This is a genomic window from Bradyrhizobium sp. 155, assembly GCF_023101105.1.
In the GTDB taxonomy this organism is placed as follows: Bacteria; Pseudomonadota; Alphaproteobacteria; order Rhizobiales; family Xanthobacteraceae; genus Bradyrhizobium; species Bradyrhizobium canariense_D.
The window spans coordinates 3518374-4420731 of record NZ_CP064704.1; the positions used below are offsets into that span (position 1 = coordinate 3518374).

The 902358-nt window shown below is 63.9% G+C and carries 880 protein-coding genes, 10 tRNA genes and 18 pseudogenes (1 of these 908 only partly in view); 454 read left to right on the forward strand and 454 right to left on the reverse strand.

The genetic code is table 11. From position 1 onward, the window contains the following. Positions 1–333: 333 nt before the first annotated feature. Together IVA93_RS17185 and IVA93_RS17190 are read left to right on the forward strand one after the other, a co-directional pair. The gene (locus IVA93_RS17185) at positions 334–1833 is read left to right on the forward strand and encodes a bifunctional ADP-dependent NAD(P)H-hydrate dehydratase/NAD(P)H-hydrate epimerase (RefSeq protein ID WP_018455113.1); all 1500 of its coding nucleotides are present in this window, start codon (positions 334–336) and stop codon (positions 1831–1833) included. A gap of 66 nt (positions 1834–1899) precedes the next feature. Then, positions 1900–2274 carry a GNAT family N-acetyltransferase gene (locus IVA93_RS17190; RefSeq protein ID WP_018455112.1) on the forward strand — a complete coding sequence of 125 codons (375 nt, stop codon included), beginning with the start codon at positions 1900–1902 and terminating at the stop codon, positions 2272–2274. 1 nt (position 2275) lies between these two features. On the opposite strand, the gene IVA93_RS17195 is transcribed toward IVA93_RS17190, so the two are convergent. Continuing rightward, a complete protein-coding gene (locus IVA93_RS17195; RefSeq protein WP_247539360.1) occupies positions 2276–3580 on the reverse strand; it encodes a multicopper oxidase family protein in 1305 nt (434 codons plus the stop codon). Positions 3581–3733: 153 nt separating this feature from the next. Here IVA93_RS17195 and IVA93_RS17200 point away from each other — a divergent pair. The 8 genes and pseudogenes from IVA93_RS17200 to IVA93_RS17235 all read left to right on the forward strand — a co-directional run bounded on the left by IVA93_RS17200 (position 3734) and on the right by IVA93_RS17235 (position 12401). Next, positions 3734–3818 (forward strand) — tRNA-Leu (locus IVA93_RS17200). A 173-nt stretch (positions 3819–3991) separates the two neighbouring features. Beyond that, complete coding sequence (tig, locus tag IVA93_RS17205) at positions 3992–5353, forward strand: trigger factor (protein WP_018455110.1); 1362 nt, start codon at positions 3992–3994, stop codon at positions 5351–5353. Positions 5354–5684: 331 nt separating this feature from the next. After that, positions 5685–6320: an ATP-dependent Clp protease proteolytic subunit gene (locus IVA93_RS17210; protein ID WP_007611005.1), complete on the forward strand. Its 636-nt coding sequence runs from the start codon at positions 5685–5687 to the stop codon at positions 6318–6320. Positions 6321–6760: 440 nt separating this feature from the next. Beyond that, a complete protein-coding gene (clpX, locus tag IVA93_RS17215; protein WP_007603503.1) occupies positions 6761–8032 on the forward strand; it encodes an ATP-dependent Clp protease ATP-binding subunit ClpX in 1272 nt (423 codons plus the stop codon). A gap of 322 nt (positions 8033–8354) precedes the next feature. Further along, a complete protein-coding gene (gene lon / locus IVA93_RS17220; protein ID WP_018455109.1) occupies positions 8355–10778 on the forward strand; it encodes an endopeptidase La in 2424 nt (807 codons plus the stop codon). A gap of 78 nt (positions 10779–10856) precedes the next feature. Next, a pseudogene (locus IVA93_RS17225) lies at positions 10857–11272 on the forward strand (GFA family protein). Positions 11273–11335: 63 nt separating this feature from the next. Next, a tRNA-Val gene (locus tag IVA93_RS17230) sits at positions 11336–11412 on the forward strand. Between the two features lie 128 nt (positions 11413–11540). Next, positions 11541–12401: pseudogene (locus IVA93_RS17235) on the forward strand (methyltransferase domain-containing protein). Between the two features lie 127 nt (positions 12402–12528). Here the strand turns inward: IVA93_RS17235 and IVA93_RS17240 are convergent. The 6 genes from IVA93_RS17240 to IVA93_RS17265 all read right to left on the reverse strand — a co-directional run bounded on the left by IVA93_RS17240 (position 12529) and on the right by IVA93_RS17265 (position 19732). Further along, positions 12529–13494 (reverse strand): cation diffusion facilitator family transporter, encoded by a 966-nt coding sequence (locus IVA93_RS17240; RefSeq protein WP_018455107.1) that lies wholly within the window; start codon positions 13492–13494, stop codon positions 12529–12531. A 2-nt stretch (positions 13495–13496) separates the two neighbouring features. After that, entirely contained in the window at positions 13497–16715 is a 3219-nt protein-coding gene (locus IVA93_RS17245) for an efflux RND transporter permease subunit (protein WP_247789889.1), read from the reverse strand. Continuing rightward, complete coding sequence (ihpB, locus tag IVA93_RS17250) at positions 16708–17697, reverse strand: divalent metal ion exporter adaptor subunit IhpB (protein ID WP_018455105.1); 990 nt, start codon at positions 17695–17697, stop codon at positions 16708–16710. Before ihpB ends, IVA93_RS17245 begins: the two co-directional genes overlap by 8 nt. Further along, positions 17694–18968: a divalent metal ion exporter subunit IhpA gene (ihpA, locus tag IVA93_RS17255; protein ID WP_085353357.1), complete on the reverse strand. Its 1275-nt coding sequence runs from the start codon at positions 18966–18968 to the stop codon at positions 17694–17696. The genes ihpB and ihpA overlap by 4 nt, the downstream gene beginning before the upstream one ends. A 56-nt stretch (positions 18969–19024) precedes the next feature. After that, positions 19025–19387, reverse strand: coding sequence for a hypothetical protein (locus tag IVA93_RS17260; RefSeq protein WP_247789890.1), 363 nt, complete (start codon positions 19385–19387; stop codon positions 19025–19027). 120 nt (positions 19388–19507) lie between these two features. Beyond that, positions 19508–19732, reverse strand: coding sequence for a protein-tyrosine phosphatase family protein (locus IVA93_RS17265; protein ID WP_018455102.1), 225 nt, complete (start codon positions 19730–19732; stop codon positions 19508–19510). A 353-nt stretch (positions 19733–20085) separates the two neighbouring features. Here IVA93_RS17265 and IVA93_RS17270 point away from each other — a divergent pair, with 353 nt between their 5' ends. Continuing rightward, on the forward strand, positions 20086–20979 hold the full coding sequence (locus tag IVA93_RS17270) for a hypothetical protein (RefSeq protein WP_204511353.1): 894 nt from the start codon (positions 20086–20088) through the stop codon (positions 20977–20979). 55 nt (positions 20980–21034) lie between these two features. Here IVA93_RS17270 and pepT read toward each other — a convergent pair whose 3' ends face one another. The 6 genes from pepT to IVA93_RS17300 form a co-directional block, all read right to left on the reverse strand. Beyond that, positions 21035–22285 (reverse strand): peptidase T, encoded by a 1251-nt coding sequence (gene pepT, locus IVA93_RS17275; protein WP_204511352.1) that lies wholly within the window; start codon positions 22283–22285, stop codon positions 21035–21037. 102 nt (positions 22286–22387) lie between these two features. Further along, positions 22388–22702, reverse strand: coding sequence for an HU family DNA-binding protein (locus tag IVA93_RS17280; RefSeq protein WP_018455099.1), 315 nt, complete (start codon positions 22700–22702; stop codon positions 22388–22390). 193 nt (positions 22703–22895) lie between these two features. Then, positions 22896–22972, reverse strand: a tRNA-Asp gene (locus IVA93_RS17285). Between the two features lie 160 nt (positions 22973–23132). Further along, the gene (locus IVA93_RS17290; protein ID WP_026232877.1) at positions 23133–23336 is read right to left on the reverse strand and encodes a hypothetical protein; all 204 of its coding nucleotides are present in this window, start codon (positions 23334–23336) and stop codon (positions 23133–23135) included. 141 nt (positions 23337–23477) lie between these two features. Beyond that, complete coding sequence (locus IVA93_RS17295; RefSeq protein ID WP_345946519.1) at positions 23478–24773, reverse strand: spinster family MFS transporter; 1296 nt, start codon at positions 24771–24773, stop codon at positions 23478–23480. A 60-nt stretch (positions 24774–24833) separates the two neighbouring features. Then, positions 24834–26024, reverse strand: a complete 1191-nt coding sequence (locus IVA93_RS17300) for an aromatic ring-hydroxylating dioxygenase subunit alpha (protein ID WP_247375171.1) — start codon at positions 26022–26024, stop codon at positions 24834–24836. Between the two features lie 180 nt (positions 26025–26204). Between IVA93_RS17300 and IVA93_RS17305 the strand changes: the two genes are divergently transcribed. The 29 genes from IVA93_RS17305 (at position 26205) to IVA93_RS17445 (ending at position 55872) form a co-directional block, all read left to right on the forward strand. Continuing rightward, on the forward strand, positions 26205–26720 hold the full coding sequence (locus IVA93_RS17305; protein WP_018455095.1) for a MarR family winged helix-turn-helix transcriptional regulator: 516 nt from the start codon (positions 26205–26207) through the stop codon (positions 26718–26720). Positions 26721–26907: 187 nt separating this feature from the next. Beyond that, positions 26908–29157 (forward strand): TonB-dependent siderophore receptor, encoded by a 2250-nt coding sequence (locus IVA93_RS17310; RefSeq protein ID WP_247395102.1) that lies wholly within the window; start codon positions 26908–26910, stop codon positions 29155–29157. Positions 29158–29726: 569 nt separating this feature from the next. Then, on the forward strand, positions 29727–30092 hold the full coding sequence (locus IVA93_RS17315; protein WP_008136158.1) for an NADH-quinone oxidoreductase subunit A: 366 nt from the start codon (positions 29727–29729) through the stop codon (positions 30090–30092). Continuing rightward, entirely contained in the window at positions 30089–30670 is a 582-nt protein-coding gene (locus IVA93_RS17320) for a NuoB/complex I 20 kDa subunit family protein (protein WP_026232875.1), read from the forward strand. Before IVA93_RS17315 ends, IVA93_RS17320 begins: the two co-directional genes overlap by 4 nt. Positions 30671–30681: 11 nt before the next feature. After that, positions 30682–31296 carry an NADH-quinone oxidoreductase subunit C gene (locus tag IVA93_RS17325; protein ID WP_085384778.1) on the forward strand — a complete coding sequence of 205 codons (615 nt, stop codon included), beginning with the start codon at positions 30682–30684 and terminating at the stop codon, positions 31294–31296. A gap of 2 nt (positions 31297–31298) precedes the next feature. Next, a complete protein-coding gene (locus IVA93_RS17330; protein WP_018455091.1) occupies positions 31299–32495 on the forward strand; it encodes an NADH-quinone oxidoreductase subunit D in 1197 nt (398 codons plus the stop codon). Next, positions 32495–33457: an FkbM family methyltransferase gene (locus IVA93_RS17335; RefSeq protein WP_247370256.1), complete on the forward strand. Its 963-nt coding sequence runs from the start codon at positions 32495–32497 to the stop codon at positions 33455–33457. Before IVA93_RS17330 ends, IVA93_RS17335 begins: the two co-directional genes overlap by 1 nt. Positions 33458–33469: 12 nt before the next feature. After that, complete coding sequence (gene nuoE / locus IVA93_RS17340; protein WP_247370258.1) at positions 33470–34081, forward strand: NADH-quinone oxidoreductase subunit NuoE; 612 nt, start codon at positions 33470–33472, stop codon at positions 34079–34081. Next, positions 34081–34284, forward strand: a complete 204-nt coding sequence (locus IVA93_RS17345; protein ID WP_247370260.1) for a hypothetical protein — start codon at positions 34081–34083, stop codon at positions 34282–34284. The genes nuoE and IVA93_RS17345 overlap by 1 nt, the downstream gene beginning before the upstream one ends. Positions 34285–34299: 15 nt before the next feature. After that, complete coding sequence (gene nuoF, locus IVA93_RS17350; protein WP_247370261.1) at positions 34300–35625, forward strand: NADH-quinone oxidoreductase subunit NuoF; 1326 nt, start codon at positions 34300–34302, stop codon at positions 35623–35625. Positions 35626–35630: 5 nt separating this feature from the next. Then, positions 35631–37706, forward strand: a complete 2076-nt coding sequence (nuoG, locus tag IVA93_RS17355) for an NADH-quinone oxidoreductase subunit NuoG (RefSeq protein WP_018455086.1) — start codon at positions 35631–35633, stop codon at positions 37704–37706. Between the two features lie 4 nt (positions 37707–37710). Continuing rightward, positions 37711–38778: an NADH-quinone oxidoreductase subunit NuoH gene (gene nuoH, locus IVA93_RS17360; protein ID WP_018455085.1), complete on the forward strand. Its 1068-nt coding sequence runs from the start codon at positions 37711–37713 to the stop codon at positions 38776–38778. A 14-nt stretch (positions 38779–38792) separates the two neighbouring features. Continuing rightward, positions 38793–39281 carry an NADH-quinone oxidoreductase subunit NuoI gene (gene nuoI, locus IVA93_RS17365; protein ID WP_026232873.1) on the forward strand — a complete coding sequence of 163 codons (489 nt, stop codon included), beginning with the start codon at positions 38793–38795 and terminating at the stop codon, positions 39279–39281. Positions 39282–39290: 9 nt separating this feature from the next. Then, complete coding sequence (locus tag IVA93_RS17370) at positions 39291–39929, forward strand: NADH-quinone oxidoreductase subunit J (RefSeq protein WP_018455084.1); 639 nt, start codon at positions 39291–39293, stop codon at positions 39927–39929. Then, positions 39926–40234 carry an NADH-quinone oxidoreductase subunit NuoK gene (gene nuoK, locus IVA93_RS17375; protein ID WP_007603558.1) on the forward strand — a complete coding sequence of 103 codons (309 nt, stop codon included), beginning with the start codon at positions 39926–39928 and terminating at the stop codon, positions 40232–40234. Before IVA93_RS17370 ends, nuoK begins: the two co-directional genes overlap by 4 nt. A 61-nt stretch (positions 40235–40295) precedes the next feature. Beyond that, positions 40296–42395, forward strand: a complete 2100-nt coding sequence (gene nuoL / locus IVA93_RS17380) for an NADH-quinone oxidoreductase subunit L (RefSeq protein WP_018455083.1) — start codon at positions 40296–40298, stop codon at positions 42393–42395. Further along, positions 42396–43904 (forward strand): NADH-quinone oxidoreductase subunit M, encoded by a 1509-nt coding sequence (locus IVA93_RS17385; protein ID WP_018455082.1) that lies wholly within the window; start codon positions 42396–42398, stop codon positions 43902–43904. It begins immediately after the preceding gene. A 22-nt stretch (positions 43905–43926) separates the two neighbouring features. Continuing rightward, positions 43927–45363: an NADH-quinone oxidoreductase subunit NuoN gene (gene nuoN, locus IVA93_RS17390; protein ID WP_204511345.1), complete on the forward strand. Its 1437-nt coding sequence runs from the start codon at positions 43927–43929 to the stop codon at positions 45361–45363. A 1-nt stretch (position 45364) separates the two neighbouring features. After that, positions 45365–46171 (forward strand): biotin--[acetyl-CoA-carboxylase] ligase, encoded by an 807-nt coding sequence (locus IVA93_RS17395; protein WP_085394843.1) that lies wholly within the window; start codon positions 45365–45367, stop codon positions 46169–46171. After that, entirely contained in the window at positions 46171–47841 is a 1671-nt protein-coding gene (locus IVA93_RS17400; protein WP_018455079.1) for a ribonuclease J, read from the forward strand. Before IVA93_RS17395 ends, IVA93_RS17400 begins: the two co-directional genes overlap by 1 nt. A 12-nt stretch (positions 47842–47853) precedes the next feature. After that, positions 47854–48258, forward strand: a complete 405-nt coding sequence (gene mce, locus IVA93_RS17405; protein ID WP_018455078.1) for a methylmalonyl-CoA epimerase — start codon at positions 47854–47856, stop codon at positions 48256–48258. 9 nt (positions 48259–48267) lie between these two features. Further along, on the forward strand, positions 48268–48543 hold the full coding sequence (locus IVA93_RS17410; RefSeq protein WP_018455077.1) for a DUF1467 family protein: 276 nt from the start codon (positions 48268–48270) through the stop codon (positions 48541–48543). Positions 48544–48573: 30 nt separating this feature from the next. Continuing rightward, the gene (locus IVA93_RS17415) at positions 48574–48921 is read left to right on the forward strand and encodes a hypothetical protein (protein ID WP_007603574.1); all 348 of its coding nucleotides are present in this window, start codon (positions 48574–48576) and stop codon (positions 48919–48921) included. 35 nt (positions 48922–48956) lie between these two features. After that, complete coding sequence (mtnK, locus tag IVA93_RS17420) at positions 48957–50237, forward strand: S-methyl-5-thioribose kinase (protein WP_018455076.1); 1281 nt, start codon at positions 48957–48959, stop codon at positions 50235–50237. A 131-nt stretch (positions 50238–50368) separates the two neighbouring features. Continuing rightward, a complete protein-coding gene (locus tag IVA93_RS17425; RefSeq protein ID WP_018455075.1) occupies positions 50369–51958 on the forward strand; it encodes an ABC transporter substrate-binding protein in 1590 nt (529 codons plus the stop codon). A 60-nt stretch (positions 51959–52018) separates the two neighbouring features. Beyond that, a complete protein-coding gene (locus IVA93_RS17430; protein ID WP_018455074.1) occupies positions 52019–52942 on the forward strand; it encodes an ABC transporter permease in 924 nt (307 codons plus the stop codon). Further along, entirely contained in the window at positions 52939–53760 is an 822-nt protein-coding gene (locus IVA93_RS17435) for an ABC transporter permease (RefSeq protein WP_007603580.1), read from the forward strand. The genes IVA93_RS17430 and IVA93_RS17435 overlap by 4 nt, the downstream gene beginning before the upstream one ends. Further along, positions 53757–54737 carry an ABC transporter ATP-binding protein gene (locus IVA93_RS17440; RefSeq protein ID WP_204511344.1) on the forward strand — a complete coding sequence of 327 codons (981 nt, stop codon included), beginning with the start codon at positions 53757–53759 and terminating at the stop codon, positions 54735–54737. The genes IVA93_RS17435 and IVA93_RS17440 overlap by 4 nt, the downstream gene beginning before the upstream one ends. Then, positions 54730–55872: an ABC transporter ATP-binding protein gene (locus IVA93_RS17445; RefSeq protein ID WP_247370263.1), complete on the forward strand. Its 1143-nt coding sequence runs from the start codon at positions 54730–54732 to the stop codon at positions 55870–55872. Before IVA93_RS17440 ends, IVA93_RS17445 begins: the two co-directional genes overlap by 8 nt. Here the strand turns inward: IVA93_RS17445 and IVA93_RS17450 are convergent. After that, positions 55787–56410: a LysR family transcriptional regulator gene (locus IVA93_RS17450; RefSeq protein WP_026232872.1), complete on the reverse strand. Its 624-nt coding sequence runs from the start codon at positions 56408–56410 to the stop codon at positions 55787–55789. The genes IVA93_RS17445 and IVA93_RS17450 overlap by 86 nt on opposite strands. Positions 56411–56539: 129 nt before the next feature. Between IVA93_RS17450 and IVA93_RS17455 the strand changes: the two genes are divergently transcribed. Further along, complete coding sequence (locus tag IVA93_RS17455) at positions 56540–56932, forward strand: RidA family protein (RefSeq protein WP_247370264.1); 393 nt, start codon at positions 56540–56542, stop codon at positions 56930–56932. 41 nt (positions 56933–56973) lie between these two features. Further along, entirely contained in the window at positions 56974–57678 is a 705-nt protein-coding gene (locus tag IVA93_RS17460; RefSeq protein ID WP_204511342.1) for an L-2-amino-thiazoline-4-carboxylic acid hydrolase, read from the forward strand. Between the two features lie 326 nt (positions 57679–58004). Here the strand turns inward: IVA93_RS17460 and IVA93_RS17465 are convergent, their stop codons facing one another. The 4 genes and pseudogenes from IVA93_RS17465 to IVA93_RS17480 form a co-directional block, all read right to left on the reverse strand. Continuing rightward, the gene (locus tag IVA93_RS17465; RefSeq protein WP_085353317.1) at positions 58005–59033 is read right to left on the reverse strand and encodes an ABC transporter permease; all 1029 of its coding nucleotides are present in this window, start codon (positions 59031–59033) and stop codon (positions 58005–58007) included. A 12-nt stretch (positions 59034–59045) separates the two neighbouring features. Further along, a complete protein-coding gene (locus tag IVA93_RS17470; protein WP_231188447.1) occupies positions 59046–60548 on the reverse strand; it encodes a sugar ABC transporter ATP-binding protein in 1503 nt (500 codons plus the stop codon). Positions 60549–60554: 6 nt separating this feature from the next. Next, on the reverse strand, positions 60555–61577 hold the full coding sequence (locus IVA93_RS17475) for a sugar ABC transporter substrate-binding protein (protein WP_247370265.1): 1023 nt from the start codon (positions 61575–61577) through the stop codon (positions 60555–60557). A 141-nt stretch (positions 61578–61718) separates the two neighbouring features. After that, positions 61719–62122 (reverse strand): annotated as a pseudogene (locus IVA93_RS17480) (globin). A gap of 476 nt (positions 62123–62598) precedes the next feature. Here IVA93_RS17480 and IVA93_RS17485 point away from each other — a divergent pair. The 8 genes from IVA93_RS17485 (at position 62599) to IVA93_RS17520 (ending at position 71572) form a co-directional block, all read left to right on the forward strand. Continuing rightward, a complete protein-coding gene (locus tag IVA93_RS17485) occupies positions 62599–62973 on the forward strand; it encodes a DUF2946 family protein (RefSeq protein ID WP_247370267.1) in 375 nt (124 codons plus the stop codon). Between the two features lie 84 nt (positions 62974–63057). Continuing rightward, positions 63058–65265: a TonB-dependent receptor family protein gene (locus IVA93_RS17490; RefSeq protein ID WP_247370269.1), complete on the forward strand. Its 2208-nt coding sequence runs from the start codon at positions 63058–63060 to the stop codon at positions 65263–65265. A 122-nt stretch (positions 65266–65387) separates the two neighbouring features. Then, positions 65388–65906, forward strand: coding sequence for a copper chaperone PCu(A)C (locus IVA93_RS17495; RefSeq protein WP_247370273.1), 519 nt, complete (start codon positions 65388–65390; stop codon positions 65904–65906). Between the two features lie 32 nt (positions 65907–65938). Continuing rightward, positions 65939–66457 carry a YcnI family copper-binding membrane protein gene (locus IVA93_RS17500; RefSeq protein WP_018455060.1) on the forward strand — a complete coding sequence of 173 codons (519 nt, stop codon included), beginning with the start codon at positions 65939–65941 and terminating at the stop codon, positions 66455–66457. After that, a complete protein-coding gene (locus IVA93_RS17505; protein ID WP_247789891.1) occupies positions 66457–68019 on the forward strand; it encodes a copper resistance CopC/CopD family protein in 1563 nt (520 codons plus the stop codon). The genes IVA93_RS17500 and IVA93_RS17505 overlap by 1 nt, the downstream gene beginning before the upstream one ends. Positions 68020–68172: 153 nt before the next feature. Further along, positions 68173–69492, forward strand: a complete 1320-nt coding sequence (proS, locus tag IVA93_RS17510; RefSeq protein WP_085394834.1) for a proline--tRNA ligase — start codon at positions 68173–68175, stop codon at positions 69490–69492. 90 nt (positions 69493–69582) lie between these two features. After that, positions 69583–70863, forward strand: coding sequence for a lipoprotein-releasing ABC transporter permease subunit (locus IVA93_RS17515; RefSeq protein WP_018455057.1), 1281 nt, complete (start codon positions 69583–69585; stop codon positions 70861–70863). A 7-nt stretch (positions 70864–70870) separates the two neighbouring features. Beyond that, positions 70871–71572, forward strand: coding sequence for an ABC transporter ATP-binding protein (locus IVA93_RS17520; protein ID WP_018455056.1), 702 nt, complete (start codon positions 70871–70873; stop codon positions 71570–71572). Positions 71573–71649: 77 nt separating this feature from the next. Here the strand turns inward: IVA93_RS17520 and IVA93_RS17525 are convergent, their stop codons facing one another. Then, entirely contained in the window at positions 71650–72729 is a 1080-nt protein-coding gene (locus tag IVA93_RS17525) for a zinc-binding dehydrogenase (protein ID WP_018455055.1), read from the reverse strand. Between the two features lie 107 nt (positions 72730–72836). On the opposite strand from IVA93_RS17525, the gene IVA93_RS17530 reads away from it, so the two are divergent. After that, positions 72837–73610, forward strand: a complete 774-nt coding sequence (locus IVA93_RS17530) for a helix-turn-helix transcriptional regulator (RefSeq protein WP_018455054.1) — start codon at positions 72837–72839, stop codon at positions 73608–73610. 27 nt (positions 73611–73637) lie between these two features. On the opposite strand, the gene pdxR (IVA93_RS17535) is transcribed toward IVA93_RS17530, so the two are convergent. Further along, the gene (pdxR, locus tag IVA93_RS17535) at positions 73638–75056 is read right to left on the reverse strand and encodes a MocR-like pyridoxine biosynthesis transcription factor PdxR (RefSeq protein WP_247789892.1); all 1419 of its coding nucleotides are present in this window, start codon (positions 75054–75056) and stop codon (positions 73638–73640) included. A 137-nt stretch (positions 75057–75193) separates the two neighbouring features. Between pdxR (IVA93_RS17535) and IVA93_RS17540 the strand changes: the two genes are divergently transcribed. Then, positions 75194–75655, forward strand: a complete 462-nt coding sequence (locus IVA93_RS17540) for a carboxymuconolactone decarboxylase family protein (RefSeq protein ID WP_085353296.1) — start codon at positions 75194–75196, stop codon at positions 75653–75655. 90 nt (positions 75656–75745) lie between these two features. Then, positions 75746–76384: an HD domain-containing protein gene (locus tag IVA93_RS17545; RefSeq protein ID WP_247370280.1), complete on the forward strand. Its 639-nt coding sequence runs from the start codon at positions 75746–75748 to the stop codon at positions 76382–76384. Positions 76385–76419: 35 nt separating this feature from the next. On the opposite strand, the gene IVA93_RS17550 is transcribed toward IVA93_RS17545, so the two are convergent. Next, entirely contained in the window at positions 76420–77676 is a 1257-nt protein-coding gene (locus tag IVA93_RS17550; RefSeq protein ID WP_085353294.1) for a hypothetical protein, read from the reverse strand. 335 nt (positions 77677–78011) lie between these two features. Between IVA93_RS17550 and IVA93_RS17555 the strand changes: the two genes are divergently transcribed. Both IVA93_RS17555 and map read left to right on the forward strand, forming a co-directional pair. After that, entirely contained in the window at positions 78012–81161 is a 3150-nt protein-coding gene (locus tag IVA93_RS17555) for a GAF domain-containing protein (RefSeq protein ID WP_018455050.1), read from the forward strand. 78 nt (positions 81162–81239) lie between these two features. Further along, the gene (map, locus tag IVA93_RS17560; protein ID WP_204511325.1) at positions 81240–81989 is read left to right on the forward strand and encodes a type I methionyl aminopeptidase; all 750 of its coding nucleotides are present in this window, start codon (positions 81240–81242) and stop codon (positions 81987–81989) included. A 147-nt stretch (positions 81990–82136) separates the two neighbouring features. Here map and IVA93_RS17565 read toward each other — a convergent pair whose 3' ends face one another. Both IVA93_RS17565 and IVA93_RS17570 read right to left on the reverse strand, forming a co-directional pair. Continuing rightward, a complete protein-coding gene (locus IVA93_RS17565; RefSeq protein ID WP_018455048.1) occupies positions 82137–82385 on the reverse strand; it encodes a DUF3551 domain-containing protein in 249 nt (82 codons plus the stop codon). A gap of 1 nt (position 82386) precedes the next feature. Further along, positions 82387–82707: a DUF3551 domain-containing protein gene (locus tag IVA93_RS17570; RefSeq protein ID WP_018455047.1), complete on the reverse strand. Its 321-nt coding sequence runs from the start codon at positions 82705–82707 to the stop codon at positions 82387–82389. Positions 82708–82959: 252 nt separating this feature from the next. Here IVA93_RS17570 and IVA93_RS17575 point away from each other — a divergent pair, with 252 nt between their 5' ends. The 16 genes from IVA93_RS17575 to fabZ all read left to right on the forward strand — a co-directional run bounded on the left by IVA93_RS17575 (position 82960) and on the right by fabZ (position 104011). Further along, positions 82960–83679: an outer membrane protein gene (locus tag IVA93_RS17575; protein ID WP_085394829.1), complete on the forward strand. Its 720-nt coding sequence runs from the start codon at positions 82960–82962 to the stop codon at positions 83677–83679. A gap of 455 nt (positions 83680–84134) precedes the next feature. Then, a complete protein-coding gene (gene dnaE, locus IVA93_RS17580) occupies positions 84135–87632 on the forward strand; it encodes a DNA polymerase III subunit alpha (RefSeq protein ID WP_204511323.1) in 3498 nt (1165 codons plus the stop codon). A gap of 114 nt (positions 87633–87746) precedes the next feature. Beyond that, entirely contained in the window at positions 87747–88265 is a 519-nt protein-coding gene (locus IVA93_RS17585; protein ID WP_027518200.1) for a hypothetical protein, read from the forward strand. A 112-nt stretch (positions 88266–88377) separates the two neighbouring features. Further along, on the forward strand, positions 88378–89118 hold the full coding sequence (locus IVA93_RS17590; RefSeq protein ID WP_085353578.1) for a carbonic anhydrase: 741 nt from the start codon (positions 88378–88380) through the stop codon (positions 89116–89118). 191 nt (positions 89119–89309) lie between these two features. Continuing rightward, positions 89310–91811, forward strand: a complete 2502-nt coding sequence (locus tag IVA93_RS17595; RefSeq protein WP_204511322.1) for a caspase family protein — start codon at positions 89310–89312, stop codon at positions 91809–91811. Between the two features lie 219 nt (positions 91812–92030). Continuing rightward, positions 92031–93020 carry a 30S ribosomal protein S2 gene (locus IVA93_RS17600; protein ID WP_007603625.1) on the forward strand — a complete coding sequence of 330 codons (990 nt, stop codon included), beginning with the start codon at positions 92031–92033 and terminating at the stop codon, positions 93018–93020. A gap of 131 nt (positions 93021–93151) precedes the next feature. Beyond that, positions 93152–94075 (forward strand): translation elongation factor Ts, encoded by a 924-nt coding sequence (tsf, locus tag IVA93_RS17605; RefSeq protein WP_018455041.1) that lies wholly within the window; start codon positions 93152–93154, stop codon positions 94073–94075. 60 nt (positions 94076–94135) lie between these two features. Beyond that, a complete protein-coding gene (gene pyrH, locus IVA93_RS17610; protein ID WP_018455040.1) occupies positions 94136–94852 on the forward strand; it encodes a UMP kinase in 717 nt (238 codons plus the stop codon). A 67-nt stretch (positions 94853–94919) separates the two neighbouring features. Beyond that, the gene (gene frr / locus IVA93_RS17615; protein ID WP_007603628.1) at positions 94920–95483 is read left to right on the forward strand and encodes a ribosome recycling factor; all 564 of its coding nucleotides are present in this window, start codon (positions 94920–94922) and stop codon (positions 95481–95483) included. 112 nt (positions 95484–95595) lie between these two features. Continuing rightward, positions 95596–96354, forward strand: coding sequence for an isoprenyl transferase (locus IVA93_RS17620; protein WP_085353284.1), 759 nt, complete (start codon positions 95596–95598; stop codon positions 96352–96354). Continuing rightward, positions 96351–97193, forward strand: coding sequence for a phosphatidate cytidylyltransferase (locus IVA93_RS17625; protein ID WP_085353283.1), 843 nt, complete (start codon positions 96351–96353; stop codon positions 97191–97193). The genes IVA93_RS17620 and IVA93_RS17625 overlap by 4 nt, the downstream gene beginning before the upstream one ends. A gap of 4 nt (positions 97194–97197) precedes the next feature. Continuing rightward, on the forward strand, positions 97198–98421 hold the full coding sequence (gene dxr, locus IVA93_RS17630) for a 1-deoxy-D-xylulose-5-phosphate reductoisomerase (protein ID WP_247370284.1): 1224 nt from the start codon (positions 97198–97200) through the stop codon (positions 98419–98421). Between the two features lie 44 nt (positions 98422–98465). Further along, positions 98466–99617: an RIP metalloprotease RseP gene (rseP, locus tag IVA93_RS17635; RefSeq protein ID WP_085353280.1), complete on the forward strand. Its 1152-nt coding sequence runs from the start codon at positions 98466–98468 to the stop codon at positions 99615–99617. A 187-nt stretch (positions 99618–99804) separates the two neighbouring features. Then, the gene (bamA, locus tag IVA93_RS17640) at positions 99805–102360 is read left to right on the forward strand and encodes an outer membrane protein assembly factor BamA (protein WP_026232862.1); all 2556 of its coding nucleotides are present in this window, start codon (positions 99805–99807) and stop codon (positions 102358–102360) included. A 125-nt stretch (positions 102361–102485) separates the two neighbouring features. Then, on the forward strand, positions 102486–103553 hold the full coding sequence (lpxD, locus tag IVA93_RS17645; RefSeq protein WP_247370286.1) for a UDP-3-O-(3-hydroxymyristoyl)glucosamine N-acyltransferase: 1068 nt from the start codon (positions 102486–102488) through the stop codon (positions 103551–103553). 41 nt (positions 103554–103594) lie between these two features. Next, the gene (gene fabZ, locus IVA93_RS17650) at positions 103595–104011 is read left to right on the forward strand and encodes a 3-hydroxyacyl-ACP dehydratase FabZ (protein WP_050992707.1); all 417 of its coding nucleotides are present in this window, start codon (positions 103595–103597) and stop codon (positions 104009–104011) included. Positions 104012–104017: 6 nt separating this feature from the next. On the opposite strand, the gene IVA93_RS17655 is transcribed toward fabZ, so the two are convergent. Further along, a complete protein-coding gene (locus IVA93_RS17655) occupies positions 104018–104362 on the reverse strand; it encodes a KTSC domain-containing protein (protein WP_018455034.1) in 345 nt (114 codons plus the stop codon). A gap of 175 nt (positions 104363–104537) precedes the next feature. Here IVA93_RS17655 and lpxA point away from each other — a divergent pair, with 175 nt between their 5' ends. The 4 genes from lpxA (at position 104538) to IVA93_RS17675 (ending at position 108999) form a co-directional block, all read left to right on the forward strand. Further along, on the forward strand, positions 104538–105329 hold the full coding sequence (lpxA, locus tag IVA93_RS17660; RefSeq protein ID WP_018455033.1) for an acyl-ACP--UDP-N-acetylglucosamine O-acyltransferase: 792 nt from the start codon (positions 104538–104540) through the stop codon (positions 105327–105329). Positions 105330–105348: 19 nt separating this feature from the next. After that, the gene (gene lpxI, locus IVA93_RS17665) at positions 105349–106206 is read left to right on the forward strand and encodes an LpxI family protein (protein ID WP_085384805.1); all 858 of its coding nucleotides are present in this window, start codon (positions 105349–105351) and stop codon (positions 106204–106206) included. Next, on the forward strand, positions 106203–107402 hold the full coding sequence (gene lpxB / locus IVA93_RS17670; RefSeq protein ID WP_204511317.1) for a lipid-A-disaccharide synthase: 1200 nt from the start codon (positions 106203–106205) through the stop codon (positions 107400–107402). Before lpxI ends, lpxB begins: the two co-directional genes overlap by 4 nt. Positions 107403–107643: 241 nt before the next feature. Then, positions 107644–108999 (forward strand): serine hydrolase domain-containing protein, encoded by a 1356-nt coding sequence (locus tag IVA93_RS17675; RefSeq protein ID WP_026233502.1) that lies wholly within the window; start codon positions 107644–107646, stop codon positions 108997–108999. Between the two features lie 114 nt (positions 109000–109113). Here IVA93_RS17675 and IVA93_RS17680 read toward each other — a convergent pair whose 3' ends face one another. The 8 genes from IVA93_RS17680 to gltX all read right to left on the reverse strand — a co-directional run bounded on the left by IVA93_RS17680 (position 109114) and on the right by gltX (position 118395). Further along, entirely contained in the window at positions 109114–109881 is a 768-nt protein-coding gene (locus IVA93_RS17680; protein ID WP_026233501.1) for an SDR family NAD(P)-dependent oxidoreductase, read from the reverse strand. Continuing rightward, on the reverse strand, positions 109878–110987 hold the full coding sequence (locus IVA93_RS17685; RefSeq protein ID WP_247296567.1) for an ABC transporter ATP-binding protein: 1110 nt from the start codon (positions 110985–110987) through the stop codon (positions 109878–109880). Before IVA93_RS17685 ends, IVA93_RS17680 begins: the two co-directional genes overlap by 4 nt. Positions 110988–110997: 10 nt before the next feature. After that, a complete protein-coding gene (locus tag IVA93_RS17690) occupies positions 110998–111855 on the reverse strand; it encodes a carbohydrate ABC transporter permease (RefSeq protein WP_018458097.1) in 858 nt (285 codons plus the stop codon). Beyond that, on the reverse strand, positions 111848–112771 hold the full coding sequence (locus IVA93_RS17695; protein WP_018458096.1) for a carbohydrate ABC transporter permease: 924 nt from the start codon (positions 112769–112771) through the stop codon (positions 111848–111850). Before IVA93_RS17695 ends, IVA93_RS17690 begins: the two co-directional genes overlap by 8 nt. Next, positions 112768–114054: an ABC transporter substrate-binding protein gene (locus IVA93_RS17700; protein WP_018458095.1), complete on the reverse strand. Its 1287-nt coding sequence runs from the start codon at positions 114052–114054 to the stop codon at positions 112768–112770. Before IVA93_RS17700 ends, IVA93_RS17695 begins: the two co-directional genes overlap by 4 nt. Positions 114055–114111: 57 nt before the next feature. Further along, on the reverse strand, positions 114112–115290 hold the full coding sequence (locus IVA93_RS17705; RefSeq protein ID WP_018458094.1) for an ROK family transcriptional regulator: 1179 nt from the start codon (positions 115288–115290) through the stop codon (positions 114112–114114). Between the two features lie 177 nt (positions 115291–115467). After that, the gene (gene gltA, locus IVA93_RS17710; protein ID WP_018458093.1) at positions 115468–116772 is read right to left on the reverse strand and encodes a citrate synthase; all 1305 of its coding nucleotides are present in this window, start codon (positions 116770–116772) and stop codon (positions 115468–115470) included. Between the two features lie 195 nt (positions 116773–116967). Next, positions 116968–118395 carry a glutamate--tRNA ligase gene (gene gltX, locus IVA93_RS17715; RefSeq protein WP_018458092.1) on the reverse strand — a complete coding sequence of 476 codons (1428 nt, stop codon included), beginning with the start codon at positions 118393–118395 and terminating at the stop codon, positions 116968–116970. A gap of 166 nt (positions 118396–118561) precedes the next feature. Here gltX and IVA93_RS17720 point away from each other — a divergent pair, with 166 nt between their 5' ends. The 4 genes and pseudogenes from IVA93_RS17720 (at position 118562) to IVA93_RS17735 (ending at position 123321) form a co-directional block, all read left to right on the forward strand. Next, complete coding sequence (locus IVA93_RS17720) at positions 118562–120238, forward strand: glutamine--tRNA ligase/YqeY domain fusion protein (RefSeq protein ID WP_247370291.1); 1677 nt, start codon at positions 118562–118564, stop codon at positions 120236–120238. Positions 120239–120257: 19 nt separating this feature from the next. After that, positions 120258–120644: a nuclear transport factor 2 family protein gene (locus tag IVA93_RS17725; RefSeq protein WP_018458090.1), complete on the forward strand. Its 387-nt coding sequence runs from the start codon at positions 120258–120260 to the stop codon at positions 120642–120644. A gap of 84 nt (positions 120645–120728) precedes the next feature. Further along, the gene (locus IVA93_RS17730; RefSeq protein ID WP_007610829.1) at positions 120729–120962 is read left to right on the forward strand and encodes a DUF2171 domain-containing protein; all 234 of its coding nucleotides are present in this window, start codon (positions 120729–120731) and stop codon (positions 120960–120962) included. A 95-nt stretch (positions 120963–121057) separates the two neighbouring features. Further along, positions 121058–123321 (forward strand): annotated as a pseudogene (locus tag IVA93_RS17735) (ComEC/Rec2 family competence protein). 138 nt (positions 123322–123459) lie between these two features. On the opposite strand, the gene IVA93_RS17740 reads toward IVA93_RS17735, so the two are convergent. The 6 genes from IVA93_RS17740 to IVA93_RS17765 form a co-directional block, all read right to left on the reverse strand. Further along, entirely contained in the window at positions 123460–123894 is a 435-nt protein-coding gene (locus IVA93_RS17740; RefSeq protein WP_018458088.1) for a hypothetical protein, read from the reverse strand. A 493-nt stretch (positions 123895–124387) separates the two neighbouring features. After that, on the reverse strand, positions 124388–125089 hold the full coding sequence (gene lexA / locus IVA93_RS17745; protein ID WP_026233499.1) for a transcriptional repressor LexA: 702 nt from the start codon (positions 125087–125089) through the stop codon (positions 124388–124390). Positions 125090–125265: 176 nt separating this feature from the next. Beyond that, a complete protein-coding gene (locus tag IVA93_RS17750) occupies positions 125266–126477 on the reverse strand; it encodes a molybdopterin molybdotransferase MoeA (protein ID WP_018458086.1) in 1212 nt (403 codons plus the stop codon). A 238-nt stretch (positions 126478–126715) separates the two neighbouring features. Continuing rightward, positions 126716–126907, reverse strand: a complete 192-nt coding sequence (locus tag IVA93_RS17755; protein ID WP_026233498.1) for a hypothetical protein — start codon at positions 126905–126907, stop codon at positions 126716–126718. Between the two features lie 166 nt (positions 126908–127073). Beyond that, a complete protein-coding gene (locus IVA93_RS17760; protein WP_018458084.1) occupies positions 127074–127700 on the reverse strand; it encodes an HAD family hydrolase in 627 nt (208 codons plus the stop codon). A gap of 14 nt (positions 127701–127714) precedes the next feature. Continuing rightward, the gene (locus tag IVA93_RS17765; protein WP_018458083.1) at positions 127715–128848 is read right to left on the reverse strand and encodes an alpha-hydroxy acid oxidase; all 1134 of its coding nucleotides are present in this window, start codon (positions 128846–128848) and stop codon (positions 127715–127717) included. Positions 128849–129152: 304 nt separating this feature from the next. On the opposite strand from IVA93_RS17765, the gene IVA93_RS17770 reads away from it, so the two are divergent. After that, positions 129153–130490: a S41 family peptidase gene (locus IVA93_RS17770; protein ID WP_026233497.1), complete on the forward strand. Its 1338-nt coding sequence runs from the start codon at positions 129153–129155 to the stop codon at positions 130488–130490. A gap of 273 nt (positions 130491–130763) precedes the next feature. On the opposite strand, the gene IVA93_RS17775 is transcribed toward IVA93_RS17770, so the two are convergent. Continuing rightward, a complete protein-coding gene (locus tag IVA93_RS17775) occupies positions 130764–133496 on the reverse strand; it encodes a bifunctional diguanylate cyclase/phosphodiesterase (protein WP_018458080.1) in 2733 nt (910 codons plus the stop codon). 142 nt (positions 133497–133638) lie between these two features. Here IVA93_RS17775 and IVA93_RS17780 point away from each other — a divergent pair, with 142 nt between their 5' ends. Continuing rightward, positions 133639–133740 (forward strand): Flp family type IVb pilin, encoded by a 102-nt coding sequence (locus IVA93_RS17780; protein ID WP_085353576.1) that lies wholly within the window; start codon positions 133639–133641, stop codon positions 133738–133740. A 9-nt stretch (positions 133741–133749) separates the two neighbouring features. On the opposite strand, the gene moaC is transcribed toward IVA93_RS17780, so the two are convergent. From moaC to IVA93_RS17800, 4 genes are read right to left on the reverse strand one after another with little or no spacing between them, the layout of a single operon-like run. Next, positions 133750–134292: a cyclic pyranopterin monophosphate synthase MoaC gene (gene moaC, locus IVA93_RS17785; RefSeq protein WP_018458079.1), complete on the reverse strand. Its 543-nt coding sequence runs from the start codon at positions 134290–134292 to the stop codon at positions 133750–133752. 1 nt (position 134293) lies between these two features. Continuing rightward, positions 134294–135115, reverse strand: coding sequence for an indole-3-glycerol phosphate synthase TrpC (gene trpC, locus IVA93_RS17790; protein WP_018458078.1), 822 nt, complete (start codon positions 135113–135115; stop codon positions 134294–134296). A gap of 7 nt (positions 135116–135122) precedes the next feature. After that, complete coding sequence (trpD, locus tag IVA93_RS17795; protein WP_018458077.1) at positions 135123–136136, reverse strand: anthranilate phosphoribosyltransferase; 1014 nt, start codon at positions 136134–136136, stop codon at positions 135123–135125. Positions 136137–136150: 14 nt separating this feature from the next. Next, on the reverse strand, positions 136151–138049 hold the full coding sequence (locus tag IVA93_RS17800) for a peptidylprolyl isomerase (RefSeq protein ID WP_026233496.1): 1899 nt from the start codon (positions 138047–138049) through the stop codon (positions 136151–136153). 223 nt (positions 138050–138272) lie between these two features. Here IVA93_RS17800 and tpiA point away from each other — a divergent pair, with 223 nt between their 5' ends. The 3 genes from tpiA to pyrG all read left to right on the forward strand — a co-directional run bounded on the left by tpiA (position 138273) and on the right by pyrG (position 141354). After that, entirely contained in the window at positions 138273–139028 is a 756-nt protein-coding gene (tpiA, locus tag IVA93_RS17805; RefSeq protein ID WP_247789893.1) for a triose-phosphate isomerase, read from the forward strand. A gap of 141 nt (positions 139029–139169) precedes the next feature. Next, a complete protein-coding gene (gene secG, locus IVA93_RS17810; protein WP_007590603.1) occupies positions 139170–139556 on the forward strand; it encodes a preprotein translocase subunit SecG in 387 nt (128 codons plus the stop codon). Between the two features lie 166 nt (positions 139557–139722). Continuing rightward, positions 139723–141354, forward strand: a complete 1632-nt coding sequence (gene pyrG, locus IVA93_RS17815) for a CTP synthase (protein ID WP_007590604.1) — start codon at positions 139723–139725, stop codon at positions 141352–141354. Positions 141355–141358: 4 nt separating this feature from the next. Here the strand turns inward: pyrG and IVA93_RS17820 are convergent, their stop codons facing one another. From IVA93_RS17820 to IVA93_RS17830, 3 genes are all read right to left on the reverse strand, one after another. After that, a complete protein-coding gene (locus IVA93_RS17820) occupies positions 141359–142021 on the reverse strand; it encodes a class I SAM-dependent methyltransferase (RefSeq protein ID WP_018458074.1) in 663 nt (220 codons plus the stop codon). A gap of 103 nt (positions 142022–142124) precedes the next feature. Continuing rightward, positions 142125–143501: a sensor histidine kinase gene (locus tag IVA93_RS17825; RefSeq protein ID WP_018458073.1), complete on the reverse strand. Its 1377-nt coding sequence runs from the start codon at positions 143499–143501 to the stop codon at positions 142125–142127. After that, on the reverse strand, positions 143498–144172 hold the full coding sequence (locus tag IVA93_RS17830; RefSeq protein ID WP_018458072.1) for a response regulator transcription factor: 675 nt from the start codon (positions 144170–144172) through the stop codon (positions 143498–143500). Before IVA93_RS17830 ends, IVA93_RS17825 begins: the two co-directional genes overlap by 4 nt. A 196-nt stretch (positions 144173–144368) precedes the next feature. On the opposite strand from IVA93_RS17830, the gene IVA93_RS17835 reads away from it, so the two are divergent. From IVA93_RS17835 to IVA93_RS17845, 3 genes are all read left to right on the forward strand, one after another. After that, on the forward strand, positions 144369–144695 hold the full coding sequence (locus IVA93_RS17835) for an NIPSNAP family protein (RefSeq protein ID WP_007610789.1): 327 nt from the start codon (positions 144369–144371) through the stop codon (positions 144693–144695). 125 nt (positions 144696–144820) lie between these two features. Continuing rightward, positions 144821–145684 carry a 3-deoxy-8-phosphooctulonate synthase gene (kdsA, locus tag IVA93_RS17840; RefSeq protein WP_018458071.1) on the forward strand — a complete coding sequence of 288 codons (864 nt, stop codon included), beginning with the start codon at positions 144821–144823 and terminating at the stop codon, positions 145682–145684. Then, on the forward strand, positions 145684–146892 hold the full coding sequence (locus tag IVA93_RS17845; protein ID WP_018458070.1) for an MFS transporter: 1209 nt from the start codon (positions 145684–145686) through the stop codon (positions 146890–146892). Before kdsA ends, IVA93_RS17845 begins: the two co-directional genes overlap by 1 nt. Positions 146893–146922: 30 nt before the next feature. Here the strand turns inward: IVA93_RS17845 and IVA93_RS17850 are convergent, their stop codons facing one another. Next, complete coding sequence (locus tag IVA93_RS17850) at positions 146923–147339, reverse strand: winged helix-turn-helix transcriptional regulator (RefSeq protein ID WP_026233493.1); 417 nt, start codon at positions 147337–147339, stop codon at positions 146923–146925. Positions 147340–147449: 110 nt separating this feature from the next. Between IVA93_RS17850 and IVA93_RS17855 the strand changes: the two genes are divergently transcribed. Continuing rightward, the gene (locus IVA93_RS17855) at positions 147450–147752 is read left to right on the forward strand and encodes a hypothetical protein (protein ID WP_143273393.1); all 303 of its coding nucleotides are present in this window, start codon (positions 147450–147452) and stop codon (positions 147750–147752) included. A gap of 17 nt (positions 147753–147769) precedes the next feature. Then, entirely contained in the window at positions 147770–148393 is a 624-nt protein-coding gene (locus tag IVA93_RS17860) for a dihydrofolate reductase family protein (RefSeq protein WP_018458067.1), read from the forward strand. Between the two features lie 22 nt (positions 148394–148415). On the opposite strand, the gene queF is transcribed toward IVA93_RS17860, so the two are convergent. After that, the gene (gene queF, locus IVA93_RS17865; RefSeq protein WP_018458066.1) at positions 148416–148868 is read right to left on the reverse strand and encodes a preQ(1) synthase; all 453 of its coding nucleotides are present in this window, start codon (positions 148866–148868) and stop codon (positions 148416–148418) included. 51 nt (positions 148869–148919) lie between these two features. Further along, a complete protein-coding gene (locus IVA93_RS17870) occupies positions 148920–149897 on the reverse strand; it encodes a Vgb family protein (RefSeq protein ID WP_247370295.1) in 978 nt (325 codons plus the stop codon). A gap of 174 nt (positions 149898–150071) precedes the next feature. Here IVA93_RS17870 and eno point away from each other — a divergent pair, with 174 nt between their 5' ends. From eno to IVA93_RS17940, 14 genes are all read left to right on the forward strand, one after another. Further along, the gene (eno, locus tag IVA93_RS17875) at positions 150072–151355 is read left to right on the forward strand and encodes a phosphopyruvate hydratase (protein WP_018458064.1); all 1284 of its coding nucleotides are present in this window, start codon (positions 150072–150074) and stop codon (positions 151353–151355) included. 34 nt (positions 151356–151389) lie between these two features. Next, entirely contained in the window at positions 151390–152523 is a 1134-nt protein-coding gene (locus IVA93_RS17880; protein WP_018458063.1) for a zinc-binding dehydrogenase, read from the forward strand. A gap of 116 nt (positions 152524–152639) precedes the next feature. After that, positions 152640–153638: an MBL fold metallo-hydrolase gene (locus tag IVA93_RS17885; RefSeq protein WP_018458062.1), complete on the forward strand. Its 999-nt coding sequence runs from the start codon at positions 152640–152642 to the stop codon at positions 153636–153638. Between the two features lie 175 nt (positions 153639–153813). Further along, complete coding sequence (locus tag IVA93_RS17890; RefSeq protein WP_247789894.1) at positions 153814–154365, forward strand: NADPH-dependent FMN reductase; 552 nt, start codon at positions 153814–153816, stop codon at positions 154363–154365. Positions 154366–154574: 209 nt separating this feature from the next. Further along, entirely contained in the window at positions 154575–154892 is a 318-nt protein-coding gene (locus IVA93_RS17895) for an FtsB family cell division protein (RefSeq protein WP_007590617.1), read from the forward strand. A 311-nt stretch (positions 154893–155203) separates the two neighbouring features. Continuing rightward, positions 155204–156226, forward strand: a complete 1023-nt coding sequence (gene pdhA / locus IVA93_RS17900) for a pyruvate dehydrogenase (acetyl-transferring) E1 component subunit alpha (protein WP_085395047.1) — start codon at positions 155204–155206, stop codon at positions 156224–156226. A 29-nt stretch (positions 156227–156255) separates the two neighbouring features. Beyond that, entirely contained in the window at positions 156256–157644 is a 1389-nt protein-coding gene (locus tag IVA93_RS17905; protein ID WP_026233491.1) for a pyruvate dehydrogenase complex E1 component subunit beta, read from the forward strand. Positions 157645–157647: 3 nt separating this feature from the next. Next, positions 157648–157950, forward strand: a complete 303-nt coding sequence (locus IVA93_RS17910) for a DUF5076 domain-containing protein (RefSeq protein WP_007590623.1) — start codon at positions 157648–157650, stop codon at positions 157948–157950. A 2-nt stretch (positions 157951–157952) separates the two neighbouring features. After that, a complete protein-coding gene (locus IVA93_RS17915; RefSeq protein ID WP_018458058.1) occupies positions 157953–158405 on the forward strand; it encodes a nucleoside deaminase in 453 nt (150 codons plus the stop codon). Positions 158406–158465: 60 nt separating this feature from the next. Beyond that, positions 158466–159815 carry a pyruvate dehydrogenase complex dihydrolipoamide acetyltransferase gene (locus IVA93_RS17920; protein ID WP_018458057.1) on the forward strand — a complete coding sequence of 450 codons (1350 nt, stop codon included), beginning with the start codon at positions 158466–158468 and terminating at the stop codon, positions 159813–159815. A gap of 48 nt (positions 159816–159863) precedes the next feature. Next, positions 159864–160070 carry a hypothetical protein gene (locus IVA93_RS17925; RefSeq protein WP_247296603.1) on the forward strand — a complete coding sequence of 69 codons (207 nt, stop codon included), beginning with the start codon at positions 159864–159866 and terminating at the stop codon, positions 160068–160070. Positions 160071–160087: 17 nt separating this feature from the next. Then, positions 160088–161509 carry a dihydrolipoyl dehydrogenase gene (gene lpdA / locus IVA93_RS17930; RefSeq protein ID WP_018458055.1) on the forward strand — a complete coding sequence of 474 codons (1422 nt, stop codon included), beginning with the start codon at positions 160088–160090 and terminating at the stop codon, positions 161507–161509. Between the two features lie 145 nt (positions 161510–161654). Continuing rightward, positions 161655–162896, forward strand: a complete 1242-nt coding sequence (locus IVA93_RS17935; RefSeq protein ID WP_247296605.1) for a threonine synthase — start codon at positions 161655–161657, stop codon at positions 162894–162896. Positions 162897–162982: 86 nt separating this feature from the next. Then, positions 162983–163951, forward strand: a complete 969-nt coding sequence (locus IVA93_RS17940) for a tripartite tricarboxylate transporter substrate binding protein BugD (RefSeq protein WP_018458053.1) — start codon at positions 162983–162985, stop codon at positions 163949–163951. A 32-nt stretch (positions 163952–163983) separates the two neighbouring features. Here IVA93_RS17940 and IVA93_RS17945 read toward each other — a convergent pair whose 3' ends face one another. The 3 genes from IVA93_RS17945 to IVA93_RS17955 all read right to left on the reverse strand — a co-directional run bounded on the left by IVA93_RS17945 (position 163984) and on the right by IVA93_RS17955 (position 167559). Beyond that, positions 163984–164370 (reverse strand): response regulator transcription factor, encoded by a 387-nt coding sequence (locus IVA93_RS17945; protein ID WP_018458052.1) that lies wholly within the window; start codon positions 164368–164370, stop codon positions 163984–163986. Positions 164371–164455: 85 nt separating this feature from the next. Next, complete coding sequence (locus IVA93_RS17950; RefSeq protein ID WP_018458051.1) at positions 164456–165127, reverse strand: response regulator transcription factor; 672 nt, start codon at positions 165125–165127, stop codon at positions 164456–164458. Further along, positions 165124–167559 (reverse strand): PAS domain-containing sensor histidine kinase, encoded by a 2436-nt coding sequence (locus IVA93_RS17955; RefSeq protein ID WP_247370298.1) that lies wholly within the window; start codon positions 167557–167559, stop codon positions 165124–165126. The genes IVA93_RS17950 and IVA93_RS17955 overlap by 4 nt, the downstream gene beginning before the upstream one ends. A 744-nt stretch (positions 167560–168303) precedes the next feature. Between IVA93_RS17955 and IVA93_RS17960 the strand changes: the two genes are divergently transcribed. Genes IVA93_RS17960 through IVA93_RS17970 form a run of 3 tightly spaced genes read left to right on the forward strand, consistent with a single transcriptional unit; the run spans position 168304 to position 169214 of the window. Then, entirely contained in the window at positions 168304–168672 is a 369-nt protein-coding gene (locus IVA93_RS17960; RefSeq protein ID WP_231188449.1) for a hypothetical protein, read from the forward strand. Next, positions 168669–168857, forward strand: coding sequence for a hypothetical protein (locus tag IVA93_RS17965; protein ID WP_039800268.1), 189 nt, complete (start codon positions 168669–168671; stop codon positions 168855–168857). The genes IVA93_RS17960 and IVA93_RS17965 overlap by 4 nt, the downstream gene beginning before the upstream one ends. A gap of 57 nt (positions 168858–168914) precedes the next feature. Beyond that, on the forward strand, positions 168915–169214 hold the full coding sequence (locus IVA93_RS17970; protein WP_018458047.1) for a hypothetical protein: 300 nt from the start codon (positions 168915–168917) through the stop codon (positions 169212–169214). 91 nt (positions 169215–169305) lie between these two features. Here IVA93_RS17970 and IVA93_RS17975 read toward each other — a convergent pair whose 3' ends face one another. Next, complete coding sequence (locus IVA93_RS17975) at positions 169306–171495, reverse strand: lytic transglycosylase domain-containing protein (RefSeq protein WP_247453106.1); 2190 nt, start codon at positions 171493–171495, stop codon at positions 169306–169308. Positions 171496–171819: 324 nt separating this feature from the next. Between IVA93_RS17975 and IVA93_RS17980 the strand changes: the two genes are divergently transcribed. The 5 genes from IVA93_RS17980 (at position 171820) to IVA93_RS18000 (ending at position 175305) form a co-directional block, all read left to right on the forward strand. After that, complete coding sequence (locus IVA93_RS17980) at positions 171820–173556, forward strand: adenylate/guanylate cyclase domain-containing protein (protein WP_247370306.1); 1737 nt, start codon at positions 171820–171822, stop codon at positions 173554–173556. 105 nt (positions 173557–173661) lie between these two features. Continuing rightward, the gene (locus IVA93_RS17985; RefSeq protein ID WP_018458044.1) at positions 173662–173838 is read left to right on the forward strand and encodes a hypothetical protein; all 177 of its coding nucleotides are present in this window, start codon (positions 173662–173664) and stop codon (positions 173836–173838) included. Positions 173839–173987: 149 nt separating this feature from the next. Further along, positions 173988–174200 (forward strand): hypothetical protein, encoded by a 213-nt coding sequence (locus tag IVA93_RS17990; protein ID WP_018458043.1) that lies wholly within the window; start codon positions 173988–173990, stop codon positions 174198–174200. A 66-nt stretch (positions 174201–174266) separates the two neighbouring features. Then, positions 174267–174569, forward strand: a complete 303-nt coding sequence (locus tag IVA93_RS17995; protein ID WP_247296609.1) for a hypothetical protein — start codon at positions 174267–174269, stop codon at positions 174567–174569. A 157-nt stretch (positions 174570–174726) separates the two neighbouring features. After that, entirely contained in the window at positions 174727–175305 is a 579-nt protein-coding gene (locus IVA93_RS18000) for a hypothetical protein (RefSeq protein WP_018458041.1), read from the forward strand. A gap of 26 nt (positions 175306–175331) precedes the next feature. On the opposite strand, the gene IVA93_RS18005 is transcribed toward IVA93_RS18000, so the two are convergent. Together IVA93_RS18005 and IVA93_RS18010 are read right to left on the reverse strand one after the other, a co-directional pair. Next, positions 175332–175553, reverse strand: coding sequence for a hypothetical protein (locus tag IVA93_RS18005; protein ID WP_018458040.1), 222 nt, complete (start codon positions 175551–175553; stop codon positions 175332–175334). Next, the gene (locus IVA93_RS18010; RefSeq protein WP_204511292.1) at positions 175553–175819 is read right to left on the reverse strand and encodes a hypothetical protein; all 267 of its coding nucleotides are present in this window, start codon (positions 175817–175819) and stop codon (positions 175553–175555) included. The genes IVA93_RS18005 and IVA93_RS18010 overlap by 1 nt, the downstream gene beginning before the upstream one ends. A 693-nt stretch (positions 175820–176512) precedes the next feature. Here IVA93_RS18010 and ilvD (IVA93_RS18015) point away from each other — a divergent pair. Both ilvD (IVA93_RS18015) and IVA93_RS18020 read left to right on the forward strand, forming a co-directional pair. Further along, a complete protein-coding gene (ilvD, locus tag IVA93_RS18015; protein ID WP_247296611.1) occupies positions 176513–178237 on the forward strand; it encodes a dihydroxy-acid dehydratase in 1725 nt (574 codons plus the stop codon). Continuing rightward, on the forward strand, positions 178224–179045 hold the full coding sequence (locus IVA93_RS18020; protein ID WP_026233489.1) for a tetratricopeptide repeat protein: 822 nt from the start codon (positions 178224–178226) through the stop codon (positions 179043–179045). The genes ilvD (IVA93_RS18015) and IVA93_RS18020 overlap by 14 nt, the downstream gene beginning before the upstream one ends. A gap of 15 nt (positions 179046–179060) precedes the next feature. Here IVA93_RS18020 and xth read toward each other — a convergent pair whose 3' ends face one another. Further along, positions 179061–179858 (reverse strand): exodeoxyribonuclease III, encoded by a 798-nt coding sequence (gene xth, locus IVA93_RS18025; RefSeq protein WP_039800265.1) that lies wholly within the window; start codon positions 179856–179858, stop codon positions 179061–179063. Between the two features lie 133 nt (positions 179859–179991). Between xth and IVA93_RS18030 the strand changes: the two genes are divergently transcribed. Next, positions 179992–182322: a hybrid sensor histidine kinase/response regulator gene (locus tag IVA93_RS18030; protein ID WP_018458035.1), complete on the forward strand. Its 2331-nt coding sequence runs from the start codon at positions 179992–179994 to the stop codon at positions 182320–182322. Positions 182323–182331: 9 nt separating this feature from the next. Here the strand turns inward: IVA93_RS18030 and erpA are convergent, their stop codons facing one another. Beyond that, positions 182332–182661, reverse strand: coding sequence for an iron-sulfur cluster insertion protein ErpA (gene erpA / locus IVA93_RS18035; RefSeq protein ID WP_007610737.1), 330 nt, complete (start codon positions 182659–182661; stop codon positions 182332–182334). A gap of 132 nt (positions 182662–182793) precedes the next feature. Here erpA and IVA93_RS18040 point away from each other — a divergent pair, with 132 nt between their 5' ends. The 12 genes from IVA93_RS18040 to surE all read left to right on the forward strand — a co-directional run bounded on the left by IVA93_RS18040 (position 182794) and on the right by surE (position 194911). Then, entirely contained in the window at positions 182794–184002 is a 1209-nt protein-coding gene (locus IVA93_RS18040; protein ID WP_085362127.1) for a deoxyguanosinetriphosphate triphosphohydrolase, read from the forward strand. Between the two features lie 9 nt (positions 184003–184011). Beyond that, positions 184012–185802 carry an arginine--tRNA ligase gene (gene argS, locus IVA93_RS18045; RefSeq protein WP_247370309.1) on the forward strand — a complete coding sequence of 597 codons (1791 nt, stop codon included), beginning with the start codon at positions 184012–184014 and terminating at the stop codon, positions 185800–185802. 139 nt (positions 185803–185941) lie between these two features. Then, positions 185942–187516: an SPOR domain-containing protein gene (locus IVA93_RS18050; protein ID WP_247370417.1), complete on the forward strand. Its 1575-nt coding sequence runs from the start codon at positions 185942–185944 to the stop codon at positions 187514–187516. A gap of 45 nt (positions 187517–187561) precedes the next feature. After that, complete coding sequence (gene nagZ, locus IVA93_RS18055) at positions 187562–188590, forward strand: beta-N-acetylhexosaminidase (RefSeq protein WP_247370313.1); 1029 nt, start codon at positions 187562–187564, stop codon at positions 188588–188590. Then, the gene (locus IVA93_RS18060) at positions 188587–189426 is read left to right on the forward strand and encodes a segregation and condensation protein A (protein WP_247370316.1); all 840 of its coding nucleotides are present in this window, start codon (positions 188587–188589) and stop codon (positions 189424–189426) included. The genes nagZ and IVA93_RS18060 overlap by 4 nt, the downstream gene beginning before the upstream one ends. Positions 189427–189447: 21 nt before the next feature. Further along, on the forward strand, positions 189448–190200 hold the full coding sequence (scpB, locus tag IVA93_RS18065; protein WP_027567087.1) for an SMC-Scp complex subunit ScpB: 753 nt from the start codon (positions 189448–189450) through the stop codon (positions 190198–190200). A gap of 166 nt (positions 190201–190366) precedes the next feature. Continuing rightward, positions 190367–190603 (forward strand): twin-arginine translocase TatA/TatE family subunit, encoded by a 237-nt coding sequence (locus IVA93_RS18070; protein WP_007610722.1) that lies wholly within the window; start codon positions 190367–190369, stop codon positions 190601–190603. 88 nt (positions 190604–190691) lie between these two features. Further along, positions 190692–191246 (forward strand): Sec-independent protein translocase protein TatB, encoded by a 555-nt coding sequence (tatB, locus tag IVA93_RS18075; RefSeq protein WP_085353196.1) that lies wholly within the window; start codon positions 190692–190694, stop codon positions 191244–191246. Beyond that, a complete protein-coding gene (tatC, locus tag IVA93_RS18080; RefSeq protein WP_018458028.1) occupies positions 191243–192055 on the forward strand; it encodes a twin-arginine translocase subunit TatC in 813 nt (270 codons plus the stop codon). The genes tatB and tatC overlap by 4 nt, the downstream gene beginning before the upstream one ends. Before the next feature lie 198 nt (positions 192056–192253). Further along, positions 192254–193585, forward strand: coding sequence for a serine--tRNA ligase (serS, locus tag IVA93_RS18085; protein ID WP_247539351.1), 1332 nt, complete (start codon positions 192254–192256; stop codon positions 193583–193585). Positions 193586–193679: 94 nt separating this feature from the next. Further along, entirely contained in the window at positions 193680–194042 is a 363-nt protein-coding gene (locus IVA93_RS18090; protein ID WP_085353194.1) for a hypothetical protein, read from the forward strand. A 101-nt stretch (positions 194043–194143) separates the two neighbouring features. Further along, the gene (surE, locus tag IVA93_RS18095) at positions 194144–194911 is read left to right on the forward strand and encodes a 5'/3'-nucleotidase SurE (protein WP_085353192.1); all 768 of its coding nucleotides are present in this window, start codon (positions 194144–194146) and stop codon (positions 194909–194911) included. 35 nt (positions 194912–194946) lie between these two features. Here the strand turns inward: surE and IVA93_RS18100 are convergent, their stop codons facing one another. Further along, positions 194947–195318 (reverse strand): response regulator, encoded by a 372-nt coding sequence (locus tag IVA93_RS18100; RefSeq protein ID WP_007590670.1) that lies wholly within the window; start codon positions 195316–195318, stop codon positions 194947–194949. Positions 195319–195543: 225 nt separating this feature from the next. Between IVA93_RS18100 and IVA93_RS18105 the strand changes: the two genes are divergently transcribed. Beyond that, a complete protein-coding gene (locus IVA93_RS18105; protein ID WP_026233485.1) occupies positions 195544–196194 on the forward strand; it encodes a protein-L-isoaspartate(D-aspartate) O-methyltransferase in 651 nt (216 codons plus the stop codon). A 109-nt stretch (positions 196195–196303) separates the two neighbouring features. Continuing rightward, positions 196304–197689: a LysM peptidoglycan-binding domain-containing M23 family metallopeptidase gene (locus IVA93_RS18110; RefSeq protein ID WP_204511287.1), complete on the forward strand. Its 1386-nt coding sequence runs from the start codon at positions 196304–196306 to the stop codon at positions 197687–197689. Positions 197690–197846: 157 nt separating this feature from the next. On the opposite strand, the gene IVA93_RS18115 is transcribed toward IVA93_RS18110, so the two are convergent. Next, the gene (locus IVA93_RS18115; RefSeq protein WP_204511286.1) at positions 197847–198863 is read right to left on the reverse strand and encodes an ATP-binding protein; all 1017 of its coding nucleotides are present in this window, start codon (positions 198861–198863) and stop codon (positions 197847–197849) included. A 180-nt stretch (positions 198864–199043) separates the two neighbouring features. On the opposite strand from IVA93_RS18115, the gene yajC reads away from it, so the two are divergent. Genes yajC through IVA93_RS18145 form a run of 6 tightly spaced genes read left to right on the forward strand, consistent with a single transcriptional unit; the run spans position 199044 to position 204697 of the window. After that, positions 199044–199409 (forward strand): preprotein translocase subunit YajC, encoded by a 366-nt coding sequence (gene yajC / locus IVA93_RS18120; RefSeq protein ID WP_007610701.1) that lies wholly within the window; start codon positions 199044–199046, stop codon positions 199407–199409. A 59-nt stretch (positions 199410–199468) separates the two neighbouring features. Further along, a complete protein-coding gene (gene secD / locus IVA93_RS18125) occupies positions 199469–201073 on the forward strand; it encodes a protein translocase subunit SecD (protein ID WP_018458020.1) in 1605 nt (534 codons plus the stop codon). Between the two features lie 10 nt (positions 201074–201083). Beyond that, a complete protein-coding gene (gene secF, locus IVA93_RS18130) occupies positions 201084–202103 on the forward strand; it encodes a protein translocase subunit SecF (RefSeq protein ID WP_018458019.1) in 1020 nt (339 codons plus the stop codon). 60 nt (positions 202104–202163) lie between these two features. Continuing rightward, positions 202164–202547, forward strand: a complete 384-nt coding sequence (locus IVA93_RS18135; RefSeq protein ID WP_204511285.1) for an Mth938-like domain-containing protein — start codon at positions 202164–202166, stop codon at positions 202545–202547. Beyond that, positions 202544–203407 (forward strand): phytoene/squalene synthase family protein, encoded by an 864-nt coding sequence (locus IVA93_RS18140; RefSeq protein WP_204511284.1) that lies wholly within the window; start codon positions 202544–202546, stop codon positions 203405–203407. The genes IVA93_RS18135 and IVA93_RS18140 overlap by 4 nt, the downstream gene beginning before the upstream one ends. A gap of 45 nt (positions 203408–203452) precedes the next feature. Beyond that, a complete protein-coding gene (locus IVA93_RS18145; protein ID WP_018458016.1) occupies positions 203453–204697 on the forward strand; it encodes a threonine ammonia-lyase in 1245 nt (414 codons plus the stop codon). A gap of 16 nt (positions 204698–204713) precedes the next feature. Here the strand turns inward: IVA93_RS18145 and IVA93_RS18150 are convergent, their stop codons facing one another. From IVA93_RS18150 to IVA93_RS18170, 5 genes are all read right to left on the reverse strand, one after another. Beyond that, complete coding sequence (locus tag IVA93_RS18150) at positions 204714–205892, reverse strand: aminotransferase class V-fold PLP-dependent enzyme (RefSeq protein WP_231188453.1); 1179 nt, start codon at positions 205890–205892, stop codon at positions 204714–204716. A gap of 78 nt (positions 205893–205970) precedes the next feature. Beyond that, a complete protein-coding gene (locus IVA93_RS18155; RefSeq protein ID WP_204511282.1) occupies positions 205971–206528 on the reverse strand; it encodes a CAP domain-containing protein in 558 nt (185 codons plus the stop codon). A 105-nt stretch (positions 206529–206633) separates the two neighbouring features. Then, positions 206634–207728, reverse strand: coding sequence for a serine/threonine protein kinase (locus IVA93_RS18160; RefSeq protein WP_085384637.1), 1095 nt, complete (start codon positions 207726–207728; stop codon positions 206634–206636). A gap of 7 nt (positions 207729–207735) precedes the next feature. Further along, positions 207736–209163 (reverse strand): methylenetetrahydrofolate--tRNA-(uracil(54)-C(5))-methyltransferase (FADH(2)-oxidizing) TrmFO, encoded by a 1428-nt coding sequence (gene trmFO / locus IVA93_RS18165; protein ID WP_247370320.1) that lies wholly within the window; start codon positions 209161–209163, stop codon positions 207736–207738. Between the two features lie 126 nt (positions 209164–209289). Then, the gene (locus IVA93_RS18170; RefSeq protein WP_018458011.1) at positions 209290–209442 is read right to left on the reverse strand and encodes a DUF1127 domain-containing protein; all 153 of its coding nucleotides are present in this window, start codon (positions 209440–209442) and stop codon (positions 209290–209292) included. A gap of 616 nt (positions 209443–210058) precedes the next feature. Here IVA93_RS18170 and IVA93_RS18175 point away from each other — a divergent pair. After that, a complete protein-coding gene (locus tag IVA93_RS18175; RefSeq protein WP_018458010.1) occupies positions 210059–210385 on the forward strand; it encodes a hypothetical protein in 327 nt (108 codons plus the stop codon). Between the two features lie 76 nt (positions 210386–210461). Here the strand turns inward: IVA93_RS18175 and IVA93_RS18180 are convergent, their stop codons facing one another. Both IVA93_RS18180 and IVA93_RS18185 read right to left on the reverse strand, forming a co-directional pair. Then, a complete protein-coding gene (locus IVA93_RS18180; protein WP_018458009.1) occupies positions 210462–211286 on the reverse strand; it encodes a lytic murein transglycosylase in 825 nt (274 codons plus the stop codon). A gap of 130 nt (positions 211287–211416) precedes the next feature. Next, positions 211417–212325, reverse strand: coding sequence for a DUF2189 domain-containing protein (locus IVA93_RS18185; protein WP_026233481.1), 909 nt, complete (start codon positions 212323–212325; stop codon positions 211417–211419). A 334-nt stretch (positions 212326–212659) separates the two neighbouring features. Between IVA93_RS18185 and IVA93_RS18190 the strand changes: the two genes are divergently transcribed. Further along, complete coding sequence (locus IVA93_RS18190; protein WP_085384623.1) at positions 212660–213043, forward strand: DUF3597 domain-containing protein; 384 nt, start codon at positions 212660–212662, stop codon at positions 213041–213043. Positions 213044–213096: 53 nt separating this feature from the next. Here IVA93_RS18190 and IVA93_RS18195 read toward each other — a convergent pair whose 3' ends face one another. After that, complete coding sequence (locus IVA93_RS18195; protein WP_247370322.1) at positions 213097–213372, reverse strand: GNAT family N-acetyltransferase; 276 nt, start codon at positions 213370–213372, stop codon at positions 213097–213099. Between the two features lie 248 nt (positions 213373–213620). Then, the gene (locus IVA93_RS18200; RefSeq protein ID WP_018458005.1) at positions 213621–213977 is read right to left on the reverse strand and encodes a hypothetical protein; all 357 of its coding nucleotides are present in this window, start codon (positions 213975–213977) and stop codon (positions 213621–213623) included. Positions 213978–214156: 179 nt separating this feature from the next. On the opposite strand from IVA93_RS18200, the gene IVA93_RS18205 reads away from it, so the two are divergent. Beyond that, positions 214157–215764: an acyl-CoA synthetase gene (locus IVA93_RS18205; RefSeq protein WP_085353178.1), complete on the forward strand. Its 1608-nt coding sequence runs from the start codon at positions 214157–214159 to the stop codon at positions 215762–215764. 9 nt (positions 215765–215773) lie between these two features. Beyond that, positions 215774–216634, forward strand: a complete 861-nt coding sequence (locus IVA93_RS18210) for a PCC domain-containing protein (RefSeq protein WP_085353176.1) — start codon at positions 215774–215776, stop codon at positions 216632–216634. Positions 216635–216650: 16 nt separating this feature from the next. Here IVA93_RS18210 and IVA93_RS18215 read toward each other — a convergent pair whose 3' ends face one another. Further along, positions 216651–218723, reverse strand: a complete 2073-nt coding sequence (locus IVA93_RS18215; RefSeq protein WP_247370324.1) for a DUF1217 domain-containing protein — start codon at positions 218721–218723, stop codon at positions 216651–216653. Positions 218724–218986: 263 nt separating this feature from the next. On the opposite strand from IVA93_RS18215, the pseudogene IVA93_RS18220 reads away from it, so the two are divergent. The 3 genes and pseudogenes from IVA93_RS18220 to IVA93_RS18230 all read left to right on the forward strand — a co-directional run bounded on the left by IVA93_RS18220 (position 218987) and on the right by IVA93_RS18230 (position 222169). Further along, a pseudogene (locus tag IVA93_RS18220) lies at positions 218987–219753 on the forward strand (AAA family ATPase). Between the two features lie 878 nt (positions 219754–220631). Continuing rightward, positions 220632–221213, forward strand: a complete 582-nt coding sequence (locus IVA93_RS18225) for an SRPBCC family protein (RefSeq protein WP_247789895.1) — start codon at positions 220632–220634, stop codon at positions 221211–221213. A gap of 2 nt (positions 221214–221215) precedes the next feature. Then, the gene (locus IVA93_RS18230) at positions 221216–222169 is read left to right on the forward strand and encodes a YVTN family beta-propeller repeat protein (RefSeq protein ID WP_247370327.1); all 954 of its coding nucleotides are present in this window, start codon (positions 221216–221218) and stop codon (positions 222167–222169) included. A 48-nt stretch (positions 222170–222217) separates the two neighbouring features. Here the strand turns inward: IVA93_RS18230 and IVA93_RS18235 are convergent, their stop codons facing one another. From IVA93_RS18235 to IVA93_RS18255, 5 genes are all read right to left on the reverse strand, one after another. Continuing rightward, positions 222218–222892 carry an HAD-IA family hydrolase gene (locus tag IVA93_RS18235; protein WP_247370329.1) on the reverse strand — a complete coding sequence of 225 codons (675 nt, stop codon included), beginning with the start codon at positions 222890–222892 and terminating at the stop codon, positions 222218–222220. An 18-nt stretch (positions 222893–222910) separates the two neighbouring features. Then, entirely contained in the window at positions 222911–223474 is a 564-nt protein-coding gene (locus IVA93_RS18240; RefSeq protein WP_247391999.1) for a DinB family protein, read from the reverse strand. A 46-nt stretch (positions 223475–223520) separates the two neighbouring features. Then, positions 223521–226502 carry an excinuclease ABC subunit UvrA gene (gene uvrA / locus IVA93_RS18245; RefSeq protein WP_018457997.1) on the reverse strand — a complete coding sequence of 994 codons (2982 nt, stop codon included), beginning with the start codon at positions 226500–226502 and terminating at the stop codon, positions 223521–223523. 282 nt (positions 226503–226784) lie between these two features. Further along, entirely contained in the window at positions 226785–227474 is a 690-nt protein-coding gene (locus IVA93_RS18250; protein WP_018457996.1) for an outer membrane protein, read from the reverse strand. Between the two features lie 230 nt (positions 227475–227704). Next, a complete protein-coding gene (locus IVA93_RS18255; protein ID WP_026233477.1) occupies positions 227705–228487 on the reverse strand; it encodes an outer membrane protein in 783 nt (260 codons plus the stop codon). Positions 228488–228946: 459 nt separating this feature from the next. Here IVA93_RS18255 and IVA93_RS18260 point away from each other — a divergent pair, with 459 nt between their 5' ends. Both IVA93_RS18260 and gyrA read left to right on the forward strand, forming a co-directional pair. Then, positions 228947–229444, forward strand: coding sequence for a single-stranded DNA-binding protein (locus IVA93_RS18260; protein WP_007590726.1), 498 nt, complete (start codon positions 228947–228949; stop codon positions 229442–229444). Between the two features lie 371 nt (positions 229445–229815). Continuing rightward, the gene (gene gyrA, locus IVA93_RS18265; protein ID WP_085353167.1) at positions 229816–232560 is read left to right on the forward strand and encodes a DNA gyrase subunit A; all 2745 of its coding nucleotides are present in this window, start codon (positions 229816–229818) and stop codon (positions 232558–232560) included. Positions 232561–232665: 105 nt separating this feature from the next. Here the strand turns inward: gyrA and IVA93_RS18270 are convergent, their stop codons facing one another. Both IVA93_RS18270 and IVA93_RS18275 read right to left on the reverse strand, forming a co-directional pair. After that, positions 232666–234519 carry a potassium transporter Kup gene (locus tag IVA93_RS18270; RefSeq protein ID WP_085353166.1) on the reverse strand — a complete coding sequence of 618 codons (1854 nt, stop codon included), beginning with the start codon at positions 234517–234519 and terminating at the stop codon, positions 232666–232668. A 206-nt stretch (positions 234520–234725) separates the two neighbouring features. After that, entirely contained in the window at positions 234726–234983 is a 258-nt protein-coding gene (locus tag IVA93_RS18275) for a hypothetical protein (protein WP_018457991.1), read from the reverse strand. Positions 234984–235230: 247 nt separating this feature from the next. On the opposite strand from IVA93_RS18275, the gene coaD reads away from it, so the two are divergent. The 7 genes from coaD (at position 235231) to IVA93_RS18310 (ending at position 239136) form a co-directional block, all read left to right on the forward strand. Beyond that, on the forward strand, positions 235231–235725 hold the full coding sequence (gene coaD, locus IVA93_RS18280; protein WP_247370332.1) for a pantetheine-phosphate adenylyltransferase: 495 nt from the start codon (positions 235231–235233) through the stop codon (positions 235723–235725). Between the two features lie 41 nt (positions 235726–235766). Then, positions 235767–236330, forward strand: coding sequence for a peptidylprolyl isomerase (locus IVA93_RS18285; protein WP_018457989.1), 564 nt, complete (start codon positions 235767–235769; stop codon positions 236328–236330). Positions 236331–236338: 8 nt separating this feature from the next. Continuing rightward, entirely contained in the window at positions 236339–236764 is a 426-nt protein-coding gene (locus IVA93_RS18290; RefSeq protein ID WP_247370334.1) for a UCP034077 family protein, read from the forward strand. Beyond that, positions 236761–237225, forward strand: coding sequence for a peptidylprolyl isomerase (locus IVA93_RS18295; protein ID WP_247370337.1), 465 nt, complete (start codon positions 236761–236763; stop codon positions 237223–237225). Before IVA93_RS18290 ends, IVA93_RS18295 begins: the two co-directional genes overlap by 4 nt. Before the next feature lie 142 nt (positions 237226–237367). Continuing rightward, positions 237368–238441, forward strand: coding sequence for a tRNA preQ1(34) S-adenosylmethionine ribosyltransferase-isomerase QueA (gene queA, locus IVA93_RS18300; protein ID WP_247370340.1), 1074 nt, complete (start codon positions 237368–237370; stop codon positions 238439–238441). Positions 238442–238498: 57 nt separating this feature from the next. Next, positions 238499–238741 (forward strand): type II toxin-antitoxin system VapB family antitoxin, encoded by a 243-nt coding sequence (locus tag IVA93_RS18305; protein ID WP_085353162.1) that lies wholly within the window; start codon positions 238499–238501, stop codon positions 238739–238741. Beyond that, positions 238741–239136, forward strand: coding sequence for a type II toxin-antitoxin system VapC family toxin (locus IVA93_RS18310; protein WP_247789896.1), 396 nt, complete (start codon positions 238741–238743; stop codon positions 239134–239136). Before IVA93_RS18305 ends, IVA93_RS18310 begins: the two co-directional genes overlap by 1 nt. 113 nt (positions 239137–239249) lie before the next feature. On the opposite strand, the gene IVA93_RS18315 is transcribed toward IVA93_RS18310, so the two are convergent. The 4 genes from IVA93_RS18315 to IVA93_RS18330 all read right to left on the reverse strand — a co-directional run bounded on the left by IVA93_RS18315 (position 239250) and on the right by IVA93_RS18330 (position 243328). Further along, positions 239250–240287, reverse strand: coding sequence for an aspartate-semialdehyde dehydrogenase (locus IVA93_RS18315; RefSeq protein ID WP_247789897.1), 1038 nt, complete (start codon positions 240285–240287; stop codon positions 239250–239252). A 219-nt stretch (positions 240288–240506) separates the two neighbouring features. Continuing rightward, positions 240507–241109 (reverse strand): PepSY domain-containing protein, encoded by a 603-nt coding sequence (locus IVA93_RS18320; protein WP_247370350.1) that lies wholly within the window; start codon positions 241107–241109, stop codon positions 240507–240509. Between the two features lie 247 nt (positions 241110–241356). After that, positions 241357–242103, reverse strand: coding sequence for a TetR/AcrR family transcriptional regulator (locus tag IVA93_RS18325; RefSeq protein ID WP_018457980.1), 747 nt, complete (start codon positions 242101–242103; stop codon positions 241357–241359). A 133-nt stretch (positions 242104–242236) separates the two neighbouring features. Continuing rightward, positions 242237–243328 (reverse strand): patatin-like phospholipase family protein, encoded by a 1092-nt coding sequence (locus tag IVA93_RS18330; RefSeq protein WP_247370419.1) that lies wholly within the window; start codon positions 243326–243328, stop codon positions 242237–242239. A 321-nt stretch (positions 243329–243649) separates the two neighbouring features. Between IVA93_RS18330 and tgt the strand changes: the two genes are divergently transcribed. Further along, positions 243650–244798, forward strand: a complete 1149-nt coding sequence (gene tgt, locus IVA93_RS18335) for a tRNA guanosine(34) transglycosylase Tgt (RefSeq protein ID WP_247370353.1) — start codon at positions 243650–243652, stop codon at positions 244796–244798. A gap of 15 nt (positions 244799–244813) precedes the next feature. Here the strand turns inward: tgt and IVA93_RS18340 are convergent, their stop codons facing one another. Then, positions 244814–245032 carry a hypothetical protein gene (locus IVA93_RS18340; protein WP_026233474.1) on the reverse strand — a complete coding sequence of 73 codons (219 nt, stop codon included), beginning with the start codon at positions 245030–245032 and terminating at the stop codon, positions 244814–244816. 199 nt (positions 245033–245231) lie between these two features. Here IVA93_RS18340 and cysK point away from each other — a divergent pair, with 199 nt between their 5' ends. Together cysK and IVA93_RS18350 are read left to right on the forward strand one after the other, a co-directional pair. Continuing rightward, on the forward strand, positions 245232–246209 hold the full coding sequence (cysK, locus tag IVA93_RS18345; RefSeq protein WP_018457976.1) for a cysteine synthase A: 978 nt from the start codon (positions 245232–245234) through the stop codon (positions 246207–246209). Between the two features lie 3 nt (positions 246210–246212). Continuing rightward, a complete protein-coding gene (locus IVA93_RS18350; protein WP_007610629.1) occupies positions 246213–246455 on the forward strand; it encodes a BrnA antitoxin family protein in 243 nt (80 codons plus the stop codon). Between the two features lie 75 nt (positions 246456–246530). On the opposite strand, the gene IVA93_RS18355 is transcribed toward IVA93_RS18350, so the two are convergent. Both IVA93_RS18355 and IVA93_RS18360 read right to left on the reverse strand, forming a co-directional pair. Next, positions 246531–247961 (reverse strand): caspase family protein, encoded by a 1431-nt coding sequence (locus IVA93_RS18355; RefSeq protein WP_018457974.1) that lies wholly within the window; start codon positions 247959–247961, stop codon positions 246531–246533. A 204-nt stretch (positions 247962–248165) separates the two neighbouring features. After that, on the reverse strand, positions 248166–249041 hold the full coding sequence (locus tag IVA93_RS18360) for a DMT family transporter (protein WP_247370356.1): 876 nt from the start codon (positions 249039–249041) through the stop codon (positions 248166–248168). A 150-nt stretch (positions 249042–249191) separates the two neighbouring features. On the opposite strand from IVA93_RS18360, the gene IVA93_RS18365 reads away from it, so the two are divergent. Further along, positions 249192–249590, forward strand: a complete 399-nt coding sequence (locus IVA93_RS18365) for a RidA family protein (protein WP_247370361.1) — start codon at positions 249192–249194, stop codon at positions 249588–249590. 52 nt (positions 249591–249642) lie between these two features. Here the strand turns inward: IVA93_RS18365 and IVA93_RS18370 are convergent, their stop codons facing one another. From IVA93_RS18370 to IVA93_RS18380, 3 genes are all read right to left on the reverse strand, one after another. Then, the gene (locus IVA93_RS18370) at positions 249643–250188 is read right to left on the reverse strand and encodes a hypothetical protein (RefSeq protein WP_247370363.1); all 546 of its coding nucleotides are present in this window, start codon (positions 250186–250188) and stop codon (positions 249643–249645) included. Beyond that, positions 250133–250477 carry a hypothetical protein gene (locus IVA93_RS18375; protein WP_018457970.1) on the reverse strand — a complete coding sequence of 115 codons (345 nt, stop codon included), beginning with the start codon at positions 250475–250477 and terminating at the stop codon, positions 250133–250135. The genes IVA93_RS18370 and IVA93_RS18375 overlap by 56 nt, the downstream gene beginning before the upstream one ends. A 199-nt stretch (positions 250478–250676) precedes the next feature. Next, entirely contained in the window at positions 250677–251264 is a 588-nt protein-coding gene (locus tag IVA93_RS18380; RefSeq protein ID WP_018457969.1) for a formyltransferase family protein, read from the reverse strand. Positions 251265–251451: 187 nt separating this feature from the next. Here IVA93_RS18380 and IVA93_RS18385 point away from each other — a divergent pair, with 187 nt between their 5' ends. Next, on the forward strand, positions 251452–251739 hold the full coding sequence (locus tag IVA93_RS18385; protein ID WP_247370365.1) for a hypothetical protein: 288 nt from the start codon (positions 251452–251454) through the stop codon (positions 251737–251739). A gap of 337 nt (positions 251740–252076) precedes the next feature. Continuing rightward, a complete protein-coding gene (locus tag IVA93_RS18390; RefSeq protein WP_247409285.1) occupies positions 252077–252313 on the forward strand; it encodes a hypothetical protein in 237 nt (78 codons plus the stop codon). Between the two features lie 3 nt (positions 252314–252316). Here IVA93_RS18390 and IVA93_RS18395 read toward each other — a convergent pair whose 3' ends face one another. From IVA93_RS18395 to IVA93_RS18410, 4 genes are all read right to left on the reverse strand, one after another. Further along, the gene (locus IVA93_RS18395; RefSeq protein ID WP_247789898.1) at positions 252317–252619 is read right to left on the reverse strand and encodes a hypothetical protein; all 303 of its coding nucleotides are present in this window, start codon (positions 252617–252619) and stop codon (positions 252317–252319) included. 91 nt (positions 252620–252710) lie between these two features. Next, entirely contained in the window at positions 252711–254759 is a 2049-nt protein-coding gene (locus IVA93_RS18400) for an acetoacetate--CoA ligase (RefSeq protein ID WP_247370369.1), read from the reverse strand. A gap of 118 nt (positions 254760–254877) precedes the next feature. Then, positions 254878–255105, reverse strand: a complete 228-nt coding sequence (locus IVA93_RS18405) for a hypothetical protein (protein ID WP_018457964.1) — start codon at positions 255103–255105, stop codon at positions 254878–254880. A 155-nt stretch (positions 255106–255260) separates the two neighbouring features. Further along, positions 255261–255482, reverse strand: a complete 222-nt coding sequence (locus IVA93_RS18410) for a hypothetical protein (RefSeq protein ID WP_018457963.1) — start codon at positions 255480–255482, stop codon at positions 255261–255263. A gap of 140 nt (positions 255483–255622) precedes the next feature. Between IVA93_RS18410 and IVA93_RS18415 the strand changes: the two genes are divergently transcribed. Together IVA93_RS18415 and IVA93_RS18420 are read left to right on the forward strand one after the other, a co-directional pair. Continuing rightward, positions 255623–256732, forward strand: coding sequence for an AI-2E family transporter (locus tag IVA93_RS18415; protein ID WP_026233470.1), 1110 nt, complete (start codon positions 255623–255625; stop codon positions 256730–256732). A 145-nt stretch (positions 256733–256877) separates the two neighbouring features. Then, positions 256878–257264: an NUDIX hydrolase gene (locus tag IVA93_RS18420; RefSeq protein WP_026233469.1), complete on the forward strand. Its 387-nt coding sequence runs from the start codon at positions 256878–256880 to the stop codon at positions 257262–257264. A 1-nt stretch (position 257265) separates the two neighbouring features. On the opposite strand, the gene IVA93_RS18425 is transcribed toward IVA93_RS18420, so the two are convergent. From IVA93_RS18425 to IVA93_RS18440, 4 genes are all read right to left on the reverse strand, one after another. Next, positions 257266–257550, reverse strand: coding sequence for a Zn-ribbon domain-containing protein (locus IVA93_RS18425; RefSeq protein WP_247370377.1), 285 nt, complete (start codon positions 257548–257550; stop codon positions 257266–257268). A gap of 104 nt (positions 257551–257654) precedes the next feature. Next, entirely contained in the window at positions 257655–257882 is a 228-nt protein-coding gene (locus IVA93_RS18430; protein ID WP_018457959.1) for a hypothetical protein, read from the reverse strand. 133 nt (positions 257883–258015) lie between these two features. Next, on the reverse strand, positions 258016–258258 hold the full coding sequence (locus tag IVA93_RS18435; RefSeq protein ID WP_007590794.1) for a hypothetical protein: 243 nt from the start codon (positions 258256–258258) through the stop codon (positions 258016–258018). Between the two features lie 320 nt (positions 258259–258578). Continuing rightward, positions 258579–258749 carry a hypothetical protein gene (locus IVA93_RS18440; protein WP_018457957.1) on the reverse strand — a complete coding sequence of 57 codons (171 nt, stop codon included), beginning with the start codon at positions 258747–258749 and terminating at the stop codon, positions 258579–258581. A gap of 489 nt (positions 258750–259238) precedes the next feature. Between IVA93_RS18440 and IVA93_RS18445 the strand changes: the two genes are divergently transcribed. Then, the gene (locus IVA93_RS18445) at positions 259239–259901 is read left to right on the forward strand and encodes a hypothetical protein (RefSeq protein WP_085384044.1); all 663 of its coding nucleotides are present in this window, start codon (positions 259239–259241) and stop codon (positions 259899–259901) included. A gap of 178 nt (positions 259902–260079) precedes the next feature. Here the strand turns inward: IVA93_RS18445 and IVA93_RS18450 are convergent, their stop codons facing one another. Further along, positions 260080–260439 carry a hypothetical protein gene (locus IVA93_RS18450; protein WP_143273397.1) on the reverse strand — a complete coding sequence of 120 codons (360 nt, stop codon included), beginning with the start codon at positions 260437–260439 and terminating at the stop codon, positions 260080–260082. A 161-nt stretch (positions 260440–260600) separates the two neighbouring features. On the opposite strand from IVA93_RS18450, the gene IVA93_RS18455 reads away from it, so the two are divergent. Then, complete coding sequence (locus IVA93_RS18455; protein WP_026233466.1) at positions 260601–260807, forward strand: hypothetical protein; 207 nt, start codon at positions 260601–260603, stop codon at positions 260805–260807. An 83-nt stretch (positions 260808–260890) separates the two neighbouring features. On the opposite strand, the gene IVA93_RS18460 is transcribed toward IVA93_RS18455, so the two are convergent. From IVA93_RS18460 to IVA93_RS18490, 7 genes are all read right to left on the reverse strand, one after another. Further along, positions 260891–261073: a hypothetical protein gene (locus IVA93_RS18460; RefSeq protein WP_018457954.1), complete on the reverse strand. Its 183-nt coding sequence runs from the start codon at positions 261071–261073 to the stop codon at positions 260891–260893. A gap of 68 nt (positions 261074–261141) precedes the next feature. Further along, entirely contained in the window at positions 261142–261333 is a 192-nt protein-coding gene (locus tag IVA93_RS18465; RefSeq protein WP_018457953.1) for a hypothetical protein, read from the reverse strand. 47 nt (positions 261334–261380) lie between these two features. Next, positions 261381–261764 carry a hypothetical protein gene (locus tag IVA93_RS18470; RefSeq protein WP_085384048.1) on the reverse strand — a complete coding sequence of 128 codons (384 nt, stop codon included), beginning with the start codon at positions 261762–261764 and terminating at the stop codon, positions 261381–261383. A gap of 100 nt (positions 261765–261864) precedes the next feature. Continuing rightward, complete coding sequence (locus IVA93_RS18475) at positions 261865–262233, reverse strand: hypothetical protein (RefSeq protein WP_247370379.1); 369 nt, start codon at positions 262231–262233, stop codon at positions 261865–261867. Between the two features lie 674 nt (positions 262234–262907). Continuing rightward, positions 262908–262983, reverse strand: a tRNA-Lys gene (locus IVA93_RS18480). A gap of 315 nt (positions 262984–263298) precedes the next feature. After that, positions 263299–265974 (reverse strand): glycosyltransferase, encoded by a 2676-nt coding sequence (locus IVA93_RS18485; RefSeq protein WP_247370381.1) that lies wholly within the window; start codon positions 265972–265974, stop codon positions 263299–263301. A gap of 214 nt (positions 265975–266188) precedes the next feature. Continuing rightward, the gene (locus tag IVA93_RS18490; protein ID WP_247370384.1) at positions 266189–266779 is read right to left on the reverse strand and encodes a beta-1-3, beta-1-6-glucan biosynthesis protein; all 591 of its coding nucleotides are present in this window, start codon (positions 266777–266779) and stop codon (positions 266189–266191) included. Between the two features lie 329 nt (positions 266780–267108). On the opposite strand from IVA93_RS18490, the gene IVA93_RS18495 reads away from it, so the two are divergent. Beyond that, the gene (locus IVA93_RS18495) at positions 267109–268668 is read left to right on the forward strand and encodes a glycoside hydrolase family 17 protein (RefSeq protein WP_039800292.1); all 1560 of its coding nucleotides are present in this window, start codon (positions 267109–267111) and stop codon (positions 268666–268668) included. Here IVA93_RS18495 and IVA93_RS18500 read toward each other — a convergent pair. Together IVA93_RS18500 and IVA93_RS18505 are read right to left on the reverse strand one after the other, a co-directional pair. Next, positions 268628–269008 (reverse strand): hypothetical protein, encoded by a 381-nt coding sequence (locus IVA93_RS18500; protein WP_018457946.1) that lies wholly within the window; start codon positions 269006–269008, stop codon positions 268628–268630. The genes IVA93_RS18495 and IVA93_RS18500 overlap by 41 nt on opposite strands. A gap of 110 nt (positions 269009–269118) precedes the next feature. Further along, positions 269119–270483 (reverse strand): hypothetical protein, encoded by a 1365-nt coding sequence (locus IVA93_RS18505; RefSeq protein WP_247370390.1) that lies wholly within the window; start codon positions 270481–270483, stop codon positions 269119–269121. A 174-nt stretch (positions 270484–270657) separates the two neighbouring features. Between IVA93_RS18505 and glmU the strand changes: the two genes are divergently transcribed. Then, the gene (gene glmU / locus IVA93_RS18510) at positions 270658–272013 is read left to right on the forward strand and encodes a bifunctional UDP-N-acetylglucosamine diphosphorylase/glucosamine-1-phosphate N-acetyltransferase GlmU (protein ID WP_247370393.1); all 1356 of its coding nucleotides are present in this window, start codon (positions 270658–270660) and stop codon (positions 272011–272013) included. A gap of 6 nt (positions 272014–272019) precedes the next feature. Here the strand turns inward: glmU and IVA93_RS18515 are convergent, their stop codons facing one another. Beyond that, positions 272020–272238, reverse strand: a complete 219-nt coding sequence (locus IVA93_RS18515; protein WP_247370398.1) for a hypothetical protein — start codon at positions 272236–272238, stop codon at positions 272020–272022. Positions 272239–272458: 220 nt separating this feature from the next. Here IVA93_RS18515 and glmS point away from each other — a divergent pair, with 220 nt between their 5' ends. From glmS to IVA93_RS18530, 3 genes are all read left to right on the forward strand, one after another. After that, on the forward strand, positions 272459–274285 hold the full coding sequence (gene glmS, locus IVA93_RS18520; protein ID WP_247789899.1) for a glutamine--fructose-6-phosphate transaminase (isomerizing): 1827 nt from the start codon (positions 272459–272461) through the stop codon (positions 274283–274285). An 89-nt stretch (positions 274286–274374) separates the two neighbouring features. Further along, entirely contained in the window at positions 274375–275148 is a 774-nt protein-coding gene (locus IVA93_RS18525) for a DUF502 domain-containing protein (protein WP_018457941.1), read from the forward strand. Positions 275149–275252: 104 nt separating this feature from the next. Then, on the forward strand, positions 275253–276110 hold the full coding sequence (locus tag IVA93_RS18530) for an NAD(P)-dependent oxidoreductase (RefSeq protein WP_085353114.1): 858 nt from the start codon (positions 275253–275255) through the stop codon (positions 276108–276110). Positions 276111–276138: 28 nt separating this feature from the next. On the opposite strand, the gene IVA93_RS18535 is transcribed toward IVA93_RS18530, so the two are convergent. After that, positions 276139–276654, reverse strand: coding sequence for a P-loop NTPase family protein (locus tag IVA93_RS18535; RefSeq protein ID WP_247789900.1), 516 nt, complete (start codon positions 276652–276654; stop codon positions 276139–276141). A gap of 177 nt (positions 276655–276831) precedes the next feature. Here IVA93_RS18535 and IVA93_RS18540 point away from each other — a divergent pair, with 177 nt between their 5' ends. The 3 genes from IVA93_RS18540 to panE all read left to right on the forward strand — a co-directional run bounded on the left by IVA93_RS18540 (position 276832) and on the right by panE (position 279154). Further along, positions 276832–277221: a hypothetical protein gene (locus IVA93_RS18540; protein ID WP_018457938.1), complete on the forward strand. Its 390-nt coding sequence runs from the start codon at positions 276832–276834 to the stop codon at positions 277219–277221. 106 nt (positions 277222–277327) lie between these two features. Next, the gene (locus IVA93_RS18545) at positions 277328–278158 is read left to right on the forward strand and encodes a helix-turn-helix domain-containing protein (RefSeq protein ID WP_026233463.1); all 831 of its coding nucleotides are present in this window, start codon (positions 277328–277330) and stop codon (positions 278156–278158) included. A 66-nt stretch (positions 278159–278224) separates the two neighbouring features. After that, a complete protein-coding gene (gene panE, locus IVA93_RS18550; RefSeq protein WP_018457936.1) occupies positions 278225–279154 on the forward strand; it encodes a 2-dehydropantoate 2-reductase in 930 nt (309 codons plus the stop codon). Here the strand turns inward: panE and recG are convergent. Beyond that, positions 279151–281259, reverse strand: a complete 2109-nt coding sequence (gene recG, locus IVA93_RS18555) for an ATP-dependent DNA helicase RecG (protein ID WP_247370405.1) — start codon at positions 281257–281259, stop codon at positions 279151–279153. The genes panE and recG overlap by 4 nt on opposite strands. Positions 281260–281442: 183 nt before the next feature. Between recG and IVA93_RS18560 the strand changes: the two genes are divergently transcribed. From IVA93_RS18560 to IVA93_RS18570, 3 genes are all read left to right on the forward strand, one after another. Next, positions 281443–281733 carry an FAD assembly factor SdhE gene (locus IVA93_RS18560; protein WP_247370408.1) on the forward strand — a complete coding sequence of 97 codons (291 nt, stop codon included), beginning with the start codon at positions 281443–281445 and terminating at the stop codon, positions 281731–281733. Beyond that, positions 281730–285248 carry a transcription-repair coupling factor gene (gene mfd / locus IVA93_RS18565; RefSeq protein WP_018457933.1) on the forward strand — a complete coding sequence of 1173 codons (3519 nt, stop codon included), beginning with the start codon at positions 281730–281732 and terminating at the stop codon, positions 285246–285248. The genes IVA93_RS18560 and mfd overlap by 4 nt, the downstream gene beginning before the upstream one ends. A 237-nt stretch (positions 285249–285485) precedes the next feature. Then, on the forward strand, positions 285486–285695 hold the full coding sequence (locus IVA93_RS18570) for a cold-shock protein (protein WP_018457932.1): 210 nt from the start codon (positions 285486–285488) through the stop codon (positions 285693–285695). Positions 285696–285897: 202 nt separating this feature from the next. On the opposite strand, the gene IVA93_RS18575 is transcribed toward IVA93_RS18570, so the two are convergent. The 3 genes from IVA93_RS18575 to IVA93_RS18585 form a co-directional block, all read right to left on the reverse strand. Further along, positions 285898–287124 (reverse strand): GGDEF domain-containing protein, encoded by a 1227-nt coding sequence (locus tag IVA93_RS18575; protein WP_247539349.1) that lies wholly within the window; start codon positions 287122–287124, stop codon positions 285898–285900. A gap of 85 nt (positions 287125–287209) precedes the next feature. After that, entirely contained in the window at positions 287210–288712 is a 1503-nt protein-coding gene (locus IVA93_RS18580; protein ID WP_085353103.1) for an AMP-binding protein, read from the reverse strand. A gap of 4 nt (positions 288713–288716) precedes the next feature. Continuing rightward, positions 288717–290585, reverse strand: a complete 1869-nt coding sequence (locus IVA93_RS18585; protein ID WP_204511256.1) for an extracellular solute-binding protein — start codon at positions 290583–290585, stop codon at positions 288717–288719. A 260-nt stretch (positions 290586–290845) separates the two neighbouring features. On the opposite strand from IVA93_RS18585, the gene IVA93_RS18590 reads away from it, so the two are divergent. Beyond that, the gene (locus tag IVA93_RS18590; RefSeq protein WP_018457928.1) at positions 290846–291670 is read left to right on the forward strand and encodes an invasion associated locus B family protein; all 825 of its coding nucleotides are present in this window, start codon (positions 290846–290848) and stop codon (positions 291668–291670) included. A 77-nt stretch (positions 291671–291747) separates the two neighbouring features. Here the strand turns inward: IVA93_RS18590 and hspQ are convergent, their stop codons facing one another. Further along, positions 291748–292077: a heat shock protein HspQ gene (hspQ, locus tag IVA93_RS18595; protein WP_018457927.1), complete on the reverse strand. Its 330-nt coding sequence runs from the start codon at positions 292075–292077 to the stop codon at positions 291748–291750. Between the two features lie 104 nt (positions 292078–292181). Here hspQ and IVA93_RS18600 point away from each other — a divergent pair, with 104 nt between their 5' ends. Continuing rightward, the gene (locus tag IVA93_RS18600) at positions 292182–293135 is read left to right on the forward strand and encodes an AEC family transporter (RefSeq protein WP_204511255.1); all 954 of its coding nucleotides are present in this window, start codon (positions 292182–292184) and stop codon (positions 293133–293135) included. Positions 293136–293142: 7 nt separating this feature from the next. Here the strand turns inward: IVA93_RS18600 and IVA93_RS18605 are convergent, their stop codons facing one another. Beyond that, positions 293143–294327: a UbiH/UbiF family hydroxylase gene (locus IVA93_RS18605; RefSeq protein ID WP_018457925.1), complete on the reverse strand. Its 1185-nt coding sequence runs from the start codon at positions 294325–294327 to the stop codon at positions 293143–293145. Between the two features lie 87 nt (positions 294328–294414). Between IVA93_RS18605 and pcsA the strand changes: the two genes are divergently transcribed. The 3 genes from pcsA (at position 294415) to IVA93_RS18620 (ending at position 296963) form a co-directional block, all read left to right on the forward strand. Then, a complete protein-coding gene (pcsA, locus tag IVA93_RS18610; protein ID WP_085353096.1) occupies positions 294415–295182 on the forward strand; it encodes a phosphatidylcholine synthase in 768 nt (255 codons plus the stop codon). Next, positions 295179–295913: a TerC family protein gene (locus tag IVA93_RS18615; RefSeq protein WP_018457923.1), complete on the forward strand. Its 735-nt coding sequence runs from the start codon at positions 295179–295181 to the stop codon at positions 295911–295913. The genes pcsA and IVA93_RS18615 overlap by 4 nt, the downstream gene beginning before the upstream one ends. 75 nt (positions 295914–295988) lie before the next feature. Beyond that, positions 295989–296963 (forward strand): quinone oxidoreductase family protein, encoded by a 975-nt coding sequence (locus IVA93_RS18620; RefSeq protein WP_018457922.1) that lies wholly within the window; start codon positions 295989–295991, stop codon positions 296961–296963. 121 nt (positions 296964–297084) lie between these two features. On the opposite strand, the gene IVA93_RS18625 is transcribed toward IVA93_RS18620, so the two are convergent. Further along, positions 297085–298281 carry an acetylornithine transaminase gene (locus tag IVA93_RS18625; RefSeq protein WP_085384082.1) on the reverse strand — a complete coding sequence of 399 codons (1197 nt, stop codon included), beginning with the start codon at positions 298279–298281 and terminating at the stop codon, positions 297085–297087. Positions 298282–298684: 403 nt separating this feature from the next. Here IVA93_RS18625 and IVA93_RS18630 point away from each other — a divergent pair, with 403 nt between their 5' ends. The 3 genes from IVA93_RS18630 (at position 298685) to IVA93_RS18640 (ending at position 300571) form a co-directional block, all read left to right on the forward strand. After that, entirely contained in the window at positions 298685–299632 is a 948-nt protein-coding gene (locus IVA93_RS18630; RefSeq protein WP_085384083.1) for a hypothetical protein, read from the forward strand. Positions 299633–299787: 155 nt separating this feature from the next. Then, positions 299788–300219: a MerR family transcriptional regulator gene (locus IVA93_RS18635; RefSeq protein WP_085353092.1), complete on the forward strand. Its 432-nt coding sequence runs from the start codon at positions 299788–299790 to the stop codon at positions 300217–300219. Continuing rightward, positions 300152–300571, forward strand: coding sequence for a carboxymuconolactone decarboxylase family protein (locus IVA93_RS18640; protein WP_026233462.1), 420 nt, complete (start codon positions 300152–300154; stop codon positions 300569–300571). Before IVA93_RS18635 ends, IVA93_RS18640 begins: the two co-directional genes overlap by 68 nt. A 90-nt stretch (positions 300572–300661) precedes the next feature. Here the strand turns inward: IVA93_RS18640 and rimO are convergent, their stop codons facing one another. Then, a complete protein-coding gene (rimO, locus tag IVA93_RS18645; protein ID WP_018457917.1) occupies positions 300662–301987 on the reverse strand; it encodes a 30S ribosomal protein S12 methylthiotransferase RimO in 1326 nt (441 codons plus the stop codon). A 111-nt stretch (positions 301988–302098) separates the two neighbouring features. Between rimO and IVA93_RS18650 the strand changes: the two genes are divergently transcribed. The 5 genes from IVA93_RS18650 to IVA93_RS18670 all read left to right on the forward strand — a co-directional run bounded on the left by IVA93_RS18650 (position 302099) and on the right by IVA93_RS18670 (position 307919). Beyond that, positions 302099–302689, forward strand: a complete 591-nt coding sequence (locus tag IVA93_RS18650) for an ANTAR domain-containing response regulator (protein ID WP_007590901.1) — start codon at positions 302099–302101, stop codon at positions 302687–302689. Beyond that, entirely contained in the window at positions 302686–303849 is a 1164-nt protein-coding gene (locus IVA93_RS18655) for a CmpA/NrtA family ABC transporter substrate-binding protein (protein WP_018457916.1), read from the forward strand. Before IVA93_RS18650 ends, IVA93_RS18655 begins: the two co-directional genes overlap by 4 nt. Positions 303850–304180: 331 nt before the next feature. Further along, a complete protein-coding gene (locus tag IVA93_RS18660) occupies positions 304181–305962 on the forward strand; it encodes a NirA family protein (protein ID WP_018457915.1) in 1782 nt (593 codons plus the stop codon). After that, positions 305959–307566 carry a sulfite reductase subunit alpha gene (locus IVA93_RS18665; protein ID WP_018457914.1) on the forward strand — a complete coding sequence of 536 codons (1608 nt, stop codon included), beginning with the start codon at positions 305959–305961 and terminating at the stop codon, positions 307564–307566. The genes IVA93_RS18660 and IVA93_RS18665 overlap by 4 nt, the downstream gene beginning before the upstream one ends. A gap of 200 nt (positions 307567–307766) precedes the next feature. Then, entirely contained in the window at positions 307767–307919 is a 153-nt protein-coding gene (locus IVA93_RS18670; RefSeq protein WP_007590908.1) for a hypothetical protein, read from the forward strand. Here the strand turns inward: IVA93_RS18670 and IVA93_RS18675 are convergent, their stop codons facing one another. The 3 genes from IVA93_RS18675 to pxpB are packed head-to-tail and all read right to left on the reverse strand — an operon-like array spanning position 307920 to position 310488. Further along, on the reverse strand, positions 307920–308690 hold the full coding sequence (locus IVA93_RS18675) for a LamB/YcsF family protein (protein ID WP_247789901.1): 771 nt from the start codon (positions 308688–308690) through the stop codon (positions 307920–307922). 32 nt (positions 308691–308722) lie between these two features. Continuing rightward, on the reverse strand, positions 308723–309760 hold the full coding sequence (locus IVA93_RS18680; protein ID WP_018457912.1) for a 5-oxoprolinase subunit C family protein: 1038 nt from the start codon (positions 309758–309760) through the stop codon (positions 308723–308725). Continuing rightward, a complete protein-coding gene (gene pxpB / locus IVA93_RS18685; protein ID WP_085353084.1) occupies positions 309757–310488 on the reverse strand; it encodes a 5-oxoprolinase subunit PxpB in 732 nt (243 codons plus the stop codon). The genes IVA93_RS18680 and pxpB overlap by 4 nt, the downstream gene beginning before the upstream one ends. A gap of 247 nt (positions 310489–310735) precedes the next feature. Between pxpB and IVA93_RS18690 the strand changes: the two genes are divergently transcribed. Together IVA93_RS18690 and IVA93_RS18695 are read left to right on the forward strand one after the other, a co-directional pair. After that, entirely contained in the window at positions 310736–311434 is a 699-nt protein-coding gene (locus IVA93_RS18690; protein WP_018457910.1) for a ribonuclease activity regulator RraA, read from the forward strand. 25 nt (positions 311435–311459) lie between these two features. Then, on the forward strand, positions 311460–311864 hold the full coding sequence (locus IVA93_RS18695) for a (R)-mandelonitrile lyase (protein WP_018457909.1): 405 nt from the start codon (positions 311460–311462) through the stop codon (positions 311862–311864). Between the two features lie 143 nt (positions 311865–312007). On the opposite strand, the gene IVA93_RS18700 is transcribed toward IVA93_RS18695, so the two are convergent. The 3 genes from IVA93_RS18700 to IVA93_RS18710 form a co-directional block, all read right to left on the reverse strand. Continuing rightward, positions 312008–312358: a hypothetical protein gene (locus tag IVA93_RS18700; protein WP_007590916.1), complete on the reverse strand. Its 351-nt coding sequence runs from the start codon at positions 312356–312358 to the stop codon at positions 312008–312010. A 177-nt stretch (positions 312359–312535) separates the two neighbouring features. Beyond that, positions 312536–313444 (reverse strand): DUF2147 domain-containing protein, encoded by a 909-nt coding sequence (locus IVA93_RS18705; protein WP_247336706.1) that lies wholly within the window; start codon positions 313442–313444, stop codon positions 312536–312538. Positions 313445–313616: 172 nt separating this feature from the next. Beyond that, the gene (locus tag IVA93_RS18710; protein ID WP_018457907.1) at positions 313617–314399 is read right to left on the reverse strand and encodes a transporter substrate-binding domain-containing protein; all 783 of its coding nucleotides are present in this window, start codon (positions 314397–314399) and stop codon (positions 313617–313619) included. Between the two features lie 138 nt (positions 314400–314537). On the opposite strand from IVA93_RS18710, the gene IVA93_RS18715 reads away from it, so the two are divergent. Beyond that, on the forward strand, positions 314538–315035 hold the full coding sequence (locus IVA93_RS18715) for a DUF1993 domain-containing protein (protein ID WP_018457906.1): 498 nt from the start codon (positions 314538–314540) through the stop codon (positions 315033–315035). A 33-nt stretch (positions 315036–315068) separates the two neighbouring features. Here the strand turns inward: IVA93_RS18715 and IVA93_RS18720 are convergent, their stop codons facing one another. The 6 genes from IVA93_RS18720 to IVA93_RS18745 form a co-directional block, all read right to left on the reverse strand. Next, entirely contained in the window at positions 315069–315548 is a 480-nt protein-coding gene (locus IVA93_RS18720) for a hypothetical protein (protein WP_247336703.1), read from the reverse strand. Positions 315549–315733: 185 nt separating this feature from the next. Next, complete coding sequence (locus IVA93_RS18725; RefSeq protein WP_018457904.1) at positions 315734–316723, reverse strand: hydroxyacid dehydrogenase; 990 nt, start codon at positions 316721–316723, stop codon at positions 315734–315736. Between the two features lie 33 nt (positions 316724–316756). Then, the gene (locus tag IVA93_RS18730) at positions 316757–317857 is read right to left on the reverse strand and encodes an ABC transporter ATP-binding protein (RefSeq protein ID WP_247336700.1); all 1101 of its coding nucleotides are present in this window, start codon (positions 317855–317857) and stop codon (positions 316757–316759) included. Between the two features lie 6 nt (positions 317858–317863). Further along, positions 317864–318775, reverse strand: coding sequence for a carbohydrate ABC transporter permease (locus IVA93_RS18735; protein WP_018457902.1), 912 nt, complete (start codon positions 318773–318775; stop codon positions 317864–317866). Next, positions 318775–319713 (reverse strand): carbohydrate ABC transporter permease, encoded by a 939-nt coding sequence (locus IVA93_RS18740; protein WP_007590928.1) that lies wholly within the window; start codon positions 319711–319713, stop codon positions 318775–318777. Before IVA93_RS18740 ends, IVA93_RS18735 begins: the two co-directional genes overlap by 1 nt. A 148-nt stretch (positions 319714–319861) precedes the next feature. Next, on the reverse strand, positions 319862–321202 hold the full coding sequence (locus tag IVA93_RS18745) for an ABC transporter substrate-binding protein (protein ID WP_026233460.1): 1341 nt from the start codon (positions 321200–321202) through the stop codon (positions 319862–319864). A 483-nt stretch (positions 321203–321685) separates the two neighbouring features. On the opposite strand from IVA93_RS18745, the gene IVA93_RS18750 reads away from it, so the two are divergent. Both IVA93_RS18750 and IVA93_RS18755 read left to right on the forward strand, forming a co-directional pair. Continuing rightward, a complete protein-coding gene (locus tag IVA93_RS18750) occupies positions 321686–322477 on the forward strand; it encodes a Spy/CpxP family protein refolding chaperone (protein ID WP_247539345.1) in 792 nt (263 codons plus the stop codon). 111 nt (positions 322478–322588) lie between these two features. Then, positions 322589–322966 (forward strand): response regulator, encoded by a 378-nt coding sequence (locus IVA93_RS18755; protein WP_026233459.1) that lies wholly within the window; start codon positions 322589–322591, stop codon positions 322964–322966. Positions 322967–323027: 61 nt separating this feature from the next. Here the strand turns inward: IVA93_RS18755 and IVA93_RS18760 are convergent, their stop codons facing one another. From IVA93_RS18760 to glk, 3 genes are all read right to left on the reverse strand, one after another. Next, complete coding sequence (locus IVA93_RS18760; RefSeq protein ID WP_162847220.1) at positions 323028–323192, reverse strand: hypothetical protein; 165 nt, start codon at positions 323190–323192, stop codon at positions 323028–323030. Positions 323193–323334: 142 nt separating this feature from the next. Next, the gene (locus tag IVA93_RS18765) at positions 323335–323538 is read right to left on the reverse strand and encodes a hypothetical protein (RefSeq protein ID WP_018457896.1); all 204 of its coding nucleotides are present in this window, start codon (positions 323536–323538) and stop codon (positions 323335–323337) included. Between the two features lie 143 nt (positions 323539–323681). Further along, complete coding sequence (gene glk / locus IVA93_RS18770; protein ID WP_018457895.1) at positions 323682–324653, reverse strand: glucokinase; 972 nt, start codon at positions 324651–324653, stop codon at positions 323682–323684. Positions 324654–324907: 254 nt separating this feature from the next. Between glk and pncA the strand changes: the two genes are divergently transcribed. The 11 genes from pncA (at position 324908) to IVA93_RS18825 (ending at position 336401) form a co-directional block, all read left to right on the forward strand. After that, positions 324908–325546, forward strand: a complete 639-nt coding sequence (pncA, locus tag IVA93_RS18775; protein WP_247789902.1) for a bifunctional nicotinamidase/pyrazinamidase — start codon at positions 324908–324910, stop codon at positions 325544–325546. Positions 325547–325562: 16 nt separating this feature from the next. Beyond that, positions 325563–326678 (forward strand): alpha/beta fold hydrolase, encoded by a 1116-nt coding sequence (locus IVA93_RS18780; protein ID WP_247336697.1) that lies wholly within the window; start codon positions 325563–325565, stop codon positions 326676–326678. A 146-nt stretch (positions 326679–326824) separates the two neighbouring features. Beyond that, positions 326825–328858 (forward strand): NAD(+) synthase, encoded by a 2034-nt coding sequence (locus IVA93_RS18785; RefSeq protein WP_204511246.1) that lies wholly within the window; start codon positions 326825–326827, stop codon positions 328856–328858. A 14-nt stretch (positions 328859–328872) separates the two neighbouring features. Then, positions 328873–329259 carry a GrlR family regulatory protein gene (locus IVA93_RS18790; protein WP_204511245.1) on the forward strand — a complete coding sequence of 129 codons (387 nt, stop codon included), beginning with the start codon at positions 328873–328875 and terminating at the stop codon, positions 329257–329259. A 92-nt stretch (positions 329260–329351) separates the two neighbouring features. Next, positions 329352–330605: a DUF1236 domain-containing protein gene (locus tag IVA93_RS18795; protein WP_204511244.1), complete on the forward strand. Its 1254-nt coding sequence runs from the start codon at positions 329352–329354 to the stop codon at positions 330603–330605. 691 nt (positions 330606–331296) lie between these two features. Further along, positions 331297–333147, forward strand: coding sequence for a dihydroxy-acid dehydratase (gene ilvD, locus IVA93_RS18800; protein WP_204511243.1), 1851 nt, complete (start codon positions 331297–331299; stop codon positions 333145–333147). A gap of 238 nt (positions 333148–333385) precedes the next feature. Continuing rightward, on the forward strand, positions 333386–333709 hold the full coding sequence (locus IVA93_RS18805) for a hypothetical protein (protein ID WP_085385228.1): 324 nt from the start codon (positions 333386–333388) through the stop codon (positions 333707–333709). A gap of 282 nt (positions 333710–333991) precedes the next feature. Beyond that, positions 333992–334081 (forward strand) — tRNA-Ser (locus IVA93_RS18810). A 171-nt stretch (positions 334082–334252) separates the two neighbouring features. After that, positions 334253–335413 (forward strand): tyrosine-type recombinase/integrase, encoded by a 1161-nt coding sequence (locus IVA93_RS18815; RefSeq protein ID WP_247789903.1) that lies wholly within the window; start codon positions 334253–334255, stop codon positions 335411–335413. Positions 335414–335599: 186 nt separating this feature from the next. Further along, the gene (locus IVA93_RS18820; RefSeq protein WP_247789904.1) at positions 335600–335779 is read left to right on the forward strand and encodes a transcriptional regulator; all 180 of its coding nucleotides are present in this window, start codon (positions 335600–335602) and stop codon (positions 335777–335779) included. Between the two features lie 37 nt (positions 335780–335816). Beyond that, positions 335817–336401 carry a hypothetical protein gene (locus IVA93_RS18825; RefSeq protein WP_247789905.1) on the forward strand — a complete coding sequence of 195 codons (585 nt, stop codon included), beginning with the start codon at positions 335817–335819 and terminating at the stop codon, positions 336399–336401. Between the two features lie 435 nt (positions 336402–336836). On the opposite strand, the gene IVA93_RS18830 is transcribed toward IVA93_RS18825, so the two are convergent. The 4 genes from IVA93_RS18830 to IVA93_RS18845 form a co-directional block, all read right to left on the reverse strand. Next, on the reverse strand, positions 336837–337103 hold the full coding sequence (locus IVA93_RS18830) for a hypothetical protein (protein WP_247789906.1): 267 nt from the start codon (positions 337101–337103) through the stop codon (positions 336837–336839). Positions 337104–337232: 129 nt separating this feature from the next. Next, the gene (locus IVA93_RS18835) at positions 337233–337499 is read right to left on the reverse strand and encodes a hypothetical protein (protein ID WP_247789907.1); all 267 of its coding nucleotides are present in this window, start codon (positions 337497–337499) and stop codon (positions 337233–337235) included. A gap of 65 nt (positions 337500–337564) precedes the next feature. Then, positions 337565–337720, reverse strand: a complete 156-nt coding sequence (locus IVA93_RS18840) for a hypothetical protein (protein ID WP_247789908.1) — start codon at positions 337718–337720, stop codon at positions 337565–337567. A 609-nt stretch (positions 337721–338329) separates the two neighbouring features. Continuing rightward, positions 338330–339214, reverse strand: a complete 885-nt coding sequence (locus IVA93_RS18845; protein ID WP_247789909.1) for a hypothetical protein — start codon at positions 339212–339214, stop codon at positions 338330–338332. A 121-nt stretch (positions 339215–339335) separates the two neighbouring features. Here IVA93_RS18845 and IVA93_RS41190 point away from each other — a divergent pair. After that, positions 339336–339929, forward strand: a pseudogene (locus tag IVA93_RS41190) (integrase arm-type DNA-binding domain-containing protein); the annotation flags it as partial. 188 nt (positions 339930–340117) lie between these two features. Here the strand turns inward: IVA93_RS41190 and IVA93_RS18855 are convergent. Further along, on the reverse strand, positions 340118–341092 hold the full coding sequence (locus tag IVA93_RS18855; RefSeq protein ID WP_247402075.1) for an ABC transporter substrate-binding protein: 975 nt from the start codon (positions 341090–341092) through the stop codon (positions 340118–340120). Between the two features lie 195 nt (positions 341093–341287). On the opposite strand from IVA93_RS18855, the gene IVA93_RS18860 reads away from it, so the two are divergent. From IVA93_RS18860 to IVA93_RS18880, 5 genes are all read left to right on the forward strand, one after another. Next, the gene (locus IVA93_RS18860; RefSeq protein WP_247402078.1) at positions 341288–342253 is read left to right on the forward strand and encodes an ABC transporter substrate-binding protein; all 966 of its coding nucleotides are present in this window, start codon (positions 341288–341290) and stop codon (positions 342251–342253) included. 284 nt (positions 342254–342537) lie between these two features. After that, the gene (locus tag IVA93_RS18865) at positions 342538–343926 is read left to right on the forward strand and encodes a hypothetical protein (protein ID WP_247366692.1); all 1389 of its coding nucleotides are present in this window, start codon (positions 342538–342540) and stop codon (positions 343924–343926) included. Continuing rightward, entirely contained in the window at positions 343901–344119 is a 219-nt protein-coding gene (locus IVA93_RS18870) for a hypothetical protein (protein WP_247366688.1), read from the forward strand. Before IVA93_RS18865 ends, IVA93_RS18870 begins: the two co-directional genes overlap by 26 nt. Before the next feature lie 16 nt (positions 344120–344135). Further along, positions 344136–345164 carry a hypothetical protein gene (locus IVA93_RS18875; protein ID WP_247366684.1) on the forward strand — a complete coding sequence of 343 codons (1029 nt, stop codon included), beginning with the start codon at positions 344136–344138 and terminating at the stop codon, positions 345162–345164. 461 nt (positions 345165–345625) lie between these two features. Then, positions 345626–345793, forward strand: coding sequence for a hypothetical protein (locus tag IVA93_RS18880; protein WP_247338814.1), 168 nt, complete (start codon positions 345626–345628; stop codon positions 345791–345793). A gap of 1076 nt (positions 345794–346869) precedes the next feature. Here the strand turns inward: IVA93_RS18880 and IVA93_RS18885 are convergent. The 4 genes from IVA93_RS18885 to IVA93_RS18900 all read right to left on the reverse strand — a co-directional run bounded on the left by IVA93_RS18885 (position 346870) and on the right by IVA93_RS18900 (position 349431). Continuing rightward, entirely contained in the window at positions 346870–347082 is a 213-nt protein-coding gene (locus IVA93_RS18885; protein ID WP_345956547.1) for a DUF2939 domain-containing protein, read from the reverse strand. A 164-nt stretch (positions 347083–347246) separates the two neighbouring features. Continuing rightward, positions 347247–347426 (reverse strand): hypothetical protein, encoded by a 180-nt coding sequence (locus IVA93_RS18890; RefSeq protein WP_247403251.1) that lies wholly within the window; start codon positions 347424–347426, stop codon positions 347247–347249. Positions 347427–348336: 910 nt separating this feature from the next. Continuing rightward, positions 348337–348720, reverse strand: a complete 384-nt coding sequence (locus IVA93_RS18895; RefSeq protein ID WP_247403254.1) for a hypothetical protein — start codon at positions 348718–348720, stop codon at positions 348337–348339. 93 nt (positions 348721–348813) lie between these two features. Then, positions 348814–349431 carry a LabA-like NYN domain-containing protein gene (locus tag IVA93_RS18900; RefSeq protein ID WP_247475837.1) on the reverse strand — a complete coding sequence of 206 codons (618 nt, stop codon included), beginning with the start codon at positions 349429–349431 and terminating at the stop codon, positions 348814–348816. 794 nt (positions 349432–350225) lie between these two features. On the opposite strand from IVA93_RS18900, the gene IVA93_RS18905 reads away from it, so the two are divergent. From IVA93_RS18905 to IVA93_RS18920, 3 genes are all read left to right on the forward strand, one after another. Next, positions 350226–350405, forward strand: a complete 180-nt coding sequence (locus IVA93_RS18905) for a hypothetical protein (RefSeq protein ID WP_085384870.1) — start codon at positions 350226–350228, stop codon at positions 350403–350405. 805 nt (positions 350406–351210) lie between these two features. Further along, on the forward strand, positions 351211–351414 hold the full coding sequence (locus tag IVA93_RS18915) for a hypothetical protein (RefSeq protein ID WP_247405507.1): 204 nt from the start codon (positions 351211–351213) through the stop codon (positions 351412–351414). A gap of 34 nt (positions 351415–351448) precedes the next feature. Further along, positions 351449–351712 carry a hypothetical protein gene (locus IVA93_RS18920; protein ID WP_247405505.1) on the forward strand — a complete coding sequence of 88 codons (264 nt, stop codon included), beginning with the start codon at positions 351449–351451 and terminating at the stop codon, positions 351710–351712. Positions 351713–352418: 706 nt separating this feature from the next. Here the strand turns inward: IVA93_RS18920 and IVA93_RS18925 are convergent. Beyond that, the gene (locus IVA93_RS18925) at positions 352419–352667 is read right to left on the reverse strand and encodes a hypothetical protein (protein ID WP_247452906.1); all 249 of its coding nucleotides are present in this window, start codon (positions 352665–352667) and stop codon (positions 352419–352421) included. 463 nt (positions 352668–353130) lie between these two features. Here IVA93_RS18925 and IVA93_RS18930 point away from each other — a divergent pair, with 463 nt between their 5' ends. Beyond that, the gene (locus IVA93_RS18930; RefSeq protein WP_204511201.1) at positions 353131–353874 is read left to right on the forward strand and encodes a DUF7168 domain-containing protein; all 744 of its coding nucleotides are present in this window, start codon (positions 353131–353133) and stop codon (positions 353872–353874) included. A 41-nt stretch (positions 353875–353915) separates the two neighbouring features. Here the strand turns inward: IVA93_RS18930 and IVA93_RS40930 are convergent, their stop codons facing one another. Then, the gene (locus IVA93_RS40930; RefSeq protein WP_204511200.1) at positions 353916–354122 is read right to left on the reverse strand and encodes a hypothetical protein; all 207 of its coding nucleotides are present in this window, start codon (positions 354120–354122) and stop codon (positions 353916–353918) included. Positions 354123–354429: 307 nt separating this feature from the next. On the opposite strand from IVA93_RS40930, the gene IVA93_RS18935 reads away from it, so the two are divergent. The 4 genes from IVA93_RS18935 (at position 354430) to IVA93_RS18950 (ending at position 357955) form a co-directional block, all read left to right on the forward strand. Then, positions 354430–354726: a hypothetical protein gene (locus tag IVA93_RS18935; RefSeq protein ID WP_018457868.1), complete on the forward strand. Its 297-nt coding sequence runs from the start codon at positions 354430–354432 to the stop codon at positions 354724–354726. 185 nt (positions 354727–354911) lie between these two features. Then, a complete protein-coding gene (locus tag IVA93_RS18940) occupies positions 354912–356939 on the forward strand; it encodes a VTT domain-containing protein (RefSeq protein ID WP_247338000.1) in 2028 nt (675 codons plus the stop codon). Next, positions 356939–357634 carry an endonuclease/exonuclease/phosphatase family protein gene (locus IVA93_RS18945; protein WP_039800285.1) on the forward strand — a complete coding sequence of 232 codons (696 nt, stop codon included), beginning with the start codon at positions 356939–356941 and terminating at the stop codon, positions 357632–357634. The genes IVA93_RS18940 and IVA93_RS18945 overlap by 1 nt, the downstream gene beginning before the upstream one ends. A gap of 129 nt (positions 357635–357763) precedes the next feature. Next, positions 357764–357955 carry a hypothetical protein gene (locus IVA93_RS18950; RefSeq protein ID WP_018457865.1) on the forward strand — a complete coding sequence of 64 codons (192 nt, stop codon included), beginning with the start codon at positions 357764–357766 and terminating at the stop codon, positions 357953–357955. Positions 357956–358004: 49 nt separating this feature from the next. Here the strand turns inward: IVA93_RS18950 and IVA93_RS18955 are convergent, their stop codons facing one another. Continuing rightward, positions 358005–358229, reverse strand: coding sequence for a hypothetical protein (locus IVA93_RS18955; RefSeq protein WP_247296740.1), 225 nt, complete (start codon positions 358227–358229; stop codon positions 358005–358007). 237 nt (positions 358230–358466) lie between these two features. Here IVA93_RS18955 and IVA93_RS18960 point away from each other — a divergent pair, with 237 nt between their 5' ends. From IVA93_RS18960 to IVA93_RS18970, 3 genes are all read left to right on the forward strand, one after another. Next, entirely contained in the window at positions 358467–358784 is a 318-nt protein-coding gene (locus IVA93_RS18960; RefSeq protein WP_026233455.1) for a DUF1476 domain-containing protein, read from the forward strand. Between the two features lie 41 nt (positions 358785–358825). Continuing rightward, positions 358826–359140: a hypothetical protein gene (locus IVA93_RS18965; protein WP_018457862.1), complete on the forward strand. Its 315-nt coding sequence runs from the start codon at positions 358826–358828 to the stop codon at positions 359138–359140. A 672-nt stretch (positions 359141–359812) separates the two neighbouring features. Continuing rightward, on the forward strand, positions 359813–360748 hold the full coding sequence (locus tag IVA93_RS18970; protein ID WP_247296742.1) for a septal ring lytic transglycosylase RlpA family protein: 936 nt from the start codon (positions 359813–359815) through the stop codon (positions 360746–360748). Here the strand turns inward: IVA93_RS18970 and IVA93_RS18975 are convergent. Beyond that, on the reverse strand, positions 360742–361698 hold the full coding sequence (locus IVA93_RS18975; RefSeq protein WP_247338001.1) for an alpha/beta fold hydrolase: 957 nt from the start codon (positions 361696–361698) through the stop codon (positions 360742–360744). The genes IVA93_RS18970 and IVA93_RS18975 overlap by 7 nt on opposite strands. A 151-nt stretch (positions 361699–361849) precedes the next feature. Here IVA93_RS18975 and IVA93_RS18980 point away from each other — a divergent pair, with 151 nt between their 5' ends. The 9 genes from IVA93_RS18980 (at position 361850) to IVA93_RS19020 (ending at position 371668) form a co-directional block, all read left to right on the forward strand. Then, complete coding sequence (locus IVA93_RS18980) at positions 361850–363112, forward strand: D-alanyl-D-alanine carboxypeptidase family protein (protein ID WP_247338002.1); 1263 nt, start codon at positions 361850–361852, stop codon at positions 363110–363112. 2 nt (positions 363113–363114) lie between these two features. Beyond that, positions 363115–363801, forward strand: coding sequence for a dTMP kinase (gene tmk / locus IVA93_RS18985; RefSeq protein ID WP_247338003.1), 687 nt, complete (start codon positions 363115–363117; stop codon positions 363799–363801). Beyond that, positions 363798–364844, forward strand: coding sequence for a DNA polymerase III subunit delta' (locus IVA93_RS18990; protein WP_247338004.1), 1047 nt, complete (start codon positions 363798–363800; stop codon positions 364842–364844). Before tmk ends, IVA93_RS18990 begins: the two co-directional genes overlap by 4 nt. A 110-nt stretch (positions 364845–364954) precedes the next feature. Then, a complete protein-coding gene (gene metG, locus IVA93_RS18995; RefSeq protein ID WP_247368351.1) occupies positions 364955–366976 on the forward strand; it encodes a methionine--tRNA ligase in 2022 nt (673 codons plus the stop codon). 13 nt (positions 366977–366989) lie between these two features. Then, entirely contained in the window at positions 366990–367766 is a 777-nt protein-coding gene (locus tag IVA93_RS19000) for a TatD family hydrolase (RefSeq protein WP_247338006.1), read from the forward strand. A gap of 13 nt (positions 367767–367779) precedes the next feature. Next, positions 367780–368577 carry an MBL fold metallo-hydrolase gene (locus tag IVA93_RS19005; RefSeq protein ID WP_247296751.1) on the forward strand — a complete coding sequence of 266 codons (798 nt, stop codon included), beginning with the start codon at positions 367780–367782 and terminating at the stop codon, positions 368575–368577. Between the two features lie 165 nt (positions 368578–368742). Continuing rightward, complete coding sequence (locus IVA93_RS19010; RefSeq protein ID WP_018457852.1) at positions 368743–369336, forward strand: TRAP transporter small permease; 594 nt, start codon at positions 368743–368745, stop codon at positions 369334–369336. Positions 369337–369338: 2 nt separating this feature from the next. Beyond that, entirely contained in the window at positions 369339–370652 is a 1314-nt protein-coding gene (locus IVA93_RS19015; protein WP_247338007.1) for a TRAP transporter large permease, read from the forward strand. A 38-nt stretch (positions 370653–370690) separates the two neighbouring features. Continuing rightward, a complete protein-coding gene (locus tag IVA93_RS19020; protein ID WP_018457850.1) occupies positions 370691–371668 on the forward strand; it encodes a TRAP transporter substrate-binding protein in 978 nt (325 codons plus the stop codon). Positions 371669–371760: 92 nt separating this feature from the next. On the opposite strand, the gene IVA93_RS19025 is transcribed toward IVA93_RS19020, so the two are convergent. Genes IVA93_RS19025 through IVA93_RS19035 form a run of 3 tightly spaced genes read right to left on the reverse strand, consistent with a single transcriptional unit; the run spans position 371761 to position 376358 of the window. Continuing rightward, positions 371761–373410: an acyl-CoA synthetase gene (locus IVA93_RS19025; protein ID WP_247338009.1), complete on the reverse strand. Its 1650-nt coding sequence runs from the start codon at positions 373408–373410 to the stop codon at positions 371761–371763. Positions 373411–373433: 23 nt separating this feature from the next. Next, the gene (locus IVA93_RS19030; RefSeq protein WP_247296759.1) at positions 373434–375323 is read right to left on the reverse strand and encodes a TRAP transporter large permease; all 1890 of its coding nucleotides are present in this window, start codon (positions 375321–375323) and stop codon (positions 373434–373436) included. A gap of 15 nt (positions 375324–375338) precedes the next feature. Next, complete coding sequence (locus tag IVA93_RS19035; RefSeq protein ID WP_018457847.1) at positions 375339–376358, reverse strand: TRAP transporter substrate-binding protein; 1020 nt, start codon at positions 376356–376358, stop codon at positions 375339–375341. A gap of 456 nt (positions 376359–376814) precedes the next feature. On the opposite strand from IVA93_RS19035, the gene IVA93_RS19040 reads away from it, so the two are divergent. Beyond that, positions 376815–378011, forward strand: a complete 1197-nt coding sequence (locus IVA93_RS19040) for a M24 family metallopeptidase (protein ID WP_018457846.1) — start codon at positions 376815–376817, stop codon at positions 378009–378011. A gap of 83 nt (positions 378012–378094) precedes the next feature. On the opposite strand, the gene mdoH is transcribed toward IVA93_RS19040, so the two are convergent. The 10 genes from mdoH to IVA93_RS19090 form a co-directional block, all read right to left on the reverse strand. After that, positions 378095–380239: a glucans biosynthesis glucosyltransferase MdoH gene (gene mdoH / locus IVA93_RS19045; protein ID WP_085349808.1), complete on the reverse strand. Its 2145-nt coding sequence runs from the start codon at positions 380237–380239 to the stop codon at positions 378095–378097. Further along, positions 380227–381693: a glucan biosynthesis protein G gene (locus IVA93_RS19050; RefSeq protein WP_473333830.1), complete on the reverse strand. Its 1467-nt coding sequence runs from the start codon at positions 381691–381693 to the stop codon at positions 380227–380229. The genes mdoH and IVA93_RS19050 overlap by 13 nt, the downstream gene beginning before the upstream one ends. 277 nt (positions 381694–381970) lie before the next feature. Then, a complete protein-coding gene (locus tag IVA93_RS19055; RefSeq protein WP_085349810.1) occupies positions 381971–382798 on the reverse strand; it encodes a hypothetical protein in 828 nt (275 codons plus the stop codon). 81 nt (positions 382799–382879) lie between these two features. Next, positions 382880–384172, reverse strand: a complete 1293-nt coding sequence (gene fsrB, locus IVA93_RS19060; RefSeq protein ID WP_247368355.1) for a siderophore utilization protein FsrB — start codon at positions 384170–384172, stop codon at positions 382880–382882. Between the two features lie 55 nt (positions 384173–384227). Further along, positions 384228–386216: a TonB-dependent siderophore receptor gene (locus IVA93_RS19065; RefSeq protein ID WP_085385287.1), complete on the reverse strand. Its 1989-nt coding sequence runs from the start codon at positions 386214–386216 to the stop codon at positions 384228–384230. A gap of 518 nt (positions 386217–386734) precedes the next feature. Next, complete coding sequence (locus IVA93_RS19070; RefSeq protein ID WP_247452917.1) at positions 386735–387400, reverse strand: methionine ABC transporter permease; 666 nt, start codon at positions 387398–387400, stop codon at positions 386735–386737. Further along, a complete protein-coding gene (locus IVA93_RS19075) occupies positions 387390–388556 on the reverse strand; it encodes a methionine ABC transporter ATP-binding protein (protein WP_198957646.1) in 1167 nt (388 codons plus the stop codon). Before IVA93_RS19075 ends, IVA93_RS19070 begins: the two co-directional genes overlap by 11 nt. A 227-nt stretch (positions 388557–388783) precedes the next feature. Further along, complete coding sequence (locus tag IVA93_RS19080) at positions 388784–390256, reverse strand: DASS family sodium-coupled anion symporter (protein ID WP_085349813.1); 1473 nt, start codon at positions 390254–390256, stop codon at positions 388784–388786. 112 nt (positions 390257–390368) lie between these two features. Further along, positions 390369–391175, reverse strand: coding sequence for an enoyl-CoA hydratase/isomerase family protein (locus IVA93_RS19085; protein WP_247368364.1), 807 nt, complete (start codon positions 391173–391175; stop codon positions 390369–390371). 33 nt (positions 391176–391208) lie between these two features. Further along, a complete protein-coding gene (locus IVA93_RS19090; RefSeq protein WP_247368367.1) occupies positions 391209–391967 on the reverse strand; it encodes a PA4824 family protein in 759 nt (252 codons plus the stop codon). A 62-nt stretch (positions 391968–392029) separates the two neighbouring features. On the opposite strand from IVA93_RS19090, the gene nthA reads away from it, so the two are divergent. The 3 genes from nthA to IVA93_RS19105 are packed head-to-tail and all read left to right on the forward strand — an operon-like array spanning position 392030 to position 393689. Further along, the gene (gene nthA / locus IVA93_RS19095) at positions 392030–392653 is read left to right on the forward strand and encodes a nitrile hydratase subunit alpha (RefSeq protein WP_247368369.1); all 624 of its coding nucleotides are present in this window, start codon (positions 392030–392032) and stop codon (positions 392651–392653) included. Beyond that, entirely contained in the window at positions 392650–393309 is a 660-nt protein-coding gene (gene nthB / locus IVA93_RS19100; protein ID WP_247368372.1) for a nitrile hydratase subunit beta, read from the forward strand. Before nthA ends, nthB begins: the two co-directional genes overlap by 4 nt. Beyond that, positions 393309–393689, forward strand: a complete 381-nt coding sequence (locus IVA93_RS19105; protein WP_018457832.1) for a nitrile hydratase accessory protein — start codon at positions 393309–393311, stop codon at positions 393687–393689. The genes nthB and IVA93_RS19105 overlap by 1 nt, the downstream gene beginning before the upstream one ends. A gap of 158 nt (positions 393690–393847) precedes the next feature. Here IVA93_RS19105 and queC read toward each other — a convergent pair whose 3' ends face one another. Beyond that, complete coding sequence (gene queC / locus IVA93_RS19110; RefSeq protein WP_247368375.1) at positions 393848–394561, reverse strand: 7-cyano-7-deazaguanine synthase QueC; 714 nt, start codon at positions 394559–394561, stop codon at positions 393848–393850. Between the two features lie 139 nt (positions 394562–394700). Here queC and mazG point away from each other — a divergent pair, with 139 nt between their 5' ends. Beyond that, a complete protein-coding gene (mazG, locus tag IVA93_RS19115) occupies positions 394701–395555 on the forward strand; it encodes a nucleoside triphosphate pyrophosphohydrolase (protein WP_247368378.1) in 855 nt (284 codons plus the stop codon). A 20-nt stretch (positions 395556–395575) separates the two neighbouring features. Here mazG and hflX read toward each other — a convergent pair whose 3' ends face one another. From hflX to IVA93_RS19135, 4 genes are all read right to left on the reverse strand, one after another. Next, entirely contained in the window at positions 395576–396958 is a 1383-nt protein-coding gene (hflX, locus tag IVA93_RS19120; protein WP_247368382.1) for a GTPase HflX, read from the reverse strand. Positions 396959–396969: 11 nt separating this feature from the next. Then, entirely contained in the window at positions 396970–397218 is a 249-nt protein-coding gene (gene hfq, locus IVA93_RS19125; RefSeq protein WP_007591126.1) for an RNA chaperone Hfq, read from the reverse strand. 237 nt (positions 397219–397455) lie between these two features. Next, positions 397456–398826 (reverse strand): nitrogen assimilation response regulator NtrX, encoded by a 1371-nt coding sequence (ntrX, locus tag IVA93_RS19130; RefSeq protein WP_007591127.1) that lies wholly within the window; start codon positions 398824–398826, stop codon positions 397456–397458. A gap of 15 nt (positions 398827–398841) precedes the next feature. Continuing rightward, the gene (locus IVA93_RS19135) at positions 398842–401235 is read right to left on the reverse strand and encodes a sensor histidine kinase (RefSeq protein WP_018457828.1); all 2394 of its coding nucleotides are present in this window, start codon (positions 401233–401235) and stop codon (positions 398842–398844) included. A 174-nt stretch (positions 401236–401409) separates the two neighbouring features. Here IVA93_RS19135 and IVA93_RS19140 point away from each other — a divergent pair, with 174 nt between their 5' ends. After that, the gene (locus IVA93_RS19140; protein ID WP_018457826.1) at positions 401410–401556 is read left to right on the forward strand and encodes a hypothetical protein; all 147 of its coding nucleotides are present in this window, start codon (positions 401410–401412) and stop codon (positions 401554–401556) included. 166 nt (positions 401557–401722) lie between these two features. Here IVA93_RS19140 and ntrC read toward each other — a convergent pair whose 3' ends face one another. Genes ntrC through dusB form a run of 3 tightly spaced genes read right to left on the reverse strand, consistent with a single transcriptional unit; the run spans position 401723 to position 405348 of the window. Then, the gene (gene ntrC / locus IVA93_RS19145) at positions 401723–403165 is read right to left on the reverse strand and encodes a nitrogen regulation protein NR(I) (protein WP_247789910.1); all 1443 of its coding nucleotides are present in this window, start codon (positions 403163–403165) and stop codon (positions 401723–401725) included. A gap of 9 nt (positions 403166–403174) precedes the next feature. Next, positions 403175–404350: a two-component system sensor histidine kinase NtrB gene (locus IVA93_RS19150; protein WP_026233448.1), complete on the reverse strand. Its 1176-nt coding sequence runs from the start codon at positions 404348–404350 to the stop codon at positions 403175–403177. Continuing rightward, positions 404347–405348, reverse strand: coding sequence for a tRNA dihydrouridine synthase DusB (dusB, locus tag IVA93_RS19155; RefSeq protein ID WP_018457824.1), 1002 nt, complete (start codon positions 405346–405348; stop codon positions 404347–404349). The genes IVA93_RS19150 and dusB overlap by 4 nt, the downstream gene beginning before the upstream one ends. 281 nt (positions 405349–405629) lie before the next feature. On the opposite strand from dusB, the gene IVA93_RS19160 reads away from it, so the two are divergent. Together IVA93_RS19160 and IVA93_RS19165 are read left to right on the forward strand one after the other, a co-directional pair. Beyond that, positions 405630–406811 (forward strand): bifunctional 2-C-methyl-D-erythritol 4-phosphate cytidylyltransferase/2-C-methyl-D-erythritol 2,4-cyclodiphosphate synthase, encoded by a 1182-nt coding sequence (locus tag IVA93_RS19160; RefSeq protein ID WP_018457823.1) that lies wholly within the window; start codon positions 405630–405632, stop codon positions 406809–406811. Positions 406812–406814: 3 nt separating this feature from the next. Then, positions 406815–407414 carry a CinA family protein gene (locus IVA93_RS19165; protein ID WP_018457822.1) on the forward strand — a complete coding sequence of 200 codons (600 nt, stop codon included), beginning with the start codon at positions 406815–406817 and terminating at the stop codon, positions 407412–407414. 153 nt (positions 407415–407567) lie between these two features. Here the strand turns inward: IVA93_RS19165 and IVA93_RS41195 are convergent. The 3 genes and pseudogenes from IVA93_RS41195 to lipA form a co-directional block, all read right to left on the reverse strand. Continuing rightward, a pseudogene (locus IVA93_RS41195) lies at positions 407568–407661 on the reverse strand (mechanosensitive ion channel family protein); the annotation flags it as partial. A 236-nt stretch (positions 407662–407897) separates the two neighbouring features. Next, a complete protein-coding gene (locus IVA93_RS19175) occupies positions 407898–408368 on the reverse strand; it encodes a type II toxin-antitoxin system RatA family toxin (RefSeq protein ID WP_018457820.1) in 471 nt (156 codons plus the stop codon). A 6-nt stretch (positions 408369–408374) separates the two neighbouring features. Beyond that, entirely contained in the window at positions 408375–409331 is a 957-nt protein-coding gene (gene lipA, locus IVA93_RS19180) for a lipoyl synthase (protein ID WP_018457819.1), read from the reverse strand. Between the two features lie 130 nt (positions 409332–409461). On the opposite strand from lipA, the gene IVA93_RS19185 reads away from it, so the two are divergent. Further along, complete coding sequence (locus IVA93_RS19185) at positions 409462–410064, forward strand: DNA-3-methyladenine glycosylase (RefSeq protein WP_085349818.1); 603 nt, start codon at positions 409462–409464, stop codon at positions 410062–410064. 2 nt (positions 410065–410066) lie between these two features. On the opposite strand, the gene IVA93_RS19190 is transcribed toward IVA93_RS19185, so the two are convergent. From IVA93_RS19190 to IVA93_RS19250, 13 genes are all read right to left on the reverse strand, one after another. After that, a complete protein-coding gene (locus tag IVA93_RS19190; protein WP_247541580.1) occupies positions 410067–412943 on the reverse strand; it encodes a valine--tRNA ligase in 2877 nt (958 codons plus the stop codon). 141 nt (positions 412944–413084) lie between these two features. Continuing rightward, on the reverse strand, positions 413085–413858 hold the full coding sequence (locus IVA93_RS19195) for a PopZ family protein (protein WP_026233447.1): 774 nt from the start codon (positions 413856–413858) through the stop codon (positions 413085–413087). 306 nt (positions 413859–414164) lie between these two features. Beyond that, on the reverse strand, positions 414165–415556 hold the full coding sequence (locus IVA93_RS19200) for a TolC family outer membrane protein (RefSeq protein ID WP_018457815.1): 1392 nt from the start codon (positions 415554–415556) through the stop codon (positions 414165–414167). Between the two features lie 203 nt (positions 415557–415759). Next, complete coding sequence (locus IVA93_RS19205) at positions 415760–416422, reverse strand: protein-L-isoaspartate O-methyltransferase family protein (RefSeq protein WP_018457814.1); 663 nt, start codon at positions 416420–416422, stop codon at positions 415760–415762. A gap of 136 nt (positions 416423–416558) precedes the next feature. Then, on the reverse strand, positions 416559–416738 hold the full coding sequence (locus tag IVA93_RS19210; protein WP_026233446.1) for a hypothetical protein: 180 nt from the start codon (positions 416736–416738) through the stop codon (positions 416559–416561). Positions 416739–416914: 176 nt separating this feature from the next. Then, positions 416915–416989, reverse strand: a tRNA-Asn gene (locus IVA93_RS19215). A 134-nt stretch (positions 416990–417123) separates the two neighbouring features. Next, positions 417124–417492, reverse strand: a complete 369-nt coding sequence (locus IVA93_RS19220) for a hypothetical protein (RefSeq protein ID WP_018457812.1) — start codon at positions 417490–417492, stop codon at positions 417124–417126. A 974-nt stretch (positions 417493–418466) separates the two neighbouring features. Continuing rightward, positions 418467–418850, reverse strand: a complete 384-nt coding sequence (locus IVA93_RS19225; RefSeq protein ID WP_026233445.1) for a RidA family protein — start codon at positions 418848–418850, stop codon at positions 418467–418469. A 16-nt stretch (positions 418851–418866) separates the two neighbouring features. Further along, positions 418867–421200, reverse strand: a complete 2334-nt coding sequence (locus IVA93_RS19230) for an acetamidase/formamidase family protein (protein ID WP_018457810.1) — start codon at positions 421198–421200, stop codon at positions 418867–418869. A gap of 259 nt (positions 421201–421459) precedes the next feature. Beyond that, positions 421460–422701, reverse strand: coding sequence for an acetamidase/formamidase family protein (locus tag IVA93_RS19235; RefSeq protein ID WP_018457809.1), 1242 nt, complete (start codon positions 422699–422701; stop codon positions 421460–421462). 49 nt (positions 422702–422750) lie between these two features. Beyond that, complete coding sequence (locus tag IVA93_RS19240; protein WP_018457808.1) at positions 422751–424373, reverse strand: amino acid ABC transporter permease/ATP-binding protein; 1623 nt, start codon at positions 424371–424373, stop codon at positions 422751–422753. Further along, positions 424373–425290, reverse strand: a complete 918-nt coding sequence (locus IVA93_RS19245; RefSeq protein ID WP_247789206.1) for an ABC transporter substrate-binding protein — start codon at positions 425288–425290, stop codon at positions 424373–424375. The genes IVA93_RS19240 and IVA93_RS19245 overlap by 1 nt, the downstream gene beginning before the upstream one ends. Positions 425291–425722: 432 nt before the next feature. Further along, on the reverse strand, positions 425723–425986 hold the full coding sequence (locus IVA93_RS19250; protein ID WP_018457806.1) for a hypothetical protein: 264 nt from the start codon (positions 425984–425986) through the stop codon (positions 425723–425725). Positions 425987–426242: 256 nt separating this feature from the next. Between IVA93_RS19250 and IVA93_RS19255 the strand changes: the two genes are divergently transcribed. Beyond that, positions 426243–426455 carry a hypothetical protein gene (locus tag IVA93_RS19255; RefSeq protein WP_018457805.1) on the forward strand — a complete coding sequence of 71 codons (213 nt, stop codon included), beginning with the start codon at positions 426243–426245 and terminating at the stop codon, positions 426453–426455. An 87-nt stretch (positions 426456–426542) separates the two neighbouring features. Here the strand turns inward: IVA93_RS19255 and IVA93_RS19260 are convergent, their stop codons facing one another. The 9 genes from IVA93_RS19260 to IVA93_RS19300 all read right to left on the reverse strand — a co-directional run bounded on the left by IVA93_RS19260 (position 426543) and on the right by IVA93_RS19300 (position 438635). Further along, positions 426543–426689 carry a hypothetical protein gene (locus IVA93_RS19260; RefSeq protein WP_018457804.1) on the reverse strand — a complete coding sequence of 49 codons (147 nt, stop codon included), beginning with the start codon at positions 426687–426689 and terminating at the stop codon, positions 426543–426545. Positions 426690–426877: 188 nt separating this feature from the next. Then, positions 426878–426951, reverse strand: a tRNA-Cys gene (locus IVA93_RS19265). 57 nt (positions 426952–427008) lie between these two features. Beyond that, positions 427009–427761: an ABC transporter ATP-binding protein gene (locus IVA93_RS19270; protein ID WP_247368443.1), complete on the reverse strand. Its 753-nt coding sequence runs from the start codon at positions 427759–427761 to the stop codon at positions 427009–427011. Positions 427762–427771: 10 nt separating this feature from the next. Further along, positions 427772–428488 (reverse strand): ABC transporter permease, encoded by a 717-nt coding sequence (locus tag IVA93_RS19275; RefSeq protein WP_085385242.1) that lies wholly within the window; start codon positions 428486–428488, stop codon positions 427772–427774. A 197-nt stretch (positions 428489–428685) separates the two neighbouring features. Further along, positions 428686–429420 carry a tRNA-uridine aminocarboxypropyltransferase gene (locus IVA93_RS19280; protein WP_018457801.1) on the reverse strand — a complete coding sequence of 245 codons (735 nt, stop codon included), beginning with the start codon at positions 429418–429420 and terminating at the stop codon, positions 428686–428688. 41 nt (positions 429421–429461) lie between these two features. After that, entirely contained in the window at positions 429462–432566 is a 3105-nt protein-coding gene (locus IVA93_RS19285) for an efflux RND transporter permease subunit (RefSeq protein ID WP_085349830.1), read from the reverse strand. After that, on the reverse strand, positions 432566–435715 hold the full coding sequence (locus IVA93_RS19290) for an efflux RND transporter permease subunit (protein WP_018457799.1): 3150 nt from the start codon (positions 435713–435715) through the stop codon (positions 432566–432568). Before IVA93_RS19290 ends, IVA93_RS19285 begins: the two co-directional genes overlap by 1 nt. 36 nt (positions 435716–435751) lie before the next feature. Beyond that, positions 435752–437161 (reverse strand): efflux RND transporter periplasmic adaptor subunit, encoded by a 1410-nt coding sequence (locus IVA93_RS19295; RefSeq protein WP_204511169.1) that lies wholly within the window; start codon positions 437159–437161, stop codon positions 435752–435754. Continuing rightward, the gene (locus IVA93_RS19300; RefSeq protein WP_026233443.1) at positions 437151–438635 is read right to left on the reverse strand and encodes an efflux transporter outer membrane subunit; all 1485 of its coding nucleotides are present in this window, start codon (positions 438633–438635) and stop codon (positions 437151–437153) included. Before IVA93_RS19300 ends, IVA93_RS19295 begins: the two co-directional genes overlap by 11 nt. A gap of 724 nt (positions 438636–439359) precedes the next feature. Between IVA93_RS19300 and IVA93_RS19305 the strand changes: the two genes are divergently transcribed. Further along, positions 439360–440394 (forward strand): cysteine synthase A, encoded by a 1035-nt coding sequence (locus IVA93_RS19305; RefSeq protein ID WP_204511168.1) that lies wholly within the window; start codon positions 439360–439362, stop codon positions 440392–440394. A gap of 21 nt (positions 440395–440415) precedes the next feature. Here IVA93_RS19305 and IVA93_RS19310 read toward each other — a convergent pair whose 3' ends face one another. The 8 genes from IVA93_RS19310 to IVA93_RS19345 form a co-directional block, all read right to left on the reverse strand. Next, entirely contained in the window at positions 440416–440949 is a 534-nt protein-coding gene (locus tag IVA93_RS19310) for a DUF805 domain-containing protein (protein WP_018457795.1), read from the reverse strand. A 134-nt stretch (positions 440950–441083) separates the two neighbouring features. Continuing rightward, complete coding sequence (locus IVA93_RS19315) at positions 441084–443324, reverse strand: O-linked N-acetylglucosamine transferase, SPINDLY family protein (RefSeq protein WP_247541573.1); 2241 nt, start codon at positions 443322–443324, stop codon at positions 441084–441086. Between the two features lie 113 nt (positions 443325–443437). Next, positions 443438–445678 (reverse strand): O-linked N-acetylglucosamine transferase, SPINDLY family protein, encoded by a 2241-nt coding sequence (locus IVA93_RS19320; protein WP_247338013.1) that lies wholly within the window; start codon positions 445676–445678, stop codon positions 443438–443440. A 125-nt stretch (positions 445679–445803) separates the two neighbouring features. Continuing rightward, positions 445804–448044 carry a tetratricopeptide repeat protein gene (locus IVA93_RS19325; protein ID WP_247541572.1) on the reverse strand — a complete coding sequence of 747 codons (2241 nt, stop codon included), beginning with the start codon at positions 448042–448044 and terminating at the stop codon, positions 445804–445806. Between the two features lie 100 nt (positions 448045–448144). Then, the gene (locus IVA93_RS19330; RefSeq protein ID WP_018457791.1) at positions 448145–448882 is read right to left on the reverse strand and encodes an amino acid ABC transporter ATP-binding protein; all 738 of its coding nucleotides are present in this window, start codon (positions 448880–448882) and stop codon (positions 448145–448147) included. Positions 448883–448893: 11 nt separating this feature from the next. After that, positions 448894–450414: an amino acid ABC transporter permease gene (locus IVA93_RS19335; RefSeq protein ID WP_247452924.1), complete on the reverse strand. Its 1521-nt coding sequence runs from the start codon at positions 450412–450414 to the stop codon at positions 448894–448896. Then, positions 450411–451616: an amino acid ABC transporter permease gene (locus IVA93_RS19340; RefSeq protein WP_247541571.1), complete on the reverse strand. Its 1206-nt coding sequence runs from the start codon at positions 451614–451616 to the stop codon at positions 450411–450413. Before IVA93_RS19340 ends, IVA93_RS19335 begins: the two co-directional genes overlap by 4 nt. A gap of 25 nt (positions 451617–451641) precedes the next feature. After that, complete coding sequence (locus IVA93_RS19345) at positions 451642–452658, reverse strand: amino acid ABC transporter substrate-binding protein (RefSeq protein WP_018457788.1); 1017 nt, start codon at positions 452656–452658, stop codon at positions 451642–451644. Positions 452659–453053: 395 nt separating this feature from the next. Between IVA93_RS19345 and metC the strand changes: the two genes are divergently transcribed. Together metC and IVA93_RS19355 are read left to right on the forward strand one after the other, a co-directional pair. After that, the gene (metC, locus tag IVA93_RS19350) at positions 453054–454238 is read left to right on the forward strand and encodes a cystathionine beta-lyase (RefSeq protein WP_018457787.1); all 1185 of its coding nucleotides are present in this window, start codon (positions 453054–453056) and stop codon (positions 454236–454238) included. 133 nt (positions 454239–454371) lie between these two features. Further along, positions 454372–456063 carry a Na/Pi cotransporter family protein gene (locus tag IVA93_RS19355; protein WP_247789207.1) on the forward strand — a complete coding sequence of 564 codons (1692 nt, stop codon included), beginning with the start codon at positions 454372–454374 and terminating at the stop codon, positions 456061–456063. A gap of 6 nt (positions 456064–456069) precedes the next feature. Here the strand turns inward: IVA93_RS19355 and IVA93_RS19360 are convergent, their stop codons facing one another. From IVA93_RS19360 to IVA93_RS19385, 6 genes are all read right to left on the reverse strand, one after another. Then, positions 456070–456408: a lipid-A-disaccharide synthase N-terminal domain-containing protein gene (locus IVA93_RS19360; RefSeq protein WP_007591223.1), complete on the reverse strand. Its 339-nt coding sequence runs from the start codon at positions 456406–456408 to the stop codon at positions 456070–456072. Next, positions 456405–457151, reverse strand: a complete 747-nt coding sequence (locus IVA93_RS19365; protein ID WP_018457785.1) for a glycosyltransferase family 2 protein — start codon at positions 457149–457151, stop codon at positions 456405–456407. The genes IVA93_RS19360 and IVA93_RS19365 overlap by 4 nt, the downstream gene beginning before the upstream one ends. A gap of 64 nt (positions 457152–457215) precedes the next feature. Further along, positions 457216–458061: a phosphatase PAP2 family protein gene (locus IVA93_RS19370; RefSeq protein ID WP_085385250.1), complete on the reverse strand. Its 846-nt coding sequence runs from the start codon at positions 458059–458061 to the stop codon at positions 457216–457218. A gap of 1 nt (position 458062) precedes the next feature. Beyond that, a complete protein-coding gene (locus IVA93_RS19375; protein WP_026233442.1) occupies positions 458063–459805 on the reverse strand; it encodes an ArnT family glycosyltransferase in 1743 nt (580 codons plus the stop codon). A 50-nt stretch (positions 459806–459855) separates the two neighbouring features. Continuing rightward, entirely contained in the window at positions 459856–461964 is a 2109-nt protein-coding gene (gene pbpC, locus IVA93_RS19380; RefSeq protein WP_018457782.1) for a penicillin-binding protein 1C, read from the reverse strand. A 95-nt stretch (positions 461965–462059) separates the two neighbouring features. Beyond that, the gene (locus IVA93_RS19385; RefSeq protein WP_247541569.1) at positions 462060–467264 is read right to left on the reverse strand and encodes an alpha-2-macroglobulin family protein; all 5205 of its coding nucleotides are present in this window, start codon (positions 467262–467264) and stop codon (positions 462060–462062) included. Between the two features lie 402 nt (positions 467265–467666). Between IVA93_RS19385 and IVA93_RS19390 the strand changes: the two genes are divergently transcribed. Further along, positions 467667–467743 (forward strand) — tRNA-Arg (locus tag IVA93_RS19390). A 155-nt stretch (positions 467744–467898) separates the two neighbouring features. Beyond that, positions 467899–468141, forward strand: coding sequence for a hypothetical protein (locus IVA93_RS19395; protein ID WP_026233441.1), 243 nt, complete (start codon positions 467899–467901; stop codon positions 468139–468141). A gap of 63 nt (positions 468142–468204) precedes the next feature. Here IVA93_RS19395 and IVA93_RS19400 read toward each other — a convergent pair whose 3' ends face one another. Next, positions 468205–468570, reverse strand: coding sequence for a hypothetical protein (locus IVA93_RS19400; protein ID WP_247541568.1), 366 nt, complete (start codon positions 468568–468570; stop codon positions 468205–468207). 15 nt (positions 468571–468585) lie between these two features. Then, positions 468586–469869: a hypothetical protein gene (locus tag IVA93_RS19405; protein ID WP_247541586.1), complete on the reverse strand. Its 1284-nt coding sequence runs from the start codon at positions 469867–469869 to the stop codon at positions 468586–468588. Between the two features lie 148 nt (positions 469870–470017). Here IVA93_RS19405 and IVA93_RS19410 point away from each other — a divergent pair, with 148 nt between their 5' ends. Both IVA93_RS19410 and IVA93_RS19415 read left to right on the forward strand, forming a co-directional pair. Next, positions 470018–470245 carry a DUF2171 domain-containing protein gene (locus IVA93_RS19410; RefSeq protein WP_018457777.1) on the forward strand — a complete coding sequence of 76 codons (228 nt, stop codon included), beginning with the start codon at positions 470018–470020 and terminating at the stop codon, positions 470243–470245. A gap of 721 nt (positions 470246–470966) precedes the next feature. Next, the gene (locus IVA93_RS19415; RefSeq protein ID WP_085349841.1) at positions 470967–471128 is read left to right on the forward strand and encodes a hypothetical protein; all 162 of its coding nucleotides are present in this window, start codon (positions 470967–470969) and stop codon (positions 471126–471128) included. A 109-nt stretch (positions 471129–471237) separates the two neighbouring features. Here IVA93_RS19415 and IVA93_RS19420 read toward each other — a convergent pair whose 3' ends face one another. The 3 genes from IVA93_RS19420 to IVA93_RS19430 all read right to left on the reverse strand — a co-directional run bounded on the left by IVA93_RS19420 (position 471238) and on the right by IVA93_RS19430 (position 472790). After that, complete coding sequence (locus tag IVA93_RS19420; RefSeq protein WP_085385254.1) at positions 471238–472044, reverse strand: hypothetical protein; 807 nt, start codon at positions 472042–472044, stop codon at positions 471238–471240. Between the two features lie 184 nt (positions 472045–472228). Further along, positions 472229–472477, reverse strand: coding sequence for a hypothetical protein (locus IVA93_RS19425; protein ID WP_085385255.1), 249 nt, complete (start codon positions 472475–472477; stop codon positions 472229–472231). Positions 472478–472553: 76 nt separating this feature from the next. Next, entirely contained in the window at positions 472554–472790 is a 237-nt protein-coding gene (locus IVA93_RS19430) for a hypothetical protein (RefSeq protein ID WP_085385256.1), read from the reverse strand. A 268-nt stretch (positions 472791–473058) separates the two neighbouring features. On the opposite strand from IVA93_RS19430, the gene IVA93_RS19435 reads away from it, so the two are divergent. Beyond that, positions 473059–473406 (forward strand): DUF6481 family protein, encoded by a 348-nt coding sequence (locus IVA93_RS19435; RefSeq protein WP_018457771.1) that lies wholly within the window; start codon positions 473059–473061, stop codon positions 473404–473406. 138 nt (positions 473407–473544) lie between these two features. Here the strand turns inward: IVA93_RS19435 and IVA93_RS19440 are convergent, their stop codons facing one another. Beyond that, positions 473545–473787, reverse strand: coding sequence for a pentapeptide MXKDX repeat protein (locus IVA93_RS19440; RefSeq protein WP_007591301.1), 243 nt, complete (start codon positions 473785–473787; stop codon positions 473545–473547). A 325-nt stretch (positions 473788–474112) separates the two neighbouring features. On the opposite strand from IVA93_RS19440, the gene IVA93_RS19445 reads away from it, so the two are divergent. The 3 genes from IVA93_RS19445 to IVA93_RS19455 are packed head-to-tail and all read left to right on the forward strand — an operon-like array spanning position 474113 to position 477041. Further along, positions 474113–475135 carry a TRAP transporter substrate-binding protein gene (locus tag IVA93_RS19445; RefSeq protein WP_085349845.1) on the forward strand — a complete coding sequence of 341 codons (1023 nt, stop codon included), beginning with the start codon at positions 474113–474115 and terminating at the stop codon, positions 475133–475135. Then, positions 475132–475686 (forward strand): TRAP transporter small permease, encoded by a 555-nt coding sequence (locus IVA93_RS19450; protein WP_085349846.1) that lies wholly within the window; start codon positions 475132–475134, stop codon positions 475684–475686. The genes IVA93_RS19445 and IVA93_RS19450 overlap by 4 nt, the downstream gene beginning before the upstream one ends. Then, the gene (locus IVA93_RS19455) at positions 475683–477041 is read left to right on the forward strand and encodes a TRAP transporter large permease (protein WP_204511138.1); all 1359 of its coding nucleotides are present in this window, start codon (positions 475683–475685) and stop codon (positions 477039–477041) included. The genes IVA93_RS19450 and IVA93_RS19455 overlap by 4 nt, the downstream gene beginning before the upstream one ends. A 44-nt stretch (positions 477042–477085) precedes the next feature. Here the strand turns inward: IVA93_RS19455 and IVA93_RS19460 are convergent, their stop codons facing one another. From IVA93_RS19460 to IVA93_RS19475, 4 genes are read right to left on the reverse strand one after another with little or no spacing between them, the layout of a single operon-like run. Further along, entirely contained in the window at positions 477086–477997 is a 912-nt protein-coding gene (locus IVA93_RS19460) for a hydroxymethylglutaryl-CoA lyase (RefSeq protein ID WP_247368467.1), read from the reverse strand. A 1-nt stretch (position 477998) separates the two neighbouring features. Beyond that, positions 477999–480002: an acetyl/propionyl/methylcrotonyl-CoA carboxylase subunit alpha gene (locus tag IVA93_RS19465; protein ID WP_247368470.1), complete on the reverse strand. Its 2004-nt coding sequence runs from the start codon at positions 480000–480002 to the stop codon at positions 477999–478001. Between the two features lie 4 nt (positions 480003–480006). Then, positions 480007–481611 carry a carboxyl transferase domain-containing protein gene (locus IVA93_RS19470; protein WP_247541567.1) on the reverse strand — a complete coding sequence of 535 codons (1605 nt, stop codon included), beginning with the start codon at positions 481609–481611 and terminating at the stop codon, positions 480007–480009. Positions 481612–481635: 24 nt separating this feature from the next. Continuing rightward, positions 481636–482763 (reverse strand): isovaleryl-CoA dehydrogenase, encoded by a 1128-nt coding sequence (locus IVA93_RS19475; protein ID WP_085349863.1) that lies wholly within the window; start codon positions 482761–482763, stop codon positions 481636–481638. A 158-nt stretch (positions 482764–482921) separates the two neighbouring features. Between IVA93_RS19475 and IVA93_RS19480 the strand changes: the two genes are divergently transcribed. Beyond that, positions 482922–483950, forward strand: coding sequence for an AraC family transcriptional regulator (locus tag IVA93_RS19480; protein WP_018457764.1), 1029 nt, complete (start codon positions 482922–482924; stop codon positions 483948–483950). 72 nt (positions 483951–484022) lie between these two features. On the opposite strand, the gene IVA93_RS19485 is transcribed toward IVA93_RS19480, so the two are convergent. The 3 genes from IVA93_RS19485 to IVA93_RS19495 all read right to left on the reverse strand — a co-directional run bounded on the left by IVA93_RS19485 (position 484023) and on the right by IVA93_RS19495 (position 485580). Further along, complete coding sequence (locus IVA93_RS19485; protein WP_018457763.1) at positions 484023–484322, reverse strand: DUF3551 domain-containing protein; 300 nt, start codon at positions 484320–484322, stop codon at positions 484023–484025. A 273-nt stretch (positions 484323–484595) separates the two neighbouring features. Further along, positions 484596–485081, reverse strand: coding sequence for an Lrp/AsnC family transcriptional regulator (locus IVA93_RS19490; protein WP_007591345.1), 486 nt, complete (start codon positions 485079–485081; stop codon positions 484596–484598). A 193-nt stretch (positions 485082–485274) separates the two neighbouring features. Beyond that, positions 485275–485580, reverse strand: a complete 306-nt coding sequence (locus IVA93_RS19495; protein ID WP_007591346.1) for an ETC complex I subunit — start codon at positions 485578–485580, stop codon at positions 485275–485277. Between the two features lie 260 nt (positions 485581–485840). Here IVA93_RS19495 and IVA93_RS19500 point away from each other — a divergent pair, with 260 nt between their 5' ends. After that, positions 485841–487010 (forward strand): OpgC domain-containing protein, encoded by a 1170-nt coding sequence (locus tag IVA93_RS19500; protein ID WP_018457761.1) that lies wholly within the window; start codon positions 485841–485843, stop codon positions 487008–487010. 40 nt (positions 487011–487050) lie between these two features. On the opposite strand, the gene IVA93_RS19505 is transcribed toward IVA93_RS19500, so the two are convergent. Further along, the gene (locus IVA93_RS19505) at positions 487051–487245 is read right to left on the reverse strand and encodes a hypothetical protein (RefSeq protein WP_018457760.1); all 195 of its coding nucleotides are present in this window, start codon (positions 487243–487245) and stop codon (positions 487051–487053) included. Positions 487246–487577: 332 nt separating this feature from the next. Between IVA93_RS19505 and IVA93_RS40775 the strand changes: the two genes are divergently transcribed. After that, complete coding sequence (locus IVA93_RS40775) at positions 487578–487709, forward strand: hypothetical protein (protein WP_256374433.1); 132 nt, start codon at positions 487578–487580, stop codon at positions 487707–487709. Positions 487710–488045: 336 nt separating this feature from the next. On the opposite strand, the gene IVA93_RS19510 is transcribed toward IVA93_RS40775, so the two are convergent. From IVA93_RS19510 to IVA93_RS19525, 4 genes are all read right to left on the reverse strand, one after another. Next, a tRNA-Pro gene (locus IVA93_RS19510) sits at positions 488046–488122 on the reverse strand. A 111-nt stretch (positions 488123–488233) separates the two neighbouring features. Continuing rightward, the gene (locus tag IVA93_RS19515) at positions 488234–488719 is read right to left on the reverse strand and encodes a DUF192 domain-containing protein (RefSeq protein ID WP_247789208.1); all 486 of its coding nucleotides are present in this window, start codon (positions 488717–488719) and stop codon (positions 488234–488236) included. Between the two features lie 111 nt (positions 488720–488830). After that, entirely contained in the window at positions 488831–489463 is a 633-nt protein-coding gene (locus IVA93_RS19520) for a cold-shock protein (protein ID WP_018457757.1), read from the reverse strand. Positions 489464–489661: 198 nt separating this feature from the next. Next, positions 489662–490423, reverse strand: coding sequence for an SIR2 family NAD-dependent protein deacylase (locus IVA93_RS19525; protein ID WP_018457756.1), 762 nt, complete (start codon positions 490421–490423; stop codon positions 489662–489664). Between the two features lie 274 nt (positions 490424–490697). Here IVA93_RS19525 and IVA93_RS19530 point away from each other — a divergent pair, with 274 nt between their 5' ends. After that, positions 490698–490862 carry a hypothetical protein gene (locus IVA93_RS19530; protein ID WP_018457755.1) on the forward strand — a complete coding sequence of 55 codons (165 nt, stop codon included), beginning with the start codon at positions 490698–490700 and terminating at the stop codon, positions 490860–490862. A gap of 67 nt (positions 490863–490929) precedes the next feature. Here IVA93_RS19530 and IVA93_RS19535 read toward each other — a convergent pair whose 3' ends face one another. Beyond that, a complete protein-coding gene (locus IVA93_RS19535; RefSeq protein ID WP_026233439.1) occupies positions 490930–491223 on the reverse strand; it encodes a hypothetical protein in 294 nt (97 codons plus the stop codon). Positions 491224–491501: 278 nt separating this feature from the next. On the opposite strand from IVA93_RS19535, the gene IVA93_RS19540 reads away from it, so the two are divergent. Both IVA93_RS19540 and IVA93_RS40780 read left to right on the forward strand, forming a co-directional pair. Then, entirely contained in the window at positions 491502–491732 is a 231-nt protein-coding gene (locus tag IVA93_RS19540) for a hypothetical protein (RefSeq protein ID WP_026233438.1), read from the forward strand. A gap of 78 nt (positions 491733–491810) precedes the next feature. Continuing rightward, on the forward strand, positions 491811–491936 hold the full coding sequence (locus IVA93_RS40780; protein WP_256464728.1) for a hypothetical protein: 126 nt from the start codon (positions 491811–491813) through the stop codon (positions 491934–491936). Here IVA93_RS40780 and IVA93_RS19545 read toward each other — a convergent pair. From IVA93_RS19545 to IVA93_RS19555, 4 genes are all read right to left on the reverse strand, one after another. Beyond that, positions 491933–492130, reverse strand: a complete 198-nt coding sequence (locus IVA93_RS19545) for a hypothetical protein (protein ID WP_247296834.1) — start codon at positions 492128–492130, stop codon at positions 491933–491935. The two genes, IVA93_RS40780 and IVA93_RS19545, sit on opposite strands and share 4 nt — an antisense overlap. A gap of 195 nt (positions 492131–492325) precedes the next feature. Beyond that, the gene (locus IVA93_RS19550; RefSeq protein WP_018454367.1) at positions 492326–492706 is read right to left on the reverse strand and encodes a hypothetical protein; all 381 of its coding nucleotides are present in this window, start codon (positions 492704–492706) and stop codon (positions 492326–492328) included. A 211-nt stretch (positions 492707–492917) separates the two neighbouring features. Continuing rightward, positions 492918–493046 carry a hypothetical protein gene (locus tag IVA93_RS40785; protein ID WP_018454369.1) on the reverse strand — a complete coding sequence of 43 codons (129 nt, stop codon included), beginning with the start codon at positions 493044–493046 and terminating at the stop codon, positions 492918–492920. 250 nt (positions 493047–493296) lie between these two features. Continuing rightward, entirely contained in the window at positions 493297–493446 is a 150-nt protein-coding gene (locus IVA93_RS19555) for a hypothetical protein (protein ID WP_018454370.1), read from the reverse strand. Positions 493447–493732: 286 nt separating this feature from the next. Between IVA93_RS19555 and IVA93_RS19560 the strand changes: the two genes are divergently transcribed. Continuing rightward, the gene (locus IVA93_RS19560; protein ID WP_018454371.1) at positions 493733–493960 is read left to right on the forward strand and encodes a hypothetical protein; all 228 of its coding nucleotides are present in this window, start codon (positions 493733–493735) and stop codon (positions 493958–493960) included. Between the two features lie 252 nt (positions 493961–494212). Here IVA93_RS19560 and IVA93_RS19565 read toward each other — a convergent pair whose 3' ends face one another. Both IVA93_RS19565 and IVA93_RS19570 read right to left on the reverse strand, forming a co-directional pair. Then, positions 494213–494389: a DUF2934 domain-containing protein gene (locus IVA93_RS19565; RefSeq protein ID WP_018454372.1), complete on the reverse strand. Its 177-nt coding sequence runs from the start codon at positions 494387–494389 to the stop codon at positions 494213–494215. Positions 494390–494525: 136 nt separating this feature from the next. After that, a complete protein-coding gene (locus IVA93_RS19570; protein WP_007591377.1) occupies positions 494526–494822 on the reverse strand; it encodes an HU family DNA-binding protein in 297 nt (98 codons plus the stop codon). A 408-nt stretch (positions 494823–495230) separates the two neighbouring features. Here IVA93_RS19570 and IVA93_RS19575 point away from each other — a divergent pair, with 408 nt between their 5' ends. The 5 genes from IVA93_RS19575 to IVA93_RS19595 all read left to right on the forward strand — a co-directional run bounded on the left by IVA93_RS19575 (position 495231) and on the right by IVA93_RS19595 (position 497488). Further along, the gene (locus IVA93_RS19575) at positions 495231–495416 is read left to right on the forward strand and encodes a hypothetical protein (RefSeq protein WP_007591378.1); all 186 of its coding nucleotides are present in this window, start codon (positions 495231–495233) and stop codon (positions 495414–495416) included. A gap of 245 nt (positions 495417–495661) precedes the next feature. Continuing rightward, a complete protein-coding gene (locus tag IVA93_RS19580) occupies positions 495662–495964 on the forward strand; it encodes a hypothetical protein (protein WP_018454373.1) in 303 nt (100 codons plus the stop codon). Positions 495965–496139: 175 nt separating this feature from the next. Then, entirely contained in the window at positions 496140–496412 is a 273-nt protein-coding gene (locus tag IVA93_RS19585; RefSeq protein WP_247338023.1) for a hypothetical protein, read from the forward strand. A gap of 169 nt (positions 496413–496581) precedes the next feature. Next, positions 496582–496758 (forward strand): hypothetical protein, encoded by a 177-nt coding sequence (locus tag IVA93_RS19590; protein WP_007610124.1) that lies wholly within the window; start codon positions 496582–496584, stop codon positions 496756–496758. Positions 496759–496978: 220 nt separating this feature from the next. Continuing rightward, entirely contained in the window at positions 496979–497488 is a 510-nt protein-coding gene (locus IVA93_RS19595) for a hypothetical protein (protein ID WP_018454375.1), read from the forward strand. Positions 497489–497510: 22 nt separating this feature from the next. Here the strand turns inward: IVA93_RS19595 and IVA93_RS19600 are convergent, their stop codons facing one another. After that, on the reverse strand, positions 497511–497891 hold the full coding sequence (locus IVA93_RS19600; RefSeq protein ID WP_247368487.1) for a hypothetical protein: 381 nt from the start codon (positions 497889–497891) through the stop codon (positions 497511–497513). A 168-nt stretch (positions 497892–498059) separates the two neighbouring features. Beyond that, positions 498060–498275, reverse strand: coding sequence for a hypothetical protein (locus tag IVA93_RS19605; protein ID WP_018454377.1), 216 nt, complete (start codon positions 498273–498275; stop codon positions 498060–498062). Between the two features lie 160 nt (positions 498276–498435). Here IVA93_RS19605 and IVA93_RS19610 point away from each other — a divergent pair, with 160 nt between their 5' ends. Next, positions 498436–498651 (forward strand): DUF3072 domain-containing protein, encoded by a 216-nt coding sequence (locus IVA93_RS19610; RefSeq protein ID WP_026232720.1) that lies wholly within the window; start codon positions 498436–498438, stop codon positions 498649–498651. A gap of 628 nt (positions 498652–499279) precedes the next feature. On the opposite strand, the gene IVA93_RS19615 is transcribed toward IVA93_RS19610, so the two are convergent. After that, positions 499280–499549 (reverse strand): hypothetical protein, encoded by a 270-nt coding sequence (locus tag IVA93_RS19615; RefSeq protein WP_018454380.1) that lies wholly within the window; start codon positions 499547–499549, stop codon positions 499280–499282. 5 nt (positions 499550–499554) lie between these two features. After that, positions 499555–499797 carry a hypothetical protein gene (locus tag IVA93_RS19620; protein ID WP_245288382.1) on the reverse strand — a complete coding sequence of 81 codons (243 nt, stop codon included), beginning with the start codon at positions 499795–499797 and terminating at the stop codon, positions 499555–499557. Positions 499798–500043: 246 nt separating this feature from the next. On the opposite strand from IVA93_RS19620, the gene IVA93_RS19625 reads away from it, so the two are divergent. The 3 genes from IVA93_RS19625 to IVA93_RS19635 all read left to right on the forward strand — a co-directional run bounded on the left by IVA93_RS19625 (position 500044) and on the right by IVA93_RS19635 (position 502086). Beyond that, positions 500044–500442, forward strand: coding sequence for a VOC family protein (locus IVA93_RS19625; RefSeq protein ID WP_018454382.1), 399 nt, complete (start codon positions 500044–500046; stop codon positions 500440–500442). 228 nt (positions 500443–500670) lie between these two features. Next, the gene (locus IVA93_RS19630) at positions 500671–501123 is read left to right on the forward strand and encodes a VOC family protein (RefSeq protein ID WP_247338024.1); all 453 of its coding nucleotides are present in this window, start codon (positions 500671–500673) and stop codon (positions 501121–501123) included. 324 nt (positions 501124–501447) lie between these two features. Then, entirely contained in the window at positions 501448–502086 is a 639-nt protein-coding gene (locus IVA93_RS19635; RefSeq protein ID WP_085353458.1) for a glutathione S-transferase family protein, read from the forward strand. Positions 502087–502195: 109 nt separating this feature from the next. Here IVA93_RS19635 and IVA93_RS19640 read toward each other — a convergent pair whose 3' ends face one another. From IVA93_RS19640 to IVA93_RS19650, 3 genes are read right to left on the reverse strand one after another with little or no spacing between them, the layout of a single operon-like run. Further along, positions 502196–502363 carry a hypothetical protein gene (locus IVA93_RS19640; protein ID WP_018454385.1) on the reverse strand — a complete coding sequence of 56 codons (168 nt, stop codon included), beginning with the start codon at positions 502361–502363 and terminating at the stop codon, positions 502196–502198. Positions 502364–502369: 6 nt separating this feature from the next. Then, entirely contained in the window at positions 502370–502615 is a 246-nt protein-coding gene (locus IVA93_RS19645; protein ID WP_085353459.1) for a hypothetical protein, read from the reverse strand. A 58-nt stretch (positions 502616–502673) separates the two neighbouring features. Continuing rightward, positions 502674–502928 (reverse strand): PilZ domain-containing protein, encoded by a 255-nt coding sequence (locus tag IVA93_RS19650; RefSeq protein WP_007591415.1) that lies wholly within the window; start codon positions 502926–502928, stop codon positions 502674–502676. Positions 502929–503152: 224 nt separating this feature from the next. On the opposite strand from IVA93_RS19650, the gene IVA93_RS19655 reads away from it, so the two are divergent. The 7 genes from IVA93_RS19655 to IVA93_RS19685 all read left to right on the forward strand — a co-directional run bounded on the left by IVA93_RS19655 (position 503153) and on the right by IVA93_RS19685 (position 508728). Beyond that, positions 503153–503227 (forward strand) — tRNA-Glu (locus IVA93_RS19655). Between the two features lie 99 nt (positions 503228–503326). Continuing rightward, positions 503327–503974, forward strand: a complete 648-nt coding sequence (locus tag IVA93_RS19660) for a hypothetical protein (protein ID WP_085353460.1) — start codon at positions 503327–503329, stop codon at positions 503972–503974. Positions 503975–504139: 165 nt separating this feature from the next. Continuing rightward, positions 504140–504766, forward strand: coding sequence for a pilus assembly protein PilZ (locus tag IVA93_RS19665; protein ID WP_018454388.1), 627 nt, complete (start codon positions 504140–504142; stop codon positions 504764–504766). 104 nt (positions 504767–504870) lie between these two features. Next, a complete protein-coding gene (locus IVA93_RS19670; protein WP_247297369.1) occupies positions 504871–505143 on the forward strand; it encodes a hypothetical protein in 273 nt (90 codons plus the stop codon). Between the two features lie 571 nt (positions 505144–505714). Continuing rightward, positions 505715–506755, forward strand: coding sequence for a PrsW family glutamic-type intramembrane protease (locus IVA93_RS19675; RefSeq protein WP_018454391.1), 1041 nt, complete (start codon positions 505715–505717; stop codon positions 506753–506755). 74 nt (positions 506756–506829) lie between these two features. Then, positions 506830–507408 carry an HdeD family acid-resistance protein gene (locus IVA93_RS19680; protein ID WP_026232724.1) on the forward strand — a complete coding sequence of 193 codons (579 nt, stop codon included), beginning with the start codon at positions 506830–506832 and terminating at the stop codon, positions 507406–507408. A 234-nt stretch (positions 507409–507642) separates the two neighbouring features. Beyond that, complete coding sequence (locus IVA93_RS19685) at positions 507643–508728, forward strand: 3-deoxy-7-phosphoheptulonate synthase (RefSeq protein WP_204511121.1); 1086 nt, start codon at positions 507643–507645, stop codon at positions 508726–508728. A 54-nt stretch (positions 508729–508782) separates the two neighbouring features. On the opposite strand, the gene IVA93_RS19690 is transcribed toward IVA93_RS19685, so the two are convergent. The 3 genes from IVA93_RS19690 to epmA are packed head-to-tail and all read right to left on the reverse strand — an operon-like array spanning position 508783 to position 511233. Beyond that, a complete protein-coding gene (locus IVA93_RS19690; RefSeq protein WP_018454394.1) occupies positions 508783–509034 on the reverse strand; it encodes a hypothetical protein in 252 nt (83 codons plus the stop codon). 43 nt (positions 509035–509077) lie between these two features. Next, positions 509078–510172 (reverse strand): lysine-2,3-aminomutase-like protein, encoded by a 1095-nt coding sequence (locus IVA93_RS19695; protein ID WP_247368491.1) that lies wholly within the window; start codon positions 510170–510172, stop codon positions 509078–509080. Next, a complete protein-coding gene (epmA, locus tag IVA93_RS19700) occupies positions 510169–511233 on the reverse strand; it encodes an EF-P lysine aminoacylase EpmA (RefSeq protein WP_247789209.1) in 1065 nt (354 codons plus the stop codon). Before epmA ends, IVA93_RS19695 begins: the two co-directional genes overlap by 4 nt. Positions 511234–511395: 162 nt before the next feature. Here epmA and efp point away from each other — a divergent pair, with 162 nt between their 5' ends. The 3 genes from efp to IVA93_RS19715 all read left to right on the forward strand — a co-directional run bounded on the left by efp (position 511396) and on the right by IVA93_RS19715 (position 514678). Continuing rightward, the gene (gene efp / locus IVA93_RS19705) at positions 511396–511962 is read left to right on the forward strand and encodes an elongation factor P (protein ID WP_026232726.1); all 567 of its coding nucleotides are present in this window, start codon (positions 511396–511398) and stop codon (positions 511960–511962) included. A gap of 23 nt (positions 511963–511985) precedes the next feature. Further along, on the forward strand, positions 511986–513608 hold the full coding sequence (locus IVA93_RS19710; RefSeq protein ID WP_085353465.1) for a M23 family metallopeptidase: 1623 nt from the start codon (positions 511986–511988) through the stop codon (positions 513606–513608). A gap of 83 nt (positions 513609–513691) precedes the next feature. After that, positions 513692–514678, forward strand: a complete 987-nt coding sequence (locus IVA93_RS19715) for a DUF808 domain-containing protein (protein WP_247368494.1) — start codon at positions 513692–513694, stop codon at positions 514676–514678. A gap of 30 nt (positions 514679–514708) precedes the next feature. Here IVA93_RS19715 and IVA93_RS19720 read toward each other — a convergent pair whose 3' ends face one another. Together IVA93_RS19720 and IVA93_RS19725 are read right to left on the reverse strand one after the other, a co-directional pair. Continuing rightward, on the reverse strand, positions 514709–515206 hold the full coding sequence (locus IVA93_RS19720; protein WP_204511119.1) for a cupin domain-containing protein: 498 nt from the start codon (positions 515204–515206) through the stop codon (positions 514709–514711). A 21-nt stretch (positions 515207–515227) separates the two neighbouring features. Further along, positions 515228–515707 (reverse strand): carboxymuconolactone decarboxylase family protein, encoded by a 480-nt coding sequence (locus IVA93_RS19725; RefSeq protein WP_018454401.1) that lies wholly within the window; start codon positions 515705–515707, stop codon positions 515228–515230. A gap of 54 nt (positions 515708–515761) precedes the next feature. Between IVA93_RS19725 and IVA93_RS19730 the strand changes: the two genes are divergently transcribed. Continuing rightward, positions 515762–516283: a MarR family winged helix-turn-helix transcriptional regulator gene (locus tag IVA93_RS19730; protein WP_018454402.1), complete on the forward strand. Its 522-nt coding sequence runs from the start codon at positions 515762–515764 to the stop codon at positions 516281–516283. A 27-nt stretch (positions 516284–516310) separates the two neighbouring features. Here IVA93_RS19730 and IVA93_RS19735 read toward each other — a convergent pair whose 3' ends face one another. From IVA93_RS19735 to IVA93_RS19745, 3 genes are all read right to left on the reverse strand, one after another. Further along, positions 516311–516481, reverse strand: a complete 171-nt coding sequence (locus tag IVA93_RS19735) for a hypothetical protein (RefSeq protein WP_018454403.1) — start codon at positions 516479–516481, stop codon at positions 516311–516313. Positions 516482–516566: 85 nt separating this feature from the next. Beyond that, the gene (locus IVA93_RS19740; protein WP_018454404.1) at positions 516567–516818 is read right to left on the reverse strand and encodes a hypothetical protein; all 252 of its coding nucleotides are present in this window, start codon (positions 516816–516818) and stop codon (positions 516567–516569) included. 58 nt (positions 516819–516876) lie between these two features. Continuing rightward, positions 516877–517137: a hypothetical protein gene (locus IVA93_RS19745; protein ID WP_007591459.1), complete on the reverse strand. Its 261-nt coding sequence runs from the start codon at positions 517135–517137 to the stop codon at positions 516877–516879. 135 nt (positions 517138–517272) lie between these two features. Between IVA93_RS19745 and IVA93_RS19750 the strand changes: the two genes are divergently transcribed. Further along, positions 517273–518493, forward strand: a complete 1221-nt coding sequence (locus IVA93_RS19750; protein ID WP_247454143.1) for a lytic murein transglycosylase — start codon at positions 517273–517275, stop codon at positions 518491–518493. A 6-nt stretch (positions 518494–518499) separates the two neighbouring features. On the opposite strand, the gene IVA93_RS19755 is transcribed toward IVA93_RS19750, so the two are convergent. The 3 genes from IVA93_RS19755 to recJ form a co-directional block, all read right to left on the reverse strand. Then, positions 518500–519297: an aldolase gene (locus IVA93_RS19755; protein WP_018454407.1), complete on the reverse strand. Its 798-nt coding sequence runs from the start codon at positions 519295–519297 to the stop codon at positions 518500–518502. A gap of 109 nt (positions 519298–519406) precedes the next feature. Beyond that, complete coding sequence (locus IVA93_RS19760; RefSeq protein ID WP_247390562.1) at positions 519407–520216, reverse strand: SDR family NAD(P)-dependent oxidoreductase; 810 nt, start codon at positions 520214–520216, stop codon at positions 519407–519409. Between the two features lie 45 nt (positions 520217–520261). Beyond that, entirely contained in the window at positions 520262–522103 is a 1842-nt protein-coding gene (recJ, locus tag IVA93_RS19765; protein WP_247297386.1) for a single-stranded-DNA-specific exonuclease RecJ, read from the reverse strand. 277 nt (positions 522104–522380) lie between these two features. Here recJ and IVA93_RS19770 point away from each other — a divergent pair, with 277 nt between their 5' ends. After that, complete coding sequence (locus tag IVA93_RS19770) at positions 522381–523457, forward strand: methyl-accepting chemotaxis protein (RefSeq protein WP_085385271.1); 1077 nt, start codon at positions 522381–522383, stop codon at positions 523455–523457. Between the two features lie 126 nt (positions 523458–523583). Here IVA93_RS19770 and IVA93_RS19775 read toward each other — a convergent pair whose 3' ends face one another. Next, entirely contained in the window at positions 523584–524603 is a 1020-nt protein-coding gene (locus tag IVA93_RS19775) for a helix-turn-helix domain-containing protein (RefSeq protein WP_247368503.1), read from the reverse strand. Positions 524604–524962: 359 nt separating this feature from the next. Here IVA93_RS19775 and IVA93_RS19780 point away from each other — a divergent pair. The 3 genes and pseudogenes from IVA93_RS19780 (at position 524963) to IVA93_RS19790 (ending at position 527380) form a co-directional block, all read left to right on the forward strand. Continuing rightward, positions 524963–525975, forward strand: a pseudogene (locus IVA93_RS19780) (formylglycine-generating enzyme family protein). A gap of 234 nt (positions 525976–526209) precedes the next feature. Then, complete coding sequence (locus IVA93_RS19785) at positions 526210–526953, forward strand: SDR family oxidoreductase (protein WP_018454412.1); 744 nt, start codon at positions 526210–526212, stop codon at positions 526951–526953. Positions 526954–526963: 10 nt separating this feature from the next. Then, positions 526964–527380 (forward strand): cupin domain-containing protein, encoded by a 417-nt coding sequence (locus IVA93_RS19790; protein ID WP_018454413.1) that lies wholly within the window; start codon positions 526964–526966, stop codon positions 527378–527380. A 41-nt stretch (positions 527381–527421) separates the two neighbouring features. Here the strand turns inward: IVA93_RS19790 and IVA93_RS19795 are convergent, their stop codons facing one another. From IVA93_RS19795 to IVA93_RS19835, 10 genes are all read right to left on the reverse strand, one after another. Further along, positions 527422–528420, reverse strand: coding sequence for a L,D-transpeptidase family protein (locus IVA93_RS19795; RefSeq protein WP_018454414.1), 999 nt, complete (start codon positions 528418–528420; stop codon positions 527422–527424). A gap of 12 nt (positions 528421–528432) precedes the next feature. Further along, positions 528433–529494 (reverse strand): glycosyltransferase family 4 protein, encoded by a 1062-nt coding sequence (locus IVA93_RS19800; RefSeq protein WP_247789210.1) that lies wholly within the window; start codon positions 529492–529494, stop codon positions 528433–528435. Between the two features lie 12 nt (positions 529495–529506). After that, positions 529507–529635, reverse strand: coding sequence for a hypothetical protein (locus IVA93_RS40790; protein WP_018454416.1), 129 nt, complete (start codon positions 529633–529635; stop codon positions 529507–529509). Beyond that, complete coding sequence (locus IVA93_RS19805) at positions 529629–529838, reverse strand: hypothetical protein (protein ID WP_083926364.1); 210 nt, start codon at positions 529836–529838, stop codon at positions 529629–529631. The genes IVA93_RS40790 and IVA93_RS19805 overlap by 7 nt, the downstream gene beginning before the upstream one ends. A gap of 130 nt (positions 529839–529968) precedes the next feature. Beyond that, positions 529969–530973 (reverse strand): 4-hydroxythreonine-4-phosphate dehydrogenase PdxA, encoded by a 1005-nt coding sequence (locus IVA93_RS19810; protein ID WP_247541562.1) that lies wholly within the window; start codon positions 530971–530973, stop codon positions 529969–529971. Beyond that, positions 530970–532544 carry a tripartite tricarboxylate transporter permease gene (locus IVA93_RS19815; protein WP_204511111.1) on the reverse strand — a complete coding sequence of 525 codons (1575 nt, stop codon included), beginning with the start codon at positions 532542–532544 and terminating at the stop codon, positions 530970–530972. The genes IVA93_RS19810 and IVA93_RS19815 overlap by 4 nt, the downstream gene beginning before the upstream one ends. Positions 532545–532555: 11 nt before the next feature. Continuing rightward, on the reverse strand, positions 532556–533038 hold the full coding sequence (locus tag IVA93_RS19820) for a tripartite tricarboxylate transporter TctB family protein (protein WP_247541561.1): 483 nt from the start codon (positions 533036–533038) through the stop codon (positions 532556–532558). A gap of 101 nt (positions 533039–533139) precedes the next feature. Further along, positions 533140–534132 carry a Bug family tripartite tricarboxylate transporter substrate binding protein gene (locus IVA93_RS19825; protein WP_026232729.1) on the reverse strand — a complete coding sequence of 331 codons (993 nt, stop codon included), beginning with the start codon at positions 534130–534132 and terminating at the stop codon, positions 533140–533142. Positions 534133–534184: 52 nt separating this feature from the next. After that, the gene (locus IVA93_RS19830) at positions 534185–535444 is read right to left on the reverse strand and encodes a CaiB/BaiF CoA transferase family protein (RefSeq protein ID WP_204511108.1); all 1260 of its coding nucleotides are present in this window, start codon (positions 535442–535444) and stop codon (positions 534185–534187) included. A 9-nt stretch (positions 535445–535453) separates the two neighbouring features. Next, entirely contained in the window at positions 535454–536248 is a 795-nt protein-coding gene (locus IVA93_RS19835; RefSeq protein WP_018454422.1) for an enoyl-CoA hydratase/isomerase family protein, read from the reverse strand. A gap of 118 nt (positions 536249–536366) precedes the next feature. Here IVA93_RS19835 and IVA93_RS19840 point away from each other — a divergent pair, with 118 nt between their 5' ends. The 3 genes from IVA93_RS19840 (at position 536367) to IVA93_RS19850 (ending at position 540308) form a co-directional block, all read left to right on the forward strand. Further along, positions 536367–537032: a GntR family transcriptional regulator gene (locus tag IVA93_RS19840; RefSeq protein ID WP_018454423.1), complete on the forward strand. Its 666-nt coding sequence runs from the start codon at positions 536367–536369 to the stop codon at positions 537030–537032. Positions 537033–537341: 309 nt separating this feature from the next. Then, positions 537342–538313, forward strand: coding sequence for an MBL fold metallo-hydrolase (locus IVA93_RS19845; RefSeq protein WP_247368512.1), 972 nt, complete (start codon positions 537342–537344; stop codon positions 538311–538313). A gap of 174 nt (positions 538314–538487) precedes the next feature. Further along, on the forward strand, positions 538488–540308 hold the full coding sequence (locus IVA93_RS19850) for a peroxidase family protein (RefSeq protein ID WP_247789211.1): 1821 nt from the start codon (positions 538488–538490) through the stop codon (positions 540306–540308). A gap of 60 nt (positions 540309–540368) precedes the next feature. Here IVA93_RS19850 and IVA93_RS19855 read toward each other — a convergent pair whose 3' ends face one another. The 5 genes from IVA93_RS19855 to IVA93_RS19875 all read right to left on the reverse strand — a co-directional run bounded on the left by IVA93_RS19855 (position 540369) and on the right by IVA93_RS19875 (position 545351). Beyond that, positions 540369–541088 (reverse strand): haloacid dehalogenase type II, encoded by a 720-nt coding sequence (locus IVA93_RS19855; protein ID WP_247368519.1) that lies wholly within the window; start codon positions 541086–541088, stop codon positions 540369–540371. 125 nt (positions 541089–541213) lie between these two features. Then, positions 541214–542215, reverse strand: a complete 1002-nt coding sequence (gene glpX / locus IVA93_RS19860; RefSeq protein WP_018454427.1) for a class II fructose-bisphosphatase — start codon at positions 542213–542215, stop codon at positions 541214–541216. An 80-nt stretch (positions 542216–542295) separates the two neighbouring features. Beyond that, positions 542296–543612 (reverse strand): homoserine dehydrogenase, encoded by a 1317-nt coding sequence (locus IVA93_RS19865; RefSeq protein WP_085353485.1) that lies wholly within the window; start codon positions 543610–543612, stop codon positions 542296–542298. A gap of 29 nt (positions 543613–543641) precedes the next feature. Continuing rightward, positions 543642–544862 (reverse strand): LL-diaminopimelate aminotransferase, encoded by a 1221-nt coding sequence (locus tag IVA93_RS19870; protein ID WP_018454429.1) that lies wholly within the window; start codon positions 544860–544862, stop codon positions 543642–543644. Between the two features lie 213 nt (positions 544863–545075). Further along, complete coding sequence (locus tag IVA93_RS19875) at positions 545076–545351, reverse strand: hypothetical protein (RefSeq protein WP_247368526.1); 276 nt, start codon at positions 545349–545351, stop codon at positions 545076–545078. 253 nt (positions 545352–545604) lie between these two features. Between IVA93_RS19875 and IVA93_RS19880 the strand changes: the two genes are divergently transcribed. The 3 genes from IVA93_RS19880 (at position 545605) to IVA93_RS19890 (ending at position 548827) form a co-directional block, all read left to right on the forward strand. Further along, positions 545605–547413, forward strand: coding sequence for a PHA/PHB synthase family protein (locus IVA93_RS19880; protein WP_247368529.1), 1809 nt, complete (start codon positions 545605–545607; stop codon positions 547411–547413). A 65-nt stretch (positions 547414–547478) separates the two neighbouring features. Next, positions 547479–547877: an MAPEG family protein gene (locus tag IVA93_RS19885; RefSeq protein ID WP_018454432.1), complete on the forward strand. Its 399-nt coding sequence runs from the start codon at positions 547479–547481 to the stop codon at positions 547875–547877. Positions 547878–548059: 182 nt separating this feature from the next. Next, the gene (locus tag IVA93_RS19890) at positions 548060–548827 is read left to right on the forward strand and encodes an outer membrane protein (protein WP_247297400.1); all 768 of its coding nucleotides are present in this window, start codon (positions 548060–548062) and stop codon (positions 548825–548827) included. A gap of 65 nt (positions 548828–548892) precedes the next feature. Here the strand turns inward: IVA93_RS19890 and argC are convergent, their stop codons facing one another. From argC to IVA93_RS19905, 3 genes are all read right to left on the reverse strand, one after another. Further along, positions 548893–549876 (reverse strand): N-acetyl-gamma-glutamyl-phosphate reductase, encoded by a 984-nt coding sequence (gene argC / locus IVA93_RS19895; RefSeq protein ID WP_204511101.1) that lies wholly within the window; start codon positions 549874–549876, stop codon positions 548893–548895. Next, entirely contained in the window at positions 549873–550541 is a 669-nt protein-coding gene (locus IVA93_RS19900) for an FMN-binding negative transcriptional regulator (protein ID WP_085353489.1), read from the reverse strand. The genes argC and IVA93_RS19900 overlap by 4 nt, the downstream gene beginning before the upstream one ends. Before the next feature lie 223 nt (positions 550542–550764). Then, a complete protein-coding gene (locus tag IVA93_RS19905; RefSeq protein WP_018454436.1) occupies positions 550765–551295 on the reverse strand; it encodes a DedA family protein in 531 nt (176 codons plus the stop codon). Between the two features lie 273 nt (positions 551296–551568). Here IVA93_RS19905 and parE point away from each other — a divergent pair, with 273 nt between their 5' ends. From parE to IVA93_RS19925, 4 genes are all read left to right on the forward strand, one after another. Then, on the forward strand, positions 551569–553611 hold the full coding sequence (gene parE / locus IVA93_RS19910) for a DNA topoisomerase IV subunit B (RefSeq protein WP_018454437.1): 2043 nt from the start codon (positions 551569–551571) through the stop codon (positions 553609–553611). Between the two features lie 456 nt (positions 553612–554067). Next, a complete protein-coding gene (locus IVA93_RS19915; RefSeq protein ID WP_247368531.1) occupies positions 554068–554850 on the forward strand; it encodes an outer membrane protein in 783 nt (260 codons plus the stop codon). A 221-nt stretch (positions 554851–555071) separates the two neighbouring features. Next, positions 555072–555257, forward strand: coding sequence for a hypothetical protein (locus tag IVA93_RS19920; RefSeq protein WP_007591540.1), 186 nt, complete (start codon positions 555072–555074; stop codon positions 555255–555257). Between the two features lie 21 nt (positions 555258–555278). Continuing rightward, positions 555279–556049 carry an SDR family NAD(P)-dependent oxidoreductase gene (locus IVA93_RS19925; RefSeq protein ID WP_247368534.1) on the forward strand — a complete coding sequence of 257 codons (771 nt, stop codon included), beginning with the start codon at positions 555279–555281 and terminating at the stop codon, positions 556047–556049. A 108-nt stretch (positions 556050–556157) separates the two neighbouring features. On the opposite strand, the gene IVA93_RS19930 is transcribed toward IVA93_RS19925, so the two are convergent. After that, positions 556158–556928, reverse strand: coding sequence for an outer membrane protein (locus IVA93_RS19930; RefSeq protein ID WP_204511099.1), 771 nt, complete (start codon positions 556926–556928; stop codon positions 556158–556160). 179 nt (positions 556929–557107) lie between these two features. Next, positions 557108–558364 carry an FAD-dependent oxidoreductase gene (locus tag IVA93_RS19935; protein WP_247541557.1) on the reverse strand — a complete coding sequence of 419 codons (1257 nt, stop codon included), beginning with the start codon at positions 558362–558364 and terminating at the stop codon, positions 557108–557110. Between the two features lie 119 nt (positions 558365–558483). On the opposite strand from IVA93_RS19935, the gene IVA93_RS19940 reads away from it, so the two are divergent. After that, on the forward strand, positions 558484–558732 hold the full coding sequence (locus tag IVA93_RS19940) for a hypothetical protein (protein ID WP_018454443.1): 249 nt from the start codon (positions 558484–558486) through the stop codon (positions 558730–558732). Between the two features lie 21 nt (positions 558733–558753). Here the strand turns inward: IVA93_RS19940 and IVA93_RS19945 are convergent, their stop codons facing one another. After that, on the reverse strand, positions 558754–560268 hold the full coding sequence (locus IVA93_RS19945) for a caspase family protein (RefSeq protein ID WP_018454444.1): 1515 nt from the start codon (positions 560266–560268) through the stop codon (positions 558754–558756). A 210-nt stretch (positions 560269–560478) separates the two neighbouring features. Between IVA93_RS19945 and IVA93_RS19950 the strand changes: the two genes are divergently transcribed. From IVA93_RS19950 to fabA, 4 genes are all read left to right on the forward strand, one after another. Next, positions 560479–561444, forward strand: a complete 966-nt coding sequence (locus tag IVA93_RS19950; protein WP_247368537.1) for a helix-turn-helix transcriptional regulator — start codon at positions 560479–560481, stop codon at positions 561442–561444. 272 nt (positions 561445–561716) lie between these two features. After that, positions 561717–563285 carry a DEAD/DEAH box helicase gene (locus IVA93_RS19955; protein ID WP_247789212.1) on the forward strand — a complete coding sequence of 523 codons (1569 nt, stop codon included), beginning with the start codon at positions 561717–561719 and terminating at the stop codon, positions 563283–563285. A gap of 166 nt (positions 563286–563451) precedes the next feature. Continuing rightward, complete coding sequence (locus tag IVA93_RS19960; protein ID WP_018454447.1) at positions 563452–564519, forward strand: GGDEF domain-containing protein; 1068 nt, start codon at positions 563452–563454, stop codon at positions 564517–564519. A 108-nt stretch (positions 564520–564627) separates the two neighbouring features. Beyond that, positions 564628–565158, forward strand: coding sequence for a bifunctional 3-hydroxydecanoyl-ACP dehydratase/trans-2-decenoyl-ACP isomerase (gene fabA / locus IVA93_RS19965; RefSeq protein ID WP_247368546.1), 531 nt, complete (start codon positions 564628–564630; stop codon positions 565156–565158). Between the two features lie 60 nt (positions 565159–565218). On the opposite strand, the gene IVA93_RS19970 is transcribed toward fabA, so the two are convergent. From IVA93_RS19970 to IVA93_RS20005, 8 genes are all read right to left on the reverse strand, one after another. Next, entirely contained in the window at positions 565219–565659 is a 441-nt protein-coding gene (locus tag IVA93_RS19970) for a TfoX/Sxy family protein (RefSeq protein ID WP_018454449.1), read from the reverse strand. A gap of 181 nt (positions 565660–565840) precedes the next feature. Continuing rightward, on the reverse strand, positions 565841–566251 hold the full coding sequence (locus IVA93_RS19975) for a HesB/IscA family protein (RefSeq protein WP_007609828.1): 411 nt from the start codon (positions 566249–566251) through the stop codon (positions 565841–565843). 74 nt (positions 566252–566325) lie between these two features. Then, positions 566326–566697 carry an SUF system Fe-S cluster assembly protein gene (locus IVA93_RS19980; RefSeq protein ID WP_007591551.1) on the reverse strand — a complete coding sequence of 124 codons (372 nt, stop codon included), beginning with the start codon at positions 566695–566697 and terminating at the stop codon, positions 566326–566328. Then, entirely contained in the window at positions 566694–567941 is a 1248-nt protein-coding gene (locus IVA93_RS19985; RefSeq protein ID WP_204511094.1) for a cysteine desulfurase, read from the reverse strand. The genes IVA93_RS19980 and IVA93_RS19985 overlap by 4 nt, the downstream gene beginning before the upstream one ends. Beyond that, positions 567938–569242 (reverse strand): Fe-S cluster assembly protein SufD, encoded by a 1305-nt coding sequence (gene sufD, locus IVA93_RS19990; protein WP_247368548.1) that lies wholly within the window; start codon positions 569240–569242, stop codon positions 567938–567940. Before sufD ends, IVA93_RS19985 begins: the two co-directional genes overlap by 4 nt. A gap of 11 nt (positions 569243–569253) precedes the next feature. Further along, positions 569254–570006 (reverse strand): Fe-S cluster assembly ATPase SufC, encoded by a 753-nt coding sequence (gene sufC / locus IVA93_RS19995; RefSeq protein ID WP_007609807.1) that lies wholly within the window; start codon positions 570004–570006, stop codon positions 569254–569256. A gap of 62 nt (positions 570007–570068) precedes the next feature. Then, positions 570069–571565 carry a Fe-S cluster assembly protein SufB gene (gene sufB / locus IVA93_RS20000; protein ID WP_247368549.1) on the reverse strand — a complete coding sequence of 499 codons (1497 nt, stop codon included), beginning with the start codon at positions 571563–571565 and terminating at the stop codon, positions 570069–570071. A gap of 116 nt (positions 571566–571681) precedes the next feature. After that, positions 571682–572821: a cysteine desulfurase family protein gene (locus IVA93_RS20005; RefSeq protein ID WP_247368550.1), complete on the reverse strand. Its 1140-nt coding sequence runs from the start codon at positions 572819–572821 to the stop codon at positions 571682–571684. A gap of 343 nt (positions 572822–573164) precedes the next feature. Here IVA93_RS20005 and IVA93_RS20010 point away from each other — a divergent pair, with 343 nt between their 5' ends. Then, entirely contained in the window at positions 573165–573812 is a 648-nt protein-coding gene (locus IVA93_RS20010; RefSeq protein ID WP_007591562.1) for an alpha/beta hydrolase, read from the forward strand. Positions 573813–573819: 7 nt separating this feature from the next. Beyond that, the gene (locus tag IVA93_RS20015; RefSeq protein ID WP_247368552.1) at positions 573820–574332 is read left to right on the forward strand and encodes a DUF1697 domain-containing protein; all 513 of its coding nucleotides are present in this window, start codon (positions 573820–573822) and stop codon (positions 574330–574332) included. On the opposite strand, the gene IVA93_RS20020 is transcribed toward IVA93_RS20015, so the two are convergent. From IVA93_RS20020 to IVA93_RS20030, 3 genes are all read right to left on the reverse strand, one after another. Continuing rightward, entirely contained in the window at positions 574329–574652 is a 324-nt protein-coding gene (locus IVA93_RS20020; protein WP_039799056.1) for a DMT family transporter, read from the reverse strand. The genes IVA93_RS20015 and IVA93_RS20020 overlap by 4 nt on opposite strands. A gap of 10 nt (positions 574653–574662) precedes the next feature. Beyond that, positions 574663–575340: a glutathione S-transferase family protein gene (locus tag IVA93_RS20025; protein ID WP_247368554.1), complete on the reverse strand. Its 678-nt coding sequence runs from the start codon at positions 575338–575340 to the stop codon at positions 574663–574665. A 98-nt stretch (positions 575341–575438) separates the two neighbouring features. Beyond that, entirely contained in the window at positions 575439–576542 is a 1104-nt protein-coding gene (locus IVA93_RS20030; RefSeq protein WP_247368556.1) for an anhydro-N-acetylmuramic acid kinase, read from the reverse strand. A gap of 164 nt (positions 576543–576706) precedes the next feature. On the opposite strand from IVA93_RS20030, the gene tyrS reads away from it, so the two are divergent. The 4 genes from tyrS to IVA93_RS20050 all read left to right on the forward strand — a co-directional run bounded on the left by tyrS (position 576707) and on the right by IVA93_RS20050 (position 581991). Continuing rightward, positions 576707–577960 (forward strand): tyrosine--tRNA ligase, encoded by a 1254-nt coding sequence (tyrS, locus tag IVA93_RS20035; RefSeq protein WP_018454459.1) that lies wholly within the window; start codon positions 576707–576709, stop codon positions 577958–577960. Between the two features lie 57 nt (positions 577961–578017). Next, positions 578018–579289 (forward strand): MFS transporter, encoded by a 1272-nt coding sequence (locus tag IVA93_RS20040; RefSeq protein ID WP_085353503.1) that lies wholly within the window; start codon positions 578018–578020, stop codon positions 579287–579289. A 219-nt stretch (positions 579290–579508) separates the two neighbouring features. Continuing rightward, positions 579509–579913 carry a DoxX family protein gene (locus tag IVA93_RS20045; RefSeq protein ID WP_018454461.1) on the forward strand — a complete coding sequence of 135 codons (405 nt, stop codon included), beginning with the start codon at positions 579509–579511 and terminating at the stop codon, positions 579911–579913. A 383-nt stretch (positions 579914–580296) separates the two neighbouring features. Next, positions 580297–581991: a methyl-accepting chemotaxis protein gene (locus IVA93_RS20050; RefSeq protein ID WP_247368558.1), complete on the forward strand. Its 1695-nt coding sequence runs from the start codon at positions 580297–580299 to the stop codon at positions 581989–581991. A 32-nt stretch (positions 581992–582023) separates the two neighbouring features. On the opposite strand, the gene IVA93_RS20055 is transcribed toward IVA93_RS20050, so the two are convergent. Continuing rightward, positions 582024–585821 carry a YhdP family protein gene (locus IVA93_RS20055; protein WP_204513931.1) on the reverse strand — a complete coding sequence of 1266 codons (3798 nt, stop codon included), beginning with the start codon at positions 585819–585821 and terminating at the stop codon, positions 582024–582026. A 205-nt stretch (positions 585822–586026) separates the two neighbouring features. Between IVA93_RS20055 and IVA93_RS20060 the strand changes: the two genes are divergently transcribed. The 3 genes from IVA93_RS20060 (at position 586027) to IVA93_RS20070 (ending at position 588773) form a co-directional block, all read left to right on the forward strand. Then, positions 586027–586719: a peroxiredoxin gene (locus IVA93_RS20060; RefSeq protein WP_204513930.1), complete on the forward strand. Its 693-nt coding sequence runs from the start codon at positions 586027–586029 to the stop codon at positions 586717–586719. A 110-nt stretch (positions 586720–586829) separates the two neighbouring features. Further along, entirely contained in the window at positions 586830–588188 is a 1359-nt protein-coding gene (locus tag IVA93_RS20065; RefSeq protein WP_198957644.1) for a M23 family metallopeptidase, read from the forward strand. A gap of 99 nt (positions 588189–588287) precedes the next feature. Beyond that, a complete protein-coding gene (locus IVA93_RS20070) occupies positions 588288–588773 on the forward strand; it encodes a low affinity iron permease family protein (RefSeq protein WP_026232740.1) in 486 nt (161 codons plus the stop codon). A gap of 117 nt (positions 588774–588890) precedes the next feature. On the opposite strand, the gene IVA93_RS20075 is transcribed toward IVA93_RS20070, so the two are convergent. From IVA93_RS20075 to IVA93_RS40935, 8 genes are all read right to left on the reverse strand, one after another. Further along, on the reverse strand, positions 588891–590126 hold the full coding sequence (locus tag IVA93_RS20075; RefSeq protein WP_018454467.1) for an ABC transporter substrate-binding protein: 1236 nt from the start codon (positions 590124–590126) through the stop codon (positions 588891–588893). Between the two features lie 106 nt (positions 590127–590232). Then, the gene (locus IVA93_RS20080) at positions 590233–591144 is read right to left on the reverse strand and encodes a DMT family transporter (RefSeq protein WP_247368560.1); all 912 of its coding nucleotides are present in this window, start codon (positions 591142–591144) and stop codon (positions 590233–590235) included. 79 nt (positions 591145–591223) lie between these two features. Further along, complete coding sequence (locus IVA93_RS20085; protein ID WP_085353510.1) at positions 591224–592099, reverse strand: DMT family transporter; 876 nt, start codon at positions 592097–592099, stop codon at positions 591224–591226. Positions 592100–592112: 13 nt separating this feature from the next. Further along, positions 592113–592994 (reverse strand): NAD(P)-dependent oxidoreductase, encoded by an 882-nt coding sequence (locus IVA93_RS20090; protein ID WP_085353511.1) that lies wholly within the window; start codon positions 592992–592994, stop codon positions 592113–592115. Beyond that, positions 592994–594125 (reverse strand): peptide chain release factor 2 gene (gene prfB, locus IVA93_RS20095; protein ID WP_143273426.1). Its coding sequence is split into 2 segments (ribosomal slippage): positions 592994–594055 and positions 594057–594125, totalling 1131 coding nucleotides; the frame shifts between segments, so codons are not numbered across the junction. Before prfB ends, IVA93_RS20090 begins: the two co-directional genes overlap by 1 nt. 111 nt (positions 594126–594236) lie before the next feature. Beyond that, positions 594237–596744, reverse strand: coding sequence for a penicillin-binding protein 1A (locus IVA93_RS20100; protein ID WP_085353514.1), 2508 nt, complete (start codon positions 596742–596744; stop codon positions 594237–594239). A gap of 249 nt (positions 596745–596993) precedes the next feature. Then, entirely contained in the window at positions 596994–598286 is a 1293-nt protein-coding gene (locus IVA93_RS20105) for an N-acetylmuramoyl-L-alanine amidase (protein ID WP_247368565.1), read from the reverse strand. Between the two features lie 616 nt (positions 598287–598902). Further along, positions 598903–599751, reverse strand: coding sequence for a hypothetical protein (locus tag IVA93_RS40935; RefSeq protein ID WP_345946677.1), 849 nt, complete (start codon positions 599749–599751; stop codon positions 598903–598905). A 15-nt stretch (positions 599752–599766) separates the two neighbouring features. Here IVA93_RS40935 and IVA93_RS20110 point away from each other — a divergent pair, with 15 nt between their 5' ends. Together IVA93_RS20110 and IVA93_RS20115 are read left to right on the forward strand one after the other, a co-directional pair. Next, positions 599767–602064, forward strand: coding sequence for an Rne/Rng family ribonuclease (locus tag IVA93_RS20110; protein ID WP_346732325.1), 2298 nt, complete (start codon positions 599767–599769; stop codon positions 602062–602064). Between the two features lie 64 nt (positions 602065–602128). After that, positions 602129–603361 carry an NAD(P)/FAD-dependent oxidoreductase gene (locus IVA93_RS20115; RefSeq protein ID WP_204511082.1) on the forward strand — a complete coding sequence of 411 codons (1233 nt, stop codon included), beginning with the start codon at positions 602129–602131 and terminating at the stop codon, positions 603359–603361. Positions 603362–603453: 92 nt separating this feature from the next. On the opposite strand, the gene IVA93_RS20120 is transcribed toward IVA93_RS20115, so the two are convergent. From IVA93_RS20120 to IVA93_RS20130, 3 genes are all read right to left on the reverse strand, one after another. Beyond that, on the reverse strand, positions 603454–604788 hold the full coding sequence (locus IVA93_RS20120; RefSeq protein ID WP_018454476.1) for a dicarboxylate/amino acid:cation symporter: 1335 nt from the start codon (positions 604786–604788) through the stop codon (positions 603454–603456). An 84-nt stretch (positions 604789–604872) separates the two neighbouring features. Next, on the reverse strand, positions 604873–605427 hold the full coding sequence (locus IVA93_RS20125; RefSeq protein WP_247368886.1) for a biotin transporter BioY: 555 nt from the start codon (positions 605425–605427) through the stop codon (positions 604873–604875). An 87-nt stretch (positions 605428–605514) separates the two neighbouring features. Continuing rightward, complete coding sequence (locus IVA93_RS20130; RefSeq protein WP_247368571.1) at positions 605515–606702, reverse strand: pyridoxal phosphate-dependent aminotransferase; 1188 nt, start codon at positions 606700–606702, stop codon at positions 605515–605517. A gap of 234 nt (positions 606703–606936) precedes the next feature. Between IVA93_RS20130 and IVA93_RS20135 the strand changes: the two genes are divergently transcribed. The 10 genes from IVA93_RS20135 (at position 606937) to aat (ending at position 616930) form a co-directional block, all read left to right on the forward strand. Next, entirely contained in the window at positions 606937–608340 is a 1404-nt protein-coding gene (locus tag IVA93_RS20135; RefSeq protein ID WP_247390484.1) for a M48 family metalloprotease, read from the forward strand. Between the two features lie 126 nt (positions 608341–608466). Continuing rightward, positions 608467–609234, forward strand: coding sequence for a DsbA family protein (locus IVA93_RS20140; RefSeq protein ID WP_018454480.1), 768 nt, complete (start codon positions 608467–608469; stop codon positions 609232–609234). A gap of 265 nt (positions 609235–609499) precedes the next feature. Next, positions 609500–610399, forward strand: coding sequence for a DUF1236 domain-containing protein (locus IVA93_RS20145; protein WP_247368576.1), 900 nt, complete (start codon positions 609500–609502; stop codon positions 610397–610399). 227 nt (positions 610400–610626) lie between these two features. Beyond that, positions 610627–611094: a type II 3-dehydroquinate dehydratase gene (gene aroQ / locus IVA93_RS20150; protein ID WP_247368578.1), complete on the forward strand. Its 468-nt coding sequence runs from the start codon at positions 610627–610629 to the stop codon at positions 611092–611094. 36 nt (positions 611095–611130) lie between these two features. Then, positions 611131–611619: an acetyl-CoA carboxylase biotin carboxyl carrier protein gene (gene accB, locus IVA93_RS20155; RefSeq protein ID WP_007591611.1), complete on the forward strand. Its 489-nt coding sequence runs from the start codon at positions 611131–611133 to the stop codon at positions 611617–611619. Between the two features lie 60 nt (positions 611620–611679). Next, positions 611680–613038, forward strand: a complete 1359-nt coding sequence (accC, locus tag IVA93_RS20160) for an acetyl-CoA carboxylase biotin carboxylase subunit (protein WP_018454483.1) — start codon at positions 611680–611682, stop codon at positions 613036–613038. 106 nt (positions 613039–613144) lie between these two features. Beyond that, on the forward strand, positions 613145–614662 hold the full coding sequence (locus IVA93_RS20165) for a sensor histidine kinase (RefSeq protein WP_018454484.1): 1518 nt from the start codon (positions 613145–613147) through the stop codon (positions 614660–614662). Next, on the forward strand, positions 614659–615099 hold the full coding sequence (locus IVA93_RS20170) for a response regulator (RefSeq protein ID WP_018454485.1): 441 nt from the start codon (positions 614659–614661) through the stop codon (positions 615097–615099). The genes IVA93_RS20165 and IVA93_RS20170 overlap by 4 nt, the downstream gene beginning before the upstream one ends. Next, the gene (locus IVA93_RS20175) at positions 615096–616199 is read left to right on the forward strand and encodes a sensor histidine kinase (RefSeq protein WP_247368580.1); all 1104 of its coding nucleotides are present in this window, start codon (positions 615096–615098) and stop codon (positions 616197–616199) included. Before IVA93_RS20170 ends, IVA93_RS20175 begins: the two co-directional genes overlap by 4 nt. A 50-nt stretch (positions 616200–616249) precedes the next feature. After that, complete coding sequence (aat, locus tag IVA93_RS20180) at positions 616250–616930, forward strand: leucyl/phenylalanyl-tRNA--protein transferase (protein ID WP_247368582.1); 681 nt, start codon at positions 616250–616252, stop codon at positions 616928–616930. Between the two features lie 7 nt (positions 616931–616937). On the opposite strand, the pseudogene IVA93_RS40855 reads toward aat, so the two are convergent. After that, positions 616938–617986: pseudogene (locus tag IVA93_RS40855) on the reverse strand (DUF2155 domain-containing protein). A gap of 202 nt (positions 617987–618188) precedes the next feature. On the opposite strand from IVA93_RS40855, the gene lipP1 reads away from it, so the two are divergent. Together lipP1 and IVA93_RS20200 are read left to right on the forward strand one after the other, a co-directional pair. Continuing rightward, entirely contained in the window at positions 618189–619136 is a 948-nt protein-coding gene (gene lipP1 / locus IVA93_RS20195) for a LipP1 family hormone-sensitive lipase (RefSeq protein ID WP_247368585.1), read from the forward strand. A gap of 12 nt (positions 619137–619148) precedes the next feature. Next, the gene (locus IVA93_RS20200; RefSeq protein WP_247368589.1) at positions 619149–620165 is read left to right on the forward strand and encodes a bile acid:sodium symporter family protein; all 1017 of its coding nucleotides are present in this window, start codon (positions 619149–619151) and stop codon (positions 620163–620165) included. 79 nt (positions 620166–620244) lie between these two features. On the opposite strand, the gene IVA93_RS20205 is transcribed toward IVA93_RS20200, so the two are convergent. Together IVA93_RS20205 and IVA93_RS20210 are read right to left on the reverse strand one after the other, a co-directional pair. Next, positions 620245–620421: a hypothetical protein gene (locus IVA93_RS20205; RefSeq protein ID WP_018454491.1), complete on the reverse strand. Its 177-nt coding sequence runs from the start codon at positions 620419–620421 to the stop codon at positions 620245–620247. A 182-nt stretch (positions 620422–620603) separates the two neighbouring features. Beyond that, entirely contained in the window at positions 620604–621545 is a 942-nt protein-coding gene (locus tag IVA93_RS20210; protein WP_204511074.1) for a GlxA family transcriptional regulator, read from the reverse strand. A gap of 91 nt (positions 621546–621636) precedes the next feature. Between IVA93_RS20210 and IVA93_RS20215 the strand changes: the two genes are divergently transcribed. Further along, positions 621637–622323 carry a DJ-1/PfpI family protein gene (locus tag IVA93_RS20215; RefSeq protein ID WP_247368592.1) on the forward strand — a complete coding sequence of 229 codons (687 nt, stop codon included), beginning with the start codon at positions 621637–621639 and terminating at the stop codon, positions 622321–622323. 421 nt (positions 622324–622744) lie between these two features. Here IVA93_RS20215 and IVA93_RS20220 read toward each other — a convergent pair whose 3' ends face one another. Next, entirely contained in the window at positions 622745–623152 is a 408-nt protein-coding gene (locus IVA93_RS20220) for an NADH:ubiquinone oxidoreductase subunit NDUFA12 (protein ID WP_026232746.1), read from the reverse strand. A gap of 246 nt (positions 623153–623398) precedes the next feature. Between IVA93_RS20220 and IVA93_RS20225 the strand changes: the two genes are divergently transcribed. The 3 genes from IVA93_RS20225 to IVA93_RS20235 all read left to right on the forward strand — a co-directional run bounded on the left by IVA93_RS20225 (position 623399) and on the right by IVA93_RS20235 (position 627012). Next, on the forward strand, positions 623399–624100 hold the full coding sequence (locus tag IVA93_RS20225) for a BA14K family protein (RefSeq protein WP_247476203.1): 702 nt from the start codon (positions 623399–623401) through the stop codon (positions 624098–624100). A gap of 240 nt (positions 624101–624340) precedes the next feature. Then, positions 624341–624763 carry a response regulator gene (locus tag IVA93_RS20230; protein ID WP_085353532.1) on the forward strand — a complete coding sequence of 141 codons (423 nt, stop codon included), beginning with the start codon at positions 624341–624343 and terminating at the stop codon, positions 624761–624763. After that, positions 624760–627012: a CHASE3 domain-containing protein gene (locus IVA93_RS20235; protein ID WP_247368598.1), complete on the forward strand. Its 2253-nt coding sequence runs from the start codon at positions 624760–624762 to the stop codon at positions 627010–627012. Before IVA93_RS20230 ends, IVA93_RS20235 begins: the two co-directional genes overlap by 4 nt. Here IVA93_RS20235 and IVA93_RS20240 read toward each other — a convergent pair. Beyond that, positions 627009–627932, reverse strand: coding sequence for an arginase family protein (locus tag IVA93_RS20240; RefSeq protein ID WP_247368601.1), 924 nt, complete (start codon positions 627930–627932; stop codon positions 627009–627011). The genes IVA93_RS20235 and IVA93_RS20240 overlap by 4 nt on opposite strands. A 333-nt stretch (positions 627933–628265) precedes the next feature. Between IVA93_RS20240 and IVA93_RS20245 the strand changes: the two genes are divergently transcribed. Both IVA93_RS20245 and IVA93_RS20250 read left to right on the forward strand, forming a co-directional pair. Next, positions 628266–628493: a hypothetical protein gene (locus IVA93_RS20245; protein ID WP_085353535.1), complete on the forward strand. Its 228-nt coding sequence runs from the start codon at positions 628266–628268 to the stop codon at positions 628491–628493. 323 nt (positions 628494–628816) lie between these two features. Then, entirely contained in the window at positions 628817–629125 is a 309-nt protein-coding gene (locus IVA93_RS20250; RefSeq protein ID WP_244561577.1) for a hypothetical protein, read from the forward strand. Between the two features lie 406 nt (positions 629126–629531). Here IVA93_RS20250 and IVA93_RS20255 read toward each other — a convergent pair whose 3' ends face one another. After that, complete coding sequence (locus IVA93_RS20255) at positions 629532–630503, reverse strand: LysR family transcriptional regulator (RefSeq protein ID WP_247368603.1); 972 nt, start codon at positions 630501–630503, stop codon at positions 629532–629534. A gap of 263 nt (positions 630504–630766) precedes the next feature. On the opposite strand from IVA93_RS20255, the gene IVA93_RS20260 reads away from it, so the two are divergent. Continuing rightward, complete coding sequence (locus tag IVA93_RS20260; RefSeq protein ID WP_247454131.1) at positions 630767–631738, forward strand: Bug family tripartite tricarboxylate transporter substrate binding protein; 972 nt, start codon at positions 630767–630769, stop codon at positions 631736–631738. A gap of 200 nt (positions 631739–631938) precedes the next feature. On the opposite strand, the gene IVA93_RS20265 is transcribed toward IVA93_RS20260, so the two are convergent. After that, positions 631939–632835 (reverse strand): DMT family transporter, encoded by an 897-nt coding sequence (locus tag IVA93_RS20265; RefSeq protein ID WP_018454504.1) that lies wholly within the window; start codon positions 632833–632835, stop codon positions 631939–631941. A 504-nt stretch (positions 632836–633339) separates the two neighbouring features. Here IVA93_RS20265 and IVA93_RS20270 point away from each other — a divergent pair. The 4 genes from IVA93_RS20270 to IVA93_RS20285 all read left to right on the forward strand — a co-directional run bounded on the left by IVA93_RS20270 (position 633340) and on the right by IVA93_RS20285 (position 639084). Further along, the gene (locus tag IVA93_RS20270) at positions 633340–633534 is read left to right on the forward strand and encodes a hypothetical protein (protein WP_026232747.1); all 195 of its coding nucleotides are present in this window, start codon (positions 633340–633342) and stop codon (positions 633532–633534) included. A 61-nt stretch (positions 633535–633595) separates the two neighbouring features. Continuing rightward, the gene (locus IVA93_RS20275) at positions 633596–637360 is read left to right on the forward strand and encodes a vitamin B12-dependent ribonucleotide reductase (RefSeq protein WP_247368607.1); all 3765 of its coding nucleotides are present in this window, start codon (positions 633596–633598) and stop codon (positions 637358–637360) included. A 197-nt stretch (positions 637361–637557) separates the two neighbouring features. Then, positions 637558–638340, forward strand: coding sequence for an NYN domain-containing protein (locus tag IVA93_RS20280; protein ID WP_157642915.1), 783 nt, complete (start codon positions 637558–637560; stop codon positions 638338–638340). 228 nt (positions 638341–638568) lie between these two features. Continuing rightward, complete coding sequence (locus IVA93_RS20285) at positions 638569–639084, forward strand: ParB N-terminal domain-containing protein (protein ID WP_247368609.1); 516 nt, start codon at positions 638569–638571, stop codon at positions 639082–639084. A gap of 142 nt (positions 639085–639226) precedes the next feature. On the opposite strand, the gene IVA93_RS20290 is transcribed toward IVA93_RS20285, so the two are convergent. From IVA93_RS20290 to IVA93_RS20300, 3 genes are all read right to left on the reverse strand, one after another. Further along, entirely contained in the window at positions 639227–639733 is a 507-nt protein-coding gene (locus tag IVA93_RS20290) for a hypothetical protein (RefSeq protein WP_026232748.1), read from the reverse strand. A gap of 365 nt (positions 639734–640098) precedes the next feature. After that, a complete protein-coding gene (locus IVA93_RS20295) occupies positions 640099–640389 on the reverse strand; it encodes a hypothetical protein (protein ID WP_085353546.1) in 291 nt (96 codons plus the stop codon). A 335-nt stretch (positions 640390–640724) separates the two neighbouring features. Then, on the reverse strand, positions 640725–641021 hold the full coding sequence (locus IVA93_RS20300; protein WP_240543383.1) for an HdeA/HdeB family chaperone: 297 nt from the start codon (positions 641019–641021) through the stop codon (positions 640725–640727). Positions 641022–641240: 219 nt separating this feature from the next. Here IVA93_RS20300 and IVA93_RS20305 point away from each other — a divergent pair, with 219 nt between their 5' ends. Further along, a complete protein-coding gene (locus IVA93_RS20305) occupies positions 641241–642284 on the forward strand; it encodes a hypothetical protein (protein WP_085384035.1) in 1044 nt (347 codons plus the stop codon). Positions 642285–642719: 435 nt separating this feature from the next. Here the strand turns inward: IVA93_RS20305 and IVA93_RS20310 are convergent, their stop codons facing one another. From IVA93_RS20310 to IVA93_RS20320, 3 genes are all read right to left on the reverse strand, one after another. After that, positions 642720–642938, reverse strand: a complete 219-nt coding sequence (locus tag IVA93_RS20310) for a hypothetical protein (protein ID WP_007609614.1) — start codon at positions 642936–642938, stop codon at positions 642720–642722. Positions 642939–643020: 82 nt separating this feature from the next. Further along, the gene (locus IVA93_RS20315; RefSeq protein WP_085353548.1) at positions 643021–643326 is read right to left on the reverse strand and encodes a GlsB/YeaQ/YmgE family stress response membrane protein; all 306 of its coding nucleotides are present in this window, start codon (positions 643324–643326) and stop codon (positions 643021–643023) included. Then, positions 643323–643520: a hypothetical protein gene (locus IVA93_RS20320; RefSeq protein ID WP_085353549.1), complete on the reverse strand. Its 198-nt coding sequence runs from the start codon at positions 643518–643520 to the stop codon at positions 643323–643325. The genes IVA93_RS20315 and IVA93_RS20320 overlap by 4 nt, the downstream gene beginning before the upstream one ends. Positions 643521–643894: 374 nt before the next feature. Here IVA93_RS20320 and IVA93_RS20325 point away from each other — a divergent pair, with 374 nt between their 5' ends. Further along, positions 643895–644629, forward strand: coding sequence for a DUF1236 domain-containing protein (locus tag IVA93_RS20325; protein ID WP_247368612.1), 735 nt, complete (start codon positions 643895–643897; stop codon positions 644627–644629). A 125-nt stretch (positions 644630–644754) separates the two neighbouring features. Here IVA93_RS20325 and IVA93_RS20330 read toward each other — a convergent pair whose 3' ends face one another. Both IVA93_RS20330 and IVA93_RS20335 read right to left on the reverse strand, forming a co-directional pair. Continuing rightward, the gene (locus IVA93_RS20330) at positions 644755–645225 is read right to left on the reverse strand and encodes an SMI1/KNR4 family protein (RefSeq protein WP_018454516.1); all 471 of its coding nucleotides are present in this window, start codon (positions 645223–645225) and stop codon (positions 644755–644757) included. Between the two features lie 123 nt (positions 645226–645348). Further along, positions 645349–646356: an acyl-CoA desaturase gene (locus IVA93_RS20335; protein WP_018454517.1), complete on the reverse strand. Its 1008-nt coding sequence runs from the start codon at positions 646354–646356 to the stop codon at positions 645349–645351. 205 nt (positions 646357–646561) lie between these two features. Between IVA93_RS20335 and IVA93_RS20340 the strand changes: the two genes are divergently transcribed. Beyond that, the gene (locus tag IVA93_RS20340; RefSeq protein ID WP_247368616.1) at positions 646562–647359 is read left to right on the forward strand and encodes a transglycosylase SLT domain-containing protein; all 798 of its coding nucleotides are present in this window, start codon (positions 646562–646564) and stop codon (positions 647357–647359) included. A 119-nt stretch (positions 647360–647478) separates the two neighbouring features. On the opposite strand, the gene IVA93_RS20345 is transcribed toward IVA93_RS20340, so the two are convergent. The 3 genes from IVA93_RS20345 to IVA93_RS20355 all read right to left on the reverse strand — a co-directional run bounded on the left by IVA93_RS20345 (position 647479) and on the right by IVA93_RS20355 (position 649316). Then, positions 647479–647754 carry a hypothetical protein gene (locus tag IVA93_RS20345; protein WP_027517656.1) on the reverse strand — a complete coding sequence of 92 codons (276 nt, stop codon included), beginning with the start codon at positions 647752–647754 and terminating at the stop codon, positions 647479–647481. Between the two features lie 144 nt (positions 647755–647898). Further along, positions 647899–648558 carry a cell envelope biogenesis protein TolA gene (locus IVA93_RS20350; RefSeq protein ID WP_247368618.1) on the reverse strand — a complete coding sequence of 220 codons (660 nt, stop codon included), beginning with the start codon at positions 648556–648558 and terminating at the stop codon, positions 647899–647901. Between the two features lie 221 nt (positions 648559–648779). Next, complete coding sequence (locus IVA93_RS20355) at positions 648780–649316, reverse strand: helix-turn-helix domain-containing protein (protein ID WP_026232752.1); 537 nt, start codon at positions 649314–649316, stop codon at positions 648780–648782. Positions 649317–649507: 191 nt separating this feature from the next. On the opposite strand from IVA93_RS20355, the gene IVA93_RS20360 reads away from it, so the two are divergent. Further along, positions 649508–649858, forward strand: a complete 351-nt coding sequence (locus tag IVA93_RS20360) for a zinc ribbon domain-containing protein YjdM (protein ID WP_018454521.1) — start codon at positions 649508–649510, stop codon at positions 649856–649858. A 126-nt stretch (positions 649859–649984) separates the two neighbouring features. Here the strand turns inward: IVA93_RS20360 and IVA93_RS20365 are convergent, their stop codons facing one another. From IVA93_RS20365 to IVA93_RS20380, 4 genes are all read right to left on the reverse strand, one after another. After that, positions 649985–650905, reverse strand: coding sequence for a DMT family transporter (locus IVA93_RS20365; protein ID WP_247368620.1), 921 nt, complete (start codon positions 650903–650905; stop codon positions 649985–649987). Positions 650906–650995: 90 nt separating this feature from the next. Continuing rightward, positions 650996–651142 (reverse strand): hypothetical protein, encoded by a 147-nt coding sequence (locus tag IVA93_RS20370; protein WP_247368622.1) that lies wholly within the window; start codon positions 651140–651142, stop codon positions 650996–650998. Positions 651143–651389: 247 nt separating this feature from the next. Then, positions 651390–651644 (reverse strand): hypothetical protein, encoded by a 255-nt coding sequence (locus IVA93_RS20375; RefSeq protein WP_085353555.1) that lies wholly within the window; start codon positions 651642–651644, stop codon positions 651390–651392. Between the two features lie 172 nt (positions 651645–651816). Further along, positions 651817–652020: a hypothetical protein gene (locus tag IVA93_RS20380; protein WP_247368624.1), complete on the reverse strand. Its 204-nt coding sequence runs from the start codon at positions 652018–652020 to the stop codon at positions 651817–651819. A gap of 327 nt (positions 652021–652347) precedes the next feature. Here IVA93_RS20380 and IVA93_RS20385 point away from each other — a divergent pair, with 327 nt between their 5' ends. Beyond that, positions 652348–653658 (forward strand): M15 family metallopeptidase domain-containing protein, encoded by a 1311-nt coding sequence (locus IVA93_RS20385; RefSeq protein ID WP_247368626.1) that lies wholly within the window; start codon positions 652348–652350, stop codon positions 653656–653658. A gap of 10 nt (positions 653659–653668) precedes the next feature. Here the strand turns inward: IVA93_RS20385 and pdxY are convergent, their stop codons facing one another. The 3 genes and pseudogenes from pdxY to IVA93_RS20400 form a co-directional block, all read right to left on the reverse strand. After that, the gene (gene pdxY / locus IVA93_RS20390) at positions 653669–654481 is read right to left on the reverse strand and encodes a pyridoxal kinase (protein ID WP_018454527.1); all 813 of its coding nucleotides are present in this window, start codon (positions 654479–654481) and stop codon (positions 653669–653671) included. Positions 654482–654530: 49 nt separating this feature from the next. Continuing rightward, positions 654531–655172 carry an FMN-binding negative transcriptional regulator gene (locus IVA93_RS20395; RefSeq protein ID WP_085353559.1) on the reverse strand — a complete coding sequence of 214 codons (642 nt, stop codon included), beginning with the start codon at positions 655170–655172 and terminating at the stop codon, positions 654531–654533. A 92-nt stretch (positions 655173–655264) separates the two neighbouring features. After that, a pseudogene (locus tag IVA93_RS20400) lies at positions 655265–655905 on the reverse strand (TetR/AcrR family transcriptional regulator). Positions 655906–655932: 27 nt separating this feature from the next. Here IVA93_RS20400 and IVA93_RS20405 point away from each other — a divergent pair. Next, positions 655933–656667, forward strand: coding sequence for an O-methyltransferase (locus tag IVA93_RS20405; RefSeq protein ID WP_231188563.1), 735 nt, complete (start codon positions 655933–655935; stop codon positions 656665–656667). A 254-nt stretch (positions 656668–656921) separates the two neighbouring features. On the opposite strand, the gene IVA93_RS20410 is transcribed toward IVA93_RS20405, so the two are convergent. Then, on the reverse strand, positions 656922–657236 hold the full coding sequence (locus tag IVA93_RS20410; protein ID WP_085353560.1) for a hypothetical protein: 315 nt from the start codon (positions 657234–657236) through the stop codon (positions 656922–656924). A gap of 83 nt (positions 657237–657319) precedes the next feature. Next, positions 657320–657499, reverse strand: coding sequence for a hypothetical protein (locus tag IVA93_RS20415; protein ID WP_026232755.1), 180 nt, complete (start codon positions 657497–657499; stop codon positions 657320–657322). Between the two features lie 139 nt (positions 657500–657638). Here IVA93_RS20415 and IVA93_RS20420 point away from each other — a divergent pair, with 139 nt between their 5' ends. Then, entirely contained in the window at positions 657639–657881 is a 243-nt protein-coding gene (locus tag IVA93_RS20420) for a DUF3551 domain-containing protein (RefSeq protein WP_231188564.1), read from the forward strand. A gap of 54 nt (positions 657882–657935) precedes the next feature. On the opposite strand, the gene IVA93_RS20425 is transcribed toward IVA93_RS20420, so the two are convergent. The 3 genes from IVA93_RS20425 to IVA93_RS20435 form a co-directional block, all read right to left on the reverse strand. Next, positions 657936–658214 carry a hypothetical protein gene (locus tag IVA93_RS20425; protein WP_026232756.1) on the reverse strand — a complete coding sequence of 93 codons (279 nt, stop codon included), beginning with the start codon at positions 658212–658214 and terminating at the stop codon, positions 657936–657938. A gap of 174 nt (positions 658215–658388) precedes the next feature. After that, on the reverse strand, positions 658389–659375 hold the full coding sequence (locus tag IVA93_RS20430) for an SH3 domain-containing protein (protein WP_085353596.1): 987 nt from the start codon (positions 659373–659375) through the stop codon (positions 658389–658391). A 168-nt stretch (positions 659376–659543) separates the two neighbouring features. After that, entirely contained in the window at positions 659544–661466 is a 1923-nt protein-coding gene (locus IVA93_RS20435) for an FAD-binding monooxygenase (protein WP_085384030.1), read from the reverse strand. Between the two features lie 103 nt (positions 661467–661569). Between IVA93_RS20435 and IVA93_RS20440 the strand changes: the two genes are divergently transcribed. After that, positions 661570–662034 (forward strand): MarR family winged helix-turn-helix transcriptional regulator, encoded by a 465-nt coding sequence (locus tag IVA93_RS20440; protein ID WP_085353562.1) that lies wholly within the window; start codon positions 661570–661572, stop codon positions 662032–662034. A 179-nt stretch (positions 662035–662213) separates the two neighbouring features. Further along, positions 662214–662642: a COG4315 family predicted lipoprotein gene (locus tag IVA93_RS20445; protein WP_018454539.1), complete on the forward strand. Its 429-nt coding sequence runs from the start codon at positions 662214–662216 to the stop codon at positions 662640–662642. A gap of 7 nt (positions 662643–662649) precedes the next feature. Here the strand turns inward: IVA93_RS20445 and IVA93_RS20450 are convergent, their stop codons facing one another. Beyond that, a complete protein-coding gene (locus IVA93_RS20450) occupies positions 662650–663267 on the reverse strand; it encodes a L,D-transpeptidase (protein ID WP_018454540.1) in 618 nt (205 codons plus the stop codon). 366 nt (positions 663268–663633) lie between these two features. On the opposite strand from IVA93_RS20450, the gene IVA93_RS20455 reads away from it, so the two are divergent. The 4 genes from IVA93_RS20455 to IVA93_RS20470 all read left to right on the forward strand — a co-directional run bounded on the left by IVA93_RS20455 (position 663634) and on the right by IVA93_RS20470 (position 666107). Further along, positions 663634–664656, forward strand: a complete 1023-nt coding sequence (locus IVA93_RS20455; protein WP_085353563.1) for a hypothetical protein — start codon at positions 663634–663636, stop codon at positions 664654–664656. A 377-nt stretch (positions 664657–665033) separates the two neighbouring features. Then, entirely contained in the window at positions 665034–665264 is a 231-nt protein-coding gene (locus tag IVA93_RS20460) for a DUF6894 family protein (RefSeq protein WP_007591727.1), read from the forward strand. Positions 665265–665356: 92 nt separating this feature from the next. Beyond that, positions 665357–665746 carry a hypothetical protein gene (locus IVA93_RS20465; protein ID WP_204511042.1) on the forward strand — a complete coding sequence of 130 codons (390 nt, stop codon included), beginning with the start codon at positions 665357–665359 and terminating at the stop codon, positions 665744–665746. 109 nt (positions 665747–665855) lie between these two features. Beyond that, on the forward strand, positions 665856–666107 hold the full coding sequence (locus tag IVA93_RS20470; RefSeq protein ID WP_018454543.1) for a hypothetical protein: 252 nt from the start codon (positions 665856–665858) through the stop codon (positions 666105–666107). Positions 666108–666120: 13 nt separating this feature from the next. Here IVA93_RS20470 and IVA93_RS20475 read toward each other — a convergent pair whose 3' ends face one another. The 5 genes from IVA93_RS20475 to IVA93_RS20495 all read right to left on the reverse strand — a co-directional run bounded on the left by IVA93_RS20475 (position 666121) and on the right by IVA93_RS20495 (position 669582). Further along, positions 666121–666306: a hypothetical protein gene (locus IVA93_RS20475; RefSeq protein ID WP_018454544.1), complete on the reverse strand. Its 186-nt coding sequence runs from the start codon at positions 666304–666306 to the stop codon at positions 666121–666123. Between the two features lie 174 nt (positions 666307–666480). Then, entirely contained in the window at positions 666481–666762 is a 282-nt protein-coding gene (gene minE, locus IVA93_RS20480; RefSeq protein ID WP_007591739.1) for a cell division topological specificity factor MinE, read from the reverse strand. Continuing rightward, entirely contained in the window at positions 666759–667574 is an 816-nt protein-coding gene (gene minD / locus IVA93_RS20485) for a septum site-determining protein MinD (protein ID WP_007591740.1), read from the reverse strand. Before minD ends, minE begins: the two co-directional genes overlap by 4 nt. 19 nt (positions 667575–667593) lie before the next feature. Beyond that, on the reverse strand, positions 667594–668292 hold the full coding sequence (gene minC, locus IVA93_RS20490; protein ID WP_247368629.1) for a septum site-determining protein MinC: 699 nt from the start codon (positions 668290–668292) through the stop codon (positions 667594–667596). Between the two features lie 273 nt (positions 668293–668565). Then, positions 668566–669582, reverse strand: a complete 1017-nt coding sequence (locus IVA93_RS20495) for an ABC transporter substrate-binding protein (protein WP_247789213.1) — start codon at positions 669580–669582, stop codon at positions 668566–668568. Positions 669583–669682: 100 nt separating this feature from the next. Between IVA93_RS20495 and IVA93_RS20500 the strand changes: the two genes are divergently transcribed. The 6 genes from IVA93_RS20500 to IVA93_RS20525 all read left to right on the forward strand — a co-directional run bounded on the left by IVA93_RS20500 (position 669683) and on the right by IVA93_RS20525 (position 674881). After that, the gene (locus IVA93_RS20500; RefSeq protein WP_018454547.1) at positions 669683–670330 is read left to right on the forward strand and encodes a TetR/AcrR family transcriptional regulator; all 648 of its coding nucleotides are present in this window, start codon (positions 669683–669685) and stop codon (positions 670328–670330) included. An 84-nt stretch (positions 670331–670414) separates the two neighbouring features. Beyond that, positions 670415–671185, forward strand: a complete 771-nt coding sequence (locus IVA93_RS20505) for an ABC transporter permease (protein ID WP_247368633.1) — start codon at positions 670415–670417, stop codon at positions 671183–671185. 18 nt (positions 671186–671203) lie between these two features. Then, positions 671204–672241, forward strand: a complete 1038-nt coding sequence (locus IVA93_RS20510; protein ID WP_247368635.1) for an NAD-dependent epimerase/dehydratase family protein — start codon at positions 671204–671206, stop codon at positions 672239–672241. Further along, positions 672228–673049: a GNAT family N-acetyltransferase gene (locus tag IVA93_RS20515; RefSeq protein WP_247368637.1), complete on the forward strand. Its 822-nt coding sequence runs from the start codon at positions 672228–672230 to the stop codon at positions 673047–673049. The genes IVA93_RS20510 and IVA93_RS20515 overlap by 14 nt, the downstream gene beginning before the upstream one ends. A 6-nt stretch (positions 673050–673055) precedes the next feature. Next, positions 673056–674111, forward strand: coding sequence for a dihydrodipicolinate synthase family protein (locus IVA93_RS20520; RefSeq protein WP_247368638.1), 1056 nt, complete (start codon positions 673056–673058; stop codon positions 674109–674111). Further along, a complete protein-coding gene (locus IVA93_RS20525; protein ID WP_027517626.1) occupies positions 674099–674881 on the forward strand; it encodes an ABC transporter ATP-binding protein in 783 nt (260 codons plus the stop codon). The genes IVA93_RS20520 and IVA93_RS20525 overlap by 13 nt, the downstream gene beginning before the upstream one ends. 154 nt (positions 674882–675035) lie before the next feature. Here IVA93_RS20525 and IVA93_RS20530 read toward each other — a convergent pair whose 3' ends face one another. The 3 genes from IVA93_RS20530 to IVA93_RS20540 form a co-directional block, all read right to left on the reverse strand. Continuing rightward, positions 675036–676127 (reverse strand): TRAP transporter substrate-binding protein, encoded by a 1092-nt coding sequence (locus IVA93_RS20530; RefSeq protein WP_247368640.1) that lies wholly within the window; start codon positions 676125–676127, stop codon positions 675036–675038. A gap of 154 nt (positions 676128–676281) precedes the next feature. Further along, positions 676282–676539, reverse strand: a complete 258-nt coding sequence (locus tag IVA93_RS20535) for a hypothetical protein (protein WP_007609546.1) — start codon at positions 676537–676539, stop codon at positions 676282–676284. A gap of 79 nt (positions 676540–676618) precedes the next feature. Beyond that, a complete protein-coding gene (locus tag IVA93_RS20540) occupies positions 676619–677563 on the reverse strand; it encodes a DUF2778 domain-containing protein (RefSeq protein ID WP_247368642.1) in 945 nt (314 codons plus the stop codon). Positions 677564–677775: 212 nt separating this feature from the next. On the opposite strand from IVA93_RS20540, the gene IVA93_RS20545 reads away from it, so the two are divergent. After that, positions 677776–678216 (forward strand): DUF1810 domain-containing protein, encoded by a 441-nt coding sequence (locus IVA93_RS20545; protein ID WP_204511040.1) that lies wholly within the window; start codon positions 677776–677778, stop codon positions 678214–678216. Positions 678217–678303: 87 nt separating this feature from the next. Continuing rightward, positions 678304–680385 (forward strand): methyl-accepting chemotaxis protein, encoded by a 2082-nt coding sequence (locus IVA93_RS20550; RefSeq protein ID WP_247368644.1) that lies wholly within the window; start codon positions 678304–678306, stop codon positions 680383–680385. Between the two features lie 4 nt (positions 680386–680389). Here the strand turns inward: IVA93_RS20550 and IVA93_RS20555 are convergent, their stop codons facing one another. Next, positions 680390–680980, reverse strand: a complete 591-nt coding sequence (locus IVA93_RS20555) for an NADPH-dependent FMN reductase (RefSeq protein WP_085353019.1) — start codon at positions 680978–680980, stop codon at positions 680390–680392. A 51-nt stretch (positions 680981–681031) separates the two neighbouring features. Then, positions 681032–681964, reverse strand: a complete 933-nt coding sequence (locus tag IVA93_RS20560; protein WP_247368646.1) for an AraC family transcriptional regulator — start codon at positions 681962–681964, stop codon at positions 681032–681034. A gap of 309 nt (positions 681965–682273) precedes the next feature. Between IVA93_RS20560 and IVA93_RS20565 the strand changes: the two genes are divergently transcribed. The 3 genes from IVA93_RS20565 to IVA93_RS20575 are packed head-to-tail and all read left to right on the forward strand — an operon-like array spanning position 682274 to position 684860. After that, positions 682274–683371 carry a DUF2336 domain-containing protein gene (locus IVA93_RS20565; protein ID WP_085353018.1) on the forward strand — a complete coding sequence of 366 codons (1098 nt, stop codon included), beginning with the start codon at positions 682274–682276 and terminating at the stop codon, positions 683369–683371. Continuing rightward, the gene (locus IVA93_RS20570; protein WP_085353016.1) at positions 683368–683688 is read left to right on the forward strand and encodes a PilZ domain-containing protein; all 321 of its coding nucleotides are present in this window, start codon (positions 683368–683370) and stop codon (positions 683686–683688) included. Before IVA93_RS20565 ends, IVA93_RS20570 begins: the two co-directional genes overlap by 4 nt. 50 nt (positions 683689–683738) lie before the next feature. Further along, positions 683739–684860, forward strand: coding sequence for an HD-GYP domain-containing protein (locus IVA93_RS20575; protein WP_085353014.1), 1122 nt, complete (start codon positions 683739–683741; stop codon positions 684858–684860). Positions 684861–684886: 26 nt separating this feature from the next. Here the strand turns inward: IVA93_RS20575 and IVA93_RS20580 are convergent, their stop codons facing one another. Next, positions 684887–685090: a hypothetical protein gene (locus IVA93_RS20580; protein ID WP_018456356.1), complete on the reverse strand. Its 204-nt coding sequence runs from the start codon at positions 685088–685090 to the stop codon at positions 684887–684889. Between the two features lie 131 nt (positions 685091–685221). Further along, positions 685222–685899, reverse strand: coding sequence for a nitroreductase (locus tag IVA93_RS20585; protein WP_219683897.1), 678 nt, complete (start codon positions 685897–685899; stop codon positions 685222–685224). Positions 685900–686027: 128 nt separating this feature from the next. Between IVA93_RS20585 and IVA93_RS20590 the strand changes: the two are divergent. After that, positions 686028–686989, forward strand: a pseudogene (locus IVA93_RS20590) (alpha/beta hydrolase). 46 nt (positions 686990–687035) lie between these two features. Here IVA93_RS20590 and IVA93_RS20595 read toward each other — a convergent pair. After that, on the reverse strand, positions 687036–687407 hold the full coding sequence (locus IVA93_RS20595; protein WP_018456353.1) for a nuclear transport factor 2 family protein: 372 nt from the start codon (positions 687405–687407) through the stop codon (positions 687036–687038). A 103-nt stretch (positions 687408–687510) separates the two neighbouring features. Here IVA93_RS20595 and IVA93_RS20600 point away from each other — a divergent pair, with 103 nt between their 5' ends. Continuing rightward, positions 687511–688074 carry a TetR/AcrR family transcriptional regulator gene (locus tag IVA93_RS20600; protein ID WP_247368655.1) on the forward strand — a complete coding sequence of 188 codons (564 nt, stop codon included), beginning with the start codon at positions 687511–687513 and terminating at the stop codon, positions 688072–688074. Positions 688075–688089: 15 nt separating this feature from the next. On the opposite strand, the gene IVA93_RS20605 is transcribed toward IVA93_RS20600, so the two are convergent. Then, positions 688090–688560, reverse strand: a complete 471-nt coding sequence (locus tag IVA93_RS20605) for a cupin domain-containing protein (protein WP_247368657.1) — start codon at positions 688558–688560, stop codon at positions 688090–688092. Between the two features lie 204 nt (positions 688561–688764). Here IVA93_RS20605 and IVA93_RS20610 point away from each other — a divergent pair, with 204 nt between their 5' ends. Continuing rightward, positions 688765–689013: a hypothetical protein gene (locus IVA93_RS20610; protein ID WP_018456350.1), complete on the forward strand. Its 249-nt coding sequence runs from the start codon at positions 688765–688767 to the stop codon at positions 689011–689013. A gap of 223 nt (positions 689014–689236) precedes the next feature. Further along, positions 689237–690328, forward strand: coding sequence for a type II asparaginase (locus IVA93_RS20615; RefSeq protein WP_275974687.1), 1092 nt, complete (start codon positions 689237–689239; stop codon positions 690326–690328). A gap of 129 nt (positions 690329–690457) precedes the next feature. Here IVA93_RS20615 and IVA93_RS20620 read toward each other — a convergent pair whose 3' ends face one another. Further along, on the reverse strand, positions 690458–691333 hold the full coding sequence (locus tag IVA93_RS20620; RefSeq protein WP_247541548.1) for an MBL fold metallo-hydrolase: 876 nt from the start codon (positions 691331–691333) through the stop codon (positions 690458–690460). A 133-nt stretch (positions 691334–691466) separates the two neighbouring features. Here IVA93_RS20620 and IVA93_RS20625 point away from each other — a divergent pair, with 133 nt between their 5' ends. Beyond that, on the forward strand, positions 691467–692000 hold the full coding sequence (locus IVA93_RS20625) for an REP-associated tyrosine transposase (RefSeq protein WP_026233149.1): 534 nt from the start codon (positions 691467–691469) through the stop codon (positions 691998–692000). A gap of 163 nt (positions 692001–692163) precedes the next feature. Here the strand turns inward: IVA93_RS20625 and IVA93_RS20630 are convergent, their stop codons facing one another. From IVA93_RS20630 to IVA93_RS20640, 3 genes are all read right to left on the reverse strand, one after another. Next, positions 692164–693786: an ABC-F family ATP-binding cassette domain-containing protein gene (locus tag IVA93_RS20630; RefSeq protein WP_247368661.1), complete on the reverse strand. Its 1623-nt coding sequence runs from the start codon at positions 693784–693786 to the stop codon at positions 692164–692166. 174 nt (positions 693787–693960) lie between these two features. Then, positions 693961–694302 carry a hypothetical protein gene (locus tag IVA93_RS20635; protein ID WP_157642967.1) on the reverse strand — a complete coding sequence of 114 codons (342 nt, stop codon included), beginning with the start codon at positions 694300–694302 and terminating at the stop codon, positions 693961–693963. Positions 694303–694563: 261 nt separating this feature from the next. Continuing rightward, entirely contained in the window at positions 694564–695016 is a 453-nt protein-coding gene (locus IVA93_RS20640; RefSeq protein ID WP_247492615.1) for a hypothetical protein, read from the reverse strand. Between the two features lie 13 nt (positions 695017–695029). Between IVA93_RS20640 and IVA93_RS20645 the strand changes: the two genes are divergently transcribed. Next, the gene (locus IVA93_RS20645) at positions 695030–696943 is read left to right on the forward strand and encodes an autotransporter family protein (protein ID WP_247789214.1); all 1914 of its coding nucleotides are present in this window, start codon (positions 695030–695032) and stop codon (positions 696941–696943) included. A 19-nt stretch (positions 696944–696962) separates the two neighbouring features. Here IVA93_RS20645 and IVA93_RS20650 read toward each other — a convergent pair whose 3' ends face one another. Further along, positions 696963–698531: a multicopper oxidase family protein gene (locus IVA93_RS20650; RefSeq protein WP_247368665.1), complete on the reverse strand. Its 1569-nt coding sequence runs from the start codon at positions 698529–698531 to the stop codon at positions 696963–696965. A gap of 271 nt (positions 698532–698802) precedes the next feature. On the opposite strand from IVA93_RS20650, the gene IVA93_RS20655 reads away from it, so the two are divergent. The 4 genes and pseudogenes from IVA93_RS20655 (at position 698803) to IVA93_RS20670 (ending at position 703560) form a co-directional block, all read left to right on the forward strand. Then, positions 698803–701445, forward strand: coding sequence for a xanthine dehydrogenase family protein molybdopterin-binding subunit (locus tag IVA93_RS20655; protein WP_247789215.1), 2643 nt, complete (start codon positions 698803–698805; stop codon positions 701443–701445). Between the two features lie 48 nt (positions 701446–701493). Beyond that, positions 701494–702254, forward strand: a pseudogene (locus tag IVA93_RS20660) (IS5 family transposase). Between the two features lie 155 nt (positions 702255–702409). Continuing rightward, positions 702410–702934 carry a (2Fe-2S)-binding protein gene (locus tag IVA93_RS20665; protein WP_247368667.1) on the forward strand — a complete coding sequence of 175 codons (525 nt, stop codon included), beginning with the start codon at positions 702410–702412 and terminating at the stop codon, positions 702932–702934. Positions 702935–702942: 8 nt separating this feature from the next. Then, the gene (locus tag IVA93_RS20670) at positions 702943–703560 is read left to right on the forward strand and encodes an Isoquinoline 1-oxidoreductase subunit (protein ID WP_247368890.1); all 618 of its coding nucleotides are present in this window, start codon (positions 702943–702945) and stop codon (positions 703558–703560) included. A 119-nt stretch (positions 703561–703679) separates the two neighbouring features. On the opposite strand, the gene IVA93_RS20675 is transcribed toward IVA93_RS20670, so the two are convergent. Next, positions 703680–705833, reverse strand: coding sequence for an autotransporter outer membrane beta-barrel domain-containing protein (locus IVA93_RS20675; RefSeq protein ID WP_247368669.1), 2154 nt, complete (start codon positions 705831–705833; stop codon positions 703680–703682). On the opposite strand from IVA93_RS20675, the gene IVA93_RS20680 reads away from it, so the two are divergent. Then, positions 705814–706428, forward strand: a complete 615-nt coding sequence (locus IVA93_RS20680) for a hypothetical protein (protein WP_157642964.1) — start codon at positions 705814–705816, stop codon at positions 706426–706428. The two genes, IVA93_RS20675 and IVA93_RS20680, sit on opposite strands and share 20 nt — an antisense overlap. Before the next feature lie 946 nt (positions 706429–707374). Here the strand turns inward: IVA93_RS20680 and IVA93_RS20685 are convergent. Further along, the gene (locus IVA93_RS20685; RefSeq protein WP_247368670.1) at positions 707375–707557 is read right to left on the reverse strand and encodes a hypothetical protein; all 183 of its coding nucleotides are present in this window, start codon (positions 707555–707557) and stop codon (positions 707375–707377) included. A 424-nt stretch (positions 707558–707981) separates the two neighbouring features. On the opposite strand from IVA93_RS20685, the gene IVA93_RS20690 reads away from it, so the two are divergent. Beyond that, positions 707982–708779 carry a helix-turn-helix transcriptional regulator gene (locus IVA93_RS20690; protein WP_247368673.1) on the forward strand — a complete coding sequence of 266 codons (798 nt, stop codon included), beginning with the start codon at positions 707982–707984 and terminating at the stop codon, positions 708777–708779. A gap of 1224 nt (positions 708780–710003) precedes the next feature. Beyond that, on the forward strand, positions 710004–710627 hold the full coding sequence (locus IVA93_RS20700; RefSeq protein ID WP_018456335.1) for a class I SAM-dependent methyltransferase: 624 nt from the start codon (positions 710004–710006) through the stop codon (positions 710625–710627). A 104-nt stretch (positions 710628–710731) separates the two neighbouring features. On the opposite strand, the gene IVA93_RS20705 is transcribed toward IVA93_RS20700, so the two are convergent. The 5 genes from IVA93_RS20705 to IVA93_RS20725 all read right to left on the reverse strand — a co-directional run bounded on the left by IVA93_RS20705 (position 710732) and on the right by IVA93_RS20725 (position 713983). Beyond that, the gene (locus IVA93_RS20705) at positions 710732–711145 is read right to left on the reverse strand and encodes an MAPEG family protein (RefSeq protein WP_247368676.1); all 414 of its coding nucleotides are present in this window, start codon (positions 711143–711145) and stop codon (positions 710732–710734) included. Positions 711146–711190: 45 nt separating this feature from the next. Next, positions 711191–711676, reverse strand: a complete 486-nt coding sequence (locus IVA93_RS20710) for an SRPBCC family protein (protein WP_247368678.1) — start codon at positions 711674–711676, stop codon at positions 711191–711193. Beyond that, positions 711673–711990 carry an ArsR/SmtB family transcription factor gene (locus IVA93_RS20715; protein WP_018456332.1) on the reverse strand — a complete coding sequence of 106 codons (318 nt, stop codon included), beginning with the start codon at positions 711988–711990 and terminating at the stop codon, positions 711673–711675. Before IVA93_RS20715 ends, IVA93_RS20710 begins: the two co-directional genes overlap by 4 nt. A gap of 343 nt (positions 711991–712333) precedes the next feature. Further along, entirely contained in the window at positions 712334–713317 is a 984-nt protein-coding gene (locus IVA93_RS20720) for an alpha/beta hydrolase family protein (protein ID WP_247368680.1), read from the reverse strand. A 327-nt stretch (positions 713318–713644) separates the two neighbouring features. Then, entirely contained in the window at positions 713645–713983 is a 339-nt protein-coding gene (locus IVA93_RS20725; protein ID WP_085352988.1) for a DUF8220 family protein, read from the reverse strand. Between the two features lie 600 nt (positions 713984–714583). Here IVA93_RS20725 and IVA93_RS20730 point away from each other — a divergent pair. Next, a pseudogene (locus IVA93_RS20730) lies at positions 714584–715464 on the forward strand (DUF418 domain-containing protein). 245 nt (positions 715465–715709) lie between these two features. On the opposite strand, the gene IVA93_RS20735 reads toward IVA93_RS20730, so the two are convergent. Beyond that, positions 715710–716528 (reverse strand): methyltransferase domain-containing protein, encoded by an 819-nt coding sequence (locus IVA93_RS20735; protein ID WP_247453829.1) that lies wholly within the window; start codon positions 716526–716528, stop codon positions 715710–715712. A gap of 581 nt (positions 716529–717109) precedes the next feature. Between IVA93_RS20735 and IVA93_RS20740 the strand changes: the two genes are divergently transcribed. Continuing rightward, on the forward strand, positions 717110–718330 hold the full coding sequence (locus IVA93_RS20740) for a hypothetical protein (protein WP_240543387.1): 1221 nt from the start codon (positions 717110–717112) through the stop codon (positions 718328–718330). Positions 718331–718479: 149 nt separating this feature from the next. On the opposite strand, the gene IVA93_RS20745 is transcribed toward IVA93_RS20740, so the two are convergent. The 5 genes from IVA93_RS20745 to IVA93_RS20765 all read right to left on the reverse strand — a co-directional run bounded on the left by IVA93_RS20745 (position 718480) and on the right by IVA93_RS20765 (position 723070). Continuing rightward, positions 718480–719184: a GrlR family regulatory protein gene (locus tag IVA93_RS20745; protein ID WP_018456325.1), complete on the reverse strand. Its 705-nt coding sequence runs from the start codon at positions 719182–719184 to the stop codon at positions 718480–718482. 399 nt (positions 719185–719583) lie between these two features. After that, complete coding sequence (locus IVA93_RS20750; RefSeq protein WP_247789216.1) at positions 719584–720405, reverse strand: tetratricopeptide repeat protein; 822 nt, start codon at positions 720403–720405, stop codon at positions 719584–719586. Between the two features lie 32 nt (positions 720406–720437). Further along, positions 720438–721121 carry a substrate-binding domain-containing protein gene (locus IVA93_RS20755; protein WP_247368692.1) on the reverse strand — a complete coding sequence of 228 codons (684 nt, stop codon included), beginning with the start codon at positions 721119–721121 and terminating at the stop codon, positions 720438–720440. Positions 721122–721139: 18 nt separating this feature from the next. Beyond that, positions 721140–721841 (reverse strand): GrlR family regulatory protein, encoded by a 702-nt coding sequence (locus IVA93_RS20760; protein WP_085352980.1) that lies wholly within the window; start codon positions 721839–721841, stop codon positions 721140–721142. Between the two features lie 194 nt (positions 721842–722035). Next, a complete protein-coding gene (locus IVA93_RS20765) occupies positions 722036–723070 on the reverse strand; it encodes a glutamine synthetase beta-grasp domain-containing protein (protein ID WP_247368695.1) in 1035 nt (344 codons plus the stop codon). A gap of 541 nt (positions 723071–723611) precedes the next feature. Here IVA93_RS20765 and IVA93_RS20770 point away from each other — a divergent pair. The 3 genes from IVA93_RS20770 (at position 723612) to IVA93_RS20780 (ending at position 725445) form a co-directional block, all read left to right on the forward strand. After that, complete coding sequence (locus tag IVA93_RS20770) at positions 723612–723812, forward strand: DUF2735 domain-containing protein (protein ID WP_371261365.1); 201 nt, start codon at positions 723612–723614, stop codon at positions 723810–723812. Positions 723813–723980: 168 nt separating this feature from the next. After that, positions 723981–724724 (forward strand): tyrosine-protein phosphatase, encoded by a 744-nt coding sequence (locus tag IVA93_RS20775; protein ID WP_247368698.1) that lies wholly within the window; start codon positions 723981–723983, stop codon positions 724722–724724. Between the two features lie 40 nt (positions 724725–724764). After that, on the forward strand, positions 724765–725445 hold the full coding sequence (locus tag IVA93_RS20780) for an SDR family oxidoreductase (protein WP_085353066.1): 681 nt from the start codon (positions 724765–724767) through the stop codon (positions 725443–725445). Here IVA93_RS20780 and IVA93_RS20785 read toward each other — a convergent pair whose 3' ends face one another. Continuing rightward, positions 725446–725793, reverse strand: coding sequence for a GrlR family regulatory protein (locus tag IVA93_RS20785; RefSeq protein ID WP_018456317.1), 348 nt, complete (start codon positions 725791–725793; stop codon positions 725446–725448). It lies immediately after the preceding gene. A gap of 143 nt (positions 725794–725936) precedes the next feature. On the opposite strand from IVA93_RS20785, the gene IVA93_RS20790 reads away from it, so the two are divergent. Together IVA93_RS20790 and IVA93_RS20795 are read left to right on the forward strand one after the other, a co-directional pair. After that, the gene (locus IVA93_RS20790; protein ID WP_247368700.1) at positions 725937–726623 is read left to right on the forward strand and encodes a DUF2161 domain-containing phosphodiesterase; all 687 of its coding nucleotides are present in this window, start codon (positions 725937–725939) and stop codon (positions 726621–726623) included. A 94-nt stretch (positions 726624–726717) separates the two neighbouring features. Then, positions 726718–727023 (forward strand): hypothetical protein, encoded by a 306-nt coding sequence (locus IVA93_RS20795; protein ID WP_007591844.1) that lies wholly within the window; start codon positions 726718–726720, stop codon positions 727021–727023. 80 nt (positions 727024–727103) lie between these two features. Here the strand turns inward: IVA93_RS20795 and IVA93_RS20800 are convergent, their stop codons facing one another. From IVA93_RS20800 to IVA93_RS20830, 7 genes are all read right to left on the reverse strand, one after another. Further along, entirely contained in the window at positions 727104–727733 is a 630-nt protein-coding gene (locus IVA93_RS20800) for a GNAT family N-acetyltransferase (protein WP_247368702.1), read from the reverse strand. 149 nt (positions 727734–727882) lie between these two features. Next, entirely contained in the window at positions 727883–728284 is a 402-nt protein-coding gene (locus IVA93_RS20805) for a PaaI family thioesterase (RefSeq protein ID WP_085352975.1), read from the reverse strand. An 82-nt stretch (positions 728285–728366) separates the two neighbouring features. Further along, positions 728367–729569 carry a kynureninase gene (kynU, locus tag IVA93_RS20810; protein ID WP_247368703.1) on the reverse strand — a complete coding sequence of 401 codons (1203 nt, stop codon included), beginning with the start codon at positions 729567–729569 and terminating at the stop codon, positions 728367–728369. Positions 729570–729577: 8 nt separating this feature from the next. After that, positions 729578–730417 carry a tryptophan 2,3-dioxygenase gene (gene kynA / locus IVA93_RS20815; protein WP_247368706.1) on the reverse strand — a complete coding sequence of 280 codons (840 nt, stop codon included), beginning with the start codon at positions 730415–730417 and terminating at the stop codon, positions 729578–729580. Between the two features lie 33 nt (positions 730418–730450). After that, positions 730451–731260, reverse strand: coding sequence for a hormone-sensitive lipase (locus IVA93_RS20820; RefSeq protein ID WP_247368708.1), 810 nt, complete (start codon positions 731258–731260; stop codon positions 730451–730453). 228 nt (positions 731261–731488) lie between these two features. Beyond that, positions 731489–732766 carry an ArgE/DapE family deacylase gene (locus IVA93_RS20825; RefSeq protein ID WP_247453831.1) on the reverse strand — a complete coding sequence of 426 codons (1278 nt, stop codon included), beginning with the start codon at positions 732764–732766 and terminating at the stop codon, positions 731489–731491. 54 nt (positions 732767–732820) lie between these two features. Then, entirely contained in the window at positions 732821–733546 is a 726-nt protein-coding gene (locus IVA93_RS20830) for a pyridoxamine 5'-phosphate oxidase family protein (protein ID WP_247368329.1), read from the reverse strand. A gap of 74 nt (positions 733547–733620) precedes the next feature. Here IVA93_RS20830 and pdxR (IVA93_RS20835) point away from each other — a divergent pair, with 74 nt between their 5' ends. Both pdxR (IVA93_RS20835) and IVA93_RS20840 read left to right on the forward strand, forming a co-directional pair. Beyond that, positions 733621–735093: a MocR-like pyridoxine biosynthesis transcription factor PdxR gene (pdxR, locus tag IVA93_RS20835; RefSeq protein ID WP_247368712.1), complete on the forward strand. Its 1473-nt coding sequence runs from the start codon at positions 733621–733623 to the stop codon at positions 735091–735093. A gap of 67 nt (positions 735094–735160) precedes the next feature. Beyond that, positions 735161–735409, forward strand: coding sequence for a DUF6719 family protein (locus IVA93_RS20840; RefSeq protein ID WP_247368715.1), 249 nt, complete (start codon positions 735161–735163; stop codon positions 735407–735409). Positions 735410–735412: 3 nt separating this feature from the next. On the opposite strand, the gene IVA93_RS20845 is transcribed toward IVA93_RS20840, so the two are convergent. After that, positions 735413–735775, reverse strand: a complete 363-nt coding sequence (locus tag IVA93_RS20845; protein ID WP_085352965.1) for a hypothetical protein — start codon at positions 735773–735775, stop codon at positions 735413–735415. 35 nt (positions 735776–735810) lie between these two features. After that, positions 735811–735975, reverse strand: coding sequence for a hypothetical protein (locus IVA93_RS20850; protein ID WP_167552240.1), 165 nt, complete (start codon positions 735973–735975; stop codon positions 735811–735813). A gap of 416 nt (positions 735976–736391) precedes the next feature. Here IVA93_RS20850 and IVA93_RS20855 point away from each other — a divergent pair, with 416 nt between their 5' ends. Further along, a complete protein-coding gene (locus IVA93_RS20855) occupies positions 736392–736601 on the forward strand; it encodes a hypothetical protein (protein ID WP_204511014.1) in 210 nt (69 codons plus the stop codon). A 55-nt stretch (positions 736602–736656) separates the two neighbouring features. On the opposite strand, the gene IVA93_RS20860 is transcribed toward IVA93_RS20855, so the two are convergent. Continuing rightward, a complete protein-coding gene (locus IVA93_RS20860; RefSeq protein ID WP_085352963.1) occupies positions 736657–737205 on the reverse strand; it encodes a CreA family protein in 549 nt (182 codons plus the stop codon). Between the two features lie 208 nt (positions 737206–737413). Between IVA93_RS20860 and IVA93_RS20865 the strand changes: the two genes are divergently transcribed. The 4 genes from IVA93_RS20865 (at position 737414) to IVA93_RS20880 (ending at position 741410) form a co-directional block, all read left to right on the forward strand. Then, positions 737414–738997, forward strand: coding sequence for a L,D-transpeptidase family protein (locus IVA93_RS20865; protein WP_085384887.1), 1584 nt, complete (start codon positions 737414–737416; stop codon positions 738995–738997). 92 nt (positions 738998–739089) lie between these two features. Continuing rightward, a complete protein-coding gene (locus IVA93_RS20870; RefSeq protein ID WP_247368717.1) occupies positions 739090–739659 on the forward strand; it encodes a glutathione peroxidase in 570 nt (189 codons plus the stop codon). 165 nt (positions 739660–739824) lie between these two features. Continuing rightward, entirely contained in the window at positions 739825–740850 is a 1026-nt protein-coding gene (locus IVA93_RS20875; protein WP_247453836.1) for a polysaccharide deacetylase family protein, read from the forward strand. An 8-nt stretch (positions 740851–740858) separates the two neighbouring features. After that, positions 740859–741410, forward strand: coding sequence for a dihydrofolate reductase family protein (locus IVA93_RS20880; protein WP_247368721.1), 552 nt, complete (start codon positions 740859–740861; stop codon positions 741408–741410). Between the two features lie 11 nt (positions 741411–741421). On the opposite strand, the gene IVA93_RS20885 is transcribed toward IVA93_RS20880, so the two are convergent. Beyond that, on the reverse strand, positions 741422–741874 hold the full coding sequence (locus tag IVA93_RS20885; RefSeq protein ID WP_018456294.1) for a DoxX family protein: 453 nt from the start codon (positions 741872–741874) through the stop codon (positions 741422–741424). Between the two features lie 291 nt (positions 741875–742165). Continuing rightward, complete coding sequence (locus tag IVA93_RS20890) at positions 742166–744475, reverse strand: NADP-dependent malic enzyme (RefSeq protein ID WP_018456292.1); 2310 nt, start codon at positions 744473–744475, stop codon at positions 742166–742168. A gap of 275 nt (positions 744476–744750) precedes the next feature. Between IVA93_RS20890 and IVA93_RS40945 the strand changes: the two genes are divergently transcribed. Next, a complete protein-coding gene (locus IVA93_RS40945) occupies positions 744751–745863 on the forward strand; it encodes a hypothetical protein (protein WP_345956929.1) in 1113 nt (370 codons plus the stop codon). After that, entirely contained in the window at positions 745845–746681 is an 837-nt protein-coding gene (locus tag IVA93_RS40950) for an aq_1923 C-terminal domain (RefSeq protein ID WP_346771670.1), read from the forward strand. The genes IVA93_RS40945 and IVA93_RS40950 overlap by 19 nt, the downstream gene beginning before the upstream one ends. Before the next feature lie 145 nt (positions 746682–746826). Here IVA93_RS40950 and aspS read toward each other — a convergent pair whose 3' ends face one another. Beyond that, positions 746827–748599 (reverse strand): aspartate--tRNA ligase, encoded by a 1773-nt coding sequence (gene aspS / locus IVA93_RS20900; RefSeq protein ID WP_247368723.1) that lies wholly within the window; start codon positions 748597–748599, stop codon positions 746827–746829. Positions 748600–748793: 194 nt separating this feature from the next. Here aspS and IVA93_RS20905 point away from each other — a divergent pair, with 194 nt between their 5' ends. After that, complete coding sequence (locus tag IVA93_RS20905) at positions 748794–750269, forward strand: protein adenylyltransferase SelO (RefSeq protein ID WP_247368344.1); 1476 nt, start codon at positions 748794–748796, stop codon at positions 750267–750269. Between the two features lie 86 nt (positions 750270–750355). On the opposite strand, the gene IVA93_RS20910 is transcribed toward IVA93_RS20905, so the two are convergent. Continuing rightward, positions 750356–751345 carry a zinc-dependent alcohol dehydrogenase family protein gene (locus IVA93_RS20910; RefSeq protein ID WP_247368347.1) on the reverse strand — a complete coding sequence of 330 codons (990 nt, stop codon included), beginning with the start codon at positions 751343–751345 and terminating at the stop codon, positions 750356–750358. Positions 751346–751447: 102 nt separating this feature from the next. Between IVA93_RS20910 and IVA93_RS20915 the strand changes: the two genes are divergently transcribed. Together IVA93_RS20915 and rnd are read left to right on the forward strand one after the other, a co-directional pair. Beyond that, positions 751448–752347 (forward strand): LysR family transcriptional regulator, encoded by a 900-nt coding sequence (locus IVA93_RS20915; RefSeq protein ID WP_085352952.1) that lies wholly within the window; start codon positions 751448–751450, stop codon positions 752345–752347. A 374-nt stretch (positions 752348–752721) separates the two neighbouring features. Further along, positions 752722–753873 carry a ribonuclease D gene (gene rnd, locus IVA93_RS20920; protein ID WP_018456286.1) on the forward strand — a complete coding sequence of 384 codons (1152 nt, stop codon included), beginning with the start codon at positions 752722–752724 and terminating at the stop codon, positions 753871–753873. Between the two features lie 107 nt (positions 753874–753980). Here the strand turns inward: rnd and IVA93_RS20925 are convergent, their stop codons facing one another. The 5 genes from IVA93_RS20925 to IVA93_RS20945 all read right to left on the reverse strand — a co-directional run bounded on the left by IVA93_RS20925 (position 753981) and on the right by IVA93_RS20945 (position 757536). Further along, positions 753981–755363 carry an aspartate aminotransferase family protein gene (locus IVA93_RS20925; protein WP_018456285.1) on the reverse strand — a complete coding sequence of 461 codons (1383 nt, stop codon included), beginning with the start codon at positions 755361–755363 and terminating at the stop codon, positions 753981–753983. A 158-nt stretch (positions 755364–755521) separates the two neighbouring features. Further along, positions 755522–755692, reverse strand: coding sequence for a hypothetical protein (locus tag IVA93_RS20930; RefSeq protein WP_007609402.1), 171 nt, complete (start codon positions 755690–755692; stop codon positions 755522–755524). Between the two features lie 30 nt (positions 755693–755722). Continuing rightward, positions 755723–756286 carry an isochorismatase family protein gene (locus tag IVA93_RS20935; protein ID WP_247453841.1) on the reverse strand — a complete coding sequence of 188 codons (564 nt, stop codon included), beginning with the start codon at positions 756284–756286 and terminating at the stop codon, positions 755723–755725. Positions 756287–756311: 25 nt separating this feature from the next. Beyond that, the gene (locus tag IVA93_RS20940; RefSeq protein ID WP_018456283.1) at positions 756312–756932 is read right to left on the reverse strand and encodes a GNAT family N-acetyltransferase; all 621 of its coding nucleotides are present in this window, start codon (positions 756930–756932) and stop codon (positions 756312–756314) included. Then, complete coding sequence (locus IVA93_RS20945) at positions 756919–757536, reverse strand: hypothetical protein (RefSeq protein ID WP_026233132.1); 618 nt, start codon at positions 757534–757536, stop codon at positions 756919–756921. The genes IVA93_RS20940 and IVA93_RS20945 overlap by 14 nt, the downstream gene beginning before the upstream one ends. A 71-nt stretch (positions 757537–757607) precedes the next feature. Here IVA93_RS20945 and IVA93_RS20950 point away from each other — a divergent pair, with 71 nt between their 5' ends. Further along, the gene (locus tag IVA93_RS20950) at positions 757608–758648 is read left to right on the forward strand and encodes a LysR family transcriptional regulator (protein WP_018456281.1); all 1041 of its coding nucleotides are present in this window, start codon (positions 757608–757610) and stop codon (positions 758646–758648) included. Positions 758649–758728: 80 nt separating this feature from the next. On the opposite strand, the gene IVA93_RS20955 is transcribed toward IVA93_RS20950, so the two are convergent. Continuing rightward, positions 758729–759889: an autotransporter outer membrane beta-barrel domain-containing protein gene (locus IVA93_RS20955; RefSeq protein ID WP_247453842.1), complete on the reverse strand. Its 1161-nt coding sequence runs from the start codon at positions 759887–759889 to the stop codon at positions 758729–758731. Between the two features lie 378 nt (positions 759890–760267). Between IVA93_RS20955 and IVA93_RS20960 the strand changes: the two genes are divergently transcribed. Next, positions 760268–760474 carry a cold-shock protein gene (locus IVA93_RS20960; protein WP_007591938.1) on the forward strand — a complete coding sequence of 69 codons (207 nt, stop codon included), beginning with the start codon at positions 760268–760270 and terminating at the stop codon, positions 760472–760474. A gap of 95 nt (positions 760475–760569) precedes the next feature. Here the strand turns inward: IVA93_RS20960 and purN are convergent, their stop codons facing one another. Further along, positions 760570–761223: a phosphoribosylglycinamide formyltransferase gene (gene purN, locus IVA93_RS20965; protein ID WP_085352946.1), complete on the reverse strand. Its 654-nt coding sequence runs from the start codon at positions 761221–761223 to the stop codon at positions 760570–760572. Positions 761224–761237: 14 nt separating this feature from the next. Further along, positions 761238–762311 carry a phosphoribosylformylglycinamidine cyclo-ligase gene (gene purM / locus IVA93_RS20970; RefSeq protein WP_085352944.1) on the reverse strand — a complete coding sequence of 358 codons (1074 nt, stop codon included), beginning with the start codon at positions 762309–762311 and terminating at the stop codon, positions 761238–761240. Between the two features lie 155 nt (positions 762312–762466). Here purM and IVA93_RS20975 point away from each other — a divergent pair, with 155 nt between their 5' ends. From IVA93_RS20975 to ppx, 4 genes are all read left to right on the forward strand, one after another. Beyond that, positions 762467–763009, forward strand: coding sequence for a CDP-alcohol phosphatidyltransferase family protein (locus IVA93_RS20975; protein WP_026233129.1), 543 nt, complete (start codon positions 762467–762469; stop codon positions 763007–763009). A 92-nt stretch (positions 763010–763101) separates the two neighbouring features. Beyond that, complete coding sequence (locus tag IVA93_RS20980) at positions 763102–763779, forward strand: P-loop NTPase family protein (protein ID WP_085352943.1); 678 nt, start codon at positions 763102–763104, stop codon at positions 763777–763779. A 128-nt stretch (positions 763780–763907) separates the two neighbouring features. Beyond that, positions 763908–766100 carry an RNA degradosome polyphosphate kinase gene (locus tag IVA93_RS20985; RefSeq protein ID WP_026233127.1) on the forward strand — a complete coding sequence of 731 codons (2193 nt, stop codon included), beginning with the start codon at positions 763908–763910 and terminating at the stop codon, positions 766098–766100. Between the two features lie 15 nt (positions 766101–766115). Next, entirely contained in the window at positions 766116–767618 is a 1503-nt protein-coding gene (ppx, locus tag IVA93_RS20990; protein ID WP_018456273.1) for an exopolyphosphatase, read from the forward strand. Positions 767619–767653: 35 nt separating this feature from the next. Here ppx and IVA93_RS20995 read toward each other — a convergent pair whose 3' ends face one another. From IVA93_RS20995 to IVA93_RS21005, 3 genes are all read right to left on the reverse strand, one after another. After that, positions 767654–768514: a TerC family protein gene (locus IVA93_RS20995; protein WP_085352939.1), complete on the reverse strand. Its 861-nt coding sequence runs from the start codon at positions 768512–768514 to the stop codon at positions 767654–767656. Between the two features lie 44 nt (positions 768515–768558). Continuing rightward, entirely contained in the window at positions 768559–768981 is a 423-nt protein-coding gene (gene ndk, locus IVA93_RS21000; RefSeq protein ID WP_018456271.1) for a nucleoside-diphosphate kinase, read from the reverse strand. A gap of 256 nt (positions 768982–769237) precedes the next feature. Continuing rightward, positions 769238–769864 carry a glutathione S-transferase family protein gene (locus tag IVA93_RS21005; protein WP_085352938.1) on the reverse strand — a complete coding sequence of 209 codons (627 nt, stop codon included), beginning with the start codon at positions 769862–769864 and terminating at the stop codon, positions 769238–769240. A 333-nt stretch (positions 769865–770197) separates the two neighbouring features. On the opposite strand from IVA93_RS21005, the gene IVA93_RS21010 reads away from it, so the two are divergent. From IVA93_RS21010 to IVA93_RS21020, 3 genes are all read left to right on the forward strand, one after another. Next, positions 770198–770452, forward strand: coding sequence for a sulfur globule protein precursor (locus IVA93_RS21010; RefSeq protein WP_247368370.1), 255 nt, complete (start codon positions 770198–770200; stop codon positions 770450–770452). A gap of 205 nt (positions 770453–770657) precedes the next feature. After that, a complete protein-coding gene (locus IVA93_RS21015; protein ID WP_007609361.1) occupies positions 770658–770831 on the forward strand; it encodes a hypothetical protein in 174 nt (57 codons plus the stop codon). 71 nt (positions 770832–770902) lie between these two features. Continuing rightward, positions 770903–772765 (forward strand): ABC-F family ATP-binding cassette domain-containing protein, encoded by a 1863-nt coding sequence (locus IVA93_RS21020; protein WP_018459084.1) that lies wholly within the window; start codon positions 770903–770905, stop codon positions 772763–772765. A 159-nt stretch (positions 772766–772924) separates the two neighbouring features. On the opposite strand, the gene IVA93_RS21025 is transcribed toward IVA93_RS21020, so the two are convergent. From IVA93_RS21025 to IVA93_RS21055, 7 genes are all read right to left on the reverse strand, one after another. Then, positions 772925–773890 carry a tripartite tricarboxylate transporter substrate-binding protein gene (locus IVA93_RS21025; RefSeq protein ID WP_204511001.1) on the reverse strand — a complete coding sequence of 322 codons (966 nt, stop codon included), beginning with the start codon at positions 773888–773890 and terminating at the stop codon, positions 772925–772927. Positions 773891–774057: 167 nt separating this feature from the next. Continuing rightward, positions 774058–775512 (reverse strand): HlyD family type I secretion periplasmic adaptor subunit, encoded by a 1455-nt coding sequence (locus IVA93_RS21030; RefSeq protein WP_247368728.1) that lies wholly within the window; start codon positions 775510–775512, stop codon positions 774058–774060. Further along, the gene (locus tag IVA93_RS21035; protein ID WP_247368731.1) at positions 775499–777631 is read right to left on the reverse strand and encodes a type I secretion system permease/ATPase; all 2133 of its coding nucleotides are present in this window, start codon (positions 777629–777631) and stop codon (positions 775499–775501) included. The genes IVA93_RS21030 and IVA93_RS21035 overlap by 14 nt, the downstream gene beginning before the upstream one ends. A gap of 29 nt (positions 777632–777660) precedes the next feature. Further along, positions 777661–780507 (reverse strand): beta strand repeat-containing protein, encoded by a 2847-nt coding sequence (locus tag IVA93_RS21040; RefSeq protein WP_247789217.1) that lies wholly within the window; start codon positions 780505–780507, stop codon positions 777661–777663. A gap of 440 nt (positions 780508–780947) precedes the next feature. Further along, complete coding sequence (locus IVA93_RS21045; protein ID WP_018459090.1) at positions 780948–781439, reverse strand: hypothetical protein; 492 nt, start codon at positions 781437–781439, stop codon at positions 780948–780950. Between the two features lie 166 nt (positions 781440–781605). Further along, on the reverse strand, positions 781606–782058 hold the full coding sequence (locus tag IVA93_RS21050; RefSeq protein ID WP_204510997.1) for a DNA polymerase III subunit chi: 453 nt from the start codon (positions 782056–782058) through the stop codon (positions 781606–781608). Positions 782059–782064: 6 nt separating this feature from the next. Continuing rightward, the gene (locus tag IVA93_RS21055) at positions 782065–783564 is read right to left on the reverse strand and encodes a leucyl aminopeptidase (RefSeq protein ID WP_247453848.1); all 1500 of its coding nucleotides are present in this window, start codon (positions 783562–783564) and stop codon (positions 782065–782067) included. A 340-nt stretch (positions 783565–783904) separates the two neighbouring features. Between IVA93_RS21055 and lptF the strand changes: the two genes are divergently transcribed. The 10 genes from lptF (at position 783905) to IVA93_RS21105 (ending at position 794238) form a co-directional block, all read left to right on the forward strand. Continuing rightward, entirely contained in the window at positions 783905–785074 is a 1170-nt protein-coding gene (gene lptF / locus IVA93_RS21060) for an LPS export ABC transporter permease LptF (protein ID WP_018459093.1), read from the forward strand. Next, complete coding sequence (gene lptG / locus IVA93_RS21065) at positions 785071–786168, forward strand: LPS export ABC transporter permease LptG (protein ID WP_018459094.1); 1098 nt, start codon at positions 785071–785073, stop codon at positions 786166–786168. The genes lptF and lptG overlap by 4 nt, the downstream gene beginning before the upstream one ends. Continuing rightward, the gene (gene lptD, locus IVA93_RS21070) at positions 786168–788657 is read left to right on the forward strand and encodes an LPS-assembly protein LptD (RefSeq protein ID WP_026233733.1); all 2490 of its coding nucleotides are present in this window, start codon (positions 786168–786170) and stop codon (positions 788655–788657) included. The genes lptG and lptD overlap by 1 nt, the downstream gene beginning before the upstream one ends. Positions 788658–788726: 69 nt before the next feature. Next, complete coding sequence (locus tag IVA93_RS21075; protein ID WP_026233734.1) at positions 788727–789653, forward strand: peptidylprolyl isomerase family protein; 927 nt, start codon at positions 788727–788729, stop codon at positions 789651–789653. Then, a complete protein-coding gene (gene pdxA, locus IVA93_RS21080) occupies positions 789653–790669 on the forward strand; it encodes a 4-hydroxythreonine-4-phosphate dehydrogenase PdxA (protein WP_247368737.1) in 1017 nt (338 codons plus the stop codon). Before IVA93_RS21075 ends, pdxA begins: the two co-directional genes overlap by 1 nt. Beyond that, the gene (rsmA, locus tag IVA93_RS21085) at positions 790666–791526 is read left to right on the forward strand and encodes a 16S rRNA (adenine(1518)-N(6)/adenine(1519)-N(6))-dimethyltransferase RsmA (protein WP_247368741.1); all 861 of its coding nucleotides are present in this window, start codon (positions 790666–790668) and stop codon (positions 791524–791526) included. Before pdxA ends, rsmA begins: the two co-directional genes overlap by 4 nt. A 16-nt stretch (positions 791527–791542) precedes the next feature. Then, positions 791543–792601, forward strand: coding sequence for an alcohol dehydrogenase (locus tag IVA93_RS21090; RefSeq protein ID WP_018459099.1), 1059 nt, complete (start codon positions 791543–791545; stop codon positions 792599–792601). A gap of 90 nt (positions 792602–792691) precedes the next feature. Beyond that, positions 792692–792853: a Flp family type IVb pilin gene (locus tag IVA93_RS21095; RefSeq protein WP_018459100.1), complete on the forward strand. Its 162-nt coding sequence runs from the start codon at positions 792692–792694 to the stop codon at positions 792851–792853. Positions 792854–792924: 71 nt separating this feature from the next. Then, positions 792925–793161, forward strand: a complete 237-nt coding sequence (locus IVA93_RS21100; RefSeq protein WP_247368743.1) for a hypothetical protein — start codon at positions 792925–792927, stop codon at positions 793159–793161. A 360-nt stretch (positions 793162–793521) separates the two neighbouring features. Further along, positions 793522–794238 (forward strand): Crp/Fnr family transcriptional regulator, encoded by a 717-nt coding sequence (locus IVA93_RS21105; protein ID WP_247789218.1) that lies wholly within the window; start codon positions 793522–793524, stop codon positions 794236–794238. Positions 794239–794247: 9 nt separating this feature from the next. On the opposite strand, the gene IVA93_RS21110 is transcribed toward IVA93_RS21105, so the two are convergent. Further along, positions 794248–794985, reverse strand: a complete 738-nt coding sequence (locus IVA93_RS21110; RefSeq protein ID WP_018459103.1) for a Crp/Fnr family transcriptional regulator — start codon at positions 794983–794985, stop codon at positions 794248–794250. 158 nt (positions 794986–795143) lie between these two features. Between IVA93_RS21110 and IVA93_RS21115 the strand changes: the two genes are divergently transcribed. Further along, positions 795144–795383: a hypothetical protein gene (locus tag IVA93_RS21115; protein WP_247789219.1), complete on the forward strand. Its 240-nt coding sequence runs from the start codon at positions 795144–795146 to the stop codon at positions 795381–795383. A gap of 17 nt (positions 795384–795400) precedes the next feature. Further along, entirely contained in the window at positions 795401–796102 is a 702-nt protein-coding gene (locus IVA93_RS21120) for a Crp/Fnr family transcriptional regulator (RefSeq protein WP_018459105.1), read from the forward strand. Positions 796103–796165: 63 nt separating this feature from the next. Here IVA93_RS21120 and IVA93_RS21125 read toward each other — a convergent pair whose 3' ends face one another. Beyond that, a complete protein-coding gene (locus IVA93_RS21125; RefSeq protein ID WP_247368745.1) occupies positions 796166–796777 on the reverse strand; it encodes a cupin in 612 nt (203 codons plus the stop codon). A 166-nt stretch (positions 796778–796943) separates the two neighbouring features. Then, positions 796944–797936: a LysR family transcriptional regulator gene (locus IVA93_RS21130; protein ID WP_018459107.1), complete on the reverse strand. Its 993-nt coding sequence runs from the start codon at positions 797934–797936 to the stop codon at positions 796944–796946. Between the two features lie 113 nt (positions 797937–798049). Between IVA93_RS21130 and IVA93_RS21135 the strand changes: the two genes are divergently transcribed. The 5 genes from IVA93_RS21135 to IVA93_RS21155 all read left to right on the forward strand — a co-directional run bounded on the left by IVA93_RS21135 (position 798050) and on the right by IVA93_RS21155 (position 803658). Then, positions 798050–799030, forward strand: a complete 981-nt coding sequence (locus IVA93_RS21135; protein WP_085395982.1) for a Bug family tripartite tricarboxylate transporter substrate binding protein — start codon at positions 798050–798052, stop codon at positions 799028–799030. Next, complete coding sequence (locus tag IVA93_RS21140) at positions 799030–799641, forward strand: dioxygenase family protein (protein WP_026233735.1); 612 nt, start codon at positions 799030–799032, stop codon at positions 799639–799641. Before IVA93_RS21135 ends, IVA93_RS21140 begins: the two co-directional genes overlap by 1 nt. A 791-nt stretch (positions 799642–800432) precedes the next feature. Next, on the forward strand, positions 800433–801779 hold the full coding sequence (locus IVA93_RS21145; RefSeq protein ID WP_247368749.1) for a caspase family protein: 1347 nt from the start codon (positions 800433–800435) through the stop codon (positions 801777–801779). A 28-nt stretch (positions 801780–801807) separates the two neighbouring features. After that, on the forward strand, positions 801808–802296 hold the full coding sequence (locus IVA93_RS21150) for a hypothetical protein (RefSeq protein WP_204510992.1): 489 nt from the start codon (positions 801808–801810) through the stop codon (positions 802294–802296). 150 nt (positions 802297–802446) lie between these two features. Then, a complete protein-coding gene (locus IVA93_RS21155) occupies positions 802447–803658 on the forward strand; it encodes a hypothetical protein (RefSeq protein ID WP_018459112.1) in 1212 nt (403 codons plus the stop codon). Here IVA93_RS21155 and gmk read toward each other — a convergent pair. The 9 genes from gmk to IVA93_RS21200 form a co-directional block, all read right to left on the reverse strand. Then, positions 803591–804250: a guanylate kinase gene (gmk, locus tag IVA93_RS21160; protein ID WP_018459113.1), complete on the reverse strand. Its 660-nt coding sequence runs from the start codon at positions 804248–804250 to the stop codon at positions 803591–803593. The genes IVA93_RS21155 and gmk overlap by 68 nt on opposite strands. 3 nt (positions 804251–804253) lie before the next feature. After that, a complete protein-coding gene (locus IVA93_RS21165; RefSeq protein ID WP_018459114.1) occupies positions 804254–805141 on the reverse strand; it encodes a YicC/YloC family endoribonuclease in 888 nt (295 codons plus the stop codon). A 118-nt stretch (positions 805142–805259) separates the two neighbouring features. Then, positions 805260–806534 (reverse strand): endolytic transglycosylase MltG, encoded by a 1275-nt coding sequence (mltG, locus tag IVA93_RS21170; protein WP_085362176.1) that lies wholly within the window; start codon positions 806532–806534, stop codon positions 805260–805262. A gap of 125 nt (positions 806535–806659) precedes the next feature. Beyond that, positions 806660–807925, reverse strand: a complete 1266-nt coding sequence (gene fabF / locus IVA93_RS21175) for a beta-ketoacyl-ACP synthase II (RefSeq protein WP_247368751.1) — start codon at positions 807923–807925, stop codon at positions 806660–806662. 107 nt (positions 807926–808032) lie between these two features. Next, positions 808033–808272: an acyl carrier protein gene (locus IVA93_RS21180; protein WP_006020277.1), complete on the reverse strand. Its 240-nt coding sequence runs from the start codon at positions 808270–808272 to the stop codon at positions 808033–808035. A 306-nt stretch (positions 808273–808578) separates the two neighbouring features. Further along, on the reverse strand, positions 808579–809316 hold the full coding sequence (fabG, locus tag IVA93_RS21185; RefSeq protein WP_247368753.1) for a 3-oxoacyl-[acyl-carrier-protein] reductase: 738 nt from the start codon (positions 809314–809316) through the stop codon (positions 808579–808581). A 102-nt stretch (positions 809317–809418) separates the two neighbouring features. Beyond that, a complete protein-coding gene (fabD, locus tag IVA93_RS21190; protein WP_026233738.1) occupies positions 809419–810378 on the reverse strand; it encodes an ACP S-malonyltransferase in 960 nt (319 codons plus the stop codon). 187 nt (positions 810379–810565) lie between these two features. After that, positions 810566–811591 (reverse strand): fatty acid desaturase family protein, encoded by a 1026-nt coding sequence (locus IVA93_RS21195; protein WP_247368756.1) that lies wholly within the window; start codon positions 811589–811591, stop codon positions 810566–810568. A gap of 3 nt (positions 811592–811594) precedes the next feature. Further along, positions 811595–812299, reverse strand: coding sequence for a TetR/AcrR family transcriptional regulator C-terminal domain-containing protein (locus IVA93_RS21200; protein ID WP_247368759.1), 705 nt, complete (start codon positions 812297–812299; stop codon positions 811595–811597). Positions 812300–812642: 343 nt separating this feature from the next. On the opposite strand from IVA93_RS21200, the gene rpsF reads away from it, so the two are divergent. From rpsF to rplI, 4 genes are all read left to right on the forward strand, one after another. Continuing rightward, complete coding sequence (rpsF, locus tag IVA93_RS21205) at positions 812643–813134, forward strand: 30S ribosomal protein S6 (protein WP_247368761.1); 492 nt, start codon at positions 812643–812645, stop codon at positions 813132–813134. Positions 813135–813139: 5 nt separating this feature from the next. Further along, on the forward strand, positions 813140–813379 hold the full coding sequence (gene rpsR / locus IVA93_RS21210; RefSeq protein WP_007592020.1) for a 30S ribosomal protein S18: 240 nt from the start codon (positions 813140–813142) through the stop codon (positions 813377–813379). A 129-nt stretch (positions 813380–813508) separates the two neighbouring features. Then, positions 813509–814486, forward strand: coding sequence for a hypothetical protein (locus tag IVA93_RS21215; RefSeq protein ID WP_204510986.1), 978 nt, complete (start codon positions 813509–813511; stop codon positions 814484–814486). A 63-nt stretch (positions 814487–814549) separates the two neighbouring features. Then, on the forward strand, positions 814550–815155 hold the full coding sequence (rplI, locus tag IVA93_RS21220) for a 50S ribosomal protein L9 (RefSeq protein ID WP_007609316.1): 606 nt from the start codon (positions 814550–814552) through the stop codon (positions 815153–815155). Positions 815156–815192: 37 nt separating this feature from the next. On the opposite strand, the pseudogene IVA93_RS21225 reads toward rplI, so the two are convergent. Then, a pseudogene (locus tag IVA93_RS21225) lies at positions 815193–815431 on the reverse strand (PaaI family thioesterase); the annotation flags it as partial. A gap of 26 nt (positions 815432–815457) precedes the next feature. After that, complete coding sequence (locus IVA93_RS21230) at positions 815458–816486, reverse strand: hypothetical protein (RefSeq protein WP_247789220.1); 1029 nt, start codon at positions 816484–816486, stop codon at positions 815458–815460. A gap of 281 nt (positions 816487–816767) precedes the next feature. On the opposite strand from IVA93_RS21230, the gene IVA93_RS21235 reads away from it, so the two are divergent. The 3 genes from IVA93_RS21235 (at position 816768) to alr (ending at position 821614) form a co-directional block, all read left to right on the forward strand. Continuing rightward, a complete protein-coding gene (locus tag IVA93_RS21235) occupies positions 816768–818018 on the forward strand; it encodes a cyclopropane fatty acid synthase (protein ID WP_018459125.1) in 1251 nt (416 codons plus the stop codon). Between the two features lie 755 nt (positions 818019–818773). Beyond that, on the forward strand, positions 818774–820282 hold the full coding sequence (locus tag IVA93_RS21240; protein ID WP_018459126.1) for a replicative DNA helicase: 1509 nt from the start codon (positions 818774–818776) through the stop codon (positions 820280–820282). Positions 820283–820333: 51 nt separating this feature from the next. Beyond that, on the forward strand, positions 820334–821614 hold the full coding sequence (gene alr / locus IVA93_RS21245; protein WP_018459127.1) for an alanine racemase: 1281 nt from the start codon (positions 820334–820336) through the stop codon (positions 821612–821614). A gap of 12 nt (positions 821615–821626) precedes the next feature. On the opposite strand, the gene IVA93_RS21250 is transcribed toward alr, so the two are convergent. Next, positions 821627–821845, reverse strand: coding sequence for a cysteine rich repeat-containing protein (locus tag IVA93_RS21250; protein ID WP_247368767.1), 219 nt, complete (start codon positions 821843–821845; stop codon positions 821627–821629). 40 nt (positions 821846–821885) lie between these two features. Here IVA93_RS21250 and IVA93_RS21255 point away from each other — a divergent pair, with 40 nt between their 5' ends. After that, positions 821886–822656, forward strand: coding sequence for an exodeoxyribonuclease III (locus IVA93_RS21255; protein WP_204510983.1), 771 nt, complete (start codon positions 821886–821888; stop codon positions 822654–822656). A 1-nt stretch (position 822657) separates the two neighbouring features. Here IVA93_RS21255 and IVA93_RS21260 read toward each other — a convergent pair whose 3' ends face one another. The 3 genes from IVA93_RS21260 to IVA93_RS21270 all read right to left on the reverse strand — a co-directional run bounded on the left by IVA93_RS21260 (position 822658) and on the right by IVA93_RS21270 (position 825437). Beyond that, entirely contained in the window at positions 822658–823473 is an 816-nt protein-coding gene (locus IVA93_RS21260) for an SGNH/GDSL hydrolase family protein (protein ID WP_018459130.1), read from the reverse strand. Positions 823474–823572: 99 nt separating this feature from the next. After that, positions 823573–823941 carry a GFA family protein gene (locus tag IVA93_RS21265; RefSeq protein ID WP_018459131.1) on the reverse strand — a complete coding sequence of 123 codons (369 nt, stop codon included), beginning with the start codon at positions 823939–823941 and terminating at the stop codon, positions 823573–823575. Between the two features lie 629 nt (positions 823942–824570). Then, positions 824571–825437 (reverse strand): L,D-transpeptidase, encoded by an 867-nt coding sequence (locus IVA93_RS21270; RefSeq protein ID WP_085352901.1) that lies wholly within the window; start codon positions 825435–825437, stop codon positions 824571–824573. 194 nt (positions 825438–825631) lie between these two features. Here IVA93_RS21270 and IVA93_RS21275 point away from each other — a divergent pair, with 194 nt between their 5' ends. The 7 genes from IVA93_RS21275 (at position 825632) to IVA93_RS21305 (ending at position 833743) form a co-directional block, all read left to right on the forward strand. Beyond that, a complete protein-coding gene (locus IVA93_RS21275) occupies positions 825632–826357 on the forward strand; it encodes a sulfite exporter TauE/SafE family protein (RefSeq protein ID WP_018459133.1) in 726 nt (241 codons plus the stop codon). A 103-nt stretch (positions 826358–826460) separates the two neighbouring features. Continuing rightward, on the forward strand, positions 826461–827906 hold the full coding sequence (gene radA, locus IVA93_RS21280; protein ID WP_018459134.1) for a DNA repair protein RadA: 1446 nt from the start codon (positions 826461–826463) through the stop codon (positions 827904–827906). A 165-nt stretch (positions 827907–828071) separates the two neighbouring features. Next, positions 828072–828701: a CvpA family protein gene (locus tag IVA93_RS21285; protein WP_007592055.1), complete on the forward strand. Its 630-nt coding sequence runs from the start codon at positions 828072–828074 to the stop codon at positions 828699–828701. Positions 828702–828729: 28 nt separating this feature from the next. Further along, positions 828730–830235, forward strand: coding sequence for an amidophosphoribosyltransferase (purF, locus tag IVA93_RS21290; RefSeq protein WP_018459135.1), 1506 nt, complete (start codon positions 828730–828732; stop codon positions 830233–830235). A gap of 144 nt (positions 830236–830379) precedes the next feature. Continuing rightward, positions 830380–831120: an SDR family NAD(P)-dependent oxidoreductase gene (locus tag IVA93_RS21295; protein ID WP_085352899.1), complete on the forward strand. Its 741-nt coding sequence runs from the start codon at positions 830380–830382 to the stop codon at positions 831118–831120. Positions 831121–831198: 78 nt separating this feature from the next. Beyond that, positions 831199–832347 carry an NHL repeat-containing protein gene (locus IVA93_RS21300; RefSeq protein WP_085352898.1) on the forward strand — a complete coding sequence of 383 codons (1149 nt, stop codon included), beginning with the start codon at positions 831199–831201 and terminating at the stop codon, positions 832345–832347. 169 nt (positions 832348–832516) lie between these two features. Continuing rightward, on the forward strand, positions 832517–833743 hold the full coding sequence (locus tag IVA93_RS21305) for an ABC transporter substrate-binding protein (protein ID WP_247368771.1): 1227 nt from the start codon (positions 832517–832519) through the stop codon (positions 833741–833743). Positions 833744–833862: 119 nt separating this feature from the next. On the opposite strand, the gene IVA93_RS21310 is transcribed toward IVA93_RS21305, so the two are convergent. The 7 genes from IVA93_RS21310 to IVA93_RS21340 all read right to left on the reverse strand — a co-directional run bounded on the left by IVA93_RS21310 (position 833863) and on the right by IVA93_RS21340 (position 840828). Beyond that, entirely contained in the window at positions 833863–835116 is a 1254-nt protein-coding gene (locus tag IVA93_RS21310; protein WP_247338069.1) for a TCR/Tet family MFS transporter, read from the reverse strand. Further along, a complete protein-coding gene (gene der, locus IVA93_RS21315; protein WP_247368773.1) occupies positions 835113–836495 on the reverse strand; it encodes a ribosome biogenesis GTPase Der in 1383 nt (460 codons plus the stop codon). The genes IVA93_RS21310 and der overlap by 4 nt, the downstream gene beginning before the upstream one ends. Before the next feature lie 49 nt (positions 836496–836544). Beyond that, positions 836545–837081, reverse strand: a complete 537-nt coding sequence (locus IVA93_RS21320) for a hypothetical protein (protein ID WP_247368774.1) — start codon at positions 837079–837081, stop codon at positions 836545–836547. A 26-nt stretch (positions 837082–837107) separates the two neighbouring features. Beyond that, a complete protein-coding gene (locus tag IVA93_RS21325) occupies positions 837108–837761 on the reverse strand; it encodes a tetratricopeptide repeat protein (RefSeq protein ID WP_085395965.1) in 654 nt (217 codons plus the stop codon). Positions 837762–837928: 167 nt separating this feature from the next. Further along, positions 837929–839521: a class I adenylate-forming enzyme family protein gene (locus tag IVA93_RS21330; RefSeq protein ID WP_247368776.1), complete on the reverse strand. Its 1593-nt coding sequence runs from the start codon at positions 839519–839521 to the stop codon at positions 837929–837931. Between the two features lie 72 nt (positions 839522–839593). Beyond that, positions 839594–840178, reverse strand: coding sequence for an NnrU family protein (locus tag IVA93_RS21335; RefSeq protein WP_247368777.1), 585 nt, complete (start codon positions 840176–840178; stop codon positions 839594–839596). A gap of 71 nt (positions 840179–840249) precedes the next feature. Next, positions 840250–840828: a UCP034077 family protein gene (locus tag IVA93_RS21340; RefSeq protein ID WP_026233744.1), complete on the reverse strand. Its 579-nt coding sequence runs from the start codon at positions 840826–840828 to the stop codon at positions 840250–840252. Here IVA93_RS21340 and IVA93_RS21345 point away from each other — a divergent pair. Beyond that, positions 840815–841036 carry a hypothetical protein gene (locus IVA93_RS21345; protein WP_157643098.1) on the forward strand — a complete coding sequence of 74 codons (222 nt, stop codon included), beginning with the start codon at positions 840815–840817 and terminating at the stop codon, positions 841034–841036. The genes IVA93_RS21340 and IVA93_RS21345 overlap by 14 nt on opposite strands. 20 nt (positions 841037–841056) lie before the next feature. Here the strand turns inward: IVA93_RS21345 and IVA93_RS21350 are convergent, their stop codons facing one another. Continuing rightward, positions 841057–842676 carry a peptide chain release factor 3 gene (locus IVA93_RS21350; protein ID WP_085352891.1) on the reverse strand — a complete coding sequence of 540 codons (1620 nt, stop codon included), beginning with the start codon at positions 842674–842676 and terminating at the stop codon, positions 841057–841059. 163 nt (positions 842677–842839) lie between these two features. Here IVA93_RS21350 and sugE point away from each other — a divergent pair, with 163 nt between their 5' ends. After that, the gene (gene sugE / locus IVA93_RS21355) at positions 842840–843154 is read left to right on the forward strand and encodes a quaternary ammonium compound efflux SMR transporter SugE (RefSeq protein ID WP_018459148.1); all 315 of its coding nucleotides are present in this window, start codon (positions 842840–842842) and stop codon (positions 843152–843154) included. On the opposite strand, the gene IVA93_RS21360 is transcribed toward sugE, so the two are convergent. From IVA93_RS21360 to IVA93_RS21390, 7 genes are all read right to left on the reverse strand, one after another. Next, positions 843147–844154: an inorganic phosphate transporter gene (locus tag IVA93_RS21360; RefSeq protein WP_026233745.1), complete on the reverse strand. Its 1008-nt coding sequence runs from the start codon at positions 844152–844154 to the stop codon at positions 843147–843149. The genes sugE and IVA93_RS21360 overlap by 8 nt on opposite strands. Positions 844155–844169: 15 nt before the next feature. Then, the gene (locus IVA93_RS21365) at positions 844170–844814 is read right to left on the reverse strand and encodes a DUF47 domain-containing protein (RefSeq protein ID WP_018459150.1); all 645 of its coding nucleotides are present in this window, start codon (positions 844812–844814) and stop codon (positions 844170–844172) included. 158 nt (positions 844815–844972) lie between these two features. Then, positions 844973–845941: a branched-chain amino acid ABC transporter permease gene (locus IVA93_RS21370; protein ID WP_007592084.1), complete on the reverse strand. Its 969-nt coding sequence runs from the start codon at positions 845939–845941 to the stop codon at positions 844973–844975. A 1-nt stretch (position 845942) separates the two neighbouring features. Next, entirely contained in the window at positions 845943–846806 is an 864-nt protein-coding gene (locus IVA93_RS21375; protein WP_018459151.1) for a branched-chain amino acid ABC transporter permease, read from the reverse strand. 72 nt (positions 846807–846878) lie between these two features. Then, complete coding sequence (locus IVA93_RS21380; protein WP_247789221.1) at positions 846879–848102, reverse strand: ABC transporter substrate-binding protein; 1224 nt, start codon at positions 848100–848102, stop codon at positions 846879–846881. 33 nt (positions 848103–848135) lie between these two features. Next, positions 848136–848882, reverse strand: coding sequence for an ABC transporter ATP-binding protein (locus IVA93_RS21385; RefSeq protein ID WP_007609233.1), 747 nt, complete (start codon positions 848880–848882; stop codon positions 848136–848138). Next, positions 848875–849630, reverse strand: coding sequence for an ABC transporter ATP-binding protein (locus tag IVA93_RS21390; protein ID WP_018459153.1), 756 nt, complete (start codon positions 849628–849630; stop codon positions 848875–848877). The genes IVA93_RS21385 and IVA93_RS21390 overlap by 8 nt, the downstream gene beginning before the upstream one ends. 336 nt (positions 849631–849966) lie before the next feature. Here IVA93_RS21390 and IVA93_RS21395 point away from each other — a divergent pair, with 336 nt between their 5' ends. Continuing rightward, the gene (locus tag IVA93_RS21395) at positions 849967–850650 is read left to right on the forward strand and encodes a PAS domain-containing protein (RefSeq protein WP_018459154.1); all 684 of its coding nucleotides are present in this window, start codon (positions 849967–849969) and stop codon (positions 850648–850650) included. 3 nt (positions 850651–850653) lie between these two features. Here IVA93_RS21395 and IVA93_RS21400 read toward each other — a convergent pair whose 3' ends face one another. Next, on the reverse strand, positions 850654–851028 hold the full coding sequence (locus tag IVA93_RS21400; protein ID WP_018459155.1) for an ArsC family reductase: 375 nt from the start codon (positions 851026–851028) through the stop codon (positions 850654–850656). Positions 851029–851135: 107 nt separating this feature from the next. Here IVA93_RS21400 and IVA93_RS21405 point away from each other — a divergent pair, with 107 nt between their 5' ends. The 3 genes from IVA93_RS21405 (at position 851136) to IVA93_RS21415 (ending at position 853139) form a co-directional block, all read left to right on the forward strand. Next, on the forward strand, positions 851136–851507 hold the full coding sequence (locus IVA93_RS21405) for a tRNA-binding protein (RefSeq protein WP_018459156.1): 372 nt from the start codon (positions 851136–851138) through the stop codon (positions 851505–851507). Between the two features lie 213 nt (positions 851508–851720). Further along, complete coding sequence (locus tag IVA93_RS21410) at positions 851721–852353, forward strand: TetR/AcrR family transcriptional regulator (protein ID WP_018459157.1); 633 nt, start codon at positions 851721–851723, stop codon at positions 852351–852353. Between the two features lie 3 nt (positions 852354–852356). After that, a complete protein-coding gene (locus IVA93_RS21415) occupies positions 852357–853139 on the forward strand; it encodes a sulfite exporter TauE/SafE family protein (protein WP_247403129.1) in 783 nt (260 codons plus the stop codon). A gap of 2 nt (positions 853140–853141) precedes the next feature. Here IVA93_RS21415 and IVA93_RS21420 read toward each other — a convergent pair whose 3' ends face one another. The 9 genes from IVA93_RS21420 to IVA93_RS21460 all read right to left on the reverse strand — a co-directional run bounded on the left by IVA93_RS21420 (position 853142) and on the right by IVA93_RS21460 (position 858378). Continuing rightward, complete coding sequence (locus tag IVA93_RS21420; RefSeq protein WP_247297681.1) at positions 853142–853846, reverse strand: glutathione S-transferase family protein; 705 nt, start codon at positions 853844–853846, stop codon at positions 853142–853144. A gap of 93 nt (positions 853847–853939) precedes the next feature. Continuing rightward, positions 853940–854083, reverse strand: coding sequence for a hypothetical protein (locus IVA93_RS21425; RefSeq protein ID WP_162847292.1), 144 nt, complete (start codon positions 854081–854083; stop codon positions 853940–853942). Between the two features lie 114 nt (positions 854084–854197). Further along, on the reverse strand, positions 854198–854863 hold the full coding sequence (locus IVA93_RS21430) for a DUF429 domain-containing protein (RefSeq protein WP_247368782.1): 666 nt from the start codon (positions 854861–854863) through the stop codon (positions 854198–854200). A 34-nt stretch (positions 854864–854897) separates the two neighbouring features. Then, on the reverse strand, positions 854898–855245 hold the full coding sequence (locus tag IVA93_RS21435; protein ID WP_247368785.1) for a carboxymuconolactone decarboxylase family protein: 348 nt from the start codon (positions 855243–855245) through the stop codon (positions 854898–854900). Between the two features lie 3 nt (positions 855246–855248). Beyond that, positions 855249–855770 carry an RNA polymerase sigma factor gene (locus IVA93_RS21440; protein ID WP_085352883.1) on the reverse strand — a complete coding sequence of 174 codons (522 nt, stop codon included), beginning with the start codon at positions 855768–855770 and terminating at the stop codon, positions 855249–855251. Continuing rightward, positions 855767–855976, reverse strand: coding sequence for a YgaP family membrane protein (locus IVA93_RS21445; protein ID WP_247368788.1), 210 nt, complete (start codon positions 855974–855976; stop codon positions 855767–855769). Before IVA93_RS21445 ends, IVA93_RS21440 begins: the two co-directional genes overlap by 4 nt. A gap of 98 nt (positions 855977–856074) precedes the next feature. Beyond that, positions 856075–857259 (reverse strand): serine hydrolase domain-containing protein, encoded by a 1185-nt coding sequence (locus IVA93_RS21450; RefSeq protein WP_247403132.1) that lies wholly within the window; start codon positions 857257–857259, stop codon positions 856075–856077. A 74-nt stretch (positions 857260–857333) separates the two neighbouring features. Continuing rightward, on the reverse strand, positions 857334–858026 hold the full coding sequence (locus IVA93_RS21455; RefSeq protein WP_085384875.1) for a GNAT family N-acetyltransferase: 693 nt from the start codon (positions 858024–858026) through the stop codon (positions 857334–857336). Positions 858027–858030: 4 nt separating this feature from the next. Continuing rightward, entirely contained in the window at positions 858031–858378 is a 348-nt protein-coding gene (locus tag IVA93_RS21460) for a Lin0512 family protein (protein WP_026233749.1), read from the reverse strand. 162 nt (positions 858379–858540) lie between these two features. On the opposite strand from IVA93_RS21460, the gene IVA93_RS21465 reads away from it, so the two are divergent. From IVA93_RS21465 to IVA93_RS21475, 3 genes are all read left to right on the forward strand, one after another. Next, positions 858541–858894: an MmcQ/YjbR family DNA-binding protein gene (locus IVA93_RS21465; protein ID WP_085352880.1), complete on the forward strand. Its 354-nt coding sequence runs from the start codon at positions 858541–858543 to the stop codon at positions 858892–858894. A 75-nt stretch (positions 858895–858969) separates the two neighbouring features. Beyond that, complete coding sequence (locus IVA93_RS21470) at positions 858970–859842, forward strand: bifunctional helix-turn-helix transcriptional regulator/GNAT family N-acetyltransferase (RefSeq protein WP_204510969.1); 873 nt, start codon at positions 858970–858972, stop codon at positions 859840–859842. A gap of 56 nt (positions 859843–859898) precedes the next feature. After that, positions 859899–860285, forward strand: coding sequence for an ester cyclase (locus IVA93_RS21475; RefSeq protein ID WP_247297491.1), 387 nt, complete (start codon positions 859899–859901; stop codon positions 860283–860285). A gap of 22 nt (positions 860286–860307) precedes the next feature. Here the strand turns inward: IVA93_RS21475 and IVA93_RS21480 are convergent, their stop codons facing one another. Continuing rightward, positions 860308–861528 carry an MFS transporter gene (locus IVA93_RS21480; RefSeq protein WP_247403135.1) on the reverse strand — a complete coding sequence of 407 codons (1221 nt, stop codon included), beginning with the start codon at positions 861526–861528 and terminating at the stop codon, positions 860308–860310. A gap of 420 nt (positions 861529–861948) precedes the next feature. Here IVA93_RS21480 and IVA93_RS21485 point away from each other — a divergent pair, with 420 nt between their 5' ends. Next, positions 861949–862410, forward strand: a complete 462-nt coding sequence (locus IVA93_RS21485; protein ID WP_018459171.1) for a cupin domain-containing protein — start codon at positions 861949–861951, stop codon at positions 862408–862410. Positions 862411–862441: 31 nt separating this feature from the next. On the opposite strand, the gene IVA93_RS21490 is transcribed toward IVA93_RS21485, so the two are convergent. Both IVA93_RS21490 and IVA93_RS21495 read right to left on the reverse strand, forming a co-directional pair. Further along, on the reverse strand, positions 862442–863020 hold the full coding sequence (locus IVA93_RS21490; protein WP_018459172.1) for a membrane protein: 579 nt from the start codon (positions 863018–863020) through the stop codon (positions 862442–862444). 105 nt (positions 863021–863125) lie between these two features. Beyond that, entirely contained in the window at positions 863126–863710 is a 585-nt protein-coding gene (locus IVA93_RS21495) for a TetR/AcrR family transcriptional regulator (RefSeq protein ID WP_247297494.1), read from the reverse strand. A 76-nt stretch (positions 863711–863786) separates the two neighbouring features. Here IVA93_RS21495 and IVA93_RS21500 point away from each other — a divergent pair, with 76 nt between their 5' ends. Both IVA93_RS21500 and IVA93_RS21505 read left to right on the forward strand, forming a co-directional pair. After that, positions 863787–864284, forward strand: coding sequence for a peptide deformylase (locus tag IVA93_RS21500; RefSeq protein ID WP_085395946.1), 498 nt, complete (start codon positions 863787–863789; stop codon positions 864282–864284). Between the two features lie 59 nt (positions 864285–864343). After that, positions 864344–864625 (forward strand): annotated as a pseudogene (locus IVA93_RS21505) (GFA family protein); the annotation flags it as partial. 361 nt (positions 864626–864986) lie between these two features. On the opposite strand, the gene IVA93_RS21510 reads toward IVA93_RS21505, so the two are convergent. Genes IVA93_RS21510 through IVA93_RS21520 form a run of 3 tightly spaced genes read right to left on the reverse strand, consistent with a single transcriptional unit; the run spans position 864987 to position 866865 of the window. Continuing rightward, positions 864987–865349: an ArsR/SmtB family transcription factor gene (locus IVA93_RS21510; RefSeq protein ID WP_018459176.1), complete on the reverse strand. Its 363-nt coding sequence runs from the start codon at positions 865347–865349 to the stop codon at positions 864987–864989. After that, positions 865349–866011, reverse strand: a complete 663-nt coding sequence (locus IVA93_RS21515) for an SRPBCC family protein (RefSeq protein WP_247368455.1) — start codon at positions 866009–866011, stop codon at positions 865349–865351. The genes IVA93_RS21510 and IVA93_RS21515 overlap by 1 nt, the downstream gene beginning before the upstream one ends. A 56-nt stretch (positions 866012–866067) precedes the next feature. After that, on the reverse strand, positions 866068–866865 hold the full coding sequence (locus IVA93_RS21520) for an AraC family transcriptional regulator (RefSeq protein ID WP_247297497.1): 798 nt from the start codon (positions 866863–866865) through the stop codon (positions 866068–866070). Between the two features lie 125 nt (positions 866866–866990). Here IVA93_RS21520 and IVA93_RS21525 point away from each other — a divergent pair, with 125 nt between their 5' ends. Continuing rightward, a complete protein-coding gene (locus IVA93_RS21525) occupies positions 866991–868541 on the forward strand; it encodes a carboxylesterase/lipase family protein (RefSeq protein ID WP_247368805.1) in 1551 nt (516 codons plus the stop codon). Positions 868542–868548: 7 nt separating this feature from the next. Here the strand turns inward: IVA93_RS21525 and IVA93_RS21530 are convergent, their stop codons facing one another. After that, positions 868549–869805 carry a serine hydrolase domain-containing protein gene (locus IVA93_RS21530; protein WP_094183363.1) on the reverse strand — a complete coding sequence of 419 codons (1257 nt, stop codon included), beginning with the start codon at positions 869803–869805 and terminating at the stop codon, positions 868549–868551. A 237-nt stretch (positions 869806–870042) separates the two neighbouring features. On the opposite strand from IVA93_RS21530, the gene IVA93_RS21535 reads away from it, so the two are divergent. Continuing rightward, positions 870043–870393 carry a EutQ-related cupin domain-containing protein gene (locus tag IVA93_RS21535; protein WP_247338078.1) on the forward strand — a complete coding sequence of 117 codons (351 nt, stop codon included), beginning with the start codon at positions 870043–870045 and terminating at the stop codon, positions 870391–870393. An 89-nt stretch (positions 870394–870482) separates the two neighbouring features. Here the strand turns inward: IVA93_RS21535 and IVA93_RS21540 are convergent, their stop codons facing one another. Continuing rightward, positions 870483–871241 (reverse strand): SDR family oxidoreductase, encoded by a 759-nt coding sequence (locus tag IVA93_RS21540; RefSeq protein WP_085395942.1) that lies wholly within the window; start codon positions 871239–871241, stop codon positions 870483–870485. Between the two features lie 167 nt (positions 871242–871408). Beyond that, on the reverse strand, positions 871409–872290 hold the full coding sequence (locus tag IVA93_RS21545) for an AraC family transcriptional regulator (protein ID WP_247368812.1): 882 nt from the start codon (positions 872288–872290) through the stop codon (positions 871409–871411). A gap of 363 nt (positions 872291–872653) precedes the next feature. Between IVA93_RS21545 and IVA93_RS21550 the strand changes: the two genes are divergently transcribed. After that, a complete protein-coding gene (locus tag IVA93_RS21550) occupies positions 872654–873001 on the forward strand; it encodes a hypothetical protein (protein ID WP_085352869.1) in 348 nt (115 codons plus the stop codon). 91 nt (positions 873002–873092) lie between these two features. On the opposite strand, the gene IVA93_RS21555 is transcribed toward IVA93_RS21550, so the two are convergent. The 4 genes and pseudogenes from IVA93_RS21555 to IVA93_RS21570 form a co-directional block, all read right to left on the reverse strand. Next, positions 873093–873659: a suppressor of fused domain protein gene (locus IVA93_RS21555; RefSeq protein ID WP_085352868.1), complete on the reverse strand. Its 567-nt coding sequence runs from the start codon at positions 873657–873659 to the stop codon at positions 873093–873095. Positions 873660–873918: 259 nt separating this feature from the next. Further along, positions 873919–874323 carry a nuclear transport factor 2 family protein gene (locus IVA93_RS21560; RefSeq protein ID WP_204510960.1) on the reverse strand — a complete coding sequence of 135 codons (405 nt, stop codon included), beginning with the start codon at positions 874321–874323 and terminating at the stop codon, positions 873919–873921. A 1-nt stretch (position 874324) separates the two neighbouring features. Beyond that, positions 874325–875222: pseudogene (locus tag IVA93_RS21565) on the reverse strand (MBL fold metallo-hydrolase). Between the two features lie 72 nt (positions 875223–875294). After that, on the reverse strand, positions 875295–875939 hold the full coding sequence (locus tag IVA93_RS21570; protein ID WP_085353049.1) for a DsbA family protein: 645 nt from the start codon (positions 875937–875939) through the stop codon (positions 875295–875297). A 111-nt stretch (positions 875940–876050) separates the two neighbouring features. Here IVA93_RS21570 and IVA93_RS21575 point away from each other — a divergent pair, with 111 nt between their 5' ends. Then, entirely contained in the window at positions 876051–876950 is a 900-nt protein-coding gene (locus IVA93_RS21575; protein ID WP_085352866.1) for a LysR family transcriptional regulator, read from the forward strand. A 15-nt stretch (positions 876951–876965) separates the two neighbouring features. Here the strand turns inward: IVA93_RS21575 and IVA93_RS21580 are convergent, their stop codons facing one another. Both IVA93_RS21580 and IVA93_RS21585 read right to left on the reverse strand, forming a co-directional pair. Further along, positions 876966–877865 carry an HNH endonuclease gene (locus tag IVA93_RS21580; RefSeq protein WP_247789222.1) on the reverse strand — a complete coding sequence of 300 codons (900 nt, stop codon included), beginning with the start codon at positions 877863–877865 and terminating at the stop codon, positions 876966–876968. 149 nt (positions 877866–878014) lie between these two features. Beyond that, positions 878015–878911, reverse strand: coding sequence for a LysR family transcriptional regulator (locus IVA93_RS21585; protein WP_018459184.1), 897 nt, complete (start codon positions 878909–878911; stop codon positions 878015–878017). A 265-nt stretch (positions 878912–879176) separates the two neighbouring features. Here IVA93_RS21585 and IVA93_RS21590 point away from each other — a divergent pair, with 265 nt between their 5' ends. The 5 genes from IVA93_RS21590 to IVA93_RS21610 all read left to right on the forward strand — a co-directional run bounded on the left by IVA93_RS21590 (position 879177) and on the right by IVA93_RS21610 (position 882485). Continuing rightward, positions 879177–879911 (forward strand): SDR family NAD(P)-dependent oxidoreductase, encoded by a 735-nt coding sequence (locus IVA93_RS21590; protein WP_085352864.1) that lies wholly within the window; start codon positions 879177–879179, stop codon positions 879909–879911. A gap of 49 nt (positions 879912–879960) precedes the next feature. After that, on the forward strand, positions 879961–880713 hold the full coding sequence (locus IVA93_RS21595; RefSeq protein ID WP_247403147.1) for an SDR family NAD(P)-dependent oxidoreductase: 753 nt from the start codon (positions 879961–879963) through the stop codon (positions 880711–880713). Positions 880714–880745: 32 nt separating this feature from the next. Continuing rightward, complete coding sequence (locus IVA93_RS21600; protein WP_085352862.1) at positions 880746–881345, forward strand: NADPH-dependent F420 reductase; 600 nt, start codon at positions 880746–880748, stop codon at positions 881343–881345. A gap of 85 nt (positions 881346–881430) precedes the next feature. Continuing rightward, complete coding sequence (locus IVA93_RS21605; protein ID WP_085352861.1) at positions 881431–881841, forward strand: nuclear transport factor 2 family protein; 411 nt, start codon at positions 881431–881433, stop codon at positions 881839–881841. A gap of 11 nt (positions 881842–881852) precedes the next feature. Then, positions 881853–882485 (forward strand): class I SAM-dependent methyltransferase, encoded by a 633-nt coding sequence (locus IVA93_RS21610; protein ID WP_085352860.1) that lies wholly within the window; start codon positions 881853–881855, stop codon positions 882483–882485. A 140-nt stretch (positions 882486–882625) separates the two neighbouring features. On the opposite strand, the gene IVA93_RS21615 is transcribed toward IVA93_RS21610, so the two are convergent. The 3 genes from IVA93_RS21615 to IVA93_RS21625 all read right to left on the reverse strand — a co-directional run bounded on the left by IVA93_RS21615 (position 882626) and on the right by IVA93_RS21625 (position 885109). After that, positions 882626–883015: a hypothetical protein gene (locus tag IVA93_RS21615; protein ID WP_018459189.1), complete on the reverse strand. Its 390-nt coding sequence runs from the start codon at positions 883013–883015 to the stop codon at positions 882626–882628. 973 nt (positions 883016–883988) lie between these two features. Next, the gene (locus IVA93_RS21620; RefSeq protein WP_247367753.1) at positions 883989–884261 is read right to left on the reverse strand and encodes a hypothetical protein; all 273 of its coding nucleotides are present in this window, start codon (positions 884259–884261) and stop codon (positions 883989–883991) included. Between the two features lie 599 nt (positions 884262–884860). Beyond that, positions 884861–885109: a hypothetical protein gene (locus tag IVA93_RS21625; RefSeq protein ID WP_247337997.1), complete on the reverse strand. Its 249-nt coding sequence runs from the start codon at positions 885107–885109 to the stop codon at positions 884861–884863. A 264-nt stretch (positions 885110–885373) separates the two neighbouring features. Between IVA93_RS21625 and IVA93_RS21630 the strand changes: the two genes are divergently transcribed. Next, the gene (locus IVA93_RS21630) at positions 885374–885628 is read left to right on the forward strand and encodes a hypothetical protein (RefSeq protein WP_247367750.1); all 255 of its coding nucleotides are present in this window, start codon (positions 885374–885376) and stop codon (positions 885626–885628) included. A 2259-nt stretch (positions 885629–887887) separates the two neighbouring features. Here IVA93_RS21630 and IVA93_RS21635 read toward each other — a convergent pair. Next, complete coding sequence (locus IVA93_RS21635) at positions 887888–888133, reverse strand: PilZ domain-containing protein (protein ID WP_247367743.1); 246 nt, start codon at positions 888131–888133, stop codon at positions 887888–887890. A 307-nt stretch (positions 888134–888440) separates the two neighbouring features. Next, positions 888441–888644, reverse strand: coding sequence for a cold-shock protein (locus tag IVA93_RS21640; protein ID WP_247293967.1), 204 nt, complete (start codon positions 888642–888644; stop codon positions 888441–888443). 301 nt (positions 888645–888945) lie between these two features. Between IVA93_RS21640 and IVA93_RS21645 the strand changes: the two genes are divergently transcribed. Next, the gene (locus tag IVA93_RS21645) at positions 888946–890259 is read left to right on the forward strand and encodes an adenylate/guanylate cyclase domain-containing protein (RefSeq protein WP_247367740.1); all 1314 of its coding nucleotides are present in this window, start codon (positions 888946–888948) and stop codon (positions 890257–890259) included. Positions 890260–890467: 208 nt separating this feature from the next. Here the strand turns inward: IVA93_RS21645 and IVA93_RS21650 are convergent, their stop codons facing one another. Together IVA93_RS21650 and IVA93_RS21655 are read right to left on the reverse strand one after the other, a co-directional pair. Beyond that, the gene (locus IVA93_RS21650; RefSeq protein ID WP_247789223.1) at positions 890468–891232 is read right to left on the reverse strand and encodes a molybdate ABC transporter substrate-binding protein; all 765 of its coding nucleotides are present in this window, start codon (positions 891230–891232) and stop codon (positions 890468–890470) included. A 1161-nt stretch (positions 891233–892393) separates the two neighbouring features. Next, positions 892394–892561, reverse strand: a complete 168-nt coding sequence (locus IVA93_RS21655; RefSeq protein ID WP_247337985.1) for a hypothetical protein — start codon at positions 892559–892561, stop codon at positions 892394–892396. A gap of 2583 nt (positions 892562–895144) precedes the next feature. Here IVA93_RS21655 and IVA93_RS21660 point away from each other — a divergent pair. From IVA93_RS21660 to IVA93_RS21675, 4 genes are all read left to right on the forward strand, one after another. Continuing rightward, positions 895145–895480: a hypothetical protein gene (locus IVA93_RS21660; protein WP_247367722.1), complete on the forward strand. Its 336-nt coding sequence runs from the start codon at positions 895145–895147 to the stop codon at positions 895478–895480. A 908-nt stretch (positions 895481–896388) separates the two neighbouring features. Further along, positions 896389–896610, forward strand: a complete 222-nt coding sequence (locus tag IVA93_RS21665; protein WP_247367719.1) for a hypothetical protein — start codon at positions 896389–896391, stop codon at positions 896608–896610. Positions 896611–896620: 10 nt separating this feature from the next. Beyond that, entirely contained in the window at positions 896621–897043 is a 423-nt protein-coding gene (locus IVA93_RS21670; protein ID WP_247368932.1) for a hypothetical protein, read from the forward strand. 258 nt (positions 897044–897301) lie between these two features. After that, a complete protein-coding gene (locus IVA93_RS21675; RefSeq protein ID WP_247366680.1) occupies positions 897302–897838 on the forward strand; it encodes an NUDIX domain-containing protein in 537 nt (178 codons plus the stop codon). 99 nt (positions 897839–897937) lie between these two features. On the opposite strand, the gene IVA93_RS21680 is transcribed toward IVA93_RS21675, so the two are convergent. Beyond that, positions 897938–898186 carry a PilZ domain-containing protein gene (locus IVA93_RS21680; protein WP_256464739.1) on the reverse strand — a complete coding sequence of 83 codons (249 nt, stop codon included), beginning with the start codon at positions 898184–898186 and terminating at the stop codon, positions 897938–897940. A 226-nt stretch (positions 898187–898412) separates the two neighbouring features. Between IVA93_RS21680 and IVA93_RS21685 the strand changes: the two are divergent. Continuing rightward, a pseudogene (locus IVA93_RS21685) lies at positions 898413–898900 on the forward strand (transposase); the annotation flags it as partial. Positions 898901–899214: 314 nt separating this feature from the next. On the opposite strand, the pseudogene IVA93_RS41200 reads toward IVA93_RS21685, so the two are convergent. Both IVA93_RS41200 and IVA93_RS21700 read right to left on the reverse strand, forming a co-directional pair. Further along, a pseudogene (locus IVA93_RS41200) lies at positions 899215–900120 on the reverse strand (FAD-dependent oxidoreductase); the annotation flags it as partial. A gap of 41 nt (positions 900121–900161) precedes the next feature. Beyond that, positions 900162–901379 carry an ABC transporter substrate-binding protein gene (locus IVA93_RS21700; protein ID WP_524536833.1) on the reverse strand — a complete coding sequence of 406 codons (1218 nt, stop codon included), beginning with the start codon at positions 901377–901379 and terminating at the stop codon, positions 900162–900164. Between the two features lie 182 nt (positions 901380–901561). Between IVA93_RS21700 and IVA93_RS21705 the strand changes: the two genes are divergently transcribed. After that, on the forward strand, positions 901562–902358 hold the 5' portion of the coding sequence (locus IVA93_RS21705; protein ID WP_018460125.1) for a fumarylacetoacetate hydrolase family protein. 79 nt of this gene lie beyond the right edge of the window; 797 of the gene's 876 nt are visible here — the first part of the coding sequence; it begins with the start codon at positions 901562–901564; its stop codon lies off the right edge, out of view.

Here is a 902358-nt window from a genome sequence, read left to right on the forward strand (position 1 = left end):
TGCGCTTTCTTAACGCACGATCTTGTCTTCGCTATGCCGGGATCCCTGACCAGTCCGGCAACAACGGCCGGCCACACCCTGATAAATGCCAGTGAGCACGACGAACCGAAGCGACTTCCGCGAAAGCAGGGTCTATGCCAAGTTGCAAATGCCCTGATTATTGGAGCGTTATCAGCCTTTTAACGTGCAGCTCTGATAGGTGGCGCCGACCCGCACAAAATACCGCAGACTACGAAATAGGCAAACGGTTCAATACTTGTGCAGATCGTTGTTCCGCCGGATAGCCCGGTGCGGAACGTGCCTGTTGAAAAGGCTTTTGGACAGGGAAGTGGCATGGAAGTTCTGACCAACGCCGAAATGCAGCGCGCCGACCAGCTCAGCATTGCAGCAGGCACCCCCGGATTCAAGCTGATGCTCAGCGCCGGCCAGGCGGTCGCCGAGGCCGCGAACGCACTGGTGGAGCAGGGGCCGATCCTGATCGTGGCCGGCCCGGGCAACAACGGCGGGGACGGTTTTGTCGCAGCCGCCGAGCTCGCCGCGCAAGGCCGCGAGGTCTCGGTGATCCTGATGTGCGAGCGGGACCAGCTCCAGGGCGACGCGGCCTCGGCGGCGCGGGGTTGGAAACACCCGGTGCTCCCGTTCAACCCGCAGGCGATCGGGCGACCGGCGCTGATCATCGATGCGCTGTTCGGCGCGGGCCTCAGCCGTCCCGTCGAGGGCGAGGCGCGTGAGATGATCGAGGCGATCAACGCCAATGGTGCGCCGGTGCTCGCGGTCGACCTGCCGAGCGGCATCAACGGCACCAGCGCGGCCGTGCTGGGCGTGGCCGTGAACGCCGCCGAGACCGTCACCTTCTTCCGCAAGAAGCCGGCGCATCTGCTGCTGCCGGGGCGCATGCATTGCGGTCACGTCCGCGTCGCCGACATCGGCATCGAGGCGCAGGTGCTGGACGAGATCGCGCCGCGGATTTTTGAGAACGATCCGGACTTCTGGGGCTCGGCCTTTCCGGTGCCGCGCATCGACGGCCATAAATACGCGCGAGGTCATGTGCTGGCGGTCTCGGGCGATGCGGCGGCGACCGGTGCGGCGCGGCTCGCCGCGCGCGGGGCGCTGCGCGCCGGCGCGGGCCTGGTGACTCTGGCCACGCCGCGTGATGCGCTGGCGATCAATGCGGCTGCGCTCACCGCGGTGATGGTTCACCCCGTCGATACCGCCATCGAGTTCGGCGAGCTGCTCGGCGACAAGCGCTACAACACCTGCATCATCGGCCCTGGCGCGGGCGTCGGCGAGCGCACCTGCGATCTCGTCCACACGGCGCTTACCTCCCAGCGGCGCCTGGTGCTCGACGCGGATGCGCTGACGAGCTTTGCCGCCAATCCCGAGCGCCTGTTCGAATCGATCAAGACGTCGCAGGACAAGGCGGTGGTGCTGACGCCGCACGAGGGCGAGTTCCCGCGGCTGTTCTCCGACCTCAGCAATAAACATCCGGGGCGCTCGAAGATCGAGCGCGTGCGCGCCGCCGCCGAGCGCTCCGGCGCGGTCGTGCTGCTGAAGGGCGCCGACACCACGATTGCCGCGCCCGACGGCCGCGCCACTATCGCCGCCAACGCTCCGCCCTGGCTCGCCACCGCGGGTGCCGGCGACGTCCTCGCCGGCATCATCGCAGGCCTCCTTGCGCAGGGCGTCCCGGCGTTCGAAGCCGCCAGCATCGCGGTGTGGATGCATGGCGAAGCGGCGAGCGAGGCGGGGCCGGGCCTGATCGCGGAGGATCTCACCGAGACGCTGCCCGCCGTGCACCGACGGATCTATCATGCGCTGGGGATCGAGTACTAATGCTCAGGCCGCTCGCGCTCACCGATATGGGCGCGGCGGCGCAGGTTCACCGGGCTGCATTCGACCATGCGCTGCCCTGGCTTTGCTGGGCTGCATACGCCGGATGAGGACCGCTGGTTCTACCGCGAGCATGTCTTGGCGACGTGCCGCGTGTGGGGACGCTTCGATGCCGATGTACTGAGCGGAATCATCGCTGTCCGTGACGGCTGGGTCGAGCAGCTTTACGTGCTTCCTGCTGTTCAAGGGCGCGGCGTCGGCACCGAACTCCTCGATATCGCCAAGCGGGCCAGCGAACAGCTGGAGCTCTGGACCTTCCAGCGCAACGCGTTGGCGGGCCGCTTCTATGAAGCGCGCGGGTTCACGCTGATCGAGCAGACCAACGGGACCCGAAACGAGGAGAAAGAACCGGACGCTCGCTATCTTTGGACGCGTGGCCGATAGCTCACTCCACCCCGTACCAGCGCACCAGCCGCGGCGCGGCCCAGTCGGTGACGACGGATTCGATCAGCCACCGCCCGGGAGAGGCCGCAGCGAATGCGATGCGCTGGGTCTGGCCGGGTTCCATCGCGAGCGTGTCGAGCCAATAGGGCTTCCAGCCGTCGTCGAGCTTGTCGAGCAGGCGGAAATGGTGGCCGTGGAGATGGAAGACGGTTGCGACGGAGGCGGGGTTCTTGAGGGCCAACACGACGGTGCGGCCGGCCTTGGTGCGAAAGGCGGGGGCGGAGGACGTCGAGAAATTTGCGGCCCGTACCCACCCGGCGTCGGCTGCCCCGAGAGCGACATCGAATCGCAGGGCGCCCCTCAGATCGAGCCGGTCGGGCAGGTCATTCGGAGGGAGTGGCAAGAGCGGCAACGGCGGCGCGCGCCGGTCAAGCTTGCCGGAGACCGTCAGGCGGCCGACCTGGCGCGCCTCCTTGCCGTCATGCAGCAGGAATGGGGCCGATGTGGCCGCATCCACGAAGGCGTCGGCGCGTGCGCCGGGAGCCAGCACCAGCGCGCCGTTGCGAGCCGGGAACGGCTCAGCCGGCTGTCCGTCCAGGGCCACCACGTGGACCTCGTGACTTTCCAATTTGATCGCCAGAACAGAACGTTGCGAGCCGTTGATAAAGCGCAGCCGCAGCCGCTCATTTGCTGAAGCTGAGAGTTCGAATGAAGTCGTTCCGTTGATTGTATAGAGCGGGGATGTGTCCTTCGGGTCCCGGCCCGGGGCAAGTGCGGTCCCATCCGGCCGCAGCCGCCACTCCTCGATCAAGAGGACCACGTCGCGATCGGCGGCGACCGTGTTGGTCTCGGTGGCGATGATCGGAAGCGGGCGCGCGGGCTGCTTCAGGCCGTCCTCGAACAGCCGGAAGTCGGCCAACAGGGTTCCCGCGGTTGGCACTGAAATGATTGATGTTTCCGTCGCGTCCGGGGCCGTCGGTGCGCGACCCCGAAGCGGGTCGGCCGCGGCCGGGCCATTGAGGCCGTACCAAACTGGTGCAAGCGGCACAGGCAGGTCGTTGCGGAAGACCACCTCGCAGCGGTCGCCACGTTTGAGGCGGACATCCCCGAGATGGCTGACGGCGGCCAGCTCCCAGATGGGTATAGCCGGCTGCCCCGACCTCAGAGCCAGCGTTGCCGGCCTTGCCTGAAGCGCGAGTTGGGCGGTCACGGCCGGGACTGCGCCGCCCGCCGTCAGCCCGGCCGCAGAGGCGCCAAATCCGGCCAAAACCTCGCGCCTCGTCAGGTCGAAGATCCGCGTTTTCATGGGCCGATCCGGACCACGCCGTGCTGGATAAGTCCAGCCGTCGTGCCTAGGTGAAGCCTGCCTCTATCGGGCCATTTTTTTGCTGCGAACAGGCGGGCACATGCTATAAGCCCGCCGCCCGCGGCATCGCGGCCGGTCTTGATGCAAATTTACGCGGGCGTGGCGGAACTGGTAGACGCGCTGGATTTAGGTTCCAGTGACGAAAGTTGTGGGGGTTCGAGTCCCTCCGCCCGCACCAAGCGCTTTCAGCGTTTGCACGGATTACGCGATCTGCTCCCGCGCGGATGTTTGTCCGCCGGAAGTCGGTCCGATGAACCACCGGCGTTGAGGCGTTCGCCTCGCGCCGGATCGATTAATGACAGCGTCCCGACGCATGCGCGCCGGGACCGAACGAGAAGAAGATTGGACACCATGCAGGTCACAGAAACCCTCTCGGAAGGTTTGAAGCGCGAGTTCAAGATCAGCGTTCCCGCGTCTGATCTCGACGCCAAGGCCGGTGCCAAGCTCGTCGACCTCAAGGACAAGGTTCGCATCAACGGCTTCCGTCCCGGCAAGGTGCCGGTCACGCACCTCAAGAAGGTCTATGGCCGCTCGGTGATGGCCGAGACCATCGACCAGACCATCCGCGACACCAACACTCAGCTGTTCTCCGAGCGCGGCTTCCGCCTGGCGACCGAACCGAAGATCACCATGCCGACCGAGCAGGCCGAGGTCGAGGAGCTGCTCAACGGCAAAACCGATCTGACCTACACGGTTGCGATCGAGGTGGTGCCGTCGATTGCGCTCGCCGACTTCAAGACCTTCGAGGTCGAAAAGCCTGTGGCCGAAGTCACCGACGCCGACGTCGACGAGGCGATCAAGCGCATCGCCGATTCGAACCGTGGCTATGCCGCGAAGGGCGAGGGCGCCAAGGCCGAATCGGGTGATCGCGTCACCGTCGCCTTTAAGGGCACCATCAACGGCGAAGCCTTCGAAGGCGGCGCCGGCGAGGGCATCCAGGTGGTGATCGGATCCAACACCTTCATCCCCGGCTTCGAAGAGCAGCTCATCGGCATCGCCGCCAACGAGACCCGCACGCTGAAGGTGGCGTTCCCCAAGAACTACATGAACGACAAGCTCGCCGGCCAGCCGGCCGAGTTCGAGACCACCGCGACGCTGATCGAGGCGCCGCAGGATCTCGCGATCGACGACGAGTTCGCGAAGACGCTCGGCCTGGAATCGCTGGACAAGCTGAAGGAAGCGGCGCGCGAGCGGCTGGTGGCCGAGTTCGCGACCGCGACCCGCCAGCGCGTCAAGCGCGCGCTGCTCGACCGCCTCGACGAGGCCCATCGCTTCGAGGCTCCGCCCTCGCTGGTCGACGAGGAGTTCAATCTGATGTGGAACTCGGTGAAGGCCGAGATGGAGTCCGCCGGCAAGACCTTCGCCGACGAAGACACCACTGAAGACGCCGCCAAGGAAGAGTACCGCAAGATCGCCGATCGTCGCGTGCGGCTCGGCCTCGTGCTCTCGGAGATCGGCGAGAAGAACAAGATCTCCGTGACCGATGACGAGGTCGGCCGCGCCGTGATCGAGCGGGCGCGCTCGATGCCGGGCCGCGAGAAGGAGGTCTGGGACTATTACCGCAGCAACGCCCAAGCCTTGGCCCAGCTTCGTGCACCGATCTATGAGGACAAGGTCGTCGACTTCATCCTCGAGCTTGCCAAGGTGACCGAGAAGAAGGTCTCGCGCGACGATCTCTACAAGGACGACGAGGCGGAAAAGACCGCGGCCTGAGGGCTCCAGAAGAGCCTTTAGGAGAGCCTCCAGGATAGCCTTGCATTAAGGATGATCAGCGAAGAGGTCGAGCTAGCCAGGTGGCCGGCTGGGCCTCTTTGTACGAATCAGCTTCAACTGCCTCACGGATTAAGCCTTAATTCGCTCCGCACTTGTCAGGCGCGAATTGGGCTATATCTGTCGCTACGCCCTCTGCTTCTGCCAAGTGCCTCTACCAAGTTCTTCTGCCAAGTTCCTGCATCACGGGACGTCCATCGGCCTTCCGGCAGATCCAGCCCCGACTGGCAGCCGGGCCTGGCGATGTCCGCCTCTTCAAAACCCTAGGTGACTCATGCGCGATCCGGTTGAAACCTACATGAACCTCGTGCCCATGGTGGTCGAGCAGACCAACCGTGGCGAGCGCGCCTACGACATTTTCTCGCGCCTTCTGAAAGAGCGAATCATCTTCCTGACCGGGCCGGTCGAGGACGGCATGTCGACGCTGATCGTCGCGCAGCTGTTGTTCCTTGAGGCGGAAAATCCGAAGAAGGAAATCTCGATGTACATCAACTCGCCGGGCGGCGTGGTGACGTCGGGCCTCGCGATCTACGACACCATGCAGTTCATTCGTCCGCCGGTCTCGACGCTGTGCACCGGACAGGCCGCCTCGATGGGCTCGCTGCTGCTCTGCGCCGGCGAGAAGGACATGCGCTTCTCGCTGCCGAACGCGCGCATCATGGTGCATCAGCCCTCCGGCGGCTTCCAGGGCCAGGCCACCGACATCATGCTGCACGCCCAGGAAATCCTGAACCTGAAGAAGCGGCTCAACGAGATCTACGTGAAGCACACCGGCCAGACCTACAAGGCGATCGAGGACGCGCTGGAACGCGACAAGTTCCTGACCGCGAGCGACGCCAAGGAGTTCGGCCTGGTCGACAGGGTGATCGACAAGCGCGCCGAGGAAACCGCGTCGCCGAAGACCCCGTAGCCTACTGTGCCGGCAATCCCTCTGGGACCGCGGGCACCATCAGGGAGCGTTCACGTTAAGGACACGTGCGCGCGTCGCAAAACGCACTTTTGCGCCCTGCGACAGGCAGAAAGTTCCGCTTTCGTGCTTGTTTTTCGTGGCAATCCAGCAACGCCGGGGTGATTTCGATCACTTCGCCCGTGCCAAGACCGGAAATCACGGTATTGTCACGGGTAGCCGGCGACCCCCGATTAGCGAATTCTTGATAGTCGGGTGCCAGCATGGTTCGCTATGACTGATCGGCTATGATCGCGGGGAATCGAATGACCGCGATTCGCACGGCATGTAACGCGTAGGGTCTTTTTTGGTACGGAATTTGCTCTATTTGAAGGACTGTACCGGCTGTCGTGCCGGAATAGGGCGATCGAGCGGACGGGATCGAACCGCGGACGGAGACATGAATGAGTAAGGTCGGCACGAGCGACTCCAAGAACACGCTGTATTGCTCGTTCTGCGGCAAGAGCCAGCACGAAGTGCGCAAACTGATCGCGGGTCCCACGGTCTTCATTTGCGACGAGTGCGTTGAGCTCTGCATGGACATCATTCGCGAGGAGAACAAATCCTCGCTGGTGAAGTCGCGCGACGGGATTCCGACGCCGAAGGAAATCTGCAAGGTGCTGGACGATTACGTGATCGGCCAGAACCATGCGAAGAAGGTCCTCTCGGTCGCGGTGCACAATCACTACAAGCGCCTCAACCACCAGACCAAGCACAACGACGTCGAGCTTGCGAAGTCGAACATCCTGCTGATCGGTCCGACCGGCTCGGGCAAGACGCTGCTCGCGCAGACGCTCGCCCGCATCCTGGACGTGCCGTTCACGATGGCGGATGCGACGACGCTGACCGAAGCCGGCTATGTCGGCGAGGACGTCGAGAACATCATCCTGAAGCTGCTCCAGGCCGCCGACTACAATGTCGAGCGTGCCCAGCGCGGCATCGTCTACATCGACGAAATCGACAAGATCAGCCGCAAGTCCGACAATCCCTCGATCACGCGCGACGTGTCGGGTGAGGGCGTGCAGCAGGCGCTGCTCAAGATCATGGAAGGCACGGTGGCTTCGGTCCCGCCGCAGGGCGGCCGCAAGCATCCGCAGCAGGAGTTCCTGCAGGTGGACACCACCAATATCCTGTTCATCTGCGGTGGTGCGTTCTCGGGCCTCGAAAAGATCATCTCGGCACGCGGACGTTCGACCTCGATCGGTTTCGCCGCTCAGGTGCTCGCACCGGAAGACCGCCGCACCGGCGAAATCTTCCGTCATGTCGAGCCTGAGGATCTCCTGAAGTACGGCCTGATCCCGGAATTCGTCGGCCGTCTGCCCGTCGTGGCGACGCTGGAGGATCTGGACGAGGCTTCGCTCAAGAAGATCCTGGTCGAGCCGAAGAACGCGCTGGTGAAGCAGTACCAGCGGCTGTTCGAGATGGAGAACATCGAGCTGACCTTCGCCGACGAGGCGCTTGGCGCGGTTGCCCGCAGGGCGATCGAGCGCAAGACCGGTGCGCGGGGGCTGCGTTCAATCCTCGAGGCGATCCTGCTCGAGACCATGTTCGACCTGCCGGGCCTCGAAGGTGTGGAAGAAGTCGTGATTTCCCGCGAAGTCGTGGAAGGAACGGCGCGTCCGCTCTACATCTACGCCGATCGGTCCGATCGCGCCGTCGAGAACGCCAGCGCCTGATTTCGGCGCTGGAACGCTCCAATCGTCTCCTCAAGCAGGGGCTGCGGAAAGTATCTCCGCAGCCGGTGTTGCGTCGCTTATTTGCGTGCGTAAGCGCCTGATGGCGCGCGTCTTTCAATGACTTGACACCCCCCGGGTCGATAGCCACCTAATGTCGGCGGCGAGTAAAAATTCTCTTCAAGATTCGCCTCAGTTCCGATTCGGCAAGCCGGTCCAACCTCAAAAGGACCGATCGGTATTGCGGGTCACCTCGGCACCTTGTGGCGGTTGCGCATGAGCATGGCGGGCTGCGTGCAAGGGGGCAAAGCAAAAGGAAAAGGCCATGACCAATCCAAAACCCAGGCCAACCATCGTCCATGGCGAAACGCACGCCTATCCCGTGCTGCCCCTGCGCGACATCGTCGTCTTCCCGCACATGATCGTTCCGCTCTTCGTCGGCCGCGAGAAGTCGATCCGCGCGCTCGAAGAGGTGATGAAGAACGACGCGCTGATCATGCTCGCGACCCAGAAGAACGCGTCCGACGATGATCCGGCACCCGATTCCATTTACGAGACCGGTACGCTTGCCAGCGTGCTCCAGCTCTTGAAGCTTCCCGACGGCACTGTGAAGGTGCTGGTCGAAGGGCTCGAGCGGGCGCGCGTGCAGAAGTACACCGATCGCGCCGACTATTACGAAGCGACCGCGATTGCGCTCGCCGATACCGATGCGAAGTCGGTCGAGGCGGAGGCCATGGCGCGCTCCGTCGTGTCCGACTTCGAGAGCTACGTGAAGCTCAACAAGAAGATCTCGGCCGAGGTCGTCGGCGTCGTGCAGGCGATCACCGATTTTGCCAAGCTCGCCGACACCGTCGCCTCGCATCTCGCCGTCAAGATCGCGGATCGCCAGGGCATCCTGGAGACGCTGTCGGTCACGCAGCGCCTGGAGAAGGTGCTGGGCCTGATGGAGAGCGAGATCTCGGTGCTCCAGGTCGAGAAGCGCATCCGCTCGCGCGTCAAGCGCCAGATGGAGAAGACCCAGCGCGAGTACTATCTCAATGAGCAGATGAAGGCGATCCAGAAGGAGCTCGGCGACGACGACGGTCGCGACGAGCTCGCCGATCTCGAAGAGAAGATCTCCAAGACCAAGCTCTCCAAGGAAGCGCGCGAGAAGGCGCAGCATGAATTGAAGAAGCTGCGCCAGATGTCGCCGATGTCCGCGGAAGCGACCGTCGTGCGCAACTATCTGGATTGGCTGCTGTCGATTCCGTGGAACAAGAAGTCCAAGGTGAAGAAGGATCTGGAAGCCGCGCAGGCGGTTCTGGATGCGGATCACTACGGGCTGGAGAAGGTCAAGGACCGCATCGTCGAGTATCTCGCCGTACAGTCGCGCGCCAACAAGCTGACGGGCCCGATCCTGTGCCTCGTCGGCCCTCCCGGCGTCGGCAAGACCTCGCTCGGCAAGTCGATCGCGAAGGCGACGGGGCGCGAATTCGTGCGCGTCTCGCTCGGTGGCGTGCGCGACGAGGCCGAGATCCGCGGGCACCGCCGCACCTATATCGGCTCGATGCCCGGCAAGATCATCCAGTCGATGCGGAAGGCGAAGTCGTCCAATCCGCTGTTCCTGCTGGACGAGATCGACAAGATGGGCGCCGATTTCCGCGGCGATCCGTCCTCGGCGCTGCTCGAGGTCCTCGACCCCGAGCAGAACGCGACCTTCAACGACCACTATCTCGAGGTCGACTACGATCTGTCCAACGTGATGTTCATCACGACCGCGAATACGCTCAATATTCCGGGACCACTGATGGACCGCATGGAGATCATCCGGATCGCGGGCTACACCGAGAACGAGAAGGTCGAGATCGCGCGCAAGCACTTGATCCCGACCGCGGTGTCCAAGCACGGCCTGGACTCCAAGGAGTTCTCGATCGACGACGACGCGCTGCTGCTTCTGATCCGCCGCTACACCCGCGAAGCGGGCGTGCGCAATTTGGAGCGTGAGCTCTCCACACTCGCCCGCAAGGCGGTGAAGGAGCTGATGATCTCCAAGAAGAAGTCGGTCAAGATCACCGAGAAGACTCTCGAAGAGCTTCTGGGCGTGCCGAAGTACCGCTACGGTGAGATCGAGAGCGAGCCGCAGGTCGGCATCGTCACCGGCCTTGCCTGGACCGATGTCGGCGGCGAGTTGCTGACGATCGAAGGCGTCATGATGCCCGGCAAGGGCAAGATGACGGTCACGGGCAATCTGCGTGACGTGATGAAGGAATCGATCTCGGCGGCGGCGTCCTATGTCCGCTCGCGCGCGATCGTCTACGGCATCGAGCCGCCGCTGTTCGACCGGCGCGACATCCACGTGCACGTGCCGGAAGGCGCGACGCCGAAGGACGGTCCGTCGGCGGGCGTGGCGATGGCCACCGCGATCATCTCGGTCATGACCGGCATCCCGGTCCGCCACGATGTCGCGATGACCGGCGAAATCACGCTGCGCGGCCGCGTGCTGCCGATCGGCGGCCTGAAGGAGAAGCTGCTGGCTGCTGCCCGCGGCGGCATCAAGACGGTGCTGATTCCTGAGGACAACGCCAAGGATCTCACGGAGATTTCCGATGCGATCAAGGGCGGCATGGAGATCATCCCGGTCTCGCGCCTCGACGACGTCGTCGCCAAGGCGCTGGTCAAGAAGCCAGTGCCGATCGTCTGGGAAGAGGACACCAAGGTGACGGTGAAGCCGGACGGCGACGAAGCCGCCGGCGGCCTGACCGCTCACTGAGATCGCAGCTCGAAAAAGATGATAAAACGGCGCCTTCGGGCGCCGTTTTTTTGTGGGGCATTTTGTTTTGGGCAGCGGATGACGACAATGCACATCGACGGGCAATGCCATTGCGGCGAGATTACCTTTGAAGCCGAGATCGACCCGGAGACGGTGTCGGTCTGCCACTGCACCGATTGCCAGACACTGACCGGCTCGCCCTTCCGGGTGACGGCCGTCTGTTCGGGCGCCGAAGTCCGCCTGACTGCCGGCACGCCCAGGATCTACGGCAAGCGCGGCGACAACGGCCGGATGCGCTTTTCCAGCACTTTTGCGCCGACTGCGGTTCCCCGCTGTTCACGAGCGGCGACGGCGACCAGGAGGACGATTGGGGCATCCGCTGGGGCAGCATCCGCCAGCGCGACAAATTGCGGCCCGTCAGGCAGATCTGGTGCCAGTCGGCGGCGGTGTGGATCGACGCGGTGCCGCTGCTGCCGGGCCGGGCACAGGATTGAGGCCCTGGAATTGGCGTTCCGCGCTTGCCCGTTCGGGGCCGGTAGGGATAAAGAAGCGGCGAGGGGCGGTTAGCTCAGCTGGTTAGAGCATCTCGTTTACACCGAGAGGGTCGGGAGTTCGAATCTCTCACCGCCCACCAGCCTTTGCTCGCTTCGCGAGCTTCGGCTCGGCGAGCCAGCCTCACACGTTATTGGCGCGAAGCGAACGAAGGCTGCCGCGCCGAAGCCGATAGGCGCAGGCGGGCGATACCGAGCCACAGAGGCCCTGATGCAACAACCAAGCGGACACGAGCAGAACGCCGATCAGATCGCCTACTGGAATGGCCCCAGCGGGCAGCGCTGAGCCGATCGCCATGCGGCGCAGGAGAGCCTGCTGGGACCCATTGCCGACGTGCTGATCGCCCGCGCCAGGCCGAAGCCGGGCGAGCGCGTCCTCGACATCGGCTGTGGCTCCGGTGCGACGACGTTCGCGTTCGCGAAGGCTGTCGCGCCTGATGGCTTTGCGCTCGGGCTCGACGTCTCCGAGCCGATGCTGTCGCAGGCGCGCGCGTTTGCGCCAAAAGGCCTGCCGCTCGATTTCGTGCTGGCCGATGCGACGGTGCATCCGTTCGAGCCGGCGAGCTTTGACCTGCTGGCCTCGCGGTTCGGCGTGATGTTCTTCGCCGATCCCATCCCGTCTTTCACCAATCTCCGCCGCGCGCTGAAGCCGACGGGACGGTTGGCGTTTGCCTGCTGGCGCGAGCCGAAGGAAAATCCGTGGATGATGGCGCCGCTTATGGCGGTCTACAAGCACGTTCCCAAGATGCCGCCGGTCGGGCCGGAGGAGCCGGGCCCGTTCGCCTTCGCCTCCGAAGAGCGCGTGACGCGCATCCTGAAAGGCGCGGGCTTCGTCGACGTCGCGATGGAGCCGCACAATCTCGCGATGGACGTCGCGATTGGCGGCGGGCTCGATGCCGCGGTCGAAGGCTCGCTCCAGATCGGCCCGGCGAGCCGCGCGCTGCAAGGGCATCCGCCGGAGACCTATGCCGCGGCAAAAGCCTCGATCCGCGAGACGCTCGCGCCGTTCCTGAAGGGTCAGAGCGTGGCGCTCCAGGGCGCGATCTGGATCGTGACGGCGAAGGCGGCGTAGGCGTCGCTCTGTCCTCATCATTGCGAGCGCAGCGAAGCAATCCAGACCGTTCTCCGCGGAGGCAGTCTGGATTGCTTCGTCGCTTCGCTCCTCGCAATGACGATGGGGACGCAGCAACGCAACTACCTCACACCACGTCATCCGGCGCCAGCGCGCAGCCATTGTCCGGATGCGTCTCGATCTGAAGCGTGGTGTGGCCGATGCGGTGGGAGCGCTTCAGCATCTGCGCCGTCTCCATCAGGAAGGCATCGCCGGCGCCGGTGGGCATGACGAGGTGGCAGGTCAGCGCCGTCTCGGTGGTCGAGATCGGCCAGACGTGGAGATCGTGGATCGCAGTGACGCCGGGCCGCTCCAGCAGAAGGATCTTGATCGCGGCAATGTCGGTGCCCCTGGGCGCCGCCGCCATCGACATGTCGATGGAGCCACGGAGCAGGCTGGTGGTGCTCCAGAGGATGGTGGCGCAGATGACGAGGCTGGTGACGGGATCGAGCCAGAGCCAGCCGGTCCAGATGATCAGCGCCGCCGAGATGACGACGCCGAGCGAGACCGCGGCGTCGGCCGCCATGTGCAGATAGGCGCCTTCGATGTTGATGTCGTCCTTGCGACCGCGCGCGAACAACATGGCGGTAAAACCGTTGATGAGGATGCCGATGCCGGCGACCACCATCACGGTGATGCCGGCGACCGGCTCCGGCTCCCGCAGGCGCAAAATCGCTTCCCAGCCGATCGCGCCGGTTGCGACCAGCAGGAACACCGCGTTCGCCAGCGCCGCCAGGATGGTGGAGGCGCGCAGGCCATAGGTGAAGCGGCCGCTGGGCGCGCGCCGCGCCGCGATCGACGCGCACCAGGCCACGACCAAGCCGAGCACGTCGGAAAGATTATGGCCGGCGTCCGCAAGCAGAGCCGTGGAGTTGCCGATATAGCCGTAGACGGCCTCCGCCAAGACCAGCGCGGTGTTGAGCGAGATGCCGATCGCGAATGCCTTGCCGAAACTGGCGGGCGCATGGGCATGGGCGTGGCCACCATGATCGTGATCGTGGCTATGATCATCGTGATGATGGCCGTGATGGCCGTGATGGTCGTGGCTGCCCACCTCTACCGCTCCCCGGACGCTGCCAAATCAGGCGCTATTGTAGGCGTTTCGGCAGCCCCGTCACGGCGGAACAGCACGTAGAGCGCCGGCAGCACCAGCAGCGTCAGCACGGTCGAGGAGATGATACCGCCGATCACCACGGTCGCAAGCGGCCGCTGCACCTCGGCACCGGCCCCGGTGGCAAGGGCCATCGGCACGAAGCCGAGGGACGCGACGAGGGCCGTCATCAGCACCGGACGCAGGCGTGTCAGCGCGCCCTCGCGCACCGCGTCGGCAACGGGGTGGCCCTCGCTGCGCAGCCGCTCGATGAAGGCGATGATGACGAGCCCGTTGAGGACGGCGACGCCCGACAGTGCGATGAAGCCGACGCCGGCGCTGATCGACAGCGGAATACCGCGCAGCAGCAGCGCCATGACGCCGCCGGTCAGTGCCAGCGGCACGCCGGAGAACACGAGGGCCGCATCAGCCGCCGATCCCATGCCCATGAACAGCAGCAGGAAGACCAGCAGCAACGCCAACGGCACCACGAGCGTCAGCCGCTTGGTGGCGGAGACCAGCTGCTCGAACTGTCCGCCCCAGCCGATCCAGTAGCCCGGCGGCAGCTTGACCTTCTCCGCGACGGCCGCCTCCGCCTCGGTGACGAAGGAGCCGAGATCGCGCGCGCGGACATTGGCGGTGACCACGATGCGCCGCTTGCCGTTCTCGCGGCTGATCTGGTTGGGGCCGGGCGTCGCATCGACGGTGGCAACCGACGACAGCGGCACATAGCGCATCTGGGCGAGGGGGGAGCCGGGCAGTGCCGTCCGGATCGGCGCACCGATTGTCGCATCCTCACCCGGCGGCAGCGGGATCGGGATTGCCCTGATGGCTTCGAGATTGCCGCGCAGATGTTCCGGCAGGCGCACGACGATGTCGAAGCGGCGGTCGCCCTCGAACAGCTTGCCGGCCGACTTGCCGCCGACCGCGATCTCGACGATGCCCTGCACCTCGCTGATGCTGAGCCCATACCGGGCGAGCGCCTGGCGGTCGAGGCGGACGGTGAGGATCGGCAGGCCCGAGACCTGCTCGATCTTGACGTCGCTGGCGCCGCGGATGCCGCGGATCGCGGCTTCGACCTGTTTTGCCGCGCCTTGCAGGATGTCGAGGTCGTCGCCGAAGATCTTGACGCCGACGTCGCTTCGCACGCCGGAGATCAACTCGTTGACGCGGAACTGGATCGGCTGGGAGATTTCATAGGCGCTGCCGGGGATGTCGTCGGCGGCACGGGCGATGGCCTCGATCACCTCGGCCTTGGAGCTGCCAGGGTCGGGCCATTCGGCGCGCGGCTTCAGCATGATGTAGCCGTCGGTCTGTGCCGGCGACATCGGGTCGGTTGCGATCTCGGCGGTGCCGATGCGGGTGAAGAACTCCTTCACCTCCGGAATCTGCTTGACGCGCTTTTCCAGCGCCTTTTGCAGGTCCAGCGACTGGGTCAGGCTGGTGCCGGGAATCCGGATCGAGGCCAGCGCGACGTCGCCTTCGTCCAGGCTCGGGATGAACTCGCCGCCCATGCGCGCGGCGGCAACGCAGCTTGCGACCACGATGATGGCGGCCATGATTGCGACGCCAAGGCGATGGTCGATCGCCAGCCGGAGCACGGGGAGATAGGCGCGCTTCGCCAGCCGCATGAACAGGTTTTCGTGTTCGGACACCTTGCCGGTGACGAAGATGGCAACCGCCGCCGGCACGAAGGTGATGGAGAACAGCACCGCGGCACCCAGCGCCATCAGCACCGTCAGGGCCATCGGCGTGAACATCTTACCCTCGACGCCGGTCAGCGTCAGCACCGGCAGGTAGACCACTGCGATGATCAGCGTTCCGAACAGGCTCGGCTTGATCACCTCGCTCGACCCACTCCGGATCGCGCGCAGCCGTTCGGAGATCGTGAGCAGGCCGCCTTTCTCGCGCTGGACCTCGGCCAGCATGCGCAGGCAGTTCTCGACGATGATCACGGCGCCGTCGACGATGACGCCGAAATCGATTGCACCCAGGCTCATCAGGTTCGCGCTGACCTTGGTCTCGACCATGCCGGTGACCGTCATGGCCATGGACAGCGGAATGACGCAAGCCACCACCAGCGCGGCGCGGATGTTGCCGAGGATCAGGAACAGCACGGCCACGACCAGGGCCGCGCCTTCCAGCAGATTGCTCTCGACGGTGCGGATGGTGGCTTCGACCAGATCGGTGCGGTCGTAGACGGTCCGCGTCACGACGCCGTCGGGCAGCGATTTGGCGATATCCTCCAGCCGGGCCGCGACACGGCGCGCCACGGTGCGGCTGTTCTCGCCGATCAAAAGCATGGCGGTGCCGAGCACGGTTTCCTCGCCATCGCGCGTTGCGGCTCCCGTGCGCAAATCGCGGCCTTCGGTGACGGTCGCGATATCCCTGATCCTGACGGGATTGCCGCCGCGCGAGCCGATGACGATGTCCCTGATTTCGCCGACATTGCCGACCTGGCCCGGCGAGCGAACCAGATATTGCTCGCCGTTGCGCTCGATATAGCCGGCGCCGACATCGGCATTGTTGGCGGCGAGCGCCGTCATGACGTCGCGAAAGCCGAGCCGGTAGGCCATCAGCTTGCCGGGATCGGGGAGCACATGGAATTGCCGCTCGAAGCCGCCGATGGTGTTGACCTCGATCACCCCCGGCACGTTGCGAAGCTGCGGCTTGATGATCCAGTCCTGCACGGTGCGCAAGTCGGTCAGCGAATAGTCGTGGCCGCCTTGCGTCTTCGCGCCCGCCTTGGCCTCGACGGTGTACATGAAGATTTCGCCGAGCCCGGTCGAGACCGGTCCCATCGCGACCTCGACGCCGGCCGGAAGCTGGTCCTTCACCTGCTGGATCCGTTCGCCGACGAGCTGGCGGGCAAAATAGATGTCGGTGCCGTCCTTGAAGACGACGGTCACCTGACTCAGGCCGTAGCGCGACAGCGAGCGCGTGTAGTCGAGCTTGGGCAGCCCGCCCATCGCGGTCTCGACCGGGAAGGTGATGCGCTGCTCGGTTTCCAGCGGCGAATAGCCGGGGGCGCGGGTGTTGATCTGGACCTGGACGTTGGTGATGTCAGGCACGGCGTCGATCGGAAGGCGTTGGAAATTCCACGCTCCGAAAGCGACGGCGCCGAGCGCGAGCAGCAGGACCAGCCAGCGCTGCTGCAGCGAGACCGCGATGAGACGCTCAATCATGCTCGGCCTCGCCCTTGCCCATCTCCGCCTTCACGACGAAGCTGTTTTCCGCGACGTAATGCTCGCCGGCCGATAGACCGGCCTTGATCTCGACATGGCGCGGGTCGGAATCGCCAAGCTCCACCGGGCGCGCCTCGATCTTGTCGCCGTCCTCACGAACGAACACGATAGTCCTGTTCTCCAGCGTCTGGATCGCGCTTTTGCGCACCGCGACCGCGACGTTGCGGGCGGCGAGGATCAGCCGTGCCGTGACAAACAGGCCGGGACGCAAGCGCCCGTCCCGATTTGGCAGCACCACGCGCGCCAGCGCCGTCTGGGTCTCGCTCGAGCCGATCGGGGCCATGTAGGCGATCGTGCCCTTGATCTCGCCGCGGCCGTCGTCGGGATCGATCAGCACCTCGTCGTTGAGACGAACGCGCCGCAGATCCTGGCGATAGATCGACAGATCGACCCAGATAGTGGAGAGGTCGGCGACGACGAAGGCGGGCTTCTGCTCGGAGGCGTATTCGCCGAGCGAAATCTGCCGCTCGATGACGGTGCCGGCAAGCGGCGCCTTGAGCTCGTAGACGGTGAGACTCTGGTTGCTCTCGATCGCGGCGAGCAGATCGTCCTTGCCGACCTCGTCGCCGATGCGCTTCTGGATCGATTTGGCAACGCCGGGAAAGCGCGGCGTCACCTGCACCACGGCTTCCTGGTTGGCGCGCAGGATGCCGTTGAAGGCGAGCGTGTCGGTCAGCGTGACGCTCCCGGCTTCCGCCAGCGTCACGCCGGCGGCGGCAAGCTTGACGTCGGAGATGCGGATCCGGTCGGCACCGTGCTCGTCCTGCTCGACATGGTCGTTCGGCTTCTCCGGCTTCTTGTCCGCGGCGTGTTCGGCATGCTCGACCCTGGCCGGGCCGAGCAGGGAATAGCCGTAAGCGCCAAGTGCGACGCCAAGTGCGGCGGCAACGAATGCGACGAGGATGGTGGAGGACGTCTTCATCGTGCGCTCTCCCGCGCCAGCGTAAAGGGATTGCCGACGAGCCCTTCGATGGTCGCCACCCCCGCGTGGAAATTCTGCAGCGCCTCCTGCTCGCGCAGCCGCGCCTGGGTGACGCTGGCCTGGGCATCGAGCACTTCGAGCAGGCTGAAGCGGCCCTGGCCGTAGCCTTGCGCGATGGCGTCCGAGGCTTCGGTGGCCTTGGGAATGGCGCTCTCGCGCAGCACCGCGAGCTCGCGCAGCGAGCCCTGCAGCGAGTCGTAGGCGCGGCCGGCGACCACGATCAGCGTGTTGCGGTTGGCCTCGCGCTCGGCCTTGGTCTTGGCGAGGCTTTCCTGGGCCGAAAGGATATTGCCCTGGTTCTGGTCGAACACGGGGATCGGCACCGAGACGGTGAGGCGCGCCGCGTCGTCATTGGTCTCGTTGAAATGGCGCCAGCCGGCGGCGATCCGCACGTCGGGATAGGGCCTTAGCCGCGCCAGCAACAGCTCGGCGTTGCGCTGGGCATAGATCGCGGTCCAGCGCACCAGCTGCGGATTGGCATCGATCGCGGCGACGACCGACTGGAACGTCGGCGGCCGGCCCATGGTGTCGAGCCGTCCGGAGACCTCGCCGAATTTCGGTGCCGCGTCGCCCATCAAGACCGCAAGCTCGCGCCGGGCGCTGGCCAGCGTCGCCTTGAAGCGCTCGCGGTCGGCCTTCACCAGTGCGGACGCCACCTCCGCACGGCCGGTCTCGGCCGGCGAGGAGGCGCCGGCCTCGACGCGTCGGCGCAAAAGCGGCGTCAGCCGGTCGATGGCGGTGATCTGCTCGTCGAGGATCTGGATGCGCCGCTGTGCGCCGAGCACGCTGAGGAAGGCGATCGCGGTCTCCGACAGCACCTCCAGCCTGACGGCTTTGCGCTGGATCGCGGCGACCTCGATGCCGGCGACGCCAGCTGCAATCCGCGCGTCGCGCTTGCCGAACAGCTCGAAGGCCTGGCTGATCTGGAGCGTGGTCTCGGCCGATCGTGTGCCGCGATAGATGCCGGACCCGAACGAATTGTCCTGTTCGTAGGTCAGTTCCGGATTGAGAAGCGCACCTGCCTGGATGCGCTGGCCCGTGGCGATGCCGACATCGCGCTCCGCCGCGGTCAGCCGCGGGCTCGCGGCCAGCGCGCGCGAAAGCGCGCTCCGCATCGTCAGAGTCTGGGCGTGAGATGGCGCAAGCGCCGATCCGGCAATCAGACACGCTGCCGCGCACGCCAGGCGCGCGGCCATTCCCCTGAAAAACATGAAACCGACCTGTGAGGATGAACCGAATGGACGCTCGTGGCGCCCGACCAATCCGTTCAGGCCATATGTTTGGGAGGCGGGGAGTCGGTGTCGGGAACAATGCCGGCGAGCCGGGGTGCGCGTTGCGGGCGCGATGCGGACACGAGCCCGATCGATCCGGCCGGTGGCGTCGGCTGCGCCACCGTCACCGCGAAGCAGCCATGGCAATGATGCCCGCCGATGGCCTTGTGGTCGTTGTGATCCGCCGAGCCGTCAAGCACCGCGCTGATCTCCGAGCCGCCACCGGGCGTGGTGACGTCGATGTCGTGCAGGCCATGCAGCGCTCCCGCGAGCAGGTAGACGACCGCGATCAGCACAGACAGCAGCCCGCGCCAGTTGCGCGGCCGGCATGATCCTGAGGGCTGGCGGTTCGCGAGCACGACGTCACTCTGGTTGCGGTCTGCGCCCGGCCTAGCATGGCGTTGGGAACAGTGTCGACCCGCAACATTGTTACGTTCCGGGAACAATTGCCGCAGCGCTCGCGAAGACGGCAGCTCTTCTCATTGGCGTGTGATCAAGCTCAGCCGAGCATCGGCTGCCGCTCCGCGTGCAACGTTCGGCATATCGCCGCCTTCGACCGTGACGACGGCGCGGCAGCCCGCTTCCATGGCCCGTTCCAGCCATTTGATGGCTTCATCGATCCACTGGTCGTGGTGCTCGGGATCGGCGATCGCCTTTTCCCGGAATGCATCTGCCTGATGAAGGCACGCGGTTCTGCGATCCACGCGGCTCTCCCGATCCGGAGGTTCCCGCCCCGAGCGCATCCTTGATGATCCGAGAGCCGGCGTCGTTAACATAGGACAGGAACCGGCGCACAAAAAGAAAGCCCCAGCCGGGACTTACCGGCTGAGGCTTTCGTGCTCACAAACTTCATCCTTGGGACTTGGACAGATAATCCGCATCGCGCGGGTTCGTTCCCGCTGGCTCGGTCCAATTTGGAACGTTCCTTGTTCATTGTGATTAGCGACGAGGAGAAATTGAGGAGGACGGACCATGGACGGATTGATTTATCTCATCGGCTTGATCGTGGTGGTCATGGCGATCTTGTCGTTCTTCGGCTTGCGCTGAGAGAGCGGCGATGACCATGGAAACTCTCATACGGGAAGACATCGTGGAAGGCGGCGGCGTCGCTGCCGATGAAAGGCGCATCATCCAGTGGAGCTCGGTGATCGCAGGCGCTTTGGCTGCCGGCGCAATGTCGTTCATCCTGGTCGGCTTTGGAGTCGCCGTCGGCCTGGGCGTCAGTTCAGCCTCGCCGACATGGCGCGATGCATCGGCGGCGCTGGCTTTGCTGTCGGGGCTGTATCTGATCATCCAGGCGATTATCAGCTTCGGCTTCGGCGGCTATATCGCCGGCCGGACGACGCGACCAGCCCCGGCGGTCACAACGATCGAAGACGAGGGCGAACGGCGGGACGGGCTGCATGGCCTGATGTCCTGGGCGCTCGCCGTGCTGCTTGGTGCCGCTCTGCTCGCGATGCTCGGCGCAGCTGCGATTGACCGCTCGCCGATGCGCAGTTCGGCGAGCAGTACCTCCGCCGCCGAGCCTCTGTTGAGCTACGAGCTGGATAAGCTGTTTCGCGCAGCGCGGCGGCCCCCCAACACCGACCTCAGGGAACCTCGTGCCGAAGCGGGACGCATCCTGATGACGGCGTCGAGCCACAGCGGCGTCAGCACCGATGACCGGGCCTACCTCGTGCAGCAGGTGGCCGCGTTGACGGGACTTGCAGCACCCGACTCGGAGCGACGGGTCGACACGCTGATCGCGGATTCAAGGACGGCCATCAATCGGGCGCGGCGTAACTCCATCATCGTCGCCTTCTCCGTTGCGGCAGCAACCCTGATCGGCGCTGCGGTGGCCTGGGCTGCGGCTGTTGCCGGTGGCCGGCATCGCGACGGCGCGCCGCTCCCGAACTGGATGGCGAGCTCCAACCGCTTCCATCGCTCTCCGCGTGCGATGCGGGTGCCGTAACGTGCAGGACGATGGCCGGGAGCGATCCCGGCCATATTGCCTTTTGACGAGAGGCCTAAGCCTTCTCCTCCCAGATCATGGCGAGATGGACGATCGTCTGCACCGCCTTCTCCATGTCCTGCCGGCTGACCCATTCGAGCCGGGAGTGAAATGCGTGCTCGCCGGCGAAGATGTTGGGGCAGGGCAGTCCCATGAAGGACAGGCGGGAGCCGTCGGTGCCGCCGCGGATCGCGGTGCGCATCGGGCGCAGGCCGGCGCGGCGGATCGCTTCGATGGCGTATTCAAGAATGTGCGGGTGGCGATCGATAACCTGCTTCATGTTGCGGTACTGCTCCCGCACCTCGAATGTGTAAGTCGAGCGCGGAAAATCCTTCATCACGTCCTTGACGATGTTCTCGAGCAGGATCTCCTTCTCCTTCAGCCCTTCCTCGGTGAAGTCGCGCACAATGAAGGAGAGCGTAGCCTGCTCCAGCGCACCCTCGATCCCGATCGGATGCAGAAAACCCTGCTTGCCTGATGTCGTCTCGGGCGAGCAGCCTTCCCGGGGCAGACGCTCGACGATGGCGGCGGCGATCTTGATGGCGTGCTCCATCTTGCCCTTGGCATAGCCGGGATGGGCGCTGACGCCGTTGATGGTGATGGTGGCGCCGTCCGCCGAGAAGGTCTCGTCCTCGACGCTACCCGCGCTCTCGCCGTCCATGGTGTAGCCGAAATCAGCGCCGAGCTTCTTGATGTCGACATTGTCGACGCCGCGGCCGATCTCCTCGTCCGGCGTGAACAGGATCTTGATGGTGCCGTGCTTCACTTGCGGGTTGTTGATGAAGAAATGCGCGGCATCCATGATCTCAGCCACGCCGGCCTTGTTGTCGGCACCGAGCAGCGTGGTGCCGTCGGTGGTGATGATGTCGTTGCCGATCTGGTTCTTCAGCGCCGGATGCTCGGCGAAGCGGATCACCTGGCTGGTATCGCCCGGCAGCGTGATGTCGCCGCCGCGATAGTTCTTCACCATCTGCGGCTTGACGTCGTTGCCGGTGACGTCGGGCGAAGTGTCCATGTGCGAGCAGAAGCAGATCACGGGCACCTTCTTGGTCGTGTTCGCCGGGATCGTTCCATAGACGTAGCCGTAATCATCGAGATGAGCGTCCTCGACGCCCATCTCCCTGAGCTCGGCGGCGAGCACACGGCCGAGATCTTTCTGTTTCTCGGTCGATGGCGAGGCCGGGGATTCCGGATCGGATTGGGTGTCGATGGTGACGTAGCGCAGGAAGCGCTCGGTCACGGTATGCGAAAAGGTGAGGGAGGACATTTCTGGTCAAACCGCCGGGTCAGGGGAGAGAGGCGGTATACCAGAAAAGCAGGGTGCGGTGAGGCCGGAGGAGGCTGATCAGGCTTAACGAAACGTGAGTGGTCAGATCGCCTCTTTTAGTTCCTTGACGGGGCGGAAGGCGACCTTCTTGGTGGCTTTGATGTGGATCGGCTCGCCCGTGGCGGGATTGCGGCCGGTGCGGGCGGCGCGCTTGCGGACCTGGAGGATGCCAAGGCCGACGATGCGGACGCGGTCGCCCTTCTTCAGGTGCTTGGTGATGAGTTCGACCATGTCGGTCAGAACGGCCTCGGCGCGCTTCTTCGACAGGTCCTGGCTCTCCGCAATGTCGGCGGCGAGGTGCTTGAGCGTGATGGTGGCGGGCGCGGCAGGCTTCTTCGTGGAATCCTTCTTAGCCATATCTGGCCTCCTCAATCACAGGGGCCCCGGAAAAGGCGGTAAAGGGTGGGGATCCCTCCAAGTCCTGCAAGGCCTAGACGATTCGGGCTTCGGCTGACTATGGCGCAAGTTCTCGACGGATGCCGGCGATCGCCGTCACAGCCGCGAAAGGCGTGTAGAAGTTTGTTCTAAGGCTATGAAGGAATTGCCAAAATGGCGCGAGAGACGGGGCTCGAACCCGCGACCTCCGGCGTGACAGGCCGGCGCTCTAACCAACTGAGCTACTCCCGCGTGGTTCGCTGACAGCGCGCGGAACGAGGGGGGACTTAAAGGCGGGGCTGGGTGAAGTCAAGGATGTTGCGCTTCACCGGCACATCCCGGCTAAGCATTGCTCTGGAAAACGAAAAAGGCCGCCAGGCGGCGGCCTCTGTCAGCCCCGAGCGGGGCGGTGTCAGCGGATCTCCGACGTCCCTGCGCTCGTCACCACCACCGGCTTCCCGGCCTTGATCACATGGGCGGACTGGGCGGTCTGGCTGTAATCGGCATTGGTGCGGGCTGCGATCCCGAAGCCGGCCACTGTAATTCCGGCCACCAGCGCCACCACCACGATCTTCAGATGGGTCGCACGATCAGCAGAGTGGATAGAGTGGTTCATCTGAGCCTCCCGACGGGCTTTGCCGCCGTCTATGGCTCGTCTTGTAAAGACCGTCTGTTTCCGGATGGTTTCGCGGGTTCCGCAAAATGGTTTCATTAATGCGCCCGGTTGGTTTCGCCGGGCTTGCGGCCTGTACCGGCGTCAGGCGGCCGCCCGGCCGATATCGTCCCGGATCGAGCGCGCCGCCCAGACGAACAGGAGTGCCCCCAGCGTGGTCGTGACCGCCGCCGAGAGCAGGGAATAGCGCACCGCGTCGGCGCCGTAAGCGCCCTTCAGGGCATCGTTGACCACGCCCACGGCGAGCGGGCCGAGGCCCTGGCCGAAGCAGGTGGCAGTGAGCGCGATCAGGGCGGAGGCCAGCGCCCGCATGCTCGGCTTGGCGACCGTCTGCGCGATCGCGAAGATCGGTCCGAGATGGAAGCCGACCAGGAACGAGGTCAGCGCCAGCGTGGCCACCATCAGCGCAAAGTCCTGCGTCAGCATGCACAGCGCGAACACCGGGCCGGCAAGGCCCGAGGTGATGGCGGGCGCCCACAGCTTCCAGCGGTCGTCGCGGCGGCTGATCTGCGCCACCACGAAGCCGCCGAGCAGGGTGCCGGCCATGCCGGCGAGCCCCTTGAAGGTGCCGGCATAGGTGCCGATCTCGGCGCTCGACAGATGGTGCACGCGCGCCAGGAACGGCGGGATCCAGGCCGCGGTCGCATAGTTCGTGTAAGTCGTGAGACAGAAGCCGATCAGCACGATGATGAAGCTTCGCTGCGAGGCCAGGAAGCGCAGCGTCGGCCCGAGCGGCTCGGGCACGAAATTCTCCTGCATGGCGCCGCGCTTCGGCTCGGAGATCGTCAGCCACAGGACAATAGCAAGCAGGATGCCGGGCAGGCCCGCAACGTAGAACGCCATCCGCCAGCCATAGTGCTGGTTGACGTACCCGCCCACGAAATAGCCGAGGAATACGCCGAGATAGGTGCCGACGGCGTAGATGCCGAGCGCGCGCGGACGCTCGTTCTTGGCGAAGAGGTCGGCGACGATCGATTGCGAGGCGGGCGAGCCCGCGGACTCGCCGATGCCGACGCCGATCCTCGCCAGCGCCAGCGAAGTGACGCTCGAAGCGGCGCCGCACAATGCCGTCATCGCGCTCCAGAACGCGAAGGCGGCGGCGACGATGTTGCGCCGGTTGAGCCGGTCGGCGACGCGCGCGATGGGGATGCCGAGCAGGGAGTAGAACAGCGCGAAGCCGAAGCCCGCGAGCAGGCCCATCATGGTATCGCTGAGCTGAAACTCCTTCTTGATCGGCTCGATCAGCACGTTGAAGATCGTGCGGTCGAGGAAGTTCAGCGCGTAGATGATCGTGAGCAGGCCTAGCACGTAATAGCGCCGCGCCGAGGGTTTTGCCGTCGCGGCCGTTTGCACCGACATTTGTGACGTCACATCGACCATCGCTTCCCCCAATTAGTCTTTGTTATCGTTGTCGGTCCAGCCCTGATTGGGGCTGGCAGGTCAGCCTTCGCGGATGTAATTCCCCGCTTCGAATTCGACGGGAGGCGCGCTTGCATCGAACGAGATTCCGATCGGATCGCGGCCTGCTTCCATCGCCTCGAGCTGGTCGCTCAGCATGCGTCGGATCATGAGGATGCCGCGGTCGCTCTGGCCGAAATGCTCCTCGGAATGGATGGTCTGCGGTCCTTGGCCGACCTGGGCTTCGTAATCGCCCGGAAATCGCTGATGTTCTTCTTCGGTCATGTCCCACCAGAATTTGCCGTTGAATTTCGAGCGCATGCGACCGATGTCGCCGGCGTTCTTGACGCGGCCGGCGACGTAGATGCGGAACGAGGTGTCGTCGATCGGCAGCGTCCAGCCGATCGACTCGACGCGGGCGAATTGCGCCACGCGCGGGTTTGGCACAACGCGCAAGGTGGGGAGCGCCGCCTCGGTGACGCGGTAAAACACCTTGCCGTCATCCTGCTTGCGGATCGAGCGCACGGCGATCCCGCGCGGCGTCTTGTCGAACGTCACCTCCGGCATCGATGCCATCATGTTGGTGAATTGCGGACCCGAGAACGAGCCGTGCAGCACCGGCACGTGGTAGGGATCGACCACGTTCTCGAAATGCTGGAGCCAGTTGCAGGGGATGATCGCGGGACCACCGCCGCCGATCGAGGAATCGTCGGCGTCGACGAACTCGCCGTCGTCCATGGTCTCCAGGCACTCATAGGCCGGCAGCACCGGGCGTTTCTCGGCGGGGCCCAGATAGGCGAAGATGAGCCCGTAGCGCTCCTCGACCGGATACCAGGGCTGGCGCACCTTGTCCTTGAACTGGCCGCCATCGGGCTCGCAGGGCTGCTCCAGGCAATGGCCCTCGGTGTCGAACTTCCAGCCGTGATAACAGCAGCGGATGCCGTCCTCCTCGACCTTGCCATAATAGAGCGTGGTGCCGCGGTGGCAGCAGCGGGCGTGCAGCAGGCCGGCGCGGCCGTGCTTGTCGCGGAACAGCACCAGATCCTCGCCGAGCGCGCGGACCTTCTTCGGAGTGTCGGTTGCGTCTCTGATGAGCCCGACCGGATGCCAGTAGCGGCGGAGCAGTTCGCCCATCGGCGTGCCGCGCATGACCGAGGTGAGCTCGGTGCGGGTGTGCGCCGGCTTCATCGCATAGGCCGTTCCGAGATCGCGATCCCGCTGCGTGATGGTCATGCTGGTCCTCCCGCAATCGGCCGTACCGGCCGGGCTTTTTTGATGCCTTGTACCAAGTGAAGATTAGATCGATGACAATGTCAACGATTTCCAAATGCCTCTTAATCGCATTCGGATCAGGCTGGGGAGGTCGCGCTACCAAGACTTGGCACGCCGCGGCTTTCTTGGCAGAGGTGGACCATGAGCCAGACATCAGGCAGGGACGGGCGCACATCGTCCGATGCGGACGAAAGTCAGTCGCTGGCGCCGATCACCGTCATGCTGTCGTCGCGGCTGATGGTGCTGGCCAATTTGCTCAAGCGCGGCGCCATCCTGCGCTACAAGCGTCTCGCCGGATTGTCATCGGTCGAGTTCGGCCTGGTCGCCTCGCTTGGCCGGCGGCCGCCGATGAGCGTGGCGCGGCTCGCGGAAGCCGTCGGCCAGGACAAGGGGCAGATCAGCCGCGCGCTTGCGGAACTCGTGTCGCGCAAGCTGATCGCGAAATCGGCGAACCCGAAGGATAGCCGCGAGGTGCTGGTCTCGCTGACCGCAACGGGCCTCGCGGCGCACGATGCGATCGTCGCCGGTGCGCAGGAGCGCAATCGGCGTTTGCGCGAACATCTGAGCGAAGCCGAGTTCGAGACGCTGCTGCAGCAGGTCGATCAATTGACGGCAATCGCCGCCGAGATGCTTGAGAGCGAGAAGATTTCGCGCTGACGTTTCGGCAATCCGGGAACATGTTGGATCGCTTCCAAGACCGTTTTTAAGACTCCTTCTAAGAGGCTTTCAATTAGGGAATTCGCGCGCGCTGCCCTAAGCGTCACCGCAAGCGCATGCCGTCATGGGCCGACAGCATGTGCCATCAGAACACGCAGTTTTGGGGTTGCGCGTGAACAGTCTTGGAATGCTGCGGTCGGCCATGTTGGCGACCGCATCCGCTTGGGTTTTGCTGCCGCAGGCATCGCTTGCACAATCTCCTGCGCAGATTGGCGCGCAGAACATTCCGTCGGTGACCGTCACCGCGCCGGAAGCGCGCCGACGAGCCATCTCCGTGCAGCGCCGTGCGCCGCGATCGTCCCAGCAGACCGCCAACCGAAACAGGCCGCAGCCGCCGCGCAATGTCGGTTTCGTCGAGACCCCGCTCGGCCCGGTGCACGGCTACGTCGCCGGCCGCAGCTCGTCCGGCACCAAGACCAACACGCCGATCATGGAGACGCCGCAGGCGGTGTCGGTGATCGGCGCGGAGCAGATTCGCGACCAGAAGGCGAACAAGCTCGACGAGGTCCTGCGCTATACTGGTGGAGTTCGCGCCGGGACCTTCGGCGCGGACACGCGCAACGACTGGTGGCTGATCCGCGGCTTTAAGTCCGACGACGTCGGACTGTTTCTCGACGGCATGCAGCTGTTCTACACCTCCTATGCGAGCTGGAAGCTCCAGACGCCCAACATGGAGCGCGTCGAGGTGCTGCGCGGTCCATCGGCCGTGCTCTATGGCGGATCGAGCCCGAGCGGCATCGTCAACGTCATCAGCAAGATGCCGCCGGCGGAGCCCGTCCGTTTCATCGAGACCGGCGTCAACAATTTCGGCAACGCCTATGTCGGCTTCGATGTTGCCGGTCCGGTCGCAACGAGCCACGAGAACGGCAAGCTGTTCTACCGCGTCGTCGGTCAGGTCCAGAACGGCCCCACGCAGGTCAATTTCACGCCGGACAACAACTACTTCATCGCGCCGTCGGTGACCTGGAAGCCGGACGCCGACACGAGGTTCACGGTACTGGCTTCAGCTTCCCGGCAGGAAACCCGTGGCATCAACTTCCTGCCCTATGAGGGCACGGTGACCAACGCTCGGTTCGGCAAGATCCCGACCAGCTTTTTCGCTGGCGATCCCAGCGTCGACAAGTTCACGCGCGAGCAGGAGATGCTTGGCTATCAGTTCGAGCGCAATCTCACCGACGATTTGACGTTCCGGCAGAATGCGCGCTTTGCCCATGTCGATGTGACCTATCGCGGCTATGTCGGCAATAATTGGGCTGACATCAACACGGCCAGTCTCGGTCGCTATAATTGGTATGCGAAGAACACCGCCAACCAGGCCAATCTCGACAATCAGCTGGAGTACCGCTTCAACACCGGCGCGGTGCGGCATACGATGCTGTTCGGGGTCGATTTGAAGGGCTACCAGATCGACGATTATCAGGCTTTCAACTTCGGCACCGTCCCTTCGATCAACGTCTTCAATCCCGCCTACGGGTTTGACATTCCGTTGACGGGCGCACCGTTCCGCAACTTCCAGATCACGCAGAAGCAGGCCGGCACCTATCTTCAGGACCAGATGAAGCTCGGCAACTTCACGCTGGTGCTGAGCGGCCGCAACGATTGGGTCGAGACGACGCAGGCTGCCCGTGATACCGGCGCCACGCTTGCCAGCCGCGACGACAGCAGGTTCAGCGGGCGCGCCGGGCTGATCTACAATTTCGACAACGGCATCGCGCCCTATGTGTCCTACGCCACGAGCTACAATCCGATCATCGGCCTCAACGCGCAAAACCAGCTGTTCCTGCCGGAGACCGGCCAGCAGACGGAAATCGGCGTGAAGGTCGCGCCGCGGGGATTTGACGGCTACTTCACCGCTTCGGTGTTCGACTTGAAACGTCAGCATGTGGCAACGACCGATCCTGTCGTCACGACCTTGCAGAACCAGACCGGCGAGGTGACCTCGCGCGGCATCGAGCTCGAAGCGGTGGCGAACGCCACGCGTGAGCTGAAGCTGATCGGCTCGTTCACGGCCTACCATTTGTTCAACAGCAGGGATCTGGACCCGTCTTTGGTCGGCAAGACCCCGACCAACACGCCTGAGCTCCTGGTGTCCGGCTGGGCGGACTACACCTTCAAGGACGGGCCACTCGCGGGGTTCGGCTTCGGCGGCGGTCTCCGCTATATCGGTTCGTCGTGGGCGGATACCGCCAATACCCTCGAGGTTCCCGCGGTCGTGCTCGGCGATCTCGCGTTCCACTATGAATGGCAGAACTGGCGCACCGCGCTGAACGTGATCAACCTGACCGACAAGATCTACGTCGCGAGCTGCGCGGCGGCGTCATCCTGCTTCTACGGCGACCGCCGGCGCGTCACCGCCAGCGTCTCCTACAAATGGTGAGGCAAATGACGAGAACAGGCGAGGGAAGGCCATCGTGAGAGCCTGACCGGCCCGTCGCCGGCTTCCACCACGAGATCGATGAGCTCGCGGGTCATGCCCCCCGGCCCGAAGCTCATGCGAGCGCGGCGCGCGACGACCCAGCCACGTCGCCGCCGCGCTCGCCACCCATTTTCCGCTGGGGCGAAGTGGGCCTCCTGCCCGACACATTCGCCAGACGAGCCCAGGTCCGATCGTGATGCATGGCTCCCGGGTCGCTCGCCCGATAATGGGCGCGCTTGCCTCGTTATAATCTGGACTTTGCAGCGTCGCGGCCTAGATAAGGTGAGCCTTCCCAACCACGGACGTCACGGCCCAGCGCGTGTGGACTGATCGGGGCGCCCTTGCTGGGGCTGTCGATCTGCTCCATACCAGCCGCGGGGTGATTCCGGGATTTCCACCGTTCTGAGGGCGACAAAGGGCCTAAAAAGAGCGTGTCTTGCGCCCATTGGTGCACTGCGCTAAGGCTCAGAACAATTCCAAACTGGACGAATCCGTGGCTGTCCCGAGGCTGCGGGAAAAAGGGCTCGTCAATGAGCGGCATTCTGCAGAACTATCTTCCACTCGTCGTCTTCATAGGGGTAGCGGGCCTCATTGGCCTGGTGCTGCTGATCGCGCCGTTCATCGTGGCGTTCCAGCAGCCGGACCCGGAAAAGCTGTCGGCGTATGAGTGCGGTTTCAACGCCTTCGACGACGCCCGCATGAAGTTCGACGTCCGCTTCTATCTCGTCGCCATCCTCTTCATCATCTTCGACCTCGAGGTGGCGTTCCTGTTTCCCTGGGCGGTGGCGTTCGGCAAGCTTGGCGCGACCGGCTTCTGGTCCATGGTGGTGTTCCTCGCCGTGCTGACGGTCGGGTTCGCCTATGAATGGAAGAAAGGCGCACTGGAATGGGATTGACCCCTACGTCGTCCGCCGGTCCGGTTCTCGCGCCGGCCCCCAAGGGCATCCTGGACCCGTCGACCGGCAAGCCGGTCGGGGCCAATGATCCGTTCTTCCTCGAGGTCAATTCGGAACTGTCCGACAAGGGCTTCTTCGTGGCCGCGACCGACGACCTCATCACCTGGGCGCGCACCGGCTCGCTGATGTGGATGACCTTCGGTCTCGCCTGCTGCGCGGTCGAGATGATGCAGGTCTCGATGCCGCGCTACGACGTCGAGCGCTTCGGCTTCGCGCCGCGCGCTTCACCGCGTCAGTCGGACGTGATGATCGTCGCGGGGACCCTGACCAACAAGATGGCGCCTGCGTTGCGCAAGGTCTACGACCAGATGCCCGAGCCGCGCTACGTCATCTCGATGGGCTCCTGCGCCAACGGCGGCGGCTATTATCACTATTCCTACTCGGTCGTGCGCGGTTGCGACCGCATCGTGCCGATCGACATCTATGTGCCGGGCTGCCCGCCCACGGCGGAAGCGCTGCTCTACGGCGTGCTGCTGCTGCAGAAGAAGATCCGCCGCACCGGCACAATCGAACGCTAAGGTTTTACGTCATGGACGACGCCAAGCTCGACGCCCTGGGGCAGACGATCGTTAGCGCCCTTCCGGGCGCCGCCATCGGTCATTCGGTGGCCTTCAACCAACTCACGGTGGATGTCGAGGTCAGCAAAATCGTCGAGGTGGTCAAGTACCTCCGCGACGACCCGAGCTGCCGCTTCATCAACTTCACCGACATCACGGCCGCGGATTATCCGTCGCGCGAAAAACGCTTCGACGTGATCTATCACTTCCTGTCACCGACCTTGAACGCGCGGATCCGGCTCAAGGCCCAGGCGGACGAGACCACGCAGGTGCCGTCGCTGATCGAGGTGTTTCCCGGGGCCGACTGGTTCGAGCGCGAAGCCTACGACCTCTATGGCGTGATCTTCGTCGGTCATCCCGACATGCGCCGCCTCCTGACCGATTACGGCTTCGAGGGTCATCCGCTGCGCAAGGACTTCCCGACCACCGGCTTCCTCGAGGTCCGCTACGACGACCAGGAGAAGCGGGTGGTGTACGAGCCGGTCAGGCTCAACCAGGAATTCCGCAAGTTCGACTTTTTGTCCCCGTGGGAGGGCGCCGACTATCCGGTCCTTCCAGGGGATGAAAAAGCAGGGCCGAAGGTCTGATCATGAACGAGCAACCCGAAGTCCTTCGCAACTTCACCATCAACTTCGGTCCGCAGCATCCGGCGGCGCACGGCGTGCTGCGCCTGGTGCTGGAGCTTGACGGCGAAGTCGTCGCCCGCGTCGACCCGCATATCGGCCTGCTTCACCGCGGCACCGAAAAGCTGATCGAGCAGAAGACCTATCTGCAGGCGATCCCTTATTTCGACCGCCTGGACTACGTCGCGCCGATGAACCAGGAGCACGCCTTCTGCATGGCTGCAGAAAAGCTGCTCGGCATCGAGGTGCCGCGCCGCGCGCAGCTGATCCGCGTGCTCTATTGCGAGATCGGCCGCATCCTGTCGCATTTGCTCAACGTCACCACGCAGGCGATGGACGTCGGCGCGCTGACCCCGCCGCTGTGGGGCTTTGAAGAGCGCGAAAAGCTGATGGTGTTCTACGAGCGCGCCTCCGGCAGTCGCATGCACGCAGCCTATTTCCGCGTCGGCGGCGTGCATCAGGACCTGCCGCAGAAGCTGGTCGACGACATCGACGCCTGGTGCGATCCGTTCCTGAAAGTGGTCGAAGATCTCGACCGGCTGCTCACCGCCAACCGCATCTTCAAGCAGCGCAACGTCGACATCGGCGTCGTGTCGCTGAAGGAAGCTTGGGAGTGGGGCTTCTCGGGCGTGATGGTGCGCGGCTCGGGCGCGGCCTGGGATCTGCGCAAGTCGCAGCCCTATGAATGCTACGCCGAGATGGATTTCGATATCCCGATCGGCAAGAACGGCGACTGCTATGACCGCTATCTGATCCGCATGGAAGAGATGCGCCAGTCCGTGCGCATCATGAAGCAGTGCATCCAGAAGCTGAACGCGGCCGACGGGAAGGGTCCCGTCGTCGTCGAGGACAACAAGGTCGCGCCGCCGCGCCGTGGCGAGATGAAGCGCTCGATGGAAGCGCTGATCCACCACTTCAAGCTCTACACCGAAGGCGTCCACGTGCCCGCCGGCGAGGTCTACGCCGCGGTCGAGGCGCCGAAGGGCGAGTTCGGCGTCTTTCTGATCTCGGACGGCACCAACAAGCCCTACAAGTGCAAGATCCGCGCGCCCGGCTTTGCGCATCTGCAGGCGATGGACCACATCTGCCGCGGTCATCTGCTCGCCGACGTCTCGGCGATCCTCGGCTCGCTCGACATCGTGTTCGGAGAGGTCGATCGGTGATGGCGCAGGCGCCGATCCAGTTTGACCGTGCCTCGGGGGCCCTTGAAGGGGCCAACCTGTGGGAGCGGACGGCTGCCTTGGCGCTGGTGACGGGATCGAAGATCTCGTCGCACTTCTCGCATATGGGCTACATCGCCTGCGCCAATCTGCTGCGCAAGACGCTGCCCGAGCGCAATATCGCGATCAAGCTCAACCCCGACGCCGTGTTCGAATTTCCCTACGGCGACGGCTATTGGAGCAAGCTGCTCAACCGCTCCTACAATTACGAGGACGAGCTGGAGCTGTTGTTCGCCGATTCCATCGACGTCGACTACACGCTGCTCGATTGCGGCGCGAATTACGGCTATTGGTCGGTGCTGGTGTCGAGCAAGCCGTTCGGCTCGCACAAGGCGATCGCGATCGAGCCGTCGGGGCAGAACTATCCGAAGCTCGCCAACAACGCCCGCATCAATGGCAGCCGCTTCGAGACCATGAAATGCGCGATCGGCGCGGCCCGTGGCATCGCGCGCCTGTCAGGCACCAAGCACGAGGCCTTCAGCATCGCCGGCGATGCGTCGGCGGGCGGCGAGGACGTGCCGGTCATTGCGCTCGACAATCTGATCGACGACGGCAAGATCGCAGGCACCGGCAAGTACCTGATCAAGCTCGACGTCGAGGGCGTCGAGATCGAGGCGATCAAGGGCGGCGCCCGGCTGCTCCAGGCCGACAGCGTCGTCATGTGCGAGGAGCACGGCAGCGACCGTTCGCACGCGGTCTCGCGCTACATCCTCGAACACACCCCGCTGAAGCTGATCGTCTACGATCCCAGCACCCGACGTATGGAAACGGTGACCGAGCTGTCGATCCTCGACCGCATCAAGGTCTCCACCCACGTCGGCTACAATGTTTTCGGCACCGCAAGCGCATTCTGGCAGGACAGGATCAATGCCCTGAATGCGAAAACAGCGCGCCGCGTGCAGTGAGAGATTGAAGAGATGTCCGTTCGCCGATTAGCATCGAAGGAAGTCCAGCCCGCGAGCTTTGCGTTCACGGAGGAGAACCTCGCGTTCGCCAAGCAGCAGATCGCGAAATATCCGGCCGGACGCCAGGCTTCGGCCGTCATCGCCATCCTCTGGCGGGCGCAGGAGCAGCACGACGGCTGGGTCTCGGAAGCCGCGATCCGCGTCATCGCCGACATGCTCGACATGCCCTATATCCGCGTGCTCGAGGTCGCGACCTTCTACACGATGTTCCAGCTCGCCCCGGTCGGCAAGAAGGCCCACGTCCAGGTCTGCGGCACCACGCCGTGTCGCCTGCGCGGCGCTGAGGATCTGATCCACGTCTGCGAGCACCGCATTCATCACGAGCCCTTCCATCTCTCCAAGGACGGCAATTTCAGCTGGGAAGAGGTGGAGTGCCTCGGTGCCTGCGTGAATGCGCCGATGGTGCTGATCGGCAAGGACACATATGAGGATCTGACGAAGGAAAGCTTCGGCAAGGTGCTCGATGGCTTTGCCTCGGGCAATCCGCCCAAGCCCGGTCCGCAGAACGGCCGCCAGTTTTCGGCGCCGACCGGTGGGCCGACCACGCTGAAGGAAATCACCTGATGCGTGATCTCTCACCGCCAGTTGATGGGAGCAGTGTTGTGAAGAAGTGGGGCTTCGTCGCAATGCATTCCGCCGTGGCGGCCACATTCATTTTCCTGCTTCAGCGCTTCGCACTGAACGCGTCGCTGGAATCCAGTCTGCTCTGGGCGCTGACCTTCGCCGTCTGCGCCGCCGGGCTTGCCTACAAGCAAGCCAACCGTTGATCGGAAAGCACTGACATGCTCGAGGACAAGGACCGCATCTTCAAGAACCTCTACGGCCTCCACGATTGGGGCCTCGAGGGCGCGCGGCGCCGCGGCGCCTGGGATGGTACGAAGAACATCATCGACAAGGGCCGTGACTGGATCATCAACGAGATGAAGGCGTCGGGGCTGCGCGGCCGCGGTGGCGCCGGCTTCCCGACCGGCCTGAAATGGTCGTTTATGCCGAAGGAGTCGACCGACGGAAGGCCGAGCTATCTCGTCGTCAATGCCGACGAATCCGAGCCCGGCACCTGCAAGGATCGCGAGATCATGCGGCACGATCCGCATCTCCTGATCGAGGGCTGCCTGATCGCGAGCTGCGCGATGAACGCGCATGCCTGCTACATCTATGTCCGCGGCGAGTTCATCCGCGAGCGCGAGCATCTCCAGGCGGCGATCGACCAGGCCTATGAGGCCAAGCTGGTCGGCAAGGACAACGTCAACGGCTGGCCCTTCGACATCTACGTCGCCCACGGCGCCGGCGCCTATATCTGCGGCGAGGAAACCGCGCTGCTCGAGAGCCTCGAAGGCAAGAAGGGCCAGCCGCGCCTGAAGCCGCCGTTCCCGGCCAATGTCGGCCTGTACGGCTGCCCGACCACCGTCAACAATGTCGAGTCGATCGCGGTTGCGCCCGACATCCTGCGCCGTGGCGCGGCATGGTTCGCCGGCATCGGTCGTCCGAACAATGTCGGCACCAAGCTGTTCTGCATCTCCGGCCATGTCGAGCGGCCCTGCAACGTCGAAGAGGCCATGGGCATTCCGTTCCGTGAGCTGATCGAGAAGCATTGCGGCGGCATCCGCGGTGGTTGGGACAACCTCAAGGCCGTGATCCCCGGCGGCTCCTCCGTGCGCATGGTGCCGGCCGAGCAGATCATCGACACGCCGATGGATTTCGACAGCTTGAGCAAGCTGCGCTCGGGTCTCGGCACCGCGGCCGTGATCGTGATGGACAAGTCGACCGATTTGATCCGCGCCATCGCCCGCATCTCCTATTTCTACAAGCATGAGAGCTGCGGCCAGTGCACGCCGTGCCGCGAAGGCACCGGCTGGATGTGGCGCGTCTTGACCCGCATGGCCGAAGGCCGCGCCCACAAGCGCGAGATCGACATGCTGCTGGAAGTCACCAAGCAGGTCGAAGGTCACACCATCTGCGCGCTCGGCGATGCGGCGGCGTGGCCGATCCAGGGCCTGATCGCGCATTTCCGTCATGAGATCGAAGCGCGCATCGACCAATATTCGCACAAGTCCGACATCGACGATATCGGCGTCCGCGATCCCATGAACATGGTCGCGGCGGAGTAGAGAGAATGACCAAGCTCATCATCGACGGTAAAGAGATCGATGTCCCCGCCGAATACACGCTGCTCCAGGCGTGCGAAGCGGCCGGCGCCGAGATTCCGCGCTTCTGCTATCACGAGCGGCTGTCGATCGCCGGCAATTGCCGGATGTGCCTCGTCGAGGTGAAGGGCGGCCCGAAGCCGGTCGCGAGCTGCGCCTGGGGCGTGCGCGATTGCCGTCCGGGTCCCAAGGGCGAGCCGCCGGAGATCTCCACCCGTTCGCCGATGGTGAAGAAGGCGCGCGAAGGCGTGATGGAATTCCTTCTGATCAACCATCCGCTGGATTGCCCGATCTGCGATCAGGGCGGCGAGTGCGACCTCCAGGACCAGGCGATGGGCTACGGTGTCGACACCAGCCGCTTCGCCGAGAACAAGCGCGCGGTCGAGGACAAATATCTCGGCGCGCTGGTCAAGACCTCGATGAACCGCTGCATCCAGTGCACCCGCTGCGTCCGCTTCTCGGCGGAAGTGGCCGGCGCCCCCGAAATGGGTGCGACCGGCCGCGGCGAGGACATGGAGATCACGACCTATCTCGAGCACGCGCTGACCTCGGAATTGCAAGGCAATCTCGTCGACATCTGCCCGGTCGGCGCGCTGACCTCGAAGCCCTATGCTTTCGCCGCGCGCCCGTGGGAGCTCGGCAAGACCCAGTCGATCGACGTGATGGACGGCGTGGGATCCGCGATCCGCGTCGACACCCGCGGCCGCGAAGTGATGCGTATCCTGCCGCGCATCAACGAGGCCGTGAACGAGGAGTGGATCTCCGACAAGACCCGTCACGTCGTCGACGGCCTGCGCACCCAGCGTCTCGACCGGCCCTATATCCGCGAAGCCGGCAAGCTGCGCGCGGCGAACTGGCCCGAGGCCTTTGCCGCGATCGCCGCGAAAGCGGCCCGCACCGACGGCAAGCGCATCGGCGCGATCGCGGGCGACCTCGCCGGCGTCGAAGAGATGTTCGCGCTGAAGGATCTGCTGGCCAAATACGGCTCGGCCAATCTGGCGGTGCAGGGCGGCGACGCCTTCGATCCCGCGCTCGGCCGCGGCTCCTACATCTTCAATCCGACGCTCGCCGGCGTGGAGCAGGCCGATGCGCTGCTCATCATCGGCGCCAATCCGCGGAAAGAAGCGGCCGTGTTCAACGCCCGCATCCGCAAGCGCTGGCGCGCCGGCGGCTTCAAGGTCGGCGTGATCGGCGCCAAGGCCGACCTCACCTACGATTATGACCATCTCGGCGCAGGCACCGACACGCTGGGCGAGCTCGCGGCCGGCAAGCACTCCTTCATGGATGTGCTGAAGAACGCCAAGAACCCGATCATCCTGGTCGGTGCGGGCGCCGCCTCGCGCCACGACGGCGCCGCCATTCTCGCCGCCGCTGCTAAGCTCGCGCTCGATGTCGGCGCGCTCAAGGACGGCTGGAACGGCTTTGGCGTGCTGCATGAGAGCGCCTCGCGCGTCGGGGCGCTCGACATCGGCTTTGTCGCCGGTCAGGGCGGACTGAACGCGGCGCAGATGACGACGTTCGGGACGCTCGATCTGCTGTTCCTGCTCGGCGCCGACGAGATCAAGCCGTCGGACGGCACCTTCGTCGTCTATATCGGCACCCACGGCGACCGCGGCGCCCATCGCGCCGACGTGATCCTGCCGGCCGCCGCCTATACCGAGAAGTCCGCGATCTACGTCAACACCGAAGGCCGCGTGCAAATGACCGGACGGGCCGCATTCCCGCCGGGCGAGGCCCGCGAGGACTGGGCGATTATCCGCGCGCTGTCGGAGGCGCTCGGCAAGAAGCTCGGCTATGACTCGCTTTCGGCCCTGCGCCAGGCGATCTTCAAGGCGGTGCCGCATCTGATCCGTCTCGACCAGACCGAGCCCGGCTCGGCCGACCAGATCAGGAAGCTCGCGGGGAAGGGCGGCACGACGGAGAAGGCCCCGTTCAAGCCGCTTGTCGAGGACTTCTATTTGACCAACCCAATCGCGCGTGCGTCCGCCGTGATGGCGGAATGTTCGCGGCTTGCCTCCGGGCAGATGCTGACCGCAGCGGAGTGAGCCGATGGAATTCTTCGAAAGCGCATTCTGGACCGGGTTCCTCTGGCCGCTGATCATCATGATCGCGCAGAGCGTCCTGGTGCTGGTCGTTCTGCTGGTGGCGATCGCCTACATCCTGCTCGCCGACCGCAAGATCTGGGCGGCGGTGCAGATCCGCCGCGGCCCGAACGTGGTTGGTCCCTGGGGCCTGCTGCAATCCTTCGCCGACCTCCTGAAGTTCGTGCTGAAGGAGCCGATCATCCCGTCCGGCGCCAACAAGGGCGTGTTTCTTCTTGCTCCCTTGGTCTCGTGCGTGCTCGCGCTCGCGGCCTGGGCGGTGATCCCTACCAATCTCGGCTGGGTGATCTCCGACATCAACGTCGGCGTTCTCTTCATCTTCGCGATCTCGTCGCTGTCGATCTACGGCATCATCATGGCCGGCTGGTCGTCGAACTCGAAATATCCGTTCCTCGCGGCGCTGCGCTCGGCGGCGCAGATGGTGTCCTACGAGGTCTCGATCGGCTTCGTCATCATCACGGTGCTGCTCTGCGCCGGCACGCTGAACCTCTCGGCCGTGGTCGAGGCGCAGCATGTCCGCGGCCTCGCCAGCCTGATCGGGCTGCCGCAGCTCACCATCCTGAACTGGTACGTCTGGCCGCTGTTCCCGATGTTCGTGATCTTCTACGTCTCGGCGCTGGCTGAAACCAACCGCCCGCCGTTCGACCTCGTCGAAGCAGAATCCGAGCTCGTCGCCGGCTTCATGGTCGAGTACGGCTCGACGCCGTATCTTCTGTTCATGCTCGGCGAGTATGTCGCGATTGCCACGATGTGCGCGATGGCGACGATCTTGTTTCTCGGAGGCTGGCTGCCGCCGGTGGACCTGCCGCCCTTCAACTGGGTGCCGGGGATCATCTGGTTCTCGCTGAAACTGTTCTTCATGTTCTTCCTGTTCGCGATGGCCAAGGCGATCGTGCCGCGCTACCGCTACGATCAACTGATGCGCCTCGGCTGGAAAGTGTTCCTGCCGTTGTCGCTGGCGATGGTGATCGTGGTGGCCGGTGTGCTGCACTTCGCCGACATCGCGCCGAAGTGAGGGCCGTCATGGGTATCAACATCAACGCCACTGCACGCTCGCTTCTGCTGTCGGAATTCGTCTCGGCGTTCTTCCTCGCCATGCGCTATTTCTTCCAGCCGAAGCCGACGCTGAACTATCCCTTCGAGAAGGGCCCGATCTCCCCGCGCTTCCGCGGCGAGCATGCGCTGCGCCGCTATCCGAACGGAGAAGAGCGCTGCATCGCCTGCAAGCTGTGCGAAGCGGTTTGCCCGGCCCAGGCCATCACCATCGAGGCCGGTCCGCGCCGCAACGACGGCACCCGCCGCACCGTGCGCTACGACATCGACATGGTGAAGTGCATCTATTGCGGCCTCTGCCAGGAAGCCTGTCCGGTCGACGCCATCGTCGAAGGTCCGAACTTCGAGTTCGCGACCGAGACCCGCGAGGAACTGTTCTATGACAAGGCCAAGCTGCTCGCCAATGGCGACCGCTGGGAACGCGAGATCGCGAAAGCGATCGAACTCGACGCGCCGTACCGGTGAGATGAGAGCATGATCCTTCCCGCGCTGTTCTTCTATCTGTTCGCCGGCGTCTGTGTCGCCTCGGCGGTGATGGTGATTGTCTCGCGCAATCCCGTGCACTCGGTGCTGTACCTGATCCTGGCCTTCGTCAACGCCTCCGGTCTGTTCGTGTTGATGGGCGCCGAATTCCTCGCGATGATCCTGATCGTCGTCTATGTCGGTGCGGTCGCGGTCCTGTTCCTGTTCGTGATCATGATGCTCGACGTCGACTTCCTCGAGCTGCGCGAGGGCTTCATCGAATACCTGCCGGTCGGCCTCGTGATCGGCGGCATCTTCCTGTTCGAGCTGCTGCTCACGGTCGGCTTCTGGGTCATCAACCCCGGCGTCGCCAAGACGATCACGGCGGCGATCCCGACCAACGTCTCCAATACCGAGGCGCTCGGCCTGGTGCTCTATACCAAGTACATCCACTACTTCCAGCTCTCGGGCATGGTGCTGCTGGTCGCGATGATCGGCGCCATCGTGCTGACGCTGCGGCACAAGGCGAGCGTCAAGCGGCAGGACATCAACATTCAGAACGCGCGCACGCCCGAAATAGCGATGGCGATACGCAAGGTGGCGCCGGGGCAGGGGCTCCAGGACTCTGACGCGGCGGAGTGGGTGAAATGACGATCGGGCTCGGACACTATCTTGCGGTCGGCGCGATCCTGTTCACGCTCGGGATCCTCGGCATCTTCCTGAACCGCAAGAACATCATCGTCATCCTGATGTCGATCGAGCTGATCCTGCTCGCGGTCAACGTCAACCTCGTGGCGTTCTCGACCTTCCTCGGCGACATCGTCGGGCAGGTCTTCGCGCTCCTGGTGCTCACCGTCGCGGCCGCTGAAGCCGCGATCGGTCTCGCCATCCTGGTGGTCTATTTCCGCAACCGCGGCTCGATCGCGGTTGAGGACGTCAATCTGATGAAGGGCTGATCGCATGATCCGGAAAAGTGGACACCGGTTTTCCGACCAGATCATGCGGAAAGAGTAAATCATGGTCCAGGCAATCGTCTTCCTGCCTCTGCTGGGCGCCATTCTGGCTGGCCTGATCGCGCTGTTCGGCGCGCATGCCCGCAACCCCTCGGGCGACACGGTCGAGCATCACGATGATCACGGTCATGGCGCGCACGCCCATGCGTCGGACACGATCAACGAGGATGCGTCGGTCGTCCACGAGACTCATCACGAACCCGGAGATGGCCACGACGACCACCACGTCTCCAAGCCGCCCGCGGCGGGCTCGCGCGCTGCCGAGCTGATCACCACGGCGTTGCTGTTCGTGTCGGCGGCGCTGTCCTGGATGACGCTGGTCGATGTCGGCTTCATGCACCACGACATGCGCATTCCGCTGCTGCCGTGGATCCTCTCCGGCGATCTCCAGGTCTACTGGACGCTGCGGGTCGACACGCTCACCGCCGTGATGCTGGTGGTCGTGACCACCGTGTCCTCGCTCGTGCACCTCTATTCCATCGGCTACATGGACGAGGATCCGAACCGGCCGCGCTTCTTCGGCTATCTCTCGCTGTTCACCTTCGCCATGCTGATGCTGGTGACCGCCGACAACCTCGTGCAGCTGTTCTTCGGCTGGGAAGGCGTGGGTCTGGCAAGCTACCTCCTGATCGGTTTCTGGTACCAGAAGCCGTCGGCGAACGCCGCCGCCATCAAGGCCTTCGTGGTCAACCGTGTCGGCGATTTCGGCTTCGCGCTCGGCATCTTCGCGATCTTCCTGCTGGCCGGCTCGACCGATTTCGAGACCATCTTCCACGCTGCGCCCGGGTTGACCGGCAAGACCATCGACTTCCTCGGCTGGCACGCCGACGCGCTGACCCTGACCTGCCTGCTGCTGTTCATGGGCGCGATGGGCAAATCGGCGCAGTTCCTGCTGCACACCTGGCTGCCGGACGCGATGGAAGGCCCGACCCCGGTGTCGGCGCTGATCCACGCCGCGACCATGGTCACCGCCGGCGTCTTCATGGTGGCGCGCCTGTCGCCGCTGTTCGAACTCGCGCCGAACGCGCAGGCCGTCGTGATGTTCTTCGGCGCCACTACGGCGTTCTTCGCGGCGACCATTGGCCTGGTCCAGAACGACATCAAGCGCATCGTCGCTTACTCGACCTGTTCGCAGCTCGGCTACATGTTCGTGGCGATGGGAGCAGGGGCCTATTCGGTAGGCATGTTCCATTTGTTCACGCACGCCTTCTTCAAGGCGCTGTTGTTCTTGGGCTCCGGCTCGGTGATCTACGCGATGCATCACGAGCAGGACATCCGCAACATGGGCGGCCTGTGGCGCAAGATCCCATACACCTACGCGGTGATGGTGGTCGGCACGCTCGCGCTCACGGGATTCCCGCTGACCGCGGGCTATTTCTCCAAGGACGCGATCATCGAGTCCGCCTACGCCTCGCACAATCCGTTCGCGATGTACGGCTTCCTGATGACGGTCGTCGCGGCCGGCCTGACCTCGTTCTACTCGTGGCGCCTCATCTTCAAGACCTTCCACGGCGAGCCGCATGACGAGCACCACTACGAGGCCGCGCATGAAGCGCCGATCTGGATGCTGATCCCGATCGGTGTGCTTGCGGTCGGCTCCATCCTGGCCGGCTTCCCGTTCAAGGAGCTGTTCGCCGGTCACGGCATCGAGGAGTTCTTCCGCGAGTCCGTGAAGATGAACCCGCATATCATCGAGGAGATGCACCACATTCCCGAGACCATCGCCTTCCTGCCGACGGTGATGATGGTGCTGGGCTTCCTGGTGTCATACCTGTTCTACATCCGCCGGCCTTATCTGCCGGTCGAGCTCGCGAACACGCAGCCAATGCTGTACAAGTTCCTGCTCAACAAATGGTACTTCGACGAGCTCTACGACATCATCTTCGTCCGTCCGGCGAAGTGGATTGGCTATCAGCTCTGGAAGAAGGGTGACGGCTTCATCATCGACGGTCTCGGCCCCGATGGCGTCTCAGCCCGCGTGCTGGACGTCACCCGCAACGTCGTGAAAATCCAGACCGGCTATCTCTACCACTACGCGTTCGCCATGCTGATCGGTGCCGCCGGCCTGATCACCTGGTTCATGTTCGGCTTTGGAGGCCAGTAAATGACGACCTGGCCAATTCTATCCGTCACGACGTTCCTGCCGCTGGTCGGCGCGCTGATCGTCTATCTCAGCCGTGGCGACGACGAGGCGGCCCGGCGCAACTCGCGCTGGATCGCGCTGTGGACCACGCTGATCACCTTCGCTGTGTCGGTGATCCTGGTCATGCGGTTCGATGCGTCGAGCGCCGACTTCCAGTTCGTCGAGAAGGCGAACTGGCTTGCCACCGGCATCACCTACCACATGGGCGTGGACGGCATCTCGTTGCCGCTGGTGATCCTGACCACCGCCATCATGCCGTTTTGCATCATCGCGAGCTGGAAGGCGATTACCAACCGCGTCCGCGAATACATGATGGCGTTCCTGATCCTGGAAACGCTGATGATCGGCACCTTCTCGGCGCTCGATCTCGTGCTGTTCTACCTGTTCTTCGAAGGCGGCCTGATCCCGATGTTCCTGATCATCGGCGTCTGGGGCGGTCCGCGCCGGGTCTATGCATCTTTCAAGTTCTTCCTCTACACGCTGCTCGGCTCGGTGCTGATGCTGCTCGCGATCATGGCGCTGTACTGGAACGGCGGCACCACCGACATCCCGACCCTGATGCACACCGCCGTGCCGCGCTCGCTGCAGACCTGGGCGTGGCTCGCCTTCTTCGCCTCGTTCGCGGTGAAGATGCCGATGTGGCCGGTGCACACCTGGCTCCCCGACGCCCACGTCGAGGCGCCGACCGCAGGCTCGGTGGTCCTGGCCGCGATCCTTCTGAAGATGGGCGGCTACGGCTTCCTGCGCTTCTCGCTGCCGATGTTCCCGCTGGCTTCGCACGACTTCGCGCCGCTGGTCTTCACGCTTTCGGCCATCGCCATCATCTACACCTCGTTGGTGGCGCTGATGCAGGAGGACATGAAGAAGCTGATTGCGTACTCCTCGGTGGCGCATATGGGCTTCGTCACCATGGGCATTTTCGCCGGTACCATGCAGGGTGTCGCCGGCGGCGTGTTCCAGATGATCTCGCACGGCATCGTCTCCGGCGCGCTGTTCCTCTGCGTCGGCATCGTCTACGACCGCATGCACACCCGTGAGATCGCGGCCTATGGCGGCCTCGTCAACCGGATGCCGCTCTACGCGCTGACCTTCATGGTCTTCACCATGGCCAATGTCGGCCTGCCCGGCACCTCCGGCTTCGTCGGCGAGTTCATGACGCTGCTCGGTACCTTCAAGGTCTCGATCCCGACCGCGTTCTTCGCCACCTTCGGCGTGATCCTGTCGGCCTGCTACGCGCTGTGGCTCTACCGCAAGGTCGTGTTCGGGGCGCTGGTCAAGCCGTCGCTGGCGAGCATGAAGGATCTCACCTTCCGGGAGGGCTTGACGCTGTTCCCGCTGATCGCGCTGACGATCCTGTTCGGCATCTATCCGAAGCCGGTGCTCGACATGTCGGCGGCCTCGGTCCAGCAACTCGTCAACAATTACAACACCGCTGTGACGGCCGTGAAGGCCGCCGCACTGCTCCAGTGAGCGGGCAGGTCAGGATATCGCCATGAGCTTTGAGACTGCAGGTTATCAACTGGCGCCGGTGCTGCCCGAGCTCGTGCTCGCGGTCGGGGCGATGGCACTCCTGATGCTCGGCGCCTATCGCGGGCAGGAGACCACCAAGACGGTCACGACGCTTGCGGTGCTGCTCCTGATCGTTGTCGGCGTGCTCGAATACATGCTGCCCGCGGGCAAGCACGTGACCTTCGGCGGCAGCTTCATCGTCGATGATTTTGCCCGCTTCATGAAGATCCTGGCCCTGATCGGCTCGGCGGTGACGCTGGTGCTGTCGACCGAGTTCCTGTCGGATCCGTCGCGCCGCATCTTCGAATATGCGATCCTGGTGCTGCTCTCGACGCTCGGCATGATGGTGCTGATCTCGGCCGGCGATCTGATCTCGCTTTATCTCGGCCTCGAATTGATGTCGCTGGCGCTCTACGTTGTCGCGGCCTCGAACCGCGACAACGCCAAGTCGACCGAAGCCGGCCTGAAGTACTTCGTGCTCGGCGCGCTGTCCTCGGGCATGCTGCTCTACGGCTCCTCGCTGATCTACGGCTTCACGGGCACGGTGGCCTTCACCGGCATCGCGGCGGCCGCGACGATCTCGAATGTCGGCCTGGTGTTCGGCCTGGTGTTCCTGCTCGCCGGCCTCTGCTTCAAGGTCTCGGCGGTGCCGTTCCACATGTGGACACCCGACGTCTACGAGGGCGCACCGACGCCTGTGACGGCCTTCTTCGCCTCGGCCCCGAAAGTGGCCGCGCTCGCGGTCTTCACCCGCGTCACGCTGACCGCATTCCCGGGCATCGTCTCGCAGTGGCAGCAGATCCTGGTGTTCGTGTCGATCGCCTCGATGGCGCTGGGCTCGTTCGCCGCGATCGGCCAGAGCAACATCAAGCGCCTGATGGCCTATTCCTCGATCGGCCATATGGGCTTTGCCCTGGTCGGTCTTGCCGCAGGCACGGTCGAGGGCGCGCAGGGCGTGTTGATGTACATCGTGATCTATGTCGCGATGACGCTGGGCTCCTTCGCCATCATCCTGGCGATGAAACGCGATGGCCAGCCGGTCGAGCAGATCAGCGATTTCGCGGGTCTCTCGCGGACCAATCCGCTGCTCGCCTTCATGTTCGCGATGCTGCTGTTCTCGCTCGCCGGCATCCCGCCGCTCGCCGGCTTCTTCGCCAAATGGTACGTCTTCGTCGCCGCCATCAAGGCGAACCTGTTCACGCTCGCCGTGATCGGCGTGCTCTCCAGCGTGGTCGGCGCCTACTACTATCTCAGCATCGTCAAGACGATGTATTTCGACGAGCCGGCCGGGCAGGTCGATCCGGTGCGCGTCGAAGTCAAGACGGTGCTGGCGGTCGCGGGCCTGTTCAACATTCTGTTCGCCCTGTTCGCGGGCCCGGTGGTGAGCGTCGCCTCCGCCGCCGCCAAGTCGCTGTTCTAGGATGGCATTCGCGCTCGGTCCTCGTGCGGCGTCGGCGGGCTACAAGCTCGCAGCTTTCGAACGGACCGGCTCGACCAATACCGAGGCGATCGAGCACGCGAGGCGCGGCGAACGCGGCCCGATGTGGTTCGTGACGTCGGAGCAGACCGCCGGCCGCGGCCGCCGCCAGCGCCCCTGGATCGCACCAAAGGGCAACCTTGCAGCCAGCGTCCTCGAAGTCCTGGACGTTGCCCCTTCCGTCGCCGCGACGATCGGCTTTGCGGCCGGGCTGGCCGAGGAGGCCGCCCTGGAGAAGGTCAGCCTGGAGGCTGCACTGCGCCTCGGCGAGGGCCGTCCCCGCTACGCCCTGAAATGGCCGAACGACGTGCTGGCCGGCGGCAAGAAGCTGGTCGGCATCGGCCTGGAGGCCGAAGCCATCGGCGACCGTCTTGCCATCGTCGTCGGCATCGGCACCAACGTCGTCGCCGCGCCCGAGGGTACGCCGACGCCTGCGGTGTCGCTGGCCGCGCTCGGCGTCCAGATCAGTGCGGAGGAGTTGTTCTCGGCGCTCTCCGATGCCTGGGTGGAATTCCGCGGTATCTGGGACAATGGCCGTGGCTTTGCCGAAATTCGCAAATTGTGGCTGGAGCGCGCCGCCGGCCTCGGCGAGCGGGTCGCGATCCACACGGGAGTGATGACGCTGGACGGCATTTTTGACACGATCGACGACACCGGCTGCCTGATCGTCCGCACCGCGGAGGGCCGGCGCGTGCCGGTCGCCGCGGGCGAGGTGTTCTTCGGCACGGCCGCCTCCGTGGGAGCTGCGTGATGGCGAAGCCGGAAGAACTGGTATTTGCACCGCTCGGCGGGGTCGGCGAGATCGGCATGAATTTGTCGATCTACGGCCTCGGCAACCGCCAGCAGCGCGCCTGGCTGGCGATCGATCTCGGCGTCTCCTTCGGCGACGAGGAGCATCTGCCGGGCATCGACCTGATCATGCCCGACGTCAGCTTCCTGGAGAAGGAACGCAAGAATCTGATGGGGCTGGTGCTGACCCACGCCCATGAGGATCATTTCGGCGCCATCATCGACCTTTGGCCGAAGCTGAAATGTCCGATCTACGCGACGCAGTTCAGCGCCGCGCTGTTCGAGGCCAAGTGCGCCGCCGAGCGCAATGCGCCCAAGATCCCGGTGACGGTGGTGCCGTCGGGCGGGCGCGTCGATATCGGCCCGTTCAACGTCGAGTTCATCCCGGTCGCGCATTCGATTCCGGAGTCGCATGCGCTCGCGATTCACACCGAAGTCGGCACGGTGCTGCACACCGGCGACTGGAAGATCGATCCGACCCCGATCATCGGCCGCCCGACCGACGAAAAGCGGCTGCGGGAGCTCGGCGATGCGGGCCTGCTCGCCCTGATCGGTGATTCCACCAACGCTGTGCGCGACGGCCGCTCACCCTCGGAGGCCGAGGTTGCGAGCTCCATCACCGAGCTCGTCAAGGCCGCCAAGGGCCGCGTCGCGGTCACGACCTTTGCCTCCAATGTCGCGCGCCTCAAGGCCGTCGCCATCGCTGCGAAGGCCGCCGACCGTGAGGTCGTCGTGGTCGGCCGCGCCATGGAACGCGTGGTGCAGGTCGCGCGCGAGACCGGCTATCTCGACGGCGTGCAGAGTTTCCGCTCCGCCGAGGTCTACGGTCATCTGCCGCAGGACAAGGTGCTGGCGCTCTGCACCGGCAGCCAGGGCGAGCCGCGTGCCGCGCTGGCGCGCATCGCCAATGACGACCATCCCGAGATCACGCTCAACCGTGGCGACAGCGTCATCTTCTCCTCGCGCACCATTCCCGGCAACGAGAAGGCGGTCGGGGCCATCATCAATGGCCTGGTCTTGCAGGGCGTGGAGGTCATCACCGACCGCGACCAGCTGGTCCATGTCTCCGGTCATCCCCGCCGCGACGAATTGCGCGACATGATCGCCTGGACCAGGCCGCAGCTCCTGATCCCCGTCCATGGCGAGGCCCTGCACCTGAATGAGCACGCCAAGCTCGCGCGTGCCGCCGGCGTGCCGCGCGTGCTGGTCTGCCGCAACGGCGATCTCGTCAAGCTCGGCCCCGGCGATCCCGGCATCATTGGGCAAGTGCCTGCGGGCCGTCTCTACAAGGACGGCACGATTCTGGAGGACTCCAAGTCCCGCGCGGTGGGCGAGCGGCGCCGCATGGCCTTCTCCGGCTGCGCCTTTGTCGCCATCGCCATGACGGAGCAGGGCGAGCTTGCCGACGATCCCGCGGTCGAACTCGTCGGTATCCCCGAGAAGAACAAAGCGGGCGAGCCCTTCGACGACCTCGTCTTCGACGCCGTGGTCTCCACCGTCGAGGGCCTGCCGAAGGCGCGCCGTCGCGACCCGGATGCGCTGGCGGAGTCGGTGCGACGCGCTGTCCGCTCCGTGATCAACGAACATTGGGGCAAAAAGCCCCCCTGTCTGGTACATGTGCTGACAGTGTAACGGGAGAGAAACATGCTGGGCCGGCTCAACCATGTCGCGATCGCGACCAAGGACGCCGTCAAGGCCGCCAAAATCTATGGCACCGCATTCGGGGCCCAGATCTCGGAGGCCGTCGCGCTGCCCGAGCATGGCGTCACCACGGTGTTCGCGACGCTGCCCAACACCAAGATCGAGTTCATCGAGCCGCTCGGCGAGGCCTCGCCGATCGCAAAGTTCCTGGACCGCAACGCCGACGGCGGCATCCACCACGTCTGCTACGAGGTGGTCGACATCATCGCCTCGCGCGACACGCTGGTGAAGGAGGGGGCAAGGGTGCTCGGCGACGGCGTGCCGAAGATCGGCGCCCACGGCAAGCCGGTGCTGTTCCTGCACCCGAAGGATTTTTCCGGCGCGCTGGTCGAAATCGAGCAGGCATAGGCCGAAGCCATGGCCATCCAGATCTCAACCGCGATCGCGATCTACTTCGTCATCTGGTGGGTCGCGCTGTTCCTGACGCTGCCGTTTGGCGTGCGCAGCCAGCACGAGGACGGCGTCGGAGTGCCGGGCAGCGACCCCGGTGCGCCGATCCTGACACGGATGGGGGGCAAGCTGATCTGGACCACCATCATCTCGGCGGTCATCTACGGGATCGCCATGGTCGCCTATCACGCCGGCTATTTGTCGATCGAGCGCCTGTCGAAATTGATGGGCATGCCGTTTTAGGATTTCGTGGTTGGCTTGGTTGGGGGAAGAATGACTTTTCAGCGGATCGTCGTCGCGCTTCTGGTGCTTATCGTCGCCGGTCTCGGTGCCATCGGCTATTTCGAGTGGAAGATGGCCGTGCAGGTGCGCACCCTGAAGGCGTTCGTCGAGGGCTATGTCTTCAATGAGGCCGTGATCGCCTGCGAGCAGGCCAAGAGCTCGACACCGTTCAAATGGAACGGCGGCAAGAGCACCGCGGTGATCGGCCTGAACTCGGTCAAAACAGACAAATACACCGTCAGCGCCAGCTACACGCTGGTGGCGGACAGCGTCTATTGTGATTACGATCCGATCAAAAGAAAGGCCGAGATCGGCTCGAGCTTCCTGGAGCGGGAGTAACGATTCGGCCATGCCAAGCATGGGATGGGATCGTCATGGCGCAGGGGCAGGGGGACTACCGGATTTTGCATGAGGCGGCGTTGCGGGACTATCTCGCGGGCGTTGCGGATCTCGCCGCGACCCTCGGCGGCGAGCCGGCCTCCTGGTCGATCACCGAAGTCGGCGACGGCAATCTCAATCTCGTTTTCATCGTCAAGGGCGGCCGCGGCGGCATCGCCGTGAAGCAGGCGCTGCCCTATGTCCGCCTCGTCGGCGAGAGCTGGCCGCTGCCGTTGTCCCGGGCTCATTACGAATATCTCGCTTTGTCGCGGCAGGCCGAGCTCGCGCCCGGCCTCGTGCCGGCGCTGCTGCATCACAACGAGGCCCTGGCGCTGACGGTGATGGAGCTGCTCGAGCCCCACATCATCATGCGCAAGGGGATGGTTGCGGGCTCGCAGTATCCGCGCTTTGTCGATGACATCACCACCTTCATGGCGCGGACATTGTTCTTCACCTCCGACCTCGCGGTGTCGGCGGCCGAGAAGAAGCAGGGCATCGCAGCTTTCGCCGGCAACCATGCGCTGTGCAAGATCACCGAGGATCTGATCTTCACCGATCCTTACCGCGTCGCCGAGCAGAACCGCTGGACTGCGCCGTATCTCGATGCGCTCGCCGCAGAGCTTCGCGAGGATATGGACCTCCACGTCGCGATCTCCCGGTTGAAGCTGAAGTTCATGGCGAGCCCCGAGGCGCTGCTCCACGGCGACCTGCACACCGGCTCGATCATGGTCACGGGCGGCGAGACGCGGGTGATCGACCCCGAATTCGCGTTCTACGGCCCGATGGGTTTCGATGTCGGCGCCGTGCTGGCCAACCTCCTGATGGCCTATTTTGCCTCCGCCGGGCATGAGCGCACGCCGGGCGAACGGCGTGCTTTCGAGGCCTGGGTGCTGGAGACGGTGGAAACGGTCTGGAACGATTTTACGCGAAAGTTCCTCGAGCTCTGGCGCGCTGGCGCCGCAGGCGATGCCTATCCCGCCTCACTGTTCGCCGGCGAGACAGGCGCGGCACGGCTGGAAGCCGAGCGGCAGGCCTACATGCAGCGGCTGTTCGCGGACACGGTCGGCTTCGCCGCGGCAAAAACCATCCGCCGCATCTTCGGCCTCGCCCACAATATCGACTTCGAGCTGATCGAGGATCCGCGCCGGCGCGCGATCAGCGAAGCACGCGCCGTCAGGCTGGCAAGGGCGATGATGCTCGAGGTGGGGGCGTTTCCGACCATCGCGGATGTCACCGCTGCAGCGCGAAAATTGCGCGACTGGCAGCCGGAGTTCTAGCGGGCTTCTGCGCAAATCGGTGGGGCCCGCGCGCGACGCTCGCATACGTCAACCCCTTCAAGACGCTTGCGCTCGACGTGCCGTGGATGGTCAACTCTCGGACCAGAGCACGCTGCGTTGTCGGAGGGACCATGATGTTCAGGATAGTGGCGATCATCGCGGGTTTGGGGCTGGCACTGGTGGCCTCGGCGGAGGCCCAGACGCCGCGCAAGGGCGGAACCATCCGCATGACCGCGCCTTATGGCTCGAGCTTCACCAGCCTGGACATTCTTACCACGCAGCGCGCCCAGGACGAGATCTACGCCAAGGCGCTGCACCGGTCGCTCTACATCTGGAATTCCACGGAAGGCAAGCCGGTTCTGGAGCTTGCCAAGGAGGACGTCGTCTCGGGCGGAGGCCTCGTTCATACCTTCAAGCTGCGCGACGACGCCTATTTCCACAACGGCCGCAAGATGACGGCCGACGACATCATCTGGACCTACAACCGCATCATGGACGGCACCAAGGCTTATCCCGGTGCGCGCTATGTCCGCGTGATCGAGGGCGCGGCGGCGGTCGAGAAGGGCCAGGCCAAGGAGATCTCCGGCCTGAAGAAAATCGACGACTTTACCTTCGAGATGAAGCTGACCGAGAAGGTCGATCCAGGTTTCTACTTCTGGAACGCGATCACGTCGATCTATCCCGCCGACGAGGCCGCCAAGGAGAGCTTTCTCCAGAAGCCGATCGGTCTTGGACCCTTCAAATTCGTCGAGCACGTGCCGGGGTCGCGCATCGTTCTGGAGCGCTGGGATCGGTTCTACAAGCCCGGCAAGCCCTACGCTGACAAGATCATTGTGTCGGTCATGGGGGAGGCCGCGGCACGCGATGTCGCCTTCCGCAACAAGGAGATCGACACCTCGGTGCTGGGACCGGCGCAATATGTCGCCTATCAGAACGACGCCGACCTCAAGGGCACGGTCGTGGAAGTCGCCGAGGTCTTCACCCGCTACATGGGGATGAATCCCGCGTTCAAGCCGTTCGCCGACAAGCGGGTCCGGCAGGCGATCAACTACGCGATCGACACCGACCTGATCATCAACAAGCTGGTCAAGGGCAAGGCCTACCGGGCCACCAGCTGGCTGCCGCTCACCTCTACCGCCTACGACAAGGCCATGAAGCCCTACGCCTTCGATCCCGCCAAGGCCAAGCAGCTGCTCGCCGACGCCGGCTATCCCTCAGGCTTCGAATTCGAATGGACCACCAGCCAGAACGAGAGCTGGGGTCTGCCGATCGTCTCGGCCGTGATCCCGATGCTGGACAGGGTGGGCATCAAGGCCAAGGTCAAGCAGGTCGAGACCGCGGTGCTGGCGGAGGTGGTTCGCAGCGGCGACTACCAGGCCTTTGTCTATTCGCAGGCGACCGGACCCGATCCGCAGGCCGCCCTCAAATGCTTCCACTCATCGACACCGCAGTCGGCCTGCAACTACATGAACTTCAAGAATGCCGAGTTCGACAAGCTGATCGACGAGGCGGGGCAGTCCGATGACGCTGCAAAGCGTACCCAGCTGCTGCAGAAGGCCAATGCTGTTCTCTACGAAGAGGCGCCGGTCTGGTTCTTCAACTACAACAAGGCGGTCATGGCCGTGCAGCCGTGGCTCAAGGGGGTTCAGCTGAATGCGACCGAACTGACCCATCAGAACGTCGAAGACCTCTGGGTCGACGAGACCTCGCCCGCGAAGTGACACGCGCTCTCGCGCTCCCTCCGTCGCCATGAACGACGGAGGGAGAGAGGAAAAGTGCCGATGCTCTCCTTCCTGTTCCGCCGCCTGCTGCAGACCATTCCGACCGTGCTCGCAGTGGTGGCTCTGGTGTTCGTGCTGTTCAGCGTCGTTCCCGGCAGCATCGTCTCGTCGATGAGCGACGATGCCGATCCGCAGGTCGAGCTGCGCATGAAGAAGCAGCTCGGGCTCGACGATCCCGTCTATGTCCGCTTCGGCGCCTACATCGCCAAGCTTGCGACCGGTGATTTCGGAACGTCGTTCCGGACGCGCGAGCCTGTGACGTTCATGATCGCCAAGCGGATATGGCCGACGCTCCAGCTCATCTTCACCGCCATGGCGTTTTCCGTCGTGATCGGTGTTCCCCTGGGTTTCATCGCCGCGCTGAAGCCGGGGGGTATCGTCGACACGCTGGCCATGGTCGTGGCGGTATCAGGCCTTTCGATCGCCAAATTCTGGCTCGGACTGGTGCTGATGTACTTGTTCGCGTTGAAGCTCGGCTGGCTGCCGAGTTTCGGCTATGGCGATGGCGGACTGAAATATCTGATCCTCCCGGCCGTGACGCTCGGCGTCTCGCCGATGGCGCTGTTCGCGCGGACGACACGCGCCGCGGTCCTCGAGATCATGACCGCGGATTTCGTCCGCACCGCGCGCTCCAAGGGCATGAGCGAGACCCGAGTCGTGAAGTGGCATGTGATGCGCAACGCGCTTGTCATCATTCTCACCACCGTCGGCCTGCAGTTCGGCGGGCTGATGGGGCAGGCGGTCGTGGTCGAGAAACTGTACTCCTGGCCGGGCATCGGCTCGCTGCTGGTCGACAGTGTCCTGCAGCGCGACATTCCGGCCGTCCAGGGCTCCATTCTTGTCGTGGTGCTGTCCTTTCTCGCTATCAATCTGCTGATCGACGTGCTCTACGGCGTGATCGATCCCAGGATCAGATACGCATGAAGCTCCGCGCCAATCTCATCATCGGTGGCGCGCTGTTCGCGCTTGCGATCCTGGTCGGCCTGCTCGCGCCATGGCTGGCGCATACCGATCCTGTCCTGGACGCCAATCTGCTCAACGCGGAAGAGCCTCCGAGCTGGACTTGGTGGTTCGGCACCGACGACCAAGGCCGCGACATCTATTCCCGCGTCGTCTATGGCGCGCGGGTTTCGCTGACGGTCGGCATCGTCTCGCAGCTCATCAATAGCGTCATCGGCGTCGCGTTGGGCCTGAGCGCCGGCTATTGGGGCGGCTGGTGGGACGATGTCGTCAACGGCCTGACCAATCTCATGCTCGCGATCCCCTCGCTGATCTTCGCGTTGGCCATCATGGCGGTGCTCGGTCCCGGCCTGACCAGCCTGCTGATCGCACTCGGCTTGACCAACTGGTCCTTCACGTGCCGGATCGCGCGGGCCTCGGCGCTGTCGCTGAGGAGCCAGGGCTATGTGCAGGCCGCGACCGTGCTCGGCTACGGCGATCTCCGCATCATGATCACGCAGCTGCTGCCGAACATGCTAGGGCCGATCGTCGTCATCGGCACGCTCGGCATGGGCAGCGCGGTCTTGTCCGAAGCCGCGTTGTCGTTCCTCGGCCTCGGCGTCCGCCCGCCGTTTCCGAGCTGGGGCAGCATGTTGTCGGATGCCCGCGATCAGATCACGACCGCGCCGTGGCTCTCGGTGTTTCCCGGCCTTGCGATCTTCCTGACGGTGCTCGGCCTCAATCTGCTCGGTGACGGCCTGCGCGACATTCTCGATCCGCAATCGCGGAGCCGGCGCACATGACCCGCACGCCGCTGATCGAAGTCGAGGATTTGCGTATCGATCTCGACGATGGATCGCGGCGCGTTGCGGCGGCCGAGGGCATTTCATTCCGCATCGATCGCGGCGAGACGTTCGGCCTTGTCGGCGAATCCGGCTGCGGCAAAAGCATCACGGCGCTGGCCTTGATCGGCCTGTTGCGGCAGCCGTTGTCGATCGGCGGCGGTGTCATCCGGTTTGAGGGACGGGAGATCCAGCACCTTTCAGCCGCCAGGCAACGGGATCTGCGCGGCAATCGCATCGCCATGATCTTCCAGGAGCCGATGACGGCGCTCAACCCGGTCTCGCCGGTGGGCCGGCAGATCGCCGAGATGTTCGTGCTGCACAAGGGCAAGAGCTGGCGGGAAGCCGATAGACTGGCGGTCGAGGCGCTGGCGAGCGTGCGCGTTCCCGCCCCGGAGCGGCGCGTGAAGGATTACCCGCACCAGCTGTCCGGCGGCATGCGCCAGCGCGTGATGATCGCCATCGCGCTCGCTTGCGGTCCGGATCTCCTGATCGCCGACGAGCCGACCACGGCGCTCGACGTTACCGTGCAAGCCGAAATCATCGAGCTGATGCGGAATCTGTGTGCCGAGCGGGGAACCGCAATCCTGATGATCAGCCACGATCTGGGGCTGGTCGCCAATGTCTGCCGCCGCGTGGCCGTGATGTATGCCGGCCGCATCGTCGAGGAGCGCGGCTCGGCCGATATTTTCCGGGCACCCTCGCACCCCTATACGCGAGGCCTGGTTGCCTCGCTGCCGCGGCTCGGCAGTCGCGCAGCGCTTGGCCGCAGCCGCCTGACGGAGATCGCGGGTGTGGTCCCGGCCATCACGAATTTCCCCAACGGCTGCCGGTTCAATCCGCGTTGCGCGCAGGCGACCGATATTTGCAGGACCACCCCGCCGGAAGCGGATTTGCTGGACGCCGGCGGCCTGGTCAGGTGTCACCACCATGCATGAGCCGCAAGCTAGTTTGGTTGAAACACGGCCGGACGACGATGTCATTCTCAGCGTCAGAGATCTCGCGGTCCATTTTCCGCTCGGAGGCGGCCTGCTCGGGCGCGGCCGGCGGCTGCTCCACGCCGTCGACGGCGTCGATCTCACCCTGAAGCGGGGCGAATGCCTCGGCCTCGTCGGCGAGTCCGGCTCCGGCAAGTCGACGGTCGCATTGTCGATCCTTGGCCTCGTGACCCCGACGCGCGGCCGCATCGTGCTGGACGGACAGGACGTGACCAACCGACCATCCGGCGATCGGAAGGCGCTGGCCCGCATCGTGCAGATCGTGTTTCAGGATCCCTACGCCTCGCTCAATCCGCGCCAGACCGTTCGCCGCACGCTGGAAGATCCCCTGCGCGTGCATGGCGTCACGGCCAAGAGCGAGATCGACGACCGCGTCGCGAAGATGCTGCGGCATGTGGGCCTGCGGCCGGAGCAGGCCGACCGCTACCCGCATGAATTCTCAGGCGGCCAGCGCCAGCGCATCGGCATTGCGCGTGCGCTGATCCTCAATCCGAAGATCGTCATCTGCGATGAACCGGTCTCGGCGCTCGACGTCTCGATCCGCGCCCAGATCATCAATCTGCTGCTGGAATTGAAGGAAACGCTCGGCCTCTCCTACATCATGATCAGCCACGATCTCGGCGTCGTCGAACACATGAGCGACAAGGTCGCCGTGATGTATCTCGGCCGCATCGTCGAGAACGGCCACTGGCGCGAGATCTTCGAACGGCCCGCGCACCTCTATACGCAAGCCCTGATCGCCGCCATCCCCGATCCCTTGCGCCATGCGCCGCTGGCGACGACAGGGGGCGACCTTCCCAACCCGCTCAATCCGCCGAACGGATGCGCATTCAGCCCGCGATGCCGGTATGCGGAGGCTGTGTGTCGGCGCGAGCCGGGGCCTGTGCTGGAGACGCGAGCCGACGGGCACGCGGTGAGGTGTTGGCGAAGTGACGAAATTGGTGCAGCGAGCGTCGCTCTATCTCCGTTACCCTCCGTGCCGGTCGAGCCTATCGTCTGCCACCAACCAGACGAGGGCGGCGATTCGCTATCGAGTTCTCCGCCGGCAGCGCACGCAGCCACGCGCGAAAACTGACGATCTCCGGACAATCCGCGGTGCCTTCAGGCGAAACCAGCCAATCACCCAAACCCGATCCCTGATCGATCCGGTCGCAGCGATAGCCGGGATGGTGGCCGAGGCCGCGGGCGAGCAACAGGTCGACCTTGCCTTCGACCAATTCGTGCAGGCCGGCCGGGTGCAGCACCCGCAAGCCGATCTCCGCATGCGTGCTGCGAAACGCCGCCAGGTCGAGGCGGCGGAGGTCGAAGCCGCCATGGATGCCCAATTGCAGCAGCACCGCACCTGCCGGTTTCAATTGCGAGGTCGCCTCCGCAATGTGGCGAAAGCCTTCGGAGACGCCGGGCAGATAGGCCTGACCGGCGACGGTGAGGACGAGCTGCTTATGCAGCCGCTCGAAGAGCTGCACGCCGAGGCGCGCCTCCAGCGCCTTCACCTGCTGCCCCACGGCGGCGGGCGTCACGTGCAGCTCGTGTGCGGCCAGTTTGAAGCTGAGATGCCGCGCGGCGGCCTCGAAGGCGCGCAGCGCGTTGAGTGGGGGAAGGGCGTAGGTCATCGGGCTCCATTTTGACACTGATGGGCTGTGGCCTTGCAATAGATTTTCTTGCGCTGAACCGCAGCAATGATGCTTTGCGGAGCGGTGATGGCGCCGGATACGGTCCGACCCGCAATCCGGAGAAACCTCGTGCCCCCAGCTCACCTCGTCAGCCACAATCCCGCAACAGTCCATGCGCCTGCCGGCGGCTACTGCATGGGACTTGAATTGACGCAGTATCGCCGCCTGTTGTTCATCAGCGGCCAGGTGCCGGAGAGACTCGACGGCACCGTGCCCGAAGGTTTCGAGGCGCAGTGCGAGCAGGCCTGGCGCAATTTGATCGAGGTGCTTGCTGCCGCCGGCCTTGGCATCGCGCATCTGGTCAAGGTCACCACGTTCCTGACTGACCGCAATCAACTCGTGACCAACCGCTCCATTCGTCGCGCGATGCTGCGCGAACACCAGCCTGCGCTGACGGTCGTGATCGTCGAGACCGTCGACAGCAAATGGCTGCTGGAGATCGAGGCGATCGCCGCGGAGTGAACCAGCCGACTTTGCAATGAGCCAATCATATCGGGTGTCCCATGGCTGAGATCATCCATCCGTTTTACGAAGCGCATCGCGGTGCAATGGAGGCCGCCATGCGCGATCGGCTCGATTTGGCCGAAGCGATGTTGCGTGAGTGCGCGCAACTTTCCGAGATCGACGAGATCAGGCGCGAGGTGATGGACGAGTTCGAAATCGTGCTCACCCAAATGCCCTATGTCGGCGGCGCGGCAAGCCGCATGAGCGATTTCTTCATGCGTCTGATGGGTTTTATGGCCATCAGCCGGGTGCTGCGGCGCCACGGCGTGCCGGTGCCTGTGATCGGCGAGATCGAGCGGGAAACCTACAAGGCGCAATTGCTCACCGCGCCTGAAGCGGAGCGTCTCGCCTCAGGGCGTCAATTCATGTCGCCGGAGAACCAGGCCTTGCTGCGCGAGCAGGCGGCAAGAAGCGCGACTGAAAGCCATCAGACCGAATTTCCGGAAGATTTCGTCTACGATTTCGTCGAGCCTGATACGGGTGACAGTTTTGAGTTCGGCATCAACTACAAGGCTTGCGGCTTCTGCAAACTCGCGGCGCGCCATGGCGACAAGGACATTTTGCCGAACATCTGCGGGCTCGATTTCGTTGCCTACGCAGCGCGAGGCATCCGGCTGGAAAGGACACAGACGTTAGCGGGCGGTGCGAGCCACTGCAATTTCCGGTTCTCGCGGCTTGCGCCGGATGAGAAAGCGGAGAGCTAAGCCGCGTTCTCATGCTCCGCGATCGAGGTGAGGCTGGATTGCCCCTGCTGTCACGTCGTCATTGCGAGCGCAGCGAAGCAATCCAGAATCTTTCCGCGGCGGCAGCCTAGATTGCTTCGCTGCGCTCGCAATGACGGAGTTTGGGGAGCGACCCTGAGCCCATCCGCGCCCGCTGCCACGATGACATCCTGCTCCTGTTTTGCCCGACGAGTCAAATGCCGCCACGGTCGCAGCTACACAATTTCGGGTTTTTGTAAGTCGTTGAATTCCCTCACAGTCTCTACTGTGCATGGGGTTGTTTTCGCGCTTTTTGTTTTGAGGGGCGGCTATTCCACCGCTTTCTCCCTCAGCCGCTGCGCATAAACATTGATCACCAGCGCTGCCAGCAGGATCAGGCCGCGGATCAGGATTTTCAGGAAGCTGTCGATGTTGACGTGGTCGAGGCCGTTGTTGAGAACACCGAGAACGAAGAGACCGACGATGGTGTTGCCGATGCCGCCGCGGCCGCCGAACAGGCTGGTGCCGCCGACGACGACGGCAGCGATGGAGTCGAGCAGATAGGTGTCGAACTCGTTCTGCTGCGCGCTGCCGAAATGAGCGACACCGAGCATGCCGCCGATCCCGGAGCACACCGCCGAAATGACCATCACCGCGCCGAGGATGAGCTTGACGTTAAGGCCGGAATATTCGGCCGCCTCGCGGTTGCCGCCGACCATGTAGACGTAGCGGCCGAAGCGCGTGTAGGTCAGCACCAGATGTCCCAAGAGGAGCATGATCGCGGCGACGATGACGATCCATGGGATGCCGCCGATCGATCCGGAGCCGAGCGTGGTGATCACGCCGGGCACCTTGTAGGCGATCTGGCCCCGCACCAGCAGCGCCGAGATGCCGGCCGCGATCTGCATCATCGCCAGGGTCATGATGAAGGAGGGGATGCCGATCACGGTCAGTCCCAGCGCATTGACGAGGCCGAGAAACGCGCACAGCAAAATGGCCAGCAGGATCGCTGCGGCCCCGGGCAGGGGAATGTTGGGAATGTTGACGTAGGATTCCTGGAGCGTGAAGTAGGCGACCGCGATGCCCGTGACGTTGGCGATGCTGGCGATCGAGAGGTCGATCTCCGCGCAGAGGATCACGAAGGTGAGGCCGACGGCGATGATGCCTGTGACGGAGACCTGCGTCAGGATGTTGCCGAGATTGTCCAGCGTCGCGAACGACGGACTGGCCAGCGCGAAGAAGCCGGACAGGAAGATCAGCGTCAGGAACGGGGCGATGTTGCGCATCTGCGAGCGCAGGAAGGGCGCAAGCCCTCGCGTCCGCTGCCCCGCCGCCAAAGCCGTGTCACTGCTTGCCATGGTGCTTCTCCGTCACGCCGCTTCCAGCAGGCGGTCCTTGCTGACCGGCTCGTTCTTGAATTCGCGCACCAATGCGCCGCGCTTGAGCACCAGGATGCGGTCGGCCAGCGACAGCACCGTTTCCGGCTCGGTCGACAGCACGATGATCGCGAGCCCCCTGGCGCGGAGATCACGGACGATGTTGATGACGTCGTTCTTGGCGCCGACATCCATGCCGCGAGTGGGCTCGCAGAGCACCAGCAGTTTTGGCGGATAGGTCAGCCATTTCGCCAGCGCGACTTTCTGTTGGTTGCCGCCGGAGAGCATGCCGAGATCGAGGCCGACCACGGGCGGCCTGATCTGGAGCTGCTCGACCTGGCGCTTTGCGATGTCGCGCTCCTGCGCCGGCTTGAGCAGCAACGCCGAGATGCGATCGAGGATGCTGATCGAGATGTTCTTGTAAACCGGCTCCTGGTGAAACAGCATCGCGCGCCGGCTCTCCGGCACCAGCGCCACCCCGGCGCGCCGCGCCGCCGCCGTGCTCGCGAAGGTCTTGGGCTTGCCCTCGACAGCGAGCGTGCCGCCGTCCGGCTTCAGCTTGCCGAACAAGATGCGCGACAGCTCCTGCTGGCCGCAGCCCATGAAGCCGTAGATGCCGAGCACTTCGCCGGCGCGCGCCTCGAAGGAGATGTCCTTCAGGCTGCGGGCCAGCGACAGCTGGTCGACCCTTAGGACAACCGAGCTGTCGCTCGGTTGGGGCAGCATCAAATCGTCGCTGTAGCTGTGCTCGAGCGCTTCGCCGCCGCGGCCGATCATGGCCTCGATCAGCGCGCCCTTGTTGGTCGCGGCACTTGCCGTCTCCGCGACCTTCCGCCCGTTGCGGAACACGGTGACCGTGTCGGACACGCGCAAGATGTCCTCGATGAAATGCGAGATGAAGACGATCGCCGTGCCTTCCTCGCGCAGGCGCCGCAGGGTCGCGAACAATCGCTCGACCTCGGGCGGAGAGAGGGCGGACGTCGGCTCGTCCAGGATGACGATGCGCGCGCCGGAGAACAGCACGCGCGCGATCTCGATCAGCTGCTGCAGCCCAATCGGGAGGTCGCCGAGCCTGCTCATCGGATCGACGTCGATGCCGAAGCGGGCGAGCTGCTCGCCGGCCTCCCGCGCCATCCGCCGCCATTGCACGAGGCCGAGCCGGTTGGTCGGCTGGTTGCCCAGAAACACGTTCTCCGCAACCGTGAGGTCGGGCGCGACCGACAGCTCCTGGTGCACCATGGCGATGCCGGCGCTGTGAGCGTCGCGGGCCGAGCGGAAATGCGTCTCCTGTCCGTCGATCAGGAAGCGACCCGAGAATTCGGTGTGCACGCCGGCGATGATCTTCATCAGCGTGCTTTTTCCCGCGCCGTTCTCGCCAACGAGACCATGGATCTCGCCGGGTGAGAGCGCGAAGTCGACACCACGAAGCGCCTCGACGCCGCCGAAGCTCTTCGTGATGCCCTGCAGTTCCAGAATGGGCGAACGATCCTCTCGCATGGAGGCTCAGATCAGGAAGTGATCCTGCATCCACTGCATGCCGGCGGCGTTGGCCTTGGTCACGACCGGACCGTCGGTGACGACGTTCTTCGGGATGCCCTGTCCGCTCTTTTCGCCCCCGACCACGGCGGAGACGCCCGCAATGATGGCGCCGCCATGAATGCGGCAGGACGGATTGCGCACGGTGGCGAACATGCGGCCTTCGCTGACGGCCTGGATCGCCGGCGGCATCGCATCCACACCGCCGATCAGGATGTTGGTGCGGCCCCGCGCCTTCATGATGTTGGCGGCGGCGAGCGCCATGTCGTCATTGTGGAAGAACGCCGCGTCGATCTGCGGATACTTCGTCAGGTAGGTTTCCCAGAGACGCGCGGTCTTCGACACATCCCAGTCGGCCGGCTGGGTGTCGAGCACCTCGATCCCAGGGAATTGCTTCACGACATTGTTGAAGCCCTTGGCGCGGCCCTGCGCGCCGGTGTGGCCGAGGGCTCCTTGCGTCATGATGATCTTGCCCTTGCCGCCCATGGCGTTGCACAGCGCCTGCGTCACCGAGGCGCCCATGAACTCGTTATCGGGGGCGAGGAAGGAGTGGACGTTGATCTGGTCGAGCGGCGCAATCAGCGTGTCCATATCGATCACGGGCGTGCCGGCGTCGATCATCTTCTGCACCGGCTGGGTGAGCGTGCCGATGCCAAAAGCCTGGATCGCGACGAAGTCCCATTTCTGCGAGGCCATGTTGTCGATCGCCGCGCGTTGCTTCACGGCATCGAGCTGGCCGTCGAACCAGGTGACCTCGACATTGAACAGCTTGCCCCAGAATTCCGCGGCCTGCTTGCCCTGCGCGCACCAGGTCGCCTGGAGGCCCGCGTTGGAGAACGCCGCCTTCAGCGGCTTCTCGCTTCGTCCGACTTCGGCTGCAAGGGCGGCGTTTATGCCCATGCTGCCGAGGATGGCAGTCGCGGCGCCGGCGGTTGCTGCCGCCTGAAGAAGATCGCGCCTCGTCGTCGAGAAATCTTTCGTCCCGGACATCGCTCGCTCCCATACAATTCTATCTCGGCGCGTCATTGATTGCGCGACCGATGTTCGAAAGTGTCTCACAAGAGTTGGTGCCACTCAATCCGCAATCAACGGCGGGGTCGCCGCGAGCCCGTGTTGGTGCAGCGCAAAGCGTCAGGCCTGTACGGCGGCGAACGCGTCGATCTCGATGAGCAATCGGTGCCATGCCTGCGCCATGCCCGGCGACCATTCATCGCGGAGAAGATCGCGCAGCGTATCCCTGATGACGGCGAAGAAGGCGATGAACAGCTCGCGCGGCGTGCCGTAGCCATCGTGCGATACGACCTCGCATGTGATCAGCCGGAATTGCCCGCGGCGATCACCGGCGAAGTCGAGAATCGCCTCGATCGTGAGTGCGAGCATCGATCCCATCACGATCTCGCTGCCTAGCGTGCGGAACATCGCCCGGGTTTCGGGATGCTGCTCGAACAGCCGCGATAGACGAGTGGCGTGAGATCGATGCAGCGCGAGGCTGCAAGTTCAAAGCTCTGTTCGATCGGATTGGGAGAAGGATTCATCGGTGCTTTAGCCCCGCAGACAAAAAAAGAGCGGGGCCCTAGCCCCGCTCGAAAATTGTGTCGACCCTATTATCCCCGATTCTAAGATTTGATCTTGATTGGCGGGGCGACGCTGCATTTTGCGCGTCAGGGGCTCCTCCCGAGACTTGGACCACCAGACTTCGACCTCGCGGCCAGCCTGAGCAAAAGGATGCTAGATCAACTTTTCTCACTTGTCATCATTTTCGGCAACGAATGTTCAAAATTCGAGCAATTGACGAAATGATCGGACGGCCGGCCGCATAAGTGTATGACAAATATAAGAAATCTGTGGATGGGCCAGGTCTCGACTGCCTCAAATCCCGGAGGTCCCCTCCCTTGGGCCGGCCGGACCACAGTTTCCGGGGAATTTGCGCTGGACCAAGAAGGCGGCGGAACCGGGCTCGACTTGGCCATCCGCCGGTGTTTAGTTAGTAGACGAACAAACGGTTCAGCGGATGCGCGCACGGCTGCAAAAATTCCTACCTCTGGTCCTGCTTGCCCTAGTGATGCAGGTGCTGGCGCCGATTGCCGCCTGTCTGGCGGCCGGCCAGGCCGTGGCCGATCCGCTGTCCGCCGCCGTCATCTGCCACAGCGCAGGCGAGCAAGGCGGGCTGAACGATCCGGCGGGTACGCCGGTCGCACATGCCGGTGCGTGTGCCCTCTGTTGCCTGGCGCAGGTGGGCGCGTCGCTCGATTCGCCGCCGCACGCCGCACTCTCCGTTCCCTTGCGCCACGCCCAGCGCGTGGTGTGGCGCGCGGCGGAGGCATTCGCCGGCGCGGCCCATAAGGGCACAAACGCCCAGGCGCGCGCCCCGCCTCAATTTTCCTGACGACTCTCGTGATCGCCGCGGTCCGCCGCAGGCGATTGATGCTGTCGAATGGCCGGAGAGAAAGCCCGGCGTCAGGAATGCCCTATGTTACGTTGTCATGCCCGCCGTGGCGTGAGCGTCGTTGCCATTCAGGCCGCGCTGCTTGCGTCGTCGAGCGGAGCCTTTGCCCAAGACAGCAGCGCAGTGCTGCCGCCAATCACGGTTGAGGCGCCTCACCAGAAGCGTACGCCGGCGGTCCGACCGCCACGCAATTCTGCGCGATCGGCCCGCATCACCCGAAGCCTGCGAACGACCCCATCACCGCAGGAAACCGTGAGCGACCAGAGTGCAGGGGCTCCGGGTGCCCTGACGGTTCTGACTGCTCAACAAGCGCTGGCGGAAATTGACCAGACTCCGGGCGGCGTGGCGCTCGTGTCGGCCGAGGCGTACAGGAACTCGACGCCGTCCAACACGATCAAGGATGTTCTGGATTACGTGCCCGGCGTGTACGCCCAGCCCAAATGGGGCGACGACACCCGTCTTTCGATTCGCGGATCCGGCCTGTCGCGCAATTTTCATCTGCGCGGCGTGCAGCTCTATATGGACGGCATTCCGATCAACACCGCGGATGGCTATGGCGATTTCCAGGAGATTGATCCGAGCGCCTACAAATATGTCGAAGTCTTCAAGGGCGGCAATGCGCTTCAGTTTGGCGCCAATTCGCTGGGGGGCGCGATCAACTTTGTGACCCCGACTGGCCGCGACTCGTTTCCGAACGGTGTATCCTTCGATGTCGGAGGATTCGGCTACAAACGACTTCAGGCGAACGCGGGAGGCGTCAACGGGCGGTGGGATGGTTTCGTGACCGCTTCCGCGCAGGCCGCAGACGGATTTCGCGATCAGAGCTTCGGCTCGAGCAACCGTTTGAGCGGTAATGTGGGCTATCAGTTCTCCGCGGATGTCGAGACACGGTTCTACCTCAATGCCAACGAGGTGCGGCAGCGAATTCCGGGTACCGTGACCAAGACGTCCGCTTTGACCGATCCGGAAGCTGCTGCACCCGCGAATGTTGCGATGGATCAGCAGCGCAATATCGATACTGTCAGGCTCGCCAACAAAACCACCGTTCGTTTCGATGATACCAAAGTCGAATTCGGCGCCTTTGGCGTCGATCGCCATTTGATGCATCCGATCTTCCAGTGGCTGGACTACCGTTACAAGGACTACGGCGGATTCGCGAAGATCACGGATGACCGCACCATTGGCGGCTTCCGCAACAAGTTGGTCGCAGGCGTCAATGTGCTGAACGGCAGCATTGACAACCAGCAGTTCGCCAACATTGGCGGGCAGAAGGGCGCACTGCTTTCTTCCTCGATCGATCGGTCGGAGAATATTTCCGCCTATGTCGAGGACAGCTTCTACGTCCTTCCAAATCTTGCGCTGATCGGCGGCACGCAATTTCTCTACGCGACCCGCAATCGGCAGGATCGCTTCATCAGCGACGGGGATCAATCGGGGGCAACGCGCTTTAATCTCTGGTCGCCGAAAAGCGGTCTGTTGTGGCAAATCGATCCGGCTTGGCAGGCCTTCGCCAATGTCTCGCGGAGTGCCGAGGTGCCGAGCTTCGGCGAAAGCGCGATCGGTCTCGGCATTCCGACGATCCCGTTCACCAGCATCCGCCCGCAGATTGCGACCACGTACGAAATCGGGACTCGCATGAAGCGATCTGATTATGCCTGGGAACTGACTGCCTACCGGGCCAACATTCGCGACGAATTGCAATGCCTCTATAGTGCTTTCGGCAATTGCAATGTGACCAATGCCGACCGCACCATCCATCAGGGCGTCGAGGCCGGCGCGGGCGCAGCCATCTTTCGTGACATCTTCGTCAATGGCCCGGCGCCGGACAAGATCTGGCTAAATGTCGCCTATTCCTTCAACGACTTCCGCTTCGACAAAGATCCGATCTTCGGAAACAATCGATTGCCGGGAGCCCCAACTCACTATTTGCGCACGGAGCTTCTCTACAAGCACCCTACCGGTTTCTATGTTGGACCCAACGTAGAATGGGTGCCACAGGCCTACTTCGTCGACAGCATGAACACGCTGACGACAGAGCCTTACGCCCTGTTGGGATTGAAAGCCGGATTCGACAATGGCGGCCCGATGTCTGCCTACATCGAGGGGCGCAATCTCACCAACAAGACCTACATAGCCAGCGCCAGCATCATCGATCGAGCGACGGCGACGTCAGCATTGTTTGAGCCGGGTACTGGAAGAGCAGTATACGCTGGAATGAGGTATCGATGGTGACGCTCTATGCTCGGCTCCGCGGCAGGCCCGCATTCCGAATGCCGATGCTGACGGCGGCGGAAAGTGATCGCAAGAATGCAGGGCCATTCTTGGCCCGATCAATCGAGAAAGAGGCAATCAACATGAAGAATATCGGACGAACTCTCCTTGCAATTTCACTGTTGCTGACCGCCTGTGCCGTCGCGCAGGCCGAGGACATCAAGGCCGGCGATCTCGTCATCTCGCAACCGTGGAGCCGGGCGACGCCGGGCGGCGCCAAGGTCGCCGGCGGCTATCTCACCATCGAGAACAAGGGCACAGTGGCCGACAAGCTGGTCAGCGTTTCCGCGGATATCGCGGGGAAGGCCGAGGTTCACGAGATGGCGATGGAGAACGGCGTGATGAAGATGCGCCTGCTCGACAAGGGCCTGGTGATCGATCCCGGCAAGACGGTGAAGTTCGCCCCCGGCGGCTACCACCTCATGCTCCAGGAGCTGAAGGGCCCCTTCAAGCAGGGCGACAAGGTGCCAGTGACGCTTCAGTTCGAGAAGGCCGGCAAGGTCGCCGTTTCCCTCGACGTCCAGGGCGTCGGCGCGCAGGCGCCCGGCGACAGTGGGCACATGATGAAGAAAATGCCTGATCATTCTGGAATGAAGATGTGACGAGCATGATCTGGACCTTTGGGAGATCCAATATGTCGAAGCGAACCTGGCTGATTGTTCTGAGCGTATTTGCGGCAACGCCAGCGACTGCGCACGTCTTCCTCGAAGGCAAGCAGGCAACCGTGGGGGGATCGTACAAGGCCGTCTTCGCTGTCCCGCACGGTTGCGCCGGCTCGCCCACGGTGAAAATCCGGGTGCAGATCCCGGAAGGCGTGATCGCGGTGAAACCGATGCCGAAGGCGGGCTGGAGTGTTGACGTGGTCGAGGGCAAATATGCCAGCGAATACGACTATCACGGCAACAAGCTTTCGTCCGGCGTCAAGGAGGTGACCTGGTCCGGCGGTAAGCTGCCGGACAAGAACTATGACGAGTTCGTCATGCACACGGCCCTGACCGACACGCTCAAACCGAACACAATCCTGTACTTCCCCGTCGTCCAGGAATGCGAGACCGGCGTCAGCCGCTGGATCGAGATCCCCGCGGAGGGGGCAGGGCATTCGCACGAGGGCAAGTCACCGGCGCCGGGCGTAAAACTTCTGCCAAAACCCTGATGCGCCTGCTCGCCGCGCTGGCGACGCTGCTTCTCGTTGTCGGCTTCGCGACCGGCGCCTCGGCGCACGCGGCGCTCGTCGCGGTCGAGCCGGCGAGCGGCAGCATGCTCGCGAGCGCGCCGAAGGCGGTGGAGTTGCGCTTCAATGAGACAGTGACGCCGGGCGCGATCCGGCTGATCGACGGCGCGGGCAGGGCGCGGGATGATGTGCGCGTCAACGCATCGGGCGAGACCATCTCGGTCGCGATGCCGATGGACATGCCGCAGGGCACGGCGGTCGTCAGCTATCGCGTGATCTCGCAGGACGGTCATCCCGTCACGGGATCGGTGATCTTCTCTATCGGCACGCCGACGGGGACGCAACCTCCCGCAAACGCCGATCGCGGATTGAACGTGCTGATCTGGCTGGCGCGGGTCGGTCTCTATCTTGGCCTCTTCGTCGGCGTCGGCGGCGTGTTCTTTGCGCGCTGGGTTGCGTGGTCGATGACGGGCATAACCGTCCCGCGTGTGGCGCTCGCCATCGGTCTCCCGAGCGCGGTGGTGTCCCTTGGCGTGTTGGGGCTTGATCTCCTCGGGCTACCGTTGTCGGCTCTCGCGACGATGGCTCCCTGGAAAGTGGCATTCGGGACCAGCGCGGGCCCCGCCTTGCTCGTGGCCGTCGCTGCAATGCTGTTCGCATTGCTGGCGCTAGGCAGCGCGTGGTGCGCGCGCGCTCTGGCCATTATTGCCTTCGTCGGCGTCGGCTTGTCGCTGGCAATGACCGGGCACGCCGCTACGGCACCGCCCGAACTGTTGACCCGGCCGGCAATCTTTCTCCATGGTCTTGGTGTTGCCTTCTGGATTGGAGCCCTCGCACCGCTGGTCGCCCTGTTATCGAAGCGGCTCGCCGTGGCATTGCCTGTCGTGAACCGCTTCTCTCGCCTCGCCGCGCCGGTCGTTGGTGTTCTCGCATTGACCGGCCTCGCGCTCGCCATCGTCCAGCTTGAGGATCCGTCTGCATTGGTCGAGACCCGCTACGGGCTCATCCTCTCGATCAAGCTCGCGCTGGTCCTCGTGCTGTTGGCGCTTGCCGCGCTCAACCGCTTCCGCCTGACCCCGGCGCTCGCGGGAGATCACAAGGCTGCGCCGGCCCTGAAGCGCTCGATCGTGATCGAATGCGCCATCGCGCTCGGCATCTTCGCCGTGGTCGCCGGCTGGCGCTTCACGCCGCCGCCGCGGACGATCGTTCCGGAGACCCCGCTGGCGATCCACATCCACACCGACAGGGCGATGTTTCAGATCCTGGTCTCGCCGGGTAAGGCGGGTATCGACGATTTCGTGCTGCAGCTCATCACTGGCGAGGGGGCGGTGCTGGAGGCCAAGGAGGTAACGCTGACGCTGAGCCTGCCCGAACGCGGCATCGAGCCGATGGAGCGGAACGCCTCGCTCGGGCCGGACAGCTACTGGCACGTGCGCAAGGTCGAGCTGCCCTTTGCGGGCCGCTGGCATGTGCGGATCGACGCGCTGGTGAGCGATTTCGAGAAGATCACGCTGGAGGACGAGCTTGAGGTGGCGGCGCCCTGAATCGGGCTCTTCGGCACATCACGTCGAATCTGAAGTCGACGGAAAAATGACAGGAATTCCGCTGTGTTAGCGGGTTTTCCTCATTCCCGGTCTTGTGTTTTGGCTCCCAATCCGGTTTCACTGCAAGTCATCACTGATTCCTCGAGTATTGCCATGCGGTTGTCGCGGTTCTTTCTGCCCATTCTGAAGGAAAATCCGAAAGAGGCGGAGATCGTCTCGCATCGGCTGATGCTGCGTGCCGGCATGATCCGGCAGGAGGCCGCCGGCATCTATGCCTGGCTGCCGCTCGGCTTCCGCGTGCTCAAGAAGATCGAGCAGATCGTGCGCGAGGAGCAGGACCGCTCTGGCGCGCTGGAACTGTTGATGCCGACGCTGCAGCTTGCCGACCTCTGGCGCGAGAGCGGCCGCTACGATGCCTATGGCCCCGAGATGCTGCGCATCGCCGACCGGCACAAGCGTGAGCTGCTGTATGGCCCGACCAACGAGGAAATGATCACCGAGATCTTCCGCGCCTATGTGAAGTCCTACAAGAGCCTGCCGCTGAATCTCTATCATATTCAATGGAAATTCCGCGACGAGCAGCGTCCGCGCTTCGGCGTGATGCGCGGCCGCGAGTTCCTGATGAAGGACGCCTATTCATTCGACCTCAACGAGGCCGCGGCGCGCGTCGCCTACAACAAGATGTTCGTCGCGTATTTGCGCACCTTCGCGCGGATGGGGCTGAAGGCTATCCCGATGCGCGCCGAGACCGGCCCGATCGGCGGCGATCTCAGTCATGAGTTCATTGTGCTGGCCGAGACCGGCGAATCCGGCGTGTTCATCAATCGCGACGTGCTGGACCTGCCGGTGCCGGGCGAGGACGTCGACTATGAGAGCGATTTGACGCCGATCATCAAGCAATGGACGTCGGTCTATGCGGCGACGGAAGACGTTCACGACGCCGCGCGCTTCGAGCAGGAAGTGCCCGCGGACAAGCGGGTGAACACCCGCGGTATCGAGGTCGGGCAGATCTTCTATTTCGGCACGAAGTATTCCGAGGCGATGAAGGCGCTGGTGGCAGGCCCCGACGGTGTCGACGTGCCGATCCACGGCGGCTCCTACGGCGTCGGCGTCTCGCGCCTGCTCGGCGCCATTATCGAGGCCTGCCATGACGATGCCGGCATCAAATGGCCGGAGGCCGTTGCCCCGTTCCGCGTGTCGATTCTCAACCTCAAGCAGGGCGATGCCGCGGTCGATGCGGCCTGCGAGAAGCTCTATGCGGAGCTGTCCGCCAAGTGCGTCGACGTGCTCTACGACGACACCGACCAGCGCGCCGGAGCCAAATTCGCCGCCGCCGACCTGATCGGCATTCCGTGGCAGATCATGATCGGGCCGAAAGGGCTCGCCGACGGCAAGGTCGAGCTCAAGCGGCGAAGTGACGGCGCCCGCGAGATCATGTCGCCTGCGGACGCGGTCGCAAGACTTGTGGGCTGATAAGGCTGGTCGGCTGAATATTGTTCATCGCCCGAGATCGCGGCCGCCAATCCGGCCACATTTGACCCCGAATCATGGGACTATCGAGCGATGGATGAGACCATGACCGAAACTGTTCAAACCGCGCCTTTTGCGCCATTCGAGTGGATGCTGTCGGGGCGTTACCTACGGGCGCGCCGCAAGGAGGGATTCATCTCGGTCATCGCTGGGTTCTCCTTCCTCGGCATCATGCTGGGCGTGGCGACACTGATTATCGTCATGGCCGTCATGAACGGCTTCCGCAAGGAGCTGCTCGACAAGATACTCGGGCTCAACGGCCACATCCTGGTCCAGCCGCTGGAATCGCCGCTGACCGACTGGAAGGACGTCGCCGACCGCCTCAGTCAGGTCCAGGGCATTCGGCTCGCCGCGCCCGTGGTGGACGGCCAGGCGCTGGCGTCATCGCCGTGGAACGCCTCCGGCGTCCTGGTGCGCGGCATCCGCTCCGACGACCTCAACAACCTCACCTCGATCGCCAAGAACATCAAGCAGGGCTCGCTCGAGGGTTTTGATGACGGGCAGGGGGTCGCGATCGGCCGGCGCCTCGCTGACCAGCTGTCGCTGCACGCCGGCGACAGCATCACGCTGGTCGCGCCAAAGGGCGCAGTCACGCCAATGGGCACGACACCGCGCATCAAGCCGTACAAGATCGCCGCGGTATTCGAGATCGGCATGTCCGAGTATGATCTCGGCTTCGTGTTCATGCCGCTCGCGGAGGCGCAGGCCTATTTCAACCGCAGCAACGACGTCACCTCGATCGAGGTCTTCACCACCAATCCGGATCAGATCGTCGCGTTCCGCCAGGCCGTGACGGAGGCGGCGGGCCGGCCGGTGTTTCTGGTGGACTGGCGGCAGCGCAACTCGACCTTCTTCAACGCGCTCCAGGTCGAACGCAACGTGATGTTCCTGATCCTCACCATGATCGTGCTGGTCGCCGCGCTCAACATCGTTTCCGGCCTGATCATGCTGGTGAAGGACAAGGGCAGCGACATCGCGATCCTGCGGACCATGGGGGCCTCGCAAGGCTCGATCATGCGCATCTTCCTGATCACGGGCGCCTCGATCGGCGTGGTCGGTACGATGGTCGGCTTCATCGTCGGGCTGGTGATCTGCCTGAACATCGAATCGATCAGGCAATTCCTGTCCTGGCTGACCAGCACCGAACTGTTTTCGCCAGAGCTATATTTCCTGTCGAAGCTGCCCGCCGAGATCGACATCGGCGAGACCTCGGCCGTCGTGATCATGGCGCTGACGCTGTCGTTCCTGGCGACGCTGTATCCGTCCTGGCGCGCCGCGCGCCTCGATCCCGTCGAAGCGCTGCGGTACGAGTGAGGGGCTGATGGAGCAGCAGGGGGCGGAAGATGTACCGGTCATTTATCTCCACGAGATAAAGCGACAGTACTTGCAGGGCGAGGTGCCGCTGACGATCCTCGACGGCGCCAAGCTCGCGCTGTGGGCGGGCCAGTCCGTCGCGCTGGTGGCGCCGTCAGGCTCGGGCAAGTCGACGCTGCTGCACATTGCGGGTCTGTTGGAAGCGCCCGATTCCGGCGAGGTCTACGTCAATGGCGCGCCGACCTCGCAACTGCCCGACATCGAGCGCACCCAGCTTCGCCGCACCGATATCGGCTTCGTCTACCAGTCCCACCGGCTGTTGCCGGAGTTCTCGGCGCTGGAGAACGTCATGCTGCCGCAGATGATCCGCGGCCTCAAGAAATCCGAGAGCGTCAAGCGCGCCAAGGAGATCCTTGGCTATCTCGGCCTCGGCGAGCGCATCACGCACCGTCCGTCCGAGCTGTCGGGCGGCGAGCAGCAGCGCGTTGCAATCGCGCGCGCGGTGGCCAATGCTCCGCGGGTGCTGTTTGCGGACGAGCCGACCGGCAATCTCGATCCGCACACCGCTGACCACGTCTTCCAGGCCCTGATGCAGCTCGTCAAGGCGACCAAGGTCTCGATGCTGATCGCGACCCACAACATGGAGCTCGCCGGCCGGATGGACCGCCGCGTGTCGCTGTCGAACGGCCAGGTGGTCGAGCTCGAGTAAAAACCGCGAAAACAACCCCATGCACAGTAGCCAAGTGCTTGGGCGCACTGACGAAAAAAATGGTGCTCCCGGGAGGTTCAAGGCCGGATCACCGTCAATTTGAACGGCCCGCCATTGGCTGCGGCATGGGCTACCGCCTCATTGGCGTGGTCGAGGTCGAAGGCCGTGGCCTCGTACTCCTCCAGCCTCAGCAGTCCCGCGCGCACCAGCGCGATCAGGCGGCTTGCCGCATCCGGCGGATACATCCAGACGCCGTGGATGCTGATGCAGTTGCGCATGATCCAGGGGTAGGGCAGCTCGAGGCCAGCGCCGCCGGCCATGCCGACGCCACCCATCAGCACGACGCGGCCATTGGGGCGCACCGTCATGATCGCCGCGCGCACCACATTCGTGCTCACCGAGGGCGGCATGATGTCGAGCACGCAGTCGATCGGCCCGGGCGCCGCACGCTTCATGCTCTCGCGGTCGTGATCCTCGTTGCCGGAGAGTTTGACCGGCTTCACGCGATCGCCGAAACGGCGGACGAGGTCGGCCAAGATCTTGTCGTTGCGGCCGGGCGCGACCACGCAGGCCGCGCCCATCGCGAGCGCGACGGAGACGGCTGCGCTGCCGAAATTGCCGGTGGCCCCGCTCACCAGCACGGTCTCGCCGGGCTGAAGGCTGGCGGCGAGAAAGCCGCCATAGGGCACCAGCAGCGTCCCCAGCGCGCACCATCGCGTGGCGTCCTCCGACGCGATCGTGCCAAGCCGTTTGACGTTCTCCGTCGGCACCCGCATCTGCTCGGCGAACGAGCCATGGCGAAAATGCTGTTGCAGGCGCATGGCGCCGGCACCGGGGGCAGTGAGTCCTTGCAGGGCAATGTCGGGCGCTGCGGCGTCGTCGCGCGAGCGCACCGTCGGGTCGCAGAACACCCAGTCGCCAACGCTGAGCTTGGTTGCGTCCGGGCCGATGGCGCGCACCCGGCCGATGCCGCCTGGCCCCGGGATGATCGGCAGGTCGAGGGCATAGTTGCGTGCCCCGCTGAAGACCTCGTTCATGTAGGACAGCACCCGCGTTGCGATGACGTCCACGATGACCTCGCCCGTGCCGAGCACAGGGTCCGCGGCTTCCTCAATCGCAAGCGGCGATCCAAATGATTTCAATACGGCAGCTTTCATGATCTCACCTCAAAGTGGGTTGAAGCCCATATGCGCCGCCTTTCCAGGCCCAGGAAGGCCTGGTATTATCCTAGTATTCCCCAAGCCCTCCATCGAGGCACGTCACCATGGCCGACCCACGCCGCGTCGAATTCGGCGACTTCCTCAGGTCCCGCCGCGAAAAGCTGTCGCCGAAGACGGTCGGGCTTCCCGCGGGCCGGCGGCGTCGCACGGCGGGCCTGCGCCGCGAAGAGGTGGCGCAGCTCGCCGGCATCGGCGTCGACTGGTACATCCGCCTCGAGCAGGGCCGCACCGTCAGCCCCTCGGTCACCACCGTGGATGCGCTGGCGCGAGCGTTGCGCCTCAGCAAGACCGAGCACGCCCATCTCAAGGCACTTGCGCGCGACGGCGATAGGCGCGCGTTCACGCGCGAGATCGTGCCGCCCCCCGTTCGGCGGATGATCGAGAGCCTGGCGCAGCCGGCCTATGTCACGGGGCGGCGCTGGGACGTGCTGGCCTGGAACGCGGCGGCCGAGGAGATCTTCGGGTTCGGACAATTGCCCGAGCAGGACCGCAACACGCTGCTGCTGGTCATGACGAACAAGCAGACGCGAAAATTCTACGGTGCCGGCTGGGCTGACATCGCCAAGAGCATGGTCGCGATGTTTCGCGCCACTCACGACGTCTGGGCCGGCGATCCCGCCTTTACGGAATTGCTGACGCGGCTGCGCCAGGGCAGTCCGGAATTCGTCAAATGGTGGGAGGCGCACGAGATCCGCAGCACTGCCGCGGGCCTCAAGATCATGAACCATCCGACCAAGGGCGTGCTCCGGTTCGAGCACACGAGCTTTCAGGCCAATGACGATCCGGCGCTGAAGCTCGTGATCTACACGCCGGTGTAGATTGCGGAAACATGGGGTCGAAGCTCGTCACGTATGACGGTCGATGATCTGAAGGAGCCGATCGCAGGACGCCTCGATCCTCTTGGGGGGAGATGTGGCGACGCCCAGCAACAGGCCGGATCGCGCCGAGGCCGCGGACGCATGCCATAGCGACAGGGGCGTGGGCGCCAACCCAAACGATGCTGCTTCCCTCGCGATCGCGACGTCGGAGGTTCCGTCCGGCAGTCTCAGGACCGCGGCCAATCCGGCGATCGCAACGTCCTTCGCAACGTCCTTGGCGCGTGCCTTCAAATATTTCAGCAGCGCATCGCCTTGCGCGGCATAGGCCCGCTTCGTGCGTCGAAGATGCCGCAGATAGTGGCCGTCGCGGATGAATTCGGCGGTTGCGAGCTGTACGGAGGGCCCGGGCGCCGGAGCGAGGCATGCCGCTACCTCGGCAAAACGGGATGCCAGAGAGGCGGGTGCAACGACGAAGCCCAGCCGCAAGGCAGGAGTCAGGGTCTTGCTGAACGACCCGATGTGAATCACGCGCCCGAAACGATCGAGAGAGGCGAGCGCCGGTGTGGCCCGCCCTCTCAGCTGAAGCTCGCTCAGATAGTCGTCCTCGATCACCCACACCCCTTCCTGGGCTGCCCAGTCGAGAAGACATGAACGTCTTGCCAGCGACAAGGTGGAGCCAAGCGGTGCCTGCTGTCCTGGCGTCACGACCACCAACGCAGCATCAGGAGCGTGTTTCAGGCCGTAACGGACGTCAATGCCGTCTACATCAACCGGGATCGGCCTGATCGACAACCTTGCAAGCTCAAGGCCGTGTCTTGTGAAGGGGAAGCCCGGGTCCTCCATCCAGACCTTCTTCTGCTCGAGGCCGAGAACCCGCAGTGCCAGTCCGAGGCCGCTGCTGAAGCCGCCGGTGATGATGATCTGCGACGGTGCACATTCGATCCCCCGCGCCAGCGCGAGATATGCCGCAATGTCGCGCCTCAATTCCAGCTCGCCGCGGGGATCCCGATAAATGGCCGGTGCGCTGGTTTCCGCGCGCACCGCCCGCGTGCGCATCCTCGAGAAGAGCTTGGCGGGAAAGGTCTCGTGAGCGGGCACACCCATTTGGAAAACGGCCGGTCCCGCAGTGAGCTCCTGGTACATCTCCATGAACGAGCCGGGGTGGGGAGCGGCTTCCTGCCGAGGGGTAAAGGCGGGTCGATCCGCAACACGCGTTCCGGTCGCGCGCGACGCGACGATCAGTTGCGCAGAGGAAAGTTTTTCGTAGGCCGATCGCACGGTGCCGCGCGCCACGCCCAGCTGAGCCGCCAAATCCTGCCATGAGGGCAGACGAGCTCCCGGAGCCAGCACGCCGCTCTCGATGGCAGCTCCGATACCTCTGCGGATTTGTTCCGCCAATGGCGTCTTCGCAGATCGATCGAGCTCCAGCTGCAGCGGTTTGACCATGCCCCCGTGGTACACGATTTTCGTCCATTCTTGGTGCTTTTTTGTAGACCAGGGCGGGGCCATTTATCGGGCAGGGAAGTACATGGCGGAAGTACATGGCGACAGCCGCCGAACAGAACCGATCATGGAGTATGAAAATGGCTAAGCGTCTCGACTACGACCGCATTGCACCCGCAGGCATGAAAGCGCTCGGCGGCGTTTACGGCTATGTCATGCAGAGCAATCTTCCTGCAACGCTCGTCACTCTGGTTTATCTGCGCATTTCGCAGATCAACAATTGCGCCTACTGCCTCGACATGCACACGCGCGATCTGCTGAAGAGCGGACAGAAGATCGAAAAGATCGCGCTGGTGCAGGCCTGGGCGGAAGGCGGTCATCTCTTCGACGAGCGGGAGCGTGCCGCCCTCGCATGGGCTGAAACGGTGACCCGTGTGGCCGACACCGGCATCCCGGATCAAGCTTACGAGGCTGCCCGCGCCGTCTTCGAGGAGCGCGAGCTCGTCGATCTCACCATCGCGATCGGCCTGATGAATGCGTACAATCGCATGGCAATCAGCTTCCGAAATACGCCACAGGCCGCGAAAGAGATGGCAGCCTGACCCCGGTGCCGGACGGCAAGAGGGTAAACACATGCCATCGACTGCGACGGCATGTCCTGAGATATCGGCGATTCAAGGCAGGAGCTTGAAATGACCATCGCAATTTCCGGCGTGAAGATTCCCGACAGCAAGATCGCACGGGAGGCCGCCGAGCTGGTGCGCCAGTACGAAAACGACATGTTGTTCAACCACTCGGTCCGCGTCTTTGTGTTCGGCGCGATCAAGGGACATCGGCAAAATCTGAAATTCGATTCCGAGCTGCTCTACATCGCGGCGCTGTTCCATGATCTCGGGCTTGTCGACCATTACCATACACAGACCAAGCGATTTGAAGTTGATGGCGCCGATGCCGCCCGCGAATTTCTGAGGGGGCACGGCATCGACGAGCCAAAAGCCGATCTGGTTTGGGAGGCGATCGCGTTACATACGACGCCCGGAATTCCACAATACATGCGGCCGGACATCGCTCTCACGAATGCGGGTGTGTTGGTCGACGTCGTGGGGATTGGCTATGACGAGTACTCGCCAGAGCAGCGCGACCAGGTGACCACCGCATTTCCGCGCGGTGATTTCAAGAACGAATTCCTTCAGGTACAAACCTGCTCGGCCTTGAAGAAGCCGCAGACCACGTTCGGGACTGTCAATTTCGATTACATCGAAGATCACGACCCCACATTTCACAAGCCGAACGCATGCACGCGCATCCGCAACACTCCCTGGCGGAGCTGACCTTCGGCGCGATGTTCGAGTTTCGCCACGTTGACTCATGGCGACGGTGCGGCCGGGGGCGTTACGCTGGCGTTCGGCTGCTGAATGGCCGGCCACGGGCTCTTCGGAGCCGGCGTCGCCGCCGCGCATGACGCCGCAAGCTGCGGCCACACTGACGTCAGGCCCGTCAAGTCGATGTCGAATTTCGTGATGTCCGCCTTGTCGTCGGGTAACAGCGTGGTTTCGCGGACATGGAGGGAGCGGGACGCCAGTATCGCCTTGAGCATGTCCGGATCGATGCTGCCACGCCAGACTTCGTATTTTCCGGTCCGCAACGCAGACCCTCCGGCCGCGTTGTCCGGAGCGGCGTCCGCCGTCACCAGGATGGTGGTCTTGCCGACGGCCGTCTCGTCGATCTCGCGCGCGAATGTCAACGGCACGCGCTTTCCGCTTTCGCAGGACAGACGCCATTCCATAGGCCGGAACGAAGCGCCGTTCTCCTTCAGCATCGCGAACTTGCGGGCGAAGGGGCGCGCTTCCTTTTCCAGTTTCCACGCCGTTTCGGCAAGCGAACGCGTGTCGATGCCGAAACGATAGAGCTCGGCGCGCGTCAGCAGGTGCAGGTTTTCGAACTTCACCGTCCGGATCAGATCGTCTAGCTCGCGGCTGATCCCCATCGCCGCGATGAACGCAGCGCGATCGCGATCGGCCCTGGCCATCCGGCGCTGCCTGTATTCCGCGACCGCCGCCGGAGGCGGATGCCCGTGAAAGGCAAGGACCAGCCTGGAATTATGGACCGCCAGCGCGGCGTCGGGGGCGACCTCGCGCGATGTCGCTCCGAGAAACAGGTAGCCGCAGGCCGAGTTGCACATCGCATGGTAAGTGGTGAGTTCGGCTTCCACCTCGCCGCCGGTATTTTTTATTTTCAGGCACGCGGCGTCCACCTGCGTGCCCGCGGCGCACGCCGTCGCGATGGTCCGGCCAACCCGACCGATCGCCTTGCGGCTGCGCAACAACCGCCCGATGACATAGGACTGCTCCACGTTTCCGCCCGGTGAATAGAGGTAGATCGGACGCTGCGTGTCCTTGACGCCGGCAAGGAAGCGGCGAATGCGCGGCGCAGCGTCCTGGTCGATATCGCCCTCGATGGCGATCCAGCGGTCGCAGCCCGGTCCGCAGGCGTCTGGTGGTCCCTTGGCAAGATAGATCGTCAGCCTGGATGCAAATCCAGTCTTCTCGGCCGGCGTCCCTTCGGCGTGCAATGCGCCAGGAAGCATCAGCGAGGCCAGGACAAGCAGACTACGGGCGAGCATGAAACGACGGGGACCACCCGCAGTGAAAAGCAGAGATCGATGTTACACGATGATCCGCGCAGCCACAACTTGCGGTGGCGCATCCGCACGGGTCTGTCCGCGACGGCTGGATTGGCAATCTGGCGGCGATGTGGGAGCAGGCAGAACAGCATCTCCCGAGGGGACGGTGACGACAGGAACCTAAATGCCATCATGCGGTTATCGCGCAGACAATTTGCGCGACCCGGCTGCATCACTCAGAAAGTCAGGCGGGCTACCTGTGGTCGAAGCGAACAGCAGCGGGACGATCAAGCAGTAGCTCCTCGTGGAGCTAGGAACGTGGCAGGGGAAGACCAATGACGACAGCGACCGGGATCCGCTCGGCCGATCGCAATTCCGTCTTAGCCACACTCGGCGACTTCATCCGAGAGATCAGCAATCCCGACGATCTCGCCTATGCTGCGGCGGAACTGCTCGGCCGCAGCCTGAACGTCAGCCGGGCGGGCTATGGCACGGTCGACACCTCAGCCGAGACCATCACCATTGTCCGCGACTGGAACGCACCGGGCATCCTGAGCCTCGCAGGCGTGCTGCGCTTCCGCGACTATGGCAGCTACATCGAAGATCTCAAGCGGGGCGAGACCGTCATCTGTGCCGATGCTGAAAAAGACCCTCGCGTCGGCGATCGTGCCGAGGCTCTCGAGGCGATCTCTGCGCGTGCGCTCGTCAACATGCCGATCTCGGAGGCCGATGGGGTCGTGGCGCTGCTGTATTTGAACAATGCCGGGCCGCGCGAATGGAGCCCCGAAGAGCTGGAGCTCATTCGCGATGTTGCCGAGCGTACGCGCACGGCCGTTGAGCGTCGCCGTGCTGAGACGGCCGTGCGGGAGAACGAAGCCCGGCTGCTTTTCCTGGACGCACTCAACAAGGAGACGGCCAGGACCCGCGATGCCGACGGCGTGATGGCGGTGACGACCAGGATGCTTGGCGAGCATCTCGAGGTATCGAGCTGTGCCTATGCCGATATGGATCCCGACCAGGACGGCTTCACCATACGCGGGGATTGGGCGGCGCCGGGCGCGGTGCATATCCTTGGTCACTACAGCCTGGCTGACTTCGGGAAGAAGGCGGTGCGAGAGCTCGGCGCCGGCAGGCCCCTGATCATCAATGACAATTTGAAGGAGCTTGCGCCTGAGGAAGCCGCCACTTTCCAGAACATCGGGATCGGTTCGACGATTTGCATGCCCTTGGTCAAAGAAGGGCAACTCACCGCCTTGATGGCGATCCATCACCGGGGCCCGCACCAGTGGACGCCGCGCGAACTCGCCTTGCTCACCGAAGTGACCGAACGGTCGTGGGCCCACATCGAGCGCGTCCGATCGGAACAGGCGGCGCGGGAGGCCGCCGAACGACTGACGCTTGCAAACAAGGCGGCTGGTATCGGCACCTGGGACTACGACCCGGTCAACAACGTTCTTCGATGGGATAGCCGCTGCAAGGAGGTGTTCGGTTTATCGCCGGACGCCGAAGTCAGCTATGAAGGGTCGTTCCTGAAGGGCCTTCATCCCGAAGACAGGCAGCGCGCCCACGAGGCCGTCTCCGCGGCGCTGACGCCGCACGCGCCGGCAAACTACAACATGGAATACCGGACCATTGGCATCGAGGATGGGGTCGAACGCTGGATCGCCGCGACCGGTCAAGCCATCTTTGCCAACGGCCAAGCTGTTCGGTTCATCGGAACGGTTCTGGATATCACCGCGCAAAAGAAAACCGAGCGTCATCTCAGAATACTCAATGATACCGGGGCCTCGGTCTCTCGCGAACGCGACCTCGACAAGATCGTCCAGATCGTGACGGATGCCGGCGTCGGACTCACCGGTGCTCAATTCGGCGCCTTTTTCTACAACGTTCTGGCGCCGGATGGCGGCAGCTACATGCTGTATTCGCTGTCTGGTGCGCCGCGATCCGCGTTTGAAAACTTTCCGATGCCGCGTAACACAGCCGTCTTTGGCCCGACCTTCGAGGGCTCCGGCGTGGTGAGGTCCGACGATATCCTGCGGGACCCCCGCTATGGCAAGAACGCGCCGCGGAAAGGCATGCCCGAGGGCCATCTTCCGGTCCGATCCTACCTGGCGGTCCCTGTGATCTCGCGCACCGGCGAAGTTTTCGGCGGACTTTTCTTCGGTCACGCCGAGACGGGTAAATTCCAAGCCGAGCAGGAGTCCGCGTTGCTTGGTATTGCGGGCCATGCCGCCACCGCTATCGACAACGCCCAGCTCTTGACCCGGCTCGAGGCGCTCAACGCCGGATTGGAGCAACGTGTTGCCGACGAAATTGCCGAGCGCATGAAGGCCGAAGAGCAATTGCGGCAATCCCAGAAGATGGAAGCCGTCGGGCAGTTGACCGGCGGCATTGCCCACGACTTCAACAATATGCTGGCCGTGATTCTCGGCAGCCTGAATCTTGCCAAGCGGCGGCTCGGCAGGGGAGAGGTCAGCATAGACCGCTTCATCGAGGGCGCCATCGACGGTGCAAATCGCGCAGCCACGTTGACGCAGAGGCTGCTCGCGTTCTCGCGCCAACAGCCGCTCGCGCCTGAGGTCGTGGACATCAACAAGATGGTCGGCGGGATGAGCGAGTTGCTCGAGCGCTCGCTGGGCGAGCTGATCCGCCTCGAGACGGTGCTGGCGGCTGGCCTCTGGCGGGTCAAGGCAGACCCGGCCCAGCTGGAAAGCGCGATGATCAACCTCGCGGTCAATGCGCGCGATGCCATGCCGAAGGGCGGCAGGCTGACAGTAGAAACCAGCAACGTCTCGATAGACCGAAAATATGCTCGCGAGTATGCACTCGCACCCGGGCAGTACGTTCTCGTGGCCGTGACGGACAACGGCACGGGAATTCCGGCCGACGTGCTGGGCAAGGTGTTCGATCCGTTTTTCACGACCAAGGTCGTGGGCAGGGGCACCGGTCTCGGCCTCAGTCAGGTCTACGGTTTCGTGCGGCAGTCGGGCGGCCATGTCAAAATTTACTCGGAAGTCGATGTTGGCACGACCGTGAAGATCTACCTTCCACGCTTCGCCGGCGAGGAGGCGGGCTCAGCTCTGTCACAGGAAGAAATACCCGCCGGTGCAAGCCATCAGAACGAAACCATTCTCGTCGTGGAAGACGACGAGCGCGTCCGCAACATTTCGTCCGAAAGCCTGCGCGAACTTGGCTACAACGTCATCGAGGCAGCCAGCGCCAAAGAGGCGATCAGGACGATCGAAAATGGTTTCGTTCCAGATCTGCTGTTCACGGATGTCGTCATGCCCGACATGACCGGCGCCGAGCTGGCGGCCGAGCTGTCGAAACGATACCCGGCGCTGAAAGTGCTGTTCACCACCGGCTACACGCGCAATGCAATCGTTCACAATGGCGTGCTCGATGCCGGCAAGCATCTGCTTCCCAAGCCCTTCGCTATCGAAGACCTGGCTGCCAAAGTCCGCACCTTGCTCGACGAGATCTGAACGCGTTTTGGAAACGATCTCTTCCGTTTGCAAGCTGCCTTCACAAGGGCTATGTCCCGGCTTTCGGAAGAGCATGACATGACAATCTCGGATGACAACGACCTCGCGCGCCTGAAGGAGATCGGGCGCATTGTCGCCAATACCCTGGAGGCAATGGGAAAGGCGCTCGAGCCGGGCATGTCCACCTCCGAGCTCGACCAGATCGGGCGAACGCTGCTGGAGGCCGCCGGTGCACGTTCGGCTCCGGAGCTGGCCTACGACTTTCCGGGCGCAACCTGCATCAGCGTGAACGAGGAGATCGCTCATGGCATCCCCGGCGATCGGCGGATCGCGCGCGGGGACCTCGTGAACATCGACGTGTCAGCCGAGAAGAACGGCTTCTTTGCGGATACGGGAGCCTCATTCGCCGTTCCACCCGCAACCCGCGCGGTCGAACGTCTTTGCAGGGACGGCCGGCGGGCGATGTGGACGGGCCTGCAGCAGGTCGGAGCCGGCAAACCGATTGCCGGTATCGGTCAGGCCATCGGGACCTTTGCGCGGAAGAACGGTTACAGCCTGGTCAGGAACCTTGCCAGTCACGGCGTCGGCCTGTCGCTCCACCAGGAGCCGACGGAGATCGCAACGTGGCCCGACCGCTCCGAACGCCGCATCATGAGCGAAGGCCTCGTGTTCACCGTCGAGCCGTTCCTGTCCCTTGGCGCGGAATGGGCAGAGGATGGCGATGATCCATGGACGCTCTACAGCAGCCCCGAGGCGCCGACCGTTCAATACGAGCACACCGTGATCGCCACGCGAAGCGGACCGTTGATCGTTACGATGGCTGGTTAAGGAGGCTCCTCAAGCCACCGGATCTCGGGCAGCATCCGAACGGGTTCGATCATCCAGAGCCAGCGGCGGCGCCGGTCTCGCCGACCAGATTGCCGAGCGTGGCGTCGGAAGCTCAACGCAAGGCGGGCCGCATATCGAAGTCCCGATTTAATTGACGCGCCGCGAGTGGCGAGGGGGCTTCTTCTGCGCAAAATACGGGTTCGCCACGCACGTCGCTGACCGACCGAGGGCTAAAAATCTGCACTGCTCGAGAGAGGTGTAGCGGCAATCGAAATAGCCGACGGGACCGTAGATCTGCATGCAGACCGGATAGCTCGGATCGTAGGTCTGCGCGTGCGCAGGCGCGCCGGCGAGCAGCAGGCCGATCGCGAGGAGCGCGAAGCGAGCGCGACGCATCTCAGCGCGGCAAATAGTAACCGGGCGAATAACCCGGCACCTGCGCGCGCGGCCTGTTCTGATACGCGTAGGGATCGTCGCTCTGGCCTGCGAAATACGGGTTCGCGATGCAGGTGAGCGCGCGGCCCGACGAACTCGCCTGGCACTGCGCGTAAGTGTCGAACGTGCAATTGCTCAGCCCCGGCCATTCATCGCCGGTGAGGCAGAAGGCATGGTGGGTCCCGAACGCGCGCGCAGGCACGCTTGCGCTAAGCGTGAAACCAAATGTGGCGAGGGCGAGCGAAAATGTGGCGACAATGGGGAGAGCAATTCGTCTGCGCATTCGATTCTCCAATCACGCGAACGTGCGCGCGACGTTGTTACGCGCGCATGCTGCGTATGTCGTGTAGTCGACAATGGAACTCATGAAAACTCTTGTTTCAAAGGGTTTCCCGCGCGCGCTGGTAAATCTTCATTAATGAAGCGCGATCCTTTGGCGCGAACTGTGGCGTCGAGGTTACAGCAATTCTGTCGAGCGCTGCTATGACGACGCTACGGCCCGGGGGCCTAACGACGAAACTGGAACGGGAATCAAATGAACAAGAATCTGTTGCTTGCTGCTGTGAGCCTTGTCGCGCTCGGCGCGACCGCACCGGCGGTGGCTGCTGACCTCGCTGCGCGGCCTTACACCAAGGCGCCGGCGATGGTCGCCGCGATCTACGACTGGAGCGGCTTCTACATCGGCGTCAACGGCGGCGGCGGTTCCGCCCATTCGACTTGGGATCTCGTCGGCGGTGGCCGCGAGGGTTCGCACGATGCGACCGGCGGCACGGTCGGCGGCCAGATCGGCTACCGCATGCAGTCGGGCCAGTGGGTGTTCGGTATCGAAGGTCAGGGCAACTGGGCTGACTTCTCGGGCGACAACGTCAGCGCGCTGTTCGCGACGCGCAACCGCTCCAAGATCGACTCGTTCGGTCTGATCACCGGTCAGATCGGCTACGCCTGGAACAACGTCCTCCTTTACGCCAAGGGCGGTGCGGCTGTCGCCGGCAGCAAGTATGAAGTCTCGACCCTTGGCGGGGCGCTGCTGTCCTCGAACGATCAGACCCGTTGGGGTGGCACGATCGGTGCCGGCCTCGAGTACGGTTTCGCCCCGAACTGGTCGGTTGGCGTCGAGTACAACCACATCTTCCTGCAGGACAAGAACGTCACGTTCGCAGGCCTGGTTGGCACCGATCGCATCCGCCAGGACGTCGACATGGGCCTCGTTCGCTTGAACTACAAGTTCGGCGGCCCGAGCCTCGGCCGTTACTGAGTAAAAGACTGCTATCGATCGCTCGACTTCGAGCGGTTGGCGAAAGCCCCGGCCATCGGCCGGGGCTTTTTTGTTGCTTAAATTCAGCGGGTTAACCATTCTGTTTGGAGATGGTCGAGATGGCTTGACTCCTGAGAACGAAATGAGAACAATGTTCTTCATACGTTCTCACCATGGAGTAAGCCATGTTCAGGATTTTCGTTGAAGAGGCCGCCGCGTTGGCGTCGATCGCGCTGTTTGTCGGGATGATTGCGATCTGGGCCCAGGTGCTCCCGCAGCTCTAGGCGCGGGCCTAGGTTGGGGAAAAGCAGGACGACGCGGCCGATCGGCCGCTCCGGCGTGGACTCTGGCACCATGACGCCCCACCATTATGAGGCGAGTCGGCCGGGCGAGTGCAGGATGCCTCCGGTGCCGGTGACCGCTCCATCTCATCTGCAAGAGGCCGTCACGCGACCATGCCGAGCGCCGGATTTGTCCACCTTCACGTTCACTCGGCCTATTCGCTGCTCAAGGGCTCGATCAAGATCGCCAAGCTCGCCGAGCTAGCGAAGAAAGACCATCAGCCGGCGCTGGCGTTGACCGACACCGACAACATGTTCGGTGCGCTGGAGTTCTCCGACAAGATGGCGGGCTCCGGTATCCAGCCGATCGTGGGCTGCGAGATCGCGATCGAGTTCGGCGACCAGGATCCCAATGCGCGCAACGTGCTGCTGCCCTCGCGCGTGGTGCTGCTGGCCGCGCAGGAGCGCGGCTATCGCAGCCTGATGCGGCTGAACTCGCGCGCGTTCCTGGAGACGCCCGACACTCATGCTCCCCACATCAAGTTCGACTGGCTCGAAGGCGAGACCGAAGGTCTGATCGCGCTGACGGGCGGTCCGGACGGACCGATCTCGCTGGCGCTTGCCGGCGGTTATACCGAGCTCGCGGCGGCGCGCTGCGAGCGTCTGGCCAGCCTGTTCGGAGACCGTCTCTACATCGAATTGCAGCGCCACAACATCGAGAAGGAGCGGCGGGTCGAAAGCAGCCTGATTGACATCGCCTACACCAAGGGCCTGCCGCTGGTTGCGACCAACGAGCCGTATTTCGCCACGACCGACGATTATGAAGCCCATGACGCGCTGCTCTGCATCGCCGGCGGGCGGCTGATCGCGGAGACCGAGCGCGAGCAGCTCACGCCCGATCACCGCTTCAAGACCCGCGCCGAGATGGCGGTGCTGTTCGCCGACATTCCGGAGGCGCTGGCCTCGACGGTGGAGATCGCCGAGCGCTGCTCGTTCCGGCCGATGACGCGCAAGCCGATCCTGCCGTTCTTCACGGTCGGCGCTGCCGCAAGCTCCGATGCCGCCGCAGTCGAGGCGGCCGAATTGAAGCGGCAGGCGGAGGAGGGGCTCGCCAACCGCCTGCGCGTGCACGGCCTCTCGCAAGGCACGACGGAAGAAGATTACAACGCGCGGCTTGCGTTCGAGCTCGACGTCATCATGCGCATGAAATACGCGGGCTACTTTCTGATCGTCTCCGACTTCATCAAATGGGCAAAGGGCCAGGGCATCCCGGTCGGGCCGGGCCGCGGCTCCGGCGCAGGCTCGCTGGTGGCGTGGGCGCTGACCATCACCGACCTCGACCCGATCAAGTTCGGCCTGCTGTTCGAGCGCTTCCTCAATCCGGAACGCGTCTCGATGCCGGACTTCGACATCGACTTCTGCCAGGATCGCCGCGGCGAGGTGATCAGGTACGTCCAGGAGCGCTACGGTCGCGACCAGGTCGCGCAGATCATCACCTTCGGGACGCTGCAGGCGCGCGGCGTGCTGCGCGACGTCGGCCGCGTGCTGCAGATGCCCTATGGCCAGGTCGACAAGCTCACAAAACTCGTGCCGCAGAATCCGGCCGCGCCGGTGACGCTGGCCGCCGCGATCGAGAGCGAGCCAAAACTCCAGGCGTTCCGCGACGAGGATCCGGTGGTGGCGCGCGCCTTCGACATCGCGCAGCGCCTCGAAGGCCTGACCCGTCACGCCTCGACGCATGCGGCCGGCATCGTGATCGGCGATCGGCCGCTGAGCGAACTCGTGCCGATGTATCGCGATCCCAAATCCGACATGCCGGTGACCCAGTTCAACATGAAATGGGTCGAGCCCGCGGGCCTCGTGAAGTTCGACTTCCTCGGCCTGAAAACGCTGACCGTACTCGACGTCGCGTGCAAACTGCTCAAGCCGCGCAACATCCACGTCGATCTCGCGACGCTGCCGATCGACGATGCCGAAAGCTACCAGATGCTGGCGCGCGGCGAGGTGGTCGGCGTGTTCCAGGTTGAAAGCCAGGGCATGCGGCGCGCGCTGGTCGACATGCGCCCCGACCGTTTCGAGGACATCATCGCGCTGGTCGCGCTCTATCGACCGGGTCCGATGGCGAACATCCCGACCTATTGCGCGCGCAAGCACGGCGACGAGGAGCCGGAATATCTCCACCCCGTGCTGGAGCCGATTCTCAAGGAGACCTTCGGCGTCATCATCTACCAGGAACAGGTGATGCAGATCGCGCAGGTGATGTCGGGCTATTCGCTTGGCGACGCCGACCTGCTGCGCCGCGCCATGGGCAAGAAGATCCGCGCCGAGATGGAGAAGCAGCGCGAGATCTTCGTCGCAGGCGCAGTGAAGAACGGCGTGCCGAAGGGGCAGGCCGATACCATCTTCGAGCTGCTGGCGAAATTCGCCGACTACGGCTTCAACAAGAGCCACGCGGCGGCCTATGCGCTGGTGTCCTACCACACCGCCTACATGAAGGCGCATTACCCGGTGGAGTTCATCGCCGCGTCGATGACGCTTGATCTCAACAATACCGACAAGCTGTCCGAATTCCGCGCCGAGGCGCAGCGCCTCGGCATCAAGGTCGAGCCGCCCAATGTCAACCGTTCCGGCGCGACTTTCGAGGTCGGCGACAAGACCATCTACTACGCGCTCGCGGCGCTGAAGGGCGTCGGTATTGCGGCCGTCGAGCAGATCATCGCGGAGCGGACCAAAAACGGCTTGTTCACCTCGCTCGCCGACTTTGCCGCGCGGGTGTCGCCGCGCGCGATCAACAAGCGCATCATCGAAAGCCTCGCCGCCGCGGGCGCCTTCGACACGCTGGAGCCGAACAGGGCGCGGGTCTTCGCCGGCGCCGACTCGATTCTCGCCGCGTGCCAGCGGGCGAACGAAGCTGCAACCATCGGCCAGAACGACATGTTCGGCAGCTCGGCCGACGCGCCGACCATCATGCTGCCGCAGATCGAGCCCTGGTTGCCGGCCGAGCGGCTGCGCCGCGAATATGACGCGATCGGCTTCTTCCTGTCGGGACATCCGCTCGACGATTACGCCACCGTGCTGAAGCGGCTGCGCGTGCAGTCCTGGGCCGAGTTCTCCCGCGCGGTGAAGACCGGCGCCACCGCCGGCAAGGTCGCGGCCACCGTGGTGTCGCGCATGGAGCGGCGGACCAAGACCGGCAACAAGATGGGCATCATGGGGCTCTCTGATCCCACGGGTCACTTTGAGGCGGTGCTGTTCTCCGAAGGCCTCGCGCAATATCGCGACGTCCTGGAACCGGGCGCCGCGGTGCTGCTCCAGCTCGGCGCCGAGCTCCAGGGCGAGGACGTCCGCGCGCGCGTGCTGCACGCCGAGCCGCTGGACGAGGCCGCGGCCAAGACGCAGAAGGGCCTGCGCATCTTCGTGCGCGACACCAAGCCGCTGGAATCGATCGCCAAGCGTCTCGCCGGCCCCGACATGGCGAACGGCGCCGCGCCGAAGGTCGGCAGTCCGGGCATCGCGCCCCGCTCCAACGGCGACGGCGAGGTCTCGCTGGTCATGATGCTCGACCTCGAAACCGAGGTCGAGATGAAGCTGCCCGGCCGCTTCAAGGTCTCGCCGCAGATCGCCGGCGCCATCAAGGCGGTCGCCGGTGTGGTGGACGTGCAGCAGCTCTAGCAACGCGCACGGTGTTGCAGGCGGCTGTATGTCTTGCGCGGGACATGCGGCGGCCCTGTTGCAACCTTTCGCTGTTTTCGGTTAGCATGCACTCGGGGAAAATTTGGGGGCGTGATGCTATTGCGTGGGCTGGTATTGCTCGTGGCTGCGGCACTGCTGTGCGGCTGTGAGACGGCGAGGAGCGGGCTTGGATATTCGGAGACGGTACGAAAGCTGGGTCCGCCGAAAGCCGGGCAGGCCCGCGTCGTCGTGTTTCGCGAGAAGGGCTTCGGCGGCATCGGCGATCCGGACTGGGAATTTTCCCTCGACGGTACGCCGATCAAGGGTCTGAAGACCGGGACATATGTCTATGTCGATCGCCCGGCAGGCCAGCACCAGTTCGTAGCAGAGGAGGCGGCGCTCGGCGTCACGCGCGTGGACTTTTCGGCTCAGTCCGGCCAGACCGTGTTCTTCGTAGCGCGCTTCAGTCAGCGCAAGAGCGCCATGATCGCGAATGCGAGCACGGGGGTGCTGGGCTGGGGTCTCACGCTTGCGATGACGTCCGGCTATAAAAATCAGGGACCGCTGGATTTCCTGCCCTTGGATGAACCGGCCGCCAGGACGACGATCGCAGAGCTTCGGTTGGCAGAATAGCCTCCGCGCGAAATTCGAGCTCCGCCCGCACCGTCATTTGTGGTGTCGTCACAGCGTTGCGGCTATGATCGCCGTGAGGCCGTTCGTCCATCGCGCCGGGAGGGAACGTGACATGTGCGACAAGTGCAATGAATCCCCACATGAGAGGATCGCGCCGTCGCGACGATCCGCGATGTTGTTGGGTGCCTCGGCGCTCGGCCTCGCCCTGACCGGCAGAGCCTTCGCCAAAGAGACCAAGGCGCCGCCCAAGCCGCAGAACGTGCTGTCGCCCGACGCATCATTGAAGCGCCTGACGGAAGGCAATGCCCGCTATGTCGACGGCGTGTCGCGGCGGCACGATTTCAAGCACGAGCGCGAGGCGTTGGTCGGCGGACAGAATCCGTTCGCGGCCGTACTGAGCTGTGCCGATTCGCGCATCGCGCCGGAATATGCCTTCGACACTGGCCGCGGCGATCTGTTCGTTTGCCGCGTCGCCGGAAATTTTGCCGGCACCGAAACCATCGCCAGCATGGAATACGCGGTGGCCGTGCTGAATGCGCCGCTGATCCTCGTGCTCGGCCATGACGCTTGCGGCGCGGTCGATGCGACGCTGAAGGCGATCAAGGACAACAAGCCGCCGCCAGGCCATATTCCATCGCTGGTCGATGCGATCACGCCTGCAGCGAAGGCTGCGATGCAGCAGGGTGGGGACGTCCTCGACAAGGCGATCCGGCAGAACGTCATCGACAACGTCGCGAAGCTGAAGTCGGCAGCGCCGATCCTCAATGCGGCCGTGGAGCAGGGCAAGCTGAAGGTCGTCGGCGGCATCTATCGGCTCACGACGGGAACGGTCGACCTGATCGCGCAGGTCTGACGAGACGAACCGGCTCGCGCCGGTTCGTTGTCGCGAGGCTGACGCAGGCGCCCTGGCGTTGGTGCCGGGCGCCATGCCGCCGCCTCAATCCAAGCCTTCGTTATTTGGAAGCCTTTCGTTCAAGTGTCATTCAGCTCGCCACGCGTCTGATGCGTGGCGGCATCTCAACAACAAAAACGGGCAAGCAAGTCATGCGTGGGACGCTCCGAGCCTTCATTTGCCTTCTCCTGCCAATCGCGGTCCTTGCCGCGGGCGCGCCGGATCCGGCGCGTGCACAGCAGCAGGAAAAGCGTATGGCGCTCGTGGTCGGCAACGGCGCCTATGCCAAGTCGCCGCTGGCGACGACGGCAAACGATGCCGGCCTGATCGCGCAGACGCTGCAGGCGGCGGGCTTCGACGTCGTCGGCGCCCGCGATCTCGACGGCGACACGCTGCGCAAGAGCTTTCGCGATTTCATCCAGAAGGCGCAGGCCTCCGGACCGGGCACCGTCGCGATGGTCTACCTCGCCGGCTATGGCGTGCAACTTGCCGGTGAGAACTACTTCATCCCGGTCGATTCCAACATCACCCGCGACACCGACATTCCGACCGAAGGCCTGCGCATCGGCGACTATCTCCGCCAGCTCGCCTCCGTTCCGCTCAAGGCCAACATCGTCGTGCTCGACGCTGCGCGGGCGCAGCCCTTCGTGGAGGGCGGCCAGCAGATCGCGAGCGGACTTGCGCTGGTCGAGCCCGACGCCAACATGCTGGTCGCGTTCAACGCCGCGCCCGGCACGGTGGCGCCCGAGGAGCCTGGACCTTACGGCATCTATGCGCAGTCGCTGGCGGAGATGATCCGCACCGGCGGCCTACCGCTGCCTGAGGTGTTCGACCGCGTTCGCCTGCGCGTCAACGAGGCCAGCAAGGGCGCGCAAGTGCCCTGGAACGAGCAGAAGATATCGGCGCAATTCTCGTTCTTCGAGCGCGGACCTGACGCGCCGCCGCCTGAGGCCGCACCCGACCAAGTCGCCGCGATGCGCAACAAGCCGATCCGCGATCTCGGCGTGCAGGATGCCTATGCCGCCGCGCTCACGCGCGACACGCTGCCGGCCTACGAAGAGTTTCTCTCCGCCTATCCCGGCGACCCGCTGTCGAAGCGCGTGATGGTGATCGTCGCGGCGCGCCGCGAGGCCATCACCTGGCGGCGGACCTATCGGACCGACACGCCGGAGGCCTATTGGTCGTATCTGCGTCGCTATCCGCGCGGTCCGCATGCGGCGGATGCGCGCCGGCGCTTGGCGATTCTCACCGCGCCGGCCGAGCCGCCGCCGAGCTTCGCGATGATCGACTACGACGTGCCGCCACCGCCGCCGGAGGAGGTGGTCTATGTCGAGCGTCCCGTGCTGTATTTCAGCGATCCGGATTTTGGCTTTGCGCCGCCACCGCCGCCGCCGGTCTATTATCTGCCACCGCCGCCGCCGGATTTCGTCGTGCTGTCGCCGCCGATGCCGGTGGTCGGCCTGTTCGTGCTGCCGCAGCCGATGTTCGTGCCAATTCCTGTGTTCGTCAGGCCGCCGGTCTATGTCGCACCGCCCCCGAACAACATCATCTATCAGAACATCCATAACAGGACGGTCATCAACACGGTGATCAACCAGCCGCCGGCACCGCCGGCGGGTGCGGGTGCCGGAGCGGGCAATCTCGCGCCAGCCATTGCCGGGCGCACCAATCCGGCTGGTCCCGCCATGCCGCAGGCGGTCGTGCAGCGCGCCGCCCTGATTCAGCAGGGCAAGGCGCCGATGCCGCCGAGCGCGACGATGCAGCCGACGGCGAGGCCAGGAATGCCTCCGGCCAGGCCGGCCAATGCCGCACCGACCGGTACGCCACCTACGACTCCACCTGCCAGTCCGCTTGCCACGCCACCGGCCAAGCTGCCCCAAGCCAACACCCTGCCGGTTCCCGGCACCCATGGCGGTCCACCTGTACCGCCAGCGGGAGCCGGGCCACTGCCGGGCGGCAGACCCGGGCTGCCCACGGCCACTGCTCCCGGCACACCGCCGCCGACCCATCCGGGAGGGCCTGCGGGAGCGCCGACGACTGCTGCTCCCGGCACCACGCCGCCGGGTCATCCCGGTGCGCCGACCGCCGCCGCGCCGGCGACTGCGCCCACGGCGACAAACCCGGCCGCTGTGCCCGGCCAACCGCCGAAGCCGCCGGTGGCCCAGGCCCCGCCCGGGACCGGGACCGGGCCTGGGGACCATGGCAAGTCCGCGACCCGCGAGCCGGCTGGTTCGCCGCCTGCTGCCCGCACGCCTCCTGGCGCAGTTGGACGACCGGTCACGCCGCCGCCCTCGGCGGCGCGGGAGCCGATCAGGCCGCAGCATCAGCCGACCGCAGCTCCCGCCCAGGCTGCCCGGCCGTCGGCGCCACCACCGCGGTCTCAGGCCGTGGCGCGGCCGGCGCCTCCGCCTCCGCCGCGTGTTGCGCCGCCGCCACCGCCACGGGCGGCTCCACCCGTGGCGGTTGCTCGACCGGCGCCGCCGCCAATGGCGCGGCCCGCGCCGCCGCCGCCGGTCGCCCGGCCGGCGCCACCTCCGCCGCCCCGGATGGCCGTCGCGCCACCGCCGCCGCCGCGCCCGGCAGCACCTCCACCGCGTCCTCCGGCTCCGCCGCCGGCGGCAAAGAAGTGCCCGCCGAACCAGCCCAGATGCTAGGCAGGGGCTAGGCCGGAGCGATCTTTACGGAAGGGGGCCTCTTGCGGGCGAAAGCCGCCCCGAAAGGCCCTTATTTCCTTGCTTCTGGCCGAAATCGCGCTATACACCGCGCCATCTCACACGGAAGCATGGCTCACAAGGCCGTCCGGTGGCAGCCGGGGCGACAACGCTCTGTCCTGCTCACACGCTTCCGGAGGAACCAACCGGAGAATTAGAACGATGGCACTACCCGATTTCACTATGCGTCAGCTCCTCGAAGCCGGCGTGCACTTTGGTCACCAGTCTCACCGCTGGAATCCGAAAATGGCGCCGTTCATTTTCGGCGCCCGCAACAACATCCACATCGTCGACCTCGCGCAGACCGTGCCGTTGCTCCACAACGCCTTGCAGGCGGTCAGCGACACCGTCGCCAAGGGCGGCCGCATCCTGTTCGTCGGCACCAAGCGCCAGGCGCAGGACGGCGTTGCCGACGCGGCCAAGCGCTGCGCTCAGTACTTCGTCAATTCGCGCTGGCTCGGCGGCACGCTGACCAACTGGAAGACGATCTCGGGCTCGATCAAGCGCCTGCGTCATCTCGACGACGTGCTCGCCGGCGGCGATGCCTCCTCCTACACCAAGAAGGAGCGCCTGACCCTTCAGCGCGAGCGCGACAAGCTCGACCGCTCGCTCGGCGGCATCAAGGACATGGGCGGTCTGCCCGACCTGATCTTCGTGATCGACACCAACAAGGAAGACATCGCGATCCAGGAAGCCCAGCGGCTCAACATTCCGGTCGCGGCGATCGTCGACACCAATTCGGATCCGAAGGGCATCACTTATGTGGTGCCGGGAAATGACGACGCCGGCCGCGCGATTGCGCTCTATTGCGATCTGATCGCGCGCGCAGCGATTGACGGCATTTCACGCGCGCAGGGCGATTCCGGAATCGACGTCGGTGCTTCGGTTCGGCCGGTCGCAGAAGAGCTGCCCGCCACGAGCGGCTTCCAAGGCCTTGCCGGCCCGCGCGGGACGTCCGACGACCTCAAGAAGCTCCCGGGCGTGTCGGGCGCGATCGAGAAGAAGTTCAACGATCTCGGCATCTTCCACTTCTGGCAGCTGGCTGAGCTCGATCACGATACCGCGCACAAGATCGGCGAAGAAGTCGGCCTGCCGAGCCGCGCGGACGCCTGGGTGGCCAAGGCCAAGGCGCTGACCGCGGAAGCGGAATAGTCAAAAAGAGCGATGGGTTGGCCGGACAAGCTCCGGCCACCATTTCAGTTGACGCGAATTCCTGAGATGGACCGCGGCGAGGCGATCTGGCCGCGCCGCGGCAAACCGGCAGGCAAAAAGGATTTTGAACGATGGCAACGATCACAGCTGCGATGGTCAAGGACCTGCGCGAGTCGACCGGCGCAGGCATGATGGACTGCAAGGCCGCGCTGACCGAAAACGACGGCAACATGGAAGCGGCGCAGGATTGGCTGCGCAAGAAGGGCCTGTCGAAGGCCGCCAAGAAGTCGGGCCGCGTCGCCGCCGAGGGTCTGATCGGCGCGCTCACCAAGGGCAACAAGGGCGTCGTGGTCGAAGTCAATTCCGAGACTGACTTCGTCGCGCGCAACGGCCAGTTCCAGGGCCTCGTCAAGATGATCGCCCAGGTCGCATTCAACACCGGCGCCGATGTCGACAAGATCAAGGCCGCCAAGGTCGGCGACGTCACGATCGAAACTGCGATCAATGACGCAATCGCCACCATCGGCGAGAACATGACGCTGCGCCGCGCAGCTTCGCTCGAGGTCAGCCAGGGCGTGGTGTCGAGCTACGTCCATGGCGCGGTGGTCGAGGGCGCCGGCAAGATGGGCGTGATCGTGGCACTGGAATCCCCCGGCAAGGCCGACGAGCTCGCAACGCTTGGCCGCCAGATCGCGATGCATGTCGCGGCCGCCAACCCGCTGGCGCTGGATCCGTCCGGTCTCGATCCGGCGGTCGTCAAGCGCGAGAAGGACGTGCTCGCCGACAAATATCGCCAGCAGGGCAAGCCCGAGAACGTGATCGAGAAGATCGTCGAGTCCGGCCTGAAGACCTATTACAAGGAAGTTTGCCTGCTCGAGCAGGCCTTCATCCACGACACCGGGAAGTCGGTGGCGCAGGCGGTGAAGGAAGCCGAAGGCAAGGTCGGCGGCGCGGTGAAAATCGCGGGCTTTGTGCGCTATGCTCTCGGTGAGGGAATCGAGAAGCAGGAAAGCGACTTCGCGGCCGAGGTCGCGGCGGCCAGCGGCAAGAAGTAAGCGCCGGAACGTTCCTTCCGGCGTGCCGCCGGAAGCGGCGCCCGGACAAGGAAAGTGCTCATGACTGATCCGGTCTATCGTCGCGTCGTGATCAAGCTGTCCGGCGAATATCTCGCGGGACCGCAGGGTTTTGGCATCGATCAACCGACCATCGACCGGGTCGCCGACGATCTGATCGCCGCTCGCCACCTCGGCACCGAAGTCGCCGTCGTCATCGGCGGGGGCAATCTCTTTCGCGGCGTCGAGGTCTCCTCGCGCGGCGTGTCGCGCCCGACCGGTGATACCATGGGCATGCTCGCGACGATGATGAACTGCCTCGCGCTCGAGGCCACGATCGAGCGCAAGGGCACGCCTGCGCGCACGCTGTCGGCCTTCGTCATGCCCGAGATTTCCGAGCTGTTCACCCGCACCGCGGCACATAAATACCTCGCCGAGGGCCGGATCGTGCTGCTCGGCGGCGGAACCGGTAATCCGTTCTTCACCACGGACACGACCGCGGTGCTGCGCGCAGCCGAGATCGGCGCCCAGGCGGTTCTGAAGGCGACCAATGTCGACGGTGTCTACTCGGCCGACCCGAAGAAAGACCCGACGGCGACGCGATTCGACCGTCTGACGCATTCGCAGGCGATCGAGGGCGGCTACAAGGTGATGGATGCGACCGCCTTCGCGCTTGCCCGCGAGACGTCGCTGCCTATCATCGTGTTCTCGATCGCGGAGCCGGGCTCGATCGGTGCTGTACTGCGTGGCGGCGGCCACGGAACCATTGTCGCCGGCTGACGGCTTGTCGTTGCACCCTCAGAGAAGGGGTGCGGAGAGGTCGCCGGGATTTTGAAGGAGAAACGTGATGGCCACGGACAATTTCGATCTCAACGAAGTCAAGCGCCGCATGCAGGGCGCGATCCAGTCGCTCAAGCACGAGCTTGGCGGCCTGCGCACCGGTCGCGCCTCCGCCTCGATGCTCGATCCGGTGCAGGTCGACGCCTATGGCAGCCACATGCCGCTGAACCAGCTCGCCACCGTCAGCGTGCCGGAGCCGCGCCTGATTTCGGTGCAGGTCTGGGACAAGTCGATGGTCAAGGCGGTGGAGAAGGCGATCGTCGATTCCAATCTCGGCCTGTCGCCGGCGACTGAAGGCCAGGTTCTGCGCCTGCGCATCCCCGAACTCAATGAGGAGCGTCGCAAGGAGCTCGTCAAGGTCGCGCACAAATACGCGGAAGCCGCCAAGGTCGCTGCGCGCCACGTCCGCCGCGACGGTCTCGACGTTCTCAAGAAGCTCGAGAAGAATCACGAGATGTCCGAGGACGATCAGAAGCGCCACGCCGACGAGGTGCAGAAGGCGACCGACGGCACGATCTCCGAGATCGACCAGTTGCTGGCCGCCAAGGAAAAAGAAATCCTCACCGTCTAAAGCACGATGGATCACGCTCTAGGTTATTGTTCGCGCATGATTTACGGAAAACCGCTTCGCACTTTGCGCTAACGCGGCCCTTCGGGTCCGGATCATGCTTTAAGGCAGCCTCATGTCCAACGCCGCCGCGCCCGCAACGGAAGGACCAGAACGGTCCGATGCGCCTGCGCATGTCGCCATCATCATGGATGGCAACGGACGTTGGGCGGCCGCGCGCGGCTTGCCACGGGCGGAGGGCCATCGCCGCGGCGTGGAGGCCCTGCGTCGCGTGGTTCGGGCGTCGCATGAACTTGGCATCCGCTATCTCACCATCTTCTCCTTCAGCTCGGAAAACTGGTCGCGTCCGGCGAGCGAGATCGGCGATCTGTTCGGCCTGTTGCGCCGCTTCATCCGCAACGATCTGGCGAGCTTGCATCGCGACGGCGTCAAGGTACGCATCATCGGCGAGCGGGATGGGCTGGAGGGCGACATCTGCGCACTTCTCAATGAGGCGGAGGAACTGACGCGCGATAACACGCGCCTCACGCTCGTCGTCGCATTCAATTACGGCTCCCGGCAGGAGATCGCGAAGGCGGCGCAGAAGCTCGCGCGCGAAGTCGCCGAGGGCCGGCGCAATCCTGACACGATCGATGCCGAGACACTGGGGGCGCATCTCGACGCGCCCGACATTCCCGATCCCGATCTCATCATCCGCACCAGTGGCGAGCAGCGCCTGTCCAACTTCCTGATGTGGCAGGCCGCCTATAGCGAGCTTGTCTTCGTGCCGATTCACTGGCCCGATTTCGACAAGGCGGCGCTGGAAGGCGCAATCGCCGAATTCGCCAGGCGCGAGCGCCGTTTCGGCGGCCTGGTCGCGAAAACCGCCTCGTGAGCGAGCCCAACTCCGCACCGGCCGGCTCTCAGCCTGCCCCGAGCAATCTCGTGATGCGAATCCTCGCGGCGCTGGTGCTGGCGCCGCTCGCCATTGCGCTCGCTTATGCCGGCGGCTGGCTGTGGGCGCTTCTCGTCACCCTGGTGTCGATCGGACTGTTCGCGGAATGGCTGATGGTGGTTGGCGCAGGCTCGACCGCGCTGACCGGGGCGGGGACGATCGTCATCGCCACGATGGGCTTGTGCGTTGCCTTCGGCGCGCTGAAGACCGCAATCATCACCGGCCTGATTGGCGGGGCGGTCGTGACGGTGATCGCGCGGGGCAAGTTCGTCTGGGCGGCCTCCGGATTTGCCTATGCGTCGGCGGCGCTACTCGCCTCGATCCTGCTGCGGAAGGATTTCGTGAACGGCTTCGCCGCGCTGATGTTCGTGCTGCTCGTGGTGTGGGCGACCGATATCGGCGGCTATTTCGCCGGCCGCGGCATCGGCGGACCGAAGCTGTGGCCGCGCGTGAGCCCGAAGAAGACCTGGTCAGGGGCGCTCGGCGGCTTTGCCGCGAGCCTTTTGGTCGCGGTCGCCTTTGCCGCTTGCGGGGTTGGAAAGATAGTTCCATTGCTGCTCGTCAGCGCGGTCCTCTCAATCGTGTCGGCCTGCGGCGATCTGTTCGAATCCGCGGTCAAGCGGCGCTTCGACGTCAAGGATTCCAGTCACTTAATTCCTGGCCACGGCGGGCTATTGGACCGTCTGGACGGTTTTGTCGCCGCCATCCTGGTGGCATGGATTATCGGCTTCCTCCGCCATGGTGTGCATAGCGCCGGAAGCGGTCTTATGGTTTGGTGAAGATATGAGCGCGGTTCCATTGCGTAACAACAAGGCTGCGGCATCGAGCGTCCGCAGCGTCACGGTTCTCGGCGCCACCGGCTCGATCGGCGACAGCACGATGGATCTGCTGCGCGCCTCTCCCGAGCGCTACCGTGTCGAGGCGCTAACGGCGAACAGCAATGTCGAGGCGCTGGCAAAGCTCGCGAAGGAGTTTTCCGCGCGCTTCGTTGCGATCGCCGACACCTCCAAGTTTGCCGAACTCAGGGCTGCGCTCGCGGGCACCGGCACCGAATGCGGCGCCGGTGAAAGCGCGGTGATCGAGGCCGGCGCGCGTCCGGCCGATTGGGTGATGGCCGCCGTGAGTGGCGCGGCCGGGCTGAAGCCGGCACTGGCGGCGGTCGATCGCGGCGCGCATGTCGCGCTCGCCAACAAGGAATGTCTCGTCTGCGCTGGTGATTTCTTCATGCAGCGCGCGGCGAAAGCGGGCGCCTGCATCCTGCCTGCGGATTCCGAGCACAATGCGCTGTTCCAGGCGCTCGCCTCGGGCAATCGCGACGAGCTCGTCCGTGTCATCATCACGGCCTCCGGCGGCCCCTTCCGCACCTGGAAGCCTGCCGACATCGAGCAGGCGACACTCGCGCAAGCCCTGAAGCATCCGAACTGGAGCATGGGCCAGAAGATCACGATCGATTCCGCCTCGATGATGAACAAGGGGCTCGAGGTGATCGAGGCCTCCTATCTGTTCGCGCTCTCGCCCGACGAGATCGACGTCCTCGTTCATCCGCAGTCGATCATCCACGGCATGGTTGAGTTCTCCGATTGCTCGGTCGTGGCCCAGCTCGGCTCACCCGACATGCGCACGCCGATCGCGCATTGCCTCGGCTGGCCCGACCGTATCAAGGGTCCGGCCGCCAAGCTCGATCTGGCCAAGATCGGCCAGTTGACCTTCGAGGCGCCAGATTTCGAGCGCTTCCCCGGGCTGCGCCTGGCCTTCGATTCTCTCCGGACCGGGAAGGGGGCGACCACGGTCTACAACGCCGCCAACGAGGTCGCGGTCGCCGCCTTCATCGCCGGCAAGATCCGGTTCGGGGCGATTGCCAGGCTGGTGGAGGAGACGCTGGATGACTGGGTCCGCAGCGGGAACCAGGCGCCGCTGACGTCAGCGGACGATGCAATCGCTGTTGACCATGTTGCGCGAAATAGGGCTGCCGCCCTATTGCCTCAAATTGCCTTAAAGGCATCCTAGATGGTTCGGGGCCAGCGCCTTGCGGCACTGGATGAGGGAATTCGATGATCGACTTTTTCGTCCATAGTTTCAATACGTTGAGCCATGGGCTCCTTGGGTACGCGGTTCCCTTCCTGTTCGTCCTGACCATCGTCGTGTTCTTCCATGAGCTCGGCCATTTCCTGGTCGCGCGCTGGGCAGGCGTTCGCGTGTTAACTTTTTCGCTCGGTTTCGGACCTGAGCTGGTCGGTTTCAACGACCGCCATGGCACCCGGTGGAAGATCTCGGCGATCCCGCTCGGCGGCTACGTCAAGTTCTTCGGCGACGAGAGCGAGGCTTCGACGCCGTCGTCCGAGAAGCTCGCGGCCATGACGGCCGAGGAGCGCGCCGGCAGCTTCCATCACAAGAAGGTCGGCCCGCGCGCCGCCATCGTTGCCGCCGGACCGATCGCCAATTTCATCCTGGGCGCGCTGATCTTCGCCGGCATGGCGCTGTATTACGGCAAGCCGAGCACGATTGCGCGCGTCGACGGTGTCGTCGCCGATGGCGCTGCGGCGGCAGCCGGCTTCAAGATCGGCGACGTCGTCGTCCAGATCGACGGCAAGCCGATCGAAAGCTTTGCCGACATGCAGCGCATGGTTGCGATGAATGCTGGTTCGCCGCTTGCCTTCCAGGTCAAGCGCGACGGTTCCATCGTGTCGCTGACCGCGACGCCGGCGCTGCTCGAGCGCAAGGATCCCTTCGGCAACAGCCACCGTCTCGGCGTGCTCGGCGTCGAACACAAGTCTCAGGCCGGGGAGGCCTCGACGTCGCCGGTCGGCGTCGGCGAAGCGCTCAAGATCGGGGTGGAGCAGGTCTGGTTCATCATCACCAGCACCTTCAAGTTCCTGGGCTCGTTGTTCGTCGGGAACGGCAATCCGAACGAGGTCAGCGGCGTGCTCGGCATTGCCAAGATGTCAGGGCAGGCGGCCAGCGCCGGGTTCCAGTTCGTGATCAACCTCTGCGCGGTGCTGTCGGTGTCGATCGGCCTGCTGAATCTGTTCCCGATCCCACTGCTCGATGGCGGTCACCTTATGTTCTATGCGGCGGAGGTCGCCCGTGGTCGGCCCCTGTCCGAGCGGACCCAGGAGATGGGGTTCCGAATCGGGCTTGGCTTGGTGCTGATGTTGATGGTGTTTGCGACCTATAACGACATCCTGCGAATGGCCGCATCCTGATAGGGGCTTTTTTGTGGCGTTGCCCGGGCGTTGCTCTTGGGCAACGTCTTGGAATGAAAATGAAATTACGGCGCGCTCGACCGTTTGCGGCGTCGGTGAAATTGTCTACAAGCGGCTTGAACTTGGGGAATCTCCAGACCGGCGTTGGGGTTGGGTCTGGTACGGAATGATAAGGGCGCGTTGCGCAATGAAGTTTGGACTGCGACTCCGGGGGGGCTTGCTCGCAACCCTGATCATGTTCGGCGCGCCGGTGCTTGCCCCGGTTGGGGCTGCCTTTGTGTCTTCGTCTGCGCTTGCTCAGACCGTGCAGTCGATTTCCGTCGAAGGAAATCGCCGGGTCGAGGTGGAGACGATCCGCTCCTACTTCAAGCCGGGTCCCGGCGGTCGCCTGGATCAGGGTGCCATCGACGATGGCCTCAAGGCGTTGATCGAGACCGGCCTGTTCCAGGACGTCAGGATCAACCGCGGGGCCGGTGGCCAGATCGTCGTCTCCGTGGTGGAAAACCCGGTGATCGGCCGCATTGCCTTCGAGGGCAACAAGAAGATCAAGGACGAGCAGCTCACCGGTGAAGTCCAGTCCAAGGCGCGCGGCACCTTCTCCCGCGCCATGGTGCAGTCCGACACCCTGCGAATCGCAGAAATCTATCGCCGCTCCGGCCGTTACGACGTTCGCGTCACGCCTGAAATCATCGAGCAGCCGAACAACCGCGTCGATCTCGTCTTCACGGTCGAGGAGGGCGCCAAGACCGGCGTCAAGTCGATCGAGTTCGTCGGCAACAACGCGTACTCGTCCTACCGCCTGCGCGACGTCATCAAGACGCACGAATCCAACCTGCTGAGCTTCCTCGCCAGCAGCGACATCTACGATCCCGATCGGGTCGAGGCCGACCGCGACCTGATCCGCCGCTTCTATCTCAAGAACGGTTTCGCCGACGTCCAGGTCGTCGCCGCGCTCACCGAATACGATCCGGAGAAGAAGGGTTTCAACGTTACCTTCAAGATCGAGGAGGGCTCGCAATACCGGGTCGGCTCGATCGACTTCCGCTCCAGCATTCCCAACTTCGATCCCACCTCGATGCGCAACTATTCGCGCGTCAATGTCGGCTCGCTCTACAACGTCGAATCGGTCGAGAAGTCGGTCGAGGAGATGCAGATCGAGGCCTCGCGTCGCGGTTACGCCTTCGCCGTGGTCCGTCCCGGCGGCGACCGCAATTTCGAGGCGCACACCGTGTCGGTCGTGTTCAACATCGACGAGGGTCCGCGCACCTATATCGAGCGCATCAATCTTCGCGGCAACACCCGTACGCGCGACTACGTGATCCGTCGCGAGTTCGACGTCTCCGAGGGCGATGCCTACAACCGCGCGCTGGTCGACCGTGCCGAGCGCCGCTTGAAGAACCTCGACTATTTCAAGAGCGTGAAGATCACGACGGAGCCCGGCTCGTCGAGCGACCGCGTGATCCTGCTCGTGGACATGGAAGAGAAATCGACCGGCGACTTCTCGGTCTCGGGTGGTTATTCCACCACCGACGGCGCGCTGGCCGAAGTCTCGGTTTCCGAACGCAATTTGCTCGGCCGCGGCCTGTTCGCCAAGGCGGCGGTGACCTACGGCCAGTATGCCCGCGGCTACTCGCTGTCGTTCGTCGAACCCTATCTGCTCGACTACCGGGTCGCGCTGGGTCTCGACCTCTATCAGCGTGAGCAGAGGTCCAACAGCTACATCTCCTACGGCACCAAGACGCTCGGCTTCTCGCCGCGCCTCGGTTTCTCCCTGCGTGAAGATCTGTCGCTGCAGGTGCGCTACTCGATCTACCGGCAGGAAATCACGCTGCCGTCGTACCTCGCGAACTGTAACAACAACCAGTTCCTTGCCGACGGTGTCACTCCGAATCCGGCATTCAATCCAAGCCCGGCTTTCTCCGCGGCGAGTGGTATTCCTCTGGCTCCCTCGACCAACGGCCTCGGCTGCTACAGCGACGGCGAGGCCTCGCTGCCGGTCCGCAAGGAGCTTGCCAACGGCAAGACCCTGACCTCGGCGCTCGGCTACACGCTGACCTACAACACGCTCGACAACAACAAGAACCCCACCGACGGTCTGCTGGTCGATTTCCGGCAGGACTTCGCCGGCGTCGGCGGCGACGTCTCCTATCTGAAGACTGTGGTTGACGCGAAGTACTACACTCCGCTGGTCTCCGATATCGTCGGTCTCGTTCGCCTCCAGGGCGGCATGCTGAACAAGATGGGCAGCGATCTGCGCATGCTCGATCATTTCCAGATGGGCCCGAACCTCGTCCGCGGCTTTGCCCCGAACGGCATCGGACCGCGCGATTTGAACCCCTTCGGTACGCAGGACGCGCTTGGCGGCACCAAGTATTGGGGTGCTTCGCTCGAATTGCAGATGCCGTTCTGGTTCCTGCCGAAGGAAGTGGGTCTGAAGGGCGCCGTCTACGCCGACGCCGGCGGACTGTTCGACTATCAGGGACCGACGACGTGGTCGGTGACCAACGAACTGACCACGACCAAGAATTCGAGCTGCACGCCGTCGACCGTCAATCCCGCTTCGGCTGGAACCTGCACCGGCCTGGTGTATGACAATGGCAATGCGGTCCGGTCGTCGGTCGGCGTCGGCTTGATCTGGGCCTCGCCGTTCGGTCCGCTGCGCTTCGACTACGCGGTGCCGCTGACCAAGGGCAAGAACGACCGTACGCAGGAGTTCCGGTTCGGCGGCGGCACCTCGTTCTAATTCGAACAGCACGGCACGATCCGGACCACCGGAGCCGGTTTCCGAAAGGGATCGTGCCAATCCAGGAGATGAGGCATGATGCGGCTTGGCCGCTTCATGCCGAAGCCGGACCGCGACGGGGTGGAATGGCGCAGCCGACCTTCTTCACACAGCCGCCCGCCTCAGCGCTGGCTGACATCGCCACGCTGACCAAGGCGGAGCTGGTCGATCCCGCCAGGGGCGGCCAAATCATCAGGGGTCTTGCTTCGCTCGACGAAGCCGGCCCGATGCACCTGACGTTCTTCGACAATCTCAAATATGCCGATGAGCTCAAGGCGACCAAGGCCGGTGCTTGCCTGGTGAGCCCACGCTTCGAGGCGCGGGTGCCCGCGCATGTCGCCGTGCTGCGGGCGCCACAGCCGTTTCGCGCCTTCGTCAGGATCGCGCGGGAGTGGCATGGCGACGCGCTCCGGCCGCAATCCTGGACCGGCAACGACGGCATCGCGCCGTCGGCGATCATCGACCCCACGGCCAGGCTTGAGGACGGCGTGATCGTCGATGCCTTAGCCGTGATCGGCCCTGACGTGGAGATCGGCAGCGGCACGGTGATCGGTGTGGGGGCCGTGATCGGCCCCGGCGTCAAGATCGGCCGGGATTGCAATGTCGGCGCACGCACCGCCATCCAGTGCGCGCTGATCGGCAACGACGTGCTGATCCACCCCGGCTGCTCGATCGGCCAGGACGGCTACGGCTTCATCTTCTTCGGCCCCGAGGGCCATCTGAAGGTGCCCCAGACCGGGCGCGTGCTGATCCAAAACAATGTGGAAGTCGGCGCCGGCACCACGATTGATCGCGGGTCCTTGCGCGACACGGTAATTGGGGAGGGGACCAAAATCGACAATCAGGTCCAGATCGGCCACAATGTGACCATTGGCCGGCACTGCCTGCTGGCAGCCCAGATCGGTCTTGCCGGTAGCCTCACCCTCGGCGACAACGTGGCGCTTGGAGCGAAGGTGGGCATCAACAATCACGTCAAGATCGGGGATGGAGCTCAGGTGACTGCCATGAGCGGCGTCAAGGACGACGTTCCTCCCAACGGACGTTGGGGTGGTTTTTTCGCCAAGCCGACCAGGCAGTGGTTCAAGGAAATTTTGGCTGTCGAGCGCTTGGCGCGCGACAGCAAGGCCGATCCGAAGCAGGAGGAACGGGAGTGACGGACGAAGCACCGGTCAGGTTCGAGCTTGTGGACATCAACATGATCCTGCAAACCCTCCCGCACCGTTTTCCGATGCTGCTGATCGATCGCGTGATCAACATCCGCACCGATTACAGCGGCATCGGCATCAAGAATGTCACCTTCAACGAACCGCCGTTCCAGGGCCACTTTCCCGATCGCCCGGTCTATCCCGGCGTCATGATGATCGAAGCGATGGCGCAGACCGCGGGTGTGATCGGCATCAAGTCGGTCGAAGGCACCGAGAAGCCGCGCGCGGTCTATTTCCTCACCATCGACAAGTGCAAGTTCCGCAAGCCTGTGCTGCCCGGCGATACCATCGAATACCACATGCGCTCGATCGGCCGCCGCAAGGCCATGTGGTGGTTTCACGGCGACGCCAAGGTCAACGGCCAGGTGGTTGCGGAGGCCGACGTCGGCGCCATGCTGACCGACTGAGCGGGATCAACTTCTCTGGATGCGCTCGCGCGCAGGACACGCGTACCGGCCGCCGCTGACCTCGCGCTTAATGCTCTGGTTGAAGAACTGGCCCATGGACGGTGCGCCCAGCAGGCGCTGGACCGTATCGACCGGCACGCCGCAATAGCGGTCATACACGCCGCCCACAGCCACGATGAGGGCCTGCTGCGCACGGTCGTAACAGACCCGCTGAAGCACCGTGCTGCGGCTGATGTCGCGGCATTCGAACGTCGCGAGGTCGATGGGGCGGTGTTCGGCGGTCTCGATCGTCTCGGAGACGATCGGCGCGGCGGCGAGCTGTGCGAGGAGAAGTGCCAGGGCCCTGACCACGATACCTGAAGCTCCGCGTGAACTTGTTGATGACCCGGGAAGGCTGCCTCATCCGGCACTTGAAACACGGAGAGATCATACGTCACTGGACAGATCGGGCATAGTCGCGCTAACCAGCGGAAAACCGAGCGACTTCAACACCTAATCAGACCTTCTTGATGAGTCAGATTGCTTGATGAGTAAGATTGACCCCACCGCACGGATCGCGGACGGCGCCGTGATCGGCGAGGGCACCGAGATCGGCCCCTTCTGCATCATCGGCCCGCATGTCGCGATCGGCAATAACTGCAAGCTGATCGGACAGGTCACCGTCATCGGCCACACCTCGATCGGAGATGGCTGCGTGATCTCGCCGTTCGCGGTGCTGGGCGGGGCGCCCCAGGATCTCAGCTACAAGGGCGAGCCCACGAAGCTTGAGATCGGCTCGGGCTGCACCATCCGCGAAGGTGCGACCATGAATGTCGGCACCATCAAGGGCGGTGGCCTGACGCGCGTCGGCAACGACGGCTATTTCATGAACAACAGTCATGTCGGGCATGACTGCATGGTCGGCAACAACGTGATCTTCGCAACCTCGGCGACGCTCGGCGGCCATTGCGAGATCGGTGACGCCGTCTATATCGGCGGCCTGTCCGCAGTGCATCAGTTCACCCGCATCGGCCCCTATGTGATGGTTGGCGGTGTCTGCGGCGTGCGCGACGACGTCATCCCGTATGGGCTGGTCAACGGCCAATATGCGGTGCTCGAAGGCCTCAACCTGATCGGCATGAAGCGGCGCAAGTTCACCAAGCAGCGGCTTGTGACCGTGCGCGCGTTCTACCAGAAACTCTTCCATGGCCCCGCTACCTTTGCCGAACGCCTGGAGGCGGCGCGGCCGCTCGCCGGTGGAGATCCGGCGATCGGCGAAATCCTCGACTTCATCGGCAAGGGCAAGCGCCCGCTCTGTCTTCCCGCCATCGCGAAGTGATGATGGAATGGCCCCGGGCATGACATCGGCGGCTTCGGAAATTTCATCGCCGGTCGGCGTCGTCGCTGGCGGCGGCGCGATGCCGTTCGCGGTTGCCGACTCGCTCGCCGCCCGCGGCATCACGCCGGTGTTGTTTCCCCTTCGGGGAGCCTGCGATCCCGCGCGGGTAGAGAAATTCCGTCATCGCTGGATCTCGGTCGGCCAGCTCGGCCGCGCCATGCGGCTGTTTCGCGAGGAGGGCTGCCGCGACCTGATTTTCATCGGCACGCTGGTGCGACCTTCGCTCTCGGAGGTCCGGGTCGACTTCACGACGCTTCGGCTGCTCGGCAATGTCATCCGCGCCTTCCGCGGCGGCGACGATCATTTGTTGTCCGGCGTCGGGCGCATTCTCGAGCAGGGCGGCTTTCGGATGGTCGGCATCAAGGATGTCGCGCCCGATCTGCTGATGCCCGAGGGCTGCATCAGCCGCGCCTGGCCGAGCGACACCGGCAAGACCGACATCGAGCGCGGACGCGCGGTGCTGACCGCCCTCGGTCCGTTCGACATCGGCCAGGCCGCGGTCGTGATCGACGGCCATGTGGTGGCGGTCGAGGATATCGAGGGCACCGATGCACTGCTCGCGCGCGTGGCACGGCTGCGCGAAGAGGGCCGCATCCGCGCCGCCACCGGGCGGGGCGTGCTGGTGAAGGTCCCAAAGAGCGGGCAGGATCTGCGCTTCGACCTGCCGACGATCGGCCCGCGCACCCTCGAGGGCGTCGCCGCCGCAGGGCTGGCCGGGATCGCCGTCGTTGCCGGCAACACCATCGCCGCCGAGCCGCAGGCAATGATCGCACTCGCCGACGCAAAATATCTCTTCGTCATCGGCCTGCCGGCGTGATGCAGGGTCGCGATCCCAAGCGCAAGATCTTCCTGATCGCCACGGAGGAATCCGGCGACCGGCTCGGCAGCGCCTTGATGAAGGTGCTGCGCCAGCGCCTCGGCGACGGCGTGCAGTTCGTGGGCGTCGGCGGCCACACCATGGCGCGCCAGGGGCTCGAGACGCTGTTTCCGATCGAGCAGCTCTCGATCGTCGGCTTCGCCGCGGTCGTGCAGCAATTGCCGAAGATCCTGCGGCTGATCCGCGAGACCGCGGAGGCCGTGACCGAAGCCGCGCCGGACGCGCTCGTCATCATCGACAGCCCCGATTTCACCCACCGTGTCGCCCGCCGCGTGCGGACGCGCAATCCGGCGATCCCGATCGTCGACTACGTCTCGCCACAGCTCTGGGCCTGGCGGCCGGGACGGGCGCGGACCATGCTCGGCTATGTCGACCATGTGCTCGGCCTGTTGCCATTCGAGCCGGAGGAATACCGCAAGCTCGGCGGGCCGCCATGCAGCTATGTCGGCCATCCCCTGATCGAGCAATTGCCCTCGCTGCGGCCGAACGCGGAGGAGCAGGCGCGCCGCGACGGCGAGCCGCCGGTCTTGCTGGTGTTGCCCGGCAGCCGCCGCAGCGAGATCAGGCACCATCTCGACGTGTTCGGCGCGACGCTCGGCCGATTGCAGACCGAAGGCCGCGCGTTCGAGCTGATGCTGCCGACCATGCCGCATCTCGAAACCACCATCCGCGAAGGCATCGCGAACTGGCCGGTCAAGCCTCAAATCGTGGTCGGCGAGAACGAGAAGCGCGCTGCCTTCCGCATCGCGCGCGCGGCACTGGCAAAATCCGGCACGGTGACGCTGGAGCTCGCGCTATCGGGCATTCCGATGGTGACGGCCTATCGCGTCGGCGCGATCGAAGCCTTCATCCTGCGCCGCGCGATCCGTGTCTCCTCGGTGATCCTCGCCAATCTCGTGATCGGCAAGGATGTCATCCCGGAGTTCCTGCAGGAAGACTGCACGCCGGAGAAGCTGGCGGCCGCGCTCTCGGAGCTTCTGACCGATTCACCGCTGCGCCGGCAGCAGGTGGAAGCATTCGCCCAGCTCGATGCGATCATGTCGACCGGCAACAGATCGCCGAGCGTGCTCGCAGCTGACATCGTGCTGGCGACGATGCGCAAGGGTAGGCGGGCAGGCTTGGACGTGTACTCATAAACGTTGGCTTGCCAGCGCAAAGCGGAAGCCTCCTAACCTTGGGCGTGATCGGCGGTTTGTGACCCAGAGCAGACCTCGCGTCGATTTGCATCTCTCATCGTCTCGGTAAGACTGCCAACATCCTCGGTCCACCAAACAACCACGGCAAACCGGGATGTCAGGTGCATGTCAGGATCTGCGCGCAATATCTTGTGCGCTCGCCTAGGTGCGGCCTCCTGATTGGATTTACCTAAAGGGACGCATGCGTCTTGCTCTAAAAATGTTCAGATTTCTTGTCGCGATCTTGCTTCTTGGGATTTTAGGGTTCGCTGGCTGGCTGACCTTCAGCCCACCCAATGGACTAGTGTCCGCCTCGGCTTATGCGGCAAAAATGGTTTGCTCGAATGTGTTCATTGCCGAACGTGATGCGGATGCGGTGATCAAAACCGACCTCGCGTTAACACATCCACGCATTGTCGAACGTCTGAAGATCAACGTCGACACCGCCAACCAGCGTGTCGAGGCGGCATATCGAGGCCTGTTCCCCAAACGCTACGCCCAATATGAGGAAGGACGTGGTTGTACGCTGGTGTCTAAGGACGAAGTCCCCGACCGTGCCGAGCCGCCCTCACTGCCCGGAAAGCCTAGTGCGCTCTGGCCGGTCGGCGAGAGTGCTCAATTGTCTGACGACAAACACTTACTGGCGACGCTGAACGATCCGGCTCTCCAGGGGCCGGGCATGCGCGCGATCGTCGTGGTCCAGGACGGGCGCATCATCGGAGAAACCTACGGCGAAGGCTTCAACGCTTCGACGCCCCTCCAGGGCTGGTCGATGACGAAGACCGTGAACGCCGCCTTGGCCGGCATGGCGATCAGGGACGGAAAGCTTTCGCTGGACCGAAAAAATCTGTTTCCGCAGTGGACTGGCGACGCGCGCGCGGACATCTCGGTGGCCGATTTGATGGCCATGACAAGCGGATTGAAATGGAGCGAGGACGGTGACTCTCCCGACCCCGACGGGTTAGAAAATCTCGCACATGATGCGGCGGCTTTCGCGCGGGACCGTCCGCTTGTCGCCCCGCCTGGGACGCAGTTCAACTATTCCGGGGGTTCGTCTGTCCTGTTGGCCCGGGTCTGGCAGAACGCGGTTGGAGCGGACGCGCGAGCGTATCCGCAGGAGCGATTGTTCAAGCCTTTGGGCATGACCAGCGCTGTTCTTGAGGCTGACCCTTCAGGCACATTCCTTGGCGAAGCCTTTCTCTTCGCCAATGCGCATGATTGGGCGCGCTTCGGCGAATTCCTGCGCATGAACGGAGAGTGGAACGGTGCTCAGCTTTTGCCGCCGGGCTTTGTCGATTACATGCGCTCGCCTGTGCCAGCGTCCGATGAGGGACATGGCCCGGTCTACGGTCGCGGACAGCTTTGGTTGGGGCCGGGCCAGGGATTCCGACTCCCTACCGACACGTTCATGTTGCAAGGGCACCTGCGCCAGGTGATTGCGATCATCCCCTCGCGTAAACTGGTGATCCTGCGTATGGGTCTCACGCGGGAAGATATCGGGTACAGCGTCGCGAAACTACTGTACGCGATTGTGGCGGCGCGCCGATCGAATGAATGAGCGATTACTTCCGCTTGTGGCCCAACTCGGACCCAGGGAGAGTTACGCCAACGCGACTGCTATCAGATACGGAGCGGACCTCTACGAGGCAGCTCGGGTTTGTGAGTACACGCTCTAGCCGAGACCAGCGTCGACCTGAAAACACTGCCGCGTGATGCGCTGGCTGTCGTCCGAGGCGAGGAAAAGCGCCATGTTGGCGATGTCGTCGGGCGTCACCCCGTCGGGAATGGCCTGACGCGTGCGCAGCTCGGCGATCACCTGGTCGTCCGGGTACCACAGCCGGCGCTGACGCTCCGTGATCACCATCCCCGGCGCTATCGCGTTGACGCGGATGCGGTCGGGCCCGAGCGACCGGGCCAGGGAGTTGGTGAAGCCGACGATCGCGGCCTTTGCCGCGGCGTAGACAGGCAGCCCCGGCGCGCCGCGCATCCAGGCAATCGACGACATGTTGATGATCGAACCGCTGCCGCGCGCCTGCATCTGCGGCACCACCGCTTGCGCGGCAAAGAAGACGTGCTTGAGGTTGACGCCGATCATCCAGTCGAATTCGGCCGGCGTCACCTCGGCCAGCACCTGACGCTGATCATTGGCGGCGTTGTTGACGAGGACCGCGGCATCGCCAAGCGATCCCCGGACCTGCGCCATGGCGCCGCGCAAGGCGTCGATGTCGAGGAGATCGCACGGCACGAACAAGGGTACGGTCCCGGCCGCGGCCTTCACTTCCGCGACCAGCGTCCGGCCGGCTGCTTCATCGAGATCCAGGAACGCGACGCGCGCCCCTTGCGCCGCGAACGCCCGCACGAAGGCGGCACCGATGCCGCTGGCGCCACCGGTGATCAACACCACGCGGTCCCTAAGGCCGGCATAGCTCGTTCTTGTCATGCGATCAGTCGCTCCGTCTCGGGGTCGAACAGGCAGATGCGACGCGTGTCGAGCGCGAACGGGGCGGCGGCGCCCGGTGTGGGGCGGATGTCCGGCGTGATGCGCGCCAGCGCAGGCTCGCCGCCAAGCCGCAGCAGCACGATCGTTTCGGCTCCCGTCGGCTCGACCATCTCCACCGGCGCGTTGACGACGACGGGCGGATCGGCGGAGAACACGCGGCTGCCCTCGGCGATGCATTCCGGCCTGATCCCGACCACCACGTCACGGCCGACAAAGGGGGCCGCCGCGTCGTATTGGCCAAGGCGGAGGCGGACCTCGTCCGGCCGTCCCGCGCCGATCACGACCACCGGGCCGCTGGCATCAGCGTCGAGCCGTGCCGGCATCGTGTTCATCGGCGGCGAGCCCATGAAGCGGGCCACGAACAGATTGGCGGGATAGCGATACACGGTATCCGGGTCGGCAAACTGCTGCACCACGCCGCGATGCATCACGGCAATGCGCGTCGCCATCGTCATCGCCTCGATCTGATCGTGTGTGACATAGACGATGGTGGCGCCGATGCGCTGGTGCAGCCGCTTGATCTCCATCCGCATCTCGACGCGCAGCTTGGCGTCGAGATTGGAGAGCGGCTCGTCGAACAGGAAGAGCAGGGGATCGCGCACCAGCGCCCGGCCCATCGCCACACGCTGGCGCTGGCCGCCGGAGAGCTGCGAGGGCTTGCGGCCGAGCAGCGGCTCGATCTGGAGCAGCCTGGCCACATTCGCCAGCGCCTTTTCCTGCTCGGCCTTCGGGACGTGACGGCATTCCATGCCGAAGGTGATGTTCTGGCGCACCGTCATCGACGGATAGAGCGCGTAGGACTGGAACACCATCGCGATGTCGCGGTCCTTCGGCGGAATGTCGTTGACGATACGTCCGCCGATTTCCACGGTGCCTGCGCTCGGGAGGTCGAGCCCAGCGATGATGTTGAGCAGCGTGGACTTGCCGCAGCCGGATGGGCCAACGAGCACGGTGAATTCACCGCTCTCGATGTCGAGATCGATGCCCTTCAGCACCTCCAGATTGGCGTAGCGCTTGGACAAGGAGCGAATGCTTAGGGCTGCCATGACAATCCGATCATTTCACGGCCCCGGCGGTGAGGCCGCGCACGAAATACTTGCCGCCGATCAGATAGATCAGCAGGGTCGGCAGGGCGGCGATCATCACCGCCGCGCTCTGCACGCCATGCTGCGGGATGTCCGCGACTGCTGCGGATAGCGCGATCAGCGCGGCGGTGACGGGCTGTTGCTGACCAGTCGTGAATGTCACGCCGTAGAGAAATTCGTTCCAGATATGCGTGAACTGCCAGATCACGGTGACGACCAGAATAGGCGGCGAGAGCGGCAGGATGATGCGCCAGAAAATACGAAAGAACCCTGCGCCATCGATGCGCGCAGCTCTTATCAAATCCTGCGGGATGGCAGTGTAGTAGTTTCGGCAGAACAAGACCGTAAAGGAGAGCCCCTGGATCGTGTGGATCACGACCAGGCCCGTGAGCGTGTTCATCAGGCCCGTATCGCGCAACACGATGGTCCAGGGAAGCAAGCGCATCTGCTGGGGAAGGAAGAGGCCGAGGGTCACGATGCCGTAGATCCAGTTATCGCCGCGAAAACGCCAGAGCGACACGGCGTAACCGGCGACAGCACCGAGCAGGGTCGAGAAAATCGTCGCGGGGATCGTGACGAGCGCGGAGTTCAGCATGTACGGCCGGATGCCGGCGCAGGTCTCGGCGACGCAGAAACCGCTCCAGGCCGCGGCGTAGTTGCTCCACGCCCATTGCTTCGGCCAGCCGATCATCGACGCTTGCGCGATCTCCTCGTTGGTGCGGAGCGAGTTCAGCACGACAACAACCAATGGCGCGAGCCATGCTGCAGCGATCAGCGAGACGACGAGATAGATCAGAATCCGGCTTGGCGCGATGGTTCGCTCACGCATGGATCGCCCGCCGCCGCTGGACATAACGCCACGCTGCATAGGGCAGCAAAACCGCAAGAAGAATGAGCAACATGAGCACTGCCGCCGCCGCTCCGCGTCCGAGCAGGCTGCGCTGGAACATCAGGTCATAGACGACGAGGGCCGGCAGCTGGGTGGCGATCCCGGGTCCGCCATTGGTGAGCGCGCGGACGAGGTCGAAGGTCGAAATCGCGAACTGCAGCTGGATGACGATGACGGTGATGGTGATCGGCCAAAGGGTCGGCAGGATGACACGCCGGTACATTCGGATCGGTCCGGCGCCGTCGATCTGCGCGGCCTTGATCAGGTCGGCGTCGACGGAGCGAAGGCCGGCGAGGAACAGCGCCATGGCGAAACCGGACGATTGCCAGATCGCAGCGATGACAATGGTCCAAATGGCCATGTCGCGGTCGATCAGCCAGTCGAACTGGAAGGAGGTCCAGCCGAGGTCGCGGACCAGCTTCTGGATCCCGAGGCCGGGATTGAGCAGCCAACTCCAGACCGTGCCGGTGACCACGAATGACACCGCCAGAGGATAGAGGAAGATGGACCGCAGCAGGTTCTCGCCGCGAATGCGCTGATCGAGCAGGATCGCAAGGATGAGACCGGTCGCCAGGCTCAGCAACACGAAGGCGCTGCCAAACAGCAGCAGATTGTCCAAGGCAATCTGCCAGTTCCGCGATGCGGCGACCGCAGAATAGTTGCGCAAGCCGACCCAGCCCGAGACCGGGACCAAAGTGGACGGCGTGAACGATATCCAGATCGTCCACAGCGTAAACGCAATGAGATGCGCGGCGGACAACAGCAGCGGCACCCAGATCGTCAGATATTCAGGCAGCCGGCGTACCCAGCCAGAGGCCGCCGGCCGGCCCGGTGTTGTCGAGACGGCGATCGTCAACGTGAGCTCTCGACGGCTTCGGCGAGGCGTATGGCCGCTTGCTCCGGCTTGATCGTCTTGTTCTTCACGTACTCCGTGATCACGTCGATCATCGCTGCGGTCATGCCGTTTTCCTGCGCCATGTTGTGCGCAAGGCTGAGGACGGCCTGATTGCTGGCAATCGCGTCTTTCAGGGCTGCTGCGGTCCGCCGTTGCCCGTCCGACCAGCCTTCGCCGGAGAGATCGACATCGGTGCGTACGGGGATCGATCCCGTGATCTGCGAATACATAGTCTGGATCGCCGGATCCATGACGAGCTGGGCCATCAGCGTCTGGCCGGCCTGCAGGTCGGGCTCCTTGCGCTGCCAGAATATGAAGGCATCGGCGTTCAACAGGAAGACCGGCTTGCTATTGTCGCTCGGGCCCGGGGCGATGATGAAGTCCTCGAACTTGAAGCCGGCGTTGCGCAAGACGCCCTGCGCCCACCCGCCCATGATCATCATCCCCATGTCGCCGTCGACAAAGCGCTTCAAGTTGGTCGAAAAGTGCTGGGCGCCGACGTTGGGGTCCATCCAGTCGGCAATCTTGCGCACCTGTACGAAGGCAGCCTTTATCTCGGGGCCCTCCAGGGCCTTCTTGTCGAGATTCATGATGGCTGCGCGGTAAGCGGTGGGGCTGATGCCCGCCAAAGCGGCCTCGAATTTCTGGCCGTCGTCCGGGCGGGTGCCACCGTTGGCGATGGGATAGGGGACGCCGCCTGCTTTCATCTTCTCGGCGAGGTCGTTGAACTCAGCCCATGTGACGGGGACCTTGTCGGCCTTGGCCTTGTCCATCGCGCGTTTGGAGAGAAACAGCATGTTGGTGCTGTAGATCTGCAACGGCAGTGCAATCCACTTGCCCCCCGGCTTGTGCAATTTTGCAAGATCCGGAGCGACAACCTTTTCGTAGCCGGCGGCAGCGACGACGGCATCAAGATCGACGGTTGGGGCAATCTTGGACCAGGCCGCGATCTCGGGACCTTTGAGCTGCGAGCAGGCCGGCGGATCGCCGGCCATGATCTGGGCACGCAGCTTGTTCATCATCTCGGTGGTGAAGCCGGGGACGGGCGAGTGCTGCCAAACCCCGCCTTTCTCCTCGAATTTCTTGCCGAGTGCCGTGATGGCCGCCCCATCGCTACCTGCGGACCATTGCGAGATCGCAGTCAGACGCGGCTTGGTCGCGCCTTGCGCGCGGGCGAATGCCGGCAGCGCGAGCGCGGCCGCAGATCCGGCGAGCAGTTGGCGCCTTGTTGTCGTGATCGGCATGGCAATTTCCTCCCGGTGTGAACTCTTTCGCGCGAGAGCCGCGCGGCATCAGGTACGTCAGGCGGCCTCGGCCGATGCGGCCGGCATGCCGCCGCGGCAAGCGAGGCAGAAAGACGCGAATGCCAGCGCCGCCCGCGGATCGTTGCCGTTCGACGGCGGCACGAAAGCGAGCGACACTTGCGCGTGTTTGCGGCCGCCCAACAGGCTGGCGTCGATCCCCTCGACGAGCGCGTTGCGATCGTCCTCGGTGAGGAGCGACGGCCAGCCGCTGATCGCGACGCCCTTGCATGGCTTCACGTTCAGCGTATTGCCGATCGCAAGGCCAAGCCGGAACAGCCGCCGGCGCAATTCCTGCCGCACGCGCGACGAGAGCGGCATCGCGGTCACCCACTCGCTGCCGAGCTCAAGCAACTCGGCTTCCGCGACGCCAAGAAGCTCGGCCAAAGCGGGAAGCGACGTATAAGCCTCGACGCAGCCATGATGACCGCAGCGGCAAATTGGTCCGTCGGCTCCGAACACCATGTGGCCGAGCTCGACCGGCTGGAGGACATCGTCCTCGACCGCGTCATCCATCCAGGTGCCCGCGACGCCCTGACCGACGAAGACGAAGAGATGCGCGCCGCTGAATGGATAATGCTCCGTGCGGCAACGGTGAAAGATGGCGTGCGCGACGACCGAATTGGTGAACTCGACCCGCACGCCGGGAAGCGTCTCGCCGAACATCTCGCTGATCCGCCCGACATCGCAGGGAATGATCGGATTGCCTGACGCGCCCAGCCGGCCGAGACCCGGGATCGAGACGCCGATCTGTGCGAGGGGGATACGTCGACGCCGCGTCCACTCGCGCAGCAATGTCATCGCTTCGCGAAACGCCCGGCCGACCGTCGCGACGGTCGGCGTCTTCGGCAGCGGCACATGCCCGGTGTAGTGCAGTTCGCCCGACAGGCCCCCGACCCCGACGCTGAGCCGCTGAGTGGTCAGCTCGAACGCCGCGAGCGCCACCGCTTTATCGAGTGACACGAGGCCCGTCGGGCCGCCGACATAAGGGGCAGGGCGCCGCACTTCCTCGATCAGGCCTTCGGCCTTCAGATCGAACAGGATGCGCGACAGGCTCGCTTCCGACAGGCGCACGGCCTTGGCCAGCGGCGGGCGAAACGACGCGCCTGACTGAAGCAGATGAATCAAAATGGCAGCACGCGTCTGCCGCCGACTTCTCGGCTGCTCCGGCATTTCCATCCCTGTCGTCATTCTTACTTAGAGTAAGAATTTGCGCGCGAAGCGTCTCAACGTCAAGCGTCGGCCGAGGCATTGCGCTGACTTGTTGTTGTGCGCGGCAGCAAGATTGTCTCAGCGCAAACAAAAGCGGCGCCATCTTGTGATGGCGCCGCTTCGAAAGCCGTGATGGGCTCGAGCTTACTTCCGGTTGTTGATCGCGACGTAGTCGCGGCGGGTGACGCCGGTGTAGAGCTGGCGCGGACGGCCGATCTTCTGCTGCGGATCCTCGATCATTTCGCTCCACTGGCTGATCCAGCCGACGGTGCGGGCGACCGCGAACAGCACGGTGAACATCGAGACCGGGAAGCCCATCGCCTTCAGCGTGATGCCTGAATAGAAGTCGACGTTCGGGTAGAGCTTGCGGTCGATGAAGTACTGGTCGCTGAGCGCGATCTTCTCGAGCTCGAGCGCCACCTTCAGCATCGGATCGTCGCCATGGCCGGTCTCCTTGAGCACGGCGTGACACATCTTCTGCATGATCTTGGCGCGCGGATCGTAGTTCTTGTAGACGCGGTGACCGAAGCCCATCAGGCGGACTTCAGAGTTCTTGTCCTTCACCTTGGCGATGAACTCGGGGATCTTGTCGACCGAGCCGATCTCGGCGAGCATCGCGAGCGCTGCTTCGTTGGCGCCGCCATGGGCCGGGCCCCACAGGCAGGCGATGCCGGCCGCGATGCAGGCGAACGGGTTGGCGCCGGAGGAGCCGGCGATACGCACGGTCGAGGTCGAGGCGTTCTGCTCGTGGTCGGCGTGCAGGATGAAGATCTTGTCCAGCGCGTCAGCCAGCACCGGGTTGATCTTGTAGTCCTCGCACGGCACGGCAAAGCACATGTGCAGGAAGTTCTCGGCGAACTTCAGCGAGTTTTTCGGATACACGAAGGGCTGGCCGACCGTGTATTTGTAGGCCATCGCAGCCAACGTCGGGATCTTGGCGATCATGCGCATGGAGGCGATCATGCGCTGCTTCGGATCGTTGATGTCGGTTGAGTCGTGATAGAACGCGGCGAGCGCGCCGACAGCCGCTACCATGATCGCCATCGGATGGGCGTCGCGGCGGAAGCCCTGGAAGAAGCGGGCCATCTGCTCGTGCACCATCGTGTGATGGATCACGCGGTCGTCGAAATCCTTCTTCTGCGCGGCGGTCGGAAGCTCCCCGAACAGCAGCAGATAGCAGGTCTCGAGGAAGTCGCCATTCTCGGCGAGCTGTTCGATCGGATAGCCGCGGTATTCCAGCACGCCCGCGTCACCGTCGATATAGGTGATCTTGGACTGGCAGCTCGCGGTCGAGGTGAAGCCCGGGTCGTAGGTGAACAGGCCGGACTGGCCGTAGAGCTTGCCGATATCGATGACGTCGGGCCCGACGCTGCCGCTGTGGATCGGAAGATCGAAATTCTTGTTTCCGACCGTCAGTGTGGCGGTCTTATTGCTTGGTTTTGCGTCCATCAGAGGTCCCCGATGTATGGTGAAACGGGCCGGACCCGGAGGCCCCGATGAGATATCGCGGGGCAGGCCGGATGTTCCAGAAGGTACGGCTGAGATGGGTATATTATTGCTGTGTGCGCTGCAAGATGGCGCCACGCATGGTCGACTTACGTCGTAGCCTGGTCCTTGGGCCCGGTCCTTAGCGCGGTCCTAGGCCTATTCCGTGGCCTGATCTTTAAGCCGGCCCAGGCTTTCCTGGCGTCCCAAGACGTCCAAAACCTCGAATATGCCGGGCGACGTCGTCCGTCCCGTCAGCGCGGCCCGCAGCGGCTGGGCGACCGCGCCGAGCTTGAGACTATTTTCCTCGGCAAAGGCGCGCAGCGCGGCTTCCGCATTGGCCGCGCTCCACGTCTCGACTTTCTCCAGCGCGGAATGAAGCTGGCCGATCAGCTTGCGGTTCTCAGGCGTCAGCAGCGCCGCCGCCTTCGGGTCAAGCTCCAGCGGCCGGTCCGCGAAAATGAAATAGGCGCTGTCGATCAGCTCGATCAGCGTCTTGGCGCGCTCCTTCAGGGCCGGCATGGCCTTCAGGAGCTGCGCGCGCGTGGTGTCGTTTAACTTGGCCTTAAGCTCGTCGCGGCTGGGCACGACGTGGTCGAGCACGTCCTCGAACATCTTCACGAGTGATTGATCGTCGGCATTGCGGATGTAGTGGCCGTTGAGGTTTTCCAGCTTGGCAAAATCGAAGCGCGCTGCTGCGCGGCCGACGCTGGCAAGATCGAACGCCGCGATCATCTCCTCCGTCGAGAAGATTTCCTGGTCGCCATGGCTCCAGCCGAGCCGGACGAGATAGTTGCGGAGCGCGGACGGGAGGTACCCCATGGCGCGGTAGGCATCGACGCCAAGCGCGCCGTGCCTCTTGGAGAGCTTTGAGCCGTCCGGGCCATGGATCAGGGGGATGTGGGACATGCTCGGCAGCGTCCAGCCCATCGCGTCGTAGATCTGCTTTTGGCGGGCCGCGTTGATCAAATGGTCGTCGCCGCGGATGACGTGGGTGACGCCCATGTCGTGGTCGTCGACCACGACAGCGAGCATGTAGGTCGGGTTGCCATCGCCGCGCAGCAGGACGAGGTCATCCAGATTCTCGTTCTGCCAGACCACGCGGCCCTGGACCTGGTCCTCGATCACGGTCTCGCCGGTCTGGGGCGCACGGAGCCGGATGGTGGGCTTTACGTCGGTCGGGGCCGTCGCCGGATCGCGGTCGCGCCACAGGCCGTCATAGAGGCGCGTGCGCCCCTCTGCGCGCGCCTTCTCGCGCATCGCGGTGAGCTCCTCGGCGGTGGCGTAGCAGCGATAGGCCTTGCCGTCGGCGAGCAGCTGCTCGGCGACCTCGCGGTGGCGGGCGGCGCGGCTGAACTGGTAGATGACGTCGCCATCCCAGCCGAGCTCCAGCCATTTCAGGCCGTCGAGGATGGCGCCGATCGCGGCCTCGGTGGAGCGCTCCCGGTCGGTGTCCTCGATCCGGAGCAGCATCTTGCCGCCGTGCTTCTTCGCATAGAGCCAGTTGAACAGCGCCGTGCGCGCGCCCCCGATATGGAGGAAGCCGGTCGGCGAAGGAGCGAAACGGGTGACGACGGGAGAGGTCATTCTTGGCAGGGCCTATGCATTGGAGGCGGTGGTATATAACAGGACCGGAGCATAACTAAAGCCCGGCAGCGGACCGCCAGGGGTTGCTTGAGACCTTGCTTAAGCCCTTGGCTCAGCCAAGGGAATTTGGCAGAAGGGCCGCTGATTTCCCTACAGGATTTTCGTAATGACAGAACCGGTGGCGAACGAGGTTGGGCGCGATTTCATTCGTGACATCATCCAGGCCGACCTCGAGCAGGCCAAATACAAGGAGATCGTGACCCGGTTCCCGCCGGAGCCGAACGGTTATCTCCATATCGGCCACGCCAAGTCGATCGCGCTCAATTTCGGCATCGCCCAAGAGTTTCCGGGCCGTTGCCATCTGCGCTTCGACGACACCAATCCGGTCAAGGAAGAGCAGGAATATATCGATTCCATCCAGGCCGACGTGCGCTGGCTCGGCTTCGACTGGGGCAAGAACCTGTTCTTCGCTTCGGACTATTTCGACCGCCTCTACGAATGGGCGGAGCAGCTGATCCGCGACGGGCTCGCCTATGTCGATGACCAGACCCAGGAGCAGATTCGTCTCGCGCGCGGCACGCTGACCGAGCCCGGCAAGAACTCGCCGTTCCGCGATCGCACCGTGGATGAAAACCTCGACCTGTTCCGTCGCATGAAGGCGGGCGAATTCCCGAACGGCGCGCGCGTGCTGCGGGCCAAGATCGACATGGGTGCGGGCAACATCAATCTGCGCGACCCCGTGCTGTACCGCATCCTGCATGCGCACCATCCGCGCACCGGGACCAAGTGGAGCATCTATCCAAGCTACGACTATGCCCACGGCCAGTCGGATGCCATCGAAGGCATCACGCACTCGATCTGCACGCTGGAGTTCGAGGACCATCGGCCGCTCTACGACTGGTTCATCGAGAAGCTGCCGGTGCCCTCGAAGCCGCACCAGTACGAATTCGCGCGGCTGAACCTGACCTACACGCTGCTGTCCAAGCGTGTGCTGACCCAGCTCGTCCGCGAGGGCCATGTCGCGGGCTGGGACGACCCGCGCATGCCCACCATGGCGGGCATGCGCCGCCGCGGCGTGCCGCCGGCCGCGCTTCGCGAATTCGTCAAGCGCATCGGCGTTGCGAAAGCCAATAGCGTGGTCGACGTCGGCATGCTGGAATTCTGCATCCGCGAGGAATTGAACCGCACGTCGCAGCGGCGCATGGCGGTGCTTAAGCCGATCAAGGTCGTGATCGAGAATTATCCCGAGGGGCAGACCGAGGAGCTCGAGGCGATCAACCATCCGGATGATCCCTCCGCCGGCACCCGCAAGATCACGTTCGGTCGTGAGCTCTATATCGAGCAGGACGACTTCATGGAGAACCCGCCGAAAAAGTTCTTCCGTCTGTCGCCGGGCAACGAGGTGCGGCTGCGCTACGCCTATTTCGTCAAGTGCACCGGCGTGATCAAGAACGATGCCGGCGAGGTGGTGGAGCTGCGCTGCACCTACGATCCCGCGACCAAGGGCGGCAACGCGCCCGATGGCCGCAAGGTCAAGGCCACCATGCACTGGCTGCCGGCGGCGACATCCGTGCCCGCGGAAATCCGCATCTACAATCAGCTGTTTGCCAAACCGAGCCCGGACGCCTCGAACTTCGCCGCCGACCTCAATCCGCAGTCACTGGAAATTCTCGCTAATGCCCGCGTCGAGGCATCGGTCGCGGAAAGCAATTCGACCGAGCCGATGCAGTTCGAGCGCCAGGGCTATTTCGTGCGCGACAAGGACTCGACGTCCGACAGACCGGTATTTTCCAGGACTATCGGTCTGCGCGACACGTTCGCGAAGGAAGTTGCCAAAGGCTGAAAAGAGCTGCGAGACCACAATGAGCAACGAAGCCGACGCTATCGTTTCCGGCATCATCGCGAAATGGCGCGCCGGCTTCGCCACGCTCGATGCGGCCGCGCTCTCATCGCTCTATGCGAGGAATGCCTTCTTCTTCGGCTCCAACCCAAAGCTCTACCGGGGCAGGGCCGGCGTCGCAGACTATTTCAACGGCCTGCCGCGCTGGCGCAAGCCGAGCGCGGTGTTTTCCGAGGTGACGGCGGCGCAGGCAGGTCCTGATCTGATCAATATGGCCGCGACCATCTCGTTCGATCTCGCCGGCGAACGCCCCGATTTCTCGGTCAAGATGAGCTGGGTCATCATGCGCGAGGACGGCGAGTGGAAGATCGTCAATCACCATGCTTCGTCGCAGGCGCCGCTGATCTGACGAGCGGGCACACGGCTTCGTCATTCTCGTGAGAGAACGAACGTGCTCCCCGCGCGTTGGGGTGGGTCCAACAAGGAACCCACCATGCAGAACATCGCAGAGCATATGGAAGTGATCGGCGCCGACGGCGTCCACATCGGCACCGTCGACAAGGTCGAAGGCAATCGCATCAAGCTGACCAAGAAGGACAGCGGCGAGGGCAGCCACAAGGGCCATCATCACTTCATCGACAAGGGCCTCGTCGCCGATATCGAGGGCAACAAGGTCAGGCTGTCGGCCAAGGCGGATGTGGCCGTGACGATGGAAGAGGAAAAGTAGCGGCCGCGCCCCTTCGTTCCTGATCCGTACCGCTATCCGCCCACCTGCACGTTCCGGTAGCTTCTGGCTTCGTTGCGTATCATCGAGTGCAGGGAATGGCGGAGCCGGGCCGGTCGGTACGATCGCAGGGGATCGCGGGGACGTGGCCCGCGGGCCGCGCCGCGTCCGCGGGCGGCCTCGCGCCTCCAGGCCTCGACCTCTGGACATCGCTGGCCGAGACCCTCCGCGCCTGGCTGCGCGCCGAGGCGGGCGCCGGGCGGCTGTTGCCGTGGGTGCCCGTCGCGTTTGGCTGCGGCATCGCGCTTTATTTCTCTGCCGATCATGAGCCGGTGCTGTGGGTCGTTGCCACGACCGCCATCGCGCTCTGTTGCGGCGGAGCCGGCTGTTCGCCCCGGCCATCATGATCGCGGCGGTCGCGGCCGGCTTTGCCGTCGCAACCTGGAAGACGGCGCGCATCGCCCACCCGGTGCTGGCAAGGGCGCTCTATTCGGTGTCGTTGTCGGGCTTCGTCGAGGCTCGCGACATCCGCGAGCGTACCGATCGTTTCGTGCTGCGCGTCACGGCGATGGAGGCGCAGCGCAGCGACGTCAGGCTCGAGCGCGTGCGCCTGTCGGTCCGCAAGGGCACCGCGCCGGAGGTCGGTAGCTTCGTTCAGCTGAAGGCACGGCTGATGCCGCCACTCGCGCCGGTGCGGCCCGGCAGCTACGACTTTTCGCGTGACATGTTCTTCCAGGGCATCGGCGCCTCCGGCTTCGCGATGGGCGCCATCACGGTGGCGTCGCCGCCTGAGACCGGCGGCTTACGGCTGCGTTACGCGGCCTTCATGCAAGGCCTGCGCGATGCGATCGATGCCCGCATCCGGGCGACGCTCGACGGCGACAATCGGGCGATCGCGACCGCGCTGCTCACCGGGCGGCGCGATGCGATCACCACGCCCGTCAACGATGCGATGTTCATCTCCGGCCTCGGCCACGTGCTCTCGATCTCCGGTTATCACATGGCCGTCGTTGCCGGCGTCGTGTTCTTCGCGGTGCGCGCGCTGCTCGCTCTGATCCCCGGATTGGCGGCCGGCTTCGCCATCAAGAAATGGTCGGCCGCCGCCGCGCTGGTCGCCGCTGCGTTCTACCTGCTGCTGTCGGGCGCGGAGGTCGCCACGCAAAGGTCGTTCTTCATGACGGCGGTGGTGCTGATCGCGGTGATGGTCGATCGCCGCGCCATCACCTTCCGCACGCTTGCTGTGGCTGCGCTGATCGTGCTGGCGGTCGCGCCGGAAGCGCTGGTGCATCCGAGTTTTCAGATGTCGTTTGCGGCAACGCTCGGCTTGGTCGCACTGGTGCAGATCGGCATGCCCAATTTGTTTGCCTCGCCGGACAATTCGGCGACTGCGCGCATTGCGATGTGGGGTGGGCGCGAGATTGCGATGCTGTTCATGGCTTCGCTGATTGCGGGACTTGCGACGACGCCCTATGCCGCCTTTCATTTCCACCGTGTCACGCCGTTCGGCGTGCTCGCCAATCTCGGCGCGATGCCGGTGGTCTCTGCGCTGGTGATGCCGGCGGGGCTGTTGGGGCTGCTTGCTGCGCCGTTCGGGCTGGACAGCGTGTTCTGGTGGCTGATGGGGATTGGCATCGAGTGGATGGTCGCGGTCTCGCGCTGGGTCGCGGCCTTGCCGGGCGCGGTGGGCCGCATCCCGGCGTTCGGGATCGCGCCGCTGATCGCGGCGAGCCTGGGAATCATTGTGCTCGGCTTGTTGCGCACGCCGCTGCGCTGGTCCGGCGCCCTGGTGCTGCTGGCAGCGATCCTCTGGGGACTGTCGGCGCGGCAGCCCGACATCCTGATTGCCGGGGATGGCGCCAGCGTCGCGGTGCGGGGCAGGGACGGATATCTGCACCTGATCAGGACGAACAAGGACAGCTTTCTGCTCAAGGAATGGCTCGCTGCCGACGCCGATCCGCGCGATGCGGGCAGAGCCTCGCTTGCCGATGGCGTGTCCTGCGACGAATCCGGCTGCGTGACGCCACTGGCCGACGGGAGGCTGGTCGCGCTGGCACTGCGCGTCGACGCTCTCGCGGACGATTGCAGTCGGGCCGCGCTGGTGGTGACGACTCGTCCCGCACCGCCTGATTGCGCGGCGATGGTGGTCGATCGGCAGCGGCTCGCCAGCCAGAGCGCGCTGGCGCTGACGCAGCGTGGTGACGGTTTTGTGGTTCAGGCAGTGAGGGCGAGAGGCACGAGCCGCCCCTGGTTGCCGGCCGGCGCCGGCGAGGGTGATTTCGACGGCAGCCTCGCGCCAAAGTCGACCGCGCCTCGCATCAAGGACGCAACGCCGGCGGACACCGACCTGCAAGCCGACGATTGATCTGATGGTGCGGAGCAACGCAGTGGTTCGGTGCGTCCGTTCGGATTAGCGGGGTGCAAACCACACCATCTCGCCGGCCACGGCCGGCGATGGCGATTTAATCCTGACCTCCGACTTCGTAGCCGGAGGGCGGCTCTGTCAGCCGATCGGCAGGTGCGTGACGGTCGGCTGCCTGTCGGCGGTGATCTGCGCCTTGTGCTCGCGCTCGGTGACCGACTGAGTCACCGGCAGTTGCAGCACCGTCGCGCGCTGGCCTTCGACGAGCTGCGTCACCAGCACGTATTTGCCGTCGGGGAATTCGATCGCATCATGATGGCGGTCGGGAACGTGCGGATCGATCTTGCCGAACTTGCCCACGCGGGAATTGATGGTGCGCGTCCAGATCCAGCGATTGTCGTAGCGGACGTCGTCGGCGAAGGCGAGCTCCGTCCCCGGCAGCAGGCAGACGGCAACAGACGGATCGGCTGCAGAGGCGAAGCCGCGCGTCGAGGTGCCGCGGAAGCTTGTCGTGACGATCGTCTCGCCGACTTCGGCGGGGCGCGACGCGACGGCATGTAGGCTGTAGTCACACATCGGGTGCTCCTCATGCTGGGATAGCAACCCGCGTCTCTTATCGAGGCGCAGGCCTCTATCAGAGTGGAAGCACGAACGCTCTGCTTGGTTGTGGGCAAATCTGCGGCTGGCTTCCGCAAGCCGCGATCACATTATCTTTCCCGAATTCAATAGGAACAAAGCTCGCCGCGATGCATTCGGGAGGCGCGTACGCGAACATTGCCAACTTGGCTGCAACGGCCGAACTTGACCGCTGGTCGCTGTTTCCTCGAACAACCGAGCCGCGAAGCGGTGCTGCTTGAAGCGGTGCTGCTTCGTCGGCGTGGCGAGGAGCCAGCGTTGGAGGAGGGGCCGGATAGTCTGTGCAGAACCAGAAAGGCTATCCAGCCGGAGCGGACGATGATCCGCTCCAATCTCTGACCGGCGATGTCGATCGGAAGCGCGCGAGGCGCCAAGCACCTCCGGCATGAAGTGCTTCCGATATGAAGTACTGCCGATAGAAAGACTCCCGGTATCAGTACTTCCGGTAAAGCCCGATCAGCTTGCCCTGAATCTTCACCCGGTTGGGCGGCAGGATGCGGACCTCATAGGCCGCGTTGGCGGGCTCGAGCGCGATCGAGGCGCCGCGACGGCGGAAGCGCTTCAGCGTCGCTTCCTCGTCGTCGATCAGCGCCACCACGATGTCGCCGGTATCGGCGCTCTCGTTGCGCTGGATCAGGGCCATGTCGCCGTCGAGAATGCCGGCTTCGACCATCGAGTCGCCGCGCACTTCCAGCGCGTAATGCTCGCCCGAGCCGAGCATGTCAGGCGGTACGCTGATAGTATGGCTGCGGGTCTGCAACGCCTCGATCGGCGTGCCGGCCGCGATGCGGCCCATCACCGGCACCGCGACGGGACGTTCGCCCTCGTCAGCGGGCAGGCTCGCGCTCGCACGCACCTTGCCGAGATTGCCCTCGATGACGCTCGGCGTGAAGCCGCGGCGGCTGCCAGCGGCTGCCTGGAGCTCCGGCAGCTTGATGACTTCAATCGCACGGGCGCGGTTGGGCAGGCGTCGGATGAAGCCACGCTCCTCGAGCGCCGTGATCAGGCGATGGATGCCCGACTTCGAGCGCAGATCGAGCGCATCCTTCATCTCGTCGAAGGAGGGCGGCACGCCGCTTTCCTTCAGACGTTCACTGATGAACCGCAGAAGCTCGTATTGTTTGCGCGTTAACATCTCGACCAAAGTCCCCCGGTTGATGTCGTCCGATTCCGAGACGCTGAATTCGGCCATAAGCCGCTGCATGCTCGAAACAAATCATGAACAGACACTATATGTTCGATACATGTTCCGCAACTGCTTAATTTACCGTGAACAGAGCAAAGTGCGCGGAACGCGCGTTGCGGGGGCGCTCAGACGGGGAGCCGCAACACTTCGCAAGCCGTGCCGGCTTCGGCCTTCGGCGCGAATGGTGCGCGGACGAGAAGTACCTGTGCTGCAGCGAGATTCGCAAGCAGCGAAGAGTCCTGATGATTGACGGGAACAACGACGCGTGTGCCATCGTCACGCTCCTCAAGATGCGCGCGCAGATAGTCCTCGCGCTGGTCGTTGGCGCCGACGTCGCGGCCGAGCACGGCGCGTTCACGGCGATGGTGAATCACTGAACGGCCCGACAGGGCGCGAATCAGCGGCACCATGAACAGGAAAGCGCACACGTAGGACGATACGGGATTGCCCGGCAGGCCGATCACACCCATTGCGCCGAGTCGCCCGTGCATCATCGGCTTGCCTGGCCGCATCGCGATCTTCCAGAACGCCATCGCGATGCCTTCGTCCCGCAGTGCCTGCTGGACCAGATCGTGGTCGCCGACCGATGCGCCGCCGGTCGTGATCAGGACGTCGGCGCCGCTCTCGCGGGCGCGGCGGATGCCGGCGGTGGTGGCCTCGAGCGTGTCGGCGGCAATACCGAGGTCGATGGTCTCGGCGCCCTCGCTGCGGGCGAGCGCGTGCAGGGCGTAGCCGTTGGAATAGACGATCTGGCCGTGGCCGGGCGTGGTGCCCGGCATCACCAGCTCGTCGCCGGTGGCGAGAATCGCGACCTTCGGACGCCTGACAACGGCAAGGTGCGGATGATTCATCCCGGCGGCGAGCGCGAGGTCTCGCTCGGTCAGACGGCTTCCCTTGCGCAGGAGCACGTCGCCCTCGCGGAAATCGACGCCGGCGGGGCGGATGTGCCGGCCGGCGATCGCGGCTTCCTTGATCGTGATGCGCTTGCCGGCGGCGACCGTGTCCTCCTGGATCACGACGGCGTCCGCGCCAAAGGGAACGACGCCGCCGGTGAAGATCCGCACGGCCTCGCCGGCTCCGACCGTCCCCTCGAACGGTCGGCCCGCTGCGACTTCGCCGATGACGGTGAGCTCCGAATCGATCGTCGCGGCATCGGCCGCGCGCACCGCGTAGCCGTCCATCGCCGACATCGCTTGCGGCGGCTGCGTGCGCCGCGCCACGACGTCACGCGCGAGCACGCGATGGTAGGCCTCGTCGAGGGAAATCATTTCTTCCGGCAGCGGCTCTGCACCCGCCAGCACCGCGGCAAGCGCGTCAGAAACCGGCATCAAGGCCACGGCGAAAACTCCTGCTCGGCACGTTCGGGCGAATGTTCCGCACGTCTTCTAGCCGAGCGCAGGCGCAGAGGCAAAAGCGGCTGAGCAGGCACAGTCATCCCGCCCCTTCACATTGTTCCGGAAGGCAGGATCAAGCGCGTCGCGGCATGATCCGAAGGAGGTCACAGATCGGCAGGAGAGTGGTCATGGAAGCGACGAAAATCATGGCAAGGCGAGAACGCGCCATGGCCTGAATCGATCAGCTCCCTGCCTGCCCGGGAGTTACGTCGGGCGCCTTGGATCCCTGATCCTTGTCGGGCAGCGGGTCGGCTTGGGATTTCAGGTCGGCGGCCTTGCTCACAAGCTTGGCGGAAAGGTCCGAATCTGAAGTTGTCCTCGCGAATTCAAGAAGAAGAGAGGCCTGCTTGGTGAGGTAGGTTTTGCCCAGCACGATGATGCATCCGTCCGTAGAAGTCCCAACGGACTCTAAGAGTCCGGAAGGCGGTATTCCGTTCCCGGAACTCTGTATAAAAATGCACAAAGTGATCCGGTTCCTCAATTTTTCAAAATTGGTCCGTCGGGCCGTGCCGTCGTGGGTTTCGCGACAACGGACGTCGTCAAATGCCCAATGCCTTCAATGCGTTCCCGACGTCACGCGGCGAGGTCACATGCACCGTCATCAAGCCGCGCGCGCGCGCTCCCTCGATGTTTTCGGCAAGATCGTCGAAGAACACGATGCGCCCGGCGGGCACGCCGATCGCCGCAACGACGTGGTCGAAGGCCTCCGCATCCGGTTTGCGCAGGCCGATGCTGGACGACAAATACAGCTCGCGGAAATGGCCGAGGAGGTCGGCATATTCCCTCGAGAAATGGTCCACGTGCGGCCGGTTGGTGTTGGAGAAAGCATAGAGCGGCATCTGTTTCGCTGCGCGCGGCAGCAGCTCGGCGATGTCAGGCATTTCGCCGGCGAAAATCGCGTTCCAGCCTTCCAGGAATTGCGCGTCCGAAATGCCGATTCCGAGCGAGGCTCGCAATGAGGCGAAATAGTCCTCATCGCTGATCTTCCCCATCTCGTGCAACCGATAGGCTTCGCTGTCCCGCACATAGCGCGCGACGATGGCTTCGGGCTTGCAGCCGGCATGTCCCGCCCAGCAGGCGATCGCCTTGGAGAAATCGATATCGAGCACGACGCGGCCGAGATCGAACAGGAGCGCATCCGCGCTGCCGGGAGAGAGCGATGTCACCTGCGTCCTTTCACTCAGTATCGATACGGCTCGTGGTCGAACAGCGGAAACGCGCTGAACACACTCGGCGCGTTGGTTGCGGTCGCCTGGTGCAGGCAGGATTTGTTGACCTCGGCGAACGAGGTCGCACCCAAGAGGCCGAGGCAGCGCAGCACTTCGTCCTCGAGCAGTTCCAGCATGCGCGCCACGCCGGCTTCGCCGGCCGCCGCCAGCGCCCAGCATTGCAGCCGGCCGATGCCGACGAGGTCGGCGCCCGCCGCGATCGCCTTGACGATGTCGGTGCCGCGACAGACACCGCCATCGACCATGATCTTGGCGCGGCCGTTCACGGCGTCGACGATCTCGGGCAGCACGTGCATGGCGCCGCGACCGTGATCGAGCTGACGGCCGCCATGGTTGGAGACGTAGATCCATTCGACGCCGTGATCGATCGCGATCAGCGCGTCCTCTGGCGTCGCGATGCCCTTGAGGATCAGCGGGATCTTGAACTTGTCCTTGATCATCTTCACCGTCCGCCACTCCAGACCCTTCTGGTAATCGCCCCCGGTGGCGCGCAAGCGGCTCTCGCGAACGTAGCGCTTGGCGATGTCACGTTCGCGGCGGCTGTAGTGGGCGGTGTCGACGGTCAGGCAGAAGGCGGCGTAGGCGTTCTTCTCGGCCCGGCTGACGACGTCGGCGACGAAGGCGTCATCGCCGCGCACATAGAGCTGGTAGAGCCGCAGCGCGTCGGACGCAGCTTCGGCGGTCTTTTCTAGGCCGGGCTCGGACACCGAACTGAGCATGTGCGCCGCACCGAAAGTGCCGCAGGCGCGTGCCACGCTCGCCGCACCATCCGGATCGAAGATCTCGAGCGCGCCGACCGGGGCGAGGACCACGGGCAGGCGCATCTTGCGGCCGAACTGTTCGACCGAACCTGTAACCTTGCGAACATCGCGCAGCACGCGCGGGCGGAAAGCGATCTCGTCCAGCGCCATGCGGTTGCGACGCATCGTGGTCTCGGTCTCGGCCGCGCCGACGATATAGTCCCATGCATTCTGGTTGAGGTTGGCGCGGGCTTTCCGGATGAATTCATGCAGATTCTGGAACGGCTCGGTGCTGGCGCCGAGCTCGACGTTCCTTTCCGGTTGGATGCGGGGTGCTTCGTTCATTGTTATCCTCCCGAGAATTTGAAGCCTTCCCTGATCGCCTAACCCGTCCGGGGCGCCAAAACCATCCTAAAATGGCATGGCTGCGAGGCGCGGGCCGGCCGGCCGACCCCCGCGGCGCACGAACCGGTCCTGCAACGTTGCCGAAAGTTTAGGTCCGGACCAACCGATTTTTACGGTGTACCCGCCGGCGTGGCATCCCGGCCTTGAAGAAACCAGAATGGTATTGTGAGAAGCAGGCTGGATCGCCATTTGCATGGCGGCTCCCAGCCCCACCGAACCGCGAAGCAAAAAGGCCAGCCTATCCATGCGGAAAACCCTGCTGTTTCCACTGGGCGCGCTCACCGGAGCGTGTCTGACCCTTTTGGTAGCCAGTCCGCACGGCGGCGTATGGGCGGCACGGGCGGCAGCGAGCGCGGATGACGCCTATTCCAAGCTCAATCTGTTCGGCGAAGTGTTCGAGCGGGTGAAGGCGAGCTATGTCGAGAAGCCTGACAATGCCAAGCTGATCGAAGGCGCGATCACCGGCATGGTGACCTCGCTCGATCCGCACTCGCGCTACATGAACGACAAGGCCTGGACCGAGATGCAGGAGACCACCTCCGGCGAGTTCGGCGGGCTCGGCATCGAGGTCACGATGGAGGAGGGGCTGGTCAAGGTCGTCTCGCCGATCGACGACACGCCGGCATCCAAGGCCGGCATCATGTCGGGCGACCTCATCAGCAAGATCGACGGCGATGCCGTGCAGGGCATGACGCTCGAGCAGGCCGTCAACAAGATGAAGGGGCCGGTCGAGACCCAGACCAAGCTCACGATCGTGCGCAAGGGCGCCGACGCCCCGCTCGACGTCGCGATCAAGCGCGAGATCATCCATGTGCGTCCCGTGCGCTTCCACGTCGAGAACGGGGATATCGGCTATATCCGCGTCACCTCGTTCAACGAGCAGACCACCGATGGCCTGAAGAAGGCGATCGCATCGATCACCAAGGAGGTTCCGCCGGAGAAGCTGGTAGGCTACGTGATGGACCTGCGCAACAATCCGGGCGGATTGCTCGACCAGGCCGTGTCGGTGTCGAGCGCGTTCCTGCAGCGTGGCGAGGTCGTCTCGACCCGCGGCCGCAATCCGGAAGAGACCCAGCGCTTTACCGCCCATGGTGGCGACCTCACCAAGGGCAAGCCGCTGGTGGTTCTCGTCAACGGCGGCTCCGCCTCAGCCTCGGAAATCGTGGCCGGCGCGCTGCATGACCACAAGCGCGCGACGCTGATCGGCACGCGCTCGTTCGGCAAGGGCTCGGTGCAGACCATCATTCCGCTCGGCACCGGCAACGGCGCGCTGGCGCTGACCACGGCGCGCTACTACACGCCCTCGGGCCGCTCGATCCAGGCCCAGGGCATCGCGCCCGACATCGAGATCCTCCAAGACGTGCCGCCCGAGCTGAAGGGCCGGATGGACACCATGGCGGAGTCCCAGATGCGCGGTCATCTCCAGGCAGCCGACGGCACCGAGCAGACCGGGTCGCAGTCCTATGTCCCACCGGAAGCGAAAGACGACAAGGCCCTGCATACGGCCTACGACTTCCTGCACGGCCAAACCGCGAATGCGGTCGCCGCCAAGCCGGCGTCGAAGGCTGCGGTGCCGAACTAGGCGCTCGCGACGGTAAGGTGTTGATCGCCCGGGAGCGGATAGCCGTTCCCGGGCGAACTTGTTTCGGGACGCTGTGTCAGCTCGGGTTCATGGCCGCGAAGGTGGCCTCGTAGCAGCCATCGCGCTCGGCCCAGCGGCGGGCGCGGTCGCGCTCGACCAGACCTCGCCGCTGGACCCGCAACTCCAGCAATTGCATGACCTCCGCGACACCCTGCGTCGTGTGTATCGAGGAGAGCTTCTGGGAATGCCGCTGCGCCGACCACGAGGTCCGAACTAGCTTGCCTCGCGGCGCCGGCCTTCCTCGCCATTACGCCGGGCGAGACGGCTGCGATGAGCTGCGAACAGCTCCAGCACCTTGTCGGCGGGCTTTGCGGCGCTGAACAGATAACCCTGCATCTCGGAGCAGCCGAGCGCGCGCAGCAACCGCTGCTGCTCCTCGGTCTCGACGCCCTCGGCCGTGGTGGTCATGCGGCGGGCGGCCGCGAGATTGACGAGCGCCTGCACGATGCTGGCGGAGCCGTCGGGGCCGGCGATGTCGTTGACGAAGCAGCGGTCGATCTTGATCTTGTCGAACGGGAAGCGGTGCAGATAGCTTAGCGAGGAGTAGCCGGTGCCGAAATCGTCCAGCGCGATGCGGACGCCGATGGCGCGGAGTTGATGCAGGATCGCAAGCGCCGTGTCGTCGTCGCGGATCAGCACCGCCTCGGTGATTTCGAGCTCGAGCCGGCTCGCCGACAAATTGGAGGCGGCAAGCGCCGCCATGATCTTCAGCGCCAGCGTGCCGCTCTTGAATTGCACCGGCGAGACGTTGACGGCGAGGCGGATGTCGTCGGGCCAGTTCGCCGCGTCCCGGCAGGCGGTCGCCAGCACCCATTCGCCGATCTCGTTGATCAGGCCGGTGTCCTCGGCGATCGGAATGAACTCGGCCGGCGAGACCATGCCGCGCTCGGGATGGCGCCAGCGCACCAGCGCCTCGCAGCCGGTGATGCGGTCGTCCTTCAGGCTGAGGCAGGGCTGGTAATACACCTCGAGGCCGCCTTCGCGTCCGCCTTGGGCGATGGCGTGGCGCAGGGCGATCTCGAGCTGCCGCCGCTCGTGGATCTTGGCGTCCATCTCCGGCTCGAAAAAACGGTAGGTGCGGCGCCCGGCGGCTTTGGCGGCGTACATCGCCATATCCGCGTTCTTCAGGATCTGGTCCAGCGCCGTTCCATGTTGCGGCGCCAGCGCGATGCCGATGCTGGCGTCGGTGGCAAGATGATGTCCCATGCAGTCGAACGGCGCGCGGATGGCCTCAAACACCCGCGCGACGAGTTCGTTGACCTGATCCAGCGATGTCACCGCGCTCTGGACGATGGCAAATTCGTCGCCGCCGAGGCGCGCCACGAAGTCCGTCGGCCCCGCACAGCGGTGGAGGCTCTGCGCGACCGACTTCAGGAGCTCGTCGCCGACGAGATGCCCGAGCGCGTCGTTGACGCCCTTGAACTCGTCGATGTCGATGTAGTGCACCGCGAGTTGTTCGCCGCCGGCGACGAGATCGAGTTCCTGACGCAGATGCTCGTGGAACATGGTGCGGTTGGGCAGGTCGGTCAGTGCGTCGTAATGAGCGAGATGGGTGATGCGCTCCTCGATACGCCGGCGCTCCGTGATGTCCTCATGCGTCGCCACCCAGCCGCCATCCGTGAGCGGTTCGTTCACGATCTGGATCGAGCGACCGTCGGAGGTCTCGACCACCATGGAATTGCGCACGTGGACGTCGCGCAGGACCCGTGCGACATACTGGTCCGCATCGCCGGTGAACGAGCCGGTGGCTTTGCGGTGTGCAATGATGTCGTGAAAGCTGCAGCCGGGTCTCACGATTTCGGCCGACAGCCCGTACATCTCGATGTAGCGCTGATTGCAGATCACGAGCTGCTGCGAGGCGTCGAACAGCAGCAGGCCCTGGGTCATGTTGTTGACGGCGCGGTCGAGACGCTGCTTTTCCAGCGTCAGCCGTTCCCGCGAAAGACGATGCTGCTCCAGGAGCTTGCGAACGATCGCGATCAACACGCCCGCGATGGCGAGCGCGGAAGAGGCCGCGACCGAGATCAGGATGCCGATCTGCTCGCGCCAGTCCGTCAGGGCCGTCGCGCGCGTCGTGGTGGCCATCATCAGGATCGGGAAGTGAGGCAGGGCATGTGAGGAAATCAGCCGGTCCTCGCCGTCAACGGGGCTCATGAAGCGGCCGGTAAAATGGTCGAGCCCGAAAACCCTTTGATGCGCGAACGGACCGTTCTTGAAATTCCGTCCCATCAATTCACTGGAATGGGGATAACGGGCGAGCATCGTGCCGTCCCGGTGCAGCATCGAGATCGTCGTGCTTTCGCCGAGCACGGCTGACTCGAAGAATTTTTCGAAGTTTGCCGGCTCGATGCCGCGTCCGACCACACCCATGAATTCGCCGTTCGGTCCGACGACCTTGCGCACGATCAGGATGGTCCATGCGCCGGAGATGCGACTGTAGAGTGGCTCGATCAGGACGTCGGGAGCGTCGGGATCGTACCGGAAGGTCTGGAAATAGGCGCGATCGGCAACGTTCACGTTCGGGGCCGGCCATGCCGCCGACGAATTGATCAAATTGCCTTCGGCATCGATGATATTGACGCCGCCCATGTAGGGCAGTGCCTCGATCTTCGAACGCAGCATCCGGTGGAGGTCCTGGCCGGCGAGGCGCTTGCGATAGTCCGCCGCACTGGTGATGCCGCTTGCGCGGACGTAGTCGACGAAATCCTTCTGGATGACCGCGAAATCCTGCAATTGCTGGTCGAAATGATGGGCCAGCATCAGCACGGTGTTTTCCAGCTCGCGCCCGGAGCTGCGCAGCGCACGTTCGCGGAAATTCTGCGCCATCAGCGTCGCGCCGACGGCGATCGCAGCGATCAACAGTGTGCCGCCCACCACCAGCCAGCGGATCGGTCCGCTGCGCACGAAGGCCTGGTCAAAAAGGCGACTGCCGAATCCCGTCATCATGATCGATCGTTGTCGTGCACACGCCAGGGTCAATTCTTGGCCCCGGAAACATCCGTTGGTTTACGGGAACGGAGTGGAGGCGAAGTTAGCAAGCTGGGTTAATGGGCCGTGAAGGGACCCTCGCAAAAGCAATCAATATGCGATCGAGTATGGGCTGATTGCGCTCGCGATCGTCGCCGTGGTGGACGGCCTGGGCAGCAAGCTCAATTCAAAATTCGGGTCGATCAGCGCGTCGTTGAAGTAGCAGCCGCAATCAGACGCGGTAATGGCCGGACTTGCCGCCGAGCTTCTCGACCAGATGGATGCCTTCGATGCGCACGCCGCGCTCCACCGCCTTGATCATGTCGTAGATGGTGAGGCAGGCGACCGAGACGGCGGTGAGCGCTTCCATCTCGACGCCGGTCGGGCCCGTGACCTTCACGCTGGCGCGGACGAGGCAGCCCGGCAGCGTTGCGTCTGGCTCGATCTCGACCGTCACCTTCGACAGCGCGAGCGGATGGCAGAGCGGGATCAGCTCCGCGGTGCGCTTGGCGGCCATGATGCCGGCGATGCGGGCGGTGCCGAGCACGTCGCCCTTCTTGGCGTTGCCGGACACGATCAGGTCAAGCGTCGCCCTGGTCATAACGACGCGTCCTTCCGCGACCGCGAGCCGCTCGCTGGCGGGCTTGTCCGACACGTCAACCATCCGCGCCTCGCCGGAGGCGCCGATATGGGTGAGGGCAGGGCCGGTCTTGGTGTTGGACTGGGTCTTGGACTCGGACTTGGCTGGTTTCGTCGCGGTCGGCTTGCGGGCCATGTCAGCGCGTGCCCGTCGCGCGCGCCGTCGTCTCGCGCGCCAGCAATGTGCGCGTCGCAGCGGTAACATCGGCTTGCCGCATCAGGCTCTCGCCGACCAGGAAGGTCGACATGCCGACGCGCTCGAGCCGGGCGAGATCGGCGGGCGTGAAGATGCCGCTCTCGCCGACCATCAGCCGGTCGCCGGGGATCAGCGGCGCCAATGTTTCGCTGGTCGCAAGCGTGGTTTCGAAGGTGCGCAAATTGCGATTGTTAACGCCGATCATCGGCGAACGCAGCTTCAGCGCGCGGTCAAGCTCGGCGCGGTCGTGGATCTCGATCAGCACGTCCATGCCGTGGGCGATGGCGGCATCCTCGAGCTCCTTGGCCGCGGCATCATCGAGCGCCGCCATGATGATCAGGATGCAGTCGGCGCCGTGCGCGCGGGCCTCCGCCACCTGATAGATGTCGAACATGAAATCCTTGCGCAGCACCGGCAGTGACGTTGCCGCGCGGGCCGCCACCATGAAGTCGAGATGGCCCTGGAACGAGGGCGTGTCCGTCAGCACGGACAGGCAGGCAGCGCCGCCGGCCTCATAGGCCCTGGCCAACAGCGGCGGATCGAAATCGGCGCGGATCAGGCCCTTTGACGGCGACGCCTTCTTGACCTCCGCGATCAGCGCGTAGTCGCCATTGGCGTGCTTGGCCTTGATCGCGCGCAGGAAGCCGCGCGGTGCTGCTTGCGCCTTGGCCTTCGCCTCTACCGCCGACAGCGGCTGCGCGCGCTTGGCCGCAGCGATTTCTTCGCGCTTGTAGGCTTCGATCTTGGTCAAGATGTCCGACATGTCAGGCTCAGCCGTTCGAGACCGCGATCAAATGTTTCAGCCGCGCGCGCGCCGCGCCGCTGTCGAGTGATTTTGCGCCGATCACGACACCTTCCTTGAGATCCCCGGCACGCCCCGCCACGACCAATGCGGCAGCGGCGTTGATCAGCGCGACGTCACGGTAGGGGCTCGGTTTGCCGCCGAGCACGCCCTGCAAGGCGATAGCGTTGGCGTCGGCGTCGCCGCCTTTGAGTGCACCGGCCTCGCAGCGCGGCAGGCCCGCGTCCTCCGGCGTCACCTCGAAATTCCGGATCTCGCCATTGTGGAGCGCGGAGACGAAGGTCGGGCCGGTGAGGGTGATTTCGTCGAGGCCGTCTGAACCGTGCACGACCCAGGCGGATTCAGAGCCGAGGTTCTTGAGCACTTGCGCCAGCGGCTGCACCCATTGCCGGGAGAACACGCCGACCATCTGCCGCTTCACACCGGCCGGATTGGACAACGGACCGAGCAGGTTGAAGATCGTGCGTGTCGCAAGCTCCACCCGGGTCGGGCCGACGTTCTTCATGGCGGGATGATGGGCGGGCGCGAACATGAAGCCGATGCCGCATTCGCGTATGCAGCGGCCGACCTGCTCCGGCCTCAGATCGATCTTCACCCCGAGCGAAGCCAGCACGTCGGCAGCGCCCGAACGCGACGATAGCGCGCGGTTGCCGTGCTTGGCCACCGGCAGACCGGCGCCCGAAACGATGAAGGAGGCACAGGTCGAGACATTGACCGAGCCGGAGCCGTCGCCGCCGGTGCCGACAATGTCGACGGCGTCCGCGGGCGCATCGACCGTGAGCATCTTGGAGCGCATGGCCGAGACCGCGCCGGTGATCTCGTCCACGGTCTCGCCGCGTACCCGCAACGCCATCAGCAGGCCGCCCATTTGCGAGGGCGTAGCCTCGCCGGACATCACGGCGTCGAAGGCGGAAGCCGCTTCGTCACGCGACAGGCTGGCGCCGGTCGCCACTTTTCCAATGATCGATTTCAGGTCGTCCATCGCGTGCTTTCAACTCACTGGTTCGCGCCGGTCACCTGCGCGAAGGCGGCCTGATTAATCGTGGTCCCGATGTCGGTTTCAAGCTTGTTGACGTAGGACGCGACCTGCTCCTCGGTCTGCGCGCGGTCGAGACTGTCCTTCAGCTTCTTGACCGCATCGGAAGCGGCATCGACGGTGGGATCGATGATCTCGGTAACGCGGAACACGATCACCTCGGTGCCGCCGGTCACTGCCGTCTGCCCGACGCCGTCCTTGGCGACGCGGAAGGCGGCCGACACGATGGCCGCGGGCACGCTGGCGGGCGAGTCGTCCCGCTTGAAGCCGGTGGCGGTCTCGACCTTGGCGCCGATCGCGGCTGCTTCGTCGGCGAGCTTGCCGCCAGATTCGAGCTTCTGCACCATCTCGGTCGCCTTGGCCTTCAGCTTGGTCGCGATCTGGTCCTGGCGCCAGCGCACCTCGACCTGGTCGCGAACCTCGTCGAGATTGCGGTCGCGCGAGGGCGTGATGGCAAGCACGTCGTACCAGACATAGCCGCCCTTGAACGAGATCGAGTCGTTGTCGACGCCGACATCGGTGTTAAAGGCCTGCGACACCACGTCGAGGCCCTGCGGAATGCCGGAGACCGGCTGGCCGCTCGGCGCGCGGCCGGAACGGTCGACGGCGTCGATGGTCACGGCGGTGAGGCCGAGCTTCTGCGCCGCGTCGATCACGCTGGCACCGCCGCCGCGCTCGTCTTCCATCTTGTCGCGGAGATCGGCGACCTTGACGCGCGCACGCTCGGTGGCGATCTCGCGCTTGATGTCGGCGGCAACGCTCGCGTAGTTCGCCTCAGTGCCCGGCTCGATCTTTTCGACCTTGACGATCGACGTGCCGAGACGGCCCTGGATCGGCTGGCTGATTTCACCGGCGGGAAGCGCGAAGACAGCGTCTCCAACTGCGGGATCGAGCGAGGATTTGGTCACGAGCCCGAGATCGACGTCAGACGCGCTCAGTCCGCGCTCCTTGCCGAGGTCCTCGAACGACGTCCCGCTGGTGAGCCGCTCGCGTGCGGCCTGTGCCTCGGCGGCGTTGGGGAATACGATCTGCTGGATTTGGCGCTTCTCCGGCGTGCCGAGCCGGTCCTTGCGCTGGTCGAATGCTTTCTTGGCGTCCTCGTCCGACACCTCGCTCCACTTGCCGATCTCCTCCGGCGAGACCACGACGAACGCGATCTTGCGATATTCGGGCGCGCGGAACTGGACCTTGTGATCCTCGAAATAGGCGGCGAGCGCCTCCGGCGATGGCGCGTCGATGGTGCCTGCCTGGGCTGCGTCGAGCCTGACGAATTCAATGGCGCGCTGCTCGTTCTGGAAGCGCGTCAGCACGTCGAGCATCGCCTTCGGCGGCTCGAGGCCGGCACCGATCGTGCCGGTGATCTGCCGACGCAGTGAGACCTTGCGCTGCTCCGAAACGTAGCGCTGCTCGGTATAGCCGAAATTGCGGATCACGGACTGAAAGCGGTTCGAATCGAAGTTGCCGCCGACGCCCTTGAAGTTCGGGTCGTTCATGATGAGCTGGCGGATCTGGTCGTCGGACTGGCCGAGCCCGAGCCGGCGCGCCTCTTCGTCGAGGGCGGCTTCCGCGATCGTCTGCTGGAGCACCTGACGGTCGAGGCCGAAGGCGCGCGCCTGCTCAGGCGACAGCGGCCGGCCGAACTGGCGGCTGATCTGCTGGAGGCGATCAGTGTAAATCTGGCGGAACTCGTTCAACGAAATCTCGGTGCCGCCGACCTTGGCCACGGTGGATTGCCCAAAACCCTTGAAGATGTCGGCAATGCCCCAAACGCCGAAACTGATGATCAGCACGCCCATCACAATGGCCATAATGGTCTTGCCGAGCCAGTTTGATGAGGCCTTGCGCATTCCTCGAAGCATTTGGTCCAACTTGTTTGGCAGGAGGGGAACGGGAGCGCGTCTTAATGCAGATTCCGCAAAAGCGCGTCACCAAATTGATCAATCATCATAAAGTGGTGGCTTTCCCCCCGCAACCTCGGGTCCGACAGGCTTTCGATCCCTGCGGTTAAAAGCCCCTGGTCTCTGGAACTGCCACGGGACCTCTGCTAGCGCATGCGCAACCCAAATTTTGCTGGAATTTGACATGATCGATGCCATCCGCCCCCTGATCGCCGGCAACTGGAAAATGAACGGCCTGAAGGCCTCGACTGCCGAATTCGACGCCATGCTCAATGGTGCGACAGAAGTGGCCGGCAAAGCCGATTTGCTGGTTTGTCCGCCGGCGACCCTGATCGCAGCTTTCGCCGAGAAGGCCTGCGGCAAGAAGGTCGCGGTGGGAGCCCAGGATTGCCACCCCAAGGCCTCCGGCGCCCATACCGGCGACATCGCCGCCGAAATGCTGGTGGATTCGGGTGCGACCGCTATCATCGTCGGCCATTCCGAGCGCCGCGCCGACCATAGCGAGGGCGATGCCCTGATCCGGCAGAAGGCAGAGGCCGCCTGGCGCGCCGGGGTGACGGCGATCGTCTGCATCGGCGAGACGCAAGCGCAGCGCGATGCGGGCCAGACCCTGGATATCCTGCGCGGCCAGCTCAACGGTTCGCTGCCGGATGGCTCGACCGCCGCCAATCTGGTCGTGGCCTATGAGCCGGTCTGGGCAATCGGCACCGGCCTGACCCCGACGTCCGGGGATGTCGAGCAGATTCATGGCTTTATCCGGGAATTCCTGACCTCCAGGTTCAAGGCCGACGGCGCCGGGATGCGGATCCTCTATGGCGGCTCGGTCAAGCCCTCGAACGCGGCCGAGCTGATGGCCGTGAAGAACGTCAATGGCGCGCTGGTCGGCGGGGCCAGCCTGAAGGCGGCCGATTTCCTTGCGATTGCGCAGGGCTGTTCCTAGCTAACTTCAAACCTTAGGACCCGGCCGATCGGGGGTGGCAATGACCCGTCTGATCGTGTAACACCGCGCAACTTCAGGAAAACCCCGCGAAGCACGATTGGCCGCCGTCTCGGCGCTGTCGGCTTGTGACGGAAGGACACTATGCAGACCGTTGTCATCGTCATTCACCTCATGATCGTCACCGTTATGATCGGCGCCGTCCTGCTCCAGAAGTCGGAAGGCGGCGGCCTGGGCATGGGAGGTGGCGCAGGTTTCATGTCGAGCCGTGGCACGGCGAACCTTCTGACGCGGACCACCGCGATCCTGGCCGTCGGCTTCTTCCTCACCAGCCTGTTCCTGTCCTGGTATGCCGGCTACGACCGCAAGCCGTCGTCGATCATCGGCGCACCGGCGTCGCAGACGCAGCCGGCCGGTGGCGGACCGATCGCGCCACCGACCTCGGGCGGCATCCTGGATTCGCTGAAGAAGGCCGACGAGCAGCAGCAGGCTCCGGCACCGAGCGGCCCGCAGGTACCGCGTTCGCAATAAAGCAGGGGGGCCATGCAGGGCGGCTTCTACCGTCCTGCATCAACAATCCCCATCAAGGCTCTGTCACCACTCTTAGTTCTGGCTCACCCACAGCCCCGCAAAATGTTTGGGGCGGAATACGAATCGCTTTGGCGAATCGAATTCGAGGGATTAGAGGTTAAGCCCCATGGCGCGGTACATATTCATCACCGGCGGCGTGGTTTCTTCGCTCGGCAAGGGTCTGGCTTCAGCGGCACTCGGTGCCCTGTTGCAGGCGCGGGGCTACAAGGTCCGCCTCCGCAAGCTCGACCCCTATCTCAACCTCGATCCCGGAACGATGTCGCCGTATCAGCACGGCGAAGTGTTCGTGACCGATGACGGTGCGGAGACCGACCTCGATCTCGGCCACTATGAGCGCTTCACCGGGCGGCCAGCGACCAAGGCCGACAACATCACGACCGGGCGCATCTACCAGGACATCATTTCCAAGGAGCGGCGCGGCGATTATCTTGGCGCCACCATCCAGGTGGTTCCGCATGTCACCAACGCCATCAAGGATTTCGTCCTCGACGGCAACGACGATTACGACTTCGTGCTGGTCGAGATCGGCGGCACCGTCGGCGACATCGAGGGCCTGCCGTTCTTCGAGGCGATCCGCCAGCTCAAGAACGAGCTGCCGCGCGATCACGCCATCTACATTCATCTGACGCTGCTGCCTTACATCCCGAGCGCCGGTGAGCTGAAGACAAAGCCGACGCAGCACTCCGTCAAGGAGCTGCGCTCGATCGGCATCCAGCCGGACATCCTGCTCTGCCGTACCGATCGCGAGATCCCGAAGGAGGAACGGCGCAAGCTCGGGCTGTTCTGTAACGTGCGCGAGAGCGCCGTCATCGAGGCGCGCGACGCCGACAGCATCTACGCTGTCCCTCAGGCTTACCACGCCGCAGGCCTCGACGACGAAGTGCTTGCCGCCTTCGGCATCGGCTCGCGGATTCCGCCGGAGCTGCGGAGCTGGCAGCAGATCAACGAGCGCATCCGCAATCCCGAGGGCAACGTCACCATCGCCATCGTCGGTAAGTATACCGGCATGAAGGATGCGTATAAGTCGCTGATCGAGGCGCTCTCCCATGGCGGCATCGCCAACAAGGTGAAGGTCAATCTCGACTGGATCGAAAGCGAGATCTTCGAGAAGGAAGATCCCGCGCCGTTCCTCGAGCACGTCAACGGCATTCTGGTGCCCGGCGGCTTCGGCCAGCGCGGCGCCGAAGGCAAGATCCGCGCGGCGCAGTTCGCGCGCGAGCGCGACGTGCCGTATTTCGGCATCTGCTTCGGCATGCAGATGGCGGTGATCGAGGCAGCTCGGAATCTCGTCGGGATCGAGGAGGCCAACTCCACCGAGTTCGGCCCGACCAAGGAGCCCTTGGTCGGCCTGATGACGGAATGGCTGCGCGGCAACGAGCTTGAGAAGCGCACCAACGCCGGCGATCTCGGCGGCACGATGCGCTTGGGCGCCTATCCCGCGGCGCTCAATCGCGGCAGCCGCGTTTCGGAAGTCTATGGCGGCGCGACCGAGATTTCCGAGCGCCACCGCCATCGCTACGAGGTCAACACCGCCTATAAGGATCGCCTCGAACAGCACGGGCTGAAATTCTCGGGCCTGTCGCCCGACGGCGTGCTGCCGGAGATCGTCGAGTACGAGGATCACCCCTGGTTCATCGGCGTCCAGTTCCATCCGGAACTGAAGTCGCGACCGTTCGAGCCGCATCCGCTGTTCGCGTCGTTCATTCGCGCGGCAATGGTTCAGAGCCGCCTGGTGTAATCGCTCAGCGCGTGGCGGTGCAGTCACCTGCAAGATGCATCGGCTCCGGCGCGGCCGGCATTGACGTATCAGGCGCAAGCGATCCCGTGACGAGCTTCATCTGCGGCCGTCGCGTCAGCTTGTAGACGGCGGCCGGCGGCACGTTCAGCAGGGCACGATCCACCAGCTTTGCGCGCAAGCCCAGCCGGTCGAGCACGGGCCGCGGGATCGGACAACTCATGCCGTAGGTGAACTGGTAGAAGGCGCCGCCGGGGCGGACATGACTGAACGCGCCACCGACGATCGAGACCACCTTGCGCGTCGACATGTTGAGCAGCGGCAGGCCGCTCACGACCGCGCCGACGGGCGCGCCGTCATAGAGGCGCTCCGTTGCGAGCCGCCCTGCATCCATCCACAAGACGCGCGCGTTCGGAAAACGCATCTGGAGCACCTTCATGAAGTCGGAGCCGTATTCGATCAGCGTGAGGTCCTGCTGGCGCACGCCGCGTTTGAGCAGCTTGTAGGTGAACGCGCCGGTGCCGGGGCCGAGCTCGAGAACAGGGCCGGTCGATGCGGTGATCTCGCGGGTGATGAGATCGGCCAGCGCCGCGCCTGACGGCGCGATCGCGCCGACGCGGCGCGGGGCTGACATCCATGACAGGAAGAACGAGAGGAAATCGTTGGGCATGCGCACTCCGGCATCTTGGTTGCGCCTCGCAGGTCAGAGGTGAGGCGGCCGAACAATCGCTTGAGTGCATTGCGACAGCATTGCGTGCCGCCTGTCGATTGCGTCAATTCTCCCGGACGGGCGGCAGTGACATCCTGAAGCACGCGCCGCCGATCGCTGTGTCCGCGACCGAGATGTGGCCGCCATGCAGGAGCACGATCTCGCGCACCATGTTGAGACCGAGGCCGGCACCGCGATCCAGCGGTGTCAGCCGGTAGAACGGTTCGAATATCTGTTCGCGCTGATCGGCCGGAATGCCGGCGCCTTCGTCCGTGACCTCGATGCTCGCGGGCCTGCTGACACGAATGCCTATGGTGCCGCGGCGCGGGCCGTGCTGGATCGCATTCTGCACAAGGTTGGTCAGCGCGCGCTCCAGCGCCGCCGCATCGCCGATCGTTTCGACCGGCGTGGAGGGGGCGTCGAGCGCCAACTCGTAGCCGGCGGCAATGGCCAGCGGCGCAAGATCTGCGGCCGCGCTTTGCGCGATTGCGACGAGGTCAACGCGCGTGAAGGGATGGCCGCAGCGGTCGAGCCTTTGAATGTCCAGCAGCTGCTCGGCAAGCGTTGCCAGCCGCGCGGAATCCTCCAGCAACCGGGTCTTGTCCGGCCCCGCTGGAAGCGACTCCAGCCGCGTGTTCAGGATCGCGATCGGTGTGCGCAACTCGTGTGCGGCATCGGCGACGAAGCGCTTGTGGCGGGCATAGCCCTGGTCTAGCCGCGCCAGCGCGTCGTTGACCGCGGTCACGAGCGGCACGACTTCCAGCGGAATCCGGTCCAGCGACAGCCGCGCGCCGCGTTGATGGATGTCGATGCGCCGCGCCTGGTCCGCCGTCGCATCGAGCGCCTCGAAGGCGCGCCGCACGATCATCGGCGTGGCGATGAACGTCGCCGTTCCCATGAGGAGCAGGCCAGGCAGGGCGATGCCGAGCAGTGCAAGCGATGTCATGATCAACGCCTTGGCGCCCGTGAGCTTGCCTTGCGTCGCCGTGATGATTTGCACATTGCCGGCGTCGGTATCGACCCGCTTCAGCCGCGCCGGGGGCTTGCGCGGATCGTCCTCGAACAGCTGCCAGCCGAGCCGGGCCTGGCTGATCTGGTCGAGGCCGCTGCCGATGGCGGCGAATTCGGCCGGCACGGCGCCTTCGCTTAGCGAATGTCCCTGCCTGTCGCGGACCAGGAACCAGAGATCGGGGGTCTCGCTGCGCAATTGTTTCAGCTCGGTCGTCGGCCGCAGGACCAGGTCGCCTTGCGCGTCGCGTCCGAGCGCGCGCTGGACGATATCGATCACGCGATCTTCGTCGCGCCCGGCGATCACGAATCCCGACGCGCTCAATGCCCCGACGACGACGGCAACGAGCGCCGTGAGCAGCACCGCCTGGAGCGACAGCAGGCGCCAGCTCAGCCGCGAGCGCAGGCAATAGGGTTCGTGGTGCTTGCTCATAGCAGCTTCTTCAAGAGATAGCCGACGCCGCGGATGCCGTGGATCTCCACGCGCGCATCGGCTTCCGAGAGTTTGCGGCGCAGGCGCGACACGTGCGTATCGAGCGCATTCGACTGGATCTCGTCGTCGAAACTGTAGACGGCTTCTTCCAGCGCGGAGCGCAGCACGGTCCGGCCCATGCGGCGGACCAGGGCTTCCAGCACGAGGAGCTCGCGTCGCGGCAGCTCGAGCGGAGCCCCGTCGATGCTTGCCTCGCGATGGCCGAAATCGAAGGCGAGGCGGCCGGCGTGCATGATGTCGGGATGCAGCCCGGCGGGCCGGCGCAGCACGGCGCGCAGCCGCGCCAGCAATTCCTCTACCGCAAACGGCTTTGACAGATAATCATCCGCCCCGCAGTCCAGTCCGGCGACCCGGTCGGCGAGTTCGCCGCGCGCCGTCAACACGATGATCGGCACGCCGTCGGCGCGCGCCCGCAGTTTCGGGATCAGGGTGAGACCGTCGCCATCGGGAAGCTGGCGATCGAGCAGGACGGCGGCGTGGACGTCGGCAGAAATGGCCTCTTCCGCCTCCGCGAGCGTGGGGGCGTGGTCCACCACCATGTCGTAGCGCTTCAGCGCCGACGCCAGCGCGTCGGCCATTTCGACCTCGTCCTCGACGAGCAAAATCCGCATGATCCGCACCTCAACCTCAATCGCGCCATTCTAGCGGCCGTATCATTGCGGCAGCATTGCGGGAACCCGCTCTCGATGAAGCGGCTTGAGCGGGCTCTAGCCATGCACGGAACGCTACCGGGGCGGCTGAGCGGGCCTCAAGACACCGTCGGGGCCGGCCGTTATAACCGCCGGACCTGATCAGGGAGGAATATGAATGATCTACGAAATGCGCATCTATCGCTGCGTGCCCGGCCGCCTGCCGGCACTGCTCAAGCGGTTCGAGACCGTCACGCTGAAGGTGTGGGAAAAGCACGGCATCAAGCAGGCCGGGTTCTTCACGACCCTGATCGGTGAATCCAACCAGGAGCTGACCTATTTCCTGGCCTGGGAGTCGCTCGCCGAGCGCGAGAAGAAGTGGGCCGCCTTCATGACCGATCCGGACTGGATGAAGGGGCGCGCCGAGAGCGAGGCGGACGGCCAGATCGTCGGCAACATCGTCAGCCAGATCCTGGCGCCGACCGCCTTCTCGGCGGTGAAGTAGAGGCGGCCGGCGCGAGGGCGTCGCGGAGAGCCTGGGCGCAACCCTGATATTCTGGGAGCCCAGGCCGAATGGGGTTGATCCGCCCTTCATCGCGGCTATGGTCGCGCCGGAACGAGGGATTTGCCTTGAGCTCTTCGACGTCAGCGGCGCCGGTCGTCACCATTGGCAAGGTCAAATTCGGCAATGATCTGCCGATCTCGATCATTGCCGGGCCGTGTCAGCTCGAAAGCCGCCAGCATGCGCTGGAGGTGGCCTCCGCGCTGAAGGAGATCGCCGCGCGGCTGCAGATCGGCCTCGTCTACAAGACCTCATTCGACAAGGCCAATCGCACCAGCGCGTCGGCCGCGCGTGGCCTCGGACTTGCACAATCGCTGCCGATCTTCGCCGAAATCCGATCGTCGCTCGGCCTGCCGGTCCTGACCGACGTGCATGACGCCGGGCAGTGTGCCGAGGTGGCGCAGGCGGTGGACGTGTTGCAGATTCCCGCCTTCCTATGTCGCCAGACCGATCTGCTGCTGGCGGCGGCCGCAACCGGCAAGGTCGTCAACGTCAAGAAGGGTCAGTTTCTTGCGCCCTGGGACATGGCCAACGTCGTGTCCAAGATCACGAGCGCGAACAATCCCAACGTGCTCGTCACCGAACGCGGCGCGTCCTTCGGCTACAACACCCTGGTCTCCGACATGCGCGCGCTGCCGATCCTGGCGCGCACCACCGGCGCCCCCGTGATCTTCGACGCGACTCATTCGGTGCAACAGCCGGGCGGGAAGGGGACGTCTTCCGGAGGCGAGCGCGAATTCGTGCCGGTGCTCGCACGCGCAGCCGTCGCCGTCGGTGTTGCCGGTATCTTCATCGAGACCCATCCCGATCCTGACAGCGCGCCGTCCGACGGACCCAACATGGTGCCGCTGCGCGAGTTCGAAGGGCTGATCCGAAGGCTGATGGCGTTCGACGCGCTCGCCAAGGATTCGACCAAAGCCGACCCGCGCTGATGCAGCAAGGCGAGGCGCGGGCGCACGATCACGGCCTGCCGGCCGCGCTTTACGTCATCTCCGGTGCAAGCTTCGCCGCGGCGCTCTCCGCGCGCGCGCTCGATCCGGTGCTGCCGCACGTCGCGGAGGACTTTGGCGTCAGCATCGCGACCGCTGCCGGTTTTGCCGCGGTGTTCGCCTTCACCTTCTCGATCATCCAGCCGATCGTCGGCGCCGCCGCCGATCTGTTCGGCAAGACGCGGCTGATGATCGGCTGCCTCGCGCTGCTCGGCCTTGCCAACATCCTGGGGGCGCTCTCGAGCTCATTCTCGGTTCTGTTCGCGACCCGTATCCTCGCCGGTATCGGCTCCGGCGGCGTGTTTCCGGTGGCGCTCAGCCTGACCAGCGATCTCGTCGGTCCGGAGAAGCGCCAGGTCGCGATCAGCCGCACGCTCGCCGGCGCGATGGCGGGCAATCTCCTCGGCGCCTCGGCCTCCGGCCTGATCGGCGATTTCCTCGGCTGGCGCGGCGTGCTGGCGGTGCTCGGCGCGCTGGTGATCGTTGCCTCGATCGCGGTCGCCGCCGGTTTTCGTGGCGCCAAGGTCAAGCATCCGCCGAAGACGAGCCTGTCGGCGCTGAAGGCGGGCTATCGCACCATCTTCACCAACCCGAACGCCTATGTCTGTTATGCGGCGGTGTTCATCGAAGGCTGCTGCGTGCTCGGCCTGTTTCCCTACATCGCTTCGTTCCTGTTCGAGCTCGGTCAGACCTCGCTCTCGATCGCGGGCATCGTCATCGCGGGCTTTGCGGTCGGCGGCTTGTTCTACACGCTGACGGTGTCGCGCCTGCTGCCATGGCTGGGCATGAAGGGAATGATGATCGCGGGCATGACGCTGGTGGCTTCGCAGCTCGTTGCCGTCGGCTTCGGCCTGCGCTGGGAAGTGCAGGCGTTCAATCTCATCGTGATGGGATGGGGCTTCTACATCGCCCATGGCTGCCTTCAGATGTTTGCCAGCGAACTCTCGGTCGAGGCGCGCGCAACCGCGTTGTCGCTGCATTCGTTCTTCTTCTTCATGGGGCAGACGGTGGGGCCGCTCGCCTATGGACTTGGCCTCCAGCATGGCGGCAAGATGCCGACCCTGTTCGCGAGCGCCGCGATCATGGTCGCGCTGGGCTTCGCCTGTGCGCGGCTGTTGAAACAGCGGGCGCCATCGGATGCAGTCGCCTAAAAGATGTCTAGCGCCTGACGCGGCGTATCGTCATTTAGAACCTCCTTTCCTCAGTTTATGCTTCATCTGGGAAAGCATCTTGGGGCCCCCCGCCGATAGTCTCTCGGCAATCGCACCAAGATCCGGATCAGCATTACGATATTTGCTGCCCCATAAGCCAAGCTCGGCGAGGACAGGCAGCAGATCAATGCCCGCCTCCGTAAGGCGATAAATCGCCTTCAGTTTATGCGTGGGGTCGTCATGACGGGTAAGCACGCCGCCTTCTTGCAGCGTTTGAAGCCGCTCCGCAAGCGTCCGCGATGATATCGATTCATCGGACTGCAGAAATTCCCGGAAGTGCTGTTTCCCCGCGAAAACGATGTCACGCACAATCAGCAGCGTCCAGCGATCGCCGAGCAACTCCAGCGACAGACTGATTGGGCAACCTGATCGCTGTCTTCCCGACATCCGTAGTTCTCTTTGTAAATCGATTTACTATTGACATCATTCGAGGCTGACGTCAATGCTTCCAAATGTAAACCAATCATAAAGTCTCAATGCTGGAGGAGTGGTGGAAAATGCCCGCAGATATCCATCAGGTTGCAAGCGGCGGCTTTTACATATTTCAGAAGGTGACAGAGCTCCCGGGCAGGAAACTGCGCAAAGACGTGACTTATCGATCTGTCCCGCTCGATGACGCCCGCAGCAGCATGATCGCAAACGGGATATCAGCCAGCTTCACGGAAGCGTTGATCGAAACCCCAGCGAGCTTCAATCGCCAAGAGCGATGGGCACTCGACACGCCAGCTTCAGAAAACACAACTCGAACGACCTTCAAACAATGGGCTGCTGAATCGTTCGCAGCTTCGATCCTTGCATGATTCGAGAGAATAGACCGATGCGAAAACTTATCCTTCAGATGCAGGTGTCAGCCGATGGCTTTGTCGGCTCCTACGGAACGGTAAATTGGCAGCTATGGGGTTGGGGTGACAACAACTTTTGGGATGATGAACTGAAGCGCGATTTCAATGCACACTTCGAGCGCATCGACACGATTCTTCTCAGTCGGAAGATGCTGAATCAAGGGTATCTACGGCATTGGGAGAACGCAGCGAACCGCTACCCAACTGAGCCATTCTACGCGTTCGCTAAGCGTATCACAGAAATGAGCAAAATGGTTCCGACGAATAAGCCAACGGAGCCGGCGTGGGAACGAACCACGCTTGTCAGCGGAGATTTGCACGAGGTGGTCGGCGCCTTAAAGAGCCAACGAGGGCGCGACATTGGCGTGTTCGGTGGCGCGGGGTTTGCCGCGGCGCTGATCGAACAAGGTCTCGTTGACGAGTTTCAATTCTACGTCAACCCGGCGGTATTGGGTGACGGCGTCAGGATCTTCGCGGCGTCGGGGTTCAGGAAGCTAAAATTACTCGAGGCAAAGGCTTATTCGAGCGGCATGGTTGTTAGCCGCTATACCTCGTCCCCCGAGCGAGCAAATCTTCGCGGTCGAGACCGAACGCGGTGAGTCAGAAACGGTCTCTTCAAGCTCAGCCCCGGCCGCGATAGGGCGCGACGCCCTGCTCGGGCACCCACAATCCCTTCGGCGCGCGGCCCGTCTGCCAGAACACGTCGATTGGAATGCCGCCGCGCGGATACCAATAGCCCCCGATGCGCAGGAACTTCGGCTTGATCTCGCTCGCGATGCGCTTGCCGATCATCACGGTGCAGTCCTCGTGGAAGGCGCCGTGATTGCGGAAGCTGGCGATGTAGAGCTTGAGCGACTTCGATTCCAGCAACCATTGGCCGGGGGCGTAGTCGATCATCAGATGTGCGAAATCCGGTTGTCCCGTGACCGGGCAGAGCGAGGTGAATTCCGGCACGGTGAAGCGTACCAGATAGTCCGTGCCCTTTTGCGGGTTCGGCACGCGGTCGAGCTGCGCTTCTTCCGGTGTGTGCGGCCATTCGACCGCGCGGCCCAGCTGAAGGGATTTCTTCGCCATTGTCGTCACATCCTGTTCCGCGTGCCGGGATGGACGCAAATGCCGCTGTCGTCAACCGGCGGCGACCGTCTGGATCATGACGATCCGGTCGTTGCCGGATTCGCAGCCCCAGAGCTCGCCCGGCCTCCCGTCGAGCTGGCGCACATTGGCGTTAGCCTTGTCGCTGGCGAACACGTTAAAGCGCTCGGTGGCGGGATCGAAGCGGACGATGGCGTTGGCGGAGAAATCGGTCAGCCAGACTTTGTCCTTGTCATCGACATAGACCGCGTAGGTGCGGGGACGCTCGCCGGGCAGCTTCCAGGTATTCCAAGAGTCTTCCGCGGGATCGTGCACCGAGACGTGGCCACTGTTCCACTCGCTGACCCAGATCCGGCTTTTCGAATCCGACCAGACCCGTCGCGAACCCTGGCTCGGCGTCGGCGGCTCGACCACACTGGCGCTGCCCGTCGCCGGATCGATCCTGGCAATATAGCTGCCGGCAAGCGAGGCATACCAGACGTCGCCCTTGGGCGTGACGGTGATTCCGTAGGGGCCGACGCCCTTGGGCGCCCTGAACACGTCCATCCCGCCCGCGTTCGGCTTGAGGCGGCCGTAATAGCCGGACTGGCCGGTGAACCAATAGGTGCCGTCCTTGTCGAACACGCCGGTGTTGAGATTGGCGTAGGCGAACTTCTCGGGCAGGCGGAACAGGGTGACCTTGAGGTCGGAAGGATCGACGCGGGCGATCGCATTCTGGCCGCCCTCGGTGATCCAGGGCCCGCCGTCGGGGCCGATGGTCACGCCGTGCGGGGCGGCGCCCTGGCCGAGGCTGACCGTCTTATGGCTGCCATCCTTCGGATCGAGCCTGCCGAGCAGGCCCTTGCCCTGGGCCGTAAACCAGACCGTGCCATCGGGAGCGGGAGCGAGGTCGTGCAGACCGATGCCGGAGCTAATGGGGTAGTATTTTGTCCGGAACGGGCCTTCCTGCGCAAAACTCGGGCGGGTCGCGAGGAGGGCGATGCTCGAGGCAAGAAACTGGCGGCGATTCATGGCGTTACCCCGACTGTTTCAGATTGAGGTTTTGCGCGCAGACCAGATGCGGTCAACCTTAGTCCGAGCCGCTTCACGCGTCAGTCGAAGCCCACCCTCCAAGCGTTCACATTTGCTTGCGGTCCGTGTAAGACCCGCGGCACCGATCAGCTCTAACGAACGGAAGTGCACATCATGACCGCCATCATCGACATCATCGGCCGCGAAATTCTCGATAGCCGTGGCAATCCCACCGTCGAGGTCGACGTCGTGCTGGAAGATGGCGCGCTTGGCCGTGCTGCCGTGCCGTCCGGCGCCTCCACCGGCGCCCATGAGGCGGTGGAACTACGCGACGGTGACAAGACTCGCTATCTCGGCAAGGGCGTCACCAAGGCGGTCGGCGCCGTCAACGGCGAAATCTTCGAGGCCCTGAGCGGCCTCGATGTCGAGCAGCAGGCCCAGCTCGACCAGATCATGATCGACCTCGACGGTACGCCGAACAAGAGCCGGCTGGGCGCCAACGCCATCCTCGGCGTGTCGCTCGCCTGCGCCAAGGCGGCCGCGAACTCGCTCGACATGCCGCTCTATCGTTACGTTGGCGGTACCTCGGCGCGGCTGCTGCCGGTGCCGATGATGAACATCATCAATGGCGGCATGCACGCCGACAATCCGATCGACTTCCAGGAGTTCATGATCCTACCGGTTGGCGCGTCCTCCTTTGCCGAGGGCTTGCGCTATGGCGCGGAGGTCTTCCACACCCTGAAGTCCGAATTGAAGAAGGCCGGTCACAACACCAATGTCGGCGATGAGGGCGGCTTTGCCCCGAACCTGCCGTCGGCGGACGCCGCGCTCGAATTCGTCATGAACGCGATCGGCAAGGCCGGCTACAAGGCGGGCTCCGACATCGTCATTGGCCTCGACTGCGCCTCGACCGAGTTCTTCAAGGACGGCAAATACGTCTACGAGGGCGAGGGCAAGACCCGCTCGATCTCCGAGCAGGCCAAGTACCTTGCTGATCTCGTCTCGCGCTATCCGATCGTGACCATCGAGGACGGCATGTCGGAAGACGACATGGACGGCTGGAAGGAGCTGACCGACCTCGTCGGCAAGAAGTGCCAGCTCGTCGGTGACGATCTCTTCGTCACCAACGTCAAGCGCCTCGCCGAAGGCATCAAGGCCGGACGGGCCAATTCGATCCTGATCAAGGTCAACCAGATCGGCACGCTGACCGAGACGCTCGCCGCCGTCGAGATGGCGCACAAGGCCGGCTACACCTCGGTGATGTCGCACCGCTCCGGCGAGACCGAGGATTCTACCATCGCCGACCTCGCGGTCGCCACCAATTGCGGTCAGATCAAGACCGGCTCCCTTGCGCGCTCCGATCGCACCGCCAAATACAACCAGCTCCTGCGCATCGAGCAGCAGCTCGGCAAGCAGGCGCTCTACGGCGGCAAGGCGGCACTGAAGGCGCTGGCATAAGCCAGCGGTCGGACAAGAACAGGGGAGGATCGACATGAGCGACGGCAAGAACGGCCTGCAACTGCGTTCGCTGATCAAGAAGAGCGGTGAGCTCGAAATCTCGCTGCTCGACGTGCCGACCCCCGAACCCGCCGCGGACGAGGTTGTCGTCCGCGTCGAGGCCGCGCCGATCAACCCGTCCGACCTCGGGCTCTTGATCGGCGCGGCCGACATGAGCACGGCAAAGGCTTCGGGCACCAAAGAAGCTCCCGTCATCACCGCGAAAGTGCCGGAAGGCGCGATGCGGGCGATGGCAGGCCGGCTCGACGAATCCATGCCGGTCGGTAACGAAGGCGCGGGAGTCGTGATCAGGACCGGCTCCTCGGATGCCGCGAAGGCGCTGATGGGCAAGACCGTCGCCATGATCGGCGGCGCGATGTACACGCAGTATCGCACGTTGAAAGTGCGCGAGTGCCTGCCGCTGCCGGAAGGCACCACGCCGGCCGAAGGAGCCTCCTGCTTCGTCAATCCGCTGACCGCGCTCGGCATGACCGAGACCATGCGGCGCGAGGGTCACAAGGCGCTGGTGCACACTGCGGCCGCATCCAATCTCGGGCAGATGCTGAACAAGATCTGCATCAAGGACGGCATCCCGCTGGTCAACATTGTGCGCAGCAAGGAGCAGGCCGACATCCTGCACAAGATCGGCGCCAAATATGTCGTCGATTCCACCGCACCGAGCTTCCTCGGCGATCTCACCAATGCGCTGGTCGAGACCGGCGCTACCATCGCCTTCGACGCCATCGGCGGCGGGAAGCTCGCCGGCGACATCCTCAACTGCATGGAAGTCGCGATCAACAAGACCGCGAAGGAATACAGCCGCTACGGCTCCAACGTGCACAAGCAGGTCTATGTCTATGGCGCGCTCGATGTCCGCCCGATTGAGCTGCCGCGCGGCTTCGGCATGGCCTGGGGCGTCGGCGGCTGGCTGCTGTTTCCGTTCCTGATGAAGATCGGGCAGGCGGACGGGGCCAGGCTGCGCCAGCGCGTCGTCGACGAACTGAAGACCACGTTTGCCAGCCACTACACCAAGGTGGTGTCGCTTTCCGAGGCGCTCGATCCCGCCAACATCGCGGTGTACGCCAAACGCGCCACTGGCGAAAAATTCCTCATCAACCCGAACAAATAATCGGGACGTGCGACGGCACGTCACCGAAAGAAGGTCTTGCCTTCTGAGCGAAGCCGGGGATTATTCCGCCGCCATTTGCACGCGGGAAAACCGCGGGGCGCTCAGAAGGGGACCTCATGACCGATCTTAATCGCCGCCATTTGCTTGCAGGCGCCGCCACCTTCGGTGCGGCTGCCGTGACCGGCTTTGGGCCGACCGTCGCCAATGCCTCAGTACCGCAAGCCGGCACGCAGGCGCCGGGCTTCTACCGCTACAAGGTCGGCAGCTACGAGTGCACCTCCATCAATGACGGTGCGCGCACTTTCCCGATGCCGGACAAGTTCGTCGTCAACGCGCCGAAGGAGGAAGCGCTGGCCGCTGGCGAGGCGGCCTACATGCCGAAGGGCATGGTCACGGTGCCGTTCAACCCGCAGCTCATCAACACCGGCTCCAAGCTCGTGCTGATCGATACCGGCAACGGTGTCGCCAATCTCGAGCCCAGCAAGGGCGCGGTCGGCCGCACGCTGCAGAACCTCCAGGCCGCCGGCGTCGACCCCAAGAGCATCGACGTCGTGCTGCTCTCGCATCTGCATCCCGACCACACCAACGGCATTCGTCTCGCCGACGGCGCGCTTGCCTTCCCCAATGCGGAGATCATGGTGCCAGGCAAGGACTGGGAGTTCTGGACCAGCGAGGACAACGCCGCCAAGGCCGAGTCCAACGCGATGATGAAGACCTACTTCGCCAACGTGAAGAAGACCTTTGCCGGCCTCGAATCCAAGGTGACGAAGTACGAGTGGGGCAAGGAGGTCGCACCGGGCATCACCTCGATCGCGACGCCCGGTCACACCCCGGGGCACACCTCGTTCGCGGTCGCCTCTGGCGATGCCAAGGTGCTGATCCAGTCCGACGTCACCAACATCCCGGAGTTCTTCCTGCGCAATCCGGACTGGCATGTGGTGTTCGACACCGATGCAGCGCTGGCGCAGGAAACCCGCCACAAATTCTACGACATGGCGGCGGCCGAGAAGGCGACCGTGATCGGCTTCCACTTCACCTTCCCCTCGGTCGGCCATGTCGAGAAGGACGGCGCCAAATATCGCCTGATCCCGTCGGCGTGGAATCCGACGATCTGAGCCGATTTGCAGATTTGTACCAGGGATCGGGCCGCCACTTGGCGGCCTGATTGTTTGGGCAACCGTTCAGAAACCCAGCGTTTCCAAATCCGACCGGTCCATGCACTTGCATCTATCGGTCGAGATCGCTTAAGTGCCGACCCGGCACTCCCGCTGAAGATTTCGAGGACACTCCATGGCCTACAATATCGCCACGATCGCCGGCAGCCTGCGTAAGGACAGCTTTTCGCTCAAGATCGCCAATGCGCTCGCCAAGCTCGCGCCGGCCTCGCTCAAGCTCGAGGTCATCACGCCGGCCGGCATCTCGTTCTTCAACCAGGACCTCGAGGGAGCGCCGCCGGCGGATTGGCTGTCTTTCCGCGAAAAAATCCAGAAATCGGACGGCGTCATCTTCGTCACGCCGGAATACAATCGCGCGATCCCGGGGGTGCTGAAGAACGCCATCGACGTCGCCTCGCGGCCCTATGGCAAGAGCTCGTTCAACGATAGGCCGGTCGGCATCATCGCGAACTCGCCGGGCCCGCTCGGCGGCGTCAGTGCCGCCAAGACGCTCCAGAACATCCTGCCGGGCATTTCCGGCCCGATCATGCAGCAGCCGGAGGCCTATCTGAACGGGGTGGGCGACGCGTTCGATGCCGACGGCAACCTGACCAAGGAGTCCCTGAAGCCGGTGCTCCAGGCCTATATCGACGCGTTTGCGGTGCACGTCGCGAAGCATCACGGCTGAGGCCGCGAACCCCGGGTCTCCGTCATGGCCGGGCAAAAGCGCGAAGCGCGTCTTCGCGCTAGATGTCCCGGCCATCCACGTCTTTGCCAAATTGACGAAGAACGTGGATGCCCGACACAAGGCCGGGCATGACGGCTGAGCCAGGCATTGGAACGCCAAGCGGGCGGGCAATTAGCACGCCCTTAACCAACCTGTCCCATCTTCCCAGGATGGTCTCCCGCGCGCGCCTGAAATCGATCCTGACCGGTCTTGCCCTCTATGCGATGGCGGCCGCCATCGTCGGCTATTTCGGCGTCAACGCCTATACCGGCAAATACGGCCTCAACGCCCGCCAGGAGCTCGACCAGGAGATCGTGGCGCTGACCAGCGAACTCGCGCAGCTCAAGCGCGAGCGCGCCAGGAGCGAGCAGCGCGTTTCGCTGCTGCGCTCCGCGAAGATCGACCCCGACATGCTGGACGAGCGGGCGCGCTTCCAGCTCGACTACGTCAATCCGCGCGATCTCGTCCGGACGATCCCGGCGAACTGACACGCGAGCGGCACAAGCGCCATTTGCGGGGTTTGCGGTCTGCCGCTGACTCCATCGAGCCAGCGCGATTGCGATATGCAAGCAGCCCGTTGCTTCCTGCGGCTGACGTGAGCGGATCTGCGATCGGTATTCCACACACGATGTGGGAGTCGGGGAGCTAAATGTTGCCCGATCCGCGTCAAAGATTTTGCAATATTACGATCGCGTTGCAGTGCGGCATAATGAAAGGCGTGCCATGCCGCCGCGGTGCTTTCCAAGGGCGTTTGACTTGGGTTAGACAGGGCTGAAGTTTTCTCTGACCCGGAATTCCCATGGCCGCACCCAAGAAAGCCGCCGCAAGTACTGCACAGGACAAGACCGACGGCGGTTCGCCCCCGGAATTCACCAGAGAGCAGGAGCTCAAGGCGCTCCGCGACATGCTCCTGATCCGGCGGTTCGAGGAAAAGGCCGGCCAGCTCTACGGCATGGGCGCGATCGGCGGCTTCTGCCACCTTTATATCGGCCAGGAGGCCGTGGTGGTCGGGATGCAGATGGCCCTGAAGCCGGGCGATCAGGTCATCACCGGCTATCGCGATCACGGCCATATGCTCGCCACCGGCATGGAGGCCAAAGGCGTCATGGCCGAGCTCACCGGCCGTCGCGGCGGCTATTCCAAGGGCAAGGGCGGCTCCATGCATATGTTCAGCAAGGAGAAGCACTTTTACGGCGGCCACGGCATCGTCGGCGCACAGGTCTCGCTCGGCACCGGGCTCGCTTTCGCCAATCACTATCGCGACAACGACAATGTCAGCGTCACCTATTTCGGCGACGGCGCGGCCAACCAGGGCCAGGTCTATGAGAGCTTCAACATGGCGGAGCTCTGGAAGCTGCCGGTGATCTACGTCATCGAGAACAACCGCTACGCCATGGGCACTTCGGTCTCGCGCGCCTCGGCGCAGCAGGATTTCTCCAAGCGCGGCGCCTCCTTCAACATTCCCGGCCAGCAGGTCGACGGCATGGACGTCCGCGCCGTGAAGGCCGCCGGCGACGAGGCGACGGCCTGGTGCCGCGCCGGCAAGGGACCCTTCATCCTGGAGATGCAGACCTACCGTTATCGCGGCCACTCGATGTCCGATCCCGCAAAGTACAGAACGCGCGAGGAGGTCGAAAAAGTCCGCCACGACCAGGATCCGATCGAGCAGGTGCGCAACCGCCTGTTGGCCGCCAAGGTCAGCGAGCAGGATCTGAAGGCGATCGACGCCGAGGTGCGCGACATCGTCAACGCGTCCGCCGATTTCGCCCAGCATGATCCCGAGCCGGATGCCGCCGAGCTCTGGACCGATATTTACCGCTGAACGCGCGCAAGCTTTCTTTTGGAGCCGATATGCCAATTCAAGTGCTGATGCCCGCGTTGTCGCCCACGATGGAGAAGGGCAACCTCTCCAAATGGCTGAAAAAAGAGGGTGAGACGATCAAGTCCGGCGACGTCATCGCCGAGATCGAGACCGACAAGGCGACCATGGAGGTCGAGGCGACCGATGAAGGTACGCTCGGCAAGATCCTGATCCCCGAGGGCACCGCCGACGTGGCCGTGAACACACCGATCGCGACAATTCTGGCCGATGGCGAAAGTGCCGCCGATCTCGCCAAGGCGCCCGCGCCTGCCCAGCAGCAGAAGGCTGCCGAATCCGTAGCCCCTGCCGCCGCGAAGACCGAGGCTCCAGCTCCCAAGGCTGCGCCGGCGCCGCAGGCCGTCGCAGAACCCGACCCGGAAGTGCCCGCCGGCACCGAGATGGTGACGCAGACCATCCGCGAAGCCCTGCGCGATGCTATGGCCGAGGAGATGCGCCGCGACGCCGACGTCTTCGTGATGGGCGAAGAGGTTGCCGAATACCAAGGCGCCTACAAGGTGACGCAAGGGCTGCTTCAGGAATTCGGCGCCAAGCGCGTCATCGACACGCCAATCACGGAGCACGGCTTTGCCGGCATCGGCGTCGGCGCCGCGATGACCGGGTTGAAGCCGATTGTCGAGTTCATGACCTTCAACTTCGCTATGCAGGCGATCGACCAGATCATCAACTCCGCGGCCAAGACGCTCTATATGTCCGGCGGCCAGATGGGCTGCTCCATCGTATTCCGCGGGCCCAACGGCGCCGCTTCCCGCGTGGCCGCCCAGCACAGCCAGGATTATTCGTCCTGGTATTCGAACGTCCCCGGCCTCAAGGTCGTCGCGCCGTTCTCGGCCGCTGATTACAAGGGCCTGCTCAAGGCTGCGATCCGCGATCCCAATCCGGTGATCTTCCTCGAGAACGAAATGCTCTACGGCCACACTGGCGAGGTGCCGAAGCTCGACGATTTCGTGATTCCGATCGGCAAGGCGCGCATCGTGCGCTCCGGCAGCCATGTCACGATCATCTCGTGGTCGAACGGCATGAGCTACGCGCTGAAGGCCGCCGACGAACTCGCCAAGGACGGCATCGAGGCCGAAGTGATCGACCTGCGCACGCTGCGTCCGATGGACACCGACACCATCGTCAACTCCGTCAAGAAGACGGGACGTGCCGTCACGGTGGAAGAGGGCTGGGCCCAGAGCGGTGTCGGCGCCGAGATCGCCGCGCGGATCATGGAGCATGCCTTCGACTATCTGGATGCGCCTGTAACCCGGGTCTCCGGCAAGGACGTGCCGATGCCGTATGCCGCGAACCTGGAAAAGCTCGCGCTGCCTTCGGCTGCCGAAGTGGTCGAGGCCGCCAAAGCCGTCTGCTACAGGTAGACCATGGCGGGTCCGAAGGAGCAGCCATTGCCACCCGACGTCCTCGTCCGCGATGATGCGGTCGAGATCCTGCGCGTGTTCGTGCTGGACGGCGGGCTGTCGATGGCGTTCCAGCGGGCCTTCGACGAGCCCGACATGTGGGGCCTGCTGCTCGTCGATCTCGCCCGTCACGCCGCGCGCGCCTATGCGCGCGAGAGCGAATACACCGAGGAGGACGCGCTGAACCGGATCATCGAGATGTTCCAGGCCGAGATCGAGCGTCCCACCGACACCGGCACCACGACGCCGCGCGGGAAGGGGCACTGACCGTGGCGATCGAAGCCTATCATTTCGATTTCATGCTGGAGGCGATCCGCGAGGCGGAAGCCTCGATCGCGCAAGGCGGCCTGCCGATCGGCGCCGTGCTGACCCGCGACAACAAGGTCATTGCCCGCGGCCACAACAACCGCGTGCAGGAAAACAACCCGATCCTGCACGGCGAGATGAGTTGCCTGCGCGAGGCGGGTGCGATTTCGTTCCACGATACCGTCATGTACACCACGCTGTCGCCATGCGCGATGTGTGCCGGTGCGCTCGCACTGTTCAAGGTGAAGCTCGTGGTGATTGGAGAGTCCGTCACCTTCGAGGGCTCCAAGGACATTCTCGACAAGTTCGGCATCTCCTGGATCGACCTTGCCGACGACCGCTCCATCACCATGATGAAGAATTGGCGTTCCATCCCTGCCAATGAGCGCCTGTGGCAGGGCGATATCGGCAACTAACCTGGTCTGTTCGTCTTCGGTCCGGAGACGGATTTTTGCAAAGTTCTTCTTGAGGTCAGCATGCCCATCAACATCCTGATGCCCGCTCTTTCGCCGACGATGGAGAAGGGCAACCTCGCCAAGTGGCTGAAGAAGGAAGGCGACAAGGTCAAATCCGGCGACATCATCGCCGAGATCGAGACCGACAAGGCGACCATGGAGGTCGAGGCCATCGACGAGGGCACGATCGCCAGGATTCTCGTGCCAGAGGGCACGCAGGACGTGCCTGTCAACGACGTGATCGCGGTGCTGGCCGGCGAGGGCGAGGACGTGAAAGCGGCAGGTGCCGCCAAGCCCAGTGCCTCCGCCGCGCCTCCGAAAGCTGCTGAAGCCCCTGCTGCTGCATCGGCTCCTGCGCCTGCTGCGCCCAAAGCGGCGCCGGTGCCCGCCGCAGCACCTGCACCGCAGGCCGCAGCACCGGCTGCGCAGAGCAACGGCCATGCCGGCCGCGTGTTCTCCTCGCCGCTGGCGCGCCGGCTCGCCAAGGAAGCCGGCGTCGATGTTGCGATGGTGACTGGCACCGGCCCGCATGGCCGCGTGGTGGCACGCGACGTCGAGCAGGCCAAGTCCGGCATTGGCCTGAAGGCTCCCGCGGCGACGCCGTCAGGCGCACCCTCGACCGCGCCGACCATGTCGGACAAGCAGATCCTGGCGCTGTTCGAACCCGGCTCCTACGAGGTCGTCCCGCATGACGGCATGCGCCGCACGATTGCGCAGCGTCTGACCGCGTCGATCCAGAACGTCCCGCACTTCTATCTCACGATCGACTGCGACATCGGCAAGCTGCTCGCCGCGCGCGAGGAGATCAATACGGCTGCTCCCAAGGACAAGGAGAAGAAGCCGCTCTACAAGATCTCGGTCAACGACTTCGTCATCAAGGCGATGGCGGTCGCGCTGCAGAAGATCCCGAATTGCAATGTGAGCTGGACCGAATCCGGCATGGTCAAGCACCACCATTCGGACGTCGGTGTTGCGGTGGCAATGCCCGGCGGCCTGATCACGCCGATTATCCGCAAGGCGGAGACCAAGACGCTGTCGACCATCTCCAACGAGATGAAGGATTTTGCGACACGCGCCCGCTCGCGCAAGCTGAAGCCCGAAGAATATCAGGGCGGCACGACGGCCGTCTCGAATCTCGGCATGTTCGGCATTAGCCACTTCACCGCCGTGATCAATCCGCCGCATGCCACCATCCTCGCAGTCGGCACCAGCGAGGAGCGGCCTGTGGTCCGTGGCGGCAAGATCGAGATCGCGAACATGATGAGCGTGACCCTGTCCTGCGATCACCGCGCCATCGACGGCGCGCTCGGCGCGGAACTGATCGGCGCCTTCAAGCAGCTGATCGAAAATCCCGTCATGATGATGGTCTGACGCGCGGTAGAGGGGGCACCGTTGCATGTCCGTACCCGCTGGCCATGGATGTCGCTGCTGCTTGGAGCAGTCGTCGCGCTCAACCCGATTGGGCTCGATCTTCTTTACTCCGCGTTCTTTGCCAGTGAACAACTGGCACGGAACATCGCCCAGCCGGTCGTGCTGATTGCCTTGGCCGTAATGGCTTTGGCGACGATGCTCGAATGGCTGGTGAGGTCTTTTCTGATCAAGCGCCGCGCCCGCGGCGCCTCTTGAGTTGAATGGGAGCCGCCATGGCCGAGACATCCTTCGACATCATCATCATCGGCTCCGGTCCGGGCGGCTATGTCACCGCAATCCGCGCCGCCCAGCTCGGCTTCAAGGTCGCGATCGTCGAGAAATCCTATCTCGGCGGCATCTGCCTGAACTGGGGCTGCATCCCGACCAAGGCGCTGCTGCGCTCGGCCGAGATCTACCACTACATGCAGCACGCCAAGGATTACGGCCTGTCGGCCGACAACGTCTCGTTCGACCCGAAGGCGGTGGTGCAGCGCTCGCGCGGTGTCTCGAAGCGGCTGAACGATGGCGTTGGCTTCCTGATGAAGAAGAACAAGGTCAGCGTGATCTGGGGCGCGGCCTCGATCGATGCGCCCGGCAAAGTCACCGTGAAGAAGTCGGACGTCGAGGGCCCCAAGGGTGCGCTGGGCGAGGGGACGTATCAGGCCAAGCACATCATCATCGCGACCGGCGCGCGGCCGCGGGTGCTGCCGGGCCTCGAACCCGACAAGAAGCTGATCTGGACTTATTTCGAGGCGATGGTGCCGGAGCGGATGCCGAAATCGCTGCTGGTCGTCGGCTCCGGCGCGATCGGCATCGAGTTCGCCTCCTTCTTCCACACCATGGGCTCGGACGTCACCGTGGTCGAAGTGCTGCCGCAGATCCTGCCGGTGGAGGACGCCGAGATCGCCGGCCTGGCCCGCAAGCGTTTCGAGAAGCAGGGCATCAAGATCCTGTCCTCGACCAAGGTGACCAAGCTCGAGAAGAAGGCCGACAGCGTCGTCGCTACCATTGACGACGGCAAGGGCAAGCCTGTGACGACCGAGTTCGAGCGTGTGATCTCGGCGGTCGGCGTCGTCGGCAACATCGAGAACCTTGGACTCGAGAAGCTCGGCGTGAAAACGGATCGCGGCGTCATCGTGATCGACGGCTACGGCAAGACCAACATCCCCGGCATCTATGCCATCGGCGATGTCGCGGGGCCGCCGATGCTGGCTCACAAGGCCGAACATGAAGGCGTGATCTGCGTCGAGGCGATCAAGGGCCTGCATCCGCACGCCATGGACAAGAACCTGATCCCGGGCTGCACCTATTGTCAGCCGCAGGTGGCCTCCGTCGGCCTCACCGAAGCCAAGGCCAAGGAGAACGGCCGCGAGATCCGCGTCGGCCGCTTCCCCTTCGTCGGCAACGGCAAGGCCATCGCGCTCGGCGAGGACCAGGGCTTGGTCAAGGTGATCTTCGACAAGAAGACCGGCCAGCTGCTTGGCGCCCACATGATCGGCGCGGAGGTCACCGAGCTGATCCAGGGCTACGTCGTCTCCATGAACCTTGAGACCACGGAAGAGGAGCTGATGCACACGGTGTTCCCGCATCCGACCCTGTCGGAGATGATGAAGGAAGCCGTGCTGGATGCGTATGGACGGGTGCTGAATATTTGACGGGCGCGCATCGCCGCCCACCACCGTCATTGCGAGCGAAGCGAAGCAATCCAGACTGCCTCCGCGGAAAGACTCTGGATTGCTCCGCTGCGCTCGCAATGACGAGCGGAGGGATCTGTTTGCAAAACAAGAAGGAAATCACCCCATGCAAGACAACGACAACCTCACCATCGAACGCCCGACCTTCGTCACCCATCTCGAATGCGCGATGGAGGGCGATCATTACGCCGCCGACCAGGTCCACAACCTCTCTAAGGCCGGCAAGCCGCTGCTGGTGCGCTACGACCTTGCCGGTGTGAAGACGGCGCTGACGAAAGACGCGCTCGCCCAGCGCCCCGCCGACATGTGGCGCTACCGCGAGCTTTTGCCGGTGCGTAAATGTCGGGATATCGTCTCGCTCGGCGAGGTCACGACGCCGCTGATCCGGCTGCCCAAGCTCGGTGCAAAACTCGGCGGCGGCGAGATCATCGTCAAGGACGAGGGGCGCTTGCCGACCGGCTCGTTCAAGGCGCGCGGCCTCGTGATGGCGGTGTCGATGGGCAAGGCGCTCGGCATCAAGCATATGGCGATGCCGACCAACGGCAATGCCGGCGCGGCGCTCGCGGCTTATGCGACCTCCTGCGGCATCAAGACCACGATCTTCTGCCCGGCCGATACGCCGGAGGTGAACGTCAGCGAGATCGAGCTGCAGGGCGCCACCGTCTACCGCGTCAACGGCTATATCGACGATTGCGGCAAGATCGTCGGCGAGGGCAAGGCGAAAGTCGGCTGGTTCGACACCTCGACCTTGAAGGAGCCGTACCGCATCGAAGGCAAGAAGACGATGGGGCTCGAACTCGCCGAGCAGCTCGGCTGGGACGTGCCCGACGTGATCTTCTATCCGACCGGCGGCGGCACCGGCTTGATCGGCATGTGGAAGGCGTTCGACGAACTAGAGAAGATCGGCTTCATCGGCAGCAAGCGCCCGCGCATGGTCGCGGTGCAAGCCTCCGGCTGCGCGCCCATGGTGCGCGCCTATGAGGCCGGCACCGAGCATGCGACGCGCTGGGAGGACGCTCACACCATCGCGTCAGGCATTCGCGTGCCGCAGGCGATCGGCGACTTTCTCATTTTGCGCGCGGTGCGGCAGAGCAACGGTTTTGCCATTGCCGTCGACGACGATAAGATCTCATCGGCGCTCAGCGAGGTCGCGCGCGAGGAGGGGCTGTTGCTCTGCCCCGAAGGTGCTGCCACCTACGCCGCCTACAAGGACAGCCTCGCCGACGGCCGCGTCAGCAAGTCCGACCGCGTGATGCTGTTCAACTGCGCCACCGGCCTGAAATACCCGCTGCCGCCGGTCACCCGCACGCTCGATCGCCACAAGCCGATCGACTATTCGCAGTTCTAGCGCGGCATTTCGTCCCTTCAGGAACGATCCCTCTTCCCGTACGCGGGAAGAGACTAAAACAACAATGACATTGCTGGGAGAAGACAATGAAGGCCGCCTGGGCTGCGCTGATTGCTATTCTCGCTGTTGCAGGCGCCGCGCGCGCCGACGACTATCCCTCGCGTCCCATCACCATCATCGTTCCCTTCGCCGCCGGCGGTCCGTCGGATGCGATGGCGCGAGTGCTTGCCGAGCGGATGCGGACATCGCTTGGGCAGCCGCTGGTGATCGAGAACGTCACCGGCGCGGGCGGCTCGATCGGCGTCGGCCGCGCCGTGCATTCGGCCCCCGACGGCTACACGATCTCGTTCGGCCATCTCGGCACCCACGTTGCCAACGGCGCCGTCTACAAGCTCAATTACGACCTGGTCGCGGACCTGGAGCCGGTGGTGCTGCTGCCGAGCAATCCGATGATCGTCGTCAGCAAGAACGCGGTGCCCGCGACCTCGCTGAAGGAGCTGCTGGACTGGCTGAAGTCGCGACCGTCGCCGCCGACCGCCGGCACCGCCGGCGCGGGCTCGGGTAGCCACATCGCCGGGGTCTATTTCGAGAGCGTCAGCGGCATCAAGCTGCAATACGTACCGTATCGCGGCACCGCGCCCGCCCTGAACGATCTCATTGCCGGCCAGATCGACATCATCGTCGACCAGACCTCGAACTCCATCAACCAGGTCCGCGCCGGCACCATTCGCGCCTACGCCATCACCGATGACAGGCGCCTGTCGTCGGCGCCCGACATCCCGACGGCGGAGGAGGCGGGCCTGAAGGGCTTCAACATGACGCTCTGGTCCGGCATGTGGGTGCCGAAGGGCACGCCAAAGGCGATCGTCGCCAAGCTCAATGCCGCTGCCGTGGAAGCGCTGAACGATCCCGGCGTGAAGAAGCAGCTCGAAAGTCAGGGGCTTGAGATGACACCCCAGGATCAGCTCACGCCCGAGGCCCTGGGCGCCCGCCAGAAGGCGGAGATCGCGAAGTGGTGGCCAATGATCAAGGCGGCGAACATCAAGGTGGAGTGAGCGCCGTGTCGCCAGGGCTCGGCGCCAGCGTATCACGTCTCGGTTTGATCGGAGCCGGACAGGGCCATCCGCAGACATTCAAGCAGAGCGGGCGTGGAGAACGGCTTCGCCAGAAAGCAGATAGCGCCCGCTTTCAGCGCGCGGTCGCGCACGGCATCGTCGGGAAAAGCCGTCATGAAAATGAAGGGCGTGTGGTGACCAAGGCTGCGCATGTGCGTCAAGAGCTCAAGGCCGCCCATCAACGACATCTGCACATCCGCGATCACGCAGGACGTCGTCTTCAGTTCGGCCGATTGAAGAAATTCGTCAGCGGAGCGAAATATGTTGACCGTGTATCCCCGCGACGTCAGCAGATTATTGGTCGCAAGGCGGACTGATCGATCATCGTCGATGACGGAAATGGCCGAGGGGATTGACAAGATGATCGCTCCTGATCGGGGAGCCGCCGATCACGGTGCCGCACTTGACGAAAGTGAGCCCTTGGAGCGAGCTTGAAAAGCATACTTAGGTTTGCACCTTTCCGCCCGGGCGTGAGATTCCGAGCGCCTCCACCATTCTGACGAGATCGGCCAACGACTTGGCGCCCATTTTCCGCATGATCTGCCCGCGGTAGATCTTGACGGTAATCTCAGCCAATCCGAGCTCGGCAGCGACTTGCTTGTTCATCAGGCCGGACGCCACCAGGGCGAGGATGTCGCGCTGGCGCGCGCTTAAACCCTCGAATCGGGACCGCACTCCCGCGACCGACTCCTCGGCATTGCGTCGCTTGCGATCCCGTTCGATCGCGGCCTGAACCGCATCCAGCATGTCCTGGTCGCGCACCGGCTTGGTCAGAAAATCGATGGCGCCGCTCTTCATGGCCCTGACGGTCATCGGAATATCACCATGACCGGTGATGAAGATAATGGGCGTGTGAATGTTCGCCTTCGCTAGGTCCGACTGCAGGTCAAAGCCGCTTGAGCCCGGCAGGCGGATGTCGAGCACAAGGCAGCTGGGGACCGCCGGTGGCTTGGCTTCCATGATCTCCGCCGCGGAGCCGAAAGCCTCGACCTTGAGGCCGACGGATTGAAAGAGGTTGGTGAGCGCACGGCGCATCGATGGATCGTCGTCGACGATCAAGACGATCGGATCGTCGGAACTCGTCTGCACCGTCGCCACCTTGGGAAGGTCGGTCACGACGTGTCCTCGATCGGCAAGGGCAGGGCAATCTGGAATGTTGCTCCGCTTCCGTCATTGGGGAAGGCCGAGAGCCGGCCCGCATGAGCCTCGATGATCGATCGGCAGATCGACAGTCCCATCCCCAGGCCGCTCGGCTTTGTCGTGAAGAAAGGTGTGAAGATGCGCTCCGTCGCGCCGTCGCCGAGGCCGACCCCGCTGTCTGTCACGATCAGGAGCATGCGGCCTTCGCCGTGCTCGCTCGCCTGGCTGGAGCGGATCGCAAGCTCGCGCGGACGGTCCACATTGGCGTGCATGGCTTCAATCCCGTTCATGACCAGGTTGATCAGCACCTGCTGCAGCTGGATCCGGTCGCCGCAAACGCTGGGTAGAGCGGACGCCAGCTCCATTCGTACCGACACGGCATGGGTGGCAAGCTCGCGGCGGACGAGCGCCACCGTCTCCCTGACGAGCTGGTTCATGTCGACCGGAGCCATCTCGATCTCGGTCTTCTTCGCAAGCGTTCTGATCCGGCGGATCACCTCGCTGGCGCGATTGGCGTCCTCGACGATCCATTCCACGGAACGGCGTGCGGCATTCAGTTGGCCTGGTTCGCGGCCGAGCCATCCGATACAGGCATCCGCATTGGAGATCACGGCGGCCAAGGGCTGATTGATCTCGTGGGCGATCGAGGCCGTGAGTTCGCCGAGCATCGTGACACGCGTCACGTGAGCTAGTTCGGCTTGCGCCTTGCGCAGCGCTTCTTCGGCCTGCTCGGCGCGGATGGCCGCCGTCACGTCGCTGCTGACGCCACGATAACCGAGAAAGTTGCCGTTCGCGTCGTGCAAGGGCTTGCCGCTGGTGCGCACGTAGATCGGAGATCCGTTGCGATCCTTGCTTCGGTAGACCAGGTCGCGAAACGGAAGGTGGGCATCGAGCGTCGCGCGATGCCGCTCCCACTTCTCGGGCTCGAGCTCGGCATCGGGTGGAATGTCCCAACGGGCGAGGCCGATCACGCCCGTGGGCACGGGACCGGCCGTGTCGGCATGTTCCGAAATCCGTGTGATACGGTGGTCCGGCCCGCTCTCCCAAAACCAGTCCGAGGCGGTTTCGGCATAGTCGCGAAATCGCTGCTCGGACAGCTTGAGCTCGTCAAAGGCTTTTTGCAGCGCTTGTCTGGCGGCAAACTGCTCGGTGACATCGACGTGGGTGCCGATGATTTCCGTGACATCGCCGTCCCCGCCGACGACGGGATGCCCCTCCGTATGGACGTGTCGTACGGAACCGTCCGGACGCAAAATCCGAAAATCAACTTCGAAAGGCTGCTTTTGCCGGATTGCCTGACGTTCCACATCGACGATCCGGCGAAAGTCTTCGGCGAGGATCCGTTGTTGGAAAGCCTGCGCCGACAGATCGATCTGGTCCGGGTTGAATCCGAACAGGCGATAGAGTTCGGCCGATCGGTAGGCAAACTCCTGACTGCGCACGTTCCAGGCCCAGCTGCTCGTGTGGCTGAGGCGCTGGGCTTCGGTCAGATAGGCTTCGCTGCGACGCAGCCGCTGTTCGGTTTCCTTTGCCGTAGTGACGTCAGTGACCGCTCCGACAAACTCGATGTGGCCGGATCCATGTCTCACCACGCGTGCCACGGAATGGAGATATTTGATGGTTCCATCGGGCATCAGCAGGCGATACTCATGGTCGAAATCGCCGACCTCACGGAAGGCCCGATCAAGGGTCTTGCTGACCGCATTGCGATCTTCCGGATGAATGCGCTGGAAAACGAAATCGAGCGTCGGTTTGACCTGCGGGTCACATTGGAAGATGCGAAAGGTCTCCCTGGACCAGACGGCCTCGCGGGTTGCCAGGCTCAGGCCGAAGCTGCCGGTGCGGCTCAACTCCTGCGCTTGGGCAAGGTAGGCCTCGCTCTGCCGCAGCGCATCCTCCGCCTCCTTGCGCTGGGTGATGTTTTCGCAGGCGACCAGCACGATCGGCGTGCCGTCGCCGCGTCGCATGGCCTTGGCGTTCTCACGGACCCAGAGAACCGAGCCGTCCTTCCGGATCTTGCGAATCTCCCAGGTGTGCGACTGGTCCACGGTTTCCAGGCACAGCCCGACACAGCGACGGACGAAATCGCGGTCCTCTTCGAAAAAGACGTTCAGCACAGATTGGCCGGTCAACTCGGCCGCCGTGTAGCCCAGTTGCGCGGCGCCAAATGTATTTACGTTGAGCACCGTTCCGGCCGGATCGACCATGAAATACATGACCGGATTGTGCTCGAACACTTGTCGCCATTGCTTCACGGCGTCGCGCAGGTCGGCATTGTCCTGCCGCCAGCCATCCCCAGTCGCGGGCTCGCCTTTCCCCGCATTGCCGAGAGATCGAAGCGCCGCAAGGCCGCCGAGCAGGAATTGCGCGGCCGAATTCCCTAGTTTTGCGATCTGGCCAGGCATCATCGCAAGCGTCCCGGCCCGCGTGGGGCAGGGAGAGTAGAGCACTTTGCGACAGCAGGGGCAATTCCCTGATCAAAGCAGGATTCCGCATCGAAAGTTCGCGGGCTCCGTGCAGCTTGCCAGCGTTGCGCCGTCTCGTTGCGAGCGGACGAAACTCCGGTAAATCACCGGACAAACCTATGTATAGGTCGCGCAATCCTAGTCATACGCTGCATTTACCTCCGTACAATTGAGCGGCCCGTCACATGGGGACTAGTCTCACCGGCAATCCAGTGGTGTCGATCGCAACGCTTGAACAGTTGAGTAGCGCGGGGTCGTGCACTCAAGAGGCCAGCTTCGCCTCCGCCGGCGCTGACTTGCCGATGATCTGGTCACGATTGAGAAGCCGCATTTCGTTGACGAACGTGATGATTGTGCATCAGCGCCCGTGGGGATCCTCGACCGTCAGAGGCGCCCATCAGAGGCCAGGAGGAGAGGATCATGTGCGATAAGCCCGAACACTCCGAGCGCCCTTCCGCCGCAAAAAGCTGCGCCGTCTGCAGCGGGAAGTTCGGCCTGATCCGGTATTATTCCTGGCGAGCGCCGCTTTGCTCCCGGAAATGTCTCGATCGCTTCAGAGCGCGCCGCGAACGCGATCGCCGATGGCTGTTTCGGTCTCAGGCGGCGTAAGCACCAGTCACCGGATCCGCTGCGTTCGGCAATTCTGTATCGGGAGGCTGCGCGTTGAACCGTTGTTGCAAGCTCCTCTTGGCGATCACGCTGCCGCTTTCGTTGATGACTGGAGCGGAGGCGGACGAGGCTGGACAGGATGGCGCACATCGTCATCCGCCTCGGGATCTGCTCCTCCACGAGCAGTTCTATTCGAGTTGGCACATGCCGGACAATCCGGTGCTGACTTGCTGCAACAACGCCGACTGCTACCCGACCGAGATACGGCGGGTCGAGGGGAGCATCTACGCGCTGCGCCGGGAAGACGGGAAATACATCCTCATTCCGCCTCAGAAGGTCGAGCGAAACAGGGATAATCCCGACGGCCGCAACCATCTTTGCGCGCCGCCGCCGTCCGCCTCTCTCGTCGACACGGTCTACTGCTTTGCGCTCGGAGGTGCCACATGAGGTTCATATTGGTGAACGGCAGGACCCCTTTTCGCAAAACGTCCTGCCTCTGGTGCTGCGAGGAGATCAGCGGCGGCTATCTGCGCGATGCGAAGACGCTGCTGCCCTACTGCGGCTACGAGTGTTACGCGCTTCATGGCGAAGCTGCGCCGCTGATCGAGGGGCGCACACGAGCGGCGTCTTGAGCGGATAGGAGGGCGAAACGGGCGGTGGATTTGCCGTCCGGGCGAGAGGACATCGCGATGAGATTCATGTTCGTCAATCAGGAAGGGCCTCGCCACGGCGGTACCTGCAGCGCGTGCGCGCAGCCGCTGGGCGCGAGTTACGTCCGCCATGTGCCCGCTGAGCGGCGGTACTGCGACTATGATTGCTACCGTCGATATCAGCAGACGGCGGTGGAAATGCTCTGGCCTTACCGCAGTTCGCTCGAAGCGATCACGGTGTCGAGCTGGAACTGGATACTGCAGACGGGCGCGCTCTCGCGCTCGCTGACGGAAGCATTTCTGCGCGCGTACGAACCCTCTGACCACGGAAGGAGGTGACGGCTCGCCAAACGATGCGGACCCGCGCAGAGAGGTCGGTCGCAGTCACTGCATCCAGCTTCACGCCGCGTCCAGCCCCGGCGTCGCGAAGCTAGGGCGCGGCGGCTGCGGCCGATGCCGTCGGCATCGCGCCCCTGTTCGGCGTCGTAACGCGCTGCTCGGACTTCCCCGCGACGACGCTGCTGGCCTCAAACCTCGCACGATAGACCAGCACGTTCTCGATCACGCGCTGGACGTAGTTGCGCGTCTCCGACAGCGGGATGCGCTCGACCCAGTCGACCGGATCGACCTTGGGATCCCTGGGGTCGCCGCGCGCCTGCACCCATTCGCGCACGCGGCCCCGGCCGGCATTGTAGCCGGCGAAGGTCATGATCTGGTTGCCGCGATATTCCGACATGAGCGCACTGAGCTCGGCCGCGCCCATCTGCGTGTTGTAGACGGGATCGGAGACCATCTTGTCCCAGTCATAGGTCAGGCCGAAGCGCTTTGCGGTGTCGCGGCCCGCTTCCGGCGTCACCTGCATCAGCCCGACTGCGTTGGCGGCCGATTTGTCGCGCTGGTCGAACGAGCTTTCGGCGCGCGCCACCGAATAGATCACGCTGGGATCGATCGCGGGCGCCACCTGCTTATGTTCAGGGATGCCGATGGTCGGGAAGGCGTAGTGATCGAGCGCGAGCCCGCGCGCCAGCGCCGACTTGCCGACCTCCAGCATCACGCGCGCATCGTTGCGCCGGCCGGCGAGCTCGCCGAGCGCTTCGAGTGCGGCGACGTCGGTGCTCTCCTTGGCAAAATCCTCGGCGAAGTAAAACACCATGTCGCGCTCACCGACGCCGTAGAGCATGTCGGCGGCGCGCACGCGCTCGTCCGCGGGCGGCGCGTCGACTGCTGCCAGCACGGGCGAGGGCGCACGCAGCTCGATGCGGTCGAGACCGAGCCTGGCGCGGGCGAGCTGGCCGTAATAGGCGGTCGGATAGCGCGCCGCCGCCTGATAGCTCAGGCGCGCATCGGCCGGTGCGTTCATTGCCTCGGCCGCGCGGCCGCGCCAATAATGCGCGCGCGACAGCGCGATCGGATTGGCGGAGCCTTCGTCGATCGCGGCGAAATGCGTCATCGCCGCCTTGGGATCATCGAGATAGCGCAGCGCGATCCAGCCGCACATGAAGTGATAGTCGGCGCGATAGACCTCCATCGCGGGCACGGCTGCCGAGCGCACCAAATCATAGGCGGTTTTGAACTTGCCCTGGTCGAGCAGCTTTCGCGCGAGCAGGCGGCGCTCGCGCCACCAGGCGTCGGTGTCTTGCGCCGCCATCGTATCGGGCGCGGCGGCCAGGATCACCTCGGCCGCGTCGTCGATGCGGTCATTCTGGAGATGCCATTGCGCGCGGCACAGCACATAGCCGAGGTCGCGGCGCGCCTCGGCCGAAATGTCCTCCAGGTAATCCTTGGCCTTGCTGGCCTTGCCGGTGACTGCGGCGCAGGCCTTGACGATCGCGAGCGCATCCTCGCCGAGCCGCTTGGCTGCGCGCCGCGCTCCCGCATAGTCCTTGGCGCCGAGCCGCTTGTCCATGCGGGCGCGATGATCCTCGGCGGTCAGGAGATCGCGGAACGCTTGGTAGGAATCCTCCTCACTGCGCTCGGACAATTCGTCCGTGCGCCAGGCATCGCGCACGAGACGCGCGGCCCTGTCGCTGTCGCCCTCGGTCATCAGCACGCGGGCGAGCGCGAACTTGCCCTTGGCGCTGGTCGGCCGGTCCATCGTGAATTTGTGCACGGTCGCCGCGTTGGCCTTCTCCTGCCACAGCCGCGCCTCGGCGCGGCGGCGGAGCAGCGCGCTGCTCGGCCAGTCCGGATTGGCGGCGAGGAAGGCGGCGTAGCGCTTGAAATTCGCCGTGCTTTCGGAATGGCGCAGCATAAACCAGTCGGCGAGTTTCTGTCCGGCCGGGTCGGCAATGCGGTCGCGCGCCGCGCTGGCGTCCTCGGTCTTGCCCTTCCGCGCGAGATCGATGGCATCCTTCAGCGCGGCGAGATCGCCAGTCAGCGGCGGGGCTGCCGGCTTGTCCGAGGGCGCGTCGTCCTGCTTCTTCGACTTGCGCTTGGCCTCGGCATGCTTGCCGTGCCGCGCCTTGCCGGCGGAGGCGTGGCGCTGCTTGCCGGTTTTCGCCTCATGCGTCTTCTTCGGCGCGGACGATTTGTGACCGCTCTTCGCTGCCAGCTCTGTAGGGATGAAGGCCAAAGCGGCCACGGCAACGACACACGCGAGCGAGCGTAGGCACTGGTTCATTCCGTGGTCCCCCTGCGAAACCAGTACAAACCAAAGTCCGCGACGAGATGCGGCTCGAGAATCAAAACGGCGTCAAAATGGTGACACGACGTCGTTTCGCATCCTGAAGCTGTTCCAACAATGCGGCGAAATACGGATGGAGCCAGGGAACCTGTGCAACGGCGGGGCGAGCGGGTCTCTTAACCTTCATTAACGAATACGGCTCGCGCGACGGTTGCGGCGGTTCAGGACGCCTCGAAGCGGCCAAATTGCGCGTATTCCCGGCGGCAAATCCGTTGTATTGGGTTCCAAAGCCTTTCCCCTTCAGCCCATTGTCCCGCGCCCATGCCGATTTTCAACCAGTCGATCCGGCGCAAGATCGTCGGGATTGCGCTCGGCCTCATCATCCTGATGGTCGTCACCGCGATCCTGTCGATGGTGATGTCCAGCCGCGTCGGCCATCTTCTGGATGAGCTGACCGCGCGGTATATTCCGGCTTACGGCCACCTGGCGCGGTCCAATGTGCGTTCGCTGGAGCGGGCGCTGGCGATGCGGCGCATGGTGATCGCCAAAATGCAAACGCCGCCGGACGAGGAGGGCTTTGCGGCGCGGCTGAAGATCTTCAGGGAAACGGACGCCCAGGTCGAGCAGGAGGCCGAAGCCGCGCGAAAGCTGATCAACGCGATCATCGACGATGAGAGCACACCGTCGGACAACGCGGCACTCGCCCGGATCGAGACGCGCATCGAGAATGCAGTCAAGGAGCTTCGCCGCGAACTCGACGAGGAGGACGCCAAGCTGCTCCGGCTGCTCGATGCCAAGGACTTTGCGGCCACGCGCGACGTGCTCGTCCATGTGGACGCGCTCCGCGATCTCTTCACCCAGCGGATCGATGCGATCCGCGCCGAGATGCTCTCGCAGGTGTTCGTGAGCACCGCGCAGGTGATCCGCCATCAGCGCCAGGCGATCATCGTCTCGGGCATCGTGACCATCCTCGCGGCGATCGTCGGACTTGCCTTTGCGATCATGGTCTCCACCGGGATCACGCGACCGGTCCGGCTCTTGCTGGCCGGCACCCGCGAAGTCGAGGCGGGCCGCTTCGACAAGACCATCAGTGTCTCGACGCAGGACGAGATTGGCGAACTCGCCTCCGCCTTCAATCGCATGGTCGAGCAATTGCGCCAGAACGAGCGCATCCGCGAGACCTTTGGCCGCTACATCGATCCCAAGGTGGTGCAGGGGCTGATTGACCGGCCGGAGGTCGCCGTCGACGGCCAGCGCCGGGTGATGACCATCATGTTCTGCGACATGAGCGGCTTCACCGCGATGAGCGAGGGCATGACCTCGCGCGGCTTGGTCAAGGTGATGAACCACTATTTTACCGTCATGTCCGGTCCGATCAGGAGCAACCGCGGCATCATCGACAAATATATCGGCGACGCCATCATGGCCTATTGGGGCCCTCCCTTCATCGAGGAGGAAGAGCCGGCGCTGCTCGCAGGCCTTGCTGCGATCGAAATGGCCGATCAGGTGCCCGCGCTGCAGAAGCAATTGCCGGATCTGCTCGGCATCCGCGCCATGCCCGGGCTTTGCGATCTGCGGATCGGCATCGCCACCGGCGAGGTCCTGACCGGCAGCATCGGCTCCGAGCTGATGATGAGCTTCACCGTGATGGGCGACGCCGTGAACCTCGCCTCACGACTGGAGGCCGTCAACAAGACCTATGGCACCCGTATCCTGATCTCGCAGGCGACGGCGGACGCGATCGGCTCGCACCTCGGATTGCGCGAGGTCGACCGTCTTGCGGTCGCCGGCCAGAGCGCGCCGCAAACGATCTTCGAGGTGATGGGCCGGGCAGGCGCACTCACGGCCGCGCATGAGAGCCTGCGTTCTCACTACGCCGAAGGCCTCGCCGCCTATCGCGCCCGCCGCTTCGACGAGGCCCGCGCCGGCTTCAACGCGGCACTTGAAGCCGTCCCAGGCGACGGCCCCTCGCGGGCAATGCTTGCTCGTATCACGCGGTTCGAGGCCCATCCGCCGGACGAGGGCTGGGACGGCGCCTGGCGGTTGGAGCAGAAATAGTCGGCCGCGCGGGAAAAATTGATTCTACTCGATAACGATGTTCGCAGTGACCTATTTCCCGGGCTTAGGTTTGGTGTCCTTGAGGCGTTTGATGGGGACACGCCGATGACAGAACTTGAGAACAGGCTCGAACGGTTCGAGACGCTCACCGCCGAATGCGAGCTGATCGCCAGGCTCGCCACCGACAGCACCAAGCGTGAGTTTTATCTGAAGCTCTCGGAGCGGTATCGCCAGCTGGCGGTGGACATGCGGCAGGCCATAGCGAGCCAAGCTGCGGCCTGACGCCGGCAATCCGTTCTTAACACTTGGCGCGCATCCTCAATGCAGATGCGGGGACGCCTGCGGCGATTTCCCGCTGTGGTAATGCCGGGGCTCGCTGCGGTGCAGCGCGCGTCGCGAGATTGTTTTGTCGTGCCTAGCAGGGCGATCCCATGCGCCTTTTTGCGGTCATCATGTTTGGACTCATGACGGCAGCCTGCAACCAGGAGCAGGAGATCACCGGCTCGACCCCGGTCTGCGCGATGCGGAACTACACTTCCTTCAATCCCCGCGACATGACCCAGTGCGTTGCCGCCTGCAAGGCGTGCGACCACGGCAACACGGTCACCTGCAGCACGTCGTGCACGCTCAAGGGCGCCCGCTGAGCGGCTCCGCCTCCTGGTTCGGGGCCGATGGTGTCTCGACGGTGTTTTGGCACCGGAACGATTCACATGGATCAATCATTGAAGGGATGGCAGGACGCGGAGTCCTTTGGAATGGGTATGCTCGATCCCGGTCGGTTCCTGGTGTCATGCTCTCACTGCGCAGCCTGGCCGATGGCCGCCAATGTAAGACGTTCGAGCTGGTCGGCTTCGCCGAACGAGGTCCGCTTCGTTTGCCCGCGCTGCCGCCGCGAGGAGACCGCGATCATCTCCGCCTCCGGCGAGTTGACGCCGATCCGGCGCGTCGACGTCCCGCCGCGCGACGTCACCGCGGCCTGGGCTCAGGCCCAGCGCCCAAGAGGGCGAGCGTAGCCCGCCGTTTAAGGAGAAGAGGGCCGAGCGCAGCCAGCTGAGGGCAAGAGGGCGCGCGTCACCATCCGTCGGGACCTCTGATGAGGCGGTTGGAACTGCCGCGGGAGGTGATCCAAGCAGGTGCAAATGTGCTAGGATCGTCGGCATGAGTTCATCCATGCCCCGTCCAATCCTGCCGCCCCTCGGCGACCGTTTCCGCCTTAACCCGGTCGCGGCGCGCCTTGCGCCGCTGTTCGGCTTCGCGCTGCTGATCGTGTCATGCGCGCTGGCAAGCTTTGCATTCGCCTGTGCCACGCCGTTTGCGGCTTGCGCGGTTGTCGCCGCCGCCATGCTGCCGCTGCGTCCGGCGCTGCTCGTCGTCACCGGCGCCTGGCTGGTGAACCAGGGCATCGGCTTCGGCGCGCTGCACTATCCGATCGACCCCAGCACTATCGCCTGGGGCTTCGTCATCGGCGCTGCTGCGCTGCTATCGACCGCAGCAGCATCGACGGTCCTCCGTAGGCTGCCGCGAGGCCGCACGCCACTGATGCTTGCGATTGCATTCGTTGCCGCCTACGCGGTCTATGAGTTCGCGCTGCTTGCCGCGACGCCGGTCCTGGGCGGCGAGGGCGCCTTCACCGCCGCCATCGTGACCCGGATCGGGCTGACCAGCGCCATCTGGCTCGCCGGCCTCGTCGCCGTCTGTGAGATCGTCCGTCTGGCCGATCCGTTCGGGCGCGCGATGCGGAACGACTGAGCGCCAACCAAGGCACTGAAGTCCGGTCATGCCGATAACCGGACCTTTGCCCAGCGCTGCAAGGCGACCGCTGTCCAAACCGTCTCGACAAACCCGAACGGCCAGGCGCCCTGGAGAAAGCCATAGACCCCGCTGAACGCGCAGGCTGCCGCGAAGGCCAGCACGAAATGCGGTCCGCGCGGCTCAAGCGCGTAAAACAGCAGCATCGCACTGACCGACAGCACTCCGAAGATTGTGATTGCGTCCATCAGCCGGCCGGAGGCTTCGGCTTCTTGGCGACACCGAGGGTGTGGACGACGGCGGGCCCCATAACCGGCCACAGCGCGGCCGTCGCGGTCAGAACGGTCGCGGCGCACATTGCAGCCAGCACGGACGATCGGATTTTCAAGCCGCGCGTCCGCGATCGACAGACGATCCAGACCCAGGCGCAGACCACGACGGCGATGGACAGTTTCGTCATCAGCCCGTGCGCATGGTCGAGCACCGCGATCAGGCTGCCCACGCTGGCGAGCACGACAGCGGGTACCCTGCGCCCTCTTGGACAAGAGGGTGAAGCGACGAAGCAAAGCTCGGGCGGAATCAGCCGCGAGAACGCGAAGCGTGTCTGCAAGTTGAATCTGCATTGGCGGATGGCGATTGCTGCCCCTTGCTCCGTCATTGCGAGCGCAGCGAAGCGATCCAGAGTCTTTCCGCGGAGGATTCTGGATGCTTCCGCCTTCGCTAAAGCTTCGGCGGACAAGTCGCTCCGCTCGCAAAGACGATGTGGAGAGAGTGTGCACAACACTTCGATCTGTGGCCTGGACGCAGCGCCCTTGCAGCGCGTCCGGACAGGCGGGGAGATGAAGGCGCCGACTCACCTTGGCTGCGCCTCGTGGTCGCGCCGAAGTTGCAACGCAGGCACGCACCGGAAACTTGAAGTGGATTGTCCTCCCGCCGGGGGTATCGCAGTAAGCTCGATCGTGTCCTCACGGCCACGATTGTGCCGTCCGTGCAACACCCGTCACGGATTTAACCATCTTCTCTGTCCGTTCGCATCGACGCCGCTTTTTGGCCACACCCGAACATGAATAAAATCACTCGAATATTTTAGCGGCAGCGGTGATCCTGGAAGACGACGGAAATCCCCAAGGTCGATTCAAAAGGTCGATTAAAGTCTTGGCTCTGATTTTTCGGGTCTGAAAGGGTTGGCCGGGGAAACTGGTTTGCGATGGACGCGAAGAGCAACATCAAGCAGAGGCTGCCGAGCCGTCACGTGACGGAAGGTCCTGCGCGCGCGCCCCATCGCTCCTACCTCTACGCCATGGGTCTGACCACCGACCAGATCCACCAGCCCTTCGTCGGCGTCGCCTCGTGCTGGAACGAGGCCGCGCCCTGCAACATCTCCCTGATGCGCCAGGCGCAGGCGGTGAAGAAGGGCGTCGCAGCCGCCGGCGGCACGCCGCGCGAGTTCTGCACCATCACCGTGACCGACGGCATCGCGATGGGGCATGACGGCATGCGCTCCTCGCTGCCGTCGCGCGAATGCATCGCCGATTCCGTCGAACTGACGATCCGCGGCCACGCCTATGACGCTCTCGTTGGCCTGGCCGGCTGCGACAAGTCGCTGCCGGGCATGATGATGGCGATGGTCCGTCTCAACGTGCCCTCGATCTTCATCTATGGCGGCTCGATCCTGCCCGGCAATTTCCGGGGCCAGCAGGTGACCGTGCAGGACATGTTCGAAGCCGTCGGCAAGCACTCGGTCGGCGCAATGTCGGACGAGGACCTCGACGAGATCGAGCGCGTGGCGTGCCCCTCGGCGGGTGCCTGCGGCGCGCAGTTCACCGCCAACACGATGGCGACCGTCTCCGAGGCGATCGGGCTGGCCTTGCCGTACTCGGCCGGTGCTCCGGCACCCTATGAAATTCGCGACGCCTTCTGCATGACCGCGGGCGAGCAGGTCATGCAGCTGATCGCCCAAAACATCCGGCCACGCGACATCGTCACCCTCAAGGCGCTGGAGAATGCCGCCGCCGTGGTCGCCGCGTCCGGTGGCTCGACTAATGCTGCACTGCACCTGCCGGCAATCGCGCACGAGTGCGGCATCAAGTTCGACCTGTTCGACGTCGCCGAAATCTTCAAAAAGACACCGTACGTCGCGGATTTGAAGCCAGGCGGCCGTTATGTCGCCAAAGACATGTTTGAAGTAGGTGGCATACCGCTTCTGATGAAGACGCTGCTCGACAACGGATTTCTCCACGGTGACTGCATGACCGTCACCGGTCGAACGATCGCCGAAAACCTCAAAAGCGTGAAGTGGAATCCGCACCAGGACGTGGTGCACCCGGCAGACAAGCCCATCACCGTCACCGGCGGTGTGGTCGGTCTGAAGGGCAATCTGGCGCCAGAAGGTGCGATCGTGAAAGTCGCGGGAATGTCCAACCTCAGGTTCACCGGTCCGGCCAGGTGCTTCGACCGTGAGGAGGATGCTTTCGAGGCCGTCCAGAAGCGCACCTACCGCGAAGGCGAAGTCATCGTGATCCGCTACGAGGGGCCGAAGGGCGGTCCCGGCATGCGGGAAATGCTCCAGACCACCGCGGCGCTGACCGGCCAGGGCATGGGCGGCAAGATCGCGCTCATCACCGACGGCCGCTTCTCCGGCGCCACCCGCGGCTTCTGCATCGGCCATGTCGGGCCGGAAGCCGCCATCGGCGGCCCGATCGGGTTGCTGGAGGACGGCGATATCATCGAAATCGACGCGGTCGCCGGTACCCTTAACGTAAAATTGAGCGACCAGGAGCTTGCCCAACGCAAGACCAAATGGACCGCTCGCGCGACTAACCACACGACGGGCGCGCTCTGGAAATATGCTCAGCAGGTTGGACCAGCGGTCGGTGGGGCAGTGACCCATCCGGGCGGCGCGCACGAGAAACAGTGCTATGCGGACATCTAGGCGTACCATCGTTGCGTTTGTGTTGGGGGCTGCCGCGCTGGCCGCGCCGGCTCTCGCCTTTGACGGCGCACCCGTCAGCCAGAAGGATGCGACCATCCCGGTGGTCACGACCTTGCCGGGCGCAGCAGGCAAGGTGCGCAATGTACCGCCAGTCGTGCCCCAGGAAACCTCGCTCAGCGCCCTGCAATATGCCGCGGAGGGTGGCCACCCCATCGCGCAGTGGAAGCTCGGCCGCATGTACGCCAATGGCGACGGCGTCGCCCAGGACGATGTGCGTGCGTTCGAGTATTTCACCCGCATCGCCAACGCGCACGCCGAAGACAGCCCGTCCGCGCCGCAGGCGCAGATCGTCGCCAACGCCTTTGTGGCGCTCGGCCGCTATTATCTCAGCGGCATCCCGAATTCGAAGGTCAAGCCGGACCAGGAGCGGGCGCGGGAGATGTTTTCCTATGCCGCGTCCTATTTCGGCAATGCGGATGCGCAATACGATCTCGCCCGCCTGTACCTGAAGACGCCGGACGCTTCGCGCGAGGATTTCCGCTACGGCGCGCGCTGGCTTGGGCTCGCCGCGCAGAAGGGCCAGCACGAGGCCCAGGCGCTGCTCGGCCAGATGCTGTTCAACGGCGACCGCCTGCCGCGGCAGGCCGCGCGCGGCCTGATGTGGCTGACGCTGGCGCGCGACAGCGCAGGCAGCGACGAGACCTGGATCAAGGAAAACTACAACCGCGCCTTCGCAAAGGCCTCCGACGACGATCGCGCCATGTGCCTGCAGATGCTGGAGCAATGGGTGCAGGGTCGACGGGAGTGATGGGTTGAGGCGGCCTCACGCCGCCTCAAGATCGAGATCCGCCCACACCGGCACGTGGTCCGACGGCTTCTCCCAGCTGCGCACATAGCTGTCGATGCCGACATTGGCGAGCCGGTCGCTGGCCTGTGGCGACAGCAGAAGGTGGTCGATCCGCAGGCCGTGGTTCTTCTGCCAGGCGCCGGCCTGGTAGTCCCAGAACGTGTAGAGCCCGGGCTCGTCGGTGACGGCCCGAAGCGCATCGGTCAGGCCGAGGCCGAGCAGGGACTGAAAACTTTCCCGCGTCTCGGGCTTGAACAGGGCGTCCTCGATCCAGGCGGCGGGATTATGGACGTCCCGGGCATGCGGGATGACGTTGAAGTCGCCTGCGAGGATCAGCGGCTCCTCGGTCTTGAGGCGCTCCTTCGAATACTCAAGAAGCCGCGACATCCATTTGAGCTTGTAGGGATATTTCTCGGTCCCGACCGGGTTGCCATTGGGCAGATAGAGGCAGGCGATGCGCAGCACGCCGGACTTGAGCGTCACCACGCCTTCGAGGAAGCGGGCATGCGCATCCTCGTCGTCGCCGGCCAGCCCCGACTTGGTCTCGTCGAACCGGAGCTTGGAGAGCAGGGCGACACCGTTGAACGTCTTCTGCCCGTGGGTGACCACGTTGTAGCCGAGCGCCTCGATCTCCAGCCGCGGGAAGGCGTCGTCGACGCATTTGATCTCCTGGAGGCAGACGATGTCCGGCTGGCACTCCTTCAGCCAGGTCAGGAGGAGATCGATGCGCTGCCGGACCGAGTTCACGTTCCAGGTGGCTATTCTGATGGGCATCTTGGCGGCTCCGGGCAGGGGCCATGGTTAGAACAAAATGCAAACGCGCCCGTCAAGGACGCTGCGAAATCTCCCACAAAATTAACCCGGCTTAAGTCGGGCCCGGTCCATTGATCGTGAAAAGGTTTTTCGAATGGGACGGCCGAACAAAGCCATGAAGCGAACCGAGCCCCGCGACGGGTTGATCGGCGCGTTCCTGTACTGGCTCGGCGGCTACGAGATCGAGGACGGCCTGACCGCCGGTCTCAGCGAGCGCGAGCTGAGCCGCATCCGTGCCAAGCAGATCGACGCGGTGATACGCCTGATCCCGGTGACGATGGCCGTCACTATGCTCAACGTCGCGGTGGTGCTGATTTTGTTCTGGGGTCGTGGCTGGAACGACTTTCTCGCGATCTGGGGCATGACCCTCGCGACCGCCGCCTCGCTTGCGGTGCGCGCGTGGCGGCGCTCCCACCAAAGCCCGCCTCAGGAAGCCTCACCCCGCGCCGCGCGGCAGATGTTGCGGCAGGCGTTCTTCCTCGCCGCAATCTGGGGCACGCTGCCGGTCGCGCTGTTCAGCCGCATCGAGCCGACCAGTCAGCTCATTCTGGCCTGCCTTATGGTCGGCATGATGTCCGGCGGTGCCTTCACGCTCTCGACCTTCCCGCGTGCGGGCCTTGTCTATCTCGCGACGACGACGATCGCCTGTGCCGGTGCGTTGCTGTTATGCGGCACCGGGCCTTACCTCGTGACCGCCGTGTTCCTGCTGCTGTTCGCGTTCTTCATGGCGCGCAACATCGTCTCGCAAGGCAATCTGTTCCTTGGCAATCTCAAGGCCCAGCTTGAGCTCGAGCGCCAGACCGAGATCATCTCGCTGTTGCTGAAAGATTTTCAGGAGAACGCCAGCGACTGGCTGTGGCAGACCGACGCCGAAGGGCATTTGGTCGACGTGCCCGAGCGCTTCGCCGCGGTCGCACAGCTGCCACTGCCCTTGCTGAAGGGCTCGCATTTCGCCGACGTGCTCGACATGCTGTGCCCCGAAGACAAGAGCGCGGCCTACAATGTCGTCGGCCTGATGGAGCACGCCGAACCGCTGCACGAGATGAATCTCAAGGTCGTCGCCGGCGGCGAGGCGCGGCTGTGGTCGCTCACCGCGAAGCCGGCCTACGACCGCGACGGTCAATTCCTCGGCTATCGCGGCTTCGGCCGCGACGTGACCGAGCGCTGGCGCGCGGAAAAGGCCGAGGCCGAGAGCCGCGCCAAATCGGATTTCCTCGCGGTGATGAGCCACGAGATCCGCACGCCGATGAACGGCGTGCTCGGGCTTGCCAGCATGCTTCTGGAGACAAAACTCGATCCGGAGCAGCACGAGGCCGTCACCACGATCCGCGAGTCCGGCGACAATCTCCAGCGCATCCTCAACGACATCCTGGACCTCTCCAAGCTCGAGGCTGGACGCTTCGCGTTCGAGGTGATCGACTTCGCGCCGCAGGCGCTGGTAGAGACATTGGCGACCGTCGTGCGCGCGAGTGCCAAGAGCAAGGGGCTCGCGGTCAAGGTCAAGCTCGATCCGAACCTGCCGCCGACGCTGCGCGGCGATGTCGCGCGTATCCGCCAGGTCCTGCTCAACCTCGCATCCAACGCGGTGAAGTTCACCGACCAAGGCGAAGTCACGATCGCAGCCGTCTGTCAGGCCCGCCGCGATCTGCTCGCCACCGTCGAATGGAGCGTGACCGACAGCGGTATCGGCATCGCCCCCGAGAAGCTTGGCCAGCTCTTCTCCGACTTCGCGCAGGCCGACGCCTCGATCAGCCGCCGCTTCGGCGGCACCGGGCTTGGGCTTGCGATCTCCCGGCGCATCATCGAACAGATGGGCGGCACCATCGGCGTCACCTCGACGCCGGGCGAGGGCTCGACATTCAGCTTCACGCTGGTGCTGCCCTGGAGCCAGGAGCAGGCATCCGACTACATTGCCGACCGCGACGAAGCCGACTACCTCAAGGCGCGTATCGCGAGTCTCGACCGACCGCTGAGGGTGCTGGTCGCCGAGGACGACGCCGTCAACCGCATGGTCGTGAGCAAGATGTTAGGGGCCTTCGACGTCGAGCTGCGCGTCGTCACCGACGGCGTCGAGGCCGTCGCGGCGGCCTCGGAGGAAGACTACGATCTCGTGCTGATGGACGTGCGGATGCCCGACATGGACGGCCTTGCCGCAACCCGGGCGATCCGTGCGCAAGGTGGCCGATTCGAATCCTTGCCGATCATCGCGCTCACCGCCAATGCCTTCCCCGAGGACGTCAAGATCTGCCGCGAGGCCGGCATGTCGGACTTCCTGGCCAAGCCGCTACGCAAACCCGCGCTGCTGGCGGCGCTGCTGCGCGCGCTCGATGGACATGTGATGGCGGGAGACGCACCACTTCAGCCGGAGCTCATGTCGGTCGACGTGGAGTGGACGGACGAGGAAAGGCAGATGACCGGCGCCTAGCCGGCGACGTCAGATCGAGAAGCTGGTCCCGCAGCCGCAGGACGCCGTGGCGTTCGGATTGTTGACGCGGAACGAGGCGCCGATCAGATCGTCGACGAAATCGACCTGCGACCCCGCCAGGAACGGCTGCGAGGCGGAATCGACCAGCACCACCGCATTGTCCTGCTCGATCACGAGATCGTCGTCAGTGCGGGCACGGTCAATGTCGAACTTGTACTGGAAACCGGAACAGCCTCCGCCCTCGACCGAGATCCGCAGCATCGCGCCAGACCCTTCGCCCTTGAGGATCTCCCCAATCCGGCGTGCGGCCTTGTCACTGATGGTCACGTCAGTCGTCATCGTTCGTCTCCGATAGGCCCGCTCACACCAAGGTCACCTGAAGGTCACGTGCCCTATTCAGTTGGTATCCCGCGTCCGGCATAGTTAAGTGCCACCATACGCAGAATCAAATGGATAGAGACTAAATTCGCCGTGTCCGTCGGAATGGCTGCCCCCCACGCGCCCTATGCCTGCGATCCCGAGCGCAGTCGCGGCCGATTGGTCGCGGAACCGCCAAGCCGGACCCGCAGCCCGTTTCGACGGGATTGCGACCGGGTGATCCATTCCACCGCGTTCCGCCGGCTGAAATACAAGACCCAGGTGTTCGTGTTCCACGAGGGCGACCACTACCGCACCCGGCTGACCCATTCGCTGGAGGTGGCGCAGATCGCCCGCGCGCTGGCCCGGCAGCTCGGGCTGGACGAGGACCTCACGGAAACCCTGGCGCTCGCCCACGATCTCGGCCATCCGCCGTTCGGGCACGCCGGCGAGCGGGCGCTGGACGCCTGCCTGAAGGATTTTGGCGGCTTCGATCACAACGCCCAGACGCTCCGCGTCGTTGCGGCCCTGGAACAGCGCTATCCCGAATTCGACGGGCTCAACCTGACCTGGGAAGCGCTGGAGGGCATCGTCAAGCACAACGGCCCGCTGACCGATCGCAGCGGTGCGCCGGCCGGGCGTTATCGCGAGCGCGGCGTTCCCGTCGGCATCGCCGACTACATCAAGATCTATGATCTCGAATTGTGGAGTTTCGCCTCGCTGGAGGCACAGGTCGCCGCGATCGCGGACGACATCGCCTATGATGCCCACGATATCGACGACGGTCTGCGCGCCGGCCTGTTTCACCTCGACGACCTCAAGGTGATGCCGCTGACCGCGGAGATCATCGCCGAGACTTCTGCGCATTACCCCGATCTCGAAGACGTCAGGCGCGGCGCCGAGCTGGTGCGCGAGCTGATCTCACACTTGATCGGTGCCGTGTTCGCCGAGGCCCAGATAAACCTTACCGCCGTGAAACCGCAATCCGCACAGGACGTGCGCCAGCAGAGCCGGGCATTGATCGCATTCCCCGCCGCGGTCGCCGAGGAGGAGGCCGCCATCAAGCGCTTTCTCTATCAGCACATGTACCGCCACAAGCGGGTCATGCGGGTGATGGGCGAGGCGGAACAGATCCTGTTCGACCTGTTCGCAAAATACCTCACCTCGCCCGGCGAGCTGCCGCCGGAATGGCTGGTCGGGGCGGAGGCGGACAACGAGGGCGACCGGGCCCGCCGGATCGGGAATTTCATTGCCGGAATGACCGACCGTTTCGCCCTGACCGAGCACCAGCGGCTCTTTGACTCGACCCCGGATTTGCGTTAGGCGGCGCCCATGCCCGACACATCCTCAGCACTGCACCTGTTCGCCGACGTGCTCGCACGCGTGCACGCGGTCTGCCGCGCGCTCGCGGCGGAAGCCAACTGGCCCGAGGGCATCGATTTCTCGCGCGTGGTGGTCGAGCCGCCGCGCGATGCTTCCCATGGCGACATGGCGACCAACGCAGCCATGGTGCTTGCGAAAGAGGCAAAGGCAAAGCCGCGCGACCTCGCCGAGCAGATCGCCGAACGGCTGCGCGCGGACCCGTTGATCGCCAAGGTCGACGTCGCAGGTCCAGGCTTCATCAACCTGACGCTGGAGCCGGCCGCATGGGCCGAGGCGCTACGGACCGTGCTGCGCGAGGGCGCCGATTACGGCCGCGTCCGCGGCGGCTCCAAGGTCAACGTCGAATATGTCTCCGCCAACCCCACCGGACCGATGCATGTCGGCCATTGCCGCGGCGCCGTGTTCGGCGATGCGCTGGCGAGCCTGCTTGAATTCGCAGGCCGTGACGTCACGCGCGAATATTACATCAACGACGCCGGCGCGCAGGTCGACGTGCTCGCCCGCTCCGCGTTCCTCCGGTATCGCGAGGCGCTCGGCGAAGACATCGGCGCGATGCCGGAAGGCCTTTATCCCGGCGACTATCTGAAGCCGGTCGGGCAGGCGCTGGCGCAGGAGCACGGCGACAAGCTCCTCGCCGTGAGCGAGGGCGCGTGGCTACCGACGGTGCGCGCCAAGGCGATCGCGATGATGATGGACGAGATCAAGGATGATCTCGCCGCGCTCAACATCCGCCACGACGTGTTCTTCTCCGAGCGCTCGCTACAGAACGCCGGCAACAACAAGGTCGCCGAGACCATCGATTTCCTGCGCGCCAAGGGCGACGTCTACCAGGGCCGTCTGCCGCCCCCAAAGGGGGCTCCGACCGAGGATTGGGAAGATCGCGAGCAGTTGCTGTTCAAGGCGACCGCCTATGGCGACGACGTCGATCGCCCGCTGATCAAGTCGGATAATTCCTACACCTACTTCGCCGCCGACATCGCCTACCACAAGAACAAGTTCGATCGTGGTTTCGCGGAGATGATCGACGTCTGGGGCGCCGACCATGGCGGCTACATCAAGCGCATGCAGGCGGCGGTGAAGGCGACCACCTCCGGCAAGGGGGCGCTCGACGTCAAGATCGTCCAGCTGGTGAAGTTGCTGCGCAACGGCGAGCCGGTGAAAATGTCCAAGCGGAGCGGGGACTTCGTCACCTTGCGTGAGGTGGTGGATGAAGTCGGCCAGGACGCCGTCCGCTTCATGATGCTCTACCGCAAGAACGACGCGGTGCTCGACTTCGACCTCGCCAAGGTCGTGGAACAGTCGCGCGACAACCCGGTGTTCTACGTGCAGTACGGCCACGCCCGCGGCCACTCGATCTTCCGCAACGCCCGGGCCGAGGTGTTCCCGGAACTCCCGGAGGAAACGGAAAAGCGCATCGCCTGGCTGGGTGAGTCGGCGGTGGAACGGCTGTCGAACCCGGCTGAACTCGACCTTCTTAAGCGGCTCGCAATATTTCCGCGCATGCTGGAAGCGGCCGCAACCGCCCACGAGCCGCACCGAATTGCCTTCTATCTCTATGATTTAGCCAGCGAATTTCATGCACTTTGGACGAAGGGGCGCGATTTGCCCTATTTACGCTTCATTATCAATAATGATGCAGATCTAACGAAGGCGCGGCTGGCCATGGTCCAGGGCGTCGTCTCTGTCCTGGCATCGGGCCTCGCCATCCTCGGCGTCCATGCTCCGGACGAGATGCGGTAGTTTGGGGCGAACTACTTAAGGGATTTCGGGGCTAACCGGCAGAAGCCGGATCGCTTAGACTTGGTTGAAAGCCTTGTGGGTCGAAAGCCGCGCCTTGGTCGAGGGGCGCGCGGCTTTCCCGAAGGGACGCATCATCACGATGGCCGAACGATATCAGGACAGACCGTTTCCTTCCGATGACTATCGCGGTGGCGATCAGCATGGGAGGGCGGAGAGCGGTGATCCCTTGGCCGAACTTGCCCGCCTGATCGGGCAGACCGATCCGTTCGCAGCGCAAGGGCGGCCGGGCGTGCACCCGCCTGCAGCACCTGCGCCTGCCCAGAGCTATCAGGACGACGACTATCGCCAGGACGATGGCCAGCAGGACTATGCCGAGCAGGCCCCGCCGCCGCCCGGGCCACCCTCATGGATGCGGCGCGCCAATGTGCAGCCGCAGACGGTGCCAGCTGAGCCTGCCCATCCCGCTTCCGTAAACCCGGTTCATCCACTGCATCGTTATTCAGCCCAGCCGACTGCGCCCGAGCCTGAACCTGATTATCGTCAGCCGCAGGCCTATCCGGATCAGGCCTATCAAGCTCGCACCCATCAGGGGCAGGCCTATCAGGATCAGGCATATCAGCAGCCCGATCAGGCTTACCAGGAGCAAGCCCACCAGCAGCCCGATCCGGCGCGCTACGACGAGGCGCTCTACGGACGGCTGGAGGCGGGCGAGCAGGACTATCAGCGCGATCCCGCCTATCCCGACGATCCTTACGCGTTCCAGAGCGACTATCCCGAGGCCGATCTCGACGAGCCGAAGAAGCAGCGCGGCGGCATGATGACCGTCGCGGCGATCCTGGCCCTTGCCGTGGTCGGGACCGGCGCTGCGTTCGCTTACAAGACCTATGTGGGCTCGCCCCGCAGCGGCGAGCCGCCGATCATCAAGGCCGACAACACGCCGACCAAAATCGTGCCGGCGCCGTCGGACTCCTCAGCCAAGGTACCGGACCGCATGGTCACCGGAGATGGAGCCGAGAAGATCGTGCCGCGCGAGGAGGCGCCTGTCGACGTCAACGCCAAGGCGGGAGGTCCCCGCGTGGTGTTCCCGGCGCTGAACCAGAACGCGAACCCGCCGCCAGTCGCGAGCGTGTCGCCGTCCAGCATTCCGCTGTCGAGTGCGGGCCCGAATCCGAGCAACGGCACGCTGCCGAACAATTCGCCGCGCGCGATCAGGACCGTGGCCGTGAAGGGCGATCAGACCGACGCCACCGCGTCGCAAGCGGCCACGGCCGCGAAGCCGACAGCTCTCCCGAAGCCCGTTGCGGCACCAGCTGCACCACGCACGCCGCCGACCTCGGCCAATGCCAGTGCCAATCAGCCGCTCTCGCTGGCGCCGCAATCGGCGCCGGCCGCGGAGCCACCGCAGCGGATGGCTGCGACCAATCCGACGCAAATTGCGCCCGCGAGCAGCGGTGGCGGCGGCTACGTCGTGCAGGTCTCCTCGCAGCAGACCGAGGATAGCGCCCACGCCTCCTACCGGGTGCTTCAGAGCAAGTACGGCAGCGTGCTTGGCTCCCGCGCACCCGTGGTCAAGCGGGTCGACCTGACCGACAAGGGCAAGGGAATCGTCTACCGCGCCTTCGCTGGGCCGTACGGATCGCTCGAAGAGGCGAACCAGGCCTGCAACAGTTTGAAATCCGCTGGCCTGTCTGCCTGCTTCGTCCAGAGGAATTAACGGCCGTTTCCTTGACCCTCTCGCGGGTCAGGGTTAATCGGCCGTATGAGCACGCGGGCCTTCATTACCGGCGTTTCCGGAACGGAACTAACCGCCGCCGAGCGGGAGTTTATCCGCCGCGAACGCCCGTGGGGCTTCATCCTCTTCAAGCGCAATGTCGAGACGCCGGCTCAAGTTGCTGCACTCGTTGCGGAATTGCGGGCGGTTGCGGGTTTCGCTGATGCCCCTGTCCTGATCGATCAGGAGGGTGGGCGGGTGCAGCGCCTGGCGCCGCCGCATTGGCCGGTCTATCCGCCGGGCGCTATTTTCGCAGGCCTCTACGATACTGATTCGGCGCTCGGGCTGACCGCGGCGCGCCTCAGCGCCCGGCTGATCGCGTGCGATCTCGCAGATCTCGGCATTACCGTGGATTGCTTGCCGCTGGCCGACGTGCCGGTGGCTGGCGCCAACGCCGTCATCGGGAACAGGGCTTACGGCACCGAACCGGGAAAGGTCGCCGCGATCGCCCGCGCGGTCACCGAGGGCCTGGAACAGGGTGGCGTGTTGCCGGTGCTCAAGCACATCCCCGGCCATGGCCGAGCTACGGCCGATACCCATTTCAATCTGCCGACGGTCGACACGTCGCGCGACGAACTGGATCGCACCGACTTCGCGGCATTCAAGCCTTTGGCGGATTTGCCGATGGCCATGACTGCACATGTTGTGTTTAGCGCGGTCGACCCCGCCCATCCGGCGACGACATCTGCGACAATGATCGCTGAGGTGATTCGCGGCGCAATCGGGTTCCAGGGTTTGTTAATGAGTGATGACGTGTCGATGAACGCGCTGTCGGGCAACATCGCCGAACGGACCCGCGCCATTTTTGCGGCCGGCTGCGACATGGCCCTGCATTGCAACGGCAACATCGAGGAAATGCGTGAGGTCGCCGGCCAGACACCCGAACTGGCGGGCAGGGCGCTGGAGCGGGCGAACGCCGCGCTCGCTGCGCGTAAAGGACCGCAACCGTTCGATCGCGCGGCCGCGCGCGCCGAACTGGAGGCATTGATCGCACGGGCAAACACGGCATCGGCATGACCGCAGAAATCCTATCGTTTGAAACCGGGCGGCCCGCAGAGCTCGCCGAGGGTGAGCCGGCGTTGGTGGTGGACGTCGAGGGTTATGAAGGTCCGCTCGACCTGCTGCTCGCACTGGCGCGGCAGCAGAAGGTAGATCTCGCCAAGATCTCGATCCTGGCGCTCGCCGACCAGTATCTCCACTTCATCGAAGCCGCGCGAAAGATCCGCCTCGAGCTCGCCGCCGACTATCTCGTGATGGCGGCATGGCTCGCCTTCTTGAAATCGCGTCTGCTGCTGCCGGAGCCGCCGAGTGCGGAAGGCCCGAGCGCCGAGCAGATGGCAACGGCGCTCGCCAATCGGCTGCGCCGGCTGGAGGCCATTCGTGAAGCCGCCAACCGGCTGATGAACCGGCAGCAATTGCTGCGCGACATTTTCCCGCGCGGCGAGCCCGAGCAGATCGCCGAGATCAGGCATCCGAAATATACCGCGACGCTCTATGACCTGCTCACCGCCTATGCCGCGCAGCGCCAGTCGCGCGTGCTGGCGAGCGTGCATCTGGCCAAGCGCACGGTGTGGTCGCTCGCCGAGGCGCGCGCCACGCTGGAGCGGCTGGTCGGCAGCATCAGCGAGCAAGACGATTGGGGCGTTCTCGACGATTTTCTGCTTCAGCATGTCGCCGATCCGACGCAGCGCGCGACGGTGCTCGCCTCGAGTTTCGCGGCTGCGCTCGAGCTGGTGCGCGAAGGTCAGCTCGAGCTGAATCAGAAAGAGGCGTTTGCGCCCATCTATTTCCGGAAGGGGCGCCCCAAGCCGGTCATGGAGGCAGCTCCTGCGCCCGATGCGCCGGTCGCTTAAGTGCAACAAGGAGAATCTGCCATGGCAAGCCTGGCTGAAGTGCGGGTAGAAGAGGCCGAGCCGATGGAGAACGAGTCCCAGGCACGTCCCGAAGAATTGCGGCTGCTGGAAGCGCTGCTGTTCGCTTCGAATGAACCGCTGGACACCGCGACGCTGGCCAAGCGCATGCCCGAGGGCGTCGACGTGAAGGCCGCGCTCGAGCAGTTGCAGGCCGACTACTCCCTGCGCGGCGTGAATCTCGTGCGGGTCGCTAACAAATGGACCTTCCGCACCGCGGGCGATCTCGCCTGGCTGATGACCCGCGAGAGCACCGAAACCCGCCGCCTGTCGCGCGCCGCGATCGAGGTGCTGGCGATCATCGCCTATCACCAGCCGGTGACGCGCGCCGAGATCGAGGAGATCCGCGGCGTCGTCACCTCGAAGGGCACGCTGGACGTGCTGCTGGAAACCGGCTGGATCAAGCCGCGCGGTCGTCGCAAGACGCCGGGCCGTCCCTTGACCTTCGGAACCACCGAGGACTTCCTGTCGCAGTTTACTCTGGAACAGCTCGGCGATTTGCCGGGCCTGGAGGAGCTGAAGGGCACGGGCCTGCTGGATTCGCGCCTGCCGACCGGATTCAGCGTGCCGACGCCGTCGGATGACCCGACTTTGCGGGAAGACGAGGATCCGCTGGAGCCGGGCGAGGACCTTGATCTGGCGCTGGCGCCCGCGGTCGAGCCCGAGACGCCGCCGGAAGGCGGCCATGAGGGGGGCGAGGGTGGCAGCGAGGACTGACGTCCCGGCCTTTTACCGGCCGCCTGCGACCAGTTAACACTAGCAAAATTACGTAGCGCCAACAGCGAATTGGCGCTGCCTTGGTCCTTGTTTTTGACACCTGCCAAGCCTAGGTTTCGGTGAAGATCGGCCGGTCCCCGGCCATGCGCGTTTGGAGGGTTGCAGGATGGGTTCACTCAGCATTTGGCACTGGGTCCTGGTGATCGCAGTGGTCCTGCTGCTGTTCGGTCGCGGCAAGATCTCGGATCTGATGGGCGACGTGGCGCAGGGCATCAAGGCGTTCAAGAAGGGCATGCAGGACGACGACAAGGTCGCCGACAAGCCCGAGCCGGCCAAGTCCATCGAGCACAACAATGCCGCGCCGACCGCGGCACGGTCGGACGTCGGCAGCAAGGCCGTCTGAGCCAGAGAGCACGCGAGACGCGGGTAGCGGACCCGATCCTGCGCGCGAGGGATTGGGCCGGCTGCGGCTGGCGTGAACGGAAGACCTCATGTTCGACATCGGGTGGAGTGAACTGGTCCTGATCGGGGTCGTGGCCCTGATCGCCATCGGCCCGAAAGAGCTGCCGGGCGTGCTGCGCATGGTCGGGCAGTGGATGGGCAAGGCGCGCAAGATGGCCGCCGAATTCCAGGGCCAATTCCAGGAAGCGATGCGCGAGGCCGAAATGGCCGACCTCAAGAAGAGCTTCGACGAGGTCAAGGAAGCGGCTTCCGGCTTCGCCGGCAACAATTTGATGACCTCGCTCCAGAAAGACGTCAGCGACGCGCTCCGCGTCGATGCGCTGGACAAGCCCGCCGAGACCTCGATCTCCACCGCTGTCGAACCGTCGGCGACTTCAAGCGAAGCGCTGACGACGCCCACCACGCCGGAAGCGCCGACGCCGGAGACCTTCGTGGAAGCCGAGGCACATGCGGCCGTGAACGAGCCGCTCGCCATCACCCGTGAGGTCGAGCAGGCGCAGGTCGCTCAAGGTTCGGGCACGCAAGATTCCGTCACCCAGGACACTGCGCCGGCCGAGGCGATTAAGGACGCCAAAGCGTCATGAGCGCCGCCGATATCGAGGCCAGCAAAGCTCCCCTGATGGACCATTTGATCGAGCTGCGTTCGCGGCTGATCAAAGCGCTGCTCGGCTTCGGCATTGCCTTCATCTTCTGCTTCTTCTTCGCCAAGCAGATCTACAACGTGCTGGTCTGGCCGTTCGTGTGGATCGCGGGTCCCGAGAACTCGAAATTCATCTACACCGCGCTGCTGGAATATTTCATCACCCAGCTCAAGCTCGCGCTGTTCGGCGCCGGCTTCATCTCGTTCCCGATCGTCGCGACACAAATCTATAAGTTCGTCGCTCCCGGACTCTACAAGCACGAGAAGCAGGCCTTCCTGCCGTATCTGGTCGCGACCCCGTTCTTCTTCGTGCTGGGCGCAGCACTGGTCTATTTCGTCGTGCTGCCCATGCTGGTCCGCTTCTCGCTCGGCATGCAGCAGGCCGGCAGTGACGAGACCGCGCAGATCCAGCTGCTGCCCAAGGTCGGCGAATATCTGTCGCTGATGATGTCGCTGATCTTCGCCTTCGGCATCGCCTTCCAGCTTCCGGTGATCCTGACGCTGCTGGGGCGCATCGGCATCGTCACTTCTAAAATGCTGCGCGAGAAGCGCCGCTATTTCATCGTCGTTGCCTTCGTCATCGCGGCCGTTCTGACCCCGCCCGATGTGCTCAGCCAGTGCTCGCTCGCGATTCCCTTGCTCGCGCTCTACGAGGGCTCGATCATCGCGGTGGGAATTGTGGAGAAGAAGGCTGCAGCTTCGCAAGCCTCTAGCGGCACCGACGTATCGACGCCGGCCAATCCGGCAGAGTAGGGCGCCCCATACTCCGGTGTCATTCCCCGCGAAAGCGGGGAATCCAGTACGCCGCGGCCTATGGGGAATCAGTGATGTTTCTGGAATACTGGATCGCCCGCTTTCGCGGGCGATGACAGCCGTGCTAGGGGAAGCAGCCATTTGCATAAATGCAAATCCAGGATTTGCAGGGTTGCAACAAGCCCCAGGACCACGGCCATGCACGACATCAAATCGATCCGCGACAACCCGCAAGCCTTCGACGCCGGCCTCGCACGACGCGGCCTGAAGCCGATGTCGGCGTGGCTGCTTGCGATCGACGAGACCCGGCGTGCGGCGATCCTGGCTTCCGAGCAGGCGCAGGCGCGGCGCAATGCGGCCTCAAAGGAAATCGGCGATGCCAAGAAGACGAAGGACGAGGCGCGCGCGGCGAAGCTGATGGCGGAGGTCGCCGAGCTCAAGACCACCATGCCGGAGCTCGAGGCGACCGCGAAGGCTGCCGACGAGGAGCTCGCCAAGGAGCTGGCGGCGATCCCCAATCTGCCGCTCGGCGAGGTGCCCGATGGTGTCGACGAGCACGGCAATGTGCAGCGCCATGTCTTCGGCAACAGGCGCAACTACGCGTTCGTGCCAAAACCCCATGACGATCTCGGCGCCGCGCTCGGTGACATGGATTTCGAGACCGCAGCGAAGCTCTCCGGCGCGCGCTTCGTCGTGTTGAAGAAGGGACTGGCGCGGCTCGAACGCGCGCTCGGCCAGTTCATGCTGAATCTACACGTTGACGAGCACGGCTATACCGAGATCAATCCGCCGCTGCTCGTGCGCAACGAGATCATGTTCGGCACCGGACAATTGCCGAAGTTCGAGGACGACCAGTTCTGGGCGATCAAGGGCGAATTGCTCGCCGCGCCCGACCATGAGCGGCTCCGGACCGAGCGTCTCGGGATCATTCCGACCGCGGAGGTGGCGCTCACCAATCTCGTCCGAGAATCCATCCTCGACGAAAAGCAGCTGCCGATGCGGCTGACTGCGCTGACGCCGTGTTTTCGCGCGGAGGCGGGCGCCGCAGGGCGCGACACCCGCGGCATGATCCGGCAGCACCAGTTCACCAAGGTCGAACTGGTCTCGATCACGACGCCGGAGACGAGCAAGGACGAGCACGAGCGCATGCTCGCCTGTGCCGAGGAAGTGCTGCGACGGCTCGAGCTGCATTACCGCGTGATGACGCTGTGCACCGGGGATATGGGTTTCTCGTCGCAAAAAACCTATGACATCGAGGTCTGGATGCCGGGTCAGGGCGACGGCGGGGCATTCCGCGAGATCTCAAGCTGCTCGGTTTGCGGCGATTTCCAGGCCCGCCGGATGGACGCGCGCTCGCGCGGCCCCGATGGCAAGCCGCGGTTCGTGCACACGCTCAACGGCTCCGGCACAGCGCTAGGCCGCGCGTTGATCGCCGTGATGGAGACCTATCAGCAAGAGGACGGCTCGATTGCGGTCCCCAGCGTGCTCCAGCCCTATATGGGCGGGCTGAAGGTGGTCGCACGCGACTAGGCGTGCCGCCAATCTGAAACGGAGAAACGTTTGGTTGCGAAGATCGGGCGGCCGGTTATCCTGCCGGCCACCCGACAACGCGAACCGATCGTTCATGGCCTTGCACCGCGATATCTTCTGGGTCGGCAGACAATGGGCGGTGACGGGTGCCGGTATCCAGGCCGTCGATCAGCGGCTGCGTGGCGTGCTCGACATCGCGATCACGCGGCTCTGGGACGACGATCTGGTCCAGAGCCGGCGGGCCAAGCCCGGTGTGAATGCAGCCGATTTCGACCAGGCGCTAACGCTGGCACGTGACCGCTTTCCACAGGCGCCGGTGCCGGACCCATTCGTCGCGCAGCTGGAGGCGCTCGGCGTGATTGAGGCGCCGATGGTGAGCCCGGTCGTGCCGGCGATGAGATTGCACGCGGAGGGCCGGCTTGCGCGCTTTCTGCCGCAATGGCGAGTTCGCCGATAACCGCCAAGCCGGCGACCAGGTGCCGCCCGGTCGGCCGGTTTGCCTGATCGGCCCCGGCCGGATAAGACGGCTCAGACCCGCTTCAGGAATCGACCTTTCCCATGCGCATTCTCTGCACCAATGACGACGGCATCCACGCCCCCGGCCTCAAGGTCCTGGAGGAGATCGCGCGCGCATTGTCCGATGACGTCTGGGTGGTCGCGCCTGAGCTCGACCAGTCCGGCGTGTCGCATTCGCTGTCGCTCAACGATCCGCTGCGCCTGCGCGAGGTCGGTCCGCGGCATTTCGCGGTGCGCGGCACGCCGACCGACTGCGTCATCATGGGCGCGCGCCACATCCTCGGCGCCAAGCTGCCCGATGTCGTGCTGTCCGGCGTCAACAAGGGCCGCAACGTCGCCGAGGACGTGGTCTATTCCGGCACCATCGCCGGTGCGCTGGAGGGCACCATCCTGGGGCTGCCGTCCTTCGCCCTGTCGCAGGAGTTCAGCGTGGAGACCCGCGACCGGCCGCTGTGGGACACGGCCCGCAAATTCGGGCCCGACATCCTGCGCAAGGTGATCGCCGCCGGCATCCCGAAGGACACCGTCATCAACGTCAACTTCCCGGCCTGCGCGCCGGAGGATGTGCTGGGCATCCGCGTGACGCGGCAAGGCAAGCGCAATCTCGGCTTCCTTAGGATCGACGAGCGCAGGGACGGCCGTGGCAATCCGTATTTCTGGATCGGCTTCGAGCGCACCGCGATGATGGATACGCCGGCCGACGGCACCGATCTCGCGGCGCTCCGCGAACGCTACGTCTCCGTCACGCCGCTCAGGCTCGACCGGACCAACGAGGCGTTTTCCGAGGCGCTGAGTGCGACGCTGAAGTAAGTCCGACGCTGAAGTAATCCGACCTGGAATGGGGCCTAGCCGCCGCGAAGCGCGGCTTCGATGGTCTTGCCGAGGGCGTCGAGCTGAAATGGCTTCTGAAGCGCCGGCCGATCGCGGTACTGCTCGGGCAGGCCCGAGGAACCGTATCCGGTGGCGAAGATGAACGGGCAGCCCTTCGCCTTGATGACATCGGCGACCGGCGAGATGACCTTGCCGTTGACGTTGACGTCGAGAATGGCGATGTCGAACTCGGTTGCCTGGGCGAGCCGCATGGCTTCGGTGATGTCGCCCGCCTCGGCTGCGATCTTGTAGCCAAGCTCTTCGAGCATGTCCGCGACCATCATCCTGATCATCACCTCGTCTTCGACGAGGAATACAGAGCGGCCAGTAAGCCCCGTCGCGGTCATGGTCGAGTCCTTGCCCATTGCCAAAAACGTTCGCAGATAACATGAATCGACGCAATGCGCGTTTCGACGAACGGATGCCTGAAAATGGCCATCGCGGCTCGCCCGTTGCAAGCCAATTTATGGTCAACTACGCCATCCGAAGCCTATCATGGGTTCCCTGAGCCGGAACAGGAATCTCGCGCCCAGGTTGGGCGTCCCGGACCGCAAACACAGCACAAGCAGGCAATGACCCCCCATCAGCACCCGCCGGAAAAGATGATGTTTCAGCTCACGCTGAGGCGTCGGGGCATCAGCGACCAGGCGGTCCTGAGGGCCATGGAGGAGGTGCCGCGCGATCAATTCGTCGACGACGCCGATCGGGACGGCGCATATCGCGACAGCGCGCTCCCGATCGCCTGCGGGCAGACCATCAGCCAGCCCTTTGTCGTCGCCTACATGACCGAGCAGCTCCAGCTTCAGAAGAAGCACCGCGTCCTCGAGATCGGCGCCGGCTCGGGCTACCAGGCGGCGGTGCTGTCGCGGCTCGCCGGCCAGGTGTTGACGGTCGAGCGCTACCGCAAGCTTGCGGATGCCGCACGTATCAGGCTTGAAAAACTCAACTATCACAACGTCGAGGTGATGCTGGGCGACGGACTCAATCTGCCCCCCAATATTGGCCCGTTCGATCGCATCATCGTCACGGCCGCGATGGAGCAGCTCCCGGAGAACCTGGTCGAGCGGCTGGAGGTGGGTGGCATCCTGATCGCGCCCGTCGGCCCGCATCAGGGGGTGCAGACGCTGATCCGGCTGAGCCGGACCGAAGCCGGGATCGAGCGCAAGGAACTCGTCGAGGTCCGCTTCGTGCCGGCGCTGCCCGGCGTGGCGCGGGAGCTGTAGAATTCCGGATTGGCTGCGCTGCCAACATCTTATTGGGAGGGTTAAGCCGTTATTTACTCGGCGCGTGTTTACTTAAAACACCAGTTCTGTTGCGTACGAGTGAGTAACCATGTCCGTTGCCGCCGAGTTGCTTTACTCGCGCCGTGTGCCGCAGGTCGCGGTGCTGGCGCTGATCTCCTTCAGCTTCGCAGGGTGCAGCGCCGACATGTCGTCGCGCATGTCCCAGTCGAACTTCTCCAATCCCTTCGCGCAGGAATCGACCGGTTCGGTGCAGCAGGCCCCGCCGCCGCAGCGTGAGTTGCCGCAATATTCGCGGCCGCAGACGCAGTCCGGTTATTATCAGTCGCAGCCTTTGCCGCCGGCGGTATCCACGCCGCAATCCTACCCCGTTGCAGCAGGCGGTGTGTCCGGAGGCGGACGCGGCGTGGGCTCCTACGCACCCCCGGCGCAGCCGCATCTCGAGACCACGGCCACCGTGCCGCCACGCTCGGTTGCAGCCGCCCAGCCGGTCGGCGGAACCAAGATCATCGTCGGCACCAGCGATACGCTCGACCTGCTTGCCAAACGCTATCGCGTCACGCCGCAGGCGATCCTCGCCGCCAACGGCTATAAGGGGCCGCGCGCGCTCTCGCCCGGCCAGCAACTGATCATTCCGCACCAAGCTACGGCGGCTGCGCCCGCGCCGCTCATGGCTCCCGTTGCCGCTGCCCCAGCGCCCGCTGCGAAGCCGGTTGCGGCCGTTGCCGCGCCGTCAAGCACGCACTTCGTGAACCACGGCGACACGCTCGCCAGCATTGCCCGCAAGAACCATATCTCGGCGGCCGAATTGGCCCGCGCCAACGGCCTCGATCCCTCTGCAAAACTCAAGCTCGGCGCCAGGCTGGCCGTGCCCGGGGCCAAGACCGCCGCTGTCGCAGCACCGCTTGCCGCGGCTCCGGTCGGAGCCGCTCCCGTCGCGGGGACGCTGCAGCCGGTTGCTGCCGCGCCTGCGCCCGCCACCAAGATGGCCGCCGTCGCCGCGCCGGTGCAGAGCGCGCGCCTGGCCCAGGCCACCGCCAACGTCGAAGACAAGGCCGCGGACACTCCCGCGAAAGCTGCGGAGACCACCAGCGCGCTGCCGACTTTCCGCTGGCCGGTGCGCGGCAAGGTGGTCACGAGCTACGGCGCCAAGACCAATGGCAAATCCAACGACGGCATCAATCTCGCGGTGCCCGAGGGCACGCCGGTCAAGGCGGCCGAAGACGGTGTCGTTGCCTATTCCGGCAACGAGCTGAAAGGTTACGGCAATCTGGTCCTGGTTCGGCACTCCAACGGCTACGTCACCGCATATGCCCATGCGAGTGAGCTGATGGTGAAGCGCGGCGATACCATCAAGCGCGGCCAGGTCATTGCCAAGTCGGGTCAATCCGGGGAGGTGGCGTCGCCGCAGCTCCACTTCGAGATCCGCAAGGGATCGAGCCCGGTTGATCCGCTTCAATTCCTGAACGGGGCGTGATGAGGCCTACATTGTCTCCCAACTGAAGCTGTCGTCGCCCGGCTTAACCGGGCGACCCAGTACGCCGCGGCCTCTCGATCGATCACAACCGTCTCTGGAATACTGGATCGCCCGCTTTCGTGGGCGATGACAGTTTTGGGTTGGGCTATGACTGTGGCTACGTCGCCGCCAGCTTGACGCCGAGCCGTCCCGCAAGCTCCTGGACGAACTGCCAGGCGACACGGCCCGAGCGCGAGCCGCGCGTCGTCGACCATTCAAGTGCCTCGCGTTCCAGGGCGTCATCGTCGATCTTCACGCCGAAATGGCTGCAATAGCCCCGCACCATGGCGAGATATTCGTCCTGGCTGCACCGGTGGAAGCCGAGCCAGAGACCGAAGCGATCCGACAGCGAGACCTTCTCCTCGACGGCTTCGCCGGGATTGATCGCGGTCGAGCGCTCGTTCTCGATCATCTCGCGCGCCAGCAGATGGCGGCGGTTGGAGGTGGCGTAGAGGATGACGTTCTCCGGCCGCCCCTCGATGCCGCCTTCGAGCACCGCCTTGAGCGATTTGTAGGACGCATCATTGCCGTCGAACGAGAGGTCGTCACAGAACACGATGAAACGGAAGGATGAGGCGCGAAGCTGCTCCATGAGGGAGGGCAGGCTCTCAATGTCCTCGCGATGAATCTCGATCAGCTTCAGTCTGTCGGCCGGTTTGCGCTCCGCGTTGATGCTGGCATGCGCCGCCTTCACCAGCGACGACTTGCCCATGCCGCGCGCGCCCCAGAGCAGCGCGTTGTTGGCGGGCAATCCGTTGGCGAAACGCTCGGTGTTCTCCATCAGGATGTCGCGCATCCGGTCGACGCCCTTGAGCAGGAACATTTCGACGCGGCTGACCCGCGGCACCGCCGCAAGGCGGCCGTCCGGGTGCCAGACGAAAGCATCCGCCTGCTTGAACGACTCGCGTTCGGCGGCGGGCTTGCCTTGCGCGGAGAGGTGCGCCGCAATCGTCTCCAGCGCGCGAACGATGCGCTGCTGGGAGACGTTTTGGTTCGTCTTGGACGTCGTCTTGGAAATCGTCTTGGAAGCCGCCTTGAGGGCCACCTTGGGACGTTTTGCCGCGACGCCGGCTGCCTTCGCGGCAGGGGTGCGAGGGCCTTTGCCGGCCGGGCTTTTGCTTGGTTTTTGGGGCATGTCCGAAGTTCCTGAGAATGCAGCCTTATCGGGCCTGTGCGCGCGCCGCAAGGTAGCTAAAAGGGCGGTCTGGCAGCGTTGCAATTGGGGCAATGGCCGCTATAGTCCGCGCGAATTTGACCGAACCGGTCGCCATTTGGGCATGACCGGTTTTCCCCCGTTCTCACGAGGATCGTCCGAATGCTGATTACCCCTGCGTATGCCCAGGCTGCGGGCGCCGGCGACACCAGCGGCATGTTGATGTCGCTGCTGCCGTTCGCCCTGATCTTCGTGATCATGTACTTCCTGATTCTGCGTCCGCAGCAGAAGAAGGTCCGTGACCACGCCGACCTGGTGAAGAACATCCGCCGCGGCGACACCGTCGTGACCTCGGGCGGTCTCGTCGGCAAGGTCACCAAGGTCGTCGACGACGACCAGATCGAGTTCGAGATCGCCGATGGCGTGCGCGTGCGGCAGATGCGCTCGATGGTCTCCGGCGTACGCGCCAAGGGCGAGCCGGCCAAGGAATCCAAGGAAAGCGCCAAGGAAGACGCCGCGTCGAAGTGAGTGCTTCCGCGAGTCTCTCAAGTTTTCCTGCAAATCTCCTGATCTGACAGGTCCAGTCGATGTTGTATTTCACGCGGTGGAAGGCGCTCGGGATTATCCTGACGGCGCTGATCGTGTGCCTCTGCGCGGTCCCGAACTTCTTCCCCGAAGCGCAGGTCAAGACCTGGCCCGCCTGGGCGCAGCGTCGGCTCGTGCTCGGCCTCGATCTTCAAGGCGGCTCCTATCTGCTGCTCGAGGTCGACGGCAACTATGTGAAGAAGGAAAGGCTCGACCAGGTCCGCGACGATGTTCGCCGGACGCTGCGCGATGCCAAGATCGGCTTCACCGGCGGCGTCACCGTGCGCAACGACGCGGCCGAGGTTAGGATCACCAAGGAATCGGACCTGCAGCCTGCGCTCGCCAAGCTGCGCGAGCTGTCCCAGCCGCTGGGCGGACTGGTCGGATCCAGCGGTCAGCGCGACCTGGATGTGACTGACGCCGGCGGCGGCGTGATCCGCCTTACGATCCCGCAGGCCGCGATGCTCGACCGCATGCGCAAGACGATCGAGCAGTCGATCCAGATCGTCGAACGCCGCGTCAACGAACTCGGCACCGTCGAGCCTGTCATCCAGCGCCAGGGCAACGACCGCATCCTGGTGCAGGTCCCCGGCCTCCAGGACCCGACTCGTCTGAAGGAATTGCTGGGCAAGACCGCGAAGATGGAATTCCGCATGGTCGATACGTCGGTGCCGCCCGATCAGGCGCAGCAAGGACGTTTGCCGCCGGAATCCGAGCTTCTGATGAGCGCGTCACCGCCGCCCACACCCTATGTGGTCAAGAAGCAGGTGCTGGTCGCCGGCGGCGACCTGACCGATGCCCAAGCGAGCTTCGACCAGCGCACCAGCGAACCCGTCGTGAGTTTCAAGTTCAATACGTCGGGCGCGCGCAAGTTCTCGCAGGCCACGCAAGAGAACGTCGGGCTGCCTTTTGCGATCGTGCTCGACAACAAGGTCATCTCGGCTCCCGTGATCCGCGAGCCCATCACCGGCGGACAAGGCCAGATCTCGGGCAGTTTCACGGTGCAATCGGCCAACGATCTCGCGATCCTGCTGCGCGCCGGCGCGCTGCCGGCACCGCTCACGGTGGTCGAGGAGCGCACCGTCGGTCCGGGCCTCGGCCAGGACTCGATCGAAAAGGGCGAGCTCGCCGCCTATGTCGGCTCGATCTTGGTCATCATCTTCATGCTCTTGACCTACCGGCTGTTCGGCGTGTTCGCCAACATCGCGGTGGCCATCAACGTCGCCATGATCTTCGGCCTGTTGTCGCTTCTCAACGCCACGCTGACGCTGCCCGGCATCGCGGGCATCGTGCTCACCGTCGGTATCGCGGTCGATTCCAACGTGCTGATCTACGAGCGCATCCGCGAGGAGTTGCGTGGCGGCCGCAACGCGATCTCGGCGATCGACGCCGGCTTCAAGCGGGCGCTTGCGACCATCCTCGATTCCAACATCACCACTTTTATTGCCGCCGCGGTGCTGTTCTACATCGGTACCGGTCCGGTGCGCGGCTTCGCCGTGACGCTCGGAATCGGCATCATCACCACGGTGTTCACCGCTTTCACCCTGACCCGGCTGATCGTGGCCTGGTGGGTGCGGTGGAAGCGGCCGCAGAGCGTGCCGATCTAGGAGCCTGATCGTGAATCACACTGTTCTCATCGGGCTCGGCGTCCTCATTGCCATTCTCACCGTGGTTGCGGCATTCGGCTGGCTGCCGTCGCTGCGCATCGTCCCCGACGATACCCATTTCGACTTCACGCGTTTTCGCCGGATCAGCTTCCCGATCTCGGCGGCGTTGTCGATCGTCGCGATCACGCTGTTCTTCACCCATGGACTGAATTTCGGCATCGACTTCCGCGGCGGCACCCTACTGGAGGTGCAGGCCAAGTCCGGCACCGCCGATATTGCGGCGATGCGTACGACGTTGGATGCCCTGCGTCTGGGCGAAGTCCAGTTGCAGCAATTCGGCGGCCCCGCCGATGTCCTGATCCGTGTCGCGGAGCAGCCGGGCGGCGACGCCGCCCAGCAGGAGGCCGTGCAGAAGGTCCGCACCGCGCTTGGCGATTCCGTCGACTATCGCCGCGTCGAGGTGGTGGGACCGCGCGTATCGGGCGAATTGCTCGCCTACGGCATGCTCGGCCTGATGCTGGCGATCGTCTCGATCCTGATCTACCTCTGGTTCCGATTCGAGTGGCAGTTCGCGCTTGGCGCCATGATCGCCAACGTGCACGACATCGTGCTCACGATCGGGTTCATGTCGATCAGTCAGGTCGATTTCGACCTGACCAGCATCGCGGCGCTTCTGACGATTTTGGGCTATTCGCTCAACGACACCGTCGTCATCTACGACCGCATCCGTGAAATGCTGCGGCGCTACAAGAAGATGCCGATGCCGCAGCTCCTCAACGAATCAATCAACTCGACGCTGTCGCGCTCGATCATCACCCATTTCACTGTGACGCTGGCGCTGCTGGCCCTGCTGCTGTTCGGCGGCCATGCCATCCACAGCTTCACCGCGGTCATGATGTTCGGCGTGGTGCTGGTCGGCACCTATACCTCGATCTTCATTGCGGCCCCGATCCTGATCTATCTCGGCGTCGGCGAGCATCGCGAGGATGCGGTCGATAAGGCTACGCCGGCGAAGAAAAGCAAGGCATGATCCGAACCGCATGCCCTCGCAGGAGTTTGGGAGGGCAGTAAGCTCATTCGGACGAAGCTCATGGCCGGCGATCCCAACGCACCGCATTTTCCCCGCTCGGCGCCGATCGAAGCCTATGGCAAGGGCGGCTTTGCCTTTGCCGGCATGTCGCATCGGGGATCGCTGCTTTGCCTGCCCGACGCGATCTGGGCCTGGGACATAACGGACCCTGCAAAGATCGACCGCTATTCGCTGGATCGAGTCTTCAAGTCTGCCAACAGCATCGACACGCTCCTGGTCGGCACCGGAACCGGGGTCTGGCTGCCGCCGCCGGAACTGCGCCAGGCGCTCAAAGCGGCGAGGGTGGTGCTGGATGCGATGCAGACCGGTCCCGCCGTGCGTACCTACAACATCATGATCGGCGAACGGCGGCGCGTCGCGGCCGCGCTGATCGCCGTGCCATGAGTGGCTCCGCGCCGCCGCCGGATTCTGCTGCGTTCTGTGCTGACCTCGTGCGCAGCCACGACTTTCCGCACTATGCCGCGACCCTGTTCGCGCCCGCTGCCGAGCGCCGCGGGCTGCTGGCGCTCTATGCCTTCAATGTCGAGATCGTCCGCGTCCGCGATCAGGTGAGCCAGCCCTTGCCCGGTGAAATCCGCCTGCAATGGTGGACCGACATGCTGTCGGGCCAAGTCCATGGCAGTGCCGAGGGCAATCCGGTGGCGGCGGAGCTGCTCCGCGCAATCCGTGATTTCGACCTGCCGGTCGAGCCGCTGTCGCTGCTCGCCGACGAGCATCAATTCGATCTCTACAACGACCCAATGCCAACAATGGCGGCGCTGGAGGGCTACCTCGCGGCGACCTCATCGGCGCTGTTCGATCTCGCCGCCCGGATCATGGGACCACCGTCGGCGGCGGCCGAGCATCTCGCCCGCCATGCCGGGCTGGCGCAGGGCATCGTACAGGTCATCGCCAATCTGCCGCGCGATGCGGCGCGCCGGCAATTGTTCCTGCCGCAGCAGGTGCTGGCGAGCCACGATTGCGACGTGGAAGACGTGTTCGCCGGAAAGGAGACGCCAAACTTGCGCGCCGCGCTGGGCCAACTCTCGGGCGAGGCGCAGCAACATTTGACGACGGCCTTGTCGCTGCTGGTGGAGGTGCCGGCATCGGTGCGTCCAGCGTTCCTTCCGCTCGGACAAGCGCGGGCCGACCTCAAGCGCCTGTCGCAACCCGGGCGCAATCCATTTACGCCGCAACCGTCATCGCGGCTGCGTACGCTGTGGACGCTGTGGCGGGCTTCACGTTCGCGGGAATTTACCAAATAGCGGTTGGCTTATCGCCGGAGCCGGGCAAATGCTCTATGTTGTCCTATGGCTGAGTTGTCCCAAACCATATCTTCCGATCTGGGCGGCCTTCCGGTCGTACCGGCCGACATCCATGCCGCCGCCGAGACGATCCGCGGCGCCGTCGTCGAGACGCCCTGTAGCTACAGCCGCACGCTGAGCAATATCTGCGGCTGCGACATCTGGCTGAAATTCGAGAACCTCCAGTTCACGTCCTCGTTCAAGGAGCGCGGCGCGCTCAACCGCCTCAAGGCGCTGACGCCGGAGGAGCGCGCGCGGGGCGTCGTCGCGATGTCGGCGGGTAACCACGCGCAGGGCGTCGCCTATCACGCCAAGCGGCTCGGCATTCCCGCCACTATCGTCATGCCGGTCGGCACGCCCATGGTGAAGGTCGAGAACACCAGGCATCACGGCGCCGAGGTGGTGGTGACGGGCGCCACGCTGGAGGAGGCGGCCGCGTATGCGCGCAGCCACGGCGAAGTCCATGGCATGATCTTCGTCCATCCCTATGACGATCCGCTTGTCATCGCAGGGCAGGGCACGGTCGGGCTGGAAATACTCGAGGCCGTGCCGGAGCTCGATACGCTGGTCGTCCCGATCGGCGGCGGTGGCCTGATCAGCGGGATCGCCATTGCCGCGAAATCGATCAAGCCGTCGCTGCGGATCCTCGGCGTCGAGGCCTGGCTCTACCCCTCGATGTACAATGCCATCCATGACGGCAATTTGCCGGCACGTGGCGACACACTCGCGGAAGGCATCGCGGTGAAGTCGCCCGGCAAGATCACGACCGAAATCGTCCGCCGCCTTGTCGACGACATTGCGCTCGTCAACGAAGCCGAGCTCGAGCGCGCGGTGGCGACCCTGATCTCGATCGAGAAGACGGTCGTCGAAGGCGCCGGTGCCGCTGGCCTCGCCGCGCTGATGTCCGACCCGTCCCGTTTCGCCGGTCAGAAGGTCGGGCTGGTGCTGAGCGGGGGCAATATTGACACACGTCTGATCGCATCGGTCCTGACCCGCGAGTTGGCGCGCGAGGGGCGGCTCACCCAATTGTCGCTCGACATTCCCGACAGGCCCGGCCAATTGGCTGCGGTCGCGGCACTGCTGGCCGAGGCCGGCGCCAACATCATCGAGGTCTCGCACCAGCGCACGTTCTCGGATCTTCCGGCCAAGGCGACGTTGCTGCAATTGGTGATTGAAACCCGCGACAGCGCCCATCTCGACGAGGTCATGGCGAAGCTTGGCGCATCCGGATTGAGTGCGCGCTGTACCTGAGCGTGCATGATCGCCGCTATCGCCGCGTCAAACCCGCCAAATGGACGATCAGCCGATCGATCTCCGCGTCCGTATTGTAGTAGTGCGGGGAGGCGCGCACCACCGGCGGCAGCGAGCGGATTTCGGCATCGATGCGCGTGCTCGACGGATCTGAGGCACCGATCGTGATGCCGGCTGCGGCCGCGTCGCTGACGACCGCTTCCGCCTCGTACCCTTCCACCGTGAAGCTGACGATGGCTCCCGGAGCGCGTCCGAGGTCGCGAACTCTGATGCCGCGAATGGATGCAAGGCCGCCCCGGAGGCGGTCCGCCAGCATGCGGCAACGCCGCTCGATCGGGCCGATCCCGATATCGAGGGCATAGTCGACAGCCGCGCCGAGCCCAAGCCGGGCTGCGTAGTTGTTCTCCCAGGTCTCAAAACGGCGCGCATCGTCACGCAGCCGAAAAGCGTCCCGGGAGACCCAGGGTGCGGCGAAGTGATCGATCATTGGCGGTTCGAGCCGCTGCAGCATTTTTCGGCCGACGTAGAGAAAGCCGGTGCCGCGCGGGCCGCGGAGGAATTTACGCCCGGTCCCCGACAACATGTCACAGCCGATGGCCTCGACGTCGACCACCATCTGTCCGACTGCCTGGCAGGCGTCGAGCAGATAGGGGATGCCGTGCGCCCGCGCTATCTTGCCGACGGCTGCAGCCGGATTGACCAGCCCGCCATTGGTCGGAACCCAGGTGATCGCAATCAGCTTCACGCGCTCATCGATCATGCGTTCGAGCGCGTCGACGTCGAGCTCGCCGCTGGCATCGCTCGGCACGACGTCGATCGCGACGCCTGTTCGGTTGGCGACCTGAAGAAAGGCGACATAGTTGGCCGCGTACTCCGCCTCGGCGGTCAGGATCCGGTCGCCCTTGCTGAATGGAAGCGCGTAGAAAGCCATCTGCCAGGCAACCGTCGCGTTCTCCATGAGGGCGATCTCATCGGGCGCGGCGTTCAGGAGGCGGGCGACCGAGCCGTAAACGGATTCAAGTCGGCGCGCCTCGCGGTCGGCGGCGGCATAGCCTCCGATCTCGCTCTCCAGATCGATGTGTTCCTTCATCGCCGCAACAACCGGCGCCGGCATCAGCGCTGCGCCCGCGTTGTGGAGATAGGCGAGCCGAGAGGCAGCCGGCGTGTCGCGACGAATTCGGTCGATATCCATCATCCATGCCTCCGCGTCTCGCGATCCTCGTGCATGGATTAAACGCGTCGAGGGATGCGGACAAGATGGCCAAGCTTGGTCTCAGATGCAAAGGCCGAGCAGCTTGATGTGGCAGCCGCTGGATTTTGGCTTGCTGGCGGGCGCAGCCTCGCGCTTCACCGCAACCAGCGGCTCCCCGTCTTTCTTGCCTTTGCCTTTGCCCTTCGCCTCGTAGTCGCCGGCGATCACCATTGCCCAATAGGTGCGCTTGCCGCTAGCGTTTTTCGCGCTCGCGATCCCGACGCGGGAAGCGTTGTGCAGCAGCAGATTCTTGCGGTGTCCCGACGAGTCGATCCACTGTCCGAGGGTCTTCTCGAAATTGTCGTAGCCGTAGGCGATGTTCTCGGCGGCGCGGCCTGCGCCGGCCGGTGCGACCCGGCGGTTGAACGGGCCGAGGGCGTCGTGACTGAGGTCGTCCTTCGTCGCCATCGCGCGCGCCTGGTCCATGGCGATGCGGTCGAGGGTCGAATCGCGGACGACGCGGACCTCACCATGCTTGAGGCGGAAGCTCGAGATCAGCTCGGCGGGGGACTCGGCCATTGCGGACGTGGTGGCGAGCAGCAGAAGGCTAGCGATCAGGCCGCCAACCACACGATGCATCATGTACCCCCGAGTGCCCATGACCCCGCCAAGTCCCCCCACCAAGTTCGAATTATCGGATCGCTTCTCTATCGCCAATGTGGACGCTTCAAGGCGTGATCCACGTTAGCTCGCCGGCAGGTCGGCCTCGAAATTGAAGCGGTCGCGCAGGTTCTTGCGCTGCTCCAGGATGTCCTTGAGGAAAGCACGGTCCTGGTCGTTCTTCATCATCGGCTCGATCAGGTCGAGCTGGTTCATGGCGACCAGTTGCAGGATCTCCGTGCGCGGCTTGCCGTCCGGATTGCGTGGCAGTGCGTGCACGACCTGGATGTGTTCCGGCGGCTTTGGCCCCTTGGCAGCGGTGAGCTCGTTGCGCAATTGGCCTTCGAGCGCGGCCTGATCGGCTTCGACGAAGGCATAGAGGCCGACACCGGAGCGGCGGTCGGCAAAGGCGACGATGGCGGTGTCGCGCACGGCGGGGTTCTTGCGGATCAATTCTGCCAGCACCGGCGCGTCGTTGACGAGCCTTCGGCCGCCGCCTTCACGGTCGGTGAAGTTGAACAGGCCGCGGGTGATCGCCCGATAGACCTTCTTGCCGGTGGCGAGCCAGAGGCTGGCGGCGAACGACTTCTTCGCCAGGATCTTGCGCTCGCGCGGCGTCAGCGCCTCGGGCGCGTAGGATCGCTTGTGCTTGAGCAGATGCCGGAGATCTTCATAGGCCAGAATCCGGTAAAGCCGGCCGCGACGGTCGAAGCAGGCGGCGAGCTGGAAGTCGGTCACATAGGCGCGACCGTCGCGGCCGACCAGCCAGTTCTGTTCCTTGGCAAGATCGTTGTGGCAGATTCCGGCGCGGCGCAGCCGTCGCAGCGCGGCCTTCGCCGAGCGAAAATAGGCGAGGTCGCCATGCGGTTTCGCCAGATGCAGCGCGACACCATCGACGAAGCTGCGCACCAGCGCGCGGCGTCCGGCCCACAGCAGCTCCGGGCCGACATCGAGTCCCTTAGCGAGTGCCAGCGCATGCTTCTCGCGGGCGAACAGGTGGCGCGCCAAAAGGAATGACCACCACGGCACCTCGTCGAGGCGGCGCAGCACCGCGTCGACCTCGCCGTCATCGTCGCGGAATCGGCCGCGCTCGACGGTCGAGAACACGTCGCGCTTGAGCAGCACGCCCTCGGTCCAGCGCGCCGAGAGTGTTGCGGCGTCGTCTTTGGGAAGGTTCATCGAAAACTCACGCCGCGGCGGCAATGCGCAGGTGATCGGCGATCCAGCGATCGAGATCGGCGAGCGCCAGCGCGCTCATCGCCTGCTTTTTGGCCACCGTCTTCTCGTTCCCGCGCAGCCGGCTTCCGTCGGGCTTCTTCGTCGGTGCGCTGGCGAGCGGCGGGAACAGGCCGAAATTGATGTTCATCGGCTGGAACGAGCGCGTGCCGGGCTCGATGGTCTCGATATGGCCGCCGGTGATGTGGCCGAGCAGGGATCCGAGCGCAGTCGTGACCGGCGGACTCGCAAGCGTCTCGCCGCGCACCTCCGCTGCCGCATAGAGACCGGCAATCAGGCCGACGCTGGCGGATTCCACATAGCCCTCGCAGCCCGTCATCTGGCCGGCAAAGCGCAGCCGCGGCTGCGCGCGCAGGCGCAATTGGCCGTCGAGCAGCTTTGGCGAGTTGAGAAAGGTGTTGCGATGCAGGCCGCCGAGGCGAGCAAATTCGGCCTTCTCCAGCCCCGGAATGGTGCGGAAGATGCGCTGCTGCTCGCCGTATTTCAGTTTCGTCTGGAAGCCGACGATGTTGTAGAGCGTGCCGAGCTTGTTGTCCTGGCGCAGCTGCACGACCGCGTAGGCCTTGGTGGTGGGATCGTGCGGATTGGTGAGGCCGACCGGCTTCATCGGTCCATGGCGGAGAGTCTCGGGGCCGCGTTCCGCCATGACCTCGATTGGCAGACAGCCGTCGAAATAGGGCGTGTTGGTCTCCCATTCCTTGAACTCGGTCTTCTCGCCGGCGACCAGCGCTGCGACGAAGCCGTCATACTGCTCCTTTGTCATCGGGCAGTTGATGTAGTCGGCGCCGGTGCCGCCGGGACCGACCTTGTCGTAGCGTGACTGAAACCAGGCCACCGACATGTCGATGGATTCGCGATGCACGATCGGCGCGATCGCGTCGAAGAAGGCGAGGGCGTTCTCGTCGGTCAACTCGCGGATCGCATCGGCCAGCGGCGCCGAAGTGAGGGGGCCGGTCGCAACGATGACGTTGCTCCACTCGGCCGGCGGCAGGCCTGCGACCTCACCGCGGGCGATCTCGATCAGCGGATGATCGTTCAGCGCCTTGGTGACGGCCGCCGAGAAGCCGTCGCGGTCCACCGCCAGCGCGCCGCCGGCGGGTACCTGGTTGGCGTCGGCTGCGCGCATGATCAGCGAATCGAGGCGGCGCATCTCGGCATGCAGCAGGCCGACGGCGTTGTTGGCGGCATCGTCCGAGCGGAACGAATTGGAGCAGACGAGCTCGGCAAGCCCATCGGTGCGGTGTGCCTCGGTCATGCGGGTCGGCCGCATCTCGTGCAGCACCACGGGCACGCCGGATTTGGCCACCTGCCAGGCGGCTTCGGAGCCGGCAAGGCCTGCGCCGATCACGTGCACGGTATTTGATTGGGGTCCTGTCATGGGGCGGACAGGTAGCGCTTTTCGGCGATCAGTGGAATCGCCGAGATCGAGTTTTCTGCCTCCGGATGCGACAACGCCCGCACGAGGCGGGCGCTATCGGTCCGTCCGGTTCAGGGCTGAACGATATCAGCCCTGATACTGACCGGCGGCAACGCGCGGGATGTCCGAGCGATCGAGGCCGATATCGGAAAGCTCGCGATCGCTGAGCTGGGACAGCTCGGCAACATTGCGCTGATAGTCCCGGAAAGCTTGGATCATGCGGATGAGCGAGAGCAGCATTGGTAATCTCCTGTAGTTCGATTCAGCTCTTGCCCGAGCCTCATCGTTGATTGAATATAGGTGAGAGTGGTGCAGTGCGAAAGTTCCGATGCTGCGATGCAGCTAAGCGCTGAATGCATGGCGCTGGTAACGGACGATTAACCCGAAAGCACTCCCGCCCAAAGCGTAGGCGGAACAGGGAGCACAGGTCTGAAGTCCCGTGAATTCACGGATTTGCTATGGGCTAGTCGGTTCCGTTCGGAGCGAAATAAGTCGCTTTGCTCTTGTCCGCAAGCGGATCGACTAGCTTCTATAACCAAGTCTCACATGCGAGAATCGCATGATTCTAATGAACTTATACTCATTACTTGGCGCGTGCGTACACTTTTGCCAACTCTCGCCAGCGGTTCGCCTGGTTGCAGCGGATCCACATGACGAAGGGCGGCGAGTCAGGACTATCCCGCTTGGTTAGCCACAACCGTCCCCGCTCGCAGTGCACACACGCTGAACGTGTGGCGTTGATTACAAGCGTGTAATGAAAATCAGAAATTTTGCATGCAGCTCTGCGCGCCGCGCAACATCACGCAATTCTCGCGGGGAATTCATTGCGTCAAGTTGCCGCGCCCGGAGGAAGGTGATGTCGCAGATTCCGGCAATGTCGCTGGCTCTGGCCCAAGAACAAGAGAAGGAAGGTAACGTCATGACGAAGTTACTCGGGGTTATCGCAATTGCCGCCGTTGCGTTCGCCGTCACGCCGGCCCAGGCCGCCAAGCACGCCGCCGGCGGCTGCAGCTCGGCCAATCTGGAGAAGACAGAGACCGCGATCGAAAACATGGCCGATGGTGACGGCAAGTTCGTCGCGCAGAAGGAGATCGCGGCCGCGCAGGACTCGCTGCTCAACGGCAAAATGGGTGCGTGCGGCGCGCATCTGAACAAAGCGATGCACGCCACCATGGGCAAATAGGAACTTCAGGAACGCATTAGGAGAGGGCCGGTCGCCGAGCGATCGGCCCTACGCTTTTGTCCTGCAAGCATCTCATCTAAGGGGCGCGCGCGAGCTGGGTGGCGAAATAGGCGACGGTCTTCGAGTAGACCTCGCTCTTGTTCCACTGCTGCAGCACCGCGAAATTCGGACTGCCCGGCTGCCAATCCTTACCCTTCTGCCAGCCATAACCGGCAAGATAGTTCGCGGTGGAGGCGAGCACGTCAGGGGCGTTGTGCAGGAGATCGCGCTTACCATTGCCGTCGAAATCGACGGCGTATTTCATCCATGACGACGGCATGAACTGGGTCTGTCCGAGCTCGCCGGCCCAGGCGCCCTTCATGTCGGCCGGTGCGAGGTCGCCGCGCTGGACAATGCGGAGCGCATCCAACAGCTCGGCGCGAAACTGCTCGGAGCGCCGGCAGTCATAGGCCAGCGTCGCCAGTGAGCGGATGGTCGCGAACTTGCCGGTATTGACGCCGAAATCGGTCTCGAGACCCCAGATCGCGACCAGCACCTCGCCAGGCACGCCGTAGGTCTGCTCGATACGCGACAGCACCGAGCCGTATTGCTTCATCATGTTGGAGCCGCGCGTCAGGCGCGGCGGCACCATGCGGCCGGAAAACTCCTCGAAGGTCTGGCTGAAGACCTTCTGCGAGCGGTCGCGGTTGAGCACGTTCTGATCGAGCGTCACACCGGCGAGCCCGGCGGAAATGGCCTGTTGCGAGACGCCCTTGGCCGCGGCGTCCGTTTTGAAGTCTGCAAGCCACGCGTCGAAATTGCCTGAACCGCAGGCAACAGCGGCGAGCGCTGGCTGAGCGGATAGGATGGACGCGGTGATGGCTAAGGCTGCGAGGGCGAGACGAGAAATCGTCGGGGTCATTCGAGCAAATAAATTCCGTGAAGTGATCTGAACGGCGCGCGCAATCTCGATGGAAACCGCGGCCAAAGCAAGGCGTATGACAGTGCGCGATCCTGCCCGCACCGGGGCAGGATCGCATGTCACGATATCGTCAGGCGTCGGTCCGATTGCGCCAGGGGAAGAGGTTGGCGGGGAAGTCGGCGGCCGGCTTGCGTGCACGATGCGGCGGAGGCGGCACCGGACGCGCGCCCGGATCGGCCGCGATCACCTTGCGGTAGAGATGCCAGGTGGCATGGCCGAGCACGGGGACCACCACGGCAAGGCCGAGGAAGGCCGGAATGGTGCCCAGCGCCAGCAGGACGGCCACGATCAGGCCCCAGGCCGCCATCGGCACCGGGTTCTTCGCGACGACGCGCAGTGACGTCACCATGGCCTCGAACGCGCCGGCATGGCGGTCAAGCATCAGCGGGAACGACACGGCGCTGATGCACAGCGCGGCAAGGGCGAACAGGAAGCCGGTGCCGCAGCCGACCACGATCAGCCACCAGCCTTGCCGGCTCGTGAGCACGCGCGTCAGAAAATCCGAGATCCCGGATGCGCCTTCATAGCCGAAAGCGGCGACATAAATTGCCTGCGCGGTCGCAACCCAGGTCACGAACAGGGCCAGCAGCAGCGCGCCGAGACCGAGCATGGCGCCGAACGAGGGCGAACGCAGCACCTCCATGGCATCCCAGGCGCTGGCCTCCTCATGGCGCTCGCGCCGGCTGGAGAGCTCGTAGAGACCGAGAGCGGCGAACGGGCCGATTAGCGCGAAGCCTGCGGCCAGTGGGAACAACAACGGCAACACTGAATAGCCCATCACCACGCGGGCGAGCACGAGGCCCAGCACAGGATAGATCACGCAGAGGATGATGGCGTGGCTCGGCACCGCCTTGAAATCGTCCCAGCCGCGCTTGAGCGCATCCTGCAGATCGGAGAGTTGGATGGTTCGGATCACCGGTCCAGCCGCTTCGGCGGTCTGGGCCATGGACGGGACATTGCCCGGGTAGAGTGTGGCCATGGTCGCTAGCTCCCTTGCCATGCGGCCGCATCTGGCGCCAGCAACGGCGCAAGCGGCCGCTATTCTGAGTTTCGCGATCCCCAACCAGACGCGAATTCCGGATGGCATCGCGAACTGAACGTCAACCGTACGCCCATTTGCGAGTCCTGTCCCTCACGCTTGGGTGAGATTCGATGCCGCGGTGCAATCTCTACAGTGTCATTCGGTCGTTATTTCGCCGCAGATAAGCTGATGCTGCGTGCTTGTTCGCGGAACTTTGGCGGGCGCAACGACGCAACTTGGTCTATAAGTGCCACTCAAGGCCCTTCCAGCGGGTCCTTTTCGGGGAGCAGACATGAGCATTTTCGGGAAAATTATGGGCGCGATCTTCGGTAGCCAGCCAGCTTCCGCCGCGCCCGCAGGCAGCGCACCGTCGGGCAGCGCGCCCGCAGGGGCCGCGCCGAGCGGATCCGCGGCGACGGTGGACGTTGCCTCGATCGTCGACGCGGCGGCCGCTGCGCACAAGGGCGAAAAGCTGGAATGGCGCACCTCGATCGTCGATCTGATGAAGGCGCTCGACATCGATTCCAGCCTCGCTGCGCGCAAGGACCTCGCCAAGGAGCTCGGCTACAGCGGCGACACTAACGATTCCGCGACCATGAACGTCTGGCTGCACAAGCAGGTGATGTCCAAGCTCGCCGCCAATGGCGGCAAGCTGCCGCCGGAGATCAAGCACTGACCGATCGCCCGGTCGCAATCCAAGGGCCCGCGATCGCGCGGGCCCTTTTGCATTCAGGCGACGAGATCCGCATCTTCCGGATGCCTGTCGAGATAATCGACGACGAAACCGCAACCGGCAATCACCTTCCTGCCGTCGCGCCGGATCAATTCCAGCGCGCCCTTGACCAGCTCGGAGCCGATGCCGCGGCCGCGCAGCGCGCGCGGCGTCTCGGTGCGGGTGATGATCACCGCCGACGGCGTCAGCCGGTAATTGGCGAAGGCGATTTCGCTGCCGACATCGAGCTCGAAGCGGCTTCTGTCCTTGTTATCCCGTACCGACGGCGCCATGCAAAAATCCTTCCGACATGCTGCTTGCCCCTGATCTAGGCGCCTCAACCGGTCCTTGCCAAGGTGCGAGCAAGAGTGGTTGCCGCAGGGGAGATATCCGGAAACTGCGTGTCCCGCTCAGCCTGGAATTGAAGCCGGGCTTGCCGACGGTGCAGGAGTCGTTATGGAAGCTCGGGGCGTTGTAGCCCCCCGCCGCTTCTCGCAACGTCGGCGTTGGATCTCTTCCTAGGCCTGATCGCCCGGATGCTTCAATCGGTCGCCTTGGCGAGCCTGGAATCCTCCGGCTGCGCCTGCGGGCGCAGGCATCCCTGGCAGATGACGAGGGAACGGTTGACCATGGCGTCCCGTTCCTCCTCGATGCCATCCTTCGCCTGCCACCATTCCTTTGAATAGGGCTGAAGCGCGGCTTGCGACCTGTTGCGCTCGGATCGGGCCGCGCGCACTGGTTCTGAAGCAGCGCGCGGGTGATTGGGATTTTCGCCGGCGCCGTCCCAGGCATAGCGCGCGGGCTTGAAGGCAGGATCGGAGGCGAGGTGCGCTTGTGGGCCCACGGCACACCCGGCAAGCGCCAGCGATAACATGAGGAGGGCGGGCGCTTTGACCATGATGCGGCACTCTGTACGCGAGAACTGAGCGAGGTTGCGCCGATCATGTTTAAAATTTCCTGAACGGTTGGATGGGCTGCGCTGCGCCCGGCAACCTTGCAGGGCTCCTGGCGATGGCGATAAATGGGCTGCAATGAGCGGGCGGCTCGCGTGCCGTCCGCCGCCGAAGAGGAAGCCCGATGCAGCCCCTGCGCATGTCCCGCCGCGTCATGAATCTCGCTCACATGCTGACCCAGAATGCGCGGCGGCATGGGGCGCGTCCCGGTTTCGTCTGGGGCGACAGATCCTGGACCTGGCGCGAGATCGATGCGCAGGTCTCGGCACTGGTAGCCGCTCTCGCGGCGCGCGGGATCGCGAAGGGCGACCGCATCCTCGTTCATTCCAAGAACGGCGATGAGATGTTCTTCTCGATGTTCGCCGCGTTCCGGCTTGGCGCGGTCTGGGTACCCACCAATTTCCGCCTGATGCCGGACGAGGTCGCCTATCTCGCGCAGGCCTCCGGCGCGAAGGCGTTTCTGTGCCATGTCGATTTTCCCGAGCACGCCGCGGCCGTAAGCGGTGGCGCGCTGGAATTCACCTGGAGCATCGACGGTCGGGCGCCGTTTGCCGAGACGTCGGTTGCGGATGCCGTCGCGTCGCGCGCCGGCACGGTGGTCGAGAACGTCGCAGTCGAGCACGACGATCCCTGCTGGTTCTTCTTTACATCGGGCACCACCGGCCGCTCCAAGGCTGCGGTGCTCACCCACGGTCAGATGGGTTTTGTCGTCACCAACCATCTCGCCGATCTTACGCCCGGCGTCACCGAAGCAGATGCCTCGCTGGTGGTGGCGCCGCTGTCGCATGGCGCCGGCGTGCATCAGCTGGTGCAGACCGCGCGCGGCGTGTGCACCGTGCTGCTGCCGACGGAGAAATTCGACATTGACGAGGCGTTCCGCCTGATCGAGGCGCATCGCGTCAGCAATCTCTTCGTGGTGCCGACCATTCTGAAGATGATGGTCGAGCATCCCGCCGCCGACAAATACGATCATTCCTCGCTGCGCCATGTGATCTATGCGGGTGCGCCGATGTATCGCGAGGACCAGAAGGCTGCGCTGAGGAAGCTCGGCAAGGTGATCGTGCAGTATTTCGGCCTCGGCGAGGTGACCGGCAACATCACCGTGCTGCCGGCAGCGCTGCATGACCCCGAGGACGGGCCGCACGCGAAGATCGGCACCTGTGGCTTCGAGCGTACCGGCATGCAGGTCTCGATCCAGGACGACGAGGGCCGTGAACTCGGCGCCAACCAGAGCGGCGAGATCTGCGTAATCGGCCCCGCGGTGCTGGCCGGCTACTATGACAATCCCGAAGCCAATGCGAAGGCGTTCCGCAACGGCTGGTTCCGCACTGGCGATCTCGGCCACATGGACGAGGAGGGGTTCGTCTACATCACGGGACGAGCCTCCGACATGTACATCTCCGGCGGCTCCAACATCTATCCGCGCGAAATCGAGGAGAAGATTCTGACCCATCCTTGCGTCGGCGAGGTCGCGGTGCTCGGCGTGCCCGATGCGACCTGGGGCGAGGTCGGCGTTGCCGTCTGCGTCGCCCGCGAGGGCGCGAAGCCGGTGAGCGAAGCGGAGATGGCGGCATTCCTCAGCCCCAAGGTGCCGCGCTACAAGATGCCGAAGCGGTTCTTCTTTTGGGAGGCCTTGCCGAAATCCGGCTACGGCAAGGTTCCCAAACGGATGGTTCGCGACGAGCTCGAGGCGCGCGGGCTGCTCGATCTCGACAAGACACGGGCGGGCTGAGCGAAGGTCATGCGCAGCATCAAGCAGCCCGGCGCGCCGGTCGCCGAGCGCATCCAATGGGCGGAGGCGAGGGGACGCGCTTTCTCCTTCACGCTTCAAGCAGGTCTGCCGCTGCTGGAGGCGGCGCGCCGCGGTTTCGCCGCGGAGGGATTCGCCGGCGGCGTGCTCAGCTTCGAGCGCGGCGCGCTCGGGCCGTTCGGCTATGTCATGCCGGCGCTGTCGAAGACCAGCGAGAACGCCGCGTTTTATAGCGACACATTCCGGCCAAGCGGCGTGACGCGCACCAGGCTCGGCAGCATGACGCTGGGCATGCGCGATGGCGCCCCGTTCTTTCATTGCCATGGGCTGTGGACGGAGGCCGATGGCCGCGCCGGTGGTGGCCACATGCTGCCGGACGTGACCGATGTCGCCGAGCCGTTCGAGGTCGAGGCCTTCGGCATCGATGGTGCGATGTTCGCCGCAGAGCCAGATCCCGAGACCAATTTCAAGCTGTTCGGGCCCGTGGCGGCTGCGAGCACCGGCGCACGCACGACCAGCCGCGCTTTCGCGCTGCGGCTGCGCCCCAATCAGGATTTCGCGGGCTGTCTCGAAGACTTCTGCCGCGCGCAAGGCATCGCGCGCGCGAGGATCCATGGCGGTGTCGGCTCGACAATTGGGGCGCGCTTCACCCATGGCGGCGTGACTGAGCCCTTCGCGACCGAGCTTGCGGTAACCGGCGGCGCGATTGCGGCCGGCTCCTCCGGCGCCCTCGAAGCCGCACTCGATGTCGCCCTGATCGACTACACTGGCGGCATAGCGGAGGGCCGTCTGATTCGTGGCGACAATCCCGTGCTGATGACCATGGAGCTGGTGCTCGAGGTGTTGGGCTAGTATCGGCGAGCGATCATCAGCGGGTGCGTAGCTTGGCGATGGCCAAGTATGTGGAGTCACTGATCCCCGAACTGGATCCCTGAAACAGGTTGAGCAGGGGGGATTGACCCTGGCCGGTGCTCTGGCTGTTTCTGATGTCATACATGGCGGAGAAACGGCTCAACAGCTTTGTCACCTTCGCGGGATCGGACAGATCCTTGATCTTCATGAATCTGTCTACGAACTTGGCCTGCTGATCGATCGGCATCGCCGCCATCGAGTCAGGCAAATCGAAAGTGGTCCTGAACACCTCCGAAAGAGCCTTGTCGGCAAGGATGTCGTATGCGGACGTGATGTCCCCCGCCTTTCGCTGGAAATAGAGCGCAAGGCGCACGCCGGGATTGGCATCGCCCTGCTGCTGCTCCAGGCTTTGCTCGACATAGTTCGCTTGTGTTTCCCGAAACTGATCCCGCTTTTGCGGACCCATCATCGGAAGACGCGCGACGTTGCCTTTACTGTCGAAATTGAACGACGCCACGATTTCGGCAAAGCGAGGATCGCTCTCGGTGTTCGCGAAGCTCTTTGGATCGTTCAGGTCGGAGCTGAAGATCTTCTTGAGAAATTCGGTGCTGACCTTCCTGGGATCCAGACCCTTGGCCAAGAGAATGAAATCGACCATCGGCCTGTTTGCGAGAAGATCGGAAACACTGTCGATGCCGGCGATGGCCTGCTGATATTCCGACGCATCCTTCGTGGCCTGTGCCCGAACTGCGGCCTGCTGCTGGGGAGTCGCCGTGCTGGCGCTCTTCACCGCTCCAATGACGTAGTCCTTGGCGATCTGGAGGACTTCAGCCGAGTCCTGAGCCACCAAGGGGGTGGTCAGATTGCCTTTTGCGTCGAAGTTGAAGGCGCGTGCCAGCTCCAAATATCGATTGTCCTTGAGGGTACAGACGTAGCTTTTGGGGTCGTTGATGTCGCTTTCGAGCACGGCCTTGACAGTCGCCGGCGAGACGTTCACGGGCTCGAGGCCGACAGCTCCCAGCGCAAATTCATACACGCCCGGTGTCGATACGAACGCCTGGACTGAATTGATCTTGAGGATGGCAGTTCTAAATTGCCTGATTGCAAAAGCTTCGTTCAACGGGCTCGCCGCCGAATAGACGGCGGACTTGCTGTCGTCGAACTTCTGTTTCGTGATCGTGACATTTGCAGCAGTCTGCGCCGACACACCTGACGGAAGCGACCCGTCGGAGGAAAACTCGAACGCACCGGCCAGGTCGACGAACCCGCCAATCGTCCCTATCTGCTCGCTAAGGCTGAAAATGCTGCTCGCATATGACTCCAAATGATGCTTTTCGACCAGAATCTGGACGTTCAACTGGGCTACGTTCGCGCCCGGTTGCGATAGTTGGGCGGTGTAGTCGGCGATCCTTGAATTGGCCGCGGTGACATCCGATCGGGCCTGAGCAAGGTCGGCGTTGAGGCCACTTAGCTGAGAAGCGAAAGTGGTGTTGACGTAGCTGTTGGGATCGGATGGATCGCTGCGCAAGACCTGGCTTATGGTGTCACGCGACCACTTGCTTTGATCGATCCCGTACGCCGAATAGACATAGTTGCGAAGACGGTCGTTGTTCAGGAGCTGGTCTGCACTGCTGATGTTACCGATTTCGGCGCTGTAGTAATTCGAATCGCCGGCAAGTGCATCGACCTGGCTTTTCCTGGTCGCCGTGTACAGACCAATCATCTCGTCGGTCTGGTTCTCCGATTGCGCCACCGACGTGGCACTGCCATTGAAGGAAAACGCGGCGGCGAACTCACGGTAACGCTTGTCGACCAGCTTGTTGATAAAGCTGTTTGCGTCGGAGAGGTCGCTCTCCAGCACCTTTTTCATGAAGGCCTTGGCGTAGGCCATGTCTTCCAGGCCATACGCCTTCGTTGCATAACGATAAAGGCGATAGTCTTTCATGAAGTCGTCGACGGACTTCACCTTGCCGATGTGGGCTTTGTAATAGGCGGCCTCTCGCGCTACGTCCTGTTGCTGTTCGACCCGCGTCAGGGACTGCTTGAGATTGCGCGTGATGTAGCTGTAACTGAAATACGTTGATACCATCGCGCACTCCTCGCGGCTCTTACGGTCCCGGACGTCCGTCAATCATTGCGGGGTCGCGAGGTGGGCGCGGGCCTTATGCCTGCCGACTGCCTCAGAGCTGCGTTCTCTAAGGCGATTTCGGACCGCAATCCCAGATTCCAGTTTGCCCTCGCCACGCGTGTCGGGTTTTGTTGCTGTATGTCTCTCAGATGCAGCTTTCGCGAGGGTTGCGTTCCGGATATGTTCTAGTGGCCCGATTGGACGGAATGGATCGGAAACCGGACATGAGTCGAAGAAGCAGCCGAACGATCAACCTGCCGGCGCCTTACCTGAAACGGGTTTGGCTCGACCCGTCGCAAGTTCGCGATCGCGAGGCTTATCCGTTTTGCCTGCCCATCTTTCCGGATGATTTCGATCTCAACTTCGACGCCGCCATCACGATCATCGTCGGAGAGAATGGCACCGGGAAGTCGACGATCCTCGAAGGGATCGCAGCGCTCGCCGGCTACGACGACGCCGGTGGCGGGAAGGGTTACATGCCGGTCGATCACTCCGAAGCGCGGGAGAAGATGGGTGGCCAACTCTCCAGGGCGCTGCGCGCAAGCTGGCTGCCGAAAATCACGAATGGCTGGTTTTTTCGCGCCGAGAGTTTTTTCTCGGTGGCGCGATATCTCGACAAGGCCGCACGTGATGCCGGGCAGGTCGGCCCCGATTTCCTGTCGCATTCCCAGGCGAAGGATTCCTGCGCTTCTTCGAGGAGCGCTGCCAGCGCCAGGGCATTTTCATCTTCGACGAGCCTGAATCGGCGTTGTCGCCGGCGCGCCAGATCGAATTTCTGAAGCTGCTTCGACGCATGGAGAATTCCCGCATCTGCCAGGTCATCATGGCGACCCATTCGCCGATGCTCATGGCCTATCCCAACGCACAGCTGCTCCGGCTCGGGAAATACGGCCTGGAGCCGACGACGGTGGAGCAGACCGATCATTACCGGGTGATGCGGAAGTTCTGTGACGACCCGCGCGGGTTCGTAGAGGCGACGCTGGCGGAGTGATCGGGCGGCGTGATCGGCACTCACTGTCTCGGTCGTCATCGCGAGGAGCCCTGCGACGAAGCAATCCAGAGTCTCTCCGCGGAGGTACTCTGGATTGCTTCACTGTGCTCGCAATGAGGGAGCGAGAAGCATCGTTGTTCTCCGCCAACTCGCTTCTGAATCGTAGACACATCTTCGCCTCCTCGCGGCGCATCGCGCCCGAGCTTTGCGGTCATCACAGCCCCCAAAAATGCCGAGGGCGCAGGGAAGGCCGGGTGCCGGCTGGCACCCACGGTCCACTGTGCGAAGGTTGCGCTACAAGAGGCTGCACAGCGGCATACAGGTGAAGCCCAACACACGGCCTTCCCTGCGCAGTGGTTTTACGGCTTATGTCGTGATCTCCCCGGGGAGCGATGCACTATTGCCCCCGTCGCCTTGCGGATGGCTGACGCTGCGGCCCGGTCGGCCCGCACGCATCACCGCAAGACTTGGCGCACAGACCCCGGGCGCCAGGACCACACGATTTTGCCGTACGCAGGCTGCACCGGTCGTGTGCCCGACACTTTCGCTCACGGTTGCCCGCCCTGCGAAGCCTTCGCGCCGGTGTGGCCCACGTCCACCACGTCCCATCCCGCGTTCGTGACGATCGCGATCCGCCCCTCGGCCGGGTTGGCTCTTTATATGATAATCCGAAATGCGGATAAAGAGAAATATTTTTAAGCGCCGTGATTGACCCGCTTATTGGTGTTTTGCCCGCCGGGGCGGCAAGGGGTTGTGGGGCGCGCGGGCCCCGCCGCAACGCGGCCACGAACGGGTCTCCCCGCGGCCGCAAAATGCGCTACCATGATTCCAGCGCGCTTCAAGTCGCGCATGATCAACGACACGTATGAGGAAACGAGATGAGGGTGACGATTGGACGGCGCACGGTCCTGGCCGCGGTGCTGATTGCCGCGGGCGCGGTGGCTTTGACGGCGGCGTTTAGCCCGGTTTCGACATCGGCCTGGGCCCACGGGCCGACCCGTCAGAAGGTGCGCGAATCCATCGAGATCAACGCCGCCCCGGCCAAGGTGTGGGCCGCAATGGGCAATTTCCAGGACATGAGCTGGCTGCCACCTGTCACCAAGACCGAGGGCGAGAAGGGCAACGAGATCGGCGCGACGCGGAAGCTGACGCTGACGGGAGGCGCGACCGTCGACGAGGAGCTCTACAAGTTTGACGCCGCCGCGATGAGCTATTCCTACCGGATCACCAATGTGGACGTGAAGGTGCTGCCGGTCACCAATTATTCCTCGACATTGACGGTGACGCCGAGCGCTGACGGCAAGGGCTCGACGCTGGAATGGGCCGGCGCGTTCTATCGTGGCTTTCCCAACAACGAGCCGCCGCCGGAGCTGAGTGACGAGGCCGCGGTCAAGTCGGTGAAGGGGCTGTACCAGGCGGGCCTCGAGGCACTCAAGAAGAAGATCGAGAGCGGAAGCTGACGGTGCGGGCGCTGGTCCTGGCGGCGCTCGCCGCCAGCTTTTGCCTGGCCGGCATCGCGCATGTGTTCGCCGAAGAGGCATTCGTCACCAACCAGCTCAGCGACGATCTGATGGTCGTGGACCTCGCCACGGCGCGCAGCGTCGCGACCATCCCGATCGGCGGCAAGCCGGCCGGCGTCGCCGTCAGCGCGGACGGACGTTTTGCCTATGTCACGAGCCCGGATGCCAAAGCCGTGACGGTGGTGGACGCAGCAACGCGGCAGGTTGCGGCGCGGATCGAGGTCGGCGGCGGGCCGCTCGGCATTGCCGTCGCGCCGGATGGCCGCACCGTCTATGTCGCGGACTGGTATGCGGCGGCGGTGCGGGTGATCGACGCGGCCTCGCGCAGCGTCACGGCCAGCATTGCGGTCGGCGCCTCGCCATCGGGGCTCGCGGTAACGCCGGATGGCAAGCTGCTGCTCTCGGCCGACCGCGACGACGACAGTGTGTCGGTGGTCGACACCGCGACGCGCCAGCGCACGACGACCATCAAGGTCGGCACCCGTCCGTTCGGCGTCACCATCGATGCCGAGGGCAAGCGCGCCTACACCGCCAATGTCGGCTCCAACGACGTCTCCGTGATCGACATCGCCACTGGGGCTGAGACCGGCCGCGTGCAGGTCGGGATGCGCCCTTATGCGGTGGCGCTGGCGCAGGGCCGCGGCTTCGTCACCGATCAGTATGGCGGCACTGTCAGCGTGTTCGATCTGGTGACCTTGAAGCCGCTCAAGCGCATCAATGTCGGCGATTATCCCGAAGGCATTGCCGCGACTGCCGACGGCAAGCGCATTATCGTCGCCTGCTGGGAAAGCAACACGCTCGATATCATCGATGCGGTCGAGCTGAAGCTGATCGGCGAGGTCAAGACCGGCGACGGCCCGCGCGCGTTTGGGGCATTCTTGCGCAGGACGGAGTAGGGGCGTGTAGCCCGCGTGAGCGGAGCGACATGCGGGACGGGGCTCTCCTCATCCACCGGCGTTCCCGGATATCGCTTCGCTCATCCGGGCTACGGCACCGGGGCACAGCGTCCATACAATCTCATCCATCTGATCAAACATGTGATCCGGCGCCATCGCCCGCAGCGCCGCCGGCGCCGCATAACCCCAGCCCACCGCTCCGCAGGCAATTCCCACTGTCCGCGCCGCCTCGATGTCGCGCACTTCGTCGCCGATCGAGATGACCTTGCCCGGCTCCACGCCGGCGCGGCGGATGACCCGTCGGAACTTCGCGGGCTTGCCGAAAAGCGAGGCCGCGCAATCGAAATGGGCGAACAGCGTCGCGCAATCGCCGAGCTTCTCGCGCGCATTGGCTTCGCTGTCCGACGTCACCATCGCGAGCTGCACGCCACCCTCCGCCAGCGTCCGCAGCATTGTCTCGACCCCCGCAAACAGCGAAATCTCCGCTGCAGCCTCCGCCTTCAGTCGCCGCGCATGCCGCGCGATCGCCGGCAGCTTCCACAGCGGCACCTCGAGCCGGCTCAGAATCTCCCGCGAAGAAGCATGCCGCAGCCCCTCGATATCCTCGTCCGCGACGCGGCGGAAGCCGAAGCGATCGGCGACGTCGTTGATGGTGCGCAGGAACCACGGAAAGCTGTCGGTCAGCGTGCCGTCGAGATCAAAGATGGCGAGGGAGTAGGGCATGGAGACGAAGCTACACCGCTAGGCTTTCCACACGGTTTCCTCGGTCCATCCGAGTTGGTCGAATTCGGTGGCCCTGAGCGGCGCCTCTCCCTCGGCGAAGAACTCGTCAAGCTGAGGCGGCGCGACGCTCGTTTCGGACAGCATGGCGTGCGCTTGTCCGCGGTGATGAATTTGATGCTGGAGCAGATGCATGAGCAGTCGGTCGCGGCGTTCGGCCTGGACCCGCGTGTCGCGGTTGATCCGCACAATGCCGTTGAGAATCTCGGGCGTCAGTGCATCGCACATGGCGATCAAGCGCTTGTCGATCGCGGCTTGCGCAGGCTTCAGCGCAGCAAGGGAAAGGTGCGGCACGTCGTTCTTCCAAGCTGCCGGTCCCAACCATCCGCCCTCCAGTGCATCGACATAGAAGAGGTCGATGACATGGATGTGGTTCAGCGTGCGTTGCAGGCTCGGAAAGAAGCCGGTCCGCTCGGCTTCGAAGTCGGCCTGAGACAGCGCCGCGCAAGCGGTGAGCAGCCGGTGGTTTGCCCAAGCATTATTGTGGGCGAACGCACGATAGGTTTGCACAAGTCCGGCAGGCAAACTCAGTCTCCCTCAGACAATGTGTCGGCCGCTCCCGCGGCGTAACCTACTCGGCCGCCTCGCTCGCCGCGCGTCTCCGCTTCGGCTTCCGAGCCTTCGCCAGCACCGGCGCCAGGAACTTCCCCGTATAGCTCCGCGGCGCTTTTGCGATGTCCTCTGGCGGGCCCCAGGCGACGATCTCGCCGCCGCCATCGCCGCCTTCGGGGCCGAGGTCGATGACCCAGTCGGCGGTCTTGATCACTTCGAGATTGTGCTCGATGACGACGACCGTGTTGCCCTGCGCGACCAGCTCGTGCAGCACCTCCAACAGCTTCTTGACGTCGTGGAAATGCAACCCGGTGGTCGGCTCGTCCAGGATGTAGAGCGTGCGGCCGGTGGCGCGCTTTGACAGCTCTTTTGCGAGCTTGACGCGCTGGGCTTCGCCGCCCGAGAGCGTCGTGGCCTGCTGGCCGACATGGATGTAGTCGAGGCCGACGCGATGCAGCGTCTGGAACGTCTCGCGTACACGTGGGACCGCCTTGAAGAACTCGGCCGCTTCCTCGACGGTCATGTCGAGCACGTCGGCGATGCTCTTGCCCTTGAATAGGACCTCCAGCGTCTCGCGGTTGTAGCGCTTGCCCTTGCAGACGTCGCAGGTGACGTAGACGTCGGGCAAGAAGTGCATCTCGATCTTGATGACGCCGTCGCCCTGGCAGGCCTCGCAGCGGCCGCCCTTGACGTTGAAGGAGAACCGGCCGGGCTCGTAGCCGCGCGCTTTCGACTCGGGCAGGCCGGCGAACCATTCGCGGATCGGCGTGAAGGCACCGGTATAGGTCGCGGGGTTGGAGCGCGGCGTGCGACCGATCGGCGACTGGTCGATGTCGATGATCTTGTCGATGTGCTCGAGGCCCTCGATGCGGTCGTGCGGCGCGGCGCCTTCGCTGGCATTGTTCAGCTTGCGGGCGATCGCCTTGTAGAGCGTGTCGATCAGCAGCGTCGACTTGCCGCCGCCGGAGACGCCGGTGACGCAGGTGAACAGGCCGAGCGGAATTTCGGCCGTAACGTTCTTGAGGTTATTGCCGCGCGCGTTGACCACCTTGATGGTGCGGCGATGGTTCGGCGGGCGCCGCTCGGGCACCTCGACCTCGAGCTCGCCGGTGAGATATTTGCCCGTCAGCGAGTTGGGGTTGCGCATGATCTCGGCGGGCGTGCCTTCGGCGATGATGTTGCCGCCATGCATGCCGGCGCCGGGGCCGATGTCGAGCACGTGGTCGGCGAGCAGGATCGCGTCCTCGTCGTGCTCGACCACGATCACGGTGTTGCCGAGGTCACGAAGTCTCTTGAGCGTGTCGAGCAGGCGCGCGTTGTCGCGCTGGTGCAAGCCGATCGAGGGCTCGTCGAGCACGTAGAGCACGCCTGTCAGGCCCGAGCCGATCTGCGAAGCCAGCCGGATGCGCTGGCTCTCGCCGCCGGACAGCGTGCCGGAGGAGCGGGAGAGTGTGAGGTAGTTGAGGCCGACATCGAGCAGGAAGGTAAGGCGCTCGCGGATCTCCTTGAGGATGCGGCCGGCGATCTCGTTCTGCTGAGTGTTCAGCGCCTCCGGCACGGTCTCGAACCACGCGCCGGCGCCCTTCACCGACATCTCGGAGATGTCGCCGATATGCTTGCCGCCGATCTTGACGCAGAGCGCCTCGGGCTTGAGCCGAAAACCGTGGCACGCCTCGCAGGGTACGTCGTGGAAATACTTCGCCAGCTCCTCGCGCGCCCACTCGCTCTCGGTCTCGCGATAGCGGCGGTTGATGTTGGTGATGACGCCCTCGAACGGCTTCTTGGTGTCGTAGGAGCGGACGCCGTCCTCGTAGGAGAACTTGATCTCGTCCTCGCCGGAGCCATGGAGGATCGCGTTCTGCGTCTTCTTGGGCAGATCCTTCCATTTGGTGGTCAGCGTGAACTTGTAGTGCTTGCCGAGCGCAGTCAGCGTCTGAATGTAATAGGGCGACGAAGACTTGGCCCAGGGCGCGATCGCGCCCTTGCCAATGGCGAGCTCCTTGTCGGGAATGACGAGGTCTTCGTCGACATGCTGCTCGACGCCGAGGCCGCCGCACGCGGGACAGGCGCCATAGGGGTTGTTGAACGAGAACAGCCGGGGCTCGATCTCGGGGATGGTGAAGCCGGACACCGGGCAGGCGAACTTTTCCGAGAACAGCATGCGCTCGGGTCCGCTCTTGTCGTGGATCTTTGCGGTCTTCTTCTTCTCTTCCGCGGGTGCTGCCGCAGCCGGCGCATCCGCGAATTCGATGACGGCGAGGCCCTCGGCAAGTTTCAGCGCGGTCTCGAAACTTTCGGCGAGGCGCTGGCCGATGTCGGGGCGCACCACGATGCGATCGACGACGACGTCGATGTCGTGCGGGAATTTCTTGTCGAGAACAGGGGCTTCGGCGAGCTCGTGGAAGGCGCCGTCGATCTTGACGCGCTGAAAGCCCTTCTTGAGCCATTCGGCAAGCTCTTTGCGGTACTCGCCCTTGCGGCCGCGCACGACCGGCGCGAGCAGATAGAGGCGCGAGCCCTCGGGCAGCGCCAGCACGCGATCGACCATCTGCGAGACGATCTGGCTCTCGATCGGCAGGCCGGTGGCGGGCGAATAGGGCACGCCGACGCGCGCCCACAGCAGGCGCATGTAGTCGTAGATTTCGGTCACCGTGCCGACGGTGGAGCGCGGGTTCTTCGACGTCGTCTTCTGCTCGATCGAGATCGCCGGCGACAGGCCGTCGATCTGGTCGACGTCGGGCTTCTGCATCATCTCCAGGAACTGGCGGGCGTAGGCAGACAGCGATTCGACGTAGCGGCGCTGGCCTTCGGCGTAGATGGTGTCGAACGCGAGCGAGGATTTGCCGGAGCCCGACAGCCCCGTGAACACCACCAGCTTGTCGCGGGGAATCTCGACATCGACGTTCTTGAGATTGTGCTCGCGCGCGCCACGGATGGTAATTGCGCGCAGGTTTGATCCCACGTTCTGCTGTTGGCGCTTCGCCTTGATCACTTCATCCATCCGGGTTGCCCTCAAGGAATCCCAAAGGCGCGCGATCGCGCCAACAAAAAAGGCGCGCTTCGCCCGGAACCGGGATCGGCGCCGATGGGGTTGTCAGCGAACGTAGGAAGAACGGAGACGGATTTCCAGTGGGACTTGCGAATCGTCAACGGATTGTTGGCGCACTGGCGGCATCTGGCAGGAGCAGGGTGGAACTGCGCGGCAACGTGCCCGACAAAACAAAAAGGCCGGCACAAGGCCGGCCTTTCGTAACGCGGATGGCGTTGGGGCTAAGTACTGAACTCAGTACTTGGCGACCACCGGGCCCCCGAAGTGATAGTTCACGCCGACCTGCACGGTGTGAAACTCGAGCGTGCCGGAGGGCAGGGCGCCCGAGAAGTAGGTCTCGCCGCCGAGGCTGCGAAAGAGGTACTCGCCCTTGACCGACCACTGCGGAGCGAAGAACGCTTCGACGCCCGCACCGACGGTCCAGCCGGAGTGCCACTTGCTGTCGGAAACGGTCACGCCGAGCGCGCTGACGCTGAGCTTGTTGTCGATCCAGGCGTAACCACCGGTGCCGTAAAACAGGACGTTGTTGACGGCGTAGCCGATGCGGCCGCGCACGGTTCCCATCGCATCGGTTTTGGAGCTGAGGGTGGTGCTGACGAGGCCGAAGCCGGGGACGGCAACGGGGCCGGTGACCGACGCGCTGACATCAGCCCAGGAACCATCGGCCTCGACGCCGAGCACGACATTGCCGGTCTGCCAGTTGTAGCCGGCAGTACCGCCGACGAAGCCGCCCTTCATCTTCGGGTCGGTCGAGGAATTTTCCCAAGCGCCGCCACCGACGATACCGAGGTAGAAGCCGGTCCAGTTGTAGACCGAAGCCATGGCCACCGGGGCCTTGGTGTAGGGGCGCGCCGCGAGATCAGCGGCCGAAGCCGGGGCGGCGAGAGCGAACAAACAGGCCGAAGCCAACAAAACCTTTTTCATTTTCAACTAATCCCAGTCCCAGTTTCTGATTGTGCCTTCCACGATAGGGAGGGCATCGGACTCACTTGCCCAACTGATGCCGTACTTACACCAGTGAAGCCGCAAGTTGTGTCACTCAAAAGCAACAACGGTCGGAAAACGGAACGGTTATTGACCGATTAATATTGGAGAACTGCACAGCAAAAGGCCGGCGCAAGGCCGGCCTTCGAAGTGCGATATGTCCAGCGCGATCAGTACCTTGCGATGGCCGGACCGCCCCAGCGATAGTTCAAGCGCACCAGGCCCATGTCTACGTCCTGGCGAATCCGGTCACTGCCGAATACCGCACCCGCGGGCGTTGTGAAGCCGATCGTGCGATCGCCAAGGAAGATGTGGTCGTACTCAAAGCCCAGCGACCAGTTCGGGGCGAAGCCGAATTCCAGACCGGCCCCGACCGTGCCACCCCAGCGAGTCTCCCGGGCCGAAGCCAGCAGCGCGCCCGCGCCGGGCGTACCCGCAGCAGCGTAGATGTCGTACTTGTCACCGACGACGGCGGCGCCGCCCTTCACGTAAAGCAGCACGTTGTTCCAGGCGTAACCGACCTGACCGGTGATGAGACCGAAAGCGTCGATGCGGGAACGGTTGCGATCACCCGTCACCAAAGCGGTACCAGGGAAGAGGGTGCTCACGTTGTCGCCCCGGAAGTCAGCCCAGTTGCCCTGGCCTTCCAGACCGAACACCCAATTGGCGGACTGCCAGCGATAGCCGATCTGGCCGCCGACGGTGCCCCCTGTTGCATTGTGACAGCCTTCGCCGACGAGAACGCCGGTCGCGGGCGTGACGAAGTCCCAGCACTTGTGGCTGGAGCCACCGCCGCCGTTGATGCCGATGTAGAAGCCGCTCCAGTCGTAGATGGCGGCAACCGCCGGCGGCGGGGCTTTGGTGTAGGGACGCGCGGCCATGTCCGCCGCGCTTGCGGGAGCCGACAAGCCCATCGCCACTGCACCGATTGCACAAATAAGAAGCTTATTCATTGCCAGTCTCCCCAGGTTTCGTCCGCTTCTTATTTCCCCGAAGCGGCTGATCAGGCGCGAGGGCCCATATGAACTAAGTCCGAGGCAACCGTAGCTCTACGGAGCGGCAGAGTCCGTCTCCCAAATGCAACAAGACCGGGGCAGTGCGAGTACCCATAACTTGCTGAATGTTAAGTTCTTTCTTCCATTTTTGGGAACCTACAAAGGTTCCAATCGACGTGTGCCTTTCCGCAACACATGTGGCCGATCGATCCCACGCCTTCAGATCTGTCTTCGCCAAGAACAAATCTGGAACGAACCGGAGGTCGATGCTATATGTGGGGATAACCGGAGGGGTGACGGCCTGATCGTCGTCCGCAAGTGTTCGGCGAGCGTATAGGGTCGCCTCAACAGGCACGGCGGAACGCGGGAGCGGACCGGCCTTCTTGAATTCAGTGGCATTCGGAGCGGAGAGCGGAGATGGCGGGAAGCGTCAACAAGGTCATTCTGGTTGGAAATCTCGGCAAGGATCCTGAAATCCGCCGCACCCAGGACGGGCGGCCGATCGCCAATCTGAGCGTCGCGACCTCGGAGACGTGGCGCGACAAGGCGACTGGCGAGCGCAAGGAAAAGACCGAGTGGCACCGCGTCGTGATCTTCAATGAAGGGCTCTGCAAGGTCGCCGAACAGTATCTGAAGAAGGGCGCCAAGATTTACGTCGAGGGTGCGCTCCAGACCCGCAAATGGACCGACCAGAGCGGTGTCGAAAAGTACTCGACCGAAGTCGTGCTCCAGGGGTTCAACTCGACGTTGACGATGCTGGACGGTCGTAGCGGCGGTGGCGGAGGCGGCAGCTTCGGCGACGAGCCGGGCGGCGATTTCGGCTCCTCCGGTCCGGTCAGCAGCGCGCCGCGGCGCCCTGTTGCCGCCGGCGGCGGTGGCCGCAACAGCGACATGGACGACGATATCCCGTTCTGAGCGATTCCGCTCCAAGAACGCGGCGCCTGATGCGGACGCGCTGGCCGGATGGGCGGCGCTTCTCATCTCATGTCAGAACATCCCACTAATCGACAGGACGGGCTCGGCATTTCCGGGCCCGCTTCATGTTTGGGGTGAGCTCGGATTGCGGCTTGGCAAACGCGCCGACGCGGCAAGCTCACCGCGCGGTTTTCCACGCGTGAGCGGCGATTTTGCAAGGCCGATGCGAGTGCTGTCCGAGACACCGCTCGCAAGGGCTTAAGTTGTTGGAAAAATAGGCGGAAAAAGCGCTTCCCAGAACGCCGCGAGGGTGGTTATCAGAGGCTCGATGCGCTATATGATTCCCAGATAAAACCTCACCGGATTTCCCCTTGGCTGACGACGACGACAAGCCCGGCGACCAGCCGGCGCAACCCTCGGATATTCGCCCCGTCTCCATCTTCGAGGAGATGAAGAAGTCCTATCTCGACTACGCCATGAGCGTGATCGTGGCGCGGGCGCTGCCTGACGCCCGCGATGGCCTGAAGCCGGTGCATCGCCGCATCCTGTACTCGATGAACGAGCAGGGGCACACGCCGGACAAGAAGTACGTCAAGTCCGCCCGCGTGGTCGGTGACGTCATCGGTAAATATCATCCGCATGGCGACCAGTCGATCTACGACGCCATGGTCCGGATGGCGCAGGACTTCTCCATGCGCGTGCCGCTGATCGACGGCCAGGGCAATTTCGGCTCGGTCGACGGCGATCCCCCGGCTGCCTATCGTTATACCGAAGCCCGATTGACGAAGGCGGCGCTGGCTCTGCTGGCCGACATCGACAAGGACACGGTCGACTTCCAGCCGAACTACGACAACAACGAGACCGAACCGTCGGTCTTGCCAGCCAAGTTCCCGAACCTTCTCGTCAACGGCGCCGGCGGCATCGCGGTCGGCATGGCGACCAACATCCCGCCGCACAATCTCGGCGAGGTCATCGACGCCTGCGTCGCGCTGATCGACAACCCCGCGCTCACCATCGACGAGCTCATCAACATCGTGCCGGGACCGGACTTCCCGACCGGCGGCGTCATCCTCGGACGGCAGGGCATCCGCGCCGCCTATCACCTCGGCCGCGGCTCGGTCATGATGCGCGGCAAGGTCGCGATCGAGACCATCCGCAAGGAGCGCGAGGCGATCATCATCACCGAGATTCCCTACCAGGTGAACAAGGCGACGATGGTCGAGCGCATCGCCGAGCTGGTCAAGGAAAAGAAGATCGAGGGCATCGGCGACCTGCGCGATGAATCCGATCGCGACGGCTACCGCGTCGTCATCGAATTGAAGCGCGACGCCGTGCCGGACGTGGTGCTCAATCAGCTCTACAGGTTCACGCCGCTGCAGACGAGCTTCGGCGTCAACATGGTGGCGCTCGACAGCGGCCGTCCACGGGTCATGCACCTGAAGGACCTGCTGGCGATCTTCGTCGACTTTCGCGAGCGGGTCGTCACGCGGCGCACCAAGTTCCTGCTCGCCAAGGCCCGAGATCGCGCCCATGTTTTGGTCGGTCTCGCCATCGCAGTCGCCAATATCGACGAGATGATCCGCGTCATCCGGACCTCGCCCGACCCGACCACCGCCCGCGACACCCTGATGTCGCGCGACTGGCCGGCCCGGGACGTCGAGGACATGCTGACGCTGATCGACGATCCGCGCCACCGCATCAGCGAGAACGGCACGATCCGGCTGTCGATGGAGCAGGCGAGGGCCATTCTCGATCTGCGCCTGCAACGCCTCACCGCACTCGGCCGCGACGAAATCCGCGAGGAGCTCGACAAGCTCGCCGGCGAGATCGCCGACTATCTCGACATCCTGCGCTCGCGCGACCGCGTGCTGGGCATCATCAAGTCCGAGCTCGCCGAAGTAAAGGCCGAGTTCGCAACCCCGCGCCGCACCGTCATCATCGAGCAGGAAGGTGAGGTCGAGGACGAGGACCTGATCCAGCGCGAGGACATGGTCGTCACCGTCTCGCACGCCGGCTACGTCAAGCGCGTGCCGCTGTCGGCCTACCGGGCCCAGCGCCGCGGCGGCAAGGGCCGCGCCGGCATGCAGACCCGCGATGAGGATTTTGTCAGCCGGCTGTTCGTGGCGTCCACCCATACGCCGATGCTGTTCTTCTCCTCGCGCGGACAGGTCTACAAGATCAAAGTCTGGCGCCTGCCGATGGCCGCGCCGAATGCGCGCGGCAAGGCGCTGATCAACATCCTGCCGCTGGAGCAGGGCGAGCGCATCACCACCATCATGCCGCTGCCGGAGGACGAGTCCACCTGGGGCAATCTCGACGTGATGTTCGCCACGACAGGCGGCAACGTCCGGCGCAACAAGCTGTCCGACTTCGTCGATGTCCGCCGCTCCGGCATCATCGCGATGAAGCTCGACGACAACGAAGCGATCGTCGACGTGCAGATCTGCACCGAGCACGACGACGTGCTTTTGACCGGCGCCGGCGGCCAGTGCATCCGCTTCCCCGTGACCGACGTGCGCGTGTTCACCGGCCGCACCTCGATGGGCGTGCGCGGCATTGCGCTTGCCGAGGGCGACAAGGTGATCTCGCTGGCGATCCTGCGCCACGTCGAGACGACGTCCGATGAGCGCTCGGCGTACCTGAAGATGCGTCGTGCGGTCGCCGGCGAAGCTGCGGCCGAGGAGCCGGCGGCGGACGCCGAGGCCGAGGAGACCTCCGGCAGCTTCCAACTCGCCCAGGAGCGTTACGTCGAGATGTCAGCGCAGGAGCAGGTCGTGCTGACAGTGTCCGTCAACGGTTACGGCAAGCGGACGTCGTCCTACGAGTACCGCACCACGGGCCGCGGCGGCAAAGGCATCGTCGCCATGAGCGTCAACAACCGCAACGGCAACCTCGTTGCGTCGTTCCCCGTGGAGGATGCTGATCAAATCATGCTGGTAACCGACAAGGGCCAGCTGATCCGCTGCCCGGTCGAAGGCATCCGCGTCGCCGGCCGCTCGACCCAGGGCGTGATCGTGTTCGACACCGCGGAGGACGAACACGTCGTCTCGGTCGAGCACATCACGGAAGAGGCCGAGAGCGGAAACGGGGCGAATGGGGAGTCGAACGGGGAGTGATGCGTCACCCCGTAGCCCGGATGGAGCGCAAGCGAAATCCGGGTTCTTCATTCGGACGGCTGTCCCGGATTGAGTTGTGCTCGATCCGGATACTGCACTGACCAGCTAAATCTCCAGCTCCGTGCCGAATTCCACCACCTGCTTGGTAGGTACGCCGAAGAACGCGGCGGAGCGTTCGGCGTTGCGTTGCAGGAAGGCGAACACGGTTTCGCGCCAGACCCACATGCCCGGCACGTCCTCGCGCGGGATGATTGTCTCGCGGCCGACGTAATAGGTGATGTCGGAGAGGTCGATGCCGGGCAGCTTGCCGTGGCGGCAGGCGAAGGTCAGCCCTTCGTAAATCGTCGGGTTCTGCATGAAGCCGTAATGCAGAACGACGCGGGTAATGCCGGGAATGATCTCGATCACCTCGATGCGGTCTTCGTCGGCGATGTGAGGAAGCTCCTCGATCAGCACGGTGACCAGGACGATGCGCTCGTGCAGCACGTGGTTGTGCTTGACGAACTGGGTCAGTGCCAGCGGCACGCCGCGCGGCGCCGAGGCCAGGAACACGGCGGTGCCGGGGAGTCTGGCGCTGCACTGGTTGACCGCGGTCTCGATCAGATCCTCCTCGGGCTGGCGCAGCTTCGCGCGTGCGGCTTCGACGAGCTTCACGCCGCTGCGCCAGGTCAGCATCAGGAAGGCGACGAAGCCCGCCAGCATCAGCGGAAACCAGCCGCCCTCGAACAGCTTGATCGAATTGGCCGAGAAGAAGATCAAATCGATCACGAAGAAGAAGCCGTTCACGGCAACCACGAGCCACGGTGAATAGCCCCACTGGATCGCGACCAGGGCGGCGAGCAGCGTGGTGATCGCCATCAATAGCGACACCGCGATGCCGTAGGCGCCGGCCAGCGCCTCCGAGCTGCCGAAACTCAGCACGGCGCCCAGCGTTGCGGCGGCGAGCAGCCAGTTCACCAACGGCACGTAGATCTGGCCGATCGCGTCGCTCGTGGTGTGACGGATCTGCATGCGCGGCAGGAAGCCGAGCTGGATCGACTGCTGCGTCAACGAGAACACGCCGGAGATGATGGCTTGCGAGGCGATCACGGTCGCGACCGCCGAGAACGCGACCAGCGGATAATGCAGGGCGTCAGGGCAGAGCTGGAAGAACGGATTTTCGATCATGGTGGGATCGGTGATCAGCAGCGCGGCCTGGCCGAAATAGTTCAGCACGAGCGCAGGCAGGCAGATCGCGAACCAGGCCAGCCGGATCGGCAGGCGGCCGAAATGCCCCATGTCGGCGTACATGGCTTCGCCGCCGGTCACCGCGAGGAAGGCGGCCCCCAGGATCGCGAAGGAGACATGAAAATCCTGATGGATCAGGAAGTCGAACGCATAGAGCGGGCTGAGCGCCGCCAGCACCGCCGGCGCCTTGACGATGCCGTGGATGCCGAGCGCTGCCAGCACGAAGAACCAGGCCAGCATCACCGGTCCGAAGATGCGGCCGATGAAGCCGGTGCCCTGCTTCTGCATCATGAACAGTCCGATCAGGATGACGACGGTCACGGGCACAACCGCCGGCGCGAGCGAGGGTGCGTCGACCTTCAGACCTTCGATGGCTGAGAGCACGGAGATGGCCGGCGTGATCGCGCCGTCCCCGTACAGTAGCGCGGCGCCGACGAGGCCGACGACCAGCAAATGCGCGCGCCAGGTACCGGGTTGAGCGTTGCGGGCATGCAGCAAGGCCAGCAGCGCGACGATGCCGCCTTCGCCGCGGTTATCCGCACGCAGAATCAACAGCGCATATTTCAGTGAGATGATCAGCAACAGCGCCCAGAGGATCAGCGAGGCGACGCCCAGAACGGCATCGTTCGTCAAAGTGCCGCCGTGGGCGGCGGCCTTGGCGGCTTCCTTCAGGGCGTAGAGGGGGCTGGTGCCGATATCGCCATAGACCACCCCGAGGGCGCCCATGGTCATGGCAATCGGCAGTGGATCAGGTTGATGGCCGGAGGCGACTGCAGGCGTACTGGACAATGGCGACCCCCCGATGGGATCGCGCCCGACGGGTCATTCCGACGGGCGCGAGCATCAGGCAGTGTGCGACGGGACGTCGCAAATATCCATGGGGTATATCTTTGGGGTTTATCTTGAGAGTTAGCTGACGCGAAACTGACAGACCCCCACTACGGAGTACGGTTGGCAGTCACAAGGCGAGCCTCGCGGATGTTGGCTTTGGTGCCGGCCTGGCGGAGGCAGGACGCTTCGAAATTCGGCCAGGCCTGCTGCGAGCAGTCCTTGCCGACGGTGCGGATATCGAGCCGGTCGCTCTTGGCAAGCGGCTGCGGCACGCTCGCCTCGACGGTGGGGGCGAAGCCGGGCAGGAGCGTGAGGGTGGCAGCAACACACGCAGAAATGGCGATCGCCGAAAGAGCCTTGATCATGACAGTCCCCTGTGATGCGGCCGCTACGCCCAGTGTGCGGCCCGTCGTTCGTTGGCTGGATTAGTAACCATGGCCAGTTTCCGGACGTCTTCGCGAACGCGGGAAATGGTTTCGTTCGCGCTCCGTTTTGTGTCGTGGCCGCCCTCAGGACGAAACAATTCGGCGCATTCCGACACGCTTCTGCGGAAAAACCGCCAGGGAACCTGACCGGCTTGCCGGGCCGGGCAGGGCGCGGTAGGACGTGGCCATGCCGCGCATTGCCTTCTATCCAGGTTCCTTCGACCCCATCACCAACGGCCATCTGGACGTGGTCCGGCACAGCGTGTCGCTGTGCGACAGGCTTGTTGTCGCGATCGGGGTGCACCCCGGCAAGAAGCCTCTGTTCTCGACCGAGGAGCGGCTGAAGATGCTCCATGACGTCTGCGGGCCGGTGGCCGCCCAGGCCGGCTGCGTGCTCGAGGCCGTGACGTTTGACGATCTGTCGGTGACCTCGGCGCGCAAGCACGGTGCCACGATCATGATTCGGGGCCTGCGCGACGGCACCGACCTCGACTACGAGATGCAGCTCGCCGGCATGAACGAGGCCATGGCGCCCGAGGTGCATACGATCTTCCTGCCGGCCTCTCCCATTGTCCGCCCGATCACCGCCACTTTGGTGCGCCAGATCGCTGCCATGGGCGGGGATGTCTCGGCCTTCGTTCCGCCGCTGGTTGCGGCCCAGCTCAAGGCAAAATTCGCCTGATAACGGCGCGTTTCCTTTCTCATCTCTGATCCGGAGTTGTCATGATCCGAATTCTCGCAGTTCTTGCCGCGGTTCTGTTCGCGGTGCCGGCCTTCGCGCAAGCCTTGCCGGCCGGCCTCGACAAGGCCAACGCCATCGTCATCGACTCCACCAAGGGCCGCATCGTCATCAAGCTCCGGCCGGACCTTGCGCCCCAGCACGCCGAGCGCATCAAGCAGCTCGCGCGCGAGGGTTTTTACAACAACGTGCCGTTCCACCGCGTCATGGATGGCTTCATGGCGCAGACCGGCGACGGTCAGAACTTCAATGGCACCGGCGGCTCGAAATATCCGAACCTGAAGCAGGAATTCTCGAAGGTGCATTTTGCGCGCGGCATCGTCGGCATGGCCCGGCGCGGCGACAGCGTCGACACCGCCAATTCGCAGTTCTTCATCATGTTTGCCGACGGCGGCAGCCTCGACAACCAGTACACCGTGATCGGCGAGGTCGTGCAGGGCATGGACGTCGTCGACAAGCTGAAGAAGGCGCCTCCCGGATCGAGCGGCGGCACCGTCACCGACCCCGACAAGATGGTGAAGGTGCAGGTCGCTTCCGACATCAAGTAGGAGCGGCGATGGCGCGCTGCGGTGGCAAGCTCCTGCTGGTTGCCGCGGTGCTGCTGCTCGGCGTCCCGGGCGCGGTCGCCGAGGACGCACAGGTCAACACCATCCAGGACATCTTCCGGCATTTGCGCACCTGCTGGAAGCCGCCGCCCGCCGCCAGGGCCCGCCCGATCGACATCACCGTCGTGGTGAGCTTCAACCGGGCTGGAAACATTCTGGGCCATCCGAGGATTACCTATGAATCCGCGGAGGCTTCCGACAATGACCGGCTGCAATACCGGGTCGCGGTGATGGAGGCATTGCAACGCTGCACGCCGATGCCATTTACCGATGCGATGGCCGGCGCCGCTGCGGGGCGTCCGTTCGCGATCCAGTTTCGCAACCGCAAATCTTCACCTGACAGGACTTTACCCCCAACCCAAGAGAGACGAGCATGAACGCCACCGAAAACACACTGATCCTCGAGACCACGCAGGGCCCCGTCACCATCGAGATGCGGCCTGATCTGGCGCCCGGCCACGTCGCGCGCATCAAGGAACTCGTGCGCGAAGGCTTCTACGACGGCATCGTGTTTCATCGCGTGATCGACGGCTTCATGGCGCAGACCGGCTGCCCCCAGGGCACCGGCACCGGCGGCTCCGGCCAGAAGCTGAAGGCCGAGTTCAACAAGGAGCCGCATGTGCGCGGCACCACCTCGATGGCGCGCGCCGCCAGCCCGGATTCCGGCGATAGCCAGTTCTTCATCTGCTTCGACGATGCCCGCTTCCTCGACAACCAGTACACGGTGTGGGGCAAGGTCACCGAGGGCATGGAGAACGTCGACAAGATCAAGCGTGGCGAGCCCGTGCAGAACCCCGACAAGATCGTCAAGGCGCGGATGGCGGCTGACGCGGCGTAGGCGTTCAACCCTCATGGTGAGGAGGCGCGTAGCGCCGTCTCGAACCATGAAGGCCGAGCTGCAGCAGCGGGGCCTTCATCCGTCGAGACGCGCGTTCCGCACCCCTCAGGATGAGGAGTGACTGTGCGGCCCTGAGTCCGAGATGCGCACCGACCTCTTCGATTTCGACCTGCCCGCCGAGCGCATCGCATTGCGCCCGGCGAGCCCGCGCGACTCCGCGAAGATGCTGGTCGTCGATCGCGGCACGCTGCGCGACCAAATCATCACCGACCTGCCGCAATGGCTGAAGCCGGGCGACCAGCTCGTCGTCAACGACACCAAGGTGATCGCGGCGCAATTAAAAGGCCGTCGCATCGGCCGCGAGACCGAGCCGAAGATCGAGGCAACGCTGATCAAGCGCCTCGACGGCTCGCGCTGGCAGGCGTTGGTGAAGCCTGCCAAGAAACTCATCGCCGGCGACCGCATCCGCTTCGGCAATGAGGGCAAGGTCTGCCTGCTCGGCCATCTCGACGCCGAGGTCGAGGCGAAGGGCGGGGAAGGCGAGGTGACGCTGTCATTTTCGTTTCACGGCCCGACGCTGGATCAAGCCATCGCCGATCTCGGCAGCCCGCCGCTGCCGCCCTACATCGCCTCGAAACGCACGCCTGATGATCAGGATCTCGCCGACTACCAGACCATGTTCGCTGTGAACGAAGGCGCCGTTGCCGCGCCGACAGCAGGCCTGCATTTCACCCCGGCGCTGGAGCAGGCGATGCACGCGCGCGGCGTCGGCATCAATCGCGTCACGCTGCATGTCGGGGCAGGGACCTTCCTGCCAGTGAAGGTGGACGACACCGAAGGCCACAAGATGCATGCCGAGTGGGGCACGCTGTCGGCCGAAACGGCGGAGCGGCTCAACACTGCGCGCAAGAACGGCGGCCGTATCATCGCGGTTGGCACCACGTCGTTGCGCCTGCTCGAAAGCGCAGCCAGCGAGGACGGCACCATTGAGCCGTTCGCCGCCGAGACGTCGATCTTCATCACCCCCGGCTATCGCTTCCGCGCCGTCGATGTTCTGCTGACCAATTTCCATTTGCCGAAGTCGACACTGTTCATGCTGGTGTCGGCGTTCTCCGGGCTGGAGGCGATGCAGCAGGCCTATGCACACGCGATCGCGACCGGCTACCGGTTCTATTCGTACGGGGATGCCTGTTTGCTGTTTCCGGCGCGGGAGTGACGCGGGCGGCGTTCTCGTGCTATATTGCTCATACGTTTTGCATGGAGCGAGTGGCCGATGAACATCCGTTCCGCGAAAGTAGATGAGCTTGCCCAGCGCCTCGCCCGCCTGACGGGGGAAGATATCGAGACGGCGCTCGAACGCGCCATCGAGGAGCGCTTGTCTCGCGTGGCATCGCCGGCGGTCGATAGGAGGGCCGCCCTGACGTCGTTCTTCGAGCGAACCGCTGGCTTGCCCGTTCTCGATTCTCGGCCTGCAGACGAAATCCTCGGCTATGACCGTTTCGGGCTGCCGTCCTGATGGTGCTGGATACGTCTGCGATCGTCGCGACCGTCACCAACGAGCCAGATGGGCAGCGCTATCGGAAAGCCATGCTGGATGCTGCCAGCCTGTCGATGTCAGCAGTAGCAATCCTGGAAACCAAGATCGTTCTCTCTGCTCGCTTCGGAGCATCGGCCGTGAAGTTCTTCGACGAATTGCTGGAGATTGCCGGGATTGTCGTAGTGCCGTTCGACGCAGACATGGCGAAAGGCGCGTTCGAGGCATTTCAACGCTTCGGCAAGGGTCGGGGGACATCCGGCGCAGCTCAACATCGTCGATTGTGCGGTCTAGGCTTGGCGAAAGCGCGTTCGCAACCGCTGCTCTTCAAGGGAGCCCACTTTGCTAAGACAGACATTCTCCCCGCGTTGACCTGACCGCGCTGTTTGCCATTGTAGGGTGGGCAAAGCGAAGCGTGCCGACCAACTTTCTTGATGCGAAGTGGTGGGCACGGCGCTTGCGCGCCTTTGCCCACCTTACGCATCTTCCGTTACGCCATCATCCGCTGCGGCAGGAGCTCCGCGATCTGCACCGCGTTGAGTGCAGCGCCCTTGAGCAGCTGGTCCGCCGCCACGAACATCGAGATCGAAAGTCCGGAGGGGTCGCTGAGGTCCTTGCGGATGCGGCCGACCAAGACGTCGTCCTGGCCCGAGGCATCGATCGGCATCGGGAAGTAGTTCCTGGCACGGTCGTCGACGACCTTGACGCCGGGCGCTCGTGCCATGATGGCGCGGACCTGGTCCTCGCTGATCGGCTTCTCGCATTCGAAGGTGATGGCCTCGCAATGAGCCCGCAGCACCGGCACGCGCACGCAGGTGACGCCGATCGCGATCTTGTCGTCCTCGAAGATCTTGCGGGTTTCGTTGATGACCTTGGTCTCTTCGTCGTTGTAGCCGGTGTCAGGGTCGATCGCGGTGTTGTGGCTGAAGAGGTTGAAAGCGTAGGGATGCGGCATCACCTTCGGCGTATAAACCTGCCCGTTGAGATTGGCGCGGGTGGACTCGACCAGCTCGTCCATGGCGGCAGCGCCGGCGCCGGAGGCCGCCTGGTAGGTCGAGATGATCACGCGCTTGATGCGGTTGCTCTGGTGGATCGGCCACAGCGGGACCAGCGCCGTGATGGCGGCGCAGTTCGGGTTGGCGATGATGCCCTTGTGGTCGCGGATGCGGTTCGCGTTGATCTCGGGGATCACCAGCGGCACGTTCGGGTCCATGCGGAAGGCGGAGGAGTTGTCGACGACGATGGCGCCGGCCTTGACCGCGATCGGCGCGAACTTCTTGGAGATGCTGCCGCCGGCGGAGAACAGGGCGATGTCAACGCCCTCGAAGGCGCGTTCGGTCAGCTCCTCGATGATGACGTCTTGCCCACGGAACGACACCGTCTTGCCGGCCGAGCGGGCGCTCGCCAGCGCCTTGAGCTTGCCGACGCGAAAGCCGCGCTTGTCCATGGTGGCGATGAATTCGGCGCCCACCGCACCGGTGACGCCGACAATCGCGACGACGGGATCGTTACTCACTTTGTCCTCCATTGAATTGCGATCTAAACAACAAAAAAGCCCCGGACCATCATGGGCGGGGCTTCGGTAGAGTGGATTGCGTTCTAGTCGACGACTACACGCGCACGCCTCCCCGGGCCCCGAAGGCCGTGGTGGTTTTAGTCGTGCGTTTGGTGGTCGCGAACATGGCGGGAGCTTATGCGGGAGAGTCCTGCCCCCGTCAATGGCTTTTCGGCGGGATTGGGGCTGCCGCTATTTGGTCCGGGCGCCCGGCGGTTCGAGGATGACCTCCTTGAGGTTGTCGCCACTGATGACGACGATCGCGAAATTCAGCCGGCCGCGTTCGCGCACCAGTCCGCCGCTGATGGCTTTGCCGGAGGCCGCGCGCTCGGCGACGTGGACGGCATCCGCAAGTCGGTGCTTGATGGCACCGAGCGCTGCGAGATTGCTGCGATCGTCGAGGTCGAGCTCGGCGAGAGGGAGGGCGGCTTCCCCGCCGACGAGCTCGCCGGTCGCGGCATTGATGGTGTGGCGCCAGATCCGGTCGTTGTGCAGGGTCTTCACCCGGTAGACCGGCACGCCGGAGGCTCCGTCGAAACTCACATCCGCCGTGGTGGCACCGACGTGGCGGGCTTCCGCGATCGCCATGGCCTGGTTGATCGAGATCGACGAGCTGCGGAAGCGCTCGATCTCGCGGCTGACCGCTTGGCGGTCGGCCTCGGCGTCACCATCTGTGTCGCTGTGAAGGGTGGTCGGCGTGCCCGTGCTCACGATCGCCCGCGCCGGCGCTGCGAGGAGGAGTGCGGACAGGGCGATCGCGAGCAGTCCCGAGATCCGTCGTTTGGCCGTCGTCATGCTCGAACCCTCGGCCAGCGAGTATGCCGGATGATCGTCAAGAATTTGCGGCCGACCTTGGGCATCGGTCGGCCGCTGAGCGTCGCGACGGGCTGTACCGCCGGGACGATCGAAGCGGTGCGGACCTCTTGGGGCTGGTGAAAAAGCGATCCGCATCGCCCTATAATTAAACCATACCGTATCGTTTTGTTTCGGTCAACGGCGCAGCCGCGAGATCTCCCGGAAAGTTCGCAAGCTCACGGAATTGTCAGCGCGATGGGCGCCGCCGCTGGGTGCCCTTGGCGGCACTCTGGCTGCCGTCCGCTGATCCCAGCGCGCCTGCCAGGAACAGCTTGATCGCAGCGCGCATGCGCTTTTCCGCGGCCTTCATTTCCGGCGGCGTTCCAAACGTCGCCAGACGATGGTTATGACCGACGACGACGTCGAGAAACACTTCCGCCGCGATGGTGGTGTCGTCGACGTCGAGCGCGCCTTGCGCCACCAGATGGTCGAAGAAGCGTGCCGTGGTGGCGACGGCCTTGAGCCAGCCTTCCTCCTTGCCGAGCTTGGCGATGTCGGGAAAGTTGATGGCCTGCGACGTCATCATGCGGCTGAAGGCGACGGCATCGGGTCCGCAGGTGAATGTCAGCATCTCGCGCCCGATCTCGACCAGCCGTTGCTCAACCGAGATATCCGAGGCGCTGCCGAGCTGCGTCTCGGCGGCCGCGGACAGCGGTGCCAGCCATCGCGCGATCTCGCGTCTCAGCACGGCTGCAAACAGGCCGCGCTTGTCGCCGTAACGGGCATAGACGGTGGGCTTGCTCACTCGCGCGGCTTCCGCGACCGCATCGAGCGAGGTCGCATCAAAGCCGCGATCCAGGAACAGGCGGGTGGCGACCTCGATCAGCCGCTGATCGCGCTCGATCGCGGCGCTTTTCGTCGGCCGGCCGCCGCGCGATTTCGGCACCTCGCGCCGCGGCGCCGCCGGTCTTGTCCTGGTCGCAGTCAATCCCATGCCCAATGATTCCTGCGCGGTCGTGACATCAGTCATTGCTCTATAACGCGCGGCAACGAGTGCGTCATGGCTAATCTGGCCGAATGACCGCATCGTCAACCGTCTCGGCACGGCCCCGTTCCTCACCGAGCGCTCACGGAAGCGTCGAAGTCCAGGCCTCGCCCGAAGCCGCCTTCTCATATCCGTACTGATACAGCGCCCGCATATAAGCGGTGTCGAACCCTTCCGAGGGGGCGGCCGGATAATCGCGCGCGATATAGGAGAGATGGAAGCCCAGGCGGTTGCGCTTCGCAAAATCATAAGTCGAGAAGATGATCGAGCGGGTCTGCGACTGGGTGATCGACGACAGGCTGCGGGAGGCAACGTCGATGGTGCTGTTGGAGACGAGCTCGAAATTGCGTTCGATCTTCTTGTTGACGAGGATGTAGATGTCCAGCTTCGCAGGGCCGGGAAGGCGACTGCCCTGGAAAAGCAAGGCTTCCGGCAGCGTCAGCACCGGGGCCGTCACGCCGCCGTCGACATGCATCTCCTGAAATCTGCGGCCCTCGCCTTCGGCGTCGATCATGATCGGCGGAAACACCAGCGGGATGCTGGCGGAGGCCGCCATCACGTCGCGAAACAGCTTGAGCGCCTCGGACGTGCCGACCTCGGCGATCTTGCCCATGTCCCAGATCGCGGTGCGCTGGGTGTCGAGATCGGTCGTCACCACCAGCAGCCTTCGGCCCTTGGCGTTTTCACGAGCGACTTGCGCCATGATTTCGGGGCCGACATAGCGGGCGACGAGCTCGCGCAGCCGCGTGTTGCCGAACAGGCCGGACCCGAACAGCACGCGCATGATGCTAGGATCACTCAACAGGCTCTCCGCGACACCGCTGGTGTAGACCTCCTTCAACGTGTCGTCATATCGCGAGCCGAGAAACGCAAAGGGCGCAATCAGGCCGCCGGTGCTCACGCCCGAGACCACCGAGAAGGTGGGACGGGTTTTGGCCGCGGTCCAGCCGTTGAGCACACCGACGCCGTAGGCGCCATCTGCGCCGCCGCCTGAGAGCGCCAGGTAGGACTTCGTCGCGGTGCTGGTGTCCTTCTCGAAATTGAATTTCGTGATGGGTTCGTCGGCGTAGCGCCGCAGGCCATCGATATCGAGCACGCGCGATGTGCTGGCTTCGGTGGCCGTATAGGGCGTGCGGGGCAGGGAGGTGCAGGCGCCGAGCGCCAAGCTGCACATCAGGACCAGCAATCCGAACAGGCGGGCGCCGGTCCACCTCGTCCAGCCATGCGAACGGCCGGCTGGGTCAGTCGAACTTGAAGGGAGGGGCATTGCGGTGGCTGGCGATCACGCATCTACCGCCGCCGGCAACATCGCCGCGGCATCTCGTCCCAGCCCAAGGTAAAACTACACTGTATCGTTTTGTTTAACAAGCGTCGCAGGCGCACAATTCCGTGTCCCCCAATATTTGCACCCATTGTCCCAGTCTGATGCATAAGCCGGCCGAGGCATCGCCCGAGCGGGTTGATCGGCCTGCTCCGACACGCAATAAGCACCGTCATGAATCGTCCTGACACCGGTCTGCCCAATCATTTCGAACTGCTCGCCACCGATGGCGCCGCGCGCACCGGGCGCCTGACCACGCCGCACGGCGTGGTGCGCACGCCCGCCTTCATGCCGGTCGGTACCGCCGGCGCGATGAAGGGCATGCACTGGCGCGAGGTGCGTGAGGCCGGTGCCGACATCGTGCTCGGCAACACCTATCATCTGATGCTGCGTCCCGGCGCCCAGCGGATCGCGGCGCTTGGCGGCTTGCAGACATTCACCGGCTGGAACGGGCCGATGCTGACGGATTCCGGCGGCTTCCAGGTGATGTCGCTGGCGGATCTGCGCAAGGTCAGCGAGCAGGCCGTGACCTTCCGTTCGCATATCGACGGCGCCAAGGTCGAGCTGTCGCCGGAGCGCTCGATCGAGGTGCAGCGTTTGCTCGGCTCCGATATCGCTATGCAGATGGACGAATGCGTGCGACTGCCCGCCGAGCGCGCCGACATCGACCGCGCGATGAAATTGTCGCTGCGCTGGGCCGAGCGAAGCAAGCGCGCCTTCGAGAGCGCGCCCGACGGCTACATGCTGTTCGGCATCGTGCAGGGCGGCGACATACCCCAGCTTCGCCATGCCAGCGCGCAAGGCCTCATCGAGATCGGTTTCCATGGTTATGCCATTGGCGGCCTCGCCGTCGGTGAGCCGCAGGCGGTGATGCTGGCGATCATCGACGAGACAGCGCCGCTGCTGCCGAGAGAGCGGCCGCGCTACCTGATGGGCGTCGGCACACCCGACGACATCCTCGAGGCGGTCAAGCGCGGCATCGACATGTTCGACTGCGTGATGCCGACGCGCAATGGCCGGCATGGCGTTGCCTTCACACGCTTCGGCCAGGTGAATTTGCGCAACGCGCGCCACGCCGACGATCCCCGTCCGCTCGACGAAGAGAGCTCCTGGCCGTCGGCGCGCAGCTACGCGCGCGCCTATTTGCACCATCTCGTCAAGGCGGGCGAGACGCTGGGTGCGATGCTGCTGTCCGAGATCAATATCGCTTATTACCAGTTCCTGATGCAGGGCATCAGGGACGCGATCGCACAGGGAACGTTCGAGGAGTTCTATCGGCGTACGCGCGAAGACTGGGGGAGGGGCGACATCGCCCCGCGCTAGGTCAAGTGCAAAACGTCAGTTGCAGACGAGGCGCTGCTTGACGGAGTGCTTGGTCACGAAGCCGTAGCCGCAATTGTCGCAGGTCCAGAGATAGCTGATCACGTGTTCCGACAAATACGCAGAACCTTCGGCGGCGATCATGGAGTCGGCGCAGACGGGACAGGCCGGCAACTCACTGCAACGCGGAGCGCGGTTCGGTGCGACGGTCGACAACACTTCAGCGACTGCTGACATCGTGGTGACCTCCCAGCTTGAGACCTAAGTCTAACATAAGCAGAATCAGTTGACGAGGTCGCAACACAAATGCGTTGGTTTTCTGATAATTATTGCTCACGCGATTTTGCGATGCAGCGTATTTAACATGTAACGCAATCTCGCTTGCGTGTCGCCGCAGGCTGTCTAGAAGCACAATCGTCGCCACAGGGAGTTCATCATGGACGCATCGTCCACCACGGGTGCAGCGCACCAACCCGGCCGCGGCCGGATCTATGACTCGATCGTCGATGCTTTTGGCGACACGCCGATCGTGCGCTTGCGCCGGCTGCCGGGCATGCATGGCGTGAACGCGACCATTTTGGCAAAGCTTGAATATTTCAATCCCGCCGCAAGCGTGAAGGATCGCATCGGCGCGGCCATGATCATCGCCATGGAGAAGGCCGGAATCGTCAAGCCCGACACCGTGCTGATCGAACCGACCTCCGGCAATACCGGCATCGCGCTGGCCTTCGTCGCGGCGTCGCGCGGCTATAGGCTCAAGCTGGTCATGCCGGAGTCGATGTCGATCGAACGCCGCAAGATGCTGGCCTTTCTCGGCGCGGAGCTGGTGCTGACACCGGCCGCGCAAGGCATGAAGGGCGCGATCGCGACGGCCGAAGAGCTGTTGAAGACGACGCCGAATTCGGTGATGCCGCAGCAGTTCAAGAATCTCGCCAATCCCGAGGTGCACCGCCGCACCACCGCGGAGGAGATCTGGAATGACACCGCCGGCAACATCGACTTCTTCGTCGCCGGCGTCGGCACCGGGGGCACCATCACCGGCGTCGGCCAGGTGCTGAAGCCGCGCAAGCCCTCGCTGCGCGTGGTTGCGGTCGAGCCGGAGGAGAGCCCGGTGCTGTCGGGTGGCCAGCACACGCCGCACAAGATCCAGGGCATCGGTGCGGGCTTCGTCCCTGACATTCTCGATCGCTCGGTGATCGACGAGATCGTCAAGGTCAACTCGACGACGGCGATCGAGACCTCGCGGGCACTGGCGCGGCATGAGGGCATTCCGGGCGGCATCTCCTCGGGCGCCGCGATTGCCGCGGCCGTCGAGATCGGCAAGCGACCCGAAGCTGCGGGAAAGACCATCCTGGCTATAGTGCCGTCCTTCTCCGAGCGGTATCTTTCGACGGCTCTGTTTGAGGGAATCTAGGACATGGCGGATCAACCACCGAGGCGGCCGCGGACGTTGGGCGACGCCAGGACGGAGGCCGAGGCGGCGTTCAAGAAGGTGACGGCGAAGGTCGCTGCGGCGCCGCCAAAGCAGAACGTGGCGCCGGGGGTCAAGGAGCAGGTCACGCTGCGGATCGACCAGGACGTGCTGGAGCATTTCCAGTCCGGCGGGCCCGGCTGGCAGGACCGCATCAACGAGGCGCTGCGAAAGGCCGCCGGGAAGTAGACGCCAAAGCTTTGGTTATTCGTAACGAAAAAGCCCGGCGCGAGCCGGGCTTTTGTATCTGCGATTGGCCTCGCCTCAGCGGCGGAACATGCCGCCCATCATGCCGCCGACGACACCGCCGACGAAGGCTGCGCCGGCAGGATCGCCGCCGCTGCTGCGATGGGGAGCAGGTGCGGGCGCGCTGCTGGCCGCGGGGGCGGCGGCCCGGCGGGCTGCCTTCTGGCTGTTGTCGCTCGCGGTCGGCGGGCCGGCCACGACTTCCGAAAGCAGAGCCTTGTGCTGGAGCTTGTTCAGGTAGCCAGACGCGGGATAGCCGCGCGCCGCCTGCCAGCGCTTGAGCACCGACCGGGTCTCGTCGCCGAAGACGCCTGTCTGTTTGTTGTCGAAGCCGAGCCCGCCCAGGCGACGCTGAACGTCGCGGCGCTGGTTCTTGTCGAGGCCGATTTGGTCCTCGGTAAGCTGGGTGGCCTCTTCGGTGAAGGTCGCGGGATCGACGCCAGCGGTGAGGGTGCGCGTCGCGGTCGAGGGGCCGCTCTTGATGGCCGCGAGGCGTGCCAGCGCAAGCGCCTTGAACTGACCGTTCGGGTAGGCGGAGAGGTAAGCGTTGAGCTCTTCCGACTTATTGCTCTCCTTGACCGAACGCCAGTATTCGAGCTCGACACCGTCCGAGCTGCCGCCCGTCGCCATTGGCACGCTGCCAGCAGCCGTCGGTGCCGCATTGGCGACCTGCGTCGTCGGAGCCTGGTTGAGATAGACCGCGCCGGTCAAATTGGTGTGGCCCCAGGGCAGCTGCCCCTTGTGGGTCTCCTCGTTGACCTGGGCGCGGACCGACGTCATCGCCTGCTGGATCTCGACACCAGGCTTGGTGATGTTGTCGATGAGCGCACGGGTGAACGGGCTGTTGTTGCCCTCTTGGCCGTCGAGCGCGGTCTGGCCCGGGCCGGTGGCGAACGCGATCAGCGTGCCTTCGCCGGATTTCATCTCGGCAAGACCGCTCTGCACGTTGACGCTGCGGGTCGCGGAGTTCGATTTGATCTTGGCGGCGAACGGATTGTCGCGGCAGGCGTCAAGGAACACCAGCTTGACCTTGGCGTCGCCCATGGTCTGCTCGAGCGTCAGATCGATGTTGATGGCGGCACCGAGCTTGACGTCCATCTCCGACTTGATGTCGGCGTCGACAGGCAGAAGATAATTGGAGCCGCCGACCGCGATGCCGTGACCGGCATAATAGAACACTGCGACGTCGGAGCCCTGCGCCTTGCGGCCGAAGTCCAGCAGCTTCTCCGTCATCTGGTCGCGCGAGAGGTTCGAACCTTCGATCACCTCGAAGCCGACATTGCGCAGCGTTGCCGCCATCGCCTTGGCGTCGATCGGCGGGTTCGGCAATTGTGCGACGTTCTTGTAGGTGCCGTTGCCGACGACGAAAGCAACGCGGCGGTCGGCCTTCGCGGCACTGACCGACAGTGCCATGCACATCAGCGACGCGAGGAGGGTGAGAGTGCGCATCTGGAATCCCCAACAGAATCGAAATTGCAGGCAGCAACGAATTGGCAACGAACTTACATGAAGTGCCCGCCTCGGCGCCACCAAAACGGCAGTTCGTCGCGTTCAACCCGCTGCTGTGTGGCAGAATGTGCACGATGGAATACCCTTCCAACGTGATCCAAATCACACGGCCACTTGGTTTTGTCGCGCGAGGCGGCGCGAGGTTCAGCGCGCGGGAGCAGGATCTGCCGGAGCTCGCTTTAGATTCAGGAGATTGCCGAACAGGATCAGCGCGGCGCCGACCACCGTCCAGGTGTCAAGCCGCTCCGAATACAGCAGCCAGCCAGCGGTCGCGGTCAATGGAACTCGCAGGAAGTCCATGGGAACAACGATGGTCGCATCCGCATAGCGCATCGCGCTGGCGAGGCAGTAGTGCGAAAACGTGCCGCAGACGCCGATCACGCCGACCCACGCCCAGACATAGGCTGAGGGCCACGTCCAGACGAACAGCGTCGGAATGAAGCCTGCGACCGATTGCACCACCAGCATCCAGAACAGGATCGACAGCGCGCTTTCGGTGCGGGTCAGCGATTTGACGAGCACCATGGACACCCCAAAGCCCATCGCGGCGCCGAGTGCGATGAGTTGACCGGGATTGATCTCGCCGGTGGCGGGTCGGACGATGACGATCACACCGAAAAGGCCAAGCGCGATGGCGGCGATCTTCCACGGCGTCATGCGCTCGGAGAGAAGGCTCGCTGCGAGCAGCGCCGTCCAGATTGGCATGGTGAACTCGATTGCCACCACCTGGCCGATCGGGATCAGCGTCAGCGCGAAGAACCAGCCGAGCTGCGCAACATAGTGCACCAAATCGCGCCCGATGTGCTGCGGCAGGCGCGACGTCCTGAGCACTTTGAAGCCGCCGGCCCCATAGATGAACGGCGAAAGCAACAGGAATCCTAGCAGCGAACGCACTTCCATGATCTGAAATACATTCAGCTCGCGCGTGGTCTCGCGTCCGGCGACCGCCATGACCAGCATCAGCGACAGCCAGCCGGCCATCCACAGGGCAGCCATCGTTTTGGACGGTGTCGTGTTCATCGGCGCGGGTGTGAGAGGCGAGGTCTTGAGGGAAGGCCGGTATCGGCGACATCCTCGCCGTTTGCAACGGTCAAATCTGCCGGTGCAGCGATGCAGGGCGCCGTGCTAAGGCATCAGTGAACAACGAGAACAATCGGGAGATCTTCGCTCATGCACATCTTGCAGCCGGCCGAGTGGAAAAAACCGCGCGGCTTTTCCCATGGTGTCGTGGTCGAGGGGCCGGGCCGCTGGGTGGTGCTGGCCGGGCAGACGGGCGGCGACGAGACCGGCAATTACGCGCCTGACATGGCAGCGCAGGTCGGGACCGCGCTGAAGCGGATCATCAAGCTCCTGGGCGAGGCCGGCGCCAGCCCCGAGCATATCGTCCGCCTGACCTGGTACCTGACCAGCCGCAGCGAATATGAGGCAGCCGGGGCCGGCATCGGCGCGGCCTGGAAGGAAACGCTGGGGCGCAATTTCCCGCCCTCGACCTTGCTCTACATCGGCGGCCTCGTGGATGACCGGGCCAAGGTCGAGATCGAGGTCACGGCGTTCGTGCCGGACACATAAAAAATCGACCCGGCGAGATCGCCGGGTCGATTGTCAATCTACTCGTATCGGCTTAGCGCGACAGCGAGATGTTGGCGCCGCGGAACTGGCTGTCGGCGCGCATCGTGACGTTCTGCTTGTTGCCGGACGTCTTCAGCGAAATGTTGGCGTTGAAGCCGGCAGTGGAGGCGAGCAGCTCATAGTTTCCGCCGGCCCCGCGACCCGAAAGGGAGCCGCTGATATTGCGGCTGGCCTCGGACCAGCTGCCCGCGATGGCGCTGCCTTCAGCCTTGACGTTGGCGCCGAGGTTGAACTTGTAGGCGTCGCTGGCGCAGGTCAGAGACAACTCCATGGTCGGTCCGATCGGAGCGTATTTCGCCCGGCAGCGGATCCGTTCGGTCGAGCCGTCATCCAGGGTGACCGTGCCTGAGCCGCTCCAGTTGCCGGCCAGCGGGGCGAACGGGCCGGACTGGGCCTTGCTCTCGGAGTTTGCAATTCCGGCGGCAAACATAACGGCGGCCGCGATCAGCAGCCGCCGGCCCACACCGCTCGTCACGATTTTTCTATTGGCGCGATGCTTCCCACCGCCCGCTGCACGGTATGCCTGCAGATGCTCCATTCCACTTCCCCGATCCGGCGTTGCCGCTGAGTTGACCGTTGGCATATGCACCATTGATCGAAACTTTCACAAGTCCCCCGCTGCCGATGGTGCCGGAAACGTTAGCGCCGGGCGCGGTGATCTTGCCGTCGGCAACCGTCAGCAAGGAGCTCGCGGTCGGCTCGCAGGTGCCGCTCTTGGTGACGATGGTGACGTGCCAGTTGCCGTCATAGGGGGTCTGGGCAAAGGCGGGCGCGGCGAGGGTGGTAACTGAGGCGGCACAGAACGCCGCAATGCGAGCAAAACGCATAAAATCCGTCCTTGAATTTGTCTGATATGCTGACCCTTATTCGGGCCAAATGTGACGGAAATTTGGTGCAGTGCCAAATCGAAAATTGTTCCTGTGGGAACAATGGTTTATTTGGGTTTCAGGCTGGGATTCTTGAAGCAAAATCAATGCCCCGTCACGTTAAGAGTAAACGTCAGGAGATCGACTCAGGAAAAGGGCCTCAGGAAAGACTTGGCGCTGAAGTCGCGAACTGCTCGTCTTGAGTCTTGGACGGCAGCGCCTTGTGGACCTTGGCATAGTCGATCACGTCGGCCAGCAATTTGAGCCCGAGCGGGGCGAGCGCGCGCTCCCACAGTTCCCGCGCCGTCTCGCCCTTCTTGACGAAGCACCACTCCTGGGCCGCAATGGCGCCAGCGTCCATGCGGTCGGCGAGGTGATAGATCGTGCCGCCGGCGATCGGATCGCCTTCCTTGATGGTCCATTCCACGGCCGCCTTGCCGCGGTGACGCGGCAGCAGCGAGGGATGATAGCCGATCCCGCCCAGCTTCGCTGCCTCAAGCGCGTCCTTGCCGATCCGGGCGTGGCTGTGCGCGGTGACGATCAGATCGGTGTCGGGGGCGATCTCGGAGGCCACCACCAGTTTGGGATTGGCCTGGACCACGACGTCGATGCCCGCCGCCTTGGCTGTTGCGGCGAGACGATCCTCAGCGTCGGCCACCACGACGCGCACGATCGAGACACCATGCTCCCGGAGCATGTTCAGGGTGGTCACGCCGAAATGGCGGGAGCCGACAAGAGTAATGCGCATGGGTGTCCGATCCGTCTCGCAACTGCGTCATCTCCCGATAACACGTCCGGACGTCCTGTCACCACCCGCGCTGGGTTTGCGCCGGTTATCAACAACGCGCCGGGCGAGGCTGCGCGATGAATTCCGCGATTGCGGTGTCGGCCGGTCCGGTGCTTCCATGCGCATGGCATCGGCTCGGAGTGAACGCATGCGGAGCGCGTGGTTTGTCCTTCTCGCGGCCTTGGTTGCAACCACTTCGGCGCGCGCTGGCGGACCGCCCTATCCCGTGGTTCCGCCCGAGGTCGGGGTGGCGCCCTTCATCGGCCCCACCTGGTACACCTATCGCTGCGCGGAAGGGCCGGTCACCAATTTTTATCACGGCGCCTATTACGGCCAGGAGCCGCCGGCGCTCTATCGCGGCTACGCGTACCGGCCGCATTACCGCTACAGCGCCTACCGCAGGCTGCCGCGCAAATATTTCTGCGTCACAGACTAGCGTTGCCGCGCCGCCACGGTGGTGCGGCGAGTGCCGACGGCCGGTTCCTGTGTTTCGTTTTTAACAGAGAGACCCAGGATTTGCCGTTAGAACGTGGACCGACCGGGGCTGGCGACATTTCAACCCGCATCCGTTTTCGAACCCGGATTTGGCCGCTGGCGTGATCGCCAGCGGCTTTTTCATGCTCGGCCATCACGAAATCATCTGACGGTAACGTGATCTCAACCAGCTTGGCGTATCGACGAATCCGTCGCGGATTTGTATTGCCTACCGCGACACCGAGATTGTCGCGCCGGCGCGGGTGCGCCGTGCGGGCTTTTTCGCCGGGACCTATTTCATGCCGAGCGCGATTGAGCAGATCGTCGACGTCTATGTCCGGCTGAAGAACCGGCGCGGCCTCGACGAACTGATGATGCACAGGCAACGGCTTGCAGTCGATCTGAAGAGCAGGTCCGGCTACGACTTCAGCCTGCCGATCGGCCAGATCGACGAGGAGATCGCGATCATCGAAGCCGGCCTCAGCCGGTTCAAGTCGGGCGATATCGCCGCGACGGACGACGGACGGCCAGTTTGACGTTCATTCGCGCCGGCCACCGTCGATGACGGTGAACAACGGCCGCGCCTGGGTCGGCTCGACCAGCAATTCCTCCACCAGCGCGGTCGCCGCATCGACATATTTGCGCGTCGGCTTGTCGAGGGGACGCGTGGCCTCGTCGTCGAGCGCGACTTTGGCGGCCTCGACCAGCTTGCGCATTCGCGCCGCGTGGTCATCGCCCGCCGTCAGCGTCGCGCGGGCCAGCGAGCGCAGCACGAACAGCTCGCCCTCGAGGCGGAGCAGACGGTCGTTCAGCCTGGAGAGGACGGCGTTGAGGTCGGCCATGGCGCGCGTTCGTTGCGGAAGATGCATCCTGCTCTAGCGGCGATCGGTGAACGGAGTCCAAACGGCATCGGCGCAATTGCGGCGATCTCCCTCAAGTCTCGCTCCGCGCCAGATAGTCGCGTGCGAAGGCGAGATACCAGTCGAGGCAGGCGGGATTGGCCATCGCCTCCCGGTTGATGACCTTCTCGACGGGCTGGCCGAGCAGCAGCTTCTTGATCGGCAGCTCCTGCTTCTTGCCCGAGAGCGTGCGGGGAATTTCGGCGACCGCAAAAATCTCGTTGGGCAGGAATCGGCGCGAGAGGCCGGCCTCGATCGCCTTGTTGATCTTCGCCTGCATCGCGCCGTCGAAGGCGACGCCTTCGCGCAGCACCACGAACAGGGGCATGTAGCTGTCACGGCCGAGATATTCGAGATCGACGACGAGGGAATCCAGCACCTCCGGCAAGGCCTCGATCGCGGAATAGAGTTCGCTCGTGCCCATGCGCAGGCCATGCCGGTTGATGGTGGCATCGCTGCGGCCATAGATGATGCAGGAGCCGTCCGGGTCGACCTTGAGCCAGTCGCCATGCCGCCACACCGGCCCACGGCCGGTGCCGTCGAAATTGTCCGGATAGGTCTCGAAATAGCTCGCGCGATAGCGCGCACCGCCCTTGTCGTTCCAGAAATAGAGCGGCATCGACGGCATCGGCTCGGTGCAGACGAGCTCGCCGACCTCGCCGATGACGGCGCGGCCCTGTTCGTCAAAGGCTTCCACGGCAGCACCCAGCAGACGGCACTGCATCGCGCCCGGCGTCTGCGGCAGTTCGCGATTGCCGCCAATGAACGCGCCGGCGAAATCGGTGCCGCCGGAGATGTTGGCCCACCAGATATCGGCCTGCGCCTTGCTGCCGTTGGTCTTCGACAGGCCAGCGAAGCGGTTGTTGAACCAGGCTTGGGTGTCGGCGCTCAGCGGAGAGCCGGTCGAGCCGAGACATCGAAGCTGTGAGAGATCACCGGCGGCGACGAGGTCGACCTCGGCCTTGGCGCAGTTGGCGAAGAACGCGGCGCCCGCGCCGAAGAAGGTCGCTTTCGACTGCGCGACGAAGCGCCACAGCGTGGTCCAGTCTGGCTTGTCCCTGGCGCCGCCGGGGCTGCCGTCGAAGATGCAGCAGGTGGTGCCGCTGAGCAGGCCGCCGACCTGGCTGTTCCACATGATCCAGCCCGTCGAAGAGTACCAGTGATAGCGCTCGCCGAACGAGTTCTCGTGGTAGGAGCAGCCAAGATCGTTGTGCAGGCCGAGCAGCGCCAGCACCACGATGATGATACCGCCATGGCCGTGCACGATTGGCTTCGGCAGGCCGGTGGTACCGCTGGAATAGACGATCCAGAGCGGATGATCGAACGGCAGCCAGGCCGGCTCGAACGCGTCGATCTCCGCGCCGGTTGTTGCGATAATTTCGGAGAGCAGGGCGTCGGCCGCTGCGGGCGCGGCGGCCTCGCTGTGCAGGATGACGTGCTCGACCGTCGGCAGCGACCGCCGCAGCTCGGCGAGGACGTCTTTGCGATCGTGCCGGCGGCCGGCATAGGTGACGGCGTCGCAGGCAATCAGTACTTTCGGTTCGATCTGCTTGAAGCGGTCGATCACGGCGGGCGCGGCCATGTCGGGCGCGCAGAGGCTCCAGATCGCGCCGATGCTGGCGCTCGCCAGGAATGCGATGATGGTCTCGGGGATGTTGGGCAGATAGGCGGCGACGCGGTCGCCGGGCTTGATGCCTTTTTCTTTCAGATGCAGCGCGAGCGCAGCCGCCTTGCGCCGCAGCTCCGGCCAGCTCGTCTCGCAAAGCCTGCCGTCCTCGCCACAGCTGACGATTGCGGGCAGGCCGGCGGCGTCAGCCGCGTCCACGTGGCGGAACACCTGCCGGGCATAGTTGACCTGCGCGCCGGGAAACCAGACCGCGCCGGGCATCTTGCGCTCGGTGATCACGGCGGCAAACGGCGTCGGCGATTGCAGATCGTAATAGTCCCAGATGGCGTGCCAGAACCCGTCGAGATCGCGCACCGACCATTGCCGCATCTCCTCGTAGCTGTCGAAGTTGAGGCCGCGCTTCTCGGCGAGCCAGGTGCGGTAAAGGGCGATCTGGGGAACGAAGGGTGAGGTCATTGCGTGTCGGCTTCAGTTGCGGGGCGGAGAGTTTAACCGTTGCCGCAGAGTAGCAGAAGCCGCAGTTCGGGCAGGGGGCGTTGACGGGAGTAGCTGGTCTGGGTCCGGTGGAAGCAGTCTACCCGCCGGCTCCGGCCCAACGCCTTCCGAACACGGGTGGCTTGGTTTTCACCGCTTCCCAGCCGAAGAAATGATGTTTGCCGGACCATGTGTGCACCACGCCGCTGCAGATGCTGCACTTGAAGGTGCCGGAATGCGCTTCGGCGTGCTCCTCCCTTGTCGCCGTGTAGTTCATGCTGCAACCCGCGCAGGTGAATTCTTCGATCGTCCAGATGGTATTGGCCATTGCACCGAAGTGGTTTGAGGGACCTCGATGGAAGCGTAGGTGCACGCCTTTGCATCGACGTAAACCGGTCGGCCGAAATCCGGTTAATCACCGTTAGCCAAGCCGGCATCACGTCGCGCACCTTGCCGGCGCTCGCCCACGGCGCCGCCGCAAGATCAATCGCCGGTCCGGATGCTTCGCATGTCCCGGTCGATGCACATCTGCACGCGCCTGATGGCGAGCAACGGCAGCCTGCCTTGCACGCGCCCGGTGCGGGCCCTGTCGCCGACGGCATAGGCGTAGCGCCAATAGCCCGGTGCGCCGTTTGGCTTCAGCGAAAAGCGGATGCCGCGGTGAATTCCCGCGTGTGCGACGGGCTCTCTGGGGCGGCGTGCCATCGTCTCGGAATGCAGAATGGCCCGATGCGTTCCTAATCGCCGGCTCGTGCCGGCCCGGCGTCTTGACGCCGGGTGCGCGGCTGGCAATAACGCGGGGCCGCGCAAGTGCCGGAACCCGCGTCAATGCCGCAAGGAAAGCCGTGCCCGTGAAAAGTCTGCGTCAGCTCCTGACGGGCGAGGACATCATCCAGCTCGTGATCCGCGTCGGCCTGCTCGGCCTGCTGATCATCTGGACCTTGCTGATCATCCGCCCCTTCGTGCCGATCCTTGCCTGGAGCGGCGTGCTCGCGGTCGCGTTCTACCCGGCCTTCAGCTGGGTCGCCAAGATCCTCGGCGGCCGGCCCAAGACCGCAGCGGCGATCCTGACCCTGATCACGCTCGGCATCGTCATCGGTCCTGCGACCTGGCTCGGTATCAGCGCAGTGGACGGAGTGCGCGAGCTGGCGCACCAGCTCGGCACCGGCGACCTCGCGCTTCAATCGGCGCCGGAGCAGCTCAAGTCGTGGCCGGTCGTTGGCCCCTGGTTATTCGACCTCTGGGAGCAGGCCTACAACAACATCCGCGCAGTGCTCCGCGAGGTGGCGCCGTATCTCCAGCCGCTGGCGGGACCGCTCTTGTCGCTCGCGGGCGATGCCGGCGTCGGCACGCTCCAGTTCCTGGTCTCGGTGTTCGTGGCCGGCTTCCTGTTTCCGCACGGGCCGCGGCTGGTTGCGGCCGGCCGCGGTTTCCTGTTTCGCATCGTGCCCGAACAGAGCGAGCATTTCCTGGGGCTCGCGGGCGCGACCATCCGCGCCGTGGCGCAAGGCGTGATCGGCGTCGCGATCGTGCAGGCATTGCTCGCCGGCATCGGCTTCAAGCTTGCCGCGGTGCCGAGCGCCGGCCTGCTCGCCTTCATTGTGCTGCTGCTCTCGATCGTGCAGATCGGCGCCTTCCTGGTGCTGCTGCCGGTGATCATCTGGATCTGGACCGCCAAGGACGTCACCACCGCGCTGCTGCTCACCGTGTTTCTCGTCCTCGTCGGTTTCCTCGACACCATGTTGAAGCCGCTGGTGATGGGGCGCGGCCTGACCACGCCGACCATCGTCATCTTCGTCGGCGTGATCGGTGGCACGCTCGCCCACGGCATCGTCGGCCTGTTCATCGGCCCGATCATCCTGTCGGTGGCCTGGGAGATGATGATGGCCTGGATCAGGACGGAGGACCGGGCAGAGGCGGGGGCAAGGGCGGGCACAGCGGCGGGCGAGGGCTGATCTGGCGCCTCGAACGGCGGGATCGGCCTGCCGGGTTTAATCAGATCTGACGGCCTTGGCCCGGGTGATCAAGATCCATCCGGAACTTGTCTATCCGACTAGACAAGTTACCATGGGCTCGATTCTATTTTCGATTACGGCGGACATGGCGAAGTCTTCCAAACTGGTTGCCGCCAAGCGCGGCAAGGTATTGTTGGTCAGACGCCGGTCGGACGGCCTGTGGATGTTTCCGGGCGGCCGCAAGCGCGCGCGCGAGTCCGACAAGGACTGCCTGCGGCGGGAGATCAAGGAAGAGCTGCCCAAGCTGAAGCTCGGCCGGATCAGCCTCTGGAAGGAAGTGACGGCCAGGAACAAGCGTTCCGGCCGCAAGATGAGCGACGCGATCTTCATCGCCAAGGGCGCCAAGGGCAGGCTCGCGATCGGCGACAAGCACGAGATCGACCGCGCCGTCTGGCAGAAGCCGCGCGGCATCCGCCTAACGCCGACCTCGCGCTATATCCGCGACCGCCTGTTTCCGCGGAAGCGCGGGTGAGCTAGGCCTCCTCGTCGTCCTCCGACGAGAGCTGTATCCGTCCGGTGTGGGCCCGCGAAAACGGTTGCGGCGCGGACATTCTGGCCATTTCGGCTTCGCGCTGCTCCTTGCGAGCCTTGCGCGCGCGCTTCATGGCCTGCTTGACCTGAGGGTTCGGTGAATCCTCCGCGAAGAACAGCACCACCTCGCAGCTCGGACATTGCCTGGAATAGCCGTCCTGCAACCGTCCCGCGCGGTCGCGGAATACGGTCTTGCAGCGCGTGCACTGAATCTGGACGAAACTCATGCGCGGTCGATCGACAATGACTGATGAAAATGGATCGTCAGGTGATCCCAAATGTCTGAAGAAAGCTTGAACGCGTCGGCGACACCAAGCCGCTCGATCAGGCGCTATTGCTTGGCCGCCATCGTGTCCAGGCAATGGTTGAGATAGACGGTGCGATCCCTGGGCAGCACCTTCTCGAGATCCGCCTTCAGCGCGCATTCGCGCTGCCGCATCTGCTCGGCCCGCCGCTTCTCGGCCGCCTCGCGATATTCGGGAGCAACCTTGTTGGGATCGACGAGAGCCTGCGAGCGGGCGGGAGCCGTCACGGCGAGTGCAATGGCGGTGATGATCATGAACTGTTTCAAATGAGCCTCCGTAAAAGGCTCATCCTAGCGCTCGGGCGGCGAGGGCTCAAACGGCAAGTTCGCCGAGACGCCCGGCAGCCCAGTTGATTCAACTACCTGAAGTTGGGACTCGTGACGTCCGTCACTTCGGGACGTGGTCGATCTTGTGGCCGAGATGCCCGGTGTCGTGATCGCGCCGCAACTGGCTCAGCGATGTCTCGTTCAACTGATGCAAGACCTCGCTGAGTTCAGTCGTATCCGGATAACCGGCAGCAAAACCCTTGCCGTAGATCTTGCGCAACGTACCGACCAGCGTGTTGCCGTGCTTCTTGCTGATCGCGCCATCCTTGTCGCGGTGGCGATGATCCAGGCCCGTGTCCTTCATGGCTTTCTCCCTGAGCGGCGTCTGCGCGCCTGGAGAGAGCGTGCTCCCAAACGAGTTGATTGGCAACGGCACGGCGCGCGGCAGTTGAGCCTCGTCAAGATGTGGAAAGATCGAAGGCCGTGTGAAGCAGTTCACAAGCGATGGTCGAGATCGCTGCTACGAAGGCCTCATTGCTTGACCGATTGATATTTTGAAAACGCCCCAGCGCTCCACCAGGCGCTGGGGTTTTCACGTCGATCACCGCCACGGCCAGAGCGCGCGGCGCGCGATCGGTCGGGTGCTTTTCGAATGATGCCGAAGGCTGGTGCCGAAGGCGGGCGCTACGCGGCTTGCTCCTCGAACGAGGTGTAGACCTGGCCACCTGGACCGATCACCTGAACGCCCCAGCACCCGTCGGCGATGAGCTCCTTGGCCTTCTTGAGGGCGGCGGCGAGTGACAGCCGCTTGAGGCTGACGATTCCTGCCGTGTCGAAACCGCTGATTTCAAACATGCCGCTCCTCCCTGTTTTGTCGAATCCTACACTTTTTGAGCGGGTTGTCTCGCGGCTTTTGGGACAGGGGCCCGGCGCACGAGCAGGCGATGGCCAAAATCGCGAAAACAACCCCATGCACAGTAGCTAAGTCCCGCTGGCGCAACGCTTTCTTTTTGGCACATGGCGGTCCTGCATCCGGCGGAGACGCCGGGTTGACGCGTCGGGCAAAACAGGGGTCGTCTGCCAACTTCGGAAAATCCGCTTCGGACCAGGGCGGCTTCCCGGGATCGGGAGGAGCTCGCGCACCGGCCTGCCTGTCATGACCCTCGCACGACCCCGTAGTCGGCCGGGGGTGGCGGGGTCTGCAGCAGGCCGCGGCCGCTAACGTGGAATTAAGCTGAAAAGCCCACAATTTTAGACAGTTGTAGATGGGTGCTGCGTAAGGGAGCTGTCGCGAGGACGTTCCGGCGACGGCTTCCTGTTGCTCGCTCATTTGGGGTCAATGCCATGACCGCGACTTTCGAAACGCAAGGCCTTGTCGAACAGCTCGACCCTGCAGCACTGGCTGCGGCCATCGCCGCCGGCGAACCCGCAAGTTTGGACGCTCCGGAACCGATCAAGCGATCCAGCCGGACGTCCGTCATGGCGCTGTCGGTGTGTGCCCTGGCCATCAACGGCGCCGCGGCGATCTACACATGGCCGTCCGGCCTGCCATCGCTGAATCTGAGCAGCCTGGCTGATCTGCTCCCGCGCCAAGAGGCTTCAGCGCCAAAGCCGGATCCGGTTGTCGCGGCCTTGAAGGATATTCAGTCGACCCAGCAGCAACACACGGCTTCGCTGCAGGAGAGCAATCAGGCCTTGCAACAAAACGCGGCTGTGCTGCAGGCGGATTCGATGGTGCTGCTTTCGCTGCGGCAGAGCATCACGGACGAACGGGTGGATGTGAAGAAGGTATCTTCGCAGCTGTCCACGCTGATTGCGAAGATCGACTCGCTGCAAAATGCCATGATGTCGGACGTCACGTCCTCGGTTCGAAGAGCGCATGCGCGCTATGGACTGTCCGCAGCGATGCGCAAGCGGATGGTTCGGCAGTCGAAATCTGCAGGTCCCGTTTCAGTTGGAGGAGCGCCGTTGAGCGTGCCTGCCACAGTTTCGGGCCCGGAGAGCTGAAGATAGGGTCAGGCAGGTGATCTGAGACTTTGTCCGCGCTCACTTGGCGGGCTCACGTGAGCGCGGCTTTTTACCCGACTTGGAACTACGGAATGCTGGTGACAGTGCTCTCCGGCACTGTCACCGCGAATCCTAAGAAGCGATGATCCGGGGCCCGCCGGTTTGCCCTGAGGGTCTTTCAATAGTAGCGGCGCCTCGGACGGCGCTCGTAATAATCATCGCCGTAATAGCCTTGCCGGCCCTGTTGAAACTGCGGCGGAACCGTTCCGGTCGGGTAACACTGGCCGTCGCGGGTATCGATATCGGCACCGTTTCCGCAAGGAACGGGATAATGGCCATAGCCTCTACCGCCACCATAGTACTGCCGTGCGGCCTGTTCTTGCGGCGGCAAGTAGCCGTTGGGGTAGCACATGCCGTCGCGGGCGCTGACGTCCCAGCCGTGGCCGCACGGCGGTGGGTGCACAGGGACACGGTATTGAACCTGATGAACCTCACCGAGCTGTAGAGCCAGCAAGGTTGCGACAACTGCACCGATCATCGGACTTCTCCCAATCGCACTATGCCTACGCCTGAGCGGCTGAATGATCGCTGAACGGGTTCACGCCGGCGATCTTAACCTCACTTTAGGAAATCGTTGTTCGGCGGCGTGCCGTTGGGTATAAAGGGAGCCGCCGTTAGCGTCAGTTGCGTCCGTGAGTCATGATTACCTATAAGCAGTACCATATCCAGCAAGTCGAGCACGGCCCCAAGCGCTGGGTTGCTCGCATCACGCGGACAGACGGCCAAAACATCCGCACGATAATGCCGGCGACTGAGCGTCCCTACCTCGATACGAAGCCGACAGCGTCCGCCGAGGAAGCCGAGGCGCTCGCCAAGGAAGGCATCGACTTCGGCGGCGTGGTGTAGGCGGTCATCGCGGTCGACTGCCATTCGTTCGCGAACTCGCCGGTGGCTTCATCCGCCTCCGCAGCCGGCTTTTCACCCGAAAACTATTGTGGCTCGGTTGGCTTGTCTCGCTCATGGCTCTCGGCTTCGGCGGCCGCGCACGCATCCATGCCATGGCATTTGCTCAGATAGTACCGGGCGCCTGCGAAGATCGAGCAAACAATCACCACGGAAACCAGCAGGAAGATCATCCACCGTCGGTTCAACATTCCCATGACCTTCTGCACCCTCCATCCGAGCAGCCCGTTCGCCTGACCGGCCCAGCCAGGCGAGGCGAAGGGTCGATAAGCTCAAATCAGACCTTGCGCTTCGGATTCAGTCTAGCCTCACGCTCCAGCCGCTCGGACTTCAGGCGTTTGAGGTTTTCCTGAAACTCCGGAGTGGCTTGGCTGTCCGCTATTGTCTGTCTCGATCCTATCGGATTGAGGGTCCTTCGATCGGCTTCGTCCGCGACTTGTTGCGCGGCCGACCGTTTGGGTTTGATCATCTGCTTTTTGCCTTCAGGCGAGATTGACCAGGCGGGCGCCGGTCAATTCATTTTCGATTTGGCCGGTCGCGTCGAACATTCTGGAATTCCTCGGGTCCCTTGACGAGCCGCCGCTTGCGGCTGGCCTGGTCATCCGGGCTCGCTTTGTTGTCTTTGAGCTTGTCGATCGCATTACCCGCCATTTCCCGAGCCCGCTCGGACGAGGCCTTGGCGGTAGACGTAACCGCGAGGGCGGGGGCGGGTTTGCCCAAGCCAATATCAACCAGCCGACGGATGGATTCAGAGCGAGCCGGAGTGTCTTCCTGCCCCGACGCCCATGCGTCGATCTGAGCGACAGTCGCCTCCGGCCAGCGCGTGCCGATCTGGACGCCTTGACCAGTAGCGGGGCGGCCGCGATGCTTTTTGGCACGAATCTTTTTTGCTGGTTTCATTTTATTTGGTACCAAAAAATCATGCCGAAGGGAAGCGCGAACTTCCGACGGCTGTGCCTGTTTAGTGCACTGGCACCGCAATCCCCACGCAACATCACGATCACAGATTGAACTCAGGCGGCCCCCGTAGAGGAAGCGCCAGTTGTACAGCAAAAGGTCGGGAAGCATTTGCTTGGACGAAGGCCTGCAAAGCCGGCGTGATCTCGCTCCTCGTGACACGCTCGGCAAGCTCATCTGCGATCTCGCTGGTGGCATCGCGAGCCCAGCCCTCGATGGCGTTGAAGGCGACGATACGGACGGGATACGCGTACTGCCCGGAGAGTAGGTCGCGGATGATGGTCTCGATGTCGGTATCCTGCTCGTCGGTCTCGCGCCAGGAGCAGCCGGCGCGCGCGCCGAAGTCTTCCAGCACCAGGTAAATCTCCCGGTCGAGCCGATCCAGCGGCACAATCGACGGCGCATGACGCATGACGCAACTCCTACTCAAGAGGAGCAATCGTTCGACTGTCCGTTCGTTCCGCCCGGAACTCAGGCCGATAGGCAAATGAAAGAGGCGGACGTTTGAGAAGCGGCCTTACTTCTTTGGCAGAAGTCCCAAGACGAACCATTGAGCCGGAAACAGTGGAAACAGCAGCGCTCCCCAGATGAACCAAATGCGCCTAGACCGGCCTCTCTGTGCCGCGAAATTGGCGGTCACGCGCCCACACCACATCATCAGGGTGACAATGACCAAGCCAAACATGATTGAGGCAAGCATGGAGTGGCTCCTGCCGATGGTCCTTTGGTTATCATATAGGATTGGCCTGTCGCCGGGGAGAGAGCGCAAATCAAGGTTGCGCGCTTAAGGCGGGGACGACCGGCGCCGCTTTACTTTACTTGTTCTCTGGCTCCGGTGACGAGGCGGAGCCCGGCGTGCGGGACGTCGGCACCGTCTGAGAGAGCGGCAACTGAGGCGGCCTATTTGGGGCGGAATGGCTTTGGGCACACCAGTTTTCCGGAAGAGTCTCGTCGGCAAGCGCCGACATCAAAGCGCCGCTCATTTGCGGCGGCAGGACGCGTCGGCAGCGGAATTCCAGCTGCCGACACAGTGCCGACATGGAGCTTTCTGTCGAAGTTGCGTTTGGGATTACTGCTTCATTGTGTTGGTGAGCGCGCTGGGGCTCGAACCCAGGACCCCGTGATTAAAAGTCACGTGCTCTACCGGCTGAGCTACGCGCTCCCATGGCCGCTGATGGCTTCAAAGAAATCGCCATCGTCTTCGGTCATTTGGAAAAGCATGTCTTGCCGCCACATCGACGCAAGCGTTGCGGAAAAACCGGCTGTTTCCGGATCATGCTTTCGGCCCGCGCTGTGTAGGGGGATGGGGCGCGGAGGTCAATAGCTCGGGTGGTTGCCGAACTTGAAGGCAACAGCGGGAATTCGCTCGCCGTTTCCAATGCTTGAGCCGGGATTTTCAACCCGAATGGCGGCCGTCATCCACGCCGAAGAAGCCGCGACGTCCGCCCACGGGACGGATGCCACGTTCGGAGCCCCGTCAGTTCGCTTCCCGCCGGACCTCGCTCGGCACCGGCACTTGCTGCGGCGTGCCGGCGGGGGTGGGTAGCGCGACCGGGCGCAAGCCGATCAGCTCGGCGGTGCGGATCGCGCTGTCGCGCCAGAACTGGAACGAGTTGATGCGGCTGAGCTCGAGGATGGCGATGGCGACCGCGGCCAGGAACGGCAGGCTCTGCAGCACCAGCACGCCGGCGAAGATGTAGATCTCGGTGATCTGGCGGTAGCTGTTGGAGGCCACCAGCACGCCGGCGCCGATCAGGAGCAGGGCGCCGATCACGGCCTCCCAGAACGCCTGGAACTCGATCGACATCCTGGACAGGCCGCCCTTGGAGGTGCGCGCGAACGCAATGTGCTCGGTGATCAGTCCCTGCGCCACCGCGCGCGACACCGTCCACTGCACGCTCATCGCCGCGATCATCGCGCCCAGCATCTGCCCGGGCTTGATCGCGACGCGGGCGCGGTACATCGACAAGAAGTGTACGAGCGAGACGATGAAGGCGCCGATGATCGGCAGCGTCAGGATCTTGTCGGGGATGGCGATGTCGGCGAAGGCGACGATCGGCACCCAGACGAGGTTGAGCAGCGCCACGACGACGCCGAGGCTTTCGGCACCCAGCCAGTTCAGCCAGCCCAGGCCATATTCGCGCTTCTGGTCGGGCGTCAGCCGGCTCCGTCCGGGCAGGAAGTTCCGCCAGTGCTTCTTGACGATCTGGAGGCCGCCATAGGCCCAGCGGTGACGCTGCTTCTTGAAGGCCTCGTAGGTGTCGGGGAGCAGGCCCTGGCCGTAGCGGTGGTTGGTGTAGTGCGTAGTCCAGCCGAGCTGCTGGATCGAAAGGCCGAGATCGCTGTCCTCGCAGATCGTGTCGGACGACCAGCCGCCGGCCATGTTCATCGCGGCGCGGCGGATCAGGCACATCGTGCCGTGCACGATGATGGCGTTGGTCTCGTTGCGCTGGACCATGCCGATGTCGAAGAACCCGGCATATTCGCCGTTCATGATGTAGTGCATGATCGACAGGTCGCCGTCGCGATGTTCCTGCGGCGCCTGCACCAGGCCGACGCTGGGATCGGCGAACGCCGGCACGAGGTCCTTCAGCCAGTCGGGATCGACGACGTAATCGGCATCGAGGATGCCGATGATCTCGGCGTCGACGGCGGTGCGGTCCATCGCGATGCGCAGCGCACCGGCCTTGAAGCCCTGCACCTTCTCGGCGTTGATGAACTTGAAGCGTTCACCGAGCGCGCGGCAATGATCCTGGATCGGCTGCCAGAAGGCAGGGTCCGGCGTGTTGTTGATGATGACGACGCATTCGTAGTTCGGATAGTTCAGCCGCGACAGCGCATCGAGCGTCTGCTTGAGCATCTCGACCGGTTCGAAATAGGCGGGGATGTGGATCGAGACCTTCGGGCAATAATTCTCGGGCACGTCCTCGACCGGCTTACCTTTCGTGAGCAGCCGCTGCGGCGGCCGGCCGAATGCGACGGCCGCGATCTCGTCGATGCGCGCCATCGCGATCAGCACGAGGGGAACAAGCAGGATCATGCCGAGCGTGAGCGCGAAGGCCGAGCCGAAGATGAAATAGTGCCCGTTCCAGAACGCGAACACGGTGGCAGCCCAGGCGCCGACGCCGTTGGCGGTGGCCGACAGCAGGAACGCCTGCTTCGCCGTCGGCTGCTGCAGCCGCAGGATCGGCAGCGACAGCAGGATACCGACGAGGAGCGCCACACCCATCAGCTTCCAATAATCGGGATTTTGCACCGGGCCGGTCCAGGCAAATTTCGGCTCGCGGCTGGCGTTGAGGATGCCCCAGTACGGACCGACGCCGCCTTCGAAGTATTTCCAGGGCTGATCGATGGCCTCGACGATGTTGTATTCCATGCCGATGGCGTCGGCGCGGCTGACGAAGTTGCGCAAGGTGAGTGCTTGCTGGAACGGACCGGGGTCGGCGTTGCGTAAATTGTAACCCGCGCTCGGCCAGCCGAATTCGGCGATCACGATGCGCTTGCCGGGGAACAGGTTGCGTAACAGATTGTAGCGGTCGACGGCCTGGTCGACCGCCTGATCCGAGCGGAAGTTTTCCCAATAGGGTAGCACGTGGGCGGCGATGAAGTCGACGTTGGAGCCGAGGTCGGGATTGTCGCGCCAGATGTTCCAGATCTCACCGGTCGTGACGGGTACGCGGACCGAGCCCTTGACCTTCTTGATCATCTCGATGAGGTCTTCGACCTTCTGCTCGCCGCGGTAGATCACCTCGTTGCCGACGACGACGCCGTTGACGTTGCTGTTCTTGCGCGCGAGCTCGATGGCGGCCTTGATCTCGCGCTCGTTGCGATCCTTGTCCTTGTCGATCCACGCGCCGACGGTGACCTTGAGGCCGAACTCCGCCGCGATCGGCGGCACCAGTTCCACGCCGCCCGTGGACGAATAAAGGCGGATCGCGCGCGTCATCGTCGACAGCGTCTTCAGGTCGGCGCGGATTTTCTCCACCGTCGGAATGTTGTCGATATCAGGATGAGCCGAGCCCTCGAACGGGGCGTAGGAGACGCTGGGCAGCAGTCCCTTGAAGTCGGGCGCGGGTTCCTTGTCGCGCAAGACTCCCCAGAAGCCGGCGTGGAGCGCGGACACAAGCAACAGAACGGCGGCGACAACCCGCATCGCGGCTAAACCAAAAGGGGCTGAGGGGGCAGGGAAGCGGATCCGACCCCGAGATCCGACCAAGTCCGCGGCAAATGGAGCATACCTCTGCCGCGCGGTTTAACAACTGTCATCGCCTCATGACCGAATGAGGGCATGCAAATTTCGAAATTCGCAGCAGTGCCAATTGCTTCTATCGCCGATCGTTCCTGAACGGAGGCTGAAACAATCGCGGCTATTTCGGGGGCGCCGGTGACGGGCTTGCCGCCGGCGAGGGGCTCGCGGCCGGCTGCGGCTGCGCATTGCCCGATGCGGCCGCGGCCGGCTGCGAGGCCGCGGCCGCGGCCTGCTGTGGCTGCGACGCCGGGTTGATCCAGCAAGCGTGCACACGGCTGTCCAGGGTCTCGGCGACCTTGGGATCGATCTGGCCGCCGAAGCGGGTCAGGCAGCGGAAGGCGGCCTGGATGTGGCCGCCGGGGCAGCCGAAACGGTCATAGAGGTCGAGATGGCGGAATGCGGTATCGAGGTCGTCCCGCCACATCAGCCGCACCACGCGGCGGCCGAGCCAGACGCATTCGGGGTTGCCGGCCGGGCCGCTGATGACCTGGGCTGCTTCGGCGAATTCGTCGGTGCGGCGCTGATTCTGGGCGGCATCCTTGGCCGTGTCGGCGGGCTGGGCGGCTGCCTTGCTCTGGTCGGGGGCGGGCGTGCCGCTCTGGGCGGAGGCCGCGCCGATACCCATCAGGATGACAAGGGAAGAAACGGCCAAGGTGGCGGCGAACTGCCGCAGGACCGCATTTCGTAACTCGAACACCCGTTGCCGCATGAATTCCCCAATATATCACTGACCGTCCGCGTCAGGACCTTCGCGGACGCGCCCGGTGATGGCGTCCAAATGGGTCTCCAATGCGGCGGAAAAGTCCTCCCGAGTCCATGGCCTGAATCTGGAATTTTGTCCAGCAAAGTCACGATCCTAGGCCTCGGTCGAACGGCCGCAGGTAAATTCCTCAGGGGAGGGATGGATCCATAACGGAGTCACCCCCTTGGCAGACGGCGTGCTAGCAGGTAATCGACGGCCCTTCGCGGAGGACGGAACCGATTTCTCTTCGTACGCCACTGGCGCTTCTGCTCGTTTCATTGGGTGCGATCGCTGCCGTGTGGTGGTGGCTTGCCACGCCGATCTCGCTCGCGCGCGCCCCGATCGATCCCGCCGACAAGGTCCAATGCGTCTCCTACGCGCCGTTCCGCGGCGAGCAGTCGCCGCTGAACGCATGGACTCATATCGAGGCCGATCAGATCGAGCAGGACCTGCGCCAGCTCAAGGAGATCACCGACTGCGTCCGCACCTATTCGATGGAGAACGGGCTCGACCAGGTGCCGGCGATCGCGGCCCGGATCGGCGGGCTGAAGGTGCTCCAGGGCATCTGGCTCTCCAGCAACCGCACCAAGAATTTCGAGCAGGCCGCGCTCGCCATTCGCCTTTCCAAGGATTTCCCCGGGATCATCACCAGCATCATCGTCGGCAACGAAGTGCTGCTGCGCGGCGAGATGACGACCGCGGACCTCGTCTCCATCATCCGCTCGGTGAAGGCGCAGGTCAGCGTGCCCGTCACCTATGCCGATGTCTGGGAGTTCTGGCTCAGGAATCGCGAGATCTATGACGCCGTCGACTTCGTCACGATCCACATCCTGCCCTATTGGGAAGACAATCCGGTGCGGGCCAAGTTCGCCGCCTCCCATGTCGAACAGATCCGCGAGCGCATGGCGGTCGCATTTCCCGGCAAGGAGATTTTGATCGGCGAAACCGGCTGGCCGAGCGAAGGGCGCATGCGAGATGGCGCGCTGCCGTCGCGCACCAACCAGGCGCGCGTGGTCTCGGAGATCCTGAGTCTGGCGAAAGCGCAAAAATTCCGCGTCAACCTGATCGAGTCCTACGACCAGCCGTGGAAGCGCAAACTGGAAGGCACCGTCGGCGGCTATTGGGGCCTCTATGACTCGGTGCGCCGTGGCCTGAAATATCCGCCGGGCGAGCCGATCAGCAATTTCCCGTACTGGAAATGGTACATGGCCGCCGGCATGGGCCTCTCCGTGCTGGTGTTCGCGGTCGCGGGCCTGACGTTGCGGCGCAGACCGTGGACGCCGCGCTTCTCGTCCTGGCTCGGCGTGGCGATCTCGGCAACCTCGGCCGGCATTCTGCTCGGGATCGGCGCCGACAAGATGTACTACGAGAGCTACGGCATCGGCGGCTGGCTGCTGTGGGGCGCGCTGCTCGCGGCTGGCATCCTGTCGCCGATCTTCTGCGCGCAGGCGATGGTGATCGGCCGCAGCCTTCCGACCTTCCTCGATCTGCTTGGTCCGCGCGAGGGCCGGAAATGGTCGAAGCTCACCGCCGTGCTCGGCTTGACGCTGGCAGTGACGGCGGTCATCGCGGCGCAGACCGCGCTCGGATTCGTGTTCGACCCGCGCTACAAGGATTTCCCTTACGCCGCGCTGACGATGGCGGTTGTGCCGTTTGCGCTATTGATGCTGAACCGGCCGCAGATCGGCCAGCGTCCGATCGCGGAATCGGTCTTCGCCGGCGTGCTGACGCTGTCGGCGGCCTATGTGCTGTTCAACGAGGGCCGCGACAATTGGCAGTCGCTGTGGACCTGCGCGATCTATCTCTTGTTCGCGCTCACGCTGTGGCGGGCGCGGGCCGAGCAAATCCAAGAATGAGCAGGCCGATCGCCAGGCCCGACAGCACGACATTGTAGAGCACGATGCCAAGGCCCGCGGCGATGATGCCGGCGGTGAGCAGCACGATGGACGGCCGCATCAGGTTCAGCGTTGCCACCACCAGCGCGACGATGCCGAACACCGAATTCTTGAACAGCACGGTCGAGACCGAGCGCGCCTTGCAGACCAGGGTCTGAAGCCCGGCGTCGCAGGCGAGACCGACCTGCGAGTTTTCGATTCCGAGATAGCGCAGATAGAGCGCATAGCCGACGCTGGCGAAGCCGACGACGATCAGGAACTGCACCTGGTAGGGCGTGAGGCGGAAGGGCTTTTTTGTCATGGCGGCAATATGGTCGGGATGGTGGAACGGGGCAACAGGGGAGGCGCAAGTTTCTCGCGACCTGCGTGAGATCCTTCACCCATTACGCTGATGAATTGCCGCGAGGTAAGCTACCTTCTGAAGAACGACGACAGCGTTGATCCCGCCGACGCCGTCTCGGGCTTCGGCTGTGCGGCCGGCTGCGCCGCAGGAGCAGGCGCGGGCTCCTCGCGCTTCGATGAGCGTTTTGAGGAATAGCTGCGGCGACGCTTGTCGGGCTTGGCGGCCGGCGCGGGCGCTGGGGCGGTCTCGGCTTGCGGCACCGAGTCCTGGGGCTTGTCGGAGTCCTTCTCCTGAACCCTGTCTTGGGTCTTGTCTTGGGTCTTGTCCTGCTTCTTCTCTTGGCCGCCGCGCATTGACAGCCGCTGGCCGTCGAACACGGTGGTCTCGCAGTGGCGGTCGTTCTCGGCGAGGCCGGCGCAGAGTTTTGCTGCAGCCGCTGCATTGATCAGCGGACCGGCGCCGAGGCGGAGCTGCATGCCAAGGCCGGTGTTGCCTTCCTTGATCATGATGATCGGCCGCAGCGCTGCGATTTCGGGATTGGATTTGGTGACCCCGCGCCACAGCGCGCGCAGGCCATCGAGCGAGTTGGCGCCACCGAGATCAATCGCAAAGCGCGTCTGCTGGACCGCGATCGCGGGAGCCTCGCTTTCGGCGGCCTCCGGCGGCTTGGCAGGTGCCGCGGCGACTTCGATCGGAGCGGGCGCCGGTTCTGGCTTCGTCTCGGCAGCCTTCTCGGTCGCCTTCTCTGCGGCCTCGGGCTGAACCAGTTTCGGGGCGGCCGGATCGGGCGGCGCCATGATCGATTTGGATGGGACCAACGGAAGCATCGGCAGTGCCGAATTCGTCGCCGGCGACTGCGCGACCAGCGAGGCCGCGGCCGCGCTCTGCGGCGGCGGACTCCACGGCTCCTTTGCGGCCTCGGCGCGCGGCTTGTCGTTGGCCGGAGCCGGTGTCGAGGCGACCTGCGCGATGCCGGGCGCCGGCGGGCCGATCAAGGCCGGCGCGTCCTGCGGCTTCGCAACGGACGCCTGCGGCGGCGTTGTCGTCTGCTTGGCGATGGCGCCGGTCACGGAATCGAGCCCTTGCTCCAGCACGGTGACGCGCGAATAGAGCCGGTCGCGATCGGTGTTCAGCGTCTCGATGGCGGAGGCGAGCCGGCGGGCCTCGTTCTGGCTCTCCTTGGTCAGGATCTGGAGCCGGTCGGCCTGGCGCGCGAGATCGGCGGATGCGACCTGGTCGCGCCGCCAGCCGAGCTGGGCCTGGTTGGCGAACACGGCAAGCACCACGGCGCCGACGGCCGTCACGCCCCATGAGCCCAGCCGCCACATCATGCCGCGATCGAACGAACTCTCCTCGGCCACAAGTCCGGAGAACAGCCCGCCGGTCTCCTTGGCGCCGAAGGCATCCGCCAGTGGGTCGGAATCCTTTGCCATGAACGTTAAGTGCCCAACCCCTGTCCGGCTTCCCCGAATCAATCAGGGAACATTAACAGGAAAAGCGTGTCGCACTTGAACTCCGGGCGTTTGCGGGGGTAGCAAGGCGATAGCTGATGAGGGCGGCCCGTCGCCCGCTGGCGCCGATTGATTCGGCCGATTGACAGGATTGCGATGACCGCCCGTTCCAGCCTCACGATCGTGCTCGCCGCCGGCGAAGGCACGCGTATGCGCTCACACCTGCCGAAAGTGCTGCATCCTGTCGCGCACCAGAGCCTGCTCGCCCACGTGCTCGCCGCGGCGCCCAAGGGAGCCGGCACCTCGCTCGCAGTCGTGATCGGACCCGACCATCAGGCGGTGGCGGACGAAGCAAGGCGCATCCGTCCCGACGCGCTCACCTTCGTGCAACAGGAACGGCTCGGCACCGCACATGCGGTGCTGGCGGCGCGTGATGCCATTGCGCCGGGCGTGGATGATCTGCTGATTGCGTTCGGCGACACGCCGCTGATCTCGGCCGAGACCTTTGCGCGGCTGCGCGCGCCGCTGGCCAAAGGCGCCGCAATTGCCGCACTCGGCTTCCGCGCCGCCGATCCCACCGGCTATGGCCGCTTCATCGTCGAGGGCGATCGCCTGGTCGCGATCCGCGAGCAGGCCGATGCCAGCGCCGAGGAGCGCAAGATCGACCTGTGCAATGCCGGGGTCATGGCGATCGACGGGCATCGCGCGCTCGCGATCCTCGACAAGATCGGCAATGCGAATTCCAAGGGCGAATATTATCTGACCGACGCGGTCGGCATTATCAGCGAACAGGGATGGGATGCCGTGGTGATCGAAACCAGCGAGGACGAAGTGCGCGGCATCAACACCAAGGCGCAGCTCGCCGAGGCTGAAGGCGTGATGCAGGCGCGGTTGCGGAAAGTGGCGATGGAGTCCGGCGTCACGCTGATCGCGCCCGAAACCGTCTATCTCGCCGCGGATACCGTATTCGGCAAGGACGTGACGATCGAGCCCTTCGTGGTGATCGGCCCCGGCGTTTCGATCGGCGACGGCACGGTGGTCCATTCCTTCTCGCATATCGTCGAGACCAAGCTCGGCAAGAAGGTCTCCATCGGCCCCTATGCGCGGCTGCGGCCCGGCACCTCGCTCGGCGACGGCGCGCGCATCGGCAATTTTGTGGAGACCAAGGCCGCGACGCTGGAGGCCGGCGTCAAGGTCAACCATCTCTCCTACATCGGCGATGCCACCATCGGCGCCAATTCCAACATCGGCGCCGGCACCATCACCTGCAACTACGATGGGTTCAAGAAGCACAAGACGATCATCGGGCAGGGCGCCTTCGTCGGCACCAACTCCTCGCTGGTTGCACCGGTGACAATCGGCAACGGCGCCTATATCGGCTCGGGCTCCGTGATCACGCGCGACGTGCCTGATGACGCCATGGCGCTGGAGCGGAGCCCGCAGACCATCCGCGAAGGTGGGGCGGTGCGCTATCGCGAGCTGAAGACGGGTGGCAAGAAGCCGGAGAAATGAACGCCGCTATTCGTCGTCGGCGAATTCGGAGAAGATCGCGCGCGTCAGGCGCCAGCCGCGCGGCTTGGCACGCTTCGCCGGCTCGCCGGCGACGTGCTTGATGAAGACGGGCTTGCTTTCCTTGCCGCGCTGGGGCGTCGGCCAATGCGCGAGGTGCGTGCCGGTGGTCTCGCTGGCGCGCACCGCCATCGATGACAGGCCTTTGCGGTTGGATGAGCCTTTCATGGCCTCTCTCCTTGGTACGCAAGGGTTGGCCAAATTTGTTGACAACAAGTTAACGCGCGCGGTTTAAGGCCCAGCCAGTTCGACGCAGGCGAGGCTCGGTCGCCGTCGGTGCTGTCTCAATCAGCAATAATTATTGAGTATCTGGTTCCTTAGGAACTTCGCTAAAAACTGAGCTGGTCGTTTAGGCGATTTTTCGACGATTTGGGGGATATTGATCCGCATGTGCGGGATTGTCGGCATTCTCGGGCGCGAGCCGGTTGCAGAGCAATTGGTGGATTCGCTCAAACGTCTTGAATATCGCGGCTATGATTCCGCGGGCGTCGCCACGCTCGAAGGCAAGCATCTCGAGCGCCGCCGCGCCGAGGGCAAGCTGAAGAATCTGGAGAAGCGGCTGGGGGCCGAGCCGCTCAAGGGCACGACCGGAATCGGTCACACCCGCTGGGCCACCCACGGCAAGCCGACCGTGAACAATGCGCACCCGCACGCGACCGAGCGTGTCGCCGTCGTTCACAACGGCATCATCGAGAATTTCCGCGAGCTGCGCGAGGAGCTCGAGAAGAAAGGCACGGTGTTCCACACCCAGACCGACACCGAGATCGTGCTGCATCTCGTCGACGACCTGCTCACGCGCGGCAACAAGCCGGTGGAAGCGGTGAAATTGACGCTGGCGCGGCTGCGCGGCGCGTTCGCACTCGGCTTCATCTTCGCGGGCGAGGACGATTTGATGATCGGTGCGCGCAACGGTCCGCCGCTCGCGATCGGCTATGGTGACGGCGAGATGTATCTCGGCTCCGACGCCATCGCGCTCGGGCCGTTCACCGACACGATCAGCTATCTCGAGGACGGCGACTGGGTCGTGCTGACCCATACAAGCGCTTCGATCTTCGACAAGGACGGCCATGCCGTCCAGCGCGAGAAGACCAAGCACGCGGCCTCGACCTCGCTGGTCGACAAGGCCAATTACCGCCACTTCATGGCCAAGGAGATCCACGAGCAGCCGGAAGTGGTCGGCCACACGCTGGCACGCTATGTCGACATGGCGACCGAGCGGGTCTCGCTGCCGGTCAAGCTGCCGTTCGACTTCAAGAACATCCAGCGCATCAACATCACGGCTTGCGGCACTGCGAGCTACGCCGGCTTCGTCGCAAAATACTGGTTCGAGCGTTTCGCGCGCGTGCCGGTCGAGGTCGATGTCGCCTCCGAATTCCGCTACCGCGAGGCGCCCTTGCGCAAGGGTGATCTCGCCATCTTCATCTCGCAGTCGGGCGAGACCGCCGACACCTTGGCCGCGCTGCGCTACGCCAAGGCCCAAGGCGTGCACACGGTGGCCGTCGTCAACGTGCCGACCTCGACGATCGCGCGCGAAAGCGAGACCGTGCTACCAACGCTGGCCGGCCCAGAGATCGGCGTCGCCTCGACCAAGGCGTTCACTTGCCAGCTCATGGTGCTGGCAAATCTTGCGATCGCGGCTGGCAAGGCCCGCGGCGAACTGACCGACGAGGACGAGACCAAGCTCGTTCACGGGCTCGTCGAAATCCCGCGTTTGATGTCGGATGCGCTCACCACCGAGCTCCAGATCGAGAAGCTCGCGCGCGAGATCGCGAAATCTCGCGACGTGCTCTATCTCGGTCGCGGCACCAGCTTCCCGCTCGCCCTCGAAGGGGCGTTGAAGCTGAAGGAAATCTCCTACATCCACGCCGAGGGCTATGCCGCCGGCGAGCTCAAGCACGGCCCGATCGCGCTGATCGACGAGACCATGCCTGTCGTCGTCATCGCGCCCTACGACCGGGTGTTCGAAAAGACCGTCTCCAACATGCAGGAGGTCGCCGCTCGCGGCGGCAAGATCATCCTGATGACCGACGCCAAAGGCGCGCAGGAGGCAACCGTCGAGTCCCTCGTCACCATCGTCATGCCCGATATGGCGGCGGCGTTCACGCCGATGGTCTATGCGGTCCCGGTTCAGCTGCTCGCCTATCATACGGCGGTCATCATGGGGACCGATGTCGACCAGCCGCGCAATCTCGCGAAATCCGTGACGGTGGAATAGGCAGAAGGGTCGAGTGCGGGACGCTTCGTGGTCTTCCAAAACCTGCTAGAAGACCCTAGCTTGGACGAAGCGACTGACTTGGAACCCGAATGAACCCCCGTGACGACGCGCCTGCGCCTCTTGATGCCGTGCCCGAGCCGCATACCGGCCTGATCGGCCGCTTCCGTAACTATTTCCTCACCGGCCTCATCGTGACGGGGCCGATTGCGATCACGCTGTATCTGGTCTGGTGGTTCGTCACCTGGGTCGATGGCGTGGTGCGGCCGTTCGTGCCGCTGGCCTATCGGCCCGAGACTTATCTGCCCTATGTCATTCCCGGCTGGGGGCTGATCGTCGCATTCTTCACGTTGACGCTGGTCGGCTTCCTCGCGGCCAATTTGATCGGCCGGACACTGGTCGATGTCGGCGAGACCTTCCTCGGCCGCATCCCGGCGGTACGCGCCATCTACCGCGGCCTGAAGCAGGTGTTCGAGACGCTGTTCTCGGGCAAGGGCTCGAGCTTCCGCAAGGTCGGCCTGGTTGAGTTTCCCTCGCCGGGCATGTGGTCGATCGTGCTGATCTCGCAAGCGCCGAACGAGGACGTCTCCCGCAGCCTGCCGGGTCAGGAGGAGCACGTCTCGGTGTTCCTGCCGTGCTCGCCGAACCCGACGACCGGCTTCTTCTTCTATGTGCCCAAGAGCAAGATCGTCGAGGTCGACATGAGCACCGAGGATGCCGCGACGCTGATCATGTCGGCCGGCGTCGTGCAGCCGGGCTCAGCGCCCGATTCGAAGAAGGCAGCGGCGCTGGCGGGCATGGCGAATGCCGCGCGTATTGCCAACGCCTCGGCGGCGGTGCAGCCCCAGCCTGCGAAGGTGGAGTAGGGCCATTCCCCTGCGGGATGGCCGCCGTTCACGCGGGCGTCTCGTCCTCTGCTAGTCTCCGATTGAACTGAGCGCGTTGCTCGGGCTTCGATCTGGAGTGCACGATGTCCAAAACTATTGCGATCCTCGCGCCCGGTGCCATGGGCAGTGCCGTGGCCCGCCGTCTCGGCGAGCACGGTGCGCGTGTGCTGACGTCGTTGAGAGGGCGGAGCGAAGCGACGCGCAAACGCGCCACGGATGCCGGCATGATCGGCGCCGAGGACGACGCGATCGCGGACGCCGACATCATCCTGTCGATCGTGCCGCCGGGCGAAGCCGTGGCGCTCGCCGAGCGGCTGGCCGGGCTGATCGTCCGGCGCGAGAAGAAGCCGGTCGTGGTCGATTGCAATGCCGTCAACGTCGATACCGTGATGAGGATCGAGGAGATCATCGGCTCGGCACAGGCGCCGTTCGTCGATGCCGGCATCATCGGGTTCCCGCCCCAGCCCGGTGGCAAGAGCCCGGCCTTCTACATGTCGGGCGAGCACGCCAAGGATGTCGCCGTGCTGAAGGATTTCGGGCTCGACGTGCGGATCGTCGAAGGGCCGGTCGGTGCCGCGTCCGCGCTGAAAATGTCCTATGCCGGGATCGTCAAGGGCCTCGCCGGGATCGGCGCGGCGATGGTGGTCGCGGCAACGAAAGCGGGGGCTGCGGATGCGCTGCGCGACGAACTCGCACTCAGCCAGCCCGCGGTTCTGGCCCGGCTCGAAGTCGCGCTGCCGGACATGATTCCGAAAGCCTATCGCTGGGTCGCGGAGATGCGGGAGATTTCCGGCTTCCTCGGCCCCGATCATCCGGCGAGCCAGGTTTACGAAGGCTTTGCGCGCTGGTTCGACCACCTCGCCGAGGATGCGAAAGGCGAGGCGGCGGATACCGACCTGATGAAGGCATTCGCCGCGCGCATCGCGCAGAAGAAATCCTGATCGTCCGGTCTCACGTCACCGCCATCCATCATGTGCCGTGCAGCGAATCCAGAAACCGCTGGATGTCTCGATCGCGTCTCAAGCGCACGACCGGAACGTCAGCGCCATACTGCATACGCTCGGCCTCGATGACAGGCGCGCGCTCGGTGTCGTAGCGCCACGCCTCGCGCATCAATTTCCAGTCGAACTGCTCGGGGCACCCCTCCGGGAGATCAGGCCGGGCCTTGTCGCGATCGAAGGCGGATCGCAGGAGAATGCGCCACTGGCAGAGCCAGCGCGGGCGGTCGATGACGACCAGCGTATCGGCGCGCGCGAGCGTGAGATCGAAGGCAAGTCCCGAGAAGCTGCCGTCGACAACCCATGCGTCGCCCGCGATCGCGTCAGTAACCCGTGCTCGGAAGTTCGGTTTGTCGGATGGCTTCCATCCCGGCCGCCAGTAGAGCACGTCGAGATGCACTACCGGCAGCGCGAGCTTTTGCCCGAGATTTCGGGAGAGGCTCGTCTTTCCGCTACCCTGACAGCCTACAACGATGATCCGGCGCATCGTCGTAGGGTTCCATAAAGTCGGGCGAAGGGAAAGAGGAGGCCTCCGAACGCGCGTTATTACCTGGCATGTAATTGAGCTCATCTGCAGCCTGGCTACTGTCCCGGTCATTCACCCGACAGGAAGCATTCCATCAAGCCTCCTGTCGCGTGTGTGTCGGTGCATGAGGAGAGAGCTATGCAAGTCGTGTTTACGAAGAAGGAACCGCCGCAATGGCTGCTCGACATGTGGCGGGAGATCGACAACAAGACCTTCGGACCAGGCTTCGACTGTTTTACGGAAGATGCCGTTTGCAACCTCGGCGTCGCCGATTGGAAGGGGCGCGAGGCGATCCGCGGCAATCTGAAGGCCTTCATCGACACCGGATTCACCGCGCTCCATCACATCACCGAATATTGGGACGCGGGCTCGCTGAAGGTGTTTCGGGGTGTCGTGGACATGACACCCGATGATCCCTCAATGAAGACGGTTCATCCCACGATGACGCACTTCTTCTACATGGACGAGAGGAACGACACCAAGGTACGGCACTGGGTCGGTGCCGTGGGGCCGGTCGCCTTCGGTTGATCGCCACGAACCTGCTACCATCGGCGGTGGTGCCTCGGACAAGCCGACGTACCGCCGCCGATGCGCGTTGACGATGCCGCACATCGACAGGAAGGATCAGTCGGCCATGAAAGCGACGGCCAGTGCCCTCAAGACGCGCGCCAGTTCCGCGGGCGCGCTGCTGCGTCAATGGCGGGACATTCGCGGCAAGACGCAGCTCGACCTGTCCTTCGACGCCGGCGTCTCGCAGAAGCACATCAGCTTCGTCGAGAGCGGCCGCAGCGTTCCGAGCCGCCAGATGCTGCTCGACCTTGCGCAAGCCCTCGACGTGCCCTTGCGCGAACGCAACGAGCTGCTGCTGGCCGCCGGCTATGCGCCGTCCTATTCCGAGCCCGCGCTCGAGGCGCCCGGCATGACGAGCATCAACCGTGCCCTGCAACGCATGCTGCGTCAGCACGAGCCGTTTCCCGCCATCGTCATGGACCGGTACTGGAACGTGCTGATGACCAATGAGGCCGCGCCGCTTCTGTTCAATTGCTTCATCGACATGTCCGCACGGCCGGCGCCACGAAACCTGCTGCATCTTATGTTCGATCCGGAGGGCATGCGCCCTTTTATCGCGAACTGGCCGCAGACCGCACGCGGGCTGCTGGCGCGGGTGTATCGCGAGGCAGTCGGACACGTGGTTGACATCAGGACGAAGGCGTTGCTGGAGGAGCTGTCGCAATACCCCGGGGTGAAGCCGGAATGGCGTGCGCCGTCGGCATCCGATGCGATGCCGATGATCCCGTTGTCCTTCGTCAAGGACGGTGTGACGCTGGACTACTTCTCCCTGATCACGACGGTTGGAACGCCGCAGACGGTGACGGCGGAGGAGCTGCGGCTCGAGTGCATGTTCCCCGCCAACGAGGGGACCGAAGCCGAGCACGGCAGGTTCTTGCGCGCGCACGCCGGTTGAGGAGACGTCGCGAGGCTCATCTGTTATTGTTTCTGCGAAAGCGGTCACTCCGCAATGGGAGTTCGAATGAGAGTGCTTGTGATCGGCGCGGGAGCGCTCGGAGGCTACTACGGAGCGCGCCTGGTCCGAGCCGGCGGCGACGTGAACTTTCTGGTGCGGGCCGGGCGTGCGGAGCAATTGCGGCGGAATGGATTGCAGGTCGTGAGCCCGCAGGGCGATTTCGCCGTGCAGCCGAAGATCATCCTGGCCAACGACCTCAAGGAAACGTTCGACGTCGTGCTCGTCGGGGTGAAATCCTACTCGCTCGACGATGCGATGGCCCAGTTTGCCCCGGCCGTTGGCGCCCACACGATGATTTTGCCGATCCTCAACGGGCTGAAACATGTCGACGCCCTGACGGCGCGGTTCGGCGCCGCTCAGGTTCTCGGCGGGCTCGCGAACGTCAGTGCCGGGCTCGATGCGGATGGTCGCGTCGTTCAGTTCATGGCCAATCAGACCATCGTCTTCGGCGAAATCGGGGGGTCGTTGAGCGAGCGTGTGCTCGCCCTGGAGACGCTGCTGCACGTGCCCGGTATCGACGTGCGCGCCAGCGAAGCGATCATGCAGGACATGTGGGAGAAATTCGTCCAGCTCTCGACGCTCGCCGGCATCACCTGCCTGATGCGTGCAAGCATCGGAGACATTCTGGCCGTTCCGAACGGCGAGCAATCCATCTTCCGCCTGTTTGCCGAATGCTGCGCCGTCGCCACGGCCTCGGGTTTTGAGCCGCGAGCGCCTTTCATCGAGTTTGACCGCAAGCTGTTCACGACCCCGGATTCCCCGCTCAAGGCCTCGATGCTGCGTGATATCGAGCGCGGCTCGGTCACCGAGGCGGAGCATATCCTCGGCGATATGGCCAACCGGGCCCGTGCACTCGGCATCGACACGCCCCTGCTGGATCTCGCCCGGGCGCATGTGGCGGCTTATGAGATTGGGCGGCAACGAGCGGCCAGCTAACCCGCTCCGATCAGCGGGATCGCTTCATCCCGCTCATACAGATACAGCAGGCAGCGCAGTGCCTCGCCGCGCTCGCCCTTGAGTTTTGGATCGTCCTTCAGGATGCGCAGCGCCTCGTCGCGGGCCTGCGTGATGAGCTGGCCGTGCACCTCCGAGCGGGCGATGCGGTAGCCGGGCAGGCCGCTCTGGCGCACGCCGAGCACATCGCCTTCGCCGCGCAGCTTCAGATCTTCCTCGGCGATCCGAAAGCCGTCGGTGGTCTCGCGGATCACCTTCAGCCGTGCTCTCGACATCTCGCCGAGCGGCTCGGAGTAGAGCAGCAGACAGGTCGAGGCCTCCGAGCCGCGCCCGATGCGGCCGCGCAATTGATGAAGCTGAGCGAGGCCAAAGCGTTCGGCGTTCTCGATCACCATGATGGTCGCCGCCGGCACGTCGACACCGACCTCGACCACGGTGGTCGCGACCAGCAGACCGATCTCGTGGGCGGCGAACTGGCCCATGACGCGGTCCTTCTCTGTGCCCTTCATCTGGCCGTGGACGAGGCCGACACGGTCGCCGAAACGCTTTTGCAGGGTTTCGAAGCGCCTGGTCGCATTGGTCAGGTGCTCGGTACCCTCGGCCTCGGATTCCTCGACCAGCGGGCAGATCCAGTAGACCAGCTTGCCGGATTCGAGCGCGCGGCCGATGCTGTCGGTGACCTCGCCGAGGCGGCTCATCGATATGGTGCGAGTTTCGATCGGCTGGCGGCCGGCCGGCTTCTCCCTGAGCTCGCTGATGTCCATGTCGCCGAAATAGGTCAGCACCAGCGTGCGCGGAATCGGCGTGGCGCTCAGCACCAGCACGTCGACGGCCTCGCCCTTTGCCGTCAGCGCCAGCCGCTCGCGCACGCCAAAACGATGCTGCTCGTCGACGACGGCGAGGGCGAGATCGCTAAAGATCACGTCGTCCGGGATCAGCGCATGGGTGCCGACGAGCAGGTCGATCTCGCCGGCTTCGAGTTGTGCCAGCAGGTCACGCCGCTCCTTGCCCTTTTCGCGGCCGGTGAGGATCGCGACCCGCATGCCCGCGCGCTCGGCGAGCGGCGCGATGGTCTTGATATGCTGACGAGCCAGAATTTCGGTCGGCGCCATCAAGGCGGCCTGCTTGCCGACCTCAGTGACGGCAGCGGCGGCCAGCAGCGCGACCACGGTCTTGCCGGAGCCGACGTCGCCCTGGAGCAGGCGCAACATGCGCACCGGCTGTTGTAGATCATTGGCGATGGCGGCTGCTGCGTCGCGCTGGGAGGTTGTCAGCGCATAGGGCAGGGCATCGATGATTTTGTTGCGGAGGTGCCCGTCGCCGGCGTTGCGCACACCGGCCGGGCGTCGCAATTGGGCGCGGATCAGGGCAAGCGCAAGTTGCCCGGCCAGGAGTTCGTCGAAGGCGAGGCGCGACCAGAACGGCTGGTCGGGCAGAATGTCGGTGAGCTCGACCGGCTGGTGCACGCGGGTGAGCGCCTCGGCGATCGGCGGGAAGCCGCAGCGGCGCAGCACCTCCGGGCTGATCCATTCCGGCAGTGCCGGGAGCTTCTGCAGCGCCTGCGCGACCGCACGGCGCAGCGAGCCGAGTGCAAGGCCCTCGGTCAAGGGATAGACGGGATCGATGCCGGAGAGTTTGGAAATCGCCTCCTCGTCCAGCACCCGGTCGGGATGCACGATCTGCGGGATGGCGTCGTACATCTGGAGCGTGCCGGAGACGAAGCGCTTCTCGCCGATCGGCAGCAGCTTCTCGACATAGCCGGGCTTTGCGCGGAAGTACGTCAGCACGACGTCGCCGGTGTCGTCGCTGGCGTAAACGAGGTAGGGCGCGCGCGCATTGCGCGGCGGGGGCGGGCGGTGGCGGTCGACCGTGACCTCCAGCGTCACCATGGTTCCCTGCACGGCGTCGCGGATCTTCGGCCGGGCGCGACGGTCGATCACCTGGCTCGGCAAATGCAGCAACAGATCGACCAGCCGCGGCGTCTCATTGCGGCTGAGCAGATATTGCAGCAGCTTGTCCTGCTTCGGACCGACGCCGGGCAGGCTGGTCACGGGGGCAAACAGCGGGTTGAGCAGGCTGGGGCGCATCAGGCGAATCTAGGACCGTTTTCGCTCGTCATGCCCGGCTTTATGCCCGGCATCCACGTGTTTTTTCGTGCCCCTGCGGGGCAGCGGGCCATGACAAATCGAGGGCTGACAGGGCCCGCCCGAGTGGCTATATCACCCCGGCCCGGCACGTCCGGGCTTTTGGCGTTTGACTGGATTTGAGACATGACGGGAACGACACGATCGAGCAACGGGCTGGACGACCGCCGCAAGCGGCTTCTGTTCCGCTGCTGGCACCGCGGCACGCGCGAGATGGACCTGATCCTCGGCCGGTTCGCGGATGCCGAGATCGGCAATCTGTCCGATGACGAGCTGACGCAGCTCGAGACCCTGCTCGAAGAGGCCGATCCCGACCTCTATGCCGCCATCACCGGCGACAAGGTGCTTGCCGCCGACGTCATCGGCCCGCTGTTTGCGCGCATCAAGAGGTTTCCGATCGCGGACCGCGACGTATGAAGCAGGGGATGAAATCGCCGGCCGAGCTGCTCACGCCCGGCCGCGCGCTCACGCTTGCCAATGTTGCCGAGGGTGCCGAGGGCCTCGTCATCTCTGATCTCGCGCGCGCCATCGCGGCGCGGCCGAAGAAGCCGGCTGTCAGCCTCGCGGTGATCTGTCGCGACGGGCCGCGGATGCAGCAGCTCGAACGTGCCCTGCAATTCTTCGCGCCCGATTTGCCCGTGCTGACCTTCCCGGCCTGGGACTGCCAGCCCTATGACCGCGTCTCGCCGCATGGTGGCGTCCTCGCGCAGCGCCTGACGACGCTGGCGCGGCTGGCGTCACTGACCGGTAGCGACAAGCCGCTGATCGTGCTGACCACGGTGAACGCCGTGGTACAGCGCGTGCCGGCGCGCGAGCTCGTCGCGGCGCAGGCGCTGTCGGTCGCGCCCGGCAACGTCGTGCCGATGGATACCATCATCGCCTGGCTCGAGCACAACGGCTACAACCGCTCCTCGACCGTGCGCGAGCCCGGCGAATACGCGGTGCGCGGCGGCATTCTGGACCTGTTTCCGGCCGGCCTGGACCAGCCCGTCCGTTTCGATTTCTTCGGCGACAGCCTGGAATCGATCCGCACCTTCGATGCCGAGACCCAGCGCACGCTGCTCGACATGCGCGCGCTCGATCTCGTGCCGATCTCCGAATTCCAGCTCGTCACCGAGACCATCCGCCGCTTTCGCATGGGCTACGTCGCCGAGTTCGGCGCGCCCGAGCGCGACGATGCGCTCTACGAGGCCGTCAGCGAGGGCCGCCGCCATCCCGGCATGGAGCATTGGCTGCCGCTGTTCCAGGACCGGATGGACACGCTGTTCGACTATCTGCAAGGAGCTTGCGTCGCGATCGAGCCGCAGGCCGAGGACGCCATCCGCGAGCGTTTCAAGCAGATCCTCGATTATTACCAGGCCCGCCGCGACGCCATGGAGCATCCGGGCGGCGGTGCCATCTACAAGCCGCTGCCGCCTGACAGGCTCTACCTGACCGAGGAGGAGTGGGGCAAGCGTGAGAGCGGGATGCCGTTGGTGCGGCTGACCCAGTTTTCGGTGCCCGCTGATGGTACCAGCGTGGTCGATGCCGGCGCGCGCAAGGGACGAGACTTCGCCCCGGAGCGCAACGATAACAAGATCAATGTCTTCGAAGCCGTCGTCGCACATGTGCATGGGCTACTGACAAACCGCAAGAAGGTGGTCATCGCGCTCTGGACGGAGGGCTCGCGCGACCGCATGACCTCGATGCTGCGCGATCACAAGCTCACCCCCGTGACCAGCGTCAACAGCTGGCGCACGGTGCAGGCGACCCCGCGCAACGAGACCATGCTGGCCGTGCTCGGCCTCGAAAGCGGATTCGAGACCGACGAGATCGCTGTCATCAGCGAGCAGGATATCCTTGGCGATCGCCTGGTCCGACCGCGCAAGGCGAGCCGCAAGCTCGACAATTTCATCTCGGAGGTGACGAGCCTCGCCGCCGGCGATATCGTGGTCCATGTCGATCACGGCATCGGCCGCTTCATCGGCCTGCAGACGCTGGACGTCGCCGGCGCGCCCCATGACTGCCTCGAGCTGCATTATGCCGCCGAGACCAAGCTGTTCCTGCCGGTCGAGAACATCGAGCTGCTGTCGCGCTATGGCTCCGACCAGACCACGGTCGAACTTGATCGTCTCGGCGGTTCGGGCTGGCAGACGCGCAAGGCCAAGCTCAAGAACCGCATCCGTGAGATCGCGGGCGAGCTGATCAAGATCGCCGCCGAGCGCCACCTCCATGAGGCGCCGAAGCTGCCGGTGCAGCCGGGCCTCTACGACGAGTTCTGCGCGCGCTTCCCCTATGACGAGACCGAGGATCAGCTTGGTGCGATCGAGTCCACGCTGAAGGACCTCGAGCTCGGCCGTCCCATGGACCGGCTGATCTGCGGCGACGTCGGCTTCGGCAAGACCGAGGTGGCGCTGCGCGCCGCCTTCGCGGTGGCGCTCGAAGGCAAGCAGGTCGCGGTCGTGGTGCCGACCACGCTGCTCGCCCGTCAGCATCACAAGACGTTCACCGACCGTTTCAAGGGTTTCCCGGTCCAGGTCGCCCAGGCCTCCCGGCTGGTGCCCGCCAAGCAGCTCAATCTGGTCAAGAAGGGCCTCGCCGACGGCTCGGTCGACATCGTCGTCGGCACCCATGCGCTGCTCAGCAAGTCGATCAAGTTCCGGGATCTCGGCCTGCTGATCGTCGACGAGGAGCAGCATTTCGGCGTGACCCACAAGGAGCGGCTGAAGCAGCTCCGCGCCGAGGTGCACGTGCTGACGCTGTCGGCCACGCCGATTCCACGCACACTTCAATTGGCGCTCACCGGCGTGCGCGAGCTCTCGATCATTGCCTCGCCCCCGGTCGACCGCCTCGCGGTCCGCACCTTCGTCGCCCCGCACGACCCCTTGATGATCCGCGAGGCGCTGCTGCGCGAGCGCTATCGCGGCGGCCAGGCGTTCTACGTGGTGCCGCGCATCGACGACCTCGCCGAGGTCAGGGATTTCCTCGACAAGAACGTGCCGGAGATGAAGGTTGCGGTTGCGCACGGGCAGATGCCGCCCGCCGTGATCGAGGATATCATGACGGCGTTCTACGACGGCAAGTTCGATATCCTGCTGTCGACCACGATCGTGGAATCCGGCCTCGACATCCCCAACGCCAACACGCTGATCGTGCATCGCGCCGACATGTTCGGCCTTGCCCAACTGTATCAGCTCCGCGGCCGCGTCGGCCGGTCCAAGCTGCGGGCCTATGCGCTGTTCACGCTGCCGGCGCAGCAGAAGATCACGGCGCAGGCCGAGCGCCGGCTCACCGTGCTGCAATCGCTGGAGACGCTGGGCGCGGGCTTCCAGCTCGCCTCGCACGATCTCGACATCCGCGGCGCGGGCAATATCCTGGGCGAGCAGCAGTCCGGCCATATCAAGGAGGTCGGCTTCGAGCTCTATCAATCGATGCTGGAGGAGGCGATCGTCAACCTCAAGGCTGGCGTGTCCGAGCCCGCGGCCGACCGCTGGTCGCCGACGATCACCATCGGCATGCCCGTGCTGATTCCGGAGGATTATGTCGGCGATCTCTCGGTGCGGCTGTCACTCTACCGCCGGCTCGCCGACCTCGACAGCGAGGAGGAGATCGAGAACTTCGGCGCCGAGATGCGCGACCGGTTCGGCGTGTTGCCGGACGAGGTGCGCTATTTGTTCAAGGTCGCCGCGATCAAGGCGTTCTGCCGCCAAGCCAATGTCGGCAAGATCGACGCCGGTCCGAAGGGCGCCGTCATCGCCTTCCGCGACAATTCCTTCGCCCATCCCGACCGGCTGGTGAGCTTCATCCGCAGCCACGGCCAGGCCGCGAAGGTGCGGCCCGACATGAAGGTGGTGTTCCTGCAGGACTGGGAGACGCCGGAAGAGCGTCTGGCCGGCACCACCGAGATCATGCGCCAGCTGGCGCAGCTCGCGCAGAGCAAGAAGGCGGCGTAGAGGTTTCTGGAGGCGGCGCGAAACGACGCGCCGCACTCGGATCTCGGAACAGCGACATATGATCACTTGCGCAATGATCGACCAGTTGCTAGGTTCGGTCTATCGAGTTTCGGCCGAACGACTTGGCCTCGCCGCTGAAAAGCGCGCCTGACTGACGACCCTCCCTCCAGATCTCGACGACACCCACCGCGCTTCTGAGCGCGGCTAAACGTTTATCTATCTTAAAGGACGATCCCCATGACGACGGGAACTGTGAAGTGGTTTAACAGCCAAAAGGGCTTCGGATTCATTCAGCCGGACGAGGGCAGCCAGGATGTCTTCGTTCACATCAGCGCCGTTGAACGCGCCGGCATGAATACCCTCAACGAAGGGCAGAAGGTTTCTTTTGAAATCGTTGCAGATCGCAAGACCGGCAAGTCTGCTGCTGAAGATCTGCGCGCCGCATAGGCTGTCGCAATCCCAATGACGTTGCTTTGACCACGGATGTACTGGCAGAGCTTCTGATTTTTTGACCCGCGACCGTTTACCGGCCGCGGGTTTTTTGCGCCAGCGGCCGGCCCTCGCGAATGAGAATGCGAACGGTGCGTTTCGCGTAAAGCTTCCACATGTGAGCAGTCGAGCTCCGACGGCAGCGAGCGCTCGCGGATGATTACGACGCCGCCCGCGATGCCTCGGCCGACAGCCGCCCAAGCAGCGACCTTGCCGTATCCGAGGGCGACAGCGAATCCACCGAAACGACGGGATCGCTGCGCATCTCGTGCTTGCCGTTCGACGTGTGCCGCATCACCGCGGAGAGGCGGCGGGCGATCATGTGCGCAGTGCGGAAGTCGGTCTCCGCGAACACGACGACGACCGAGCCGTCCTTCTGCGCCACGCCAAAATCCATCTGCCGCATCAGCCGGCTGAGAATGCGCGCGGCATCGAGCTGGGCGCGGGAATTGCCGGGATCGAAGGCGAAGCGTGCGACCGAGAGGCCGCCGCCGCGGGCCAGCGTCTGCTCGACCGCCTTGGCAAAATCGCGCGCAAAAGCTTCCGCCGTGAGCAGGCCGCTGCGCGGGTCGAGCCAGCCGCCGGCATCGATCGAGCGCAGCGTACGGCTCAGCTGGGCTTCCATGGCGTGCTGGCGGATCAGGGGCAGCGCGTTGGCGGCGACCTTCGCCGGCTCGCCCGGGATCAGTTCGAGATTGGGCAGGTCGTAAGTCTGCGTCAACTGATGCGCAGTGACGACCACGGGCAGGCTGCGGAAGCGGGTGTCCTCGGCGAGCACCGTGAGAAAGGCATCGGTCACGCGGGGGGTAAAACCTTCGGCGAGCACGACGCCGTCGAGGTCGCGGGTGTTGAGATGCTTGGCCGCTGCCTCGATCGAGAGCGCCCCGATCACGCCGACGCGCTCGCCGAGCGCGACGGAAAGCGCGGGGTAAGCCGCGCCGCGGCCGATCAGAAGCACCGTGGCATCGCGAACGGGATCAGCCTCCCGCAGCGCGACTTTGACCTCCGGCAGCCGGCGCAGCACCGTGGCATGGAGCGTGCGAATCCGTAGAGCGGCGCGAAGCCGCGCGATCAGGCGTTCGGAATGGCCGGCGCGCGAGGAAGAGAAGGGCAGGACGTTGTGCGGGAGCGCGCCCGCCGCATCCAATGCCACGAAGGGAAGGTAAGGGGATTGCTCTGCGATCTTGCTGGCGAGCGGCGCCAGATGCGGCTCGTGCCCGGCATGCATCGCGGCGAGAACCGCGGCCGGCTGCACCTCTTCGACCGCGCGCACCGCGCCGGCCCAGCCGGTGTCGATCACGGGAAAGAAGCGCGCCTCGTCCAGCGCCGCAAGGAAGGTCGGCCGCTCGCCATTGGACACAAACAGGATCGGGCCGGCCTGGGACATCGAGAAACTCTGGTCACGCAACAGGTGCTGCGCAATCTAGTCCGGCCGCCTTAATGCAGCGTCAATGGAACGGTCGAAACTCCGCTTAGACCGGCCCGGAACGGTCGCGAAAAGCTTCGACCATCAGGGGGTTAAGCCCGAGTTCGCTGAGCGCCTCGCGGGCGCGGGCATTGTCCTGGGCCCGGCCCGCGAGCCGGTGACCGGAGAGCCGGTCAGGCAGCGCGGTCAGCAGCGCGCCCTGACCGAGCCGGCGCGCCCATTCCTGCAGGTCGTTGGAGAGGAAGCGGTAGCCGCCGACGGCCATGATCCCGGAGGGCGGCGCGGTGATGCAGATCGCGCCGCTGGGACGGTCGAGCCGCGCGGCGTAGCCGGTGTCGACATAGTCGCGTGGCGGCTGCGCGATCAGGCTGTCGCCGACCGGCGGCGGCGGGGCGTAGGCCGCGATCGGCACCATCGGGCCGCGCAGCCCGAGCGTGCCCTTCGGCGTCAGCAGAATCTCGCCGGCGATCGACGAACCCGACTGCTCGCGCGGCGCGCCGTGCGGTCCCGGCATCACCGGCACCGGCATGCCGTCCTCGCCACGCCGGGCGCCGAACAATCCGGCCTCGCCGAACAGATAGACGTCCGTGAAAGGCGCATGCGGCGCAATCCATGCCTCGCTCGCCGACACCTGCTCGGGGGCGCGCCACAGGCCGATGACGTTGCGCAAGCTCGGCATCCGCGCCGCCAGCTCGGAATCGCCGAGCCGCTGGGCGAACTGTGCCGGTGCGATCAGCACGTCGCATTCGTGCGCATTGATCTGCTGCTCCAGCACGTCGTTCTCGAAGGGGTGATGCAGCGCCAGCGTGCCGCCGCACAGCAGCCACACCGCGAGCGAGGAGGCGAGCCCTGCGAACGACATCGGCGTGAACGCCGCCATCACGGTTGCGCCTTGCCTGATGTCGGCTTCCAGCGACATCGCGAGCCCCCCGGCGATCAGGCTGAAATGCGGCCGCGGCACCGGACGAAAGCCTTCGGCGGTGACGTCGAAGGAGATCATCGCCGCCTTGCGGCCATCCTGAATCACGGCGCGCGCTGTGCCGGGCGGACGGGCCTGCACGTCGTCGAGCGAGGCCATGCCTTCGGGCAGGTTGGTGCCGAAGCCGCAGACATGGCGAATCGAGAAGGCCTCCGCGGCCGCGTGCATGGCGAGATCGGCATAGCTGACGCCGTCGACCGTGCTCATGGTGACGATGGCGCGCGCCGCGGTACGATTGAGAGCGGCGGTCAGTTCGGCATGGCGCCAGAGCAGCGGCAGCACGGCGACGACAAGACCGGCGCGATGGGCGGCGAGAACGGTGAGCACGAACTCGACCGTATTCGGCAGTTGGATGGCGATGACGGAATTGGCCGGCAGGCCTGATTCGACGAAATAGGCGGACAGCGCCTCGATGGCGGTGTCAGCCTCGGCATAGCTCATCCGCCGCGGCTCGTGCCCGGTCACGCGGAACTTGTTCAGGGGGTCGAGCAGAGCGGTCGCGTGCGGCTGCCGCATCAGCGTGCGCTGAAACAGTGTGTCGAGCGTCGGCGATACGGCTGGCTGGTTCACGGCGTCACTTTGCTTGATGAGCTTGCGGCTGCCCCTTCGACCACCAGGTCTCCGGCAAATAGCCGGACAGCGAGGTGGCCTCTGGCCGTTCTATCCGATTCCAGCGCGCGATCCATTGCTCGGATACGTTAAACAGGGGGATTGTATAGAAACCGGAGATCAAAGCGCGGTCGAGCGCCCGCACCGCGGATACGAAATCCGTGTGTTCACGGGCTTCCAGCAGTGCGGCGATCATCGCATCGACCGCGGGATCCCGGGCCCCCATGTAGTTGCGGGTGCCCGGACTGTCGGCGGCAGCGCTCCCCCAGTAGAAATATTGCTCGTTGCCGGGCGACAGGGACTGGTCCCAGCGGTTCTGGATCATGTCGAATTCGTAGGCGAGCCGGCGCTGGTCGAACTGCACGGGATCGACCGATCGCACGCTGGGCTCGATGCCGGCGCGCCTGAGGTCGCGCTGAAAGGCAAGCGCGACGCGTTCCTGGTCGCGGGTCGTGACCAGGATCTCGAAGGTGAAGGGCGCCTTGGTCGCACGGTTGCGCAGCACGGTGCCGTCGAGATCGTAGCCGGCCTCCGACAACAGCTTCAGCGCCGCGCGCAGCGTGGTCCGGTCGCGGCCCGAACCGTCGGTCACCGGCAGGCGGTAGCTGCCGTCCATGATGTCAGGCGGGATCTGCGCGGCGAACGGCTTGAGCAACTCGCGCTCGCGCGCATCCGCAGGCTTGCCATACGCTGAGAGGTCCGAGCCGGCAAAATAGCCGGCGACGCGCGAGTAGAGGTTGAAGAAGTAGTTGCGGTTCACCAGCTCGAAATCGAACAGCAGCGTCAAGGCCTGGCGCACGCGGATGTCGGCGAATATGGGACGCCTCGTGTTGAACACCAGAAATTCGGAAGGTTGCGGCACGCCCGGCTTGAAGGTGTCGCGGATCACGTCGCCATTCTTCGCCGCGGGAAAGTCGTAGCCGTCGTGCCAGCGCAGCGGCTCGTGCTCGATGCGGAAATCATAGAGGCCGCGCTTGAAAGCTTCGAACTGGCCGTTGGCCTCGCGAAAATAGTCGAGCCTGATCTCCTCGAAATTGTAGAGCCCGCGATTGATGGCGAGGTCACGGCCCCAATAGTCGGGATTGCGGGTGAGCGTCACGCTGGCACCGGGCCTCACGGCGGTGACGCGATAGGGGCCGGAGCCGACCGGGCCCGACAGCGTCGTCTCCTCGAAAGCCGCGACGTCGACCGCATGTTTCGGCAGGATCGGCATCAGGCCGAGGATCAGCGGCAGTTCGCGGTCATTGGCTCCCGCAAGGTCGAAGCGGACGGTGAGGGGATCCGGCGCCTCGGCCTTTGCCACCTTGCCGTAATATTGCCGGTGGTTGGGGCGGCCGTGGTCGCGCAGCAACTGCCAGGAGAACAGCACGTCCTCGGCGCGGACCGGCTTGCCGTCGGAGAAGCGCGCGCGGGGATCGATGTGGAACGTGACAAAGCTGCGCTCGTCATCGGTCTCGACCGATCTGGCGAGCAGTCCGTAGAGCGTGAACGGCTCGTCATTGCCGCGCGCGAGCAGGCTCTCGACCACGTAGTTCCGGACCGGCTGCACGGCCAGTCCCTTGACGATGAAGGGATTGAGGCTGTCGAAGGTGCCGAGAACGCCCCAGGTCAGCCGGCCGCCCTTGGGGGCGTCAGGGTTGACGTAAGGCATGTGGGTGAAACCGGCAGGCATCGCCGGCTTGCCGTGCATGGCGATGGCGTGGGCTTCCTCGGCCTCTGCGCCGCTGGCCGGAAGCCCCAAGGAAAACGGGAGCCCCAAGGCGAAAGCCAGGACACAGAGGCGGACGCAAAGACCTTCAGGACGGCCCTCGAGAAGGCGCTGGAACATGAACATGTGGACACGTTGATTCGAGGACCGCAGGCCTGAATCCTATCACAGGGATTTTCCCGGGGGCGCACGCCGACGCGCGGTCAAAGGCGCTTGTCGGCATTGATCTTTTCGTCGGCCACGTTAAGAAGGCACGCAATCGCGCAAGAGCGCCGAGCCCGTCACTTATCTGCCTCATTTGACGGGGAGAGAGCCGCGCCCAACGCGGCCAGGCTCGGTGCGTCGAAGCGGTTCGGGCACTTCCCGTTCAGAAAGGGTTTTCCGCAATGAATTTCCGTTACTTGGCCGCGTCCGTCCGGCCGCGCGGGCGACTTCTCGCCTTGTTGACGGCGACGGCGTTGGCCGTCCCGTTTGCCGCCGAGGCCCAGGCTCCCGCGCCAGCTCCGGGCACGCCCGCGCCCAAGGCGACCCCGAAGGCCGCTCCGAAGGCTGCCCCCAAGGCTCCGGCGCCGGCCGCTCAGGCACCGGCCCAGCCGGCACCCGCCCAGGGCGCTCCGGCGCAGGGCGCTCCAGCGCAGCAGGGCGCGGCCCAGCCGGCCGATCAGCAAATCCAGCTGATCTACGCCCCCTGGACCAAGTTCTGCCTCAAGGGCCAGGACGCCAATGCCAAGCAGGTCTGCTTCACCGGCAAGGACGGCCGTATCGAGTCGGGCCAGCCGGTCATCGCGGCCGTCATCATCGAGCCAGAAGGCGAGCCGAAAAAGATCCTGCGCGTGACGCTGCCGCTCGGCATGCAGTTGGTGCACGGCACCCGCATCATCGTGGACAACAATCCGCCGTTGCAGAGCCCGTATGTGATCTGCTTCCAGAACGGCTGCATGTCCGACTACGAAGCCACGCCCGAGTTTATCAACAACATGAAGAAGGGCCAGAACCTCGTTGTTCAGGCGATCAATGCCAACGGCGCACCGCTGACGCTGCCGCTGCCGCTCGCCGGCGAATTCCAGAAGGCCTATGACGGCCCGCCGACCGATCCGAAGGTGTTCGAGGAAACCCAGAGGAAGCTGCAGGAAGAGCTCCAGAAGAAGGCTGAAGAGCTGCAGAAGAAGCAGCAGCAAGCGCCTGGCGCCGCTCCGGCCGGACAGAAGTAATCAGGGATCAATCCCGCATATGAAAAAGGCGCTCGGTTCGAGCGCCTTTTTTGCTGGCCAGTTGATGGCTTCGAAACTCAGTTCAGCGAAGGATTGCGCGGGCGATAGCCGGTCTTGTCCTTGACGAAGATCTCGGCGACCTGGGAATGCCGGACCGGCTCGCCGGAATCGTCCGGCACGAGATTCTGCTCGGAGACATAGGCGACGTATTCCGACTCCGAGTTCTCCGCGAGCAGGTGATAGAACGGCTGGTCCTTGTGGGGCCGCACCTCCTCGGGGATCGACAGCCACCACTCTTCGGTGTTGTTGAATTCCGGATCGATGTCGAAGATCACGCCCCGGAACGAGAAGATCCGGTGGCGCACGACCTGTCCGATCTGGAATTTGGCGGTCCGCGCTTTAATCATTCCCCGTCGATAGACCAGGATTGTGGCCGATGCTAGTGCCCTGATCTGGAATTAACCCGGTTGCGGGGCAGATAGGCCCCCAATCTTCAGAAAACACTTCATCAATGGTCGATATCCTCAATCTGGCTCTACCATATTTCGGCTTGATCTTCGTTGGATTCGCCTGTGGCAAGGTCAAATCCCTGCCGGAATCGGGCCTCGCCTGGATGAACTTCTTCCTGCTCTATGTGTCGCTGCCGGCGCTGCTGTTTGCGATCATGTCGAAGACGCCGTTTTCGGAATTGAACAACCCGCCGTTCCTGGTCGCGACCACCCTGTCGACCGTTGCGGCGTTCACACTCGCGCTGGTCGTCGGCAAGGTTTTGGGCGGGCTGACGCTGCGCGAGGCGACGCTCGCCGGGCTCTCCGGCGGCTACGGCAATATCGGCTACATGGGACCGGGGCTGGCGCTCGCCGTGCTCGGGCCGAAGGCCTCCGCGCCGACTGCGCTGATCTTCTGCTGCGACAGCATCTTCCTGTTCACGATCGTGCCGTTGCTGATCGAGCTCTCCGACCGCGATCATCCCTCGATCGTGCATGCCTTCGGCGTCGTGCTGAAGCAGATCGTGCTCAACCCGCTGATCATGTCGGCCTGCTTTGGCGCGGCCTTCGCATCGCTGCATATCGAGATGCCCGTCGCACTCGATCGCACCATCACCTTCCTCCAGAACGCAGCCGCTCCGACCGCGCTGTTCGTGCTCGGCGTGACCGTGGCGCTCCGCCCGTTCGATCGGGTCCCGTGGGAAGTGCCGGGCGTGATCGCGATCAAGCTCCTGATCCATCCGCTTGCAGCTTTCGGCCTGATGCTGGCGCTCGGCCCGTTTGCGCAGCCCTGGGCCGCGACCGCCGTGCTGATGGCCTCGCTGCCGCCGGCGCTAAACGTGTTCGTCATCGCCCGGCAGAACGACGCCTGGATCGAGTCTGCCTCCGTCGCGGTGCTGCTCGGGACGTTTGCGTCCGTGGTCACGCTGACCAGCGTGATGTGGGCGATCCAGACTGGCCGGCTGGCGTTTCCTTGAGCGGCGGTTACTTCCGCCAAGTCGGCGTGAGCCCCTCGCGCATCGCAAAACGCCGGAGCGGGCCGATCGCGCCGAGCAGGTGCATGCCGACCGCGCGGACGGGCTGGAGTGGCAGGAAATCGTTGAGCAGCGAGCGGTTGGCGATGTCGATCGCAAAGGTCCGGCTCAGGATGTCCGGACGCCGCGCCCGGTCATAACGCTTGAGCACGTCTGCTGCGCCGGGATCTTGGCCTGATGCGATGGCCTCGCCTGCAAGCCTCGCAATGTCGGCGGCATCGCGGAGGCCGAGATTGAGACCCTGGGCGCCGATCGGGGGAACCACATGGGCGGCTTCGCCGACCAGCGCAATGCGGTCGCCGCCGAAGGATTTGGGACGTTCGATCGCCAGCGGGAACAGATGGCGGCCCGGCTCCACCGTCATGCGCCCGAGGATCGAATGCGACTGCTTCTCGATCGCGGCGGACAATTCCTCATCGCTCAGGCCGCGAAGCCGCTCGGCGTCCGCAGGCGCCGAGACCCAGACAACGCTGGAACGATCGCCGGGCAGGGGCACGAACACGCAAGGACCATGCGGGGTGTGGAACTCGGTCGAGACGTTGCGGTGGGGCCGCGCGTGCCCGACGTTGAAAGTCAGTGCCGTCTGGGTCAGCTCGCGCCGCGTCACCGCGATGCCGGAGGCTTCGCGGCACAGCGAATGCCGGCCGTCGGCCCCGACCACGAGGCGGGCCGAGAGAAATTGCGCAGCGGCCGTGCGGATCGCGACGTCATCGGCTTCGATGACGACAGTTTCGGCCTCGTCGTCGAAACGGACGACATCGGGCAGTTCGGCCGCGCGCGCTTCCAGCGCCAGCATCAGCGAGCGGTTGTCGATGTTGTAGCCGAAGGCATCGAGGCCGATTTCGTGGCAGGAGAACCGGACCTCCGGCGCACGAAACAGCCGGCCGGTGTCGTCGACGAGCCGCATGATTTCGAGCGCGGCCGCCTTGTCCTTGCAGCGCGGCCAGACGTCGAGGCTCTCCAGCAGATCGACGGAGGCACCGAGTAGCGCCGTGGTTCGATTGTCGGCATAAGGCATGCGACGCGCCACCAGCGCGGTCCGTGCGCCCGCCTGCGCCAATGCGATGGCGGCGCTCAGTCCCGCCGGTCCGCCGCCGATCACGGCCGCGTCAAAGAGTGTCGATGCATCTGTCATGGAACGACATTGGACATGCCCCGCGGCAAATTCAAGCCCACTCATATTTCCCTGATTTTATGACGAATTGTGCGACCAGGCGCCGCAATGGCTTATGTGCAAACCGGTGTCATTCTGATAGCAGAAGTCATGGACAGCCAAGAGGATTCCCTGAAGCCCAGGCCCGCGATCCGCGCCGCTGCCTTCTCGGTGCACATCTTCACCGCGTTCGGTGCGGCGATCGCGCTGCTGGCGATGCTTGAGGCCGTGCGTGAGCACTGGGCGGCGATGTTTCAATGGCTGGGCGTCGCCCTCATCATCGACGCGATCGATGGGCCGATCGCGCGCCGGCTCAACGTCAAGGACGTGCAGCCGAACTGGTCGGGCGACGTGCTCGACCTCGTGGTCGATTTCGTCACTTACGTCTTCGTGCCGGCCTATGCGATCGTGGCCAGCGGCTTGCTGCTGCCGGTCGCAGCTCCCCTGCTCGGCGTCGCCATCATCGTCACCAGCGCATTATATTTCGCCGATCTGCGCATGAAAGCGGACGACAATCATTTCCGCGGTTTTCCGGCGCTGTGGAATGCGGCGGCGTTCTATCTGTTTCTGCTGCACTGGCCGCCGCTGCTCTCGACGCTGCTAGTAGCGGCCCTGGTGGTGCTGACCTTCGTGCCGTTCCACGTGCTGCATCCGGTGCGCGTCGTGCGGCTGCGCTGGCTGACGATGTCGCTGATCGCCATCTGGGCTCTGCTCTCCTTCTACACGCTGCAGATGGACTTTCGCGTCGGCACCGGTGTGACTGTCGCGCTCTGCGCGATCGCGCTCTGGATCAGCTTCAGCGACGCATTGATACGGCTGACAAGATCCTTCGCATGATGCACCTGTTGACCAGCCCCGAAGCCTGGGCCGCGCTCCTCACCTTGACCGCGCTCGAGATCGTGCTCGGCATCGACAACGTCATCTTCCTGTCGGTGATCGTCTCGCGCATTCCCGAGAAGCAGGCGCACCGCGCCCGCCAGATCGGGCTCGCGCTGGCGCTGATCTTCCGCATCATCCTGCTCAGCCTCCTGGTCTGGCTGATCGGCCTGACCGCGCCGGTGTTTTCGTTTTCCGGTTACGGCTTCTCCTGGCGCGACCTCATCCTGATCGGCGGCGGTCTGTTCCTGATTGCGAAGGCGACGCACGAGATTCATGGCGAGGTCGAAGCCGATGACGGCGAGGGCGGCGAGAAGTCACCTCGTAACGCTTTCTTCTGGGTCATCGTCCAGATCGTGATCATCGACATCGTGTTCTCGCTGGACTCGATCATCACGGCGATCGGCATGGCGCAGGACCTCGAAATCATGATCGCGGCCGTCGTGATCGCCTGTCTCATCATGTACATTTCGGCCGGACCGGTGTCGCGGTTCGTCGCGGAGCATCCGACCACGAAAATGCTGGCTCTGGCCTTCCTGGTGCTGATCGGCGTCGCGCTGGTTGCGGACGGATTCCAATTCCACATCCCGCGCGGCTACATCTATTTCGCGATTGCGTTCTCGGCAGCGGTCGAGTTTTTCAACGTGCTAGCGAAACGCAACCGCAGGAAGACCGGCAAGCCGTCGGTCTAGGCGTTCCAGCCCGCGTCGAGTTGACAAGGCGGGCGCGATGTCTTTCGCTGGCCCGCGAGAAAAGGAGGTCAGGTGATGACCAAAGCCGTCCGTGTGCACAAGGTCGGAGGCCCCGAAGCCCTGGTCTATGAGAGCGTCGATGTTCCGGCGCCCGGGCCCGGCGAGGTGCGCATCGTCCAGCATGCCGTCGGCCTGAACTTCATCGACGTCTATTACCGCACCGGCCTCTACAAGGCGCCGGGGCTGCCCTTCATCGCCGGCAACGAGGCCTCGGGCGAGGTCGTCGCGGTCGGGCCGGGCGTGACGAATTTCCATCCCGGCGACCGCGTCGCCTACTACCACAATCTCGGCGCCTATACCGGCGAGCGCAACATCCCCTGGGAGCGGCTGGTCAAGCTGCCCGACCACATCACCCACGAGCAGGGCGCCGTGCTGATGCTGAAGGGGCTGACGGTGTGGTATCTCCTGCACAAGACCTTCAAGGTCGAGCCGCATCATCGCGTGCTGATCCACGCCGCGGCCGGCGGCATCGGCCTGCTTGCCTGCCAATGGGCGAGGGCAATGGGTGCCCACGTCATCGGCACCGTCGGCTCGCGCGAGAAGGCTGCGCTTGCCGAGGCCAATGGCTGCGACCATGTGATCCTCTACAACGAGGAAGACTTCGTTGCGCGCGTCAAACAGATCAGCCGCAACGAGGGCTGCGACGTGGTTTATGACGGTGTCGGCAAGGCGACGTTCCCAGGCTCGCTGTCCTGCCTGAAGCCGCGCGGGATGTTCGTCTCCTTCGGTAATGCCTCAGGCCCGGTGCCGCCGTTCTCGATCGCCGAGCTCAACACCCACGGCTCGCTGTTTGCGACCCGGCCCAAGCTCAACGACTATATCGGAACGCGCAAGGAGTTGCTGGAAGGCGCTGACACGCTGTTCGCCGCCGTCATTAACGGCAAGCTGCACGTGCCGATCAACCATGCCTACGCGCTCAAAGACGCCGCCAAGGCGCATATCGATCTCGAGAGTCGCAAGACCACGGGCGCGTCGATCTTGAAGCCGTAGAGAACGTCTTGCCGAAGTCGTCATGCCCGGGCTTTTCCCGGGCATCCACGTTCTTCGTGCCGCGCCTCAAGGCGTACATGGCCGGGACAAGCCCGGCCATGACGGAGAGAGAGCGAGCCGTCTACGCCACTCGCCGTGCCGCGCCGGCTCTGGTCAAGATACCGTCGAGACAATCGATCATCTCGGCGATCTCGGCCCGCGTGACGTTCAGCGCCGGCATGAAGCGCAACGTGTCCACCTGCGGCGCGTTGAGGAGGACGCCGGCCTCGAACGCCTGCGCGACGATGCCGGGCGCGATCGGCAGCTTGAGGTCGAGCGCGAGCAGGAGCCCGCGACCTCGCACTTCCCCGAGCCCATGCCGCGCCGAGACCTTCTGCAGCTCGCTTTCGAGCAGCAGCCCGGTTTCGGTCGCCGTCTTCAGGAACTCCGGCTTGCTGACCTCGTCGAGCACCGCAAGCCCCGCCGCGCACATGATCGGGTTGCCGTTGAACGTGCCGCCCTGGTCGCCGTGCTCGAAGCAGGCCGCGCGTTCGGTCGCGAGCAGCGCCGCGAGCGGCACGCCGCCGCCGATGCCCTTGCCGAGCGTCATGATGTCGGGCGCGATGCCGGTGTGCTCGTAGTGGAAGAGCTTGCCGGTCCGGCCCATCCCGGTCTGGATCTCGTCGAAGATCAGGAGGAGGCCGTGCGCGTCGGTGAGGGCGCGCAACTCCTGCAAGAACTGATCGGTCGCCGGCCATACGCCTGATTCCCCCTGGATCGGCTCGATCATCACAGCGACGGAGTTGTCGTTGATCAGCTTTTCGACCGAGGCGATGTCGTTGAGCTTCGCCTTCTTGAAGCCGGCGACCTTTGGCTCGAACAGCGGCTCAAAGGCCTTCTTGCCCGAGGCCGACATCGTCGCCAAGGTGCGGCCGTGAAAGCCGCCTTCGAAGCTGATGATCTCGTACGCGCCACCTCGATGCAGGCTGCCATATTTGCGCGCGAGCTTGATCGCGCCCTCGTTGGCTTCCGCGCCGGAATTGGCAAAGAACACCTGGTCGAACGCGCTGTCTGCAACCAGCGCCTGCGCGAGCTTCAGGCTTGGCTCGTTGTAGAAGGCGGGGCTTGGCGTCAGCAGCCGCTTGGCCTGCACGGCAAGCGCGTTGGCGATCGCGGGCGGGGAGTGGCCGAGGCAGTTGACCGCCCAGCCCTGTACGAAATCGAGATAGCGCTTGCGGCTGTCGTCCCAGAGGTAGGAGCCGGCGCCGCGAACGAACACGGCCTTGGGCCGAGCGGTGATGTCCATCAACGCGTCATACGGATGGGTGGCGGTGGTCATGTCGAACTCCTCTGGAGGCGGGTGGAAAAGGGGGCGCGAAAAGCAAGAAGGCCGCACCTTGCGGGTGCGGCCTTCTCGAAAACCTACGCTGAATTCAGTGCTTCAGCGGCGTCGTCGGACATGGCGCACCCTCTCATCGTCGCGGAAGCGACGGCGGAGCATTTCGGTGCGCTGATGGGTCCGAGCGTTGATCATGGGGCGCGGCAATACATGCGAATGGCCGGGCTTGTCAAGCGCCGCCTTGCAGACCACACGCCCAGCGTGCATGGGGCAGGAGAGAGATGCGCGCCGGGAAACCATTACGTTTCTAGCGCGTTTGTGATCAGCGAACGCGAATTGGCTCGAACCGAACGCCTGACGGTTCGGACCAAGAGGGGCGGGACCAACCAGATAGTTTTAAGCCTTGTCCGACACGCCTTATTCGATCGACCTCGACAGCATTCGCGGCGCGTTTCCGCCAGGCATGGAGGCGCCGCCGCTGTTACTGGATTTTGCCGGCTGGCTGAAGGGACGGCCCTGGGGCAGTGTCGGGTGTTTCTCGCTGCAGGGCCAGTTTTCGGATCAGGCGCCTATTGTTGACGGCAGTCCCTTGCGCGACAGGTTTTCGCTGTTCATGCGGCTGCCGGATGGCTCGGCTGTTGGCGGCTGGTACGGCGCGGGTCTTGACCGCGACAATCCGCCGATCGTGGGGCTTGGCTCCGAGGGCGATTACGAGCTGCTGGCGCCGAGCCTCGATGGCCTGCTCGCGAAACTGACGTCGCAACAATTCGACAACGCTTGGAGCGATCTGAAGCCGCACGACGAAGTCGAATGTCAGACGGTCGAGCTCGCGCAATGGCTCACCGGACGGCTGGGCAGGGATATGGCGGCGTCCGATGACGATCCGTCGGAGCTGCCCGACTTTCGCGGCTTCATGGAAAGATGGAGCCGGGGTCGCGAAGACTATTGGGCCAATCATCGCCTGATGGCCGAGCTCGGCTGGCGCCTGGCCGCGCATCTCCCCAAGGGCAAGAACGCCTGGGACAAGACGCATTTCGAGGTCGCGATCGTCGGCAAGCAGTACGAGGCGCGCGTCCTCTCGCGCGGGCCGCAGCCGTTCGAGGAAGCCGCCTCGATCGAATCCCTGCTGCGCGATCTGCGTGAGGAGATGCGCCGCGCACAGCCCGAGCTCGGGCTGTGGTACGCCATGAAATTCGATCTCTATGCCGACGGCCGCGTCATGCCGAACTTCGAATATGATGTGCGCCCGACCATCGAGGGCGAGCCCGCGAAGCTGTCGGAGGCGCAAGCCGATCTTGCCCGCGCCCCGCGCCCGGAGCGCTGGGTGCCGAAATGGCTGGCGGAATCTTGAAGCTGGGCATCCAGCGATGCCGCCGCCCAGCCGGCGCCGAAATCTTCCGCTGTCGCGTCATCATGACCTCGCCGGAACGGCACCTTCGATCCCCCTTGACTTAGAGCGCGCTCGAAGGGGTATCTGTACGTGCGTCAGTACGAGAACGGGCACACATGAAGATCGGCGACCTCGCAAAACGGACCGGCCTGTCGACACACACGCTGCGCTACTATGAGCGCATCGGGCTGCTGCCATACGCCGACCGGGATCGCTCCGGCCAGCGCGACTTTGACGCATCGATCCTCACATGGATCGAATTTCTCGGTCGGCTCAAGACCACGGGAATGCCGATCCGGGGCATGTTGCGTTATGCGGCGCTTCGGGATGAAGGCGAAGCCACCGGGCCAGCCCGGCGGCAGATGCTGGAAGTCCACCGGGAACAGGTGCGCACGCAAATTGCCGAACTCCAGGAATGCCTGCTCGTCCTTGATACCAAGATCGCCGGCTATGCCAGCGACGAACAGAGGACGAAGGAAAATGACGCACGCCCAAACACAAGACGAAAGCCGCTTCGATCGCGGCCAGCGGGCCCTGTCGCGCATTGACGGCAGTGCCGGCGAAAAGGTCGTCGCCTCACTCGCCGACATAGCTCCGGATTTCGCACGATACGTGATCGAGTTTCCGTTCGGCGACATTTACTGCCGCCCGGACCTCGGCCTGCGCGATCGAGAGATCGCCACGATCGCCGCGCTGACGGCGCTCGGAAATGCCGCGCCTCAGCTCAAAGTGCATCTCGAGGCGGGTCTGAACGTCGGCCTGTCTCGCGACGAGATCGTGGAGATCATGATGCAGATGGCCGTCTATGCGGGCTTCCCGGCGGCGCTGAACGGGCTGTTCGCAGCCAAGGAAGTGTTCGCCGCACGCGACGAACAGCAGGCGTCGGGAGAAGCGACATGACCTCGTAGTTCGGGCACGCCCAGCCTGAACGCCGGCTGGTGGAAAATGCCTAAGGCGCGCCGGTCTTGCCGGCGTGCCGCGACCGGAATCTCAGAATCCCGCGACGCTGCCGTGGAGGTCGTACTGGTCCGCGCGCTCGATCTTGGCGGTGACGATCTCGCCGACGCGCAAGGGGCGGCGGCTCGACAGGTAGACGGCGCCGTCGATCTCGGGCGCATCGGCCTTGGAGCGGCCCCTTGCGACGGTCGGGCCGACCTCGTCGATGATGATCTGCTGGCGCGTGCCGACCTTGCGCTTCAGCCTGCGCGCAGAGATTTTCTGCTGGCGCGCCATCAGTGCATTGTAGCGCTCCTGCTTGATCTCTTCCGGCACGGGGTTCTCGATCGCATTCGCCGTGGCGCCGGCGACCGGCTCGTACTTGAAGCAGCCGAGCCGATCGATCTCGGCTTCGTCCAGCCAGTCGAGGAGATAGGCAAAGTCCGCATCGGTCTCGCCGGGGAAGCCGACGATGAAGGTCGAGCGCAAAGCGAGATCAGGACATTGCTCGCGCCAGCGCTTGATGCGCGCCAGCGTCTTGTCCTGCGCCGCCGGGCGCTTCATGGCCTTCAGTACTTCGGGGCTCGCATGCTGGAACGGGATGTCGAGATAGGGCAGCACCTTGCCCTCGTTCATCAGCGCGATGACCTCGTCGACATGCGGGTAGGGGTAGACATATTGCAGCCGGACCCAGGCGCCGAGCTCGCCGAGCTCGCGCGCGAGGTCGATGAATTTGGCGCGGACCTGGCGATCCTTCCACGGGCTCTCGGCGTATTTCAGATCGACGCCATAGGCCGAAGTGTCCTGCGAGATCACCAGCAGCTCTTTCACGCCGGCGTCGACCAGGCGCTCGGCCTCGCGCAGCACGTCGTTGGCCGGTCGCGAGACCAGGTCGCCGCGCAGCTTCGGGATGATGCAGAAGGTGCAGCGGTTGTTGCAGCCCTCGGAGATTTTCAGATAGGCATAGTGCCGCGGCGTCAGCTTGATGCCTTGCGGCGGCACCAGATCGAGATGCGGATTGTGGGCGGGCGGCAGCGCGCGATGCACGGCGTCCAGCACGCTCTCATATTGCTGCGGGCCGGTGATGGAGAGCACGCCGGGATAGGCCTGCTCGATCTGCTCGGGTTCCGCCCCCATGCAACCGGTCACGATCACCTTGCCGTTCTCGGCCATGGCCTCGCCGATCGCCGAGAGCGATTCCTGCTTGGCGCTGTCGAGGAAGCCGCAGGTGTTGACGATGACGATGTCGGCCCCGTCATGCTTGCGGGCGAGCTCGTAGCCCTCGGCGCGCAGACGCGTGATGATGCGCTCGGAATCCACCAAAGCCTTGGGGCACCCGAGCGACACGAAGCTGACCTTCGGCGCAGCCGTCTGATCCATATCCAAATCTGCCTGATTGACAGGGTTGAGCTAGTCCCAATTGCCCATAATTACAACCCTTTGCATGGCTCGCGGGCATGCTATGGATGAATCACTGGTGGTGAGTGAGCAATGAGCGCCGAACAGTCGCCCAAAATCGTGATCGTCGACGAAAGCCCGATCCGGGCTGCGATCCTCGAAGAAGGGTTGCGGGAGGCCGGATTTACGCAGATCGTCCATATCCGCGAGATGCAGAGCCTGCTCGCCCGGATTTATGCGGTCGATCCCGACATCATCCTGATCGATCTGGAAAACCCCAGCCGCGACGTGCTGGAAGCGATGTTCCAGGTCAGCCGCGCCGTGAAGCGGCCGATCGCGATGTTCGTCGACCAGAGCGATTCATCCTCGATCCAGGCCTCGGTCGAGGCGGGGGTCTCCGCCTATATCGTCGACGGGCTGAGGAAGGAGCGCATCAAGCCGATCCTCGACCTCTGCGTGTCGCGCTTCAATGCCTTCGCAAAACTCCAGGAGGAACTGGAGCGTACCAAGTCGCAGCTCGAGGATCGCAAGGTCATCGAGAAGGCCAAGGGCATCCTGATGAAGGTGAAAGGCCTCACCGAGGACGAGGCCTATGTGCTGCTGCGCTCCACTGCGATGCGCGAGAAGAAGAAAATCGGCGAGATCGCCCAGTCGATCATCACCGCGTCGGAGATGCTGAAATGACCGCTCCCCTCCGCATCGGGTTCATTCCGCTGGTCGATGCCGCAGCGCTGATCGTTGCCGTCGACAAGGGATTTGCCGCGGCTGAAGGGCTCGAGGTCGAACTGGTCCGCGAGGTCTCCTGGTCCAACGTCCGCGACAAGCTCAATATCGGCTTGTTCGACGCCGCGCATCTGCTCGCTCCCGTCGCGATTGCGTCCTCGCTCGGGCTCGGCCACGTCAAGGTGCCGATCGCGGCGCCCTTCAATCTCGGCATCAACGGCAACGCGATCACGGTCTCGCCGGCGCTTCATACCGCGCTGATGGAGGAGATCGACGGCGACCGCTTCGATCCGCTCGCCACGGCAAAAGCGTTGGCGCGCGTGGTCACCAAGCGGCGCAAGGCTGGGGCCGATCCGTTGACCTTCGGCATGACCTTCCCGTTCTCGACCCACAATTATCAATTGCGGTTCTGGATGGCGGCGGCCGGCGTCGATCCCGACGAGGACGTGCGGCTGGTCGTGCTGCCGCCGCCCTATATGGTCGACAGTCTTGCCAATGGGCATGTCGATGCGTTCTGCGTCGGTGCGCCCTGGAATTCGATCGCGGTCGATCTCGGGATCGGCCACATCCTGCATTTCGTCTCCGACATCCTGGCCCATGCGGCCGAGAAGGTGCTGGCGCTCCGCCAGGTCTGGGCTGACAAGAATCCCGACGTGGTAGCCAGCCTGGTGCGCGCGGCGGTGAAAGCCGCCGAGTTCATCGAGCATCCCGAAAACCGGACCGAAGCGGCGCAGATCCTGGCGCAGCCGGAGCGGATCGGCGTCGATGCCGAAGTCATCCAGCGCACCCTCACGGGGCGCCTCAAGATTTCGCCGGACGGCACCTTTCGCGAGAGCGGCAGCTACCTCCTGGTGGGACGCGAGGAAGCAGGGCGCCCCGATCCGGTCCAGGCCGCCTGGCTCTATGCGCAGATGGTGCGCTGGGGGCAGACGACGCTGACGCCCGACGGCGTCAAGACGGCGATGGCCGTGTTCAGGCCCGATCTCTACGACGGCGCCCTCGGGCGCCGGCCGCCCGCCCAAGCCCCCGCGGCATTCGGCGCATTCGCCGGCCCCGCCTTCGATCCCGCCAATATTCGGGGGCATCTCGAGGCCTTCGAGGTGGGCCGCTGGAAGGTGTGATTCGGGTCTGCATCGTTTTTGAGCGCTGGAGATCCGAGTCTAAATTTTAGGCCGACTGCTCGAATTTCATAAGAGTTCCGGAGCCCAGAGTTCCCCGGCGCGCTCTTAATTACCTGATACCTCACACATTTTCATTTCATCGAAGCTGGCACGCAACTTGAATGTTGCAGTGCGGCCAGCCTGTCACAGATGCCTGCTGCGCCAGTCCCCAGCAACGAAGCTGTTCGGACCGCTGGGTGCGCAGCCGGCTCTCGAGCCAGCCGAGCTCCTCGCGGGTCGTGCACTTTCCGTCGAAACCACCCAGGTGGCCGCAGGAGCTTCGTTACTGACCATGAAACTCGACACCGTCTCAGTCGACTTTACCGACGACCAGAAACGCTACCTTGAAGGCTTCACGACCGGTCTGCAGATCAGCCGGGTCGGTCGCGGTCTCGGCGGCGGCGCCGGCAAGGCGAACGCCGAGCCGACCGGTCCCGATGCCGTGCACATCAAGGCGCAGGACAAGGTGATCGCCGCGGGCAAGAAGCTCGCCGACCAGGAGAAGGTCAAGCGCGACGAGCATCCCTTCGATGCCTATCCGCGTCTCCGCCAGCAGGCGCTCGACAATACGCCGCCGAGCCCGGCGGATAATTTCCGCTGGCGCTATTACGGCATCTTCTACGTCGCGCCGACGCAGGACTCCTACATGTGCCGTCTGCGCATTCCGAACGGCATCATGAAGCACTGGCAACTGTCCGGCCTTGCCGACCTCGCCGATGAAACCTGCGGGCCCTACAGCCACGTCACGACGCGTGCCAATCTCCAGCTTCGCGAGATCCCGCCGAAGAACGCCGTGAAGCTGATCGAGGGCATACAGGATCTCGGCCTGTGCTCGCGCGGCTCCGGCGCCGACAACATCCGCAACGTGACGGGAACGCCGACGGCGGGCATCGATCCGCAGGAGCTGATCGACACGCGGCCTTATGCGCGCGAGTGGCACTACCACATCCTGAACGATCGCTCGTTGTATGGCTTGCCGCGCAAGTTCAACGTCGCCTTCGACGGCGCCGGCAAGATCGCGGTGCTCGAGGAGACCAACGACATCGCCTTCACGGCGTATGAGGTGAAGGATGGGTTCGGCGTCGAACCCGGGATCTGGTTCCGCCTCGGCCTCGGCGGCATCACCGGCCACAAGGACTTTGCGAAATATTCCGGCATCGTCGTCAAGCCTGAAGACGCTACCGCCGTTGCCGACGCCATCGTGCGCGTCTTCATCGAGCACGGCGACCGCACCAACCGCAACAAGGCGCGGTTGAAATACGTGCTCGACGCCATGGGCCATGACGGCTTTCTCAAGCTGGTCGAAGAGCGGCTGAAGACGCCGTTCACGCGCGTGACGGAAGAGGCGTTTGCGCCGCGGCCGGCCGCGGACCGCATGGCGCATATCGGCGTGCACAAGCAGAAGCAGGACGGCTTGAACTGGATCGGCGTGTCGCTGACGCTCGGCAAGATCAGCTGCGATCAGATGCGGGGTCTCGCCAAGGTGGCGCTGGACCTCGGTGACGGCGAGATCCGTCTGACCGTCTGGCAGAACCTGCTGATATCAGGGGTGCGTGACGAGAATGTCGAGCTTGCCGTTGCGGCGATCAAGCAGATCGGGCTCGCGGCCGAGGCCTCGCACATCCGCGCCGGCCTGATCGCCTGCACCGGCAATGCCGGTTGCCGCTTTGCCGCCTCCAACACCAAGCGTCACGCCGCCGAGATCGGCGAATGGTGCGAGCCGCGCGTCGAGATGGACAAGCCGGTCAACATCCACGTCACCGGCTGCCACCATTCCTGTGCCCAGCACTACATCAGCGACATCGGTCTGATCGGGGCGCGCGTGCCTGTCAACGAGGAGGACACGGTGGAGGGCTATCATCTCTTCACCGGCGGCGGGTTCGGTCCTGACGCCGACGTCGGTCAGGAGGTCTATCACGACCTCAAGGCCGAGGACGCGCCGAAGACGGTCGAAGGGCTGCTCAAGGCCTATATCGCCCATCGCTCGTCTCCTGACGAAACCTTCCTGTCCTTTGCGCGCCGCCACGACGGCGAGACGCTGCGCAAGCTTGCCGATGCCGAGGTGTCCTCATGAACCAGATCAGCCCTCCACCCAAACTCGACATTATTCCCACGAGCGCCCCGTTCTCCGACGCGCAACGCTCCTGGCTGAACGGCTTCTTTGCCGGGCTGCTGTCGCCTGAGGCGGCCACGCCGCTGTCGGCGGAGCAGGGCGCCGCGGTCATGCAGGCTGGTGACGGTGACGACGGTGAAGCGCCGTGGCACGACCAGACCATGCCGATCGCCGATCGGATGAAGCTCGCCGAAGGCCGTCCCGTGCGGCGCAAGATGATGGCGGCGATGGCGCAGCAGGATTGCGGGCAGTGCGGCTACAATTGCCACGACTATTCGGAGGCGATCGCGAGCCGCAGTGAAGCGCGCCTCAACCTCTGCGTCCCCGGTGGCAAGGAAACCGCACGGATGCTGAAGTCGTTGCACGAAGAGCTGGACAAGGCGCCGGCGGCAAAGCCGGCTGACAAGCAAGACGCGGTGGCGGCCCCCGCCGTGACCGTGACGATCGCCGAGCCCGGCCGCTCGCGGGACAACCCCGTTGCGGCGACCTTCCTGTCGCGCCGTCTTCTCAACAAGGGAAAGTCCGAGAAGGAAACCTATCACGTCGAGTTCGATCTCTCCGAGAGCAAACTCGACTACGTCGTCGGTGACAGTTTTGGCGTGTTCGCGCGGAACGAGCTCGGCCTCGTCGACCAGGTCATCGCGTTGCTCGGTGCCTCCCACACCACGAAGGTCAACGGCAAGACGCTGCGCGAGGTGCTGATCGACGACGTCTCGTTGTCGCCGGCGCCCGACACGCTATTCGAACTGCTCTCCTTCATCACCGGCGGCGCGCAGCGCGAGAAGGCGCGGGCGCTGGCACAGGGCGAGGATCCCGATGGCGATGCCGCAACGCTCGACGTCATGGCGGCGCTGCAGAAGTTCTCGGGCACGCGGCCGCATCCCGAAGCCTTCGTGGAGGCGCTCGAGCCGCTGCAGCCGCGGCTCTATTCGATCTCGTCCTCGCACAATGCGACGCCTGGAAAGCTGTCGCTGACGGTCGATTCCGTGCGCTACGTGATCGGCAAACGCAAGCGCATCGGCGTTGCCTCGACCTTCCTCGGCGAGCGCATCGCTGAGGGCGAGAAGCTCAAGGTCTATGTGCAGAAGGCGCACAATTTCGGCCTGCCGCAGGATCCGAAGACGCCGATCATCATGATCGGCCCCGGCACCGGCATTGCGCCGTTCCGCGCCTTCCTGTTCGACCGCAAGGCGACCGGTGCGCCTGGCAAGAACTGGCTGTTCTTCGGCCATCAGCGCAGCGATTGCGACTTCTTCTACCAGGAGGAGCTCAACGCGATGAAGACCTCGGGCCTGCTCACGCGTATGTCGCTGGCCTGGTCGCGCGACGGCGAGAAGAAGTTCTATGTGCAGGACCGCATGCGCGAGGTCGGCCGCGAGGTGTGGACGTGGCTCGCCGAGGGGGCGCATTTCTACATCTGCGGCGATGCCAAACGCATGGCCAAGGACGTCGAGCGTGCACTGGTCGATATCGTCGCCCAATTCGGGGCGCGTTCGACCGACGAAGCCGTCAGTTTTGTCGCAGAACTCAAGAAGACGGGCCGCTTCCAGGCTGACGTCTACTAGATGTCAGCCTACGGTCATCCGAGCCGGTTCCAACTGGCTCGGATTTGAGCGAATAAGATTCTCGGAAGTGGCGGGCGAGGAGAATTTGCTCCTGCGATGCGGGGTTTTCAGAGAACCCGCATCGCTATTTCCGCCGGTCTCTTGCCCGCCACCCCGGTTGATCCTTCATAATCGTCCGAATGGGGCGTTGGAGATCGACCATGCGCGAACTATCGGCGGAAGCCAGGCTGCACTTCTACGCGCGCTCGCTCTCGCGGCGGACCGGTGCGAGCGTGCATCATGCCGCAATGTACAGCGCCTTCGCCGTCATCGCCGCGATCGTGTTCGGCACGCTGTCGGTACACCCGTTCTGATCACGCTCCGCGCTTGAACGGCGCGACCTCGATCCCTGCATCCTTCAAAGCCTGCCGCAGACCGCGCGCGATGTCGACGGCGCCCGGCGTATCGCCGTGGATGCAGACCGTGTCGGTGCGCATGTTGATGACCTTGCCGGTGACCGAGACCACCGCGCCGTCCTGCACCATGCGCACCACGCGGTCGGCGATGGCCTTGGCGTCATGCAGCACTGCACCGGGCTTCTTGCGCGAGACGAGATTGCCGTCGTCCTCATAGGCGCGGTCGGCGAACACCTCGTGCACCATCGGCAGATTGGCGGCTTCGCCGGCCTTCACCAGCTTGGAATTGGCGAGCACGACGAAAATCAGGCTCGGGTCGACCGCCTTGATGCCGGCGGCGATCGCCTTCGCCGTCATGTCGTCCTCGCAGGCGACGTTGGAGAGCGCGCCATGCGCCTTCACATGCGTTACCTTGTGGCCGGCCGCGGTCGCGATCGCCTGCAGCGCGCCGATCTGGTAGGCGACGAGGTTCTCGATCTCGGAGGCCTTCAGGCCCGCGATCGGATGGCGGCCGAAGCCGTGCAGGTCGCGATAGCCAGGATGCGCGCCGACCGAGACGCCGCGCGCCTTCGCCAGCTCGACCGTTCGGCGCATGATGTCGGGGTCGCCCGCGTGGAAGCCGCAGGCGACGTTGACCGAGCTCGCCAGCTCGATCATGGCGGCATCATTGCCCATCTCCCAAGCGCCAAAACCTTCGCCGAGATCGCAATTCAGATCGATCGTCTTCATGGGTTGCTCTCCGTCTCTGGTCGTCTTGTCGTTTACGGCTCGGCCGCGACCTGCCAGGTCCCGGCGTCGACGGCACTGACAGCATAGCCCGCGACGTTGGCATCGCTGAGCGCTTCGATGTTGAGCGCCACGGTGTCGGCAGAACGCAGGCGATCGGGCAGGTTGCGAATCAGCTGCGCAAATTTCTTCGCCTCGTCCTGCGCCTCGGCCATGCTGACCGCCTTGAAGCGGAACGCCGTTCCCGCTGAGGTCTGCGCGAGACGGCCGACGTCGGCCGTGATCACGGTCGCGATCTTCGGGTAGCCGCCGGAGGTGCCGCGATCCATCATCAGCGCGATCGGCGCGCCGTTGCCGGGCACCTGGATGCTGCCGTTGACCGTGCCGTCGGAGACGATGTTGTGGCCGTGCAGATGCTTGATCGCGGGACCTTCCAGCCGGTAGCCCATGCGATCGGAGGTCGCCGAGATCTTCCACTCGCTGTCGAGGAACAGCGCCTTGTTGGCGTCGTCGAACTCGTCGTCCTGCGGACCCAGCAGGACGCGGATCGGACCGCTCGACGGCTTCGGCAGTTCGATGCGCTGTTCCGGTGCACCGCTTGCGGCATCGACGCTGAATTCGTCGTCGGCCTGCAGCGGGCGCGGGTAGGGGCTGCCGAGACCGGCACGGGCGTTGACTGCGAGACTGCCGAACACCGGCTCGCCCTTGATCCCGCCTTCGATCGCCAGATAGGTGAACGCACCGCCGCGAGCAAAACCCAGCGTCAGCGTCTCGCCGTCTTTCAGCGTCACCGATGTGTCCGTGGCGACCGGACTGCCGGCGATGTCCGCATTGCGCGGCGCGCCTGAGATCGCGACGCGCACGGCACCGTCGCGCGCGGTGAACGCGGCGCCGAACGGGCCGACCTCGACAGCGGCTGCGAACGGTTCGTTGCCGACAAGCGTGTTCGCCGCCGCGAGCGACAGGCGGTCCATCGCTCCGCTGACCGTCAGGCCATAGCGTTGCGCGCCATGGCGTCCGCCGTCCTGGACCGAGCTTGCGGGCCCGATGCTGGCGATCACGAGCCGGCTCATGCCACCACCTGCTCGGCAATGATCTCGCCGGCCTCGGCAGCGCGGTCCTGTTCCTCGAATGTCTTGTGGTCGATCGCGAAAAACGTCACGCGATCGCCGGGTTCGGTGAGGAAGGTCGGATTGCGGTGGAGCTGATAGGTCCGCACCGGCGTGCGGCCGAGCAGGTGCCAGCCGCTCGGGGCCGCCAGGCACTGGATTCCGGCCTGGATGCCGCCGATCGAGATCGTGCCGGCAGGCGTCAGCAGCCGTGGATTCTGCCGCCGCGACATCTGCAGGGATTTGTCGAGGCCGCTGAGATAGGACCAGCCCGGCGTGAAGCCGATCATGGCAACCTTGTAGTCGCCGGCGACGTGGCGCGCGACGATGTCGTCGGGTGTGGTGTTCAGCGCCTTCGCGACGTCCTCGAGGTCGATGCCGTGCTCGCCGCCATAGGCGACGGGAATTCGCCATCGGCGGGCCTTGGTGGCCGGCGGCAGCGGCTGGCTGGCGAGCGCGAGCAGCTTTTCGCCAAGTTCATCAAAGCCGATCTTGCCGGGATCGTAATGCACCAGCAGCGAGCGATAGGTCGGCACGGACTCGGTGATGCCATCGATCGGACTCGCTGCGAGCGCCTTGTCGAGCGCCAGCACGCGCTGGTTGGCGTCGTCGTCGATGGTACGGCTGAACTCGACCGTGACGGCGCTGTCGCCACTGGGCAGCAGGCGGGGCGGGGGAAGCGTCGCGGACATGGGCTGTCGAAATCGGGCTTCTGGAGATACGCGGGCTCGGCCTTGAGCTCCGCTTGTCCCTGCTTCGCGTAAATGCGCCCGCAAGTCCAATAAATTAATGCAGGGGGAGGCGATAAACCCTTGTTATCGCGACGCATAACTGCGCTGCGGCCCTGCATGATTGGTATCCTATTGGCCCTTGACGCAAGGCCCGCACCCCGCAAGATGCGCGCGTTCTTTCCCGCCCATCCGGAGCTCGTCTGTTTCCATGTCGCTGTCCCCCGAAGCCCGCAAGACCCTCGCCGGCATCACCACTGCCACCATCACCACGGTCCTGCTGAAGAAGGGCCTGCGCAACATCTGGATGCGCGGCGCGCGTCCGCTGCGTCCGGGTCTGCCGCGCCTGGTGGGACCGGCCTTCACGCTGCGCTTCGTGCCGGCGCGGGAGGATCTGGCGACGCCGGAGTCATGGTCGTCGCCGATCTCGACCCGCACCGCGATCGAGGCAATGCCGGAGGGCTGCATCGCCGTGGTCGACGCCATGGGCATCACCGACGCCGGCATCTTTGGCGACATCCTATGCGCGCGCATGATGAAGCGCGGCGTCACCGCACTCGTCACCGACGGTGTCGTGCGTGACGTCGAGGGCGTGCTCGGCACCAACCTGCCGGTCTGGTGCGACGGCTATGCCGCGCCGCCGTCAGTCGCCGGTCTGACCTTCGTCGGCTGGGGCGAGCCGATCGGCTGCGGCGGCGTTGCGGTGTTCCCGAACGACATCGTTGTTGCCGACCAGGACGGCTGCGTGCTGATCCCGCAGGCGATGCTCGAACAAGTGCTCAACGAGGGTGTCGAGCAGGAGCGGATGGAAGCCTGGATCGTCAACGAGGTGAACAATGGCGCGGTGCTCCCGGGCCTCTATCCCATGAACGCCGAGACCAAGGCGCGCTACGCAGCAAGCAAGAAGTAATCGGGAAAGAAGCGAGGTAATCCCAATGGAGATCACTGTTGCAGGCACGCGGCTGACCCGCCGCGCGCCCAAGGAAAATTTCACCGGCACCGTCTGGCAGGACCCGGTGATCATGGCGCCCGCGCCGGCACGGCTGAACTGCTCGCGTGTCTCGTTCGAGCCTGGCGCACGCACCAACTGGCATCATCATCCGCTCGGGCAGACCCTCTACGTCATCTCCGGTGTCGGCCGCGTTCAGACCAAAGGCGGGCCCGTCAGGGAGATCCGTCCCGGCGACACCGTCTGGATTCCGCCGGGTGAGGTGCACTGGCACGGCGGATCGCCGACCAACGGCATGTGCCATATCGCCATGCAAGAAGCGCTCGACGGCGTCTATTCGACGTGGCTGGAGCCGGTGAGCGACGCGGAGTATGGGGCCGCGTTGGGCTAGCTCTCGTGCCCCGGACAAGACGCATCGCCCCGCGGCGATGCGTCGCCGATCCGGGGCCCAAAACTTTTGACGGCATCAGGACTGCTGAGTCCCGGCTCTGCGCAGCAACGCTTCTCGTCGCTGCTTGTCCGGGGCACGACACCTTACATCCGCTCGGCGGTCCACGTTCCCGTGCACATGCTGCCGCGCCACGTGCCGGAGCCGGAGGTGCCGCTGAGGCGGCCGAAGCCGACGGCGCGCTTGATGCCGGTGCTCAAGGTGACATTGATGCTGCCGGCATCCGCGACGCGGCCCGACGCCGTCACCATTGCGCTGCTCGAGGCGATCTGACCGTTGTTGATGCCGATGGCGACGGTCGAGCCGTTGCCGCAGGTCTCGCTCGATGACGAGATGCGGACATTCCATGCGCCGTCGAATGTGCTGGCGCTGGCCTGCGCGGCCGGCAACGCGATGACTATGATTGTGGCGAAGAGAGCCTTGCGAAATCCGTTCATGACACGCCCCTAGGGTTGATCATGCGGGGATCGTGTCACGGACGCGGAACCGGCGATGTGAGGGCTGTCACGCGCGCGACGGGCTCTGTGATGTCGCGCACATCCCGGAAATCGAGGGGCAAAAGCAAAAGGGCCCGCATTGCGGGCCCTTTGTCTCGGTCAGAGTGTCGCGGGAAGTCAGTTCACCCGCGTCCAGGTCTGGCCGCCGCAGAACATGCCGCCGAAGGCGCAGCCCTGCACGCGCAGGCGATCGGTGCCCTTCAGCGCGATGGTTGAATCGTAGGTCGAGCCGGAGTTCGGATCGAGGATCCGGCCGGACCATTTTGGGTCCTTGTTCTGGTCCTTGCCGGGCTTCATGTTGATCAGAACCTGCTCGCCATTCTGGTTCGATTTCGAATCGACCGAGTAGCCGCAGAGATTGCTGCCGCATTGCTCGATGCGGACCTTGCCTTCCTTCTCCTCGGTGAGCCAGACGCCGAGCGGTGAATTGAGGTCGCGCGTGGCCGCGGTTGGGGTAGCCGGCGGCGCGACGGCGGCCGACTGAACGGGAGCAGGCGCCGGGACGGGAGGCCGAGATGGCGCCGGCGGCGCGACTGCGACCGTCGGGGCGGGCGGTGGAGGCGGGGCGGGCGGTACTGCGGCCACCGTCGGGGCAGCACTTGGGGCCGGCTGAGGCGGCGGCACAAGCGCCTCTTCGGCCGGAGCCTTGTTAGCCGTGGTGGCCGGAGGCGCTGGCGGGGCAGGAGGCGCCACGGCCACGGGGGCTTGGACGGGAGCTTGGACAGGGGCCTGCTCGGCCGCGGGCGGCGCCGTGACAGGTGTTGGGGCCGGCGCCGGATTGGCAGGCGGCTGCGGATCAGCCTTGGCCTGTTGCGGTGCCTGCGGGTCCGCTTTGGGAGCCCCCTTGGCATCGTTCTTGGCTTTCTTCGCCTTGCCCTGGCCGGTGTTGTCGTAGACGCCGGGGATTTGCACCGTGCCGCGGTCGGGATCAATGCGGATGGTGCGCCCGCCATAGTCGAAGGTGTACTGCGCCTGCGCAGCGGTGCTCGCCAAAAGGAATGCGGCCGTGGCCAACAGCTTCCTCATTTCGCATCTCCTGAAACAGGTGGTCCCCGCACCGACGCATACGCCCCGGTTCGATCGCAAAAAGTGATCTAGATCACTGTCACCGTATGAGTCGTGGCTTCTGCGTTTCGGGTTCAATAACACCGGAGCCGGTCCAAAGTTTGGCCGGCACAAGCGACAGGAGGACGCGGCCCTAATCGAACCAGGCGGCGTAGATCTTCTTGTAGCTGCCGTCCTGCATCGAAATATGCAGCCATTGATCGACGAAGGCCTTCAGCGCCATGTCGCGCTGGAGCCAATAGGCCTTCTCGGAAAAATCGAACGGCTTGTCGGGATGCACCGCGCAGAGCACGCCTTGATGCTGCTTCTGCTGGTAGCGCGTCTCCGAGGCGTCGGTCATCATCAGGTCGGCATTGCCCTTGGCGATCTCGTCGAAGATCACGGTATTGTCCGGGAAGACGGTGATGTCGGCGTCCTTGATGTTGGCACGCGCGAAGCGCTCGTTGGTGCCGCCGGGATTGACGATCACGCGGGTGCCCTTCTTGTCGATGTCGGTGATGCTCTGGTATTTGCCGACATCGGCACAGCGCGCGATCGGCGTCTTGCCCTCGCGCATGATCGGCGTGGAGAAGAAGCCCTTCTTCTGCCGGTCGAGCGTGACCGAGACGCCGCCCATGGCGATGTCGAACTGATCGGCCTCGAAATCCTTCATCAGCTTCGGCCAGGCCGTCGGCACGAATTCGACCTTGACGCCGAGCGCCTTGCCGAGTGCCTCCGCCATGTCGACATCGAAGCCACTGAATTGCTGCGTCGTCTTGTCGAGATAGGTGAAGGGCTTGTAGTCGCCAGTCATGCCGACGCGCAAAGTGCCGCGCTTGACTATCTCGTCGAGGCGGGACGGCGCCGTCTGCTGTGCGTGGGCCGAAAGGTTTGCCAGCAGGACCACGGCCAAAGTCGCCAGAATTCGAATGGTCATTCGAACGATCATCTCTTTTCCACCCATGTCCAAGCTGTCATTGTGCAGCTCTCGAGGCCTGTCTTGAGGCCTGGATTTAGACCAGATGCCCGTCTCTGGCGAGGCGGAATTGAAGGGAATTTTGAAGTGACGATCTCAATGTATGACGCCTCGGTCGGACTCTTCGTGCCGTATCTGCGCAACCTCTCCGCATTGCTCGACAAGGGCGTTGCCTATGCCGAGGCCCGGAAGTTCAACCCGGCCGTCCTGCTCGGCATGCGCATGGCGCCCGACATGTACGATCTGGCGCAACAGATCGGCGAGGCCTGTCGCCACGCCACGGTCGCCGCGGCCTTGCTCGCCGACCGCGAGCCGGTGGCGCTGCCGGTGCTGGAGCACGACATGGCCGGGCTCCAGGCCCGCATCGCGACGTCAATCGAGTTCATCGAAAGCCTGCCGCGCGCAGAGATCAATGCTGCGGCGGAGCGGAATGTCTTCTTCAGGCTGAAGAACGGGACCGAGTTGCCCTTCACCGGGCGGACGCTGCTGCTGACCTTCAGCGTTCCGCAGTTCTTCTTTCACGTCACGACCGCCTACGACCTGTTACGGCACGCAGGCGTCGAGCTCGTGAAGAAGGATTATCTCGGACGACGATAAGCCGAACCGGCATCCACTTCGCGCGAGAGCGCGCTAGGCTTCGCCCTTGCGCTCGTAATCGGCGAGCGAGCTGCGGCCGGCGATCTCGCTGCGCAGCTCTTCGAAGCGCCGATGCGCCTCGTCCTCATGCGCGTCGACGAAATGCACCGCGGCTTCGCCGGTCATCGGGCCGCTGACCACGGGCACGGACTGCTCGCCGATGGTCTCGTGGACGTAGAACTGGCCGTCATCGCCGCGATGGACCGTCCATTTCAGACGGATCGCCACCATCGGCCCGGGGCCGACCTTGCTGTAGCCGTCGGCGTCGGCGTGCTCCGGCACCAGCGGCTGCTCCTCGACCACCGGATGCTCGTCGACCATCGGGTGCTCGTCCGCGACCCCATGCTCACCAGCAACCACCATTTCAGTCACGGTGACAGTCTCGGTCTCGCGCACGACGAGGACGGGTTCAGGATGCTCCAGGATGCTGGCGATGGTCGCCAACGCGTGGTCGGTCGGGTCGATCTCTGACAAGGGTCCATCCTCCAGCTCGACGCGGCCGGCAAGTCTGTCCCACCGCCGCCGCGGCCGGACCTATTACGCGGGTTTGATTAAGGCTGAGTGAGGGCTCGATCTGCACCAAAATGGGACTCATTCTGGCGTTCCGAAGGCGGGGGGCAGCCGCCCGCCCAGGAGAACCGCCTAGCCCGGAGATGCGCTCAGCCCAGGACATCCTGATTGATGATGTTCTGCCGGATAGGATCGCCGTCCAGCACACTCAGGATGTTGCGCGCGGTCTGCTCGCTCATCCGGCTCACCGCCTCGACCGTCACGCCGGCGACGTGGGGAGCCATGATGACGTTGGGCAGCGCGAACAGCGCGTTGCTGACCGGTGGCGGCTCCACCTCGAACACGTCGATGCCGGCACCGGCGAGCTTGCCCGAGACCAGCGCGTCGTACAGCGCCGCCTCCTTCACGATGCCGCCGCGTGCGGTGTTGATGAGGTAGGATTTCGGCTTCATCCGGCCGATCCGCGCCGCATCGAACAGGCCGACTGTCTCCGGCGTCTTCGGGCAGTGGATGGTGACGAAATCGGCGTGAGGCAGCGCGGCATCGAGATCGGCGACCGGCTCGCAGCCTGCTGCCTTGATCTCTGCGGCTGCCTTGTAGGGATCATAGACCTGCACATTCATGTCCATCGCCAGGCAGCGCTTGGCGGTGCGGGTGCCGATGCGGCCGAAGCCGATGATGAGGACGGTCTTGCCGTAGAGATCGAACGGCAGCATGCCGAGACGGTCCGCCCATTTGCCGTCTTTCACGCAGGCGTGCATCTCCTGCGCGCGTTTTGCCAGTGTCAGCATCATGAACAGCGCCTGTTCGGCGACCGAGGGCGAGTTCGCGCTGCCGGCGACCATCAGCGGCACCTTGCGGCGGGAGAGGGCGGGGACGTCGACGGCGTCGTAACCGACGCCGATCCGGGTCACCACCTTCATGTCCTTCGAGGCTTCGAGCTCGGTCTCGCCGAAAGCGGTGGCGCCGAGCGCCACGCCATGGACCGGCGCGTGGCTCTTCAGCAAGGCCTCGAAATCCCTGGCGGAGATCAGGTTCGGAAACTCGATGAGCTCGATATCATCTCGCTGGGTGAGGAGGGCGCGCGCCCCTTGCGACAAAGTTTGCGTGACAAAAATTTTCTTCTTGTTGGTCGACATCGTCCCTACCTGCGCGAGTTTCTTGGCCGGCCGTCACAAGACGGCGCCGGTCGCCTCGTTTAGCAGGTGCATATTGTTGAGGTCCATCGCCAAACGCATGGGTGCTCCGTCCTTGGCGCCCGCATTGGGATCGACACGGCCGCAGACGGGCGTGCCTTCCAGTCCGAAATAGACCAGCGTCTCCATTCCCATCGGCTCGGTGACATCAAGCACGGTGTCGAAGGTCTCGACACCCGGCTCGAGATGCGCATGCGATTCCGTGAGATGTTCGGGACGGATGCCGAGCAACAGGTTTTCAGATCGGGGCAGCGCGCTGTAACGGGCGGCGCGGGCCGGCGGCAACGGGAATGAGATGCGATCCGTCAGGCGGACGTTGAGCTTGCCGCCGACGTCCTCGAGACGGCACGGAATGAAGTTCATCGCCGGCGAGCCAATGAAGCCCGCGACGAAGCGCGTCGCCGGCTTGTGGTAGAGCTCGTTCGGGGTGCCGATCTGCTCGATCCGACCCTTGTTCATCACCACGACGCGATCAGCCAGCGTCATCGCCTCGACCTGGTCGTGGGTGACGTAGACCGTCGTGGTGCGCACTTTCTGGTGCACCTTCTTGATCTCGATCCGCATCTGCACGCGCAGCTTGGCGTCGAGATTGGACAGCGGTTCGTCGAACAGGAAGACCTTTGGGTTGCGCACGATGGCCCGCCCCATGGCGACGCGCTGGCGCTGGCCGCCGGAGAGCTGCTTCGGCTTGCGGTCGATCAGGTCGGTGATGTCGAGGAGGCGGGCGGCTTCCGTCACCCGCGCCTTGATCTCGGCCTTGGGATAGTGCTTGAGCCGCAGCCCGAACGACATGTTCTCCGCGACCGTCATGTGCGGGTAGAGCGCGTAGTTCTGAAACACCATCGCGATGTCGCGGTCCTTCGGCGGCACGTCGTTGACGACGTCCCCGCCGATCATGATGTCGCCGTCGGTGATGTCCTCGAGTCCCGCGATCATCCGCAAGGTCGTCGACTTGCCGCAGCCGGAGGGGCCGACGAGCACGATGAACTCATGGTCAGAGATGTCGAGATCGATGCCGCGCACCGCCTCGACGTCGTCGTAACGCTTGACCACCTTCCGCAACGCAACCTCAGCCATAAGACATCAACCCTTTGTGGCGCCGGCGGTCAGGCCGGCAATGTAATAGTCCATCAGGAAGGCGTAGATGACCAGCGGCGGGGCAGCGCCAAGCAGCGCGCCGGTCATGATCTGCCCCCAGTTGAAGACGTCGCCCTTGATCAGCGTGGTGGTGATGCCGACCGGCAGCACGAGCTGGTCGATGGATGTCGTGAACACCAGCGGATAGAGGAACTGCGCCCAGGACACGGTGAAGGCGAAGATGGTCGCTGCGATCAGGCCAGGGAGGGCAACCGGAATGAAAATCCGCGTCAGGGTCTGGAGCCAGGAGGCGCCGTCGATGAGAGCCGCCTCGTCCAGCTCCTTCGGGATCGAGGCGAAATAACCGATCATGATCCAGGTGCAGAACGGCACGGTCAGCGTCGGATAGATGAACACCAGCACGTACCAGCGGTTGAGAAGGGTGATGCCGGTGACGTCCTGGACCACCGCGAGCATCTTGAACAAGGGAATGAACAGGAGGCTGTCCGGGATCAGATAGGTGAGAAAGACCCCGGTCGCGAGCGTCGCCGAGCCCCAGAACTTCATCCGCGCCAATGCAAACGCCGCCGGAATGCTGATCAGCATCGTCACGATCACGACCACGATCGAGATCATCGACGAATTCCAGAAGAATCGCAGGAACTGGTTCGAGGTCAATAGCTCCACATAGTTCGACAGCGTCGGATGAAATACCCACCACGGATTGGTGGCGGCCGAGATCTCCGCGCTGCTCTTGAGCGAGGTGATCAGCATGTAGATCGGCGGGATCAGGAAGAAGATCGCAAACAGCACCAGGAAAAAGTAGGACCAGCGCAACGCCCAGGTGCGGTCGCGGCTCATGCTTCGAAGCTTGACCTTGCGTGTCGGTCCGGCCTTGTCGATTGCGAGCGTGCTCATCAGGCTTCGTTCCCACGTTTGTTGACATCGCGCAGGATGAAGACCGCTGCGACGGCGAGGATCGGCACCATGAACAGCGAGACGCAGGCGCCGAGCGGAATGTCGCTGCTCTGGATGCCGACCTGGAACGCCCAGGTGGCGAACAAATGCGTCCGGTCCAGCGGACCGCCGGAGGTGAGGATGCGCACGATGTCGAAATTGGCGAAAGTGACGATCAGCGAGAACAGCGTGGTGATGGCGATGATGTTGCGCATCATCGGCAGGGTGATGTGCCAGATCTTCTGCCACCAATTGGCGCCGTCGATCGCTGCGGCTTCGTAGAGCTGGTCGGGTACGGATTTCAAGGCGGCCAGGTACATGATCAGGAAGAACGGCGCGCCGTACCAGACGTTGACGAGGATGACGGAGAAACGCGCCCAGAAGGTGTCACCGAGCCACGGGATCGGACCGATGCCGAAGAACGACAGCGTATAGTTGAAGGCGCTGTAGGAGGGATCGAACAGCCACAGCCATGCCAGCGTGCTCATCGCCGGTGGGATCACCCAAGGCACCAGCAGCATGCCGCGCCATTTACGTTGCTTCTTGCCGGGAATGTTGTGGACGAAATGCGCGACGATGAAGCCGATCAGCGCCTTGAAGACCACGGCGGTAATCGCAAAAATGCAGGACTGTCTCACCACCATCCAGAACGTTTCGCGCTTGAACAGGAAGGTGAAGTTGCTGAGACCGACGAACTTCGTCATCGCCTTGTTCAGCGTCGCCAGGTAGACCGAATAGAAGGCGGGATAGAGCACGAGCAGGGCGATCAGGAGGATCAGCGGCAGCGTCAGGAAGAACGCGACGGTCGATTTCCGTCCCATTGCATTGCGCAGGCTCGCCCGTTTGCGCGGGCTCGCAGCTCGAGCGGGACGGCCTTGCTCAACGACGACATCGGCCATGACGTTAGCCTCTTTTGCAGGACACGTAGCAGGACATGTAGGACGGCGAAGCCGGCGCAGCCGTCGGCTTCATTCGGCAAGCGGATCGAGCGAGTGGGGCCTCGGCGGCTCACGCGCGAAGCGTGAACCGCCATGGCACATACCCGGCTCAGGTTCGCATGAAGCCTTCGCACTCGCCTTCGGCCCAGGCGAGCGCGGTTTCCAACTTCTCTCCTTGCGCAAAGCGCAGCGCCATCTTGGTCAGCGTCGCCTGGAAGTAGATCTGCTGGGCGATCTTCGGCGGCGCCGGAGACGCGGCGATCGACATCGTCTGCTGCTTGTAGGGATCCGGATAGTGGAAGAGCGTGCCCTTCGGCGGCCCTTCCTCGGCCCAGGTCTTGAACTTCGTCATGTTCGCGTAGGCCGGGAGATCGTACCCGCCGCTTGCCGCGACGAACTTCTCGATCGCCGCCGGCGAGGACAGGTGAACAAGCAAGCTCTTGGCCGCTTCCTTGTTCTTGCCAAAGGCCCAGACGCCCCAGAAGTACGGCAGGAAGGGCGCAAAACGTCCCTTCGGACCGGACGGGAAGCCGTGCGTCCAGCACTGTTCGGCGACTTGCGGTGCGTCGCGCTTGGCGACCGCCCAGGCACTCGGCGGATTCAGGATCATCGCCCCGCGGCCCGAGATCAGCCATTTGTTGTTGGAGGCATCGTCCCAGGACGGCGCGTCGGTGGGCAGGACGGCGATCAGCTTCTTGTAGAATTCGAGCGCCTGCCGCACTGCATCGGTCTTGACGGTGATATCGCCCTTGGCGTTGACGAGCTCGGCGCCGAACGACTGGAAGATCGCGCCGGCGGTGTCGACGCTGTCGGTGGTCTCGCCGAGACCGATGCCGAAGGGGAAGCCGGCCTTGTGGCAGGCCTCGGCCGCCTTCAGGAACGTCTCCATGGTCCAGTTGTCTGCTTTCGGCGGAGCGCCGACTGGATACATCTCCTGCACGTCGATGCCGGCGTGTTTCTTCATGAGATCTATGCGGGAGCAGGGGCCCTTGATCTGGCTTCCCGGCGTCGCGGGCACTGCGAGCCATTTGCCGCCCGACCGCCCGAGATATTTGACGGTGTCGTTCACCTCGCCGTTCTGCTTGATGAGCGGCTCCATGACGTCGTTGAGCGGTTCGAGATTCTCGGAATAGGCGTGCGGCCACCAGCTCGGCATCTGGAGAATGTCGTGACCGGACTTGGCCTGGGCTTCGGCCGCTGCCGTCAGCTCGATCTTCTTGTTGTTGCTGGTGATGTAGTCGATCGAGACTTCGACCTTCTCCTTCTCGCCCCATTCCTTGACGAGCGCGGTGGAGGCATCGTTGGCGCCGGGCACCCAGTGGTCCCAGAAGCCGATCGAGAGCTTGCCGGCGGCGTAAGCGCCTCGGACATAGGGCGCCGTGATCAGCGCCGCGGAGGACATTGCAGTGGCAGCCACAAATTGACGTCGCGTCAGTGTCTTGCGTGACATCTCGTTTCCTCGCTTGGGTGTTTTATTGTTCTGGCGTTCCTCTGAACTCTTCCGAGTTCTGCTTTTGATTTTCTTTTCGAAAGTTTCTTGTTCGACGTTTCTTGTTGATGCCGTCGGCTTCGAAGGCAAATTGGTAGCGCGATCAGATCATGATTGATTGCGTCTGTCGAGAAAACCGAACGGCTTGCGCCTAGAACTAACGTTGTGTCCGGGAACGCGGCAGCGCCCTCGACCTCATGCGCGGACCATGAACCACGGCCGGTTGTTTTGCGACGCACACTTGGCGCTGGCGCGCCCGACCGACATGTGCGCAATTACGCCGCAGTTTCCAAGGAGCCTGCATAAGCACCTCGCGGCAAACACTTTTCGGGCGTGGATAGCATTTGTCGGCGCCTAGACCTCGAAGCGGTGAAAACGATAGAGTTGCAGCTGGCGGGTGGTTCTCATCCCCAAGAGCCTAATCAGATCGAGATGGAGACCAGAATGATCAACCCGGCGCCGCCCGCGCGGCTTTACCTGCGACGATGGTTCGCGCTGGGGTCCGTTTTCGTGTTGCTGCTCGGCGCAGCCGCGGTGGCGAACGCTCAAGGCCTGGTCAAAGGGGTTCAGGAAGGAGCGGCGGCCGGGAACAAGGCGGCGGGTCCGGTCGGCGGCGTGCTTGGCGGCGCGATCGGCGGCGTGGTCGGTGTTTTCACCGGCGTGCTCGGCGTTGGCAATAATGGCAATCAGGCGCCTGCCGCCAGAGATCCGAGCAAGGATGCAAGCAAGGATGCGGCCAAGGACGCCAAGCAGGGCGCCGGCAAGGACAAAGAAGCCAAGAGCGCCAAGGCGGGCAAGGGCGCCAAGGCGAGCAAGGAGGCGAAGAACGCGCCGCAGGACAAGGATGTCACGGTCCTCACCCAGACCGGCGCGCCGCAATTGACCGCCGACCAGATCGTCACCAACAGCGACTCCTATATCGAGCGGATCAAGACCGAGCTGAACCTCACGCCCGAGCAGGAGAAGCACTGGTACGGTTTCTCGAGCGCCATGCACTACCTCGGGCATAACGGTGCCGAGCGGCTCAACCTGCGGGTTGCGCGCGCCAAGCGGGATCCTCCCGACGACATCGTCGAGCAGATGCGCAACGAGGCCCAATTCCTGATCGACCGCGCTGCCGACCAGCGCAATGTCGCCGACGCCGCCGAGCCCCTCTATTCGAGCCTCGATGACAAACAAAAGCAGGTGTTCGTGCAGGAGATGGTGCGGCTCAGCCACGAACGAGGATTGGATTGATCAAGTGGAATCGGATCGGGCGGGTCGAATTAACGGACCCCGCCACGAATTAGTGAATCCTCTTCGCGATTCGGTTATGATTAGCTTGGGAAGCTGATGGGCGGGGTTGATATGGCGGACGGACTCTCCGTTTTCCTGGTCGAAGACGAGACGTTGATCCGGATGATGATGACGGACATGGTGGAGGAACTCGGCCACCACGTCATCGCGGAAGCGGATAATGTTCGGGACGCCAGCGCTTTCGCCATGACCGCGCAGTACGATCTTGCGATCCTCGACATCAATCTCAAGGGCCTCTACGTCGATCCGGTCGCCGATCTGATCGAGCGTCGCGGGAAGCCGTTTTTGTTCGCCACGGGCTACGGTCCGGAGCTGCTGCCGTCCTTGCTCAGGCGCCGGCCGATCCTGCGCAAGCCGATTTCGATCGATCAGCTCAAGGCGATGATCGATTCGATGTTTCCGGAAGCGGCAGCGAAGACGCCGAACTGAGACCAAAATGAAAATGGCCGCCCACAGGGGCGGCCATTTCGCGACGGAATTCGTCGCGGCTTCACATCAGGCCGGCGCCGAGATCGATGCCGCGCGCCATCAGGCCGAACGAGGCGACCAGGCCCGTGCAGCAAAACAGCAAGATGGTCTTGAACGAAGAAAACGAAGAATCGGCCAAACGCGTTTCGCTGGTGGCCGGCATCGCGGCGATCGAAATCATGCTCATGTTCATTCCCCCCTTTGTTGCCCCTGAATTGGATCAGGTGGGGAACTCCTAGAGCAAAAAGTTTGACGCGAGCTTTCGAGGGATCGTTAACGAAATCGCAATCGATACCGCATTTTCGGGCACTGGAGTGCGATCACGCGTTTCAGTGGCGCCCGTTCTTCAGCACCGTGGCGATGGTGTGGGCCGTCATGGCGGCGCGGTCCGAAGCGCGCTGGGCTGCGAGGCGGTCACGCGCCTTTTCCTCGATCAAGAGCTCGATCAGGGCCAGCCGCTTGCCCTCGTCGTCCGCCTCGAGCAGCAGGCGGTGATAGCGGTGATAGTCGAAACCCAGATCCTGCTTACGCATGTCACGCCCCCGCAACTACGCCACGCACAAGCTAGGATTGTTTCTCATCCGGGACGTGCGCGCAAGCACGATCCCGCGTCGCGCGCGCGTGCCGCGCAATCAGCTGTGCATGACTGGAACCCGCGGACGGAGGCGCGCGCCGTTTAAGGCTGGTTGTGCTCCGCGAACATCGTCAGGCCGAGGAAACTCGCATCAGGTTTCGTGACCAGTCTGGTCGGGATGTCGCGCAGATAGTCCTGGAAGCGTCCCTTGGCTTCGAAGCGCGCCCGGAATGCGGAGGCTGCGAGGAAGTCAGGAAAGCGCGGCACGATTCCGCCGGCGATATAAACGCCGCCGCGTGCGCCGAAGGTCACCGCGAGATTGCCCGCGACCGAGCCGAGGATGGCGCAAAACATCTCCAGCGTCTTGCGGCTGAGCTCGCAACTGCCTTCCAGGGCGGCCTTCGTGATGGCGGCAGCATCGCGATGCGGCACCTGAGCGCCTTCCACCTCGGCCAGCGCCTCGTACAGGCTTTGCAGGCCCGAACCGGACAACGCGCCACGCTCGATGGAGACATGGCCGAGGCGTCGGCGCATGCACGCGATCACGCGTTCCTCGCGCTCGTCCTCCGCCGGCAGGGTCGCGTGGCCTGCCTCGGTGACGACGGCCAGCCGTGAGCCGTGGCGCTCGACCAGGCAGGACACGCCAAAGCCGGTTCCGGGGCCAACCACCAGCAACGGCTCTCCGGGAAGGCCATCCTGTCCGCCGAGCGGGATCAGGTCGGCGGGCTGCAGGGCGGGCAGGGACCAGGCCACCACCTCGAAATCGTTAAGAACATGGACGCTGTCGAAGCCGAGGGCCGGCTGAAGCTCGTTGCCGTCGATGACCCATGGGCTGTTGGTCATGACGCAGCGGTTGTTGGTCACCGGTCCTGCGACGGCCAGCACGGCCCTTGGGGGCGGTTGGCCGTGGCAGCGACGCGCGAGAACATCGGCAATGGCTTCCCGGACGGTCGGGAAGTCTGCCACTTTGACGTAGTCGATCGGTCCGGTCTGATCGCCCTGACTGAGCGCGAAGCGCGCATTGGTGCCGCCGATATCGGCGAGAAGAATCTGTCCTGTCTTGCCGATGGTCATGTGCGTATGGCTGCCGCAGCCTTTCCGGCTGCGGGAACCGCTTCCTCCGCTCTATCCGATCGCAAGACGCGAACGGCTGTCAGAATCCGTCCCCGGGTGGATCTAGTCAACACGCATCAGCCCAAACCGTTGCATCCCGGGACCGACGGGGCGCATTCGCGCAGATCGCCGCACCTTCTCGTTGGTTGCGAAGCAGCCCGGGAAGATCGACACTGCAGACGTGCCTTCGGCGCCGCTCGCGCGGATGGCCTGGAATGGACCTTGCGATGAAGATTTCCGACCGCGACGTGCTGCTGGTCATCGACGTGCAGAACGATTTTTGCACGGGCGGGGCGCTCGCCGTGCCCGGCGGCGAGAAGGTCGTCCCCGCCATCAATCGGATCGCCCAAAAATTCGCCAATGTGGTGCTGACCCAGGACTGGCATCCCCGCGATCATGTCTCCTTTGCGCCGAACCATGCGGGCAAACAGCCGTTCCAGACCATCGTGCTCGACTACGGCGTCCAGGTGCTGTGGCCGAGCCATTGCGTGCAGGGCACCGCAGGCGCCGAATTTCATCGCGATCTCGACGTCACCCGCGCAAATCTGGTGGTGCGGAAGGGATTTCGGCGCGGCATCGATTCCTATTCGGCGCTGTTCGAGAACGACAGGACAACGCCGACCGGCCTGCTCGGATATTTGCGCGAACGCGAGTTGAACACCGTCTTCGTCGCCGGCCTCGCGTTCGACTTCTGCGTTCGCTTCTCGGCGGACGATGCCCGCAAGGCCGGGTTCGAGGTCGCCGTCATCGAGGACGCCTGCCGCGGCATCGATCTCGACGGCTCGGTGGCCGCGACCCATCAGAGTTTTCGCGGGCGCGGTATTTCGCTCGTCAGCTTCGAGGCCTTCCTGTGAGGACCGTGGGATAGCCATGGCGGAGAAGACCGGCAAACAGCTGCGCGCACCGGAGCCGGTCCCGGATGACCCGCTGCTGTGGCCGTTCGCTGCGGCGCGGATTGCCATGGACGCCTGCTTTGGATGGCTCGAGCGCGGCCCGTCGGAGCTGGCCGACAGCAGCCTGCCTTGGACCACGCCCAACTCCGTCGCGCTGGAGCTTGCGACCATGCGCCTGCGCAATTGCGCGCGGACGGGGGCCGGCCAGCCGGCACTGGTCTGCGCGCCCTATGCGCTGCACCGGGCCCTGATCGCCGACTTCGCGCCCGGCCACAGCGTTGTGCAGTCCCTGCAAAATGGCGGCATCGACCGGGTCTATCTCACCGACTGGCGCTCGGCCGCACCCGACATGCGCTATCTCTCGATCGACAGCTATCTCGGTGATCTCAACGTCGCCATCGACGAAATCGGCGCGCCGGTCGATCTCGTCGGCCTGTGCCAGGGTGGCTGGCTCTCGCTGCTCTATGCGGCGCGCTTTCCCGCCAAGGTGCGGCGGCTGGTACTGGCTGGCGCGCCCGTCGACCTCTCCATTGACTCCAGGCTGTCGCAGCTCGCCCGCAACGCGCCGGAGATGGTCTACGACCAGCTCGTCGCCCGCGGCGGCGGCAATGTCAGCGGCGAAGAGATGCTGCGGGTCTGGTCGAAGGCACCGAGCCGCGACGACATCGCGACGGCGCTGCAGAGCGACCTCTCCGGCGAGGACGGTGCGGCGCTGCTGGCGCGCTTCGAGCGCTGGAATGCCGAGCCCCTCAATCTGCCCGGCACCTATTATCTCGAGATCGTCAACTGGATTTTCCGGGAGAACCGGATCGCGCGCGGCCAGTTCACGGCACTCGGCCGCGGGATTGATCTGAAGGACGTGAAGGCGCCGGTCTTCCTTTTGGCCGGACTCGATGACGACGTCGTGCCGGCTGCGCAGGCGCTCGCCACCGCCGGCTTGCTCGGCACACCGCCGGCCTTCATTGCGGCGGCCTCCCAGCCCAGCAACCATCTTGGCCTGTTCATGGGCGCGCGGACCCACGCCCATGCCTGGCCCCGGATCGCCGAGTGGCTGCGCGACGATCTGCCCGGCATGCTGGCGCGCAGAGCCTGAGACTGCCTCAAGGGCACGGCCGGGCAGCGAAGCTGCAAATCCGTTATGCATGCCGTTGAATGACCTGCACGGGGCCATGTCGATGGGTTAAATGGAGTCCAGAGCTGGCGGAGGCCGGTCGCGACGAGACAAAGGGACTTTGCTCGATGAGTTTCCACTCGATCTATGCCCACGGATTTGCGCGCGTGGCGGCCTGCGTCACCACCTCTCATGTGGCTGATCCGACGGCCAACGCAGCTGCGGTTCTGGCGGCGGCGAAGGACTGCCACGCGCAGTCGGTGGCAGTTGCCGTGTTTCCCGAGCTCGGCCTGTCCGGCTATGCAATCGAAGATCTCGTGAAGCAGGATCCGCTGCTCGATGCGGTCGAGCGCGGGCTTGTGGCCGTCGTCGAGGCATCCTCGTCCCTGATGACCGTCCTGATCGTTGGCGCGCCGCTGCGCTTTGGCAATCGGATCTACAATTGCGCGGTCGTCATCCATCGCGGCAAGATCCTCGGCGTGGTGCCCAAGAGCTACCTGCCGACCTATCGCGAATTCTACGAGGGGCGGCATTTCGCCTCCGGCGCCGGCATCGTCGGAGAGATGGTCGCCTTTGGCGGGCTGCATGCCCCGTTCGGCGTCGACCTCCTGTTCGCAGCCGAGGACGTTCCGGGCCTGACCATCGGCGTCGAGATCTGCGAGGACATGTGGATCCCGGTGACGCCGGCCTCCGAGCTCGCGCTCGCGGGTGCGAGCGTGCTGATCAATCTCTCGGGCAGCCCGATCACGATCGGCCGCGCCCGCTCGCGCGCGCTCTTGTGCCAATCGACTTCAGCCCGCTGCCTCGCGGCTTACGTCTATTCCGCCGCAGGGGCAGGGGAATCGACCACGGATTTGGCCTGGGACGGCCAGACCTCGATCTACGAGAACGGCGTGCTGCTGGCCGAGGGCGAGCGGTTCCGGCAGGGCGGCCAGATCACGCTGGCCGACGTCGATCTCGACCTGCTCAGGCAGGAACGCGCGCTGATGGGTACGTTCGATGACAATCGCCGGCAGCGCGAAGCCTTCTTCCGAAAAGTCGGCTTCGCCTTGAAGCCCCCGGCCGCCGATATCGGCTTCCTGCGCAAGGTCGAGCGCTTTCCGTTCGTGCCGAGCGACGAGAGCCTGCTCGAGCAGGACTGCTATGAGGCCTACAACATTCAGGTCGCGGGCCTTGTCCAGCGCATGCGTGCGACCGGTACCAAGCGCGTCGTTATCGGCGTCTCTGGCGGACTCGATTCTACCCACGCCTTGATCGTCGCCGCCAAGGCCGTCGACCTTCTTGGCCTGCCGCGAGAGAACATTCTCGCCTACACCATGCCGGGCTTTGCCACCGGCAGCGACAGCAAGACCAATGCGCTGGGGCTAATGACGGCGCTGCAGACGAGTTGGCAGGAACTCGACATTCGCACCACGGCGACGCAGATGCTGAAGGACATCGGCCATCCCTTCGGCAAGGGCGAGAAGGTCTACGACGTCACATTCGAGAACGTGCAGGCGGGCCTGCGCACGGACTATCTGTTCCGGCTCGCCAACCATCATGGTGGCCTCGTGATCGGCACCGGCGATCTTTCCGAGCTCGCACTGGGCTGGTGCACCTACGGCGTCGGCGATCAGATGGCGCACTATAACGTCAATGCCGGAGTGCCGAAGACGCTGATCCAGCATCTGATCCGCTGGGTGATTGCTTCCAAGCAGTTCAGCGACGACGTCAACCAAACGCTTGGATCGATCCTGTCGGCCGAAATCTCGCCGGAGCTGGTTCCGGCTGAGCCGGGCGAGAAGCCGCAGAGCACGGAAGCTTCGGTCGGCCCCTACGAGCTCCAGGATTTCAACCTGTTCTACACGCTGCGGTTCGGCATGCGGCCGTCCAAGATCGCCTTTATGGCGCTGCAGGCCTGGAAAGACGTTGCCCAGGGCGAGTGGCCGCCGGCATTTCCGACCGACAAGCGCAAGGCCTACGATCTCAAGGAAATACGCCGCTGGCTGGAGGTGTTCTTGCGCCGCTTCTTCGCTTTCAGCCAGTTCAAGCGCTCGGCGATGCCGAACGGACCCAAGGTTTCGGCCGGCGGCTCGTTGTCGCCGCGCGGCGACTGGCGTGCGCCGTCGGATTCGAGCGCTGCGGCGTGGCTTGAAGATCTCGAGCGGAATGTGCCGGTTTGAACGGGAAATGAGCGATGTCGGCCGGCGATGGGCCCGAGCAGGGCGGCAACCCACAGAAGGTCCTCAACGGCCTCTACATCTTTGAGATCGAGATGCGCGACGGCAAGCGCGGCCAGGCCAAAGGCGTCGTCGTGCTCTGCGATGGCCGCATCATGGGCGGCGACAGCTATTTCTACTACACCGGCAGCTACACCTTCCGGAACGGGAAATGGCGCGGCGACATGACCGTCAATCAGCACACCGAGGCCGTCGGCAAGCCGCTCGCGTTCGGCGGCAGGGAAGTGACCTGCGGCTTTTCCGGCGACTATTCCGCCGACGGCGCCGAAGTCGAAGGCATGGCGCTGGTTGGCAAGACCAGCGTGACATTCACGGCGCGGCTCACGCTGAAGGACCCGATGTGAGACCCGCGTGATCAGCCCTCGTTCCTGATCAGGAACCTTCGCACCCACAGAACGTTCGCGTCTGTCGTTGCGAATTTTCCAGGAGAGGGACCATGCGCAAGCACTTGATGTTATCGACCGCGGCTATCGGACTGATGCTTGCTTCCGGCTTCGCCTACGCCCAGGCGCCCGGTGAGCGAAGGGACGAGCCGAGACGGACCGAGGAGCCGGCGAAAGGTGCCGGGCCGCAACGCGGCGGCGCCCAAGAACGGGTTCAAGAGCGCGCGCAGGGCGCCCAGGAGCGATTGCAGGGTGCGGGCCGCGAGGAGAAGGGCGGCGCTGCCAAGCAGGACGCGAGTGACGACAAGCGCCAGCCGGCCAGTTCTGCCGAGCGCAGCCAGCCGAAGTCGAAGGATCAGGCCCAGGAATCTCGTGAGCCTTCGCGCGATCGCAACCGTGAGGCGGAGAGCCCGAAACCGGGACGCGACGGCAAGAACAGCGCCGAGACGAAGCAGGACAAGTCCGCGCCGCAGAAATCAACGGCCGAGTCCGAGAAGTCCAAGTCCGGCACGTCTGGCCAGCAGAACGAGCGCACGGGAGCTGCGGCCAACCAGAACGAGCGCAACCAGACCCAGCCGCCGCGCAACGCGGCCGAGCAGCAGCAGCCGGCGCAACAGAACAACCGACCGGCCACAGCGACCGACACGAACCGGACGGCCCCGACCAACAATGCGCAGACCGCGCCTGCCACTTCAGGCACGCAGACCAATCAAGCCAATCAGACGCCCCAGACCAACACGCAGGCCAATCAGCAGACCCAGGTGACGTCCGAGAAGCAGGTGCGGATCTCCGAAACGGTGAGCCGCGCACGCCTGGCGGAGCCGGAGCGTAATCTGAACATCTCGATCCGGGTCGGTGAAACCATTCCCTCGCGCGTGCGCCTCCACAGGCTTCCGCCCGAGATCGTCGCGATCGAGCCCGAGTATCGGGACTACGAATATTTTTCGACGGGCGACGACGTCGTCATTGTGGAGCCGCGGACGCATCGCATCGTCAGCCAGGTGCCCCGCGATCCCTCACGAGCCCGCGCCCAGATGAGCGGCGGCACCTCATCGAGCATGGCGGCCGCCGGGGGCAGCAATGTGAACTGCCAGATCATGCGGCGTGACGCCTCGGGTAATGTGGCCCAGGCAGAACCCTCGACCGTGGGCTCGACCGCGCGAACGGACTCCCTGAGCGTGACTGTCCAGATGCCCGGCGGCGGCTCATCCGCGCCGATCGCCCTCGGCGCTCCCGCGGGCAACATCGTGGTCGCGACGCAAGGGCAGGGCGACTGCACGGTGACGATCGAGCCGCAGACACGCTAGCGCCGTGTCGGCATAACGACGCCAAAACGACTTCGCGCCGCACGGCTGATCAAACCGGCGGCGCGAAATCACGTTCAAACTAGAAAGTCCCGAGGTCCGGAGTGCCTAGGTCCGGACCTCGTAACCTTGCCCCAGCCTTTGATCCCCGCCCCATGTGGTCCCCAACCCCGTGGTGCGCGATCAGAGGGTGATGCCCTTGGAAGGCCGCCGATCGATGTACCGCGATGTACGCGACATCGGAATAGGATTCCATTCCGGATCACTACGGATTTCATCGCGCTTGAATTTTCGCGGCGCATGCGCCTGCACGCGCGGTTGCCTGAAACCAATGCAAGCGCGCGAGCGCATGTGGCCCTCATCATGCCGGCACCGGCGACCACCATCGTCGTGACCACGCTGCCGGTCTCCGTGATCGCCGACCGGCTCGATCCCGAACTGCAATAATTCCGTCATGGCCGGGCTTGTCCCGGCCATCCACGACCTTTCCGCATCAAGAACGTGGATGCCCGGGACAAGCCCGGGCATGACGGCGCAGATCCGCCGGTGCCCACGCGCCGGGAGCAGGGGAGCCCTGTCCGGCCCAAGTTCCCGTTGCGCGCGTTCCCCCCGTGCGCTATCCGGCCGGAAAGGCCTGAGGCGGCTTCGAAATTTTGCCGCGCCCGGCCAGCCAAACCCGACGACGGAAACCGCCATGCCAGCCTATCGCTCCCGCACCACCACCCACGGCCGCAACATGGCGGGCGCCCGCGGCCTCTGGCGCGCGACCGGCATGAAGGACGGCGATTTCGGCAAGCCGATCATCGCGGTGGTCAATTCCTTCACCCAGTTCGTGCCCGGCCACGTCCATCTCAAGGACCTCGGCCAGCTCGTCGCCCGCGAGATCGAGCAGGCCGGCGGCGTGGCGAAGGAGTTCAACACCATCGCGGTCGACGACGGCATCGCCATGGGCCATGACGGCATGCTCTACAGCCTGCCGTCGCGCGAGCTGATCGCCGACAGCGTCGAGTACATGGTCAATGCCCATTGCGCCGACGGCATGGTCTGCATTTCGAACTGCGACAAGATCACCCCCGGCATGCTGATGGCGGCGCTGCGGCTCAACATCCCCGCCGTGTTCGTCTCGGGCGGACCGATGGAGGCCGGCAAGGTCACGCTGCAGGGCAAGACCAAGGCGGTCGACCTGATCGATGCCATGGTCGCAGCCGCCGACTCCAAGGTCAGCGACGAGGACGTCAAGGTGATCGAGCGCTCGGCGTGCCCGACCTGCGGCTCGTGCTCGGGCATGTTCACGGCCAATTCGATGAACTGCCTCACTGAAGCCCTTGGCCTTGCGCTCCCCGGCAACGGCACGGTGGTCGCAACCCACGCCGATCGCAAACGCTTGTTCGTCGAGGCCGGCCACACCATCGTCGATATCGTGCGCCGCCACTACGAGCAGGACGACGCTAGCGTGCTGCCGCGCAATGTCGCGAACTTCAAGGCGTTCGAGAACGCGATGACGCTCGACATCGCGATGGGCGGTTCGACCAACACGGTGCTGCATCTGCTCGCCGCCGCCCATGAAGGCGAGGTCAAGTTCACCATGCAGGATATCGACCGGCTGTCGCGCCGCGTGCCTGTCCTTTGCAAGGTCGCGCCGTCGGTTGCCGACGTGCATGTCGAGGACGTGCATCGTGCCGGCGGCATCATGGGCATCCTGGGCGAGCTCGACCGCGCCGGCCTGATCGACACGTCGGTCTCGACCGTGCACGCGCCGACCATGAGCGACGCGCTGGAGCGCTGGGACATCAAGCGCTCCAGGAGCGAGTCTGTCCGCACCTTCTTCCGGGCGTCGCCCGGCGGCATCCCGACCCAGGTCGCCTTCAGCCAGGAGCGCCGCTACGACGAGCTCGATACCGACCGCGAGAAGGGCGTGGTCCGCAACCTCGAGCACGCCTTCAGCAAGGACGGCGGCCTCGCCGTGCTCTACGGCAATCTCGCGCAGGACGGCTGCATTGTGAAGACCGCCGGCGTCGACGCCTCGATCCTGAAATTCTCCGGCCCCGCCCGCGTATTCGAAAGCCAGGACGCCGCCGTGGAAGGCATTCTGGGCGGCAAGGTCGTTGCCGGCGAGGTCGTGGTGATCATCTATGAAGGCCCGCGCGGCGGTCCCGGCATGCAGGAGATGCTGTATCCGACCAGCTATCTGAAATCGATGGGCCTCGGCAAAGCCTGCGCGCTCGTCACCGACGGACGCTTCTCGGGCGGCTCGTCGGGCCTGTCGATCGGCCATCTGTCGCCGGAAGCGGCCGAAGGCGGCAACATCGGTCTGGTCAGGACCGGCGATCGCATCGCCATCGACATCCCGAACCGCAGCATCACGCTGGAGGTCTTCGACGAGGAGCTCGCCAGGCGCCGCGCCGTGGAAGAGGCGAAGGGCGATGCCGCATGGCAGGCGATCGGCCGCAAGCGCAACGTCTCGACCGCGCTTCAGGCCTACGCCGCGCTCACCACCAGCGCCGCGCGCGGCGCGGTGCGCGAGGTGAAGCGGCGCTCGAAGTAAGTGCGTCACGTGCGGGTGTGATCGCAAGCATCACGCATCGCGCATGGTCAACAAGTTCTGAACGGCCGGCGCAAGCCGGCCGTTTGCATTAAGGATGCCCCGATGAACTTCGGCAGCTCAGAATTTTGCGGCGTATACTGCCATCGATCTTCGCAAATCCGTTTCGGGCAATTGGGGCACCACAATAATGTCTCGCACTCTCGCTGTCGTTTTCTCAACAGTCGTCGCTGCGATTTCAATGACCGGCGCGGCTTCCGCCGGCTGCTACAATTGCTACACGCCGCCGCCGTGCACGACCTGCTACCAGCAGCAATACGTGCAGCCGCAATACCGCACCGTCGACGAGACCGTGATGGTGTCGCCCGGCTCCGTCGTGGCGCACCGCGCACCGGCGCAGTACCGCACCGTGATGGTGCCGCAGACCGTGATGGTGGCGCCGCCGAGCGTCCAGTACGAGCGCATCCCGCCGCAATACGCCACGCGCCAGCGCGTCGAGATGGTCCAGCCGGGCTATTCCTATTACGCCCCGGTGCAGATGAACTGTGCCTCCTGCGGGTACTGAGCCAAGCTAGCTTACGAAGAATTCAAGCGGCGCTCCCAACGGGAGCGCCGCTTTTCTTTGCAGCCAGCAAACGAGGCCCGGAAACGGAGGCGACTCCAAACCGGGCCTCGCAACCGGCGACGCCCTGGGAGATGTCGCCAGTGTCCGGGATCGCCGAGAGGGCATAGGGTAAGGGAACAGGCTGACGCTCGCCTGACAGATCCGATGCCGGGGAAGGGGCGGGCGCCAACTTCGCGTTGCCATGCGCCGTCGACTGCGTTAAGCGACAGCAATTCCGAACTTGGAAGGGTGGCCGAGTGGTTTAAGGCACCGGTCTTGAAAACCGGCGTGCCCGCAAGGGTACCGTGGGTTCGAATCCCACCCCTTCCGCCACGTGCTAATCCATCAGTGTCTATACTCGTCCATCCCGGACATCCAACCCCTTGAGGCTTAACGCGAATTTTTACTTTTGCGTCGTTCAATAGGTTCGCGTGTCTACCGGCATCTACATCGTCGACGTGGGTGCGGACGTGGGTTTAGGCGGACACTTTTGAGGGATTAGCAATGGGAAATCTGACTGCACTAAAGGTGAAAAACGCCAAGGCTGGCGACAAGCTCGCCGATGGCGACGGGCTGAGGCTGGACGTGGACAAGAACGGTAACGCGAGCTGGGTCTTTCGATTCAAATCGCCCGTGACCGGCAAAGAGAGGTTCATGGGGCTCGGTCCCATGCGCGATGTGGGGTTAGCAGCGGCTCGCGATGCCGCCGCCGCGGCCCGCGCTCTGGTGCGCAGTAATGTCGATCCGATCGAACACCGCATTAGCGAGCGCGCCAAGGCCAAGGCAGCAGCAACGGGAACGCTCACTTTCGAAACCTATGCAAAGCGGTACATCGCCGGCAAAGAGGTCAGCTGGAAAAACGAGAAGCACCGGCAACAGTGGGCAAATAGCCTGCGCGATTACGCCTATCCGATCATCGGGCAGCTCGCCGTTCCGGAAGTGGACACCGAGGCGGTGTTGAAGGTTCTGCGTCCGATCTGGAACAACAAGAAGGAGACCGCCCGGCGGGTTCGGGGCCGGATTGAGGCGATCTTGAACGCGGCGAAAGCGGAAGGTCTGCGAACCGGCGAGAACCCTGCGCTTTGGCGCGGTCACCTTGACCAGGTGCTTGCCCGCCGTCGCAAGTCAGACGTGAAGCACCACCCGGCGCTGCGTTACGAAGAGTTGCCGCAGTTCTGGCGATCCCTGGCAAGCGACGCGAGCGACGCCGCCAAGATGTTACGCTGGATCATCCTGGCCGCATGCCGCTTCAACGAAGCTGCCGATATGGACCAGGCAACCGAAGTGAAGGGCGAACTTTGGACAATCCCAGCGGTTCGCATGAAGGCGGAGCGTGAGCACAAGGTGCCCTTGACAAACCTGGCCCTTGCGCAAATTCCGTTCCGCCCCGTGTCCGACGTGACGCTTAGCAAGTGCATCGCCCGCCATACCAATACAACCGCTACCACGCACGGCTTTAGATCGACCTTCCGGGATTGGGCGGGCGACTGCACAAGCTTTCCGCGCGAGATTGCCGAAATGGCTCTAGCACACGCGGTTGGCGACGAAACCGAAGCTGCATATCGGCGTTCAACAGCCTTGGTGAAGCGACGCGATCTGATGAATGCGTGGGCCGACTATTGCTGCGGTGTCCGCCTGAACAACGACGCTCGCCACACTAATTAATAGCGGTTAACCATTGCTTGACTCATGTGAGCGTACCTTAATCCACGTGGACGCAACGGTGACCGCAGCTTGCGGCAGAATTTGAACCGGACCCTTCGGAGGACCGGTGTCGTGCGTCCCCTTCAATCGGTTTCAACCCGCGAATGCGTCGCTTCCGCGCTCGCTTCGGCATGTCAGGATACCAACATGGACGAGTCTTTCACCATCAACGAGTTCTGCGCCGCCGAGAAAATCTCGCGCGCTTTTTTCTACAAGCTGCAAGGGCAGGGCAAGGCACCGCGGACGTACCCGGTCGGCAGCAATCGCCGCATCAGCCGAGAAGCGTACGTTGCCTGGCGCACCGCGCGCGAAGCCGAAGCCGCCTAAAACGAAACGCCCCGCAAGTCCAATTGCGAGGCGTTCGATGTTGAGCAGTGCTGAAACCTTGACAAGGTACTCGCTAACACACTTCGATGCCGATCGTAATATGCTTTTGAGCCTTCTGACCGCTGGCACGTCCGTGCCGCAGAAACCTTGGAAAATGGAAATCGTATTCCCTGAACAATTCGGCGACGACCTTACCCCGGAAGCCCTTACCGCGTGGGGCGATCGACTGGAACAGGCCGAAAAGGACTTAGTACCAATCCAGGAGCGTCTGGACGCTCTGAACAATGCGCTCGCGGATGGATGGTGTCCATCGCGCCTTGTTCAAGGTGAATTGGATCATCTCAATAACGTCCTGACCGCCTATCACGCCAGAAAATATTTAAGCGAGATAGTGCAAACGCTCGATGACGCCGAGGCCGATTTTGCCGCGTGGGAAACGCTTTCCGAAGCTGCCCGAGACGCCATCATAGAGGCGAACGAACGTGCCGAAGCCGACTTGGCTGCACGTCGCAAGGCGCGAGAGGAAGCGAGCGCCCGCAAGAAAGCAATCTACGATGCCGCGAGGAAAATCGGGATGCCTCTTTCTCCGGCATTGGAAGAGGCGCTGGCGTGGGTAGCGTAATGACCGATCCAGATACAGCACTGGCCGCCGCCGAAGCTGAGATTGCACGAAGCCTGGGGAAGTTGGTCTCACTGGCCGTGGGTACTTTGCTACTGTTACTCGCGGCGTGCGTTGTTGGTGTTCTTCTCCTACTGGCCTTCCGCCGATAGGGCCTTCTGCGGACGCAAGAGTTGCCATGAATCCTCAGGGCAACGCCAAATTAAGCTTCTTGGCGCGTTGTTTTTGACTGTGCGCGATTGAGCGCGTTCAACTCCATGATGGAGACGAACGTGATCACTTGGCTGCTAGTAATCGTAGTCGCGGTCAGCGTTGCAATCCTGATTGCCCACGCGATTGACGCGATACGTTCCTGAAGCTCAGCGCAGCGACGCGAGCTATTGGCTGCCGTGCGTGTGGCCCGCTCGCATCAGGCGGCCGGTTCACGCTGGCGGGCCTTCATGCGTTGGCGCCCATCTTGGGAGGGGCAAAGTCAGGCCTGACCTCAGCCCCTCGGTTGCCGCATCCGGCGCACACAAACCGCGGCTCGATATCAGACAAGCGAATATCGTCCGGCCAGCGATCGGGGCTTAGTGCAACGTGATGGCCGCAATGGCAGTAGACCAGGACGCCACGTAGCCCCATCTCGCGCATCTCGCCGAAGGTAATCTTCATCTGCCGGCCGTCGGCGTGCGTAGGCGTGTGGCGTCTTACCGGACGGGACATGCCGCCATTAAAGCGGGATCGCCAGCAGCGCGCAAATTGGCGCTTTCCTAGTAGCTCAGAACGCGGGAGAGCTACTGCGTATTGCGGGTGTGGAGAATTAGCGGGTTGCGCGCGTGACGGGAGCCGCAATCAAAGGTCATCCCTATGTCGGCGACGGAATTCTGCTCGTTCGTAGGCACCTTGGATAAACTCCCGCAAGCCTCCTTTGTAGTTCAGACCGAGCCGGTGGACCTGGATCGAGAATCCAGCCGCCTCCGCATCTTCCTTCAATCGCTCGGCTCGCCGCTTGTGATAATATTGGTGGTCGCTCGGATCAGTACGATCTCCGAGGCTCGCGAGCTTCGTTTTGCTCCATTCAGCTAAAAACGACGAGAACGCATCTTCAATATCTGTCATTTGGATCATCAATTGACGACTAAAGGTGAGAGCGGCCGCGCGTGGACGACCGCTCCCTCGAATTATCAGCGTAACGTGGGCTCTGGAATTTTGATCCTGTGCACCTTGGCCAGAGCCTCGAACTGGATGCGGATGCGCTCGGTGAGCACCTGATGGTCGGCAATATCGGTGGCCAGCGCCATCCGCGCCCGCGTCGTAAACGGCGCTGCTTTCTTCGTCATGGATTTTCCCCCTCTACCTGGACTCGGCCGGGATCGGCCGTCCCCAACAATAGAGCACAATCCGAAAATATATGCAACTTCAAGCTGTTATGTTGATAAATTACATTAAGGGTCGCCACGTTGACTTGCAGCCTAGCAGCGCGGCCCGCAAGATCTCCGCCATGGGACAAGTAAAACACGCTGCCACGATTGCGACCACCCGGTTTCGGCAAGCGCGTCGACATGTCCAAAATTGCGGTTCGAGGGAGCCGTTCGGTCCTCCCATTCTCCACCAAAACAGGCCGCCAATCTTCAACGTCGAAGCGCGCAACGATCGTAACATGATCGTCTTTGCCGGTGTGCTCGGCGGGCTTGGCGCAGCATACGGATTTGCCACCAGCGCCGGACCGATCAGCGCTCCTGGCCAGCTCCTACGGCATCCTTGGCGTCTTGGTCGGTGTCCTCTTGCAACCTTGGTCAACATCACTCGCCGGCTGTGGCGGTAGCCACGCCCTGAAATTTATCCCGTGAACAGCGGCCGATACCCAATGTGTCGGATGCGATACGGCAGTTGATCGAAATCGGATTGAAGGCGCCACGGGCGAAGGATCGCGACTGAAGCGCCAACGTTCACTTTGGCGGATGAGACTGGCCAAAGTACTCGCCCAGGCCGGCCAGAAGACCACCGCTCGGCAACGGAGGCGGCTTCAACGTTTTAAGCGCGTCCGATAAATAATCGGCCAACCGATGATACATGAACATCTTCAAAGTCGGGGCGAGAGTAGGGGAAGGTAGCTTCAGAGATATGCCCGTGACGTCTTCAACAATTTTCCCGTTGCCTTGCTGCTCTTCGGCGAGGATGTCCTGAAGCGTTCGGTGCATGTTTCGAACGTTATGCGCGTAGCGGTTCCTCACCCTGGCGACGCCTTCGATAAATCGGACTTGATCCGGTCGGAGCAGACCCAAACCTTTCGCTAGCGCCACTTTCCCCGTGCGTCCTGAGATGCTCAGCCGCGCAACAAACCCTTGGAAGCTCTCTTCGCTTTCGTCTTGCGACATCACACCAAAAACCGACCGTGGCCGGCGCGTGCAGATTAGGTCGTTCAACATCGGCTCGATGACCGCATAGGTCTTCACCGTTGCGACGTAGTCCGGATCGTTCAGGATCGATGAGATTGTTGCGGTAGGAACCTCTAAATATTGCTCCGCGGCGGTCACACTCTTTTCCACCTCCGCGGCGTACTTTGGCCACCAGACGTCGAAGGGTTCTTTGGCGGGCTCCGTGATAAGGCTTTCGGGAATTGCCCCGGAGATCGGCTGCTTTGGCATTCTGCTCTCGAATCGAACCGTCATGCCTTGTAGCATATGGATATAGTGGCCGGGTTTGCGCACGTGGGGCAGGGCGTGGGTCAAACCGTAGAAAATCAAAATAGCACAACAATTCCAGTGCCCTTCGGTTGACACCCCTTCCGCCAGTATATTGTTCTCCTCTGTTCGCAGTCGTTCGAACTCCACAGCAAAATCAGTGACTTGCGCCGAACCGCTGTACTTCGCAGTTCGCCGGGGTTCATCCTAGTCAGGTCGCTGACCGTAGATTTTGACCGTGGGTTCGGAGGACGGTTTTCCTGGGGGAACAATGGCTGGAAGGCTCAAACCATTCGACGTCGATCGCCAAACCAAGCCCGGCAAATACGCCGATGGCGGTGGGCTTTACTTGATCGTTACAGGACCAACATCGAAAAGTTGGTCGTACCGATTCTGGAAAGATGGCAAGGAGCGCTGGCACGGGCTCGGCTCCTTAAAAGATGTGTCGCTAAAGGATGCGCGGCTGGCACGCGATGCAGCGCGGCTGCGCGTGAAGGGCGACCTGTTCATCGTGCATCCAACCTTAGTGCCGGACCAAATCACCAGAAGCCTAAGAATGGAGCCCGACGTCACTCATTGTGTCGGCGCTCCCCGAAGAACCGCGAAGGGCACGCCCCTGTCCGGAACGTATGCTACCACGCGATGGCGGCGCAGCACGGAATACGTCGTCGAAGATCCAGGCTTTGCGTCTGAATTATCATGTCTGATCGGCGCACTGGTGCCTCACAAGGCGTTCTTTTCGGAGCTCAAAGCCAACGGCGGAACTGCAAGCATCATTATTCAATTCATGGACGGCTTTCTCGCCGACGAATTGTCCAGCGTAATGCTTGCTCGACTTTTGGAGCTCGATTTATCACTCGGGATCGAGTGCTACGCGGGTCTTCCAAAGTCGCGGACGGCTCAACGTGTTATGGAAAAAACAACGTATGTCCGGTTCGGGTCAAAGGCGGCGGTCCGCACCGGCGGCGGTGACTTCTGCTCTACCCCCGACTCCAGACCTGCCGCTGCACAGCGCCAACCGACGCAATGGGCCAGATGCGGAAGTCCCTGTCACTATTCGATTAGCTCATCGGCCCTCGCGAGCAATGATGGCGGCACGGTGAGACCGAGCGCCTTTGCAGTCCGCAGATTCATGCTCATCACATATTGCGCAGGCTGTTCGACCGGAATATCTGCAGGACGCTCGCCTTTAATGATTTTGTCTACCAATCGCGCGCTTTGACGGCCCAAGGACACCAAATCAGGTCCAAGACTTATCAGTCCCCCGGCAGCCACGGCCTCCCTAAAACCGTGGCAAGAGGGTAGCCCATTGACCAACGCGAGATCAGCTGTCTCCTTAATGCTGCCATATGTGAGCGAGCCGGAAACTACCAATAGAGCTTGCTGGCGAGTCTGCTTCATCTCATCGAACGCGCGTGGTAGGTCGTCAGCGGAATTTACGGCGACCCGCGTTAGTAAGACTTTTAAGCCCGGAGCAGACCGCTCCAATGATACCATCGCAAATGGAAAATTCGGATCGCCAACAGCTCCTAATATGGCCACGTTAGAAAGACCAGGCACAACCTCCGTCAAAAGTTGAAGCCGCTTCGCGTACGTTTCCTCGGCCGCTTCAAACGTCACCCCTGTCATATTGCCGCCGGGCTTGGCCAAGCTTCTTACAAGTCCGATATCTACAGGCGCGCCGACTGAAATAAATACTACAGGAATCTCAGCAGTCGCGGATTTTGCCGCGACGCCGCCAACAGTTCCTCCGACGACAAGAATATCGACGTATGGAAGCACTGCCAAAATGGCTTCTTTCATTTTCTCTACAGTTGGAGCGGCAAACTGTTGGCGGACCAGCCTGATGTTTTTGCCATCAACATATCCGAGTTCACGAAGACCGGTAAGCAATCCTTCCATACCCGCACTGCGAGATGCGGCGTCGACGTATCCGACCGTAGCGACCCTTGTGCGTTCCTGTGCCTGCGCTGTGGTCTGCCAAAAGGCGGCACTGAGAAGCGCACCAATAAAGCCACGGCGTTTCATGTCGTCCTCCAAGGACGTGTTGCGTGCGTCGGACTATAGCAGCGTCGCCATGGCGGAAGATATTACAATGAACCCCTCTGGTCCGCCCACCAATGGATAGGAGAACCCAGCACGCTTGACGATGCTCCATCTGCATCTCTCGATTATTGACTGCGAAGGTGCTAAAAATTCCGGGCGGTTCCTAAGGGTAGATCCATGCGCCCATTCGTAACCCGCCGTGCCTGGTTGACCAGCGGCCTTGCATTTCTTCTTGCGACAGGCGGGAAGAGTGAAGGATCGCGTCGGTGGCGCGTGGGATACCTTGATTCCGGGAGATCCCCAGTAGGCAGTAATACATTGAGAGGTGCGCTTCGCGCGCTGGGCTACGAGGAAGGAAGGAACCTCGTCATCGACGTTCGAGAGGCAAATGGGAAGTATGGCTTGCTTCCGGCTCTCGCTGATGAACTCGTGGCCCTGAACCCTGACGTCATCGTTGCAAACGCAACGCCGGCGATCGCAGCGGCACAGAAGGCGACTTCAACAATCCCGATTGTCATGTCGCCGGCGACAGATCCCATCGGATCTGGTTTCGTGGTAAGCTTCGCACATCCAGGCAGAAATATAACCGGTGTCGCCAATATGTTCGGCGACACAACCACAAAGATGCTGGACATCATTCGGTTGGTGTTTCCGACTGCAAAGAAGATTGGCATCTTGACTTCAAACAATCCTACTCATCCGCCCCTAGCCGCTCTTGCAGTGTCCGCAGCCGAAAAGCTTGGCATTTCAGCAACCCCTTTCGCAGCGAGAGACCCTGAAGATCTGGAGCTTGTGTTCGCTCAAATGAAGACGTCTCATTGTGACGTCGTTTACGTTCTTGCGGATCCACCGCGCCCCTCCTTACCTCAAATCGCGCTGCGGGCCAGCTTGCCGACTGTTTTTCAAGTGAACAGCTACGTGACCAACTATGAGGGGCTAATAAGCTACGGCCCTGACACCACAGTCTTCTTTAAGATGGCGGCTACGTACGTCGACCGGATTCTAAAAGGCAGCAAGCCAGCTGACATTCCGGTAGAGCAGCCCTCGGCGTTCCAGCTTGTTGTCAACCTGCGTGCTGCCAAAGCACTGCAGATAACAATCCCAGAGGGCGTCCTGCTAATGGCGGATCAGGTAATTGAGTAGCCAATGACGACTTCCGCTGTGGGTCAAACGCTGACGTTCGGCCGACAACGTGACAAGGTCGGCTCCTGGCCCAGCGGCGGACAGTCGTTCGACGAATTCCGGTCTACCCCGATAGCCAGACATAACTCATTCGTGAACCGCCACAGGGCGACCGCTGTCCTTGCGAGTGAACACAAGGGACGGCAAGGGCGACCAACCCTACAGCGGGAAGACTTGCCACGGCGCCTGCCTCCGGCTGCATGTCAGGACGCTCGAGGCAGCATTCCCGTTCCGGGAGGCGCGATATGCTGCAGTTGAAAGACAAGGTCGGACGGTTCGCGACGACAGGGCGCAGCTGCCAGAACTGGAAAAAGGATCAGGAACTGGTTATTTCGCTGCTCAACAAGATCGCCATTTCCGACGGCGGCGCCGAGAACACGCTCAAACCACAGATGGTCGTGACCGGTTATGCCAGCGACGGCCTTTACAACTCGATTCTGTACTTCCAGAAGAAGAACTTTCCCGGCACGCCTGACGGCTATGTTCGGCCTGCCGGTCCGACATTCAATCGGCTCGTTGAACTGTCGACGAAGGCGGCCGCCAAGCCCGCCCCGCCAAAGGGCCAATGGGACGCAATCGCGACTCCTTCCGTCGATGCTGCACTTCGCAAAGGTCTCATCGACGATTCAAAGCTGGACTACGCAGAGGTCGTTGACATCATCCGGGCTACCGTTGCAGACGGTATGGTCACCGCATTCGAGCTGGACGACCTGACCACCATTGCGAACACCTCCAGAACGCTCTCCCCCACCTCGAAAAAGCTCATCACGCTCTTCGTCGGAGAAGAATACAAGGAGAAGCGCGGGATCGGACCGTATGATCTCAATTCCGACCAGAAAAAACTAGCCGCGGAAATGGTCTGCGATTTCCTGAAAAATACGAGGACGACGTTCTTTCCGAAGCTCGACCCACACCGCGTCGGCATAGGTATTCTCAGGCGCATTGCGAAACCGAGCCTCATCAATCAAGACCAGGGAAGTCTGTGCGGGCCATCCGCCCTGATGTTCGGCTACGCGTCGGACAAGCCAGGGTCTTACGCGCGCTTCGCGATCGATCTCTATCAGAAGGGGCAGGCGAATCTTGGCCGCCTGCTGATCAAGCCGGGAAAGGATGTGAGGAACTTCACGCCACCCTGGTCGCTGGACCACGTCGACTGGCTGACATGCGCCTCCATACGCGATTCGGAGAACTGGTTCCTGGATTTCGACGACACAGGCAAGATCAGCGATCTTGCGGGTGTCACCCTGCCGAGCGAAATGGAGCAATGGTTTCGCAAGGCAGGATACCGGGACGTGCGCGAGAATACCAACATTTCACGATTCAACAAAGACATCGACGATGTAAACGAAGCCAACCGGCTGCTCGACAGCGGATATCGCGTATGTCTTTTCATAAGCGCCAATATGATCGACTATGACGACCAGTCCGATAAAGGCTCCGCGCTTACGATGCACTGGGTCGTGCTGCGCGAGAAGATACAAGTGATGAACGGGTTCGTGAAGGCGAAGGTCTTCTCATATGGCGATGGAGACTATTTGATACCGCATCCGCAGGAAAAAACCCATGCCGTCAAGCCCCTCGCGGTTCGGGACTTTCTTATGAATTTCTATGGGTACGTTGCTGCCAAGGGGTGACCGGGGCCAGAAGCGCCAAGGCAAGACGATGCTGGCCACGCACGAGATGGCCTTCTCAGCCGATGTCTCCACCCGCGTTGGCTTCATGAATGCCGGCATCATGGCCGAGGATCGGCACGCCCGAGGAAACCATCCGCCAGCCGCGCAGCGAACGGCCGAAGGTTCAAAATTTCGCGTTGACGGTCCGAACTAGAACAGGAGAACCGGACATGGCCGCTTTCCAAGAGGTTTTCCGCCGCTCCGGCATCGATGAGGGCCGCAGCCCGCCAGGCATGGTGGTGCCGTTCGGCGGCTCCAACATCGTGGCTCTGATCGATCCCGGAAGAAAGCTCAAAGTCGATCCTAACCCCCATGCCCTCGGGATCAAGGAGATCGATGGCGCCGATACTCTTAGACGTGTCATGCAGACCAAAGACACCTTCTCCGCACCCGACATCGATCCGCAGCTCAGGGCGGCGTCACTTCCCGCCACCTTCAATGGCGATGCACGGTTTTTCGAAATCAATGGCCGGATCAAGCCGATTCCCTTTCCCGGTCTGGAGGTGGTGGCCCGGTCGGCCGGCCGGAAGATCGAAGCCAAGCTCTATGTTGTCGTGCTGCCGGAAATCAAGATCAAGGTGGCGTTCCGCAACGTCATGATTCCGGGCAGCGGCGGCGCTCCGGCTTTTCACGCCAAGAAGCCCTGCAGTGAGCAAGATGAATTGCTGACGATGAACAATATATGGAGGCCGCAGGCCAACATCCGCTTCGAGCGGGTGCCAACCGACTGGCTGGTCATCGACGACTCGCAGGCTGCCGTCAAACAGGAGCTCGCCAATGCGACTGGCATGAAGGATGCGAGCCTTGCGATCCTTCCCGATGTGATCGATGTCGAAAAACTGAAGAGCTTCTTCGCCAAACACAAAGTTCAAGGCGCCCATCTCACCATTTTCTGTGTCGACAAGCTTCGGTCCAAGGGCTCCTTTCCCAATGGCTCGTTTGCTCGATCGCTGGACCTTGCCTTCATCAGCTCGCAACGCGGGCCTAACACGTCTGCCCATGAAGCCGGGCATTTTCTCGGCTCCTACTCGAAGAGCGCGACCAAGCCCTGGGACAGCAACGGCCACACATTGGAGATCGATCCGAAAACCGGAAAAGAAAACAGGGCGGAAGACATCAAGATGCTGATGCGCGACGGAGGCGCCGGGTGGAAGATTCCGTTTAATCTCGTCAAGGAGTTCCGCGACTTCCCCGGCTAGCATCCAAAGCTCAGACGGCAGCTGGAAATCACTCCTGACGTCGAATGTCGCCTTTGGGCCACTTTCAGAATCATGCAAGGCAGCAAATGGAATCAGCCTGTCGGGACGCTAGTGGAATCAAAATCGCAGGTACAGATACCGTTGTTGTGCGGGCCGCTTCGTCATGTAGACCGAGCGGGGGGGAATCCAAATTCTCCAATTGCGGGTTTGGTGGACTGGCCGTCTAATCGCGAGGCGAGCAAAGCTGGCGTGAGCCTGCTCTGATCCAGCCCTCGGAAGCGGGCCACCTACTTCGGAAGCACAGGCGGTTGGCCCGCTGGGCGGTTAAGCGATTTAGGGCACGCCATCGGACTGGCAACGCCAGTGACTTCGCGGACCATTGCGGTGCTGTGCGAGTGGACTGAATCCGGGCAACAGTTCCTCCCTGACCGATTTGATAGCCAACGATTTGGAATAAGTCGATGTTCCGTAATCTGTTCGCGGTCGCGCTGATGGTATCGACCAGCGCCGTGCTCGCGCACGATCACAATCGGCTTGATCTGTCGAAGTGGTTTGCGGAGCTTTATGACCGAAAGGGAGATCTGTGCTGCGATGGTAGCGAAGCGATGCATTTGTCAGAGGTAGATTGAGAGATCACCGGCAACCATCCATTACCGTGTCCGCGTGCCGACAACGCCTGGGGGCTTCGGGCGCGATGGCTGGCGCCACCAACGTGGAAACCGAGTGGGATTACGTACCCGACGACGCCGTCATCGACGAGCCGAACAGGGCTAAAGCGACGCTGGTCTGGCCGCTCTATGGCCCGATGGGTGTGAGCATTCGCTGCTTCATACCCGGGACGATGAAGCGCCTCCGATTTTAATCGGCGCAAGGCGGAGTTCGGCTTAGGGTCAAAAGCCGGCATCTGGGCGCTCTAAGATCTTCGTCTGCTTCCAACCCAAAAGCCGACCACTCCGCGCTCCGTGGTTGAGAGACGCTGCTTCGCGACCTGATCGTGGATTTCAACCGTAGCTATCAAGCTGAGCCGCAAAAGAGCGAACGCAAACAAAGCGATTTGGAGGAGGGAGTATCCGCCTTGAGCCGGTCTCGTTCGAAATCTTGGATCGGCAAGACGCCCAAGACTAAGGAGACGTTGGCGCGCTGACTTGCGCATCCATCAACCGGGTCAACAGTCATCAGGTTGCCCCATCCAACGCCAAGCGTTTCCGTCAGATCTTTGAAACATTGAGGCCGCACCTCAGGGCGTGTGGCATCAGTCCACTTGAAGCCATCGACGAAAACGCCCCCCGCGTCCTCGTGGTTGAGGATTTTGCCACAAAAGGTCTTACGGGAGATCCGGGTGCCCCTGACGGAGGAAACTTCCACAGTTTCTGGCGAAGACACGGCAAGTCCGGAAAATCCGGAAAGGCAGGGGGCCGGTGGGGTCTCGGCAAGCTCGTTTATTCGACATCATCCGATATCAGATGCTTCTTCGGGCTTACGGTCAGGGCGGGCGATGAAACACCCCTCCTGATGGGGCAGGCTGTGCTTGCCAGCCATGAACTCAACAGCAAGCGGTACGTTGCTCACGGCTTCTGGTTTGGCGCTAGAAACGCAGTCGGAATGCAAATGCCGGTTGCCGACGCTGCGTTTACAAAGGATTTTGCCGAACTTACCGGCATAGCCAGGACTACGCAAAGCGGTCTGTCTGTCGTCATCCCCTTCATCAAGCTGACACAATCTGATCAACGATTGAATGGCGGACCCGCGGCAGATTCGTCCGGACGATCACCTGAGCGGCGTCTGCGCTTCGCACGGCCGAAACCAGGCCCAAGACCGAAACGAAGGCTGACCCGGCGTAGATGAAGAGGCAGATCAGGAACGCCGCCAGGATGCCAATGAGCCACCTCATGGAGCGGCAATCATGGTGAAAGGGCATTGTTCCAAGATGCGATCGGCAAGGACCTCTAACGCCTCTGCGCGGAGAAGTTTAATCATCTTGATCGTTGGAGGTTGGCAATGCACAAACTGATCGCCGCAATGAGCGCTGCGTTCGCAGCAGCGTGTGGGAGAGGATCGTAGACAGACATGCTGCTCGGGTCGTCACGTTGGCGTATGGTCGCCGCTGTTGAAACCCCGGGCGGCAAGTTCCAGCTCGAGTTCGGTAATCCGCTCGAAAATGCGAGCAGCGATCGCCTCGGACTCTTCGGCGGTTAATGATCGAATGCCCCTTGAAGATAGCTCGTCCCTGAGAACCTTCGCCACGAGCAAGTGGATCGCCATTGGATTAAATCCTAAAATGACGATCCAATCGCAACCGAAGGGCGAACGCAAGGTGGGTAGCCCACCGGCATTGGATCGATCTCTTTCTTCGTCGAGTGAGCGCTTCAAATGGCTTTAGGAGGAAGCCCACCACCCGTCGGGGAATGGCTCCAACAAAGTCCAATCGACTTGGTTGTCGTTGTCAGGGAGGCTGATAGCTCCTGCATTCCGGCTTAGTGGCGCGTGGCCACGGAGGCGAACAGATAAAGCGCCCCGTTCACGACGTCGAACGCGGCGTGACGGAGGATGTGCCAAGCGTAACGGAGGCACACCGCCGGCGCTTCGCTCAGCTTCTTCGACCAGATCTCGAAGATCTTCCAACTCTGAGAGCTGAGAAGTGAGGTCGCTAAGTCGTTCGGCGTAAAGGATTGCGCGAGAGCCTCGCATAAATGTCCTCCCCAACACAAAAAAGCACTATCAGGATGGCGTCAGAGCAAATAGCGCGAGTAGTAAAAGTAGAAGACTAACATCGGTAAATAGCGGATTTCAACACGTCAGGCTTAATGGCCCTAGGACTGCGTCCACCCTTGCCAACGCGTCAATGATCTTGACCTATTTTGCCGAAGGCATCGCGGCAACAGAGGCGGGCCTGGAGACTTGTCGGGGCCGGTCAGCGGCTAAGCTAAGAAGCCAATCAAATGGCGGCGAGTGAAGGAGGACAAGTGCTGCGATCTTTCGTCAGGCTGCCCTCGCACTGGTTTGGGGATCGCTGACGTCGGAGGAGATCATCGCTAAGCTTCGCGCCCCCGGCTATTCGCACATCCAGGAACTACCAGCCGGAAAGATAAAGACCTACAAGGCCGTCAAGGAACGCACCGCGCGCTCGCTAATCGTCGACAGCACCGGCCAAATTGCAGAGGTGGCGAGATAGCTAGACAAGCAGACGAAGCCAGACGTCTTTACTGGACAGCGTGCCGGTTGGCGTCGCAATCTCCATATCGACGACGCGAAACGAGCCATGACTTTCGTAAACGTAGCGAAGGTGCCAGACCGTGCCGAGTTCGGGCGAAATGGCGAAGTCGTCCAACGCGCGTGTGATGTTGTGAACGGCATCGCGTCGCCCGATCGGTGCGGAGAACATCGTTTCTATCAGCACGGCCAGGCTCATGCCGCCGACCAGCATGGCTCGTGCAGCTTCGTCGCCGTGAGATAGCCGGAGGGCGGTCACGATGACGGCAATAGCGTCGGGTTCTTCAGAGCCACAGCAGGTTCGCTTCGCCAGCAAAAACATAATGCCGGATGCCGCCCTTTTCATGCAAGCGACATCGAGCCGACGCCAACATATCTCAAGCGACAAACATGCCCACCGCGAGCCGCGCTTGCGGAATGTGGGCGACGCCTTCAGGGTCTACTCGTGTGGGTCGTTTCCCTTCGGCTCCTGCAAGAATTTTGGCAGGTGTCCCCGCGCTTCACCATCACGCGGGGCAGGGCGTTCGGACGGGTCGCGACCGAGCTTGGACTGCAGCTCGACGAGGTCGGTGAAGACGTCGGCCTGGCGGCGCAGCTCGTCGGCGATCATCGGCGGCTGGCTCGCGATGGTGGAAATCACGGTGACCCGCACGCCGCGGCGCTGAACGGCCTCGACCAGAGAGCGGAAGTCGCCGTCGCCCGAGAACAGCACCATCTGGTCGATGTGCTCGGCGAGCTCCATGGCGTTCACAGCGAGCTCGATGTCCATGTTGCCCTTGACCTTGCGGCGGCCGGAGGCGTCGATGAACTCCTTGGTCGCCTTGGTGACGACGGTGTAGCCGTTGTAGTCGAGCCAGTCGATCAGCGGCCGGATCGAGGAGTACTCCTGATCCTCGATGATCGCGGTGTAGTAGAACGCCCTAAGTAGCGTCCCGCGGCTCTGAAACTCCTTCAGCAGGCGCTTGTAATCGATGTCGAAGCCCAGAGTTTTTGCCGTCGCGTAGAGATTGGCTCCATCGATGAAGAGCGCGATCTTGTCGGTAGAGGAAGGTGACATTCAGTTCACGCTTTTCGTGAAGCAGCGCAGATTGAGGCGGAGACTTTGCGGAATCGCGACACGAATATGTCGGTCGCATTCTACATGGATCGCTAGCGAAGGCCTTAGCGTACAGATTGATGCTTTAAGCTCCAACTATTTTCGACCGCGGCTCGAGCTCTGACGATAGCCGAAAGTTGGTCGTCCCATTTGTAACGTATGCCGCCTAATTCCAAGTACTTATCTCCACGGTGCTCGCGCCATGCCTGTCGGCGATTTTGCCCTGTTTGAACTTTTCATCCACCGGCGCGGCCGCGGCGAGCGATGGTCTGTTCCAGGTCCATGCGGAAGTTCTGTTAGCCGGGAGCAGGAGAAGCCGGCCCGCAGCGCATGAGCATGACCAATGAAGCGGCGGCGCCGGATCCACCGAAAGCGCGACCGTCAGCGCCTGATGACGCATCGCCGGCTCAGGCGGTAACCTGACGTCAATAGGTACCGCCTTACGATCTAGCATCGCGGATTGGTGACGAGTACCGCGGTACGCATGGGCATTGAGAACCCGTCGGCTACCGGAGCCGGCGGGTTTTTCATGTGCTGGAGCTTGGGAGAGATGGCCCGCCTGTGCTAGCACCGCGGGTGCCGTGTCGATCGTGCGGAACGTCGCGGCGTCGGTCGCAGGAGCAGCCTTATAGCCGTTCCCGCGACCTTCAGTTTTGAGGCTCCGGCGCTCTGATGCGCAATTGGATCAGCCTTCGTTTCCAAACTCGCTGAGGTTGTGACTGGAAATGCACCGACTCTGAGTGCATGATAGGCGGATGCAGGTGCATTGCCCAAAATGCAAAGTGATCGTCGCCATTGGCAGAGACAAGTGGTTCTTCGACGGCGGCGAATGTAGGGAGCTTCGCGGTACCGTCGCGGGCGATGCTAAGGAATATGAAAAGTGCCCGGTCCTCATCGAAGCTGTGTCGACCGTCAGGAAGAATGCCGCCAGCTAGGCCAGCGCCTTGCGTGGTCTCGCCCAGAGACGGCCCCGGCTTTGGGGAGACCTGGGGATAAGGGGCCGGGGCCGCTCCGCCAGCTTGGGCGAGCCGGCGAGACAGCAAACCGGGCAACGCTGCTAGGTTCCTACGGGAGTGAGATCATAGCGGCGACAGGAGCCGCACATGAGTGCCGCTCTCATGCAGCTCAAGCCAGCCTTTCTCGACGGCGCTCCTGACGCCGGCGCAGAATTCGGCGCCGGCGTCAGGAGCGTGTAGAGGAAGGGATAGTTGATCTTTTCGATGTGGATGCGGCCGTCCTGAACCGGCTGTATGCTGGCGGCGAGCTCGAGCAGCTTGCGGGCTGCGGCTTCTGGATCGGCAAAAGGGCCTTCGGTGACGTGCTTCATCGCTGGAATCAAAACCTCAAGCCCATGCTTGGCCTGACTTGCCCGCGACTGTCATGCCAGTTCGGGACGATATGCACAGATCCGCGGCGCTACATGCTGAGCAGACCATGCGCAAGCCGACGCGCGCCCACGGCTGATCTTGCGGGAGGGTGTCGAGCCGCACGTCGGCCCTGCGATCGCAGCGGCCGTTCAGGCACTGGATGCTGCAGGTCACATGGCCGTCAGCCAGCCATTCAGCGGGGCGGATAGTGACCGGCCCATTTTGCGTATCGACGGCGAGCGTGCATGCCGCCATCAAAGCGGCATCGTAAGTACCTCGCAAATTATCGATTCCTAGTAGGTCGAGGCGCGCGCGAGCTACTGCGTGTCGTGGGTGTGGGAGAGCCGCTTGTTATTTCTTTAGGAGCAAGCCCATGTCTCGCGCCATCCGCTTCACCGATCCGATATGCCGCCCGAGGACTGCCGCAATTTCCGACGCGGCGCGCCGACGTGCCATCGCGGCAAGCCTCTTTCGTTCGCTCTCGGTCCACTGCTTTGGCTTCGATGATTTCACTTCGCGATCATCCAGCCGGCTCGACGAAAGCGGTATTGGGAAATTTCCGGGTGGCGACTCTTGACGGCTTAGTGCACGGCGGGAGTCTGAGCGGCCACATGGGGCAGCATCAGCACGACATCGACGAGCTCGCGCGCATGGAGCGGCCGTGCCGCGACTGGGCGGAGGAGAGCAGGGTGCCGGGCGAGGCCGGCGCGCTGCTCGAGATGGCGGAAAACTACGGCCGCGAAGCTGCCAAAAGAACCGTGGTCGGGACCGTAGATCGCGTGCGGCTCAGACGGAAAACCCCAGCAGCTTCAAGAAGGTTGACAGGACACCCCTTCCGCCAAAACACCAGTAAAATCAGCTACTTAGACTTGTAGATTGGCTCCAGCGCACAATCGAACGTACAATCAGCGCGCGCTATCGCGAGCCCGACATTGAGTCAATCTGCCGCACGTTGGCGGCCCAGACTGACGATCCGGTAGAGCGCGCGGCGCTGCTGGAGATCGCCGGCAACTACAGGAAAGCCCCGCCATGTTGAGGCGGCGCGAAGGGCCGCCAGGTGAGGCAACAGGGGTCCTCTGAAGGGCCGAGAACCTACGGCGAATTGACTATCTATTCTTGCGGAACCGGCGCCTAGTAATTCGATCACCGGCCCATCACGGCATATATCGGTGACTGAGAGCCACGTGCTCCCGCCAAATACGCGGAGCCATCTATGGTCAAGCTCATCCCTTCTCTCACTGAACGCCTAACTCAAATGGCGAGCGCCGCTCGAACCCGGGCCGAAGCAACGCCTCCGGGGCCAAAGCGGGAAGCTCTTTTGAAGGCCGCGCAGCTCAGTGAGAACGCGCTGCATATTCAGCAATGGCTGAGCTCCACGAGCTCGCGAAAGCCAACGTAACGATGGGTTCGCAAAGGCCCGCCAGCGTGAACCGGCGCATACGGCCGCCAACTAAGGCAACGTACTTCTACGTGTTCCGCTTATAAATACACGCGCAAGGAACAAACGAAGATTTATTATTAGCGCAATCTGTTCTCGCCCGGAGAACAACGGGCCCGCCGTGAACCGGCGGGCCTGGAGGCTCAGGCTTCGCCCTTGGTCGGGGCAGCCATTGCGGCCAGATCCATCGCGACGGAAACTGAAATCACCGGATCGACATGGCGTAGGTGCGGCTGCCTGACGTCCTCAAAGACATAGATCATGCAAGCTTTGAGGCACAATTCGGCAAGGTCGCGGACCTTGACGTTCGCCAAGGCAAGTTGTGCGGCCTTGAAGGCGTCGCGCGCCTTCTGATGCGCATCGAAGACCGCATCATAGTTGATCTCGTCCATGTGCTTATCGTAACCTGACCGCTAAACCTTAACAGCGGGTCCAGTCCCTATGTGTCGAGGCACAAAACCGATCGACGGCCTTGATCAGTGCGTCCTTCAATCCACCACTCTGCTGCGGCTAACCTCAACAAGCGCAGGGATCAAAGCCGGCTGGCTGCAAGCTCGAAATACTGTGAACACGACGACGCCGCCAAAGCCAAGGCGCTCACGCAACCCCGTTCGGCTTGTGGTGGTCTGCTCCCGACAGTGATTTGTCAGTTGCGGTGGAAATCGAGCGAGAGCGCGATTGTAGTGAAGCCTCGTCTCTGCATTCTATGGTCAGTGCCGCGAGGTCGTGCACCGCACGTAGAAGGAGTGAGGTCCGTTCGAAAAAAGTCGAAGATCAATACAGTTGACAAGAGACCCCTTCCGCCGGTCTATCCGACCGGGTTCTATCCGTCGGGTTTACCCGGACAGGTGATCGGTGAATCAGACATCCAATCCAGCTGCACTCGACAAGCTGAAGCTCCGCATTCAGGCGTTGCGTTCCAAGACCATCGCCAATGGCTGCACCGAGGACGAGGCGCTGTCTGCGGCCGCCAAGGTCGCCGAACTGCTGGATCGCCACGATTTGTCGCTGTCCGACGTCGAACTGCGGGCGTCGCCGTGCGAGCGGAAGGTCTACGAGACTTTTCGCAAGAAGCGAATTCCCCTGGACGACTGCATCGGGGCGATCGCTCGTTTCTGCGATTGTCGGGTCTGGCGCGAGAAGAACACGGCCGGCGAGAGCAGCTATGTGTTCTTCGGCCTCGGCGCGGACATCGAGGTCGCGCATTATCTGGCCGAATTGATCGACGGCGCCGTCCGCGCCGAGCTCGGCCGCTTCAAGACCTCGGTCGACTACAGCAGGTTCCGGCACCAGGAGCGGCATCTGGCCAATGCCTCCTTCGCGCTCGGGATGGTGGGGTCCATCGCGGACAGGCTGGTGGCGATCAAGGCCAGTCGCGATCACATCAACGAAAGCACCGGCCGCGGGCTGGTGGTTCTCAAGACGTCGGTGGTCGATGCGGAGTTCGACAAGCTCGACCTGAAGATGCGGACCCAGCGCAGCAGCAGCCGGATGGTGTCGATGACGGCCTATGAAGCCGGCGGCGCCGCCGGCGCGTCGCTGGCCATCAATCCCGGGCTTGCAGGGTCGCAGTCAAGGACCGCTCCCAAAGGGAGCTGAGCGCGTCGGGGGAGGGCGTGCAGCGTCACCGTCATTGCAGTTCAGTCGATCGACTTCTCGAGCTTCTGGGCTGCCCGGAAGTCGTCCATGTGCTGCAGGTTGGGCCCATGCGCAGCCTCCTTGGTCAGCAGGTGGTAGATCCGGGCCACGACGGTTTGCAGATGTTTCATTCGTCCGCGCGGCATCGCCCGGGCCTTGCAAAGGGCTCGGACCGCGTGCGCTCGGAAATAATCAAAAGCGTCTGACATCGCGGACTCAACGTCCCGCGAAACGATTGGTTCTTGGATTGGTCCTCGTTCGCGCGCCCCAAAGCGCCTCCAGGAACGCTGTCGAATGGGAGAACTTAGCTCGTCACGAAGCTATGGGATGGGCGAGGTATGTTCTTCTTTTTCTCGAACCGGCTGGGATGTCTCGGCTCGCTGCTGGTCTCCGGGTTGATCACTCTCGCGCTGCTTGTTCTGTTCGGGATCGTTCGGTTCTAACCGCCCGCGGGTTCAGGAACCTGGCCCTCGCTGACCCGTTGTTGGCACTCTCGTCCAGCCATGGAGGGCGCCCTTGGAAAGTACGATCATCGGAGAATTCGACACGCGCCGCGGCGCCGAGCTTGCGGTTGAGCATGTCGTGCAGGAATGCGGCGTGCCGCGAAGCGACGTCTTCGTCCAGCCCGTCGGTGGCGCGAACACGTCGGGGACACGCCCGGCCGGTCCTGACGCCAAGGCCGCGCCTGCGCCGGAGGGACACCAGAAGCTGGAAGGCCGGATCGAGGTCTCCGTGGATTTTCACGGCGATGCGCCTGAGAAGATCGCGGACGCCTTGAAAGGCGCAGGTGCGAAGACTGTCCGAACCAAGTAGCGACAATGGGCGACTGTGGCGCCGGAATCCGCGCACGCTGAACGGCCACTCTGGTTCTGAGTCGGGGAACCCCTTGCGCGTCAGTGCGTTTCAACGCGAACGCAGATTGCGAGGTCTCCCTGCTTCAGAGCTCATCGACCCTGATCCCCGGCGACACCGTCTGGCGGCGGTGCGAGGCGCGGCGTGTGGCGGTTCTGAACGATGCTGCCGCTTATTTCGCGGCCCTGCGGCAGACCCTGCTGCAGGCGCAGGACCTCGTCTATATCGTCGGGTGGGATATCCATAGTGAGACCAAGCTGGTCGGCGAGTCCGGGCGAGCGGATGATGGCTTGCCGGAGCAACTCGGCCCATTCTTGCGCGCGCTGGTCCACCGCCGTCCCACCTTGCACATCAACATTCTCGTCTGGGACTTCGTCTCGTTCTACGCCTCCGAGAGGGAATGGAATTCCGCGGCCAAATTTACCGCCGACACAGATGGCCGCGTCCGGTTTCACCTGGATGCCACGCTTCCCTTTGGGTCGGCCCAACACCAGAAGATCGTCTGTGTCGATGGTTCACTGGCGTTCGTCGGCGGGCTCGATCTGACGATCAGGCGTTGGGACACCAGTGATCATCGCGCCGATCACGCATCGCGCTGTGATCCCCAGGGCAAGCCATACCTGCCGTTTCATGACGTTCAATGCGTGGTCGATGGGGATGCGGCGGCGCAGTTGTTCGACCTCGTGGAGCAACGCTGGCGCGCGGCGGGCCAACAGATTGATGATCGGCGCCCGCTGAAAAGCTTGCGCTGGCCGGCGATTGTGCCGGTCGAGGCTGAACATATTCCGGTGGGTATCGCCAGGACCGAGGTGGTTTGTCCGGCAGGTTCGACGCTCCGGGAGGTCGAACGCTCGCTGATTGCAGCGATGCGGTCCGCGACGAAATTCGTGTACATCGAGAACCAGTTCACCAGCGCCACCAAGATCGCGCGCGAATTGGCGGAGCAGATGCTGCGCGTGCCTTCGCTTCGGGTTCTGATCGTCACCCCAAAACTGCACTCCTCATGGCTGGAATCCCAAGCGATGCAGAACGGCCGGGGCGCTTTCATCGATTGCTTCAGTTCGGCCGGCGTCGCCGATCGCATCCGCTTCGTCTACCCGGTCTCGGGGAACGGGGATACGGAAGCGGCCGTGATGGTGCACAGCAAGCTCATGATCGTCGACGATCGGATCTTGAGGATCGGTTCGGCCAATTTGAACAATCGATCGATGGGTGCCGATAGCGAATGTGACCTGATCTTCGAAGCCGCATCAGACGAGCATCGGGAGTTCATCGCCTCGGTCCGCCGTCGCCTGATCGCCCATTTCTGCGGTCTCGATGAACAGACCGTCGCGCAAAACGAAGATCGTCTTTTTGCGCTCCTGGACGACGTCGCAAGCGGGACGAAGGCGCTGCGGGACGTTGAATCCTCGGTCCTGACCAGCGCTCTGGCCACGATGGTTCAGCCGGTGGCGGACCCTGAGGCGCCTCTTCATCTGGAGCGGGCGGCATCGCGGATGTGGAGCACGAAGACGATCATCGGGATGGTCTCGATCGCCGTGGCGCTTTTTGGACTGGCGATGGCCTGGTCCTACACGTCGTTGAGCGATTTCGCCGACGCGGGCCGGATGTCGACGCTTCTGTCTGCCTATTCGCAGTCCGTTTGGGGTCCGCCATTCGCGATTGCAGCTTTCGTCGTCGGCGGGTTTGTCGTGTTTCCGGTTCTCGTGCTCATTGCGGCGACTGCTGCCGCACTGGGACCATGGCTAGGCTTCGTCACCGCCATGACGGGGGTCGTGCTCAGCGCCTTCATCCTGTTTGCGATCGGACGGGCACTCGGGCGCGAACGCCTCCAGCGTTTGCTCGGACGACGTACCGCGCGCATCCAGGAACGTGTTGTCGGCAAGGGCATTCTGGCTGTCGTCGTCATCCGGATGATCCCGATCGCGCCGTTCTCAGTGGTGAATGTCGTGGCTGGCGCGAGCACGCTGCCTCTGCGTGACTTCCTGGTCGGAACGCTGCTCGGCATGACGCCCGGCATTCTCGCCATGGCAGTTTTGGGGGCTCAGATCGCTGATCTCGCCAGGAACGCGTCCTGGGTCAACATGTTGCTGCTCGCACTGGCGTTCCTGGGCTGGCTCGCGATCTGCGCCGGCGCGCAATTCGTCGCGACGTGGCTCGCCGGGAGGCGCTGATGCGCTTCATGACGTGGAATGTGCATGGCACCTTCAATCTCAATCCGAAGTTCGATCTGGAAGGGATCTGTTCCATCATTCGCAAATGGGCTCCCGATGTCGTCGCGCTTCAGGAGGTGGATTCGCGATCGCGATCGGACGATCCGTTTGCGAAGCTGGCGAGCGTCGTCGGCGATCACGGTGTTCACGCCAAGTCGATCGTCACGGCCGATGGCGACTACGGCCAGACGCTCCTGAGCCGCTTTCCATTCTCCGGCCCGCCCGAGATCGTCGACGTGTCGTATCGTGAGCGGGAGCCGCGCCGAGCGATCGCCGCGGGACTGCTGACACCGGTTGGCGATGTTCGCGTGGTGGCCACGCATCTCGGCCTGAGCATCCACGAGCGCCACGCGCAGGCTCAGGCGCTGGTGAGCCTGGTGAAACCTGGAAGGACCGTCGTCCTCGGGGATTTCAACGACTGGTTCTGGATCAAATCGGTGCGGCGCGTGCTCGCGCAGGTCTGCCCAAACCGTACGCGGCTGCGAACTTTCCCGTCGCATTTGCCCCTGCTGCGGCTTGACCGGATCTATGCGACGTCCGACAGCCCGATCGGGAAGGTTTGGACCGACGAAGGCGCGAGGGCCTATTCAGACCATTTGCCTGTTATTGCAGACATCGAGATCCCTGCGGGGTCAAACGCATCGAAAGTGCGATAAAAAAAGTGCTGTCTGCAGAAGGACTTGGCTACTGTGCATGGGGTTGTTTTCGCACATTATGCAGTCGGCCCGCAGTGCCGCTCAGCGGGACCACGAGGAACTCTTTCCTCACCTCAGCATTATCTGGCCATGACGGAAGACATTTCCTACCGGCGCAAGCCCTTGACTCCCGAGCAGCGGCAGGCGCGCGATGCGACACGCCGTGTCGAAGCCGAAAAAGCCATGCGCGATCATGAAGCTGCGCAGAAGGCGTTTTATGCCAACAAGGAACGGCTAAGGGCCGAACGGTTGGCACGTGAACAGACGGAGGCGAAGGGCTGACCGTACGCGGTCGCCCCGTCAAGGATGTCCTTGCCCGCGAGCGCCGGTCTCAGTGCCGGTGAGGGATGCGGGTCACGCTCAACGCCTGCTTCAGCGCCTGAACGGCACTTGCGAAAGGTCTGCGAGGCGATTGCGCCTCGATCGCTTCGGCTGCGACGCGACAATCGTCAGCGACCTTGAGCAACCCGCCTCGCGCGAGGTCCATGGTGGAGAGAGCTGCCTGCTCCAGGCAGACCCGTTCAAGCCGTCGAAACTCCCGCAGTTCTTTGCTCATGCGTCAGCTCTCGATGTCCCCGGCGCCATGCGGCGCTGAGTCTGCTTAATGAACAGTAAACATCTCTGCCTAGCCGGGTTGGCTGGCGTAGAGCTGGTGGGTGCCTTGGGCACGCCCAGCGGGCTTGACGGCGTTTGGCTTCCGCCGGAAGCTTCCAACGACCCTGAATTGAACCACGGAGACGTTCGCTTCCAGCCAGTCCGATCCCGATCAGCGCAAACGACAATGGAGCTGACCATGACCACGTTCGACAAGCGCGAGCAGGGCTTTGAGGCCAAATTCGTCCACGACGAGGAGCTCATGTTCAAGGCCACGGCCCGGTCCAACAAGCTGCTCGGGCTCTGGGCCGCAACCCAGCTCGGCCTCAGCGGCGATGCCGCGGCCGGCTACGCGACCGCGTTGGTGACGGACCATCTGGAGAGCCAGTCGATGGATGAGATCCTCGACAAGGTGGCAGGCGATCTTGCCGCCAAAGGCGTCGCACGCGAACAGGTCGCAGCCAGGCTTCAGGAATGCTTGCACCATGCGTTGTTGCAACTCGAAGCGGACAAGTGAAAGCAAGCCGGCCCTCGACGGCTGGGATCGGGAGGCGGGCGGTGACTTGCGGAATATCTTGCGGAGTATCTTGCAGCAGCCTCGGCAAATGGGCCGGCGCGATCGCACTCGCTGCTGCGATCCTGGTCGGCTGCAGCGGCGCTGAGGTATCGGCCACGCCGCTGACGCCATTTCGCTACGAGGCGCAGGCGCAGCGTCATTGCCCGCACGACCGGGTTGTCTGGCTCGATTTCAGCAAAGGTGTCTATTACGGCAAAGGCCAGAAGCGGTACGGCCAGGGTTTTGACGGCAGCTTCGTCTGCCTGAGCGAAGCCCGTGACAGTCTTTATCGGCGTTCGCTGCTTGGACTGCGGTAAGCGTATTGTTCGGGAAGTGCTGGGTGCTCAGGCGAAGGCCAATGCCACGAGGCTGGAGCACAGCAGGACCAGACCACCGGCGGTCAATGCCAGGAAGCCATCGGATACGAGGTCATGGTTGCGCATGGGACACCTGCCGCTCTCGTCTGCGATGCTCGATCGGATCGATTAAAAATGTCCGAACGCGCCGTCTTGAAAGGGTGATGCTTGCCGTCCGCGCGAGTGCCTCAGGCCCTCGTGCGGTAACCTTCAAACGCATGGGCCAGGAAGATCCCCGCGCTTACCAAACCCATCAGTGCCGAAACCGTCTCGATCATCGTCTCATTCCATTCCGCCCTGCACGCGAGAAAACGCGGGCGGCCTTGCACAGTCAAAAGAATTCCAGTGAGCGGCGCGACAATGGGGGTGGAGTGAGGATTTGGCGCAACAGAATGTCCAGGCGTGGCACAGAGCAGGGCACCGGCGCCCCGTAGTTCAACGGGGCGAGCGCATACGCCCTGTTTACCATCCCGGCGTGAACGCCGTGCGCTCCCCATTTCCGCCGTGTTCGGGTTGCGTTATCGTTACCACTTCCGACGCGGTGGTGGGCCGCCTCGGAGCAAAGGACCGGACAGCGCTACCCGTAGCCAAAGCGGGTTAGGTACGCCTCCGGCAAAGTGGTATTTGGGGCGAATGGGGATCCGACGGTCAGATTCGGTTTTGCGGGCCGCGCGCGCTGCTGCGATGGCCGCGACCTGCCTTGCGCTCGCCAATTGCGCCTCCTCCAACAAATTCGCCAGCCGGGTCGATCCGAAATACGGCGTGTCCTCGAGCCCCCGGGTCGTGGCTTTGGGCGATCCGGTCCCGAAGGGCGGCGGCGCCTATCGCGTCGGCAAGCCCTATGTGGTGGGTGGCCGGACCTATGTGCCCGAAGAGGACGTCAACTACCGCGCCGAGGGCATGGCGTCCTGGTACGGCGACGATTTCCACGGCCGCCTGACCGCCAATGGCGAGGTGTTCGACATGGGCTCGCTGACCGCGGCGCATCCGACCCTGCCGATGCCGTCCTATGCGCGGGTCACCAACGTCTCGAACGGCAAGTCGCTGATCGTCCGCGTCAATGACCGCGGGCCCTATCACGGCAACCGGCTCATCGACGTCTCGAACAAGGCCGCCGAACTGCTTGAATTCAAAGGCAATGGGATCGCCAAGGTCCGTGTCGAGTATGTCGGCCGGGCGCCGCTGGAAGGCTCCGACGACCGCCAGCTGATGGCCACCTTGCGCACCGGGACCCCGGCGCCGTCACCGTCGATGGTCCGGGTCGCCTCGGCGAGACCCTTCGTGCCGGAGCTGCCATCGTCGAACCGCGGCGCCATGCGCGGCGAAGTTCCGACGCCGGAGGGACGGCCCTACAATCTCGGCAACACCTCCGCCGACATGGCTTCACTCAGTGCGACCTCGGAAATGTCGGCCTCGAGCCGCAACCGGGGCCGGGCGCTCCAGAACGCGCGCGCCGTGTCCTATGACGGGGACGGCCGCTATGCGACCGAGAGCACTCCGTCCGGCGCCTACGCCTCGGATGGCGCTGCCGAGGCCCGCGGCATCCTGAGCGGCCGCGGCCTCTACTGAGCCGCGCTTTCCTTCAGGAAACTCATCAACGCCGCATTCACCTCGTCGGGCCGCTCCTGCTGGACCCAATGGCCGGCGCCCTCGATGATCAGCTTTCGCTTCAGATTGGGCAGCACGCGCTCGAGTTCGTTGACGCGCTTGGTTCCGATCAGGCCGGTGATGACGGCGTCTTTCGAACCGGCAATGAAGAGCGACGGCTGATGGATTTGCGCGTCCTGCCAGGGCGCCGTCAGCTCCCAATTGCGATCGAGGTTGCGATACCAGTTCAGCCCGCCGCGGAAGCCGGACTTGCGGAAGGTTTCGGTGAAATAGGCAAGGTCAGTCTCGGTGAGCCAGGCCGGCAGAGGCTCCTCCGGGTTGCCGTGGCCGAGGAATCCCTTGCCCTCCAGCACGAACATGGCCGCGGAGGGATCGGCAAGGCCGCGCCCGCCGAGCACGATGCGCATGGTGCGCGCGACGTCACGCTCGAATTCGGCTTCGGCAACGCCCGGCGCCTGGAAGTACTGCCAATAGAAATTGGTGATGCCGCCCTGGCGCAGGAGTTCGAGCGGCTTGCCGCGGCCGCGGAACGGCGGTGGCACGCTCAGGCCGGCGACCGCCGTGAAGATGTCGGGCCGGAACAGCGCCGCGTGCCAAGCCACCGGTGCACCCCAGTCGTGGCCGACCACCATGGCCTTGGTCTCGCCAAGCGCCTGCACGAGGCCGACGATATCGCCGACCGTGTCGAAGATCGAATAGGCCGTCGCCTCGGGCGGCGCTGAGCTCTGGCCATAGCCGCGCATGTCGGGGGCGACGACGCGAAACCCGGCCTGCGCCAGCGCCGGGATCTGGTGGCGCCAGGAGTAGGAGAGTTCCGGCCAGCCGTGGCACAGCACCACCAGCGGCCCCTGACCGGCTTCGCGGATGAACAGGTCGATCCCGTTGGCCTTGATCACGCGGGTGGATGACATCGCTTTTCCGCCTTGTTTCAGGGGTTTGGTCAGAAAATCTGAGGTGCCACGATAGGGGCGGGATGAGAATCGTGCAATCTCGGGACAAGCGGCCACCCCGTGTTGTTTGCACCGGCTCCAACTGTTAGAACGCCGCTCTCAGGGCTTGGCCATGGAATTTCATCTTTCCTCGTTTAGGCGCACCCGGTTTACCGCCGGAGCGCTGGCGCGCGGGCTGATCGCGACGGCTCTGGTGGCGGCCATTGGCTGGAGCGGGGCGCTCTACGCCGCCAACCAGAGCGTCCAGGGCGCCAAGAAAACAGATGATTCCGGCTTCGACGGCGACGCCCCGACCGCGATCCTGATCGAGGCCTCCAGCGGCAGTGTGCTGTTCGAGAAGAACGCCGACGAGCTCCGCGCGCCCTCGAGCATGATGAAGCTGATGACCGCCGAGGTCGTCTTCAACGCCATCAAGAAGGGCGACATCAAGCTGACCGACGAATACCGGATCAGCGAGAACGCCTGGCGCAAGGGCGGCGCACCCTCCGGCGGCTCGACCATGTTCGCCGCCATCAACAGCAAGGTCACGGTCGACGATCTCCTGCACGGGGCGATCATCCAGAGCGGCAACGACGCCTGCATTGCGCTGGCCGAGGCCATGGCGGGCAGCGAGCGGATTTTCGCCGCCGACTTCATGACCAAGCGAGCTCGCGAGCTTGGCCTCACGAAATCGACCTTCGGCAATTCCAACGGCCTGCCGGACCCCGCCAACAAGATGACGGTGCGCGAGCTCGGCATTCTCGCCCGGCACATCATTCTCGACTTCACCGAATTCTACAAACTGTTCGGCGAGAAGGAATACACCTGGAACAAGATCCGCCAGCCCAACCGCAATCCGCTGCTCAATTCGATGGAAGGCGCCGACGGTCTGAAGACCGGCTACACCAAGGAAGGCGGCTACGGCATGGTCGGCTCGGCGGTGCAGAACGGCACGCGGCTGATCGTTGTCATTAACGGGCTGGAAGACCCCGACGATCGCGCGACCGAAGCCAAGAAGATGCTTGAATGGGGTTTTCGCAATTTCGAGACCCGCACCCTGATCGCGGCCGATCAGCCGGTCGGCTACGCCAAGGTGTTCGGCGGCGAGAGCCGCTCGGTCAAACTGGTCGCCAAGACGCCCGTGAAGGTGATGGTGCACAAGAACGGCAGCGACAAGCTGATCGCGCGCGTCGTCTATAACGGCCCGGTGCGCGCGCCGGTCGAGGCCGGGCAGAAGGTCGGGCTGGTCAGGGTCTGGCGCAGCGGCAACATCGCAGTGGAGACGCCGGTCTATGCCGCTGACGCGATCGGCACCGGCTCGACCGTGCGCCGCGCGATCGACGGCGCCAGCGAGCTGGTGATCGGCATGTTCCGTGCGGGCGCCGAGAAGCTCTGATCATGAGTGAAAGCGCGGTAAAGTGGCCGTCCGGACGCGGGCGTTTCGTCACCTTTGAAGGCGGCGAGGGGACAGGCAAGTCGACCCAGATCAAGAAGCTCGCCGACCGTCTCAAGGCTGCCAGGATGCGTATCCTCGTCACGCGCGAGCCGGGCGGCTCGCCGGGCGCCGAGATCATGCGCCATCTGGTGCTGTCAGGCATGGGCAAGCTGCTCGGACCCGAAGCCGAGACGCTGCTGTTCGCGGCCGCCCGCGACGATCATGTCCACACCGTGATCCAGCCAGCGCTCAACCAGGGCACGTGGGTGCTGTGCGACCGCTTCGCCGACTCGACGCGGGCCTATCAGGGCAGCCTCGGCCGCGTGCCGGCCGCGCTGATCAACGCGATGGAGCGGGTCACGATCGGCGATCTCAAGCCGGACCTCACCATCATCCTCGACCTGCCGGTCGAGATCGGCCTGCAGCGCGCCGCCGCGCGCCGCGGCAGCGGCACGCCGGACAGGTTCGAGGCCGAGAAGCTCGGTTTCCATCAGGGCCTGCGCGAGGCCTATCGCAAGATCGCGGCGGACGAGCCCGCGCGCTGCGTGCTGATCGACGCCAATTCCGATCCCGACACGGTTGCCGGTCGCATCTGGACCGTGCTGCGTGATCGCCTGCTCCCGACCCCGGCATCGGTGGTGTCCATATGAGCCCGCGTCAGACCGAGCGCGAAACCGCCATGTCTCATCCGCGCGAGACGAGCGTTCTGTTCGGCCATCGCGAAGCCGAGACCGTGCTGCTCGCCGCCTATCGCAGTGGGCGTATCCCGCACGCCTGGTTGATTGGCGGACCGCAAGGCATCGGCAAGGCGACGCTGGCATATCGGATGGCGCGCTTCGTGCTCGCTCACGGCCAGCCGTCGGCGCCCTACGTGCAGCGCGCCGAAGACCTCGCCATCAATCCTGATCACGCCGTGGCGCGGCAGGTTGCGGCGAGCTCGCATGGTGGCCTGCTGACGCTGGAGCGCACCGCCAACGACCGCGGCGTGATGCGCACCGTCATCACCGTGGACGAGACGCGCGAGACGATCGGCTTCTTCGGCTCGACCGCAGCGGCCGAAGGCTGGCGCGTCTGCATCGTCGATACCGTCGACGAGCTCAATCCGAATGCCGCCAACGCGCTGCTGAAAATTCTCGAGGAGCCGCCGCAGCAATCGCTGTTCCTGCTGGTGAGCCACGCGCCGGCGCGCGTGCTCGCCACGATCCAATCGCGCTGCCGCAAGCTGCGCCTGCGCGCGCTCGCAACCGACGACGTGATTGCTGCAGCCGCAACCGCTGCCGATCTCGACCCGAACGATCCGGCGTTGCGCGAGGCGGCGGAGGCGTCCGAGGGCAGCGTCGCGCGGGCGCTGACGCTGCTCGGCGGTGACGCCCTGAAGCTTCAGCAGCGCACGGCCGCGCTGCTGGCGCGACTGCCGCAGGTCGATCCGCGCCAATTGCATACGCTCGGCGATTCGCTCGGCACCAGCGACCGCGTTGCGCTTGCCGCCTTCATCGACGGCATCGATCGCTGGATCGCGGAACGCCTGCACGCCGACGAGGCCAATGCCAACCAGAACCTGCCGCGCCTTGCGCGCCTAGCTGAGGTATGGGAAAAGATCGTCCGCGCCGCGCGCGACACCGAAACCTATAATCTGGAGCGAAAGCCCTTGGTCTTCTCGGTGTTCGGCTGGCTGGCGGACGCAACGCGCTAGAGCATGATCCGGAAAAGTGTGCAGCGGTTTTTCCGATAGGATCGTGCTCAAGACAATAAACTAACGCAGGTTCGTTTCCCAATTTCGAGAAGCCGGTAAAGGAATTCGTCGTGGCAGCGCGAGCTAAGAAAATCGCTAAAGGCAAGAGCAGCAAGAAGAAGGCTGCCACCAAGGCCGTCAAGAAAGGCGCGAAGAAGGCCGTGAACGCGCGCGCGCGCAAAGCTGCCAAGAACGTCAAGAAAGCCACGAAGACCAAAAAGACGGCCGCCAAAAAAACCGGGAAGAAGAGCGCCGCGAAGACGGCAAAGAAGGCAGCGAAGAAGCAGGTCGTCGCCAAGAAGACGGTGAAGACAGGAACCAAAAAGCCAGCCAAGGCTTCGGCGAAGAACAAGGCCTCGGCGAAAAACAAGGCCCCGGCGAAGAAGATAGCCAAGACGGCGAGGGTGGCTGCGCCCGCAGTGACCGCCGCACCAGCTCCTGTCGCGACGCCGCCGAAGACTGCGAAGCCCGATGTATCGAAACCCAAGGCCCCGCGCGCGCCGAAGTCCATCGCAGCGCCGCACGCCAACACGCCCGTGGCCGTCCCCGCGCGCGACAACGTCTTCTACATCACGACTGCGATCGCCTATCCCAATGGCAGCCCGCATATCGGCCACGCCTATGAGGCGATCGCGACCGATACGTTGGCGCGCTTCGCCCGGCTCGACGGCAAGGATGTGTTCTTCCTGACCGGCACCGACGAGCACGGCCAGAAGATGGTTCAGACCGCGGCCGGCGAAAAAATGTCCGTCTCGGAGCTCGCCGCCCGCAATGCCGGCCGTTTCAAGCAAATGGACGAGCGCCTGAACGTGTCGTTCGACCGCTTCATCCGCACCACCGAGGAGCAGCATCATCGCTCCAGCCAGGAGATCTGGCGGCGCATGGAAGCGAACGGGGATATCTATGCCGACATCTATGCCGGCTGGTATTCCGTGCGCGACGAAGCCTATTACGCGGAGGACGAGACCCGCCTGAACGAGGACGGCGTGCGGCTCGGGCCGCAGGGCACGCCGGTCGAATGGGTCGAGGAGAAGAGCTACTTCTTCCGCCTGTCGGCCTATCAGGACAAGCTGCTCAAGCTGTACGAGACGCAGCCCGATTTCATTGGGCCCGACTCCCGCAAGAACGAGGTGGTGAGCTTCGTCAAGGGTGGCCTGCGCGACCTCTCGATCTCGCGCACGACGTTCGACTGGGGTGTCAAGGTGCCCGGCGACGAAGAGCACGTGATGTATGTCTGGGTCGACGCGCTCACCAACTACATCACCGGCGTCGGCTTCCCCGACGAGAGCGACAACAACTGGCGTTATTGGCCTGCCGACGTGCACATCATTGGCAAGGACATTATCCGCTTCCATGCGGTGTACTGGCCGGCTTTCCTGCTGTCGGCCAGGATCCCGCTCCCGAAGCGGGTCTATGCCCATGGCTTGCTGTTCAGCAGGGGCGAGAAGATGTCGAAGTCGGTCGGCAACGTGGTCGATCCCTTTAACCTCGCCGACCAGTACGGCGTCGACCAGATGCGCTATTTCTTTCTGCGCGAGGTGCCGTTCGGCCAGGACGGCAACTACAATCACGAGGCCATCGTCGCGCGTATCAATGCCGATCTCGCCAACGATCTCGGCAACCTCGCGCAGCGCTCGCTGTCGATGATCGCGAAGCAGCTCGGCGGCGTGCTCCCGGAGCCCGGCGAATTCAGCGACAACGACAAGGCGATCCTGTCACAGGCTGATGGCATGCTCGCGGCGTCCCGCGAAGCGATGGCGACGCAGCAAATCCATCACTGGCTCAATGCCGTGTGGGCCGTGGTCGCGGAGGCCAACCGCTATTTCGCGGGCGAAGCGCCGTGGGCGCTCGCCAAGACCGATCCTGTCAGGCAGAGGACGGTGCTCTACGTCACCGCCGAAGTCGTGCGCCAGATCGCAATCCTGGCCCAGCCGGCGATGCCGACGGCCTCGGGATTGCTGCTGAACAGCCTCGGTATCCCCGAAGCGGAGCGCAACTTCGCCGCGCTTGGTGGCGCAACGCGCATCGCGCCCGGTACGACGCTGCCCGCGCCGACGCCGGCCTTCCCCCGCTATATCGAGCCGGCAGCCTAAGGGCGCTCGCACCATGCTGGTCGACAGCCACTGCCATTTGGATTTTCCGGATTTTGCGGAGGATCTCGACGGGATCGTGTCGCGGGCGCGAGCGGCCGGCATCGGCCGCATGGTCACGATCTCGACGCGGGTGAGAAAGCTGAACCAGCTTTTGGCCATCGCCGAGCGCTATGACGACGTCTATTGCTCGGTCGGCACCCATCCGCATAACGCTGATGAAGAAGACGGCATCGCGCCGGACGAGCTGATCGCTTTGACGCAGCATCCCAAGGTCGTCGCGCTCGGCGAAGCCGGGCTCGACTATTTCTACGACAACGGCTCGCCGGAGGCGCAGGCGAGGGGCTTTCGTGCCCACATCGCCGCCGCCCGCGCCACCGGCCTGCCGCTGGTGATCCACACCCGCGAGGCTGACCAGGATTGCGGCCGTATCCTTGAAGAGGAGACGGCAAAAGGATCGTTTCGCGCGGTGTTGCATTGTTACACCGGCGGGCGCGAGCTGGCGCTGAAGGCGGTCTCGCTCGGGCTCTATATCGGCTTCACGGGCATCCTGACCTTCAAGAAGTCCGAGGCCTTGCGCGCGCTTGCGGCCGAACTGCCGTCCGACCGTATTCTGGTTGAAACAGACTCGCCCTACCTTGCGCCGGGCAAGTTCCGGGGCAAGCGCAACGAACCGGCCTATGTGGTCGAGGTCGCAAAAGTGCTCGCCGAAACACGCGGCGTGTCGTTTGACGAGATCTCGCGCCAGACAAGCGAAAACTTCTTTCGTCTGTTCTCCAGGGTGAAACCTTAGAACTGGGAGCCGCATGACGCTGACGCTGACGATCCTGGGCTGCGGCTCCTCCGCCGGCGTGCCGCGTCCGGCACTCGGCTGGGGTGCCTGCGATCCCAACAATCCCAAGAACCGCCGTCGCCGCTGTTCGCTGCTGGTCGAGCAGACATCGGGCGAGGGCACCACGCGTATCGTGATCGACACCTCGCCTGACCTGCGCGAGCAATTGCTCTCGACCAATGTCGACCACATCGATGCCGTGTTCCTGACCCACGAGCACGCCGATCAGACCCACGGCATGGACGACCTGCGTTCGGTCGTGATGCACATGCGCCGGCGGATTCCGACCTATCTCAATCAGACGACTGCGAACGACATCATGTCGCGGTTCTCCTATTGCTTCGTCTCACCGGCGGGCAGCGACTATCCGCCGATCCTGACGGCGCAGTCGATCGAGGCCGGTGACAGCCAGACCATCCAGGGGAAGGGCGGCCCGGTGACGATGACGGCGTTCCTGGTGCAGCACGGCAACATTCCCGCGCTGGGCTATCGCATCGGCGATGCCGCCTACACGCCCGATCTCAACGACATCCCACGCGAGAGCTGGAGCGCGCTGGAAAATCTGGATCTCTGGATCGTCGATGGCCTGCGCTACACCAGCCATGTCAGCCATTTCAGCATCAACGACGCGTTGTCCTGGATCGAGCGCTTCAAGCCGAAGCGCGCCGTCATCACCAACATGACGGCCGACGTCGATTATGAGGTGATCCGGCAGTCGCTGCCGGCGGGAGTGGTGCCCGCGTATGACGGGCTGCGGCTGGAGACCCGCTGAACCTGCGGGGGAAATTCCGGCGAGAGCCGGCATACTCCTTGCTTGCGCTAGCCCCATCATGTTGATCTAACGTCTGAAAGACAGGCGCTGGGCAGGGGCGATATTCATGCAGGACCGGCGCGCGACGTGCGATCGCCGGGACCTTCTGAATCGCTTCGTATGAGGATGGGGATCGCGTTGGCAGGGGACGATGTCACGAGCCGGGGGCCGGTGCGACGCGCGCTAGATCTCCTTTATCTCGGTGCGGGCTACGCCGCCGGCGCCTTCATGGTTGCGATCTTTGCAATCATGATGATCATGTCGATCGGGCGCCAGTTTGCGGTCAACATTCCCGCCGGCGATGATTTCGCCTCATGGTGCATGGCCGCGATGGCATTCCTCGGCCTCGCTCACACCTTCAAGCGCGGAGAGATGATCCGGGTCGGCCTGTTGCTGGAGCGTCTGCATGGGCGCTCCAAACAGGTGGCGGAGGTCGTGGCCCTTGGTATTGCCGCCGCTTTCATCCTCTATTTCACCCGGCATGCCGTGCAGATGACCTACGATTCCTGGCGCTTCAACGACGTGGCGCAGGGCGTCGTCGCGCTTCCGCTCTGGATTCCGCAGCTCGGGTTTTCCGGCGGACTCGTGATCCTCTCGATCGCGCTCATTGATGAAATGGTCAGTGTCATCAGCGGCAACCGGCCGAGCTACGAGAAGGGCTCGCCGGACGAGACTCCGGACGAATTCATCGAGCGGATATCGCAGGGCGGCGGAGGTTGACGATGGCCAATCTCGGCATGATCGAACTATCGTTCATTCTGCTCGGCGTCATGATCGTGCTGCTGGGAAGTGGCATCTGGATCGCGGTTTCGCTGGGGCTCGTCGGCTTCGTGGCGATGGCGCTGACCACGAGCTTGCCGCTCGGCTCCGTGCTTGCGACCACGACATGGAGCGCAAGCTCGTCATGGACGCTGGCTGCGCTGCCGTTGTTCATCTGGATGGGCGAGATCCTCTTCCGCACCAAATTATCCGAGGAAATGTTCCGGGGCCTGTCGCCCTGGGTGCAGTGGCTGCCGGGGCGTCTGACCCATGTCAACGTGATCGGTTGCGGCATCTTCGCGGCAGTGTCGGGCTCGTCGGCGGCGACCTGTGCGACCATCGGCAAGATCGCGCTGCCCGAACTGGACAAGCGTGGTTACGATAAGGGCTTGAGTCTAGGCTCGCTCGCGGGCTCCGGCACGCTCGGCCTGCTGATCCCGCCGTCGATCCCGATGGTGGTCTATGCGGTCACGGCGAATGTCTCCGTGCTTCAGGTGTTCCTCGGCGGCTTCCTGCCCGGCGTGCTCGTGATGGTGCTCTATTCCGGCTACATCATCGTCTGGTCGCTGCTGAACCCCAGCAAGATTCCGCCGCGTGACCATCCGATGTCGTTTCGGCGGAAGCTCCAGGAGTCGGCCAAGCTCGTTCCGTGCCTGCTGCTGATCCTGGCCGTCTTCCTCTCGCTCGTGCTGGGGTTTGCGACCGCGACCGAGTGTGCGGCCTGGGGTGTCAGCGGCGCTTTGCTGCTGGCGTGGTGGAGCCGCACGCTCACGCGCAAGAACTTCCTCGAGAGCATCATGAGCGCGACGCGCCTGACCTGCATGATCATGCTGATTCTGGCAGGCGCTGCCTACACGACCGCAGCGATGGCCTATACGGGCATTCCGGCGGCGCTCGCCACCTGGGTCCAGGGCCAGCAGCTGACGCCGGGCATGCTCGCGCTGTATCTGAGCATCATGTACATCATCCTGGGATGCCTGATCGACGGCATCTCGATGATCGTTCTGACCGCCGTGATCGTGCTGCCGATGGTCAAGCAGGCCGGTCTCGACCTGGTCTGGTTCGGCGTCTATCTCATCATCCACGTGGAGATGGCGCAGATCACGCCGCCGGTCGGTTTCAATCTGTTCGTGCTCCAGAACATGAGCGGGCGTGATACCTTGACCGTCGCGCGGGCGGCGTTCCCGTTCTTCGTCCTGTTGCTCGCCGCCGTGTTCATCATCACGGAATATCCGCAGATCGTGATGTTCCTGCCCAAGCTTGCTTTCCCAGACTGAGCGTACCGGTTTTGAAATTGACTGTGAGGAGAAGCCCGATGATGTCTCGTTTATTCCGCGCATCCTTGATCGCCAGCGCCGTGCTGGCTGCGACACCCGCTTTGGCTCAGACCAAATGGAATCTGCCGGCGGCATATCCGGCCGACAATCCGCACTCCGAGAATCTCGTCGCGTTCGCCAAGGACGTCGAAGCCGGCACGTCCGGCAAGCTCCAGATCACGGTTCATCCGGGCGCCTCACTGTTCAAGGCGCCCGACATCAAGCGCGCGGTGATGACCGGGCAGGCGCAGATGGGCGAAGTCTTGCTGTCGATCCACGAGAACGAGGATCCGGTATTCGGCGTCGACGTCGTGCCGTTTCTGGCGACCAGCTTCCCGGATGCCATGAAGCTGTACCAGGCGTCGAAGCCGCTGATTACGAAGAAGCTGGAGGCGCAGGGGCTCAAGCTGCTGTTCGTCGTGCCGTGGGCGCCGCAGGGCGTCTATGTCAGCAAGCCGCTTGCGACCATCGAAGACATGAAGGGCCTTAAATGGCGGGCCTACAACGTTGGGACCGCGCGCATCGGCGAACTGGTTGGCGCGCAGTCGGTCACCATTCAAGCCGCCGAGCTGCCGCAGGCACTTGCGACCGGCGTCGTGAACTCCTTCATGTCGTCAGGCGGCACGGGCTACGATGCGAAGGCATGGGAGTCGCTGAAGTACTTCTATGACGTGCAAGCCTGGATCCCGAAGGACTACACCTTCGTCAACAAGGCTGCGTTCGAGGCGCTCGACAAGCCGACCCAGGAGGCCATCCTCAAGGCCGCCGCGACCGCGGAAACCCGCGGCTGGAAGGCCTGGCAGGACAAGAGCACCTGGTACATCGATCAGCTCAAGGCCAAGGGCATGACGGTCGAGCCGCCGAGCCCGGCCCTGAAGGCTGGCTTCCAGAGGATCGGCGAACAGCTCACCGCCGACTGGCTCAAGAAGGCGGGAGCCGACGGCCAGGCCCTGGTTGACGCCTATAAGAAGATGTGAGGTCGAGGGGGCCCGGCGAATCCGACTAGTCGAAACTGCGCAACGACTTCGCGGCGACACCCAACCGCCGCGGAGGTCGAGACAAGCGGCTCTCAGCTCGAGATTGCCTTCGCCGATCCCGCTTCGTTGCGCAGCAGGAATTTCTGGATCTTTCCCGTCGACGTTTTCGGGATGGGCCCGAACACCACGGCCTTCGGCGTCTTGAAGCCGCTCATATGCGAGCGGCAGAAGGCGATGATATCGGCTTCGCTCGCGCTTGCGCCGTCCTTCAGCTCGACGAAGGCGCAGGGCACTTCGCCCCATTTCGGATCGGGCTTTGCGACCACGGCGGCAAACAGCACGGCGGGGTGCTTGTAGAGGATGTCCTCGACCTCGACGGAGGAAATGTTCTCGCCGCCGGAGATGATGATGTCCTTGGAGCGATCCTTGATGATGACGTAACCGTGCGCGTCGAGCACGCCGAGATCGCCGGTGTGAAACCAGCCGCCCTCGAAGGCTTCCTGCGTCGCCTTGTCGTTCTTGAGGTAGCCCTTCATCACGATGTTGCCGCGGAACATGACCTCGCCGATGGTCTCGCCGTCGCGCGGTACTTGCCTCATGGTCTGCGGATCGATGACGGTGACGGCTTCCTCGAGCGGGTAGGGCACGCCCTGCCGCCGCTTCAGGCTGGCGCGCTCGGCTGCGGGCAGATCATCCCAGCCAGGCTGCTCGGCGCAGACGGAAGCGGGGCCGTAGACCTCGGTCAGGCCATAGACGTGCGTCAGCTTGATGCCGATGCTCTCGGCGCCCTCGAGCACCGCGACCGGCGGCGCGGCACCGGCGATCAGGCCGACGACGCGGCGCGCGGCATCGCCCTTCGGTGCATCGGGCGCGTTGATCAGCGTGTTGTAGACGATCGGCGCGCCGCACATATGGGTGACGCCGTGCTGCTTGATCAGCTCGAAGATTTTCGTCGGCTCGACCTTGCGCAGGCAGACGTTGATGCCGGCGGCGGCTGCGATGGTCCAGGGGAAGCACCAGCCGTTGCAGTGGAACATCGGCAGCGTCCAGAGGTACACCGGATGCTGGCCGAGTTGGCCCGCGAGAATATTGCTGACGGCGTTCAGATAGGCGCCGCGGTGATGGGTGACGACCCCCTTGGGATTTCCCGTGGTGCCCGAGGTGTAGCTCAGCGCGATCGCATCCCATTCATCGCCCGGCAGGATCGCCGCGAAGTCAGGATCGCCTTGCGCGAGCGCGGCCTCGTACTCGATCTCGCCGATGCGCCCGCCGCCTTTGAAGGCGGCGTCGTCGACGTCGATCACGAACGGTTTTGGGCCACTCATCTGTGACAGCGCATCGGTGATCACGCCGGAAAATTCGGGGTCGACCAGAATGATCCTGGCGCCGCCATGGTCGAGCTGAAATGCGATCGAAGGTGCATCCAGCCGGATGTTCAGCGCATTGAGCACCGCACCCGTCATGGGGACGGCGAAATGCACCTCGTTCATCGCCGGAATGTTCGGCAGCATCGCCGCGACGGTGTCGCCGACGCCGATGCCCTTGCCGGCAAGGTACGAAGCAAAGCGCTTGCAACGCTCATGCGTCTCGCGCCAGGTGAAGCTGCGCCCCTCGTAGACCGTGCTGACGTGATCGGGATAGACCGCGGCGCTGCGTGTGAGAAAGCTCAACGGGCTCAGCGGCACGTAGTTGGCGGGCGTCTTGTCGAGGCCGATATTGTACTGGTTCTGCCGCTCGCTCATCGACACCTCCCTTACGCGCCGGCCTACAGGAATCCGATGGAGATCCACGGAAAGACGGCGACCACGATCAATCCTACCAGCAGCGCCAGCAGATAGCCCCAGATCGGCCTGATGCCTTCGGCCGGATCGACGCGTCCGATGGCGCAGGCGGCATAATAACCGACCCCGAAGGGCGGGGCGAATAGCCCGATACCCATGGCGAGAATGATGACCATGGCATAGTGCACCTCGTGGACGCCGACGGCGCGCGCAATCGGAAACAACAGCGGCCCGAACAGCACGATCGCCGGGATGCCCTCGAGCACGCTGCCGAGGATGGTGAAGGCCAGGATCGAGACGGCGATGAAGGTCGCCGCGCCGCCCGGCAATCCGGTCATGGCGGATGCCAGCGCCCGCGAGAAGCCTGATTGCGTCAGGCCCCAGGCCATGCCGGTCGCCGTGCCGATGATCAGCAGGATCGCGCCCGACAGCGCCGCGGTTTCGACCAGCATCGGAAACAGCCGCCGCCAGTCGAAGCGGCGGTAGACGAGGAGGCCGACCAGGGCGCCATAGACGATGCCGATCGTGGACACTTCGGTGGCGGTGGCGATGCCTTCGACCACGGCGTAGCGGATCACGAAGGGCAGCGCGAGCGCGGGCAGGGCGATGACGAAGGTCTTGCCGATCTCGCCGCCTGTGGCGCGGCGGACATGGCTCATGTCCTCGTGGCGATAGCGCCACCACACCAGCATGCACAGCGTTATGGCCAGCACCACGCCGGGCAACAGGCCGCCGGTGAACAGCGCGGCGATCGAGACGCCGGTGACCGATCCGATCGTGATCAGCACGAGACTCGGCGGAATGGTTTCGGTCTGCGCGCCGGTGGCCGCAAGAAGCGCGACGAGATCGCCGGGCTTGGCGCCGCGCTGTTTCATCTCCGGGAACAGCACGGGCGCGACCGCGGCCATGTCCGCGGCCTTGGCACCTGAGATGCCGGAGACCAGGTACATCGCGCCGACAAGCACGTAATGCAGCCCACCGCGGACATGGCCGAGCAGGCTGGCCAGGAACGCCACCATGGCCCGTGCCATGCCGGTCATTTCAATCAGGAGCCCCAAAAATACGAACAGCGGCACCGAGAGCAAAATGAGGTGGCTCATGCCCTCGTCCATCCGCCCGACCAGTACCATGACCGGCGTGCGCGTGGTCAGTGCCAGATAGCCGAAGATCGCGAGCCCGAAGCCGAACGCGATGGGAACGCCGGCAAAGACGCAGAAGCCGGCGACGCCGACGAAGAAGATGACGAGGTTGAGATTGCCGAGCGGCCGCAGATATGGCTGCGCCAGCCAGAACAAGCCGACGACGACGGCAACGGCGACCGCGGCCGTCAGCACCATGCGGTAATCGACTGCGCGCAGCAGCCGCAACAGCGCGAACGCCGCCATCAGGCAGATGCCGGCCGGCAATGCCGCGGCGCGCCACATATTGGAGATCTGCAGCGCCGGCGTGGTGATGAAGCTTTCCTCGTAGGCGTAGTCCCAGGACGGCCAGACGATCAGCGCCAGGAAGGCCAGCGCCGCGCAGGTCGCGACCAGATCGAGCCAGGCCCGCGTGGCCGGCCTGGTGCTGGCGACGACCGCGGTCATGCGCATGTGCTCGGAACGGCGGAACGCCACCGCCGCGCCCAGCATGGCGAGCCACAGGAACAGGATCGAGGCCAGCTCGTCCGACCAGATCAGCGGCCGGTGCAGGCCGTAGCGCGCGACCACGCCGGCAAACAGGATTGCGATCTCGGCGACGACTAGGATCGCCGCCGGAATTTCGACGAGGAGACCGAGTGCGCGCTCCGTCGAGGCCAGCAAGGAAGGCCGGCGAGGGGACCGAACAGCCGCCTCGCCCGCCACTCCGCTCACTTCGACCTCAAGATGAGCCATGACGGCCCCAACGCGTTACGACAGCTTGCCGACGGCTTTTTCCAGCAGGTCCCAGGCCTGGTCGCCATATTTGCCCTTCCACTCGGCATAGAAGCCGGCGGACCGCAGCTTGTCGCGGAATGGCGCGACCGCGGGCTGATTGAAGGTCAGGCCCTTGCCCGCGAGCTCCTGCTGGAGGTTGGCATTGAGCTTGGCGGTATCCTCACGCTCCTTGAGCGCTGCGGCATTGATGTTCTTGGCGACGATGGTGCGCACATCCTCGGGCAGGCTGCTCCACGCCTTGCGATTGGCCAGGAACCAGAAGCCGTCCCACATGTGGTTGGTCAGCGAGCAGTATTTCTGCACCTCGTAGAGCTTGGCGGTCGAGATGATCGCCAGCGGGTTCTCCTGGCCCTCGACGATCCTGGTCTGCAGCGCGGAATAGACCTCGGCGAAATTGATCGAGGCGGGCGCCGCATCGAATGCCTTGAACATTGAGGTCCATAGCGGCGACACCGGCACGCGGATCTTGAAGCCCTTGAGATCGTCCGGATGGGTGATCGGCTTGCTCGACGACGTGGTCTGGCGGAAGCCGTTGTCCCAAATCTTGTCCATGACTTCGAGCCCGGCCTTCTTGATCTCGCCGCGGACAAAGGCGCCGAGATCGCCGTCCATCGCCTTCCAGACCGTGCCGTAGTCCGGGAACGCGAAGCCGATGCCGTTGATGGACGCCGCCGGTACCAGGGTCGACAGGATCAGCCCCGACAGCGTGAAGAACTCGACGCCGCCGGACCGGATCTGGCTCAGCATGTCGGTGTCAGACCCGAGCTGGTTGTTCGGGAAGATCTGGAGGTCGAACTTGCCGCCTGTCTCGGCCTTGATCGCCGCGGCCATCTCCTTGGCGCGCACGTTCAGCGGATGCGTGTCCGGCAGGTTATTGGCGTATTTGTAGGTGAACTCGGCGCTCTGGGCGCGGGCCACATGGGGCGCACTGAGGCCGCCCAGGACCGCGGTCGCGGCGGAGGCCTTGAGAAGCGTGCGGCGGGAAAAGCTCATGGGTCTGCTTCCTCGGAAAGTTTGTTGTTGTTCTGAGATGCAAACCTATACGGACGGAAGGTCAGAAGGTCATCTGCGATCTCGCGAAGCCTCGCTTATTGCAGCCGGACATCCTCACGGCAATATCGGCTTTCGGCGGCATCGGCCCGATTCAAAAACCGAAAAACAACCCCATGCACAGTAGCCGTCAAAAGTCGGGACCACGTCCGACGGCCAGCCTGGAAAAGGACCGGGAACGAAGGTGCGATGAGAGGAATTCCAGCTAAATAACTGATCTGATTTGATATAATGATATTCCATAATATACCTTATGCGAATCGTGGATATGGCTGTGCAGGTCAGGCCAGATCATTCCGCAGCTACCCAGAACCCCTCTTTCGGATCAAACTTGTGCCAACAAATCCCCGGGCAAACCGACGCAGCGGTTGTCGCCACGGCAGCATTGGGAGGTTCGTCATGCAGGAGAACGTCGCCCGCGCAGACCGCTCGCGCGCCATTCCATTCGACGCCGCCAAGCTCGACCGCCTGATGGAGGCTGCCGGCCTCGACGTCCTGGTCGCGACCTCCAAGCACAATGTGCAGTACCTGCTGGGTGCCGAGCGCGCGATCTTCTTCGACTACATGGATGCGCTCGGCGTCAGCCGCTATCTGCCGGTGCTGGTCTATCCCAAGGGCGCACCCGACAAGGCGGTTTATGTCGGCCACCGTCTGGAAACCCATCAGCGCGCCGTGGCGCCGCCATGGGTGGCGCAGGTGCGGACCGAGTCCAACGGCTCGGTCGATGCGATTACGCGGGCCGTAAGCCTGATCCGCGATGCCGGCGTGCCCCTGAAGCGGGTCGGGGTCGAGATGGCGTTCCTGCCGATGGATGCGGGCCGGGCGCTCAGTGACGCCCTGCCCGGCGCCGAGCTCAAGGACGCGCTGCTGGTGCTGGAGCGGCTGCGGGCGGTGAAGTCGGCGGACGAGCTTGCGAAGCTCAAGACGGCGTCCGAACTGGTGATCGCCTCGATGCTGGCGGTGATCGCCGGGCACGGGCCGGGCACGACCAAGCAGCAATTGTCGGACGCCTTGCGGCTCGCCGAAGCCAATCGCGGGCTGACCTTCGAATACTGCTTGCTCGCCTGCGGCAACAGCCACAACCGGGCGCCCTCGGCGCAGCGCTGGGAGCAAGGTGACGTGCTGTCGCTCGATTCCGGCGGCAATTATCACGGCTATATCGGCGACCTCGCGCGCATGGCCGTGCTCGGCGATCCCGATGCCGAGCTGAAGGACTGTCTGGCCGAGATCGAGGCGGTCCAGCGCGCCGCCTTCGCGGCGGTCAGGCCGGGCGCCATGGGCGGCGACATCTACGTCGCGGCCGAGCGGCAGCTCGCGAAGATCACCCAGCGCGACTGCACGGAGTTTTTGGCCCACGGCATGGGCCTCGTCAGCCACGAGGCCCCTCGCCTGACGGCCAAAGGTCCGATCCCCTACGACGACACGGATGCGCGGCTGCCGCTCGAAACTGGCATGGTGGTGTCGATCGAGACCACGATGAAGCATCCGAAGCGCGGGTTCATCAAGCTCGAGGACACGGTTGCGGTGACGGCGACGGGTTACGAGATCTTTGGCGAGGGTGGTCGCGGCTGGAATTTGGGTGGCAGTTCGCTGTAGGCTGGGACCGCGCGCACAGCAGACATCTCGCTCTCGGCCCAAGCCCAGCCGGGTCGTCAACCCCTGTCCTACACCGCCATGACCTAGACTTCCGCGGAAGCGGTAGCTCGCGGCATGCGCATGACCTGCTCGAGGGCGTGTGGGTGCTTCAGCACGGCAAGCGTCTCGCGTGCGCTGAGGCTGCTGACGACTTCCTCGAAATCGTCGCTCTGCTCAATCTTGGCCCGGCCGATCGCGAGATCTATGTCGATTTGGCCCGATTTGCGCGGCGGCGTTTCGAGGGACTGCATGTGCGGTCCCAGCAACGCGGGATTCTGTCTAAGTTCGATCAGGGCCCCGTGTGGCTCGATTCGATCCAGGCTGGCAAGCTCTCTCGCCCTCTGCAGCAGCGCCGGCACGCGATTGTCCTCCGGGGTTGCAAACAGGCGCGCCATTCGCGGGGCCGTCGAGGTGACGAGACCGATCGGAATGGCGCAAACCAGGCCGATGATCACCGGTGACATCCAGAGCAGCAGCGGAAGCGACACGGCGTAGGCGCTTGCCGCCATGGCCAGACCGCATAGGGTCGGCACCGTGAACTTGCGATAGACTTCGTCGCGCGTGATCCTGCCATCGCTTCGCCGTTGCACTTGCCAGCCCGCGTCACGGCCCAGCAGGATCTCCGCCACGGCGGTGGATTGAAAGATCATCATGGAGGGGGCGATCAAGGCGGCAAGCAGGCTCTCGGCGACCACCGCCAGCAGCACGCGAAATCCGCCGCCGAATGCCTGTCGTTCCGCACGCTTGGTGAGCAAAACGAGGTAGGCCAGCAATTTGGGCACGATGAGCAGCCCCATTGTCGCGGCAAAGACCCAGGCGGCGAGCACGGGATCCTGTGCGGGCCACGTTGGAAACAACGAGAAGCCCTTGGGAAAGTACTCCGGCTTGACGAAATAGGCCTGCAAGGAGGTCAGGATTCCGAGCAATAGAAACAGCAGCCACAGCGGCGCGGTGAGGTAGGATCCGATCCCGGTCAACAGGTGAAGCCTGGAGACCCAGTGCAGGCCTCGAGCCGGTAGAACGGCAAGATGCTGGAGATTGCCCTGACACCAGCGGCGGTCGCGCGCCGCGAAATCCAGAAGCGACGGGGGCACCTCCTCGAAACTCCCGCCGAGACCTGGAGCCATGAAAATTCCCCATCCCGCTCGTCGCATTAGTGCGGCTTCGACAAAATCGTGGCTGAGGATATGGCCGCCGAAAGGCTTCCTCCCGCGCAATTCGGGCAGGCCCGCCTCTTGCGCAAAAGCCTGCACCCGGATGATGGCGTTATGTCCCCAGTAGTTGCCCTCTGAGGCGTGCCACCAGGTGTTCCCGGCCGCGATCAGCGGGCCGTACAAACGACCCGAGAACTGCTGAAGCCGGCTAATCAGGGTTCGCGCATTGACGACGATCGGAAGCGTTTGAATCAGCGCGGCTTGCGGGTTCGATTCCATCGCGCCCGCCAGCCGCACGATGGTCTCTCCGCTCATCAGACTGTCCGCGTCGAGAATGATCATGTAGTCGTAGGCGCCACCGAACCGCCTCACCCATTCGGCGATGTTGCCGGACTTTCGGGCGGTGTTGTCGGATCGGTGACGATAGTAGAGATGGCCCGAACCGCAGTTGCGCTGCAGTTCCAGAAACGCAAGCTCCTCGGCAATCCAGATGTCCGGATCTGTCGTGTCACTGAGCAGAAACCAGTCGAACAACGGGTCCTGTCCGGTTTCGCCGACCGACTCGTACATGGCGCGGAGTCGCGCCATGAGATGGTGCTGATCCTCGTTATAGGTCGGCAACAGCATCGCCGTTCGGCCGGTGATCGTGGGCAGCGGACCCTGGCTGTCAATTGGCAGCATATCCGGCCGCCCCCGCAGGAGCACAAAAAAACCGGCGACTGAAGACACGAACGAAAACGCGATCCAGGCAAGCAGCACGAGAAACAACCCGAACACCATGCCTTCCAGGACCGTGACGCCACCAACCTTGAGAACATCGTACATCTCAACAGCGCCCGCAGCGGTAATCGCGACCGTTCCGCCAAGAATGAACAGGCGCCGCGCTGCAACGGCAGGGGCGGTCCGCAGTCGCCCCGGATCGGCACGGTTAGTCCGGTCCAATCGGCAAGGCTGCATGGGGAGAGGCGTTTCGTCGGGAAGATACCGAATGCCAAGCTCAAGCGAGAGCGCGGGCGAGGTCGTCAGGGCGCCCATCGGTAAACCCAGACTTCAGAGATCGGCTGTTCGCCCTGCATCAAGATCGCCCTCAACTCGACCGGCGCGTCCTTCACGGCGCACTGGAAACTCAGGCGCCAGCCGCCGGTTTCCGGGTTTGGCTGTGTGACGACGTTCTTGATCTCGGATTTGTCGGCGCTGACGGCACCCCTTACCTTGTTGGGATCGACCGCCTTCAGTCCGTCGCCGACGAGTTCGAGCACGAACAATTTGCTGTCGTCGCCCCGCGCGCCAACGCCTGTGCGGGTGAACCGGGCCAGGGAATTGGGCTTCGGCGCGTCCGGACCCCAGTGCAGACGGTAGGTGTAGTTGTTTTCGCTCTTGGCCTGGAGAGCTGTTTTCGGGCGCCAGAAGGCGGCGATGTTGTCGTGAACTTCCTCCTTGGTCGGGATCTCAAAGAGGACCACACTGCCCTCGCCCCAATCTCCGATCGGTTCGACCCAGAGGCTTGGGCGACGCTCAAAGCGCGATTCGATGTCCTCGTAGGCAAAGAAGTTTCGTTCCCGCTGCATCAGGCCGAAGCCGCGAGGATTGAGATCATTGAATGTGCTGGCTTGCAGATCGCGCGGATTGTTGAGAGGACGCCAGAGTTGCTCGCCCTTTCCGTTGAACACGGCGAGCCCATCGGAGTCGTGCACGGCAGGGCGGAAATCGTCGACATCGTGTCGGTCGTTCGGACCGAAAAAGAACATGCTTGTCATGGGCGCCAGGCCGGCATGCTGCAGCTCGATCCGCGGATAGAGCGACATCTCCACGTCGAAGACCGTCGGAGCGCCCGGCCTGATCGTGAAGCGATAGCTTGCCGTAGCGCTCTTGCTGTCAAGCAGCGCATGGACCACGACAGATGTGGCACCCGGCGCGGGCTTCTCCAGCCAGAACGCCTTGAAGAAGGGAAATTCCTCCCCCTTGCTCTCGCCGGTATCGATCGACAGACCGCGCGCGGACAGGCCATACGTCTCGCCTTTGGCAACGGCACGGAAGTAGCTGGCGCCGAGAAACGCGCAAACCTCGTCGTAATAGTCGGGGCGATTGATCGGGGCGTGAATGCGAAACCCGGCAAACCCGAGATCGGCGTCCGGTACCTGGCCGATATTGTCGCCGAATGCAAAATCGTCGCGCCGGTACCTGATCGGTACGGCTCGTCCGCCGGCGACCTCGTAAATGTCGACCCTGTTCTTATAGAAAAAGCCGCGGTGGAAAAACTGAACCTCGAAGGGCAGCTTCTCGCTGCGCCAAGCCGCGCGCTCCGGCAGAAAGCGGATTGACCGGTACTGGTCGTAGGTGAGATCTTTGAGCGCGTCCGGGACCTTTTCCTCTGGTGGCGCAAAGGGCTTACTCGCCAAATTGCGGGCAAGGTCGCGGACATAAGAGGGACCAAACGGCAAGTCCGCCGCCGATGCCGCAGAGACTGCGCCAGGTAGTAATGTCGCCAATGGCGTCAATGCCGAGGCTTCCAGGAATTGCCGGCGATTCAACTGTGCTACCCGTTCGGTTCCAACCGCAGTGCAACCCCCTCGTCGCGAACGAGTTCCACGAGCGCCGCCGAATCCGGGCGGAGTGTGGCCGACGACCTCGTCGAGCGGGCTTGGGGCGATTTCGCGCTGCTTGGCCTTGGTTGCGCCTGCAGGACAAGCTGCAATTTCCGATTGCGCATTCTTGAGCCAGGGCGGCGCGCAACGTTGTAGCCCCGAAGGTAACTGGATGATCGCTCTAGCGCACGAGCAGCAACTCCAGCTGGCTCTGCGCTTTCTTGACCGCCGTCGCATACCAGCTCTGGCTTGGTGCCTCCTTGGCGAAGCACGCCGTGTACGCGGTCATCGCGTTGTCTTCGCGGGTGATGTCGCCGCGCGGGTCTTTCTTGTCGATGGGTTTGGCCATCATCTGCTTCCAGACCTTTTCGCAGGCCGGGATCTCAGCCGTCTTCACCGCGTCGCTTGCGGCGAGAAAGAAGACCTTGTCGCCCTGGATCGCGACGACGTCGATTTCATGCGGCGGTCCCTTCAAATCGCCATTGCCGCGCACGCCCAGTACGGCGACCGCAGCGCTCGCTCCCGCGGGCTTCGTGATCGGCAGCTCGGCATATTTGGCGAAGGCGGAGTCCTGGATCGCCTGATAGTAGAAGCGGTCCGATTTGAACGCCGCGCCGATCTCCTGCGGCATGCCGTCCTCGCGGTGCTCGCGAAGCCAGTGCCTGAGCAAGCCGGTCGTGGTCGCCACCGCTTGCATCTTGTCGCCTTCGGAGGCGAAGCCGAGCCCGTCGAGATGGCCAAAGCCGGAGTCGCCCTTGAAGAGCGTGTCCGCATTCGTCTTGCCGTCGGCCGGCAGTCCCTTGATTGCGACGGGACCCACCAGGCTGCGCAGGACGCCCGTCAACTCGTTGAGCGCCGCATCGTGCTGCTTATAGGTCTCGTCGTTTTCCGCAGCTTTCGAGAACTTTGCGATGTAGCGATCGCGCAGGTCGAGATAATGCTGCTCGGGCGTGGCCGCATCGGCGGGCGTAGCGAAGACGAGCAGGCAGAGCAAGGCAAGCGATCTCATGCGATTTCCGGCAAGACGGGGGGATCTCCAGTCTTTGTGCCGGTGCCGGGCGGGAAGGTTCATCCGCGCCGGACGAACGCCCTACTCCGCCGGCGTCAGCTGCTGCCGGCTCGGGCGCATCGCCGCCGTCGCCCGCACGCGCACGCGGGCGCGGCGCTTGCGCCACCAGATCACGATTCCGGTGACCGAGAGTGCCGCCACCACCAGCCCCATGACCGAGATCAGAATGCGGCCGAACAGCCCGACGATGCGGCCCGAATGCAGCGGGAATTGCGCCTGTACGAAGATGTCGGCGGCGGTGCCGACCCAAGGCAGCCGTTCGCCGATCGGACGACCGTCCTCGCTGTCGTAATAGAGCTGCGCCGGGCCGACGCCGCCGGCGCCGTGATCGTCGCCGGGGTGGAAGAAGGCCGCGGCATAGACGCCGTGGGCCGGGCCGTAATTGACCGAGCCGACCGGGACGGTCCACCCTCGCCCCTTGGCGTCGGCCGCCGCGCGCGCGGCGATGTCGGCGAAGCTCACCTTGGGTTCGATGGGATCATCGAGATCGCGATACGGCCGCTGCTCATAGGGCGTCGGCGTGTAGTTCGACACCATCTTCATCAGCGGCGAGAACACCTCGAAATAGAGGTTCAGCGAGAACGCCGTGAAGGCGATGATGAAGAGCACGCCCCAGGTCCACAGGCTGAAAGCGCGGTGGATGTCGAAATTGATCCGGTAGGCGCTGCCTGACGTCTTGATGGTCCACGCCGGCGCCCAACGCGCCCAGAAGCCGCGTTCGAGCTGGCGCGTGACCTGGGGCGCCCGTGCCGCCCTGGCGCGTCGGCGCGCGGGCAGCGTCAAATACAAGCCGACGAAGCAGTCGATGGTCCAGATGATGGCGATCACGCCGAGCAGGCGCATGCCCCAGCGGTCGCTGCCCCAGAATTCCGGGATGTGCATGGTGTAGTGCAGCTTGTACAGGAACGAGACGAAGTTTTCGCGCGTCACCGGCCACACCGCGCCCCAATAGCGCCGGCCGAGCTCCGCGCCGGTGTTCGGATCGAGGAAGATCTGATTGTAGTCGAGCGCGTAGCGCTTGCCGGTCGCGGGATCGATCCTGGGCATGACGAAGAACCACAGCGAGTGGCCCTCCTCCGGCGTCATGAACAGGTAGACCACGCGCGCGCGGGGATCGCGCTGCTCGATCATCTTGGCGAGATCGATCGAGGGAATGGCCGGGCCTTTGCTGCTGACATCGAACAGATGGCTGTTCAGGACCTCGTCGATCTCGTGATCCCAGGAGATGATCGCCCCGGTGACGCCGGAGAAGAACAGGAAGCCGGCCGTCAGCAGTCCCGCCCAGCGATGCAGCTTGCCGAATATCGCTCTCATCGTCTTCTCTCATCAAGCGGGCCCGGCCGCCATCACGGCCTGTCCTCATTCGAACTCACCACCGATATGTCAGCTTGCCGATGGCCTTGCGTCCCTCCGCGTAGAAGCAGCCCGACAGGCTGTAGCAGGCGGCGACATAGCGGGTGTCGGCGAGGTTGGTGATGTTCAGCGACAGGCGCCAATTGTCCCTTGTGTAGGCGAGCAGCGCGTCCAGCACGGTCGCGGATCCGACCTTGAATGTATTGGCGTCATCGCCCCAGGTCGCGCCGACATAGCGGACGCCGCCGCCGAACTGCAGGCCCGCGAGCGGCCCGGTCTGAAGCGTATAGTCGTTCCACAGCGAGGCGCGGTTGAGCGGCACGGTGACCGGCGCCTTGCCGACATTCACCGGATCCTGCGTGACGATTGCATCGACATAGGCATAGGCCGCGCGCAGGTTCCAGCCGTCGGCGAGCGACATCGTGCCTTCGAGCTCGAGGCCGCGCGATTTCACTTGACCGGTCTGCTCGGCAATGTTGAGCGGAGGCGCAAAGGTGACGACGTTGTCGCGCGTCAGGTCGAAGGCGGCGAAGGTGAACAGCGCGTTCCATCCGAGCGGCTGGTACTTGACGCCCACCTCGTACTGCACGCCGGTCTCGGGATTGAGCAGCTGTCCGCTCGGGCCGGTCGCGAGCACCGGCAGGAACGATTCCGAGTAGCTGAAATAGGGCGCGATGCCGTTGTCGAAATTGTACATCATTGCGGCGCGGCCGGTGAAGGCCGACGCATCCTTCGCGACCGACGTATTGAAGATGCCGCTGTCGACCTGCGTCGTTACAAAATCCTGGCGGCCACCGAGCTGGAACGAGAGCCGGCCGAGCTTGATCTGGTCCTGCGCGTAGAGGCCGACCTGCGACTGCTTGACCCCGGTGTCGTCGCTCATGGCGCCCATGGTCCAGTCGTAGCTGTAGACCGGGCTGAAGACGTTGATCTCGGGCGCGGACGTCGCGACGCCAAAGGCGGTGTCGCGGAATCTGGTGTTGCGATAGTCGATTCCGACCAGCGTGGTGTGGCTGAGGAAGCCGGTGGTGAACTTGCCCTGGAGCTGGTTGTCCACCGCGAAGGAGTTGATGTAGGAGTTGCTGTAGCTACCGAAACGCGCGAGCTGTCCCGCGGCCTCGTCGGTATAGCCGGCGCCGTAGAACACCTTCTCCTCGTTGTGCTGGTAGGCGTAGCGCAAATTCTGCCGGAACGTGATGTTGTCGGTGAAATTGTGCGAGAGCTGGTAGCCGGCGGTCGCGATCTCGGTGTTGAACGCGTTGAAGCTCGGCACGCCCGCGAAGAACGAGACCGGGATGGTGCGGCCGTTGTTTGGCCACACCGTGCCCGAGGCCGGCAAGAACTGGAGGCCCCACCCTGCCCGGTCGCGCTGGTAGTTGGCGAGGATCGTGATGGTGGTGTCATCGTTCGGCTTGAACGTGACGGCGGGCGCGATGAAGACGCGGTTGTCCTTGGTGAAGTCGACCTGGGTTTCGCCGTCGCGCACCACGCCGGTCAGGCGCCACAGCACGGTGCCGTCCTTGTTGGCGGGACCGCCCATGTCGAACTGGCCCTGATAGCGGTTGAAGCTGCCGCCCGAGATCGAGACCTCGCCGAACTGCTGGGCCGTCGGCAGCTTGGTCACGTAGTTGAGGATGCCGCCGGTGCCGCTGCCGCCATACATCGCCGAGGATGGGCCCTTGAGAACCTCGAGACGCTCGGCGCCATAGGGATCGAGGCCGTTGAAGTGCACGTAATTGCTGGAGGGAATCCGCAAACCGTCGACATAGAGGCCCGACATGGTGGTGTCGAAGCCGCGGATCTGGAGGGCGCCGAAGCGCGTGTCCGAGCCGCCGTTGACGTCGCCGCTGACGCCGGCGGTGTAGCGCAACGCCTCGCCGATCGAGACCGCGCCCTGGTTCCTGACCTGGTCGGTCGTGACGACGGAGACGGACTGCGGGGTTTCGATCAGCGGCGTATCCGTCTTGGTCGCGGTGCCGCTGCGCGTCGCAACGAAACCGCGCACCGGACCATTGGAGCGTTCACCGGTGGCGTCGTTCGAGGATGCCGACTGGGTTGGCGCAGCTTGCTGCGACGGAGAGCGACGATTGGCGCGCGCGGTGCGTGTCGCCGCTGACTGTCGCGTTGAGGCGACCGCTGCAGGCCAGGCGCGCTGAGCCGGGGCTTCGACGGTGACGGCGGGGATCTGCGTTTGCGCCTCCACGGCACCGAAGGGAACGACGAGAGCAAATGTGCTGGCCGCTCCGAGGAAGAGAGTCTGTATCTGTCGACGACGCGTGTCGGCACGCGAAGCAAGTTGGAAATCGGTCACGTTTGTCGAGGCCCCACGCACTGCCGGCTTCGCCGGTATCGTTTTTGATGCCTCGCCCTAACGCAGGCGATTTCGGAGTGCCATAGGAACTGCGTTAGAATTTCTCCAGACGCGTGCGCAACGCGTGCGACGAATGCACTCAGTCGTGTCTCGAAGTTTGGAATGCTTCCAGACCGACAAGAACCTGCTTGTTCGAAATGTCTTAAACGGCGTCAGCGATGTCGCACCCGGCGATTGACCCGGCGCGCGAGATAATCGCCGGCGCTCTGCACGAGCTGCACCAGCGCGATCAGCACCACGACGACGGCCAGCATCATCTCCGGCATGAAGCGCTGATAGCCGTAGCGGATGCCGAGATCGCCCAGGCCTCCGCCTCCGACGGCGCCGACCATGGCGGAATAGCCGAGCAGGCTGACAACCGCGAGCGTCAGCGCCAGCAGAAGACCCGGCAGCGCTTCGGGGATCAGCACCTTGAGCACGATCTGCATCGGCGAGGCCCCGAACGAGGACGCCGTCTCGATCAGGCCGCCATCGACCTCGCGGATCGCGGCCTCGACCAGGCGCGCGATGAACGGCGCCGATGCGATCGTCAACGGTACGATCGCGGCCGTCGATCCGATCGAGGTGCCGGCCACCAACCGCGTGAACGGGATAATGGCGACGACCAGGATGATGAAAGGCGTGGATCGCGTCGCGTTGACGACGGCACCGAGCACGCGATTGACGATGGGCGCCGCGAACAGCTCGCCTTTCCGGCTGGTCGCGAGAAAGACGCCGAGCGGCAGGCCGAAGGCGGTGCCGATCAGCGCGGCGAGCCCGACCATGTACAGGCTCTCGCCGGTCGCCTGGATGATCAGGTTGATGAGTTCAGGCGACATAGCCGAGACGCTCCGCGGGGAATTGATATTGTGAAAGCCAGGCCAGCGTGCGCGTCGTCGCGTCCTCGCCGCCGGACATGCCGAGAGGGATACCAAGCGTCAGCGAGCCCACATGCTGGCCGCCGATCTCGTCGATGCGGGCCGACAGCAGCGACACGTCGAGGCCGAGCTCGCGCGCCAGCCGCGCCACCATCGTGTCGCCGGCCCCTGCCCCGCGCACCTGGACGCGGATCACGGCCTGTCCGGCCGGAGGCTGCTCCGAAACGATCCGGCTCGCCAGCGACACCGGCAGGCTGTCTCCGATTACTTCGGCCAGGAAGGATTGCGTGATCGGATGCTTGGGGTAGGTGAAGATGTCGGCGACATGGCCGCTCTCGACGACGCGGCCGGCATCGAGCACCACGACATCCCCCGCAAGTTGGCGCACCACGGACATCTCATGGGTGATCAGTACGATGGTCACGCCTAGCTCGCGGTTGATGTTCGCGAGCAGATCGAGGATCGCCCGCGTGGTCTGCGGATCGAGCGCCGAGGTCGCCTCATCCGACAGCAGCACGCTCGGCCGCGTCGCGAGCGCACGGGCAATGCCGACGCGCTGCTTCTGGCCGCCGGAGAGTTCTGACGGGTAGCGATCGTGCTTGTCTGCGATGCCCACGAGCGCAAGCAGCTCGGCCACGCGCGCGCGGATATCGGCCTTGGCCCAGCCGGCGATCTCCAGCGGCAGCGCGATGTTGGCGGCAGCGGTGCGGGAGGACAGCAGATTGAAGTGCTGGAAGATCATGCCGATCGAGCGCTGCGCCAGCCGCAAGTCGCGGCCCGAGAGCGCCGAGATATCTCTGTTATCGACGACGACGCGGCCCGTGGTCGGCCTCTCCAGGCCGTTGATGAGCCGGACCAGGCTCGATTTGCCGGCGCCGGAGCGGCCGATGATTCCGGTGATCGAACCGCGCGGGATGGCGAAGTCGATGTTTTGCAGGGCATTGACGCCGGGCTTGCCGCGATAGGCCGGATAGGTTTTCGAGATGCCTTCGAAGCGGACCATCGCGTCGGACGCAGTCGCGGCAGGTGAGATCGCGTGAGCTGAGATCGCGTCAAACTTTTCGATCGGCTGTCCGATCGCGAGCGACGGGTGGACGTTCATGGAGGCGGCCTTCATGCACAATAGTTCCCTTGCCCCTGGGCATCCGGGAACGGTCGCATCAAGCGACGGAGAGTGAAACCGCGATGAGGACTCGGCTGGAGCGCGCTGCACCGCAGCACGCACAATCGCCCTTTCGGGTCGCTCTGGCAATGTCAGATATTTGCGGGGAGTTGGACGAAGTTTTCCAAATGTCTTCCCGCTGAAGAAAATTCATCTGCCGCCGTATTGCCCTCCCGCCCGACTCAGTGGACCTGCAACCAGGGCCATACGATCAGCAGCAGCCCCGCGAAATAGAGCACCCCGAAGATCAGCCCAAAACCCCAGAACTGACCCTTGCCGATATAGCCGCTCCCGAAATACATCGGCGCCGGCCCGGTCGCGTAAGGCGAGATCACCCCCATCAGGCCGAGCGAATACATGCAGAGCATGGCGAGCGTCGTGACTGGTAGGTCGGGGATGCCGGATCCGACCGCGAGCACCACGGGCAGCACGGCGGCGGCATGCGAGGTGATGCTCGAGAAGAAATAGTGGATCCAGAAGAACAGCGCGACCAGCAGGAGCATTGCGGTCGACGGCGACAGCCCGGCGAGCGGCTTTGCGTATTCGGTCGCGAACCATTTGATGAAGCCGATCTCGTTGAGGCCCGAGGCCAGCGTCAGCAGCGAGGTGAAATAGAAGAACACCTCCCAGGCGCCCTTCTCGGCGACGATGTCGGCAAACTCGATCACGCCCGTCACCAGCATCAGCGAGATCACGATGAACACGACGGTGGTGGCGTTGACGAAATTCGAGCCCAGAAGCGGCACGCGGATGTCCGGGCTCGAGCCCGCGATCCACAGGAACATCGCGAGCAAGATCAGCGCCAGCATGATCCATTCATTGCGCGACATCGGGCCCATCTCCGCGAGCTCCTTCGATGCCCATTCGGAAATTTCCGGGCTGCTCTTCACCTCGGGGCGGCAGACCGCGTAGCTGAGCAGCGGGACCAGCACCATCAGGAGCAGGCCGAGCGGCGCAAAGCCGATGAACCACTGCGCCCAGCTGACGTCGATTCCGGCGGTCTTCTTGGCGATGGCGAGCGCCGCTGCATTGGGCGCCAGCGCGGTGAAGAACAATGAGCTGGTGACGGCGGTCGACGCGAACGCGGTCCACATCACGTAGGTGCCGATCTTGCCGGCGGTCGGTCCTGGCTCGGAGCCGTAGATGCGCGGGATGTTGCTGATGATGGGATAGACGATGCCGCCGCTGCGCGCGGTGTTGGACGGTGTCGCCGGCGCCAGCAAGAAGTCCGACATCGCCACCGCATAGCCGAGACCGAGCGTGTTGGTGCCGAGCTTTTGCACCAGCACGAGCGCAATACGCCGGCCCAGCTGGCTCTTGCGGTACCCGATCGAGAACACGAAGGCGCCGACGATCAGCCACACCGTGCTCTCGGCAAAGCCCGCCAGCATCCAGCGCAGCGATTTGGTCGGATCGGGATCGATATAACCGCCGACGCCGGCAACCGTCAGCCCGATCAGGCCGACCGCGCCGACCGGCATCGATTCCAGGATGAGCCCGGTGATGACGGCCGCGAAGATCGCAAAATAGTGCCACTGATTGGCGTTGAGCCCTGCGGGCACCGGCCACAGATAGATCAGCAGCCATACCGCGAGCGGCGCGATCAGCTTCCAGCGAAACCCTTTCGTCTCGGGTGCCTGCGTGCCAGTGGTCATCGGCCCTCCCCCTCGATCGTCATTGTCGTCTGCCGGCCCGTTGATCGGGCCTATTTTGTCCCAGCGCCGCGTATACGGATAGTCCGCGGCGCAATCAATGCCTGGCCGGCTTCTACCGCCCTCTGAACTTCGGTTTGCGTCGCGTCAGGAACGCCTCGACGCCCTCCTTATGGTCCTCGCTAAGGCTTGCCAGGGCGAACTGGTCGACGTCCATGTGGCTGGCGAGATTATCCAGCGCATGCGCCAGCCGGTTGACCGTGAGTTTCGTCATGGCAACGGAGAGCGGCGGCTGCGCTGCCACCTTGCGCGCAAGCTCCATCGCGGCATCGAACGCATGGCCGGGATCGACCACCTGCTCGACCAGGCCCCACTCATAGGCCTCATCCGCGCTGATGCGCTGATCGGCCAGGACCACCGCCTGCTTGGTGCGCGCCGGGCCGATCAGATGCAGCATGCGCGGAATGCTCTGCCAGCTCATGTTCATGCCGAGGCCGATCTCGGGCACGCGCAGATGGGCATCGCGTCCCATGACGCGGAGGTCGAGCGCGACGGCCAGCGCCACGCCGCCGCCGACGCAAAACCCCTCGATGGCGGCGATCGTGATCTGCTCCATCTCCTGCCAGGCGTGGGTCAGGCGCGGTCCGAGCTTGAGATGCCGCCGCAGCGTGCCGAGGTCCATGTCCTTGCGCGCGCGGCCTTCGGCATCCTTGAGGTCGAAGCCGGCGCTGAACGCAGCCGCGCTGCCTGTCAGCACCACGGCAGAGGTTGCGGCGTCATCCTCAAAACTGCGCGCGGCCGCGGTGAGCTGGCGTAAAGCCTCTGGCGATAGCGCATTGATGCCGTCGCCGCGGTCGAACCGCACCACCGCAATCCGTCCCTCCGGCCCGAGGCCCTTCTCGATCTTGACATAGTCAGGCAACGCAAACTCCCCTGGTCTTGGTCTTCCTGGCGCTCACAGATGCCCGGTGCGCCGATGTTCGGGTTCGCTTCCATGGACCGGAAACCGGATCGTGGTCCCGATGGTGATCCAGTTGGCATTTTCGCCGGTGATGTTGCGGCCGTAGATCAGATCGACGGAGAATATCTCGTTCGGTCGGTAGCGGACACCGGTCTGGAAACGCGGCTGCACGATGCTTGCGACCTCGGCGGCGCCGGCCTGCCCGTACGCCTCGATCGTCCATTGCAGCGTGTCGGTGAATTTCCAATCGAAGCCGATGCCGTAGGTCAGGTAATGGCGATCCACCGTCCGATCCCAGAGCCAGCCGCCGTTGACGTTGATGCGCATGGTCTCCGACAGGCGGAAGGTCGCGGGGATGACGGCAAAGGCGGATAGCGCCTCGCCGGTCGCCGCGTCGAACGATCCGCCGCCATAGGCCGACAATCCCCACCGGCCGATTCCGGTCGGGGCGAAATTCGTCTTGGCTTTTGGCGCGATTGTCGTGCTCCAGTCGCCGCCGCTCCGGGCCCGGATGGTCTGCAGGCTCAGCTCGATCGGCCTGAAGGGATCGACGACACACGAGGGATTGGCGACCGCCGAAAAATCCGTGTTGGAAGCCGCCGACAGCCAACTTTCCACCTTGCAGGAGCCCACATCGGAAATGTCGGCGGCATCGACCGCATAGGCGCCATTCGCGGCGCGCGCATCCTGCGCCGCGAATGCGCCAAGAGCCGCGATTGCGACGGTTATTCCGGTTCTTGCAGCCCAGCCCATGGTGCGATGTTAGCAGAGTCTTCGCCTCGACAACGCCCGGATTCTGGGACTATCTTCGCCCCATGAGCGACCATCATCACCACGATCACGACCATTCCGAGCTGTCGGAGACCGAGCTGCGCGTGCGCGCGCTCGAGACGATCCTGACCGAAAAAGGCTATGTCGAGCCGGCCGCGCTCGACGCCATCATCCAGGCCTATGAGACCCGGATCGGCCCCCATAACGGCGCGCGCGTTGTCGCCAAGGCCTGGAGCGATCCGGCGTTCAAGACGGCGCTGCTGGAGGACGGCTCGAAGGCGATCGGCACGCTCGGCCATGTCAGCCGCGTCGGCGACCACCTCGTCGTGGTCGAGAACACGCCGCAACGTCACAACATGGTCGTGTGCACCCTGTGCTCCTGCTACCCCTGGGAAATGCTGGGGCTGCCGCCGGTCTGGTACAAGGCCGCGCCCTATCGCTCCCGCGCGGTGAAGGACCCGCGCGGCGTGCTCGCCGATTTCGGCGTGCAAGTCGCCAAGGACGTTGAAATCCGGGTATGGGATTCGACCGCCGAAACGCGCTTTCTGGTGCTGCCGATGCGCCCCGCGGGGACCGAAGGCTGGAGCGAGGAGCAGCTCGCCGAGCTGGTCACGCGCGATTCCATGATCGGCACCGGCTTTCCCAAGGCGCCGGGGGCGCCGTCATGAACGGCGTGCACGACATGGGCGGCATGGACGGCTTCGGCAAGGTCGAGCCGGAGCTGAACGAGCCGGTGTTCCACGAGGAATGGGAATCGCGTGTTCTCGCCATGGTGCGCGCGATGGGCGCCGCCGGCGCCTTCAACATCGACACCTCGCGCTTCTATCGCGAGACGATTCCGCCGCATGTCTATCTCTCGAGCTCCTATTACAAGAAATGGTTTCTCGGGCTCGAGGAGATGCTGATCGAGAAAGGCTATCTCACCCGGGAGGAAGTCGCCGCCGGCCACGCGATGCAGCCGGCCAAGGCGCTCAAGCACGGCAGGTTCGATCTCGGCCAGCTCGAGCGCATCATGGTGCGCGGCAAGTTCGCCCGCCCCGCCCCGGCGCCGGCGAAATTCAAGATCGGTGACAAGGTCCGCGCGAAGAACATTCACCCGGCGACCCACACCCGCCTGCCGCGCTACGTGCGCGGTCATGTCGGAATCGTCGAGCTGAACCATGGCTGCCACGTGTTTCCGGACTCGGCGGCGATGGAGCTTGGCGAAAATCCGCAATGGCTCTACACCGTCGTGTTCGAGGGCCGCGATCTCTGGGGTGCGGACGGCGATCCGACCTCGAAAGTCTCGATCGATGCGTTCGAGCCGTATCTGGACCCGGCGTGATGAGCAGCACGGCTGCTGCTGCCGCGACGGCAGCGATCCCGAGCATTCCGCGCGATGATGACGGCCCGGTGTTCCGCGCGCCCTGGGAGGCGCACGCCTTCGCGATGGCGCTGACGCTGCACGAGCGCGGCGTGTTCACCTGGCCCGAATGGGCGGCAGCCCTGGCCTCCGAGATCAAGCGCGCGCAGGCGGCCGGCGATCCCGATACGGGCGAGACCTACTATCTCCATTGGCTCGCCACGCTTGAGGGGCTGGTCGCGCGCAAGGGCGTTGCGTCTGCGGAGACCTTGCATCGCTACCGCGACGCCTGGGACCACGCCGCGGATCGCACCCCGCACGGCAAGCCGATTGAGCTGAAGGCGGAGGATTTTGCGCCGTAGTCGCTTTGCGCGTTGCTTGGGTACACTCTAACCCCAACCAACACTGTCATTCCCCGCGAAGGCGGGGAATCCAGTACGCCGCGGCCTGTCGATTATCGCTACCTTCTCGGAGTACTGGATCACCCGCTTTCGCGGGTGATGACACCGAGTCTATGGTATCACCGCCCCGCCACATACTCCCGCCACCCCTTCGCCCGCAGGCTGCAGGCCGGGCACTCGCCGCAGCCGTAGCCCCAATCATGGGGCGTGCCGCGTTCGCCGAGATAGCAGGTGTGCGACTGCTCGCGGATGAGGTCGACCAGCCCGTCGCCGCCGAGGTCATGGGCGAGCTTCCACGTCGCGGCCTTGTCGATCCACATCAGCGGGGTATGCAGCTCGAACTTGCGGGCCATGCCGAGCGACAGCGCGGCCTGCATCGCGCGGATGGTGTCGTCGCGGCAATCGGGATAACCGGAATAGTCGGTCTCGCACATGCCGCCGACGATGTGACTGATGCCGCGCCGGTAGGCCAGCGCCGCGGCAAAACTCAAGAACACCAGATTGCGGCCGGGCACGAACGTGTTCGGCAGGCCGTCGGCGCCCATCGCAATCGCGACGTCGCGCGTCAGCGCCGTCTCGGACACGGCCGCCAGCGTCGGGATCGACAGCGTGTGGCTCTCCCCGAGCCTGGAAACCCAGTCCGTGCGCAGGCCCCTGATGCCGTCGAACAGCCGGTCGCGGCAGGCCAGCTCGATGGCGTGGCGCTGGCCGTAATCGAAGCCCAGCGTCTCCACGCGCGCAAAGCGATTCAGCGCCCAGGCGAGGCAGGTGGTGGAATCCTGGCCGCCGGAGAACAGCACCAGCGCGGTTTCGGATGAAGATGCGTCAGTCATGGCCCGCGCTTTAGCACTGCGCACGCGGCTCGCCAATCTGGCCCGCCAACCGGTGGAAATCACCCTGTTCCGCCGCGCTGCGCTGGGAACGGGGGCTCGCTTTTGGCATAAGGCATGGGAGCCAGGAGACTGCCCCGCAATGACCCCTTCCCGCGACATTTCCCGCCTGATCGAAATCATGGCGGCGCTGCGCACGCCGGTGACCGGCTGCCCCTGGGACCTCGAGCAGAATTTTGCGACCATCGCGCCCTATACGATCGAGGAAGCCTATGAGGTGGTCGACGCCATCAGCCGCGGCGATCTCGACGACCTCTGCGAGGAGCTCGGCGACCTCCTGCTGCAGGTGGTGTTCCATGCTCAGATGGCCGAGGAGCAGAACGCCTTTGCCTTCGGCGATGTCGTCGAGGCCATCACCCGCAAGATGATCCGGCGCCATCCGCACGTCTTCGCCGACAAGGACGGCGATCTCGCCTCCTCCCACGTCAAGGAAGTCTGGGACCGCATCAAGGCCGAAGAGAAAGCCGAGCGCGCCGCGCGCCGGCCACCCCAGGAAGCGCCGTCCCACAAGTCGCTGCTGTCAGGCGTGAAGGCCGGCCAGCCCGCCCTGACGCGCGCCATGGAGCTGCAGCGCAAGGCCTCCACTGTCGGCTTCGACTGGAACGATCCGCGCGCGGTGCTGGCAAAAATCCGCGAGGAAGCCGACGAGATCGAGGCCGCACTCGATCGCAACGACAGCGAGGGGTTGGCGGAAGAGACCGGCGACCTGATGTTCGCGCTGGTCAACCTCGCCCGCCATGTCGATGCCGATCCGGAAGCCGCGCTGCGGGCGACCAACACGAAGTTCGAGCGGCGGTTTGCCTATATCGAACGGGCGCTGGAGGCGCAGGGGCGGACCCTCGAGCAGGCGTCGCTGGCGGAGATGGACGCGTTGTGGAATGAGGCGAAGAGTGCGAAGCAGTCGTCACCAGAGGAGCGCAAGCAAGCCGGCCGCTAACTCGGCCGGGACGACACTAACTACGCGGACAGTCGCGGCACGGCATCGAACCGGTTCACCACGATGTCCCGCTTGGTCTCGTCCACCCGCACCGTCATGTCGAAGCGGCCGTCGTGCAGCTCTTTCGCCAGCACTTCGGAATTCCGATGCAGCCAGCTGATGCCGGCGCCGTCGGAGGCATCGATGGAGAGGTCGAGCGTGATGCGCTTGGTGGCCAAGCGCTCCTCGATCGCGGCGAGCAGCGCGTCGACCCCTTCGCCCGACACGGCCGACACCAGCATCGCGGGATGGTCCTCCGGCCTGCGCGCGGCGATATTCAAGAGTTCTTCGCGCTGTTCGGGACCATAACGGTCGATCTTGTTCCAGACCTCGATGATGCGGCCTGAATCATCGGGATTGATGCCGAGCTGGCGCAGCACCGCGTCGACGTCGCTCTGCTGCGCCTCGGCATCGTCGTGCGAGATGTCGCGCACATGCAGGATGACGTCGGCTTCCAGCACCTCCTCCAGCGTGGCGCGGAAGGCGGCGACGAGCTGCGTCGGCAGATTGGAGATGAAACCGACGGTGTCCGACAGCATCGCCTTGCCGCCATGCGGCAGGGTGAGCGCGCGCAGGGTCGGATCCAGCGTGGCGAACAGCATGTCGGCGGCCTGCACGTCGGCGCGGGTCAGGCGGTTGAACAGCGTCGATTTGCCGGCATTGGTGTAGCCGACCAGCGCCACGACGCGGTACGGCACCCGCTGGCGGCCTGCGCGATGCAGGCGGCGTGTGGCCTGCACCTTCTTCAGTTCGCCCTCGAGCTTGGAGATGCGCTCCTGGATCAGGCGGCGGTCGGCTTCGATCTGCGTCTCGCCGGGACCGCCCATGAATCCAAAGCCGCCGCGCTGGCGCTCGAGATGGGTCCATGAGCGCACCAGGCGCGAACGTTGATAGTTGAGATGCGCGAGCTCGACCTGGAGCGAGCCTTCCTTGGTCTTGGCGCGGCGGCCGAAGATTTCCAGGATGAGACCGGTGCGGTCGAGCACCTTTGCCTGCAACTCCTTCTCGAGGTTGCGCTGCTGGATCGGCGCAAGCGCGCAATCCATCACCACGAGTTCGACGTCGAGGCTCTTGGCGAGCGCGGCGATCTCCTCGACCTTACCCTTGCCGATATAGGTCGCAGGGCGGATCTGGCTGATCGGCGCGATGATGGCGTCGGCAACGACGAGATCGATCGCGCGCGCGAGGCCGGCGGCTTCGTCGAGCCGGGCTTCCGCGTCACGCACGACATGAGCTTCCGATTGCGCGTCGGCACTGCCTGCGCGCACCCGCAAATAGGGACCGATGACAAGCACCCGCCCCGTCTGCGTACCCCCTGCCGACCGCGGACGGTCGGCATCCCCGTCGAAATTCCGGGGTTCCAATCAGATCACTCTCAAGCCGGCTGATCCTCGCCGCCTTCGAACAGCTGGATCGGCGCGCCCGGCATGATGGTCGAGATCGCATGCTTGTAGACGAGCTGCGAGTGACCGTCGCGCCGAAGCAGCAAACAGAAATTGTCGAACCAGGTCACGATGCCCTGGAGCTTCACTCCGTTGACCAGAAAGATCGTCAGTGGCGTTTTGGTTTTGCGAACGTGATTAAGGAAGGTGTCCTGCAGGTTTTGTGCGCGGTCTGCCGCCATTGTTTTTTTCTCGCTTTGAGTTTCTTTTTATTGCGCCGGTTGCGGCCCTCTTTTGAAACTCGGGGTCCTCGTCCGGTTGCCGTCCCTCATGAGATCCCCCTCGGGGGGACAGCGGTTCAATTAGAGGACAGGTAGGCTTATTAGGCAAGCCGCTTCACGCGGCAGCCCATGCCGTATTGCCCCGAAAAACTACGGAAATCGATGATTTTCCTCGCCTATTCCAACGACGTCGCAGCGTTAGCCGACGCCGAGCGCCTTCAACTTCCGGTGCAGCGCCGAGCGTTCCATGCCGACAAACTCGGCCGTGCGAGAAATATTTCCTGAAAAACGGCTGATCTGTGCAATCAAATAGTCGCGCTCGAACACTTCGCGCGCTTCGCGCAGCGGCAGGCCCATGATGTGCTCGCCATTGTTGCTGGTCGGCATCGCGGGCACCATGGAGCCAACATCCTGCGGCAGCATGTCGGCAGTGATGATGACTTCCGGCCCGCCAGCGGCGAGAATCATGACTCTCTCAACGTTGTTGCGGAGCTGGCGCACATTGCCCGGCCAGACATGCGACTGCAGTACCGCCATCGCGTCCTGGCCGATCTGCCGCTTGGGCAGGCCGCTGCCCGCGGAGATCTGCTCCATGAAATAGTCGATCAATTCCGGAATGTCTTCACGCCGCTCCGACAATGCGGGCACGCGGATCGGCACCACCGAGAGCCGGTGATAGAGGTCCTCGCGGAAATGACCGGCCGCGATTTCCTCTTCGAGGTTGCGCGCGGTGGAGGAGATGATGCGGACGTCGACCTGCACCTTGCCGTTGCCGCCGACGCGCTGGAACGACTGCTCGACCAGCACGCGCAAGATCTTGTTCTGGGTCTCGCGCGGCATGTCCGCGATCTCGTCGATGAACAGCGTGCCGCCATGAGCTTCTTCGAGTGCGCCGGGCTTGCGCGCGTGCTCGCCGTTGGACTGCTCGATGCCGAACAGCTCGTGCTCCATCCGCTCGGGCGTGATCGCAGCGGCGTTGATGACGACGAAGGGGCCGTCGGCGCGGCCCGAGGCCGTGTGCAACGTGCGGGCGGTCAGTTCCTTGCCGGCGCCCGCGGGGCCGACGATCAGGATGCGGCTGTTGGCCTTGGCCGCACGCTCGATGGTCTGGCGCAGCTGGTTCATGCTGGGCGAGCGGCCGACCAGCGAGCTTGCGCTCGGCGCGAGCTGCTTCAGCTCCTTGACCTCGCGCTTGAGCCGCGAGTTCTCCAGTGCACGGTTGGCGACCAGGATCAGCCGGTCGGTCTTGAACGGCTTCTCGATGAAGTCGTAGGCGCCACGCTTGATCGCGGCGACCGCGGTCTCGATGTTGCCGTGGCCGGAGATCATCACGACCGGCAGATCGGGGTTGTCCTTCTTGACCTGCTCCAAGAGCTGCAAGCCGTCGAGCTTGGAGCCCTGCAGCCAGATGTCGAGGAACACCAGATGCGGCCTGCGGTTGGCGATCTCGGCGAGCGCCGTATCGCTGTCGCGCGCGGTCCGGGTCACGAAGCCCTCGTCTTCGAGGATGCCCGCAACGAGATCCCGAATATCGGCCTCATCATCGACAATCAGAATTTCACTTGCCATGGATCGCCTGTTTTCTCAGCTGCCTGTTGAGGCTTTGATCTTCGTTGAATCATTGGTCTTTTCAGCCGGCTCTTTGGTTTCGACGGCCGCCTCTTTTGTTTCCGGATCCTTGAGGGATTGCGTGGCCGTTTCGCCGCTTTCCGGCTTGGTCGTTGCCGCGGCTGCCGGTTCGGCCCCCTCGCTTTTCGCGGGAGCGCCGGCGATCGCAAAACGCATCCGCATCCAGGCGCCGCGCTGGCCCTCGCGGAAGTCCGAGGCATCCTTCAGCTCGATGCGCCCGCCATGGTCTTCCAGCACGCGACCGACGATCGCGAGCCCAAGGCCGGTGCCTTTGGCGCGTGTCGTCACATAGGGCTCGAGCAGGCGCGAGCGCGCCACCTTGGGCAGGCCGATGCCGTTGTCGACGACGTCGATCAGCACGTCCTCGCCCTCGCGCGAGACCACGACGTCGATCCGGCCTTTGCCGAGCTCCTCCAGGGGGACCTGCTCGATCGCCTCGGTGGCGTTCTTGACGATGTTGGTGACGGCCTGCGAGATCAGCCGCCGGTCGAACTGGGCGCGCAGCGGGTCTTCCTTGAACTCGGCCTCGATATCGATCTCGGGGTGGGCGACCTTCATCAGGAACACCGCCTGCCGCACTGTGTCGGCGACGTCCTCACCCTCCATGACCGGCTTAGGCATCCGCGCAAAGCGCGAGAACTCGTCGACCATGCGGCGGATGTCGTCGACCTGACGCACGATGGTGTCGGTGCACTGTTCGAAGATCTGCTTGTCCTTGCCCTCGGTGATGTCCTTGCCGAATTTGCGGCGAATGCGTTCGGCGGAGAGCTGGATCGGGGTCAGCGGATTCTTGATCTCATGCGCGATGCGGCGCGCGACGTCGCCCCAGGCCGAGGTGCGTTGCGCCGAGACCAGTTCGGTGATGTCGTCGAGCGTGATGATGTAGCTGTCGTGCGGCTGGCTGGTCTTCTCGGCGCTGACGCGGACCGACAGATTGCGTTCCTGCCCGTCGCGCGTGATCGTGATCTGCCCCTGCACCAGGCGCTGGGTCCCTTCCCGCGCCGTCTTCATCATCTCTTCGAGCTCGGGCAGCACGTCGGAGAGCGGATGGCCGAGCGTCTCGGCTTCGGAGTGACCGATCAGCTTTTCGGCGGAACGGTTGAGAATGCCGACGCTGCCTGAGGTATCGACACCGATAATGCCGGCGCTCGCGGACGACAGCACCGCCTCGATGAAGCGGCGGCGGCTGTCGATGAGCTCGCTGGCGTTGACGAGCTCGTCGCGCTGGCTACGCAACTCCTCCGTCATCTTGTTGAAGGTCTCACCCAGCTGGGCGAGGTCGCCTTCCGACTGGTGCACCGGCACTTTCACATGGAGATCGCCCGTCGAGACCGTCTGGGCCGCGTTCATCAGGCGTCGGATCGGCGAGACCAGCGAGTTGGCGAAGTTGAGGCCGATCAGCACCGAGGCCATCAGGATGGTCAGCGCGATCACCGCGAACATCAGCGCGAACGCGACCTGGATGCCGAGCCGGCGCGACTCGATCTGGGCGTATTCGGCGACGCTGACCTCGGTCTGCTTGAGCTGGTTGACGACATTCGGATCGAGCGGCCGTGCGACGTAGAGGAATGTGTCACTGAAGGCGCGCAAGCGGACCACCGCGGCGACGAAACTCGCATCGGGCAGCACCGCGATCTCGGGTTCGGATTCGTTGACGTTGCTGAGGAAGTCCGGTGCCGGCGGCGAATAGGCCAGCCGCATGCCGGTGTCGGCGGATTCGAGAATGTTGGTGTTCTTGTCGATGATCATCGCGCCCGGCAAATTGCGCGAGGCGGCGCTGGACGTCAGCAATTCGCGAAACGAGCGGCGATCCTGGTCGTAGAGCGGCCGCGCGTGGGCGATGTCGTTGGCCATGCCGAGAATGTCGCCCCGGATCAGCTGCGCATGGTCCTGCATGTAAGCCCGCGCGATCGTCAGTGAATTCTGGATCACCTCCTTGGTCGGGCCGGAGAACAGGCGGTCGAGGCCGCGCTCGATGGTGACGTTGGCGACGACGGCGACCAGCACCGCCGGCAGCACCGCCACGATCGAGAACAGGCTGACGATCTGGACATGGAGGCGCGCCGCCGCCCTGCCCCGCCGTCGCGCCAGGATCAGCTGCCAGAGCTCGCGGATGATGATGCCGACCAGCAGCAGGATGGTGGCTGCGTTGCTCAGATAGAACGAACGGACAACTTGCGGCGTCAGTTCGATGCTGGTGAGGCCGGTCAGGACCAGGAAGGTGAGCAAGGCCGACAGCAGCGCCAGCGCCACGGCGAACGGCGCCAGCCAGCGTCGCGCCGACCAACGCCGGGGCTCTTCTGCTGGGGCCGTGTCAAAGGATGCGGCCGAGGTGTCTGCGCTGGTCATTCCGGCAATGGGTGCTGAAAACGGGGGGCCGCGGCGGGCGGCTACTGATGTATTCGTACCACATTGTTGCCGAATTGCGACAATTCCGCGGCGTCACCGCCGCGACCGACCCGCGTATCCACAGCGACATGCCGGAGGGCGGGAACGGATTCCAGCCCCGGCGGCTTGACCAGCATGCACAGGTTCTTTCTCGCGATGATGGTATCGGCCGTGCTGCTGCTGATCGTGGCGGCGGACCTGCTGGTCAATGGTCTCGGGGTGCAGGAGCCCAATGCGAACGTCGCCAGCGCAATACAGGTCTCAGGCCGGTTTGTCAGATAGGTGTGAGGCCGCGTCCCGCGGCTGAAATCACCCTTTGAATGTTCCTGCGGAACATTTCAGTCCGATCGGGACTTCTGCTCACCGCGTCAGCCACGACGGCCAGCGCGATCGGACAGGCTCAGCTCCGCTTGGTAGGGGGAGCTGAGCCACCGGCCGTTGCGTGGGGCTAGCCGCCGCTCCGATACACCTGGATATCGAGATCCCGGATCTTCTTCCGCAGCGTGTTGCGGTTGAGGCCGAGCAGATCGGCGGCGCGGATCTGGTTGCCGCGGGTGGCCGCGAGCGCGGCCGTGAGCAGTGGCACCTCGATCTCCTTCAAGATGCGGTGATAGAGGCCCGGCGGCGGCACGCCGTTCGGGAAGCCCTGGAAGTGCGAGGAGAGATACGCCTCCACGGCGCCACCGAGATTGTCGACGCCATGCTGGACGGCGGCACCCGGGCTGACCGTGGGTGGCGCCAGCTCGCCGTCGATGACGGAGCCCGTGATCACATCCTGGGGATACAGCGCCGCGAGGCGACGGGCGAGGTTCTCGAGCTCGCGCACGTTGCCCGGCCAGCGGTGCTGCTTCATCCGCTCCAGCGCCAGCGTATCGAGCTTTTTCGGCGGCAGGCCGTCCTTCTCCGCCAGCGCGAAGAAATGACGGATGAGATCGGGCAGATCCTCGATGCGCTCGCGCAACGGCGGCAGCCGTAGCGGCACGACGTTGAGGCGGAAGAACAGATCTTCGCGGAACAGGCCTTGCTGGATCAGGACGCGCAGATCCTTGTTGGAGGCCGCCACGATGCGAACGTCGGTCTTGATCGGGGTGCGACCGCCGACCGTGGTGTATTCGCCCTGCTGAAGCACGCGCAGCAGACGGGTTTGCGCCTCCATCGGCATGTCGCCGATCTCGTCCAGGAACAGCGTGCCGCCCTCGGCCTGCTCGAACCGGCCGGAGGCGCGGGTGTTGGCGCCGGTGAAGGCGCCGCGCTCATGGCCGAACAGTTCCGACTCGATCAGGTCGCGCGGGATCGCCGCCATATTGACCGCGACGAACGGGCCATTGCGGCGCTTGCCGTAATCGTGCAACGCGCGCGCCACCAGCTCCTTGCCGGTACCGGACTCGCCCGTGATCATCACGGTGAGGTCGGTCTGCATCAGGCGCGCCAGCACGCGATAGATTTCCTGCATCGCCGGCGAGCGGCCGACCAGCGGGATCGCCTCCATCTCGGCGTCCTCGTTCGGCGTCGAGACCCGCTCCTTCGGCTCGGCCAGCGCGCGGCCGACGATGGCGATCAGCTCCTTCAGATCGAAGGGCTTCGGCAGATATTCATAGGCGCCGCGCTCGGAGGCCCGGATCGCCGTCATGAAGGTGTTTTGCGCGCTCATGACGATAACAGGCAAATTCGGCCGCATCTTCTTGATCCGCGGCAACAGGTCGAACGCGTTCTCGTCGGGCATCACCACGTCGGTGATGACGAGATCGCCCTCCCCCTGGCTGACCCAGCGCCACAGCGTTGCGGCATTGCCGGTCAGCCGCACTTCGTAGCCGGCGCGCGATAGTGCCTGATTGAGAACCGTGCGGATGGCGTTGTCGTCATCAGCAACGAGAATGCTACCTGCGGGCATCGTTAATCCTCATTTCGCCCCCTGTGACGCAGACGACGACTTCCCGGCAGAGCCGTCGTGACTGCTTTGATCGGCATGTTTCACCGATGTGGAATACATCGGCATCAGCACGCGGAAGGTTGTCTTGCGCGGCTGAGATTCGCATTCGATGATGCCCCCGTGATCCCCGATGATCTTTGCGACCAGCGCGAGGCCCAGACCCGAGCCGGTCTGTTTGGTTGTGACGAAGGGATCGAACAGGTTTGGCAGAAGATCGTCCGGCACGCCTGGTCCGTTGTCCTTCACGCAGAATTCGAGCGGCAGGGATACACGGGATTTTTGACCGGGGACTGACAGGCGGACGCCGGGGCGAAACGCGGTGGTGAGCTGGATTTCACCGTCGGGAACGTCGATCAGCGCTTCGGCGGCGTTCTTCACCAGGTTGAGGAACACCTGGATGAGCTGGTCCTGGTTCGCCAGCACCGGGGGCAGCGAGGGATCGTAATCCTCGACGAAGCGGATGTTGCGGGCAAAGCCGGACTGCGCCAGCCGTTTGACGTGATCGAGCACCGAATGGATGTTGACGGGGCCGCGCACCACGGGGCGCTCGTCGCCGAACACCTCCATGCGGTCGACCAGCGTCACGATGCGGTCGGCCTCGTCGCAGATCAGCCGCGTCAGCATGCGGTCTTCCGAGGAGGCCTGCTGCTCCAGGAGCTGCGCCGCGCCGCGGATGCCCGAGAGCGGGTTCTTGATCTCGTGCGCCAGCATCGCGGCGAGCGCGATCACCGAGCGCGCGGCGCTGCGATGGGTGAGCTGGCGGTCCATCTTGTCGGCGATGGAGCGCTCCTGGAGCATCACCACGATATGGCCGGGCCGTTCCGTGACGGGGGCAACGTGCAGATCGACCTGGCGGTCCCCGCCCATGCGCGGCGTGCCCAGATCGACCTTGTACTCGTTGACAGGTGCATTCGACGAACGCACCTGGTCGATCAGCGCCAGCAAGGGGCTGCCAAACGGCACCAGCTCTTTCAGCGACTGCCGCTTCAAGAACTGCGTCGAGATATCGAAGAAGGCTTCGGTTGCGATGTTGGCGGCGACGATTTTGCCGTCCGGCCCGATCATCAGCACGGGATTGGGAAGTGCGTCCAGGATGGCATCGCTGTCGGACGGAAACGGCCGACGATGTTCAGCAACTGAGCTCATGCAGCGGCGCTCCATGCGAAGTCGTCGAAGGCATCTTGCAGTGACCGGTGAACGAGGTGCGGATCCTCCGAGGTGAGGATTTTCTGGCGCCAGGATTTCAGCTTCTCGGCCGGCGCACGGCTCACATCGGCCGCGACGTCGAGCGCCCAGCCCAGATGTTTTCGCGCGTGCCGCAGCCCGATGCGCAGGCCGTAGAGCGCGCAGACGCCTTCATAAAGCGTGCGCACATAATGCAGCTGCGTCTCGAGCGGCGGCGTGGCTTCCACCGCCCCACCCTTGAGGCGGCGGCCGATCTGGCCGGGCAGCCAGGGCTGGCCCTGCGCGCCGCGGCCGATCATCACGGCATCGGCGCCGGAGGCCTTTAACGCCGCGAGGGCCTTCTCGTAAGTGGTGATGTCGCCATTGACGACGAGCGGAATGGAGATGGCCTCGCGTACGGCGCGGATCGCATCCCAATCGGCCTCGCCCTTGTAGAACTGGCAGCGGGTGCGGCCGTGCACGGTGACGAGCTTGATGCCTGATGCCTGTGCGCGCCGCGCCAGTTCCGGTGCGTTGCGGGTGCGGTCGTCCCAGCCGAGCCGCATCTTCAACGTCACTGGCACCTTCACCGCCGCGATCGTCGCTTCGATCAGGCTGACGGCGTGGTCGAGGTCGCGCATCAAGGCGGAACCGGACTGGCCGCCGGTGACGTGACGAGCCGGACAGCCCATGTTGATGTCGATGATATCGGCGCCTTCGGCTTCAGCGATCCGGGCGCCCTCCGCCATCCAATGCGTCTCGCACCCGGCGAGCTGGACCACGTGGGGACCGATCCCCGTGGCTTCGCAGCGCAACCGAGACATATGATGGCCATTGGCGAGTTCGTCGCTGGCCGTCATTTCGGACACCACCAGACCGGCCCCCAACTCCGCGGCAAGCCGGCGGACGGGCGAGTCAGTCACCCCCGACATCGGTGCCAGGAAGACCGGGGTGGCGACATCAATATCGCCTATCTTCAATGGCTTAGAGCCTGATACTACCGAGCCGGTCACAGGGGTCTCGTTGCGTTGGCAGCGCCTCATCGCGCCTGCCATGACCTATCTTGCGCACAATTCTTGTGCAGTCAAGCGTCATGCCTACAGTTTAGACAGTTCTGCAAATCTTTCAAGTGCAGTGCAGCAAAATGCTGTTTCCCACAATCCGGGGAAACCCCCTTTTATTGCGGGCCTGCCGTGCTAGAGGCATGCGGCGATCACCCCACCCCCGACTCTCTTCATCACCAAATGAGTATTTGAGTCCTATGGCGAAATCACAGCGCACCGCAGTCGTCCTCGTCGCTGCCGGACGCGGCCTGCGCGCAGGCGCCGGTGGCCCCAAGCAATATCGCGAGATCGGCGGCGTGCCGGTGATCTATCGCGCCATGGAGGCCTTCAGCCGTCATGCGGACGTGTTCGCAGTTCAGCCAGTCGTGAACCCGGACGACAGCGCCATGTTCACGGCGGCGGTCGCAGGGCTCGGCCACGAGGCGCCGGTCAATGGCGGCGCGACCCGGCAGGCCTCGGTGCTCGCCGGTCTCGAAGCGCTCGCCAGGCACAAGCCCGACATCGTGCTGATCCACGACGCCGCGCGACCCTTCGTTTCGGAAGGCGTGATCACCCGCGCGATCGATGCGGCCAGCCGCACCGGCGCGGCGATCCCCGTCGTTCCCGTCACCGACACCATCAAGATCACCGGCGAGAATGACAATGTCGAGGACACGCCGGACCGGGCGCGGTTGCGAATTGCGCAGACGCCGCAATCCTTTCGTTTCGACGTCATCCTCGAAGCGCATCGTCGCGCGGCCAAGGACAGGCGCAGCGATTTCACCGACGATGCCGCGATTGCCGAATGGGCGGGATTGACGGTTGCAACCTTTGAAGGCGATGTTGCCAATATGAAGCTCACCACTCCCGAGGATTTCGTGCGCGAGGAAGCGCGGCTGGCAAGCCTGCTCGGCGACATCAGGACCGGCACGGGCTACGACGTCCACGCCTTCGGCGAGGGCGACCATCTCATGATATGCGGCGTGCGCGTGCCGCACACCAAAGGCTTCCTGGCCCATTCCGACGGCGATGTCGGCCTGCATGCGCTGGTCGACGCCATCCTGGGCGCGCTCGCTGACGGCGACATCGGATCGCACTTTCCGCCCAGCGACGCGAAGTGGAAAGGCGCCTCCTCCGACCAGTTTTTGCAATACGCCATCGAGCGCGTCACCCAGCGCGGCGGCCGCATCGCCAATCTCGAGGTGACCATGATCTGCGAGCGGCCGAAGATCGGCCCTTTGCGCGAGACCATGCGCGCGCGCATCGCCGAGATTTCCGGCGTCGACATCTCCCGCGTCGCGGTCAAGGCGACCACCAGCGAGCGGCTCGGCTTCACCGGCCGCGAGGAAGGCATCGCGGCCACCGCGAGCGCCACCATCCGTCTGCCCTGGAGTGTCTAGGCCATGGCCGGCAGCGACGCACGCGCCCTCTCCCGCTCGCTGCTCGATTTGTGCCGGATGCGCAAGCTGACGATCGCGACCGCGGAATCCTGCACCGGCGGCCTGGTTGCCGGTGCGCTGACCGACATCCCCGGCTCTTCCGACGTCATCGATCGCGGCTTCGTCACCTATTCCAACGACGCCAAGCGCGCGATGCTCGGCGTCGAGGTAAGCACGCTCACCAATTTCGGCGCCGTCAGCAGGGAGACGGCAACAGCCATGGCGGTCGGCGCGCTGGAGCGTGCCGGCGTCGATCTTGCAGTCGCTATCACCGGCATTGCCGGCCCCGGCGGCGCCACGCCCGGCAAGCCGGTTGGCCTCGTGCATTTCGCCGCCGCCGCGCGCGACGGACGCATCGTCCATCGCGAGCATCGCTTTGGCGCCATCGGCCGCACCGCCGTGCGTCAGCGCTCCGTGGTCGAGGCGCTGCGCATGCTGATGGATCTCGCCCGCGGCCCGCAAGTTACGGCCAAGCCGAAACGTGCCGCCGCAGTAACCCGCCTGCGCCCGCGCGTGACACGATCACCGCGCCGGCACGCGGTGAAGCGCAGGCCGCCGCGCTGACCGCGGGGGTGAGATCCCTCACGCAGCCGCGAGTTAAGCACTCACGTGATCGAGCACGCACTGCTTGATCGCGCTGTGATTGACGATGGCTGCGCCCCACACCAGCCCGTAGAGACTTGACCTTTCCCGCCATGCAGGTGACCTCGACGTCATTGCCGATGTGGAAGGGTCGAAACAGCAGCAGCATGACGCCGGCGGCGATGTTGGAGAGTGGGCCCTGTAATGCCAGACCAACGGCGAGAGATGCGCAACATTGCCCGTGCGATGACGCCGCTGGAGATCGAGCAGGCCGCTGCGTATTTTGCCTCGCAGCCGCCGGATGTCGTGAAGGCGGTGGATTGAAATTTTGGCACGCCTGCCTTCCCCATCGTCATTGCGAGCGCAGCGAAGCAATCCAGAGTCTCTCCGCAGAGGGATTCTGGATTGCTTCGTCGCAAGGGCTCTTCGCAATGAAGGAGGAGAGAGCGTGCCCGTCCGCAACCACTACGACGACACCAGCTTCCGCCGTCCGTAGATCGCATCCGCCCGCTTCTCGAAGGCGATGGAAAATCGCGCGAACGCGGCGTCGAACATCGAGCCCATCAGGAGCGCCAGCATGCGGCTCTTGAACTCGTAGGCAAGGAAGAAGCCGACATCGCAAACGCTCTCGCCTTTGGGCTCGAACGTCCAACGGTTTTCCAGATTGCTGAAGGGACCTTGCAGATATTCGACCAGGATCTTCAAATTGGCGCGGTCGAGCGTCACGCGGCTGGTGAAGGATTCCCTGACCAGCTTGAACGACACCGTCATGTCCGCGACCAGCACCTCGGTGCCGTCGGGTTTCGCCATGCGCTGACGGACCTTCAGCGCACTGCACAGCGGCACGAATTCCGGGTAGCGCTCGACGTCAGCGACCAGATCAAACATCTCGGACGCGCTGTGATCGACACGACGCTTGCTCGAAAAATTGGGCATGGCGATTCAGCGGGCGCTTGCTGCCCGCGCGGCCTTCAGTTTCGCAAAATCCTCGCCGGCATGATGCGACGAACGGGTGAGCGGGGTCGCAGACACCATCAGGAAACCCTTGGTGTAGGCGACCTTCTCGTAGGACGAAAACTCGTCCGGCGGCACGTAGCGCATCACGGCGTGATGCTTGCGGGTCGGCTGGAGATATTGCCCGATGGTCAGGAAATCGACGTCGGCGGAACGCAGATCGTCCATCACCTGCTGCACCTCGTGGCGCTCCTCGCCGAGGCCGACCATGATGCCGGACTTGGTGAAGATGGTGGGATCGAGCTCCTTGACCCGCTGCAACAGCCGGATCGAATGGAAATAGCGCGCGCCCGGCCGCACCGTGAGATAGCACGACGGCACGGTCTCGAGATTGTGGTTGAACACGTCGGGCTTCGCCGCGACGACGACCTCCAGCGCCCCCTCCTTGCGCAGGAAGTCGGGCGTCAGGATCTCGATCGTGGTCGAGGGGCACGCGGCGCGGATCGCGCGGATGGTCTGGGCGAAATGCTCGGCGCCGCCGTCAGTGAGATCGTCGCGGTCCACGGAGGTGATGACGACATGGGCAAGGCCGAGCTTGGCCACAGCCTCGCCGACGTTCTGCGGCTCGGCCGCGTCAAGTGCATTCGGCATGCCGGTCTTGACGTTGCAGAAGGCACAGGCGCGGGTGCAGGTGTCGCCCATGATCATGAAGGTCGCGTGCTTCTTGTCCCAGCACTCGCCGATATTCGGGCAGCCCGCCTCCTCGCACACCGTATGCAGGCCGTTGGCGCGCACGATGTTGCGCGTGTCGGCATAGCCGCGGGTGTTGGGCGCGCGTACGCGGATCCAGTCCGGCTTCGGCGGCGAAGCGGAATCGGGCCGGTTCACCTTTTCGGGGTGACGTGGGCGCAGCGGGTTCGAGATGGTATCGACGATAACGACCATGGGGTGTCCGGTCTGACCAAGTCCTACCTAGTCGGTCTGGCCGGGCATCGCAACCCGGCTCGCACCGCTTCAGGGAACATGGCAGATATGGGCAATATCCTGCTCTGTTCTCTGGCGATTCTCACCTCGAATGGCTCCAGTCTCGAAGACCTCTACTCCTCGGCTCGGCAAAGCCCTGAAGCGTACCTTTTTCGCGCGCAGCGTCCACGAGGTCGCGCCCGATCTGATCGGTGCGACCATGCTGGTCAACGGCGTTGGCGGGATCATCGTCGAGGTCGAGGCCTATCATCATACCGAGCCGGCGGCGCACTCCTACAATGGCCCGACGCCGCGGAACCAGGTGATGTTCGGCCCGCCCGGCTTTGCCTATGTCTACCGCTCCTACGGCATCCACTGGTGTGTGAACTTCGTCTGCGAGGAAGAAGGCTCGGCCAGCGCCGTGCTGATCCGCGCGCTGGAGCCGACCCACGGAATCGCCGCGATGCGGCGGCGCCGCCATCTCCAGGATTTGCACACGTTGTGCTCGGGCCCGGGCAAGCTGACCGAAGCGCTCGGCATCACCATCGCGCACAATGCCTTGCCGCTCGACCGTCCGCCGATCGCGCTGCATGCGCGGACGGAGGACGTCGAGGTGGCGGCCGGCATCCGGATCGGCATCACCAAGGCGGTCGAACTGCCCTGGCGCTATGGTGTCAGGGGCTCGAAATTCCTCAGCAAGCCGTTTCCGAAATAAGCTTACGACGCCTGCTTGAGCCGCTCCAGCGCCTCGAGCAGCTTGGCCTTGCGGGCGAGCGCGGCCTCGCGCTTCTCGCGCTCCTCCTCGACGACCTCCTCGGCCGCGTTGGCCACGAATTTCTCGTTGGCCAGTTTGGACTCGGCACGCTTGATGTCGGCGTCGGCCTTCCCGATCTCCTTGTCCAGACGCGTGCGCTCGGCGACGACGTCAATCACGCCCTTCAGCGGCAGCGCGGCCACCTCGCCGCGCACCAGGAGCTGGACCGCGCCGTCGGGCGCACGGTCGGCGAAGGAGATGTCCGACAGCCGCGCCATGCGCTTGATGACGTCGCTCCAGCGCGGCGCGCGCTCCTTCGTCTCGGCCGAGGCGCCTGCGAGCACCAGCGCCGTGAGGGTCGCCGGCGGGATGTTCATCTCGGCGCGCACCGAACGGATCTGCGTGACAAGGTCAATGACCCAGCCGATCTCGGCCTCGGCCGCGGGATCGGTGAAGTCGGCATGGTCGAAGATCGGCAGCACCCAAACCGGCGAGACGAGCGCGTCGGTCGGCCCCGTCGTCGCCGCGAGCATCGCAAGCTGCTCCGCCGTCGGCCCGGCCGGCTTCAGCGGCCACGGTGCCAGCGCGAGCAGACCGTCGCGCTTGGCCGTCACCTCCCACAGCTCCTCGGTGATGAAGGGCATGAAGGGGTGCAGCAGTTTCAGGATCTCGTCGCGCGCCCATGCCACCATGGCGCGGGTCTCGGCCTTGGCAGGGCTGTCGGGGCCGAGTAGCACGGGTTTTGCGAGCTCGAGATACCAGTCGCAATAGACGTTCCACACGAAGCGGTAGATGCTGCCGGCGGCGTCATTGAAGCGATAGGCCTCGATCGCCTCGGTCACCTCGCGCGTGGTGTGCGCACTCTCATGTGCGATCCAGCGGTTCAGCGTCTCTTTGACCTTCGCCGGCTCGAAGCCTTCGGGCACGGCGCAATGGTTCATCTCCGCAAAGCGCGACGCATTCCAGAGCTTGGTCGCGAAATTGCGATAGCCCTCGACACGGCTGGTGGCGAGCTTGATGTCGCGCCCCTGCGCGGCCATCGCGGCCAGCGTGAAGCGCAGCGCGTCCGCACCATATTGGTCGATCAGGCTGAGCGGATCGATGACGTTGCCCTTCGACTTCGACATCTTGGCGCCCTTCTCGTCGCGGACGAGGGCGTGGATGTAGATCGTCGAGAACGGCACCTCCTTCATGAAGTGCAGCCCCATCATCATCATGCGGGCGACCCAGAAGAAGATGATGTCGAAGCCCGTCACCAGTGCGTTGGTCGGGTAGTAGCGCTGCACTTCCGGCGCGTCTGCGGGCCAGCCGAGGGTCGAGAATGGCCACAGCGCCGAGGAGAACCAGGTGTCGAGCACGTCCTCGTCGCGCGTGATGAAGCCGTCCCGCTTGTTGCGGTCGAGCGCCATCTCGCGGCCCTGCTCGACCGTGATGACTTCCTGCTCGACGTAATAGCCGAGGGCGTGGCTGACGGCCTCCTCCTCGGTCTCGGCGACGAACACCTTGCCATCAGGACCGTACCAGGCCGGGATCTGGTGGCCCCACCAGAGCTGGCGCGAGATGCACCAGGGCTGGATGTTCTCCATCCACTCGAAATAGGTTTTTTCCCAGTTCTTTGGCACGAAGGTGGTTTCGCCCGAACGCACGGCGGCCATCGCGGGCTTCGCCAGCGTCTTGGCGTCGACATACCATTGGTCGGTCAGATAGGGCTCGATCACCGTGCCGGAGCGGTCGCCATGCGGCACCATGTGGGTGTGAGGTTCGATCCGCTCGACGAAACCGAACGATTCCAGTCGCTCGACGATGCGCTTGCGCGCTGCAAAGCGATCGAGCTTGTTGAACTCCTCGGCGAACTGCGAGGCACCTTCCGGCAGGTCGCGCAGATAATCCTCGTTGTCGAGGAGATCGAGGCAACCTTCCTTGTCGATGACGCTGATTCGGGCGAGGCCGTGGCGATTGCCGACCTCGAAATCGTTGAAGTCGTGCGCCGGCGTCACCTTGACCGCGCCCGAGCCCTTCTCCGGATCGGAATAATCGTCGGCGACCATCTGGATCTTGCGGCCGACCAGCGGCAGGATCACGTTCTTGCCGACCAGCTTCTGATAGCGCTCGTCGTCGGGATGCACGGCCACCCCGGTATCGCCGAGCATGGTCTCCGGGCGCGTGGTGGCAACGACGATGAAGCTCGAGGGATCCTCGGGGCTGAAGATCTTGCCCTCGATCGGATAGCGCAGGTACCAGAGGCTACCCTTGACCTCGGTCTGCTGCACTTCGAGATCGGAGATCGCGGTGAGCAGCTTGGTGTCCCAGTTCACCAGCCGCTTGTCCTTGTAGATCAGGCCGTCGCGGTGCAGCTCGACGAACACCTTGACCACGGCCTTGGACAGGCCCTCGTCCATGGTGAAGCGTTCGCGCGACCAGTCGCAGGAGGCGCCGAGCCGCTTGAGTTGGTTGATGATGGTGTCGCCGCTCTCGGCCTTCCACTGCCAGACCCGCTCCAGAAACTTCTCGCGGCCCATCTCGCGACGGCTGGGCTGCTGGCGCTCCATCAGCTGCCGCTCCACCACCATCTGGGTGGCGATGCCGGCATGGTCGGTGCCGGGCTGCCACAGCACGTCGCGACCGCGCATGCGCTCGAACCGGCACAGGATGTCCTGGAGCGTGTTGTTGAGGGCGTGGCCCATGTGCAGCGAGCCCGTCACGTTCGGCGGCGGGATCACGATGGTAAAGGGCACAGCGTCGCGGCGGTCTGGGCGGCCGGCCTTGAAGGCAAGGCTGTCCTCCCACACGACGGACATGCGGGCTTCGATATCGGCGGGCTGGTAATTTTTCTCGATCATGGCGCTGTTAGAAAGCCGCGCACGGGGTCCAAGTCAACGGACAAGTCAACGGAAAGCCAGGCGGCAACAGGGCTTTCCGGTCCGGTCGGGAAACAGAATATGACCCACAAGCAGGGCTTTATGAGGGCTCTGCGGCCCGATCTACCTGCCGCCGCGCGATACCCGCTCGATTTCGGCCTTCACGATGCGTTCGACCAGGCCCGGCAAATTGTCGTCCAGCCAGGATTTCAGCATCGGACGCAGCATCTCCTTGACCAGATCCTCCAGAGTTCGCGCATTGCTGCTGAGCACCGTGTGGGCCAGGGAATTGAAGGCGGATTCGACCGCGGAGACCGTCGATTGCGCCAGCATCGGCTGTTGGGGCGGCAGCGGCGGCGCATCGAAGTCCACGGGCGCATAGGATGCCGGCGTCGGACGCGGCGCCGGCGATTCGGCGAATTCGAGATCGTCGCGCGGCTCGACCTTGCGGAAGCTCGGCGGCGGCGGAGGCGGCGTCGGCTCCATCGCCAGCGCCATATCGTCGGTCAATTCCAGCACGTCGGGCTCAGGTTCGGGCTCCGGCTCGGGAGCACGGATTTCCGGCGCGGGCGTGGCTGCGTCGAGCCCCGCCAGCAGCGCGTCGATATCGTCCTGATTGTTGGATGCATCCACCTCGGGTGCGGCGGCCGGCGGCGCTGCCGGCTTTGCGGCCGGAGCCGGTGCCGGCTTTTCGGCGGCCGGTTTGGGCGGCGCGACCTTGGATGGCGGAATATCGTTGATCACCTGCGGCTTCGGTGACGCGGCGGGGGCGGCAGCTTTCTCGGGCTTAGCGGCATCCGCCGGCGGCGGCTTGGCCTCATCGTCGGCAATGATGCGCCGGATCGAGGCCAGAATCTCCTCCATCGAGGGTTCTGTGACCTTTGCAGGCTGCGTCATCTCCGACTCCACATCATCAACGCCCTCGCATGCGTTGTTTTACACCAAGCACGACAGGATTGGCCGGTTCCGGATGGGTGGCCCGACATTTTCGTCACGGCAGCCCGACTTGTCCCCAGATGACAGCTCAACGTGCAGCGGTGCGCCCCTGCCCTCGGCACTCATGCTTTACGCACACGGCATCGGATGCAGAGCGAATCGACCCGCATCCTTCTTGGCAAGGCTATGTCAGGGATTTTGCTGATTGCAAGCAAAGCACCGGTCGGCTTCGGCTATTTGCGAGGCCGACCGGATGATTACGGGACTCTAGCGTCCGTCTGGCGTGCGTACGCCGGCCCAGCTGTCGCGGACCTGATGGTAGTGCACGCTGGGATCGTAGACAGTGGTGTTGAGGCCGAGGACTTGCGGCGCGAGACGACCGACCGCGTTGAGCACCGAATAGGACGCCACCACGCGGTCATGCTGGGCAGTGACGAGCGCCACGCGCGCGTTGACCAGCGCCTGCTGCGCGTTGAGCACGTCCAGCGTGGTGCGCTGGCCGGCCTTGGCTTCCTCGCGCACACCGTTCAGCGCGATCTCGGAGGCCGTAACCTGCGCCTGCGCAGACTGCACCTGCGCCTTGCCGGCTTCCAACTGGCCCCAGGCCTGCACGACGTTGGCGCGGGTCTGATCGCGTGTGGTTTCAAGATTCAGGCGCTGCTGCGCCAAGTTCTCTTTCGATTGGCGGATCAGCGCATATTCAGCGCCGCCCTGATAGATCGGCACCGAGGCGGTCGCGATGGCGGAAGCGGTCGTCGTTCGGAAGACCGTCAGGGTCTGCTGGTACGACTGGGTGATGCCAGCCTGAACCGTGAGGGTCGGCAGCAGCGCGCCTTCGTTGATCTTGACCTGGAGATAATTGACGTCGATGCCGAACATCGATGCCGTGACGTTGGGGTTCTCCACCAGGCTGAGACCGACGGCGGAGGCGAGCGTCCCGGGCAGGAAACGATCGACCGGCGAGCCCGGCGCAAGGTTCGTCGGCTCGTTGCCGATGATCCGGCGGAAATTGGCACGCGTCGTCGTGAGATTCGATTCGGCCGTCAGGGCCTGGGTCCTGCCTGCCGCGAGCTGCGCTTCGGATTGCGCCACGTCCGTGCGCGTCACCTCGCCGACATTGAACCGATCGCGCGTTTGCTTGAGCGTCTGTTCGAGGACGCGCACATTGCTGCGCTGAACTTCGAGTGTGGCGGAGTCACGAAGATAATCCATGTAGCTGGTCGCAGCCTGCAGCAGGACCGTCTGCTCGAGCACACGCAACGCCTCGCGGGATCCCGAGACCTGGCTTTCCGCCACGCGCGTCCTGTTGGCGGTCTGATTGCCGTTATAGAGCGTCTGGTTGATGGTCAGGCTGGCGCTATTGGGCTGAAGGGGCGGGTCGCTATGGATCGGCACAGCCTTCTGCGTCTGCTGAATATCCTGATATTGATAGCCGGTGCTGAGATTGATCCCGACCTTGGGGCGATAGCCCGACAGCGCTTGCGGCACGTTCTCGTCAGTCGAGCGCACCTGGGCGCGCTGCGCGTTGAGCTGCGGATTGTTCTGATAAGCGCGCACCAGCGCAGCCTCGATCGTATCCGCCAAGGCAGGCGTCGGCGCGGCAAGCGCCAGCAGCAGGACCGAAACCGCTGCTCCGGTGAAGAGCTTCACCCCATGCATCCAAAAATTCCGTTCATTCTAACGCCCGGCTCGTGCCCGCGAGCTGGGTTACCGTCTACGAGTGGAGTCGTTGCCCCGCCGCAACATAGGACGCGGTCAAGCGCGACGGAACTACCTGAGGGGTGTTCTCGGTGGAAACTCTTCACGTGCAGCATCCCGGCCACACTTCTGATTCAGAACGGGATTTTAACGGGCCAAAGCCGTCAGAAGACGAAGGCGGCGGCCCGTTCCAGCCCCGGAAGGACCGGGGCTGCGGCATCGAACAGCGCCCGATGGCCGAATTCGCCGTGGGTATGGGTCACGATCATGGCTCGCGGCGGCCTGGATTCGGCCGAGACCCCCACCAGGCGCCCCCCCTCCTTGAGCTGCCCGAGCAGCCCTGCCGGGGTCACCTCGGTGGCGCCGTTGAGGACGATCACATCATAGGGACCTGCGGCGGCATCACCCTCGGTGCAGGCCGCGGCCTTGCAGGCCACGTTGGCCAACCCGAGGGCGGCGAAGGCGTCGTTGGCCTTTGCCGCCAGGCCCGAATCGCATTCCGTCGCGATGACTTTGCGCGCGAGCTTGGCGGTCAGCGCAGCGAGATAGCCCGTCGCGCAGCCGACGACCAGCACGTCGTCATCCTCGCCGATCTCGGCGGCCTGGAGCAGCTTGCCGGTCAGCTGCGGCTTGATCAGGAACCGCTTGGCGCCTCCCTCGCTGACGTCGAGATCGAGGTCGAGATACGCCAATGCCTGCCGGCTGGCGGGCACGAAAGCCTCGCGCGGAACCGTGAGCATGGCGTCGAGAACACGACGGTCGGTGACGTCACTGGTGCGCACCTGGCCATCGACCATTTTTAGGCGCGCCGTCGAGAAAACGGACATTTGCGGACCCTGCAAGGCGGACGATGCCGCGGACGAAAGTTGGCGGCATCTTTGGAACAGGCCCTGCGAAAACGCAACATGGCTTTGGCCCGCAAACCGGGCCCTTCCGCAACTCGCAACGTCGAGGGTGAGCCGCCTATTCGATCGTGACCGCGAGGCGGCCGATCAATGCGGCGACTTCGTCCAGCCGTGCCGAATCGTGGGTCTCGACCGCCCGCGCCAGACAAGCGAGGCATTCGTCGTCGCTGAGTTCGGGGATGTCCGCCGGCAGAATGGAGGGGGCCAGCGGGAAACGGTCGACCTGGATGTCTCGCATGGGAATCAGCTCCATAAAGGACCGGCCTCTGGAAGCTCGATTTCAATTGAGTCGTTTTGGCGTCACCGCGGAGGATGCGGGCTCGCCGCGGTACACATCTAGTTGAGGATCTGCTGCAACGAGATCGCACGCCAGATCAGAGTCTGGGCGCAAGTTGCTGAAAATGAAGCGGAATTTGGCTCCCCGGGCTGGATTCGAACCAGCGACCATCCGATTAACAGTCGGATGCTCTACCGCTGAGCTACCGAGGAAAAGGGCGAACCTGTCGTTCGCGCGCGGCTGCGTATAACAAAGCCGCTTGCGCTTGCAAAGGACGAATTCGCTATGTGGCACATTGCGGCGAGGAAGGGCACGCGGCCCCTCCTCCGCCCGGCCTCAGGTCAAGTTACTCGGCGACGAACGAAGTGGTCTTGGTGCCGGAATCGTAGCGCAGCCGGAGTGCCGTGAACTTGCAGAGGTTGACGTTCTTCCAGAGCACGGTCTCGTCATAGTTCTGCCAGTCAACGCGGACGTTCCAGACGCATCCTTCGTCGTCATCGTCGAACTCGACATAGGTGCTCGCCTGGTTCTGCAAAACCTTGTCCAGCTCGTTGTCCCATTCGTCCATGCCATCGTCCGGGGCGTTGAAGCCCAGGAATTTGATGGCATAGCCGGTCTCGTTGACGACAGTGACGTTGCGGGCGTCAGTCGCGTACGACGGCGCGGCGGCAATCGATAGACCGACCGCGATCAGTGCAGACAGAAAATACTTCATATGAAATTCCCCCGATCGAAACGGGCTTTCGGTGCCTGACGTCGATCGGCGCAGGCGCCGCGGCAACCAATGGCGTTGCCTCGAAGGATTCGTCGGAGGCGCAATCGAAAGGTGCAAGACGCGATCGATCCGCCTCCGGCTCTCTGCACGACGCGAGACGCGCAGCGAGCAATTCTTATCGATTCGAATTCTCCGCAGCAATGAACCGGCATTCATAGATCGCGGGGTTTGTTGTCTCCGGGGCGGGCGCCCGGCACCGCGCGAATATGATTCTTGTCGCAGACACAGCTTCGCGCCCTCGCGGCTTGGCTCGCCCGAGCTTTGCTTTGTTTCGTACACCCTCCTCGTCAGAGGGCGCAGGGAAGACCGGGTGCCGGCTGGCACCCACGGTCCACTGTGCGAAGGTTGCGCTACAAGAGGCTGCACAGCGGCATACAGGTGAAGCCCAACACACGGCCTTCCCTGCGCAGTGGTTTGACGGCTTATGCCGAGCTCTCCCCGGGGAGCGATGCACTATTGCCCCCGTCGCCTTGCGGATGGCTGATGCTGCGTGCCCGGTCGGGCAGCGACATCACCACAAGACTTGACGCACAGACCCCGGGCGTCAGGACGACACGGTTTTGCCGTACGCTAATAGCACCGGTCGTGTGCGCGACGCCTTCGCTCACGGTTGCCCGCCCTGCAAAGCCCTTCGCGCCGATGTGACTAGCGTCCACCGCAGCTCACCCCGCGTTCGTGACGATCGCGATACGCCCCGCTGACAGGGATGAGGTGGCGACTGAATACGCCAAAGTCGAATTTCGGTAAAGTAGAATCTTTTCGCGCGAGCGGATTGACTCGTCGTTTGGGTGTTTTGCCCGTCGGGCAACGCAAGGGCTTGTAGCCCGGATGGAGCGAAGCGTAATCCGGCACCCTGTATCCGTTAAACGAATCCCGGATTGCGCTTCGCTCCATCCGGGCTACGGATCATCTCCTCACGGCCGGCGGCAGACCAGGTCGATCTCGATCAGCGCGTCGTAGGCAAGCCCGGTGACACCGACGCAGGTGCGGGCCGGCAGGCGGTCGGGCGGAAAGAACGCGCGATATGTCTCGTTCATCGCGGTGTAGTCTTCCTTGAAACGCGTGAGATAGATGCGTGTCATCACGACGTGCTCGAAACCGAGATCGAGGCCCGCCAACACCACCTTCAAATTCTCCATCACCGCCCTCGTCTGCGCCACGATGCCCTCCGGCAGCACGCCCGGGATTTGCGGCGTGTCCGGCATCTGGCCGGTGACAAAGACAAAACCGTCGGTCTCCACCGCGTGGCTGAAGGGCGCGACCGGCTTGGGTCCGCCGCTGATCATGTGGAATTTCACTGGAGTATCCTTCGGTTTAAGGCGCGTCCAGAAACAGGCGCTTGCTGATGATCGCGTGCACGCCCCAATTGCCGTCGACCACCTGCGTGACGCCGAAGTCGACGGCGGCCGACATCAGCGCGATCGCCTCGTCCTCGCTCAACCCCTTCACGTTCATCAGGAAGCGTCGCATCTTGCGAAACGCATCTTTCATGGCGAGATCGAGCGAGGACTTTGCGTAAACCTCGCTCTGGCCCTGAGCGCCGAACTCGGCGAGGTAGTTGGGATGGCTGAATCCGGTCAGGACCCAATCAGATTCGGTTTCGATCAGGGGATAAGAGAGATCGGCGAAGGGTTGGCCGGAGAGGTCGGCCTTCTTGTGCAGGATCACCTCGAAGGTTCCGGTCATCGAGCATTCAATCGCGGTGCCGCTCAATTCGCCGTCGCCTTGCGTGGCATGGGGATCGCCGACCGATAACAATGCGCCGGGAACGGAGACCGGAAGATAGACGGTCGCCCCCTTCCCCAAGCGCCAATTGTCGAGATTGCCGCCGAAATAGGACGGCGGCACGGAGTCGATGAAATCGACCTCGCGCGGCGCCACCGCGATCACGCCGAAATGCGGGCGCAAGGGAATGCGGATGCCGTCGAGCACGGCGTGGCGGCGCTTCACGGTGCCGGGCAAGACCGGAACGCCGGGATAGTCGTAGGTGGCGTGCACCACGCCAAACGGGTCGGTCTGCGGCTCCCAGCGGTAGGAATACAGCGCGCGGGCATGCGGCGCATCGGTATCGTCCAGGATTTCGTAGATCGTCACGACCTCGCGCGGCTTCGGTCCTGAAAGAAATTCGTCGTAATGATAGCCCCACCAGGCCGCGACCGAGGAGCCGAACACGCGCCCTGAATGTTTCGGATGACGACTTGTGCGCGGTACGATGTCGAGGATCCGGACTTCCAGCACGTCGCCGGGCTGGGCGTCCTTCACCGACACGGGCCCCGTGCAGATGTGCACGCCAAAGCCTTCGCCGGCGCCGCGCCCGAATATGCTGGCATCCATCGGACCCGCGCCGCGGCGATCCACGTTCTTCCTCGCCTTGGTCCAACCGAATACACTTTCGGCGGCGGTATCGCCCGCGATCATCAGCTCAGGATCATCGGAGGCATGCTGCGTTAGCGTTTCGATCGTGATCGTATCACCCGAATTGATCTCGAGCTGCGGCTGTAACGCGCGACTGAAATATCCCCAATGAACACGGTGGGCTTCGATCGGAAGATGATGATGCTTGCGTTCGGCCGTTCTCGGCTCGTCGATGTCGGTTCGGGCGAGATTGCCGCGCGCCTCGGCGCTCGCCGGGTGCACGCGAAGCTGCGCCAGCGCATCCTGCGGCCAGCCGCGCTGACCGGCTATCCCCTGCTGGGTCGTCGCCCGCTCCGCTTCCTGCTGGCGAAACTCGCGCGGCGGCAGCCCGAAGCGATGGCGGAAGGCGCGGCTGAAATGCGCGGAATCGCCAAACCCATAGGCGTAGGCGATCTCCGAGATTGAGCGATGCGCCTCGGACGGATTGGACAGATCGGCCCAGGCGCGCTGCAGCCGCCGCTCGCGAACGTAATGAGTAAAGTTGTCGCCGACCGTCTCGAACAGCTTTTGCAGATAGCGCTCGGAAATCCCTTCGGCCTGCGCGACGCGCGCCGGCACCAGTCCGGGATCGTCGAGGCGGCGTTCGATGGTCTGGCAGATCCGGTGCAGGAGTGCCGACTGCGTCGCGCTCGATCCGGCGTCGGACGTCGAAGCCGCCAATTGATGGGCGAGTGTCAGCAGCAGATCGACGAGCGACTGCGTGACCGCATTCCATTCGGCATCGCTCAGCGTGTCGAGCGTGCGCGCGGTCGCGTCCATCAAGCGCGCGAAGACATCGGCAAAGCCGCTGGGCGGAACGACCCTGGGTTCGCCGAGCCGCGGCCTGCCCGAGAGGCGGCCGTGCAGCGCCTCCGAGGTCACCGACAGCACGACGGCGCGCATGTCGCGCTGGAATACGATGCTCCAGTCCCCGCTCCGCGGCAGCAGCACGAGATGGCCCACCGGAACGATGCGATGGCCGGCGGCGCTCTTGAGCACCATGCCGTCCTCGACCGGCATCAGCGCAATCGGCAGGTCTTCGTTGGCCTGCGGACGCGGACCGATGGTCTGGGCGCCGGCCGCCATGCGCGTCAGCGCAACGCCTGCGGCGTGGCGATGTGACGCCGTTGCGTGCCCATCCAGGAAGCAATGGCCTGCCGCCGGCTGCAGGCCGACCGCGGCGAGCACGTCCCGCCAGGCTTCGGGGCGGTCGTCTTGAGCGTAGGACTCGCTCGTGAAAGGACGGAAGCTCATCGGATCGACCCAGATTGCAGTGGATCGAAGCAACCTCTGTGCCAGACGAACGTGGTCATCCGTCGCAGCGAGGGGCCGCAAATGACGGTCTTTTGTCACGTCCTCATCCTGGAAATGAGCTGTTCTTCAAAGTGTTGGAGCGCGATGTCAACGTCGAGCACGATGTGTAGCCTGGATGGAGCGAAGCGTAATCCGGGGGCCTTTTGAGTCCGGCGTGACAAACCCGGATTGCGTTGCGCTCCATCCGGGCTACGGCCCATCAGTCGCACCGAAAGATGTTTTTGCGGATCGTGCCGTGAACTCCCCAATTGGCATCGACCACCTGGGTGACGCCGAAATCGGCGCCGACCGATAGCAGCGAAATCGCCTCGTCCTCGCTCAAACCGTGCACGGTCATCAGGAACCTCCTGAGCTTGCGGAACGCATCGCGCATCGCACGGTCGAGACTCGAGTGGTTGGCAATCTCGGTCTGTGCGTCGGCGCCGAGCGCGGCGAGGTAGTTCGGATAGGTGAAGCCGTAGAACGACCACGCCTGATCGGTCTCCAGCATCGGATGATCGAGACCTTCGAGGCTGGTGCCGGCGAGATCGGCCTTCTTGTGCAGGACGAACTCGAAATCGCCGGTCAGCGAGGTTTCGATCGCGGTGCCGCCAAGCTCGCTGTCGCCTTGCGCGGCGTGGGGATCGCCGACCGAGAAATAGGCGCCGGGGATCGCGACCGGATAGAACATCCGCGCCCCCTTGCCGATGCGCCAGTCGTCGATGTTGCCGCCGGTATAGCTCGGCGGGATCGAGCTGACGAAATCGGCCTCCGACGGCGCGAGCCCCATGGTGCCAAAATGCAGCCGTGCCGGCACCCTGACGCTTGTGAGGATGTTCTCGCGCTTCTTGATGGTGGCGTGATCGACGCGCACGCCGGGATAATCGATGGTCGGATGCACGATGCCGTCGGGGTCGGTCTGGGGCGTCCAGACGTAGTTGTAGACCGCTTTGGCGCAGGGCTCGCCTGACGTGTCGAGCTCGAAGATGGTGACGACCTCGCGCGGCTTCGGCTCCTCGATCAGATCGTGATAGTGAAAGCCCCAATTGGCGGCGATGTTGGAGCCGAAGCAGCGCCCGGCATGACAGGCGCTGCAGCTCGGCCGCGGCCGGATATCGAGGATGCGCACTTCGAGGATGTCGCCGGGTTCGGCGCCTTCGATCGCGACCGGACCGGTGAGGAGATGCACGCCGATCCCCTCGCCTGCTCCGCGGATGAACGGGCCTTCGGTCGGGCCCGAACCGCGCCGCCCGACGGCCTTGTGCTCGCGCGTCCATTGGAACACGCTCTCGGCGCCGGGATCACCCTGGATCATGCGCTCGTAGTCATCATTGGCGTGATGGGTCAGCGTCTCGATGGTGGCGCGATCCCCCGAGCGCAGGGTCAGGGCCGGCGCGACCTTCTTGGAGAAATAGCCCCAGTGGACGGTCTTCGGCGAAACCGGCAGCGTGACATGCTTCATGAGGTGGCCTCTTCTGGAAACGCGGTCTTGAACGGTGTGGGTGCGGCTCTCATCGCACCACCTCCGGAGTTTTGTCGGCTTCCATCACGCTGAGGAAACGCGCGGTCAGCGGATTGCGGGGGTTGGAGAGCACCTCGTGCGCGGGCCCCTCCTCGATGATCGTGCCGCCGCTCAGGAACGCGACGCGGTCGGCGACCTCGTCGGCGAAGCGGATCTGGTGCGTCGAGATGATCATGGTGAGGCCGTCATCGACGGCGAGCCGCCGGATCACCTCCAGCACCTCGCTGACGAGCTCGGGATCGAGCGCCGAGGTCGGCTCGTCCAGGAGCAGCACGCTGGGGTTCGGGGCGAGCGCTCGGGCGATCGCGACGCGCTGCTGCTGGCCGCCGGAGAGATGCCGCGGCAGCGCGTCGGCGCGGTGCGACAGCCCGACCCGCTCGAGCAGCTCGGCGGCGCGGCGATCGGCATCAATGCGGGTCATGCCGTGCACCCAGCGCAAGGGCCCGGCGATGTTCTCCTTGGCCGAGAGATGGGCAAACAAATTGAATTGCTGGAACACCATGCCGACGCCCACGCTTGCCCGCTCATTGGCGATCGCGCGGGGCGGCAGCAGCTTGCCGTCGTCGCCAAAACCGAGGCGGCGGCCGCCGACACGCACCGTGCCTCCGTCCCAGCTTTCGAGATGATTGATGCAGCGGAGCAGCGTGCTCTTGCCGGAGCCGCTGGGCCCGAGCAGCGCGACGACCTCGCCGACGCGTACGGTGAGATCGAGGCCGGCAAGCACCTTTTGCCCGCCGTAGCTCTTGGTGAGGTCCTTGGTCTCGACCGCGATGTTGTTGCGTGAAATCGTCGCCGCGCGCCGGGTGCGTTCCTCGCGGGTCAAGGCCAGCGGTGGCGTGTCGGTGAGCTCAGCCTGTGCAGGCACTTGGACGTCGACGATCGCTGCGGCAAGTTCGAGCTTGGTGGCGAGGTCGACGCGACGCCAGGGCAGGTAATCGGCGAGCCTGCGCTGGCGGCCCTTGGTACGATCGAGATCGAGCAACCATTCGACGAAAAGCTGGATGATGCTGATGGCAAAGGTCAGCACCAGGTATAGCAGGCCCGAGGCGAAGAAGATCGAGAAGAAGTCGAAGGTCGAGGACGCAAGCTGGGTCGAGCGCAGGGTCAGCTCCTGGACCGCGACCACGGAGGCGAGCGACGAATTCTTCAGCGCACTCACGGCCTCGTTGCCGAAGGCCGGGATCATGGTGCGGATCGCCTGGGGCGCGATCACCCGCCACATCAGGATCCGCGGCGTCATGCCGAGCGCCTGGCCGGCCGTCACCTGCCCGCGGTCGACACCGAGCACGCCGGCGCGCAGCATCTCGGCGATGAACGGCGCCTCGTTGCAGGCCAGCGCAAGGCCGGCGGCCAGCACCGCCGGCAGCTTGATCCCGATATGCGGCAACGCGTCGTAGGCGAACACCATTTGCAGGATCAGCGGCGTGCCGCGGAAGATCACGGTGTAGGCCCTGGCGATCGCCGCCAGCAGCCAGAAGCGGGAGAGCTGCATGCCGGCGAGGATCAATCCAAGGATCAATCCGCCGCCGAGCCCGAGGGCAGTCACCTCGAGGGTGAGCTCGATGCCCTCGAGCAGATACGGCATGCTCAGGTAATGGAGGAATAGCGACATCAGTCGGCCGTCAGAATGTCAGGCTCCTTGAAGTTGTTCACGTCGAGCCCATGCTTCTTCAGAAGCTCCATATGCGTGCCGGCCTTCTGCACCTCGATCAGGGCTGCGAGCACGGTGTCGCGGAATTTAGGCTTGTCCTTCGGGACGGCGATGCCGACCGAATACGGGATCGTCACCGCGGTCGCCTTCTCCAGCTTGTCCGGATAGGCCTTCACCGCGCTGTCGACGGTGTTGACGTCGTTGACATAGGTGTCGGCACGACCGGCGAGGATCGCCTGGATGCAGTTGGCGTTGTTGTCGTAGAGCTGGACGGTCGGCTCGGCCTTGCCGGCCTTCTTGCACTCAGGCATCAGCGTCTGGATCAGCGGCACCTCGACATAGCCGGTGTTTTCAGCGGCAGCGGCGCCGCACATCGACATGTTGATGCCGTTGATGCCCTTCGGATTGCCCTTGGCGACCAGCACGCCGTCGAACACTTTCGAATAGGTGATGAAGTCGGCGGCCTTGGCGCGCTCCTTGGTGGCGTAGATGTCGGAAATCACGATGTCGGCTTGTCCCGCGGCCAGCGTCGTCAGGAGCGCCGCGAACGTCACCGGCTTGTAGGTCAACTTGAAGCCGAGGCATTCGCCGATGGCTTCGCCGAGATCGATGTCGAAGCCGATATACTTGCTCGGATCCTTCGGATCGATGGTCTCATAGCCCGGCGTGTGCGGGTTGATGGCGTTGACGAGGGTCTTGCCCTTCCAGTCCGGATATTTGTCCTGGAGCGCGGCGCAGGCCGCAGGCGCCGCAGCCTGCGCGCTCAGGGGCGCGGCTGCCAGCGCGCCGAAAGTGACCGCGGCGCCGAGCGCGGCCTTGTGCCAAGACAGCGATGCACGTGCGTTCCCCCGCGCCTGGGGCAATACGGGTCTCTCCATCTCCAGCTCCTTCGAATTGTCATGGCAATGGCCATGTTCCAGATCGCGGAAGCGAGCCTAGGAGGAGAGCGGACCGGAAAGCTTGTCCGCGGGCGTACAAAAAATTGGATGGAGGGAGCCCGCCATTTGGGCAGGCAGCTGCTCAAAAACTGTTCGTGAATGCGGGACGCTGTAGCGCGCAATTGCGAATTCGGGGAAACCACATGATCTTGCGTGACGCCGCGATCTGCACGATCAGCGAATCATGCGGTGAGGTCATTTGACAGAGATATGACAATCAAAGGACGCATCTGCGGCCGACATCCGAAGCACATCCCCCGCCGTCCCCAGCCTGTCCGCAGCATACCCACAGGTGTATCCACAGGACGACTATGCCGGATTCGCCTGCCCGCGCGAGCCACTTGCTGCGCACAAACCCACAGGGCCGGTATGTCAGCCGCCGGCCTGATCGAACACGATGCGGCAAGCCTCACTCAAGCTTGGCCTGTTACGGCGCAGGCAGGCCGTGATGGCGCGGACGTTGGGGATTTCGCCGGCGCAGAGCCGGTAGACGTCGGGGGTACAGGCCCGGCGCTGCTCGGGTGTTCCCTGCTGCGCATGGGCGGCGGAGGCAAACAGCGTCAGGAACAGCCCGACCGTCGAGGCCCGGCGCGCCCGGCTTTTCACGCCCGCAAATCGCAAGAACCGCGCCTTCATGACCAGTCTCCCGTCTGCTTTGCCCGACCGGCCTGTATTGGCCGGTGTGCAAAGGGGTAGGAGAAATAAACAGCGAAAGATGTGACATCCTTCACACTGCGGGCACCCCGGCAGGAACCTAAGTTTCCCAACGCGATTTCATCAATCGCTAACCAATCGGGACCCGATTGGCGGATCGTTAAAATGCGATCGATCGGCTCAACCGGGAAACAAACCGGCTTTGCGATATTGCGCCATCCGCGGTCCGGAGGGTGTGATGAGCGAAGCCGAATTCAACTTGCTGCTGGATGCCGTCCAGGACGCCATGGTCCATGAAGATCTGGCGTTCGTGCCGGGGGAGGATCTCGTGCCGCGCTCGTGGACGTATTACGCGAAGCCCAACGCCTCCGCGAAGCCCAAAGCCGCCAATGACAATGAGGGCGCCTGGCCCTTGGTGCCTTTCCCGGACGGCTGGTACGCGGCCTGCTGAAGCCAATTTCACCGTGAGCCGACGCGCCCGCGCTCCGCGGGCGTTTTGCTATGGCAGCTACGCGGTGAAAATCCCGCGTGATCGCGATCAGGTCTTGACCCGCTCTCCGCCGTCCTGCGGCGCCTGGTCGGGTGCGGCCGGCGGAAAGATGCTGTCATAGATCGCACGGGCCTCGCGGATGAGGCGGGCCCGCTCCAGCTCGGATTTCGGGACAAATCGGACGGTTTCGCTCACGTGCTCTCCAGCGCTCGATCGTTGGGATGCATCACTTCGCAGATGCGAAGACTATGCCAGCGGGCTGAATGGCGGGTTTCCGCCGGGCCCCGGGCAAACCCGGTGTGCGCGGCCAGCACGCATCGCCCGCGCGGGCCGATGGCAGCCGCGATACGATCGAATATTGCTGAAATATCAGGAGGTTGTGATGGAGGCCACGTCGGGACTCGAACCCGAGTAAACGGTTTTGCAGACCGGCGCGTAACCACTCCGCCACGTGGCCCCAACGAGGGCGGAGCAATATAGGGGATCACAGGTTTAGGCAACCCCGACCGGGCAGCTACGCCTTCCCGCCGCCGAGATATTGGCCGAGAATTTCATCGGTCGCGCCGGCCGCCACAATCCGCCCCTCCTCCAGCAGGATCGCGCGGTTGCAGGTGCTCTTGATCAACTCGATGTCGTGCGAGGCGAGCACCAGAATGCCGGCGCGTACGACGATCTCGTCGAGCCGCTGCCGCGCCTTCTCGCGGAACTGCTGGTCGCCGACGCCGATCCATTCGTCGAGCAGCACGATCTCGCCCACGACGGCGGTTGCGACCGCAAAGATCAGGCGCAGCATCATGCCGCTGGAATAGGTGCGCAGCGGCAGGTCGAGCCGGTCGCCCAGTTCGGTGAATGCGGCGATCTCCCCCCGCTTGGCGTCGATCTCGGAGCGCCGTGCGCCGATCACGAGGCCACGCCGCATGATGTTCTCGTAGCCGGTCGCTTCCACGTCGAATCCGGCCGAGAGATCGAACAGCGGCAGACAGCGGCCCAGTACGTCCACGCTGCCCGACGTCGGATGGTAGATGCCGGCGAGCACCCGCAGCAGCGTGGTCTTGCCGGCGCCATTGGCGCCGATGATGGCGACGCGATCGCCGGCACGGATGTCGAGGTTGACGTCATTCAACGCGGAGACGATGTGCGGGGTCGCCGTGGTCCGCCGCAGTGTCATCGCGTTGACGAACCGGCTGCGCAGCGAGCGGTCGCGGAACGACAGCACCGGAAACCTCACCGAGACGTTGCGAAGCGCGATATGAGCTGCGGGGGTCATATCTCGTGCCTCACAGCCAATACGCCACACGATGGCGGTATTTCGCGTAGCAGCCGAGGCCGATGACGGCCACGACGGTCGCATAGATGACCCCGAGGAGCCATTGCTCCGCATCGGTCGACTGCGACAGTAGCGGCCTGCGCACCAGATCGAGCAGCGTCGCGAACGGATTGGCGCGGATCAGCCAATAAAACGCGGTGCCGCGTGCGCTATCTTCGGTCCAGATGATCGGCGTCAGGAAGAAGACGAATTGCAGGCCGCTGACGATCGCCGAGCCGATGTCACGAAACCGCGCGCAGAGCATACCGAGCGCGACCGAGCCACCCAGCAGCACAGTGAGCAGGATTGCGAAGCCCGGTACCGCGAGCAGCATGCTCCCATGCAGCGGCCACGGCATCAGGAGATAGAGCAGGACGACGATCACCAGATGATGCGCGAAGATGAGGACGTTGCGCGCCATCATCTGGAGCACGTGCACGATCAGCGGCGCCGGCACCGCCTTGATCAAATGGCCTGATGCCACGAAGATGTGGGAACCTTCCTGGAGCGTCGTCGCGATGAGCGTCCAGACGATCAGGCCGACGGCAAAGTGCGGCAGAAAGCTCGTGATGTCCTGTCTGAACAGTGCCGCATAGACCGTGCCGACGCTGGCAATGGTCGCCGCGAGCGTCAGTGTGATCCAGAGCGGGCCGATCACGGTACGCCGATAGCGCAGCGAAACGTCCATCAGGGCAAGCGTGCCCCAACGATCGAACCGCGCCGCCTGGGCAAGGATCTCCTTGGCTGCAAGCTGAATGCGACGGCCCCTTCGTTTCCGGCGTTCCGATCGTGCGAGAGCATAGCAGATAGCGGCCTATTGGCCGACGGTCTCTATCCGCCCGCCTCTCGCGGGACAATCGGCCGTACGGATGATCCGGACCGGAGTCAGGCTCGCTTGACCCGCCGGACACCGCGCCGGCGGTCCTTCACCGGCGGCTTTGGCGCCAATTCGGGCATCTCGGTCTGGACCTCGCGGTAGCGGGTTAACATCCGTTCAAAGCTGGCATTCAGCGTCTCGGCGATGTCCGGGCGCTTCTCCAGAGCGGAGAGGATCGTCGCCGCAGCCTCGATGGTCGACAGTCCGTCCTTCCGAGGCTCCTTGCGCAGGCGCCCGTACCGCGATGGGGTGGTCGGGTTCAGGATGACGCGCTGGCATTTCAGCATCCACGGGTTGCGCCACCACAGGGCCTTGGCTTGGCTCCAGGTGCCGTCGAGCAGCACCACACCTTCGAGCTTGCCGAGGCGCGCGCGCTGGTTGTCCGCGACCTCGCTCTTGCGGTTGAGAGCCAGGATTTCGCCCTCGGCCTCGAGATCGGTGGCGTGCGCCGAGCCGAGATAGAGCACCGCCCAGTGCGAGGCGTTCTCGATGGGTTGCCCCAGCGCTTTCGACAGGCTCGGCCAGGACAGGCCGACCCGCAGCGTGGCACCGGCGAAATGCTTCGCAAGCAGCCGCGCAGTGCCGAGCGCCCTGTCCTGCTCCTGCGGATGCTGAAGGATCAGGAGCGAGAGCCGGTTCTTGATGGGCGTGACGCTGTCGCAGATGCACAACGGCATCGGCTTCTGGCAGTGCGGGCATTCGGGGATCGGATCGGCCGGCGCGGCGGCGGTGGGGTTCGACATAGTCGCCGCTATACGCTCTGCACGGCGGTTCAACAACCCGCCTATTCCGCCGGCGCGGCCAGCGGGCGCGGTTCGGAGCGGCGGCGCAGGCGGTCGACCAGCAGGTAGATCACGGGCGTGGTGTAGAGCGTCAGGATCTGCGAGACGAACAGCCCGCCGATGATGGTGATGCCGAGCGGACGGCGGAGTTCCGTGCCGGGCCCGGTCGCGACCACCAGCGGAATGCCGGCGAACAGCGCCGCCATCGTCGTCATTAGGATCGGCCGGAAGCGCGCCTGGCAGGCCTCGAAGATCGCCTCCGCCGACGACAGGCCGCGCTGGCGCTCGGCATCGAGCGCGAAATCAACCATCATGATGCCATTCTTCTTGACGATGCCGATCAACAGGATGATGCCAACGAAGGCGATCACGGTCAGTGGCGTGTTGGTGAGCTGCAAGGCCAGCAGCGCGCCAAGTCCCGCCGAGGGTAGCGTCGAGATGATCGTGAGCGGATGGGCGAGGCTCTCATAGAGCACGCCGAGCACGATATACATCGCCACCAGCGCGCCGAGGATCAGGAGCGGCTGGCGGCCGCTGGTCTTGGCGAAATCGCCAGCATTGCCATCAAAACTGCCGCGAATGCCCTCCGGCATATGCAGCTCCTCGACCGCGCGCTGGATGTTCTGCGTTGCGGCCTGGATCTGCACGTCCGGCAACAGGTTGAACGACACCGTGGTCGATGGGAACGACTGCGAATGATAGACCGCGAGCGCGGCGAGCCCGCGCGTCGCATGCACCACGGCCGACAGCGGCACCTGCGCGTCACCCGCGCCGGCGACATAGATGCGATCGAGGTTGGACGGGTCGACCTGGAATTTCGGGTCGATCTCCAGAACGGTCATGTACTGGTTGCGCTGGGTGTAGATGATCCCGATCTGCCGCTGCGAGAACGCGTTGTTGAGCGCGTTGTCGATATCCTGGACGCGAACGCCGAGCGCCGAGGCCTTCTGGCGGTCGATCGACAGGGTCAATTGAAGCCCGCCGGGATCGCGGTCGCTGGAGATGTCGGTGATGCCTTCGACGCTCTCCATGCGCTTGGCCACGATCGGCGCCCACTTTTGCAACAGGCCGAGGTCGGTGCTGGTCAGCGTGTACTGGTAGTCGGAATCGCTCTGCCGTCCGCCGGCGCGCACGTCCTGGGCGGCGAACATGAACAGGCGGATGCCGGGCACCGGGTATAACGCCCGCCTGAGACGGTCGATCACCACCTGGGTCGAGACGTGGTCGCGCTCCTCCGGCGGCTTCAGGCTGATGAACATGGTGCCGCGATTGGAGGTCGCGCCGCCCGGTCCGCCGCCGCTGCCGACGGTGGAGCCGATGCCGGCCACTGCCGGATCCTGCATCACGATGTCGGCGAGCCGCTGCTGCAGGCTCAGCATCGACTGGAACGAGATGTCGGCCGAGGCGCGCGTCGCCCCGATGACGAAGCCGGAATCGTCGGTCGGGAAATAGCCCTTGGGGATCTTGATGTAGAGCGTAATTGTTAGGCCGATGGTGGCGAAGAACACCAGCAGCGTCAGCAGCGGATATTCCAGCACGGTGCGCAAGGTGCGGGTGTAGAACGCGACGATGCGCGACAGCGAGCCCTCGATGATCCGGTCGAACAGGGTCGCCGTGCCAGACGTGGTCTGGCGGATGTAATGGGCGCAGATCATCGGCGTCACCGTCAGCGACACCAGGGTCGAGACCAGGATGGCGAAGGTCAATGTCAGGGAGAACTCGCGCAGCAGCCGGCCGACGACGCCATCCATGAAGATCAGCGGCGTGAAGGCCGCGATCAGCGACAGGCTGATCGACACGACGGTGAAGCCGATCTGCCGGGCGCCGTCCAATGCCGCCTGGAGCGGGCGCATGCCGTGCTCGAGATTGCGGTACATGTTCTCGATCATGACGATGGCGTCGTCGACCACGAAGCCAACGGAGATCGCCAGCGCCATGAGCGAAAGATTGTCGATCGAGAAGCCCGCGACCCACATGCCGGCGCAGGTTCCGGCCAGCGCCAGCGGCACCGAGATTCCGGCTGCGATCGTCGGCGTGAGCCGTCGCAGGAATACGAACACGACGACCATCACGAGAATGGCAGTCGCGAGCAAGGTCCACTGCATGTCGAGCACGCTGGCGCGGATCGTACTGGTGCGGTCGACCAAGGTGGAGATATCGACCCCGGCCGGGATCCACTGCTTCAGCGCGGGGATCAGCGCCTTCACCCGGTCGACGGTATCGATGACGTTGGCATCGCCCTGCTTGGTGATCTGGATCAGCACAGCCGGCTGCTTGTTGAACCAGGCGATGGAACGGGCGTTACGGACGGAGTCCTCGATGTCGGCAACATCGGAGAGCCGGACGAAATTGCCCTTCGCGCTCTTGATGACGATGTCGCGGAACTCTTTCGCCGTCCGCATCTGCTTGTTGAGCGACAGCGTCTCGCTCTGGCGCTCGCCGTTGAAGATGCCGACCGGACCGAGCGGGTTGGCGTTGATAATCGCAGTTCGCACGTCGTCGGTGGCGATGCCGGCATTGGACAGCGCGACAGGATTGAGCTGAATCCTGACCGCCGGCTGGTCGGCACCCGAGATCGTCACATTGCCCACCCCCGGCACCTGCGAGATGCGCTGCGCCAGCACGGTGTCGGCGACGTCGTAGACCGCGCTGGCGGACAGCGTCTTCGAGGTCAGCGCCAGCACGAAGACCGGCGCGCCTGCGGTGTTCGCCTTGCGGAAGCGCGGCAGCGTCGGCAAATCGCTCGGCAGGTCGACCAGCGACGCATTGATTGCCGCCTGCACGTCGCGGGCGGCTTTGTCGACGTTGCGGCCGATGTCGAACTGGAGCTGGATGCTGGTCGTGCCGAGTGACGAAGTCGAGGTGATCTGGTTGATGCCCGCGATCTCGCCGAGCCGCCGCTCCAGCGGCGAGGCAACCGTCGCGGCCATGACGGACGGGTCGGCGCCAGGACGGCTGGCCGAGACGAAGATGGCGGGAAAATCGATGTTCGGAACCGAGGCAACGGGGAGGAACTCGTAAGCCACGATACCCAGCAGGAACAATCCGATCGACAGCAGCGTGGTCGCGACCGGGCGGCGGATGAAGGGCTCCGAGATCGATGCCATCACTGCATCCCCTCGGTCGCGCCCGCGACGGGCGGACCGCCGGATTCGGCCGGCGGCAGCGCCTGCTCGAGGCGGCGGTTGATGCGGTCGAGGGCGAGATAGATCACCGGCGTGGTGTAGAGCGTGAGCAATTGGCTGAGCAGCAGGCCGCCGATAATGGAGATGCCGAGTGGGAAGCGCAGCTCGGCGCCGGTGCCGCTCTCGATCGCCAGCGGCAGCGCACCGAACAGGGCGGCCAGCGTCGTCATCATGATCGGACGGAAGCGCAGCAGACAAGCCTGTACGATCGCCTCGTTCGGCGACATCCCCTGCCCGCGCTCGGCCTCGAGCGCGAAGTCGATCATCATGATCGCGTTCTTCTTGACGATGCCCATCAACAGGATGATGCCGATCAGCCCGATCACCGAGAGATCCTGCCCGCACAGCATCAGCGCCAGGATCGCGCCGACGCCGGCGGACGGCAGCGTCGAGAGGATCGTGATCGGATGGATGTAGCTCTCGTAGAGCACGCCGAGCACGATATAGATCGTGATCACCGCGGCCAGCAGCAGCCAGGGCTGGCCGGCGAGTGCCTTGGCGAATTCGGCGGCGTCGCCGGCATAGACGCCGACGATGCTGTTGGGCATCTCGATCCGGGTCTCGATGGTCTTCACGGCCTCGACGGCATCGCCAAGCGCCGCGCCCGGCGCGAGGTTGAAGCTGAGCGAGATCGACGGGAATTGCGCCTGGTGCGAAATCGCGAGCGGCGCGGTGGTGCGCGTCAGCGTCGCCACGGCGGAGAGCGGCACCTGCGCGTTGGGCGCACCGGCGGTCGCGCTCGCCGCGCCCGGCAGATAAAGCTTCGACAGGATCGAGGGATCGCGCTGGTACATCGGCAGCGCTTCCAGCACCACGCGGTACTGGTTGGCCTGGCCGTAGATGGTCGAGATCTGGCGCTGCGCGAAGGCGTCGTTGAGCGTGTCGGTGATGCCCTGGAGGCTGACGCCGAGCTGGCCGGCGCGGGTGCGGTCGACCGTGAGCTGCGCCCGCAGACCGCCTTCCTGCGCTTCCGAGGAGACGTCGCGGAACAGCGGATCGCGCCGCATTTCGGCAACCAGCTTGCGCGCCCATTCCGACACCAAAGCGGCGTCGGTGCCGGTCAGCGTGTACTGGTATTGCGAACGGCTCGACTGGGTCGAGATCTGCACGTCCTGCACCGGCTGGAAATAGACGGTCATGCCGGGGATGGCGGCCACCCGCCCCTTCAGGCGGGTGATGACGACGCTGACATCGTCGCGCCGCTCGCCGCGAGGTTTCAGCGTCATGACAAGACGGCCGACATTGGTGGTCGGATTGACCGAGCCTGCACCGATCACCGAGACCACGCCGGTCACATCGGGGTCGGCCTTGATGGCGTCGGCCGCCTCGGCCTGCCGCTTCTGCATCTCCGCAAACGAGACGTCGGGACCGGCTTCGGTCACCGCCGTGATCGAGGCGGTGTCCTGCAGCGGCAGGAAGCCCTTTGGCGCGACGACATAGAGCGCCAGGGTCGCGATCAGCGTGGCGAAAGTCACGACCAGTGTCGCGCGCTGGCGCTCCAGCACCCAGAGCAGCGTGCGGTGATAGAACCCGACGGTGCGGTCGATGAAGCGGCTGACCGCGGCAAGACCCGGCACTGCCAGCTCTTCATGGGCATGCTTCAGCAGGCGCGAGCACATCATCGGCGTCAGCGTCAGCGACACCACGGCGGAGGTCACGACCGCGATCGTCAGGGTCAGCGCGAATTCGCGGAACATGCGGCCCACAAGGCCCGACATGAACAACAGCGGGATGAACACCGCAATCAGCGATACCGTCAGCGAAATCACGGTGAAGCCGATCTCGCTGGCGCCCTTCAGCGAAGCCTCCATCGCGCTGTCGCCGTTTTCCATGTGGCGGACGATGTTCTCGATCATCACGATGGCGTCGTCCACGACGAAGCCGGTGCCGATGGTGAGCGCCATCAGCGACAGATTGTCGAGGCTGAAGCCGGCAAAATACATGATGCCGAAGCTCGTGATCAGCGACAGCGGCAGCGCCACGCCGGCGATCAGCGTGGCGCGTAGCGAACGCAGGAACAGCAGCACCACCAGCGTCACCAGCACGACGCTGAGGATCAGCGTGAACTGCACGTCGCGCACCGAGGCACGGATGGTGACGGTGCGGTCGGAGACGATGGTGAGGTTCACGCCGGCCGGAATAGCGCGCTGGACCTTTGGGATTTCCGCCCGGATCTGGCTGACGACGTCGATCACATTGGCGCCGGGCTGACGCTGGATGTCGATGATGACGGCGGGCGAGCCCTGGTACCAGCCGCCGGTGCGGTCGTTCTCGAGCCCATCGACGATCTGGGCGACGTCGGCGATCGTGACCGGCGAGCCGTTGCGGTAGGCGATGATGACAGGCTTGTAGGCGTCGGCGGCGGCGATCTGGTCGTTGGCGGCGATGATGTAGGATTGCTGCGCGCCGTCGAGCGAGCCTTTCGGCCCGGAGACGTTGGCACTGGCGATCGCGGTGCGCAGGTCTTCCATGGCTATGCCATAGGCGGCGAGCCGCGCGAGATCCGCCTGGATGCGGACGGCTGGCTTCAGTCCGCCGAGCACAGAGACGCGCCCGACGCCGGAAATCTGGCTCAGCCGCTGCGCCAGAAGCGTATCGGCGATGTCGCTCATCGCCCGCAACGAGATTGTGTCGGAGCGCAGCGCCAACGTCATCACCGGCGCATCGGCCGGGTTCACCTTGGCGTAGGTCGGCGGATAAGGCAGCGTCTTGGGCAGCACGCCGGCCGCCGCGTTGATCGCAGCCTGGACGTCCTGGGTGGCACCGTCGATGTCGCGGTTGAGATCGAACTGCAGCGAGATCTGGCTGACGCCGAACGAGCTCGTCGAGTTCATCGCCGACAGCGACGGGATCTGGCCGAGCTGCCGCTCCAAGGGCGCGGTGATCAGCGAGGCGATCACGTCGGGGCTCGCGCCGGGCAATTGCGTCGTCACCTGCACGGTCGGGAAATCGACCTGCGGCAGCGCGGACACCGGCAGCGCGAAATAGCCGAGCAGCCCGCCAATCAGAAGCGCGATGCCGAGCAATGAGGTCGCGATCGGACGGCGGATGAAGGGTTCGGAGACGCCCATGGGATGCGCCTGCCGCTCAGGCGGCTGTTGTCGGGATCATGGCTGCTTAGCTCCACTTCCCGATGCACCCGGACTTGACGGAGGCCCTGGTGCCGGTCCGGTCTGGCCCTTCTGGTCGCCTTCGCTGCTCTTGCGCTTGGCGCGGAACTCGCCGTCCTTGTCTTGTCCGTCCTTCTGGCCGTCTTTTGCGCCGTCCTTCTTTTGACCATCCGGCCCGCGCGAGCGCTTGCGCGGCGCGAGATCGGCCGACGGGGTCTGATCGTCGCGCCCGATGACCACCTTGGAGCCGTCGGACAGATTGGCAAAGCCCGTCGTGACGACCTTGTCGGTCGCCGACAGGCCACTGGCGATGACGGCGTCATGCTCGTTCTGCTGCGTCACCGTCACCGGCTTGGCCGAGACGATGTTATCCTCGCCGATGACATAGCTGAAGGTGCCGATCGGTCCGCGCTGCACGGCCGAGGTCGGCACCACCAGTGCCTGGGTCAGGGTCTCGACCTTGAGGCGGACATTGACGAACTGGCCCGGCCAGAGCTGGTAATTGGCGTTGGGAAATTCGGCCTTGAGCCTGAGCGTTCCCGTGGTCTGGTCGACCTGGTTGTCGATGCCGGTGAGCTTGCCGGTGTCGATCACGGTGAGGCCGTCATTGCCGAACACGTCGACCGCGAGCGTGCCCTTCGATGCCGCGGCGTTGACGCGCATGATCTGCTGCTGCGGCAGGCTGAACCACACCGCCATCGGCTGCAATTGCGTGATCACCACGAGACCCGTGGTGTCCGAGGCATGGATGATGTTGCCTTGATCGACCTGGCGCAGGCCGGCGCGGCCCGAGATCGGCGCCACGATCTTGGTGTAGCTCAGCGTCGCCGCTGCATTGTCGATCGCGGCCTGGTCGGCCTTGACCAACGCCTCGGTCTGCGCGACCAGCGCGCGTTGGGTGTCGGCCTGCTGCTTGGATCCGGCATTGGAGGCAGCTAACTGCTCGTAGCGCGTAAGGTCGATACGCTGGTTGGCGAGCTGGGCCTGGTCCTGCGCCTTCTTGGCGACGGCCTGATCGTACGTCGCCTGGTAGAGCGCCGGGTCGATCTCGCCGACCACGTCGCCTTTCTTGACGTCCTGTCCCTCGGTGAAATTGACCGCGATCAGCTTGCCGTCGACCTGCGAGCGGACGGTCACGGTGTTGAGTGCGCGGATCGCGCCGACGCCGTCGAGGTAGACGGGAACGTCCTGGATGCGGGGCGTCGCCGCCAGCACCGGCACCGGCAGATCCGGCCGCTGATTGCGGCCGTTCGCCTGCTGCGGCTGCTGGTGCCAGATGGTCCAGCCGTAGTAGCCGAGCCCGCCGAGGATCGCCAGCGTGATCAGGGTCATGACGAAGCCGCGCCCGCGCGACTTCTTTGCCGTTCCCTCCTTCGCGCCTTGCTTCGTATCCGGCTTAAAGAGCATTGACCGGTTTCTCCATCCTCGGCTCCCAGCCGCCGCCGAGCGCCTGATACAGGCTGACGATAGCAAGAAGGCGGGCAAGTTGCGCCTGTGACAGCGCGTCTTCCGCCTGGAACAGGGTCAGTTGCGTATTGAGCACGGTGACGATATCGGCGGTACCGGCGCGCAATTGCTGCTCGGAGAGATCGAATGCGCGGCGGGAGGCGTTGAGGACGTCACGCTGCAATTGCAGCCTGATCGTGGTCTGCTTGATCGAGAACAGCGCGTTGTCGACGTCGGCAAAGGACTGGATGATGGTCTTGCGGTAGGTCTGGAGCAATTCGTCCTGCCGCGCCTTGGCAAACTCGAAATTGCCGAGGATCTTGCCGCCGTCGAAGATCGGCTGCGTCGCGCTGCCGACGAGCTGGAAGAACGCCGCATGCGGCTGGAACAGCGAGACCAGGGCCGAGCTTTGATAGCCGCCATTGCCGGTGAGCTGGATGGTCGGAAAGAACTGCGCGCGGGCATTGCCGACGTTCGCTGTCGCGGAGGCGAGCTGGGCCTCCTGCCTGCGGATGTCGGGCCGTTGCGTCAGGAGCTCCGACGGCAGTCCCGGCGTCACGCGCGGAATCGCGATCCGGTTCAGCGAGCCGCCGAGCACGCGCACGCTCTCCGGCGGCCGCGACACCAGGACTGCAAGCGCATTGACGTTCTGGTCGAGCGTCTGGCGCAGCGGCGGCACCAGTGCCTTCTGGTTTGCGAGCACGCTCTCCTGCTGGGCGACGTCGAGGTCGGTGCCGGTGCCGGCCTTGCGCCGTTCCCTGACGGCATCGAGGATGCGTTGCGCGCTCGCGATGTTGCGCTGTGAGGTCCTGATGCGATCCTGCGAGGCCAGCACCTGGAAATAGGCGTTAGCGACGCCTGCAAGCGTGGTCAGCGCAACGACGTCGCGATCGAAGCGGTTGGCATTTGCCGTCTCTTCCGCCGTTTGCAGGGCGTCGCGATTTTGGCCCCAGAAATCGAGCTGGTAGCTCGCGCTCAGCGAAGCCTGGTAGTTGACGACCTCACGGCCGCCATTGGTTAGCCCCGAGGCGGAGGAACCGGAGGTGCGCGAATAGGCCTCCTGCCCGGTGCCGGACAGGCTCGGCAGCAGCGCCGCACCCGCCTGCCGCGCCTGAGCGTCGGCCTCGACGATGCGCGAAACGGCGGCGGCGATGTCGAGGTTGACGGTGTGCGCCTCTTCCATCAGCTGTGTCAGCTCCGCGGAGCGGAAGCTGCGCCACCAATCCAGCGACGGCGGCGCATCGGCCTTCCCGGCATATTTGTATTGCGTGGGAACGTCGAGCGCGGGATCAGGAAGATCCTGCGTCAGCACGCAGGCGCCCGAACCGGCGGCGAGGCAAGCGACCGCAAGCCAGCGCGCCGCACGTCGCGTCCGGGACGTCGCGCCTGGTGACCGCCGCACGGCGATCGCCGGAACACGTTGTGTCACATCCACCCCCCGCCGGGCAGATCGAACCGCCGCCGCGCGGCCGGATTAGCCGATTCGCAGCGCGGTCGTCGGGGGGCTTTGGACAACTCGTTCACAAGTGATGCTTTCGGCGAAATTGTGCGCCTCATACTAGCCGGACGCGGAACCGCGGGACAGTCCCGCAGTTGCGATGTGCCCCCCAAAGCGCGACGATCTTAGAGCTGAGAAAATACAAAAGGGTGCTGTCCTGCAGGTGTTTCTTGAATTTCAGGGCCGTTCCTGAGTGCGTTCGAGCTTACCAAGATTTCATGTGATACTGCCGCCACACCGACGCCAACCCCCTCCAATCCGCCTGCACCGCTCGCGATGCGGCTTCAGTCCGGCCGCGAAACCGGGCCTGGCCACTTTCGCGAGGTTGTCCATTATCGGAAAACGAATAAGCGTTCGTCGTGCCGATATCTTGACCGCCTCCCGCGTACTATCCGCACTCTTCGACGGCGACGGCTGACATCCAATGGAGGGTGCGCTGGCGACGACCCTTATCTTCCATGTTTTGGCAGAAGCCGGCCACATCCTCCTACCGATATCCCGCGGCGTAGCACAGCAGCAGCGGCGATCTCTCCTTCCAAATTTTCACTGCTTACGGGGATTTTCGCGGGTTTCGCCGCAGCGCAAAAGCCTTCCCCTTTGGCATTTCAAGCACTAGGTTCTGGCCAACCTAATCAACCCCTTGCCAGTGATTTCCCCTGACATGACCATCAAAAACGACGTTGTCGAAGCCATCGGCAACACCCCGCTGATCAAGCTCAAGCGCGCTTCCGAACTGACCGGCTGCACCATCCTGGGCAAGGCCGAATTCATGAATCCCGGCCAGTCGGTGAAGGATCGCGCCGGCAAATGGATGATCCTCGAGGCCGAGAAGCGCGGCCAGCTCAAGCCCGGCGGTCTCGTCGTGGAATCGACCGCCGGCAATACCGGCATCGGTCTTGCGGTCGTGGCCAGCGCCCGCGGCTACCGCACGCTGATCGTGATCCCGGAGACGCAGAGCCAGGAGAAGAAGGATTTTCTGAAGCTGTGCGGCGCCGAGCTGCTGGAATCGCCGGCCCTGCCCTATTCCAATCCGAACAATTACCAGCATGTCGGCCGCCGTCTTGCCGACGAGCTGCGCAAGACGGAGCCGAACGGCGTGCTGTTCGCCGACCAGTGGAACAACCTCGACAATGCGAAGGCGCATTACGAGTCCACAGGTCCCGAGATCTGGGAGCAGACCGGCGGCAAGATCGACGGCTTCGTCTGCTCCGTCGGCAGCGGCGGCACGCTGGCCGGCACCAGCCGCTTCCTGAAAGAGAAGAGCAAGGACGTCAGGATCGCCTGCGCCGACCCGCACGGCGCCGGCATGTATGAATATTTCAGAACGGGCGATGCCAAGGCGACGCCGGGCGGCTCGATCACCGAGGGCATCGGCCTCAACCGGGCGACCGCAATCGTCGAGAGTGCAAAGGTCGATGACGCCTATCTCATTCCCGATGCGGAAGCAGTCACGGTGATCTACGAACTGCTCCAGCACGAAGGCCTGTGCCTCGGCGGCTCGACCGGCATCAACGTTGCCGGCGCGATGCGTCTCGCAAAACAGCTCGGGCCCGGCAAGACGATCGTCACCGTGCTTTGCGATTCCGGCAGCCGTTACCAGTCGAAGCTGTTCAATGCGGACTTCATGCGCGCCAAGAGCCTTCCTGTGCCTGAATGGCTGGAGAAGCGCAGCAACATCAAGCTGCCGTTCGTCTAGAACGTTCCGGAAGCCGGCCGTCTAGCTCCAGTTCGAGCGAGACGATCCCTGCGACACCCGCGCGAGGCGCTCGTTCGATAGCGAAGGCTTGTTCGCGCGTGTGCGCGGCGGGAGGGGAGCGCCGTAGGAGCCCTCGCTGTCGCCGCTCGGCCAGAACATGAGCGCGAGCATCAGCGCGAGGTTGACGAGCGCGCCGACCGCCGTTGCCTGGTGCTCCTCCCCGATCGCCCAGGCCGGAAACCGGCCCGCGACGACATGGTCGACGATCATGAGCGCGAACCAGGCAGGCACCACGCAGACCGGATCCCAGCCGATGTCGCGGATGCGCATCGATTGCAGCGTGAGGGTCGCAACTCCGAAGAACACGATCGCGGCGATCATCGCCCAGCTCTTGGTGAGGTCTTCGGGTCGGATCGCGCCGGGCGAGGTGTTGTTCAGCACGGCCATTGCGATTGCAAAGCAGATCGCCGTCATCACGATCGCAAGCGCGACCGTCGCGAGGAAGAAATGCAATCGCCCGAGCCGGGCGTTCAAGCCGAAGACGAAACCGAGCATTGGCGCACCCTTTTGGCGCCACATGCCCAGAGATAGCTTTCGGAGCCATGAACCGGCACGGTCGCGGAGCGCCGCATGGTTTCCGGAGGACTAAGGTGGCCGGCGCAATTCGAGGCTCGCCCCACCCGGCACGGTCAGGCGCCCCCGCTGCCTTCGACAGCCGCGGCACAATAGTCGCGCCAGAACTGGCGATAGCCCGCTTCGACCTTGCGCGTGTAGATTTCGACATTGCCGGCGGGGGACGCTGCGATCCGGGCCGGCAAGTCGCTGCGCAACCTCGCCAGATACGCCGGCTGCGCCGCATATTTGCAGGCGATCGCGGCATAGCCCTCGTCGTCCTGCGCGACCCAGTCGTCGAGACCGACCGCAGCCACGATCGAACCACCGGCACGCGACGAGGCGCCGTTGCCAAGCTTGGCCACGACCGGAACGCCCGCATAGAGCGATTCCCAGGTGCTGACGCCGCCGTTTTGCGGGAATGTATCGAGCGATATATCGACGTTCGCAAACGCCCGCAGGTGCTCGGGGCGCGGCGACGAGCCCAGGCAGGTGACATTCTCCTCGGCAACGCCCTGTGCCACGAACCGCGCGACCAAATTGTCGCGCAGTATGGGATCGTCAAGCAGAGTATGCTTGATGATGATCTTCGAACCCGTCACCTCGCGCATCACTTTCGACCACACCTCGATGGCCTCGTCTGAGATCTTGTAGATGCGGTTGAACACGCCGAAGGTGACATGGCCGTTGCGGAGCATGGGCGGCTCCGATGCAGGTAGATCCAAAATGGGATCGATCGTGATCAGGCACGGCAGGTCGTAGACCTTTTCAGCCAGCAGATGGCGCGCCGATTGCGGAATGAAGACCGGATCCGCGAGCACGTAGTCCATGGTCTGAAGGCCCGTGCCCGTGGCGTGACCAAACCCGGAGACTTGGATCGGGGCCGGCTTGCGGGCGAAGACATGGAGCCTGTTGCCGGTCGTGTGCCCGGATACGTCGATCAGGATATCGACCTTGTCGGCCTGGATGCGATCGGCCAACTCGTCATCCGACATCTGCCAGGCGTCGACCCAGACATCCGCCGAGGACCTAAATGCGGCGGTCATCTCATCTCTTACCGGCGAGCACGAATAGCAGACGATCTCAAACCTGGCGTGATCATGATGGCGCAGCACCGGCAACAGAGCGAACGCCGCCGAGTGATGCCAAAACTCGGCAGCAACATAGCCGACCACGATCCGCCTGTCGGGATCAAGCTGCCGGGGGGCAAGAGTCCTTCGCGGCAACTTCGAGCCGATCGCGTCCCACCACTGCTTTCGTGCGGCCTGCTGAACCGCGAAATCGGCCTCGGAGAGATAGTCGAGGAAGAAGATCTTCCGGCCGATCAAGGATGCATCCGGCACAATGGCCAGCGCCGCATCGAGAAGCTCGATCGCCGACGCGATCTCTCCCTGATTTGCAAAACAAGCGCTCAGCAGCGCCATCGCGATCGCTGAGCGTGGATATTCCTCCAGCAACATGGTGCAGGCTAAAATCGCTTGCGCCGTGTTTCCCATGGCGAGCGCGACTTGTGCCTTCCCCTGCAAGGCCACCTCGAGCTTGGGCGCAAGCGCAAGGGCCGCGTCGAAATCCGCCGCCGCCTGTTCCAACCTCGACGTCTCAAGATTGAGCCGTCCACGGTTCGCCAGGATTTTCGCCGAGCCTGGCCTGATCGCGAGCGCCGCCTCCAGCGCGCCTTTGGCCTCGTCGAAGTTTTTGAGCTCGATATTGACCAAACCTTTGCCGACGAGCGCCTCGACGTTTCGCGGCTGAAACAACAGTGCGCGCTCGAAGCTCTGTTTGGCGCGATCAAGCTGGCGCAGCGCGAGCTCTGCCAGGCCGCGATTGCAAAGCGCATCGGCATGATCGGGCTTCAGCCCGATCGCGCGATCGTACATTTCGATAGCCTGCTCGACACGGTTTAGATGCAACAAGGTATTTCCGAGATTGGCCAAGGCCATCGGTAAGCTGGGCTTCAACGCGATGGCTCTCTCCAGGGACGTACGCGCGTCCTCATATTCCCCAAGTGCGAAATGCGTGGCTCCCAAATCGGAAAAAGCCTGTGCCGAGCGTGGGTCGACCGTCACGGCATATTTGAGGGCCTGTTTCGCTGCCTCGAAGTGTCGGCTCGCGAACGCGCCCAAGCCAAGCAGGTGCAAGGCGCCGAAATGCTCCGGAAGTTCATTCAGGATCTGGCGGCAGAGCGCCTCGGTCTCCGCATACCGGCCCTGGCCATAGGCCGCATTCGCGGTCGAAATGATCGCGTCCGCCTGCTTCTTCAATTTCTTCTGCAATCGCGCGTTCTGGAACGCGCGCGCGCCGGCGCCGCTGCTCTGCAAGGATTCTCTCCGGAGGATGTCCGAGACGATTCTAGCTGATTCGCGGCCAGAGCCGCCGGTTTAGGCGGCCCGGCAATCCCCCGGAAGATGCCGGTGCCCAACCCGGGCCTCGCCTACGCAACGTCAGCGTTATCCGCGGCGGCGGCACAATAGTCGCGCCAGAACTTTCGGTAACCCGCCTCGAGCTCCCGCGTGTAGGTCTCGACATTTCCGGCGGGCGAAGCCGCGATCCGGGCGGGCAAATCCGCGCGCAATTTCGCCAGATAATCGGGCTGCGACGCAAACCTGCGAGCGATCTCGACATAACCATCGTCATCCTCGGCCACCCAGTCGCCGAGGCCGACGGCAGTCACGATAGAGGCGCCGGCACGCGAGGAGGCCCCGATGCCGAGCTTGGCCACGACGGGAACGCCCTTGTAGAGAGATTCCCAGGTGCTGATGCCGCCATTTTGCGGGAACGTGTCGAGGGACATATCGACCTGGGCGAAAGCCACCAGATGGTCGTCGCGCGAGGTGGTGCCGAGGCAGGTGATGTTCTCCTCGGTAACGCCCTGCGCCAGGAAGCGCGCGACCAGGCTAGCGCGCAGCAGGGGATCATCGAGCAGACCATGCTTGAGGACGATCTTCGATCCCGGCAGCTCCCGCATGATGCGCGACCACACACGGATCGCATCATCCGATATTTTGTAGATGCGGTTGAACACGCCGAAGGTGACGTAGCCGTTGCGGAGCATCGGCAGCTCCGAAGGCGCCAGATCCGAGACAGGCTCCATGGTGATCAGACACGGCAGATCGTAGATTTTCTCGGCAAACAGATTCCGAACCGACGGCGGAATGAAAATGGGATCCGCGAGCACGTAGTCCATAATCGGCATGCCTGTGCCCGTCGCGTGTCCGAAGCCAGTGGCCTGGATCGGGGCCGGCTTACGCGCAAAACACTGCAGCCTGTTACCGGTCGTGTGGCCCGAAACGTCGATCAGGATGTCGACATTGTCGGCTTGGATACGATCGGCGAGTTCGTCGTCCGAAAGCCCCCAGGCATCGACCCAGACGTCGGCCAATGATTTGAACATGGCGGTGTACTCGTCCGCGCCCGGCCATGAGTAGTAGCAGATGATTTCAAATTTAGTGTGATCATGATGGCGCAGCACTGGCAGCAGCGTGAGCCCCGCGGAGTGCTGCCGGAATTCGGCAGCGACATAGCCGACCACGATCCGCTTTTCCGGGTCCAGCGGCCGCTTCGGCAACTCCCTTCGCGGCTGCTTGGAGCCGATCTGGTCCCACCAGGATTTTCGCACCGCCTGCTGGACCACGAAATCGGCCTCGGCGCGGTAGTCCTCCAGGAAGATCTTTCCTCTGATCGCATCCCCATAGTCCGGCCGGACTGCCAGCGCGCGATCGAGATACTCGATCGCTGCGTCCATGTCCCCCTGGTTCGAATAAGAGAAGCCCATCAGCGCCAGCCCCACCTCGGAGCGCGGATTTTGCTCGATCAGGGCCGTTGCGGCTGCCATCGCCTGCGCGGTCTTTCCAATGACGAGGCAGGCCTGGGCCTTGCCGCGTAGCGCCAGCTCGAGCTTGGGCGAGATCGCAAGCGCCGCCTCGAAATCCGCAAGCGCGGGCTCCAGGCGCTGCAACTCGTAACTGAGCCGCCCGCGTTGGGCCACGATCCTCGGCGAGCCGGGCTTGATCGCCAGCGCCATGGCAAATTTGGCGGCCGCCTCGTCGTGGTGCCGCAGCTCCATGCTGACCATGCCGCTGCCGACGATAGCCTCGGCGTGACGGGGCTGAAACAGCAGGGCGCGGTCGAAGCTTTCCTTGGCGCGCATGATCTGTCCAAGCACAATCTCGACCATACCGCGATTGCAGAACGCGTCGGCATAATCCGGCTTGATCTTGATGGCGCGCTCATGCAGCTCGAGCGCCTGTTCGTACTGCCCCAGATGCATCAGCGTGTTGCCGAGGTTGGTCAGCGCGACCGCAAAATTCGGCTTTAGCGCGATGGCCCTCTCCTGGCACCGCCGCGCCTCCTCGTAATTGCCGAGATCGAAATGCACGGTCGCGAGGTTGTTATGGGCATCGTGCAGGCGCGGATCGAGCACAATCACGCGCTTGAGCAGCTGTTGCGCCTCCTCCAGGCGCCGGCCGTCATGCGCGCACATGCCGAGCAGGTGCAGAGCGTCGACATGATCGGGCAGCGCTTTAAGGATCTCCCGGCAGAGTGCTTCAGTCTCAGCATATCGGCCCTGGCCATAGGCGGTAGCCGCGGCGGAGAGGACGGCGTCCGCCTGCTTCATCAATTTCTTCTGCAATCGCGCGTTCTGGAATGCGCGCGCGCCGCCGCTGCTCTGCAAGGTGTCTCTCCGGAAGATGGCCCGGGGCAGAGTCTAACTGATTCGCAAGCCCGACCTGCCGGTCAGCTGGCACGGTGACACCCCCGGGATTTCCCGGGGCTCAGCGGCCCGGCGCTGCCGGTCCCCTACGCAACCTCGCTGCCTTCGACAGCCGCGGCACAGTAGTCGCGCCAGAACTGGCGATAGCCCGCTTCGACCTCGCGCGTGTAGATTTCGACATTGCCGGCGGGGGACGCTGCGATTCGGGCCGGCAAGCCGCTGCGCAACCTCGCCAGATACGCCGGCTGCGCCGCATATTTGCAGGCGATCGCGGCATAGCCCTCGTCGTCCTGCGCGATCCAGTCGTCGAGACCGACCGCAGCCACGATCGAACCACCGGCACGCGACGAGGCGCCGTTGCCGAGCTTGGCCACGACCGGAACGCCGGCATAGAGCGATTCCCAGGTGCTGACGCCGCCATTTTGCGGGAACGTGTCGAGCGATATGTCGACGTTCGCAAAGGCCCGCAGGTGCTCGGGGCGCGGCGACGAGCCCAGGCAGGTGACATTCTCCTCGGCAACGCCCTGTGCCACGAACCGCGCGACCAAATTGTCGCGCAACATGGGATCGTCAAGCAGGGTATGTTTGACGATGATCTTCGAACCGGTCACTTCGCGCATCAATTTCGACCACACCCGGATGGCCTCGTCCGAGATCTTGTAGATGCGGTTGAACACGCCGAAGGTGACATGGCCGTTGCGGAGCATGGGCGGCTCCGATGCAGGTAGATCCAAAATGGGATCGATCGTGATCAGGCACGGCAGGTCGTAGACCTTTTCAGCCAGCAGATGGCGCGCCGATTGCGGAATGAAGACGGGATCCGCGAGCACGTAGTCCATGGTCTGAAGGCCCGTGCCCGTGGCGTGACCAAACCCCGAGACCTGGATCGGGGCCGGCTTGCGGGCGAAGACATGGAGCCTGTTGCCGGTCGTGTGCCCGGATACGTCGATCAGGATATCGACCTTGTCGGCCTGAATGCGATCGGCCAGTTCGTCGTCCGACATCTGCCAGGCGTCGACCCAGACGTCCGCCGAGGACCTGAATGCGGCGGTCATCTCATCTCTTACCGGCGAGCACGAATAGCAGACGATCTCGAACCTGGCATGATCATGATGGCGCAGCACCGGCAACAGAGCGAACGCTGCCGAGTGGTTCCTCAATTCGGAAGCGACATATCCGATCAAAATCCGCTTGTCCGGATCAAGCGTGCGGGGCGCCAACGCCCTTTGCGCCAATTTGGCGCCGATCGCGTCCCACCATTGTTTTCGCGCAGCCTGCTGAACCGAAAAATCGGCCTCCGGGAGATAGTCCAGGAAGAATATCTTGCGCCCGATCAAGTCCGCATAATCAGGCGCCATTGCCAGCCCGGCGTCGAGATGTTCGAGCGCCGTCGCGATGCCTCCCTGGCTCGCATAGCAGGAAGCCAGGAGCGCAATTCCGATGTCGGACCGCGGATTTTCCTCCAGCAAGGTCTCGACGGCCGCAATCGCCTCGGCCGTGTTGCCCTTGACAAGGTTGACTTGCGCCTTTCCCTGCAAGGCCACTTCGAGCCTCGGCGAAAGAGCCAGCGCCGCATCAAAGTCCGCGAGCGCCTGCTCCAGCCGCAACAGATCGAGATTGAGCCGTCCGCGCTGCGCCAGAATCTTCGGCGAATCCGGCTTGATCGCGAGCCCTGCCGCGATCGCCGCGGCCGCCTCTTCGTAGTGCCGGAGCTCGATGCATACCATGCCCCTGCCTGCGATCGCTTCCGCGTGACGCGGTTGAAACGCGAGGGCGCGATCGAAACTCTCCTTGGCGCGCTGGGACTGGCCTTCGATCAGCTCCGCCATGCCCCGATTGCAAAATGCATCGGCATAGTCCGGCTTCAGCCTGATAGCGCGATCGTGCAGCTCGATAGCCTGCTCGGCGAGGCCCATGTGCAGCAGCGTATTGCCGAGATTGGTCAAGGCGATCGGAGAATTCGGCTTCAGCGCAACGGCCTTCTCCTGGCATGCGCGAGCCTCCTGAAACTTCTGGAGGGTGAAATACACCGCCCCGAGATTACCATGGGCATCGGGCGAACGCGGATCGAGCACGGTCGCGCGCTCGAGCAGTTGTTGCGCCTCATCGAGCCGCCCGCCATCATACGCGCGCAGACCGAGCAAGTGCGCGGCGTCGAAATGATCCGGAACCTCCGTCAAAATCCGGCGGCAGAGTGTCTCGACCTCCGCGTATCTGCCTTGGCCGAGTGCCTGAACCGCGGCGGACATGAGTGCGTCCGCCTGCTTCTTCAATTTCTTTTGCAATCGCGCGTTCTGGAATGCGCGCGCGCCGGCGCTGCTCTGCAAAGTCTCTCTCCGGAGGATGGCCCGAAAAGAGCTTGGCCGATTCGCATGGTGCCAAGCTGGCGGGCCGGTTAGACCCGCGACGCCACCGGATTGCAGGTGCTCAGCGCAGGATCTGGCTCAGGAACAGTTTTGTTCGGGCGTGCTGTGGGGCCGCGAAGAACTCGTTGGGCGTGTTGGCTTCGATGATCTGGCCCGCGTCCATGAACACCACGCGGTTGGCGACCTCGCGGGCAAAGCCCATCTCGTGGGTGACCACCAGCATGGTCATGCCCTCCTCGGCAAGGTCGACCATGGTGTCCAGCACCTCCTTGACCATTTCGGGGTCGAGCGCCGAGGTCGGCTCGTCGAACAGCATCACCTTCGGGTTCATCGTCAGCGCGCGGGCGATCGCGACGCGCTGCTGCTGACCGCCGGACATCTGTCCCGGAAACTTGTTGGCCTGGTGCGGGATCTTGACCCGCTCCAGAAACTTCATCGCCGCAGCCTCGGCGTCCTTCTTGGGGATGTTGCGCACCCAGATCGGCGCCAGCGTGCAATTGTCCAGCACGGACAGGTGCGGAAACAGGTTGAAGCTCTGGAACACCATGCCGACTTCGCGCCGCACCGCATCGACGTGCTTGAGGTTCGGCCCGAGCTCGATGCCGTCAACGACGATCTCGCCTTCCTGAAACTCCTCGAGCGCGTTGATACAGCGGATCAGCGTCGACTTGCCCGAGCCGGAGGGGCCGCAGATCACGATGCGCTCGCCCTTCTCGACCGTAAGGTCGATGTCGCGCAGCACGTGAAACTCGCCGTACCATTTGTTCAGGCCGGAAATCTTGACGATGGGGTCGGACATGGTGACCTCGATCAGTTGCGGCGGTGAGCGTTGAGGCGGTGCTCGACGAAGAGCGAGTAGCGTGACATTCCAAAGCAGAAGATGAAGTAGATGATCCCGGCGAAGGCGAACCCGGTGAAAGCGGTCGATGGCGACGACCATTTCGGATCCGAGAACGACGCCCGCAGCGAGCCGAGGAGATCGAACAGCGCCACGATCGAGACCAGCGAAGTGTCCTTGAACAGCGAGATGAAGCTGTTGACGAGGTTCGGAATGACGTGGCGTAGCGCCTGCGGCAGCACGATCAGCGAGGTCGTCTTCCACCAGGACAGCCCCAATGCCGCGGCCGCCTCGCCCTGCCCGCGCGGGATCGCAGCCAGCCCGCCGCGGACGTTCTCGGCCTGATAGGCGCCCGTGAACAGAGAGATTCCAATCAGCGCACGCACGAGACCATCGACCGTGAAATTGCCCGGCAGAAACAGCGGCAGCATGTAGGTGGCAAAGAACAGCACGGTGATCAGCGGCACGCCGCGCCAGAACTCGATGAAGGCGATCGAGAAGATCCGGATCAACGGAATGGTCGAGCGGCGGCCAAGCGCCAGCGCAATGCCGATCGGCAGCGAGGTGACGATGCCGGTGACGGAGACCACCAGCGTCACCAGAAGTCCGCCCCACAGGTTCGTCTGCACGATCGGCAGTCCGCCGTGATCGAGCCCCATCAGCTTGATCACGATTGCGATGGCGGCGAAGGTGACGATGCTGGATGTGAGGGCCCGCCCCCCGGTGCGGAGGCCGCCGCCGAGAACGAAGGCGATCAGTGAGACGATCGCGGCAGTGATGGCGAAATCGGCCCAGACCGACTGGCCTGTCCCCTGCAACTGGTCACGCAGCCAGGTCAGCGGAAAGATCAGCCAGTAGATCGCGGTACCCACGAGCACGATGACATTGCCGACGACCCACAACAGCGGTGCGGCAGAGGAGGTCTTGCCGAGACCGAGCAGAGCCTGCCCGGCGCCGATGATGCTGTTGTCGAACAATTGCAGCAGGTCAGCGGTCCAGCTCAGGCCAAATCCCTTGATGCCGCCGCCATGCAGCAGAAAGAATGCGACCACCGGAAACGCAAGGAAGAACAGGCCAGCGTTCAATCCTTTCGACGGCAGTCGCGGAATGAGCAACGGCACCAACAGGACTACTGACAACACGAGCGTGAGGTTGACCCGCCAGCGTTCGGCTTCGGGGTAGAAGCCGTAGATCAGTTGCGGCAGCTTGGCCTGGATGTAGGGCCAGCAGGCGCCGACCGTAAAGCCGGCGTTCTCGGCGAGGCAGGCCGTGCGATCCTTGCCGGTCCAGACTGCATCGACCATCAGGAATTTGACGGAAGGAATGATGGTGAACCAGAGCAGCAAGGCGCCGACGATCGTGAGCAGGATGTTGGTCGGCGAGTTGAACAGGCGCGTCCGCACCAGGCCGACGAAGCCCGTGGTCTTCACCGGCGCGGGACGCTCATCCAGAAGATCCCGGCGAACGAAACTGGACGAGGTGATATCGCTCATGCGCCGAGACTCCGGCTGACGCGCCAACCGTAGACGCTCATGACGGCGCTGGTGATCAGCGAGATCAGGAGATACACGCCCATCGTCATGGCGATGATCTCGATGGCCTGCCCGGTCTGGCTCAGCGACGTGCCGGCGAACACGGAGACGAGGTCGGGATAGCCGATCGCGACGGCCAGCGACGAATTCTTGGTGAGATTGAGGTACTGGTTGGTCAGCGGCGGAACGATGACACGCATCGCCTGCGGCACGACGACCAGGCGGAGCGTCGTGCCGCGGCTCAGGCCCAGCGACGATCCCGCCTCCATCTGTCCGCTGTGGACGGAGAGGATGCCCGCGCGCACGATCTCGGCAATGAAGGCGGCCGTATAGGTCGACAAGGCCAACGTGAGCGCCACGAACTCCGGGATGATCCGCGAGCCACCGGCGAAATTGAAACCCTTGAGCTGCGGCAGCTCGAAGCTGAAGGGCAGACCCGCTACCAGCATGGTGACGAGCGGCAGTCCGAACAGCAGGCCCAGCACATAGGGCCAGATCCGGATCACCTGACCCCGCTGGAACAGCGCCCGGCGCGCACGGATGCGCAACGCCACCGAAGCCACAATGCCGAGGGCCAGCACCGCCAGAAACGCCTCGAAGCCGCTCTCGCCGATCGGGCGGGGAATGACGAGACCGCGATTGCTGACGAAAGCTATGCCGAGCAGCGAAATGCTCTGTCGTGGATTGGGCAAGGCCGCGAGCACCGCCAGGTACCAGAACAGGATCTGGAATAGCAGCGGCAAGTTGCGGATGATCTCGACATAAATTTCGCCAATGCGCGCGAGCAGCCAGTTGGGCGACAGCCGGCACAGCGCGACGATGAAGCCGATCAAGGTGGCGAACACAATGCCCACCACCGAGACCACGAGCGTGTTGAGGAGCCCGACCAGGAATACGCGCAGGAACGTGTCCGAGCCGGTATACGAGATCAGCGTCTGATTGACGTCGAAACCGGCGTTGTTCGCGAGGAAGCCGAAGCCGGCGGCAATATGCTGGTTCTCGAGGTTGGCGCGGGCGTTGGAGACGATTTCATAGGCAATCCAGCCCAGGATCGCAGCGAAGGCAAACTGGACGGCGATGCCGTTCCAGCCTGTCTTGCCCCCCAGCACCCGCCTGATCTTCAGCGCGATCTGGGGCGGGGGTTTGCGAGCCTCGATGCTCATCGCCGCGAGCGCGGGTCAGGCCGGATCAGCGGATCGGCGGGGCGTATTGGAGACCGCCCTTGTTCCAGAGATTGTTGAGACCCCGATTGATACCGAGCGGCGAGCCTGCGCCGACATTGCGGTCGAACACTTCGCCGTAATTGCCGACGGCCTTCACGATGCGCACCACCCAATCCTTGCTTATGCCGAGCTGTTCACCGAAATTGCCATCGGTACCCAGAACGCGCTTCAGTTCAGGATTTTCCCCTTTCGCCTTTTCGTCGACGTTTTTCGCGGTCACGCCGAGCTCTTCGGCGGTGATCATGGCAAACAGCGTCCATTTCACGATGTCGAACCATTGGTCGTCGCCGTGGCGCACCATCGGACCGAGCGGCTCCTTCGAGATGATTTCCGGGAGCACCATGTGATCGCCGGGATTGGCAAGCTTCAGGCGGTTGGCGTACAGGCCCGACTGGTCGGTGGTGAAGACGTCGCAGCGCCCGGCCTCGTAGGCCTTGACCGTTTCGTCGTTGGTGCCGAACGCGATCACCTCGTACTTCATGTTGTTGGCCTTGAAGTAGTCGGCGAGATTCTGCTCGGTCGTGGTGCCGGTCTGGACGCAGACCGACGCGCTGTTGAGCTCGAGCGCCGAGTTCACCTTGAGCGACTTCTTCACCATGAAGCCCTGCCCGTCATAATAGGTCACGCCGGTGAAGTTGGCGCCGAGCGAGGTGTCGCGCGAGATGGTCCAGGTGGTGTTGCGCGACAGCACGTCGACTTCGCCGGATTGCAGCGCCGTGAAACGGTCCTTGGCGGAGAGCGGCACGTATTTGACCTTGGTCGGATCGTTGAAGATCGCCCCGGCGATCGCGCGGCAGACGTCGACATCAAGCCCGGTCCAGTTGCCCTTGTCGTCCGGCGAGGAGAAGCCGGGCAGGCCCTGGCTGACACCGCAGGACAGCATGCCGCGGTCCTTGACGGTCTTGAGCGTTTGCGCATCGGCGGCTTGGGCAGTCAGGCCGGCGGCGAGAGCGAGAGAGAGAGCCAGGGTTACGCGTTTCATGGGCTTTGGGCCTTTCAAAGTCGTCTCAAGGTCAGGAACGTTGTCTTTGCGATCGCCTCTGCCAGGGCTAGCCGTCTCAAGACCAGCCCTGCAAGAGTCATGCTGGAAATCCTTGCCGATCACCCGCCGATCCCGGGAGGCCCTGCCTTAATCCCCGCCGACAGGCGCCCGCCGTTACGGCTGTGGCGCTTGGTCCGGTCAGGCGATGGATCGAAGGTCGCGGCAGGCCCCTCAACATGCGGCGACTGAATAGCACCTGCGATAACAGAACGACTGGCCTGCCGGGTCAAGGGGTTGACGGGACTCTTCTGTGTTCTGTTATTAACGACAGCGGCCTTTCGGCCAGCCCGCGGGCGCAGCGTGCCTGGTGGAAACGCGCTTTTGAAAGCAGACGCATGGATTCCTCACCCCCCTCCGAACAGCACGCCGAGACCCGGCTGGTCACCTCCGGCCGCGACACCAAGGCGCAGAAGGGGTTTGTCAATCCTCCGGTGTTCCACGGCTCGACCGTGCTCTATCCGACCGCCGAGGACCTGCACGCCCATCGCGGCGAGTTCACCTATGGCCGCCATGGTTCCCCCACCACCAAGGCGTTCCAGGAGACGCTGATGACGCTAGAGGGGCCGCAATGCGCCGGCGTCGGCATCGTGCCGTCGGGTTTGTCGGCGATCTCGACCACCCTGCTCTCGGTGCTGAAGGCCGGCGACCACATCCTGGTCTGCGATAACGTCTATCGGCCCTCGCGCAATTTCTGCAACGGCATGCTCACCCGCTACGGCGTCGAGACCACCTATTTCGATCCGATGATCGGCGCCGGCATCGACAAGCTGTTCAGGCCCAACACAAGCGCTGTGCTGGTCGAGGCGCCAGGCTCGCAGTCGTTCGAGATGCCAGACATCCGCGCCATCGCCGAGGTCGCGCATGCCCGCGGCGCGATCGTCATCGACGACAACACCTGGGCGACGCCGCTCTATCACCGCTCGCTCGAACAGGGCGTCGACATCAGCATGCAGGCCGCCACCAAATATATCGGCGGTCATTCCGACATCATGTTCGGCACCATCTCGGCCAATGCCAGGGCATGGCCGCAGATCGCCGAAGGCATCCGCCTGCTCGGCGTCTGTGCCGGTCCCGATGACGTCTTCCTGGCACTGCGCGGCCTGCGTACGCTGTCGGTGCGGCTGGCGCAGCATCATCGCTCCGGGCTCGACATGGCGCGCTGGCTTGCGAGCCGTCCCGAGGTCGCGCGCGTGCTGCATCCGGGGCTCGAGACCGATCCGGGTCATGCGATCTGGAAGCGCGACTTCACCGGCGCTTCGGGCCTGTTCAGCATCGTCTTGAAGCCGGCGCCGCAGAAGGCGGTCGACACCATGCTCGATACGCTCAAACTGTTCGGCATGGGCTTTTCCTGGGGCGGCTTCGAGAGCTTGGCGATTCCCTTCGATTGCGACGCCTATCGCACCGCCACGACATGGTCGCCGGGCGGCCCGACGCTGCGTCTGCATATCGGGCTCGAAAGCGTCGACGACCTCAAGGCCGACCTCGATCGCGGCTTCGCTGCCCTCAAGGCAGCAATGTGAGCCTGCTCACAAGGCATCACGCCGTGGGAACGTGCAGAAGCCGCAAACGTTAACGCCGACGCGCCAACGAATGGTTTGAACCTCAAGCATTTGGCGCTAGCCTCACCAATCGACTCCAATCCGGACACGGAGCATGGGAACGTTGGTACTGCTCGATCTGATGGGCGGCGTGGCGCTGTTGCTGTGGGGCCTGCACATGGTCCACAGCGGGATTCTGCGCGCCTTTGGCCCGGACTTGCGACGGCTCCTCGGCAAGGCGCTTGGTAACCGCTTCAACGCGTTCGCCGCCGGTCTCGGCCTTACTGCCCTGCTCCAGAGCAGCACCGCGACCGCGCTGCTCACGAGTTCGTTCGCAGCCGAGGGCTTGCTCAGCCTGGTCACCGCGCTCGCCATCATGCTCGGCGCCAATGTCGGCACGACGTTGATCGTGCAGGTGCTGTCGTTCAACATCGCCGCCGTCGCGCCGGTCCTGTTCGTGCTCGGACTGGTCGCCTTCCGCGTGGGTCCACGCTCACGGATCAAGGACGTTGGCCGTGTCTTGATCGGCCTCGGGCTGATGCTGCTGTCGCTGCACATCCTGCTCGACACGCTGGCGCCGGCCGAGAACGCGACGGGCGTCCGCATCGTGATGTCCTCCATCACGGGCGATCCCGTTCTGTGCATCGTGATCGCGGCGCTCGTCACCTGGGCGGTGCATTCGAGCGTCGCCAGCGTGCTGCTGATCATGTCGCTCGCCTATTCGCAGTTCATCTCGCCTTACGCGGCGCTCGCACTGGTGCTTGGCGCCAATCTCGGCAGCGCCATCAATCCCGTATTCGAAGGCGCCAAGCGTGACGATCCCGCCAGTTATCGCCTGCCGGTGGGCAATCTCGTCAACCGCGTGATCGGGATCGCCTTGGTCCTGCCCTTCCTGGGCCCGATCGCCGAGCACATGCACGCCTGGCAGCCCGATCTCGCCAGGATGACGGCGGCGTTTCATATCGCCTTCAACGTCGGCACGGCCATCATCTTCATCGGCCTGCTCGATACCGTGTCGCGCCTGTTGACCCGGCTCCTGCCCGATCGTGTTCAGGAGGCCGATCCGGCCCGGCCGCGCTATCTCGACGAAACCGCGCTGGAGTCGCCGTCGCTGGCGCTGGCCGATGCCGGCCGCGAAACCCTGCGCATGGGCGATCTCGTCGAGTTCATGCTGCGCAAGGTGATGGCGGCGATGATGAGCGGCGACCGTGCGCTGGTCGACCAGGTCTCGAAGATGGACAACATCGTCGACGGCCTCGACGAAGCCATCAAGCTCTACGTGACTAAACTCATGCGCGGCAGCCTCGACGAGAGCGAGGGCCGGCGCGCGATGGAGATCATCTCCTTCGCCATCAATCTGGAACATATCGGCGATATCATCGACAAGAGCCTGAGCGAGCTCGCGACCAAGAAGATCAAGCGTCGCTTCCAGTTCTCGCCCGAGGGCGCCGAGGAGCTCGCCGCCTTCCACAAGCGCACGATGGATTCGCTGCGCATCGCCTTCGGCGTCTTCATGTCGGGCGACGCCAACGAGGCGCGCAAGCTGCTGGTGGAGAAGACTGCGCTGCGCAATACCGAGCTTGCCGCCGTCGAGCGCCACCTCGACCGCCTGCGCGAGGGCCGCCCCGAGACAATCGAAACCACGTCGCTGCATCTCGACGTGCTGCGGGACCTGCGCCGCATCCACTCGCATATCTGCTCGGTCGCCTATCCCGTGCTCGACGCGGCCGGGGAGCCCCATCGCAGGCACGAAGCGGAGACCGCCGCCCTGCCCGCGCCGGGCGCGGCGTCCGCGTTGCCGCGCTAGCCTGGATCAGCGCTCCAGCGTCTTTGACGCGCGGCCGCGGTTCTTCACAATCAACATGATGTTACGGATATAGATGATGGTCGCGAGCGCCTGGCCGAGGATGATGACAGGCTCGCGCTTGACGACGCCATAGACCAGCGTCATCAGCCCGCCGCCCATCGAGCAGAACCAGAACGCCATCGGCACCACGCTGTTGCCGGCGCGCTCGCTCGCGATCCACTGCACCAGGAAGCGTGCCGTGAAGAACAGCTGCGCGACGAGGCCGAACGCGAGCCAGAAGTCGAACTTGGCCACGAAGACATCGTAGAAATAATTGCTCAGCGCCTGACCGTATTGGATGATCATGCCGTCACCTCAGTCACATCCGGCGTCGGCTTCTTGCGGCGGATCAGCCACCAGACGCCCACGAGATCCATGATCCCGATCCACAGCCGGTCGAAGAAACCGTAGTTTGACACGCCGGAGCGGCGCGGACGGTCGATCACGTCGACATAGGCGATCTCGTAACCCTCGCGGCGCACCAGCGCCGGCAGGAAGCGGTGCAGCCCGTCGAAATAGGGCATCATCAGGAACACCTCGCGCCGGAACGCCTTCAGGCCGCAGCCGGTGTCGCGCGTACCGTCCTTCAGGATCGCGTTGCGGACGCCGTTGGCGACACGTGACTGGAATTTCTTGAAGCCGGTATCCTTGCGGCCGACGCGTTGTCCAGCCGCAAGTCCGACCTTGCTTCCGTTCTCGACAGCCGAAATCAGGTCCGGCAGGAAGGCCGGATTGTTCTGGCCGTCGCCGTCGAGCGTCGCCACGATCGCGCCGCGTGCCGCACGCACCCCGCTGCGCACGGCCGCGGATTGGCCGCCTGATCTGGCATGGCGCAGCTGGCGCAGATTGTCCCGCTGCTTCATGACCGCGCCAAGCCGTTCGCCGGTCGCGTCCGTCGAACCGTCATTGACGTAGATGATCTCATAGGCCCAGCGGCCGTCGAGCGCCGCGCCGATCTCCTCGATCAGCGGCACGATGTTGTCGGCTTCGTTGCGCACGGGAACGACGATGGAAACCGAGGGCTGGAAAACCGAAGGCTGGGACGACAAATCGAAGCTCGTGGTTGGAATTGGCTTGGCTTAAGGAACCGGCGGTCCCGGCAGGCAGCCGCTTTTATGGGGCGGATGCCCCGTGGGCAACCCTTTTGAGGCGGCCTGAGACTGCCCCCGCAAGAGGCACAATGGTCCCGTCGGCACGGATGGCAAAGCCGAGCCTGCGGGCCGCGAACCAGTAGCGCACCGCCATCGCGCCGACCATGCCGACCAGGGCGCCGGCCACCACGTCACTCGGGTGGTGCGCAAGCAGCACCAGTCGCGTCAGCAGGATCACGATCGCGTAAGTGAACATGAACACGCGCAGGCGCGGCCACAGCGCCGAGACCGCAAACGCCAGGGCGAACGCCGTCACTGCATGCCCCGACGGCAAGCTGGCATAGGCCCCGGTCCCCTCGAACGGGATGAAGTTGAAGGGATTGGCCTTGCCGCCGACAAACGGACGTCCGCGGCCGATGAGATATTTCAGGATCTCGGCGACGAATATCGGCACGGCAACAGACAGAAACACGAACTGCAGCCGCGTGCCGAGGCCGAGCAGCAATGCGCGGCTTGTGCCGTGCAATCCCGCCGCAACCAGCACCAGCACCACCAGCACACCCCCGAGCACCGAGAGCACATACTCGTCCTTGCCGAAATCGGTGAGGATGCGGATCGGCCACAGGCCTGGCGTGCCACGCGGCGGCATCAGCTGGATCTCGGTCAGGTCGAACACGACCATCAGCGCGATGACCAGGGCTGCACCTGCAGCACTCAGCCAAAGCGAATGCCGCGCCAGCTTTCGCGCGGCCTCGGCGCGGCGCGAATGCGAGGGCGTGCGCACGAGCTGTGCCAGGGCGCGCCCCGAGAGCGTGAGCAATTGTGCGGGATAGCTCGCGCGCGGCGAGATGTCGGTTGGTGCCGACATCCTACTCGGTGCCTTCCGAGCGGAAGATCGAGATCGAGATCGCGCGCCCTTGCGAGAAATTGTAGCCGTCGATGCGGGTGCCAACCTTGTAGCGCAGCCCGATCGCCTCGGCGCGCTGCACGAAGCCGCGCTCCGAACGCTGCTCGATCAGCGCGAAACGGCAGCTCCCCTGCCGCAGGAAATCCGCCGCACCCGAACCGTCGGTGAGCAGCGTCTGCGTACCCGTCAGAAAGACCAGGCTCGGCTCGTGATAGCCGGCCGCGGCCGCCTTCGGGCCCACGCAGGTGACGTTGCGAAGGGCGCGTGCGATCTCGATGCTCGGAAACAGCGGCGTCAGCGACGGCAGCACGATGCCGTAGACCGTTAGCGCGAGCATCAGGGCTGCGACCAGCGCGTTGAGCAGCGAGCGCTCGGCGTGATTGTTGTCGTGAAGCCACCAGGCGAACAGGCCAAAGATCAGCGAGGCCGCGATGAACGGCCATGCCACGAAAGCAGGCTGCCGCGTCAGCATCACCGCGCCGACGACCGCGATGATCGAGCCGCCCACGGGGATTGCGAACCACCATGCCGAGCCGCGCATCAGCCAGGACCACGACAGCACCCGCCGCTCGAGCGCGCCCGCGGTGAGGATCGCGATCGCAGGATACAGCGGCAGCACGTAATGGGGCAGCTTGGTCAGCACCACCTCGAACACGATCCAGGACGGGACCAGCCAGGCCAGCAGGAATTGCGCGCCGGGCTCGCGCCGCGCGCGCCAGACCGCGGGCGCGGCCATCGCCGCGAGCGGCGCGCCGGGCCAGAACGTGATCCAGAACAGCACCAGATACAGTCCGGGCGGCGCGCCGTGGGATTCCTGCGCGCCCAACTTGCTCAACATGTCGCCGCCGACGGAATCGGCGAAGAAGGCATCGCCCGCGCGCCAGAAGATCGCGACGAACCAGGGCAGCACCAGCACCAGCATCCACATCAGGCCCCAGAGCGGGCGCAGCTTCCACAGCCAGGAGGCATCGCGGTCCTGGATCGCGAGCGCGATGATGGTCAGGCCTGCGAACATCAGGATCAGCGGGCCCTTGATCAGGATGCCGACAGCGAGAGCCGTCCAGAAGATCGCGGGCCAGCTCCAGGGCGGATGGGTCTCGTCCTCGGCGCGCTGCCACGACAGATACGCCCGTGCCATCGCGCCCATCGCGGCGACCACGCAGAACAGCAGCATGGCGTCGGTCTTCGCAAGCCGCGCCTCGACGCCGAGCAGCACGGAGGCGCACATCAGAAGTGCTGCAAGCACCGCGGCGCGCCGCGTGACGAAGCCGAGCGCCGTCCAATAGGTCATGAGCACGGCGCCTATCGCGCCGATCAGCGAGGGAAGCCGATAGACCCAGATGCGCAATTCGGCCCGCGGCAGACCGAGCGCCGATGCCGTCTCGACCGCGGCCGATTGCAGCCAGTAGATGCCGACGGGCTTCTTGTAGCGGACGTCTTCCTGGAAGCGGATGTCGACATAATCGCCGCTCTCGACCATCTGCTTGGTGGCCTGCGCAAAGCGCGCCTCGTCGCGATCAACCGGCGGAATCGTAAAGAAGCCCGGCAGGAATAGCAGCAGCGCGCACAGCAGCAGGAAGGCGACCGCGCGGACGTGGCTGGCCGTGGCGATGTCGAACATGGACACGAGCCGGCTGCCCGGATTCACCGGGGATTTCGGCTCGCGGGGAGCTCCAAAACGGGGTGTTGGATAGGTCTCGGCCATCGGTTCCGCTTACGCTGAAACCGCCATCGCCACAACCGCTTGAGGCAGGGTCACTGAATTCGAATGACAACTGTGTCCGCGGCGCCCGTGGCATCGATGACGGTCAGCCGCGCAAAGCCCGGACCGGGCGGATCGATCAGCCGCTGGCGCCGTCCGTCGATCTCGCCCTGCGCCGTTCCGTTAACCATGACGGTCATGGGCAGAACGCCGCCGGCGACCTTGACCGGCATGGCTGCGCCGCCCTCGCCACCTGAGCGATCGACGTCGATCCGCGAGCCGTTCAGCGGAAACTGGATGTGCAGGGCCTGCTCGCCCCCGGTCCGCACCAGATCCCCGACCGGGCGGAACCGCCTCAAGGGCAATGGCAGCTTGGCGTTGCTGGCCACGAGAGTTCCTTTCGGCGGCTTCGGCAACGGCAGGAGCGTCTTGCCGGTGCGGGCGAAGGCGTCGAACAGGATCGGCGCGGCGGCAACCCGACCGATCAGGCCCGGAACCGGCGCGCCATCGGGCCGGCCAACCCAGACCCCGATGGTCATGCGCCCGTCGAAGCCCATCGACCAGGCATCGCGGTAGCCGTAGGAGGTGCCGGTCTTGAAAGCGATGCGGTTATGAGCCGCGTTCTCCGGCGGCGGGGTACCGAGCAGCACATTGCCCACTTGCCAGGCCGCGACCTGATCGAGCAGCCGCAGCGGCTCGCGCTCGTCCCCGTCGCTCATGATCTCGCGCAGCGGCTTGGTGGTGCCGAGCCGGGCGAAGCCCGCATAGAGCTGGGCGAGGTCCTGCAGCGTCACGCCGACGCCGCCAAGGCCCATGGCAAGTCCCGGCGCCTCGTCTTTGGGCAGAACCAGATTGCCACCGGCCTGACGCAGCCGCGAGGCCAGCCGGCTCGCGCCGACGCGGTCGAGCAGCACGATCGCGGGCACGTTTAACGACAGCTGCAGCGCCTTCTTCACCGGCACCGTGCCCTGAAACGTCATGTCGAAATTTTCCGGCGCGTAGGAGCCGAAGCGCACGGGCCGATCGTCGATCAGACTGTCCGGATGAACAAAACCGTCCTCGAAGGCCAGCCCGTAGATGAAGGGTTTCAGCGTCGAGCCCGGCGAGCGGATGGCGCGGGTCATGTCGACCTGCCCTGCCCGGCGCTCGTCGAAATAATCGGCCGAGCCGACGCGCGCGAGCACGTCGCCGCTCTCATTGTCGACGACGATGATGCCGACCGAGATGTTCGGCCCCAACGCAATGGCACGATCGCGCGCTAGCGGCTCCAGCACCTTCTGGAGGGTGGCATCGAGCGTCAGCTTGATGACTGGCGCGTCCTTGACCGTCGCAAGCGCCGCATCGGAGGCGTGCGGCGCCAGGATCGGCATCGGCTTGCGCAGTTTCGGCACAGGAACGGCTTTCGCCTGCTTCGCATCGTCGAGGCTGATCTGTTGCTCCTCGACCATGCGGTCGAGCACGCGGTCACGCGCTTTGCGCGCCGCATCGGGATAGCGATCGAGCCTGCGGGTCTCCGGCGATTGAGGCAGCGCGACCAGCAACGCGGCTTCAGCCAGCGACAACCGCTTCGGCTCCTTGCCGAGATAGGCGATCGAGGCAGCGCGAATGCCCTCGAGATTGCCGCCGTAAGGCGCGAGCGCCAGATAGAGGTCGAGGATCTGCTCCTTGCTCAAGCTGCGCTCGATCTCGATCGCACGCACGATCTGCCGCAGCTTTGCATGGAGCGAGCGCTGCCGCCGAGGCTCCATCAGCCGCGCGAGCTGCATCGAGATGGTCGAGCCGCCCGAGACGATGTGGCCGCGCGTCGCAAGCTGAAACGCAGCGCGCCCCAGCGCCACCGGGTCGATGCCGTCATGTGCGTAAAAGCGCTGGTCCTCGTAGGCGAGCAGCAGCTTCAGATAGGTCGGATCGACGTTCGTTTTTGTCTCGACCGGCAGTCGCCAGCGTCCATCCGCCATCGCATAGGCGCGCAGCAGCTTGCCATTCCGATCGACGATGGTGGTGGAAACCTGGCGGGCGTCGTCGAAAGGCAGCGGACCGAGGGAGTAAACCCACGCGACGACGCCGACGATGGTGAGGATGAGCGAGAATGCCAGCGCGGAGAGGACACGCGGGCCCCTGCCCCTTGCTCCGTCATGGCCGGGCTTGTCCCGGCCATCCACGTTCTTGCCTCTCGCACCAAAGTCCGTGGATGCCCGGGACAAGCCCGGGCATGACGGCGGAGCATGTGGCTCCTTGTCGCTCATCCCATCACCACTCACTTCGCCGCCCGCACCTCGACCGTGCCGGTCCCGGTACGGCCGTAGCGCGAGGGATTGTACATGTCCTCGACATAGGCCTGCGGCAGCACGTATTTGCCGGGTGAGACCACACGCACGACGTAGGCCACCGTGAAGACCGCCTTGGAATCCGAGGCCCGATCGACGGCAGCCGTGAAACGATCGTCGCGGAACTCGGTATCTTCGGGCTCTTCGCCATCCTCGATCCAGCCCAGCGTGCCGCTGTCGCCCGACGACACCAGTTTTGGATTGTCGATTTCCAGGCCGGCCGGCAGATAGTCGGACACCATGATGTGGCCGTATTCGGGCTTGGCCTCGGTGATCTTCAGCACCACGGCGAAGCGGTCGTTCCGCTTGACCTTGCTGATATCGGCGGGCTTGCCGTCGAGCGTGAAGAAACTGCGCTCGATCTTGAAGCCGTTCGATGCCGCGGGCTCAGGCGTCACCGGCGACCCCGACACCGAGACCACCGCCTGCACCGGCGCGTCTCCGGTGTTGGTGATCTTCAGCGGCTTGCCTTCCAGAGTGGCGGCCTTGTAGCTGCGGTACAGCGCGGTCTTGACCGGCTGGCCGTCCACCTCCATCGACAGGTTCTCCTTGGCGAGCGCGCGCGCCGCCAGCACCAGCCACGCATTTTCCTGCGTGGAGGTGTAGGGCGTCAGCCCGCGCGCAGTCTCGACCCGCGACACCGCCTGCGTCAGCGTTGCCTTCGGCGCGTTGCCTTCACTGGCAAGCGACACCAGCGCTGCGGCATCGCGGAGCTGCGAGCCGTAGTCGGTGCGGCCGAACTCCAGCACCGGCTTTGGGGCGAGACTGTCGAGGGCTGCGCCATAGACCCGCTCCGCGCGGTTGCGGTCACCGACCAGCGCGAGCGCCGCGGCGAGCTGCGATTTCGCGATGGGAGTGGCGAGGTTGCTCAGCTTGGTGTCGGCGAGATAGCGGAGGTCGCCGATCGGCGCCGCGCCGTTGCGCGCCAGCACATAGAGGCCGTAGGCGAGATCGCGGCCGCCGTCCTTCTCCGGCTCGTTGCCGTTGACGACCGAGTTGCGGATGCGGTCGAGCGCGGTCTTGAACAGCACATCCGGCACCACAAAGCCCTTTTCGCGGGCGCGAGTCAGGAAGTCCGTCACATACGCGTCCAGCCAGGAATCGTCACCGCCTGCCGACCACAGCCCGAACGAGCCGTTCGAGCCCTGGCGGGCCAGCAGCCGCTCGATGGCGTCGCGGATGCGCTGGTCGACCTCGGTGTCCATGGCCAGGTGCGCACCGGCCGCGAGCTCGTTGACATAGAGCAACGGCATGGCGCGGCTGGTGATCTGCTCCGAGCAGCCATAGGGATAGCGGTCAAGTGCTTTGAGGATCGTCGCCGCATCGAGCGCAGTGGACAGGCTGGCCGAGACCGAGACGCTACCGGTGCCCGGCACGAGATCGGCGAACATATCCGAGGTCAACGTCAGGCTCTCACCCTTCGCCAGCGTCCGGATCGAGCGCCGCGCCAGCACTTGCGTCGCCGCCTTGACGTCGAGCGCATAATGGCGCGCCAGCGCCAGGCCATTCGGCCCCTTGATGTCGACGTCGAGTGTCGCCTGCCCCGCCGCCGTCGCGTCGATGGCGAGCGTGAACGAATTCCGCTGCTTGGCGGCAAGCTTGACCGTCGTCGCGGGATTGCCGGTCATTCTCACTGGCCCGCCGGTCTTCACGTTGATGACGTAATCGCCGGCCTGCCCCTCGACATTGTCGATCTCGAGATTGACCGTGCCGTGGTCGCCGTTGAGCAGGAAGCGCGGCAAGGTCGTGGTCAGCACGACAGGGTCGCGGATCACCACGTCCGTGTTGGCGCGACCGAGCTTGGTCGCGGTCCACGCCACCGCCATCACGCGCGCGGTGCCGGCGAACTCCGGAACGTCGAAGCTCACTTCGGCCGTGCCGTCGGCGGCAACGGTGACGATGCCCGAATAGAGCGCGAGCGGCTTTTGCGCGGGCGGCGAGCCCTGGAGCTCGGCGGCACCGGCGTCGCCGCCGGACTTGATCTGCCCGCGCGTGCCCGACATGCCGTCGATGAGTTGCCCATAGAGATCGCGGATCTCCGCGCTCAGGCGGCGCTGGCCGAGATAATAGTCGTCTGGCGCCGGCGGCTTGTAATTAGTGAGGTTGAGGATGCCGACGTCGACCGCGGCGATCACGATCTTGGCGTCCTCGCCCGGATTGAGCCCGTCGAGCTTGACGGGGATCTTCAGCAGCCCATTCGGCCGGATCAGAGCCGGCGGCGTCAGCTTCACCTGCAATGTACGGGTCTGCTTGTCGATACCGAACCATTTGAGTCCGATCGCCCGGCCCGGCATGCGTTGCGCGGCCGCATCGAGCGGACGGCGCAGCGTTGCCACAACATAGGCGCCGGTGCCCCAGTCCTTGCCGACCGGGAGCTTCACCTGGGCGGTGCCTTCCTTGACGTCGATGGTCTGCGTCGTCAGCAGGCGATCGCCGAGCACGTTGACCGTCAGTTTGCCGGCGCTGCGGACGTTGACCGACACGGTCATCGTGTCGCCCGAGGCGTATTGCGGCTTGTCGATCGAGGTCTCCAGGAGGTCCGGCGTGTCGGCGCTGCCGTCGGAATACCAGCCGACGTCGAACTGTACCGAGGTCACGGGCCCGTCGGCGTCGTTCGACTTCACGTCCAACCGGTAGCGGCCGGGCTGTGGGGTCAGCGAAATCCGCGACGGCTTGTCCGCGGCAACTGTCACGTCGCCGTCGGAGACGCGCGAGGTCGATTTGACCGGCTCGTACTCCCAGTAATTGCTCTGGCGATACCATTGGTAGCGCGACTCCATCTTCAGGAGCTCGTAGCGCAGGCCGTCGCGGCGAAGCCTCTCACCCTCGGGCGAGACGAACACAACATCGAACTCGGCCTTGTCGCCCTCGGCGACGTTCTTGTCGCCGAATAGCGGCTTGATGCCGATCATCGCGGCAGCAGGCGCGACCGGCAGCACGATCTTGCGCTCGACGGCGCGGCCGCCGGTCTCGACCATGCGGACGAAGATCTGCGCCTCCTGCGGCCGCGTCGAGGCCGGCTGCTTGTCGAGCGTGACCGGGAAGGTCGCAACGCCGTTGGCGTCGGCTTCCGGCAGGTTCTCCAGCGGCGTGCGCTCGTTCGAGGTGGTCTCCTCGTCGGCGACGCCGAACTGGTAGCCGGCGAAGCCCGGCCGCTCGGACGCGGGCGCGACCAGCATGTCGCCTTCGAGCGCTAGCCCCGAGGCCGGCGCGCCATAGAGGAAATGACCGTCCGCCTTAAGCTCCACTGGAGCGTTAGCTTTGATCAGCTTGTCCTTGGCAGACAAGTCGAATTCGATCCGATCGGGGACGTAGTCCTCGACCATGAAAGTGGTCTCGCCGACCGAAGAGCCCTTCGGATCGGTGAAGGCGCGCACCCGCCAGGTCCCGGTCGGGACGGCCGAGTTGAGCGGCACCGACAAGGTGCGCCCGCCCGCGCCCTGGTCGGACAGCACGGCGCGGCGGAATTCGACGCCATCAGGACGCTCGATCACCAGGGTCATCGGCCCGCCGGTGACGGCGTTGCCCTGCCCGTCGCGCAACAGCGCGGTGAGATAGACGGTCTCGCTGGAGCGGTAGACGCCGCGCTCGGCATAGACGAAAGCGTCGGCGCCCGCAGGCACGGCCCTGCCCGAAACGCCGCGGTCCGACAGGTCGAAGGCGGAGGACTTGAGGCTGAGGAAGGCATAGTCGGCCTTCTCGCCGGTCACGGTGAGCATCGCCGGCGACAGGCCGCCCTCGCCGCGCGCAAGCCCCGCCTCGAACAGCACATGGCCGCTCTCATCGGTCTTGCGGGTGGCCAGGATCTCGTTGTTGCGCGCGACCAGCCGCACCTCGGCTTTGCCGACCGGATCGGTCGAGGCCAGCGAATTCACGAAGACATGGATGCCGTCATTGCCGGAATAGGCCGTGACGCCGAGATCGGAGACGATGAACCATTGGGTGGCGAGCTGATAGTCGTCGTCCGAGCCCGGCCCCTTGGCCGCGGCCGTCATCACATAGACGCCGGGCTGGAGTTCACCAAGCGCCTGGTCGACCGGGAATGCCGTGGTGACGTCCTGGTTGAGCGTCATCGCGGTGGCAAGCTCGCCGGTCCAGACTTTCACGCCGCGCTCGCCGCCGAGATCGCTGAGCTGGTATTTCGACAGGGTCTTCTGGAAATCGCTGTCGACCACCGTGTTGATCAAATTGCGGTCGCCGATCCGGAACACGTTGATGTTGACGGCTGGCGTGTTGACGCTGACGACGGGAATGCCGCGCTGGCCCGTCCTCGGCAGCACATAGGCGCGGCTGGTGAAGCGCACGAAGGGCTTGCGGTCGCGCACATAGACGTTGAACTCGGCCGATTTCGGAAGGCCTTCCTTCACGGTGGACGGCAGGCCGGCGCGCAAATTGATGTTGTAGCGCTCGCCATGCTTCAGCCCGTCGACGCAGAGCTGCTTGGCCTCGGCCGACAGGGCCGGCTTGTCCTGGCCGGCCAGCGCGAGGTACGGCGCGAAATCGGTGCGTTTTGCCAACTCCTCCGAGAACTGGAAGCAGGCGCGCGGACTGGCGGAGTCCGAGTCCACGGTGTAGTCGAGCAGCCGAAAACCGTGCTCGTCGCGCATCTTCTCATATTGGCCGCGGACGTCGGCGACCTCGCGCATGTCGAGCGACAGCCGCAGAGCATCCAGCGCCGGCCGCCACAGCTTGCGTTCGGAAAGAGACTTGCCGAGCACCGCGAGCGCGTCGGCCTCCTCGCCCGCATTCCCGGCGCGCTGGTAGGCGATGTAGGCGGCGGTCGAGGCGCGCTCCAGCAGGAACGTCTGCTCGCTCGAGCTCTTCGGCGATATCTGGAAGATGACCTTTGCCAGCCGCAACCAGTTGCCGGCGTCCTCCGGCGTGGTCGCCGCGATCTGGCCGAGCACCGACAGGCCGGTGCGATAGTCGTTGCGCCGGAAGGCAACATCGGCGTCGGTGCGCAAGCTCGCGCCGGTCTTGGCGACCGGCCCCGCCTCGCCCTTGATCTGCGCCTCCAGCTTGATCGCGGAATCGGCGAGGTCGTCCCGCTTGAAGGCTTTGTCGGCGGCCTGCGCGACGCTAAGGCCGAACGCCAGCGTGGCGCAGAGTGTGACGGCGCGAACAAGACCGATCATGGATGGACTCCCGGAAATCGCGGACGAACGCCGCTTGTCGCATGAAATGCGCGGAAAGGTGACGGACTCAAGGCGATGGAACCAAAGGTGCAAACCGTCGCATTCGCCATGACAAGGCACGCCCAGAGGAGACCGATCAAGCTACCGCCGCGCACGCCGTCCTGATGGCGCAGCAATATCCGACCAGTCGTCCGGCGGCCGTGTCCCGGAAGCTGATCAGCGTTCCCGGCGATGTGATCCATCGTCCAGTCTGCTGCCGCTCAACCCGGCACCCTGACACCCCACCGTTCCGCTTTGTCGCGGCTTCGACGAAAACGGTTCGGTTCAGGCTTGGCGAAAGACGATATTTTTCATAATGGCATAGTAGATGAACAGCGGCCCCCAACCAGGGCGGCTCAAGACGGTCCCGTAGCTCAACTGGATAGAGCATCAGATTTCTACTCTGAGGGTTGCAGGTTCGATTCCTGCCGGGATCGCCAATTTCGGTCTCATCCGTTCATCGTGAGCCAGATCTACGGCGCGCACCTGCAGAATCCGTCCTTCACGAACGCGTGGGCCGCCTCGCTCCGGCCTTTGATCCGGGCAAACGAGCCCTATCTATTCGCCGGGCGACGTGCGCCCGATAAGGACTTCGATGCCACTATCCGACTTGACAAGAATGGCGATCGCGTCGGCGGTGGCGGTTGTAGCAATATCGTTTTTGGCAGTTGACGCGGGAGTCGTGAACTCCGGTGTGGTCACAAAGCCGATCGCGACGGCCCGGGCCACCATCGCGGACGCGGCAGCGAGTCAGCACCAACTCGCCTTCGCCGTTCAAGCGTGGGCGCGTCGCGGCCACCAGAAGCCGGCCGTGGAAGAATGCCTGGCGATCGATTGAAACAGCGCAGTTTGTCGCCCCTCTCGTCTGGCGGATGTATGCGCAACGTAACAATCATGTTTGTTATAGGCCGTTATTCCCCCGGATGAAGATCGTCCAAATCCAGCCGAGCAGTGCGCTCAAGGCGGCGACCGATGCGGCGATTGCCGCGGTCCGAGTCCACCAGATCTGCCGCTCGTGCCGTTCGATATCCGCCTCGGATTTTTGATTATCTTTCCAGTTCAGCCATTCCTGGGCGAACCCGATCGTCATGACGGGCGCGGTTCCGATCGCGATCGCTCCTGCGGATGCCGCGACGGTCTGGGCAAGGCGCGCTCGGACGTTGGCTGCACCCGTCTTTTCAAGCACCGCAAGCCATTGCCGGGACTGTTCGTCTGAAACATGCCACGTGCATTCCCTGTAAGGAAACGCTTTCGGTCGCTCTGTCATGGCCTTGCACCGCACTCACCCTTCAGTGTCGCCTTGATGTCGCGCCCACCACCCGGCAATCGCCGCTGCTAGATCCTTCCACAACTCAGTCGGCAAATCCGGCACCGCCACCCGGACGCTGTACCGATCCGTCGTCGCGTCGTGAAACCACTCGGTCGCCGCGAAATCGAAACCAAAACTGCCGGCGTGGCGAATGGGGAAGCCTTTGCCGCTCAGGTCGCGGCTCATGTCCTCGGCGGCCTGCCGCGCGGTCGCCTCATCGAGGGCGCGCCTGCCGCGAAGCGTGACATAGAGGCCGTGGGTGAAATGCAGCTCGGCCGAGAGCGAAGCGAGCTCGGCGGCGAAATATCGCGCCGCGTGGCGACCGTTGCGCAGAATCGCAGCGACGCGCCTTTTCGTCAGGGCCCAATAGGCCACAGAGCCCACGAATGGCGGGAAGTGCGCCGGCAACGCCGCGCCACCGAGAAGCCGGACGGCATTGCGGGTTTCCGCCGCCAGGCTTTCGGACAGCAGCTGGCCCGCCTTGAGGTCCTTCCGGCTCCAATGCACGAACACGGCAGAGCCGAGCCGGCCGTATTCCACCCCGAGCGAATCCAGCTTGTTGTGGCTTCGCACCAACACGACGGGAATGTCCCATCGCGCGGCCCATCTCAAGACACGCCGGATGCGCGCCGATCTGCCGGCGAAACATGTCGTGTCGAAAATCAACAGATCGAGCCCCGAACCGTCACAACGCAGAGCTGCCTCGAACGCCCGGGCAGGGGCGCATGAATCGAGCAGGAGCAAGCGTGGCAAGGCTGCCGCAGCGAACGCTTCGCCCAGCGGGAGGCTGGCGATGACAAGCCGCAAATGGGGGACGAGGCTCTCGATCAGCTCCAGTGTCTCGCCGTAAGTGCCCGGCAGCACCACGACGTCTGCTTTGCCGATGATCCGTGCGGACGCGAGCAGCAGCGCGGAGATCGCGGCCATGCCGGAGGCGGTATAGATCGCATCGCTCCTGCAGCCCCGCTCGAGTTCATAGAACGAGGGACCACTCACCTTGAGGTCCGCGCGCTGATAGTCGTAGCTGAACACGAACGGACCGCTGCTGGGAGACGCCGCATGCGACCAGGCCGTCTCCGTCGCTCTCCAGTCCTGCAGCGCATGTTCCGCGCGTAGTGCGGCGGCGAGCTGAAACTTGGAGACCACAACCTCGTCGACCGATTGCGGCCGAGCCAAATGCAGCGGGCTCCTCAGGCAATCGTTCAGCAGCCCGATTTCCCTGTGCTTTCGATCGAGATAGGCTTCGGAGGTCTCCATGCGGATCTTGATGAGCGTCTTGATGCGGATCTTGGCAATTGCGACTGCCATTCAACGTCCGGCGAGCGCATTGGCTCCAACAGCCGGGCCCGCCTATCCTTGCAACGAAGACCGGTCCTCGCCGTTGACACGGCACAAGGAGAACATCATGAGCGAGATCAGAGAGCACATGAAGATCGTCGGCAAGGACGGCGCACATGTCGGCACCGTCGACCGCGTCGAGGGCAACCGTATCAAGCTGACGCGGAAGGACAACCCGGAAGGTCACAAGGACCATCATCATTACATCGACACGAAATATGTCGGTGCCGTCGAAGGCGATGTCGTCAAGCTTTCGGTCAATGCCGACGCGGTGCCGAAGTCGGAAGCTGCCTGACACAGTGCAGCCCTTCGGGGACTTTTTGTTTGTTCACGATCCTGCTCCGCTTCGTTCCCCGAAACGAATCGCGATCGGAAAATCGTCGTCCGAACGAGTCTTAACGTAGCGTTTCGGCGGCTCGCGTCAGGCGTCGAGTGTCACGAGCATAGGCGCCGATGGCGGCGTTCTCGCGCGAAATGAATTGAAGGGGGCGCGGAACGAACTTGCGATCGGCGCGTTCGAAATCCAGTGGTGCCGATTTGCCAGCCCCGATCGGCTCTCGAGAACCCCGTGCCCGAGCACGGGGTTTTTCTGTGAATACCAGTTCTCTCGTAAAGAGAGAGCTCAGTCCGTCCGCTCTTCGCGCCGGTCGCGGGCGAGTTGATGCCAGGCCAGGGCCAGCTCGATGAGACGTTGCCGGTCAGGACCTTCGGCCGCCACGGCGCGCTTCATCGCCGTCTCGGCTTCATGCTGTGGATCGTACTTGGTACACATGAAGCCAATTCTAGCCGGACGATCTGGACAAGCGCGTGGCAATTTCGTCCGTATGATTGCGGGGTAATGCCGTCCTCGCGGATTTGCGACGCAATCCAATTCACGCATCTGTCGAACGACCCGCCCCGATTGGGGGCTTGATGCGTACCGATCTGTGAAGTGCGTCACAGCCGGCGCACGGCGCCTCCCCTAAACAGTCCTCAGCGCTCCCAGAGAGCGAGAAGGCTTGGGAGATATTCCCGTCATGACGCAAGAAGCCGCAGCCGAAATTCCCGTCCCGACGCGAGGCGAAAGATCCGACCCGCTCGGCATCGCTTATCTTGCGACCATCGGCATCGTGATGCTGGCCTGGATCGCAGGCCTGGTCTGGGCCGCGATCGCGTTCTTCAGCTGGCTAGTGTCCTGACGCGCGGAGCGATCCCCTTGAATCAATTCCCGGCCAGCTGAGGGCCAGCGCCAAAACGAAAAGAGGCGGCTTTTCGCCGCCTCTTCGCTTCAGCCCTCGCCTGGCGTGCTCAGTAACAAGCCCGTGGATCAGCCTGCACGTACTGGCCGCTCGGATAGCGGTAGTAGCAGTTGCCTTGGGCCAGATAGTAGCCCGGGCGCGAAGCAGCCGTCGCGCCGGCGATCGCGCCGGTGGCACCGCCGATCACAGCGCCTGCGGCCGCACCCGAGGCGTTGCCCGAGATCAGGCCGCCCAGCACGCCGCCGACGATAGCGCCGCCAAGCGCGCTCGCGCCGGGATCGGCCGGTGGCGGCGGCGGCGGCGGTTCGTAGGCGACGGGCGGAGCATAGGCCACGGGGACGTCGTCGTAATAATCCTCCGAGATATAGGCCGGAGGCCCGTCCATCCGCTGCGGATAATAATACCGCGCGCCGCCCACATCCCACCACCAGCCAGAGCGGCCGTTGTGGACTTCGTGGCGCCAGCGTCCGCCATCCCAGGCGAGATGGCCGCGATAGGTGTGTCCGCCCCAGTCGCGCGCCGGTGCGGGACCCCTGGCGTAATTGCGTCCGGGCGGCGGACCGCCGGCATTGCGAGGGCCAGGACCTGGACTCGCGAGAGCAGGATTTGGACCCGGACCAGCATGACCAAGACCGCCGGCGTAGGGCTGGACGCCGGCCTGTGGCGCCGGCCGGGCAGCCTGCTGCGGCGGCGGCCCCTTTCGCATGTTCTGCGGCGGCGCGCCGGCGCCTGGCCCGGCCGATGGCTGGGCGGCGTCTCTCGGCGGTCTGGCGTCCTGAGCCTGCGCCGGGACGGCGAGCAATGACATCGCCGAAACCAAGGGAATGATGATCTTGATGCGACTGGACACACTCATGCGTGCTTGCCCCCTACTCTTTCGATTGCCGTTAACCGCCGTGATGCCTGGCGCGATAGACGATTCGGCTCGCGCTGAGCTGATGCCGGCTGACATGACTGACCTGCTTTGGTCGGCTAAGTCCCGTTACAAATGATTAAGATCACGACATTTTTTCGTCCGCGCGGGTCGCTCTGGCATGCCTCTAGTGGGCCGGCTCGATCACATTGCAGTTGCTTCGCCCGGACATCAGGCAGTCCTGCATCTTGCTCGCGGAGGTGAGATCGCGGGCGAGCCACCAGCCGACGCCGAGGATCAGGATCGCGATGATCAAGCCAGCGATGGCGCCGCGGCGGTTGTCACCGGATTGAGGTTTTGGAGTGGATTTCGGCTTCGCGCCCGGTTCGGGCTTAGCTTCGGAGTTGGCTTCGGAACTGGCTTCGGGCTTGGACATGGCTGACCGATCACGGGGGCGAGCGGGCTTTATCACCTCTGCGGCGTGGCGTCACATCCCGTCCAGCTTCTCCCGGTTAGCCTCGGGTCGGCCGGATCGCTTCCTTGCGGGAGGTTTCGGCCGCCGGGATCGCCTGCTGGACGCGCGGAGCGCAGGTCGTAAGCACAAACGCGGTCTGGGTGCATTCCCAATCCGTGCCCAGGACGGCACTTTCGATTGGTTGCGGACGGGCGAGCAGCAGCGCGGCAGTGGCCAAGGCTGCCACCACAACGGCGATTGCGAGCGCCTTCAGGCTCAGTCGTGAGATCGTCATACCCGTGCTCCGCGTCTCATACCCGGGCGGACGCTAGGCACCGCCCTGGTGCCCCCTTATGAGGGACATCACAATTCGGCAGTTTTTCGGGGCTACGAGAGATCGTCGGGGGCGGCGATTTTCGTCTACCTGATCGGCTGCGATTATAGGTGGCATCACGGCGCGCGCCGATGTACACGCATCTGCGTCGCGCGGCGCCCGCTATGCCCAGCCGACGTACCAACAGGCAGTGATGTAGGATCGAAAGCGAGGATGACAAGGTTCGCCGATGAGTGGATTTAGGGAACCAGGCTTCTCCGACCGGCAAAAGGCGGCACAGGAAGCACGCAAGAACCTTTTGAACAAATTCAAGTCGCAGCCGGGGCCGGATGATCCCGCGGTTGTGGCGAAGCGTGCGGAGCGCGAGGCCCTTGCGGCCAAGCGCGCCGAGGCAAAGGCTGCGCGCGACACGGAAAAGGCCGAGCAGAAGCGCCTTCAAGAAGAAGCTGCCGCGCTCGAGGCCGCGCGGATCGCCCGCGAGGCCGAAGAAGCCGTCGCGAAGGCGGCCGAAGCCGAGGCCGAGCAAAAAGCCAAGCGGGACGCCCGCTACGCCGCCCGCAAGGCGAAGCGCAAGTAACGTTTGCAAGTCTAACGCGCGCAAGTCACGTTCAATTGAATTTGGACTGAAACAAATGCTCTGGGGGCGGTCTACGTGACCGCCCCCGGATTTTTGGCGCGCGTCAGCCTGTCGCAAGCGCCTCTCGACGTTGGAAGATCAGTGCTTCTTCATCATCCCGTCGTCTTTCTTCATCCCGTCCTTCGACATCGTGTCCTTCTTCATGCCGTCGTCCTTGGACATGGTGTCCTTCTTCATGCCGTCCTTGGACATCGTGTCCTTTTTCATCATGCCGTCATCCTTGCCCATCTTGTCCTGGGCAAAGGCGGCCGGCGACAGCGCGAGGCCGAGCGAGAGAACGGCCGCCGAAACGCCGAGCGCGATGCGGGTACGAATGGTCATGACTGGTCTTCCCTTCGAGATGGATGTTGGTCAGCGACGGACGCCGCTATCTGATCTCGACGGATTGCCACGGGGCGTTGTTACGCGGCCGCTGATAAATTTCCGCGAGCCCGCCGCCATCCTTGGTTCTGCGGATGTAGGAGATCAGGAGTGTGCAATGCAGCATCACCGACGCTTGCCGCGGCATTCGGTCTCGAACTATCAGACTAGAGAACATTGTCTGAAAGACCGGCTAGGATGGGCCTCAGCGCGGTCTCCAAGACCGGCCCAAAATCACGGCAAAGCAAACAAGAACCTTCCAAGAACCGTCCAAGGGAATCACGCCATGTTCACGCGCCGCCACCTGATCGCGACCGCCGTCGCCGCACCCGCCATTCTCCGTTTCAGCACCGGCACCGCGCATGCCGCGACCACGCTGAAGATCTCGCATCAATTCCCGGGCGGCACCGTCGACAAGGGCGATTTCCGCGACCGGCTCTGTCGCGTGTTCGCCGCCGAAGTCAGCAAGCGCAGCAACGGCGACATCGCCGCCGAGATCTATCCGAACTCCTCGCTGATCAAGACCAACGCGCAGTTCTCCGCGATGCGCAAGGGCGCGCTCGACATCAGCCTCTATCCGATGCCCTATGCCGGCGGCGAATTGCCGGAAACCAATATCGGCCTGATGCCGGGCCTCGTCACCACCTACGACCAGGGCATGCGCTGGAAGAAGGAGCCGGTCGGCAAGGCCTTGACCGACTTCCTCGCCGACAAGGGCATCATCCTGCTCAGCTGGGTGTGGCAGGCCGGCGGCGTCGCCAGCCGCTCCAAGCCGATCGTGGCCCCCGAAGATGCCAAGGGTCTCAAGGTGCGCGGCGGCTCGCGCGAGATGGACATGGTGCTGCAGACTGCCGGCGCATCCGTGCTGTCGGTGCCCTCGAACGAAATCTACGCAGCGATGCAGACGGGGGCGTGTGATGCCGGCATCACCTCCTCGACCAGCCTGATCTCGTTCCGGCTTGAGGAGGTCGCGAAATCGCTGACCTCGGGCGCAGGCGCGTCCTATTGGTTCATGCTCGAGCCGCTGATGATGTCGAAGGCGATCTTCGACAAGCTGCCGAAGAACCAGCAGGACGTCCTGCTCGCGGTCGGCACCGAGCTCGAAGCCTTCGGCCGCAAGGGCGCGCAGGACGACGACGTCGAGGTCGCCAAGGTCTACGAGAAGGCCGGCGCCAAGGTCTCGGCGCTTGATGCCGCGACCGTCGGCAAGTGGCGTGACATCGCCCGCGACACCGCATGGAAGGACTACGGCGCCAAGACCGCGACATCTGCCAACCTGCTCAAGCTCGCGACCGACGTCGCCGCATGAGCCACGGTCCGCTTCCGGATCGTGACAGCCAGGTAAACGCTGCCGCAAGGACCGGCCTTGCGGCAGCGATCGATCGCGGTCTCGCCATCCTCAACAACATCATCGTCGTGTTCGCCGCGATTGCGCTGATCGCCGCCTGCGCCATCCTGAGCTACAGCGTGCTCAGCCGCGCCTTGTTCAAGGCTGCCAATTACTGGCAGGACGAGGCCGCGGTGTTCCTGCTGGTCGGAGCGACCTTCATGACGGCCGCCTACGTGCAGCAGAACCGCGGTCACATCGGCATCGAGGCCTTCGTCGGCCTGCTCTCACCACTGGCGAACCGGATCAGGCTCTGGCTGGTCGATGCCGTGACGCTTCTGTTCTGCGCTTTCTTCGCCTGGAAGTCCTGGACACTGGCGCATGAAGCCTATGTCGATGGCCAGGTCTCGAACTCGATGTGGTCGCCGCCGCTGGCCATCCCCTATTCGCTAATGGCGTTCGGCATGAGTCTGCTCTGCGTCCAGATCCTCGTGCAGCTTGCGCTGCCTTTCGCTGGAGCCAGGCGTTCATGAGCGTTTTCGGTATCGGCCTCGCCTACGGGATCGCGACGCTCGTCGTGATGTTTTCGGGCATGCCGATCGCGTTCGCGCTCGGCGCGGTCGCAGTCGTGTTCATGGGCATCTACATGCCCGCCGCCTCTCTCGACACGGTGACGCAGAATGTCTACGAGGAAATGGCCTCGATCACGCTGCTGTCGATCCCGCTCTTCATCCTGAAGGGCGCCGCGATCGGCAAGTCGCGCGCCGGCCAGGATCTCTACTCGGCCCTGCACGCCTGGCTGCACCGCGTCCCCGGCGGGCTCGGCGTCGCCAATGTGTTCGCCTGCGCGCTGTTTGCGGCGATGGCGGGCTCCTCGCCCGCGACCTGCTCGGCAATCGGCTCGGCCGGCATCCCCGAGATGCGCAAGCGCGGCTATTCCGGCGGCTTTGCCGCGGGGATCATCGCCGCCGGCGGCACGCTCGGCATTCTGCTACCGCCGTCGATCACCATGATCCTGTTTGCGGTCGCCGCCGAAAAATCGCTAGGACGGCTGTTCCTCGCCGGTATCGGGCCCGGCCTGCTGCTGGTCTCGCTGTTCGGCGTTTACGCCGTGATCCGCTTCCGCCAGGAATACGCCGCGGCCGAAGCGATCTACAAGAACGGCGGCCCGGAAGCTGCGATCCTCGCCCGCGACGAGTACACGCTCGCGGAACGCTTCAGCGTGCTGCCGCGCGTGATCCCCTTCGTGCTGCTGCTCACCGGCGTCATGATCGCGCTCTATGGCGGCTACGCCACGCCGTCGGAGACCGCCGGCCTCGGCGGCCTCTTGGCGCTGGCATTGATCGCGGCGATCTACAGCGTGTGGCGGCCGAGCGACCTTGCCCCGATCCTGAAATCGACGATCCGGGAATCGACCATGCTGATGATGATCATCGGCATGTCGCTGCTCTATTCCTACGTGATGAGCTATCTGCACATCTCGCAATCGGCCGCCGAATCCGTCGTCGCGATGCATTTGCCGCGCTGGGGGCTCTTGTTCGCGGTCCTCGTCATGGTCGTCGTGCTCGGTTTCTTCCTGCCGCCGGTCTCGATTATTCTCATGACCGCGCCGATCATCCTGCCGCCGCTCCGCGCCGCCAATTTCGACATCATCTGGTTCGGCGTCGTCATGACCATCGTGATGGAGATGGGACTGATCCATCCGCCTGTCGGCCTCAACATCTTCGTCATCCGCAACGTCGCGCCGGATATTCCCCTGCGCGAGGTGATCTGGGGCACGCTGCCGTTCGTGCTTTTGATGATGCTCGCGGTGCTGCTGCTCTGCTTCGTGCCGGGCATCTCGACCGCACTGCCGGACCTGGTGATGGGGCCGGACGGGAGCAGGTAGCTGCGTCCACCATCATTGCTCGCTGCGCTCGCAATAATGGAGAACTAGGAGCTGGCGCGCTTCCTCTTCGCGTTCAGTGCGGAGGCCACGCGGCTCACCGGCGGCTTGCCCAGCACGCCGCTCATCTCGTTGGTTGCCGCCAGCAACCGGTCCATATCGACACCCGTCCTAATCCCCATGCCCCCGAGCATATAGACGACGTCCTCGGTCGCGACGTTGCCGGTCGCGCCCGGCGCGTAGGGGCAGCCGCCGAGGCCGCCGGCGGCGGCGTCGATGACGCGGACGCCTTCCTCCAGCCCCGCATAGAGATTGGCGAGCGCCTGGCCGTAGGTGTCGTGAAAATGCATCGCGAGATTGGCGGGAGGGATGTTGGCGCTGACCGCCCGCAGCATCTCCTTGGCCTTATCAGGCGTACCGACACCGATCGTGTCGCCGAGCGAGATCTCGTAGCAGCCGAGATCCCACAGCGTGGTGGCGAGATCGGCAACTGCCTTCGGCTTGATCTCGCCGTCGAACGGACAGCCCAGCACGCAGGAGATATAGCCGCGGACCTTGACACCATCGACCCTGGCGCGCGCCAGCACCGGCTTAAACCGTTCGATGGACTCCGCGACCGTGCAATTGATGTTGGCCCGCGAAAAGCCCTCGGAGGCCGCGGCGAACACCGAGACGATCTTTGCGCCGGCCGCGCACGCGGCGTCATAGCCCTTCTCGTTCGGCACTAGCACGTGGAATTCGGCACTGGTCAAATGGCGAACGCCGCGCAGCACGGCGTCCGAGCTCGCCATCTGCGGGATCGCCTTGGGCGAGACGAAGGCGCCGACCTCGACTGTATTGAGGCCGGCCGCGACCAGCGCCTCGATGAAGGCGATCCGGGCCTCGACACTGACCGCCGTTTTCTCGTTCTGGAGGCCGTCACGCGGCCCCATTTCGATGATGCGGACCTTATCGCTCATCTCATTCTCCGGAAGGCTCGACCACGGCGAGCTCGACGCCCTCCTGGACGATGTCGCCGACCTTGCCTTTGATGGATTTCAGCACGCCGGCATAGGGCGCACGCAGCGTCTGCTCCATCTTCATCACTTCCAGGGTGAGGATCGGCGCCCCCTTCTCGAGCTTGGCGCCCTCCTCCGCCAGCACGGCGACGACCGTGCCCGGCAAGGGCGCTGCGATCTTGTCCGCGCCGACCTGCTCCTCCATCTCGCCGCCGAACGGATCAACCCAATGCAGATCGAAGCGGCCGTTGCGCGTGCGCAAATACAGCTCATGGCCGTCGATCACGGCCGCGACCGACGTTTTGACGCCGTCGAGGGTCAGATCGAAGCCGCCGTCCTTCGCTACCATCGTAAACGCCAGCTCGCGCTCGCCGATCACGAGCGTCGACGGGCCGCTGCCATAGTTCAGCACAACCTTCTGCTCCGGCCCGTGTCCAACGCGGAAAGCAAAGCCGCGCTGACGGCGGCCGACCGGCATCCAGCCAAAGGTCTGCCAGGGCGAATTCGCGTCCGCCTGTGCAGCCTGCCGCTCGTTGTTGATCACAGCGGCGACCGCGGCACACAGCTCGAGCTCGCCTGGTGCCGGCGACGCCTGCGTCAGGACCGCCAGCTCGCGCTCGATGAAGCCGGTGTCGATCGCGTTCGCCCTCACCTTCGGATGCGTCATCAGCGCCGACAGGAACGGGATGTTGGTGACGATGCCGCGGACGTCGGACTCTTCCAGCCCGCGGTTCAGCCGCTCGATCGCGACATCCCGCGTCGGCGCCCATGCGATCATTTTTGCCAGCATCGCATCGTAGTATGGCGAGACCGTATCGCCTTCCCGATAGCCGGAGTCGATGCGCAGCCCCCCGGTTTCCGCGGGCAGACGCCAGGTTGATATCTTGCCCACCGACGGCATGAAGTTCTTGGTCGGGTTCTCCGCATAGACCCGCGCCTCCACGGCGTGGCCATGAAGCTTGATCTCGTCCTGCTTCAGCGGCAACGCCTCGCCGAAAGCGACGCGCAACTGCCACTCGACCAGGTCGATCCCCGTGATCAGCTCGGTCACGGGATGCTCGACCTGGAGACGAGTGTTCATCTCGATGAAGAACACGTCCTTGCCGTCGGAGACGAACTCGATGGTGCCGGCGCCGACATAGTTGACGGCCCCCGCGGCCTTTCGCGCGGCGGCACAGACCGCCTCGCGCTGGGCGGGATTGAGCGTCGGCGACGGTGCCTCCTCGATCACCTTCTGGTGGCGGCGCTGCAGGGTGCATTCGCGCTCGAACAGCGAGAGCAGATTGCCGTGGCTGTCGCCGATCACCTGCACCTCGATATGCCGGGGGTTATCGACATATTTTTCGATCAGCATGCGGTCGTCGCCGAACGCGGCCTTGGCCTCGCGCTTCGCGCTGACGATCGCAGGCGCAAGTTCATCCGCGGAGCGAACGATGCGCATACCACGGCCGCCGCCGCCGGCGGACGCCTTCACCAGAATCGGGAAACCGACCTTCTCGGCCGCCTTCGCCAACGTCGCATCGTCCTGCGCCTCGCCGTGATAGCCGGGCACCAGCGGGACGCCGGCCTTCTCCATCAGCGCCTTGGAGCCGGACTTCGAGCCCATGGCAGTCATCATTGCCGCTGTCGGGCCGACGAAGACCAGGCCGGCGTCGAAACACGCCTGGGCGAATTCGGCATTCTCCGACAGGAAGCCATAGCCGGGATGGATCGCCTCCGCGCCGGTCTTGCGCGCGGCCTCGATCAGCCGTTCGGGATTGAGATAGCTGTCGCGGGCACGCGCAGGCCCAAGCAGCACGGCCTCGTCGGCGAGCGCGACATGCATTGCGTCGCGATCCGCCTCGGAATAGACCGCGACCGTGCGCAGGCCCATGGCGCGCGCGGTGCGGATCACGCGGCAGGCGATCTCGCCGCGGTTGGCGATCAGGAGGGTGCGAAAACGGCGGTAGAGCTTTGAGCGGTCCATCGCATCACATCCTGAACAGGCCGAATTTCGTCGGCTCGATCGGCGCATTCGACGCCACCGAGAGGCCGAGGCCGAGCACCAGCCTTGTATCGGCCGGGTCGATCACGCCGTCGTCCCAAAGCCGCGCGGTCGCGTAATACGGGTGCCCCTGGCTCTCATATTGCGCGCGGATCGGCTCGCGGAATTTATCTTCGTCTTCTTTCGACCAGCTGTCGCCCTTGGCCTCGATATTGTCGCGGCGGACCTGGCTCAGCACCATCGAGGCCTGCTCGCCGCCCATCACCGAGATGCGCGCGTTAGGCCACATCCACAGGAAGCGCGGGGAGTAGGCGCGGCCGCACATGCCGTAATTGCCGGCGCCGTAGGACCCGCCGATCACCACGGTGAATTTCGGCACCGACGCGGTCGCGACCGCCGTCACCAGCTTGGCGCCGTCACGCGCAATGCCGCCGGCTTCGTATTTCTTGCCGACCATGAAGCCGGTGATGTTCTGCAGGAACACCAGCGGAATGCCGCGCTGGCAGCACAGCTCGATGAAATGCGCCCCCTTCAGCGAGCTCTCGCTGAACAGGATGCCGTTGTTGGCAATGATGCCGACCGGAAAACCCCAGATGTGGGCGAAGCCGCACACCAGCGTCGTGCCGTAGAGCTTCTTGAACTCGTCGAACTCGGAACCATCGACGACGCGCGCAATGATGTCGCGCACGTCGAACGGCTTGCGCCCGTCGACGGGCACCACGCCGTAGATCTCCTCCGCCGCGAACAAGGGATCACGCGGCGGATGCATGTTGAGGTTTGGTCGTACCGACGGCTTCAGCGTGCCGACGATGCGGCGGGCGATGCCGATCGCGTGTGCGTCGTTCTGGGCATAATGATCGGTCACACCCGATTGCCGCGAATGCACGTCGGCGCCACCAAGCTCCTCCGCGGTCACCACTTCGCCTGTCGCGGCCTTCACCAGCGGCGGCCCGCCGAGGAAGATCGTGCCCTGGTTGCGCACGATGATGCTCTCGTCCGACATCGCGGGGACATAGGCGCCGCCGGCTGTGCAGGAACCCATCACGATGGCAATCTGCGGGATTCCTTGCGAGGACATCTGCGCCTGGTTGTAGAAGATGCGGCCGAAATGCCGCTCGTCGGGAAAGATCTCGTCCTGCAGCGGCAGGAAGGCGCCGCCGGAATCGACCATATAGATGCAGGGAAGATTGTTCTGCCGCGCCACGTCCTGCGCGCGCAGATGCTTCTTCACGGTCATGGGATAATAGGTGCCGCCTTTGATGGTGGCGTCGTTGGCGACGATCACGCATTCGCGGCCCGCGATGCGCCCGACCCCGGTGACGACGCTCGCCGAATGCACGTCGCCGCCGTAAAGGCCATAGGCCGCGAGCGGCGACAGCTCCATGAACGCGGTGCCGGGATCGACCAGCAGGTCGACGCGCTCGCGCGCCAGCATCTTGCCACGCGAGGTGTGGCGGTTGCGCGAGACCTCGCCGCCGCCGCCCGCAACCTGGCTCAGCTTTTCGCGCAGATCCGCGACGAGGGTGCGCATGGCCTCGGAATTGCGCGCAAAGTCCGAAGAAGACGTATCGATGCTGGAATGGAGCGGCATGTTGGTTCCAATTGCGTGAAGGTTTTAAGCCGTCTCAGCCATCAATTCGCGACCGATCAGCATGCGCCGGACCTCCGAGGTGCCGGCGCCGATCTCGTAGAGCTTTGCATCGCGCCACAGGCGTCCGACCGGAAATTCGGAGGTGTAGCCGACCCCGCCAAGCGCCTGGATCGCCTCACCCGCCATCCACGTCGCTTTCTCGGCGGAATAGAGGATCGCAGCGGCGGCGTCCTTGCGCAAGCTGCGCGCGTGATCGGCGCGGTCGCAGGCACGCCCCACCGCATAGACATAGGCGCGCGTGGCCTGCCAGGTCGCGTACATGTCGGCGAGCTTGCCCTGCATGAGCTGGAAGTCGCCGATCGGCTGCCCGAACTGCTTGCGCTCGTGCATATAGGGCACCACCGCGTCCATGCAGGCCGCCATGATCCCGAGTGGTCCACCCGAGAGGACCGTACGCTCATAGTCGAGGCCGGACATCAGCACCTTGACGCCCTCGCCGACCTTGCCAAGCACGTTCTCCTCCGGCACCTCGCATTCGTCGAAGAACAGCGGATACGTGTTGGAGCCGCGCATGCCGAGCTTGTCGAGATGCTGGCCGTGGCTGAAGCCCTTCGTCCCCTTCTCGACCAGGAAGGCGGTCATGCCGCGCGGGCCCGCTTCCGGATCGGTCTTGGCATAGACCACCAGCACGTCGGCATCGCCGCCATTGGTGATCCACATCTTCGAGCCGTTGAGCACGTAGCGGTCGCCGCGTTTGTCGGCGCGCAGTTTCATCGAGACGACGTCTGAGCCGGCGCCGGGCTCGGACATCGCGAGCGCGCCGACATACTCGCCGGAGATCAACTTTGGCAGATAGCGCTCGCGCTGCGCATCATTGCCGTTGCGGCGGATCTGGTTGACGCAGAGATTTGAGTGGGCGCCATAGGAGAGGCCGACCGCGGCCGAGCCGCGCGAAATCTCCTCCATCGCGACGATATGGGCGAGATAGCCCATGTTGGAGCCGCCATATTGCTCCGGCGCGGTCATGCCGAGCAGGCCGAGGTCGCCAAGGCGCTTCCAGAGGTCCGCCGGGAATAGATTGGCCTTCTCGATATCGGCGGCACGCGGGGCGATCTCCGCCTCCACGAAGGCGCGCAGCGTGTCGCGCAGCATGCTGATGTCTTCGCCCAGATCGAAATCGATGCTCGGGATATTCAAGGCGATTCCTCCCTATTTTGGGGACCGAACCTAGCGGCATCGGGGCCCTTCTGCGGTCGAAAAGGTTGCATTTTCCGCCAAACTTGGCGAGGATTTTCCCAGAGGATTTTCCGATGCCTTTTCAAGTCGCAACCGCGATCCCGCGCCGTGCCGTGACCCCTGCCGCCTTCGTCCGCGGCGTCGTTGCCGCTTACGAACGCTACGGCCGCGATCCGACCGAGGCGCTGAGCCGGGGTCAGGTAACGCCGGACCTTGTCAATTCTCCGGATGGGCGGGTCACGGCCGGCCAGTTCGAGGCGCTGGCGGGCCATGCCATGCGCGAACTCGATGACGAGGCGCTCGGCTGGTTCTCGCGGCGGCTGCCCTTTGGCACCTACGGCATGCTGTGCCGCGCCTCGATCACCGCCCCGACGCTGGAGGTCGCGCTCAAGCGCTGGTGCCGGCACCATCGTCTGCTCACCGAGGACGTGCTGCTCGATCTCGCCGTCGGCGAGGAGACCGCGGTCGTGTCCATCCGCGAACTGGCCGACCTCGGACCTCTACGCGAATTCTGCCTGGTCACCCTGCTCCGCTATGTTCTCGGCTTCTCCTGCTGGGCGGTGGATTCGCAAATCGCGCTCCGCGCCGCGGAATTTCCGTACCCCGAGCCCGGCCACGTCTCGGTCTATCCGACCATCTTTTGCCGAAACATCCGCTTCGGTGCGGACCGCGCTTCCATCACCTTCGACAAGCATTACCTGTCGCTGCCGCTCACCCGGAGCGCGGCGGACCTCGACAACATGCTCAAGGGCGCGCTGCGGCTGACCGTACTGCCCTATCGGCGCGACCGGCTGCTGGTCGAGCGCGTTCGCCGCGTACTCCGCAATGCGCGCGGACGCAGTCTCGGCGCCGAGGATGTCGCAAGCGAGCTGGCACTCTCCACCCGCACCATGCATCGGCGCCTGCGCGATGAAGCGACCTCACTGCGGGATCTCAAGGAAGAGGCAAAATTCGAGCTCGCCAAGCAGGAGTTGATGCGCGGTCGCAGCCCGATCAAGCGGATCGCGGAGATCGCCGGCTTCCGCAACGAGAAGAGCTTTTCTCGCGCCTTCCGCACCTGGGCCGGCGCCTCCCCGCGCGAGTTTCGCGGCAGGTATCGCTGAAGCGCGGGTTGTCATGCTGTTGCGGCCTCCGAGATCCAACTTGGAGGCCGCAACATTTCCAAACGGTCTCGCTCAGTTCGAGTTGGTCTGCCCGCCCGGGCGCAGCTTGGTGCGCGAGTGCGTCTGCTTCGGCTGGAAGGCCAGCGCGTCGGCCGACGTCTTCGCGCCGCCGCTCTGTGAGCACGAGCCGCCGATGCCGCCGGCCGCGGCCCGGCAGGCCTCCATCGTCGGATAGCCGCAGCCATGCGCGGCCTGGGCACCATTGGTGATGCAGTAGTCTTCTGCCTGGGCAGCCGGCGCGGTCATCATGAGAAACGCAGATGCAAACAGCGTCGCAGCGGATGCGACGAACGTCTTCGAGATCGAGGTCATGTTGTCTTTTCCTGCTTCAGGGTCCCACAAAAGAGGCCTCGGCATGCGACGCAGGCTGAGGTTCACACCTCGCATGTAGGCCAGCACCAGGAACCGGCAATCACGCTTCGGCGCATTGCAGAACTTCGCAAATCACATGTCACAGTTAGGTGAGTTACTTATGTTTATATCCGCCTTATCCGAACCTGTATCCCGGTAAGGGAGTCACTCCCGCGCCTTCGGATGTTTGGACGTCGTTACGCGAGCTACGTTTTGGGACCCGTCGCCGCCGAACTATCCTGCCGCCGCGATCTCCTGCAATGGCAGCGGCACGTCCTTCGCCACGCCCAGCACCGGAAAGCTGCGGACGTTCTTCACGTTCGGCATCGCGGCGAAATGCAGGAGCTGCTGGCGCATGCTCTCGACGCTCGGCGCCACGCATTTGAGAAGATAGTCGGTGTCTCCCGAAATCCGCCAGCACTGCTGGATGCGCGGGATCGCGGCGATCGAGCTCTCGAATGCCGCCAGCACCGGCTGGGCTTGGCTGCCGAGCTGGATCGAGACGAACGACACCACCTCGTAGCCGAGCAGCCGCTCGTCGATAACGGCGCGCACCGCCCGGATCACGCCGCGGCTGAACAGCGATTTCAGCCGCCTCACGCAGTTGGGCCCGGACACCCCGACGCGCAGCGCCAGCTCGTTATTGCGAACCCGCCCGTCCTGCTGCAACTCGGAGAGTATTTTCAGATCGACGCCGTCGAGCTGGTCACGCCCCGCCATAGCCCACCTCGTCATGGTCGCATCATGCGAGACAGCGAAGCACGGGGCGGAATGGCTGCCAAGGGCAGGACGATGGGAAGAACCGGCGTGGTTGGCCGAGCTTGTCCCGGCCAACCGCGGGCTTTTTACGTGGACGCTAAAACGTGGATGCCCGGGACAAGCCCGGGCATGACCAGAGTTTCGTTGCCCGCCCTCAATGCGTCCACGGCTCGCCGCGGCGGAACGAGAAATTGTCCGCATAGGCGACCGGACGGCGCACCGATTCCTTTGGCTCGATCACCTGGTAGGCGATGCCCTTGCGCTCGCAATAGGCGACCGCCTCTTCCTTGCTGTGGAAGTGCAGCGTGATCTGCTGCTTCATGTCGCCGGACGAGGTCCAGCCCATCAGCGGCTCGACCGCGCGCGGCTGCTCGGGCTCGTAGTCGAGCTGCCATTCCTTGGTCTTCGACCGGCCGGATTGCATCGCGTTCTTGGCGGGCTTGAAAATGCGTGCGGTCATGGACGGTCCGGGCCTCTTGTTCGTCTTTTCGTTCGATTTCGATGCGTCACGGTAGCAGTTGGTGGAAACCGCGGGCATAGTATAGAGACACCTTTAGGGAACTGATCGGTGATTCCGGCCCCCCGGGATGGCTCGCCGATGGGTATAATCATTATGCTGCATCGTGACAATTGCGTACCCGCCTTCCGCGCCGGGGTCTCGCCCGGTGGCCCTGCTTCGTTGACATCTACCTGTCCGTCCCCTCCGAAAGCTCCCGTCGCATGTCCTTCCTGAACATCAACGCCACGCTCCCCGAGAAGGGCCGTGACCTCAGGCTCGACCTGTTTCGCGGCATTGCGAACTGGGCGATCTTCCTCGACCATATCCCCGACAACGTGGTGAACTGGATCACCACCCGCAACTACGGCTTTTCCGACGCCGCGGATTTGTTCGTCTTCATCTCCGGCTACACCGCCTCCTTCGTCTATGCGCGGATGATGCTCGAGCGCGGCTTCCTGGTCGGTGCTACGAGGCTGACCAAGCGGGTCTGGCAGCTCTACGTCGCCCACATCATCCTGTTCGTGATCTACATCGCCTCGATCAGCTATCTGGCGCTGCGCTTCGGCGATTCCGAGATGATCAACGAGTTCAACGTCGCCGGCCTGGTGGACAACGCCACCGAGACGCTGCGCCAGGGCCTGTTCCTGCGCTTCAAGCCGCTCAATCTCGACGTGCTGCCGCTCTACATCGTGCTGATGGGGCTGTTTCCGCCCGTGCTCTGGTTCATGCTGCGCAAGCCGGACCTGACGATGGCATTGTCCATCGTGCTGTGGCTGACCGCGCGCCATTTCGGCCTGAACCTGAACGCCTATCCGGCCGGACAGTGGTACTTCAACCCGTATTGCTGGCAGGTGCTGTTCGTGTTCGGCGCCTGGTGCGCCATGGGCGGCGCGCGGCGCTCGATGACGCTGATCAACGCACCGGTCACGCTGTGGCTCTGTCTTGGTTACATGCTGTTTGCGCTGGTCATGACCATGGCCGGCCGCTTCCCGACCCTCGGCGGCATGTTCCCGGAATGGCTGTTCTCGGCGTTCAACCCGAACGACAAGACCAACCTCGCGCCCTACCGCTTTATCCACTTCGTCGTGATCGTGATCCTGGTGATCCGCTTCGTTCCCAAGGACTGGCCGGGCCTGGAATGGAAAGGGTTCGACCCCATCATCGTGTGCGGCCAGCAGTCGCTCGCCGTGTTCTGCGTCGGCGTGTTCCTGTCCTTCGTCGGTCATTTCGAGCTGTCGATGAGCTCGGGCTCGCTGTTCGCGCAGATCTTCGTCAGCGTCGCCGGGATCGCGATCATGACGACGGTGGCCTATTACATCTCCTGGTCGAAGAAGCAGGACAAGCCGCTGAAGCCGCCGCCGCCCAAGACTGCGGCCGCAAAGGCCGCTTGAACGGGCAGCTCCGATCCCGCCGGACGACAGCGCCGCCGCTTCAGGCCGCCGCTTCGCTGTCGTACTCGGTAAACTTCTTGTAGATCCAGTCACGGCCGTCGTGGCGGCGCCAGACCTTGCCGTAAACGAGCTGCCCGTTGATCGAGCGGCGCGGCACGAACACGGTCCAGAGGTGCCAGATCTCGGTCCAGCTCGCCTGCGGACCGACGGTTCGGACGTTGCGATCGAGAGACATGATACAGAACTCACAGGATACGAGCGCTGCGACGAACTATGTCGTGTGAGCACGAATTTCAGGCAGACCGTCGCAAGCCGAACCGATCTGATAACAGTCGCGAAGGCGCCCGCAACAACCGCTCGCTCTTAACCTAACCGATCAACCTTACCTCCTGTGAGCGCGTGGCGAGACCGGTTGAAAGCGGCCGCCGATTTTCCTAGACTGTGTGCGATTTGAGAATGAGCGCGTCGTTTTGAGGACGCGCGTTGATTTCCAGCCTGACGCGAATTTTTGAAAACGATTGATGGGCGGGGGCCACCACGATGAATTTGCAATGTGCATGTCTGCGCTTGGCGCTGCATTCGACGCCGCCTGCTCTGCCCGCGAAGACGCCGGAGCAGGAGCCGCGGAAGGTCGCCAACGACAATCAGCTGGCCTGGCCATTCCTGCCGTTTCCGTTCGGCTGGTACGCGACGAACTGATGGTTGGAAAAGCGTAACGCCGCGCAAGCGGAATATCATCGCTTGGCGGCGTCCGCTAGGCATTGGGCGCTGAAATCCCCAACACCAATATGTCTAGGACGACGCCTAAAGGTTCGACAAAGTTTTACGCATTCCGCGCCGCCCGACCCGCCCCAATGCCTTGAAATGTCGCGCGGAAAGTCGCGTTGCGCAGGGAATGAGCGCCGAGGGTTAGGAAGGCTTTGGCGGCTGCGGGCATCGGCATCGAACGCGCGCCATGCACGGCTGGAGCTGCGCTCGCCTGGCGCCTCGCCGATTGGCTATTGTTCTGAGGCGCGGGTCTGGCCCACCTCGGACTGGTCGGGGCAGCTGGATTCGAACCAACGACCTGCAGTACCCAAAACTGCCGCGCTACCAGGCTGCGCTATACCCCGAATGTCCGGCGAGCCCCGTCGATACACGCTTCCCAAAGCGCCAGCAAGCCTTCCAAAGGCGCGAGCAAGCTTCCCAAAAGACCGCCAGGACGGGGCAATAAGCCCTCCCGCCTACTTGCTGCCGAACAGCGGGTGGCCCACGCGGTCGCCGGCGCGGATGCCAAATTTCTGCGCCGTGCCTGCCACCACCTCCAGAACAGCCCGCGCGGGCCCCCTGGATGAGATGATCTTTGTCGACATCGGCTCGGTATTTTCGGCGATGCGCAGAATTCGGCCGTCGGCGCGAATGAAGATCATGTCGAGCGAGACGTAGGTGTTCTTCATCCACATCGACACCTCCTGCTCGGGATTAAAGTCGAACAGCATGCCTTTGCCGTCCGCCAGTTCCTTACGGTACATCAGGCCAGTCTGCTTCTCTTCCTCCGTCGTCGCGACCTCGACCGAGAACACCTGCACGCCGTTCCTGGTGACGATCTCGAGGGGCTGGAAGCTGGCGGCGCGCACGGGTGCGCTCGCGACGGCACAGCCGGCGATGACAAGGATGGCGGCAAGCCAGCCCTTCGCAAGGGCGAAGACGGCCTTTCGATCGAAATTCATGGATGGCTCTCGAGGCGTGGGACTGGACCAGTCCTTACGTGGCGGTCACCGGAAAAGCCAGAGGCGCGCCGGCCAGCCAGCGCGCCTCTGCTCACGATCGCGGGAATGGAATTAGTGGGACGAAACCGGCGATCCCGTCTCGGGATGGATCTCGGCCGCCATCATGCCCTTGGAGCCGGGCCCGAACCGGACCAGGACATACTGGCCGGGCCGCAACTCGGTCATGCCGAAGCGGCGCAGCGTCTCCATGTGCACGAAGATGTCGGGGGTGCCCTCGCCGCAGGTCAGGAAACCGAAACCGCGCAGCCGGTTGAACCATTTGACCTGAGCCCGCTCCAGCCCGCTGGTCGCCGTCACCGTGACATGGGTGCGCGGCGGCAGCATCTGCGCCGGATGGATCGCAGTCGACTCGTCCATCGAGACCACGCGGAACGCCTGGTAGCCCTTGGCGCGCTGGATGCACTCGACGACGATGCGGGCGCCCTCGTAGGCGGTCTGGAAGCCGTCGCGCCTAAGCACGGTGACGTGCAGGAGCACGTCGGGCCAGCCATTGTCGGGAACGATGAAGCCGTAGCCTTTTGAGGCGTCGAACCATTTGATGACGCCGTGAACCTCGACGAGGTTGGCGCTGCTCTCACCAAGTCCGGTGAACGGACTGAGTGCACTGTCGCGACCGCCACCGCCGTGTTCGCCCACCGCGGGAACTCCGACCTTCTTGGACTCAAATCCGTCCGACGACCCCATAACCCCGGACCCCACACATGCCATGCAACCCGCCTGAATGGCGGCGCCGAATCACGCGTCTTTAGAGAATCTTCTCAACTCGACGCGACGCGAATCTTTCGACTCAAAAGATAACACTCCCGGTTGCGACGCATAGACAAAAAAGAGATTCGGCGGAACCTATGAACAGCTTGCACAGCCGCGAATCAAATTGCTGCCTCAATTACCGACAAAGGGCCCCAGCGTTTCGCCGATGTCGTGGCGGATCACAAGGTCGGCGATGTCGTCCTGCTCGGTTGGCTCGCGATTGACGATCACCAGGCGTGCACCTGATTCCTTCGCCATCATCGGAAAGCCCGCGGCCGGCCATACCACCAGCGAGGAACCGATCGCGATGAAGAGATCGCAGGCTTGCGACAGCGCCGTCGCGCGCTGCATCTCGTCCTCGGGCATTGTCTGGCCGAAGGAGATCGTGGCGGTCTTCACCGGCTCGTCGCACACGGTACAGTTGGGCGCGGCGCCCTCCTCGTCGAAGCGGCGCTTCACCCAATCAAGCGGATAGGCCTGCCCGCATCCAATGCAGCGCGCATACGTGGTGTTGCCGTGAAGTTCGATCACGTGATCGCTTGCGACGCCGGAGGCCTGATGCAGATTGTCGATGTTCTGGGTGATGATCGCGGGAACCTTGCCGGCGCGGTAGAGTGAGGCGAGCGCGCGATGGCCGCGGCCGGGCTTGGCCGCCGCAAAGACCTCCTTCATGGCGAAGCGCCGGCGCCAAGATTCGTCGCGCGCCTCCTGGCTGGCGACGAACTCGTCGAACGGGATCGGGCGGTTGCGCGTCCAAATTCCGCCCGGCGAGCGAAAGTCGGGGATGCCGCATTCGGTCGAGATGCCGGCGCCGGTGAACGGCACGATCCGTTTGGCTTCGGCGATCATGTCGCCAAGACGCTCGACGCCGCTGCGAAGATCCGATGCAATCAACGCCGCCTCCCGTTTTGCTTTTGTTTTACTGATTTGTTTTTGCGCTAGCTGCAACATGCGCAAGCGACAAGATTATTGACGCTGTTCTCCACCGCCACGCAAGACATGGTCGGCAATTTTTTCCGACCCTCGCTTATCACAATCCTGCAATGCCTCCTCCCCATTGACGCCCCAATCAGAAGCGCCAATGCATGTGTTGACGCGACTCAACGTGATTGCGGCGGCAGTGCTTGGGTTCAGTAGGACACATACTCACGTGCAGAGGGGATTTAACATGACCGAGGACGAACAACGCAAAATCCGCGAACGCGAAGAGATCGCCGCCCGTGTCGCCGCCTTCCGTGCCACCCAGGAAAAATTCAAGCGCGAACGTGAAGAGTATTTCGTGTCGACGCTCGACAACGCGCGCAAGGCGGAACGGCCCTCGCTCTGGCCGTAACGACACCGGATCACCGAGCATGAAAAAAGCCCGGAGCATTGCTCCGGGCTTTTCGTTTGTTCAGCCGTTACCAGTGACGGTAATAATGGTGGCGGCGGTAGTATGGTCCATCACCGTAATAAGCGTAGGGACCAGGGCCGTAGGCATAAGCGGGGCCGCCATAGTAGCCATACCGCGGGCCGTAGCCATAGCCGTAAGGATGCGACGCGGCGACGGCGCCCGCGGTGATGGCGCCGGCGGCAAGACCGAACGCGAGGCCCGGACCGATGCCGCGGCCGCGCGCCTCGGCAGGCGAAGGCGCCGCGACCGCGGTCACGCCAACGGCCGCGACGGTAGCCAGAACTGCCAGTGTCTTCCTCATCATGAATCTCCTCCTTCGTATCTCGCGCAGACAACGCCGGCGCGTTGCTATGGTTGCGCGCAAGCCTGTGGAACCGAGTTCGGAATAAATCCGGCCACGCATGGAACGGGCACGCGTTCCGCGAATTGTTTGCTCAAGTGCGGAAGCCTCCGCCGTCCGGTTGAGGCAACAGCACGAAGACCCCGTCAGCATCACCGATGCTGGCGGGGTTTTCAGTTCCACGCACAGCATTGGCAATGCGCCACAATTGCTGCCAGCGGGGAGCCGAGGAGGATAAAGTGCCGATATCCACGTTGCTGGCCCGTATCCGCAGGCTCGTTCCCAGATCCGGAGATCAGCATTACGACGAGATCGTCCGCAGTTTCGGTGTCGGTACGCTGCGCCCGCCGCCGACCCCGATGAGCGACGGCGAACTGGCGCGGGCGATTGCCGAGTTCCTTAAGGAACAGCCGTCGAGCGAGTCCGTAGGCGCCCTCGGCCGGCGGCTCGACCCCACCACCCCACTTTGAGGCGCCGGTCCGCCTTTGTCCGGGAACATGCGCTTCGCGCGCACGTTGGCGTAGCCTTCAAGGAGAAAGGAGGCCGACATGCCCGTTTGGCTCGAAATCCTGCTCAACCTGTCCGGCTATGCCGGCTTCGTGGCGCTCGCCTCACACGGCACCGCGTGCCCAAGCAATTGCGCCGACCATCAGACCTCCACCGACGACCGTTAATTCGTGTGCGGTAGCTGGCCCGCCGTACGCATCAGCCTGTCGGCTTTGACCGCGACACGCGTGTCCTCGAGCTGTGGCCGCAGCGAGACGCTGATCACCACGAAAGCCAGACAAAAGAGCGTGCCGACGATGGCGATGCGCCGGTAGGTGTGGCGGTCGCCCTGATAAAAGGACGGTTCTGAAAAAGGTGTCATGAATTCGTTCTTGGCAAAATTGCTTGTTGGCCAAAGTCGCTTGTTGGCCAAAGTCGGATCGCGTCTTCGCCAGACACCTATCGCAAGTGGCGGCAAGTGCAACGCGATTGCGCTTTTAACCTAACCGAATAGGGTTATCGGCTTCGCGGCAAGCTTCCGTTAGGAGTTCGCCAAGCCTCTTCAGAACAAGCGTCTTCAGAACTCGGCGAGCCGCTTCAGGCTCGCGCGAAAACCGAGGCTGCGATGGCCTGCGACCAGCACGGTGCCGAACACCTCGGCCGTGTCGTCGCTGAACGTCCCGGAGAAGCCGCTCGTTGCCTCCACTCCGCCGAACAGCGGCCGGGCGAAGCCATCCGCAAACGGCGTATGCTGGTTGGTGACAAGCTCGCCCTTCCAGGTCCCGTGCTCCGAAGGGCCGTTGTCCGAATTGCCGTTCCGGATCGTGTAGGCGCCGCGCGACCAGAAATACGGCCCGCCGCCGAGCAGAACGCCGTCACGCAGGATCAGCACGCCGCTGTCGCGGCCCTTCACGCCGTCGAGCATGTGGATGTGGATGGAATAAAGCCCGTTCTTCATGTTGCGTCCGCCGCTGGAGCAACGATAGCGCCGGCGACGGAGAGCGTCGAGACGGTGAAGCGAAGCTTGTGGTGATCCGTCGTCCGGCTTTGTTCCAGCTTCGCCTGCCTTTCGTTCTCGGAGAACGAATCGGAATCGCAGAAACCGGCAGGAAGCAAGTCTTAATATATTGTTCGCATGCAAACGAGCGCCGTCGCCAACGATCGCGCGCTCACATGGCGTCTTCGGACTTCGACCGCGGTGGCACCTGCGGCACCGAGGGCCTGTCGTTGCGCAAGCGCGGGTGCCGGTCGTACCAAAACACTTTTGCGATCTCGGCGAACATCTCGAGCAACAGCACGCATCCATGTCGCGTCTCCCTCGCCTCACTCGTAGCGAGGACAGGCGAACGGGACTGTGCGAAGCATCACGCCGGCTTGGTCAGGAAAGGCGTGTCCCGCATCGACACAGAAGCCACGACTTGTTCTGCATCCGACTCCATTTCGTTCGTAAGGAACGAATCAGAGTCGAAAAACCAGCGCAAAACGATCCCTAACGATCGGTGAAGGCGCGCGCGATTGCCTGTTGTCATCGAGATAGTGCGATGCTCATCACGCCGCTCGCTTCGCCGTATCCTTCGATAGAGCCTTCTCCGAAAAGCATTCGAGGATCTGGATGCGGAGTTCTTCCGCGGCCGGACCATCAAGCTTCCTGAGCTGATTCCAGAGCCTGATCACTTCGCGTTGTTTCTCGACAGTCATGGGCACCTCCAAAGAATGTCGCTGCCAAAAGAGATGCCTCACTAGAACAAAATGGGAACAACAAGTCCAGCCCCTCCCGTGAAATTCGCCGGGCACATCGCCTTGAGCCTTCCGCGCGCCGACGGTTGCTTTTAGGTTTTCAACCTTAAGTTCGAGCCACGGCGCGGCGGCTAGGCGCTGAAATCCCTTCCCCGCCAGCCAAGAAGGCCCCGTGCGAAAGCGCGGGGTTTTTCTTTTGGGGAACGCGCCACCGCCCTCCCCGTTAGTCATTCCGGAGCGAGGGATCGTGACCAGAAAATACTACGCCGTCGAAGTGGTGCGTCAGATCGAAGAGACCGTGGAGATCATGGTCGAAGCGCCGGATCAGACCGCCGCACATGATGCAGCGCTCGCGCACCTGAAGGCGCGCGGCTCCGAATATCAGTGGCTCAATCCCAAATGCGATCTCATCGTCTGGCGCGAGCGCCAGGTCGATACGCCGGCGATCATCGACGTGTCCGTATCGCCGGACTAGCGGCCGGAACGAGTTTTCCCGGCCCGCGTTGTCAGGTCGAATTCGGTGGTGCTGGCGGCATGTCGCAACGCGGCCGACCAGCTTGAAGAGCCCCGGTCCCCAAGACCGGGGCTTTTCTTTGAGGCGGCCGCACGGAGGCGACTCGATTCGAACGAGGGCCCGAACAGCAAAGCAGCCACCCGGGTGTTATGCCGGGTGGCTGCTTTGAGAACTGTCGACGCTCGCCCCTGTCCGCCTGTTAGACCAGCAAAGTCAGACCGACAAATTGTCGGTCATGCCGGGTGGGACTTCGCCTTGCTTGGTCCGCTCGGCGAGAAGCTCCTTTTCGGCCTCATACCAGAAGGTGTCCATCGTGCCTGCGGGCTCGCCAGCCTCCTTCCAGAGGTGATAGGCCCGATTTCGAATCTCTTCTTCGCTGAGACCAGTCATGTGATTTCTCCCTTTCGGAAGCAAAGCCTGACGACGCCCTAGAGTTCCTTAAGAGAGTTCCTCATTGGTTCAGCACAAGCAAGCAATCATTGCAGCGCTCCGCGAAAAGAAGCCTCCGCAACGAAAACGCGAGCCCTTAGACGGAGTCTTTGGCCACCTTCAGCGGCGAGGCCTTCACCGACTTGCTCGCCGGCTTCGCGGCGAACTGCATCGGCTCCTTGGTGAAGGGATTGACGCCCATGCGGGCTTCGGTCGCCGGCTTGTTCACCACCGACATCTTCACGAAGCCGGGAATGACGAACTCGCCGGACTCGTTGAGCTCCTTGTAGCCGACCGTCGCCATGTACTCGATGACCGACTTCACGTCGTTCTTCGACAGCTGCGTGCCCTCGGCAATTGCATCGATCAACTGAGTCTTCGTCATCTTCGCCATGTCTGAATTTCCTTCTGTGCGCGCGAGCAGGCTTTGCTCAGGACGCGGTCCGACCGCGCAACGCGCTTCTGTTTCATGCCAACTTTCATGAAGTGACGGGGCTTAGAACCCATCGACGCCCAAAACGCAAGCAGGGGTTCTGCGGAGGGCCGGACGCCCCGGCAAAGATGCCGCAGCTTCCGCCGTTTTCGCGTTGAACCATTTTCTCCCCGAGGCGTCTAACTCTTTGAAGTCCCCAAGCTTCACCCCCCATCAGAGAGCCCCGCTTCCCCCAGGCGGGGCTTTCGTCTTTGCCTGGACCCGGCCCCGCACTGCCGATCAGGCTGGCCCCCGAGGTCTGCGCCCGGCCACCCCGGTGACCGTCACAAGGCAGGTTCTCTTTTTCGGCCATCTCCTGCATAATGCGGCATGGCAAAAACAAAAGTGACCTTCAAAACCGTCCGCATTGCAGACAACGACTGGAAAATCCTGGCGGATTACCCGGACAGCGAACAGCGCGAAATCAAGGGCTTCACCAGCAAGGCAGACGCCGACGACTGGATCAATGGCGACCGCAAGATCGCGTGGCTCCGCTCCCAGGGATACGCCAAGTAAACCGCACATGAGTCACGCGCGTATCGCGTGACGCCCGTATGGGTATGAGGCGCGCTCCGTCCCTCCCGCTCCATAGGTTCTTTCCGTGCCGGCGCCTTGCCGAGCAAGCGGCAACGCCCGCGCGTCCTATCGGCTGGACGGGAGCGCCTGGTCGATAAACCTTTGGCTGGGCATGCGCCGTTGAGACTTCGGTAACCTAACGCCTCCAAGCTCCTCTTAGTATCGTTGCGTTGGAGTACCCCACAGTGCTGGATTTTAACGAGCTGCGTGAACTCGCGGCCGATGTTCGCGTGTTCGTCGACATTGCCGAAGACAAGGCCGAAGCGCTTCGCGCCGTCATCACAGCCTATGACGTGGTGCTCGCGATCTTCCCGTCGGGAGAGGGCATGGGTCTCCACGTCATCAAGGGCGGCGAGATCCTGGACAGGATTGCAAACTCACGAACCAATACGAGCTACAGCCACACAGCCATTGCGGTTCCCGACCTGGAGCACGCGGAAGTGCTCAAGCACCTGACGGGCCCGGCCGATCAGCGGCTTGCGGCTTAGAGCGTTTTCAAATTCGCGGGACGAAAACGCGTCACAACAATCTGGAGCAGTTCTGATTCAAGCAGAACCGACAACGCCTCGTTGCAGACGAGAATTTTTGCACTCCAGAACGCCTTGTTTTAGGAACACGGTTTCTGCGCTCCCGTTGGCCCACACAACCAACCAGGAGTTTGAGATGAAGAAGCTCGTCATTGCGACCGCCGCCCTCGGCCTCATGTGCGGCTCTGCCTTGGCCCAGACCCAGACCGGCCCCGCCGCGCAGTCCGACAACATGCAGAAGCCCGGCATGACCAACACGGACAAGGGCACGATGAGCAGCGGCACGACCGGCGTGAGCCATGACGGCATGAGCAAGGGCGAAATGGTGAGGCCCGACGCCTCCGGCCAGGGCGGCTCCGGCCCGGGCAGCGACCAGGGCGGTACCAAGACCCGCAGCAACAAGAAGTAAGCCGGTTTCCTGTACGGCTCGCTTCCCGGCCGCGTCGCTTCCACAAGCGGCGCGGCCATTTCATGAGAAGGGTCTTTGGAACCTGTCGAATGCACTCCTCACAATCGTGCGCGCACCGGAACGGTCAGGTCTTGCCGCGAGTTGCCCCATCTCCAGCAAGGAGATCGTCATGAGCGTTGAAGGTAAAGTGAAGGAAGGCGCCGGATTCATCAAAGAAGAGATGAACGAACACGGCAAGTCCCCCGAGAGCCAGAAGAAGGCCCAGGAAGGTCGCGACTTGCGCAACGAAGGCCGGATCGAAGACGGCAAGCCGCCGAAGACGACGAAGCCGGGCACCGGTCACTAGATCGCGTTCGAAACCCCGTTTGGTGAAAGCCGCCCCTGGTCATGTCAGGGGCGGTTTTTCACGTTCATGACCAGCCGATACGTGCCCATGCGATCTTCCGAAGCTGTGATCCTCCGAAGGTGCAGTCCTACAAAAATAGCCGGAGGCTCGAAGCATGCAGGGCGATGGCTGGTAGAACGCTCCGGCTGTTGTATGGTCGAACGTTTCTTGTGAGGGGCTGATGAAGATTGCCATTGTTGTCGCCGGCTTGATCGTTGTTGTTGCCGCCGTTCTCGTGGCGGTACAGCCCGGCTTTCTAAAGCCTGCGTCTATGGCACTCGTGAAGAAGTCCGACATCCTCGGCTTTTCGCCAGGGATGACATTCGACGAAACCAACAAGCTCGTCACGCAACGTCGCTACCGCTGCCGTCAGATTCGCGATTCCTACGTCCTGGAGTGCGCAGTCGACGGCGCCAAGGTCACGATCTTTGCCGACGACGTTGACCCTGGGAATCCTGATCCCAAACATCGCATCTGGCGCGTCATTGCGGAGTTGAACAATCCGGGTCCCCAAGACGCTGCCGTCAAATCGATCTCCGACCAGTTCAACGCCCAGCCAACCAGGGACTCCCGGGACGGATGGATATGGACTGTCGGCCGTGGGCTCAAGCTGAGCTACGACGGCGCCGCCTTGAAGCTGGTGGACGAGGCTGAGGAAATCAGGCGTGGCAAGCAGGAAGCAAAGCGCTAGGGAGCGCGACGCCGGGTGCCCTTCAGTGACGAAACCGGTTGACGGCCAACAGCGGCAGCCATGATCCCAGCACCATGCAGATCGCAATGGCTGCGACTAGGACGTATTTCAGGGGATGTTGCGAGGACGCGAGCGAACCTTCGAGGTGAAGGTATGGCAGCATCGCCTCCACGGCCATCCCGATCAGGGCAACCGCAACCAGCCCGCCAACCGCCGAAGCGAGCAGGTTGACGATCCATCCGATCGCGCCGCGCTCGTTCGACCAAGCCTCGTAGATCGCGACAGCCAGCATCACGAGCACAAAGACCAGCATGAAGCTCATCGAGCCGCCGACGCTCGCCTTCGACCCGAAGATTTCCACCAGCAGCATGGCCGCCACCGCGAGCAGTGTGATCGCCTTCACGACTTTCCTCTTTGGTGTCTCAGCACATAGGCCGCGAAGCCAATTCCGATGCCGAGCAGGCTTTGCAGCATGGCGGTTGGTCGCGCCGGGCTTCGCCGGGGTTCAACAAATTGCACTCGGAGAACTGCAGGACCGCCGCGCAGTGACGACCGAAGGCCGGGGACCGATCTATGCAGCTTGCCTATTGGAAAGCCGCTCGAACGCCGTGATGGCCCGGTTGGCCAGCATGAGGCGTCTGTGCTCGCCCTTGCGGACCATCTCTTCGACGGCGGCCGAGAGAAAGCGGCTGGTGAACGGCGCGTCGCTGACTTGTCCGGTGCGCTCCAGATAATCCCAGGCGATCTGCACGGAATGTTCGATGAGATGGGACAGGTTCTCGCTCATGCAGAACCTACGCTTGGCGGGAGCGCTTGTTCCGCGCTGGCCAGTAGGTCGGTTCTTCATGGCAGATCTCGAGACGTTCAATTTCCGCACGTTTTCGACTGACGAACAAATGAGGAACGACAAGCGCGCGCCGACGTTAGGTGGAAAAGGAGAGATCGCGATGGCTGACAAGACAGCTGACAACACCGGGGACAACACACAAAAGGATCCGAAGGATTGGGTTTCCGGCGACGACCCGATGACCGGCGCCCAGGAATCCTACCTCAAGACCCTCGCCGAGCAGGCGCACAAGCCCCTCCCCAAGAAGGATCTGACCAAGGCAGAGGCGTCAGAGCTGATCGACACGATGCGGCAAAAGGCCGGGCTCGAGAAGTAGACAGCGGGCATGTACGCCCCGCCCCTGCGAGACGGAAGAACATGACTCACCGATGATCAGAAGTGTCGCGGGAAGGTTGCAGGCGTTCGGCCAACGCTGCATTCACAAACGTTGAGCGCGCTGCATTTCGTCGGGCACAGACAGCGTCGATTGAGCGCACGATCCCGCAATGTCGATTCCACAACTTCAATGCCGGGATCGCGGCCTGTCGCTTTGCGAGCCGGGCACTCATCCTGCTTTGCCTTGCTTCACGTCATGTACGATGTCACCGATGGTGCTTCCCACGACAATCGCGGCAACAACAGGCCAACCGGCGGCTACCATAAGGATGGCCCCGTAGCGCATGTCTTCGCCGGGCCGTTTGTAACTGTCTCGGCCCGAGAACAGGAGCACCGCGATCAGGCAGCCAACTGCGTATCGTCTAAACCATTTCACGACGAGAGACCTTCGTTTACGGGCATTCGTCGCCTCGAACTCCGTCGTGGTTCATGATGTCGGCCGTCCGGCCGCTCGCCGGCAGGCGAAATTTCAGACGATCATGCAAGGCGCGTCAGGCGCCTTGCATGACCTGCTGCCGCTCATTTTCTTGAGCGCGCTGAGCATCGGCTCCGCGCCGAGCTCAGTTCTGTCACTTCGGCAGATCGCGGATTGCCAGCTTGATGACTGTAAGGACAACGAAAGCGGGCGCCCCGTAAACGATGGCGTTCACGGCCCAAGTGATGGCGACGCCCAAGAAAACGGAACTGCCGACAGCTCCCCAGAAAAGGTAAGCTGCGGATATACCCGGCATCTCCCATGCCATCACAGGGGTGGAGTAGTCGGTTAGCTGCTCCATGACGAGCAGCACCGTCGAGACGAGGGCCCCGATTGCCAGTGCGACGGTGAGAACGGATTTCATTGTCTTCAAAGGCCCAACAGCGCCATCACGATCGGAATCATAAAAAAGGCTGCCAGGCCGAGGAGGCCTCCTACGGCAATCTTCACCCAACGCCGTTGAATTTTCGGCTCGAGCCATGTCGCCAGTTTGACCCAGAGCGCATACGCCCATCCGGCAACAATCGAGCGGATAAGTGCAAACAGAAGCTCGCCTAGAATATTGGCCATAGCGGTTAGTCGCGTCAGTTCCGCGGGGAGTTCATCTGCCAACGGCTAAACAACCCCGTGTCCCCCGTGAGTGAGGTGGCCCAGTTCTGCGATTTGCGTCACGTTCTGAGGACCCGGTTAGCGCTGTGGGGCTTCGTGAAGGGCTCGTTTTCTAGCGCTTGAGCAATGCCATCGCCATTCACGGCGCGCTCGGCGCGGCATCGTGACTGCTGACATCAGGGTGGCAGCAGCGGTGTGCGACGAGCCCCGCGATGCCGCTCAAATCTGCGGTCAACCAAAGGACATGCCATGAAGTTCGCCTCCACTCGCCTGATCGCTACTGACATCAAAATCATGGTTTCGTTCTACGAAATGGTGACCGGATGTTCCGCCGAATGGCTCGCGCCGGTGTTCGCCAAGATCGTGACGCCGGGCGCCAACCTCGCAATCGGCGCAGCCGAGACGGTCACGCTCTGGAAAGAAAACAGTGCCGAGCCCGGCGCGAACCGCACCGCCGTGATCGAGTTTCAGGTTGAAGACATCGATGCGGATTATCAGCGCCTGAAAGACAAGGTTACGCTGGTGCACGAGTTGAAAACGATGCCATGGGGCAACAGGACGTTCCAGTTTCGCGACCCCGAAGGCACGGCGGTATCGCTCTTCATGCCGCCGATCGAGCAGGCCGGACACCGCCTCGCGGCGCAATAGGTCGCGGCAGCAGACCGCCCCGCACACACAGCCAATGGCGCGTGTGCGGCACTGGATTTTCGGTGAGAGTGCATTGAAATTTCGCCGGCTGATTTACTTCATCAGCCGGCTTCACCCTCATGCACATGTGCACCCGCCCCCTGCCCCTCCCCGGATTTTCCTGCTATCTCCTACTCCCTTCGGCTCGGCCGAACCAAAAACCCTCCATCCACCCAGGGAGCAACAACCATGCGATACCTCCACACCATGCTGCGCGTGCGCAATCTCGATGTCGCGCTGAAGTTTTACCAGGATGCGCTGGGGCTGAAGGAGGTTCGGCGGATCGAGAACGACAAGGGGCGTTTCACGCTGGTGTTCCTGTGCTCGTCGGACGATCTCGAGGCGCTGAAGAAGCAGCCGCAGACGCGCGGCGCGCCGCTGGTCGAGCTCACCTGGAATTGGGACGAGGAAAAATACGGCGAGGATCGCTTCTTCGGCCATCTCGCCTATGAAGTCGACGACATCTACGCGACCTGCGAGAAGCTGATGAAGGCCGACGTCACCATCAACCGTCCGCCGCGCGACGGCAACATGGCCTTCGTCCGCTCGCCGGATTTGCACTCGATCGAGCTGTTGCAGAAGGGCGATCCGAAGCCGCCGCAGGAGCCGTGGTCGTCGATGCCCAACATCGGCCATTGGTAGGCCTTTTTGCCGGAACCAGCCCCTCTCCTAAGCGTTCTCTCTTCGACAATGCAATTGGAGGAGGACGCGATGGGACGCGGAATTTTGTTGTGGATGCTGGGCGTGCCGATCCCGGTGATCATCTTGCTGTGGCTGTTCTTCGGCCGCTGATCGCCTGACCAGGCTTTGCCTTGCAATGAAAGCTCCGCCTCGGGCGGAGCTTTTTGCATGCGGACGCTTTTGCATGCGGACCTTTTGCATGAGAGGATCGGCGCAATCGCCCGTCGCTCGCCGCAGTGAATTCCGCTATTACCCGCGCCGAAAGAAGCGCCGCGGGAGGATGATGTGCCGGACCAAAAACTGACGATCTGGGGCCGCGCCAATTCGGTCAACGTGCAAAAGGTGCTGTGGTGCCTCACCGAGCTCGGCTTGGCTTACGAGCGCATCGACGCCGGCATGGCGTTCGGCAAGACCCGCGACGCCGACTATCTCGCGATGAATCCCAATGCGCGGATCCCGACGCTAGTTGAGGGCGACTTCACGCTGTGGGAATCCAATTCGATCATGCGCTATCTCTGCCTCGCGCATGGGCGCGGCACGCCGATCTATCCCGAGGCGCCGAGGCTGCGCGCCAGCGTCGACCGCTGGCTCGACTGGACGCTGTCGATGGTGCAGCCGGTCGATCGCCCGGTGTTCTGGGGCATCGTGCGCACGCCGCCCGCCGAGCGCGAGATGATCCAGGTGCAAAAGGATGCCGATGCCGCCGCCGAGGTCTGGGCCATCGCGGACCGCCTGCTCTCCACGCGTCCGTTCATGGACGGCGATGCGTTCACGCTCGCCGACATCGCGGTTGGCGCCTATGCGCGGCGCTGGCTCGGCGTCGAGGGCATCACCCGGCCCGCGCAGCCGCATCTGACGCGCTGGCTCGCCGAACTCGGCAAACGGCCCGGTTTTGCGCAATTTGTGGCACCGCCGATGTCGTGAGCGGTGGCGCGGCTTAAAGTCCGTTACGAGCACGATGAATCGGCATTTTGCCGCGCGGCGCCGGGAGATGGCGGCTACTGTGCATGGGGTTGTTTTCGCGTTTTTTTGTTTAGGGCCAGCCGCGCTCGAACAGCAGCACGCAGAAAATCAGCACGAGCGTGACCGCCGCGGTGCCCAGCCGCGCAGTCCAGCTCAGGCCGCGGCCGACCCACCACAGCAGCGCGCAATACATCACGAACGGGACGATGATCTCGGGCCGCATGATGTCCGGCGGCATGGGGGCTCAGCGCCTGACCGTGGTCTCGACGCTGATCGAGCCGCCGATCTTGACGCAGGTGCCGGTGCTCTCGACCAGATGGAAGCCGCGACCATAGGCGGCGCAGGAGCCCGCTTTCGCGCTCCCGCCGGCACCGTTCAGCGGCAAGGCCTTGCCGGCCTGTGGGCGCTCCGGAGGCGGCAGACGCAAGGCCTCCGCCGCGGCCGCGGACGTCGTCAGCAACGAGATCAGGATGAGGAGCGGCGCACGCATGCAGGCCGTTCTAGCCCGGACCGGCGTCGCGCGCCATCGGGGTCGCTTTGCCCGGGGATCAGATGAACTTGATGCCGGCCGATTTGCCGCGGCGCCACACCACCTGGCAGCTCCGCCCGGTCCGCGCATCGCGCGCGAACGCCATCCGGATCACGCCCGGGAGCTGGCTCGCATCCTCGTCCAGCGTGATCTTGGCGCCCGTGGCGGAGATGTCCTGGACCAGGCATTGCCGCGCTGCGAATCCGCCGTCGAGCGTGATCCAGGCATGCTGCGACAGCGACTTGCGGGCTGCGCGCTTCTTGGGCGGTGGCATCGGCTTAAATTCTCCCAGTCCAGCGCTAGCTCAGGGAACCTAAGAAACCGTTGAATTCGGCCGACCGATCCTTGGGTGGGATGCTATCCACCGGTGCCAAAAGACCGTTCCCGAACGGCTTGCCCAGGGCGCCAAAGGCCATTATAGGTTCGCCCGCTGCAGCCGCCGGGCATGACTCGGGCGGCCAGCGGCCGTGCCGCGAAAAGCGGCGGGGCCCTGGGTTTGCTCCCTTCGTCTATCGGTTAGGACGCCACCCTTTCACGGTGGAGAGAGCGGTTCGATTCCGCTAGGGAGCGCCATCATCCGCCGTTGGATGACAGGGCGAAATCTGCCGCCCCGCATGAACCTCCCTGCCCCTCGCCTCCGACCAATGTCCAGACTGAACCGGATGCAGGCCGATGGCGCAGCACAAATCTCCCTCGGACGACCAGGCCGGGATTGCCTCGCCGGCGCTGCCGCCATGGATCCACCGCACGGCAGCCTACGTGCCGGAGCGGCGCGCCAGAATGCTGGAGCACATGGCGCGCGCCAGGTCGCTGCCTCGGGCAACGCCTGCGTTGGAGCCGTCGCATACGGCCGGCACGAACATTCTCGGGGACGCCTGCGGCTACGCCGTCCTGTTCGGCATCATCGCGCTGCTGTTTCAGTCGCGCGTTCCTCTCTACCTCGGCGCCTTTCTCTTCTTCACCGATGGCGAGCGCATCGAACTCGCTCTTGCAAAGATCGGCATCCGTCTCGAGCTTGGTACGATCGGGCCCGACATCATCAAGGGCTTCGTATCCCTGTTCGGATGGTTCGCGCTGCTGGCATCGCTGAAAGCGTCCGTCCCCGCCTGGCTCGCGACATGGATGCTTCCAGACACATCGTGGTCCTTGCTCGCCGGAATCGCTCTTTTGTTCGCCATCGTCGAAGCATTCGCAACGCGCGCGATGCAGCATGCATTGCCGTGGTTCGGATTTGAGAGGCGACCGAGCGGCCTGGCCTGCGCGACGATCAAGCTCGCTATGGCCCTTGGCGTGCTGGCTCTGCTGGTGCTGCTCGGATGACGCGATCGTGAGGTCACGGGCCTGACAATCGCGGCGCTATGCCGCCCGCCCCGATCTGCGCATTTACCGGAAATTTACCCCTGCTCGTGAGCGCCGGTATCATTTGCTTAGAATTTGATTGCTACCGTGGAAATACGGAAAACCTCCGAAACACGATTGGCGCCCATGTCCGTCGCAGAGTTCCTCAGACAGCGTGCCGTGCATGTCACCGTGAGTGGCAGCTACTCGCTGCCGCGTTGGTACGATTGCGAGGGCAAGCTCCGTACCTTCGCCTGCCGCACCAGCCGCGTTTCACCGTTCCGCATGATGGTCGACGTTCCCGTAGTCGGAAAGGTCGGCGAGCGCGTGACCTCCTACTTCCAGGATTTTGGCGAATTCCAATGTACCATCAGCGCGACGCTGAAATCGGGCTTCCTGATGGAGCTCGACATGACGCGGGCCCGGCGCGCCTGGATGTCGGAAAAGCTGACCTGGCTCGAGAAGAAGCAAAAGGACGCCAGCGTCCAGGAACTGCGGAATGACGCGCGCTTCGTTCCGCAGGTCGCGCACACCTTCCTGACGCTCGCCGACGGCAGCACGCATGCCTGCTTCATCATCGACGTCTCCACGGCCGGTGTCGCGATATCCTGCGAATACGATCCGCCAGTGGGAACCCCGCTTGCGGTCGGCGCTTGCGTCGGGCGGGTGATCCGCAAATTCGAAAACGGCTTTGCTGTCAAATTCGCCGAAAAGCAGTCGCGGGACGACGTCGTCCGGCTGATCGTCCGCACGGCCATGCTGCAATCGGCCTGATCCTCCGGCCGCGCTGCCCTATCGCAGCCCTATTTCGAGATAAGCTTTTGAAGGTCCGCGCCTCGTTCCGGACGTCATTTGCAGACTTGCGATCGGGGGACCGAATGGCAGTCGAGAAAATTACAGTCGATAAGGTCAGAGTCGACAAGATCACCTGGGACAGGGTCGGCCGGGTCACCGAGCCCGGACGCTACATGTACACGTTCGGCTGGCTCACCATCACCGCCGACGATCTCGATATCTGGAAGCAATACCCGCAGGCCGCGTTCACGCTGATGGCGCAGCATTCCGAGCCGGACGCGTCCACCGGCGAGGAGTTCCATCTCGGCGCCTTCGACGTCGCGCCCGACGCGCCGCCGCCGTTCACCACGCATTGAGACAGTCAAAGCCGGCTACGATCGGCAGCCAGCAAGCCGCGGCAGGGCGCGTGGCGGGAACGCGTGGCACGCCCGTTGCTTTATCATTGCCATGACTCACATCCCCGCCTTCGATCAGGCCTTTCTGCTGTTGCTCATCGTGCTCTGCCTTGGTACGTGCCTTATCCGCGCCTTCTGGGAGGTGGAGCAACTCCGGGGCCGCCGCACCGCGTCCCCATCCCGCGCGATCAAGCGTGACTAGACCGGCTCGGCCGGCCGTGCGTAGCCCGGACGGGGCAATCCCGGCTCTGGACTTGCCGCGGCGACACGTGCATCGTCAATCGAAGAAACCTGCACATTGCCTTGATCTGACTTACCAATCGCGATCCGATGACGGGCGCGCGACCGTTGTCATGGGATGACGAGGTGGTTCTGTCATGCAATTGATTGCGCTCGTTATTCTGCACCTCGGCGACTGTCCTGATGAACGCAGGCTGTCACGCTTGTTAAGAGACGCGACAGCAAGCGCATGACACAAGGTCGCATCAGGGAATGTAGATAAGCGGATCAAGGGAACCTATTTTCGGCGCCGATGTACCTGATTGAAGCGTTACCCACCGTCATCGGAACGGCCGCCATTGCCCCGGCGCTGCTGATGTTGTGGCTCGTCATTGCCGCCGAGGAACGCCCCGGACCGCCGGCCCAGGTCTGGACCGCGTTTCTGCTCGGCGCGGCCAGCATTTCGCTGCTGGGCCTGGCCCGCGCCCCTTTTGCCAAAATGGTTGCGGCCCCGGACAACCCTTGGGCGGCACTGGCCATGCATTCGATCTTCGGCGTCGCGCTGCCGGAGGAAGCGGTCAAGGTGATCGCCATCGTGCTGGTCGCCTCGACCAAGCGGCGGACCTTCGCCAATCCGATGGACACTGTGGTCTATGGCGCTGCCGTCGGCCTGGGCTTCGCCGCCTACGAGAACCTTGCCTATCTCGTCCAGCACGCCGAAATGTGGCGCTCGCTGGCCGCCTTGCGCAGCGTGCTGACCGTGCCGTTCCACGGCGCGCTCGGTATTATCGCCGGCGCCTATCTGACCATCGCGCGCGCCGGCACGGCGCTGGGTGCCAACCGCCATCATCGCGACTGGGCTCGTCTCTCCAGCCGGCTGCTGATCTTCGCAGGTCCGCTCGCCCTGCATTCGGCCTTCGACTTCCCCCTGCTCACGCTTCAGCGCATGCCGGATCTCGATCCGGCGCTGCGGATGTGGTTGGGCGGCGCGAGCCTGCTGATCGGCTTCAGCTCGATCGCCTTCGCTATCCGCCTGGTACGGCGCGTCGCGCGCCATCACGCGCCCCGAACCGACGTCGCGCGCGAGCGCCTCAGCCAGCTCCGCCGGATGTGGGCGCTGCTGCTTGCCGGTGGCGGCGTCGGCTTTCTCGGGCTCGCCTTCGTGCTGACCTCGATCCATCACTGGCTCATCAATCCCGAGCGCAATCTGACGCTGGCCCTGATCCCGATCGGCCTGGTCTCGATCCTGCTCGGCCTCGCACTTCTGATCGTCACGACCGCGATCTATGTTCTCGGCCGCAACCGCATCCGCACCAGCGGCGAAGGTTTTTCGTCGGCGCACGGCGGCGGCTGAGCCGCGGGATGGCAAGCGCGGTGTGCACGTACTAGACTAGCTTGAGGACACACCTCTCGATCCGGAGCCTGCCCATGACATCGCCTGAGGATTTTTCCCGGCTGCAATCCGCCATGAGCGGGACGGTCAAGGCACATTGGAAGGCCTTTCTGTTCGAAGGCATCCTGCTTGCGGTGCTTGGCGTCGCCGCGCTGATCCTGCCGCCGCTCGCAAGCCTTGCGATTGCGATCTTCCTCGGCTGGATGTTCCTGATCAGCGGCATCGGCGGATTGATCGCCACCTATTGGGCGCGCAGCACGCCGGGCTTCTGGTGGTCGCTGATCTCGGCCGCGCTGGCCGTGCTTGCAGGCATGCTGCTGCTGGCGCGGCCGATCCAGGCCGTGCTGACGCTGACCATCGTGCTCGGCGCCTATTTCCTCGCCGAGGGCGTCGCCACCATCATGTACGCGCTGGAGCATCGCCGCGAGCCGGGCGGCCGCTGGTCGTGGCTCCTGATCTCGGGCCTCGTCGACATCGCGATCTCGTTCATGGTGATCACGGGACTGCCGAGCTCGGCGGAATGGGCGATCGGTATCCTCGTCGGCATCAACCTGCTGTTCGGCGGCGCCACCCTGATCGGCATGGCGCTGGCGGCACGCAAAAGCAACAGTTGAGGCGCCGCGTGGCCGTCACGTCTATTGGGGGGTGACAAGCCGCCGATCGCACGCTATATGACGGGCGATGATCACCCTCGTCACCAGCTATATTTGGTACTTTAGCTACGACAGCTCGCTGGCGGCAGGAGGATCGCGCTCAATCTGAAACATTGCAGCAAACGTCCGAACAAGCCGCCAGACCTGGCGGCTTTTTTATTGGCCGGCAGGGTCTCAAAATGACAGGAGCCCGCCGTGCTGAGCACGACCGACGATCTTCGTATCCGCGAACTGAAAGAGCTGAGCACGCCCGAAGAGGTGATGCGGGAAGTCCCGCGCACGCTCACCGCGACGCGCGTGGTGATGGCCGCACGCAACGCCATCCATGCGATTCTCAATGGCCAGGACGACCGGCTTCTGGTCGTGGTCGGCCCCTGCTCGGTGCATGATCCCAGGGCCGCGCTCGAATACGCCGAGCGCCTCGCGAGCTTGCGCGAAGAGCTTGCCGACCAACTCGAGATCGTGATGCGGGTCTATTTCGAGAAGCCGCGCACCACGGTCGGCTGGAAGGGCCTGATCAACGATCCTGATCTGGACGGCAGCTTCGACATCAACAAGGGCCTGCGGCTGGCGCGCAACGTGCTCTCGGCGGTAAATAATGTCGGCCTGCCCGCCGGCACCGAATTCCTCGACATGACGACGCCGCAATACATTGCGGACCTCGTGTCCTGGGCCGCAATCGGCGCGCGCACGACCGAAAGCCAGATCCATCGCGAGTTGGCCTCGGGGCTGTCCTGCCCGGTCGGGTTCAAGAACGGCACCGACGGCAATGTGCAAATTGCGGCGGACGCTGTGAAGTCGGCCTCGAATCCGCATCATTTCATGGCGGTGACCAAGCTCGGCCGCTCGGCGATCGCCTCAACCGCGGGCAACGAGGATTGTCACATCATCCTGCGCGGCGGCAGCACGCCGAACTACGATGCGGCAAGCGTCGCGGCGGCCTGCAACGATCTGGCGAAAGCAAGCGTCGCACCGCTCGTGATGGTCGATGTGAGCCACGCTAATTCGAGCAAGAAGCCGGAAAACCAGCCGCTCGTGACGGCCGACATCGCCGGGCAAATTTCTGGCGGCGAGAACCGCATCATGGGGGTGATGGTCGAGAGCAATCTCGTCGCCGGACGCCAGGACGTGGTGCCGGGCAAGCCGCTCACCTATGGCCAGAGCATCACGGACGGCTGCATCGACTGGGCGACCACGGCAACCGTGCTCAAGCAGCTCGCTGACGCGGTCGAGATCCGGCGCAACATCAAGCGCGCAGGGCTGCACGAGCGCTCCGCCTGACCAAACGATTGCGGGCGGGGTGAGGCCGTCGCACCCTGCCCGCTTTCCCGGCGCCTAGCAGCCGCGGCAGATGCTCTTGATCTTCTTGTCGAGCGCCTGATTTTCCTTGCTGAGGGGATCGTTCGGGTCGCTCAGGTTCTTCTCACTTGGCACGTCGCCAGCGCGCGGCTGCCGATGACCGACGGGCGCAGGCGGCAAAGAACCCGCCGATTGTCCCGAGGTCGTCGATCCCTTGCTTCCCGTTTGCGCGAAGCCGGCGCTGCCGAACACCGTCAGAAGCGACAGTGCTAGGATGATGCTTCTCATTTTGCTTCTCCATTCCTCGGGCCAGCATCTCCATCACGACCAATCAGGTCTCGGGCGGATAGAGGTGAACGTCGCCGCAATAATCCACGATACGATAGCGCGTTTCCGATGCCGCATCACCCGCATCAGGTGCGGTATTTTGCATCGGCAACACGTAATTCGGCCCCACCGGCGACTTGCCGGCACCGCCGGGGATGTCGATGACATAGTCGGGCTGACACAGTCCTGACACCCGTCCGCGCAGCTGCCGCATCAAATGCTGCCCCTCGGAGAGTGTCGTTCGCAGATGCGCCGTGCCGGGCGCGAGATCACCGTGATGCAGATAATAGGGCTTGATCCGGCATTCGACGAAAGCTCGCATCAAATCCGAAAGAGCGATTGCGTTGTCATTGACGCCGCGCAAAAGCACGGACTGGCTTACCATGGGAATTCCGGCATCGACCAGCCGCGCGCAGGCGGCACGCGCGGGCCCCGTCAGTTCGCGCGCATGGTTGGCATGCAGCGCCACCCAGGTGGTGGCGCCTTCGGCCTTGAGCGCCGCCACCATCTCGTCGCTGATGCGCGCGGGATCGGCCGCCGGCACGCGGGTGTGAAGGCGGATGATCTTGACGTGATCGATTCCGGCCAGATCGGCCATGATCTCGCCCATCCGCCGAGGCGACAACATCAGGGGATCCCCCCCGGTCAGGATCACCTCCCAGATCTCGCTGTGCGCGCGGATGTAGTCGATCGCCGCGCGATAGGCGGCGTCCGAGAGCGCGTTCTCCTTGCCGGGTCCGACCATCTCGCGGCGGAAGCAGAAGCGGCAATAGACCGCGCAGACGTGAACGAGCTTGAACAGCACGCGGTCGGGATAACGATGCACGATCCCGGGAACCGGCGAGTGCGAATGATCGCCGATCGGATCTGCATTCTCGCCCGGCTGCATCTCCAGCTCTGCGGCAGTCGGAACGAATTGGCGCGCAATGGGATCGTCGGGATCGGACCTGTCGATCAGATCGACCAGCGCCGGCGTGATCGCAACCGCATAGCGTGCGGCAATGCGATCGAGCACCGGCAGCGCTGTGGCTGACACCAGCTGCTCGGCCACAAGTTCGGCCGGCTCGCGCAATGTGCGCGCAAGATTGCTCTTCATCATGTCTCGCTCAACGTTTCATTTGCAGGCGGCGTCCACACCACCTGATCAATTCGCGATGCGCCGCTCGCCAGCATTACCAGGCGGTCGAATCCGAGCGCGACGCCGCTCGCCTCCGGCATCGCCGCGACCGCGGCCAGAAAGTCCTCGTCCAGCGGATAGGCTTCGCAGTAGCGGCGTTGCTTCTCTGCCATGGATTGCGTGAAGCGCTTGCGCTGCTCCTCGGCGTCGGTCAGTTCGCCAAAACCGTTGGCGAGCTCGACACCGCAGGCATAGACCTCGAACCGCTCGGCGACTCGGGGATCGCCCGCCTTCACGCGCGCCAGTGCCGCCTCTGGAGATGGGTATTCGAACAGAATGGTCAAACGGCCCTGCCCCAGATGCGGCTCGACATGCTCGACCAGAACCTTGCTGAAGATGTCGGACCAGGTGTCATCCTCGGCCACGCGGACCTTGCCGGCAACTGACCGCGCGAGCGCGGCGCGGTCGCCCTCGCCGCCGGAAATGGTCGCAAGCAGGTCGATTCCCGCAAACTGCTCGAAGGCGCTGGCAACCGTCACAAGCTCCGGCTCGGCGAAAGGATCTGCGGTCCGGCCGCGGAAGGTGAAGGCGCCGATACCGGTCGCCTGGGCCGCGCGGGCGATGAGGACGACGCAGTCGGCCATGATGGCGTCATAGGGCGCGCCTGCCCGGTACCATTCCAGCATGGTGAATTCGGGCAAATGCAGGTCGCCGCGCTCACGGTCCCGGAACACCCGGGCGAACTCGAAAATCCGGGTCTCCCCGGCCGCCAGCAGCTTCTTGCAGGCGAATTCCGGCGAGGTCCGCAAATATCGGCTCACACGGCTGCCGTCGGGCCGCATGATCTCGGTCCGGGGGGCGTGCAGGTGGGTCTCGTTGCCCGGGGAGACCTGGAGAACGGAGGTTTCGACCTCGACGAAGCCCTGCTCGACGAAAAATCCCCGTAGAGCCCCAGTGATGGCTCCCCTGGCCTGCAAGAAGGGCCGGCGGTCGAGATGCCGCGAGGGGGACCAGGACGGCGACATCGGCTTGTCCCCAGCCATTAACCGGCTGTCCCGCAAGCCAGCAAAATGCTGGCATCCAACGGCAAAACCAGTATGTTGCGGCCCGAAACGGGTGCCGCGGTCTGATTTGGGGCCCCAGGTCCCCCATCAATTTGACCACGTCCTGGCCCGAGCCGGGCCAAGCAAGCAGGAAATACAGCTTTGAGAGTCATCGCCAGTTCTATTCGCAAGGGCAACGTGATCGAGCAAGACGGCAAGCTATATGTCGTCGTGACCGCCGAGAACATCCATCCCGGCAAGGGCACCCCGGTCAGCCAGATCGAAATGCGCCGAATCTCGGACGGGGTAAAGATCTCCGAGCGCTACAAGACCACCGATCAGGTCGAGAAGGCCACAATCGAAGAGCGCAACTACACCTTCCTGTATGAAGATGGTGACGGCTATCACTTCATGAACCCGGAGACCTATGACCAGGTCCAGGTGTCCAAGGATGTGATCGGCGATGCGGCGGCCTATCTTCAGGAGAGCATGACGGTCAAGCTATCGCTGCACGGTTCCAACCCGGTATCGATCGCCCTGCCGCAGCGCGTGACGCTGGAAGTGATCGAGACCGAGCCCGTGACCAAGGGGCAGACCGCCTCCTCGTCCTACAAGCCCGCCGTGCTCTCGAATGGCGTTCGCACCACGGTGCCGCCGCACATCGCCGTCGGCACCCGAATCGTCGTGATGACCGAAGACGGCTCCTACTCCGAGCGTGCCAAGGACTGACGGGACCAAAGCGAGCGCAACAGGTGCCGCCGGGGGGCGAGACAGTGGTTGGGAAAAGTTTCCGCTTCGTCTCGCAACTTCTGGCGTCGCTTTCGCTCCTCATTGCCTCTCCACTTGCTGCGGATGAGTTCCGCAGCCCCTCACTCACGGCGCTGCGCGTCGATTGGCGCGCGGCGCTTGACCAGCTCCGCACCGAAATCAACGTCCATCCCCGGGCCGCGGAAGACTTCATCTTCGCACCCCGTCGTTCGGTGCCGCGCTACGATCCGCGCGCGATGCCGGCGCTGGTGCAGCTCAACGCGATCTCCTCGCAATTCTTCACCGGCATCGCCCGCAGCTCCGTGCCCGTGCTGCTGCCGTTCGACGCTGCCGCGTATCTCGAAGCTCGGCGCAATGGCGCGCCGGCGACCGTCGCGCTGTCGCGCTACCAGGCTGACTTCAATTCCGTCGACCTGTTCGATGCAGGTCCCGCCGGCTACAGCGCGACCTTTTCGTTCGAGCCTGGTACCGGAGACGGCATGCCGAGCCGGGTCTTCGCAAGGCCGGTCGAGGTGCAGATCACGGGCTCGGCGCTGGTCTATGACATTGCCGATCCCTCGGGCGGCAAGGGCGAGCCGGTCAAACCGCTCGCGGCGCTCTACCCGGACCTGCGCAAGTTCATCCGGGAAGGCTATATGCGCTACGCTTTCACCCGTTTCGGCGTCGCCTATGTGGTGTCGATCCAATGCCTCGACAGCGTTGCCAAGCCGCGGCGGCTTGCCTGCAAGGAGGCCTATCCGATCGCCGAGCGCTTCCTGAAGGCGCTGCGCGTGGCGGGCGGCCAGCGCATGCGGCCGCTCACGGACATCGCTTCCAACATTCTCGATCGTCCCACGGTACGCTCCCCGGACTTCACCTACAGGCCGAGCGGCGACATCATCCCGAACACCGGCTATCGCAAGCAGGGCGGCCATCCCGACGTGATGGCCTACGCACAGATCCGGTTTCCTCTCGAGAAGGCGCCCGCGTTCGTGCACTCGCAATCCTATGCCAAGCGCGACAAGATCGAGAGCACGACCGCCTATCCCTGGCGCGACAATTTCTGCGAATCCCGGAGTTTCGAGGTCTGGCAATGCGGCGGCGGCTATGGCCATCAGGGCGAGGACATCCGCGCGGCCGAGTGCCCACCGCCTGGTGAAGGCCGCCAAGCCTGTGATCCCAAGCAGCGCGCCGTCGTCGCCGTGCGGGATGCGAGGGTTATACGCGCTTCCAAGGACCAGGCTGTGACGCTGCAAATCAACAGCCGGAGCGAGCACATTCGCTTCCGCTACATGCATATGAACCCGCAGGCGCTGAACGCCGATGGCCTGCTCAATGGCCGCATCGTATCGGAGGGCGAGAAGATCGGCGTGGTCTCGAACTATCTCGACCATCCCGCCGGCACCTCGATGCACCTGCATTTCGACGTGCAAGTGTTCACCCGCGACGGCTGGATCTGGGTCAGTCCTTACGTCACGCTGGTCTCCGCCTATGAGCGCCTGATCCACGCCCGCGGCCGCGAGGTCGGCCCGGAGATCGCCGGCACGCCACAGCCTGTGGCGCATGCGCTGCCGGAGGACGTGCTCAAGCCGGACCTGCGCGAGGGATCGGGCGGCGACGAGAACTAACGGCTTGCTCCTTCCATTGCCAGGCAGTGCAAAAGCGTGTTGTCGCACACACCGCCCGATGGAAGGCCGAAGGAACTGGGTTGATGAGTGTCGGACTGATTGGTCTTCTCGACGATATCGCAGCGATCGCAAAGGTGGCGGCAGCCTCGCTCGACGATGTCGCGGGCCAAACGGCCAAGGCGGGAGCAAAGGCGGCTGGCGTGGTCATCGATGACGCAGCCGTCACGCCGAACTACGTGATCGGCTTTGCCTCGAAACGCGAACTGCCGATCGTAGGCAAGATTGCGGTTGGGTCGCTGCGCAATAAATTGCTGATCCTGCTGCCCATTGCCCTGTTGCTTGGTTATTTCCTTCCCGCCGCGGTCACGCCGCTGCTCATGCTGGGCGGCGCCTTTCTGTGCTATGAGGGCACCGAGAAGGTGCTCGAAGCCGCGATGCCGCATGATGCGCGCCACCACGAAGCCCAGCCCCAGCCAATTGCATTGAACGCGCGGTCGGTCGAGGACGAGAAAGTCGCAAGCGCCATCAAAACGGATTTCATCCTGTCGGCGGAGATCATGGCGATCACGCTGGCGGCCGTCCCGGCGGGCAGCATCTGGACCCAGGCGCTCGTGCTCGCACTCGTCGCCATTTTCATCACTGTTGGAGTCTACGGCGTGGTCGCCTTGATCGTGAAGGCGGACGATGTCGGCCTGGCCCTTGCGCGGTATGACGGCGCCTCGCTTGTTGGCGGCGCAATCCGATTGCTTGGACGTGCGCTGGTCCGCGGCATGCCTGTCTTCCTGGCGGTGCTGAGCACCATCGGCACCGCCGCGATGATCTGGGTCGGTGGCGGCATCATCCTGCACGGCATCGAACAATACGGCCCACCGGTAGTCGGCCATACGGTTCATGCCGCGACCGAGGCTGCCGCGCACCGCCTTCCCTCCATTGCCGGCACCGTCGGATGGGCGGTCGAGGCAGCCATTTCAGGCGTTATTGGGCTCCTTGTCGGCGCAGTTGCGATACCGGCCGTCACATACGGTCTTTCACCGCTATGGAAACGTCTGAAGCGATCGCAGCCGACCTGAACAAAAGCGGCTGCAGATTGCGGGTGCCGGCTACTCCAGCAACGTCGTGAGTTGCGCGCCCTCGTCCGCCACGAACACGGCAATCAATTCCGCCGGCTCCGTGGTGCTGGCATTGGCCGAGACCAGATGCGTCGAGCCGGGCGGCTCGAAGAAGGACTGGCCGACGCCGAACGTCTCGACCGGGCCGCCGCCGAGCTGGGAGCGGATCTTGCCCTTGGTTATGTAGGCGGTGACGGATCCTGCGTGACGATGCGGCCGCGAGAACCCGCCAGGGCCGTAGAACACGCGCACGATGGTGACGCGCTTGCCCGGCACGTTCGGCAGCGCGTAGGAGTCGATCGGCTCGACCTTGTCCAGCGGCGAGCTTTCGGCGGCGGTGGCGCAGAGCGGCGCGAGTGCGCCGGAAATGGTGTCCATCGTCACCGGCAACGCCTTGCCGATCGCAAGCGCGCACGCAAGCCCGCCGACGACGGCGATCGCCATCGAACGCGATGGCGCCAATGTGGTGGGCAAACTTACTACCGTCATCACGATCTCCCTTCGTTGCAATCAGGATGCCGCCGCATTCGCTGCGACCGGTCGCTTCGCCGGTGTCCAGCGAAACGCCGCACCGAAACGATTCCAGACGTTGATCGAGGCAACCGCAGAGGTCAGGTACGTCAGTTCGGTCTCGGAGAATTCACGGCTCGCCTCGGCATACACGCCCTCGCCGACTCCGTCGGGCAGGCAGGTCAGCGCCTCGGTCCAGGCCAGCGCGGCACGTTCGCGCGCGGAAAAGATCGGCGCCTCGCGCCAGACCACGACCAAATTGAGCTTGTCGACGGGCACGCCGATCCGCTCCGAAAGCAGGATGTGATGCTGCACGCAGAAGGCGCAGCCGTTGATCTGCGATGCCCGGAGCTTGACCAGTTCGAGAAGCTGCTTGTCGAGACCGGCCTTGGCCGCCACCTGGCCGAGCGCCAGCACCAGCTCATACGCATCCGGCGCGATCTTCTTGAAATCCTCGTATTCGCTGCGGGCGTGTGACATTGCCGTTCACCTCGTGGTATTGTAAGACCGCTTACATCTTATAAGAGCACTTACATGTTGCGCAAGTCGCCCAGTATCACGAGATCGAAATCCCGGCGCAAGACTGCCAAGCCTGACGCCGTGCGCGTGCCAGCCCCAGGGGAAGGCAAGCGCGGCGAGCAAGGCTATCTCGGCTATCTCTTGCGCCAGGCCCACGCCGCAGTCCGTCTGACGATGGAGCGGTCGCTCGCCGATCTCGGTGTCACCTCACCGCAATTCGCGGTGCTGACCATGCTCAACGCCTATCCGGGCCTCTCGGGCGCCGACGTTGCCCGCCTCACCTTTCTGACGCCCCAGACCGTCGGCGTCATCATCCGCAATCTCGAGCGTGACGGCGCGATTGTGATGACGCCGCATCCCGTCCACGGCCGCATCCAGCAATGGACGCTGACGCCGCGCGGCACGGCGCTTTTGAAAGCGTGCCGGGAAAGGGTGATTGCGTTGGAGAAGCGGCTGGCCGCCGGGCTCGATGTCAAGGCCGAGGCAAGCATTCGCCGCTGGCTCGCAGGCATCGCGGCCGATTTGCAGGAGGACTAGGCGAAGCGCGCTTGCCGCTGGCGGGACCTAGTCGCCGCCTCCGCCGTCGCCACCGTCCGAATCCGGGAAGTCACTGACGGCGCCGTGGCCTTGAATACCGCGCCCAAAGTTCTCCGCGAGGATCATCAGGACGACGACGAACAACCCGGCGCCGAACGGCCAGGGATTGGCGCGGATGATGTCGAACAGCTCCTGCATTCACGCATTGTGCGCAGACGGAAGCGAATCGACCGTAAAGTGACAGGCTCAAAATTGGGGATATCCGACCCGTTGCAGGCGCGCCCTACCCGCCCTTCAACACTTTCTTAACCTCGCCATCGGGCCAGGTCTCGCCCGCTGCGATCACCCGCACGCGGCTTTGATCGGCGTCGTTCACCAGCTCATGCGAACTCACCCGCTCGCCGCTTCGCTCCAGGTGCAGATCGGTTTCGGGCTTCCAGCTCAGTGTGGTGGCGAGATCGCCAGGGAAAATCTGCCATTGTGATCCGTCGTCGAGCTCGACGACGTGGCTCTCTGCATGCGCGCGTATCTTCATTCGACCCCGAATTCTCGACGGAAGGCGGGCCCCGACCATCGGCCGGGGCCCCGCTCCGTTAGTCGTTGTCGTGATGAATCACGGTCTTTTCGCGGTTACCGAATTCATCTTCCTTCTTGATGACGGTGGTGCGGTCGGCAGGCTCGCGCTCCTTGATCACGGTGGTGCGATCACGATCGCGGTCACGCTCTCGATATTCCGGGGACTGTCCGACGGTCACGCCGGCGCCGACCGGACCAACATGAACACCGACTTCGTCGGCGAATGCGGGGGCTGCGATAGCGGTGACCATGGCGGCCGCAAACAGATATTTCCTCATCTCGTCCTCCTCGATTGCATGCGGAGGGAATGCGTGAGTGCGACAATTTGTTCCGGAAGGAACAGGACGGACGTCCCGTTCCCGACCCTCCAGGAACCGACTCACAGGAGCCGCATTTCCCGCTACAATAAGTCGATGAAACACGCTGATTCCTCGATCCATCATACCCGCCGCGCCTTCACGATCGGCGCCGCCACCCTGCTCGCTTTCCCGACGCATGTCTTCGCCGCACCTCCAGGCTTCGACGAATGGCGTGAGGGTTTTCGCGCTCGTGCCATGGCCAAGGGCATCTCGGCTGCGACATGGCAGCGTGCGATGGCGCGGGTCGAGCCCGACATGAGCGTGTTCAAGCAGATGCGGAACCAGCCCGAATTTCATGAGCAGGTCTGGCAATACATCAACCGTCGCGTCTCCGACTGGCGCATCATCAACGGCAAGATCGCGCTGAAGAACAACGAGGCGCTGCTCGCGCGTATCGAGCGCGATTTCGGCGTCGAGCGCGGCACGCTGCTGGCGCTGTGGGGCGTCGAGTCCGCCTATGGCGATCCGCTGGTGCAGCAGAACCACATGACGCCGGTGTTTCCCTCGCTCGCCGCCCTCGCCTGGAACGAACCGCGACGCAAGGCCTATTGGGAAACCGAGCTGATCAACGCGCTACGCATCGTCGACAAGGGCTGGAGCACGCCGGAGCAGATGCAGGGATCCTGGGCCGGCGCGATGGGGCATTCGCAATGGATGCCGGAAGTCTGGCTCAATGTCGGCATCGACTATGATGGCGACGGCAAGGTGTCGCCGTTCGGCAAGCCCGACGACGCGCTGGGCTCGACGGCAAAATATCTCGTCAATCGCGGCAAGTGGCACCGCGGCGAGCATTGGGGCTACGAGGTGCGCACGCCCGGTGAGATGAGCGGCAGCCGGACCTATGCGGCTTGGCAGGCGGCCGGCGTCACCCGCGCCGACGGCCAGCCATTCCCGCAAGCCTCCGCATCCGCGCAGATGTGGACGCCGGTTGCGGGCGGGCCGACGTTTCTGCTGGGACCGAATTTCAACGCGGTGAAGAGCTACAATCCCTCGATGAACTATGCCCTGGCGATCTGCCATCTCGGCGACCGCTGCCTCGGCGCCCCGCCTTTCATCCAGCCGTTCCCCGGCTCCGAGCGCGCGCTGACACTCGCCGAGGTGCAGGAGATGCAGACGCGCCTGACCAAGGCGGGCTTCGACACCGGCGGCACCGACGGCCGCGTCGGCAACGACACGATGAAGGCAATCAAGGATTTTCAGCAGAGGGCCGGTATCGTGCCTGCGGACGGCTATGGCGGGCTGAAGGTGCTGGCGAAGCTACGCCTGGGGTCTTAGGCCGGCTCAATGCCGGTATTGCGGCTCCTCCGCATCGAGCTGCCGCCGGATCGCCGCAAGATGCAGCCGTGCAGATTCGGAATCGCCCTCGCGCATCTGCCTGTAGGTCTCGGCTGCAATCGCGGGATCGACCGGCAGCATCTGTCGCCCGGTCGACATCGCCAGCACCTGCACCTCGGCGGCGCGTTCGAGATAGTAGAGATCGTCCCAGGCTTCCGCGATGGTCGGTGCCAACACCATCACGCCGTGATGCTTCATGAAGATGATATCGGCATCCCCAACGGCGGATGCGATGCGCGCACCTTCGCGGTTGTCGAGCGCAAGGCCATTGTAGTCGCGGTCCACGGCCGTGCGACCATAGAACTTCAGCGCGGTCTGGCCGGCCCAGATCAGCGGATCGCCTTCGGTCATCGACAGCGCCGTGGCGTAGGGCATGTGGGTGTGGAAGGCGACCTTGGCGCGCGGCAGGCGCTTGTGCATCTCGGCATGGATGTAGAACGCGGTCGCCTCGGGTACGCCCTCGCCGTCGAGCACGCTGCCGTGGAAATCGCAGATCAGCAGCTTTGACGCGGTCAGCTCGCGGAAGGCGTAGCCGTAAGGGTTGACCAGGAAGAGATCGTCATGGCCCGGCACCACGGCCGAGAAGTGGTTGCAGATGCCCTCCTCAAAGCCGTTGCGCGCAGCCATCCGAAAGCAGGCGGCAAGATCCTCGCGCGCGCTGCGGATCGCGTCGGTGACGAGGTCCGGACGGTTCGAGCGGAACGTTGCCGGCGTGGAGGACGAAGAGTGAAGGCTGTGCGCCATGGCGGAAGGACACCTCTGTCGTTCGGAAGACGCCCGCGTTGTACAGGTCCGACGCCTGCGCGTCAGCCCCCGCGCGCGCCACCCTGCCCTTCGCAGCCCGCGAGGCGGTCTATTGCCGCCGCGGCACGCCGCCGGCATTCATGCCGCCGTCGATGACGAGCTCGCTGCCGGTGACGTAGCGCGAGGCATCGGAGGCCAGATACAGCACGCCGGAGGCAATTTCAGAAGCATGGCCGGCGCGGCCGAGCGGCGTGACGAGGCGCGCACGCTCCTCGGGATCGATCGGTGCATTGCCCTGGTTGCCGGTCGCGCCGGTCGGGATCTTGCCCCAGATCGGGGTGTCGATGATGCCGGGATGGACGGAGTTGACGCGGATGCCGTCGCCGGCGGCCGCGCACTCCATCGCGATCGACTTGGCGAACAGCCGCACGCCGCCCTTGGTCGCCGAATAGGCCGACAGCCCAGGCGCGCCGCGCAGGCCCGCGAGCGAGGACATCATGACGATCGAGCCGCCGCCGGTCTTGCGCATCAAGGGCAGGCAATGCTTGACCGAGAGGAAGACGCCGTCGAGGTTGATCGCGTTCTGCTTGCGCCAGTCGCTGAGCGTCATGTCGACGATCGAGGGCACGGCGATGCCGATGCCGGCGTTGGAGACGAGAATATCAAGCCGGCCAAAGCGCTTCGCGATCTCGGCTGTGATCTCGATCCAGCGCTCTTCGCTGGTGACGTCCTGCTCCAGGAAAATCGCCTTGCCGTCGGCCTTGGTGATGCGATTGGCGAGCTCGGGGCCGCGCAGCTCGTCGATGTCGGTGGCAATGACGGTGGCGCCCTCGCGCGCGAATAGCTCGACGACGGCTTCGCCGATGCCGGAGGCGCCGCCCGTCACCAGCGCCACTTTACCCTCAACCTGCCCTGCCATGTTCACTCCCAGTTTTGCTGTTAGCTTTTTTGTTGTTTGCCGGGCCTATCTAATCATGGATGGTCCCTGATCGGGTAGCGCGACGTCGATGACGCGGAATTGCACACGCTCGGCGCCCTGATAGCGATCGACCGACAATGATCCCGCGACATGCAATTGCTGGCCGCGATTGGCAACGAGCGCGTTGCCGAGCTTCTGTCCGATCGAACGGAACGCGATGCCGTTGACGATGGCGCCGTCGCCCGACTTGAAGCGTAGCCTCAAATGTGCCTGTCCCACCTCGTCGGCATAGACGAGCTGGTGCGCCGGCAGCGCCAACACGACTTCCGGATTGCCGCTGCCGAAGGGACCCGCGCGGTTGAGCGTCGCTGCAAGCTCGGTCGTCACCGCGCGCGCGGAGACCGCGCCGTCGATGTAGAGCTCGTTGACGTGGCGCGCCTCGGCAACGTCGCGCCCCAACGCATTCTCGAGGTAGGCGCGAAACTCGGCGAGTTTTTCCTTCCGTAGCGTGACCCCCGCAGCCATCGCGTGGCCGCCCCCCTTCAGCAGAATGCCATCGGCGACCGCCTGCCGCACGGCCTTGCCGATATCGACGCCGGCAATCGAACGGCCGGAGCCGGTGCCGATGCCGCCGGGCTCCAGCGCGATCGCAAAGGCGGGCCGCGAGAACTTCTCCTTCAACCGGGACGCAACGAGACCGACCACGCCGGGATGCCAGCCTTCGGAGGCCGTGACGATCACGCCGATCTTGTCCTCGAGCCCGATCGAGGCGAGCGCCTCGGCTTCGGCCTGCGCTTCGGCCGCCTGCTCGATGACCCGGCGCTCGCTGTTGAGGCGGTCGAGTTCGGCGGCGATCCGCGCGGCCTCGACGCTGTCACCCTCCAAAAGCAGGCGCACGCCGAGATCGGCGCGGCCGATGCGACCGCCGGCATTGATGCGCGGCCCCAGCATGAAGCCGAGATGCCAGGCCTCCGGCGGGCCGTTGAGCCGCGCCACGTCCATCAGCGCTGTGTGGCCGACATGGTCGCGCCGCCGCATCGCGATCAGGCCCTTGGCGACGAACGCGCGGTTGAGACCGATCAGCGGCGCGACATCAGCAACCGTGCCGAGCGCGACGTGATGCAGCATGCCGAGCAGATCCGGCTCGGGCATCTCCGCATTCCAGAAGCCGCGCTGGCGTAATTCACGATTGACCGCGACCAGCGTCACCAGCACGAGGCCGACGGCGGCGAGATGGCCGAGGCCGGAGAGATCGTCGAGCCGGTTCGGATTGACCAGCGCGTCGACCTCCGGCAGCTCCGTGCCGGCCTGATGATGGTCGATCACGACGACGGACATGCCGATACGTTTTGCTTCGGCGAGCGGCTCGATGCTGGTGGTGCCGCAATCGACGGTGACGAGCAGCGTGGCGCCCTTTTCGGCCAGCGCGCGCACGGCTTCCGTGTTGGGCCCGTAGCCCTCGAAGATGCGGTCGGGAATGTGGATCAGCGGATCGAGCCCGCAATGCCGCAGATGCCAGGTCAGCAGCGCCGCCGAGGTCGCGCCGTCGACATCGTAGTCTCCGAAGATCGCGACCTTCTCGCCGTTCGCTGCGGCATCCGCGATCCGCTTCGCGGCGGCCTCCATCTCCGTCACCGTGAACGGGTCCGGCAGAAGCTTGCGGATGGTGGGATCGAGGAAATCTGCGACGGCGTCGCTGTCGACGCCGCGGCCTGCCAGCACCCGCGCCAGGAGCTCGGGCAGTTGGTGGCGCTGCACGATGGCAAGCGCTTTCGCCGCCCCGCGGGCATCCAGCCGGTCGCGCCAAAGCTTGTCGGTGAGCGAGCGCGCCACTCCCAGGAACGCCTGGGGCGCTTCGACGGGCAAGGCGGTAGCGGGCGGCGTCATGAACAGCTGTCGGTTTGAGGAACCTGGGAGCCGGAGGGATTGCATCGTCCGGCCGACGGACGATTGGCCCGCAATCCCTCGGGATTTGCAACGTCTGCGCGGCACAAAGCGGTGGATTGCCGCTTTGCTACCCGGACTGACTATCATTTGAGCATTCCGCAAAACAGCAAATTAAGCAGGCGTTAGGCGGAATCTTCGAAAAAGAATCGTATTCGATCTGTCAGTGATTGTTCCGGGTTCGTTGCAGATCAGACCTCATTGGCAAGGGAAGCCCCCGATGTCTGCTGCGCTGGGTCTCAAAGCCAAGCCGATCGCAAATGAACCCGCTAATGATGATTCCGACATCTCCGCGCTGATCAACCGCCTCACGGCGGAGGTCAACCAGATCGCGGTCGACAAGACCAAGGCGATCCAGCAGATCACCAACCAGATGAAGATGCTGGCGCTGAACGCGTTGATCGAAAGCTCGCGCGCCGGCGCGCAGGGCGCGGGCTTCGCGGTGGTGGCGCAGGAGGTCCGCGGCGTCGGCCAGCAGGTCGAGACTATCGCCCGCGAACTCGAAAGCCAGCTGACCAAGCGCACCGGCGACCTCGTCGCCTCGATCGACCGCATGAGCCAGCGCTCGCGCGGCGAGCGCATGGTCGACCTCTCGCTCAACGCCATCGAGCTGATCGACCGCAACCTCTATGAACGGACCTGCGACGTGCGCTGGTGGGCGACCGATTCCGCGCTGGTCGATTGCGCGGCCTCGCCCGACGCCGCGGCCGTGTCCCATGCCTCGCAGCGTCTCGGTGTGATCCTAGGAGCCTACACCGTCTATCTCGACCTCTGGCTCTGCGATCTCGACGGCAACGTCATCGCCAACGGCCGCGCCGACCGCTTTCGCGCTGTCGGCCAGAACGTCGCCCACACCAAATGGTTTCGCGAGGCCAAGACCCTGCGCTCCGGCGACGACTATGTCGCCGGCGACGTCGAGAACCAGCCGCTGCTCGGCAATGCCCAGGTCGCGACCTATTGCGCCAGCGTCCGCGCCGGCGGCCAGGCCAACGGCGCGCCGATCGGGGTGCTCGCCATCCATTTCGACTGGGAGGCGCAGGCCCGCGCCATCGTGCAAGGCGTGCGCGTTGGCGACAGCGACAAGGCGCGCGTGCTGCTGGTCGACTCCAATCTTCGCGTGATCGCCGCTTCCGACGGACAAGGCATTCTCAGCGAACGCATCTCGCTGTCGCTCAACGGCCAGCGTTCCGGCTTCTACCAGGACGGCTCGGGCACGCTGGTCGCGTTCCATGCGACGCCCGGCTACGAGACCTATCGCGGCCTGGGCTGGTACGGCGTGATCGTCTGCGGGGCCTGAAGCTGGAGGCGGCTCGCCTATCCAACTCAAAACCGTGAAAACAACCCCATACACGGTAGCCATCCGGTTGTTTTCATGACAGTTTTTTCGCCGTTTGACGCCTGCAAAACACTGGCATGCATGCCATCATGGCGTCGTTCGCGGTCCAGGCTCAAAGCGCGAGGCTCTGGCGATCTCGTCTTCGGCGGCCTGCACCGCCGCGATTCCGAGCGTTTGCGACGGACGCTCTCCGAACATTGCCAGGTAGTATTGCGAGAACCGGCCGAGTTCGTAAAAGCCCTGCTGCATGGCGACCGCTGTCACGGTGGTCGAGCCGGGTGCGCTCTGGTGCAGGATCGAATGAACAGCGCAAAGACGCTTGTGCCTGAGGAAGCTGACCGGGCCGAGACCGAATACCTCCTGAAACGCGCGGTGTAGGGTGCGCCGCGATACGCCGAGCGCCGCGCAAATTTCCGACACGTGCATCGGACGGGTGCCGGCGTCGTCGAGAAACTCCTCGACCTTGCGGATCAGCCGTCGCGCGGAAGGGAGCCAGCCATTGCCGTCGGGTGGCAGCGACGACGCGACGTTGGCAGCCATGCATTCGGCGATCGATCGTTTCCAGAAATCGGCTGTTGATGGCGTCAGTCCGTATTTGTTGTCGCGCAGGTGCGACATGATCCGGACCAGGCGGCGCGAGGCGATCGCGCCGCTCTCGATGTCCGCGCGGAAATGACCGCGGCTGCGCCAGGTGTCAGGATCACTCAGCCGTGCTTTTCCGGCGAACAGCGTCGCGACCTCGTTGAGGTCGAACCGCATGGCGGCGTAAGCGGAGCCGCCGTGAAAAACACCGTCATGTTCGAGCAGCGGCGGAATGACGAGCACATCGTTGAGCTGCATGTCGAACGACCAGTGGGCGACGCGCTCTTCGGCCGCGAGTAGCATCCCGATGATCAGCTTGTCGTCGCTGGAAACCCGCTGCGTGCGCATGCCGACGTTGAACGCACCAATGCTGAGCGAGAAGTCGCCGACGCCGACATGGGACAACGTTCCGCGCAACCGACCGCGGCCGAGTTGCATCACATCGACATGCGAGCCGTGGACGGCCTGCTGAAGTCCTTCGAAACCGTCCAGCTTGCGCGAATCAACCAGGAGGACTTGCCCCATGGCTGTACCGTGTTACTGAAGCGCGACAATTCTGCGGCACGCGAGGCCTCACCAACTCCCCCGCAGACTGGCACAAACTGCACATCACAGCCGTCCAATCTTCGGGTACCGTTTGCAACCTTAGCGATATTGAGCGGACGCGCTTTGGGGATGGCAGAGCGCACGCGGCATGGATTTGCCGCGTGGTCGAAAACGTGCGTGCAAAAGAAAGAGATGTTGACGCAGCGTCCTCCTCTCCCCGAGTGCCAAAAAAATGGGGCTAGACAATGCGTCTAATGGGCCGGGCAGAGAGCTATCGTCGAAGTCTGCCAGGTTGGCGCAGTAGCATCAGGTGGACTACGAGCATCGGAGCTTCCACCATGTTGCGAGCAGATCTGGATCACTGCGAGTGGTTGCCGGATGATTTGAAGACCGGCGAGATGGTCTTCATTCCCGGCGGAACCTTTCGCATGGGATCCGACCATCATTATCCCGAGGAAGCGCCGAGCCATCGCGTTGCTGTCGACGGCTTCTGGATAGACCGCACGCCCGTGACCAACCGGCAGTTCAAGCAGTTCGTCGACGCAACCGGCCATGTCACCGAGGCGCAGATCGTTCCCGATCCGAAGGACTATCCGGGCGCGCTGGCAGAGATGCTCTACGCGGGATCGCGGGTGTTCTCACCGCTGCCGCGCATCACCGATCTCACCGACTGGAGCCAGTGGTGGACATTCCTGCGCGGCGCCAACTGGCGTCATCCCTATGGTCCTGGCAGCACATCGAGGATCTCGACGATCATCCCGTCGTCCACGTCTCCTTTAGCGATGCGGCAGCCTATGCCCACTGGGCCGGCAAGGGCCTGCCGACGGAGGCGGAATGGGAATTTGCGGCGCGTGGCGGCCTCGAGGCGGAGGAATACGCCTGGGGCGATGCGCTGATGCCGGGCGGCAAACACATGGCCAATATCTGGCAGGGCAACTTCCCCGTCCAGAATCTCGGCGAGGATGGGTACGAGCGTACCTCGCCGGTCATGGCCTTCCCGCCGAACGGCTACGGCCTCTACGACATGATCGGCAATGTCTGGGAGTGGACCTCCGACTGGTGGTCGTCAAAACACGCCGCCGACGCCGCAAAACCCTGCTGCATCCCCAAAAATCCCCGCGGCGGCGGTGAGCACACAAGCTACGACCCTCGCCTCCCCGACATCCAGATTCCGCTCACGGTCCTCAAGGGCGGCTCGCACCTCTGCGCGCCGAACTATTGCCGCCGATACCGCCCGGCCGCGCGGCACGCCGAGCCGGTCGATACCTCGACCAGCCATGTCGGGTTCCGCTGCGTAGTGCGATTGCCGTCTGTAACCGAACGCCGACACGAAGGACGTGCTGCAATCTAGCGCGCGCCGCTGGTGGTGGCTGGCGCCAGCGGTGCGCTCCGCGCGTCGGGCTATTTCGATATGCAACTTATCTATCGGCGATCGATAAACATCTTCATCATTTTTGGACAAGGCAGGCCGGTTACAGGCAAGAGCCTGCCCCATTTCCCCGGTAAGAGTCGCCTCATCGCATCGCGACGCGCGCGCCGTCGACCCTGAAACGCTCGCGCCCGCAACGTGCCGAGGAGATAGGCCATGAAGATCGTCGTGATCGGCGGGACCGGATTGATCGGATCCAAGCTGGTGGCGAAGCTCAAGCAGCAAGGCCACGACGCGGTCGCGGCTTCGCCGAAGTCGGGCGTGAACGCGGTGACCGGGGAAGGTCTCGCAGCAGTGCTGGCGGGCACCAATGTCGTCGTCGACGTTGCCAACGCGCCGTCCTGGGAGCCCGCGGCCGTGCTGGAATTCTTCGAGCGTTCGAGCAAAAACCTCGCTGCGACTGAGGCCGCAGCGGCCGTGAAGCATCATGTGGCGCTCTCGATCGTCGGAACCGAGCGCTCGCCCGATAACTCCTATTTTCGCGCCAAGCTGGCGCAGGAGACTATCATCAAGTCTTCGCCGGTCCCCTACTCGATCGTCCGCGCCACCCAGTTCTTCGAATTCCTCAGCGCCATTGCCGAGATGGGTGCGGCCGAGGGTGGGATCGTTGTTCCCTCGGCATTGTTTCAGCCCATCGCGGCCGAGGACGTGGCCGATCGCCTCGCAGAAGTCGCGATGAGCCCGCCGCTCAACGGCACGATCGATATCGCAGGACCTGAGAAGGCGCCCTTTGATGAATTCATCGCACGCCGCCTGAAGGCGTCCGGCGACCCCCGACCGGTGGTGGGAGACCCAAAGGCGCCGTACTACGGCGCTCCCATCGACGACACATCGCTGAACCCTCTCGGCGAGGCGCGGCTTGGCAAAACGCCGCTCGCAACATGGCTCGCGAGACTTTGAGGAGACCCCCATGCGCAGATTGCTCATCGCAACCGCTGTTTATGCCGCATCATTCCTGACAGCCCATGCCGCCGAGACGGCGACGCCCACGGCCAAGGTGACGGTCGTGTTCGACCAGGCGCTGCCCAATGTCCCGGGCAAGAGCATGAAGGGCGTACTGGTCGAGTATGGTCCCGGAGGCTCCTCGCCGGCCCACATCCACGCGCCCTCGGCTTTCATCTACGCCACCGTCCTGGAAGGAGCGATACGCAGTCAGGTCAATGACGGCCCGGCCAAGGTCTTTCACAAGGGCGAGAACTTCTCCGAAAAGCCCGGCGACCGCCATGCCGTCAGCGCCAATGCCAGCGAGACCGAACCCGCAAAATTGCTGGCCGTCTTCGTGGTGGATACGGCCGACAAGGAGCTGACGATGCCGATCCCGAAATAGCGCACAATCGGCGAGCGGCGTTGCCACCTCGAGGCGTTTGTTCATCCGGGGCTGCCCACGAATGCCACCGGCGTGCCCTTCGAGACACGCCCGGCGACGCGCTCGGCATCCCAATTGGTCAGACGCACGCAGCCGTGAGATTCCGCCTTGGAAATCTTCTCCGGCGAAGGCGTGCCGTGAATGCCGTAGCCCTCGGCAGACAGGTTGATCCAGACCGTGCCGACCGGATTGTTCGGGCCGGGCTTGATGGTGAAGGGCTTGCGGGAATGGACGCCCTTGAAGCGATAAGCGGGATTGTAGCGATAGTACGGATTTCGGCTGACTTCCGTGACCTTGAGCGTACCTGAGGGCGACGGCTTCTCTTCGCTGCCGACGGTCGCGGGATAAAATCCGATCAGCGCATTCGTTTTGTCGAACAGTTTTACGGTCTGCCTGATCTTGTCGACCTCGATCCTCTCGGCCTTGGTGGGGATGCCCTCGCCTGCGCCTGATGTGTCCACCACGACGATGGTGTCGCCGGCGCGATCGAAATGACGCCCGGAGTTGAGCGCGACCAGGAGCTGCTCGCTCATGTGAAATTTCTCGGCCAGGGCCTCGCGCGCACTGGTGAAGCCGAGCTTTGTAAGCTCCTTCATGTCCTCCATCCTCGACGGCAGCTTTTTCAGGAAAGGACCCGCCACGTCCTGCTCGGTGATGGCATAGGTCATCGTCACCGGCCGGTCGTCCGCCCGTAACGCGGTCCAGACATCGTCCGTCACGGCGTCCGAAACCGGCAGCTGCCGTGCTTCGGCATAGGCCCGCAACGCCTTTTTGGCGTTCTCGCCGAATCTGCCGTCGATCTCGCCGGGCGAGAAGTGCGCGCGGTCCAGCAGGACCTGCAACCGGACCCCCGCCGCGGTCGGCTTATCGTTCGACAGGGTTTTCTTCGACGGCTCGGCGACGTTGATGGCAGCGGCGTCGATCTCCGCGGCGAACGCCGGCGGCGCAGCCAGAGCGAAGACCAGAAAGATGCAAATCTGCCCCGCTTTTCCGAGCGACATCGGCTGCTCCTTTCACGTTTCCGACGGTTCAGTGATCAACTCCCGAGCCGCGGCGCCAGCGAGCCTGCGGTATTGGTGTTCGTAATGCCTCGCCATTCGGCTCGCAGAGAAGCGCTCCTCGAAGCGGGCGCGCACCTTCCTTCGATCCAGTTTTCCCAGTTCGCCGATCGCCTTGACGGCCTGCTCCTCGTTCTCGACGATGAAGCCGGTCAATCCATGTTCGATGACTTCGGGGACGGAGCCGGAGCGATAGGCGATCACGGGCGTTCCGCATGCCATCGCTTCGATCATGACCAGCCCAAACGGCTCCGGCCAATCGATCGGAAACAGCAGAGCAGCGGCTTCGGCAAGGAAGGGCTGTTTCTTCGCGTCATCGACTTCCCCAACAAGCCGGATATCCTTGCCGTCGACGTTCGGCTCGATGTGGTTCCTGAAGTAGGCCGTCTCGGCGCGCGGGACCTTCGCGGCGATATGGAGGGGCATCTGGACTGCGCGCGCGATACGGATGGCGTCCTGCGGACCCTTGTCTGCGGTGAGCCGCCCGAGAAACGCCAAATAGGACCCCGGTTCGTAGGACGGCCGAAACAGATCGGGCGGCAGCCCGTGCTGGATGGTTCCGATCCATTTCGCATCCGGAAGCGGCAGCCGCTGATGATCGGAAATCGACACGAAGCATGCTTCAGGGAAGTGCCTGACGACGTCGGGTAGCCCAGGCAAGTCGAGGCGACCGTGCATGGTCGTGAGGAACGGCACGCCGAGACGACTGAGCAACGGCAGGGACAGCCAGTCGACATGCGCGTGGATTACGTCGAATTCTTTCGCACGCCTTGCGATTGCCTCCATCAGCATCGCGCTTGCGGCGGTCGGGTCCGCCCCCTTCTGTCCGAGCCGCAGCGCGCGGGGCCAGACCGGATGAAGCGCACCATTCGTCCTGGAATCGCCGCTCGCAAACAGCGTGACTTCGTGGCCGAGCTCGACCAGCCCATCCACCAGCCAGGCCACCACCCGCTCGGTGCCCCCGTAGAGCTTCGGAGGGACGCTTTCGGCCAGGGGAGCAAGCTGAGCGATGCGCATGGCAGGCTACCGTCAAGCCGCCGCACGCACGATCAGCACGATCGCGGCGGACAGAAGGTTCGAAATCGCGAGCAGCGTCCAATTCGGCCTGGCACTTGCGGCCGCGACCCGGCAGACGAGCCCTTCCACGAGCCTTAACATTCGTCCTCGGGAAGCCGATCGAGGTAGGCAATCCCGAATCCCGTGAGTTCTTCGGCATCGCTCCCGCGCGCTTCCCATCTCCCTTGCAGATGACGCTCGAGCAGGCAGCGACGGCAATCTGCGGCATCGACGTGGCGATGCCGGGCGCGGTAAACGGACCAAGCAATATCCACCGCCGTTCGCAGCGGGTCGTCGTCTACCATGTTCCAACTCCGAGATGGAGACGTTCATGGGACAGCAACTCGTTACGACGGCGGAAGTTTCCACTTTTTCCCGGTGGGGCCCGAAGCTGCGCACGGCCACCGCGGGCACAAGCAGGCGCCCTCGGAGAAATCAGGCGACGCGACGAGCCGCCATCTCTCCGGCTAGCACCAGCGCGGCGCGGCTGGCCCCGATTGATGCAATGCCCTGCCCGGCAATGTCGTACGCGGTGCCGTGCGCGGGCGTGCAGATCGGGAACGGGAAGCCGCCAAGCAAAGTCACGCCACGATCAAAACCCATCAGCTTCATCGCGATCTGGCCCTGGTCGTGATACATCGTCAGCACCGCATCGAAGGCGCCGCCCTTGGCGCGCAGGAATACGGTGTCAGCGGGAAATGGCCCTTCCGCGGCAATACCATCGCGCTGGCCGGCGGCGACCACGGGCGCAATGATGTCGATCTCTTCGCGGCCGAAATTGCCGCCGTCACCGGCGTGCGGATTGAGCCCGGCCACCGCGATGCGCGGCCGCGCAAAGCCGGCGTTGCGCATGCAGGCATCGGTCAGCTTCAGCGCGCGATGGATGCGTTCGCCGGACAGTCGCGCGGCGACGTCCTTGAGCGGGATGTGGGACGTCACGCGGGCGTTCCACAGCCGGTCCAGCACATTGAACTCGCTTGCGGGGGTTTTGAGTCCGACCACTTCGGCGGAGAATGCGATCTCGTCGTCATACTCTGCGCGGGCCAGCCGCATCGCCTGCTTGTTGAACGGCGTAAAGCAGACGGCATCGACCCGGCCGTCGCGGCCGAGCTCGAGCGCATGCTTGTAGTTGGCAAGCGCGAACCTGCCGCCGGCAAGGCTCGCGATCCCCTGCTGGATGTCGCCGGGATCGGGATGGCCGAGATCGACGAACAGAGTCTCGCCCTCCGCCGCGCGCAGATCGGCTCCCTGCTCCACTGTTGTCAGCTCCGGCTCGACGCCGGCAACGCGCGCGCCCGCGTCGAAGATGCGGCGGTCGCCGATCACGACAATCTGGCTGCTGGCGCGGATATCGTCCTGCACCACGAGCTTTGCGGTCAATTCCGGGCTGATGCCGGCGGGATCTCCCATTGCCAATGCAATGAGCGGCTTTGCGGTCATATGATCACTTTCTCCCGAGCGGTCTCTTGAGCTCTCTCTTGCGTTCTCTCTTGGGCTGTCGTCTCGTCGGTGGACGGCGCAGGCTTGCGCAGCAGGCGCGCAAGCTGCAGCACGAGCGGAAGCAGCAAAAGTGCGATGCCGGCCACGATCAGGCATGTCACCAGCTTGTTGGCGAAGAAGATCCCGAGCGATCCCTTGGACATCAGCATCGACTGCCGGAACGCGTCCTCGGCCTTATCCCCGATGACGATCGCGAGCACGAGCGGCGCCAGCGGATAGAACAGCTTCTTGAAGAGATAGCCGACGATGCCGAAGCCGAGCATCATGACGACATCGAGATAGGAGTTCGATACCGAATAGGCGCCGACGACGCAGATGATCACGATCAGCGGCGCGATGATCACGAAGGGAATCCGCATCAGGGCCGCGAAGACCGGAACGGTCAGCAGCACGAGTGCGACGGCGACGATGTTGCCGACATACATCGAGGCAATCAGGCCCCAGACAAAGTCCTTCTGGTCGACGAACAGCATCGGCCCGGGATTGAGGCCCCAGATCATCAGCCCGCCCATCATGACGGCCGCAGTGGCCGAGCCGGGAATGCCGAGCGAGAGCATGGGCAGAAGCGCGCTAGTGCCAGCCGCATGATCGGCCGTCTCCGGCGAGATGATGCCTTCAAGCTCCCCGGTGCCGAAATATCGGCCACGGCGCGAGAAGCGCCGGGCGATGCCGTAGCTCATGAACGACGCCGCAGTCGGGCCACCGGGCGTGATCCCCATCCAGCATCCGATCGCCGCGCTGCGCAACAGCGCAACGCTATGCCGCGGCAGGCGACCGATCGCGCGAAACACCTCGCGCCACTCTATCTTCGACGAGACCGCGCGGGCATGAAACTCCTCTTCGACGGCCACGAGCAGCTCGCCTATGCCGAACAGGCCCATCACCGCGACGACGAAGTTGACGCCCTTGACCAGCTCGTCGACGCCCATGGTGAGGCGCACGCTGCCGGAGACGGTGTCGATGCCGATGGCGGCGATGGCAAAGCCGATCGCCAGCGCGACGACAGTCTTGATCGGAGCAGCCCCGCCCATGCCGACGAAGCTGGCGAAGGCAAGAAAATAGACCGCAAAATATTCCGCCGGCCCGAAGGCGAGTGCGACTTGCGCCACCCATGATGCGAGGAAGGTGATCAGGATGACGCCGATCAGCGCGCCGAATGCCGCCGAGCCGAAGGCGGTGGCGAGCGCCGTCGTCGGCCGTCCATCGCGCGCCATCGGGTAGCCGTCGAAGGTGGTGGCGACAGACGACGGCTCGCCCGGGATGTTGAACAGGATCGAGGTCACGGATCCCCCGAACAACGCGCCCCAATACATGCTGGAGAGCAGGATGATGGCAGAGACCGGCTGCATGCCGAAGGTCAGCGGCAGCAGCAGCGACACCCCGTTCGGAGCACCCAGCCCAGGCAGCACGCCGACGAGAATGCCGAGCAGCACGCCGATCACCATCAGCGCCAGATGCGGCAGCGTGATCGCGATGCTGAAGCCGTGAAGGAGTTCTCCGAGATTGTCCATCGGCCTCTCCCTCAGAAGCCGAACGCCGCGGCGAGCGCGCCGTGCGGCAAGCTCACCTGGAACATGCGCTCGAACACGACGTAGAGCGCAAGCGCTGTCGCCGCCGCCATGCCAAGCGCGCGCGGCACGGATTGTTGTCGGGGGATCGCCAGCACCGCGAAGATGTACAGGGCCGAGGCGACGTACATCCCGGCCAACGGGATCGCAGGCACGAAAATCGCGGCCGGCACGAACAGGCCGGCAAGCCGGCGCAGCTCGATCGATGTGATGGCAATTGGGACGCTGGCGAGCGTCGCGGCCGGCATGACACCTCGAAACAGGTTGTAGAGGCTCCCGAGCACGATGATGATCCCGGTCAGGAACGGAAACGTCCCGGCGTCCACGCCCGCGCTCGACCAGCCGATGCCGTTATCGAGGCTGGAAATGACGACCGCCACACCGAAGCTTCCGGTGAGAACGGCTGTCGCAAGTTCGAGAGCGCGGCGCGATATCATCGAGGGCTCCGGTCAGGCCACGTACAGTGTCCGATTATGGCGCACGTGTTTTCCCAGCGTTCGCTGTCGTTCCGGCGGAGGGGTTTGAGGCGTGCGCCGCCTCACTTGACCAACCAACCCTGCTCGCTCGCAACCAGCCTGACGCGCTCGAGATCCTCCTTGATGAACTTGTCGAACTCGGCACCGGTCAGGAACGTGTCGACCTGGGAGGTTTTCTCGATGTAGTCCTTCCAGTCCGGCGTCGCCTGCACCTTCTTCATCAGGTCAACATAGAACGCGGCCTGGTCCGGCGTGACCTTGCCGGGGAGCCACACTGTGCGCGGCTGCTCATACTGCTTGATGTCGAGGCCCTGCTCGACGCAGGTCGGAACATCACCCCAGCCTTCGGTCGCGGTGACCTTGGCGCCCTGCGGCAGCCGCTTCGGGCTGAAGACGCAAAGCGGGCGCTGGGTGGCGCCACGCCATTGCCCGAGACTCTCGCTGGGATTGTTGACGTGAGAGTCGAGGTGTCCGCCGGCGAGTTGCACGGCCGTCTCGGCGCCGCTCTTGAAGGGAATATAGGTCAGCTTGATGTGGCCGGCCTTCTCGATCATGCGGGTCAGCACCTCGTCGGTATCCTTTGACTGCGCGCCGCCCATCTTGAACTCGCCTGATGCGGCCGCCTTCAGATAATCGCCCGCCGTCTTGTAGGGCGCGTCCTGCTTGACCCAGAGCAGGAACTCGTCCTGCGCCATCGCCGCGATCGGGGTGAGATCGGTGTAGTTGAAAGCGACCTTGGAGACGAGCGGCTGCTGCCAGGCATTCGACGTGCCGAAGATCACCTTGTAGGGATCGCCGGCGGACGCCTTGCCGTAGACATAGCCTTCCGCGCCGCTGCCGCCGCCCTTGTTGACGACGACGATCGGCTGCTCCACCAGCTTGTGCTTGGTGATGATGTTCTGCACGGCGCGCGCGAGATTGTCCGTGCCGCCGCCGGGCCCGGCGGTCGCCACGAACTCGATCGGCTTTTGCGGCTGCCAGGCCGAGAGCGCCGGCGTCGTGCCGGCGAGCACAATTACGGCTGCGGAGAGCAGAAGTTTTGATGTCTGACCCATGATGTCCTCCAGCTTATTTTTGTCTCTTGTTCTTGTTGTTTTCGACGTCCGGTCAGGCGACCCGTTCCTCGCCTCTTCCCGATGCCAACACGATTGCGCCTTCTTGTTCGAGCGCGTCGATCTGCTTCCGGTCGAACCCATGCTCGGCCAGCACCTCGCTTGTATGCTCACCGTAGACCGGCGCGCCCGTGCGCACTTTGCCTGGGGTCTCCGAAAACTTGACCGGCAAGCCGATCGTCTTCACGGGCCCGAGCGTGGAATGCTCGACCTCGACAACCATCTCGCGCGCCAGCGTCTGCGGATCGCTGAGCGCCTCCAGCATGTCGTGCACGGGGCCGCACGGCACGCCCTTCTCGTCCAGTGCCGCCAGCCAGTGCGCGCGCGTGCGGGTGCGGAAGCGCTCGCTCAGAACAGCTTCGAGCTCCTTCAAATTGGCCATGCGGTCGGCGCCGGTGACGAAGCGTGGATCGGCTGCGAGCTCGCTTGCGCCGAGCGCCTCCAGCATCAACAGCCAATGCTTCTTGTTGGCGCCGCCGACCACCAACCAGCCGTCCGAGGCCTCGAACGCCTGATATGGCGCGTTGAGCGGATGCGCCGAACCCATGGCCCGCGGCGCGGTGCCCGCGGCCAGCGCGATGGTCGACTGCCAGTAGGTCTGCACCAGCGCGGCCTCATAGAGCGAGGTCTCGACCCACTGCCCTTCGCCGGTCTTGAGACGGTGCGTGTAGGCCGCGAGGATGCCCATGCTCGCCAGCAGGCCGGCGGTGATGTCGGACAGCGGCGGGCCGCATTTCACGGGCGGACCATCGGGACGTTCGCCGGTAAAGCTCATGATTCCGCTCATGGCCTGGGCGACCAGATCGAAGCCGCGGCGATGCTTGTAGGGTCCGGTGCGGCCGAAGCCAGACAGCGAGCAATAGATCAGCGTTGGATGCTGCTTGTGCAGGTCGTCATAGCCGAAGCCGAGGCGCTCCATGGCGCCCGGCGCAAAATTCTCGACCAGCACGTCGGCGCCCGCGATCAGCCGCCGCAACACCTGCTTGCCGCCATCGGTCTTCAGATCCAGCACGATGCCGCGCTTGTTGCGGTTCATCATCAGGAAGGAGGCCGCCTCGTCGCCGATCTTCGGCGGCACCGAATGGCGGGTGTCGTCACCGTTCGGCGATTTCTCGATCTTGATGACGTCGGCGCCCATATCGGCCAGCATCAAGGTGCAGGTCGGCCCTGCCATGACATGGGTGAGATCGATGACCTTGAGGCCGGCAAGCGGCCCCGAACGGCCGGAGGTTGATTGCGAGCGATCGCTTTGCATCGGGGCGTCCTATTGGCCGCGCCATTGCGGCGCGCGCTTGGTGAGGAAAGCATCGAGCCCTTCGCGAAAATCCTGGCTCGTGTAGCACATCAGGATGAGGTCTTCGCCCTCGTCGGGCGTCAGGCGCCTTTGCAGGCGCGCCACGGCCTGCTTGGTCGCATTCAGCGTCAGCGGCGCGTGGCTGGCGAGCAATTTGGCAACCTCGTCCGCGCGCCTTTCGAGCGCGGCGATATCCTCGACGACCTCGCCGAGCAGCCCGACACTGGCAGCCTCGGTCGCGTCGACGAGCCGCGCCGTGAAGATCAGATCCTTGACGCGGGCGGCGCCGATCAGCGCGGTGAGACGACTGACATTGGACATCGACAGGCAGTTGCCGAGCGTGCGGGCAATGGGAAAGCCGATTTTCGCGCTTTGGGTGCCGATGCGGAGGTCACATGCCGCGGCAATGCCCGCGCCGCCGCCGGTGCAGAACCCGTTGATCGCCGCGATCGTCGGCACGCGGCACTGTTCGAGCGTGGTCAGCACCCGATCGATGCGGTTCTCGTAGTCGATCGCGTCCTGCGGCGACTTGAAATCGCGGAACTGATTGATGTCGGTGCCCGCGGCAAACGCCTTGTCGCCGGCCCCGCGCAGCACCAGTACCTTGATCGCGTGATCGTCGTTGATCTCCTCGCAGATCGCGGCGAGCCGCTCATACATCGCGAAAGTGAAGGCGTTGCGCGCCTGCGGGCGGTTGAAGGTGATCCGCCCGATCCCGTCCTGGCGCTCGAAAACGAGGTCTTCCGCCTTCACCTGCTGGTCCATTTCCTCGATGTCCTTCTGCTTTTCTACATTTTTGAATGCAAAATGATCGATTTACAAGCCGGAACTTGCATTAATGCGTATATAGCTCCATTTTTGCATTCAAATGGACTTCAGACCCATGCTTCATGAGGAAGTCGTCGGCCGCATCCGGGCCATCCTGCTCGACGGCGAGATCCCGCCGGGCGCGCGGATTCCCGAGCGCGAACTGTGCGAGCGGCTGCAGATATCGCGCACGCCGCTCCGCGAGGCGCTCAAGGTGCTCGCCGCCGAAGGTCTCGTGCAACTCCTGCCGCATCGCGGCTCGCGTGCGGCAAAACTGACCGACAAGGATATGCGCGACCTGTTCGAGGTCTGCCAGGGCCTCGAGGCGCTCGCCGGCGAACTCGCCTGCGAACGCATCACCGATGCCGAGATCGACGCGATCGCTGCCGCGCACGCGGACATGGTGCGGCATTATCGCGAACGCGATCTGATCCAGTACTATCGCGGCAACCGCGCCATTCACGAAGCCATCGTCGTTGCGGCCGGAAACCCGGTGCTCGCGGGGCTGTATACGTCCGTGACCGCGCGCATCCGCCGCGCGCGCTATGTCACGCCGATGACGCCCGAACGCTGGGCGGTCGCCGTGAAGGAGCACGATGCCATCCTGAACGCACTGCAGAGGCGCGACGGCGTCGGCCTCGCCCATATCCTGCGAGCGCATTTGCGCCACAAGCGCGAAGAGGTTTTGCAGGCGGGCTTTGCCGAAACGGAAGGGAGCGAGCTCGCGCCGAGAATTGCGTGAGCCATAGGTCGCGGCGTACAAAGAATCTTGCGGTCACGCCGTATCGGGCGGCCAGCAGACACAATCACGACACAATCATTGATTGCTTTTGGCCGTACTGGCACGGATCGTGCTGACGAGGCTCGTCGGCAACGGACGTCTTTTGTCGCGCGCCGGAATTGCGCATCCAACTTCGACGAACCGAGATCATCGCCAAATCAATTCCACTTGCTCGCCTGCCTGAACCGGCGCAGCATTCGACCATCGGCGCGGGCCGAATGTAACGCGCAAGCAATTGCGCAAAACAAAAGACAAAAGCGGAGGAAACGCATGACAATCGATGTCTCACGTCGGTCCTTGTTGACCCTCGGGGCTGGCCTTGGTGCCAGCGCAATACTCGGCGGCAGCGCCTTGGCGCGCGCTCCCAAGCTCGGCACGCAGACGCCCTACTGGCACCGCTTCGTTCTCGGCGACGCCGAAGTCACCGTCGTGTCCGACGGACCGCTTCCCCTGGGCGATCCCTCGGGCACCTTCACCGGTGTTTCCAAGGAAGAGGTGAAGAAGATGCTCGTCGACAATTTCCTGTCGCCGGACAATGTCGTGCTCGAGCAGAACTCGCCGATCGTCAACACCGGCGACAAGCTCATCTTGTTCGATACCGGCATGGGCTCATCCAAGATGTTCGGCGCCACCACCGGTCGGCAGCAGAAGAGCATGACCGAGGCCGGCATTAAGCCCGGCGACATCGACGCCGTGGTTTGCTCGCATGCCCATATCGACCACATCGGCGGCATCGTGGACGACGGCGGAAAGCCGCTGTTTCCCAACGCGCAGATCTACATCTCGCAGACCGATTTCGACTTCTGGACCGACGAAGGCAAGCTCGGCAGCGCGGCCAAGGATTTCGTCGTTCACGCCCGCAAGAACCTGCTGCCGGTCCGCGACCGCATCGTGTTCTTCAAGGACGGCCAGGAATTTCTGCCTGGCGTGCAGGCAATCGCAGCGCCCGGTCATACCGTCGGCCACACCATCTTCATGGTCTCGTCGGCCGGCAAGTCCTTCGCCTTCCTTGGTGACCTGTCGCATCATCCCGTCCTGCTGCTCGAGCGGCCGCGGATGGAATTCTCCTACGACACGGACCCGAAGCAGGCGGCCGAGTCACGCGTAAAACTGCTGACCATGCTTGCTGCGAACAAGACGCCCGTGATGTCCTATCACTTCGCCTGGCCGGGCTATGGCCATGTCGCCAAGGCGGGTGAAGGATTCCACTATTATCCCGAACCGATGCAGATGACTTTGTAATCGCCGGACCTGGTCCGGGCGACGCACGCGCCGCCCGGACCATCCGAACGATCACCGCCGTCCGACTGGCCGGTAAAGAACTTCAAATTGCGTGATGCCTCCGGCGGCGTTGGCGAACATTACTTCCTAGTTGCAAGTTAAGTTCATTTCGCTCAATTGCGTTTGGGAGCGTCAATGTCCCGCGAGAACGATGGTTTTGTCTTCCATCGCGACCTGCTCCAATGGGTCCCGGATGTTATCTATCGGGCCGTCAACTTCTTTGTCACATGGGACAAACTGCCGACCCTGCTCGGAGCCGCCAATCTCTCGGCGTTCCGCGACCGGCTGCGGGAGCGCAATCTGCACCATACCGGCTACGGCACGACATCGCCTCGCTGGAACACGGGCAATGACCGGTGGCGTTCCGCCGACGGCTCGTTCAACAGCCTCGACCATCCGCGCATGGGGATGGCTGGCGCCCGGTTCGGACGCAATTTCGCGCTGTCCGAATGCGTACCGGACAGCCTGGACGACCTGCTCGAACCCAGTCCGCGCGTGATCTCGGAGGAATTGCTGGCGCGCCACGAATTTATTCCGGCGACCAGCCTCAATCTGCTGGCCGCCGCCTGGATCCAGTTCGAAACGCATAATTGGTTCAGCCATGGGGCCCCTAAGTCGGGAAACGAGTTCAAAATTCCGCTGACGCCAAACGACGAATGGCCTGCGGATGAGCGGATCGACGGCTGCATGAAGATCCGTCGGACCGTTTGCGACGGGACGCCACGTGAACCATGGCTCGGCGCGACCCCCACGTTCCGCAACCTCAACTCGCACTGGTGGGACGCCGGACAAATCTACGGCAGCGACCGCGCAAGGCAGATGCAGATCCGTTCCGGGGCAGATGGGAAGATCGCGGTCGGCGATGATGGGATGCTTCCAGCCGATCCGGTGCATCCCGGCGCCGATCTCACCGGCTTCAACGACAATTGGTGGGTGGGGCTCAGCCTGCTGCACAATCTCTTTGCACGCGAGCACAATGTCATCTGCGACGGCTTGAAGGCGCGGTATCCGACCTGGAAGGACGAGGAGCTATTCCAGCATGCGCGCCTGATCAACGCGGCCCTGATCGCCAAGATCCACACCGTCGATTGGACGCCAGGCATCCTCGGCCATCCCGCACTGGACTTCAGCATGCACGCCAACTGGTCGGGGATCCCGTGCCGGGTGCTGCGCGCCGTGCTCGGCAAGAACAGCGAAGCCGCCTTTGGCATCATCGGCTCTCCGACGGATCAGCACAGCGCGCCCTACGCGATGACCGAGGAATTCACCGCCGTGTACCGCCTGCACCCGTTGATCCCGGAAAACCTTGATGTACGGCGGCTCGATAGCACAGAGATTACCGCTAGCGACTTGGTCAAAATGCAGGGCCCCGCCTCCCGCAAGTTCATGCAGACTCACGGCTTCGCGAACCTGCTGTACTCGTTCGGCACCGCTCATCCCGGCGCCATTCGCCTCCACAATTTTCCCAACTTCCTGCGCCGGTTCACGAAAGACGGCCAGCCGCTGCTCGACGTGGCCGCGATCGACATCATGCGTGATCGCGAGCGCGGCGTGCCGCGCTACAACCGGTTTCGCGAGCTGGTCGGCAAGAAGCGGGTCAACACATTCGAAGAAATCACCAGCATCCCCGGTGCCGCCAGGAAGATGCGCGCGATCTACAAGGGCGACGTCGATCGCGTTGATCTGATGGTCGGATTATTGGCCGAAGACCTGCCGGACGGTTTCGGCTTCAGCGATACCGCCTTCCGCATTTTCATCCTGATGGCATCGCGGCGCCTGAAGAGCGACCGGTTCTTCACCGATGACTACCGGGCGGAAGTCTACACCAACTTCGGTCTGGACTGGATCCACAACAACGGAATGAAATCGGTGCTGCTGCGGCATATGCCGCAACTCGGACCGGCGCTCGAGGGCGTCAACAACGCCTTCGCCCCGTGGAACGTCCTGCGAGGCTGAGCCTTGGCCCATATGTTCAGCATTCCGGGCCTCGTCCGCCTCGGATGAGCGTCAGCCGCCCTAGCACCCGAGCTTGTCGGCGATCCCACCAAAATCCTTGGCGACGATGTCCCAATTGCCGGTGGCCTCGAAATCGACCTTCTGAAGCGGACCGTATTCGGTCGGCCGCGCCACGAAGGCCGTCTTCAGCCCGTTCTTCTGCGCGGCGGCGAGATCGCCGTTGTGGGCCGCGACCATCATCACCTGCTCCGGCTTGAGGCCGAGCAGGCGCGCGGCGCCGAGATAGGTTTCGGGATCGGGCTTGTAGTGCTCGAACAGCTCGGCCGACATGATGAGGTCCCAGGGAAGCCCTGCGAACTTCGCCATGTTGGTGAGCAGCGCGACATTGCCGTTCGACAGCGGCGAGATCACGAATTTCGTCTTCAGTCGGGTCAGGCCGGCGACGCTGTCGGGCCACGGGTGCAAGCGGTGCCACCCCTTGGTGAGGTGATCGAGATCGGCCTCGGTCAGGCCTGGAATCGAAAATTGCGCGACCAGTTTTTCGAGCGAGCGGCGATGCAGATCATCGAGCATGACGTAGCCGCGCTCGGGATGTTTGCGCACGTCATCCATCGAAGCCATGTACATGCCGCGCCAGCCGTCGACCAAGGCGGTCCAGTCGGCGCTGATGCCGCGGCCCTTCGCCCACCAGATGAAGTCGGTGATCAGGCTGGTGCGCCAGTCGACGACGGTGCCGAACACGTCGAAGACCAGGGCTTTGACGGCGGAGAGGTCGGACATGTGCGCTTCCTCTTTTTGTTGTTCGTCATTCGGGGACTCTCGTCAGAGCGGCCCCAGAATCCAGAGGTTATTGGCACGAGATTCCGGCCTCGACGCTGTCGCGCCGTCCTGAATGACGGCAGTCGTCAGTCGAGGTGGAATTTCGCCAGCTCGCGGTGCTCGGCCTTGATGTAGCGCACGGTGCCGGTGACGGAGCGCATCACCACCGTCTCGGTCTCGATCACGCCGTCCTTGCGGAATTTGACGCCCGACAGCAGCGAGCCCGTGGTGACGCCGGTGGCTGCGAACAGGCAGTCGCCGCGCGCCATGTCCTCGATGCCGTAGATCATCTTGGGATCGCTGACGCCCATCTTGGCGGCGCGCTCGCGCTTCTCGTCGGAGTCGAGGATGAGACGGCACTGCATCTGGCCGCCGATGCAGCGCAGCGCCACGGCCGCGAGCACGCCTTCCGGCGCGCCGCCGGTGCCGAGATACATGTCGACGCCGGTATTGTCGGGGTCGGCGCAGTGGATCACGCCGGCGACGTCGCCGTCGGTGATCAGGCGCACGGCGGCGCCAGTCGATCGCACGCTCTCGATGATGCTGGCATGGCGTGGCCGGTCGAGCACGAGAACGGTGATGCCGTCGGGCTTGACGCCCTTGGCCTTGGCGAGCCGGCGGACGTTTTCGGCCGGTGTCGCATCGAGCTCGACGACGCCCTTGTCGTAACCGGGACCGATCGCGAGCTTCTGCATGTAGACGTCGGGGGCGTGCAGCAGAGTACCGCCGTCGGCCATCGCCATGGTGGCGATCGAGCCCGGCATGTTCTTGGCGCACAGCGTGGTGCCTTCGAGCGGGTCGACCGCGATGTCGACCTGCGGGCCGGCGTTCATGCCGACCTTCTCGCCGATGAAGAGCATCGGCGCCTCGTCGCGTTCGCCCTCGCCGATGACGATGGTGCCCTCGATCGGGAGCTTGTTGAGCTCGCGCCGCATCGCGTCCACCGCGGCCTGGTCGGCCGCCTTCTCGTTGCCGTGCCCGCGCAGACGCGCCGAAGACACCGCCGCCCGCTCCGTCACACGCACGATCTCCAGCGTGAGAATGCGCTCGAGCAATGCTTGCGGCGGGACTGAAATATGGGTCGACATCGGCTCACTCCTTCGAAACAGTTTTGGACGGACATCTCCGCCGCATCAACTCGTAACACCCACAGTTCGTTCGAACCGTGTCAGTTCTTCTCGATCCTGATAACCTGCGGCCGTCCGCTGATCACCTTGTCCTTCTGCACGGCCGCGAGCGCACGGCGCACGGCGTCCTCATGCGTGGCATAGGTGATGAGAATGACAGGCACCGGGACCGCCTTGCCGTCTGCCGGCGCAGCGCCGCCATTGGGATGGCGCTGCACGATCGACTCGATTGAAATCTTCTGCTCGGCGAGCCGGGTCGCGATCGCAGCCGCGGTGCCCGGGAAATCGCGTGCCAGAAGGCGGATGTAGTAGCCGCCCTCGTGGCGCTCCATCGGCGCCTTCTTGGTGTCGCGCAGCTGCGAAATCGGCCGGCCGAACGGATTGGCGCGAATGCCGCGCGCAACGTCGGCGATGTCGGCGACGACGGCGGATGCGGTCGCGGCGCCACCGGCACCGGGGCCGACCAGCGTGATCGGCGGGATGCCCTCGCCATCGATCGTGACCGCGTTGGTGACACCCATCACCTGCGCTATCGAGGAGGATTTCGGAACCATGGTCGGATGCACGCGCTGCTCGATGCCCGTGGCGGTGCGAACCGCGACGCCGAGCAGCTTGAGCCGGTAACCGAGATCGTCAGCGGCACGGAGATCTTCCGGCGCGATGGAGGAGATACCTTCGACATACACCGCGCTTTGAGCAACTTTCGTGCCGAAAGCGAGGCTGGCGAGAATGGCGAGCTTTTGCGCGGTATCGTGGCCGTCGACGTCGAATGACGGATCGGCCTCGGCATAGCCGAGCCGTTGCGCGTCCTTCAGGCATTCGGCGAAGGACAGGCCCTCCTGCTCCATCCGGGTCAGGATGTAATTGCAGGTGCCGTTGAGGATGCCGTAGACCCGGTTGATGCCGGTTCCGGCAAGACCTTCGCGTAACGTCTTGATGACAGGGATCGCAGCGCCGACGGCTGCTTCGAAATTCAGCGCGCCGCCGTGCTTTTCGGCGGCCTTTGCCAGCTTGAGGCCGTGCTTTGCCAGCAACGCCTTGTTGGCGGTAACGACGGACTTGCCGGCGGCGAGCGCGGCCTCGACCGCCGCCAGCGCGGGATCGCCCGCGCCGCCCATCAGCTCGACGAAGCAGTCGATGCCCGGATGCGTGGCGAGGGCAAGCGGATCCTTGACCCATTCGATGCCGCGCAGATCGACGCCGCGCTTCTTCGCCTTCGAGCGTGCGGTGACGGCGACGACACGGATGCCACGGCCGCTGCGGCCGGCAAGCACCCGCGCCTGCGTTTCGATCAGACGGACAACTTCGGCGCCCACGGTGCCGAGCCCCGCTATGCCCACTTTCAGGGGTGCAACCATGATGCCTTGGAAAACCTGCGGAAGAGAACTTAACGCCGAGTGGCGAGCGGAACGACGTTGTGCAACGTTTCGATGCCGCTTTCAAGGAAGCGGCGCACGCCACGCGCGGCCTGCCTGATCCGTTGCTCGTTTTCCACCATGGCGATGCGGACATATCCTTCGCCATGCTCGCCGAAGCCGACGCCGGGCGAGACCGCGACACCGGATTTCTCCACCATCAGGGTCGCGAACTGCATGCTGCCGACGCTGCGGAAGGCTTCCGGCAGCGGCACCCAGGCGAACATCGATGCTTCCGGCGGCGGGATCTCCCAGCCGGCACGGCCGAACGATTCCACCAGCGCGTCGCGCCGCTTGCGGTAGGTGTCGCGCATCTCCTTGATGCAATCGTCCGGTCCGTTCAGCGCGGCGGTCGCTGCGACCTGGATCGGCGTGAACGCACCGTAGTCGAGATAGGATTTGACGCGGCCGAGTGCCGCAATCACGCGCTCGTTGCCGACCGCGAAGCCCATGCGCCAGCCAGCCATCGAATAGGTCTTCGACATCGAGGTGAACTCGACGGCAACGTCCATCGCGCCCGGCACCTGGAGCACCGAGGGCGGCGGGTTGCTTTCGTCGAAATAAACCTCGGCATAAGCGAGATCCGACAGGATCAGGATCTCGTGCTTCTTCGCGAACGCGACCAGGTCCTTGTAGAAGTCGAGGCTCGCGACATAGGCGGTCGGGTTCGAAGGATAGCAGACCACGAGCGCCAGCGGCTTCGGGATCGAATGCACGATCGCCCGCTCGACAGCCTCGAAGAATTGCGGCGTCGGCTCCGAGGGCACCGAACGGATCACGCCGCCCGCCATCAAGAAGCCGAAGGCGTGAATCGGGTAGCTCGGATTGGGACAAAGGATGACGTCGCCGGGCGCGGTGATCGCCTGCGCCACGTTGGCAAAGCCCTCCTTGGAGCCGAGCGTCGCCACCACCTGGGTGTCGGGATTGAGCTTCACGCCGAAGCGGCGGGCGTAGTAGCCGGCCTGGGCCCGGCGCAGCCCGGGGATGCCGCGGGAGGCCGAGTAGCGGTCGGTGCGCGGCTTGCCCAGCGTCTCCTTCAGCTTCTCCAGCACGTGCGCAGGCGCCGGCAGGTCCGGATTGCCCATGCCGAGGTCGATGATGTCGGCGCCGGCGTTCCGCGCGGCTGCCTTGGCCCGGTTGACCTGTTCGAACACGTAAGGCGGAAGGCGGCGGATGCGGTAAAATTCTTCCATGGCTCTCTCGGCTCCGGCAACCGGTCAGGACAGAATCGACAGGCCATAAAGACCAGGCGGAAGGCGCCCGCATCTCTCGCGAAAATTACTCAAGATCAAATACTTAGAGCAATCATCGACGACGTTGACTGAAGTCGTTCGCCCTGACTCTCGGCTGAACTAAGGTCTTTTAGCACGGCGAGGCGGAGGCGCCAGCGATTACCTTGCGGCGCCCTATTTCGCGTCCTTGGTGGCAACCGCCTGACGGTCGCGCGCGGCAGCAAGCTCGGCCTCGATCTTGGCGCGTTGGTCCGGCGGCATGACGGCCTGATCGCGATCCGGCGGCAGATCGTGCACCGGCAGATAGCTAGCGGCCTCTCTGGGATGCGCTTGAGCATCGGAAGGCGTCATATCCGCGAGCTGGCTCGAGCAGCCGCCCAGGGCGAGCGTCGCCATCAGCAGCGCGCCACAGATCCGCCGCGACTTTTGCAGGTCCCTCAACGCCAACACTAGGGAAATCCCCACTTCGTCCCAAAGCACGGCCCCGGGCAACCTTACCCAAGTCCGCGCCCAAGCTCAAACCATTGCTGCCCAAACGGTGCGAGCGAGAAAATAGCCCAGTCCATCAAGCCGAGCGGTGCGGCTCGATTGTGACGGAACCAAGAAAATTTTGTCGCACTGCAACACATCTTCGAGAGTGTTTAACGCCAAACATGCGAGCTTCGCGGTGACGAATACGGAATGAATCGTTACTGTTCTCCTCATGAGTATGGCCACCACCGATACGCCCAAACCCGAGACGAAGTTCGATGCGGAAGCCTTCGCGATGAATGTCGCGCGGGCGATGGAAAGCGGCGGCAAGGCGCTTGCCGCGTACCTGAAGCCGCGCGAGAGCGGCGAGGTGCAGGATCGTCCGCCGGCGGAGCTTACCGAGGTCATCAAGACCTTCACCGCCGTCGCCGAATACTGGCTGTCGGATACGTCGCGGGCCTCCGCACTCCAGACCAAGCTCGCCAAGGACTATCTTGACCTCTGGGGCTCGGCGGCGCGCCGCATGGCCGGTCAGGACGCACCGCCCGCGATCGCACCCTCGCCGCGCGACAAGCGCTTTGCCGATCCGGAATGGAAGTCGAACCAGTTCTTCGATTTCATGATGCAGCTCTATCTGCTCACGACCAAATTTGCGCAGGAGCTTGTGCGCGAAGCCGAGGGCCTCGATCCGCAGACCCGCCGCAAGGCCGAGTTCTACGTCCAGCAGGTCACCAACGCGATATCGCCCTCCAACTTCGTGCTGACCAATCCGGAAGTGCTGCGCGCGACGGTGGCCAGCAGCGGCGAAAATCTCGCGCGCGGCCTGAAGATGCTGGCCGAGGACATCGCCGCCGGCAAGGGCACGCTGAAGATCCGTCAGTCCGATCCGGACAATCTCGTCGTCGGCGTGAACATGGCGACGACGCCGGGCAAGGTGATCTACCAGAACGAGATGATGCAGCTGATCCAGTATGCGCCGGCGACGGAGAAGGTGCTGCGCACGCCGCTCCTGATCATCCCGCCCTGGATCAACAAATTCTACATCCTCGATCTCAAGCCGGAGAAATCCTACATCAAATGGTGCGTCGATCAGGGCATCACCGTGTTCGTGATCTCATGGGTCAATCCCGACAAACGCCTCGGAGCCAAGAGCTGGGAAGACTACATGAAGGAAGGCCCGCTCACGGCGATGGACGTGATCGAGAAGGTCACCGGCGAGATGAAGGTGCACACCGCGGGCTATTGCGTCGGCGGCACCATGCTCGCGACCACGCTGGCCTGGCTCGCCGAGAAGCGCCGCCAGCGCGTGGCGTCCGCGACGTTCTTCGCGGCACAGGTCGACTTCACCCATGCCGGTGATTTGCTCGTGTTCGTCGACGAGGAGCAGATCGCATCCCTCGAGCAGGACATGAAGGCGGCGGGCGTGCTCGAAGGCTCGAAGATGGCGATGGCCTTCAACATGCTGCGCTCCAACGATTTGATCTGGTCCTATGTCGTCAGCAATTACCTCAAAGGCCAGCAGCCGAGCGCGTTCGACCTGCTGCACTGGAATTCGGACGCGACCCGCATGACCGCGTCGAACCATTCGTACTACCTGCGCAATTGCTACCTTGAGAACCGGCTCTCGACCGGCACGTTGGTGCTGGACAACACCTTGCTCGATCTCTCCAAGGTCATGGTGCCGATCTACAATCTCGCAACCCGCGAGGACCATATCGCGCCGGCTGAATCGGTGCTGTACGGCTCCCAGTTCTTCGGCGGCCCGGTGAAATACGTGCTGTCCGGCTCGGGCCACATCGCCGGCGTGGTCAATCCGCCCGCCTCGAACAAATACCAGTACTGGACCAACGACAACGTGAAGTCCGCCAACGTCGCCGAGTGGATGAAGGGCGCGGTCGAGCACAAGGGCTCGTGGTGGCCGGACTGGCGGCAATGGCTGGGCGCACTCGATCCCGAGGAAGTCCGGGCCCGCACGGTCGGCAGCGAGGCGTTTCCCCCGATCGAGGACGCGCCCGGCAGCTATGTCAGGGTTCGCGCATAGCAGAATCTTCCGCGCTTTCGTATAAGCTCCATGCCTGCAGCAGAAATTGATGAGGGGACCGGGTTATGACGCGTGAATTGTTCTGGCTGACACTGACGGTGGTCCTGACCGGAATCCTCTGGATTCCCTACACCATCAACCGCTGCCAGATTCGCGGTCTTGGTGGCGCGATGGCCAATCCCTCGCGCACCGACAAGCCGCAGTCGGAATGGGCGAACCGCCTGATGTTCGCGCATGACAACGCCGTCGAGAACCTCGTGCTGTTCGCGCCGCTGGTGCTGATCCTGAACGCGATCGACTACTCCTCGAAGTGGACGGTGCTTGCCTGCGCCGTCTATTTCTGGTCGCGCGTTGCGCATCTGATCGTCTATGCGATGGGTATTCCCGTCTTCCGCACCCTCGCCTTCACCGTCGGCTTTCTCGCCCAAGCCGTGCTGGCGCTAGCGATCTTCAAGGTACTCTGATCGGCCCCGGATGGGTTGGCGCCCGCAACGAACGGGTGAAATCTCAAAGGCCTATCGCGGCTGCCGGTGTTGCCGAATGACGACAGTGCGTAAAAAAGCAGCAATGCCCTCTTGGGCTGACGCGATGGATCGCACATCCAGAGGTATATTCGCCCATCGCAATTGATTGATTCGGGGCAGACATGAATTGGAAGATTGCATCCGCGCTCGCCGGCCTCTCGCTCGCCGCCGTCGCGACCCAGGCTAACGCCGCAGATCTCGCCGCCCGTCCTTACACCAAGGCGCCGCCGATGATCGCCGCGATCTATGATTGGAGCGGCTTCTACATCGGCGCCAACGGCGGCTATGGCTCGTCACGCAATTGCTGGGACCAGACGGTTGGTTTCGCGGCCGGCGTTGCGGAAGGCTGCCATGACGCGACGGGCGGCGTCGCCGGCGGCCAGATCGGTTATCGCTGGCAGAGCAGCGCCTTCGTATTCGGCCTCGAAGCGCAGGGCGACTGGGCGGACCTCTCCGGCCGGAACGCCAGCACCGTGCTCGGCGTCGCGAACCGCACCCGTGTCGATGCTTTCGGCCTGTTCACCGGCCAGATCGGCTACGCCTGGAACAGCGCACTGCTTTACGCAAAGGGCGGCGCCGCCGTCACCCGCAATCGCTACCGCGGCATCGGAACCGGCGGTCTGGCCGGAGCCGAGTTCGACGGTGCCGACGACACCCGCTGGGGCGGCACGGTCGGCGTCGGCATCGAATACGGCTTTGCGCCGAACTGGTCGGTCGGCCTCGAATACGACCATCTGTTCATGGGCCGGCGCGACGTTACCCTCACGGCAAACGGCGTGCTGGCACCCGTCGGCACGTTCTCACGTACCGACCGCATTGGCCAGGACGTCGACTTGATCACGGCCCGCATCAACTACAGGTTCGGCGGCCCGATCATCGCGAAGTACTGAGAAGCGCCCCTCGCGGCCGTCATGCCCGGGACCAGCCCGGTCATGACGAGCAGCGAATGTTGCTCCTACGCCTCCGGCAATCCCAGCATTAGTCGCATGTTCTGCACGGCCGCGCCGGACGCGCCCTTGCCGAGATTGTCGAGCCGCGCGACCAGCACCGCCTGATGGTACTTGTCGCTGGCGAAGACGTAGAGTTCGAGCGTGTTGGTCTCGTTGAGCCCTTCCGGCTCGAGCTTGCCACCCTTGGTCGTCTCGTTCTGCAGCGGCATCACCGAGACGTATTTCGAGCCGGCGTAACGCTTTGCCAGCGCGGCCTGGAGATCGGCGCCGCTGGGCTTGCCGGGCAGCGTGTCGAGCTGGAGCGGCACCGACACCAGCATGCCCTGCCGGTAGTTGCCGACCGACGGGATGAAGATCGGCCGCCGCGTCAGGTTCGAATAGAGCTGCATCTCCGGCAGATGCTTGTGCTCGAAGCCGAGGCCGTAGAGTTCGAAGGACGGCGCGCTGCCGTCCTCGAAACTCGCGATCATCGACTTGCCGCCGCCGGAATAGCCGCTCACCGCATTGATGGTGACGGGATAGTCGCGCGGCAGCAGGCCGGCATCGACGATCGGTCGCAGCAGCGCGATCGCGCCGGTCGGATAGCAGCCGGGATTGGACACCTTCTTCGCAGCATTGATCTTGCCAGCCTGATCCGGCGTCAGTTCCGGAAAGCCATAGGCCCAGTCGGGCGCGACCCGGTACGCGGTCGAGGCATCCAGCACCTTCGGGCCCGACGGCCCCATGCTGTCGATGAGCGCAACCGTTTCCCTGGCAGCATCGTCGGGCAGACAGAGGATGACCAGATCAACCTTCTCCATCAGCGCCTTCTTGGCCGCGGGATCCTTGCGCTTGTCGTCGGCAATCGTCTTCACGACCACGTCGCTCTGCAGCTTCAGCCGCTCGTTGATGCCAAGCCCGGTGGTGCCGGAGCCGCCGTCGACGAAGACGGTGGCCGGCTTTGTCGCAGCGCCAGTGGTCGGTGCTTTCGTCGTTTCAGTGAGGCTCATGGCGCGCTCCTTTCGAGCATGTTGGTTTCGGATGCGAAGGCCTCCGGCCTTACGTCCTGCATCAGTTGCGCGATCTCCCTGGCGTCGGCATGGGCTTGCGCGCCAAGCGCATTGGCGATCGCCATATAATCGGCGTCGGACTTGTGCTGGTTGAGCTTGAAGCTGGCTTCGACCTCCTCAACCGTCATGACCAGACCCACGATCGCCTTCTTCATCGCCTCGAGCCGCCCGGCCGTCATCTTGCCCGACGTCCACGGCTTCTTCGGCAACAGCCAGTTTTCGAACTTGTTACTGAGCGTATCGATTTGCACGGCCAGTTCACCATCCGACAACAACCGCACCGGCCCGGTCAGATGGACCGACTGGTACAGCCAGGTCGGCACCTGATCCGGCGAGACGTACCAATCCGGCGACACGTAGGCATCGGGGCCGTTGACCGCGAGGAGCCAGGAGGTCGTCCCGTCCGCAAGCTTTAGCAGCGGATTGTGACGGGCGACATGAAACGCGGCCTGCGGCGTGCCGTCCGCGGCATAGGTCAAATAGAACGGCAGCGGCGAGGCGATCGGCTTGTGGCCGTCGAAGGCGCACATGGTGCCGAAGCCGCGCGTGTCGGCGAATTTCAGGCTCGCGGCGCGGTCCTGCTTGAAAAAGGGTGGCGTATACATCGTAGTCTCCTGCTGGCCTCCTTGCTGGCCGCCGGATCAGATCGCACTGACAGGAGAGAGAATGCCGCGGATCGGATCCAGCGGCAAAGACGATGATCTCAAACGCGATCGACCGCCCAAACCGCTAAAGAGCGGCGGCGGCGACGGGCGAACAGGATGGTCGCGGCGTTGATCATGGCGCGGTGCTATAAGGCCAGCTGCGGTCGCCGTCAAGGTTCCGACGTCACACCACGCCCCAGATCCATTCCATGATCTTGGCGATCACATCTCCGAACAGCAGCAGCGCCGCCGACCAGATCAGTGCCGAGACGAAATTGGCGGCCTGGAAGCTCCAATAGGGCATCTCGAAAATGCCGGCTGCAAGCGGCACGGAGGCACGCAAGGGGCCGAAGAAGCGGCCGATGAAGATGCTCGGCACGCCCCAGCTGCGCACGAAGGCCTCGCCTCTGGGCAGGAGTTCCGGATAACGCGAGAGCGGCCACATCTGCGCGACCTGCTCCTTGTAGCGATAGCCGAACCAGTAAGAGACCCAGTCGCCCAGCGCCGCCCCGATGCCACCGGCGATCCAGACCGGATAGAAGCTGATGCCACTCGCGCCGATCAGCGCGCCGATAGCGACCAACGCGCCCCAGGCCGGGATCAGCAGCGAGATGAAGGCGAGCGACTCCCCGAATGCGAGCACGAACACGATGGGAGCTGCCCACGTCTGGTGAGCGCGCACGAAATCGGCGAGCCCGTGCGCAAACTGCTCCATTCAAAAATAGCCTTTCCGTCCTGCCCGAAGGTGCTGCTCGATGAAAAGGACTGGTAAGCCAATGACTTGTGTGACATCAAGTCACAAAGCCAAGTCCAGCCGGACCGGACCGTCACATTGCCGGGAATTGATGGGGATGCGGCGTAAAATCGCCGGGATTGGTTCCCAACCACACCGCCCGGCCCGCCCCGCGATAACCTTTCCAGGCGAGAAGTGGCATAGTCGGCCCAACCGATTCGCCGCTCATGCGGCCCTCGCAACGCATAAAGATATATGTCCAAGCAGTTGAAGCCCAAAGCAAAAGACGATTTTTTCGGCGGCGATGAGCCCAAGCCCCGCGCCGCCAAGGCCGCCCCGCGCGCGGGCGGTGCCGAGGCCGACTACACCGCAGCCGACATCGAGGTCCTCGAAGGTCTGGAACCGGTGCGCCGCCGGCCCGGCATGTATATCGGCGGCACCGACGAGAAGGCGCTGCATCACCTCTTCGCCGAAGTCATCGACAACTCGATGGACGAGGCGCTCGCGGGGCATGCGACCTTCATCGGAGTCGAATTGAGCGCGGACGGCTTTTTGACCGTCACGGACAACGGCCGCGGCATCCCGGTCGATCCGCATCCAAAATTCCCGAAGAAGTCGGCGCTCGAAGTCATCATGTGTACGCTGCACTCGGGCGGCAAGTTCGACTCCAAGGTCTACGAGACCTCGGGCGGCCTGCACGGCGTCGGCATCTCCGTGGTGAACGCCCTCTCCTCGCTGCTCGAGGTCGAGGTCGCGCGCAGCCAGAAACTCTATCGCATGACGTTCGAGCGCGGCCACCCAAAGGGCAAGCTCGAGGATCTCGGCAAGATCAACAACCGCCGCGGAACCCGCGTGCGCTTCAAGCCGGACACCGACATCTTCGGTGCCAAGGCAGCGTTCAAGCCGCAGCGCCTGTTCAAGATGACGCGTTCGAAGGCGTATCTGTTCGGCGGCGTCGAGATCCGCTGGAATTGCGCGCCCGAACTGCTTAAGGGCGTCGACGACGTGCCGGCGGAAGCGACGTTCCACTTCCCCGGTGGCCTCAAGGACTATCTGGCCGCCGCGATCCACGCCGACACGCTGGTGCATCCCGACATCTTCTCCGGCAAGTCGGGCCGCAACGGCGCCCATGGCGCCTGCGAATGGGCGGTGGCCTGGACCGCGGATGCCGACGGCTTCCTGTCTTCCTACACCAACACTGTGCCGACGCCCGACGGCGGCACGCACGAATCCGGGCTGCGCAGCGCGCTGCTGCGCGGCCTCAAGGACCACGCCGAACGCGTCGGCCAGGGCAAGCGCGCGTCGTCCATTACGTCAGAAGACGTGATGGTGGGTGCAGCCGTGATGCTCTCGGTGTTCGTGCGCGAGCCTGAATTCCAGGGCCAGACCAAGGACCGTCTCGCCACCGCCGAAGCGCAGCGCATCGTCGAACAGGCGATGAAGGATCCGTTCGACCATTGGCTGTCGGGCAATCCGAACCAGGCCAACAGGCTGCTCGACTTCGTGGTCGACCGCGCCGAGGAGCGGCTGCGCCGCCGCCAGGAGAAGGAGACCGCGCGCAAGACCGCCGGCAAGAAGCTGCGCCTCCCCGGCAAGCTCGCCGATTGCAGCGATGCAGGGTTGGAAGGCTCAGAACTCTTCATCGTCGAGGGTGACTCGGCCGGCGGCAGCGCCAAGCAGGCGCGCGACCGCAAGACCCAGGCCGTGCTGCCGCTGCGCGGCAAGATCCTCAACGTCGCGTCCGCCGGCAAGGACAAGCTGACGGCGAATACGCAGCTCGCCGACCTCGTGCAGGCGATCGGCTGCGGGATGCTCGCGCAGTATCGGGAAGAGGATCTGCGCTATCAGCGCATCATCATCATGACCGACGCCGATGTCGACGGTGCCCACATCGCTTCACTGCTGATCACCTTCTTCTACCGGCAGATGCCGCGGCTGATCGACGAAGGCCATCTCTTCCTCGCCGTGCCGCCGCTCTACAAGCTGACCAACGGCACGAAGTCGGTCTACGCCCGCGATGACGCGCACAAGGCAGCGCTGATCAAGAGCGAGTTCAACGCCAACGCCAAGGTCGAGGTCAATCGCTTCAAAGGCCTCGGCGAAATGATGCCGGCGCAGCTCAAGGAAACCACCATGGATCCGGCAAAGCGGACCATGTTGAAAGTGGTTCTGCTCGCCGACGACCGCGACACCACGGCGGATTCGGTGGAGCGCCTGATGGGCACCAAGGCCGAAGCGCGCTTCGCGTTCATCTCGGACAAGGCCGAATTCGCCAATGACGACCTGCTGGACGTCTGATCCGCAGGCGCTGCCCGGTCGTATCCATCCAGAGCCCCGGCATGATGCCCGGGGCTCTTTTGTTTTTTGGGAGATGACAACCGCTCTTTCCCGCCAATCCCGCCAACGTCCGCCTCGATTTCGTTGATTCCCGGCCTCATCGCGCCGCGACTCGGCCAACGACTCACCGAGCCATGACTGATGCAGGACTGCCTCCATTTCGGACAAAGCCGGATTCGCTAACGAGAAGCTACCAAAACGCAAATCGCAAAATTCGACGTACTGCATTGATAATGCGTACTTATTTCACATTTCCACGACGGCACCCAGAATCCCTGCCGTGCGGCGTTTCCCGGCGACTGTGCCTGCTCTGCAACAGCATTTCGGAGAGAAGCAGGTATAGTCCGGGACATCAGATCACACGGACTTCAGTGCGCTCGCGCCTGCCAGACAGACCAAAGCTTGGGGATTTTTAAGATGAAGAAGATTTTGCTCGCACTGACCGCGGTTGCCGCGATGACCGCTTCGGCCTCGGCCGCTGACCTTGGCGCCCGTCCCTACGCGAAGGCGCCGATGGCGGCTCCCGTCGCCAACTGGACCGGCTTCTACATCTTCGGCGGTGGCGGTGGCGGTCTCTCGAACGCCGACCAGCACGTGCAGACCACGGTTGGCGCAGTTCCCCTGACGATCGATCAGCGCCAGGGTGGCTCGGGCTGGTTCGGCACCGTCGGTCTCGGCTACGACTGGCAGTTCAGTGGCACCTGGGTCGCCGGCGTGTTCGCTGACGGTCAGTTCGGCAGCATCCGTGCTACCATTCAAGATCCCCTGCTCGGCATCACCGGCAACCAGAAGCTGGAAGACTCCTGGGCCGCTGGTGTGCGCCTCGGCTGGCTGGTCGCTCCGAACGTTCTCTCCTACGTCAACGGCGGTTACTCCGGCGCCCACTTCGGCAGCACCAACTTCATGACCTTGGCTGGCGCTCCGGCCGGCGTTCACCTCAACGGCTACAACCGCAATGGCTGGTTCATCGGCGGCGGCGTTGAGAACAACCTGAACATCTTCGGCATCCAGTCGCCCGGCTGGTTCATGAAGACCGAGTACCGTTCGGCCTTCTACAATGCCAAGACCCAGGACATCCTGTTCGATGCCGGTAACCTCCCGGTCGGTCAGAGCATTCGCGCCAACAGCTGGAACCAGACGATCTCGACTTCGCTGGTTTACCGCTTCAACTGGACCGGTCCGGTCGTCGCGAAGTACTGATCCGAACGCAAGTCCAGACGTCAAAGCCCCGGCATCGTCCGGGGCTTTTTCGTTGTACGGTGCTTCAGCGGACCTTGCGTATGGACATGCATCCGCCCTGCGGCCTGCATCAGCGGCCATTGTATCCGAACCACGGCTACGGCTAGTCTCCCGCTAAGTTTTCGGGCCGCGGCTATCGTCATGCCGCGTCACGACAGAAGCGGACTAATGGGGAGGAATGCATGCGCAGATTTCTGCTTGTAGCAGGCCTGTTTGCCCTTGCCGTCGGGCTGCTCTGGATCGGACAGGGTACGGGCACCGTCGCGTGGCCGCGATCGAGCTTCATGGTCAACCAGCTGCAATGGGCCGGCTATGGCGCAGCCATGGCCGGCTTCGGGCTGGTGCTGATCTGGCAGAGCAACCAATAGAAGAAACCAGGGAATAGCAGCATGACATCCAGTCGGTTCGATCTGCGCGGCAAGGTCGCCATCGTCACGGGAGGCAATGGCGGCATCGGGCTCGGCATGGCCCGTGGCCTCGCCGATGCCGGCGCCAACATCGCCGTGGTCGGGCGCAACGAAACCAAATCCGCCGCCGCCGTCGCTGATCTCAGCCAGCGCGGCGTGAAGGCGATCTCTGTTCCCACCGACGTCACCGACAAGGCGGCCATCGCCGCGATGATCGATCGCGTCGTCAGGGATTTCGGCCGCATCGACATCCTCATCAACAATGCCGGCATGAGCATCCGCAAGCCGCCGCACGAGCTCGAGCTCGACGAGTGGAACACGGTGATCAACACCAATCTCACCAGCGCCTTCCTGTGCTCGAAGCTGGCCTATCCGGCGCTGAAGGCGTCCGGCAACGGCAAGGTGATCAACATCGGCTCGATGATGTCGATCTTCGGCGCGAGCTTCGCAACGGCCTATGCGGCGAGCAAGGGCGGCATCGTTCAGTACACGCGCGCCTGCGCCAATGCGTGGGCGCCCGACAACATCCAGGTCAATGCCATCCTGCCGGGCTGGATCGACACCGACCTGACCCGCGGTGCGCGGCAGCAGGTATCGGGATTGCACGAGCGGGTGCTGGCACGCACGCCTGCGGGGCGGTGGGGCGACATCGACGACTTCGCCGGCATCACCGTGTTCCTCGCCTCATCCGCCTCCAACTTCGTCACCGGCACCGCGATCCCCGTCGATGGCGGGTTCTCGGTGATGGCGTAGGCCGCACCAATAAATCTGCACACAAAAAAGAAGCCCCGGACAATGCCGGGGCTTTTGAATTTGGGCAGTGATCGTCTTTTATGGCTGCTTGGTCGTTCGTTGACCCACTTAGTAGCGGGCGATGACCGGCGCGTCGAACTTGTAGCTGGCGCGCACGACGGCCCACTGCAGGTCGCGCGGCTTGGCATCGAAGCTGTAATTGCCGGAGGTGCCGCCGAGTTGATAGGTCTGGCTGGCGAAGGCTGCGTAGTTGTACTCGAGGCCGACGATCCAGTTGCGGGTGATGCCGTATTCCCAGCCGGCACCGACGGTCCAGCCGTTGGCCCAATGGGTCTGACCGCCGGAACCGGTGGCCGGACCGACCGTATCGGTGACCGACAGACGGTTGTTCACGCCGGCATAGCCGCCCTTGATGTAGAACAGGTTGTTCTGCACGGCGAAGCCCGCGCGACCGACGACGGTGGCAAGCACATTGGTGCGCCAGGAGAACACGTCGTCACCCGCGCCGAACGCGGTGTTCAAGAACGAGCCCTTGTTGTCGAGGCCCGAGATCGTGCCTTCCATACCGAACACGTAGTTGTTGGCCTGCCAATTGTAGCCGATCTGGGCGCCGCCCAGGATGCCGGAGTTGCGCTGACGGTAGCCCTGCCCCGGGGTCAGATCGCCAAACGGTGCGCCGGTCCCGTTGTTGATGAACTGCTCGTTGGTCCATGCACCGCCGATGTGGCCGCCGACATAGAAGCCGGTCCAGTTGAACATCGACTCCATATAGGCCGGCGCCTTTGTGTAGGGCCGAGCACCGAGATCGGCGGCGGAAGCGGCGCCGGTCGAAATCAGAGCGGTCGTGCAGGCGAAGGCGGCAATCAACTTGTTACGCATGGTACACCCCGTGTCCTTTGATGGGTGCACGCTCACACGCAGGTCTTACTCAAATTTGAATCAAGACAGTTAAGACGTCGGATTGGCAAGCAGCGCGCCTTCAATCCGTCTGCGCTGTTGCACGCAGGCAACGCGTCGAGCGCGATTTAACGCCGCGTTATCCCTACCGGGCCCTTGCGCTACCGTGCCGGCGCAGCCTTCGACTGCACGTGCTCGGGCCGGACGCCAAGCGCGAGCAGGCGCGCCGGAATGCCCTGGAGCCACGGCAGCGCGGTGATGAGGCGCAGGACCAGCGGCACTTTCAGCGGCCGGTCGCCGCCCTGCAAGGCGCCGCTGATGATGTTGTTCTGCACGATCATCTGCATCCGCTGCGTCATCTTCACCGGGAATTCGCGGCGACGGCGCACGGCATCGAGTTCGTCCTCCGACGGGCAGCCGCGCTGCAGCTCGTCCGCCAGCAGGTTTGCGGTCGCGACCGCATCCTGGACGGCGAGATTGACGCCGACACCGCCGACCGGCGACATCGCATGTGCGGCGTCGCCGATCAGAAGCAGGCCCGGCCGCGTCCAGCGCGGCAGGCGGTTGATCGCGACGGTGAGCAGCTTGACATCATCGAAGTTCTTCACCTCGGCTATGCCGCTCTTCAGGACCGGCGCCATGCGAACGACGTCGTCGAGCAGCGCCTGCAATCCCCTCGCCTTCACCGCGTCGTATTGTCCCTTGGCGATGACATAGGCGCACTGCCAATAGTCGCCGCGGTCGAAGGTGATCATCATCTTGCCGGGCTCGACGCGCGCGAACAGGTTCTCGGTCTCGTTCGCCTTGCGTCGGACGCGGAACCACAGCACGTCCATTGGCGCGCCGATCTCCTCGACCTCGAGGCCGGAATGCTGGCGCACGGTCGAATGCCGGCCGTCACATGCGATGGTGAGATCAGCTTCGATGTCCACGATACCGTCAGGCGTATTCGCCCGCACGCCGGCGATGGTCTCGCCGCGGCGGATCAGATCGACGGCCTCCGTGTTCATCATCACCTGCAGCGAGGCGAAGCGCTGGCCGGCCTCGCGCAGGAAATTCAGGAAATCCCATTGCGGCATGAAGGCGATGAAGGGGTACTTGGTGCGGAGGCGGCTGAGATCGGCGATGCGAACGGGGGTACTGCCGAACAGGCCGTCCAGCTTTTGCAAGCGCTGATGCGGCAGCAGCAGGAATCCGTCGATCAGGCCGAGCTCGTCCATCACCTGGAGCGTCGAAGGATGCACGGTGTCGCCGCGGAAGTCGCGGAAGAAATCCGCATGCTTCTCCAGCACCACGACATCGATGCCGGCGCGCCCGAGGAGATAGCCGAGCATCATGCCCGCCGGTCCGCCGCCGACGATGCAACACCGCACCTTCAGCGGGGAGCCCTGGGGACGCTGCAACGTATCGGGTTTCACGGTCGGGTCCTCCTTCACGAGCCAAGCATTCTGTGCAGTGCAGCAAGCAAGATTCATTTGCTGCGGTTGTGAATGGCCGTTAGCCTTGCCTCCAATTCCGACTCATTCGGGAAATTGCAGTGCAGACAATCCTCATACTGCTCGGCGTCTGGATCCTGATCAACGTGCTTTTCGTCTTGATCATGATCGCACCGCGCAGGCCGCCGCTTGCGCCGGTGCGCATCGAACAGAACGGTTATCCGCACGAGGAGCAGGTCAAGCTCCTGCCGCGCCAAGTCATCATCTCGATCGCGATGGGCGCTTTCTTCCCGCTGACCCCGTCCTTGATCGAGGCCCTCAAACGCTTCATCCGGAAGCGCCGCGAATAGCTAAGCGGCCTGCTCGACACCTCAGTTGTTGCTGCGGTTCGCGCTGCGGAAGCTCTTGATCTCCGACACGCTGCCGTCGCGATAGGTCAGCTCCACCGAGATGAACTGCGTTGCCGGCGCGAGCTTCATGGAGAGCGGCATGCCGGCGCTGATCGCACTGGGATCGCGCATGTCGCAGCCCGGCATCTTCAACACCTGGTTCGGAACGGCGGTATCGATGCCGATGCGCACCTCGCGGATGGCGCAGCGGTAGGACACTAGGTGCGTGTAGTAGACCAGCAGCCCGTTGAACTCGCGGAATGACAGCCAGCTCGTCGCGGTCATGTCCAGGATCTTGCGCTGGTCACGGATCAGCGCGGCTTCGGGATCGAACCTGATCGGGAACGGCCCCTGCATGTCACCGGATTGGTCGACATAGCGAACCTCGATGGTGCCGGCCTGCGCGTCCGGCGGCAATTCGATCGACGGGTTCGGCATCCTCTTGCGCGTGCGCGGGTCGAGCGTATCGATGAAGCCGGTTTCGCGGAAGTCGCCGTTGCCGGCCATGCGCCAGGAAACGCCGAGGGTCGGATCGGCAAAGGAGAACACCACGCTCCAGCCGCCATTGTGACGCGAGAAGCTCGCGATCGGCGCGTTGGTGGTCTCCTCCTTCGGCACGCGCGGCACCGACACCGGTGGCAGCGCCGCGAGCTTCTGCGCCGGCGGATCGGCCGGGCGCGCGGCGGCATCCTTGGCGATGCCGCTGAGGAAGACGTCATCGACCATCTGATCGAAATAGACCGGCACCTGCCTGTGCTTGACAGTGTCGGCCATCTCGCTCACGAGACGGCGCGTACGCTGCGCCACTTGCACCAGGTTCTCGCCGGGCTGGAGCAGTTCCTTGGCGAAGGTGCGCGTGAATACCGAATTGGGATTGGCGTCGTCATTGGAGAGGCGGTCGAGCGCGGTCTGGCGCGGGCCCGCCGAGAAGACCGAGAACACGCCTTCGGGCAGCTGCACCATCGGGGCAAGCCCGCCGCCACCGGAGACGGCGCGGGTACCCTTGCGCTCGAACGGGTTGTTGCGGCAGGCGTCGAACACCAGGATCGAGGTCCGCGCCTTCTTGTTCTGGAGGCGCTCGACGATGCGATCGGCCAGGATGGAGGCGTCACGCACCAGTTCTTCCTGCCCTTCCGTCGCCGCGGGCACGTCCGTCGGCAGCAGATAGTTCTGGCCTGCGATCTCGAAGCCGTGGCCGGCATAGAAGAAGAACGCGGTGTCGCCGGGCTCGATCGTCCGATCGAACGCGAGCAGCGTCTCCGAAAATTGCTGCCGGCTCTGGTTTTCGGCGAGCATCACGGAGAATCCGAGCTGCTTCAGCGTATCGCCCATGGTGCGGGCGTCGTTGACCGCCTTGAGCAGCTTCGGAACGTTCCTGTAGTCGTTGTTGCCGACGACGAGCGCAACGCGCTTCTCGGCACAGGCGGGAAGCGCGAAACCGCTGAGGCCGGCCGCAAGGCCAAGCGCTGCCAGTACTCTGAGAAGCCGACGCGTCATCGAAAATCCCTCAAGAACGGCCCACGCCGGTTCCCTCGAACAGCGGTTCATGGGAACCGCGCCTTTGATGTGATAGTCGGCCCAGCCACATCGCTGGTTCAACCGCCCTGAGGACTCAGGTCTGTTGTCCAGCCTATGGTAGATGCCACCGGAATTTGCTTTTTCTCGGTCAATTCTTGTGGGCAATTCCGCTGGAAGCGAGGGGCCGCCGTGTATCGCTGGTGCACCGACGAGGTCGAGCCGCACGACCGCATCGACTTTTGGCGCGAGGTGCGCGCCAAGGGCCTGTTCGGCGTCACCGTCGAACTCGAGCCCGAACGCCGCGCGAACTTCTTCGGCGAATTCTCGCTGCGCCGGCTTGGCGGAGCCGGCCTCGTCGAGCTGAAGGCCTCCCATTACACGGTCGAGCGCAGCGTGACCGACATCGCTCACGCGCCGGGCGACAGCCTCTGCGTCTATCAGCAGCTCGGCAGCGGCGCGTGGTTCGGCGGCATGCGCGGCAGCGACTTCACGATCGCCAATGGCAGCTTCGCCACCAGCCATACCGACCAGACCTATCGCGCCACGCCGCTGGGCACGGGCGGCTTCCACCTGCGGATCCTGAAGATTCCCGTGAGCGGCCTCTCCATGCAGGACAAGCGCATGCGCGAGCTTGCGCCCCGGACGTTCGACGATCCCGGCTTGAAGCCCCTGCTCGACGCCTGCTTCGCCGATCTCGGTACGGTTGCCGCGGGTGATGACGGCGCCGCCGATGCCGCTTCGCTCGTCGAGGCTTTAGCCCATCTGGCGCTGATCGAGCGCGGCATGCTGCGGGCCGGCAGCCGCCTCGGGCAGGCCGCGCTGCGGACCGCCCGGCTCTCGCAGGCACGGCGCCTGATCGCGCGGCACCTGCAAGACCCAAATCTGGCGCCGGCCATGGTGGCCGACCTGCTCGGTGTCTCCGTGCATCACCTACATACGTTGTTCGAAAGCGCGGCCAGGAGTTTCTCGCAAACCGTGACGGACGAACGCCTGAACCAGAGCCGCCGCCTGATGCGCGAAGCCCCGGACCGGTTGATTGCCGACATCGCGACCTCCTGCGGCTTCGAGAGCGTCGCGACCTATTACCGGGTCTTCAACGCCGCCTACGGGATCGCGCCCGGCGACTTCCGCGCGCAGGGGCCGGAGGGGCGCTAGCCGACGTTTGGGCGGAAAACCGCAGCCGCTCCCACTATTTGGGCGAAAACCTCAGGTTTTTTAGGGCCTTCCCGCGCCCGCTCCATTGACTTTGGCCGATTCCCCCCTATGTTCCGTGGCGACGCGGCTCAGATCGAAGAGCGATTCCTGAGCTTGGCGCTTTGTTCGCGTGAGTCAGCACCCCCAGCTTCTTTGAGAGCGCGCCGTTTTGGGGTGGAACGCGACAGCCTTATTACCCTCGATTCCGAACGGCGGTTTCGACCAGAGGCTCAATGTCTTTTACCCATCTCGGACTATCCGAAAAAGTCCTCGCTGCAGTGGCGGCCACCGGTTACACCATCCCCACCCCCATTCAGGAACAGGCAATCCCTCACGTCCTCGCTCGCAAGGACGTGCTCGGCATCGCCCAGACTGGCACCGGCAAGACCGCGGCCTTCGTGCTGCCGATGCTCACCATCCTCGAAAAGGGTCGCGCCCGGGCGCGCATGCCGCGCACCCTGATCCTTGAGCCGACCCGCGAACTCGCGGCGCAGGTGAAGGAAAACTTCGACCGCTACGGCGCGGGCCAGAAACTCAACGTCGCCCTCCTGATCGGCGGCGTTTCCTTCGGCGACCAGGATGCCAAGCTGACGCGCGGCGTCGACGTGCTGATCGCCACTCCCGGCCGCCTGCTCGACCACACGGAGCGCGGCGGCCTGCTGCTCACCGGCGTCGAGCTGCTCGTCATCGACGAAGCCGACCGCATGCTGGACATGGGCTTCATTCCCGACATCGAGCGCGTCTGCAAGCTCGTCCCGTTCACGCGGCAGACCCTGTTCTTCACCGCGACCATGCCGCCGGAGATCCGGCGCATCACCGAAACCTTCCTGCACAATCCGCAGAAGATCGAGGTATCGAAGCCCGCCACCACCGCTGTCACCGTTACGCAGTGTCAGGTCCCGGCCGGGCGCGAGGCGCACGAGAAGCGCGAGCTGCTTCGCCGATTGCTGCGCGAGGCCAAGGATCTCCAGAACGCGATCATCTTCTGCAATCGCAAGCGCGAGGTCGCCGTCGTTCACAAATCGCTGCAAAAGCACGGCTTCAGCGTCGGCGCGCTGCACGGCGACATGGACCAGTCGGCCCGCACGGCGGCACTCGAGCAGTTCCGCAAGGGCGAGCTGCCCCTCCTGGTCGCATCCGACGTCGCCGCCCGCGGCCTCGACATCCCCGAGGTCAGCCACGTCTTCAATTTCGACGTTCCCCACCATCCCGACGATTATGTCCACCGCGTCGGCCGCACCGGTCGCGCAGGCCGGTCCGGCATGGCGATCTCGCTCGTCACGCCGCTCGACCAGAAGTCGATGGTGGCGATCGAGAAGCTGATCGGCCAGAGCATTCCACGCGCGGAGGGCGATTTCGAAGTCCGCACCGATGCTTTCGACGCGAGCGAGCGTCCGCGCGAGCAGCGCGGCCGTGAACGTTCACGCGGCGGACGCGGCAAGCCGCAGCGCGGCCGCGATCGTGAGCGAAGCCACGAGCCGCGCGAACCGCGTGGCGAGGCACAGCCTTCGGCCGAAGCACGGTCCGCTCCCGAGACAAGGCCCGCTTCCGAAGCAAGGCCCGCGCGCGAGGCAAGGCCTCCGCGTGAAGCAAGACCTTCGCGTGAAGCCAGGCCGCCGCGCGAAGCCAAGCCATCATCCGAGCCGCGTGACGGTGCGCGCCAGCAGGCCAATCCGTCGCATGTGCCGTCGATCGGCCGTCCCGAGCCGCGCCGCCAACGCGAAGCCGACAGCGAGCCGGGTGACCACTCGCATCTGCCGGCCTTTCTGCTGCGTCCAGTTCGCTCCCCCGCCGGCGCCTGAAGCACGATGCGCGCCCGGCTTTGGTTGAAACCAAGCCGGCGCGCACTTTTTCGGATGCATTCGTGGACGTATATTTACGGGGCGTTCACGATCGTCCGTTAGCCTACGAACATAATTTAAGTATTGCTGCGGTCGTCGGCGCGCCGATCGCTGTGGGGTATGTTCCGTGGTCAAGGTGCTCGACGAACACGAACGCACGATGGCGTTCGCCGAGGTGGCGCTCGGTCAGATCCGATCGCTACGGCAGACGGCTATTCCCCGCAATTACGAGATCTGGTACGTCTACGCCACCGGCTACAACGCCCCGCTCAACAAGATCATCAACGAGACGCTGACGCGAAGCGGCAAGCTGACCGAAGCCGATCTCGATCAGATCTACGAGACCTATCTCTCCCACATCAAGACCACCGAGCGCATCGACAAGGTCGGCGCGCGCGTCATCGGCGAGATCGACGACGTCATAAAGGTTCTCGGCGACGCGCTCGCGATGACCGGCTCCTACGATGCGAGCCTGTCGGACGCGACCAAAAAGCTGTCATCGGCCGAAAGCCGCGAGCAGATCAAGTCGATCGTCGAGACGCTGCTGCATTCGACCAGCGAGATGCGCGAGACCAACAAGGCGCTGGAAGACCGGCTGACGCTCTCGAGGAGCGAGATCAGCAACCTCCAGCAGAGCCTGGAGGCGATCCGCGCCGAGAGCCTGACCGATCCGCTGACGGGGCTCGGCAACCGCAAATATTTCGATCGCATGATCGACATGGCCGTGCAAGGCGCGCTCGCCTCCGGCGAGCCGCTGTCGCTGCTGCTGGTCGACATCGATCATTTCAAGTCGTTCAACGATTCCTACGGCCATCTCACCGGCGACCAGGTGCTGCGGCTGGTCGGCCTGTCGCTGAAGCAGACCATCAAGGGCCAGGACATCACCGCCCGCTATGGCGGCGAGGAATTCGCGGTCGTGCTGCCCAACACCGCGCTGCGCCAGGCCCTCACGGTGGCCGATCACATCCGCCGCGCGGTGATGGCGAAGGAACTAAAGAAGAAGTCCACCGGCGAAATCCTCGGCCGGGTCACCATCTCCGTCGGCGTCTCCATGCTCAAGCAGGGCGACGACACCGATGCGCTGATCGAACGCGCGGATGCCTGCCTGTACGCCGCCAAACGCAACGGCCGCAACCGCGTGATCTGCGAGGCCGACCCGGAATTCGCGGTCGAGACGCATAACCGGGTGGCGTGAATCCGAAGCTGCGCACCGACAGCCGCGCTTGACATTCTGACCCGACGAACGACATCTCCCTCGCCGTCTTGAGGCGTCCGACTGCGAGCATCCGGAGGACTTTTCGCCTTGCCAAACCCGCATGATTTTCACTCACCGCAACCGTCCTACACCAGGGACGAGTTGCTGAGATCGAGCGAGGGCGGCTATTTCGGCCCGGACAACGCGCAATTGCCGGCACCGCCCATGCTGATGATGGATCGCATCACGGAGATCAGCCTGGATGGCGGAGAGTTCGGCAAGGGCCATATCGTCGGCGAACTCGACATCGCGCCGGGCCATTGGTTCTTCGATTGCCACTATCACGGCGATGCAACGATGCCAGCGTCTCTGGGTTTGGATGCCATGTGGCAGATGGTCGGCTACTGGCTGGGATGGTCGGGCTCGCCGGGCAAGGGCCGCGCCATCGGCGTCGGCGAAGTCGCGTGCACGGGCGAGGTCACACCGAACGCGCAACGCGTGCGCTACGAGGTCTCCATGAGGATGGTCCGGCGCGGCAAGCTGGTGCTCGGAATTGCCGACGGTCGCGTGCTGGCCGACGGCGTCTGCGTCTTCACCGCCAGGGACATGCGGGTTGGTCTGACCAAGGCCGTGGAGTGAAGTCCCATCGGGTGGGCAAAGGCGCTCAGCGCCATGCCCATCATCTCCCACACCAGCACCTCAGCGGAGGGCACGCTTCGCTTTGCCCGCCCTGCGCACTGTTTTCTTCTTGGTCGGCCGCTTCGTTGCAACGGGCTTCTTCGCAACCTTCTTCGCCGCCTTCTTCACCTTGGGCGGCTTCTTCACCTTGGCGCGCTGGGCAGCAGCAAGCGCGGCCCTCGCCCATTGCGCGAGTTCCGCGGAATCGTCGAACAGGCGGGCCGGCAGCTCCCAATAGGAGTTCACCACCACGGTCTTGGCGCGGGTCGAGTATTGGAACGGCTTCGAGCCTTCCGCCTCAAAATCCGGGATGGTCATCTCGTCAGCGCGGAAGAACAGGCCGGCGCGCAAGGCCAGCGCGAAGTTGACGCCGTCGGCGGAGATGCCGTAGCCGGAGAACATTTTCCGGATGGCGACGGGGCCGAAATCGGCGAACAGGTCGATCAGAAATTCGCGGTCCATGGCTGAACTATTTCCGCACGGTCGTCCTGGCGAAAGCCAGGACCCATTCCACGGGAGGTAGTTTAGCGAAGACTGCCAGTCGTGCCAGCGTCGGTATTGGCACCGACGATCACCGCGAGATCACGCGGTATGGATCCTGGCCTTCGCCAGGACGACAGCGGAGCGATTTGCGAGAAACGGACTACCCGTCGATCTGCGCCGGGCGCAGCTCGACGGACTCGCCGCAGCCGCAGGCGGAAATCTGGTTGGGGTTGTTGAAGACGAACTGGGCCTGCATCTTGTCGGCCTTGTAGTCCATCTCGGTGCCGAGCAGGAACAGCACGGCCTTCGGATCGACCAGGATCTTGACGCCCTTGTCCTCGACGACCTCGTCGGTCGGGCGGACATCATGGGCGTATTCGACGGTGTAGGACTGTCCGGCACAGCCGCCGTTCTTGACGCCGACGCGCAGGCCAACGATCTCGGAATCGGCCCGCTGGGTCAGCTCGCTGATGCGCTGGGCGGCAGCGTCCGTCAGCCGCATGACCTGCGGGCGGGGCCGCCTCGGCTTTGGAGTGGATGCTGGTGTCGAGCCCGACGATATCTGTGTCATGTCAATGATGTGGTCCGTTGCCGAGCGAATTCAATGCCAAGGATCTAACAAGGATCTAAAGCCGAGGTTACGCGTCACCACATGTTGAGCACGAGGCGGGCCTCGTCGCTCATGCGTTCCGGCGTCCATGCCGGCTCCCAGACCACCTTGACGTCGACCACGCCGACGCCGGGGACGCTGGCGACCGCGTTCTCGACCATGGTCGGCAGCTCGCCGGCGGCCGGACAATTCGGCGTCGTCAGGGTCATCTGGACGTCGACGGAACGATCGTCCTTGATCTCGACCTTGTAGATCAGGCCGAGCTCGTAGATATCAGCCGGGATTTCCGGGTCGAACACGGTCTTGAGCCCGGCGATGATCTCGGTGGTGAGACGCTCGGTCTCCTCAGGCGGCAGCGCCGACTGGGTTTCCATCGGATTGGCTTTGATTTCGGCCGTGTCACTCATGCGAACAAATCCCGCGCCTTCAACAGCGCCTGTGCCAGATGATCGACTTCTTCCCGCGTATTATACATGCCGAACGACGCCCGGCATGTGGCTGTGACGTTGAACCGCTCTAAAAGCGGCATCACGCAATGGGTGCCGGCGCGCACCGCGATGCCCTGGCGGTCGATCACGGTGGCGACGTCGTGGGCGTGCGCGCCCTTGAGTTCGAAGGAGATCACCGGGCCCTTGCCCCGCGCCGTGCCGATCAGCCGCAGCGAGTTGATCTCGCGCAGCTTATCCTGGGCGTAGGTGACGAGATCGTGCTCGTGCGCGGCGATGCGCTCCTTGCCGATCGAATTGACGTAGTCGATCGCGGCGCCGAGCCCGACGGCCTCGACGATCGCCGGCGTGCCGGCCTCGAATTTGTGCGGGGGATCGCCGTAGGTGACGATGTCGCGCGAGACCTCGCGGATCATTTCGCCGCCGCCGTTATAGGGGCGCATCGCGACCAGGTGGTCGTAGTTGGCCCAGAGCACGCCGATGCCGGTCGGCCCGTAGACCTTGTGGCCGGTGAAGACATAGAAGTCGCAGCCGAGGTCCTGGACGTCGACTGGGATATGCACCGCGCCCTGGCTGCCGTCGACCAGCACGGGAATGCCGCGGGCGTGGGCGATCTTCACGACGTCCTTGACCGGGACGATGGTGCCAAGCGCGTTCGACATCTGCGTGATCGCGACCAGCTTGGTCTTCGACGTCAGCAGCTTTTCGAATTCGTCGATGAGGAAATTGCCCTCGTCGTCGACCGGCGCCCATTTGATCACGGCACCATGGCGTTCCCTGAGGAAATGCCAGGGCACGATGTTGGAGTGGTGCTCCATGATCGAAATGACGATCTCGTCGCCTGCTTTGATGTTCGGCTCGCCCCAGGACGAGGCGACGAGGTTGATCGCCTCGGTCGCGTTGCGGGTGAAGATCACTTCCTCGGTCCGCGGCGCGTTGATGAACTGCGCCACCTTGGTGCGGCCGCCCTCATAGGCTTCGGTCGCGGCGTTGGCGAGATAATGCAGGCCGCGGTGCACGTTGGCGTATTCGGAGGTGTAGGCCTGCGTCATGCGATCGAGCACGGCGCTCGGCTTCTGCGCAGATGCGGCGTTGTCGAGATAGACCAGCGGCTTGCCGTAGATCTGCATGGCCAGCGCCGGAAAATCCTGGCGCACGCGCGCAACGTCGTAAGAGCCGTTCTTGACTGCCGGATGCGTGCTCATTGGCGCCGCTCCAGCCAGCGCTCGGCAATGCCGATCACGTGCTCGCGCAGATCATCGTCGGCGATCTGCTCGATCGCCTCGCCCACGAAAGCCTGGATCAGCAGCGCCTGGGCCTGCTTCTCCGGCAGGCCGCGCGCCTTCAGATAGAACAGCAGACTGTCGTCCAGCGCACCGGCGGTGGCGCCGTGACCGCAGGAGACGTCGTCCGCAAAGATCTCGAGCTCGGGCTTGTTGTCGGCTTCCGCCTCATCCGAGAGCAGCAGCGCGCGGATCATCATCTTGCCGTCGGTCTTCTGCGCATCGGGACGAACGATGATGCGGCCCTGGAACACCGAATGGGCGCGATCGTCGATCACGGCGCGGAAAACTTCTCGGCTGACGCAGTTCGGCACGGCATGGTCGACCACCAGCGTGGTGTCGCCATGTTCGGTCTTCTGCAACAGGTTCACGCCGTTGACGGAGAGCTCGCTGCCCTCGCCTGCCAGCGTGATGAAGCCCTGCAGGCGGCTGACTGCCGCGCCGGTCGTCATGTTAAAGAAGTTCAGCTTTGTATTCGCGCCGACCGTGACGAACTGCGAGGTGATGTTCACAGCATCCGGCGAATCGTCCATCAGACGGATATGCGCGATGTCGGCATTATCGCCAACCGAGAGGATGACGGCATCGTTGACCTGGTAAGCCTTGGCGCCGGCCGCGACAAAGCTCTCGATGATCGTGGCACGAGCGCCCTTCCCGACCGCAACCTGCGAGCGGGTGAAAGCCGACGCGGAAGATGCAACCGCGATGTGAATGATCTGGATCGGCGCGGACAGCTGCGTGCCGTCGGCGATATGAAGCACGACACCGTCGGTCGCCATCGCGGCGTTCAGCGCGATCACCGCATCGGTGGCCGCGGTCTTTAACAGACCGGAATCCTTCTCCAGCGTCTCCCGCAATGTCTTAAAGCCCGCCTCGGAGGCCAGCGCCTTGACGTCGGAGAGATCGGGAGCGAACACGCCGTCGACCAGCACCAGCTTGCGGGCGCCCGTGATCGCATGCGCTTTCACCGCGTCCGCGGCGCGCTTCAACGCAGTCGCATCGGGCGCAGCCGCGAGCGGCAGTACCTCGCCGACCAGCGCGCGCAGATCGGTGTACTTCCACTCCTCGATCCGGCGGTGCGGCAGGCCGAGACGCTCATAGGTCTCGAACGCCTCGCGGCGTACCGCGATCACGGAAGGCGAACCCGGCAGCCGGCCTTCGGCGCTGGCGAAGAGATCGCTCACCGCGCGGCCGTTTCCGGTCTTTGCCACAGCAACGTTCATCTCAAAATTCCTTACGCGGCGTCCTCGAACTGGGCGTAGCCGGACGCTTCCAGCTCCAGCGCCAGTTCCTTGCCGCCGCTCTTCACGACACGGCCTTTTGACATCACGTGCACGACGTCAGGCACGATGTAGTTCAGCAGCCGCTGATAATGGGTGATGACGACCATCGCGCGCTTGGGCGAATGCAGCGCGTTGACGCCGTCGGCCGCAATCCGCAGCGCGTCGATGTCGAGGCCGGAATCCATCTCGTCGAGGATGCACAGGCTCGGCTCGAACAGCGCCATCTGCAGTACCTCGTTGCGCTTCTTCTCGCCGCCGGAGAAGCCGACATTGACACCGCGCTTGAGCATGTCCTGCGGGATGTTCAGCGACTTCGAGACTTCGCGGACTTTCTTCAAAAAGTCGGGCGTCGAATATTCGCCCTCGCCGCGCGCCTTGCGCTGCGCGTTCAGCGCGGTGCGCAGGAAATTCATGGTGGAGACGCCGGGGATCTCGACCGGATACTGGAACGCCAGGAACACGCCCTTGGCGGCCCGTTCGTTGGGCGCCATCGCGAGCAGGTCTTCGCCCTTGAACAGGATCTCGCCGTCGGTGACCTCGTAACCAGGCTTGCCGGCGATGACGTGGGACAGCGTCGATTTGCCGGAGCCGTTCGGCCCCATGATCGCGTGGATCTCGCCCTCGTTCACGGTCAGCGTCAACCCATGGAGGATCTCACGCTCCTCGACACGAACCTTGAGGTCTTTCACTTCAAGCAAAGCCATCTTGGTGTCCAGTTTATTCAAATGATGCATAGGGCGCGCGACGCGCGCCGCGAGGGCCGGCGCTAGCCGACCGATCCTTCAAGCGAGATCGAGATCAGCTTCTGCGCTTCCACCGCGAATTCCATCGGCAGTTGCTGCAGCACGTCCTTGACGAAGCCGTTGACGACGAGGCCGACCGCCTCCTCCTGCGTGAGGCCGCGCTGGATGCAGTAGAACAGCACGTCCTCGGAGATCTTGGACGTGGTGGCCTCGTGCTCGAACGTCGCCGACGAGTTCTTGGCTTCGATGTAGGGCACGGTGTGCGCGCCGCATTTGTCGCCGATCAACAGCGAATCGCAGGCGGTGAAGTTGCGCGCGCCGGTCGCCTTGCGATGCGCGGTAACGAGCCCGCGATAGGTGTTCTGCGACTTGCCGGCTGCGATTCCCTTGGAGATGATGCGGCTCGACGTATTCTTGCCGAGATGGATCATCTTGGTGCCGCTGTCGACCTGCTGATAGCCATTCGAGATCGCGATCGAGTAGAATTCACCACGCGAATTGTCGCCGCGCAGGATGCAGCTCGGATACTTCCAGGTGATCGCCGAACCAGTCTCGACCTGGGTCCAGGAGATCTTGGAATTGTTGCCGCGGCAGTCACCACGCTTGGTGACGAAATTGTAGATGCCGCCCTTGCCTTCCGAATTGCCGGGATACCAGTTCTGCACCGTCGAATATTTGATCTCGGCTTCGTCGTGCGTGACGAGCTCGACCACGGCCGCGTGCAGCTGGTTCTCGTCGCGCTGCGGCGCGGTGCAGCCCTCGAGATAAGAGACGTAGGAGCCCTTGTCGGCAATGATCAGCGTGCGCTCGAACTGGCCAGTGTTGCGCTCGTTGATGCGGAAGTAGGTGGACAGTTCCATCGGGCAGCGCACGCCCGGCGGCACGTAAACGAACGAGCCGTCCGAGAACACCGCCGAGTTCAGCGTTGCGTAGAAATTGTCCGACGTCGGCACCACGGATCCCAGATATTTCTGCACCAGCTCGGGATGCTCGCGGATCGCCTCCGAGATCGGCATGAAGATCACGCCGGCCTTCTTCAGCTCGGCCTTGAAGGTGGTCGCAACCGAGACCGAATCGAACACCGCGTCGACCGCGATCTTGCGCCTGTTGGGGTCTTCCTCGCCGGGCTTCGGCTCGACGCCTTCGAGCATGGCGACTTCCCGCAAGGGAATGCCGAGCTTCTCGTAGGTCTTGAGGATTTCGGGATCGATCTCGTCGAGCGAGGTGATCGTCTTTTTCGGCTTCGGCGCCGAATAGTAATAGAGGTCCTGGAAGTCGATCTTGGGATAGTCGACGCGGGCCCAGGTTGGCTCGGTCATGGTCAGCCAACGCCGATAGGCCTCGAGCCGCCACTGGAGCATCCAGGCGGGTTCGTTCTTCTTCTCGGAGATGAACTTGACGGTCTCTTCCGACAGCCCCTTGGGGGCCTTGTCGGACTCGATCAGGGTCTCAAACCCATAACGATACTGGTCGACGTCGATGCGCTTCACGCGCTCGACCGTCTCTTGCACGGCTGGCATTCTATCCTCCGCTCGCGGTTTCAAGGACCGCGGTGGATCATCAAACTCGGACGACTATTACGATGTTTCTTGGCGGGACGCACGCGCTTAGAACCGTTCAAGGCGTGTTTCATCGCTTATCCCTTAAGTAGGGTATTACCGAGCTTTCGCCAAGCCTCTAACGCCCTGTTGATGTCATCCGGCTCCGTGGACCAGCCCAGACTGAGACGCACCGCTCCTTGGGCGACGGTCGGATCATACCCCATTGCCGACAACACGTGGGACGGCTGCACCTTGCCCGAGGAACAGGCAGATCCCGAGGACACCGCGACACCTTCGAGGTCGAAACCGATCACCGCCGTCTCGGCTTTCAACCCGGGAGCCGTGAAAAGAACGGTGTTAGGTAACCGCCCAACATCACTTGAGAAGACCGTTGCACCCGCCATGGAGCGAATGCCATTTTCCAAGCGATCTCTTAGGCTTGCCATCCGCTCCGCATCCTCGGGCAAAGCCTGAAGGGCGACCCGCACCGCTGCGCCGAAGCCGGCAATACCGGCGACATTCTCGGTTCCGGCGCGCCGGTTGAGCTCCTGCCCGCCGCCTCGGAGCAACGGCTCAAGTCCGGCCACGCCCTCGGCCACGACCAGCGCGCCGACCCCCTTGGGGCCGCCGATCTTGTGTGCAGAAAAGGTCGCAAGGTCTGCGCCGATCACTTTGATATCAAATGAGATTTTTCCAAACGACTGGATTGCGTCGACGTGCAGCAGGCCGCCAGCCCCGTGAACGATTCCCGCGGCCTCGGCGATGGGCTGCAGCGCGCCCGTCTCGTTGTTGGCCGCCATGATGGAGACCAGCGCCGGCGGGCCGTCGCCGAGCAGCGCCTTCAAATGGTCGAGGTCGATCACGCCGGAGCGCGTGACCCTGATCTGACCAATCTGATCGGTCGGGAACCGGCCGCCCGCCAGCACCGAAGCATGCTCGACAGCCGAGACCAGAAGCCGCTCGACAGGCCCGCCAGAGGGCCCTCGAAGACCCGGTGACAGCGCCAGCGCGTTGGCTTCGGTTCCCGTGGAGGTAAAAACCGCGTTCCGCGGCAGCGCGCCGACGGAGGTCGCAAGCAGGGCCCGCGCGTCCTCGACAAGGCGCCGCGCCTCGCGCCCCTCGGCATGAACCGAGGACGGATTGCCGATGAGCTCGGAGGCTGCGAGCATCGCGCTTCGGGCCTCGGCGCGAAGCGGCGTGGTCGCATTCCAGTCGAGATAGATGCGGCTCGGCATAGAGTATTATATTACCTGAGACTGATTGCTGCGCCAGCGCTGGTACCCGACATGGGCTCCCCTGGAGCACTTGGCAATCTCGATTCCGGATTCCCCCATCGCGCGACGACGCGGCCATGACGCTAACGCCTTGAGCTCATTGGGCGATGTTCAAGATGCTTGCTTTTTGACCCTCGGCTCATGTTAGAACGCGCGCGTCAGTTCGCCGCGCGCCGCTCGCGCATCATCCGAGGGCGCCGCTCCACCCTTCCATTCGCGGCTTGATCGGCCCAGCAGCCGATGAAATCCGCACAATCGGTTGATTGTTGAAGAGCGTCTTCAAGGGATCAATCAAGAGATCATCATGCCTGAAGTTATTTTCACCGGCCCCGCCGGCCGCCTCGAAGGCCGCTACCATCCGGCCAAGCAGAAGAACGCGCCAATCGCGATGGTCCTGCATCCGCATCCGCAGTTCCACGGCACGATGAATCATCAGATCATCTACCAGTGCTACTATGCGTTCGCGCATCGCGGCTTCTCGGTGCTGCGTTTCAATTTCCGTGGCGTCGGCCGCAGCCAGGGCTCGTTCGACCACGGCACCGGCGAATTGTCGGACGCGGCCGCGGCGCTCGACTGGGCGCAGACCATCAATCCCGAAGCGCGCGCCTGCTGGGTTGCCGGCTTCTCCTTCGGCGCCTGGATCGGCATGCAGCTGCTGATGCGCCGCCCCGAGGTCGAGGGCTTCATCTCGATCGCGCCGCCCGCCAACCTCTACGACTTCTCGTTCCTCGCACCCTGCCCGTCCTCGGGGCTGATCGTGCATGGCGAGAAGGACGCGGTGGTGCCGCCCAAGGACGTCAACACGCTGGTCGAGAAGCTGAAGACCCAGAAGGGCATCGTGATCGACCAGCAGGTCATCCCGGGCGCCAACCACTTCTTCGACGCCAAGCTCGAGCCGCTGATGGAAACCATCACCGCCTATCTCGACATGCGCCTCGCCAACGTGCGCTGAGCTTTCCGTGGGTGCGTTCATCGTATTGCTGCGTGCCGTGAATGTCGGCGGCACCGGCAAATTGCCGATGAGCGAACTCAAGGCCATGTGCGAGGAGCTCGGCTACGCCGCCGTGCGCACCTATATTGCAAGCGGCAACGTCGTCTTCACAAGCCGCAAGTCGCAATCTGCGATCAAGACCGCACTCGAAAAGCGATTGCACGCCTATGCCGGCGCGCCGGTCGGCGTGCTCGTGCGCAGCGCCACCGAGATGGCGCAGGTCTTGGCCGATAATCCGTTTCCAAAGGCCGCCCCCAACCGTACCGTCGCGATCTTCCTCGACAAGGCGCCGCCGGCGGATGCGCTCGCCGGCATTCGCGGCCAGAACAAGGAGGAGATCCGCCTCGGCCGCCGCGAGATCTACGTGCATTACGGCGACGGCATGGGCACGTCGAAGCTGGTCATCCCCGCCGCCAAGACCGGCACCGCGCGCAACATGAAAACGATCGCGACGCTCGCGAAAATGGCCGCAGAGCTCTAGGCCAGCTTGAGCGCCGCGATCCCCGTCAGCACCAGCAGGATCCCCGCGATCTTCATCGCGCTCAGCGCCTCGCCGAACAGCACCACACCCATGACGACGGTGCCGGCGGCGCCGATGCCGGTCCAGACCGAATAGGCGACGCCGACCTCGAGCACCTTCAAAGCACGCCCGAGCAGGACAACGAAGGCTACGAGCAGCACGAGCGAAACGACGCTCCAGCCAGCGCGCGTGTAGCCTTCCGCATATTTCATCGAGATCGCCCAGCCAACATCGAGTGCGCCTGCGATCACCAGCATCAGCCAGGCCATGGATTGCGACATCGGCGTGGGCTCAGGCCGCAAGCTTGAGCAGATGCGCGTCGTGGCGCACGAGGAAGGCGCGCAGCAATTGCGGATAGTCCGCGCCCACCGCAGTACGGACGCTCGGACGCTTCGCCAGTTCGGCGCGCCATGCGCGGACCTTCGGCACATCGCGGAAAATGCCGTGGTCGGTCAGCTCGTCGAACAGATCGAAGTAGCGGAAGACGGGGGCGAATACGGCGTCGACGAGACTGAACGCTTCGCCAGCAAAATAAGGACCGGCACCGAGCGCCGCTTCGACCCGGGCGAACTTCACCATCAGCGCCTGGCGCTTGCTCTCGAACGTCGCCGCATCGGTCGTGGTCTCTAGGCCCCAGAGATCGGCGAGCACTGCTGAACCGAACTCCATCCACGCCCGGTGCTCGGCACGCTCCAAGGCATCCGCCGGATGCAGTCTCACGCCGCCTTGCGTCTCCTCGATGTACTCGCAGATCACGTTGCTCTCGAACAGCGCGACCTCGCCCTTCTCGCTCGTCACGACCAACACCGGCACCTTGCCGAGCGGCGACAGTTTGAGAAACCAGTCGGGCTTATTGGCGAGATCGATGTCGACCCGCTCGAACAGCACGCCCTTCTCGTTGAGCGCGATCACCGCGCGCTGCACATAGGGGCAAAGCTTGTGGCTGATCAGTTTCAGTGAAGCGGTCATGGCGAGAAACCCGACGGTTAGATGCAACTGCATCAAAGATAGATGCATGTGCATCTACCTGTCAAGATCAATGCATCTGCATCATCCCGCCTATGATCTCAAGGCCGCGCGATCACCCCGCCCGTCATCGGCATCGGCACGCCCGTGGTCCCGGGATACGACAGCGGCAGGCCCTTCAGGCCGCGCGCGGCGAGGAAGCCGAAGGCCTGCGCCTCGATGGCGTCGGAGGCCCAGCCGACTGCCTCCGCGGCCTCGACAGTGGCGGACCCAACGCGCTCCCGCAGCATCTGGAGCATGGTCCGGTTGCGGGCGCCGCCGCCGCAGACGATCCAGCTCCGCGGCCTGCGTGGCAGCAGCGGGATGATGCGGGCGATGGCCGCCGCGGTGAAGGCGGTCAGGGTCGCGGCGCCGTCGGCCGGCAGGACATCGCCGAGCTTTAGTGCTGCAAAATCGTTGCGGTCGAGCGATTTCGGCGGCGGGCTTACGAAGAACGGCAGCTCCAGCGCCCGCGCGATCCAGGCTTCGTCCGCCTTGCCGAGGGCTGCGAGCTTTCCGTCCGCGTCGAACGCCTGGTTCATGGTGCGGTACATGAAATCGTCGAGCAGCGCGTTGCCGGGTCCGGTGTCGCAGGCAATCAGCGTGTCGTTGCCGTCGATATAGGTGATGTTGGAGACGCCGCCGATATTGACCACGATGATCGGCCCTTCGCGCTCCAGCGAATGGGCGAGCGCGCGGTGATAAACCGGCACAAATGGCGCGCCCTGCCCGCCGGCCTCGACGTCGGCGGCGCGAAAATCATGCATCACCGGGATATGGATCGCCCTGGCCAGCGCCGGCGCGTCCCCGATCTGCACCGTCAGTCGCTTCTCGGGGCGGTGCAGCACGGTCTGGCCGTGGAAGCCGACGATGTCGATGTCTTCCGGCCTCATCCGGTTCTGGGCGACGAAGGCGGCCACCGCCTCGGCATGCGCGAGCGTCACTGCGCGTTCGGCCTCGGCCAGAACTCCCGGCCTAGCATCGCGTTGCGCCAGGTGCACCGCCTCGCTCAGCGCCTGCCGCAGCAGGTTGCGCTCGGCCGGAGTGTAGGGCCGGTAACCGGAGGGCCCGAATGCCTTCACCTGCTTTCCGTCGGTTTCGATCAGCGCGACATCCACCCCGTCCAGCGAGGTGCCGCTCATCAAACCGAGTGCCGTCAACATCATGGATCAGCGTCCTCAAGCGACCCTTCCGGCATGCCGATCTTGTGCCAGAGGGACACATCTTATAATGCCACAGGCCAAAGTGGCGGGCAGCAACCGAGTTCCCACGGAAGACCCTTAAATTGCTCCCAAAACAGTAAACCAAGAATTGTCAGGCGCGCCGACAAATGACTGCATTCAAATCGGATTTCCTCAACACGTTGCAGGAACGTGGATTCATCCACCAATGCTCCGATTTCGAGGGGCTGGACGCCCTCGCCGCCAAGGGCGAGGCGACGGCTTATGTCGGTTACGATTGCACCGCCCGCTCGCTGCACATCGGCAACTACCTGACCATGATGATGCTGCACTGGCTGCAGCAGTCCGGCAACAAGCCGATCACGCTGATGGGCGGCGGCACAACCATGGTCGGCGATCCCTCCGGCAAGGACGAGACGCGCGCGATCCGCACCGTCGCCGAGATCGAGGCCAACAAGGAATCGATCCGCGGCGTGTTCGCAAAGGTGCTGCGCTATGGCGGGGGCAAGAGCGACGCCATCATGCTCGACAATGCCGAGTGGCTGACAAAGCTCAACTACATCGAGATGCTGCGCGACGTCGGGCGGCATTTCTCGGTCAACCGCATGCTGACCATGGACTCCGTGCGCCTGCGCCTCGAGCGCGAGCAGGAGATGAGCTTCATCGAGTTCAACTACATGATCTGCCAGGCCTACGACTTCGTCGAGCTCGCCAGGCGGACCGGCTGCAACTTGCAGATGGGCGGCTCCGACCAGTGGGGCAACATCATCATGGGCGTCGATCTCGGCCGCCGCATGGGCACGCATCAGCTGTTCGCCCTGACGACGCCGCTGCTGACGACGGCGTCGGGGGCCAAGATGGGCAAGACCGCTCAGGGCGCGGTCTGGCTCAACGCCGACCAGTTCTCGCCGTATGATTTCTGGCAGTACTGGCGCAACACCGAAGACGCCGACGTCGGCAAGTTCCTCAAGCTGTTCACGACGCTGCCAATGACCGAGATCAGGAAGCTCGAGGCGCTCGGAGGCTCCGAGATCAACGAGGCCAAGAAGGTGCTCGCCACCGAGGCGACCGCGCTCCTGCATGGCCGCGACGCAGCGAACGAGGCGGCCGAGACCGCGCGCCGCACCTTCGAGGAAGGCGCGCTGGCCGAGAGCCTGCCGACCGTGGAAATTCCGCGCGGCGAGTTCGACGCCGGCCTCGGCGTGCTCAACGCCTTCGTCAAGGCGGGCCTCGTTGCCTCCAACGGCGAAGCACGGCGCCAGATCAAGGGCGGCGGCCTGCGCGTCAATGACGAGCCCGTCACCGACGAGAAGATGGCGTTGTCGGCGGCCGACCTGACGCCGGAAGGCGTGGTCAAGCTGTCGTTCGGCAAGAAGAAGCACATCCTCCTAAGGCCTGCATAGGCGTATGAGCTTTTCGCTGCTTGTCAGGGCGCGCTGAAGCGCGCTCCCTGATCGGCAATGGACCAGAACACGCTAGAGGAACAGTCCAAGCAAGCGACCAGGGAACGCGTCACGGCGACGCCGCAGGGCGTCGTGCGCACCGCGCTGGTGGTGCTCGCGCTCTGCTTCACACTCGCCGTGCTCGGCCGCGGCCTCAGCGAAAGCTTCACCGTCTTCCTGAAGCCGATCTCGGAAAACTTTGGCTGGGATCGCGCCCAAGTGGTCTCGATCTATTCGCTGACGTGGCTCGTCAGCGGACTGACGGCGCCGTTGGTCGGGCGCCTGTTCGATCATTCCGGACCGCGCATCGTCTATGCACTGGGCCTTTTGCTGCTCGGCTCGGCCTTCCTGATCGCAAGCCACGCGCAGTCACTCTGGCAGTTCCAGCTCTCGATCGGACTCTGCGTCGGCATTGGCGTCGCCTTCATCGGCAATGTGCCGAACTCGATCCTGCTGGGCCGCTGGTTCGGCCCAAAACTCCCGACCGCGATGGCGGTGGTCTACTCGGCCATGGGTGGCGGCGTGCTGGCGCTGCTGCCGGCCTCGCAGCTTTTGATCGATCATCTGGGGTGGCGCGAAACCTACCAGCTGTTCGGCTTCGCCGCGCTCGGCCTGCTGGTGCCGCTCATGCTGCTGCCATGGCGGCTGTTCGCCTCGGGCTCGCCGCAGATCGCGAAGAAGACCGATCCGGATTTCGTCGATCACGGCTGGACCCTTCCGAGCGCGATGCGCCATCACGCCTTCTGGGCGCTTTTCTCGACATTCTTCTTCACCGCGGTCGGCATGTATGCGATCGCCGCCCAGATCGTGGCCTATTTGATCGATGCCGGCTTTCCACCGCTGCAGGCCGCCACGGCCTGGGGCTTCTCCGGCATCGTGCTGGTGTTTGGCATGCTAGGCGTGTCCGCGCTCGACGGCCTGATCGGTCGCCGGCCGTCGGTGCTGCTCAGCTACGCGATCTCGATCCTCGGCATCTTCCTGCTGTGGCTGTTGCAATACTCCGCCAATTTCCTCCTGCTCACCGGATTCGTGGTCTGCTTCGGCAGCATGATGGGCTCACGTGGACCGCTGATCACGGCGACCGCGATGAAGATCTTTGGGGGCAAGCGCGTCGGCACCATCTACGGCACCATCTCGATCGGCAGCGGGCTCGGCTCGGCTTTCGGCTCCTGGAGCGGCGGCCTGATCCATGACGCGACCCATGGCTACAACGCGCTGCTCGCCTTCGCACTCGCGAGCGTGGTGCTCGGGATGATCCCGTTCCTGGTCGTGCCCGCCTTGCGGCGGTAGGTCTCCTGAAGGTAACTTGAGCGCATTCGCGTCACCGGGAAATTACGGATGGGCACGACGCGAACAGCTACGAAGATGTGGATCGCACGCGGCTAAAAGTCCTTCCTGCGGTGTTTTGTCCGACATGACAAAAATGTCAGCGCAAATTGCCCTTGGGCGGCTTGCAGGGCGGAACTGAATGCGGTCCTAGTCGCAGCATTGGATGGAGGGCACAAACCAATGAACTTTCCCTATCTCGTTCGCTTTCAACCGGTTCTCTTGAGCCTGTTTCGCTTCATCACCGGCCTGCTGCTGTTCCAGTACGGTGTCGCCAAGCTGTTCAAGTTTCCGGTGCTTCCCTACTTCGCAAACATCCCGCCGATCATCTACGCAGCCGGTACGCTTGAGCTCGTGCTTGGCGCGTTGCTGATGATCGGCCTGTTCACCCGCCTCGCGGCATTCATCCTCTCGGGTGAGATGGCCTTCGCCTATTTCATGGGGCACATGTTCAAGGGCGAAACGCCGGTGTTCCTGCCGCTGCTCAATGGTGGCACCGCGGCGATCCTGTTCTGCTTCGCCTGCCTCTACCTCTCGGCAGCCGGCGGCGGCTCGGTCAGCGCCGATGCGGCGATGGGCAAGGACTAGCGGCGCGTTCGCGCGGCGCTGAGGCGTCAGCGATTGATTCGCGAATGAAGAGATGGCATCCGTATGTTCACGGGTGCCATCTCAGCGCGAGCCCAGCACGTTCCAGACCAGGACGAGGACCGCGACCAGCAGCATCGACATGATGAGGCGGTGAACGAATCGGTTCATTGCCGCTCCCAACGGATTAGGTCGCGACTAAAGACCCACACGATTTTTCTCCGAGTTGACGCGCCATGCGCCCGAGAAGCGCATGGCGACCTGCATGTTTGCGCACGCGGCTGCGCACGCCGCTTGCGCGGCAGCCGTCGCACGCGTCCATTCATGATTGGTAAGAATTTCATGCTACCGACGCGAGCAACAATAACCATTCCGTCGAGGCCGTGATGAAGCTGCTGAGTCACCTCAAGATCCGCACCAAGCTCGCCAGCATGGTCTGTCTTTCGGCACTCACGGTCACGGCCATCATCGGGGTGTCGTCCGTGCTCAGCAAGAGCCGCATGCTGGAGGATCGCGTTCAGCAGATGCGGACCGCGGTCGACATGCTCCACAACCTCGCCCAATCACTCGAAGAGGAGGTCGGCGCCGGCAAGCTGACGCAGGCGGAAGCGAAAATCCAGTTCCATCTGCGCGGCCGCCGCATGAGCTTCAATGGCGGCCAAGGCTATCCGGTGGTCTATAACGCCGATACCTCGATCCTGATCAATGGCGCGAACCAGCAGCTCGAAGGCAAGATCACGGGCGCCAAGGACTCCAACGGTGTCCTCATCGCAGATGCGATCGTAACGGCCGGCAACCAGGCTGCTCAGGGCGGCGTAACCTCATATCTCTACCCCCGCCCCGGCCAGACGGAGCCCGTCCGCAAGACCGTTTTCGCGCGCAAATTCGCGCCCTGGAACGCGACGATCAGCTACGGCCTCTATGTCGACGACATCGACGCCGACGTGCGAGCCTTGACGCTGGAGCTGGGGGCGATTGGCATCGGCTTGATGCCGCTGATGGCGACACTGTCCTGGCTGATCGCCCGCGACGTGCTCGGCGCGCTCGATCGCCAGAAGAACCGCATGCAGGCCATTTCCGAAGGCGCCATCGACACGGCGGTCGAGGAGACCGGTCGCGGCGACGAGATCGGCCGCATGGCCGAGACCCTCGAAGTGCTCAGGCAGACCGCGCTGACGGCCCGCAAGCTGGAGGCGGAGCAGGTCGCCACCAAGACCCGCAGCGAACAGGAGAAGCGCGACGCGCTGATCTCGCTTGCCGACCGGTTCGATGCATCCGTCGGCCAGCTCGTCGGCCTGATGGCCTCGGGCTCCGGCGAGCTGGAGGTCACCGCCAAGTCGATGTCGTCGACCGCGGAAGGCACCAACCGCCGCGCCGCCGTCGTCGGCTCGGCCGCCACCGAAGCCAGCCAGCGCGTCCAGACGGTCGCGGCCGCCGCCGAGGAGCTCTCCTCCTCCATCACCGAGATCAGCCGTCAGGTCGCGCAGTCCGCCGTGGTCACCGGCCGCGCCGTGGACAGCGCACGCCGCACCGACACCATCGTGCGCGCTCTCTCGGACGGCGCCCAGCAGATCGAGCACGTCGCCGAGCTGATTTCCAGCATCGCGGCGCAGACCAATCTGCTCGCGCTCAATGCCACCATCGAGGCCGCACGCGCCGGTGAAGCCGGCCGCGGCTTTGCTGTCGTCGCTTCGGAGGTGAAATCGCTGGCGAGCCAGACTGCCGAAGCCACCCGCGAGATCGGCGACAAGATCGCCCAGATCCAGGGCGCGACCAAGGAAGCGGTGGACGCCATCGGCGGCATCACCGCCACCATCGAGGAGGTCAGCCGGATCGCCACCTCGATCGGCGCCGCGATCGAGGAGCAAGGCGCCGCCACCGCCGAGATCGCCCGCAGCGTCTCGCAGACCGCGGAGGCCACCCTGGAAGTCACCACCAATATCGGGGGCGTCAGCACGGCAGCGAACGAGACCGGCAATGCCGCAGGCATGGTGCTCGCAGCAGCCTCGAACCTCTCCAAGCAGGCCGAGCAGCTCTCTGGCGAAGTCGGGACCTTCCTTGCGGGCGTGCGCGCGGCGTAAGGCGGCGCGGAAACCAAGGTGTAGCCTCGCCACTAACGTCGCGCGAGGGTGCAGCCGCTCGATAGCTGGCGCGTCGACCCGGTCGAGCCATCGTTCGACTGCGACGGGAATTCCTCGAACGGCGAGTTCTGTTTGCCGGTGTTGAATTCGAAGATCTTGCGGAACAGACCGGGGGCCATCGCCGAAATCGGGTTGACGCGCATTACGGGCGCTGCCGGCGTGCCGACGACCTCGTAGGTCACGCCGATCAATCCTTCATTGTTGCCGCCGCCGAGGAAGATGCCGAACAACGGGATCTGGCCGAAGATGTTGTTGACGCCGTACATCGGGACGAAGGTGCCGCTCATACAAACCTGGTTGCCGGGAAAGTCGATTGAGCCCTCGATGGTGGCGCCGATCATCGGCCCCTTGACCACGCCGTCGCGGATCGTGAGCGCGCCGTTCTGCCGCGTGAACTCCGCGCGCATCGCCGTGAAGGCTACGCCGTTCTGGGCGCCGTTGGGAGCCCCCGCCGCGACGCGATCGAGTTGCTCCATTCCCTTGACCGAGAAGTCGCGCACGTTGATCAGGCCTTCCCGTGTCGTAGGCTCCGACGTCGGCGGCTCCATGGCCACCACCATCTGGCCGCCGAAGACCTTGTTGGTGGTGTCTGTGAAGCGCAGGAAGTTGCCGGCATCGCTGGTCTGGAGATAGATGACCTCGCGGTTGCCCTGGGCGCGGCCGCCGCGCAGGTCGGCTGCCACGGGCGTGTCTTTTCCGATCCTGCCGCTCAGCGTGAAGGCTTTGACCGCACCATTGCGCCGCGACATCTTGGCGTCGACGCTGCGCATCGCCTCGCCGTTGAAACCCATGACGGCGCCGAGCTTCACGTCGATGTCGAAATCGAGGTTCTTCGTCTTGCTCTTGGCATCGTCCTTGGAATTGCCTGAGATCGCCGACTTCAGGAAGCCGCGGCCGTCGAATACGTCGCCGCGCATCGTACCCTTGAGCACGCCGTCCTGGCTGCGCTCCACTTTCAGTGAGGCCTTGTCGCCGTCGGATGGCGCGTAGGTCGGGAAGTTCGCGTTCATGAGCTCGCCGTTGGCATCGACCTCGAGCGCCCCCTTGATCGAGGCGCCGCCGCCTTCGATGACGATGTCCTCCAGACGCGTCGATTGCGCCGTCGGCACCACCTTGAAGCTGGCCTTGCCCGCTCTGCCCGGCAGCTTGACCCAGCCGGGCAGGATGTTGTCGAGCTTGACCGAGGTCAGGTCGGCCTCGATGCCGAGCTTCGTCGTCTGGTCGGGTCCCCCGGCGATCTTGCCCGACAGCCTGATCGGCACCGATCCGCTGACGGCGGGACCCAGATCGAATCCGAGGCGCGCGCGGCTCGCATCGTCCAGCGTGGTCTGCAGTTTGACGTCCGCATCGCCCTCGGCCGGCTTGCGGTAATCGAGCGAGGCCGCCTGCCCGTTGATCTTGACGTCGCCCTTGACCTGATAGCCCTGGTTGCTCGCGACGATCTTGAGGTTGTTGGCCTCCAGCTTTTGGTTCATCACCAGCTTGTCGGCACCAAAACCGTTGAGATCGGCCGTAACGCTGTAGGTGGTGTCGGCTTTGGTCAGCTCGCCCTTGACCGGCAGCCCAAGCTGGACGTTCGCCGAGAACGTCCCCTTGCTAGTATTGGGATCGATGACGGTCGACGACAGATCGCTCAAGCGATCGTTGGAAAGCATTTCGGCGGCCGCAGGCACCGGACCTTCGACACGAAACCTCGTCCGCGACGGCGACGGCTTGGGTGCCATATCGGGCACCTCGAAAACAAAGTCGGAAATCGTGACCTTGCGGCCCGCCGGCGTATCGGCAATGCCCTGCCCGATATTCACCGTCGCGGTGCGGCCGGTCACGCGCGCCTTCAAATCGGCATCGTGCACCACGGGCAGGCCATCGACGGGGCGAACCGTGACACCGCTCGCCACGATATTGACCGACAAGCCGTCGTCGGGAATGGGTGGGCCCTTGCGCGGAAGATTCTTCGTCGGTGAATTAACACCGATCTCGATGCGCTGGAGCGTTCCACGCTCGATCCGCTCGATCACCCATTCGCGCAACTCGGGAACGACAAGGGTCGGCCACATCCGCTTGAGCGCGGAGGCCGACATCGGCGTTCCCGCGAAACCCAATGTCAGCCGCGGCTCGCCCGAATAGTCGATGGCACCGGTGCCGGCGACGCCGATCTCTCCGTTGGAGATATCGGCCTGCGTCAACAGCAGCCTCTTGTGGTCGGTGTCGAAGCGGAAGCCGATCGCAATACGGTTGAAGACCAGCGGCGGCTCGTTGTCGATGCCGCCGAGCAGGATCGAACCGCCGCTGAAACCGAGCTGCCAGTCATTCACGGTGCCGTTGGGCGGCTCGACATGAGCCAGAAGCGTCAGACGGTTCGCGCCCGAGAGGACCTTGAACGGAGCGACCAGCACCCGCCGATTGGCGTCCCACTCGACATTGATCTCGGCCGAGTCGATCGCCATCGGATAATCGGGCGTATCGGTGTCGATGATGTTGCCCGCACCGACCGTGATCTTGCCGCGAAAGAAAGTCGGCACGCCGTCGCGGCCGAGCTCGCCCTTGAGCTCGCCGGTCAGCGGCAGGTCGGCGGTGTAGGTGAGGTCCTTCACCCGCAGCGCCAGCAGGATGTTGGCGGTCGAGACCTTGTCGGCGCGGATATCGACCGAGCGCACGCCGTTCTCGGTGGGGCCGATCGTGGCACGCAACGACCACGGACGCGCGCCCTCTTCACCGAGGCTGAGCGCGACGCCGCCACGGCTCGGTCGGCGCAGGCTGAGCGTGATGTTCTCAAACGTCCATTTGCTGCCGCGCTGCTGGTCGTCGACGATCAGATTGCCGTTCTTCAGGCCGATCTCGTTGAGATTCTGGCCGTCGAGGCCGGTCATGCTCAGACTGTCGAGCCAGTCGAGGCCCTGAAGAATGCCAGTCGGGGACGTGGCCTGGGGCGCGGCTTGCGGTGCGTCGGAGGTCGCAGGCTCGGTGGCGAATGGCGGCGGTGGCACACCGTTGCGCGGGAAAGTCGGCGGCAGTCCCGCGTCCCTTTTGGAGGCGACGCCGGTTGCGAGCGGCTTTGCGGTGTCGCCGGCCGACACCGTGACGGTGCCGTCAGGCGCGATCCGGATTGCGAGCTCGGCATCGACGAGGTTGAGGCTTTCGGCGCGCAGATGCCCCATCAGCAGGCCCGCACCCGACAGCTTCACCTCGGCCTTCGGCGCGGTGGCGACAATGACGTGATCGTGGTCGCGCACGACGATATCACGGATGCGCACGGCGATGCGGATCCGCCCGGCCCGCTCGATCTGCGTGCCGCCGACCTCCACGGTGTTGCCGTGACCGATATTGTCCTCGATCGCGGCCGCGAGCCACGGCGTCGCAATGTCGAGATTGATGGGACCGGCGCCGAGCCGCCACCACAGCGCGCCGAAACAGCCGACGAAGATGACGACCAGGACACCGACGACCACGGCCACGCGCTTCAGCCAGCGACCGCCGCCCAACCAGCGGCGCAACGGCCCAAACCCGTCAGCGAAGCGATGGAAGCCCGAATTGGAACGCGACAACAGCCGGCGCGCCCGATGGCCCGCCGCCGCTTCCTGATCCGGATCCCAGTCGGCGTCGTCCCATTGCTGCTGCTCTGGTTGGCTGCCGCGCCGATCCAAATCCCGATTGTAATCCTGGGGCGACGTATTCCTTGCCATTGCCTCTCGATACAGGCGCCCGTCGTGGGATTGAGCGCCGCCGGGGCCGCAGCCGTCGACGGGAAGCGAAGCTTCCCGCGCCGGCATTGCCGCCATACCTCGAATATTCCTTCTGTTCGTCATGTCGCCCCGGGAGCGCGTTCAACGAGCAGTGGGGGTGGTGCGTGGAATTCCTTGTAACCAGACTCCGGCGTCGTCAGACTCGCCCCGCCGAGGGCACGATTCCGGCATAGCGGAAAAGGGCTGCAATACCGCTTTGGTTGACCCGCCGAAAGCGACGAAAGGAAGGCGTATGTCCAAGAAATCCCGAAAGAAATCGTCCAAAACGCCCTCCGTCACTCCGACGGCTAAAAAGACGCCCGTGAAAGCGCGGGCTGCGACTCAAACCAAGCTCGCGAAAACACAGCGGACACCGGCGAGCAAATCAACTGGGACCATAGCAAAGACAGCATCGCATAAGGCCGCATCGAAACGGTTAAATTCTTCCAAATCGGCATCCGCGCCTGAAACGGCGGCGAAGGCCGGCTTGGCTGAGGGGCAGAAGGCTCCCGCCTTCCGCCTGCCCCGCGACGGCGGCGGCGTCGTCGCGCTGTCGGATTATACCGGCCAGAAGCTGGTCCTGTTCTTCTACCCCCGCGCCGACACGCCGGGCTGCACCACGGAGGCCATCGATTTCACCCGGCTCACCGGCGCCTTCGCCAAGGCTGGCACCGCCGTGCTCGGTATCTCCGCCGATCCGGTCAAGGCTCAGGACAAGTTCCGGGACAAGCACGGTCTCGGCGTGCCCCTCATCTCGGACGAGACGCACGAGATGCTGGAGGCCTACGGCGCCTGGGGCGAAAAGTCCATGTATGGCAAGAGCTTCCTGGGAATTCTTCGCACCACGATGCTGCTTGGCGCCGACGGCAAGATCGCGCGGATCTGGCGCAATGTCCGGGTCGAAGGCCACGCCGACGAGGTGCTGGAAGCCGCAAGGCGCCTTTAACCAATCATTTAAATTCAAGGGGTTCCGTTTCCGGAAAATTAACCATGACCGGCCCAGATTGCCGCGGCAATTAGGCCGCACGGACTCATCCGATCGGCGCGGGAGTGCCGATGTCGAAAAGTTCTGCCCAACTCTCGCAGTACCCCCAACATCACCCGCACGACCATGGACGGGCCTTTCATCGCCGTGCCGCCGCAGTGGCAACCGCGCTTCCCCTTCCGGACACCGACGACGCCTACACCATCGTGCATCACGGCAAGCAGGTTCGCCTGGGACCTGTGGTGTTCTGGATCGTGGTCGGCACTGTCGTGTTGCTCGGGCTCTGGTCGGCCGCAACCGCGACCTATTTCGCCTTCCGCGACGACGTCCTCACCCGGCTGATCGCCCGGCAGGCCGAGATGCAATACGCCTATGAGGACCGCATCGCCGAGCTGCGCGCCAAGGTCGACCGCACCACCAGCCGGCAGCTGCTCGACCAGGAGCAGTTCGACCAGAAGCTCGACCAGATCATGAAGCGCCAGACGGCGCTGGAGTCCCGTGCCACGGCGCTCGGGTCCATGCCGGACGTGACCGGATCGATTCCACGTTCCACCCCGCAGCGTGGCGATGCCAGCCAGACGACGCAGGGCACGCCAAAGCCCTCGCCGATCAGCGACACCGTGATCTTCGTGGCGCCGCCGGATCGCGAAGCGCGGCTCGAATCGCGCGCGCCGACCCTCGCAGCTCCGCCCGTCAATCAATTCGCCAAGAACCAGGGGTTCGACAACGTCGTCGTTCGGCTCACGACCTCGCTGGACCAGGTCGAGCGTCGCCAGATGGCGGCGCTCAACGCCGTCGAGGAAGGCATGGATTCGCGCATGCGCCGGATGCGCGGCGTCGTCAGCGATCTCGGCCTGAACCTCGCAAATCTCGAAGCCGCCGTGCCGCGCACCGCGATGGGCGGGCCGTTCGTGCCTGTTAAAATCACCGCCAGTTCGGGGCCGTTCGAGAAGCAGCTCTATCGCATCAACAACACCCGAGCCGAGATGGACCGGCTCAATCGCACGCTCGCGCTCGTGCCCTATCGCAAGCCCGTCATCGGCGAGGTCGAGTTCACCTCCGGCTTCGGCGTGCGCAGCGATCCGTTCCTCGGCCGGCCCGCGATGCATACCGGGCTCGACTTCCGCGCCGCGAGCGGCGATCCCGTTCGCGTCACCGCCAACGGCAAGGTCGTCTCGGCCGGCTGGTCCGGCGGCTACGGCCGCATGATCGAGGTCGATCACGGCAATGGCCTTGCGACGCGCTACGGCCATCTCTCCGAGATCAATGTCCGGGTCGGCGAGATCGTTAGAATCGGCCAAGTCGTTGGTCTCGTCGGGTCGACCGGCCGTTCCACCGGGCCGCATCTGCACTATGAAACCCGGATCGACGGCGAAGCGGTCGATCCGCAGAAGTTCTTGCGCGCCGGCGTGCGACTCAGCGCGGGCTAGGCTCGTTGAGAGCGCGCTCGTCTCGTCCCAGGTTTACATGGCGGAACTTCGGAGTTCCCTTCGCGTTAGGTCGCAGGTCCTCAATGGCGCGATCTTCTGATGCAACAGATCCATACGAAAGCTCGTCCGGCCAAGGGCAAAGCGGACCAGCCACGTAACAACGCGGCTCAACTCTTCAGCGATATTGCTAACCGAACATCTCAAGCGGCCGGGCGAGCGCTGACATTCATGATTGCAGCCGGCATCATCCTGGTTTGGGCGGTCACCGGTCCCATCTTCCATTACTCCGACACATGGCAGTTGGTGATCAACACCGGCACCACCATCGTGACATTCCTGATGGTCTTCCTGATTCAGAATTCCCAGAATCGCGATAGCGCGGCCATTCAGGTGAAGCTCGACGAACTGATCCGGGTGAGCGCGGTGCAAAATTCCTTCGTGGGAATTGAGCATTTGACCGACGACGAGCTCGACGAGATCCGCACCAAATGTGAGCTTCGCGCCAAGGCCGAAAAGGTCGGAGACGAGACAGTCAAGAATACCGGCAAGAAGGCGAAACGCGCCGCCGATCTCGTCACCGAATAAGCGGACGGATGCCGGGAACGACGAGGTGCGCAGCTTCGTTCGCAATCGCAACGCTTCGGCAGGCTCGCCCCGTCTTCATCACACCAGGCAACTGGCCCGCCGCGGAGCCAGCCCTGACTATTGGCCGCGCTCGTGGCCGACCTCACCGGTGATGACGTCGCCGAACAACTCCCAAGCCTGGCCGTTGAAGCGCATCAGCTGCATCTGCTCGATCGGAAAATAATCGTCGGCCGAAGTGTTGACCATGATCCCGGGCAGCATCAGGTCGGTGTGAAAATCCTTCAGGCTGGTGGCCTGCTTCATCACGTTGTCACGGGTGAGATTGTCGCCGCACTGCCTCAGCACCTGCGCCATCGCCTCCGCCTGGACGTAGCCATAAAGGTTGTTGGCGTTGGTCTTGTCCCCTTCGGGATAGTACTTATCCATGAAGGTGCGCCACGCGACGACCGCCGGATCCTTGTCCCAGGTCGGGTCGGTCGGATCCTTCAAATATGCTGTCGAGATGATATCCTTGGCATAGTCGAGCCCGGCGGGCTTGAGCACCGAGGCGATCGAGGTAGCCGTATTGGCGAGGAAGAATTTTGGCTTCCAGCCGAGCTCGCCGACCTTCCGGATCGCCTGTGCCGAGCCTTTCGGCGCGGCCCATGAGAAGAAGATGTCGGCGCCGGAATCGTGAAGCGCAACGATCTGCGAGTCGATCGAGGGATCGCTGACCTCATAGGATTTGTCCGCGATGATCATATCGGCCTTGTCGCCGAGTCCGTCCTTCAAGCCCTTGAACTGGTCCTTGCCGGCGTCGTCGTTTTGCCAAAGAACGGCGATCTTGCTGTTGGGGAAGTTGTCGCGGATATACTTCGCGTAGATCCGCCCCTCGCTCTGGTAGTTCGGCTGGAAGCCCATGGTCCAAGGGAAATTCTTGGGGTCGCCGAATTTGGTGCCGCCGGAGGCGACGAAGAGCTGCGGCACCTTCTTGGCGTTCATGTATTTCATGATGGCGGAGTTCGAAGGCGTGCCGAGCGGCTGGAAGATCAGCAACACCTCGTCGCTCTCCACCAGCTTGCGCGCCTGCTCGATCGCCTTTGGCGGCGAATATGCGTCGTCATAGCTGATGAAATTGATCTTGCGACCGTTGATGCCGCCCTGATCGTTGATCATCTTGAAGAACGCGGCCTCGGTCTTGCCGATCACGCCATAGGACGACGCCGGCCCGCTATAAGGCATGATGTTGCCGAGCTTGATTTCGGTGTCGGTGGCGCCGGGATCGTATTTCTTCTGCGCCAGGGCCGGCGTCGTGACGAGCACGCCGGCAGCAAGAATGGCGAGGGCAGCAAGGTTATTGCGACGACCCAGCATCGTTCTCTCCCCTGTTTTGTAGTCTTGTTTTGCCGAGAGTGTCGCAAGCTCGCTTACGGCTGGCAAGCGCCGCGATTTTCCGTGAGATGAAACGAGCGCTCCAGAACTATGTGCCGCGCCGCAGCAGGTCCAGAACGCGCCCGTCGATCACCAGCAATGCGCTGCCGATCACGATCGCGCCCGCGATCTCTCGCATCCAGATCGGCTCGCCCAGCACAAGCCATCCCAGAAGAATGGCGGTGACGGGAATGAGCAGTGTCACCAGCATCACATTGGTCGCGCCCGACTGCCGCAGGATCTGGAAGAAGACGATATAGGCGAGCGCCGTCGACAGGCCGGCAAGGCCGAGCACCGCGAGCCAAATCGTCACGCCCGGCAGCGGGAGACGCCACGGCTGCTCCGCTGCGCCGGCCACGATCGCCATCATCACCGTGGAAGCCATCAGTTGATATGCTGCCGTCCCCAGCGGCGGGGAGTCCTTCAACAACCGGCGCGCCGCCAGCGCCGCGAAGCCATAGCTGAAGGCGCCGCCGAGGCAGAGCAGGATGCCCAGCCCCTGCCCCGCCCGTGTCTCGACACCCCATCCGTGCAGGATGATCACGCCGGCGAGGCCCAGTGCCACGCCGGCGACGCGGCGGAGCCGTAAGGCCTCTTCGCCCGCCGCGGCCATCACGATCACCGTGAACAGCGGCGTGGTGGCATTCAGGACCGACGCCAGCCCGCTTGGAATGAAAGTCTGGCCGATCACGATCAGCGAGAACGGGATGACGTTGTTGAGGAGCCCCATCGCGACGAACGGTTTCCAGCCGGCGATGCCCTTGGGAAAGGCGATGCCCTGAAAACGGAGCAGCGGCAGCAGAAGGGCTGAACCAAGTGCAACGCGCATAAACACCAGCGTGAGCGGCGGCAATTCCCGCAGCGCCGCGCCGTTGAAGAAGAACGAGCCGCCCCAGAGCGCCGAGAGCACAGCGAGCAGCGACCAGTCGCGCGCGTCGATACGGTTGTCGATCGGGGACATGGCGTCTCACAGCGATGGTCCGACCTGCTAGGACTGCGCGACCAAAATTGCCACCCGATTTCCGGGTAAAGGGCGAGATTCAGGATCGATCGCGACTTCGCGCGTCAACCGCGATATCCGCAACCACCGCCCCAACGACCAGAACACCGCCAACAAGGGCGTGGACGGCAGGTACCTCGCGAAAGGTAATCCAGATCCAGAACGGCATCAGCGGCGTTTCCAGCGTCGCAATCAGGGAAGCCTGGCTCGACGGCAGGAGGCGCGAGCCGAGCATGTAGAATGTCAGCCCCAGCGCCACCTGAAAGCAGCCGAACATCGCGAGGATCGCGAGGTTGGCGCTGTCGATATGGACGAGGTCGTGCGCAAACGGAAGGCTGACGAGGCTTCCCAGGAAATTCGACAACGCCGCCGCTGCCACCATCGATGTCTCCTGGTAGCGTCGGATCACAACCGTCATCGCCGAGATGGCGAGTACCATGAGGCAGCTCAGCGCCACGCCTCCAACATCAGCCCCGGCTTCGATGCCTCCGACCGTGATGGCGACGCCGCCAAAGGCAACGAGGCTCGCGATCAGGGTACGCCATGTTACGGCTTCGCCAAGCCACAGCCACGCCAGCGCCGCGGCCACGAAAGGCTGCGTGGAGATCAGCACAGCCACATTCATCACCTTGGTCATCTGGAGCGCGGGGATGAAGGAAACCATGCCGAGCGTGGACAATGAGGCGACGAGCAAGCCGCCGCGTCCCGGCGCCACCAATTGCCGCAGCGCGCCGCGTCCCTGCATCACGACGAGAAACACCGAGATCAGACTGCCGCCGAACACGCCGCGCCAGAACAGAATGGTCCAGGGATCGAACGGCAACAGACGTGTGAAGAACGGCGCCGTGCTCCAGGCAATCGCAGCTGATATGACGAGGGCAATGCCGAGACCGCGTTCCGAACGAGGCTGCCCCATGTCGATGCGGCCGCTAGGACGGTTTCTTCGGCCGCGACACCAGTTCGATCATCTTGCCTTCGTCGTCGTCAGGCATCGCGGCCTTCGCTTGCGCGTAGGCTTCCACCGCGGCGCGCGCGACCAGCGGCTTGTCGGCCAGCAGGCTCTCGGCGAGCTTCACCGCGTAGGCGGCATCCTTGTGCCGCAGCGCTGCCGTGAATGTCGCGCCGGAGAAATCGCGGGAGACCATGCGCTTGGAATGACGCTGCACCTGCGGGCTCGCGGCCACGCCCGCCTGAATCGACTCCAGCACGAGGTTCATGTCGAGCCCGGCCTGCTCGGCAATGGCAAGCCCCTCGGCGAGGCCGGCGATCTGGATCGCGCCCATCAGATTGTTGATCAGCTTGTAGACCGTGCCGGAGCCGACCGCGCCGAAATGGCGGATGGTCGAGCCGATCGGCGTCAGATAAGGCCGCGCGCGTTCGAGATCGGCGGCATCGGCACCAACGAGCAACGTCAGCTTTCCGCTCGCGGCCGCATCCGGCAATCCCGTCACGGGGCAATCGATATAGATCAGCCCGCGAGCGTTCATCTCGCGGCCCATCTCGCGCGCATGGTCATAGGAGACGGTGGAGCATTCGATCGCAATGGTGCCGGCCTTCGCGGTCTTGGCTGCGCCCTCGGGCCCGAGCCAGACCGCACGCGAGGCCTCATCATCGGCGACCATGGTCACGACGGCGTCGGCGTCGATCGCCGCGTCCTCAGGCGAGGTCGCCCAGAGCGCGCCGCGCGCGATCAGGTCTTCCGCTTTTGTTTTACTGCGATTCCACAGCGTCACCGTGAAGCCAGCATCGAGATAGCGGCCGGCCATGCCATGGCCCATCCGCCCAAGCCCGATGAAGGCGATCCGGGGCATCAGTCGACGTCCTCGATGTCGGCGCCGGGAGTGCCGAAGGCGCGCTGCGCCAGGGTCGCGGCCATGAAGTCGTCGAGATCGCCACCGAGCACGCCTGATGTGTCGGAGGTCTGCACACCCGTGCGCAGGTCCTTCACCATCTGGTAGGGCTGGAGCACGTAAGAGCGGATCTGGTGGCCCCAGCCGATGTCGGTTTTGGCGGCCTGGTCGGCGGCGGCCTTCTCTTCGCGCCGCTTCAGCTCGATCTGGTAAAGCCGCGCGCGCAGCATGTCCCAGGCCTGCGCCTTGTTCTTGTGCTGCGAGCGGCCGGCCTGGCAGACCACGGCGACACCGGTCGGGATATGCGTCAGCCGCACCGCGGACTCGGTCTTGTTGACGTGCTGGCCGCCGGCACCACCGGAGCGCATGGTGTCGACGCGGACGTCGGATTCCTTGATGTCGATCTTGATGGTGTCGTCGATCACCGGAAACACAGCAACGGACGAGAACGAGGTGTGCCGCCGCGCGTTGGAATCGAACGGCGAGATCCGCACCAGGCGGTGCACGCCCGCCTCGGTCTTCAGCCAGCCATAGGCATTGTGGCCGGAGACCTGGATGGTCGCGGACTTGATGCCGGCCTCTTCGCCCTCGGACTCTTCCAGCACCTCGACCTTGAAGCCGTGGGTTTCGGCCCAGCGCGAGTACATGCGAAGCAGCATCTGGGCCCAGTCCTGGCTTTCGGTGCCACCGGCGCCGGCATGCACTTCGAGATAGGAATCGAAACTATCCGCCTCGCCCGACAGCAACGCCTCGAGCTCGCGCCGGGCGACTTCCTTCTTGAGGGTCTTGAGCGCGGCTTCGGCTTCCTTGACAACGCCCTCATCGCCCTCGGCTTCGCCGAGCTCGATCATGCCGATGTCGTCTTCGAGCTCCTGCTCGACCTTGCCGATGCCGGAGAGCGCATCCTCAAGCGAGGTGCGCTCCTGCATCAATTTCTGGGCTTTCTGGGGATCGTTCCAGAGATTGGGATCTTCTGCGAGCTTGTTCAGCTCAGCGAGGCGCGCCGTCGATTTCTCGACGTCAAAGATGCCTCCTCAGCAGCCCGACAGACTGCTTGATCTCTTCTACCAACCGTTCGATTTCGGCGCGCATGTGGTTCTCTGGTCTCGCGGAATTTTTCCGCGTCTAATGACAACGGGATGTAGCGGCGGCGGCTGCAAAGCGCAACCGCCGCGGCGACGAACGTCTGTCTTGTCCTAAGCCTTAGTACAGCCCGCCGGTGCCCGGCCGCATGAAGAAACCGGAATCCGGCTGCTGCTGCTGCGACGCCGGCACGCCGCCTCGCCCATCGGCATCGGCAACGCCGATGACGGAGTAGTTATCCGGCGGCGCCGTGCCCGGCTTGAAGGCTTCGAGAATGGTTCCGCCGGTCTCGCCCGGACCGGCGCGCATGCCGGACTTGGCGACGACCCGCACCAGCTTGATGCCGGCCGGCACCTTGAACGGGACCGCGGGCTTGTCGGCGAGCGCGAGCTGGAGGAAGTCGCGTGCGATGGGAGCTGCGAGATGGCCGCCGGTCGCGGCGTTGCCCTTGCCGAGCGGACGCGGTTTGTCATAGCCCATATAGATGGCAACGGCGACGTCGGGCGAGAAGCCGACGAACCAGGCGTCCTTGGCCTCGTTGGTGGTGCCGGTCTTGCCGGCGATCGGCTTGCCGACCTGCTTGACCACGGTCGCGGTACCGGCCTGGACCACGCCTTCCATCAGCTCGGTGATCTGATAGGCGGTCATGGAATCCAGCACCTGCTCGCGGCGGTCGATCAGCTGCGGCTCGTTCTGGTTCTTCCAGCCGCCGGGCGCGTCACAGCCACGGCATTCGCGCTGGTCGTGCTTGAAGATGGTGTGGCCGTAGCGATCCTGGATGCGGTCGATCAGGGTCGGCTTCACCCGGCGGCCGCCATTGGCGAGCATCGAATAGGCCGTGACCATGCGCATCGCCGTGGTCTCGCCGGCGCCGAGCGCGTAGGACAGATAGTTCGGCAGTTCGTCATAGACACCGAAGCGGCGGGCATATTCGCCGATCAAGGGCATGCCGATGTCCTGGGCGAGGCGCACCGTCACCGTGTTGAGCGACTGCCGCAATGCGTTGCGCAGCGTCACCGGCCCCTGGAATTTGCCCGAGGAGAAGTTTTCAGGCCGCCACACGCCCGCGCCCTGGCCTTGATCGATTTCGATCGGGGCGTCGAGCACGACAGTCGAAGGCGTATAGCCGTTGTCGAGCGCAGCCGAATAGACGATCGGCTTGAACGACGAACCGGGCTGCCGATAGGCCTGCGTGGCGCGGTTGAACTGGCTCTGGTCGAACGAGAAGCCGCCGACCATCGCCAGCACGCGACCGGTCCAGGGGTCCATCACCACCATCGCGCCGGACACTTCCGGGATCTGGCGCAGCCGGTACTGCCCTTCGACAGGCTGGGCGTCCTTGTACAGCGGATCGGCGTAGATCACGTCGCCGGGCTGGAGCACCTGCGACACCGCACTCGCCGCCCTGCCCTTCGCAGCCCCCGAGGCCGCTCTTGCCCATTTGATACCGTCGAGCGTGATGAGGCCGGTCTCGCGCTGCTTGCTCACGGCGCCGCCGAGTTCGCGGCTCGGCTGGAAGCCGATGCGCGCCGACTGGTCGCTGGTCTCCAGCACCACCGCCATGCGCCACGGCGAGATATCGGACAGAGACTTGATTTCGGCGAGCTTCACGCCCCAGTCGCCCGAAATGTCGAGCTTGCTGATTGCGCCGCGATAGCCCTGCTGCTCGTCATAGTTGACGAGACCGGCGACCATGGTCTTGCGCGCCATGACCTGAATCTTGGGATCGAGCGTGGTGCGGACCGAAAGGCCGCCCTCATACAGCTTCTTCTCGCCATAGCGCTCGAAGATGTCGCGGCGCACTTCCTCGGCGAAATATTCGCCGGCGAAGGTGTGGGCGCCGTTGGAACGGCTGGTAACGGCCAGCGGCTCCTTGCGCGCCTTGTCGGCGTCGGCCTGCTTGACCCAGCCGTTCTCAACCAGACGATCGATCACGTAGTTGCGGCGCTCGATGGCGCGGTCGCGGTTGCGGACAGGATGCAGCGTCGCGGGCATCTTCGGCAGCGCCGCGAGATAGGACGCTTCCGCGACGGTCAGCTCATTCACCGACTTGTCGAAATAAACCAGCGACGCAGCCGCGATTCCGTAGGCACCTAAGCCCAGATAGATTTCATTCAGATACAGCTCGAGGATCTTGTCCTTCGAGTAGGTCTTCTCGATCCGCATCGCCAGCAAGGCTTCCTTGATCTTGCGCGCGAAGGAGACCTCGTTGGTCAGAAGGAAGTTCTTGGCGACCTGCTGGGTGATCGTGGAAGCGCCCTGCGGACGGCGGTTGGAGCCGTAGTTCTGGATGTAGACCACGCCGGCGCGCGCCATGCCGGTGTAGTCGATGCCACCATGCTCGTAGAAATTCTTGTCCTCGGCCGCGAGGAAGGCGTTGATCACGAGTTTCGGCACCGCCTGGATCGGCAGGTACAGCCGCCGCTCCTTGGCGTATTCGCCGAGCAGCGAGCCGTCGGTCGCGTGCACGCGGGTCATCACCGGCGGCTCGTAATCCTGAAGCTGAGAGTAGTCAGGCAAGTCCTTGGAGAAATGCCAGATCAGGCCTGCGACGGCACCCACCCCGACAAGGAACAACACCGTTCCCGCGGCGAACAGGAAGCCCATGAACCGCACCAGCAAGCGCATTATCTGTTTATCCGTTCAAACTCTGGATCAGCCCAAGATCAGCCCTGGCACCAGAAACAGGCACCAAACCATCGCGAATTCACCGGCTTTACTCAATACTATTAGTGCCGGACTCAAGGCGCTTGCCGAGCGGGATTCTCGCCGATTCCGGAACCCCCTGCGGCGTTTTTATAAAGCGCCCGCTGTGGCCAAACTAGGGCTTTTGCGGCGGGACGGAAAATCACTCTCAATTCGACGATCCCCGGGTCGTCAATTCGACGATCCGGCCGTGGCCATCCGTTTGGCCAAAAATCCATCGATCGCCTGCGCCATCGAGCCCACGGCACGCGACCGCCATCCCTCGGAGACCAGATGCTCGAGGTCGCCCTTGTTGGAGACATAGCCGATCTCCACCAGGACCGACGGCACGTCGGGGGCCTTCAGCACCCGGAAGCCGGCTGACTTCAGGGGATGCTTGTGCATCCGCACCGTCGACTTCATTTCGCCCATCAACAGGCGGGCAAAACGGCTTGAAAAGGTACGGGTTTCCCGCTGGGTGAGATCGATCAGGATGTCGGCGACATCGGTCGGCTCCTCGGCGAGGTTGAAGCCAGCGATGGCGTCCGCCCGGTTCTCCGCATCCGCCAGCCGCTGCGCCTCGGCGTCGGAGGCCTTGTCGGACAACGTGTAGATGGTCGCACCCTGCGCATCGCCCTCAGCGCGCGGCAGCGCGTCGGCATGGATCGAGACGAACAACGCCGCCTTGAGGCTGCGGGCGACTTTGACCCGGTCGTTGAGCGGGATGAAGGTGTCGTCGTCTCGGGTCATCACCACGCGATATTTGCCGGTCTTTTCCAGCCGTTCGCGTAGCGCCAGGCCAAAGGCCAGCACCAGATTCTTCTCGCTCTCGCCGCTCGACTGCGTGCCGTTGTCGATGCCGCCATGGCCGGGATCGATGACGACGACCGCGCGGCCATCGGCCTTCTGCCCGGCTTCAGGGTGGGCAGATGCGGGAACCGTCGCGGGCGGCGGATCGGCAATAGCCGGCCGCAGCTCAGGACGGTTTTCCGGAGCCAGCGACGGCACGAAGGCGGTGCGCTCGACCTCCTCCATTTCGAGCACCAGCCGCGCCGGCTGGCCGTTGGCAGCCTCCACCACGTAGGAATTGGCGATCTTGGCGGGGCCCGTCAGGTCGAACACGATTCGGGAGCCTCCGGGCATCACCAGCCCATAGCGGAAGGCCTTGACCAGTCCGCGTCCGCCGGACCCGGTGCCGGCGGGAAGTTGAAAATTGACCTGGGGAACGTCGACCACCACCCGATACGGGTCGGCCAGAGTGACTGCGCGGAAGCTAACGGTCTGATCGATGTCGAGGACAAAGCGAGTCTGCCTGCCGTCCCCGGCCAGTCGGGCGGCCGAGGCCGTTGGGAAATTCGCTGATGCAACAGGGAGTTGAGGCTGACTTTCCGCGGCCTTCAGGCGCGAGGAATCAGCACACGGCAATGCCGCCGCGCAGAGCAGCACGCATCCCAGCAGGATCCTTTGATTTGCGCGGCTCGCCACCGATTCCGTGCCTCCGAGCAGCCTCTTTAACGCAATAGAACCACAGGGTTAAACGATCCTTAATGACAGACACGCGAAACTCGCTGACTGTGACCGCCGTGCGACGCTCCTTGCACGGATGGCCCAATCCACGTATGTACGGAATGCTGACGGCCGATATTTCCGGTTGTGTCGCATTCAGCCTCCCGGTGCAGCGCCGGAACTCTCAAGGTTTGGGAATTCCAGCGTTTTTCCGTTCCCCTCTAAGTCCAGCGCGGTGCGCGGCAGCAAGGTGGAGCGGGGCAAGCCCCGGCGGCGGAACGGTCCTCGGTTACCAACACGTTTCCGGGACGGTTCTGACAGCGGCGCAACCCGTTACCCGGTCCCTTAATCCCAAGGGAGCGGTTCGTAATACCCCAAGGCGAGCGCGCTCGCGCCATGCCTGGCCAACAGCAACTGATTGAGGGGCGGCCCCGCCGCCCAATGTTTCATACGGGCCGACGCTTGATGCGCCAGACTGTGCCGACCAATTCTGAAGGACCATTCGCGACGCTGCGGAGTGACAATTCCGCGCGCCGCTTCGGTCCTCCGGCTTTCGGTTCGGCAAGGCGCGAGAGACGGTGTTTCGGCCTTCCCCTCACCCCCGAATCAGGTGGACCGTCGCGTCACCCGGCAGCGCTGATGGCGCCCACGGTGAATCGCGCCCGCCGCCGCCAAGAGTTAAGACATGCCCAACAAGATGTTGATCGATGCCACCCACCCGGAAGAGACCCGGGTCGTCGTGGTCCGCGGCAATCGCGTCGAAGAGTTTGATTTCGAGACCGCGCAACGCAAGCAACTGCGCGGGAATATCTACCTCGCCAAGGTCACAAGGGTCGAACCCTCGCTCCAGGCCGCTTTCGTCGAATATGGCGGCAACCGCCACGGCTTCCTCGCCTTCAGCGAAATCCATCCCGACTACTACCAGATTCCGGTTGCCGACCGGCAGGCGCTGATCGAAGCCGAGGAGCAGGCCCATCGCGAGGCCGAGGAAGAGAGCGAGAACCGCTCCCAGGGCCGCCGCCGCTCCCGCCACCGCAATTCCCGCCGCCGTAGCCATGGCGAGCGCGTCCGCAGCGAGGTCGTCGAAGGCGATCCCGCGGCCCGGCAGGTCCAGGGCGAGGCCCTGCCTGAGGGCGCTTCGCACGAGGGCGAGCACCTGCACGCCGACGCAGAGCATCACGGCGAGCACGAAGGCCACGATCATCACGGCCACGAAGCACATGACCACGAAGGGCATGACCACGACGACCATCATCATGCCCATGGTGACGATCATCACGCGCACGATCATCACGACCACGATCATCATGGCGAGCACGATCATCACGACCATGATCATGCCGACGAGACACCGGCGCCTGTCGCGGCGATCGGCGCCGAGCCCGCGGTCGCCACCGAGGCCGTTGCCGAGCCGGAGGAGTTTGCCTCCGACGCGCACGCTCACGATCTTGCCGAGGCCGTGACATCGGCTACTGAGCCTGCCGACGCCGTGTACGCCGCAGGTGAGAGTGCGCAGGCTCCGCATCACGACTCCGAAGCGACGGCCGAGGATGACGACGAAGACGAGGACGACGAGGAAGCCGAAGAGGACGTCGTTGAATCCGTCGGCGGCGACGATGTGCTGGAGGAAGTGCCGGAGCGCACCTTCCGTCCCCGCCGCCAGTACAAGATCCAGGAAGTCATCAAGCGTCGCCAGGTGATGCTGGTGCAGGTCGTCAAGGAAGAGCGCGGCAACAAGGGCGCGGCGCTGACGACCTACCTCTCACTCGCCGGCCGTTATGCCGTCTTGATGCCGAACACCGCGCGCGGCGGCGGCATCAGCCGCAAGATCACGAGCGCGCAGGACCGTTCGCGCCTGAAGGAAGTGGTGCAGGATCTCGACGTACCCGAGGGCATGGGGATCATTCTGCGCACGGCGGGTGCCGCCCGCACCAAGCCCGAGATCAAGCGCGATTTCGAGTACCTGATCCGCATGTGGGAGACGGTGCGCGACATGACGCTGAAGTCGCAGGCCCCGACCCTCGTCTACGAGGAAGGCTCGCTGATCAAGCGCTCGCTGCGCGACCTCTACAATAAGGAGATCGACGAGATCCAGGTGGCGGGCGATGCCGGCTATCGCGAAGCGCGCGACTTCATGAAGATGTTGATGCCCGCCAATGTGAGCGCGGTGAGGCAGTATCGCGACGGCCAGCCGCTGTTCTCGCGGATGGGCGTCGAAAGCCAGCTGGATGCGATGTTCTCGCCGACCGTACAGTTGCGCTCCGGCGGCTACATCGTGATCAACCAGACCGAAGCGCTGGTCTCGATCGACGTCAACTCCGGCCGTTCGACGCGCGAGCATCATATCGAAGACACCGCGCTCAAGACCAATCTCGAGGCCTCCGAGGAGGTTGCGCGTCAGCTTCGGTTGCGCGACCTCGCCGGCCTGATCGTCATCGACTTCATCGACATGGACGAGAAGCGCAACAATCGCGCGGTCGAACGCAAGCTGTCCGATTGCCTCCGGCAGGACCGCGCGCGGATCCAGGTCGGACGCATCTCGCATTTCGGCCTGCTCGAGATGTCACGCCAGCGCATCCGCGCCAGCGTGCTGGAATCCTCGACCGATCCCTGCACGCATTGCGGCGGCACCGGCCATGTGCGCTCGGTTTCCTCGGTTGCGCTCCAATTGCTGCGCGGCCTCGAAGAGATCCTGATGAAGGGCGCAACCCACAATCTCGTGGTCCGCACCCGCACCGACGTCGCGCTCTATGTGCTGAACCACAAGCGGGGCCATCTGCGCGACCTCGAGAACGGTTTCAAGGTCACGTTGTCGGTCATCGCCGACCCGAGCGTCAGCGGACCGCAGGCCTATGTCATCGACCGCGGCGAGCAGGTGCATACGCTGGAAGCCGCCAAGGCTCTGCTGGCGGCCCAGGCGGCCGCAAGCCCGCCGCCCCTGGTCGAAGAGGCCTATGACGACGAGGAGTTCGATCCGGAGAGCGAATCCGAGGTCGAGACCGAGGAGACCGAAGGTCTCATCGAGGAGCAGACCGCAGGCGACGCCGCTACCGAGCAGGACAGCCAGCGCCGCAAGCGTCGCCGTCGCCGCCGCGGTCGCGGTGGTCCGCGGGACGAGGAGACGCGCGAGGATGGCGCGCCCGCTATTGCCGAGACGGCCATGGCGGCCGGCGAAGGCGAAGAGGATGCCGAGGCCGAACCGGAAGGCGAGGAAGGCGAGGAACAGGCAGCCCGTGGCGAGCAGCAGGGCAGCGCCGATCGCCGTCGCCGGCGTGGTCGCCGTGGTGGCCGCCGCCGTCGCGGTCCTGGCGAGGAAGGTCTCGCCGGCTCCATCAGCGACGAGCTTAGTGCCAATGCGCCGTCGGAAGCCACCAACGCAGTCGCCGATTTCGACAGTTTTGGCGGCGAGGCAGCGCCCTCGATCGCGCAGGCCGAGCACACGTCAGAACCTCAGGTCACCCAGCCTGAGCCGCGGGCCGAAGCACGGATTGAAGCAACGGCCCAGCCTGAGCCGGCTCCTTCGGCCGCGGACGAGGAGCACGCGGACGACAAGGCTGCACGACGCCGTTCGACGGTTCGGGAAAAGGTGAGCTTCCTGTCGAGCAGCCAGAGTGAACCGGCACCGGTTGCACAGGCGGCCGAGCCGGTTGCCCCGCCCACACCCGCTCCGGAGCCCGCGCCCGCAGCGGCAAGCGAAACCTCGCCCGCACCGCGTCGTGCCGGCTGGTGGTCCCGCCGCTTCGGCGGCGGCGAATAGAGCAACAAGATAGTTGAAACCGCCCGGCCAAACCGGGCGGTTTTGATTTGGCGAGGTCAGTTCAATGCAAAGCGCGATCGTCCTCGGCGGCGGCATGATCGGCGTCAGCGCGGCGCTGCACCTGCAGCAGCGTGGCTGGTCCGTCACGCTGATCGACCGCAGAGAGCCGGGCCGAGAGACCAGCTACGGCAATGCCGGCATGATCCAGGCGGAAGCGGTGCGCCCCTACCCGATGCCGCGCGACCTCGCCACGCTCCTGAAGATCGCGACCGGCCGCACCAACGACGTGCGTTACAGCCTGTCTTCGCTTCATCTCCATATCGAGCCCCTGCTTCGCTATTGGTGGCATTCGGCGCCGAAGCGGCATCGTGAGGCGATCGACGCCTGGGCGCGGCTGATCGCCTACGCGACGGCGGAGCACGACATCCTCATTCGCGAAGCCCACGCCGACAATCTGATCCGCCGCGCGGGATACCGGCACCTGCATCGCGACGCAGCTTCGTTCGATCTCGCCGTCAAGGCGGCGGAAGAAGACCAGCGCGAATTCGGCGTGAGGTTTCGTGCGCTCTCGGGCGCCGAGCTCGCCAAGGCCGAACCTGTCCTGCGCGACGACCTGCCCGGCGCGATCCATTGGCTCGACACCTGGACCGTGTCCGATCCCGGCGCGCTGGTCACGGCCTATGCCGATCTGTTCGAGCGCCTCGGCGGCACCATCGTGCTCGGTGATGCCCAAAGCCTGCAGCAGACCGCCACCGGCTGGTCGGTCAAGACAGACCATGGGCGCGTCGACGCCGCCCACGCCGTCGTGACGCTCGGGCCGTGGTCGCCCGATCTCCTGCTCAAATTCGGCTATCGCATCCCGCTGGTGCGCAAGCGCGGCTACCACATGCATTACAGCGGCGGCGCCTCGCTCGATCTGCCGCTGGTCGACAAGGCCGGTGGCTACGCCATGGGTCCGATGGCGAAGGGTCTCCGCATCACCACCGGCGCGGAGCTGACCGGCCTGGACGCGCTGGCAACGCCCGTGCAGCTCGCCAGCGCGGAAGCCTCCGCGCGCGAGCTGATCGACCTCGGCAAGCGGGTCGAGCCCGACCCATGGTTCGGCACCCGCCCCTGCACGCCCGACATGCTGCCGGTGCTCGGCCCCGCCCCACGCCATCCCGGCCTCTGGATGAACTTCGGCCACGGCCACCAGGGCTTTACGCTGGGACCCGCGACCGGGCGCCTGCTCGCGGAGATGATGAGCGGCGAAACGCCCGCGATCGATCCCACGCCGTACCGGCCGGAGCGGTTCTAAGCCCTCGCAGCGAAAGAAAAAGGGCTGATCGAGGATCTCGACCAGCCCTATTATTTCAACATCTGACGGCGCTCGGCACCGCCACATGCAGATCAGTCCGTCGTGACCGCCGTTTCCATGTCGGTCGGATCGATCTGCCGGGCGAGGTTGGCGTTGAGCTTGTCGCGATCGAGTTCGCCCTCCCACCAGGCGACGATCACGCAGGCAACACCGTTGCCGCACAGATTGGTCAGCGCGCGACACTCGCTCATGAACTTGTCGATGCCGAGCACGATCGCCATGCCCGGCACGAGGCGCGGATCGACCACGGCGAGCGTCGCCGCCAGCGTGATGAAGCCCGCGCCCGTGATGCCGGAGGCGCCCTTCGAGGTCAGCATCGCCACCACCAGGATGGTGAGCTGCTGGCCGAAGGTGAGATCGAAGCCCAGCGCCTGCGCGATGAACAGCGTCGCCAGCGTCATGTAGATGTTGGTGCCGTCAAGATTGAACGAATAGCCCGTGGGCACCACGAGGCCGACCACCGACTTGGAGCAGCCGAGGCGCTCGAGCTTTTCCATCAAGGACGGCAACGCGCTTTCCGAGGACGAGGTGCCGAGCACAATCAGCAGCTCGTCCTTGATGTAGGCGAGGAACTTGAAGATGGAGAAGCCGGCGAAGCGCGCGATGATTCCGAGCACGACGAATACGAACAGCGCCGCGGTCAGGTAGAACGTCGCGATCAGGCCGACCAGGTTGAGGATCGCCCCGGTGCCGAACTTGCCGATGGTGTAGGCCATCGCGCCGAATGCACCGATCGGGGCTGCGCGCATCACGATGGAGATGACGCCGAACACCGCATGCGCGGCGTCGTCGATGAACGAGCGGATGGTGTGGCCACGTTCGCCGAGCCCCATGATGGCGAAGCCGAACAGCACCGAGAACAGCAGCACCTGCAGGATCTCGCCTTGCGCGAAGGCGCCGACGACGGTGTCCGGAATGATGTGCAGCACGAAGTCGACCGACTTCTGGCCTTCGGCCTGCTTGGCGTAGTTGGCGACGGCCTGCGCATTGGCGGCGGCACCGCCGAAGCCCGCACCCGGCTTCACCAGATTGCCGATGACTAGGCCGATCACCAGTGCGAAGGTCGAGACGATCTCGAAATAGACCAGCGCCTTGACGCCGATGCGGCCGACCTTCTTGGCGTCCTGGATATGGGCGATGCCCGAGACAACGGTGCAGAAGATGATCGGCGCGATCACCATCTTGATCAGCTTGATGAAGCCGTCGCCGAGTGCCTTGATCCACTCATTGGTGGCGACCGACGGCCAGAGCCAGCCGACGATGGCGCCGAGCACGATCGCGATCAGCACCTGGATATAAAGTACCTTGTACCACGGCTTGGCGGCGGGCGGCGCGACCGGCGCCCCCACCATCGTTGTCGTCGTCATTGTTTCACTCCCCCTCAAAACGCCAGGCCAGCCAAGATCAACTTGGCCGGCCCTGTCAATCGGAACTGCTCGATATTGCGCGCTTTACCCGCGTTCGACCACCCGGCGTATCGCCGGCATCAACGTCGCGCCCAGCGCGTTCTTGACCAGCGACGCCGCAACGAACGGCATCAGGCCGACCTGCCACGCCTTTGCGGCACCCAGGCCGAGACCGAAGGCCAGCCAGCCAAAGCCCGCGGCCAGAATGAGGATGTGGCCGGCCGCCATGGCCGCAAACAGCAGCGTTACGCTGCGATCCCAGCCGCGCTCGGCGAGCCAGCCGGTGACGAAGGCGGCGCCAATGAAGCCGAACAGATAGCCCGCGGTCGGGCCCACCAGCGGTGCAATTCCACCAACGGGGCCGGCGAACACCGGCAGGCCCATTGCACCCTCGGCGAGGTAGGCGATCATGGTTGCGCTGCCAAGCCGCCAGCCATAGGCGGCGCCGATCATCAACACGACCAGCGTCTGCAACGTCATGGGGACGTAAGGCAGCGGCAGGTTCACCTTGGCTGACAGCGCCATCAAGACGGTGCCGAGCGCAATCAGCACGACAGCGCGCAAGGCGCCGACGGTTTCACCCGGCCGGATCGGCCACATCAATGCGGCGAGAGGAGAATGCGTGGCGGTCGAGGGGACGGAACGGTCAGACAAGTTGCACTCCAGAAGGCGGGCGAAAACTGGCGGCTATTTAAGCCAGTGAGCGATCCGGTCAACTGCTTCCCGCATCTCCGCAGCCGAACGCGCATAAGAGAGCCGTATGAATGAACGACCATGGATGGGATCGAAGTCGAGGCCCGGCGTGACCGCAACATGGGCCTGTTCGAGCATCTGCTTGGCGAACTCGAAACTGTCGGAGGTGAAATCCGAGACGTCCGCATAGAGATAGAACGCGCCGTCGGCCGGCAGAAATCTGGTCAGGCCGGCCTTGGGCAATCCCTCGATCAGGATGCGCCGGTTTTCCTGATAGCCGTGCTTGATCTCCTCCATCTCGGCCGCGCCGTCGAAGGCCGCTTCGGCCGCGATCTGCGACAGCGACGGCACCGAGATCGACAGGTTCTGCTGCAGCCGTTCGATCGGCCGCACCAGAATCTCGGGCACGACCATCCAGCCGACGCGCCAGCCCGTCATGCAGAAATACTTCGAGAACGAGTTGATCACGAGCGCGTGGTCCGACAGCGCCGCAGCCGTCACGGCGGGAAACGCGTAGTCGAGCCCATGATAGATCTCGTCCGAGATGAAACGGATGCCCGCGTCCTCCGCCGCAGCGATCAGGCCGGCGAGCGCCTCGCGGGACATCATCGTCCCGGTCGGATTGGCGGGACTGCCGACCAGCACGCCCTTCAGCGGCGCCTTGCGATGGGCGGCCAGCAGCGCCTCGCCCGTCAGCGCATGGCGGGTCTCGTTCGTGGTCTCGATCAGCACCGGCTCGCAGCCGAGCGCGGTAAGGATATGACGGTACGGCGGATAACCCGGCACCGTCACGGCAACGCGGTCGCCCGGCTCGAACATCGCCAGGAAAGCCAGAATGAACGCGCCGGAGGAGCCGGTGGTCACTACGACCCGCTCGGGGCTGACGTCACAGCCATAGGCATCGCGATAATGCCGCGCGATGCGCTCGCGCAAGGAGGGGATGCCGAGCGCTGAGGTATAGTCGATCCGCCCGGCCTCGAGCGCCACATGGGCGGCTGCAATCGCGGTCTTAGGCGCGCCGGCGGCGGGCTGGCCAACCTCCATGTGGATGACATGGCCCCCGGCCGCCTCGATTCGGGCCGCCGCGGCCATCACGTCCATCACCATGAACGGGGGAACATCGCTGCGGCGGGAGGCCGCGAGCCACTGCCCCAACCGGTTCCTCAAGGTCGCATCGTGCATCGATTTCTGCTATTCGCTGGCGGGGCCGATCCGTCCGACCCGGGAAAAACGGGGTGCTTGCGCCCCAGACTGGCCGCATTGTACGGCTCATAAGGGGAACGGCTCAAAAGGGCATATCGCGTATCCGGTCCGCCGCCAATCGCCAAAACCAATCACGAAACTGCTCGACCAAGACTGCTCGACCAAGAATGCTTGACCAGCCTGCTGATAAGACCGTTTGACCCAGACCGCTTGATGTTGTTCCAGATCGCATTGCGCAAGAAGGCCACCGCCCTCATCTCCCTCCTCGCGGCGGCTGCGATCGCGCTGACGCCGTTCTCGGCCGCGCATGCGCAGGCCAAGGGGCCGCCGGTCCTGCGCGACACCGAAACCGAGCAGCTGCTGCGCGAATACACCCGCCCGATCCTGCGCGTCGCCGGCCTGGAGAAGCAGAACATCCAGATGGTGATCGTCAACGAGGGCTCGTTCAACGCGTTCGTCGCCGATGGCCGCCGCATCTTCGTCAATTACGGCGCGATCCTCCAGTCGGAAACGCCAAACCAGATCATCGGCGTGCTCGCGCACGAGACCGGGCATCTGGCCGGCGGCCATTTGTCCAAGCTGCGCGAGCAGCTCGCCAACGCCCAGACGCAGATGATCATCGCCATGCTGCTCGGCGCCGGCGCGATGGCCGTGGGCAGCACCCGCGGCAGCGGCAGCGCCGGTAACAATGGCCTTGCCAATGCAGGAGCCGCCGCCCTCGCCGGCCCGCAGGAGATGATCCGCCGGACGCTGCTGTCCTATCAGCGCCAGCAGGAGGAGAACGCCGACCGCGCCGGCGTGAAATTCCTGACTGCGACCCAGCAGTCGCCCAGGGGCATGTACGAAACCTTCAAGCGCTTCACCAGCGAGAGCCTGTTCGCGGCGCGCGGCGCCGATCCCTATCTCCAGTCGCACCCGATGCCCGCCGAGCGCGTCGCTTCACTGCAGGAGTTCGCCAGCGCCAGCCCTTATTGGGACAAAAAGGACGATCCCGCGCTCCAGCTGCGCCACGACATGGTGCGCGCCAAGATCTCCGCCTTCATGGAGCGGCCGGAAACGGTGTACCGCCGCTATCCCCTGACCAACGACAGCATGCCGGCGCGCTATGCCCGCGCCATCAGCACCTATCTGCACGGGGATTTGCGCAGCGCGCTCACCCAGATCGACGCGCTGATCCAGGTCCAGCCCAACAACGCGTATTTTTACGAGGTGCGCGGCCAGGCCCTGCTGGAGGGCGGCAAGCCGGCGGAGGCGATCCCGGCCCTGCGCAAGGCCGTCGCACTTTCGAACAACGCGCCCCTCATCGAGATGTTACTTGGGCAGGCTCTGGTTGGGTCCGATAATAAGGCCTACACCGATGACGCCGTTCGGATTCTCCGGGCCGCGGTCGCACGGGAACCGGAGGCCGTGCTCGGCTACATGCAGCTCGCGATGGCGTATGGCCGGAAAGGCGACTATGCCGAGGCGGATCTGGCGTCGGCGCAGGCCGCCTATCTGCGCGGCGACAACAAGACCGCCCGCGAGCTTGCGACGCGCGCGAAAACCCGTTTCGCCGTCGGCACGCCCGGATGGGTCAAGGCCGACGACATCGTGGCGTCGAAACCGCCGCGCAACTGACAAGACCAAGACGATCTTACAAGACGACGCCTTACGCCACGACGCCTTACGAAACGACGTCACGACACCGAGCTTAAGTCCGCCGGGACGTTTTCCGAAACCTGCTTTGGATAAGAGGATTTGCCTATGCCTTCGCTGCGCCTGCTTGCTCCCGCGCTGTTTGCGCTCGCCATGTTCGGCGCAGCCGCGCCCGCGTCGGCCGACAGCTTCTCCGATGCCCAGCGCACGGACATCGAGGCGATCATCAAGAACTATCTCGTCACCCATCCCGAGGTGCTCGAGGAAGCGATGACCGAGCTCACCAAGCGCCAGGCCGCGGCGGAGACGCAGAAACACGAGGCCAGCGTCGCTCAGAATTCCGATGCGATCTTCAACTCACCGCGCCAGGTCGTGCTCGGCAACAAGGACGGCGACGTCACCTTCGTCGAGTTCTTCGACTACAATTGCGGCTACTGCAAGCGCGCGATGGACGACATGCTCACCCTCATGAAGGCCGATCCGAAGCTGAAGGTGGTGCTGAAGGAGTTTCCGGTACTGAGCCAGGGCTCGGTCGAAGCGGCCCAGGTCGCCGTCGCGGTGCGCATGCAGGATCCCTCCGGCAAGAAGTACCTCGACTTCCACCAGAAGCTGCTCGGCGGTCGTGGCGCGGCCGACAAGGCGCGCGCACTTCAGGCGGCCAAGGAAGCTGGCCTCGACACCGCTCGAATCGAGAAGGACATCGGCAGCGCCGAGGTGCGCAGCACCATCGAGGAGAACTTCAAGCTCGCCGAAGCAATGGGCATGAACGGCACGCCGAGCTACGTGATCGGCAAGCAGATCGTTGTCGGCGCCGTCGGCGTCGATAGCCTGAAGGAAAAGATCGCTGTGGCCCGCTGCGGCAAGGCGACCTGTTAAAAAGGCGACCTGCTAACAAGGCGACTTGCTAACAAGGCGACTTGCTGATCAGCGATCTGACTGATCAGCGATCTGCTCTACAACTTCACGCATGCAAAAGGCCGGCTGAAAAGCCGGCCTTTTCATTGCGCCGAAATTTGGCGCGCGCATTCATCTGGCATTCAACAAACAAAAGCCTCGGAACCACCGAAGTTCCGGAACAACTCAAATCTCCTTTCGTTGTCGGCGCGGGCAATGACGCAAATGAACCCGTGAGGAGAATTCCATGTCTAACCGCTTTATGATCTCGGTTGCCACACTCGCGCTCGTCGCGGGCACCGGTCTGGCGAACGCACAGGGCACCATGAACCGCGACAGCGGTGGCGGCGCCGGTGGTGCGCAGACGCAGCATTCGCAGCCCTCCGGCGGCGCCGCCGAACGCGGCGGCTCGATGGGTAAGGAATCCGCCCATGAGAAGGGCACCGTCGGCCAGGCCGGCGGCTCCAGCAGCATGAAGTCCGGCACGTCCGCCGAGGACAAATCCTCCGGCGCAACAAAGGACGAGCACTCCGGCCGCGAGATGAACAAGAACGCGGCTGAGGACAAGTCCGGCGCCACCAAGGGCCAGCACACCGACGAACGCGCGCAGGGTCAGCAGGACAAGTCCAAGAGCATGAGTCAGGACACGAGCAAGTCCGGCGCCAAGGACCAGAAGGACGTGAAGGCTGAGGGCGCCAAGAGCGGCACCAGCAGCACCAACAATGCCGAGAACCAGAAGGGTACCGAGACGCGCACCAACCAGAACGCTCAGGGCCAGACCGGCACCAGCACCAACCAGAACGCGCAGGGTCAGACCGGCACCAGCTCCAACCAGAACGCGCAGGGTCAGAGCAGCACCAACACGACGGTCGGTCAGGCCGGCGCGGGCGCCAAGCTCTCGACCGAGCAACGCACGCAGATCACCTCGGTGATCCGCGAGGAGCACGTGCGTCCGGTGACCAACGTGAACTTCTCGATCTCGGTCGGCACCCGCATTCCGCGCGAGGGTATTGAGCTGCACACCCTGCCGTCCCGCGTCGTGACGATCTATCCGGAATGGCGGACCTATCGCTACGTCCTGGTCAAGGATGAGATCGTGATCGTGAATCCGGACACCTATGAGATCGTGGCTGTCCTGAACACGTAAGACGATACCCGGCAACCATCGGGGGCGGGCAGCAATGCCCGCCCCTTTGCCGTTCGGCCGGCAGCCATGCTTCGGACTGGTTAACAAGCAATTTCCGTAGCTTCCACACAGATTTTTGCACCCCGGATGAGGTATCTGAAGCCACCTCGGAGGTCCTTCAAGGCTTCCCCTCACGCGCTTTGTTACCTATAACCCCGCCACGCTGAAGCAGCTCTTGCGGGATTGGAATGGCCGAACCAGCAACCGACACGATCCTTGTCCTGAACGGGCCGAACCTCAACATGTTGGGGACGCGCGAGCCCGAGAAGTACGGGCATGCGTCGCTGGCCGACGTCGAGGCGCTGTGCCGGGTGACGGCGGCGACGTTCGGCCTCAAGGCCGACTGCCGGCAGTCCAACCGCGAAGGCGAGCTGATCGACTTCATCCACGAGGCACACGCCCGCAAGATGAAGGGCATCATCATCAATGCCGGCGGCTATTCGCACACGTCGATCGCGCTGCACGACGCGCTGCTCGCGGTGCAGATCCCGACGGTCGAAGTGCACGTCACCAACATCCACGCCCGCGAGAATTTCCGTCATCACTCCTACACCGCGCGCGCGGCCTTCGCCTCCCTCTGCGGTTTCGGCGTCGAGGGCTATCGCCTCGCCATCCAGGGCCTTGCCGCCAAGCTCGGCATCAAGCCCAAAGCCTGACGCTCCCCTTCACACAGAACATTCGGATCAAACAACATGGCGCGCCAGCCAGACGACAAAGCAGCCGCAAAGTTTTCCAGCGAGGATTCTGCCCTCGTCCGCGAGCTCGCCTTGCTGCTCGATGAGACCAGCCTCACCGAAATCGAGATCGAGCGTGCCGGCCTGCGCCTGCGAGTCGCCCGCAATATCAGCGTCGCCGCGACCATGCCGATGCAGATGGCAGCTGCCCCCGCCGCGCTCCCGGCGGCCGCAGCTGCCGCCGCGCCTGCCGCTGCCGACCTGTCGAAGCATCCCGGCGCCGTGACCTCGCCGATGGTCGGCACCGCCTATTGGGCGCCGGAGCCCGGCGCCAAGCCGTTCATCGAGGTCGGCAGCAAGGTCTCGGTCGGCCAGACGCTGCTGATCATCGAAGCCATGAAGACCATGAACCAGATCCCCTCGCCGCGCGCCGGCACGGTGACGCAGATCGTGATCGAGGACGGCCAGCCGGTCGAGTACGGCGAGCCGCTCGTGATCATTGAGTGACGTTCGAGGGCGGTCTCATCGCCCTCGCCGCTTTCCGCGCGTCAGTCCAATAAGGACACCATGTTCGACAAGATCCTCATAGCCAATCGCGGCGAGATCGCCCTTCGCATCCTCAGGGCCTGCAAGGAGCTCGGGATCGCGACCGTCGCCGTGCATTCAACCGCCGACGCCGACGCCATGCATGTGCGCCTGTCGGACGAGAGCGTGTGCATCGGGCCGCCGGCCTCCAAGGACAGCTATCTCAACGTGCCCGCGCTGCTCGCGGCCTGCGAGATCACCGGGGCCGATGCCGTGCATCCCGGCTACGGCTTCCTGTCGGAGAACGCGCGCTTCGCCGAAATCCTCGCTGAGCATAATCTGCATTTCATCGGCCCGAAGGCCGAGCACATCCGCCTGATGGGCGACAAAATCGAGGCCAAGAGGACCGCCAAGAAGCTCGGCATTCCCGTGGTGCCCGGCTCCGACGGAGGGGTCGGCCCCAACGACGACGCGATGGCGATCGCCAGGAAGATCGGCTTCCCCGTGCTGGTCAAAGCCGCGGCGGGCGGCGGCGGCCGCGGCATGAAGGTGGCCGAGAGCGAGGCCGATCTTCAGGTCGCGCTGTCGACGGCCGCCAACGAGGCCAAATCCGCCTTCGGCGATGCTTCCGTCTACCTCGAGAAATATCTGCAGAAGCCGCGTCACATCGAGATCCAGATCCTCGGCGACGGCCGCGGCGGCGCGATTCATCTTGGCGAACGCGACTGCTCGCTGCAGCGACGCCACCAGAAGGTCTGGGAGGAAGGCCCCTCGCCCGTGCTGACCGCGGCCGCACGCGCCAAGATCGGCGAGACCTGCGCCAAGGCGATGCGCGAGATGAAATATCTCGGCGTCGGCACGATCGAGTTCCTGTTCGAGGACGGCGAGTTCTACTTCATCGAGATGAACACCCGCATCCAGGTCGAGCATCCCGTCACCGAGAGCATCACCGACATCGACCTCGTGCTGGAGCAGATCCGCATCGCCGCCGGCGGCGACCTGCCGGCGAGGCAGGACGAGGTCCAGGTCATCGGCCACGCGATCGAGTGCCGCATCAACGCCGAGAATCCGCAGACCTTTCGTCCTTCGCCCGGCCGCATCACGCAATATCACCCGCCCGGGGGGCTCGGCGTGCGGATCGATTCCGCAGTCTATCAGGGCTATACGATCCCGCCTTATTACGACTCGCTGGTCGGCAAGCTGATCGTGCACGGCAAGACCCGCGGCGAGTGCCTGATGCGGCTGCGCCGGGCGCTGGACGAGATGGTGGTCGAGGGCATCGAGACCACCCTGCCGCTGTTCCGCGCTCTGGTGCGCGAAGACGACATCATCAACGGCGACTATCACATCCACTGGCTGGAACAATATCTCGCCAACAAGGCGGAACCCGCCCCGAAGTAGCCGTCCTTTCCCGTGGAACCCTTTGGCCCCAATCGCGTTTGGCACGATGGGGACAGTTCCGAGGGGGCGTTTTGAAGTCCGGCAAGCCTGATCGAGCGAGACCGTCGTGATCGCTGACGCGCAGCGGCGGCGTAGATTCTGGCAGATCCTGCTGTTCGCAGCCGGTCTCATGGTGCTGACCGTGATCAGCGCCGGCTCCGTCTACCTCGTCAACAAGGCGAGAGACGACAGCAAATGGGTGATTCACACCATCGAGGCGGAGAACCAGATCAACGCCCTCCTGCTGGAAATCCGCCGCGCCGAGAGCACCGCCCGGGGTTACCTTCTGACACAAGGCGAGGATTTCAAGGTCGACCATGACAAGGCCGTGGCGGCCATCGTCCCGGCTCTCGACAGGCTCACGCGCCTGATCGGCGACAATCCGGAGCAACGCCAAAGCATCGAGAAGCTGAGCGCGGCGATCGAGACTAGGCTCGGCCAGTTCGTGCAGGAGATGGACTTCATCCGGCGCGGCGAGCCGGAGAAGGCCGCAGCGCTGGTCCGCGAGATCGCCTCCACGGACACCACGGCCGCGATCGCCAATGTCGCGACCGGGATGATTCAGGAGGAGGAACGGCTGTTCCGGCTGCGAACGGTCAATTCGGACCGCAGCCAGACCCTGGCCGCGTCGATGACCGGCATCGGCTCCGGCCTCGTCGTGCTGCTGGCCCTGATCTCGATCTGGCTGGTGCGGCGCTCGGCCCTTGCCCGCGACGATGCCGAGGCGCGCCTGCGCGATGCCAATGTCAATCTGGAGGGCGTGGTCGACGAACGCACGGCCGATCTGCGCGAAGCCAACAACGAGATCCAGCGCTTTGCCTATATCGTCAGCCACGATCTGCGCTCGCCACTCGTCAACATCATGGGCTTCACCAGCGAGCTCGAAGAGCTCGGCGGCGACATTTTCCGCCGTATCGGCAGCCTCACCCATGTCCCGGCCGACGGGCCGCCGTTGCCGGACGGCGAGATCGCGCTCGAAGGTCCGGACAAGCAGCTGTCAGAGGATTTTTCCGAAGCGCTGGGCTTCATCAAGTCGTCGATCGCCAAGATGGACCGCCTGATCTCGGCGATCCTCAATCTCACCCGCGAGGGCCGGCGCGAGTTCCAGCCGGAAAAGATCGACACGCGCGAGCTGATCGAAGCGATCGTATCGACGCTGGCGCATCAGGCCGCCGAAGCGCAGGCCGAGATCCACGTCGCGCCGCTGCCGGATCTCGTCAGCGACCGCCTGGCGCTGGAGCAGATCTTCTCCAATCTGATCGACAACGCCATCAAATATCTCAAGCCCGGCGTCCCCGGCGAGATCAGAATCCGCGGGCGCACCAAGCTCGGCTACGCTATCTTCGAGATCAGCGATAACGGCCGCGGCATCGACGCCAAGGACCACCAGCGGATCTTCGACCTGTTTCGCCGCGCCGGAACCCAGGACAAGCCCGGTCAGGGCATCGGTCTTGCGCATGTGCGTGCACTTGTGCGTCGCCTCGGCGGCACCATGTCGGTATCATCGGAACTGAATACGGGCAGCACGTTCACCATCACGCTGCCCATCACCTGGAACGCCAGCAACCGGAACGCGGATCAATGACTCAACCCGTCACCATCATCATGATCGAGGACGACGAGGGCCACGCGCGGCTGATCGAGCGGAACATCCGGAGGTCCGGCGTCAACAACGAGATCATCTCCTTTGCCAACGGCACTGAGGCGATGAAGCACCTGTTCGGGCCCGACGGCAGCGGGCTCGTGCAAAAAGGCAATGCGCTCCTGATCCTGCTCGATCTCAACCTCCCCGACATGACCGGGATCGACATTTTGAAGCAGATCAAGGAGAACAAATACCTGAAGGCCTCGCCCGTGGTGGTGCTGACCACCACCGACGATTCCCAGGAAATCAAACGCTGCTACGAGCTCGGCTGCAACGTCTACATCACCAAGCCCGTGAACTACGAGAATTTCGCCAATGCCATCCGGCAGCTCGGCTTGTTCTTCTCGGTCATCCAGGTCCCGCCCGCCGCCCCATGAATCAACGTACGCCCACACTGCTCTACATCGACGATGACGGGGCGCTGGCGCGCTTGGTCGATCGCGGCCTGACACGGCGCGGCTACAAGGTCGTTCACGCCGCAAGCGGCGAGGAAGGCCTCGAGCACATCCGCCGCGCGGCCACGACCGGCGGTATCGACGTCGTGGCGCTCGACCAATACATGCCCGGCCTCGACGGACTGGAAACGCTGGAGCAGATCATGGCGATCCCGGGCGCCCCGCCGGTGGTCTTCGTCACGGCGTCGCAGGATTCCAGCATCGCGGTGACGGCGCTGAAGGCGGGCGCGGCCGATTATCTCGTCAAGGACGTCAAGGGCGACTTCATTCCCCTGCTTCACGTCGCGGCCGATGGCGCGCTGCGCCAGGCCGAATTGCAGAAGGCGCGCGAGGAAGCCGAAGCCGAGATCCATGCCTCGCGCGACCGCTACGCTGCTCTTGCAGCCGAACGCGAGCTGCTATTGCGCGAGGTCAACCACCGCGTCGGCAACTCGCTGCAGATCATCGCCTCCCTCCTGCACCTGCAGGCCAGCTCCGCCGCGCAGGACGAGGTCAAGGCTGCGTTGACCAATGCGATGGGCCGCGTGGCCGCAGTCGCGCAAGTGCACCGCCGCCTCTACACCTCGCAAGACCTGAAGAGCGTGGTCCTGAACCAGTATCTGGACTCGCTGCTCGAGGATCTGCGCCGCTCGGCCGAGGGCAACCGGATGTCGCGCCTGACGCTGAAGGCCGAACCGATCGAGATCGATCCGGACCGTGCAGTCGCCGTCGGCATCATCGTCAACGAGCTGGTGATGAACGCGGTAAAATACGCCTACCCTGACGGCGCCGGCCCGATTCATGTGGAGCTGACCTCGCAGGGCGACGATCTCCTGCTGTCGATCAGCGACGATGGCGTCGGCGACAACGTCAAGGCCGATCCGCGCTCCACCGGCATGGGGCAGCGTATCGTCGCAGCCATGGCCAGCAAGCTCGACGCTTCGGTCGAGCGCGACCCCAACCATTCCGGAACCCGCGTCATGTTGATGTTCCGCCGTGTCCCGGCTGCCGCCGGCAAGCCGGCTACTGCCGCAGCGAACTGATCCGCACCGCCCATCGCAAGCGCCTTGCGATCCTGCTATTATGGCGCGCCATGACTTCGCGCGACTCTGCCCCGTCTGAAATCACGCCAGCCGTGCTGCTGCGCGCCTATGCCTGCGGCATCTTTCCGATGGCTGAAAGCGCCGATGATCCGACCCTGTTCTGGGTCGAGCCGGAGTTGCGCGGGGTCATCCCGCTCGACGGATTTCGCGTGGCCTCGCGGCTCGCGCGCACCGTGCGTTCGGATTCATTCCGCGTCACCGTTAATACCGCCTTCAAGGCCACGATCGCCGGCTGCGCCGCACCCCAAGCCGGGCGCGAGGACACCTGGATCAACAAGCGCATCCGCGACCTCTATGGCGGGCTGTACGAGCTCGGCCATTGCCACAGCGTCGAGGCCTGGCAGGGCGAGGACCTCGTCGGCGGCCTTTACGGCGTCAGCCTGGGCCGGGCTTTTTTCGGCGAAAGCATGTTCCACACCGCACGCGATGCCTCCAAGGTCGCATTGGTGCATCTGCTCGCGCGGCTCATCCATGGCGGCTTCGAGCTGCTCGACACCCAATATGTCACCGAACACCTGAAGAGTTTTGGCGCGGCCGAGATTTCGCGGCGGCGCTACACCGCGCTGCTCGACAAGGCGCTCGCGGGCGAGCCTGGCGATTTCCTGAGGCTCTCGGCCGGCGAAGCGATCCCGGGCGCGCGCGCGCTCGAGATCATCGCTGCGCGGCAATAATCAGCAATTACCGGCCAAACCCGGGGAAACCGAACAGACCCGGCCGCTGCTCGGGCGGCGGAGGTGGTGGCGGCGGTGCCGGCTGCTGCTGCTGGATCGGCGGTAACGGCTGCGGCGGACGCTGCTGCACCTGCTTGGGCGCGGCCTTCTTCTGCGCGGGCGGCGGCGGTGCCGGCTTGGTGCCGGGATCCGGTGCCGCGGTCGCAATCGTTTGCTGCGGCTCTTTGCAGTCGGTGAGCCAGATATCGTAGATTGGGTGCTCGACGCCGTGCAGGCCCGGACTTGCCGCGTACATCCAGCCCGAGAAGATGCGCTTCACCTCACCCTGCAAGGTGATCTCGTCGACCTCGACGAAGGCGTCGGTGTTGGCGGCCTCGGTCGCGGGCCGCGTGTAGCAGGCGTCGGTTTTGACGCGCAGCGCCCCGAACTGCACGGTCTCGCCGATCTCCTCGTCGAAGTTGATGATGCGCCCGGTGATCTTGTCGAGGCCGGAGAAGGTCGCTTTCTTGTTCACGATCTTCTGGGCCGGCGGCTCGGTGACGACTTCGTCGCCCGGCTGAAGGCTCGCCGGCGTCTGCGGGACAGCGCCGCCCGGTCCGCCCTTCTGCTGTGGCTGACGCTGACCGGGCGCACCCGGGGCGCCTTGCGGATTGGGCGGAGCGACCGCGACGGGCGGCGGCTGGTTTGGCGGAGCGGCGCTAGAACCGGGCGGCGGCGCCAGAGGTTGGGTCTCGACCGGCCCCGGCATCACATTGCCCTGCCGGCCTGGCGGTGGCGCCATCGGACGCGACGGCAGCACACGGCCCTGCGGCGGCAGCTCCGGCACCTCTTCGTCGTCATCGGGGATCTGCGGCTGCGGCTGGGGCTGGCCACGCGGAATGGTGCCGGGCGGCCGCAGCGGCGGCGGATCGGAGAAGATCGTGCCGATCTGCGCCTGCGCCGGCGTCGCAGCCGTCAGTGCGGTGGCGGCCAGAAGCGCCGCAAGACCTGTCAGGGTAAATGTTCGAAACATATCTCGCGCGGCTTCAACAGCGAATCGGGCTTGCTGGAGGACATTCTACAGGGGCTACCGCCGCTCGCAGGCCATCCGGTTAACACGGCGAATACGGCGGGGGAAGGGCGGCATCCCTGCCCTTCCCGGCCCGGTCTGGCCAGATCGGCCCCCGGATGGAATAGTCGAGCACGCTTCCCGGCGGCCGAGGCGGCCCGCCCCCGAAACGAACTCCAACGATAACTGGAAACCCAGAGGTCGCTCCCCATGCCCGTTGTGCTCGATCCCGATGCCGCCGCCGTCTACAAGGCCTTCCAGGAGGCCGGCCGGCCCGCCTACGAGACCCTGACCGCGCCGGAAGCGCGGGCCTATTACGCGCAGGCGCGCTTTGCGACCAATCCCGAGCCACCTGACCTCGCGCGCGTCACGCCGCTGTCGATCCCGGCACCGCACGGCGCCATTCCCGCGCGCCTCTATGTTCCGAAAGAGCCGCGCCGGTATGATGGCTTGTCCCCGGCGCTGGTGTTCTTCCACGGCGGCGGCTGGGTGATCGGCGATCTCGACTCCCATGACGTCGTCTGCCGCCAACTCGCCGACGCCGGCGCGCTGATCGTGATCTCGGTGGACTACCGCCTCGCGCCCGAGCACAAATTTCCCGCCGCCATCGATGACGCGATCGCCGCGACCAAATGGGTCGCCGCCAACGCGCGCGAACTCGGCATCGACGCCTCCCGGCTTTCGATCGGCGGCGATAGCGCCGGCGGCAATCTCGCCGCAGTCGTCGCGCTCGCCGCGCGCGACGGCAATGGTCCCGCGATCGCGGCCCAGTTGCTGATCTACCCGGCGACCGATTTCGCCATGACGCACGGCTCCCACAGCGAGCCCGAGACCAGCGTGCTGCTGACGCATTCGGTGATCCGCTGGTTCCGCGACCATTATCTCAACGGCGCCGCCGATATCCACGACTGGCGCGCCTCGCCGGCACGGGCGACAAACCTGGCCGGCCTGCCGCCGGTCTATGTGCTGACCGCCGGTGCCGATCCCCTGCGCGACGAAGGCGACGAATATGCCGAGCGGCTGAGGCAGGCCGGAGTGGCCGTGGCCTACAAGCACTATCCCGGCCAGTTCCACGGCTTTCTCACGATGGGGAAATTGCTGCGAGAGGCCAATGTCGCCGTGAGCGAGATCGGCGCGTGGCTGAAAGGATTGGCCTGAACGCCATTCCCGATGCCGCCTGTTCTTCAAAGCATATTCGCCCTCCCCCTGCGCGGTCTGACATGGCTTGGCGGCCAGGGCACCCGCGCGGTGGCCGCCGTCGTGTTCATCGCGCTCGCGGTGCCGCCGCTCGGGGCGTTGCTGCGCCCCTACGTCACCGAGGCGATCTTCGTTCTGCTCTGCATCTCCTTCATGCGGGTCGACCTTGCCGCGCTCACCGGCCATCTGCGCCGGCCGGCGCTGGTCGCGACCGCGACCGTCTGGACCATGATCGGCGTGCCTGTGATCATCGGGCTGATCGTCCATGTCACCGGGCTCACGGCGCGCGCGCCCGACCTTGCCCTGGCGTTGATGCTGCAGAGCATGGCCTCGCCGATGATGGCCGCACCGGCGCTGGCCGCGCTGATGGGTCTCGATGCCACGCTGGTGCTGGTCACGCTGGTGAGTGCGACCGCGCTGGTGCCGTTCACGGCATCGCTGTTCGCAAGCCTGTTCCTCGGCGACATGCTCAGTATCTCGCCGCCTGCGCTGGGGCTGAAGCTGCTCGGCATCCTCGCCGCATCGCTGCTGGCCGCGACCGTGATCCGGCAAGTCTTCGGCGCGGCCGCGATCCAGCGTCACAAGCAGCCGATCGACGGCTTCAACATCGTCATCCTGCTGGTCTTCGCGACCGCGATCATGGGCGACGTCGCGAGCGATCTCGTCGCCCGGCCGGTCTCCACCATCGGCTTCGCGGCTCTCGCCTTCGCGATCTATTTCACGCTGCTCGCCGTGACCACGCTGCTGTTCCGCCGCATCGGCTATGAGCGCGCGCTGGCGCTCGGGCTGATGGTGTCACAGCGCAATCTGGGCCTGATGCTCGCCGCGACCGCCGGCGCGCTGCCGCCCACCACCTGGCTCTATTTCGCGATGACGCAGTTTCCCATTCACCTGGCGCCCTACATGCTGATGCCGATCGCGCGGCGCTTGACGGCGCGCGCGCAGGCCTCGGGCGCTACGGCGACCGGCGGCAAGGCCGCATCGGGCTGAACCAATCCGCAAGCCTTGCCAACACGCAAGTCATGTCCGCTCTGCCATCGCGAGGCCGCTGGTGACCAGGCGAATGTCGTCACGCAGCGCGCCAATGTCCCTTGTGAATATCAAACTTCACGGCACCTTCGTCACGCATCTTCAACAGGAGCGATTGGCAGTCGTCCTGATTCTTGATGTTCACGCGCTTCATGACTTCGAAGGTCTTCAGAGGTTTTTCGCGAAGGGCAATCAGAATCTTTTCTCGATCGGTCATTGGGGTTCCTTGCATCGGATCGGCGACGGTACGTGTTGTACACATCGTCTACAACGGGTGCATTCGCTTGACGAGGTCCGTTCCGGGTCCAAAGGGCGAAATGCCGCGCAATATGCAAGTCTGTTCAAATATCCAAGTGTGCTCACCCGCTCAAGCGGGCTCTCCAACTCGATCAATTCTCCCTACCCGGCCCTTGCCGCGCGCCGCAGCGCTTGCGGCGGCTGGCCGAAGGCGCGAATGAAGGCGCGCCGCATGCGCTCGGGATCGCGGAAACCGGTCGTCTCCGCGACGAGTTCGATCGCCTCGCGCGAGGACTGCACGCGCTCGCGCGCGACCTCGATGCGCAAGCGCTCGATGGCCTTCGAAGGCGTCGTGCCGGTCTCGGCGGCAAAGGCGCGGGCAAAATGCCGCGCGCTCATGCCGGCGCGGTCGGCGAGATCTTCGACAGTCAAGCGAGCGTCGAGGTTCTCGCGCGCCCAGGACAGCAGCGCGCCGAAGCGGCCGTTCGGCGTCTTCAATTCCAGAAGTGACGAGAATTGCGACTGGCCGCCGCTGCGGCGATGATACAGCACGAGCTGCCGCGCCGTGTCCTGCGCGATCTGCTCACCGTGATCCTCCGTCACCATCGCGAGCGCAAGGTCGATGCCGGCCGTGATGCCGGCCGACGTCCACACATTGCCGTCGCGGGTGAAAATCTGGTCCGGCTCGAACTTCACCTTGGGATAGCGCGCGACGAAATCCCGCGTGCGTCCCCAATGCGTGGTGGCGCGGCGGCCGTCGAGCAGGCCTGCTTCGGCGAGCACATAGGCGCCCGAGCAGACGCTCGCGACCCGCACGCCCCGCCGCGCCAGCCGCTGCACGAAGGCGCGCGTGACCTCGCAGCGCGCGGCATCCGTCACGCCCGCACCTCCCGCCACGACCAGCGTCGTGATCGCATTGGCCGACTTGAATTCGCGCGCCATCATCTCAACGCCGGACGAGCTGCGCACCGGCCCCGCGTTCACCGCCAGCACGCGGATCCCGGTCGTCGTCTTGCCCGTGCAGCGCGCCGCGATCTCGAACACGGAGATCGGGCCGGCCGCATCGAGCAACTGGAAGTCCGGGAAGATCAGGATGCCGATCATGGTTATGTCCGAAAGCGAGGGAAATACGCCATTCTGGACGGAAAGGCATCATGAGAGGCTGCTTCCGTCAAGCTCATAATTGGAGGCTCTCATGTCGTCCCCGCTCCAGATCGGTCTCTTGGTGTTTCCGCGCGTCACCCAGCTCGATTTCACGGGCCCCTTGCAGGTGTTCTCCTCCGTGCCCGGCGCAAAACTGCATTTGATCTGGAAACGGGTCGAGCCGGTGCCGAGCGATTCCGTGCTGACGCTGACGCCGACCACGACATTCGCCGACTGCCCGCAGCTCGACGTGATCTGCGTGCCCGGCGGCGGCGGCACCAACGATCTGCTCAATGACGAGGAGGTGCTCGGTTTCCTGCGCCGGCAGGCCGAGGGTGCCAAATACGTCACCTCGGTCTGCACGGGATCGCTGGCTCTCGGCGCCGCCGGCCTCTTGAAGGGCTATCGCGCCGCCACGCATTGGAGCGCGATGGAGATGCTCGCTCAGTTCGGCGCGACGCCGACCAAGACGCGCGTCTGCGTCGACCGCAACCGCATCACCGGCGGCGGCGTCACCGCGGGAATCGATTTCGCGCTAACCCTGGTGTCGATCATGGTCGATCGCACCACCGCGGAGGCGATCCAGCTTCAGCTCGAATACAATCCGGCCCCGCCGTTCAATGCAGGCGCGCCGGATACCGCGCCGGCGGAGGTGCTGGCATTACTAAAAGAGCGCGGCGCGCAGGGTCAGGCGCGCCGGCTAGAGGCGGTGAAGCGTGCGGCCGAGCGGATGACCTAGTCTCCACTCTCGTGTCCCGGACGCGATGCATCGCGTAGCGGTGCCGCGCAGCGTCCGGGGCACGCGAAATCCAGTCGTCCCTCTATCAAAGAAAAAGGCCGCCCGGTTTCCCGAGCGGCCTTTCCTGTCTTACGGCGGCTGCACATTTCATCGGGCGATTTCGGAGCTTCCAGACCGGGGGCCTATCTCCCGATCGAGTCCTGGTCGGCGGCCGCTGCATTTCGGGACAGTCGCGAACTGTTGCCCGAACCGAACGCGATGGTCTCCCATCTCCGTAAGATGCGACCATTGAGCCGCATCGCCCGCGTGGCTGCAATGCCCGCGCAGCACTCATCCCCGCTGTTCCCGTTGTCCACAGCAAAGCGAGGCGGATGCGGGTGCATCCACCCCCACGACAAGGGTTGAGACGGGAATCGGAAGGCTAGCTCGGCGTCCAGGGCTGATAGTCGCCGGTCGCCTTCGGCCGCTTGCCGCTGGCGAGCGTCGAGCCCGCGGGACGGTAGGCGTTGGCCGTGCCGGTGAGATTGGGCTGGTGCGGCTTTTCCCATTCGCGCGGCTGGTAGTTGTCCTGCGTCGGCGGCACGTCGACGGTGTGATGCATCCAGCCGTGCCAGGACGGCGGGATACGGCTGGCCTCGGCGTAGCCGTTATAGACCACCCAGCGGCGCTCGAAGCCGAGCACCGGGTCGATCGCCCCGCCGCGGGTGCGATAATAGAGGTTGCCCTGCTCGTCCTGGCCGACCAGCTCGCCGTAGCGCTTGGTCCAGAGTTGGGTGCCAAACGTCTGGCCATTCCACCAGGTGAAAAACTTGAGGAAGAACTGTTTCATGCGGCAAGGGCCCTGCTTCGTCGGGTCCTGATGCCATCCGGACGGCGAAATGTCCAGTTCGGCGCGGGCGGCAATGCCGCGCTGCAGATGCAGTCCCCGGCACGGAACGCTGCCGCAAATCGGACGCGATCCGTTCATGCCGGATACAGCGTCGCCATGAGAACTTTTCGTCGCACGCAAACCCCCGTGATCCCAGGAACTCCGGCCCTTTCATGGGGTTTGCTTCCGGGAAAAGGAGTTTTGATCATGAAAAGTCTGAAAGTCTTGAGCACGGCTGCGGCAGTGGCATTGGTTATCCCGTTGGCGACGCCGAGCTTTGCCCAAAGTCGGGCCGCAGCGGTCGGCGGCGGCGGAGCACACTTTGGTGGCGGCGGCGGCGGAGCACACTTCGGTGGCGGCGGCGGAGCACACTTCGGTGGCGGCGGCGGAGCACACTTCGGTGGCGGCGGCGGCGGGGCACATTTCGGTGGCGGCGGCGCCCGCATGGGCGGCGGCAACTTCGGCGGCGCGCGGATCGGCGGCGGCAATTTCGCGGCCGGCGCAGCAGTACGTCCGGGCGGTGGCAGCTTCGCAGCCGGCACGGTGAGCCGACAGGCCTTCTCGCCGTCCTACAGCGGTACACGCAGCGTCGCGACTGCGGGCAACTGGCAGGGTGGTAGCGGCAATTGGAGTGGTCGTCACTGGCATCATCGTCACGGCGGCGGCTTTTGGCCCGGGTTCGCGGCCGGCGCTGCGATCGGCGGCCTCGGCTCGTACGCCTATTACGGCGGCGGGTATTACGACGACCCCTACTATTACGGCGACAGCTACTATGATGAACCGACAGTGGCCGTGGTCCCCGATGGCGGCGGCGACTCCGCGGCCTACTGCGCGCAGCGCTACAAGTCCTACGATCCCGCGTCCGGCACCTATCTGGGCTATGACGGCCAGCGTCATCCCTGCCCGTAACACGACCTGAAACACTTGAAGAAGAAGGCGTCGCAGCGATGCGGCGCCTTTTTCATTCAGGCGCCTCACCTGTTTCGCTCGCCTCGTATTCGACATCGGCAAGTGTCGCGTACAATCGATGCGAGCGGACCTTTATTCACCGCACCGTGCATATCTACCCTTATCCAATCCCAAATTGACCCGACGCGCGATTCACCTGTATCAACTTGGCTGTGGGGACTTCGATGACTGGGAAGTGTCATGCCGCGCATTCTCGTGGTTGATGACGATCCGATGGTCGGCGCGACCATCGAGGTCCTCCTCCAACGTCAGGGCTTCGACGTCACGTTGACTGACGGCGGAGAAACGGGTTTGGCTGCGCTCGAAACACAGAATTTCGACGTGATGCTGGTTGACATCTTCATGCCGCATATGCGCGGCTTCGAGTCCATTCGCATCTTTCACGAGCGCGCGCCGGCGGTTCCGCTAATCGCGATGTCCGGCTACGCCTTCGCATCATCCGCCTCGCCCTCTCCCGACTTCCTCCGGATGGCGCTGGAGCTTGGCGCGACCCGCTGCCTGCGCAAGCCGTTCACGCCGGACACGCTGCTGACCACGATCCGGGAATGCATCGCCGTGCCGGGCGATGGCTCGCAGCCGAAGGACAAGAAAGAAGTCCCTTGATCCCAACGCAGCGCGTCATTCTCGGTGCTGGACTTGCCATCCTCCTGATCATCACCGCAGCCTCGATCGGCCTCGACGTCAAGTCACGGTCCGATGCGGCCTGGGTCAATCACACCGTCGGGGTGCTGAAGAAGATCTCCGACCTGCGCGTGCTGATGCGCAGTGCCGAGAGCGCCGCACGTGGCTACGAGATCTATCGCAACCCGAGCTTCAGCGAAGAATTCCAGGCGGTGCACGCCCGTATCGCACCCGCACTCGCCGACCTCAAGCGCAGCGTGCGCGACACTCCCGAACATGTCGCGCTGCTCGAGGGCACCGAGCCGCTGGCGCTGCGCCGGATCGAGATCGCCGCCGAAGTGATGCGCCTGCGCGCCGGAAACGATCAGGCCGGCATTGCCGCAGTCCAGGGCAAGGGCGAGGGCCGTGGCCTCATGGACACGGTGATGGGCAATTTCGATCATTTGAGCGCAGAGGAAGAACGATTGCTCGCGGCGCGCTCCCAGGATTCGCGCCGCACCGGCATCGTGCTGCTCGGCATCGACGTCGCCGGCGCGTTGGTGATCCTGCTGCTGGTCGTGATGATGATGCGCGAGAGCCGGCGCAGTGAGGGCGCACTCAAGAGCACGCTAATGGAGACCACGGCCGCCAAGCAGCAGCTCGAGGCCGCGGTGGCCGAGGGCACCGAGCATCTGGTCACCGCGCATGACGAGCTGCGCCTCTCGGTCAACGTGCTCCAGAGCACCTTTCACAGCATGGCGGAGGCGGTGCTGGTCATCGATGCCGAGGGCAATGTCCTTCTGTCCAATCCCGCCGCCGAGCGCATGCTGCTGCACCGGACCGGCATGAACCTGCGCAATCTGCGCGCGATGTCCATCGTGCTTCACGGCGACGGCGTCACCCCGCTCAAGGCCGACGAGTTACCGTCGGCACGCGTGCTGCGTGGCGAGCCGTTCGAGAACATGGAGATGATCGTCCGCCCGCACAGCGGCAATGCTCCCCGTCATCTCATGATCAGCGGCCGGCCGATGCTGGACGGGAAAGGCAACGTCTCCGGCGCGGTGCTGGTCTATCACGACGCGACCACCTCGCGCGAGACCGAGCGGCAATTGTACCAGTCGCAGAAGCTGGATGCCATCGGCAAGCTCACCGGCGGCGTCGCGCACGACTTCAACAACATGCTGACCGTGATCTCCGGCAATACCGAGACGCTGGTGGCGAGCCTGAAGCAGCAGCCCGAGCTCCAGCGCGTGGCACGCCTGATCGACGAGGCCGCCGAGCGCTGCGCCGAGCTGATTCAGCATCTGCTCGCCTTCGCGCGCAGGCAGCCGCTGCAGCCGCGCAACGTCGAGATCAACGCCGCGGTCGCGGACATCGCGAAACTCCTGCGCCCCACCCTCGGCGAGCAGATCGAGATCGAGACCGTGCTCGAACAGGGGCAGATGACCGCGCACATCGATCCGTCCCGCCTCACCAATGCCCTGCTCAACATGGCCATCAACGCCCGCGACGCCATGCCGAACGGCGGCAAGCTGCTGCTCGAGGCCCACCGCGTCGTGCTCGACCAGGCCTATGCGCAAAGCAATCCCGACGTGCGGCCCGGCCCTTACGTGATGCTCGCCGTCAGCGACACCGGCACCGGCATGCCGGCCGAGGTGCAACAGCAGGCGTTCGAGCCGTTCTTCACCACCAAGGAGGTCGGCAAGGGAAGCGGCCTCGGCCTTTCCATGGTCTACGGCTTCGTCAAGCAATCCGGCGGCCACATCAAGATCTACAGCGAGGAAGGCCACGGCACCACGATCAAGCTCTATCTGCCGCCGGGCGAAGGCATGACCGAGCCAGTCACCTCTGCCGCACCGCCGGCCGAGGGTGGCGCCGAGACCATTTTTGTGGTCGAGGATGATCCGCTGGTGCGCAACTTCGTCACCGTGCAGCTCCAGAGCCTCGGCTACCAGACCGTCGCCGCGCCCGACGGCAAGGCCGCGCTGGAGTTGATCCGGGCCGGCCAGCCGTTCGATCTACTGTTCACCGACGTCGTCATCCCCGGCGGCATGAGCGGACGCGACCTCGCCGACAAGGTTGCGACGATCCGCCCCGGCGTGAAGGTGCTCTACACTTCCGGCTATACCGACAACGCCATCGTCCACCACGGCAAGCTCGACGACGGCGTCATGCTGCTGACAAAACCCTACCGCCGCAACCAGCTCGCCGCGATGATCCGCAAGGCGCTCGGACACATGCCCACCGGCTAGCGTTTCTGCTTGGCGATATGTCCAATGGCGTTGCAGATGATCCGCGCTGCGCAGATCGCCCCAATATTCTGCAGATCACGCTCCGGCACCAATTCGACCAGATCAAGACCGACAATTCTGGCCTTCGAGGCGACGCCCGCGATCAGGTCTATGACGTCGAAATAGGACAAGCCGCCAGGTTGCGGCAGGAGCACGCCGGGAATGACGGACGGATCCAGGCCGTCGCAGTCGATCGTGATCAGGCAATTCGCGCTGTCCTCGATTGCACTCAGGACGGCTTGAACGCCCCGGCTTTTGAGCTCTCGTGCCGTAATAATCCTGGAGCCCCAATTCCGCGCGCAACTGAGCTCCTGCAGGCCCGAGCCGCCGATACCCCGTAAACCGACCTGCACAATGCGTTCGACCCAAGGCAACTCGCTGGCGCGCCGCATCGTGCTGGAAAACGTATGTGCTGAGCCGTCGCGCTGGTCCTTCCAATCCAGATGCGCGTCGATCTGCAGGATCGTCAGCTTGCCCATGTCTTCGAACGCCTCGAAGAACGGTATGGGGACAGAATCATCTCCGCCGAGCAGCATGGGTACCGCGCCGGACTTCAGGATCTTCCTGGTGGCGGACCTGATTGCATTCCGGTTTTGCTCGGGGGCCTCGGGTGACGTGGCAAGATCGCCGCCATCGACGACCCGGATTTGCTCCGGGTCGAGCAGGATTCCGTCTTGGTCGAAATCCCACCTGGCAAGGTCGGTCTGATAAACGCGCAAAGCATTGCGAATGGCCGCTGGGCCATTCGCGGCATGGCTGGTCCTGCCCTTCAAATGCGGCGTGGCGTCGGCAGCTCCGAAGATGACGACGTCGGCTTCGCCAAGAGGCAGGGCAAGGTCGCACGCCGCGACGCCGAGGAATGTGTTGCGGTCGCTCGCCATAGCCGTCTCGCTGGAGGCACTCAGTCCGGCCGACAGAGCCAATCCGCAACGCCTCCGCGAGTTCCTGACCTGCTCTTGGCGTGCCGCCGAGCCGAGCGGTCGAAGCCGCTCTCGCGGAGGACGTGACCTCATAAACGTCGGCTTACCAAGGCAAAGCGGAAGCTCCCACCTTCGGCGTGGTCGGCGGCTTGTGACCACAGCGGACTGCAGCGCGTCGAGCTTCCCCTGAGGGAGTGGACGAGTGGGCGGGCCGCTTTCTTCTGGAACGAAATTAAATTGATTTAATTCGGTTATTGTGATTTAATTTGGGCTTATCTCTGGACGGAGAAACGCATGCCAGATCAGGACGACCGTCGCGAGTTCTTAAGAACCTGCGGAAAGTTCGCGGCGGTGACACCTCCAGCCATCACCCTACTCCTGTCGACATCCCTTACATCGGATGCGATCGCGAAGTCGGGCGCAGGCGCGGTCCACGACGACCATCACCATCACGGCAACAACGGCTGGGGCAACGGCGGCGGAGACGGCAGCCCCAACGGCAAGGACGATAGAGGCCGCTGAGACGACGACACACGGCCTCCGGAAGGAGACACAATGCAGACCAGGCGCCGCGACGTAGATTGGCATTTCGCCAGCTTCGTTGTTTCGATGATCTGGCTCGCGATTGTTGCTGCCGCTCTTCTTGCAGTGCTCTTCCGAGGGCACCCTTGAGGAGTTATGAAGTACATTTTCATCGCGGTCGGCTGCTGGCTGCTGCTGAACCTGCTCTTCGTTGTGTTAGTCACGCCGCCGCGTAGTCGCCGGCCGCGACAGCTTGCTCGCACGATTCATGCGGTCAAGAAATTCATTATGAGCAGACGGCAGCCCCCTACCTGATGAGGGCAGTGACGCGCTGCAAAAAAAACGACAGTAAGGCTGGCTGCTTATTTCCAGCGACGCCGCACCGCAGTTCGCTGTATCGTGCCGTTCCGTTTTTTCCAACAGCGGATTTGATTGCCATGCACCACATCCAGAGTACGCATATTGCCGCGATACTGAAACTGACCGCCCAGCAGCTTGAAGCACTTCGCACCCGCCCAGAGATCCAAAAGGAATATTCCGAAATCCTCGTTTTGAGAGAGAAAATAAAACTGGCGACCGATCTGAAGAAGGCTCGCCGGCAGCTCCTTACTCGGTCCCTGCCAAGCGCCTGAAGGGAGAGAACTCCACCCGTGCCTTGCGCTGTGAGGCTCGAGCAAGGAGCTGCTTGTTGGCATTCCCGCTTGTGGACCCGTGCGGTCATTCCGCTGTACAGGTCTGCGTCGGAGCGGTGAATAAATGCCGGGAATGTTCTATGGCCTGTTCAGCTTCCTGGTACAGACTGGATCGCCTTTGGGCAGGGTTGGCAATCCCGTCCGAGGCGAAGCCGGTCGGCCGGCCCGCTGCACGACCCGACTGACCGGAAGAAGGCGGAAAGTCCATTGCGCCCGCCGGCAACGTAGGAGATCTCCCCGCGAGTGGCCTTCTGGTATGATGCTTCTCTCTGAGCAACGGCTTCGGACGGCAAAAGTTGGCTAGAACTGGCCGTCGATCGATGCCGATCGGGTTCAGCCCCATAGTTCAGGTCCTGACCAACCGCGGCGATGCACGGGGTTTTGCCGCAATGTTGGCATGAAGCACCGTGAGCTCATGAGGATCGAACTCCGCAAACGCCTCGCGCATGAAGCGCAAGAATGCCGCCACACGCGGAATGCCTGCGCTGCCACGCCGGTATAAAAGATGAATGCCGAAGCTTGGCGGGCATGACCATTCCGGCAGCAGTCGCGTGAGCCGACCCGACGTCAGGAAAGTCGGATCGAAGCAGGCCATGTAGATGACGCCGACGCCTGCACAGGCCGCCACGATCAGGCCTTCGCGATCCGGGGTGACGAGCGAAGGTCGGACTTGGATCGCTTCGAGCATCCCATTGCGTTCGAATTTCCAATGGTCGACGGAACCAATCGACCAAGCTGGACGAAACAGCAAACAGCGATGATTGACGAAGTCGGCAGGCTGCTCCGGTGCGCCAAAACGACGGACATAGTCCGGCGAGGCATACGCTGCCGGCTTACCCTGACCGAGCCGTTGCGCCACCAGCCGGGACGACGGAGGTTCGCCGACATGCAGCAGAACGTCGAGATTTTCAGACTGCATGTCGCGGGGATCCTGGGTCAGCCGCGTCTCGACGAGCAACTCGGGGTATCGATCGTTCAGACTGGCCAGCCTCGGCATTAGGACATAGCGAGCGAGAGGCGCCTGCACGCCGACCCGCACAATACCGCTGACCCGCCCATGCCTCTTCGTGAAGCCTTCTGTTAGCTCGGTAATGCGGGCAACAATGTCCACGGCCCTGCGATAGACGTCGCCCCCTTCCTGGGTGAGCTTGAGCTGACGCGTCGTCCGGTTGAACAAGGGGACCTTAAGCTCGCGCTCCAGCTCGGCGATACCGCGACTGACCGCCGACGGTGTCAGGTCCATGATCCGTGCCGCCGCAGCAAAGCTGCCGCTGTCAGCGGCGCAGATCAGCATTTCAAGGCGACGGCCGCGATTCAAGACGAAACCTCACAAGCTTGGCGGTACTCGTATTCGTGATATTAACTCACGACTGAAGTTCGTCAAAGCTTCTCGACGCGACCGGCCCCGGTGCCTACGCTGCATCCCAGAATTTGCATTGTCGAGGAAGCGTGATGAGGAAGCCAGCCTTAACGACGTGTCGACGGCCTCCCGACGGGCTAGGCGTTTCGAAGTCAGTCGACGGCTGTCTCGTTCTGAAACCAAAGCGGTCCGGCTCTATCCTGTGTCTTGAGGAGAATGTCATGCGTCGTCAGCGCTGGACTTTGTTGATGTTGCTGCTTTGTAGCCTGACGCCTGTGCTGCCAAAGGCAGCTATGGCCGAATGGCCCGAGCGGGCTGTGAAGATCGTGGTGACGTTTCCTCCAGGCAGCGCCAACGATGCGGCAGCACGTATCTTCGCGGATGCGTTGTCCAAACGGTGGGGCAAACCGGTGATCGTCGAAGATCGAACGGGTGCCGAAGGGACAATCGGCGTCGGCGCGTTCGTTTCAGCGCAAGACGATCACACCTTGCTCTATACTGTAATCGGTTCGGTGACGGTCGCGCCGCTGCTGATCGACAAGCTTCCTTATGATGTGGATCGCGATCTGCTGCCGATCGCCTCCACGACATCGATCGTTCTCACTCTCACGGTTAGCAACGGCATTGGCGTCGGTACCATCCCGGAATTGATCGAGGCCCTCAAGGCGCAGCCCGGCAACTATGCCTGGGCTTCGGCTCCCACGCTGCCGAGATACGTCTTTGCGGGCTTTCTCAAGCGTCACTCGCTCTCGATGAATTATGTGAGCTATCGCGACGGAGCTCAGCCGCAAGCCGATCTGGGAGAGGGCAGAATCCAAGTGCTTGTCACCTCGCTGACGGCATCCCAATCTCCCGTGCAAGCCGGCAAGGCGCGCTTCTTGGCGGTGATCAATCCAAGCAGAGCTGCGCTATTGCCTGAGGTGAAAACCGTGCGCGAGCTTGGCTACCCCGACCTCGAGATCGATGGTTTCGCCGGAATCTATGGCGGCCGCAACATGCCGGAGGCAGTGAAGGCGCGGATTGCGGCCGACGTTGCCGCCATCTGTGCAGACAGCGAGGTTCGTCGCAAGCTCGAAGCCGGCGGGCACAACGTGCTTGCCGGAACCGCAAGCGAATTGAGAGCCGGAATCGAGCGGCAGCGGAGTTGGCTCGCCGGAATACGTCAGTTGGTCGATATTCGTGACGCGAGATAACACGCAGGAGAACGCGACGATGTCGTCACCGGCAGCACTCATACGTCTCGACTGATCCAGTCGCATCGGATCTTGCGCAGCTCGGGCTGACTAATCACGCAGCTTTCCTCGCCGGCGATTTCTTCGCGTCCGTCCCAGGCATTTGCGAAAGCCTCGACTTGTTGCATCAAGAAGCGGATTGTCGCCGCGCAGTAGCGGCATCAGCGCGTCGCCAGCACCACCGCCGCCAGCGTGAAGATCAGCGCGGCGATCTGCCCTGCCCCCAGCGGCTCGTGGAGAGCGATCGCGGACGCCACGACGCCGATGACAGGCACCGCCATGGTGCCGATCGCGGCGACGGAGGCCGGCAGGCGCGCCAGTGCTGCGAACCAGCTGACATAGGCGATGCAGAACTGCACCACGGTTGAATAGACCAGGAGCCACCAGCCGACGGGCGTCACCAGCTCCAGATGCGTGGTCTCGATGGCGAGGCCGATGATCGTGATGGGCAGGCAGCCGATCCCGATCTGCCAGGCCGCGGCCGTGATCGGCGGCAGGCGGATCGGGTACTTCTTCGAAAACACCGTGCCGGCGGCGAAGCCGAGCGCGCCGCACAGCGCCATAACGATGCCCGGCAGCTTGTCCGCAGTGGCGGCAAAGCCGTTGCCGCCCATGATCGAGGCCAGGCCGGCAAAGGCCATCACCAGCGCGATGGTGCGCAACAAGGTCGGCCGCTCGCCGAGCACCGGCCAGGCGATCAGCGAGGCCCAGACCGGCATGGTGTAGGCGATCAGCGCCGCTTCGCTCGCCGGCAGCCACAGCAGTGCCAGACCCATCAGCACCATCCAGCCGGTGACGTTGAGGATCGCGGCGGTCACGAGGCGCGGCCAGATCGCGCGCGGGACGCTGAGGCTGTCAGCGCGGATCAGTGCCAGCGCCGCCAGCAGCACCGCGCCGAGCACGCCCGTCGCCCCGCGCAAGGTCAGCGGCGGCAGCTCGGAGAGCAGGAATTTCGTCACCGGCCAATTGAAACCCCAGCCCACCGAGGTGATGGCGAGGAATATCAGGCCGGCCGGGGCGATGCGCGCTCGCAGCACCGGCCGAGTCGAATCAAGCATGTGGGTAGTCCGGCAAAATCGAGGGCAGCTTGGCGCGGATTCGCGCCTCCCACCACCACCCCGGCGGGCATGCCTGCCCTCACCTTCCGTAGCCCTACGTGAGTCCCCCCGAGGCAAGCCCGCGATTCAAAAATATACCTGCCCTGTGAACAGCGGGGTGAAGCCTCAGCGGCACCCCAAGATGCAAATTTTTTCGGTTGGGAATCCCTGAGGACTCACTGATACTTGGCTCAACAACAGGCGCGGGCCTGCCCCCTGTTATCCCCCATAATCCACCATATTTAGTATTTGATTCAGGAACTCGCACTAGTTCTTGACGGGCGTAACGGAGAGTCCTAGTTTTCGATCCGTTCGGCGCGAGTGTGTTTGCGTCCCGCCGGCACTCCCCCAAAGGGTCTGCAAAACAGCACTCCGCCAAGCCAGACAAGGGCAGCGGGATACGGGCTTGTCTGCCCGGCGAGAGCGGACTTTTCGGGCGCCTGAACGGGCTGGAAACAGGCCCGGATGGCAATGGTTGAAGACGTGACGTTGTGGGGCGTTGAACGCATGTCGGGCTCATCCCTTTGGGGCGGATGGGTCTGGACGTGCCGGCGGATGATCGGTGCGCGCATCGAGCAATCGCGTCGGGAGAAAACGGGCCGGGTCTACCGGCTGAGCTGCGATGCCAAGGGCCAGGCGGCCTCGAGCACCGCGAAATGAAATGATGACCCGGCACGCCTGAACGGAGGCGGTCCGGTCAAAGATAGGACGGGGCAAGACCATGCGGATTGAGCGGCGCCACACCACTTCGGGACAGTCACCTTACGCCGGCATCGATTTCCGGCTGACCACGTCGGAGATCAGGAATCCCGACGGCTCGGTCGTGTTCAAGCTCGACAATGTCGAGGTGCCGACCGCGTGGTCGCAGGTCGCCTCCGACGTCCTCGCCCAGAAGTACTTCCGCAAGGCCGGCGTTGCCGCGCGCCTGAAGAAGGTCGAGGAAGAGTCCGTCCCCTCCTTCCTGTGGCGCTCCGTGCCCGACACCGAGGCGCTCGCCCTCCTGCCCGAGAAAGAGCGCTATGTCAGCGAGCTCTCGGCCAAGCAGGTGTTCGACCGTCTCGCCGGCTGCTGGACCTATTGGGGCTGGAAGGGCAAGTACTTCTCCTCCGACGAGGACGCCCAGACCTTCTACGACGAGCTCCGCTACATGCTGACCATGCAGATGGTCGCGCCGAACTCGCCGCAATGGTTCAACACCGGTCTGCACTGGGCGTACGGCATCGACGGTCCCGGCCAGGGCCATTATTACGTCGACCCCTTTACCGGCAAGCTGACCCGATCGAAATCCTCCTACGAGCATCCGCAGCCGCATGCCTGCTTCATCCAGGGCGTCGGTGACGACCTCGTCAACGAGGGCGGCATCATGGACCTCTGGGTCCGCGAAGCGCGCCTGTTCAAATACGGCTCCGGCACCGGCTCCAACTTCTCGCGCCTGCGCGGCGAAGGCGAACGCCTCTCCGGCGGCGGCCGCTCGTCCGGCCTGATGAGCTTCCTCAAGATCGGCGACCGCGCGGCGGGCGCGATCAAGTCGGGCGGCACCACGCGCCGCGCCGCCAAGATGGTCGTCGTCGACGTCGATCACCCCGACATCGAGACCTATATCGACTGGAAGGTGAAGGAGGAGCAGAAGGTCGCCGCTCTCGTCACCGGATCCAAGATCAACCAGAAGCACCTCAAGGCCGTGCTGAAGGCCTGCGTCAACTGCGAAGGCTCGGGCGACGATTGCTTCGACCCCGAGAAGAACCCGGCGCTGCGCCGCGAGATCAAGCTGGCGCGCCGCAGCCTCGTGCCCGACAACTATATCAAGCGCGTCATCCAGTTTGCCAAGCAAGGCTACAAGGACATCCAGTTCGACGTCTACGACACCGACTGGGATTCGGAAGCCTATCTCACGGTTTCGGGGCAGAACTCCAACAATTCGGTTTCGCTGAAGGACGACTTCCTGCGCGCGGTCGAGACCGACGGCGACTGGAGTCTCGTCGGACGCACCACCAAGAAGATCACCAAGACCCTGAAGGCGCGCGACCTCTGGGAAAAAATCGGCTACGCCGCCTGGGCGTCGGCCGACCCGGGCCTGCACTTCAACACCACCATGAATGACTGGCACACCTGCAAGGCGTCCGGCGACATCCGCGCCTCCAATCCGTGCTCGGAATACATGTTCCTGGACGACACGGCGTGCAACCTCGCCTCCGCCAATCTGCTGACGTTCTACGACATTCCCTCCAAGCGTTTCGACGTCGAAGGCTACGAGCATCTCTGCCGGCTCTGGACCATCGTGCTCGAAATCTCGGTGATGATGGCGCAGTTCCCGTCGAAGTCGATCGCCGAGCTCTCCTACGAGTTCCGCACGCTCGGCCTCGGCTACGCCAATATCGGCGGCCTCTTGATGACCATGGGCCTGTCCTATGACAGCAAGGAAGGCCGCGCCATCGCCGGCGCGCTGACCGCGATCATGACCGGCATCACCTACAAGACCTCGGCCGAGATGGCGGCCGAGCTCGGCACCTTTCCCGGCTACAAGAAGAACGCCGCGCACATGCTGCGCGTGATCCGCAACCACCGCCGCGCCGCCCATGGCCAGTCCAACGGCTACGAGGGGCTCAGCGTCAATCCGGTGCCGATGGACCTGGTGTCGTGCCCGCAAGGAGACCTCGTCACCCATGCGCAAGCCGCCTGGGATGCGGCGCTCGAGCTCGGCGAGAAGCACGGCTATCGCAACGCCCAGACCACGGTGATCGCGCCGACCGGCACGATCGGCCTCGTCATGGATTGCGATACCACCGGTATCGAGCCCGACTTCGCGCTGGTGAAGTTCAAGAAGCTGGCCGGCGGCGGCTACTTCAAGATCATCAACCGCGCGGTCCCCGCCGCGTTGCGTGCGCTCGGTTATCGCGAGAGCGAGATCGCGGAGATCGAGGCCTATGCCGTCGGCCACGGCTCGCTCTCCAACGCGCCCGGCATCAACGCCTCGACGCTGAAGGCCAAGGGCTTCACGGATGAGGCCATCGCCAAGGTCGAGAAGGCGCTGCCGACCGCCTTCGACATCAAGTTCGCCTTCAACAAATGGACCTTTGGCGAAGACTTCATCCGCGACCAGCTCGGCATTGGTGCCGAGGCGATCGCGGCCCCCGGCTTCGACCTGCTCCAGGCCGTCGGCTTCACCAAACGCGAGATCGAGGCGGCCAACGTCCACATCTGCGGCGCGATGACGGTGGAAGGTGCTCCGCACCTCAAGGCCGAGCACTATCCGGTGTTCGACTGCGCCAACCCTTGCGGCAAGGTCGGCAAGCGCTATCTCTCGGTCGAGAGCCACATCCGCATGATGTCGGCGGCGCAGCCCTTCATCTCGGGTGCGATCTCCAAGACCATCAACATGCCGAACGACGCGACGGTAGAGGACTGCAAGTCCGCCTACATGCTGTCGTGGAAGCTGGCGCTCAAGGCCAACGCGCTCTATCGCGACGGCTCCAAGCTCAGCCAGCCGCTCAACTCGCAGCTCATCGCCGACGATGAGGACGAGGACGATGCGGTCGAGAGCCTCTACGACAAGCCGATGGCGGCACGCACCGCCCAGGTCTCGGAAAAGATCGTCGAGAAGCTGGTCGAGCGCATCATCGTGATGCGCGAGCGCGAGAAGATGCCGGATCGCCGCAAGGGCTACACCCAGAAGGCGGTCGTCGGCGGCCACAAGGTCTATTTGCGCACCGGCGAGTATGACGACGGCCGCATCGGCGAGATCTTCATCGACATGCACAAGGAAGGCGCGGCACTGCGCTCCTTCATCAACAACTTCGCGATCGCAGTGTCGCTGGGCCTCCAGTACGGCGTGCCGCTCGACGAATATGTCGATGCCTTCACCTTCACCCGCTTCGAGCCGGCGGGCCCGGTGCAGGGCAACGACAGCATCAAATACGCGACCTCGATCCTCGACTACGTCTTCCGCGAGCTGGCGGTGAGCTATCTCAGCCGCTTCGACCTCGCCCATGTCGATCCCAGCGAGACTGGGTTCGACGTGCTCGGCAAGGGCGTCGAGGAGGGCAAGGAGCCTGATGATCACGGCCAGCGCGCCTCCAAGCTGGTGTCGCGCGGCCTCACCCGCTCCCGCACCGACAACCTCGTGGTGATGCGCGGCGGCTCGACCGCGGTCGCCCAAGGCAACGACAGCGCACCGGCCGGCGGAAGCAAGGTCACCTCCCTCGCCTCCCACGGCGCAGGCCGTGCCGGCGACGTCCTGGAAGGCGCGGTCGCGCTGAAGCAGGAAGTGACCCACGACCTCTCGCCCACCGAGAAGCTCGAAGCCCTGCAGTGGAGCAAGGCCGGCAGCGCGCAAGTCGCGGTGCCCAGCAAGGCCGAGCGCCGCGCGGAAGCCAAAGCCAAGGGCTATGAGGGCGAGATGTGCAGCGAGTGCGGCAACTTCACGCTGGTGCGGAATGGTACTTGTATGAAGTGCGATACGTGTGGAAGCACGACGGGGTGTTCGTGAGGGGCTAGACAGCAGCTAGGATTGCTGAGCCCGGATTTGCCTCGAGCATCTACGAAGGGCGGCCAGAAGGCCGCCCTTTTTTCATTGTCGCCTTGCAACTTATGGTTTTCTATCGATAACTACTTCTGAACCTGGTTGAAATGAGCTTTGGGACACTTGGAGCCCGCGGAGGCGGCAGATCGAGGGATACAGCAGCCGTGACAAAATATGCATTTGTTGATGGTGGCTTTATCGACGCAATGGTGCGGAAGACATCCGAATATTTCGCGATCGACCTCAGTCGTAACAAAATCGATTACCGGGCAATCGCTGGCGGGCATCAAAGAACCTTTTACTACGATGCTTTGCCCGCCCAAAAGGACAATGAATCTGGCGAGGAATACGAACGACGAGTGAAACGCAAGCGAGAACAATTCGAGCTGGTTAATCGCACGCCTTTTATGCACGTTCGAGAGGGGCTGACGCGGGGACAAAACAAGACGCTGCGTCAAAAAGGCGTCGACATCTTACTCGCAATCGACGTTTTCAAACATGCAACGTCTGGCCACATGTCCGAAGCCCACATCATGACGAAGGACCTAGACTTCTTTCCACTTTTTGAAGCATTGCGGGACACCCCTGTAGCAGTGCATTTGCACTGCTATCCGGCCGAGACTTCCAGTGAATTAATGGCGTTGGCTGATGTCGTGGTGCCAGTCAATCCATTCAAGATATTGCAGTGGATGCACCACCAATCGAAGGATAGCTACGTCGAGTGGAACATCGCTTTGGGCGACGTGAATCCTCAGAAGCTATGCATGATCGGCAATTACGAAGGGCTAGACTTCTATATTTACCAGGACGACGACATGCCGTTCGTTGGTCGCGCCATGGCGTATAATCCTTCGAGCCTGATGCGCTCTAACCGATGGGAGCATATTGTCGACGCCTTTGAGGCCCGCGTCGGCAAGCGTGTCCACCTGGATCAATTGAACCGCTAACTGTAGCTCGCAGGATGGCTGGAGTGCAGCCCGTAGGATGGGTGGAGCGAAGCGATACCCATCGCCGCCAGATCGACAGAAGGGATGGGTTTCGTAAGGGCTCAACCCATCCTACGAGCTCATCAACACCCTGCCGCCGAATTGCCTTTGCGGTCGAGCCCTTCCCTCCTAAACTCTCGTCCTCACCGGCATCGGTTCCGGCGGGCCCGGTAGAAGCGGAGTCAGATTATGCCCAAACCGGAAAGCTTCCCGATCGAGAAGATCTTCGTTCCCACGAAGCAGAAGAAAGCCATCAAGCCCGAGATCGTCGGGGAGATCGCTGAAAGTATGCTGGACATCGGACAACAGGAACCCATTTCCGTCCGGCTCGACGGAGACCGCCTCGTTCTGGTCGAGGGACTGCATCGGCTCGAAGCCTGCAAGGCGCTCGGCGAGACAACCATTATCGGTGTCATCGTCCCGGCGGAGGTCGCTCAACACAAGCCGCAGCTTGCCGAACGGCCCGAAGTCGAGGCAGAGCGCCTCAAGATGGCGCGATTGAAACAGTTGCGCCTGGAGAAGGAAGCCGCGGAGGCATCGATCGCTGGCCGGAAGGGCGTCAACGGAACGGAAGCGCCGCGCACCCGTCCGACGAAAGGCGTTCGCGACAATCCGAAGGCATCACCGGGCCGGACTGCGAAATCGACACCGAAAACATTGTCGGACTGGATCACGCAGCAAAAGGGCCACGGCGGTCGCTATTGATTGTTGGCTCCAGCTCGTAGGATGGGTGGAGCGAAGCGATACCCATCACCGCTCGATCGGCGAGAGATGAAGGGTTTCGTAAGGGCTCAACCCATCCTACGACCTAGAGCTCAACCCAGCCTACGCGCTATCTACGCCCGCCTCACCGTATCTCGCTCATCGACACCTTGGCGGCGATCCCGCTTAACTCGGGCTGTTGCGGTGCGAACTCCTCGTTGGACGATGAGCCTAGCGAGACGTCGACCATCCTGCGCTTGACCTGTTCGCATGTCTTGCGGACGTCTTCGGTGAACAGCGCGCATTCTTCGATGCGCTTGAAGATCTTCCGACCCTCTTCACGATACTCCGCCGCCGTTTCTCGCATGAAGGCGATCGCATCATGGACCTGGGCAGTCAGCGCCTCGCATTTTTGCGCGGCGTCGATCAACTCGGTGCCCATGGCCTCGATCTCTTTTGCAGCGGACTCATAGTCCCGAACGACCGCCTCTGCACTGAGCGCGCCGACGCGCGTCACGCCCGCGGTGTGCTCGACGTAATCAGGCAGAGCAATGGAAGCAAGAGAGCTTCCCGAGCGTATCGATGCAATGTCCTCCTCGAGCTGGACCAAGTTTACTCCGTCCCGCCTGCGCAATTGTTCGACATTTGCCATTATTGATCTCCCATACGCACCCCGAACCCTTAACAGCATCGGGTTTATTACGGGGATAAGCTCCGTTCTACTCTGATGTATCCTTGACAGCCGCAGTTTTGCCGCTTTTTCCCGATTGCCCAATTGCACGCATGGATAGATTTATCGGCGTTCAACCTCTCCTGGTCGCGGCCGGCGAAGATGGCACGTGCGCCTCGCTAGAAGTCGACCTGTCGAGCAACAGACGCGCCAATACGCACGGTGAAGCGAGCACAGCTCGGATCGCGTGTGTGCGGGCCCGGAACTCGGATCACCTCTCCCCACTCGGAGAGAGGTGCTCCGCGCACAGCCGACCGACGGTGCTCTGGCCGCTGCGCAAAGACCGGCTAGTAGCAAGGCGGGTAAGGTTCGTAGCCGCAGCGGCGATAGCCGCCGTAGGCTCCGTAAGCCCCGTAAGCTGCCGCACCAACCGCAGCAGCTCCGACGCCCACGGCAACTCCGCGGCGCACGGCTGCACCACGATAGACGCCACCGCGATAGACACCGCCGTGATGAACACCAACCCGACCAACCCCGACGCCTCTTCGATAGGCGAAGGCGTCAGTCGAAACAGTCACGATGCAGGCGATGCCAATGATTGCGGATGCGGTAAGTGAAACGATGGTTCGGCGCGACATGTCCACTCTCCTTCCTGGATTGGGACGGTGCGTCAGCGCAATTCGCTAATGAGCGGGTTTGTTGATTTAGAGCAATGCGGGCCCTTGCGATCTGGCGGCCGGGTTCATAACGAGACAGCGAAAGTGTCACGCTTTACCTACATAGGGCATCAGCGGGAGCCACACCGCTTTCGGTCATGTACCTGACGCTCGCGACGCATGCCGGTTCGGCAATGCCACGCCCCACCCCCGTGCCCGCGATAATTTCTCGTTCGCACGCGCGTTGGGGGGACAGCGGCGCAACCTCTCCTTCCGGCGATAGGACTGCCGCACTCCGAGGCTGGGCGGCCCCGCCCCTACTTCGTATCGGCCTCGACCGCCTCCAGCAGCGGCATCTCGCGATGCGACTCGCAGAAGCGCGAGAGCTTGTTGCCGTTCTTGTTCAGCGCTTGCGTATCCACGACGGGATTGTTGCGGCGGCCGGCGTAGAACCCGGCGAGCCAGACGTTCACGGTCTGCATGTGGGTGATGCGCTGGGTGATGTACTGGTCGCAGCTGATCTTGGAAACGTCGACCAGCACCTGGGCCTTGGCCGGCACGGCCAGCAGCAGGGCCGCGAAGGCACCAAGGACGATCGCTCTTGTCTGAACCATGTGTTCCTTCCGATGAATGTCTGCACGGTGGCGACGGTCGGGCGCTGTAGGCTTGATCCAGATCAAGGGCGCCCGTTGCATACCCCGCGACCGCCCCACCCCGAGGCCTCGCCATAATTTCTCCTTCGCACGCGCGTTGTGTTGGACAGCGGCGAGACCTATCGTTCCGATCGGACTGCCACACTTCCATTGACGCCCGACGGAAGCGAGAGCGCATCGGTGCCCGAGACGAACGACCCCAAACCTGACGACCACAAGCCAGACGCCCCCAAGCCGGACGAGGGGCGCGCCGATGGCGGGCTGGCGCGGGCCTACGATCGGATCAAGAGCGCGGAGCAAGACCTTGCGCGGCTGGACCGGCTGGTTTCCGGAATGGAACGCGGCAGCGAAATCCCAGCGGCCTCGCGAGCAAGCGCCGGTGCGGAGGCTGTCGAGACTCCCAAGGACAAGGCTCCCGAGGCCAAGACTCTCAAGAGCACGGCGCCGGCGCCGGATAGCAGGGTTCGCAGTCAAGGCCTGAGGGGAGATCGGCCCATGCTGCGCGCTTTGGTCGGCCTCGTGCTGGCGATCGGCATTCTCGGCGCCGCCTTCGCTTCGCAATACAGCGATCGGGCCAGGTCTATGACCAAATCGATCATGGCGCGATGGGCTCCGCCGGCCGGGACTGAGCCTCGCCAAGCGTCCGCGGTTGAAACTCCGGCGCAACCGCCGGCGGTGCAACTGGCTGCCGCGGATGAGCCCGGCACGGTGCCCGCGCCGCCGGCCGGCAAGGACACGGAGAGCAATGCAGGGTTTGACGCTTCAAGACCAGCTGCTTCAAGACCCGACGCTCCAACAACGGGCGCCACGACGCCCGACCCCTCGTCGTCCGATCTCGCGCAATCGCTCAAGACCATCACCAGCGAGCTTGCGAACATCAACGGAAAGCTCGAGCAACTGAAAAGCCGCAACGAGCAGACGCTGCGCGAGCAGGCCGACACCATTCAGCAGCTCAAGGCGGCGCAGGAGAAGGATGCGGCGGCCAATGCGCGCCTTGCCGCACAGGTCCAGGCGCTGCAAAAGGAGCTGACGACGTCATCCGCATCGTCATCCGCACCTGCGTCCGCGAAACCCGCCGCGCGTAGCGTGATCACCAACGAGACCGCTGCGCCCGCACGGCCGCACGTGCAAGCGGCCGCACCTCGGCGACCCCGGCCGTCGCGAGGGCCCTGGATGCCCCCGCCCTATATGGTCGATCCCTACTATGGGGATCCGGATTGGTGAGCCCGCGGGGCGGATGAGCTGACGTTACGGAGCCGCCAATCGAAGGCGGCCCCGGATGTTGCGTTGGTGCGGCTAGCGCCAACCGCGATGACGGCCCCTGCTCCAGCCGTAGTGATGACCGCGGCCGCCACGTCCCATGTGACCGTGGCCATGTCCATGGCCTCCGCGCGCGAGAATCACCGGACTGTCGGAGCCAGCGACCAACGTCTCAGCCGCAACGCGGGGCATGGCAGAAGCGGAAAATGTCGACATTGCCGCGATTGCGCACGCGGCAACGCCGATCAACAAATGACGTATCATGTTGGGGATTCTCCAGGAGCCGCGTGATAGCGGCAGAGATGAATGCTTCCGCCGCCCCAGAGTTCCATCGAAACATCAGGGAACGGCAATGAACGCGAGCCCTTCTGCGCCGGCACGCACGCTCGCGGACCGGCATCAATCACGCGGCGAGATCTGAAGCTCCATCAACGCCATGCGCTCCAGGACAGCGGGGTCTCGCTCGCCCTCCTTCGCTGTGCGAAGGATTGTTTCCGCGATCGACCGGACATGCGCGGAGCTGACCGGGGCCGGCAGTGACGCCACCGCCGTGTCCAGCGCAGTTTTCATGATGCCGATGGTTTCAGGCGTAAAAGATGCATTCGAAAAGTCTAACATGCTGGATCCGATCCGGAGGTCATCACGAGCGTCTTTGCCGCGGGCGTCTCACCGGCGCCTGATGCGGCTGCGTGAGCAAGGGTCACCAACGCCGGCCCCAGCTGCCGCGCCAGCTGCTTCCCCATCCACCACCACCGCGCACCAGCCGGACGACGAGGAGCAGCAGGACCGCGCCTACGGTCGCGTTGACGATCGCGCTGATCATGCCGCTGCCGAGATGCACGCCGAGCTGAGGCAACAACCAGCTGCCGACAAACGCGCCCAGGATTCCGATGATGATATCGCCGATGATCCCAAAGCCGGTCCCGCGGACGATCTGGCCCGCCAGCCAGCCGGCGACGAGACCGACAAACAAGATCACCAAAAGGCTTTCGCCGGACATTCTCATTTTGTGACCTCGATCACTTGGTTGAAATGGCTGCTGATCTGCGCAATCCGGTCGACCAGGGCCGTCAGATGTCGCGGTAATGGGTCGTGCTCACCCCGAAGCCTGATCCGAAGGCGGTCTGCTATTTCATGAGAGATCGCCAGGCTGGAGCCGCGGTCGATCTGAATGGCATTGCGAACATGGGGGTTGTTCATGAAGGTTTCCGGTTGATACGCACGGAGGACGCTTCGCGCCGAGTCGCACTCACAACGCGACTGCGGTCTTTAACTCAGGCGAGGATCGGAGGTTCGATCTCGCAACGCTCGGGGATCACTGACACAACAGCCCCATCGAGCAAGAGTTCCTTCCGATCACAACTTATGTTTGAAATTCATCGGTCGCGTCCAAGCCAACGCGGGATGCAAAGCTCTTGTTATCGCCGACTCATCTATTTTGCAGCTTTTTCGGATATCGAGGCATCAATCGTCGTTAAACCAGAAATAGAATCGGAACTGCAGCCCGTCGAGACCGTTCGTTCCCATGGCTGACGTTCGTCGGCATCATATTCAAATGAATTGAAAGAGATCAGATGAAACATACTTTGCTGGCTTCCGTCGCCGTTGTGGCGTTGTTCGCTGCGACCGGCACTGCAATGGCTCAAGGCGTCAATCAGGGCGGCGCCAAGGGTGCGGAGTCCCCCGCTGCCGTTTCGCCGAAAGCCGAAACCGCGGCACCGATGAATGCGCCCACAGCAAAGGACGCCCCCACCGCGGCACCGCACGGCTCGCCAGCAGCGGCAACGCCGCAGCACGCACAGGGCGCGCCTGACGCAAAGCACTCCGGCGACGTCAAGGCCGATGGCAAGGCGAAGACCACGGAAACAATGGCCCCGGCCACCAGTTCGAAGCCGACTGCCGACAGCAAGACGCCCGGCGAGATGAAGGCGAATGGGATGACCAAGGCGCCCGATTCGGCCACCACGTCGAAGGACGTGAAGACCCCGACCGCCGAGAGCAAGCCTTCGGCGCCCGAGGGCAAGACGACCGGCAATGCCGCTACCACGGCGGTCGCGGCGCCTCCCGCCGAAAAGCGTACCCAGATCACTTCGGCCATCAAGCAGGAGAAGGTCGAGGAAGTCACCAACGTGAACTTCAACATCTCGATCGGCACCACCGTCCCGGCAGGCGTTCGTTATCATGCGATCCCGAGCCGCATCGTCGAAATCTATCCGGAGTGGCGCGGATACGAGTTCATTCTGGTGCACGGCAGGTACGTCATTCTTCGTCCGCACACCCACGAGATCGTCTATATCATCGAGGGCTAAGCGAAATCCGACGGATGACGCGCAAACCGAAAGGGCGGCTTATGGCCGCCCTTTTGTCGTTCGGCCCCACGCGATCATGATGGGTTTCGCAAGGGCTCAATCCGCCCGAACGGCTGCATATCCATTCACCCCTCTCCCAAGCCGAGAATGAAGGTTTCAAGATCGGGCGCGAGTTCGTTTGTGTTCGGGAAATCGGCGAACATGTCGCCACCGTCCACCGGTTCATGCTCGTGATCCCAGTAGAAGACCTGGCCATAACTGTCCTCCTCCAGACTCAGCAGGAACAGGTCGCCGCCGGGATCGGGAGCGAAGGGGCAGCTCAGTCGGGGAATTCGATTCATGCCCCGATACACATCGTAATTGTCGATGACGCCGTAGCTGTCGGTCGGATGCGTCGTGAACAGCACGTCCAAAACGGTGCGGTCGTTGCGCCAAGGCAGCTCGACGCCGCAGCGGTCGAAGCCGCCGCCGTCCGATTGCGCCAGTAGCTCCTTGTAGGGCGCGGGCAACGGCGCACCGATGTGTTGCTCCAGCGCACGGATGGCGTTGGAGGGCGCCGGTGGCCGTCGGTCGTCCATGAGATCCAGATAGTTCATCGGCCTAACTTTGTGCCCCGTGGGTCATCAAAGCGCCCGCGCCAGTGAGCCAACCGCCTCACCACACAACCAGATTGGTGTGGCCGAATCCCTTGGCGTAGTGGAACACCGAGCCCGTATGCTTCAGACCATCGCTTCGGTATCTGCCACTGGACGTTTTCCGCCGTCCGGATCTCCCGAGCGAAGCGTCCGGCTTCCGGCAGAGAAAATGTCCTGCACCAACCCGAGCTTGCCGAGTCCCAAAATGATCAGGCCGTTGATGTCGATCTCGTACCAGGCGTGCGAAATGTAGGCGTCGCGCGGAAACCGGTGATGGTTGTTGTGCAGGCCTTCACCGAAAGTGAGGATCGTGGTCACGAACTCGTTGGTGGTGCCGTCGTCGAGATCGAAGCGGCGGTAGCCATAGCGGCCGTCGCTGTGGCAGACCGAGTTGACCAGTGATGTCGCCATGGTCATGAGGTAACTGCGGAACAGGCCGGAGAACAGGATGCAGCCGGTCATCGTGTGCACGCCGCCAAACGCGTAGCCGATCGCGCCCGGAATAATCACTGCCGAGAGCGCGTACCAGTACCAGCGCGTCCTGGTGAAGAACATGGCGATCGGATCGGCCAGGATATCCTTGGCGTAGTATTCGGCATCCGTGGTGGCCTGGTCCCACACCCAGCCGCCTTGCGCATGCATCATCCCCTTAGCGAAGGTGACATAGGGGTTGCCGTCGCCGTCATAGTAAGGGCTGTGGACGTCGCCGGGCTTGTCGGAGTGAAGATGATGCCGGCGATGATTGCTCACCCATTTCAGGATCGAGCCCTGCACCGCCATGGTGGCGATGGCCGCGAACAGCGTCCGCATCACCGGACCGCAGCGGAAGCTGCGGTGCACGAAGTAGCGGTGCATGAAGCCGATGCCGACCGTGGACAGCGCGAACGTGCCGGCGAAGACCGAAACCTCCACCCAGCCGATGCCTTGCCAGAAGGCCCAGACCAGCGCCGCGATCGACCCACCGATCATGATGACGAAGGAGATGTAGGAATCGCGAAACTTGGCGTCGACCACGGGACCTTCGACCAGTACGCCCGGCGGCATTTTCCGCTCCGCAGCTTCCGCCGGCACCACGCTTTCGATTACGGTCATTCCAGCCGATCCATTCACACAAAATTAACCCTGCTGCGGCGCACAGTACAACCTCGGGTTATTTCCATCAAGGATTCGAGCTGCCGTGGGAGTACGGAGCGGCGACTTGAAAACAGGCGACCAGAGGAAAAAGAAGCCGGATTTCAAGGCCTGGTGACAGCGTTAACCAGGTACAAAGCCTCCGCAATGCACTCCCAGAAGACCGATGCCAGGACAAAGCAAGCGCCCCCTCCCTCGCCTTCGCAAGCTCCGGCGTAGCGCACGATCGATGCGAAAGACCTTCGCGCGCGCACCGCGGATGGTTCGGATCGCGGGCGGCGCGGCGATGCTGCTTGCGGTCCTCGTCCTCGTGAACATCGCCTATCAAACGGTGCGCAAGCCGACCGAGCTGTTCGTCCTAGTCGGCCATGCGCTCGACAAGGAGCCATCGGACACGTGGCGGCAATACGGGCCGCTGTTCCGCAAGCATTCCACCGCGACGATCACGCCGGAATTGCTGGCCGCGCTGGCGCAGGTCGAGACATCGGGCAATCCGCTCGCGCGCACCTACTGGCGCTGGCGATGGAGCTTCAATCCGCTCGCGATCTATCGGCCCGCATCGAGCGCCGTCGGCCTCTTCCAGATGCTGGACGCAGCCTATGCTGACGCCGCGCGGTTCTGCGTTCGTGGCAACGCGGTCACGGAGGCCGGCTGCGGCTCGACCTTCCTCTATAGCCGCGCGATTCCGAGCCACGCCATCGAGCTGGCATCGGTGTATCTCGACCGCAATCTCGCCGATGTTCTCGCCCGCGCGGGCGATGTGAAGGCGAGTGCACGCGAGAGGCAGGATCTCGCCGCCTTCATCCATCTCTGCGGCGCAGGCCCCGCAACGGCCTTCGCACGCCGCAAGTTTCAAATGGCCGCCGACGAACGCTGCGGCGATCACCTCGTCGCGAGCTATGTCGCCAGGGTCAACGCGATGAAGCGGCAGTTTGTGCGGCTCGCCGCGGAGGACGGCGACTAGCAAAGGAGCGTAGCCCGGATGAGCGAAGCGACATCCGGGAATGCTGCGGCAACGTCCCGGATATCGCTTCGCTCATCCGGGCTACAGGAGCCAATCAATTCCGCGTCCGTCGGTGGCCTTCACCACCAGTACGGCCAGCGCCATCCCTCGTAGCGGACATATGACGATACCAAGGGGGGGCCGTAGGGATCGACCCGGTCGTCTTCCGGGCGATAACGATAGCGTGGAACGATATTGTAATCCCAAGGCGTCGGCCGGAGCACGGGGACATCCACCCTCAGCCGTTGTTCATCCACCACTCGCGCCTTCCGCGCCCGGGCTTCGGCATCCGATATCCCGAGATTGCACAGCACCAGGGCGGTTCCGAGCGCACACGCGACAGTCATGATCTTCATGCGTTGGTCTCCTTCCCGCCAGAGTGCAAAAGGACGCAAAGCAAGGCAAGCGAATTTGCGATCAAGCTTTGCCGGAATGACCGATGCCGCGCCCCGCCGTCATTGCGAGCGGAGCGAAGCAATCCAGACTGTCGACCGTGGCCCTTACTCCCGCGCGCGCCGCACCGCCTCCGTCAGCTTCATCCTCTGCTTGTCCCACCGGCTCTGCTCCGTCTCGGCACGCTCCTCGAGCGCCGCGCGCTCAGCTTCGATTGCCTCCGTCCGCGATTCGTGCTCCCGCCTCGCTTCGTCCAGCGCCGCCTGCGCGCTCGCGACCGCCTTGTCGCGGCGCGCGCGCTCCTTGGCGCTAGCGGCCTCCTCCTTGCGGCGCTCGGCTTCCCGCCGCCGCTCTTCCTTCTCGAATGCCGCGGCGGCCTTGCGCACCTGTTGATCGTCGATCTTGCGGGATGGTTGCTTTGCAGCCTCCGCCGGAAGCTTTCTCGGCTTGGACTTCGCTTTGGGCTTGGCTTTGCGGTTCGGCCCGGCCTCGTCGTCAGCGAGATCGGTTGGCAACTCGGAATGCTCGGTGAACGGGCCGTCCGATCCGACCGGGCGCCGGAGCACCACGCCCGGCTTCTCCATCGTTGCCGCGACGATGTCGGGGTCGTCGGTCTCCTTCGCGGCGCCCTGATGGAACAGATTGGACCTGGCGCCCCAGGCGTCCAACGCCGCCTTCATCGAGGGCGCGGCGATCGCCTGGTCGTAGAAGCCGAGCGAGGTCTGGTAGGTCTTGAGTTTTCTTTTTGGTTTTGCTTTTTTCGGCATGTCGCTCCGCAGCTGGCAAGCCACCAGCTTCCTGCGGCGCCATCATGCCATACTGCCCCTGTTTTGCCCGACGAGTCAAATTCGATTCGGTATCGCCGAAGTCGATGCGGGGCGCGTAGGCCCAATACCAACGTTTTCGGATTTCCAACACACTGAAATCCCTCGAGATTTCTACTGTGCATGGGGTTGTTTTGGACGTTTTTGTTTTGACGGCTCGCCACCTACGCTGCGTCGACATCCTCAGGCGCCGGCCCCGCGACGAGCCCGTCGAGGCCGACCATCAGGAGATCGGCGATGTGCATGAGCTGGTAGAGCGGAATGTCCGCCTCACCCTGCTCGGCCAGCGACACGAAGACCGGCGTGGCGCCGATCAGCTCTGCGAGCTGCGTTTGCGTGTAGCCGCGCCTCTCGCGCGCGCTTCTCACGCGCGCACCGATCCCGAGCCGGTGCCGGGACTGCTCGTCCGCGGTCATCATCACGGCCTGCTCGTCCGCGCTGGCATAGCCGTCCGCGAACGCGCTGCCGATCAGCCTCCCCTTGCGCCAGGCGACCCGGCAGTCCTTTCGCAGTCCGCTGCTGAAGACCAGCGTGAACTGCTCGGCGACCCAGAGCGAGGCGTTGAGGCCGAGGCGCGCGCCGGTGCCGGAGACATCGCGGATCGTGCAGGGCGCGCTGATGACCTTGCCGGTGCCGTTGTCGAATTCGACAATGCCGGTCCGCAAAATGTGATGTCTGACGGCGGCGCGGTGCTCGCTCATGACGGGACGCTCCTTGCGCGGCGACGTCGCAGCCGCAAATTCCGGACCTCGATACCGCAGAGTTTTTCCTGAACTCCTAAATTTCCAAGGGTTCGACCAGGACTGAAAGCCATGGTAAAGGATTTGCTCCCAATCCATCTTTATCCGACGGACAGCGTGCGGCGCGCCCGTGACGGGCGACGAGGCGAATAATGACCGACGCGATGAAATGCCCGACCTGCAACTCCGAGCACGCCTATCAGGATCGCGGCCTCTGGGTCTGCCCGGAATGCGGCCATGAATGGAGCGGCACGGCAGAGGCCGTCGCGGACGCCGCGCAAGAGGCCGGCGTGCGCGATGCCAACGGCAATGCGCTCGCCGACGGCGACAGCGTCATCGTGATGAAGGATCTCAAGGTCAAGGGCTCCTCCTCCGTGGTCAAGGGTGGCACCAAGGTCCGCAACATCCGCCTGCAGGACGCTACCGACGGCCACAACATCGCCTGCAAGATCGACGGCATCGGCGCGATGAACCTGAAATCGGAGTTCGTGAGGAAGGCGTAGCCGAGGCCCCGGACTCGCCAGGGCAAATCCGCCAGCGAGCGCGCCGAACGGCTGGGGCGGGAGCTGACCTGCCGCGGCGTCAAGTTTACCACCATCGAATGGTAAGCGCCGTCTGGAGGCTGCGATCTATCGCTGTCTCTGCGCCAGATAGAATCCGCACAGCACCGTCACCAATCCCGCCGTCTGCAATAGTGTCGGCGGCTCGCCGAGCAGGAGCCAACCGGTGAGCACCGTCAGCGCGGGCACGCAGGCGGGGACAACGGCGGCGCGGGCGACGCCGAGGCGTTGGACCGAGACGGCGAACAGATAAAGCGCAGCCGGGCCTGCAAGCACGCCCTGTGCCAGCGCCTGGATGGCGTTCTCACCGACACCGATCGCCGCGATCCGCGCGAGTCCGCCGGTCATGAGGTAGATCGGCAGCAACAGCAGCGACAGCACGTTGATGACGAGCGCAGCCGACACGGCGGAGACCCGCCAGTGGCGCACCAGCGCGCCGAAACCCGCGAACATCAACCCGGTCAGCACGAAGGTCAGATCGCCGAGCACGCCGTCAACGCCGATATGACCGATAGATTCCGCGCCGATCACGCCGAGCCCGCCGACGATGACGACAGCGCCGGCGATGCGCGACCAGGAGACATGCTCTTTCAGGAACAAGGCCGCGAGCAGCAGGCCGCCAAGCGTCGCGCAGGAGGGCTGGATCACGCTGCCATGGCCGAGCGGCACGAACAGAAAGCCAGTGTAGGAGATCAGCGACATCACCGGGCCGCCGAGCACCATCAGCGCAAGGCCCCTGCCCCAGCCGATGCCGCAGAGATCGGAGATTCCGCCGCGTATCACCAGCGGCAGGAACGCGATGCCGGACCAGACATAGCGATGCACGAGCAGATCGACCGGCGTGAAGCCGAGCTTGAGGCCGTGCCGCGTGCCGGCAAAGCCGAGCGCCCAGAACAGCGCCGCCGCAAGCCCGCAGAGCACGCCGACAAGCGCCGGCGCCTGATCGTTCTTCCGAATGAGAGCGTCGGCGCCGCTCGTCCGCTGATCCATGGGACAAAGCGGTACGCCGACAGAGGCCGTCGCTCAACCCATGTGCCTGCAAGGCTGGCACGCAAGCGAGAGACGCCAGCGCGCCTTCGCTCAAAAAAATCCCGTGCTGAGATCGAGCCCATACGTCAGGCTGAGCACGAACACGAACAGCGCGGCGGCTGCGAACAAGGCGAGATGCTTGAGAATGAACGCGCGGGGCGAGACGCTTGCAACAACGGCTTTCTGTGCAACGGGCATGACTACTCCATTATGAAAATGATTCTTGGCTGCTCAATATGCGGCGCCCGCATCAAGCGCCGCGATTCAGAAAGCAACTATCAAAGAGATCACACTCGCTTTGAACGGCCGTACACAACCGGCACGTGATCATGACTCGCTGCGCCAAAAAAAGACCGCGCTCCCGAAAGGGAACGCGGTCCGGGCAGACTCGGAGAAAGCGAGCCTGCATCACATTGGCTTGACGTTGGCTTGTGGCGTCCCCAGATCAGCGGGCGCTGCCCGTCGTGACGTCAGCCGTCTTCACCTGGCGCGGCGACAGAACGCGGGCCTGGTGGACCGAAGCGACAGTAGTGGGCGCCGAGGCCTGCTGCTCGACATGCGCGGCACCGAGCACGCGCACCTGCATCGGGGAGACCGGAAAGCCGTTCGCCTCATAAGTCGGCAGTTCGGCGGCGAAAGCCGCGGTGCTGCCCGCGATCGTCAGGATGGCGGCGGCGATCGACAGAGTCTTCTTGTTCATGGGTGATGCTCCTTCAGTGGAAGATTCGGAGCACATTTAAGCGCATTTTGCTGCATTGCGACATGCGCTGCTGCAACGCAACAACGCGCCGGGTGCATGGCAATATGTTTAATGCGCGCAATGTCTTGGCAAAATCACCGCCCCGGCGCGAAATGACACTAATGAGCGGCGGTCAGCCGCCGAGCACGTGGCCCCAGCCGTCGAAAACGTAGGCCTTCCAGATCACGGTTCCGTCCTGGCCCGGCTGGCTGGAACGCCTGAAATCGTCGGCCTGCTCAGCGGTCCAGGTGATGATCGTATCGGAGAACTGGTCGTGCAGGATGGCGGGCTCGGTGGGATCGAAGGCGTCCATCGGACGAAGCGAGGAATGCGTCATGCGCGCCTAACGCACTGGCCGTGACAAGGTTGCCCAACGTGCCTGCGAAACACCGTCACGGCGTCCGTGCCAATATTCGCCTTTATCGAATTTCGTACAACGCTGGCGAGCAAGCGCGCGTGGAACCGTGATGGAACCCGCGTTGCCGCCGCGCAACACCTGCTCGAAAAGCCCGCTTTCGCCGAACTGCGCCCTTGCGTCGCCACACCGTCCTCCGAACAATCGACGCGCGGCGTGCCTTTTCGTGCAAGACTGTTTGGCCAAGACTGTCTGGTCAGACTGTTCGGAGAAGACGAGGTTCAACAGAACCGTTTGGAGGCAGGGATCATGAATGATCGGCGGTCTCTTCTGGTGGCGGTCTCCTGCCCCTCGGCGGTTCTCGCCGGCTGGCTGGCGCTCTCTCTGTCCGCCTATGCCCCGGCCCTCATCGAGAACAGCGGCGCCAATGCTTCCGCCGTCTCGCGCGCGAAGGATCTCAGCCGACTTGACCTCGCCGACATCCCGCACGCTGCGGCCATCGAGGACGGCGTCGCCCTGACCTCCGATATCGCGGCCGCTGTCGCTGCGACACCAGAATTGGTCAATGCTGAAGCGGCAGCGCCCGAGGCGCCAGCTCCGGCTATCAGGCTCGCCTCGGCGGACCCAGTGCTGATCTTGCCGACCGAAGCGCCGCTCGCGCCGCAGATTTCGCCTGACCCGACACCAGTCGCCAGTGAGGTTGCTCCGGCTCCGGCGTCGGAGCCCGTGATAAAGCTCGCATCCGCCGATCCCACTGAGATCGTGACGACGGAGGCGCTGTCGCCCGCGACAATCGCGACCGGCCCCGCGCCCGTGGCGAGCAAGGCCTCGCCGTCTGCGGACACGACCGCGGTACTCGACGAATGCTACGTGATGGAAGCCTGCATCGACCGCTATCTCTGGGCGCTCTACCAGCGCACGGCCAAGGAAGACTCGATCAAGGTCACAGATCGCCGGGCCGTCACCGTCAAGCGCAAGGGCAAGATGGTCACAGTGATGCGCAGCTTCACGAAGCTGGTTGACGAGGACTTTGGCTGGAAGGATCCGAAGGCGGCCGACCGCGCCGGCATGTCGATGATGGACTACGTCATCGGCGGCATGGACAAGAGTTTCAAGAAAAAGCTGTTTCGCACACTGCTCGCGGCTGAGGCTGCCGGGCTTTCGCCGGGCATCACCAGCGCGTTCCGCGACGACTATCGCCAGTCGATCGCGAGTGGCCTGAAGGCCGCCTCCGACCGTTCCTATCACGGCGGCAGCACGCGCGGCGGCTACGGGCACGGCATGGCGGCCGACATCGTCAGCACCAAGGGCGACAACCGCGCGCAGCGCTGGGTCTCGACCGAGGTGCTGTGGAAGTGGGTCGACGCCAATGGCAAGGCGCTCGGCATCGGCCGCCCCTATCTCGGCCGCGATCCCCCGCATGTCGGCCCGGTCGATGGTACGGAATACGTCTCGCGCCGAGGCACGTCGGACCGCAAGGAAGCCAACGTCAAGCCGAGAAAAGCGCGGGCCGTGGCAAGCGCAAAGCCGCCGAAGGCGAAGGCACAGGCGACGCGCGAGCAGAAGGTCCCCGCGAAGCCGCAGAAATCAGCGCAATCAGCCACGAAGCGCGCGACCTGAGTTTGACGGCTTATCGTCGCGGCGTCGGCAACGGCACAAGCCGCATCTCCGCGGTGCCTGCTTCCTGCGTGCGCACCAGCACCGCATAGATGGTTTCGACTGCGAGCCGCACCGCCGCCTCGGTCGCTGTGCCCTTGGCCAGATGCGCCGCGATCAGGCCGGTGAGAAGATCGCCGGTGCCTGAGGGGCGGATCGGAAGGCGCGGCGTCGCAAAGCGCGACAACTGACCGCCGGCGCACAGAATCGTTTCCACCTGCCCTTCCGCCGTATCAGTGAGCGTGCAACCGGTGGCGACCACGTCGATGCGCCCAGTCCCGGCCAGCGCCGCGCACGCCGCGCGCAGGCCCTGCGCATCCGCGATGTCGAGGCCTGCGAGCAGCCCGAGCTCGAACTGGTTCGGCGTGGTCAGATTGGCGGCGGGCAGCAGCCGGTGCCGGACCACGTCCAGGATGCCGTCGGCGACATAAACCCGGCCGTCATCGCCGATCACGGGGTCGCAGAGATAGACCAGCTTCGAATTGCGGGTCAGCGCCCGCTCGACGAAATCGGCAATGACAGCGGCATTGCTGGGCGAACCGAGATAGCCGGTAACGAGGACCGCAGCCTCGTCGACGAGATCGCGCTCTTCGACGCCTCTCAGCAGATCTGAAACGAGCTCTGTCTCCAGCACCCGCCCGCGCAAGGTCGGATAGCGCGGATGGTTCGACAGCAGCGTTGTCGGCACGGCCGCGACATTCACCCCTTCCGCCTGCATCGCATAGGCGGCGGCGCTGTTGCCGACATGGCCGTGGACCACCTGGCTTTGAATGGAGATGACGAGCATGAGGGAGGTCCGTAGGAGTAATTGTCTAGCGAGAGAAGGGTCGCCCGGATCACGAAAACTCATATCCAAGTCCCGGCCGCAGCGCTTGCATCTTCCGCGCCAGCCGCCGATGCCCGCTCTCCTCCGACCGCGCAAGCCGGCCGGCGACCGCGACGTGGTCCACATCGCTCTTGTGCTGATTGAGCTTGGCCTGCCCCTCGACGGTATCCACCACGAGATCGACGACGCGGATCGCAGCCAGCATGCTCTCGCGCTTGCCGGGCTCCATCTGTGCGAGGTCCCAAGGTTTTTTTGGCAAGCGCGCTTCCGAGACCGCGAGTAGTGCATCGCCGTGCCTGCGGTTCTCGTCGAGCCCGCGCAGATGCGCTACGCCCGACAGGTGCACGGCCTCGTAAAGCCAGGTCGAGACGTTGTCGCGCGAAGAATACCAGTCATTGGAGATGTAGGCGTCGTCGCCGGCAACGATCAGCAGAAAGCGCCCCGCACCATCCGCGAGCGGGACGAGCGGATTCCTGGCGGTGAAATGGATTTGCACGATCGTGTGCCCGTCGCGCTGCTCCAGCACGAAGGGCACATGCGAGGCGCGTGGACCGCGCTCATCCGCCGCGACGATCGTGCCGAAGCCGCGCTGGCTTGCGAATTCCAGCGCTTGCTGCTCCTCGATGCGGAATTGGGGGCGGAGGACATGCATGGCGGGGCGCTCGTTGACTGGCTGAAGGACAAACCGAGGCTAACTCATGATCCAGTCAAGTCAGAAGGGGTATTGGCCCGCAAACGCGGATGTCAGGAATGATCCCGGAGTCGTGCCAGCTCATCGATATAGGCGCAGAACATGTCGGCCATTGCGTCGGCGTGACGCGCGATCTCCGCCTCGTTGCGCGGTGTCTCCGAGAACTGCTTGCCAACCTCGCTCAGCGTCGTCTTGATCAACTCGCCGGCAAGCGCCCGCGTCGCATCCGGCGCCCTGGGCAGGGCCTCCCGCATGAAGGCCGCGACGATGCCCTTACCGGCGGCCCGCGCGTCGTGTGCTTCGGGCGCATCGCGATAGAGCGGCGCGGCGTCGCTGAGCGCCGTGCGGATCGCAGCCTCCTCGCACTCGGAACGAATGAAGGCGTGGACGAGCGCGCGCAGCCGTACCAGTGGCGGTTTCGCCCGGTCCGCCAGGATGTCAGGAGCTCGCTCGTGCGCCGCCACTCGTCGCTCTGGAGGCGGAACAGGATCGACGCCTTGTTCGGAAAATATTGATAGAGCGACCCGACGCTCACCCCGGCCCGCTCGGCCACTCGCGCCGTCGTGAAACGCTGCGCCCCCTCCTTGGCCAAGACCTGAACAGCCGCGTCCAGAATGGCCGCCACCAGCTCGTTCGAGCGGGCCTGCTGTGGCTGTTTTCGTGAGGAAACTGAATGGCTTCGGCGATCTGCCATGGCACCCTCGGGCAACGCGAATAGCGAATGCGACGAATTAGTCGTATTTCAATTCTCACGCAAGCACTCGCAGCACGGCGACATCTGGAGACTACACATGACCACCCGACCATCACATCACTTGCGCCACTGCTCGATCGTCTGTTCGACCAGGACGAAGCGGCGCGCGGCGCGATGCGAGCCGCCTTCGCCGATGTGACCGACGCCGACCGCGCACGGATGATGCGGAGCAAGACCGCTTACCGCGACCTCTACGGGCGGCTGAAGGACGCACCGCTCGCGGTCTCCCGCGAGACCGGTCAACTGCTTTACATGCTCGCACGCAGCTCCCGCGCCAAAGCGATCGTCGAGTTCGGCACCTCGTTCGGCATCTCGACCCTGCACCTTGCCGCGGGCTTACGCGACAATGGCGGCGGCCGCCTCATCACCAGCGAATTCGAACCGTCCAAGGTGGCCCGGGCGCGCGAGAACCTCGCGGCCGGCGGGCTGCTGGACCTCGTCGAAATCCGCGAAGGCGACGCGCTGAAGATGCTTCAAGTCGACCTGCCCGACACGATCGATCTCGTGCTGCTCGACGGCGCCAAGGCGCTCTACCCCGATATCCTGGATCTGGTCGAAGGCCATCTCCGGCCGGGCGCGATCATCGTCGCCGACAACGCCGACGACAGCCCCGACTATCTGGCGCGCATGCGCAGCCCCGGAAGCGGCTACATGTCCACGGCCTTTGCCGAGGACGTCGAACTCTCCGTGCGGATCAACTAACGCCACGTCGAATCGGCGCGACACCAATGAGCCGCCGCGCGAACCATCGCGCGGCGGTTTCGTGCTGCGCTCCGCCGTGTCGCAGGTTCGTCACTGACGCGTGATAGTTGGACCCGGCAATGTCGCTGCCGCCTTCGTCGGCATCGCGCTGATCGTGTCCGGAGTGGTGGTCATCAACCTGTTCTCGGCGGCCACGGTGCATTGATGCCGGCAAGGCCTTCAGCTTCGCGACGCCGTCTCGCAGCCGGCTCACGCTATTGGCTTTGCGACGGCTTGGGAGGATGCGGCCTGGATCGCTTCGCGCCAGGCTTGGCCGCAACTCGCGGCGGCGCCGCATCGACCGATTCCAGATAGGCGGCAAGTGCCTTGGCTGTATCCGAACTGGTTGCGTAATGGTCTTTCAGGAACCAGGACAGCGTCAGGTTGAAGCGCCCTTTGGCAAGGCCGCGGGGGCTGCGATGGCACGTCGTGCAACCATCGGCGAAGAGCTTTTGCGGCGACTTGCCGGCATCGAGATTTTGCGCGGCGGCAAATGTCGCCGTCAGAACGGCCGCGGCTGCAAGAGTCATCGTTGGAAGAGTCATCAGGGGCGCGATCAGATCGCGCCCCGGTCGAAAGTACGAGATCAATGTCGTCCTGCCCGGTCTTGCGGTCAGGCCGCCAATAGCTGATCGAAGTCGGGCGGCGCGTAGGCCTTGCCGTCCTGGTCGGTGATGACGACCTTCCACCCCTCGCTCGCCCAAACCTTCGCCTTCGCCACGATGAGCAAACGGCTCTCGCGGGCAAAACTGCACTTCTCGTTGTCGCGTTCTGCGACCATCTTGTAGGCCAATGCGCATCCCCTTGCGTTGCCCCTGCACCTGCTCTCGTCGTGGCAGCGGGCTTTGGCGGCAATTCGCCGGGAGCGTGGCAATTTGGTGCCATCCGCGGCAGCATTGTGCTTTGTTCCGGCTGAGCGAAGGAGATCGATCGTGCGCCGCTTCATCAATGCGATTCTGCTTGTCGCGGGCTTGTTTGGTGCGGGCCTGCTCGGCGTGCCGCCGACAGCCGCCCAGACCTACGCTCCGCGCCATCCCGTCTGCATCGAGATCTACACGATCGACGGCCGCAGCATCGATTGCAGTTTTGCGACGATCGCGCAGTGCGCCGCGACCGCCTCCGGGCAGTCCGCCCAGTGCTACGCCAATCCTATGCCACGCGGAGCAGACAGCTGAGCCCGGTTCCGTCGCCGCCGCGACGAAGCCGATAGCATCAGGTCAGCGCTCCGATCAGTGGACGCGAATGATATGGGGACGGCCAAGATCGATCAGCCCCTGCACCGCCGAGAGGCGGTCGTCGAGAGCTGCGATGGTCAGCAACAAATTGTTGCGGCGTTCGTCGAGAAGGCCCATCTCGGCGCCGGAGAGTTTGGTGCTCGATCGCTCCTTTTGAATCACCTCGAGAGATTGGCGCAATCCGGCAATCAGGCCGGACAGCTGCTTGGCTTCCTTGGTCATCGACCGCTTGGCGACATTGTGGCGGCGCGTCTCCGCCTGGTTCTGTCTCATCGTCGTCATCCTCCCGTGCCCCGCTGCCCCGAGTGGAATGCTTACAGCTTTGAGTAGACATATTACGATCGATGAAATCTGCCCGCGAAGAAGCTTCTTAAATTGTATGGGCAGGGAACCCGTTCCGGCCCAAACAGAAAGCCCGGCGCGAGGGCCGGGCTTTCGTTGGCAACTTTAGTGCTTTTGGTGCCCGCCACCGGGACCGCCGGCCGGGGCACCGCCGCCGTGCGGCGCGGCGTTGATGTGAGGTGCGCCGCCGCCACCGCCGTGAGGCATCGCAGGCGCAGCCGCGCGCGGCGCAGGCATTTGGGCATGAGCGTTCATCGGCGAGCCGTGGCTCAAGTTGGGTTGGGCCACATGCGGCATCGCGGGCCGGCTCGCCGGCGCCGCTGATACACGCGGCACCTCATGCGGGCGCGCCATCGGCTGCGCACGCACAGCCGCGCGGTGTGCGGCCTGCTCGTGCATGATGCGCGCTTGTGCATCGCGCGGATTGCGGCCCTGGAGATTGGTCCGCTCATGCGCGATGCGGTCGCTTCGTCCCGCACGGCTCCGGTCCGCCGTCACCGCAGTCTCGTGCCTCGCCATCGCGGCGTCGCGCCGTGAAGTTATGGCATCGCGACCGGAGACCGCGGCCGCGCCCTTGACACTTTCCTTGACATTCGCACCGTTGCGCCCGAGTGCGACCGCCGCATCGCGCGTTGCCGCGCGGCCGATGCGAGCCGCGCGCGGATCGATCGTCATCCGCATCGCGTCGCGCTGATGCGAAGTCCAGTAGCTATTCCAGTGGGCATGCCGCCGATACCAGGGCCGCCCCTGATAATAGCTCGACCAGTACGAGGTCAGCACGAAGGGGACGATTGGCACGTCGATCTCGTCGACATAGTCGGGGAGATAGACGTAGTGATTGCGGTAGAGATATTCGAGGTATTGCGACGACACCCAGCCACGGTCATCCGAGAAGCTCACGTCGCACCAGGCGTTGCCGCGCAGGCAACCATGGATATCGACGCGGGCGCCCTCGGGGATGCGATCGACCAGGGGAAAGCCCGAACCCGGCCCGGCGCGCAGGCCGGTCGAGACGGTGACCATGCCCGGTGCGGCCAGCGCGGCCGTCGGGGCGAGCAGCAATGCGGCTAACAACACGCTTCGGAATTTCATGGCGTAGTCCTCCTCTTTCGAGTCGGAACGCGCCAGCGGAACGGGCGTTCCGCGTACGAAGGTCTCATCCGCCAAAAGATCGAGACGGATGCCGCGCGCGGTTCAATATTCATTCGCCGTTCATCGACACCGCGCGCAGAGAGAGCCTACGTGTGCGCCGCCGGCCCGTCAGTTCACTTGCAGCATGAAGCCGTCGAAGTACGCAGCAAGCGCAGCAAAATCATCGAGCGGCAGCACGGTCGCGACATACTGATCCGGCCGCACCACGACCATGCAGCCCGCCTTGCGGTCAATGCCGCGCATGGTGAAAACGTCCTGACCATTCTTGAGGTCCGGACAGAACATCTTCTCGTAGTCGATCAGGCCGTAGCGGCCCTTGCGCGGCAGCAGCAGCGCAGGCATCGCCTCGAGAGCGAGCTCGCGATGATCCTGCTGGAAGACCGCCCGCAGGTCGATCACGCTATCGATGTCGGCGACCGCGGGGGTGTAACGCCGGACCGGCGACTCCCGCGCATCGGAGAGAAAATTGCACAAGGCGCGAACGGCCGATCCGGTTGCTGCGGGATCCTCAGCGCCGGAGAAAGCGTAGATGCGGAAGCGGCCATCCGCCTGCGCAGCGTGACCGAGATGCACCGGCTTGGCATCCGCAAGCCGGATCACCGGTGCGGAATGAAATCGCGTGCCGATGACGAGGCCTTGCGCGAGATGCTGGTGGGACGTCGCTCCCGTCAGAACCGACGGGCGGTAATGCGTCGCCGTGCCCGCGGTGTAGCGACCGTGCCTCACGAAATAGTCCTGCGTCCTGGCGGCGTCGGCGCCGCCGGCCTTGGCGGCGGACGCAAGAATCCCCGCCCATTCCCGGTCGAAATCGATCAGCTCTTTGGCAACCGCCTGGCGCTCGGCCGAATAGGAATGCAGCAGGCTCGGCGCAGACTGCTTCCGCAAAACGGCAGCGAGCTTCCAGCCGAGATTGAAAGCGTCCTGCATCGAGACGTTCATGCCCTGCCCCGCCTTCGGGCTGTGGGTGTGGCAGGCATCGCCGGCGATGAATATCCGCGGCAGACGCGTAGCCGTCTCGGTCTCCGGCACGTCGTCGAACTTGTCGGTCAGGCGCTGGCCGATCTCGTAGACCGACCACCACGCGATCTCCTTCACATCGAGCGTATGCGGCTTGAGGATCCGCTGCGCTTTCGCGATCACGTCGTCGGCGGTGATATTGCGATTGGCGACGCGCTCGCCGATGTCGAGCTTGGCGAGCTCGACATAGAGGCGGACCATGTAGCCGCCCTCGCGCGGAATGATCAGCAGGCTACCGTCCTTCGCCGACTGAATCAGAGCCTTGAAGCGGATGTCGGGAAAATCGGTCACCGCCAGCACGTCCATCACGCCCCAGGCATGATTGGCGGAATCGCCGAGCAACTCGCGACCGATCGATTTGCGCACCGTGCTGCGGGCGCCGTCGCAGCCGACGACATAGCGCGCCTTGATGGTCTCGACCTTGCCCTCGTTCTCGGCATCGACCCGTTCGAGCCGCGCTGTCACGGCATGGTCGGCGGGACCCGCGGCCGGATCGACCTGAAGGTCGAGCAGGCGCCGACTGTAATGGGGCTCGAGCCTGCCCGGCGCCTTGCGCATGACGTCGAGAAAGCCGTCATGGATGCGCGCCTGGTTGAGAATAACGTGCGGGAATTCCGACAAACCGTCCTCGACGTCCTGCACCCGGCCGCTGCGGACGATATGTTCCGGCACCCGCTCGTCCGGCTTCCAGAATGTCGTCTCGTTCACCCAACAGGCTTCCTTCAGGACGCGCTCGCTGAATCCGAAGGCGTGGAACATCTCCATGGTGCGGCATGCGATGCCGTCGGCCTGCCCGACCAGCAAGCGGCCCGGCTTCTGCTCGACGATGCAGGTCTTGATGTCGGCAAACTGCGCAAGCTGGGCCGCAAGCGTCAGGCCCGCAGGGCCACAGCCGACGATGAGGACATCGACCTCTTCGGGCACGCCCCCCGTTGCGCCAGAAGGCTGAATGCGCGCGGCGGGATCGGCGATTTCGGGGTCGCCCGGCTGAAATCCATTGAGATGGAATTGCATGAGCACCTCTCCCGCCGATGTTCTGTTTGGATATTGCTCAGTATGCTGACTATCAGTATACTTGTCAACGACCCCGGCCGTTCTGCCCCAACGGAGAAATTCGGTGAAAGACAACAACGACATGCCCGGACATCTGGCGCGCCGGTTCCAGCAAATCGCGGTCGCGGTGTTTCTGGCCGAGGTCGGGGATGCCGGCTTCGACCTCACGCCGGTGCAATACGCCGCGCTCGCGACCATCAAGGCCAATCCGGGGCTCGACCAGGTGACGCTCGCAGGATTGATCGCCTACGACCGCACCACCATCACCGGCGTGGTCGACCGGCTCGTGCAGAAGGGGCTCGCGGAGCGCCGCGCCTCGCGCCGCGACCGCCGTGCCCGCGAGCTCGAGATCACCGACGAAGGCCGCCGCACGCTGCGCAAGATCACGCCGGCCGTGGAATCCGCGCAACGCATCATGCTGCGCGGCCTCAGCGCGAAAGAAAGTGAGGATCTGATGCGCCTTCTGCACAAGGCCATCGCCGCCGGCAACGAGCTCAGCCGCGCCCCGCTGCGCGGAGTGCAGGCATAGAGCGTTTTCGAGCGAGGTGGATACCGCTTCGCGTCAAGAAAACGTGCCAAGACAGAAAGCCCCGTAATTCTACCCCTCATTGTCGCAGTATCGCGAAACCAGGAACTAACCTTCGGCTGTTACGGTCGACGGCATTCGGCGTTTAACGCGCGATTAACTTTGCCGGTCTGGAGTTTCGGATGTTCAGGTTCCTCATTGCGGCGGCGGCGATCGCGCTCTCGACCGCTCCGGCGCTCGCGAATGGCCATGGCGGCGGCGATGCCCCTCCGCCGCCGAAGCCCGCGACGTCACCGGCGAAAGTCATCCTGACCAAGCAGGGCCCCACGCTCGTGGACCTCAACGGCATGACGCTCTACTATTACGAGCGCGATACCACCGGCAAGACGTCGAACTGCAACGGCAAATGCGTCGAGAGCTGGGTGCCGCTGCCCGCAACGGCCGATGCCAAAGCGGTCGGCGACTTCACCGTGATCAACCGTAACGACGGCAGCAAGATGTGGGCCTATCGCTATCGTCCGCTCTACACCTCGCCGGCCGACAAGGCGCCGGGCGAGGCCAATGGCAATGCCACGACGCTGCAATGGCGCGTCGCCCGTCCCGAGAACTAGGGCGACCTCACCCGCGCCAGCTGGGCCGCGCCTCGACTTGCGCGTTCTGTCCGGGCGGCAGCACCACGACCATTGAGTTGAGCTTCACCCGGTCATAGAGATCGATCACGTCCTCGTTGCGCATCCGGATGCATCCGGACGAGATCGCCTGCCCGATATATTCCGGCTGGTTGGTGCCGTGGATGCGGTAGAGCGTGTCCTTGTTGCCGGCATAGAGATAGATGCCCCGCGCGCCCAGCGGATTGGCGGGGCCTCCGGGCACCCGCGCCGGATAGGGCCCGAGCCGCGCCTGGATGTCCGCCGTCGGAACCCAATCCGGCCATTCCGCTAGACGACCGACCCGCGCGACTCCGGAGAACGCCATGGCCTCCTCGCCGACCGCGACGCCGTAGCGGATCGCCTTGCCTTCGGGCAGCACGAAATAGAGATAGCGCGCATCGGTATCGACCAGGATCGTGCCCGGCTGCTCCTTGCGCGGATAATCGACGATATGACGGAGATATTGCTCGGGCACGTTTGCTTGCGCGTAAGGCGTATGCGCCAGCAACTGCCGGTCGCGGGTCGTCATGCTCGCGTCCGTCGATGGCGAAAGCGTCGTCTGCATGCAGCCGCCCAACGGAAGCATGGCAAGGACGAGTAGAACGAATAAGGATCTTGGCACCGCCGGCCCCAATAGCGATAGCAGCGCCCCCAGCAACACCAGATGCTGCCAAAATCGTGCTGAAAACAAGGCATTGTGGAACAATTACGCGTGTTGTCTGAGGCGGGTTCCATCACCACAAACGGCGCAAGAGCGTCGCACAGTCTCCATCCCCTCGCCTTGCTTTGGTCAAACCCGGCTGGACTCGTGGGTCATGGTGCTTGGGCCTCATCGGATTTGGGGATTTGGATGGGCCCACCTCAACGGATCTGCTCGCGCCAATGCGAACGACCGATACCTCAATACTCAACACCTGGGGCTTCAAAACACCCAGGCTTCAAAGGAGCTGCGATGCTCGCGACGCTGAACTCTCGGCAAATCGTCGATGAGATCGTGAAGGACACGGTCACGAACAACGACCCGCACGACGCGGTGCAGATTTCGCCTGACATTTTGCTGGCCTCGCGCCCTCTCAGCGTTGCGCCCGCGCTCGCGCCTGAGATCACGGCCCGTCCCGAACCCAAAATAGATCCGGCGTTCACGCTGAAGTCCAGAATGAATCCGGAGCCGAAGTTCAGTCCCGTCGCGGAGCCGCAGACGGCAGCGCCCTCGGTCGACACCGCCGTGCGCGTTGCGGCCGGTGATGGTCTCAGCCGGCAGAAGCGCTCCTCCGCTGGCAAATGGCTGCGCGGCGCGTTCGTCACGATGCTGTTTGCGGGCGGAAGCGCGGCCGCTACTGTCGCCTGGGAGAAACATGGCGACACCGCAAGACAGATGCTCGCCGAATGGACCCCGGCATTGGCGTCGCTGCTGCCTTCGACCTCGCAGACCGCACCGCTCGCCGCCGCACAGGCTGCGCCGCCTGCGGACCAGGCCGCAACGGATCAAGCCACAACGGATCAAGCGGCCGATCAATCTGCGGCTCCGCCTGCAACCCAGCTTGCAGCAGCAGTGCCCCCGGCAACACAACCCGATCCTGTACAATCGGTGCAGTCGATGACGCGCGATCTCACCGCGATGGCGCAACAGATCGAGCAGCTCAAGACCAACATCGCCGAGTTGAAGGCCGGGCAGGAGCAGATGGCACGCGAGATGGCGAAGCCGCCCGCGCCGAAGCCGGTGGCCGATGCGAAGCCGCGCGTCGATCCGCGCGCGCAAATGTCCGCGCTACCGCCGCGGCCCGCGGCGCCGCCGGTTCGCAAACCGAAGCCGGTCGTGTCGCACACCTACATGCCGGCTTATTCGCCGGCGCCGCTCGCTCCGCCGCCGCCGGCCTCGCAGGCTGCCGCAGCCCCACCGCCCGCTGCCATGACGACGCAAGCCGTTGCCGACGACGATGGACCTGTCGTGCGCCCGCCTATGCCGCTGCGCTGAACGATCGTCACGCGACGACACGAAGCGTCGCGCCAGCGATGCTGCCCGAGTCGATGTGATGCGTTGAATCCGGATGACTACGGGAAGCGAGCTTCGATCGTTTTCCATCAAGAGAAAAGGCCGTCGGGATCTATGCCGGCGGCCTTCTCTTGCAGCTGCCGGTTCCCGGAGCCCGGTTCTGCTGCAATTCCATGCCTCATGATCACGCCGACATATTTAATAAAATCTTAACACGCTTGAATGCTGCACATCATTTCTGCGCCATAAGCATAGAGATTGCGCGCGCCGTTCATTCGATAAACATCGACTCAGTGGTACCATCGGTCATGTGTTGAAACGTCCACCCGAAGCTCAATTCGTCACACCGGGGAATTCGGATGCCCTACTATTCCTTCGATCTCGTGGTTGGTGAAGAGTTCAAGAACCAGGGCGGTATCATCCTCGAAGACATCGAGGTCGCCTCCGATCGCGCCGTTCAACTGGCTACCGAGCTGTCGCAGGTGAAGCCCGAGCTGCAAAGCAAGGGTTGCGCTGTGCGCGTCACCGACCGCGATCACAAAGAGGTCTATCGCACGCCGCTGGATCCGGTGCCGGCCTGGCGGCGCTAGCTCGCCGGCCGGCTTCGCGGGCGCACGCCATCCCCATTGCGGAGCGGCGCGGCAGCCGCTAGCCTTCCCGAAAATTCGGGGAGGTACCAAGGATGCGCGCTGGTTTTCTGATGACGGCCCTGTTGCTGCTGGCCGCGCCGGCCCAAGCGGCCGACCATCCACGTTCGACCTATGTCACGTTGGTCTTGCAGGCCTTCGCCGCCAAGGTCGAATGTCCGGGCACCGATATCGTCTACCAGGATCTGGTGCAGAAGGCGGAGCAGATGCAGCTGCCCGAAGGAACCACCGAGAAGGTCCGCAAGGCGATCGCCTGGATGCACACGGGCGGCAAGATGGGTGAGAAGCAGGACGACGATCTGATGGCCGAGGTCGCGGTGGCCACCCAGGCGACCGACCTCAACCAACGCCGCCTCGGCATGCCCGGCTGGTGCGAGGCCCAGAAGACCAACCTCGCCGGCCTGATCCGCAGCAAGGGCGGCTAGCGTGATCGTGCGGCGTTAAGCACACCGCGCCGGAATTTTTGGTTCGGCCAATAATCGTCACATTTCTCGCCAGCATGCGGCTCTTTTCGAACTCGAACAGGGGAGCCCCATGCGGATCAACCATGTCCTTCTCGCGGTCGCGTTTGCCGTCGCACCGATGCTGACTGCGCCCGTGCTGGCGAAGAATTCCAATGCCCAGAAGGGCGAGGACAAATCGACCTCGTCTTCGTCGTGTAGCGCTTATCAGCAGGCGCCGGATGGCTCGTGGGAGCCGCTCCCCTGCAAGGAGACGGGCGAGCGCTCCCAGCCGCAGACACAGAATCGCACTTCGCCGCAGGGCGCTGACCGCGGGGAGCGTTGAACGCGGGGGAGTGTCAGCTCTGGTGCGGACCGCGGATGATCTTCATCGCGTCCGCGATGTGACGCCACTCTTTGGCCTCGTCGGCCTCGCCGCGGCCCTCACAAGCCCTGGCCTGTTCGGCGGCCTTCGCGATCGCAGCAAAACCATGCTGTTCCAGCATCTGGCGCGCGACGGTGTGGACCTGGACCTCGGTCATCATGGGCGTTCTCCCGTTTGACGAAACCGCGGTGCATCGCGCCGCCGCGGGTTTTTCACAACGATTGAGCCCCGGACCTCGTTCCGTAGCGTTCAGGTCGGCGCGCAAAGGCGGCCCGCTATGCCCAGCGGACCGCCTTTTCACCCACCCCAATTTGAAGCGTCGCGGCTGAGGTCCCTAGCCGGCCGCCGCGCGCTTGCGCTCGAAATCGTTGGGCACCTCGATATCGACCTCGAGGGTCGAGACCTCGTCGCCGCGATCGAGCCGGACAATGACCTTGGTCGGGTCCAGCGTGACGTGCCTGGAGACGACCGCGAGAATTTCCTCACGCAGCACACCGAGCAGATCGGGCTGGCCGCGCAGTCCGCGTTCATGGGCAAGCAGGATCTGCAACCGTTCGCGCGCGACGGGTGCAGAGGCCTTGTTGCCGCGGAGAAGCCGAAGCAGACCCATGCTCATGCGGCCCTCCGTCGCAGCAGGCGGTCCATGAAGCCTTTGCGCTCGGTCGGCACCTGCATCGGCACGGTGTCGCCGCAGAGCCGCCGCGCCGCATCGATATAGGCCCGCGCCGGGGCGCCTTCCGCGTTCGACAGCGTCACGGGCGTGCCGACGTTGGAGGCGCGCAGCACGTCCTGGCTCTCGGGGATGATGCCGAGCAAAGGTGTTGCAAGAATTTCGAGGATGTCCTCGATGGTCAGCATCTCGCCGCGCGCGGCGCGCGAGGGATCATAGCGGGTGATGAGAATGTGCTTCTCGACCCGCTCGCCCTTCTCGGCCCGCACCGTCTTGGAATCGAGCATGCCGATGATGCGATCGGAATCGCGCACCGAGGAGACTTCGGGATTGGTGACGATCACGGCTTCGTCGGCAAAGCGCATCGCCATGGAGGCGCCGCGCTCGATGCCGGCCGGACTGTCGCAGATCACCCAGTCGAAACGGCTGCGCAGATCGTCGATGACCTTGCCCACGCCCTCTTCGGTCAGCGCGTCCTTGTCGCGGGTTTGCGAGGCCGGCAGCAGCCAGAGGTTCTCCAGCCGCTTGTCCTTGATCAGGGCCTGCGGCAGCTTTGCGACGCCCTGCACCACGTTGATGAGGTCGAACACGACGCGGCGTTCGGCGCCCATCACGAGGTCGAGGTTGCGCAAGCCGACGTCGAAATCGACGACGACGACCTTTTCGCCGCGCTGCGCGAGCGCAGCCCCCAGTGCGGCGGTCGTCGTGGTCTTTCCGACGCCCCCCTTGCCTGACGTCACGACCAGTACCTTGGCCATCTCTCAAATCTCCTTCTGGTCAGTTCAGCGCAGTAATTCGCATGGTGTTGCCCTGCAGCCAGGCCTGGGCCGGCTTGCCGCGCAGGGCCGCGTCGATATCGTCGGCGGTCTGGTAAAAACCATCGATTGCAAGCAGTTCGGCCTCGATCTTCTGACAATAGATGCGCGCGCTCGTGTGACCGTTCACGCCCGCCATGGCGCGGCCGCGCAGCGCGCCGTAGATGTGAATGGAGCCGCCGGCGACGACCTCGGCGCCGGAGCCGACCGAACCCAAAATGGTGACGTCGCCTTCGGGGAAGATCACGGTCTGGCCCGACCGCACGGGGGTCTCGAGCAGCAGCGAGGTCGGCTTGGTCTCGACCTTTGCCTCGACCTTCTTGGGCGCACTCGGCTCGACCACGCAGCTGCGCCCGCCCGAAAGCAGCGGCGGCATCATGGGGTTCAACCGGCCCTCCTCCACGCCCTCGATCCCGAGCACGCGGATGTTGCGGTCCTGAAGGCTGGTGAGCAGATGGCCGATGCCGGACTGGCTGAGATCGACCGAGGACAGGTCGATCACCACGGGGCGGCCGGCGAAGAAGCCCGGCGAGCGCGCGATGGTGGTGTCGATCTCCTGCAGCCAGTCCTGGATGGGAACCGTCGGCACGAAGACGAAGGCCACATAGGAGCGCCCGCGCAGGCGAACCATTTGGCGTTGAGGTTTTACTGCAGCCTCCATAGCGGCCGACTCGTCCCCTGTTATTGAATGGTTAACGATGCCGCCGATATGGTTAATGGCCGGTTAATTTCTCCGTGGGGTTACGTGGCATGGAAGCGCACCAAGGGCGTTGAGCAGGCGCTCTCGCCCCGCACAACGGTCATCGCCCGCGAAGGCGGGCGATCCAGTACTCCGAGACGGTTGCGGGTCAGCCGCAAGGCTGCGGCGTACTGGATGCCCCGGTCAAGCCGGGGCATGACAGCGGAATGTGGGGCCGGCGCGGCGACCAGCCCCCTACTTCTTCACCTTGCTCGCATCCATCTTGATGGCGGGGTCCAGCATCTTGGTCGTGAACGCTGTCGTGACGTCGAACGGCTTCTCCATGCCGAGATAGGTCTGGACCAGATCGTAGTCCTTCTTCATCCGCTCGCCGTCGATCCAGCCGAGTGCCTTCGTCGTCGTGAATTCGACCGTCATCAGGAACTTGATGCGCTCCCACTGGCGCTCCTGGTTCTCCTTGTCGAGACCGGAGACCTGATCGAGCAGCGCCTTCAGGCAGGGCGCGGCGTCGGCGACGCAAGTCGCGAAGGCCTTTTGCGTGACCCGCACGAACTCCTCGACCAGCTTCGGGTTCTTCTGCAAATAGCCACCGTTGACGATCAGCGAATTGCCGTAAGGATTGAGCCCGATGTCCTTCCAATTGACGTAGCCGAGATCGCTTCCGAACTCGATCACCTTCAAATCGTGCTCGTTGTAGAAGTCGCTGATGATGTCGACTGTATGGCTCTTGAGCGCGGCGATCTTCGCCGTCGGCCCGACATTGACGAAGCCGACGGAGTCGGGCGCAAGCCCTGCAGCCTTGGCGAAGGCCGGCCACATCACACGCGAGGCGTCCCCGGGCGGATTGCCGATCTTGTGGCCGGCAAAATCCTTCACCCCGTTCACGCCGTAGCTCTTCAACCAGTAGAAGGTCTGGCCGGTGTTGGCGTAGACGCTCATCACGGCAACAGCGTCAGCCCCCTTGCTCTTCGCCACCAGCATGGTGGCGAGATCGGCGACGCCGAAGGGCGAGCCGCCGGAGCCGACCTTGGCGGCGGAGACGCCGGAGCCCTTGCCGACCTCGATGGTCAGATCGATGCCCGCTTTCTCGTACCAGCCTTGCGCCTTGGCGTAATAATAGGGCGAGTGATCGGCCGTCGGCGCCCAGTTCAGGATCAGATTGACCGCCTCGCCCGCGTTCGCGGGCACGACTGGTGATCCGAGCATCAGGGCCACAGCCAGGGCCGAGCCCGCCGCCTGCAAACGCTTCATCGCATCTCTCCTCGTTGCCCGCGACCGGCTTGTCGCTCTCCCCCCGTGAGGATACCAATGCAACAAGGCCGCCCTCAACTTGTCAACTGTTTGGTTGGAAATGCCCGCAAAACGTTCAGGCGACACCGTGCCGCAGCGGCGCGACCCGGTCGCCACACGCAAGAAGCTGCTCACCGCGGCGCGCGAGGAGTTCGCCCGGCACGGCTTTGCCGGCGCCCGCGTCGACGAGATCGCAGAGCGCGCCGGTGTCAACAAGCAGCTCGTCTACCATTATTTCGGCGACAAGGACGCGCTCTATCTCGCCGTGCTCGAATGGGTTTACGCCGATATCCGCGAGCAGGAACGTCAGCTCAATCTCGAAGGCCTGCCGCCGGGAAAGGCGATCCGGAAACTGATCGAGGCCTCGTTCGATTACCTCGCGACGAACCCCGATTTCATCGTGCTTCTGAACGACGAGAACCGCGGCGGTGCCCGCCACGTCCGCGGCTCGACGCGGCTGGAGGCGATGCATTCGCCGCTGGTGAAGAGCGTGTCCCACATCCTTCACGAAGGCGTCCGCGCCGGCATGTTCCGCAAGGGGATCGACCCGATCCAGCTCTATATCTCCATCGCGGGCCTCAGCTATTTCTATCTCTCCAACACGCCGACGCTGTCGGCGATCTTCGGCAAGGACCTGTCGAGCCGGGCCGCGCGCCGCGCCCGCCGCCGGCACGTCGCCGATCTCGTGCTGCATTCGCTCCGGCCATAATCAACCAACTGGTTGAAACTTCCCTCCGGGATGGCTAGGCTTGCGACCAGCGGCAAGGTGGCCGCTGACAACAGGGAGTAACCGGTGACAGGAGACGGCGCCCGCAATACGCGCAGCTTTGCGATCGTCCTAATCGTGCACCTCGCCGTGCTGGTGCTCTGGCAGGTGCTGGTCGATGCCTTCCACGTCCCGAAGTTCATCCTGCCGTCGCCGCTCGCGACAATCCAGACGCTGGGAACCGCGAGCTACGCCTGGGGCGCCAATACGCTGGTGACGGCGATCGAGATCCTCGGCGGCTTTGCGCTCGGCGCCTTCGTCGGCGTGACGCTGGCCGTCATCTTCAGCTGGGCGCCGCTGATCAGCCTCGTGCTGCTGCCGCTGTTCGTGACGCTGAACATGATCCCGAAGGTCGCGCTCGGTCCGCTCCTCATCGTCTGGTTCTCCTACGGCATCGTGCCGAACATCCTGATCGCCTTCAGCATCTGCTTCTTCCCGATCCTGCTCACCACCGCGCGGGGCTTGCGCGAGGTCGAGCCGGATCTGCTCGACCTCGTCAAATCGCTGCGCGGCTCGCGCTGGACGCTGTTCCGCAAGATCCAGCTGCCGGGATCGCTGCCTTACATCTTCTCCGGAATGAAGGTCGGCGCCATCCTCGCGGTCGCCGGCGCCATAGTCGGCGAGTTCATCGCCTCCGAGCGCGGGCTCGGCTACCTCATGATCCAGGTGCAGTCGTCGCTCGACACGCCCGCGATGGTGATGGCCGTCGTGCTGCTCACCCTGCTCGGCGTCGCGCTTTACGGCTTCGTGCTCGTCCTCGAACGCATCTTCGTCGTCGGCGACGCAAGACAAACTTGAAGATCAAGGACCACAACCATGCTCCTCACCCGCCACAACCTGCCGAAGACCATCCCTGATATCGCTGCGCTCGACGATCTCCTGTGCCGGCCGACCCAGGCATTGATCGACGACCTCGCCCGGGTCGGCGGCGACATCATGATCCTCGGCGTCGCCGGCAAGATGGGGCCGACGCTGGCGGGGCTTGCCAAGGCCGCAGCGCGCGATCGCCGTGTCATCGGCGTCGCCCGCTTCAGCGACGCCGGCGTCAAGGACTGGCTGCACGCGCGTGGCGTCGAGACTATCAATTGCGACCTAATGGACGAGACCGCGATTCAGGCGCTGCCGAAGGCGCCCAACATTGTCTTCATGGCCGGCCGCAAATTCGGCGCTGAGGGCGATCTCTCGCTGACCTGGGCGATGAATGCGCACGTGCCGGCACTGATCGCGCAGGCCTTCCCCTCGTCGCGGATCGTGGCGTTCTCGACCGGCTGCATCTATCCGTTCGTCCCCGTCGACGGCAAAGGATCGGGCGAGGACATGGCGCCGAACCCGCCCGGCGAGTACGCCCAGTCCTGCGTGGGCCGCGAGCGCATGTTCGAGTATTTTTCGCGCAAGTTCGGAACGCCCGGGCGGCTATTCCGCCTCAACTACGCGATCGACATGCGCTATGGCGTGCTGCACGACATCGCCTTGAAAGTGCTCACGGGCACGCCGATCGACCTCAGCATCGGTCATGTCAATTTCATCTGGCAGGGCGATGCCTCATCGCAGGCGCTGCGCTGCCTCGCGCATTGCACAGCGCCGACCTCGCCGATCAATGTCAGCGGCCACGAGATTTTGGCGGTGCGCGACCTCGCAGCAAGATTCGGCGCCAGGTTCGGCCGTATGCCGGTGCTGACAGGAAACGAAGAGCCGACCGCGTGGCTGACCGACACGTCCAAGGCAGTCGAGCTTTTCGGCCTGCCGGTCGTCGACACCGAGCAGCTGATCGCCTGGACGGCGGATTGGGTGTCGCGCGCCATGCCGAGCCTCGGCAAGCCCACCAAATACGAGGTGCGCGATGGACGCTACTGACGATCCGCGCATCATCCGGCTTGGCGTCGAGGATGCTGCGGCGGGCCTCGCGCTCTCGACAGAGGCGCACTGGAACCAGAATGAAGACGACTGGCGGTTTTTCTTGAGCGACGGCGTCGCGTTCGGCATCCGTGATGGCGCGCAACTGGTCGCGACCGCAGCACTCCTGCCCTACCCCGGCGACAACGCCTGGATCAGCATGGTGCTGGTGACGGCAAGCCATCGCCGACGCGGTCTCGCCACGCGGCTCGTCGACGCCTGCCTGGCGATGGCGCGCGAACGCGGCCTGACGAGCTGGCTCGACGCAACCCCGGACGGTGCTGCCGTCTATGGGCCGCTCGGGTTCACGCCGACCCTGCAATTGCGCCGGCTCAAGCTGGTGAAATCGGCATCCGCGTCCGGGCAGGCACCTTCGTCCGCGACGCTCGACGCGCTCCGCGCGCGCGACCGGCGCGCCACGGGCCTCGATCGAACCGCCCTGCTCTCCAACTTCGCGCAGCGTTCCGGCTCGCGCATCGTCGCCGCGAACGGCGCCATCGCGCTGGTTCGCGACGGACGTACCGCGCGCCATATCGGCCCGCTGCTTGCCGACGACGCGGCAGCCGCGCTGACCCTGGTCGATGCCATCGCGCGATCGGAGACCGGGCCGCTGCTGCTCGATGCCGTCGCGTCGCAACCCGCGTTCCCTGAAGGATTGACCGCATCCGGCTGGATCATCGAGCGCCCGTTCCAGCGCATGCGGTTCGGCCCCGCTAATACCGCGGGTGAAGACATGCCATTCGCCGTCGCCGGCCCTGAATTCGGATAGGACATCATGCACCACAGCCAGATCAACAGCGAGATCCGCAAGCTGATCGCCGACGGCACCGTCCTGCCGGCGCATCCCCTCGCGCTCACCGCCGAACGCCAGCTCGACAAAAAGCATCAGCGCGCGCTGACGCGCTATTACATCGACGCCGGCTCCGGCGGCCTTGCGGTCGGCGTGCACACCACGCAGTTCGCGATCCGTGACGTCGGCCTCTATCGTCCCGTGCTGGAGCTCGCCGCCGAGACGGCGGCGAACTGGACCAAGCGTCCGCTGGCGCTGGTCGCGGGCCTCGCCGGTCCGACTAGGCAGGCCACCGCTGAAGCCCGCACCGCGCGCGACATCGGCTATCACGCAGGGCTCCTCAGTCTCGCTGCGATGAAGAGGGCGTCGGAGGACGAGATCATCGCGCATTGCGCAGCGGTCGCACCCGAAATTCCGCTGGTCGGCTTCTATCTTCAGCCGACGGTCGGCGGCGTGGTCCTGTCGAGCCGGTTCTGGCAGCGCTTTGCCTCGATCGACAATGTCATCGCGATCAAGATCGCGCCGTTCAACCGCTACCGGACCCTTGATGTTTTGCGCGGCGTCGCGGCAGCCGGCGCGCTCGACCGCGTTGCGCTCTATACCGGCAATGACGACCACATCCTGCTCGACCTGATGCTGCCGTTCGACCTCCGCGACAACGGAATCACCACGCGCACTTATTTCAAAGGCGGCCTGCTCGGCCACTGGTCGGTGTGGACGGCGAGCGCGATCAAACAGTTCGAGCGCTGCAAAGCGGCACGGCACAAGGACAGCGTGCCGGCCGATTTGCTCGCGCTCGATGCCCGCGTCACCGATTGCAACAGCGCATTCTTCGACGTCGCCAACGATTTTCACGGCTGCATCGCCGGCTGCCATGAGGTGCTGCGACGGCAGGGCCTGATGCAGGGCCTGTGGTGCCTCGATCCGAACGAGGGCCTGAGCCCCGGCCAGAAGGACGAGATCGAGCGCGTGTACCGCGAGCATTCCGACCTCAGCGACGACGCGTTCGTGGCCGCAAACTTGGATAAATGGCTGGCATGAGCTCAAGCCCCTTCATCAGCCTGCAAGGCGTCCGCAAGGTCTATCGCAGCGGCGGCGCCGAATTCCTGGCGGTGTCCGACGTCACCATGGACGTGCAGGAGGGTGAGCTGGTCTCGCTGGTCGGCCCGTCCGGCTGCGGCAAGACCACCGTGATGAAGATTTTGGCCGGCTTGCACGACGCCGACGGCGGCACGGTGAAGATCGGCAACGCCAAAAGCCCGTTCGATCCGACCCGCGACATTGGCATGGTGTTCCAGCAGGCGTTGCTGCTGAAATGGCGGACGATCCTGGACAACGTGCTGCTGCCGGCAGAGATCGTCGGTCTTCCGATGAAGGCCGCGCGCGAGCGGGCGCGCGATCTGCTCAATCTGGTGGGTCTTGCCGGCTACGAGCAGAAATATCCGCGAGAGTTGTCCGGCGGCATGCAGCAGCGCACCGCCATCGCGCGCGCCTTCATTCACGACCCGAAACTGATCCTGATGGACGAGCCGTTCGGCGCGCTCGACGCCTTGACGCGCGAGCAGATGAATCTGGAGATGCTGCGGATCTGGCGCGAGAGCGGCAAGACCATCATCTTCATCACGCACTCGATCCAGGAGGCCGTGTTCCTGTCCTCGCACTGCGCCGTGCTGACGGCCGGACCTGCGAAGATGGCCGATTATTTCCCCATCGACCTGCCCTTCCCACGGGCTCTGCCGCTGAAAACGACGGACGCGTTCGGCGCCTATGCGCGGCGGATTTACGAGAAGCTGGGTTTGGGCGCGGCTTAATTCACCGCACGATAGATGCTGTAGGTGGGCAAAGCGACTTGTCCGCCGTAGCTCGAAGAGCGAAGGAGGAAGCGTGCCCACCATGGCGAGGCAAGCAAGCAGTGGTGGGCAGGGCGCAAGTGCGCCTTTGCCCACCCTACGGGAGTTTGCGCGATCAAGCCTTGTTGCGCATCTTGCCGAGCAGATAATTGTCGTAAAAATTCTCCGCGATCTGCGTGTAGAACAGCAGCTTCTTCATATAGGCGTCGTGGCTTTCCTTGGTGCGCTTGAACAGGTCGCTTTTGGTGGCGAGCTCGTTCAGATGCTCCTGGGTCGCGGTGTAGCAAGCCTCCAGCACCGGCTGCGGAAACGCCTTCAGCTCCGCGCCATTGGCGATCAGCCGCTTCAGCGCCGCCGGATTCACGCTGTCGTATTTCTCGAGCATCCAGGCGCCCGCGGCCGACGCGGCCTGGTTGACGATCGCCTGGTACTGCTTCGGCAGCGAAGCCCACTTCTCGTCGTTGACGATCATGTGCAGCATGGCGCCGCCTTCCCACCAGCCGGGGAAGTAGTAATATTTGGCGACCTTCTGGAAGCCGAGCTTCTCGTCGTCATAGGGGCCGACGAATTCGACTGCGTCGATCGTGCCCTTCTCCAGCGCCGGATAGATGTCGCCGCCCGCGATCTGCTGCGGGACCACGCCGAGCCGCGCCAGCACATGACCACCCATGCCGGCGATGCGGAATTTCAGGCCCTTGAGATCGTCGACGGTCTTGATCTCCTTGCGGAACCAGCCGCCCATCTGGGTGCCGGAATTGCCGCAGAGGATGGCGTGCACCTTGAACGGCTTCAGCGCCTCGTTGGTGAGGTCGGCGCCGCCGCCGAAATGCCACCAGGATTCCTGATGGCGATGGTTCATGCCGAACGGCGCGCCGGTGGCATAGGCCAGCGCCGGCTCCTTGCCGATGTAGAAATAGAGCGGGGTCTGCGCCATGTCGACAGAAGCGGTGCTGACCGCATCGAGCGCCTGCAGGCCGGGAACGAGCTCGCCGGCCGCGAAGGTCTGGATCTGGAATTTGTTGTCGGTGGCCTCGGCAACATATTTCGCAAAAGTCTGAGCGGTGCCGTAGATAGTGTCCAGCGACTTCGGGAAGCTCGAGGTCAGGCGCCATTTGATCTCGGGCGCGCTTTGCGCGATCGCAGGTGCGGCAACCAGCGTCGTCGCGCCGGCAACCGCGCCGCCCTTGAGGAATGTACGGCGTTTCATGATGGTCTCTCCCTGAACTATGTTTCAACGTATCGGCTTGAGCGCGATCTTCGCCGACCATGGCCTGTTGCTATAGCGGAGTTCAACTAGTGAGCGGTAGCCCGGATGGAGCGCAGCGCAATCCGGGAATCTTCCCAAATTTCCCGTGTCGCTCTCAGAGCAGCTTGGCGCTCACAAACAGCGCGCGCACGGCGTTGGTCGCCTGCACCACGAGCATGGCGTTCTCGGCGGCACCTTCGAGCGCCGCGACCGCGTCTTCATGCAGCGAGCGGAATTCCATCCACTCGACCGATTTGAAATTGGTGAGGAATTGATAGGCCTGGCCGACGGTCGCGATCGCCAGCGTGTCGCCGTTCAGCTTGATCTTGAACGTCGTGCGCAGCGGGGTCTCGGAACTTTGCGGATCACTCATGGGCTGCTTCTGGACGATGACGGCTTAACGAAAGGAAAACGGCAGCCCCGCCGTAGCAGGCCAATATCCGGAGCAGATATCAGGACTCGGTGCTCGCGCGCTGCGAGGCGGTCGCCGATGGGGTCAGCCTCGGCACCACGACCAGACGGTTGAACTCACCGTTGTCGTAGGCTTTCATGAATCGATCATAGTCCTTGATCGAAACGCAGCCGTTGGAGTCGCCACGAGGCCCGAGCATGTAATTGTGGGTGAGCAGGCCGACGCGGCCGAGCGCGCTGGTGCCCTCGGTGGGCGTCAAGCGCAGTGCGCGGACGCCGTGAAACAGTTTTTCGCGCGGCTTCAGGTCGTAGGTCGCAGGCGGGGTCGCGCCAACCATGCGCTGGTCGACGTGCTCCGGGTCGTCCATCAGCGCGCCCATGCCGGAATGCGCTTCCAGCGCGATGCCGCTCGGCAGGTAAAGCGCCTTGGCCGAGATGTCGTAGACCGCGGTGCGCGAATCGTAGCCAAGCGCGGCGAGATCCGGCGCCTTGCCGAACAGGCCGCTGTCGGGCGTCAGCGAGGCCAGCCTGATCTTGTCGGTGAATTTTTCGAAGAAATTGCGGTTGTCGACCCTGGTCTCGGCATAAGCCTGGCTCGAGGCAATCTGGGCGGAGATGTCCGCCTGGGGCGGGCGCGAGCGCGGCATCGGGATGGCGTCAGCACGCTGCGATTGTCTCGTCTCCTCGGACATATGCCGGTCGTCATCGGTCAGGGTCGAGCGCCAGTCGTCGCCCTGGAGCTTCTGGGCGAGCATCGCCTTGGCATCGCGCAATTTGAGCTGGACTGCATTGACCGCGGAGCGCTCCAGCGTTCGCAGGCCGAACTCGCGGGCGGGCGGACTGCTGGAAGCCGAAGCGAATCGATCATCGAACGAAGGCGCATTGGCCGGCGGCAGTGCGGCGGTGACCAGCGAGGCCGAACCGCCGATATCCGCGACCCAGGCGGCAGCGCCCAGTGCCAGCGCGACGGCGGCCAGAGACAGCAATATGATCTCGGCTCGCCCAATACGGCGGCGCGACAATAGCCCCTCGGCTCGTGCCCGGTCGGAAACCATCAGATCCCCAAAATCGACCCCCGAGGGGACCCACCCCCACCCGGAGATTCTCTACCAGCTACCACATTGGGAGCCAAAAGTTAGGCATAATCGCGGCCGGCAAGGGCCCCGGCAAGCCATTCCAGGGTATCCCAAGGTATCTTATGACCGATCCGTTCGATCTAGAGCGCTTTGTCCGGGCCCAGGACCCGGTCTATGGCGACGTCCAGGGGGAGCTGACCCGGGGCCGAAAGCAGAGCCACTGGATGTGGTTCGTCTTCCCGCAGGTCGCCGGTCTCGGCTTCAGCGCCATGTCCCAGCGCTACGCCATCACCTCCCGCGCCGAGGCCCAGGCCTACCTCGCCCACCCCATCCTCGGTCCGCGCCTGATCGAATGCACGCGGCTCGTGCTCGCCGTCGAGGGCCGGACCATCAACGCCATCCTCGGCGCGCCCGATGATGCCAAATTCCGCTCGTCGATGACGCTGTTCGACGCGGTGTCCGACGAGCCCGTTTTCGACGAGGCGCTCGCCCGGTATTTTTCGGGCAAGCGCGATCAGGCAACGCTCGATATCCTCGCGGCCCTTGAGCGACAGCCCAAGTGACCGCAGCCACCAGCGTAAACCCGGGATTAACATCGCCTGCCTATTGTCCGTGCAAATAATTTCCCGCGCCAGTTGCCGGACAGAATCATGAAAATCGGTACGCTCCTGACCACCGCCATCGTCTCGCTCTCGACAGTGGGCGGCGGCCTCGCCGTCTACGTCGCCGTGACGAAATACCAGACGATGGAACGGATCACCGAAGCGCAGGGGCGGCTGGCGATCGTCCGGGCCGTCAGCGACATCCCGCGCTACCTCAATCCCGAGCGCGGCTTTTCCACCAACATCCTCTACGGCCCTCCCGCGGTCGACCCGGCGCTGCTTGCCGAGCAGGACAAGCTGCGCAAGCAGACCGATGCCGCCCGCGAAAGGATGAACGCGCTGCGCAAGGACCTGCCCGGCCCGTTCGATGACGGCAACACCACCGGCGGCAACATCGACGCCATCAATTCGAAGTTCACGGCGCTGCGCGAGGCCATCGACAAGGCGATGTCGGGCCCGGCGGAGGCGCGCAAGGACGCCGCCAAGAAGATCGTCGCCGACAACGCCGTGCTCAACGCCGGCGTGACGGCGCTACTCAACGAGCAGGTCCGGCGCATGGCGATCCTCAACGGCGATGCCTACCGGCAGGCCAGCTACGCCAACATCGCGATGACATTGCGCGACGTGGGCGGCTTCAACTCCAGCCTGCACAAGAACCTCGTCGGAGGCAAAAAGCCGGCGACCGACACCGAGAAGGCCGAGATCAGCCGCTCGCAGGGCCGCAACGATCAGATCGTGATGTCGCTGCTGGAGTTGCGCGGCAATCCCGCAACGCCGGCGAACGTCGCCGCCGCGCTGGAGAAATTCAGCGCGATCTACATCGAAGAGTTCGGCCGCGAGCTCAAGCTGGTGAAGGAGGGTGCGGTCAGCGGCAAGTACGAACACGACATGGACACCTATTACACCGCCACGCAGCGTGGCCTCAGCACTATCATCGAGGTCCGGGACGCCTTCTACGACAACGCCGAGCAGATTCTCGCCGGTGCATCCACCGCGGCCCACACCAGCTTCACCATCGCACTCGCGGGACTCCTCGCCGTGCTGATCGCCAGCGCCGGCCTCATCGTAACGGTCCGCCGCCGCGTCTGCGCCCCGATCGTCAACCTGACGACGCGGATGTCGCGGCTTGCCGAAGGCGAGGTCACGGAAGAGATTCCCGGCGCCGAGCGCTCCGATGAAATCGGTGCCATGGCCGCGGCGGTCCGGGTCTTCAAGGACAACATGATCAGGGCCGACAGCCTCGCGGCCGAGAAGCAAGCCGAGAACGACGGCAAGATGCGCCGCGCACAGGCGCTCGACGGGATCACCCGCGCGTTCGAAGCCAAGGTCACCGAGCTCGTCGGCGGCTTGTCCCGCGCTTCAGCCACCATGGAAAGCACGGCGCAGTCGATGACCTCGACGGCTGCCCAGACCAACAGCCAGGCCGCCGTCGTCGCCGCCGCCTCACAGCAGACATCGAGCAACGTGCAGACGGTCGCGAGCGCCACCGAGGAGCTGACCTCTTCGATTTCGGAGATCGGCCGTCAAGTGGCCCAGTCCACCGAGATCGCGGCCCGCGCCGTCGACAACGCCCGCCGCACCGGCGACACCGCCCGTGCGCTGGCCGAGGGCGCGCAGAAGATCGGCGACGTCGTCACGCTGATCCAGAGCATCGCCGAGCAGACCAATTTGCTGGCGTTGAACGCGACCATCGAGGCCGCCCGCGCCGGCGACGCCGGCCGCGGCTTCGCGGTAGTTGCTGCCGAGGTGAAATCGCTGGCGGGCCAGACCGCCAAGGCCACCACCGAAATCTCCGAGCAGATTTCGGCGATCCAGGCCGCGAGCGACGAGACCGTCACCGCGATCCGCAACGTCGCCGACGTCATCGGCGAGATCGACCAGATCGGCACCGCGATCGCGGCCGCGATCGAGGAACAGGGCTCGGCGACCAAGGAGATCGCCCGCAGCGTCCAGGAAGCCGCGCGCGGCACCCAGGAGGTCAACACCAACATTTCAGGCGTGCAGCGCGCCGCCGACGACACCGGTACGGCCGCGCGGGAGGTGCTGGGCGCAGCCGAGCAGCTCTCGTCCCAGTCACGCGATCTCGCCGGACAGTTCGACCGCTTCCTCGGTGAGGTCAGGTCGGCGTAAGGGCTTAGTACGGCGGCGCCTTGCGCGCCCGCTGCGCCTTGGCCGCCTCGATCCACCATGCGAGATCGTCGGCGAAGCGCGGGAACGAGCGTTCCAGCGCTTTGCCGCCCTCGCCGATCGGTTCACCCGCTTCCGACAGCGTCTGTGCGATCGGGCCGACGCCGATGGTGCTCGACACCACCACCATGCCCATCTCCGACAACGTGCCATGCCAGGCGGTCGAGGCACGCGCGCCGGACAGGCGGCCGGCCGAGTAGCTCACGATCGCGGCTGGGCGCCAGAACCACTCCTCGAGGAAGTGGTCGGTGAGATTCTTCAGGCCCGGCTGGATGCCCCAATTGTATTCGCCGGTGACGAAGACGAAACCATCTGCGCCGCGGATCTCTCCGGCGAGCTTCTCCAGCGCCTCGGGTGCGGAGCCCTTGGGGTATTCCTTGTACATGCGATCGAGCATCGGCAGGCCGATCGCCTTGGCGTCGATAAACACGACGTCGTCGCCGCGGGCGCGCAGGCGATCGATGACGAAATTCGCTAGGCGTATGCCCATGCGGTCGGAACGGTAGGAACCGTAGAGGACGAGAATGCGATTGCTCATGGGCAGCAGTATAGCACGGATCATCAGGCCGGCCCTCAACGTTTTGACGCGCTAAGTTCGCCGTCCGGATTCAAGCGTTTGCGAAGGTGTCTCGCCGAACTGGTCGCGATAGCTTCTGGAGAAGTCGCCGAGATGCCAGAAGCCGAACGCCAGCGCGACGGCCTTGACACTATCGGCACCCGCGAGCAGCCGCTGACGCACCAGCCACAGCCGCCGCAGGCGCAAGTAGCGGTGCAGGCTCATTCCACGATAGCGGCGGGCGACGTCGTGCATGGTGCGAACGGACAAGCCGAGTTTGCGCGCGATCTCGTCGCTGCAGATGGGCAGCGAGAGGTCGTCGGAAAGCAGCGCGCGGATGTCCTGAAAGACTTTGAAGTTGCGCTCGTCATTGGGGCGCAGGGTCCATCGCGCGGGAACGATACTTTCGAAAATTGCGTCCGCAGCGCCGAGCAGGGTCTCCTTCATGCCGGCCGCCTTCAGCGGCAAGTCGGGCGAGGCGACGGGCTCCGACGCGGCTTCCAAGACTTCCCGGACCACACCGCGAAGCCGGCTCAAGCCCGCAGCGGTCGTTTCGAAGATGTTGAAGCAGAGGGTTGCTTGTGGCCAGCCGCGATCCGTCACCTCCGGCCTGAACACCACCGAGGCGATTTGCCGCTGCACCTCCTCGATGATGGTGTAAGCCGCGCCGCCGCTGCCGATGACGATAACGGGTCGTATACGCCGCGCGCCGTTGAATCGAACGGTCACGTCCAAATCGTCCATCGTGAATCCGATCGCGGTACAATTCTCGACGAGTTGTGCGTCGACGACCCGCGGAAATGCCCGCGTCAAATTCACGTCGCAGCCGGGTAGCGACAGAATACTCTGCTCGGCCGAAATCCTCCGTACAAAAGGCGTGAACTCGAAGTCGAGCCCTCGTATGGCGTTTCGAAATTCATCGACGTCGGAAGCGAAATACCTTTGGCGCCAGCGTCGGCGGATCATCACTTCTATTCATGGCAATATGAACTTCGCGTCGCAACACACGCGTCCGGCGACGATGCCGGCCCGCTTCTGCGCTCCGTGTGCCTTAAGTCTGAAAGAATCACTTCGAACTATGCCGACCAGTTGGCGAGCGTCGAAGTCCAAGGACAAGGCGGCGCATCAAATCTCGCCAATTTTCGATAGCGTTTTCCGTGTGGCCAGCGGTGCAGATATACCTAGACGAGCAAAATCCAAACTTCAAATTAACGTCTGTCGGGCGGAATAGGTGCAGTTCGATAGTCCAAATTAATTTTAGGTCAGGCCCCTGCCATGATGGCAAATTCGCCTGCTGATATTCTTGCTGAATTGGAAGAGGTGGTCGCAACCTACCCACCGCACCGTTGCGCACGCATTCTCGCCGGCATGGTGCAGTTGCTCACTGGCAGCCGCGGCCAGTGCCGGGAATTGCTCGTCAACGTGGTCGACGGTGTTCTGCTGCGATTGACGGAACGGGTCGAGGCCAGCGCACTGGTTCAGCTCAGCACGGCGCTCGCGGAACTTGACATCGCGCCTCCCGAAACATTGTGGCGTCTCGCCTCGCACGATAGTCCGGACGTGGCATGTCCTGTGTTGCTCAAGTCGCGTGCACTTTCCGCAGCCGATCTCGAGGCTGTCATTGACTCCCGTGGCGAGTGGCATCGACGCGCGATCGCCGCGCGCAGCGACATCGCGCCGACGGTGACTGAGGCGCTGATCAAGCACGGCGGCCCGATCTGCCTTGACCTGATCAAGAACCAGGGAACGAAATTCTCCGACGCAGCCTATGCAGCGCTAATTGCCAAGGCCGACCAGGACGGCGAGATCGCGAAGGCGCTGGTGCTCCGGCCCGGCACGCCCGATCTGGTCGTGCGCAAGCTGCTCTCCGCCCCACCAGCCCGGAAGGCACCCGCCCCGTCCGCCGCAGCGCCGGTGCCGGAAGCGGAGCCGGCTCCGCCAAAGCGGCCTTGCCGGGCCGACTACGCGGGCGCGAGGCCCGAGATCGTCGCCCTCAACCGCATCGGCAAGCTCAACGATTCCACGGTGAACCGCTTTGCGATCCGCGGCGAGACGGCCAATTTATTCACGGCGCTGTCGGTGCTTTCAGGGGCGCCGCTCGAAATTATCGAGCATGTCGCGAGCGATGACGATTGCGAGGGGCTGGTCATGGCGTGTCGGGCGTCGCGGCTAAACTGGCAGACCACCCTTACCATCCTGAGCAACCGCAGCGGAAAAAGGCTCTCCTATTCCGAGCGCGAGCGCGCGCAACGGATCTTCGAGACGCTGCTTCTGTCCACCAGCCAATGGACAGTGCGATGGGGGCAAATAGTAGCAAACGCCAGCACAGGCGACCCGGGAAATCGCAGCCCGAAGATGGGGGTTAGCCGATGAAGTTCGACGGTCGCAAAGCGATGCGCGTAAAAATGGATCACAAGCAGCCTGTCAATCTAATGGGCTCGGACGGCACTTGGCGGCGCAGTTGCGTTTTGCTCGACATATCGCAAAGCGGTGCAAAGATCGAGGTCGAGGGCACGCTCGACGTGCTCCAGGCCAAGGAATTCTTCCTGCTGCTGTCCTCGACGGGGCTCGCCTACCGGCGCTGCGAACTGGTCTGGATCGACGGCACCACGGCCGGCGTGCACTTCGTCACCGCAGACGGCAAGAAGAAACCGGCAGCCGCTGTGCAGGCTGCCGCTCAGAGCAAATAGGCCCAAGGATTCATCAGCCCGATCCAACTCCAGCATGATTCAGGTCAACCTTGCAGAACGCGCGAACTATATCCCGCCCCGTCAAAGGCGACGGCGGCATCCGAGAGAAGGAAGCGGCACGCCCATTCGTGCATGTGCTGGCTGACTCCTCGGAAAAATTGTCGAGCGTCTGTTCGATTCTCGAGCAACGGTTTGCCGTCGCAGGCGAACGGCTCGACGCAGAAGCCAAGCTGTCCCAGATGCCGTTCGCGATCGTCATCCGTGCGGAATTGCGTGACGTCCACACCATCGCGGCCATCAAGAAACGAGCCATAAAGTTCGCAAAGGCAACGAAGCGCATCTTCCTGGTCGAGCACCCCTCTCACATGAGTATCTCGCAGGCCTACGCGCTCGGGGCCACGCTCGTCCTTCCCGGGACGATCGACAAGATCAAGCTGCTGGCAGCGCTGGCTGATTCCGCCGAAGAGGCGTCTGCTTCCTCAGGTCAGGCGCCGCAGCAGGACAATGCCGTCGAGGCCGCGGCGACGGCGATCGCGTCGATGTTCACTGCCGTCGCGCTCGGCGAGCCCATCGATGTCGACGGCACGAAGGAAGCCGGCCGCAAGATCGCTGATCGCATCACCCAGCATGGCTTGTCCGAGTGGCTCACCACTGTGCGGCGCCACCACGAGGGAACCTACCAGCACTGCCTGCTCGTGACCGGCGTTGCGATCGACTTCGGACTGAGTCTCGGTGTGGGCCGCGCCGATCTCGAGCGGCTGTATTCGGCGGCCATGTTCCACGACCTCGGCAAGGCCCGGATCCCGCTTGCCATCCTCGACAAGCCCGGCCGTCTCGATCCGGCCGAACGTGCCATGATCGAGACTCACCCGATTGCGGGTTACGATTTCCTGAAAGACCACGACAATATCTCACCGGAGATCCTCGATGCCGTGCGGCATCATCACGAATTTCTTGACGGCAGCGGCTATCCGGATGCACTCGGGGCCGAGAGTATTGGCGACATCGTGCGGATTCTCACGATCTCGGACATCTTCGCGGCCCTGATCGAGTATCGGCACTACAAGCCGACGCTGCCACGCAGCGAAGCCTATGACATCCTATGCGGGATGAGCGGAAAGTTGGAGAAGGCGCTGCTGACCGCGTTCAGGCAGGTCGCTCTCACGAGGTAAGCGCAGCAACCCGTCTCGACCCCAGTCTAGTGCGCGGCGCGATGTCTGGTGCGGCGCGGAACGGTCCGGCAGGCGAGCCCTTCGGCCAGCAGCTTCATGTCCTCGTGCCGGCCGCTGCGGATCAGCCGGCCGAACTCTTCGGGTGTGAAAGGAAGACTTGGATCATCATCGATCGGACGCCGCACTCGCGGGCCGAAGAACCGTCGAACCAGGCTAGCGAGCCGCCGCATGTCAATTCCCTCGCGCCAGCATCAAACCTTTCAGTCCGCACATTGTTCCTCCTGCACGATCGAGATTGCAAGAGGCCGCCAAGCGGTCCGCACCAAAAATTTCGGCGAGAGAATAATCTCCTCTGCCCGCATTACTCGGCGAATCCGACGTAGCGCACGAAATCGTCGTTGCCCTCGCGATCGGAGCGCACCGCGTTCGCGGCAAAGTTGTCGTCAGGATAGCCCATCGCGACGCAGGTCATGATCACCTCGTCCTCCGGAATGTTTGCGACCTCGCGCACGATGTCAGAGCGCATGATGCCCTGCCCGTTGATCACCGAACCGAGACCGCGGTCCCAGGCCGCGAGCACGATGCCGTAGCAGAGCGCGCCCAGGTCGAAATGGCAGACCGCGCCGGGATCGAGCACGCGGTCATAGGTCAAGACCAGCGACACCGGCGCATCGAACTGGCGGAAGCCGCGCAGCACCCAGTCCTGCCGCATCGGCTTGTCGTCGCGCGCGATCCCCATCGCGCCGAACAGTTTCTTGGCGACGTCGACTTGCCGGGTCCGGTGCACGCCCTGATACTCGCCGTGACTGACGATGTCGCGCTTCACCTTGGCGCCGCCAACCATCTCCTCCATGTTGCGTCGGCGCAGCTGTTCCAGCGGACCGCCCGTGAGCACGTGGACGTGCCAGGGCTGGGTGTTCATCGACGAGGGCGCACGCTTGGCGCTGTCGATGATCGCTTCGATCACCGCGCGCGGCACCGGCTCGTTCCTGAAGCCGCGCACGCTGCGGCGCGACTGGACCAGCGTTTCGAATTCCACCTCAAGACCTCCCTGCCCGTTCATCCCCTGGCGCGCCAACACGCGAGCGGTTGCCGATGCGGCGCGCAATATCTATGCTAACCCGCAAGCAAGACCAAGAACCCTGTGAGGATCCCATGAAAGCCAACATGGCTGCACCGCTCGATCCCGTCATCGCCCAGATCATTCCGCTGCTGCCGATGCGCGATGCCACGACGATGACGCCACAGAGCGCCCGCGATTCCTTGCGTGCACTGGCTGCCTCACGCGCGGCCATAGCGCCACCACCGGTCGACATCATCGCGGATATCAAGGTGAAAGGCGGCGCCGGTCCGCTGGATGCACGGGTCTACCGCGTCGGCACCACGCCGGCGCCGACCGTGGTGTTCTTCCATGGTGGCGGCTGGGTGGCGGGCGACCTCGAGACCCACGACCGGCAGGCACGCAACCTTGCGATCGAGACGGGCGCGGTCGTCGTCTCCGTCGATTATCGCCGTCCGCCCGAAACGCGTTTTCCCGGCGCGTTCGAGGACGCCTTTGCCGCGGTCAGCGACGTGTTTGGCCGCGTCGCGGAATTTGGCGGCGATGCAAAACGCTTCGGCGTTGCCGGCGACAGCGCCGGCGGCAATCTCGCCGCCACCACCGCGATCGCCTGCCGCGACGCCGGCATCAAGCTCGCGGCGCAACTCCTGGTCTACCCCGTGACCGACGTCCTCGGGAGTTATGCGGACGCGCGCGAGAACGCACGCTTCCCCTCGCGCGCCGAGAATGCCGAAGGCTACTTCCTCTCGCGCGCCGTGATGGAGTGGTTTTGCGGTCATTATCTCGCCGATCCCTCTCATGCGACCGACTGGCGCGTTTCACCGCTACGCGCGGCTTCGCTCGCCGGCGCGCGCCCGCGATCGTCACCACCGCCTGGTTCGATCCCCTGCGCGACGAAGGTGCAGCCTACGCACGGGCGCTGGAGGCAGCCGGTGTGCCGGTGAAGCATCATGAAGGCCCCGGCCTGATCCACGGCTATTTCGGCCTCGGCGACGCCTCCGAGGTGGCGCGTGCCGAAGCGCAGCGCGCACGCGCGGACTTCAAGGCGCTTCTCGCGCGCGGCGCCTGAGGGCGATATCCGGAGCGGCAGGATCGACCGCCGCGCCGGGCGGCGTTCAGGACTTGGCAGCGGGCACCTCGAAGAAGCCCGTCGCCTGAACGAGGCGGCCATCGTCGCCGAAACGGCCGAAGCTCTCGCCCGTGACGAACACGCGACCGGCGCCGTCATACATCGTCCAGCGAAAAAGCCCTTGATCATGGTGCTCGAGGAAGCTGTCATTCCTGAAATGCGCGCCAGGAAACTTGAGCTGGGTTTGACCGATGCGCGCCATCAAGGCGTCGCGTCCCTCAACCTGCGAGCCCGGATCGGTATACACGCAGTCCGCGACCACGCTTTGCTCGAGCAGCCGACGCCGCTCGTCCTCATCGATGGGTCCCCACGCCGCCTGATAGGTGTTCCAGGTCTTCAGTCGCGCTTCATCGTTCATCTCGCAGAACCTCTCGTGGCCTCATGCCGCTTTCGGTCACATTGACAATTATTGATATTTTGTCAATACGACCCGACGTTCAGTTCCGACGCTTGTGAGGCTCATGGCTCGTTCCAGCATTTCGAAAGAAGAGCTCGCCGTCGAGGCTGCGACGGAGGTCTTCTCCCGCTATGGCCATGCCCGCACGACGATGGGCGACATCGCCGCCAGGGCGGGAATGTCGCGGCCGGCGCTGTATTTGCTCTTCCCCGACAAGGACGCCGTGTTCGCGGCGGTGATCCAGCGAATGGACGAGCAGAAGCATCGGGAGATCAGGGCCGCAATCGCGCGCCTCGACGGCCTTCACGCCAGGCTGCTCCACGCCTGTAAATCCTGGGGATCGCATGGCTTCGACCTGATCGAGGCGCATCCCGATTCGGCAGATCTGTTCGACCTCCGTTTCCCCGCAGTTCGGAAGGTCTACGACAACTTCCAGTATTTGGTCGCCGACCTCATCCGCGATCAGGTGAAGGCCGCCGGGATAGCGGTCGAGCCGGAGGTGCTGGCGCGATGCCTGGTGTTCGGCATGCGGGGACTGCGCGAAACAGCCAGGAACGGCAAGGAGATGCGGCGGCTGATCGCCGTTCAGGTCACCACGCTCGTCAGAAGCATCAATGACGGCACTTGAGCTTCGAAGAGCCGCCTACCGCGCCTTCCCCGCCCGCTGCGCGTCGGTGTGCCCCCACGTTTGGTCCCAATCCTGACCGGCGGCATCGACGACGCGGCCGTCGGCTTCGAAGAACTTGTTCGGCACCTGGAAGATCGCCAGGATCAGGGCGCCCTCCGGGCACCAGGCGGCATGCCGGCTGCCCGCCTCGCGCCAGATGAATTCGCCGGCCTTGCAGGTAATCCCCTTGGCCGGTCCCTCGTTGTCGACGAGAGCGCCCTCGATGACATAACTCTGCTCGACGCCGACATGCTCGTGATCGGGCAGCACCGATCTCGGCGCAAAGCGCATCAAGGCCGTCATCAGACCGCTGCTGCGATCGAACAGCAGCGTCTTGGCCTCGCAGCCGGGAAAGCGCGTCTTCTGCCATTCCATCTCTTGCGGCCGAACCAGGTGAGAATGCCGGTCAGAAGCGGCATCCGGCATGTTCGCAATCAGGGTCTCCATTACGATGCTCCCTTTCGGCTAAACTCGCCTGAAGCTAGCAGGATCGCCCGTCCCGGTCAGCGAGCAGTGCAGCAGGCGTCGGCCCTTTTGTACCCGCGGTCGGAAAATCGCCAGCAAGACCGGGCGGCAGGCGCTCATCCAGCTTGATTGCGCCACGATTTCCGGCTCCAATCCGCGTGCCATTTCTGGTTTAGGGAGACAATCATGATGAAGCGGATTTTCCTGGCTGCGATCGTTGCCACGTTCGCAGCGGGTTCGGCCCTCGCGGAGGACACCTGCGAAAGCAAGGCGGTCGGCAAGGACGGCAAGGCCCTGGCTGGCGCCGCCAAGACCTCGTTCATGAAGAAGTGCAAAGCCGAAGCCTGCGCGCCCAAGGCCGTCAGCGCCGAGGGCAAGCCGCTCGCCGGCGCCGCCAAGAACAGCTTTATGAAGAAGTGCGAGATGGGCGCGTAAGGCGCCGCAAATTCGCTGCTGCTTTAGCGAGCAATCGCCAGACGAACTGCCACATGGCCGGGCTTGTCCCGGCCATTCGCGTGTGTGTTTCCGTGTACCGGCTTCCAGACCAAATCATCCGAAAGCAGCGTCGCCCTAGACAGGAGCTCTCGACTGACCGATCATGCGGTGCCGAGCGAAACGGGGCGCATCGACAAGGCTTTCTAGCAAAGGGAACGTCAAGATGTGGCAACCTCGAGTGCGTCATCACTTCATCGCGGCAATGAGCTTGCTCTTCGCGCTGCTCATCGGACTTGAAGCCGCGAACGCGCGGGGCCCGGGACTGCCCAACGTCATGGTGCTCGCAACCGGCGGCACGATCGCCGGCAGCGGGGCGAGCAGCACCACCGTGGTCGGCTACACCGCCGCCACGGTGGGCATTGAGACGCTCCTGAATGCCGTCCCCGAACTGAAAACGGTGGCTAACGTCAAGGGCGAGCAGGTTTTCCAGATCGCCAGCGAGAACATGAACAATGACTACTGGCTCAAGCTTGCCAAGCGCGTCAACACGCTGCTCGCGCAGGACGACGTCGATGGCATTGTGATCACGCACGGGACCGATACGATCGAAGAAACCAGTTATTTTCTGGACCTCGTCGTCAAGAGCAAGAAACCTGTCGTCGTCGTCGGCGCGATGCGGCCGTCGACGGCGATCAGCGCGGATGGGCCGATCAACCTCTTCAATGCGGTGATCCTCGCAGGCAGTGACGAGGCCGTCGGCAAGGGCGTGCTCGTTGCTCTCAACGATCAGATCAACGCGGCTCGCGATGTCACCAAGAACAACACCTCGACGGCGGACACCTTCCGTACCCCGGAACTCGGCTTTCTCGGCTACATGCAGGGCAACAAGCCGTACTTCTATCGTCAATCGACGCGCCGGCACACGGCGGACTCCGAATTCGACGTCTCCAGCCTCGATGTCCTGCCGCAAGTCGACATCGTGTACGGCTACGCCAACATGAACCGGGTCGCGATCGACGCGTTTGTCGCCGCCGGGGCCAAGGGGATCGTGCATGCCGGCGTCGGCGACGGCAGCCTGGCTCGCCCCGCGGTCGAGCCAGCCCTCGACGAGGCCCGCAAGAAGGGTGTCGTGATCGTGCGCAGCAGCCGGGTCGGCAACGGCATCGTCGCGCGCAACGGCGAGGCCAAGGACGACGAGCATGACTTCGTCGTCTCGGATACGCTCAATCCTCAAAAGGCGCGTATTCTGCTGATGCTGGCGCTGACCAAGACGACCGACACCAAGGAAATCCAGCGGATGTTCTATACGTACTAGAGCATTCGACGCGCGGTCGCTCCACGAACTCGTCATGCCCGGGCTTGTCCCGGGCATCCACGTTCTTGTTTCGTGCAGCCATGGTCGTGGATGGCCGGGACAAGCCCGGCCATGACGGCGACCCAGTGGTCAATCCCGCTTGAAACGATAATCAAAGGCGGCGCCGCACGGCTTGATCAGCCCGACCGTCGGCGCCGGGAAATGAATCGGCAGGATCAGCGTGTCGGTGTCGGCGACGGAAGCAAAAAACTTTCGCCGCGACACCGCGGACTGCTTCGCATCCCAATCCGGCTTGGCCGACCAGTCCGGCTCGCGGCACTGGATCTGATGATGCATGAGGTCGCCGGCGACCACCGCGCGGCGCCCCTTCGAAAAGATGTTCACGCAGCAATGGCAGGGCGAATGCCCCGGCGTCGGCGTTAGCGTGACGGTGTCGTCGAGCGCGTAATCGTCATCGACCAGCAGCGCTTGGCCTGCCTCGACGATCGGCAGGCAATTGTCGCGAAACACGGTGCCGGGCGGGTTGCGGCCCTTGGCATGCTCGGCCTCCCAGGCCGCATATTCACCCTTGTGGAAGACGTATTTCGCATTCGGAAACGTCGGCACCCAACGGCCATCGCGCAAGGTCGTGTTCCAGCCGGTGTGGTCGATATGAAGATGCGTGCAGAACACGTAGTCGATCTGCTCGAAGCCGATGCCGAGCGCGAACAGCTCGTTGCGCCAGCGTTCCTTGCCGGGAAAATCGAACGGCGGCGGATGGCCCTTGTCCTCGCCGGTGCAGGTGTCGACCAGGATGGTATAGCGCGGCGTGCGCACCACGAAGGTCTGATAGGTGATGACCATCATGCCGCGCGCGGCATCGAACACCTCCGGCTCCATGGTCGGCAGATGGTGCCTGAACACACCCTCGTCATAAGCCGGGAAAAAATCCTGCGGCCGCCGCCACGGCCCCTCCCGCTCGATCACCGCATCGATGGTGATGTCGCCGATCCGGAGTTGCTTCATGGCTATTTCGCTCCGCTTTTTTGAAACAGCGTAGCGAGAGCCCCTGAAACGTGCAAGCAAGCGAATGGATTGCAAATCTCTCGATCTGGTTGTAGCCCGGATGGAGCGAAGCGTAATCCGGGAAGGTGCTCGCGTGGTTCGCTATCGGCGCAATCTTCTCCCTGGTGGGACCTTCTTTTTCACCGTGACGCTGGATGATCGAAGATCATCCGTGTTGGTCGATCATGTGGACAAGCTGCGCCACGCATTCCGGGTGGCGCGCGCTGAAAGGCCATTCACGATCGAAGCAATCGTGGTCCTCCCTGATCATCTGCACGTCATCATGACGCTGCCGGACAATGACGCTGATTTTTCCGGCCGATGGCGGCGGATCAAGAGCTCCTTCACGCATCAACTGGCTGTTTCAGGTGCCCCCATCTCCCGCAATCGTCGGGGGGAGTTCTCTCTGTGGCAAAGGCGGTTTTGGGAGCACACGATTCGTGACGACGCCGATTTCGAACGCTGCGCCGACTACATCCACTTTAACCCGGCCAAGCACGGGTATGTCTCTTCGCCGGCAGACTGGCCGCATTCATCGCTTCACCGCTACGTCCGCGAAGGCGTGCTTCCGCCCGATTGGGGAGGAGCTGGAGAGATAGTTGGTAGCTTCGGCGAACGCGAAGACTGACCCGGATTACGCTTACGCTCCATCCGGGCTACGAGATTTCCACGGACTCCTGTCGCCCGGATGAGCGAAGCGACATCCGGGGCCGGACCATCCGCAGCGCACGACTAGCCACGCGGCACGAAACCCGGATTACGCTTCGCTCCATCCGGGCTACCGCCGATCACTACGACCGCAACCCCGGCGCTTCCTGCCCCGTGCGCGCGACATATTCGGTGTAGCCGCCGCCGAACTGGTGGATGCCTTCGGGCGTCAGCTCCAGCACGCGGTTCGACAGGACGCTGAGAAAATGCCGGTCATGCGAGACGAACAGCATGGTGCCCTCGAAATCCGACAGCGCCGTAATCAGCATCTCCTTGGTGGCGAGGTCGAGATGGTTGGTCGGCTCGTCCAGCACCAGGAAGTTCGGGGGATCGAACAGCATCTTGGCCATCACCAGGCGCGCCTTCTCGCCGCCCGAGAGCACGCGGCAGCGCTTCTCGACGTCGTCGCCGGAGAAGCCGAAGCAGCCGGCGAGCGCGCGCAGGGAGCCCTGCCCCGCGGTCGGAAACGCATATTCGAGTGACTCGAACACCGTCTGCTCGCCGTCGAGCAAATCCATCGCGTGCTGCGCGAAATAGCCCATTTTGACGCTGCCGCCGACTGCAACGGTGCCCTCGTCCGGCTCGCTCGCACCGGCGACGAGCTTGAGTAGCGTCGATTTGCCGGCGCCGTTGACGCCCATCACGCACCAGCGCTCCCTGCGGCGGATCATGAAATCGAGCCCGTCATAGATCCGCTTGCTGCCGTAGCCCTTGAAGACCTTTTTGAGCGCAACGACGTCCTCGCCCGAGCGCGGCGCCGGTGGGAAGTCGAACGCCACCGTCTGGCGGCGGCGCGGCGGCTCCACCCGCTCGATCTTGTCGAGCTTCTTCACCCGGCTCTGAACCTGCGCCGCATGAGATGCGCGCGCCTTGAACCGCTCGATGAATTTGATCTCCTTGGCGAGCATGGCCTGCTGGCGCTCGAACTGCGCCTGTTGCTGCTTCTCGCTCAACGCCCGCTGCTGCTCGTAGAATTCGTAATTGCCGGCGTAGGTCGTAAGCGAGCCGGAATCGATCTCGACCACTTTCGAGATCACGCGGTTGATGAACTCGCGATCGTGCGAGGTCATCAGCAGGGTGCCTTCGTAATCGTGCAAGAACTTCTCCAGCCAGATCAGGCTTTCTAGATCGAGATGGTTGCTGGGTTCGTCGAGCAGCATGACGTCGGGACGCATCAAGAGAATACGCGCCAGCGCCACGCGCATCTTCCAGCCGCCGGAGAGTTTTCCGACGTCGCCGTCCATCATCTCCTGGCTGAAGCCGAGGCCGGATAGCGCCTCGCGCGCACGGCCGTCGAGCGCGTAGCCGTCGAGCTCCTCGAACGCGTGCTGCACCTCGCCGTACCGCGCGATGATCTCGTCCATCTGGTCGGCCTTGTCGGGATCGGCCATCGCGGTCTCGAGCTCGCGCAGCTCGGCGGCCACCGCACTCACCGGTCCCGCCCCGTCCATGACCTCGGCCACGGCGCTGCGGCCGGCCATCTCGCCGACATCCTGGTTGAAATAGCCGATGGTGATGCCGCGATCGGTCGAGACCTGCCCCTCATCGGGCGGTTCCTCGCCGGCGATCATCCGGAACAGCGTGGTCTTGCCCGCGCCGTTCGGGCCGACGAGCCCGATCTTCTCGCCCTTGTTGAGGGCGGCGGACGCTTCGATGAACAGGATCTGGTGGCCGGCTTGCTTGCTGACGTTGTCGAGGCGGATCATGAGGTCTTTTTGGGGATTGTTGCGTTGCAGCGTCATAGGCCATGCAGGCCGCCAGGGGAAGCCCGGCCGAGCCCGTGTTGTCTGCTCGGAGAGACCTTGGCCGCACGCCGAAGTTGCTGCCTGTGGCTGAAATGACGCACGCCGCCAGCAATGGCCTCGGCTGCGAACAACGGTTCATTGTTCCAGGGGTTCCACTCCGATAGCGTCGCCATGTCGTGCCGCCAATGGCCTGGCAGTCAACAAGACGTCAGGTGGGCAAGTGTCGGGATTTCGGCGGATTTCAACCAAGCGGGCAGCGTGGCTGGCTTCGACTGCCTTGGCGGCGACGCTGGCCGGTACGGCGGCGGCGCAGGCCGCAGATTCGACCTGGTCGACCAGCCCAGGCACGGGCGACTTCAACACCGCCGCCAATTGGAGCCCGGCCGTGGTGCCAACTGGCACCGCGTTCTTTGGCACCTCCAGCACGACGGCAGTTTCATTCTCGGCCGACGCCAGCTTCGGCGGCTGGACCTTCAACAGCGGCGCGTCGACTTACCACTTCACCAATAGCCGGTCTCTTTCCTTCATCGACGCTGGTATCAATGCCCAGGGCGGCCAAGCCTTTATACGCAACGACACAAATGCTCTGAATTTCTACAACAGCAGCACGGCCGGCGCAGGAGCTGCTCCTGCAACTCAATTTGACATCCAGAACGGCGGCAGCGTCAACTTTTACGACACCAGCACGGCCGGTAATTCCCGCATTAGCTTAGGCGGCGGTGGCGCTGCCAACAGGATCTATTTCAACAATTCTAGCACGGCCGGGAACGCGCAAATCAACGCCTTCAGCGGCAGCCCCGCTGTGGTGTTCAAGGACACCAGCTCAGCCGGCACTGCAAGGATCTTGGTGAACAGCACCGCCACGTTCAGCAACGCGAGCAGCGCCGGCAGCGCAGCATTCAACGGCAGTGGCGTTCTGCAATTCTTCAATAACAGCACAGCCAGCAGCGCCGATGTCACCCTGCAATTGGTCCAGTTTTTCGACACGAGCAGTGGCGGCAATGCAACTCTGAGGACTTTTGCGGGCGGTGTCGTTGATTTCTCGACCCTAACATCCGCGGGGACGACTGCCGGCTCGATCAGTGGCACGGGCACGTTCAACTTTGGCACGAAAACGATCACGGTTGGCGGCAACAACCAGTCGACCACAGTTGCTGGTACGATCGAAGGAATCGGCGGTGCGCTGGTCAAGACCGGCACCGGCATGCTGACGCTGTCGGGCACAAACACCTACGCTGGCGGCACCACGATTTCCGCAGGAACCTTGCAGATCGGCGATGGCGGCACCACCGGCTCGGTCCTCGGCAACATCACCAACAACGCGGCGCTAATTTTCAACCGCTCGGATGCGGTCACCTTTGGCAACGCCATCGGCGGCAGCGGATTGGTCTCCAAGCAGGGCACCGGCACGCTGACGCTGTCGGGCACAAACACCTACACCGGCGGCACGACTGTCAACGCAGGCGTGCTTGTGGTGAACGGCTCGATCGCATCGTCGGTGCTGACCGCCGTCAGCAGCGGCGCCACGCTGTCGGGAATCGGCACCGCCGGCAATACGGTTATCAACAGCGGCGGCACGCTGGCGGCGGGTGACGGCTTCGCAGGTACGTCGCTGAACGTAACCGGCAGTCTCGCCTTTCAATCCGGCGCCATCTACATGGTGCAGATCAACCCCGCAACGTCGAGCTTCACCGAGGTGACGGGAATGGCCACGCTGGGCGGAACAACCGTCAAGGCGATCTACGCGAATGGCAGCTACGTCGCCAAGCAGTACACGATCGTGACAGCAGGCAGCGTCAGCGGCACCTTCGGATCGGTGGTCGACACCAACCTGCCCACGAACTTCCATACGACGCTGAGCTATGATCCCACCCACGCCTATCTGAACCTGGTCCTGAACTTTGTCCCGCCAGGCGGCGGATTGAGAGGCAACCAGAACGGCGTCGGCAATGCCATCGTCGGCTACTTCAACACCAATGGCGGCATTCCGCTGGTCTATAGCGGGCTGACACCGGCCGGCCTGACCCAGGCCTCGGGCGAGACCGCGACGGGGTCGCAGCAGACCACTTTCAACGCCATGACCCAGTTCATGAGCATCATGACCGATCCGTTCACGCCCGGACGCGGCGACGGCGTCCATGCGCCGGCCTATGCCGAGGATAATGTTGCCGCCAACGCCTACGCCTCGTCAGGCAAGCCGCGCAGCAAGAACGAGCGCGACGCTTATGCCGCGATCTACAGCAAGGCGCCGCTGCGGAGCAATTACGATCCGCGCTGGAGCGTGTGGGCGGCCGGCTTCGGCGGCGCGCAAACCACCGATGGCAACCTCGCGGCAGGCTCCAACACCAGCACCAGCCGCATCTTCGGCATGGCGGCCGGTGCCGACTATATCCTTTCACCCAACACCGTCGCAGGCTTTGCGCTCGCCGGTGGCGGCAGCAGTTTCAACGTCGTCAATGGCGGCAGCGGTCGCTCCGACCTGTTCCAGGCCGGCGCCTTCGTGCGCCACAATGTTGGCGCTGCCTATGTCTCCGGCGCGCTGGCCTATGGCTGGCAGGACGTCACCACCGACCGCACCGTGACGATTGCCGGCGTCGATCGCTTGCGCGCGCAGTTCAATGCGAACGCCTATTCCGGTCGCCTCGAAGGCGGCTATCGCATCGTGACGCCGTGGATCGGCGGCATCGGCCTCACGCCCTATGCGGCCGGGCAGTTCACAACGTTCGACCTGCCTGCCTATGCCGAGTCCGTCGTCTCCGGCACCAACACCTTTGCGCTGGCCTATGGCTCCAAGAGCGTCACGGACAGCAGGAGCGAACTCGGCATCCGCGCCGACAAATCCTGGGCGATGCCGAACGCGATCCTCACGCTGCGCGGCCGTGCGGCCTGGGCGCACGACTTCAACCCGGACCACGCCATCAACTCCGCCTTCCAGGCGCTGCCCGGCGCCAGCTTCACTGTCAACGGTGCAAGACAGGCCAGCGAGTCCGCGCTGACGACGGCGTCCCTCGAAATGAAATGGATGAACGGCTGGTCTGCGGCCGGCACCTTCGAGGGCGAGTTCTCCGACGTCACGCGCTCCTACGCCGGCAAGGGCGTGGTCAGATACGCCTGGTGAGAGGCGTCCTCCCAGAAGCTTACGGCTTATAGACCTCGACCGTCTGCATCATGCCCATCTCCTCGTGGTTCATCATGTGGCAGTGGAGCATGTAGACACCGGTGAAATCGATAAAGCGCGAGCGGAACACGACCACGCCGCCCTTGCGCTCCACGATCACGGAATCCCGCCATTCCGGCACCGCCAGCGCCTTGCCGTTGGCCGAGATCACCTGGAACGGGTTGGTGTGGATGTGGAAGACGTGGTCGTCATGCTCATGCGTATTGACGATGGTCCACTCCTCGACCGCGCCCAGCTTGACCCGCTGATCGATGCGGCCGGGGTCGAACTTCTTGCCGTCGACGAAGAACTCGAATTCCTGCCAATGGCCGGCGGCATCGGCCTCCGGCGCGGTGGCCGACAGCACCACCTTGCGGCGGTTGGTGATCTCGGAGTCCTTGATGGTCGCGAGCGGCGCTGGTGGCAGGGCGCGCGGCAGCTGCATGTCCATCGGCGCGCCTGACACCACGACCCGCGCCAGAGGCCCCACCGGCGAAGGATGCCCCTGGTCGTAGGGCGCCGCGTTGAAGGCGTAGGTGCCGGGGCTGCCTGCTTTCACCAGAATATCGGCGCGCTGCCCCGGCGCGATCAGGACCTGCTTGAGCGGCTGCATGGCACCGAGCTGGATGCCGTCATAGGCGATCGCATGCAGATCGTGCTTTTCGAGGTCGAGCAGCATGTCGTCCTGATAGGCGGCGTTGAGGATGCGCCAACGCTGCACCTCGCCGGGCCGCATCTCGATCATTGGCCGGCGCTGGCCGTTGATGGCGAGAAAGCGCGTCGCAGTCTCGGGAAACAGCGTCTCGAAATTTTCGACCATGCCGTTGGCATCGTAGACCACCTGGGTCAGCACCATGAGGCGTTCGCGGGCTGTCGCGATCTCGGGGACGTCGGCGAAATCGCCCTCGATGACGATGGCGCCGACCATGCCGGAGGACATCTGGATGTCGGCGCTGCCGTGGTGATGCGGGTGATACCAGTAGGTGCCCCTGGTGTGGTCGGCCGGCAGGGCGATTTCGATGTTGTAGCTGCGGCCCGGCGCCATCGAGCGCATGACGTTGTCGGAAATCCCGCTCGGGCTGGTATGCGCGCCGTGGAAATGAAAATTGGTGTTGTTGAACTGGTGCGGATGGCTGATGTCGGCCGGCAATCCGTCGCGGTTCGGCGGCAGATCGTTGATCATCTTGATGCGCAGGGTTTCGCCGGGCTTCATGCGCAAGGTCGGGCCGGGGCTGCCGCCGTCATAGGATCTGACATAGAGCCGGACGCCGCCGATCTGGCGATAGGCGTAGCCGACCCGCAACGTCGTGCTCAGCACGCCATTGACGGACCGCCGCACCTCGGGCTCGACCAGCGCCTGGTCCATGGCAGGAACGGGCGTTTCAGCGACCATCCCCATGGTCGGCGACATGTCCGCGGTGTGGGACATGCCGGCATGGTCGTGCACGGCGTGCTGGGCGTTCGCGGCACCTGCGAACAGCGACAACGCGCCGGCTTTGAGACCGCAATCGAGCAACTGGCGGCGCGACAATGTCCTAGTCCCTGTCACGCTGGTTTCTGAAGCTGCACCGTTCGAATCGTGCTGCATTTGCGTTTCGCCCCCTGTTGCCTGACGGTCTTCCGTTCGATTCGATTTTAAAGCAAGCTCGAAACCGCAATTCGAGCCGTAAGCGTATCACATTCATTGGTTGTAAACCTCCTCGCCCGTTCTATCGTCAATGAATCGTAACGGATTCGGCGCTCGCGCTGGTCCGTGGCCTGCGTACATCGAATGCTGCCAGCATCCCGATGTTCTCGAAACTCTGTCCAAGGATCTGATCATGACGCCTTCGCGACGTGAGTTCGTGAAGTGGTTATCGGCGGGAGGCATCTCGGTCAGCCTGTCACATCTGGCGTTCGCGGCGGGCGTTCCCTTCGCAGCGCACGAAACGCTGCCTGGACGCGGCAAGTTCAATCCCGCGACAACGGGCGCCGGCCGTGTCGACGGCGTCGCCAAGGTCACCGGTGCGAAGCTTTACGCGTCCGACTTCCGCGCCAACGACCTGCCGGGCTGGCCGCAAGCCACCTCGCACGCCATCCTGGTCCGCGCCAATGACGCCACGCATGTCTATACCGGGCTGGACCTCGGCCGCCTCGGCGGCGCGCTCAAGCCGTCGGTGGTGGTGACAGCCGCCGATCTCGATCGGATCGGGACGCAGGTGCCGGAATTCTATGCGGGCGACCTGTTCTGTCCGATCGGCAAGACGCCGCTTTATCTCGGGCAGCCGGTCGCGCTTTTGATCTTCGAAAAGTTCGATGCCTTCGACCAGGCGCGTCTCGCGCTGCGCGACGGCACGTTCGTCCAATTCGGCGAGGAGACCGGGCCTGTCGTGGTGCCCGATTACGGGGCCTTCCGCTTCACCCGCGTGGCAGGTCCCTCGCCTGACCAACCGGACGTCTATTCGCCGCTCCAAGCCGGCTGGGTCTCGCCCAAGAAGGTGCAGAGCGCGGCGCTGCCGGTGTGGTCGCCGCTCGCGAAGGACACGCCGGCGGATTACGCCAAGGCGGCGAAATATGGCGAGCAGATCCGCGCCGAGCTTGCAGCGGATGACCCATCCATGCTGGTGCTCGACCGCGAGTTCGAGACGCAATCGGTCGACCCGATGTTCCTGGAGCCGGAATGCGGGCTCGCCTGGTACGACGGCAAGGGCGGCAATCTCGAACTGCTGCTCGGCGTCCAGTCGCCCTACGAAGCGGCGGAGTCGATCGCGCATCTCTTCGGCAAGGCCCGCGCGCCCTACAAGCCGGCACACATCAACGCGCAGTTCGCCCATGTCGGCGGCGGCTTTGGTGGCCGCGATCACACGCCTTTCATTCTCTATGTTGCGCTCGCGGCGGTCTGCTTTCCCGGCAAGCCGGTGCGGCTGGCGCATGACCGCTACCAGCAATTTCAGGCCGGCATCAAGCGCCACGCGATCAAGATGCGCTCGCGCATCGGCATCGATCGCGCGACCGGCAAGATCAAGGGGTTCGCCGCCGATCACGTGCTCGACGGCGGCGGGCTCGCCCATTTCTCGGCCAGCGTCGCCGTCGTCGCGGCCACCGGCGCGATCGGCATCTACGACATTCCGAAGGTCGACGTCAGAACCGTCGCGGTGCACTCGCGTGGCGTGAGCGCGGGCTCGATGCGCGGCTACGGCATCCTGCAAGCCATGACGGCGCTGGAGGTCCTGATCGACGAAGCCGCCTCCGAGCTCAAGCGCGATCCGATTGAATTCCGGCGGCGTAACGCTCTGCCGCAGAACGGTCGGACCATGACGGGCAATCCCTACATCGTCTCGGTGCGCACACCCGAAATCCTCGACAAACTCGAGAAGCACCCGATCTGGCAGCAGCGGGCACAGTTCAAGCAGACCTCGTCGGATCGACTGGTCGGCACAGGCGTCGCCTGCGTGACGAAAGACTATGGCTCCGGCGCGGACGGCTCGCTCGGCCGTGTCGAGCTCGCCCCTGACGGCAGGATCGTTATCTATTGCGATCATGTCGAGATGGGCAACGGCATCGGGACGGCGCTGGCCAACCGGGTCGCCGGCCATCTCGGCGCCATCGCCGACGAGGTCTCGGTCGCCCGCGTCGACAGCTATGACGTGCTCGGGCTGGTCACGTCAGGCGATCCCTCAACCATGGACCAGAAGACCCAGGATGCCGCGGAGAAAAACCCGCGCTGGGTGCCCGCGATCAGCTCGCCGACGAGCTCCTCGATCGGCGCGCATGTCGGCACGCATTCGGCCGCGGAAGCCGCCCGCGTGATTTTCCGCTTCGGCCTGTGGCCCGCAGCGCTTGAGCTGTGGCGCGTCGCAAAGACCGATCGGCGCGCGGGGCAATGGGACGCCGCAAGCTGGCAGAACGGCCAGCTCACCATGCCCGGCCTCGAACCGCTGGCGCTGCCGGTACTGGCCGCAACAGCTCACGCGCGCGGCTTCGTCACCGGTGCGGTTGCGCACAGCTTCTCGCGCTGGGCGTGGTCGCGGGCACGCTTCCCGGTGTCCGGCGAGCAATACCGCGCCGAGATCGATGCGCTGGCGATCCGCAAAGGCAACGGCAAGTTCGAGCGGATCAACCGCACCAGCGTCAAGTTTCCGCCGACCGACAACAACCGGATTGGCACCGCCTACACCTCGATGTGCGGCACGGTCGTCCGCGTCGAGATCGAGCGCGCAACCGGGAGCTTGCGCATCGCCAAGGCCTACAGTGTGTTCGAATGCGGCACCGCGCTCGTGCCCGAGGTCGTGATGGGCCAGGCCCAGGGCGGCTTCGCCATGGGCGTCGGCTACGCGCTGCTCGAAACCCTCCCACCGTTCGAGGGCGGCCCCGGCAACGGCGAATGGAATCTCGGGCGCTATCTGGTCGCACGCGGCTCCGACCTGCCGCTCCGCGATCTCGAGATCGAGATGCTGAAGCCGCTAGGGTCTGTACCTAATTAGCGAGTTCTGATTCCCTGGTGCCAAGTTGATTCGGCACGGGGGACTTCGATGCGCAAAGGACTGTTCTGGCTCAACGACAAGCAGTGGGCTCAGATAGAGCCGCATCTGCCAACAAACCAGACCGGCCCGGCGCGCGAAGACGATCGACGCATTATCAGCGGTATCATTCACATGCTCCAGTGCGGCGCACGCTGGCGCGATTGCCCGTCCGACTATGGCCCTTACACGACGATCTACAATCGGTTCAATCGCTGGGCTAAGCGCGGACATTGGCAGGCGATCTTTGAAGCGCTCGCCCGCTGCGGCAAGGACCGAGTGGCTTTGTCGATCGACTCCACCTCGATCAAAGCGCATCGCTCGGCGAGCGGCGGAAAAGGGGGGAGTGTGAACAGGCGATCGGCCGCTCGCGCGGTGGGCGGACCACGAAAATCCACGCGCTGAGCGACCCTGATTGCAAACCTTGCGCATTTCATCTCACTCCGGGACAAGCCGCAGACATTGCCGCAGGGCCGGCCCTTTTGAAGCTCGCGCCGCCCATGTCTTCCCTCATTGGGGACAAAGGCTACGATGGCGACGGCTTTCGCGCCGAAATCGTCAATCGCGGCGCGAAACCCGTCATTCCAAACAAATCCAACCGGGTAACCCTCCACAGCTTCAGCAAGCGCCTCTATAAAGGGCGCAATGTTATCGAGCGCTGTTTCTGCCGGCTCAAGGATTTCAGGCGTGTTGCTACTCGCTACGACAAACTTGCCAGAAACTTCTTGGCCGCCGTCCACCTCGCCGCTCTCGTCGCTTATTGGATCAATTGAGTCTGAACCCTAGTACCAGACGAAGCGCCGAAGGGCATGGCGGAGGTCGTGATGATCCCGATCGTGCCGGCGCTGATCAACGCCATCCACGACGCCACCGGCCATCGCTTCCGTGCGCTGCCGGTCACCGCAAGCCTATTGAAGGGAGTGCTCGCGTGACGACCCTCAGCCTCACCATCAACGGCCAGAAGCACGGCCCGATGGACGTCCGCGACGATCTCTCGATGAACGATTTTCTGCGCGAGATGCTGGGCATGACCGGCACCAAGTTCGGCTGCGGCGCCGCGCAATGCCTGAGCTGCGCCGTCATCATCGATGCGCCCGACGGCACCAGCACCACCAGCCCGACCTGCGTCGCGCCGGCCGTGAATTTCGACGGCAAGTCGATCCGCACCGTCGAGGGGCACGCGCGGGACGGCGAGCTCTCGACCCTGCAAAAGGCCTTCATCGAGCATTTCGCCTTTCAGTGCGGCTATTGCACCGCCGGCTTCCTCAATGAGAGCCAGGTCCTGCTGGAGCGCCTGTCGCGGACACCGGTCGCGCGCGAGGCGCTGGAGCAGACCATCGCGGATGCGCTCGACGGTCATCTCTGTCGCTGCACCGGCTACGTCAAATATCACGAGGCGGTGCGCGACGTGATCCTCGCCGACTCGAAGCGCTACCTCATGGCCACCAAGTGACGCGCATCATGATCTCCGACGTGCGGTTCAAGATGATTGCCGTGGTCGCCGCCCTCGCCGGCAGTTTCGGTGCGGGCTACGCGGCGTCGGAGACGGCAGGTCACGCCCTCGCCTCGCCCGAGAGCTTTGCCTCGATCGGCGACACAGAGAAGCGCTCGGCCGCAATCCTCACCGAGCTCGGCAAGGTGCTGACGCATCCGCGTTGCACCAATTGCCATCCGGCCGGCGACAGGCCGCACCAGGGCGACAATGTCCGCTTGCATCAGCCGCCGGTGACGCGCGGCGCAGACGGCCATGGGCTCGAGGGGATGCGCTGCAACACCTGCCACCAGCAGGCCAATTTCGAGCCTGGCCGCATGCCCGGCCATCCCGAATGGCATCTCGCCCCGCGCGAGATGGCCTGGGAGGGCAAGACCGTCGGCGAGATCTGCGAGCAGATCAGGGATCCGGCGCGCAATGGCGGGCGCAAGGTGGAAGACCTGATCGACCATATCGGCAAGGACACCCTCGTCGGCTGGGCCTGGAAGCCCGGCTTCGGCCGCTCGCCCGTGCCGGGCACGCAACAGCAGGCCGGCGCGCTGGTGGAGGCCTGGGTGAAGACCGGAGCGGCGTGTCCGGCGCGGTGACGACGTCGAAGCGGTCCGTTCCGCGAACGGAGTTCAGTCGAATTTGTAGTTCATGCCGAGCGTCATCATGTCATGGCGCTGCTTGACCATCTCCGACGGCACCGCTGCCCCCGAGGGGTTCACCACGCATATCGCACCACGCCCTTGCCGGCGTAGCTGCGCGTCACGCTGGAGAACTCGCCTTCGAATGTCGCGGCGGTCGACCAGCCGTTCATCCATCTGGTTTCGGCGGATGCCGTGACCAGCGCGGACTCGGAAGCCTGCGCCGCGCCGTTGACGAAGAAGCTGGCGCCCGGCAGCGTCTGGAACGTCGCACCAATGCCGCGCTCGGGATTGAAATCATGCGCCCAGGCCACGCGGCCGCGCAGCGTCAGCATCGCGCTCTGCATGGCAAAGGATTTGTCGGCGCGCAGACCGAGTTCGCTGCGGGTGTCGGTCACGCTCTTCGCATTATAAGCGAGTGCAAAGGTGTTGGCGCCCGAGACGACACCTTCCGCATAGGCCGGCAGGTCGAAGGTGGTGAACTGGCCTGCCGCATACGGCGTGAAGCCAATCCCGCCGATCACGGGCACCACGAAGCGGTAGCCGCTCTCGACACGGCCGGACCAGGCATTGGCATTGAACTGCGCGCGCAGGCGATCGATGCCGGCAATCGTCACGGTGCGATCGGTGGTGACGTCCTGCCAGCCATAGGCGAGCGCGCCGGAGAGATAAGCGGCTCCCACCGTATGGCGCACGAAGGCACCGGCCTGGAACAGGTCGGAGCGTCCGCCGCCACCGTTGACGACGCTGAAATTGGTGCCGCCGCCGGCAAGTGCAAAGCCGACCAGCGTGTCGCGCGAGATGCGATAGTCGGCGCCGACAGCGGTGCCATAGAGGCTGCTGCTGGTGTTGTTCGAGCCGGCGATCGAGTTGCCGTCGGTCTTCTGCGAGCCGCCGAAGCCCGCCGCCCACACGCTCCAGCGCTGCTGGAACGGCACCGCAGCTGGTGCCTTGGTATAGATCGCCGCCAGCGCGTCGTTCGGGCTGCGCTTCCTCGCGGCATAGGCGAGCGCTTGCTCGTCGGCGTAACCGGTTGCGTTGCCGCCGGCGGTTGCACCGTCACCGCGTCCGGCGACGAACGGATCGGTCATCACCCCCATGAACTGGTTCATCGCATTGAAGGTGGACTGCTGCGACCCGGTCGCGGTTTCGCCGGAGACCTGCGTCAGGGCGGTGGCGAGACCGGAGCCGGTCAGAGCGAACAGCGCGTTGAAGCCCGCCGGCATGTTGGCGCCGGCCAGGAGCGCATTGTCGATTCCGGCCGCGACGTTCTTCTGGTTGATATTGGCATTGGCGGGCAGGTTCGGCGACAGCAGGCCGGGATCGACCGTCAGTAATACCTCGTTGCCGACATAACTCACCCGCGCATTGCGGGCGAAACTGTTGCCGGCGAGAACGCCCGCCGTGTCGAAGGTGCCGTTGACGGTGCCCGCGATCATGATGGTGTAGGTGGTGGTTGCGCTGATGCGCGCCAGCGGATCGACCGTGACCTTGCCCGCAAGGTTGGCGGTGCCGGTCACAACCGTCATGTCGCTCGATGCGCCCGATATCTGCACCAGATAGGTCGATGCCGCCGTCAATGTCAGGCTGCCGCTCACCGTCAGCGTGCCGATCGAATTGCCCGGCGCCAGCGTGCCGCCGTTGACGTTGGTGTTGCCGACGATGCCGCTGCCGCCGAGCGTGCCGCCGGGATTCACGGTGACGCCGCTTGCCGAGGTGATATCGCCGTTGACCGCCAGCGTGCCGCCGTTCACGGTGGTCGCGCCGGTGTATGTGTTGATAGCGGACAGCGTCATCGTGCCGGTACCAACCTTGACGAGTGAGGCGCCGGTGCCGCCGACAGCGCCACCGTCGGCAATGACACCGGTGACGTTGGTGGAGAGGTTGTTGCCGCCGACCGTCAATTCGTTCTGACCAAGGCTGAAGAGCCCGGCGCCATTGATCGAGCCGGCGCTGAGCTTGTGATCATTGTTGGGCCCTGTCGAGTCGCTGAAATCCGTAACGCTCGAAGCGCCGTTGGTGATGGCGGCGTTGCCGCCCGTCGCGAAGTTAGCGAATTCCAGGCTGCCGTTGTTGATGATGGTGGCGCTGCCGCCTGTGCTGGTGTCAGCGAATTGCAGCCCGTTGTTGTTGATGATGGTGGCGCTGCCGGCGGTGCTGGCGTCCAGGAAGTCGAACCCGCCACCGTTGGTAATGGCGGCGCTGCCGGCCGTGCTGGTGTTCGAGAACACCAACGACCCGGCACTGATAGCGATAGTTGCGTTGCCCGCCGTGCTGCTCATGGCAAATGTAAGGCCGTTGCTGCTGGCGATGATGGCGCTGCCGGCGGTGCTGGTGTCGCGGAATTGCAGTAGATTGCTATTGGTGATGCCGGCGCTGCCGGCCGTGCTGCTGTCGCGGAATTGCAGTACCCCGCTAGCGCTGATGGCTGCGCTGCCGGCCGTGCTGCTGTTGCGGAAAATGACGACGCTACCGGCTGCCCCGTTGATGGTGGCGCTGCCCGCCGAGCTGGTGCCGTTGAAGGCAACGGAACCGCCGACGATGCTGGTGATGGCGGCGCTGCCTGCCGAGCTGCCGTCGCTGAAAACGAGCGAGCCATTGCGGTTGATGATCGTGGCGCTGCCGGCCGTGCTGCTGTTAGCGAAACTGATGGTGCTGCTGAAGCTGTTGGTGATGGTGGCGCTGCCGGCCGTGCTGCTGTCGTTGAAACCGATCGTGATGCCGTTTGCAGTGTTAGTGATGGTGGCGCCGCCCGCCGAGCTGCTGCCGTTGAAAGCGATGGAGCTCCGGAAGCCGCTGTTGGTGATCGTGGCGCTGCCGCCCTGAACGCTAATGCCGGCACCGCTGAAAGTGAGAGTTTGAAGGAAGTTGTGGTTGTCGAGAACATAGTTCGAGGCGCCTGGACTGAAGGTCCAACCGCCGACCGTGGTGTCGGCCGAGAGCGTCAGCGCGGTCGTGTTCGAGCTGCCAAACAATGCGGTGCCGACTGGCACCGTCGCCGGGGCCCAGTTTGCGGCGGTGTTGTAGTCGGCAGTGCCAGGGTTGGCCAGCCAGGTCGCATCCTGTCCCAACGCCGGGACCGCGATCCCGACCAATCCGGTTGATGCCAAAGCCAGCAGCGCGGCCCGTCCGTTCGAAAACCGTCCAAAGCCCGACATTGCCCCACCTGACATCTTGTTGTGAATGCTGCTGCTGTTTTGCAGCCGCGTCGTCGAACCGAGCTTGACCTTCATGACGTAACTCCAGAAACGCTCTTGTTTGCCGTGTCGACGACCGGGAATGTCTCGCGACCGGAGCACGAAACAGAAAAGCGTTGCATGGCTGGATCCTTGAAAACGGCAAACAATCGTCACGGCGCGACGATTGCGAGGCGGGGTGGTATATCGGCAACGTGTTCTGCACGCGCTTAAGTTCTGCGGAGGCCCGCTCAACTATGTCGTTACGCAGAGAGAATCCGTCTTCCCAGTCACCGCGCCGAATATCGCGTCACACGAGGGGTCTGAGAACTACCTAGAAAGGTGGTTCGCTGCGATTTATGAGCGCCGGCGCATCGACTCCGCGGATCGGTTTGCAATCCAGGAGCGCCGTCAATCGCACGACAGGCATATCGGCTCAGGTTGGGAATGCGCGCCCTCGTTGCTCGAAACATGTCCGCAGATGATCCAGGCGGCGGCGTGCACGATGAGGAATGCGGCGGCGACTGCCAGCAGCCAGCCCGTTTCATTGTGGGCATGGGATCGGGCCGCCAATCTTGTTTGCGTCACTCTGCTCGTCACCATTCTTGTTCTCCGGACGTTTTTTGGGCTTCGTTTCCGAGCAAATGCTCACATTGGCGTATGACGCGGCTCGCCAGGCGGCGCCGCGACGCATGCAGTGCCGAGATGATGAAAGCGACGATGCCGTGCTCTTCTGGCTCGACGAGCCGATCAGAAACCCGGCAGGCTGGCCGGATCATGAGATTTCCATGCCAATCAACTTCCGAGAGCGACGGAAACGCGTGCAAAAGCGGCTTGATCAGGGAACGCTAACGCCCGGGGCGGATCGACACCCTTGCCGGTGGCTGCTGCGCAAAGGCTGAGAGTGTAATCAGCACCGCGGATGACAGGGCGAGGAAAAAACCGCGCCGCCATCGCCTCTCCGTCCGGCCTTCGCCAGGCCTTTGAGGCCGGCGCGCGCCCGTCGTCGTACGCATCGTCGATCTCCCAATGTCGTTACGCTGAGAGAATCTGTATTCCCGGTAACCGTGCCGATATCGCGCCATTTGGTGCATCTGAGAACTACCTGGAAAGGTGGTTCGCTGTACTTTATGTATGCTCGCGGAGATCGAAGGCCTCTGGGGTCGCCTCTGAGCTCGGCGACCGGCACAATCTGGAAATGACATGCATCTCTCCACGGATCCCATCGATCCGCTAAATCAAGACGTCTATGCGCTCTGGGATCAGCTGGCCGACTTCTCGGTCGCCGACAGTGACGCCGCGCTGACCCACCTGCTGTCCGCACTGCGCACCATGTTGTCGGCACGCAATGTGCTGTGGGGCGTGGTCGTGCGATTGCCTTCGCCGAAGCGGACCGATCCCCTGCTCGGCTGGCGTCCGCGTCTCGTCAGGGTGCTGGACCCGATACCGGCGGTGGCGGCATCCGTGCAGAAGCAGTACGATACGCTCTGGTCCGACGACGTCGACCTGTCCCAGATCTTGTCAATGTTGGGCGACGAGCCGTTCCGCGTCCGCCTGCTGTTCGAAACGCTGCCGCCGGAATGGTTCAAGGGCAAGCACTATCGGCGCCACTATCTGGACGTCGGCTTCGCCGACAGCATCTCCGTGCGCATTGCGCTCAATGACGATTTGAGGATTCGCCTGTTCGTATTTCGTGATGCGCAGCAACCCCGCTTTACGGCACAGGACGGCCAGCGTCTGGGCTTCGTGATGCGCGCCTTGAGATGGTTTCACCGTCAACAATTGCTCAGCCACGGACTGCTCATCGCCAACGCGCCCCTCACACCCGCTGAACGCCGCGTGTTGCTCGGACTGCTCGCCGGGGACACGGAAAGGCAGATCGCGCAGAAGCTCGAGCAAAGTCCGAACACCACGCATTTCCACGTCAAGTCGATCTACGCCAAGTTCGCCGTGCGCAGTCGCCAGTCCCTCGCCGCGCTGTGGCTCGGCAGGCTGCGATAACGGCTGAAGCCGCAGGGCCGCCCTGGATGCCCTTCCCTTTCTGGCTCGTCTCGGACCTCGCTGAGATGCAGGAAGATGAATACGACAGCGATCGTTGGTCACGTTGGCGCTCGTAAACGTTGCCGAGGACAGCCAATTCTCGATTCGATGCGCACTTTCGGTTAGTCCCGCTGCGCGGATCATGGCTTCCCGAAGGGGGCCATGGGGGCAGCCTGTTTGCATCGCCTTCGAGGCGGTTAGCCTCGAGCATAAGCCTATTCTGCAACGACAATGTGGGTTGTACGGCTTTGGTGCGCATAGTGCTCTCCGGGTAGGAGGCGGGAGCGCGATACTCTCAGTCACCGATACATGCCGATGGCGGGGCGGTGATCGGCTGAGTCTACGCCCTATATGTGGGTTAAGCCACTGATGCCTTGGACAAGCTGAGCGATTGCGACAAAGAAAGGCAGGACGGGGCTAAAATCAAACCGGGCCACTGAGGTGGGAAACAGGCCAGCGCCCCTATCGAGGTCGAAATAGGCCGCTCTGAGTTTCGAAATTCCCCCTAAACGAAAACGCCACCAAGCCCAATAATGCTCAGTGGCGCCACGTTGGAACTGGAAACCGCAATCCTCCAGTAGACATTGGTCGGACCGCCGGCGTTTAGGTTCAACGCGGCCTCACTGTTGCTCGGGTTTGCAATGGAAAGCGGCCTTCTTGGCAGGCGCAGCTTCGATTAATTCGGTTATGCCATCGAGCGTAATTCGGTCGGTGATACGTGATGCTATGTACTTGTACCGCGCAATGCGCTGGTCGATCTCGTCACATTTCTCACACATAGCTCACCGCGATTGTCAAAGGCGGGAGCGTGCAGGACTCTCTGTCACCGATAAAAGCCAAGGACCGGGCGGCGATCACGAGACTCTAAACCAGATACTCAGTTCCAGATACAGGAACGAATTTGGGCCACTTCTTAATCAACTTGGGCCGGTAGCGTGGGAAACCGGCTCAACGAAGCAATCTTAGAAGTGATCGCCAGCTCGGAATTTGCAGGTCATGGTCCGCCTTGGTCACCTGACGAGATCGCCGTCCGGGTCTAGAATGCAGACCTCCGGACATCCTGCCGTGGCAGGCCGCGCTGTCGCCGCGCTTCACGCAGGAGCGCCGAGGGCGAGAACACTGAAGGGATGGAGTAATGCTTGCGGTCGAGTATTGGCGGGGTCAGCATGGAAGGGATCGGGTTTCATGACGATTTCAGGCCGGGCGGCCCATTGGGAGAACGTATACGAGAGCAAGGGCGAACGCGAGTTAAGCTGGTTCCAGGAGAGCCCGTCGCCTTCGCTCGAATTGATCGCACTGGCCGCCGCAGAGCTTACCTCACCGATTGTTGACATCGGCGGTGGGGCGGCTCGGCTGGTCGATGCGCTGCTGGCGGCTGGATATGCAGATCTGACCGTCCTTGATCTGTCCGACGCGGCGCTCGCGGCCTCGCGTGCACGGCTCGGTGCCGCTGGCGACGCCGTGCATTGGATCGTCGCCGATGTGACGACATGGCAGCCAGCGCGCCATCATGACATCTGGCACGACCGTGCAGCGTTCCATTTTCTCACCGCGCCGGAAGAACAAGCGGCTTATGTCGCGTGCGTCCGAAGAACCGTAAAAATTGGCGGTCATGTCATCATCGGCACATTCGCAATCGATGGTCCGGAGAAATGCAGCGGCTTGCCCGTGACACGTCACACCGCTGACAGCATCACCGCACTGCTCGGCGCCGGCTTCACATTGACGGATCATCGGCGTCATAAGCACGCGACGCCGTGGCAATCGGTACAGAATTTCCAGTTCAGCAGCTTCATCAGATCATGCTGAATTTCACGCTGCAGCCCACGTCTGCAGGGCCACAACTTGCGAATTGCACAGATCACTCGCTTCGGGCCAAAAGCCGCTGTCGTCAGGCGGCCAGCGTTGATACCCTAGTGGATGGCTGCCAGGGCGGTTACGACAATGAGGATGACCGTTACGAGGGCACCTGAAACATAGAGAATGGTTCTGACGCTGCCGCCTTTGGCCGCGTTACCGCCGCGCAAATAGACCGCAACGTGGATCAGACGAATTGCGACATAGACCCATACAAGCGTTGCAAGCGTGACGGGTCTTACCCCTACCAACGTAGCCAGGACTGTCGGGACGACAAAAGGCGGCAGCGCCTCCACTGCGTTCATGTGGACGCGATCGATCCGGTACAGCAGGTTATCGTCATCCAACGGCAAGACAGGTCCGGAGAGTGCCCCGGCCCTGCCTTTGGAGAATCCTGAATAGACCGCCAGCAAAATTGACAGGAGGCAAAGGGCAAGCACCCCGACAATGCTAAGCCAGTAGGCTGTCATAAGGACCTCCGCAAATGCGATCACGTCGCATAGGTTACGCGGATATCATGTCTCGCGGGCTATCCGCTCGGCGAACCGTTTCAGGTAGAGCGGCCAACCCTGATCGCCTTCAACGCCTTCGCTCACGCCTTCCCAACCTTGGCCATGACGTTCGAGGTGACGGTGCTCAAGTTCCAATCGAGTCCGGCTTGGCGTCTCGGCAATGAACCGCACCTCCCATTCACTGGTCTTGTCTGGATCGGTTTCGATTTGCCAGCGCGGGCTGATGTCCCAGCTTAGAAGCACGCGATTCGGCGGCTCAAAAGCCAACACACGCGCCCAGCGGCATTCGCTGCCGTCGACACCTCGATCATAGATGTGACCGCCGACCCGGGGCTCGAACACGGTCTCTGCGATGGGCACGGAGAGCAGATTGTGCTCGCGTGGTTTGAAGCTGCCGAAGTCTTCCGTAAAGACCTTAAACGCGCGCTCGATAGGCGCCTCAACCACGATCGATTGTTTGATGGGTGCCGCCGATACACGGATGCTCATTTCTGGTCCTCCACTGATTTTTCTACGGCCACTTTGTACGCAGCCAGTGTGCTGCTCCAGAACCGGTCAAGCCAGGCGCGCATCTGGCTGAGCCCCGCTGGATCGATGTGATAAATGTTGCTGGCTCCCTTCGGCTCGGCACGAACCAAATGAGATTCGCGCAGCACCTTCAGATGCTGAGAGACGGCTGACTGGGAGACAGTCAGTTCACGGGTGAGTTCAACGACAGTGCGCGGCCGCGCGCCCAGCAATGCGAATATTCGTCTGCGGGTCGAATCGCCCAGAGCGGCCAGTTGCACGCTGTCTTTCGCCATGCTTCGCCGAAGGGTTGCCGTTACGGTAGCGGATCTATCATTAGCCATAACTAATGATAAGCATAAACTAATGATCTCGTCAAACGTGATGATATTGGGCCAGACGTCAGCTTGGGCTCACTTGCCGACCTCGCCGCGGTCGCACGTCAGGCCTGCGTTACCCTCTCGGCAGACATCCGAGATCTCTGAGTAACCGTTCTGGGCCCGCCTCATCAGCTTGAGCGATGCCGCCAATCGCAGGCTGCGCTTCCCAGCGAGTGCGATGCCTTCGAGCTCGCCGCGAGATAGTAGAAGAACGCATCGCCGCCCAGGATGCGGCCGTCCATCGCGCATAGATCGGCTGCTAACGGCTCTCGCCCTGGCGAACGAGAGTCTCTCGAAAGAAATTGATGATGCTGGCGTTGAACTCGCGATGGAATGCCGTCCTGTCGAAACCCGGCGGGTCAGTACAGAAGCGAGGAAGCTTCTCCGCGAACTCTGCTGTGCATGGCGACAGGAAAGCAAAATGACCGGCAGGCACCACGCGCACTTCCTTTTTGCCGGGCAGCGACTGAGCAACGAGCGCTGAGTTTTTCGGGTCTACGCCTGCGCCGCCAAACTCTGATCGCCAGATCAGCAGCGGGATTGTGATGTCTGCCAAGCGGTCGGCGGGAAAGGCAAAGTTAATTGCCGTATCGGCGAGCACTGCGGCTCGGATACGAGGTTCGTGAGGCAAGCTGCTTGGTATGTCGCCGCTACGGAGTTGCTCGCATGCCCGCGTTCGGTTCGCGTCCGAGCAGTAGAGCGCAAATCTCCGGAGATCGGGATTGCCGCCCGCCAACACCAATCCGGTATAGGCGCCGAGCGAAAACCCAAAGAAGCCGATCCTGGAGGAATCAATCGCAGCCCGGTCTTTCCAGTCATTCAAGATGAAATCAAGCAATCGGATAATGCTGGCGGGCCGGGTTGCCAGAATGGAAAGGCTGTCTCGTTGCGAGGAATCGTTTCCATTGTCACCCGGAAGGTTGATCGAGGCGACGACAAATCCAGCGTTTGCCAGGGCCTGCACCGTGTCATCGTGTTGTCCGAACCAACCGCCGCGTCCGTGCGAGACGATCACGAGTGGCAAGTTCGTTCCTGTGACGGGACAGTCCTTCGTACCTTCAATCGATTCCATGAATTGGACAGTGAGTTTGCCGAGGGGCACTCGTTGCGCCGCTGCTGCGCAAGGGTACCATATAGCGCCAGCCAGATTTGGATCGGTATCCAGAAGCTGAACACCGGCAGCTTGCACAGGCGACATCAAGCAGCCGAGTACGGCAGCACAGATCCAATACAGTTTGGCCATCAGTGCCCCCATTCGCCAGCGAACTCTCGGATCAAACTTGGCCGAACTGTGCCGCATTGACTGCCGCTACCAGCCTCGCGCAGCTTGCACGTCGGTCCGCCTCCCGCTGAGCCGCAAGCAAGCAAGCAAGATGAAAAGACCAATAAAACGCAGGGAAACGCGCCCATCGCAGCCCCGAACAACATGTGCGCAGCGTAGGTAGAGCTTGCCAAAAGGCAAGCTTCGGCTCTGTGACGTTGTTCACAATTATAATCTGGCTGGTCGTCCGAACGTCTGCAACGGGTTACAAGCCGACATCGCCGCGAGTCGCAGGGCCAGATACAGGCCCTAACGTTTGCTGGCAAACAGCTTGCGCTGCGCAAGATTAACGTAAGAATCGGGCCAATCGACCTCTCTCTTAGATTCCGGAAGAGATTGCCTCCGGTCGGCATACTCGAAGTACAGCGTCCCGTGGACACCTTGCGCATCGCGCTTCAAAATGGGGCGCTCCCATACGGGCGACAATATTCGCAAAGCCTGCTCTTCCCCAGCGCGTTCGGTAAAGTCCTCAATCAACTCCATGTCTTGGCCCGGGCCGGGAAAGATAGCAGCGAACTCATCATCGGTCGCTTGAAACAAGCTGAACGTCGCGTTGACCGCGCGATCTATAATCTGAATGTTCTTCAAGCTCTCCTCCCGGAATCCACGACCATAGGCTCTCTAGTACCGATGCACCGAAGTCCGCTGCAGGCCAATACCAGAACTGAACTGGCCCAATCTCCTGCCCCAACCTATAGTGCTCGTGCAATGGTCGCCATAAGCTGTGAGAGCCGCTCCGGCCCTGTAAACCCAATCGAAACTATCGATGTGCTTCGCGGCCTGGCGTTGCTCGGCGTCCTTGCTATTAACGTCGTCACTGAATTCCGCGTCTCAATCTTCGAGCAGTTCTTACCCGCCGGGCGACCGGCACCTCCGTTTGACCGCGCGGTCGAGACAGTCTTGATGCTCGCGGTCGATATGAAGGCATTTGCCCTGTACTCACTGTTATTCGGAGTTGGACTTGCCATTCAATATGAGCACCTCTCGACGAACCCGCATCGCGCGCTTCTGTTGTTTCGCCGTCTGATCGCCTTGCTGACGTTTGGACTGATTCACCTTTTCTTGATCTGGAATGGTGACATTCTTACCGAATATGCGATCGCAGGGTTAGTCGTCCTACCATTCCTGTTTGGCCCCCGCTGGCTGCTTTCATGCGGCGCGGCGACATTCCTGGCGCTGTATTTGGCCATGCAGGTGTGGTCCCCTCCTGGATTGTTTCCCAGCTTGGCTTCGTTGCAACGCCATGTGCTTGAAGCCAATCAGGTCTATGCAGGGGGCAGCTTCGGGCAGGTGCTGGCGTTCCGGGTCAGCGAAATCCCCGTGATCGTTCCTCTCCACATCTACGTATTCCCGCGGACGATAGGGCTATTTTCGATTGGTGCCCTCGTCTGGCGCAGCAATGCCTTGAGGAAGCGAGATCGTCCACTCCTGTTCTTGACAGCAATCAGCTGTACTGGGCTAGGCGCAGTCTTGATCCTCCTAAGAGTAAGCGGCGTCGTAGCGGGCGTCGGTCTCCGCGCACTGGCCACTCCCACCGGCACGATCCTGCTGGCTTTCGGCTACGGTGCAATGATCATCGCCGTCGCCGATCTGGCGAACGGCAAGCGATTGCTGGGCTGGGCTGCGCCGCTAGGGCGCATGGCATTCACGAATTACCTCGCTCAGTCCATGATCTTTGGCTGGATTTTCTACGGATACGGCCTCGGGCTATTTGGGCAGCTCGGGGCGGCCGAAGCACTGCTATCGGGCTTTTCGTCTACGTCTGCCAGGTATTTGTCAGCGGTTGGTGGTTAGACCGGTACAGGTACGGCCCGGTCGAATGGTTATGGCGGACACTGATGTACGGCATACTGCAGCCGATGTCTCATGATCGTCTGACCAGCTCGAGCAAGCGCCCAGCCGAGGTCTGCCAGGGGTCAAAGGCTGCCCTCTTCAGCCAGCATAACCTTGGTCGGGTCACTTGCACGAAGCGGACATCGCCGCGCTCTGGGCTGAGGTCAGCCACGGGCCAGAAGCGGGCATCGCCAAATGAGCCCCCCGCTCAAGCCTCATCGTGCAAGGATGGATGAAGTTCACTCCCCTCAGGACGGTGCATCGCTCGGAGGTCGACGACCGGATGGCATTCGGCTTTGAACTTTAGGAGCTGATGCTTGGAGGAGTTCGATGGAGCGCTTGATTAGCGCGACCATCGCGGCAGGACTGATAAGTGCAAAAGTGCTCAAAAGTCCCGTGCAAACCGGCGGATCATCCACTCCCTCGGGGGCCGCGCGGCTAGGCCAGCGGTCCGCTAAGGGCCATGCCGTCAGCGGACGTATCAAGCAGTTGCGGTGAGTAGGTGAGCCGCTATCGGCAACGATAACCCGCTACTACCCACGTATTTTCCCAACTCCAACTTGGTATCTTCGGCCAGGTGTTCGCGAGCCACCTCGCTTGCTTGCGATACATGACTGGCCAGTGGCGAACCCGCAACATAGCTAGGTACAAATCGTTCGACGGATGGAAACTCGATGGCACCGACCCTCCGTTGAACCGTGATATCCTGAAAGTTCGCAGCAGCGACAAGTCGGCTCAGCTCATCGGCATCGGCGAGTCCAAATGGAGCTCGCATGATTGTGGCCGCCGCTGGACCGATGTGGCGCTCCAGTATTTTGGCTAAAGATTCAAACCCGGGACTTTGATCGATGCCGCACCACACCATGAGGGCGAGCCTTCCCCTTGAAGATAGAACTCTGCGCATTTCGCGCAAAGCAGCTGGTCTGTCGGCGAAGAACTGGAGGCCGAGTTGGCAGTACGCAATATCAAACGCGCTGTCAGCGGACGGCAGTTTGTCTGCACTGGCCTCCTGCCATTGAACCGAGGCAGCGTCATCGGCCATCCCGAGCGATCGTGCCACGTTCAACATGCCAGGATTGAGATCGATGCCCGTCACGATCCCGGTAGGGCCCACCTTCACCGCCGCGAGGCGCGCCACTATTCCAGTGCCGCAAGCAATATCGACTACGCGTTCGCCCAGCTTCGGCCGAGCGAGGTCTATCAGGACGGGGGCCCATGGGCCAAACACAGCCGGGACCAACTCCCGTTCGTACACTTCGGGCGCACTACCAGCGACCTGCCACTGACCTTGCTGCTCCATCAGATGATGCCAAAAGGACGTTCGCTCCTGCGCTTATAGCTCAACACAGCGATGTCCGCCACGGGTGGTCAAAAGCGCGTCCGCTCCCTCAGCGAAGTGCAGGCTCTTTTCGAGCTTGACGGCGAAATAGTTGCGAGGGGCGGCGGTGCAATCACAGCCCGATGGCATCGCTCCGCATCTTCGATCTGAAGTCGAAGATTTTCCAGTTCTGAGAGCCGGCAATAGAGGTCGTTGAGCCGAGAGGCCAGCTCAGCTTGAAAGTCCTGCATGATCGCCCCCATTACTCAAATTCGCTACCGGACCGCGAATTAAAGCAGCGGTCGTGCGCGGCTTCATTAAGGCATGTGAATCCCGTTGCGATCCCGATGAGTTCCGAGTATCGGAACCCGACCGTCCACTCCCTCGGGGGGAGCTCGATGCGTCGGACTCCGCGGTGGGTCAATAGCCGTGGGCAGTCAGGGCGGGCGGTCTACCCTCAACTTCGGACATGAGCGGGCACCGCAAGCGCGATTGCGATGGGGCCACTTCCAGACTTCGCCGATGGGTATATAGAATCATCGTCCACCCTGGAGAACGGCCAAGTGGCCCGAATAGAAACCTTCGTATGGATCGTAACGACCTTCATAATCATTTTAGCCACCGCTCCACTACGGGCTTTGGCAACACCGGAAGCGTCTGCATGCGGGTACCTCGCTAGTCAAATTGATAAGGCGCAGCCAGGGCCGTTGTTTTTGCCCAGCTATCCGACCGTGGAATCGGGGCCTCTCCATGGCGCCGCATACCTCTATGACAATGCGGTGGCCGTCATCGCGTTGGTCGGTTGCGGTGAGCGAGACAAAGCAAGTCGGATGGGCGCGGCGATCCTCTGGGCCGTCGATAATGACCGGACCTGGCATGATGGACGGCTCCGAAACGCTTACGCCGCGGGTGTGGTGGCGAATGGCTCCGCCAAACTTCCGGGTTGGTGGGACAATAATCGGAACGAATGGTTGGAGGATCGATATCAGGTGGGAAGCGATGTTGGTAACATGGCATGGGCCATGTTGGCGTTGCTGTCGATTGATGATGTGAACACCGGCTCCCCGTTTCGCGATGGTGCAGCGCGGCTTGGCGCTTGGGTCGCGCAATGGGCCGATACGCGCGGTACTGGCGGTTTCACGGGAGGTACGTTTGGGCACGAACCGACGCCGGAAGTGCGGACGTGGAAATCGACTGAACATAATACTGACCTCGCCGCCGCGTTTGGCCTTCTTGCGATCCGCACAGGCGATTCGCGCTGGCGCGATAAGGCAACGGTTGCCGAGTACTTTGTAAATACGATGTGGGATCCGGGGTGCGTCTGTTTCGCCGCAGGAACCGCTGAAGACGGTGTCACGCATAATCCGATTTTGGCTCTGGATGCCCAGATCTGGCCTTTAACAGCGCTTCACGGAGCGGCCGGGAAATTTGCATCGGCAATGACGACCGCCGAACAGCGAATGAGTGTCGGCGGAGGCTTTTCTTACGGTGAAGACCGAGACGGTGTGTGGACCGAAGGTACGAGCCAAATGGCTCTCTTGATGAAATTGCTCGGCAAGACGAAGAGGGCAGAATCGCTGATCGCTGTCATCGAATCCCAGAGGTCGCCCGATGGTGGGTTCTATGCCACGACTGTCCGCGCGTTACCGACGGGGTTCGTGTTGGACACCGACCCGACCAAGCCGCGAAACTATTTCCGATTGTCACATCTTGGCGCAGCTTCGTGGGCTGCCCTTGCGGAACGTGGGTTCAATCCCTTTACGATGACAAAAGGACTTCCCTAGCTGAGCCGCAGTGCTTCTCGTCTCGGCCGTTTCGATCTGTCCTGATTTCGATATGTCCGCTTGGGGGTCACTTGCCGACATTGCCGCGGCTCGGACGTCAGGCCTGTTCAGCCTCTCGAGCGGAGATCCCAAATCTTTGAGTAACCGCCCTACGCCCGCCGCATCAGCTTGAGCGAGGCCGCGAGCCGCAGGCTGCGCTTGCCGGCGAGCGCGATGCCTTCGAGTTCGCCGCTGTCCGCCGTGCAGGTTCCGGAGAAGCCGATCCCGACCTCATAGCCGCCGAACACGGGGTTCTCGCCTTTTGCCGGCGTATGCTCCTGGTTGAGGATCTCGCCCTTCCAGCGGCCGTCAGCCGAGGAATAGGAGCCGAGATAGTAGAAGAACGCATCTCCGCCGAGGATGCGGCCGTCCATCAGCAGCATGACGCCGGAGAGCCCGGCATCGACGCCGTCGAGCGCGCGCAGATGGATCGCATAGAGCCCGTTCACCACCCCGCCTGGACCGATCGTCCCCTGCGGCGGCAACCCCTCGTCATCGAGCCGCGTGAGATTGGCCCAGAAACCGGCGCCCGGCATCGTGTCCGCGCTGCCCGCGAGACGGATCTGGTTGCCGACGAGTCGGCCGCGCGCGCCGATCGCGGCGACATCAGCCCCCATCAGCGGCTTGTAGTTGGGATCGTCGTTGTGCCGTTCGGTGATGACTTCGGCGATGATCTCGCCGTCGCGCTCGAAATAGCTTCCGAGATGCGCGAAGGCCGAATTTCCGCCCAGCAGCTTGCCATCATGCATGCACATGATGCTGCGGCCGAAGGCATCGTTGACGCCGTATTCAACCTTGTAGAGCCCGTCCAGCAACGCAAGTGACCCGCAAAATCATAAGGAAAGCACGCGCTACCTAGCACTGCCATCGCATCAAGACCATCGGGCTTTTTTCGCGCAGGGCCATTCGCGAAGCCACGCCTGCCATGATGCCATCATGCGCCTGTTTTGCCCGACGGCGCAAGCAATTTCGGCAATTCCGCATATGGCGATTTCACACCATTTGCAGGCCTGTGATTTCAACCACTTGGCTACTGTGCATGGGGTTGTTTTTCGAGTTTTTTTGTTTGGCCGGTCGCGAACGGTCCTTGCGCACTCACCAAAGCCGGCTTCGAACCCGCCGGCCGAGGCGCTACGGCATGATCCGGAAAAATGCGCAGCGGTTTCCCGAAAAGATCATGCTCACAAATAAATCTACAGCGCGTTCATCGGGCTTTAGAAGCACAGCGTGGTGACGAGCTTGCCCTGCTTGTCCTTGATCGCATAGGGACAGCGCAGCCCCTCCAGCGCCTGCTTGGCATCCTCGTCGCCGAGCGCTGCGGCGCGCTCGTAGTAGGATTTCGCGGCGTCCTTGTCCTTTGGCCCGCCGCGGCCCTCCTGCGCGAAGGCGCCCATCCGCTCCAGCGCGCCGGGATGGTTTTGCCCGGCAGCCTTTTCGAACAGCGCGCGCGCCGCGGCGTCGTCCTTCGCCCCGCCCGTGCCTTCGGAGAGCATCATGCCGAGCTGGTACTGCGCCTCCGCGTTGGTCTCGGCGGCCTTGCCCAGCAATGCGCGCGCCTGTGCGGGATCGGCCGGCGCGGCACCGCCGCTGCCGCCGAGCGCGGCGAGATTGCTGATGCCGCGGGGATTGCCGGCCTGCGCCGCCTTCTCGAACAATTTCCGCGCCTGCGCTTCGTCCCTGGCGACGCCGGAGCCGGTACCGTAGGCCACGCCGAGCTCGACCATCGCCGCACTCGATCCCTTGTCGGCAGCTTTGCGCCAGGCTGCCATCGCGTCCGCCGGTTGCCGGTTGGCCGCATAGGCGCGGCCGAGCGCGAACATCGCGCGCCGCGACGACGACGCGGCCTGCTTGCAGAACTTGATGGCGGTCGCAACGTCGGAGGCCGCAATCTCGGTCGCGCCCCTGACGTCGGCCGGCTTGTCGGGATCGCTGGGATCGGCCGCGACCCGGTCGCACAGCACGAGGTCGGCCGATTGCCCATGCGCCGACAACGGCACCGCAAGCGTGAGAAGGATGGCAACGAGGAAAGTCCGCATGGACGCCAGGTTGCGTCGCAGTCTCGGCAAATTCAAGGCTCGAGTCCCGATTGGCGCAGCACGGGGACCACCTCGGGCGATGCCAGATAGCGCAGCAGCCGGTCAGCGGCGTCGGCGTTCTCGGCGTTTGTCATCCGACCGGCGGAGAACACGGCCGGCGTTTGCAGATCGTGCGGGATCGGGCCGACCACCTCGATGCCTTCGACCTGCTTCAGCTCGCTGATCTGCTGCACCGCGAGGTCGGCCTCGCCGCTCACGAGCCGCTCCGCGGTAAAGCCCTGCTCGACGATGGTGGCCTTGGCGTTGATCTCTTCCGCGATCCCCATCTGCGCGATCAACCGGGCGAAATAGACCCCGCTCGCCCCCAGTCGCGAATAGGCCACCGACCGCGCCGCGAGCAGCGTGTTGCGCAGTGCGGATGCCGTGGCGATGTCGGGATGTGCCTGCCCTGCCCGCACCGCGATGCCGACGAAGGAGCGCGCGAGATCGGCAGCGCTCTCGGCGATCACACGGCCCTCGCCGATCATCTCGTCGAGCCCTTCGCGGGTGACGATGACGAGATCGGCGGCCTCGCCGTCGCGCAACCGTTTGAGCAGCGCCAGCGTCGGCGCGAAATCGGCATCGATGTGGACGCCGGTCGCGGTCTCGTACGCGGAGGAGAGGCTGCGCATCGCGCCCATCAGGCCGAGCGTCGAGAGCATGCGAATTGTTTCCATCAGCGATTCCCGTGACGATCAGGCGCGGTGCATCAGCTTGAGCGCGGCGGTCAGGCGCAGGCTGCGCTTGCCGGCGAGCGCCGTTGCCTCCACCACCGCCTCTTCGGCATCATAGGTGCCGGAGAAGCCGATGCCGACCTCGTGGCCGCCGAAGATCGGATCGTCCTTGGCCGGCGTGTGCTCCTGATTGAGGATCTGGCCCTTCCAGCGCCCGTTGGCGGCGGTGTAGCTGCCGAGATAATAGAACGATGCATCGCCGCCGAGGATGCGGCCCTTGTTGAGCAGCATCACGCCGGTGAGACCGCCGTCGACGCCATCGAGCATGCGCAGATGCACCGAGTAGAGCCCGTCGGCGATACCGGCCTCGCCGACACCGCCGGCGATCGGCATCTCGTCTTCGGTGATCGGTGTCATCAACGACTGAAAGGGTACGCCGGGCAGCTCCTTGAGCTCGCCCTTGAAGCGATAGAGATCGCCGTCGGCCCAGCCCTTGGCAAGCAACGTCGCATCGTCCGTGCCCGCCATGGCGCGATAGTTCGGATCGGGGTTGTGGCGGACGGTGTTGATCACGACGTCGACGCCGGCTTCGGTCTTCACGTAGGTGCCGATATGGGCGAAGGCCGAATTGCCGCCGAGCATCTTGCCGTTGCCGGCATGCATCACGCTCCGGCCGACCCGGTCGCCGAGCTGAAATCTCACCTTGTAGAAGCCTTCAAACACCAGCCGTCCCCGGCCCTGCGCGCACCCAGACGCACTCTATCCCGCTTTCGGCGGCGATGGACAAGTTTCCGGCCATGAGGTCCGATGAGTCTCCGCAACGGCTGTCAGCAAAATGAAAAATCCGCCGAAGCCTTTCGGCTTCGGCGGATCGAAGTCCAACCCGGGCCAGCCCCCCAGCCCGGGCCGGGAGGATCTTAGGCGGCGGCCTTCTTGTCGGCCGGCACGGAGGCGATCGTCTTCAGGATCTGCGAAGCGATCTGGTATGGGTCGCCCTGCGAATTCGGACGACGGTCTTCCAGATAGCCCTTGTAACCATTGTTGACGAAGGAGTGCGGCACGCGGATCGAAGCACCGCGATCGGCAATGCCGTAGCTGAACTTGTTCCAGGGCGCGGTCTCGTGCTTGCCGGTCAGACGCTTGTCGTTGTCCGGGCCGTAGACGGCGATGTGGTCCATCAGGTTCTTGTCGAAGGCCGCCATCAGCGCCTCGAAGTACTCCTTGCCGCCGACCGTACGCATGTACTCGGTCGAGAAGTTGGCGTGCATGCCGGAGCCGTTCCAGTCGGTGTCGCCGAGCGGCTTGCAGTGGAACTCGATGTCGATGCCGTACTTCTCGGTCAGGCGCAGCATCAGGTAGCGGGCCATCCACATTTCGTCAGCGGCCTTCTTGGAGCCTTTGCCGAAGATCTGGAATTCCCACTGGCCCTTCGCGACTTCCGCGTTGATGCCTTCATGGTTGATGCCGGCAGCCAGGCAGAGGTCGAGATGCTCTTCGACGATCTTGCGGGCGACGTCGCCGACGTTCGAGAAGCCGACGCCGGTGTAGTACGGACCTTGGGGCGCCGGATACCCCGAGGCCGGGAAGCCGAGCGGACGGCCGTCCTTATAGAAGAAGTATTCCTGCTCGAAACCGAACCAGGCGCCGGAATCGTCAAGGATGGTGGCGCGCTTGTTGGTCGGGTGCGGGGTCTTGCCGTCGGGCATCATGACTTCGCACATCACGAGCACGCCGTTGGTGCGGGCGCCATCCGGGAACACCGCGACCGGCTTCAGCACGCAATCGGAGCTGTGGCCTTCAGCCTGCAGGGTGGAGGAGCCATCGAAGCCCCAGAGCGGAAGCTGCTCGAGCGTCGGGAACGACGCGAATTCCTTGATCTGAGTTTTGCCGCGCAAGTTCGGAGTCGGCGTATATCCGTCGAGCCAGATGTACTCGAGCTTATACTTGGTCATTGAGCCTCTCTGTAGATGATGCGAAAGGTGGGGGCCGCAGGCCCCCGCACGATTGTTTACCCGGCCAACATCGGCCGACCCTTTCCAAGCATTTAACGTGCCAAAAGGCCGCAGCGCGGGAGGTTTTCCACCGCCGCCGGCCCCCTCTTCCCTCCCGGCGGATCGGCCAGTGCGCCGTGCGTCATAGCGGCGCACCTTTGCGTGAAGCTGCATCGCAAAAATCCCGCGGAAATCGCCCGATTTTGAAGCAGGCCGGCCCGGGTCTAAGGTTGCCGGCTAAACGCGCATCAACGTCGGGCAATATTCGCCAAGACTGCGACCGTCGCCCGCAACCTTCGCAACGGCCCACGCGTTAGCCACCCGAGCGCTGCCTTAGAGGAAGCAGAATGCAGTCTGCCTACAAAATAGGCCAAGGGTGATTTCCTTTTCAGCACTTTGCATTTCGGAATGCACGGCCGATATGGGGATTCCAGTAACCACAAGCCAACGAGTCGGGCGCACCATGGAGGCCAGCGCTGCGATCTCGGGAGATACCGCAATGATGAACAATGGACTGAGTCACGGATCTGCACAGATCTACCAATTCCCTGTCGGGGGCCGCTCGGCTCTCGGGGGGCGCCGCAACGGTGAGACCCGCCTTCCCGCCAACCACGCCTCGCTCCCCGTGAACGAGACGATTTGCAGCGGCAGCTGGTACCATCAGGAAGCAGTCGATGAAGCCAAGCCGAAATGGGATCGCTGATGCCTGCGTTCGGTTCAATACCGCCGCGGTCTCTCGATGCCCGGCGTCAGTTCGAAAAAGGGTCGAAACAACGGTGTTTCGGCCCTTTTTGATTCCGGACCTGATTGCGGGATCATATGGTCGCACAGGCGTTCACCGACCGCTTCAGATGCGTGACAAGACACCTCCATGAAAGACTCCCCTACCCGCCATCTCGCCCTGCAAGGCGCCAGCAATTTTCGCGACCTCGGCGGCTATCCGACCGCAGATGGCCGTATCACGCGATGGCGGCAGATCTTCCGCTCCAACCATCTCGGCCAGCTCACTGCTGCCGATATCGAGATCGTCCGCGCGTTGGGCGTGCGCAGCGCCTTCGATTTTCGCGGCGTCGAGGAACGCGCGGCGGGTGTCTGCGTGGTCAACGAGATCGCCGTGCATTCGCTGCCGATCGAGCCGACAGTCGTGGCTGCGCTGCGCGCCGAGCTCGGCAGGGGCAGGTTGACCGCGCCGGTCGCGCTCGAACTCATGCGCGAATCCTATCGCAACTATGTACGCCACAACACGGCCAGTTTCCGCAACCTGTTCGGGCATCTCCTGGAGGACTGCGCGCCGCTCGTGATCCACTGCACCGCCGGCAAGGACCGCACCGGCTTTGCCAGCGCGCTGATCCTGCATGCGCTCGGCGTATCTGATGACGTCATTGCCGAAGATTATCTGCTGACCAACCAGCACTACAAGCGCGACGCATCAAACGTCTCCGATCTTCCCGCCGATGTTCTCGACGCGATCGGCAACGTCGAGGCCTCGTATCTTGCGGCTGCTTTCGAGGCCGTCGGTAGCGAGTATGGCGATCTCGAAACCTACTTGCGCGACGGTCTCGAGCTCGGCACACCGGAGCGGATCGCACTGAAGGCGCGCTATCTGCAATCGTAGGCGGCCGTAAATCTTAAGCGGCCGTGCCGGGAGAACAATGATGCAAGGCAAGGTTCTGATCGTGACCGGCGCACTCGGCGCGCTCGGCAAGGTGGTCGCCGAGACCGCGCTGGCACGCGGCGCGCGCGTGGCCGGCATCGACCATGCGCCATCGCAAATCTCCGCGATGCCTGAGCGCATCGAGATCGGCGGCGTCGATCTGTCCGACGCAGCACAAGCAAAGACGGCGGTCGAGGCAGCGGCGAGACACTTTGGCGGGCTCGACGCGTTGGTCAACATCGCCGGTGGCTTCGCCTTCGAGACCGTCGGCGACGGCGACGTCAAGACATGGCAGCGCATGCATGCGCTCAACGTGCTGACGGCACTCAACGCCTCGCAGGCGGCCCTGCCGCATCTGGCCGCGTCCAAGGCCGGCCGCATCGTCAATATCGGGGCCATGGGCGCGCTTCAGGCCGGCTCCGGCATGGGCCCCTATGCGGCGTCGAAAGCCGGCGTCCACCGGCTCACCGAGGCGCTGGCGAGCGAGTGGAAAGGCAAGGTGACCGTGAACGCGGTGCTGCCCTCGATCATCGACACCAAGGCCAACCGCGCCGACATGCCGAAGGCCGACTTCGCCAAATGGGTGACACCGCAGGAACTCGCCGAAGTCATTCTGTTCCTCGCCAGCGATGCCGCCAGCGGCGTCACCGGCGCGCTGATCCCGGTTGGCGGGCGGGTGTAATCAATCCGGCACCAAGAGCCGGAGATTGCCTCTGAAACGGATGCTCTGCTTGCCGGCGAGCGCGATGCCCTCGCCGTACGCGGTCTCGCCATTGTAAGTGCCACTGAAGCCGATGGTCACGACCTTGCGGCCCCACACCGGGCGCTCGTCGAACGAGGGGGAATGCTCCTCGTTGGTCAGCTCGCCCTTCCACTTGCCGTTGGCCGAGGTGTAGCTGCCGTAGGCGAAGAAGAATGAGTCCCCGCCCCGCATGGTGCCGTCGCGCATCACCATGACGCCTTGGTTGCCGCCCTGGACGGCATCCAGCATTTCGATGCGGATATGATAGAGCCCATTCCTGATGGTCATCTTCGTGAAGCGCCCGATTGTCCCACCCGCAGGATAGCCGGATCATCTGTTCCCGATCAAATGGCGCAGAGCTCTAAGTCCATTCCGGGGCTAAACTGACGCAGACTGATTCTCCGATCGAACGTGACATTCGGAAGCTTCCTTTGGAAACCACGCTCTATCTGCCTGTCAAACGCTTCCTCGAAGAGCTCGGCTTCACGGTCAAGGGCGAGATCGGCGGCTGCGATCTCGTGGGCCTCAGCGCCGGCGATCCTCCGGTGGTGGTGATCGGCGAGCTCAAGCTGACCTTCAATCTCGAGCTGATCCTTCAGGCGGTCGATCGTGCACCGGCCGGCGACGAGGTCTGGATTGCCGCAAAGATGTCAGCGCGCGGCAAGGGACGCGAGACCGACGCACGCTATCGCAATCTCTGTCGCCGCCTCGGCTTCGGCATGCTCGGGGTGACCGACCGCGGTCAGGTCGAGGTGCTGGTGAAGCCGCCGACGGCAGCCCCACGCCGGGAGCCGAAGGTCCGTTCGCGCCTGGTCGCAGAGCATCAGCGCCGCCAGGGCGATCCGGCGCTGGGCGGCAGCACGCGCGCGCCAATCATGACGGCCTATCGGCAGCAGGCACTGGCCTGCGCCTCGGAGCTCGCGGCAGGCCCGCGGCGGGTGAGCGAATTGCGCCGGCGCTGTCCCGATGCCGGCAAGATCATGCTTAACAATGTGTATGGCTGGTTCGAACGCACCGAGCGGGGAATCTACGGGCTGACGGAAGCTGGCCAGGCGGCGCTGAAACGCTGGCCACAACAGCGGGTTGCGGATGTTGCCGGTCTCCCGTCACCACCCTGACACCCAACCGGTGCATAGCTGAGATGCCACACCGATTTCATATTGCAATGCAACATAGACGGCACTAGGTATCCGGCATCGAAACGAGGCCGTTATGAACGCAGACTGGAATACCAAATATGGCACGCGGCGCGTGCGCCACGATCCGCCGACCTTAGACGAGGCGATCTTCGCCGCCGTCGGCATCACCGATGATCAGGAGCAGCAGGCCGAGATCGCCGCAGCCCTGATGGGCATGCCGCTCGATGTCGTCCAGGCCGAGGTCAAGAAACAGGTTCGCACCAACAGCCGCATCACCTCGACCCGCGTGATCGCCGGCGAACAGGGTGCGCAGCGCTCGGTGGTGGTCGAACGCCGTGTCGTGCGCCGCTTCGGCAACGACAAGCGCACCGGCACCTGAGCGCTTAGTTCCCCTATATCCAGTACAAAGCGGACCGGTTTTACCGGTCCGCTTTTTTTGATTCCAGTCGGCTTTTCAGGTCAGGCGGCGCGATTGCCGTAGATGCTGGAGATGATCTTCCAGCAGGTCGAGTTGAAGCTGAGAAGAGCGCGGCCGGCCGTGAATGGCGAGGCCGCGAGATCAGCGAGTTCGTCCTCAGGCGCCTTGGCGAGATCGATCGTGCCGGTCGATTCGCCATGACGGAATTGCAGATGCGCCCCGAACTTCCTGGCGAGCGCGCGCATCGGGTGATTCTCGGCGCCGGTGGTGATGCGCAGGCACTTGTAGCCTTTCCAGCGCGCTTCCGCGATCAGGCGGCTGAACAGCACGGTGCCGACGTTCTGGCGCCGCGCCGAAGCTTCCACGCTGAAGGCGACCTCGGGCAGCGAATCGCCCTCGGGCGGATGCAGCTCGGCCGCACCGCGGACCACGCCATCGACGATATAGGCGACAATAACGGTGCCGTCCTCGGCACAGCGGGCGGCGTAACGCTCGATAAAACCGTCGTCGAGAAAACCGTTGAAGCGGTCGTGCCGGCTTTCGGCATCGAGCCTCAGCAGGTGATCGCGCAAAAGCGGCAATTCTTCCTGCTGGCTCAAGGTCCGCACGTAGCCCTGAACGGACTTCGGGCGGTTGGTTACTTCAAGTCCAAAATCTGCTGCGAGTGACAAGTCAAAACTCCTCTTGGTGTCCCTCGAGGAGGCGTTCGAATCCCTAGGCCTCCAATATTGTGCATCGCAACAAACTTTTCAAGACCGGAACCTGCCCAAGTTTCGGGCACGGGGGCGACTAATTCGTTAATGGAATCAAGCCCCCGTATTCACACGAGGACCAGCTGGGTCTGCGTCACCACGGCAACCAGCTTGCCGTCCTCGGTCTCCAGCCGGGTGGTCCAGACCTGGGTCCGCCGGCCTCTGTGGACTGGGGTGGCGGTCGCGATCACCGTTGTTCCCTCCTTCGCCCCGCCGATGAAATTGGTCTTGCTCTCGAGCGTGGTTGTGCCCTTGGCGTCCTCCGGCAGATTGATCACGGTGGCCGCTGCGCCGACGGAATCTGCCAGCGCCATCACGGCGCCACCGTGGATGGTGTGATGAAGCGTGCAGAGATCAGGCCTGACCGTCATCCGCGCCACCACGCGATCTTTCCCGGCCTCGACGAACTCGACGCCCTTGAGTTCGGCAAACGGCATCTTCATTGCTTTAATTTTCTCGAGCGGCGTCATCGGATCTCCTCCCAAATCATTCTGCTCACAGGGTGAATTGCTCTTCGCGGCAAAGCAATGACGGGGAGACAGCGTTCGTACCTCACGTCACCGCATTCACCACCTGATACTCCGGCCGCCGCCAAATTTCGCCCGCGATCACCTCCTCGATGAACTCGGCTGCCCGCACGATCTCGCCCTCGCCGATATACAGCGGCGTGATGCCAAACCTCATGATGTCAGGCGCGCGGAAATCGCCGATCACGCCACCGGCGATGAGGGCTTGCATCGCGGCATAGCCGCCGTCGAAGGCGAAGGAGACCTGAGAGCCGCGGCGCTCATGCGTGCGCGGCGTAACAAGCTTCAAGGACGGACAGCGGCGTTCGACCTCGGCAATCAGGAGATCGCCGAGGGCCAGCGAGCGGGCCCGGACCTCGGCGATATCGACGCGGTCCCAGATGTCGAGCGAAGCTTCCAATGCCGCCATTGCCAGCACCGGCGGCGTTCCCACGCGCATGCGCTCAACGCCACCTGCGGCCGCATAGGCAAGCTCGAACGCGAACGGCTTTGCGTGTCCCATCCACCCCGACAAAGCGGCGCGCACGCTGTCGGCGTGGCGCGGCGCAACGTAGAGGAAGGCCGGCGCGCCGGGGCCGGCGTTGATGTATTTGTAGGTGCATCCAGCGGCGAAATCCGCGCCGGTGCCTGCAAGGTCAACCGGCAGCGCGCCGGCCGAATGCGCGAGGTCCCAGACCGTGACGATGCCGAGCCCATGCGCTCTTGCAGTCAGCTTCGCCATGTCGTGGCACCGTCCGGTGCGGTAATCGACCTCGGTGATGTAGAGCACCGCGATCTCCTCCGACAACGAAGCCTCGATCTCCTCCGGCGCCACCAGGCGCAATTGATGGCCACGGTCAAGGGTCGCGATCAGGCCTTCGGCCATGTAGAGGTCGGTCGGAAAGTTGCCGGTGTCCGATAGAACGACCTTGCGCGACGCGTTCATGTCGAGCGCGGCGGCGAGCGCCTGATAGACCTTGAGCGACAGCGTATCTCCGACCATGACGGAGCCGGCTTCCGCACCGATCAGGCGCGCGATGCGATCGCCGACATGGCGCGGCTGGGCATACCAGCCAGCCGTATTCCAGGCGCGGATCAAGTCATCGCCCCACTCGGCGGTGATGACGCGGCTGACGCGCTCGGCAACGCCAAGCGGCAACGCGCCGAGCGAATTGCCGTCGAGATAGATCACACCGTCCGGCATATGGAACAGCGCTTTGGTGTCGTCGTAGACGCGAAGCTTGGTCATGGAATTCTCTACAGGATCGTGCGCACGCGCCAGAGTTCCGGAAACAGCTCGACCTCCAGCATGCGCTTGAGGTAGCTGACGCCGCCGGTGCCACCGGTGCCGCGCTTGAAGCCGATGACGCGCTCGACCGTCGTCACATGGTTGAAGCGCCAGCGCCGGAAATAGTCCTCGAAATCGACCAGCTTCTCGGCGAGCTCGTAGAGCATCCAGTGCGTTTCCGGCGCCTCGTAGACGATACGCCAAGCCTGCAGCACACCTTCATTGAAGCTATGAGTCTCGCGAACATCGCGCGCCAGCACGGCCGCAGGCATCTTGAGCCCGTTGCGGTCGGCGAGCCGCAGCACCTCGTCATAGAGGCTTGGCGTTGCGAGCTCGGCTTCGAGCAGCTGCGTTGTTTCCAGATCGTGCGCGTGCGGCTTGAGCATGGCGTGGTTGCGGTTGCCGAGCAGGAATTCGATCTGCCGGTATTGCCGCGACTGGAAGCCTGAGGACTGGCCAAGCTGCGAGCGGAAGCGCGTATACTCGCTGGGCGTCATGGTGCGCAGCACGTCCCAGGCGCCGTTGAGCTGCTCGAAGATGCGCGACATCCGTGCCAGCATCTTCATTGCAGGCTGCACCTCATCCTTCGCGATCGAACGGCGTGCGGAGCTGAGCTCGTGGATGGCGAGCCGCATCCACAGCTCGGTGGTCTGATGCTGGATGATGAACAGCATCTCGTCATGGGCTTCCGACAGGGGATGCTGCGCGCCGAGGATCGCGTCCAGCGCCAGATAGTGTCCATAGGACATGCGCCGGGCGAAATCGGTCTCAGCGCCTTCGCTTGCGGGATCGTATTGGCTGGACGTCATGGCAGGCCCTTTCGATCGATCTTCAAGGCCTCGTCAGTCGAGGCCGATCAGGCGCGCGGTGATGGGCGACGACGGGTCCTTGAGGGCGTCGATCACGGTGAAATGGTTCAGCCCGGGATCGACGACAAGACGCGTCGGCACATCGAAACCAGTCCAGACATTGGCCATCAGATCGGACTGGCGGATGAATTCGGGCCGCTCGTTGCCACCGACCCAGGCGGTCACCGGCGAAGGCCCGCGCGGCAGATGCAGCGCCGCGCTTTCCAGCGTCGCCTCCTCCATCGTCATGCGCAGGGTGTCGTTCATCCTGGTCTTGAGCAGCGGACGCAGATCATGCAGGCCGCTGATGGACAGCGTGCCGGCGACGCGGTTGTAGACGGCGGGCTCCAGCCGGCTGTCGTCGCACAGCATACGCGTAACGAGATGCCCGCCGGCGGAATGGCCGGCGAGCCGGATCGGGCCCGCGACCAGCGAGGCCGCCTTGGCAATCGCTGTGGTGATTTCCGCCGTAATGTCGGAGATGCGCGCGGCCGGCGTCAGCGTGTAGCTTGGCAGTGCCACCGTCCAGCCGTGATGGCGCGCGCCTTCGGCGAGATCAGTCCATGTCGACTTGTCGAAGCGCATCCAGTAGCCGCCGTGGACGAACACGACGAGGCCCTTGCTGTCGCCGTCGGGCAAGATCAGATCGAGGCGCTGGCGCTCACCGGGGCCATAGGCGATGTCAGCGCGAAACTCCTTCAGCCCGGCGCGATAAGCCGCCGCCCGCTCCGCCCACAGCGCCGGTATCTTGTCCGAGCCCGGGATATGGGCCGAATTGGCGTAGGCGTCATCCCAATCGCGCATCGTGCTTCCTCGACGGACTCAAGGCCTTGTGGACCAGGCGCCAGTCTGCCACCAGCGCGGGCGGCATCCTAGTCTTTCTTTAAGCTTAAAGGATTTGGGCGCCGGGGGATTGGGCAGCCGGAAGATGGTTCGTTCCCCAGGGCGCAGCGCAGCGTGAAACGATGCGCTGCTGAACCGCGGTCCAAATGTGCGGTGACGTGGGTCCTGGCTCTGTCCGGGACACGAGGGCTACCCCTGCTCCACCCCGCACCAATCCGCGATGAACAGCGCCATTGCCTTGGTCGTCTTTTTCAGCGAGTCCAGATCGACATATTCATTGAAGCCGTGCATCTCGCCGCCACTCGCGCCGAAGCACAGGCTCGGGATGCCGTGATTGAGGCCGTAGAAGCGGGTGTCGGTAAGCGCGGTGAAGACGAGGTCTTCGATTTGGCCGCCATAGACGGTGCTGAAGGCCTTGCCGAACGCCGCCTCAGGCGCGGTGGCATTGGTCAGCTCATAGCCTTCCGACAAAAAGCCCGACCATTCGATCTTCGGCGGATTGTTGGCGAGGAAGCGGTGGTTGCGTGCGGCGGCGGCGACACGCGCAAGAATCTCCTTCTGGTGATCGGCGATCGACCAGCCCGGCAACACGGCAATCCGGCAATCGACGTCGCACCAGGCCGGCACGCTGGAGGCCCAGTCGCCGCCCTTGATGATGCCGGGGTTGAAGTTGATGGGATGGTTCAGCGTCTTGAAGTGACGATCGGCTTTCGCGCGCTCGTTCCACTCGATCTCGAGTTTTTGCAGCGCCTGGATCAAATGATAGGCCGCCATGATTGCATTCGCGCCGGAGCCGGCGAAGGCGACATGGGTCGGATGGCCCTTCACGCGCAGGCGGAACCAGATCACGCCCACCTGCGAGCGCACCATCTTGCCGCCGGTCGGCTCAGGAATGAAGCAGGCATCCGCACGATAGCCTCGTTGAAGCGTCGAGAGCGCCCCGACGCCGGTGCTCTCCTCCTCGATCACAGACTGGAAGTGAATCCGCGCCGTCGGCCTCAGGCCGGCGGCCCTGATCGCATCGAGCGCGGAGAGCGCTGCGATGGTGCCCGACTTCATGTCGCAGGCACCGCGACCGAACATCTTGCCGTCCTTGATGACGGGCGAGAACGGCGGGGTGTCCCACAATTCCAGCGGCCCCGCGGGCACCACGTCGCAATGGCCCTGGAGGATCAGCGATTTGCCCGCCTCGGTTTTGGGCCGGTACGTGCCGACCACAGTGCGGGCCTTCGAAAAATCGTGCTCGATGGGCCCGAAGCCGCGCAGATCCTTGAGGTCGTCGACATTGATGTGCCAGTCGTCGACCTCGTATCCGCGCGCGCGCAGGAGGTCGCCGATCATGTCCTGGCATGGCCCCTCCGCACCGCGCGTCGAGGGGATCGCGACGAAATCGCGTGTGGTCGCGAGCTGGGCTTCGAAGCCGGCATCGACGGCGTCAAGAATCCTCTGCTGCGTTTCGGCATTCATCCGGCAACTCCAATCGGGCATTGAGATCATCGATGGAGCGCAAGCTAACCGATTTCAGCCGTTCCGGTACTCTGCAAAATAGGCATCCCGCAATGCATCTTCGAGCAGCCGGCCCTCCGAATAGCCATTCAGTGTCGCCGGCCGGCGCACGCCGTCGAGCAGCCGCGGGCAAGGCTCCGGCGCGCCGAGCACCGTGCGCACCGGGATGCGCTCGGCATAGATCGGCAATTCATAGTCCTCGTCGTCGTCGGCGACACCCTTGGCCCGGATTTTCGCGGAGGCCTCCTCGATCTCCATCGCGATAAAGGAGGTCGCCTTGATCTCCTGGGTGTTGCTCGCCCGCAGGCTCGCGGTGCGATCGGGGAAGAAGCGGTCGACCATCGCGATGACCGCGCGCTCTTTCTCGTCGGGATCGGTGACGAGATAGGCGGTGCCGAATGCCATCACGGCGCGGTAGTCGGCCGAGTGATTGAATCCGCAGCGCGCCAGCACCAGGCTGTCGAGATGGGCGACCGTCAGGCACACACGCTCGCCCCTGGTCTGGTTGCGCAGCATGCGGCTGGCGCTTGAGCCGTGCCAGTACAGCTTCGTCCCTTCGCGCCAGAAGAAGGTCGGCGTGCAATAGGGCTGGCCGTCGATCGCGTAGGAGACGTGGCAGAGCATCGAGGAATCCAGGATGCGATGAACGGTGTCGTGATCGTAGAAGCCGCGGTCATGACGGCGCTTCACCTGGTTGCGCGTGGATATCGGATAGGAATTCTGGTTCTCGGTCTGGCTCACGGCCGCTCCTGTCGGATTTGAACAATGCCAGAACAGTTGTAGGCGCGGATTTGGTCTGCGATAGTGCCAATTCCATGCGAAAAATTCCGACCAATTCCGTCCCGTCGCCCGCCAAGGCCGAGCTGCCGCTCGACCTCGCAGGCCCGCACATCACGGCTGGCGCCTCGTCGGCGCACCGGCTGTATCAGGCACTGTGCGAGATGATCGTCGGAGGTCTGGTGAAACCCGGCGAGCCGCTGCCGCCGTCGCGCACGCTGGCCAAACAGACCGGCTTTCGGCGCAATGCCGTCGTCACCGCCTATGAGCGGCTGATCGCCGACGGCTTTGCCGACGCAACCGTCGGCTCCGGCACCTTCGTGGCCGCGCGCATCCCCGCGCGCGCGGCCGAGCCGAAGCGGCCCAAGATCAGCGTCGAAACGCCGGGGCAAGGCGCGTTTTCACTCGGCTGCACCCATATCGACGCGCGTGCCGTGCAGCATTTCCGGGCCTTTGTCGGCCGTCGCATGCGCGCCTTCGGCGCGGAGCATCTGCACTATGGCGATCCCCGTGGCAGCCGCGAACTGCGTGCGGCGATCGCCGATCATCTGTTGTCGGCGCGGGGCCTGCGCTGCGATCCCGATCAGATCATGCTGACGTCAGGCACGCTGCACGCGCTGCGCATCGTGCTGAGCGCAATCCTGAAGCCCAACGACCAGGTCTGGTGCGAGGACCCGGGTTACCCCGCCGCGCGCAAGACTATCGCGCATTGCGGCTATCGTGCCGTCTCCGTTCCCGTCGACGCGCACGGCATGCGGGTCGCCAAAGGCCGCGCAGCGGCGCCGTCCGCGCGCGCAGCCTATGTGACGCCGTCGCACCAGTTTCCGCTGGGTGTGCAGATGTCGATGCCGCGGCGGCTCGAGCTGCTGGACTGGGCCAGGCAGGCCGGCGCCTTCGTGCTGGAAGACGATTACGACAGCGAATTCCGTTACGACGGCGCGCCGCTGATGTCGCTGGCCGGCATCGATCATCTCCAGCGCGTGATTTACATGGGTACGTTCGCCAAGACGTTGTTTCCGGGCCTGCGCATCGGCTATTGCGCCCTGCCCGAGCGCTTGATTGCGGATGTGACCGCGGCGCGGGCTGCGCTCGACCGCTTTCCCGGCACGCTGATGGAGGGTGCGGTGGCCGACATGCTCAATTCCGGCGCGTTCGCGGCGAACCTGAAGCGCGTGCGCAAGCTTTACCGCGAGGCGCGCGACGCGCTGGCCGGGAGGCTCGAAGCCGCATCCGATGGCGTGCTGTCGGTGCCGGTCCCATCACAGGGTCTGCATCTAGTCGCCCGGTTCGATCCCTCGGTCGATCCGCTCGTGGCGGCGAAAGCCAAGCAGGCCGCGGGCGCCGAAGGCTGGCTGTTGGCCGACACCTATTCACGCGCGCGCCCACAGCCCGGTTTCGTGCTGGGATTTTCCGGCCACGCGGTTTCGAAGCTCGTGGCCTCCGCCGAACGACTCGCGCGGGAATCGCGAGTGGCCTTGCGAGCGAGGCGCACGCCGGCCCGGCGGGCATGATGAACGTTCACTATGAGAATCGGCTGCCGCTCCCTACATTGCGGCATCGATGCCGGGAGCTCACACCATGCCGCTACGCCGCGCGACTTGCCTCTCGCTCCTGATCTTCATCGCACTCGCCGCGACCGCGCGCGCAGGCACGGTCGGACGCGAGCAGGACATCGTCGATCTCAAGCTCGGCCAGCGCGTGCAAGTGGACGACGGAACCTGCCCCGCCGGACAGGTCAAGGAAGTGCGCGGCGCCAAGATGACCGACAAGGGCGTCGCACGGACGAGCACCTGCGTGTCGCGGTTTGGTCCGAAATCAAAGCGATGAGCGCTACTTCGCCGGATCGAACATACATTGCAGGGTCGGCTTGGCGATCTTGGTGAAGGTCGGGCCGATTTCGGTCTGCTTTGCGGCCGGCACCCAGTCGGTCTCGATCGTCGGCACCCCGGTCTCGCTGATGCCGCGCAGCAGGGCCTCGCGAAGATCGCGATCCTCGACGACGGCGGCAGCATGATCGTGCAGGCAGCCGCAGACCTCTTCCGGATGCTCCCATCGCCCGAGCATGCGCGGCGCGCATTGCCTCACGAACTCGGTACGGGGATCGGGTAATCTCGAGGGAGAGCGCACTTGCGCCTGAACGGCACTGATCGTCAGAAGGGATATGAACGCCGCGGCGCAGGAACGAGCAAGCATGATGGCCTTTATTGGCTGATTTTTCTTGTTGGCGATCAGAAGCGCGCGGCAACCACGATCGGCTGCGGTGCCGGGGTCATGATCGGCGAGCCGCTGTACTGGAAAGTACCGATACCCGGGACATTGCCGTCCGGCGAGCCTGCGAACGAGGAGCCGGCGAGCACGAAACCGAAAGCAAGGATGAGGCTGAGCGTGCGCATGAAGTTCTCTCCGAATTCGGTGGCCGGCGTGCGTCGTCGTCGTTGTGAGATTGATAACCATGGGCGGTTTCGCGCGTGATGCGCCAAAGCCGGAAAATGGTTTCGTCTCCGTGAGAATTGTTTCGTCCCGCTCGAGGCGACGACATATTCCATGAAAATCTCAATCTTTTCAGATGGGTCGTGCGGTCACCCAATGTAGCCTGGCAGGTTCCGGCGAGCTCGGATGCGCCGCGGAACGCCGGCGCCGTCATGATCCCGCCTCACACCCTTCACATGCGTTTTACGTTTTTCTGCTGAAGAGAAGCCGAACGAAGGCTGGGTCCTGTCGAACCGGGGGCGCTTCGACTGCGACCCAAGCTATCGAGACCGAGGACGCCCGAGCATCGCCGAGCGCGTTCATGTGAGGAACAGCCATCATGACCGCGCAGAATCGCGCAACGACGCGCGATGCGGACCAACGAACGGACCGCCGGGAGCAACGACCTGTTCACAGCAGTGCCCATTCGCCTGGCGAAATGGCGCTGCAATCGAGCCGGGGCTTTGAGGCCACGCCGCAGTCATTCGTGCGGCTGACCGGCTCGCATCTTGCAAAACCGCGCGCCATCCGCGCTGACATCATCGAGTGAACGCAAACCCCTCACTGAGTGCACGCGAGAGCGTCACTGAGTGAACGCAAGAGCGTCACTGAGTGAAGAACTCTCCGCACTTCTGGACGTTGGCGTCCGCCGGTCCCCACGGCATGACCGGCACGGTCGAGGTCGAGTTCTTCGGCGAACCCTCGATCAGCCTGTCCGAATAGACCATGTAGACCAGCACGTTGCGCTTCGCGTCACAGCCGCGCACGATCTGCATCTTCTTGAAGAACAGCGAGCGGCGCTGGCGGAACATGTCGTCGCCCTGCTCCATCTTGTTCTTGAACTTGATCGGGCCGACCTGACGGCAGGCGAGCGAAATGTCCGAGACTTCCTCGGCAAGGCCCAGCCAGCCCTTGAAGCCGCCCTTCTCCGGCACCGTAAAATGACAGGCCACGCCCTCGACTTCAGGATCGTCGAGGCCGTAGGTCGCAAGCTTGTCGTTCGGGCTCATCCATTTGAACACGGTCGAGCGGCGAAAGATCAGATCCGGCTCGTCGGCGGCGAAGGCGGACGCTGCCGGCACGGTCAACGCCATGAGGAATAAAGCGAGGCCTTTCAAGCGGATGCTGGAAAGACTGGGGAAACGAGATGACATGAACCTCTCCGGTAACAACTTCCAGCAATGTAGGGATGAGGCGACCGATCAGGAAGACGACCGGCAAGCCGACACGGCCGCCGTTTACCGCTCCGTGAGGCTTTTTTGCTACGCTTTGGACAAATGTAGCTGATGGCAGAACCGCCATGCTGGTGAACGCGTATCCCCTCTGAGAGACTAACATCTGATTTGGATTATGGATTCGAGGATGAACAGCGTGAACGGGGCCGGTTTTTCTGCCAAGCCGACGCGGCTTTGGCAGGTCGCCATTTTGGCGGCGGCGGGTGCGATCGGCACGGCAAGCCAGGCGGACGCAGCGTTTTATTACTGGACGGACTATTCCGACGGGTCCTACGGGCGCCAGGAGCGCCATCTCGACGTCCCGCGCCAGAAACCGCAGAAGCGCGGTGCGGTCGGCAAAAAAGACCTTGTTGCCGAAAAAGAAGCCGGCACCAAACCGCAAGGTCCTCTCGTCATCGTCGTCTCGATCGACCGGCAGAAGGTCACGGTCTACGACAGCAAAGGCGTGTTCGCGGAATCCCCGGTTTCGACGGGCATGAAGGGCCATTCGACGCCGATGGGTGTGTTCAGCGTCATCCAGAAGCACAAATTCCACCACTCCAACATCTATAGCGGCGCGCCGATGCCGTACATGCAGCGGATCACCTGGTCGGGCGTTGCCATGCATGCCGGCGTGCTGCCGGGCTATCCGGCCTCGCACGGCTGCATCCGCATGCCGATGGCGTTCGCGGTGAAGATGTGGAACTGGACCAGGATGGGCGCGCGCGTGATCGTTTCGCCCGGTCAGATGTCGCCGCAGAAGTTCTCACATCCGCTGCTTGCCTCGCTGCGCGTGCCACCGCAACCCGCGGCCAGCCTCGAGCCGCAGACCAATGCCGGCGACAAGGCCGACAAGGGCACGGCCAATACCGCGGCCACCGAAGCAAAGCCGGTTGAAACGAAAACCGCCAGCGCCGACGGCGTGCCCGAGCTGCGCTCGTCGGTCGGCCACACCGTGATGTCGGACGTGACCACCGGATATGCCCCAGCCCGCGAGGAGGCCCCGGCATCGGCCGACAACACCGAGACAACGGCAAAGCCCGAGACCAAGCCCGCTGAGGCGGCGGACGCGGCCAAGCCAGAGGCCGGAGACGCCGCGCAGCCCGCGAACACTGAAGCGAAGCCTGTCGACGCCGCGGAGACGCCGAAGTCCGAACTCGCGAAGACATCCGATGCACCGGCCGCGGCGCCAGCGCAGGCGGCCACGACCGACGTCAAGAAGGACGAAACCCGCGTTGCCGATCCGGCGCCCGTGGCAAAACCTGAAGCGCCCAAGCGAGCGGGCCAGATCGCGGTCTTCATCAGCCGCAAGGATTCCAAGCTCTACGTGCGGCAGAACTTTGCGCCGCTGTTCGAGGTGCCTGTCACAATCGCCGCGAGTGATCGGCCGCTCGGCACGCATGTCTTTACCGCCGAAATCGACAAGGCCGATTCCAATGCGCTGCATTGGTCGGTGGTGTCCTTGCCAGTGTCGGTCCGTTCTGCCGCGCGCGAAGATGACGGCCGCGTGACAGGCCGCCAACGTGGCGCGGCGGTGATTCCCGTCGCCGTAAAGCCTGTGGTCCCGCCGGACAGTCCAGCCGAGGCCCTGGACCGCGTCTCGATCCCGGCCGACACGATCGCGAGGATCAACGAAATGCTGACATCGGGCGGCTCGATCATCGTCTCCGACCAGGGCATCAACCAGGGCGAGACTGGCGAAGGCACCGATTTCATCGTCCGCCTGTACTAACGCGCCTCATCGCGGCAGATAACGCCGTGTTGACGACGCCGCTCGCACCGACGGGGTAACATGCGCCCCGGATCATTTCGGGGGACGCCGTTATGATGAACCGCAGGACCATACTCATCGCCGCCTTTGCAGGCACGCTGGCGCCGGCGACGCGTGCACTGGCGGATGGCGGCATGAGCCGAATTTCCGCCTACGCCTTCTCTTTCCCGGCATTGTCAGGCGACGACATCCGCCTTGCGGCCTTCACTGGCAGGCCGCTGCTGGTGGTGAACACCGCTTCGCTCTGCGGTTACACGCCGCAATATGCCGGCCTGCAAGACATCTGGGGCGAGTTTCGCGAACGCGGCCTCACCGTCATTGGCGTGCCCTCCAACGATTTCGGCGGACAGGAGCCCGGCGGCACCAGTGAGATCTCGGAAACCGCCCACCACCAATACGGCGTGACCTTCCCCATCGCGGCCAAGGCCGTCGTGGTCGGTGCAAAGGCGCATCCATTCTACAAATGGGCGGCAGAGGCGCGCCCGCGAGAAGTTCCGCGCTGGAACTTCCACAAATATCTGATCGGCCGGGACGGCTATATCGCCGATGTCTTTGCATCCGCGGTCGAACCGGCCGACACGCGGATCAAGACGGCGATCGCCAAGGCGCTGGCCGACACTTGACGCCACGCGTCCCCAACCCGGTTGGGCACAATTGGGCTGGCGCGCCAAACAGCCGTTGCAATGGCGAGGGCCCACCATCTAGGCTAGGATTGTTATGGGCAGGATGGTTTTGCCGAAGGCGAAAAGCCGCGGCGGAACAACGGGATCAATCTCGAGGACAACACCATGCGTGTGGCGGCAGGACTGATATTGGCAAGCGCGATGTCTCTGGCGATGACGGGCGCGGCATGGTCGCAGACCCCGGCTGCAAAGCCCGCCGCCGCGACGCAGGCCGCACCGGCGGCAACACCGGCTGCGGCTGCGCCCGCTGCAGCTCCCGCACCCGCTCCTGCAGCAGCCGCCGCGCCGGCGGGCTTCGTCAATCCTCCGCCGCCTAAGCAGGCGCCGCAGCCCGCCCGCGCAGCCTGCAACACGCCGGGCGCGCTTGGGGTCGCCCGCACCGTCGAGATCGACACCACGGGCGGTCCTGGCTTCGGCTTCGAGCATTTCAAGGAGCTCGATTTCCTGCGCGACCACGAGGTAGTGCTGACCTTCGACGACGGCCCCTGGCCCAAGAACACGCCCGCGGTGCTGAAGGCGCTCGCCGACGAGTGCACCACCGGCATCTTCTTCTCGATCGGCAAGCACGCGACCTACGAGCCGGAGATCCTGAAGCAGGTCTACGCGGCCGGCCATACCGTGGGCACCCACACCTGGTCGCACGCCAACCTCAACAACAAGAAGCTCACGGAAGCGCAGCGCAAGGAAGAGATCGAGAAGGGTCTTTCCGCGGTGAAATGGGCGCTCGGCGGCATTTCGCCCTCGCCTTTCTTCCGCTTCCCGGCGCTCCAGCATCCGCCGGAGATGGTCACCTATCTCGGCAACCGCAACACGGCGATTTTCTCCTGCGACATCGACTCCTTCGACTTCAAGGCCTCGAAGCCCGAGAAGGTGGTCGAGACCGTCATGAAGAAGCTCGACAGCAAGGGCAAGGGCATCATCCTGATGCACGACTTCCAGAAGCACACTGCGGAAGCCCTTCCCGAATTGCTCAAGCGCCTGAAGGCTGGCGGTTACAAGGTGGTGGCGATGCGCGCCAAGTTCCCGGCCTCGACGCTGCCGGAATACGACCAGGATCTGCTCAAGGACGTCAAGCTGCCGACGGTGAGCAACCGGCCAGTCAACAGCGTCGTGACGACGGTCTCCGAATAGCCGCGCCCTTGTCCTTTCGCATCGAAGGCTACGTCATCGTCTCCGCGGACGGCATGCTCGCCGACGCGGAGCATGTCATGCCCGACAGCCTGAAGTTCGAAGGCGACAAGCTGTTCTTCGAGCAGGCGCTCGATCGCGCCGCGCTGATCGTGCACGGCCGTCACTCGCATGAGCAGCAGCCGAATTCACCCAAGCGCAAGCGCCTGATCCTGACCCGCAAGATCCAGACTCTGACCGTCGATCACGAGATGCCGAACGCGACCTTGTGGAATCCGGCTCACGCCAGCTTTGAGGACGCCTGTGCGTTCGCCGATGTCGCTTCCGGCACCATCGCAATCATCGGCGGCCCCGTCGTGTTCGACATGTTCATGGATCGCTACGATACGTTCTGGCTGTCGGAAGCCCCGCACCTTCGGCTGCCCGGCGGCGAGGGCTGTTTTGTCGAAGTACCGGGGCGCACGCCTCAGGAGGTGCTGGCCTCACACGGGATGAAGCCGGGCGCGCCGTATCTGCTCGACGCCGCGCATGACGTGACGGTGACGCCATGGCGCAGGACGTAGTGGCTTAACCTTTATACGTCCCCGTAGGCCGCCTCGGCCGGACGCGTGGCGCGCCCGTAGCCCATGATCATGAACAGGGCGCCGATGATCGACAGGTTCTTGAGCGCGTCGACCAGCATCTTGCCGTTGTCAGGCGGCACCTGGTTCCAGAAGTCGTAGAACAGGAAGGTCGCGACCGCGACATAGATAATCATCAGCATCGCGAAGAAGCGCGCGCCGAAATTCAGCGCGATCATCACGCCTGCGATGATCTCGAGCACGCCGACTGCGATCGCCAGCAGTTGCGGCGTGGTCATGGCCGTCGCCGTCTCGATCTGCTTGGCGTAAGGCGCGATCATGTCGGGCATCACGACCTTGGCGGCGATGAAATCAACGGTCGCCTGCATGGCAAACAGTCTTGCCGCACCCGTGTAGATGAACAGCACGGCGAACAGGATCCGCCCGAAAGTCACGAACGCTGGCATGATCGGCCTCTTTGCTCAGGCTTTTGAATTCTCGCGAAAGCACTTCGCGATTATGAAGATACATTCGCCGGTTTACAAACGGGGAAATGGCTAACTGCGAGCAATTCAAAGTTGGTGGCCCGGCACTGCACCTTCTTACCTTGTGGGAGAAGGTGCAGTGCCGGATGAGGGGTCTCGCTCTGCAAATTCAACCGTGAGAAATGTGCGCGCGGAAGCAACCCCTCACCCGTCTCGCCGCTCCGCGGCGAGCCACCCTCTCTCACAAGGGGAGAGGGGAAGGCCACGCACGCCCTACGTAAACAACGTCGGCTGCTGCCGCGACGCGCGCTCCTGCGCTTCCACCACAGCCACTGCGGTCATGTTGAGGATGCCGCGCGCCGTTACCGACGGGGTGAGGATGTGAGCCGGGCGCGCCGGGCCGATCAGGATCGGCCCGACGGGGAGCGCGTCCGCCAGCGACTTGATCATCTGATAGGCGACGTTGGCGGTGTCGAGGCTTGGCATGATCATGATGTTGGCTTCGCCCTCGAGCTTGGAGTGCGGCAGCACCATCTTGCGCGCGGCGGCCGAGAGCGCGGTGTCGCCTTGCATCTCGCCGTCGGCCTCGAGTTCCGGATGCTTCTCCTTCAGGAGCTGGGTTGCCCGGCGCATCTTGCGCGAGGATTCCGTGTCGTAGCTGCCGAAATCCGAATGCGAGACGAAGGCGATCTTCGGCTTGATGTTGAAGCGTTGGACGTGGACCGCCGCGAGCGAGGCGATCTCGGCGAGCTCTTCGGCGCTCGGATTGGGCCGCACCTGGGTGTCGGCGATGAAGAAGGCGCCCTTGCTCGTGATCAGCAGCGCCAGCGCCGCATAGTCGCTGATTCCCGGGGTGAACCCGACGATCTCGCGAACATGGCGCAGATGGCTCATGTAGCGGCCCTCGACGCCGCAGAGCATGGCGTCCGCCTCTCCGCGCACCACCGCGAGCGCCGCGATGACGGTGTTGTTGGTGCGCACCACCGTGCGCGCCGCATCCGGCGTCACGCCGCGGCGGCCGGCGACCTCGCCATAGGACTGCACGTAGGAGCGGTAGCGCGGATCGTCCTCGGGATTGACCAGGTCGAAGTCCCTGCCGGCCTTGATAGACAGGCCGAAGCGCTCGATGCGGGCCTCGACCACCGACGGACGTCCGACCAGGATCGGCATCGCCAGCTTCTCTTCCAGCACCACCTGGGTGGCGCGCAGCACGCGCTCATCCTCGCCTTCGGCGTAGATCACGCGCACCGGTTGGGTCTTGGCCTTGGCGAACATCGGCTTCATGACGAGGCCGGAGCGGAAGGCGAAGCGCTCGAGCAACGCGGTGTACTCGTCGAAATTGGTGATGGGCCGGGTCGCAACGCCCGATTCCATCGCGGCCTTCGCCACCGCCGGCGCGATGCGCAGGATCAATCTCGGATCAAAGGGACTCGGGATCAGCGAGCCCGGGCCAAACCCTTGCGTCTCGCCGGTATCGAAGCCTTGCGCGACCGCATCGGACGGCGCCTCGCGCGCGAGCTGCGCGATGGCCTCGACGGCGGCGTGCTTCATCTCCTCGTTGATCGCGGTGGCGCCGACATCGAGCGCGCCACGGAAGATGAAGGGAAAGCACAGGACGTTGTTGACCTGGTTCGGATAGTCGGAGCGGCCAGTGCAGATCATGGCGTCGGGACGGGCTTTGCGCGCCTCCTCCGGCATGATCTCCGGCGTCGGATTCGCGAGCGCCATGATGAGCGGCTTGTCGCCCATCGCCTTGGCCATCTCGGGCTTGAGCACGCCCGGTGCGGAGAGGCCGATAAAGATGTCGGCGCCGCCGATGACGTCGGCGAGCGTGCGCTTGTCGGTCTTCTGCGCATAGACCGCCTTCCAGCGGTCCATCGTGGTGTTGCGGCCTTCGTGAACAAGGCCGTCGATGTCGCAGACCCAGATGTTCTTGCGCTGCGCCCCCATCGACACCAGCAGGTTCAGTGTCGCAAGCGCTGCGGCCCCTGCCCCCGATGCCACGATCTTGACGTCCGACAGGTTCTTGCCGTTCAGGCGCAGACCGTTGGTGATCGCGGCGGCGACGATGATCGCGGTGCCGTGCTGGTCGTCGTGAAAGACCGGGATCTTCATGCGCTCCTTGAGCTGCGCCTCGATCTCGAAGCATTCCGGTCCGCGGATGTCCTCGAGATTGATGCCGCCGAAGGTCGGCTCGAGCGCGGCCACGGTCTCGACCACGCGTTCGATGGTGTCGGCCGCGATCTCGATGTCGAACACGTCAATGCCGGCGAATTTCTTGAACAGGACCGCCTTGCCCTCCATCACCGGCTTCGAGGCCAGCGGGCCGATATTGCCGAGGCCGAGCACGGCGGTGCCGTTCGAAACCACGGCAACCAGGTTGGAGCGTATCGTCAGCGTCGCCGCTTCCGCGGGGTTCTTGGCGATCTCCATGCAGGCGGCGGCGACGCCGGGGGAATAGGCCAGCGCGAGGTCGCGCTGGTTGGCGAGCGGCTTGCTCGCCTGGATCTCGAGCTTTCCGGGGCGCGGCAGCCGATGATAGGCCAGCGCCGCCTGGTGGAGATCATCAGAATAGGACGACATGCGGTGTCTTGCCTCGCGTTACCGGCCTCAAACTACGTTGTCCTGACCGGCCCGCCTTCGGGTGGTATTTCCGGGTCATGGAAACGGGATGAAGCACGTCGGGCGGCCCGGTGGCAACATCCGATTGCGGCCCCATCAACAGGGCGCGCGGTCAAATATCTGATAGCGCTCGCTTTCCCTGGACCGCGCGTTGCTTTGCGAATATGGCAGGTTGCGTGCTGCAACGCGAGCAACTGGAGCTGGGAATGAAGTGAATCCTGATCGGCTTCATCGTCGTGGCCGTGGTGGGCGCGGGCGGATGGTTGGGCTTCAGCTTCTACGCAAAACATCGCGTCACCGCCGAGGTGGAGACCGCGTTCGAGCAAATCCGCAAGCAAGGCGGCAAGGCTAGCTACGGCAAGATCGCCTTCGATCTGCCCACGCGCACCCTCACGATCGAGGACATCGCGGTTACGCCGGGCAAGGCACCGCAGGCGCAGATCAGGATCGCCGCCATCAAGGGCACGGGCGTTCGCCAGATCGACGAAACAAGGATCTCGGCCGACGCCGTCGACATCACCGGGCTCGAGGTTACGCTGGACCAGATCGGCGCTGCCAAGCTGAAGGTCGCGTACAAGATCCCGCACCTGGTCATGCGCGACTATGCCGGTCCTGTTCAGGCGGGTCAGGTGCCGGCGGACAGCTCGCTGGTCGATATGTACCGCTACGTGCTCGGCCAATATACGAGTGTCGCTGCATCGTCGCTCACGGCTCCGACCCTCACGATCAGCTTCGATTCCCGCGCCGCCGGCAGCGGCGAGGTCACCTATTCCGAACTGGCGATCCAGAACCTAAAGCACGGCAAGATCGACGGGATGAAGTCGGACCGCGCCGTGATCTCGGTCGACGTGAAGCAACCCGGCAAGACGGACAAGCTGACGGGTGAATCGTCGAACATCATCGTCAACGATTTCGACGCGACCGCGATCATCGCCGCGCTCGATCCGCAGACGGCCAGCGACGACAGCTATCGCCGGGTCTATCGGCAGGTCTCGACGGCCCCTATGCGCTCAAATCGGCACAGGGGATGCGAGTGGATGTCGACGGGTTCACCATGGAAGACATCGCCGTCCAGCCGTCGAAATTCCGGCTGGCCGAGATATTTGCCGCGCTGCCACGGGATCAATCGGCCCCGCCGACTCCGGCGCAGGCACGCGAGCTGCTGGAGAAGCTCGCCGGAGTTTATGAGGGTCTTCGCATCGGTAAGGCCGAAATCGGCAAGATGTCGGTCGGCACGCAAGGAACGGCCACGGTTGGTGCCATCCGATTTCGCGACGGCGAGTTCGCGGTCGAAGGCGTCGACGCGCCGTCTCCGCAGGGACAGTTCAAGATGGAGCGCTTTGCGCTGAAGTCCTTCAGCACGGCGAGTTTGATGCGCTGGGCAGCAAGCCTCACCACTGCCGGGCGGGCGCCCTCGCCGGATCAGATGCTCGGGCTGTTCGGCGTGCTCGCAGGCGCGGAGATCAAGGGCGTGACGGCGCCGTTCAAGACCACCAATAAGCTGGTCATGATCGACACACTGAGCCTGGACTGGCGGCAGCTGGTCGGCTCGATCCCGAGCAAGGCGCATGTGGTTGCCAAATTTGTCACGCCAGCCGATCCATCCGGTCCAAAACAGCTTCCATTGATTGCCAGCGGGATCGACAAGCTCGCTATCGACCTCGATCTCGGCGCTGCCTGGACCGAACAGTCCAACAGCTTCGCTCTGACGCCCGCGACCCTCGACATCGGAGGCATCGCAAGAGCGCAACTGCGTATGGCGCTCGGCAACGTACCACGCGAGGTGTTTTCGGCCGATCCGGCCCAGCTCATGGGCCAGGCGGCCCGGATCGAGGCGGGCACGCTCGAATTCTCATTGCGCGACAGCGGCGTCATCGATCTCGTCGCGGCGCAGTTCGCGCGCATGCAGAATGTCAGCCGTGATACCGCACGCCAGGCGCTCGTCGAGAGCATCAAGGCTAAACGCGAGCAAGTTGCTTCCGCCAATCCGGATGCGAACGCGGCCGTGGACGCGATCGCCCGCTTCGTCGAGACGCCGGGCCAGACGCTTTCCATCAAGCTGTCCCCGCGCGCCAAGGCACCGCTGATGCAATTGATGCAGCTCTTGCAAACCGACCCACAGAGCGCGCTTGCGCAGTTCAGGATCGAGGCGTCGACGGGGCTGTAGGGAACGACGCTGCGCGCGGGGATGGCAGTTGGACCGGCGAAAATCCCTCCCCGTCATTGCGAGCGAAGCGAAGCAATCCAGAGTCACTCCGCGGAAAGATTCTGGATTGCTTCGCTTCGCTCGCAATGACGCGGTGGAGACAGCCTCACTTCTGCGGCAGGCTCACCTTCACGTGCAGCTCGCGGAGCTGCTTGGGGCTGGGCTCCGACGGTGCGCCCATCAGGAGGTCCATGGCCTGCTGGTTCATCGGGAACAGCGAGACCTCGCGCAGATTGTTGGTGCCGCACAAGAGCATGACGATGCGGTCGACACCGGCGGCCATGCCGCCATGCGGCGGGGCGCCGTACTGGAAGGCGCGGTACATGCCGCCGAAGCGATCGACGACTTCCTGCTCGCCATAGCCCGCGATCTCGAACGCCTTCACCATCGCTTCCGGCACGTGGTTGCGGATGCCACCCGAGGCGATCTCGTAGCCGTTGCAGGTGATGTCGTACTGGAACGCCTTGATGGTCAGCGGGTCCTGGCCCTTCAAGGTATCGAGACCGCCCTGCGGCATCGAGAACGGGTTGTGCGAGAAGTCGACCTTCTTGTCCTCGTCGTTGTACTCGTACATCGGGAAGTCGACGATCCAGGCCAGCTCGAACCGCTCCTTGTCGGTGAGGTTCAACTCCTCGCCGACCTTGTTGCGGGCCAACCCTGAAAATTTCCAGAACTTGTCGGGATCGCCGGCGACGAAGAAGGCGGCGTCGCCTTCCTTCACGCCGATCTGCGCGCGGATCGCGGCGGTGCGCTCAGCACCGATGTTGTTGGCAAGCGGACCGGCACCTTCGCCGCCCTCGCGCCACATGATGTAGCCGAGGCCGGGCTGACCTTCGCCCTGCGCCCAGGAGTTCATGCGGTCGCAGAAGGCGCGCGAGCCGCCACCCGGCGCCGGGATCGCCCAGACCTGGTTCTTGGGGTCCTCCAACATGCGCGCGAACACCTTGAAGCCGGAGCCGCGGAAGTGTTCGGAGACGTCCTGCATCTCGATCGGGTTGCGCAGGTCCGGCTTGTCGCTGCCGTATTTGCGCAAGGCTTCCGCGAACGGAATCCGGCGCCAGCCCTTGGTCACCGGCTTGCCCTTGGCAAACTCCTCGAACACACCCGTGATGACAGGCTCCATCGCGGCGAAGACATCGTCCTGCGTGACAAAGCTCATCTCGACGTCGAGCTGGTAGAACTCGCCCGGCAGACGATCCGCGCGTGGATCCTCGTCGCGGAAGCAGGGCGCGATCTGGAAGTAGCGATCGAAGCCCGACATCATCAAGAGCTGCTTGTACTGCTGCGGCGCCTGCGGCAGGGCATAGAACTTGCCGGGATGAATGCGCGACGGCACCAGGAAGTCGCGCGCGCCCTCCGGCGAGGACGCGGTCAGGATCGGCGTGTTGAACTCGAAGAAGCCCTGCCCCTCCATGCGCCGACGCATCGACTTGATGATTTCGACGCGCGTCATGATGTTCTGGTGCAGCTTCTCGCGACGCAGATCGAGGAAGCGGTACTTCAGGCGGATGTCTTCAGGATATTCCTGGTCGCCGAACACCGGCAGCGGCAGGTCGCCGGCCGGGCCCAGCACCTCGATCTCGCTGACATAGATCTCGATCTTGCCAGTCGGCAGATCGTCATTGTCGGTGCCTTCGGGGCGGCGACGGGCCTTACCGTCCATCCGCACCACGAATTCCGAACGCAGCTTTTCGGCCTGCGAGAACGCCGGCGAGTCCGGATCGACTACGCACTGGGTCAGGCCGTAATGGTCGCGCAGGTCGATGAACAGCACGCCGCCATGGTCGCGAACGCGATGGACCCAGCCTGAAAGGCGGACCGTCTCCCCGATGTTGCTCTCGCGGAGCGCGCCGCATGTATGTGACCGGTAGCGATGCATGGTCGTCCCAAATTCAATGTCGGAGGATCGAATCGAACCGCCGAAACGGCAGGTTCAAAGTTGCGGCAGGGTTTACCTCGGCAGGACGGGGGCGGCAACCAAGGGAACGGCCCGTTTTCGGCTGGAAGTGGCCATTTTTGCCCAATCTCGGCTCAAGCCTTTGCCATCAGGCGTTCCACGCCTATCTTGAGGCCATGACAGTCCATTTCCCGTTCCAGAACTCCTATTCGGCGCTGCCGGACAGCTTTTTCGCCCGGGTCGCACCGACGCCGGTGGCAGCGCCCCGGCTGATCAAGCTGAACCGGCCGCTGGCGGTCCAGCTCGGGCTGGATCCTGATGTGCTGGAAACCCCTGAGGGCGCCGAAATCCTGGCCGGCAAGACGGTTCCCGCCGGCGCCGATCCGATCGCCATGGCCTATGCCGGCCACCAGTTCGGGCAATTCGTTCCGCAGCTGGGCGACGGACGGGCGGTCCTGCTCGGCGAGGTCATCGACAAGGACGGCATCCGCCGCGACATCCAGCTCAAGGGCTCCGGTCCCACCCCATTCTCCCGCCGCGGCGACGGCCGTGCCGCGCTCGGGCCGGTGCTGCGCGAATACATCGTCAGCGAGGCGATGTTCGCATTGGGCATCCCCACCACGCGCTCACTCGCTACCGTCGTCACCGGCGAGCACGTCATCCGCGAGACCGCGCTGCCCGGCGCGGTGCTCACCCGCGTCGCCTCGAGCCATATCCGCGTCGGCACCTTCCAGTTCTTCGCCGTCCGCCGCGACACCGATGCCATTCGCCGGCTCGCCGACCACGTCATCGCCAGGCACTATCCGGAGCTGCTCGGCGCCGAGCGGCCCTATCACGCGCTGCTCGGTGGCGTCGTCGCACGCCAGGCCGATCTGGTCGCACGCTGGCTGCTGGTCGGCTTCATCCACGGCGTGATGAACACCGACAACTCATCGATATCAGGCGAGACCATCGATTACGGTCCGTGCGCCTTCATGGACGCCTACAATCCGTCGCAAGTGTTTTCCTCGATCGACGAGATGGGCCGTTACGCCTATGCCAACCAGCCGCGCATCGCGCTGTGGAATCTGACCCGGCTTGCCGAATGCCTGCTGCCGCTGTTTTCCGAGGATCAGGAAAAGGCGGTCGCCGAGGCCCAGGACATTCTTGGCGCCTTCTCCGACACGTTCAGCGACGCCTATCAGGCGGGCCTGCGCAAGAAAATCGGCCTGTTCACGGAGCGCGACGGCGACGACGCGCTGATCCAGGACCTGCTGGACGCCATGGCCAAGAACCAGGCCGACTTCACCCTCACCTTCCGCAAACTCGGCGACGCCGCTGGCGATCCGGCTGCTGACGATGCACGCGCGCAATTCATGGACCCCGCGGCGTTCGACGAGTGGGCCAGGCGCTGGCACGAGCGCACGGCGCTGGAGCCGCAAACCGCAGCCGAACGGCAAGCCGCCATGCACGCCGTCAACCCGATGTTCATCCCGCGCAACCACCGCGTCGAGGCCGTGATCCAGGCCGCGGTCAACGATGACGACTACACGCCGTTTGAGGAATTCGTGAAGGTGCTGGCTAAACCGTTCGAGGGCCAGCCGGACTATGCAGCCTACGCCGATCCGCCGCTGCCGGAGCAGCGGGTGCTGCAGACGTTCTGCGGGACGTGAGGCAAGCTCGGTGCGCACGTGGACGAGCCGAAGGCCTAATCCAGATGCGGGGGTGCCGAAATCGTTTGTTCAAGACGATCATTCGCTCAGATCGTTACCACGATCTTGCCGAACTGCTCGTTTGACTCCAGAAAGCGATGCGCTTCGCCGATCTCCTCAAACTGAAACGTTTTGGCGATGATCGGTTGCAATGCGCCGTCCCGCAGCCCGTCGAGGATGAAGGTCTTCGCCTTAGCAAGCCGCGCGGGGTCGCGGATGATCTCGTGCACGAGATAGCCGCGCAGCGTCAGGCTCTTGGTCAGTACGTTGACCAGCGGAAACGGCGTTGGCTCTGGGCTCAGGCCGCCATATTCGATGAGAACGCCACCCGGCGACATCGCGGCGGTGAGCGGCCCAAATATGGGACCGCCGACCGCGTCGAACACCACGCGAACGCCGTTTGAGCCAACAATGTCCTGCAGCCGTGACCGGATGTCCTCTTCCACGGAGGCGATAACGTCGGCGGCGCCAGCATCGCGCAGGGCCTGCAGCTTGATCGAGGTTCGCGTCACTGCAATCGGGATCGCACCGATCCGGTTCGCGATCTGAATCGCTGCAAGCCCGACGCTACTCGACGCCGCGGTGATGACTACGGACTCCCCTCGCTCCAGCCCAGCAATATCGACCAGAGCGCCGAACGCCGTCAGATATTGCATCCATACCGCGGCCGCGGCGTCGAAGCCGAGCTCGGGCGGGTGCTTCACGACGAACTCCGCCGGAAACGTGACGAGCTCGCCATAAGCCGGCCATCGCACCATCGACACGGGCGGCACGATGCTGACGACCTCGCCCGGCGAGAAGCCGCTCACGCCTTCGCCGATCGCCTCGACGATGCCGGCGGCCTCGAGACCGAGGCCGGACGGAAAGGTCGCGGTCTCGATATAGGTCCCCTTCCGCAAGAGCGCTTCCGCGCGATTGAGCCCGAGCGCCTTGACCCTGATCTGCACCTCGCGCCTCCCTGGCGGCGCGACGTCGACGGTCTCGATGCGCAGCACCTCGGGGCCACCATGTCTGTGGAAGCGAACGACGCGCGCCATGAACACATCCAAAACAATTGAATTCAATGGAGCTATGCCAACCGGGCGGCGCCGGATAAAGCGTGCAGAGGGGTGAACAGTCGAAACCAGGAGTTTGCAATCATGGACCGCCTGACCAGCATGGCCGTCTTCGTCAAGGCGGTTGATGTAGGCTCGTTCGCCGCTGCCGCCGATGCGCTCGAAATGTCGGCGCCAATGGTCGGCAAGCACGTTCGTTTCCTCGAGGAGCGCCTCGGCGTCCGCCTCCTCAACCGCACCACACGGCGCCAGAGCCTGACCGAGACAGGCCAAGCCTACTACGAGCGCTGCCGCACTGTGCTCGCTGAAGCCGTGGCCGCCGACGCCGTCGCTTCCGACGAATTGTCCGAGCCGCGTGGCCGGCTCCGCGTGACCATGCCTGCCCTGCTGGGCCGGCACTGCATCGCCCCCTTGCTGATGAAGCTCGCGCGACGATATCCCCATCTGGAGCTCGATCTCTCGTTCGGCGACCCGATCGCTGACATCATCGAGGGCCGCTACGATCTTGCGATCCGGACCGGCGATCTACACGATCAATCCGGCCTGATGACGCGGCGCATCGCAAGCCAGCGCATGGTGGTGTGCGGCACGCGCTCGTACTTGCGCGCCAACGGCAAGCCGAAATCGCTCGACGATCTTGCCCAGCATCAGGCGATCATCTATCGCCGCTCCGGACGCGTCCGGCCGTGGCTGTTTCCCCGCGAGGGCCAGCCTCCGAGCGAAATCGTGCCGGCGGGAAGGCTCAGGCTCGACGATCTCGACGCGATCGCGGACGCCGCGTCACAGGGGATGGGACTGGCCTGGCTGCCATACTGGCTAGTCCGCGAACGCCTACGCGCCGGTACACTCGTCACTCTGTTGAGCGGTCAGCCGGGATTTCTCTACGACTGCCACGCGCTCTGGCCACGCTCGCCCCGGATGCCGCCGAAAGTTCGCGCCGCCGTGGACGCCTTGGCGGCCGCCCTGCCGAAGCTCATGACCTGACGCCTGATGCCGTGACGCCTGCATAGCATGCCGCGGCCGTTAACCCCCCGTCCACCATCCGGCCCGACCCGCCGCCGGTAACCACGAGAATTAACAGACCCTCAATTCGCCCCCGACAAGTTTAGCAATGTTGCTGGGGGATTTTGCCGTGGATCTGTTGGTTTTCGAGTTCCTGGGGCTGGCGCTGGTCGCCATGTGCGTGGTCGTGGTGGCACTGCCCTGCGCGCGCAAACCCTCCCGGCGGGTCCGCTACGAATAGGATTTTCGTCGGAAAATGCGATTCCGGTCCAAATGCAAGGCTCGAATTCGCTTCGAGCCCCTTGACATCACAGCGCTTTCGGCAGAACGGCTGATGGACTTGTCATGGGCCGTTCATGGATTTGATTACCACCACCGCTGACCTTGCGGCTGCCTGCAGCCGGCTGGCCAAGCACCCCGTCATTACCGTCGATACCGAGTTCCTGCGCGAGACCACCTATTACCCGCTGCTGTGCGTGGTGCAGATGGCCAGCGCCGAGGAAGCAATCGTCATCGACACCCTGGCCGAGGGCATCGACCTCAAGCCGTTCTTCGAGCTGATGGGCAACGAGGGCGTGTTGAAGGTGTTCCACGCCGCCCGCCAGGACATCGAGATCATCTGGCACCAGGCGGGTATCATCCCGCACCCGGTGTTCGATACCCAGGTCGCGGCCATGGTGCTCGGCTACGGCGACAGCATCGCCTACGACGCCCTGGTCGAGAAGGTCACCGGACACCGCCCGGACAAGACCCACCGCTTCACCGACTGGTCGCGCCGGCCGCTGACCAAGGAGCAGATGCACTACGCCGTGTCCGACGTCACGCATCTGCGCGACGTGTTCGCAGCGCTCGATGCCGACCTTAAAAAGCGCCGGCGCAGCGAATGGGTCTCGATCGAGATGGAAGTCCTGACCTCGCCCAAGACCTACGACTTCCATCCCGAGCGCGCCTGGGAACGGCTCAAGACGCGGGTGCGCAAGCCCAAGGACCTTGCGGTCCTAATGGAGGTCGCCGCCTGGCGCGAGCAGGAGGCGCAGAGCCGCGACGTGCCGCGAGGCCGCGTGCTGCGCGACGAGGCCGTCAGCGACATCGCGACCCATGCGCCGAACACGATCGAGAAGCTCGCAAACCTGCGCTCCGTGCCGAAGGGTTTTGAGAAATCCAAATGGGGCGCCGACATCGTCGCCGCTGTCGAGCGCGGGCTGGCGCGCGATCACGCCACGCTGCCGAAGCTGGAAAAGCCGCGCAACAATAACAATGGCGCCGCGATCGTCGAACTGTTGAAGGTGTTGCTGCGCATGACCGCGGAGCGCCATGCGGTCGCCAGCAAGGTGATTGCGACCGTCGACGATCTCGAGGAGATTGCGGCCGACGACGAGGCCGACGTGCCGGCGCTACGCGGCTGGCGCCGCGAGCTGTTCGGCGAGGCCGCCCTGAAACTGAAGCGCGGCGAGCTGGCGCTGGCGGTCGAGAAAGGCCGCGTGATCGGGGTTCAGCGAGCGGAATAGCCCCGATGCCTCCCGATGTCGTCCTGGCCTAGTGCGCAATTGCGCACTAGGCCAGGACGACACCGGGGGTGTGATAGAGCGCTACGCTCACGCGTGAAGCGCCGTCCCTACGCCGGCGTCAGCTTCGCCACTTCCGGCTTCATGTCGTCCAGCACACCTGAAATCGCCGCGACCAGCTCGTCGATCTGAGTCTTGGTGACGATCAGCGGCGGGCAGATGGCAATGGCATCGAGCATGTTGCGCGAGATAACGCCGCGCTCCTGCAGCATGCGGCTGGCCATGCCGCCGACGGCGCCCGGCGTTGCCGCTGCGGTCTTGCGCGCCTTGTCCAGCACCAGTTCGATCGCAGCGATCATGCCGACACCGCGGACCTCGCCCACCAGTGGATGGCTGGTGAGTTCACGCAGCTTGCCTTGCATGTAGCCACCGAGCTCGGCGGCGTGCGCAACCAGGCCCCGCTCCTCGATGATCTTCAAATTCTCGAGCGCAATCGCCGAGCCGACCGGATGGCCGCCCGCGGTGAAGCCGTGGCCGAGCACGCCGATCTTGTTGCTCTCGTCGGCGATCGGTTCGAACATGCGATCGTTCATCATGATGGCCGACAGCGGGAAATAGCTCGAGGTGATCTGCTTGGAGACCACGATGGCGTCGGGCTTGATGCCGTAGGTTTCGCAGCCGAACATCTTGCCGGTGCGGCCGAAGCCGCAGATGACCTCGTCGGCGACCAACAGGATGTCGTACTTGTTCAGCACCTTCTGGATCTTGTCCCAATAGGTCGCCGGCGGCACGATGACGCCGCCCGCGCCCATCACCGGCTCGCCGAAGAACGCAGCGATCGTGTCCGGGCCTTCCTTCTGGATCAGCGCATCGAGTTCCTCGGCCCGCCGCGTCGCGAACGCTTCCTCGCTCTCCCCGGGCGCGCCATCCTTGTAGAAATGCGGCGAGCCCGTGTGCAGGATGTTCGGGAGCGGCAAGTCGAAAGAGCGGTGGTTGTTCGGCAGCCCGGTGAGGCTGGCGGACGCGATGGTGACGCCGTGATAGGCGCGCATCCGGCTGATCACCTTCTTGCGCTGTGGCTGGCCGAGCGCATTGGAACGATAGGCAATCAACTTCAGAACAGTGTCGTTGGCCTCCGAGCCGGAATTGGTGAAGAACACCTTGCTCATCGTAACAGGCGCGAGCGCGACCAGCTTCTCGGCGAGATCGATCGAGGGCCCGTGCGATTTGGCGGAGAACGTGTGATAGAACGGCAGCGCCAGCATCTGCTTGTGCGCGGCGTCGACCAGCCGCTTCTCGTTGAAGCCGAGTCCGACGCTCCACAGGCCTGCCATCGCCTCGAAATAGCGCTTGCCTGACGCATCGAACACGTAAGGCCCCTCGCCGCGTTCGATCACCAGGGGACCGGCCTGCTGATGGGCGCGCGCGTTGGTGTAGGGATGGAGCTGGTAGGCCACATCCCGGGCCTCTTGCGAATTGGGCAGCATGGACATTTGCAGGAATCCTTGAAAGCGTCACGTCGCCGGCGCGGCCAGCGTCATCACTCGATGATCCAGCTCCTTGGCTATTGCCACCGCGCAAAACTTGCAACGTCAATTCGTCGGCAGGAAGCGCTCAGCTGCGTTGCACAAAGCCGCACATCGGGCAGCTGTCACGCCGCACCGTCGTCATTCCCATCGCTATCGGCGGCAGCGGCCTCCCGCACCTCCACCAGCGCCATCGAGAGCAGATACACCGTCGTTGGCAGACCAAGACGGCGTGCCGCCTCGGCGGCACGCGACAGGTCGCTTGCCAGCTCCTCGAGCTGATCTCCCCGTGACAATGTCCCACTCCATCCGTCGATCGCGGCCGCCTACACCGCAACGGCGCCGCTGGTTCTGATCAGTTCGGCGCTGGACTGGATTGTAGCAAAATTCCCGATCACATTCACTACCGCATGCTTGTAGGCGGCAGCATCGCCAGTCCCCGGCTGCCGGCAGGCCACCGCGTCGGCCACCACCTGGAAGCGATGACTGCGGTGAAACCCGTCAATAGCGGTGGCCAGGACGGTTTCGTCCAGGGAAAAGCCCGCGAGCACGCAACGGACATTGCGGATATTGGACATGTAGTCCACAAACCGCGCCGAACTGTAGGCCGACGGCAGCGGGTGCTCGAAGGTCATTTCTCCCGGCCGCGGCTTCGCCTCCGCGATCCAATCGGTCAGCTTGGATGCCGGATTGAACCAGGCCGCCTGCGCGATGCGCTTCAGATGCATCACCGGCCAGAGATTGTCGCGCCAGAACGTCAGCAGTTCCACGCAGCGCGCCGTTGCGGCATCGCCCTCGAGGATGACGTGGCGACGTCCGGGGGTCAGATATTCGACCTGGAGATCCGTGCAGACCAGGATCGGCGGATCGTCTGTGATGGAAACCAGCATGGTTTTGCGCGCAGCTGCACCAGTTTCAACGACCAGCGAGCGCGACGTCCCGCAGCGGCGACGTCACAGCCCGTCCTGCCGAGGCGTCGAGCACGCCCGGCCGGTCCCAATCGCCCTCGGGGCGGATGATCACGTAAGGATCGCTGTCCAGCGTAATGGCATCCGGACCCGGTTCGATCTCCAGCAGCATTTCTGTGTAGGAGAAGTCGGAAAATGTGATCTTGCGATTGTGACCAAGCGGCTTGGCGCCGAAATGGGCCCAGAAATCGACCAGCCGGTCCTGCGCCTGGCCGTAGATCTTGCGAAAGCCCTTGCGCTTCACATAGTCGACGCTCGCTTGTACCAGCTTGAACGAGACGCGCGACCGCCGGTATTGGTGCCGCACCGCAAGCCGTTCCACCTTGGCGAAATCGCCGAAGAACCGCACCCGCAGACAGCCCGCAGGCTCGTTGCCGACATAGCCGATGAAATGCGCGGCAACCATGTCGTTGCCGTCGAACTCTTCATCGAACGGGCAATCCTGCTCGGCGAGATAGACGGCTGAGCGGATCGAGGTGACCAGCATGAGATCGGTGAGATCGCGCGCGAGGCGAATGGTGATGGCGCGGGAATCGGGCTTGGCGAGAGGAATCCTAGTACCGTGCATCTGCAAAACTCCTTGCTTGGATGATCGCGCTCGGCATGCGCATCGGCTGCCGATGCCAGGGCCGCTCGTAGCACCAGAGGTCGGGTTGGAAGCTTGGAACAGGCTCGAAGCCTGTCGCTTTCATGATGTCGCGGCCGGCCACGGTTGACGGCTGCGCATAGCAATCCGCGTTGCGAAACCTTAGCTGTCTAAGATGAGCCGCGGCCTTGCCGAGACCGGCGACGCCGCGCCCCGTCGCCGCGATCGCCCAGATGTAGATAGCGGAAACGTCTTCCTTCGCGGACGCGAGATAGCGCGTCTCCGGCGCGGTGAGGCAGATCTCGTCGAGCAGCAACGCATCATGCCCGCGATCGTTGAGAAACAGGAAGGCCATGCCGCCGACAAGGTTGCCCTTCCGGCTGAAAGTCAGGATGCTCTCGGGATCGAAGGCGAAATATTTTGCAAGCTCAGTCGCCCCGATCCGAACGCCCGGCACCAGCCGGTGCGCCAACTGCGAAAGCGCGGCGATTTCGGAAAATTTGGCGCGACGGACGTCGACATCCGGACTGAGCGGCAGCGCGTCGAAATCATGCCTTGCGGCAAACGAGCCCCTTTCCATACTCATGTCGCCCCTCTATCGTTCGCGGCTTTCGTGCCCCGCTATGGCGATGAGCTTAGCGGCTGGGGATCAGGCGTATGCAGCAGTTATTGCACCGGGGTGCTGCGGTGATGCAGCACCGTGAAGAAACCCTGGACATGTCCTGGGACGATTTGAAACTGTTTTTAGCTTGCGCAAAATATAAAAGCTTCCGCAACGCCGCCGAGGAGCTCGGGCTCACCTCCACCACCCTGATGCGCAGGATCGACCGGCTCGAAGAGAGCATCGACTGCAAGCTGTTCCTGCGCGACCAGAGCGGGCTCACGCTCAGCGACGAAGGCAGCGCGATGATCGCCGACGTCGCGCACATGGAGCGTCATGCCTTCAATGTGTTCCGGCGTGCTTCGCGATCGTCGAACGATATGTCAGGCACCGTGCGCGTCGCGGTGACGGAAGGCCCCGGCAATTTCTGGATTCTGCCGCGACTGATCGATTTCCAGAAAACCTATCGCAAGATCACCGTCGACCTGCGCTGCGCGATGGAACAGGCCGACGTCGCGCGGCTCGAATCCGATATCGCGATCCAGCTCGAGCCGCCGACCAATCCCGATCTGATCGTCGCCAAGCTCGGCCGCCTGCACATCTATCCCTTCGTCTCCAAGGAGTACGAAAACCTCTACGGCGTGCCCGCGACCCTGGCCGAGCTGAAGAACCACCGCATCATCAAGCAGAGCGCCCCGCAGGTCGACGACGGCGCCTACGCCCGCGTGCTCGGACTGAAGTCGCTCGAGGGCATCGTCGGGATCAAGACCAACTCCTCGGTCGGCGTGCTCTATGCGGTGGAGCGCGGCGCCGGCATCGGATTCCTGCCGACGGTTTCGATCGCGCTCGGCGCCCCGCTGGTTGCCGTCGATCTCGGCGTCAGCCACCACGCCGATCTCTGGCTCACCTATCATAAGGAGTTCCGCGCCTCCGAGCGCCACAAGATCGTGGTCGATTGGCTGAAGAAAATCTTCGATCCCAAGATCCATCCCTGTTTCCGCGACGAGTTCATCCACCCGAACGCGCTGGCGCCGATGATGACGGCCGCGCGCGCGGCCTTTGGATTGACGGGTTATGTCGCGGCAATGCCGACTTAAAGCTCGAGCATGATGCTTTCGTAAAACCGCTTCGCAGTTTTCCGGGATCCTCCTCTGGGCCGACGCGGGCAGGCTTCGCTTCACCACCGATATTCGAAGCCGACCGTGCCCTGGTGCGACGTCAGCTCGTTGCGGAACTTGCCGTCGTAGTTGACGTAGAGCCGCGCCGTGTTGGTCAGGCTGAGCGAGGCCGAGGCGCCTGCATCCGTACCGTAGCGGCTCTCGCCGATGCCGGGCACGACGATGCTCTGGGTCCCGAGGCTGACCTGCACCGATCCCAGGTTCTGATAGAAATTGTCGACGAACTTGCCGTAGGCGGACAGGTCCAGGATCTTCTGGTCGAAGATGAAGTAGCGCCCGATCTCGGCTCCGATCATGACGCGCGCGCGCGAGAGCGCCGTCGAGCCGACATTGAGTGGATCGAGGCCGCCAACCTCCTGGAACGCGACGCTGGTGGCGCGGACATATTCCAGTGCGCCCTTGGGCACGATGCGCATGTGGTCCTTGGTCCAGTAATAGCTGATCTCGGTCAGCGCGCCGTCGATTGCGGCGCGATAACCCGCGGTCGCAAGTCCCAGGCCAGTATCCCGGCTGGAGCGGACCTTGCCGAAGCCGTGCACCACCGCGAAGGTCCAGGTCCAGGGGCCCTTGTCGACCGAGCCGCTGAAGCCGAGTTGCGTCAGATCCAGCGTGGCGGACTGAAGTGCGAGCGGCACGTCGATATCGGTGTGGCTCTGGTCGACGGAGAAGCCGAGATTGACACCCGGCGCGAGCCGCGCGCCAAAGCCTGCGACACCGCCAAACGTCTTGCGCTTGTCCCCGACAAAGTCTCCTTGCGCATCCGTCCGGACCGAGATGCCATAACCCTCGAACCAGGTGCGGTAGCGCGGGTCTTCCGTGCTCGCCGACGCGCCGCCGCCGCCGGGATTGGTCCGAAACGCCCGGTTGACGCCGCCAGATGCCTGGTTTCCGAGCCGCTCCAGGAAATTCGAGCCGAGATTGAGCGAGCTGTTGCCGGCCGACTGGTCGTAATTGGTCGCGGTCGGCATCGGAATTGGCATCGGAATCGGCGTCGGTGACGGCGTGGGTGTCGGGGTCGGCGTGGGCGTGGGACTCTGCGCAAAGCCTGATGTCGTCGACAGTACCATGATGAGAGCAAACGCCACGGCAGCCGCGATCCAGCGGACGCGGTTCAGCCTGATCGCCTGCCGTGTCTCTGAGGGCTGCGAAATGCAGCACATGGCGACAAATCCTGAAGCAAAGGGCGGCGCGCAAAAAAGCAACAGGAGCGGCGCACGCGTGCCGCGATTTGTTCCGAACTGTTACTGAGGGTCAACCGGCTGGCGCGTCCCGGCAAAGGCATTGCTTCCGATTGTGGTTCCGCGGCCACAGGTCGCAAATTGCGGACGGGCACTCGGGTCGAAGTCTTGAAATTCGCGCGCGGCTTGCTAAGGGGCGATTTTCATGTTGCAATATCGGACACAATCGGAATTGGCCGCTCGACTGTGCGTTTCGCGACTTTGAGACTCAAGACTCGAACAGACTACCGGAAGCCCGTTTGTGGCGTGGCACGCGAAAAGCGGCCGCGTCGTTTTTGTATCTAGCGGAGGAGACTGAGGATGCCGCAAAAGGGCACCGTCAAATGGTTCAACCCGACCAAGGGCTATGGGTTCATCAAGCCGAACGGCAGTGACAAGGACGTCTTCGTCCACATCTCCGCCGTCGAGCGCGCCGGACTCTCGACCCTCAATGAAAATCAGGTGGTTGAATACGATCTCGTGGAGAACCGCGGCAAGGCATCCGCGGAGAACCTCAAGGTTTCCTGATTTCTCTCGCGGTCTGCGCAAGAGATCATGACGTTGCCCCCGGCTCTGCCGGGGGTTTTTTGTGGAATGAGAAGTATTCCGAGTGCGACGGCGCTTCACCGCACCAACGGCGAAACCAGAAAATTCTCCGACGGCCCGCTGCCCGCGGTCTTGCACACATCGCCCTCGATCTGGACCTTGCCGGTCGCGAGCAGGCTCAGTGCTGCGGGATAGATGCGGTGCTCGACTTCAAGGATACGCTCCGACAGCGTGTCCGCCGTGTCGTCGTCGCTGACGGGAACCGCGCCCTGCATCACGATTGGGCCGGCGTCGGTCTCGGGGATCACGAAGTGCACCGTCGCGCCGGACAGCTTGACGCCGGCGCGCAAGGCCTGGCCGTGCGGGTCGAGACCGGGGAAGGACGGCAGCAGCGAGGGATGAATGTTGAGCATCCGCCCGTACCACGCCTTGGTGAATTCGGCCGTGAACAGGCGCATGAAGCCGCCGAGGCAAATCAGCTCGATGCCGTGCTGATCGAGTGCTGCTTGCAGCACCTTCTCGAAGCCGGCGCGGTCCTTGCCGAACGGCTTGCTTTCGATCACCAGCGTCTTCACGCCGCTCGCTTTGGCCCTTTCCAGCCCCAGCGCATCGGCCTTGTTCGAGATGACGAGCGAAATCTCCGCCGGAAAATCCGGCGCGGCCGCGCCCTTGATCAGCGCAGCCATGTTGGAGCCACGGCCGGAAATCAGGATGGCGACGCGGCGTTTCATTACAGCGCCGGTCATTACAGCGCCAGGTCGAGATGGCCGTTATAGACGACGCGGTGCTCGCCCTCGGCCGGGATCACGCTGCCGAGCTGTGCCACGGTCTCACCGGCGTCAGTGAAGATCTCCACGACCTCTTCGACCTTGTCCGGCTCGACAATCGCGATCATGCCGATCCCACAATTGAAGGTCCGCAGCATTTCGAGCTCGGCGATGCCGGCCTGCGCGGCCAGCCATTTGAACACCGGCAGCACTGGCAGGCGCGCCAGATCGATACCGACGCCGAGATGCTTCGGCAGCACGCGCGGAATGTTGTCGGTGAAGCCGCCGCCGGTGATGTGGGCAAGCCCCTTCACCGCGCCGGTCTCGCGGATCGCGCGCAGGCAGGATTTGACGTAGAGACGCGTCGGCGTCAGCAACGCGCCGCCGAGCGTCATGACGGGCGCAAACGGCGCCTGCGCCCCGAAGCCGAGGCCGGATTGTTCCACGATCTTGCGCACCAGCGAGAAACCGTTGGAGTGCACGCCCGACGAAGCGAGCCCGATCACGGCATCGCCGGCGGCGATGTCCTTGCGCGGCAAGAGCGTGCCCCGCTCCGCGGCGCCGACGGCAAAGCCGCCGAGGTCGTAGTCGCCGTCTTTGTAGAGGCCGGGCATCTCGGCCGTCTCGCCACCGATCAGGGCGCAGCCGGATTCGCGGCAGCCTTCGGCGACACCGGCGACGATCGACGCGGTCGCCTCCGGATCGAGCTTCCCGCAGGCAAAATAGTCGAGGAAGAACAGCGGCTCGGCGCCCTGCACCACGAGGTCGTTGACACTCATGGCGACGAGGTCGATGCCGATCCCGCCATGCAGGCCGGTCTCGATCGCGATCTTGACCTTGGTGCCGACGCCATCGGTCGCGGCCACCAGGATGGGATCCTTGAAACCGGCCGCCTTGAGATCGAACAGGCCGCCGAATCCGCCGATTTCGGCGTCGGCGCCGGGCCGTGCGGTGGCGCGCACCATCGGCTTGATCAGGTCGACCAAGCGGTTGCCCGCATCGATATCGACGCCTGAATCGGCGTAAGTGAGGCCGTTTTTGCGGTCGGTCATGCCCGATTTCCAGTGGGTTTGCGGCTGGTTACGTCGAATTCCGGGGACGCGCAATGGCTCGCATGGCGCGCCGCCGTATACTATGTAGAGATATCAACCGGTTCAGCCTCCAAAGGGCCGAATTCGAGGTCAGGCCGGGTGCCGGGAAGCGCCGTGTGAGTATACCGAACATCATTACTTTGGGCCGCATCATGCTGGTCCCGATCATCGTCTGGGCCATCGTGTCGAGCCAAATGGAGGTGGCGTTCGCCGTATTCCTGATCGCCGGTATCAGCGACGCGGTCGACGGCTTCCTTGCCAAGCGCTTCAACATGACGAGCGAGCTCGGCGCCTTGCTCGACCCGCTCGCCGACAAGGCGCTGCTGGTCTCGATCTACATGGCGCTCGGCATCTGGGGCGCGATTCCGCGCTGGATCGTCATCCTGGTGGTCTCGCGCGACATCATGATCGTCGCCGCCGTGATCATATCGTGGCTGTTCGACCGACCTGTGGAGATGAAGCCCTCAAAGGTATCCAAGCTCAACACTGTGGCCCAGGTGGCGTTCGCGGCGCTGGTGCTGGCCGCCCTCGCCTTCGGCTTCAAACCCGGTCCTTATGATATAATCCTGATGGGCCTCGTCACGGTCTTCACGCTCTCCTCCGTGTCGCTCTATCTTGTCGAATGGTTGCGGCACATGAGCACGATCGAGGCCAAGTGAGTTGGGAGCGGCCCCGTAAAAGGCCAACTCCCGCTCGATTAGGTCGCATCTCGTCAAACGAAGCCGGCACGCCGGCACGGAGCAAAGCAAGCGTGCCAGGCCGCGTTCATCCCCGACAGTTGGCGTTTTCGCTTCCGCATGCGGAGAGCCTGAGCCGGGACAATTTCCTCGAAGGCCCCGTCAACGCCGCCGGTCTTGCCCTCATCGACGCCTGGCCGGAATGGCCGAACCGAATCATGTGGCTGGCCGGCCCGGAAGGAAGCGGCAAGAGCCATCTCGCCGCGATCTGGGCCGAGGCTTCAGGCGCCCGCTCGACCACGGCCAATGGGCTGACCGCCGAGGCCGTCCCGGCTGCGCTCGCCACCGGCGCGCTGGTGGTCGAGGATCCCAAAGCCAGGGAATTCGACGAGCGCGCCCTGTTCCATCTGATGAATCTGGCCCGCGAGGACGGCGCCTACGTCCTCTTCACCGGACGCGAGGTGCCCGCGTCTCTCGAGATCGAGCTCGCCGACCTGCGCTCGCGGCTCCGCGCCGTCCCCGTTGTCTCGCTGCTGCCGCCCGACGACCAGCTCTTCCGCGGCCTGATCGTCAAGTTCTGCGCCGACCGCCAGCTCGCGGTGGACGAGAGCGTGGTCAGCTACCTCGCCACTCGCCTGGAGCGGTCCTCGGCCGCCGCCCGACGGGCTGTGGACCTGCTGGACAGCGAGGCCTTGCGCCTCGGCCGCCCCGTCACCCGGGCCCTGGCGGCCGAGCTGCTCCGGGATGTCTGACCAAGGCGGGTTGACGCGGCCGGGCGGCGGAACATCAATGTCATCGAAACGTCATCGCTCTAACACATGCTCCCGCGGGTTTTGCGCGTAAGTCGCAAATTGGGGCGAACTGGATGGACCGACTTCTGATGGATTCTGCGCAAGCTGTTGAAGTTAAGGAAAAAGCCCCGGAAGCCGAAGGCCCGCCGGCGATCGCATCGAGCCCCGAGCGGTTCATCAATCGCGAGCTTTCCTGGCTGCACTTCAACCGCCGCGTCCTGGAGGAATCGGTCAATCCCAGCCACCCCATGCTGGAGAGGGTGCGATTCCTGTCGATTTCAGCGAATAACCTCGACGAGTTCTTCATGGTCCGCGTCGCCGGCATCAAGGCCCAGGTGCGCGAGGGTATTGCTGAGCGCAGCCCCGACGGTCTGACCCCGTCCGAGCAGCTCGCGCTCATCAACCGGACCGTCTCGCAGCTTGCCTCCGACCAGCAGGCAATCTGGCGCGACCTGCGCGGCACGCTCGCCGACGAGGGTATCGTGCTGGTCGAGGGCAAGGAGGTCACCAAGGCGGAACGAACCTGGGTCGAGGACTACTTCCTCAGCAACGTGTTCCCGCTGCTGACGCCGCTCGCGATCGACCCGGCCCACCCCTTCCCGTTCATTCCGAGCCTCGGCTTCACCATCGCGCTCCAGCTCACGCGCGCCGCCGACGGCAAGCAGATGAACGCGCTGATCCGCATGCCCGGCAAGATCGACCGCTTCATCCGTCTGCCGGCTGACGGCAAGGTCGTCCGGCTGATCTCGCTGGAGCAGGCCACCGCGCTGTTCATCAACCGCCTGTTCCCCGGCTACAATCTTCACGGCCAGGGCGCCTTCCGCGTCCTCCGCGACTCCGAACTCGAAATCGAGGAAGAGGCCGAGGATCTCGTCCGCCTGTTCGAGACCGCGCTGAAGCGCCGCCGCCGCGGTTCGGTGATCCGACTCGAGATCGACGCCAAGATGCCGGAGCAGCTGCGCAGTTTCGTGCAGCACGCGCTGTCGACCGCCGACGACGAGGTGTTCCTGGTCGATGGCGTGCTCGCCATGAACGAGCTCTCGCAGCTCACCCGCCTTGACCGGCCCGATCTCGAATTCACCCCTTACGTGCCGCGCCATCCCGAGCGCGTGCGCGAGCAAGGCGGCGACATCTTCGCTGCGATCCGGCAGAAGGACCTCGTCGTCCATCACCCCTACGAATCCTTCGACGTCGTGGTGCAGTTTCTCCAGCAGGCGACGCGCGACCCCGACGTCGTCGCCATCAAGCAGACGCTCTACCGCACCTCCAGCAACTCGCCGATCGTGCGCGCGCTCGTGGAAGCCGCCGAAGCCGGCAAATCCGTCACCGCGCTGATCGAGCTGAAGGCCCGCTTCGACGAGGAGGCCAACATCCGCTGGGCGCGCGACCTAGAACGCGCCGGCGTGCAGGTCGTCTACGGCTTCCTCGAACTGAAGACCCACGCGAAACTCTCGATGGTGGTGCGGCGCGAGGGCGGCAGCCTCACGACCTACGTCCACACCGGCACCGGCAATTACCACCCGGTGACCGCGCGCATCTACACCGACCTCTCCTACTTCACCTCGGAGCCGACCATCGGCCGCGACGCCGCGCGCGTGTTCAACTTCATCACCGGCTACGCTGCGCCGAGCGATCTGGAAAAGATGGCGGTGTCTCCGCTGACCCTGCGCAAGCGCATCATCGAGCACATCCAGGGCGAGACCGCGCATGCGCGGCACGGCCGGCCTGCTGCGATCTGGATGAAAATGAACGCGCTGGTCGACCCCGACATCATCGACGCGCTCTACGAGGCCTCACAGGCCGGCGTGCAGGTCGAACTCGTGGTGCGCGGTATCTGCTGCCTGCGTCCCGGCATTCCCGGCTTGTCGGAGAACATCCGCGTCAAGTCGATCATCGGACGATTCCTCGAACACGGCCGAATTTACTGCTTCGGCATGGGCCAGGGCCTGCCGAGCGCGAAAGCGGCTGTGTATATCTCCTCAGCCGACATGATGCCGCGCAACCTCGACCGCCGCGTCGAGGTGCTGTGTCCGCTGCAGAATCCCACGGTGCATCAGCAGGTTCTCGAACAGATCATGGTCGCGAATCTCAAGGACAATGAACAGAGCTGGCAATTGTTGCCGGACGGGTCCTCAACGCGTATGAAGACCGCGAAGGGCGAGGAGCCTTTCAACGTCCACAACTACTTCATGACAAATCCGAGTCTGTCTGGCCGTGGTAAGTCGCTCAAGGAATCCTCGCCGCGCCGCCTCACGCGCCGTAATGAACGTCATCAATCCTGATCCGGGATCGTCGACGTGAAGCGGCCGCGCAAGCGCGGCTCGAGCGTCGCGGTCATCGACATCGGCTCCAACTCGGTCCGTCTCGTCGTCTACGAGGGACTGACGCGGAGCCTCATTCCCATCTTCAACGAGAAGACGCTGTGCGGCCTCGGGCGCGAAGTGCAGAGCACGGGACTGCTTGCGCCCGACGCCGTCGACAAGGCGCTGACCTCGCTCAAGCGCTTCCATGCGCTGTGCCGGGTCATGCAGGTCGGGCGGGTGTTTGCGATTGCGACCGCCGCCTGCCGTGATGCCTCCAACGGCGCCGACTTCATCGCGAAAGCCGAGCGCATCTGCGCGGTGAAGATCGAGATCCTGTCGGGCCCGCGCGAGGCGCGGCTGTCGGCGCTTGGCGTGATCTCCGGCATCCATCATCCTGACGGCATCGTCGGCGACCTCGGCGGCGGCTCGCTCGAACTGATCGACGTGCGCAAAAACACCGTGCGCAGCGGCGTGACGCTGCCGCTCGGCGGCCTCGCGCTGCAGGACCTCGCGCATAAATCCCTGAAACGCGCCGACCGCATCGTGCGCGAAGCGCTCGATGGGGTGCCGCAGCTCAAGGCGGGGAGCAGCCGCAGCTTCTACGCGGTCGGCGGCACCTGGCGCGCGCTTGCGCGCATCCACATCATCCAGAGCGGCTATCCGCTGCAGGTGATGCACGGCTATTCGATTTCGGCGGCCGAGGCGCTCGATTTCTCGCGTCGTCTCCGCCGGCTTGCGGCCGCCGGCATGCTCGCCGACATCGAGATCGTCGCCGATGCCCGGCGTCCGCTCCTCACCTATGCGGCGCTGGTGCTCGAGCACATCATCCGGGTGGCGAAGCCGAAGACCATCGTGTTCTCGACCTTCGGCGTGCGCGAGGGCCTGCTGCACGAGAAGCTGCCGGAGTCCGAGCGCAACAAGGACGGACTGATCTGCGCGGCCGAGGAGCTGAACCAGCTGCTGTCGCGTTCGGCAAAGCACGCCCGCGAGCTGATCGCCTGGACCGACCGCCTCGCGCGCGTGGTGAAGCTGCGCGAGACCGAAGAAGACCGCCGCCTGCGCCACGCCGCGTGCCTGCTGTCCGACATCGGGTGGCGCGTGCATCCCGACCATCGCGGCGAGCAGACGCTGAGCCTCGTCGTCAACGGTAATTTCGGCGCGATCACCCACACCGAGCGCGCCTTCGTCGGGTTGTCCGTGTTCTATCGCTATGCGGGCCTCAGCGAGGAGAACCAGCCGCCGGTCGCCATGCAGGAGCTGCTGACGCCGGCGCAGCTCGAACGCGCCCGCCTGCTGGGCGCGGCCTTCCGCGTCGCACATCTGATCTCGGCGGCGCGTCCGGGCGTCTTGCCCGCGACGCATTTCCGCAGCATGGGCCGCAAGCTGTTGCTGGTGTTCGAGCACCGCCTCGGCGATCTCGTCGCGGATCGAGTCGGCAGCCGCTTCCGCGCGCTCGCCCGCCTGATCAACCGCGCCGGCTCGATCGTCCGACGCTAGCGCTTTTCCCAAGAGATCATGCTCAAAAGATAGATCTACTCCGCCGAGGCCTTGACGTGGCGTTCGGAGGACTCCAGCGCGGCCGCGCTCATGCTGCGGCGGCGCCAGATGGAGCCGACGACCAGCACGACAACGACGCCGAGAGCTGCGCAGAGATATTCGCCGCCTCCGCCGCCATGGGCGAATTGCGGCGGGATGCGCAAGGCGCCGAGCATGTTGTCGAGCGAAGCGCCGAACGGACCGTCGAACAGCGCATGCAGCCTCGGCGCGATGCCGGGATCGGTCGCGATCACTTCGCCCGCGATCCAGCCGAGCAGCGCCGCGCCGGCCCACACCAGAACCGGCAGCTTTGCGAGCAGCGCCATGATCAGCGCCGCGCCGGCGACGATCAAGGGCACGCTGATGGCAAGACCGAGCACCAGCAAGGGCACGCTGCCATTGGCGGCCGCGGCCACCGCAATGACGTTGTCCAGGCTCATGACGATGTCGGCAACGACGACGATCTGCACGGCCTGCCACAGATGCGACGCCGACTCGACGCCGTCCTCGTCCTCTTGCTCCGGCACCAGCAGCTTGGCCGCAATCACGATCAGCGCGAGGCCGCCCACCAGCTTGAGGTACGGCAACTCCATCAGGCTCGCGACGATGCCCGTGAAGATGATCCGCAGCAGCACCGCGGCGCCCGCACCGAGGATCATGCCCCACAGCCGATGCCGCGGCTTGAGGCCGCGACAGGCAAGCGCGATCACCAGCGCATTGTCGCCGGACAAGAGGATGTTGATCCAGATGATCTTGCCGACCGCGACCCAAAAGGTCGGTTCGGCCATCTCAACGCGGAACTGGGTGAAGAATGCCCCGATCGTAGCGGGATCGAAGATCTGCCAGAGCCAGTTCACACTACGTCCTTTCGCCGCGTCTCGTTACCTTATCGGCTGACGGATCAGCCGACGATCTCGTTGCCCGAGAAGAACTGCGCGATCTCGATCGCGGCGGTCTCCGGCGCATCCGAGCCGTGCGCGGAGTTCTCGCCGATCGACTTTGCGTAGAGCTTGCGGATGGTGCCGTCAGCCGCCTTGGACGGATCGGTCGCGCCCATCACGTCGCGATACTTGGCGACGGCACCCTCGCCTTCCAGCACCTGGACGACCACGGGGCCCGACGTCATGAACTCCACGAGCTCACCGAAGAAGGGGCGCGCCTTGTGGACCGCATAGAAGGTCTCGGCCTGTTCCTTGGTCATGCGGATACGCTTCTGCGCGACGATGCGCAGGCCCGCCTTCTCGATCACGGCGTTAACCGCACCGGTGAGATTGCGCGCGGTGGCGTCGGGCTTGATGATCGAGAAGGTGCGTTCGATGGCCATGATGTTGTCCTTGAAGAGAAAACAGTGGTTCGGAGTTGCCGGGCTTATATCGGCGCCTTCGCGATACGGCAAGCGACCGCCCAAACGGGCTCGCGGGCGCTTCGCCGCAGGCCGAGGGCGAGTGTTCACCTGAACCGATACTTGTAGATGGCGGCGATCTGGGCGTCCGAACGTCGGCGTCGGGCTTAGGGCCGCTTTCGACCCCATGACGTTGAGTGCTGACCTCTCGTGTCTCGATTCGCGGACGAAACGGGAATCAGGTGTTCACCCCTTCGTGCGAACGCTCCATGGCACGCTTGTAGGCGTCGCGGCCGGTGGTGCGGGCGAGATAGGCCTGTTCGGCGTCGCCGAGGGTGATCCCGCAGTTCCGTTGGCCCAGGTTCAGGGCGTAGGTCACCGAGATGTCGGCTGCTGTGAAAGCCTCGCCGGCAAGGTAGGACGAGTCGGCAAGCCGTTGGCTGACAAGCTTTAGCCGCTTCTGGAACGACTGCAGGCACCAGGTCGCGCCCCAGTTCTCCCGTTCGGCATCGGGCGCGATGAAGCGGCTGACGACGACGGGCATCATCAGGGTCGCGAGACCGGCTTCGCCCAGATGCAGAAATTGCTGGTAGGCGGGGAACGTGGGATCCTGCGGCGCGGGCGCCAGCGGCGTCGGCCCGTAGCGGGCCATCAGGTACTCCATGATCGCGATCGACTCCACCATGACGACGTCGCCGTCCTGGATCGCCGGGATGTAGTCAGCGGGGTTGACCGCCAGGAACTCGGGGTCCTGCTTGGCGGCCAGCATGTCCACCTGCCGCACGCGGTAGGGAAGGCCCATCTCCTCCAGCACCCATACGACCCGGATCGATCGCGAGGTCTGTCCGCCCCAAACGGTGATCACGCGAAGGCCCCTTCCTGGTGTGACTGAGGATCGACCATGGCAGACTCTATATGACCGTAGCACTCAAGGCAGACGCGAAGCTTAGCTTCCGTGGTCTCCTTCCCATCCATTGCGGACGCGTGGTGGGTCCCCCTTTCAGGGTTGGAAGTCCAACGTGGATTACAATGATTTCACCCAGATGAACCCATTCTGAAGGCCTCGTCAGGGTTTGGTTCAGCCTCGCTCGGATAACCTCGGGTCCATCGAAACCAAAGCCTCTTTCAGAGGCAGACCGTTTCGGCGGCCTTTCCATCGACGCGATAGCCCCGCGCCAACAGATTTGAGGAGATCACCATGTTGAGGAAACTTTCCCTCGCCGCCGTCGCCGCGGTTGCGCTTGGTGCCGCGCTGGCGCCGACCTCCGCCTCCGCGCACTGGCATGGTGGCGGCGGCGGCTGGCACGGCGGCGGTGGCTGGCACAACGGCCACGGCTGGGGTGGACCGCGCTTCTATGCTCCCGTCTCCTACGGCTATGGCGGCTGCTATGTGCGCCGGCTGGTCCCGACTCCCTGGGGACCCCGCTGGCGGATGATCAACCGCTGCTACTGAGCCCGACAGCACCTTTCCAAAGATACCTGAGCCCCCAAGGTACCTTCCCCGGCGTCCCCGAGCGCCGGGGCTTTGTATTCGGAGGATATTGCGCGGCTTCACACAATTTTTGCTAGAATGCCGCGCAATCGCCGCGAGTGGCGAAACCATTTGGGGGCCAAGGACTTGGTACCGTGTCGCTTCTTTGAGAACACGGAACTCTGCGATGGTTAGCCTTTTCGCCGACGATAGCGAGCAAATCGACCGGCGCACCAGCCGCTCGATCCGCGATGCGGTGGGCGAACGGCTCCAGCAGAGCCTGCGGCCCGAAGCCAGGCTGCCGACGCACCTCGAGCAACTCCTCAATGAGCTGAAGCAGCGCGAGCGCGATTCGCACTGAGTTGACAAGCACCGGCTTGCAAACACAGAAAAACGGGTTGCGTTTGATCGCGGGTGCGGTGACAAGGCCGCATGCTCTCCATCACCGACCTCTCCATCCGCCTCGCCGGACGCCTTCTGATTGACCAGAGTTCCGTGCAGATCACGCCCGGATCCCGCGTGGGCATGGTCGGTCGCAACGGCACCGGCAAATCGACCCTGTTCAAGGTGATCCGCGGCGAGCTCGCCGCCGAGCACGGCACGGTGAGCCTGCCGCCCCGCTGGCGCGTCGGCAGCCTGGCGCAGGAAGCGCCGAACGGCCCCGAGAGCCTGATCTCGGTCGTGCTCAAGGCCGACCTCGAACGCGACGCACTGCTCACCGAGGCCGAGAGCGCGACCGACCCGCACCAGATCGCCGAGATCCAGACCCGGCTGGTCGACATCGACGCGCATTCGGCGCCGAGCCGCGCCGCAGCCATCCTTTCCGGTCTCGGCTTCTCCGCCGCCGACCAGCTCCGCCCCTGCGCCGAATTCTCCGGCGGCTGGCGCATGCGCGTTGCGCTCGCCGCAACGCTGTTTGCGGCTCCCGACCTGTTGCTGCTCGACGAGCCCACCAACTATCTCGACCTCGAAGGCACGCTGTGGCTCGAGGATCACCTCGCGCATTATCCGCGCACCGTTATCGTGATCAGCCATGATCGCGACCTGCTGGAAAGCTCGGTCGACCAGATCCTGCATCTGGATCGCAGCAAGCTCACCCTTTACAAGGGCACCTACTCCTCCTTCGAGGAGCAGCGCGCCATGCGCGAGATGCTCGATGCCAAAGCGGTCAAGCGCCAGGAAGCCGAACGCGCCCGCCTGCAAGCCTTCGTCGACCGTTTCAAGGCCAAGGCCTCGAAAGCCCGCCAGGCGCAGTCCCGTGTGAAAATGCTGGAGCGGCTGAAGCCGATCACGGCGCTGGTCACCCAGGACGTACGCGAGATCAGCTTTCCCGCGCCCGAGAAAATCCTGTCGCCGCCGATCATCGCCGCCGACAACGTCGTGGTCGGCTACGATCCGACCACGCCGGTGCTGAACCGCGTCACCTTGCGCGTCGATAATGACGACCGCATCGCGCTGCTCGGCTCAAATGGCAACGGCAAGTCGACTCTCGTGAAGCTGCTCGCCGGCCGCCTCGCGCCGTTCTCGGGCAAGGTGACCCGCGCCGACAAGCTCTCGATTGCCTATTTCGCCCAGCACCAGCTCGACGAATTGAACGAGGATGCCTCGACCTACGACCACGTCCGCAAGCTGATGGGCGAGGCGCCGGAAGCCAAAGTACGCGCCCGCGCCGGTGCGATCGGCTTTTCCGGCAAGGCGGCCGATACCAAGGTCGGAAAATTGTCGGGCGGCGAGAAGGCGCGGCTCCTGCTGGGACTGGCGACCTTCTTCGGCCCCAACATGATCATCCTGGACGAGCCGACCAACCATCTCGACATCGACAGCCGCGCCGCGCTTGCGGAAGCCATCAACGAATTCCCCGGCGCCGTCATCATGGTTTCGCATGATCGCTATCTGATCGAGTCCTGCGCCGATCAACTCTGGATCGTCGCCGACCGCACCGTGACTAATTACGACGGCGACCTCGACGAATATCGCCGCCTGGTGCTGTCCGCGCGCAATGGCGAGCCCGCCCCGCGCGAGCGCAACGCGCCGAGCGAGAAGCCGCAGCGTCCGAGATCGGACAATCGCGGCTCGCTGAAGAAACGTATCGCGGAAGCTGAGACCGAGATCGCCCGCGTCAGCGCGATCATCAGCAAGATCGACACTGCGCTGGCCCTGCCCGACATCTTCACCCGCGATCCCAAGCAGGCCGCGCAACTGTCGAAAGCGCGCGCCAATGCGGCCGACGCGCTGGCGCGCGCCGAGGAGCAGTGGCTCGAGGCGAGCACGCAGTTCGACGAGGCGGCGGGCTGACGCCTCCGCGACCGGCCCGACATTAAAATCGCAAAAACAACCCCATGCACAGTACCGGTATTTTGCTACCCGGTGATTGGCTGTTGAATGGACTGTTTTTTACCGTGGTGACTTAGCCCGCTCACGCAGCGATGTCGGCACGAATTGAGCAGGAATGGCTCAGTCCGCGAATTGGCCCGCTGCCTTGATCATCGGAGCCCAACGGTCGACTTCGCTCGCGAGCATCGCGGCCAGCGCCTCCGGCGTCGCCTTCTCCTGCGGGACCGGCTCCGTGTTGATGTCGTTGAACCGGGCGATCAGCGTGGAATCCCTAAGGGCGGACTGGAGCGCCGCGGTCAGCTTCTGAACGACCGCCGGTGGTGTTCCCTTGGGGGCATAGATGCCGTGCCAGACACCAAGTTCGAACCCTTTGAGGCCGGCCTCGTCGGCGGTCGGCAGATCGGGCAGGCTCTTCAGCCGCTCCTTGGTGGTGATCGCATAGGCCTTGACCTGCTTCGACATGATCGGGCCGGTGGTATTCGTCGCCTGGTCGCAGGTAAGATCGATCTGCCGGCCGAGAAGGTCGTTCATGATGGGGCCGTTGCCCTTGTAGGGCACCGCGGTGAGCTGCTTCTGGATCGCTGTCATGAACAGCATGCCGCAGAGATGCGACGCCGCGCCGAGTCCGGCATTGGCATAGGTCAGCTTGTCGCCCTGCTGTTGGGCGTAGGCGATCAATTCCTTCAGCGTGTCGGCCGGAAAATCCGGACGCGCGATGATGGTCATCGGCGCATTGGTCACAAGCCCGATCGGCGCAAAGGCCGTCTTCGTGTCATAGCTGAGGTTGCGGTACAGTGTGGCGGCCGTCGAGAGGCCGACATGATGGATCAGCAGCGTGTATCCGTCGGGCTGGGCTCGCGAGGCGCGGGTCGTGGCGATGGTACCACCGGCGCCGGGCGCGTTCTCGACGACGACCTGTTGGCCAAGCGATTTCGCCATGCCGGCCGCGGTCAGGCGAGCAATCGTGTCCGTAGGTCCGCCGGCGGCGAACGGCACCAGCATGGTGACGGGCCTGATCGGATAGTCCTGGGCGAGCGCCGCGCCAAACGGCAGGACCAGAGCCGATACGAGGGCAATGAGCCGCATGCTTTCCTCCAAATTTTTTTGCTTGCTCCTATGTACGCATTCCGGGCTGCGGGGCCACACCAAAATGACTTCATCAGGAGTGGCGCGCCCGCGGCATGGTGTAGCTGCCGAAAAGCCCGATTGGTTCTCAGCGCGTCTCGCGAAGCTTCGTCGGCATCATGCGGGAACTAGCGCTCGCGCATGATCTCGTGCCGGTAGCGCTGCAGCGGCGATAGCAGGTAGCTCAGGATGGTGCGCGAACCGGTCCTGATCTCGACGGTCACCGCCATTCCCGGCGACAGGCTGACGAGGCGGTCGTCCACCTGCATCTGGGTGCGATCTAGCGAGATGCGGGCGCTGTAGCTCAACTCCTGCCCGCTGGGCTCGCTGCTGTCGCGTTGTGTCGCGAGCGGACGGTCGCTCCCGCGCTCCTGCGGCCGGTCGCGGATGATGGCGTCCTGCGAGACGCTCACGACCTGGCCTGCGAGAAGCCCGTAGCGGGTGAAATTGAAAGTGTCGATTTTGATGGCAGCACCCTGCCCGGCCTCGACAAATCCGATATCGCGATTGGAGATCATCGCCTCGATCTCGAGCCGCGTATCGGTCGGCACGATTACCAGCAGCGACTGCGCGGGCGTGACCACGCCGCCCACGGTGTGGACCGCAAGCTGCTGCACGACGCCGTCGACCGGCGACGTCAGTTGCTGAAGCCTCGTCCTCTGCTGCGCCTTGATCAGATCGCGTGCGACGCCATTGGCTTTCTGTTCGCTCTTAGCCAGCTCGTCGGAGAGACTCTTCCTGTACTCGGCCAGGGCCTGGATGCGGGTCTCCCCGATCGCGGCGACGGCCGCCTCGGCCTCCTTCAAGCGGCTGCTCTGGACGCGAAGCTCCTCCTGCTGCTCGATCTGGAGCTGGAGGGTCTCATAGTAGGTCAGCTTCGAGCCGATCTCCTTCTCCATCAGCGTCTTGCGGATCTCGACACGCTGCTGGGTGATCGGCAGCAACGCATCAAGCTTGTGAATCGTCGCCGCAATCGTCTGATGTTCGGCCTCCTTCTGCGCTTCCTGACGTGCCAGCGCCGCGAGCTTGGCCCTGTTCTCGCTGACCTGATTGGCGAGGAGCTGCCGTTGCGTCGCAACCAGCATGGGATCGGCATCCTCTGGTACGACGAGATCAGCGGATACCCCTTCGCCGCCCGCCAATGCGGCGCGGAGGCGCGCGACGTTGAGCCGCTCGGCCATGAGATCGTCATGCAGACGATCGCGCTCTGCGGCGTTCACCGTCGGATCGAGCTCGATCAGCAGGTCGCCCGCCTTGACCGATTGCCCGTCCTGCACGTGAATGGCGCGCACCACGCCGGTCTCGAACGGCTGGACCACCTTGCTTCGCCCGCTCGACACGACCTTGCCGGTTGCGGAGGCCACGATGTCGATCGTGCCCCAAGCCGACCAGGCCAGCGCCGCGCAGACAAGCAGCATGAGGGCCAGGGCGATGGCGCGGCCGATCGGCGATGGCGGTGTTTCCGTGATTTCCAGCGCCGCCGGCAGGAAGGCGACTTCCTCGGCGCGCCGGCCCTTTCCATTCCGGAACGGGATCACGGTCTGCTCCGGACGAGCGGCCGGCACAGTGTTAGCCGACCTCATAAATGCCTCCCTGGAGACGATGCAGGGCGGCATAGCGGCCGCCGGTCTTGATCAGCGCATCATGCGTGCCGTCCTCGACCAGACGGCCGCGTTCCAGGGTGAAGATGCGATCGGCGCCGCGGACGGTGGACAGACGGTGCGCGATGATCAGGACGGTGCGGCCTTTCGCGATCTCCTTCATGTTGTCATGGATGATCCGCTCGCTTTCATAGTCGAGCGCGCTGGTGGCTTCGTCGAAGATCAGGATCCGGGGATTGCCCACCAGTGCGCGGGCAATCGCGATGCGCTGGCGCTGCCCGCCCGAGAGCGTCGAGCCGCGCTCGCCGACCACCGTATCGTAGCCCTCGGGGAGCTCCAGAATGAAATCATGCGCGCCCGCCAGCTTCGCCGCATCGATGATGCGATCCATCGGCAGGCTTGGATCGGCCAGCGCGATGTTGTCGCGCACCGACCGGTTGAACAGCATGTTGTCCTGGAGCACGATTCCGATCTGCCGACGGAGTCCGGCCGGGTCGGTCGTCATCAGATCCATTCCGTCGACCAGCACGCGGCCGCCTTGCGGTACATAGAGACGCTGCACCAGCTTGGCGAAGGTGCTTTTGCCCGAACCGGACGATCCGACGATGCCGACGGTTTGTCCGGCTGGAATGTCGAATGAGACATCGTGCAGGATCTCCGGCCCATCGGGCCGGTAGCGGAAAGAGACGTGCTCGAAGCGGATGTTGCCCCGGATCGGCGGCAGCCCCGCGCGGGCCGCGGAGTAAGCAGGCTCCGCCGCGCTGTTGAGGATGTCGCCGAGCCGGGCGATCGACAGTCGCGCCTGATGAAAATCCTGCCAGACCTGCGCGAGCCGCAGCACCGGGGCCGACACCCGCCCTGCGAAGATGTTGAAGGCAACGAGCTCGCCGACGGTCAATGCGTCACCGATCACCAGTCTGGCGCCGACATAGAGAATGGCGGCGGTGACGACCTTGCTGACGAGCTGCACCAGCTGGCTAGCCGTGTTGCCGAGGCTGGTGACACCGAAGCTCGCGGAGACATAGCCTGCGAGCTGCTCTTCCCAGCGGCGCTGCATCTGCGGCTCGACCGCCATCGCCTTCAGCGTTTCGATGCCGCTGACGCTCTCGACCAGGAAGGCCTGGTTCTCGGCGCCGCGGCGGAATTTCTCGTCCAGCCTGCGGCGAAACAGCGGCGTCGCCACGGCCGAGATCGCGATGTAGAACGGGAACGATGCCAGCACGATGAAGCTCATCTGCGCCGAATAGGCGAACATCACCGCCAAGAACACCGAGGTGAAGACCAGGTCGATGAGAAGCGTCAGCGACGAGCTGGTGATGAAATTGCGGATGTTCTCGAGCTCACGGACCCGGGCCACGGAATCTCCGACGCGCCTGGCCTGAAACCACGCCATCGGCAGCGCCAGCAGGTGGTGGAACAGGCGTGCCCCGAGCTCGACGTCAATGCGGTTGGTGGTGTGCGCAAACAGGTAATTGCGCAGGATCCCGAGCACGGTGTCGAACAGGGAGACGACGACGAGGCCAATGACGAGGACGTCGAGCGTGGACAGCGAGCGGTGCACCAGCACCTTGTCGATCACGACCTGGAAGAACAACGGCGAGACCAGCGCAAAAAGCTGGAGGAAGAACGAAGCCGCCAGCACCTCGCCCAGCAGCCGCCGGTATTTGCCGATCGCGCCGATGAACCAGGTGATATCGAAGTGCCGCCCGAGGTCGGACAGGCCGGCGCGCCGTACCATCAGGATCAAGCCGCCGTCCCAGATCGCGCACAGCTCGTCGCGATCCATCAGTACCGGACGCGGCGCCTCCGGGGACTGCACCAGCACCTTATCGGCGGAGGCCTTTGCGATGACCATGAAGCCGCCGTCCCGCAGCATTGCGATCGCAGGCAGCGGGGTGTCCGACAGACGGCTCCACTGCGTTCGATAGGTTCGCGCTTTAAGTCCGAGAGACCTGGCGCAGCGGACGATATCCGCTGCGCCGAAGCTTGCCGCGCCCAGCCGGTGCCTGAGCTGCTCGCGATCGGCCGCAACACCTTGCAGATGCAGCAGTGTCAGCAATGCATCGAGCCCCGTATCGGTGGAGACCGCGTTCGTCGTCATGAGCGTTCTCCGGGCCGATGCAGTCGGCTTCAGGCGTGCTGCGGCGGTGCGAGCACCTGGTTCTGCATCGCGTGCGGATCGGGCAGCGGCATCTCGCCGTTCCCCTCACCTGCCGGGACGAAGCTGGCCGCCATGGCCTGGTTGAGCAGCATCGCGGCCGCGAACGCACCGCCCTGGATGACGACGTTGTTGCCGGTGCCGCCGTCGAGGACGTCGAGGCCCCCGCCGCCGATCAGCACGTCATCACCGGCACCACCTGCCAGCGTGTCGTTGCCGGGGCTGCCGATCAGCACGTCGTCGCCGTTGCCGCCATTGGCAACGAGCTGGATGCCGCCGTGCAGACCGGAGGCCGTGATGACGTCGTCGCCATCGAGACCGTTGATGACGATCCTGTCGCCCGCGCCGGCATCGGTAATGTTGATGTCCTGGCCAAGCCCCGACACCGTGATGATGCCGTCGTGCTCGGTCACCGTGATGACGTCGTTGCCGCCGGTTGCGTTGATGGTCACGGTATCCGCGGCGCCGTCATTGGCGCCGAGATCGAGGTCGACCTGGCTGACGCCGGTGCCGGAGAGGTCACCGACCGTAATGTTGTCGGCACCGCCGAGAGCATTGAAGTCGACATGTTCGACCCCGTTCAGGTCCACCGCAATGGCGGCAACATCTCGCGTGAACAGCACCCGGCCGCCATTGGCCGAGATGTTGATGTTCTCGCTGATATTGGCGCCGTTGAATGCCAGAGTGTCGGTGCCCTTCCCGCCTTCGACGGTATCGCTGCCGTCGCCGGGGTTCCAGACGAAGGTGTCGTCGCCCGCACCGAGATTGGCGAAATCGTTGCCGCGTCCGCCGTTCACAATGTCATTGCCGGCACTGCCTGTGATGGTGTCGTTGCCGTCGCCGCCATTGATGTTGAGGCTGAACAACTGTCCCGCCTTGATGGAAAACGCATCGATGACATCATTGCCTTGGCCGCCGTTGATGCCGAGCACATCACCGGCGTCCGCATGCGCAATCGTCACCTGCGCAGCGAGGCCGTTGACCACGATCGATCCGCCGGCGGTCACGACCGATATGTTGTCGTCACCGGTCGTGCCGTTCGCGGTCACGCGGTCCGCCGCGGCATCGCCGCTCTGGCTGCCGGGGCCGGCACTGAGGTCGATGGCAACCTGCGTGATTCCTGTCCCGGTCAGATCGTTGACGGTGATGTTGTCGGCGCCGCCTGCCGCCGCGATCTGCACGTGCTCGACGCCGGCGAGGTCCATGACGATAGCACCGACGTCACGGGTGAGTAGCGCACGGCTTCCGTTCGCCGAGATCGACATGGTCTCGGCCACATTGGCGCCGTTGAACACCAGCGTATCGGTTCCCGTGCCGCCTTCGACAGTGTCGCTGCCGTCACCGGGATTCCACGTGAAGATGTCGTCGCCTGCGCCGAGAAGCGCGACGTCATTGCCGCGGCCGCCGATGACCTTGTCGTTGCCGTCGCCGCCGATCAGGGTGTCGGCTCCCTGGCTGCCGGTGATGGTGTCGTTGCCCGCACCGCCGTCGATGGTCAGCCCGATCGCCGCGCCGAGCGTGGATGCATCGATCACGTCGTTGCCGCCGAGCGCCTGCACGACCAGCCGGTCGTTGCCGGCCTCTGCATTTGCGATCGTCACGACCTCCGGCAGCCCCGTGACCGTGACCGTTGTGCCCGCGGCTGTGACCTCGATGTGCTGATTGCCGTTGCTGCCGTTGACGGTCACCGTATCAGCAGCGCCGTCGCCTTGCGTCCCTCCCGGAACGGCTCCGAGATCAACCAGCACCTGCTTGACGCCGGTCCGGGTGAGGTCGCCGACGGTGATGTTGTCGGCGCCGCCACGCGCATCGAATTCGATCTGCTCGACGCTGTTGAGATCCATCGTGATGTTGGCGACATCGCGGGTGAAGCGCACCCGGCCGCCATTGGCCGAGATGTTGATGGTCTCGTTGATGTTAGCGCCATTGAAAAGCAGCTTGTCGCTGCCCGAGCCGCCCTCGACCGTGTCGCTGCCGTCACCGGGATTCCAGATGAAAGTGTCGTCGCCACTCCCGAGCTGGGCGACGTCGTTGCCGCGTCCGCCATTGACGATGTCGTCGCCGCTGCCGCCGATGATGAGGTCGTTGCCGTCGCCGCCGATGATCCGGTCGTTGCCGGCGCCGCCATCGAGCGTCAGCGAGATCAGGCTGCCGAGCCCATTGCCCGCGGTGATGACATCGTCGCCGCCGCCGCTGTGCAAGACGAGATTTTCAGTCGTGCCGATGTCGAGCGAAAACGGCGCCGCGCCCGTCCGGTCGAGCCGCACGCGGGTGCCGTTCGCCGTGATTGTGAACGTCTCGGCGGCGTTGTTTCCGTTGACCTGAGCCGTATCGTTGCCCTCACCACCTTCGAACAGGTTGGTGCCGCCGCCGGGATTCCAGATCATGACGTCGTCGCCGGCCTCGCCGAACAGCTGGTTGTCGCCGCTGCCGCCGTCCAGGACGTCGTTACCCGCTCCGCCGAACAGCAGATCGTTGCCGCCGCCGCCCTTGATCAAATCGTTGCCGGCCTGACCAAACAGGAGGTCGGCTCCCGAGCCGCCCGTGATCCTGTCATTGCCGTCGCCGCCGAAGATGTGCACCGCCGGCATCGGTCCGTGGCATTCGTCGACGGTGATCGTGTCGTCACCGCCTTGACCGAAGATGTCGATCGCGGTGGTGTTGTCGACCGTGGGTTCGCCACCAACCGTTTTCACGTGCCCGTTATCAACCAGGATGCGGCCCGACTTGTCGCGACTTATCACGAGGCCGTTATTCGCGCTGTCGGCGAAAATGATGAGTTGCCCCGTAACCGGGGAAAACACAGAGGTAATGGACATCCAAATGATCCTTCCGACCTAGCCCCTCCCTTCGACGCGTAGCATTCGCGCACATGACATTCTTGAACCGTTGCTTGAGACGCGCGTGATTATTCTGGAGATTTCCTCCAGTTTTGCTTCGGGGCAGTTTCCGACAGCGGATGCGAAGGCTTGCTCATCACGAACCGCCTGATCACGGATCACGCGTAACGCCCCCGTGATTTTCAACGCGCGCGGAAGAACGCAGCTCGAGGCAATGAAGGCACTTTGGGCGAAGGTCGGCATCCGCGATGTCGAAACTGGCGAACAAGATCGCCGGCGAGCGCGAACGGGAGAGATCACGGTTCACGCCTCGGCCACCGCGATCAAGGAATGCAAAGCCGCTTGATGATGGGGATAGGAGTGCGCGGCTGATCGCATCGACAGCCGCAACCAGCTTCAGGCCAAAAGGTCGACCCGTGTTACGCCGACTTCTTCTTCGGCTTCGGCTTGGTCGCCTTCGGCATGACCGGCGCCTCCGGCGTGCCCTCGATCGAGGACAGGCGACCGGCCGTGAAGGTATAGATGCCAGCGCGCGGACCGGTCGTCCAGGTCACGACCGCAACGCGCCTGCCGGCGGCATCACCGGAGAGGTTGACGCTCGAGGGCGCGCCGATGCCGCGCACCACATCGCATTCGGTGTGGCCGAGCGCGACGGTGCCGCCCATGGGAGCCGGCGCGGTCGTCGACGCATTCGCATCAGCCGGCCCGGGCGGCGGCGCCATGCCGGCACAAGCCCCGTCGGCGCTGACCAGATCCTCGGCCCCAACCGGCTTGTCGGGGGTCAGCGGCGGCGACTCAATCGAGATGCTTTTGATGAACAGGCGGCTGGGCGTGTTGAACCACTGGGCATCCCTGGACAACAGATCGGTCCCGCCCGAACAGCCCGCAACCAGCGGGGCTACGGCCGCCAACGCAATTATGAGCGAGCTGGGAAGCTTTTGATGTCGCACGATAAACTAAAATCCCCGAGTGAAGGATCGGCCCTAAGCAATTGTAGCAACATCACTTTGCGGCACGAAGGTGACAAAAGCCATCATCGCCCGAAAAGTGCAAATTATCATTAATTGCGAGCGACCGCTAATTCCGCTTCTGCCACCGGCCCCGCTCGTCAGCCTGCCAATAAGTGACATCAAATCCCCGCGCCTTGCAATCCGTCCAGGCGCTGCGGGCGAACGCAAGCGCGTCCGGATCGTCGCCGTCGAACAGCAGCACCATGCGCTCATAGGCCTGCGCGTCCTGCGGCAGCGCGGCGTTGTCGACGAGGAAGCGGACATTGGCACCGTTCGGATTGTCCTCCTCGACCGCCAGCACGATCGGCTGATCGGCAGCGTCGCTCACCCGCCATGTCGCGTGCGGCAGGAAGGAATCGTCGCGATAGGTCCACAAATGGGCGTCGAGCGCATCGGCGCGCTCCGGCGAATTCGACTGCACAACGACGCGCCAGCCGCGCTCGAGCGATTTCTCGAGAAGCGGCGGCAACACGTTCTCCACCGTCATGTTTTGCAGATGGTAGAAGAGGACTTCAGTCATCTCGGGTCATTTGCGCTCGTAGTGATCTGCGACCAGACGGTCGAGCAAGCGAACGCCATAGCCGCTTCCCCAGCTCTGGTTGATGTCGGTCTTCGGCGCGCCCATGGCGGTCCCAGCGATGTCGAGATGCGCCCAGGGCGTGCCATCCACGAAGCGCTGGAGGAACTGCGCCGCGGTGATCGAGCCGCCATGGCGGCCGCCGGTGTTCTTCATGTCGGCGAACTGGGAATCGATCAGCTTGTCGTATTCAGGGCCAAGCGGCAGGCGCCAGACCTTCTCGCCGCTCTCGATGCCGGCCGCCAGCAGCCGCTCGGCAAGCTCGTCATTGTTGGAGAACATGCCGGCATGCTCGGTGCCGAGCGCGACCACGATGGCGCCGGTCAACGTCGCCAGATCCACCATGAATTTCGGCTTGGTTTTCTTGGCGACGTACCAGAGCACATCGGCAAGCACCAGGCGGCCTTCCGCGTCGGTGTTGATGATCTCGATGGTCTGGCCCGACATCGAGGTGACGATGTCGCCTGGGCGCTGCGCGTTGCCGTCCGGCATGTTCTCGACCAGGCCGATGGCGCCGACGACGTTGACCTTGGCCTTGCGGGCCGCGAGCGCATGCATCAGGCCGACGACGCAGGCAGCGCCTCCCATGTCGCCCTTCATGTCCTCCATGCTGCCGGCCGGCTTGATCGAAATGCCGCCGGTGTCGAAGCAGACGCCCTTGCCGACGAAGGCAACCGGCGCCTCACCTTTCTTGCCGCCGTCCCAACGCATGATCACGGTGCGGCTCGGCCGCGCCGAGCCCTGGCCGACGCCGAGCAGAGCGCCCATGCCGAGCTTGTCCATGGCCTTGACGTCGAGGACCTCGATCTTGACGCCGAGCTTGCGGAGCAGGCCTGCGCGGCGCGCGAACTCCTCGGGAAAAAGCACGTTCGGCGGCTCGTTGACGAGGTCGCGCGCAATGATCACGCCGTCCACGATCGCAGCCGCCGATGTAAACGCCTTCTTCGCGGCGACCACGTCGCCGACCGCAAACGAGACGTCGGCGCGCGTGCCGCCCTCCTCGCCATCCTTCTTCCTGGTCTTGTAACGGTCGAAGTTGTAGGTGCGCAGCCGCAGGCCCGAGGCGATCGCGACCGCCTGCTCGCTGGTCATGGCGCCGTTTGGAAGTTCCGCCATGATAGTCATGGCCGCCGCCCCGGCCGGAAGCTTGCTCGCCGCCACGCCGCCGAATTTGAGGAAGTCGTTCGCCTTCAGACCGGTCGCCTTGCCGGCGCCGATCACGATCAGGCGGGTGGCCTTCACGCCTTCGGGCGCAAGGATGTCGACCGCCGCGCCGCTTTTGCCCTTGAAGGCGGCGGCGGTGGCCGCCCGCTTCACGAGTTCGGTGGCCCCGCCGAGCGCCTTGGCGGTCGCCGGGCCGAGCTTCAGGCTGTCGTCGCAGAACACGACCATGATGCCACGGGCGGCGGCAGACAATGGAACGAAGCCGACCTTAATGGCATCGGACATGAGTAACTCCTCAAAAACATTGCGCTTTTTACCGATCGGCGGTCCCGGCCACGGGCCGGAGCTGAACGGCGATTCACTGAGCGTCCCGCACTATGGGCCACCGGCCCGGCAGATGCCAAGCACCCCCCGTGGCCGAGGGGCCACAACGAGGGAAATATTAACCATATATTGAGGGTGCCACGGGGCAGCCATTTTGTTGACGGATCAAAGGGATGGTACTGAGAGAGTAAGCCGGCGGATGAGATGGTTGGCCGACCTTGGGGATCCCCTTGCGGGGATTGGTTGGACAGCCGGAATTCCGGCCGGCATTGGGGACTTGGTGGGATTCGTGCGGTAGCGCATGGGGTCAATCGATAGGTATATCTTCCGCACGACGCTCGCGTCGTTTGCGCTGGTCCTGGTCAGCCTCACGGGCGTGATCTGGATTACGCAAGCGTTGCGCGGCATCGACCTGATGACGAGCCAGGGTCAGACCATCCTGACCTTCCTCGGGATCACCAGCCTCGTCGTGCCCGCGCTGGTCCTGATCATCTCGCCGATCGCGCTGATGATCGCGATCTCGCATACGCTGAACAAGCTCGCGACCGATTCCGAGATCATCGTGATGAATGCCGCCGGCTTCTCGCCATTCCGGCTGTTCTATCCGTTCTTCTACGCCACCTGCGTGGTGGCGCTGCTGGTCGCCTTCATCGCGGCCTATCTCGCTCCCGACGGCATGCGGCGGATCAAGCAGTGGGACGCCGAGATCACCGCCGACGTGCTCACCAACATCCTGCAGCCCGGCCGCTTCGCCCAGCTCGACAAGAACCTGACGATCCGGATTCGCGAACGCCAGCCCGGCGGCATCCTCGCCGGCATCTTCATCGACGACCGCCGCGATCCGAACGAGCGGGTCTCGATCGTCGCCGAGCACGGCGAAGTCGTGAAGAACGAGACCGGATCGTTCCTGGTGCTGGAGACCGGCAATCTCCAGCGTTTCGAGGCCGGCAAGCGCGATCCCGCGCTGGTGGCGTTCGGCCGCTACGGCTTCGACATGTCCAAGTTCTCGGGCCAGGGCCGCGACGTCACCCTCGGCATCCGCGAGCGTTATCTCTGGGAGTTGCTCTCGCCGTCCGAGGACGATCCCGTCTACAAGCAGATTCCCGGCCAGTTCCGCTCGGCCCTGCATGACAGCCTGCTGGCGCCGATCTATCCCTTCGCCTTTGCCGTGCTGACCTTTGCGTTTCTGGGTGCGCCTCGCACCACGCGCCAGAGCCGCAATTTCTCGATCGGCTCCTCGATCCTTGCCGTGTTCGGCCTGCGCATGGCCGGCTTCGCCTGCTCGGTGATGGCGGTGAAATCGCCGGGCGCGGTGCTGGTCCAATATGCCATGGTCATTGGTGCCATCGGCGTCGGGCTGGCGATCATCATTGGCGGCCTTGTGGTCGAACCGCCGCCGCGCCTCATGGAGGCCATCAACAGGTCGAACGCGCGCATCGCGCGGCTGTTCGGACGGCCGGCCACCGCATGAGCATGCTCACCAACACACTCGGGCGCTATTTCGCCGGCCGTTTCGTGGTCGCGGCGCTCGGCGTGTTCGCCGGCATTTTCCTGCTGCTGGTGCTGGTCGATTACATCGAGATGGTGCGCAAGACCTCAGGGCTCGCATCCGCCTCCGCAGTCATGGTGGCCGAGACCTCGCTGTTCCGCGTGCCGCAGCTTTTGGAGAAGCTGACGCCGTTCTGCATGCTGATCGGCGCCATGACCTGCTATCTCGCCCTCTCCCGCCGGCTCGAGCTCGTCGTCGCGCGCGCCGCCGGCGTCTCCGCATGGCAATTCATCTCGCCGGCGCTCGGCAGCGCGCTCCTGATCGGCGTGATCGCCACCGTCGCCTACAATCCGATGTCGGCCAATCTGCGCGAGCTGTCCAAGCGCATGGAAGCCGAGCTGTTCGGCTCGGCGCCCGGCGGCGGCATTCAGGACGCCTCCGGCTTCTGGCTCAACCAGAAGACCAGCGACGGCGAGACGATCATCAATGCGGCGCGCAGCGAGCAGCAGGGTATCCGGCTCACCGGACTCACGCTGTTCCGGTTTGACACAGAGCAGCACTTCAAGGAACGGGTCGAGGCGCGCGAGGCGACGCTCGAGGCCGGCCGTTGGCTGTTCAAGGGCGTCCGCCGCTTCTCGCTGGATTCGCCGCCGGTCGATCAGGCCAGCCTGGAGATTCCGACCACGCTGACCGAGGCCCAGGTCCGCAACAGCTTTTCCACACCCGAGACTGTGTCCTTTTGGCAACTACCGAGCTACATCCGCTCATCCGAAAGCTCGGGCTTCGCGACAGCCGGATACCGACTCCAGTATCAGAAGCTTCTGGCACAGCCGTTTTTGCTTGCAGCCATGGTGATGCTCGCGGCCTCCGTGTCGTTGCGCTTCTTCCGGATGGGCGGCGTGCAGAAGATGGTTTTGAGTGGCGTGGGCGCAGGCTTTCTGCTCTACGTTCTGTCGAAAGTGACTGAAGATTTGAGCAAGGCTGAGTTGATGCATCCGATCGCTGCGGCGTGGTTGCCCGTGGTGGTGGGCGGCCTCACCGGCTTTTTGGCCTTGCTGTATCAGGAGGACGGATAGTGACGGCCGTCCACCGAGGGCCCGTGTCTCGTTTGACGCGGCGCACATTGGTGCGCGCGAACGGGTGTGGCTTGTCCATTCGCAGATTCCTGCTTGCTGTCGCCGCCGTGGCATCGCTCGGTGGCGTGATGGACGTTGCCGCCGTGACGCCGGCCTCCGCCCAGAGCTTCACCTACAATCCGCTGCCGCCGCGTGCGAAGCCGCCGAAGGCCGTCAACGACAACCAGATGCTGGTTCAGGCGACCGAGGTCGATTACGACTACAACAATTCGCGCGTCTCCGCGGTCGGTAACGTCCAGCTGTTCTACAACGGCACCAGCGTCGAGGCCGACAAGGTCATCTACGACCAGAAGACCAAGCGGCTCCATGCCGAAGGCAACATCCGTATGACGGATGCCGACGGCAAGATCACCTATGCCGAGATCCTGGACCTGTCCGACGACTACCGTGACGGCTTCGTCGATTCGCTGCGCGTTGATACGGCCGACCAGACCCGCATGGCGGCGAGCCGCTCCGATCGCTCCAGCGGCAACTACACGGTGTTCGAGAACGGCGTCTACACGGCCTGCGCGCCGTGCAAGGACGATCCGAAGAAGCCGCCGCTCTGGCAGGTCAAGGGTGCGCGCATCATCCACGACCAGCAGGAGAAGATGCTGTATTTCGAGACGGCGCAGCTCGAATTCTTCGGCGTGCCGATCGCCTATATGCCCTATTTCTCGACGCCCGACCCGACCGTGAAGCGCAAGACCGGCTTCCTGATGCCGGGCTTCACGTCGAATACGCCGTTCGGCTACGGCGTCGAGGTTCCGTTCTACTGGGCGATCGCGCCCGACATGGACGCCACCTTCAACCCGCGCATCACGTCCAGGCAGGGCGTGCTGTTCCAGGCCGAATTCCGCCAGCGCCTGATGGACGGCGCCTATCAGATCCGCGTCTACGGCATCGACCAGCTCGATCGGAGCGCGCTCGCGGGCCAGCCCGGCGACAAGCAGTTCCGCGGCGCCGTCGACACCAAGGGTCAGTTCGCGCTGAACGACAAATGGGTCTGGGGTTGGGACGGTGTCCTGATGTCCGACTATTATTTCTTCTCGGACTATCGGTTGTCGCAATATCGCGATCCGCTGGGCTCGTTCCTGTATCTGCCGACGGATGCACTCTCGCAGCTTTACCTGACCGGTGTCGGCAATCGCAGCTTCTTCGACGCGCGCACGATGTACTGGCTGAGTTACTCGGGCAACCAGAACCAGGTGCCGGTCGTCTACCCCGTGATCGACTACTCGAACGTGCTGAACTATCCGGTCTTCGGCGGCGAGTTCAGCTACAAGACCAATTTCGTGAACCTGTCGCGTGACACCGCGGTGTTCGATCCGATCACGACGCTCGCCAACACCAACAGCCTGTGCACGACGGTGTCGGCCGATCCGCTCGCGCGGACGCCGTCGCAGTGCCTGCTGCGCGGCTTCCCGGGTACCTACACCCGCCTAACGGCGGAAGCGCAGTGGCGCAAGTCCTTCACCGATCCGTTCGGTGAAATCTGGACGCCGTTCGCCATTCTCCGCGCCGACGCGATCAACTCCTCGGTCTCCAACCAGCCGGGCGTGTCGAATTATTTGCCCGTTGGCGACACCCAGGCGCTCCGCCTGATGCCGACCGTGGGCCTCGAATACCGCTACCCCTTCATCAACGTTCAGCCCTGGGGTTCGACCACCATCGAGCCGATCGCGCAGATCATCATCCGGCCGAACGAGACCTATGCCGGCAAGCTCCCCAACGAGGACGCGCAGAGCATGGTGTTCGACGCCTCGAACCTGTTCAGCGTCGACAAGTTCTCCGGCTACGACCGTGTCGAGGGCGGCGGCCGCGCCAATGTCGGCGTGCAGTCCACCACGCAGTTCGACAGGGGCGGAGCCATCAAGACGCTGTTCGGCCAGTCCTACCAGCTGTTCGGCATGAACTCCTTCGCGGTCCAGGACTCCATCAATACCGGCGTGGATTCCGGCCTGCAAAGGCCGCGCTCCGACTATGTGGCGAGCGCCGCCTATTCGCCCAACAGCACCTATACGTTCAGCGTTCGCTCGCGCATGGACGAGCAGACCTGGAACGTGCAGCGCTTCGAGGCGGAAGGCCGCGCCAACTTCAACCGCTGGTCAGTCAGCATGCTGTACGGCAATTACGCGGCGCAGCCGGAACTCGGCTATCTAACCCGCCGCGAGGGCATCCTGACGTCAGGCTCGATCAAGCTCGCGGCCAATTGGGTGGTCACGGGCTCGGCGCGCTGGGACCTTGAGGCCAACAAGATCAACCAGTATGTGCTCGGTGCCGGCTACGTCGACGATTGTTTTGTGCTCGGCTTGAACTATGTAACGGCGTATAGCTATTCCGCAGGCTCGACCCCGCCCGTGCTGAACCACGCGATCATGTTCCAGATCGGCCTGCGCACGCTGGCGAACACAGCGACCACCAGCAGTTCCGGCGGCGGACTCCAGTGAACGGTTTGAAGGTGCCGGCCGCGTGTTCCCGATCGCAGGTTCACCTCGGCTGACATGCGAGCGACAAATATGACGATCCCATTGCCTGTCTTCCGCCTCTTCCTCATCCTCGCCGCCCTGCTGCTGGCCGGCGCGCCGTTGCGTGCGCAGAACATCGTCTTGATGGTCAACGGCGATCCCATCACCGACTTCGACATCGAGCAGCGCTCCAAGCTCGACCAGCTGACGACGCAGAAGACACCGGCCCGCCAGGACGTCATCAACGAGCTGATCGACGACCGGGTGAAGATGAAGGAAGGCAAGAAATATGGTGTCGACCCCGGCGTCTCCGACATCAACCAGTCCTACGAGGGCATGGCGCAGCGCATGCGCATCTCGCCGGACCAGCTCACCAAGTCGCTCGAGGTCAAGGGCGTCCGCCCCGAAACCCTGAAGAGCCGCATGAAGGCCGAGATGGTCTGGACCAGCCTCGTGCGCGGCCGCTTCAAGGAGAAGCTGCTGGTCGGCGAGAAGGACGTCGCGCAGGCCGTGCAGGCCCAGACCGGCGACAAGCTGCAGATCGAGGGCACCGAATACAAGATGCAGCCGATCGTGCTGATCGTGCCACGGGGCTCGTCGCCGGCGTTCCTGGAGACGCGGCATAAGGAAGCCGAGCAGTATCGCTCGCGCGTCGGAAGCTGCGAAGAAGCCAATTCGCTGTTCCGCTCCACGCCGAACGCCACCATCCGCGACGTCGTCACCAAGACCACCGCTGAATTACCCGAGGCGCTGCGTAAGGTGCTCGACGACACGCCGATCGGCCACCTGACCGCGCCCGAGACGACCAAGGCAGGCATCGAGATGGTGGTGCTGTGCTCGCGCAAGCCGACCATGATCGACACACCGAAGAAGCGCGAGGTCCGCGAGAAGATGTATCAGGAGAAGTACGAGAAGACCCAGAAGACCTATCTCGAGGAGCTCCGCAAGGCGGCGATGATCGAGTATCGCAACCGCTGATGGCCAAGCAGCCTGCCAAGCCCCTCGCCCTGACGCTGGGAGAGCCTGCCGGCATCGGCCCCGACATCACCATCGCAGCCTGGCTCAAGCGCCGCGAACTGGACCTGCCCGCCTTCTATCTGCTCGGCGACGAGGCGCTGATCGCCCGCCGCGCCAAGGCGCTCGGCGCTGCCGTCAGGATCGCTTCGGTGACCACCGGCGAGGCCGAGGCCGCCTTCCCCGAGGCCCTGCCCGTGGTTGCGTCCGGCGAGCCCGCGAGCGCCGCGCCCGGCAAGCCCGACGCATCGAGCGCGCCGGCCGCGCTCGCCTCGATCCGCCAGGCGGTCACGGATGTCCGCGAGGGCCGCGCCGGCGCCGTTGTCACCAATCCGATTGCCAAGAGCGTGCTCTATAGTGCCGGCTTCCGCCATCCCGGCCATACCGAATTCCTCGCAGAGCTCGCCGCGGAAGACGGCCCCACGCCGCAGCCGGTGATGATGCTGTGGTCGCCGCGGCTCGCCGTAGTGCCCGTGACCATCCACGTCTCCTTGCGCGATGCACTGGCCCAGCTCACCAGCGAGCTGATCATCTCGACCGTGCGCATCGTCGCGACCGAACTCAAATCCCGCTTCGACATCGCGAATCCGCGCATCGCGATTTCCGGCCTCAATCCGCACGCGGGCGAGGACGGCTCGCTCGGCCACGAGGAGCAGACCGTGATCGCGCCGGCGATCAAGACGTTGCGGGGCGACGGTATCGAGGCGAAGGGACCGCTCCCCGCCGACACCATGTTCCACGAAGCCGCGCGAAACAGCTATGACTGCGCCGTCTGCATGTACCACGACCAGGCGCTGATCCCGATCAAGACTGTGGCCTTCGATGACGCGGTCAACGTCACGCTCGGACTGCCCTTCATCCGCACCTCGCCCGACCACGGCACCGCCTTCGACATCGCCGGCACCGGCAAGGCCAATCCGGCAAGCCTGATCGCTGCGTTGAGGCTTGCGAGCCGGATGGCGGCTGCGAAAACCCGATGAGCACGATCGATGACCTCCCGCCGCTTAGCGAGGTCATTCGCCAGCACGCCTTGTCGGCGCGCAAATCGCTCGGCCAGAACTTCCTCCTCGACCTCAATCTCACCGCGCGCATCGCGCGTGCGGCGGCTCCACTCGAGGATTCCACCATCATCGAGATCGGCCCCGGCCCGGGCGGGCTGACGCGCGCCCTGCTCGCGCTCGGCGCCAGACGCGTCATCGCCATCGAGCATGACGAGCGCGCGATCCCTGCCTTGCAGGATATTGCTGCGCGCTATCCCGGCCGACTCGAGATCGTCCATGGCGACGCCATGACCTTCGACCCGCGCCCGCTGCTATCAGGCGAAAGAGCAAAAATCGTCGCCAACCTGCCCTACAACATCGCGACCCACCTCCTCGTCGGCTGGCTCACCACCGAACCCTGGCCGCCCTGGTACGAAATGATGGTCCTGATGTTCCAGCGCGAGGTCGGCGAGCGCATCGTGGCGCGCGAGGACGAAGAGGCCTTCGGCCGACTCGGCGTGCTCGCCAATTGGCGCTGCGAGACCAAGATCCTGTTCGACATCGCGCCGTCCGCCTTCGTGCCGCCGCCGAAGGTTACGTCTTCCGTTGTGCGACTGATCCCGCGCGAAACGCCTCTCGCCTGCGATCGCAAGCTGCTCGAACAGGTCGCGGCCGCCGCCTTCGGCCAGCGCCGCAAGATGCTGCGGCAAAGCCTGAAGGCGCTCGGCGCCGATCCCGCGCGGCTCGCCGCAGCTGCCGGCGTGGATGCGACGCGGCGCGCGGAGACCGTTCCGATTTCCGGCTTTGTTGCCATGGCCCGTGAATTGGCCAATATACGCAGCGAAACAGAGAGATAATTTCGGAGGAAGAAATATGGCGTTGATGCGTCGGCAGTCCCTCGTCAAGTTCGATGCGCCGCTGTGCGAGACCATCGTCGAGACGCCGAAGCCGCAAGGTCGAGAGGTGCTGGTGCGGATCGAGCGTTGCGGCCTCTGCCACTCCGATCTGCACATCCAGGACGGCTACGCCGATCTCGGCGGCGGCAAGAAGCTCGACACCACGCGCGGCATGACGCTGCCCTTCACGCTCGGCCACGAGATCGCGGGCGTGGTCGACGAAGTCGGCCCCGAGGTATTCGCCGGTCTCGTCGGCAGCAAGAAGGCGGTGTTTCCGTGGATCGGTTGCGGCCAGTGTCGCGACTGCGCCAATGGCGACGAGAATCTCTGCGCCAGACAGCGCTTTCTCGGCGTCTCCATCGACGGCGGCTTCGCCACCCACGTGCTGGTGCCCGACGCGAAATATCTGCTCGACTACGATCCCCTGCCCGTCAACCAGGCCGCGACGCTGATGTGCTCCGGCGTCACCGCCTACGGCGCGCTCAAGCGCCTGGTCGACCGGCCGCGCCAGCGCAACCTCCTGCTGATCGGCCTCGGCGGTGTCGGCATGATGGGCCTTTCCTTCGCGGCGGCCATGTTCAAGCAGCCGATCACGGTCGCCGACCTCAGCGGTGCCGCGCGCGAAACCGCGCTGAAGAACGGCGCGGCGGTGGCCTACGATCCGGCCGAGCCCGACGTGGTCAAGCGCATCCTCAAGGAAACCGATGGCGGCTTCGACGAGATCGTCGACTTCGCGGGCAACGAGAAGTCCATGGCTTTCGCGGTCGCCGTCGCCGCGCGCGGCGGCAAGATCGTGGTCTCCGGCCTGATGGGGGGCCAGTTCACGTTGCCGATGGTGCAATGGGTCTACAAGCGCATGACCATCGAGGGCTTCATGGTCGGCACACTCACCGAGGCTCACGAGCTGATGGCGCTCGCCCGCGCCGGCAAGATCAAGCCGACGCCGATGCGCGAGGAGCCGATGGCCGACGTCCAAACATGGATCGACGAGCTTCGCGCCGGCAAGGTCGTCGGCCGCATCGTGCTCAAGAACTAGAAACTGACGCAGACCCGTGTTCCAAATTGGGGAACCCGCTCTCTGCAGAATACGGTCCCCGCCAGCTCTCTTTTTGGATTTCTGGCAACCATGCAGACGATCCGCCGCTTCCTCGCCGACGAGTCCGGCGCCACAGCGATCGAGTACGGCCTGATCGCCGCCGGCATTGCGCTTGCGATCATCGCCGTCGTCAACAATCTCGGCGCGACGCTGAACAAGAAGTTCACCTCGATCGGCAGCTCGCTGAAGTAGCGGGCACGCGCGCCAATTCAAAGCATTCGTCTGTCCCGCGGAACGGCAACGGCCGCGCCGCGTTGGCAGCCATGTCCATTCGCTGCACCGTCGAGAACGCATTCTTCATCGCCTGGAGTTTCCTGGAGCGGAGCGGAGAGCTCGGCTCCCCGGACGAGACGGCGAACGTCCTGCTCGACGCCATTGAGGCCCAGCTCAGGACCGGCGAGCGCCGGCAACTGATGCTCGCCAACAGGGCGATCGATGCCTATCGCGCCCACGCGGAAAAAGGCCGGCCCGCGCACGATTGCGAAGCACGCTTCGGGTGACGAACTTCGGGTGATGAACATCCCGGCCGCCCTCGGGCCCGCCGGCCCGGCGGCGTTGAGGTATAGGCCGGCGGTCCGTCGGGCAGAGCGCACGGGCTGCGGCGCTCCGCGACGAGCGCGCTACGCTGGAGCCGCGCCCTGCTGTGTGCACTCCTGCACAGAGCTCGCAATGTTGAAGGCCGCTGGGTTCGGCTGCGCCATTGCCTCGTCCCATGCCTCGCCAAAACTTTCTGGAATTCCGCAAGCCGGAGGCCATTTTTCAACGGCTGAAAAACGCCTTGTGTGCACTTTGGAACCGTCGGCTCCGTCACGGAAACGTAGGGTTCTGGCCGGTGCCGATTCCCGGCCAGAGCAAGACATGTGACCGGTCGGCCCCAGAACGATCTTCTCCAGCAGCTCAGCCGCCCGGATTTCGAACTGCTCGCGCCGCACCTCCAGCCGGTCGAACTCGAGGCGAGCCACATCCTTTATCATGCCGGCGACGAGGTGGCGGCGGTCCATTTTCCCTGCCGTTCCACGCTCGTGTCGTTCGCCGTGCCGGTCGAGGACGATCGCGAGGTCGAAAGCCTGCTGGTCGGGCGCGAGGGCGCGGTGGGCATTGCCGCCGGCCGCAGCGCCTCGCTGGCCTATTCGCGCATCGTCGTGAAGCTGGGCGGCACCCTGCTGCGGCTGCCGCCGCGCGTGCTCGAGCAGGCCCAACAGAGGTCGGCCACGCTTCTGCAAATCTTCTCTCGCTACGCCGACTGCCAGTTCGCGCAGCTGCTCCAGACCGCGGCCTGCAATGCCCCGCATTCGATCGAGCAGCGCGCCGCCAAGTGGATCATCTCCGCGCAGGAGCACGTCGGCGGCCCCGAGATCCCCCTCACCCATGAGCAGCTGGCCGGCATGCTCGGCGTGTCCCGCAGCTATGCCAGCCGCGTCATCCAGATGTTCAAGGCCAGGCGGATCCTCGCGACACGCCGCGGCGCCATCCTGATCCTAGATGCGCCGGCGCTCGAAGCCAGAGCCTGCTCCTGCAACGACTGGGTGAAGAAGCACTTTGACGAGGTGATGGGACGCACGGCCGCGGACGGTTAGCTTTAGGTCTCACGCATGCGGCGGCGATTGGCGCTTCAAGTGCAGATAGGTCGGACTGAAGCCTCCGAGCCGCTGCAATTCGCGCCATTTCATGACGATGAGCTCGCCGTCGTGCATGTCCATGGTCCCGCTCCGCCTGAGGTCGGCGAGCGTCCGGTTCACCGTCGCGATCGCCATACCCAAGGTCTCGCCGAGCTGCGCCAGGCTGAGCGGCAGGCGGCAGCGATTGCCGCGGACGAGCTGCGCTGCGCGGGCGCGGTAGAACAGCTCGCAGAACAGGTGTGCCATGCGCGCGTGCATCGGCCGGGCGCTGTTGTTGGTGATGGCCTCGCGAAAGATCGCGGCATCGAGCAGGGTCTCGCGCCAAACCGACAGCGCGAAGGTCGGTCGTCGCCGGAAGGCAATGAACAATTCGCGATGCGGGATGAAGGCCACCGAGGCAGGCCCGAGGGCGCAGAGGCCATGGTCCATCTGGTCGATGAACAAGCCCTGGGAGTCCGGCAGGTCGCCGGACAGATGGAACGCGAGGTATTGCCGCCGGCCGCTGTCGAGCAAATGGTAGCGCGCGATCATGCCGGAGACGACCAGCGCCGAATGCTCGGGTTCGTCGCCCTGACGGATGAAATCCTCGTTCGGCGCGAACTCGCGCTGCACAAAGGTCAGCCCGCGAATTTCGGCGACATCCTCCTGGGCGAGTGCGGTGTGCTCGCCCAAATTCCGGATCAGCACGTCATGCGCTTTTTCCATAGGTCCCGCCAAAAATCCTGCCGGTTCGATCAAATGATACATCTGGCCCGTATCCAGCGGACTAGAACGCGGGTCGGAAGCACAGGTTGCTACCGGTCTGCGACATTACTTGGTCGCAGCCCACCGTCCCTCGATCGCTGACTGCGCCCGCCATTCGCATGAGCTCTACGACGATCCTGAAGCGCATTCGCCACCTGTTCGCATCGGAGTCGGGCGAGCACCTGGACAGTATCAGCGCTGCCTTCCAGCGAGGCACGCTGAAGGATGCGGCGCGGCCGATGTCGGATCAGGAGCTTGCGCGCGCCATCCGCGAGTTCCAGGCGGTTCCCGTGTCCGATTGGACCATCGCGAAACTCTCACGATGCCTGCTCGAGCCGGCGATGCCGGGTGACGACTGAAACACCTCCTCCTCTCCATGCCGCACCCCAAGTTCATCGCACATCTCCAGGCGATTGAAGGCCTCTCCGACGACGAACGCCGCCAGATCGCGGCTCTGCCGTCCACGCTGCGCCAGGTCTCCGACGGCGAGACCCTGCTGCGCCAGGGTGAAGATACCTCTCGCTGCGTTTTCGTCGTCAGCGGCTTCCTCTATCAGGCGCGCATCGTCGGCGATCGCAGCCAGATCCTCGCCTTCCACGTTCCCGGCGACATGCCGTGCCTCCACACGCTGCTGGTCTCGCCGATGGATGCGGACCTCGTCGGTCTTGGCCCTTCCCTCGTCGGCTACGTCGCACACAGCCAACTCAAGCAGCTGCTCGACGGCTCCATTCACCTGACCCGCGCGTTCTGGCGCGAGACGCTGATCGATGCGGCGATCTCGCGACAATGGATCGCGCGCCTCGGCGCACAGGCGGCACTGCCGAAGGTGGCCCATCTGATCTGCGAGCTCGCCGCAAGGCTGGAGGTCGTGGGCCTCGTCAAGAACGGCCGCTTCCAGATGCCGATGACGCAGCGGCACGTCGCCGATGCCTGCGGACTGTCGATCGTCCACGTCAATCGCACCATCCAGGAGCTGAGAGGGCGCCGATTGATTGCCTGGGAGGGAAGCGAGATCGAGCTGTTGCAACCCGACGAGCTCCGCGCGCTCGCGGATTTCACGCCGGATTATCTGACCTGACAAAGACGGGCGGCGTCCCAACGAACGACATTCGAACCGGCACAGCAAAAGCGATCCCCCGCCTCACGATCGCGATGGCTTTATCCGCCATGATTTGAGCAACGGGCCGCCGGCACCCAGCACGGGATCGGTCTTCGGCTTGCGGACCTTGGCGACGCGTTTGCTGGCGTCAGGACGCTCTCGCGTGTCGGTGCACTCGTCATACGTCCCCTCCTGCGGATACGCTCCGACGACCAGGAAGTCCCGGCTGGACTCGATCAGTCGGTGTCCGGTGCCTGCGGGAAGGACCAGAACATCTCCGGCCTTCACGCTCAGGATTCGCCCCTTGATCCCGCCGCACTCGATCCTGGCCGTGCCGCGTGCCACGCCCACTTCGTGGATCTGCGAATGATAGTGGACAAAGTCATAAACCGTATCGCGCCAAGAGCGGCCCCAGCCGTGACGATCGAACAGCGTGTCGATGATGACCTCTGGAGCAAAACGCCGGGTCTTCAGGTTCACCGCGCCGCGATAGAGCAAGACGGGAAAATGCGGGTTATTCGGCACGATGCCATCGTCCTGGAAACGGATGGCTGTCGGCTTCCGAGCCCGCACGAGCGCCCGCAGCGTTGCCGCGTCGGGGTGATCCTCAACGAACTTCTTGGCGAGATTTTTGATCTGGTCCTTGATCGGCATGGCGTCTCCTCAGCCGCAATTAAACGACGGCCGGAAGCATAAGTTTCCCGAGGTGATCCGGTTGGACCGCCATCTCCTCGGCGTCATTTCCGGCGAAGACAAGCCTTCCAGAAATCGTTCCGCGGCAGCACTCCGGAATGCTCGCTGCGCTCGCCCGGCCAGCGCCTTACCCCGGGGTAGCCGACGATGGCCGCGCAGGAGCGGAACGACGCGCGTTTCGCTTACCTGCGAGCGGCTTTGCGACCTCCCGGGCGCACTCGACGAGCAGCCGCTGAGCAGGGTTTGGCGTTCTGCCCTTCATCGCAATGATCCCGATCGGCCACATCTGAATAGGCATTTCCACCGGTAAAACCTTCATCGACAGCCGCTTCGCGCTGAAGTGCAACATCGATGCCGGAAGGAAACTCAGGAATCGTTCCGACGAGAGCAACGCCGACTGCATAAGGATCGAATACACGGTTACGCTGGCACGTGGCACCTCCAGCCCGGAGGCGTGAAATGCGTTGGCAATCCAGCCGCCCGGAAAGCTTTCGCGCGGCGGCAGGCACCAACGCTCGTTGACCAGCTCGTCGAGGCGGATCTTGCGCCGCCCCACCCACGGACTGTGCAAGCCTGCGACAACGACACCGCTTTCGTGCAACAGCACTTCGACATCAGTATCGGCAGCCGGTGTCGGGCTCGGCAGGCGCCCTATCATGAGGTCGATGTCGTGATTGCGCAGATGACGATCCTGAAGCTCCGGCGGTTCGCCCTCGATGATGTGAAGCGCGAGCCTCGGATATTGCCGGGATAGCCGGTCAATGATGGCCGGCAGTAGTCCGGCCATCACGGGCTCGGTGCTGCCAATGCGCAATTCACCCACCGCGGGATCAGCGAGCGATTGCAGCTCGTCGACGCCACTCCGCAAATCGTTGCACAAAGCAATGCTGCGCTTGAGCAAGGCCTTGCCGTAAAGCGTGGGCTCAACGCCGAGCCGGCTGCGCTCCAGAAGCGGAAGGCCGATCGTTTGCTCCAGGCTTGCGATCATCTTGGATATGACAGGCTGAGAAATTGCTAGGTGCTCGGCCGCCTTCGCCATGCTCCCGTATTCCACGACGGCGATAAACACGTTCAGTTGCCGCAGCTTGATCCGACGGCTGATCTGGGATGCATCGAGCATGCGACCCTTTCCGAAATGGAATAGAACTATCGAGAAATAGAACTTTTCTTATATAGGTCCGCGGGACAAGCTGCAATTCGCGTTACCCTCCACCGCCAAGGATTGGAGCAGCCATGTCGAACATTCACGTACCCCGTCGCACCTTCCTGCTCGGAAGCCTCGCGGGATTGTTGCTGCCCGGCAAGGTCGCCGCGCAGCCTTATCCGTCCAATCTCATACGTGTTGTCGTCCCTGCCGGCGCGGGGACACCGCCCGACATCATCAGCCGCATGATCGCCGACGAGCTCGCCGCCAATGAAGGCTGGCGACTTGTGGTGGAAGATCGCCCCGGTGCGCTGCAGACCATTGCCATGAACGACGTGAGCGGTCGTCCGGCGGACGGCTATACACTGCTGACCATGAGCCTTCCGATGACGGTCACCCCGGCCCTGCTTCCGAAGGCGGAGACACGGGCGGATGTGGATTTCGATCCGGTGATCAAGATATCGAAATCCTACACCGTGCTCGTTACAACGCCTTCCTTGCCGGTCGACTCGTTAGCCGGTCTGGTGGCGTTGCTCAAGAGCAAGCCAGGGAAGCTCAACTTCTCTTCCGCGGGCTTCGGCACCCCCTCGCACCTGATCGGCGAAATGTTTGCATTGCAGGCGGGCGTGCGCGCCACCCACGTGCCCTACCAGCAGTTTTCCCAAGCAATCACCGATCTGATCAGCGGCAACGTCCAATACATGTTTGTCACCACGCTTCCGGTTATTGACCTCATTGCGACCGGCAAGTTGCGAGCGCTTGCCGTCACCGCCCCCACCAGGATTGCTGCCCTGGGAGACATTCCCACTGTGATCGAGGCAGGCTTTCCCGATCTGGTGACAGCCGATTGGATCGGCTTTGCAGCGAAGCGTGGAACGGCTGCGGAAGTAACGTCGCAGCTCAACAAGGCAATTAACAAGGTACTTCTCGAGCCGAAGATCCGCGCTTCCCTCGACAAGATAGGAGCCGTAGCCGTGGGTGGCACCGCCGCAGAATTTGGTGAGGGAATCCGGAGTGACATCGCCCACTGGGCCAAGGTCGTCAAGGATGCGGATATCAAGCTGCCTTGATGAGCCAGACCCCATCCAAAGCCCAGACGAGTGGCCGCGATGCAGCAGCATTGGCGATCACGCCGCCGCAGATTGTCGGCCCGTTCTACCCGGTCTCGGAGCACCCCGATCTGGCAACCGATCTGGCGCGTCCAAGCGGCAGCACCGCTGAGGCGCTGGGCCAGCTCATCCATCTCAGCGGACGCGTGCTCACGCGTTCGGGAGCGCCGGTGCCGCATGCACGCATTGACATCTGGCAAGCCAACGCGGCGGGGAAATATCGTCATCCGAGTGATATCAATCCGGCGCCGCTCGATCCCAATTTCAAAGGCTTCGCGCGTCTCACAACGGATGCGGCCGGGCACTACAGCTTTCGTACCGTCAAACCGGGCCGCTATCCGACAGCAGAGGGCGAGGTCAGGCCGCCGCACATTCATCTCACCGTTGAGGGGCGGTTCGATTGCCTGGTGACCCAGTTGTATTTCGCTGGCGAAGAAGAAAACGTGACCGACCGCTGGCTCAATGCGGCCCCGCATCCGGAAAGGTTAATCGTTACTCTGCAAAATTCGCCATCACGCCTTGAGAGGCATGCGTTGATCGCGCATTTCGACATTGTTCTTGCCAGCGGATGACAAGCGTTTCAGGTGGCTCCAAGCCCGATTTGGGTCGTTCGCCACCGGCGCTGACGCGTCGGGCAAAACACCCCCGTCAAGGCCTCCGCGCAAAAATATTTCGCTTTTCCGAATTTCGGATTTGTGGCATACGCCCGTCATCCTGGCCCTGCCAAAGGGGCGTTCGCGACCGTCACGACATGCGGGCCGGGTGGCGGTGGACGCGGCAGCGACGGCGCGGGCGGCGTGACGACAGGGCGGGCAACCGTGAGTCCTCGCGCGACGCGTACGACACGGCGCTGGAGAGCGGGCTTGTCGGTCATCGGGGGTGAGCACACGCAAGCCCTCGATGATTTCGGCCGGACCGTCCGCGGATGGAGAAGTCGTGTGGTCCTGACGCCCGGGGTCTGTGCGTCAAGCCTCGCGGTGATGTGGCGGCCCGACCGGGCGCGCGCATCATCGATCGGCCAGGCGACGGGGGCAATAGTGCATCGCTCCCCGGGGAGAGCACGAAGGACACCGTTAAAACCATCCGCGCAGGGAAGGCCGGGCGATCGGCCACCCTATCGGTCCACCCCGTGTGCATTCCTGTAGCGCACGGACCAACGGGTGCCGCCGGCGCCCGACCTTCCCTGCGCCCTTTGGCCTCCAGTTGGGCGATGAACGGCAGCAAGGTTCGGGCAGAATCTGCCGCGGGAACGCGCAAGCGTGCGCCCTCCCCGGCGCGACCGGCCAACGCTGTACACACTGTCGCACCGCTTTTCGCCCGCGCCTCGAGCTGGTAGAATGGCGATATTGTTTGGGGAATTTTGATGCGCGCGAGGATTTTCAATCGCGTCCCGGGGCTGGCGATGCTGGTCGCAGCCCTGCTCGTCGTCGCAACGCACCCGGCATCGGCCGAGAAGCGCATCGCGCTCGTGGTCGGCAACTCCGCCTACAAGAACATCACGCCGCTCGACAATCCATCCAAGGACGCGAGCCTGATGGCGGACACGCTTGGCCTGCTCGGCTTTACGCTGGTCGGAGGCCGCGCCCAGCTCGATCTTGACAAGGGCGCGATGGATCTGGCGGTGCAGAGCTTTGGCCGGCAGGTGCAGGGCGCCGACGTCGCGCTGTTCTATTATGCCGGCCACGGCGTGCAGGTCTCGGGCGCCAACTATCTCGTGCCGGTCGGCGCCAATCCGACCCGCGAGGCCGACGTCGACTTCCAGATGACCGATGTCAACCTCGTGCTGCGCCAGATGCAGGGATCGGGCACGCGCCTCAACCTCGTGATCCTGGACGCCTGCCGCAACAACCCCTTCGGCTCACGCGGCCTGCGCGCCTCCGATGGCGGCCTCGCGCAGATGCGCGCGCCCGAGGGCACGCTGATCTCCTACGCAACCCAACCCGGCAACGTCGCCCAGGACGGCAGCGACGGCCACAGCCCCTACACCAAGGCCTTGGCCGCGACGGTCCGGACCGCGGGCCTCGACGTGTTCCAGACCTTCAACCAGGTCGGCCTCGCGGTGAAGCGCGCCACGTCCGGCGCGCAGCAGCCCTGGGTGTCGTCCTCGCCGATCGACGGCACCTTCTATTTCGTCGCCCCCACGCAAACCGCGCCGCCGCAGGTCGCAGCGATGCAGCCCGATCCGCCGCCGGCGGATCGGCTGCGCGCCGATCCGGACCGCGTCCCCTTGCGCGATGCCGCCCTGCTGAGCGAACTCAGCGAGCGGCTCTACGAGCTCAATTTCGATCCTGACAGCCCTGATGGACTGACCCGCGCGATCACGAAACTCCAGCAGCGGATTTCCATGGCGCCGACGGGCGAAGCCACCGAAGGCCTGCTGTTGCGGATGCGCAAGATGGAGGACCTGAAGCCATGGGGCTCGATCGTCTACGGCCCCGACGGCAGCAAATGGGGCATCTCCTGGAACCACGCCTCGCGGCGCGCGGCGGTGGCGGATGCGCGCGGCAATTGCGCCGGCGCCAAATGTCCGATCGAGCTGTCTTTCTATGGCAACCGCTGCGGCGCGTTCGCGATCTCCGACAAATCCTGGTCGCTGGTCCAGCGCGACAGCGTGCAGCGCGCGAAAGATGCCGCGCTTGACGAATGCGGCAAGGCTGGCAAAGCTTGCCGCATTATCGGTTCCGTCTGTGCCGACGGCTCCGGCCGCTGATACGATTTTTCATTCTGGATTTTTACTCATGCGCGCCATCATCCCTGCGATTGCCCTGACCGTCTTCCTGTCCGCCGTCGGCGCTCCACCGTCCGCCGTTGCGCAGTCCGGCAGCGCCGGCGGCTCGATCGGCAATGACGAGAAATCGCTGTCCGGCTCGCGGTCGGATCGTTCCGCCGAGCCGGCCCCCTCGGCGCGTCGCAGCAAGCCCGCCGAGGAGCCGCGCAGCTCCTCGCGACGCGGTGGTGGAGGCGGTGGCGGGAGTTTCGACGGCGCCTGGATGGTCGTCAGCGTCGGCTGCGGCGGCACCACGTCCGGCGCGGTCGTGGTCTCCTCGGGCAAGGTCATAGGCCAAGGCGTCACGGGTACCGTCAGCGCGAGCGGCGCGGTCAGCACGTTCGGTCAAGGTGATGGCGTGACCTTTACCGGCTCGGGCCGCCTCGCTGCCCGCAGCGGCTCCGGTTCCTTCCGCCGCTCGGACGGCTGCGGCGGAACCTGGACTTCGACCAAGCAATAGCAGCGAAAAAGTCTGGTTTCGCGGGGGAACGAACGCCGCGCAAGCCCGATTCAGGCCACATCCTCTCCGGATTTGCGGCTCATTGCCACCCAAGTCTTTGACGACAAAGGGAAGGTAACGAGTTGCGTCATGCGTAATCGGGAGACCAGGATGGGCAACCGCACCGCAAAATTCTTATCTGCCCTCGTAGGCAGCATCATTGCCGGCGCGCCACTTGCCGCCGTGTCGCAGAATGCATCGACGCCACCGAGCACGGCAAATGCCGCGAGCGACTGCCTTGGCTCGCCAAAGGGCGCCGCGCCGCAGGGCCAGCATTGGCATTATCGCCTCGAGCGCGCGACCAAGCGGCAGTGCTGGTATCTGCGCGCCGAAGGCGGCAAGGCCACCCAAACCGCACAGACTGCGCCCGATACGCCTGCAGCGGATTCAGCCGTGCCGCAGCAGCACTCGGTCGAGGACGCGCGCGCCGAATATCTGACGCCGCAGAGCATCGCCGCCGTGAAGACGCCTGCACAGGCGGGACCGGCGCCGACGCAGCAAGCTGCGAACCCCTCCGCTGACGCCAACGCACAGCAGCCCGCCGTCGCCGGGCGCTGGCCCGACGCCTCCACGGCGTCCGCCGCGCCCACAGAGCAGCCGTCGCCTGCACCTGTCGCGGCCGCCGCGCAGCCGACCGCGAAGCCGGCGAAGTCCCCTGCTCCGATGGCTCTGGCCGCGGCAGACAGCACCGCCGACAAGCAGACCGGCTCGCTCCAGATGCTGCTGCTCGTGATCGGCGGCGCGCTGGCGCTTGCCGGCATCCTCGCCAGCGTCATCTACCGCTTCGCCGGTGGACGCATGCGCGTCCAGGCCGCCGACCAGCGCCGCGTCAACTGGGACAATTTTGAGCCGCACGATCACGACGATGGCCGTGCACCCTGGCTCAACGCTGCGCCCGCCGGCGCGCCGCACGCTCGGCAGCCCCGCCCGGTGGATTTCGATGCCCTGCGTCCGCAGTCAACCCAGCTCAAGACCGCGCAGCTCGCCGCGATCGATCGCGAGATCGATGTGATCGACGAGCTCGCCCCGCAAGCGCAAGACCAAGTCCACGTCGAGGCCGCAGAGCTCGACGAGGCCGATATCTTCAACGGAGAATTCCAGATCGAGGCCGCACCGCAGCTCGCGGCCAACGACGTGAATGACGAAGAGCCGGCCGGCCATGACGACGCGGGAGTCGAGAACGCCATCGACATCGACGTGATCACGACGATGCTGGAACGGTTGGCGAAGGACGGGCCGCGGCTGACGCAGCCTACTAGCCTTGAAGTTGACCTTGCAGACCTCGCACGAAGCCCACGAGGCCGGTCTGCCGCTCGCGCTTGAGGCGTTCGGCCTTCAGGATCGACTGCACCTCGGCGAAGGCCTCGTCAACGTCGTGGTTGATGACGATGTAGTCGTACTCGGCCCAGTGGCTCATCTCGTGGCTGGCGCGGCTCATGCGCTTGCGGATCACCTCGTCGGAATCCTGCGCGCGCGAATGCAGCCGCTTCTCGAGATCGGCAGCCGAGGGCGGCAGGATGAACACGCTGACGACGTCGGCGCGCGCCTTCTCTCGGAGCTGCTGCGTGCCCTGCCAGTCGATGTCGAACAGCACGTCCTGCCCGGCTGACAGCGCCGCCTCGACCGGCGCACGCGGCGTGCCGTAACTGTTGTCGAACACGGTCGCCCATTCCAGCAGCTGGTCGGCTTTCACCATCGCGCCGAAGGTAGCCTTGTCGACGAACGAATAATCCCTGCCGTCGACCTCGCCCGGCCGCATCGCCCGCGTGGTCGCCGACACCGACATTCGAAGGCCGGGCATACGGTCGATCAACATGCGCGACAGCGTCGTCTTGCCCGCGCCCGACGGCGAGGACAGCACGAACATCAATCCGCGCCGCTCGACACCATCAGTTCCGTGACCGCCAATCGTCATCGATCACTCCAGATTCTGGACCTGCTCGCGGAACTGCTCGACCACGTTCTTCATGGCGAGCCCCGTATTGGTCAGCTCGATGTCGTTCGACTTCGAGCAGCAGGTGTTGACTTCGCGGTGAAACTCCTGCGCCAGGAAGTCGAGCTTGCGCCCGACCGGGCCGCCCTTGCCGATCAGCTCGCGCGCCTGCGCGATGTGCGAGGCGATCCGATCGAGCTCCTCGCGGATGTCGGCCCTGGTCGCAATCAGGATCGCTTCCTGCATCAGGCGGTCGGAATCAAAACGGTCGGAGGTGTCGAGGAGGCTCGCGATCTGCTCGGCGAGCCTGGCCTTGACCGCCTCGGGCTTGCGACCGGGCGCGGCCTCCGCCTTCTTCGCCAGCTGCTCGACCTCGTCGACGCGCTGGATCAGGATCTGCCCGAGCGAGGTCCCCTCACGCTTGCGCATCTCGACGAGTTCGGCGAGCGCCTTGTCGAAGGCATCCGCGGCGGCGGCGCGCGCGGCCTTGTCCTCCTCCTCGTCGCCCTCGGGCTCGGCGACCTCAATGACCCCCTTGATGGCCAAAAGCCCGTCGACGCTCGGCGCGACCGCATCGACCTTGCCGGCGATCACGGCGGCGGCCTTGAGGACGGCGTTGAGCACGTCCTCGTTGACGCGGACGCTGGTGGCTGCATTGGCCCGCTTGACGGTCAGATTGGCGTAGACGGTGCCTCGTGAGAGCAGCTCGGCGGCGCGCTTCTTGGCATGAGCCTCAAGCTCGTCGAACCCCTGCGGCAGCCGCACCCGCAAGTCAAAGCCCTTGGCATTGACCGACTTCAATTCCCATTCGAACGTATACGGCCCACTCGCGCCGTGGCTTCGGGCAAAGCCGGTCATGGACGACAACGCCATCAGGTCAATTTCTCCAGAAGCACGGGATTCGCGCGGCCATCAAGCCACGCGAATCTTAAGACTATTTTGCAGGAAAATGTAATCCGCAAAGTCCCGCGGGGCAGGTCTACGCGCAGGCCTAGCGCTGCACCACCGGGGGCGAGGCCTGCACCGCGCCTTGTCGGGCCGGCGGCGGACCCGCGGGGCGAGCGGCCGGCGGCTTCTTCTGCTGGCTGGGGCGTGCCGGCGTCGTCGCCGTCGGCGTATCGGCGGCGCCGGGCGCGGCGCCGGCCGGCGGCTGCGCGTCCTCGGCCGGCTCGACCGTGTCGTTCTGGATCTGCTTTTCCATGGCGCGCAGCTTGGCGACGTTCTTCTGGTGCGCGTCGTAGGTCTCGGTAAAGGAATGCCCGCCGGTACCATCCGCGACGAAATAGAGGTCGCGGGTACGGGCCGGGTTGGCGGCAGCCTCGAGCGAGGCGCGGCCGGGGTTGGAGATCGGGCCCGGCGGCAGGCCCTCGATGACATAGGTGTTGTAGGGCGAAGGCTGCGTGATCTCGCTGCGCTTGATCGGACGGCCGAGCGTGCCCTTGCCGCCGACGAGGCCATAGATGATCGTGGGATCGGACTGCAGCTTGATCCTCTGCTTCAGGCGATTGACGAACACCGCGGCGACACGGCTGCGCTCGTCAGGCTTGCCGGTCTCTTTCTCGACGATCGAGGCCAGCGTCACCAGTTGCTCCGGACTCTTGACCGGAATGTCCTGATTGCGGCGCTCCCAGATCTCGGTCAGCACGCGCTTGTGCGCCTGCTGCATGCGCTGGATCACCTGATCGCGCGGGGTGCCGCGCGGGAACTTGTAGGTCTCGGGCAGCAGCGTGCCTTCGCGCGGCAGCTCACGCACGCTGCCGGTGAAGATGTCGTTGTCGGACAGGCGCGCCACGATCTGCTCGGAGGTGAGGCCCTCCGGAATCGTCACGGCATGCTGCACCACCTTGCCCTCGACGATTGTGGCAATGACGTCGCGCAAGGACGCGTTCTTCTGGAACGAGTATTCACCGGGCTTGAGGTCCGAGCTCGCCTTCAACGCAGCGACGCTGGCAATGAACGCCCACGGATTGACGTCGGTCACGCCTTCCCGGTTCAGCGTCTCGGCGATGTCGCGCTTGCCGGCGCGCTGCGGGATATTGACGATCTTGTCTTCCTTCAGCGGTCCCGGCGCCTCGAGCACCTGCCGGCCGTAATAGTACACGCCGCCCGCACCGATCATTGCAATCAGCAGCAGGGTGATGATGGCGTTGCCGACGATCACGAACGGATTGCGCGCGCGGTCCGATCGCTTCGGCGGCGGCGGGACCTGCTCGGGCTCGAGCGCTGCCCGCGGGCTCCGGGGCGAAATGGGCGGCCTTTCACTCATCGAAGCAACCTGAATCCTGCCGGTTCAAATGCGACCCGACAATCGCTTGTCTGGCCAAGTACACGCGCCCACTTGTATGACTATCGCCGAATACGGCAAAACGGTGGATTCGTCGCAAACACAAACTATTGGACCGGACGCCGGAAGATCACCGACGCGTTGGTACCGCCAAAACCGAAAGAATTCGACAACGCGACGTTGACCTCGCGCTTCTTCGCCTTGTGCGGCACGAGATCGATCGCAGTCTCGACCGATGGATTGTCCAAGTTGATGGTCGGTGGCACGACATTATCGCGAATCGCGAGAATGGCGAAGATCGCCTCGATCGCGCCAGCCGCACCCAGAAGGTGACCGGTCGACGATTTGGTCGAGGACATCGCGACCTTGGAAGCGGCATTGCCGAGCAGACGTTCGACCGCACCGAGCTCGATCTCGTCACCGAGCGGTGTCGAGGTGCCGTGCGCATTGATGTAGTCGAGATCGGACGCGGTGAGGCCGGCGCGCTTGAGCGCTGCCGTCATGCTGCGGAAGCCACCGTCGCCGTCGGGTGACGGCGAGGTGATGTGGTAGGCATCGCCCGAGAGACCGTAGCCGATCACCTCGGCATAGATCTTCGCGCCGCGGCGCTCGGCGTGTTCGAGCTCTTCCAGGACCAGAACGCCGGCGCCCTCGCCCATCACGAAGCCGTCCCGGTCCTTGTCGTAAGGACGCGAGGCCTTCTCAGGCGTTTCGTTGAAGGCTGTCGAGAGCGCACGCGCGGCGTTGAAGCCGGCAATGCCGATGCGGCCGATCGGCGATTCCGCGCCGCCCGCAACCATGACGTCGGCATCGCCGAGCGCGATCAGGCGGGCGGCATCGCCGACCGCGTGAGCGCCGGTCGAGCAGGCCGTGACCACCGAATGGTTCGGCCCCTTCAGCCCATGCTTGATCGAGACATAACCGGAGGCGAGATTGATCAGGCGGCCCGGAATGAAGAACGGCGAGACCCGGCGCGGCCCGCGTTCCTTCAGCAGGACCGCAGTCTCGGCGATACCGTTGAGGCCGCCGATGCCGGATCCAATCATGGTGCCGGTGGCGCATTTATCCTCTTCGGTCTCGGGATGCCAGTTGGCATCGTCGAGCGCCTGGCCGGCTGCGGCCATGCCGAAGATGATGAAGTCGTCGACCTTGCGCTGGTCCTTCGGCTCCATCCAGATGTCGGGATTGAAAGTGTCGTTGGTGCCGTCGCCGCGCACGACCGTGCAGCCGATCTTGGTCTGAAGATCGGAGACATCGAAGCTCTCGATTTTGCGTGCGCCGCTTTCGCCGTCGAGGATGCGCTTCCAGGTCGGCTCGACTCCGCAGCCGAGTGGCGAAACCATGCCAAGACCCGTAACGACAACCCGCCTCATGTCCGAAAACTCCGCATCGAAAGATTCACGGCCAATAACAAGAAACCGGCTGACCGCTGTTGGGCGGTCCGTCCGGTTTCAATGTTGTCCCCGCGAAATGAAGAGCGTTAGCTCTTCGCGTTCTTCTCGAGAAACTTGGTGGCGTCGCCGACGGTGAGAATCGTTTCCGCGGCATCGTCCGGAATCTCGCAACCGAATTCCTCTTCGAACGCCATCACCAGCTCGACGGTGTCCAGACTGTCGGCGCCGAGGTCGTCGATGAAGCTCGCAGCGTCGACAACCTTCTCGGGTTCAACACCAAGGTGTTCGACCACGATCTTCTTAACCCGCTCGCCAATCTCACTCATTGCATAACCTCGTGTTGTTCCCTGTAGACCCGACCCCCCGGGACGATACGAGCCGTCGTGGTCGTTGACTGCCTTCGCTTACGAACTTTGATCTGGCCCCATCCTACCGATGCAGGCCCGGCGAATGACGGCCAAGGCTCCGCATCGCCAATATACAGGGTTTCAAAAACCTGCAATGGCGTTCTTTGCCCATCCGTTGAAGGTCCGGTTATCATACTTCAATTGCGTTGACTACAAGCCTCATTTCGCTCCGGAAACGGCCGTTTGCCGCATTCGGCTGCCCAAGGGGCGGTGCGGCATGAGGCGTCAGATCATGGCCATGCCGCCGTTGACGTGGATGGTTTGGCCGGTGACATAGGCCGCTTCGTTCGAACTCAGGTAGACGGCGGCCGCCGCGATGTCCTCTGGCGTCCCCAGGCGATTGGCCGGAACCTTGGTCAGAATCGTTTCGCGCTGCTTGTCGTTGAGCGCATCGGTCATCGGGGTCTTGATGAAGCCGGGAGCGATGCAGTTCGCGGTGACGCCGCGCTTGGCGTATTCGGCACCCAGCGTCTTGATCATCCCGATCAGGCCTGCCTTCGACGCAGTATAATTGCCCTGCCCCGGGTTGCCGGTGACGCCGACCACCGAAGTGATGGCGATGATGCGGCCGAAGCGCTTGCGCATCATCAATTTGGTTGCGGCGCGGGCAAGGCGGAAGGTCGAGGTCAAATTGATGTTGATGACCTCCTCCCAGTCCTCGTCGCGGAGCTGCACGAAGAGATTGTCGCGCGTGATGCCGGCATTGGCGACGAGGATGTCGACCTGTCCCATCGCCGCCTCCGCAGCGGGCACCAGCCCTTCGACCTCCTCGACTTTGGAGAGATTGCAGGGCAGCACATGGTTGCGCTCGCCGAGCTTGCCTGCAAGCTCATCCAGCACTTCCTTGCGCGTCCCCGATATCGCGACGGTGGCGCCCTGCGCGTGCAGCGCCTGCGCGATCGCGCCGCCGATGCCGCCAGTTGCGCCGGTGACGAGCGCCTTTTTGCCAGTCAGATCGAACATCGATAACTCCTCCAAGGCACGATCCGGAAACGCGCGCAGCGGTTTTCCGAAAGGGTCGTGCGTCAACTGTAGAACTCGCGCGCGACGACGAATTATCGCGCTTCAGGCCTGCTTGGCAGCAGCCAATGCATCTTTGGCAGCAGCAATGTCGTTGGGACCACCGACCGCAACGCCGACGGCACCGTCTGCGATACGCTTGACCAGGCCCGTCAGCACCTTGCCGGCACCGATCTCAAAGAAACGGGTGACGCCCTGCCCCGCCATATAGGCAACCGACTCGCGCCACCGCACAGTGCCGGTGACCTGCTCGACCAGGCGCCGGCGGATCTCGTCGGGATCGGTGATCGCGCTCGCCAGCACATTCGACACCAGCGGGGCGGCCGGCGCCTTGATCGTGACCCCGGCCAGCGCCTCCGCCATTGCGTCGGCAGCCGGCTGCATCAGTTTGCAATGGAACGGTGCGGACACCGGCAGCAGCATTGCTCGCTTAGCGCCCTTGGTTTTGGCGATCTCGACGGCGCGATCGACCGCAGCCTTGTCGCCGGAGACGACCACTTGCCCGCCGCCATTGTCGTTGGCGGCTTGGCAGACCTCTCCCTGAGCGGCCTCCTCCGCCACCGCCACGGCGGCCTCGTAGTCGAGGCCGAGCAGAGCGGCCATCGCACCGACGCCGACCGGCACAGCTTTTTGCATTGCGAGACCGCGGATGCGAAGCAGCCGCGCCGTGTCGGAAATCGTCAGGCTGTCGGCCGCGGCCAGCGCCGAATATTCGCCGAGCGAGTGGCCGGCGACGAAGGCCGCATCCCGCCGCACGGAAAACCCGGCTTCGGCCTCCAGCACCCGCAGGGTGGCGATAGACACCGCCATCAGGGCCGGCTGGGCGTTTTGGGTGAGCTGGAGGGTTTCAGCCGGACCATCCCAGATGGTCGCCGTCAGCTTCTCCCCCAGCGCGGCATCGACCTCGTCGAACACGGCGCGCGCCACCGGAAAGGCATCGGCCAGGGCCTTGCCCATGCCGACCGCCTGGGAACCCTGCCCCGGAAATGTGAATGCTGCCGTCATCGGCGCTCCCTGCTTGTCGGGCGTGATCCCTGCGAGAACCGGCAGCCGATGACGCGCGGCCTTAGGCCATGGTTCCGGATCAAGCTCCAAAGGGGGCCGTAGACACTGTCCGGGGCCGGAATGTCAAGCCAAGATGGGAACTTCGATCAGCCTTCGACTGGCAGCCTTCAACCGGAGTGACGGGTTCCTAAAATCCGCCAGCCGTCTGGTTGGCATCGACCTCGGACCCCGCCTGCGCACGGCGCGCGCTGTTGACCAATTGCCCCGGCCGGTCATCGCGGTTCGGCTTCGCGGTCGCAAGCCGCAGCACGGCGGCATAACTCGGTTGCACCTCCATCCGGCCCGCATGCCGGCTCTCACTCAGCAAGCGGTGCACCTTCGGCAGATTGTAGCAGGGCACGTAGAACAAGAGATGATGTTCGAGGTGGTAGTTCACGTAGTACGGCGCGATGAACAAGCGCTCGAGGAAATTGGCATAGGTGGTGCGGGTATTGCGCAGGGGATCGTTGCTGTCAGGTACGACCGCGTGCTCTGCGATGTTGCGGATGCGGGTGATGACCATCATCCAGGTCAGGAGCGGCACCAGCCATAGCAGCGGATAGGCCCACCACACGCCGGCCGCCGTGAGCGCTGCGAACATCGCGCCATTGACCAGACATTGCGGGCCAAGCTTCTCCCACAAATGCGCCGCGCGCTGCCGCGATGGCCAGTCCTTCGGCCCGAGCGCGTTGAGCAATTGCGCCTTGCGCTGCTGGTAGCCGGTCTGCCCGGTGAGGTCGCGAATGAACTTGCGGCGATAGCTCAGCTTCGTGATCGGAAACGGCGCCGATAGCACGAGATCGGGATCGTCCTCCTGCTGGGTGCGCGCATGGTGCTGAAGGTGATAGCGCCGATAGCTGCGCGTCTCCGCAAACAGAGGATAGGCGCAGAACCACTGGCTTAGGGTCAGATTGGTCTTCTCGTCGGGGGACAGGCAGCCATGCGCGCCGTCATGCATGAGGATCGCGAGCCCGAGCTGGCGCGAGCCGATGATGGCAAGGGCGAGCACATAAGTGATCGGATTGGGCCACCACGCGACCAAGGCGATTGCCGCGATGATGAGCGCCCAGGCGTGCGCGATCAGCGCGACGCCTTTCCAGGTCACGCGCCGGCGCACGTCGGCAAGTTGCTCGTCGGTCAGGAAATCGCGGGCACGCATGCGAAGCGCAGTCATGGCCTAATCCTCCTCATTCGAATTGCTCGATGCGTCGCGCGCGTCGACGAGGCGCAGCCGCGCAGTGTCATCAGAGGATTTCGCCTGTTCGCCCAGCACGCGCAGCATCTCGGCGCACAGCGCCTCGGGCGAACGGCCCATGGCGTAGCCCTCAAGGATGACGCCGATGGCGACGGCCCAGAACCGCCGCGAACTCTCGTCGGGCGCGCGCAGGGAGCGCCAGCCGTGCCGCGCGACCTGGCTCGCATAGGCCCGCGCACCTTCACTGTGCAGGCGCTCGATGGTGCGCTCGACCAGCGGCGCGAGATCCTGGCGCCGCCGCGTCAGCGTCAGCGCCTCGGCGAAGAAGGCCACCGAATCGCTCGTCGTCACGGTCTCGGCCAGCGCGTGGGTATAATCCCGCGGCGCGCGCGCCTTCAGCGCCGCCTGCTCGGTCGCCCGCGCCAGATACAGCAGCTCGCGGCAGGCGCATTCGACGAACAGCGCCTCCTTGGTACGGAAATAATAGGTGATCTGGCTCGGGAACGCGTTCGCAGCGGCCGCGATGTCGGTGATCGCCGTACCCGACAGCCCCCGCTCCCGAAACAGCGGGCTCGCGGCATCAAGCAGCAGCGAGCGCATTTTGCGGCCGGCCGACCGCGTGGCGCGGGCGGCGTGTTTGGGATCGCCTGCCTCCTTGAGGGGCTCGTGGGCCGGCTTATCTGCCATTGGAGTTCGCTCCGGTTGATTTATTTGTATGATATACAAACAAACAAATCAAGCCGGTATGATGGTCGGCGGCGGATCCGGCCGCCCGCATTGCGATCCCCGCGCCGAAACCGCGCCTGCAACCTTGCCAAGTCAGCCGAAATCCGTATAAGGCGCCCATCCGCAGACCCCGGCCGGGAGCTGAACGGACGGTCTCAGCAAATCATTTGTGATTTTGGTGTGGCAGGGCCAGTCGGCCCGTCGTCCCGTGTTTCCGCCTTCTGAGCTTAATCCCAGAGTCCTTTCCGAAGGCCTCTTAAGGGCTTGACGCCGGGCGATGCGCCAACATGAGGAAAGGACTTCCATGGCTCTCTATGAGCATGTTTTTCTCGCGCGCCAAGACGCGAGCACGCAGCAGGTCGAAGAGCTGACTGCGCAGATGACCGGCATCGTCGAAGGTCTCGGCGGCAAGGTCACCAAGACCGAGAATTGGGGCGTACGCTCCCTCACCTACCGCATGAACAAGAACCGCAAGGCGCATTTCGTGCTGCTCAACATCGACGCGCCGTCCGCGGCGATCGCCGAGATCGAGCGCCAGGAGCGCATCAGCGAAGACGTGATCCGCTATCTCAGCGTCCGCGTCGAGGAGCTCGAGGAAGGCCCGTCCGCGATGATGCGCAAGGCCGACCGTGACCGCGAGCGTGACGACCGTGGCGGCGGCTTCCGTGGCGATCGCGAAGGCGGTGGCTTCCGTGGTGGCGATCGTGAAGGCGGCGGCTTCCGCGGTGACCGCGGTCCGCGCCGTCCGCGTGAAGACGCTGAAACCACCACCACCACCACGACGGATGGGGAGTAAGAACAATGGCTGAAGCTGGTGCACGCCGCCCGTTTTTCCGTCGCCGCAAGAGCTGCCCGTTCACGGGCGCGAATGCTCCGAAGATCGACTACAAGGACTCCAAGCTGCTGATGCGTTACGTCTCCGAGCGCGGCAAGATCGTGCCGAGCCGCATCACCGCGGTTTCCGCGAAGAAGCAGCGTGAGCTTGCCCGCGCCATCAAGCGCGCGCGGTTCCTGGGCCTGTTGCCCTACGTCATTCGCTAAAACGAATTCGGCCGGCGGCGACATCGCCGCCGGCCGTACGACCTAGTTTCTCATAAGGCTTCCGGGTCGTCCGGTCGCCGATGGTTGGGGCGAGATGCCTCTAACCGCTCGAAGGGAGCGGGACAGCTGATGATGGCCTTTGGACTGATAGCCCTGATCGCCGGCGCTGCGTCGGCCCTGATGTTCGCCTCGATCATTTCGGGCGCGCTGATCTCGCTCGTCCTGTTCTATCTCGCACCGCTGCCGCTGATGGTCGCTTCGATCGGCTGGGGACCGCTTTGCGCGAGCCTGGGCGGCATCGCCGCCGCGCTTGGCCTCGGCGCCCTGTTCGGCCTGCCCTATTGCATCGCCTTCGCCCTCACCGTCGCATTGCCGGCCTGGTGGCTCGGCCATCTCGTCCTGCTCAGCCGGCCGGTCGGAGCCGCCGCGCCGGAGCCCGCCGCCGAGCCGCCCACCGAGCCTGCGCTGGAGTGGTATCCGGTCGGCCGTATCCTGCTGTGGATCGCGGGCTTCGCCACACTGACCACGATCGCCGCGCTGCTCACGATCGGCACCGACGCGGAGACCATCACCGGCACGCTGCGCCGTGGCTTGATGCGCCTCCTCCGCGCCGCCGACCCGCAGAGCTCCGGCGAGACCGACCAATTCGTCGGCGCACTGGTGCGTATCTTGCCGGCGGGTGCCACCATCGTTGCGATGATGACGCTGACCCTCAACCTCTGGCTCAGCACCAAGGTGACGGCGACGTCGGGCCGGTTGCGGCGCCCCTGGCCGGACCTGATGACCGCGGAGCTGCCGCCGATGACGCTCGTGGCGCTCTGCGTCGCGCTCGCCTTCTGCTTCACCGGCGGACTGCTTGCGATCGCGGCGCAAATCGCGACGGCTGCGCTGATGATGGGGTACGCGCTGACCGGCTTTGCCGTGCTGCATACGCTGACGCTGGCGCTGAAGAGCCGCACCTTCTGGCTCGGCTCGACCTACGCCGTCGTCGTCGTGTTCGGATGGCCCGTCATCGCGATGGTGATCCTCGGCCTCGCCGATGCCGTGTTCGGCCTCCGCGAACGCTTCCTTCGCACGCGCCAGCCACCGCCGCTGCCGACCTCTTGAGTTCAAGTCCGAAAGTTCAAGTTCGAAATTCCACCTCACTCAACACATCAAAGGAGAACTAATATGGAAGTCATTTTGCTGGAACGCGTCAACAAGCTCGGTCACATGGGCGAAGTCGTGAAGGTTCGCGACGGCTATGCCCGCAATTTCCTGCTCAAGCGCGGCAAGGCGCTGCGCGCCACCGCCGACAACCGTGCCAAGTACGACGGCATGAAGGCCGAGCTCGAGGCTCGCAACCTTGAGTCCAAGGGCGAGGCGTCCAAGGTCGCCGAGAAGATCCAGGGCAAGAACATCATCGTGATCCGTCAAGCTTCGGAAGCCGGTCAACTGTTCGGCTCGGTCAACGTGCGCGACATCGTCGTGGCGTTCGAAGCCGACGGGGTTTCGCTGTCCCGCCCGCAGGTTCAGCTCGATGCGCCGATCAAGACCATCGGCAAGCACACCATCACGGTCGCCATCCACCCCGAGGTCGAGGTCGAGATCAGTGTCACCGTGGCGCGCAGCCAGGACGAGGCCGAGCGCATCAACCGCGGCGAGGACATCTCGAGCCGGAACGAAGACCGGGATGCTGCGGCCGAAGCGATCGCAGCCGCCGGCGAGTTCTTCGACCCGGAAGCCCTGCAGGACGACGCCGAGCCGGCGCCGGCCGCGGAAGAGACCGAGAAGTAAGCCTCGCGTTCGCGCAGGCTTTCGAAGCCCGGTCGCCTCAGGCGGCCGGGTTTTTCGTTGTGGCGGCACAATCCTCGCTCAGCATCGCGATCGACGCGAGCGCCGTCGCCGTATGGTCTCGACCCCGGCGCTGACGCAGAAAACGCCGGCTGCGGCGACGGAGACCTGACGGCCCGACTTGATCACCCTCGCCCGGCAGATCCGCTTCTCGCCGACCGCGGGCGACAACAGATTGAGCTTGTAGCCGAAACGACGAAGGCCGCGCGAGAGCGCGGCCTTCGCATGTCTAAAAATGTGGTCGCCTATCGCGAAATCGGCGGCGTCGGCGGACCGGACGATTCGGCTGGCGCCGGTGGAGTCGCAGCGGTCGCGGGCGGCGCCGGTTCCTGCGACTTCGCTGGCGGTTCGGCGCTCGCGGCGGGCTTGGGAGCAGCCTCTTCCGCCGCCTTGGGCGCAGCTGGCTCGGGAGGCTTCGCGGCGGACGGTGCGGCCGGCGTCACCTGCGGCACCGGATCGGGCCGCAACGCCGGAGCTTCGCTGCCGCGCGGCTCCACCTTGTCGCTTTCCGGCTTGGCCTCGGCGGGCTTGTCGGACGGCTTGCTGCCTTCGGGTTTGCTGCCTTCGGATTTAGCTTCGCCGGAATCCACCTTCGCAGTCTCGGGCTTTGTCTCGGGCTTGGACTCGACCTTCGGCTCGCTCTTCTTGTCGTCTGCCGTCGGCGCCGCGGCATCGACCTTCGGCGCCTCATCACTTCCCGGCTTGCCGCGCTTGCCGAGACGCTTGGCCTTGCGCCCTTCGGGGACAGCCTGGCCCTCGGGCTTCGCACCTTCCTTCGTTCCTTCTTCGGCCGGCCGCGCGGCGCGCTTCTGACGCGCGCCCTCGGCCGCGGGAGCGGCACCCTCGCCTTCCGGCTTGGCGGACTCCTGGGAACGTTGCCGGCGGCCCTGATGTTCAGGAGACTGCGCGGGATTGGTATTGGCTTCCTTGTCCTTATCCTTGGCGCCGTCCTTCTTGTCCTTGCCGTCCTTATGGCCGTCCTTCGCCTGGAAGCGGGTGTCGGTGGCCCCGTTGGAGACGAGGTAGGAGGCAAGCACGCCGGCCATGTCGGGGCTGGTCGTGTAATGCTGGCGCAGGAAGGCCGGCAAGGAGCCCGGCGCCACTGTTTTCAAAAGGCCGCGCGGGCTCTTGTGACATGCATTACAGGTCTGCGCGAAAAGCTGGGATGGGGCCTTGCCGGCCTCGAGGTTCGTCGCCTGCGCGAAAACGGTATCGGTCGCGCCGAAGCCGATCAGAAGCAAGATCGTCGCGAGGCTGAGCGCTCGGCTCGACATTCCCATCATCTCCATTGAATTCCGAGAGGTGCAGCCGGCAGGCGGCGCCGCGGCGGGTCACCTTTTATCCGATTGAGCCGCGAATGGAAGCAGGCACCGCGCGCAAGGATGTGATTAAGCGGTTTTGGAATATCCGCTTTGAGCACAGCGCAATAGCGGGCCCGGGACACCTCCCTAGATCTAGATGCAAGCGCATAGGAACCGCTGAGATGCCCGGGCGTAGGGTGTGAAAGGCCGGGTTAGTCGCATCTCTTCAGGTTCGCTCGAGAGGATGGGTGCCGATGGACCGATTGTTGCGTCAATTCCTGTCTCAATTCATCCGCCGCGGGTCGATGACGGTGACCACGGCGAAGGGCTCGAAGTTCACCGTCGGCGACGGCTCGGGCGAACCGGTCGCAGTCCGCTTCGTCACCGCGGACGCAGAGCGGAAGATCCTCGTCAATCCCGAGCTCGGGCTTGGCGAGGCCTATATGGACGGCGAGTTCATTGTCGAGCATGGCACCATAGCTGATGCTCTCGCGATCCTGCTCGGTCAACCCGACCTGTTGCCGCACTGGGCAAAACCCTGGTGGCACCTGCGCTATCTGGTGCGGCACCTGAAGCAGTTCAATCCGCGCCCGCGATCCCGCCGCAACGTCGCACATCATTACGATCTCGATGCGAGGCTCTATTCGCTCTTCCTCGACGCCGACAAGCAATATAGCTGCGCCTATTTCGAGACGCCGGAGAGCACACTCGACGATGCACAGCTTGCCAAGAAACGGCACGTCGCCGCAAAGCTGCTCGTCAAGAGCGGCCAGCGCGTCCTCGACATCGGTTCGGGCTGGGGCGGACTTGGGCTCTATCTCGCCGAGATCGCAGGTGCTGACGTCACCGGCATAACGTTGTCGACCGAGCAGTTGCAGATCGCCAATGCGCGCGCAGCCGAAAAGGGCCTGACCGGATCGGCCAAATTCCTGCTTCAGGACTATCGCGACATCGCCGGTCCGTTCGACCGCATCGTCTCAGTCGGCATGCTGGAGCATGTCGGCGCCCGCTTCTACGACACCTACTTCCGGCGCTGCGCCGAGCTGCTGGATAAGGACGGCGTCATGTTGCTGCACTCGATCGGCCGTTCGCAGGGCCCGGACTCCACCAATCCCTGGATCGCCAAATACATCTTTCCCGGCGGCTACATCCCCGCCCTCTCGGAGGTGCTGCCGGCGATCGAGCGGGCGGGCTTGCTGGTCTGCGACATCGAGATTTTGCGCCTTCATTACGCCGAAACCCTGAAGGCATGGCGCGAGCGCTTCATGGCGCGACGCGAAGAAGCCGTGCAGCTGTATGACGAGCGCTTCGCGCTGATGTGGGAATTTTATCTAGCAGCCAGCGAGATGACGTTCCGCAAGCAGCATATGATGAACTTCCAGATTCAACTCACCCGCCGTCAGGGCGTCGTGCCGATGACGCGCAACTACATCGCGCGTGAAGAAGCCCGACTGCGGGCCGTCGAAGCCGGCGCCACGCCGAGGCTGAAGCTGGCTGGTGAATGAGTCCTAGTGGCGCAGGGTCGAAACCGGAGCGGACGTGGAACCGGCCGTTAAGGCCAATTGCATCCGCAGCGCTTTCAGGATTTCAGGGGCGACCGGTTCCCGACGCACTTCCGGCCGCTCAGCGTGCTCCATGGCCGCGATCAGCCCCGACAGCCAAAGTCGGCTGCCTGCTTCGCTTCGCCAATTCCGGGGCTGCCGTTCTGGCCGCATCGCTTGCCTCGTTCCCTGGTGGCAGATCAGGAGACAACCCCCCGCCCGCTAACCTGTTCCGGCTGTACCCCCGAAAGAATCCGGGGAGATGTGATCTGCTTCACATAAGTCTCGTCAGCCCTGGCTTAGACCGTCGCCATGAGCAACGAGACCAAAACCTCATTCGACGTGCAGGACGACCTCCGCACCGATTACGCCCTGATCGCTACCGGCGTCGGGGCGGCCCTGGTTGCACTGGTCTACCTCCTGCTGGTCTGAACCGAGCCAAAAGCGCCTGGCCGTGGGTCATTCCCGCGCGTCTCGATGTGTCTGCCCGGCACCCCATCAGGTTCACTTCATCCGGCGTTTTCCGGGGTGCGTAACGACCGCATCTAGGCCGCGACCTGGTTCCACGAAATCCGTCAAGCGCGGCGCGTGCTGCGGCGGTCAATCATCCACCATTTTAATGATCGGTTGATAGCGGCGAGCTTTTGCTTCCGCTTTGGGCTGAGGCGGCGCTTTATCCCGGCCCCGCATCCGCCCCAGAAAATTGCTATCGCTCGACCATGGCCCTGACTGATTCGAACGTTCTCAAACTCGCGCCCGAAGCCGGAACCCCGGCCTATCGGAGCGCGCCGCATAACATCGAGGCGGAACAGAGCCTTCTGGGCGCGATCCTGGTCAACAACGACGCGTTTTACCGCGTCTCCGATTTTCTGGAGCCGAAGCATTATTTCGAGCCGCTGCACCAGACCATCTTCGAGACCGCCAGCAGCCTGATCCGGATGGGCAAGATCGCGACGCCCGTCACCCTGAAGACCTTCCTGCCCGCCGACACCGACATCGGCGGCATGACCATCGGGCAATATCTGGCGCGCCTCGCCGCCGAAGCGACGACCATCATCAATGCGCAGGATTATGGGCGCACCATCTACGATCTGGCATTGCGACGCGACCTGATCGGCATCGGCGAGGACATGGTCAATGTCGCCTATGACGCCCCGGTCGACTTCGCACCGCGGGCGCAGATCGAGGACGCCGAGCGCCGCCTCTACGAACTCGCCGAATCCGGCCGCTATGACGGAGGCTTCCAGAAATTCTCGCAGGCGCTGACGCTTGCGGTCGATCTGGCCGCGAAAGCGTTCCAGCGCGACGGAAAGCTGTCGGGCATCTCGACGGGCCTGCGCGACCTCGACACCAAAATGGGCGGGTTGCAGCACTCCGACCTCATCATCGTCGCCGGCCGCCCCGGCATGGGCAAGACGTCGCTAGCGACCAACATCGCCTACAACGTCGCCCGGGCCTATGTTCCAGAACTCCAGGCCGACGGCACCATGAAGGCTGCCCATGGCGGCGTCATCGGCTTCTTCTCCTGCGAAATGTCGGCCGACCAGCTCGCCACGCGTATTGTGGCCGAGCGCACCGGCATCCCTTCCTCCTCGATCCGCCGCGGCGGCATCTCGGAGGCCGATTTCGAGAAGATCCGCGAGGTCTCGATCGAGCTGCAGTCGCTGCCCTTCTATGTCGACGAGACCGGCGGTCTCTCGATTGCGCAGCTCATGGCGCGCGCCCGCCGGCTGAAGCGGCAGAAGGGCCTCGACCTCATCGTCATCGACTACATCCAGCTCTTGTCGGGTTCGGGCAAGCGCAGCGAAAACCGCGTGCAGGAAATCACCGAGATCACGACCAGTCTGAAGGCGCTCGCCAAGGAACTCAGCGTGCCCGTGATTGCGCTTTCGCAGCTCTCGCGCCAGGTCGAATCGCGCGACGACAAGCGGCCACAGCTCTCGGATTTGCGCGAATCCGGCTCGATCGAGCAGGACGCCGACGTCGTGCTGTTCGTCTATCGCGAGGAATATTACCTCGGAAACAAGGAGCCGCGCCCGGGCACACCCGAGCACGAAAAATGGCGCCTGGACATGGATCTTGCGCACGGCAAGGCCGAAGTCATCATCGGCAAGCAGCGCCACGGCCCGACCGGCACCGTCGATCTGGCCTTCGAAGCGTCGGTCACCCGGTTCGGCGACCTTGCGCCGGACAGCCAGGTGCCGGACCGCGGCGGCGGCGACTACTGAGTTCCCTGGGTTGAACCTGACCGGCCTCTTGCGTAAAACGGCGCCATGACAATGGCGTCCGACCCGAAAATGATCCCGCAATCCGGCCTTCTCTCCGCGGAGGCCAATCAGGCTGCCGCGCTCGCGACCTTCGGCGGCGTGCTCACCGTCGATCTCGATGCCATCATCGCCAATTGGCGCAAGCTCGAGAAGACGGCGGTGCCGGCCGAATGCTCGGCGGTGATCAAGGCAGACGCCTATGGCTGCGGCGCCGAGCAAGTCGCGCGTGCCCTGAACAAGGCCGGCTGCAAGACCTTCTTCGTCGCCACCATCGGGGAAGCGCGCAAGGTGCGCGCGGCGGTGCCGGAGCCTGCGATCTACGTGCTCGGCGGCTATTTCCAGAACACCGGCGAGCACTACGCCCAGATCAACTGCCGCCCCGTGATCGGCGATCTCAACGAGCTCGCCGAATGGGACGTGTTCTGCCGCCGCACCGGCTGGACCGGTGGCGCCGCCATCCACATCGACACCGGCATGAATCGGCTCGGCCTGACGCTCGCGGAAGCGCAGGCCATTATCCCCCGCATCAACGCCGGCGATCACGGCATTACGCTGGTGATGAGCCATCTGGTTTCGGCCGAGCAGCTCAACAACCCGGTGAATGCCAAGCAACTCGCGGCCTTCCGCGGCATCGCCAGCGAATTCTCCGGCGTGCCGGCGGCGCTCGCCAATTCGTCCGGCGTCTTCCTCGGCGCGCCCTTCCAGTTCGACATGGTGCGGCCGGGCGCCGCGCTTTACGGCGTCAACCCGACGCCGGAGGCTGACAATCCGATGCAGCCGGTGGTCGATCTCAAGGCCCGCATTGTGCAGATCCGCAATGTCGAGCGCGGCGAGAGCGTCGGCTATGGCGGCACCTGGACGGCACGGCGACCGACGAAACTCGCGATCATCGCGGTCGGTTATGCCGACGGCTATTTCCGCGCCGCAAGCTCCAATGACGGCACCCGCGGCGCCGAGGTCATCGTCGCCGGCAAGCGCTGTCCGGTCGCCGGCCGCGTTTCGATGGACCTGATCGCGATCGATATCACCGATCTGCCGCCGAATGCGGCGCGGCGCGGCCACATGGTGACGCTGCTCGGCGAGGGCATCACCGTCGACGAGCTCGCGCATCATTTCGGAACGATCGGCTACGAGGTGCTGACCAGCCTCGGCCGCCGCTACGCCCGCATCTACAAGGGCGGAAATGTGGTGGAGCCGCTGGCCAAGCCTGCTTCCGCGCAGGCGGTCGAGCAGCAGACGCCCGCTCCGCCATCGATCGAACAGCCCGCAAGCGCGCCGCCGCTGCCGGGCTGAGCGACTTGCCGCCTACTTCTTTTTCCTGCTGTCCAGCGCCGTCTTGCAGGTTGCGCTGAGCTTGTCGCGCTTGGCGTTGAGGCAGGCGAGGATGCCGCCGCCCGGCGCAATGCCGGCGCAGAATTTGTCGTAGTCGGCCTTGCACGCGCCGCGCGGATCGGATGATTGTGCCGAGGCAACCCCGGAGAACGCAACGGCGACGGCGATGACGGCAAAGCTCAACTTGGACATTGTTTCTCCGGTAGCGGAAGGCAGGAGCCGGTAGCTCTACATGAAGATCGCGACATTCAACATCAACAACATCAATCGCCGCCTGCCCAATCTGTTGGCATGGATGCGAACGGCGAAGCCAGATGTCGTCGCACTTCAGGAGTTGAAGGCAAGTGATGGCGAATTTCCGGCGACCGCGATCGAAAAGGCCGGTTACGGCGCAGTGTGGTGTGGACAGAAGACCTGGAACGGCGTCGCCATCCTGGCCCGCAATGCCGAGCCCATTCTCACCCGCGATCGCTTGCCGGGAAAACCTGCCGATCACGAAGCCCGCTACATCGAGGCCGCGGTACGCGGTGTCATCGTCACCAGCATCTACCTGCCGAACGGCAATCCGCAGCCGGGACCGAAATTCGACTACAAGCTCGACTGGTTCGCGCGGCTCAAGCGCCATGCCAGAACCTTGCTCAAGCAGGAGCTGCCCGTGGTGCTCGCCGGCGACTACAACGTTGCACCTGATGAGCTCGACATCTATCCGACGCGCTCGTGGGACAAGGATGCCTTGATCCAACCGAAGAGCCGTGCGGCCTTTGCCTCGCTGCTGGCACAAGGCTGGTGTGACGCGATCCGCGAACTGCACCCCGAGCAGCGCATCTACACCTTCTGGGATTACAAGCGAAACCGCTGGCCGCGAGATGCGGGCCTGCGGCTCGACCATCTCCTGCTCAGCCCTGCCCTCGTCTCACGCCTGGCAAAAGCCGGCGTGGACAAGAAGGTTCGCGGCGAAGAAGGCGCGAGCGACCACGCACCGGCGTGGGTCGTGCTGCGCTAGGTCAACGCCCGTAATACTCCTGCACCGTGTCCCACGCTGCTTTCTGCAGCAGCTCCACCGTCGGGCCGTCCAGTCCCATCGTGTAGGAATTGCCGACCGGCGAGCGGCCGGTCAGCGCGGCGAACGTCACGCAGGTCGCCAGATATGTGCCTGCGGGGCTCGGGTGCCGCTTGTCCGGCGCATACAGATTGAGCTCGGGCTGCAGCTTGCGCACGCGCGCGAAGGCAAAACCTGCGGGGATCACCAGCGCATCATTGGCATTGCCTGCGATTGTGTAGGCCTCGGCCAACGCTTCCGTCATCTCAGGCTTGTCGGCGTAAGCCCAGGACATGAACAAGACCGGCCGCATGCCGTTGGCGCGGACGATCTCGCTGTCCTTCTTTACGAAGGTCGTGAACGCGTCCTTCAATTGCGGATGGATGGGGCACTGGCTGCAATCCATCATCACGACGGCGTCGTACTGCCTGCCCGGCTTGTTGAAGACGACGTTGTTCTGCTCGTCGAACGAATAGGCGCCGAGGCCACCCGGCCGCAGCAGGTTGTCCATGTCATGCCAATCGAGGCCGGAACCGCCGATCGTCGCCATGGTGTTGCGATAGGCCGTCTTGTTTTCAGGGTCCGCAGCCCGCTCCATGAAGGAGAGATGCCCGGGCATGCCGTTGTTGTAATAGAAGAAGCTGTTGCCGACGAACAGCGCGGCCTTGGGGAAATCCGGTCCTGATGTCGTGACCTTGGGCCTGGTCTGCGCCTGCGCATTGAAGCCGGCTACAACGGCCAGACACATCGCGAGCATCACTCGCGCGAAAAGACGCATCATCGGCTTCCTCCCCTTTTTCTGTCGGGCCGGAAACAGATCAGCTTTTCAAGAGGGCCTCAAGAGCACGGACGAGCAGCAGACATGCGCGAGAGCGCATGCTCACCATAAATTCTTGCCATCGATCATGGTCACCGGCACGGTCTCGAGATCGAACTCGTCGAACAGGCGCGCGTTGACGGCGACCCTCGGATTGTCGAAATCGGGCTTGCCGGTCGACCAGTCCGGCGACTCCGAATAGGTACCGCAGCCGCAGCTTGCGCAGAAATGGTGTTTGACCGTTCGGCTGCCCCAGAGATAGGTCGCGAGGTTCTCCGCGGGCGACAGCAGCCGAAACTGCGCCGGCGTGTAATAGGCCCACAACGCGCCGCGCTTGGCGCAGAGCGAACAGGTGCAACGGGTGACGCTCGCGGGCGCCTCCGTCACCTCGAACACCGTCTCACCGCAATGACAGCTTCCCTCGACCCGCATGACCCACTCTTTGTTTTGTCAGGAGATGGTCGTAGCCGGACCCTGCTGCCAACATGCTGTCAGCAGCGCGCAGCCGGACTTGCCCCATGTGCTGCGAGCACCGACTTGCCGCGCCAACTCAACAAAAACATGAAAAACAACCCCATGCACAGTAGCCGATGGCTGGCAAATCAATGGGTTACGCATGCTCCGAAACACTGATTTGACGCGTCGGGCAAACACTGGCGGGATGTTTTCAGAAGCGGTCGTCGACACGGTGGAGCGTGGACTTCATCGCAGCAGCGCGTCATGCGATGCGAAGGGCCTACGGGAGACAGCTCGGGCTTCGATATGAAGGGGCAGCCCGTCGACGCCCCTCTTCGGGGACGTCGACGGCATGAAATTGCGATGGCAAATTGCAATCCTTGGTGCTGCTCTAACCGGCGCAGCTCTGAGCTACGCTTATACTCATACCGCAATCGGGGTGACTGAGCCGTGCCGGAGAAGTTCTTCGGGCGAGGTGGTGGTCTGTCCTCCGCCCTACAAGCCATAAATTGTTTGTGCCTGTCACAAGCTTCCGACCGGATGACCTCGTAGGCGACTTGAATTGCCTCCTTGTCCTCCGTTGCAGGATGAGGACGGAGGACGAATTACTGCGCCTCGGCGATCTTCGCTCCAGATGACGGCATCTGCGCGTGAGTTGCCGAGGGCCGGTTCGGCGGTGATGCCGGGTCCGGTAATCGGAAAGCGGCGTCGGCTGGCGCTCCCTGGGGTGCTCGGCGGGCAACGGTCGTCGGAAGCACGATCACTTTCGCGCCGACTTTCACGCGATCATAGAGGTCAACGACGTCCTCATTGGTCAGTCGGATACAGCCGGACGAGACCCGCTTCCCGATCGTATCGGGCTTGTTGGTGCCGTGAATTCGATATTCGGTGTCGCCCAGATACATCGCCCGAGCGCCGAGCGGGTTGCCAGGACCTCCTGCCATGAACCGCGGCAGATAAGGCTGACGCGAGACCATCTCCGCAGGCGGATGCCAATCCGGCCATTCTGCCTTACGAGCCACAGTCTGCTCACCGGACCATGTGAAACCTTCGCGGCCAACACCGATGCCGTAGCGCAGTGCCTGCGCGTCGTTCAGAACGAGATAGAGGAATGTGTTCTTGGTATCGATGATCACGGTGCCCGGCGTCTGGCGGCTGGCGTAGTCAACCACCTGCCGCACGAATGCTCCGGGAACGTCAGCCGCTTTGGGCGGTTCGACCAGAGGCGCCGGGGCCGTAAGCGGAGCCGAAGCCGGCGTCGGAGCTGATGCATGAACAGGCGTTGAGACGTAAACCGGAGTTGATGACGCTTGGGCTTCGTGCGCGGACGGCTTTCGTGCCGGTTGCACGTTCGCCGGTCGGGACAGCAAGCCGTACCCCAACGCTGCGACGGCGACGGCGCCAACTGCAACTCTCGCGGCCATCGGGATTGCGAACGTCTGCGCCTTTCCGCGTTTGGCTCGCTTACCCATACTCTTCTTCCCCCAGGTCACTATGCCCAAGAGAGGTACCCAGTAAGATTTAAGAAACTTCGAAGCGATTTCGCTCAGACTGGAACCGTCGGCGATGGTTAACGCCGGGCTCTCGGCAAGATAAGGTTCTCTCGCCTCGCGGATCGCCCGCGCCGCTGGCCGCGGCTAAACTCTCCCGATTCGTGGAGACTGGTTTGGCTTTCTTGTTCGTCCTGATCGTCGGCCTCGTCGCAGGCACCATTTCCGGCATCGTCGGCACGGGCTCGTCGATCATGCTGATGCCGGTGCTGGTCTATGCCTATGGGCCAAAGGAGGCGGTGCCGATCATGGCATTGGCCGCCGTCATGGCCAACTTGTCACGAATCCTGGCCTGGTGGCGCGAGGTCGACTGGCGGGCCTGCACGGCTTATTCGGTGACAGGCATTCCAGCCGCCGTGCTCGGCGCGCGGACGCTGCTGGCCCTGCCCTCGCACGCCGTCGATCTCGCCATCGGCGTCTTCCTGATCGCGATGGTGCCGGTTCGGCACTGGTTGGCGCGGCACGATCTCAAGGCCAATCTCTGGCATCTGGCGATCGGCGGGGCCGTCATCGGCTATCTCACCGGCATCGTCGTCTCCACCGGCCCGCTCAGCGTGCCGCTATTCCTGTTCTACGGCTTGTCCCGCGGCGCTTTCCTCGCCACCGAAGCGGCATCTTCGCTCGGGCTCTATGTTGCGAAATCCGTGACTTTCGAACGTTTCGGCGCGCTGACTGGCGATGTGTTCGTCAAAGGCCTGGTCGCAGGATCGTCGTTGATGGCCGGCGCCTTCATCGCCAAACGCTTCGTGCTGCGCTTGAAGCCGGAGATGTTCCGCTTGGTGATGGACGCAATCATGATCGCGGCCGGCCTCTCCATGCTCTGGAACGCGGCGCAGCCGTAGCCGGGCTTCGGGGGGGCGCCGGGGCTCACTCTCTCGACCCGTCATTCCGTGCTATCAGCAAACCTGAAACCCCCGACTCGCTGTCCCCGGACTCGCTGTCCCCATGGCCAAGAACACACTTTCCTTCGTCTGCCAGAACTGCGGCGCGGCCTATAACCGCTGGCAGGGCAAATGCGAGTCCTGTGGCGAGTGGAATACGCTCGCGGAGGAGGACACGACCGGCAGCGTGCCGGTGTCGATCCGCTCCAAGCGCAAGGGGCGGACCTTCGCGCTCGAGAGCCTGTCCGGAAAAACCCAGGACGCCCCGCGCCTGTCCTCCGGCATGACGGAGCTCGATCGCGTGACCGGCGGCGGCTTTGTCCGCGGCTCGGTGCTGCTGGTCGGCGGCGATCCCGGCATCGGCAAGTCGACGCTGCTGACGCAGGCCACAAGCCTGCTCGCGCGCGCCGGACACCGCGTCGTCTACATCTCGGGCGAAGAGGCGGTCGCGCAGGTGCGGTTGCGCGCCGAACGGCTCGGGCTGTCGGATGCGCCGGTGCAGCTCGCCGCCGAAACGTCGGTCGAGGACATTGTCTCGACGCTGTCTGAGGGCGCGGTGCCGCGGCTGATCGTGATCGATTCGATTCAGACCATGTGGACCGACACGGTGGAATCGGCACCCGGCACGGTGACGCAGGTGCGCGCCTCGGCGCAGGCCCTGATCCGTTTTGCCAAAAGGACCGGCGCGGCCATCATCCTGGTCGGCCATGTAACCAAGGACGGACAGATCGCCGGCCCTCGCGTGGTCGAGCACATGGTCGATGCGGTGCTGTCGTTCGAGGGCGAAGGCTCGCAGCAATTCCGCATCCTGCGCGCCGTGAAGAATCGTTTCGGGCCGACCGACGAGATCGGCGTGTTCGAGATGACCGGGCTTGGCCTGCGCGAAGTCACCAATCCTTCCGAGCTGTTTTTGTCGGAGCGCGATCTCGGCACGCCCGGCACCGCAGTCTTCGCGGGTATCGAGGGTACAAGACCCGTTCTGGTCGAATTGCAGGCACTGGTGGCGCCGACCTCGCTCGGCACCCCGCGCCGGGCCGTGGTGGGCTGGGATCCGAGCCGGCTATCGATGGTGCTGGCGGTGCTGGAAGCCCATTGCGGGGTGAAGCTGTCCGGCCACGACGTCTATCTGAACGTCGCGGGCGGCCTGCGCATCCACGAGCCCGCGGCTGATCTGGCCGCCGCGGCGGCGCTGGTGTCCTCGCTGGTTAATGCGCAGTTGCCCTCCGATGCGGTCTATTTCGGCGAGATCTCGCTGTCCGGCGTGGTGCGCCCGGTAGCGCAGACCCCGGCCCGGCTGAAAGAAGCGGCAAAACTCGGCTTCCAGCGTGCCGTTCTGCCCGAATCGGCCCGGGGCGAAGCCGGCGGCGATGCCGGCTTGTCGCTGAACGCGATCAACAGCCTGACGACATTGGTCGCCGAGATCGCCGCACGCGGCTCCCGGCGGGGCGACTCGAGCGCACCGGCAGAGAAAAATGCCACACCAGCAAGATTCCGCCGTGGAGAGGGTTAGCCGGTGGTGACGTCCCCCGCCCTCGCCGCTATACAGCCGTCACAAAAGCAGCATGGGATTGCGTGGTTGCGGCCTTGCCGGGAACGTCGTCTGGCCCTCACTTAGGGCGGCGGCCAAGCACCGATTCGCTGAGCACCTTGAAGTACGAGCGGACCAGACCAGCCGATGCCAGTAACCATCCTCGACCTGATCCTGCTCGGTGTGATGCTGATTTCGGGCCTGCTCGCCATGGTTCGCGGCTTCATGCGCGAGATCCTGTCGATCGCGGCCTGGGGCACGGCGGCGATTGTCACGCTTTATTCATTCTCGAAGCTGCTGCCGACCGCAAAGACCTATTTCAACAACGATACCGTCGCGAGCGTGGTCGTGGTTGCCGGCGTGTTCGTGGGCACTTTGGTCGTGGTCTCCGTGATCACGGTCCGGATCTCCGACATGATCCTGGATTCGCGCATCGGCGCACTGGACCGCACCCTCGGCTTTCTGTTCGGGCTGGCGCGCGGACTTTTGATCGTCGTGGTCGCCTTCCTGTTCTTCACCTGGCTCGTGCCGGACAAGCAGCGCCCGGATTGGGTCACGGGGGCCAAATCCCGCGTGGTGCTGCAGGGAACCGGGGATTGGCTGATGGCCCTCTTGCCTGACGACCCCGAGAACACCATCTTGAAGAGATTCAAGAAAAACAAACCAGATGAAGAGCAAACTGATTCCGAGCAGCAGCCTTCGGGCAGTGGCGACGGATACAGCAAACCGGCTCGTGACAGCCTTAAAAAGCTGATCGAGAAACCCGCGGCGCGTTGATTAAGCCCTAACGAGAGGCTCGGACGAGATGCGAAATCCTGACCAGGACGCCCTACTTGATCTCGGCCCGGCCGCGCTGGAACTTCAAGACGATCTGGAGGGGGATACGCTGCGCGAGGAATGCGGCGTCTTCGGCATCTACGGCCACCCCGATGCCGCCGCCATCACGGCGCTCGGCCTCCATGCCCTTCAGCACCGCGGCCAGGAAGCAGCCGGCATCGTCTCCTATGACGGCGGCCGCTTTCATTCCGAACGCCGCCTCGGCCTCGTCGGCGACACCTTCTCCCGCCGAGAGGTGATCGACCGCCTGCCCGGCACAATGGCAGTCGGCCATGTCCGCTATTCCACCACCGGCGCGACCATCCTGCGCAACGTGCAACCGCTGTTCGCCGAACTGAATGCCGGCGGCCTTGCGGTCGCCCACAACGGCAATCTCACCAACGGCCTGACGCTGCGCCGCGAGCTCGTGAGGAACGGCGCGATGATGCAGTCGACCACCGACACCGAGGTGATCCTGCACCTGGTCGCGCGCTCCAGGCGCAGCCGCTTCATCGAGCGCTATATCGACGCGCTGCGCGAGATCGAGGGCGCCTATGCGCTGGTGTCGCTGACCAACAAGAAGCTGGTCGGCGCGCGCGATCCGCGCGGCATCCGTCCGCTGGTGCTCGGCGAACTCGATGGTTGTCCGATCCTGACCTCCGAGACCTGCGCACTCGACATCATCGGCGCACGCTTCGTCCGCGACATCGAGCCCGGCGAGGTCATCGTGTTCGACGAGAACGGGCAGGACATCCACAAGCCGTTCCCGCCGATCGCGCCGCGTCCCTGCATCTTCGAGTACATCTACTTCTCCCGTCCGGATTCCATCGTCCACGGCCGCTCGGTCTACGAGGTGCGCAAGGCCTTTGGTGCCCAGCTTGCGCGCGAGAGCCACGTGCCGGTCGATGTCGTGGTGCCGGTGCCGGATTCCGGCGTGCCCGCGGCGGTTGGCTACAGCCAGCATTCCGGCATCCCGTTCGAACTCGGCATCATCCGCAACCACTATGTCGGCCGCACCTTCATCCAGCCGACGCAGGCGATCCGCGAATCCGGTGTGCGCATGAAGCATTCGGCCAACCGCGCCGCGATCGAAGGCAAGCGCATCATCCTGATCGACGATTCGCTGGTACGCGGCACCACCTCGAAGAAGATCGTCCGCATGATGCGCGATGCCGGCGCCAAGGAAGTGCATTTCCGCCTCGCCTCGCCGCCGATCCTCTATCCCGACTATTACGGTATCGATCTGCCGGACCGTGGTGGTCTTCTTGCGGCGACACATTCGCTGGAAGAGATGCGCGAGATCATCGGCGCCGACTCGCTCGCCTTCCTGTCGATCGACGGCATGTACCGCGCCATGGGCGAGCCCGGCCGTGACCCCGCCAATCCGAAATTCTCGGATCATTGCTTCACCGGGGCTTATCCGACCCACCTCACCGACCAGACCCAGACCGAGCAGCAGCCGCGGCAATTGTCGTTGCTGGCGGAGGCGAGCTAGGCTCGTCGTCCTGGCGAAAGCCAGGACCCATTACCACAGGCCTTTCTGGTTCGAAGAAGGTGTGACAATCATCTTCCCTAGCCATAAACGTCACGGCGTATGGGTCCTGGCTTTCGCCAGGACGACGCTGGATAGAACCTTTCAATGACAAATCCCCTCGCCAACCGCATCGCTCTCGTCACCGGCGCCTCGCGCGGCATCGGCTTCGCCACGGCAAAAGCGCTGGCCAGGGCCGGCGCGCATATCGTTGCGGTCGCGCGCACGCAGGGCGGGCTGGAAGAGCTCGACGACGAGATCCGCAAGGACGGCGGCAGCGCCACGCTGGTGCCGCTCAACCTCACCGATTCCGACGGCATCGCGCGGCTCGGCGCCGGCCTGCACGAACGCTACGGCAAGCTCGACATCCTGGTCGGCAATGCCGGCGTGCTCGGCCCCTCCTCGCCGATCGGCCATATCGAGCTGAAGGCCTTCACCGACGTGATGGCGGTCAATGTCTCCGCGAATTTCCAGTTGATCCGCTGCATGGAGCCGCTGCTCAAGCAGTCGGACGCCGGCCGCGCGGTGTTCGTCACTTCCGGCGCGGCCAACAAGGCGACCGGCTATGTCAGCCCCTACGCCGCCTCCAAGGCGGCGCTGGAAACGCTGGCGCGCGCCTGGGCGCAGGAGACCGCGAACACCAAGCTGCGCGTCAATCTGTTCAATCCGGGCCCCGTCCGCACCCGGATGCGCGCGACGCTGATGCCGGGCGAAGACCCAACGACGCTCGATACAGCCGAGCAGGTCGCCGAATTCATCGTGCCGATGTGCGCGCCTGATTGGACCGAGACCGGCAAGTTCTACGACTACAAGACCCGCAGCCTGATGAGCTTCCGCTCGCCGGCCTGATTGACTTGACGGCCTCCCCGCGATTGACTGCCCGCGCTCAAGCGGCAGCAAGCCGCAAGCCAATAAAGGGAGGTTGCCATGGCGCCATGGCGGAATCGCGCAGGCTTTAAGCGTGCGCTCGCAAATGTCTCTCGCGTCCTCTCCGTTCTGATCGTGGCCGTCGCGTTTGCGCTTCCGGGCGCGGCGACCGCCGGCGATGTCCCGACCTTCGCGGTCGATGCTTCCTGGCCAAAGCCGTTGCCGAACAACTGGATCCTCGGCCAGGTCGGCGGCATTACCGTCGACTGGCAGGGCCACATCTGGGTGATCCATCGTCCCCGCTCGCTCACCGACGACGAGAAAGGCGCGAGCCTCACTCCGCCGCGCTCGAAATGCTGCGTCTCGGCGCCGCCCGTGCTCGAATTCGACACGGATGGCAATCTGCTGCGATCGTGGGGCGGCGCGGGCGAAGGCTATGAATGGGTTGGCCGCGAGCACGGCATCGAAGTCGACGAGCGCGGCTTCGTCTGGGTCGGCGGCAATGCCGACAATGACAACGCGATCCTGAAATTCACGCTCGACGGCAAGTTCGTCGCGCAGATCGGCAAGATCGCGCCGAGCCTCGGCAGCAACGACACGACCCAGCTCGGCAAGCCCGCCGAGACCGCGATCGACAAGGCCGCCAACGAAATCTACGTCGCCGACGGCTACGGCAATCGCCGCGTCATCGTGTTCGACGCGACCACGCTCGCCTACAAGCGGCACTGGGGCGCCTACGGCAACAAGCCCGACGATACCAAGCAGGCTCCTTACGATCCCAAGGCGCCGGTTGCGCAGCAATTCGGCAATCCGGTCCACTGCGTGAAGCTCGCCAATGACGGGCTTGTCTACGTCTGCGACCGCATCAACAACCGCATCCAGGTCTTCAAGACGGACGGCACCTTCGTGAAGGAGTTCTTCTTCGAGAAGAACACGCTCGGCAACGGCGCGGTGTGGGACATCGCGATCTGGCCCGATCCGAAGCAGACCTGGCTGCTCAGCGCCGACGGTGAGAACAACGAGATCAGGGTGATCAGGCGCGAGGACGGCAGCGTGGTCGGCAGCTTCGGGCACAATGGCCGCAATGCCGGACAATTCCACTGGGTGCATGCCATGGCGATCGACGCCAAGGGTAACGTCTATACCGCCGAGGTCGACACCGGAAAGCGGATCCAGAAATTCAAGCTGACATCGGACGCGCTGAAATAGCCTCTCGACGCATTTTGCCCAAAAGTTAACGGAGGGATGACGCTGCGACGCAGCGTCATCCGGCTTTAGGCGCATTGCCGCCGGCCGTGGGACACGGTAGAGCCATCAGCCGGAACAAGGCTCCGTTCAAGAGAGCCGTCCGCAAGTTTGACAATGGAGGAAACCTTTTATGACGACGACGTTAGCGCGCCGCTCTGCGGCCCTTCTGGCCTGTGCCGCCTTCGGTTTTGCCACATCCGCCTTCGCTCAGGACAAGACTGTCAAGATCGGCGTGCTCAACGACATGTCGAGCCTCTATGCCGACATCGGTGGCCCGAACTCCGTGGTCGCGATCAAGATGGCGGTCGAGGATTCCGGCCTGCTCAAGAAGGGCTGGAAGATCGACGTCATCAGCGGCGACCATCAGAACAAGCCTGACGTCGGCGTCAACATTGCCCGGCAATGGATCGACAACGACAAGGTCGATGCGATCGCCGACACGCCGAATTCCGGTGTCGCCCTGGCGGTCAGCAACCTGGTCAAGGAAAAGAACTCGGTGCTGCTCAATTCCGGCGCGGCCTCCGCCGACCTGACCGGCAAGGCCTGCACGCCGAACACGGTCTCCTATACCTACGACACCTACATGTTGGCCAACGGCACCGGCAAGGCGCTGACCAAGGCCGGCGGCGACAGCTGGTTTTTCCTGACCGCAGATTATGCCTTCGGCCATGCGCTCGAACGCGACACCACCGCGGTCGTGACTGCGAACGGCGGCAAGGTGCTCGGCAGCGTCAAGCATCCGATCAATACCGCGGACTTCTCGTCCTTCCTGCTGCAGGCGCAATCGTCCAAGGCCAAGGTGGTGGGCCTTGCCAATGCCGGCGGCGACACCACGAACTCGATCAAGCAGGCCGCCGAGTTCGGCATTGTGCAGGGCGGGCAGAAGCTCGCGGCGCTGCTGCTGTTCATCAACGACGTGCATTCACTAGGTCTGAAGACCGCCCAGGGCCTGACCTTCACGGAATCTTTCTACTGGGACATGAACGAGCAGACCCGCGCCTGGTCGAAGCGATTCTCGGCGCTGGCCAACAAGAATGCGATGCCCTCCATGACGCAGGCCGGCAATTACGCGATGGTGCTGCATTATCTCAAGGCGATGGACGCGCTCGGCAGCAATCCGCATGACGGCGCCAAGGTCGTCGCCAAGATGAAGGAGCTTCCGACCGACGATCCGCTGTTCGGCAAGGGCCCGCTGCGCGAGGACGGGCGTCGTCTCATCCCGGCCTATCTGTTCGAGGTGAAGAAGCCCGAAGAATCGAAGGGACCGTGGGATTACTACAAGCAGATCGCCACGATCGCGGCGGAAGACGCCGCCAAGCCGCTCAAGGACAGCGAGTGCCCGCTGGTGAAGAAGTAAGGGCGTAGCTTGCGCAACTGCCTCCACGACGTCATGCCCGGGCTTGTCCCGGGCATCTACGTTCTGGACCGGACGAAGAACGTGGATGGCCGGGACAAGCCCGGCCATGACGGCCCTCTTCAAGGCGCCTTGGCGACAGCCAGCGCCCGCACCGCGATCGCCACGCACACCACCATCAGCACCGCCGCGAGCAGGAACGGCGCGCCGGGCAGCTGCCACGGCGCGCTGGCGCCGATGAAATATGAAAAGGTCAGCGTGAACAGGAACGGGCCGACGAGCTGCGACACGCTCTGCACGCTCGCGGTCGCGCCCTGCAACTGGCCCTGCTGATCGGGCGCGACCAGCCGCGTCATCAGCGATTGCATGGCGGCGCCCGAAATGCCCCACAGCGACATCACGGGAATGCCGATCCAGAACAGCGGCCCGGTCGGCGCCGCGCCGAAGATCACGAAGCCAATCGCGCCACAGCACAGGCCGAGCAACAAGGCGTTCCGCTCGCCGAGCACACGCACGATCGGGCCGATCGCGAGCCCCTGCACCACCATCGCGCAGATGCCGACCATCGCCAGCGTCAGCCCCACGGTTTTCGAATCCCAGCCGTAGCGATAAGTGGCGTAGAGCACGAAGGTCGAGGGCAACACGACATGCGCGACCTGCGCGATGAAATTGACGACGGACAGCGCGGCGAGCACCGCGTTGGAACGCAGCAGGCGGAGCGCTCCGAGCGGATTGGCGCTCCTCCAGCGGAACGGCGCGCGCTTGTCCGGCGCCAACGATTCCGGCAGGACGAAGAGCCCATAGAGCGCATTGGCGAAGCTCAAGGCCGCCGAGGCCCAGAACGGCAGGCGCGGATCGATATCGCCGAGCAGGCCGCCCAGCGCCGGGCCCAGCACGAAGCCGGCGCCGAATGCAGCGCCAATCCTGCCGAACACCGCTGCGCGCCGCTCCGGCGGCGTGATGTCGGCGATATAGGCAAAGGCGGTCGAGATGCTGGCCGAGGTGATGCCCGAGATGACGCGGCCGACGAACAGCCAGACCAGCGACGGCGCCAGCGCCATCAGCACATAGTCTGCCGCGAGCCCGAAATTCGACAGCAGCACCACCGGCCGCCGCCCGAAGCGGTCCGACAGCGCGCCGAGCACCGGCGAGAATACGAACTGCATCAGCGCCCAGGCGGTGCCGAACAGGCCGAAGATGCGGGCCGCATGGGCCGTGTCGTTGTCGACGAAGCTCTCGATCAGTTTTGGCAGGATCGGCATGATCACGCCGAGCGCGAGCATGTCGAGCAGGATGGTGACGAAGATGAAGGCGACCGCACCGCGCCGGACTGGCGCTGCGCCCTGCGCCATCGCCTCGCCGGCGTCGTTGCTCACGACGGCCGCTTGCGCTTGTGGGCGAACGGATTGGCCTTCTCGCGCAAGGTGATGCGCACCGGCGTGCCCGGCAGCTCGAAGGCCTCACGCAGCGAATTGGTGAGATATCGCAGATACGACTGCGGTACCGCGTCCGCACGCGAGCAGAACAACACGAAGCTTGGCGGGCGGGCCTTGGTCTGCGTGATGTAGTTCAGCTTGAGTCGTCGTCCGGACACGGCCGGCGGCGGATTGGCTTGGACCGCCTCCTCGAACCAGCGGTTCAGCGCCGCGGTCGACACACGCCTGTTCCAAAGCGCATAGGCATCCTGGATCGCCTGCATCAATCGATCGATGCCCTCGCCCATCAAGCCGGAGACGGCGACGATCGGCACGCCCTTGATCTGCGGCAGCAAGTGATCGGCATCGCGGCGCAGGTTCGAGATCGCGCCGCCGCCCTTGCTCTCCATCAGGTCCCATTTGTTGACAGCGAGCACGACGGCGCGACCCTCGCGCTCGATCAGGTCAGCGATGCGAAGATCCTGCTCCTCGAAGCGGTTCTGCGCATCCATCATCATCACGACGACTTCGGCAAAGCGCACCGCGCGCAGTGCGTCGGCGACCGAGAGCTTCTCGAGCTTCTCCTCGATCCGCGAGCGCCGGCGCAGACCTGCGGTGTCGAACACCCGAAACTCGCGCCCCTTCCAGTTGATCTCGACCGCGATGGAATCGCGCGTGGTACCCGCCTCCGGGCTCGTCAGCAGGCGCTCCTCGCCGAGCAGATGATTGATCATCGTCGACTTGCCGGCGTTGGGCCGGCCGACGATCGCGACCCGGATCGGACGCGTGGCCGCCTCTTCCTCCGTCAGCGGCTCGTCGTCCTCGACCTCTTCCTCCTCGACGGGCTCCGGCATCAGCTCTCTCAAGGCGTCATAGAGCTCACCCAGGCCCTCGCCATGCTCGGCCGAGATCTGGATGGGATCGCCGAGGCCGAGCGCGAAAGCCTCCATCGCGCCGGCATCGCCGTGCTTGCCTTCGCTCTTGTTGGCGACGAGCATCACCGGCTTGTTGGCCTTGCGGGCGAAATCGGCGAAGGCGCGATCGTTGGGCGTGAGGCCCATGCGGGCATCAATCACGAAGAACAGCGCGTCGGCCTGTGCGATCGCGGCCTCCGTCTGCTCCTGCATGCGGGCGGTCAGCGAGCCCTTGGCACCCTCATCGAGGCCGGCGGTGTCGATGATCGTGAAGTCGAGATCGCCGAGCCTGGCCTCGCCCTCGCGGCGGTCGCGGGTGACGCCGGGGAGGTCATCGACAAGCGCGAGCTTCTGCCCGACCAGACGGTTGAACAGCGTCGACTTGCCGACATTGGGTCGGCCGATAATGGCAATCTTAAAGGACATGCGTCATTCGTGCGCTGCCGGAGCCGCGCCTGTCAATGAAATGAAAAAATCAGCGCGAGAAGCTGCCGCTCGGCATGGGCGCCGGGAAGGCGCCCTGCGTTTGCTGCTGGGTGGTCTGGGTCGGTTGCGCCTGCTGGACGGATTGATCGGGCGGCGGCGCGGTGGTGCGCTTGCGCACGATCTTCTGCCTGGGCGGCGGCGTGGCCGCGGGCGGCGCGGCCTCGCCGTCGACTTCGCCGGCGGGCGCCTCAGCCGGCGCGACGGCTGCGGTGGCCGGCTGCCTGGTCTTTTTCGCTTTGGCACCCTTCGCCGGCTTCGGCTCGGGCGCAGGCTCGGTGGGCAGAGCCGCAACGGCGGGTCCGTTCGGATCGGGCTGTTGCTGGGCGCCCTTGTACATATCCTTCGGAACGCCTTGCTCGAGGCCGGGCACGCCTTCCGGGAACACCGGCTTGCGGTCGCCCGGCAGCTTCTTCTTGGTGTCGAGGAAGTCGAGCATGTCGCTCGGATCGAAGCTGGAGCAACCGCCCAGCACGCCCGTGAAGGCGATCAGGACGGCGGTTGCGATCAAGCGTGGCGTGCGGCGCATGTCGGTATCTCGTCTCAGCTCTCGGCTCAGCTCTTCGCTACGGGCGGCAGCAGGGCCTGCAGCGCCTCGGCGCGTGAGCGCAGGCCGGGCGGCGTTTCGCCGTCCTCGGCAATCGCGTCGAGCCATTTGCGGGCGGCAGTCACATCGTTGTTGCGCCAGGCCGACAGCGCCAGCATTTCGCGGGCGGTGTGACGGAAGGTCGATTTAGGCGCGGTGGAGGCTTCCAGCCGCTGCTGCATGTCGGCATAGCCGGCGCTGTCGAGCAGGAGACCGGCGGCGCGGATCTTCGCCAGATCCTGCCACTCGCCGCCTACGCTGCGGTCGGCGGCAATGTCGTCATACAACTTGGCGCCTGCCTTCGGATCGCGGGACGCCGCCTCGGCCGCAGCACGCAGCCGCGCCAGGGTGCGATAGCCCGATGGAGCCTTGGCTGCGAGCTCGGTGAAGGCCGCCTCGGCCTCCGCATGCTTGTCCTGCTCGGACAGCTCAGCGGCCTTCTCGAAGGCAGCACCGGCCTCGGCAGCCTTCTTGGCTTCAAGATATTGGTAACCGCGCCAGCCACCCACGGCGGCGACGATCAGCACCATCAGGGCGATGAACAAAATCGAATACTTATCCCACAGCTTCTTGAGCTGTTCGCGACGTACTTCCTCATCGACTTCGTCAAATAATTCAGACACTTATGCTAATCCCATGCCCGTCCGGGTGCGCGCGCCAAAGCGTTCGCGTCAGGAATCCCGTCCCCACGTGGCGGCGGGGTACCCTAACGATATGGCGGTGGCAAGGCAAAGCGAGCCCGATCAAGGCGTTAACCACCCGGGACAGCCCGGAGAGACGCCTCCCCGGGTCAGGTTCCCAACAGCTCCCGCAGCTGCCGCTTCAGCACCTTGCCATTGGCATTGCGCGGCAAGGGCTCCGTGGTGATCACCATGGTTTCCGGGACCTTGTAGTCCGACAGCCGCTCCGCGCACCAGGCGCGCAAGGCCTCGCTGTCCACCGGCGCACGCGCCACCACCACGGCGTGGACGCGTTCGCCCAGCACCGGGCACGTCTTGGCGACGATCGCGCTCTCAACCACGGCCGGGTGGCCGGCCAGCACGGACTCGACCTCGGCCGAATAGATCTTCAGGCCGCCGCGGTTGATCATGTCCTTCTGCCGGTCGAACACCCGGACAAATCCCTCCGCGTCGACCGAGCCGAGATCGCCGGAATGCCAGAACCCGCTGGTGAAGCTTTCGGCCGTGGCTTTCGGATTGTTCCAATAGCCCTTGATGACGGAGGCACTCTGGATCCAGAGCTCGCCGATTTCCCCAGGCGGCAGCTCACGCCCGTCCGCGTCCATCGCCAGGATGCGTGCACCCGGACACGGCAGTCCGACGCTGTCGATATGGCTTTCCGTCAACTCGCCCGGCATGATCGTGGACGGCGACGTGGTCTCGGTCGCACCGTAGCAATTCGCCAGCGCGAGGCCGGGAATGATCGCCTTGAGCTTCTCGATGGTGGCAACCGGCATCGGTGCGCCGCCAAAGCCGCCGATGCGCCAGCTCGACAGATCGTAGCTCTCGATATCGGGCTGGAGCAGGCACAGATTGTACATCGCCGGCACCATCACCGTGTAGGTGACGCGCTCGCGCGCGGCGAGCTTGAGATATTCGCCGGCTTTGAACTCCGGCATGATGATCAACGCGCCACCGCAGCAGATCATCGTCGTGATGTTGGCGACCACGCCGGTGACATGGCCGAGCGGCACTGCCGCGATCGAACGGTCGGCCGCCGTCAATTGCAGGCAGGACATGAAGATCATCGAGGAATGGACGATGTTGCAATGGGCCAGCATCGCGCCCTTCGGCTTGCCTGTCGTGCCCGAGGTGTAGAGGATCATCGCGGTGTCCTCCTCGCTCGTCTCGACCGGCGCCGCGGCCGGGGCGTTGTCGACGAGCACCGCGAAATCCGACAGAGCCGGATCGTGGTCGATGGCGATGCGGTCGATCACATCGGGCACGTCCAGTGCGTCCGGCAGCCGCTCCGCAAGTGCCGCCTCGTGGATCAGGATCTTGGCGCCGCAGTCGGCGAGCACATAGGCGATTTCCGGCTTCTGCTGCCGCGTGCTGAGCAGCACCGTGACAAGCCCCTCATGCGCGGCAGCAAACAGCAGCAGCGGGAATTCGACGCGGTTGCCGAGCAGGATCGCGACACGATCGCCGCGCTGCAATCCGAGCTTGCGAAATCCCGCCGCGATCCGCGCAGCCTGCTCAACGGCCTGCCGCCAGCTCAGCCGGACATCGCCTGAGATCAGCGCTTCGCCGTCGGGATTGCGGGCGCAGGCGTCCGCAATCATCGCCCACAGGCTCGACGGCCGATCGCAAAATGCCGGTACCACCCGATCGCCGAAGCGCGCCTCGAACCGCATTGGCGGGATCTGAGAATGCGACCAGTCCATCGGATTGCCCTTGGCTTGTTACTTTCGTTACCTTCCGCGCACGGGCATGCGGTCCTGTCTTGTGCTGATCGGCTAGCCGCCCATCACGGGAACGCCGATGACGACGGGATGGAACGCAAAAGCCAGCGCCAGATAAGCGACGATTCCAACCACGACCGCGATCAGATCGTTGGTGACGCCGCCGACCGGAATCGGCGGACCGCCGCCATCGGTGCGACGCTTCAGCGTGATGCGGTCATACACCGCCCAGCCCAGAAAGGACCCGAACAGGATGATGGAGCCGAGATCGCCATTGGCCAGAAGATGCGCCGCCGCCCACAGCTTGATGCCGGCCAGCATCGGATGCTTCAGTGTCGCGTAAATGCGGCCGCGCAGATAGGACGCAACCACCAGGATGACCGCGGGCAGCATCAGTGCGAGCGTGATGTGCTTCAGCGCTTTCGGCGGATACCAGACGTCGATCCAGCCCGTCGCGCGATAATGCGCGAAGCCCCAGATGATCAGTGCGAGCCCCGCAAGCGAGGCAAGCGAATAGAGGATCTTGTAGGTCCCCTCGCCCAGTCTCGCGATGGCCTGCGCGCGTGCATCGCGTTTCGTCGTGAACACATGCGCCGCAAAAAACAGCGCAAGCCCCAGGATCATAACCAGCAGACCCACGAGATTCTCCCCTCAACCAGCGCCTCAGCCCATGGCGTATCATCGATTGGCCGCCGGTCGCAACTGATGCGCTACTTGCCGATCTCGCGATTGTCGACATACCGGATCGCGATCGGCCGCCCGGCGATGGCACCGCCAAGGCCGCCGGTGAATTTCAGCGGCAGGCAGGCGTTCAACGATGAATTGATCGCATTGAGGTAGGAGGTTCTCGTCTCGGCGGGGACGCCTGCGGTCGCATAGGTCAGGCGCGGCGGGCCGATCAGGCCGCCCGATTTGTTGAAGCTGAAACGCACGGCGATCTGCATGCCCGCGCGCGCATTGTCCGATGGCGGTGACCAGCAGGTGCGCAGCTCGGCGAAGAGATCGCCGATCGTATCGAGATCGTGATCGGGCTTCTGATATTTGGCGCGATCGGCGTCCGCTGGCACGCTTTGGATCGTGAGCTGGAGGTTCTGCCCATAGGGATAGTCGATCTCGGGAATACAGGGACCAGGCTCAAGCGGGCTGCAATAGGACGGCGTGCAGGGCCGGCCGTCGAGCACACTGCATGGCTCGTGCGAAAACGGAATTGGGTTGATCTGTCGCGGCCGCGCGTCGGCGGCAACGATCGAGATCGCCAGCAGGAGAAAAACAAGGATGCCGCGCCACATCATGCGATCTCACAATACCGCAAGAGTAAAACGTGGCATTACCTCCGACAACGTCAAGATCGCCGGCGTTCACGTGCTCGCGTTCAACCTCGGTGTCGTCGCCCGGCTTGACCGGGCGACCCAGTACTCCGGGACGTCTGTGATTGAGCCGGGAAGCCGCGGCGTACTGGATGCCCCGGTCAAGCCGGGGCATGACAGCGGAGGGTGAGGAGCGGACGGAGCTACGCCCTAGCCCTTCTTCTTGACGTCCTTGACGTTGGTGAACTCGATGCCCTCGGCACGTTCCCTTGTGTAGCCGAGATAGAACTCGTTCCGCGCCAGATAGACGGGATCCCCGTCGACATCGTCGGCGATGCTGGAGGTGTTGGCAGCGATGAAGGTATCGAGCTTCTTGCGGTCGTCCGAAGAGACCCAGCGCGCGAGCTGGAACTCGCTGACCTCGAATTCGACTGGGAGGGAATATTCCGCATCCAGCCGGGCCTTCAGCACGTCGAGCTGGAGTGCGCCAACGACGCCAACCAACGCCGGTGCGCCGTCGCGCGGGCGGAATACCTGCACCACGCCCTCTTCCGACATCTGCTGAAGCGCTTCCTTCAGCTTCTTCGCTTTCATGGCATCGGTGAGACGCACGCGGCGGACGATTTCCGGCGCAAAGCTCGGCACGCCCACGAAGTTGAAATCCTCACCGTCGGTCAGCGTGTCGCCGATGCGCAGCGTGCCGTGATTGGGAATGCCGACGACGTCGCCGGCATAAGCCTCGTCCGCAACCGAACGGTCCTGCGCGAAGAAGAATTGCGGGCTGGACAGCGGCATGCTCTTGCCGGTGCGCACGAGCTTCGCCTTCATGCCGCGGCTCAGCTTGCCGGAGCAGAGGCGGGCGAAAGCGATGCGGTCGCGGTGGTTGGGATCCATGTTGGCCTGGATCTTGAACACGAAGGCGCTCATGCGCGGGTCGGTGGCTTCGACCTTGCGCTGGTCGCTCTCCTGCGCGCGCGGCTCGGGCGCGAACTTGCCGAGTCCTTGCAGCAGGTCACCGACGCCGAAATTGCGCAGCGCGCTGCCGAAATAAACCGGCGTCAGATGACCCTCGCGAAACGCTTCGAGCTCGAACGGTTTTGAAGCCGCGGTGACGAGTTCGAGCTCGTCCTTGACCGCCGACACGTCGAGATTGGCATTGAGCTTGGCGAGCTCGGCGATCTCGATCTGCTGCGCCGCGCCAGTTTTGGCGCCACCGCCTTCGAGCAGGCGCACGCCGCCATTGACGACGTCATAGGTGCCGAGGAACTCGCGGCCGCGGCCGACAGGCCAGGTCATCGGCGTGGTATCGAGCGCCAGCGTCTTCTCGATCTCGTCGAGAAGCTCGAAGACGTCGCGGCTCTCGCGGTCCATCTTGTTGATGAAGGTGATGATCGGGATATCCCGAAGACGACACACCTCGAACAGCTTTCGGGTGCGCGCCTCGATGCCCTTGGCGGCGTCGATCACCATGACGGCGGAATCGACCGCCGTGAGCGTGCGATAGGTGTCTTCCGAAAAGTCCTCGTGGCCCGGCGTGTCCAGCAGGTTGAACACGAGGCCCTCGAACTCGAAGGTCATGACCGAGGTCACGACCGAGATGCCGCGCTCGCGCTCGATCTTCATCCAGTCCGAACGCGTGTTGCGCCGCTCGCCCTTGGCCTTGACCTGGCCGGCCAGATTGATGGCGCCACCGAACAGCAGCAGCTTTTCGGTCAGCGTGGTCTTGCCGGCGTCCGGATGCGAGATGATCGCAAAGGTACGCCGCCGCGACACTTCAGCGGCAAGCGAGGAACGGGCCGTCGATTCGGCTGTGGTGGCGATGTCGGACATTGCGGCAGCGTTTGGCAGGGAAAATGAGCCTGATCAAGCCTGATCTGGTGATTGCGGAGGCTTCCGGCCAGCCCCATATCGGGCTTGGGTTGGGAGGGACGGCCTTCCCTTGCTATCAGCACACCAGTCGCGGGGACGACCCTGCCTTGAATGGAGGGTCGTCATGGCCTGGAGCATCCTGTTCGTCGCCGGTCTGCTGGAGATCTCCTGGGCCATCGGCCTCAAATATACCGAGGGGTTCACCAGGCTCGTTCCGTCAATCCTCACGCTCGGCGCCATGGCCGGCAGCATCATCCTGCTCGGGCTCGCTCTCAAATCGCTGCCGATTGGAACCGCTTATGCGGTCTGGACCGGCATCGGTGCGGTCGGCACCGCGACGCTCGGCATCGTCCTGTTCGGCGAGCCGGCCACCGCGTTCCGCCTCGCCAGCATCGGGCTGATCGTCGCCGGCATTGTCGGACTGAAGCTGGTTACCTGACGAAGATCTTGACCGCCCACCAGCTCAGCGCGGCGACGATGGCCGAGGCCGGCATCGTGATCACCCAGGCATAGACGATCGAGCTGGCGACGTTCCAGCGCACCGCCGAGAGGCGGCGGGCCGCGCCGACGCCGACGATGGCGCCGGTGATGGTGTGGGTGGTCGAGACCGGAACACCGAGAAAGGTCGCCATGAACAGGGTCGCGGCACCGCCGGTCTCGGCGCAAAAGCCCTGCATCGGGGTCAGCCTGGTGATGCGCAGGCCCATGGTGCGGACGATGCGCCAGCCGCCCATCAGCGTCCCCATCGCCATCGCGGCCTGGCACGAGAGCACCACCCAGAAGGGTACGAAGAATTCGCCGCCGAGCTGGCCCTGCGAATAGAGCAGCACGGCGATGATGCCCATGGTCTTCTGAGCGTCGTTACCACCATGGCCGAGCGAATAGAGCGAGGCGGAGGCGAATTGCAGGATGCGGAAGGCGCGATCCACGGCAAAGGGCGTGGAGCGCACCGAGGCCCAGGAGACGATCGCGACCAGCACCATCGCGAGCAGGAAGCCGACCAGCGGAGACAGCACGATGGCGATCACCGTCTTGGACAACCCGCTCCAGACCGCCGCTGAAAGGCCGGCTTTGGCCACGCCGGCACCAAACAAGCCGCCGATCAATGCATGAGACGAGGACGATGGGATGCCGAGCGCCCATGTCACCAGGTTCCAGACGATGGCGCCGACCAGCGCGGCGAAGATCACCTGAGCATCCACGATCGCGGGATCGATGATGCCGGTGCCGATAGTCTGGGCAACGTGCAGCCCGAACACCATGAAGGCGACGAAGTTGAAGAACGCGGCCCAGAACACCGCGTATTGCGGCCGCAGCACGCGGGTCGAGACGATGGTCGCGATCGAATTGGCGGCGTCGTGCAGGCCGTTCAGGAAGTCGAACAGCAGCGCGACGGCGATCAATCCGACAAGGACGGGAAGACCCAACGCAACATCCACGGCGTGGCCCCTGCCCTAAACTTGCTCGATGACGATGCTGTTGATCTCGTTCGCGACGTCGTCGAAGCGGTCGGCGACTTTCTCGAGATGGTCGTAGATCTCTGCGCCGACGATGAAATCCATCGCGTTGCCGCCGCGATGCTTGAGGAACAGTTCCTTCAGCCCGATATCATGGAGATCGTCGACGCGGCCTTCCAGCTTGCCAAGCTCTTCCGTGATCGCGGTCAGCATGGCCACGTTCTGACCGATCTTCTGCATCAGCGGCAGCGCGCGGCCGACCAGATTGGCGCATTCGATCAGAAGCCCGCCGATCTCCCGCATCGGCGGCTCGAAGCTGCGGACCTCGAACAGCATCACGGCCTTTGCGGTCTGCTGCATCTGGTCGATGGCGTCGTCCATCGAGGTGATCAGGTTCTTGATGTCGCCGCGGTCGAACGGGGTGATGAAGGTGCGGCGCACCGCGGTCAGCACCTCACGGGTGATGTTGTCGGCATCGTTCTCGAACTGGTTGACGCGCTGGCAATAGACCGGCGTCTCCTCGCCCCCGTTGAGCATGCTCTGGAGCGCGATCGAGCCCTGGATCACGGTCTGGGCGTGGCGGTCGAACAGGTCGAAGAACCGTTCTTCCTTCGGCAGGAAAGCGCGAAACAATCGCATCATGGGAGAGAGACTACCGGTTGGATGATGGCCTGGCCCAAGCGGGCCGTCATGAAACTGTCATAGACCATTTTCGATCCACGCGCGTGCCACCTCACGCCCGTGGAGCCGGATCATCCACCGCTTTCGCGCGTCAACACATCTTCTATTATATCAACGACTTACAGCGACCGCCGGAAGTAATGCGCGATTTCGCCGATGACGCCACGGCGGAAGGTGAGCACGCAGATCACGAAGATCGAGCCCTGGATCACGGTCACCCATTGGCCGAACCCCGCCAGATATTGCTGCATGGCGATGATCACGAAGGCACCGACCACGGGACCGAAGACGGTTCCGAGTCCGCCGACCAGCGTCATCAGCACGACTTCGCCCGACATCGACCAGTGCACGTCGGTGAGCGAGGCATTCTGCGCCACGAAGACTTTCAGCGCACCGGCAAAGCCGGCCAGCGTGCCCGACAGGACGAAAGCCAGGAACTTGTACTGATCGGTGCGGTAACCCAGCGAGATCGCGCGCGGCTCGTTCTCGCGGATCGCCTTGAGGACTTCGCCGAACGGCGAGTTGATGATGCGGAAGATCAGCAGGAAGCCGGCGAGGAAACCGACCAGCACCACGTAGTAGAGCACGGTGGGCTTGGTCAGATCGAAGACGCCGAACATGCGTCCCTGCGGAATGCCCTGGATACCGTCTTCGCCATGGGTGAACGGCGCCTGGAGGTAGATGAAGTACAAGAGCTGCGACAGCGCCAGCGTGATCATCGAGAAATAGATGCCCTGGCGGCGGATCGAGATATAGCCCGTGATGAGCGAGAGCACGAAGGCACCGGCGACCCCGACGAGGATGCCGAGTTCCGGCGGCAGCGCCCATACTTTCAGCGCATGCGCGCTGCAATAGCCGGCCGTGCCCAGGAACATCGCATGGCCGAAGGACAGTAAACCGCCGTAGCCGATCAGCAGGTTGAAGGCGCAGGCGAGCAGCGCGAAGCACAGCGCCTGCATCACGAAGAACGGGTAGACCCCCGTGAATGGCACCGAAGCCAGCAGCAGCGCCATCACCACGAACACGATCATCTCGTCGCGGATCGCGCGCGGGGTTACCGGCAGCGTGTCGTCCGTCAAGGCTGTCATATCAGGCCGCCCTTCCCGTCAATCCCGTTGGCTTCACCAAGAGCACCAGCACCATCAGCACGAACACGACGGTGTTGGAGGCCTCGGGGTAGAAATATTTGGTCAGGCCTTCGATCACACCGAGCGCGAAGCCGGTGATGATGGAGCCCATGATCGATCCCATGCCGCCGATCACGACCACCGCGAACACCACGATGATGAGGTCGGCGCCCATCAACGGCCGCACCTGGTTGATCGGCGCCGACAGCACGCCGGCGAGTGCTGCAAGGCCGACACCGAGGCCGTAGGTCAGCGTGATCATGCGCGGCACGTTGACGCCGAAGGCGCGCACGAGCGTCGGGTTTTCGGTGGCGGCGCGCAAATAGGCGCCGAGCCGCGTCTTCTCGATCAGGAACCAGGTCGCGATGCAGACCACCAGCGAGAAGATGACGACCCAGCCGCGATAGACCGGCAGGAACATGAAGCCGAGATTCATGCCGCCCTTGAGCTGGTCCGGAATGGCGTAAGGCAGGCCGGAGGAGCCGAAGTAGTTCTGAAACACGCCCTGCACGATTAGCGCAATGCCGAAGGTCAGCAGCAGGCCGTAGAGATGATCCAGCCCGGTCAGCCATTGCAGCATGGTCCGTTCCAGGATCATGCCGAAGATGCCGACGATAACAGGCGCAAGCAGCAACGCCCACCAGTAGTTGATGCCGCCGAGGTTCAGCAGGAAGTAGGCGACGAACGCGCCCATCATGTAGAGCGCGCCATGGGCGAAATTGATGATGTTGAGCATGCCGAAGATCACGGCAAGCCCGAGACTGAGCAGCGCGTAGAACGAGCCGTTGATCAGTCCTACCAGTAGCTGAGCGTAAAGAGCCTGCATCGATCCCGCACCTGGTCCCTTCGGCGTTCCCTGAAAGTCGCCCGCAGGCCTGATGGCCTGCGGGCGGTTAGCTTACTTCTTCAAGAGCGCGCACTTGCTCTCGGACAGCGGCGTGAAGGCCTGGTCGCCCGGCACCGTGCCGACCAGCTTGTAGAAGTCCCACGGTCCCTTGGACTCGGAGGGCTTCTTCACCTCGAACAGATAGGCATTGTGGATGGTGCGGCCGTTGGGCTGGATCTCGCCCTTGCCGAACAGATCGTCTTCCGTCGGCATCGACTTCATCTTCTCGACGACCTTGACGCCGTCATGCGGGTTGCCGCCGAGCGCTTCCAGTGCCTTGAAATAGTGACGCACGCCCGCATAGACGCCGGCCTGCACCATGGTCGGCGGCGCGTTGTTCTTCATCTTCTCGGCGAAGCGCTTCGAGAACGCCCGGGTCTGGTCGTTCATGTCCCAGTAGAAGGTCTCGGTGAAGTTGAGGCCCTGTGCGGTCTCGAGCCCGATCGCCTTGACGTCGGTGAGGAACAGCAGCAGCGCCGCGAGCTTCTGGCCGCCCTTGACGATGCCGAACTCGGCCGCCTGCTTGATCGTGTTGGTGGTATCGCCGCCGGCATTGGCAAGGCCGATGATCTTGGCCTTGGAAGCCTGCGCCTGCAGCAGGAAGGACGAGAAGTCCGGCGTGTTCAGCGGGTGCTTGACGCCGCCGACCACCTTGCCGCCATTTGCGGTAACGACAGCGGTGGTGTCGCGCTCCAGCGCCGCGCCAAAGGCGTAGTCCGCGGTCAGGAAGAACCACGTGTCGCCGCCGGCCTTCAGCAGCGCCTGGCCGGTGGTGTGGGCAAGCATGTAGGTGTCGTAGGTCCAGTGCACCGTGTTGGGCGAGCACTGCGCGTTGGTCAAATCCGAGGTCGCCGCGCCCGAGTTGATATAGACGCCGTTCTTTTCCTTGATGACGTTGTTGACCGCGAGCGCCACGCCGGAATTCGGCACGTCGACGATGAGGTCGACCTTGTCGACGTCGAACCATTGCCGCGCGATCGCGGTGCCGATGTCGGGCTTGTTCTGGTGATCACCCGAGATGATGTCGATCTTCCAGCCCTTCGCAGCCAGACCGGAATCTTCAATGGCCATCTGCGCGGCGAGCGTCGAGCCCGGCCCGCCAAGATCGGCATAGAGCCCGGACTGATCGGACAACGCGCCGATCTTGACGGTCTTGTCCTGCGCGAAGGCTACGCCCGCGGTGGTCACGGCCAGCGCCGTGCCGAGCAGAAACGACGCAATCGACTTTGTCATCATGCTACTTCCCTATGAATCTTCTTGTTGGCAGTTCTAGACACCGAGATAGGTGTGGAGCTTGTCCATGTTGGCGGCGAGCTCCGCATTGGAAAATCCGTCAATGATCTTGCCGTGCTCGACCACGTAATAGCGGTCAGCGACAGTGGATGCGAACCGGAAGTTCTGCTCGACCAGGAGGATCGTAAAACCCTCCTTCTTGAGCCGCGCAATGGTGTGGCCGATCTGCTGGATGATGACGGGCGCGAGACCCTCCGTCGGCTCGTCCAGCATCAGGAAGTTCGCGCCGGTGCGCAGGATGCGCGCGATCGCGAGCATCTGCTGCTCGCCGCCGGAGAGTTTGGTTCCCTGGCTGTTGAGCCGTTCCTTCAGGTTCGGAAACAGATCGAAGATCTGCTCGAGCGGCAATCCGCCGGGACGCACCACCGGTGGCAGCAGCAGGTTCTCGCGGACATCGAGGCTGGCGAAAATTCCCCGCTCTTCCGGGCAGAACGCGATTCCCATCCGCGCGATCTTGTCCGAGGTCGTGCGGATGATGTCCTGGTTATTGAACTTCACCGAGCCGGTGCGCTTGCCGATGATGCCCATGATCGACTTCAGCGTGGTGGTCTTGCCGGCGCCGTTGCGCCCGAGCAGGGTGACGACCTCGCCCGCGTTCACGTCGAAGTTGATCCCGTGCAGGATGTGGGACTCGCCGTACCAAGCTTCGAGGTTGCGGACCTGGAGGAGGTTGCCGCCGCTCGCGGCCTTTGCGGGAGCTTCCGCCGTTGCAGTCTCAGCCATGACCGGCTCCCAAATAGGCTTCCTTGACGCGTTCGTCCTTGGTGAGCTCGCTGTAATGGCCTTGCGCCAGCACCTGGCCGCGCGTCAACACGGTGATGATGTCGGAGAGATTGGCAACGACGCTCAGATTATGCTCGACCATCAGGATGGTGTATTTCGCGGAGATGCGCTTGATCAACGCCGCGATCTTGTCGATGTCCTCGTGGCCCATGCCGGCCATCGGCTCGTCCAGCAGCATCATCTCCGGGTCGAGCGCGAGCGTGGTTGCGATCTCCAGTGCGCGCTTGCGCCCGTAGGGCATCTCGACCGCGGGCGTATTGGAAAACTCGCTGAGGCCGACATCGTTCAACAGCTCGCGCGCGCGATCGTTGAATTGGTTGAGGACGGACTTGGAGCGCCAGAAATCGAAGGAGCTGCCGTGCTGGCGCTGAAGCGCGACGCGCACGTTTTCCAGCGCGGTGAGATGGGGAAATACCGCCGAGATCTGGAACGAGCGAACCAGCCCCAGGCGAGCCACGTCGGCGGGCGCCATCGCGGTGATGTCCTGCCCCTTGTACAGGATTTTTCCGGCAGACGGTTTGAGGAACTTGGTCAAAAGATTGAAGCACGTCGTCTTGCCGGCGCCGTTCGGGCCGATCAACGCGTGAATGCTCCCACGGCGAACCTTGAGCGCAACGTCGCGGACGGCGAAGAAGCCCGCGAACTCCTTGGTCAAGCCTTCCGTTTCGAGAATGAACTCATCGGCCAAACAGTTTTCCCCCTGCCCGCACAACGCGCGTGGCTATCCTTGTTGCTTCGGCTTTCCGGAGGCCCTTGGAGCCACTCCCTGGAGCCCATCCGGAACGCCGCCTCCGGGCGCGGAATATGCCGGAGGTGACGGGGGTTAGGCAAGGCGGAAAGCTGAGCAGGTCAGGCCTCCGGCCGGGAGACTTATGCTCCCTTAGTCGGACATGTTTTGATGTCGCGCCTGCCCGGCTTCCCGGTTCGCAAAGCGCCGGTCATCAAGCCGTCGTTAACGGTCTTTCGTTCCATGCGCCAGCCTTCATAGAAAATTTTCCCGCAGCGAGGATCATGCGCGCGTTTCATGCGTCCGGAATTTCTATTCGCCGGGAATATTGTCTTGGATTTTGCAAGCGCGGCTCCTTCCGTGGTCAAGTCGATCAGGCAGCGTGATCTCCTGAACACGTGGCTGCGGCTCTATGCGCGCGAGCAGACGGCCCCGGCGATCTGGGAGTACCAGCCTGCGCGGCTCGAGGAAGAGCTCTCCGATCTGATCTATTATACGGTGGATGCGTCGATGCCGACACCGCGTCTGACCATCCAGAGCGAAGGCACGCGCATCTCGCGCGCCTATGGACACACCGGCAAGGGCGTTCTGCTCGACGACTATATCGGGCCGCGTCTCGCGCCCCTGGTGATGCCGGTCTATCATGAATGCGTGGCGCGTGGGCTGCCTGTCTACAGCGTTGCCGACGTCGATGACATCTACGGCCGTATCGTCGCCTATGAGCGCCTGCTGCTGCCGTTCCAGAGCGACGGCAAGGTCTGTCACATCATCGCGTCGCTCAAGACCTTCTGCGAGGACGGCGGCTTCGAGATCAAGAATCTGATGCGCGGAAATGACGCGCTGCCGCGCCCGAGATTGCGCGCGGTGATCGACCACGACCTGTTCCATCGCACCCCGGGCCGCATCGCGCCGGCCGAACTGGTCGAGTTCGCGGACCAGCAGGGCTCAGGTGTTCCCACCGAGATCATCGAGCTGAACTAGCGGTCAGCGCGATTTGGCGGCGGCTTCCTTGGTCGTGACTTCCTTGGCATAGATCTCCGGCTTGAAGCCGACCAGCAGCTTGCCGCCGACTTCAAGCACCGGCCGCTTGATCATCGATGGTTGCGCTAGCATCAACGCCAGCGCCTTTTTCTCGGAGAGGCCTTCCTTGTCGGCATCGGGCAGCTTCTTGAAAGTCGTGCCGGCGCGGTTGAGCAGCGTCTCCCAACCGACCTTCTCGCTCCACTGCTTGAGCTTGTCCTTCTCCACGCCCGCCGTCTTGTAGTCGTGAAACGCGTAGGCGACGCCATGGCTGTCGAGCCAGGCGCGCGCCTTCTTCATGGTGTCGCAGTTCTTGATGCCGTAGATGATGTTGGGCAAAGCGTTCCTCGCGCATGCGTCGTATCGTGATCCCAAGGCGTTGTACGCAACTCCGGTTCGCGCGACAATATTGCGAAAACGATGCCAGCTCTTCGAACGGACACTCCATGCACGTCACCCACGATCCAGCCGCGACCGCATCGCCGACCATCGACTTCGACACTTTTCTCGCGGTCGATATCCGCGTCGGCACCATCGTCGATGCAAAGCCGTTCCCCGAGGCGCGCAAGCCGGCCTGGCGGCTGTGGATCGACTTCGGTCCCGCGATCGGCGTGCGCAAGAGCTCGGCGCAGATCACCGAAAATCATCCGCTTGAAACGCTAGTGGGCCAACAGGTGGCTGCGGTCGTGAATTTCCCGCCGCGCCAGATCGGCCCCGTTGTCTCGGAGGTGCTGACCCTCGGTTTCCCCGATGCCGACGGCAAGGTCGTGCTGGTGCAGCCGAGCAAGCCCGTGCCGAACGGCGGACGGCTGTTCTAGCACCGCGCGCTCAAGGGGCGGTTCCTGGCCGCCGGGGGCGCCCTTTAAGGTTCACCTCCTCGTCCCCGGCCCCCGGTTCCTCGGGCTTGACCACGATACTCTTTGAGCTAAAAATGACTGACTGATCGTTTTTTATCATATCCAGTGCTACGGAACCGCTTGTCCTGCAGAACGACTAAACGATTGATCTGTCAGTTTTTTGTGGATGGCCGAATGCCGAAAATCAGCGACAAGCAACGTGAAGGCCGGCGGCAGCAGATTCTCGAAGCCGCCCTTGCCTGCTTCGCCGAGGACGGTTTTCACCAGACCGGGATGGCCGACATCGTCAAACGGTCGGGGCTGAGCCACGGTGCGGTCTATCTCTACTTCCAGAGCAAGGACGATCTGATCGAGGCACTCGCCGACGACCGGCATCGGCGCGAGGCCGTGCTCAATTCGGTCGCGCAAGGATCCGGCGATCCGATCGAAGGACTTCACGCGCTGGTCGGCGTCTACGCGCAATGGCTCACCGACTCCGCCGGCGAAGCGCGCCGCCGTGTCGGCATCCATGGCTGGGCCGAAGCCCTACGCAACCGCCGCGTCCGCACCAGCGTCGTGGAAGGCATCGACATACCCCGCGCCCTGATCGTCGCCCTGGTCGAGCGGGGCCAGCATGGCGGCCTCATCAAACGCGATCTCGGTGCGGAAGCGATCGCGCGCGTGCTGATCGCGATCTTCCAGGGTTTTGTGCTGCAAAAATGCTGGGGCCAGGATTTTGACATCGAGGCCTGCATGGCGGCCGTGACCAGCGTGATCGATGGATTTCGCACCACAAAGGCCGACGTCAAGCGACGGACCAGGAGCTGAGCGATGTCGTGGGTCCATGACCTGCTCGCAGGCATTGGGGTCGGCCTCATCGGCGGGCTGACATCGGGCTTCATGGGCACGAGTCCCGGAGGCGGCCTCGTGATTTTCAGCGTACTGCTACTGGGCGCCGAGCAACACGTCGCCCAGGGGACATCGCTGATCACGCAGGTTCCACCGACGGGACTCGCGGGCGTTCGCCGCTACTGGCAGAGCGGCAATCGCAGCCCGTTGCTGTGGATCGTCTGGATCGGCATCGGGTTTCTCTTCGGCGGTGCCGGCGGCGGCTACGCTGCGGCCGCAGTCTCCGACTCGGTGTTGCAATGGACCTACGTCGTCTATCTCGTCGCGCTGATCGCTCTCCTGATCCTGCGCAGCGACCGCGAGGAGAAAAGCAATGAGACCTGCGACCGAGACAAGCTGCCTTGGCTGCCGCTGCTCCTCATCGGCATGCTTGCCGGATTTTCCTCCGGCTTCATGGGCATCGGCGGTGGGCTCGCGATCACCGTCGGGCTCGCGGCGGGCCTGCGGGTGCCGCAGCATCAGGCCCAGCTCGTCAGCCTCGTCTTCTCGGTCATCCCGACCAATATTCCGGCGGCCTGGATCTACTGGAGCAAGGGCCTCATGGTCGGCTGGCCTGCCATCATCGGCATCCTTGCCGGCCTCTGGGTCGGCACCGATCTCGGCGCACGCGCGGCTAATGGCGTCAGCAAATCGGTGCTGCGCCGGGTCTTGATCGCCCTCATCTTGCTGATGGCGCTCTACATGACCCAAAAGGCGCTAACCTGATCTCACGGCCGCTTCGGAATGTTCAGCCCGCGCTCGACCGCCGGACGCGCCAGCCCGCGGTCGAGCCAGGCGGCGACGGATTTGAACTGGCTGAACTCGACGAGATCGCGGGCGCCGTAGAACCCGATGAGGTTGCGCACCCAGCCGAGCATGGAGATGTCCGCGATGGTGTAATCGTCGTCCATGAACCATTGCCGGCCGGCAAGATGCATCTCCATCACCCCGAGCAGCCGCTTGGCTTCGCCCACGTAGCGCTCGAGCGGCCGCTTGTCCTCGAAGTCCTTGCCGGCGAATTTGTGGAAAAAGCCGACCTGGCCGAACATCGGCCCGATGCCGCCCATCTGGAAATGCAGCCACTGGATGGTCTGATAACGGCGCGCGGCGTCCTGCGGCAGCAGCTTGCCGGTCTTCTCCGCGAGGTATTGCAGGATCGCCCCGGACTCGAACAGCGGCAGCGGCCTGCCGCCGGGACCATCGGGATCGAGGATCGCCGGGATCTTGCCGTTCGGATTGAGCGAGAGGAATTCCGGCGTCTTCTGGTCATCCTTGCCGAAATCGACGAGATGGACTTCGTAGGGAAGCCCGATCTCTTCCAGCATGATCGAGACCTTGACGCCGTTCGGCGTCGGTAGCGAATAAAGCTGGAGCAGCTCCGGGTGCTTGGCCGGCCAGCGCTTGGTGATGGGAAAGGCGGACAGATCGGACATCAGGACCCCGGCTTCGTTCATGAGATGCCGCCTAGTCTAGGCGAGCGGACGAACGACGCAAGGTCGAGTAGTCAGGTCATTTTCCCGTACAGGTCACAATGGCCGCAGCAAATGGTTGGTGGCGTGCATCACATCGCGCTGTGCGCGTTGCTCGATGAAGAGCTGGCCGGTGACGAGCAGTGCTCCGGTGAAGACGAGCGCAAGCATCGCGGTCGCGAACTGACTGACATCCCTCATCGGACGAGCTTCTCCGTGTTCGGTTCGCACGAGGAACGCGGGCCAGCCGTCGTCTGTTCCTGCAAGCTTCAAATAAATTGCAGCTTTTTCCCGGCTCCTCGCACCCCGACGGCCTCAATAATTGATCTCCATCCGCAAGCCCCGCGGATCGGTCTCCTCCCCGCCGAACCGCTGCGTGCTGTCGCGTGCCGCGATCGCGCAGGCACAGGCGTCGATCAGATCGTCACCGCCGATGCCGGTGCCATGTCGTTGAGTCAGCCATGTCGGCAAGCGCCCGAAGCCGCGCTGCTGCAGGAGTGCGATGCGCTGCCCGCGGCCCTCCGCCGATGTCTTCTTTGCAAGCCGGACCCGCCCAGCCAAATTCCAAAAAATCAATTCCGGATGCGCTTCGCCGATGGTCGCCTGCCGCGCCGGCGTCATGATCGCGTCGACGTCCCTGATCTTGTCCCTGATGTTCCAGAGCTGCGCCGATACGCCCCTGCCCTTGCCCTCGCGCTCCCAGTAGTGGCGATTGGCTGCCGCCATATCGGCGAACGTCCAGAGATCGCGGCGGGCGCCGAGAAACACGGCGGGACCGACCAGCTCGCGTGCGCGCAAATCGCAGATGCGATAACCACTCCATTTCAATCCGATCGGCATGTCGATCATCGCCCCGGCATGCGGCAGCGCGAGCAGCCGCGCAAGACCCGGCGAATAATCAAAGCCGTGATCGCCGCGCTGGTCGATCCAGGCGACGACCCAGCCGAAGCGAAATCCGTCGAGGCCGAGATAGTTTGGCAAGTTCCTGATCTCTGCGGGACATCCGCCCGCTCCTCTATCCCAGTTCCTCGCCCCGATGTCGCTCGAACAGGCGCTGCGCCAACAACGCATGGCCGAGCGTGCCGCCGGCGCGAACCGCGGCCGCAATCAACGCGGCTTCCGCGACTTCTTCTCGCGTTGCACCGGCCTTCGCCGCCTGCGCAGTGTGCACGTCGAGGCAATAGGCGCATTGCGTGGTGAGCGCGACCGCGAGCGAGATCAGCTCGCGATATTTTGGCGGAATCAATCCGTCCTTGCGCTCGACCGCGTGGTTGAACGCAAGGAACGCGTTGGCCTCGACCGGCGCGAGCGCCACGAAGGCCGGGATAGATTTCAGGTCGTCACGTCTTTGATAATCGGTCATGGCTCATCTCGTCAGATATTCGCGCATCAGGGCGCGGGCGCGATGCAGACGTGCCTTCACGGTCTGCCGGGTCGCGCCGAGCGCGACGGCGATCTCATCGATGGTCATTTCCTTGACGTCGCGCATCAGCGCGACGTCGCGGTAGTGCGGCGGCAGCGCCTCGAAGGCCGCCGCGATGTCGATCCGCAAATCGGCCTCAGGACGCGACAGCAGCAGCGCCTCCGCCTCTCCGTCGTCGATCGCCGGCGCGAGGCCTGCCTTGCGGGCAAGCCGCAGGCATTCGCGGCGGACCACACTGAACAGCCAGGCCGAAAACGCCAGCCACGAGCGGATCGTGCCGACATGGCGAAACAGGATCCACAGCGCCTCCTGCGTCGCATCCTCGGCGTCCGCCGAGCTGCGACAGGTGGCGCGGGCGTAGCGGCGGATGTTCGGTTGCGCCGTCTCGAGCAGAGACGCGATCGCCTGGGGATCGCCGAGGCGCGCGGCCTCGAACAGGTCCGGCGAGATCCCAGCCGCGCTCACGACGCGCCTCCTCTTCCGATGCCGGCCATCGCGCACATCGGACAATAGCCGACGAGGCCGGTCAGCGCGAAGCCGGCACCGCCAAGTGCAACCAGCCACGCCGCAGCGCCGGTGAGATACACGACCGCCGCGACCGCCACCGCGACGCCAAAGGCGATCCGCACGGCCTGATGCAGGCCGCCGATGTTCTTTCTGTAAAATGCCATCACATTCTCCGAGATGAGCCGAAGCAAAATGCCTCGACCGTCAAGAGAGGGCGCGACGACCGGAAAGGATTCGCGGCAACCTGCAATTTTTTTCGCGATCAGCCTCCGACGGCCTGATAGGCCAGACGCTTGAACTCGAAGAAGAACGGATTCCAGAAGCCCATGTAGCGCTGCGTCATCAGCACACCGGCGGTATTGGCCTGCGGGCAGATCCACCAATGGGTGCCGGCGAGGCCGCCCCACTGGAATTCGCCGGTCGAATTCGGGGGATCGAACGGCATCGGCGCGAAGGTGACCGCGCCGCCGAGGCCAAAGCCCTTGCCGGGGATCGGGCCGAGATTGGCGAAGCGAATGTTCTCGCCGGCGGGCAGCTGGTTCGTCGTCATCTGCCGCAGCGTCTCCGGCTTCAGCAGAGCATCCGAGCCGGGAAGCAGCGCCTGTATCAAAGCGAGCATGTCGGGCAAGGTCGAGACCAGTCCGCCGCCGCCCGACAGCCGCGGGAACTGCCGCCGATAGGCCTGCGGATAAGGCAGGTCGTCGGCCCGGGTGAGGCCGGGCTTCATGGGATCGAGGGCATCCGTGCCGTTGTAGAGCGCGACCAGCCTGCCCTGCTGCGCGTCCGGCACGTGGAAGCCGGTGTCGGTCATGCCGAGCGGCTCGAAAATGCGCGCCTTGAGCACGGCGTCGAGCGGCTTGCCGGAGACGACCTCCACGACGCGCCCGAGGACGTCGGTCGCAACCGAATATTCCCAGGACGCGCCGGGATGAAAGGACAGCGGCAGATCGGCGAGCCGGTCGATCATGTCAGTCAGCGGCGTCAACGGATTGAGAACGCGTGCCTCGTTATAGCTTTTGAACAGCACCGTGCCGGGATCGAAGATGCCGTAGCTGAGGCCGGAGGTATGGGTCAGAAGCTGCCGGATCGTGATCGGGCTCTTCGCCGGTTCGACGTCGGCAAGGCTCAAAGCGCCCGGCTTCAGAACCTTGCGATTGCCGAGTTGCGGCAGGAATTTCTCGACAACGTCATCGAGCCCGATGCGGCCTTCCTCGGCCAACAGCATGATCGCGCAGGTGACGAAGATCTTGGTATTGGAGAAGGCGCGAAAAATGTGATCGGGCCGCAGCGCGGTGCTGGTCTCGCGATCGGCGAAACCGACGCACTGCTGATCGACGACCTCGCGGCCCCGCAGCACCGCCCAGGATGCACCCGGAATGATCTCCTGATCGACGTAACTCTGCATTGCTGTCCGCATGGCGGAAAAATCAGGTGTTCTGGCGTCCATGTGTTTCCCCAATGATGGTTGGGATCGATATAGCGTGAATTCGCCAGATATGAAGCCTGACCGGACGGCGCGGCTCATCTCTGCTTCATGAACGCAGTCACGTGCAGGCGGCGCCGAGTCCGCATCCCCTGCCGCTGGTACAGCGCGATGGCCGACGAGTTGCTCGAGAACACGTGCAGGAACGGAATTTCGCTGCGCGCCTCGATCTGCCGCGCGACCGCCGCCAGCAGCGCCTGCGCGTAGCCCCGCCCCCGATGATCAGGGTGGACGCAGACGGCCGTCATCTCGACGAAATTGCCCGGCTTCATGCGCTCGCCGGCCATCGCGACCAATTCGCCGCCGGCGCGGATGCCAAGAAACGTCCCGAGTTCGTGCGTGCGCCGCGCGAATGGACCGGGCTTCGTCAACTCCGTCAATGCCATCATGGCGGGAACGTCGGCTGCACCCAGCCGGACGATCTCGGCATCGCGAAGCGGGCTATCGGCCGGGGAGCCGATCATCTGCTCGCAGGGTCCGGCCAGCACGACCTTGAAACCGGCGGGAACGTCGACGGCCTCGGGTGTGAACAGCGCGGCGACCTGCGAGCCCGACAGGAGATTGCCGAGCTCGGCAAAGCTCGTCTCGGACATGTCGACCATGTCGGCAAAAGGCGTCACGTCCACCGGATAGCGCAGCGCTCCCGGGCCACCCTCGGCCAGATGTTTGTGGCTGGTCGTCAGCGCGCTCCAGATCGGGCGATCCAGTAGGGTCACGTCACCGTCGGACACCGGCCTAGTCCTTATCGAAGCTGACGATGACGGCGGCATTGGCGATGAGGATGGGGTCGTTGCCCTGCTCCGCAGCCGAGGGAATCTCCAGCCCGCCCTTCACCGCGTTGACGGTGACGGTGCCGTAAGGCAGTTCCTTCGCGACCGCGTCCTTGTCGACGGCTTCGGGATTCGGCACCGCGATCGTGACGTCGACGAACATGTCGTTCGCAGTCTTGTCGATCATCCGGAAGAAGCCGAGGCTCGAATGCCTGATGGCATCAGAAACGGCACGCTTCGCCGCCTTGGTGGCGTCCCTGCCGTGCACGTCGACGCCCATCCCCATCTCGGTGATACAGCGAATGCGAGCCATGACCTTATTCCTGTGACTGATTGAGTGATGTGGAGTGTGGGGGATCGGACGGCACGATACAAGTGGGGTCGTTCCTCTCGTATCGCGGACGCGGTGCGGCACGCAGAGGCGCTCCATCGTTGCGGCGTTGCAAGCCGCGTACGCTGTGCTATCGCTTAGGCGATGACTCCCAAAACTTTCGAAACCCGCTGCCTGCGCCTGCCCGCCGTCACCAAGGTGGTGCAGTGGGAGGGTACCTCCGTGTTCAAGGTCGGCGGCAAGATGTTCGCACTCGGCGGCGGCTTTGCCGCGCGCTCCGGCGGCTACATGTTCAAGGTCTCGAACATGGCCTATGCCATGCTGATCGAGCACGGCCTTGCGCGGCCGGCGCCCTATCTGGCGCGCGCCAAATGGGTGCAACTCGTCGGCAACAACGCGCTGCCGGACGCCGAGCTCACGGCCTATCTGGCGCAGGCGCACGCGCTGATCGCGGCGAAACTCACGCGGAAATCCCGCAAGGTCCTGGGCCTGGATTGAAGCGCAGTTCGCTGGTGAAGCGAAAACGTGCACTGATTGACTTCGATGATATGTCTGACTAAAGTCAGATATATCATGCTCGACCCTGTTTCCCGCGTCCGCCGCTTCAATCGTGCCGTCACGTCCGCTGTCGGCGCGCTCGACACGTCATTCCTGGGACGCGGGCGGCCACTGGGGGCGGCGCGCGTGCTCAACGCGATCGGGCATGGACGTTCGGACGTGGCCGAGATTCGCGACTATCTCGGCCTCGATTCCGGCCTGATGAGCCGCCTCCTCCGCTGCCTCGAGGACGAAGGGCTGGTCGAGACCAATGCGCATGAGGACGATGCGCGCCGTCGCGTCGCGACGTTGACGCGTGCGGGCCGGCGCGAGTTCGCGGCCTACGAGGCGCTGTCGAATACGCAGGCCGAGGGCTTCCTCGCCCAACATGCGCAACGCGAGGCGCTGCTGGCGGCGATGGATTTGGTTGCTTCCGCGCTGACGCGCGAGCGCGTCACGCTGGACGAGATGGACCCGCGGAGCGAACAGGCGCGCTATTGCCTCGGCGAATATTATGGCGAGCTCGGCCGCCGCTTCAAGCAGGGGTTCGACGTCTCGCTGTCGCGCGATCCCGACGCCAAGGATATGCGCCGCCCGCGCGGCACGTTCATCGTCGCGATGTCGGACACGCTACCGGTCGGCTGCGTCGGGCTCAAGGGCACCGATCACGGCTATGCCGAGATCAAGCGGCTGTGGGTCGCACCGGCGGCGCGCGGATTGCGGCTCGGCCGGCGCCTGATGGACATGACCGAGAACGCCGCGCGCGGGCTCGGCATCAAGCTATTGCGGCTCGACACCAACAGCGCCTTGGCGGAAGCCGGCCAGCTCTACCGACGAAGCGGCTGGAGCGAGATCCCCCGCTTCAATGACGATCCCTACCCGGACCTGTTCTTCGAAAAACGTCTGTGAGCGCCTGCGCCTTTTCTCTCGTTGCCGCGTTAGGGCCGGAGCCGCAGGAGCACGCCATGACCAGGTCCGACCTCGCCGACATCTACCGCGACTACATCGCCTGCCTGAACCGGCAGGATTGGCCCGCCCTCGGACAGTTCGTCCACGATGATGTCGCCCACAATGCGCGACCGTTCGGACTGTCCGGCTATCGTGCCATGCTGGAGCAGGATTTTCGCACAATTCCGGATCTGCATTTCAACATCGAGCTGCTGGTCTGCGATCCGCCCCATATCGCCGCCCGGCTGAAGTTCGATTGCACACCGGCTGGAACGTTTCTGGGGCTGGATGTGAACGGCAGGCGCATGTCCTTCTGTGAAAACGTGTTCTATCAATTTCACGACGGAAAAATACGGCACGTGTGGTCCATCATCGACAAGCCCGCGATCGAGGCGCAGCTCTAGCGCTGTGCCTCGATGAACTTGCTTACGCTGCCGCCGGCGCCAAATCCGCGCGCGGCTTCGGGAACGGCTTGAAATTCATCGCCATCAGGAAGGCGCCGAGGCCCATCGCCCAGGAGGCGATATAGAGCCAAGCGTAGCTCGAGAACGCATCGTAGATCAGGCCGCCGGCGAGCGGGCCCGTGGCCATGCCGAGACTGCCGGCCATGGCGGTGCCGCCGATCACCGTGCCCATCATCTTGAGCGGGAAATTTTCGCGGATCAGCACCGCGTAGAGCGGCATGGTGCCGGCATAAATGAAGCCGAAGACGGCCCCGACGGCGTAGAACGTCGCAAGCTGGTGCGCGAAGACATAGGCGAGTGCGCCGAACGCCTGCAACAGCAGGCCCGAGACGAGCACGCGCTTGGCGCCGAAGCGGTCACCCATCAGGCCGAAGGCAATGCGTCCGCCAAGGCCGGCAGAGCCTTCGATGCTGTAGATCGTCACCGCCGCGACCAGCGGGATGCCGCAGCTCACGGCATAGGAGACGGTGTGGATGATCGGGCCGGAATGGGTGGCGCAGCAGAAGAAATTGGTCGCGAGCAGGATCAGGAATTGCGGCGAGCGCAGCGCCTCTCCCATCGACATCTCACCTTGCACGGCGCCCTCGCCCGCAGGCGCGGCCACGGCGTGCGCGAGCGCCGGCGGGCGGCGCACCAGGAACGAGACCGGGATCATGATGGCGCCGACCACCAGCGCCACGATCTGCATCGAGGTGCGCCAGTCATGGCCGGAGACGAGCCAGGCCGCGAGCGGCGCCATCGTCATCGGCGCCATGCCCATGCCGGCCGACACCAGCGAGACCGCGAGGCTGCGATGGGTGTCGAACCAGCCGGTCACGGTCGCCATCATCGGCGCGAAGATCGCCGCACAGGACGCTCCGACCAGAAGCCCGAAGACGAACTGAAACGCCAGCAGCGAGGTGGCGTGACTCGCCGCGAACAGGCTCACGGTCAGCACCGTCGATCCCGTCAGCACCACCAGCCGCGGCCCGAACCGGTCCGTCAACGTGCCCCAGACCATGCTGGTGCAGGCCATTGCCAGAAAGCCGATCGTCATGGCGCTGGAGATGCCGGTCACGGACCAGCCGGTGTCCTTTGCGATCGGCTGCAGGAATACCGGCAGCGAAAACATGCCGCCGATGGCGACGCAGCCGAGCAAGCCGCCCGCGGCGACGATCACCCAGCGATAGGAGGAAGCGTTCATTTTGGTCTCCCGTCAGATCTGTCTGGGTGGAAGACGAATGGGAACATGGTGGGCCGACAGGCCGACGCAAGTTTTTGCGGCACGCTTTTGTGACCTGCCAAACAAAAAACGCGAAAACAACCCCATGCACAGTAGCGGGGCGCTGTCGGATCAAGGACTTACAGCGCAGCTCTTTGCAGTGCGAAGGAAGACCCGCCGTTTGACTCGTCGGGCAAAACACCTGCATGATGGCATCATCCCGCCGCTATTGAATTCGTCCCGTCGCAAACGCGATCGTCCGCCTCCTCGCGCGCCATCCGGCCTTGCCGTGCGGAACTGGCCGTGCGGATGCGGCGAAATCCGTGACCGGGTTCGACGACGCGCCTGGCGCTCCGCGATGTGCCAGGCCACGCAACGCTAGAGAACTGCAGGGAAATGCTTATGCCGAAAATCGACATCGCTGCCGTACCCGCCCGCAAGGGCGCCGGCTACCCCGCGCCCTTCGATGCACCTTGCGCCGATCGGGTCCGGCAGCGGCTCGGCAATGCCGGAGGCTTGTCCGATTTCGGCGTCAACCTGATGCGCTTGCCGCCCGGCAACTGGTCGAGCCAGCGGCATTGGCACTCGCATGAGGACGAATTCGTCTATGTCCTCGAAGGCGAAGTGACGCTGATCGAGGACAAATGCGAGATCGTGCTCCGCGCCGGTGACTGCGCCGCCTTCGCGAAAAACAGCGGCAACGGCCATCACTTGATCAACCGTTCGAGCGCCATCGCCCTCTATCTCGAAGTCGGCTCTCGCTCGCCCGACGATCTCACGATTTGCTCCGACATCGACATGATGAGCGCCAACTCCGACGGCCGATTCGTGCACAAGGACGGCACGCCCTATCCGGACGGGTGAGCGTCCGCGACAAGGCTTGAATGGCAAGGCTTCAAACAGCCGCGCTACGCCGCCACTCGCCGACCGTGAGCCAGACCGCCGAGACCAGGAAGTAGAGCGCACCGACTGCAGCATAGCCCGCGACATTCGCGATCGAGGGAATCGCGGGCATCGTGGCCTGAAAGATGAAGAAGCCGCCTGCGAGAGCCGACTGGCCCCCGCTGAGCACCATGGCCCATTGCGCGCCAAAACTCCGCCAGCGCTGGATGGCCGTTCCGAGTTGGAGCAATCCCGACAGGATCGCCCATGCCCCGAAGATTCCGAGCACCCGGTTCATGCTCATCTGCAAGGTCACAAGCACCGCGACGGTGGTCGCCAGGCTGACCACAACGTTCAGAGCCTGCGGGCGGCTTTGAGCGAGTCCGCCGCTGCGAACCGCGTCCGCGAAGTTGGCAGCGGCGTCCCATGCGGGATAGAGGACGAGCAAGGCGCCGGCGATCACTGGAGAAGAAGCCCCGGCGGCAAACGCAGCAGCGACCCAGGCAACCGAGAACGCCGCTCGCACGAAGTAATATTGCTTCAGCCATCGCTCGCGGTCGCAATGAACCGGATTCAATTGATATCGCGCCATCGCAGTCTCTCCTATACCTACTAGTTGGTAGTTTTCTTACACACAACGAAACCGTCTTCGATCCAGCCCACTTGCTGGCTATCGTCATCGTCTCGCCGATGTCTCTCAGTGCTTGTTGGACAGCCGGTCCAGCAGCGGGGTGGTAATCACACCGAACATCTTTGGATCGCCATAGGCACGCGCCGACAGCATGGCGCCGTGAATGGTCGCCATGAATCCTTCGGCCTCGACGCGGGCTGTGCCGGAGAGTTTGAGTTGCCCTTTCCGCTTGCCACGCTCCATGACGGCCGTCAGCCAGGAAGCCAAGGAGCGGAAGTGCGCACGGACTTCGAGCGCAACCTCCTCCGGCAGGATCGGAAGCTCGCTGGCCAGCAGCGCGCACACGCAGAACGGCGCTGTCGCATCATTGATGCACGCCTTCCAGTACGCGACATAGTTTTCGAGCTGGTCGCGCGGATCAGGGACATTGCGCTCGAGCGCGGACAGTCCCGCCTCGGCTTCGGCGCGGTAGCGCGACACGAGCGTGCGGACCAGATCGACCTTGCTGGCGAAATGATGGTGGATGCTCGGCTTGCGAATACCGACCACCTCGGCCACGTCGGCGTAGCTGAAACCATTGTAGCCGCCCGCGATGATCAAGCTGCGCGCGCAGGCCAGGATGTCGTCGGCTGTCGAGGAAACGTTGGTCATGGTCCCTAGCTACCTTCCAGTTGGTAGGGCGTCAAGAACGGGATGCTTCAACCATCCGTGAGTGCTAGGAGCTTGCATGACCATTCGCCCGATCGTCCGCTATCCCGACCGCCGGCTCGCGATGCCGGCTCACCCCGTCACCGCGTTCGACGATGCGCTCCGCGAGCTTGCAAATGATCTGCTCGAGACCATGCGCGCCGCGCCCGGCATCGGCATCACGGCGCCGCATGTCGGCGTGCCCTTGCGCGTCGTCGTGCTCGAGCTCGACGCCAGGGACGGTGCACAGACCTATGTCAATCCGGAGATCGAATGGGCCTCACCCGAGATGATCCTGCATCGCGAAGGCAGCGTCTCGATGCCCGGCGTCAACGACGAGGTCCAGCGCCACGCCCGCGTGCGGATCAGCTATCGGGATCTCGACGGCAGCATGCACAAAGAGGAGTCGGAAGCCTTGCGTGCTGTCTGCCACCAGCACGAGATCGACCAGCTCGACGGCATGTTCTGGATCCAGCGCCTGTCGCGGCTGAAGCGGGAGCGGCTGGTGAAGAGGTTCGAGAAGATGTCGCGCGAGTGAGCGGGCCGGCAAATATCCGGCTTGTGTGAAATCGCGCCGGCCCGTTGGGAGGGAGACGAATGACATATTCAGGTCGTTGTGCCTGCGGCGCGGTTTGTTACACCATTGCGTCCGCGCCGATCCGCGGCTTCCAATGCCAGTGCAGCGACTGTCAGCGCGATACCGGCAGCGGCCACAGCTCCATCTTCGTGTTCGCGCGCAGCGCAGTCGCGGTGACAGGCGAGGTGCGCGAAATCGAGCGCACTGCCGTCAGCGGCGCGGTCAAGCGCAAAGGGTTCTGTCCGAACTGCGGCTCGCCTATCTACAACAAGCCGGACGAGAAGCCGGACTTAACCGGCATCTATGTCGGCACGCTGGACGATGCCAGCACGTTCAAACCGTCCGTCGTGCTGTTCTGCTCGCGCGGATATGCCTGGGATCACCTCGATCCCGAGATTCCCAAACTCCCGGATGGCACCCGGGATCGCGCTGATTTCTTGCAGATTGGGGGACAGCCAATGGCGATGAGCTTCGAGCTATCGATGCTGCCCGCCGCAATCGTCTGGGGCTTTGTACAGCTCGTCGCCGCCGCGCAGGCCGCGAACCTGCAGTACGGCCTCAGATGGGCCGCCAGCCCGGGCGACACCGAGATGCCGCCGCTCAAGCCCATCCCCCGCCGGGCAAAGAACGGAAACGTCTCCATGAGGCGTGGCCGCGATGCCTTCACGCCCGCTTCCCGCTCCGCTTGCTCATTGGCGCGTTACGACGCTCGCGTTTGCCGCGCGCGATTTCCGTCGCCAGCGCATCCAGCTTCGGCTCCCAGAAATTGCGGAACTGACCGATCCATGCATCCACCGCTTGGAGGCCCGCAGCATCGACCGAATAGAGCCGTCTTTGCGCCTCCGCCCGAACCGTCGCGAAGCCGCTCTCGCGCAGCACCTTGAGGTGCTGCGACACGGCGGCCTGCGTGATCCCGAACTCCGCTCCGATCACTTCGACGACCTCGCCGGACGCCATCTCGCCGGGCGCAAGCAGCTCGAGGATGCGACGGCGGACGGGGTCGGCAAGGACCTCGAAGATTTGCATCAGCTTCCTGTGCCCGGATGCGCCACGTCGGGCGGCGTCTCGCCGCGATAGAAAGCGATGGTACGGTCCGACCGCTGTTTCGCGGACGCAGGATCCACGCCGCTTGCGACATGCGCTGCGCGCCAATACTCGCCGCTGCTCGTCATGAATTCCTTGCCCGCGGGAGAGCCCATCCATGCCTCGGCCGTCTCATGGTCGACCGATGCCCCGGTCGCAACATATCGCTCCAGCCCGGCAATGGCGAGATCCCAGCCGATCCCGACTGCCCCTGGACCGAACTGATTCCAATGATCCTCGATCATCGCGGTGTGCTCGAGCGTCAGCCGCGCCTGGCTTCGTTCTGCGGTCAGCTTGACGTCGATCCAGCTCATCGCGCCGCCGAATTCCCAGGTCGCCGCAAAATGGGTCGGCGGCGTACATGCCGTGATGGTCCCGCCTGCATTCCCCTTGAGCTGGTATTTTCCGCCGAGCCGGAGATCTCCCCCGACCGGAAAGAACCAGCGCGGAATGCGTTGCTCGCTGGTCACTGCGTCCCAGAGATCGTCGACGCTGGTCTCGTAAAGCCGCGTCAGTGTCACCGCACTGGCTGCCTTCCCGTCCTTCTCGAAATTCCTCACCGAACGCGTAACCAGCCCTAATACCCTGACGACGTCGATCTCCATGGCGCTCCTCCTTGTCGTTTCGTGCCAGGATTAATATCGGTCGACGCTAATATAAGTCAATTCTTATATTCAGGGAAAATACCGCTCAGATATTTCCCTGGTGGTTTCCCGAGCGCCTTCTTGAACATGGTGATGAAGGCCGCGACGGAGTCGTAGCCGAGATCGGCGGACACCTGCTGCACGCTCGCGCCGGACGTCAGCTCCCGCAAGGCGACGATCAGGTGCAATTGCTGGCGCCACCGCCCGAAGCTTAAGCCCGTCTCCCTGACCACGAGACGCGCGAGGCTGCTCTCGCTCAGCGCGACGCGATCGGCCCATTCGGCCAGCGTCCTGCGATCGGAAGGGTTTTTCGCCAGCGCCGCGGCAATCTTCTTCAACCGCGGCTCGGGCGAGAGCGGCAGATGCAGCTGCTGAACCGGCATGCGGGGAAGCTCGCGCAGCAGGACGCTCGCCAGAAGCTCCACCCTCGCCTCGTCATCCGCGATCTGATTGGCCAGCTCGACGATCACTTCACGCAGCAGTGGGGAGATCGAAAGCGTGCAGCACCGATCCGGCAGGTCCACGACCTCAGGCTCGATGTAGACGAAAACCAGCCGGGCGTTTTCCGTCGCGAGGTTGCTGTGCTGCATGCCTCCTGGAATCCACACCGCGCAATGCGGCGGCACCATCCACAGACCGGTGGGAACGCGGCACGTCACGGCGCCGCCCAGCGCAAAGACAAGTTGCCCCTTGCGGTGCCTGTGATCGGGCACCTCGTCCTTGGTCCCGATCACGTCGACGCGCACGGCGATAACGGGCGCGGAGACATCATCCACATCAAGATCAGGCCATGGAAAACGGAGCGGCTGCCGCATGTTGCCGGTTTTTAGAAATTGATTGGTAGAACATCTAAATCGAGCGAAGAGGAATGTCGATAGGGTGCCGCCTGAACCTGCCCGGGGGCGTCCGGGCGCCGCCCACGCTATCGAAAGAAACGGCCATGCATGGTTTCACGAGTACGACAGCAGCCGGGCTGCAACGCGTGGTCCGCACGCAAGCGGGGGCCGTGCGTGGCGGCCCGCGCGATGCAAGCGGCGTGATCGCGTTCAAAGGCATTCCCTACGCAGCACCGCCGGTCGGGCCTCTGCGTTGGTGCGCTCCGCAGCCCCCGGAGTCCTGGGATGGCGTGCGCGATGCGCTTGTGTTCGGCGCGGGGTGTCTATCGGCGCTCGAAAACGACCCGCGGCCGGGACCGCGCGACGAGGATTGCCTCTATCTCAACATCTGGACCGCGGCGAAGCACGCGGATGAGAAGCGGCCCGTGATGGTGTGGATTCACGGCGGCGGCTTTCAGTTCGGCTCCTCGGCGAATCCCGCAACCGATGGCAACGCGCTAGCAGCGAAAGGTGTCGTCGTCGTCAGCTTCAACTACCGCCTCGGCATCTTAGGCTTCTTCGCCCACCCCGATCTCGACGCGGAGGCGCCTTCAGGCAATTACGGCCTGCAGGATCAACTGGCGGCGCTGCGCTGGGTCAAGGCCAACATCGCCGGCTTCGGAGGCGACCCCGAGAACGTCACCGTGTTCGGCGAATCCGCCGGCGCCATGGCCGTCGGAATCCTGATCGCCTCGCCGCTCGCGCACGGACTGTTTCACAAGGCCATAGGACAGAGCGGCGCGTTCTGGGATGGCAAACACGGCCCGCTTCAGGGCTTTGAAGAAGCCCGCGCGCGTGGTCTCGCTTTTGCCCGGCAGCAGGACAACGCGTCGATCGCAGCTTTGCGCAGCATGCCGGCCGATTCGTTGAATGCAGCCGCGCCGTGGAGTTTCAGGACCAGCCCGGTCGTGACGGCCTTCTCGCCGAGTATCGATGGTCTTGTCGTTCCTGATGTGCCCGCGCGGCGCTTCCGGCGCGGCGAACAGATGTACATCCCGCTGCTGGCGGGCTGGAATGCGGCCGAGGAATTTCCTTTCCGTTCGCAGTCACTCCCCGACGAATCAGCGCAAGCCTTTCTCGCCGCGGCCGAGGCGATGTTCGGCAAGGAGCGCATGGCCGATTTCCTGAAGGTCTATCCCGCGGCGACCGATGCGGAGGCCAGGACTTCTGCGGCGGCGCTCACGGGCGACATCGTGGTCGGCGAGCAATGCTGGCAGTGGCTGCGATTGCATTGGCGCGGGGGACGCGCGCCAGTCTACGGCTATCACTTCAGCTATACCTCGCACTACACGCCGATCGCCTCGCACGTCACTGAAATTCCGTTCGTGTTCGGCACACTGACACCGCAACAGGTGATCGGCAGCTCAGCACCGCCGGCCGAACAGGACCGCGCTCTGGCGCGGATCATGATGAGCTATTGGGTGAATTTCGCTGCGCACGGGGACCCGAACGGATCGGGTCTGCCACCCTGGCCCGCCTATGACGAGACGGACGTTGTGCAGATCCTGGGCACGCCGATCGAAGCCCGCCCCAATCCGCAAGCCGCCCGCTTCCGCTTCCTCGCCAGTTTCAGGCAGGACGGCATTTTGCCGATGCGCTGGCGGGAGCTGCCGTAGGCGGACCTCACTCGCCCGCCATCAGCTCCTTCGCCAGCGCCATGTAGGCCGGCAGCGTCACGGGGTCGTTGGCGGCGTTGCCCGCTGCGGGGTGCGAGGCGTAGCGCGCGATCACCATCTCGGCCTTGGGATCGATATAGATGCCCTGGCCGTGAACGCCACGCGCCATATATGCGCCGTGGGCATTGTGCGTGACCCACCATTGATTGCGATAGGAGGCGCCGGGTAGCGTGGTGTAACCGGCGGGCTTGAATTTCTCGGGATCGCCACCGCGCGCGATGTCCTCGACGACAGATGAAGGCACGATCTGCCGGCCGTTGGAGCGGCCGTGATTGCGCATGGTCTCGCCGAATCGGGCGAGATCGCGCAAGCAGGTCGACAGGCCGCCGCCGCCGCTTTCGGTGCCGATGCGATCGACGTGGTAATGCGCGTCTTCCTCCGCGCCCATCGGCTGCCAGATGCGCTCGGAGAGCAGATCGGACAACGTCATGCCGCTGACGCGCCGGATGATCCAGGCCAGCACGTCTGTGTTGACGGTCTTGTAGGCAAAGACCTTGCCGTGCTCGCCCTGCTTCTTTTGCCCGACCAGGAAATCGAAGATGGTGGTCGCACCGTCATAGTCGGGTGGAATCGGCGCCATGCCGTTGGCGCGCCGCAGTCCCCACACATGCGAGTTCTTGTCGGTGTAGACTTCGGTGTATTCGAGCCCGGTGGTCATATCCATGACCTCGTGCACGCGCGCGTCGCCGAACGCGCTCGCCTTCAGCTCCGGCACATAGTCCGTGACGGGCGCCTGCGGATCGATCTTGCCCTCGGCGACCAGAATGCCGGCGAGCACGCCGGTGAACGACTTCGTCACCGACATCGCGATATGCGGCTTGTGCGGCTTCAACGCACCGAAATAGCGCTCATAGATCAGCTTGCCCCGATGCAGCACGGCGATGCCGTCGGTGTAGGTTTCCTCGAGCATCTTCGCGAACGTCATGGGCCGCCTGTCCATGGTGGTCGAGGCCGACGCATCGATGTCGTGGCCTTCCCGCGGCAACACCGATGCAGGCCCCGCGCCGCGCCAGACATTCACGGTCGGCACCAGCTGGCGGATGTTGCTCCATGCCCAGCGTAGCTCGGGGAAGCTGCGGAACGAACCATCCTGGAAGCTGATGGTGCGGTCCGGAGACGGCGGGAAGCCTTTCATCCAGCCGAGTGTTTCGGGATCAGTTTCGGCGGCGGTTGCGGGCGACTGACTCGGCGCGGTGGCAGACATGAACATTGGCTCCGGAAGCGAACGACGGGGGTTTCGTATCATGGAGATGCGTGGCGAACATCCAGTGTTTGCGCCGAGGCGACCGTCGCCGTGGGCTGGGCACCAATCGTCTCCTGCGCGCCAGCCATCGTCGCGCAATCTGCGTCAAACGGTCCCGCAAGGCGCGCTGAACAAAACACTTGCCTGAGGCTTCTATCGTCCTCAACCCGCCCACTTTGAAAAGACGGAAGACATCTCATGCAAGTTCGCAAGTTTGCCATCTCGGACGCAACGCTCGAGCGTTCGCCCGGCCAGGATGGCGACATATTCGTCGGCAACGTGATCGACCAGCGTCACGGCGCGCCGATCACCATCGGCTACGGCCGCTACGCGCCGAACCAGATCCTCGACGAGACAATCGCTGTCGACGACGTCATGATCGTGCTCGAAGGGAAGCTCTCGGTGTCGAGCAACGCCGGCACCATGACCGCCGGTCCGGGCGAGACCGTCCACATGCCCAAGGGCACGCAGGTCACCATTCGCTCGCATGAGCAAGGCGCCGTCACCGCCTATGTCACCTATCCGCACTGGCAGGAGGCGCACGGGTGAAGCAGGCCTTCGCGCACTGCGCGCCCCGCTATCAATTGGCTCGATCGACGGCGCAGAGCCCCGTCGATCGGGCCCGAGCGGATTCGTGGTCAGGTCAGGCGGACCGACATGCCGCCGTCAACCGTCATGGGGCTGCCCGTCATGAACGATGCCCGGTCGCTCAGGAGAAAAACCGCCGCCTGCGCGATCTCCTTGGGACTGGCCATCCGCTTCATCGGGTGGAGCCCGGCGATGAAATTCAGGGCGTCGGGATTTCCCTCGCCCGCCGCCGGGGTGATGGTCCCTCCAGGCAGAAGCGCGTTGACGCGAATGCCTTCGGCCGCATGCTCGGCGCCCAGCGATTGAGCCAGGCCGATCAGTCCTGCCTTTGAGGCTGCGTACGCCGCCATTCCCGGCAGGCCCCCGTTGCTGAAGCCAACGAAGGACGAGGTGAAAACGATCGAACCGCCGCCCTGCTTGCGCAGTGCCGGGATCTGCGCCTTCGCGCTGAGGAACGCCGAGGTGAGATTCACCGCAAGCACATCGGTCCAGTTTTCGACGCTCATCTCGGGGACTGGCGTCATCTCGCCGACAATGCCGGCATTGTTGAAAGCGCCGTCGAGCTTTCCGAAAGTCTTGACGGCGTGCTCGACAAGGCGGGCTGCATAGCCGGTGTCCCGAACATCCCCGGCGAGAAACGTCGCGCGCCCTCCGGCGCTCTTGATGCTTGCAACAACGGCCTGCAGCTCGGGGCCGCGACGCGCCCCGAGCACCACATCGGCGCCTTCGGACGCGAACAACGATGCTGCGGCAGCACCGATACCGCTGCTGGCGCCGGTTACGATGATCGTCTTGTTTGCCAGTTCCACCGCGAGACTCTCCTGATGTCAAAAAGGAGCCGAACAAGACATCAGGCACCGGCGAGCTGCCACCCGTTTCCCGAGTTGAACGCGGGATCACATCGTGGCGGTATTGATCCGCGAATGGCGGCCTGCCGGTCTCCGCGATCGGAGTGACAGGCCCCCGTCAGCAGACGCTACTTCAGCGGCAAGAAAACGTCCGCGACCGTCTCGTGCTCCGGCACCTCCGGGAACAGGCTCAGCCGCTGGCAATAGATCGGGAAGTCGCGCGCTTCTTCGCCGCTGGCGGGAAGCCAGTCGCGATAAAGGAAGAGCGCGGCCGGCTCGAGATTGTCGGTGTAGCCGACGACGCGCAGCACCGCGCAGCGTCCGCCGGGGATCTCGCTGGCCTTGATTTCTTCGCCGTTCGCCACGATCGCTTGTGCGGTCCCGACGCAAAGGTCCACGCTGTAATCGGCGGGTGATGCAAGCCGCCGCTCGGAACGCCAGACATTGAAGGTCGGACTTGTGCTGGGGTGCAGGTGAGCCGCCTTGCGCCACGCGATGAAGCGCTGGATTGTGGCGGGAAGCGTCGCCGGGTCGCCGCGATGCTCCATGATCGCCACCGGTGTCGGGGGCACATCGCGGATCGTCACGTCGTCAGTGGTAAGGGTCTTCTGCATGAGCTTGCTCCTCGCATTGTGGAGAGGCCCTAAGGCCGCAAGCCACGGCTCCCAGTCGGGAGACTTCCGGAACGACGACGGAGATTGCCCGAACCGTTGCCGAAAGGCGCGGGCGAAGGCATCCGGTGCGTCGTAACCGGCATCCATCGCAACATCCGTGACATCAAGGGCGTCCATATAGGCCAGCTGGTGCGAAGCGCGCTTCATGCGGGCCAGCTGGACATAGCGATGCACAGATAATCCGAAGGTTGCCGAGAACTGCCGGTGGAAATGAAATTTCGAGAAGGCGGCAACAGCGCTTAAGCCGTCCAGGTCCAGATCTCCGTCGAGATGCCGGTCGATATGGTCCAGCACCCGTCGCATGCGGTCCTGATAGTTTTGCAGCGCCGCCTTCATCGTCCCTCCTCCGTGGCGGCGCCATCTAGTCGCTGACGGCCATGACACGCTCGACCGATCTTGCGGTTTGGCACGGATCGCTAGCCCGGATGGAGCTACGTCCGGCAACTGGTTTCCTCAGGGAAGACCACACCGATTGCAAGCACCTTCCTCTACGCGTTAGACTGTCGGCCCCCCTTCACCCACAAAGTGGGCGTTCCCCTTCAAGATGTCAGTACGGATGAACTGCCTTCCTCTGCACGAACTGGCGCCCGACTTCGAACGCTTCATCCGCGATCTCGAGGACTTCAATCGTGGCTGATGCGGTCACCGGCCATCGGGCTGCGGCTTCAGGGAAATCTCATTCGCAAACGGAATCCAAGCATGACTGCAACTCTATCCATCGTCGTCCTGGCTGCCGAGCTCCTCATCAGCGCGTTGGGCGCGTTCGTATCAATTGCCGCGCTTGGCTTCGCGGGAGAGGTCACGCGATCCAGGGATTTGACCGCCTTTGGCTGGGTTTTGGGGGCGCTCTACTTCGTTGTCACCTTTACACCCCTCGTCGCAACCGCATGGGTGGCACACAGAAGGTTTGTTTCAGACAAAGCGTTCCCGGTGCTCGAAGTCATTTCGTCGCCGTACCTGGTCCCGGTGGTGCTGTGGGTTGGCGCAGCGATTTTCTGCATTGGGCTGTTGGCATTTCAAAACGGTGCGGGGCTGGCGCCGCGGTAGGGAGACGCGAAGCGATACCCATCGGGCCGAATGCCATCAGCATCCTCCAGGCGAAGCGCAGGCGTCCACGAAGATAGCGGCGGTCAGGGTATCAAAGAGCGCTGGGACGATCGATGTCAAACACGTCGATCTGTCGGTCCTGGAGCAGATCCTCCAGCGCTTCGGGCCCGTTCGCCAGCGCGTAGTCCCGCTCGGCGTCGGAAATAGGCAGTACCTGCAGCCAGGCGACGGACTTGGCCGAGAAGGACTGTGTTTCCAGGTCCCACACGAACGGAGAGATGAGCATGGCGTGCTTCATCTCGCGCCCTTCGCCATACAGTTCCAGGGCTCGCGGAATGACGACGCCGGGCAAGGGTGTGATCTCGCCCTTCTTGATGCTGAAAGCGCAAGTCGCGATCATGTTGGCGCCCTCGGCCGTCGCCAGAGCCAGCAGAATCTCGACGCCCAGGGCCTTGCCGCCAGACGTCAGGCCGGTTTTTGCGTCAGAGAGCGCGAGGCTGGCATAAGTGGAAACGCCTCCTGCCGGCACGTCCTTGATGATCATGATGTCGACGTCACTGACGTGGGCGTCATCCCAATATTTCGTAACCGTCGGTGAACCCTGCGTAACATCTCTCAGATAGCGGGCGAGAGATTTGTTGTCTTCCGAAACCGCCATGGCTCCTCACGTCAAAAATCCAAGGTCGTCGGCAGTCATATCTTCAACACCATGACTGCGAGCATACGATCGCCGCTCTGGCCTGTCGTGGGACCTCGGTATAGACGGGGCCGGCGGTCATATCCATGACCACGTTCTGGCGCGCGGTGGACTTCCTCGGCCAGGCACAATTCCATCAAGATCTAGCAGACGCCGGAACGAAAAAGGGGAGCCCGCATGTCGCGGGCTCCCCCTCCTGCATTCCGACGTGATGCGGCTGTTACCGGCCGGCAGGCTCCAATGCCTTTTGCACCATCGCGGTGTCGACATATTGGGTCATGCTGGCGATCTTGCCGTCCTTCACCAGATAGAGATGCGCGAAATTGGCGCGCATGGACTTGCCCGTCGCCTTGTAGGTCCCGGAGTAGACGCCGAAGGCGGCGACGCGGTCGCCGTCTTCGAGATAGGTGTGAACATCGGCGCGGTAGCCGGTCCATTCGATGGCGAGACGCCGGAACACGCCTGATATGATCGCCTCGGCCCCGACATAGGTGCCCGCGTATGGAAACCCTTCCGCTTCGGTCCATGCGGCATCGGGAGCGAGAGCGGCCAGCAAGTTGCGGCCGTTCTCTTCCGACGATGATCCCTCATAGGTGGCGCGGATCAGGTCGAGGTTCGCCCCCATCTCAACCCCACTTCATCTCGCCGGTGGCGACCTTGGCGCCGATGTCGAGCGCAACGCCCATGCCGAGGCCGGGGAAGCGCGCTTCCATCGCCGCCTTGAGCGCCGCCGAATCCTTGGTTTTGGCCAACTCTTCGTCGAACGCCTTGAGGTAGGCGATGGTGTGCTCGACACCGGACAGGTCGGTCTTCGCATCCGCCGACAAATGGCCGGGCACGACGATCGCCGGCTTGCGCGCCGCGATCTTTTCGAGATTGGCGATCCAGGCGGCGCGCTGCTCCCTTGGTCGGCGTGTCGGCGGTCCAGACATGGACGCCGGAGAAGATCAGCACGCCGCCGAACACCGCGTTGAGCGAGGGTACGAACAGATAGCGCCGGTTGGCCAGGCCGTCGGCGCTGACGATCTCGATGGTCTCGCCGTCGACGCTGAGCGTCTTGCCGTCGAACGCTTCGGGGATGACCACATCGGCCAGCACCTGCGGGCCGTTCGCCTTGAGTTGCGGCCCCCAGACGGCAAGCTTCTTTTCGACGCTGGCGTGAATGGCCGCCAATGTCGCTGGCGACGCGAGCACGCGGGCCTCGGGGAAGACAGCCTTGATCGCGCCGAGGCTGAAATAATAATCCGGGTCCGACTGGCTGATATAGATGGTGGTGAGCTTCTTGCCGGTGGCCTTGATGGCGTCGGCGACCGCCTTGCCATCGGACAGCGTGAAGCCGCCATCGATCAGCACGGCTTCGCTTGGCCCGGACACCAGAACGGGCGCCCGGAAGAAGCCGTTCTGTCCGGCCGGAAAATGCTTCCAGGCGAGCCCGCCCGCGGCATGGCCGAGGCCTGCGGGTGCGAAGACGGCGGCGGCGCCCGCGGCGAGAGTGGTTTTCATGATGGTTCTCCTTGTCGGCATGTTGGTCTCCTGGTGCTTGTCTACGATTGCGAAATGAAAGCTGGATGGTCCGGCCTCTGTTGATCGCTGCGCTCAGGCCGCCTTCAGTCCGTCGACGAGGACGTCCAGGCTGCCGAACAGGGCGCTTGCTTGCACGAGGCGGCGATCATGGCCCGTCCCGACGATCAGGGCCGGGACGCCGTTGGCGCCGAATCGGCGCATCTCGGCACGCGCAGCCTCGAGGCGCGCGCGGTATGCGGTGATCAGTGCGACGTCCGGGCTCGCCAGACGCGCGGCGACCTCCGGCAAATTCATCGCGCGCAGCACATCCGAGAGAACGGCGATGTCCGTGCTGTCGCGTCCCTCGACATAGCGGACGAGCTGCAAGGCTTTCAGTGCCGCGAACTCCCGATCAGGCGCCATGAGCGCAACGGCCGTGAGCGCCAATGTTGCCGGGCCGGAATCGAACAGGCGCGTGCGGTCGCCCAGCACGTCGCGGCGATAGGCTTCGCTGAAGGGCTGGCCGCTCAAGCGCGAGATCCGCTGGTCGTTGCTCCAGGCGTAGGCCGCAAAACCATCGTCCATCGGACGGGCGCCCTCGCCGGCGAACAGGCCTGTCGGCGCGAGTTCGACAGCGAAATCCGTTCGGGCGACGAGCTGTTCGAGCAGCGTTGAGGCGCCGTAGCACCAGCCGCAGAGCGGATCGAACAGGTAGGTGATTTGAATGGGCGCGGACATGGCGATCTCCTTGGACAGCAATGTGGCACGGGCATATTGATAGAAAAATATCAACAAAACATACAGAATGTATGTGATAGGCTGACAGTTGGATAGCACCCGACTGAGCCCATGAACCTGAACCGCCTCGCCTATTTCGCAGCCGTCGTGGACACCGGATCCTTCACCCGGGCCGCCGAGCGGCTCGGCATCACCAAGGCCGTGGTGAGTCAGCAGGTGGCGCAGCTGGAGCGCGATCTCGGCACCAGCCTGCTCGTGCGCACGACGCGCCGGGTTCATCCGACCGAGGCGGGCCGCATGTTTCATTCGCGCTGCGTCATGATCCTGCGCGAAGCGGAGGATGCCTTCGACGAGCTCGCTCAGGCAGCCGCCGCGCCGACCGGCACCTTGCGGATCACGGCGCCCAACGACTACGGCACCGCCGTCGTCATCGCCGTCGTCACGGCCTACGCGGCACGCTATCCCCACTGCCGCGTGGAGTTGACGCTCGAAGATCAGACGGTCGACCTCGCCTCAGGCCACATCGACATGGCGATCCGTGTGGGGTGGCTGGTCGATTCCAGCCTGCAGGCGCGCAAGATCGGATCGTTCCGGCAATGTCTGGTCGGCGCTCCCGCATTCGCGGATCGGATCGCCGCCGCGCGCGATCCCGACGAATTGGTGACGCTACCGTTCATCGCCAACATGGCGCTGCGCGAGCCGTTGCTGTGGCAGTTCTCGCGCGGTGATCTCGATCGATGCGCCGTGCGCCTGCAGGCGAGCATCGCCATCGACACGACGCCGGGGGTGCTCGCAGCGGTGCTCGCCGGCGGCGGCCTTTCGGTGCTGCCGGATTTCCTGGTGGCCGACGATCTCGCGGCGGGCCGCCTCATCCACATCCTGCCGCAATGGCAACTGCCATCCGGCGGCATCCACACGGTCTACCCCGCAGCCCGCTTCCGCCCGCCGAAGGTGACCGCGTTTGTGGAGATGCTGATTGCGGCTCAGCGGCGGGCGGGTACGAACGCATGAGCCGTATGGTTTTGCTTATTGCTTGAAACAATGCTCGCGGTGCCACTTTAAGAAGTGCGGATGTGGCCGATCTGACGCACGACGCGGCGCAAGAGCGCGCTCCGTCTTGTTGATGATCGATTGCACTCCCTCCAGATCGTTTGTCTGGCGCGAGATCAATATCTCCAGATCGTCCGCGAAGCTGATGAGACCACGATCAAACATCCAATGTGCGGTGCCCGAAAGAGCAACGCCATTGCTGATGATGTCCGGCCCGTTTGCCTCGACGGAGCGTATGTGAGCCGCCGCGACCTCCGCGCGCCCCATTCCATTGATGAGCTTGAGGCCGGTGATGGCGCAACGCTCTTCATAGGCACGCAGCACGATGCGGCGGAAAACTCGATCACGCAGGACTTTCGAGATCGTTACGCTAACACGGTCGCGCTGCTGCTCAACCGCGAATGGCACCTGCGGCTGGTCATTAAGATCGAGCGATGGAAGGTCGCCGCGCCGCGGCAGCAGCGGCGCGTTCTCCGCGAAACCAAGCTCGCATATTCTATTGAAATCGTCGGGAGAGATTGGGCGGACTGCGGACTGAGCGCGTCCTGAAATCCGCCCCTGTTCGTTAAGAACACCGCGCTCTACTGGACCCGTCGGTCCGTTGAATGGGACTGAATTGGCAAAATCGAGATAGCTTCCCGGTTCCATTAAAGCGAGATACATCCCGGAAGTACCGGGATCGGGAAGAACCTGCTGAACCCGAGCAATTGCAAAGTAACCGCGCGTTTCAGCAACCTTGCTCGGTTCGTAATATCCTATCCAATCGCCGATGCAGGCTTCAACGCGATGAAGATATTGACTGGGAAATTGGTACTGCTCAGCGGGGCTGTCGTCGTAGATCGAGTCCAATCGATGGATGAATACCCCAAACCCCATGACCTAAGCGGCGCTGCCTCTCCAGGAAACAACACCCAGCGATGCTGGATCAATAGCAGTCACAACCCTACTCCCACTCGATTGTTTCGGAAGCACGATAACGCCTTGATCTGTCGAGGCCAAGCTTTCCGCCCACGACCCGCCCCGCGTCACTCGCGCGCCACCGACAGCCCCGCCAGCAGCGGCGCGTACGCGGCGAGCCTGCGTGATACGAACTCCGTGAACAGCCGCACGCGCTTGGTCTTGCGCGTCTCTCCCTGCGTGAGGAGCCAGACCGTTCCGTACATGTGCAGGTCGGTCCCCGGCACCCGCACCAGCAGCGGGTCGGCATCGCCGACGAAGCACGGCAGTGTCGTGATCCCCAGCCCTTGCCGGACAGCAGCGATCTGCGCTCCGGCGTCACTGGTCCTGAATGGAACGTCCGTGGTGCGAACCTCGCCCGCGCTGGCCCAATCCGGGATGCCGTGCATGCTGATGACGATCCAGCGGAAGGGATCCGGCGCGCCCGCACGCCACGCGGCCAGTCGATCCCTGGACATGTAGACGGCGCCGAACAGCTCCGGTCCCTTCATGCCATGAAGATTTTGCGGCAGGGTTTTGCGCTCGTAGACGACGCGGATCGCGACGTCGGCCTCACGGTTGGTCAGATTTGCCAGTTCGCCGAACGACAGGACATCCATCTCGATATCGGGATGCAGACGCGCGAAATCGGCGAAATCAGGCATCAGCAAATGTGTCGCCATCGGCGGCGCCAGCGTCACCCGCAGACGCCCGCGCACGCTCTGATCGCGCCCGAACACGCGCGTCTCCAGCTGGTGTGACGAGGCTTCCATCTGGTCGGCGAATTCGAGGACCTCCTCGCCCGCAGCCGTCAGCCGGTAGCCCGAAGGCAGCTTTTCGAACATCTGGACCCCAAGGCGTTCCTCGAGCTGGGCGATGCGTCGCAGCACGGTCGCGTGGTTCACGCCGAGGTGCTCGGCGGCCGCCCGCACCGAGCCTCCCCGCGCGACGGCTAGAAAATAGCGAACATCGTCCCAGTCGATCATGGTGCAATCCCGCACCGCGCGGTGCGCCTTTCAAGCCGTATCTGATGCCTCCTACAGCAGTATGGGCAGTGATCATAGCCGGTTCCGGCCAGCAGGCCCCTTTCTGAGCGACGGACACCGATCGTCGCCGTCGGCGTTAGTCGTCCGGCCGGATCGATTTCGCACCACCGATGTGCGCGCTTCCGCACTCAACGCTTAGGGCCGGCGGACCTATGTCGGGGTCCTCGGGGGCAGATGCTGCCCCGACACCACGACAGGAGACATTATGGGAAAGCTTGACGGCAAGGTTGCAGTCATCACGGGTGGCGCGACCGGCATCGGCCGCGCCGCGGCAAAGCGCTTCATCGAGGATGGCGCTTTCGTCTTCATCTTCGGCCGCCGACAGCAAGCCCTCGACGCTGCTGTCGCCGCCCTCGGGCCCAATGCCCGCGCGGTGAAGGGCTCGGTCTCGGATGAAGCCGACCTCGACCGCCTCTACGCGGCGGTGAAGGCCGAGCGCGGAACCCTCGACATCGTCTTCGCCAATGCCGGCGCGGGAAGTCAGCTTGCGCTCGGCAAGATCACCGCCGCGCACATCGATGAGGCCTTCGACACCAATGTGAAGGGTACGATTTTCACGGTGCAGAAGGCGCTGCCGCTGATGCGCCGGGGCGGTTCGATCATCCTGACGGGATCGAGCGCCGGCACGACGGGCGCCCCGGCCATGAGCGCCTACAGCGCGAGCAAGGCGGCCGTGCGAAACCTCGCGCGGACCTGGGCGGAGGACCTGAAAGGCAGCGGCATCCGGGTCAACGTGCTGTCGCCCGGAGCGACCGCGACCGAACTCGCGAAGGAAGCGCTGGGCGAAGAGGGACAGAAGGTGTTCGCCGCGATGACTCCGCTGCAGCGCATGGCCGATCCGGCGGAGATCGGGGCGGTGGCTGCCTTTCTCGCCTCCTCGGACAGCAGCTTCATGACCGCCAGCGAAGTCGCCGTCGACGGCGGCCTGGCGCAACTCTGATCCCGGCGCGGTCCCGCGCCTGGCCCACACACAATGAAAGATAAACATCATGAAAAAACTAGAAGGCAAGATCGCCGTCATCACCGGCGGCAGCAGCGGCATTGGATTGGCCACGGCCAAGCGCTTCGTGGACGAAGGTGCGCACGTGGTGATCACCGGGCGACGCGAGAAAGAGCTGAAGGAGGCCGCAGCCTTCATCGAGAGAAACGTGACGACGGTCGTGAGCGACGTGTCGCGCCTGGAAGATCTGGACCGGCTCTATGCCGTCGTGAAGGAGAAACATGGCCACATCGACATTCTCTTCGCGAACGCAGGCGCGGGGACAATCGCGCCGCTCGCGCTAGCGACCAAGGCCCATTTCGACCAGACCTTCGATGTGAACGTGAAAGGCCTGTTCTTTACGGTGCAGAAAGCCCTCCCCCTCTTTAAGGACGGCGGTTCGATCATCCTGAACTCTTCGGTGTCGAACGTGAAGGGGTTGCCGGGGTTCAGCGTCTACGCCGCGAGCAAGGCGGCGGTGCGCAGCTTCTCGCGCGCTTGGACGCTGGAGCTGAAGGACCGCAAAATCCGCGTCAATACGATGAGCCCCGGGCCAACGGAGACTCCCGCCCTGGAGACGACGACGGGCTCGACCCGCGAGCAAGCCGAGCAAGCGGCCAGCCAATTTGCTTCACAGGTCCCGATGGGTCGCAGGGGCAAGCCGGAGGAAATCGCGGCTGCCGTCACGTTCCTCGCCTCCGATGAAAGTTCTTACATCACCGGCGTGGATCTCGCCGTCGATGGCGGCATGGCCCAGGTCTGACCGCGCCATCGACACAAATTCGGAGAAACATCATGAGCTACGCAATCATCGGCTTCGGCCCTATCGGCCAAGCCCTGGCCAGCGCGTTTGCCCGCAACGGCATCGAAGTCTCCGTTGCAACCACGCGCGACCCGGAAAGCTTTACATCCGCCGCGGCCGTGATCGGACCCTCGATCATTCCCAAAAAGCTGGCGGACGCCGTCAAGGCGGACATCGTCTTTTTGGCGGTCCGTTTCGAGTCGCACCAGGATGTCGCGAAAGCGCTGCCCACCTGGCAGGGCAAGACGATCGTCGATGTGACCAACGCCTACGGCGTGCCGCCTGAGAGACTGGGGGGACAACCTTCGTCCAAGGCCCTCGCGCAAGCCTTCACCGGCGGTCGACTGGTCAAGGGCTTCAACCATTTGGGTGCTGCCGTCCTTGCCCAGGATCCGGCCCTCCATGGTGGCAGGAGAGTCGTGTTCCTGGCGAGCGACGATCACGACGCCACAGTGGAGATTGGCACGCTTGCGGAAACTCTCGGCTTCGCGCCGATCAAGCTTGGCGGGCTTTCGGAAGGCGGACTGCTCCTGCAGGCGCGTGGAAACAGCTGGGGTCAACTGATCTTCAAGGATCTGGTCAAGTTCGACTGACGAACACGAGGTTCCCACCCTGGGGGATACGACACACGGGATCGGATCGCGCGCGATCCGATCCGAGTGACATGGAGAAATGACTATGAGCACCGACAAGAACATCCAGACCGTGAAGGACTTCTTCGCCGCGATCGGCCGCGGCGACAGCGAGGCTCTGCTGGCGCTGGTCAGCGAGGACATCGAGTGGATCATCCCCGGCGAGGACTGGCCGCTGGCCGGAACGCATCGCGGGCACGACGGGGTGGCGGATTTGCTCGAGACGGCATCCAAGTCGATCGAAACGTCCACCGAACCCCGCGAGTTCGTGGCGCAAGGAGACCGGGTCCTGGTCGTCGGATTCGCAAAGGGAAAGATCAAAGCCACGAACAAGACGTTTAGGGACGACTGGGTCTTCGCCATCGCCGTTCGCAACGGCAAACTGACGAACATCCGGGAGTACGTCGACACGCAGGCACTGGCACGAGCCGCGCGCGTGTCGAATGCCCAAGCCTAAAGGAAATCCAGATGTACGACCAATCCAAGCTGTCCGAGTTGATCCGGTTCGCACGTATCGATGCGGGCGCCACCGTGATCGACGTTTACCCAGGCGACGGCGACTGGACCCGTGTCTTCTCCGAGATCGTGGGACCCGAAGGACGGGTTGACAGCTTCGTGCCGGCCGAAGTCGCGCACTTCAAGAACGATCCGCTCGGCCTTATGCGGAGGCTTGCGAAGGAGCCGGGCCGAGACAACGTCGAAGCCGTGTCAGCGGACCTCGTGGCGATGCCGCAGGTCACGCGACCAGCGGATGTCCTGTGGCTGCACCTGTTCTATCACGACCTCCACACCGCGCTGATCCAGGCCAGGGGCGCGACGGCGGCCGACTTCAATCGCGCCGTCTACGAGCGGCTGAAGCCCGGCGGGTGCTACGTCATCGTCGACCACGCCGCCGCGCTCGGGGCGGGCACGAGCGAGGCCCAATCGCTGCATCGGATTGAGCCTGCATCCGTTCGCAAGGAGGTGGAGGCGGCCGGCTTCGTGCTGGACGCGGAAAGCACCCTGCTCGCGAACAAGGACGATCCGCACACGATCAAGGTGTTCGATCCCGCCATCAAGGGCAAAACCGATCGCTTCGTGTATCGGTTCGTGAAGCCGTGACAGAGATCGTAGGGCGGATTAGCGAAGCGTAATCTGCCATCTTGCGCGCGACTCGGCGAGAGAGGCCGGATTTGCGGCTAATCCGCCCTACGCATCCGCTGCAGGTCAATTTCGGTTCTTGAGCTTTCGATGCAACCGGATCACTTTTTAGTCCTGCCGTCAGATGGCAGCTCCGCCGACCCCCCGATTTTGTTCGAGACCACGTAGATGTCGACGCCGCTCATCGAGCATTCCTCGCTTGATGCTTGGCTTTTCGTGATGACCTCGATCGTCTTGCCATCCTTGGTGTGAAACGTGATGTCGTAAACCTGCTGGTAGAGGTCTTTGCCGATCTTTTCGGATGCGAGACGAACGGCCTTGGTCTGCGCCTCGATCACTGATGGGATATCAATCAGGCCGGCGTTCTTGAGGTGCACGAGGGCCATGTTATTGGGCCAACTCGCGCAGTCCGGAGACTTCGCCAGAGCCACCGCAGCCGGCATGGCAAATATTGCGGCCATCACCACTTTCAACGCGGCGCGCATCAGCATGCCTCGGTCTCTAAAAACTACTCCCACTCAATCATTGCCGACAAACTATCGTGGTTGATTTGCCAGCACAATTTCTCAAGTCTGACGGACAAATGCCGACGGTATACCCGCCGCAATTTTTTGGTCTTGAATTCACAGAAAAATTTGAGACGTTTGCGCTTCCCGAGGTTTCGCCACCGATCGGTGTCAATCGAGTGATCAGCGCACCCGGCGTGGTCCAGACTGCCGTTACCGCCCTGGTTAGGCGTAGGTTCAAATACCGTCAGGGATCAGCAGCGCTGGCCTCAGGTGCCGTCGCCGGCTATAACTTGACCGGAAGCGACCGGTAGGTGTGGACTACCTTCAGGTTTTCGGCTGAGGACTGCGAATCCGAGTTGCAACGTACCTCTAGAAAATTCGCTCAGTGCCGACGATCAGAAGATCTTGGATCTCGATAGGAGGGCCCCTATTCGGAGGAAGGGGTGTCTTGTCAACCTTATTGATTTCACTTCATTTTTCTTGACCTTCGGAAAAATAGCTACGGTGTTTGCAACGGTCGCGTCAGCACTTTTCAACCGTAGTTTTCCCAATGAGCGAGTGTTGCGACCTGCTCGCTTCCAGTCAAACGGTCGCGGAGCGTATCCCACTCCGTTGTCGTTTGCTGACTGACGAGCGCCGTCAAGGACGGCATCCAAGGCCGTTTCACGCCAAACAAGGCTAGCAGGTTGGGTACGGTGCCGCCCTCGCCTGCTTGTCGAATGCGTCGGCCTGATGCCCAGATATCGGGCCGCATCGGCACTGCGTAGACCACGCGGCTGCAAGCGGTTGCCGTTTGCCGAATCGGGCAAAAGCACGCCCTGAGGAATAAATTGCTCTGCTGGCCGGCTGTGGCCGACACACTTATTGAGCTTATTACGGTCGCTCCGCTCCTTCTGTCCGCCACGCACGCGGACGGACGGCCGCTCTAGATCACCTCGGCGAGCTGCGCGAGCTGCTACTGCCATGCGGTCACAACGTTGTTCTTAGTGCCGATCGCTGGCCGGACGATGTTCGCTTGTCTGATATCGAGCCGCGCTTCGTTTGCGGCGGGTGCAGCAATCGAGGTTTTGAAGTCAGACCGGATTTCAGCAGCGGCAAGCCGCTCTAATTTGCGGCCTCGAACGCCGGTTAGAGGAACGAACGCGAAGAGGAGAACTTGGAGGTTTTGCTGGCTATCTCCTCCGAGCTGCTGGAGCGGCCCCGGCCTAATCTGTCCCAGGATCTCCAAGCCGGGGTCGTCTCTTGATAGGTCCCGGGGCGCGTCATCATGAAGACGCCTTGCCTGGCTGACATGGTCCATACGCGGCCTAGTCGCGAGTATCGAGATAGGTTTGGACCGGCAGCAATCGGATTCAATGTCCCCAGCGTTACCAAGTGAACAACGGAACACGCCTTTGCGTGACAGCCTAGAGACGACTCCGATGGAGAGATCCATTGCCGGGTCCGGGACGGCCCCGCTCTCAACCAGCCAGCCCCGGAGGGCGGGCGCCGTCCTGTTGGGCGCCGCGACTTCAAGCGATGACAGCCTCTTGGGGAACGGGGGCTTCCGAAGATGCCACCGTCGAAGCGCGGCCTGGCAAGACGATGCCGCATCGCTCCCAAGGTCGGCATTTCAGTATGTGGATCGGGTGACGGAATTGCTGGCCAAAAAAGCGACCCCAGGACGGGGTGGACCTGAGGTCGAGGATTACCTTTCCTATGCCTCAGGCGTTTACGCAAAACTTAGCCCAAGGCCACGTTCCAACGGTTCGCGCGTCAGGCGGTTCCTTCGACGCTTTGGGGGCCGCTCGACTACATCAACATCAGCGCCGCAAGCGAGGTCCGTAGCTACTTTGACCCGGTACCGGTATTTGCGGGAGCTGTGGATGGGGCGCTGGCCGGAGAACCAGCGCCCGACCCGGTCGTTGTTGGCCGGTTCGTTGAGCTGGTTGTGGTTGCGGGCGCGCTGGTCTGGTTGGACGCGATAGTGTGGTTGCCGGTGCTGTAGAAAATGGCGGCGATCGCGGCGATCACGACAATTGCGATGACCACCCAGGCTATGGGGTTGTCACGGTAATTCCGATCTCGATTGATCATGCGGAATCCTCCTGGGGCCAGACAAGCCAATAAACCCGAGATCCCTCTAGCGTTCCTACCGTCTGTAGCGCCCGCTTTGCCCAGCCCTTCAGCAGGCGCGCGGCGCGAATGCTAACCTGCAATCCCAACACCTCAACGGCCGCTGCAATCGCCCGCTTGCGGCTCGACGCGCTTCCGCAGGATCTGTGCATATCCTCCCGAACTGGCATGACAGTCGCGGGCAAGTGAGGCCAAGCATGGGCGCTTGAGGTTTTGATTCCAGCGATGAAGCACGTCACCGAACGCCTTTTTGCCGATCCCGTAGTCGCCGCGCGTCAGCTCGTTCAGCTGGCTTCGGGCATCAAGGCAGTACAGGACGGCAGAATCCATATCGAGAAGATCAACTACCCATTCCTCTACACGCTCAAGGCAAGCGGCGCGGAGTTCGGCGCCGGCATCAGGTGCGCTGTCGAGAAGGGCTGGCTGGAGCTGCATGAGAGCGGCACCTATGTGCGGTTGCTGACGACTGTAGGAACCTAGCATCACTACCCGGCTTGCTGTCTCGCTAGCTCGCCCAAGCTGACGGAGCGGCCCCGGCCTAACCTCTCCCAGGCCCCTCTAAGCCGGGGTCGTCTCTTTTAAATTGCCAAGATGTCCCGGTCGCTGTCCATGGAGGCAAAATTGCCTTCGGACCGCCGAACTTTCTTATGCCAAATGGCATATGCGACGGCTAATTCAAACTGGCTCAATGTAGTGCCACAAAAGGCCGGCCCCAGAGGATGATTCCTGAGGCCGGAAGTTCTACGCGCCGCTCCGAGACATCGCTCGGAGCTGGAGACGAACGCGCCCAGATTGCCGGTTGTTCCCGACATTTATGGACTGCAGAGCCGGCGCACCGATGCATGTTAAGCCTTCTGCCGACTGTGGAAGTGGTCATATTGCAAGCCTGAAACGCTGCCGTACCATCATCTCACCGGGGCTGGCTGCATATTTCGGACCACGCGCGGGCCGCAGCAGTGTCCCCTGCTGCGGCTTTAGCACTTTAGCGGGCAGCAGCTTCCGGATAACGCCTCGGTGAACGAAACCGTTTGCCGGGTTGCGCGAAGCACTCCGGAAATGGTCTGGGTCTAGCCTTCCATCACTAACGAGGGGATTTCAAAATGATCACGCTTAAAGCAATTGGGCTTGTTGTTGGTGCCGGATTTATCTTCACGGCGTATTCGGGTGATCTCGGCGCTGACGTGGTTCTCGCCATCGTCGCTTGCCTCTCATAACGGGAAAGGCCCGCCAGCTCAGCCAGCCCCGCGGGTCCTCCCACACCTTTGCTGCGGCAAGCCTTTCTCGCTCAATGCCTATTGCGAAGGAGTCTTGTCGTCTCGGTTGAGAAACCCGAGCCGTCGCTCCAGCTCTTCCTTCTTGGCCACGAGCCTCACGGCGAGAACGTCATTGACGAGCGTGTGCAGTCGCCACAGCTCTTCAACCGACATGCTTTCAAACGGCTTTCGTTCCACGAATCCCCCCGACTCACGGATTGTCTGTAGCTTGGGACTACGAGGGGAAGCTGGCAACTAGTCGTCCGTGGAGCGCGGAAGCTTAGAGGCGCCCGCGAACTTTAGCTGTTCTTCTGACTGATCCTCTCCGCCGTCGGTGCGGCGTGCGAATCCTTCTTTGCTCAGCTTCGAGCACGCGGTTGCGAAGGGCTTCGAGTTCGGAAAGTTCAGAGATGAGTGCATCCAGATACTGGCGGCGCAGGACATCTGCGCGAGCAGAATTACGCATGGAACGCCCCTAAAATAATCACACACAAAAACTGCGAGGCCGCTAACCCGGTAAATGTGGCCAGTACAGCCTTTGCATTAACCGGCGTCAAGATGCATCTGCCGGATGCAACGGGCGGCTTTTGCCCAAATGAAAAGCCCGCCGACCGGGGACCGGGGGGCGAGCAAGGCGCTGTCATTAGCCTGTGGCATAATCATTGCTCTGTTGAAGACGGACTGGGATTTCAGTGCCCAGTTTGAGACAAGAGCGCCGCCGGGGGGACTGGCATTTCGAGCCCGGCGGCGCTCTCCCTTACTGTTCTGGCTCAAATCTTTCGATCCTGGTTGCGCCTTCCCAAAGCTCAACGGCATGTCCATTGACAAGCTGCTTGGCTCGTTTCCGGGCTGTCGTCTCATCGGGGAGCACCAAGTCCACCCGAAGCGCTATGTGCCCGTCAGCCCCGATTACGTAAGCTCGATATTCGCGCATGGTCGTGCAGTTGAGTGCTTCATCCAGCCCCGTTTAGAGCCGATCTAAAACGACGGCAGTCTCAAATGAGACGCCCCGTAGTTTTACGTAGATTCATTGAGACAAACAGGGGACGGTACCGCGACGTTCTCGTAACGGAGATGGCCCGCCAGTGTGAGCCGGCGGGCCTTTTGCTGTCAGATTGCCGGAGATCTTCTTGTTAGGGGCCCGTGCGAAAGGTCCGCCCCGGCTTTTCGGCCCGGAGCGGGCCAAACGCGGAAACCAAGGTTACTCTGCCACCTGCAGCACCACCCCCGACCGGTCTGGCGGCTAGCCGCGGCTCTCGTCCTTTAATCGCGACCATGCCCACATGTCGGGACGGCCCGCACCTGTCAAAAACGACAGGGTCTTGCGAAACGGATCACCGGGCGCCCTCCTCACAGCCCCCGCATCGTGTGTCGTCGTTGACCCGCAGCAACAACGCTCGATGCCTGCCGCTAGACAGCGTGGTAACACTACCCCACCTTGTCCCCTGGGGCACTTGGCTGGCACCGACAACCTACCGGAGCCGACTCAATGGGCTTTGAACACGACGCCGATGCGAGTATCACTGGACCAAACGAGACGACAATCTCTGATGATACGGTCTCTTTCCAACATCATCTTGAATGTGGCAGGCATGTGCAGCTTCGTCGATAACTCGATCCCAGCACCGTCCTCCGAGATATTGAACACGCGGCAACGTCGGCTGCCGCCATCTCCAAAAATGTAGGCGGCTAAGTCGACCTCCGAACGATCGATCTTCCGGCGATCCGACATGATTATCCTTGAGTTGACGCGGCCGTCTCGGGTCGTTCATCGGCCAAAGCTACTTCCAGCAGTCTAAACTGCCTCGCGAGCCGTGTTGCCAAGCCCGACCGCTGTTTGGCTAGCTCTCTCTCATAGTCGGATACGTCGTGTCCGTCTCGCTCAAGGACCTCGATCAGGATCGCCCAAGCGTCAGAGGGGAAGCCCTATTCGCGGCCTAAGATTTGAGACCATCGACTCCGCGCTCAAGGGCCTTGCTCGGGGCGCACTAGCCTCAAAACCAAAAGGCCCGCCAGCGTGAACCGGCGGGCGTTGATTGCTACCCAACCCTCAAGTTTTCGGCCGACGTTTTTCCGCGGTTGCTCATCTCTTCATAGCTCACTTTCGCACCCTCGTTCAGAGTGCTCAGCCCCGCTTTTTCGACCGCGGAAATGTGCACGAAGACGTCCTTCCCGCCGTTGTCTGGCTGAATAAACCCAAAGCCTTTGGTCGAATTAAACCACTTCACAGTACCTGTCGCCACGTCCGTCTCCTGGGTTGAGCATAGCACCAGCCTAGATCGAGCACCAACACAGGGCAAGAAAAAGCCACCAACCTAGGTCAGCGGGAGTTCAGGGCGTGCACCCATGAATCTGGGACGCCGTTTGACATCCGCTATGCCTCTGATAGCCGTGCGAAAAGCGGATCTCGCGGCACTCCCGCGTTTGCTAACAAGCGACATCACGCGGACTCGCCGTTTTCCCATCATCGAACTTGTTTGCTATGGTTCAGGTCAGATTTCGTAGTTCAGCCGGGCCAATCCGGCGAGCTAGCGGGGCCATCACATGCAGCCGGTTACGCAATACGCCAAAAGCGGCGATGTCCACATCGCCTACCAGTCATTTGGCGGTGGTCCGATCAATCTGGTTCTGGTTCCGGGGTTCGTGTCGAACGTCGAGAATTATTGGGACCAGCCCGATCTGGCTCGCTTTCTAAATCGTCTGGGCAGCTACGCCCGCGTGGTAACCTTCGACAAGCGCGGGACCGGCATGTCAGATGGGGGTGCCGAGCTTCCCGGTCTTGACCAGCGTATGGACGATCTTCGAGCGGTCATGGATGCCGCGGGGATGGAACAGGCGGCGCTGCTCGGGATTTCTGAAGGCGCTCCGCTGTCCGTCTTATTTGCCGCAACCTACCCCGACCGATGCCGCGCGCTGTTACTCTACGGCAGCTTTTCGCGGTTTTCCTACTGGTTCGCGACCGAGGAGGCGCTGGCGGCGTTCTTCGGCTACGTCGAGCAGGCTTGGGGCACAGGCGGCAGCGTCCAAAAGTTCGCGCCCTCTCGCGCAAATGATGCCGCCTTTCAACGCTGGTGGGGACGAAACGAGCGGCTCGGTGCCAGCCCGGCAGCCGTGAAGGCTCTCATGATTATGAATAGCCAAATCGATATCAGCGGCATTCTCCCGGCGGTTCGAGTGCCAACTCTCGTGATTCACCGGACTGGGGACAAGACTGTCAGTGTGGAGGGCGGACGCGACGTCGCGGCGCATATTCCCGGCGCCCGCCTTTTTGAGCTTCCGGGGATCGACCACATTTTCTACGTCGGTGAGAACGCAAACGAAATCTCCGATGCGATCGAGGAGTTTTTGACTGGGTCAAGGGCCCCGGTCACCGTCGACCGCGTCCTCGCTACGGTTCTCTTCACCGACATTGTCGGCTCGACCGAGAAAGCAGCTGCACTTGGCGATCAACGCTGGCGCGATCTCCTCGATAATCATCACGCCACGATCCGACGCAATCTCGCGCGCTTTCGAGGCCGTGAAGTGAAAACAACTGGAGACGGCTTTCTCGCCACCTTTGACGGTCCAGCGCGCGGCGTCCGCTGCGCCTGTGCCATTGCCGAGGAAATCAGGCCACTCGGCATAGAGGTCCGTGCCGGGCTCCATACAGGCGAGTGCGAAATGATGGGCGACGATGTTGGCGGCATAGCCGTTCACATAGGTGCACGGGTTGCGGGGCTTGCCGGGGGAAGCCAGGTTTTCGTGTCCAGCACCGTCAAGGATCTGGTAGCGGGCTCTGGATTGCGCTTCAACGACCGCGGCACCCAATCACTCAAGGGTATCCCCGGCGAGTGGCGTATATTCGCAGCTGAACATTAGGCGCCGCGGGTCAATCGGCTATCTCCATCAAATTGGTCTGCTGTGCGTCACAAGCCGCCGAACAGGCGCCCCGCTCCAAACTTCCGGTCTGCCCCTGTGAGCCGACATGCAGCGACACCCCGCCAACGGTAGCGAAGGGCCAACAGCGGAAGTGGGAAACGTTTGGAAGCGCGGGAGGCGTTTACCGCCGACACGTTGACCCGTCGGATCAACCGGGATCCATGCCCTTGGATTTGATGATTGCAACGGCCGCCGGACCTTTGAGGTATTCAATGAGGGTCTTGGCAGCGGCGGTTTCTTTCGCTTCCGATCCAACCGCCGCCGTAAAAACTACGTTTTGTTGCAGTTCGGCCGGAAATGGACCGACGACTTCCAAACCCGGAGCGGTGAGAACGTTGATAAGGAATATGCCCAACTCGACTTCACCCTTGGCAACAACGGCGACGACCTGCGCAGGGTTGGGCTGCGCCCTCATCTTGGCCTTCATCGGTTCGGTGATCCCAAGACGATCAAACACCTTTGCGATTGAATAGCCAGTGGCGCTCTCCGGGATCGAGGCAATGGACTGAGCTTTGAGCAGCGTTGCTTTGAGCGCTTCAGCGTTACCGATTTCAGGCTTTTGAGCGCCAGAGCGGACGGCGACGCCGAGGCCGACGTGGGCAATATCAATTGTAGGACTTGGCACGAACTTAGCTCTGGCTAACGCATCCTGCATAACCTCGACAGGTACAACGCCAACATCGAACGGCTTGCCAGACGTAGCCTCCTTTATGAGGTTCGGAGTTGTGCCAAAGAATATTTCGAGCTTGTGACCAGAGGCTCGCTCGAACTCAGGTTTAATATCTGCCCAAACGCTCGACATTGCTCCGCCCGCCAGAACTTTGAGTTCGGCAGCCTGCACATTCGTGGACGGCGACAGCACGAGCGCCAAGCCCAGCACTGAGGCGGCCACGGTGAGCGAATACGTCTTCATGAAAGCACCTCGCTGATTGCAGCGCTCTATTGTGGATTTGACCGATCACGCGAACGAGCCCGGAATATTCATGGTTCTCGATGTTTCTGCAAGACGCGCGGCGGAGGCCCATGTCTCAGTTGGGTCAATCGCGTCGGCCATAGCGGTGGCTGCAAGCTTCCGGTCTAGCCGTATGAACCGACATGTAGCGGCACCGGGTCAACCGAAGCGATGGCCATTTGCAGGAGTCGCAATCATGGTTTTCGCGCGTGAGCAGACTTGAGCTTGGGACTCGGAACGAGACCATAGTGACGCTCCGCCACGTCCCACAAGCCCTAAACGTGAGCTTTCGGAAAATTTTCGCTGAAGGGACGAGGAGGACTCGAAATCGAGTGGAGGCTGACTACCTGCAAGATGGGCGTGAACCTGAACAAACGAGAAGCACCGATCTGAGCCGCCCTAATCGGTATCACCCACTGTGCTGGCGGGGTTTCTGGTGGTCAGAAAATTTGAGCCCGAGTATTACATTCAGCTATGCGCGGATGCTCGCATTACGAAAAACATTGCGGCAAGCTCATCGGCTGACGAGATCACCCAGTTGAAGTGTAAGCTCACGATCATCGGAGATGGCGCCCTGGCAGAGGCCGAAGCTGAACGTCGATGCCGAATGTGGAAACTCCCAGATGTCTGGTCTGAAGAGGATCAATGATCAAGGCCGCCTCTGAGCGGGGCGTCACCAACCTATGGCATGCTGCACATCACGAAGCACAGCTCCGGTGCTTCGTGTATAGCGGCCATCGTTCCAGCGATGATCCGCTGCATATGCCGCAATGGCAGCAAAGACGATTGCAAATCCAACCTTGCCCATATCCAACTGCGCTCGCCGCGCGCGCGGAAGTCGATTTCTCACGGAAAAACCGCAGCGTGGTTCCAGCCCCACTGCGGCGTTCCCGGTCAACTTGAAATTGGGTGGTACTTAAATCGCGCCGGTGTTCTCACAGTAGAACCCCCCGTTCCGAAAATGGACTCCGGACAACTACCGGAATCCGGTTTTGTACGCATTGTCGATAAAGAGCGAGCGTGGCATCGCTTGGCTTCCAGCCCCCAATGCTCCCGGCAGCCGATCCAATTGCGGATTTAGAGCGCCGGGAGTGCTAGGCCCGCCAGCGTGACCGGCAGCCCTTAACCCCGCAGTTGAAGGCCGAAGTTTTGCGCAACGCGCTTCACTGATGAAATGTATCTATCCAACGCACTCGCAATTTGAACCACGCCGGCGCCTTCGCGCGACAGCTCGAGCAAGAGTTGCACCTCTGCATCGGTCCATTCTTTGGGTTTGTCGTTTCTCTTCATCCGCGCAATGCTTTGATGAACTTATCAGACTGGTTTCTAAAAGGAAGAAAGCCCGCCAGGTGCGTTAGCTAGCGGGCTTCCAGCCGGAAGTCGCAGCGAGTTCACCATTGCGACCGACGAATATGAACGGAACAAGGTTTACACTTTGTTAGCGGCTGCTGCGTAGCGTATTGCTTGGGGCGGGGCCGTGGAGGACATACGCGGCCTTGTGCTCGGGTGAGAGCCCGCCAGCTAGCCAGCCCCGGCGGCGCTCTCCCTCAGCATGTTCATTACTAATTTGAATTGTGATTTAGATCATATTTCCCTTGCCCAATGACCTGGTATGATCCGTTCACCGGGGCTGGCTCCATATTTCACTTAGATCTTTTTCACCCGGCTTTTTTGACAATGAGGCCACAGCTGGGCCCCCCGCTGCGGCCCTTTGGAGAACCAATGTGCCCAAAGCAAAAAAATTCTCTGATCGTTCGTGCTGCCGGAAGACAACTGGACCTTTTACGCGGCGAAGCCTCCCGCATCGCGAAAGGCAATAACGTCGATTGGTGGATTGATCGCGCGGAGGTCGGAGCTCGTTTCTGCTTCGAGGATGCAAAGGCAAAAGAGTCATTCGCTCTCGCGTGTGACAACTTCGGTATTTCCTGCCAAGACGGCTAGCCCAGAGTCCATCCTGTAAGCCGATCGCAGTCGGAAACCATTATAGCAGTCAGCGCTAATCCGGCCCCCGTACCTGGAGGTCCGCACCTTCGATCCAAAGCACGGGAGCCGAGCGCGTCGGCGCCGCCGCCGACAGCGGGCTTATGAAGCACGCATCTGTGGAAGGGAGCAACAGAGTTGGCGTAGTTCGATCAGCGGTCGACCAGCCATTGCCCCGGGGGTGCCTTGCTTTTCTCGATGCTGGAGGTATGCGGTCCCGCCAATGACATGCGGAGGCCCACCAGCTTACGAGAAGGCCGCCCTCTGAGGCGGCCTCTCTCGCTTCCGCTCTCTGAGTGCCGCCGAGGCGACATCCATCCGTAACGGCAGGACTAGTCAGCCCCCCAGCTTCGTAGCTAATCACCGTAGCAATTTGCGCGCAGCTTCATTGAAGCGCCAAGAAGCGTTGCCTTTCTAGTATCTTGCGACCCATGGTGAGGAGGAGTGGATATCTGCCGACCTTAACCGCCTCAGGGAGGTCTCCGAAAGGAGTTGGAAAAAAGGCGCGGACGCAGTCGCTGGAAACCGCGTGCTTGCGAAATATCGGTCAGGCAGCGCAAGTGTTCGGCGTTCCATGTTTTGTCGTCGGCAAACATGGCCTGGCTGTACTCTGCGAACTAGTAATGGCGTGCATAAGGCGCGCCTTGTCGCTGCCGTCCAGATAGCTGGTGATGCTGCTGTGAGCTCGGATCGGACCTTCGATCCAACCGATCCCGCTTCAAACGGCTGCCCTTCATTCTGGGCGGAGGTCTGAACCGGCCCACCTTTCAGATCTGCCTCCTGCATCTGGGTAATCTGCTGATGACATTATGCCCTAACCATCATCTGCGGAGACCCACAGATCCGTGTAGCCGGGTGCATGCGGTCCAAGTTCGTCCGGCAACAAAGACCGCGGGTCCCAACCAGACGCCGGGAGAACCAGTGGGCCGGCGGCCGCCAAAGGTCTCGCCCTACTCCGCAGGAGAGCTGACGCCCTGCGCGATGAGCGGCGGCAACCGGCACGTTCCGGGTGTCCGCTCAATCCCGATACCGGCAGAACTCGTCACCGTTTTCATACTCGATGCAGGTCTTAACGCGAGGAAAACGTCGCATTTCGTTATAATGTCGGCCTTCGCTGCGACCCGACGACCCATATCTAGAGCCGCGGTCCATATCATCCTCCTCACGATGCCAGTTTCGGCCCGTGGTTCGGTGATCCTCATCTTGGTCCATGATACGGCCCATCTGCCGATGCATCTGACGCATCCGGTCCATATCCATAGGGTCCTCGCCTCGCTGCTGGCGAGTGGTCCAATCGCGATTAATCCGCGCGTCCTCAGCCCTCTGGCGGTCTGAGTCGCGTGCCTGATCCGATTGCTGCGGTGTACGCTCTGGCTGGACTGGAGCATTTTGCCTTTGGATTTGCTCCGGCTGCTGCGGCATTGCCTCCGGCCGCGCTTGGGGAGAGGCTTGGTTAGCATCTGGCATTGTTTGCTGAGCAGAAGCACTGAGCGGCATGAAACTAGACAGTAGAAATAGGATGGCAGTCACATCTGATCGACGCATGAGCTCACCTCGCGAGTTTGCTCTCTAACCGCGTGAGGCGCTGTTTGTTCTGTGAAGCCAGCGGCTTTTTAAAAACGTCACGACCAATGACCCTGATTGTGAGGCTCCTCGAAGCAATTGCCATCGCGATCGCGCTGGGAGAGGCGCGCTCGACACAATAGTTCACAGAACAGCTGCGCCAATCGGGACCGCTTAGTCTTGCGCTCTTGTTCGCGATGTCGCTTCCCGGAAGATCGTGCCATCCAGCTGCATTTCTCTCCAGATGGCAACACCCAGCGAGGGAAGTTGGTCGAGACAGAGCATGGAGGTCCAAGTGAGGAACGGACGCCAGCCGGAAAATTTCGTCAAATGAACAGCATTGGAGCTCGAAACGAAAACCAATCGCAGCAAGCGCGCGCCGAATCGCTGCTGGCTCGGCAAAAGATCAAAAAATTAGTTTTGATGCATAATCATGATGACTCCAACGTAAAAACAAAAAATAAGGTGGAGAAAACACGGGAGGCTGGAATGAAAACCGCACAGCGCTTGCGCGCGATGGCCGCGCTTTGTCGACAAAGTGCCGCGCTTCGTCCTGATAGAAGTTGGAGACTGCTCGCGGAGGCAGAATACTGGGAGCATTTGGCGGCGACTGCGCTCTCAAGGGATGTTGAAGACTGCTCCACCTCTCGTCGTGATGCCGCTTAGCCTTTCGTCATTTCTGTATCAAATTGCGGGGCGGGGTAATGAGTATCTTTTGGAGCCAGTGGGGGACTGCGCGTATGAATGAGCGGCCGATGTGTCCGGTATGCAAACACCGGATGGCATTGGCGCGCATCTCTCCGGCCAAAGCCGGATTCGAGAAGCGCACTTTCGAATGCTCGACCTGCGAACGTACCGAAGTGGCATCCTTCGCTGTGGATCCAATGAAGACAGACGCGGTCGGCTGGCTGGCTGGTGAGCTGAATCCGCCTCGGTAAAAGCCCGGTTGCAGCTTCGCGGGCTGCGGGCCTGGCGGAGTTGCGATCGCGCAGCGCGAAGGTTGTGCTATCGTGAGTACGAGACTTTGTTGGGGCCAGGGTGGCGTTGCGGATTAAAGAAGTATCGAGAGCGGTGCGATAGATTTCCGCGTTGCTTTGATCTCGAACCCGAATTGCAGAGTTGTGGGACATCAGTTCTGGCCGGACCAGCGTGAGCTCTGCCGCAAGACGTTCTGCTTGGTCCGCCGCTCCTTGTCATCTTCTAGGATCATTCCGCCCTGATGCTGGCACGTCGCATCGGTGACAAGCTCAGACTCTTAATACGGCATGAAAGCCTCTGAACCCGCAAGGCCAAGCCCAGTGCAACTGCGCTTCACATCAGGCGAATTATCGTATGTGAATGCGACTCCGGTTTATGGAACGGACGGACCGCCGCTCCACCGTGGTCATTCGGGCGAGCCTGTGGCGGGCTGATGCTGTTCGCCGAATTCCGGGAAACTGCGCATAGCTAGCGGGACATCTGCGTCCCAACATACCGAAGCATTGGTTTCGACGCGCGAAGGCAGGACGGTTGACCAGCTAGGAACTTCGGAGGTTCAACAACATTCAGTCATTAAGCAAGAAGGAGGGACCCGCATGGCGATCCAGATTGTGATGGACCGTGCCGGCGACAGCCGTCACTTTTTCGACGAGAACGATGCACGAGAACTGGCCAAGGCGGAGCAGCGCTTCCGTAAGCTGACGAACGTCGGCTTCACGGCCGCGGTCCGGACCGGTGCAGGTCAGGTGTCGCAGATCCGATCGTTCGACCCCACAGCGGAGGAAACTGTCTTCTTCCCCAGGCTGGTCGGCGGGTAATCGCCAAGCCATGTGGCGCTTTAAACCGTCCCGGGCGGGCGAAGGCTCGCGGATCAGGGCCGCAAAGGCACTGTTCATTAGACACGGCGCCGAAAGGACTCCGGAAGGACGTGCGCTGCTACTCTTGCGGCGCTGGCTCTCGCCGGCCCAGCGGGGACAATTCGCAACAAAAGGCTATTTCGAAGTCGTCGGAGGCGACACGGGCAAGCGCTACAGGATCTATGCGGGGGCCGCGGCGAATGTCTGCGAGATGGGCGAAAACGGTCGCCCAAACATCGGCCTATGTTTCCTGCCGGCGGGCGATCTGCCGATCGGAGACGTCATGCTCGCCCAGAAGATCGCGCTCGAAGCGAGCGAGGGCAGCGCGCTCGCAGTGGCCCGAAAGTTCACCCCCAGCAATTTTTTCTTCAGCCGCTGCCGCCCCCTTCGCTAAGCTATGAAAGCGCCTGCGAGCCTGCATTGCGCTCCCGCCAAGGCGCCGTTCCGTCGCCCAGCAGCTCCCCTTAGATCGTCCTAAGTTTCCGATTTCGATGGACTTAAGCGCCAGCAGTCTTCGCGGTGATCAAGCTGCGGAAACGAAATCGCTCCTTTGTCCGACTCGCATTCTAAAATAAACCTTCGGTAGGCGCGGGCTTTTTCGTTTTAATCAGCTTCTGTCATGCTGCGGCGTTCAATCTCAGGAGAGACGTCCGTGGTGAGCGAAGGCAGATCGCTGAAGGTTCTTGCGCTCGCGCGTCGGTTATCAGAACATCCGCCGGCCGGTCGATCTCGAGCTGAGGCAGAAATGGGTAACCGTAGTGCGCCGCCAGTTCGGAAGACCGCTTCCGCGATCATCATCGACCCTGATGGTTGTTTCCTGCTTCAGCAGCGCGACGACGTTCCCGACATCTTATATCCAGGCATGGTAGGTCTTTTTGGTGGGCATTGCGAAGGGAACGAGACTTTCCTGGAATGCGTAGTCCGGGAGGTACATGAAGAAATCGGTTACTTCATTCCGCCAGAGCGGTTCGAGCATTTGCTAGAAGCACTGGGTAGTGATCCCAATGTTGAGGGAGGCATAATCCAGCGCCAAGTCTTCGTTGCTCGCGACATTCCGTCGCAGAATCTGGTGATCACCGAAGGATCTCTTCTGATCGTCAGGCCGGATGATCTGAGCGGAATAGAACCGAATCTCGCGCCATCCACGCGACTGGCCCTAACAGCACTCGGAAGTTTAGTCTCTGAGTGACTGATTTCTCCCAAATGGCAAAGGTTCTGAGTTTCGCCAAGCGCTATCATTGGCGCGATAGAGCGGGAGCTTTGCGGCGCGGGTTTGTGGCGCTCTGCTTTAAAGGGCCAGCTCGAACGCGATGCCGATCTGCATGTCTTTGCGCCAGATGATCCGAGCTGGATGCCGCTGACCGTCCAGCGTCAAAACCAGCGTGAAAAAATCCGGAATGGCGAATGGGCTGGTCACGTTGAGAGACGCCCCAGCTTCGGAGACATTGCGGACGATGCACGGTACTGCATTGCCCCCGAATTCGATCATTCCGGGCTTTAGAACCTTCTCTCGTGACGCAGTCCGTTGGTTCTCCATAGGCTACAGTTTGCTCATTAGAGCTGAATCTTCCGGAAACAGAATAGCTCGAACTGTAATAGTTTACGGCGCGAGCCGGTGCGGACCGGCTCAGCTACGGGATGCTAGTCGATTCCGAAGAGCGCTATGAGCTATCGCCCAAAGTTGGTGACGGCGGGAATCGGAAAGGCGGCATATCGTGGGGGTGCTTGACGCCTCCACTTCTCCACCGAAGGAGCGATATGCCGTGTCCAACGATAACGTCATCCATCTGATTCAGCCAGGAATCTTCGACGATCAACTCACAGAAGTCTTGCACAATGGAGCGCGTGCCCTGCTGGCCCAGGCGGTCGAGGCCGAGGTTGCAGACTTTCTAGGCCAGCATGCCGATTTGAAGACCCGGGACGGCCACCAGCGCGTCGTCCGCCACGGTCACCTGCGGAGCGCGAGGTGATGACCGGCATCGGTCCGGTCGCCGTCCGCCAGCCGCGTGTACGCGATCGCGAAGCGGACGCCGCCGATCCTGGCCGCATCCGGTTCTCGCCGTCGATCCTGCCGCCCTACATGCGCCGGTCGAAGTCGATCGAGACGCTGCTGCCGATCCTTTACCTGAAGGGTATCTCGACCGGCGACTTCTCTGAGGCGCTGGCTGCGCTGCTCGGCAAGGATGCTGCCGGGTTGTCGGCATCCGCCATCGGTCGCCTGAAGGATGGCTGGCTCGACGAGCACGAAGCTCGCTCGCCGATCTGTTGAAGCTGATATTCACGCCTTGGCATCGCAATCGGCTGCCAGAGCCAGTTCAAACACCGGTAATAGTCTTCGGCCGTGCGCTCCTGATATTGTTGGCGCCTTACATCGCGCGCGATCGCGTCCTCGGCATGATACATGTCCCAAAGCGCGCGGGATTCGAGCTGAACCCTTGAAGTCCGAATGACGCGGTCGTGCTGAAATCGCTGAAATGCAGTGATTACGTCACCGCCTGTCACTTCGAGCAGTGCGGCGAGATAGACGGCGTCCTCGATCGCCATGCCGGCACCCTGCGCGAGCGACTGCAAGGTCGCGTGCGCGGAATCGCCAAGCAGCGTGACGCGGCCTCTGGCCCATTGTCGAATGGGATTGCGATCGGCAAGCGGCCAGCGCCTGGACAGATCCATCAATCCAAGGACTGCCTGCATCTCCGGATGCGTATCCCGATAGGTTTTTTGGAGCTCGGCCTTGTGGGCTACGGGATCGTTCTTCTGGGCGTAGGTATCCGTCCTGAACACCGCGACGATGTTGAGCTCCGTGCCATTCCGCAGCGGGTAGTAGATGATGTGAAAGGCCGGACCGACCCATAGGACGACTTCGTCGCATCGAACAATATCGGGAACCGATTTGATCGGAACAATGGTCCGGTGCGCCACATAGCCCAGCAGACGCGGCTGATCTTGCGGATGCATTTGAGAACGGATCACGGACCGCAAGCCGTCGGCGCCAATCAGAGCCGCGCCTTCGATGATCCCCGCTTCGGCCGTGAGCACGCTGACCCTGTCCCCCAGGTCTTCGAAGCTCGACACTGTGATCGATTGATCCAAGCGAACGTTCGGGAGCTTCCGGCAGGCATCCAGGAGAATGTTGTGCAAGTCGACGCGATGAATCGCGACATAGGGGTCGTCAAACCGGGCCCTGAACGTCTCATCAAAGGGAACGGCGGCGAGCTGCTCTCCCGAATATGCATCGAGCATGAGCAATGCGCTCGGCTTGTGAGATTGTGCGCGAACAGTGTCGGCGACCCCCATTTGCACGAAGGCCGAGAACACGTTGGGGCCCATCTGGATCCCGTAGCCAATGGCGCCGATGTGCTCGCTTTGCTCAAGCAGGCGCACCGGCAGTCCCTTCCTGCCGAGCGCCAAGGCCGCCGAAAGGCCGCCAAGGCCACCGCCTACAATCAGGATTTCGTTGCTATCGCGGCTCATTAGAAGCTCCTATTGGCTTTGCCAGGACGAAACCGATGCGGCTACTTCTGCACCAGCGGGCAGCCGCCTTCGGCGATTGGCCTAAAGGCCTTGTCAGCGGGGATCACGTTGACGAGCGCGTAATAGTCCCAAGGTCCCTTGGATTCCTCAGGCTTCTTCACCTTGAACAGATACATGTCATGGATGGCCCGGCCGTCGGGGCGGACGGTGACCGCACCGAAGAGGTCGTCCTGAATCGGACGCTCCTTCATCTTGGCGATCACCTCAGCGCCGTCATCGGAGTTCGTTGCTTTCACGGCGTTCAAGTAGGCCAACACCGAGGAATACACGCCGGCATGGTTCATGGTCGGCATCTTGCCGTTGTTGCGCGCCGCGAAGCGCTTGCTCCACTGCCTGGTTCGGTCGTTCAAATCCCAGTAGAAGGCTTCGGTGAAGAGTAGGCCTTGCGCAGTCTGCAAGCCGATCGCATGAACGTCCGAGATGAAGACCAGCAGAGCCGCCAGGGTCTGACCGCCCTGCGGTATCCCGAATTCAGAAGCCTGTTTGATGGCGGTGCTTGTATCGCCGCCGGCGTTGGCCAATCCGATGACTTTGGCCTTCGAGGATTGCGCCTGAAGCAGGAACGACGAAAAATCGGACGTCCCGATCGGATGCCGAACAGAGCCGACTACCTTTGCATTGTTCGCCGCTACCGCTGCCGTGCCGTCGCGCTCCAGCGCGTGCCCGAACGCATAGTCGGCGGTGAGGAAGAACCATGAGGCCCCGCCGCGTTCGACGACGGACTTAACAGTCGCATTGGCTATCGACCAGGTATCGAATGTCCATTGCACGGTGTTGGGCGAGCACGCCTTGCCGGTCAGATCGGAAGACGCAGTGCTCGACGCAAGCAACGCATGGCGGGACCCGCGCGTGATTTCGTTGACTGCCAGCGCGACGCCCGAGTTTGGAAGATCCAGAACGGCGTCCACGCCATCGACGTCGAACCAGCGACGAACGATGGCAGAGCCGATGTCCGGCTTGTTCTGGTGATCCGCGGATATCACTTCCAGCTTGAGACCCGGCCCGAGCGAACCAAAGTCCTCCACAGCCATTTGCGCGGCGAGGACCGAGCCCGGACCGGCGGCATCTGCATAGAGGCTCGACTGATCGTTCAAGACACCGATTTTGACGACGCCATTAGAAATCTCGGCCTGAGCCCCCGTACTCGACAGCAGGGCGGCAAAAGCTGCTGCGGCAATGCAACGCCTCATCATATCCATATCCTCCCAATTGCCCCTGTTCGGAGGCGATATTTATGTCCGTATACCTACATAATATAGTGCAGAAGGTCAAGCTTATCCTGCATACGCGGCCATTTGTCTGGACATCGGCGTCGCCATATCGTATGTGTACGGACAATAATCGGCTTCAATGCCAGTCCATCCACGGGGAGGAGCGCGCGATGCGTCTGTGCCGTTTCAACGACGACCGGCTCGGCCTGGTCGAGGGCAGCACCATCTACGACGTCACCTCATCGACTGAGACACTGCCAAGCCGCCGCTGGCCGTTTCCAATGGGAGATGCGCTTGTCGCGCATCTGCCTGAGGTGTGCCGCGCTGCCGAGAAGCTGAAACCGCACGCCAGCCGATTCGATCTGGCGCGGGTCGCGTTGCGCAGCCCCATTGCCAATCCAGGGAAGGTCATGGCGGCGCCGGCCAATTACCGTCTTCACGTGGAGATCGACGCGAAGGACCCGGCGGTCCACCATAATGTTCACAACAAGCAATTGGCGGGGCTCGAGCGTCCCGTGGAAACGCTCGGCCTCTTCCTGAAGGCGACGTCCTCGGTGGTCGGGCCAAGCCCTGGCATCAACCTGAACTGGCAAGAGCGGCGGAATGACTACGAGGCAGAACTTGTGGTCGTGATCGGAAAAGCCGGAAAGAACATCCGCGCTGAGAATGCGACGGAGCACATCGCCGGCTACTGCGTCGGCCTGGATATGAGCGTCCGCGGCGCGCAGGAGCGAAGCTTCCGCAAATCCGCCGACTCTTACACCGTGCTCGGCCCATGGCTCACGACCGCCGACGAGATTGCCGATCCCGAGCAGCTGACCCTCTGGTTGACGTTAAATGGAACCGAGCGGCAACGATCATCGACGGCCGCAATGACCGTGGGCATACGGCACCTGATCGAGATCGCGTCGAGCGCCTACACGCTCTATCCCGGCGACATCCTGATGACCGGAACGCCGGAAGGTGT

Excerpts from the sequence above, each read along its gene's own strand:
- IVA93_RS18050 (WP_247370417.1), top strand. The coding sequence starts at position 185,942 with ATGGCCGAACGATATCAGGACAGACCGTTTCCTTCCGATGACTATCGC.
- rnd (WP_018456286.1), top strand. The coding sequence starts at position 752,722 with ATGGATTTGATTACCACCACCGCTGACCTTGCGGCTGCCTGCAGCCGG.
- lptF (WP_018459093.1), top strand. The coding sequence starts at position 783,905 with ATGGGGTCAATCGATAGGTATATCTTCCGCACGACGCTCGCGTCGTTT.
- IVA93_RS20710 (WP_247368678.1), bottom strand. The coding sequence starts at position 711,676 with ATGAGCATCCGTGTATCGGCGGCACCCATCAAACAATCGATCGTGGTT.
- IVA93_RS17450 (WP_026232872.1), bottom strand. The coding sequence starts at position 56,410 with ATGACCTACGCCCTTCCCCCACTCAACGCGCTGCGCGCCTTCGAGGCC.
- IVA93_RS18805 (WP_085385228.1), top strand. The coding sequence starts at position 333,386 with ATGACCGGCGCGGCTTCCGCCGGCTGCTACAATTGCTACACGCCGCCG.
- IVA93_RS19800 (WP_247789210.1), bottom strand. The coding sequence starts at position 529,494 with ATGCGCATCGCTCAGCTTGCTCCCCTGGCCGAAAGCGTCCCTCCGAAG.
- IVA93_RS17825 (WP_018458073.1), bottom strand. The coding sequence starts at position 143,501 with ATGAGCAAGCACCACGAACCCTATTGCCTGCGCTCGCGGCTGAGCTGG.
- IVA93_RS20560 (WP_247368646.1), bottom strand. The coding sequence starts at position 681,964 with ATGATCCGCCGACGCTGGCGCCAAAGGTATTTCGCTTCCGACGTCGAT.
- IVA93_RS20620 (WP_247541548.1), bottom strand. The coding sequence starts at position 691,333 with ATGAAGCAACTCCGGATCGGCGACATCACCATCGATGCGGTGATCGAG.
- IVA93_RS19900 (WP_085353489.1), bottom strand. The coding sequence starts at position 550,541 with ATGTATACGCCACCCTTTTTCAAGCAGGACCGCGCCGCGAGCCTGAAA.
- IVA93_RS18955 (WP_247296740.1), bottom strand. The coding sequence starts at position 358,229 with ATGAGCAAAGAACTGCGGGAGTTTCGACGGCTTGAACGGGTCTGCCTG.
- IVA93_RS19925 (WP_247368534.1), top strand. The coding sequence starts at position 555,279 with ATGACATCCAGTCGGTTCGATCTGCGCGGCAAGGTCGCCATCGTCACG.
- IVA93_RS17290 (WP_026232877.1), bottom strand. The coding sequence starts at position 23,336 with ATGAACCACTCTATCCACTCTGCTGATCGTGCGACCCATCTGAAGATC.
- IVA93_RS20605 (WP_247368657.1), bottom strand. The coding sequence starts at position 688,560 with ATGGAGACCCTGATTGCGAACATGCCGGATGCCGCTTCTGACCGGCAT.
- IVA93_RS19415 (WP_085349841.1), top strand. The coding sequence starts at position 470,967 with ATGACGCAAGAAGCCGCAGCCGAAATTCCCGTCCCGACGCGAGGCGAA.
- IVA93_RS20410 (WP_085353560.1), bottom strand. The coding sequence starts at position 657,236 with ATGACTCTTGCAGCCGCGGCCGTTCTGACGGCGACATTTGCCGCCGCG.
- IVA93_RS18675 (WP_247789901.1), bottom strand. The coding sequence starts at position 308,690 with ATGAAGACGATCGATCTGAATTGCGATCTCGGCGAAGGTTTTGGCGCT.
- IVA93_RS21525 (WP_247368805.1), top strand. The coding sequence starts at position 866,991 with ATGCATGGTTTCACGAGTACGACAGCAGCCGGGCTGCAACGCGTGGTC.
- IVA93_RS21300 (WP_085352898.1), top strand. The coding sequence starts at position 831,199 with ATGGCGCCATGGCGGAATCGCGCAGGCTTTAAGCGTGCGCTCGCAAAT.
- IVA93_RS19270 (WP_247368443.1), bottom strand. The coding sequence starts at position 427,761 with ATGACCCCCGCAGCTCATATCGCGCTTCGCAACGTCTCGGTGAGGTTT.
- IVA93_RS21615 (WP_018459189.1), bottom strand. The coding sequence starts at position 883,015 with ATGCTGATGCGCGCCGCGTTGAAAGTGGTGATGGCCGCAATATTTGCC.
- recG (WP_247370405.1), bottom strand. The coding sequence starts at position 281,259 with ATGCGCCCCAGCCTGCTCAACCCGCTGTTTGCCCCCGTGACCAGCCTG.
- IVA93_RS21025 (WP_204511001.1), bottom strand. The coding sequence starts at position 773,890 with ATGCGGCTCATTGCCCTCGTATCGGCTCTGGTCCTGCCGTTTGGCGCG.
- IVA93_RS20050 (WP_247368558.1), top strand. The coding sequence starts at position 580,297 with ATGAAGCTGCTGAGTCACCTCAAGATCCGCACCAAGCTCGCCAGCATG.
- IVA93_RS18290 (WP_247370334.1), top strand. The coding sequence starts at position 236,339 with ATGGCGCGCTGCGGTGGCAAGCTCCTGCTGGTTGCCGCGGTGCTGCTG.
- IVA93_RS19235 (WP_018457809.1), bottom strand. The coding sequence starts at position 422,701 with ATGAAGCATGTCACGCTGCCGGTTTCGCCGAAGACCGTCCACTGGGGC.
- IVA93_RS21425 (WP_162847292.1), bottom strand. The coding sequence starts at position 854,083 with ATGAGGGATGTCAGTCAGTTCGCGACCGCGATGCTTGCGCTCGTCTTC.
- IVA93_RS20145 (WP_247368576.1), top strand. The coding sequence starts at position 609,500 with ATGTCTAACCGCTTTATGATCTCGGTTGCCACACTCGCGCTCGTCGCG.
- IVA93_RS19160 (WP_018457823.1), top strand. The coding sequence starts at position 405,630 with ATGGCGAAATCACAGCGCACCGCAGTCGTCCTCGTCGCTGCCGGACGC.
- IVA93_RS21395 (WP_018459154.1), top strand. The coding sequence starts at position 849,967 with ATGCGTCCGGAATTTCTATTCGCCGGGAATATTGTCTTGGATTTTGCA.
- IVA93_RS19200 (WP_018457815.1), bottom strand. The coding sequence starts at position 415,556 with ATGCATGGGGTGAAGCTCTTCACCGGAGCAGCGGTTTCGGTCCTGCTG.
- IVA93_RS17800 (WP_026233496.1), bottom strand. The coding sequence starts at position 138,049 with ATGCTTCGAGGAATGCGCAAGGCCTCATCAAACTGGCTCGGCAAGACC.
- IVA93_RS17725 (WP_018458090.1), top strand. The coding sequence starts at position 120,258 with ATGAGCAACGAAGCCGACGCTATCGTTTCCGGCATCATCGCGAAATGG.
- IVA93_RS19650 (WP_007591415.1), bottom strand. The coding sequence starts at position 502,928 with ATGCCACCGCCCAAGAAGCGCGCAGCCCGCAAGTCGCTGTCGCAGCAT.
- IVA93_RS19020 (WP_018457850.1), top strand. The coding sequence starts at position 370,691 with ATGATGTCTCGTTTATTCCGCGCATCCTTGATCGCCAGCGCCGTGCTG.
- IVA93_RS21155 (WP_018459112.1), top strand. The coding sequence starts at position 802,447 with ATGGGCAACCGCACCGCAAAATTCTTATCTGCCCTCGTAGGCAGCATC.
- IVA93_RS20240 (WP_247368601.1), bottom strand. The coding sequence starts at position 627,932 with ATGGCGAGCGACCGCAACACATTCCTCGGCGTCGCGGCGTGCGACCTT.
- IVA93_RS17210 (WP_007611005.1), top strand. The coding sequence starts at position 5,685 with ATGCGCGATCCGGTTGAAACCTACATGAACCTCGTGCCCATGGTGGTC.
- IVA93_RS20550 (WP_247368644.1), top strand. The coding sequence starts at position 678,304 with ATGAAAATCGGTACGCTCCTGACCACCGCCATCGTCTCGCTCTCGACA.
- IVA93_RS20010 (WP_007591562.1), top strand. The coding sequence starts at position 573,165 with ATGCCTGAAGTTATTTTCACCGGCCCCGCCGGCCGCCTCGAAGGCCGC.
- tatB (WP_085353196.1), top strand. The coding sequence starts at position 190,692 with ATGTTCGACATCGGGTGGAGTGAACTGGTCCTGATCGGGGTCGTGGCC.
- IVA93_RS18790 (WP_204511245.1), top strand. The coding sequence starts at position 328,873 with ATGTCGGCCGGCGATGGGCCCGAGCAGGGCGGCAACCCACAGAAGGTC.
- tatC (WP_018458028.1), top strand. The coding sequence starts at position 191,243 with ATGAGCGCCGCCGATATCGAGGCCAGCAAAGCTCCCCTGATGGACCAT.
- argS (WP_247370309.1), top strand. The coding sequence starts at position 184,012 with ATGCCCGACACATCCTCAGCACTGCACCTGTTCGCCGACGTGCTCGCA.
- IVA93_RS17730 (WP_007610829.1), top strand. The coding sequence starts at position 120,729 with ATGCAGAACATCGCAGAGCATATGGAAGTGATCGGCGCCGACGGCGTC.
- metC (WP_018457787.1), top strand. The coding sequence starts at position 453,054 with ATGGATTCCTCACCCCCCTCCGAACAGCACGCCGAGACCCGGCTGGTC.
- IVA93_RS21645 (WP_247367740.1), top strand. The coding sequence starts at position 888,946 with ATGCAGCCGGTTACGCAATACGCCAAAAGCGGCGATGTCCACATCGCC.
- IVA93_RS19665 (WP_018454388.1), top strand. The coding sequence starts at position 504,140 with ATGTCCGTCGCAGAGTTCCTCAGACAGCGTGCCGTGCATGTCACCGTG.
- IVA93_RS20020 (WP_039799056.1), bottom strand. The coding sequence starts at position 574,652 with ATGTCGCAATCCATGGCCTGGCTGATGCTGGTGATCGCAGGCGCACTC.
- fabF (WP_247368751.1), bottom strand. The coding sequence starts at position 807,925 with ATGAGGCGGGTTGTCGTTACGGGTCTTGGCATGGTTTCGCCACTCGGC.
- IVA93_RS19285 (WP_085349830.1), bottom strand. The coding sequence starts at position 432,566 with ATGGCATCGATCTCGGAGCCCTTCATCCGCCGCCCGGTCGCGACCACG.
- nuoG (WP_018455086.1), top strand. The coding sequence starts at position 35,631 with ATGACCAAGCTCATCATCGACGGTAAAGAGATCGATGTCCCCGCCGAA.
- nuoF (WP_247370261.1), top strand. The coding sequence starts at position 34,300 with ATGCTCGAGGACAAGGACCGCATCTTCAAGAACCTCTACGGCCTCCAC.
- IVA93_RS17310 (WP_247395102.1), top strand. The coding sequence starts at position 26,908 with ATGCTGCGGTCGGCCATGTTGGCGACCGCATCCGCTTGGGTTTTGCTG.
- IVA93_RS21570 (WP_085353049.1), bottom strand. The coding sequence starts at position 875,939 with ATGTCCGCGCCCATTCAAATCACCTACCTGTTCGATCCGCTCTGCGGC.
- IVA93_RS19375 (WP_026233442.1), bottom strand. The coding sequence starts at position 459,805 with ATGGCCGAGACCTATCCAACACCCCGTTTTGGAGCTCCCCGCGAGCCG.
- nuoK (WP_007603558.1), top strand. The coding sequence starts at position 39,926 with ATGACGATCGGGCTCGGACACTATCTTGCGGTCGGCGCGATCCTGTTC.
- IVA93_RS20600 (WP_247368655.1), top strand. The coding sequence starts at position 687,511 with ATGGCTCGTTCCAGCATTTCGAAAGAAGAGCTCGCCGTCGAGGCTGCG.
- IVA93_RS20080 (WP_247368560.1), bottom strand. The coding sequence starts at position 591,144 with ATGTCCCCGATCGACAACCGTATCGACGCGCGCGACTGGTCGCTGCTC.
- IVA93_RS20230 (WP_085353532.1), top strand. The coding sequence starts at position 624,341 with ATGCCGCGCATTCTCGTGGTTGATGACGATCCGATGGTCGGCGCGACC.
- sufC (WP_007609807.1), bottom strand. The coding sequence starts at position 570,006 with ATGGCTTTGCTTGAAGTGAAAGACCTCAAGGTTCGTGTCGAGGAGCGT.
- der (WP_247368773.1), bottom strand. The coding sequence starts at position 836,495 with ATGTCCTTTAAGATTGCCATTATCGGCCGACCCAATGTCGGCAAGTCG.
- IVA93_RS19240 (WP_018457808.1), bottom strand. The coding sequence starts at position 424,373 with ATGTCGCTATTCCTCCATTACCTGAGCATGCCGTATCTGCTCGAGGGC.
- IVA93_RS17820 (WP_018458074.1), bottom strand. The coding sequence starts at position 142,021 with ATGCCCAACGATTTCCTCTCGTTCTTCCTGTCATGGATGTCAGCCCCG.
- IVA93_RS18210 (WP_085353176.1), top strand. The coding sequence starts at position 215,774 with ATGCGCAGCATCAAGCAGCCCGGCGCGCCGGTCGCCGAGCGCATCCAA.
- IVA93_RS18560 (WP_247370408.1), top strand. The coding sequence starts at position 281,443 with ATGACGGGAACGACACGATCGAGCAACGGGCTGGACGACCGCCGCAAG.
- IVA93_RS19885 (WP_018454432.1), top strand. The coding sequence starts at position 547,479 with ATGACGCGTGAATTGTTCTGGCTGACACTGACGGTGGTCCTGACCGGA.
- IVA93_RS18705 (WP_247336706.1), bottom strand. The coding sequence starts at position 313,444 with ATGAGGAAGCTGTTGGCCACGGCCGCATTCCTTTTGGCGAGCACCGCT.
- IVA93_RS17325 (WP_085384778.1), top strand. The coding sequence starts at position 30,682 with ATGGACGACGCCAAGCTCGACGCCCTGGGGCAGACGATCGTTAGCGCC.
- accB (WP_007591611.1), top strand. The coding sequence starts at position 611,131 with ATGGCGCGCCAGCCAGACGACAAAGCAGCCGCAAAGTTTTCCAGCGAG.
- IVA93_RS18680 (WP_018457912.1), bottom strand. The coding sequence starts at position 309,760 with ATGAGCCGGCTCGTGATCGCCAGCATCGGGCCCGCAAGCTCGGTCCAG.
- IVA93_RS18145 (WP_018458016.1), top strand. The coding sequence starts at position 203,453 with ATGGCTGAGTTGTCCCAAACCATATCTTCCGATCTGGGCGGCCTTCCG.
- IVA93_RS20060 (WP_204513930.1), top strand. The coding sequence starts at position 586,027 with ATGTCCAAGAAATCCCGAAAGAAATCGTCCAAAACGCCCTCCGTCACT.
- pepT (WP_204511352.1), bottom strand. The coding sequence starts at position 22,285 with ATGTCCTCCCTCACCTTTTCGCATACCGTGACCGAGCGCTTCCTGCGC.
- IVA93_RS21150 (WP_204510992.1), top strand. The coding sequence starts at position 801,808 with ATGCGCGCCATCATCCCTGCGATTGCCCTGACCGTCTTCCTGTCCGCC.
- mce (WP_018455078.1), top strand. The coding sequence starts at position 47,854 with ATGCTGGGCCGGCTCAACCATGTCGCGATCGCGACCAAGGACGCCGTC.
- IVA93_RS17600 (WP_007603625.1), top strand. The coding sequence starts at position 92,031 with ATGGCACTACCCGATTTCACTATGCGTCAGCTCCTCGAAGCCGGCGTG.
- IVA93_RS20770 (WP_371261365.1), top strand. The coding sequence starts at position 723,612 with ATGAACAATGGACTGAGTCACGGATCTGCACAGATCTACCAATTCCCT.
- scpB (WP_027567087.1), top strand. The coding sequence starts at position 189,448 with ATGGCAAGCCTGGCTGAAGTGCGGGTAGAAGAGGCCGAGCCGATGGAG.
- IVA93_RS20210 (WP_204511074.1), bottom strand. The coding sequence starts at position 621,545 with ATGATCGGCATCCTGATCTTCCCGGACTTCCAGTTGCTCGATGCGGCC.
- IVA93_RS17515 (WP_018455057.1), top strand. The coding sequence starts at position 69,583 with ATGGATGAGACCATGACCGAAACTGTTCAAACCGCGCCTTTTGCGCCA.
- IVA93_RS18395 (WP_247789898.1), bottom strand. The coding sequence starts at position 252,619 with ATGGCCGACCTCAACGCCGTCCTCTCCAGGCTGAACGACCGTCTGCTC.
- IVA93_RS20320 (WP_085353549.1), bottom strand. The coding sequence starts at position 643,520 with ATGAACAACCCCCATGTTCGCAATGCCATTCAGATCGACCGCGGCTCC.
- IVA93_RS18135 (WP_204511285.1), top strand. The coding sequence starts at position 202,164 with ATGGCCGGCGATCCCAACGCACCGCATTTTCCCCGCTCGGCGCCGATC.
- IVA93_RS19495 (WP_007591346.1), bottom strand. The coding sequence starts at position 485,580 with ATGACCGCACGCATTTTCAAGCCCGCCAAGAACGCGATGCAATCCGGC.
- IVA93_RS21125 (WP_247368745.1), bottom strand. The coding sequence starts at position 796,777 with ATGCCGATCAAGGACCAGATCAAAAATCTCGCCAAGAAGTTCGTTGAG.
- IVA93_RS20025 (WP_247368554.1), bottom strand. The coding sequence starts at position 575,340 with ATGACCGCTTCACTGAAACTGATCAGCCACAAGCTTTGCCCCTATGTG.
- lpdA (WP_018458055.1), top strand. The coding sequence starts at position 160,088 with ATGGCCGAGACATCCTTCGACATCATCATCATCGGCTCCGGTCCGGGC.
- tmk (WP_247338003.1), top strand. The coding sequence starts at position 363,115 with ATGAGTGAAAGCGCGGTAAAGTGGCCGTCCGGACGCGGGCGTTTCGTC.
- IVA93_RS19755 (WP_018454407.1), bottom strand. The coding sequence starts at position 519,297 with ATGGCGCACAGCCTTCACTCTTCGTCCTCCACGCCGGCAACGTTCCGC.
- fabD (WP_026233738.1), bottom strand. The coding sequence starts at position 810,378 with ATGACGGCAGCATTCACATTTCCGGGGCAGGGTTCCCAGGCGGTCGGC.
- IVA93_RS19840 (WP_018454423.1), top strand. The coding sequence starts at position 536,367 with ATGCTTCATGAGGAAGTCGTCGGCCGCATCCGGGCCATCCTGCTCGAC.
- IVA93_RS21535 (WP_247338078.1), top strand. The coding sequence starts at position 870,043 with ATGCAAGTTCGCAAGTTTGCCATCTCGGACGCAACGCTCGAGCGTTCG.
- IVA93_RS21030 (WP_247368728.1), bottom strand. The coding sequence starts at position 775,512 with ATGAGGTCGGCTAACACTGTGCCGGCCGCTCGTCCGGAGCAGACCGTG.
- IVA93_RS19005 (WP_247296751.1), top strand. The coding sequence starts at position 367,780 with ATGACGCTGACGCTGACGATCCTGGGCTGCGGCTCCTCCGCCGGCGTG.
- IVA93_RS17835 (WP_007610789.1), top strand. The coding sequence starts at position 144,369 with ATGATCTACGAAATGCGCATCTATCGCTGCGTGCCCGGCCGCCTGCCG.
- IVA93_RS18170 (WP_018458011.1), bottom strand. The coding sequence starts at position 209,442 with ATGCTGCTCTCGCTCATCCGCATGATCCAAGCTTTCCGGGACTATCAG.
- IVA93_RS20430 (WP_085353596.1), bottom strand. The coding sequence starts at position 659,375 with ATGAAATTCCGAAGCGTGTTGTTAGCCGCATTGCTGCTCGCCCCGACG.
- dxr (WP_247370284.1), top strand. The coding sequence starts at position 97,198 with ATGAGCGCGGTTCCATTGCGTAACAACAAGGCTGCGGCATCGAGCGTC.
- IVA93_RS18110 (WP_204511287.1), top strand. The coding sequence starts at position 196,304 with ATGTCCGTTGCCGCCGAGTTGCTTTACTCGCGCCGTGTGCCGCAGGTC.
- IVA93_RS19055 (WP_085349810.1), bottom strand. The coding sequence starts at position 382,798 with ATGAGATCGCTTGCCTTGCTCTGCCTGCTCGTCTTCGCTACGCCCGCC.
- IVA93_RS21420 (WP_247297681.1), bottom strand. The coding sequence starts at position 853,846 with ATGTCCGATCTGTCCGCCTTTCCCATCACCAAGCGCTGGCCGGCCAAG.
- IVA93_RS18670 (WP_007590908.1), top strand. The coding sequence starts at position 307,767 with ATGCGCGAACTATCGGCGGAAGCCAGGCTGCACTTCTACGCGCGCTCG.
- IVA93_RS17995 (WP_247296609.1), top strand. The coding sequence starts at position 174,267 with ATGGATCAATCATTGAAGGGATGGCAGGACGCGGAGTCCTTTGGAATG.
- IVA93_RS19290 (WP_018457799.1), bottom strand. The coding sequence starts at position 435,715 with ATGGGCGTCTCCGAACCCTTCATCCGCCGTCCGATCGCGACCTCATTG.
- IVA93_RS20495 (WP_247789213.1), bottom strand. The coding sequence starts at position 669,582 with ATGAAGCGTTTGCAGGCGGCGGGCTCGGCCCTGGCTGTGGCCCTGATG.
- IVA93_RS20335 (WP_018454517.1), bottom strand. The coding sequence starts at position 646,356 with ATGACCGTAATCGAAAGCGTGGTGCCGGCGGAAGCTGCGGAGCGGAAA.
- IVA93_RS19880 (WP_247368529.1), top strand. The coding sequence starts at position 545,605 with ATGAGTATGGCCACCACCGATACGCCCAAACCCGAGACGAAGTTCGAT.
- IVA93_RS18380 (WP_018457969.1), bottom strand. The coding sequence starts at position 251,264 with ATGCGCATTACTCTTGTCGGCTCCCGCCATTTCGGCGTGACCACCCTG.
- IVA93_RS18090 (WP_085353194.1), top strand. The coding sequence starts at position 193,680 with ATGGCCTTGCACCGCGATATCTTCTGGGTCGGCAGACAATGGGCGGTG.
- IVA93_RS20545 (WP_204511040.1), top strand. The coding sequence starts at position 677,776 with ATGACCGATCCGTTCGATCTAGAGCGCTTTGTCCGGGCCCAGGACCCG.
- IVA93_RS18990 (WP_247338004.1), top strand. The coding sequence starts at position 363,798 with ATGAGCCCGCGTCAGACCGAGCGCGAAACCGCCATGTCTCATCCGCGC.
- IVA93_RS17465 (WP_085353317.1), bottom strand. The coding sequence starts at position 59,033 with ATGGCAAGCAGTGACACGGCTTTGGCGGCGGGGCAGCGGACGCGAGGG.
- IVA93_RS20450 (WP_018454540.1), bottom strand. The coding sequence starts at position 663,267 with ATGCTTCCGTTGGGCGGCTGCATGCAGACGACGCTTTCGCCATCGACG.
- IVA93_RS18490 (WP_247370384.1), bottom strand. The coding sequence starts at position 266,779 with ATGCGGCAACGGGTGTTCGAGTTACGAAATGCGGTCCTGCGGCAGTTC.
- IVA93_RS18795 (WP_204511244.1), top strand. The coding sequence starts at position 329,352 with ATGCGCAAGCACTTGATGTTATCGACCGCGGCTATCGGACTGATGCTT.
- IVA93_RS19915 (WP_247368531.1), top strand. The coding sequence starts at position 554,068 with ATGAAGAAGATTTTGCTCGCACTGACCGCGGTTGCCGCGATGACCGCT.
- IVA93_RS17675 (WP_026233502.1), top strand. The coding sequence starts at position 107,644 with ATGCGTCTTGCTCTAAAAATGTTCAGATTTCTTGTCGCGATCTTGCTT.
- IVA93_RS19485 (WP_018457763.1), bottom strand. The coding sequence starts at position 484,322 with ATGACCTCGATCTCGAAGACGTTCGTCGCATCCGCTGCGACGCTGTTT.
- IVA93_RS20795 (WP_007591844.1), top strand. The coding sequence starts at position 726,718 with ATGAACGCAGACTGGAATACCAAATATGGCACGCGGCGCGTGCGCCAC.
- IVA93_RS21475 (WP_247297491.1), top strand. The coding sequence starts at position 859,899 with ATGACCAGGTCCGACCTCGCCGACATCTACCGCGACTACATCGCCTGC.
- IVA93_RS20705 (WP_247368676.1), bottom strand. The coding sequence starts at position 711,145 with ATGACAGCCTACTGGCTTAGCATTGTCGGGGTGCTTGCCCTTTGCCTC.
- IVA93_RS18665 (WP_018457914.1), top strand. The coding sequence starts at position 305,959 with ATGAACCAGATCAGCCCTCCACCCAAACTCGACATTATTCCCACGAGC.
- IVA93_RS19725 (WP_018454401.1), bottom strand. The coding sequence starts at position 515,707 with ATGTCACACGCCCGCAGCGAATACGAGGATTTCAAGAAGATCGCGCCG.
- IVA93_RS18765 (WP_018457896.1), bottom strand. The coding sequence starts at position 323,538 with ATGCGTAAGCAGGATCTGGGTTTCGACTATCACCGCTATCACCGCCTG.
- IVA93_RS18310 (WP_247789896.1), top strand. The coding sequence starts at position 238,741 with ATGGTGCTGGATACGTCTGCGATCGTCGCGACCGTCACCAACGAGCCA.
- IVA93_RS19080 (WP_085349813.1), bottom strand. The coding sequence starts at position 390,256 with ATGACCACTGGCACGCAGGCACCCGAGACGAAAGGGTTTCGCTGGAAG.
- IVA93_RS18715 (WP_018457906.1), top strand. The coding sequence starts at position 314,538 with ATGTATGACGCCTCGGTCGGACTCTTCGTGCCGTATCTGCGCAACCTC.
- IVA93_RS19455 (WP_204511138.1), top strand. The coding sequence starts at position 475,683 with ATGAGCGTTTTCGGTATCGGCCTCGCCTACGGGATCGCGACGCTCGTC.
- IVA93_RS20595 (WP_018456353.1), bottom strand. The coding sequence starts at position 687,407 with ATGAACGATGAAGCGCGACTGAAGACCTGGAACACCTATCAGGCGGCG.
- IVA93_RS19970 (WP_018454449.1), bottom strand. The coding sequence starts at position 565,659 with ATGGACCGCGAATTTCTGATCGACCTGTTCGCCGATTTCGGCCCCGTC.
- IVA93_RS18330 (WP_247370419.1), bottom strand. The coding sequence starts at position 243,328 with ATGTGCAGCTTGGCGCTCGGCGCCTGCACCTCCCTGCCCCGCACGCCC.
- IVA93_RS20630 (WP_247368661.1), bottom strand. The coding sequence starts at position 693,786 with ATGATCCGCCTCGACAACGTCAGCAAGCAAGCCGGCCACCAGATCCTG.
- IVA93_RS21605 (WP_085352861.1), top strand. The coding sequence starts at position 881,431 with ATGAGCACCGACAAGAACATCCAGACCGTGAAGGACTTCTTCGCCGCG.
- tpiA (WP_247789893.1), top strand. The coding sequence starts at position 138,273 with ATGATCGATGCCATCCGCCCCCTGATCGCCGGCAACTGGAAAATGAAC.
- IVA93_RS21635 (WP_247367743.1), bottom strand. The coding sequence starts at position 888,133 with ATGTCGGATCGCCGGAAGATCGATCGTTCGGAGGTCGACTTAGCCGCC.
- IVA93_RS20460 (WP_007591727.1), top strand. The coding sequence starts at position 665,034 with ATGCCCTACTATTCCTTCGATCTCGTGGTTGGTGAAGAGTTCAAGAAC.
- IVA93_RS18420 (WP_026233469.1), top strand. The coding sequence starts at position 256,878 with ATGGCGAAGTCTTCCAAACTGGTTGCCGCCAAGCGCGGCAAGGTATTG.
- IVA93_RS18195 (WP_247370322.1), bottom strand. The coding sequence starts at position 213,372 with ATGGCGCCGTCGGTACGGGATAACAAGGACAGAAGCCGCTTCGAGCTC.
- IVA93_RS18530 (WP_085353114.1), top strand. The coding sequence starts at position 275,253 with ATGTCCAAAACTATTGCGATCCTCGCGCCCGGTGCCATGGGCAGTGCC.
- IVA93_RS17385 (WP_018455082.1), top strand. The coding sequence starts at position 42,396 with ATGACGACCTGGCCAATTCTATCCGTCACGACGTTCCTGCCGCTGGTC.
- IVA93_RS19175 (WP_018457820.1), bottom strand. The coding sequence starts at position 408,368 with ATGCCCAATTTTTCGAGCAAGCGTCGTGTCGATCACAGCGCGTCCGAG.
- trpD (WP_018458077.1), bottom strand. The coding sequence starts at position 136,136 with ATGGACGACCTGAAATCGATCATTGGAAAAGTGGCGACCGGCGCCAGC.
- IVA93_RS19610 (WP_026232720.1), top strand. The coding sequence starts at position 498,436 with ATGGCTGACAAGACAGCTGACAACACCGGGGACAACACACAAAAGGAT.
- mltG (WP_085362176.1), bottom strand. The coding sequence starts at position 806,534 with ATGAGTGAAAGGCCGCCCATTTCGCCCCGGAGCCCGCGGGCAGCGCTC.
- IVA93_RS21655 (WP_247337985.1), bottom strand. The coding sequence starts at position 892,561 with ATGAAGAGAAACGACAAACCCAAAGAATGGACCGATGCAGAGGTGCAA.
- IVA93_RS19920 (WP_007591540.1), top strand. The coding sequence starts at position 555,072 with ATGCGCAGATTTCTGCTTGTAGCAGGCCTGTTTGCCCTTGCCGTCGGG.
- hfq (WP_007591126.1), bottom strand. The coding sequence starts at position 397,218 with ATGGCGGCAGACCGCGCACAAAACCTGCAGGACACCTTCCTTAATCAC.
- IVA93_RS18315 (WP_247789897.1), bottom strand. The coding sequence starts at position 240,287 with ATGGAGGACAAAGTGAGTAACGATCCCGTCGTCGCGATTGTCGGCGTC.
- IVA93_RS21285 (WP_007592055.1), top strand. The coding sequence starts at position 828,072 with ATGCCAGTAACCATCCTCGACCTGATCCTGCTCGGTGTGATGCTGATT.
- IVA93_RS19825 (WP_026232729.1), bottom strand. The coding sequence starts at position 534,132 with ATGGGTCAGACATCAAAACTTCTGCTCTCCGCAGCCGTAATTGTGCTC.
- IVA93_RS18615 (WP_018457923.1), top strand. The coding sequence starts at position 295,179 with ATGATGCACCTGTTGACCAGCCCCGAAGCCTGGGCCGCGCTCCTCACC.
- IVA93_RS19345 (WP_018457788.1), bottom strand. The coding sequence starts at position 452,658 with ATGAAACGCGTAACCCTGGCTCTCTCTCTCGCTCTCGCCGCCGGCCTG.
- IVA93_RS19590 (WP_007610124.1), top strand. The coding sequence starts at position 496,582 with ATGAGCGTTGAAGGTAAAGTGAAGGAAGGCGCCGGATTCATCAAAGAA.
- pcsA (WP_085353096.1), top strand. The coding sequence starts at position 294,415 with ATGGCTTATGTGCAAACCGGTGTCATTCTGATAGCAGAAGTCATGGAC.
- IVA93_RS19480 (WP_018457764.1), top strand. The coding sequence starts at position 482,922 with ATGCCTTTTCAAGTCGCAACCGCGATCCCGCGCCGTGCCGTGACCCCT.
- IVA93_RS17850 (WP_026233493.1), bottom strand. The coding sequence starts at position 147,339 with ATGTCGGGAAGACAGCGATCAGGTTGCCCAATCAGTCTGTCGCTGGAG.
- IVA93_RS19870 (WP_018454429.1), bottom strand. The coding sequence starts at position 544,862 with ATGGAAGAATTTTACCGCATCCGCCGCCTTCCGCCTTACGTGTTCGAA.
- IVA93_RS18570 (WP_018457932.1), top strand. The coding sequence starts at position 285,486 with ATGACGACGGGAACTGTGAAGTGGTTTAACAGCCAAAAGGGCTTCGGA.
- IVA93_RS19140 (WP_018457826.1), top strand. The coding sequence starts at position 401,410 with ATGCACAGGTTCTTTCTCGCGATGATGGTATCGGCCGTGCTGCTGCTG.
- IVA93_RS19335 (WP_247452924.1), bottom strand. The coding sequence starts at position 450,414 with ATGAGCGATATCACCTCGTCCAGTTTCGTTCGCCGGGATCTTCTGGAT.
- IVA93_RS18880 (WP_247338814.1), top strand. The coding sequence starts at position 345,626 with ATGTTCCGTAATCTGTTCGCGGTCGCGCTGATGGTATCGACCAGCGCC.
- IVA93_RS18020 (WP_026233489.1), top strand. The coding sequence starts at position 178,224 with ATGCGGACATCTAGGCGTACCATCGTTGCGTTTGTGTTGGGGGCTGCC.
- IVA93_RS17910 (WP_007590623.1), top strand. The coding sequence starts at position 157,648 with ATGGCGGGTCCGAAGGAGCAGCCATTGCCACCCGACGTCCTCGTCCGC.
- IVA93_RS20350 (WP_247368618.1), bottom strand. The coding sequence starts at position 648,558 with ATGCCGAAAAAAGCAAAACCAAAAAGAAAACTCAAGACCTACCAGACC.
- IVA93_RS19405 (WP_247541586.1), bottom strand. The coding sequence starts at position 469,869 with ATGGAGACCTCCGAAGCCTATCTCGATCGAAAGCACAGGGAAATCGGG.
- IVA93_RS19750 (WP_247454143.1), top strand. The coding sequence starts at position 517,273 with ATGAAACACGCTGATTCCTCGATCCATCATACCCGCCGCGCCTTCACG.
- IVA93_RS40930 (WP_204511200.1), bottom strand. The coding sequence starts at position 354,122 with ATGTCAGACGCTTTTGATTATTTCCGAGCGCACGCGGTCCGAGCCCTT.
- IVA93_RS21530 (WP_094183363.1), bottom strand. The coding sequence starts at position 869,805 with ATGTCTGCCACCGCGCCGAGTCAGTCGCCCGCAACCGCCGCCGAAACT.
- IVA93_RS18225 (WP_247789895.1), top strand. The coding sequence starts at position 220,632 with ATGAGGGTGACGATTGGACGGCGCACGGTCCTGGCCGCGGTGCTGATT.
- IVA93_RS19630 (WP_247338024.1), top strand. The coding sequence starts at position 500,671 with ATGCGATACCTCCACACCATGCTGCGCGTGCGCAATCTCGATGTCGCG.
- IVA93_RS19275 (WP_085385242.1), bottom strand. The coding sequence starts at position 428,488 with ATGGACGTTTCGCTGCGCTATCGGCGTACCGTGATCGGCCCGCTCTGG.
- IVA93_RS17870 (WP_247370295.1), bottom strand. The coding sequence starts at position 149,897 with ATGAATCGCCGCCAGTTTCTTGCCTCGAGCATCGCCCTCCTCGCGACC.
- IVA93_RS18920 (WP_247405505.1), top strand. The coding sequence starts at position 351,449 with ATGGGGCAGCATCAGCACGACATCGACGAGCTCGCGCGCATGGAGCGG.
- IVA93_RS20220 (WP_026232746.1), bottom strand. The coding sequence starts at position 623,152 with ATGAAACAGTTCTTCCTCAAGTTTTTCACCTGGTGGAATGGCCAGACG.
- IVA93_RS18780 (WP_247336697.1), top strand. The coding sequence starts at position 325,563 with ATGGCGGAGAAGACCGGCAAACAGCTGCGCGCACCGGAGCCGGTCCCG.
- parE (WP_018454437.1), top strand. The coding sequence starts at position 551,569 with ATGTCCAAGCAGTTGAAGCCCAAAGCAAAAGACGATTTTTTCGGCGGC.
- pdxY (WP_018454527.1), bottom strand. The coding sequence starts at position 654,481 with ATGCTCGTCATCTCCATTCAAAGCCAGGTGGTCCACGGCCATGTCGGC.
- argC (WP_204511101.1), bottom strand. The coding sequence starts at position 549,876 with ATGAGCCTCACTGAAACGACGAAAGCACCGACCACTGGCGCTGCGACA.
- tig (WP_018455110.1), top strand. The coding sequence starts at position 3,992 with ATGCAGGTCACAGAAACCCTCTCGGAAGGTTTGAAGCGCGAGTTCAAG.
- yajC (WP_007610701.1), top strand. The coding sequence starts at position 199,044 with ATGCTGATTACCCCTGCGTATGCCCAGGCTGCGGGCGCCGGCGACACC.
- lptG (WP_018459094.1), top strand. The coding sequence starts at position 785,071 with ATGAGCATGCTCACCAACACACTCGGGCGCTATTTCGCCGGCCGTTTC.
- IVA93_RS20955 (WP_247453842.1), bottom strand. The coding sequence starts at position 759,889 with ATGTGCTGCATTTCGCAGCCCTCAGAGACACGGCAGGCGATCAGGCTG.
- ihpB (WP_018455105.1), bottom strand. The coding sequence starts at position 17,697 with ATGAAGACGTCCTCCACCATCCTCGTCGCATTCGTTGCCGCCGCACTT.
- erpA (WP_007610737.1), bottom strand. The coding sequence starts at position 182,661 with ATGACGACTGACGTGACCATCAGTGACAAGGCCGCACGCCGGATTGGG.
- IVA93_RS19955 (WP_247789212.1), top strand. The coding sequence starts at position 561,717 with ATGTCTTTTACCCATCTCGGACTATCCGAAAAAGTCCTCGCTGCAGTG.
- IVA93_RS20405 (WP_231188563.1), top strand. The coding sequence starts at position 655,933 with ATGCGACGAATTAGTCGTATTTCAATTCTCACGCAAGCACTCGCAGCA.
- IVA93_RS18370 (WP_247370363.1), bottom strand. The coding sequence starts at position 250,188 with ATGGAGCATCTGCAGGCATACCGTGCAGCGGGCGGTGGGAAGCATCGC.
- IVA93_RS19835 (WP_018454422.1), bottom strand. The coding sequence starts at position 536,248 with ATGGACCAGCAGGTGAAGGCGGAAGACCTCGTTTTCGAGCGCCAGGAC.
- IVA93_RS20310 (WP_007609614.1), bottom strand. The coding sequence starts at position 642,938 with ATGTTAGACTTTTCGAATGCATCTTTTACGCCTGAAACCATCGGCATC.
- IVA93_RS19250 (WP_018457806.1), bottom strand. The coding sequence starts at position 425,986 with ATGAAGGCGCGGTTCTTGCGATTTGCGGGCGTGAAAAGCCGGGCGCGC.
- lipA (WP_018457819.1), bottom strand. The coding sequence starts at position 409,331 with ATGGTCGTTATCGTCGATACCATCTCGAACCCGCTGCGCCCACGTCAC.
- IVA93_RS19605 (WP_018454377.1), bottom strand. The coding sequence starts at position 498,275 with ATGAGCGAGAACCTGTCCCATCTCATCGAACATTCCGTGCAGATCGCC.
- trmFO (WP_247370320.1), bottom strand. The coding sequence starts at position 209,163 with ATGACAGGACCCCAATCAAATACCGTGCACGTGATCGGCGCAGGCCTT.
- IVA93_RS18860 (WP_247402078.1), top strand. The coding sequence starts at position 341,288 with ATGCGCCCATTCGTAACCCGCCGTGCCTGGTTGACCAGCGGCCTTGCA.
- IVA93_RS20690 (WP_247368673.1), top strand. The coding sequence starts at position 707,982 with ATGCATCTCTCCACGGATCCCATCGATCCGCTAAATCAAGACGTCTAT.
- IVA93_RS17270 (WP_204511353.1), top strand. The coding sequence starts at position 20,086 with ATGACCATGGAAACTCTCATACGGGAAGACATCGTGGAAGGCGGCGGC.
- trpC (WP_018458078.1), bottom strand. The coding sequence starts at position 135,115 with ATGTCGGACATCTTGACCAAGATCGAAGCCTACAAGCGCGAAGAAATC.
- IVA93_RS20340 (WP_247368616.1), top strand. The coding sequence starts at position 646,562 with ATGCCAGGACAAAGCAAGCGCCCCCTCCCTCGCCTTCGCAAGCTCCGG.
- IVA93_RS21670 (WP_247368932.1), top strand. The coding sequence starts at position 896,621 with ATGTGGCGCTTTAAACCGTCCCGGGCGGGCGAAGGCTCGCGGATCAGG.
- IVA93_RS20840 (WP_247368715.1), top strand. The coding sequence starts at position 735,161 with ATGCCGCTACGCCGCGCGACTTGCCTCTCGCTCCTGATCTTCATCGCA.
- IVA93_RS20445 (WP_018454539.1), top strand. The coding sequence starts at position 662,214 with ATGTTCAGGTTCCTCATTGCGGCGGCGGCGATCGCGCTCTCGACCGCT.
- alr (WP_018459127.1), top strand. The coding sequence starts at position 820,334 with ATGGCGTCCGACCCGAAAATGATCCCGCAATCCGGCCTTCTCTCCGCG.
- mfd (WP_018457933.1), top strand. The coding sequence starts at position 281,730 with ATGAAGCAGGGGATGAAATCGCCGGCCGAGCTGCTCACGCCCGGCCGC.
- glmS (WP_247789899.1), top strand. The coding sequence starts at position 272,459 with ATGTGCGGGATTGTCGGCATTCTCGGGCGCGAGCCGGTTGCAGAGCAA.
- nagZ (WP_247370313.1), top strand. The coding sequence starts at position 187,562 with ATGAGCACGCGGGCCTTCATTACCGGCGTTTCCGGAACGGAACTAACC.
- IVA93_RS17990 (WP_018458043.1), top strand. The coding sequence starts at position 173,988 with ATGCGCCTTTTTGCGGTCATCATGTTTGGACTCATGACGGCAGCCTGC.
- nuoH (WP_018455085.1), top strand. The coding sequence starts at position 37,711 with ATGGAATTCTTCGAAAGCGCATTCTGGACCGGGTTCCTCTGGCCGCTG.
- ntrX (WP_007591127.1), bottom strand. The coding sequence starts at position 398,826 with ATGGCAAGTGAAATTCTGATTGTCGATGATGAGGCCGATATTCGGGAT.
- IVA93_RS19545 (WP_247296834.1), bottom strand. The coding sequence starts at position 492,130 with ATGACACCTTTTTCAGAACCGTCCTTTTATCAGGGCGACCGCCACACC.
- IVA93_RS21385 (WP_007609233.1), bottom strand. The coding sequence starts at position 848,882 with ATGGCTGAGACTGCAACGGCGGAAGCTCCCGCAAAGGCCGCGAGCGGC.
- glk (WP_018457895.1), bottom strand. The coding sequence starts at position 324,653 with ATGACCATCGGCAAGACAGGACAGATTCTTCTCGCCGATATCGGCGGC.
- IVA93_RS20850 (WP_167552240.1), bottom strand. The coding sequence starts at position 735,975 with ATGCGCACGCTCAGCCTCATCCTTGCTTTCGGTTTCGTGCTCGCCGGC.
- IVA93_RS19500 (WP_018457761.1), top strand. The coding sequence starts at position 485,841 with ATGTCCTTCCTGAACATCAACGCCACGCTCCCCGAGAAGGGCCGTGAC.
- IVA93_RS18690 (WP_018457910.1), top strand. The coding sequence starts at position 310,736 with ATGTCGCTGTCCCCCGAAGCCCGCAAGACCCTCGCCGGCATCACCACT.
- IVA93_RS21015 (WP_007609361.1), top strand. The coding sequence starts at position 770,658 with ATGGTTAGCCTTTTCGCCGACGATAGCGAGCAAATCGACCGGCGCACC.
- IVA93_RS21580 (WP_247789222.1), bottom strand. The coding sequence starts at position 877,865 with ATGGGGTTTGGGGTATTCATCCATCGATTGGACTCGATCTACGACGAC.
- lpxD (WP_247370286.1), top strand. The coding sequence starts at position 102,486 with ATGGCGCAGCCGACCTTCTTCACACAGCCGCCCGCCTCAGCGCTGGCT.
- IVA93_RS19090 (WP_247368367.1), bottom strand. The coding sequence starts at position 391,967 with ATGGGCTGGGCTGCAAGAACCGGAATAACCGTCGCAATCGCGGCTCTT.
- IVA93_RS20425 (WP_026232756.1), bottom strand. The coding sequence starts at position 658,214 with ATGAGACAGAACCAGGCGGAGACGCGCCGCCACAATGTCGCCAAGCGG.
- IVA93_RS21415 (WP_247403129.1), top strand. The coding sequence starts at position 852,357 with ATGTCGTGGGTCCATGACCTGCTCGCAGGCATTGGGGTCGGCCTCATC.
- IVA93_RS19410 (WP_018457777.1), top strand. The coding sequence starts at position 470,018 with ATGAGCGAGATCAGAGAGCACATGAAGATCGTCGGCAAGGACGGCGCA.
- lipP1 (WP_247368585.1), top strand. The coding sequence starts at position 618,189 with ATGCCCGTTGTGCTCGATCCCGATGCCGCCGCCGTCTACAAGGCCTTC.
- IVA93_RS18115 (WP_204511286.1), bottom strand. The coding sequence starts at position 198,863 with ATGCCCCAAAAACCAAGCAAAAGCCCGGCCGGCAAAGGCCCTCGCACC.
- IVA93_RS19330 (WP_018457791.1), bottom strand. The coding sequence starts at position 448,882 with ATGTCCGACCCCATCGTCAAGATTTCCGGCCTGAACAAATGGTACGGC.
- IVA93_RS19030 (WP_247296759.1), bottom strand. The coding sequence starts at position 375,323 with ATGGCTCATCTTGAGGTCGAAGTGAGCGGAGTGGCGGGCGAGGCGGCT.
- IVA93_RS20865 (WP_085384887.1), top strand. The coding sequence starts at position 737,414 with ATGAACAGCGTGAACGGGGCCGGTTTTTCTGCCAAGCCGACGCGGCTT.
- IVA93_RS20735 (WP_247453829.1), bottom strand. The coding sequence starts at position 716,528 with ATGGAGCAGCAAGGTCAGTGGCAGGTCGCTGGTAGTGCGCCCGAAGTG.
- IVA93_RS18260 (WP_007590726.1), top strand. The coding sequence starts at position 228,947 with ATGGCGGGAAGCGTCAACAAGGTCATTCTGGTTGGAAATCTCGGCAAG.
- IVA93_RS18485 (WP_247370381.1), bottom strand. The coding sequence starts at position 265,974 with ATGCGGGTTGTCGCCGCCGTTCTGTTGCTTGTGTCCGCGCTCCACGCC.
- IVA93_RS19810 (WP_247541562.1), bottom strand. The coding sequence starts at position 530,973 with ATGACCGCAAAGCCGCTCATTGCATTGGCAATGGGAGATCCCGCCGGC.
- IVA93_RS17830 (WP_018458072.1), bottom strand. The coding sequence starts at position 144,172 with ATGCGGATTTTGCTCGTCGAGGACGAGGTCGAAATGGCCGACGCGCTG.
- IVA93_RS19230 (WP_018457810.1), bottom strand. The coding sequence starts at position 421,200 with ATGAGCTTCCGTCCTTTCACGAGCGAGTCCTACGCTCAAGACGACCGC.
- IVA93_RS21375 (WP_018459151.1), bottom strand. The coding sequence starts at position 846,806 with ATGCAGGCTCTTTACGCTCAGCTACTGGTAGGACTGATCAACGGCTCG.
- fabG (WP_247368753.1), bottom strand. The coding sequence starts at position 809,316 with ATGTTCGATCTGACTGGCAAAAAGGCGCTCGTCACCGGCGCAACTGGC.
- IVA93_RS21445 (WP_247368788.1), bottom strand. The coding sequence starts at position 855,976 with ATGGCATTTTACAGAAAGAACATCGGCGGCCTGCATCAGGCCGTGCGG.
- IVA93_RS17195 (WP_247539360.1), bottom strand. The coding sequence starts at position 3,580 with ATGAAAACGCGGATCTTCGACCTGACGAGGCGCGAGGTTTTGGCCGGA.
- IVA93_RS20355 (WP_026232752.1), bottom strand. The coding sequence starts at position 649,316 with ATGAGCGAGCACCGCGCCGCCGTCAGACATCACATTTTGCGGACCGGC.
- IVA93_RS21560 (WP_204510960.1), bottom strand. The coding sequence starts at position 874,323 with ATGGGGGCGAACCTCGACCTGATCCGCGCCACCTATGAGGGATCATCG.
- IVA93_RS21200 (WP_247368759.1), bottom strand. The coding sequence starts at position 812,299 with ATGGCAGATAAGCCGGCCCACGAGCCCCTCAAGGAGGCAGGCGATCCC.
- IVA93_RS21435 (WP_247368785.1), bottom strand. The coding sequence starts at position 855,245 with ATGACCGATTATCAAAGACGTGACGACCTGAAATCTATCCCGGCCTTC.
- IVA93_RS18625 (WP_085384082.1), bottom strand. The coding sequence starts at position 298,281 with ATGACCACCGCCACCCATCCGTATGACGCGTTGATGGACATCACCGCT.
- IVA93_RS20720 (WP_247368680.1), bottom strand. The coding sequence starts at position 713,317 with ATGGCCAAACTGTATTGGATCTGTGCTGCCGTACTCGGCTGCTTGATG.
- IVA93_RS18425 (WP_247370377.1), bottom strand. The coding sequence starts at position 257,550 with ATGAGTTTCGTCCAGATTCAGTGCACGCGCTGCAAGACCGTATTCCGC.
- IVA93_RS20330 (WP_018454516.1), bottom strand. The coding sequence starts at position 645,225 with ATGAACTATCTGGATCTCATGGACGACCGACGGCCACCGGCGCCCTCC.
- IVA93_RS18285 (WP_018457989.1), top strand. The coding sequence starts at position 235,767 with ATGATCCGAATTCTCGCAGTTCTTGCCGCGGTTCTGTTCGCGGTGCCG.
- IVA93_RS18585 (WP_204511256.1), bottom strand. The coding sequence starts at position 290,585 with ATGTTCATGTTCCAGCGCCTTCTCGAGGGCCGTCCTGAAGGTCTTTGC.
- IVA93_RS19425 (WP_085385255.1), bottom strand. The coding sequence starts at position 472,477 with ATGTCCAAGCCCGAAGCCAGTTCCGAAGCCAACTCCGAAGCTAAGCCC.
- IVA93_RS19210 (WP_026233446.1), bottom strand. The coding sequence starts at position 416,738 with ATGCGAGACATCCAGGTCGACCGTTTCCCGCTGGCCCCCTCCATTCTG.
- IVA93_RS18030 (WP_018458035.1), top strand. The coding sequence starts at position 179,992 with ATGGGACGGCCGAACAAAGCCATGAAGCGAACCGAGCCCCGCGACGGG.
- IVA93_RS20775 (WP_247368698.1), top strand. The coding sequence starts at position 723,981 with ATGAAAGACTCCCCTACCCGCCATCTCGCCCTGCAAGGCGCCAGCAAT.
- IVA93_RS18640 (WP_026233462.1), top strand. The coding sequence starts at position 300,152 with ATGACGCACGCCCAAACACAAGACGAAAGCCGCTTCGATCGCGGCCAG.
- IVA93_RS17425 (WP_018455075.1), top strand. The coding sequence starts at position 50,369 with ATGATGTTCAGGATAGTGGCGATCATCGCGGGTTTGGGGCTGGCACTG.
- IVA93_RS20090 (WP_085353511.1), bottom strand. The coding sequence starts at position 592,994 with ATGCCCCGGATCGCCTTCATCGGGCTTGGGCGGATGGGCCATGGCATG.
- IVA93_RS18830 (WP_247789906.1), bottom strand. The coding sequence starts at position 337,103 with ATGTCCCGTCCGGTAAGACGCCACACGCCTACGCACGCCGACGGCCGG.
- IVA93_RS17720 (WP_247370291.1), top strand. The coding sequence starts at position 118,562 with ATGACAGAACCGGTGGCGAACGAGGTTGGGCGCGATTTCATTCGTGAC.
- IVA93_RS21235 (WP_018459125.1), top strand. The coding sequence starts at position 816,768 with ATGGACCGATTGTTGCGTCAATTCCTGTCTCAATTCATCCGCCGCGGG.
- rseP (WP_085353280.1), top strand. The coding sequence starts at position 98,466 with ATGATCGACTTTTTCGTCCATAGTTTCAATACGTTGAGCCATGGGCTC.
- IVA93_RS21295 (WP_085352899.1), top strand. The coding sequence starts at position 830,380 with ATGACAAATCCCCTCGCCAACCGCATCGCTCTCGTCACCGGCGCCTCG.
- IVA93_RS19465 (WP_247368470.1), bottom strand. The coding sequence starts at position 480,002 with ATGGACCGCTCAAAGCTCTACCGCCGTTTTCGCACCCTCCTGATCGCC.
- IVA93_RS18815 (WP_247789903.1), top strand. The coding sequence starts at position 334,253 with ATGGGAAATCTGACTGCACTAAAGGTGAAAAACGCCAAGGCTGGCGAC.
- IVA93_RS20455 (WP_085353563.1), top strand. The coding sequence starts at position 663,634 with ATGCTCGCGACGCTGAACTCTCGGCAAATCGTCGATGAGATCGTGAAG.
- IVA93_RS19280 (WP_018457801.1), bottom strand. The coding sequence starts at position 429,420 with ATGTCGAACCCCACCGCCGCCGCGCCGGCCGATCCGATCCCCGAATGC.
- IVA93_RS21585 (WP_018459184.1), bottom strand. The coding sequence starts at position 878,911 with ATGATCGACTGGGACGATGTTCGCTATTTTCTAGCCGTCGCGCGGGGA.
- minE (WP_007591739.1), bottom strand. The coding sequence starts at position 666,762 with ATGAGCATGGGTCTGCTTCGGCTTCTCCGCGGCAACAAGGCCTCTGCA.
- IVA93_RS20120 (WP_018454476.1), bottom strand. The coding sequence starts at position 604,788 with ATGACGACGACAACGATGGTGGGGGCGCCGGTCGCGCCGCCCGCCGCC.
- IVA93_RS21600 (WP_085352862.1), top strand. The coding sequence starts at position 880,746 with ATGAGCTACGCAATCATCGGCTTCGGCCCTATCGGCCAAGCCCTGGCC.
- IVA93_RS18445 (WP_085384044.1), top strand. The coding sequence starts at position 259,239 with ATGACCGCGACTTTCGAAACGCAAGGCCTTGTCGAACAGCTCGACCCT.
- IVA93_RS20040 (WP_085353503.1), top strand. The coding sequence starts at position 578,018 with ATGGACCAGAACACGCTAGAGGAACAGTCCAAGCAAGCGACCAGGGAA.
- IVA93_RS21460 (WP_026233749.1), bottom strand. The coding sequence starts at position 858,378 with ATGGCTCGCATTCGCTGTATCACCGAGATGGGGATGGGCGTCGACGTG.
- IVA93_RS17460 (WP_204511342.1), top strand. The coding sequence starts at position 56,974 with ATGGCTGAGATCATCCATCCGTTTTACGAAGCGCATCGCGGTGCAATG.
- IVA93_RS17185 (WP_018455113.1), top strand. The coding sequence starts at position 334 with ATGGAAGTTCTGACCAACGCCGAAATGCAGCGCGCCGACCAGCTCAGC.
- IVA93_RS19295 (WP_204511169.1), bottom strand. The coding sequence starts at position 437,161 with ATGCTCTTTAAGCCGGATACGAAGCAAGGCGCGAAGGAGGGAACGGCA.
- IVA93_RS21700 (WP_524536833.1), bottom strand. The coding sequence starts at position 901,379 with ATGGATATGATGAGGCGTTGCATTGCCGCAGCAGCTTTTGCCGCCCTG.
- IVA93_RS21010 (WP_247368370.1), top strand. The coding sequence starts at position 770,198 with ATGTTGAGGAAACTTTCCCTCGCCGCCGTCGCCGCGGTTGCGCTTGGT.
- dnaE (WP_204511323.1), top strand. The coding sequence starts at position 84,135 with ATGCCGAGCGCCGGATTTGTCCACCTTCACGTTCACTCGGCCTATTCG.
- IVA93_RS17700 (WP_018458095.1), bottom strand. The coding sequence starts at position 114,054 with ATGCCGATCACGACAACAAGGCGCCAACTGCTCGCCGGATCTGCGGCC.
- queF (WP_018458066.1), bottom strand. The coding sequence starts at position 148,868 with ATGGCGAAGAAATCCCTTCAGCTGGGCCGCGCGGTCGAATGGCCGCAC.
- IVA93_RS19035 (WP_018457847.1), bottom strand. The coding sequence starts at position 376,358 with ATGAGCTTTTCCCGCCGCACGCTTCTCAAGGCCTCCGCCGCGACCGCG.
- nuoL (WP_018455083.1), top strand. The coding sequence starts at position 40,296 with ATGGTCCAGGCAATCGTCTTCCTGCCTCTGCTGGGCGCCATTCTGGCT.
- IVA93_RS21350 (WP_085352891.1), bottom strand. The coding sequence starts at position 842,676 with ATGTCCGACATCGCCACCACAGCCGAATCGACGGCCCGTTCCTCGCTT.
- IVA93_RS18405 (WP_018457964.1), bottom strand. The coding sequence starts at position 255,105 with ATGGCCAATACCATCTGGACGATCGAAGAATTCACCTGCGCGGGTTGC.
- rpsF (WP_247368761.1), top strand. The coding sequence starts at position 812,643 with ATGGCTCTCTATGAGCATGTTTTTCTCGCGCGCCAAGACGCGAGCACG.
- IVA93_RS21255 (WP_204510983.1), top strand. The coding sequence starts at position 821,886 with ATGAAGATCGCGACATTCAACATCAACAACATCAATCGCCGCCTGCCC.
- rimO (WP_018457917.1), bottom strand. The coding sequence starts at position 301,987 with ATGGATCAGACGGCTGCGCCGAAGGTCAGCTTCGTGTCGCTCGGGTGC.
- IVA93_RS18155 (WP_204511282.1), bottom strand. The coding sequence starts at position 206,528 with ATGCATCGTGTGGTTGGCGGCCTGATCGCTAGCCTTCTGCTGCTCGCC.
- IVA93_RS21495 (WP_247297494.1), bottom strand. The coding sequence starts at position 863,710 with ATGACCAACGTTTCCTCGACAGCCGACGACATCCTGGCCTGCGCGCGC.
- IVA93_RS19305 (WP_204511168.1), top strand. The coding sequence starts at position 439,360 with ATGACCATCAAAAACGACGTTGTCGAAGCCATCGGCAACACCCCGCTG.
- pdxA (WP_247368737.1), top strand. The coding sequence starts at position 789,653 with ATGGCCAAGCAGCCTGCCAAGCCCCTCGCCCTGACGCTGGGAGAGCCT.
- radA (WP_018459134.1), top strand. The coding sequence starts at position 826,461 with ATGGCCAAGAACACACTTTCCTTCGTCTGCCAGAACTGCGGCGCGGCC.
- IVA93_RS20395 (WP_085353559.1), bottom strand. The coding sequence starts at position 655,172 with ATGCATGTCCTCCGCCCCCAATTCCGCATCGAGGAGCAGCAAGCGCTG.
- IVA93_RS21345 (WP_157643098.1), top strand. The coding sequence starts at position 840,815 with ATGCCGCGCCACATCATGCGATCTCACAATACCGCAAGAGTAAAACGT.
- IVA93_RS17775 (WP_018458080.1), bottom strand. The coding sequence starts at position 133,496 with ATGATGACGGGATTCGGCAGTCGCCTTTTTGACCAGGCCTTCGTGCGC.
- IVA93_RS18410 (WP_018457963.1), bottom strand. The coding sequence starts at position 255,482 with ATGGCACGCCGCCCCAGAGAGCCCGTCGCACACGCGGGAATTCACCGC.
- IVA93_RS19165 (WP_018457822.1), top strand. The coding sequence starts at position 406,815 with ATGGCCGGCAGCGACGCACGCGCCCTCTCCCGCTCGCTGCTCGATTTG.
- IVA93_RS20135 (WP_247390484.1), top strand. The coding sequence starts at position 606,937 with ATGTTGTTCCAGATCGCATTGCGCAAGAAGGCCACCGCCCTCATCTCC.
- IVA93_RS19000 (WP_247338006.1), top strand. The coding sequence starts at position 366,990 with ATGCTGGTCGACAGCCACTGCCATTTGGATTTTCCGGATTTTGCGGAG.
- aroQ (WP_247368578.1), top strand. The coding sequence starts at position 610,627 with ATGGCCGAACCAGCAACCGACACGATCCTTGTCCTGAACGGGCCGAAC.
- IVA93_RS18605 (WP_018457925.1), bottom strand. The coding sequence starts at position 294,327 with ATGACAGATGCATCGACACTCTTTGACGCGGCCGTGATCGGCGGCGGA.
- IVA93_RS17595 (WP_204511322.1), top strand. The coding sequence starts at position 89,310 with ATGCGTGGGACGCTCCGAGCCTTCATTTGCCTTCTCCTGCCAATCGCG.
- IVA93_RS18340 (WP_026233474.1), bottom strand. The coding sequence starts at position 245,032 with ATGTCAGCAGTCGCTGAAGTGTTGTCGACCGTCGCACCGAACCGCGCT.
- ihpA (WP_085353357.1), bottom strand. The coding sequence starts at position 18,968 with ATGTTTTTCAGGGGAATGGCCGCGCGCCTGGCGTGCGCGGCAGCGTGT.
- IVA93_RS20075 (WP_018454467.1), bottom strand. The coding sequence starts at position 590,126 with ATGCTGGGTCGTCGCAATAACCTTGCTGCCCTCGCCATTCTTGCTGCC.
- IVA93_RS19865 (WP_085353485.1), bottom strand. The coding sequence starts at position 543,612 with ATGGTTGCACCCCTGAAAGTGGGCATAGCGGGGCTCGGCACCGTGGGC.
- IVA93_RS21625 (WP_247337997.1), bottom strand. The coding sequence starts at position 885,109 with ATGATCAATCGAGATCGGAATTACCGTGACAACCCCATAGCCTGGGTG.
- IVA93_RS18760 (WP_162847220.1), bottom strand. The coding sequence starts at position 323,192 with ATGAGCATGATTTCGATCGCCGCGATGCCGGCCACCAGCGAAACGCGT.
- IVA93_RS17955 (WP_247370298.1), bottom strand. The coding sequence starts at position 167,559 with ATGATGCCTGGCCAGATCGCAAAACTAGGGAATTCGGCCGCGCAATTC.
- glmU (WP_247370393.1), top strand. The coding sequence starts at position 270,658 with ATGACCGCCCGTTCCAGCCTCACGATCGTGCTCGCCGCCGGCGAAGGC.
- IVA93_RS21040 (WP_247789217.1), bottom strand. The coding sequence starts at position 780,507 with ATGTCCATTACCTCTGTGTTTTCCCCGGTTACGGGGCAACTCATCATT.
- IVA93_RS18975 (WP_247338001.1), bottom strand. The coding sequence starts at position 361,698 with ATGTCATCCACCCGCGTGATCAAGGCCAACGGGATCGACCTGTTCATC.
- IVA93_RS19475 (WP_085349863.1), bottom strand. The coding sequence starts at position 482,763 with ATGCTGCGCGACACGCTGCGCGCCTTCGTGGAGGCGGAGATCGCCCCG.
- IVA93_RS20780 (WP_085353066.1), top strand. The coding sequence starts at position 724,765 with ATGCAAGGCAAGGTTCTGATCGTGACCGGCGCACTCGGCGCGCTCGGC.
- IVA93_RS18895 (WP_247403254.1), bottom strand. The coding sequence starts at position 348,720 with ATGAAAAGGGCGGCATCCGGCATTATGTTTTTGCTGGCGAAGCGAACC.
- IVA93_RS17590 (WP_085353578.1), top strand. The coding sequence starts at position 88,378 with ATGTGCGACAAGTGCAATGAATCCCCACATGAGAGGATCGCGCCGTCG.
- IVA93_RS18905 (WP_085384870.1), top strand. The coding sequence starts at position 350,226 with ATGCAGGTGCATTGCCCAAAATGCAAAGTGATCGTCGCCATTGGCAGA.
- IVA93_RS19075 (WP_198957646.1), bottom strand. The coding sequence starts at position 388,556 with ATGAAGGCCGCCTCCATGAACGTCCACCCGTCGCTCGCGATCGGACAG.
- IVA93_RS21265 (WP_018459131.1), bottom strand. The coding sequence starts at position 823,941 with ATGCGGGTCGAGGGAAGCTGTCATTGCGGTGAGACGGTGTTCGAGGTG.
- IVA93_RS18200 (WP_018458005.1), bottom strand. The coding sequence starts at position 213,977 with ATGGTCAAAGCGCCCGCCCTCCTCATGTTATCGCTGGCGCTTGCCGGG.
- IVA93_RS17545 (WP_247370280.1), top strand. The coding sequence starts at position 75,746 with ATGACCATCGCAATTTCCGGCGTGAAGATTCCCGACAGCAAGATCGCA.
- IVA93_RS21195 (WP_247368756.1), bottom strand. The coding sequence starts at position 811,591 with ATGACTGCGCTTCGCATGCGTGCCCGCGATTTCCTGACCGACGAGCAA.
- IVA93_RS20510 (WP_247368635.1), top strand. The coding sequence starts at position 671,204 with ATGCTCCTCACCCGCCACAACCTGCCGAAGACCATCCCTGATATCGCT.
- IVA93_RS17435 (WP_007603580.1), top strand. The coding sequence starts at position 52,939 with ATGAAGCTCCGCGCCAATCTCATCATCGGTGGCGCGCTGTTCGCGCTT.
- IVA93_RS20265 (WP_018454504.1), bottom strand. The coding sequence starts at position 632,835 with ATGCTTGATTCGACTCGGCCGGTGCTGCGAGCGCGCATCGCCCCGGCC.
- IVA93_RS20365 (WP_247368620.1), bottom strand. The coding sequence starts at position 650,905 with ATGGATCAGCGGACGAGCGGCGCCGACGCTCTCATTCGGAAGAACGAT.
- IVA93_RS20525 (WP_027517626.1), top strand. The coding sequence starts at position 674,099 with ATGGCTGGCATGAGCTCAAGCCCCTTCATCAGCCTGCAAGGCGTCCGC.
- IVA93_RS19790 (WP_018454413.1), top strand. The coding sequence starts at position 526,964 with ATGCGCAGATTGCTCATCGCAACCGCTGTTTATGCCGCATCATTCCTG.
- pyrH (WP_018455040.1), top strand. The coding sequence starts at position 94,136 with ATGACTGATCCGGTCTATCGTCGCGTCGTGATCAAGCTGTCCGGCGAA.
- lpxA (WP_018455033.1), top strand. The coding sequence starts at position 104,538 with ATGAGTAAGATTGACCCCACCGCACGGATCGCGGACGGCGCCGTGATC.
- IVA93_RS19220 (WP_018457812.1), bottom strand. The coding sequence starts at position 417,492 with ATGAAGTATTTTCTGTCTGCACTGATCGCGGTCGGTCTATCGATTGCC.
- IVA93_RS20845 (WP_085352965.1), bottom strand. The coding sequence starts at position 735,775 with ATGCTTGCTCGTTCCTGCGCCGCGGCGTTCATATCCCTTCTGACGATC.
- IVA93_RS17770 (WP_026233497.1), top strand. The coding sequence starts at position 129,153 with ATGCGGAAAACCCTGCTGTTTCCACTGGGCGCGCTCACCGGAGCGTGT.
- IVA93_RS19760 (WP_247390562.1), bottom strand. The coding sequence starts at position 520,216 with ATGGCAGGGCAGGTTGAGGGTAAAGTGGCGCTGGTGACGGGCGGCGCC.
- IVA93_RS18865 (WP_247366692.1), top strand. The coding sequence starts at position 342,538 with ATGCTGCAGTTGAAAGACAAGGTCGGACGGTTCGCGACGACAGGGCGC.
- kynA (WP_247368706.1), bottom strand. The coding sequence starts at position 730,417 with ATGACGTCCAGCCAATACGATCCCGCAAGCGAAGGCGCTGAGACCGAT.
- IVA93_RS20905 (WP_247368344.1), top strand. The coding sequence starts at position 748,794 with ATGACAGTCCATTTCCCGTTCCAGAACTCCTATTCGGCGCTGCCGGAC.
- IVA93_RS18475 (WP_247370379.1), bottom strand. The coding sequence starts at position 262,233 with ATGCGTCATGCGCCGTCGATTGTGCCGCTGGATCGGCTCGACCGGGAG.
- IVA93_RS18185 (WP_026233481.1), bottom strand. The coding sequence starts at position 212,325 with ATGGCCACACTCTACCCGGGCAATGTCCCGTCCATGGCCCAGACCGCC.
- IVA93_RS20765 (WP_247368695.1), bottom strand. The coding sequence starts at position 723,070 with ATGACCAAGTATAAGCTCGAGTACATCTGGCTCGACGGATATACGCCG.
- IVA93_RS21365 (WP_018459150.1), bottom strand. The coding sequence starts at position 844,814 with ATGATGCGATTGTTTCGCGCTTTCCTGCCGAAGGAAGAACGGTTCTTC.
- IVA93_RS17585 (WP_027518200.1), top strand. The coding sequence starts at position 87,747 with ATGCTATTGCGTGGGCTGGTATTGCTCGTGGCTGCGGCACTGCTGTGC.
- IVA93_RS18275 (WP_018457991.1), bottom strand. The coding sequence starts at position 234,983 with ATGATCAAGGCTCTTTCGGCGATCGCCATTTCTGCGTGTGTTGCTGCC.
- lpxI (WP_085384805.1), top strand. The coding sequence starts at position 105,349 with ATGACATCGGCGGCTTCGGAAATTTCATCGCCGGTCGGCGTCGTCGCT.
- IVA93_RS17940 (WP_018458053.1), top strand. The coding sequence starts at position 162,983 with ATGAAGGCCGCCTGGGCTGCGCTGATTGCTATTCTCGCTGTTGCAGGC.
- IVA93_RS19070 (WP_247452917.1), bottom strand. The coding sequence starts at position 387,400 with ATGTCGCCTGAACTCATCAACCTGATCATCCAGGCGACCGGCGAGAGC.
- IVA93_RS21370 (WP_007592084.1), bottom strand. The coding sequence starts at position 845,941 with ATGACAGCCTTGACGGACGACACGCTGCCGGTAACCCCGCGCGCGATC.
- IVA93_RS20465 (WP_204511042.1), top strand. The coding sequence starts at position 665,357 with ATGCGCGCTGGTTTTCTGATGACGGCCCTGTTGCTGCTGGCCGCGCCG.
- IVA93_RS19625 (WP_018454382.1), top strand. The coding sequence starts at position 500,044 with ATGAAGTTCGCCTCCACTCGCCTGATCGCTACTGACATCAAAATCATG.
- pdxR (WP_247789892.1), bottom strand. The coding sequence starts at position 75,056 with ATGGTCAAACCGCTGCAGCTGGAGCTCGATCGATCTGCGAAGACGCCA.
- IVA93_RS18470 (WP_085384048.1), bottom strand. The coding sequence starts at position 261,764 with ATGAAACCAGCAAAAAAGATTCGTGCCAAAAAGCATCGCGGCCGCCCC.
- IVA93_RS20030 (WP_247368556.1), bottom strand. The coding sequence starts at position 576,542 with ATGATGTTGACGGCACTCGGTTTGATGAGCGGCACCTCGCTGGACGGG.
- IVA93_RS19720 (WP_204511119.1), bottom strand. The coding sequence starts at position 515,206 with ATGACGGTAGTAAGTTTGCCCACCACATTGGCGCCATCGCGTTCGATG.
- IVA93_RS20890 (WP_018456292.1), bottom strand. The coding sequence starts at position 744,475 with ATGTCGTCCTATTCTGATGATCTCCACCAGGCGGCGCTGGCCTATCAT.
- IVA93_RS18385 (WP_247370365.1), top strand. The coding sequence starts at position 251,452 with ATGCGGAGCGCGTGGTTTGTCCTTCTCGCGGCCTTGGTTGCAACCACT.
- IVA93_RS17305 (WP_018455095.1), top strand. The coding sequence starts at position 26,205 with ATGAGCCAGACATCAGGCAGGGACGGGCGCACATCGTCCGATGCGGAC.
- mdoH (WP_085349808.1), bottom strand. The coding sequence starts at position 380,239 with ATGGGCGCCCTGACGACCTCGCCCGCGCTCTCGCTTGAGCTTGGCATT.
- IVA93_RS18650 (WP_007590901.1), top strand. The coding sequence starts at position 302,099 with ATGAGCGCCGAACAGTCGCCCAAAATCGTGATCGTCGACGAAAGCCCG.
- IVA93_RS19820 (WP_247541561.1), bottom strand. The coding sequence starts at position 533,038 with ATGATATCGCGCCGCGCTCTCGAACTTGCGACAGCCGTTCTCACCGGA.
- IVA93_RS20750 (WP_247789216.1), bottom strand. The coding sequence starts at position 720,405 with ATGCGGACTTTCCTCGTTGCCATCCTTCTCACGCTTGCGGTGCCGTTG.
- IVA93_RS20875 (WP_247453836.1), top strand. The coding sequence starts at position 739,825 with ATGCGTGTGGCGGCAGGACTGATATTGGCAAGCGCGATGTCTCTGGCG.
- IVA93_RS17975 (WP_247453106.1), bottom strand. The coding sequence starts at position 171,495 with ATGAACCAGTGCCTACGCTCGCTCGCGTGTGTCGTTGCCGTGGCCGCT.
- IVA93_RS19470 (WP_247541567.1), bottom strand. The coding sequence starts at position 481,611 with ATGCCGCTCCATTCCAGCATCGATACGTCTTCTTCGGACTTTGCGCGC.
- IVA93_RS20005 (WP_247368550.1), bottom strand. The coding sequence starts at position 572,821 with ATGCCGAGCCGCATCTATCTCGACTGGAATGCGACCACGCCGCTTCGC.
- accC (WP_018454483.1), top strand. The coding sequence starts at position 611,680 with ATGTTCGACAAGATCCTCATAGCCAATCGCGGCGAGATCGCCCTTCGC.
- IVA93_RS19015 (WP_247338007.1), top strand. The coding sequence starts at position 369,339 with ATGGCCAATCTCGGCATGATCGAACTATCGTTCATTCTGCTCGGCGTC.
- IVA93_RS18855 (WP_247402075.1), bottom strand. The coding sequence starts at position 341,092 with ATGAAACGCCGTGGCTTTATTGGTGCGCTTCTCAGTGCCGCCTTTTGG.
- IVA93_RS21180 (WP_006020277.1), bottom strand. The coding sequence starts at position 808,272 with ATGAGTGAGATTGGCGAGCGGGTTAAGAAGATCGTGGTCGAACACCTT.
- IVA93_RS19570 (WP_007591377.1), bottom strand. The coding sequence starts at position 494,822 with ATGGCGAAGATGACGAAGACTCAGTTGATCGATGCAATTGCCGAGGGC.
- IVA93_RS18375 (WP_018457970.1), bottom strand. The coding sequence starts at position 250,477 with ATGCGTTTTGCTCGCATTGCGGCGTTCTGTGCCGCCTCAGTTACCACC.
- IVA93_RS19150 (WP_026233448.1), bottom strand. The coding sequence starts at position 404,350 with ATGAGCTCAGTTGCTGAACATCGTCGGCCGTTTCCGTCCGACAGCGAT.
- IVA93_RS19815 (WP_204511111.1), bottom strand. The coding sequence starts at position 532,544 with ATGGACAATCTCGGAGAACTCCTTCACGGCTTCAGCATCGCGATCACG.
- IVA93_RS40950 (WP_346771670.1), top strand. The coding sequence starts at position 745,845 with ATGGAGCGCTTTGCGCTGAAGTCCTTCAGCACGGCGAGTTTGATGCGC.
- IVA93_RS20580 (WP_018456356.1), bottom strand. The coding sequence starts at position 685,090 with ATGCGGCGGCTCGCTAGCCTGGTTCGACGGTTCTTCGGCCCGCGAGTG.
- IVA93_RS20345 (WP_027517656.1), bottom strand. The coding sequence starts at position 647,754 with ATGAAGATCATGACTGTCGCGTGTGCGCTCGGAACCGCCCTGGTGCTG.
- IVA93_RS18325 (WP_018457980.1), bottom strand. The coding sequence starts at position 242,103 with ATGGGATTGACTGCGACCAGGACAAGACCGGCGGCGCCGCGGCGCGAG.
- IVA93_RS19450 (WP_085349846.1), top strand. The coding sequence starts at position 475,132 with ATGAGCCACGGTCCGCTTCCGGATCGTGACAGCCAGGTAAACGCTGCC.
- IVA93_RS18505 (WP_247370390.1), bottom strand. The coding sequence starts at position 270,483 with ATGGCAAAGGATTCCGACCCACTGGCGGATGCCTTCGGCGCCAAGGAG.
- IVA93_RS19730 (WP_018454402.1), top strand. The coding sequence starts at position 515,762 with ATGTTGCGCAAGTCGCCCAGTATCACGAGATCGAAATCCCGGCGCAAG.
- IVA93_RS18660 (WP_018457915.1), top strand. The coding sequence starts at position 304,181 with ATGAAACTCGACACCGTCTCAGTCGACTTTACCGACGACCAGAAACGC.
- ilvD (WP_204511243.1), top strand. The coding sequence starts at position 331,297 with ATGCCAGCCTATCGCTCCCGCACCACCACCCACGGCCGCAACATGGCG.
- IVA93_RS19440 (WP_007591301.1), bottom strand. The coding sequence starts at position 473,787 with ATGACCATTCGTACCCGCATCGCGCTCGGCGTTTCGGCGGCCGTTCTC.
- IVA93_RS21480 (WP_247403135.1), bottom strand. The coding sequence starts at position 861,528 with ATGAACGCTTCCTCCTATCGCTGGGTGATCGTCGCCGCGGGCGGCTTG.
- IVA93_RS20260 (WP_247454131.1), top strand. The coding sequence starts at position 630,767 with ATGCGTCGTCAGCGCTGGACTTTGTTGATGTTGCTGCTTTGTAGCCTG.
- IVA93_RS18320 (WP_247370350.1), bottom strand. The coding sequence starts at position 241,109 with ATGACGACGGCCAAACGACGGATCTCGGGACTGCTCGCGATCGCCCTG.
- IVA93_RS19535 (WP_026233439.1), bottom strand. The coding sequence starts at position 491,223 with ATGAGGAAGACACTGGCAGTTCTGGCTACCGTCGCGGCCGTTGGCGTG.
- IVA93_RS17565 (WP_018455048.1), bottom strand. The coding sequence starts at position 82,385 with ATGCGTCGCGCTCGCTTCGCGCTCCTCGCGATCGGCCTGCTGCTCGCC.
- IVA93_RS20885 (WP_018456294.1), bottom strand. The coding sequence starts at position 741,874 with ATGCCAGCGTTCGTGACTTTCGGGCGGATCCTGTTCGCCGTGCTGTTC.
- IVA93_RS20055 (WP_204513931.1), bottom strand. The coding sequence starts at position 585,821 with ATGCCGGCGCGGGAAGCTTCGCTTCCCGTCGACGGCTGCGGCCCCGGC.
- IVA93_RS20855 (WP_204511014.1), top strand. The coding sequence starts at position 736,392 with ATGACCGCGCAGAATCGCGCAACGACGCGCGATGCGGACCAACGAACG.
- IVA93_RS20125 (WP_247368886.1), bottom strand. The coding sequence starts at position 605,427 with ATGTGGCCGATCCGGCCGGGTGAAACCGTCGGCGCCTTGCGCGCTGTC.
- IVA93_RS18750 (WP_247539345.1), top strand. The coding sequence starts at position 321,686 with ATGATCAACCCGGCGCCGCCCGCGCGGCTTTACCTGCGACGATGGTTC.
- IVA93_RS18915 (WP_247405507.1), top strand. The coding sequence starts at position 351,211 with ATGTCTCGCGCCATCCGCTTCACCGATCCGATATGCCGCCCGAGGACT.
- minC (WP_247368629.1), bottom strand. The coding sequence starts at position 668,292 with ATGGAGGCTGCAGTAAAACCTCAACGCCAAATGGTTCGCCTGCGCGGG.
- aat (WP_247368582.1), top strand. The coding sequence starts at position 616,250 with ATGACTTCGCGCGACTCTGCCCCGTCTGAAATCACGCCAGCCGTGCTG.
- pxpB (WP_085353084.1), bottom strand. The coding sequence starts at position 310,488 with ATGTCCGCGACGCTTCCCCCGCCCCGCCTGCTGCCCAGTGGCGACAGC.
- IVA93_RS18835 (WP_247789907.1), bottom strand. The coding sequence starts at position 337,499 with ATGACAGATATTGAAGATGCGTTCTCGTCGTTTTTAGCTGAATGGAGC.
- IVA93_RS17855 (WP_143273393.1), top strand. The coding sequence starts at position 147,450 with ATGCCCGCAGATATCCATCAGGTTGCAAGCGGCGGCTTTTACATATTT.
- IVA93_RS19785 (WP_018454412.1), top strand. The coding sequence starts at position 526,210 with ATGAAGATCGTCGTGATCGGCGGGACCGGATTGATCGGATCCAAGCTG.
- purF (WP_018459135.1), top strand. The coding sequence starts at position 828,730 with ATGCGAAATCCTGACCAGGACGCCCTACTTGATCTCGGCCCGGCCGCG.
- IVA93_RS20515 (WP_247368637.1), top strand. The coding sequence starts at position 672,228 with ATGGACGCTACTGACGATCCGCGCATCATCCGGCTTGGCGTCGAGGAT.
- IVA93_RS19435 (WP_018457771.1), top strand. The coding sequence starts at position 473,059 with ATGAGTGGATTTAGGGAACCAGGCTTCTCCGACCGGCAAAAGGCGGCA.
- IVA93_RS18600 (WP_204511255.1), top strand. The coding sequence starts at position 292,182 with ATGGTCGATATCCTCAATCTGGCTCTACCATATTTCGGCTTGATCTTC.
- IVA93_RS18270 (WP_085353166.1), bottom strand. The coding sequence starts at position 234,519 with ATGACCATGGGCGCCCTCGGGGTGGTCTATGGCGATATCGGCACCAGC.
- sufB (WP_247368549.1), bottom strand. The coding sequence starts at position 571,565 with ATGCCAGCCGTGCAAGAGACGGTCGAGCGCGTGAAGCGCATCGACGTC.
- IVA93_RS17890 (WP_247789894.1), top strand. The coding sequence starts at position 153,814 with ATGGCCTACAATATCGCCACGATCGCCGGCAGCCTGCGTAAGGACAGC.
- IVA93_RS19460 (WP_247368467.1), bottom strand. The coding sequence starts at position 477,997 with ATGAGCGATAAGGTCCGCATCATCGAAATGGGGCCGCGTGACGGCCTC.
- IVA93_RS40790 (WP_018454416.1), bottom strand. The coding sequence starts at position 529,635 with ATGTTAAGGCTCGTGGAAGGGCTCGTCTGCCGGGTCGCGGCCGCAAGT.
- IVA93_RS21465 (WP_085352880.1), top strand. The coding sequence starts at position 858,541 with ATGACTCCCAAAACTTTCGAAACCCGCTGCCTGCGCCTGCCCGCCGTC.
- IVA93_RS18515 (WP_247370398.1), bottom strand. The coding sequence starts at position 272,238 with ATGAAAGGCTCATCCAACCGCAAAGGCCTGTCATCGATGGCGGTGCGC.
- tsf (WP_018455041.1), top strand. The coding sequence starts at position 93,152 with ATGGCAACGATCACAGCTGCGATGGTCAAGGACCTGCGCGAGTCGACC.
- IVA93_RS20945 (WP_026233132.1), bottom strand. The coding sequence starts at position 757,536 with ATGAGTATGGAAAGGGGCTCGTTTGCCGCAAGGCATGATTTCGACGCG.
- IVA93_RS19530 (WP_018457755.1), top strand. The coding sequence starts at position 490,698 with ATGACCGAGGACGAACAACGCAAAATCCGCGAACGCGAAGAGATCGCC.
- IVA93_RS21550 (WP_085352869.1), top strand. The coding sequence starts at position 872,654 with ATGACTGCAACTCTATCCATCGTCGTCCTGGCTGCCGAGCTCCTCATC.
- IVA93_RS20140 (WP_018454480.1), top strand. The coding sequence starts at position 608,467 with ATGCCTTCGCTGCGCCTGCTTGCTCCCGCGCTGTTTGCGCTCGCCATG.
- IVA93_RS17965 (WP_039800268.1), top strand. The coding sequence starts at position 168,669 with ATGAGGTTCATATTGGTGAACGGCAGGACCCCTTTTCGCAAAACGTCC.
- IVA93_RS19025 (WP_247338009.1), bottom strand. The coding sequence starts at position 373,410 with ATGAGCGAGCGGCAGAACCAGTACAATATCGGCCTCGACAAGACGCCC.
- pdxR (WP_247368712.1), top strand. The coding sequence starts at position 733,621 with ATGCGAAAAATTCCGACCAATTCCGTCCCGTCGCCCGCCAAGGCCGAG.
- IVA93_RS18870 (WP_247366688.1), top strand. The coding sequence starts at position 343,901 with ATGGGTACGTTGCTGCCAAGGGGTGACCGGGGCCAGAAGCGCCAAGGC.
- IVA93_RS18140 (WP_204511284.1), top strand. The coding sequence starts at position 202,544 with ATGAGTGGCTCCGCGCCGCCGCCGGATTCTGCTGCGTTCTGTGCTGAC.
- IVA93_RS21140 (WP_026233735.1), top strand. The coding sequence starts at position 799,030 with ATGAGCCAGACCCCATCCAAAGCCCAGACGAGTGGCCGCGATGCAGCA.
- purM (WP_085352944.1), bottom strand. The coding sequence starts at position 762,311 with ATGACCGACCGCAAAAACGGCCTCACTTACGCCGATTCAGGCGTCGAT.
- IVA93_RS18250 (WP_018457996.1), bottom strand. The coding sequence starts at position 227,474 with ATGAAAAAGGTTTTGTTGGCTTCGGCCTGTTTGTTCGCTCTCGCCGCC.
- IVA93_RS20475 (WP_018454544.1), bottom strand. The coding sequence starts at position 666,306 with ATGATGACCGAGGTCCAGGTCCACACCGTCGCGCGCCAGATGCTGGAA.
- queA (WP_247370340.1), top strand. The coding sequence starts at position 237,368 with ATGCGCACCGACCTCTTCGATTTCGACCTGCCCGCCGAGCGCATCGCA.
- IVA93_RS21260 (WP_018459130.1), bottom strand. The coding sequence starts at position 823,473 with ATGATGCGTCTTTTCGCGCGAGTGATGCTCGCGATGTGTCTGGCCGTT.
- IVA93_RS17895 (WP_007590617.1), top strand. The coding sequence starts at position 154,575 with ATGGTCTCCCGCGCGCGCCTGAAATCGATCCTGACCGGTCTTGCCCTC.
- IVA93_RS18620 (WP_018457922.1), top strand. The coding sequence starts at position 295,989 with ATGACCAAAGCCGTCCGTGTGCACAAGGTCGGAGGCCCCGAAGCCCTG.
- IVA93_RS18105 (WP_026233485.1), top strand. The coding sequence starts at position 195,544 with ATGACCCCCCATCAGCACCCGCCGGAAAAGATGATGTTTCAGCTCACG.
- IVA93_RS19190 (WP_247541580.1), bottom strand. The coding sequence starts at position 412,943 with ATGATCGAGAAAAATTACCAGCCCGCCGATATCGAAGCCCGCATGTCC.
- IVA93_RS19490 (WP_007591345.1), bottom strand. The coding sequence starts at position 485,081 with ATGGCGGGGCGTGACCAGCTCGACGGCGTCGATCTGAAAATACTCTCC.
- IVA93_RS17440 (WP_204511344.1), top strand. The coding sequence starts at position 53,757 with ATGACCCGCACGCCGCTGATCGAAGTCGAGGATTTGCGTATCGATCTC.
- IVA93_RS19670 (WP_247297369.1), top strand. The coding sequence starts at position 504,871 with ATGGCAGTCGAGAAAATTACAGTCGATAAGGTCAGAGTCGACAAGATC.
- IVA93_RS19575 (WP_007591378.1), top strand. The coding sequence starts at position 495,231 with ATGGCAAAAACAAAAGTGACCTTCAAAACCGTCCGCATTGCAGACAAC.
- IVA93_RS20130 (WP_247368571.1), bottom strand. The coding sequence starts at position 606,702 with ATGCACGATGCGACCTTGAGGAACCGGTTGGGGCAGTGGCTCGCGGCC.
- IVA93_RS20435 (WP_085384030.1), bottom strand. The coding sequence starts at position 661,466 with ATGCAATTCCATCTCAATGGATTTCAGCCGGGCGACCCCGAAATCGCC.
- IVA93_RS17295 (WP_345946519.1), bottom strand. The coding sequence starts at position 24,773 with ATGGTCGATGTGACGTCACAAATGTCGGTGCAAACGGCCGCGACGGCA.
- fsrB (WP_247368355.1), bottom strand. The coding sequence starts at position 384,172 with ATGAGAGCGATATTCGGCAAGCTGCATCGCTGGGCGGGACTGCTGACG.
- IVA93_RS21485 (WP_018459171.1), top strand. The coding sequence starts at position 861,949 with ATGCCGAAAATCGACATCGCTGCCGTACCCGCCCGCAAGGGCGCCGGC.
- IVA93_RS19310 (WP_018457795.1), bottom strand. The coding sequence starts at position 440,949 with ATGCTCGGTTTCGTCTTCGGCTTGAACGCCCGGCTCGGGCGATTGCAT.
- IVA93_RS21165 (WP_018459114.1), bottom strand. The coding sequence starts at position 805,141 with ATGGCGTTGTCGTCCATGACCGGCTTTGCCCGAAGCCACGGCGCGAGT.
- IVA93_RS20910 (WP_247368347.1), bottom strand. The coding sequence starts at position 751,345 with ATGGCGCGCGTCGTTCGCTTCCACAGACATGGTGGCCCCGAGGTGCTG.
- IVA93_RS20645 (WP_247789214.1), top strand. The coding sequence starts at position 695,030 with ATGCTGACGCTGTCGGGCACAAACACCTACGCTGGCGGCACCACGATT.
- IVA93_RS18390 (WP_247409285.1), top strand. The coding sequence starts at position 252,077 with ATGCCGAGCGCGATTGAGCAGATCGTCGACGTCTATGTCCGGCTGAAG.
- IVA93_RS18945 (WP_039800285.1), top strand. The coding sequence starts at position 356,939 with ATGCGCTTCATGACGTGGAATGTGCATGGCACCTTCAATCTCAATCCG.
- IVA93_RS20950 (WP_018456281.1), top strand. The coding sequence starts at position 757,608 with ATGCAGCAGTTATTGCACCGGGGTGCTGCGGTGATGCAGCACCGTGAA.
- IVA93_RS20715 (WP_018456332.1), bottom strand. The coding sequence starts at position 711,990 with ATGGCGAAAGACAGCGTGCAACTGGCCGCTCTGGGCGATTCGACCCGC.
- cysK (WP_018457976.1), top strand. The coding sequence starts at position 245,232 with ATGGACGCATCGTCCACCACGGGTGCAGCGCACCAACCCGGCCGCGGC.
- IVA93_RS17525 (WP_018455055.1), bottom strand. The coding sequence starts at position 72,729 with ATGAAAGCTGCCGTATTGAAATCATTTGGATCGCCGCTTGCGATTGAG.
- IVA93_RS18885 (WP_345956547.1), bottom strand. The coding sequence starts at position 347,082 with ATGCCCTTTCACCATGATTGCCGCTCCATGAGGTGGCTCATTGGCATC.
- IVA93_RS21120 (WP_018459105.1), top strand. The coding sequence starts at position 795,401 with ATGCCGCACCCCAAGTTCATCGCACATCTCCAGGCGATTGAAGGCCTC.
- IVA93_RS21250 (WP_247368767.1), bottom strand. The coding sequence starts at position 821,845 with ATGTCCAAGTTGAGCTTTGCCGTCATCGCCGTCGCCGTTGCGTTCTCC.
- IVA93_RS18175 (WP_018458010.1), top strand. The coding sequence starts at position 210,059 with ATGTCGCAGATTCCGGCAATGTCGCTGGCTCTGGCCCAAGAACAAGAG.
- IVA93_RS18970 (WP_247296742.1), top strand. The coding sequence starts at position 359,813 with ATGGGGATCCGACGGTCAGATTCGGTTTTGCGGGCCGCGCGCGCTGCT.
- IVA93_RS20555 (WP_085353019.1), bottom strand. The coding sequence starts at position 680,980 with ATGAGCAATCGCATTCTCGTCCTCTACGGTTCCTACCGTTCCGACCGC.
- IVA93_RS17520 (WP_018455056.1), top strand. The coding sequence starts at position 70,871 with ATGGAGCAGCAGGGGGCGGAAGATGTACCGGTCATTTATCTCCACGAG.
- IVA93_RS20940 (WP_018456283.1), bottom strand. The coding sequence starts at position 756,932 with ATGCACGGTACTAGGATTCCTCTCGCCAAGCCCGATTCCCGCGCCATC.
- IVA93_RS19930 (WP_204511099.1), bottom strand. The coding sequence starts at position 556,928 with ATGCGTAACAAGTTGATTGCCGCCTTCGCCTGCACGACCGCTCTGATT.
- IVA93_RS21450 (WP_247403132.1), bottom strand. The coding sequence starts at position 857,259 with ATGGACGCCAGAACACCTGATTTTTCCGCCATGCGGACAGCAATGCAG.
- gltX (WP_018458092.1), bottom strand. The coding sequence starts at position 118,395 with ATGACCTCTCCCGTCGTCACCCGTTTCGCTCCTTCGCCGACCGGCTTC.
- IVA93_RS17765 (WP_018458083.1), bottom strand. The coding sequence starts at position 128,848 with ATGAACGAAGCACCCCGCATCCAACCGGAAAGGAACGTCGAGCTCGGC.
- IVA93_RS20700 (WP_018456335.1), top strand. The coding sequence starts at position 710,004 with ATGACGATTTCAGGCCGGGCGGCCCATTGGGAGAACGTATACGAGAGC.
- IVA93_RS21020 (WP_018459084.1), top strand. The coding sequence starts at position 770,903 with ATGCTCTCCATCACCGACCTCTCCATCCGCCTCGCCGGACGCCTTCTG.
- IVA93_RS20860 (WP_085352963.1), bottom strand. The coding sequence starts at position 737,205 with ATGTCATCTCGTTTCCCCAGTCTTTCCAGCATCCGCTTGAAAGGCCTC.
- IVA93_RS18900 (WP_247475837.1), bottom strand. The coding sequence starts at position 349,431 with ATGTCACCTTCCTCTACCGACAAGATCGCGCTCTTCATCGATGGAGCC.
- IVA93_RS20685 (WP_247368670.1), bottom strand. The coding sequence starts at position 707,557 with ATGATCCGGCCAGCCTGCCGGGTTTCTGATCGGCTCGTCGAGCCAGAA.
- IVA93_RS20295 (WP_085353546.1), bottom strand. The coding sequence starts at position 640,389 with ATGTCGCGCCGAACCATCGTTTCACTTACCGCATCCGCAATCATTGGC.
- IVA93_RS17905 (WP_026233491.1), top strand. The coding sequence starts at position 156,256 with ATGCCAATTCAAGTGCTGATGCCCGCGTTGTCGCCCACGATGGAGAAG.
- IVA93_RS20290 (WP_026232748.1), bottom strand. The coding sequence starts at position 639,733 with ATGGCAAATGTCGAACAATTGCGCAGGCGGGACGGAGTAAACTTGGTC.
- IVA93_RS21410 (WP_018459157.1), top strand. The coding sequence starts at position 851,721 with ATGCCGAAAATCAGCGACAAGCAACGTGAAGGCCGGCGGCAGCAGATT.
- IVA93_RS17575 (WP_085394829.1), top strand. The coding sequence starts at position 82,960 with ATGAACAAGAATCTGTTGCTTGCTGCTGTGAGCCTTGTCGCGCTCGGC.
- IVA93_RS19850 (WP_247789211.1), top strand. The coding sequence starts at position 538,488 with ATGTCCCGCGAGAACGATGGTTTTGTCTTCCATCGCGACCTGCTCCAA.
- IVA93_RS21510 (WP_018459176.1), bottom strand. The coding sequence starts at position 865,349 with ATGCAAATCTTCGAGGTCCTTGCCGACCCCGTCCGCCGTCGCATCCTC.
- IVA93_RS17190 (WP_018455112.1), top strand. The coding sequence starts at position 1,900 with ATGCGCTGCCCTGGCTTTGCTGGGCTGCATACGCCGGATGAGGACCGC.
- IVA93_RS18840 (WP_247789908.1), bottom strand. The coding sequence starts at position 337,720 with ATGACGAAGAAAGCAGCGCCGTTTACGACGCGGGCGCGGATGGCGCTG.
- recJ (WP_247297386.1), bottom strand. The coding sequence starts at position 522,103 with ATGACGCCGCCCGCTACCGCCTTGCCCGTCGAAGCGCCCCAGGCGTTC.
- IVA93_RS17985 (WP_018458044.1), top strand. The coding sequence starts at position 173,662 with ATGACAGAACTTGAGAACAGGCTCGAACGGTTCGAGACGCTCACCGCC.
- IVA93_RS20115 (WP_204511082.1), top strand. The coding sequence starts at position 602,129 with ATGCAAAGCGCGATCGTCCTCGGCGGCGGCATGATCGGCGTCAGCGCG.
- IVA93_RS18950 (WP_018457865.1), top strand. The coding sequence starts at position 357,764 with ATGACGGAAGACATTTCCTACCGGCGCAAGCCCTTGACTCCCGAGCAG.
- IVA93_RS17300 (WP_247375171.1), bottom strand. The coding sequence starts at position 26,024 with ATGACCATCACGCAGCGGGATCGCGATCTCGGAACGGCCTATGCGATG.
- IVA93_RS18700 (WP_007590916.1), bottom strand. The coding sequence starts at position 312,358 with ATGAACGGATTTCGCAAGGCTCTCTTCGCCACAATCATAGTCATCGCG.
- IVA93_RS20175 (WP_247368580.1), top strand. The coding sequence starts at position 615,096 with ATGAATCAACGTACGCCCACACTGCTCTACATCGACGATGACGGGGCG.
- IVA93_RS17315 (WP_008136158.1), top strand. The coding sequence starts at position 29,727 with ATGAGCGGCATTCTGCAGAACTATCTTCCACTCGTCGTCTTCATAGGG.
- IVA93_RS20820 (WP_247368708.1), bottom strand. The coding sequence starts at position 731,260 with ATGCGCGATTGGGATGACGCCTACGCCAATTCGGCCCATATCCCGGGC.
- IVA93_RS20375 (WP_085353555.1), bottom strand. The coding sequence starts at position 651,644 with ATGAACAAGAAGACTCTGTCGATCGCCGCCGCCATCCTGACGATCGCG.
- IVA93_RS18590 (WP_018457928.1), top strand. The coding sequence starts at position 290,846 with ATGAATTTCCGTTACTTGGCCGCGTCCGTCCGGCCGCGCGGGCGACTT.
- rplI (WP_007609316.1), top strand. The coding sequence starts at position 814,550 with ATGGAAGTCATTTTGCTGGAACGCGTCAACAAGCTCGGTCACATGGGC.
- IVA93_RS20520 (WP_247368638.1), top strand. The coding sequence starts at position 673,056 with ATGCACCACAGCCAGATCAACAGCGAGATCCGCAAGCTGATCGCCGAC.
- IVA93_RS18635 (WP_085353092.1), top strand. The coding sequence starts at position 299,788 with ATGAAGATCGGCGACCTCGCAAAACGGACCGGCCTGTCGACACACACG.
- IVA93_RS18525 (WP_018457941.1), top strand. The coding sequence starts at position 274,375 with ATGAACCCCCGTGACGACGCGCCTGCGCCTCTTGATGCCGTGCCCGAG.
- IVA93_RS21470 (WP_204510969.1), top strand. The coding sequence starts at position 858,970 with ATGCTCGACCCTGTTTCCCGCGTCCGCCGCTTCAATCGTGCCGTCACG.
- IVA93_RS20325 (WP_247368612.1), top strand. The coding sequence starts at position 643,895 with ATGAAACATACTTTGCTGGCTTCCGTCGCCGTTGTGGCGTTGTTCGCT.
- IVA93_RS17690 (WP_018458097.1), bottom strand. The coding sequence starts at position 111,855 with ATGCGTGAGCGAACCATCGCGCCAAGCCGGATTCTGATCTATCTCGTC.
- IVA93_RS21050 (WP_204510997.1), bottom strand. The coding sequence starts at position 782,058 with ATGACTGAAGTCCTCTTCTACCATCTGCAAAACATGACGGTGGAGAAC.
- IVA93_RS17410 (WP_018455077.1), top strand. The coding sequence starts at position 48,268 with ATGGCCATCCAGATCTCAACCGCGATCGCGATCTACTTCGTCATCTGG.
- IVA93_RS21650 (WP_247789223.1), bottom strand. The coding sequence starts at position 891,232 with ATGAAGACGTATTCGCTCACCGTGGCCGCCTCAGTGCTGGGCTTGGCG.
- IVA93_RS18575 (WP_247539349.1), bottom strand. The coding sequence starts at position 287,124 with ATGTCCCAGGCCGGCCCGATCCTGTTTGTGTCCAATGGCGAGCGGCCG.
- IVA93_RS17495 (WP_247370273.1), top strand. The coding sequence starts at position 65,388 with ATGAAGAATATCGGACGAACTCTCCTTGCAATTTCACTGTTGCTGACC.
- IVA93_RS20960 (WP_007591938.1), top strand. The coding sequence starts at position 760,268 with ATGCCGCAAAAGGGCACCGTCAAATGGTTCAACCCGACCAAGGGCTAT.
- IVA93_RS19640 (WP_018454385.1), bottom strand. The coding sequence starts at position 502,363 with ATGCCGCCGGACATCATGCGGCCCGAGATCATCGTCCCGTTCGTGATG.
- IVA93_RS17685 (WP_247296567.1), bottom strand. The coding sequence starts at position 110,987 with ATGGCAGCCCTAAGCATTCGCTCCTTGTCCAAGCGCTACGCCAATCTG.
- IVA93_RS20670 (WP_247368890.1), top strand. The coding sequence starts at position 702,943 with ATGATCTCCGACGTGCGGTTCAAGATGATTGCCGTGGTCGCCGCCCTC.
- pyrG (WP_007590604.1), top strand. The coding sequence starts at position 139,723 with ATGGCGCGGTACATATTCATCACCGGCGGCGTGGTTTCTTCGCTCGGC.
- IVA93_RS18355 (WP_018457974.1), bottom strand. The coding sequence starts at position 247,961 with ATGCGCACTCTCACCCTCCTCGCGTCGCTGATGTGCATGGCACTGTCG.
- IVA93_RS18060 (WP_247370316.1), top strand. The coding sequence starts at position 188,587 with ATGACCGCAGAAATCCTATCGTTTGAAACCGGGCGGCCCGCAGAGCTC.
- IVA93_RS18740 (WP_007590928.1), bottom strand. The coding sequence starts at position 319,713 with ATGGCCGATGTCGTCGTTGAGCAAGGCCGTCCCGCTCGAGCTGCGAGC.
- IVA93_RS18890 (WP_247403251.1), bottom strand. The coding sequence starts at position 347,426 with ATGGCGATCCACTTGCTCGTGGCGAAGGTTCTCAGGGACGAGCTATCT.
- IVA93_RS20370 (WP_247368622.1), bottom strand. The coding sequence starts at position 651,142 with ATGCCCGTTGCACAGAAAGCCGTTGTTGCAAGCGTCTCGCCCCGCGCG.
- IVA93_RS21660 (WP_247367722.1), top strand. The coding sequence starts at position 895,145 with ATGAACAGCATTGGAGCTCGAAACGAAAACCAATCGCAGCAAGCGCGC.
- IVA93_RS18500 (WP_018457946.1), bottom strand. The coding sequence starts at position 269,008 with ATGACAAAAAAGCCCTTCCGCCTCACGCCCTACCAGGTGCAGTTCCTG.
- panE (WP_018457936.1), top strand. The coding sequence starts at position 278,225 with ATGAGAGTGCTTGTGATCGGCGCGGGAGCGCTCGGAGGCTACTACGGA.
- IVA93_RS21575 (WP_085352866.1), top strand. The coding sequence starts at position 876,051 with ATGAACCTGAACCGCCTCGCCTATTTCGCAGCCGTCGTGGACACCGGA.
- IVA93_RS20300 (WP_240543383.1), bottom strand. The coding sequence starts at position 641,021 with ATGGTTCAGACAAGAGCGATCGTCCTTGGTGCCTTCGCGGCCCTGCTG.
- IVA93_RS20500 (WP_018454547.1), top strand. The coding sequence starts at position 669,683 with ATGCCCGCAAAACGTTCAGGCGACACCGTGCCGCAGCGGCGCGACCCG.
- mtnK (WP_018455076.1), top strand. The coding sequence starts at position 48,957 with ATGGCGCAGGGGCAGGGGGACTACCGGATTTTGCATGAGGCGGCGTTG.
- IVA93_RS19565 (WP_018454372.1), bottom strand. The coding sequence starts at position 494,389 with ATGACTGGTCTCAGCGAAGAAGAGATTCGAAATCGGGCCTATCACCTC.
- IVA93_RS21330 (WP_247368776.1), bottom strand. The coding sequence starts at position 839,521 with ATGGACTGGTCGCATTCTCAGATCCCGCCAATGCGGTTCGAGGCGCGC.
- IVA93_RS19770 (WP_085385271.1), top strand. The coding sequence starts at position 522,381 with ATGTCTGCTGCGCTGGGTCTCAAAGCCAAGCCGATCGCAAATGAACCC.
- IVA93_RS20785 (WP_018456317.1), bottom strand. The coding sequence starts at position 725,793 with ATGACCATCAGGAATGGGCTCTATCATATCCGCATCGAAATGCTGGAT.
- IVA93_RS19430 (WP_085385256.1), bottom strand. The coding sequence starts at position 472,790 with ATGACGATCTCACGACTGAGCCTGAAGGCGCTCGCAATCGCCGTTGTG.
- IVA93_RS17555 (WP_018455050.1), top strand. The coding sequence starts at position 78,012 with ATGACGACAGCGACCGGGATCCGCTCGGCCGATCGCAATTCCGTCTTA.
- uvrA (WP_018457997.1), bottom strand. The coding sequence starts at position 226,502 with ATGGATGAAGTGATCAAGGCGAAGCGCCAACAGCAGAACGTGGGATCA.
- IVA93_RS19855 (WP_247368519.1), bottom strand. The coding sequence starts at position 541,088 with ATGTCCGACCTCTCCGCCGTCAAAGCCCTGGTCTTCGACGTGTTCGGC.
- bamA (WP_026232862.1), top strand. The coding sequence starts at position 99,805 with ATGAAGTTTGGACTGCGACTCCGGGGGGGCTTGCTCGCAACCCTGATC.
- IVA93_RS18235 (WP_247370329.1), bottom strand. The coding sequence starts at position 222,892 with ATGCCCTACTCCCTCGCCATCTTTGATCTCGACGGCACGCTGACCGAC.
- IVA93_RS20935 (WP_247453841.1), bottom strand. The coding sequence starts at position 756,286 with ATGCTGGTTTCCATCACAGACGATCCGCCGATCCTGGTCTGCACGGAT.
- IVA93_RS17620 (WP_085353284.1), top strand. The coding sequence starts at position 95,596 with ATGTCCAACGCCGCCGCGCCCGCAACGGAAGGACCAGAACGGTCCGAT.
- IVA93_RS19905 (WP_018454436.1), bottom strand. The coding sequence starts at position 551,295 with ATGGAGCAGTTTGCGCACGGGCTCGCCGATTTCGTGCGCGCTCACCAG.
- IVA93_RS17680 (WP_026233501.1), bottom strand. The coding sequence starts at position 109,881 with ATGACAAGAACGAGCTATGCCGGCCTTAGGGACCGCGTGGTGTTGATC.
- IVA93_RS17980 (WP_247370306.1), top strand. The coding sequence starts at position 171,820 with ATGCCGATTTTCAACCAGTCGATCCGGCGCAAGATCGTCGGGATTGCG.
- IVA93_RS20915 (WP_085352952.1), top strand. The coding sequence starts at position 751,448 with ATGGACCGCCTGACCAGCATGGCCGTCTTCGTCAAGGCGGTTGATGTA.
- nuoN (WP_204511345.1), top strand. The coding sequence starts at position 43,927 with ATGAGCTTTGAGACTGCAGGTTATCAACTGGCGCCGGTGCTGCCCGAG.
- IVA93_RS20535 (WP_007609546.1), bottom strand. The coding sequence starts at position 676,539 with ATGAGTGATCCGCAAAGTTCCGAGACCCCGCTGCGCACGACGTTCAAG.
- IVA93_RS18350 (WP_007610629.1), top strand. The coding sequence starts at position 246,213 with ATGGCGGATCAACCACCGAGGCGGCCGCGGACGTTGGGCGACGCCAGG.
- IVA93_RS18180 (WP_018458009.1), bottom strand. The coding sequence starts at position 211,286 with ATGACCCCGACGATTTCTCGTCTCGCCCTCGCAGCCTTAGCCATCACC.
- lon (WP_018455109.1), top strand. The coding sequence starts at position 8,355 with ATGACCAATCCAAAACCCAGGCCAACCATCGTCCATGGCGAAACGCAC.
- IVA93_RS19420 (WP_085385254.1), bottom strand. The coding sequence starts at position 472,044 with ATGAGTGTGTCCAGTCGCATCAAGATCATCATTCCCTTGGTTTCGGCG.
- IVA93_RS21490 (WP_018459172.1), bottom strand. The coding sequence starts at position 863,020 with ATGGCGCGATATCAATTGAATCCGGTTCATTGCGACCGCGAGCGATGG.
- IVA93_RS18070 (WP_007610722.1), top strand. The coding sequence starts at position 190,367 with ATGGGTTCACTCAGCATTTGGCACTGGGTCCTGGTGATCGCAGTGGTC.
- IVA93_RS21115 (WP_247789219.1), top strand. The coding sequence starts at position 795,144 with ATGAGCTCTACGACGATCCTGAAGCGCATTCGCCACCTGTTCGCATCG.
- IVA93_RS20285 (WP_247368609.1), top strand. The coding sequence starts at position 638,569 with ATGCCCAAACCGGAAAGCTTCCCGATCGAGAAGATCTTCGTTCCCACG.
- IVA93_RS21320 (WP_247368774.1), bottom strand. The coding sequence starts at position 837,081 with ATGCGCCGCACGCCACGCTTGATCGCAACCGCCGTCCTGATCGCCTTC.
- IVA93_RS19555 (WP_018454370.1), bottom strand. The coding sequence starts at position 493,446 with ATGACTGTCGAGAAACAACGCGAAGTGATCAGGCTCTGGAATCAGCTC.
- IVA93_RS18150 (WP_231188453.1), bottom strand. The coding sequence starts at position 205,892 with ATGATGGATATCGACCGAATTCGTCGCGACACGCCGGCTGCCTCTCGG.
- IVA93_RS20870 (WP_247368717.1), top strand. The coding sequence starts at position 739,090 with ATGATGAACCGCAGGACCATACTCATCGCCGCCTTTGCAGGCACGCTG.
- IVA93_RS20655 (WP_247789215.1), top strand. The coding sequence starts at position 698,803 with ATGACGCCTTCGCGACGTGAGTTCGTGAAGTGGTTATCGGCGGGAGGC.
- IVA93_RS21340 (WP_026233744.1), bottom strand. The coding sequence starts at position 840,828 with ATGTGGCGCGGCATCCTTGTTTTTCTCCTGCTGGCGATCTCGATCGTT.
- IVA93_RS17885 (WP_018458062.1), top strand. The coding sequence starts at position 152,640 with ATGACCGATCTTAATCGCCGCCATTTGCTTGCAGGCGCCGCCACCTTC.
- IVA93_RS19550 (WP_018454367.1), bottom strand. The coding sequence starts at position 492,706 with ATGAAGAACGGGCTTTATTCCATCCACATCCACATGCTCGACGGCGTG.
- IVA93_RS21555 (WP_085352868.1), bottom strand. The coding sequence starts at position 873,659 with ATGGCGGTTTCGGAAGACAACAAATCTCTCGCCCGCTATCTGAGAGAT.
- IVA93_RS20205 (WP_018454491.1), bottom strand. The coding sequence starts at position 620,421 with ATGACCGATCGAGAAAAGATTCTGATTGCCCTTCGCGAAAAACCTCTG.
- IVA93_RS20215 (WP_247368592.1), top strand. The coding sequence starts at position 621,637 with ATGTCGTCCCCGCTCCAGATCGGTCTCTTGGTGTTTCCGCGCGTCACC.
- epmA (WP_247789209.1), bottom strand. The coding sequence starts at position 511,233 with ATGGCTGGGGACAAGCCGATGTCGCCGTCCTGGTCCCCCTCGCGGCAT.
- IVA93_RS17485 (WP_247370267.1), top strand. The coding sequence starts at position 62,599 with ATGCGCGCACGGCTGCAAAAATTCCTACCTCTGGTCCTGCTTGCCCTA.
- IVA93_RS18825 (WP_247789905.1), top strand. The coding sequence starts at position 335,817 with ATGTTGAGCAGTGCTGAAACCTTGACAAGGTACTCGCTAACACACTTC.
- mazG (WP_247368378.1), top strand. The coding sequence starts at position 394,701 with ATGACCCCTTCCCGCGACATTTCCCGCCTGATCGAAATCATGGCGGCG.
- IVA93_RS20610 (WP_018456350.1), top strand. The coding sequence starts at position 688,765 with ATGATGAAGCGGATTTTCCTGGCTGCGATCGTTGCCACGTTCGCAGCG.
- IVA93_RS20065 (WP_198957644.1), top strand. The coding sequence starts at position 586,830 with ATGTCGAAAAGTTCTGCCCAACTCTCGCAGTACCCCCAACATCACCCG.
- tyrS (WP_018454459.1), top strand. The coding sequence starts at position 576,707 with ATGACTGCATTCAAATCGGATTTCCTCAACACGTTGCAGGAACGTGGA.
- IVA93_RS19845 (WP_247368512.1), top strand. The coding sequence starts at position 537,342 with ATGACAATCGATGTCTCACGTCGGTCCTTGTTGACCCTCGGGGCTGGC.
- IVA93_RS18875 (WP_247366684.1), top strand. The coding sequence starts at position 344,136 with ATGGCCGCTTTCCAAGAGGTTTTCCGCCGCTCCGGCATCGATGAGGGC.
- IVA93_RS19595 (WP_018454375.1), top strand. The coding sequence starts at position 496,979 with ATGAAGATTGCCATTGTTGTCGCCGGCTTGATCGTTGTTGTTGCCGCC.
- IVA93_RS20985 (WP_026233127.1), top strand. The coding sequence starts at position 763,908 with ATGGATTCTGCGCAAGCTGTTGAAGTTAAGGAAAAAGCCCCGGAAGCC.
- IVA93_RS17570 (WP_018455047.1), bottom strand. The coding sequence starts at position 82,707 with ATGCGCAGACGAATTGCTCTCCCCATTGTCGCCACATTTTCGCTCGCC.
- IVA93_RS19515 (WP_247789208.1), bottom strand. The coding sequence starts at position 488,719 with ATGAATTTCGATCGAAAGGCCGTCTTCGCCCTTGCGAAGGGCTGGCTT.
- IVA93_RS21405 (WP_018459156.1), top strand. The coding sequence starts at position 851,136 with ATGCACGTCACCCACGATCCAGCCGCGACCGCATCGCCGACCATCGAC.
- IVA93_RS19830 (WP_204511108.1), bottom strand. The coding sequence starts at position 535,444 with ATGCAAAGCGATCGCTCGCAATCAACCTCCGGCCGTTCGGGGCCGCTT.
- IVA93_RS17705 (WP_018458094.1), bottom strand. The coding sequence starts at position 115,290 with ATGGAAATGCCGGAGCAGCCGAGAAGTCGGCGGCAGACGCGTGCTGCC.
- IVA93_RS17370 (WP_018455084.1), top strand. The coding sequence starts at position 39,291 with ATGATCCTTCCCGCGCTGTTCTTCTATCTGTTCGCCGGCGTCTGTGTC.
- IVA93_RS17935 (WP_247296605.1), top strand. The coding sequence starts at position 161,655 with ATGCAAGACAACGACAACCTCACCATCGAACGCCCGACCTTCGTCACC.
- IVA93_RS20825 (WP_247453831.1), bottom strand. The coding sequence starts at position 732,766 with ATGAATGCCGAAACGCAGCAGAGGATTCTTGACGCCGTCGATGCCGGC.
- IVA93_RS20925 (WP_018456285.1), bottom strand. The coding sequence starts at position 755,363 with ATGTCCATGCTGCCCAATTCGCAAGAGGCCCGGGATGTGGCCTACCAG.
- IVA93_RS21130 (WP_018459107.1), bottom strand. The coding sequence starts at position 797,936 with ATGCTCGATGCATCCCAGATCAGCCGTCGGATCAAGCTGCGGCAACTG.
- IVA93_RS21515 (WP_247368455.1), bottom strand. The coding sequence starts at position 866,011 with ATGGAGATCGACGTCGTCAGGGTATTAGGGCTGGTTACGCGTTCGGTG.
- IVA93_RS18295 (WP_247370337.1), top strand. The coding sequence starts at position 236,761 with ATGAACGCCACCGAAAACACACTGATCCTCGAGACCACGCAGGGCCCC.
- IVA93_RS20200 (WP_247368589.1), top strand. The coding sequence starts at position 619,149 with ATGCCGCCTGTTCTTCAAAGCATATTCGCCCTCCCCCTGCGCGGTCTG.
- IVA93_RS18535 (WP_247789900.1), bottom strand. The coding sequence starts at position 276,654 with ATGCGCCGGATCATCGTTGTAGGCTGTCAGGGTAGCGGAAAGACGAGC.
- IVA93_RS17740 (WP_018458088.1), bottom strand. The coding sequence starts at position 123,894 with ATGTGTGACTACAGCCTACATGCCGTCGCGTCGCGCCCCGCCGAAGTC.
- nthA (WP_247368369.1), top strand. The coding sequence starts at position 392,030 with ATGAGCGACCATCATCACCACGATCACGACCATTCCGAGCTGTCGGAG.
- gmk (WP_018459113.1), bottom strand. The coding sequence starts at position 804,250 with ATGACGATTGGCGGTCACGGAACTGATGGTGTCGAGCGGCGCGGATTG.
- IVA93_RS19360 (WP_007591223.1), bottom strand. The coding sequence starts at position 456,408 with ATGATCATCCAATACGGTCAGGCGCTGAGCAATTATTTCTACGATGTC.
- IVA93_RS20380 (WP_247368624.1), bottom strand. The coding sequence starts at position 652,020 with ATGACGCATTCCTCGCTTCGTCCGATGGACGCCTTCGATCCCACCGAG.
- IVA93_RS20270 (WP_026232747.1), top strand. The coding sequence starts at position 633,340 with ATGGCAATGGTTGAAGACGTGACGTTGTGGGGCGTTGAACGCATGTCG.
- IVA93_RS18655 (WP_018457916.1), top strand. The coding sequence starts at position 302,686 with ATGACCGCTCCCCTCCGCATCGGGTTCATTCCGCTGGTCGATGCCGCA.
- IVA93_RS19585 (WP_247338023.1), top strand. The coding sequence starts at position 496,140 with ATGAAGAAGCTCGTCATTGCGACCGCCGCCCTCGGCCTCATGTGCGGC.
- IVA93_RS17540 (WP_085353296.1), top strand. The coding sequence starts at position 75,194 with ATGGCTAAGCGTCTCGACTACGACCGCATTGCACCCGCAGGCATGAAA.
- IVA93_RS20385 (WP_247368626.1), top strand. The coding sequence starts at position 652,348 with ATGAATGATCGGCGGTCTCTTCTGGTGGCGGTCTCCTGCCCCTCGGCG.
- IVA93_RS19340 (WP_247541571.1), bottom strand. The coding sequence starts at position 451,616 with ATGAGCATCGAGGCTCGCAAACCCCCGCCCCAGATCGCGCTGAAGATC.
- eno (WP_018458064.1), top strand. The coding sequence starts at position 150,072 with ATGACCGCCATCATCGACATCATCGGCCGCGAAATTCTCGATAGCCGT.
- rsmA (WP_247368741.1), top strand. The coding sequence starts at position 790,666 with ATGAGCACGATCGATGACCTCCCGCCGCTTAGCGAGGTCATTCGCCAG.
- IVA93_RS20275 (WP_247368607.1), top strand. The coding sequence starts at position 633,596 with ATGCGGATTGAGCGGCGCCACACCACTTCGGGACAGTCACCTTACGCC.
- IVA93_RS19135 (WP_018457828.1), bottom strand. The coding sequence starts at position 401,235 with ATGACCAGCGCAGACACCTCGGCCGCATCCTTTGACACGGCCCCAGCA.
- IVA93_RS20245 (WP_085353535.1), top strand. The coding sequence starts at position 628,266 with ATGCCAGATCAGGACGACCGTCGCGAGTTCTTAAGAACCTGCGGAAAG.
- IVA93_RS20565 (WP_085353018.1), top strand. The coding sequence starts at position 682,274 with ATGATGGCAAATTCGCCTGCTGATATTCTTGCTGAATTGGAAGAGGTG.
- IVA93_RS19370 (WP_085385250.1), bottom strand. The coding sequence starts at position 458,061 with ATGTCGGCACCAACCGACATCTCGCCGCGCGCGAGCTATCCCGCACAA.
- IVA93_RS17550 (WP_085353294.1), bottom strand. The coding sequence starts at position 77,676 with ATGCTCGCCCGTAGTCTGCTTGTCCTGGCCTCGCTGATGCTTCCTGGC.
- IVA93_RS20070 (WP_026232740.1), top strand. The coding sequence starts at position 588,288 with ATGCAACAGATCCATACGAAAGCTCGTCCGGCCAAGGGCAAAGCGGAC.
- IVA93_RS18365 (WP_247370361.1), top strand. The coding sequence starts at position 249,192 with ATGCACATCTTGCAGCCGGCCGAGTGGAAAAAACCGCGCGGCTTTTCC.
- IVA93_RS20360 (WP_018454521.1), top strand. The coding sequence starts at position 649,508 with ATGACCGACGCGATGAAATGCCCGACCTGCAACTCCGAGCACGCCTAT.
- hspQ (WP_018457927.1), bottom strand. The coding sequence starts at position 292,077 with ATGATTAAAGCGCGGACCGCCAAATTCCAGATCGGACAGGTCGTGCGC.
- IVA93_RS18465 (WP_018457953.1), bottom strand. The coding sequence starts at position 261,333 with ATGATCAAACCCAAACGGTCGGCCGCGCAACAAGTCGCGGACGAAGCC.
- IVA93_RS18215 (WP_247370324.1), bottom strand. The coding sequence starts at position 218,723 with ATGGTATCAACGTATTTCAGTTACAGCTACATCACGCGCAATCTCAAG.
- IVA93_RS20315 (WP_085353548.1), bottom strand. The coding sequence starts at position 643,326 with ATGAGAATGTCCGGCGAAAGCCTTTTGGTGATCTTGTTTGTCGGTCTC.
- IVA93_RS17330 (WP_018455091.1), top strand. The coding sequence starts at position 31,299 with ATGAACGAGCAACCCGAAGTCCTTCGCAACTTCACCATCAACTTCGGT.
- tgt (WP_247370353.1), top strand. The coding sequence starts at position 243,650 with ATGAATCGTCCTGACACCGGTCTGCCCAATCATTTCGAACTGCTCGCC.
- IVA93_RS19255 (WP_018457805.1), top strand. The coding sequence starts at position 426,243 with ATGAGCGAAGCCGAATTCAACTTGCTGCTGGATGCCGTCCAGGACGCC.
- IVA93_RS18160 (WP_085384637.1), bottom strand. The coding sequence starts at position 207,728 with ATGAACCTTCCCAAAGACGACGCCGCAACACTCTCGGCGCGCTGGACC.
- aspS (WP_247368723.1), bottom strand. The coding sequence starts at position 748,599 with ATGCATCGCTACCGGTCACATACATGCGGCGCGCTCCGCGAGAGCAAC.
- IVA93_RS18710 (WP_018457907.1), bottom strand. The coding sequence starts at position 314,399 with ATGACCATTCGAATTCTGGCGACTTTGGCCGTGGTCCTGCTGGCAAAC.
- IVA93_RS17470 (WP_231188447.1), bottom strand. The coding sequence starts at position 60,548 with ATGCGAGAGGATCGTTCGCCCATTCTGGAACTGCAGGGCATCACGAAG.
- IVA93_RS17445 (WP_247370263.1), top strand. The coding sequence starts at position 54,730 with ATGCATGAGCCGCAAGCTAGTTTGGTTGAAACACGGCCGGACGACGAT.
- IVA93_RS19690 (WP_018454394.1), bottom strand. The coding sequence starts at position 509,034 with ATGAGAAGCATCATCCTAGCACTGTCGCTTCTGACGGTGTTCGGCAGC.
- minD (WP_007591740.1), bottom strand. The coding sequence starts at position 667,574 with ATGGCCAAGGTACTGGTCGTGACGTCAGGCAAGGGGGGCGTCGGAAAG.
- nthB (WP_247368372.1), top strand. The coding sequence starts at position 392,650 with ATGAACGGCGTGCACGACATGGGCGGCATGGACGGCTTCGGCAAGGTC.
- IVA93_RS19445 (WP_085349845.1), top strand. The coding sequence starts at position 474,113 with ATGTTCACGCGCCGCCACCTGATCGCGACCGCCGTCGCCGCACCCGCC.
- IVA93_RS19245 (WP_247789206.1), bottom strand. The coding sequence starts at position 425,290 with ATGGAGAGACCCGTATTGCCCCAGGCGCGGGGGAACGCACGTGCATCG.
- IVA93_RS20085 (WP_085353510.1), bottom strand. The coding sequence starts at position 592,099 with ATGGGGCAGCCTCGTTCGGAACGCGGTCTCGGCATTGCCCTCGTCATA.
- IVA93_RS20805 (WP_085352975.1), bottom strand. The coding sequence starts at position 728,284 with ATGACGCCGCTCGAGAAAATTAAAGCAATGAAGATGCCGTTTGCCGAA.
- IVA93_RS19945 (WP_018454444.1), bottom strand. The coding sequence starts at position 560,268 with ATGACGCGTCGGCTTCTCAGAGTACTGGCAGCGCTTGGCCTTGCGGCC.
- secD (WP_018458020.1), top strand. The coding sequence starts at position 199,469 with ATGTTGTATTTCACGCGGTGGAAGGCGCTCGGGATTATCCTGACGGCG.
- IVA93_RS21230 (WP_247789220.1), bottom strand. The coding sequence starts at position 816,486 with ATGTCGAGCCGAGCGCTCAGCCTCGCGACGATCTTGCTTCTGATCGGC.
- IVA93_RS17335 (WP_247370256.1), top strand. The coding sequence starts at position 32,495 with ATGGCGCAGGCGCCGATCCAGTTTGACCGTGCCTCGGGGGCCCTTGAA.
- IVA93_RS18820 (WP_247789904.1), top strand. The coding sequence starts at position 335,600 with ATGGACGAGTCTTTCACCATCAACGAGTTCTGCGCCGCCGAGAAAATC.
- ilvD (WP_247296611.1), top strand. The coding sequence starts at position 176,513 with ATGGACGCGAAGAGCAACATCAAGCAGAGGCTGCCGAGCCGTCACGTG.
- IVA93_RS19400 (WP_247541568.1), bottom strand. The coding sequence starts at position 468,570 with ATGACAGAGCGACCGAAAGCGTTTCCTTACAGGGAATGCACGTGGCAT.
- IVA93_RS17500 (WP_018455060.1), top strand. The coding sequence starts at position 65,939 with ATGTCGAAGCGAACCTGGCTGATTGTTCTGAGCGTATTTGCGGCAACG.
- map (WP_204511325.1), top strand. The coding sequence starts at position 81,240 with ATGACAATCTCGGATGACAACGACCTCGCGCGCCTGAAGGAGATCGGG.
- purN (WP_085352946.1), bottom strand. The coding sequence starts at position 761,223 with ATGAAACGCCGCGTCGCCATCCTGATTTCCGGCCGTGGCTCCAACATG.
- moaC (WP_018458079.1), bottom strand. The coding sequence starts at position 134,292 with ATGGCCCGCAAGCCGACCGCGACGAAACCAGCCAAGTCCGAGTCCAAG.
- proS (WP_085394834.1), top strand. The coding sequence starts at position 68,173 with ATGCGGTTGTCGCGGTTCTTTCTGCCCATTCTGAAGGAAAATCCGAAA.
- IVA93_RS19775 (WP_247368503.1), bottom strand. The coding sequence starts at position 524,603 with ATGGGGCAAGTCCTCCTGGTTGATTCGCGCAAGCTGGACGGTTTCGAA.
- IVA93_RS20470 (WP_018454543.1), top strand. The coding sequence starts at position 665,856 with ATGCGGATCAACCATGTCCTTCTCGCGGTCGCGTTTGCCGTCGCACCG.
- IVA93_RS19680 (WP_026232724.1), top strand. The coding sequence starts at position 506,830 with ATGACATCGCCTGAGGATTTTTCCCGGCTGCAATCCGCCATGAGCGGG.
- IVA93_RS17415 (WP_007603574.1), top strand. The coding sequence starts at position 48,574 with ATGACTTTTCAGCGGATCGTCGTCGCGCTTCTGGTGCTTATCGTCGCC.
- kynU (WP_247368703.1), bottom strand. The coding sequence starts at position 729,569 with ATGACCAAGCTTCGCGTCTACGACGACACCAAAGCGCTGTTCCATATG.
- IVA93_RS21520 (WP_247297497.1), bottom strand. The coding sequence starts at position 866,865 with ATGCGGCAGCCGCTCCGTTTTCCATGGCCTGATCTTGATGTGGATGAT.
- IVA93_RS19385 (WP_247541569.1), bottom strand. The coding sequence starts at position 467,264 with ATGATCGGTCTTGTTCGCGCCGTCACACTCTGCGCCACGCTGGCGTTC.
- IVA93_RS21270 (WP_085352901.1), bottom strand. The coding sequence starts at position 825,437 with ATGGGTAAGCGAGCCAAACGCGGAAAGGCGCAGACGTTCGCAATCCCG.
- IVA93_RS19805 (WP_083926364.1), bottom strand. The coding sequence starts at position 529,838 with ATGGTAGACGACGACCCGCTGCGAACGGCGGTGGATATTGCTTGGTCC.
- IVA93_RS19975 (WP_007609828.1), bottom strand. The coding sequence starts at position 566,251 with ATGACACAGATATCGTCGGGCTCGACACCAGCATCCACTCCAAAGCCG.
- IVA93_RS19735 (WP_018454403.1), bottom strand. The coding sequence starts at position 516,481 with ATGCAGGAGCTGTTCGACATCATCCGCGCCAATCCCTGGCCGTTCGGC.
- fabZ (WP_050992707.1), top strand. The coding sequence starts at position 103,595 with ATGATCCTGCAAACCCTCCCGCACCGTTTTCCGATGCTGCTGATCGAT.
- IVA93_RS18725 (WP_018457904.1), bottom strand. The coding sequence starts at position 316,723 with ATGTCGACCAACAAGAAGAAAATTTTTGTCACGCAAACTTTGTCGCAA.
- lexA (WP_026233499.1), bottom strand. The coding sequence starts at position 125,089 with ATGTTAACGCGCAAACAATACGAGCTTCTGCGGTTCATCAGTGAACGT.
- IVA93_RS21545 (WP_247368812.1), bottom strand. The coding sequence starts at position 872,290 with ATGAAGGCGGCGCTGCAAAACTATCAGGACCGCATGCGACGGGTGCTG.
- IVA93_RS19205 (WP_018457814.1), bottom strand. The coding sequence starts at position 416,422 with ATGTCCGTTTTCTCGACGGCGCGCCTAAAAATGGTCGATGGCCAGGTG.
- IVA93_RS17530 (WP_018455054.1), top strand. The coding sequence starts at position 72,837 with ATGGCCGACCCACGCCGCGTCGAATTCGGCGACTTCCTCAGGTCCCGC.
- IVA93_RS18430 (WP_018457959.1), bottom strand. The coding sequence starts at position 257,882 with ATGATCATCACCGCCATTGCACTCGCCGTGACGGCTCCCGCCCGCTCG.
- secG (WP_007590603.1), top strand. The coding sequence starts at position 139,170 with ATGCAGACCGTTGTCATCGTCATTCACCTCATGATCGTCACCGTTATG.
- IVA93_RS21095 (WP_018459100.1), top strand. The coding sequence starts at position 792,692 with ATGCAGACGATCCGCCGCTTCCTCGCCGACGAGTCCGGCGCCACAGCG.
- IVA93_RS17860 (WP_018458067.1), top strand. The coding sequence starts at position 147,770 with ATGCGAAAACTTATCCTTCAGATGCAGGTGTCAGCCGATGGCTTTGTC.
- IVA93_RS17880 (WP_018458063.1), top strand. The coding sequence starts at position 151,390 with ATGAGCGACGGCAAGAACGGCCTGCAACTGCGTTCGCTGATCAAGAAG.
- IVA93_RS18755 (WP_026233459.1), top strand. The coding sequence starts at position 322,589 with ATGGCGGACGGACTCTCCGTTTTCCTGGTCGAAGACGAGACGTTGATC.
- IVA93_RS19675 (WP_018454391.1), top strand. The coding sequence starts at position 505,715 with ATGTACCTGATTGAAGCGTTACCCACCGTCATCGGAACGGCCGCCATT.
- IVA93_RS18360 (WP_247370356.1), bottom strand. The coding sequence starts at position 249,041 with ATGAACACGACACCGTCCAAAACGATGGCTGCCCTGTGGATGGCCGGC.
- xth (WP_039800265.1), bottom strand. The coding sequence starts at position 179,858 with ATGCCCATCAGAATAGCCACCTGGAACGTGAACTCGGTCCGGCAGCGC.
- IVA93_RS19890 (WP_247297400.1), top strand. The coding sequence starts at position 548,060 with ATGAATTGGAAGATTGCATCCGCGCTCGCCGGCCTCTCGCTCGCCGCC.
- IVA93_RS18455 (WP_026233466.1), top strand. The coding sequence starts at position 260,601 with ATGATTACCTATAAGCAGTACCATATCCAGCAAGTCGAGCACGGCCCC.
- IVA93_RS18960 (WP_026233455.1), top strand. The coding sequence starts at position 358,467 with ATGACCACGTTCGACAAGCGCGAGCAGGGCTTTGAGGCCAAATTCGTC.
- IVA93_RS19615 (WP_018454380.1), bottom strand. The coding sequence starts at position 499,549 with ATGAAATCCGTTCTCACCGTCGCACTGGCAATCGGGGCCCTCGTCTCG.
- IVA93_RS21500 (WP_085395946.1), top strand. The coding sequence starts at position 863,787 with ATGACCATTCGCCCGATCGTCCGCTATCCCGACCGCCGGCTCGCGATG.
- IVA93_RS18005 (WP_018458040.1), bottom strand. The coding sequence starts at position 175,553 with ATGGACGCAATCACAATCTTCGGAGTGCTGTCGGTCAGTGCGATGCTG.
- IVA93_RS19740 (WP_018454404.1), bottom strand. The coding sequence starts at position 516,818 with ATGAAGATACGCGCGCATGCAGAGAGCCACGTCGTCGAGCTCGACGAC.
- IVA93_RS21630 (WP_247367750.1), top strand. The coding sequence starts at position 885,374 with ATGAAGCACGTCACCGAACGCCTTTTTGCCGATCCCGTAGTCGCCGCG.
- IVA93_RS19645 (WP_085353459.1), bottom strand. The coding sequence starts at position 502,615 with ATGCGTGCGCCGCTCCTCATCCTGATCTCGTTGCTGACGACGTCCGCG.
- IVA93_RS17925 (WP_247296603.1), top strand. The coding sequence starts at position 159,864 with ATGTCGCTGCTGCTTGGAGCAGTCGTCGCGCTCAACCCGATTGGGCTC.
- IVA93_RS17245 (WP_247789889.1), bottom strand. The coding sequence starts at position 16,715 with ATGATTGAGCGTCTCATCGCGGTCTCGCTGCAGCAGCGCTGGCTGGTC.
- IVA93_RS17400 (WP_018455079.1), top strand. The coding sequence starts at position 46,171 with ATGGCGAAGCCGGAAGAACTGGTATTTGCACCGCTCGGCGGGGTCGGC.
- IVA93_RS21110 (WP_018459103.1), bottom strand. The coding sequence starts at position 794,985 with ATGGAAAAAGCGCATGACGTGCTGATCCGGAATTTGGGCGAGCACACC.
- IVA93_RS18000 (WP_018458041.1), top strand. The coding sequence starts at position 174,727 with ATGCCCCGTCCAATCCTGCCGCCCCTCGGCGACCGTTTCCGCCTTAAC.
- IVA93_RS21665 (WP_247367719.1), top strand. The coding sequence starts at position 896,389 with ATGGCGATCCAGATTGTGATGGACCGTGCCGGCGACAGCCGTCACTTT.
- gltA (WP_018458093.1), bottom strand. The coding sequence starts at position 116,772 with ATGGACGCAAAACCAAGCAATAAGACCGCCACACTGACGGTCGGAAAC.
- IVA93_RS17280 (WP_018455099.1), bottom strand. The coding sequence starts at position 22,702 with ATGGCTAAGAAGGATTCCACGAAGAAGCCTGCCGCGCCCGCCACCATC.
- IVA93_RS21305 (WP_247368771.1), top strand. The coding sequence starts at position 832,517 with ATGACGACGACGTTAGCGCGCCGCTCTGCGGCCCTTCTGGCCTGTGCC.
- IVA93_RS21240 (WP_018459126.1), top strand. The coding sequence starts at position 818,774 with ATGGCCCTGACTGATTCGAACGTTCTCAAACTCGCGCCCGAAGCCGGA.
- IVA93_RS19185 (WP_085349818.1), top strand. The coding sequence starts at position 409,462 with ATGGCTCCAGTCTCGAAGACCTCTACTCCTCGGCTCGGCAAAGCCCTG.
- nuoE (WP_247370258.1), top strand. The coding sequence starts at position 33,470 with ATGTCCGTTCGCCGATTAGCATCGAAGGAAGTCCAGCCCGCGAGCTTT.
- IVA93_RS21035 (WP_247368731.1), bottom strand. The coding sequence starts at position 777,631 with ATGACGACGAACGCGGTCTCCACCGATACGGGGCTCGATGCATTGCTG.
- coaD (WP_247370332.1), top strand. The coding sequence starts at position 235,231 with ATGCCGCGCATTGCCTTCTATCCAGGTTCCTTCGACCCCATCACCAAC.
- IVA93_RS20530 (WP_247368640.1), bottom strand. The coding sequence starts at position 676,127 with ATGAAACGCCGTACATTCCTCAAGGGCGGCGCGGTTGCCGGCGCGACG.
- IVA93_RS17475 (WP_247370265.1), bottom strand. The coding sequence starts at position 61,577 with ATGTCCGGGACGAAAGATTTCTCGACGACGAGGCGCGATCTTCTTCAG.
- IVA93_RS17490 (WP_247370269.1), top strand. The coding sequence starts at position 63,058 with ATGTTACGTTGTCATGCCCGCCGTGGCGTGAGCGTCGTTGCCATTCAG.
- IVA93_RS17505 (WP_247789891.1), top strand. The coding sequence starts at position 66,457 with ATGCGCCTGCTCGCCGCGCTGGCGACGCTGCTTCTCGTTGTCGGCTTC.
- rpsR (WP_007592020.1), top strand. The coding sequence starts at position 813,140 with ATGGCTGAAGCTGGTGCACGCCGCCCGTTTTTCCGTCGCCGCAAGAGC.
- IVA93_RS19985 (WP_204511094.1), bottom strand. The coding sequence starts at position 567,941 with ATGAGCACGCATCCGGCAGTCAAGAACGGCTCTTACGACGTTGCGCGC.
- IVA93_RS19105 (WP_018457832.1), top strand. The coding sequence starts at position 393,309 with ATGAGCAGCACGGCTGCTGCTGCCGCGACGGCAGCGATCCCGAGCATT.
- pdhA (WP_085395047.1), top strand. The coding sequence starts at position 155,204 with ATGGCCGCACCCAAGAAAGCCGCCGCAAGTACTGCACAGGACAAGACC.
- IVA93_RS18730 (WP_247336700.1), bottom strand. The coding sequence starts at position 317,857 with ATGGCTGAGGTTGCGTTGCGGAAGGTGGTCAAGCGTTACGACGACGTC.
- IVA93_RS21075 (WP_026233734.1), top strand. The coding sequence starts at position 788,727 with ATGACGATCCCATTGCCTGTCTTCCGCCTCTTCCTCATCCTCGCCGCC.
- IVA93_RS21380 (WP_247789221.1), bottom strand. The coding sequence starts at position 848,102 with ATGATGACAAAGTCGATTGCGTCGTTTCTGCTCGGCACGGCGCTGGCC.
- IVA93_RS20570 (WP_085353016.1), top strand. The coding sequence starts at position 683,368 with ATGAAGTTCGACGGTCGCAAAGCGATGCGCGTAAAAATGGATCACAAG.
- IVA93_RS19195 (WP_026233447.1), bottom strand. The coding sequence starts at position 413,858 with ATGACGCAGCCTGCAAAGGTCACAGAACCCTCGATGGAGGAGATTCTG.
- IVA93_RS18695 (WP_018457909.1), top strand. The coding sequence starts at position 311,460 with ATGGAGATCACTGTTGCAGGCACGCGGCTGACCCGCCGCGCGCCCAAG.
- IVA93_RS19040 (WP_018457846.1), top strand. The coding sequence starts at position 376,815 with ATGCAGGAGAACGTCGCCCGCGCAGACCGCTCGCGCGCCATTCCATTC.
- IVA93_RS21100 (WP_247368743.1), top strand. The coding sequence starts at position 792,925 with ATGTCCATTCGCTGCACCGTCGAGAACGCATTCTTCATCGCCTGGAGT.
- IVA93_RS20225 (WP_247476203.1), top strand. The coding sequence starts at position 623,399 with ATGAAAAGTCTGAAAGTCTTGAGCACGGCTGCGGCAGTGGCATTGGTT.
- IVA93_RS18745 (WP_026233460.1), bottom strand. The coding sequence starts at position 321,202 with ATGTCACGCAAGACACTGACGCGACGTCAATTTGTGGCTGCCACTGCA.
- clpX (WP_007603503.1), top strand. The coding sequence starts at position 6,761 with ATGAGTAAGGTCGGCACGAGCGACTCCAAGAACACGCTGTATTGCTCG.
- IVA93_RS18540 (WP_018457938.1), top strand. The coding sequence starts at position 276,832 with ATGCAAGTCGTGTTTACGAAGAAGGAACCGCCGCAATGGCTGCTCGAC.
- IVA93_RS21215 (WP_204510986.1), top strand. The coding sequence starts at position 813,509 with ATGATGGCCTTTGGACTGATAGCCCTGATCGCCGGCGCTGCGTCGGCC.
- IVA93_RS20045 (WP_018454461.1), top strand. The coding sequence starts at position 579,509 with ATGAACTTTCCCTATCTCGTTCGCTTTCAACCGGTTCTCTTGAGCCTG.
- IVA93_RS40780 (WP_256464728.1), top strand. The coding sequence starts at position 491,811 with ATGCCCGTTTGGCTCGAAATCCTGCTCAACCTGTCCGGCTATGCCGGC.
- IVA93_RS20170 (WP_018454485.1), top strand. The coding sequence starts at position 614,659 with ATGACTCAACCCGTCACCATCATCATGATCGAGGACGACGAGGGCCAC.
- pncA (WP_247789902.1), top strand. The coding sequence starts at position 324,908 with ATGGACCTTGCGATGAAGATTTCCGACCGCGACGTGCTGCTGGTCATC.
- IVA93_RS18980 (WP_247338002.1), top strand. The coding sequence starts at position 361,850 with ATGGAATTTCATCTTTCCTCGTTTAGGCGCACCCGGTTTACCGCCGGA.
- IVA93_RS18190 (WP_085384623.1), top strand. The coding sequence starts at position 212,660 with ATGAGCATTTTCGGGAAAATTATGGGCGCGATCTTCGGTAGCCAGCCA.
- IVA93_RS17345 (WP_247370260.1), top strand. The coding sequence starts at position 34,081 with ATGCGTGATCTCTCACCGCCAGTTGATGGGAGCAGTGTTGTGAAGAAG.
- IVA93_RS19795 (WP_018454414.1), bottom strand. The coding sequence starts at position 528,420 with ATGTCGCTCGGAAAAGCGGGGCAGATTTGCATCTTTCTGGTCTTCGCT.
- ntrC (WP_247789910.1), bottom strand. The coding sequence starts at position 403,165 with ATGCCCGCAGGTAGCATTCTCGTTGCTGATGACGACAACGCCATCCGC.
- IVA93_RS18305 (WP_085353162.1), top strand. The coding sequence starts at position 238,499 with ATGAACATCCGTTCCGCGAAAGTAGATGAGCTTGCCCAGCGCCTCGCC.
- ndk (WP_018456271.1), bottom strand. The coding sequence starts at position 768,981 with ATGGCCATCGAACGCACCTTCTCGATCATCAAGCCCGACGCCACCGCG.
- IVA93_RS17920 (WP_018458057.1), top strand. The coding sequence starts at position 158,466 with ATGCCCATCAACATCCTGATGCCCGCTCTTTCGCCGACGATGGAGAAG.
- queC (WP_247368375.1), bottom strand. The coding sequence starts at position 394,561 with ATGACTGACGCATCTTCATCCGAAACCGCGCTGGTGCTGTTCTCCGGC.
- sugE (WP_018459148.1), top strand. The coding sequence starts at position 842,840 with ATGGCCTGGAGCATCCTGTTCGTCGCCGGTCTGCTGGAGATCTCCTGG.
- glpX (WP_018454427.1), bottom strand. The coding sequence starts at position 542,215 with ATGTCGACCCATATTTCAGTCCCGCCGCAAGCATTGCTCGAGCGCATT.
- IVA93_RS17395 (WP_085394843.1), top strand. The coding sequence starts at position 45,365 with ATGGCATTCGCGCTCGGTCCTCGTGCGGCGTCGGCGGGCTACAAGCTC.
- IVA93_RS19695 (WP_247368491.1), bottom strand. The coding sequence starts at position 510,172 with ATGATGAAGAGCAATCTTGCGCGCACATTGCGCGAGCCGGCCGAACTT.
- IVA93_RS21610 (WP_085352860.1), top strand. The coding sequence starts at position 881,853 with ATGTACGACCAATCCAAGCTGTCCGAGTTGATCCGGTTCGCACGTATC.
- IVA93_RS18735 (WP_018457902.1), bottom strand. The coding sequence starts at position 318,775 with ATGAGCACGCTCGCAATCGACAAGGCCGGACCGACACGCAAGGTCAAG.
- IVA93_RS18400 (WP_247370369.1), bottom strand. The coding sequence starts at position 254,759 with ATGACCTCACCCTTCGTTCCCCAGATCGCCCTTTACCGCACCTGGCTC.
- IVA93_RS21590 (WP_085352864.1), top strand. The coding sequence starts at position 879,177 with ATGGGAAAGCTTGACGGCAAGGTTGCAGTCATCACGGGTGGCGCGACC.
- IVA93_RS19745 (WP_007591459.1), bottom strand. The coding sequence starts at position 517,137 with ATGAGGAAATATCTGTTTGCGGCCGCCATGGTCACCGCTATCGCAGCC.
- IVA93_RS18545 (WP_026233463.1), top strand. The coding sequence starts at position 277,328 with ATGAAAGCGACGGCCAGTGCCCTCAAGACGCGCGCCAGTTCCGCGGGC.
- IVA93_RS18255 (WP_026233477.1), bottom strand. The coding sequence starts at position 228,487 with ATGAATAAGCTTCTTATTTGTGCAATCGGTGCAGTGGCGATGGGCTTG.
- IVA93_RS20615 (WP_275974687.1), top strand. The coding sequence starts at position 689,237 with ATGTGGCAACCTCGAGTGCGTCATCACTTCATCGCGGCAATGAGCTTG.
- IVA93_RS18440 (WP_018457957.1), bottom strand. The coding sequence starts at position 258,749 with ATGTTTGAAATCAGCGGTTTCGACACGGCAGGAATCGTCAGCCTCAAG.
- sufD (WP_247368548.1), bottom strand. The coding sequence starts at position 569,242 with ATGAACGTTGCTGTGGCAAAGACCGGAAACGGCCGCGCGGTGAGCGAT.
- IVA93_RS19505 (WP_018457760.1), bottom strand. The coding sequence starts at position 487,245 with ATGTCTCTCGATCGCAACGTCCGAACCGTCGGTCCGCAGGCGAGCTGG.
- IVA93_RS17970 (WP_018458047.1), top strand. The coding sequence starts at position 168,915 with ATGAGATTCATGTTCGTCAATCAGGAAGGGCCTCGCCACGGCGGTACC.
- IVA93_RS21055 (WP_247453848.1), bottom strand. The coding sequence starts at position 783,564 with ATGTCCGATGCCATTAAGGTCGGCTTCGTTCCATTGTCTGCCGCCGCC.
- IVA93_RS18925 (WP_247452906.1), bottom strand. The coding sequence starts at position 352,667 with ATGGACGAGATCAACTATGATGCGGTCTTCGATGCGCATCAGAAGGCG.
- IVA93_RS18100 (WP_007590670.1), bottom strand. The coding sequence starts at position 195,318 with ATGACCGCGACGGGGCTTACTGGCCGCTCTGTATTCCTCGTCGAAGAC.
- IVA93_RS20100 (WP_085353514.1), bottom strand. The coding sequence starts at position 596,744 with ATGCGCTTGCTGGTGCGGTTCATGGGCTTCCTGTTCGCCGCGGGAACG.
- IVA93_RS21135 (WP_085395982.1), top strand. The coding sequence starts at position 798,050 with ATGTCGAACATTCACGTACCCCGTCGCACCTTCCTGCTCGGAAGCCTC.
- IVA93_RS21680 (WP_256464739.1), bottom strand. The coding sequence starts at position 898,186 with ATGGAGAACCAACGGACTGCGTCACGAGAGAAGGTTCTAAAGCCCGGA.
- IVA93_RS19520 (WP_018457757.1), bottom strand. The coding sequence starts at position 489,463 with ATGGGGTCGTCGGACGGATTTGAGTCCAAGAAGGTCGGAGTTCCCGCG.
- IVA93_RS18435 (WP_007590794.1), bottom strand. The coding sequence starts at position 258,258 with ATGAAGGACACGGGCCTGGATCATCGCCACCGCGACAAGGATGGCGCG.
- surE (WP_085353192.1), top strand. The coding sequence starts at position 194,144 with ATGCGCATTCTCTGCACCAATGACGACGGCATCCACGCCCCCGGCCTC.
- serS (WP_247539351.1), top strand. The coding sequence starts at position 192,254 with ATGCACGACATCAAATCGATCCGCGACAACCCGCAAGCCTTCGACGCC.
- IVA93_RS17845 (WP_018458070.1), top strand. The coding sequence starts at position 145,684 with ATGCAGCAAGGCGAGGCGCGGGCGCACGATCACGGCCTGCCGGCCGCG.
- IVA93_RS19980 (WP_007591551.1), bottom strand. The coding sequence starts at position 566,697 with ATGAGTGACACGGCCGAAATCAAAGCCAATCCGATGGAAACCCAGTCG.
- IVA93_RS19395 (WP_026233441.1), top strand. The coding sequence starts at position 467,899 with ATGCCACTATCCGACTTGACAAGAATGGCGATCGCGTCGGCGGTGGCG.
- frr (WP_007603628.1), top strand. The coding sequence starts at position 94,920 with ATGGCCACGGACAATTTCGATCTCAACGAAGTCAAGCGCCGCATGCAG.
- IVA93_RS21145 (WP_247368749.1), top strand. The coding sequence starts at position 800,433 with ATGCGCGCGAGGATTTTCAATCGCGTCCCGGGGCTGGCGATGCTGGTC.
- IVA93_RS18785 (WP_204511246.1), top strand. The coding sequence starts at position 326,825 with ATGAGTTTCCACTCGATCTATGCCCACGGATTTGCGCGCGTGGCGGCC.
- IVA93_RS21595 (WP_247403147.1), top strand. The coding sequence starts at position 879,961 with ATGAAAAAACTAGAAGGCAAGATCGCCGTCATCACCGGCGGCAGCAGC.
- IVA93_RS18205 (WP_085353178.1), top strand. The coding sequence starts at position 214,157 with ATGCAGCCCCTGCGCATGTCCCGCCGCGTCATGAATCTCGCTCACATG.
- IVA93_RS19660 (WP_085353460.1), top strand. The coding sequence starts at position 503,327 with ATGGCGCAGCACAAATCTCCCTCGGACGACCAGGCCGGGATTGCCTCG.
- IVA93_RS18450 (WP_143273397.1), bottom strand. The coding sequence starts at position 260,439 with ATGATCGGTGCAGTTGTCGCAACCTTGCTGGCTCTACAGCTCGGTGAG.
- IVA93_RS19355 (WP_247789207.1), top strand. The coding sequence starts at position 454,372 with ATGGGAACGTTGGTACTGCTCGATCTGATGGGCGGCGTGGCGCTGTTG.
- IVA93_RS19715 (WP_247368494.1), top strand. The coding sequence starts at position 513,692 with ATGAGTGTCGGACTGATTGGTCTTCTCGACGATATCGCAGCGATCGCA.
- IVA93_RS20755 (WP_247368692.1), bottom strand. The coding sequence starts at position 721,121 with ATGGAAACAATTCGCATGCTCTCGACGCTCGGCCTGATGGGCGCGATG.
- IVA93_RS19010 (WP_018457852.1), top strand. The coding sequence starts at position 368,743 with ATGGGGATCGCGTTGGCAGGGGACGATGTCACGAGCCGGGGGCCGGTG.
- IVA93_RS21090 (WP_018459099.1), top strand. The coding sequence starts at position 791,543 with ATGGCGTTGATGCGTCGGCAGTCCCTCGTCAAGTTCGATGCGCCGCTG.
- IVA93_RS17430 (WP_018455074.1), top strand. The coding sequence starts at position 52,019 with ATGCTCTCCTTCCTGTTCCGCCGCCTGCTGCAGACCATTCCGACCGTG.